The following is a 922,746-nucleotide window of genomic DNA, read 5'->3' on the forward strand; positions in this document are numbered from 1 at the left end:
CGGCCTTGACGCCGATTTGCAATACATTATCCAGTGGTGAACTACAGATGGAGTAACAGCGGCGTAGCTCTTCTCCATCTACCTTTGCTTTGAGTGTCAGATGCTGACCGGGTTGATAGTGAAAGAATTCTCTTAATTTATCGGGTACATGCAGCGTGACTGCAACAGAATCAGGGGTCTCCCGCTCAATAGCGGTAATACGTAAGCGATGAAATTGCGTTCGCTGAAACGGTGTCCGCCGGAGTTGCGTCCGGTAAGATTGTTCCTGTTGAAGCTGTTTTTGTTGAGAACCGGGACGATGAAGAATAGTCATCTGCTGCTCCCTTGTTAAATACATGCAAAATTAAATACATTTGAAATAATCGAAGGGTTCCAGGCATTGTCGGCAGCGATAAAGCGCTTTGCAGGCGGTGGAACCGAATTCACTGATTTTTTCCGTCTCATGACTGCTACAACGGGGGCAGATGATGGATTCTGTATCTGCCGGTTTCTCACAGGCTGAGCCTTGCGGCGGCGCGATACCGGATTCACGTAAACGTTGTCTGGCATCTGCATTCATCCAGTCAGTTGTCCATGCCGGACTCAGACTCACATCGACATGCACTGGCGAGAACCCTGACTGAGTCAGTGTTGTGTGGATTTCATTGACCAGAAATTCTGTCGCCGGGCAGCCTGAATAAGTCGGGGTGAATATCACCTGCCAGCCTGTTTGACCGGCTTGCTCAGTGTGGAAAGGCAGAACAGCCCGTACCATACCGAGGTCGGTAATAGATAGTGTTGGCAATTCTGGATCGGCAATCTGATGTAAACACTGCCAGATCTGATGGACTTCCGGCTGCTGCAATACTATTAGTTGCAACGTATTTAGTTGCAACGTATTTAATTGCAACGTATTGAATTGCTGTTCCATCACTTTCCCCTAATCTCATTGAGTCTGGTTATCGGATTTAGTTATCAGCCCCAGTTACCAGTTACAGTCTGGGTAAGTCCGTTGCAAAAACTGCATTTCTGCCAGTATGTAACCCAAATGTTCTGTATGTTGCCCTTGTTTGCCACCCTGTCGATAAGGTATTTCCTGTGGTATGTCTAACGTGGCTTGCGCAAAGGTCTCTTTGACGATTTGTTGCCACGGCTCATATAGTGTGCGGGGATCGATGGCAATTCCGACCTCAGCAAGCTGTTGTTCCACTTCATCACAGTGGAAGAGTTCGCCGGTAAAGCGCCACAATTGATTGACAGAGTCTTGCATTTTCTCGTGGCTTTGTTCTGTGCCATCTCCCAGACGGATCATCCAGCCACGGCTGAAACGCAGGTGATATTCCACTTCCTTCAATGATTTATTGCTGATGGCGGCTAACTGAGAGTCCTGACTCTGCCCTAATGCCTGATAAAGTAAGACGTGATAGGCATCAATGAAAAACTGGCGTGCCAACGTATCGTTAAAGCCACCATTAGGTTGCTCCACCAGCAAAAGATTGCGGAATTCTCGTTCCTCACGACCAAAAGCCAGTTTATCTTCATCAACATCTGTCCCGTGATTTGTTCCGTAAAGCGTGGCGGCATAACTGAGAAAGTTACGTGCCTGCCCCAGTAAATCGAGACCAATATTGGACAGCGCTAAGTCAATCTCCAGCTCTGGTGCATGACCACACCATTCACACAGGCGTTGTGCCAGAATCAGCGGGCTATCTGCCAGACGCAGTACGTAGCTAACAAGGATATCGTTAAAACGCGTCTGGCCGGGTGAAGCAACACGAGATGTATTCATGTCTCACCTTTACATATTCTTAATACCATCAGGGATCGTGTAGAAAGTCGGATGACGGTAGATTTTGTCTTCTGAGGGTTCGAAAAAAGCCCCGCGATCTTCTGGTTGTGATGCAACCAGATAAATGGATTTCACCACCCAGATAGAGCAACCTTCATTGCGTCGGGTATAGGCATCACGTGCATTTTCCAGTGCCATTTGATCATCTGCTGCATGGAGGCTGCCGACATGACGGTGAGTCAGCCCCTGCTTGCTGCGGATAAAGACTTCATACAGTGGCCAATCGGTATCGTTCATGTTTTGTCTCCTTTTCCGAATCTGTACTGATCACGTAACGGATGAAACAGCCTGTTTTTTGGCAGCCATTTTTTTGGCATGGACAGAAGCCGCTTCACGTACCCAACCCCCGTTTTCCCATGCACGGCGTTTGGCTTCCAGACGTTCGTGATTGCATATGCCCCGCCCTTTGAGCACTTGGTAGAATTCATCCCAATTGATTTCACCAAAACGGTAATGGCCGGTGGTTTCATCCCAGGTCAACGCCGGATCGGGAGCGGTCATGCCTAATGCTTCCAGTTGGGGGACGGTGTTATCGATAAATTTCTGTCGCAGTTCATCATTACTGAACCGTTTGATTTTCCAGGCTATGCTTTGGGCACTGTTAGGAGAATCACTGTCATTGGGGCCGAACATCATCAGAGTCGGCCACCAGAATCGATTGATGGCATCTTGCAGCATAGTACGCTGAGCTTCGTTACCTTTTGCTAATGTCATAACCGCCTCATATCCCTGCCGCTGGTGGAAACTCTCTTCTTTACAGATTTTGACCATAGCACGGGCATAAGGGCCGTAAGATGCCCGGCACAGGGCGATCTGATTAACAATCGCAGCACCATCCACCAGCCAGCCAATGACGCCGACATCGGCCCAGCTTAAGGTGGGATAGTTGAAGATTGATGAATATTTCATCTTGCCATTCAGCAGCTTCTGGTAGATGTCCTGACGAGAGCAGCCAAGTGTTTCTGCGGCACTGTAGAGATAAAGCCCGTGCCCTGCTTCATCCTGTACTTTTGCTAATAACACCGCTTTACGGCGCAGTGTGGGGGCACGAGTGAGCCAGTTGGCTTCCGGCAACATGCCGATAACTTCCGAGTGTGCGTGTTGACCAATCTGACGTATCAGGTTTTGGCGATAGGTATCGGGCATCCAGTCCTTAGCTTCAATGGAAAGATCTGCCTCTATCTTGGCGTCAAAGTGCGCCTGGAGTTGAACAGTTGTCATATGCGCTCCACATATGATTCTTATTTTTAAGTTTTAAATATAAAAATGAATCATTAAATGCAACTGTAAATCTACAAACCGGTAACAAAAATATCAAACGGTTTGTCTGTATATTTGTCGAGCGCATCACAATATTTACTTTTTATTTTTAAAAAAAGCCGTGATTAATTTTTATTATCAGGGAAATGTAAGGATATTGACATACGTTGCCCCTGAAATGTTCTAATTTTGTTAATTTACCAGATGGTCTTTTTCATGGATTATGTGATACATAAATGTTGTAGATGTAGTTAATGATGATTCATTAATACAATCGGTGGAGAAAAAAATGCAACAGTTAACCAGTTATATATGTGGTGCCTGGGTTTATGGGAAAGGTAATGCCAGAACTATTCACCATGCAGTAAATGGTAAGGCCTTGTATCAGGTATGTTCAGATGGGCTGCCACTGGCTGATAGTCTAAGTTATGCCCGAAAAAAAGGAGGCAAAGCTCTCGCGGCTATGACATTTCAGCAGCGGGCTCAGATGATGAAAGCCGTTGCAAAGCATCTGCTTGCTAACAAAGAAGCCTTATATGTTATTTCAGCAGAAACCGGCGCGACCCGTTCGGATGGCTGGATCGATATTGAAGGAGGCATCGCAACATTATTTTCCTATGCGGGTCTGGCAGGACGTGAGTTACCGGATGATATTCTGTGGCCGGAAGATGAGATGATCCCACTTTCGAAACAGTCCCAGTTTGTCGCTCGTCATGTTCTGACCTCTCGTCCCGGCGTTGCGCTACATATCAATGCGTTTAACTTCCCTTGCTGGGGAATGTTGGAAAAGCTGGCTCCGACCTGGATGGCGGGTATGCCGGCCATCATTAAACCTGCGACAGCGTCAGCACAATTGACACAGGCGATGGTGAAATTGATCCTCGACAGTGGCTTAGTGCCGGAAGGTGCATTGCAACTGATATGCGGTGGAATTGGTGATCTGTTTGATCATCTTGATTATCAGGATGCGGTCACTTTTACCGGTTCAGCCCAGACTGGACAGAAGCTGAGAGCTCATCCACGGCTGATTGAAAAATCCATTTCATTCACGATGGAAGCAGATTCTCTTAATTGCTGCATTCTGGGGGAAGATGTCACGCCGGAAATGCCCGAATTTGGTGTGTTCATTAAGGAAGTTGTCCGTGAGATGACGGTAAAAGCAGGGCAAAAATGTACGGCTATCCGGCGTATTATTGTGCCGGTCAGTCAACTTGAGGTGGTTAGACAAGCGCTGCTTAAACGTCTGTCTGGTGTAGTGGTAGGTGATCCTGCTTTACCGGATGTACGTATGGGGGCATTAATCAACCTTGAACAACGGGGTGAAGTCCAATCGAAGGTTGATGAGTTGTTACACAGTGGCTGTGAATTATTGTGTGGTGGTGCGTTGGATAAGTTAGTGTTGGCAAATAATACCCACAGTGATGGGGCATTCTACCCGCCAACTTTGCTTTATTGTGCAGATCCGATCACCAATCAGGTCGTGCATGAAACGGAAGCCTTTGGACCGGTTTCCACTTTGATGGCTTATCACGACACGCAACAGGCGATTGCTCTGGCCTTGATGGGGCAGGGAAGTCTGGTGGGTTCATTGGTCACGGCAGATGAGCAAATTGCGATGCAGGTTATCCGGGCAACAGCTTGTGCTCATGGCCGTATGTTGATTCTGGATGAGGCGGCATCTGCGGAGTCCACAGGGCACGGTTCTCCGCTACCTATGCTGGTACATGGTGGGCCGGGACGTGCTGGTGGTGGCGAAGAGCTGGGTGGATTGCGTGCGGTAAAACACTATATGCAGCGCACTGCAATTCAGGCCAGCCCAAGTATGCTGGCGGCAATTGGTCGTGAGTGGGTGCGCGGTGCGAAAGTGAAGGAAGATCCTGTTCATCCGTTCCGTAAGTATTTTGAACAAATTGAGATTGGGGAGAGTTTGCTGACTGCTCGCCGGACGGTAACGGAAGCAGATATCGTTAATTTCGCCTGTCTGAGCGGTGATCATTTTTATGCTCATATGGATAAAATTGGTGCGGCTGAATCCCTGTTTGGTGAGCGAGTAGCGCATGGTTACTTTGTTGTATCGGCTGCTGCCGGGCTGTTCGTTGATGCACCGGTCGGGCCGGTATTGGCGAACTACGGTATGGAAAACCTGCGGTTTATTGAGCCGGTGAAGATTGGCGATACGATTCAGGTTCGGTTGACCTGCAAGAAGAAGATCAAGAAAGTTCAGAAGACCCCGGATGACAAGCCACAAGGTGTTGTCATTTGGGATGTACAGGTTTTGAATCAGGAGCAGCAGCCTGTCGCCCTTTACAGCATCCTCACACTGGTGGAACGGCAACAGAGGGATTATGTTTAACCCGTAACCCGTAACTCGTTAATATGCTCTGAATAAGAGAGATAAAGTGCCTGGGGAACGATATTAATAAAACAAAGTGTTGAATTCCTCAGGCCAGTTTTTACATTCTGAATTCGGGTTGGTCATTATTGTCGGAGAGCGAAAGTTGCAGCTTTTTGAATTTTCGACATGTATCAATGTAACCATCTGGCAGAGAATCGTAGTTATTACGTAATGGTAAAATATTTCGGGTATAAGCAGGAATATTGGCAACTTCAATCTTAATGCGTTGTTTAGGTAAATCTTTTCTATCGGGGGAAGTAATCACAGCAATCTGCCACTTGCTGATTTTAAGTTCAGAATATTCAGGCTGCTGTTTCAGTGTTTCTGGTTCTTTTACTGTTACTTCTAAGCCATATCGTGTTCCAATGTAATCTTCAATACACTGCTTCATATCTGTTAATTGGTTGGATGAGAAATTGTTTCCGCCAGCGAAGTCTAAGTCCTCACTAAAACGGTTGCCCCCGTAACATAGGCGTAAAGACGTTCCTCCCTGAAAAACAAGGTCATCAAGTAACCCACTTTGCTCAAGACAAAATAGGATCATAATGGAGAAGTTCTTTTTCAATAACGGGTCGCATATGTGTCATTTGGCCATTTTGCAAAATGCGGTCGACCAGTTGTGAGAAATCTGCACGATTAATCTTCATAGATTATCCCCTCTCAACTAAATGCGTATTCCTACCCACTCGTTTTAGGTCACGGTAGGCGGCTTGTTTTGCTACGTAGATGCCTTTATAAGCACGTGATAATACACCATGCTTGACGAGACGATGCAGGCCGGCTTCAAAGGCACGTTTGCTGTCCTCTGAAAAAATTTTGGCAAGATCTTTAGTGGTGAAGACATAGCGGCCTCCTGAATTCTATGGGAAGATTGAATGAGGATCTATTCATACAAGCAAGATTCTTTTATGTGAATCTTCCTCTTCTATTAAGAATTCTTGTTCTTAACACCTGAGTTTTTTTGTTTTTAATCGCTTTGTCCCGTTGCGCTTTGACTACCTCATTTATGTTTATAGTAACCTGGGTCATTTGCAGATTTTTTTCCATGAAATTTTGATTTTCAAAAGCCCGATTTTCAGAGAAAGTAATCGGATAGTAATTATTCCCGGCATTAAGATAAGTTGAGCCAGATGGATGATGATAGGCGTGAATATTATGTAATGTAGCTGGATGGTAATCGTGGACACTTTCTGCAACATAATCGGTGATGAATCTGAGGCCGCTAATAGGAGAGGTGGAACGATTTATTTCAGTGTCTAACCATTCTAAGGCCAGCTTACTGGCTTTCCTTAAGAATGCGGTCACGAAACTTTGTACAATATAGACATTTTCTTGCAAATCTGGGTATATCGTCATACCTGCTTCAAGGTTTATCAGGAAGTTAAACCCTGCATCGTCTCCTTGGGTGATGAATGTGTTAAAGGCGGCATTAATTGCAGGGAAGTGATTATGGGTGAATAGCTGTTCTTCATCGGTATCATAGGATTCATCAAGATCAGTATAATGCGGTACGATGAGGTCAGGGTGTGAGTTAGTGATATTTTTATTGAGAAATCTTGCTCTGTAATCCCCTTTTATTGATGATTTTGCCTGTTTCCTGCTAAGACTTTGGCTGATAGAGAGTCTGTTTTTATTCTGATATAAAAATTGTAACCAATTTTCCAATAATATTTTTGATATGCCTTTTTCTATTAATATATTTTTATGGGGATTCTGAAGTGATTTTTTTATGTTGTCATTGACAAGTAATTTATGAGTGGAACTCATATGTTTTTTGACTTTCAATGTATTTTCAAAAAATTGTTTTATTCCTCTTTCTCTTTCCAATCCTAAAGTTGTTGTTAATGAGTTAATAGAAACATAAATATTTTCATTATTAATGTTCTCTCGTCCTGGAGTGACTGATTCATTAATGTATTTGCGTATTTCATTGCACATTCCATATAAAAATATAATATTTTTAGGCATGACGACGCCTCCGATATTTAATTAGGAAATATAATACAAATCACTGAGGGGGAATTATTTGTTGCTTTTTCTATTTAAAGATATTTCCCGGATATATTCAACCGACAGCTTGCCTGCAAGATACGAATAATTGTTTCGGCTCCGCTGCGATTAGGGTTGATACGGATCATGCGTTTCTCCAGGGTGGGATCCACCTGACGAAATGTGCCGGAAATTCGGTAAAACAGTGGGGGAATTTCAAATTTCGATTCGGCACCGACGGGATAAGGTAATGCACCCAATGTGTGTGCGGTGGCCAGCACTGCATCCGCAATAGGTTCGTAAAATTCCACTAAGACGACTTTTGACTGAGCATTGGCGATAAATGCCCGCTTCACTTGTGGTATTTCACCCAGATTCAGCCTTGTCACCAGAGATTCATTCACTTCAGACTGTACTGCGTGTATGACCGGGGCGAATACCAACCCACGTAATGCTTCCATCGCCTGATAACCCTGAATCTGGCAGCCACCGGAGTACATGCCGTGGCGTAGTTTATCAATCACAGCCTGTTGGCCGACAACCATGCCTACGCCTTGTGGCCCCAGTAATTTGAAGCAAGAAAAGGCAGAAAGTGTTGCGCCGTATTCACAACCAATATGTGGCACTTTCATTGCGGCATAATTGTCATCTACCAATGAGGGAATGTGATATTGATTTAAGGTGGAGATGATATTTTGCAGGGCATAGCAATCATCGATTTTTTGCCGTGTATGCTGGATCAGGCAGGCTGATGGCTGATATTGCTTAATGCTGGTCTTTAGTTGGTTTGTACAGTTGAAATCGGCATATACAACATTAAGACCCATTTGTTCAATTGATGTTTTTGTTGTGGGATAAACGGGTGCATCATGTACCAGTAATGTCTGATGAGGACGAAGCAGTGCCGCCAGCCCGGCACGTAAAGCGCCGGTTCCTGCACCATTGACAAAGGCTGCTGCTTCAGCCCCGAAGTACTCGGCGATTACCGTTTCAATACGCTGAGTCATCCGGGGTTGATGGAGATCCGGGACTAAGCCCAGATCCCCTTGTGAGAGAAAATCAGCTCCGGGAAAGTGACGACAGATAATATCCACCAGTTTAAATTGCTGCTGTTGGGCTTGTGTCATAGTCATACTTTTCAGTGGATAGCTTTGCAATGGCGCTGTTTTCATTCTCTCACTTTATTCCTGTTAATTTATTCCTGCTAAATAGAGCACGTTGGCAAGAATACCTACCGCAATGGTTGCAATCGGGCCGATTGCCATTTCAACCAAAGGACGTTTGGAAGTCCGGTTGAGCAAGTAGATACCTGCTACGATCATAAAGCCCATACCCGGCAGAATGGCGTTGGAAGCAATCATACCACCAACCAACAGGGCGACTTCGAGCATTTTGGTGATCGCGGTACGAATGTGACCACTACAGGCTTTAACTCCGGGGTATTTATCCAGCCAGATTGCAATTTTCGCCAGCAACTGGATCTCAATAAACATAGTGAAACCGCCTGCAATAAAGGCGAGCCAAGGGTTATTGGTTGCCAGACCTGCCACAAAGACGAATTTCATTCCATTTGGACTGTAAACACCAGTGGCTATTGCCGTCGTACCGACCAGCGGAACAAACCCGATAGCACGAGCCAGTGCTACCAGCAGGGCGTTGGTTTGCTCATCTTGTGCCATTAATTGCAGTGATACCGGGCCTTCTGCCAGCAGGCTGAAAGACATGGTAGCCGCACTTGCAGTCAGACCACCACAGAGGATGAGGAGCCATTTGTTTTTCTGAATACGTTCAATACGGGTCGAAAATAGTCCCACTAAGATTTCATTAGCACCTTTTGGTGCTGCTGAGGTTTGGTTTGCTGATGGTGTATTATCTGCAAGATGTGCCGGACGTTCACGCATGGCAAAGTAGAACATTGCGATCATCGACAGCAGCAAAGCAGCCCCATTCGGATCGACACTGACAGGTTTTTCGATTAAGCCACCAAAACTGAGCGGGCCAGCGGCTTTGGTCGCCAGATAACCAATCAGAGCGGTTAACATCACTAACAACCCTTTGCGGTAGCCATATTGGTAGCCGACGACCATCGCAGGGAACAGGGCAAAACAGGCCACAATCGGATCGCCGACTTTTTTCAGGTCGTCAGTGAAATTAACCGGCAGCATGGCAAAGAGTTCCACCACTGAACGCAGCCCTGCCAGTAAGGCAATGGCGTACAGCGCGCCGATGATACCTGATGCGATAAACCCTCTGCGGCTGTTGGCACACCAGATACCAATCATATCCGTGCCGAGCAGCAGGCTGTGAACCAGTACGATTGGTGCTGTCAGCGAAAAGGGAATACCAAATCCCACAACCAGACCGATGCTTAAGGCAAAACTCGTCGCAGCGAGCGCTTTACGACTCATCCGCCCTTCAAGATATTCAGGAAGCAGTGGACGCAGACCATCATGGAAAACGGCGATACCACGGTTTGCCATCATGGCAGCAATCGCACCAATTGCAGCCAGTAATCCTGCTTTAAAGGGATCGACCTCCATCAATCCCATCAGGAAATCATGAAAATGTTGCATGATATGCTCCTTCACTGAGAAATGATCGTGTTAATGATCACTGGCAGAACAATATCGATATCTTGCCCTGTAAAACCAAACGCTTTTTTACCTGCTTTCACATGAGCAATAATCTCATCGTCCGGTAAGATTTTTCCCGGCATGCCAATAGTGGCACAGAGATCTAAACCGATAAGTGCAATGGCGATTGCCAGTGCTCCACCTCCTCCGGTATTACAGGCACCAAAATAGTAATCGGCTTCGCCATTCTTAATCGCCATAGATGCTTCGATATCATTCATGATGACAATTGAGGTCGCTTTATCTCCTGCCAGTTGCCGGATACATTCGGCTATTTTTTCTTTTTCTATTTGTCCACCAACGACAAATTTCATGTTGTTATCCCTCTCTTTAAATTATCTTTTATAAGATATTGTTTATTTTTTGGAAAAAAGCTTATTGAAAAAGTGATGCCGGAAGAATTGTGCAGGGTTGTCACGTAACATTCGGTCTATCTGTGTTTGGGTAAAGCCGGCTGCCCGCAACATCGGAACGAATACAGTCAGTAAGTAATCGAAACCAATTCCTCCGTTGCTTTTCAGATGAGAACGGCGGGTTATATCTTGGGAGAGCATTACTCTGTCGAGTAGCCCACGTTTGGCAACCGCCTGCAACATCGTAATGCGGCTGCTGTCAGGATAGTAATTGTTTTTACCAATGGTATCGAATTGTACCCATGCCCCTTCTTCGAGCAGGGGAATAATCGTGTCCAGATTGTCTTTCAGGTCACAATGACCAATCGCCACATGTTCAGGGGAAACACCAAACTCCCTGAGAAGTGCCAATTGTTCACGCCCCATAGTGCTTAAAGTTGTGTGAGTAGAAATAGGACACCCGGTTGCATGGTGAGCCAGGGCTGCCGCTGCAAATACTTTTCGCTCATCTGCGGTGATTTGCCCGAAACTGGAGCCGATTTCTGCAATGATGCTGGCTTTTAACTCCGTACCGTCAATACCTGTTTCAATGTCAGTGATCATATCTTCGGCAATGTCTTGTATGCTTAATTCGCTGAAATGGGCAGGGAAGAAAGGCTGTTTATAATAACCAGTCGAGGCGATGATGTTGACGTGGGTATCACGTACCAAATTCAGCAGAAAGGAGGCATTGCGCCCCATGTAGCGATTGGTGACTTCCACAATGTTGCGTAATCCTAGCGTATACAGGTGGCGAAGTTCATCAACAATTAGTTCGTATTGATCTAACCGGCAATCGAGGTTGCCTTTAGCTTCGGATAGATCAATATGCAAATGCTCATGCACATAGGTGTAGCCTGATGTATCAATCCTGGATGAGGAATACGGAGCGGAATGTGTGGGAGTATTCCCAGTCTTTTTCTGGTATTCCATAACTATTCCATAAATAAGACATAACTATTCCGTAAAAAAATAGTTACGCAGCATGATGCTGTAAATCGACTATAGCGAAAATAACATTATTTAAGGGAGGAATAATATTAACTGTAATACCTCTATTGAGTGCTTATTGGGCATAACCATTGTTTTTCCAGTTACCCTGGCTGTCATAAATACCTTCCAGTTTGGGTTCTCCTGACTGAATACCTGAAATTAAGGCGACATCGCTGCGGGTCACGAAAACCTGAGCACGGAAACACATAATGACTGGACTACCGATAGGATGGGTGCCTGCTAATGGCAGATGGTAATCTATACAAGGTTCACCTAACCGTAATATGCGTACTGTCTTATATGAACTATTGTGTTCTTGATTCTTGGCAGGAAAAACCAATGCATGTTTCATGTGGCTGCGTTTGTAATAGCCGCCACCATAACAATAACTGTTGCCATCGTAGTGATGGGATATCTCTGATACATAAACCATAGCGATATGTTCAGGCTCTCGGCCAATGGCATTGGCAGGTATTGTTCCGGTCAGAGCATGACCGGGTTCCAGGTGAGTTGCACCATATTTCGCTAACAGGGGAATGGTGCTACTGCTTGTTGCAGAAGGTGCATTGATTTGTGAAAGGGAAACACCGAGTTGTGCGAGTTTATTCCGCGCTCTGATAAGCGTCTGCAAATTGACGGTTGGCAAGGTTGTCTGATATTGCTCATTCCATGCCAAACAAGGAAAGTGGGTCAGGCCACATAGTTTAATACCCGGCATCTGCTTTAAAGCATCAACAGCAGTGTCGATCTCATCAAAGGGAATGCCTGCTTCTTGACAAGTAAAGGATATATCACGTTGAGTAAAGACTTTCAGCATGATGGGCTGAACGCATCCCAGTTTCTCAGCCGTATCCGAGATTGTCTGAGCTTTTTCTATCGAGAATACTGTGATTATCTCAGGATTACGCTTAAGCATAGTTTTTATCAGGTGAGTTGGCGTCTGTACCAGATGACCAATGTGACATAACGGTATGTCGTGTTGGCTCAGGCTATAGGCTTCTTTGAAATCTACGGCTACGACACCGGGATAACCGAGTTCAATCAGTTTCTTGGTCAACCAGGGATTACGACCAAACTGCTTGGTCATCAAATAGAGTTCAATGCCATATTGTTTTGCTGTTTGCAGTAAATGTCGGCCATTATTTAACACCTGGTCGACATCAATGATGTAAGTATCTGGTAAGATCACGCCTTGCTGCCAAAGACTTTTTGCTATCTCAATCAATTTAGGGTTCTGTTTTTTTAATGCATTAATAAACATAGATTTCCCTTCATAGCTGCAAGGCAGCCCGTCTGTGCGAAAAATAAAAATTTTTGAAGAATATTAATCTTCATTTTTTTGAATATTTATAGTATAAAAAAGATCAATGAGTTTTTGTTGCAAGTATTAAACCATATAAATTTATCAACAGGTAGCCTTCTTCATTAGGATGTAGGGTGAGTGTAAATTTTTCCAGCAGGGAATGATGAATTGTAAGTAATTGTGTGTAGTATTCGGATCGCTCTATTTTTTCCAGAATTTCTTTTTCTACAGGGGAAACGATTTCGCCACGACGTGAGCGCATGAAAGCACTTGCCATGTGGGTAAGCGCCATTTCACCTTGTGGATGACGGACAGGGATCAACCAGATATCTTCCAGAATATGCACGACATCAAGCATGTTTTCGTAGATATCTTTATCGATGACACCACCTTGCAACAGGATAGCTAACCGTTGTTCTACCATCACTTTTTGTTACACGTCAGAATTTATTTTTTGGTTATTGCTTGTTTTGCTTGATGCTTGGTCAATAAATGGGTTCGATTATACCCGCTACCACATTCTGTTGGTGAGTCAGCAGGGCATCTCTGTCAACCATAGTATGCAAAAGCTGTTGGATAGGAATATTATCCTTACGGGCAAGGATAACGGCTTCGGAAGCTTTGATAAAACACTCACTGTCGTCGGGAAGTTGGGTCATCAGACCCTCTGCAATTAGCTCATGACCTTGCCCGACGTTCCAGATGGCCGCGTCAATGTGGCCTTTTTTGATTTGATTCAGACATTCATGATAAGAGACCTCGACCAGTTCAATTTCTTTTCCTACAAAATACTGATTTGTCATTATTTTCTGGTCGGCTGAGGTACTGTCTAACCCTACACGGCGGATGGATTCCATCTCGCCTTGACGAAAGATTAATCGATGTCTGTCTGTATAACTTTGTGTCCCTAGTGATAGCGCAATATAAATATCTTTAATTTCTGGGTGTTGCTCTGCGGCAAGTCTTGATGTTACTGCTAAGTCATAGACTCCATTCAGTAAACATTCAATGCGGATATCCGAACCCCGCATATGCGCAAAGTAAAAAGGAACTCCTGCACATAATGCTTTTAAACCACTGGCCAGACCCTCATAAGCACGGGTATAAGGAAGGGGCATTGCGCATACCACATTGCCGATATCGGCATATTCCAGCAACAATTTGTGGTTAATATGCGAGAGAAAACTGCCATTCCGACCACGACGCTTAATCCCAACCGCCTGTGATTGTTCGAGAGATTTTAATGCTGCCTGCATTAAACCTACGGACAAACCACACTCTTTTGCTAGTAATTCTATGGTTTTCAGGCGGTTGCCACATTGTTCAGAGAGGAGATAACGAGCCAAAAATGATTGCGCAATCCCCTCTTTTTTAATGAATGTTTGACTCATCATTACAAGTTTTTATCCATTCTTGTTTATCTTCATAAATTTGAACATAAACCGCAACAAGCGAATTAAAGAAAAGGGAGTAATATCACAATTACAAAATAAATGAAAATTTAAAAAATAATAAAAACTAATATTATCAATCTTTTGAAGATATATTTTAATTTTGCATTGAAGATATAAAAATAAGCACTATGGGAGAATATAGGGAAATCACTTGTTTCTCACTTCTATGTCTGCTGTATTTTTCCGCCTAGGTGGTGATTTTTGCTGCACTATTTGTCATCTTATGAATCAATTTGATTGTATTTTGTTCTTTGTCCTACCGCAAAGTAATTAATTGGATGATTACATTTTTTATTTTAATCCTATTAAATTTTATTCCATTCTGCTGTAGGAAAAGACAAAATGCGTATATTTATTGTTCTGAGATTTTATTTTTTATGATTGTGCTGATATAGCATAGGGTTATTACTGATGAAAAATATAGCAAATGATGTATCGATCGAAATTGAAAATAGAAATGAGAAAAATAAAAACGGTAACTTTCTCCAATCATTTGGGATAACAGTTGGGTATCTTTTATTATTGCTTCCCGCATGGTTAACATAAGTTATCTCGTGTTGTATTTTCAGTCTCTTAATATCCTATCACAGTGGTAAAAATGTATTTCTGAACCACTAGTGGAATTAAATGAAAAATCAAAGAATTTTAATAGAACATATTGATGATTGATTTCGAAACTTTATGATTCTTTTTTGGGAGGATGTTGAGTGACAATAGGTTCTTATAGTAGAAATAGAAAATGGCGATAAAAGATTACCGCCATTTTTCAAACATTTTAATCGGTCAGATTAAATCAGTCTTGTGATTGCGTTGATTTAACGTTCTGCGCCAACCAGTCAGCCACACGCTGTTTTTGTTCATCAGTCAGCCACATACCCAACTTGGTGCGACGCCAGATTGCATCGTCCAACTGAGTGACCCACTCGTGTGCTACCAGATAACGCAGCTCGGCTTCGTACAGACCGTGACCGAAGAATTCTCCCAAGTCTGCCAGCTCATTTGCACCATGCAAAATGATGTTGCTGTTGCTGCCGTAAGTGCGGGCATAACGTCGCGCCACTCCTTCTGGCAACCAATTATAGCGTTGACGCAGTAAACGTGCGTATCCATCGCGGTCATGGCCTTCTAGTTCTCCGCCCGGCAGTTTGCCATTTTTAGTCCACGCTTTGCCGGCGTTCGGATAATACTGTGCCAGTTTATCCATCGCATGTTCGGCGAGTTTACGGTAAGTCGTTAGTTTGCCACCGAAGACTGACAGCAGTGGTGTTTGTCCCTGCTCATCCTGAACATCAAGCGTGTAATCACGGGTGATAGCCTGTGGTGAGTCGGATTCATCATCACATAGTGGGCGCACACCGGAGTAAGTCCAGACCACATCAGTACGACTAAGTTGTTTCTTGAAGTGATCATTATAAACTTTCAACAGATAATCAATTTCTTGATCGTCGATTTTGACTTCTTTGGGATCACCTTTGTATTCAACGTCTGTTGTACCAATAATGGAAAATTCATCATTCCACGGGATCACAAACACGATACGGTTATCTTCGTTTTGCAGGATATAGGCCTGAGGTTCATCGTGAACACGAGGTACAACGATGTGGCTGCCCTTGATCAGACGGATACCATAAGGTGATTTCAGTTGCAGACCGTTATCAAAGAAATTTTTAACCCATGGGCCAGTCGCGTTAACCAGACCTTTTGCCTGCCATGTTTCGGTCTCACCAGTGACGAGATCTTTGGCTTCCACCAGCCAGTAGTCATTTTCACGCCATGCGCGGGTAACTTGAGTGCGGGTACGGACTTCACCACCATTTTTTTGAACTTCCTGAGCATTCAGTACGACCAGGCGTGCATCGTCAACCCAGCAGTCAGAATATTCAAAGCCACGGCTAATGGAAGGTTTCAGAACTGAGTTTGCACCGAATTTCAGCCCTTTACTACCCGGCAAACTTACACGTTTACCTAAGTTATCATAAAGGAACAGACCAATGCGGATCATCCAGGCCGGGCGCAGATGTGGCTGGTGTGGAAGACGAAAACGCATTGGGAATGCAATGTGGGGAGCCAGTTTTAGTAAGACTTCGCGTTCTGCCAGTGCTTCACTGACCAGACGGAATTCATAATGTTCCAGATAGCGCAGGCCACCGTGGATCAGTTTGGAACTGGCTGATGACGTGGCACTGGCTAAGTCCTGGCCTTCTAACAACAGGACAGAAAGTCCTCTGCCAGCAGCATCTGCCGCAATACCAACGCCGTTGATTCCGCCGCCAATAACGATTAAATCTTTGGTTTCCATTGCATACCCTCTGAAATGTTCGAAACAGTTCTTTAATGTTCGTTTTCGCTCATGGATTGTAATCAAAAATTCATCAATCGCCAACTATTAACTAGAAAAAAATGTTTTCATGACGCAGATAACAAATAGCTATCTTATATATAAGATTAATAAGGAAATTGTCATAAGCAAATCAGAGGTAGTGAGTTACTGTGAGGATACAAGGAAGAGTGTCTGAAGTTGTGAACAGGAAAAACAGGGGCTGGAGTAGCCCACCTGTTTTTTAGGCGGGACATAAACAAAATATAACTAACATGACCCCGGTTTTAACACAGTTCCAGTTTAACGTTATGTTGTTCGATGATTTTCTGGATGTTGGATGGTGGTGCTTTATCCGTAAACAGAAAATCGATCAGGTTCATGTTACCGAGGTTAACCATGGCACTGCGGCCAAATTTGGAATGGTCTGCAACCAGCATAACACAGCGCGAGTTTTCGATAATTGCGCGTTTGGTCCTGACTTCATGGTAGTCGAACTCTAACAGAGAGCCATCAGAGTCAATGCCGCTGATGCCAAGGATACCGAAATCAAGGCGGAATTGGGAGATGAAATCCAGCGTTGCTTCACCAATGATGCCACCATCACGGGATCGTACTTCGCCACCTGCCAGAATCAGGCGAAAATCTTCTTTTCCCATGAGCAGGGTTGCAACGTTGAGGTTGTTGGTGACAATCCGCAGATCGCGATGATTAAATAATGCGTGGGCTACAGCTTCTGGTGTGGTGCCAATATCGATGAACAGGGTTGCACCATCTGGGATCTGGGTGGCAACTTGTTGGGCGATGCGTGCTTTCTCATCTGACCACATAATCTTGCGGTCATGGTAAGCCGTGTTGACGGAACTGGAGGGTAAAGCAGCACCACCGTGATGACGTTGGATCTTATTTTTGTCGGCCAATTCGTTCAAATCACGCCGGATTGTTTGTGGGCTGACGTCAAAGTGTTCGACTAGCTCTTCAGTGCTGACATAACCCTGAAGACGCACCAGCTCGATTATTGCATCATGTCGCTGAGTTTGCTTCACAACATTCCCCTAATGTTTTACCTAAATTAATTATAATTGACTGACTTTATTTGGAATATTATTAATTTTTTTGTTTGCGTAAATTGTCCCATAATCCCATCAATAACCCGATGAATAAGCCTGAAAAATGGGCTGCATTGGCAATATTGAGCGAAAACATATTGAAATAGCCAACGAATAACCAAATAACTGAGATGGCGATAAGCCCTCTGGGAGCACTAATTCCCTTTCCAGGAGACATTTCTCCTGTCAGCCAAACATAACCGATCAGAGCATAGACCACACCGGAAAGACCACCAAAATGCGAGCCGCTGAACAGCGATTGTGCCCAACCACTGAAAAATGCAGAAACTATTGTTATTTCAATGAGTTTTGCGCTGTTAATATTTTTTTCAACCTGACTGCCGAAATACCACCAAAGCACCAAATTAAACAGGATATGTAGCAATGAAAAGTGCAGAAATATGGGGCTAATCCAACGCCACAGTTCCAGATATTGTGCATTGTTGGGCCATGCCAGCCAGCGCATAACCTCATTAATTCCAGCAAATTGCATCCAGAGGTAAACCAGAATACAGAGCGCGGTTATGGCGACAGTCAATGGTCCAGATTGGCTTTTCAGTGTGTTCCAGCTCAGGTTGTTATGGTATGGCAAAGGTGTGTTTGATTTACCTGTTTGCCAGCTGGCAGCTTGATAGCGTTCATTAAGCGGATCACGGGCAAACTTGTTGAGTTCTTGTTCAACAAAATTTAATTGGCTTTCGTCTTCCAGCCATAATTCAACCACATGCGGTTCATTGGCAGGATGCATGGTCAGGTGAATACCCTGCGTCGCCATATAATCAATGAAGGCCTGAGCCAGTCTTGGGTTAGATATTGAGGTTACATGGATCATTGCGTGTTTTATCTGCCTTAAATTGGGGTTAATGGCACAGGAGCTTGTTATGCAGAAGGACTATACCGCAGTTAAAGACACCGTACTTAAAGACGCCATAGTAAATAGCAAAAGATTAGAATTTATTCAGAATGAACAGCATGAGGATAATCTTTTTTCCACACTTCAAAGCCGCCGTTAACGCTGTATACGGTTTCGAAACCAATATTGATTAGGTATTGTGCAGCTCCCTGACTGCTGTGCCCGTGATAGCACATCACCATGACTGGTTGGTCAAAATCGGCTTCTTGCAGGAATTTATTGATAGTTTCATTCGTTAAATGAAATGCACCTGTTACATGACCAGCACGGAAACTTTGCGGATCACGAACATCCACCATCAGAGCGCTTTTATCGAGCCAGTTTTGGTAGGCCTGTTCAGAGCTTATTGTTTGAAAATGATCCATAAATACTCAATGTTATTTCTTAAATTTTCATTTTAAGGTGTCAGTTTCTTAATAATCTTATTCCCTTGCTGTCGCGATGCATCTTGAAATCCATAGGGTATATAACTCTACAGCCTTCCCAATTTTGGCATTGGAAAGGCATGACCAAGCGAGCAGAAGTACTAAGAACAGAAAATGAAATTAGTGTATTAATAGTAAGAGTGTTCGCCATGCTGATGTTCAGTCAGGTCTTTGACGCCCTTCAATTCAGGGAACATCTGTAACAACTGTTTTTCAATCCCTTCTTTCAGGGTGACATCGACCATAGAACAACCGTTGCAACCACCACCAAATTGCAGGATGGCATAACCATCATCGGTGATTTCCATCAGGCTGACACGGCCACCATGACCTGCGAGTTGAGGATTGATCTGTGATTGCAGGAGATATTCAACGCGCTCAATCAGTGGCGCATCGTCTGCCACTTTACGCATTTTGGCGTTTGGTGCTTTCAGGGTCAGTTGGGAGCCAAGCTGGTCAGTCACAAAATCAATGACAGCCTCTTCCAGAAAAGGAGCACTGACTTCATCAACATAGGCAGAAAGCTTGTCAAATTTCAATTCGGTATCAGTGGCTTCAACAGCATCAGGTGGGCAATAGGAAACACCGCATTCAGCAGTCGGCGTTCCTGGATTAATGACAAAAACGCGGATTTGTGTACCGGGTTCTTGATTTGCCAGTAGTTTGGCAAAGTGCGCTTGCGCTGCTTCAGTAATATTAATCATATCATTTGCTCAATAGTTGACTGTTCTAGTTGGTTATAATACGCCCATTTATGAGGGAACTACAAGGTTCGGCATATTGCCCAGGCTTGCACGGAGCGGGCACCCGCACGAATTAACAACTGTGTGGTTTCGTGCAGAGTTGTGCCTGTGGTGATCACATCATCGAAGATGGCGACATGTTGATCAGTAAAATTGCCGTGCAATTGAAAGGCATGCTTAAGATTGGTTTTCCTTTGGGCGGCAGATAAGCCCCGTTGTGTGAGTGTAGCACGTGTGCGTTGTAAAAGATTGGGTTGATATTGGCATTGCAACCAGCGTGCCAAAGGTTTGATGATAAGTTCAACCTGGTCAAACCCTCGTCGCCAGCGCTTCTGGTGGTGCAGGGGAATGCCAATTATATAATTCGGTTTGCTCCAGCGGCCTTCACGATAACCTTGCAACCAATGCAAAAGAAACAGACGAGCCAATACTGTCGCTATTTGTGGTGCACCATGATATTTGTAGCGGCGGATAAGCTGGTTCAACGGTGGAACATAATCAGTAACAGCGATAAGCCGTTGCCACGGCGGTGGGTTTTTTAGACAGCGGCCACAGGGGAAATCACTGGATTCGGCAGGCAACGCGCAACGCGGGCAAACATGTTCTAATCGTTTTAGTTTCTGGTTGCAGATATGGCAGATTCCATGATGGGCAAAATACAAATTTTGATGGCATAGCCAACAGTATCCAACCATTGTTAGCATAGTTTTCTTCCTTGATGAGAAATCCCTGATGACAAATAAGGTGAGAATAACAATGGGTAAGTTATTTTGGCAGACTTTAGGTGAAGTTCCTCGTGATATTGTGATGCTGCATGGATGGGGACTGAATGCTGAAGTTTGGCGTTCAGTGGAAACACGACTGGCTTCGCATTTTCGTTTACATTTAGTGGACTTGCCGGGATATGGACGCAGTCAGCAGTATCCGGCTATGACACTGAAAGAGATGGCAGAGACAGTGTGGCAACAGGCACCAGAAAATGCCCTGTGGCTTGGATGGTCGTTGGGAGGATTGGTTGCTAGTCAGATTGTGTTAGACCATCCTGAACAAGTGGCGGGATTAATCACAGTGGCATCTTCCCCAAAATTCAGTGAAGACGGGGATTGGCCGGGAATCAAACCAACTGTTCTGAGCGCTTTCAAACACCAACTGAGCGAAGATTTCCAGAAGACTGTTGAGCGTTTTCTGGCACTGCAAACGTTGGGAACGGATAGCGCCCGTCAGGATGCTCGTTTACTGAAATCGGTGGTATTGAACCAACCGATGCCGGCCGTGGAAGTGCTCAATGCAGGGCTGGAAATTCTGCGTACGGAGGATTTGAGGGCTGAACTGGCACAGCTTCAATTACCTTTCTTGCGCATCTATGGCTATCTTGATGGTTTAGTACCACGCAAGATTGCTGCAATACTTGACCGTCAGTGGTCACATACACACTCTGTCACTATGCGCAATGCGGCTCATGCACCATTTATTTCTCATCCTGATGAATTTGTGGATGTATTGATGGATTTTGTGGATGGTGAAATTGCTTATTGATAATTGCTCAAAATAGCAATTACTCATAATTACATATAAAAACAATTACCCATAACAGCAATGTTATGGGTATAAATATTACGGGGAATTGATTATTTATCTGACAGGATAAATTTCAGTTACAATTTCCGGCGTATTGACGATAGTATCGAGTATAGGGCAATTACTTTCTACAAACTGAATAAAATCGCGAATTTCCTGATCAGTATTATCTGCCTTTATATAGTATTTTGACGTGATTTTGGAAAAACCGATTTTGGCGTTTTTATTTTTACCTGTGAAACCGTCGGTATCTAATTCACCTTCCATTTTTATCTGAATATCAATTAAATTGATTTTATGTTTGCCGGCAAAACTTTTCGCTACAATACACTGACAGGCTCCGAAAGCTGAAAGAAGCGCTTCCACAGGGTTCATGGCTTCATCTGTTCCACCCAGATTTTTGGGTTCATCCACATGAAAGGTAAAACCCCGTGATGAACACTTCATTTTAAGGTGACCAGCAGACTCTATTGTTGCAGCAAATAACTCTTTAGGCATATTAGTATCCTCAGGTTATTAATAATAATGATAGAACTGCATATGGAATAATAAGAGAACGGTTTTTATTTTTCAATTTATCGCAATGGTTAAGTGAATGACCATGCTGTCGTTAAAGGATTAGGCGTTGGTCGAATGTAAAATCTAATTCTTTAACTGATTCAATGGACTTGGAAAATTTAGGGTGATTTGGGTTGATAATGGCGTTGTTTTCGTAAGGAACAATACAAGAAGGAATTATCAGGGCAACATTTTCTGCCGCATTTAGCCAGTCACTACCTATATCCATGGTTGAAACAGGTGCGGGGTCACGCCTCCAGTCATCAGGGAGATAGCTGTGATCCAGGTAATCCACATTTTTATCTGCTAACTCAATAGAAAATAGCTGGTATTCTTCAAGAAGGCTTTCTTTTGAGGTGTGGACATACAGTTCTAGTGTAGCAAGGGCGATAGAACTGGACACATAGACAGCATAGTGTCCCTTATGATTCCAGCGCCCACCAAATCTTTTGGCGCCATACCCCGTCCATGCTTCATTGGCATGAATGGATTTTACTAATCGGTAAAAAATCATGCAATAACACCATGTTCCAGTCGGCCAATGAGGTCCATCACTTCAAGAGCACCACTTTCTGTTGAGATAAGGGAAATTGGTGCAATATTACCTAGCCCTTTAACAGGCTCCTTGAGCCAATGATAGGCCGCTTCTTTATCACCATTGAAGAAATTGATGGCGGCATCAAACACGCGAACCAAGCGAGCTATGCGTTCGCTTTCATCGGGTGAAAATGGGCGACTAGAACTTTTACGACGTGCAACATTACGTTCACTGATACCAGCAATGCGAAGAATGTCGGTTTTAGATATCTCTGAGTCTCGATGAAGATTATCCAGCACATCAAGTGGTAATCCAGCTTGTAAGGTTTCGATCAGATCACTTCCCCGGTTTGCTGGTAGCCCTACAGAGCGCCAGAGAGCTTTCTTACTGATCGTATCATTTGGTACATAGATTCTCATAAATCACTCCCCAAAAATGACAAATGTCATAGTGAATATATGACATTTGTCTGTTTTAGGCAAGCTGCTTAAGTATTCCTAAAGGGGGGGAATATGAGATATTGCTTAATCTTTTATCGCCAATTGATACGCCTTAATATCGCATTTTTGTGTTTCCGGGCATTGCTTACAGCCACCACTCAGACAGGAGGAAATATCCACTTCCTCCAATTTACCCATTGTCACCAGTTGCTTGAGCATGGCCTCCACTATGGACTGTGGTGCTGAAAGTTGGTGGCTCAACGATCTTGCATCGGTACGTCCATTAAGGGCAACGGTATCTCGGATTTGCAACAGGCTAATCATAATAGCTCCTAGTGACAGCTACCGCCGGAACATTCGCAGCTCCGGTCTTTGGTGCTATGGTTTTTGGTACTATTAAATGCAATTGTGACTTTGCTGCGTGCGCGGCGTAAGCCGATAAGGACGAATATATTAAACAGAATGACAGCCAAAATAGTGAGCAAGCTGCTTTGCGGATGTGCAGAAAACGTCGCGACCTGATAGAACAGCGCAGCCAGAGAATAGGCGACGTTTAATCCCCATAAAATGGAAAAAGTCATCCAGCCTCGGCTGGTCTCACGGGCGATAGCTCCCATTACAGAAACGCAGGGAACGTATAACAGAACAAAGATCAGGTAACTATAGGCTGCGATAGTTGAACCAAATTTAACGCTCATTACTCCCATAGAACTGCTGTCCATATCGCCATCGCCTTTGCTGGCTTCAATCGGGTTAGACAAGGCGCTGAGAGTCAATGCTCCTTTTAGGCTATCCCATGTCTCTGTCACTGAACCTTTCAGCTCATCCAGTAAATTAAATTCATCCGGATTAAATGGCTGTTTAGTGATATTTTCAGCGGTATAGAGCGTATTCAGTGTACCGACAACGACCTCTTTTGCCATTGCTCCTGTTATCAGGCCGACGGTTGCCTGCCAGTTCTCAGCATGTACACCGATAGGCTGAAGGATCGGCGTGATGACTTTACTGACCGACGCCAGAGCAGATTCGTTGATATTGTCCACGGCCTTGCCAGAAAAAGAAAAACTATTGAGAGCACCGATAAGTATACTGGCGGCAACAATCACTTTACCCGCACGGATCACAAATCCTTTCAGACGTTGCCAGGTCTGGATTAGCAGGGTTTTGGCATGGGGAATATGGTATACAGGCAGCTCCATGACAAAAGGTGATGCTTCGCCACGCATTATGGTGAATTTAAGCAACAAGCCGGTCAGGATAGCAACGACAATACCGAGGATATACAGAGAAAAGACGATACTTGCGCCATGTTTATTAAAGAAGGCTGCGGCAAAGACGGCGAAGATAGCCAGCCGTGCACCACAGGACATAAATGGTGCCATCATGATAGTAATCAGTCTTTCGCGCGGAGCATCCAGTGTTCTGGAGCCCATCACAGCAGGGACGTTACAACCGAAGCCGACAATCAGTGGGACGAAGGATTTACCCGGCAATCCTAAAGACTGCATCAATCTGTCCATTACAAATGCTGCCCGAGCCATATAGCCAGAGTCTTCAAGGAAAGAAAGAAACAGGTACATCATGCCGATCTGCGGAACCAGTGGCAGCATGGTATTGATACCACCTCCGATGCCCTGCGCAAGGAAAATCGTCAGCCAGCCGGGGAAGTGGAGTGTATGGCCGAGCCACTGCATACCATCAATGAAAATAGCAGAAGAAGCACCATCAAAGATGGGTTGTAAGGCACCACCAATATTAATCGCCAGTACGAACATGAGGTACATGACAAACAGAAAGATAGGTACACCTAGCCAGCGATTGAGGATAATTCTATCCATCGTCTGAGTCAGCTTATTGGGGATTGCGGAGTGGATATCAGTGACTGTCAGACACAGGGCGTTAATCGCTTGATAGCGGGCGTCAGCAATAATAAGTTCCGGCTCTTCAATTTGTTGCTGTTGCAGACGGGTTTTACTTTCAGTCAGTTGCTCCTGAGTCAGCCCCGAACGTGCAAAGCTGTAAATATCTCCTTCCAGTATCTGTAAGCTGAGCCAACGACGTTGTTGTGGATTAAATTTCTCTGAGATCTGACCGGCGAGGAGATCGACTTCCTGCAATAAGGTTTTGGGGTAATCAACCAGCATCGGCCGGAGAGTCTGTTGATATTGGTCAATGGCATCTTTCAGAGCTTCTATCCCTGTAGAACGGGTAGAAACGAGCGGGATCACCGGACAACCGAGGCGTTGTTCCAGTGCCGCGATATCAATATTGATATGTTGGCTTTTAGCGATGTCCAACATATTCAGGGCAACAATACACGGAATGCCAAGCTCGATAATTTGCAGCGAAAGATAGAGATTGCGTTCCAGATTCGAAGCATCAACGACGTTGATAAACATGTCAGCTTCACTACTCAGTATGTAGTGGCAGGCAATTTGTTCGTCAATCGAAGTTTGTTCAGAAATGGTAGTAAGAGAATAAGTACCGGGAAGGTCTACAAGGTCTATTTCATGATTTTGGGTGAAAAAATGCCCGGTTTTACGTTCAACTGTAACCCCAGACCAGTTGCCGACTCGTTGTCGGGAGCCTGTAAGTTGGTTAAATAAAGTGGTTTTCCCAGAGTTGGGATTACCGATCAAACCTATAGTTAATTGCTTCATCATACTTTTTACTGATCAGGAATATTGCACGTCATTACATTCAGCCTGGATTGTACTGAACTTAGACTTCATTCTGCTGGATTTACTGCTAATGTAAGGAATGCTAAGTCTTTTTTACGGAGAATTAAATTGACTCTGCGTGTTTCTATTTGAATGGGATCGCCCAATGGTGCTACCCGGATGACCTGAAATGTGGAACCGGGCAACATTCCCAGAGACAATAACTTCTGTCTGTATGCTGGATTTATCTGTGGAAAGAATCCCAGAATTTTATAGCTTTGATTTGGAGTCAATAACATATAACATTCCGTTAAAATTTGAAAGTTAGTGATTATGAGAATTATTATCCTCAATAAAGCAAAATTCACAAGAAAAAAGTACATTAATTATTTTGAATTAAAGTACTAATGAGAATAATATGCAATACCAATTCTATGTGTCTGTCACGAATGATGATGGAATAAATTGATATTAATCAGTTTAATGGTGATTTTATTGAAATTAAAGTTATGTAAAGAATGTTGGGGGGAACTAATAACAAGCTCCAATAAGAAATGAAGCTTGTTGATATTTATTTTTCCTATGAATTCTTCAAATGTATTTTGTTTTATTCATTAATTTTTGGGTGGATGAAGCAGGTCACTTAATGGCACTGGAACACGGGCATCATCCTGGTGTTCACTCCAAAGTGTTGAGTCATATACCCACCATGCTTCAATTTTCAATTCGTAGAAACGGCGTATCGCATTACCATAATAATCAGTAATAGGACGGGCTTTTTTCTTTCTGATATTCTCATCAGGATAAGTTTTCAGGAAAAAGTAATCATATGTTTCTTGTAATTCGTCGTCGGGGACTTGATAGGCATGGCCAATGAATTGAGAGCCTGCGAGTATCAACGTTGAGTCAGGCATGGTGATGCTGCTGTATATTGTCCCGCTGACACAAGGGTTCATGCACAGTTCCTGAGAATGTCGGGTATCTTGTTTTGAATACCAAATTAAACTTAATGGATTATATTTAGGAATGTAAAAGAGTGTTGATGACCAAACTGATTCTGCGTCTGGATCATTAGTGGCAAGGTTGAAAAATCTTATATTGCTGAGTAACTCAAAACTGCTTTGGACATATTTATTCATAAATTATTCCTTAACAATTTAATTTTTTGCTATGTTTTTAATTAAATTAAATAAATTACCATTATTATGGTGTTTATTATTATGAAATATATTGATTATTAAATGTGTTGCGTGATGAATTATACGGGTTATTTATGAGGAACGTCAGCCGTTATCATCTATTTAAATTTATTATATTGCTAATAAAATAAAGTTATCACAATGAAGGTTATGGTTTTTTTATGTATATGATTGAGAAATATTTTCAGAAATAGAAATAAGACTATATTAATTAAACTTCGTCTTATCTACCAAAATAAACTGACCCTTTTGGGTCAGTTCAGGAGATAATTTATAGAAAGAGATTAACGTTTTTTATCAAGAGCGGCAGCCAACGCATCACTCATGATACTGTTGGTCAATGGTACGGAATTTGATGAACGGAGATTATGGCGACCTTTGCCATTTTTGCCGCGTTCATTGCTATTACGTTCATGTCGATTGCCACCCTGCGTGTTGCCACGGCGAGCTGATGCTTCGCCCAGCTGTTCATCAAGGCGCATAGTGAGGGCAATACGTTTACGGTTCAGGTCAACATCCATCACTTTGACTTTCACAATATCACCTGTTTTCACGACAGTGTGTGGATCTTCCACAAAGCGATCGGATAGGGAAGAGATGTGCACTAATCCATCCTGATGCACGCCAATATCAACGAAAGCACCGAAGTTGGTGACATTGGTGACAGTGCCTTCCAGAATCATACCTGTTTGCAGGTCATTCATTGTTTCAACACCGTCGGCGAAAGTGGCTGTTTTGAACTCAGGGCGTGGGTCACGACCGGGTTTTTCCAACTCTTTCAGGATATCGGTTACTGTCGGAATACCGAATTTTTCAGTTGTGAAATCCTGAGCCTTTAAATTGCGCAGAGCGGCTGGATTGCCCATCAGTTCCGGCAGAGTCTGTTCTGTTATTGTCAGAATTTTTTCAACGACCGGATAGGCTTCCGGGTGAACGGTGGAAGCATCCAGCGGGTTATCACCCTGATTTATGCGCAGGAAGCCTGCACATTGCAGGAAGGCTTTTGGTCCAAGCCGTTGAACTTTCAGCAATTCTCCACGGTTGTTGAAACGACCATTCTCGTCACGCCAATTCACGATATTTTGGGCAACAGAACGAGTCAGGCCGGCTACACGAGTCAGCAAGGAAACTGATGCAGTATTCAGGTCGACACCAACACTGTTCACACAGTCCTCAACTACCGTATCCAGTTTTTTGGCAAGCAGGGTTTGGCTGACATCGTGCTGATACTGGCCGACACCAATGGATTTAGGATCGATTTTCACCAGTTCCGCCAGGGGATCTTGCAGACGGCGGGCGATGGAGACAGCACCACGCAGAGAAACATCTAAATCAGGGAATTCTTGTGCGGCCAGCTCTGAAGCGGAGTAAACAGATGCGCCAGCTTCACTGACCACGACTTTCTGCGCAGTGACGTCAGGATACTGTTTCTGAACATTAGCAAAGAAGCGTTCTGTTTCACGGGATGCAGTACCATTACCGATGGCTACCAGGTCAACATTGTATTTGGTACACAAAGCTGCAACGGCGGCTGCTGCTTTGTTTTCCTGACCAGTATGCGGGTAAATGGTATCCGTAGCGAGCAGTTTGCCTGTCGCATCTACGACTGCAACTTTTACTCCTGTGCGGAGACCCGGATCTAATCCCATTGTGGAGCGCATACCCGCAGGTGCTGCCATCAACAGATCATTCAGGTTGCGGGCGAAAACGTTGATCGCTTCATTTTCAGCTTTTTCGCGCAGCGTCCCCATCAGTTCGGTTTCCATATGCAACAGCACCTTAATGCGCCATGTCCAGTTCACGACAGCCTTGCGCCAATTATCAGCCGGCGCGTTATTCAGGCGCAGGTTCAAATGCTCTGTGATGATCTGTTCGCAATAACTTTCCTTAGATGCTTCTTCAAATTGAGGATCGGCATTCAGGGACAGTTGCAGGATACCTTCATTGCGTCCGCGGAACATGGCAAGGGCGCGATGGGATGGTACAGAGGCGATGGCTTCATGATGGTCAAAGTAATCGCTGAATTTGGCACCTTCTTCCTCTTTACCTTCAACAACTTTGGCAACCAGATGTGCATTTTTCCACAAATATTCACGTATTTTCACCAATAAAGCGGCATCTTCAGAAAAACGTTCCATCAGGATATAGCGGGCACCATCCAGTGCGGCTTTGGTATCTGCAACACCTTTGTCAGCGTTAACATAAGCAGTTGCAGCCGATTCCGGTTCTTGCTGTGGGTCTTGCCACAGCAGATCCGCCAATGGTTCCAGCCCGGCTTCAATGGCAATCTGCCCACGGGTACGGCGCTTAGGTTTATAGGGCAGATAGAGGTCTTCCAGTTCGGTTTTGCTCAGTGTGGTATTAATGGCTTCAGCCAGTTCATCCGTTAATTTTCCCTGTTCTTCAATGGATTTCAGGATAGTCTGGCGACGGTCTGACAGTTCGCGCAGATAACCAAGGCGGTTTTCAAGCTGGCGAAGCTGTGTATCATCCAGACCACCGGTGGCCTCTTTACGGTAACGGGCAACAAAGGGAACAGTATTTCCTTCATCAAGTAAGGTAATGGCTGCCAGGACTTGTTGTGGTTGAGCCTGTAGCTCACCAGCAATGATTAGACTTAAAGATTCATTCATGGTCTGTTTTCTTTAACTTTCTCAGCGCCTGTAGATATCAGCAGACAGTGCCAAATTTATCTGATCTACCCTTCATTCAAGTTGCTTTTTGATGGCAGCAACTTGAAATCCATTAAGTACAGATGCTGACAGGGTTCAAACTTGACACCATTATATACGCACAGAGCGCGATAATTTCCAGTTTATGCCTTTTATCTTTCAGGTTACCTGTTTTTTGGCTGTTACTTGTTGTTGTGATGCAACTCGAAATCTATCAGGTATAGCACAATATTTCTGTCAGGTTGCGACAGAATTCATCGAATATCTGTACGGTTAAGATATAGTACTGCGCCATTAATCATATTTTCTCAAGTGGGGTTTTCATGGGCAAAAGTAACTACATTACCCGAGAAGGCTGGCTGGCGCTTGATCAGGAACTGAAGTATCTCTGGAAAATTGAGCGCCCAAAAGTTACTCAGGCTGTATCTGATGCAGCCGCATTGGGGGATCGTTCAGAAAATGCAGAATATATTTATGGTAAAAAAAGGTTAAGGGAAATTGACCGCCGTGTGCGTTTTTTATCCAAGAGATTGGATGTTCTGCAAATTGTGGATGCTGATCCGCGGCAGGAAGGAAAAGTTTTTTTTGGGGCCTGGGTTAAAGTCGAAAACGAAAACGCTGAAGAATATATTTTTCGCTTAGTGGGGCCGGATGAATTTGACCCTGGCAAAAAATGGATTTCAATTGATTCACCTGTGGCAAGGGCGCTGCTTGGTAAGCAGGTCGATGATGAAATTACCGTCATGACACCTAATGGTAAAGTGGTTTACTGGATATTGGAAATTAGTTACCAGCCATTGGAAGCATAAAAATTAGGTGCAAATGGAGACAGGAAAACAAGGATGAAAAACAGAAACATAAGCAATTATTGTCAATATTATAAATATTCCTGGAATACATGACCTTAGTGTCTTTTAGAGCATGGGATTTCTGTGAGAATAATGGATATTGCGAGCATGGAACATCTTGGGAGCTGAAACATGCAAGAGAGTTATAAAATCCTTGTTGTTGATGATGATATGCGTTTACGCGTATTGCTAGAGCGCTATTTGTCGGAGCAGGGTTTTCAAGTTCGTTGTGTTGCAAATGCAGAGCAGATGGATCGCTTGTTGACCAGAGAATCTATTCAATTGATTGTTCTGGATTTAATGCTGCCGGGCGAAGATGGGTTATCTATCTGTCGAAGATTGAGAAGTCAGCATAACCCGATCCCCATCATTATGATCTCCGCGAAAGGGGAAGAAGTTGATCGGATTGTTGGTCTGGAAATCGGTGCGGATGATTACCTTGCAAAACCTTTTAACCCGCGGGAACTATTGGCACGTATCCGTGCTGTCCTGCGCCGTCACTCTAATGAATTGTCTGGTGCTCCGACACCGGATAACGCGATAGTCACCTTTGGTAAGTTTAAGCTGGATCTTGGAACTCGTGAAATGTTTCATAAAGATGAACAACTGTCCCTGACCAGTGGTGAATTCTCTGTACTGAAAGCATTGGTATCTCATCCCCGCGAACCTTTATCACGGGATAAGCTGATGAGTCTGGCACGAGGCAGGGAGTACGGTGCTATGGAGCGTTCCATTGATGTGCAGGTTTCCCGTTTACGTCGTTTGATTGAAGAAGATCCCGCCCATCCTCGTTATATCCAGACTGTTTGGGGGTTGGGGTATGTTTTTGTTCCTGATGGTAGTAAAGAATAACTGGAAGAAAGCATGAAAAGATTCAGGCTCCCGCTGCACGGTGTATTCCCCCGTGCTCTGTATTGGATATTGGTGATGCTGTGGGGCAGCCTGACGGTCAGTTATCTGGCTGCTTACCTACTATTATCATAGCTGGAAAAAATATTATTTATCAGTATGTTAAATTATATCCTCATCAGTGTGTTGACGACAGTATTATCAGTTTCTACGGCATTCTGGTTTTACCTGCGTGCCCAAAAACAGCCCTTAACTGCCATACAGCAAGCAATAATAAAAATGGGAAAAGGGAAAATCGTTACGCCATTACCTGAATCGGGAGCACCTGCCATCCAGTCAGTTATCCGGGCATTTAATCAAATGTCGGTGAGGGTTAAATCATTGGAAGATGAGCGTGTCATATTTATGGCAGGCATAAGCCATGACTTACGCACTCCACTGACTCGTATACGGTTAGCGATCGAAATGATTGGTGGAGAAGATGATTTTCTGCGTGAGTCGATCAATCGTGATATTGAAGAGTGCGACACCATCATTAATCAATTCATTAATTACCAGCGGTCTGGGCTGGATGCCATAATAGTCCGCTGTGAATTAAATCAACTTATTGAAGACGTGATTGGTGCAGAAAAAGCAGTAATGGCAGAGAAGACGAGCGCAGAAAATAATAGTGCCGGAAAAAATATTGAAGATAACCTGTCCGCTGCTCCTGTTTTTATTATGGCTAATCCACTTTCAGTTAAACGTGTTCTGGCGAATATGTTCACTAATGCTCATCGCTATGGCAACGGCTGGATCCGCATCAGTAGTGGGGCTACTGAACAGTTTGGCTGGTTTCAAATAGAAGATAATGGGACAGGTATAACACAAGAAGAAGCAGCGACTTTGTTTCAGCCTTTCAGGCAGGGAAAACAGAGTTACAGTAATAAACTCGATCATCATAATAGTGGCGTCGGCTTGGGGCTTGCTATTATCCGCCTCATTATCGACAAACATGACGGTTATCTTGATGTGGGCAGAAGTGAGAGAGGTGGGTTATCCATTCGCGCCTATATTCCATTGGCGACCGAATCATTAGTCATAGAACCATCAGCCATAGATGACAAGTTATGACATTGCATTGATGAAATTCAGGCTATGGGATATGAGTATGAATGAGATAGTAGCGGGAATTTCTGAATGACTGTCATAAAAATGTCATAATTCATACATTTTACTGTCATTAAGTTGACTTATTTTTCCCTCCTGAACCATTTTTTATCTAAAAACCAGATTGTCGACATTGTTGAAAGTTGTTTTTAATGAATGATGTATATCTCAGCAGGAGGGTGTATGAAATCAATGCGTATCACCGCGGCAGGCATCATGGTAACAGTATTTGCTATGACGTCTTTGTCTTCATTTGCTGCAACTACCTTTGTTGCAACGACCAGCTTGACGGGAGCTGGTGCGACATTCCCGGCACCGATATATACCAAGTGGGCAGATTCTTATCAAAAAGAGACGGGTAATAAAATCAATTATCAGGGGATTGGTTCTTCTGGTGGTGTAAAACAGATTATTGCCAACACGGTTGATTTTGGTGCCTCAGATGCCCCACTTACTGATAACAAACTGGCTTCTGAAGGTTTATTCCAGTTTCCGACCGTGATTGGCGGTATTGTGCTGGCGGTAAACCTTCAGGGTATCAAATCCGGCCAATTGGTATTAGATGGCAAAACCCTCGGTGACATCTATTTGGGAACCATCAAAAAATGGAATGATCCCGCCATTGCGAAATTGAATCCGGATCTCAAATTACCTGATCAAAATATTGTGGTGGTTCGCCGTGCGGATGGTTCCGGTACTTCCTTTGTTTTCACCAGCTACCTGTCCAAAGTCAACAGCGACTGGAAAGCAAAAGTCGGGGCAGGTTCTACAGTGAAATGGCCGATCGGACTGGGCGGCAAAGGTAATGATGGCATTGCGGCGTTCGTCCAGCGTCTGCCCGGCTCCATTGGTTATGTTGAATATGCTTATGCGAAACAAAATAATCTCGCCTATACCAAGTTGGTAGCCGCTGATGGAAAAGTTATCGCGCCTACCGAAACTAATTTCAGTGCGGCAGCAAAAGAGGCGGACTGGAGCAAAAGTTTCGCACAGGATTTAACTAATCAACCCGGCGAAAATGCATGGCCGATCACTTCAACGACGTTCATCTTAATTCATAAACAGCAGAAAAATACCACACATGGGGTAGAAGTCCTGAAATTCTTTGACTGGGCCTACGAGAAGGGCAGTGAGCAAGCGAAGGCACTGGATTATGCTGTGTTGCCAAAAGCCGTCATTGAACAGGTACGTGCAGCCTGGAAAAATGACATAAAAGATAAGCACGGTAATGCATTGTATTAATAATTCGTTGTATCAGTGATGTTATTGAAGGGAAATAACCCAAATGGAAACTGAGCGCATGGCTGAACATACTATACATAGAAGAACTATGCATAGAAAAGCTATACATAGAAAAACCATGCATAAGACAGTACAGAAAGCACCAGGTAAACACGGTGATATTATTTTCAGTACGCTGGTCAGGCTGGCGGCTCTGATGACGTTATTTCTGTTGGGAGGCATTATCATCTCGCTGCTCATTGCTGCCTGGCCGAGCATGCAGACGTTTGGTTTTACTTTTCTATGGAATAAAGATTGGGATGCACCTGCGGGGATCTTCGGTGCATTAGTACCGATTTATGGCACATTAGTGACCTCATTGATTGCCCTGATTATTGCCGTTCCGGTCAGTTTTGGCATCGCTCTGTTTTTGACAGAGCTGGCACCAAACTGGCTGAAACGGCCGCTTGGTGTGGCAATTGAATTATTGGCGGCGATCCCGAGTATCGTTTATGGCATGTGGGGGCTGTTTGTCTTTGCCCCGCTTTTTGCCACCTATTTCCAGCAACCTGTCGGTGATGTGTTGTCGAGTATTCCTGTCGTAGGAGAACTGTTTTCCGGCCCGGCTTTCGGCATTGGTATTCTGGCTGCGGGCATCATTCTTGCCATCATGATTATTCCCTATATCGCTTCTGTGATGCGCGATGTATTTGAGCAAACGCCCGTTATGATGAAAGAGTCGGCTTATGGGATTGGCTGTACAACATGGGAAGTGATTTGGCATATCGTCCTGCCTTACACCAAAAATGGGGTAATCGGCGGTGTGATGCTGGGCCTGGGGCGTGCTCTGGGAGAAACCATGGCAGTGACTTTTATTATCGGCAATACCTATCAACTGGACAGCCTCTCCCTCTATATGCCGGGAAACAGCATTACTTCAGCATTGGCAAATGAATTTGCCGAAGCGGAATCTGGTCTGCATACCTCTGCGTTGATGGAACTGGGGCTGATTTTATTTGTGATCACTTTTATTGTTCTCGCGTTATCAAAATTGATGATCATGCGTCTGTCCGGGAACGAGGGACGTTGAAATGGTAAGAATTGATAAACGCCATAGGTTGCAAGCCTGGCGGCGTCAGAAAAATCATCTCGCCCTGTTTCTGTCTATGGCAACAATGGCGTTCGGTTTGTTCTGGCTGATTTGGATTTTGATCTCCACAATCACTAAAGGCATTGATGGTATGTCTCTGGCATTATTTACCGAAATGACGCCACCGCCCAACACAGAAGGAGGCGGGCTGGCAAACGCCATTGTTGGCAGTGGACTCCTGATCTTCTGGGCAACGGTGTTCGGTACGCCATTGGGAATTATGGCGGGTATTTATCTTGCTGAGTATGGCCGTCGTTCTCCGCTGGCTGAGGTGATCCGCTTTATCAATGATATCCTGCTTTCTGCCCCTTCCATTGTTGTAGGGCTGTTTGTTTACACGGTCGTTGTGACAAAAATGCAGCATTTCTCCGGTTGGGCAGGGATCATCGCGCTGGCTCTGTTACAAATCCCGATTGTTATCCGCACAACGGAAAATATGTTGAAACTGGTGCCGGATAACCTGCGTGAAGCAGCTTATGCACTGGGAACACCGAAATGGAAAATGATCTCCGCCATTACGTTGAAAGCTTCAATATCGGGCATTATTACCGGTGTGTTACTGGCCATTGCCCGTATTGCAGGGGAAACCGCCCCATTGTTATTCACCTCGCTTTCCAACCAGTTCTGGAGCACTAACCTCAGTCAGCCAATTGCCAATCTGCCTGTCACCATATTCAAATTTGCTATGAGTCCATTCTCTGACTGGCAGCAACTGGCATGGGCCGGGGTTTTACTGATTACCTTGTGTGTACTGTTGATTAATATTTTGGCGCGGTTGTTATTTGCCAAGAAGAAATTCTGATATTAGAGGTACTGATATTGAAGAGAGAAACGTTGATGAGTAAAGCCAATGATGTTGCAGGAAGTAAGATTCAGGTACGTAATCTGAATTTCTATTATGGCAAATTCCATGCACTGAAAAATATTACGTTGGATATTGCACAGAATAAGGTAACTGCTTTCATTGGTCCGTCAGGATGTGGCAAATCAACATTACTGCGTACTTTTAACAAAATGTATGAACTGTATGGAGAACAGAAGGCAGAAGGCGAGATCCTGCTGGATGAAACGAATATTCTGACCGATAAACAGGATATTGCCTTGTTACGAGCCAAAGTAGGCATGGTTTTTCAGAAGCCGACGCCATTTCCGATGTCGATTTACGACAATATCGCTTTTGGCGTGCGTTTGTTTGAAAAACTCTCAAGAGCTGAGATGGATGAGCGAGTCCGGTGGGCGCTGACAAAAGCCGCATTGTGGAACGAAACCAAAGATAAGTTACACCAGAGTGGTTACAGCCTGTCCGGAGGTCAGCAGCAGCGTTTGTGTATTGCCCGTGCTATCGCTATCCGCCCGGAAGTTCTGTTACTGGATGAGCCTTGCTCTGCTCTCGACCCGATTTCTACAGGACGTATTGAAGAACTGATCAGTGAACTGAAATCGGAATATACCGTAGTGATCGTTACACACAATATGCAGCAGGCGGCACGTTGTTCTGATTATACGGCTTTTATGTACCTCGGTGAGTTGATTGAGTTCAGTGACACTGACATCTTGTTCACCACACCGAAAATGAAGCAGACCGAAGATTATATTACTGGTCGTTATGGTTGATATGGGCAGATACGAGGTAGCATAAAGATGGACAATCTGAATTTCGGCAAGCACATTTCTGGTCAGTTCAATGCTGAACTGGAACATATCCGTACTGAATTAATGGCAATGGGTGGTGTGGTAGAAGAGCAGCTCAGTAAGGCGATTCTGGCGATGCACAATCAGGATAAACAGTTAGCCCAACAAGTCATTGAAGATGACCAGAAAGTTAACATGATGGAAGTGGCGATAGATGAAGCCTGTGTTCGTATCATTGCCAAACGCCAGCCTGCTGCAAGTGATCTGCGCCTGATAATGGTTATCTCAAAGACTATTGCTGAGCTGGAGCGTATTGGTGATGTTGCGAATAAAATTTGTCAGACGGCGCTGGAGAAATTTTCTCATCAACAGCAACCGTTGCTGGTCAGTCTGGAATCTTTGGGCTGGCATACCATTCGGATGCTGCATGATGTGTTGGATGCTTTTGCCCGTATGGATTTGCAAGAAGCCATTCGTATCTATCGTGAAGATAAAAAAGTAGATCAGGAATATGAAGGCATTGTGCGCCAGTTAATGACTTATATGATGGAAGATCCACGTACTATTCCAAGCATCATGACCGCACTTTTATGTGCCCGTTCTATTGAACGTATTGGCGATCGTTGTCAGAACATTTGTGAATTTATCTTCTATTACGTCAAAGGACAGGATTTTCGCCATGTTGGGGGCGATAAACTGGAAGAATTGCTTACTAAAGATGAATAATTTTTATGATTGAAACAGAGGTATGCTCTTAAGTGCCGGTAAAAGCTCACTTAAAAATATTATTCCAAAAAGATATAAATATAGTATTTTATATTATTTCAAGTGCTATGACGAAATTGATAGTTTTTATTGGACAATAAATAATTATTAACAACTTAACAACAGGGGGTGTCCAATGAAATTCCGCAATCAGTCTCGGATAGCAGTGACTGCATTACTGACCAGTCTGGTATTAGTTTCTGGCGTAGCGAAAGCAGACAAACTTGATGATATAAAAAAAGCGGGGACGGTTCGTATTGCGGTATTCGACAGTAATCCCCCTTTTGGTTTTATCGATCCTAAAACGAAAAAACTTGCTGGTTATGATGTGGATATCGCCAATGCAATCGCCAGTGACCTGGGCGTGAAACTGCAATTGCGCCCAACCAATCCCGCAAACCGTATTCCACTACTCTCTTCCAAGAAAATTGACTTAATCGCTGCTAACTTCACGATCACTGATGAACGAGCAAAACAGGTAGATTTCTCCATTCCTTATTTTGCCACAGGGCAAAAATTCATTGCCCGAAAAGGTGTCCTGACTAATCCGGATGATATCGCCAAATTGCGTATCGGCGCGGATAAGGGAACTGTACAGGAGATTACACTGCGTGAGCGTTATCCGACTGCGAAAGTTATCTCTTATGACGATACCCCGCTGGCATTCGCGGCGTTGAGAAATGGTAATGTTCAGGCGATCACTCAGGATGATGCAAAGCTGGTGGGTTTATTGGCAAATGTTCCTGAAGCGCAAAAAGCAGATTTTGAAATATCACCTTTCAGTATTACCCGCGAATATCAGGCTGTAGCGGCTTCAAAAGGAGAAACCCGGTTGGTTGAAGCGATTAACCAGACATTGTTGAAACTGGAGAAAGAGGGTGAAGCAGAGAAAATTTATAATCGTTGGTTTGGCCCTGACACAAAATCTGCCCAGCCGCGTGGTGATTTTAAATTTGCTCCATTAAATAGTCAGGCAGCGGACTAACACACATCTGGGAAAATGATATCGGAAACCAGCCCCGTCTTTGTGCGGGGCTTTGCCATTTGTTATGGTGAATAATATGTTTGAGCAATTTATTGATGAGTACTTATTGGCTCCTGAATATCTGCAATGGCTCTGGCAAGGGTTCTTGATTACATTATGGATCTCTGCCTGCACCATTGTTTCTTCCACCTTACTGGGTTTTGTGATTACGGCAGCGCGGGACAGCCAGATCAAGCCATTGCGTTGGTTGATTACGGTGTACACCTCGGTATTCCGCAATACCCCATTGCTGGTACAACTGTTTTTCTGGTATTTCGCTTCCGGCCAGATTTTGCCTCAAGATGCCATGATCTGGCTGAATACCCCTCATGAGATGACAATTGCAGGTTTTACTCTGGAATGGCCTTCATTTGAGTTTCTGGCTGGATTTATCGGCCTGACACTCTATTCCGCGCCTTTTGTGGCAGAAGAGTTAAGAGCCGGAATACAGGGTGTTGGACGCGGCCAAAAATATGCTGCCCACGCATTGGGCTTAACTGGCTGGCAGGCTATGCGCCATGTCGTACTGCCACAGGCATTGAAGATTGCTATGCCGCCACTTTTGGGGCAGTACATGACTATCGTCAAGAATTCATCATTAACAATGGCGATTGGTGTCGCTGAACTTTCCTATGCTTCCCGTCAGGTAGAAACACAGTCTCTGCAAACATTTGAAGCGTTTGGCGTGGCGACAGTACTCTACATCGCCATTATTGCTGTGATGGAAGGTTGGGGGCAATGGCGTCAGCAGAGAATACTGGCAAGAGGGTACTGATATGGACTTTACTGTTATAGCAGAAAACTGGCGCTATTTGTTGTTGGGAACGTTTCCAGACGGGCCGTTGGAAGGCGCAGCTTTGACACTGATGATAAGTATTATGGCCGGAGTGATCTCCATCGTCTTAGGGACAGTGGCAGGAGTCGCATTGGCGATGTTGCGTGGTTTTTGGGTAAATTTGCTGGCAGCGATACTGGGATTTTTTCGTGCTATTCCGGTTATCATGCTGATTTTCTGGACTTATTTCTTGTTGCCAGTGGTTTTGGGTATGGAAATACCTGAAATCACTACTGTAGTTTGTGCGCTGGCGTTGATCACTTCTGCTTATCTGGCTCATGGCGTCAAAGCGGGTATTCTGGCGATTGGTGAAGGCCAATGGCGTGCAGGGCTGTCTTTGGGTTTCAATCGTTGGGAAGTATTGTGGCATATCGTTCTGCCACAGGCATTGCGTATGATGGTGCCTTCGTTTATCAACCAATGGATTGCGTTAATCAAAGACACTTCATTAGCTTATATTGTCGGAGTAGCGGAACTGTCATTTTTGGCGACACAGGTTAATAACCGCAGTATGGTTTATCCGATGGAAGTCTTTTTATTTATTGCGTTAGTTTATTTTGTGATGTGTTTGTCACTGGAATTAGCCGCTAACTATGTCGCTCGCCATTTTTCGGTAAGACGTGAGAAAACAGCATTCTTGCGATTTTGGGGTATACCCGACAGGCTTCTAATTATATTTAGACGGCCAGTGAATGGCTCTTCAGAAACTTGTTAGCTCTATGTTTGTAACCACGGTATCTGGAACAAAGTGAAGGTAACAAAGAGACAACTTAAAAAAATTGCATAAATTTATCCCAACTAAATCATATTAGTTGGGATTTTTACTAGTGATATATTCCGGAAAGGAACGATTTTATTTCAGCGCTTAATATGGCTTGGTATTTTTCCCTGTCGAACCCGGCAGGATCCTGTGATGGAGGAAAATTAATACTCTTCATATGTGATGGAAATGGGCTTTGAAAAGAGTGGTGCCCTGCATTTGTGACAGTTTTATGCACAACATTAGTATGGTTTTCAATAACTGATGTACACAATATGTCAGATAAATGGTCTTTTTCCGCAGTTAACAATAATATTGGAACATTGACTCTATTTAAAGAATCTTTGTAATTAAACCATCCACATGCCGGAGCTAATAATATAAGTGAACTGATTCGGTTATCATACGGAACGGTAATTTCTTCAATCGATTGACTACTTGTTTTATCTGGAATGGCAACAGGTATACCACCACTGATAGCAAGGGCTGTATATCCTCCCATTGAATGCCCAATTAATGTTATTTTGTTTTTTAATAAATGGTTACTCACCAACTCATTATTAACGATATGATCAATAACTAACTTGATATGTCGGGGCCTGTTTTCTAAATTGGCTAATGTCGCAGCCAGAGAATCATCAAAATAACAATTCCCCGGATGTTCTAATGCTAATACGGCATACCCGGATTTAACAAGTGAGCACATAAGCTCCCGATAAGTGAGAGATGAGCCGCCACTACCATGGGATAAAACAATTAAAGGTATTTTGTTCCCGTAAATTGAGGCGTTCATCGCAACAGAGATATCATAAGGTCCGAATTTTTCTGATTTACCAATTTCCCGTGTTGGATAAAAAAAGTGAATCGGTATAAATTTACCTTGCTTATCATCATAAACTTTACCATTGATACATCCTATGTTTAACATGATATTTCCTATTTTTTCTGTTTAGGTGAGAGGTTATTTCTGTGATTATATATCAGGTACTTCCTGTATTATAATTCTAATGTATATATACCCGTCGTCTTTCAAGTTTCAGCTTTTTTGGTTACGCTCACTCACCCCAGTCACATAGTTATCTATGCTCCTGGGGATTAATGAGAGGCTCCTGCCTCTCACCGGAGGCCAGCCTTTGGCTGTGCAAATTCGTTCCCTTGTCGTCGCGCTGCATCTTGAAATCCATTCGGTATATGAAGGAAATAGAAGTGTGAAAATATCTTGAAATAAGAGGTAAAAAAGAGCAAGAAAGCAGAGGTCAAAATCAGGGCTAACACATCAGAGTTTTAGATTTTATATATGGTGGATTTGCCTGTTGAATTAATGCCCCATCGTTGTGGTAGGGAATATATTTATCTTACTTAAAAAAAACACAAGTGGTATTACTTGACAATTAATGCTTTTTATAAAGAAATAAAATTATTTTATATGTAAAATGAGTGTTTATTGTATAATTTATATGGGTGTTTTCTTATTTGAATTTCTGGTATAACAGGGTAGGTAAATAATGATAATAGGTTAATATAATATGGCAAATTCGATCTATGTCACAATTAAAGGGAAACTTCAGGGATTGATTTCTCAAGGATGTTCTACATTGGATTCCATTGGTAATAAATTTCAGCTGGGACATGAGAATCAGATTTTTGTACTACAATTTAATCATGGTATTTCTCGAATGCAGAATGTTGCTCACCAACCGGTTAAGTTTGTCAAGCCCTTAGATAAATCATCACCGTTACTATTGATGGCAATTTCAAACAATGAAGAACTGGATCTGATGTTTGACTTTTACCGAACTTCGCAAGCTGGTGGGCAAGAGCGTTATTACTCTGTTAATTTAAGAAATGCTAAGTTATTAAATGTTAATGTTCAATATCCACACTCTGTTAATCATAATGATCGGCAGCCAGAAGAGATTGTTGCAGTTCAATATAAGGATATTGTTTGTCAACATCATATCGCTGGTACATCAGGATATTGTGTTTGGGAAGAAACAGTTTATTAAGTTATATAAACTAATTATATAACTTATTAACAGAGTGACTTTTATATAATTAATTTACTTTCAGTGACGATAAATATTATTTAATATCAGTTTAATAAAGTAAATTATGTTGTTTGAAATACCTGAAAAATAATATATATATTTAGATACTGGCGTAATCACTAAGTGATAATAGGTGGTGATTAAAATGCGATTTGATAGTCTTACATCACAACTAAGAGATGAGTTTGATGAAAGTAAGTTACCTGATTTTCGGTATGCTTATCAGTTGAGAATGACACATCCTGGTGCTGCTAATATTGATTTTCAGGCTATTGCTGATGCGTTGGATTGCCACCGTGATTTTTATGGTGCTGGAATTATTTATTCGGATGGGTTATCTAAGCGTTATTTGGTTAGACCATCAAAAAGACGCGGAAACCAAACTACATCAGAGTTAACACATATTATTATCTTTAATCTAGAGGCGGCGGCAGTTACTCCAGAAGCAGAGCTGAAAAAAACGGTTTCAGAGCCTAGTTTGGTATGGGAGATTGGGTCAACAGCGCTTTCGTGTGGGGCTGCATTGGCATTTATAGTAGTTGAATTTTTTTCAGCCGCAGCAGTTCCAGCTACAATGGGGACAAGTTCAGCAGTTACTGTTTTGGCTTATAGTGGTGCTGCTGCAAGTTCTCTTCAATGTGGAAATGGCATATATAGGGTTTATCAACTTACTAATAATGGTGAGGAAGGGATAGAGCATGTTGCTTGGTTAGATTCACAGGATTGGTATGTTGCAACGACTACAATGCTGGATATAACCTCTCTCGTTTCTGGTTCAGCAGCTTTAAAGGAAGCATACCATACTTATAGAATAATGAAGTCTACATCTTCCCGTAGTGTATCAGAATGGCTGAAAAAAATGCCAAGACATGAAAGAAAACGGTTAACAGAAGAGATTATACGACATAACAATCCCGGAATTTCTAATCAAGCTATAAAAGACGCAATAAGAAGAGGAAGATATCCTAAACGTTATCCAACAGAAGAAATTCACAGGACTCTGCGAAACTATTTGATAAATTCTCTTTCTGCGGGTGGTGGTTTTTTGGGAAGTGGAATGACTGGCAGCATCAATAATCCTGAAAATATAATTAAATCAGTCGATTATGCTATTGGTGCAATTTATTCTATTGTGGATGAAAAACCAGCAGGTTATATTCAAAATGGTTATTAATGGAAAAGTGTTTTTACTGAAATTTGTATGGGATTATGAATATTCAACTTATTATAAGATGACTACAGAAATAAGGAGTAAAAAGAGAGATAAAATAACATGAACATAAAAAATATATTAACAAACAGGCAATTCAGAAGCATTATACATTTGTATAAAAATACAGATGATAGAATTGCGAATAGCGATTCTTCTCTGTCGGGTGAACTAAATACTGTTAGGATTAAAGATAAAATAACTATCAATCGCTCTTCAGAAGAAAGTGTATTGATGGCTTTGTTTCCTATACTGATTTCTATTTCTTATGTAATATTACTTTTTGTATTTTATAATTTTTATTCTTCTTCTGATGTTGCGCGTTTTCAACGTTCTGCCAGTATATTTATCATTTCTATAATCTTGTTATCGACACTTTGTGCTTACAGAGGAAACCTCTTTGCTTTAAAAACACTGAATGGGCTGAATACATTAAGTATTATTTTGGCAATGATTCTTATTCTGTTTGATTACTTTGTCCATTATATGCATCACGAATGGTATTTGTTGAATATCGTCTTTTTTAATTTTTTCTCTAATAGGATAATCATTAATAGTGAAGCGTTTTCTCAAGCTATGAAAGAAGTTCTATGGTTTAAAATAAAGAACCATATCTTGAGAAGAAAGATAGCTGGAATCGCAGAAGAAGGTACTATTGAACTTCATGATAGATCGAAGAAACTAAATTTTTTCATGATTTTTTGGCAATATTGTGTATTAAATACCAATCTCAATAATACACTTAAAGCAAGTTTTGCACTTAACCAAAGAGTAGAAAAAAATGATACTAGTCTACTGGCAGAAAAGAGATTAAATAAATATCGGGATTTATTGGACTTTGGTATTCCAAAAAAAGCATTACTGATAACATTATTTTCTACTATTTTACTAATTAAATCTTATGTAATGACTACATTTATATTGTTATCTCATTTGGATAACAAAAATGATCTGCCAATTTTATTTTTTATTGTCGCTTTGGCTTTAGTATTTGCTTTCTTATCCATTTCATTAACTCATAGGGGAATAACTTTTGGATTCAGGATGTTAACTGTAGCACGTTATCTTTTTCTTGCCCTCTTTATCTCTCTGGTGAGTTTAAAATTCGTTGCGGATATATTGGATTATAGCAATGTCTCTTTGTGTATTATTGCCGTGGATTTTTTACTGGCATTCTTTATGCTAAATACTCAATATTATAGTCAATACCTTAAGGAGCTACATTGCTTTCAGGCATGGCATAAAATGATCAGAAAAAATAGTAAACAGAGGAAAGTCATTTAATATTGAAATGCTTTCTGATGCCAAACTATTCGACCGAAAGAATCGAATAATTTGGCTGATTTTAATAATGGTTAATCGTGCTGCCTTCTTGCAAACAGAGCGATCACCACAGCGCTTAGTAGTAACAATGTTCCCGCCACGGTTAAAACTGATAGGAATGAGCTATCAAAAGCCTGTTTTGCTGCACGGATCAGTGATAAGGCGGTATCACCTTTTAAACTTTCTGCAACGATAAGTGCTTCATCAATACTATTTTGTATCGAGCTAATTTGTACAGACTCTGGTATGACAACCTCGGTCGGTAGGGTGAATGAGGCCGTATAGATCGCTACCATCAGGCTACCAAGAACAGCTATCCCAATCAGACCACCAAATTCATAGGCAATTTCCTCAATTGAAGCGGCTGTACCTGCACTGTGCTCAGGAGCATTGAACATGATGGATGTAGAAGCTGCTGTCATAGCGGCACCGATGCCAAACCCAATCATGGCAAACGCAGTTATTTGCACTAATACGCCGGATTGGAAACCGATAAGATAGCCAAAAATACCAAGTCCGGCAAAGACGAGTGAGAGCCACATAATTCTTCCGGCACCAAATCTGGGGACGGCAATACCAGCCAAAGGCCCGGCAGCAAAAGAAGCTAAGGGAATAGGCAGGATAAACAATCCCGCCTGTAAAGGTGATAAACCTACCACCAGTTGAAGCCGTTGACTGATTACAAGCTCCACTCCCACGAGGGCTGCTGTGGTAACAAAAGCCGTTGCGACTCCGGTGGCGAAACCGTAAGAACGTAACAGATTAAAGTCGATAATTGGTGCGGATGAACGGCGTTGCCGGCGAACGAACATAACTATGAAAACAATCCCGATGGCGCTGGCTATCATAGCAGTTTCCAGTGATGGTGCTTGTTTACTAATTTCCTTGATAGCCAAGGTAATGCCAATCAGCCCAATCATGATTTGGGTAGAAGCAAGCAGGTCAAATGAGCGATTCGGATTACTTTGACTTTTGTTAATGGTGATCAGAGCAAAGATAAACGTAATGATGACGATAGGGACGTTGATCAGGAAGACAGAACCCCACCAGTAATATTCGAGCAGTATCCCACCGATAACGGGGCCAAGCGCTGCTCCTCCCGAAGCAACAGCTGACCAGATGCCGATGGCAAGAGCACGTTCATTCGGATCTTCAAAAGCCTGACGGACTATTGCCAGCGTTGCGGGCATCATCATTGCTGCGCCAATGGCAAGTACCACTCGTGCACTGATCAATGTGCCAGGATTGGGAGCAAACGCGGCGATAAGTGATGCTATGCAGAATACAACCAGCCCGGAAGTAAACAGTTTTTTGGCACCAAAACGGTCACTTAACGCTCCTGTACCGGGAAGCAGGCCAGCAATGGTCAATGGATAGGCGTTCATGATCCACAATTTTTCGGTGGAAGAAGCACGCAGGTCATGTGTCAGGCGAGGCAAGGCTGTATAGAGAACAGTCATGTCGATAACGATTAGAAAAAGCGCGCTGGAAATGATAGCCAGCACGAGCCAGCGAATATTCGATTTCATGCGAGAACTCATCAATATGGTTGAGGGATTCTGTGCCGTCCAAGTCTTGACGGTACAAAGTCCTGACATTATAAATACATACGTATTGAATTAAAAGAGGGCTCCGATGGGACGACGTAAAACAATTGATCGGGAAATTTTGCTGGATGCAGCGGAACAAATCGTGACAACACATGGCGCTGCGGCTCTGACTATTGATGCAGTGGCAAAAGCGGTGGGGATCACTAAGGGTGGGGTTCAGTACAGTTTCAATACGAAGGACGCACTCATTGATGCGATGTTTGAACGTTGGGAACTGAGTTACCAAGAGCAGTTTTGCACAATAGCCGGGGAAAATCCTGATCCGCTGACAGCGGTACGTGCGCATGTTGAGGCCAGCCAGCACTCTGATGACGTGTCATCTGCAAAAGCGGCAGGTTTAATGGCTGCTTTACTTCAAACACCTGAACATCTTGAGTCAAGCCGTGCCTGGTATAATCAGTGCATAGCTGGTCTGGATACAACGACGGAAGAAGGGCGTCGGGCGCGCTTAGCTTTTCTGGCCACAGAAGGGGCATTCATCCTGCGCTTTTTTAGGTTAATGGAGATTGGTAAGGATAAATGGACGGATATTTTCACCGATATTCTTGGCATGATGCCATCCAAAAATAACGAATAAAACAGAGTCAATTAATGAGGCTTGTTAATAATGACTTTGTTATATAACTTGTTGATTTTGTTAATCGCAATCGTTTTCTTTTTTGATCCTGAAGGATAACGATTTGTTCGGATTTCCTGTAGGATAGGGCGAAAATTTCATCTTTTGGGGAATAAAATATTAATGAGCACACTCAATTCTGGCTCTGTAAATCGTCAGGGCTTACTTCAGCGCGTGTTTAAATTAGAGGAACATGGCACGACAGTTCGTACCGAGATGATCGCTGGGTTTACAACCTTTCTAACCATGGTTTATATCGTCTTTGTGAATCCACAAATTTTGTCTGTTGCAGGAATGGATATCAAAGCCGTATTTGTTACTACCTGCCTCATCGCTGCACTTGGCAGTATTATGATGGGAATAACGGCAAATTTACCGGTTGCTGTTGCTCCCGCGATGGGACTGAATGCTTTTTTTGCTTTTGTCGTAGTCGGTGCCATGGGTATTTCATGGCAGGTTGCAATGGGGGCGATTTTCTGGGGCGCAGTAGGGTTGTTAATCCTGACTATTTTTCGTATACGTTATTGGATGATAGCTAATATCCCCGTGAGTTTGCGCGTCGGTATTACCAGTGGTATTGGGCTTTTTATTGCTATGATGGGGCTGAAAAATGCCGGCATTATCGTACCGAATCCAGATACGATTGTCTCTATCGGCAATTTTGCTTCCCACAATGTCCTGTTGGGTACATTGGGCTTTTTTATCATTGCGATTTTAGCAGCACGTAATTTTCATGCAGCAGTATTGTTTTCCATCGTAATAACGACGTTGATCGGGTTTATGATGGGGTATGTGGAATATCAGGGTGTTTTTGATCTGCCACCCAGTGTAATGAGTGTTGTTGGTAATGTTGATGTGAAAGGCGCTCTGGATATCGCGTTAGCCGGAGTTATTTTTTCTTTTATGCTGGTAAACCTGTTTGATTCGTCCGGTACGTTGATTGGTGTAACCGATAAAGCCGGTATTGCTGATAGTAATGGTAAATTCCCGCGGATGAATCAGGCCCTGTATGTTGACAGCATCAGCTCAGTGGCTGGCTCTTATATTGGAACTTCTTCGGTAACCGCTTATATAGAGAGTTCTTCTGGCGTTTCTGTTGGCGGGCGTACCGGATTAACTGCTGTTGTTGTCGGTATTTTATTCCTGTTGGTGATGTTTATTTCTCCATTGGTTAGTATGGTTCCTGCTTATGCTACAGCAGGTGCGTTGGTTTATGTGGGGGTTCTGATGACATCCAGCCTGACACGGGTGAAATGGAATGATCTGACTGAATCCGTCCCGGCATTTATTACCGCTGTTATGATGCCATTCAGCTTCTCTATTACCGAAGGTATCGCATTGGGATTTATCGCTTATTGCGCTATGAAACTGGGAACAGGAAAATGGCGTGAAATTGGTTCTTGCGTTATTGTCGTTACTTTACTGTTTATATTGAAAATGGTGTTTGTGGATGCCCATTAAACACGATGCTGACTAACCTGATATTGTGTTGAGAAGAAAAAGCCTGATTGTATACTCACTTTCAGGCTTTTTTGCGGTAACTGGAAGATTATTGAAGATGTTGACTGTTTTTAGGCGCAGCAAAGCCGATGCAGACGATCTCAGGTTCCGCACTTGGCTGAGCTTGAAACGTAAATTCTTCTTTGTGGCTGATCGTTAATTCAGGCCAGGTTGTCAGTGTTTGTTGAAAGTTTTCCTGTGAGCAATCTGTTCCCCTTTTTCCTACCAGTAAAGCACCATATTTCACAATATCGCTCTCTTTAATATGGCGGTTGTATATATTGGGTGGTGTACCATTGTCTATTTCCCACGGCTGTATGGTTTGAGGGCGATAATGACTGTAAAACGTCAGCCATTGGTGCAGATATTCTCCTCCAACGTAATGCAGTGGTGTTGGGTACAATTCATTCCAGCGCTTATCAAGTTGGCGGGTAAAGGTTTTTATCCCTTCAAACTTTTCGCCAGCTCCCCGGACATTTGCCAGCATGACACTGGTATAGCCGATAAGAACCAGCACACCAAATAAGGCCAAACCTCGTAATATTCCCAGTAAGGGTTTATGAGGAGGTACGGTTATCGAACCTGCCAGTAGTGCAGGTGCTACCACCATGAATGGCTGGAGCCATTCGGTCATCCGTCCACCCTGATTAAAAGAGAACCAGACATAGATAATCAACAGGGGTAACAGAATAACGATATTAACCAGCCTGTTGGATTGTTGCTTTGGCCAGCCAATTTTTCCGCCTGACAGATAAATAATCACCCCTACGATGATGAGGGGATAGAACACCGAAAATACCGCACGTGTAGTATGCAGATTAAACCCATGCTCGATTTGGGAGTCTACCCATTTAAATGCAGAAAAATCGTTATGTGCCAGCCACCAGACGTTGGGTAATATCAGTATAAGCCACAATGCAATGGCGAGATAAAAGAGTGGTTCCCGATAATGACGCCGTACTTTGGGAGCAAACAGGGAGAGCAGAAAGACTGAACCAACGATCGCAAGTGAAGAATATTTGCCCATTGTTGCCAGCCCTGTCGCTAATGCGAATGCCAGCCACCATTTCGGATGGTCATCAATGGCTTTCAGGAAGAACAACAGTGACCACGGCCACAGCATCACCAACAGGTAATTATCGTTATAAGGAATGATATCGAAATTAATGATACCAGACAGATTGAGTGTCAGCATGGCAAGCCAGGCTAATTCAATTTTGCCTGTTAATCGGAAGGCCAGACGCCAGACGCCAAGCATGCCTATGGCAATGGCAACGAAATGGGTGAAATACCAGTAAAAGCTGAGAGAAATATGACTAATATAGATCACTGGTAACATTACAGTACCTACCAGCCACGGATTTTTCGGGGATCCCCATTCGCCATTCATGCCCCAGTTTAAGGCTTCTACAGCATCATACGGAACAGTCGGATCCAGTGAATAACTTGCTATTATCCATAAAACGGCATAACCAATGCACCAAAGATACAGAGGAATGCGATAAGAGGTATCGAAGAAACGCATAGTGATTGATGTTTATAATATTTGAGTTAAGGTAGCCTGAAATATTAGCTGAATTCGAAAGAATAAGTGAATGGCATTGGATGTTATAAGTGGATTCTGTTAGATTCCGCCGAAAATATTTTGATAACACGAGTTGAGTCACAAGCTATGAGTCAATTAAAGAAAAAATCCCCTGCAAAAACGTCAGCGGGTAAGCAAAAAAGAAAAAGTCGTGAAGAGTTGAACGCTGAAGGACGTGAGCGTAAGCGTCAGAAAAGACAGCGTGGTAATCCAGCCGGTAGCCGTCATAAAGATAACAGTAATCAGAAAAAACAGTCTGGCACAAAGCAGGAACGAGATCCTCGCATCGGCAGTAAAGTGCCGGTTCCTTTGAGCATCGGCGAAAAAGCAGCAGTAAAAAAACCAGTAGCAGAGAAGCCTAAAGCAACGCCAAAACCTCATTTATCACCGCAGGAAGAGCTGGAAATGCTGGAAAATGATGAGCGTCTGGATAGCTTGCTGGCACGCCTTGAGCAGGGTGAAAAACTCTCTCAGGAAGAGAATGCCTATGTCGATAGTATGCTTGATCGTATTGATGTCCTGATGGAACAGTTGGGTATTGAGCTGGAAGATGATGATGACAGTGAAAAAGAGCAGCAGGAAGATATCATGCAGTTGCTGAAAGGGAAGTAATCCCTGAGAAATAAGTCGTTCCGGTTATAAATTGTTGTGATCATAAAGGCGGGAGCATCCCGGAATATACCCAAGATAAAGTGTATAACCATAGTGTTTACATGGTATTTGCTATAGTAATTGGGTAAACTACAGTGGCTATTTGATGGGCTAAAACAGCGGAAGGAGTAAGCATGTCAGAGCAAGCCATTGTCTGGGATCTGCCTTTGATCCAAAAATACAATTATTCAGGACCTCGCTATACGTCATACCCGACAGCATTGGAATTTAACCAACAGTACGATAATACTGCATTTGCACAGGCCGCCGCACATTATCCTGATCGCCCTCTTTCCCTTTATATCCATATCCCATTCTGTCACAAACTTTGTTATTTCTGTGGCTGCAATAAGCTGGTTACTCGTCAGAAAAATAAAGCAGATGAGTATCTGCAAGCTCTGGAAAAGGAAATTACGGCACGGGCAAAATTGTTTTCCCGGAGAAAAGTCAGCCAGATGCACTGGGGAGGAGGAACGCCAACTTATCTGGACAAGGCACAGATCAGCCGATTGATGGCAATATTGCGTAGTCACTTCCACTTTCTGCCTGATGCAGAACTGTCCATTGAAATTGACCCACGTGAAATTGAACTGGATATGATTGACCATCTGCGCCATGAAGGTTTTAACCGCCTGAGTATGGGCGTGCAGGATTTCAATAAGGAAGTTCAGTATCTGGTTAATCGGGAACAGGATGAAGACTTTATTTTCGAACTGGTTAACCGGGCCCGTGAAACAGGTTTTACCTCTACCAGTATCGATTTAATTTATGGTTTGCCGAGACAGACTGCGGAAAGTTTCGCTTTCACTCTGCAACGAGTGTTGGCGCTATCTCCTGATCGTCTAAGCGTATTCAATTATGCTCACATGCCGAATTTGTTTGCGGCACAACGTAAAATTAAGGAGATTGATTTACCGGGTGCGGCACAGAAACTGGATATTTTGCAGCAAACTATTACTACCCTGACAGGTAATGGCTATCAGTTTATCGGTATGGATCACTTTGCCCGCCCTGATGATGAACTGGCTATTGCCCAGCGGGAAGGGGTACTACATCGTAATTTTCAGGGATATACCACACAAGGAGAGTGCGACTTACTGGGAATCGGTGTTTCTGCTATCAGCATACTAGGTGACAGTTATGCGCAGAACCAGAAAGATCTCAAAACCTACTATGCAGCAGTAGAGGCGCAGGAGCATGCGTTGTGGCGTGGTTTGAATCTGAGGCAGGATGATTGTATCCGCCGTGATGTGATTAAAGCGTTGATTTGTAATTTCAGGCTGAATTTTGCTGATATTGAGCAGCGCTACGGGGTGAATTTCACGGATTATTTTGCTGAAGATCTGCAATTATTGGTGCCGCTGGCGGAGGACGGACTGGTCGAGGTCACTGAAACACAGATTAAGGTATCACCGAAAGGGCGTTTGTTCATCCGAAATATTTGCATGTGTTTTGACAGTTATTTACGTAATCAGATGCGTCAGAGACAGTTTTCGCGGGTGATATGAGTTGCTATACCATTGCCATGTATCTGAATAATAATTGGTTGAAATTGATACATACATCCGACTCTGAAATATAGGGGATTATATGAGCACTGAAATGAAGCTGAATATTACTGATCTACCCGAAAGGTTGAGAGCAGTCATCAGACAAGGTCAGGCTGTTGTTATTAAGGATGGTGGTAAAGATACAGTTGAGGTAAAGGCTTATCACCGTTTTTGTGGCGGGCATGTTCCGAAGACAGTTACGAAACTTGAAAAACTCAGGGTAAAGAGATCAGTTGGTGTGCTTGTGAAACCTGAAAAACAATTAAGGCCAATTTGGTGTTTTAGTCGGAAAATTCTCTGTGCCGACAGAAGAAGAGTTTGCCAGATATGATCGTGAAATTCTTTCCATGTTTGAAGGGAAAGAATAATAATCATGCTTTATCTATTAGATACTCATATTTTGCTCTGGTATTTGGCTGAACCCTCGAAACTGAAGAAAGAAGTTAATGAATTATTGAGGGACACTGAAAATGAAATTTATTTCAGTGCTGTCAGTATTCAGGAAATCAATTATTCTAACCCCAATTCCTTCAATTTCCGCGTTATTGTATTCCTTCCCCAACCGAGTAAACGAGCGGCTTCCTGTTTATGTCCATTAGTGTGTGTCAGGGCACAGTTAAGTAAGGTACGTTCTAATCGCGGTAATATATCAGAAAGGAGATCAACCTGGCCTTCCTGTAAGGCTTTTTCTGCCCATGCAGCCAATTGCTGTGACCAATCTCCTGATGATGAAGGGAGGGAAACCGGAGGATTATTTGTTTGCTTAGAGGATTGACGTTCAATTAAATCAGTCGGTAAATCCTGCACCAGAATTTCCTTACTGGCTGCCATCACGGTCAGCCAGCGACAAACATTCTCCAACTGACGGACATTTCCAGACCATGACAGGCGCATCAGAGCGGTTTCGGTATCAGGATGTAGTGTTTTCGCTTCAACGCCCAGCTCTTTGGCTGTTTGTTGCAGAAAATGTTGTGCCAGACGGGGGATATCTTCTGCACGATCCCGCAAAGGTGGCAATTGTACGCGGATCACGTTCAGACGATGATAGAGATCTTCACGGAATTTACCCTCTTTAACCCGTTGCTCAAGGTACTGGTGGGTCGCTGCAATAATTCGTACATCAACTTTTACTGGTGCATAGCCACCTACGCGATAGAATTGCCCTTCTGCCAGAACGCGCAAAAGGCGCGTTTGGATATCCAGTGGCATATCGCCGATTTCATCCAGAAACAGTGAGCCCCCATTAGCTTGCTCAAAACGTCCGTGGCGAACCTGATTGGCACCGGTGAAAGCCCCTTTTTCGTGACCAAATAATTCTGACTCGATTAAATCTTTTGGGATTGCAGCCATATTCAAGGCAATAAAAGGGGCTGCGGCTCTTGGACTATGGCGGTGCAGAGCATGGGCAACCAATTCTTTCCCTGTGCCTGATTCCCCATTGATTAAGACGCTGATGGAAGAGCGGGAAAGCCGTCCGATAATCCGGTATACCTCCTGCATGGCAGGAGCTTCTCCAATCATTTCAGAGACTGATGACGTTATTTTAGAATTACGGGATGAGTGTTGTTGTTCCCTGGAATGACTTAGTGCACGTTCAACCAACGCGACAGTTTCATCAATATCGAATGGTTTCGGTAGATAATCGAATGCTCCGTGTTGATAGGCGCTGACGGCTGCATCCAAATCGGAATGAGCAGTCATAATGATGACCGGAAGTTGTGGATAGTTCTGTTTGATTTGATTGAGTAAACTTAATCCATCCAGACCCGGCATGCGGATGTCTGACAGCAAAACTTCGGGACAATCTTGTGATAGTGCTGCCAATACGGAATCTGCGTTTTCAAAACTGATGCACTCCATACCTGCGCCACTCAGTGCTCGTTCAAGTACCCAGCGGATAGAACTGTCGTCATCAACGATCCAGATTTTTCCTCGTTGCATGGTATCCCCTATTTCTTGATAGGCAGGTAAATGGAAAACTCCGTATGTCCCGGCCAACTGGTAAATTCGATCTTTCCAGAATGTTGATCAATAAGACTGCGGGCAATAGATAAACCTAGTCCGGTTCCTCCCTCATGCCCACTCACCATCGGGTAGAATAGCGTATCCTGAATACCGGGAGGAATACCTGGCCCATTGTCTTCAATATCAATTCTGGCCGTTAAGCGATAACGCTCACCATGTAAGGTGATTTGGAATGCTGTCCGGGTTCGTAAGGTGATTATGCCACCTTCACTACCCAATGCCTGTAAAGCATTGCGGGTAATATTCAATAAAACCTGTTCAATTTGATCAGGATAATGGGATAGTTCCGGCAGGCTAGGATCATAATCCTTGATTAATTTGACATTGTCGGGCATTTCCAGTGATACCAGTTGATAAACCCGTTCTACCACATGGTGAATGCTCTGGCGGATCTGGGCTCCGGGATGCTGTGGCCCCAATAATCGATCTACAAGGGTGCGAAGCCTGTCTGCCTGTTCGATAATGACTTGAGTATATTCTTGCAGGGAGGGATCTGGCAGTGTTTTTGCCAATAATTGTGCCGCTCCCCGTAAACCCCCCAGTGGGTTTTTGATTTCATGTGCCAGCCCCCGAACCAATTCCCGCGCAGCCGCCTGCTGTGCCTGTTGTATCTGCTCTTGGCTTAAACGGCGCTGGCTATCCATAGGAGCGAGTTCCAGCAGAATAAACTGTTCGGAAATTGGTTGGGCACTGAGCGACATAACATGTGAGTGATTGTTAATCACTAATAAGACTTCGTTATCCGTAAAACCATGCCCACGTATCAGACTGGAACGCATAAATTCCGTATCTAATGAGATATAGCTGAACAATACCGGAAGAGGAGTGCCGAATAATTTATGTGTACTTTGTGCCAGAAGTTGCATGGCGGAATGATTGGCATAGTGGATAATTAAATCATTATCCAGTACCAACACACTGTTTATCAGTGAATCAAGAATCTGTTCTGCTTTGGGAAAATCAGCCATTTCTATCCAACCTTTCAGCCTTTGCACTTTTTTGGTGCATTGTATCTTATTTGATCATGAATTGGTCACCCACTCTATCGAGAAGGAAGGTTCAGAGGGAAAAGAGCCCATCCGAAGATGGGCCAAAAGTTTCACGGCAACAAAATAAAAAGGAACAATTGTAGTGCTTTCAAGCATTACACGCTGTAATACAGTTCAAACTCCAGAGGATGTGGAGTCATACGGACGCGTTCGATTTCACTGTTCAAGACACCAATATAAGCATCAATTGCATCATCAGTGAAAACACCACCGCGGGTCAGGAATTCACGATCTGTATTCAGTGCAGCCAGTGCTTCTTCCAGAGAAGAGGCTACAGTTGGGATCTCTTGGGCTTCTTCGGCTGGCAGGTCATACAGGTTTTTATCCATTGCATCACCCGGATGTATTTTGTTGATGATACCATCAAGGCCGGCCATAAGCAGAGCAGAGAAGGCCAGATAAGGATTTGCGGCCGGATCTGGGAAACGTACTTCAATACGACGGGCTTTACTGCTGGCTACAACCGGAATACGGATAGAAGCAGAGCGGTTGCGGGCAGAATATGCCAGCATCACGGGAGCTTCAAAACCAGGTACTAGACGTTTATACGAGTTAGTGGTTGGGTTAGTAAAGGCGTTCAGGGCACGGGCATGTTTGATGATACCGCCGATATAGTAAAGAGCCAGTTCAGATAACCCGCCATATTTGTCTCCGGCGAACAGGTTGACACCGCCTTTAGCCAGTGACATGTGACAATGCATTCCGGAGCCGTTATCTCCGACCAGCGGTTTTGGCATAAATGTTGCTGTCTTGCCGAAAGCATGGGCGACATTATGTACCACATATTTATAAATCTGGGTTTCATCCGCTTTTTTGGTCATGGTGTTGAAACGAGTTGCGACTTCGTTCTGACCTGCTGTTGCCACTTCGTGGTGGTGGGCTTCCACAACCAAACCCATTTCCTCCATCGTCAGGCACATTGCTGAACGCAGATCCTGAGAAGAGTCCACCGGAGGCACAGGGAAATAGCCACCTTTAACTCCTGGGCGATGGCCTTTGTTACCGCCTTCATAGCGAGTGCCGCTATTCCAGGCTGCTTCGGTATCATCAATATGATAATAAGAACCTGAAATGGAATTGCCGAAACGGACATCATCAAACAGGAAGAATTCCGGTTCTGGCCCAAACAAAACAGTATCTGCAATATCACTTGCACTCAGGAAATCTTCCGCACGTTTTGCAATAGAGCGAGGGTCACGACCATAGCCTTGCATTGTGCCGGGTTCGAGGATATCGCAACGTATAATGAGCGTGGCATCGTCAAAGAAAGGATCAAGCATTGCGGTAGATGGATCTGGCATTAGTACCATGTCGGATTCATTGATACCTTTCCAGCCTTTGATAGATGAACCGTCGAACATTTTGCCATCTTCGAAGAAATCTTCATCAATCTGGTGGGCAGGAATGGTGATGTGCTGTTCTTTACCTTTAGTGTCAGTAAAACGTAAGTCAATAAACTTCACCTGATGTTCTTCAATCATGGACAAAACATGTTCAACGGACATATGAGTTCTCCTGGTTTACGTAGGCTGGATAAAGCACTGGCTGCCTTATCTTAAGTGGCTGATAGTGTTTTTGTATACAGCCAATTTTTATTGCGATTTCTTGCGAAAAGCGTGCCAACTTTTAAAAGTCATTGAATCTTAGTGTGTATATTTATAAATAGGCGTAAAACTCAGTAAATGGACAAAAGCACAGAGGGATCTTTAAGTATATTTGCACTAAATTGGTGAATGAAAATGATAATAGCGCACCATTTTGGTGAAAATAAATAAGGTTAAGCTGATACAGTTACTGTTATTATCACTTAAGTTATGACACGCCTATATTCAGAAAATAGATAAACTTCAAAAGTGATGCACTTCACATTTATTTCACTCTGTAGTTATAACGTGTAAAATAGCACCATATTTGTGTTAAATGAGAGTAGCGTTGCGACCTGTCACGCTGTCTGTATTTAATATTTCTTCAAATAGCTAAAACGGTAAAAATACTTGTCAATTAATAACTTAAGAAATATTGCCATTATCGCTCACGTTGACCATGGCAAAACTACGCTGGTTGATAAACTTCTACAGCAATCCGGTACATTTGATGAGCGTACAGCGGCAACCGAGCGCGTGATGGATTCTAATGATCTGGAAAAAGAACGTGGTATCACCATTCTTGCAAAAAACACCGCCATTAAATGGAATGACTACCGTATTAATATCGTAGATACCCCAGGCCACGCCGATTTCGGTGGTGAAGTAGAGCGCGTGATGTCAATGGTTGACAGTGTCTTGCTGCTGGTAGATGCGATGGATGGCCCGATGCCGCAGACTCGCTTTGTAACTCAGAAAGCTTTTGCCCACGGTTTGAAGCCAATCGTTGTTATCAACAAAGTTGACCGTCCTGGCGCTCGCCCTGACTGGGTAGTCGATCAGGTATTCGATCTGTTCGTAAATCTTGGTGCAACCGATGAACAGTTGGATTTCCCTATTGTTTACGCATCGGCACTGATGGGAATTGCCGGTAACGATCACACAGATATGGCAGAGGATATGACTCCGCTGTATCAGGCAATCGTTGAGCATGTTGAACCGCCTAAAGTTGATCTTGATGGCCCATTCCAGATGCAGATTTCTCAGCTGGATTACAATAACTACGTTGGGGTTATTGGTATTGGTCGTATCAAACGCGGAACAGTAAGACCAAACCAGAACATCACTATTGTTGATAGTGAAGGTAAGGCGCGTAATGGTAAAGTTGGTAAAGTTTTCAGCCACCTGGGATTAGATCGCATCGAATCTGACAAAGCGGAAGCGGGTGATATCATTGCGATTACCGGTCTGGGTGAACTGAACATCTCTGATACGTTGTGTGAGGTTAATGCAGTTGAAGCTCTGCCAGCGTTGGCTGTTGATGAGCCTACCGTTAGCATGTTTTTCTGTGTTAATACCTCACCTTTCTGTGGCCGTGAAGGTAAGTATGTGACCTCCCGTCAGATCCTGGATCGTTTGAAAAAAGAGCTGGTTCATAACGTCGCACTGCGTGTTGAAGAAACTGAAGATCCAGACGCTTTCCGTGTATCTGGTCGTGGTGAGCTGCATCTCTCCGTCCTGATTGAGAATATGCGTCGTGAAGGTTTCGAATTGGCGGTTTCTCGTCCAAAAGTTATTTTCCGTGAAATTGACGGCCGTAAGCAGGAGCCTTTCGAGCAGGTAACACTGGATATCGAAGAGCAGCATCAGGGAGATGTGATGCAGGCGCTTGGTGAACGTAAAGGTGAAATGCGTGATATGTTGCCGGATGGTAAAGGTCGCGTGCGTCTGGATTACATGATCCCAAGCCGTGGTTTGATCGGTTTCCGTACTGAATTTATGACCATGACTTCCGGTACTGGTCTGTTGTACGCAACCTTCAGCCATTATGATGATATCCGTCCAGGTGAAATTGGTCGTCGTCAGAATGGGGTGCTGATTTCCAATGGTCAGGGTAAAGCCGTTGCTTATGCTCTGTATGGCTTGCAGGAACGTGGTAAGTTGTTCCTTGGTCACGGTACAGAAGTTTATGAAGGCCAGATCATCGGTATCCATTCCCGCTCCAATGACCTGACGGTAAACTGTCTGACAGGTAAAAAACTGACTAACGTTCGTGCTTCTGGTACAGATGAAGCGACAACGCTGACTCCACATATCAAGAAAACATTGGAGCAAGCGCTGGAGTTCATTGATGATGATGAACTGGTTGAGGTTACACCACAATCAATTCGTCTGCGTAAACGCCATCTGACTGAAAATGATCGTCGTCGCGCAAGCCGTAGTAAAGAAGTTTAATTTCTTTTGAATAGCTTAGGGTGCTTCGGCACCCTGAGTTTTATCAGCGCTCTTCTGACCAAATTCTTCTCCCTGTCGCTTACCTGTATTGGCCTGCTAGTATTACGATTTAGTTAAATTGTTAATTGTTTCAATTATGATTACTCAATAGCGTAATTTGTCTGTTCTTTGTCGTCTTACCCTTTTTTCTTGATTAAATTATGATAAAAGTACAAAACCATAAGCACCAGTCAGGAGGGATTATGCTGTACATTTTCGATATGGGTAATGTGATTATTGATATTGATTTTAAAAGAGTACTGGCTGTCTGGAGTAACTTAAGTGGTACACCACTGGCAACGTTGACGACCAAATTTACAATGGGAGAGGCGTTTGAAAAACATGAATGTGGGCAAATCACGGATACAGAATTTGTTGAAGTGCTGTGTGATGAAATGGAGATCTCACTCAGCTTTGAGCAATTCTCTGAAGGTTGGAATGCTATTTTCATTGGCGTCAGGCAGGAAGTCATTGAGTTAATGAATAAACTGCGGGGGCAGGGGCATAGGGTTGTTGTATTATCCAACACAAATCACTTGCATCTCCAGTACTGGCAACAGCACTATCCTGAAATCACTGCATCGGCAGATTTCCTTTATCTGTCCCAAGACTTGGGAATGCGTAAACCGAATCAGGATATCTTTAAATATTTGCTTGAAAAAGAAGGTGTATCTGCTGAGCAGGCGGTTTTTTTTGATGATGTTTTGGAACATATTGATGCAGCAAAAAAATTAGGTATCAATGCCATTCATGTGACTGACAGGAAAGTCATTCCTGATTATTTTAAAACACATGACTTCTCACTTCCCAAAGCAACATAGTATCTTTCACATAACCGTTTTCATGTAACTGTTTCACGTAACAGTTAACAGGTTCTAAATGGGATGGCATCTTGGCAAGCAAGATTCTATCCCTACAGGTTACTCTATCTTTTATGGATCACTTACAAGAAAAATGATTGCATTAATTCAACGTGTAACACAGGCAAAAGTTGTTGTTGATAGCAAAACTATTGGAGAAATTGAGCAGGGGCTGCTGGTTTTTCTGGGGGTTGAAAAAGAAGATGATCAACAAAAAGCCCAACGTCTGTGTGACAAAGTAATGGGATATCGTGTGTTCAGCGATGAGCATGGAAAAATGAACCTGAATGTTCAGCAAGCTAATGGGAGCTTATTGGTTATTTCCCAATTTACCCTGGCTGCTGATACTCAAAAAGGTTTAAGACCGAGTTTTTCTGGTGGCGCTGAACCTCAAAAAGCTGACCAACTTTATCACTATTTTGTTGAACAGTGCCGTGCAACTGGTATAAAAACAGAAATGGGGCAATTTGCTGCGGACATGAAAGTGAGTCTGACAAATGACGGGCCTGTGACTTTCTGGTTGCAAGTATAATGTTGTACCCAATGGATTTCAGGATGCAGTCAACAAAGCTGTAATTTGAAAGACACCGGGTATAAGTACGTACTTTTTCGGTAGCGATGAACATAACAAAATAAGATAACCATCGTTTGCTGTATGCATTTCCTTGACTACACATGACAACACCGCAAAGAAGGGGCTGTTTCTATGTATCACCTCAGAGTACCTCAAACCGAACAAGAGCTGGAAACTTATTACCAATTTCGTTGGGAGATGCTGCGTAAGCCACTTCACCAGCCGATTGGCTCAGAAAGAGATGCTTATGATTCGATGGCTCACCATCAAATGGTGGTGGATGAAACGGGTAATCCTGTTGCTGTTGGGCGTTTATATATCAATGCAGATAGTGAAGGTGCCATCCGTTTTCTGGCTGTTGATCCTAATGAACAGCAGAAAGGGTTAGGCACACTGATTGCAATGGCATTGGAATCTGTTGCCAGACAAGAAGGTGTAAAACGGATTGTTTGCAGTGTGCGTGAGGATGCTGTTGATTTCTTTAGTAAGTTGGGATTTCAAAACCGGGGCCTTATTAATGGTGCCCAGTCGTCTCCTATTAACCACTTCTTGATGATTAAGCCTATTATGAGTCTTGATGACATCTTGCACCGCCCGGACTGGTGTGCGGAGTTGCAACAGGCGTGGTACAAGCACATTCCCTTGAGTGAAAAAATGGGTCTGCGTATTACTCAATACACAGGGCAACGTTTTATTACCACAATGCCGGAAGCAGGTAACCAGAACCCTCACCATACTATTTTTGCCGGTAGCTTGTTTTCTCAATCGACATTAACAGCGTGGGGATTGATCTGGCTGTTATTGCAGGAGCGTCAACTGGGGGGAGATATCATTCTGGTTGATGCGAATATTCGTTACCATAAACCAATTACCGGCCGTCCCAGTGCTATTGCTGACCTCAACAATATGAGCGGTGATTTAGCCCGACTTGCACGTGGCAATAAAGCGCGTGTTAAGCTGGAAGTACAAGTAAGTGGTGAACTGGGCGTGGGTAGTGTGTTCACCGGTACTTATATTGTATTGCCTGCTGAACGGCCTGTGAAAATCTGAATTGCTATAACTGGATAGCGATTCAGGTTCTGGCCTTTTCTGTGGCAGAACTGTTTTCGCTATCTTTTTGCAATTGTTCTGTTTTTTGTGATTGCTCTGTGTGAGATTGTCCTGCTTCGTCAGATTGGTTTGCATCAGATTGACCGGCAGGGCTGCTATCGGTCGTAATCACCCCTTGTTTAATGGACTGTGACTCTTTGTTGGATGACTTGTCTTCAGCCGCCAGTGTGCCACTGATGGTCTGCTTAATATTGTCAGTTGAGAGATCACCGGTAATAGCCAGTGAAAAATTGCCATCGCCATGTACATTGAGCGGTCTCCAGCCCCATTGGGGCAAAATACCTAAGTCCACATTCATTCCTTTGAAGTTGAGCTGAAAAGGTTTTTGAGAAGCTGACTGTTCAAGCACACCGTTAAATTGCAGTAATCCATCCCCCGTGAAAGCATTCATTTTATCAACCACGACTTTGTCATCTGTAGCATGTAATTGCAGGTAGGGACGGGCGATTTCTACTTTATTGAATGTTCCGCTGGCTGCTTGTAACGATGCTTGTCCATTCCATAATCCCCAATGATCATTTTTCAGGATATCCATAGCTTCGATATAGCCTGATAGTGTGGTGAGCTGAAATGGAAAATCAGGATTCGCATCAATCAGGAGCGTATTGTTAATACTGACATTGTTTAATTTCAGTGCTGAAATCCATTCTGGTGCGGGATTTTTGATATAGTCACGCCACTCTGCTGGCAGGAAGTAAATCAAGCCTGTCACTGAACTGTCGTTGAGGGTTAACTGGCGGCTCTGGCGATCCCACTGAGCTTTAATATTGAATAAACCTTTCTGGTAATGAGCTGTCAGATTGGCGATGGTAAAAATATCACCGGAAAAGCGGAGCTTACCCAATATATCCCGGAGCTGAGCGTCATTGAAGGTCATATTCATGGCATTAAAATCAATCAAGCCGTCTTCAGCCTGCCAACGCCCATTAACTAACCCCAGTCCTTTGATGGTTGTATCAAGATAATCGACAGTCCAATCTTTCCCTTGTAGTTTGGCATTAGTGAGATTGAGATCTTTAATGCGGATGGTCGGGAGTTGATGCGTTTTTTCTGCAAGAGCAGCCAGTGCCATTGGGGACTGCCAGCGTATGTCATTGATCAGGATATTATCCCAGTTCCAACTGCCATCAGGTAATTGTTGTCCGTTTCCAGAGATGAAACCTTTCAGAAACTCAGCACCAAAGGCGCTGATGGTCAGGCTGTTATTCTGGTAGCTCCCCTGCATGACGACTTTATTAAACGGGAGTTCATTTATACTGATTGTACTGGCACTGAACTGGTACTGCCCCGAACCAAAAGGAGAGTTGGTATCAGGTATCCAGGGGGTGATACCGCCGATAATATTTTTCCCCTGAATTTGTGAATGAAGGGTTGTTAACTGAATATCCATCTGATTCAGTTGTAAAATATCGGCTTTCAAAACTGGGGGAAACTGATTGCCTGACAGCGTTAACTTACCTTGTTGTAATGTCAGCTTATGGAGATCTGTGAATTTGGGTAGGAATTGCCATTTGAGATCCAGATCCACCGTATTGGCATTGAGCGAGAAAGAACTCTGTTTATCGCTGACACTCACATTATTGAGCATTAGGGTCATGGGTCGGAGCCAACTGTGGCCGATACTTTCAATATTGACCTGATAATGGCCTTGCTTGTTGATCCACTGGCTTATTTGTTTGGCTCCCCAGTGTGTCTGGGCAACAAAATAAACAATGATAATTGCCAGAATCAGTAATAACAGCAGAGTAGCAAAGCATTTCCCTAACCACTTCATGATCTCACCTCAATACGCTCGTCCTGAAAAGAATTCCTTTTATGCCGTAAAACGGATCGCTACTCAATAGGCAACATTGAAAAAGCACTTATTCCGGCATGCTGGCAAGAAAATTGCGGAGAATATTGCAAAAGAATATGCGAAGAGTTACACAAAAAATTCCCGCTATATAAGCGGGAGAAGAAGAGCCAGGCGAAAATTACGACTATTTTTCTTGAGGAAAAATCAGATTTAGGAGAATGGCTGTAAGCCCGCCAGCGGCAATGCCAGAAGAAAGCAGGTTTCTTACCCATTCAGGTGCATATTGTAAGATCAGTGGTTGTTGAGAAACGCCCAACCCCACAGCCAGTGACAAGGCAATGATCATAATGGCACGTCGATTTAACGGTTCACGGGAAACAATTCTGACACCAGATGCGGCAATTGTACCGAACATCACAATAGTAGCGCCACCTAATACTGGTTCAGGAATATGCTGTACAAAACTTGCTACTGCCGGGAACAGCCCTAATAGAATCAGCATGAAAGCAATAATGTAACCGACATAGCGGCTGGCAACGCCAGTCAGTTGGATTACTCCATTATTCTGACCAAAGCAGGAGTTCGGGAATGTATTAAATACAGCAGAAACCATCGAATTGAGACCATTTGCTAATACACCCCCCTTAATGCGCCTCATGTACAACGGGCCGCTGACAGGTTGCTCAGAAACATCTGAAGTTGCTGTAATATCACCAATTGTTTCCAGTGACGTCACCATAAAAATCAGGACAAGTGGGATCAACAAATTCCAGTCAAAAGAGAGTCCGTAATACAACGGAGAAGGAACAGTGATAATTGGTTTGTCTTCTGTTGTGGTTGAATGAGGTAGCATCTCCATATACCAAGCGACTAAATACCCTACTGTCATGGCAATAACCAGAGACGCAATCCGTAAATAGGGGTTATGTTGACGATTCAGCAGCACGATAATGGCGAGAACAATTCCCGCCAGCAAAAGGTTTTCGGGAGCACCAAACGTACCTTGCTGAATGGCGGTATAACCGCCGCCGATAGAAGTTAATCCAACCTGAATCAGTGACAGACCAATAATCATCACAACAATGCCGGAAACTAAAGGTGTGATGATCTTTCTGGCCAGATGCAGTATGCGGGAAAGAAATATCTCAGTGGTTGCTGCAAGCATCAACGTACCAAACAGGGCAGCCATCATTGTTGGAATATCGGCCCCTCCATTTTTCAGGGCCAGGCCACCTATGATAAGGGGAGCAACAAAATTAAAACTGGTTCCTTGAATGGAAAGCAAACCTGAGCCAATTGGCCCCCAGGAACGGATTTGAATAAGTGAGGCTAACCCTGAAGCAAACAAAGACATGCTGATAATGCGTTGTGTATCTTGTTCGGGAAGCCCAAGAGCCTGACAGATCAATATCGCTGGTGTAATGACAGCAACAAACATTGCCAGCAGATGCTGACAGGCGGCAAACAGGGCATGTGGAAGAGGTGGTTTATCTTCCAGACGGTAAATTAATTCACTACCCGATTTTTCGGGAATTTCTGATGCTGAGTGTTCGTGGGTTGAGGTAACCATGGTGTGGAGTTTCGAGTCAACAAAAAACACATTTTATTGATCTGGCTTATAAAAGCAATCGTTTGCGTGAAATTTTACCTATGCGGTATAACTTTATTTCGTCACATTTTTAAATGTTTTATCTTGTATTTATCGGTAATTTTTTTTCTAATCCAACCCTTACCTGCTCTTGGCGTTTTTATAGGATGATTATAACGTCGCATTAAATTCACATAATTTTAACAATGAATGGGGTACGTAAATGTATCATTTGGATATTTATGGCACGCTCGTTGCGGCCACACTTGTTTTGCTAGTGGGAAGAAAACTCGTACAGTCAGTTTCATTTCTTGAAAAATATACGATTCCAGAGCCGGTCGCAGGTGGCTTGTTGGTTGCTTTTGTTCTTCTGATAGTTAAACAGTCCACGGGCTGGGAAGTTAGCTTTGATTTATCTCTCAAAGATCCTCTTATGTTGGCGTTCTTTGCTACTGTAGGCTTAAACGCCAACCTTGCCAGCCTGAAAGCAGGTGGAAAATCCTTGGTAATCTTTATTGTTGTCGTTGTGGGTTTATTGTTGGTGCAAAACACAGTGGGGATTGCATTGGCGAAAATGCTTGGGCTTGATCCATTAATGGGGCTGTTGGCTGGCTCAGTCACCCTTTCAGGAGGACACGGAACTGGTGCTGCTTGGGGTAAGGTATTTACTGAACGTTATGGCTTTGAGAATGCCACTGAAGTCGCAATGGCATGTGCAACATTTGGTTTAATACTGGGAGGCCTGATTGGTGGCCCTGTTGCTCGTCTGCTGGTAAGGAATAACAAAACACCTGGCCTGGAAGCTGAGGATACTGAAGTTCCGACTGCGTTTGAAAAACCCTATACCGGCCGTTTGATTACACCATTAGTGATGCTCGAAACCATCGCTTTAATATCTATCTGTTTGCTAGTAGGTAGCTATCTTGAGAAGGTTCTGGAAGGTACGCTCTTTTTGCCAACTTTCGTGTGTGTCCTGTTTACCGGGGTGATACTCAGTAATGGCTTGTCCCTGCTTGGTTTTTATCGGGTATTTGACCGGGCAGTGTCAGTGCTAGGTAACGTCAGTTTGTCCCTCTTCCTGGCAATGGCATTGATGAGTCTTAAATTGTGGCAACTGGCGTCCCTTGCGCTGCCGATGTTAGTGATCCTTGCTGTGCAAACGGTGGTTATGGCACTGTACGCCATCTTCGTCACTTACAGAGTGATGGGTAAAAATTATGATGCGGCAGTATTGTCAGCCGGTCACTGTGGTTTTGGTTTGGGTGCAACACCAACGGCGATTGCAAATATGCAGGCGATTACTGACCGCTTCGGACCATCACATGTGGCGTTTTTACTCGTACCGATGGTAGGTGCGTTCTTTATTGATATAGTTAACTCAGCCGTTATCAAGATTTATCTGTTATTACCGGTATTCCCATCGGTAGCAGGCTAACTTAACTCACCTTTGCTTTTGCCTGATATCTTGGCTAAATATGCCGCTGAAATTATCAGCGGCATTTTTTAATTATCTTATAAGCATGATAGTTCTTTGATTAGGCATGGCTGTATTGCGAACGGTCGGACAGCCAGCGTTCAATCAGTGCTTTGGCATGTTCCGGGTAGTGTTGATGGATATAGTGGGCAATACGTTGCACTTCGGGGAGCATTCCCTGATCCCTTAATAAATCGGCAATCCTGAACTCGACGTTACCGGTCTGACGCGTACCAAGCAGTTCACCTGGCCCCCGAATTTCCAGATCTCTTTGAGCGATAACAAAACCATCATTACTGTCCCGTAAGACTTGCAGACGTATTTTGGCTGTATTGGTCAGCGGTGTCTTATAGAGCAGGACACAGTGAGAGGCTACGGCTCCACGCCCGACGCGGCCACGGAGCTGATGTAACTGAGCCAATCCTAACCGTTCAGGATTGTCGATGATCATCAGGCTGGCGTTAGGGACATCCACACCGACTTCAATCACTGTGGTGGCAACCAATAACTGTAATTCACCTTGCTTGAAAGCCTCCATAATGGATTGCTTTTCTGCCGGTTTCATCCGCCCATGCACGAGGCCGATTTTCAGCTCAGGTAGCATCAGGGTCAATTCTTCACTGGTAACCTGAGCAGCTTGTGCTTCCAGAACTTCGGAGTCTTCAATCAGGGTGCATACCCAATAAGCCTGACGTCCTTCGTCTAAGCAAGCACTTTTAATACGCTCAATAATTTCATTCCGGCGAGTATCAGGGATAGCGACAGTTGTTACAGGTGTTCGTCCAGGGGGAAGTTCATCAATAATGGAAGTATCTAAATCGGCATAAGCGGTCATTGCCAATGTTCGTGGAATAGGTGTTGCAGTCATGATCAATTGATGGGGATGAAACCCCTGTTCACGCCCTTTTTCCCAAAGCGCCAGACGTTGATGAACACCGAATCGGTGTTGTTCATCAATAATGACCAATGCCAGCCCGGCAAATTTAACTTGCTCCTGAAACATTGCGTGAGTGCCGACGACCATACTTACCTGACCACTGGCAATAGCTTCTTGTTGTGCTTGGCGCGCCTTACCTTTTTGCTTACCCGCGAGCCATCCTACCTGAATACCGAGTGGCTCGAACCACTGGCGAAAAGTGTTGGCATGTTGCTCCGCAAGAAGTTCGGTCGGTGCCATTAAGGCAACCTGCTTACCATGTACAATAGCCCGTATTGCAGCGAGTGCTGCCACCAGCGTTTTACCGGAACCGACATCACCTTGTATCAGCCGCATCATCGGGACATTTTTTTCCAGGTCGTGTTCTATTTCCCTTACTACACGCTCCTGCGCACGTGTTGGCGAAAAAGGGAGCTGATCCAGCAATTGCTGTTTTAATGAATTATCTGCGGTGAGCGGTTGAGCATGGAAACGCTGAGCTCCGGCTCTGACCGCCAGCATGCTTAAATGGTGTGCCAGCAGTTCTTCCAGAATTAATCGGCGTTGTGCTGGATGTTTACCATTTTCCAAATCGGCCAGAGAAATATCTGGTGGTGGACGGTGCAGAGTACGCAGAGCATTGGGAAGGCTGATGATCTGCTGACTAAACTGATCTGGCAATAATTCATTAATCGGGCAAGTATCAAGCAGTTCCAGAGCCTGTTCGATCAACTTGCGCAGTGTAGTTTGGCGCACTCCCTCCGTCGTGGGATAGACAGGTGTTAGTGTATCCTGCAATTGAGTGCGCTCGGCGTGTTGCCGGATCTTGTATTCTGGATGAATAATTTCGGCTCCCTGGGAGCCGCGGCGAATTTCACCATAAACAATGATATGCTTGCCTTTCGCCAGACTATTCTTCATGGCAGCAGTGAAATTAAAAAAACGCAGAGTTAATATGCCTGTTCCGTCGCTGATTTGACAGGTCATTATGCGCCGTCGCCCAAAAGCTACATTGGTACGTAATATTTCACCCATCACCGTAGCATAAGTACCGGGTAATACATCGTTAATAGCATACAGGCGGGTTTGATCTTCATAACGGAGAGGTAAATGCAGCAATAAATCCTGTAGATTGACCAATCCCAATCTGGCAAGTTTAGTCACCTGATTGGCTCCGACACCATGTAAAGTGGTTAATGGGATGGCATCAAGTAATCGGCCTTTCATACCTATTCTCCGTCAGTGTGATTTATTTCCCTGTTGGTGGTGCGGTTGTTGCCTGCATTGTTGCCCACCAGGATTCACTTGCGATAATTTGCCCTTGTTTATCAATGAACGGTCGTTCCAGCCCTTTACGATGTGCGACCGCAGCTAAAACAGGATATCCGCCTTCAAACAGTAACTTTTGTTGCTCCTCTTCGGAGAGAATACTTTCCTCCCGCTGATACATACCAGCAAGTTGGCGTTGCCGCTGTGCTTCATACAGAATCAGAGCAGAGGCAACAGAGACATTCAGTGACTGAACCATGCCTGCCATCGGAATGATAATGTCATGATCTGCCAGCGCGATAGCCTGTTTGGAAATCCCTTTCTTTTCCTGCCCCATAATGATGCAGGTAGGTTTAGTGTAATCAATCTGACGGAAATCAACCGCTTTATCAGAAAGATTGGTGGCTAATATCTGCATTCCGGCTGTTTTAAACTGGCTAATCGCGTGTTCAATAGATGAGTGAGTTTCTACCTGAACCCAACTGTTACTACCTGCCGCAGAGGAGAGTTGAGTCCGTAACTGATGAGAAGGCCAAATGGCATGGATTTGATGAATACCAACTGCATCCGCAGAGCGAATAACTGCGGATACATTATGGGGTTTATGTACTTCTTCTAAACAAATTGTCAGGTCAGGTTGACGCGTTGCCATCATCTGACAAATACGTGCATAACGTTTAGGATTCATAACCTCTAGTTTCGGTTACGGCTGACTCGCAGTACATCCGGCATAACACGTATCTTACGCATGATATTTGCCAACTGGATACGGTCTTTGGTCGTCAGCCTGATGAAAGCACAATAAACGCGGCCATCTTTTTCCTCGGTATTCATGCTTTGGATGCTGGAATTTGCATCATTAATGGCTGCTGTCAGATTTGCCAGTGCTCCCTGATGGTTAAACATATCAACTTTAATTTCAGCGATAAAATCGCTATTGATATCTTTATCCCACTCAACCGGCATGAATTTTTCCGGTTCTTTCTGATAACCGCGGATATTACGGCAAGATTCGTGATGGATAACTAAACCTTTCCCAGGACTGATATGAGAAATAATCGGGTCCCCCGGAATCGGTCGGCAACACTTAGCAAAAGTAATCAGGATGCCATCAGCACCTTTGATTGGCAGCTTACGGGATTGACTGCTACTACCATTCGGAATTTTTTCTGTAACACCCAATAGATTATGAGCAACGACAACACTCATCGCATTACCTAATCCGATCTCTGCCAGCAGATCATCGAGTGAAGCGAGTTTCATTCTTGCCAATTCTCTGTCGATATTTCCCTGTAAAATATCGTTAATTTTCAGTCCATTGCCAAGTGCATGATTGAGCAGACGCCGCCCCAGACTAACGGAATCATCCCGTTTAAGGTTTTTCAGTAACTGGCGTATCTTAGCGCGTGCTTTAGAGCTGACGACAAAATTCAGCCACGCCGCATTAGGGCGGGCGCTTGGGGCGGTAATGATCTCAACGGTTTGCCCACTGCTTAGGGTCTGAGATAGCGGGTAAGGCAGACGATCAACTCGAGCCCCGACACAAGCGTGACCAATATCCGTATGGACGGCATAAGCAAAGTCGACAGGTGTTGCACCTGCCGGTAATTCGACAATACGTCCTTCAGGAGTAAAAACGTAAATCTCATCAGGGAATAGATCAGATTTGACGCTTTCAATGAATTCGAAAGAGCTACCAGCACTCTGCTGAAGTTCCAGCAGACTTTGCATCCAGCGTTGGGCACGGACTTGCGCTGTGGTGCCTGATTCCCCTTGTTCTTTATAAGCCCAGTGTGCCGCAACCCCCATCTCTGCCATTTGATCCATGTCTTCTGTCCGGATCTGGACTTCAACAGGTACTCCATGTGGACCGATCAGAGAGGTATGCAAGGATTGATAGCCGTTGGCCTTAGGAATGGCAATATAATCTTTCACTCTGCCGGGACGGGGTTTATACAGGCTGTGCATTTGCCCTAAAACACGGTAACAGGTATCAAGATTGCCGACGATGACACGGAACGCGTAAATATCCATAATGGAATGAAAACGCTGTTCTTTCAGGTGCATCTTGCGATAGATAGAGTAGAGGTGTTTTTCCCGTCCATTGACGGTACATTGGATGCCTGCATCCGTTAATCTGCCTTCAATTTCTGACAGAATTTTCTGGATCATTTCCTTACGGTTGCCACGGGCAGCTTTAACAACTTCTTTGATCACCCGATAGCGGTTAGGATACAAGGCTTCAAAACCAAGCTCTTCCAGTTCTGTTTTCAGGTGATGTATCCCCAGCCGATGGGCCAACGGGCTGTAGATTTCCAACGTTTCCCTGGCGATGCGCCGCCGTTTATCAGGGCGCAGAGAGCCAAGGGTTCGCATGTTGTGTGTTCGGTCTGCCAGTTTGATCAGAATGACACGGATATCCTGTACCATTGCCATGATCATTTTGCGGAAGTTTTCGGCCTGAGCTTCCTTTTTATCACGGAAGTTCAGCTTGTCCAGTTTAGAGACACCTTCCACTAATCCAGCGACGGTGGTGCCGAATAATTGCTCAATATCCTGAAATGTCGCTGGGGTATCTTCAATGACGTCATGCAGAAGTGCGGCCATAATTGTTTCATGGTCAAGACGCATTTCAGCCAGAATACAAGCAACAGCTACGGGATGAGTAATATATGGCTCACCACTGGAGCGGGTTTGCCCTTCGTGGGCATCCCGTGCTACGACATAAGCCTGCTTTAATAGATCAATTTGATCTTCAGGCAAATATTTAAGTACAAGCTGGTTCAGGCTTTCAAACAGGTACAAGGCAGACCTACCGTAAAATTAACGACGACCGTCGGCGATAGCAGAAACAGCTTTGATTTCTGCAGCTTCTTGCTCCTGCTGTTCTTGACGTTCACGAACATCAAGGATTTTATTATTAATAAGACCTTGCTCGATTTCACGCAGAGCGATAACTGTCATCTTATCGTTTTCTTCTGGAACAAGAGGATCTTTTCCACCTGACTGTAATTGGCGTGCTCGGCGAGCAGCGACCAACACCAGGTCAAAACGGTTACCAATTTTTTCTACTGCGTCTTGAACAGTTACGCGTGCCATATATGTGCTACTCCACAGATAAATAAATGACTGGGCATAATACTGAAACTTAGTTCAGTCTGCCAATAGTTTGCTGATTAACGCATCATGTCGTTGAGTCTGCCTTTCTAATCGCAGACGTTCGGAACGAATAATCGATTGTAAATCGGCCAGAGCCGTATTGAAATCATCATTGATGATGACATAGTCATACTCTCCATGATGTTCCATTTCTGCAACAGCCTGATACATTCGTTTAGCGATGATTTCTTCGCTGTCCTGACCACGGCCACGCAGACGGCGAAGTAATTCTTCCCTTGAAGGAGGAAGAATGAAAATGCTACGAGCCGCAGGCATTTTTTGACGGATTTGTTGCGCACCCTGCCAGTCAATATCAAGAAAAACGTCAACACCACTAGCGAGAGTATCTTCAATAATTTTGCGGGAAGTACCGTAATAGTTACCGAAAACACAGGCGTGCTCCAAAAATTCATCATGGTTAATCATATTTTGGAATTCATCGACTGTGATGAAATAATAATGTTCACCATGATTTTCGCCAGGACGTGCCGGACGAGTTGTATGTGAAACAGAAACCTGAGTGTCATACAAAGGCTGGGTTTTTAATAAAGCCTGAATAAGGCTTGATTTACCTGCTCCACTTGGGGCAGAAACAATATATAACGTTCCTTGACTCATGCTGATTTCTTGACTGATTGGGGTATTAATAAATGCAAGCGCAGGAAGATAAATCCCACATAGTATACACGGATACGCTAATCCATGCAGCGTTACAATACATGTCAACGGGCATTTCAACAAAATTTTTTCTTAACAAACAGATGTTCAAGCAATGTTTTGCGAAACAATTTCAGAGAAAATAAACGGTTGCAGAAATTGAACAATTATTTTTCGAAACACTTCGCAAACTCTTTTCTTCTATCTTGGTACAAGCCGAATTTCTTTTTATTCTCTGCTCGTGTTTAAGGGACATATGGAGCAAGGATGCTTAATTTTCTGATTATAATTTTGGTGCTGCTGTTTGGAATGCCGATGGCATTAGCAGACTGCCCGGCTTGGCCAAAGGAAAAACTCCAGTTTGAAACAGAACGCCTGACACCACAGATAGCGAAATGGGATCACCTTTATCGTCAGCAGGGAATCAGTGAAATAGATGATGAGATTTATGATCAACTATTGGAAACCTTGACGCTCTGGCAAGATTGTTTGAAGCAGAAACAAGGCAATACCCTTGCTGTACCTGCTTTATCTAAGACTAAGACAATATCAGACAAGGCTTTTGTGGCAGACAAATCATTCCTGGCGGTAGTGCCACATAAGGTGGATCTAACTAGCGGAAAACAGTTTCACCCTGTCCAGCATACAGGCCTGCATAAACTAAAAGGAATAGAGGAAGTTCGCCGATGGTTACAAGGACGCTCAGCCGTTTGGGTACAGCCCAAAATTGATGGAGTTGCAGTTACGTTGGTTTATCAAAATGGTTTTTTTGGTCGGATTAATCAGCAGGGGAAATGGTGCAGAAGGAACGGATTGGCTGGATAAAAGTGAATTTATTTCCAGTATTCCTAAACAGATAGAAAACGCACCGGATCATATGATCTTACAAGGAGAGCTCTTTTGGCAACAGAATAACCATCGTCAATCTATTGCAGGTAGTCAGAATGCACGCAGCAAGGTAGCTGGGTTGATGATGCGTAAAACTCCTTCACCGGAACTTAGTCAAATAGGGATATTTGTATGGAGTTGGCCGGATGGGCCAGATGAGATGGCAGTTAAACTGGAGAAACTGACATCAATGGGATTTCCCATTACACAGCAATATAGCCATCAAATCTTCAGTGCAGAAGATGCGGAAGAAAAGTGGAAAATGTATTTTACCCATCCTCTCCCTTTTGCCACAGACGGTGTTGTTTTAAGGCAGGAAACTGAGCCTGCCGGCAGGCAATGGCGTTCTGGTTCAAACAGTTGGTCGATAGCATGGAAATATCCTTTGCAACAGCAAGTTACAACAGTGAAAGATGTTCAGTTCAAGATAGGTCGGACAGGAAAAATATCTGTTTTGTTAGAGCTGGAAAAAGTGCAATTAGACGATAGACAGATCAATCGTGTTCATATTGGTTCAGTAAGACGTTGGCAGCAATGGGATGTTTATCCGGGAGATAAAGTGACTGTGACACTGGCGGGGCATGGCATACCAAAACTCGATAAAGTGGTATGGCGCATTGCGGAACGTCAAAATATTCAGCCTCCTAATATGCAGCAGTTTCATTCGCTCAGTTGTTTTGTACTGAATAACCAAGATTGCCAACAGCAGTTTATTGCTCGTCTGACGTGGATGGGGAAAAAATTGAAAATGAAGGGTGTTGGACAAGGTATATGGGCTGCTTTGGTAAGGGATGGACGGGTAACGCATCTGGCAGACTGGTTGGCATTGAATACGAAGCAACTTGCTGAAATACCTAACATTGGTTCTAAACGCGCGAAGCTAATTTTTACCCAATTCCAGCAGGCACAACGACAACCAGTCTCATTATGGCGTGAAGCGATAGGGATGCCTTATGCCAATAGATTTATGGATGAAGTAAATCAGTACAGGGATGTACAATTATCAGAAACAGGAGCCGGCAGTACTTTAACAGCACAACAAAGAACAAAAATTGAGGAGTTTTTACAATACCCCGAAGTTAAAGAATTGGTTGAGGCATTAACTTTACAGGGAATTAATATTAATGTGCATGGAATGGCTTTGCATTGAGTTGATTTACATGAATTTCCTTCACAGGAAGCGGTTTCTTTGCAGTAGTTTTCTTTGTCGGGAAGTCGGGAAATGTGGAAAAGGAGAATACAGAAAAGAAAACGGCAGGCAGGTAAACACGCAAGAGCGAAGGAGCAAGCACTTGCTCCAAACGCCCAGATTAATGTCAATGGTCAGCGCCATCATAGTTGAAGATGGGTAATCCAAGACGATAGCGAATAGCAATCAAGCGGGCAGTCAGGCCTGCAATAAGGGTGATGATGATTACGCTGTTTGGGTGCAGTGGAGTATGTAATAACGCGATATATAACCAGGCAGACGCAAAAGAGACACCTGCGTAGATCTCTTTCTGGAACACTAATGGAATGGTGTTACAAAACATATCACGCAGTACTCCACCAAAAACACCGGTAATAACAGCGGCAATGGCGGCAATGACTGGGCTGTAGTGCATATCCAGTGCGATTTGTGCGCCAATAATTGAAAAAACAATTAAACCAATCGCATCAAGAATAAGAAATAAACGTCGAAGGTGTTTCATCATTGGGGCAACCCAAATGGTGACTACTGCGGCGCAGGCAACAGTCACAATGTATTCTGGATTTTTAACCCAACCAAGGGGGTAGTGGCCCAGAATAATATCACGAACGGAACCACCGCCAATGGCTGTTACAGAAGCAATAATAATTACGCCGAACACATCCATTTTTCGACGACCTGCGGCTAAGGCACCTGTCATGGCTTCAGCCGTGATACCAATGATATAAAGGACACTGAGTAGCATAAATTTAATCAAATGGAATATAAAGTAAGGTAAAGAGTAATGCTGAAATAATAACGTCTCGATTGAAATTTTTTAGTTAAATTTTAATAGCATTAGTTTTTATTATCCGAAACCTCGCATCTTAAAGGTAGGAAAATGGTTTTTAAGGAACGTCAGATTACATTCGACAACCGTAGCCATCAGATAACTAATATAAATATCTGGACCCCTGATAGCCAGTGGTTAGTCTATGATGTACGCCCTAACGGGGCAGACTTTACTGGCTTAACGATAGAAAAAATTCATATACATAATGGACAGACAGAGATTATTTATCAGGCAAAAGATGGTGCACATGTTGGCGTTGTAACAGTTAGTCCGCAGGAACCTGCTCGTTATGCGTTTATTCATGGCCCGGAAAATCCTGACGCTCACTGGCAATACGATTTTCATCATCGCCGTGGTGTGATCGTTTCCGATATGCAGCCAAATGTTGCTGTCAATATTGATGCGTTGGACATTACCTCACCGTATACAGCCGGAGCCTTACGTGGTGGTACACATGTGCATGTTTTCAGTCCTGATGGCAGTCGTTTGAGCTTTACCTATAACGACCATGTTATGCATGAGTTGGATCCTGCACTTGATTTACGCAATGTAGCGGTCGCTATTCCACTAAGAGCGGTGATATCAGCCAAAAAACACCCAAGAGAATATGATGGTAGCTATTTTTCGGTGGTAGTGAGCCGCACTACAGCACATCCACGCCCTGGTAGTGATGAGATCAATCGCGCATATGAAGAAGGATGGATTGGGCAGCAGGGTTATCTTAAAAAGAATGGGCAATGGCAGCGTTGGGCTCTGGCTTTTATTGGTGATACATGCGCTGAAAATGGTGAAAAGATCCCTGAAATTTACCTTGTTGACCTACCTGAGCATGATGAAGATTATGCGGTTGAAGGTAATCAGCCATTAACCGGAACGGAAACAACCTTGCCTGCACCCCCTGCGGGAGTGAAACAGCAACGTTTAACATTTACCCACCAGAATCGTTGGCCGGGCGTGGTCAGTACGCCCCGGCATTGGTTGAGAACATCTCCGGATGGCAGCAAAATTTGTTTTCTGATGAAAGATGATAAGGGAACTATCCAGTTATGGTATGTATCCCCAAAAGGGGGAGAACCAATACAGGTCACGCATAGTGCACATGACATACAATCTGCATTTAACTGGGATAGCCGAGGCCGATTTATTGCTTTTGTCTGTGATAACAGTGTCATGCTCTGTGACAGCCAAAATGGTGAAGTTCAGCGGCTAACAGCACGTACTGACATTGCTCCATGTGCTGATGCAATAGTGCTTTCTCCTGATGACCGACATGTTGCTTTTATGCGGGATATTAATGGCTATCGTCAGATCCTTATTGTCGAGACAGGCATCGTTGCACCATCTTTGCACAATAACGATGCCTGAAAAAACATATTAAGACAATTTGCAGCACAATGGGTATTGGTAGAGCTGTGATTGATAGGGCAATGAAGGATCAGTCTTCATCATTCATGGACTCTTCTGATATCTGTTGTGTATGAGTTGAACTTTTTTCCAGTTTTTCAATGCGAAGCTTAGGTGATTTCCTTGTTTGATCCTGATTTGAGAAAGCATAATCATAAGGGAGCAAAAGAGTATCTAAAAAGGCTGATAATGGTAGATCTACTGCGAGCAAAGGTTTCAGGAACCATCCCGTTTTGTCATCTTTTAACATGTTAATATTAGCTTGTGCCCCAGAATAATATCCCTGATGGGGGCCACTATGTGTCATGATGCTGGAACAGCCTATAAGCAGAGACCACCCAAATATAGTAGCGGATAATAGAAGCAGTTTACTGTTTTTCATCATTTCTATTCCATGAACCCAATGAGTTAATTTGTCGATATCCAAATTCTTATATCTACTTTAACGTTACTTTCCTTAATCATAAAGATAACTCTATATGATTATTTACTATAGTCAGGTTATATTCAGTTTGCTATAGCGCTTATTGTTAAATGCAATAATTTTTTTCGTCAGAACATATATAAATTATTTCTTTTGAATTTATCAACAGTATAAGCAATTACCCAAATGAATGTTTTTCATTGCTTAGATTAGGCACTGAGTTTGAGGAAATAAGGTTTGGGAATTAGGTGTAGATGATTACTTTCTGTAAGATGTGAGGGATTGAAAACAGTGTAAAATGATTAAGCATATGTATTTGATTCATTAAATGTGCTTTAGATCACATAATACGTAGCAATCATCTTAATTTCACAAGTTAGAGGCAATTTAAAGTTAAAAAATCTTGTCTATTCAGGTCATTAGATTTTTTATTTTCTGGTTAAATATGCCGAGTTCAGGGAAAGTGTATAAACAAGGATTGTTTTCCTTTCCTACTATGTGTGAAGAATTCTTTTGGGATTCTAATAACTACTGTCCTGTTTTCAGGTAAAAAGTCCTCGTTATCATTTTACTCCCTCACCTTAAATGAGGGAGCTTTTTTATTATTCCGATTAGCGATCTGCTTCTTTATGAGCGATTTCAATTTCTTCGGATAAAATACGGACACCTTCTTCGATTTTCTCCAAATCAGGCACATAGTTCATACGTATACATTGATGGGCGTGAGGCCAGTTGTGTTCCAAACCAGGGAAAAAGTAGTGGCCCGGCAACATTAATACTTTTCGTTTTTTTAATCGCTGATAAAGGATTTCTGTCGTAATCGGCAGATTTTTAAACCATAGCCAGAGGAATATTGCTCCTTCTGGTTTATGAATAAGGCAATACTCTTCTGACATATAACGGCGAATGATCTTAATTACGCTATCTACCCGTTTCTTATAAAATGGCTGAATAACATTCTGGGATAAACGGAACAAATCATTACGGCGGATCATTTCCAGCGTAATAGCAGAGCCAACCCCGCCTGGTGCCAGACTAATAACGCCATTCATATTACTGACAGCATGGATAATTTTCTCATTAGCAATGATGATTCCGCAACGAGTACCCGGTAGCCCCAGTTTGGACAGGCTCATGCATAAGATAATATTTGGGTTCCAAAGAGGCGTTGCATTACTGAATACAATACCCGGGAACGGTACACCGTAGGCATTATCGATCAGCAGAGGGATTTGGTGTTGCTGAGCCAACGCATCCAGACGCAGTAATTCTTCATCGGTGATGACATTACCTGTTGGATTAGTTGGACGGGAAACACAGATCAAGTTGATATCTTCAGAAATATTCAGGTGATCAAAATCAACCCGATATTTAAATTGGCCATTGGGTAGTAATTCAATATTGGGTTTGTTGGCAACAAATAAACCTTCATCCAGACCAGAATCAGTATAGCCAATATATTCCGGCGCAAGGGGAAACAGAACCCGTTTCATTGAACCATCTTCAGCTCGCCCCGCTAATAAATTGAACAGGTAGAAGAAGGCGCTTTGGCTGCCATTGGTCAGGGCAATATTTTGCGGGTGGATTTCCCAACCGAGTTTTTCTTGTAATTCTTGAGCCAAAGCTGCGATTAAGGTGTTTTTCCCCTGTGGCCCATCATAATTGCACAGAGTTTCGGTTAATTGGCCGTTTAACGCTAGATCTGTCAATAGTTGTTGGAAATATTCATCCATTTCAGGAATATGAGCAGGATTACCACCACCTAACATAATTGCGTCGGGTGTTCTCAAACCTTTGTTGAGATCATTCATCAGGAGAGTAATTCCTGAATCCTGTGTGAACTTGTTTCCGAATTGAGAGAATTTCATAACAGCAGCAGCGTCTTTTTTGTAGGATGAGAGGACACCATACCCCGCACTTTATTATGGTGCAATGGGGTAAAGTTTTTATTCTATATTGCTATATATTGTAATGTGACTTGTTGTTGGATTTTGAAACTGGATATTTAATATTTTTATAGTCTTATATTTTAACAACAAATTGCCACCTATTTTTATGCACTGATTTCAGTTTTTTTGGCTTTCAATTTTCGGCATAAACAGTTGGCAATGTGATCATTGACCAAACCCGCAGCCTGCATAAAGGCATAACAGGTAGTACTGCCGATAAATTTAAATCCGCGTTTTTTTCAGTGCATTTGAGAGAGCATCAGAATGGTCGGTTTTGACAGGCACTTCTGCCAGTGTTTTCCAGTGGTTAATTTGCGGGTTGTTGTCAACAAATCGCCAGATAAACTCACAGAAATCTTCCCCCTGTTCGGCCATTTTCAGATAAGCACGGGCATTATGAATTATGGCATTGATTTTAGCGCGGTTGCGGACGATAGCAGGATCTTGCATCAGTTTATCGACATCATTTTCATCCATTTCGGCAATTTTGACAGGATCAAATTGATGGAAACATTTTCGATAACCTTCCCGTTTTTTCAGAATGGTGAGCCACGATAAACCAGCCTGTTGCCCTTCAAGGCAAATCAGTTCGAAAAGCTGTAGGCTGTCTTTTAACGGATTACCCCATTCATTGTCGTGATAGGCCAGATAATCAGGATCAGATGTAACCCAACCACAGCGAGTTATTTCCTTATTCATGAATCGCACATCTCCACAGATAATGGTGAATAATTACACCAATATTAGCTGTATAAATATACAAGTAAAGTGGCAGAGATAAGATTTTTTTATACTGTGACAAAATTGGGCGTGATCAATGCTGTATATCTTACAGTCAGAGGGTATACTGAACGCTTTCGTTTAAATTCATATGTATCGCGTGCGAATTCAACATGCAAAAGTTTGATACCAAAACCTTTCAGGGGATCATCCTGACATTACAAGATTACTGGGCGCGTCAAGGCTGTACTATTGTCCAACCATTGGATATGGAAGTCGGCGCAGGAACTTCTCACCCTATAACTTGCTTGCGTGCTTTGGGGCCGGAGCCTATTGCAGCAGCTTATGTGCAACCTTCCCGTCGTCCAACTGATGGACGTTATGGCGAAAACCCAAACCGGCTCCAGCACTACTATCAGTTTCAGGTTATCATCAAGCCATCTCCAGATAACATTCAGGAGCTTTACCTTGGTTCCCTGAAAGAGTTAGGGCTTGATCCTACCGTTCATGATATCCGCTTTGTTGAAGATAACTGGGAAAACCCGACATTAGGTGCTTGGGGACTGGGTTGGGAAGTCTGGCTGAATGGCATGGAAGTGACTCAGTTCACTTACTTCCAACAGGTCGGTGGTCTTGAATGTAAACCAGTAACTGGCGAGATTACTTATGGTCTGGAACGTCTGGCAATGTACATTCAGGGCGTAGACAGTGTGTACGACCTGGTGTGGAGTGATGGTCCGTTGGGTAAAACCACGTATGGCGACATTTACCACCAGAACGAGGTTGAGCAGTCTACTTACAACTTTGAACACGCTGATGTGGATTTCCTGTTTACCTGCTTTGAACAATACGAAAAAGAAGCACAGGAATTACTGGCGTTGGAAACTCCACTGCCACTTCCTGCCTATGAGCGCATTCTGAAAGCTGGTCATACCTTCAACTTGCTGGATGCCCGCAAAGCGATTTCCGTGACTGAACGTCAGCGCTATATCCTGCGCATCCGTACCCTGACCAAAGCAGTTGCTGAAGCTTATTATGCCTCCCGTGAGGCGCTTGGCTTCCCTATGTGTAACAGAAAATAAGAGGCCATCATGACTCAACAGACTTTCCTTGTGGAAATCGGCACAGAAGAGTTGCCACCAAAGGCACTGCGTTCATTGGCTGAATCCTTTGCGGCCAATTTTGAAGTAGAACTGAAAAACGCCAATCTGGGTCATGGTGAAGTTAGCTGGTTTGCTGCTCCTCGTCGTCTGGCGTTGAAAGTGGCAAATCTGGCTGCGGCACAGGCTGATCGTGAAGTAGAAAAACGTGGCCCTGCTATTGCTCAGGCGTTTGATACGGAAGGAAAACCAACCAAAGCCGCGGAAGGCTGGGCGCGCGGTTGTGGCATTACCGTTGATCAGGCTGAGCGTATGGTAACCGATAAAGGTGAATGGTTACTTTATCGTGCTGAGGTTAAAGGCCATCAGGCGAAAGAATTGCTGGCGGATATGGTAAGCAGTGCATTGAGCAAACTACCGATCCCTAAACTAATGCGCTGGGGTGATAAAGAAACCCAATTTGTCCGTCCTGTACATACCATCACTATGCTTCTGGGTAGTGAAGTGGTTGAAGGCGAAATTCTGGGTATCAAATCTGATCGTATTATCCGTGGTCACCGTTTTATGGGTGAGGCGGAGTTTACCATTGATAACGCAGAGCAGTATCCGGCGATTTTGCAGGAGCGTGGTCGGGTCATTGCGGATTATGAAACACGTAAGACCCTAATCAAACGTGATGCAGAACAAGCAGCTACACAGCTTGGTGGTGTAGCAGATTTGACTGACAGCTTGCTGGAAGAAGTCACTTCATTAGTGGAATGGCCTGTCGTTCTGACAGCAAAATTCGAAGAAAAATTCCTTGAAGTACCTGCTGAAGCGCTGGTTTATACCATGAAAGGCGATCAGAAATATTTTCCGGTTTACGATAAATCCGGCAAATTGATGGCGAACTTTATTTTTGTTACCAATATTGAATCTTCTGATCCTCAGCAGATCATCACTGGCAACGAAAAAGTAGTGCGTCCACGTCTGGCAGATGCTGAATTCTTCTTTAATACTGACCGTAAGCAGCGTCTGGAAGATAACCTGCCACGTCTGGAAACCGTTCTGTTCCAGAAACAACTGGGTACACTGCGTGATAAAACAGACCGTATTCAGGCTCTGGCTGGCTGGATTGCTGAAAAGATCGGGTCGGATGTTACTCATGCGACCCGCGCAGGTTTACTGTCCAAGTGTGACTTAATGACCAACATGGTTTTTGAGTTCACCGATACGCAGGGTGTGATGGGAATGCACTATGCCCGTCATGACGGAGAAGCTGAAGATGTGGCACTGGCGCTGAATGAACAGTATCAGCCGCGTTTTTCTGGCGATGATCTGCCGTCTACCGGGGTTTCCTGTGCCGTAGCGATTGCCGATAAGATGGATACGCTGGCAGGGATCTTCGGCATCGGCCAACACCCGAAAGGAGATAAAGACCCGTTTGCACTGCGTCGTGCCGCGTTAGGTGTGCTGCGTATTATCGTTGAGAAAAAACTGCCTCTCGACCTTCAGACTTTGTCTGAGGAAGCCGTTCGTCTGTATGGTGACAAACTGACCAATGAAAACGTTGTAGATGATGTGGTTGAGTTTATGCTCGGCCGTTTCCGCACCTGGTATCAGGAGCAGGGCTACAGCGTTGATACTATCCAGGCCGTACTGGCACGTCGCCCGACTCAACCGGCAGACTTTGATGCCTGTGTGAAAGCGGTAACGCATTTCCGTACATTAGATGAAGCAGTTTCTCTGGCGGCAGCGAATAAGCGTGTTTCCAACATTCTGGCAAAATCAGAAGAGAAGCTGAATGACACTGTTCAGGCTTCAGTGTTGAAAGCAGCGGAAGAGATCCAACTGGCGACTCACCTTGTTGTATTGAAAGAGAAGCTGGCACCTCTGTTTGCAGAAGGCAACTATCAGGATGCGCTGGTTGAACTGGCTTCTCTGCGTGAAGCTGTGGATGCCTTCTTCGACAATGTAATGGTAATGGATGAAGATCTGCAAGTAAGAACAAATCGCCTGACACTGTTGAGTGAGTTGCGTGATCTGTTCCTGCGGGCAGCGGATATTTCACTGCTCCAGTAATTGCTGATAAGTTTTATTAAGTTAGCTAATTACCTTTAAGACAGAGCCTCGCGGATCATAGCGGGGCTTTTCGCTGTCTGAAGATATTACAATGTGTAAACTTTGGATGGAATATCATCAAATAACCACTTATCTTTAAAAAGATATTGACGATCCGTGATACCGGCAGTAAGATGCGCTTCGTTTTCGGCGAGTAGCGCAGCTTGGTAGCGCAACTGGTTTGGGACCAGTGGGTCGGAGGTTCGAATCCTCTCTCGCCGACCAGCATTCTGAAACCCCGCTCTTTGAGCGGGGTTTTTTCATTTTCGAAACCGCCGGGGTTCCTATCTAATTGACTGATAGGCACTAACTGAACGTAAGGTTTTCCTGCTTTAGCAATAATGACAACTTTCCCATCAACTGCTCTATCTGCCAGTTGGCTTAAATCTGTTTTTGTCTCGTGCATATTTGCCTTGAATAGTCATACTTTTTCACCTTTACTTAGCCAATTTAATTGATGATGCTATTAATTCCACCTGAATTGAATAAATTTAAAACATTTATTTTTCTTGATTCGATTCGGCACCTTGTACCACATCACCCTTCTTATAATCTTTTCTGTTCATTATTTAAGTATCCGGTCACAAATTTAAAATTATAATTCATAGGAATTAATTCTTTTAATAAGTGATATTTGCAGTTTTTTTATCTATATTTGTGCCTGTGGTCATGTTTTTTAACCAGAAATGTTAATGTTTTTTTTCTTTTATGTTTTTCTATTGTTTCATGAGTCATGGTAATTATATTGACGTTATGAATAACAATTGATTAATTGATAATCGACAACAATAACACAAGCCGGGACAGTGATATTCAGGCAGGAAACTCTGGGCTTGGCTAAGGCACAATTAAACATCACAAACGGAGTTTAAGTAATGATTATCTCCAAAAAGAAAAAGCCCGGTTTACTGAAATTGGGTATTGGTCTTGTTTCATTGGCTGTAGCAGCCAGTGTGCAGGCAAAAACACTGGTTTATTGCTCTGAGGGTTCACCTGAAGGCTTTAACCCGCAGTTATTCACTTCTGGTACAACTTTTGATGCAACTGCCAGACAAATTTATAACCGTCTGGTGGACTTCAAATCAGGTACAACAGAGATTATTCCAAGTCTGTCTGAACGGTGGGAAATCAATGACGATGGAAAAATCTACACATTCTATTTGCGCAAGGGCGTAAAATGGCAGAGCAGTAAAGGTTTCAAACCCACGCGTGATTTCAATGCCGATGACGTTATCTTTACCTTTATGCGCCAAAAGGATAAAAATCACCCGTACTATAAAGTATCCGGTGGCAGCTACGAATACTTTATCGGCATGGATATGGGGAATATCATCAGCAAAATAGAGAAAGTGGATGACTATACTGTCCGCTTTGTGTTGTCCCGTCCTGAAGCCCCTTTCCTGGCTAATATAGCCATGGATTTTGCTTCGATTCTTTCCAAAGAATATGCTGATGCCATGATGAAGGCTGGTACGCCGGAAAAAGTGGATCTGAATCCAGTTGGTACAGGGCCGTTCCAGTTAGTGCAATACCAGAAAGATTCCCGCATTCTCTATAAAGCGTTCAAAGATTATTGGCAAGGGCCGGCGAAAATTGATCGTCTGGTCTTATCCATTACGCCTGATGCCTCTGTACGTTATGCAAAATTACAGAAAAATGAATGTCAGGTCATGCCATATCCGAATCCTGCTGATATTGCGAGCATGAAGCAGAACAAAGATATTGTTCTGAAAGAACAGGCAGGGCTGAACGTTGGTTATCTCTCTTACAACGTCTCCAAAAAACCAATGGACAACCTCAAAGTTCGCCAGGCGTTGACGATGGCGGTGAACAAAGATGCCATCATTGCGGCTGTGTATCAGGGAGCCGGTCAGAAAGCGAAAAACCTGATCCCTCCTACGATGTGGGGCTATAACAAAGATATTAAAGATTACTCCTATGATCCGGTGAAGGCTAAAGAACTGCTGAAAGAAGCTGGCTTCCCGAATGGTTTTGAAACCGATCTTTGGGCAATGCCAGTACAGCGTCCTTATAACCCGAATGCCCGCCGTATGGCAGAAATGATTCAGGCGGACTGGGCCAAAATTGGTGTAAAAGCCAAGATTGTCAGTTATGAATGGGGCGAATACCTGAAACGTGCCAAAGATGGTGAACCTCAAAACGTCATGATGGGATGGACGGGGGATAATGGGGATCCTGATAACTTCTTTGGAACCCTGTTTAGTTGCGCAGCCAAAGAACGAGGTTCCAATTATTCAAAATGGTGCGACCAGCAGTTTGAGGACATTATTCAGCCAGCACGGACAACGGCTGATGTTGCCAAACGCACAGAGCTTTATAAGCAGGCTCAGGTAGTAATGCATGAGCAAGTCCCTGCATTGATTATTGCCCACTCGACGGTTTACGAACCTATTCGTAAAGAAGTGAAGGGTTATGAGGTCGATCCGCTCGGCAGGCACCTCTTTTACAATGTAGATCTCGAATAATCCTGTACTTGATTTTTTGTGATTGACCCTCCCCCGAATCTTCCGGGGGAGGGTTGCGCTTCTCTGGTGGGCAAGCAGGTCTGTGTATGACATAAACAGCCTGAGAGCTGTAACTGATAACTAAAAAGAGAATTCAGGATATGCTGCAATTTATCCTCCGGCGTCTGGGGCTGGTGCTCCCGACGTTTATTGGTATTACTCTGCTGACTTTCGCTTTTGTGCATATGATCCCCGGTGATCCGGTACTGATTATGGCGGGAGAAAGGGGTGTTTCTGCCGAGCGCCATGCTGAACTGATGGCAGCAATGGGGTTAGATAAACCCCTTTGGGAGCAATATCTTCATTATGTTAATGGCATACTGCATGGTGATTTAGGGATCTCCCTGAAAAGCCGTATCCCGGTGTGGGATGAATTTGTTCCCCGATTTAAAGCAACACTGGAATTAGGCATCTGTGCCATGTTATTTGCCATCTCTGTTGGTATTCCTGTCGGCGTGCTGGCAGCGGTCAAGCGTGGTTCTGTCTTTGATCATACCGCTGTGGGTTTGTCACTGACCGGCTATTCAATGCCTATTTTCTGGTGGGGCATCATGCTCATCATGCTGGTTTCCGTTCATTGGAACCTGACTCCGGTTTCCGGCCGAATAAGCGACAGCGTGTTTCTTGATGATAGCTATCCTCTGACCGGCTTTATGCTGATTGATACCCTGCTTTGGGGAGAAGATGGTGACTTCATTGATGCAGTGATGCACATGACCCTGCCTGCTGTTGTATTGGGTACGATCCCATTAGCCGTGATTGTGCGTATGACTCGTTCTTCCATGCTGGAAATATTGGGTGAAGACTATATCCGTACTGCACGGGCAAAAGGCCTGAGTCGTATGCGTGTCATTATTGTCCATGCGTTGCGCAACGCGTTGCTGCCTGTGGTCACAGTGATTGGCCTGCAAGTGGGTATTATGTTGGCGGGTGCTATTCTGACTGAAACCATTTTTTCATGGCCGGGGTTGGGGCGTTGGTTGATCGACGCTCTCCAGCGCCGTGATTATCCGGTGGTGCAAGGTGGCGTATTGCTGGTGGCGACAATGATCATTCTGGTCAATTTTGTGGTTGATCTGCTGTATGGCATTGTCAATCCACGTATTCGGCATAAGAGATAAGGAGCGCATGATGACTCAACTAACAGAGCCACAAGCAACTGAGCAACAAGCAGTTGGAAAAATAGTATCAAGTGCACCGAAACTGATGACGCCGATGCAGGAATTCTGGCATTACTTTAAACGTAACAAAGGTGCCGTCATTGGTTTTGCCTATATTGTTTTGATGCTGTTGATCGCGTTATTCGCAGGGGTATTGGCACCACATGGCCCTGCGGAACAATTCCGTGATTCCCTGTTGAGCCCGCCGGTATGGCAGGAAGGGGGAAGCTGGCAATTTATTCTCGGTACTGACGATGTTGGGCGCGATATCCTTTCTCGCCTGATGTACGGCGCGCGTCTTTCCTTGCTGGTTGGCTGTCTGGTTGTTGTAATGTCGCTGGTGATGGGGATTATTCTGGGATTGCTGTCGGGCTATTTTGGTGGAATTGTTGATACTACCATTATGCGCATAGTCGATATCATGCTGGCCTTGCCAAGCCTGTTATTAGCGTTGGTATTGGTGGCTATCTTCGGCCCGTCTATCGTCAATGCGTCATTGGCTCTGACATTTGTTGCACTGCCTCATTACATTCGCCTGACAAGGGCGGCAGTATTAGTTGAAGTGAATCGTGACTATGTAATCGCTTCTCAGGTTGCTGGTGCGGGGGCGATGCGTCAGATGTTCATCAATATATTGCCAAACTGTCTTGCTCCCTTGATTGTGCAGGCTTCATTGGGGTTCTCGAATGCTATTCTCGACATGGCTGCCTTGGGTTTTCTGGGAATGGGGGCACAGCCACCAACACCAGAGTGGGGAACTATGCTGTCAGATGTCTTGCAGTTTGCCCAGAGTGCATGGTGGGTCGTGACTTTCCCCGGGCTGGCTATCCTTTTGACGGTACTGGCATTTAACCTGATGGGGGATGGGTTGCGTGACGCGCTCGATCCTAAGCTCAAGCAGTAGAGGTGTGAAATGGCATTGTTAAATATAGACCAATTATCGGTGCACTTCGGTGATCAAGATGCACCATTCCGCGCCGTTGACCGTATCAGCTACAGTGTTGAGCAGGGGCAGGTTGTCGGTATTGTTGGAGAGTCTGGTTCGGGCAAATCTGTCAGCTCACTGGCGATTATGGGGTTGATAGATTATCCGGGCAAGGTCATGGCAGAGAAGCTGGAATTTAATGGCTGTGATCTGACAAAGATTTCCGAAAAAGAGCGCCGTCAGCTGGTTGGTGCAGAAATTTCGATGATTTTTCAGGATCCGATGACCAGCCTTAACCCTTGTTACACCGTGGGTTATCAGATCATGGAAGCGCTGAAAGTCCATCAGGGAGGAAACCGGAAAACCCGTTATCAACGAGCAATTGATCTGCTGACTCAGGTAGGAATTCCTGATCCCGCCTCTCGTTTAGAGGTTTATCCACATCAATTATCAGGTGGAATGAGCCAGCGTGTCATGATCGCGATGGCGATTGCTTGTCGTCCGAAGCTGCTGATTGCCGATGAACCGACAACGGCATTGGATGTGACTATTCAGGCACAAATCGTCGAATTGTTGCTGGAGTTACAGCAGCAGGAAAACATGGCACTGGTCTTGATCACCCATGATTTGGCTCTGGTTGCAGAAGCTGCTCAGCATATTATTGTGATGTATGCAGGGCAGATAGTGGAAATTGGCAAGTCGAATGAAATATTCAGAGCACCACGTCATCCTTATACACAGGCATTGTTGCGGGCATTGCCGGAATTTGCGGTAGATAAATCCCGTCTGGCCTCGTTGCCGGGCGTTGTTCCGGGTAAATATGATCGTCCGACAGGCTGTTTACTCAATCCTCGTTGCCCTTATGTCAATGAGCATTGCCGCCAAGTGGAGCCGGAATTGAAAGTTGTTGGAGAACGTCAGGTTAAATGTCATATGCCACTGGATGATGAGGGGAGGCCGACAGTATGAGTGCTCAAGAAACAGTTGTTCAACAACAAAACAGACAGGAAAAAGACACGGTTCCTTTGTTGAAAGCCACTGAACTGAAAAAATATTATCCGGTTAAAACAGGCATATTTTCATCGGAGAGGATAGTGAAGGCACTGGATGGTGTCTCATTTGAACTGGAGAAAGGTAAGACACTGGCAGTTGTAGGAGAATCAGGTTGTGGGAAATCCACTTTGGGGCGCCTGCTGACCATGATAGAAAAACCGACAGAAGGCGAACTTTATTATTTGGGGCAAGACTTACTATTGCCTGATAAAGAAGCAGAAAAACTCCGACGCCAGAAAATCCAGATCGTATTTCAGAATCCTTACGCGTCCTTGAATCCGCGTAAAAAAGTGGGGCAGATTCTGGAAGAGCCTTTGCTTATCAATACATCACTGGCACCGGATGAACGCAAGGAGAAAGTTCTGGAGATGATGGAAAAGGTGGGGTTAAAGCCTGAACATTACCAGCGTTACCCACACATGTTTTCTGGCGGCCAGCGTCAGCGCATTGCGATTGCCCGTGGGTTGATGTTAAATCCTGACGTGGTGATTGCGGATGAGCCAGTTTCTGCTCTGGACGTTTCCGTGCGGGCGCAGGTTTTGAACCTGATGATGGATTTGCAGCAGGAATTAGGGCTGTCATATGTGTTTATTTCCCATGACCTCTCAGTGGTTGAACATATTGCCGATGAAGTCATGGTTATGTATTTGGGACGCTGTGTTGAAAAAGGTGCGAAGGAAACGATTTTCAATAACCCACGTCATCCTTATACGCAGGCATTGTTGTCTGCAACGCCGCGGTTGAATCCGGTACTGCGGCGTGAACGCATCAAACTGACAGGGGAATTGCCAAGCCCGATGAATCCACCTTCGGGATGTGCTTTTGCAGCCCGTTGCCGTCATGCATTTGGCCCATGCACCCAATTCCACCCTAAACTAAAGCAATATGGCGAGCGACTTGTTGCCTGCTTTGCTGTTGAGCAAAATGCAAATCCACCTGCATAATTGTGTCAGATCGTAGTATAACGTTATCTGATCCATATCGAATGGACTTCAAGTGACTGTACAATGTTAAATGAGTCACTCCCCGGAAGCTGAGGGTTAAAGATAAGGTTGCAGTCATAAAACCTATGTGACCGGGGAATGAATACAGTTAATAAAGCAGTAACGTGAAGATGAAAGGGATAAACGTCACAAAAAGGCAAATACTATATTGCAGTCATTTATCCCACTTGCATTTATCAAAACAAGACGATAGCAAGAAAAATCAAGTATACTCAGTCGCATTATTAAGGTGTGATAGCCAGTCTTTGGTCAAGTATTGGTTTGGATAAAATGAAATTGCGAGTCAAACGTTCGTTAACCATTAAACAAATGGCGGCAGTGACAGGAGTCACTTTGGTCACCCTTGCTATTTTCATTACTATCCAATTATCGCATTTGTTGCAGCAACGAAAAGATGATTATATTAACCAGCTCAATAATGCAGCAGCTCAGATCCAGACGCCTTTGACAGATGCTTTGCTGAGATCTGATCTCAATAAAGCGCAAACTCTACTGATTGGATTAAAAACGTCGGGCATCTTAGGGCGAGCTGAACTGATATCGCAGAATAATTCCCGGATTATGAGTTTGGACTTCGCGACTCATCGGCCTGTACCTGAACTGGCAAAGCAGGTTTTTGGTATTCCGGTTGAGTTAAATATTCCTTTACATGTTTATGGTATTTCATCAAAAGACATAGCATCGCAGGGGCATCTTATCTTGCAGGTTGATTCCAACCGTGTGTACCGATTTGCTTTGAACACACTGGCATTAATGTTGACCACTTATTTGTTGCTCGCACTTATTCTTACAGTGTCGATAAGTTGGTGTGTAAATCGTATCATCATACATCCGTTGCGTGACATCGCACGAGAACTGAATAAAGAACATCCTCCTGTCCTTATGCCTTGTCCCAAAAGTCACCAAGATGATGAATTGGGGTTGTTGGTGAAAGGTTATAATCGTCAAGTTAATAAGCAAAAACCTCCATCAAAATGAAACCTTATAAGATGAATAAAGGTCTAATTTTCGGTGATAATATCCAGAAGCCTTTTATTGGTTCAAACAAGGATAAAACTAAATAGGTAGGGGTAAGTAAGAATGCAAGGCAAGAAAATCGGATATCTTATTGGTGGCACCATTCTGGCTACAACTTACTTTGCTCAGGCGGAAACCTTGCAGCCTGATCCAGCCTGGCAACAGGGCAAACTGGAAAATGGGTTCAGTTGGCAAATCCTGCAAACTCCGCAACGTCCCAACGACAAAATACAGTTGCGTTTAATGGTAAAAACGGGCTCTCTGGCAGAGAAAAATCAGCAGCAGGGTTACACCTACCTCATTCCCAAGATCGTCTTATCCTCCAGTAAAGATTTATCTTCGCAAAAATTGGAAAATCTGTGGTACAACGCGGTTGATAGCAAAAACCCCCTTCCTCCTGCCATAGTTTCATATGATTTCACCCTCTATAGCCTGAGCTTACCAAATAACCGCCCTGAATTATTACAGGATGCGCTGATCTGGTTATCCGATATTGCGGGAGGTGCGGTATTTACGCCACAGACTTTGGCTCAGGCTATGAAAACGTCTGAACATCTGGTATCGACTCTGCCAACAGATGTTCAGGATCCGGTATGGCGTATGCGCCTGCAAGGTTCGACTCTGCTTGGTCATGATCCCGGAGCGCATGTATCAACATCTGTTGATGTGAAAAAAGTCGAAGAATTCTATCGGCAGTGGTATACGCCGGATGCAATGACATTATATGTTGCCGGGAACGTTGATAGTCGGGTATTGCCAGAACGGCTTAATCAGGTATTTTCATCACTAGAAGGCAAACGTCAGACACCTGTTGTTGTTCCCATATTGTTGCCAGTAAAAGCAGAAACATTGGGAGTAGAAAGTGATAAAGCTAAACAAGATCGGCTCTCTTTAGTCTGGAACCTAAACTGGCAACCGATTAATAACTCTCAGGCATTACTTCAGCATTGGTCAAACGAACTTGCCCGCGAAGCTTTTTATCGTTACTTACAATTGTGGCTGAAAGAAAAGCAAAATAACGCAAAATTAGATCTGGATTGCCGGGTCGTCTACCAGCGGGCGAATTGCTACCTGAATCTGGACACTTCATCGGACAAATTGACGGAATCCACACTTTACCTGGCCTCTGCGCTGGCGTCATTACGTGAAAACGGATTACCACAAGAGCAATTTAATGAATTGTATAATCAGAAACGCCTTCAGCTTCAGCACCTCTTTGCAGTATATGCGCGCACAGACACGGATATATTAATTAACCAGCGTCTGCTTTCCCAACAAAATAATGTGATAGATATTGCTCCTGAGCAATATCGCAGACTGCGGCAGATGTTTTTGTCTTCCCTTACGCCACAGGTTTTGAACAAAGAACTGAAAGAAATGTTATCGCAGGAAACAGCATTTATTCTGGTGCAACCTAAAGGCGAAGCGGTTGTTGATGTGAATCAGCTCAGGAATAGTTTTAATCAGATTATGAGGCCGGGACCACTGCCGGAAGAGCCGAAGCCTGAGGTGGTTAAAGGCAAAAAGATTGAAGGTTAGTAATTTCAACTAACCGTATAACCCTAATATATAGGTGAATATTAACTAAAAGGGCGGTTAAATTTAAAACTGCCCTTGTCAATATGAATACTTGTCCGTTTTTGACAGAACCGGGGATTCAACCATCTGGTCATGACTCCAATGCGTTGTAATGGTGTTTTTCAATATAGGTGTCAATAATTTTTTCGTGGATTTCTATCAAGCGTGAATAACAAAGGGTTCTTCTTGCTAATCGTTTAATATGCCCCAGTTATCGATTGTCATGAAACGAATGTTAAAAGGTGCCAATAGCTTAAGCAGTTTTCGGCAGCCAAATTCAAAAGCATACCAAAGCCAATGTCGTTGTTTTTCGTTGCCTGCAAAGAATCCTTGTTCATCCGACTGACATCATCATAAACCTCCTGGCTTGTGTAGTGGCTTAAGGCCGCCGGCTTTGACATTGTTGGCTCGGTCACGGTTAAGATCATGGAGGGCTGTCTGGTGCTGATCCCTGACAGCGACGAGACGAACAGCTTTAAACAGCAATACCAGCAACAGCGGGCGCAAATCAGTGAAATTAAGCTGAGAATGCGGGAGTTGATTGGCGACGATAAAAGCCGCTAAGGGCAGGGATTGAGCTGCTCTTAAAAAAGAATAAAGCCGGAAGATCACAGGGATCTTTCTGGCTATGTTTATTCATTAACTTTCTTTAATTGAAAAAGATAGGCTAATTTCGTTCCAAAAATAATCACACGCATCTTCTTCTGTTTGAAATTCAACTAACCCTGAACGCATCCCTCTTTGTGAGTAAAAAAACATACCATTCACCATCGGAGTAATCAAGACAAAGCCTTTCATCTGGCATTCCTCCATCTAACCAATATGCTAATTTTGGAACATTATGTTTTTTTAAAAGATTTTTTAGTTCTTCTTTATTCATTTGATGTACCTATTAATCTAAAGGTATGGAGTTGCCTTTTAATGTTCGCGATATCATTTCTAATGAGCCATCTGCTCTTAGTTCATGAACTTTTTTAGGTAAATCATATTGAATTCCTCGCCCTAGATAACCAAACCAAGGGGCTATTTCACCGGCATCAACTGTTATCGGCTTTTTAACTACAAAAACAGAACGTTATTACACCGTGGGATACGTCCCGCAAAACGGCAACGCGACCCCGCCCCCGATGATCCGCCTGAAAGGGCAGTGGCTTAAGGCCGCGAGCTTTGAGACCGGCGGCTCGGTTACAGTCAAAATCATGGACGGCTGTTTAGTATTAATCCCCCGACAGCGATGAGACCCACAGCCTCCGGCAGCAATACCAGCGCCAGCGGGCGCAACTCAGTGAGATTAAGCTGCGGATGCGGGAGTTAATTGGGGACGACAAAAGCCGCTAAGAGCCGGAAGTGAGCCGCTCTTAAAAAAGAATAAAGCCGGAAGATCACGGGGATCTTTCCGGCTTTTCTGATTAAACATCAAATAATATCATTTAATTATCAAATCAATTTTTATGATAAAAATGACAGCTATCTTCTGTTAAGTAGATTACATACTTAGGTTTTTCATTGAAGATAGGTGCTATCAATAAAGCCCTTAGATCATCCAATTCAGCAGATTTATACAAAAAAGAAACTAGATTCTCTTTTTCACTAGCTACGACTTTCCCTTTAAAAATAGCCTTATTACCTTTGTATGTAACTAAATTATGTGCAATATAATACGATTCTTCACATAAGATATCCTTCAAACTATCAAGAGATGATGATTCGTACAATGTTCCGCCCATGACAAATTCAAACATTTTAAAGAATATATCTTCATGATCTTTATTTGGCGGTATTTCTTTTTTTACCAATAAGTTGAAATAATATTCATTTTTCATTATTAATTCGGTATGTCATAGAAAATATGACCATCCGTTCCATTGTTATACCATTTGATATGTGGTGTATCACCAAATCCACCTTCTGGCCTCTGATGCTGCTCGTACCCTTTAGGATATTTTTCAACCCCATCTGCACGAGCACTTTGAGTATGGGCTTTACGGCGATTCATGTTACCTATCGATTCTTTTAAAAATGCTTTTGCATCAGAGCTAGTTTTCACTTTTACTTGGAATTTTTCACCATTAGCCATGGCTTGCTGTAAATCTTTAACTGCTTGTTTCCATTCCCTAGAATCCCTCACTAATGGCTTCATTTCTGAAGACTTCATCGTAAGTTTTCCTTTATACGCACCACAATTTTCCCCCGCCAACCCGAACGGGTCGATCCAGTTAGTTGGATTATGCACATACCCATACGGATTAAAACCCCCCATCAAGCCAATGGGGTCTGCCGAGATGTACTGCGCTGTGTCAGGCGAGTAATAGCGGTGAAAATTATAGTATAATCCGCTCTCTTCGTCCTCAAATTGCCCCATGAACCTGAAATTGCACCTAACGTGGTAATCCGGGTCATTCGAGGCAATTACTTGCGATTTCTCGGCTTTTCCCCATGTCCTCAGCCGCTGCGCCCAGACCAGTACCCCTTGCTCATTCAACATCTCGCGCACGGTGCCCTGATGGTCACTGACAATATAGTGCAGCTTGCCTTTTTCATAGCGGGCTGACGGCGTTAATGAGCCGGGTTCGTACAGCCAGCGCACGCGGCTGTCCAGCGCCAGCGAGCCATCGGCATACACCGGCGTCTCCTCAACCAGCTGGTCACCGCTCCACAGGTAGTCCTGCCCGTAAATTTCGGTGGCGCGGGGCGTCAGGTCGGGCTTGCCGTCCAGCCAGCGTTGCAGGTTAGCGGCCACCAGTTTGCCATCGTGAACCTTGAGTTTGCGGATACGCCGCCCGAACGCATCGTAACGATAGTGCCAGCGCGAGCCGTCCGGGGTTTCACAGTGGGTAAGCTGGTTTTGGGTGTCCCAGCGGTAGCGCCAGATTTGAGGACGGAAGCCGTCACGTTGCTCTGTTTTTTCTACCAGACGCCCATTGTCATCATAGCGATAACGGATATCCCCTTGCTGTACTACCCGTCCGGCTTTCTGGCGCTGGTTGATTTGTGTCATTGCGCCGTAGGCATCCACAGGCAAATGCTGGCTCAGGTTACCGTTGGCATCATAACGGAATTGTTCTTCATAGGGTAGGGCACCGTCGAACAGGGTATGCAGGATCTGGTCGTTGGCGTTGTAACGATAGCGTGTTTGGCCCCAACGGCTGTCATCAATGACTCGGACGTTATGGGCTCGGTCGTACTGCCAGTTACGATTAACGGCAGTCGCTTGTGGCGGGAAGTGCGGGTCATTTTGTGCCAGAGTTTCCCGAAACAATTTAGTTGCCTGTCCCGCAGACTGATGTGCCAGCAGGCCAGTTGCGGTGTAGCGACTGGCAAGGATAAAGCCGTTAGCACTTTCGCGTACTGTTTCCCGTCCCAATGCATCATGCTGGAAGACCAGCGGTGTATGCTGGTTGAACTGAAAGTGATTCAGAGCACCTGGCAGGTTATAGCCAAAGTGAAGGGTATTGCCATCGACATTTTCGCTGAGCGGGCGTCCCGTCAGGCTATCCCATTCACGGGTAATTTCTCGTCCGTTGATGCGTTCACAGGTGGGCAGGCCAGTGGCTTTGTCGTACTCATATTCTACTACCGCATCGTCATTGACAGCCTTAATTAACTGGTGACGGGCGTTGTATTCGTAAGTTGTGGTTGCATTAAGTACCAACTGATTCTCTTCCGGTTGCCAGCTTTCCTGTTTGATTAGTAAGCCAGTGGCGGAGTAATGCCAGCGTAACTGCTGACCATCCGGATATTGTGCCTGAATACGGCGTCCCAGCTTATCGTACTGATAATCAATGGTACGGCCGGTAAAATCAGTTTCCCGGATAATCTGACCGGCCGCATCCCGCTCATAACGGTAAGTTTCGCCGGTGGAGGCAGTGACTGAATTCAGGCGGGTCAGACGATCATAGCCAAAGTGCAGTATGGTGCCGTCGGGGCGGATAACCTGATTTAGCAGGTCAAAAGCTCCGTACTGATAACGAGTGGTACGGCCTTCGCCATCGGTGACCGCTACCACACGCCGCTCGCTGTCATATGTTAACTGTTGGGTGGCGCCATCCGGCAGTTCGACTTCGGTCAGGCAGCCATTGAGGCTGGCATGGTCGTCGCTATAGCGGTAGTGAGTCTGCTGTTTGAGGGCATCGGTGAGTTGGCACAGGCGGCCCAGTTCATCCAGTTGCAGGCTGGTGGTTTGTCCATCCGGCGTCATCACGGCGGCCAGCCGCTGTTGCTCATCATAGGCGTAGTGCCACTGGCGTCCATCCGGCAGTAAGCGCTGACGTAATTCACCGTGGAGACCATATTGGTATCCTTCTTTGTGCCCCAACGGATTAGTCAGTGTCGTCAGGTTGCCCTGCTCATCATAGTGAAATTGCCAACGCTCGCCGGTCGGCAGGACACTTTCGATGAGCTGCCCGTGTTCGTCATAACCGTAAGCAAAGGTGTCGCCCGTCGGCAGTTTTACTTCGGTCAGCGCCCCGTCAGGGTTGTAATCGAAGGTGGTTATCCCGCCTGTCGGATCGGCTTCCCAGATGATTTGGCTATGGCGCCACTGGCGGCGGGTGATCCGTCCTAATGGATCGACTTCACGGACAACCAACCCATTGTGATCGTAGTGGTGTTGGGTTTCACCGCCTTCAGCGTCCCGATAGGTGGTGATGCGTGCCTGATCATCATAGTGGAAATGATCACACCAATAGCCGCTGGTGGTGGCAGTTGTGAGTACCCGTCCACGATCATCGTAGGTGAGATAGACATCTGTCTGATCAGTATCGTGCCAGCGGGTCATCCGCCCCTGTGTGTCATATTCATGCCACAGGTGGTTATGCTGGAACGCTTCACATTCATGCAGGTAGCCTTGCGGATCATAGTGACAGGTCACCAACCGCTGCTGTTTCTGCGGTTCAAGATAATCCACGGTCTGGAGTTGCTGGCCCTGATAGCCCAACACCAACCGGAAACCATCGGTGCGCGTAACTTCAATCAGTTGCGACTGTTTATCGTAAATAAACTGAATTGTGTTCTGACGGCGGTCGGTGATCGCGGACAGTTTGCGGATATTTCCGACAGTATGATTGAAATGGTAGCTAAGCTGGGACTGGCGATCGGTCAGTTGCAATTTGCCATTCAGCTCGCCGGTCAGCAGGGAATGAGGAATATGCTGGTTACGGGCGAGTATCCCTAGAGAAAGGTAATCCGATCAGAGAAACAAAAGAATAAAATAAAAAATATTTTAATATTTATAAAATAAAATCACAAAATCTATAATAATGGATATTTCAATGGGTTACAAATAGAGTCTATTTAGATATTACATTACTATTGTGCAGTTTATTTAATGTGTTGTTTGTTTTGTAATTGTACTAACCTTGCCAACTAATCTGTTCATATTTCAACGAGAAATACAGGAAGGAAACGAATGAACAAGGTAGTGAATACTATTAACCAGCTATTTGATCGTTCAGGCCTAGTCTTTACACTGATTACGGAAAATTTACCTGAGCAATCCTTTGCCGTCGTGGATTTTTCCTTACAGGAGTCACTCTCTGCCCCCTTTCGGCTGGAAGCCACACTAACCTGTAAAACTCCGGAGATTAATTTTGCCGATGTTCTCGACAGAAGCGCCGCTTTTGCTGTGTATCGCAATGGACAAGTTGAACGGCAGATCACAGGTATGGTCACGCAGTTTTCATTGCAATCAACCGGACGCCATTGCAGCCACTACCATATCACTCTTCAGCCCCCTTTATGGCGTGCATCATTACGGGTTAATAGCCGTATCTTCCAGAACCAATCCGTTATGGATATCGTCGAAACCCTGTTAAGGGAAAATGGTGTACGTAGTTTTTTCTTTGCGCTCGGTTACAAACACCCACCACGGGAATTTTGTGTTCAGTACGATGAAAGCGATCTGGCCTTTATTCAGCGTCTGCTGGCTGATGAGGGCATTTTTTACTATTTCACCTTCGATCAGGAGCAACACGAGCAAAGTATCGTGTTTCACGATTCCTGTCTGTCTCTCAATCAAGTTATAACCGTTCCTTACCACCCCGAAGCCGACGTGACGGGTGAAACAACCTGTATCCGCCAATTTAGCTGGTCAGAACAAGTCGGTGTTGCCAATATCACTACCAAAGACCGAACTTTCAAAAACCCACACTGGAACCGGGAATTCTGGTATGAAGGACGTAATCTTGATAATCAGCGAATATTGAATAGCTATCACCATTACGACTTTCCCAGCCGCTATAAAGATGATGAGTTAGGACAACGTGCAAGCCAGTATCGTCTGGAATACCTGCGCCGGGATACTCAGCTTGGCAACGGTCAGGGTGACTGTTTTGCCATGTGGCCGGGGCAACTGTTTAACCTGACCGATCACCCCAGAGAAACTTTCAACGACCAGTGGCAGCTTATCCACATCACGCATTCCGGGCGGCAACCACAGGCCGATGAGACTCAATCCGGCGATGGTGGCACATGGTTGTCCAACCAATTTACCTTCACCACTCGAAAAAATTCTTACCGCTCTTCCCCCTATCCAAAACCCAAAATGGAAGGTCCACATATCGCCACGGTCGTTGGGCCGGAGGGAGAAGAAATTTTCTGTGACGAACACGGGCGCGTTCGTATCCAGTTTGACTGGGACAGATACGGTGAATTTAATGACCGCAGTTCCTGCTGGGTGCGGGTCAGTCAGGCGTGGGCCGGGCAATTAATGGGTATGATCGCCATTCCCCGTATTGGGCACGAAGTGTTGGTGGATTTTGTCCACGGCGATCCCGATCAACCAATTATTGTCGGGCGGGCTTATCATGCCAACAACATTCCGCCAAACCGCCTGCCCATGGCGAAAACCCAGATGTCAATCCGGTCTAAAACGCATAAAGGCGAAGGGTTTAATGAACTGCGCTTTGAGGATGAGAAAGATCGCGAAGAGGTCTTTATTCACGCGCAGAAAAACCTCGCCATTCAGGTACGCAATTCACGCGGAGAACGGATCAACTATGACCGCACAACCAGCATTGGTCATGATGATGAACTGGTGATAGCCAATAATCGTAAGGTAACTGTAGAAGGTCAACAGGATCATAAAACTACGGGCAATTATCTTGAACAGATTGACGGTGACCGCTCACTACAGCTCAAAGGCGATCTGGCTGAGAAAATTCAGGGGGTAGTCAGTGTAGATGCGCAGGGCGATCTGACCTTGCAAAGTGGCAGCAAAATTACCCTGAGTGTCGGGGGAAATTTTGTTGTGCTTCATGCCGGTGGTATTGATATCAAAGGTGCCGCCATCAACCTGAACTCCGGTGGCAGTCCCGGTGATTTACTGGCACCAGCCAATCCCGCCATCCTGCTTGCAGCGGCAAGTGAAGGTTCGATGTTTGTCGCTCACTGCCCAATGAAAGAGAAGGAGAAACAGGAATGAGTCAGGAAAAACTTTACGCAATTATTGATGGGGCGGCAGAACCTGATCTATTTTTGATGCTGGAGCGTTATGACCCGCCTTCCGCCTGTCTTTATGGTGAACCTCTCCAGCCAGAACTGGTTAAAATCGCCCCTTATCTGGTACAGGTGGATGAAAAAGTTAAAATCTGGCTGGAATGCCGCAAAACACCGTGGGGAATTTTCGTCCAGAGTGCAGCAGATATGAAAACCATGCGCCAGCATTTACGGAAATACCTGCAAGTCCTGCTTCCTCAGCAGGAAAAACCGGTATTTTTCCGTTTTTATGACCCGCGCAATATCTGGGATTTTCTCGGCGTATTGAGTGACTGGGAAGTGCACTGTTTTTTAGGGCCGATCACGCAGGTCACGACACTTTATCTTGAAGAAGAACGCACGGATAACTTTGCCAAAATCAGAGAACCTTTCCCGATTGGTGCCACCAGTAAACGCAAGATGCTTGCCATCACAGACATTCAGTTGGAAAAAATACAGGCTATTTTCACGGAGCGGTATATTGAAAAACTAGCCGGTCTAATCCCTGAATGGCTGGAAAAGGCTCCTTTTGATTTTATCCCTCATATCGACACGGTGGAATGCGCCCGGCAATTTTTTAACTGGTTCGGCCAAAACGGTATTACGGACGACCGCAATGTTCGTGGGTTGCTCCAGCTCTTTATCACCCGTCATCATCTCACAATTGATGAATTGCCAACTGCGATGTATTCCCAATTAACTGAATACAACCAGCCGGGTCATATGCGAGCCGAAAGCGTGTTAATTCAAGAAATGGGTCAGGTGCCTCTTTAATCAAAAATAGAGAAACAATATGGGTAATGCAGTCAAAATTGGTGATATCGGCACAGAACACGGTGATTGTTCCGCAACCCCTGTTATTACCGGCGCCAGCACAGTGAAAGTTGATGGTGCCTATCTTGCCCGACAGGGAGATGCACTGGCTTCCCATTCGTCACACTCACGGACGATAGCGGGAGGCTCTGGTTCCGTGTTTATTGAGGGAAAACCTGCCGCCAGAACAGGGGATGCCGTTGATTGTGGCGGTGTTGTGATTGGCGGTGGCAGTGTAAATATTGGTTAAGGAGATAAAAAAATGACGTCAACAAAGGCAGGTTCAGCAATATGTGGCTGTGATAATCCTGACGATTGTACTCACAAAATCGATGTTATATTGGGGGATAACACCTTCAGCTATACACAATCTTGGTTCCCACAAGTTCTCTATTATGTGCTTGATGCGCCAGAAACAACGTTTACCCATCTAGATGAATGGCCTAAGGAAGAAAAACCGAATGTAGAAATTAAGTTAAGTTCGGTCAGTAAAGGTTGTATCTCCCATAATCCAGAATGTCCAATTGGTAATGTATTCAATGAACAGGGCCAACCTATTGCTCAGTTTTCCCCAAAAAATACGTACAAAGGAAAACTGTTTTACGATAAAACGCAACAGGATTTTTTAACTTTAATACCAGGCCCATTCATGATTTTAAAACGTTTCTTAGACAAGGACTTCTATGCGGGAATAGAGAAACAACATTACCAGATTCTGGTTGATGAATGTTCAAACAAACCCCTAACAAAGGAAACACAGTCTGGAATAAACAAAGTATTATCCTATCTCCGTGGCAAAAAAACGGTACTTAACTCAAATATTTATTTAGTGACTAAGGAAAAGATAGAAGTTGATCTGACGTTTAGTGCTGATAAAGAAGTGAATGAATTTACAGACCAAGAAAGAAAAAAGCAGCAACGTAAAACTAATAGAGAACAAGGTCTAGGACAGAGAGGACACAGAGGCTGGCGTAATGACACGACACGTTATGCAGTAAGGAATGCTTATTCTATTGAAGGAAGCGTTAAAACTCAAAAAGGCGGAGCGAGTCAAACATGGAAAAAAACCTTATTAGAAAAGGAATTTAAGAAAAGTAAAAATACCTTAAAATCCATTGACTCACTCAAACAGAATATTGATAAATTCACAAATTTCCTCACCTCAGGTCATCCCCGTGACAAATTTAATATTCTGAAATTGGAAGTTCTTTATCCTGAAATTCAAGTTCATGGCGAATATGAGCTTTCTCATAGTGACGATTTTAAATTATACCGCAAATTTGGTGCTGAAATTTCGGCTTCCCCTCTGTTCGGATTATCATTAAAGCTCGATGTTATCCAACTCGTCGCCGCTGCTTTTAAAATCAATACCGCTGTTTCTATGCTTCGTGAGGCAGGGGAAGTCTATGAAGAAAAAGTGAAGAAAGGTGAAAATGGTGCTTATGTAGGTGCAGAATTAAATCTCATTACAGAGGGAGCTTTAGATGTAAAATTTGGTTGGGAATCGGATGAAAAAGGAGATTGGTTATTTAAAAAAGACGACATATTCGAAGTGGGATTTAGTATTAAAGCCGAGGCCAGTATCCGTGGAGGGGTGCGTTACGGCATTATTAATGGCTATGTAAATGCAGCTGCCACGGCAGACGCTAAAGGACTTATTGGATTCGCCCCAAATCCCCAAAATGAAAAAGTTTTGGATTTGGTATTTTACCATGATGGTATAAAAACAATGGTAAATGTAGAATTGGCTTTTGGTGTAGGTAAGGAAGGCAATGAAAATGATGAAGAGAAAGACAACGGAGTAAATACAAATGCTGAAAAAGAATGGGTATTCCAAAAACCACTGTCTAAAGAAGAGTCGACGTATCGGATTTCGTTGGGTTAGTGTTTTATTTTTTGCATGTATTTTATCAAATAATGCCTTAGGAAAATCTAAAATGGACTATAAATACTTACTCTCGATAAACACAAGTAAAAGTTTTTGCTATTTAAGCGTAAATGGTATGCCTGCTATGGATAATCGCGGTGCGGGTACACATGGCGTCCAATCCAGTGGTCTAAATGCAACTGCTTTTCTGGAAAATGGCACGAATACCATAGAATTACTTTTTAAGGATAGAACATCTGAAAAATCAAATAAATTTGATCCCAACGCCCGGTGTGAAACCACATTAAAAAAAGTATCCGCTTTCGGTGACGAGGAAATAATCAGTCATATCAAATTGACAGTCGATAAGGAGGGCAATACCCTAACATCAGAGTCTCTCAATCAAATAGGAAGAACAGGATCAGAGTTTGCATTCACGGGGATGGCAACCACACCTGGTGATGAAGGCTTTTACAAGGCAAGAAAATCATTTAACCTGAATGGATTACCCGACTGGATGTGGACTAAAGCACGTCCAGTGACAGAAAATGACCTCCCTGAAATTAAAAATTTCTATCAAGAAATTCTCAATACTCTTGCACATAAGGATCTCGATAAATTATGGAAAATAAGTAAACCTGCATGGGATGAATGGGCAATGGCTGATAATAGCAATCCCAGAGTATTTTTTGATTCAATGAATTTTGAAAGACTGACTGATAACAAGTTATATACTCCCAGAATGTCCCCTAAATGGCAGGATTACAGGTTAGTCAAGTATAAAGAAGGGCGGCTATTTCGCTTGGAAAAAGGGAGTTTCGGTCGTTCCCCAATAATACTGGATAATAATGGAAAGGCTGGTTATATTTATACGTATGACCCATATTTATCCATTATTGATGGGAAGGTTGTTATTGCCAGATAATAAGTAAACTACTTGTATTCATATAGCCAAGTGAATTTTTCTTAGATGAGAAAAAAATTAACACTTATAGCTATACTTGAGTTTTGATTTGGCTTTTATTTATAGCGTTCCATATTAAAAACATGGGTCGCTATAAATTTTACCAATAATAACCTATTATACATTTCTATAAATAAAAATTATTCTTGTCGAAATTCTAAAAATTCGTTAATTTGAACCGACTCACTTACCATCACATGATGGTACATAGCTGTAACAGCTATAAAACTCCCGTAGCCTGAAAGGGAGAGCAAGTGTTGCGGTACGTCTGCGCACCTTTGGAAGCAGATATTGTCAGACATAAACTCCTTGTCTAACGATGAAGGTTTTTTAAACTAAAGAATATCCCCAAAGGGTATTTTTATACTGTCACCTAAGCGCATTGAACGCCAGGGCGAGATCACGAACATTATTTAATCAAAAGTAATCCATTTGACCTACGAATTAAGTTGTGATCTTATACTCTTTTTTCGGGAGTCCGCTCATGGAATTCGATGACTTTTCTCAACATTTCAGTGAAATCAAAGATCCTCGCCAATCTGCCAAAATCAGCTATCCCCTGTTTGATGTGCTTTTTCTGACAATGTGTGCCGTTTTAACTGGCGCTGAAGGTTGGGAAGATATTGAAGACTTCGGAAATATGCGCAGCAACTGGCTTCAGGAAAAGGGATTTTTTCAAACCGGTTTGCCTGTCCACGATACAATAGCGCGTATCATTTCCCGCCTTGATCCTGTCCAGTTTCAACACTGCTTTATTCGCTGGACTCAGGCGGTAAGCGAGCGTACCAACGGCGAAATCATCGCAATTGATGGCAAGGTATTACGGGGAACCGGGCATTGGCATAAACGATTATCGGCTATTCATATGGTGAGTGCATTTGCCACGGCCAATGGGGTTGTCATGGGGGCAGCTAAAAACCGAAAAAAAATCGAATGAAATCACAGCAATTCCTAAATTAATTGATTTGCTGGACATCAATGGCTGTTTGGTCACCCTTGATGCGATGGGATGCCAGACCCAAATTGCCCAAAAAATTATCGCCCAGGGCGGGGATTACCTGCTGGCCGTAAAAGATAATCAGGCAACATTACACCGCGAGCTTAAACAAGCGCTGTCAACCCACGTCACTGCCGTCAGCCAGTCAGAAAATGTCAATATAGAACAAGGACATGGTCGAATTGAATTACGTGAATATCATGTCTTACCGGCAGGGAAGCTTGCCTTGCAATTGCCGGAATGGAAAGGCTTAAAAAGTATTGGCGTGGCAATACGATATCGCCTTGATAAAACGAGAAAAAAAGAATCACTGGATTATCATTATTACATCAGCTCAGCGGAACTTGACCCCGATCGTTTTAAGGCGGCAGTGCGTGGGCATTGGAGCATAGAAAATCGCGTCCATTGGATTCTTGATGTTTCAATGAATGAAGATGCATGCCCCATTCGTCGCGGCCACGCTGCCGAGATATTAGCGGGGATGCGGCATTTTTCACTGAATATGCTGCGAGCAGAAAGCAGTGTAAAAGCCAGCATCCGGCGTAAAACTAACATGGCTAATATGAGCAGTGAGTATTTGGATAAGGTCTTAATTGCAGGTTTTCAGGTGTTGGGCAAGAAATGAACACTCATGCTCTCACCCTGGGTTTAGAGCTGAGAGCTGATGTGCTTCAAATTTTTGCAGCCTATTTTAAACTCGATAAAATCGTTGCTGAAATACGTGAAGCAGGAGAAACCCTCGAACAAGAGGTCAAGCAGGATAAAAATGGGGCATTTTATGGTGTGCAGTTAGATTTAATTCTTAGTGGTAACTTGAACGTTATGTTTGGTTGGGAATCTGATAACAAAGGAGAATGGTCTTTTAAAAAAGATACCGTATTAGAAGCCGGGTTTGGTATCAGAGCTGAAACGAATATTCGTGGCGGTGTCCGTTATTATGCTATTAATGGTTATTTTGATGCTTCTGCACAAATTTCAGCCAAAGTGTTAGTGGCGTTAGAATCTACAGAGAAAAGTATGGAATTAATACTTTACCATGATGGTATTCAGGCATCGGCGAGTGTTAAATACGGGGTGGGTATTAAAGCAAAGAAAAATGATGATCAAGAATTGGAAAACACAGGAGAATTAAAACATGAAGATAAACCTATTGAAAAAGACTGGATATTTCAGGAGCCACTACCAAAAGAAAAGTCTCTTTACAGGATTTCTTTGGGGTAGTTTGTTATTTCTCGCATTAATAATGTCAACAAATACGGCATCAGGAAGATCGATCATGGAGCATAAGTATCTAGTCTCATTTAATACACAGCGTAGTTTATGTGTTTTAAAAATTAATGGAATAATAACTTTGGAAAATACTTCTTCACGGACAGGTACAGAATCCAGTGGTTATAATATATCCGCGTTTTTGGAAAATGGTTCTAATACGGTGGAGTTACTAATGGGGCGTAAATCATTTGACAGAGATAACGATAAGTTTCATAAAGAGTCATGGTGTGAAGTGACAATAAGAAAAATCACTCCTTATGATAAACAAGGGCAAGTTGTTAGTAATATAAAGTTAACGGTGGATGAACACGGAAACGTAACAACTAAAAATTCAATAAATCCGAATGAGAAGTTTGATTACGCAAATATGTCAACAAAGAAAGGAGAAAAAAACATATTTGCAGCACAAAAATTTTTTTCAGTTAATGGATTGCCAAACTGGATGTGGACAAAAGCCACGCCTGTTACTGAGAATGATTTACCCTCTATAAAAGCAATGTATCAGGAAATCAGCAATACTTTTTCTCATCGTGATCTGGACAAAATATGGAAAATGAGCCAACCAGCATGGGAAGAATGGGCTATAGCTGATAACAGTAGTGCCAAAATATTTTTTGACTCTATGGATTTTGACGAAAACATAAAAGATGAGTCTGTTATTATAGATCCAGATTGGAAAAAATATAAATTAGTTAGTTATAAAAACGGCCGTTTATTCCGTTTGGAAAGTGGTGTATTAGGATCTTCTCCTATTATTTTTCATAATAAGGAAAGTAAAGAAGATATTACTTACAATCCTTACCTATCCATAATTAATGGCAAAGTTGTGATAGCCAGGTAAATTAATTAAAGATTAAATTTGGCTAATCAGATTTTTTATTAAAAACTTTGATTAGCCAGATATTATGTTTTATCTGATGGTAAAAAATGGAGTAGTGATAGTAAAGATGTGTTTTCGAGCTATTTCCCTAAGACCAAACCACCTAAGTAGGTTTATTTTGCATAGTGCTTTACTGATTATTTATATACTATTTAGTTCTTCTTCATCAGGAAAAACAAATATGGAATATAAATATCTTGTTTCATTTAATACCCAACGTAGTTTATGTGTTTTAAAAATAAACGGAATAATAACTCTGGAAAATATTTCTTCACGAACAGGAACAGAATCTAGCGGTTATAATATATCCGCATTTTTGGAAAATGGTCATAATACGATAAGACTTCTCATGGGGCGTATGCCATTTGATAAGGATACAAAGAAATTTCATAAAGAGTCATGGTGTGAAGCAACAATAAGAAAAGTCTCTTCTCACGATGAACAAGGTATAATAATTAGCCATATAAAATTAACCGTGGATGAGCATGGAAATGTGACAACGAAACAATCGATAAACACTAATGAAAAATTTGATTATGCAAATATGTCAACAACGAAAGGGGAAATAAACTTATTTGCAGCCCAAAAAAAATTTTCAGTCAATGGATTGCCAAACTGGATGTGGACAAAGGCCACGCCAGTTACTGAAAATGATTTGCCAGCCATAAAGACAATTTATCAGGAAATTAGTAATGCTTTTTCTCATCATGATTTAGATAAAGTCTGGAAAATGAGCCAGCCAGCATGGGAAGAATGGGCTATAGCAGACAATAGTAGTTCTAAAATATTTTTTGACTCCATGGGTTTTGAAAATAAATTAAAAGATAAGTTCATTATTAAAGAACCTGATTGGGAAAACTATAAATTGGTTAGTTATAAAAGCGGTAAATTATTTCGTTTAGAAAGAGGTGCGTTAGGTTCTTCGCCTATAATTTTTTACAACAAAGAGAATAAAAAGAATTCTCATTACAATCCCTATCTATCCATTATTAACGGCAAAGTTGTGATAGCCAGGTAAATTAATTAAAGATTAAATTTGGCTAATCAGATTTTTTATTAAAAACTTTGATTAGCCAGATATTATGTTTTATCTGATGGTAAAAAATGGAGTAGTGATAGTAAAGATGTGTTTTCGAGCTATTTCCCTAAGACCAAACCACCTAAGTAGGTTTATTTTGCATAGTGCTTTACTGATTATTTATATACTATTTAGTTCTTCTTCATCAGGAAAAACAAATATGGAATATAAATATCTCTTGGATTCGCATAATAAGTGCAATTTCTGAGAAAGGCGGTCAGTTGCTATAGTAGGCATCTTTCTCGCCAAAGGAAAATGCGCTATGACCTATACACAACTGACCGAAACAGAAAGATATCAGATTTCTAGCCTGAAAGAAGCGGGTTTTTCACAACGGGCGATTTCAAAGTCACTCAATCGAAGCCCCTCAACGATTAGCCGGGAATTGAGACGAAATCGGGAAGCAAAGAAATATTCTCCTGAACAGGCTCAGTTTAAGGCCGTAGCACGCCGGCATTTTGCTATAAAAGCAGTCAAAGTGAATCCAGAGATAGAAATGTGGATCAAACAGTTAATTTGGCAAGATTTAAGTCCCGAACAGATTGTGGGTTATCTTAAACGGGAAGCCAAAATATCTTTACATCATGAGACGATTTATCGATTGATTTATAAAGATAAAAAGAATGGTGGTGATTTATGGCAACATCTCAGAATGGCGAAAAAACCGTATCGTAAACGCTATGGAAATTATGAGCGCAGAGGCAAAATTAAAAATAGAGTCAGCATTGATAAACGCCCAAAATTTGTTGATAAAAAGCAGCGTATTGGTGATTGGGAAGGCGATACTATCGTTGGCCAAGATCATAAAAGTGCATTATTGACACTCGTTGAACGAAAATCATTATTTACTATTATTATTAAACTTGAAGATAAAACAGCAGAAGGGGTCGCCAAAGCGGCAACAAGACACTTATCACTGATAAAACATAAAGTTAAAACAATTACCTTTGACAATGGCCTCGAATTTGCCGAACACGAGCGGATCAGTAAAAATTTAGAGGCAAGAATTTATTTTGCTCACCCGCATTCCCCTTGGGAAAGAGGGATAAATGAGAACATAAATGGATTAATTAGAGATTACTTCCCAAAAGGAAGCGATTTTAATAAGGTATCAGAGCGGGAGATTAACCTTGTGGCAAACCGATTAAATAATCGTCCTCGTAAAACACGAGATTACAAAACACCGAATGAGTTATTTAAAGGAGTACCCACTCAATTACTTCGCTCATTACGGTGTTGCGCTTAATATGTGAATCCAAGTCTTGTTTCATTTAATACCCAACGTAGTTTATGTGTTTTAAAAATAAACGGAATAATAACTCTGGAAGATATTTCTTCACGAACAGGAACAGAATCTAGCGGTTATAATATATCCGCATTTTTGGAAAATGGTCATAATACGATAAGACTTCTCATGGGGCGTATGCCATTTGATAAGGATACAAAGAAATTTCATAAAGAGTCATGGTGTGAAGCAACAATAAGAAAAGTCTCTTCTCACGATGAACAAGGTATAATAATTAGCCATATAAAATTAACCGTGGATGAGCATGGAAATGTGACAACGAAACAATCGATAAACACTAATGAAAAATTTGATTATGCAAATATGTCAACAACGAAAGGGGAAATAAACTTATTTGCAGCTCAAAAAAATTTTTCAGTCAATGGATTGCCAAACTGGATGTGGACAAAGGCCACGCCTGTCACGGAAAATGATCTACCCGCTATAAAAGTAGTTTATCAGGAAATCAGTAATGCTTTTTCACGTCATGATCTGGATAAAGTCTGGAAAATGAGCCAATCAGCTTGGGAAGAGTGGGCTATAGCTGATAACAGTAGTGCCAAGATATTTTTTGACTCTATGGATTTTGAAGAAAACATAAGCGATAAATTTTCTGTTAAAGAGCCTGATTGGAAAAATTATAAATTGATTAGCTACAAAAACGGTCGATTATTCCGTCTAGAAAGAGGTGTATTAGGATCTTCTCCTATTATTTTCCACAATAAAGAGAAGAATAAAAATTATAATTATAATCCTTACTTATCCATTATCAATGGAAAAGTTGTTATCGCTAGATAATTAATTTATTAGGCTAATCAGTTATTAGTAATACTGATTGGCCTAACTCTTATTAATAAAAGAAAGTTTAATTATCAAATAGAATAAAAGTATTACATTGATATATTAATGATAATTATTTCATCAGATAAATTATATTATAAATGTATTAATTTTCACTCTGATAGTGTTTGTCCATTATTATGTGAACACAATAAGAGTATAAATATCATATGACTGCTTCAGAAACAACCACTTTTAAAAAGGAATGTTTTTTAGGTTGTTAAACAAAAAATGTGAATTTTTATTTATATTATCTTTTGATGGTATGAATCCATTATTATAAATAATTCTACTTAAAGCACAATATGCATTATTGCCACAACTACAAAAATCAGGCAGCCTAAAATGGTTTAGAGTGCTTTTCAGCGACAATAAAAACTCTCGTAGCCTGAAAGGGAGAGCAAGTATTGCGGTGCATCTGCGTACTTTGGGAAGCAGATATCTCCAGTATAAACAATCTTAGTTTGTTCAGTGATAAAGGTTTCTTAAACTCAAAAATATCTCAGAAGAGTGTTTTTATATTAAAAAAATAAAAGGGCGATATATTCGCCCTAATAATTCATTTAATTTATTAAAAATAGTGCTTATTTCTTCGCAGCAGCCCGTACTTCCGTCACGCTCTTGCCACCGATTCCCCAGTTATCCGTTTCCACTTCATCAATAATGACAAACGTTGTTGCCGGATTCTTGCCAAGTACATCCACCAGCAACTGGGTTGCACCTTCAATCAGTTGTTTCTTCTGTTCAGCAGTTGCCCCTTCGCGGGTGATTTTGATGTTCACAAATGGCATAAATGACTCCTTTTTGATTTGTTATGAAATGCTTCTGATGAAGCAGTCTCGTTTTGTTACTCTTTTTTCTCTGCTGTGGCGATCCAGGCAGCGCAAAACAGGGTCAGTCGGGCAAAGAAATAGAAAAATGCCATCAGGCCAATTACTGAGCCAAAGGCTGCGCCAGAAGGTGAACTGGCAAGGCGTGGCAGCATCATGGTCATAATCGATTTAATGATCTCAAACCCAATGGCGGCCATTAATGTTCCCTGAAACAGGGCTTTCCGCTCAGGCCGATGACGAGGCAAGATCCACAATATCCATAGAAATAACAAATAATTGGCAGAAATGGAAATCGTCATGCCAATGGATGTCCATACGGGGCGCAGCCATTCAATACTTTCTAAGCCAAGGGCATGGACGATGGTTGCCTGAGCAGAGCCAGCGATGGAGTTCAGGGAAAGTGTTATCACTAATGCGAATAGCAGGCCAAATAGAGAGAAAATATCCCGAATATATTGAGAGTAAATTTTTTCTTTATCTTCGTGAGTATGCTCCCAGACATCACGGGATTGAGCACGGATCGCTTCCCGCAGGTTGCCGACCCAGTTCACGCCTGAGTAAAGCGCAATCGCCAAACCTGTCAATCCAACGGTTGTTCTCTGCTTTATGGCGGTATCAACACTATTTTTCAATGTATTTGCCAGAGTAGGATCACTGATGCTATTGGCTATACTGTTGATGAGTTTTGCCAGCAAATCAGGATTGGAAGCCAGCACAAAACCTGCGATAGCAAAAGAGAGCATCAGTATTGGGATCAGGGACAGAAAGGAAAAATAGGTAATAGCTGCACCAAACTGACTGCCCATTCGATCATTGAAACGTTGAGCTGCCCTGATCAGATGGGCAATAAATGGGATATGGCGGATATAGTTGCCGATGCGGATCGTCACCGAAAACGCTTTCTTGCTGCCATCTAAACCTTTCTGTAATGGTGTGCTGGTTGTTCCTTTGCTGGAATATTTCCTTTTTTCAAAATCATTTGGCATACATCCTCTTGGCTTTGCCTGATATGACTATAATGTAGCCCATTATAGCCGTCGTCTTCTAGGTTGCAGCTTTGATCATGTTTACTTATCCCAATCCTACTGCCAGAGAGGGTGAGGGAGGGAGAATAAATGATTGGTCGAATATGGGGCGAATATGGAAAAGTCCGGTAGCTATGTTACCGGCTACCGTACTATGTATTATGTGCGATGTGAGTGAATTAAAGAGAGGTCAATTAATCCAAAGAGTGACCCTTGATCCCACTATGTGTCGCGGGTATTTCTGTATTGTGACTCTCATTTTTCACGAAAGGAATTTTGCCGGAGAAGATATCCTTCTGAGCCTCGTTAGCAAGACCTGCGATGGAATCCGGCAGGTTAACTCCCATATTTTTACCTCTATCGTAGCCTGTTACAGATTGATGCCCGATTTGCTGGGTATTGACGGATACCTGCCCCTGCGTGCTGTCAATCCGGCTACCGGTTAAGTGGGTCTTACCAGCGACATCCAGATTAACTCCGTTAGTACCGTTGATGGTTGATTGCTCACCAATGGTTTCCTGCTCGAGAGTATCGTAATTACTCTTGAGTTTCCCATTATATCCTTTGAAGGCCGCGGTCAGGCGATCAGTCAGACTTGGGGCTTCCGCATCGGCTTTTTCATCATTGGTTACCGCCGTTTCAGGTGAACTTTCAGGCGAGTTGCTGTCAGCAATCGGTAGTGTTGTTTTATGGGAATCATCTCCTTTGACAGTTTTGCTATACCCTAATCCTGCATCCAGACCGATATTCAGGCTATCAGTTCTATTTTTTAAGCTTTCAACATTAAGGTTGCCACCGATATTACCCGTTACTTGATCTGCGGTAATATTAGTTCCCTTAAGGGATGTATCCTGCGCACTGGTCAATACAACATTACTACCAGAAACCTGGCTGTTATGGTGAGTGACTTTGTTCAGATGATCGACACCGAATTTAACTTCACCACCAATATCGTATTTTTTATCGATGATGCTGTTATTTGTTTCTCCATTATCTCCGGTATTATCACCACCTTCATTGTTACGGACTTTACTGGATACGCCACCTTTGCCTTTAACGTCAAAGTTCCAGCCATTATTGTTAGCTGTATCCTGAGCAGCAGCCAGTTCAATTCCACCACGTTGGGCAGTCAAATCCACTTGTTTACCGGAGATATTCGTACCTTGTAGTGTCAGATTATTGCCCGCATTCAGATTGATACCTTGTCTGCCGGTGATAGTACTGGTTTGGGCTGTGGTACTGTTCTGTTGGCTGGTGTTATAGCCTGCGCCTGCACTGCCACTGAAGTTTTTACCATCTGGATTAGTGCCTACAGTTAGAGAAAGTTCTCCACTATGACCGTAATTGTTCTGTTCTCTGCGGTTAGTTGTCTGATTGAACTGAATATTTCCGCCAGAACTAACGTTTGTTCCGCCGTTGCCTGCATTCATGGATGTTCCCTGATAACGTGCGTCTCTGGTCACCTGAACATGAATACCATTTTGGGCATTAATACCGCTGGTAACGGCATTGTTATCGCTGGTGGATTCAGCCTGATAGCTGCCGTTACCTTTGCCATTGACAGAAAGGTCACTGCCTGTGCTGGTGTAAATGCGCAGACGGGCGTCGCCAACAGTATTAGAAGAATTGCTGTTCTGACGATTGTAGGCTGCTTCACTGGTATGGCTGCCAGCAGTCAGTGACATGCCGCCTTTATTTGCCTGATACTGGGTTCCTTGATCGTAAACATCTCCATTAGTGGTTACTTTGATATCACCAGCTTTGACTGTAGTCACTACAGCATTTGATTGATAAGTATTGGTGTTATTGCTTTTGCCATTCATGGCAAGCTCAAGACCCGCATTTGGTAATCCGGTTTTTGAGATCGCGGTATCCAATTTCCCGTCTGTTGCGGCTTTGGCCGTTTTTTCCACCGGACGGGACGTTGCACTGTAATCGGCTGAACCGCTGATTTCACCCTCTACCTGTAATTGGCTTGTGGAATTTGATGCTGTATTGGCAGTCGCAACATTTTTGATGCTGCCCGCATTAGCCTGATAAGTTCCTTGTACCTGATATTGAGTGCCTTGTTGTTTCAGTTCTCCCATGGCGTTCAGTTCAAGGTTGCCATTGATCTGAGCGTTTGACACTACCGCAGTGGTACGGTTCTGGGTATAAACATTATTGGAATAACCGCCCTCGGCTCCACCTCCGATCCTATCCATGCCACCAGTAGCGAATACACCGCCACGGACTTTGGTCTGTGAATTCTCGGTTGTTGTTTGATCTTCTGCTGCCAGCAGTGCGATGTTGTCGCCTGTAATTTTGGCGTCACCCTGTGTTGTTACCAGTTTTGCGCTTGTGATGGTGACATTTTTTCCTGAGTTAATGGAAAGTTGGCCACCATGCAACTCGGCTTGATGCTGTGTAGTGGAATGGGTTTTCTGGTTATCGGTGGTATGTTCAAAACCGACACCAGCACGGTATTGCTTATCTTTCGTCTCATTAGTGTAATAGTGCCAGTCAAGATTGGTTTTCTCCTGCTGATACTTATTTTGTGCATCAAAGGCAAGTATGTTGATATTGCCTGATGTATTCAGATTCAGCTCTCCTGCGCTTTTCGCCAGACTGCCAATAACATTGATATCTTTGTTGCTGAGTAATTTCAGGTCAGTATCAGAAATTAACTGGCTACCGGAGCTGGTGTGCTGGTTTGTTTGTTCCTGGTTGGAATTTTTGGTGATATTAAAGATTGTGCCTTTTCTCTCATCAACCTTTTTATAGGCATGACTGACAGCATTATCGATGACTAACTGCCCATCATTAGCTTCAACATACGCTTCTTGTTGCGCTTTTACCTTACTGCCGGTAATGGTGACACCATTTATTCCAGTCAGCAGTAAATGCCCATCTGCCTTGATGTCAGAGGCATGGTGTGTTTCCACTTTATCCTGATTGTCTTTATTGCTGCCACCTGCAATGCCACCCCAATAGCGTTTATTTTTCTCAATGAGATGATCATTGACGAGGGATTGCGTAGTGACTTTTACCTGTTGCCCCGCTGAAACAATCAGGTTTTTGCCTGAATGTACCTGAGAGCCGATAATTTCAGCATTAGCTCCTGCGCTGATCCCAAGATCTCCCCCTGAGTTCAACTCACTGTTGACACTGCGCTGAGTAGTATTGATCTTTGTCCAGTTACCGGTTTGCAGCGCCAGGGTGTGATTCTTTTTATAGCCTGTTTCAACGGTCATTTCTGATTCCACTAAACCAGCCAGTTTTACATCTTGTTTAGCGGATATAGAAAGTTGGTTTCCGGCGATAATTTTACTGCCAAGCACTTCTGCATTGCCTTCACTGGCGGTCAGATGAACATTTTCCTGTGCATTGAGGGAATTTCCTTCATATTGGTACTTTTCATTCTCATTAGTGACATCATACTGCCAGGATAATCGCCATTTGTTGTCGACGTTACGATTAAGCTGGTGAAGTTGCTGACCATCCAGTTTCAGATTGGCGCCGGTCAGTTTGATATTATCCCCTGTAATATCGGTTGCCATCACCTGATTATTCTGGCGGGCGACCAGCGTGATGTTCTTACCGGCCAGTTGAGTGCGGGCAATGGATTCGTTAATTTGCTTTTGCGAGGTATGAACGCCACTAAAACGGCTATCGTAGTTATCATCGCCTGTTTCATGTGATGAAGCCCGGTTAAGGCGTCCTTGAGACAGCAGGTTTTTGCCCTGCAATATAATATCTCCGCCTTGCAGGTTAGCAGCCTCCAATGTCACATCACCGTGGGAGGTAAGGTAAATACCGTCACCGGCAGTCATCTTACCTTGCAGATTGACTCCGCTTCCTTCCGCCGTATTCAACAGCCGAATACGTCCCGCTTGCATACTACCGAGGTAATAACTATCAAGTGCATCCGTGCCTGATTGCTGTGATGTCAGGATTTGGCCATCCGCGGCAATCTGGTTATTTCCCATTGTAATATTGAGCGTTTTTTGGGTGATGACTTTGCCGTTGATATCAACTCTGGGGGCGATAAGGTTCAGAATATCATTATGGGACAAGCCATTATTTCTGATAGTCAGGGCATTTTGGTTATCGAAGTTCTTGAATCCTTGCAGGATACCATTTTCAACCAACGGATTACCGACAACCAGAGATGCCTGATTTGTGTTGATAAAGTCACAGCCGTTGCAGGTGATGCCGTTGGGGTTTGCCAGCACATAATCAGCGGCCATGCCGAAGATCTCTTGTTTACCGAGTAAGAATGAAGGGTTGCGGCTGACCACTTCATTCAGAATGATACTGGCTGCCTGCTCATTCAAATTACTGTTAGCTGATAACTGCCCGGCCAGTTCCGATTGACCATTAACCAATGAGTTATTTAAGACAGCCCCCATTTGGTTGACGTTAAAATCCTGATACTGGTTATGGGATAAACCCGAATCGGAAGGGGCTACGATATTGACGACTGTAGCACCTGTTGCTGCAATGGTGACATCCGGGCGATGTGCTGCATCACCACCGGGCGTAATGCCGTTGGCAAAACTGGTTGAACAAGTTGTCAGAATAATTGCCATTGATGCCGCAAGTTTCCCCGTAGGAGATAATCTGAACTTTTTTCTCTTCATATTATTACCTCTGTTTACTTTCTTTCTTGTGAGTGTGCAGCTACCCAGGGAGAAGCCTCCCAGGCTGGCTACGGTTAAAAAATCTGATGATTTAATAAGCTAAAAAGTGTAAGAAAAACGGGTTAACAGCTGTATGGGTTCATCCTTCCCCTTATTTTTATGGGCTAGCGTTTTGCCACGGTTCATCTCAACATCGGCAAAGAAATGTTGATAGCGCAAAGCTATACCAACACTTAATCCCGCATTGCTCTTCCATGGTTCCTGGTGGTTGTAGCTTTTGATCTGGCCGATATCTGCGCCGATACGCAGGGTAAGTGAACTTTCAGACAGTGGTATTGAGTGGGATAAGGTATTTCTCAGATACCAGCCGTTATCTGCGGAAAGTGTGTTATTGCTGAACCCCCGCACTGTATTGCGGTCGGTAATATTGAGCCACTCAACGCTGGGTAATCCTTTTGGGCTGTACTGAGCGTAAAACTGGCTATTAAATCGGTACGGCATAGCAAATAATTTGAAGTGCTGCTGTAAATTTACTGATAGCTTCCCTTTGGTGAATTGCTTATTCAGGTTGTTTGTGGAGGTTTGGGCACCGAACCACGGTGTTCCTTGCTCAATACCGGCATCAAAAGTGATAAGACCACTGGGAGTAATTTGTAAGTGGCTGATTCCAAGTGAAAACACCGTTAATGTCTGGCTACTGTGCCTAAGTTTCTCAATACCGAAATAGTTGTTGTAATTTTTGTAGACAAATTGGCTGTTGACCGTCGAGAGTTGCGATTGATTACGGTGGAATATCCAATCCATACGTACACCCGACTGTTGTGAATTACCATGCAGTTTGCTCGAATGTTTCTGTAATTTTGGACGGCTTGTGTAGCGGGAATAGCTGGTAAACCCGCTGAAAGTCACAGCCCCGTAAGGGAGTGAATAGAACAGGGTGGCAGCCCGGTTATATTGGGTATTGGGTTTATCGGCAGTTCTGGGGATAGTACTGACACCACTGAAGCTGATGAAATCTGATAATCCCAGAGGGCTGTCGATACTGGTATTCAGCCGGTTAATCCATTTGCCGGTACTTTTTTGCCCATAGTTATCAGTTATTGCGGTGATCCGCCACGGAGTGGAATGCCGGTTATGCAGCCTGATGATAGAGCCGCCATTAACTGAACCGGGCAGAATATCAAGCGTTGTTTTGTTTGATTGCAGGCGATTCGACTGATCCAGCCCTTGATCCAACTGATTGAGATTCAAAGGTTGATTGATCAATCCGGGGAATAACATCCGGCTGTTAACCCAGTGATCACCGCCTTCAATGGCTTCGACGAATCCTTCAACAACATTGAGTCCCAATTCTCCACGGTGATTGGGAGCAATAAATTGTACCCGAGCTGTGATATAGCCTTTGGCAAGATAGAGATTCGTGATTTCTGCTGTCAGTTTGTTGATGTCATTGTTAGTAATGCAATGATCGGGCAATGCACTGAGTGTATCCAGATCTGCCAGAGAGAGCAGAGTCATCCCCTGAAGATAAACACCACTGATATCCAGGCATGGTGGTGCTTTAACCAATACGGGTGATACAGTTTGTGGCGCAGTGGTATCAGTACGATCAATGAATCCTTGATGTCGGCGTTGTTCAATTAACCGGCCTATTTCTCGTGAACTTTCCTGTAAGGTTCTTCTGGCTTCATCCATTGTGGATTCCGTTATAGCGGATTCAGTCATAGAGAGTGCAAAGTCGGGAGTTTCAGGCAATGCGATTACCTGAATGGAGGTAGATAATAAGATGAGGATTGCTGTATTTTTAAACATCTTAACACCCGAATGACAATGGTTAAGTTGAAATGTAATTTGAGATCTATTGGATATAGTTATAATGGTTCACTAATTAATCATTAAAGCATAGAAATTATTTTATTTTGCTCTGATTAACGGGATCAGTCTGTCTTATATGATTATTTATAGTTATATATTTAACTTAACCATTTACTATTACCCATTTTAGTTATGTTTTGTTGCGTAATTTAGAGTTAACTCAAATGAGAAGTGGATTTATCTGAAATTTCAAATGAATGGTGGAAAGGCATGAATTTTGTTTTTCAAAAATTCATGTTTAAAAGTGTGACATTGGTTATTAATAGTACATGTGATTATTAATTTATATATTCTTATTTATTGAGAAAATAATCACGAGATAAAAATCTCACTTTCAAAAAAAAACAAAAAAATAAAATATAAACAAGGGAAATATGAATTAAAGTAAATTAACAGGGGGAGGTAATGTGGGAGCGGATTATTCAGCCAATGAATAATATTCATTGGCTGAAAATTTATTGCTTAAAACTTATTATTTAAAATCTGATGAATAAGATATTAAGCAACAATTGGCGCGCGCCAGTCGTCAGCACCAGAAGTACCGGCAGTAGTGTGTTCCCACTCGATCTTACGGTAAGACAGAGAAACACGAACCAACTGAGTGAATTCAGATTTTGCTGGATCCTGGCAGTGTGGCATTTTGCAGTCGATGTCAACGATAGTTGCATCTATCAGTTTAGTAGTAAAGAAGTGCTCTTGTTTACCTTCGATAGAAGTACGATACCACTTCAGTTCTACAGTTGTTAACATTTCGCCGGAAGCCAGTGCGTTGTAAAGCAGAGGAACTGCTTTATTCAGTGCAACGGTGAAGCGGAATGGTTTATGTGCACGCTGACCAGAAGGCTGACCAGACTGTGGATCAGTTGGAACAGTAACAATGTGGTCAAATTCTTGAACCAGCATTTCGTCTTCGTGACCCTGAACAAAAATATTACCTACTGATTCAGCAGTGAATGCGCCAGCAGTGATATTACCCTGAGTTTTTCCGTTGATGGAAATATAACATGGAGTTGGCATATGAATATCCTATAAAAATTTACCAATATAAGTGTAAGTGCTCATTCCTTGCGTAATGATTCCATTCATTGATGAAATGAAATTAGCGATGCCGAACACTTGGGGCGAATAATAAAGCTGAAATTGTCTGATGCAAAGTTATTTGTAAATTGCAAGATGAGTTCAAATTCAATGACAAATAAAAATTTTATAATCATTGCCGTCGTGATATTTATGGCTAAGTTTTTATGAAAATCAAGAGAGTTTCTCTGTATAAAAATTAATCTTCATATTTTTGATTTATATAATGTATTGATAATAAATGTATTTTTATTTTTGAATGATATAATTTTTATGATCATTTATAAAGTGTGAAGTACGTCAAAAAGATGAGTTGGATAAGATTTTTAATGGAGAATAATTAATCTAAATAAAATAAAAAATATACTTGATGATCATCATAGGTCACAAAATTTGCAGACTATATTTTATTCACAATATATGAAAAATATTATTTTATATACAATTAACAGGTAATCTGTCTATATACTCTTATAGAGAGTAAAACCAAAGTTTTATCTATTTTGTAAGGAAAAAATATTTATAAGTTTCTAGAAAACACCATAAAGGTACTAAAAGCTAGAATAGAGGGGGTTATCAATAAGTGTTTTGGCTTTACATCAAAAAAATAAAGTGTCAAACTCGCTATTGACGATTTTTTATATCGATGTTACTTCCACGATTGGATAGAATATTTCTGTATCTTTATTTATATGCTGATATATAAAAATCTATTTGTTCCTGCAAATACAGTTACCTTCCGCTGCCTATTTCTTTAGGAAGGCCTGCTGCGTTTGTTATACGGTTAAACATTGTAATTATTCTCTTTCCAATAATGGGTTGTTAGACAGTTCATGGTTGTATTAGCCAAAGGGTTGAAATATGAGTAAGAATAGTCCTGGTAGCGTAGCTCCGAAAGAAAGAATTAATATTAAATATGTTCCTAATACCGGCGACCAGACCGCAGAAGTTGAATTACCTCTGAATCTTCTGGTTATTGGTGACTTGAAAGGAAAGAAAGAAGATACGCCAATTGAAGAACGACAGACCGTTTCCGTGAATAAAAATAATTTTAATGCGGTAATGAATGAGGCGAACATCAACCTGACTTTTAACGTCCCTAATCGCCTTGAAGAAAATAGTGAAGAAGATCTACCAGTTAATCTGGAAATTAAATCACTGAGTGATTTCTCACCGGATAATATCGCCAAGAAAGTACCAGAGCTGAATAAACTGCTGGAACTGCGTGAAGCATTAGTTGCATTAAAAGGTCCTCTGGGAAATATCCCCGCTTTTCGCGCTCGCTTGCAGTCACTGCTGGATGATGAATCCGTTCGTGAGCAACTCCTGAAAGAACTTGAAATCATCAATAAAAAATAACTCGTTAAAGGAATTTTAAATGGCTCAGCACGAAGAAAACAGCACAGCACTTGCTTCTGGCGCAACGACTTCTCTGCTTGATGAAATTATGTCTCAAGCGAGGATGACTCCTGAAAATGATGGCTATTATATTGCAAAACAGGGGGTAGCAGCTTTTATCGGCAGTATTCTGGATACAGGCTCTAACGAAGAACCTATCAACAAACTTCTCGTTGATAAAATGATCGTTGAGCTTGATAAAAAGCTGAGTGAGCAGATGGATGAAATCATGCACGCTAAGCCGTTCCAGGAGCTGGAATCTTCCTGGCGTTCACTGAAAATGCTGGTAGATCGCACTGATTTCCGTGAAAACATCAAAATCAACGTTATTCATGCGACTAAAGATGAATTGTTGGAAGACTTTGAATTCTCTCCTGAGATCATTCAGTCCGGTTTCTACAAACATGTTTATTCTACGGGTTACGGCCAGTTCGGTGGTGAACCTGTTGCTGCCGTTGTTGGTAACTATGCTTTCAGCAACACCACTCCTGACATCAAATTGATGCAATATGTCAGTTCGGTAGGAGCAATGGCTCACGCGCCATTCCTCTCTTCTGTTTCACCTGAATTCTTCGGTGTTAACAGCTTTACTGATCTGCCGGCTATCAAAGATCTGAAATCCGCATTTGAAGGCCCGTCACACACCAAATGGCGTTCGTTGCGTGAGTCTGAAGACTCTCGCTATCTGGGCTTAACTGCGCCACGTTTCCTGCTGCGTCTGCCATATTCCACCGTTGAAAATCCAATCAAGAACTTCAACTATCAGGAAAATGTCAGCCGTGACCACGAGCATTATCTGTGGGGTAACACCGCTTATCTGCTGGCAAGCTGCCTGACTGACAGCTTCGCTAAATACCGCTGGTGTCCGAACATCATCGGTCCACAAAGCGGCGGTGCAGTAAACGATCTGCCAGTCCATCTGTATGAAGCAATGGGCCAGGTTCAGGCGAAGATCCCAACTGAAGTACTGATTACTGACCGTCGTGAATTTGAACTGGCGGAAGAAGGCTTCATTACTCTGACCATGCGTAAAGGTAGTGATAACGCTGCATTCTTCTCCGCAAACTCGGTTCAGAAACCAAAAACTTTCCCAAATACCCGCGAAGGGAAAATGGCGGAAACCAACTACAAATTGGGCACTCAGTTGCCATACATGTTCATCATCAACCGCCTGGCGCACTACATCAAAGTATTGCAACGTGAGCAGATCGGTTCCTGGAAAGAGCGTCAGGATCTGGAGCGCGAACTGAACATGTGGCTGAAACAGTACATCGCTGATCAGGAAAATCCACCAACTGACGTTCGTAGCCGCCGCCCATTGCGCGCCGCTGAAATCAAGGTATTGGACGTTGAAGGCGATCCAGGCTGGTATCAGGTGGCAATGCAGGTTCGCCCACACTTCAAATACATGGGTGCAAGTTTCGAACTGTCTCTGGTCGGACGTTTGGATAAGGAATAATCATGGCTGCGCTGTACAGTTGGAACAGAGGCAGCTCTGCCAGTCTGTTCGAGCGCATTCAAGGGAAGAGCTCCGGCTCTTCCCGTCAGTCAAGGATGCGTGCACTGCTTGATTCTATAAAGAAGCATTTGAACGACGTGCTGAATACGCGCCCTGGTGCCTGCCAGAGTGCCATTGAACTGGGTGTCATTGATCTTAATGATGCAACCGCTACGTCAGTGGATTTCAAGCAAAGTATCGAATGGGCGATAGAAGAGTGCATCAGAAATTATGAGCCCAGAATATCAGCGGTTTCTGTCAGTGCCATCAATGATGATTCAGATCCGTTGTTATTGAGCTTTCATATCAGTGCTGAGGTTTCCCTGGATGATATTAACGATGTTGTGGAATTCAGCATCCAGTTGGATAACAACCGGCGCTATTGCCTGGAGCGAACTCAATAAATGTCATTTGAAAAATATTTCAGAGATGAGCTGAACTATTTGCGACAACTGGGGAAAGAAGCCGCAGTTGAGCGTCCTCATCTTGCCGCATTTCTGTCTGAACAAGGCTCTGATCCCGACGTTGAACGTTTGCTTGAAGGTTTTGCATTTCTGACAGGCAATCTGCGGGCAAAGATTGATGATCAGTTCCCGGAATTGACTCACGGCTTGCTCAATATGCTCTGGCCTAATTACCTGCGTCCGACGCCCAGCATGACCATCATCGAATATACCCCTGATGAGAGTGTTGTGACGAAAGCAACACAGGTTAAGCGCGGCACACAAATTATGAGTAATCCGCTGTCAACTCATGATGATATTTACTCGAACGACAAGTATTCGAACGGACAGTCGAATGGCAAAAGAGACGATCATGGCCGCTGTACTTTCACCTTGTGCCGTGATGTCTGGCTTTTTCCGCTCTCCATTCAGGACATTTCCGTTAATAACAGTAATGAGCAAGGGATTATTGGCCTGAATTTTGCGTCGAAAACGGAACTGAACCTGCATGAACTGGAGTTGGGTAAATTGCGGTTCTATCTGAGTGGTGATGACTATACTACTTCTCAGCTCTATTTCTGGCTCTGCTATTACTTTAGAAAAGCAGAATTGGTTGTTGGTGATACGGTTATTCCTCTGCCGGATTTTGACTTCGTACCGGTTGGATTCGAACGGGAAGATGCTCTGTTGCCTTATCCCAAAAATGCTTATATGGGGTATCGCATTTTGCAGGAATATTTCTGTTTTGCGGAAAGTTTCCTGTTTTTTGACGTTAAGGGATTGCCTGAATTTCCTGAAGATCTCAAAACTAAAGATTTCAAACTGAATTTACATTTTTCTCAGGCGTTACCACCAGAAGCCAAGATTCGCCACGATACTTTCCGTCTGCATTGTACGCCGGCTATTAATCTGTTTCCGATGGACAGTGAAGCCATTGAACTGAATGGCAGTCAGACTGAATACCCACTGAAGGCCAGCTATAGCTTTCCTGATAACTACGACATCTTTTCTGTAGATGGTGTTGAAAGTTGGCTGACGGGAGAAAATGGTGAACGCAGTCGGGCACGTATCGGTGAACGGGTTTATACCCCGTTTGAAAGTTTCAATCATCAGATTGATAACGAAGATGAACACTCAATGCGTTATTACCGTCTGCGAGTGAAAGAGTCACCTTTCCGCAGAGGGCTGGAACATTTCATTTCATTTGTACGTGGGGATGAATCAGACCTGCTCAGGCTCAAACTAAAAGAGAATGTTTCTATCAGCCTGACATGTACCAACCGTGAATTGCCGTTGCAGCTTCGTGTCGGCGACATTAATTATCCCTCTATCGGCAGCCCGTCATTTGCGACATTCCGCAATATTACGCGTCCGTCAGTGCCGCTTTATCCGTTGCTGGATGGTGGATTGCACTGGTCGTTGCTGTCAAATATGTCGCTGAACTACATGTCATTGCTGGATAAGGATGCGCTGAAACAGGTGCTGCGTACCTACGATTTTCCAAGTATTCACAATCGGCAGTCCAAACGATCATCACAGAAACGGCTTGATGCTATTGAAAAGATTGAGACAGAGCCGACAGATCGCCTGTTCCGCGGGCATCCTGTACGTGGTTTGCGTTCCACTTTGTATATCCGGCAACAGGCATTCAGTTCAGAAGGTGAGCTGTATCTGTTCAGTACGATTCTGTCACGGTTTTTCTCACTGTATGCCAGCGTCAACGCTTTTCATATGTTGAAGGTAATCAATTTAGATAATCAGGAATGTTATGAATGGCCGGTACAGATAGGTCAACACTCGTTGATGTAATCACAGAGCAGGATCCTGCCACACCACTGGCATTGGACATCTCACGATATAACTTTTACCAGCTGGTCGAATTACTCAATCAGCTGGCGGTAGCGTGGGAAAAAACCGGGGAGACGGATCGGCCTGATCGTGAGTCTGTCCGTTTCAAATCCAATGCCAGTCTGGCGTTTCCTACTCGTGATGTGATTGCACTGAAGCAGTCCAGGCAAGGGTATTTTGAGCTGGAAGTCTCTTTTATGGGGCTACATGGCAGCCAATCCCCGATGCCGGGTTATTACCTGGATTCACTGGCGTGGGAAGACGCACAAGGCGAAAACCGACTGACGGATTTCCTCAACCTGTTTAACCACCGCTTAATCACGCTCTTGCACCAGATTTGGCGGAAATACCGCTATTACATCTGCTTTAAGCAAGGTGGGGAAGATAGCTTTTCTCAGCGCATGTTCTCGCTGGTGGGATTGGGAAGTGATGTCAACCGTCGGATGCTGAACATCAATCACAGCAAAATGCTGGCATATGCCGGGTTGCTGGCAAGCCCCGGTCGTTCACCGGAAGTGATATGCAGCCTGGTTTCCCACTGTTTTGATTTGCAGGATGTCACTCTGCACGGCTGGCAATTCAGAAAAGTCATCATTCCCGTTGATCAACAGAATCGACTGGGTGGCACGAATAAAGGGCAAAAAATTGGTGATACCGAACTGTCCGTATTGGGGCAGAACTTCACCATCGGCTCATGGATCGGGGATTACAGCGGAAAGTTTCTGCTCAGTATCAACAACCTGGCCCGTGATCGGTTCCTGTCATTCCTGCCGGATGGAAAGAACTATCTCCCGTTAGTGATGTTTATCTCTTTCGTCATGCGCAGCCAGTTTGCCTGGGAATTGCGTCTTGGTCTGGCGGAAAACCAGGTCAGTGGCATGGTATTGGGGGCGAAGCAGAATAACCATCTGGGGTGGACCAGCTTTCTCGGCGAGCCAGAAAAGAAACCCTCTGTCACAATTTCAGTTATGGAATAACGACTATGGAAAAATATCAACCAACGCTTTCATTGCGGGTGCTCAACAGTGAGCAGTTAGAGAGCGGTCGAGCCGCCAGCTACCAGTTTTCGACACAGGGCGGTACGGTCGGTAGCAGTGAAAGTCACTTGTGGTCTGTTCAGGACAGCCAGGGCAATATCCAGCCGTCACAATTCTCTATTCAATGGCGTGATGGTTCATTCTGCCTGCAAGTGCTTGCTGATCCGGTACAGATAAACAATGCCCCACTAACACCGCAATCCGGTCTGATTCGTTTACAGCAAGGAGATCAGATTAAGGCAGGTAACTTGTCCATCAAGATCCACATCAGCTTCTCTGAAGCGGATCGGGTTGATCCTTCGACAGTATCACCGGAGGCGCTGGTTTCCAGTTACAGAAATCCGCTGGATGCCATGATGGAAGGTGTATCGCTCCAAAAATCCGTGTTTGCCAAAGATGACAGCATTGCGCCAACTGTAATGCACCGCTTCAGCGATGATCCTCTCAGAGTACTTGATAGTGAGAGCCTGACTACGTTGCAACCACAGGTTGAAGCCGATGATACGGAACAGCTTTTGCCGCCGGATCATTATCAATCCCCCCCATTTGCTAACCCTATTTCTGATAACCGAGGCAGTGTTATGGATCAGGAGTTTCTTGATTTACCGGATATAGCTTCCGACCGGCATTACGAAGATATGGATGTTGATCATGTCGCCATTACCCCCTTGATGCGCGGGCTGGATACACAGTTACCTCTGCATGACACCCAGCAGGCCAACGATTTTCTGCAAGAGATGGGTAAGACCATGAAAGCGGCGATCGAAGGGCTATTGGCGCTCCAGCGTGAACAACACGGATTACGTGATAAACAGCTTCGTCCTATTGAGGATAACCCACTACGTCTGAATATGGATTATGACACCACCATGCAGGTGATGTTTTCCGATCAGAAAAGTCCGGTACACCTGTCAGCACCCGCCGCCGTAGCGGAAAGCCTGCATAACCTGCAACTGCATTATCAGGCCAACCGGACAGCGATCTCCGCGGCGTTGGATACCATGCTGGAAGCCTTTTCCCCTGAACAATTACTCCGCCGATTCTCACACTATCGCCGTAGTAATGAGGTCAGGAACAAAGATGCGTCCTGGGCGTGGGAAATGTACACCAACTATTACCGCGAATTGGCTTCCAGCCGCCAGCAGGGGTTTGAAAAGTTATTCCGCGAGGTGTACGAGCAGGCTTATGACCGCGCACTGCGTCAGGGCTTAGAGGACACCAGTGATGAAACGTTCCGGTAGTCAGCGCATATGGGTCACAGGGATCTTATTGCTGTCAGTGATGTTACTGAACGGCTGTAGCAGCGCATGGGACGCCACTAAAAAAGTTGGGCAGGTCATTTGGGACCCTTCCACTCCTGTGGGAAAACCGAGTGAACAAGCCTCAATTGCCAACATTACATTGCTGGCTGAACCTGATATCAACCCCAATGAAAGTGGTGAACCAGCACCTGTTGAGATGAATCTGGTTTATCTCAGTGAAGATTCGCGTTTTCTGGCTGCCGACTATGACCAGCTTGAGAGTGACAAGCTCGAAAAAGCGCTGGGGAAAAACTACATCGATCACCAGGATTACACCCTGTTGCCGGGGCAATACAAGCCTCTGGAAACGATCACATTGGAAAAGAAGAACCGTTACATCGGTGTCATCGTTCATTATGCAGGCGTCAATCAGTCTGAATGGAAAAAGATCATCCGGGTAAAAGACATGGGTCGCCATTACAACATCTTGGTGCATGTCAGAAATAACGACGTCGAACTTAGAAAAGAGGAGGAGGAGTAATCATGCCAGGAAAAAATCGGGTGATTTGGCACGAAGGATTATTCATCAAGCCACAACATTTCCAACAACAACAAAAACACAATGATTATCTGGCTCATAGTCTTGTCTCCGTGTTGACAGCATACGGTCATGGTTTCAGCTCCCTGAGCATCAATGATGATTTGCTCAAGCTGGGACGTATCGGTATCACCGAAGCCAGCGGCATCATGCCGGACGGTACGGTATTTTCAGCACCAAGTCAGGATCTGCTGCCAAAACCGCTGGATATTGAAAACATCAATGATCTGAAAAGCAAAGACGTCTATCTGGCATTACCGATGTCCAGCGATACCATACGTGAAGTGGCTGATCGGGATGCTGAAATTCAGAGTGCAGTACGTTATCGCGAATTGCCGAGCGATATTCGTGACCTGCATACCAAAGGTGGTGACTCCTCCATTCTTAATCTTGCTCAATTAACTCCGGTACTGATGCAGGGTTCTGAAGATATGAGTGCCTACACTGCCATTCCGCTGTGCCGCATCAAAGAAAAGCAGAAAGATGGCACAATTGTTCTGGATAACGAATTTATCCCGACCTGTCTGTCCATTTTTGTTGCTGACAAACTAAAGCGCTTCATGGTGGAAATTGATGGATTACTGACAGAACGTTCAAGAACATTGGCGAAACGCATCGGCTCTCCGGGTCAGCAGGGCGTTGCAGATGTGGCAGAATTCATGATGCTCCAACTATTGAACCGCGTTCAACCTTTGTTCAATCATTATGCTAAGCAAACCGTCCTGCACCCGCTGCATTTGTACACCCAATTGCTCCAGACTTGTGGCGAACTGAGAACTTTCACGGATGCAAGCCGTCTGCCGGGAAATATTCTGGCCTATGACCACAATAATCTGACAGATACTTTCCAGGACGCCATGCATGCCATCCGTGATGCGCTGAACGTTGTTCTGACACCACGTGCAACATCAATTGCCCTGAAACAGAACGAAGGTGGTATTCGTGTCGCAACACTCCACGACAACGACTTGCTGCGCAAAGCCGAATTTGTTCTGGCTATCAGCGCCAGCACGCCGCAGGAACAGTTGCGTCGTCAGTTCGTACAGCAAACCAAAGTCACTTCTATGGAACGCATCCGGGATCTGGTCAGCGTCCAGTTGCCGGGTGTGCCACTGATTGCGCTGTCCGCAGCACCCCGTCAGTTGCCATATCACTCTGGATATACCTACTTCCGTCTGGATCAGAAGAGTCCGGCATGGAAAGAGATCCAGCAGGGCAATTCCATCGCGTTCCACGTCTCAGGGGATTTCCCTGACTTAGATATGCAGCTCTGGGCTATCAGGGGCGGTAAGGAATAATCATGAGCGATATCAATGTTGACAGTCCGTCGCTGGAAAAATTTGAAAAACAGGCTGAAACGCTGAAAACGTTTCAGCGCCAGTACCAGCTACCGTTACGTGGTGAAAGTCTTAACCCGATGATCGATGCTGCCACTCCTTTACTGGGGATGGTACTGCGTTTGCAGGACATGAGTGATCAGGCACTGCCAGATAAGCTTTACCAACAGGTTGTTACTGACATTCGCGCTATTGAGCAGCTTCTGCAAACCAAAGGTTATGAACCCGGTGCGATTGTTTCATTCCGTTACGTACTGTGTACCTTCATTGATGAAACCGCATTGGGGCACGGTTGGAACAGCCAGAATGGGTGGTTGAAGCAATCACTGTTGGTGCACTTCCACAATGAAACCTGGGGCGGTGAGAAAGTTTTTGTATTGCTTGAACGCCTGATGGGAGAGGCTCAGCGCTACCAGCATCTGCTGGAGTTTATTTACCTCTGTCTCTGTCTTGGCTATCGCGGGCGTTACAAAGTCAGTACCCAGAAAAATGATGACTTTGATCGCCTGTTCCGCCGCTTGCAGCAACAGCTTCACTCACTGCGTGGAGAAGCACCGCCGATCACGCTGTATGTCAATATCAACGAGCGAGATGCGCGTTATCGCCTGAGCCGGCGTTTGAAAATCAAACATCTGTTTGCGATAAGCGTCGGTCTGCTGATTGCGATTTATAGCTTTTATGCCATCCGCCTCGGTGATCAGACTCAAGACATATTAAAGCAGCTAAATAACTTATTAAGATAGGAAGTCGCCATGATTCAGATTGATCTGCCCACTCTTGTAAACCGTTTAAACCCGATGGCCCGTCATGCACTGGAAGCGGCGGCGGCATCTTGTGTTAGTCATCAGCAACCTGAGATCACGGTTGCTCAACTGCTGCTGCAAATGATTGATACACCACTCAGTGATGTGCGTTTGATCCTTAATAAAGCAGACGTCGATAAAGACCTGCTGAAAGAGCAACTCGATCAGGTGGTCACACATCATCAGGCGATTGTACAAACTTATCCGAATTTTTCCCCAATGCTGGTGGAATGGTTACAGGATAGCTGGCTGCTGGCTTCCACCGAGATGCAGCATACCGAGCTGCGCAGTGGCGTAATGTTGATTGCCCTGTTGTTCAGCCCACTGCGCTATCTGGCTCCGCAGTCTGCGCGTCTGCTGGCAGTCATTAACCGTGAACTACTACGCCAGAATTTTGCTGAATGGACAAATGGCTCTGCCGAACAGCCTTTCAGTGCCAGTGATAAAGCGGGGCAAGGTATTTATTCGGCAAATGGACATCCGGCAAACAGTGACAGCCTGTTGGCGCGCTTTACCCAGAACATGACTGAGCAGGCTCGTCAGGGCAAACTCGATCCGGTACTGTGCCGTGACAATGAAATCGACCTGATGATCGACATTCTTTGTCGCCGCCGTAAAAACAACCCCATTGTTGTAGGTGAAGCTGGTGTAGGTAAAAGTGCCCTGATTGAAGGTCTGGCGCTGCGGATTATCAATGACCGTGTACCGGATAAACTGCGCAACAGTGAATTGCTGACTCTGGATCTCGGTGCGTTGCAGGCGGGAGCCGCAGTCAAAGGTGAATTTGAAAAGCGTTTCAAAGGCATCATGACCGAAATCAATCAGTCATCTGTGCCAATCATCCTGTTTATTGATGAAGCCCATACCCTGATTGGGGCAGGTAATCAGGCCGGTGGACTGGATATCTCCAATCTGCTGAAACCTGCACTGGCGCGTGGTGAACTGAAAACCATTGCTGCAACGACATGGGGCGAGTACAAAAAATACTTCGAGAAAGACGCCGCATTGTCTCGTCGTTTCCAGTTAGTGAAAGTCTCTGAGCCTAGCGCAGCAGAAGCAACCATCATTATGCGTGGCCTGCGAGCCATCTACGAACAGGCACATGGTGTCCTGATCGACGATGAAGCACTGAAATCCTCAGCCGTATTGAGTGACCGTTATCTCTCTGGTCGTCAGTTGCCGGATAAAGCGATTGATGTTTTGGATACCGCTTGTGCCCGCGTAGCTATTAACCTGACATCGCCACCGCGTCAGATTTCTTCCCTGACGACCGAACTCCATCAAATGCAGATGGAAATTGATGTGCTGGAAAGAGAACAGCGGATGGGGCTGAACGAACATGCAGAAAGACTGGAAGGGCTGCAAAACCAGCAACAAGAGATCCAGGAACAACTGACCACACTGGAAAACAGTTGGCAGCAACAGCAGGAACTGGTGCAGCAGATCATCGAACTACGCAGCTTGCTGTTGTCTGATGCAGAAGAAAATAACGCGAGCGAACAAGAAGACACTGCCGCAGAACCAGCCGATGAACAATCTCTGATCGAAAAACTGGCCCAACTCAACACACAATTGGCTGAGCTTCAGCAAAAACAAACACTGGTTTCTCCGCATGTGGACAAAACCCAGATTGCTGCTGTTATCGCTGAATGGACGGGTGTTCCGTTGAACCGTCTGTCACAGAGCGAACTGTCAATCGTGACTGAATTGCCTGTCCATTTGAGCCAGAGCATCAAAGGGCAGGAAATTGCTATTCAATACCTGCATAAGCACCTGTTGACCGCGCGTGCTGACCTGCGTCGTCCGGGGCGTCCTCTGGGAGCATTCCTGTTGGTAGGGCCAAGTGGCGTCGGCAAAACCGAAACCGTATTACAACTTGCTGAACTGATGTTTGGTGGCCGCCAGTATCTCACCACTATCAACATGTCTGAGTTTCAGGAGAAACACACCGTTTCACGTCTGATCGGTTCTCCTCCGGGTTATGTGGGATACGGAGAAGGCGGCGTGCTGACCGAAGCTATCCGCCAGAAACCTTATTCCGTTGTCTTGCTGGATGAAGTGGAAAAAGCTCACCCGGATGTGTTGAACCTGTTCTATCAGGCATTCGACAAAGGTGAACTGGCAGATGGTGAAGGCCGTATCATTGACTGTAAAAACATCGTGTTCTTCCTGACCTCCAATCTGGGCTACCAAACCATTGTTGATTACGCCGGGCAACCGGAGCAACTCAATGATCTGCTCTACCCGGAACTGGCGGCATTCTTCAAACCTGCTCTGCTGGCCCGTATGGAAGTGATCCCTTACCTGCCGCTAGGCCATGAAACGCTGAAGACTATTATTCGGGCCAAATTGGACAGACTGGACAAGCTGTTGTCCCAACGCTTTAACGCAGAAGTCACCATCAGCGATGATGTGGCAGAAGAGATCCTGCAACGTGCTACTCGTGCGGAAAACGGTGCCCGTATGCTGGAATCCATCATTGATGGTGCACTGTTGCCGCCGGTTTCACTATTGCTATTGCAGAAAATGGCAGCAGGCATCCCAATTCGTGCCATTCGTTTAACCGTGACAGAACATGAGTTCCACGCAGAGGTTGAGGAGGCAGAATAATGAAACAGAGGCTGAAAAGCGCGTTAGCGTTATTGGAAAATAACACCATTGAACAACTGGTTGACCACTTTTTGCTGGTGAGCCAAAGCTCGCGTTTTGATGCCCTTTTGGTTTTCCTGCTTAACATCCATGAAAACAGGCTGGAATGTTGTAATTTGCCAAACATCAACCTGCCAGATCTGAACTTACCAGAACATCAGCAAACCAGCTCACGCAGGCTGCATGTGGATATTGATGATGTCAATAACCCATTGATACAAGTGCTGCGTAAGGGAACCTCAACCTTATGGGATTCCCTTAATCACGGGGTACGTATTGACGATATTCATTTCCGCACATTTATTGCAGAGTTGCCGCATAACTGCGGGTTGTATGGCATTCCTCTGTTTGACTACAACGGACAGGCTTGCGGTGTCATTGCCATTTTTGCCGAAAATGTCAGCCATTTTACCAACAATGAAAACATGTTCGGTATCTATTGCCATGTCATGCAGCACCGTCTGAAAAAGTTGCAGGAACTTGAACAACTGCGTGGACAGTTACGCCAGATCCGTCAGGTATTTCAGGTCCAGCGCCAAAAAGAAAAACAATTGGATGAACTGCTTGCCTCCCTGAGTGAATCGAAAAACTCAAGGGCAGGCAGTATCTCCGTGGATTACAGTCACATCGATAATCTGCCAAAGGCCATAGAAGAATTTGAAAGTGCCGTGTTGGTTCAACGTCAGCGTCAGTATGGCAATGACACCAGACTGATTGCTCAAAGTCTGGGCATTGCTCAGCGTACGTTGGTTTACAAACTGGCAAAATACGGGTGTAGATTATGAATATTGTGTTAATTATCAGTTCATTACTTGCGTCATTGGCAGGCGATCCCAAACTTGCGGAGATGGCTGGGGCAAAAGAAATCGCAGAGTCAAAGCCACAGGATGTGGTTGTGCAAAAAGTGGTCGTACAACAGGAAAAACAGTTGGGTGCACTGCAACAATGCCGCTTTGAGCCATCTCCTCTTATCCGACTGGCATGTTATGACAGGGAGTTGGATAACCTTAAGGTCAACGCTTTGCCAGTGACGTTGAAAGACATGGGGCCTTTGTGGCGGCAGGCGATGGAGCAGGAAATGCAACGTACCGATTATTCCACCGGCTTCATCGTCACACAGGGAGAGAACGGTACAACCCGGATAATCCTGACCACCCCTGCAATCGGAGTTCCGCCACCGCGTCCTGTTTTGATGCTGAGCTGTATTGATCGCATCACCCGTTTACAGGTAGCTCTGCCTAAACCGGCGGAGTCGGGGGAGGTCACTATCATGACAAACAAAACCCAATTCAAAACCGAATGGTTCCTGCGGGAACGTGGTTACTTATGGGAATCCAGCCGTGGCTTGCCGGGGATTGATGAAATCAAACGCTTAATGGGCAGCGACCAGATGACCATAACACCAAATCAAGGTAGCCAGATAACCTTTAACATTTCTCAGTTGGAACAGGCCGCGAAACCATTGCGCGAAGCCTGTCGTTGGTAATCGACATGGATATCAGAACACAATTCGACTGGTTCGGCTCCCTGCTGGCCCCACTGTCCGACGAACAGATTGGCAAGGCTCTGGATGACAATGAGCCGGCATGGGAATTTATCGATGGCGAAATGATGAAATTCGGCTCGCTGTCACATGGCTCACTGGATATCGGAGAAATCCAGCGACAGGCTCTGCAACTTTTCAGCGAAACCAGCAAAGATTTCCGGTTGATGGTGCACTTGCTGCGAACCCTGCAACACGCTGGGCATCCTGCTGAATTGCTCCTGGCGATGGAGCTGATGACTGAGTACGTGAAAAACTACTGGGAAAAAGCATGGCCGAATAAACCATTATTGAAGCGCCGTCTTGCACAGCAGGTGATCAAACGTTTTGATTCTGCCCAGACAGGCTTTACAGAGCAATCCAGCAAAAATCAACGGGATGATGCACAAGGGGTGTTAGCTCATCTTGCACAGTGCTGGCACGCGAGTGAGCCTGATCTGGCAAAAGAAATTGATCAACTGCGTACCCGCTATAACCGTCAGCCAGGAGCAAGCCCGGCACCATCACAGCCTGCTCCTGCGATATCAACAGCACCCAAAGCAGAGACTGGAACACATTCACATCAGACAGATTCACATCCGGTCAATGAAATTGCACCAATGCCGGAAGTGGACGTCAATAGCTCCAGCGAAAAAGCGTGGAAACAGACTCTGATGACGGTTTCAGATCTGCTTTGTGAACGATATCCTGAATCAGCAATCGGTTATTGCCTGCGCCGTCATGCCGTCTGGCATACCATCACGACGGCACCCATGGCGAATACCACGGGCAAAACACCGTTGGCACCGACTTCTGCGGATCGGACTGCTGATTATTTGGCAAGACTGCCGACAGCGGATAACAAGCTGCTGGCGCAGATCGAGCAGAGTTTGACGCTGGCGCCTTACTGGCTGGATGGACACGCCATTGCGGCTCAGGCCGCGTTACAACTGGGCTATAAAAATGTTGCACAGGCCATTCGTAACGAACTGAATGCGTTTTTAGAACGGTTACCTGTATTAAAAACCTTAAGTTTTTCCGATATGAGTCCGTTTATTTCTACAGAGACCCTGAATTGGCTGGCACCTGAACCGGCTGCATCAACCGGAGGCGGTTCGGTGTCTGCTGATCAGGAAGCTATCTGGCAATGTTTCCAGCAGCAAGGGCTGGAAGCCGCCCTGAAAATGCTGGAAGAGCACCAGCAACAACTCACGGAGCCCCGTGATCAATTCTATGGTCAGTTGCTCAACGCTCAACTTCTTGAAGAAGCCGGCATGACAGCACTGGCACAGCAGCATTACCGGAATTTGTTACACACTGGACAACACATGTTATTGACTCAATGGGAACCTAGCCTGCTGTCTTTATTAGTTGAAAAAACACGGGCTGAAAAAATCCCTTCGCTTGATAAGGATACTGCTTCCAACAGGAGCGTTAACCCATGAAATGGCCCTCTTTGTCATCAATCTCTCAATTGAAATCGGTCTTGCCGGCGCTGGGGAAATTTAAATCCATGCCGCGTCTTAAGGCAGCGACGGCACTTATTCTGGCGCTCATTCCCTGTCTGCTTCTGATAGCGGTCTGGTGGTGGGGACCGGAATGGAAAATACGTGAAGATTACCCGTTGGAAAGCCTTGCTGCCCGTTGGTTAGCGACGGCCATTATCATTATGGCCGTGCTAGGTTGGATCGGCATGAAAGCATGGCGTCGCTTGCGTCAGCTGGAAAAACTGAACCTTGACGTTGAACTGAAAGTGGTTGATCCGGTACGCGTAGATATTGAATACCAAGACCGTTACCTCGATCACTGGAAATCTCAGTTACAGCGCCATCTGGACTCCTACAACTACCTGTACGAACGTCCGTGGTACATGGTGATCGGTAGCCAGCAAAGCGGTAAAACCTCTCTGATTAAGGAAGGTTACAAACTGTCTGAAATCGCTGCACCAGAATATCTGCGTCAGGACGGCGAAATTCCTCTGTTGCTGCGTTGCTGGTTGGGGGAAAAAGCAGTCATCATTGACCCCAGAGGCCGTCTGATTGACCAGCCCGTTCCGCTGAACAGTGACAAACCGCAGATCAACAGCCGCTTGTGGGAGGCCCTGCTGAATTGGTTGTCGGAAAACCGCCAGCGTCAGCCACTTAACGGCATTATTCTGACCGTAGATACCTTGCGTTTGCTGACAGATAACCGCGAACAACGGGATCGTTACGTGCGGGAAATCCACCAGCGTTTGCAAGAAATCCGTCTGACCTTCCACAGTCAGTTGCCGCTCTATCTGGTAATGACCAAGATTGACTTGTTGCATGGTTTCGAAGCGATGTACCAGTCACTGGATCGTAAACAGCGTGATCAGATTCTCGGTGTCACTTTCAGTCTCAACAATCACCTTAGCAGCCGTGATGAAAAAGTATGGCGCAGTGAGCTGGAACAATTCTGGCAGCAGTGGATGAACAACCTGAACGGTGCAATGCCGGATATGATGCTGAACAGCGTCGATGCCAACCAACGCAGCGCATTGTTCAGTTTCACCCGTCAGATCCAGGGTCTGTACAGTTATATCGTGCAGATGCTGGAAGACATCCTGTACAACGACGAAAACCATCGTCCGATGCTGCGCGGAGTTTATCTGACTTCCGCCCATCAGGTGGGACAGATGGACGACATATTTACCCAATCGGCCTCGGCGCAGTATCACCTCGGTACACAGGCGTTTCCGACATGGCCGGCGGGTGACACTTTGCCATACTTCACTCAATCCCTGTTTGAAGACGTATTGCTGGCAGAACCGAATCTGGCGGCAGAAAACCGGATCTGGCTGAGTCGCAATCGCCGCCAGTTGTACACCTTCTCCACCGTTAGTGCGCTGGTCATACTGACAATGTGGGGTGGCTGGCATTACTTCTACCAGAAAAACTACCGGGCCGGGGAAGAAGTGCTGGCAGAGGCGAAAAAATTCCTCTCTGTACCCGCCCCGAAAGGTGATGACAACTACGGTAGTCTCCAGTTGCCGTTGCTGAACCCGATCCGGGACGCAACACTGGCTTACGGCAACTACTACGAGAACAAATCTTTCCTGACGGATATGGGGTTGTATCAGGGCAGCCGGGTAGGGAAGAAAGTAGAAAACACGTATCTGAATCTGCTGGAGCAGCATTTCCTGCCATCCCTGATGCGTGTTTTGTTGGATGACCTGAATAAGGCACCGGCAGGCAGTGAGGAAAAACTCGAAATTCTGCGTGTCATGCGCATGATGGAAGATGAGAGTAAACGTAATAAAGGATTGGTGGCACAGTATATGCGTGAGCGCTGGAGTAAGGCGTTTTATGGCCAGCGTGGTGTACAGGATGCATTGCTGACTCACCTGAATTACGCATTGGATCTTTCTAAGTGGAAAGAGAAACGCGATGCAGGCGATCGGGAGGCCATTGATAGCTTCGCTCCGTTTGCGAAACCAATCCGACAGGCTCAGCAGGAGCTGAGTACGCTCTCCGTCAAACAACGGGTTTATCAGAACCTGCGTATCAAGGCTCAGGATACACTGTCAGCACCTATCAACCTGCGTGATCAGATTGGTCCGAGTTTTGACAGCGTGTTTGTCGCCAGTAACGAAAAACGGCTGGTAATTCCTCAGTTCCTCACCCGTCATGGTCTCATGGATTACTTCGTTCAGCAGAGTGATAAGTTGGTGGAGCTGACCGAGATGGATAGTTGGGTGCTGAACTTATCGAAGAATAAAGATCAATACAAAGAACCGGAGCCGTCACAGCGTAAGGACAATTACAGTAAAGCAGATCGGGATAGGATCGAGAGTGAAATCACTGAACTGTACCTGGCTGATTACACTGCAACATGGCGGGCAGCGATGAACAACCTCGAAGTACGTGATTTTGAGGATTTGCCACAGGCTATCAGTGCCATTGAACAGGTGATTAGTGGTGAACAGCCTATCAAACGGGCGTTACAAATCCTGAGCGATAACACCAATCCGCCGATGCTCGATAGCTCATTGAGCAATACGGAGAGAAATGCGTTATTGGAGAAGAAGGATTACAGCTTATTGACGGATATCAGCCGTAGTTTTGCACAGGAAACCGGCGTATTGATTGAGCATGGTGATAAGGGCAGTACATTGCAAAGCGTCTACCAGAAATTGATGGCATTGCATCGTTATCTGCTGGCTATCCAGAATTCACCCACTCCCGGTAAGGCAGCACTGCAAGCAGTTCAGATGCGTCTGGATAAGAACAACAGTGATGCGATTTTTGAAGTACAGCAGATGGCGAAAAACCTGCCTGAGCCGCTGGATCGCTGGGTTGGAGAACTGGCTAATCAGGCGTGGCGTGTGGTGATGATGGAGGCGGTACGCTCACTGGAAGTGGAATGGCAAGATACTGTCGTCAAACAGTACAACACCTATCTGGCTGGCCGTTATCCGTTCAATCCGAATGCGAAAGAAGAAGTACCGTTAAGCGAATTTGAGCGTTTCTTCCGTCCTGACGGCACACTGGATGCTTTCTACAAGCAGAGCCTGAAACCGTTTGTGGCAAACAACCTCACCACGGGTACGGATGGTCGTGAACTGATCCGTCCTGACGTGCTGAAACAGTTGGAGAATGCGAACCGTATTCGCGCCACCTTCTTCTCACCACAAAACGGACTGGGAACTCAGTTTGCCATTGAGCCAGTGAATCTGACCGGCAACAAACGCCGTGCTCTGCTGAACCTTGATGGTCAGTTGGTGGATTATACCCACGGTCGCAGTAATGTTGCGCGTCTGATATGGCCGAACACCATGCGTGCTGGTACAGAAAGTAAGCTGACTCTGATGCCGGACAGAAGCAATCAGGCACCGCGCTCTGTCAGTTATGTGGGTCCATGGGCGCAATTACGGTTGATTAACAGCGGTAAGCTGACCAACGTTCAGCCGGGTTCCTTCGACGTACGCTTTAGCGTAGAGGGTGGTGAAGTGACCTACCGCATCTACGTGGATGAATCGGACAACCCGTTTGCCGGTGGGTTGTTCAGCCAGTTCAAACTGCCGGACACCCTCTATTGAGGTGAAGGTGTGGGTAAGTCTTGAAAGCAAAACCTCCCCCTGCCTTCGGGCAGGGGTTTTTTTTAAGGAGAAAAAACAGACATGAGCGGGCACCCTGAAAATCTCATTATCCGGGCGGGCGGCAGTCCATTGAACCTGCCGGAATTCGCGGTTATCCGCGATGAAATCAACAAAACCAGTCACCCGTCGCAACCGGAAGTGAACTGGATGCTGGTGGAATCGCTGTCACTGACCTTGTTCAAAACCAATGGCGTCGATTTGCAGACGGCAATTTATTACACATTAGCCAGAATGCAGCTGAATGGGCTGGCGGGATTCACTGAAGGTTGTGAATTGCTGGCGGGTGTTATCGTCAGTGAGTGGGATGCCTTGTGGCCGCCACAACCGCAGGTACGTACTGATTTGTTGGAATGGTTCCACAACCGTACCGGTAGCATACTGCGGCAACTGGATTTTGCCGCCAGTGACCTGCGGATGATTTATCGTGCCGAACGGGCACTCCAGTTGATTATCGACCGATTACAGCAATCCGATCTGAAACGTCTGCCGAGAGTGGAGAACTTGCTGTGGTTCTTCCAGAACGCGGCGAAAAAACTGGAGAAACCACGGCAGGCCGCGAAACCGGTACAACAGCCGGTACAGATGCCACCACTGGTCTACCTGTCCAAATCCGAATCAGAGCCGGAAACATCATCATCTTCTCTACCGCCGTATCCTGAAAGTATTCCGACGGATAACCAGCAGAGGGTCAAAGTACAGTTTCCTGAACAACCGCCGCGTGGCCTGACAGCATGGCAGGGATTTGGGCTTGGGGCATTGCTGGGGATATTGGTACTGATAGGGAGCTGGTTGCTGCTCTACAAGCCGCTGCAACAACAACTGAATGCCATTACAGAACAACCGGCAGGTTCACGGTTGGCGTGGCTGTACCAGCCGGCCTTAGCAGACTACTCATTTCAGCTTGATCGTTTGGCAGAGACATCTCCGCTCGCCACATGGGACGCAGCCCGGACAGTGACAACAATCGCTGAGAAACAGTGGCCCCAATCGGCAGAGCAGGTTAACGCCACCCGTAACTGGCAACAACAAATGACTGCCCGTATTGACAGCGTACCGTTGAAAGGCAGTTGGTACACCACTCGTGATCAACTCCAGCAACTGGCAGACAAAATTCTGTTGCAGGAGCGCACCCGTGGCAGTTTTACCCTCTCTTATCTTAAGACTGCCATTTACGACATCCAGCGCAGCCACGGCAGCGAAGTACCACTGGAAGAGCTGCTGCGCCAGTTGAGCACTCATGTGGAAAAGGGTGAAGCTGTTCCGCCTGTACTGATGAAAGGAATCGATGACCGTTTTAACGCGCTGCTCGGCCGTTATGACCGCCTGCGTCATGTGACTGAACAGCGTGACCGTACCGCCAAATAAGCCGGTGGCGAATAAACCAGGGAGACATACAGACCTTTGTTGTTACTGACTTCACTTTGAATGAAGGTTTTTCCCAACCATTCAACCTGAATGTAGGACTGGCGAGTGCTGATCCGGCTATCGATTTTCCAACAGTACTGGATCGCACAGCCACACTGACCATTTTGCAGGATGGCGTTGAACAACGTAGCATCACGGGGATTGTATCCTACTTTGAGCAGGGTAACATCGGGTTTCCCTGGTGTAGGTAAAAAATAGTAATATTTTAAAATTAATGAGACGGCGTGATTGTAATCTTTAAAAATTTGTTTTTTTACATATGCATAAATGTTAAATTTGAATACTTAGCTTAACAAAGAGTAAAAAATACTCATTCGAAATATAAGGATGTTAATTGTGATAGAGTTTGCTAATTTTTCTACAGAGGATGCTATCAAAGATGATGCTGTTGGTATTTCTGTCAGGCATATTATAAAAAAAGAAGGACTAAACGCTTATGCTACGTTTATCAATGCAGGAAAGAGAGTTGGCTGCCATAATCACAGTAGTGGAGATGAATGGTATATAATACTTTCTGGTGAAGGAGAAATATGGACAGGTGAAGTATTAGATAATGAGGTTCATGATGTCCAAAAAAAGCGATTTTCCCAGGGGTGTATTTTTTGTATTTATCCAAATACAGCACATCAACTTGTCGCTTATGAAAATGTAAAATTAATTTTTTTATGTCCAGAGTCCCATTTATCCCATGATAGGGTATGTTTTGCAGATATATGTGAATAATTATTTTGCAAAAGTGATAGACTGTGATTCCCTGAAAAAGCTTTCAGGGATATAGTTAGCTATGTTATTTTCATAACAATATCCAACCAAATCTTTCTTACATTTTACCCCTGTTTTTTGATAAACATTTTGGATGTGATTGGCGATTGTTCTGTGGGACAGAAATAGTCTTTCAGCGATATCTTTAGTGGAGAAACCTTGCAGAATATAAAATACTATTTCCCATTCTCTTTTGCTAAAAAACGCTGATGGGGGTGTAAAAACTAATGATGTTTGCATATTTATTTTGCTTAGTTTTTCTAGTGTTATAGTATCTACTGGTCTTCCATGGAAAATAGTTCCTCTGCATGTCCCATTTTCATCAATTAATGGATATTTATCGAAATACCATGGCTGAAGATAGGGGAGATTTTGAAAAGGATGAATTTCAATAGAGGTGACCCGATCTAATAAAGTTTCAACTTTTCTGTCGTGTTTCTGAAATTCATCCTGAAAATTTGCAGTAGATGCCGGGAGTTCACCATCAAAATGGCCCTCTACATCATATCCTTTAGGAAGGGAAAGTAATTCATGATACTTTTTATTAGCATATATAAATTTCGAGGTGTGATCTTTCGCACCCCATGGCTCATTACTAATTTCCCAAAATTTTATCAGCGGATTAATCAACTTTTCTATAGAAAATTTAATGTGCTTAATTAGCTCAAAATCACCACTAAACTACATTAGCAACAATTCGTCTCATTTATTATTTGTTTACCATATTTTTCTATTTGAAACCGGAAAAATTGTTAGTAGACTTAATATACTTTTCCTTTGCATATAGCACCCCCTGCATAGTGCTTTTTATGCTGAAAATAATAACAATAGAGGTTAATTTGTTACCTTATAAAGCCCTCAGTTAAGACATGAAGTAGCAGTGTAGCGTAGTCGCTTTTTGTGGATAATGTGGAGCTATCTCCATAAGTGAAGTTATATTCTTGTAACATCTTGTGAATTTGTAACATTCCAAAACCGTTTTCTCATATCAAATTTGATTATGAAGGGGGAATGATGTTTTTCCATGCTGTCAACAAAAATAATATCGTCGCACTTGCATTAATATTGAGCATTGTCATTTTCTTTTTATCTGCCAGTAACAGTAAGTTGAGTATTATCGATTATGCAGATAAACATTGTCAGAAGAATACTGCTTGTCTGATTGATATGAATAAAATCGCATCCTTTGACTGGGATAAAATGTATATCCTGGATAAGGGAATGGATCATAAAGATATTGAGGATATCATTGGGGCTGCATTTACAGGAAAGGCCAGCCTTTTTTATAAAATTATCTTTGTCAGAAATCAACGAGTAGTTTATGAAGATGAGTATGACCCCTATGTAAAATCTTATGAGAAAAAATTTCTGAAACCGGATTTTCAGTATCCTTATGATGGGAAAGGAAATTATTTAAATTATTACGTCATCTCTAAGGATAACGCGATTCTTTCAATGAAAATTGAAAAGAAGCCTCCTGCAAGTGATAAAGTTTATTACAAGTTATCTCCTTCCAATCCACAGCAGGTTAAGGAAAAAAACTTGTAAATATATTCAGTTATTGGTTGGTGCTTCAGTGCAGTCCTATTATTTCTTTTTGGTCTGCACTTTTTTAGTTTTATTCTTTGTTTTGTATTCAGAGCGGGAGCGTGAACTTTTTGAGGAGTGAACTTTATTTGATGGAATATCAGAAACCGAATTACTTTGATGTACTGGAGGTTGTTCTTGCGGGTTTTTTAAACGTCTTTCCCATTCACAAGTTGCATTGAGGCTTTCCAGCGTTCGGGTTAACCCGGTAATTAATCTTTTATCCTTATCATTTTTTGCATACTTAAGTTGTTTTTCTAATGTTTTCTTTTTTTCCTCACATCCAGCTTTACTGGGGGTTGCATAGGCAATACTCATACTGAAAACGATCAATACAGATAAGATCATAATCTTCGACTTCATGAATTATCCTAATATGGTTTTAAGTAATTATCCAAAATTTTATATGCTGATCTGGATTTGATCCTGAAAATTCGACCATCGTTACAACCGACAGGGGAGGATGAAGGCTTTTATCTTTTTTTTCGAGAATGAGGCATAATGCTTTTTTGTTGCCTGATTGGCATCAGGCAAGTTACCAATATTTCTCTCCTGGGGTTTGAAAATCGAATGCTAAGTTATCGTCACAGTTTCCATGCGGGCAATCACGCTGATGTGCTTAAACACACTGTACAAAGCCTGATCATTGAATCGCTTAAGACAAAAGAGAAGCCTTTTCTTTATTTGGATACTCATTCAGGCGCGGGTCGTTATCAATTAAGTGGAGAGCATGCCGAGCGTACGGGTGAGTATCTGGAAGGTATTGCTCGTATCTGGCAACGTGATGATATTCCTGAAGAGTTAAGCGCTTATATGAGAGTTGTTAAGGCGCTGAATCAGAATGGTGTTCTGCGTTACTACCCTGGTTCTCCGTTGATTGCCCGTCATTTATTACGGGAAAACGATGAGCTTAATCTGAGTGAACTGCATTCAAGCGATTTTTCTTTATTACGCAGCGAGTTTTCCCGTGACAGGCGTGCTCGTGTTGTGCGTGAAGATGGTTATCAGCAATTGAAATCAAAATTACCTCCTAAAACTCGTCGTGGATTGGTGCTGATCGATCCATCTTATGAATTGAAATCAGATTATCAGAGTGTCGTTAAAGGTATTTTGGAAGGGTACAAACGCTTTGCGACGGGAACTTATGCGTTGTGGTATCCGGTTGTGCTTCGTCAGCGGATTAAGCGTCTGGTTAAAGAACTAGAGGCGACGGGGATCCGTAATATCTTGAAGATTGAATTCGGTGTGCGTCCAGACAGTGATCAGCGTGGTATGACAGCATCCGGCATGATTGTTATCAACCCACCATGGAAGTTGGAACAGCAGATGCGGTCTGTTCTGCCATGGCTGCATCAGGTACTGGTTCCTGAAGGTACGGGGCATACTTTAGTAGAGTGGATTGTGCCGGAATAAGGTGTCATTGGTTTGATAGCTCTGGCCTATGACAATGAGAGCCAGAATCGTCATGCACAGTGATAACTTTTTGTAATAATATGATTTGCGCTTAAATTGTAGTCGGTAAGTTAATTGATTAGACGGAAGTGCCTAAGATGAGTAAACATTACGATTATATTGCAATTGGTGGTGGCAGTGGTGGTATCGCCTCCGTTAACCGTGCAGCCATGTATGGGCAGAAATGCGCCCTGATTGAAGCAAAAGCATTAGGTGGAACATGTGTTAATGTGGGGTGTGTGCCGAAAAAAGTGATGTGGCACGCCGCGCAGATTGCGGAATCTATTCATCAATATGGCTCTGATTACGGTTTTGATACAACAGTAAATCATTTTGACTGGAAGAAATTGATTGCCAGCCGTTCTTCCTATATCGATCGTATTCATATGTCGTATGAACGTGTGTTGGGTAACAATAAAGTGGATGTTATTCAGGGATTCGCACGTTTTGTTGATGCAAAGACAATTGAAGTAAATGGCGAAAAAATTACGGCTGATCATATCTTGATTGCGACGGGTGGTCGTCCAATGTTCCCTGCTATTTCCGGTGCGGAGTATGGTATTGATTCAAATGGTTTCTTTGAACTGGATGAAATGCCAAAACGTGTTGCAGTCGTAGGTGCAGGCTATATCGCTGTGGAAATTGCGGGTGTTTTAAATGCATTGGGAAGTGAAACCCATCTTTTTGTTCGTAAACATGCGCCATTACGTTCTTTCGATCCGTTGATTGTCGATACGTTGTTGGAAGTTATCAAAAATGAAGGGCCGACATTGCATACGGAAGCGATACCGAAAGCGGTGATTAAAAACGCTGATGGCAGTTTGACGCTGCAACTGCAGGATGGCCGGGTACAGACAGTTGATACGCTGATTTGGGCGATTGGACGTGAGCCAGTGACGGATAATCTGAATCTGGCGGCAGCAGGTGTTGAGCTGAATGAGCGAGGGTGCATTCAGGTCGATAAATACCAGAATACGAATGTGAAAGGTATTTATGCCGTGGGTGATAACACGGGAGCGGTGGAACTGACGCCGGTTGCGGTTGCAGCAGGTCGTCGTTTATCGGAACGCCTGTTTAACAATAAGCCGGAAGAACATTTGGATTATACCAATGTGCCAACAGTCGTATTCAGCCATCCGCCAATTGGCACTGTGGGTTTAACAGAACCACAGGCAAGAGAGCAATATGGTGATGGCCAGGTGAAAGTTTATACATCATCATTTACCGCGATGTATACCGCTGTGACAAGATATCGTCAGCCATGTCGTATGAAGCTGGTTTGTGTGGGTAAAGATGAGAAAATTGCAGGCATCCACGGTATTGGTTTCGGTATGGATGAGATCCTGCAAGGCTTCGCAGTTGCCCTGAAAATGGGGGCAACGAAAAAGGATTTTGATAATACGGTTGCAATCCACCCTACTGCGGCAGAAGAGTTTGTGACGATGAGATAGCGAGATGATGTAAAGAATCTTGTTTATTTCTGAAAAGGCCAGAATCGTTCTGGCTTTTTTATGGATAATTTTCTCCTAAAACCCAGAATACTTATAAGTAGGACTATGATGCTGGCACCTTCCTATAGGCTACCAGTGATGGATCTTGTAACCTTTTAACCAAGTATTGGACCCTGTAAATAAATTTATGTAATTGCCTATCTTTGCTTGCCAGGAAACATATCTTGGTTACTTTTTTGGAGATTCACTGTACGATATTTTATATTTCGTTCTGTACCTCAATTATCTATCTCGGTTCGAGAAAAGATGGTCTGCGGAGCATATTGAGAATCATAAAAAATGAGGTAATTGCTTTGTTGTTAATTGCCAGATGATCCCTCTCTCTTTCAGCATTTTTTTATTTTTATTGATGATTAGGTATTTTTTTCGCTTTTTCTTATTATTGGACATTGAGGGAGTGCTCTGTTCCATTGTTGTACAGTCATAAAATGTACTTCAAAAGCTTTTTTCCATCCTCGTTTTGGGCCTTTTACCCAATCGGTATGCCAGAGTTTGTGTTGTAAACCAAAAAGTTCGGCAGGTTGTAATGATGATAAACCAATAAGAGTGATATATCGCATGGCTTTGTCTACTACGCCTTGATCTAAACTGAGATAGATTAAACTATCACGTAGTTTAGGAAATAAATCGTTATTAATAAGTTCGTCGCTTTGTAGCTTATGACGGAACTTTTTCTGTTCTTTTTCTTTACAATTGTCAGGGATCATTCCATTTTCAGGATCTTTTATTTCTATTAACCAAAGGTAGTCTGACCATTCGACTACAAAATCGACAGATTTCAGTAAATGGCTGAGACCATGTCCCTCAGAACCTTCTTTGTCTAGTTTTCTTACTGATTGCGCTTTAGAAAAATCGAAAGACAGATCACCTTCAATCCACTCAGAATGCATTTGTGCTGTCATCTTGCATCCCCTAATGAATTTTGAATTTCAAGGTCATACAGACGTAAATATTCATCAGCAATCTTATTGGGTGTCACATCCTTATATTGTTCAAACATATGTTTTATCACACCATCTTGTTTGGTTTTTTCTAGCGCAAAATAACGTATAGGGGTGTTTTGCTGCTTGGCAAATTCCAGTTCTTTCAAAAAAGCATAGTTATGTGTTGCAACGAAGATTTGTACACCACGTTCGGCGAGCATTACGAGTATTTTCGCGACATTCCGCATTAAAGAGGGATTAAGATTAGCTTCTGGTTCATCCCAGAACAGGGTGTTATTACTGAAGAGAGAACCATTATGAATGAGTTGCCAAATCAGCGCCAATTTACGATGACCTTCAGCGATCAACGAAATTTCTAATTTAGAATTCCCCGAAGTTAACTGGAACTCTTCTCCATGAAGACTGACACGACCCCCCACTGTTTTACGAATTAATTCCAGCAAGGGTTGCTCATCTTTAAGTGGCATTCCTTTGCGGGCAGGTAGGTAAGCCTGTTTTACGATGTCGTAATAGATTTCTTCAAATGCCAGTTCATATTTGTCGTATAGTGAAATAAACCCAGGCGCAAAGGACAATACTTCTTTTACGGGAATAAAAACAGGCTCATTAGATAAATTAAGTTGACCTTCTACCTCAAAGTTATTATGACGTGTATTGTCGAACTTAAGGGTAAGCGTGTTTTCAAACCGACGTGAAGTAATATTGACCAATGCGCTGGTCGAGCCTTTTTTGCGTGCTACTAGTCTGGAAACGTTACCACCACTTGGACGAAAGACATTCGCGATTTTCTGTCTTAACTTATCTTCATTGTTCCCTTGTTGTTGCACGCAATATAACAGCTTCATTAAATGGGTTTTACCGGTTCCATTTTCACCGATAAAGACGTTTATTCCGGAAACAAATTCAAACTTTGCCTGCTTAAAGGCACTAAAATTTGTTAATTCTAAAGTGGTAAACATGGCGCACTCCTACCTGGCTGTTTTTGTAAGAGTAATGGCTTTAGTATGACTGAGCAAGTCGCTACACTTGCCCAATTTTCGCTTACAAATTTCATTTACAACTGGAAATCACAACCCCGGTGCTTTCCACAACGAAGTTGTCAGCCCATCATCCACCAAATGCAGTTGATCCGCATATACTGTCTGCCAGTCTTTCTTCGCTTTCTGGTAAACCTCTCGGTGGCTGAAGTTCGGTTGATATTCCCGTTCCCAACGCACCAGTTTTTCCCCTGTTTCTGGCATGGAATCGTACAACGAAACCCCGACGCCGGCTGCAATAGCACAACCTAATGCTGTCGCTTCCTTGACAACCGGAACCCTTACGGGTAATCCGGTTACGTCGGAGAGAATCTGGCTCCAGAGTTTTCCCTTTGAACCACCGCCTGCAAAGACCAGCGAATCTGGCTGTACGCCTGAGAATGCTGCAACCATATCGAGGTTACAGGCTGAAACGATAGCGGCATTTTCCTCTAATGCCCTGAATAGTGTTGCTTTGTTGCATTTTTCCGGATCAATCGACAGGTTGAGGAACGAGGGAGCAGCGTGATACCACGATTTAAAGCGCATGACATCGGAGAAAATGGGCATCACACCATATGCACCGGCAGGAACTCGCGCTGCCATTTCTTCCAGCAGGTTGTAGGCATCAATACCCAGACGTTCTGCCATCAGTTTTTCTTCCGCGCAGAAAGCATCACGGAACCAACGCATGGTGAGGCCGGTGAAGAAACTGATGGATTCTGCTTGCGCCATACCGGGGATCACGTGAGGATTGATACGGATGTTCATGTTGGGATCGGTCATCGGCTCTGGCAGGTTAACCACCTGCTGCCAGAATGTGCCGCCAAGTACCGCAGTCTGGGCAGGTCTGACGACACCAATACCGAGGCAACCGAGCTGGACATCACCACCGCCCATAATAACCGGTGTACCGCTATTCAAACCGCACTCGGTTGCCGCTTTGTCTGTTACGTATCCAAGTAAAGTACCGGTTTCTTTAACTGGGGAGAGGATATCGGAACGCAATCCCGCCATTTCGAGCAGGTTTGGGCGCCAGTCGCGGCTCACCAAATCCAGCATGCCCGTTGTCCCTGCATTGGAAGGATCAACGGCCAGTTCACCACTCAACATATAAGCCAGCCAATCGCTGATCATCGTCAGGGTACTGGCTTGCCGATAAATATCCGAACGGTGATGGGCAAGCCACAACAGACGAGGCATTGCGCCCAATGCTAAGGTCTGGCCGGAATAACGATAAACATCATATTCAAACGTATTGTTGTACAACTCCTTCAGTTCACTGACTTCATGACTGGAACGGGCATCTACGTTGGCACATGCCCAGATGGGATCACCGTTGCGGTTGTAAAGGACGATACCTTCCCGCATTGAACAGGCTGCAACACCCTGAATCGCACTGGCGGGTAGTTCCGCTTTTTGCAGTGCCTGCCGGATACATTGGCAGGTTAGTTGCCAGTTGTTTTTCAGGTCAAATTCCATTGAGCCTGCGACATTCGGCACTGGTTGGTGAACCCATTCCGCTTGCCCAACAGAGATTTGATTTCCTTCCAGATCAAATATTACTGCACGGATACTGCCTGTTCCTGCATCAAGCGCCATCAGATATTTCCCTGATGGGTGAGCATGAGTGCGTTGGTTCATGATGCTATCCTCGTTTGTCGTTATCTTACTTAGCCTACTGGTTGTTGATTACTGACTACGATATGGCACAGGGGATATCCCCTATCCTGTTGGGGATAAATGAGTAGACGATCACATCAGCATAGCCCTTGCGGTTTTTTCTTCCGTGACCAGCGAACTGATATAGCCCCCTTTCAGTGTGGCAACAATAGCTTCGGCTTTTTCAATACCACCAGCGACACCAATCACGTTCGGAATAGTTTTCAGCTCTGACAAGGTAAGGCCAATCAGTTCCTGATGAATGTCGATATCACCGACCAGTTCCCCTTCGGTATTGAAAAAGTGGCCGAGAATATCTCCTACGGCCCCTTTGCGGCCAAACATCAGTTGTTCCCCATCACTGATATAACCGGAACGCATAATCGTCGCCTGTTGTCTCTGGTTGATTGCCCCAATGCCTACTACTGCGATATCGGCGGCACAGGCGGTCAGTATCACATCCCGCACACTGCGTTCTTCGCGGAATGTTGTGGCGACTTGTTGGGTTGATGCCCTCAGTGGAGCAGGAATGATACTGACAGGGCAATCTGCATCAAGCTGGCCAATACCTGTCATATAAGGGCCAACACCACCCGATAGCGTCACCAGCCGGATCTGTTGGGAAGAAATAAAGCCGCTCAGATGCTGCAAAGTACACATGGGGGCTTCACCAAAACCAATAGCCAAAAGTTGGTGAGGTTCAATCAGTGACATCAACAGATGAGCGGCTCCGGTGCCTAGCCGGGTATTCAGATTAATCCCTTCAAGGTCTGGCATAACGCGCACTTTATTGAGGTTAAAACGTTTTTTAAGGGTATCCTCCAGCTCCAGACACCCTTCATAGCGTGAGTTGATCTGAACATGGATCACACCGGATTTCCGCCCTTTTTCCAGCAAACGGGAAACCTTAAGGCGGCTCAGGCCAAGCAGTTCACCGATGTCCCCTTGTGTCAGACCATCGTGATAGTAAAACCAGGCAACACGTGCCAGTAGTTCTTCTTCACTCATGCTGTTTCCTGGATAATAAAACTCCCCGGATGACACGTCTTTCTCTGATACTGATTTTTTCTTGTTTGATTTGATCGTCATAACAACTTCTTTAATCCCCTGGAAAAGAATTAAGCATGAAAGCCTCTGATGTACCAGAGGTATGCCGCAAAAAATTGAACATATTTTAATGAAGATCTAACTTTTTCACAAAATGTGATCGAAATATTGCAAAAAATTCAGATTATGGATTAGAGTCATGAACAAAAGTTTTTATAAAAAATAAATGTTCACATTGGTATTGGGGTTAAGTATCCGGGATTAGAAACGGAAACAGCAATACAGCAATAAGGTACAGCAGCGAAAATCATATAAACACCCTGAGGTAGCGTGATGTCACAAAGCAATTCCGCTAATAATTCATTGCAAAAACATTCATCGCGCAAACATGCTGCCAATACACCACCACTTCTGGCTGTCCGGGGGATCAGTAAGCAATTTTCCGGTTTGGTGGTATTGAAACAGGTCGATTTCACTCTGATGTCAGGACAGGTTCATGCTTTGCTGGGAGGAAACGGGGCAGGTAAATCGACGCTGATGAAAATCATTGCGGGCCTTGAACAGCCGGATGCAGGGGCACTGATATTGGCAGGGAATACCATTAACCATCTGACACCAGCCAAAGCCCATCAGTTAGGTATTTATCTAGTACCGCAGGAACCTTTGTTATTTCCCAACCTTTCTGTTCAGGAAAATATTCTGTTCTATCTGCCTAAACACCAAGCCAGTAAAAGCCGGATGCAACAATTGTTGATGCAACTGAATTGCCGGTTAGATCTGAATGCACCTGCGGGGAGTCTGGCTGTGGCAGATCAGCAGATGGTGGAAATCATGCGTGGTCTGATGCGCAATTCCCGTATTTTGATCCTTGATGAACCGACGGCTTCTCTGACTCCTGCGGAAACAGAGCGATTGTTTGAACGGGTACGGGAGTTGCAACAGCAACAAGTGGGGATCATCTTTATTACCCATAAATTACCTGAAATTCGCCAGCTTGCTGACTATGTCAGTGTTATGCGGGATGGAGGAATTGCACTCAGTGGGCCGACTGCGGATTTTTCGACTGAAATAATCATTCAGGCAATTACGCCGGAGGCAAAAGCTTCTGTATTAACAGAAACGCAGAAACTATGGTTGGACGCCGATAATCATTTATCCGATAGCAATATTCAGTCTCCGGTGCTCGAAGTGGTTTCTCTGTGTGGCGAAGGTTTTCGTAATATCAGTCTGACCTTGAAGGCCGGAGAAATTGTTGGCTTGGCAGGCGTTGTTGGCGCAGGGCGTACAGAACTGGCGGAAACGCTATACGGATTGCGGCCTATTGTGAGTGGCGGGATCTGTTTGCGCCAACAGATACTCAACCGACTGGATACAGCAGCACGGTTGCGATGTGGTTTGGTTTATCTGCCGGAAGATCGACAGGCATCGGGATTGTTCCTTGATGCTTCCCTGAGCTGGAATGTTTGTTCACTGATCCACAACCAAAGCACGTTTTGGGTTCGTCCCGCTTATGATACCGCAGTGCTTGAGCGTTATCGCCGGATGCTCAATATTCGTTACAGTCATGCCAGCCAACCTGCGCGTACCCTGTCAGGCGGGAATCAGCAAAAAATTTTGATCGCCAAATGCCTGGAAGCAAAGCCAGCCGTTTTGATTATTGATGAGCCGACACGTGGTGTTGATGTCGGCGCACGTCATGAAATTTACCAACTGATCCGTAACATTGCCAGCCAGCAAGTGGCAGTTCTGCTTATTTCGTCTGATCTTGATGAGGTCGTACAGTTGGCGGATAGGGTATTGGTTATGCACCACGGAGAAATTTGTGGCCACCTTGATAAATCCAGCATGAGTGTGGATGCGATTATGCATCTTTCTTTTGGTGAGCAGCAAAATGGTGAGAGGGCATCATGCTGAGGTTTATCCAAAACTTTATCCAGAATAATCGTGAAGTCACCGCGCTGATTGCCATTTTAGGTTTGTTTTTCCTGTTAAGAAGTCTGGAGCACCATACTTTCAATTTCCAGACCATCATGATGATTTTCTCCAATGCGCAAATCCTGATGTTATTGGCAATGGGGGCAACGCTGGTGATGCTCACCCGCAATATTGATGTCTCTGCTGGTTCAACAATGGGGCTGAGTGCTGTCGTATTAGGAATGTCACTCAATGCGGGTTTTCCATTGCCGGTAGCTTGCCTGATAACACTATTGACTGGTGTGACGGCAGGTTTGGTAAATGGTGTGCTGGTGGTATGGCTGAAAATTCCGGCCATTGTCGCGACGTTAGGTACGCTAGGTTTGTATCGTGGTTTGATGTTGTTGCTGACAGGTGGTAAATGGATTGAGGGGTTACCTGCGGATGTGAAAGCGCTTGCTAACCCAATCTCATTTGGGATTTCTCCCATTGGATGGTTGTTGATATTGCTGGTTCTGGCAATGACGTGGATGTTGAGGCTGACTGATTTTGGTCGTGGATTCTATGCCACAGGCGACAACCTGCAAGGTGCCCGTCAGCTTGGTGTGCCTATTAGTCGTATCCGTATTACAGCCTTTGCTGCTAATGGCGTAATGGCGGCGTTGGCGGGCATTGTATTTGTCGCCCAGATTGGTTTTATCCCAAATCAGACGGGGAACGGGCTGGAAATGAAAGCGATAGCCGCCTGTGTTTTGGGGGGAATCAGCTTGCTCGGTGGTATGGGAACGGTGACAGGAGCAATTTTCGGTGCTTATTTTCTGACGCAGATAGATAGTGTGCTGGTATTACTCAGACTGCCGGCATGGTGGAACGATTTTATTGCTGGTCTGGTTCTGCTGGCAGTGTTGGTATTTGATGGCCGATTGCGTAGTGCCGTTGAAAAGAATTTACGTCAGCAACGTTATGCCCGTTTCCTCAAGCCAGACAATAATTCTGTCAAAGATTCAGCAGAAGAAAACAGGAGGCCGTCATAATGAATGTGATTAAAAAGCATGGACAGCAACGTCATGGCTGGGAAGCTGCTCTTGTTGTTCTGTTGATCCTGGAAATTCTGCTGTTTGGCATGGCAAATCCGCGGATGCTGGATATTAATGTATTGCTGTTCAGCACCAGCGATTTTATCTGTATTGGTATCGTCGCTTTACCGTTAACGATGGTCATCGTCAGTGGCGGGATTGATATCTCGTTTGGGGCGATTATCGGCTTATGTGCCATTGTATTGGGGATTATGCACCAGGCCGGGCTACCGATGGTTGTTGTTCTCCCTTTGACGCTGATTGCAGGTGTGCTCTGTGGTTTGATTAATGCAGGGCTGATTTTTTACACCGGCGTTAATCCTCTGGTTATTACCCTTGGGACAATGTACCTGTATGGTGGTAGCGCATTATTACTGTCCGGGTTATCGGGTGCGACAGGTTATGAAGGCATTGGCGGTTTTCCGGCTGCATTTACTGATTTCGCTAACCTGACATTGCTGGAACTGCCTGTACCGTTAGTTATCTTTATTGTTTGTGTCATCGGGTTTTGGCTGTTTATGCACCGTACTCACCGTGGACGCAATGTCTTTCTGATTGGGCAAAATAGCCGCGTTGCCCGTTATGCTGCCATTCCCGTCAATAAAACACTGTGTCTGTTGTATGCCTTGACGGGTTTAGCTTCTGCGCTGGCTGCGATTATTCTGGTGTCTTATTTCGGTTCAGCTCGTTCTGACTTGGGCGGTTCGTTCCTGATGCCAGCTATCACTGCGGCGGTGTTGGGGGGAGCTAATATTTACGGCGGTTCCGGTTCTATCATCGGCACGGCATTGGCTGTCCTGCTGGTGGGCTATTTGCAGCAGGGGCTACAGATGGCGGGTATCCCAAACCAGATATCCAGTGCGTTATCTGGTGCTTTGCTGATCATAGCTGTGGTCGGGCGCTCTGTCTCACTGCATCGCCATCAAATTCGTGATTGGTGGCAACGTTGGCGGGCTACGGTTTTTCAATGAGCTATTCCTGAAATAGAAAAGAGTGGAGACAGGCATGAAAACATCAATAGTTACAATACCAATGGTTAAAACACCAATAGTAAAAAAACTGGTTTTGGCAAGTGTGTTAAGTCTGGTATGTGCTTCCTGGGCACAGGCTGCTGACAAGATTGCATTTATTCCGAAGCTGGTTGGTGTCGGGTTCTTTACCAGTGGTGGACAAGGAGCACAGGTTGCGGGTAAAGACCTGGGGATTGATGTTACTTACGATGGCCCGACTGAGCCAAGTGTGGCAGGGCAGGTACAGCTCATCAATAACTTTGTTAATCAGGGTTACAACGCGATTGTGGTGTCGGCAGTATCACCGGATGGTTTATGCCCGGCTCTGAAACGTGCCATGCAACGTGGTGTGAAAGTGTTGACCTGGGATTCAGACACTGTGCCGGAGTGCCGCTCCATCTATATCGATCAGGGAACGCCAAAACAACTGGGCGGAATATTGGTGGAAATGGCTGCCAATCAAGTGAAAAAAGATCATGCAGCGAAAAAGGATAAAACAAAAGTCGCGTTTTTCTACTCCAGCCCCACGGTGACAGATCAAAACCAATGGGTAAAGGAAGCGAAAGCCAAGATTGAAGCGGAATATCCTGACTGGGAAGTTGTGACTACCCAATTTGGTTATAACGATGCCGCTAAGTCTTTACAGACTGCGGAAGGCATTCTGAAAGCATGGGGAGATTTGGATGTGATCATTGCGCCTGATGCCAATGCGTTGCCTGCGGCGGCACAGGCGGCGGAAAACCTGAAACGTAAGGATGTGGCGATTGTCGGATTCAGTACGCCGAATGTGATGCGCCCTTATGTAGAAAACGGCACAGTCAAACAGTTCGCCCTGTGGGATGTGGTGAAACAGGGCAAGATAGCGATTCATGTTGCCAGTGAAATGTTGAAAAAAGGCAGTTTGAATGTGGGGGATAAATTGGTTATTTCTGATATCGGTACGCTTGAAGTTTCACCGAACAGCGTTCAGGGATACAGCTATGAAGCGAAAGGCAATGGCATTGTTGTCATGCCGGAGCGTGTGATTTTTACCAAAGAAAACATTAACCAATACGACTTCTGATTCATATCCAATAGATTTCGCGTTGTAACCTTCCGGAGGGAGAAATGGCAGATTTAGATGATATCAAAGATGGTAAAGATTTTGGCATTGATACACCGCAAAAGAACACATTATTTGAACTGAAAGGCTGCGGTGCGTTGGATTGGGGAATGCAATCCCGTTTATCGCGGATTTTCAATCCTGCTACCAATAAAACGGTGATGCTGGCATTTGACCACGGTTATTTTCAAGGGCCGACGACAGGGCTGGAACGTATCGACATTAATATCGCTCCACTATTTGAACACACTGATGTGCTGATGTGTACACGCGGTATTTTGCGTAGTCAGGTTCCGCCAGCGACAAATAAACCGGTAGTACTGCGTGCATCCGGTGCGAATTCCATTTTGACTGAACTTTCTAATGAAGCCGTTGCAGTAGCGATGGAAGATGCGCTGCGGCTGAATGTCTGTGCAGTAGCGGCGCAGGTCTATATTGGTTCAGAATATGAGCACCAGTCTATCAAAAACATTATCAAGCTGGTGGATCAGGGAACGCGCTATGGGATGCCAACCATGGCAGTGACCGGTGTTGGCAAGGATATGGTTCGTGACCAACGTTACTTCTCTCTGGCAACCCGTATTGCGGCGGAGATGGGGGCGAATATCATCAAAACCTATTATGTCGATAGCGGTTTTGAGCGGATTGCAGCGGGTTGTCCTGTACCGATTGTTATTGCGGGAGGCAAGAAACTACCTGAGCTGGATGCGTTAATGATGTGCTATCAGGCGATTGATCAAGGTGCATCCGGTGTTGATATGGGGCGTAATATCTTCCAGTCAGAAGCGCCGGTAGCTATGTTGAAAGCCGTTCAGGCGGTTGTACATCACAATGAGAAGCCTGCTCAGGCTTATGAATTGTTCCTGAGTGAAAAAGCGAAGGGAGAATAATATGCACGTCACATTAGTGGAGATTAATGTCAAGGCTGACAAGATCGACGAATTTATCGAGGTATTTCGTGATAATCACCTTGGTTCTGTTAAAGAGCCGGGTAATCTGCGGTTTGATGTATTACAGGATGAAAAAATCCCGACCCGTTTTTATATCTACGAAGCTTATACCGATGAAGCCGCAGTCGCAGCGCATAAGAAAACTCCGCATTACCTGCGTTGTGTTGAAAAACTGGAAGCACTGATGAGTGAGCCACGGAAAAAGACCACATTTATTGGTTTGATGCCGGAAGTGAAGTAAGAAAAGATCACGCAGGAACAACGCCCTTAAGCTCATTATCGGGGCGTTGTTCGGTTAAGGGAAAATAGCGTGATACACCTGCATGTGTACTATCCTATACTTGTAATACAATTGTCACCGTATGAGGATTGATTATGAGCATGATCCAGGTCCGGGTTGATGAAAAACTACCATTTTATGAAGTGTCACTGATTGTAGCTGAAAATGATGATGACGAAGATATCTGAGATATCGTTAGAGAACTATCAAAAATCCAGCTAAGCGTATTTGGGCCATCGCAATAGGCAAATGAGGAAATTCAATAGCCTACGAGATAGCGAAAAAACGCCTTGATATATAATGTCATCTCTTAATTTTGGATATTTATTCACAAAGCTAATTCGTTTTCTTTATCTTGTATTGAATCAATCGCAGTAGCGATTGCTTTCAGACTACGCTGAATATCTTCTTCTGTTGTCGCCCAGGAGGTTACACTAATACGAATAGCCTCTCGTCCTTGCCATGTTGTTCCTCCAAACCAGCACTCGCCCGACTGTTGAACATGTTGCAACATGGCGCGCTGTAAATCGATATCTGGCAAACAAGCAACTACCTGGTTAAGGACAACTTCATTGAGAATTTTAAAACCGAGTGATTTCAGACCTTCCGCGAACATTCTGGCGTATAGACAGCAGCGATCAACCAGCGCTTCGATCCCCTGTGCACCCAATTCTGAAATTACAGCCCATACTTGAACAGATCTAGCTCTGCGAGAAATTTCTGGCAACATGTCTTTCGTTTGCCATACATCTGCTGTTGCAAGATAAGATGAAGAAGATATCATCACCTTTCTTAATGCTTTCTTATGACGGACAATACAGATCCCACAGTCGTATGGGGTATTGAGCCACTTATGAGCATCAACAGCCCAAGAGTCGGCTTCTTCAATCCCCTCAACTAATGCAGCTTTTTCCCTTGATGCCTGTGCCCATAATCCAAAAGCACCATCCACATGTACCCAACCACCAGCCTGTTTTACTTGAGGAATAAGCATGCGGAAATTATCTGCATTGCCAGAGTTAATATTTCCTGCTTGTAACACTAGAATTGTTTTGGATGAAAATGTCGGAACGGCACTCTCAATGATCCGTCCTTGATTGTCACATGGAACGGCGGTGATCTGTGAACGCCCAAAGCCAAGTAATCTCAATGCCTTCAAAACGGATATATGGATTTCTTCAGATAAAACAATTTGCAATTTAGGTACATTTTGCAGACCACATTCTGCAATGTCATAACCTAGTTTCTGGTATAGATGTTGCCGTGCTGCGGCTAAGGCGCTGACATGAGATATTGTTGTCCCATTTACAAAACCGATAAAAGCATCTGGTGGTAATTTCAAAAGTTCTAAGACCCAGCGTCCAGCGACTTTTTCTAATTTATCCGTAACAGGTGAAGATATTTCTGTTATACCTATTTGGTCCCAGGCACTGGTTACAATGTTGGCTCCCATAGAAGCAGGCGTTGATCCGCCGACAACTAATCCAAAATATCTGCCGCCTGTTGATGCTACAGTTGCTGGTGAGCCATATTTATGGAGCCGCTCAAGTACCTGTTGGCTGTCAGTACTATATTGGGGTAAGGGGCCATCAAGATTTTGCAGCGCTAACAAAGCCTCAACGTTGGGAAAAACTCGTTGATTTCTAATTTCACTTACATAGTCGTACGCGATTTCAGTTGCGACTTTAACCGCAGATAACGAAGCTTCACGAATATAATTTTTCATAACGAATTCAACTAAGTAATTTTTAAGAAGGACGGACAGCTGATATAGCCAGCATTTTTCTTGTCAAAGAAAAAGGTACTGTGATTTATAATCAACTGACCTAAACAGGAAAATACCAGATTTTCAGTTTAAAAAAAGCGAGTTTTTCACTACATTCTATTGCTAAGTCATTTAATCAAAGTACATCAATCAGTTGTGGATTATTTTACTACTAGCTAGGGCGTGTTGACGTTTGATGAAGAGAATTTGAACGGCATGATAATTTGGTATCCTTGTTTTCGCTAAAAAACCTTTAACCAGAACTCTCATGCCACGACTAATGTTATCAGAGCCTGTGTGGGATAAGTTATCCGTATTCATACAACAAAGTCGGCTTGTCTATCATAAACAAGAACATCGGCTGGTCTTTTAAGGGCTCCTTTTTCGAATGAGAACAGGGATATCGTGGCACGAAATTACGCCAGCACATTGGTACAGGTGTTTGTCATGATATGGTTACCGATGTGGGTTGAGTAAGTAATGAATATAAAACGTCAACACGCCCTGGCCTGACTTGTAATTACTGATAATTTTATAACCTCGTTTCTGTTGAGACGGCCAATAGAAGCCACTGAGCAATAAACTTCGCCACTTCTTCTGGCCGATTAATATCAAGTTGTGGCAGTGAGGTAGCCAGCGGAATATCGCTGGCAATCGCGATCACATGGGGATCAAGCAGTTCCTCAAAGGAGTGATTCAACCCATGCCGATACAGGGCGATTTTGGGAATGGCTTCGTCCTTGAAACCCTCAACCAGAATTAAATTCAGTGAATCTGCCTCAAATCGGCTGGCAAGATAGTGCAGATCCAATTCAGGTAATTCAGGCGTTTCTGTCATCAATGCCCAACGCTGCTGGCTGGCAACCAATGTTTGTGCTGCACCGGCCTTACGCAGTTCGTAACTATCCTTACCCGGTTTATCAACATCCATATTATGGTGAGTATGTTTGATCAATCCCACACGTATTTGTTGCTGACATAACAGAGGAATGACCTGTTTAAGCAGGGTTGTTTTACCGGTTCCACTGTAGGCGGTAATTCCCAGTAATGGCAGGTTAGGTGGGAAGGTACTTTGACTCATGCTGACTCCCGAAGACATTCCCAATGCTGGCATTGCCAGTCTTGGCATTCTTCTGGTGTATTCAAATTGGTGAAGGCTGTGGGATTAGGGATATAGACCGCTTTTGCTTTAATCATCTGCATAAAGAACATCAGCTTTCTGTCTCCCAACGCAAGATAGCTTTCTAATCTGGGTATCAGGCTACGGTGCATCAAAGCCAATGTCGGATGAGCACGTTCGCAATCATGTACATAAGCTGCCCATGAATGTTGTTTATAGCGCCAGAGTTTTGCCACTATGTCATCAGGGAAATCCGGCACATCACAAGGGACAAACATAACCCATTCATTAATCGCTTTCTTCAATACCGCCAGCATTCCTGCCAGTGGCCCAGAAAAATCAGTGATAATGTCCGGTATAATCGGATAACCACTCTGCTGATAAACTGACTGATTACGGTTGGCATTAATCAACAGCTCATGAACTTGTGCCTGCAATTTTGTTGCTATGTGTTGGTATAGTGGTGTGCTACCAAATTGTAATAGTCCTTTATCATTTCCTCCCATGCGGGTGGATAGCCCTCCAGCCAGAATTGCACCACTGATTTTTGGATACGTCATGTCAAATCACCTGATACTTGGTTATGAAATATTTTATATTTGGTTATATAACCTTTGTAAATCAATGCCTAACAATACATTACAGGAATAACAGAGTATAACTCTTACTTTTGTTGACAGACCAATTTTTTCTCTCAATCATTATTCTTGTTGTAAGAACTCTTATAGGTGCTGGCTGAGGACTGTACACACAAGGTATGATTATTAAAGATTGATGAAAGAGAGAACTGAGTTGTGACGGAAACAATGGCTTTTAATTTCCAAAATATTACGCCGGACTTAATAATGGATGCTTTGGTACAGTCTGGCTTGTATGTTGATTCTGGCTTGACTGAATTGAATAGCTATGAGAACCGAGTTTATCAGTTTATGGATGAAAACCGTAAACGTTATGTCGTGAAATTTTATCGGCCGCAACGTTGGAGCCGGCAGCAGATTCGGGAAGAACATGAATTTGCGCTGGCATTGCAGCAAGCAGATTTACCGGTTGCTGCGCCGATGGTCATTGATGGGCAGACGGTATTGGAGTATGGCGGGTTCTTTTTTGCCATTTTTCCCAGCGTAGGCGGACGGCAGTATGAAGCTGATAACTTTGATCAGTTGGAAGATGTAGGGCGATTGTTGGGTAAAATGCATCAAGTCGGTTACCAGAAAACATTTTCTGCCCGTCCAACCATCAGTCTCAATGAATATTTATACCAGCCATATCAATATTTGGCGGAATGCGAGCTCATCCCCGGTAGGCATAAAGCCGCTTTCCTTACTTCGCTGGATAAACTGAACAAAGCTGTAGAAGCGCAATGGAATGTTGATTGGCGGGTATTACGGCTGCATGGCGACTGTCATGCTGGTAATATCCTGTGGCGTGATGAGGCATGGTTTGTCGATCTTGATGATGCCCGCAATGGCCCGGCTATTCAGGACTTATGGATGTTACTGAATGGTTCACGGCAGGAAAGATTGATCCAATTGGATATCCTGCTTGAGTCATATGGTCAATTTGCAGAGTTTGACCTGAAAACACTGGCACTGATAGAGCCACTGCGAGCAATGCGGATGGTCTATTATCTGGCGTGGGTTGCTCGTCGCTGGCAAGATCCGGCTTTTCCAAAAGCGTTTCCGTGGATGGCTGATAGTGACTTCTGGCATAAGCAGATAAATCTTTTTTCTGAACAAATCCGGTTGTTACAGGAACCACCCTTACAGTTAACCCCGATGTATTAATTTTTCTGGAGAACACGATGAAAAAATTTTGGCTCGCATTGGTGGGAGTGTTTATGGCATTTAATGCCAGCGCTTCTGGCTTTTCTGAAGGCAAGCAATATGTTGCATTAAAAGATCCTGTAGCGGATCAACCCCAGGTTTTAGAGTTTTTCTCTTTTTATTGTCCACACTGTTACCAGTTTGAAAATATTTATCATGTGCCTGGTACGATTCAGAAAAACCTGCCTGCTGGTGTCACCCATGAACGTTACCATGTCGATTTTCTGGGGCCTTTGGGTAAAGATCTGACAGATGCCTGGGCTGTTGCTATTGTTATGAAAGTACAGGATAAAGTAACGCCGATTCTATTTGATGGTATCCAGAAAACTCAGACTATCAGCACTAAGGCTGATATTCGTAATGCTTTTATCAAAGCGGGCGTTCCGGGTGAAGAATATGATGCAGCATTAAATAGTTTCATTGTGAAATCTGTGGCAGCTAAAGAACGCCAGGCGGCTCAAGCTTTGCAGCTACAAGGTGTTCCGGCAACTTTCGTCAATGGCAAATATATGATTAATAACGGCGGAATGGATGTTAAATCTTCACAGGACTATGCCAAAAAATATTCTGATGTTGTGAATTATCTGGTAACAAAAAAATAAGCAGTCACTATTATATAAAATGATACAAGTATTGTGCCTGTTACTATAAGACAGGCACAATACTTACTGAAAACTGCCTTTCATAACATAAACTCTGGTTATATCCACAAGTCAGTGATTTGTAAGTAGTTGCAATACTTTCATAATATTTGACGTAATTCATTGATTTTTACCCTCAGTTATTCCTTTTTAACATGGATAAACATAAATCTGTTTTATGTGCCAATTTTTTGTGCACAAAGTTATCCACAGCTTATTTTTCAAAGTATTTGTCAGGACATACAGAGGATATTGGTAACAGGACGAGAAAATTATCGCAAAATTCGTCTATGACAGCACAGTATGGCATTCTATTCTTTATTCATACTACAGAACGACGAAGACAATTTTATGGTACAGATAGCAGACAATCCCCTGATTTTGGTTGATGGTTCTTCATACCTTTATCGTGCATACCATGCTTTCCCTCCTCTGACAAACAGTGCAGGCGAACCGACAGGCGCCATGTATGGTGTGCTGAATATGCTGCGCAGTTTAATCCTGCAATATAAACCTAGTCATGTGGCGGTTGTATTTGACGCCAAAGGCAAGACGTTCCGTGATGAATTATTTGCTGAATATAAATCTCATCGTCCACCGATGCCGGATGATTTACGTGAGCAGATTGAGCCGTTGCATAAAATGGTCAAGGCAATGGGGCTGCCAATTTTGGTTGTGCCGGGGGTTGAAGCAGATGACGTCATTGGTACATTGGCGTTGCAGGCAGAAAAAGAGGGGCGCTCAGTTCTGATCAGCACAGGCGATAAAGACATGGCTCAGTTGGTGACACCTAATATCACGCTGATCAACACCATGACTAACACCATTTTGGGGCCGGATGAAGTCATTGAAAAATATGGTATTCCACCGGAATTAATCATCGATTTTCTTGCATTGATGGGGGATTCTTCCGATAACATTCCTGGTGTACCGGGGGTTGGCGAGAAAACGGCGCTAGGACTGTTACAGGGTATTGGAGGGTTGAATGAGATCTACGCCAGACTTGATGAAATTGTGGCACTCAGTTTCCGTGGTGCAAAAACGCTGGGTGGAAAAATGGAGCAGCATAAAGAGGTTGCTTATCTCTCTTATCAGTTGGCGACCATTAAAACCGATGTTGAGCTGGATAAAACCTGTCTGGATCTTACGGTTTCCGCACCTGATAACGATGAATTATTGGCACTGTTCGGTCACTATGAATTTAAACGCTGGTTGAGCGATGTACAAAATGGCAGTTGGTTAGAAAGCCGTCCGTCAGAGAAAAACGGGCAAAAGTCAACGACCAGCACGACGAATAAATCCACAGCAGCCAGTACACCTGCCGTAGCCAATATTTCTCCCGAAAGCTACCAGACTATTCTTGACCAGAAATCTTTTGATGAATGGATTGGGAAACTGAAACAGGCACCAGCATTTTCATTCGATACTGAAACAGACGGACTTGATACTTTAACTGCTAATCTGATTGGAATGTCTTTTGCTGTTGCAGTGACCAAATCTTCAGAGGATGAATGCAATGTTGAAGCCGCTTATCTGCCGTTGGGACACGATTATCTGGACGCGCCACAACAGTTGGATCTGCATGAAGTGCTTACAGCACTGAAACCGCTGTTGGAAGATGCCAACCTGCCTAAGATTGGTCAGAACCTGAAATTTGATCGCGGTGTACTGGAACGCCACGGTGTGGCATTGAATGGTATCGTTTTTGATACGATGCTGGAATCGTATGCCCTGAACAGTGTTGCAGGGCGGCATGATATGGACAGTCTTGCTGAGCGTCATTTGGGATATAAAACCACGACTTTTGAAGAAATTGCGGGCAAAGGTAAAAAACAGCTAACTTTCAACCAGATCCCATTGGAAGAAGCGGCAAAATATGCTGCGGAAGATGCAGATATCACCTTACGGTTGCATCAGGCTATGTATCCACAGATAGAGAGTGTATCGACACTGAAAAAAGTTTTTCAGAACATCGAAATGCCGTTGGTTCCTGTACTTTCTCGCATAGAACGGACAGGGGTTTTGATCGATGCCAACACGTTGGCGGAACATTCGAAGGAGATTACAGCACGTTTGCTCGAACTGGAAAAAGCCGCTTATGAGTTGGCTGGAGAAGAGTTCAATCTTGCTTCACCTAAACAATTGCAGGTCATCTTGTTTGAAAAGATGAATCTGCCTGTTTTGAAAAAAACGCCGAATGGTGCACCATCCACGAATGAAGAAGTGCTGGAAGAACTGGCGGAAGATCACGAGTTACCCAGAGTTATTTTGGAACACCGCGGGCTGGCAAAACTGAAATCCACTTATACCGATAAATTGCCGCTGATGGTCAGTCCGCTGACTCAACGTGTTCACACTTCTTATCATCAGGCAGTGACAGCAACCGGGCGTCTCTCTTCCCGTGATCCGAACCTGCAAAATATTCCTGTTCGTAACGAAGAAGGGCGACGAATTCGCCAGGCATTTATTGCACCAGAGGGTTATCGCATCATGGCTGCGGACTATTCGCAGATTGAATTGCGGATTATGGCGCATTTATCAAAGGATAAGGGATTATTGGATGCTTTCGCACAAGGCAAAGATATTCACCGTGCTACGGCCGCAGAAGTCTTTGGGGTGCCACTGGAGCAAGTTACCAGCGAACAGCGCCGTAGCGCAAAGGCGATTAACTTTGGTCTGATTTATGGCATGAGTTCGTTTGGTTTGTCCCGCCAATTGGGTATTCCGCGTGGGGAAGCTCAGCGTTATATGGCTCTCTATTTTGAGCGTTATCCGGGTGTACGGGAATATATGGAGCGCACTCGTCAACAGGCTGCTGAGAACGGATTTGTTGAGACGCTGGAAGGTCGTCGTCTGTATCTGCCAGATATCAAATCGCGCAATACCATGCGTCGTAAGGCTTCTGAGCGTGAGGCTATTAATGCCCCTATGCAGGGAACGGCGGCAGATATTATCAAATTGGCTATGATAGCGGTGGATGATTGGATCGTCACTGCACAACCGAATGTGCGTATGATTATGCAGGTTCATGATGAATTGGTGTTTGAAGTACATGAATCAGAGGTGGCTGTCGCGGAACAGAAAATCAGAGAGTTGATGGAGAAAAGTATGCAGCTTGATGTCCCTCTGAAAGTTGATGTGGGGGTAGGGGAGAATTGGGATCAGGCCCACTAATCTTTATTGAATAATTTTTATGAAAGCCACAGCCTATTAAATGCGCTGTGGCTATCTTTTTTATGCCGTGAAGAGGCGTGAGACAAGAATTTCGGTTAGATTTGAGATTAGATCCAGAACCCACAAATATGTAATTAAACTACAAGAAAAATGGTGTAATGCCGGAGATCGATCACATAATTGTGGCTGAATCGAGGTATTAAGTGAAAATTAATTACAAAAAAATCTTTTGTTGATAAAAAAAATAGGGTAAAGTTGTCGGCGTAGGGTACAGAGGTAAGATGTTCTATCTTTCAGACCTTTTACTTCACGTAATCGGATTTAGCTGAATATTAGCTGCCCCAGTCATTCTCTTTTGACTGGGGCATTTTTTTATTCCTTTCACTTAACTCGCAACCTATTGGGTATAGCGCGACTTACGATTGTTGCAGAAGATGGGAGGGGAAAAGGTGGAAATTACTCCACCTCAATATTGGGCTGGCTGAACCAGTTATTAAGTTTCTGTTCAAGTTTATCTATGCCGATTTTTTTCAGAGCAGAGAAATATTCGATCTGAATATCACCTTCCAGCCGAGCCAATTCCTGACGTACTTTGTTTAATTGGCTTTTGCGTGCCCCTGATGCCAGTTTATCGGCTTTGGTCAGTAGTATCATGACTGGCACCTGCATCACGACCGCCCATTCAATCATTTGCATATCCAGATCTTTTAGTGGATGACGGATATCCATCAATACCACCAGCCCTTGCAAGCATTCACGTTTCTGGAGATATTCGCCCAATGCTCTCTGCCACTTGAGTTTCATTTCTTCCGGTACTTGTGCATAGCCATAACCCGGTAAGTCAACGAGACGTATGCCTTCTTCCACCTCAAACAGGTTAATCAACTGAGTTCGTCCGGGAGTTTTACTGGTACGGGCGAGGCTTTTTTGCCGGGTCAGTGCATTCAGCGCACTGGATTTACCGGCATTTGACCGACCGGCAAACGCGACCTCAATGCCCACATCTTGAGGCAGGTGGCGAATGTCAGGTGCACTCGTGACAAAGTGGGTCGTATGATAGTTGTAGTTTTTGATGGTCAAAATGGTTATCTCCCTGCGGAATACACGAAAAAACAGCGCGGTGATTATACCGAGAGCAACGGCTTGTGGACAGGTGTAACTTTATCTTGATGTTTCTATGACGATATTTTTTTGCTTTTTGACTAAAATTATTTTTGCCTAACGTAGTAAATAATCTTCTGCAATTTCTTCTTGCCTAATATGTATGAAAGCACACCAAGATAGACGCTATTCCAAAAATAAACTCTGTCCAGAATATGAGAATATAATATCTATTTAGATAGATATTCTTCAGCAAAACTCATAATTACTCGTAAAAGTTGGTAAATCTTTGCAACTTAGCGCTATAGGGAATTACACTTAATAAGTTTTATGGGTTTTGTTATTGACCTCAAGAATAAAGGAACCATCAATGTTTAAACGTATTTTTGTGTCACTTATGACGGCATGTGCCATCAGTGTGATCGCTGCTCCAGCATTGGCTGCCGAAACTCACGTGAAGCTGGTGACATCAGCAGGTGAAATCGAGCTTGAACTGGATAGCAATAAAGCACCGATTACCACAAAGAATTTCGTTGAGTATGTGAATGAGGGTTTTTATAACAATACAATTTTCCATCGCGTCATTCCCGGTTTCATGATCCAGGGAGGGGGCTTTACAAAAGATATGAAACAGAAAGTCACCAAAGCCCCAATTAAAAATGAAGCCGATAATGGATTGCGTAACCTGCGTGGAACAGTTGCGATGGCGCGCACCGCAGATAAGGATAGTGCAACCAGTCAGTTTTTCATTAATGTGACTGATAATGCTTTCCTTGACCATGGTCAGCGTGATTTCGGCTATGCCGTCTTTGGTAAGGTAGTGAAAGGGATGGATGTGGTTGACAAAATTTCTCAGGTCAAAACAGAAAATGTTGGGCCTTACCAAAATGTTCCTGTGAAACCAATTGTGATCCTTTCTGCAAAGGTTGTTTCCCAATAAACTTGATGAGAAAACTACGTTTTTTGGCCTGAAAGATAGAGAATGAGACGGTATTTGCCTATTATTGCACCTTTTTGAAGTTTCAGGGGGGTAAAGCACCGTCTCCCTCTTTCATCCCTTTATCGTTTCCGCATGAAAAAGACCGCACTATGAATATGTGCCGTTATCTGGCGGTAATCCCTGCCCCTATTTTAAAAATGCCTATGTGGTATGATGAGTGTCCCGCTACCATTGGTGCTGCTTTACCTAATTTTATCGTGATACAGAACGCATAATGTCCAATAGGACAACGCAATATATAAAACTATAAAAATCAGTAGGATGAACTCCTATGTTATTAATAATAGATAACTACGACTCTTTTACATTCAATTTATATCAATATTTTTGTGAGTTGGGGACGAGTGTTTTAGTGAAGCGTAATGATGAATTACAGCTTGAAGATATCGAGAAATTGGCACCGACTCATTTAGTGATCTCTCCGGGGCCTTGTACACCAGATGAATCTGGGATCTCGCTGGAAGCTATTTCGCACTTTGCCGGGAAATTGCCAATTCTGGGGGTGTGTCTCGGACATCAGGCGATTGGTCAGGCTTTTGGCGCAAGTGTTGTTAAAGCCCGTGAGGTGATGCACGGAAAAACCAGTTTAATTCACCATAACCAGCAAGGTGTATTTAAGGGATTGAATCGTCCGCTGACAGTTACCCGTTATCACTCTTTGGTCATCGCCGCAGAAACGTTACCTGCATCCTTTGAAGTGACGGCATGGAGCCAGCATGATGGTAATGTGGATGAAATAATGGGAATACGCCACCGTACTCTCCCCTTGGAAGGCGTGCAGTTCCATCCGGAAAGCATCCTGAGTGAACAAGGGCATGAACTGTTGAATAATTTTCTTAAATATTAACGAAGAACGATTTAATCCCTCTTTTTGGCTGTTGTTTACGGCCATTTTTTATGAAGCGCCTGTGAGCAGGTTATATCACTAATTTATGCACCAGTAGGTTTCATTTTTTTAAGGGATGAGAGAAGCAGAAGGATGGAAAGCAAAAAGCCAGTGCTCTATGGGCTGCACTGGCCTAATTCAAGCGCAATTTCAGGAACTAGCGGGTTCCATAAACGACAATCGTTTTGCCGTGCGCAGAGATCAGGTTTTGATCTTCCAGCATTTTCAGAATGCGGCCGACTGTTTCACGGGAGCATCCGACAATCTGCCCAATTTCCTGACGTGTAATTTTGATTTGCATACCATCAGGATGGGTCATTGCATCAGGCTGTTTGGCCAGATTGAGCAATGTCTGTGCAATACGACCTGTCACATCCAGAAATGCCAGGTTTCCAACTTTTTCCGATGTTGTTTGTAAGCGGCTTGCCATCTGAGCGGATAAACGCATCAGAATGTCAGGATTAACCTGAATTAACTGGCGAAATTTCTTATAGGAAATTTCAGCTACTTCACAGGCGCTCTTAGCTCGCACCCATGCAGTACGCTCTTGCCCTTCTTCAAACAATCCAAGTTCACCAATGAAATCCCCCTGATTTAAATAAGAGAGGATCATTTCTTTACCTTCTTCATCTTTTATTAGAACAGCAACTGAACCTTTAACAATGTAGTAAAGCGTTTCTGCTTTCTCGCCTTGATGAATAAGCGTGCTCTTGGATGGATATTTGTGAATATGGCAGTGTGACAAAAACCATTCAAGAGTAGGGTCTGTTTGTGGCTTGCCGAGAACCATTCGCTTTATCCTCTGTTGTTATTTCCGCCTTTATATTCTGAGAAACTGACAGTTTCTCATCAGGCTGGCTTTATAAAGTCAATAGATTAACATATTAACTTGCTGAAAAACTGACAAGTAAGAATTTTATATAGGTTTATAAGGATGCTAACATATCGGTGTAGTCATCCAGACCCATAAAACCTGCCAGCTTCGCTTGTAACTCTGTTTGTAACACAGGAAAACATTTCTGTCTTCTTCTGTATCGCTTCAGCATATAAAACCAGTTAACAAATTACCAGAAATCTGTTTGCACAACATCATTTACTACATTTTCATTTATAAATAGGTGAATAGTTGGTGTTTTGTCACAGGTAACATTATTTTTTGTTACCTGTGTTATTGATAATTAACTTGTGCTTAATTCAGGAAATTTTTTTACCTTCCAATAATTTTTGAACTAACGGAGCCATAATTAACTCCATTGCCAGTCCCATTTTTCCACCCGGAACGACGATAGTATTTATACTGGAAATAAACGAACCCTGGAGCATGGCCAGTAAATAAGGAAAATCGATTTGGCTCAGACCACGGAAGCGGATGACGATAAAACTTTCGTCTAGAGAAGGAATGGCTTTGGCGGAGAAGGGGTTGGAGGTATCAACAGTAGGAACGCGTTGAAAGTTGATGTGAGTGCGGGAAAACTGTGGCGTAATATAGCGAATATAATCATCCATTGAACGAACCACGGAATCCATAACCGCTTCCCTTGAATGCCCGCGTTCACTGGTATCGCGAATGAGCTTTTGTATCCATTCAAGATTGACGATGGGAACAACGCCAATCAGCAGATCAACTAATTCGGCGACATTGTATTGCGGAGTGACAACACCACCGTGTAACCCTTCATAAAACAGCATATCGGTGTTTGATGGCAGCGATTCCCAGGGCGTGAATGTACCCGGTATTTGGTTGTAGGGAACGGCTTCATCATAAGTATGCAGATATTTCCGCCAGCGTCCTGTACCTGTTTCCCCATATTCAAAGAATGTCTTTTCCAGCATATGGAAATCATTGGCTTCTGGCCCGAAGTAACTGATGTGCCTGCCTTGTTCTTTTGCTTTACGTATTTCTGCGTCCATTTCAGGGCGGGTATAACGGTGGAAACTATCCCCTTCGATAAGTGCGGCAGTGATGCCGAGTTGTTGGAAAATCTTGCGAAATGCCACACTGGTGGTGGTTGTTCCGGCTCCGCTGGAGCCGGTTATGGCGATGACAGGGTGTTTGGCAGACATAAGAACAGACTCCTTATCATAAAAAGTTGGGATGAGCTTTCTCGTCATCAGCAGTATTAGGCTAATAAAACAAACAGATGTTGAATGAAATGCTATTGAGCCGGAAATGATATGAAACTATGGACGGAACATCTCCTTAGGCATGATATTGACAGTCTCATGCAATTCAGACCAAACCAGCAGGACTTCACCTCGCTCAAGCTGGCGTTTTACATCCTGTACTTTTTGTTCCAGTGTTTTTTCAAGTTCACCGTAATCGGTGCCTTCCCGCAAGACAAAACTTTCGATCAAGTTGAGTAGAGTATCGGGTTCTACTTGTTGCCACGGGATAATCATTGTGGTCGCTCCATATCACATTATATTAGCTGCTGGTATTGCTTAGTTTTGGGGATGTTTTTGAGTGTAACTTTCATTGTTAACTGGCCTTGTGTACTGAATAACATACTGCTATTTTCTTGGAAAGGAAATGTCAATAATTGAGGGATAAAGCACGCCATGACCGCCAGCCTGATATTCTCACTTAGCACATTTATGTTTATCTCCGCGATCACGCCCGGCCCGAACAATATGTTACTGACATCATCTGGTGCAAATTTTGGGTTCCGCCACTCGTTGATACTGTTGTTGGGAATTGTTTTTGGGATGCAAACCGTCCTGTTGTTGTCTGCTTTTGGTATTGCTGCGTTACTGCTGGTATATCCGGCCATACACACAGGTCTGAAAGTGCTCGGTAGCCTGTATTTACTGTGGCTGGCCTGGAAAACGGTGACTGCACAATACAAACGGCTGGAGGCTACACAATCCCTTGGAACACCCATTAAAGGCTATCAAGGCTGGCTATTGCAGTTTTTGAACCCGAAAGCATGGGTGATGGGGTTAGGAGCTATCAGTAGCTACAGTTTAGCAGGAGATTTATATCTCCATTCCATTCTGGTCATCAGCGTGGTGATGCTATTGTGTAATACCGTCACCGGAATGATATGGCTTATTTTGGGAACGATGATTGGCCGTCTGTTAAAAAGCCGCACGGCATGGTTTACGTTCAATATTGTGATGGGGCTTTTGACAGCGGCTTGTGTACCATTGATCTGGATGAGCTGAATCAGCTCAAATCAATATTGTTGCTGCCAAAGAAAAACGTCAGCACAAAGCCACTGATATACGAAATAATCAGTCCCACACTGTACACTGCCATGCCCATGAAGATGCCTGTTTGGGATGTCATTAAGGGCAGGGCAACCACACCGGAGGGGCCGAAAACGGTATTCAGGCCGACGGGCAATCCAAACCAGGCAATCAGGCCGACAAAAAAACCACCAACAGCACCACCAAAACAGGCAGTAACGAAAGGTTTGATGCGAGGTAGTGTTACACCATAAATCAAGGGCTCACCGATCCCCAAAAAGCCCGGAATAATAGCTCCTTTGATTTGAGTGCGTAGCAACGAATCTTTTTTGGCTCTTAAATATAGCGCCAGTGCAGAGCCTACTTGCCCTGCTCCTGCCATTGCCAGAATCGGAAACAGGGAATTAAACCCTTGTGTTTCTACCAGAGCAAAATAGACAGGCACAAAACCCTGATGCACACCGAACATCACGGCTATCAAAAACAATCCCGCTAAAATGGCTGTACCGAATGGATTACCATTCAGGTTGGTGAAAAGCCATGACATTGCTGTAAACAGATAACTTCCTATCGGCATAATCACAATAAAAGTCACCGCACCCATGATAAGCAGCGTGATAGCAGAGGTTAGGATCATATCCAGATCAGCGGGCATGATCTTACGGATCTGTTTCTCAACCCAGGCCCCCAGAATGCAGGCAATCAATACCCCAATAATATTTCCCCGTGGGTCAATGGGGAAGCTAAAGAAATTGTTGATACCAGAATAAAAGCCGCTGGTGGCGTCGGGGTTATAACCCAAAATAAACAGGGAAGCGATGATGGCCCCATTAGCGCCTGAACCGCCAAAAGCTTTCTGCGCGTTGTAACCAATCAAGATACTGAAGAAAGTGAACATCCCTTTGCTGAAAATTTTCATATAGCCGATCATTTCAACCAATACAGTATCGGGGTGTGCAACATCCTGAATGAAAATTTGCTCCAGCAGAGTCGCGAGGCCCAGTAGTAGACCAACAGCGATAAAACCGGGGATCAGGGGAGTAAAAATAGTGGCAAATTTGGTAAGGAATTTATGGATTGAACGGGTTTGTTTCTCTTTGAGGTGTTTTTTATTGGAAGAGGCAATCTCTTTCAAATTTGCCGAGTGATGTTCTGTTGAATGATATTCAGAGACCGGATGATCAGCAGAACTTAATAGTTCATTCATCATATCTGCTGCTGTTTGGGCCTTACCGGGACCAAGGACAATCTGGAGTTGTTCATGACTTGTGATGACACCCAGAACGCCGGGGATTAGCTTCAGTTTAGCCTTATCGACCAGCGAATCATCACGTAACGTCAGTCTCAGACGGGTCATACAGTTGCCACTATGTATGACATTACTTGCTCCACCAATGGCGTGAATAATTTCAACCAGCATATCTGAATTAATTTTAGCCACGTACCACCCCTGCGATTTAACTTTCACAAAGAAAAGGTAATGATTATCGAGCGGTTGAGATAGCTGGCCGGATGAACCCTTGATGTTCTGTTAATAACATTCTGGCTTCTTCAGCACTGATCCCCGATAGAATCATCACAATTGCTGTTTTGCAGTGACCGTTACAGGCGTTCAGGGCTTGTTCTGCCGTCTCCCTGTTGCACTCAGTAGCAGCCATGACAATGTTTTTTTGTCGTTCAACTAACTTAGCGTTAGTGGCTTCCACATCTACCATCAGATTGCCGTATACCTTACCAGTACGGATCATGGCTCCTGTCGTGATCATATTCAGCACCAATTTTTGCGCTGTACCTGCTTTCATACGGGAAGAACCTGTTACAATTTCTGGCCCTACAATGGGGGTGATAGCGATATCAGCTAACTGGGTCATCGGACTGCCAGAATTGCAACTGATACAAGCGACAGTTGCGCCCACGGACTTGGCATACTCCATCGCTCCTAACACGTAGGGTGTCTGCCCACTGGCAGCAATTCCTACCAGCACATCTTTTTCATTAAAGTGTAGTACTTTAAGATCATCTGCGCCTAGTTGCCGGTTATCTTCCGCGTTTTCTACCGCTTTCAAAATTGCCTGATGCCCGCCGGCAATTAAACCGACCACTTGCTCCGGTTTGGTGCCGTAGGTTGGTGGACATTCGCTGGCATCCAAAATCCCTAATCGACCTGATGTTCCTGCCCCGCTATAGATTAAGCGTCCACCCTGATGGAAAGCTTCTGCAACTTTATCAACTACGAGAGCAACCTGAGATAGTGTTTGTTCAACCGCAACGGCGACTTTTTTGTCTTCATCATTGATAACGCGGAGCATATTGAGTGTTGATAACTCATCAATATGAGTACTGGCGGGGTTACGGCTTTCAGTCACCAGATTATTCAGATCGAATTTCATCATTTTTTCCTGCTGCATGTGATGGAATGATTTTAGGTAATTCATAAATACTGAATTATCGCATTGATCACATAATATAGCTTTCATATTTCAGACTGTTTTTTTATTTGCTTTGTTCATTCAGAGTAATCGTAAACACCATATTGATAAATATAGAATTAATTGCTCGCCTGATAAATAAAAATGATTCCTTTTATATATTGCTTGATAAAGACCTTTCATTCCGTCGCAATAAAAGAATTTTCTAATTTATGTTAGCTGTGAAAAAAGTGTTGAATATCTGATGCCAGTCTCTGGTAACTCCCTGTATTTTATTGAGGAACTGATCTATGAAGCTTTCTTTTATTAATGAATTCATACGGTTTTTAATATTAATATGTTCTTTTTGCTTACTGTTTATCTCTATGAATACATTTTCAGTGAGTGAAAGTAATCATGAAGATAAAAACTTAAAAACATTTTTACAGGATATAAATAATGAAAATAAATTTGACGAAACTGAAAAAGATAAATCAGGTTTTATTGTTCAAAATATTCATATGATAGGTGGGTTACTGTCATCCTCTTCATCCCAACTGACTGAGCAAGCCACATCCTACGCCTTAGGTAGATTAAATGGAACAATAAACAGTGAGGCACAAAAATGGTTGTCCCAATTTGGAACAGCCAAAGTGAATTTATCTCTCGACAGAAAAGGCAAGCTGGATAACAGCTCAATAGATCTGTTATTGCCTCTCTACGATAATAAAGCAGACTGGTTGTTTTTCTCCCAACTGGGTTATCGCAATAAAGATAGCCGCCATACCGTTAATTTGGGGCTTGGTGGACGTTATTTCACATCTGGCTGGATGTATGGTTTAAATACCTTCTTCGACCATGACGTCACAGGACGCAATAAACGTTTGGGGTTGGGTGGTGAAGCGTGGACTGATTACCTAAAATTCTCAGCCAATGCTTACCTGCGCCTGAGCAAATGGCGAAAGTCACTGAAAGAGGAAAACTGGGAAGAGCGTCCCGCCAATGGTTTTGATCTCAATGGTGAATTCTTCCTGCCAGCATATCCGAATCTTGGGGGTAAGCTGAGTTATGAACAGTACTTTGGTGATAACGTTACCCTGTTTAATCGTGACACCAAACAGAAAAATCCCGCTCTTGCTAAAGTGGGCCTGAGTTACACGCCAGTTCCATTGATAACGATGGGCGTGGATTACAGACATAGCAGTGGCGGGCACAGTGAAGCACGGTTTCAGGCCAGTTTAAACTATAGATTCGGTGTGCCGTTTAGCGTTCAGTTATCACCAGATAACGTTGCACCAATGCGTACACTGGCGGGCAGCCGCTATGATTTGGTGGAAAGGAATAACAACATCGTATTGGATCACAGGGTTCAATCGCCTGATATAGACGTCTTTCCAAAAGAGACTCTCTACGGGAATGGGAAGGATACGTATACCTATAGGATTTTAGTTATCGATCCGAACAGTGGGACGCCACTGCCTAACCATCGCTTAGAGAAGGTAATATGGGGCTTTGAAAATGATAGGCTGCCGAGAAAAGATTTACATTTTAAAGATATTCGGACGACCACAGATAATGAAGGATATTTAACTGCTTCATTGGTGAGTAATGTGGGGGTGGATGACATCATAGCCAAAGTGAACGTTACTATTGATGCTAATAAATCATATTCTATAGTTGCAAAAAACGCCAGTTAATTTTAAAGCTGTTTCACAAGCTGCGGGGCTAAAGTTAATTTCCCCTGATAGTCATGCCATCTATGTTTATACAAATGAGACCACTGATGAAAGGGGGCGGAAAAAGCCTTACAATGTTTTTAATAATTTAATGATTAATTTAACAAAAGAAGCATCTAAACCAGAAGATCTCCCTGAACATATTGCTGGAGATAAAGAGCGTGTCACTTATGAATCTTCGACCAACCTTGTAAAGATAGATCATGCTGGGAATATAACTTTCCCTGCTGAACATTTTAGTGCATCTAAAGAAGCAACCGTTATTGCAACAGTAACTGATTCCGATACAGGGGCTAAATATGCTTATGAATACACATTCAATCCACAAAGATATGTTTTTAGCCCCGAAGTTGGCTATGTAGAATTAAGAAACAACTTTGGAAACGGTAAGTGTGAAACTCTTGGGTCTAACTATTCATGGTCACGTAAAGCTATATCATTGACTGAGAAGGATATAGTGGGATCGACATCTACAGATAGTGCTTCATTGAAAAATGAATATCTTGGATTCCCAGGCTTCGGCGTATTACCTGATGATGAAAAGATAAAAGTGGCTGTTGATGAAAAATCATCAGAATTCATCTTATATTATTACGATAAAAACACTGAAAAAGGCGAAGATAAAACAGATACCAATCCTAATCATTTTGGCAGATTGTTGTGTAAATTAGTGGATTAAAGAAATAAATATTGATGACAGAAACACAGGTTCGGTTTTTTAGCCTGTGTTTCTTATTTTTTAAATATCTAATCCATTGATTAATGGTATCAGGCCAACCTGTAAGAACCACGCGATAGCTATCGGTTATCAGATAATAGCTATTCCTGCTTGCATAATTAAGAAATCTTTCTAATATATTAAGTTGGGGAAGCAATTTTACTCCAGTGGCATCGGTATCAAAATAAGATTACTGATAATAAAATCTATCGGGGTGCTTATATATGTCATCATATATTGGTAAATTCATTGGTCTCTTCACTATTCTCTATACGTTACTTATTCCTTCTACAATCATGAACGCCTCTGCTGAAGGTAATGTAACACGTGAACAAACTAATGTATCCAGCATAGATAATGTAGGCATTTCAGTTAAAGAATTAAGTAAAAAGTTTTTGACCTCCAATACCAATAAAAAGGATGATATACAAAACGCAGATAAAATTTCAGAACATGAACTACCTGATTTTATTACAAGAAATATTCAGACAGTAGGTAATATACTGTCATCATCTTCTTCGAAATTAGCAGAGCAAGCCAAATCTTACGCCCTGGGTAAATTTAACAGTACCGTCGCCTCCGAAGCCCAAAAATGGTTGTCCCAATTTGGTACAGCGAAAATTAACTTTGGCCTGGATAGAAAAGGAAAACTGGAAAATAACTCGTTAGATCTGTTATTACCCCTTTACGATAATAAAGCTGACTGGCTCCTCTTTTCCCAATTAGGTTATCGCAATAAAGATAGCAGGAATACCGTTAACCTCGGTTTAGGTGGTCGTTATTTTTATCAAAACTGGATGTATGGCCTGAATACATTTTATGATTATGACCTGACGGGTAAAAACAGACGCGTAGGATTTGGAGGAGAAATTTGGGGAGACTATATTAAACTTTCAGCCAACGCTTATCGTCGTTTAAGTGACTGGCAAATTTCACGGTATTTCGAAGAACACCATGAACGTCCGGCCAACGGTTATGATATTAACGGAGAATTTTTCCTGCCAGTCTACCCTAATCTGGGGGGCAAACTGGTTTATGAGCAATATTTCGGTGAAAACGTGACATTATTCAATCGGGATACCAAACAAAAAAATCCCCGCCAGGTTAAATTAGGGGTGACTTATACCCCAATTCCGTTGATAACAATGGGCGTGGACTATAAACAGGGAGAAGGCGGTCGTACTGAAACGCAATTTTTGGCGAATATAAATTATAGACTGGGTGTTCCTTTAAGTACTCAATTATCACCGGATAATGTGGCTGCTATGCGCGCACTGGCGGGGAGTCGCTATGATTTGGTGGAAAGGAATAACAATATTGTGCTTGATCATAGGAAGATCCCGATTGCTGAGTTTTTTGTACCAGGTGTAAACCCCAATGGTTATAAGATTAAAGATAGTCTTCTGGATGTCACTCCAAAAGGTAAAGTTTTGACTGCTGATGGAACAAGTAAATATATCTATACGGCAATCATTGTAGATCGCAATGGAAATATTGTAAAAAATAGAGAAATTTCTAATGTGATATGGAGTAAGAATAAGGATGTAGATGGACTTAATTTAAGAGGAATACCAAAGAAAGGAGAAGGACAGATGACAAATAGCGAAGGGAAATTAACGGCTGAATTAATTATGACTGGTGGTAAAGAAGAAAAGGATATTGTTGTATCACTTTCTATTGAAGGGCAACCAGCAGTACACGCAGATAAAGTATCTTTTGAAAAGACGAACGTTTTTTTTAAATCCCTTCCCCAAAGTTCTATGACTATTAATAAATCTTATGAACTGACTGTAGCCGCTAAGAATGATGATGATAAACCAGAGATTAAAAAAGAAGTCACCTGGGCTTCTGAACCGCAAGGTATCATATTTTCCGATACAAACACTACGACTAATGACAAGGGGGAAGCGACTACAAAATTTACCAGTAAGGTGGCTAAGGAATTTAAAATAATAGTCACTGTTAAAGATATAGGAAAAATAGAGCATCCTGTAAAATTTGAGGCACCAGTGGATTTTGAGATTGCCAGTGTTGAGGTTTATGGTACTACTGATGAAAAAGGCATATTCCATCAAGGTATTCCCTCCAAACCATTAATCGCTGATAATAAGAGTGCATATTTATATAGGGCGAAGATTGTGAATAAAAATGGAAAGACACCCATTCCGAATCATGCATTTTCTGGTGCCAAATGGAGCCGAAATCATCCAAATATTACAGATGAACTGGGGAAACCAGAAAAAGATCCGGAAAAGAAAAATAAAACGGATAAAGATGGTTATTTATATGCAACATTAAAAAGCCATAATGTCGGGGTGGATGGTATAAGGATAACATTAACCATACCAAGTGAGCTCTCAGGCCATGCTTCACAAATCAAGGAAGCTGGACCTGTAAGTTTTGAGTCTTATGATCAAGATGCTATTTTGTTTGTTTATAATAAATTTAATCAACAAAAACAAAAACACTTTACTGAAAAAGGGCATCCATTTACGGTCTTTGACTCCCTGATTGGCAGGCTTGGAAAAGATTCATCAGGCGCTTTTGATGATAATAAAGTTAAATATAATGTAGTGCTTGGAGAAAATAATCTATTTGGTGGTATAGTAAGTGTGGATGGCGATAAAAATGTTATAAATTTTAGTGGTCCGGTAGGTACTGCAACGATATATGCAAAAATAGTAGAAACATATGGAAGAAATTACTCGTATAAATATCCCGTAAATATAATTAGATATATTCATTATGATAAAAATTTCCCACATTATTATAGAAATGATGATAAATCAGCCGATTGCATATATCTTAATAAACCTGGAATGGAAGGACTTGATACATTCATCTCTCTTTCTGTACTAGATTTTATAAAGTCGTCTGGAGAGCATGCAATAAACTCTGAATTTGATAATCTTTATGACTGGGGACTATTTCATCAATCTCCTGATGATATAAATGATGATCTTAGATACAAACTGCTAGATTCATCTAGGAAATCATATGTAATATTTGACCCTCATACAGAGAAAAGTAGTAATGAACCTGATGCTGAAGGGTTACTACTCTGTACTATTCAAACAACATTTAATCGTGATTCCAAATAGTATTACTATAGTCATATGATCAATAAATATGTTCTCATATATTTTTTAGAAGAAAATTATATGATTAGCCTATTTATGAGTAAAATCATTTTCATTATTCTAATTTCTATTTATAAATATTATATTATGATGGTGATAACTGATTGTTATCAGGTGATAATAATTTATCATTATACTTTTAAGTTAGATATCTATAATTTAAAAATAATTATTAACCTAACCAATATTTAAATCTAATGGATGAGGATTATTTATTTCTTTATCAAATAGTTACCCTTATTTGGAGCAGATGTGATCTGTCAGCAGGTTAATAATAATTAATGTTAACTACTTGATTTACGCAATCCATTAATAAATGAATTAATTGTGATTTTCAAATATTATGAGGTTAAAAGTTATGGCTACAACAAAAGATAAATTATCATCACAAACAAAAAAAGATACATTAACAACAACTATTTCACTAAAAGCTGATCTTATAATAGGTCAAAGTCTTCCGGTAACTGTAACTTTAGAATCTGAAAAGATGATTAATCTAGTTACTACTCAAATTACATTTACAGATGCAAGTGCTAATATTATAGTACCAACTGGAAATATTCTATTGAAGAAAGCAGAGAATGATGGTCATAAAGCTACATGTGTCGTAACGTTAAAAGTTATCAATAATGCACAGGATAAAGCGCCAATAAAATTTACCATTAAAGCGAGCTCTTCTGATGCTGAACCATTTGTTTTTACTGGTACTGCAAGAACAATAGATAAAAGTACATTGTCTCTTATGTTTGATAAAAAATTTTTAGATATAAAAAATGTAACAGATAGTAGCGTGAATAACGATGTAAAAGTGATAGCAACTACCACTTTGTTGGATATGGATGGGGAGGCGCTAAGTAATATTCCTATTTTGGTAAGAACAAGAATACCAGGAAATTTACTTTATTGTAGCTATAAAGATAGACAAGGAACTCCAATTTCAGTAATACAGATAGGGGTATATAATTTAATAAATATAAACTCAGATGCTCAAGGAAATATAGAGTTTTATATTTATCCACAACAAGCCCATTCAATGGTACTTGACTTGGAGTCTTTTATTATGGATGCTGTAAATCCAGTAAAAGCCACGTCCCCTCTTTTTCTTGCGAATACCGAAATCCCTGATTTTCTAAATTCAATACCAGAACCAAATATTCTAGGGGGGTTTCCTGGACCTTTAACGTCTAACACTGGTTCCCCAGATTTCAGTGTCGGAGTATTTCATTATCCGAATGCAACTTCTGGTGATTATATACTGTTTTTTACCAAAGAAAAGGGTGAGAACGAACGTAAATATAGTGGTCATTATGTCCCAGTAGTTGATCCAGATAAAGAACTGGGTTTGGAAAAATATACTTATAAAGTCCCTTATGATATTTTTAAAATTGGTGTTCCTTATGATTTTAACTGTATAGCTATTTTGGGGAAATATGATACTTCTATTACTTCTCTGCCAACTGATGTGACTTATATGGGAGGAGCCAAGTATTCACCTTCTCCAAGTATAGATAGGAAGTATGACCCTTGTAGGGTATATACTAGCCTTGGTTTTAAAGGCGGTGAAATATATGCTGGTTCAGCTATTGGTTATGATAGTATAAAAAAATATCTCGATAATCCAGATGGAAGTACAGGTTTATTTATTGAAGTGGTGGGAGATAAGAATTCAAAAACAAAGGTACCTTTAGGTGCAAAGGTAACATTAAATATGTATATTGAAGCATTAAATCGTAATACAAAAATAGTTTATGACACTAAAATTATGAAGAGTAAACTTGACCCGGAAACCAAGCGATATTCATTATTTTTCCATATTAAATTCAAGGATCTTGTTAATATACTACCATATGATAACGGAGGAGCTGGTACTATTTGGTTTGATTATGAATTTGGTGTGGAAAACAATAAAAGTTATGGTAAAATTTGGGAAGGTGAAATAGACACTCGTTCAGGATTTCCAGAATAAGATAATAAATAATAACATATATTTATTATAAAAGATGCTGTTGTGAATTTATTATTTTCAACCAACTCTAAAAATTTTTATTTGATTTAATTCCAGCACAAGAGTAAACCACAACAGCATATTATCACTATTAGAGTTTATATTTTTATTCGTATTTTATTTTATAAGTTTAATGGCTGTGATATCCAATTATTTTATGCTTCTGTAATTAATTGGCAATGTATAATTTAATATGTATATTAATGCATCAGATACTAGTATAAAAAAATCCTGGACACAATTCATGTAATCAACAGTTAATAGTAATAAAATATAGCAGTGTGGTCTTTTAATATTTCCTGTAAACTACTTATGAATTTTGATGGTGGTATTTATTTTGATTACGAATTCAATATTGGGAGAAAAAATGCTATGGAAAAATCTGGTAGGGTTCAATTGATGTTAGTCCAGAATAATAGTTTGATATTATGCTATTGGTGAATAGCGAAGTATTCACAAAATATAGAAATAAAATTATTTTTATTTTGATAAATTTTATATTAATTATATCTAACTATATGAATAAATTTCATTTTCAAATTATAAAAAAGGTAAATTATATGGATTTTAATAAAATAAATTTTGATTCATTAAAATTAGATATGGATTCTCCATTTTTTGCTATTCCTAATCTACCCGATCATGGTGTGGATGGAAAAAAAATCACAGTCACTGCAAGTATTATAGATATATATGGTAATCCTGTACCTAATATCTCTATATTTGTATCTGATTCTGTTATCGGAAACCTTAAAAAAGTAAAAAATCTATGGTTCAGATCCCAATCAGGAGATCCCTATCACACATCACAATAACAGAGAAGGATTTTTTATAAAAACAGATGGAAATGGGAAGGTACTATTTTTTATTCATCCATTGCAGGCTCATCCTGTTGTTCTCGATTTGTATTCTAACCTAGTCGGTTCAACAAGGTGGGTGTCTGCTAATCATATTATTTTTATTATTAATAAATCCCCAGATAATATGAATGTTAAATTTGGTATGCCGCAAATAATCAATTTTTTTGGTGACTATTTAACATCAGATGGAAGTGGTAAATTTGAGGTTGAAATACCAGGGTACTTTGGAGCAGAGCCGGAAGATTATATTTTATTTTTTGTGAACGGGAAATATACAAAGCATTTTTTTCGAAGAGTGCAAAGTGGTGACTCTGACACTTTTTATCATTTACCATATGATATTTTCACAAAAGATATTGATTCAAATTTATTCTATGTAATTATCAGAAATTCGGGAGTTATACTGGATTATAAATCTATTCCATTACCCTTGATATATAAAGGAGGAGTTAAATATAAACCGGAACAAAATCCAGAATCGGGACGAAATTATGCCGCCTGTGTTGTATATGATACAGGCGATAATGTAATATATGATCACATGATCAGTTATTCTACAATACGAAAATATCCAGAAAATCCAGAGGGTGGATTATTTGTTGAAATATTAGGGACTACAGATCCTGATAATGAAACAGACAAAGTACCATTGGATATCCTTGTCACTTTAAATTTGTATATTAACTCAGTAAATAAAAGTTATATAAAAAGTTACTCTGGTGAAGTAAAGGTGCAATCTTCAGATACTGACAATAAAGTGGCGGCCATTATTCATGTCCCATTTGAGGATGTTGCTGATGTTAAGCTATATCAAAATGGTGAGTACGCTAATATTTATTTTGATTATACATTTTATGATTCTAATAAACAGTACGGAAAAATCTGGAAAGCAGATATTGAAACTGATATTTGATAATGACAATGTAATTCTCTAATATCATGCTTTTTTTATGAATTTTAATTATTATGAAACAATATTTATTATTGAAATTTTATTTTTATTCTTATCAGATGTTAACTATTTTTCATTATAAAAATATTTTCTACATGTTATTTTATGAATCCTATGATATTAAATAATTTGAGGTGAAAAATGATTGCTTCTCTTTCTGAACAGATAAATCAACAATCATTAAAATTGAATGTTGATACTCCTTTTTTAGCTGTTCCTGCATCATATAATCCTAATTCAGGAGAAATATTTACTAAAGTGACAGCAACGGTCAGAGATACACATGGAAATCCTTTACCAGAGGTAAAAATATTTGTTACAAACCACTCAAATGGTAAATTAAAAGAAGTGATAGTATTCGCTTCTAATCATGAAGATAAAATCGTAATTGAATTACATGATGGTTATGAGGGGTTTTTTATTGAAACACAGGATGATGGAACACTCTCATTTTTCATACAACCAAAAGAATCAAGAGGGTTAATATTGCAATTATATGCACAAATACCGGGGGATGAAAATATAGTTGCTGCCGATCATGAAATTTATATTGTTGATCATACATACCAAGAACTACCTGATGAACTTCTTGAACCAGAGATAATTGGTTTTTCAGGAGGATATTTAAAATCAGATGGAAATAGTAAATTCAAAGCTATGATTAACGATATTTATGATATTATTAATGGAGCTTATATATTATTTTTTGTTAATGGTGAATATACTAGAATGTCTATTCCATTTTCAGAAGCAGGAGGTTTTCATTTACCTTATGCTATTTTTGGAAATAAAAAATCATCAGATTTTTCTTATGTTGTTATTAGAGAAACCGGAGATATATATCCATATAAATCAAGACCATTGACTTTAACTTACATGAGAGAGCCAAATGAGCCTTGGTCTGAAGTTGATAGAATATACGACTCTTGTGTAGTTTACAGTAGTGCGGGAATTTCTTCTGAGAACATTATAGAACATTATACCGATGTTTATAATGACACCATTTCTTATCCTAACGAAGATGATGCAGGTTTATTTGTTACAATTATGGGAACAAACGATCCTAATGATACTTCAAAAGTTGTATTTGGTTCTGAAGTGACATTAAATTTATATATTAACGCCAGGACAGGGCATTTTAACTGGAGTTGTACTAAAACAATGTTATCTATGTCTAATAGGAATACGGCAACTTTGATATTTCCTATACCTCGTGAACTTTTAGAAAATAAACCAGCATATTATGACCGTGATGGTGAAATATATTTTGACTATCAAGTTGGAACAGATCTTGATCCTGATGTTTCCTATGGAAAAACTTGGTTTGCACATATTAATGTATTACCAGAATAGAAAGTGTGTATTATATAGATTTGTATAGTATTTAGCGGATTAGGATGTTATTAAGCTGTAGGTGTTGATGGAGCTTTCATTTCATTAATAAAGTTAATTTTTAAAATTATGAGGCGGTGTTATGTATTATAGTAATGTACTTCCTGCACCAAAAATTGATGGATTTGATGGGCATTATTTATATAATGGAGGGAGTAGTTATTTTTGTGCAATTGTTCCATACTATGAAAATGCTCATCAGTCTGATATTATATGTTTTTATATAAATGGTATTGCAACTGGAGTTTGTTTTCCTCTTGAGCGGTTATCTCGTTTGGGTTCTCATTGTACAATAAAATTAAGTTTTACTCTTTTCGAATCTTACATTGGTCAACAATGTAAATTAAGTTATACCGTTAAAAGTGGGAGTGTATTAACGCCTTCAGAATCACTACGAGTAATATACACTGGTGAGACTGGACCATATCAAAACGCTCTTTATGATCGCTGTCTTGTATATTCTAGTTTTGGAATTTCTTCTGAAAATATAATAAATTATCGTAATTATAGTGGTGATTATAGTGATTATGGTAATGAAGCTGTTTATGATTGTGGTGATGTAAATGCCAATAACACAGTTACTTGCTCTACTATTTCTAATTATAAAAATACCCCAGATGGGCAGACGGGGTTATATGTTGTAATCCAGGGAAGTAATGATACTGCGGGAGGAGTGCGGATTGGGAGTGAAGTTTCGCTGAGTATGCGCATAGACTCTTGTGGCGGGCCTGAAAATACATTTGATCCCCAAATTATGGAACCATATCCAGATGATCCTAATACTGGGCAACTTGTTTTTCCTGTCCCGTATTATGGTCTTGAAAAAATATATCGTAATGGATATTGCAAGACTAGCAATGGTTATTCGTTTGGATATGGTCAGCTTAAATTTATGTATTCTACGAGTGATGGGCGCACATCATCACTCTGGCAGGGAAGGATATTTACTTGCGGGCCGGGATACACAAGTCCTCCTTTTAAGGAGGGTGATCCTGAATGTCCTAATATTGAAGGTATCCATGGTCATATTGTTTGTCCTGGTTGTGGATTTTAAGGAGGTGTCTGAATATATATAATTTTACGTTTGTTTTTTTAAAAGTATAATTTAAATTATCATGTTGATAATAAATTAAATCTACTGTTATTTAGTGCAATTTAATCACATGTAATAAGACACCTTGTTAATATCATTAGTCCTAATTGGCACCTATAACATGGGTGCCAATTACATCAGAATGATCTTAAAATCACTTCGATAATATTTCATTGAGTGATTATCTTTTTTCTCAATTGATGCATTTTATTTATACTCAATGAATTTCAAGATGCGTTGCGGCGATAAGGGAGCGACAAATTCGTCGGGAACGAATTGCCCAGCCAAAGGCTGGCCTCCGGTGAGAGGCAAGAGCCTCTCATTAATCTCCGGGAGCATAAATAATTTTATGGCCGGGATAAATGAGCGCAGCCAACAAAGAGGCAACTTGAAAGACGGAGGGAATATACACAAATCCAGCATGCCTTCCCTGTGCAATAATATATAAATACAGAATGTTCCTATATCCAAAAAGTTAAAAATTTGGAAAAGGATAGATATATTATATAGGTAATGTCACACATAAAATAAGTTTTCATGAGTGTTGTATTTTACTCGAATTATGATAATTAAACCCTTTGTGATTTATTTTTTTCTAATAGTTTCCAAATTGTATTATGGAATTGGATGTGTTTTAAGATTAACACGTAATAAGTGTTAATTATGAATTGGTGATAAAGTTAAAGATATGGATGGATTTTATTATAAAAGACACATGAATAATCGATGGTTATGACATTATACGAGTAAACTAGTCTGATATGCCTTTTCTTATCTTTTATTATTAATCTATTCACATGTGGTCTAATAGTATGATATTTTATTTTTATTGAACTTGATTTTAATCATCTGAGGTTATTTGATGTTAGATCTATTATCTTTATAGTTCCTAAAATCATAAAAAGTATAATATAATGTGAGGTATACTTATTTGTATGATTTATTGACTATTCTGGAGGATAAAAAATTATCTTTTTCTGTATTGATAGCTGTGTACTTTATCTTTATCACAAGTGTAATTATTAATTTATGTGATTAAAACACAATAGTAAATCTTTTGCTAATTGTACCCTTATTAACTAACATTTCACTCGTTAACATTTTGACCAGTAGTCCCGATAAGACCTTTGGCGAAACGCTAAGTTAAAATGCTATCACCATAAATCTGTAATGTTTTGCCGTTATTCACAACCATTGGGCGAAAGAACATGGATATACGCAATCTTGAAGCTTTCATCGTTTTGGCTGAGACTCTTAATTATCATAAGGCTTCAGAGAAACTTTACCTTTCTCAGCCTGCTTTGACGAAAAAAATACATGGTCTGGAAGGTATTCTGGGTGCTTCATTATTCAGAAGGGGACCAAGTGGAACAAGATTAACAGATTTTGGGCGGAAAACGTTGGAAAATGCCAGGAAGTTTTTAACACATTATGAACAGTTTAAAAGTCAGGTACAGTCTGATTCAAAAAGGGAAATTTTCAGGCATCTGTATATTGGCTCTTGTTTTCCTACCCATAATTATTTGCAAATAGAGAGACAGCTTGCAGGGAAAAAACGGAATGTTGTGCTGGCTTTGATGACAGGATTGTCAGTTGAACAGCAAATTAATTTGTTGAATATGGGAATGCTCCATATAGCTGTAATGCCGTTGGTGGCTGTGACACAGTTAGAGCCGAGAAAAATTTTTACTGAAAAATTGGTTTATATCTTTAGAAAAAGGAGTCAATTAATAACTAAATTTAGAACGGAAAACAGCAAATCTGAATATAAGAATTTTCTGATCAGTTCATCGGGAAAAAACGAGGTGATTGACCTGAATGATTGTCTGAATGTTTTTCCTGTTTATACTGGTGATAATATGAATTTATTATTAAAAACAAATGATATTATGTTAATTATGGAGATGATTACAAAAAACGGTAATTATACATGTGTGCCTAAACGAATGGTTGCTGCCATTCCTGATTATTATATGAATTTGTTAGAGATTGTTGAAACCGATCAGAAAATAGATTTAGGTGTGGTTTGGGGTAAGTCAATAGATGATGATTTGATTGATGATGCTGAAAGTTTTTCTGCATTAGTGGCTAATTTGTAAAATAATGTGATAAGTAATCAGTGAATTATTTCATTGTTATTTTTAATGTGCTCTGTTCTGCAATCAGATTTAAATTATAACTGATAAGGCAGTTTACGCTGGAAGTATAAAATTTTTATTAGAATTACTGATGTTTTGCAATTATAAAAACACTTTTTTAATTAAATGATTTATCATTTTTACGGTCAGTAAGATAATGAGTTTTAGATAAACTCCTATTTTTATCTGTATACATAGTACGTTTAGGCATCTTGCTATATAAAATAAAGCATGATTATCGGGTATTGTAATTCAATACCCGATAATCATTGCCTAACAATAATTGAATGGTAATAAACTTACTGATTGGTGTTAAATGTTTCTGTCATTTTTTCAAGTTGCTCTTGAATATCCAGCCATTCCATTTCGATGTCTTCCAGTCTGGATTTGGTCTTTATTTGTTGGTGCAGGCATTCCGTTAATTCAGTTTTACGTTCACTTTCATATATTGTGTTATCTGAAAGTTTTTCTTCCAAACTTGCCAATTTTGTACTTAAATTTTCCATCTCTTTTTCAAGAACTGTGAGTTGCTTACGCAATGGTTGTGTCTGGCTACGGAATTCCGCTTCACGCCGTTTTTGATCTTTGCGTTCTTGCGCACTGTAATTTTGAACGTTATTGACAGAATCATCTGTGCCGGGAGCTGTTTTTTCCTTTTCCTGACTTTCACGCAACTGTTGACGTTGTAACTCTGTCAGCCATTGCTGGTAGTCTTCCAAATCACCTTTGAAAGGTTCTGCTTTGCCATCATGTACCAGATAGAGTTCATCTGTCGTAGAACGTAATAAGTGTCTGTCGTGCGATACCACGACAAGAGCGCCATCGAAATCGATCAGGGCTTCAGTCAATGCTTGTCTCATGTCGAGATCGAGGTGGTTGGTCGGTTCATCCAGCAACAGAAGATTCGGGCATTGCCAGACAATAAGCGCCAGCACTAATCGGGCTTTTTCTCCTCCTGAGAAACGGACAGTGGGATCGGTCACTTGGTCACCTTTGAACCCAAAACCACCAAGATAATCTCTTAACTGTTGTTCTGTTTCCTGAGGAGCAAGTCTGGCTAAATGTTGTAAAGGAGATTCATCTGCGCGAAGGTACTCCAACTGATGTTGTGCAAAATATCCTGGCTTGATGCCCTTCGCTAAGGAAATCTCTCCTTGTTGTGGAACGAGTTCCCCTGCCAGTAATTTTATCAGGGTTGATTTACCCGCACCGTTACGACCCAACAAGCCAATTCGTGAACCCGGAACCAGATTTAATTTGATTGAGTTCAGAACCGTTTTATCTCCGTATCCGGCACTGACTTTTTCCATAATTAATAGTGGATTTGGCAGGCTGTCTGGCTGGCGGAAACTGAAACGGAATGGGTTATCAACATGAGCAGGTGCAATCAGCTCCATTCGCTCCAGCATTTTGATTCGGCTTTGAGCTTGTTTTGCCTTAGAAGCTTTAGCACGAAAACGATCAATGTAGCTTTGCAAATGCGCTACTTTCTCTTGCTGGCTTTGGTACAAGGCTTGTTGCTGAGCGAGTTTGGCTGCCCGTTGCCGTTCAAAGGAAGAGTAATTGCCTGTGTATTCAAATAAGTTCTGCTGTTCAATGTGCAGGACTTTATCAATGATTGGATCGAGGAAATCTCTGTCGTGCGATATCAGGATTAAAGTACCTGTATAGTTTTTCAGCCATTTTTCGAGCCAGATTACAGCATCCAGGTCAAGGTGGTTGGTGGGTTCATCAAGTAACAATAGCTCAGAACGACAAATCAGCGCCTGAGCCAGATTAAGTCGCATACGCCAGCCACCGGAAAATGAACGGACAGGTTGTTCCAGTTGAGCCTGAGAAAATCCTAGTCCATGCAGTAAACTGGATGTGCGGGCACGGATTGTCCAGGCCTGAATGGTGTCGAGTAAGCCGTGAAGGTGTGCAATGGCATGACCATCATTCTGTTCGTTGGCAATTTTCAGTTTCTGTTCCAGTTGGCGGAATTCACGATCACCATCGATCACATATTCCAGAGCTGAAACCTCCAGAGCTGGTGTTTCTTGGTTCACCCATGCTAAAGCCCAATTGTTGGGAAATGTCGCTGATCCACTTTCAGCTTGCAGTTCACCTTTCAGTAATGAGAGCAGGGTTGATTTACCACAACCATTTTTACCAACTAATCCCACTTTTTGTCCGGGATTGATGGTTGCGCTGGCATTGTCCAGTAGGACGCGAATGCCACGACGGATTTGCAGAGAAGAAAAAACAATCATGATGTTGTCTGTATGGGATATGTTAAGTTAATAATGACATTATATGTATTCTTTTTGATAGCTTGGCGTGCATGGTAGCGGAAAATAGGCGGTCTGACACGTCCTGCAAGGAGACTGATGTTATTGTCATTTAACATGGTGATGTGAGCGAAGTGGAACTATTGCGTAACACATTAATCAGGTTAGGGGGTCATCCGCATCAAGCACGAACAGCGGTGGAGGTAAGCATGTCAGTGAGTCGTAAACGTTTTATAGCAGGTGCTGTGTGCCCGAAATGTCAGTCACAGGACACTTTGGCAATGTGGCAGGAAAACAGAGTTGATATTGTCGAGTGTGTTCACTGTGGACATCTTCAGCGACAAACCGATGAGACTGTAACGTCTCATGTCAGAGATCAGGAACAAGTTATCGGCATTTTTACACCTCAGTAACTCAATGTAATTACAATGGGTAATGGATAAATTTTTCCATCACTAGGTACAGTGAAGTAGAATTCCGGTACAATCAGCGGCATTTTTTTAGTCGTAACAATTTTCCCACGTTTTTTCCTGGGTATCGTAGGAGATGTCATGAAAGTAGCAAAAGATTTGGTGGTCAGCTTGGCTTATCAAGTAAGAACAGAAGATGGTGTTTTAGTTGATGAGTCTCCGGTTAGCGCACCGTTAGACTATCTGCATGGCCGCGGTTCCCTGATTAGCGGTTTGGAAAAAGCGCTGGAGGGCCGTGAGGCTGGTGAACGTTTTGATGTTAGCGTTGAAGCAAATGATGCGTATGGTCAGTATGATGAGAACTTAGTTCAGCGCGTAGCAAAAGATGTTTTTGTTGGTGTAGAAGAGTTGCAGGTTGGTATGCGTTTCCTGGCGGATACTGATATGGGGCCTGTACCTGTTGAAATTACCGCTTTAGAAGGTGATGAAGTGGTTGTTGATGGTAACCATATGCTGGCTGGTCAGAACCTGAAATTCAACGTTGAAATTGTAGCGGTTCGTGAGGCGACAGAAGAAGAACTGGCTCATGGTCACGTACATGGCCAGGGTGGTTGCGGTGATCACCATCATGATCATGAAGGTCATAGCTGCTGTGGCGGCGGTTGCCATTAATTAGCTGGTTAGCTGAAAAAAGGGAAGCTGGCTGGCTTCTCTTTTTGCCTTCCCTGGCAGACGTTTTCCCGATTGGATAGCCGGAATTGGTCTCAGTGGAGCCGTTTTCAGTAGTGAGGTGGGGGCGTTTCTTCTGAAAGTGGGGCAACAATTGATGACTGATGAGTTTTAAGCCGTTCGGCCATCAATTTTAGCTGTTCTTTTAGCTTATCTATTTCTACTTGCTGTTTTCTGACTTCTTGATTCAATGCTTCAATGGTAACTTCCTGATAGGCCAGTTTAGTTTCCAGTTGCTCAAATCTCTGCTCAAGGCTGGATAATACCATTACTTTTCCCCTGTCTTTGATCATGTAATTACGCGACGGAATTTATTGTATTCAAATCGATACTATAATACTTGAAGCCCAAAGCCTAATAGCCAAACCTTGATGGCTAGATCTTTTGGTGAAGGTGGAAAGAAAGTGGAGAGCAGGAAAGCTTTTCGCTCAATGAGTTACTTCACGGTTGTTTCAATATTTTTCAGGGCGGCGTATAGCAAATATTGTTATTGGTTTTCGCAGGCAGTTATAGTACATGTGGTCGCATGATTTTTGCTGACGGCAAACTCAGTCAAATTTATTGGAGAATAAGATGAAATTATTGTTAAAAACAACCTTGCTGGCAACTACACTGGCAATGGCATTCAGTGCACCGTATACAATGGCTGCTGAAACAAAAACCAGCGATGAAGTGAAACTGAATAAGGCTTTTAAGACAGTAGAACAGCAGGATTCTTATGCATTGGGAGCTTCCATAGGTCGTTATATGGAAAAATCTTTGGACGAACAAAAAGCGCTAGGTATTAATATTGATAAGTCTCAGCTTTTGGTTGGTTTTGGAGATGCAGTCAATAACAAAAGTAAACTGAATGACACAGAGATTCAGCAAGTTCTCAGTGAGTTTGATGCAAAAATCAGAGCTTCTTTACAGGCCAAGCTGGAGAAAGAGGCCAGTGAAAATAGTGAGAAAGGGGATAAATTTCGGGAGCAGTTTGCTAAGGAAGCGGGAGTTGTAAAAACGAAATCCGGTCTTCTGTATAAAATTGAGCAGGAAGGAAGTGGCAAGACTCCTGCGGCAAGCGATACCGTAGTTGTAAATTACAAAGGAAGTTTGATTGACGGGAAAGTGTTTGATAGCTCCTATGAACGTAAAGAGCCTCTGTCGATTCCTCTGGATAAAGTGATTCAGGGCTGGAAAGAAGGTTTTCAGTATCTGAAAAAAGGTGGAAAAATGAAATTAGTCATCCCACCTGAATTGGCTTATGGCAAAAATGGAGTGCAAGAAATTCCGGCTAACTCAACTTTAGTCTTTGAAATTGAATTGTTGGATATTAAACCTAACGCAAAAGCAAAATAATTTTCATCATATTAGTACATGATTTTATAACAGGGGCTATCAGGTCCCTGTTTTGTTATACCAATATTTACTTCGATTTAGTAAGTAATAAACGTAAATATAGAGAATGAATTTTGCCAATTATTATTTTACACAGTATTAAATAGAATAATTTTCTCATATATCAGGTACATTTGAACATAAACGCTGTGATAACCTCTGGCAGTCTATTCAGCAAGGTCTTGACGACAATTTAATGTAGTTTTAACGTCATTATTCTGGATAGAATACAGCGTTTTTGAAATGTTTTCTGTTAAGTTGCGGTTATAATAAATCTCACTCTGATGCTTTTGGTGAGGCGAAGTCTAAGCTTGAAGGATGGTGTATTACATGTCTACCCCACTATTATCCGGTGATAAAATATCTGGTGATAACAGCGATATTGATTTACTGGAAAACCAACCGTTCAGTGAAACGGATCATGAAATTTTAAAGTCTTATGAAGCTGCTGTTGATGGCCTGGCTATGCTGATTGGTGGGCATTGTGAAATTGTTCTTCATTCACTGGAAGACCTTAAATGTTCAGCTGTCAGAATAGCTAATGGTGAACATACGGGCCGTAAAATTGGCTCTCCCATCACTGATCTGGCATTACGGATGCTGCACGATATGACGGATGAAGACGCCAGTGTTTCCAGAGCCTATTTCACACGGGCGAAAAGTGGCGCATTGATGAAATCTGTTACGATTGCGATTCGTAACCGCCAACGTCGAGTTATCGGGCTTTTGTGTATTAATATGAATCTGGATGTGCCTTTCTCTGAAATTATTCAGACCTTTATTCCGGAAAAAACTCACGAAGTCTCTTCAAACGTCAATTTTGCTTCTTCTGTGGATGATCTGGTTGCACAGACTCTGGAATATACTATTGAAGAGGTAAATGCTGATCGCAATGTTTCCAATAATGCGAAAAACAGGCAGGTTGTCCTGAATCTGTATGAGAAAGGTATTTTTGATATCAAAGATGCTATTAATCAGGTTGCTGATCGCCTGAATATCTCCAAGCATACGGTATACCTTTATATTCGCCAGTTTAAAAGTGGTGAATGTGCAAGTCCGGAGAAGTAATGTCGCCACTGTCTTATTGTCTTCTGGTGACCGGGCCAGCATATGGGACTCAGCAAGCCAGTAGTGCCTATCAATTTGCACAGGCGCTTATTACTTCCGGCCATAAATTGCATAGCGTGTTTTTTTATCGTGACGGCGTTCAGAATGGCAATCGGTTGGTAGCGCCTGCTAATGATGAATTTGATCTCGTCAGAGCGTGGCAGTCATTGGCTACTCAGCACCAGTTTAATTTATTCATTTGTGTTGCGGCAGCGCTGCGACGTGGTGTTGTAGATGAACAACAGGCAAATGAACTGAATCTGGATGCTGCGAATCTGGCCAATGGGTTTGAACTCAGCGGCCTTGGTTCTCTGGCTGAGGCGATGATGCTCTGTGATCGCGTGGTACAATTTTAGGGGCATAGGCAAAAGGATATTGAGGGTAATAATGAAAAAAATCGCCTTCGTTTTTACTGAAGCTCCCCACGGGTCTTCTGCCGGCAGAGAGGGGCTGGATGCTCTACTCGCAACATCAGCATTGACGGAGCAGATTGGTGTATTCTTTATTTCTGATGGGGTATTCCAGCTACTGTCTGACCAGCAACCGGATAAAATTCTGTCACGTGACTACATTTCAACATTTAAGATTTTATCTCTGTATGACATTGATAAGTGTTATATTTGCCTGGAAGATCTGATGGTTAGAGGATTCAGTCCAGAAAATGATTTTATTCTGGCAGCCGAGTTTCTCTCAGCTGCGGCCATTCGCCAATTGTTAGCGGGCTATGATGTTGTGTTGAAATTTTAATCTATTTTGGAGAGATAACATGTTATATACTGTTAGATGCTCACCTTACCAGGATGACTTCAATGCAATACTTGGCCTGATCACTGATGCGGATGATGTCCTGCTGATTCAGAATGGGGTATTGCTCAGTATGAATGGTAATCGCTATTTAGCTGAGTTGATCCGCACAGGAGCCGGTATCTATGCTTTGCAGGATGATCTGGATGCACGAGGACTTACTAATCAAGTTTCAGATCGTGTACAGGTGGTAAATTACAACGGTTTTGTCAGCTTAACGGTGAAACATCAGCAAAGTTTCAGTTGGTAGATATTTCTGTATTTTGTCCGAAGATACTGCCTGTAGTATTCAGCCAGCAATAAATGACTTGCTAACTCTTTGACGACGCTGACCGTAGAAAGGCTGTATATTTCTTGACACCTCGTCAAGTCAGCAATAAAATTCCGCGTCCTCTCGTTTTGTCATCATGACTGACAGAGGGTAAAATCCGTGTTTACGAAGCAAAAAACCAGGAGCTTTTTTAATAATGGCAACTATTAACCAGCTGGTTCGCAAATCTCGTAGCTCGAAAGTTGTGAAAAGCAACGTTCCTGCTCTGGAAGCTTGCCCGCAAAAACGTGGTGTATGTACTCGTGTATATACCACTACTCCAAAAAAACCAAACTCAGCACTGCGTAAAGTATGCCGTGTTCGTTTGACTAACGGTTTCGAAGTGACTTCCTATATCGGTGGTGAAGGCCACAACCTGCAGGAACACTCCGTAATCCTGATCCGTGGCGGTCGTGTTAAAGACTTGCCAGGTGTGCGTTACCACACTGTTCGCGGTGCACTGGACTGTTCCGGTGTTAAAGACCGTAAACAAGGTCGTTCTAAGTACGGTGTGAAGAAGCCGAAGGCTTAATGGTTCTCCGTTAAGTAAGGCCAAACATTTTTTACTTTAATGTCAGAATAAACTCGTAGAGTTTTGGACAACCCTGAAATTCGAAACGGAGTATTTCCATGCCACGTCGTCGTGTAATTGGTCAACGTAAAATTCTGCCAGATCCAAAGTTCGGATCTGAACTGCTGGCAAAATTTGTAAATATCCTGATGGTAGACGGTAAGAAGTCTGTCGCAGAAGCAATTGTATATGGTGCGCTTGAGACCCTGGCTCAGCGTTCTGGTAAAGATCATCTGGAAGCATTCGAGCTGGCACTGGATAATGTGCGCCCGACTGTGGAAGTTAAATCCCGTCGTGTAGGTGGTTCTACCTATCAGGTTCCAGTTGAAGTTCGTCCGGTTCGTCGTAATGCATTAGCAATGCGTTGGATCGTTGATGCTGCTCGTAAACGCGGTGATAAGTCGATGGCTCTGCGCCTGGCGAATGAATTATCTGATGCGGCTGAAAACAAAGGCGCTGCTGTTAAGAAACGTGAAGACGTTCACCGTATGGCAGAAGCTAACAAGGCGTTCGCACACTACCGTTGGTAATCCATTTTTTGATATACCATCGGCAGTGAATTTGTTCTGGGTAGCTGCTTGGCTACCCGTTCTCTAAATTGAACGCCCACGAGAGAGGAAAAAATGGCTCGTAAAACACCTATAGCACGTTACCGCAATATCGGTATCAGTGCCCACATCGACGCCGGTAAAACCACAACAACTGAACGTATTCTGTTTTACACAGGTGTAAATCATAAAATCGGTGAAACTCACGAAGGTTCAGCAACTATGGACTGGATGGAGCAGGAGCAGGAGCGTGGTATCACCATCACGTCTGCTGCGACTACTGCATTCTGGTCTGGTATGGCTAAGCAGTATGAACCACACCGCATCAACATCATCGACACCCCAGGACACGTTGACTTCACCATTGAAGTAGAACGTTCTATGCGTGTTCTTGATGGTGCAGTCATGGTTTACTGCGCAGTTGGTGGTGTTCAGCCTCAGTCTGAAACTGTATGGCGTCAGGCTAACAAATATAATGTTCCACGTATCGCGTTCGTTAACAAAATGGACCGTATGGGTGCGAACTTCCTGCGCGTTGTTGAACAGATCAAAACTCGTCTGGCTGCTAACCCAGTTCCTCTACAGTTGGCAATCGGTGCAGAAGATTCCTTCACCGGTGTTGTTGACCTGCTGAAAATGAAGGCAATCAACTGGAACGAAGCTGATCAGGGTACAACCTTCACTTATGAAGATATCCCGGCTGACATGCTTGAGCTGGCTCAGGAATGGCATCAGAACCTGATCGAATCCGCAGCAGAAGCATCAGAAGAACTGATGGACAAATATCTGGGCGGTGAAGAGCTGACTGAAGAAGAAATCAAGGCAGCTTTGCGTAAACGTGTTCTGGCTGGCGAAATTATCCTGGTTACCTGTGGTTCTGCATTTAAGAACAAAGGTGTTCAGGCAATGCTGGATGCAGTTATCGAATACCTGCCAGCACCAACTGACGTTGAGTCAATCAAAGGTGTTCTGCCAGACGGCAAAGATACTCCAGCAGAACGTCACTCCAGCGATGACGAGCCATTCTCTGCTCTGGCGTTCAAAATCGCTACCGACCCATTCGTGGGTAACCTGACGTTCTTCCGTGTTTACTCTGGTGTTGTTAACTCTGGTGACACCGTACTGAACCCGGTTAAAGACAAAAAAGAACGTTTTGGCCGTATCGTTCAGATGCACGCTAACAAACGTGAAGAAATCAAAGAAGTCCGTGCAGGCGACATCGCAGCTGCTATCGGTCTGAAAGATGTCACCACTGGTGATACTCTCTGTGACCTGAGCGCGCCAATTATCCTGGAGCGCATGGAATTCCCAGAGCCAGTTATCTCTGTTGCTATCGAGCCAAAAACTAAAGCTGACCAAGAAAAAATGGGTATCGCTTTAGGTCGTCTGGCTCAGGAAGACCCATCATTCCGCGTGAGCAGTGATGAAGAGTCTGGTCAGACTATCATTGCCGGTATGGGTGAACTTCACCTTGACGTATTGGTTGACCGTATGCGTCGTGAATTCAACGTTGAAGCGAACGTAGGTAAACCTCAGGTTGCTTACCGTGAAACTATCCGTGCTTCTGTTGAGCAGGAAGGTAAACACGCTAAACAGTCCGGTGGTCGTGGTCAGTACGGTCATGTATGGCTGCGTATTGAACCTCTGGAAGCTGGTGGAGCTGGTTACGAATTCGCGAACGAAATCGTTGGTGGTGTTGTTCCTAAAGAATACATCCCAGGCGTCGATAAAGGCGTTCAGGAACAGCTGAAGAGCGGTGTTCTGGCTGGTTACCCAATCGTTGACGTTAAAGTTGCTCTGTTTGATGGTTCTTACCATGACGTTGACTCCTCAGAAATCGCCTTTAAAATTGCTGCATCCATGGCATTTAAAGAAGGCTTCATGAAAGCGAAACCAGTTCTGCTGGAACCTATCATGAAAGTTGAAGTGGAAACACCAGAAGACTATATGGGTGACGTCATCGGCGATTTAAACCGTCGCCGTGGTATGATCGATGGTATGGATGATGTAGCTACGGGCAAAATTGTTCGTGCTCAAGTACCATTGTCTGAAATGTTTGGTTATGCTACTGACCTGCGTTCTCAGACCCAAGGTCGTGCTTCTTACTCTATGGAGTTCTTGAAGTACAACGAAGCGCCGAGCAACGTCGCTCAGGCTATTATCGAAGCTCGTAAATCTAGATAATTTTTCGAGTTTACTATCTTTTTAGCTCCCTCATCATTTATGACGAGGGAGCGGTATTAAGGAATAGAGTCGTGTCTAAAGAAAAGTTTGAACGTTCAAAACCGCACGTTAACGTTGGTACTATCGGCCACGTTGACCACGGTAAAACTACCCTGACTGCTGCCATCACTACCGTTTTGGCGAAAACTTACGGCGGTAACGCTCGTGCATTCGACCAGATCGATAACGCACCAGAAGAAAAAGCACGTGGTATCACCATCTCTACTTCGCACGTAGAATACGATACTCCATCTCGTCACTATGCACACGTTGACTGCCCAGGCCACGCCGACTACGTGAAAAACATGATCACCGGTGCGGCTCAGATGGATGGCGCGATCCTGGTTGTTGCTGCCACTGATGGCCCAATGCCACAGACTCGTGAGCACATCCTGCTGGGCCGTCAGGTAGGTGTACCATACATCATTGTGTTCCTGAACAAGTGTGACATGGTTGATGACGAAGAGCTGCTGGAACTGGTAGAAATGGAAGTCCGTGAGCTGCTGTCTCAGTACGATTTCCCAGGCGATGACACGCCAATCATCCGTGGTTCTGCTCTGAAAGCGCTGGAAGGCGACGCAGAGTGGGAAGCGAAAATCATCGAACTGGCTGAAGCACTGGATTCTTACATCCCAGAACCCGAGCGTGACATTGACAAGCCATTCCTGCTGCCAATCGAAGACGTATTCTCTATCTCCGGCCGTGGTACTGTCGTTACTGGTCGTGTTGAGCGTGGTATCGTTAAAGTGGGTGACGAAGTTGAAATCGTTGGTATCAAAGAAACCACCAAAACAACTTGTACTGGCGTTGAAATGTTCCGCAAACTGCTGGACGAGGGCCGTGCGGGTGAGAACGTAGGTGTTCTGCTGCGTGGAACTAAGCGTGATGACGTTGAGCGTGGTCAGGTTCTGGCGAAGCCAGGTTCTATCCACCCACACACTCAGTTTGAATCGGAAGTGTACATCCTGAGCAAAGATGAAGGTGGCCGTCATACTCCATTCTTCAAAGGTTACCGTCCACAGTTCTACTTCCGTACAACTGACGTAACCGGTACTATCGAACTGCCAGAAGGCGTAGAGATGGTCATGCCAGGTGACAACATCAACATGAAAGTGACCCTGATTGCCCCAATCGCAATGGACGAAGGTCTGCGTTTCGCAATCCGTGAAGGTGGCCGTACTGTAGGTGCTGGTGTTGTTGCTAAAGTGATCGCATAATCTTTTTAATGTGTTCATTTTGGAAGGGGCATCGACAGATGCCCTTTTTATACGTTGTCTTAGGAAGAACCTATCTCATCAATAGTTGTCTGATGGTACGCTGACTGAATAGCTGTGAATTATTGGTGAGATAGGCTCTGATACAACGGATAGACTTTGGTATCGCCCAGTTTTCAAGAATTCTTTCCAAAAAATAGTTTTCAAGAAAACAGATACAAAAAGTCCTGCTGAATTATGGCACCGAGTCAGATACAATTACAATTATCTTTGGGTTCGGTCTGATTTGTTTTGCTCTTGCGAGGCAAGCTGGCTATCTATTTACATCATAGTTACTTACATATAGTTACAGGTTGGTTTATGAGTGCGAATAGCAATGCTCAAGAAAGCGGGCGTGGTCTTGATATAGCAAAATGGCTATTGGTGGCAGTGCTGCTGGTGGTTGCTATTGTGGGTAATTACTATTACCGGGAGTATAACCTGCCTCTGCGCGCGATAGCCGTTGTTGCTATTGTGGCCCTTGCAGGAGCAGTTGCATTGTGGACTGCGAAAGGTAAAGCTGCATTAGCATTTGCCCGTGAATCCCGCGTTGAAATGCGTAAAGTCATTTGGCCAACACGCCAGGAAGCTCTGCATACGACACTGATTGTTGCGGCAGTTACGGCTGTCATGTCTCTTATTTTGTGGGGGCTGGATGGTATTCTGGTGCGTTTAGTTTCATTTATTACAGGCCTGAGGTTTTAAGAATGTCTGAATCCCCAAAAAAGCGTTGGTATGTCATACAGGCATTTTCTGGGTTTGAAGGCCGTGTGGCTCAATCTCTGCGTGAGCATATCAAATTGCATGATATGGAAGATTCTTTCGGCGAAGTGATGGTGCCGACAGAAGAGGTTGTTGAGATCCGCAGTGGCCAGCGTCGTAAAAGCGAGCGTAAGTTCTTCCCTGGCTATGTCTTAGTACAAATGGTAATGAACGATGCAACCTGGCATCTGGTTCGCAGTGTACCACGCGTAATGGGCTTTATCGGTGGTACATCTGACCGCCCGGCACCAATTAGTGATAAAGAAGTCGATGCGATTATGAATCGCCTTCAGCAGGTTGGTGATAAACCACGGCCAAAAACTTTGTTCGAACCAGGCGAAATGGTTCGTGTCAGCGATGGTCCGTTTGCGGACTTCAATGGCGTAGTGGAAGAAGTCGATTACGAGAAGAGCCGTTTGAAAGTTTCGGTTTCTATTTTTGGTCGTGCCACGCCAGTTGAGCTGGATTTCAGTCAGGTCGAGAAAGTTTGATCTGATGCTTAATTAAGCGAATTGGCTTGCAAAGGGTGTGAAATTAACATACAATTTCGCGCCTTTTGTTTTTATCTAGATAAGCAACTGAGTCTGGTAACAAACATAACTTTTTTTGTGGTCTGGTCTTTATTAGACGGGGCCTGAATCGTTAGGGGAGCCTCTTTCTGGAGGCGATAACACCCATATAGAGGAAATATAGATGGCTAAGAAAGTACAAGCCTACGTTAAGCTGCAAGTTGCAGCAGGTATGGCTAACCCAAGCCCACCAGTTGGTCCAGCTTTGGGTCAGCAAGGTGTTAACATCATGGAATTCTGTAAAGCGTTCAATGCAAAAACTGAAAGCATTGAAAAAGGCCTGCCAATTCCAGTTGTTATCACTGTTTACGCAGACCGTTCTTTCACTTTCGTTACTAAAACCCCACCAGCGGCTGTCCTGCTGAAGAAAGCAGCAGGCATCAAATCTGGTTCTGGCAAGCCGAACAAAGAGAAAGTTGGTAAAGTAACCAGCGCTCAGATTCGTGAAATTGCTGAAACTAAAGCTGCGGATATGACTGGTGCTGACGTTGACGCAATGATGCGTTCAATCGAAGGTACTGCTCGTTCCATGGGCCTGGTAGTGGAGGGTTAATCAATGGCTAAACTGACCAAGCGCATGCGCACTATTCGTGAAAAAGTTGATGCAACTAAACAATATGACATCAACGAAGCCGTTGTTCTGCTGAAAGAATTGGCTACTGCTAAATTCGTAGAAAGCGTTGACGTAGCTGTTAATCTTGGCATTGATGCTCGTAAATCTGACCAGAACGTTCGTGGTGCAACTGTACTGCCACACGGTACAGGTCGTTCAGTACGTGTTGCTGTATTTACTCAGGGCGCAAACGCTGAAGCAGCTAAAGCTGCTGGCGCAGAACTGGTAGGTATGGAAGATCTGGCTGAACTGGTTAAGAAAGGCGAGATGGATTTCGACGTAGTTATCGCATCTCCAGATGCAATGCGCGTTGTTGGCCAATTGGGTCAAATCCTGGGGCCACGTGGCCTGATGCCAAACCCGAAAGTTGGTACTGTAACTCCTAACGTTGCTGAAGCTGTACAAAATGCTAAAGCGGGTCAGGTTCGTTACCGTAACGACAAGAATGGTATCATCCATACCACCATCGGTAAAGTTGACTTTGATGCTGACAAACTGAAAGAAAACCTGGAAGCTCTGTTGGTTGCGCTGAAAAAAGCTAAACCATCTTCTGCTAAAGGCGTTTACATCAAGAAAGTTAGCCTGTCCACTACTATGGGTGCAGGTGTTGCAATAGACCAGTCTGGTCTGAACACCGCAGCTTAATAATTTAAGCTGAAAGCGAATAACGCTTTACCTCGGCGTCAGATTTGTCTAAAATCTGACGCTTCGAATTTGCCTGAACAGATGTATAACAATTGATAATAATTGATACATAAAACGTATCAGGGCAAATCACAGTTTTCGGTTGGAGCTTGGCCTAATCCAAGCCCCGTCCAAGACCGCAGGCGTAAGTAATTACTTAATATCCTGCGTAGACGGTGACAGAGCCAAAGGAAATTTATTTTCTGGATTCTGCTCACCGTGTTTCAGCGCTCAGGCACATTTCGTGCTTTGAGTGAAGTGAGTCCCGGGTCTGCCCGGTTAATCCAGGAGCAAGAAGCTAATGGCACTAAATCTTCAAGACAAACAAGCGATTGTTGCTGAAGTCAGCGAAGTAGCCAAAGGCGCGCTGTCTGCGGTTGTTGCGGATTCTCGCGGCGTTACCGTAGATAAAATGACTGAACTGCGTAAAGCAGGTCGCGAAGCTGGCGTTTACATGCGTGTTGTTCGTAACACTCTGATGCGCCGTGCTGTTGAAGGTACTGAGTATGAGTGCCTGAAAGAAGCGTTTGTTGGTCCAACCTTGATTGCTTTTTCTAACGAACATCCGGGCGCCGCTGCTCGTCTGTTCAAAGATTTCGCGAAAGCGAACCCAGCATTCGAGATTAAAGCAGCAGCCTTTGAAGGTGAGTTTATTCCAGCGAGCAACATCGATCGTCTGGCAACACTCCCAACTTACGAAGAAGCAATCGCACGCCTGATGTCAACCATGAAAGAAGCCGTTGCAGGCAAACTGGTTCGCACCCTGGCTGCACTACGCGATAAGAAAGAAGCAGCTTAATTGCTTATTTCCTTCGTTGCTTTTTAACGTATAAATTTTTTCTGAATTTTAGGAACACTTGTTATGTCTATCACTAAAGAACAAATTCTGGACGCAGTTGCAGAAATGTCTGTAATGGACGTTGTTGAAATTATCAGCATGATGGAAGAAAAATTCGGCGTTTCTGCTGCTGCTGCTGTAGCTGTAGTTGGTGCTGCTGCTGAAGTAGTTGAAGAGAAAACTGAATTCGACGTAATCCTGACTGGCGCTGGTGCTAACAAAGTTGCTGTAATCAAAGCAGTACGTGGCGCAACTGGTCTGGGTCTGAAAGAAGCTAAAGACCTGGTTGAAAGCGCACCAGCAGCGCTGAAAGAAGGCATCAGCAAAGAAGATGCTGAAGCTCTGAAAAAATCTCTGGAAGAAGCAGGTGCTTCTGTTGAGATCAAGTAAGATCAGTTTGAAGTTCGCAGCCTGATTTCCTAGGCTGGCGGCTGGCGATTTTTTAATCGCCAGCCTTTTTGCGCTGTAGAGCACCTTGTTGTTTTAAAATCATGTTGTTTTATAAAGTCATTTTGGAGTTTTATAAAGCATATGCTCTATAGAGCACAACGCAGGGAGTTAGTAGCATTTCACACTGTTTGGCTGCTAATGAACCCAGAATACTCCTTCCTATTGACGACTTAATATACTGCGTTCTCAGCTACGATCCACTCGAGTAGCTCGGTAGTAAGGTAACGCAATGAAATGATTTAAGAGTAATAGTAATGAGTATTACGGAAAATATTCTATTTTCTGTTCGAAAAAATAGTGTTGCAGAGTGCTGTCCTTAAGGGCGGACAGAGTGGGTCACTTATCAGCGAGCTGAGGAACCCTATGGTTTACTCCTATACCGAGAAAAAACGTATTCGTAAGGATTTTGGTAAACGTCCACAAGTTTTGGATGTTCCATACCTTCTTTCTATCCAACTTGACTCGTTCCAGAAGTTTATCGAGCAAGATCCTGAAGGCCAGAATGGACTGGAAGCGGCCTTCCGTTCTGTGTTCCCAATTCAGAGTTACAGCGGCAGTTCTGAGCTGCAATATGTAAGTTACCGTCTTGGCGAACCTGTTTTTGATGTTCAAGAATGTCAGATCCGTGGCGTGACTTATTCCGCCCCACTGCGTGTTAAACTGCGTCTGGTGATCTATGAGCGTGAAGCACCAGAAGGCACAGTTAAAGACATCAAAGAACAAGAAGTCTACATGGGTGAAATTCCACTCATGACTGATAACGGGACTTTCGTTATCAACGGTACTGAGCGCGTAATCGTATCTCAGTTGCATCGTAGCCCAGGCGTTTTCTTTGACAGTGATAAGGGTAAAACCCATTCATCCGGTAAGGTACTGTATAATGCACGTATCATTCCTTACCGTGGTTCATGGCTGGATTTCGAATTCGATCCTAAAGATAACCTGTTTGTGCGTATTGACCGCCGTCGTAAATTGCCGGCTTCGATTATTCTGCGCGCGATGGATTACACCGCTGAAGACATTCTAAACCTGTTCTTCGACAAAACTATTTTCGAAATCCGCGACAACAAGTTGCAGATGACTCTGGTACCAGAACGTCTGCGGGGTGAGACTGCTTCATTTGATATTGAAGCAAACGGCAAAGTTTATGTTGAAAAAGGCCGTCGTATTACCGCTCGTCATATCCGTCAGTTAGAAAAAGATCAGGTAGACCGTATTGAGGTGCCTGTTGAATATATCGCGGGTAAAGTTGTTGCGAGAGATTACATCGATCAGAACACAGGTGAAATCATCTGTACTGCTAACATGGAACTCTCTTTGGATCTGTTGGCGCGTTTGAGCCAATCTGGCCATAAAACCATTGAGACCCTGTTCACCAACGATTTGGATCACGGTGCATACATTTCCGAAACTCTGCGGATTGACCCGACCAACGATCGTTTGAGCGCATTGGTTGAAATTTACCGCATGATGCGTCCGGGTGAACCACCGACCCGCGAAGCTGCCGAAAACTTATTTGAGAACCTGTTCTTCTCTGAAGATCGTTATGATCTGTCTGCAGTTGGCCGTATGAAGTTCAACCGTTCTCTGGATCGTGAAGAGGTTGAAGGTTCCGGTATCCTGAGCAAAGACGACATCATCGATGTCATGAAGAAGCTTATCGATATCCGTAACGGTAAAGGCGAAGTGGATGATATTGACCACTTGGGCAACCGTCGTATTCGTTCCGTTGGCGAAATGGCTGAAAACCAATTCCGTGTTGGTCTGGTACGTGTAGAACGTGCGGTGAAAGAGCGTTTGTCTCTGGGTGATCTGGATACCCTGATGCCACAGGACATGATCAACGCCAAGCCAATTTCTGCGGCAGTGAAAGAGTTTTTTGGCTCCAGCCAGTTGTCTCAATTTATGGACCAGAACAACCCACTGTCTGAAATTACCCATAAACGTCGTATTTCTGCTTTGGGCCCGGGTGGTCTGACTCGTGAACGAGCAGGCTTTGAAGTTCGAGACGTACATCCGACTCACTATGGTCGTGTATGTCCAATCGAAACACCTGAAGGTCCAAACATCGGTCTGATTAACTCACTGTCTGTTTATGCACGTACTAACGAATATGGTTTCCTTGAAACCCCTTACCGTTTAGTACGCGACGGTGTAGTAACAGATGAGATTCACTACCTGTCAGCTATTGAAGAAGGTAACTACGTCATTGCGCAGGCTAACTCCGCATTGGACGAAGAAGGCCACTTCATTGAAGAACTGGTAACTTGCCGTCACTATGACGAATCCAGCTTGTTTAACCGTGATCAGGTTCAGTACATGGACGTTTCGACACAACAGATTGTGTCCGTTGGTGCTTCCTTGATCCCATTCCTTGAACACGATGACGCCAACCGTGCATTGATGGGTGCGAACATGCAACGTCAGGCAGTTCCAACTCTGCGTGCAGATAAGCCGCTGGTCGGAACAGGTATGGAGCGTGCAGTAGCGGTTGACTCCGGTGTAACCTCCGTTGCTAAACGTGGTGGTGTGGTTCAGTATGTTGACGCATCCCGTATCGTGATTAAGGTTAACGAAGATGAAATGTACGCAGGTGAAGCGGGCATTGATATCTATAACCTGACTAAATACACCCGTTCTAACCAGAACACTTGTATCAACCAAATGCCATGTGTATCTCTGGGCGAACACGTAGAACGTGGTGACGTTCTGGCTGATGGTCCATCCACTGACTTGGGTGAACTGGCACTGGGTCAGAACATGCGCGTGGCGTTCATGCCATGGAATGGTTATAACTTCGAGGACTCCATCCTCGTATCTGAACGTGTAGTGCAGGAAGACCGTTTCACCACTATTCATATTCAAGAACTGGCTTGTGTATCTCGTGATACCAAACTGGGGCCTGAAGAGATCACCGCTGATATCCCTAACGTAGGTGAAGCAGCGCTGTCTAAACTGGACGAATCCGGTATCGTTTATATCGGTGCGGAAGTGAAAGGTGGCGACATTCTGGTGGGTAAAGTGACACCGAAAGGTGAAACGCAGTTAACGCCAGAAGAAAAACTGTTGCGTGCGATCTTTGGTGAAAAAGCGTCTGATGTTAAAGACTCATCACTGCGCGTACCGAACGGTGTTTCCGGTACTGTTATTGACGTACAAGTCTTTACCCGTGATGGTGTAGAAAAAGACAAGCGTGCGTTGGAAATCGAAGAGATGCAGTTGCGTCAGGCGAAAAAAGATCTGACTGAAGAACTGCGAATTTTCGAAGCCGGTCTGTTTGCCCGTATTCGCAATGTACTGATTTCCGGTGGCATTGAAGCAGAAAAATTAGACAAACTGCCACGTGAGCGCTGGTTAGAACTGGGTCTGGCTGATGAAGATAAACAAAATCAGCTTGAGCAGTTGGCAGAACAGTATGACGAACTGAAAGCTGAGTTCGAGAAGAAGCTGGATGCTAAACGCCGTAAGATCACTCAGGGTGATGATTTGGCACCGGGCGTTCTGAAAATTGTCAAAGTTTATCTGGCAGTGAAACGTCAGATCCAGCCTGGTGACAAGATGGCAGGTCGTCACGGTAACAAGGGTGTAATCTCTAAGATTAACCCAATCGAAGACATGCCTTACGATGAAAACGGTACTCCGGTTGATATCGTACTGAACCCGCTGGGCGTACCATCACGTATGAACATCGGTCAGATTTTGGAAACTCACTTAGGTATGGCGGCGAAAGGCATTGGTGACAAAATCAATGCGATGCTGAAGCAGCAGCAAGAAGTTGCCAAGCTACGTGAATTTATCCAGAAAGCTTATGATCTGGGTGATGATACCTGTCAGGAAGTTGATTTGAATACTTTTACTGACGACGAAGTTATGCGTTTGGCTGAAAACCTGAAAAAAGGTATGCCAATCGCAACTCCAGTCTTTGATGGTGCGAAAGAGACTGAAATCAAAGAGCTGTTGAAATTGGGTGGTTTGCCGACCTCTGGTCAGATCACACTGTTTGATGGCCGTACTGGTGAGCAATTTGAGCGTCAGGTAACTGTTGGTTACATGTACATGCTGAAATTGAACCACTTGGTTGATGACAAGATGCATGCTCGTTCTACCGGTTCTTACAGCCTGGTTACTCAGCAGCCGCTGGGTGGTAAGGCACAGTTCGGTGGTCAGCGTTTCGGTGAGATGGAAGTGTGGGCACTGGAAGCATACGGTGCAGCATATACTCTGCAAGAAATGCTTACCGTTAAATCCGATGATGTTAACGGTCGTACCAAGATGTATAAAAACATCGTGGATGGTAACCACCAGATGGAACCAGGTATGCCGGAGTCTTTCAACGTATTGCTGAAAGAGATCCGTTCCTTGGGTATCAACATCGAGCTGGAAGACGAATAAATTGTTTTCCGCTGGCGCTGTCCAGCCTTATGTTGCAACCAGGTGTTAAAACATATAGGAATGTCGGGCAGTTTGCCAGCCAGTGGTTACACTGGTCCCAGTGGTTATACTGGTTATAGAGGGGAGTGGCATGGGCCACTCACCTAACAGGTCTAACTCCGACAGGAGCCATTTCGTGAAAGACTTATTGAAGTTTCTGAAAGCGCAAACCAAGACCGAAGAGTTTGATGCGATCAAAATTGCTCTGGCCTCTCCAGATATGATCCGTTCGTGGTCATTCGGAGAAGTAAAAAAGCCGGAAACCATTAACTACCGTACGTTCAAACCTGAACGTGACGGCCTTTTTTGTGCTCGTATTTTCGGGCCGGTAAAAGATTACGAATGCTTGTGTGGTAAATACAAGCGCTTGAAACACCGTGGTGTGATTTGTGAGAAGTGTGGTGTTGAGGTTACTCAGACTAAAGTTCGTCGTGAACGTATGGGTCACATTGAACTGGCATCTCCGACCGCTCACATCTGGTTTCTGAAATCACTGCCATCCCGTATCGGTTTGCTGCTGGATATGCCGCTGCGCGACATTGAACGCGTATTGTACTTCGAATCCTATGTAGTTGTTGAAGGTGGCATGACCAGCCTGGAGCGCAGCCAGATCCTGACTGAAGAACAGTATCTGGATGCACTGGAAGAATTCGGTGATGAATTCGACGCCAAAATGGGCGCGGAAGCGATCCAATCTTTGTTGAAAAACATGGATCTGGAAAACGAATGTGAAACCCTGCGTGAAGAGCTGAACGAAACCAACTCTGAAACTAAGCGTAAAAAGCTGACCAAGCGCATTAAGCTGCTGGAAGCCTTCATTCAGTCTGGCAACAAACCAGAGTGGATGGTTCTGACCGTTCTGCCAGTTCTGCCACCGGATCTGCGTCCATTGGTTCCACTGGATGGCGGCCGTTTCGCAACTTCTGACCTGAACGATCTGTATCGTCGCGTTATTAACCGTAACAACCGTCTGAAACGCCTGCTGGATCTGGCTGCGCCAGACATCATCGTACGTAACGAAAAACGTATGTTACAGGAAGCGGTTGATGCGCTGTTGGACAACGGTCGTCGTGGTCGTGCGATTACGGGTTCTAATAAACGTCCTCTGAAATCCCTGGCAGACATGATCAAGGGTAAACAAGGTCGTTTCCGTCAGAACCTGCTGGGTAAACGTGTTGACTACTCAGGCCGTTCTGTAATTACCGTAGGTCCATACCTGCGTCTGCATCAGTGTGGTTTGCCTAAGAAGATGGCGCTGGAGCTGTTCAAGCCATTCATCTACGGTAAGCTGGAACTGCGTGGTTTGGCGACTACCATCAAAGCAGCCAAGAAGATGGTTGAACGCGAAGAAGCGGTTGTATGGGATATCCTTGATGAGGTTATCCGTGAGCACCCGGTTCTGTTGAACCGTGCGCCAACCCTTCACCGTCTGGGTATTCAGGCATTCGAACCGGTTCTGATCGAAGGTAAAGCAATCCAGTTGCACCCGCTGGTGTGTGCGGCTTATAACGCCGACTTCGACGGTGACCAGATGGCTGTTCACGTACCGTTGACACTGGAAGCTCAGTTGGAAGCGCGTGCGCTGATGATGTCTACCAACAACATCCTGTCTCCAGCGAGCGGTGAACCAATCATCGTTCCATCTCAGGACGTTGTATTGGGTCTGTACTACATGACCCGTGACTGTGTTAACGCGAAAGGCGAAGGCATGGTTCTGACCGGCCCTAAAGAAGCAGAACGCGTATACCGCGCAGGTCTGGCTTCTCTGCACGCCCGTGTCAAAGTTCGTATCACTGAAGAAGTGAAAGATGGTGAAGGTAATGTCACTGTCAATACAGGATTGGTTGATACGACTATCGGCCGTGCCATCCTGTGGATGATTGTACCAAAAGGCCTGCCATACTCATTGATTAACCAGCCACTGGGTAAAAAAGCTATCTCTAAGATGCTGAATACCTGTTACCGCGTACTGGGCTTGAAACCAACCGTTATTTTGGCTGACCAGACCATGTATACCGGTTTTGCTTACGCTGCCCGTTCAGGGGTATCCGTAGGTATTGATGACATGGTTATTCCTGAGAAGAAAGAAGGCATCATCGCTGAAGCAGAAGCTGAAGTTGCCGAAATTCAGGAACAGTTCCAGTCAGGTCTGGTAACTGCGGGCGAACGTTATAACAAGGTTATCGATATCTGGGCTGCGGCGAACGAACGTGTTGCTAAAGCGATGATGGAAAACCTTTCTTCTGAAACTGTTATTAACCGTAATGGTGAAGAAGAACAGCAGGTTTCCTTCAATAATATCTTTATGATGGCCGACTCCGGTGCTCGTGGTTCTGCGGCTCAGATCCGTCAGTTGGCGGGTATGCGTGGTCTGATGGCAACTCCTGATGGCTCTATCATCGAAACGCCAATCACTGCGAACTTCCGTGAAGGTCTGAACGTACTCCAGTACTTCATCTCAACCCACGGTGCTCGTAAAGGTCTTGCGGATACCGCATTGAAGACCGCGAACTCCGGTTACCTGACACGTCGTCTGGTTGACGTCGCTCAGGATCTGGTTGTCACTGAAGATGACTGTGGTACTCACGACGGTATTCTGATGACCCCGGTTATTGAGGGTGGTGACGTTAAAGAACCTCTGCGCGAACGTGTACTGGGTCGTGTGACAGCTGAAGACGTTCTGAAACCGGGCTCAGCGGATATTCTGGTTCCACGTAATACACTGTTGAACGAAAAATGGTGTGACCTGTTAGAAGAAAACTCCGTTGACAGCGTGAAAGTACGTTCCGTAGTTAGTTGTGAAACTGACTTCGGTGTTTGTGCGAAATGTTACGGACGTGACCTTGCTCGTGGTCATATCATCAACAAAGGTGAAGCAGTTGGTGTTATCGCGGCACAGTCAATCGGTGAACCAGGTACACAGCTGACGATGCGTACGTTCCACATCGGTGGTGCGGCATCTCGTGCGGCAGCAGAATCCAGCATTCAGGTACGTAACAAAGGTCAGCTGAAACTGACTAACGCAAAATTTGTTACTAACTCTGTGGGCAAACTGGTTATTACTTCCCGTAATACCGAATTGCGTCTGATTGACGACTTCGGTCGTACGAAAGAAAGCTATAAAGTACCTTACGGCGCGGTATTGGCTAAAGGTGATGGTGAAGCAGTAACCGGCGGTGAAACTGTTGCGAACTGGGATCCACACACCATGCCAGTCGTGAGTGAAGTGTCCGGTATCATCCAGTTCTACGACATGGTTGATGGTCAAACCATCACTCGTCAGACGGACGAACTGACGGGTCTGTCATCACTGGTAGTTCTGGATAGTGCAGAGCGTACTGGTAGCGGTAAAGACTTGCGTCCGGCACTGAAAATCGTTGATGCTCAGGGTAACGATGTTCTGATCCCAGGTACAGATATGTCTGCTCAGTACTTCTTGCCGGGTAAAGCGATTGTTCAGCTGGAAGACGGCATGGCTATCTCTGCGGGTGATACGCTGGCGCGTATTCCTCAGGAATCTGGCGGTACGAAAGATATCACCGGTGGTCTGCCACGCGTTGCAGACCTGTTCGAAGCTCGTCGTCCGAAAGAGCCTGCTATCCTGGCAGAGATCAGCGGTATCGTTTCCTTCGGTAAAGAAACCAAAGGTAAACGCCGTCTGGTGATCAGTCCTCTGGATGGTGGTGATGCTTACGAAGAGATGATCCCTAAATGGCGTCAGCTCAACGTGTTCGAAGGTGAGGTTGTTGAACGTGGTGACGTGATCTCCGATGGTCCAGAATCTCCACATGACATTCTGCGTTTGCGTGGTGTTCATGCTGTTGCCCGTTACATCACTAACGAAGTACAGGAAGTTTACCGTCTGCAAGGAGTTAAGATTAACGATAAACACATTGAAGTTATCGTTCGTCAGATGCTGCGTAAAGTTACCATTGCAAGTGCGGGAAGTTCTGAATTCCTTGAAGGCGAGCAGGTTGAATACGCACGCGTTAAAGTTGCTAACCGTAAGCTGGAGCAGGACGGCAAAGTATCTGCGACTTTCCACCGTGATCTGCTGGGTATCACCAAAGCGTCACTGGCAACAGAATCCTTCATTTCTGCGGCGTCGTTCCAGGAAACAACCCGCGTATTGACTGAAGCTGCTGTTGCAGGTAAACGTGATGAACTGCGTGGCCTGAAAGAGAACGTTATTGTGGGCCGTCTGATCCCTGCGGGTACAGGTTATGCTTACCATCAGGATCGTATGCGTCGTCGTCACGAAAATGAAGTGGTTGAAGCACCACAAGTTAGTGTTGACGAAGCCACTGCAAACCTTGCTGAATTGTTGAATGCTGGTTTCGGTAGCAGCAATAACGAGTAAGCTCGTGATGGTGAATAATAGTATACTTAATCAGTATAGCTAATTGTAAAATGCCCTCTCTTGGTAGAGGGCATTTTTTATTGGGTGGAAAATACAAATGAGAAGAATCGTTCATGTTTCTGTAATGGTTTTCTTACTGCCCTTGATATTTTTTCTTAATCCGGCCGCAGCACATCAGCATGACCGATCAGGCTATCTCTATATGGAAGTAACCAGAGACAGTGAAATCTATGCCTGGATTGGTGAACATGTCATTCAGGTTGGACTATTCAAAAAAGGGCAAAACCTGAAAGTGACTCAGGAAGAAGGAGAAGACAGTGATTATTACGAATTCAGCTTTGGTAATGGGAAAGGTTATATTGCTAAAGGTAACTTAAGAGAAATAAAAAAATCTGCATTTCCCATTGACCCTTTTCAGACTCTCAATAAAAAAGCATCTCAAGGCTTGGTTATTTTTAAAGACATTCGAGTCTATAGCACACCGAAAGTAGATAATAAACCCGTCGCAATTTTGGCAGCGGATCTCCGTTATCCAATTTTGGATAAATTACAGGACGCCTCACATCATATTTGGTATGAAATTAATTTAGGCGATCGCTTGGGTTATATTAGTGACCAAGATGCTGAGTTGGATAATGGTATTCCTGTATTGACTTATCACCATATTCTTAATGATAAGGAAAATAAACGTTTTCTCCATACTTCAACAACCACATCTTTGACTGCCTTTCGTGATCAGATGGCTTATCTGAAACAGGCGGGCTATACCACGATTTCATTGTATGAACTGGAAGGATACCTAAATGGAGATATTAACTTGCCAGCTAAAGCCGTTGCTTTGACGTTTGATGATGGATTGAAATCTGTATATCAGTATGCTTATCCAATATTGAAAGAGAATGGACAAAAGGCAACGCTTTTTATTATTTCATCCCGAATTAAACGCCATCCACAGAAATGGAACTCTAATGGCCTGCAATTTTTAAGTCTTTCTGAATTATACTCCATGCAGAACGTTTTTGATTTTCAATCCCATACTCATTTCTTACATCGTTTAGGTAAAAATAAACAACCAATATTATTCAGTCGTTCATACCGCAATATGTTGTATGATTTCGAGCGTTCACGCCGGGCATTATCACAATTTAACCCCCATGTACTTTATCTTTCTTATCCTTTTGGTGGATATAACCAGATAGCGATGAAAGCTGCCAAAAATGCAGGATTTCATTTGGTGGTTACTACAGTTCAGGGAAAAGTAAAATTGGGGGATAATCCCTTCTCTTTGAAACGATTATATATATTACGGACAGACTCTATTGAAAAAATGGCAAAAATGATTTCTAATCAGGCAGATACTGTACCTTTACAGAGTACAGATAACAGGCTGTAAAATATTAATACATTACCATATTTTTAGATATTCATCGTAATTATAAATATGTTTATTACCATATAACTGTGAATAGAAAGTTATCATGCACCTGGTAATTTTTTCCTTACTGTTACGATATGGATCTGACTCAGAATTTATAGGATATAGAAGAGCCTATTCCCTTAGGCCCTGAGTTTAATTATTGAATCTCACGATAACTTTCGTTGAAACAAGCCTATTCTTTGTTTTTTACCATTTTGATAAATGTTTCTCGTGCGCTTGGTGAGCCAAGACGTTCTGCTTCATCTAATAACTTCAGTGCCTTATCAATATCACCACTTCTAATCGCTTTTTTAATAGCTTCATTGAAATACTGTTCAGTATCACCTAAGACTGGTTTGGTTTCCGGTGTAATAGATGATGGCTGAGAAGGAACAGTATTTAGTTGGGTAGAACCAACAGTCACTGTTTTAGGCTCGGATACAGTAAAAGAATGACCAATTAAAATATTTCCGGTATCTCGTTCCGATTTCACTTTCAGCGTTAAAGTACCAGTATCGGTGTGGCGAGCTATCGGATTAGGAATATTAGGCACAGCATTACCGACTCCCTGCGCATAGGCTTTGGCTGGATCAACCATTTCTGTGGATGTTTGTAGATCTGCATGGGTAGTATAAATCAGCATATAAATTTGCTGTTGCCCTAATGCAGGTGTCAGTTTTAATGTTCCCTCAAGCCTGTCTGCTGACATAATACTTGGCTGCTGATAGGTAAAATAATGACTTGGGTAAAACGCAGCAGGACGGAATTGTTCATCAAGCACTAACACATTAGGTGAATAAACCTGCCTATCTTTTATCAGGCTACTCAGGGTTATTTTCAATGCTCCATGATTGGCAGGTAAAGCAAGAGCAGCAACTGCACCCTGGATATTTCCTTGATTAAGCTGAAGTGAGGCGTGACTAAGAATCACTGTTTGCTTGGCGTTAGTATTCACCGGTTGCCATGCTAATTTCTGTAAAACGGAGATGGGTAAAGAAGGCGCAACAGAGTTGCGCTTTCTCAAATCAGTTAGGGTCTTATCAGAAACAGTCTCAGTGACAGCATAAGTCATTGTGGGTATGTTCATACAGAACAAGATACCGAAACAAATAGGAAGTAGCTTGATTCTCATTTTATTACCTTTGCCTGACATTACCACCAAGCCTCAAATTGAGCACCAAACGTGAATTCATCACTCTTACCACGGCTGAAACGGTGTGTTGGTGTGTCAGAATAAGCAACGCCATCGAGATAACCGGCATTTTTATTGGCATAACCCCACTTTTCATTCCATTTGGCATAAGTAACAAATAAACGGATAGCAGGGCGGGACCAGATACTATCCCCAGCCTGCCATTGCTGTGCCAATGTAATTTTGTATTGATTATTTGTTGCTTTGGTGCGTTGAGATTTCACATTGTCATAGCCAGCTTCCATCAACGTACTCATAATGGGGGTCCACTTATACATTGGTCGGACCCCAACCGTATACCATGTGGTGCCGTTACGATTATCGCGATCAATATCCTGATACATAGCCACGTACATCAGATCCCATTTTTTTGCCAGATTGATTGCACCATGATTTAAAATACGCAGCATATGACCATTATTGTTGATGTTGGCTCCTTCTGGACGACCATTATTGCTGGAGGTCATGGAATCAGTTGCATACTGAACGACAAACTTGTTGAATCCCCCCAACACACTTTGTGTGTGTTCAGCCGTTAGCATAACGCCATCTTTGGATGCATTTTTATTCAGATGGTAGCCTTTACGTGTATTAGCACGCCCATAGTCAATCCCTAATTCCAGCGTTCCACCATCATTGATAGCTAAATTAGCAAGCCGAATATCGAAAACATCATTAGAGGTGGAGACATAGCCCTTTTCACCTGCAATCCAGCCAAGTGAGCCACCATTTTCGGTATTGCGAGTCACAGCAAGAGAAAGTTTGCCCAAACCAAGATCAATATTCTCCAAGCCTGCACCAGGGCCAGAGATATCCCAATAATAAAAATCGATCATATGCACATCATGGCGTTGGTAAAAACGCTTACCTGCCCATAAGGTCGATCCGGGCAGCCAATCAATGATATTACTTGCCTTCACATTCATTTCGCGAAGAGCTGGACTAGTTGATTCCCAATCGCTCTTTTGTGCGATGGCATAGGCCAGATTAGTGTCAAAATAAAAGCGCTTGTCACCTTCCTGCCACAATTCTTGCCCTAATTTTAATTCGGCATAGGTTTCACACTCATTGCCGAGGCGGTATTTACTTTGTGCTCCTGTACTTTGAGCACATTTTTGTTCACCTCCACTGCCTGTCCAACCAATACCTGAACGGGCATAACCGTGAAAATCTACCGCAGCGGCCTGTATGGAAAATAATCCAGCCAGTATAGTCAATGAGAGAGGTAAGATACGCATTAATAATTCTCCTGTTATTTTTTATAGAGTAGATTTTAAACTCCTGGTTCTTTATGCAAACGCTGACATGCCGTTCCATCTTCCCGGAACAGATGGCAACGATGAGGAGCTAACCCGATCGTGAAGGTTTCCCCTTCTTCCACGAGAACAATATCAGGCCGGAGATAAACGAGGTTTTGATGGATAGCTGATATGTGGATATGGATTTGCGTTTCATTTCCTAACTGCTCTACTAGCTGTATTGTTCCTTCTAGTGTTACGTCAGCAATATCACTGGGCAGTAGATGTTCCGGGCGAATACCCAGGGATACGTTACTGCCAACGGTGAGGCCTTTACTTTCGACAGGTAGCCAAACATGTTGCCCATTGGGCAGGCTGATTTGCACTTGATCGACGGCGATAGCAGAAACCTTGACGGGCAAGAAATTCATTTTCGGAGAGCCGATAAAACTGGCGACAAACCGGTTGGCAGGATAATGATAAATCTCCAGGGGTTTTCCGACCTGAGCAATATTGCCTGCGTTTAATACGACGATTTTATCTGCCAATGTCATCGCTTCAGTTTGATCATGAGTAACATAGATCATGGTGCGTTTCAGGCGTTTGTGCAGGCGTGAAATTTCAATACGCATTTGGACACGCAGGGCTGCATCCAGATTGGAAAGGGGCTCATCCAGCAAAAAGATATTGGGTTCGGCCACCAGAGTTCGGCCAATAGCAACTCGCTGACGTTGCCCTCCTGATAGCGCTTTTGGACGGCGCTCTAATAGGTGGGCAAGCTGGAGAGTTTCTGCAACTCGCTCTACTCGCTTCTGAATTTCATGCTTTTTAATACCTGCCAGTTTTAAGCCGAAAGACATATTATCTGCCACAGACAGATGGGGGTAGAGCGCATAAGATTGAAAAACCATTCCGATACTGCGTTTGGCAGGAGGTACATCATTTATCCTTTGTCCTGCGCTCAGTAGCTCACCGGAAGTAATATCTTCCAGACCGGCAATCATCCTTAATAAAGTCGATTTTCCACATCCTGATGGGCCGACAAAAACCACGAATTCCCCTTCTTTAATCTCAAGATCGAGATTTTTGAAAATAACATTTTCACCATAAGCCTTAGATACATTACGAAGTGTGACGCTGGACATTTGTTTCCCTCGGAGTTGCCATCCTGGTTTGTAGTGAAAAGCAGATGGCAGGATTGTGTGCAAAATAACAGGAACAAAAATCCTCCATTTCATAGTTTTTTATGGGGGAGGAAGTAGGAGGATGAGATTAATGAAATTGAAAAATTCTTTGATAAGTCATGGAATAAGATGTGATTTTAATCCCAAAAATTGATGCCTTTTTAAGACTAACAGTATGGTTTACAGTGCTTTTGTAATCATGTTCACACTCATTTGATGGGAGGCGTAGGATAGAGGAGGATGAGCCTGTTTTCCATTAATTGCACACTGAGGACTATTTTCTGAAAGTGTAATGAGAAATTTAGTTTAAATTAGTAGACGATGAAAAGGACGGAATGATGACAAAAACAACTTTGAAAGTGAATGTTCGTGCTCTGATGCTTTCCGTTTTATCTACATGCGTACTCTCTGCCCCGGCTTTTGCAAAATTGGAAGAAGGTAAACTGGTAATTTGGATCAATGGGGATAAGGGATATAACGGCCTGTCTCAGGTTGGTGATAAATTTGCGCAGGAAACAGGCATTTCAGTCAGTGTTGAACACCCAGATAAACTAGAAGAAAAGTATTCCCAGATTGCTACAACGGGAGATGGTCCTGATATCATTTTCTGGGCACATGACCGTTTTGGAGGCTATGCACAGTCTGGGCTGTTGGCTGAGGTCACACCTGATAAAAATTTTATGGATAAACTGTTTCCCTTTACCTGGGATGCTGTTCGCCATGATGGCAAGATAGTCGGTTATCCTGTTGCGGTTGAAGCACTTTCCCTTATTTACAATAAGGATCTGCTTAAGTCGCCACCCGCAACATGGGAAGAAATTCCGGCATTGGATAACGAACTAAAAAAGCAGGGAAAGAGTGCAATCATGTTTAACTTACAGGAGCCTTATTTCTCCTGGCCCCTGATTGCTGCTGATGGCGGATATGCTTTTAAAAGGCAGGGCGATACCTACAATATTAAAGATAGTGGTGTAAATCATGCTGGCTCTAAAGCAGGTTTGGCATTTTTAGTCAGCTTGGTAAAAAACAAACATCTCAGTGCGGATATCGATTACTCCATTGCTGAAGCTGCTTTCAATAAAGGCAAAACAGCAATGACTATCAATGGCCCCTGGTCATGGGCGAATATCGATAAAAGTAAGATCAATTACGGTGTCACTCTGTTACCCACTTTTAATGGTCAACCCTCTAAACCTTTTGTTGGTATTTTAACTGCGGGAATTAATGCAGCCAGTCCTAATAAGGAATTGGCGAAAGAGTTTTTGGAAAATTACCTGCTGACTAATGAAGGTTTGGCCATGATGGATAAGGATAAGCCATTAGGCGCTGTAGCGTTGAAGTCCTATCAGGATATCCTTACCAAAGATCCTCGAATTGCTGCCACGATGGAAAATGCTCAGAAAGGGGAAATTATGCCAAATATTTCACAAATGAGCAGTTTCTGGTATGGCATGCGTAGCGCCGTACTCAATTCAATAAGTAATCGACAATCTGTAGATGCGGCTCTCAATGATGCAGAGGCTCGAATAGTAAAATAAACGAATATTAGGCTCCTGATTTCGAAGGAGCTTTTTTTATCTGTTGAGGGACAGGTTTGGTCACTGGATTTCAGTAACAGATTCTGAATAAAGGTCTTTTTGTAACGGGAATAGTTATTAACTGGGATAGTAACAGGAAGTGCATGATGTCAACGAGATTGAACAAAAAAGTATGGTGGTCACGTTCTGTCCTGAAATGGCTTTTCGTGGGGCTGATGGCGGGGATGGGCCTATTTTTTACCGGCTATTTGACTGTGTTGATGTATGCACAAGGTGAATATCTGTTCGCTATGCTGACATTAGTATTACTGGGTAGTGGTATTTATATCTTTGTTAATAGCAGAGCTTATGCCTGGCGTTATACCTATCCGGGTATTGCTGGAATGGCTTTGTTTGTATTGTTTCCACTTATTTGCACCATTGCGATTGCTTTTACAAATTATAGCAGTACCAATCAACTCACCCTTGAGCGGGCTAAGACAGTATTAATGAGTCGTCAATATCAGACAGGAGAATCATTTGATTTCAAGCTTTATCCTGAAGCTGAGCGGTGGGTTTTGGCATTGAGTATCACGGATAGTTCCAAGATATCCAGTTCTAATATATTAGTATCAGAGCCTTTTTCTTTATCTGAATCAGAAAAGGAAGAGATAATTCTGCCATTGCATGAACGAACAGTTGGTTTTGAACATAGCGCTGCTGCATTGCGTATTATCACTCAGAACCGACAGATATTAGGGAAAATTGTGGTGATTTTGCCCGATGGCAGTAAGTTACGTATGAGTTCCCTGCGGCAATTTTCCGGCATACATTCACTTTATACTCTGAGTGAAGATGGTAACACCCTAACTAATAATCAAACTGGTGTGCAATACCGACCAAATATGGAGACGGGATTCTATCAATCCATTAATGCCAAAGGAGGGTGGGGACAAGAGACGTTAAGTCCCGGATTTACTGTTTCTATTGGGTGGAAAAACTTCCTGCGGGTGATACAGGATGAAGGTATCCAAAAACCTTTTCTCTCCATTTTTGTCTGGACGGTGATCTTTTCCCTGTTGACAGTAACATTGACTGTGGCACTGGGTATGATCCTGGCTTGTATTGTGCAGTGGGAAGCTCTTAAAGGCAGGGCAATCTACCGAGTATTACTTATCTTACCGTATGCTGTACCTTCCTTTATTTCCATCCTGATCTTCAAGGGGTTATTTAATCAGAGCTTCGGCGAAATTAACCTGCTGCTTAATGGGGTATTTGGTCTGAAACCGGATTGGTTTACGGATCCGACTCTGGCCAGAACTATGCTGATTATTGTCAATACATGGTTGGGCTATCCCTATATGATGATCCTGTGTATGGGGTTGCTGAAAGCGATTCCTGATGATTTGTATGAAGCATCTGCAATGGATGGTGCAGGACCGTTACAGAATTTCTTCTATATCACGTTCCCTCTGTTAATTAAGCCCCTGATACCATTGATGATTGCCAGCTTTGCTTTTAACTTCAACAACTTTGTTCTGATCCAATTACTCACCAAAGGCGGACCAGATCGTATTGGCACAACAACACCTGCGGGTTATACCGACCTCTTAGTCAGCTATACCTATCGTATTGCGTTTGAAGGTGGTGGGGGACAGGATTTTGGGTTAGCAGCGGCGATAGCAACGTTAATTTTCCTGCTGGTGGGAGCCTTAGCAATCATTAATCTGAAAACCACGCGTATTAAATTTGACTAAGGAGATGGCAACATGGCGATGGTGCAACCTAAATCACAACGGTGGCGAGTATGGGCAACACATATACTCATGCTGACTTTTATCGCTTTGATTTTATTTCCATTACTGATGGTTATTGCTATTTCCTTACGACCGGGAAATTTTGCTACAGGTAGTCTTATTCCAGATACGATTTCCTGGGAGCACTGGAAATTGGCACTTGGCATTAGTGTAGAATCTGCTGATGGGCGTGTCACACCTCCACCATTTCCGGTGATGTTATGGCTATGGAACTCTGTAAAAGTCGCATTTATTACTGCCACGGGTATTGTTGCACTATCAACAACATGTGCTTATGCCTTTGCTCGTATGCGTTTTCGTGGCAAAAGTACCTTGTTGAAAGGAATGCTGATTTTTCAAATGTTCCCTGCTGTTTTGTCATTGGTAGCACTGTATGCTCTGTTTGATCGATTGGGAGAATATATTCCTTTTATTGGTCTGAATACCCATGGCAGTGTGATCTTTGCTTATATGGGGGGAATTGCTCTGCATGTGTGGACGATAAAAGGTTATTTTGAAACGTTAGATCGTTCTTTAGAAGAAGCGGCTATGTTGGATGGAGCGACGTCGTGGCAAGTTTTTCGTTTGATACTTTTGCCTCTTTCTGTACCAATACTGGCGGTTGTATTTATTCTGTCTTTTATTGGAGTGATTACTGAAGTGCCAGTGGCGTCGCTATTGTTAAATGATGTGGGCAATTACACATTAGCTGTGGGTATGCAGCAATATCTTCATCCACAAAATTACCTCTGGGGTGATTTTGCAGCGGCTGCCGTACTTTCTGCTGTGCCTATCACAGTGGTTTTCTTACTTGCTCAGCGCTGGTTAGTGGGAGGATTAACAGCGGGTGGCGTGAAGGGGTGACTATCTAATTAGAAGTCAACCAAAGTAAGGAGAATTTAAGGTGGAACTTCGTACCGGAATAATTGCGGTACGAAGTTCTGATGGTCTTTCCAAAAGGATATGGCTTTTTCAATATCTGCCTGTTGATTACGAAATCGTCCTTCTGTGCTTATCCACTGTTTCCAGCAAGTGATTTACACGCTCATCTTTGAAAATAGCTTCCAATGTAACAGTTAATTTACGTCGCCAGTTCGGGTATTCCCTAGTTGTACCGGGAACATTGACAGGGTGTTCCATGTCCAACCAATCTTCGGGTTGTAAACCTAATAAGGCACTGGCACTGCTGGCGAGATAATAGTGTATGTCATGATTAATGGAGACTGATATCTGTGATGATGATGCCTCTTGCTGCAATTGAATTGGCGTATTTGTTATGAACAATGATTCAGAGAGATAGCCAGAACGGTGTAAACCTGCCAGTAGCTTTTGCTTACAATGTTCGCGTTCATCATATAACTCAGCAAGTAGCGCGTTATCTGGATATAGGCCGATTGATTCCCCCAATTTCAGATCGCCGCTTTGCCAAAACCCGCGTAATGTTGGTAAATCATGGGTGGTGATAGTTGCCATAGCTTGTGTGGTATATTCATCAGGTGACTTAAATTCCCCTTGTCCGTCGCGCTCGAAATAAAATACCTTGTAAGAATAGACCCCATAGTTGCGTAATTTCCCGACAATCTCTTCTGGTACAATCCCTAAATCTTCACCTATCACCATGCAACAGTGGCGCTGACTTTCCAGTGCCAGTATTGCCAACAGATCATCAACGGGATAGTGAACATAAACCCCTTGGGCTGCGCTTTCGCCTTGTGGGATCCACCAAAGCCTGAGCAGCGCCATCACATGATCAATTCGTAATGCACCGCAGTGACGCATATTGCTACGTAGTAATTCAATAAAAGGCTGGTAGTGTTGGGCTTGTAACACATGAGGATTCATCGGTGGAAGTCCCCAGTTTTGCCCTAGTGGTCCCAAAATATCCGGTGGAGCACCAATGGATGCTTCGGTGCAATAGAGCTCCCGGTTCTCCCAGGTTTCTGAACCGCCTTGTGCCACACCAACGGCCAGATCACGGTAGATACCAATTGGCATAGAATTGTTTTGGCTTTCACTGAAACAGTCAGCTAACTGACGGTCAGCTATCCATTGTAGCCAAAGAAAAAATGCTACTTCCTGTGAGTGAGTATGACAAAATTCCTGAACGGTATCACTATCAGGTTCACGATACTTTTCTGGCCAGACGGGCCAACCCCAATAAGCATGGCTTTCACTGTACAGTTTACAGAGCAGGGCATCATAGACAGCCTGTGAATACAGGCTCTTACCACCTTGAGTAATAAATTGCCGGAAAGCGATGTAAAGGGGATCTGCCTCAGTTCGGGTATTGAATTGCTGATAAGCCAAACGTAATGCTGTCATTTTTAATGCCACTACGGTGGAATAATCGACCCATTCTGTTTGGCGGGCATGCTGAAGTTTGTGCTGAGTTTCCGGTGACTGCCACCATGTTTGAGCTTCGGTACTGGATTTAAAGTCTTCCACCTGGTTTACATCAATATAAATAACATTAAGCCAATGGCGGGATGAGGGACTATAAGGGCTGGCATTTTCAGGCATAGCTGGATACATTGCATGTAGCGGATTCAGGCCGATAAAAGCCCCTCCACGTTGTGCCAGTTCTCGCAGCATCTGTTTTAAATCGCCAAAATCGCCGATTCCCCAGTTATTTTCTGAACGCAGGGTATAGAGTTGAACACAGGCTCCCCAAAGTTTATGGCCTTTCTTCAAGGGCTTTGGTTCATAACAGCGTTCTGGTGTGATGATGATCTGCATCCTGTGATGTTGTGTATCGTCTTTTTGCCCTGATATAGGGGTCAAAATAAGAGTGTGGTAACCCAGAGGCAAAGAGGCCGGCAATATGAGTTGATACTGGCAATTTCCATGCAAATCTTCTCCTTGTTCTGTCTGTATCTGCCATTGATATTGTATTGAGCTATCCAAAGTTAAAGTAAATGCCTTGCCCTGCATCAAAACCTCAACTGTGGGTAAAGGTAAAGCAGCTAAGTCAGAAACCGGTCTTTCGACCGGTATATTTGTCCCCATAGCTTGTAAAATTCGATGCCTTATTTGAGCAGGAATAGCCTGTGGTTTCCCGTAAGCATTAATATATTCAGTGGCAATACCAGCCTCAGTTGCCAAATCATCAAGGCATTTATTTTCCATGACGGATCCTTATCTCGTCTGCCAGATACGCTGTTGATAATCTTGAATAGTTCGGTCAGAGCTGAATTTTCCCATACGGGCAGTATTGAGGATTGTGCTTTGTGTCCAACATTGAGTATTACGGTATAGGTTATCGATCTGCTGCTGGGCAGTGCAGTAATCAGCAAAATCTGCCAGTACCAAATAAGGATCTCCACCATCAGTCAGGCTATGCAGCATTAAAGCAAATGCTTGTGTATTTCCATGACTGAATTCACCGTTGGCAAGAGAATCGAGTATGCCTTGTAGGTGTCTGTTTTGTTGGAGAATACTTTGTGGATGGTAGCCATTTTTTAGTAATGCTTTTGCTTCTTCCACTGTATGCCCGAAGATAAAAATATTATCGTTGCCAACTTGTTCGGCTATTTCGACATTCGCACCATCCAGTGTGCCGATAGTTAGCGCTCCATTTAAGGCGAGTTTCATATTACCTGTGCCGGAGGCCTCTTTTCCTGCTGTAGAGATCTGTTCTGATACATCGGCGGCAGGGATCATTAATTCAGCTTTAGAAACATTGTAATCGGGAATAAAGACAATCTTTATGCGATCACGTACGATCGGATCACGGTTGATCTTTTCGGCTGCGTGGTTGATGGCTGAGATAATATTTTTTGCCAGATAGTAACCGGGGGCGGCTTTAGCACCGAACAGGAAAACGCGCGGATGAATATCCAGCGCCGGGTTTTCCTGAATTTGCCGATAAAGTGAGAGGATATGTAACAGATTCAAATGCTGACGTTTGTATTCGTGCAGTCGTTTGATTTGTACATCAAAAATGGCATGAGGATCGAGTTTAAGCCCCATCACTTTATTAACGTAGTTGGACAGGCGGATTTTATTGTCCTGTTTTACGCCCCGATAAGCTTCACGGAAAGCCGCATCATTGGCATAGGGTTCGAGTTTTTTTAATGCAGTAATATCATTGATCCATTCATGGCCTAACGTCTGATCAATCAATGAGGAGAGTGCCGGATTGCACTGTTTTAGCCAACGGCGTGGTGTAACACCGTTGGTTACGTTATGGAATTTTTCCGGCCACAAATGATGATATTCAGGGAATAGGTCTGTCACAATCAAAGATGAATGCAGGGCTGCAACTCCATTGACTGCAAAACAGGCTACAACACAGAGATTAGCCATTCTCACCTGATGGTCATGGATAACAGCCAGTTTTTCCCATACTTGTTGATTGCCTGGCCAGTTTTGTTCCACTGTTTTACGGAAGCGACGGTTTATTTCCTGGATAATACAGTGGTGGCGTGGCAGTAATTCGCTGATCAGGTGTTCATCCCAGCGTTCTAAACCTTCTGGTAATAGGGTGTGGTTGGTATAAGCGAAGGTCTGCCCGGTAATGGCCCATGCTGTATCCCAATCCAATTGGTGCTTATCAATCAGAAGGCGCATCATCTCAGGAATGGCAATGGTTGGGTGAGTATCATTGAGCTGGATAACTTCGTATTGCGGTAACTCTTGTATTTTGCGGCCAGCTTGTTGATGACGGCGTAGAATATCAGCTACAGCACAGGCGCACTGGAAATATTGCTGCATCAGGCGAAGACGTTTTCCGGCCTGATGATTATCATTCGGATAGAGGACTTTGGTCAGGCTGGTGGCTTCAATGCCTTGTTGCTCAGCATGCAGGTATTGCCCATCATTAAACAGTGATAAATCAAAGGGGTTATCGTGAGTTGCCAGCCATAGACGCAGGGGTTGTATAACACCATTATCATAACCAATCACAGGTAGATCCCATGCTTCTCCTGTCAGCGTAAAATCAGGTAGCCAGGTTTCACGACCGTTTGCTGTTGTGACAATTTCACCGCCGAAACCGACATTAACTTTCAACTGTATATTGTGGTAAAACCACGGATAGGTATTGCGTTCCCAATCATCAGGAGCTTCAGTTTGTAGCCCCTGTTCGAAAGATTGCCGGAACAGACCATATTGGTAATTGAGTCCGTAGCCGATTGCCGGTTGCTTAAGGGTTGCCATCGAATCAAGAAAACAGGCTGCCAGACGCCCTAATCCACCATTACCCAAGGCAGGGTCAACTTCTTCTTCCAGCACATCACTTAATACCACACCATATTCGGCTAAATAAGTCTGAACATCATCATACCAGCCAAGGTTAAGCAAATTGTTAGCAGTCAGACGGCCGATCAGAAATTCCATCGAAATGTAGTTTACGTGCCGTTGAATGCCTTTTGAGCTATAGGCGGGATTTGGATTATCAATTTGATGATTACTGTTTTGGCGATAAGTAGGCAGTAATTCCAAAAGAGTGGCACTGATAGCTTGCCACCACTGATGTGCTGTCATTTCCTGTGCTGAATCGAGGCCAAAGCGCTGCCACTGACGGGTAAGTGCAGCCTGGAATACGGCTTTATCGAGTTTGGGCTGTTTCATGGAGTCTTCATCCTGCGGAAAATGTAGAGATTATTTAGCCTGATATGCTGAAGGCTCAGTAGGCAAGACACATCATCCTGTAAGGATATTCGCGGGGATGAGTATCGGGGCGTAGCTATTTTTTCGGATGCTTTCGCAATTCTATCGGGAATCAGAAACGTTTCAGATAAAGAATGTGACAAGGTGCAACTTAACACAATGAAATCAATCAACCTAATTGCAAAAGTCGGGCGTTTCTCTAAATTTGGTTGTTCATTAGCAAATATTACTGATTTTGATTGCTTAATAACATCGAAACAAGGTTTCAGGAATCAGTTTTACTCATTATTTGTGAGGGGAGGAAATAATGCTTATCCCGTCGAAACTCAGTCGCCCCCTTCGCCTCAATAATATGGTTATGCGTGAGCGCCTGTTAAAACAGCTTAATGAAGCACAGAATTATCGATTGGTGCTGATAACCAGTCCGGCAGGGTATGGTAAAACCACGTTAATGTCACAATGGGCTGCCGGACAGGAAAATTTGGGGTGGTATTCTCTGGATGATAGCGATAATCAGCCGGAGCGTTTTGCCAGCTATCTGATTGCTGCTGTCCAACAGGCGACTCAGGGGCATTGTGTTAAAAGTGAAGTACTAGCGCAAAAACATCAATATGCCAATTTATCTGCGCTGTTTGCACAATTGTTTATTGAACTGAATAAATGGAAACATCCATTGTTTCTGGTGATCGATGATTATCATCTGATAGTGAATAAGCTTATCCATGAAGCCATGCGTTTTTTTCTACGCCATCAGCCGGAAAACCTGACGTTGATTATCCTTTCCCGCCACTTGCCGTCATTGGGCGTTGCCAACTTACGTGTGCGCGAGCAATTGTTGGAATTCGACAGTCAACAGTTAGCTTTTAACTATCAGGAAGCTCAGCAATTTTTTGATAAACGGCTGGCCAGACCATTAGAGGCTGATCATTGCAGACAGCTATGTCATGACGTGGGAGGATGGGCGACGGCATTGCAGCTAATTGCTCTCTCCGCGCGTCAGGCAGGTAATACAACAGAAATGTCGGCAAAACGTCTCTCAGGAATTAATTCTTGCCATTTGTCAGATTATCTTGTGGACGAAGTTTTAAACCGCGTTGATCAGGAAACACGAGAGTTTTTGTTGCGTAGTTCTATTCTGCGTTCGATGAATGATGGATTGATTGTCTGTCTGACAAGGATGGAAAATGGTCAGCAACGCCTTGAAGATATTGAACGTCAGGGGCTGTTTATCCAGCGCATGGATGATTCTGGAGAATGGTTTTGTTTTCATCCTTTGTTTGCTTCGTTCCTTCGCCAACGTTGCCAGTGGGAAATGGCGGCGGATTTACCGAAATTGCATCGTGCGGCGGCAGAAGGCTGGTTGATGCAGGGGTATCCGGGAGAAGCGATTCATCATGCTTTGGCGACAGCAGATACGAAGTTGTTATGTGATATTTTGCTGCAACATGCATGGGAGTTGTTTAACCACAGCCAGTTATCACTGCTGGAAGAGTGCATGAATGCTTTGCCACATGAGCAGCTATTGGAAAATCCGCGTTTGGTGCTGTTACAGGCGTGGCTGGCGCAGAGTCAGTATCGGCATTATGAGGTCAATGCGTTATTGAATCAGGCAGAGCAATCTTTGGAGCAAAAAGAGATAAAGGTTGAGGCTGAATTACTGGGAGAGTTTGACGCATTGCGTGCTCAGGTTGCGATTAATGACGGCAGACCGGATGATGCCGATTTACTGGCTGAAAAAGCGTTGGCAAGTCTGCTGCCTGATAATGAATATGGCCGTATTGTCGCGATGTCAGTGAAAGGAGAGGTACTACACTGTAAAGGGGAGTTGTCCCGTGCATTAACGTTGATGAAGCAGACAGAGCAGCTTGCCCGCCGCTGCCATGTTTACCACTATGCTTTATGGGCATTATTGCAGCAAAGTGAAATTTTACTGGCCCAGGGATATTTGCAGGCCGCCTATGAAACTCAAAATCACGCTTTTGACTTGATCCGTGAACAGCATTTGGAACAGTTACCCATGCACGAGTTTCTGCTGCGTATTCGTTCACAGCTTTTGTGGTGTTGGGCGCGTATTGATGAATCGGAGGAATCGGCACGTCGTGGTTTAGATGTGTTGTCTAACTTTCAGCCTCAGCAGCAATTACAGTGCCTGACTCAACTGGCGAAATGCTCTTTGATTCGTGGAGATATTGATAATGCCCGCCGTCATTTATCCCGGTGTGAGAATCTGCTCAATAATGGGCATTATCATCGTGACTGGCGAACGAACACTGATAAATTGCGGGTCATTATCTGGCAACATCTGGAGGATAATGTTTCAGCGGCACAATGGCTGGTTCAGGCAGAAAAACCTGAAAGTTTCAGTAACCATTTCAACCAGAATCAGTGGCGTAATATTGCCCGTGCTCAGATCTTGCTTGGTCAGTATGAAGAAGCAGAAACCATTTTGGAAACGCTGAATGAATGTGCTTTAAAGCTGGAACTGGTAAGCGATCTGAATCGCAATTTGTTGTTATGTAATTTACTTTACTGGCAGCTTGAGCGTAAGGCTGAAGCACAACAAGTGCTGATGGAAGCCTTGCATTTGGCTAATCGCACGGGGTTTATCAGTCATTTTGTGCTTGAAGGTGAGTTAATGGCTCAGCAATTGCGCCAGCTCATTCAACTCAATATCTTGCCTGAATTTGAACAACATCGGGCGCAGCGTATCCTGCGGGAAATCAATCGCCAGAATCGGCATAAATTTGCTCACTTTGATGAAACTTTTGTTGAGCAGCTTCTTACTCATCCTGATGTCCCTGAACTTATTCGTAATAGTCCATTAACTCAACGTGAATGGCAGGTATTGGGGTTAATTTATTCTGGTTACAGTAACGAGCAGATTGCTGTTGAACTGGAAGTGGCAGCGACGACAATTAAAACTCATATCCGCAATCTGTATCAGAAAATGGGTATTACCCATCGTCAGGAAGCTATTCAGCAAGCGCAGTATTTAATGCAAATGATGGGATTAGGAGTCTGATAATTTTTTCCAGATGTGACTTTACAGATAAGAACATAAATATGAAGAAATAAAATTATAACTTAAAAATATAAAATAATTTTTAAAACTATTTAATATTTTTTATGGGCTTTTTGTGATCGACATTACATTTGAAAGAGGTCTAATCTTATTCTCCATAGTTGATATGTTTTTTGTTAAATAGAACTAATGATGGAGAGTGATTATGGAAAATAACTATCACCTTAAAGAGAGTCACCTTAAAGAGAATCATCTTGAAGAAATGCTTTCTCGTTATGTCGGTCATGGCCCGTATTTGGTCATTGATGGTGAAAAATATATTGATGCAGCATCGGGAACGTTTAATTTGCCGCTTGGTTACACCAATCACAGGATTGCCGAAAAATTAAAGCAGCAGATTGATAGATGCACGCATTTGAGTTCTGCTTATACACGAGAAATGTCGCAGTATATTTTGAGTAAGTTGGTTAAACATACCCCCAAAGGTATAGACAGTATATGGTTACGGGATGTTTCTGGCTCTGGTGCGGTGGAGTGTGCCATTCGTATTGCTCAAAAAGCGACAGGACGTTCTGGTATTGTTTCTTTCTTTCTTGCTCATCATGGTCAGTCCCTTGCTACCGCGCAGGTTTCTGGCAATGCGTTCCGGCTTAAAAATTTTCATATCAATATCGAAGGTTCCATAAAAATTCCAGCTCCGGGTAGTGTCATGGCTGAACCCCTAGATGAAGCAACACAGTATATCGATCTGGAGCAGTTCATTCAGTTGGGCTCAAGCGACAATATCGCATGTCTGATTATTGAACCGATTCAGGGGAATGGCGGGAATATTGTTTTCCCCGTGGAGTTCTATCGCAAGATCCGGGAAATTTGCCACCAGCATGGCATTATTATTATCGCAGATGAAGTTCAGACAGGATTTGGGCGTACTGGTACTTTCTTCGCTTCTACAGGTTATGCCAAAGAACTGGAGCCAGATATTATCGTTTTTGCCAAAGGTGCAGGCGGCATTGGTATCCCAACCGGCGGTGTGCTTATGCGTAGTTCATTGGATATATTGGAATCATTCGAGCATTCAAGCACTTCTGGTGCTAATCCGTTGTCTTTGGTCGCGCTTAACGAAGTCATTGATATTATTGAAGATGAACATATCTTAGAAAATGTGCGTCAGAACGAAACCTTCCTGCGTAACGGGTTGCTGGATTTACAACATAAGTATCCTGAAATCACCGGAGTCAGGGGCATTGGTTATATGTTTGGTTTTGATACGCCAAGTCCAGAGTTTGCAGCAAGGGTGATTGCGGTTGCCAACCACCATAAACTTATTCTGCGTGGTTCCCGGTATGGTAAGGGGCGGGCACTCAAGGTACGTCCTCCTTTGATTTGTACACAAGTGCACCTGAACGAAATCCTCCATAAATTGGATCTGACTTTTGCTGAGCTGACGGTTTCTGCTCAGGGACACAGGGAGGTTGCATAATGAAAGCGCTTAAATTTAATCAAGTATGGGATATTCAAGTCCAGGACGTTGAGCCGTTGCACTGTATTGAACCGGATGATGTGGTGGTGAATATCGCTGTATGTGGGATATGCGGAACTGATGTAGGTATTATCACTGGTTCTTACCCTGTTGCAGTACCGGGAACAACATTGGGCCATGAAACGACAGGTGTTGTGGCACAAGTGGGTAGTGGAGTGACGCATTTTCAAGTTGGTGATCGTGTAGTCATTAACCCGACATACTCTTGCGGGTGTTGCAGAATGTGTCAGACAGGCAACCCAAATCATTGTGAGAAGAAAATGGGTACAGAAGCGGGTGTTTCCTATGATGGCGCATTTGCTGAGCAGTATTTGGCAAAAGAGGGTTCACTGATTAAATTGGAGCCTCATGTCAGTATGGAAGCAGCTTCATTGACAGAGCCATTAAGCTGTACGTTGACTGGTGTGGATAAATTGGGGATTACTCATACCAATATTCGTGCAGTAGTAGCAGGCGCAGGGCCGATGGGGATGCTGTACCTTTGGGCATTGCATGAGCGAGGCGTTAAGGCGTTCATGATTGAGAAAAACCCGAATCGTATACAGTTTGCCCGCCAGAATTTACCTGCGGAATGCCGATTATATACTGATTTTGATGAAGCGCTGACACAGGAATACGGTGATAAATCCGCATTGATAGACCTGTGTGTAGATACTACCGGGCAACTGACAGAGTATATTTTCGGTCATTTGGCACCAGGAGGTAAGTTGTTGAATGTCGCTTTAAAAGACAAACATGCCAACCTTGATATCTTAAAAATTGCAGATAAAAGCCTTTCTGTGATTGGTTCTATTGATTCCCTGAACAACAGTTTTGAACGGGCTTACACCATGATCCGTGATGGCGTGATCCCAGCTGATCGCCTGATTAGTCATGTTTTTGATTTTGAAGATTATCAGCAGGCATTTCTTACTGTTGGTTGTGATATTGCAGGCAAGGCTCAAATACCGCTTAGCACGCCAAACTGTAAAGTGTTAATTCGTGTGGCTGATTTGAAGTAATTGATAAGTATTGGAATAGTGATGATGGATAAATTCAATGTCATTTTTGATATCGATGGGGTCATTGTTGATAGTGAACAGCTACATTTTGATGTGCTGTGTGAACTGGCACCTGAACAGACACGCGATATTCAGCCGCAACAACTGATCGGCCTGAGTCTGGCAGAAACATTGAATGCGATTGGTGTTCCATCACAAGTACAGCAAAGCATTACCAACAGAATTATCTCGGTTTATCAAGATAAATTATCTCCACATTACCTGCGACCGGGCATTGCTGGCTTGATAACAGCCTTACAGCAAAATGGAATTGCTTTTGGTTTTGTTTCGACCGCTCCACGCAAAGTGTGTTTGGCCAATCTTGGGTTGTTGGGGCTGGCGGAAGAACCAGCGTTGATTTCTGGTGATGATGTTGAACAAACCAAGCCTTTTCCCGACCCCTATCTGGCTATGCTTAAATTGAAAAGAATGGAGGTCAGGCAGACTTTGGTCATTGAGGATACTGATTTGGGAATTATGGCAGCAAAGCAAGCGGGTATCCCACAGATATATGCCTGGCCTCATGCCTTGTCAGTAATGGAACAGTACAAACAGGCAACGTGTGTTATTAAGAGGCTGGCAGATATTCCTCAATTTGCAGGGTTAATCTCAATATAATCCAAAAAGATTTTCAGTCAGTATAATTTGGGTTTTATATCCCATGCGAATGCCCTTTTCAAAAAATCGAGAAGGGTATTGTTTGAATAAGGTGATTTTTTTATCAGACTTGTGTATGTAAGACAACGTTGCATAAGCGGAAATTGATGGGGGAAGCGGATGTCTGGGGAATATGGAATTTCTTTGGTTAAACAGCCTATTATGGCGACAAAAATCTCTTTTTTTATTGCAGGTTTCAGTATGGCGAGTTGGGCTCCTCTGATCCCATTAGTCAAAGAGCGACTATTCTTGGATGATGGTGCAATGGGGTTGCTGATGCTGGCATTTGGCATTGGTTCTTTCATTATGATGCCAGTCGCAGGAATGTTGTCCGCACGATTTGGTTGCCGGAAAGTTTTTGCCTTCTTCACGTTACTGGCAATTTTGATGTTGCCGGGATTGAGTATCCTGCCTACTCCCGCAGTTCTGGCTTGTGCACTATTTCTATTTGGTGCAGGGATTGGGGCGATGGATGTTTCGGCCAATATCCACGCAGTTAATATTGAAAAAAGAGTACAGAGTCCTGTGATGTCAGGTTTTCATGCCCTGTTCAGTTTAGGGGGAATATCCGGGGCTGGTTCGGTGAGTTTGTTGTTGTTTATGGGAATATCCCCATTTTTAGTAATGGTCGCCGTGACATTATTGATTATCCTGTTGTTGTTTCCGGTATGGAATGGATTGCTGGATGATGCAGAAGCCGGAGATACTCCGTTTTTTGCTTTGCCGCGTGGTATTGTGATCCTGATAGGTTTTCTCTGCTTTGTTGTTTATCTGATGGAAGGTTCTATGCTGGATTGGAGTGGGATCTTATTAAGCAGTGTTCATAGCATGGATAGCCATCAGGCGGGACTGGGTTATACCCTGTTTGCCATTACCATGACATGTGGTCGATTTTTCGGAGACAGGATGATTGCCGCCTATGGGTATCGGCAGGTTTTTTTGGCAAGCGCTATTTTGGCGACATCAGGGTTTGTCCTGATTTATCTGGCATCCGGTGTAATTGCATTGGCAGTGGCATTCCTGATGATCGGCGCTGGTTTGTCCAATCTGGCTCCGATGTTTTTCACCGCATCGGGACGGCAAAAAGTGATGCCTGACTCTCTGGCTGTTTCTGCTGTTTCTACGATGGGATATTCAGGTATTCTGCTTGGGCCTGCGATTATTGGTGGTTTAGCCCATCAGATAACATTGCACAGCGCGTTTGGTTGTATCGCTTTGTTATCTCTTTCATTATTGGCGGGATATTGGTTAATTGCACCCGACCGAAAATAACAGAGGAAATATTGATGAATTTGTTGCACTGCCATTGGCTTAATGAACCCGTTTCGTGGAAGCATCAAGATGATGAATTGCATGTGGTGACTGATAATCAAACAGATTTTTGGCGTGATACATGGTACGGCTTCCAACGCCATAGTGGACATGTTTTTGGTGGTTATATAGAGGCTGCTTTTATCGAAGAAGGGTTCACTTTTCAGCTCTGCATTGAAGGGCGTTTTGAGCAGTTATACGATCAGGCCGGTATTATGTTGCTGGTGGATGAGCACCACTGGTTGAAAGCGGGTATTGAGCATTCTGATGGGCAGTCAACAATTGGCAGTGTACTGACCGCTCCTTGCTCTGATTGGGCAATGGGGGTTTTTCCGGGTGACCCTGATAGATTCTGGCTGCGTCTGACCTATCAGGAGGGTGCCATCCGGTTGCAATATTCCACTGATGGTAAGCGATGGCCATTGTTGCGGTTATCTCCTTTTAATATCAGTAATCACATTGATCAGCAGGTATTTGTTGGGGCTATGTGTTGCTCACCAGAACGTGAAGGATTACAGGTGAAATTCTCTGAATTCAAACTGACGTCATCATTGAACAAAGCTCTGCATGATTTGAGTTAGAGCCTATTCTATTGGTCTGTGTGTTTTGTGCACAGATTTTATTGAGATGATGGTTTGAATGATGGCAAACCGATCAGATGAAACGTCTTCTTTAAATAAAGAGTTAGATGATTATCCCTCATCCAATGTGGATGAGGGATATCATTTTATTTTTTATCCATGCCTGCCCAAATAACTGTCCCAATCCTTCCAAACTGGTTGTAATCCAGCTTTCACCAAAGCATCTGCAACCTGTTCAACGGAACGATGATCGTTTGGAGAGAACTGCTCCAGCTCGTGATGGTCATTATCGACATAACCACCCGGTTGGGTTTTGGAACCGGCACTGACACTATTTATTGCCAGTGGTACGACGTGATCGCGGAAATACGGGGATTCACGAGTGGAGAGGGAAAGCTCTACATCTGGTGCCAGCAGGCGGAATGCACAGATCAGTTGTACCAGTTCGGCTTCATTCATCAGAGAAGCGGGTTCAATGCCACCAGCACAGGGACGCAGGCGTGGAAAAGAGATGGAATAGCCGCTTTTCCAGAATTTTTTTTGCAGGTAGAACAGATGCTCTGCCACCATGTAACAGTCTGTGCGCCAGTTATGGGATAAACCGATTAACGCGCCCAAACCGATTTTGTCGATACCTGCCCGTCCGAGTCGTTCAGGGGTTTCCAGTCGCCAATGGAAATCCTGTTTTTTCCCTTTGAGATGATGTAATTGATAACTCGGCTCATGATAAGTTTCTTGATAAACCAGTACGCCATCCAATCCCAGAGTTTTTAGTTCTGCATATTCCTCTTGTGTCAATGGTTGTACTTCCATTGTGACAGAGCTGAAATAACGGTGTATTAAGGGAAGATAGCGGCGAAAATAGTCTATGCCGACCTTTTTCTGATGTTCCCCGGTTACCAGCAGGATATGCTCATACCCTAGTTTTTTGATGGCCTGACATTCAGCTTCAATTTCCTGTTCATTGAGCGTTTTACGTTTGATGTGGTTACTCATGGAAAAACCACAGTAAGTGCAGTCGTTGGCGCACAGGTTGGAAAGGTAAAGTGGGATGTAAAATCCCACGGTATTACCAAATCGCTGACGGGTTAATTGTTGTGCCCGCTGAGCCAAAGGTTCAAGGTAAGACCGCGCTGCGGGGGAGAGCAGTGCCATAAAATCATCCAATGTCAGATATTTGCTGTTCAGGGCATGTTCGACATCTTGTCTGGTTTTACTGTTGATACGCAGAGTGATGTCATCCCAATCTAACTGTTGCCAGCGTTGACGGAAGGTAGCTTCATTGCCTGTCATAGCACCCCCAGAAAATCGGTTAGTGGGCTGGAGGCTTCTGCGTGGGATTTCTGGCTTGCCATACCAGCCTGATGAGCAAATTCACCTGCTTCAATGGCTGCTTTAAATGCTTGCGCCATTTTGACCGGATTATGAGCAACGGCGATGGCGGTATTGACCAATACGGCATCGGCTCCCATTTCAATGGCTGCCAGTGCATGGCTTGGTGCGCCAATGCCAGCGTCTACGACGACAGGAACATGGGATTGTTCGATGATGATTTGCAGAAAATCACGGGTGAGCAAGCCCTTGTTTGAACCAATAGGAGCGCCTAATGGCATCACAGCAGCACAGCCCACTTCTTCCAGACGGCGGCACAGAACCGGATCTGCGCCACAGTACGGCAGAACAACAAAACCGTCTTTGACTAACTGCTCTGCACCTTTCAGAGTTTCTACCGGATCGGGCAACAGGTATTTTACGTCAGGGTGAATTTCCAGTTTGATCCAGTTGGTGCCCAGAGCTTCTCGTGCAAGGCGGGCGGCAAACACGGCTTCCTCTGCGGTTTTTGCCCCGGAAGTATTGGGCAGGAGTTTGACTCCTAACTTTTGTAATGGTGCGAGAATGCCATCATTGTTGCCATGCAGATCGATACGTTTCATGGCCATTGTGACTAACTGGCTGCCGGAAGCTCGGATAGCTTCCATCATCAGTCCCGCATTGGCGAATTTACCTGTTCCTGTAAACAGCCGGGAGTGAAAGGGGGTATCAGCGATTTTTAACATGATTAACCTCCGGCATTAGCCACCAGCAATGGCCTGAAACAGCAGGATATTGTCCCCGTCATTAATCAGGTGAGTATCCCATGCTGAGCGCGGGATAATGGTCTGATTAATGGCTAACGCAGTGCCCGATTGAGTACGCTGTATATGTTCCAGTAACTGTTGTACCGTCATAGGCTTATTCACAGGATTCGGCAGTGTGACTGTTTGATCGTTGACGATGATGTTCATGCGATTTTTTTTCCTGAAACTGTTTTATCTATAAAAGATAATGTTCCGCAGATTGGGCATTGCGGTGATGCAGTCAGCTGTAATGTGCTCCAGCTTTGTTGCCTGCCATCAAACAGCCGTAGTTTTCCACTCAGATGAGAAGAGAGACCGGCCAGCATTTTGATTGCTTCCAGCGCTTGCAGTGTGCCGATAACACCGACGACTGGCCCCAGAACACCAGCAGTCCGACAATTACGTTGCGGCTCTTCCTGATCGGGATAGAGGCAGGCATAACAGCCATGTTGGTAAGGGGGTTCAAACACCATAAGTTGCCCGCTGAACCCCACAGCACTGCCACTGATAAGAGCGGTATTGGTCTCAACACAGGCAGCATTAATTGCATGCCGGGTTGCCATGTTATCGCTGCAATCCAATATCAGGTCGATTTGCCGGACAAGGTTTGTCAGTGACGTTTTATTTTGGCGTTTACTAATAACGGTAAGATTGACAAGGGGATTTAAATCGGCCAATTGCTCTGCCGCCAGAGCCGCTTTTCCGGCGGAAATATCTGCCGTGCGATAGAGGATTTGGCGTTGCAGGTTAGAGATATGTAATTTGTCATCATCTGCAAGATAGAGGTGTCCCACGCCTGCTGCGGCGAGATAAAGTGCTGCGGGGGAGCCTAATCCTCCGACTCCAACAATTAATATTTTGTTTGCTTTTAATTTTTCCTGTCCGTCAGGGCCGATGTCTTCCAGTAACAATTGGCGGCTGTACCGCATAAATTCCTGATCGTTTAACATAGGAGCCTCCGATCATTTCTCTCAACGATCCCTTCAACCATGATTCCTTCAACTAAATGAAGCAATCTGGATGTTGCCTGTCGCCAGTCTTTGGCTTTAGTGATGGCACTGACCAGCGCCACACCCCCGACACCTGTTGCGACCACATCCGGTACACGCTCCAGTGAGATACCGCCGATGGCAACGGTAGGAAATTCTGGCGTGATCTCCACCTGATGTTTCAGTGCGATAAGCCCCTGTGGCGATGATGGCATCTCTTTGGTCGTGGTCGGGAAAATATGTCCCAGTGCGATATAAGATGGGCGCAGAGCTTTTGCCCGTGCTAATTCCTGTTCGTTATGGGTGGAAATACCCAGACGAAGTCCGGCCTGTTGGATGGCCTGAAGATCGGTGATATCCAAATCTTCCTGTCCCAGATGTACACCATAGGCACGGTGTTTGATTGCCAGACGCCAGTAATCGTTGATGAACAGACGAGCGCTGTATTGATTCCCCAGTGTAATGGCCTGCCGGATATCGTCCTCCACTTGCTCTTCGGACATATCTTTGATGCGCAATTGCAGGGTTCTGACACCCGCTTCCAGTAATCGCCCAATCCACATCAGGGAATCCACAACGGGATATAGCCCTAACCGGTGTTCAGTTGGAGCAAAGGATATCGTTTTAAGCTGATTTGACATCGTTGATATCCTCGGTACGGTGATACAGTTCACTGCCATGAACACGGAATTCTTCGGACATCTGTTCCATGCCAGCTTCTTGCTCCAGTTTTGCGGCATAATCTCGCACATCCTGCGTGATCTTCATTGAACAGAATTTTGGCCCACACATTGAGCAGAAGTGAGCAACTTTACCGGATTCTTGTGGTAAGGTTTCATCGTGATAAGCGCGGGCAGTTTCAGGATCAAGCGCCAGATTAAATTGATCTTCCCAGCGGAATTCAAAACGGGCTTTTGACATGGCGTTATCGCGGATTTGTGCACCGGGATGACCTTTAGCAAGATCTGCCGCATGAGCGGCGATTTTGTAGGTGATCAGCCCCTGCTTCACATCCTCTTTGTTTGGCAGGCCGAGATGCTCTTTGGGAGTGACATAACACAGCATGGCACAGCCGAGCCAACCGATCATTGCAGCGCCAATACCGGAGGTGAAATGGTCATAACCCGGCGCGATATCAGTTGTCAGTGGCCCCAGGGTATAGAATGGCGCTTCGTGGCAATGCTCCAGTTCTTCTGTCATATTGCGGCGAATTAACTGCATCGGAATATGCCCCGGCCCTTCTATCATCACCTGAACATCATATTCCCAGGCAATTTTGGTCAGCTCACCGAGGGTATGCAGTTCGGCAAATTGTGCTTCATCATTAGCATCCTGAATGGAGCCGGGGCGCAACCCGTCCCCCAAAGAGAGGGAAACGTCGTAGGCCGCACAGATTTCACAAATTTCACGAAAATGAGTATAGAGAAAGTTTTCCTGATGATGGGAAAGGCACCATTTCGCCATAATTGAACCACCACGGGAAACAATGCCTGTCAGGCGCTTGGCGGTCATAGGAACGTAACGCAGCAACACTCCCGCATGGATGGTGAAATAATCCACACCTTGTTCGGCCTGCTCCAGTAACGTATCGCGGAACATTTCCCATGTCAGGTTTTCCGCGATGCCATTGACTTTTTCCAGTGCCTGATAAATAGGAACTGTGCCGATGGGGACTGGGCTGTTACGTAGTATCCATTCACGGGTTTCGTGGATGTAGCGTCCGGTGGAGAGATCCATCACAGTGTCAGCACCCCAGCGGGTAGACCAAATCAATTTTTCAACTTCTTCTTCGATAGAGGAAGTGACGGAGGAATTACCGATATTGGCATTAACTTTCACCAGAAAATTACGTCCGATAATCATTGGCTCAGATTCTGGATGATTAATGTTAGCAGGAATAATCGCACGGCCGGATGCCACTTCCTGACGGACAAATTCAGGCGTGATGTTATCCGGTAAATTTGCTCCGAAACTTTGCCCTGCATGTTGTTGGAGCAGAATTTCACCACGGATACGTTCACGCCCCATATTTTCACGCAGTGCGATAAATTCCATTTCCGGTGTAATGATATCTTGGCGTGCATAGTGCAATTGAGTCACGCGCCTGCCTTGTTTGGCTTTTAATGGATGGGAACGATGTTTGAAGCGCAGGTGATCCAGTCCGGCATCTGCAAGACGCTGTTGAGTAAAATCAGAACTGAGGATTGCGACAGGTTCAGTATCATTGCGCTCTTCAATCCACGGTTGGCGGATCTTCTGCAAACCAGTTTGTACATTCAGTATGGCTTCAGGATCACCATAAGGGCCGGAAGTGTCATAAACAGGTATGGGTTCGTTTTCCTCAAATTGAGGCTCCTCTTTCGTTCCGCCAATCAGTGTGGGGGATAACTGGATTTCCCGCATAGGAACCTGAATATCTTCGCGTGATCCTGCCAGATAAATACGGTTTGAATTGGGAAATGTCACACCTTGAATCGAACTGATAAATTCCTGTGCTGCATCTCGTTGGGCTTTACGTGGCCGTGCTGGATGGGCTTTAGGTGAGATATTGGTTGCAGGGATAATATCAGCGGTAGAGGTAACGCTGTTGTTGGTAATCGCATTAGACATAGCAAATTCCTGACTGTGTTATCGCCTGTCTCATTGCGCAAATAAACATGACGCTCAGATAGGGCTTAAGTTGAGAAAATTGCTTGTCTGGAGCTCGCAGGGAGTAATGGTTGATTGCTGAATTACGTCATCTGAACAGATTTGTTTGCACAACAACTTATCTGTACCACAAGAAGAAGAACATATCAGCGGGGTGATTACTCTTGTTCCCTTCGCGGGTATTAGCCCGATCAGGTTCTGCGGATCCCGAATAAACGGTCTCAGCCTGTGTCCACCGTGGTGATATAGGGTGAACGCTAGGCACTCCGACAAGAAAACACCCAGAGTATAAAGGGGATTCTGAAAACTGCAACCAGAAAGCGTTAAGCTGAAACCAGAACTAAACCAGAACATTTCGTGTGAGACTGGCTTCCTGGGGTTAATTACTTGACTATAAAGCCCAATTCAATTGTTTCCAGCCATGAGCTTTTGCTGCCGCCCGTAATTGTATATCTGGATTGACAGTAAAGACTTCGCTGGCAAATCGGCACATCGGTAAGTCATTCGCAGAGTCTGTATAAAAATAGATATGTTGTGGCGATAAATTCTGCTCTGCCAGCCATTGTTGTAAACGGACAACTTTTCCTTCCCGGAAGGTAGGGATACCCTGAATGTCTCCGGTATAACAACCATCTTCCATTACCATATCAATCCCCATTGCTGTTTGTACTCCAAATGCAGCAGCGATTTTCTTAACTACAAAAGAAACGGTAGCAGAAATGATGATGACAGGAATGTTTTGATGGTGGTAGATATCTAATTGTTTTCTGGCGGCAGGATAGAAGACAGGTTTGATTTTGGTTTCCACAAAATCGGTCAGCCAGATATCTATTTGCTCATGAGGAATTTGGCTGATTGCCTGTAAGTTGGTCGCCAGATACTCTTGCATATTCAGCTTTCCTGCACAGTAATCCGATATCATTTTCTGGTCTGCCTCTATAAAGCGCGGATCAGTAATGATGCCTTTTTCCCATAAATAACGAGTCCAGAGCTGGCTGGAATCCCCGCAAATCAGGGTATCATCCAGATCAAATACGGCAACCTGTTGTGACATAGTTGTTATTCCTTAATTTAGGATACTTATTGATACCTGCATATTATTGATTGAAAGAAAATCAAACACTTTATTTGCATTAAATGGGTATTCAGAAACGTAATTAATATAACAGATTGCAGACAGAATACGATGAGGAGTATGCTGTACTTATACCAAGATTTAATAACATTTAATTAACATTTCAATGTGGCTATGACACAACATCCGATGCAACAAATGATGGAACCGATGATGCAAAAGAAATTAACAGGCACAGAACGAGGCTGGTGGATTGTCAGCCTTGAAAACAGAGTTTGGCTACCACAAGGGGAATTGCCATCAGGAACAGCCAGTCAGTGGTCATTGCAAGGTTATGTGGCTTACGTTATCGGTGAATGGTCGGGAGAAACTGTTTGGTTGATACGCCATAAGATGGAAGCAGATATGTCTTCTCCTCGTCGGATTGCAGAGCAAGATCTCAGGTTATTTCAACTGGCAGGACGCGGAATCCAATTGGCTGAGTTCTATCGTTCACATCATTATTGTGGTTACTGTGGCCAAGAAATGCAACAGAGTCAGCATGAATGGGCTTGCCTGTGCCAGCACTGTGATGAACATTATTATCCGCAAATTGCGCCTTGCATTATTGTCGGCATTCGTCGCGATGATCACATTCTGCTGGCACAGCATCGGCGTCATCGTAACGGTATCCATACGGTACTTGCCGGATTTGTTGAAGTGGGGGAAACACTGGAAGAAGCTGTGCATCGTGAAGTAATGGAAGAGAGCGGGATAAAAATCCGTAACTTGCGTTATGTTGCTTCTCAGCCATGGCCTCTCCCAAATTCATTGATGGTGGGATTTCTGGCGGATTATGATAGCGGTGAAATTGAACATGACCCTGTCGAGCTTATCAGTGCAGATTGGTATCGTTATGATAACCTTCCTTTGATCCCTAAGTCTGACACGATTGCCCGCCGTTTGATTGAGGAGACGGTTGCATTATGTCGTCAACAGTGATGAGTCAAAACCGTACCAATGCAGGTAAGCGCTGAGCTTTGACAAACTGCCGTTTGGTGTGAGATAGAAGGTTCCAGTTTTCGAGTAAATAAAGTTATAAAAGATCTGCGTTTAAAGGAAGTACGCAGATCTTAACGGATAACACGAGACTTTTGCGACACCCTCACATTGGGCGAAGATTGACGGCGTGTTAGCTAATAATACACCTTATTGTTTTTGTTCCTCCAGGCCTCGGTTTTTCAGCATATGCTTAATACTCGGTGGCTTACCGCGCCAGTTGATATACAGTTTTTCCAAGTCTTCACTATTACCACGTGACAACACCTTATCGCGGAAAAGTTGGCCATTCTCTGCCGTCAGACCTCCGTGTTCGGTAAACCAGGCAAAAGCATCGTCTGCCAGCATTTCTGTCCACAGATAAGCATAATAACCGGCAGCATAACCGCCGCCCCAAATATGCTTGAAGTAGCTGGAACGATAGCGCGGCGGTACGTAGCTGAGATAGATGTTGTCTTGTTGCAGAGACTCGGCTTCAAACTTATCCACGTCCTGTTGTGGCTGAGCAGCGGTCAGCATATGCCAGTGCATATCCAACAATGCGGCTGACAGCAGCTCGGTCATGCTATAACCTTTGTTGAATTTGTCAGCCTTATTGATCTTATCTACCAATGCTTGTGGCATTGCTTCTCCGGTCTGGTAATGCTTGGCATAATGGGCAAACACCTTTGGATCGCGCGCCCAATACTCGTTAAATTGTGATGGAAATTCCACAAAATCACGGGCGGTATTTGTACCGGACAAGCTCGGATATTTCTCATCGGCAAACATACCATGCAAGGTGTGCCCAAACTCATGGAATATTGTGATCACGTCATCATACGACAACAGTGCTGGTTGGCCCGGCGCAGGTTTAGTAAAGTTGGCGACGTTGTAAATCACCGGCTTGGTTCCGATGAGCTTTGACTGATCGACAAAATTATTCATCCAGGCTCCACCATTTTTGTTGTCGCGCTTAAAGTAATCGGTATAAAACAACGCCAACGGCTTTCTGTCTTTATCGAAAACTTCATACACGCGGACGTCGGGCTGATAAACCGGGATGTCTTTGCGCTCCTTAAAGGTAATGCCATACAGCAGATTGGCGGCATAGAACACGCCATTATTCAGAACGTTATTCAGTTCGAAATACGGCTTAATCTGTGATTCATCCAAATCATATTTTGCTTTGCGTACCTGTTCGGCATAAAACGGCCAGTCCCAGGCTTCCAGCTTGAAGCCCCCTTTTTGTTGGTCAATCACCGCCTGAATGTCTTTGGCTTCGCGCTCAGCGCGTGCGGTGGCCGCAGGTACAATATCACGCAAAAATTTCAATGCGGTTTTAGGCGTTTTGGCCATCTGATTTTGCAGTTTCCACGATGCATAATCCGGGAAGCCCAGCAGCTTAGCTTGCTCAGCACGGATCTTCGCTAACCGGGCCAGAGTTTGACGCGTATCATTATCGTCACCTTTTTCAGCTCGGGTCCACGATGCCTCAAATAACGCTTTACGCGTATCGCGATCTTTCAGGTTTTGCAGACTCGGCTGTTGGGTGGTGTTTTGCAATACCAACAGCCATTGTTTGTCTAGCTTACGCTCACTGGCGGCCTGCGCAGCCGCGGCAATTTCGCCATCGGACAGCCCGTCCAGCCTGGCTTTATCTTGAATCGCCAGCGCACCATTTTTGGTTGCCGCCAGCAGTTTGTTGGTAAACTGGGTACTGAGTGTTGCTGCTTCCTGATTCAAAGCCTTTAACTTTGCTTTATCCGCATCAGACAAGTTGGCTCCCGCTAACTCGAAATTTTGATAAGTCACTTCCACCAATCGACGCGATTCTGGATCCAGATTCAACGTCCCGCGCTGCTGGTAAATGGCTTTGATACGGTTGAACAGTCTACTGTTCAGCATAATTTCATCATTCATCGCCGCCAGCTTTGGTGAAGTTTCCTCATTCAGTTTTTGCAGCCCGTTAGTGGTATTAGCCGATGTCATCGCCCCAAATACGTTCATCACCCGTGTCAACATTGCGCCCGATTTCTCCAGCGCGACAAATGTATTTTTAAAATCAGGGGGGGCGGGATTATTGGCGATCTTCTCTACCTCCTTCAGTTTCTGTTTAATACCGGCAGCAATCGCGGGTGCATAGTCTGTTTCTTTTATCTTATTGAACGGAGGAGCCTGGAACGGTAGTACACTTGGGGAGAAGAAAGGATTTTTGTTCTTCTTGTATTGTTGTTGATTAGCCTCACCGGTCACATTCACCTGCTTTATTTGATTACTTGATACGTTCGTGTGGTCAGATCCCAGTTTATTTTCTTCGGCCTGCGCTTGGGTGCCTAGTGCCAAGCCAATAGCCAGTACTAAAGTGGATAAACGCATTAGTCGAAACTCCTTCATGTAAATGGTTATTTATCAATGAAAATGACTTCATAAGCGCTTTGTCACAGTCAATTAACTAATGTAAACCAATTCATCCAACGATTAACTGAAGAGCGTAAAACAATGAAGAGTTATGGCAATGTGAGAAACGGCATTGCCTCCACGTAACACGCGGGTTACATGAATTTAACATCATGAGAGCGATAAGTCGGCGTGCCTAGTCCTTGTTCCGGGTTTTGTGACTCTGCACATAAATTTTTTCATCTGGGGTCGCACGTTATGGGAGATTGGCGCTTGAACATTTATTTATTGGTGGTCAAGACAGAAGTTCGGCTTCCGACGTGTTATCATGCGCGCGCTTTTTGTCGATAATCAAGGGAGCTTGCCATGAATGAGTTGAAAAACGACCGCTATCTGCGCGCCTTATTACGTCAGCCTGTCGATATTACACCAGTATGGATGATGCGTCAGGCAGGACGCTATTTACCTGAATATAAAGCCACGCGTCAGGAAGCGGGGGATTTCATCTCGTTATGCAAAAATACTGAATTGGCTTGCGAAGTCACGCTCCAGCCCCTGCGACGTTTTCCATTGGATGCGGCGATCCTGTTTTCTGATATTTTGACGATCCCTGATGCAATGGGATTGGGGCTTTATTTTGAAGCAGGTGAAGGGCCGCGTTTTCAATTTCCGATCCTTAATCATGCCGGTGTGGAAAAGTTACCTGTCCCCGATCCAGAGATGGAGCTGGGTTATGTGATGGATGCTGTTCGAGCGATTCGCAAAGCGCTAGCAGGACAAGTTCCTCTGATCGGTTTTTCTGGCAGCCCGTGGACACTGGCGACTTATATGGTCGAAGGGGGAAGCAGTAAAGCGTTTACTAAGATCAAAGCCATGATGTATGCTGAGCCCGCGACATTGCATCTACTGCTGGATAAATTGGCAAACAGCGTTATTCTATATTTGAACGCGCAAATTAAAGCTGGCGCTCAATCTGTCATGATTTTCGATACCTGGGGTGGTGTGTTATCTCAGCGTGATTATCAGGAATTTTCGTTGCAATATATGCATAAAATTGTTGATGGATTGATCCGTGAACATGAAGGCCGCCGTGTACCTGTGACTTTGTTTACAAAAGGAGGCGGACAGTGGCTTGAGGCGATAGCAGCAACAGGTTGTGATGCCCTTGGGCTGGATTGGACAACGAATATTGCTGACGCCCGCCGCCGTGTCGGGGATAAAGTTGCTTTACAAGGTAATATGGATCCATCCATGCTATATGCCTCGCCAGCGCGAATTGAACAAGAAGTTTCGACGATCCTACAGGACTTTGGTTCAGGCAGCGGGCACGTTTTCAATCTGGGGCATGGGATCCATCAGGATGTTCCGCCAGAACATGCAGGGGCTTTTGTCGAAACAGTGCACAGACTTTCAGTAAAATATCATCAATAGCCTATGATTGATACGAAGGCATTACGTCAGGAACAGTTAGAAAAAGCACGACAGGTTATCCGTCATGATGCTTTTTCTGCGTCTTTTGTACCGGAGTTCATTGCGGGTGCGGACGTTGGGTTTGAAGAAAACGGTACGATAACCCGTGCCGCCATTGCTATCTTGCATTATCCCACCCTTAAACTGGTAGAATATCAAATCGCAAGGGTGGAAACTGCACTCCCCTATATCCCCGGCTTACTCTCATTTCGTGAATATCCGGCATTGCTTGCAGCGTGGAATAAGCTAGATCTACGACCTAATCTGGTGATGGTTGATGGTCAGGGTATTGCCCATCCGAGACGTCTGGGGGTTGCCAGCCATTTTGGCTTGCTGGTGGATGTTCCGACAATCGGGATAGCTAAAAGTCGCTTATGTGGTGAGCATGAGCCTGTGGGCGAGGCATTGGGTAGTAGTCAGCCGTTGATCGATCATGATGAACAGATTGGTCTCGTATGGCGGAGTAAAAAAAGATGTAATCCACTCTATATTTCCATCGGTCATAAGATCAGTATTGAGAGTGCCATCTATTGGGTTGAGCATTGTATGAAAGGATATAAATTGCCTGAACCGACCCGTTGGGCTGATGGAATTGCCTCAAATAGACCGTTTTTTAAGCAAACAATGCAGAAAAATCTATAATTGAGGCGGAAATATGTGGATATTCTTGATTTTCAGGTAAACTTCGACGCAAATTAAGCATCATGAGTAACAGCTAATGTTAAGAAACCCGATCCATCTGAGGTTGGAGAAACTTGAAAGTTGGCAACATTTGACTTTTATGGCTAGTCTATGTGAGCGGATGTATCCAAACTATCAAGCGTTTTGTCGCCAGACTGAGTTTGCAGATCCTGCGCAATATCGTCGTATTTTCGATCTGGTTTGGGAGACATTAGTTGTCAAAGATGCAAAAGTAAATTTTGATAACCAGCTGGAAAAACTGGAAACCATCATCCCATCAGCAGATAGCTATGATATTTATGGTGTGTATCCAGCGATTGATGCGTGTATTGCATTAGGTGAAGTCATTCATTCGCGTTTGAGTGGTTCAACGTTAGAGCATGCAATAGCCGTCAGTGAAATATCCATCCGTACTGTCGCCATGCTGGAAATGACCCAGGCTGGTAAAGAGATGACAGAGGATGAATTAAAGGCATTGCCTGCCATTGAAGAAGAATGGGATATTCAATGGGAGATTTACCGTTTATTGGCGAACTGCGAAGAACGGGACATAGAATTAATTAAAGGATTAAAGGTTGATCTCCGTGAGTGCGGGGTCAGCAATATCGGCATAAATTTGGAGTGATAAGTCATAAAACGTGACTTATTGCTTGAATTGCCGGATTTAAAGACTTCACATTTGCCCTCACTCTGTTCTACATTGAGGGCGAAAAGAAGTGGCTATCGGTGCGTGTATGCAGGGGTGCTGTCAAATCGGCATATCCGTCGCACTCGATGCTTTGCAAACGATAAACACACTGTAAGGATAATCTATGAATAAGACTGAATTAGTTGATGCAATCGCAGCAGGTGCTGATCTGACCAAAACTCAAGCTAAAGCTGCCCTGGAATCAACTTTGAATGCAATCACTGAATCTCTGAAAAACGGTGATGCAGTGCAACTGGTTGGCTTTGGTACTTTCAAAGTTAATCATCGTGCAGAGCGTACTGGTCGTAACCCACAGACTGGTAAAGAAATCAAAATTGCAGCAGCAAACGTACCTGCTTTCTCTGCTGGTAAAGCACTAAAAGACGCAGTTAAGTAATCGTATTGCGAAAAAAGAAGAGAGAGGGGAGTTCAACGCCCCTTTTGTTGACGCTACAGGGGCTGCTAGCATTGGGGGTTGTCTCACTGCTCAGCGCCTGTTCAGTTCAACCAAAAACTCCAATTTTCAGCGCCAGTGGTTTCATTACCGATGGTGGTGTTATCCGCTTATGGCGCTTGAATGATCAAAACAGTAAACCTCAAGTCATTATGAGTGTTTACAGCCCCTATCATCATAAAAATACTACTGTCTCTTTCTATGAATACCGCCGAGGAAATTTGTGGCAAGTGCGTCGTAATGTACTCAATAATCATCCGACAGAAGAGATCTTGCGGTTGGATAGAGAAGACAACGTTATTTTTATGCAGCGCCAGTTTGATGGCCGACGTGAACAACTCTCCAATGATGACATTATTAGCTTGCAGTTTGATGCTAAGCGGACAGAAGAAATCAGCGATGCTTTAATTGTAGGAGAAGTTAAACTGGTTCAGGGACATTGGCAGAATGGTAAAGTGACTACTTGTGCGGGGAAAAAATTATTTATTGAGTTTGAGCCTCAGGATCGGGTATGGCTCGAAGAAAGGCACAAAAATAGCTATGGTACACTCACAATTGCATGGTTGGAAGCACCAGCAGGGAGGCAGTTATTACTGGTCGCCAATGATGATTTTTGTCGCTGGGAGCCGACGAAAGATAAGCTGTAAGCCTGTACTTTCGTCAGTTCTTTATTTCTGATTATTTTATTTCAGACGCGCAATGGCTCGATAACCAATGTCTTTCCGATAAAAACAACCTTCCCAGCTAATCTTTTCAGCTTTCAAGTAAGCCTTTTTTTGTGCTTCTGCAATATTTTTACCCAATGCCGTAACACATAAAACACGGCCACCTGCGGTTACTACCTCTGTATCCTTGAGAGCGGTTCCCGCATGGAAAACTTTTTCATCAGATTGAGTTTCGTTGAATGGTGCTTCTTGATTCAGGCCAGAGATCACATCACCTTTGGTATAATCAGCCGGATAGCCATTTGCCGCTAACACTACACCCAGCGCAGAGCGGGCATCCCATTCGGATGTTTTTCCATCTAACTGGCCTTTTGCTCCAGCGAGACACAGTTCGACCAAATCAGAGTGCAAGCGCATCATAATTGGTTGGGTTTCAGGATCACCAAAGCGGCAATTAAATTCGATAACTTTCGGCTCGCCTTGTTTGTCAATCATCAAACCTGCATAGAGAAAGCCGACATAGGTATGTCCTTCCGCAGCCATGCCTTCAACTGTCGGATAAATGATTTTCTCCATCACACGCTGGTGGATCTCATCATTTATAACTGGTGCCGGAGAATATGCGCCCATTCCGCCAGTATTTGGCCCTGTGTCTCCATCTCCGACCCGTTTGTGATCCTGGCTGGTTGCCATGGGAACCACATTTTTACCATCTACCATGACAATAAAACTGGCTTCTTCTCCGTCCAGAAATTCTTCAATGACAATCCGATGTCCTGCGTCACCAAATGCATTGCCTGCCAGCATATCTTTAACAGCGTTTTGAGCCTCTTCCATTGTCATGGCGACAACTACACCTTTACCTGCTGCCAGACCATCGGCCTTAATGACAATAGGTGCTCCCATTGTTTCCAGATAAGCGAGAGCGGGTTCAACTTCTGTGAAATTTTGGTAAGCCGCTGTTGGTATATGATGACGTGCGAGAAAATCTTTGGTGAAAGCCTTAGAACCTTCCAGTTGGGCGGCTGCCTGAGTCGGGCCAAAGATTGTCAGCCCTGCCTGTTGAAAAGCATCAACCACACCGATAACCAGAGGGGCTTCTGGCCCTACAATAGTGAGAGCAATATTATGGCTTTGAGCAAAGGCCAATAAACCATCAATATCTGTTGCGGCAATATCTACATTTTTTAGATTCACTTCCAATGCTGTTCCAGCGTTACCCGGTGCGACGTAAACTTGACTTGCCAGCGGAGATTGAGCTGCTTTCCATGCCAGTGCATGTTCCCTTCCGCCACTACCAATAATCAGTATATTCATCAGGTTCTCCTATTATAAAGCTGAGACAGGTTAATGGCGGAAATGACGCATGCCGGTAAAAATCATGGCGATGCCATGCTCATCCGCAGCGGCAATCACTTCATCATCACGTATTGAGCCGCCTGGCTGGATCACACAACTCACTCCCACGGCTGCGGCAGCATCAATACCATCTCGGAACGGGAAAAAAGCATCAGAAGCCATAGCACATCCCTGAACTTCCAGCCCTTCATCGGCTGCCTTAATCCCTGCGATTTTAGCTGAATAAACACGGCTCATCTGGCCTGCGCCAATACCGATTGTCATATTATCTTTGGCATAAACAATGGCATTGGATTTAACAAACTTAGCGACTTTCCAGCAGAATAGCGCATCCTGCATTTCTTGTTCTGTTGGTTGACGTTTAGAAACTACCCGTAACTGATCTTCTGTTACCATGCCTAAATCACGATCCTGTACTAATAAACCGCCATTAACACGTTTGAAATCTACCCCGGCAGCGGGTGAATACCATTCGCCACAGGCCAGAACACGGACATTTTGTTTGTTTGCCAGAATTGGTAAGGCTGCTTCATTAATAGTAGGTGCAATGATGACTTCAACGAACTGACGTTCAATGATGGCTTTGGCAGTATCCGCATCCAATTCACGGTTAAAGGCAATAATTCCACCGAATGCTGAGGTAGGATCAGTTGTGAATGCACGATCATAAGCTGTACGGATATCAGTTCCAATCGCAACGCCACAAGGATTGGCATGTTTGACAATCACGCAAGCAGGTTCGGAAAAGGTTTTCACACACTCCAGAGCGGCATCAGTATCTGCGATATTATTGTAAGAAAGTGCTTTGCCTTGTAGTTGTGTGGCTGTGGCAATAGAAGCTTCTTCTATATTCTCTTCTATATAGAAAGCAGCATCCTGATGGCTATTCTCACCATAACGCATATCTTGCTTCTTGATGAAGTTCAGATTTAGCGTACGAGGGAATTTACCTGACGGTTGGTCGGATTCATCGTGATAAGCAGGAACCAGTTTGCCAAAATAGTTGGCGATCATGCTGTCATAAGCGGCTGTGTGTTCAAATGCTTTAATAGCCAGATCGAAGCGGGTTGATTGGGTCAGAGAATTCTGATGGTTATCCATTTCCTCTATGATCTTGTTGTAATCCTGGCTATTAACAACAATAGCGACATCTTTATGGTTCTTGGCTGCGGAACGAACCATGGTCGGGCCGCCAATATCGATATTCTCCACCGCATCTTCCAGAGAGCAATCCGGCTTCGCGACGGTTTGCGCGAAAGGGTAAAGATTGACGACTACCATATTAATCGGTGCAATCTGGTGTTGCTCCATCACTGCATCATCTTGCCCACGTCGACCAAGAATGCCGCCATGTACTTTAGGATGAAGTGTTTTCACTCGTCCATCCATCATTTCAGGAAAACCAGTATAGTCGGAAACTTCGGTAACATTCAGACCTGCTTCAGCCAGCAGATGTGCAGTTCCCCCTGTTGAAAGCAGTTCGACACCGCGATTGGATAAGGCCTTAGCAAATTCAACAATACCCGCTTTGTCAGAAACACTCAGCAGGGCACGATGGATTGGACGAAGCTGTTGCATTGGTGTGATCCCTTGGATTTCATCAAACAAGAATGTGTTATTGAAAAAATTATGTGGTAATTTTTCAGCTATGATTGTAACGCAAACGTTTGCGTGATGCTCGATAAATTTTATCAAAATATCTATCTGTTAATAACCTTGTGTGTAACTTGGTATAAGTAAGTGTTTTGCTGTGTAATTCAGCAAACGATATTTTTTTTTCAAAAAAACTATTGTCAGCGCCGGAAAACGCCCTATAATGCGCATCCGTTGTCACGACAAACACACAAACCAGTCGGGATGACAAGAGTTGAAAGCCGCGAAAATAAAGGCTTGACACGCTGAGAGGAAAGCGTAAGATACGCCACCTCGCAACCCGGAACGAAAGTTCGGTTGCCCATGCTCTTTAACAAATTAATCAGACAATCTGTGTGGGCACTCGCAGGACACGATCAACGCCGCAAGGCGAAAAAGATTCAAGTCTTGAAGAGTGACTGAAACAGTTAATTCATTGCGATACTGAACAGTGAAATTCTTTGAGCATCAAACACTTTTAATTGAAGAGTTTGATCATGGCTCAGATTGAACGCTGGCGGCAGGCCTAACACATGCAAGTCGGGCGGTAACAGGAAAGGGCTTTTGCACTTTTGCTGACGAGCGGCGGACGGGTGAGTAATGTCTGGGGATCTGCCCGGTAGAGGGGGATAACCACTGGAAACGGTGGCTAATACCGCATAACCTCTTTGGAGCAAAGTGGGGGACCTTCGGGCCTCACGCTATCGGATGAACCCAGATGGGATTAGCTAGTAGGTGGGGTAAGGGCTCACCTAGGCGACGATCCCTAGCTGGTCTGAGAGGATGACCAGCCACACTGGGACTGAGACACGGCCCAGACTCCTACGGGAGGCAGCAGTGGGGAATATTGCACAATGGGCGCAAGCCTGATGCAGCCATGCCGCGTGTATGAAGAAGGCCTTCGGGTTGTAAAGTACTTTCAGCGGGGAGGAAGGCGTGAGTCTGAACAGGGCTCACGATTGACGTTACCCGCAGAAGAAGCACCGGCTAACTCCGTGCCAGCAGCCGCGGTAATACGGAGGGTGCAAGCGTTAATCGGAATTACTGGGCGTAAAGCGCACGCAGGCGGCCAATTAAGTTAGATGTGAAATCCCCGGGCTTAACCCGGGAACGGCATCTAAGACTGGTTGGCTGGAGTCTCGTAGAGGGGGGTAGAATTCCACGTGTAGCGGTGAAATGCGTAGAGATGTGGAGGAATACCGGTGGCGAAGGCGGCCCCCTGGACGAAGACTGACGCTCAGGTGCGAAAGCGTGGGGAGCAAACAGGATTAGATACCCTGGTAGTCCACGCCGTAAACGATGTCGATTTGGAGGTTGTGCCCTTGAGGTGTGGCTTCCGGAGCTAACGCGTTAAATCGACCGCCTGGGGAGTACGGTCGCAAGATTAAAACTCAAATGAATTGACGGGGGCCCGCACAAGCGGTGGAGCATGTGGTTTAATTCGATGCAACGCGAAGAACCTTACCTACTCTTGACATCCACGGAATTTGGCAGAGATGCTGAAGTGCCTTCGGGAACCGTGAGACAGGTGCTGCATGGCTGTCGTCAGCTCGTGTTGTGAAATGTTGGGTTAAGTCCCGCAACGAGCGCAACCCTTATCCTTTGTTGCCAGCACGTGATGGTGGGAACTCAAGGGAGACTGCCGGTGATAAACCGGAGGAAGGTGGGGATGACGTCAAGTCATCATGGCCCAGACGAGTAGGGCTACACACGTGCTACAATGGCGGATACAAAGAGAAGCGACCTCGCGAGAGCAAGCGGAACTCATAAAGTCTGTCGTAGTCCGGATTGGAGTCTGCAACTCGACTCCATGAAGTCGGAATCGCTAGTAATCGTAGATCAGCATGCTACGGTGAATACGTTCCCGGGCCTTGTACACACCGCCCGTCACACCATGGGAGTGGGTGGCAAAAGAAGTCGGTAGCTTAACCTGCGGGGGGGCGCTGACCACTTTGTGACTCATGACTGGGGTGAAGTCGTAACAAGGTAACCGTAGGGGAACCTGCGGTTGGATCACCTCCTTAACCGAATGATGGTAACTTGTGAGTGTTCACACAGATTGTCTGATGAAAGAAAGAGACAGTATCGGCACAGGCTTGTAGCTCAGGTGGTTAGAGCGCACCCCTGATAAGGGTGAGGTCGGTGGTTCAAGTCCACTCAGGCCTACCAATTCTGCTTGTCCTTGGATCTTCAGGCGCTGCGTGACTCGCGTTGAAATCTTCGGTGGCTAAGCGAATTGAGCAGGATGCTGATACATGATATCTGGGGCTATAGCTCAGCTGGGAGAGCGCCTGCCTTGCACGCAGGAGGTCAGCGGTTCGATCCCGCTTAGCTCCACCATTTTATCTGCTCTTAACCTGATTTCAGAATATATTGAGAATCATCAGTGTATTGTGAAATATTTGCTCTTTAACAATCTGGAACAAGCTGAAAATTTGAAACCATCAATAGGGTCATTGACGATATTGATGCGTCTCTCAACATACTCCAATTCGAAGACACCTTCGGGTTGTGAGGTTAAGCGACTAAGCGTACACGGTGGATGCCTAGGCAGTCAGAGGCGATGAAGGACGTGCTAATCTGCGAAAAGCGCCGGTGAGCTGATATGAAGCCCTATTAGCCGGCGATGTCCGAATGGGGAAACCCAGTGCAATCCGTTGCACTATCATTCACTGAATCCATAGGTGAATGAGGCGAACCGGGGGAACTGAAACATCTCAGTACCCCGAGGAAAAGAAATCAACCGAGATTCCCCCAGTAGCGGCGAGCGAACGGGGAGCAGCCCAGAGCCATCAACAATATCAGCGCCAGGAGAACGGTCTGGAAAGGCCGGCAGTAAAGGGTGACAGCCCCGTATCCGAAGGCGCCGGTATTGCGAGCTCGAAGAGTAGGGCGGGACACGTGGTATCCTGTCTGAACATGGGGGGACCATCCTCCAAGGCTAAATACTCCTGACTGACCGATAGTGAACCAGTACCGTGAGGGAAAGGCGAAAAGAACCCCGGCGAGGGGAGTGAAAGAGAACCTGAAACCGTGTACGTACAAGCAGTGGGAGCCCCACCACTAAGCCAGTGGTGAACTCCGCAACGCATCTTTTGTCTGATGCCGGTTGGCGAAGCGACGCGCCGCCCAACCGACAAAATCAGGCAAAGGGGGCTTAGTGGTGGGGTGACTGCGTACCTTTTGTATAATGGGTCAGCGACTTATATTCTGTAGCAAGGTTAACCGTTTAGGGGAGCCGCAGGGAAACCGAGTCTTAACTGGGCGTTAAGTTGCAGGGTATAGACCCGAAACCCGGTGATCTAGCCATGGGCAGGTTGAAGGTTGGGTAACACTAACTGGAGGACCGAACCGACTAATGTTGAAAAATTAGCGGATGACTTGTGGCTGGGGGTGAAAGGCCAATCAAACCGGGAGATAGCTGGTTCTCCCCGAAAGCTATTTAGGTAGCGCCTCGTGAATTCATCTCCGGGGGTAGAGCACTGTTTCGGCTAGGGGGTCATCCCGACTTACCAACCCGATGCAAACTGCGAATACCGGAGAATGTTATCACGGGAGACACACGGCGGGTGCTAACGTCCGTCGTGGAGAGGGAAACAACCCAGACCGCCAGCTAAGGTCCCCAAGTCATGGTTAAGTGGGAAACGAAGTGGGAAGGCTCAGACAGCCAGGATGTTGGCTTAGAAGCAGCCATCATTTAAAGAAAGCGTAATAGCTCACTGGTCGAGTCGGCCTGCGCGGAAGATGTAACGGGGCTAAACCATGCACCGAAGCTGCGGCAGCGATATGAATATATTGTTGGGTAGGGGAGCGTTCTGTAAGCCGGTGAAGGCGGGTCGTGAGGCCTGCTGGAGGTATCAGAAGTGCGAATGCTGACATAAGTAACGATAAAGCGGGTGAAAAACCCGCTCGCCGGAAGACCAAGGGTTCCTGTCCAACGTTAATCGGGGCAGGGTGAGTCGACCCCTAAGGCGAGGCCGAAAGGCGTAGTCGATGGGAAACAGGTTAATAGTCCTGTACTCGGTGTTACTGCGAAGGGGGGACGGAGAAGGCTAGGCCGGCCGGGCGACGGTTTGTCCCGGTTGAAGCGTGTAGGTGGGGTGACCTGGCAAATCCGGTCATCCATAACACTGAGGCGTGATAACGAGCCACTACGGTGGTGAAGTGGTTGATGCCCTGCTTCCAGGAAAAGCCTCTAAGCATCAGGTAACATTGAATCGTACCCCAAACCGACACAGGTGGTCAGGTAGAGAATACTCAGGCGCTTGAGAGAACTCGGGTGAAGGAACTAGGCAAAATGGTGCCGTAACTTCGGGAGAAGGCACGCTGGCATTAAGTGAAGGGCCGTGCGCCCGGAGCTGAAGCCAGTCGCAGAGACCAGCTGGCTGCAACTGTTTAATAAAAACACAGCACTGTGCCAACACGAAAGTGGACGTATACGGTGTGACGCCTGCCCGGTGCTGGAAGGTTAATTGATGGGGTTAGCGGCAACGCGACGCTCCTGATCGAAGCCCCAGTAAACGGCGGCCGTAACTATAACGGTCCTAAGGTAGCGAAATTCCTTGTCGGGTAAGTTCCGACCTGCACGAATGGCGTAATGATGGCCAGGCTGTCTCCACCCGAGACTCAGTGAAATTGAACTCGCTGTGAAGATGCAGTGTACCCGCGGCAAGACGGAAAGACCCCGTGAACCTTTACTATAGCTTGACACTGAACATGGAGCCTTGATGTGTAGGATAGGTGGGAGGCTTTGAAGTGTGGACGCCAGTCTGCATGGAGCCATCCTTGAAATACCACCCTTGAATGTTTGATGTTCTAACGTGGGCCCGTTATCCGGGTTGCGGACAGTGTCTGGTGGGTAGTTTGACTGGGGCGGTCTCCTCCCAAAGCGTAACGGAGGAGCACGAAGGTTGGCTAATCACGGTCGGACATCGTGAGGTTAGTGCAAAGGCATAAGCCAGCTTGACTGCGAGCGTGACGGCGCGAGCAGGTACGAAAGTAGGTCTTAGTGATCCGGTGGTTCTGTATGGAAGGGCCATCGCTCAACGGATAAAAGGTACTCCGGGGATAACAGGCTGATACCGCCCAAGAGTTCATATCGACGGCGGTGTTTGGCACCTCGATGTCGGCTCATCACATCCTGGGGCTGAAGTAGGTCCCAAGGGTACGGCTGTTCGCCGTTTAAAGTGGTACGCGAGCTGGGTTTAGAACGTCGTGAGACAGTTCGGTCCCTATCTGCCGTGGGCGCTGGAAGATTGAAAGGGGCTGCTCCTAGTACGAGAGGACCGGAGTGGACGCACCACTGGTGTTCGGGTTGTCATGCCAATGGCATTGCCCGGTAGCTACGTGCGGCAGAGATAACCGCTGAAAGCATCTAAGCGGGAAACTTGCCTTAAGATGAGTCTTCCCTTGTCCCAGAGAGGACACATAAGGAACGTTCGAGACGAGGACGTGGATAGGCCGGGTGTGTAAGCGTAGCGATACGTTGAGCTAACCGGTACTAATGCTCCGAGAGGCTTAACCTGACAACACCGAAGGTGTTTTGGGGCAGAGAGACGAAAAAAGTTTCAGAGAAAGACACATAGCGTCATCAGCTTGTTCGGGATTGAATACAGGATTTGTCTGGCGGCAATAGCGCGGTGGTCCCACCTGACCCCATGCCGAACTCAGCAGTGAAACGCCGGCGCGCCGATGGTAGTGTGGGGTCTCCCCATGTGAGAGTAGGGCACTGCCAGACATTCATTTAGTCAGAGAAGCCATCCGTCACCGGATGGCTTTTTTGCGTTTGGGGATAATAGTTTATTTTTTCAATTTTTATCCGTTATTTTTGCGAGAATAAGCAGCTAATACGGTTCTTTCTGATAAATCCAGATAATCTTCCATTTTCTGCGTCGCTAATTCTGTCTGACCTGAATCCAGAAGCTCTAGAATATATGCATTCTTATCGACATAAGGAGCATATAGCAGTTCTGGTTCATTCAAAAGGCCAAAAGCTAAACGAAGTTCTGCCGAAATATTGCGGTAGAATGTCATTAATCTTTCACTGTCGGTTAGTTCTACGATAGCGGCATGGAAACGCATATTGGCTGTACCAACTCCGACCCAATCTTGCTGATTTTGACATTGCCGGGCATTTGCTACTGCTTCCCGCATTTTGGTAACAGCAGGATGCATAGGGTATGCCTGTGCAAGTGCTTGGCATTCAATCAGTTTTCTGACTCGATAGATATCAATAATTGACGCAATATCAGGTATTGCTACAAACACACCTCGATTGGGTTGGTGTTTTAATAAACCTTCTTGAGTAAGAGTACGGAATACTTCCCGTAAAGTATTGCGGGAAATTTCAAGTTGTTCACTTAGGATTGCTTCTGATAAACGTTGTCCGGGTAATAATTCCCCGATAACCAGTTTATTTCTTATGATTTCTGCAATTTTCTTACTCAAGATTTGAGGAGAACTCTCTCTTTTCATAGTTATCCATTAGGTGTAGCTGAGAAAAGTGCCTTTGGTGTTCAAAAGTTAATCTTCACATATTCTTGGATAACCAGCAAGTTACGATTATTTGCTTAATATAAGATGACATGATTCTTTTCATCCTAATTCTAAGATTGTGTATTTCAATATTGTCTACCTCAATATTACGTGCTTGAGAATTTGGTCGGGAATATGAATAAAGTGATCTCTGTTGGATTTTTACACTATATAGACTAATTTTATTTGATTATTTTCTCGTCAGAAATTATCTATTGTTCAACAACATGACAATGATGATTTAACAATATGATAAATGTAATCGATTTAAACAGTGATCTCGGAGAGAGTTTTGGACAGTGGAGGATGGGAAATGATGAGGAAATGCTGGGGATTGTCAGCAGTGCAAATGTTGCCTGTGGCTTTCACGCAGGTGATCCAGCAGGAATTTTGCAGACACTGAAATTAGCGAAGGAAAATCAGATCGTTATTGGGGCTCATGTTTCTTATCCTGATTTAGTTGGTTTTGGCCGTCGTAATATGGATCTTGCCAGTGATGAACTTACCGCAGATGTGATTTATCAGATTGGTGCTTTGCAAGGGCTGGCTACATCAATAGGAACAACAGTCAGTTATGTAAAACCACACGGTGCGCTTTATAACACGATAGCTAATGATAAACAGCAGGCTCTGGCGGTTATTGAGGGCATATTGGCAATTAACCCAAATCTTGCATTGATGGGATTGGCTGGCTCAAATATCCTCCGGCTGGCGCAAGAAAAAGGTCTGAAAACTATCTCTGAGGCTTTTGCAGATCGTGCCTACACATCGAAAGGAGAATTGGTTTCCCGTCGTGAAGAAGGTGCTGTATTGCATGATGCTAACTATGTTGCACAGCGTATGTTGCAGTTAGTAACAGAGGGAGGAGTGGGATCTATTGATGGAAAATTCACCCCTATTGAAGCAGATTCTATTTGTGTACATGGTGATAGCTTAGGTGCGCTGGATATGGCCCGACAGATAAAAATTGTCCTGCAACAGGCAGGGATCACCATTCGATCATTTCTCCATTCATAACCACATAGATTAAATATTTCAGGAGATAGCTTTGCGTTTTTTACCTGTTAATTTTAATTCCATTATGGTTGAACTCAGTGGATTGACAGAAACACTGATGTTGTTTGATTCGCTGAATATGACACCGATCCCTGGGATTGAAGAGACTATTCCGGCGGCAAGAACTTTAATGATCCGTTTTCACCCGATGACAATTTCAGTTTATCAATTGGTAGATGAGATTCAGAATCGAAGTCTGCAAACATGCCGCTATGTGAGTGGAAAACAGATTGAGATCCCAGTGTGCTATAACGGTGAAGACTTAGCTGCTGTTGCTGAAATGCTAGGAACCTCAGTACAGGACGTTATACGCCAACACACCGAAAATGAATATATGGTGGCTTTTACTGGATTTGCGCCTGGTTTTGCTTACATGGTTTCGGATATTGCACAATGGAATATTCCACGTCGTAAAACACCAAGAACACGTATTCCCGCGGGCACAGTTGCTTTGGCGGGGGAGTTCAGTGGCATTTATCCTCAGGCAAGTCCCGGAGGTTGGCAACTGCTTGGTATTACCAATGAACGCATGTGGGATCTTTCGCGCCCTGAACCTGCTTTATTACAACCGGGTAATCGTGTCAGTTTCCGAAATGTTGAACGAGGTATTGTAACGGTAAGTTTGCCTGAAAAATCGTCTATTACTGATGACACTTTTGCTGAAATATCTCCAAAGGGAAATTTTTGTTCTCTGGAAATATTATCTGTCGGACTACAAACATTATTCCAGGATTTAGGGCGTTTGGGAAAATCAGGGTTGGGGATATCGGCATCTGGTGCCATGGATAAAAGTGCTTTGCGTAGTGCAAATCGTATCGTTGGTAACTCTTCTGATCAAGCATGTTTGGAAATAGTACAAGGGGGATTTAAAGCTGTCGTCCGAGGGAAAATAATTATTGGGGTTACTGGAGCTTTCTGTCCAATTCGAATCAAAACCCCGCAAGGGGAAATTTTGCATGTAAACCCTTACCAACCTATTGATTTAAATGATGGAGATGAAATCACATTAGGAATACCCAATGCGGGAATGCGCTCTTATCTGGCTGTCAGAGGGGGTTTTATTATTCCTGAAGTACTGGGCAGTCGTTCATTTGACACGCTGTCTAATATTGGCCCTGTACCAATAAAATCTGACGATAGATTGGTCGTAGGAGAAACATCTCATTGTGCAGCAGTATCTGTTTCTGAAACACCTGCATTCGTAATGCCAAATAAAGATGACGTTGTGATATTGGATATATTCCTCGGCCCTCGTACTGACTGGTTTGAGCAGACATCAATTGATTTGTTACGAAACCAAATCTGGCAGGTAACTCCACAATCCAACAGGATTGGTTTGAGGCTAAATGGTGAGTACGCACTATCACGTATTAAGCACGAAGAGTTACCAAGTGAAGGAACTTGCCGTGGTGCGATACAAATTCCGGCCAGTGGGCAGCCAGTATTGTTTCTGGCAGATCATCCTGTGACAGGTGGATATCCTGTTATTGCTTCTGTGGCACATTATCACCTTGATCTTGCTGGTCAGATTCCGATCAATGGTAAAATTCAATTTAATCCCATCAATCAATTCCACGAAATCCAGGGGAGTAAATAGCGGCAATGAACGCGACTGTAAACAATGTAAAAAAGACTACAAATAAGGTATTGATTGCCAATCGTGGTGAAATTGCTGTTCGCATCATTCGTGCTTGTCGTGACTATGGCATACAAACGGTAGCTGTTTATGCAGATTCTGATTTTGATGCACAACACGTACAATTAGCAGATGAAACGTACGCTTTAGCAGGAAACAGACCTACAGAAACCTATCTTAATATTCCACGCTTACTGGAGATCGCAAAGCAAGCTCAGGCAACGATGATCCATCCCGGATACGGTTTTTTGTCTGAGCGAGCGGAATTTGCCCGTGCTGTTATCGATGCAGGATTGATTTGGATTGGCCCTGATCCTGACACAATTGACGAGTTGGGAAATAAAGTTAAGGCACGTAAAATTGCCCGGCAAGTTGGTGCTCCTTTGGTGACAGGAACCACAGAGCCTGTCAAAGATGTGCAGGAAGTGGTTGCTTTTGCCGAGGAACATGGCTTGCCTATTGCTATTAAAGCTGCATTTGGTGGTGGAGGTCGTGGTTTGAAAGTGGCTTGGCGACGAGATGAAGTTGAAGAACTTTACTATTCCGCAGTACGTGAGGCAACAGCAGCTTTTGGGCGGGGGGAATGTTTTATTGAACAGTTCCTGAATAAACCGCGTCATATTGAAGCGCAGGTGATTGCAGATAAATACGGCAATATCGTTGTGGTTGGCACCCGTGATTGTTCCTTGCAGCGTCGGAATCAGAAACTGGTAGAAGAAGCTCCGGCTCCCTTTTTAACTCAGCAGCAACGAGAACGCATTCATCAAGCGGCAAAAGAGATTTGTGCGGCAACCCATTATGTCGGAGCGGGGACGGTCGAGTTTTTACTTAGTGCTAATGGTACGCTCTCTTTTTTAGAAGTGAATACTCGCTTACAAGTTGAGCATCCCGTTACGGAAGAAACAACAGGGATTGATTTGGTTATTGAACAGTTGAGGATTGCAGAAGGTTATCCGTTAAGCATCCAAGAAACGCCTGCACCAAGAGGGCATTCGTTTGAATTTCGCATCAATGCGGAAGATGCAGGAAAAGGTTTTTTGCCCACATCTGGTACTATCACAGAGTTTCTCCCGCCTTCTGGTCCTGGTATTCGTCTGGACTCCGGTGTAATGAGTGGTTCTACAGTCCCCGCTACTTTTGATTCATTGATGGCAAAACTGATCGTCACAGGAACAACACGTGAGCAGGCTCTTGCCCGTGCACGTCGGGCATTACAAGAATTTAAAATCAGCGGAGTAGCATCAGTTTTACCTTTCCACCGGGCTGTAATCGAACATTCTGATTTTGTCTCAGGGGATAATTTCAACGTTCATACCCGTTGGATTGAAACGGATTTTGCCAATAAACTGGAAGCTTCGCTCCGTCAGATCCCTGCTGAGGATAAAAATATCACCCGCACTTATATTGAAATTGATGGTCGCAGGTGTGAACTGGGTTTGCCATCGGCTCTGTTAGCGGGATTAGCCCACTCATTACCTGCTAATGGGCAGCAATTGCTTCATCCGATAACGGAGGAAGCCGAACCAAAAGATCCCCGTCAGGTAAAGGCATCTATTTCCGGCATCCTGCATTCCTGGTTGGTTCAGGAAGGGGAACAAGTAAATGAAGGTGATGTGATTGCCGTGATGGAAGCCATGAAAATGGAGGTACAGATCAGTGCACATTGTTCAGGGAAAATCACATTCTGTGCTCAGGCAGGGAATTATCAGGATGCAGAAAGCATTTTGGCTAACATAGAATAGTAAAAATCAAAGGGGAGGGGACAAATTGTTCCCTTTAAGCTTTATTAAACTGGCGAAACAGGATGTCATTAGTAAAGCATTATGGCTCCTGATAGCGCCTTAGTCAGGCTCTTTATCGTCATCAACTTCTTCATTCTATTCAATAAATAAACCTGCCTTTGTGGACTCAGATCGTCAACAAATCTTCGCTAAGAGCTAAGAATAGTGGGATTTGTTGGGATCTTATTCCGAATTTAAATAGTTAAAATAAATGATAATAACTTAAGGTTATTTACATTTCCTATAGAAATATAAATAATAATGATTCTCAATCATGTTTTAACTGAAAATGTATGTCTAAAATTACCAAAATTTACGCAAGCCTGGCTAAAAGTGGCCTGTGTGTTCCTTTGATGTCAGCATCAATGTTGACAGTCGCTATTTCTACTAACGCACTAGCCAACACCGAAGGGTCAACCAAAAAATCGATGTCAACTGGCGATACACTCGTTGTTATTGCAGGTAACAATGCAGAACAAGAGAGTGGGAAAGTCAACCGTAACGAAATTAAAGTCAGACAGGCACAAAGTGTCGGTGAGATCTTAAAGAATGTACCGGGCGTTCAAGCGGGTCATCCTAGCGCTTTAGGGCAGCGTTTTAAAATCCGTGGCATGGATGATCAATTCATAAACGTAACGGTTGATGGTGCACGACAAGAGGGATATCACTTCCATCATGCAGGGAACTACGGTATAGACCCTGAAATGCTGAAGCAAGTTGATATCAGTGTTGGTACTAACAGTATTACCTATGATACCGGAGCCCTTGGCGGTGCATTAAAATTTGAAACTGTTGATGCGGGTGATTTATTGGAGCCGGGCCAATTATTTGGCACAAAAGGCAAATTAAGCTATGTCAGTAATGGTTCTGAGTTCCAGCAATCTTTAGCAACTTATGGCAGAGTAGGATCAGTTGATTTATTAGGCTATTTTAACCATCGTAATATGAATGATGCTGAATCGGGCAGAGATAGCCGCGGAAGAGACTCAATTCCTACCGATGGGAAACTGGTTAATTATTTATTAAAAGCAAAATTCAATCTGACTGATGAGCAGTACATTAATGTATCAAAAGAACATTATCAGAATGATGCAGATACTAATTTCAGATTGAATTTTGGTTCGGATATCAATAAAGGGAAAAAAGGAAAATACGCTTTAGAGCGTGATGCTTATAATCTCACTTACAGATATGTACCCGTCGATAATGATTTCATTGACTTAAAAATTTCTGCCTATCACACAGAACAAAACTTCAATCATATGAGGGAAGTAGGTGGACCTGGAAAAGGATTTGACAGTATTGTTGAAACCCAGGGTATTAGGGCTCGTAATGTCTCTAATTTTGATACCTGGAAGCTATCCCATGTTTTAACTTATGGGTATGAATATTTTGATACCAGAATGGCATATACTGATGTCTCAGAAAATGTACACAAAAAAGCTGTAGAAACAGGAAAGTCATCATCTGTTTATTTGGAAGATGATATTCAAATTGCTGATTTCCATTTCATACCGGGTATCAGATGGGATCATTATAAATACAACACCATTAATAAAAACCATGAGCCTTTTGAGAGAACTTATGCTCGTTTTTCAAAAGCACTTGGTTTGAAATACGAACTTGGCACGTCAACCACATTATTTGCTAATTACACCGAGCTCTTCAGAGGGCCGTTGGGCAAAGAAATCGGTTTGGGGCCAAGTAATCACAATGCTAACTTGAAAGCGACAACAGGGTACAACTTAGAAACTGGCGTAGCGGGAACGTATCCTGGTGTTTTTGCTGAAAATGATTCATTCACTGTAATCGGTAAAGTATTCCAGACCAATTTTAAAGACCTGTCTACGACTTTAGCTAAGAGAACACTGCACAACATCCCGAAATCCAGATTGGAAGGGTTCGAATTAGCGACCAAATATAAACTGGATAACTGGTCCTTAAGAGCGACTTACGCCAAAGCGAATAATAAAATTATGCAAGGTAATGAGTTGTTTGACAGGAGAGTGGAGTTTACTCCAACCATTGGTGATTCTTTCACCATTGGAGGGAGCTACTTGTTTGATAAAACTGATATTGAACTCGGATGGAATTCCCGATTTGTCCGTTCAGCAGACGCGAAAGGAACAGATAGTGGTAAGATTGTAAATGTACATAAATCAGGCTATGGCGTCAGTGATGTGTATATTTCCTGGGCACCGAAAACTGGCTCATTTAAAAATACAGAGATCCAGCTCGGTATCGATAACGTCTTCGATAAACGTTATAACGAACAGTCTTACTATCTGAATACTTATAAAGGACAAGAAGAGAAAGGCCGCACATATAAAGCGACAATTTCTTACAAGTTCTAATCCTTATACGTTCTAAGGAATGAGCCTTAATTTATAGTAAAGAAGTCTGCGGATTAACCGCAGACTTTTCTCCTTAAGCACCTTCCAGCTATATATCTTTTAACTGCAATATAATTCCAACGACGATAACTTTCCAACTACAGCGTAAAAACCCCAATCAAGGCAACCACAGTCAGAATCGCGGCGGCACCATAAAACACCCATTGACTGACGGGAATGTGAATTTTCAGATCGTGTATACCGTGATGAATACGGTGCAAACCACACCACAGTGGCAGGCTGATCATCAGCAGTAAGAAAATGCGGCCAATAAAACTCTGGCAAAATGTCAGAATACGTTCATAAGAAAGTGCTTCCGGTGCCAGTTCCAGTGGCAGCAAAATACCCAGTAGCAGGATAATTGCAGGCCCAACAATGGCACTCCACATACCACCTGCACCAAACAGGCCCCAGAAAATCGGTTCATTGGAACGTTTTGGTACTTGATTCATCAAATCCTCCTTGGGGGGTTAGGCTTGGGGTTAGAATAGTGCTACACCGAGAATCACGGCACTGGCAATGATAGTGGTTGCCCACAGTAGTTTGACAATCGGTCCCGGTGGCATTTTTTCATTTTTGACAATGATATTGAGCGCTTTGGGAGCCAGCTCAAACCACGTTTTGGTGTGCAATAGTGCAGCCAGCAGGGTGATAACATTAATCAGCAATACCAGCGGATTTTGCAGGAAAGAGACAAACCCTGCCCAATTTTCGGGGCCGCCTTTCAAAGCGAACAGGCCATAAAGCACTAAGATACTGAACCAAACGGCAGGAATAGCTGTCCCTTCACGCAGCATATAGAATCGATAGAATCCCAGTTTATGCCACCAATTAGGCTCCATGCCACGTACATAAGGTTTACGTTTTGTTGCCATTATTCTTTCCTCCCTTATTATGGTTTCAGCATAGAGATAATGAAATCTTTGGCACTTTCTGCTTTGCTTTGTTGAATTGCACCCGCTGGATCAACATGCTTCGGGCAAACTTCAGAGCAATAACCGACGAACGTACAAGACCAGACGCCATTATCGCTGTTGATCTGTGGCATACGCTCTTTTTGGCCGTGATCCCGATTATCAAGATTATAGCGGTGCGCCAGTGTGACTGCGGCAGGGCCGATAAATTCAGGATTCAGGCCAAACTGCGGGCAAGCTGCGTAGCACAGGCCACAGTTGATACAGCCGGAGAATTGATGATACTTTGCCATCTGTGCCGGAGTTTGCACATTCGGGCCATCAGAGGGTTTGCGCTCATTACCGATAATATAAGGTTTGATAGCTTCCAGACTCTCAATAAAGTACGTCATATCCACAACTAAATCCCGTTCAATCGGGAAATTCCCTAATGCTTCAACCTTCAGACCTTGCGGATAATCACGCAGGAAAGTCTTACAGGCCAATTTTGGTACGCGGTTCACCATCATGCCGCAGGAACCACAGATTGCCATACGGCAAGACCAGCGGTAAGACAGATCAGGGGCCAGATTATCCTTAATATAGCCTAAGGCATCCAACAGAGAAGTCTGCTCATCGTAGGGCACTTCGTAAGTTGCGAAATATGGTTCATTATCGATTTCTGGGTTATAGCGCATGACTTCCATTTTCAGTTTTTTCATCTCAGTCATTCGCTTGCTCCTCCTGTTTTTTCTCTTGTGCGGCAGCTTCACCGCCATAGACCCGTTTTGCTGGTTGGGATTTAGTGATCTTCACATCACTGTATTCCAAATGTGGGGCACCTTCCGGGTTATAGAAAGCCAGTGTATGTTTCAGGAAGTTCTCATCATCACGTTCTGTGCAGCCTGTATCAAGGCGCTGGTGAGCGCCGCGGGACTCTTTACGGTTCATGGCCGAGTGAGCCATACATTCAGCGACATCCAGACCAAATCCCAGTTCAATGGTATAGAGCAGATCAGTATTGAATACACTGGAGCGGTCACTGATTTGGATGTGTTTAACACGCTCTTTCAGTTCAGCAATCTTATCAATCGTCTTCTGCATTAACTCAGGAGTACGATAGATACCGCAACCTTCTTCCATTGAGGTTCCTAACTCATCGCGGATCTTCGCGCAGTTTTCATTACCTTGCTGATTCAGCAGTTTATTGAGTTTAGCTTCGATATCGCGGGTTTGCGCATCCAGTGCATTTTCATTGGCGCATGTAGCTTCCTGAGCACGTTTAACAGCCTCTTCACCCGCCAGACGACCGAAGACCACCAGTTCTGCCAGTGAGTTAGATCCGAGGCGGTTGGCACCATGCAACCCGACAGAAGAACACTCCCCAATGGCAAACAGCCCTTTGACACGGGTTTCACATTGTTGATTGGTTTCGATTCCGCCCATCGTGTAATGCGCTGTCGGGCGAACGGGGATCGGTTCTTTGACTGGATCAACACCTACATACGCTTTGGCTAATTCACAGATAAATGGCAAACGTTCGAGTAATTTTTTCTCTCCCAGATGACGCAGATCCAGATGCACAACATCACCACGTGGTGTTGCAATGGTTCGGCCTGCTCGCCATTCATGCCAGAATGCCTGAGAAACTTTGTCGCGTGGCCCCAGTTCCATATATTTATTTTCGGGATGGCCGAGTGGAGTTTCTGGCCCCAAACCGTAATCCTGTAGATAGCGGTAGCCATCTTTGTTAACCAGGATCCCTCCCTCACCCCGGCAGCCTTCGGTCATTAGGATCCCTGATCCCGGTAAACCGGTTGGGTGATACTGTACAAATTCCATATCACGCAATGGAATACCGTGGCGGAACGCCATACCCATGCCATCGCCTGTCACAATGCCACCATTGGTGTTGTAGCGATATACTCGTCCGGCACCACCAGTAGCCATAATGACCGCATTTGCGCGAATTTGAACTTTGCTTCCTTCCATCATATTCAAGGCGACTAAACCACGCGCTTGACCTTCATCAACCAAAATATCGAGGACAAAATGCTCATCAAAACGCTGGATTTGAGGATATTTGAGCGAGGTTTGAAATAGTGTATGCAGCATGTGAAAGCCGGTTTTATCGGCAGCAAACCATGTGCGTTCAATTTTCATACCGCCAAAACGACGAACATTGATAGAACCATCTTCTTTACGGCTCCATGGGCAGCCCCATTGCTCCAACTGGATCATTTCCGTTGGACAATGTTTGACAAAATACTCAACCACATCCTGTTCACATAGCCAATCGCCACCAGACACTGTGTCATTGAAATGAAAATCATAGGAGTCATGAGATTGAGTGACAGCGGCTGATCCACCTTCCGCGGCGACGGTGTGGCTGCGCATAGGATACACTTTGGAAATCAGGGCAATTTTAAGTTGGGGATTAGTTTCAGCCGCAGCGATAGCTGCTCGTAGACCTGCGCCACCGGCTCCGATAATGACTAGATCAGCATTGAAGGTTTGCACAGCGCTTCTCCATTTTGTTTAAGTGAGGGTTCAAACTAAATAAATCAAAAATCAGTTAAAGGAACCGTTATGTTATTACTCATCTTTTTCTCTATTTTTGCTATGCTGAAGTAATATTTATCTTTATTTATCAATGTATTATTCGTAATGATGTTATGAATGATTTTCTATACTTTAACGAGAGAAGTTCACTATCTGTTATTTTTTGTATGGTTTAATTATAGCGAATAGTGTCGGGGGGAAATTTGATATGAATGCGTATTTTGTGTGATTTTCCTTGCAAAACGTGAGCTGAGACAGGTTTTTTACTTATTGACATGATGTATGCGATGATGAAAAATAATTTATCAAATTTTTTGATAAAAGTAAGATATAAACAACACATTGCTGTAATTAATGACGATTTTATTTTTAAAAAAATTATCAGGCAGAATATTAACTGAGAAAAAAATACTTATCAAATAAGACATTTAATAATAATGTATGTCCGAATTATATTTTTAGGGTAAGTTTTATATATGAGTTTTTTAAATGGAAATATGGAATTAAATATAAATATTGTTTTATTTTGATAATGTGAATTGCGTGATTTTTTCATTAATCAGTGATGTCAAATATTTTCTTTGACATATCAAGAATCATCATCTAACTTTTATATATAACTTTTGATTAGGATTTGTCTTCTTTGGGGCACATTTAATAAGTTATCAATTTTATGCTTATCCGAAGTTTAGATTGGTAAAAAGGGAATGTAATATACTCTATTGAATAGGAGTGAAAAAATTTTTGTATAATCATAAGTTAATATTTTTATCTCTATTCTATATAGGGATTTAGCATCAATTTAAAATAGGGATTTTTTTTCACTTAATTGATGATTATATTCTGATGATATTGTGATTTTCAATTCAGAGTTAGATCTCTACTGAATTTTTTTGTATTTTTTATGTAAATAATTATCTAAAGGAATAATCATATGAATATCAAAGATAAATCAGCATCAGTCAATACATTAACAGATGGTGAGGTATTTTACGACGTAAAAATTCTTAGGTTGCAGATTTTCGGTCTGGAAGACAGAAGCAGTGGTGTTAGGATCACAGTCCATCATGAGCAGTATGGTGTTCTTTTTTATGCACTTGCAGCTCCTAATCAGGAGATAGGCGGAATTGCAATATATATGGGGTTATTGGAGGCTTTACTCAAAAGAGCTGTAGTAAGAATAAAAGCTACCGGATATCATGGTGAACCAGAAGTTGGTTTAATTTCAGGTGTTACATTTGGTACAGTGTAAAAAACAATCTTGACTAATTCACTTTTAAGAAATTTATTAATAATTGAAAATTAGTTAAAGGAGTAATAACATGAGCAGCAATGATAAATCAGTATCAAATAAGATACGAGAAGATGATGATACAACTATTCACAATGTAAAAATTGTTGGAGTAGAGGCTGATGTTTTATTTAGTAATATTGAAATAAAGTTTGTTGATTCACAAGGGTTTCATTTTGATAAATTTTATTTATCATATCCTGAACACCGTATAAGTGGAGAAGGAATATATATTACATTACTGTTAGCTTTAAACAATTCATTTCTTGTATCATTAAAACTCACCAAAGCGACTTATCCAGCAGAATTTCGTTACATATCTGGTGTTAAGGTTGAAATTCCGGGTGTAATACCTGATCCTCATGCTCCTTGGAATTAAGATGAAAAACGTTTTTCTACTTTCTACTTTCTTTGACTCCAATAGAATCTTCTGGCATTTGGACATGGATGTTCATATTATTCAATGAAATTACAATGAAAGTTTAAAATTTATATTTTATTATCTTCCATGCAGAGGTTAGAGAAATTCTGGCCATTTGTATTGCCGAGAATAATTACTCACCAATTTCATGTTGAAAATTTGTCTGGCGAGCGGGATGCGGGTAAACTGCGCGTTTTGTTTTATCTTGGAGTCATTGGAACATGAACAAAGTTGCGGATTGGCAGCCAACTGCCCCTATTGCCAACCTGTTGAAAAGGTCAGAGATTCTGGCAGAAATACGGTGCTTTTTCGCAGATCGCGGGGTGTTGGAGGTTGAAACACCTGCCATGAGTCAAGCGACCGTCACTGACGTCCACCTTGTTCCTTTCCAGACACGATTTGTTGGGCCTGGTGCGGCGGATGGTTTGCCCCTGTACCTGATGACCAGCCCTGAATATCACATGAAACGTCTGTTGGCAGCAGGCAGCGGTTCTATTTATCAGATGGGAAAAAGTTTCCGTAATGAAGAAGCGGGGCGTCACCATAATCCTGAATTCACCATGCTGGAGTGGTATCGTCCGCATTACGATATGTATCGTTTGATGAATGAAGTGGATGATCTATTGCAGCAAATTCTGGATTGTGAAAGTGCTGAATCTCTTTCTTATCAGCAGGCATTTATCCGTTATTTGGGTGTTGATCCTCTGACTGCAAGCAAGGAAAAACTGCGTGAAATCGCGGCAAAACTTGATCTCAGCAATATCGCTGATCGTGAAGAAGATCGGGATACCTTGTTGCAATTGCTTTTTACCATGGGAGTTGAAACGCACATTGGGATTGAGAAGCCGACGTTTATCTACCATTTCCCTGCATCCCAGGCGGCACTGGCAGAAATCAGTAAAGAAGATCACCGTGTTGCCCAGCGCTTTGAAGTTTATTTCAAGGGCATGGAATTAGCGAACGGTTTCCGTGAACTGACAGACAGCAAAGAGCAGCGCCTGCGTTTCGAGCAGGATAACCGGAAACGTGAAGTAATGGGGTTACCTGTACAGCCGATTGATGAGTACCTGCTTGAAGCGTTGGCTCATGGTATGCCGGAATGTGCCGGAGTTGCATTGGGAGTTGATCGCCTGATTATGTTGGCACTAGGTGCAGAGAGGATCAGCGAAGTGATCGCATTTCCAGTGGGAATCTCTTAACCTGAACTTCATTGAGTATAAAGGGGACATTAAAGTTGCCCCCTTTTTTCATGGTGATATTGATTACTGATGTTCGTGATGTTTTTCCAGGAATTTCACGGCTAAATCAGGGAAGTCGGTGAATGCACCATCAACATTCGCTTTGTCAAAAACGATATCAAACAATTGATTTCCGCTGGTGGCATATTTTGGCAGTTGGTCAATACGGATAGTGTATGGATGTACCACCAGATGGCTGGCGTGAGCTTCTTTCACCATACCAGTCAATTTAATGTTGTCTGGTGTAGAATCACTGGCGATCAGCATATGGTAATCAGGGCCAATACCGTCAGCATATTTTGCCACTTCTTTCATTGCGCCCGGTTTAAACATCCAGTCATAACTGTAGTTCTGCCACGTGCCATCTGTTTTTTGCTCGTAGGTTTCATTCCAGTCAGTGTAAGCAATCAGCTGAACAAGTTTCAGATCCATCCCCAATTTTGGTTCCAGCTCATTTTTGATGCGTTTCAGCTCATTGGCATCAAAACATTGCAAATAGACTTTATCGCTCTTTTTGGTATAGCCATATTGTTTTAGGACTTCCAATACCTTAGTTGTGATGTCTTTTCCTGCCTGACGATGGAACCATGGAGCTTTGATCTCAGGATAAATACCGATATCCTTTCCGGTAGATTTGTTCAGACCTTGAATAAATTCCAGTTCTTCCTGAAAAGTGTGAATACGAAAATCCGATTTTCCCATTGGAAAACGGCCAGGATAGCTTTGTACTTTTTTGCCATCCTTAATATCAAAACCTTCAGTAAATTTCAGTGACTTAATTTCTGGCAAAGTAAAGTCGATGGCATAATAGCGTCCGTCAGTACGAGCGCGGTTTGGGAAACGTTCTGCGACATCCGTTACGCGATCAAGATAATGGTCGTGCAGTACAATAAGTTGATCATCTTTAGTCATAACCAAATCTTGCTCAAGGTAATCCGCTCCTTGCGCATAGGCCATTGCTTTGGCGGGTAATGTGTGTTCAGGCAAATAACCGCTGGCACCACGGTGGGCGATAACAATTTTATCTGTTGCAGCATATGCAATACCTGACATTGATGATGCTAATAAAATACCTGCCATAATTGCCTTAATAGGGGTTTGCATTGGAGTTCTCCATTTATTCTAATAGAAAATCTTGAATAAAAAATGATGTTACTTACCACTGTACTGATTTTTCGTCAAAGGCCAGAAAAATAAGGGGAATTCATGCCAATTCTTTATATAAAATAAAGAAATAACACATTCCTAAATATTGATTTTATCAGTGGTATGTCACAATTTTATGACACAAAAATTTTTTCTCCAGGTTCTGTTTATACCTAACCCTGTTTTATCTGTTATTAAAGGAACAGAAACATAAGATGGAATTGTGTTTTGTATTCAAATAATAATTTTAAATGATGTAAACAGACATTGTTTAGATTGAAAGTTTTTAGGGTGTTTATCTCAGAAAATGAAAGACTCAGTATAGCTAATGAAATCGCAGTACAGTTTTATTGTACTGCGAATGATATGGTTATTAATCAACGTCTTTCAGTTATGTTATTAACCTTGGCGAGCCATTTCTTGCTTGTGTTTGTTTTCACTTATCATAACAAACAGTAATAGAATAACGGACAGGACGCTACCACCGACCATGATCATAAAGCCGCCATCCCAGCCGGCGAAGTCAACGGTGTAACCGACAATGGCGCTGGCTGCTACCGAGCCACCCAAATAGCCAAACAGGCCGGTAAAGCCAGCCGCAGTACCTGCTGCTTTTTTCGGTGCTAATTCAAGGGCATGCAGGCCTATTAGCATAACAGGACCGTAAATAAGGAAGCCAATCACTAGCATACAGATCATATCAACAGTCGGGTTACCCGCCGGGTTCATCCAGAAGACAATAGTGGCGATTGTAACAAGTGTCATAAAGAAGACACCAGTAGCACCACGGTTGCCTTTGAACACCTTGTCAGACATCCAGCCGCACAGCAACGTACCAGGGATACCTGCGTACTCATACAGGAAGTAAGCCCAGGAAGATTTGTCCAGTGCGAAGTGCTTAACTTCTCTCAGGTAAGTTGGTGACCAGTCGAGAATACCGTAACGCAACAAGTAAACGAATACGTTGGCAACCGCAATCATCCACAGCAGTTTGTTAGGCAGAACGTACTGCATGAAAATTTCTTTTGCAGTCAGTTCACTTTCATCTTTTTCTGTGTAATCAGGTGGGTAGTCGTTTTTGTACTCTTCGATTGGTGTTAAACCACAGGATTGAGGGGTATCACGCATCAGAGCGAAGACGATAATGGCAACCAGGATAGCCGCAAATGCAGGCATATAGAGAGCCGCTTTCCAGTCGTTAAACCATGCCATACCTAAGAGGAATAGCAATGGTGGTAAACCACCGCCAACGTTATGAGCACAGTTCCAGATGGAAACAATTCCGCCACGCTCTTTTTGTGACCACCAGTGAACCATAGTACGGCCACAAGGAGGCCATCCCATGCCCTGGAACCAGCCGCACAGGAACAGCAGAGCAAACATGATAGCAATGCTTGAGGTTGCCCACGGTACAAAGCCCATAAATAACATTACGGCTGCCGCAAGTATCAAACCTGCTGGCAGAAAGACACGTGGGTTAGAACGGTCGGACACGGAACCCATAATGAACTTTGAGAATCCGTATGCGATTGAAATACCTGATAGAGCGAAACCTAGGTCACCTCTGGAAAAGCCTTGTTCTACCAAATACGGCATTGCCAGAGCAAAATTTTTCCTCACCAAATAATAGGCTGCATACCCAAAGAAAATCCCTATAAAAATTTGCCAGCGCAAGCGACGATAAAGTGGATCTATTTCTTGCACAGGCAACCGGGTTTTGTGGGGCGCCGGCTTGAAAATACTTAACATGTTTGTCTCCACATGACTATTAGTATGGATAGTATGGACTAGTATGAGCGAATCACCACAGCTTACTAGTGATAAGCAGTAAACGAAAATTCGAATTGATTTTTTTCTATATCGAAGAAAATAATAGCTAAAACAGATTCATACATCTGTAAAGTATCGATAACATATAGATATAATTTCGTAGGGTTCGCAATTTTGAGCGATTTATGGATTTTTTGAAATATATTTTATTTTTATTATCGTGACTTACGTCACAATTAAAGATGTTTGTTTGTTATTTTTGAGCGTTTTTAGTTCGTTTATGTGCTTTCGCACATAAAAGACTATTATTATTGAGGGAATTCGGATGGTGCTTTAATCATATGAGTGTCATTTACACAAGTATAAAAATTCTTAAACATATAGAAATAAATTGATAATGATATTTTCGATTGTATTATTTTTAGCCGTTAACTATTTTTGTATCGTGTTTTTTTATTTAGCTATGGGAGCTATTTTTATTTACATGCTTAACGTTTTTTATAACACAGTTACAAATAAAATGTTTGAATTTCTATTTGAAAATAATAGATATTACCACAAATAGTTATTCATATTCATGAGATGGGTTTTCATGAAGGCATGAATAGTTATTTATAAAAAAACACAATAATATCAAAACGATGAAGTGGTGTATAAGGCGTAATACACTCTATTCGTTAATAAGAATCCTATCCATTTATGGGTTGATTGTTTAATTAATAAAAAATTGCAAAAAAATATTAATTAATTAGTTATTAAGTTTTTATGATACTTTTTGAAGTTTATTTTTTTAATTCAGTTAAAGTCAACATAAGGTATTTGTAGTAGCCCGATGTGGACAATAGCTGAAATTTATTGACTAACAGCAAAAATATCTCCATTCGTCATAAAAAATGATGAAATAAAATGGAGAACAGAATGAGAACATCATTATGAATACTTACACACACAAGGCAATATTACACACAGCATTTACTGGGCAAAAATCTCCATTCTCCAATAATCCTGATATTAATGGTAATAATATCAGTTACATGGAAAATAAACTCCAACCATGGTTTGATAATGTACCATCTCGATTAGCAAAGCTGGCAAAAACCATGCCGAATGACACTGCTGTCTCGGATCAACATGGAACGTTGACATTTGGTGAATTACAGAAACGGGTCATGAATGCAGCAAATGTTTTGCGTTGCCATGGTGTCACAATGGGAAGTAATGTTGCTATTGCAGCCGAGAGAGGTATTCCATGGTTTATCACTATGCTGGCGGCCTGGCAACTTGGAGCAGTGTACATTCCTCTCAATACCATGATGCCGGAAAAGCGTTTGAACGATATTCTTGCCAGTTTGCCGGAAAGTATTTTGGTATCTGATGATACAGTATCAATAGGACTGAAAGCATCAACGCATATTCCTTTGGAACTCCTTTCAAATACTGTCGGGAAAGTAACAGAACGTATTAATATTCCCGAGCTCGGTGATCATCCAGCCTATGTGATGTTCACCTCCGGTTCTACCGGGCTACCAAAAGCTGTACAGGTACAGCATGACAATCTGGCGGCTTGTTTGTGTGCATTTGGGAAATTACTGTCAGTCAATCAGAACGATCGCATGCTTGCACTGACAACTTTCTCTTTCGACATTTCATTGCTGGAGTTGCTGTTGACTGTTGTTCATGGCGGCAGTATCTACATTACATCAATCGATACCCAACGTGATGCGATGGCGTTGTCTCAGACACTGTCTGATCCTCAATTTACACTGGCTCAAGCAACACCAGTCACCTGGTCAATGGCTTTAAATGCGGGCTGGGAGCCTCGCTCAGATATGAGTATGCTCTGTGGCGGAGAGGCTCTGTCACAAGATCTGGCGGATCAACTGACTGCATCTGGTGGAACTTTATGGAATGTTTATGGCCCGACGGAAACTACAATCTGGTCAACAGCATTCTGTATGAGAAAAGGGGATAAGGTGCAATTAGGTGGGCCAATCCCCGGCACCAGTATCACAATTGTGGATAAGTATTTAAGTCCTGTACCTAAAGGAACCGTAGGAGAAATCCTGATTGGTGGGTTGGGTGTGACAGCAGGATACCGCAACAATCCCACTGAAACCGCTAAACGATATGTTCCTGATGTAAAACAAAAAGGTAGAAGGGCGTATCTGACCGGTGATATGGCACGTATGCTTGAAGATGGTTCTCTCATTTATATGGGAAGACAGGATGATCAGGTAAAAGTACGTGGTTACCGCATCGAATTGGGTGAAATAGAAATCGCATTGAGAAAACAAAGCGGTGTCCAGGATGCCATCATCCGTGTGGCAGGAAGCGGTGATCTTGCCAGGATACAGGCATTCGTCTTGTTTGATCCTAATATGGTTGTACCGGATGAGTGGGTTCGGGAGACTCAGGTAACATTAAGGGAACGCCTGCATGAAGCCTGGATACCTACTGAATATTACCGTATCCCTTATATCCCTTTGACGAGCAGTGGCAAGCGGGATAGAAAGCGTCTGGAAGAAGTAGCAGAACGTCTGAATGCCAGCTACGACATTGTGCAGCCTCGGACAGAAACTGAAAAACGGGTTTATGCTATCTGGCGTGATCTGTTGGCAGTCGACACCTTTGGTATTACGGATGATTTCTTCCAGATTGGCGGGCATTCCATCTTGGTTGCCCGCATGGTGGAGCATATTGAAAAAGCATTCTCACTCAGGGTCCCCATTTCTGGTATCTATGTTGAACCCACTATCGCCAGAATTTCGGCCATTCTGGATGAAATGATCGAGGTACAGAAAAGTAATCCGGCTCAGCTTGCAGGAAATTATCACAGTGAAGCGCTTATCCAGCAACATGCAGAAACACTGAGAAAAGACGTTTACCTGAAAGAGAGCGTGCGCCCGGATGGTTTACCTCATGCAAACTGGTATAAACCTGATACCGTATTGCTGACGGGAGCTACCGGATATCTTGGCCTGCATTTACTGGAACAGTTGCTGAAACAGACTTCGGCTCAAGTTATCTGTCTGTGCCGTGCTGCTGATGAAAAACATGCGCGTGACAGGATCAAGGCTGGTTTTGTGAATTACCAGATTGATGTGGGTAATGAGCTTGATCGCGTAGATTTTGTGATAGGAGATTTAGGGCAACCTCGTTTCGGTCTGTTGCCGGAAACCTGGGAGAAACTTGCGCAAGATGTTGACGTAATTTATCACAATGGTGCGTTGGTTAACTTCATTTATCCTTATAGTGCACTGAAAAATATTAACGTTGATGGCACCAGAACCGCACTGGAATTTGCCTGTACTTCACGCCTGAAACACTTCCACTATGTTTCTTCCGTGAATGCCTTGTTTGCGACTGAATCACCTCGTCCATTTATGGAAGATGATCGTGCGATGAGTGAAACCGTACGTGATCCTTCCGGTTATTCCGGCAGCAAGTGGGTATCAGAAGGGATCATCAACATTGCCCGTAACCGGGGTGTGCCAGTGAGTATTTATCGTCCCGGTTTGATCCTTGGGCATACTCGTACTGGTGCTGCACAGGGGAATGATTATCTTGTCGCATCCCTGAAAGGCTATCTGGCAATGGGATTCTACCCTGACCATGCGTTGTTACTTGATATTATACCGGTTGATTATGTTGCTGAGTCATTGGTGCATATCTCTAAACAGCCTGAATCTGCCGGGAAATTCTTCAACTTGTTTAACCCTGTACAAGTCTCTATCCGGCAGTTCTTCGATTGGGTGCAGGAATTTGGTTATATCCTCAATCCAGTGCCATTCAATGAAGGGAAAGAGAAAATTCTTGCTTTGGATGACTCCCATCCGCTGTATCCACTGATTCCGTTGATTCGGGATATGGCAGAGAAACCTTATCGTGCGTTGGATCCTGCTTATGTTCATGAAATCCAGCCAGAGTTGGAGTTGAAACAGACAATGGCAGCATTGGAAGGAACAAATATTCAGTGTCCGGTAATTACATCTGAATATGTCCACCAGGTATTGCGTTATTTGATAGGTACTGGATTCTTGCCACAGGTACTGTCAGAAAGCTACAAACAGGAGGCTTTATCATGCAGCAACTAACAGGAAATGAAACTGAGGTTTGGATGGTTGTTATTAACATTAAAAAGCAGTACTCGATTTGGCCTGATGAATCTCTGATCCCAATTGGTTGGATGGCAACGGGTAAGAAAGGTACTAAAGAAGAGTGTCTTAACCATATTGCGAGTATATGGCCAGAACCAACAAAACAAGTCATTGATGTCCATTAAGAATGATAAATGAACGTGAATAGATAATATTATTTTATGGAGGGCATGGTCTTGAAAGGCCATGCCCATTTATTTTCCCGTCATTTTTTCTTCTCTTTTTACTTCCTTTCGGCTATTAAAAAATGCTCAAGAAGTAGTGACAGCTCTCTCGATATTGATTTTTTGCCCTCTCTTAATATGTGTTTTAAGTTCGTTTTTGTTCCTTATCAAACAATTCTCGCAGATTTTGAATATATTTTGGTTATTCCAACCAACATAAAATCAGAGCGGGTTTCCCCGCTCTGAAACTAATGGCATAGTACTGCATCATCAATACAACCAATCTTTACCCATTCGGTCCGCTGCCAGAATTGCAGCGTAGACTTGTTCCGGGGTTACGGTAAATGGCATATTGTGGATGGTTTCCCCTTCGGCACAACTTGTTATAGCAACCTGCATTATTTTTTTGTGCAGATTCTCATTTTCCCGTAGACCAAGTTGCTCCAGTGTAACCGGGAGGCCGATTTGTACACAGAAGTCGAGTACTGTTTCTAACTCTTCACTTGGGCTATTTTCCAATATCAGTTGTGTCAACGTGCCGAATGCCACTTTTTCACCGTGATACAGATGGTGGCACTCTTCCAGCGTGGTAAAACCATTATGAATAGCATGGGCAGCGGCAAGCCCCGCACTTTCAAAACCAATTCCACTGTGGTAGGTGTTGGCTTCAATAATATTTTCAACTGCGGGTGTCACAACTCCGGCCTCTACTGCCAGCTTCGCTTTATAACCCTCTGCCAGCAAAGTGTCGTAGCACAGTTTTGCCAAAGTCAGCCCAGTCAGAGAAGTTCCGCCTCCAGCCATGGTCAGGTTATGGGCTGTACTGCTGGCACGTGCTTCAAAATAAGTCGAGAGAGCATCTCCCATACCTGATACAAATAGGCGGACAGGGGATTTGGCAATAATATTGGTGTCTACCAACACAATATCGGGGTTTTTGGGATAGAGCAAATAACCATCAAATTTTCCCAATTCTGTGTATAAGACGGAAAGCGCACTGGTGGGGGCATCTGTTGAGGCAAGCGTCGGAGAAAGAATAGTTGGCAACTTTGCGTCGTGTGCTACTGCTTTGGCGGTATCAAGCGTTTTTCCACCACCAATCCCAATCACCGCCTGACACTGGTTATTTGATAAAATGGCTGACAAGCGTTGTATTTCACTACGGCTGCATTCACCGTTGAAAACTTCAAAGTGGCTGGTTACCTGGTGTTCTTTCAGGCTTTTGCTGACGGTATCCCCAATGAGATTCATCACAAAATTATCAGCAATCACGAAAACATGGTCAGCAAGTATTTTAGTATATTGACCGATGTGGGATATCGCATCTGGTCCTTGGATATATTTGGATGGAGACTGGATCACTTTCAGCATAAGAAAGATTCCTTCTTCACTGGAAATCTGATATGGACTGTCACGACGTTGGTGTGTGGCAGGTTATCAGTGGGTTCGGATAAAAGTATATGTTTGCCTGTCCGCCACCACTATACGACAAAATATACTGGTAGGTTATGTGCAAAAACAGGAAATGAGGGATCTATGAGGAAAAACTGAAAGGAAATTTGCGCCCTGATTAACTTAGGACGCAATGCTGTTTTAACTGGTTTTAGCCAGTGTCTTATCTGTTGAATATGAGAAAAAGAACTTAAGAATAAGATTCAGCAAGATACCATAAGCGGGCAGGAAAAAGAGCATGCAAATAAACAGCTTAAATGCGTAATCTACTAATGCAATCTCTACCCAATGTGTTGCCATAAACGCATCGGTGCTGCGATAGAACGCAATAAAGAAAAATGCCAGTGTATCAAGCATATTACCGAAAAACATAGCAGCAGCCGGTGCTATCCACCACCGTTGTTTTTGACGCAGTCGGTTGAAAACCCCAACATCCAATATCTGACCAAGAACATAAGCCATAAAACTTGCTGCTGCGATGCGGGCAACAAACAGGTTAAATGTTCCTAAAGCTGAAAATCCCTGCCATGTCCCCTGAAAAAACAGTGCGGAAATAAGGTAGGAGATCAGCAAAGCCGGAAGCATGACTGTCATAATAATTCGGCGTGCCAATCGAGCACCATAAATACGCACGGTTAAATCTGTTGCCAGAAAGATAAAGGGAAATGTAAATGCTCCCCAAGTGGTATGAAAACCGAAAATAGAGACGGGTAACTGTACCAGATAATTACTGGAAGTAATGATCAGAATATGAAAAAGAGAAAGCCAGATTAACACAGATGCTTTCTGCTGCGTGGTTATCTGCTGCGTAGTTAATTGGAGCATATTGTACCTTTTTACTGAATGGGGTGAGGGAACCCAGAAACCAATTTTCCCTGAATAATCATGGGAGATGGATCATACGCTGGCTGAACAACAAAAGCAAAAAGCAGCGATTGGCAATATTATGTAATATAATCCGTCGCTATAGATTGTTTGAACCCATAGAGATTGTTATGTCCGATTTTTTTGCCAACCCTGATAAAACGCTTGATACGCAGGGATTGCGTTGCCCGGAGCCGGTAATGATGATACGTAAAACTGTCCGTCATATGGATGCAGGGCAGACATTATTAATCATTGCTGATGATCCGGCGACGACTCGCGATATTCCCGGTTTCTGCCGTTTTATGGAACATACACTGATTGCTCAGGAAACGGCGGAAACGCCATATAGATATTTAATCCAAAAAAATGAAAATATTGCATGATGAACTGGTAGAAAAATAAACCCGTGCTAAGCTTATTAATATGGGACTTGGGAATGTTTATCACCTCACTGAGTGCCATATTTCCTTTTGTCTTAATAGCAATCTTGAGTAACTGTAGTGTTATTTTGAAAAGGTGCTTCCTTTGCACCTTTTCAGTTTGTTTTCTCCATTTTTATGTGTTGTTAAATAATTCATAAATCACAACATTAAAATGATATTATTATTATGATAATATTTTAAATAAAGGATATCTTTTAAAAAGGATACCAAAGCTTTGAAGTTGAAGTAACTTACGGTATTAATTAAATAATTTGTGCTCTGGAATTTTTTTAAAAATAAAATTTTGCATGTCTGCATTAGAAATTTTACCAGTAAGATGGAAAACTTTATTTAATAGTTAATTATGAGGTGAATTGGCCACGGTCACCGGATGGGTTAGTGGGAAACAATAAAGTAATAGTAACTATTTATTATCGATAAATAATAGGAATAATATAAAATAAATTAAAAAAAGATCATAAAAATATCAGTGAAATTAACCTCTCGTATCTCAAGAAATACTTGAAAGAATAATAATCGGGTAATGCTTCCAATTAGTTAAAGCTGTACCCTTCGGTGAAGGTTTTTATGAATTAAAAATAGCCATTAATTAATAATGGAGGGAATACTTTCATGCCTGATTCAGACAGTAAAGTTTTGCTTTACAAATGGTTATCTTTCTTTTGGAGAAATAAAGATTATGAAAAAATATAAATTACTCATATCGATAATTATGGTGCTGAATTTTTCGGCTTGCTCAAATGATACGGAAATAACAAAGGAAACACATTCTCTAAAAACTAACCATACTGCTTATCAGACGCTGTATGCTGGGATCAGCAGCATGAAAGAATGTGGAAGAGGTTATGTGGTTGGAGTATGGTCAAATGCTAATCGCTGGAATGAGTGGGCAGTTTGGTTATCAAAAACAGGACGGAGTTGGAATAACAATGATGCCAAAATTTACTGGTCTTACAGTAAATTAAGAACTGACTATGATAGTGGAAAAAACGCTTACGCAACTATCCTGGCAGCTCAAGCCAGTGGACAAATGGTGGCGCTTTTCGATGATCAGTGGCCAGCTCGATGTAACACATGGGGTTCTGGCTTATATGAAGGCCCGCAATTCAATTCGGTACAAGCCTGGTTCCCATAATCGTGAATCATTTCTTTGGGTTCTCTGAAAATTTATAAAATTTTAAAGGAGGAACATTTAATGAAAATTTTAAAACTCCTTTCTTTATTATGCGTTTTATTTTTATGCACAGCACAATCCCATGCTCAGCAACAAGTCAATCGAGTTTACCGAATGGATTCTCGTTCTCCAGCTGAAATCTTCCGCTCAGCAGGGGGAGGATTTTCTCCCCGCGGAACGAATGATAATATTGCAGAGCATATTCAGGAGTACAGTGATGCAGGACATAGGGCTGCCGCTTCAGCATTTATCTCAACGACTGTCAATCAAGAGGTCGCTATTGCGTGGGGCGTCGGTTTCCAGGATGGAGAGACATTCTACGTTTATGACATACGGCCAACCTTCCGTTTTTATAGCGTTGTTTTATCATTACAGCGCCTTTATGCTCAAACAGGTAATAGGAATTATCTGCGTCTGATCAGGGTTTATGAAGACCAGGCAGAATATGTGGCACTTGGAGGTATTTCTGTCACGCAAATTCATGGTGCTCAGGCGTTTCTGTATGATGAGAGTAGCGGTAGTTACATTGAAGGTAGTTATATACTTAACAACTTGTATCAGGATGCTGAAACAACAGCAAATGTCAGCCCTTATACACCGAGATCTCAATTACCAACTGAAATAATCACACCTGAAACCTATTGTGCTCTCAATCTGACCTTACCACGTTATCGTGTTCGTCTTACAGCTAGTACTCACAAATATCCATTTTTAAGTAAATCAAGGCAATGCCATGACAGCTTATTGACAATAGCTTATTTATACACCAGTTTTTTCTAAAAGTGTTCAGCTTAACTTCACTACTTCACTCCACCTGTTCGAAGGTGGAGTGATAAGTTCTGTATTATTTCAAAGGCATGCTTTGCAGCAGAACCGCTGATGCTTTGACTGAATTTGTCCGTAGCGGCAGACATCATCAGACTGGCAGTGGAGTATCATCTTGGGCAAGGGTTCTTTCTCTAAATAAGGCTCACTTCTATTTCTGGGATTTAATCCGCAACAACCGGATAGCATTTGCTGTCACCAATGCTGTAGCACCTGAATCCGCTAAAACGGCCATCCATAACCCCGTGATCCCTAATAGGCTGGTGACCAGGAATATTGCCTTCAAACCTAATGCGATAGTGATATTTTGGCGAATATTGTAATGTGTTGCCCGCGACAGAGTGATAATTTCCGCCAAACCCGTTAATCGGTTGTGTGTCAGTGCAGCATCGGCTGTTTCCAGAGCAACGTCAGTACCACTGCCCATCGCTACCCCAATACTGGATGCTTTCATAGCAGGAGCATCGTTGATACCATCACCAACCATCATTGTGTTGTGCTTTTCATTGAGTCGCACTACCGCTTTGACTTTGTCTTCCGGCAGTAGTCCTGCACGATAATCAATACCCAGTTGACCCGCAATCGCCGCTGCTGCACGAGGGTTATCACCGGTCAGCATCACCGCATTGACACCTTGTTGCTTCAGAGACTGAATAGCTTCAATAGCATCCTGACGTAAAGTATCCTGCATAGCAATCAGGCCAATAAATTGCTCATCTTGTACCACGGCAACCGCTGTTTTTCCGTTATCTTCCAGTTCAATAACTCGCTGCTTCCATTTTGAGGATAAAGTATTTTCAGGGAGTCGTTCTGGTGCTGCGACCCGTATTTTTTGCCCTGATAATTGTCCTTCAACCCCAATACCTGCCAATGCTTTACGATTTTCCGCTTCAATAACAGTGACACCTTTACTTTCTGCCTCATTAAGAATGGCTTTGGCCAATGGATGGTGGGAGCCACTTTCTACCGCACCTGCCATGGCCAGCAAGGTTTCCACACTCATATTTTCTACAGGTTCAATATCAGTAACCTGAGGTTTCCCTTCGGTCAGCGTGCCTGTCTTGTCCAGTGCAATAGTGGTGACTGTACCGAGTTGTTCTAACGCAGCACCGCCTTTGATGAGTGCTCCACGTCGGGTTGCGGCCGCGAGTGCAGAAGTAATGGCTGCGGGAGTTGAGATAACCAGTGCACAGGGACAACCAATCAACAACAGAGTCAGACCACGATAGATCCAGGTATCCCATGGCTCAGCAAAAAACATAGGAGGTATTATTATGACCAGTGCAGCGAGTAAAATAATCAACGGCATATAAATACGGCTGAATTTATCAATGAAACGTTCAATCGGTGCCCGGCGTTCTTCAGCTTCCTCAATCAGTTGCAGAATACGGTCAATAGCATTGTGTCCGGGTTCAGATATGACTTTCATTTGCACCGCTCTATCAACAGAAAGACACCCTGCCGCGACTTTTTCTCCTTGCTTGCGTTCAACAGGAATAGACTCACCTGTCAGAGCACTCTCATCGAAACTGGCGAACGAGTTAATGAGTTCAGCGTCAGTGGGTAAACGGGCACCAGGAGCAATTTCGATGATATCGCCTAGACGTAACTCGGTAGCAGGAACGGTTTTTTTTTCCACTATTTGTTACGAGTAATGCCTGCTCAGGCACTAATTCCATCAAAGCACTGACACCACGGCGGGCACGACCTGCGGCATAGGATTCCAGAATTTCTCCTAGCTTGAACAGCAAGATTACCATCGCAGCTTCTGAAGTCGCATTGATGAACAGCGCACCAATAGCCGCCACACTCATTAATGATTCAATAGCAAAGGGAGTTCCGGATCGAAACAATTTGATGGCTTTGGTTGCAATGGGATATAACCCAATCAACACCGTTATAATGAAAGCAATCTGCCCGGCGGGTGCGCTGATTTTCGCAATTCCGGCGCTGATAATCATTAATGCAGCAAGAGTGAGGATCGGGGAGAAAGTTTTCCAGAAGCTCGTCGCTGGTGGGAGTTTAGAAGTTGAGTCAGTTTCTTTGATTTCGAAACCGGCTTGTTTGACCGCCTGGACAACGGCAGTGCGAATATCGGAATCAGCATCTACGACCAGTTTTTCTGTTGTGAACAGTACCTTGACCTGTTTGGCTTCAGGAATTTTTTTCACGGCATTTTCAATTTTTCCTGCGCAGCTTGGGCAATCCATGCCGTGAATAACCCAGTCGAAACGCTGGCTGGCGGTGAGCTCAGGAGGTGTTGTATCTTGCGTGACATGAGCATGATTGAGTGAACAAGAACCACTATGGTGTGAATGGTTTTTGTCGTGAGAATGATTTTTTCCATGCTCATCAGGTTGTTTATGCTTTTTATCATTAGAATGTGAATGTTTACTTACATTCTTAATGCTGGCAGAGCTTTGAAGGACTCTCTTTGGGATGGAGACAGAGCCACTTTGTAATTGTTTATGTTTTTTAAAAATAGAGAACATAATGGCCTCTCAATGATGTTAATTCAGGTTGATTACCATTAACTCTACACTTTGGAGTTGACTCCAGAGTCAAACCAAAAAAGAGAAATTTTTTTGATGAATTGTGCTATCTGACATTGAGAGGAATGGTTGGAACAGCCGGAAAAAATTATCCATTTTCTCCTTTTCTGTAAATGGTTGGAGCTAATATTTCGCTCACCAAAGGTGAGCGAAATAAACAATATCTCAGTACAGAATTAAACAATTAGTGAACGAATAATCAAAAAATGCCCAATAAAGCGACAGGTTGCCACGATTGCTTTTGATAATTTAAAAGGGAAACGATATTGGTCAATAACACTAATACTGTGTGCAAAGAGGAGTAAAATGGCTCCAGCCACGGCGGAGAAACGGCTTGCATTGCTGAGTGCAAAATATTGTTCTCCTGCAACCCAAACCATGATGAGCACCATTATCCAGGTATCCAACACCCGCCAACGTAAGGTATCGAGACGTCTCCAGACAAGAAGCATGACCATGATGCCGACAACCAGCAAGATCAATGGCAATGGGAAGAAGAAACTGAACTCCATATGTAAGGCAAAGCTGATTGTATAAAGCAAATAACTCAGGAACAGCGCGACAAATGAGAATAGTAAATACTTACTGGGGAGCATTCGGAGTGAGTCAGAAAGCAAGGAAACGATAAGACCGGCAATAATGAGATAGCCTGTTGCTTCGAGATTTGGTGCCTGAAATGCCCATAATAGCAGAAGTAACATCGTAACAGGATAAAACACCCATTGTTGCCATCTGACGCCCCGATAGGCCGCATCAATGTATAACCATCCAGAGAAAAACACCGCAAGAAATGGCCAACTCATATTTTTCCTTTCCTTAAATGTTCAATGCCCGTTTTATCAGGAATTGCTGTTTATGATGGGGTGAAGAGAGAGTACCAATTTTAATTCGATATTAACGATACAACCTGAAATCTACAGGGCACAAAATATAATTTGTTATTTTTTCTTCAGACGCATTTTTTTCTGCCAGGCCAATAATTCAAATACGCCAAAAAAGAAGATTTTAGTCTGTAACAGGCCGGAAAGTTTTTGGTCTTTAGGCAGGGAATGTTTTAACAATAGCAGTTGGAAAGCATGCATGACCACCGTAAAAACCATAGCGATATCCATAAAGTATTTCAATGGCTTAGGGAAAGGGTGAATCAGATTGAGGATCATGATACCCCAAACACAAACCATAATTGCTCTTCCTAATTGAATAAACATTATTGACTCCAGAATCGTATTTAAGTAGATCAAGCCGCAACTTACTGGCGGCGAATATACAATCGGTATGCAACCTGCCCGGCAATTTTTTCCCGGTGTAAGTGCCAGTTTGTAGGAACTTCTGTCGTGGCAGATTCAGATTCTGCTTCGACATAAACCCAACTCACCTCAGCCAGCCATCCGTTAGTTTCCAGTAAATTGATGGTTTCTGTCAGCATTCCTTTGCGGAAGGGAGGATCAAGGAATACTACATCAAAAGGCGTGCCAGACTGATTGAGATATTGCAGCGTATTGCCTTGCACAACATTACCGTTTTCTGCTTGTAATAAAGCTAAATTGTTTGACAGTTGTTTTGCCACGTTGCGATCGTACTCAATCAAAGTAGCGTTATTTGCATAGCGCGATAAAGCTTCAAATCCAAGGGCTCCACTGCCGGAAAAACAGTCCATACAGCGAGCTCCTTGAATGACCGGCATTAACCAGTTAAACAATGTCTCGCGGACACGATCTGTTGTCGGACGTAATCCCTCACTATCTGGAACCGGTAATTTTCTTCCGCGCCATTTCCCGCCAATAATGCGGATTTGTCCCAAAGGTGTGCGCTGTGATTTTTTAGTCATAGTTTACATAACTTAAATATTTATCATCGCCGTGATGTAACTCCCCGTCTATTGGGTATAGTTGGCAGATACAAAAAGCGAAAATCAAGAAACCCATTGATTAATTTACCACGAAATCCTCAATAGAATATGTGTTGTGGTCTGATGAAAATGTTAGACTGGATTTTATCACCATTAGAACCTATCTCAGTAGGCGTAATTGTTAAAAAATAAAGCGTCTATTGGGCTAGGTTCTTGGCTTATCCCTATATGAGTTAATGATCTGACAAAAGGTAAAGCAATCAGCTTAATGGGATAGGTTGTTACAACGCCATAATTAACCGCGAGGAGTGTAGTGGCCGATGGCAAAAGAGAAAAAAAAAGGTTTCTTCTCTTGGTTCGGACTTGGTCGTCAGGAAAAGAAGCAGCAAGAAGAACAAATTGAAAAAGAAAAGTCAGTAGCGGAAGAAGCAGAGCAGCAGCGTCTGGCAGAGGAAGCGGCCCGTCAAGCAGCGGAAAAGGCGGAGCAACAGCGTCTGGCAGAGGAAGCGGCCCGTCGAGCAGCGGAAAAGGTGGAGCAACAACGTCTGGCAGAAGAAGCGGCCCGTCAAGCAGCGGAAGAGGCGGAGCAACAGCGTCTGGCAGAGGAAGCGGCCCGTCAAGTTGAAGAGCCGGCCTCTTTACCTAAAGAGCAGGAACGTCCGACCAAAGAAGGCTTCTTTGCCCGTCTGAAACGGAGTCTGGTAAAAACCCGTCAGAATTTGGGGGCCGGATTTTTCGGATTATTCCGTGGCAAAAAAATTGATGATGATCTGTTTGAAGCGCTGGAAGAACAGTTATTGATTGCGGATGTTGGTGTTGAAACAACTCGTAAAATTATCAACAGCTTGACTGCTCATGCCAGCCGTAAGGAATTGAAAGATGCGGAAGCGTTATATACAAAACTGAAAGAAGAAATGTCCGGTATTCTGGCAAAAGTTGATAAGCCATTGGAAATTGAAAGCAAATCGCCTTATGTCATCCTGATGGTCGGTGTGAATGGCGTTGGTAAAACCACCACGATTGGTAAATTGGCGCGCCAATATCAATCTCAGGGGAAATCCGTCATGCTGGCTGCGGGGGATACTTTCCGTGCTGCCGCGGTAGAACAATTGCAGGTTTGGGGGGAACGTAACAAGATCCCGGTGGTTGCGCAGCATACTGGCGCGGATCCAGCTTCTGTCATTTTTGATGCCATTCAATCAGCTAAGGCTAAAGGCGTTGATGTTCTGATAGCAGATACCGCAGGACGCCTGCAGAACAAATCTCACCTGATGGAAGAACTGAAAAAAATCGTGCGGGTAATGAAAAAGCTGGACGAAGAAGCGCCACATGAAATTATGCTGACTTTGGATGCCAGCACAGGCCAAAATGCAGTCAGCCAAGCTAAACTATTCCATGAGGCGGTTGGATTGACCGGTATTTCACTAACTAAACTGGATGGTACAGCGAAAGGCGGTGTTATTTTCGCTATTGCTGACCAATTTGAAATTCCGATCCGTTATATCGGTGTCGGGGAAAGCATTGAAGATCTCCGTCCATTTAAGGCTGACGATTTTATAGAGGCTCTTTTTAGCCGGGAGGATTAACTACCAATGATTCGCTTTGAACAGGTCAGTAAAGCCTATCTGGGAGGACGGCAGGCGCTGCAAGGAGTGAATTTTCACCTGCTTCCAGGAGAAATGGCATTTTTAACCGGTCATTCAGGAGCAGGTAAGAGTACGCTTTTGAAGCTTATCTGTGGTATCGAGCGTCCGAGTGCAGGTTATATCTGGTTTGGGGGGCATGATATCAGCCGACTAAAATCCCGTGAGATCCCATTTCTGCGTCGTCAGATCGGTATGATTTTTCAGGATCACCATCTGTTATTGGATCGTACCGTATACGAAAATATTGCAATGCCACTGATTATCTCTGGAGCCAGTGCTGAAGATATTCGTCGGCGGGTATCGGCGGCGCTGGATAAGGTTGGCTTGTTGGACAAAGCGAAAAACTTTCCCATTCAACTCTCTGGAGGAGAACAACAGCGCGTTGGCATTGCCCGCGCTGTTGTAAATAAACCTACTGTCTTGCTGGCGGATGAACCGACGGGGAATCTGGATGGTGAACTATCTGAGGGTATTATGCGCCTGTTTGAAGAATTTAACCGGGTCGGTGTGACGGTTCTTATGGCAACGCATGATACAGCTCTTATTGAGCGAAGAAATTACCGTATCCTGACGCTGAATCAGGGACGTATGCAAGGAGGACATTATGGTTAAGCATGTCCGTCATTCTGCGAAAAGAACAACGACTTCCAAACCCCGTTCCAAGTCATTAAAAGGGGGCTGGCGTGTACAATCACGTTATGCGTGGAAAAGTACCCTGTCGGATATGTTGCGCCAGCCACTGGCAACGTTGCTGACCATCATGGTTATTGCTATCTCCTTGACACTGCCGAGTGTGTTTTACATTGTCTGGAAAAATGTTAATCAGGCTGTGGAACAATGGTATCCCGTGCCACAGCTTACGGTTTATCTTGATAAGTCGCTGAATGATGTCAATTCCAATCAGTTGATTGACGAGCTGAAGGCAATGGACGGTGTGAAATCGGTAAATTATTTATCCCGTGAAGAAGCTGTGAATGAATTTCGTGCCTGGTCTGGATTTGCTGGCGCATTAGATATGCTGGAAGAAAATCCGCTGCCCGCGGTAGCGGTTGTCTCCCCTAAACTGGACTTTCAAAATTCACAAGCATTAACAACACTGCGTGACCGTGTGGCACAGTTGAAAGGCATTGAAGAAGTCAGAATGGATGATAGTTGGTTTGACCGCCTTACGGCTCTGGCTAACCTTGTTGGCCGGATTGCTGCGGTAATAGGCATTCTGATGGTAGTTGCCTTGCTATTGGTCATTGGCAACAGCGTTCGTTTAAGCATCTTTAGCCGTCGTGAAACCATCAATGTGATGAAACTGATTGGGGCAACAGATGGATTTATTTTGCGTCCGTTTCTCAATGGTGGGGCATTGTTGGGAATTTTGGGGGCAATTTTTTCATTACTTCTTTCGTACTTGCTGGTTTGGAAACTTTCCAGCATTGTTACAGAAGTGGCCAGCGTTTTTGGTACAACCTTCAGGCTGCATGGATTGGATTGGGATGAATCACTATTACTGATACTGCTTTCAGGTATGATTGGTTGGATTGCTGCATGGTTTGCGACTATCCAGCATTTACGTCGTTTCAGGCCAGAATAGGGCTGTTTTGTTGGACATTAGATGAACTTTTTGGCTTAATTATGGTCGAAGAAACTGTTACTGATTTGTGTGCGTTTTCATACAATGCAGACAATTTGAATATGATTTCCACGGTGGTAAAATAAGCGCATTTTTGGCTTGAACAAATTTTATTGATTGTTTCAGGTAAGTTCAAAAAACCATCAATTTGGTTCTTAGTTTGAGAGAATTTGAATGACAAAAGAAATGCAAACTTTAGCATTAGTTCCACAAGGTAGTTTGGAAGGGTACATCCGTGCTTCCAACGCTTATCCCATGCTCTCCGCAGAGGAAGAGAAGGAACTGGCGGAAAGGCTGCATTACCAGGGAGATCTGGATGCAGCAAAACAGCTGATTCTGTCTCATCTGCGCTTCGTTGTTCATGTCGCTCGCAGTTATGCTGGTTATGGTTTACCGCAAGCGGATTTAATTCAGGAAGGTAATATCGGCCTGATGAAAGCGGTTCGTCGATTTAATCCAGAAGTGGGCGTGCGTCTGGTGTCTTTTGCTGTTCACTGGATTAAAGCAGAAATCCATGAATATGTATTGCGTAATTGGCGTATTGTGAAAGTCGCAACAACAAAAGCGCAGCGTAAGTTGTTCTTTAATTTACGTAAGGCTAAACAACGTTTGGGCTGGTTCAATCAGGATGAAGTTGAGTTAGTTGCCAAAGAGTTAGGAGTGACCAGTAAGGACGTTCTGGAGATGGAATCTCGCATGTCAGCGCAGGATATGGCATTTGATATGTCATCGGATGATGACAGCAATGACAGCCAACCCGCTCCAGTGCTTTTTTTACAGGATAAGGCTTCTGATTTTGCGGATGGTATTGAAGAAGATAATTGGGAAAACCATGCTGCGGATAAACTTTCTGTAGCAATGGAAAAGCTGGATGAGCGTAGTCAGGACATTATCCGTTCCCGTTGGTTGGATGATGACAATAAATCTACTTTGCAAGAACTGGCTGATAAATACGGTGTATCCGCTGAACGGGTACGTCAATTAGAAAAGAATGCCATGAAAAAATTACGAATGGCGATTGAAGCCTAATGTAATTTACGAATGGCTGAGCATGAAGATTTTTTCATGCTTGAATACATACTCTAATGGATTAAAAGGCGATAATTTATTTATCGCTTTTTTTATGTGCGCTATTTATGTGCGTAGTATGGCTTTCGTTAACTTCAGATTAAAGATAAAGCCAATGGGGGTAAGAACAAAATGACGACAGTTTCTGCGCTTGGTGCCATTACTGCATTGGTTATTGCTATTGTGCTGATATTACGCAAAGTTCCACCTGCTTATGGCATGTTGTTGACAGCAGTTGGTGTGTTCATTGATGTGGCGGTTATTACGGTAGCGCCGATCGCTCTGGCAATTGCTCATCGGGCAGATTTATCAAAGATGGCGATTTTGCTTGCTATGATTGGTGGTGGTAAAGCCGGGAATGTCATGTCGCCTAATCCAAATACAATTGTTGCATCAGAAGGGTTTCATGTTCCCTTAACATCTTTGATGGCAGCGGGCATTATTCCAGGCTTATTTGGGTTAGTAATGGCTTACTACCTTTCAAGCAAACTGATAACACGTGGATATCAGGTCAGAAGTGAAGAGCTGACAGTAACCGCTCATGAGTCTCTTCCTTCGTTTATGGCCGCAATTTCTGCTCCTGTTATTGCGATCTTATTACTGGCGCTGCGGCCTGTTGCTGATATCACCGTTGATCCTTTAATTGCTCTTCCCGTGGGAGGTCTGGCTGGTGCCATCATTATGGGACACTGGCGTCAATCAAATCGTTTTATTCTCTCTGGGCTGAGCCGTATGTCGCCCGTTGCTATCATGTTACTGGGAACAGGAACATTGGCCGGTATCATTGCTAACTCTGCATTGAAAGACGTACTAATTCAAGGGATCGCGACATCAGGGCTGACATCATATTTACTGGCACCTGTTTCTGGTGCGTTGATGTCAATGACCACTGCGTCCATAACTGCGGGAACAGCTGTCGCTTCCGCGGTATTCGCCCCAACATTACTGACTTAGGCATCAGTGCGTTAGCAGGAGCTGCGATGTTACATGCGGGTGCCATTGTGCTGGACCAGCTTCCGCACGGCAGTTTTTTTCATGCGACAGGTGGCAGTGTCTATATGCAGGTACACGAGCGGTTGAAATACTGCCTTATGAAACGCTGGTAGGTCTCACCATTGCTTTTGTCTCAACCTTACTCTTTGGTGTATTTGGTCTTACTGGCTAAATTTTTGTCGGCCGGATAGGTAGAAGAGAGAGGAAATTGTTATGAAAATTGTGATTGCCCCGGATTCATTTAAAGAAAGCTTAAGTGCCTTACAGGTAGCAGAAGCGATAGAGCAGGGATTTCGGGAAATTCTTCCGCAGGCTGATTATATCAAGCTACCGATGGCCGATGGCGGAGAAGGTACAGTGGAATCGCTGGTGGCTGCGACAGGAGGGAAACGTATCACATGTGCAGTTACCGATCCTTTGGGGAGAACGACTGAGGCTTTTTGGGGACTGCTGGGCGATGGAAAAACCGCAGTTATAGAAATGGCAGCAGCTTCAGGATTGCACTTAGTGCCGTTGGAACAGCGCAATCCTTTGATAACGACAACATATGGTACTGGAGAGCTTATCCTGGCTGCGTTGGAGCACGGCGCACAAAATCTAATTTTAGGTATCGGTGGCAGTGCAACCAATGATGGTGGTGCAGGAATGATGCAGGCACTTGGGGCAAATTTATGGGATGGTGATAACCGCATTTTGCCATTTGGTGGAGCAGCATTAACACGATTGGAAAGTATCGATCTTTCGGGTCTTGATACCCGGCTCAGGCAACTGAAAATTACCGTAGCTTGTGATGTAAATAATCCATTATGCGGTAAATCCGGAGCATCTGCGGTGTTTGGCCCACAAAAAGGAGCGACACCAGAAATGGTTAAGATATTGGATTCAGCCTTATTCCATTACGGAATGAAAATTGAAGCGGTAACAGGCAGAAATGTGATCGATGCTGCGGGAGCAGGCGCGGCGGGCGGTATAGGCGCTTCTCTACTGGGTTGTCTGGGCGCAAAATTACAATCAGGTGTTGAGATTGTGATTGAGACTTTGAAGTTGGAAAAGATGATTCAGGGGGCAGATCTGGTTATTACTGGTGAAGGTCGTATGGATAGCCAGACTATATATGGCAAAACTCCTATTGGTGTTGCACGTATCGCCAGGAAATTCGGTATTCCTGTTATCGCCTTAGTGGGAGGAATGAGCAAAGACTACCATATAGTACATCAACACGGTCTGGATGCTGTATTTTCTATTATTCCCGAAGCTTGCACTCTTGCTGATGCTCTGACTAATAGTGTTGATAATCTACAGGTATTGGCACGTAACATTGCGACGGTTTGGAATATGGCTGGCATAGATAAGAAAGCAGATAGCCATTGAAAGAATGGATAAATACTTGGGAGGAGTCAGAAAGCCCCCATTTGGCTCAAGCTTGATGGCAGGCTTCTGACAGGGGATTATTTTGACCCATTTAACAACCATTTTTCCCTATAATTGTTTCAGCCATGGGAATGTATTGAGTATCGAGTTTATTAACAGAACCTTCCTTGTTTTCTTCTTTAAAGCACTCGTCAAAGAACCAGGAAACATCAGTTTCCAATATCTTACAAATGGCAACCAGATGATTGACATTAATTCGATTAGTTCCTCTTTCATAACGTGAAAGCTGTTGCTGGCTAATGCCAATTTGTTTCGCTAATGCCGTTGCTGTGATACCCAACTCTTTCCTTTTAGTTTGAATACGTTGTCCGATTAACAGGTTTGCATCTTCCATATCTTATCCTTTTATTTTTAAATCAGTAAGTTATGGCGTTATCAAGGATAATTGCCCTAGGGCTTCAAAATGGCTCAGCTTTACTTCACCACTGCACGTAACATAGGGCATACCTTGACGGGTTTAATACCGTTCACGGTATGCCCTATTGTTACACCTGATCCGCCGTTTTGTTTTCTGACATGCGCCTTGTTTTTTTAATGAATAACTTTTCTTATTAACGTGTTGTAAAAAACAGAACCTTTACTGAGGCAAGGTGTACTCTTCCATGACGCAAACCACTTTCTCTATTTTGTTGTTACCTTGCATCTTGCAACTACTTTCCCCCGCAATTGAGTAAAACAGCAGGCTGTTCTCTTCATATGAGGAATAATGAATAGGTTTTTAAACGTTAAGTATGTTATTTATTTTTATTTAAAAAATTGAATAACAAAGTATTTTTTTAATTTAATCAATAAAATTATCAATACATTGTTTATTTGCAAAAAAATCGCCATTATCTTGTATTTATCTATTTTATTAAGATCTTCCATGAGGTTAGAAACTAAACAAAATATACCAAACTGTAAACATAATCCTATATAACATTACTTAAGTCAAATTTCATTACATATCAAATCTCATTACACTTAATTTATTATAATATATGAATTTTTTTTGTTATTCACACAGTTAATTTCTTTTAAATAGTATTACTGATCAAAAATTGTTACTTACTCGAAATCAACAGCAGCCAAATCATCCAGAATTAATATCAGTCAGTCCTTGCAATCTCAGAGTTTAATTCTATTTAAAATCGCAAATATAGATTATAAATCCAAACTAAACAGTTTGGTATAAAATGTTTCGTTTTTGAGTTAAATTTCATTAATTTTGGTTAAGTAAATAGATTTTAATCTTTCATTGCATTATTATTGCAATATTCTCTAATTTCCATTAGAAAATATTACTTATAGAAACTTTTTCTGCTAAATAATCTTTGGCTTTCAAGAAAATAACAACTCACTCGCACTTTTAAATAGTGAAGAGTAGCCTGTTTTTTGCCTGCCATTTTATGGATTTTTTTATTTTTTAGTATAAAAACAATAAGATACTGATTTTCACATAAAAGCATATTTAAAACTCGTTTACTTAGAGATCTTTTTATTGAACAGATTAAAGGAAGCTAAAAGGTTCTGATTTTAATCTCTTTATTTAACAATTTATTATCGCTGTAATCAGGTTTTTTTGTGAAGTTATGTGATAATTATCAGCTTTTTCATATTATACCTTATGATAAATAAACCTTATCTAATTTCGGTTTATTTTTTCAGTTTGCAGTACATGACATGAGAAGTCAGGCATTACAGGTTGACACGAATATAGCCTGTAAGTGATTTGGCATGACCGATATTTTGAAGGAATTTAGACGATTAGGGAAATTAACCTCATCCCATTGGGAATATTCGCATGAAACATCAATCGTGAGATTTGACATTGTATTTACTTTCAGTCCTGCACCAAAAGATAATCCAGTTGCGTTTGCTGTAGTGTTGCTTGTAGCGTATCCATCGCAATTGGGTTTTCCCTGCCTGCATTTGCTGTCAATGAAATCATAGATAATCCAGCTAAGTTAGCTGAGATCAATAGAGTTTTTCCATTCGACATTAGTTTATAAAGATGGGAAGCCTGTGATTCTCTTGTTGGAATCGTTACGTTATCACAGTTTAAAAATATGGTTTCTCAAAATCTTTAGTTCAAATTGAGTTAAATTTGAAGTGCTTTACTTGAACAATTCCCCCATACATATAATATATGCCGCTTTATGATTATTGGAGGATGTTATGCAACTTTCAGATTTAGGAAATAGAATCTGCATTATGGGGCCTTCGAATAGCGGTAAGTCTACACTTGCTAATGCAATCTCCACAAAATGTAATTTGAAAACAATTCACTTGGATCAGCTTTTTCATTTACCAAATACAAACTGGCAGGAACGCACCGTGGAAGAATTTATCTCACTGCCATCAAGTCTGTTACGTTACGTAAATAGAACCCTGTTTCAAAACAATCGTTATGGTGCTCTGGAAGGCGGTAAAGACAGTATCAAATGGAAAATGCTCCATCATATCACGGTTATTACACCAAAAAGCAGAGAACGCTATGCGGCAATGTTTGAACAACTGACCATACCCAAGATAAGACTGAATTCCATTAAAGAGATTAAGGAACAATTTGATAAATGGGAACTTACCCGATAATTAAATTTATAAATTATTATCAATCATATTTACATATGAACGTAAAAATAACATTCGTGATATTCTATATAAATAAAATATAATCCGAGTAATTTGCTAATCCCTCTCACCATTAATAATCTTAAAATTCATGATGATGTAACTTAAGTAAACTATTTTATATTGTGATTATGTAAAAATAATTACCACAATGTTTTTCGACAGATCTCCTGATCCATTTTCATGGATTTTTATTAAATGTGAATAACAACTAATTAATACATAAGTGAAAAACCAGAATCGAATAATCACCTCTGTTACTAAATTAAGAAATTGTTCTTTTACTTTTTCCGCTGTTTCAATCACTTCTTCATGACTAAGTGGCTACTTCACTGACATCAAGAAAACGTACACCAAGCTCTGGGTTATTTGGTCCAATCAGTGGATTACTTGCGGTTAAATTAATGTGGTCAGTAATGAGCATTAAATCACCAGGGCTAAAATCCCTATTCACAGCACCACATGCATTCGTGATAATAAGTTTTTCCACCCCTAATGCTTTCATTAAGCGGACAGGAAATGTGACTTGATCCAGTGTAAAGCCTTCGTAATAATGAAAACAGCCTTTCATTGCGACAACATTTTTTCCACCAATGGAACCAATAACCAGTTCATTCGAATGTCCAACTGCTTCTGATTTCGCAAAGTGGGGTATGCAAATTCAACATAGCGAATAGAAATATTGCAATTACTAACCGTAATGGTTGTGTCATCATAATGATTATTTGCTGAGGTGACGTATGAAAAAAATTATTGGAATACTCGGTGGAATGGGGCCTGCCGCAACGGTAGATGCAATGGAAAAGATAATTAAAAATACATCAGCAAATTGTGATCAGGAACATATTCCTGTTATTGCTATTTCTTTTCCTGATATACCTGACAGGACAGAGAACATTCTCTCTGGGGGAAAGTCACCGTTAAAACAAATATTAGCCGCATTAAGGATATTAGAGGATGCAGGTGCTCAATATATTATCATGCCCTGTAATACTGCTCATTATTGGTATGATGAATTAAAAGCAGAAACCAAAGTTACTTTTCTTAATATGATTGATATTACTTGTAATAAAGTCGTCAGTGAAGGAATGAATAACATTGCTGTTCTGGCTACGACAGGAACGATAAAAGCAGAGCTTTATCAAAATAGATTGAAAAAAGAGAATATAAATTTTGTTATTCCTGGTGATATTCAACAGGGAATTATTATGGAAAGTATTTTGGCATATAAAAGTGGAGATGAGGAGAGGGCGTATCAGTTATTAAAATCAATTATTTCTCAGTTGAAAGATATTGGTGTTGAAAAATTTTATTCTGGGATGTAGTGAGATACCGATTATTCTTAGAGGGGATGATAATAATGGAGAATATATAGATGCTACGGAGGAGTTGGTTAAAATGGCAATTGCTTTGTGTTAGTTTTTCATTGAAGAGAAATAGAACTATTACTAAATAGATTCACTATTTTTTATCTTAATAAGAAAAAATATAATATATTCGTATAAATTTACTATTTGAATTTAGCAGGGTTATTTATCAGTTGAAGTAATGGATTGGTATTGAAGTCATTTATTCAAATTATAACATTATCATATACAGTAATTTAATCGATAACCCTTTATTTACGCGCCGAAAAAACCGTTCGGAAGTTGCCATCTTGTTGTTAAACTTATTACATATGGCGACATATTATATAGAAATTTTTATAATAGATTATTTTACTACAAAAGTAATAACCAGGAATAAGAAGAAATAAATAGGAAATATAATTAAAAATAACCACTACAACTTTAGGGGAAATTGAACGTCAAAATTTTTTAAGTCCCACTTAAAAAAGAAGAAATTCAAGAATGAAATACTTTATTTGAATTTTGTTTATTATATGTTTAAAGAAAACATATAATAATCATTTAAATCAAGGCATCAATATTGATAATGACTTTTATTTTTTCTGAAACAAAACCTTTTAAATAAGCAGAATTAATAAGAAGCCAATTAATCGGAAAGGTTAATTTAACCTTCACTATGAAAAACAATATGCATATCTTGCATGTCTCATCCCCCATTTGCATTTCATTAAAAGTTAAAAAAATATAAATATTTGTTAGGGTAAAATCAGGAAGCAGAGAAACAGAATAATTGGCTTTAGTATTTACAGAGAATAAGGAATCAGCATGAACAGGCAAAAACTTATGCGGCAGATTATTATCGCTATTCTGCTTGGAGTGATAACAGGTTGGGGGTTTCATCAATACCTTGATGCCAGCCAGACAAAAGAAGTTGCTTCCTATATCAACATCATTACCGATGTATTCCTTCGTCTGATAAAAATGATTATTGCCCCGCTTATATTTGCTACGATAGTTGCCGGGTTAATGTCAATCGGGGGATCATCATCCGTAGGGCGGATTACCATCAAAGCAATGATATGGTTTATTATTGCTGGATTGGTTTCAATTGGCATTGGTATGCTGATAGTTAACTTGTTCCAGCCGGGGATTGGGTTGAATATCGCTATTCCTCAACAGGTAAATATCGATACGGGCCTCAATACCAGCGGATTTTCCCTGAAAAACTTTATTAGTCATATATTCCCCAGTAGTTTTGCCGCGGCTATGGCGAATAATGAGATATTACAGATCCTGATTTTTTCTCTCTTCTTTGGTTCGGCATTGTCATACATTTGCCGGGATAGCCAGAAGACAAGCCCTATTGTGACTATGATTGAAGATCTGGGACGTATCATGTTCCGCATCACAGATTATGTAATGTCATTGGCACCGATTGCGGTCTTCGCTGCTATTGCTTCGGCTATTACAGTACAGGGATTAGGTCTGCTTTATGATTATGGCAAACTTATTGGTCTTTTTTTATCTTGGATTATTCTCACTCTGGGTAGTTTTATTTGCTGTTGGATTTCTTTTCCTCGGCAAGAATATATTTTCATTACTGCGGCTTATCAGGGAACCTGTGGCACTGGCTTTTGCCACCGCGAGCAGCGAATCCGCTTACCCAAAAACGATGAATGCACTGAATAGCTTTGGTGTACCGAAAAAAATCTCCAGTTTTGTACTGCCTTTGGGTTATTCCTTTAACCTTGATGGCTCAATGATGTATCAATCCTTTGCCATTCTATTTATTGCACAGGCTTACAATATTGACCTGAGTATCACAGAACAAATCCTGATTATGTTGACGCTTATGGTCACCAGCAAAGGTATGGCTGGTGTAGCGCGGGCTTCTGTCGTAGTTGTTGCTGCGACACTTCCTATGTTCAAGTTGCCTGAAGCAGGTATTTTGCTGATCCTTGCCATCGACCAACTCCTTGATATGGGGCGTACGGCAACCAATGTAATCGGTAACAGCATTGCTACTGCGGTGATTGCCAAGATGGAGGAAAAGCAGGGGAATTCCGAGCCGGAAGCGCAAGAAAAAGACGCTGCCAGACAAGAAGTTTGAATCAAGACTTGCTGTATTCTACCAACTGATTACAGCAAGCTTATTTGACGGTGCAAACAGTCAGCTTTTATTAGTCAAGTCACTTTCGTTCGCTGTTTTCACCTTGCCTTATATACTGCCAAAAGCGCTCTGAGGAAGGATTAAGCCGAAAATGGGTTCGGTAGATGTAAACGCCCATCTTTATTGAAGTATTGCCTGGATCCAAAATGGATAATTGCCGATTTTTGAGTTCTTCATAGATTGAATAATCCGGCAACCAACCCACACCATGACCATTCAGCACCATACGTTTCAGTAGTTCGCTCATTGATGACTGAAAAAAATAGGTAAATTTGTTACTGAACTTTTTCTCCAGTAACTGATTTACTTGTCTCCCCATATAACTACCATCGGTATATTTCATTAATGGTAAGGGGGTATAGTCCAAACGATACGACGGTTCTCCATCAGACTTACAGCCAGAGACGAGATATAACCGAGCATCCAATACCTTATAGTGCAAGAATGGTGCAGCCATCAGTTCTTCATTAAAAAACGACAGAATAAAATCACTTTTCCCATCTTTAAGATTATTTACCGCCTCATCAACATTGATTGATTCAACATTAAAAATTTTATCCATCTTTTCTGTAAAACCAGAAATAAATACAGGGAGTAAAGAAATAGCGAGTGAATGTGCTGCGGCGATATTAATTCGGTGTTTAGATATTTCCTCCCCTTTTATTTTTCCTATTTGATGTTCTATATCCCCAAGAAGATTTCTGACATAAACAATAAAGCTCTTGCCTTGTAACGAAAGTTGTAGTGGATTTGAACTGCGAATAAATATTTCAAAACCGATAGCATGTTCAAGCGCCTGAATTCTCCTGCTAAATGACGATTGGGATATATTCCTTTTTTTCTGCGGCAAGAGTAAAACTTCTCAACTCTTCCAACATTACAGCATCATATAACCATTTCAGCTCAATATTGTTAAACATAAAATCCTCCCTATAAAGTCACTTTTGTTGATTTAAATAAATGAAAAAACCTTATGCAAATTCAACATAGCGAATAGAAATATTGCAATTATTAACCATAATAGCTGTGTCATCATAATGATTATTTGCTGAGGTGACATATGAAAAAAATTATTGGAATACTCGGTGGAATGGGACCTGCTGCAACGGTAGATGCAATGGAAAAGATAATTAAAAATACACCAGCAACTTGCGATCAGGAACATATTCCTGTTATCACCATTTCTTTTCCTGACATACCTGACAGGACAGAAAATATTCTTTCTGGAGGAGAATCACCATTAAAACAAATGGTGACTGCATTAAGAATATTAGAAAATGCAGGAGCTCAGTGTATATCATGCCCTGTAATACCGCTCATTATTGGTATGAGGAGTTAAAATCGGCAACCAAAGTTCATTTCCTTAATATGATTGATATTACTTGTCATAAAATTGTTAATGAGGGGATGAATAACATTGCTGTTCTGGCTACGACAGGAACGATAAAAGCAGAGCTTTATCAAGATAGATTGAAAAAAGAGAATATAAATTTTGTTATTCCTGGTGATATTCAACAGAGAATTATTATGGAAAGTATTTTGGCATATAAAAGTGGAGATGAGGAGAGGGGGTATCAGTTATTGAAATCGATTATTTCTCAGCTTAAAAATGTTGGTGTTGAAAATTTTATTCTGGGATGTAGTGAGATACCGATTATTCTTAGAGGTGATGATAATAATGGGAAGTATATTGATGCTACGGAGGAGTTGGTTAGAAAATCCGTTTCTTTATGTAAATATAATGAAATTGAGTGCAAATATTGTTAAATATATTTATTACCTTAGTTATAGGGGATATAGTGATTTTTACTAAATAAAATTTTTTAATGAATGGATTAATAAAAATCAAGATTATAAATTTAATTATCGAGATAATAATGAATATGTATCGCGATATTATTGGATGTACAGAAATATTATAGCTCTCAATAATAGGTGCAGATGCACTAATTTTTTATGCTGAAAAATTAGCTAAAAGTAAGTAAGAAGATTCTTAAAGTAGCAGAAAACTACAAAGATGTAGTGAGGAATTGTGATAGTAGAAGATGTCATTAAATATATTGATGTGGTATTCATGAGTAGAACCCTTACAGCAAAACCTGACAGAAAAACATGAGAGATGTTTAAAAAAATTATGTTTTTTATGGGGTTAAGACTTAAAGGTTATTCTTTGACATATGACATAAAGGATATGCCCCTGATATATCAAATTAATCAAGGTATATCATGAGCTCATATCTGACAAGGTTCACAGGAATGATAAAAGTGGTGTATTAACTTTAAAGGTTCAATTTAATTGATCTCTACATATAGAGCTTGTAAGGAGGATTGTATAAAATATTCTAAAAATTACATAAGAGAACATTAAGCTATGAGTTCACTCACATTGAGAAAGGCTCTAAGTGTGTTAGCGAAATCATCATCGTTTTCGGTGGCAACACTTACAAATCGACGCAGAGATGTACTTGATGACCTAAAGCAACGACTTTTTGTTGAACAGAAAATTGAATCAGATATTAAAAAATGTTTGGATTCTTTGAACAGCAGGGAAATTGTTTTTCTTTGTGGCAGTAGTGGTGATGGTAAATCAGAAATTCTTACCCGTTGCTATGAACACTATCAACATAAGTGTGATTTCCATCTTGATGCGACACACAGTTTTTCTCCTCATCAGTCAGCAATAGAAACTCTGGACAAACTTTTTGATGCATACAAGGAAGGCCATCGCCCGTTGGTATTAGGAATTAATACTGGAATGCTCGTCAATTTTTCAATGGAAGGTTCAGAGCGCCATAACGATATTAAATCTGCTATTGACTGTTTTTTCAATTGTAGCTCTAACACCCAAGCTCCCTGCTATATAGATGGATGCCATTTTTTTGACTTTGAACATTACCCAAAATTTCAGTTTAGCGAGCATAAGAATTATTCTTCTTTTGCTAAAAAATTGATGACCAAATTAACTGAGGCTAATGATGAAAACTTATTTTATGTCATCGCTACCAATGATGAAAACTTATTTTATGTCATCGCTACAAATGATGAACAAGCAGACCGTGAATTAAAGATTATTGCCAATTTTAAATTGTTGAGTATTTCAAGTGTACAAGATGTCATCATTACACAGTTATTTAAAGCCCGTTTAATGAAGGATCAATTTGTTACGACTCGCGCGCTACTTGATTTACTTCATCATTTACTACTTGGACCCGGTTATTTGTTTGACAATCTTTTTGTTGGTGAAGAAAACGAGTTAGTACAAAGAATGGCTGATTTTGATCCAGCCAGTTTACACACATATGAGTTAGATCAGTTTGTTCTGCGCTATGAGCTAGGGCTACCTGATCCTAATTTAGATGATTTTTTAAAGGAGTTGGCTAAAAAACATATTTCTTTTGATAGAAACCAAGTCAGGCAGGGGGATGCAGCATCACTGATTCGTTTATTTAGTTTGTTACGAGCAGATGAATTTGGAAATGGCTATCATAGGAAATTTGCACCGTTTTTCCAGGAAAGCTTGTTGGAAGACTATGCCCATATTTGGTATTTACATGCAAATTATACTGGTGATCGTGACCAAAAAATGGAATTACGTCGTTTCTATGCTTCGAAATTAATTGCAGCAATCCAGAGCTATGCCAATCGTAAAGGCACCAGAACTTACTACCAATAAAGATGAGTTATTTTTGGGAGCATTTGGTTCAATAAAGGTTACTGCGCCTGTGGCCCTCAAAGGGGATTATGATGCAATTTTAAAGAAAAATGTCACGAAACCTGCTTGTTTTGATGCTTATCTGAAAATTGATGATTATCCACTGAAACCGATAAGTATTAATTTGAATTTATTTGAGTTATTAAGCAAATTGAATAACGGATATCGTCCTAATAAATATGATAAAAATGCTATTATTCTATTAGATGAAATTGTAGAGCAAATCACTGAGCAGGCTAAATCAAGTTCGATTCTTAAATTTTATGATGGTAGACGAACTTATATTGCTAAGGAAGATGACGATATGATTAACATTAGTGGCATGAATGGAGTAGTCTAATGAACTCTTATCCTATTGCAAAAAAGCTAAAAGTCGAGGAACACAATAGGCTAGATAGTTACCTCCCTATCCGTAGCAAAAATAATGAGTTTGATTGGAATATAGTTACTGGATTAGTCTTGAGTTATACCCTCAAACGTCAGGTCAAAGAGTATGATTTTGAGATGTTTAAAGAGGATTGCCAAAAATATCTACTGATGCAACTTGATGAACCTGAATTTTGGTCTGTCTTGGAACGTATGTACTTTGTTAATAAGGATATCTTTAAAATATCTCCTCTTTTTTTACTGTTCTATGCTCAGTTTGGTGGAACTGGTTCAGGTAAAAGTGTTCTGGGGGTGGCAAATTGGCGCTTAGGTTCTCTCTTTGCCAATTTGATGGGCGATTTCAGTCTCAAAAATCGATTATATGATCGACTCAACTTCCTTGAACAACATATGATTGATGTATTGGAAAAGAACTTGCGAGTATTAGATAAAAATCTATTTGTTGAAGAACAACCCTATTTACCTTATTTGGTTAGATGTTTTCAGCAAGATCTCGAGTTTTTAACTGAGCACCCTCAATATCTACTACAAGAGTTTGGCAATATGCTTCGGCTATATGCTTTTACCTATTGTGCCCAGTTGGCGCTAAATTTAGAAAGTTGGTGTCATGGTGAGCCAAAAAGCAAATCTTTATATTTTATTTTGGATACAGAAAAGGCTAGTTCAGAAAGGGAGAAAGTAAAACGTTTTGGTTATAAGCTCTTTGAGAAAGAACGAGAAAAGCTGTTTCCTATCCTTTCTGCACTTGAAGTTTTGCAATGGAATGAGAGTGATAATGAGGATGATAATGATAAGAAAAAGAAGAAAAAGCGCCCTTTGTGGCAAATTTATCAAGATATTTTAGATTATCCTGATAAAAATAATATTTTGTCTTGTATGAATAACTATATTCGAAATTTTATTCTAAACAGGAATAAGAATAAAAAACTAATTCCCGAAGAAATAGAGGTTGCTTCAGATATTGAAAGTGCATTTAAACAGCTTTTATTAGTAGCTAGAGAACAATTTTTCGATAAGAGCACGACACGTCCAGGAATTAATCGTGATTATGTAAATGCATTAGAAAAAGAAATTTGTACTGGTTTTATTCAAGCCCGTGGAAGGGCTGGAAAAGTTTTAGTACTCAATCAGGATCGACTTTTGCTACTGACCAATCTTTGCTATTGGGAAAAATGAAAAGTTGCGTCTTCATGAGCTATTACATTGTTTTGAGCAACGTGGTTTTTACCTTGATAACCAATCTTCTTTAGCTTTGGTTGCTTTCTATGAGCGTATGGGAAATGTGGAACGCATGAGTGATAGTGGAGATGCCGTTTATGTCCGTAAGACAGTATGAAACTTTTTTTGGCTCAATCTTTTCTTGAGTGGGTGGACAATTTCATCCAGCCAGGCGAGCGTTATCAGTTTAAATCACCGGATGCTGACAATGCGTTAAAAACTTTATCAGGCTTTTGTAGCGTTATCTGGTGGGCATACCTTTGAGCTACCTTCAGATGAGCAACAAACCAAACAATTAGCGCCTTGTATTTACTGTCGTGATGGCATCCAGTTAATTCCTGTTTTACAGGGTGAAGGGAATCTGGCATTTACTGAAAACTATATATCTCATCTACGTGACAGAGTATCTGGTCGTGAGGATACCTTTGCTAAATCTGTGCTGTTAATCATTCACAATAGCATGCTTGATACATTGCTAAACAGCACTAAAGATTTGGCTGCTCCAGAAGCTATTTGGCATCCAGAAACATTTAGTAAAAAGATAGGAACCCTAATAACATCAGGTAATAAAGGATATGAGTTATCTCGTTGTTTGTTGGATGATCAATTAGCAATGATCCTTGAGGAAGGCGCTACAGTATTTTGGTTTTGCTCCACTTTATCGTTCCTTGGAGAGTGGCCTTTTAGAGTTTTCCGAGTTGGGGTTATTTAATGATTCAACCATCTTAAATATGAATACTACAAAGGGGCAGATCCGAAGTAGGCTTGATGAAAACCGTAAGTTGTATAGTTTAATAAAGGATAGTGTTGAACATTATGGTGACCAACTTGAAAGTGTACTAACTGAATTTAGTAAAAAATTCATTAGGGAACATTTTGAAGAAAAGAATGATTGGCAGTTTCTTGATTTCTCGATTTATCGTCAAGAAAAGAAAGATTGTCAGGAACAAAATTTATGGTTTGAGAATGTTACAGCATCTGATGATACTATTATTTGGCAACGGAAGAAAAGCGAAACTAAAGCTGGGAAAAAAGATATTAGCCTATTGGTTCAAGCTCCAGTATTTCAGCAAGTTGTGGAGCTAGATTTTTCTTTCTTAGGTAATGACCTACAAGACAACCAAATAAAAATCACCCATAACCGGAGATTAAAAAAACAGCAAGTTTGGTCAGTCAGTCGTGCTGGGGGTAAGAATTCCCGCGTGAAGGTCATGATTCCTTTTGATGGACATCCAATCTTTCTTAGCTTGGAATTGATTAATCGGGATAATAGAGCAGAAGAATACAAGTTTAGAATGCTAGTAATCGAGAAAAATAGTTTTTATCTTGATGAAATTAAAACTTACTATCGTATTGAACCCGGTAAGGAACAGATTACTCTTCAACTAGAAGAAAACCAATTACGCATTGCACAAAATGGTAACAGTATTTGTAGTTTTGGAGAGTGATGACGATGAGATTGATATTCATAAATGTGCACTAGTCGATTTTGAAGCGTTGGCAAACCAAAGTGAGATAATTAAATTTAAACTCGTTTCTGGCGAAAATTATCTAACAATTAATGTTGAAGGCCCAGGTGCAGAAGAAAAAATAACGTTGCCATTACTTTTTGATCAAAGTCGTTTTGATAAATTACTCAAAGAAGAAGGGAACGCTGAATATAATCGCTCCAAACGGCGAGTTATCTTTGATAATACTGAACATACAATAGTTGGTGTACGTTTACAGTTATTAGGAATGGAAGCAGAGATGGTGGATAACAGGCTGCTTTATGTTCCTGCTTCTGGCGGAGTATACGATGTGGATAAATTACGCATAATTAATGTGAATTTATATAATTCGTATAATGCTTTGTTTACTTACTATCAGCAACGCAAAACTCTACCGAGTTTAGTGGCATGGTCTGATGAATACTGTTGTTTAGTAACTGCCATTCTGGATGCATTTGAAACAGCATTAAGTGATATTAATCTAAACAAAGTACTTAATGATGATGAAAAATTCTTATTACGTTTAGGGATTCATTGTAACGAAGGCGATGAGCGTCTCTCTCCATTGCATCCGTTAGTATTAGCTTACCATCTACAATTAGTTGAAGAATGTGATACTTCTTTTTTGGAATTACCTGACGTTACTCTTGAGCGTTTAGTTGCTTCTGGATTAATGCCTTTTGTTTATCATAGCGAGTATGAATTCGCTCAATTACAACCAATTAAAGATAATAGTTTTTGGATAGATGTTGTCCCTCAGCGCCGAGTTAGTCACGGTTATGTTAAACGTTTGGTGCGCGATAAACTCAATGAATTTACCGATGCATACGCCAGATTATTTAGTGGCATAGGTAATAGTGCTTTGATAATCAATGCCATTAATCAAGGTGTTGCAAAAGAGTTATTTTTGGGGCTTGTTGATTACTTTAAGCAGAATAAAGAAAATGTAATAGCTATACATGTTAATTTCTACGATGAGCAGTTAATGCAAAATGATTTTGATCGTTTTTCGGAAATGAGCTCCTATGATGATCTTAAGAATTGGCTGGGATTAAAGCGGGAAGATGCAGATCTGTTGATTGATTTAATTCGTAGCCGCCTTACTTTTAGTAAATTTACAATACCGGCAGATAATAGTGTTCTAGCTTATGCTCATTTAGCATTTTTTAATAATAGCGTTCCTGTTGATTGCCGTTATATCAGTATGGATGAAGCATTAAGTGGCGTGCTTTGTAATGGTTTAATTTCTGGTGAAGGTGCTGAAACTCTGGGAGATGCTTATTTTACTGCATTTGGTTTGCGTCACGTCGATGTGAAACCATATCGGTCTTTGCGTATAGCCCGTTTATTAGGCATGTTATGGCAACCTGCTCGCCAAAGTAATACTCAACATTCGGGGTTAGGGATTGGGTTAGCTGTTAGTGCCAATTTCAAAAATTTACTTAAACGTTCTTATAATAGTTCCTTGTGGACAATAGTTATTGATCCTAAAGTTACTCTTGATTTTTTCACTAACCAAAAAGACGTGGTATTGATCCATTACTCAGATCAATATACCAGTTGCACTGGATATGATGCTGTTACTGTGACTACACAAGTAGAAATTTTCAAGGACTTAATCCGTATGGAAAGTGGTGATGGGAAAGAATATAGGGTAGGTAGTGATCGACTGCTTTCTGAGTTCAATGCGTTTAACGGTGAATGGCTGCTCAAAATGTTGCGTTCTACCGATAAAGAAACGTAAAGAAAAACACGGAATTATTGGTGCTTATAAATTTGTCCAGGCGATGTTACGGCATTCAGATATTTGTTGGATCCCATTTTCTGTAGCTGAAATGATACGAGTATCCGGCAATATCGGTCTTAAGATGAGTGAAAGTGATTTTTCCCGTAATTTACAGGGATACCGTAAGGGTGCTATTTCTGATGATGTATTATTTGTTGGTTTCAAAGGTGACAAACTTTATCTACTCCCTTTAGAAGTGAAAACGGGGGCTCGACCAGATTACAGTTATGCGGGACATCAAGCGAGTGAACTTAAGCGTTATTTACAAGAAGATTTGCTGGGTAAAGATACTATGGCCTCTCGCCTTTATCGTGCTCTATTTGTCCGCCAAATCCTTATGCAGGTAGAGAAACTTCAACTCTATCAAGTTCTAGATAGCAAGATATTAGAACCATTGTTATCGCGTAGGGAATGGTGGTTAACAGGAAATTACAAGTTAGGGCAATTGCAAAATTATATTGATGGTATTGTACTTGCCCATGTTGATAGTGATAGTTGTTTTGAGCCTTCATACAAGGTAACAAAAAAACAAATTTTACAAATTGAATTGCCGTATGGGTTTCTTTCTTCTCTTATTGAAGCTGACTGTGCGTCTAAGTTGGATGAATTGATAACTAACTATAATGTTCCTGAGCGCTACTTGCTTATTAATTCTGTGGATAAAGAACAGGGTATTCAATCTAAAGTTATTTTTGAGTCTACTGAATACAATAATTTTGCTAATATAGATACAACTAATAGTGATATTTTAATACCTACTTCTATTGCAGCAAATCAAACACCACTACAAGTATTGTTTGGTCATGAATCTTTGCGAAAAAGACCACTATATTGGGAACCAACTAATACTGAAAAATTTATGAATGCTCATACAGGTATCATAGGCAATTCTGGAACAGGTAAAACACAATTCACTAAGTCATTAGTTACACAACTGATACGTAATCAGAGGAATAATGTCAATAGCGAATCTATAGGTTTATTGATTTTTGATTACAAAGACGATTATGTTAAGGATGAAGTTTTTTAGCGGAAACAGGTGCAAAAAAATATCAGTTATCTCTATTACCTTATAATCCTTTGTCTCTTTTTGGTGATATGCCTATGTTACCAAGACATATAGCAATTGCATTTTCGGAAACTATGGGGCGGGCGTACAATTTAGGCGTAAAGCAACGGATGAAACTCGTAACCTTGATTATGGAATGTTATGAGGCAGTCGGTATTATTTCGGAAGATTGTACTACATGGAACCGTACTGCACCAAACTATTGAGGATATTTTGGCAACACTATTTATCTCAGGAAAAAGTAGAGGAAGATTCTTTATATGCAGCACTCTATAATTTAGCTGCGTTTCGGATATTTGAAACTAATACAGAGAAAATGATGAATTTGTATGACTTGATAAATGGGGTAACGATTATACAGTTATCTCGATATTCTGAAGAAATACAAAATTTAGTAGTGGCATTAACTTTGGATCTTTTTTATGCACAAATGCAAATGTGTGGTAAACCTGCTAGACAAGGTAACTATCGTCAGTTAACTAAAATTATTTTGGTAGATGAAGCTGACAACTTTATGAGGCAAGATTTTCTTAGTTTACGAAAGATACTAAAAGAAGGCCGCGAATATGGAAGTAGGCATTATTTTATCAACACAAGAGCTTACACACTTTAAAACTAACGAAAATAACTACTCTTCTTATATTCTAACTTGGGTGATTCATCGTGTTTCTGAAATAAAAAATAATGAAATCAAGGCTATATTTAACATTGATGACAAAAGAGAACAAGAATTACTGATGGAAAAAATACGATGCCTTGAAGCGCATTTTAGTATATATGTTGATGGAAATAAAAAAATCCAAAAAATGAGAGATAAAGCTTTTTGGGAGTTATAAATGACTATTACCGAAGCTATTTTTAAGGTGTTAAAGGATAGTGGTAAGCCACTATCCTACAAAGATATTTATGAAAAAATTGTAGATTATTCTTATTATTCTTTTGGTGCTAAAGATCCCGTATCCGTTGTAAGAGGGAAAATTAGAAGACATTGCTATGGAGTTGATTTCCCGAGTGCATCTCCAAAGAAAATATTTATTGAAGTTAAAACGTTAGGGCAGAAAACTAAGCCATTATATGATATATGGAATGGAAAAGTACCAAAAACTGAGTCTTTAAAAGATGAGAAGATAAATAAAGAGCAGTTACCGGAAGAAATTATACATAGTAAATATAAAGAACATATAAATAATATTAGGAATGAATTGTTGGATGCAATCCATTCTTCTGAACCTGCATTTTTTGAACGATTGGTAGTCAAGCTCTTATTGAAAATAGGATATGGACAGGGTGAGATTCTTGCAGGAAAAAGTGGTTGGGGGAGCGGGAGATGAAGGAATAGATGGTATAATAAATGAAGATAAATTAGGGTTAGAGAAAATTTATCTTCAAGCTAAAAGATATAATAATAAAAAAGTGCCATCTAGTGAGGTTCGAGAATTTATTGGTGCAATGACTCAAAAGGGAGCACGAAAAGGTGTATTTTTTTCATCTTCAAGTTTTACTGAACAAGCTAAAATAAATGCGGAAAAAAGCACAAGGTATGAATATTATTTTAGTTGATGGAGAGAAATTGTGTGAATATTTAGTTGAATATGGCATGGGAGTTGCCAAAGTAGATTCATATGAACTATATGAAATAGATAAAAATTTCTTTGAATTATAAGTAATAGGAGTCATTTATTAAATGGCTCCTATTATATGAATTATAATTTACTATCTTCTACAAAGATTGAGAGAAATCCTTAAGATTGCGATAATTCCTTAACGCCGCAATCCCATCTTCCACATGAGCAGCCCATGCTCTAATTAGCTCTTTTTGTTCAATTTTTCGGATAAAGCATTTTAAGCACCAACTCTGTAGTTTGCATGGTTTCCCCGAGCCAGGTCATTTTATCCAATATAAGTGAACCATCGAGTTTTTTGTGATCACGGTCTGCTGAGTATCTGAAATCACTTTCGACAGATCTGAAAAAGGCTAATCTGGCAGAAATATTTGGCGTCAATCCAGTATAAATTTTCAGCCTTTTAAGCTGTTCTTCTGTTTGGCGATTTAGCTGCATTCTATTAGGGAGCATTAAACAGTCTCCTTAGTTAATTCCCAGAAATAGCCAGGCTTCAGATATGAGGATTTAGTCTTTGCATTAAATACAATTTGATAGGTATGAGAAATATCATCCCGTAATTGATCAACGAAATAACGTTCATCAACCTCTGTATCGGTGGATAATAGTACTACCTGATGGCTGGCGTAAGGGAAATAGTAATTAATTAGATTATCTCTATGTTTGGAATCCAGACGACCTAATGGTGTATCAATAATAACAGGTAATTCTTGTCCTGAAGTTTTAGCTAATGCTTCTAAGATAGCAATTGCATAAATTTGCTTTTCTCCAGCAGAAAGATATTTTCTATTAATTACAGATTGATTTTCATCAATTAATTCAACATCAAAAGTTTCAGGATTAATGTGTGCATGAAGTTGTAAATCTTCTTTACGAGCTAGTTTTCGATAAGCTTCTTCGAAGTTTTTTGTGAGTTTTTTAACACGTGCTTGAGTTAAAATTTCACTATATTTCTCTAGTAGGTTAATTGTTTCTTTTGCATTCTTAAGAGCGCTTATAAGACCATATTTATTTCGCGCAGAATCATGTAATTTTTGCATTTGGCGAGCACAATCCAACTGTTGTTGTTTACACTTCTTAGCTTCTTCTAGTGCGGAAATATATTTTTTACGAGTGTCATTACGCTCTTTATCTAGCTCTCGTATTTTTTGGAAAATATCTATCAGTTGTTCATTGTCAGGAGCACGAGCGATATTAGCAGCAGATTGTTCTAACTGTTTTTCAATATCAGTCAGTTGAATCCGATACTCATCAAATCTCTCCCAGGATTTTTGACTATCCTGTTTAATCGACTGTTGTAGCATACCGACTTCACGATCTGAAATATCAAACAGTAATTCCCCTTTTGGCTTATTAGCCATATATTTATTTAGATTATCCGTAATAGCCTCAGTAGCTATTTTGCTCGTTGTACTAGAGCGAAGAGCAAGATCACTTTTTAGTATATTAAGGAAATTACTAAGTTCTTTTTCAAAGCTTTTGGCTTGTTTGATCTCGGATTCCTGAGAAATTTTCTCAAGCAGAAGAGATAACGTCTTAGGTGCTAAAGCATATGGAAAAGTTCCATCGAATTCATGGCGTAAAGCTTTTTCAATTCGCTCTTTTTCTTTTATAAGCTCGTCAACTTTCTTTTGTTCCTGTTCTTTGGTTTGAGCAAAAGAGCCACCTTGAGCACTTAATAACCCCTCATTTTGAGTGATATTTCTTGTTAATAAATCAATTCGTGATTTTAGAAAATCAGCCTCTTCCAAATATGCTTCTGTTTTGCACATAAGTTCCTTAGATTTTACTTCTAATTCAGAAAGATGCTGTTGTAGGTTTCCTTCAAGTTGAGTAGATTGCTGGCGCTTAATATAGATTATTAGGTCATTACGTAGCTTAGAGATTAAATCTAATCCAAGTAAGCGGCGCATTGCCGTACGCAGAATATTTCCTGATTCATCTTCAGCTAATTCAGCGATTTTTTCACCATCAAAGAAAAATAAATCTGCTACTCCATTGGGAATGAGTTCATTCAGAAAACCTTGGCATTGTTCATAATTTAGCTCACTAAGAGTCTGCCCATTTTGTTGTAGCGATAGGAGATCTTTTTTTCCTCTTTTCCAACTACGTGTAACAGTGAACTCAGATTCTTTGCCTTCTTTATTATAGATAAAAGTTAGCTCAATTGAGGCTTCTTCTGGACGTTTAGATTGGTTATTGCCGTTATGGATTAATGCACTTAACTGTTCAATATATTCTTGTTGTTGAATGGTATGGTTAAAAGCTAAACGACCATATAAGGATAAGCGAATAGCGGATAAAATAGATGTTTTGCCCGCACCATTTAACCCACCAAATAGAACGATTGGGCGATCATGGATCTCATGCTGTCGTTTTCTCGGAGCTAGATCGATAGTATGTGTTCCACTAAATACCCGAAAATTACGCAGAACCAGTTGCTTAATTAACATTTTCTTTTTCCTCACTGGAAACTACTGATGGTTCCTCGACATGAGTTATTCTGCGTTGTATTTCTTTAATTTCAGCTTCTATCTTCATGACTTCTTCAAGGTGAATATCACGCTCATTACGCTTTTGTAGTGTAGATTGCGTCTGCTTAATTTGTTCTAAACTACCCCAGTCCTGTTTTAAAATTGTGCCAATCTTATCAAAGATCCCTTGTCTGCGGCTTAACCCTTCCATTGATATCTCCAGTTCGATTAGCTTCATGACCATTTCTGGTTGTACATCGAATCCTTGAGTAATTTGGGCAAGCAATTCGGCATCACTAGAGTCAAATCTAGATTGATCATCAGTAATCCAGTTCAAATCACGTCCATAAACGGAACGATAGATATCTGGTAATGTATCGTTCCAGTCAGGTTCATTAGGATCTTTAAGCCATTCTTGACGTATAGCATGAAGCTCTGGCTCTGTGATTAAAGTTATCTGGCGTCCTTGTCGATTTAACTCTCGTTCTATCTCTAATAATTGTCTGAGCCATGATTGACGATATTTTAACCAGTATGGGCCAGGAACGTGTTTACGTTCTGCCGCAATGTCTTCCCCTTCCTTCGCATATTGATAACTAACCTTACCCGTACGGCGTTTGTAATTGCGATAAGTGTCTTTTTGTACGGGATCAGTAGTTAGAGCGAGTAAATCGCGAAATTTTAGTAAGGGTAACATCCAGTCTTCCCCATTTTGGACAAGACTTTCCATTGCTTTATCTTTTGTAACGACAGTGCAAGTCCAGCAACCAAAACGAGAATTACCGCAAGAAGGAGTACTGTCATCAATAACGAGAGGGCATTCACCTTGATTTGATGAGTCCATGTAAAGAGTCCAAAGAGGACGATTATTGCCACCCCACGGGCTTTCCCATTCTTCTATATCGTCTGGAGAATATTGATATGCACCACGCAATAACTTCCAAACATCCTCAACATCCCATGTGTCAATAGGGGTATAAATAAATGCATTGGCAAGGGTAGTGTGCCGGGCAAGACGCGACCCATCAATTCTATGTTTTGCAATAACTTGAGCACGTGATGAACTTTCGCTACTGCGTGAACCCAGAACAACTATAACCTCGTCAAATTGGCTGACTTTATCGCGAATAAAATCACTCACGGGATTGATTTTCATGCGTTCTGTGCACCAACGGAAGCTACGCGTAGGAGCGGGATAGCCTTTGCCTAACAGGTTGACCCAGAATGTTTCGTGTGTTTTAGGTATAACAGGGTGCTGAGTGATTGGAAGCCCGTCTCGCTTAGATCCAGATTCAATCTGCAACATTGTTTTTTGGATTAAATCTACGACGACAGGAGTTTCAACCAGTGTGTCAGATGAGACAACGAAAACAGGTTTATGGCGCATTTCTGGGGATAGTCCAAGTAGCGCGAGATAAGCCAATGTAATTACAGCGGAAGAGTCTTTTCCTCCACTGTAACCAATTACCCAAGGGCGTTTATCACTATAATAAATACGTTGTATTTCAGAAATATATTCTGCTAGTGGTCGACCAGCGAACATTTCCTGATTAATAAAATCTTCATAATCGCCCAAATCGTGGGTCTGAATTAATTTACTCATGAGATAACCGTTTGAGCTTCAAGTTGCTGCTCTTCAGCAGTAAGGGGAATATCTAATGCAATTTTAAGAGCATTACAGGTGAGCTGAATAGCAATAGTGGTTTTACTCAATTTTCCGTGTGACATTGCTCTTTTTATCAGTTCGGGATTGCTCTTACGCCAATCGAATGTTTTCAGTTTGGCAAGTTTTTCTTGCCATTGATCAGGATATTCTGCCAACAAATTGCGACCAAGAAGCCCCAGTGCATGAAGGCCAATACCGTGAGCGTGGACATATTCTTGGCGTAATTGGGCGGGAGATACTTCTTTATTAGACGCCATTTTCCAATCAGGCATAGCATTATAAACCGCTTGCCAATATTGGGAAGCTAGTCGTTTGTTTTCTTTTATATCGCCTTCTTTCGGATCTGTTCCAAGCAAAGCTCGGGTAGACTGTTTGATACTACTTAATGTAAATAATTTGTTTGAAAGCTTGCTTATGCTGGATTTCTCTAATTCAGTTAACCCGACAAATGGCCTGACAGACATCGCCAGATAGCGAGCTAATTCTGAGCAGATATCTCGGTGGTCATAAAGTGTTGATAATGATGGACTCGGCCTAATCGCGTATTTATTTAGATCGGCGAACATTTGTTGGCTGCGTTGCAAACCTTCATCAACAAAAAATAGTACAGGAATATTATCTTGCCCTAAATCTGGATTTTCTTTCAGAGCAGTTTCAATGGCTTTACGACGATGTTGACCATCATTAATCAAAATTTGTGCTTCCATCGGTACTTTTAGGATACCGAGATTGTTGGAACCTGAAAATTCGGCAAATTCAACATCAATAGCAATAGATGCTGTTAATGCTGAAAAAACATAATCTTTTGGGTTTTCAACCAAGTAACGTGCCATTTCTGGAATACGTGCTTTATTTAATACACGTTGTGCTCGGAGTTCAGGAGGAACTTCAGTTTCATCAAAACTGAAAATTTTAGGGATAAGCCTCATTGGACAAGTGGCGATATAGAAAGGGCGACCAGCTTGAATCCCACGCACTGCGGGGAACGAGTAACAGTATGCAATATTGTCAATATTAGCCATAATCCCTTCTTCCTGATAATTATTTCATGATAGATGTTACGTTATATTTTTACGTAATGGTGATTTATTATATCATTTTTTTAACGTAATAACAGATTTGAATCTTTAAAACTAATTTATGAATATCTCTTATGGATAGAGATAATAAGGCGGAAGAATTGGGTTATTTTTAGAAACAACTTAGTAAGGTAGGGTGAGTGTGAAGCTGACGACAATATCTAGGAAACACTGGGGAAATATTAGAGCAGTGAAATGTGGTCTATCAGTCGCTCCAGACAGCACATACAGACTCTGGTCACGCAAAACAAGAAACTGGCAGCAGTCTGACTGCCATGTCGTTTAATCCAGAATGGGAAAAATAGGCTGTTTAACTTATTTGAGGTGCTAACTTCGACAATTATAATCTGTTTTCTTTTATATTCTGCTTAATTTCGCTATATATTCCACAAGAAACGATAACGACCATTTATTAAGCGACATTTAGGGCTTTCAGCTGGCTTTAATATCATAAAAACAGGTCTAACTATTTTTATTTTAGTAAATCCTGTGTAATTATAAGCTCCTTAGCCTTAATCAATTGGAGTAAGTTGGACAACACCATTTTTCCCAAGTTGATAAGGTAAATTTACTGTACATTCGATAAGCGTGATTCCGGCTCCACGAATGCCTGGGTGTATGGAAAAGTCTGAAATTAGAGGTACATCAGGAGAAAGTTTAGGTGCATTAAGTAATTCTTCATTTGTAATAGATATGATCAAAACGCCTACAGGGTATCCTCTAAAGTTTGTTGCAAAACAATGGAATTTTTCTTGCTGGCTAATATCATTATTTAATAATTCATTTTTTCTTTCTTGTATAGATTGAAAAACACCACTGGAGTATACGCATCTATCATCCCATTTTCTCAATTCGACATCTCTTCTTTCTTTTTTATTCAGTTCAAATTTGCATTTTTCATTTTCTATTTGAAATATTATATGCCTTGCGATTTCACATGCTTTTGGCAAAGAAACTTTTTCTGAAACTAAAGATGCTCTGGCGTCAAAAGACATTGAAATTAAATTAAGGCTGGATTGAGAACAATTCAATGGGTTGAATTGAGCTGGTCTGCTAATACTGAAAGATTTTGACCTGAATATCATCAGTAGTTTCCTTTAATAATAAGGATAAAAAGATTATTAATTGCCTACCAGCATGGAATAATATGAGTCCAATAGTATAGTAGTAAGATAAAAATAATCTGTTGCTATTACCGTGACTGAAATCGCATGAATAAATACATCTTAGATAATAATTTTCTTATTAAGAAATTCCTGATGAGGAAAAATAATAAAATAAAAATAATTCTCTCAATAATCGATAGTTGTTTTATCGTAAAACCTTGCCATTTTTAATTACCCCAAATAACCCTCAAAAACTCACTCCACAATCCTAACCGGATAAGACTCAAACAAATACCCATCAAAGTCAGGATCATCTATATCAGATAACTCCAGCAATCGTTGTTTCACGTTTTCTAAATGTTGCCACATGGCTTGTTTGGCGGCTATAGGATCTTTTTTTATCATAGCGGCTAAAATCACCTGATAATTATTCAACCACTCTTTACGATAGTCAGTATTGGTAATTTAGCTATGTAGTTTCATTCACATAGGATTATTCTCACGTCACGCCTAGTTTACAATGTGTTATGAATATTGGTAATATCGTTCTGGGTAACCTGAAGCGCTGTAAGCTCAGCGATATTACTTTCCAATAATTGGCTCACTTGTAATAATTCAAAAGGCCCAGCGGCATTGATAGTCGTATCGCTTGAATAAGAGCATGGCAGTTGGATGAGATGATTATCTGAGCTTTTGCGTATTTCAATGAGATTTTCCCAATTTCAATACAATTAACGCTTCACGAATAAGAGTACGAAAAACGCTGAATTTCACGTTCTGTAGATAGACGATCACCGGGAGAATAATTCATAACTATTATTATCTGACATAATGATTGGGCTACTTCATGATAGGGACGTTTGGAGTCTGTAAAGTTCATCATTAATGCCGCCGTAAAGTAATATACTCAAATGGAACGACTAAAAATGATGTTCTTCTGAGGCTTCAGTGCCAGAAATATAACCACCTATTCTTGTTATAATAAGTGGTTTTGAGAGAAAATTATTCTACTTTACGCACGCGATTTATCATTTCGAATAATTCCGGTTGGGTTCTGGCAATATTGTCATACATGGGTTTAATCGCGTCTTGAAAGAGGGTTTTATCCACGATAATAAACTCAACACCTTGTTTTTCTGCCTTTGCACGCTCTTCCTGTTCTGATTTTTCCCAAAGTTGAATCATATATTTTGAGGAGTTCAGTGCCGCTTTTTTCACAATCTCTTGCTGTGCAGTAGTTAATTTATTCATTGATTTGTTTGATATTAACAGGACATCAGGGATCATCGTATGCTCATCCAGGGAAAAGAATTTTGTCACTTCACTATGACGGCTTAGCGTAAAAGAAGTAATGTTGTTCTCAGCCGCATCCACAACCCCTTGTTGCAATGCGGTATAGAGTTCACCATAGGCTAATGGCGTTGGATTTCCTGCCAACCCTTTCACCATCGCAATTGCCGTTGGACTGGGTTGTACGCGAATTTTCAAACCTTTTAAATCTTCAGGCGTTCTAATCGGTTTTTTCGCATAAAAGCTGCGTGCGCCCGCTTCATAGTAAGTGAGACCAATAAACCCCATGTTTTGACTTGAATCGAGGATTTCTTTACCGATATCGCTATCAATGACTTGTTGATAGTGCGCTTTATCGCGGAATAAATAGGGCAGGTTAAAAATGGAATAAGCCGGAGAAAAGGCTTCTAATTCTGCCGCATTGGATTTAGCAATATCCAAAGCGCCGTTTTGCATTAATTCGATGGATTCACGTTGGTTGCCCAATTGAGAATCAGAATAGATGCGAATACGGACTTCCCCATTGGTTTTTTCTTTCACTTCGTTAGCGAACTCGGTCATGGCCTTATGGACAGCATGGTCTCGATTTTGGTTATGGCTAAGTTTCAGCGTTGCCACGGCGAAAGCCTGGGATGTCCCTAGCATGAACATTATGCCAGTTACTATGCCTGCTATACCTAAAACCTGTCGTTTGTTGTTCTGCATGTTTGGTTCTCCAGAGGTGAGCGTAGGTTTTTGTTATTTTCTGTGGGCAAACAATAATCAGAACTCACTTATTGGGCAAAGGGTAAAATCCAATTGGTCGATCTGAATCGCAAAAAATGGCATTATTGGTTGACCTTTTTGGTTTGTGATCTATCTCACTCTCTTTTAAGTATTTATTTCAATGTACTTAGTGCTATCAGTATAGATTCTGATTCCTGTGTGGACTTTAATTGGTAAACCAAAATAACAGGAACCGGATAAATGAAAAACTTTGTAGCGATGACCAATAAAAGTTTGGCGTTTTTTACCATCTGCCTGCTGGTCTTTCTGGTTTTATGCGTGTCATGGCAGGTAGTTTCACGTTATGTATTAGATGCACCGAGCACCGAGACAGATGAATTAGCACGTTATCTGTTTATGTGGGTCGCAATGATTGGCGCTGCATATACAACAGGACAGCATCGTCATCTTGCTATCGATTTGCTGATGATGAAATTAACAGGAGTAAAGAAAAGTATTATTAGCCTGATTATTCAGACAGTAATTATTTCATTTTCTTCCATTGTGCTGCTTTATGGTGGCAGCCTGCTTGTTTCATCGACATTGGAAAATGGTCAAATCACACCTGTATTAGGCTGGAAGATGGGGTACGTCTATTTATGTTTACCTATTAGCGGAATATTGATGATTTTCTATGCGCTCGTTGATGTGATCTCAATTGTTCAGCATTTTTCTGGTCAACCACCAGCTATATCTGAGAATCATTAACTTGCAAGATGAAGGGTAGATAAGAGGCTAGAGTATGGATTGGTATGTCATTGCCGCACTTTTTGGCACATTTGCAATATTACTGGTATTGAGTGTCCCCGTTTCTTTTGCAATCGGCCTATCTTCGTTAGTCGCCATTACGATGACATTGCCGTTGGAATCTGCGATAACGGTTGTTGCACAGCGTATGGCTGCGGGAGTAGATAACTTCTCTTTATTGGCGATCCCGTTCTTTATCCTTGCCGGGAATATTATGAATCAAGGCGGGATAGCTGAACGTTTGATAAATCTGGCCAAAGTGATTGGCGGCCGTTTGCCGGGATCATTAATGCACGTCAATATTATGGCGAACATGTTGTTCGGGGCAATTTCAGGTTCGGCAGTGGCATCCGCTGCTGCGGTCGGGGGAACAATGGCGCCGATGCAGAGAAAAGAAGGATACGATCCTGAGCTGTCTGCTGCTGTAAACATCGCTTCTTGTCCTTCTGGTTTGCTGATCCCGCCCAGCAACACCTTGATTGTGTACTCGTTGGTTTCAGGGGGTACATCTATTGCTGCCTTGTTCTTAGCGGGTTATATCCCCGGCCTTATTATGGGGATTTCACTCATGGTTGTATCTGCCATTATTGCCAAGAGGAAGCGCTATCCTGTTGCACCTCGGCCAACCTGGAGCGAATTTTTTGCTACAGCATGGAAAGCAATACCGTCATTAATGCTAATTGTGGTGATTATGGGCGGGATTATTGCGGGGATCTTCACGGCGACAGAAGCATCAGCTATTGCCGTTCTCTACAGTTTTATTCTCGCAGTAGTTATTTATCGTGAAGTGAGTCTCAAACAACTGCCCAAAATTATTCTTGATTCTGCCGTCACCACATCTATTGTTTTACTGCTGATTGGCGTATCAATGGGTATGTCCTGGGCGATGGCCAATGCTGATCTGCCATATCTGATTGCGGATGCGTTGATGACGGTTTCTGATAATCCGCTGACCATTCTGTTAGTCATTAATATCATCCTGCTGATTGTGGGGATCTTTATGGATATGACACCTGCCATTTTGATCTTCACGCCGATTTTTTTACCCGTTGCGATGAGTATGGGTATCGATCCTGTTCATTTTGGCATCATCATGACATTTAATTTGGCAATTGGGATTTGTACCCCTCCCGTAGGCAGTGCCTTATTTGTGGGTTGCTCTGTGGGGGATGTGAGTATTGATAAGGTACTGAAGCCATTGCTCCCGATGTATATTGCGCTGATCTCGGCGCTAGCTTTGGTGACATATCTGCCGCAATTGAGTTTATGGTTACCTGAATTGGTCTTGAATTAGTTATAGGGGGAATTATGAAACAAACTTGGCGTTGGTATGGGTCTGAAGATCCTGTTTCATTAGCGGATATCCGGCAGGCGGGAGCAACAGGGATTGTGACAGCATTACACCATATTCCTAATGGCGAAGTCTGGCCTATCGAGGAGATAAAACAGCGTAAAGCACTCATTGAAGCCAGTCAACTTGAGTGGACAGTTGTAGAAAGTGTTCCCATTCATGAAGATATCAAGACGCATACCGGGGAGTACGATCGATGGATCGAAAACTATCAACAAACCTTGCGTAACCTCGCTGCTTGCGGGATTAAAACAGCATGTTACAACTTTATGCCTGTTCTGGATTGGACCCGCACTGATCTCGAATATGAATTACCTGATGGTTCAAAAGCGTTGCGCTTTGATCAAATCGAATTCGCTGTTTTTGATATCCATATTTTGCAACGTCATGGCGCAGAAAAAGAGTATCCCGATGATGAAATTGCACAAGCACAATCACGCTTCATTTCAATGACAGAAGAAGAAAAACAAAAACTGACAAACACGATCATCGCTGGTTTGCCCGGTACAGAGGAAGGTTATACCTTAGAACAATTTCGCCAACACCTAAGACGTTATAAAGGAATTGATAAGGCCAAATTGCGTGAGCACTTTGCTTATTTCCTGCAAAAGATTATTCCGGTAGCGGAAGAAATCGGCATCAAAATGGCCGTTCATCCTGATGATCCACCGCGTGAGATCTTAGGCCTGCCACGCATTGTTTCTACAATAGAGGATATGCGTTGGATAGCCGAAACAATAGACAGCAATGCCAATGGCTATACGATGTGCACCGGATCTTATGGCGTGCGTGCGGATAATGATTTAGTGAAGATGATCAAATTATTTGGTTCCCGTATCTATTTCCTCCACTTGCGCTCAATAGTACGTGAAGAAAACCCATCTACGTTCCACGAAGCGGCACATCTTGCTGGTGATGTGGATATGTATGAAGTGATCAAAGCGGTGGCGGAAGAGGAGCATCGTCGGCTGGCGACTGGTGGAAATCACCTTATTCCGATGCGGCCTGATCATGGTCATCAAATACTGGATGACTTGAAAAAGAAAATTAACCCCGGTTATTCGGCAATCGGCCGCCTGAAAGGGCTGGCTGAGATCCGCGGTCTTGAACTGGGCATTCACCGTGCGTTTTATCCGAAATAATCAATAAGGCAGCACATGATGGAAAAACATCTTGTTAATTCGGCGACATCCGTTCTGCTTCCTGACTGGGCAACTGAGCGGCTTACTGCACGCATCGTTCATTTAGGTTGTGGCGCATTTCACCGCGCACATCAGGCTCTTTACACACATCATCTATTAGAACAAACCGACAGTGATTGGGGATACTGTGAAGTTAACCTGATGTCGCAACAAAGTGCCTCGCTGATTGAAAATCTTAAAAAGCAATCAATGAGCTATACCGTCGCAGAGAAAAGTCGGGATATAACCACATTAAAAATCATAGGTTCGATAAAAGAGGCCATGCACCCATTAATTGATGGTACTCAGGCCATTATCGAAAAAATGGCGAACCCTGATGTTGCAATTATCTCTTTGACAATAACTGAAAAAGGATATTGTACCGATGCCACAACAGGGCGTTTAGACCCAAATAATGAGTTGATTATTAAAGATATTGCCAATCCTGCTGTGCCAAGATCAGCCATAGGATATATCACTGCGGCATTAAAACTGCGTTTTGAACGAAGCCTGCCTGCCGTGACGATTTTATCGTGCGATAACGTTCGGGAAAATGGGCATGTTGCTCGTGAGGCCGTGTTAGGTCTGGCGCGTTTGCAGGACGAAAAATTGGCACAATGGATAGAAAAGCAAGTGACATTTCCCTGCACGATGGTGGATCGCATTGTGCCGGCAGTGACATCAGAAACGTTAACCGAAATTGCCCAATTATTGGGGTGGAAAGACTCTTGTGCTATTGCCTGTGAACCTTTCCGTCAATGGGTGATTGAAGATAACTTCGTGAATGGGCGTCCAGACTGGGATCTTGTTGGTGCGAAATTTGTGGAAGACGTTACACCATTTGAGATGATGAAACTGCGCATGTTAAATGGCGCTCACTCATTTCTGGCCTATTTGGGTTATTTGGGCGGTTATGCGTATATCTCCGATACCATGAAAAATGCTGATTATTGTCGGGCAGTGTATGCACTGATGCTGAATGAACAAGCGCCAACATTGTCGATGCCAGAAGATAGCGACTTAATGGCTTACGCGGATAAATTGATCGAACGGTTCACCAACCCTGCGTTAAAACACCAGACATGGCAAATTGCGATGGATGGCAGCCAGAAATTGCCACAGCGCATGATTGATTCCATTGAATGGCATCTCGTGCAAGGAAGCGATTATCGCCATTTAACTCTCGGTGTAGCAGGTTGGATGCGTTATATCAGCGGCGTGGATGAGCAAGGTCAACCCATTGATGTGCGTGATCCATTAAAAGAGACCTTTGCGGCGATTTTTGCCAAATACGATTATTCTGTTGCTGTGGTGGAAGATATGGTGAAAGAGCTACTGGCAATTGAATCGATCTTCGGTAAAAAATTAATAAAAAATCGTAAGTTTATCGATAACGTAACCAAAGCCTACCAGAACTTATTGGATGTCGGTGCACGCCAGGCGGTTGCTGCCCTTCGACCACTTTGACCATAGAGGAAAGCATAATGAAAACCTTTATGTGTGAAGATTTCCTGTTAAATAATGACGTTGCCTGTAGCCTTTATCATGATTACGCGGCGTTGATGCCTATTTATGACTATCACTGCCATCTCAATCCAAAAGAGATCGCGCAAAACCGCAGCTTCCACAATCTTGGTCAAATCTGGCTGGAGGGCGATCATTACAAATGGCGGGCGATGCGTGCGGCAGGAATTGAAGAAGCGCTTATTACCGGGACGGAAAGCAGTGATTACGAAAAATACCTCGCATGGGCGAACACCGTTCCTCTGACGATCGGCAATCCCCTGTATCACTGGACACATCTGGAGTTGCGACGCCCATTTGGCATCAACGGAAAATTATTCGGGCCTGATACCGCAGAAATTATCTGGCATGAGGCGAACGAGAAACTCTCGCAACCTGAATTTTCTGCCTGTGGCATTATGCAGCAAATGCAGGTGCGAATGGCAGGAACAACGGATGATCCCATTGATTCTCTCGAATATCATCAACAAATCGCTGAAAATAAAGATATTACCATCAAAATATTACCAAGCTGGCGCCCGGATAAAGTCTTCAAAATTGAGTTGTTGGGTTTTTGTGACTATCTCGAACGGTTAGGAGAAGCCGCAGATGTCGCTATCTGGCGTTTTGCTGATTTATTGCAGGCATTAGAGCGTCGCCTCGAACACTTTCAGGATCACGGTTGTGTAGCATCGGATCATGGTATTGAACATTTGCGTTATGCGCCGATACCTGACGAAAAAGTGTTAGATATCATTTTGCAAAAGCGCAGGCGAGGGCAGTCACTCAGTGAATTAGAAATAGCGCAATTCACGACAGCGGTGCTGGTTTGGTTAGGTAAGCAGTACGCAAAACGCGGCTGGGTAATGCAACTGCATATTGGTGCCTTGCGCAATAACAACATACGTATGTTTAATCGGTTAGGGCCAGACAGCGGCTTTGATTCTATTGGGGATAATCATATCGCTTACCCATTATCACGCTTGCTGGATGAGATGGATAAAACAAACGAATTACCCAAAACGATCCTTTATTGCTTAAATCCTCGCGATAACGAAGTGATTGGTACGATGACTGGTAATTTCCAGGGAGGGGGGATAGCCGGCAAAATTCAGTTTGGATCGGGCTGGTGGTTTAACGATCAAAAAGACGGTATGCAGCGTCAATTAGAGCAACTCTCCCAATTAGGGTTATTAAGCCAGTTTGTCGGTATGCTGACAGATTCACGCAGTTTCTTATCCTATACCCGCCATGAATATTTTCGTCGCATTCTCTGCAATATGCTGGGGAACTGGGTCGAAAATGGCGAAATCCCACATGATGAAAAAATGCTAGGGCAGATGGTTCAAGATATCTGCTTCAATAATGCTGAACGTTATTTTCAGGCTGTGAGGGATTAAAGGATGCAGATGCGGAAAATTGCCCTGATTGGCGAATGTATGATTGAGCTAAACGGCATTCTATTTGGTGATATGACACAGAGCTATGGTGGTGATGTACTGAATAGTGCGGTTTATCTGGCTCGCGCTGGAGGCGATATGCTTGATGTCCATTTCGTCACGGTGATGGGAACAGATCCTTTGAGCGAAGGGATGATCTCACGCTGGCAGCAAGAAGGCATTAATACTTCGTTAGTGTTGCGAGATAGTGTGCATCAGCCCGGTTTATACCTGATTCAACTTGATGAAAAAGGTGAGCGCACGTTTCTTTACTGGCGCAATAACTCAGCGGCGCGTTATCTCTTGCAGCATTCTGATTACCCCGGATTGCGCCAGCAATTGCAGAACATGGATGTACTCTATCTCAGTGGGATCAGTCTGGCTATTTTGCCCGAACATGATCGTCAATTGCTGCTAATTGATTTGAAACAGTTATCTTCTGAAAGAAAAGTGATTTTCTTTGACAGTAATTATCGTCCGGCCTTATGGGGAAATGAAACACAAGCTCGTGAGTGTTATCAGCAAATGTATGCCATCACCGATATTGCGTTAGTCACTGATGATGATGAAGCGAGTCTATGGGGCGATACATCAACGGAGGAAAGTTTTAATCGCCTGAAAAGAATGGGGGTTAAACAAGCCATTATCAAAGCGGGTGAACAGGGCTGCTTTTATCGTGACTTAAGTGGTTGCAATGCCACACAACATATTAAGACTCAACCTGTTACATCTGTCGTTGATACCACTTCGGCAGGCGATGCTTTCAATGCAGGTTTTATCGCCGGGCTGTTAAATGGGAAATCCATTCATGATTCAGCATTAATGGGACACCAGCTCGCAGGGGTTGTGATCCGGCACAAAGGCGCGATTATTCCGCAGGCAGCGACACAAAGGGTTACCGCACGTTTTTTTAATTCGGACGAAATCGGAGAGAATAAAAATGCAAGAGATGATAATACGATTGCGTCAGATTAAAATCGTGCTTGTAATAGCCATTGAAGAGGCCAGAGATATCATTCCTCTTGGTCACGCACTAGCAGATAATGGCCTGCCTGTAGCTGAAATCACGTTTCGTACCGAGGGTGCCGCCGAAGCGATTAGCCTGCTGAGGGCTGAACGACCAGATATTCTGATAGGTGCAGGAACCGTGCTGCATTGTGAACATGTCCGTCAGGCAAAAATAGCGGGGGCAAAATTTGTCGTTTCACCAGGGCTTAACCCAAACACCGTACAGGCATGCCAGCAAATCGGTATCCCTATCATTCCCGGCGTGAATAACGCCAGCACGATTGAACAAGCGCTGGAGTTAGGCATTGATTTTGTCAAATTCTTTCCTGCTGAACCTTCGGGTGGGATTGCGATGATTAAAGCGCTACTTGCACCGTACCCACAGTTACAAGTCATGCCAACAGGTGGGATCAGTATTAAGAATATTCGCGATTATTTTGCTATCCCACAAATTGTCGCATGTGGTGGATCCTGGATGGTGAGCTCACAGTTGATCCGAGATAAAGAGTGGAAAAAGATTGGTGAATTGACACGGGAGGCGGTTGAGTTAGTGGGCTCCATCTGTGATTTATCTATATCCAAAAGAAGGTAAGATTATGTCCATCTACTCAGAACGCAAAGAAACCTGTTTAGTTGCGCGAACATCTTTAGAAATACAAGAGATTTTACAAAGAACAGCCGATTATTCTGGCGCAACGCTTTCTCAATTCCTTATTGAAGCGGCAATGGATAGAGCCAAAAAGGTTGTTGAGCGTGCTGAAACAGTTAATTCTCAATGGCTGGTGCAGATGCGCTATTTGCAGCATTAGAAAATTCGCCAAAAGCAAATAAGAAACTAATGAAAGCAGCGAAAAACTACAAGGATGTTGTGAATGTCCTGATAATTGAAGAAATAACTCAACAACATAATCGTAAGGGATTTGATTATGGGGTTTATTCAGGTTGTATTAATTATGAACAATTATGTCATCTAAAATACTCACTAATTGAGTATGTTGTCATATAGATAGAATTTCTAATATGCCAAAATACATCATGTAATTTTAGTTCTTTGTACTGGACTTTATTATCTAGAGTAGACAAGCAGCTTAGAGGTTTCCGTAAAGGATTATGTGGCTAACAGCTATCTAAGTTAGATAGCTGTTGGTGCAGTATTTATCATTTTTACTACCTTGCTTATGAATAATAAAATAACCATGACTTCACTTTCTTAATAAAGGATGATTAGCGTCAATATCCATATAATCAAGATTATTCATTTCGAAGTTTATAAATTTTTTGTTTTTTTCTTTTATGGTTTTTATCTTTGGTTTTCCATAAATGAAGACAAAGGCTGTTGGTTTTGATAATGAGGATATTTTCTTTATTCTTTTTGTTATTAATCTTTTTATTTCATATTTTTCTATTAGATTATCTCTTATAAAAAAAGAAATCTTGATTTTCTCGTTTTTATATGTAAATGTTTTTTTGAATTTTACCCGGTAACCTTTGTCATATTTATCTATATAAGCCCATCCATAATAAATTGCTGGATCTTCTGGTAGATTGGTGATGGCTTGTTCTCTAATTTTTATAAAAAAAGAACGATAAGAGATATCTTTACCAGATACGTTTATTTTACGATTATTCAATGTTCCATCGCGATGATATCTTAGATATCTGCTAACAATACTTCTTACAGAATAAACTTTACTGGTTTCTCCTATTTTTTTAAGGTAATAAGAAATATTTTTAATAATATTTTTATTCTTTTCAATACTTGTTAATGCTTTGTTTTTATCTGAACGTTGAGATTCGTAATAGGAAGGAGGTCTGGATAACAAAAATAAGTCAACAATTGAAAGGCCTAAATAAGTTTTCATAATAGTGATACACCCATTTTTCTCATTCCCGGTTGTTGCCCTGATGAAAATGCGTTAATAAACGCTTCAACGCATTTCAAGAGTTGCCACATATACTGACAACAATGATTCCGTGTGACGGTTTCATGCAATGATTGCCATAGGCGTTCAATCTTATTTATCCATGGCGAATAGACCGGTAAAAACAACAAATTAAATTTAGGATTTTGTTTTAGCCATGCCCTGACTTTCCGGCTTTTATGAATGCCATAGTTATCTAAAATCAACGTGATGTTTTTTGCATGGCGATATTGGCCATTCAGTTCCTTTAACATGTTGATAAATAAATCAGAATTTTTCTTTATACCGCTGACATAAGTCACTTGGCCTGTTTGGGCGTCAAGGCAGCCCGCGAGGTAGTGTTTTTGATTTTTTCCCGGCGTCATGACCCGTTTTTGTTGCCCTTTCAGACACCAGTCCGCCCCGATTTTTGGGTTAAGGTCAATATCGACTTCATCTTCGTAAAAAACAGGATGTGGTTCTGACACGTTGGATAAAGCTTCAGTGATTTTTGCCATTTTTTCGTCATACTCAGGATCAGGCTTTTTTACGGTAGGTGCTGCCCTTCGCCAGACAATACCGACCTGACAGAAATAACGATAGAACGTACTTTGCGAAAGCGACAAACAGAATAATTCATTGATTATTCGAGTAATCAGCTCAATGCTCCAACGTGAACGCAGACAGCCAAAATCCTGTGGGGAGTGCTGTAATAAGAACGACAGCAAACTAAAAAGTGGTGCTAAATTCCAGATAGCAGGTCTTCCTGACGGTAAACTTTTTAATCCTTCCAGCCCATATAATGTAAACCAATTTATCCAACGATTAACCGAAGAACGTGAACAATGAAGGGTTCTGGAGATGGCAGAAACGGTCTTGCCTTCATGTAACATTAAGAGTGCCATGAGTCGGCGTGCATAATCTTTATCCCGGGTTTTATGAATAAATTTTTTCATCTGACGTCGTTCACTTCGGGGTATGGGTGCTATGATTGGCATTACTCAGTCCATTTTGGGATTTTTTTGATTTGGCGATTAATCAGATCGCAAAAACCGGGCTGAGTTCCCTTCAAGTGATCTACTATTTTGAAAGCTTATTTAGAGTGACTTTTTTTGATTGTTGCATTTCAGTAATTATTTCTTTTATTTTAAGTGGAACTTCACGTTTAATCTCACAATCTGGATGATGCTTTCCATAAACTTTATAGTGTGGAACAACATGCATATTTTGTGATTCTTTATCTAAGTTGGCACATGTGACTTGAGCGTAACAATTTTCACCAGGGCATATAAAGGATCTTTTATTGGTCAATTTACCCGCCCAAAAATATTCGTAGGCTCTGTCCGGATCTATAAAGTCATCAATTTCAGTTGAATAAGCAATATCTAGAGACATTAATAATACCTTTAATATCAAAAAATACTATTAATGATAAGAAGAATCGTTGTTTGATATCTATTAGTTTGGTCACATAGTATAAATAAATGTGTGTTTTTATTTTTTATAGGAATAAATTTTATTTTGAAATTATTTTTAATCATATGTTTTTATGTAAAAACATTGTCAAAAATTATTTTCTACCTGAATGTATTCAGTATATAACATAGAAATTATAGCGTATTAATATAGATGGTGTAGTGTCCTGATTTTCATAATTTGTTACTTATTAGTCTAATCCTCCTTATTTTATAAATATTATCTTTACTTGAACATATAGAAGTTGTTATTTTTCAGGTTGTAAAATATAAATTATAGAAACTAATAAATCCCTTTAGAAATACAAATTCAATTTAACGAATACTTTAATACATAGGAAATTAAACATATATATGGGCTTATGTTACTGGTTTAGATTGTATAGCGAGTATGCCGTTACAGATATAATAAATAACTTATTCCATAGCCTTCGCATCAGATATGATGATTCGGGTTATAGATTTTCGTTATGAAAATAATAAGACCAAACCATTATATTATTCAATATCTTTCCCGAAATCCTTCTGCGATTTTTTCCAGATCATTCATTAAGTTGATATCTCTATCCGTCTCTGCTACATGATTTGGGTTGTTGTGATCCCAATGTTTGATAATCGCGATTAATAGATAAGTATTGCTGTCGAAAAAACCAGGGCAATAAACTAAAAAATAACCGCTGGTTCGTCTAAATTGGATCAGTCTGAGAGGAAATCCTTTTTCTTTGAAATGCAAATGTTGCAATTCAAGATACGAACGGTTATGTGTGAATTGATAGGGAACGTCTCGGCCAAAGGTGATGGGTAAGCCTTTCCCTTCCTTATAAGCACGAAAATCGTTAACCAAAGCTTTCGTTTTTTGTTCGCCTAAAGCCTCTTTCAAACCACGGTGCGTGAATATTCTTACCACCGTTTAGTTTCCTTTTATTATTAGATAATTGCCTAATCTTATTGGGTATTTTCTCAAGACCATTCTTCGTAATCTTCGGGCGTACTTCCTTTTTTGATTCTTTCAGCCATCTTAGAGGTGATTTTATTCATATTTAGGCCTTCTCCAGTAAAGTTGGCAGGAATACTTTTCAGTTCAGTATTTCCTCGTTGCGCATATTCGCAAAATGCACTCATTTCCTCAAAAAGTGCGGCAGGAACTGCGTAGAATTGGATTTGGTTGTTGGATGAAACGGCAATAGCATCTCCTTTGGCTTCTGCTAATGCGGCACTGGGGTTAGATTTAAACTTACTGATAGCTGTAGTGTAGCCACACAGGACTTTCTGTAACATAGAAAACCTCGCCAGAAGAAAATATATAGAATAGTAGATATGGCTCTAAGTATAGACCTATATTTGATTGAAAACTAGCGTGTAGTATGATTCTGTTAAGTCATTCTAAATGAGTGATTTTTAAATTATTCAGAAAATTAACAATAAATTAAGTAAGTTTCTGGAGTTGCAGATACCTGCAACTCCCCCACATCAAAACCCTCAACCAACTCCTCCAACATCTTTTCTCTTCACCACCCCATAAACCCCGGCCGTCAACACTGTACCAGCCAAAATCGTCCCTAAATACGGCAACACAGGTGTAATTGCTCCCGGAATTAACAACACAAATAACCCGCCATGTGGCGCCATCAGTTGTGTTCCGAAGTACATTGAGAGCGCTCCGGTTACTGCGCCGCCTAAAATGCAACTCGGCAATACCCTTACCGGATCTTTCGCCGCAAAGGGAATTGCTGCTTCGGTAATAAAACACAGCCCCAATACCAATGCTGTTTTTCCGCCTTCACGTTCACTTGGGTCAAATTTATTTCTGGCAATTAGCGTTGCCAGCCACATGCTAATGGTGGCACCATTCCCGCCGCCATAATTGCTGCCATTGGGCCATAGCTTTCATATCTGGGCTGTATTAATACTAATACTGGCTAATATTAGAAGAGTAAGAGTATAATTCGCCCTTAATTAGTAATGATTTTTCAAAGTTACTAATTATTCATTTTTTGATTTTTAACTATACAGACCGATATTGCTAATTATCTGTATTATCTGGAAAGTATCTCTAAGGCGTTAAAGAGTAAAGTAAGGCTTTTGATTATTTTTCCTAAAAGGTGATAGCGGTCTTAATTATTTGAATTTTAGTAAAAATAATTAATTGTAAAATTTATTATTAAAATAATGAAAAATAATTCTAATAAATGCATGTATTATGTTATCAGGAACGCGTTTTGTTTTTGTATGACGATCATTGACATGAAAAAGGTTTCAGAATGTTGTGACGAAAGGAGGATATCGGCACCGGTTGGTGGCTTTATTGCGTTGGGTGGTGAAATGATTAAGGTGAAGTAAGGTTTTGACGGTCTTAGTAACTTATTGAGAGAAAAAGGTTTTTTAGTTTAAAAAATAATCAATAAGAAATTATTTCCAACTGGATAATTTGGGTTCAGAATGGCATGAAATGTCATCATTCATGAAATGTTAATAAAAAATGGCTTATTGCCATTATTTCAGCTTTCAATTTCGGCGTACTGCGTTTATTATGCGCGCTTCGTAATTTCAACCGGCGCCACTGGCTTTGAGCTTCAGCAGAGAAATGATGCCTCCTGCTGGCTGACACAGTCTTTTCCCGTGGCGGTTCTATCTGCATTATTCCAAGGGATAGATGATAGCATAAATGACTGAGAATACCTCTCTGATACCGCTCGTTGAACTAAAAGCCTTGAGTAAGGGCTTCGACAGCAAACAAGTTATTTCACAGCTCGATCTGACAATCAATGATGGCGAGTTCTTGACCATTCTTGGGCCATCCGGTTGTGGCAAAACCACAGTACTTCGTCTGATCGCCGGGCTGGAAGATGCCGATAGCGGCAAAATTTTACTGGAAGGGCAGGATATTACCGATATTCCGGCTGAGCACCGTCACGTTAATACGGTTTTCCAGAGTTATGCCCTGTTCCCCCACATGACCGTATTTGAAAATGTTGCCTTTGGGCTACGTATGCAAAAAACACCGGAAAAAGAGATTGTTCCGCGGGTTGAAGAAGCATTACGTATGGTGCAGCTTGAAGAGTTTGCCCAGCGTAAACCCGCACAGCTTTCCGGCGGGCAGCAGCAACGTGTGGCGATTGCCCGTGCGGTTGTGAACAAACCGAAGGTTCTTCTGTTAGATGAATCGCTGTCGGCGCTCGATTATAAGCTGCGTAAGCAGATGCAGAACGAGTTGAAAGCGCTCCAGCGTAAACTTGGTATTACCTTTATTTTCGTGACGCATGATCAGGAAGAAGCGCTGGTGATGTCTGACCGTATTGTGGTTATGCGTGATGGACATATTGAACAGGATGGCACACCCAGAGAGATCTACGAAGAGCCGAAAAATCTGTTTGTTGCCCGCTTTATCGGTGAAATCAATATCTTTGATGCCAAAGTATTACATCGTGTTGATGAGCAACGCATACGTGCTGATGTGGAAGGTCATGAATGTGATATTTTCACGTCTCTGCCAGTAACCGCCGGACAGACGTTGAAGGTACTGCTACGCCCGGAAGATTTGCGTGTAGAGGAGATCAACGATGGTGAGCAGGTGTCAGGTCTGATTGGTTATGTACGTGAACGTAACTACAAAGGCATGACGCTGGATTCTGTGGTCGAAATGGAAAACGGCAAAATGGTCATGGTGAGTGAGTTCTTCAATGAAGATGATCCCGATGTTGACCATTCCCTGAACCAGAAGATTGCTGTCACTTGGGTAGAAAGCTGGGAGGTTGTGCTGGTCGATGAAGAAGACGCGTAAACTATTCCAGAATATTGTCATTACAGGCATGGTTTTTTGGCTGATGCTGTTTGTTTTTCTGCCGAACTTGATGATTATCGGAACCAGCTTTCTGACTCGTGATGATGCTAATCTGGTACAGATGGTCTTTTCGCTGGATAACTATACCCGCTTGTTCGATCCGCTATATGCCGAGGTGCTGGTGCACTCGCTGAATATGGCTATAGTCGCAACGTTATGTTGTCTGGTGATTGGTTATCCATTTGCCTTTTTTATGGCGCGGATGCCGAAAAAGCTGCGCCCACTGCTGTTGTTCCTGCTTATCCTGCCATTCTGGACGAATTCTTTAATCCGTATTTATGGTTTGAAGATGTTTCTCAGTACTCGCGGTTATATGAATGATTTTTTGCTGTGGACTGGGATTATTGATAAACCACTGCGCCTTATGTATACCCCTGAAGCTGTGGTGTTGGGTCTGGTTTATATTCTGCTGCCATTTATGGTGATGCCTCTCTATTCCAGTATTGAGAAGCTGGATAAATCTTGTCTGGAAGCGGCACGTGATCTGGGAGCAGGGAAATTGCAGACTTTTGTCCGCATCATCATACCGCTGACTATGCCGGGTATTATTGCTGGCTGCCTGTTGGTGCTGCTGCCTGCGATGGGGCTGTTCTATGTGGCTGATTTGATGGGTGGAGCGAAAAACCTGCTGATTGGTAATGTGATTAAAAGTCAGTTCCTCAACATTCGCGACTGGCCGTTTGGTGCGGCAACCAGTATCTGTCTGACGCTGGTTATGGGGCTGATGTTATGGATTTACTATCGTGCGGCTAAGCTGCTGAACAAGAAGGTGGAACTGGAATGATCGGACGCCTGTTGCGCGGTGGTTTTATGACCATCGTTTACGCTTACCTGTATATCCCGATTATTATTCTGCTGGTAAGTTCGTTTAACCAGTCACGCTTTGGCATTAGTTGGCAGGGGTTCACGACAGAATGGTACAGCCTGTTATTCAGTAATGACAGTTTGCTGCAAGCCGCAGGGCATTCCCTGACAATGGCGGTTGTTTCCGCCACATTTGCTACGATGATTGGTTCATTGACTGCGGTTGCCCTGTATCGTTATTCATTCCGTGGCAAAAAGTTTGTTAGCGGTATGCTGTTTGTGGTGATGATGTCGCCGGATATTGTGATGGCGATTTCATTGCTGGTGCTGTTTATGCTGCTGGGCGTTTCACTGGGATTCTGGTCACTACTGTTTTCTCACATCACCTTTTGTTTACCGTTTGTGGTGGTGACTGTCTATTCCCGTCTGAAAGATTTTGATGTCAAAATGCTGGAAGCAGCCCGCGATTTAGGCGCGAGTGAACTGACTATCCTGCGTAAGATTATCCTGCCGTTGGCAATGCCAGCAGTTATGGCGGGATGGTTGCTGAGTTTTACCCTGTCGATGGATGATGTAGTTGTTTCTTCATTTGTGACGGGGCCGGGTTATGAAATCCTGCCACTTAAGATCTATTCAATGGTAAAAGTGGGAGTTTCACCGGAAGTAAACGCATTAGCTGCTATTTTATTGGCTATGTCACTGGTATTAGTGCTGATTAGCCAATTTGTGATGCGTGATCGTACAGGTAAGTCTTAGTACCAATTTAAGCGCGGTCAGATTGGGCCGCGCTTTATGTATTTTATGTGCATTTCACCGTATCGTACAATCTAATTGTAATAATTGTACAACTCATAATCCTACAATATAAATATAACAAGTGGCTTTACCCTGCAAAATGCGGCTCTTATAATAGCCGTTTTTTTGGGGTAGGTTCATATCGAACCTGCTATATACGGTAATAACGCGATAATTACGCACCAACTGCGGGGAAACACTACATGAAAAACAGCATGAAAAAGTGGTTCTATCTGTTAGCCGCTGGGATGATGGCATTAAGCATTGGTTCGGTGAATGCTGCTGTCGCTGATGATGGCAAGACACTCTATTTTTACAACTGGACTGAATATGTTCCGCCTGGTTTGCTCAACCAGTTCACTAAAGAAACTGGGATTAGGGTGATTTATTCCACCTATGAATCCAATGAGAGCATGTATACCAAGCTGAAAACCTATAAAGATGGGGCTTATGATTTAGTTGTGCCATCCACTTACTTTATCTCCAAAATGAGTAAAGAAGGGATGTTGCAAAAAATCGATACAAGCAAACTCAGCAATTTCCATAATCTTGATCCTAATCTGCTGCATAAGTCTTTTGACCCGAAAAACGAATATTCCATCCCTTATATTTGGGGAGCGACTACTATTGGTGTCAACAGCGACAGTATCGATCCCAAGACCATTACTTCCTGGGCTGATTTCTGGAAGCCTGAATACAAAAATAGTTTGGTATTGACAGATGATGCCCGTGAAGTTTTCCAGATCGCGCTGTTGAAACTGGGCTACTCCGGTAATACAACCAATCCGAAAGAGATTGCAGCGGCGTATAATGAACTGCAAAAGCTAATGCCAAATGTACTGGCATTCAATTCTGATAACCCTGCTAATCCATTTGTGGAAGGTGAAGTTGATGTCGGCATGATGTGGCCGGGTTCTGCATATGTTGCACGTCAGTCAGGAACACCTATTGAGATTATCTGGCCGAAAGAAGGCGGTATTTTCTGGATGGATAGCCTGGCTATTCCGGCAAATGCTAAGAATGTCGATGGAGCAATAAAGCTGATTGACTTCCTGCTGCGCCCGGAGATTGCAGCGCAGGTTGCTGAAAAAACTGGCTATGCGACACCAAACCTGGCTGCGAAAAAACTGCTGCCAGCCGCTGTGTCAGGGGATAAATCACTGTATCCTGATGAGGCAATGATCCAGAAAGGGGAATGGCAAAGCGACGTTGGCAATGCTAATGTCCTGTATGAAAACTATTTCCAAAAACTAAAAGCGGGTCAGTGATCCGGGATTTAATCAGAATGAAAGGGAGCATCTGGCTCCCTTTTTAATTTAGATTAGCTATTTTTTCAATTCAAAGCCCTGCGCGCGTACCAATTGGTTCATCGATTTCAAATCAGCCATCAGATCATCGACATTGTTGCTTAACAGATTTTGGTGCATTTCACTGAATGCGACACTCATCTCCTGCAAACTCTGCAAGGTTAATAATTTAGCTTCTTGAAACTGCTGGCTGTTAGCCTGATGTTGTTTAAGTGTTGTGAAAGATTCCACCGCATTCTTTATCATAGGTAAATAGCGGTTAAGAAATGTTGTTCCCTGTGGGATATCCCGTTCATCTTCTTTCATACAGGCAATGATGGCACGGGTTTTTTCCTCAATTTTCCCAAGATAAGGCTGCATATCAAGCGAAACATTAGGCTGGTGGGCCATGATTAAAGCCAATTGATGATAATATTCTTTAAAAGCATCTGGTGTATTTTCTTCTTCCTGCTCGTTGTTTTTAACAATTGTTTTTCTTGTGGCCTCTTCTGCTGCTTTTTTTATCTCATCCTCAACTTTTTTTATTTCTTCATTGAGTTTTTTTCGCTCAAAATTACAGGCTGCAAAAAGTAGAACAGCATATGTGATACAGAACCAGGTTGGAAATAGTTGAAAATATTTTATCAATGCTGAGACGAGAGTAAGACATCCTATTATCAATAGAACAAACCGCCCACCTTTTACTGATTGCTTACCAATGGATTTGATAAGCAACATAGCAAGACCTGTCAGTAGAATGAACACAGGCAGTAAATTGGCAAACGCACACAATATCAACAGTAATACGATAATGAAAGATTGCCGAACGTTGGAACTATGCTCATTACGAGGAGGCCAAAGAGCAACCATGCCAATATAATTAGAGAAAACAATGAGTCCTTCAATAGATGAGTTATAAATCCCTTCCCAAAGTTTCGAATTCGTTGTTATACCAATGACTATAGAGCTAGTAAACAGCCCTATGACATGAATTAACAAGCGCTTAATAAATGCTTTTATGGTATCCACAATAAAGCCATTCCTTAAAAGCCTTCCCATAAGAGGAAAGCTCCTATTTAAAAAATTAACACGTTTTTCTGAACAAGCCGATTATTGATATTTCGTCACTGCGGCGTTTAAACGCTGGCGCAGGTTTTCTTCCATATTGGCAAGTTCGACTTCCACCTGAGCACGCTTGCTTTTCGCATCAGAAGCAATGCGCATGGTTTCTTCAATTGTATTGACCAGACGGTCTTGTACTTCACGTAATGTTTCAGCATCAATAATGGAGCGCTCAACTTCTGTTGCCACTGCAATGCTGTTTTGTTGCAGAATTTCAGCATTTCTGCGCAGGAGTTCATTCGTGGTATCGCTAACTTCTTTTTGCAGTTTGGCTGCTTTACCTTGCGTTTCCAAAGATAATTGCAATACTAACTGGCTTTTCCAGATCGGCAGGGTAGTTAAGATACTGCTCTGGATTTTTTCGGCCAGTTGCTGGTTGTTACTCTGTACGATACGGATTTGCGGTGCAGTCTGAATCGCTACGGCTTTTGATAGTTCCAGGTCATGAATACGGCGTTCAAACCGGGTGATGTTTTCCATCAGATCTTTCACACTCTGCGCATCCATCATGTCTTTGGACATCTCTGCTTTCATGCGCAGTTCAGGCAGAAGTTCGTTTCTTACCTGTTCCAGCTTCTGTTTACCGGCTTCAACATAGAGTGTAATGTCTTTATAAAAACCCAAATTGCGGGTATAGAGCTGTTCCAGTACATTAATATCCCGAACCAGCGTAGTCATTGCATTATCAAGATGGACGGTAATTGCATCCACCTGTTGAGTTAAGGTTCTGCTATCAATAACTGCGCGTTCTGCTTTTTTGAACAGGCCACCAATCAGAGGAAGATTTCTGAAAAAACTACTCGTTTTTTCTTCTTCGGTCAGTGGGCCATTCTCACGCACAAACATGACCAAATCAGATAATTTTTTACCAACCGCTCCGGTGTCTTTTGAACGGACATTCTCCAATAAAGAATCAGCAAAGCGGGCAATTTCGCCCATAGGTTTAGCACCATAGCTAATCACCGCAGTTGGTTGGAAAATATCAATTTTTTCTATCAGTTCGTTGACTTTTTCCTGATCAATCCGATCCGTTAATTGTGTAGAGCTGGTTTGGCGTTCGAACGATGGTACAGGCATAGATTCCGTATTCATGAGATAGTCCAATTGTGAAATTAATGTATATCCAGTGTCTTTCAAGTGGTAGCTTTGTGGGTGGGTTGAGTTCCTTTACCATCGCGCTGTATCTTGAAATCCATAGGGCATAACTAGGTATAATATAAAGAATATTATACGATTTTCTCTGTTTATTTAAAGCCAATTCACTTAAGAATACGGTATTTCCATTTATTGGATAAACGTAATAATTGTTTGATTTAAAATGTTTTTCGGTATTTCAGGGGTTATTGATTTTAAAGTTATTGTTAGTCAGATGATTGTTCTTAAATGGTTCTGCGCTTAGTACTTAGCTTTTTTGTAGTAACCCTACACAGTATTTATCCTTCTAAATAAAACATGTGCCAGGCTCTATTTCTGGTTGTTTTAATCGTTGGTCGAGAAGTGAATAAATAGGTTTTCATAATTGTGATACACTCAAATTTTAAAGATTCCTTACTCCTCGCGTCTTTAAATTTTATGATTCAATGAAATTGGTTTAAGGAGTATTCTTACTAAATACAGCATAATTAGAGAGCTGTTTTTATGAGCCTTCAAATGATAATTGTTGTTTATATCAAATTTGTAATCGCATCATTCAACGCTATACTCCAGACAACAAGAGTTGATTTCGGGTTGAATACTCTAATCAGAGGATACATATTATGAAAATCTTGAAGTTATCAGTTGCAGCATTACTGGTGTTGTTTTCAAGTGCAGTACTTGCAGCGCCCACAGTATCAACAGATCACACTGCCAAAACTGCCACAACAGTGGAAAAGAGTGCCAAAACGGCTGAAAATAAAGTTAGCTCGTTAGAAAAGAAAGCGGGTGAAAACAGTAAGAAATTAACGAAGAAAGGAAATACTAAAGCTAAAAAAGGTATGAATACTGCGCTTTGTAAAGATGGAACTTATAGTAAGAGTAAATCGCGTAAAGGTGCATGCTCACGTCACGGTGGTGTCGCTAAATGGTTATAGTTTTCCGGTGACTTTTTATTATGTCTAATTTAGGGGGCTCAGGCCCCCTAATTACTTTCCAATAAGAGTCTCTTTCTTAATTGTTACGCTTTATACACCAGTTATTGTGAAAATAATATTTTTCTCGATATTGCCAGTGTATTGTTAATTCTAAAATGCGTTAGATTAGAATAGAAGCTTAAAGGTATTTTATTCACTAAGAAGAAAAGATGTAAGGAAGCAATATTAAATCAATTGATTTAGTATTGCTTCCTTACTTATTTAAGCTAACTATTAAAACATAATTAACCACTAAAATAGATAACTAAAAATAGATAAATTCATATCTGATGATTCACATAACTAAATTAATTTTTACATTGATGATTTAAGGAGGGTGAGAAATTGTTTTTTATTAAAAATAAATGAGTTAAACATAATATTGTGAATCAAGTATTCTTTATTTTAGATAAAAAATAGTAGGGAAATATGTGATAAATAACACTATTTTCCAGATAAAATTCCAATAATTATTACACTTATTTACGGTATTAAGTAAAAAATATAGATTATTGTCAGTAACGTGCTAATATTCGTTACGTAATTAACCTCACGAATCACGAATAAAGATAGCTATAGATTGATTGCTTTGTTAATATTCGTGTGTTTTTTTATCCAGAGTAATAAAACGAGGAGAAGCAAATGCCCTCTCGAATGATGAGGACAACTGCGGTCTTCGCTTTCTTTCTCTCTTTAATCTTTACTGGATTGAGCAATGCTTCAACCAATAGCTCAAAAGTGAAAGAGTATTCTCACAATGGCATAAAGCATCATTTGCCTGATTTGCGAAAATACCCTTCAGGTACACCCAGGAAGAAAGCGTTTTTAAATATTGTTGTCCCTGTAATTGATAAGCATAATCAACAGATTATGCAAGACCGCACATGGCTCCTGTCGCACCATAAATCACATAAATGGTCTGTACAGGATATCAGGCGATTGCAGAGGATCTGCACAGATTACAAAATGACTTGTACCTTACCAAAATGGGTTGACTGGCAGCAGTTGTTGAATAGGGTTGATATTATTCCGACCCATTTCGTTGCTACTCAGGCTGCCGCAGAATCAGGATGGGGAACATCAGAACTTGCACTGAAAAATAATAACCTGTTTGGAATGCGTTGTCGCTCATGCGGCAAAGCTAAAGGGAAAATTAAAGGTTATTCAGTTTATGATTCGATTGAAGACTCTGTCATCGCCTATATGAAAAATATGAATACGCATCGTGCTTATGAGTCACTGCGTACTTCACGTGCAAGGCAGAGAATAGCACAAGTGCCACTTAATACCGGCAAACTGATCGATCATCTTAAAGGTTATTCCGAATTAGGTGCTGGCTATAATCGTTATTTACATAAAGTATTTAATGGCAATAAGGAATTAATTTCACAAGTACAGGAATACGGAAAGTGATTGCCAATAAATATGAGTAATATGGCTATTCTTCAATAATCCGCACTGTATTAATTACAATGTGGATTATTTTTTATCATGATAGTCTAAAAACCGTTAGCACATCACAGCATCGCGAAATAGATCATACCGACAATTGCTCCTGTTGTACCTAAAATAGTTTCCATGATTGTCCATGTTTTTAAGGTCTGTCCTTCTGTTGCCCCGGTAAATTTACCGAACAACCAGAAACCAGAATCATTGACATGGCTGAAGATCAATGAGCCACCAGCGATACATACAGAGAGTGCTGCCATTTGTGCACCGGAATAACCCAGTTCACCGATAACAGGCAGTATCAGGCCAACAGTGGTCAGGCAGGCAACAGTGGCTGAGCCCTGTATCACACGTACAGCGCCAGCCAGAATAAAACATGCCAATGCGATTGGCAGGCCGACACCAATCAACGCGTTACCCAACGAAGGCCCTACACCGGAATCAATCAATACTTGCTTGAAGACGCCACCCGCACCTGTGACCAGTAAGATAATACCCGCTGGTTGGATTGCCGCAGAGCAGACATCCATTACTTTTTCTTTGCTCATGCCACGACGAATTGCCAGGCCATAAATTGCCACCAGACAGGCAATTAAAATTGCGGTGAAAGGATGACCGATAAATTCCAGCCACTGATACAGTACAGATTGTTTATCAACAAAACGGGCACCAATGGTTTTCAATCCGACTAATACTAATGGAAATAGCACCAGTGACAGACTGAACACAAAAGAAGGCATTTGATTCTTACCAATGCTTGGTGTGCTCAGATCTTTGGGTAAATCCAGAGTGACATATTTGCTGATGAAATTACCGTATACTGGGCCAGCCAGTAACATACCGGGAATTGCCGCACTCAGGCCAATCAGGATCATCCAGCCAAAATCTGCTCCCATTTGAGAAGCCAGCATCATTGGAGCCGGCCCCGGCACCAGAAACGCCGCCGCCGCTGCCACACCAGCAAATAATGGAACCGCCAGTTTTACCACATTACCGCCAGTCCGACGTGCAACAGCAAAAACCACGCCGATCAACAGTACAATCGCTACATCAAAAAACAGTGGTAATGCACAGATAAGGCCTGCAATACCTAGCGCATAATTAGCCCGTTTTTCACCGAAGCTGCCCAGTAATTTTACGGCGATTTGATCAAGTGCGCCTGTTTCATGCAGGATTTTGCCAAACATGGCTCCTAGTGCGACTACAATAGCAAGGAAGCCCAATGTGCCTGACATACCGTTTTGCATAGTTTGAGCGATTTTTTCTAATGGCATCCCGGAAAAAATACCGGCTCCCATTGAAACCAACATCAAGGCGATAAAGGCGTGCATTCGGGCCTTCATCACCAAAAACAGCAGCAGAAGAACAGAGCCGACAGCTGTCAGCACCAGCGTTAATGTACTCATTAATGCCTCTTAGTAATATGGTGGATTGTTTTAATTGTGTTTTTAATTACTTCATCAAGAGCTGGTTTGATATCAATAGCATGGATATCTTTCTCATCACTCGTCGGTTCTTCTAATGCCTCAAATTGGGAGATCAGCATTTGTGGTTTGAAAAAATGTCCTTTACGTGTTTTCAGGCGGCTTTCAATTAATTCAAAATCCCCCTGCATATACAGGAATGACAAGTTTTTGTTACCGTTACGCAGAATATCCCGGTAGCGTTTTTTCAGGGCAGAACACACCAGCAAAGAGACGTTATTGGTACGTTGCATGGCAAAAATGGCATCATTAAGCGCTTCCAGCCACGGTTGACGATCATCGTCATTCAGGGCATGACCTTCTGCCATTTTCTTAATATTGGCGCGGGGATGAAGGAAATCTCCATCTAAAAATGCAGCATCCAGTTTATGGGCAACACCATTGGCAACGGCAGATTTACCACTGCCGGATACCCCCATCAATATAAAAACATGGTTTGGCTGCTGGGTATCGCTCATCATCAAACTCCTTTGTGCAGATTGTGTCACTTGGTCGTCCTTGTGATTGAACTGCAATATTTTCTTTGTGAAATATTACCTGTGAAATGTTACCGGTAACTACCTATTGGCAACATTATCAGCAGCAAAGGATGGTGAGCAATCAATCAAGATTGGTAAAAAAGGAAAATGTGAGGCCTATCGCAATTGAAGATGGGGAGATATCATTTTAAGCTACAAAAATTAAACACTTTCACCTAATGAAAGCGTAAATCCAACGTCAATAAGAGTTTGTTCTAGTTTTTCGCCCTTTAGGCGTGCAAGCAATGCTTCTGCTGCCTTGCGTCCTATTTGGTCACGGGGAGTCAACACGCTGGCAAGTTTTGGGGTCATGACCTGACCGACATCATGCCCATGGAAACCGGCTACAGCAATGTCTCCCGGTACTTTGATCCCCTGACGCTGACATTCAAATATTGCACCAATCGCGATATCGTCATTGGTACAAAACAGGCCGTCAACATCAGGATATTTCTGGTAAGTTTCCTGTAAGAGTCGGACACCCAATGAGTAAGATGAACTGGCCGGTGTCATCACTTTTCTTGGTTGTAATCCCGCACTGCGCATTGCTGTTTCATATCCTTCCAAACGGATCAACGTTCTTTCATCCTGCCGTGCACCGAGATAGACAATATTCTGGCAACCACGTCCGAGCATGGATTCTGTCATCTGACGTGCTGCTTCAAAATTATCGATACCAACGGCAACATCAAGGCAGGGCGATACACTGTCCATCAGTTCTACAACAGGGATACCAGTGGTTTCCAATACTTTCAGGGTTTTGGGAGTATGTGTTCGTTCGGCCAGGATCAGGCCATCAATATTATAGGAAAGCAGGGAAAGCAGACGCTCTTCTTCTTTCTGCGCAGAATAACCATAATGCGCGAGCATAGTCTGATAGCCATGACGGTCTGTCACATGTTCAATACCGCGGATAACTTCGGCAAATACCTGATTGGTTAATGAAGGAAGCAATACCCCGATTGTCCGGCTGGTGGAATTGGAGAGAATATCCGGCACGCGATTAGGAATGTAGCCCAGTTGATCCAGGGCCGCAGCAATCCGTTCCCCTAAAGCCTGGGAAACCTGATTTGGATTACGTAAGAAACGGCTGACCGTCATTTTTGTGACGCCAACGAGGTCTGCAACATCTTGTAAAACGGGGCGTTTTTTTCTTCATTTTCAATGCGGTGCAATCAATATTGGGAGGAGCAAGCTAATTAAGTGTGGTTTTAACACATTTAGACACCATAATAATACGGTTTTTAGCAAAAAATTCTGGCTGACTCACATTCCATAGAGACTGCATTTATTCGTCAACTGCCATGAAATTTTTAGGGTGAAAAATAATCAATCTGAAATTGTTTATATAAAAGTCACTGTGGTTAAAATATTTGCCCTTAGCTATTCATTTGTAAGCATTTTTGGTTAAACATACATAATATAGCTTATGCTAGTCTGCCGAGTCTTTCATTTTCCTTTGAGTGTATTATGACCTTAACTAACTTCAGCAAATTGTTAGCCGCTACATTCTGCTTTGTAACTTCATACAGTTATGCAGAAAGTGAGCGCCCACTTTTTTCATTGACGATGACTGAATCTGGTGTACCGCAAACGAATAGCGATGGTAGTTTATCCCGCTCTGCAAAATCAGAATCTCGTGTTCTGCCTATTTGGGGTGATGAAGCCCGAGCCAAAGGCTATGATCTTCCTGAGCCATTTGGTGTCAGTTATGGTTATATGAACCTGCGCCAGGATGTTGTTGTGGATAGTATTAAGTTTGAGTTTACTAATCCAAAGCTTAAAATTTTTGAAGAAAATACTGTTGTTAATGCTGGTGATACCCGGAGCAGAAATGAAACCCATTTACTGAAACTGGATACATGGGTTCTTCCTTTCCTAAATGTATATGGTGTTTATGGAAAGACTAAAGGCAAATCTAATACAAACTTGGACAACATTGTTGTCCTTGGTGATGCTGATACCTATAAAGATATTCCTTTCGAACTAAATTTCAAAGGAAAAACCTACGGTGGAGGTGCAACGCTTGCTGGTGGATATAATCAGTTTTTTGCCACTTTGGATGCTAACTATACCCGCACTAATCTGGATGTTTTAGATGGGGACATTAGTGCATTTGTCGTCACACCGCGTGTTGGTTATGAATTTGTTTTCGAACCATTATTCACTGGGCAAGGGAATAGCAAAGTTCAGGTATGGGTTGGCGCTATGTATCAGGACATTACACAACGTTTTAAAGGTGATGTTAGCAATCTCGATCTTCCGTCTCAGTTGTCAGAAGCATTTAGTTTGGTTTCTGGCATGACCGACATCAAATTCGATGTCAAACAACACCTTGCCCATAAATGGAATAACACTGTCGGTGCCCGTTTCGAAGTCACCCGTAATTTCAATATATTATCTGAAGTTGGTTTTGGTAACCGGAACAGCTTCTACGTTTCTGGTGAGTTCCGTTTTTAATGTTGGGCCTTACGACGATCAAAAGGCTGGTAATATCCAGCCTTCTTATTTTTACGACTGCATCAGCTTATGCGGATATTTTGCCTGATCGGCAAAAAATTGATGGCTGGCTTGAAGAGTTAGGTGGCAGTAATCAATTCGATGCCAGCAAGAAAATTGACTGGGGTGTGCTGCCCGGCCCTTTTTATACGCCTGAAATGGGCGTGGGGATTGGCGTGGCGGTGGTCGGGCTTTATCGGCCTGACAGTAACGATCAGATCAGTCAGAATTCTTCTCTGGGACTCAGTGGCTTTGGCTCATCCACGGGTGCATTTGGCCTGAATTTTACCAATTACAATTTTCTTGCCAATGATCAGTGGCGGTTATTTATTTCCGGTACGCTCAATAACACCCCAACCTATTATTGGGGGCAAGGTTATCGCGCCGGGAAGGATAATCGCAATAAAGAAAGCTATCGTTCGCAGGAATTTGATATTCGTCCCCGTGTGCTTTATCGGGTTGCTGATGCAACCTATATGGGATTAGGCTGGAATTTCTCATCCGTCAATGCCAGTGACACCGATGTTCAGGCGAAGAAATATTTTGCACAGTCCGTTGGTGGTGCTGCTGTCATAAGTTCTGGTGTAAGTGCATATTTCAGTTATGACACACGGGACTTTCTGCCTAACCCTCAGCATGGTCAAACTGTTGAGCTTATTTATACCTATTTTTCCCCTGAATTAGGGGCAGATCATCATTTTCATATCACTCAATTACAGTTTTCAACTTATCACCAGCTATCTGAAAAAAACTGTGTTAGCCTTTGATAATTATGCCCGTTTCAGTGCAGGTGATGTACCGTGGAACCAATTATCCCTGTTGGGGAATAGTCAGCGTATGCGTGGCTACTATGAAGGGCGCTATCGTGACAAAAACATCTTCACCACTCAATTAGAGTTAAGGCATAAGCTGGACTGGCGCCACGGTATTGTTGGTTGGATAGGTACGGGAACATTGAGTGATACCCCTTCAAAACTGGGTGACAGGCATTGGCTCCCTTCAATTGGCGTGGGCTATCGTTTTGAGTTTAAACCACGTATGAACGTCAGGTTAGATTTTGGTATCGGAAAAGACAGTACCGGGTTCTATTTTCAGGTTGGAGAAGCATTTTGAAGTGTTTGGTAACATTGTTTTTAGCAACATTGTTTTTAAGTTTTCTGTTGATAGCATGCCAAAGTAAACCAACTCCGATGATACCTGTCGAGCTGATGCTCAAAAGTGATACACATGAACAGGCGAAAACCGATTGGCCAGTTCTGAGTCCTCTTGCTCCTCCTGAGGGGTTAAGAGCGTGCTGTGTATTCGGTTACAACCTTAAAGCAGACGCATTGGGGATCCCTATGCCTCTCTTTAGTATCGACAATATTGTTGAAGCTGAAAAATTGGGTGAGCACCACTATAACGATAGCGTTTTGGGAGCGAGTGCTGCGTTATTGGGGATCAGTAATGAAAAAATCGGTTTGCTATATACCGAGAAAGGCGGGTTTATTGATATAGCCCATGTAAGGGATACCGCAGACTATACCCTTTATTTCTTTAGCCAGATTTATGCTCACCTGGGGCAAGAGTGGGTGCTGACGTTGGATGATGAGCTTGCGGCGCGTAAAATCCACTTTTTTGCATTTACACCACCGGAAGATCCCGCTGAACGTTATACTCTGAGTGCTTATCTGGCCGCAAAACTGGCATTTCAGTTAGCCGCCTGGCATGAAATTGCCCAATGGTACGGCTATCAGTCTATTCCCGGATTTTCAGAAGCCGTTTCGGCATTTTCCCCGGAAGACCTCTATTCCAATCTGTTGGGCGCGAGACTGGCACTGACGCTGATTTTGCAAGGTCAGGCATCTTCCGTCAGTCAGTTTTCTACTGCCATCGCAAATATTCTGCCAATAGCATTACATGAACTGGGCGCTTACAATAGATCAGGCACAAAAAAGATGTTTGATAAGGTTGATGGTGTATGGTGGAACAGTTATCAGCGTATTTCTAAAAAATTTCTGCTGCTGCGCAGGAACTATGAAACTCAGGATGATCGCTATCCATTAATGCCATTTGATAAAGAGAAGTCTGCTTTACGTCTCTCTTTGCCTGAATCTTATCAACATTTCTCGCTGGATAAGTTGGCTGAATTCCAGTTATGGCCAACGGATAAGATGAAAAAACTACCTGTGCCACAACGTTATTGGACAGTGAAAGATTTTCCAATGCTGGCGGAAAAAGCTGAAAAGCAGGACATGAAACAGTTGTTGAATAATAAATAACTGCTTGTATTTTATCTCCCGGCTATATAAGTGCTATACCGAATAAGTATTCTGTTTGGTTGTTTTTGCAGTTGTGCAAAATAAGCTTGCTATAATTAAGCAGGAAGAGTCGTTTAACTACACTTCCTGCTAATCAATTATGCTGACAAGACAATTTTCAGTGCTTTTTCTTGCGCTGCATTATTAAATACGTCATAAGCGGTTTCTATTTCATTCAATGGGTAATAATGAGTGACCAGCTTTTCAGGTGCGATTCGGCCGGATTGAACGCTTTTCAGTAGCATAGGAGTACTGCTTGTATTGACCAGTCCAGTGGTGATAGTGATGTTTTTGATCCAGAGATTTTCCAGATGTAAATCGACGGATTTACCGTGGACTCCCACATTAGCGATAAATCCACCCGCTGCAATGATGTCCTGACATATTTTGAAAGTTGCGGGGATACCCACACACTCAATGGCAACGTCTACGCCAAAGCCACCAGTCAGTTTATTGATGATTGCTGCTAAGTCTTGTCGTGTCGGATTGATAATTGTGTTAGCGCCGAGCTGTTGGGCGACGCTAAGACGGTTATCATCAGTATCGATCATGATGATATGTGCCGGAGAGTAAAATTGTGATGCCAGTAGTGCTGATAGTCCGACAGGCCCTGCACCAATCAAGGCGATAGTATTTCCGGGTTGGACTCTGCCATTGATAACACCGATTTCAAAGCCTGTTGGCAGGATGTCACTCAGCATTAAGGCAGCTTCTTCATCGACATCATCTGGCAGGCGATGAAGACTATTATCAGCATGGGGAATACGTACTTTTTCTGCCTGTGTACCATCAATCTTATGCCCCAGGAGCCAGCCACCATCTTTACAGTGCGCATAAAGCTGACGTTTACAATGAATACAACTACCGCAGACGGTGATACAGGAAATAATCACTTTATCACCGACCTTGATATTGCGGACTGATTCTCCAACTGACTCAACGATCCCAATGCCTTCATGTCCTAATGTCCGGCCTTGCTCGACGGTAGGAACATCTCCTTTGAGGATATGCAGATCTGTGCCACAGATTGTTGTTTTGACGATGCGGATGATAGCATCCGTTGGTTCGATGAGTTGGGGTGGCGCTTTTTCTTCCCAGAGTTTTTTTCCGGCTCCGTGATAAACAAGTGCTTTCATATAACCCCCTTCACAGGTGTTGGTTGTCACTCACGTTATTAGTTGTTTGAAGTTTAGCAGATTATAACGTTTTCGGTCTTCGGGGTGTTTTCTGAGCCTGTCGCGAATAATATAGAATATGCCGGATATTGCTCTGGATAGTCTGGGCCAGACACATACAGATTGGATCTTGGAGTTTGCTATCTCTGGAAGGGGTGAAACAGGATAAAAGCAGCCCCTGTTGGGGCTGTATGTATCATTCGTCTTGTTGTTCTTCTTTAGCTGCCTGAAGTTTCTCTTTATCTGTCCTTTCCTGTTTCTTTTTCAGTTTCTGCCAGATGCGGCTTTCCTGACCTCGCCAGAGACGTTGGATGTTATCGTGGTGTCGCATAAGTATCAGGCATGAAAGCATTGCGACAGGAAAAGTAAACTCCGGTTTGAACCACCAGACGTAGAAAGGCACAACGAGGGCACTGATGATTGCGCCTAATGACGAGTAGCCGCTCAATAATACGGTCAGCAACCATGTCCCGGCAACCAATCCCATTAAATCCCAGCCAATAGCAGCAATAGAGCCGAATGCAGTGGCGACACCTTTGCCTCCCTTAAAATGGAAAAATATTGGGTAAATATGTCCTAAACAGGCAGCGATGGCGATAATGCCTAAATAAAAAGGTTGAATGTCGAGTTTATATGCCAGCCAAACAGGGATCATGCCTTTCAGTACATCGCAGATCAGTACTGCCAGCGCGGTAGCTTTGCCGCCAATACGCAGTACATTTGTTGCTCCCGGATTACCGGAACCATGCTGGCGGGGATCGGGTAATCCTGCCAGACGACAGATCAATATCGCGCTGGATATAGAGCCACACAGATACGCGAAGATGATCATACCAAGCGCGATAGCACTCATAAGATATCTCCAATGAATAAAGGTCGTTTTCTTTACTATAACAATGGATAATACGCACATTTAGCCGGAAGTGGTATCCGGTGAACCGAAAAACGGAGAAACGGCGTGATGGATATCGTATTTATTGAACAATTAAGCATCATTACTACCATTGGCGTATATGATTGGGAACAAACAATTAAGCAAAAGCTGGTGTTTGATATCGAAATGGGCTGGGACAATAAACGCGCAGCTTCCAGTGATGATGTTGAGCACTGTCTGGATTATGCCAAAGTCAGTGAAACAGTGATCCGGCATGTGGAAAATCAGCGGTTTGCTTTAGTTGAACGTGTGGCAGAAGAAGTCGCTGATATTTTGCTGAATCAGTTTAATACGCCGTGGGTCAAAATTAAAGTCAGTAAACCAGGCGCAGTAGCACAAGCAAAAAGTGTGGGTGTCTTGATTGAACGCAGAGCGAATTAATGCTGATTTTGTTGCCAGTAAGTAATGGCGAGCTGGCGCTGTCGTTCTAACTCTGTACGGATTTCAGCCCCCTGAAAACCACGGGAAATGATTTGCTGAACATTAACCTGACTGGCAATAGCAAAGGCTTCCCGCAAATATTTTTCGGGTGGATAAACAGACGCTTTTAGCCCTGTACGGGCAAAGGCATCGGCTTTGCTACAGACAGCTAATTGCTCGATACGTTGGGGTTTTCGCCATACGTCGATGGTATTGAACAGTATCAGCAATTTTTCTGCCGGTAACTGTTCAGCAGTGTGTACCCAGTCATAGTATTGTGCCACGATGCCGGCAAGGTCACGTATTGAATTGGGTATGCGCAACCGTTCGCACATCTGCTTAATCTGCTTGTTTCCAGTGTGAGTACAAAGTGAGGCGAAGCGGATATCGATATCGGTACTCAGTTGAGTGGATATTTGCAGGATATTCAGAGAATGCATCCCCATATCCGTTTCCATAGAAGTCACACCAAACAGATTATCGATTTCAGGGAAAAGGATCGCCAGAGCACCACAGTTACGTAAGACCTGGAAGTAAACATGTGGAGATTGTGAGGCGAGCGCTTTTTCAGTCTCCCGCCAAACCCGTTCTGGTGTTAACGACGATAACTCACCATTCGCTGTCATTTCAGAGATCAGTGTTTGCGTTTCTTTAGCAATGGAAAAGCCTAAATGAGCAAACCGGGCAGCAAAACGTGCCAGACGCAATACACGCAGAGGGTCTTCTGAAAATGCTTCCGAAACATGACGCAGGATACGGTACTTAAGATCTTCTGTACCGTGATAAGGGTCGATCAATTCACCTTCAGGAGTTTGTGCAATGGCATTGATGGTCAGATCCCGACGTAACAGATCTTCTTCCAAAGTAACATCGGGGGCCGAGTAACAGGTAAAGCCGGTATACCCCTGACCGGATTTTCTCTCTGTCCGTGCCAGCGCATACTCTTCATGAGTATTGGGATGCAGAAAAACCGGAAAATCTTTTCCAACCTGCTGGTATCCCTGAGATAACAGTTCTTCCGGGCTGCCGCCAACGACAACCCAGTCTCTTTCTGTAATCGGCAGATCCAGAAGTTGATCACGAACGGCACCGCCAACCAAATAAACTTTCACTCTTACTCCCTTAAATCAGCTCATCCAACGATCTTTGCGTTTACGACGTGGAACGATATGTGGCAGTACAAGACCTAACAATAAGCCAATACCTGCAACTGCACCACCATACATGAACCACTGCAAGATAATCGCTCTTTGCTTATCATCCAGTTGTAAGTTGGCAATTTCGACTTTTTTCTCCGCTACAGTCAGTTTGCTCTGGAGCTTCGCATTTTCTGCTTTTAAATCATTGATGATTTTATCGCTGGCCGCCACTTTGTTCTGCATCTCTGCGGTACGTTGATTCCAGCTATTATCAATATTAGCTAATTGTTCGGTCAGCGTTTTGATCTTCTGCTCCATGGCGGGAATGCGTTCACGCAGGCTGGGAATAACGCTGAGCTCACTGGTTAAGATCCAGCTTGTACGCCCTTTACTATCCCTTACTTGTGAATAACCATTCTCTGATTTTGGATTTACCAGAACAACCTCAGCGCCGGCATTCAATGAACCCATAATGCGATGTTGATTACTGGGGCCGCTGCGAATGTAAGCTGATAATTCATCAGAGACATAACGTTTTTCCTCAGCATACACGGATAATGGAAGTGTAAGACCGAGTAATAAAATAAGTAATCGATGTAGTTTTTGCATTCTGTCTTCTACTGTTTTTGGTGTATGGGTTACAAACTGATAGGGTTGCAAACTGATAGTAAAGAGTAAAGTTTGCGGGTGCAATCAGTAAACCAGAATGAATCTTCATTTAACTGACCGAATACAGGCATTGTTAGCGTTTTTTTGGCGGAGTAATACGATTACCTGGCGATGTAACACAATCATTGTTGAGATAACACACAGTTGTGGTTTATTTTTCCTGTTCCTGAAAAAAGTTGTGGTTAGGGTTAAACGTGATCCGCCCTGTGTTAATTGAGAGAGAAAAAATATGCGTTCTGTAGAAGTAGAGTTGAAACTGTCTGTAAAACCCGAAACGATATTGGCAATTCGTAACCAGCTGTTTCAGCTTACTAATCATTACACTTCACCACAACATTTAACTAATATTTACTTTGAAACACCGAATAATCAATTGCGCCGCTGGGATATGGGATTGCGTATCCGTGGTTTCGATGAACAGTATGAAATGACTATCAAAACAGCGGGGCGGGTCATCGGAGGTCTCCATCAGCGGCCGGAATTTAATGTTCCTCTTCAGCAGCCAGAACTGGATTTAGCCAGCTTTCCTGCTGAGATCTGGCCTGAGAATACTGATCTTACCCGATTGCAGGCTCAATTGACTGAACTGTTCAGTACAGATTTTTGCCGTGAAAAATGGATTGTGAATTATGGTCAGAGTGAAATTGAAGTTGTATTGGATCAAGGAGAAATCCGGGCCGGAGAGAGAACCTCACCAATTTGTGAGTTTGAACTGGAGCTGAAAACAGGCAATGTGTCAGATGTGTTGTCATTGGCAGATGAACTGGCAATACAGGGGGGATTGCGACTGGCGAACAAGAGTAAAGCTGCACGAGGATATGCTCTTGCCAGTAACAGATCTCCTGCCAAGCTGGTGGAAGGAAAGGCACCTGTAGCACTCGAATGGCAGCAACCGTTATCTGTTCTTCTTGCCGGAATGCTGGATCAGTGGCAGGCGCAGGAGGAAGAGTGGTTGGCAGGAATAGCCGCAGGCAAAACAGGGCTGGAACAGACTCTGGAATGGGTAAAACTTCTGACTGAAAAGCAGGGAAAAACGGCCCCGGCACTCAGTTTATTACCTGAATTAAAAGAGGCGCTTTCTACAGGTGATGCAGAAGTATTGTGTTACAGCGCAAAATGGCTGCAATGCAAACTGGCGTTGACTCAGTGGTTGATGGCTCAATAACAATTAAAAAAGGGAAACCTTACTTATGTTGCCACTTTCATCAATTTTAACTCACCAATTACAACATGTTATTGCGAATTTCCAGCAAGCGACAGAAACGACAGAAGTTTTTGCACCTCATGAACAGGCAGTATTGGCACTGAGTGATTTTGTTGCAGAAAACATACTGTCACATCCTGCATGGTTGGTTGAAATTCGTCAGAATCCCCCTCAGCCTGATGAGTGGCAACACTACGCAGATTGGTTGAATCAGGCTTTGTCAGTGGTTGGTGATGAAAATTCACTGATGCGAGTTCTGCGTCTTTTCCGTCACAAGATGCTGGTGAGAATCGCATGGTTGCAGGCGCTGCAAATAAGCACGACAGAGCAGACATTGCAACAATTGAGTGTATTAGCTGAAAGTCTGATTATTGCTGCCCGCGATTGGTTGTATCGGCATTGTTGTCAGGATTGGGGAACACCGACTGATCAAGCGGGTATAGCGCAGCCGTTGTTGATCCTTGGCATGGGGAAACTGGGAGGAGGAGAACTTAATTTTTCCTCTGATATCGATCTGATTTTTGCATATCCAGAAAATGGTGTGACACAAGGTGGTCGCCGCGAGATGGATAACTCCCAGTTTTTTACCCGATTGGGACAGAAACTTATCAAGGTATTGGATCAACAGACGGTGGATGGTTTTGTTTATCGTGTTGATATGCGATTACGTCCGTTTGGTGACAGTGGGCCGTTGGTGTTCAGCTTTCCGGCGCTGGAGGATTATTATCAGGAACAGGGCCGGGACTGGGAGCGTTATGCCTTGATAAAGGCCCGGATTTTGGGGCCGGATGATCAGGCATATTGTTATGAGCTACGCCAGATGTTGAGGCCATTTATATTTCGTCGTTACATTGATTTCAGCGTGATCCAATCTTTACGCAATATGAAAGGCATGATTGAACGGGAAGTGCGCCGGCGGGGTTTAAAAGACAATGTTAAACTGGGGGCGGGAGGGATCCGGGAAATTGAATTTATCACACAGGTATTTCAGTTGATCCGTGGAGGACGAGAGCCAGGTCTGCAATCCCGCTCATTATTACTGACACTTAAGTCCATCGAAACATTGGCGTTATTGACCCCAGAGCAGGTCAGACAACTGGAAGAAAGTTACCTGTTTTTGCGTCGGTTGGAGAATCTGCTGCAATCTATTCGTGATCAACAGACACAAACTTTACCGGAAAATGAGCTGGATCGTGCCCGTTTATCCTGGGGTATGGGATTTGCTGACTGGCATGAGTTAGCCGTGGAAGCAGCGAAAAAAATGTCTGCCGTCCGGGACATCTTTCAGCACCTGATAGGAGATGAAACGGAAGAAAATAATGAGGAAGCTGCACATGCACCATTTAAGAGTTTATGGCAGGAAGGCCTGAACAGGGATGAGCTGATGGCGCTTGTTCCTCACCTGAATGGATCTGAAGCGCAGAAGATGCTCGATATGGTTGCATTGTTACGCCACGATATCAGTAAGCGCACCATTGGCCCACGGGGGCGTGACGTACTGGATCATTTGATGCCGCGCCTTTTGGCAAAGATTGCTGCAAAGAAAACGGGTGCAAGGGAAGATACAAATATTGTGCTGGAGCGGATTATTCCATTGCTGCTCAGTATTGTCAGCCGAACAACTTATCTGGAGCTGATGCTGGAATCAGAACAGGTGATGACCCACGTTATTCGTCTGTGTGCCGCTTCTCCGATGATTGCCAGCCAGCTTAGCCGCCATCCTTTATTATTAGATGAATTACTCGATCCTGCATCATTGTACGAGCCTTTGCCTCTGGAGGCTTATCGGGATGAATTGTATCAATATTTATTGCGCATCCCCGAAGATGATGAGGAACAATTGCTGGAGGCGTTGAGACAATTCAAACAGGCACAATTATTGCGGATAGCCGCAGAAGACATAGCAGGCGCTCTGCCGATTATGAAAGTCAGTGATCATCTGACTTATCTGGCGGAAGCGATTATCGGCGCGGTAGTTCAACAGGCCTGGCATCAGATGGTAAAACGTTATGGTGTACCGACACATTTATCTCAGCGTCAGGGGCTTGGTTTTGCCATTATTGGTTATGGTAAATTAGGCGGTTGGGAACTGGGTTATGGTTCTGATTTGGATCTGGTATTTTTACTGGATTGTCCGATGGGCGTAATGACTGATGGCGCCCGTTCTATTGATGCTCGTCAATTCTATTTGCGTCTTGCTCAGCGCATTATTCACTTGTTCAGTACCCGAACGGCTTCGGGCGTGTTGTATGAAGTTGATGCCCGTTTGCGTCCGTCCGGTGAATCAGGGATGTTGGTCAGTACCCTTGAAGCTTTCGATGATTATCAGAAAAACGAAGCGTGGACGTGGGAGCATCAGGCATTGATTCGGGCCCGTATGGTATTCGGCGATGAAAAAATGCGGGCGGATTTTGAACGCATTCGTCGGGAAACGTTATGTATGCCACGGGATCCTGATCTGCTGCGTCAGCAGGTACGTGAGATGCGGGAAAAAATGTACCGGCATTTGGGAAGTCATCAACATGGTCAGTTTGATATCAAAGCTGATCCCGGTGGTATCACCGATATTGAATTTATTGCTCAATATCAGGTACTGCGGTATGCACAGGAAAATGCCAAATTGACCCGTTGGTCTGATAATGTTCGCATTTTCGAACTCATGGCAGAACACAATATTATGGATGAACAGGAAGCAATGGCATTAATACAGGCTTATATCAGCCTGCGCAATGAACTGCATCATCTTACTTTGCAGGCGTTATCCAGTCGTGTCTCTGTTGAACGTTTCAGCCAGCAGAAAACACGGGTGCACAATAGCTGGCAGAAGTGGCTTGGTGCTAACCGGGCAGAATAAGCCAGAGAGAAATAGGCTTTTTCTGAGGTTCTTGCTGGTATTTAGGTGGGTTATGGTAATATCCGCAACAATTTATTTTGATATTTGGAGCATGGGATGAACGTAGCACTCCCTGATTTTCACCGCGCAACTGTTTTGGTTGTTGGCGATGTCATGTTAGATCGTTATTGGTACGGCCCAACCAGCCGCATTTCACCGGAAGCTCCGGTTCCTGTCGTTAAGGTCGATACTATTGAAGAGCGTCCGGGAGGGGCGGCTAACGTCGCCATGAATATCGCGTCACTGGGTGCCCATTCACATTTGGTGGGATTGACGGGTATTGATGATGCTGCGCGGGCATTGAGCAAAAAACTCAGCAGCGTGAAAGTTCAGTGTGATTTTGTTGCTGTGGCAACGCATCCAACCATCACGAAGCTACGTATTTTATCCCGTAATCAGCAACTGATACGTCTGGATTTTGAAGAAGGGTTCCAGAACGTAGACGCACAGCCGATATTGGAAAAAATCCAGCAATCCTTGCCACATATCGGAGCGCTGGTGCTTTCAGATTATGCCAAGGGAGCGTTGAATCAGGTTCAGGCAATGATCAAATTGGCGAATGAAGCGGGTGTCCCTGTTTTAATCGACCCAAAAGGCAACGATTTTGAACGTTACCGGGGTGCAACATTGCTGACGCCGAATATGTCAGAATTTGAAGCCGTGGTTGGTCATTGCAAAGATGATGACGAGCTGGTGCAGAAAGGCATGCAACTGGTGCAGGATCTGGAACTGAAAGCCCTGTTGATCACCCGTTCTGAACGAGGCATGAGCCTGCTGTGTGTGGGACAACCACCTCTGCATTTGCCAACTCAGGCACAAGAAGTTTTTGATGTAACGGGGGCTGGTGACACGGTGATTGGTGTTTTGGCAACGGCAATCGCAGCAGGAAAACCATTGGCGGAGGCCTGTTATCTTGCTAACGCAGCCGCAGGAGTCGTGGTCGGGAAATTGGGAACATCTACCGTTTCTCAGGTGGAGCTGGAAAACGCGGTGCGTGGTCGTGCAGAAACAGGTTTTGGTGTGATGAATGAATCACGTCTGAAAGAGGTCGTCGAACAGGCGCGTCAGCGCGGTGAACGTATCGTGATGACGAATGGTTGTTTTGATATTCTCCATGCTGGTCATGTATCTTATTTGTCCAATGCCCGTAAACTAGGCGATCGTCTGATCGTGGCGGTGAACAGTGATGCTTCGACCAAACGCCTGAAAGGGGAAACACGGCCAGTGAATCCACTGGAACAACGGATGCTTGTATTGTCTGCGCTGGAATCGGTGGATTGGGTAGTAGCATTTGAAGAAGATACACCACAGCGCTTAATTGCGGGAATTCTGCCTGATATCCTGGTCAAAGGTGGGGATTATAAGCCAGAAGAGATTGCCGGTAGCAAGGAAGTCTGGGCTGCTGGTGGAGAAGTGAAGGTATTAAATTTTGAAGATGGGATCTCAACGACCAATATCATCAAAATGATTAAAAATCAGTAAGATTACCTGCATCATAATGCCGTTATGTTCCTTTCATGATTTAACTTGTGACATAAACGGCATTGTCTGAATGAGCGGGAAAATTGTGTCTTGCAGCAGTTCTCCTTAATACCTGCTATTCAGTTTTCTTTTCAGCACCTGGTTGTTGGCTTTCGAGACGGGCTTCCAGCTCACTCAGGCGCTGTTCCATACTAACCAATTTTTCACGGGTACGCAGTAATACCTGAGTCTGGATATCAAACTCTTCACGATTGACGAGATCCAGTTTACTCAGTTGGGATTGCAATATAGTACGCAATTTTTTCTCTACATCATCACCGAACTCTTTTACGCCTTTCGGCATAGCACTGTGGATCTGGCGGGCAATTTGTTCAATTTTTTTGGGATCGAGCATGATGATAATCCTTTTAATGACAGAGCTGTTAAATGAATAATAAAACAGTGTTGTGGCTATTTTAATGCCTGACGGCGAAAGCACAAATGATTGAGAGAGCAGTTTTATATTTGCTTTTGTCGATTGCCCTGATGAATTATAAACGTTATAGTCAAATTGTTTATCTCAGGGCAGGGTGAAAGTCCCTACCGGCGGTAAAGTGAAATGACTTTTGGTTGTTTCATGAAGCCCGCGAGCGCTCTGTTTGCCGTTATCCTTTTGTTGCTAAAAACGTGTTATCAAAAATTGGTTGTCAGAAACTAATTGTCGTAACTGGTTATCGTAACAACTGAGGATAAAACAGAGGTCAGCAGATCCAGTGTGATTCTGGAGCCGACGGTGATAGTCCGGATGGGAGAGAATAACAGCATCAACCGGGCGCTTGCGCTCGTCTGTTGTTTTTATTGCTGTATTTTTACGCAATATCAACTCCTCAAAATCGCCCTGATTCTGGTAATCCATACATTTTAAAAGAGGTTTCTTTACCATGAATCAGACGCTACTTTCTTCCTATGGTACTCCGTTTGAACGTGTTGAACGTGCGATAGCGGCTTTGCGTGCAGGCCATGGTGTAATGGTACTGGACGATGAAAATCGTGAAAATGAAGGTGATATGATTTTCGTTGCCGAAACTATGACTGTGGAACAAATGGCATTAACTATCCGCTATGGCAGCGGGATTGTGTGCCTTTGTATGACGGAAAAACGCCGTCAGCAATTGCAGTTACCTATGATGGTCGAAAACAACTCCAGCCAATATCAGACAGCTTTCACTGTCACTATTGAAGCTGCACAGGGAGTGACAACCGGAGTTTCCGCCGCAGATCGTATTACTACCATTCGTGCAGCCATAGCAGATGATGCACAACCGAATGATCTGAATCGCCCTGGGCATGTTTTCCCTCTGCGGGCACATAATGGGGGGGTATTAACCCGTCGTGGTCATACCGAAGCGACGATTGATTTGGTGAAACTCGCGGGTTTCAAACCCGCAGGGGTGCTGTGTGAATTGACAAACGATGATGGCTCAATGGCCAGAGCGCCTGAGGTTATCGAGTTTGCAAAACAGCACGATATGCCAGTGGTCACTATTGACGATCTGGTTGATTATCGTATTAAGCTGGAAAAAGCGGTTAGCTGACTCAGCATAGTTGTTTCTTACTACTGAGATTTTCTTCCACTAGCATGGAATATCCCATAGTTCTCAGTACGCAGCTAATAAAACTGCAAATTGAAGGATGAAGGGTAAAAATAGTTCGGCATAAAGGGCCGGACGGGGTAGAATATATCAGTTATATCGCATGTACGCTTGTAAGGCCGCAGCCCACACCCTGTGGCCTTTCAGTATTTTTGAAGTGCTCCATTATTTTTTGATTGGTCACATTCAAGGAAGAAGCTTCATAATCTTGCCATAATTTTTGTGTCATTATCATAATCTATCATGTTTGACTTGCCGCATGAGGGACGAAAATGAGTCTCCTGAGAATACCCGCGTTATTCATTGGTCATGGTAGTCCAATGAATGCTATTGAAGACAACTGTTATTCACGTGCTTGGTTTGAATTGGGACAAAAGTTACCCACACCAAGGGCAATTCTGGTGATTTCTGCGCATTGGTATACAAACGGCACTGTTGTGACGGCAATGGCTCAGCCAAGAACCATCCACGATTTTGGTAATTTCCCCAGAGAGTTACATGAAAAACAGTACCCAGCGAAAGGTTATCCTGAACTGGCCGTATTGGTACAGGATATTCTTGAACCGATTGAGGTCGAAACTGATTTTGAAGAATGGGGATTAGATCACGGCTCCTGGGGAATATTAGCTAAGATGTATCCTGACGCGAATATCCCTGTCATCCAACTGAGCATAGATCGTAATCAATCCGCTTCTTTCTATTATGAGATAGGTAAGAAATTGATTATGTTACGTGATGAAGGCGTAATGATCATAGGAAGCGGGAATGTCGTACATAACCTGCCAGCAGAGCAGGTGGGCGCTGAACCTTATTCGTGGGCCCTGTCTTTTGAGCAGTTCGTGCGCGAGAATTTGACCAGTTTTGAGGAGCCACATCCTTTATTGCAGGCTTTGGAAAGGGAAGATGGCAAACTATCTCACCCGACGCCAGAACACCTTTGGCCACTCTTATATGTGATGGGGACATGGGATAAAAAAGAGCCGATCTCAACTCCCATTGAAGGTATTGAAGACGGCTCTTTGAGTATGTTGACAATCCAACTTGGATAAATACTTAATCCAAAATAATGTGCGGGTAGAAACGGGACAGATCTTGTGTGATTAATTCACGATCTTCACGAATACAGATACCCGCTGCTTGATCATTAACTAACCAGCTACCTACCAGCGCATGGCTATCGCCAAATTTCGGCAGGGAATGGAACTGCTGAACAATCATACCTTCTTCACCATATGGGCCATCGGCGTTGGCAACCTCCCGGCCATTTTCGATAATACGAATATTGGCTCCTTCACGGGAGAAGAAAGGCTTAATTACATAGCTGTTCATCTCTGCCGGACGTTCATCGGCAAAATAAGCAGGCAACAGATTTGGGTGATCCGGAAACATTTTCCACAGCATTGGCAGTAACGCTTTGTTGGAAATAACGCTCTTCCATGCAGGCTCCAGCCAACGGACTCCTGCATCAGCCAGCTTGGTCGAGAAGATTTCACGCAGCATAAATTCCCACGGATACAGTTTAAATAGATTGCCGATTACTTGATCCTGCAAGTCCGTAAACTGTCCCTTTTCACCAAGACCAATATCTTCAATAAACAGGAATTCCGTTGCAATACCCGCTTCTGAAGCACAATCCTGTAGATATTGGATTGTGCCACGATCTTCTTCACTATCCTGACAACACGCCATATGCATCAGGCCAAACCCGTGTTTTTCACGTAACTGCTCAAGACGCTCAATCAGTTTTTCTTGCAAGCTATTGAACTGATCTGCATTTGAGGGCAGATTGCCGGCATTCATCTGGTCTTCCAGCCAGATCCATTGGAAGAAAGCAGATTCATACAGTGATGTCGGGGTATCTGCATTGTTTTCCAGCAGTTTTGGTGGATTCTGGCCGTCATAGACTAAATCCAGACGGGAATAGAGTGAAGGTTGGCTGGTTACCCATGAAGAACGGACAAATTCCCAACAATGCTTAGGGATCTGGAACTTTGTCAGCAGTTCTTCACTGTTGACGACTTTTTCCACAACCTGCAAACACATCTGATGCAGTTCTTCGGTGACGCTTTCAATTTCTTCAATCTGGCTCAGACTGAATTGATAATAAGCCTCTTCACTCCAGTAGGGCTGGCCATACATGGTGTGGAAATTGAAACCATATTCTGTTGCTTTTTCGCGCCAGTCCGGGCGCTCAGTAATATTAATGCGTTTCATCTTTATTTAATCACTCACTTTGACTTAACCGCCCATTGAACGTGAAGAGCTGGAGCTTGAGCCAGCAGATGAACGCTGCATACTGGATTGTTTTGCCACTGTATCACCGAACCCACCACGCGTAATGGTCGTTGTGGTCGCTGGTTTTGGTGCCATTGCAGTTTTAGGGACAGACATGGTACGACCACCAGCCGTAGCCGGGCCATAACTCTTACCTGTTGCATCAACAAACTTGCCATTAGCCGGGCTGCTGGCAGATTTTGATGAGAAGAGTGGTTGTGAAGGCGCTGAGTTACCGCCCATCAAGCGACCCATCATGTAACCTGCCATCAACGGCATCCAGAAGCTACCGCTGCTGCTTTGTGCCTGAGCCTGATTACCAACGCCTGCCTGTGCAGGGGCCTGAGTACATTGTTGTTCACCAAACTCAGCAACACAGTCTTCACGGGTGGCATATTTCGGTGCAGTTTTTTCCGCTTCTTTCAGAGCGCTGTTATAAGCGGTAGTGCATTGTTCACTTTGAGAAGGATTTGCCTGGGAACACTCATCGGCATTGGTATAAAGCGATACCGTTTCATCGTTCTGTTCACAGGCAGAAAGCATGAAAACCGCACTGACAGCGAGTGCCACAGGTGCAAGACGATAATTTCGCCATGCTTTACGGAAATTATCACGGTTAATCTCTTTTGTCCGTTTCATTGTCATAGGGGGCATCCATCTTAAAGGTATCAGATTAAGAGCGAATCCCAACAATGATGCACAATGGGACGGCTCCTGGGGATCTTATTAAAAAATAGCCCACACAACGGCGGGCTGCTTTTTTAGTATAGCGTTTTTAATATAACGTTTTTTAATTGAAAACGATAGCGCATTAATTCATCGAATTGATGGCGTTTTCATCTCTTTAATAATGCTGCTGGCGGAAGTTGGAACTTGTGAGCCTAACAAGTTGTTCAGTGCCGCCAGATCTTCTTCATTTAAAGTACCGCGGGCCTGCTGGTTGACTAACAGATTGAGCAGATAACCATAACGCGCTTTAGAGAGACTCCGCTTCATCTCGTATAGCTTAGAGGTGGAATTCAGTACATCAATGATGGTACGGGTTCCTACATGATAACCGGCCTCTGTGGACTGTAATGAGCTTTCGGCAGAGAGCATCGCTTGTTTGTTAGCTTCAATACTACTGATAGAGGCCGCAATATTATTGGTGGAAGACCGTACATCCTGAATGACCTTGCGGTAAGTATTTTCCAGCTCTTGGCTGCTGGCGACAAAATCATATTTGGCCCGTTCAACTTGAGAACTGGTTGCACCGCCGCTATAAAGTGGCAGGTTTAATGACACACCGACAGAGTTATTGCCACGATATTCATTACTGTATTGACCGTTACGGAAATGTTGATTATCGATCCCTGTACTTGCCGATAATCTGATGGTTGGCATATAGCCAGTCTGTGCATCTTTAATTTGCTCGCGTTTCAAATCTTGCGTCAAACGTGCGGATAACAAGCTCAGATTGCGGGCTTCAGCTTCTTTTAGTATAACTTCGGCAGATTCTGGCTTATTTGTTTTGAAGCGTTCAATATTTAATGAAGCCAGCTGTGGATAATAAACTCCGGTAATCAGACGTAGTTGTTCCAGAGAGTTGTCCAGGTCGTTACGATCAGAAACTTCCTGTGCCAGAATGCTGTCATATTGGGCACGGGAGTTTTGCACGTCAGTAATGGCGGCCAGTCCTACATTGAAGCGTTGGGTTGTTTGATCTAATTGTCGATACAGTGAATCTTTCTGGGCGTCGGTATAGGTCAGAGAATCAATCTTACTCAGAACATCAAAATAGGCTCTGGCAGTATCCAGAATTAATTGTTGCTGGGTTTTTTGGTAAGTAATATCAGCAATCCCCGCACTCTTTTCAGCCTGACTCAGCTTGTTCCATATGGACATATCGAAAATCGTCTGGCTCAGAGTTAACTTCGCATCAGTACCATAGTTTTCTTGTTTGCTATTGCGAAAACTTTTGCCATAGTTAACTCCCGCCTCTAGCTCTAATTGAGGTAACAAAGGACTACGGGCTGTATTAATTCCTTCAAAAATCGAATTGCGTTCAGCCAGCGCCTTAAGCAATTCAGGGTTAGTTTCTTTTGCCTGTTTGTAAATTTGCAATAGATCTTCTGCATGGCTTGAGGTACTGAAACCTACCAGATTTATAGCGATAAAAAGAGATAGCAATTTTTTCATTTGCGTTCCTTGTTGTGCAGCTATTTTGCCTAAGTTGCCTCTGCATAAAAAACAATATTACAGATTCTAGCAGAGAATACTTGCAGGACAGGGTGGCTGTTTGTGCCATATTGCCTTATTTTCCGGTCTGTTTGTATCTTCAAAATGAATTTATTTAGACCAATATGACAAAATACATTTTAATAATAGGTAATTAAAAGATAACAATCAGGAGTCTTTATGCGTGAAGATCTTGCCTCACCGCTTGTTTCTGCAAAATCGCTAGTTTCTACAAAACCACGTACTTTTACGAAACAAGATGTTGAAGTTATTTCCCACAAACCGCTCTACCGTGGTTTTTTTAAAATGACGGAATATCAATTCAGACACCGTCTGTTTTGTGGAGGATGGAGCGAAACCATTAAACGTGAAGTGTTTGAGCGAGGTCATGCAGGCGTTTTGTTACCTTATGATCCGATACGCGATGAAGTGGTTTTGATTGAGCAAATCCGTATTCCGGCAATTGAAACTAGTCAGACGCCGTGGTTGTTGGAAGTGATTGCAGGCATGATCGAAGAAGGAGAAGATGCCGAACAGGTTGTTCGCCGTGAGGCGATGGAGGAAGCGGGCATTGAGGTCAAACGTTGTCAACCGGCCTTGAGTTACCTTTCAAGCCCCGGAGGAACAACAGAGCGTATGCATATTTTTGTTGGGGAGGTCGATTCTTCCACTGCTTTTGGTATTCATGGTCTGGAAGGTGAAAACGAAGATATCCGGGTGCTGACTGTCAGTCGTGAACAGGCTTACCAGTGGGTAGAAAAGGGAATTATTGATAATGCGGCTTCAGTTATTGCAATACAGTGGCTGACGTTGCACCATGAAAAACTCAAAAAAACGTGGTTGGAGATATAATCTCTAATTTGCCTTGGGAAACGCGAAGTGTGCCCCAGTCAGCAGATCTTATGTGAAAAGGCGCGTTAGAATAATCCTCTATGATCGACAGGAAAAGGAAACCATTTGGAAAGCCTGCTTGAAATACCTGTGGCAAAAGGCGCCACAGCAAGAATATTGCAAATCACCGACATGCACCTTTTCGCCAATAAGGGTGACTCGTTGCTGGGCGTTAATACCTACCGCAGTTATCATGCTGTGCTGGATGCGATCCTTGAGCAGAATCTCGATATTGATTTGGTAGTGGCTACAGGTGATTTGGTTCAGGATCAAACTACCGGTGCTTATCAACATTTTGTTGAAGGTGTTGCCCGTTTGCCTGCCCCTTGCGTTTGGTTGCCCGGTAATCATGATTATCAGCCTGCGATGGTTGATGTACTGGCAGCAGCGGGTCTCCCTCTTTCTAAGCAAATATTCATTGGTCAGCACTGGCAATTAATCATGCTGGACAGTCAAGTGCAGGGAGTTCCTCACGGTGAATTAACGGATTATCAGCTTGAGTGGATGACAAAATGTCTGGATGAGCACAGTGATCGTTATACGGTTGTCATGTTGCACCACCATCCTGTACCATCGGGTTGCACCTGGCTGGATCAGCACTGTTTACGTAATGCGCCTGCATTAGCCGAATTCCTGAAAGATAAACCGCAGGTGAAAACAATACTGTGTGGGCACATTCATCAGGAACTGGATGATATGTGGAATGGTATTCGTGTCATGGCGACGCCATCAACCTGTGTGCAATTTAAACCACATTGTACTAATTTTATGCTTGATACAATGGCCCCGGGTTGGCGTTACCTTGAATTGTCTGTGACTGGCGAGGGAGAAGCGAAATTGCAAACGCAGCTTCACAGGCTGAAGAGTAATGAATTTTGCCCGGATTTAGATTCGGACGGGTATTAATGTCAACGTTACTTTATCTACATGGTTTTAACAGTTCGCCACAATCAGAGAAAGCAAATACGCTGAAAACATGGCTGTACCAGCAGCATCCTGAAATAGAGATGCTGGTGCCACAATTACCTCCTTATCCTGAAGATGCAGCCGCCTTGCTGGAAGAACTGGTAATGAGTCGTGCCGGGGAACACATTGGTTTGGTCGGTTCTTCACTCGGTGGCTATCTGGCTATTTGGCTTTCACAATGTTTTGGCCTGCCAGCCGTAGTCGTCAATCCTGCGGTTCGCCCATTCGATATTCTTCAGGATTATCTCGGGGAAAACGTGAACCCCTATACCAAAGAACGGTATACTCTTGAACAAAGTCACATCTATGATCTCAAAGTAATGCACATTGACCCGTTGGAGTCACCGGATCTTATCTGGTTATTGCAACAAACCGGGGACGAAGTGCTGGATTACCGTCAGGCAGTTGCATACCTGATGCAGTGCAGGCAGACGGTCGAATCAGGTGGGAATCATGCTTTTATTGGTTTCGAATACTATTTTCCTCAAATCATTGACTTCTTGGGGCTAACCAGTGGCGATAGTAAAAAAATTGCCAAAAACAAGTAAGTGACTGGTATTATCAACAGTATCTACCCCATAGATTTTCGGGTGAGGCCGCAACCAATAAATCGGTAACCCGGGAAACGCAGGGTAATCAATACTGATTGACCCTCTTTAAATCATGAAGCAACCGACAGAATTACAACATGACTCAATCTAGTTATAACGCAGAGGCCATTGAAGTCCTCAGTGGCCTGGAGCCAGTTCGTCGTCGTCCAGGAATGTATACCGACACAGCCCGCCCGAATCATCTGGCACAGGAAGTGATCGATAATAGTGTGGACGAAGCACTAGCTGGTCACGCGAAGCATATTGAAGTGATCCTCCACAGCGATCAGTCTCTGGAAGTGATAGATGATGGCCGTGGTATGCCGGTTGATATCCATCCTGAAGAAAAAGTATCAGCAGTTGAGCTGATCCTGACCCGCCTGCATGCAGGCGGCAAATTTTCCAATAAAAACTACCAATTTTCCGGTGGCTTGCATGGCGTGGGGATTTCAGTAGTTAATGCCCTGTCCAAACGAGTAGAAGTGACCGTTCGTCGTGATAGCCAGGTTCATCAGATCGCTTTTGAAAATGGCGATAAAGTGCAGGAGCTGGAAGTTATCGGCAGTTGCGGAAAACGTAATACAGGCACCAGTGTTCATTTCTGGCCGGATGAAAGTTATTTCGATACTCCTCGTTTTTCGACTTCGCGCTTGACCCACCTTCTGAAAGCGAAGGCGGTCTTGTGTCCGGGCGTGGAAATTGTCTTTAAAGACAAACTGGCAGGAACAGAACAAAAATGGTGTTATGCAGATGGTCTGACAGATTACTTGCTGGAAGCCGTCAATGGGCTGGTGACATTACCGCAATCGCCATTTGTGGGCACTCTCAGCGGTGAAACCGAAGCGGTTGACTGGGCACTGCTCTGGCTGCCGGAAGGTGGAGAATTGTTGGGAGAAAGCTATGTTAACCTGATCCCGACGATACAAGGTGGAACTCATGTTAATGGCTTGCGTCAAGGGTTGTTGGATGCAATGCGTGAGTTCTGTGAATTCCGCAATATACTGCCTCGCGGTGTTAAACTCTCTGCGGATGATATCTGGGATCGCTGCGCCTACGTGTTATCCCTTAAAATGCAGGACCCACAATTTGCCGGACAGACCAAAGAGCGCTTATCATCGCGCCAGTCCGCGGCCTTTGTTTCCGGTGTTGTCAAAGATGCTTTCAGTCTGTGGCTGAACCAACATATTCAGGAAGCCGAACAATTGGCTGAAATGGCAATTGCCAGTGCACAGCGCCGTATGCGTGCAGCAAAGAAAGTTGTACGTAAAAAACTAACTAACGGCCCTGCACTACCGGGTAAACTGGCAGATTGTACGTCACAGGATCTGAATGTCACTGAACTGTTTCTGGTGGAAGGGGATTCCGCAGGCGGTTCTGCCAAACAAGCCCGTGATCGTGAGTTTCAGGCGATTATGCCTCTGCGCGGTAAGATCCTGAACACATGGGAAGTTTCTTCAGACGAGGTACTGGCTTCACAGGAAGTGCATGATATTTCCGTTGCCATTGGTATCGATCCGGACAGTGAAGATATCAGCCAACTACGTTACGGTAAAATCTGTATTCTGGCGGATGCGGATTCTGACGGCTTGCATATTGCAACACTCCTGTGCGCCTTGTTTGTCCGCCATTTCCCGACATTGGTAAAACGTGGTCATGTTTATATGGCAATGCCACCACTGTATCGCATCGACCTTGCTAAAGAGGTGCACTATGCACTGGATGAAGGTGAAAAGAGTGCAATATTAGACCGCCTGAGCCGCAAGCGTGGCAAACCGAATGTTCAGCGCTTCAAAGGGTTGGGTGAAATGAACCCAATGCAATTGCGTGAAACCACATTAGATCCCAATACTCGCCGTCTGGTGCAATTGACTATCAACGATGAGAATTATCAGGAAACCCTTTCCGTTATGGATATGCTTCTGGCGAAGAAACGCTCGGAAGATCGCCGTAATTGGCTGCAAGAAAAGGGTGATGCCATCGAGATTGAGTTATAGCGCAACCCGGTTTTAACACAACTTAGGTGTAACCAACGGAAGCATAGCGCACGGTAGTCAAGACAGATTCTGAGGAAATTAATACATGAGTGAGATAACTCACGATGGTGTAGAGCGCCAACCGCTCTACACATTCACTGAAAACGCCTATTTGAACTATTCCATGTACGTCATCATGGACAGGGCGCTGCCTTTTATCGGTGATGGCTTAAAGCCTGTTCAGCGTCGTATTGTCTATGCGATGTCAGAGCTTGGGCTGAATAACAGTGCAAAATTCAAAAAATCTGCCCGTACTGTCGGTGATGTACTGGGTAAATATCATCCACATGGAGATGGCGCCTGTTATGAAGCAATGGTCTTGATGGCGCAGCCTTTCTCCTACCGTTATCCATTGGTGGATGGTCAGGGGAACTGGGGGGCTCCGGATGATCCAAAATCTTTTGCGGCGATGCGTTATACCGAGTCCCGTCTGTCTAAATATGCGGAATTACTGCTGAGTGAACTTGGTCACGGCACTGTAGATTGGGTGCCAAACTTTGATGGTACGTTGCAGGAGCCCAAAATGCTGCCTGCACGTCTGCCAAATATCCTGTTGAACGGAACTACGGGTATTGCTGTTGGCATGGCGACTGATATACCTCCACACAATACGCGTGAAGTGGCAAACGCATTGATCGCTATGTTGGATAAACCTGAATGCTCACTTGATGAAGTCATGGAGCATGTGAAGGGGCCGGATTATCCAACAGAAGCGGAAATCATCACTGCAAAAGAAGATATCCGCAAAATCTACAAAAATGGCCGTGGTTCAATACGTATGCGTGCCGTGTGGTCGAAAGAAGAGGGCAATGTTGTTATTACTGCTCTGCCACATCAAGTATCTGGTGCGAAAGTGTTAGAACAGATTGCAAGCCAGATGCGTTCGAAGAAACTGCCGATGGTAGACGATCTACGCGATGAATCCGATCATGAAAACCCGATACGTTTGGTGATTGTGCCAAGAACGAATCGTGTGGATGTTGAACAGGTCATGAATCATCTGTTTGCAACTACCGATCTGGAAAAAAGCTATCGTGTTAACCTCAACATGATTGGTCTGGATAATCGTCCAAGTGTAAAAGGTCTGGTCGAAATCCTTAGTGAATGGTTGGTTTTCCGGCGTGAAACGGTACGTAACCGACTGAATTACCGCCTGGAAAAAGTACTTAAGCGTTTGCATATTCTGGAAGGTTTGCTGACAGCATATCTCAACATTGATGAAGTTATCCATATCATCCGTAGTGAAGATGAACCAAAACCAGTACTGATGCAGCGTTTTGGATTAACGGAAACACAGGCGGAAGCGATTCTGGAGCTGAAACTGCGTCATTTGGCGAAACTGGAAGAAGTTAAAATCCGCGGTGAGCAGGATGGGCTGGCAAAAGAGCGCGACAAACTTCAGGCTATCCTTGGTTCTGAGCGTAAGCTGAATACCCTGCTGAAAAAAGAAATTATTGCGGATGCGGAAAACTATGGCGACGAGCGCCGTTCTCCGCTGAAAGAGCGTCCAGAAGCGAAGGCCATGAGCGATCACGATATCCTGCCATCTGAGCCGATCACTGTTGTCATGTCTCAAATGGGTTGGGTACGTAGTGCGAAAGGGCATGAAATCGATCCTGCGGGTTTAAATTACAAATCCGGTGACAGCTTCCGTAGTGCTGTCCGTGGTAAGAGTAATCAGCCAGTGGTCTTTATTGATAGCACGGGGCGTAGTTATTCCGTTGACCCATTGGACTTACCATCCGCCAGAGGGCAGGGGGAACCTTTGACCGGCAAACTGGCATTACCGGCAGGAGTATCTGTTGAGCATCTGCTAATGGCGAAAGAAGATCAGAGATTTTTGATGGCATCCGATGCAGGTTATGGCTTCATCTGTACTTTCAATGACCTGATCGCTAAAAACAGGGCGGGGAAAGCGCTGATCACGTTGCCACAAAATGCTAAGGTCATGCCACCATTGGAGATCCCCAATGAGCAGGATGACATGTTATTGGCGATCACTAAAGCAGGTCGTATGTTGATGTTCCCGGTCGCAGATCTTCCACAGCTTTCAAAAGGTAAAGGTAACAAGATTGTTTCCATTACCGCCTCTCAGGCCGCTTCAGGAGAAGATATGTTGAGCTGGTTGCTGGTACTGTCTCCGAAATCCTCAATTACGCTTTATTTCGGTAAGCGCAAATTGCAGCTTCACCCAGAGGACTTGCAGAAATTCCGGGCAGAGAGAGGACGTAAAGGAACTTCTCTGCCACGCGGATTACAGCGTGTTGAACGTGTAGAAGTGTTGAGTGTGTAATAAATAGAAACATCTCAAATAACCCTAATAGCGGGTCAGTATGATGCTGGCCTGCCTTGCTACAGGAAACTACAAGAGAAAACTATGTTAACCATTATTCGTGGGATCATTGTTATTTTATTCACCATTTTGATCTGTATATTTGGTGGAATTTACTGTTTATTTAGTCCGCGTGATCCGCGCCATGTGATGACCTTTGGCCGGGCATTTGGCAAGCTACACAAAATATTCGGTATCACGTTGATAGAGCGCATTCCTGAAGATACTTCTCAATATGGTTCGAGCATCTATATTGGTAATCACCAGAATAACTACGACATGATAACGATGTCGAATGCCGTACAGCCGCGCACGGTGACTGTTGGTAAGAAGAGTCTGGTCTTTATCCCTTTCTTTGGTCAGTTGTATTGGCTGACGGGGAATATCCTGATTGACAGGGAAAACCGGACAAAAGCGCACGGAACGATTTCACAAGTTGTGGATCAGATCAAAAAGAATCGAGTTTCTGTCTGGATGTTCCCGGAAGGTACTCGCAGCCGTAGACGTGGTTTACTGCCGTTTAAAACCGGTGCTTTTCATGCGGCAATTGCGGCTGGTGTACCGATTGTACCTGTTTGCGTTTCTTCAACCCATGACAGAATAAAACTCAATCGTTGGAATAATGGTGCTGTTATTGTTGAGATGTTGCCTCCCATTGATACGACGAAATATACAAAAGAGCAGGTACGTGAATTGGCTGAACATTGTCGCCAAATGATGCAAGCCAAGATTGAAGAGCTGGATAAAGAAGTAGACGAACTTAATAAACGTAGTCATTTGAATTAAAACTAAATATCCTGGCGTTACCGCGCATTCCTTTCTGGTTTGGGGATGAATTTTGACTATAAATTTAAGATAGTTTTAGAATTTATCCCCTATTCGCGATATGATTGTTTTTTAATAAGTTAACGTTTTTATTAAACGCAATCGATAAAACATAATCAATAGAACGTAATTCGACAGAATAATAAATCCTAATATCCCCGCGTTGGGGAATTCATGCACTTGCCACCGTGATGTAACTCGAAATCTATTAAGTATGCATAAGCAATCAATTTGGGATGCTATTCTTTCTTGTCGTGGAGATTATTCCTGCCGTGGAGAAAATATGTCACTGAGTCGGCGCCAGTTTATTCAGGCATCTGGTTTGGCAATGTGTTTGGGGGCGCTCCCTTTTGCGGTTCGAGCTAATAAAGAGCAACAAACAGCGTTGCCTGTTCCCCCTTTGCTGGAACCCCGTGGCGGACAGCCTCTGTTTTTGGCTTTACAGAAATCCAACTGGTCTTTTGATGGGAAAAATAAGGCTTCGGTATGGGGTATCAATGGGCTTTACCTGGGGCCGACTATTCGTGTCCGTAAAGGAGATAACGTTAAGCTGATATATAGCAACCGCTTGTCAGAGCCTGTTTCAATGACGGTAAGTGGGCTGCAAGTACCCGGAACATTAATGGGTGGAGCATCACGTCTGATCCCCTCTAACGGAAATTGGTCGCCCGTCATTCCCATTGAGCAACCGGCAGCGACATGTTGGTATCACGCTAATACACCACACCGAATGGCGAGGCAGGTTTATGCAGGATTAGCGGGAATGTGGTTGATAGAAGATGAAAGCAGCCGTCACTTGCCTTTGCCTAAACATTATGGGGTTGATGATTTCCCCGTTATTCTGCAAGACAAACGGTTGGATAATTTTGGTACTCCCCGGTATGACAAAGCCTCTGCCAGTCAGGGCTTTCTCGGTGATACGTTAGTTGTTAATGGTGTGGAAGATCCTTTTATTGAAGTTGCCAAAGGCTGGATCAGACTGCGTTTATTGAACGCAGCCAATGCTCGCCGATTCCAATTGCAGCTCAGTGATGGTAGCCCTTTTTATATGATTGCGACTGATCAGGGATTATTGCCTGCGCCGGTTGCAGTACAGACACTTTTTCTTGCACCGGGAGAACGTCGTGAAGTACTGGTGGATATGTCAAAAGTGGATAGTGTGGTTATTACCGCAGGGGAATCGGCCAGTGTGATTGATCGCCTGAAAGGGCTGTTTGAACCATCCAACAAATTACGCTCAACCAAGGTTCTTACGATTAAATCGGGAGGGTTATTACCCCTGGTCACGGAAGAGTTACCCTCTCAGCTTGTAGTGGATACAACGGAAATTAATACTTCGATTCGCAATCGGCAAATCGTTTTAGGGGATGAAACACAAGGGATCAATGGCGCATTATTAAATTCAGGTCGTATCGATATAAGCAGCCACCAGGGGGCATGGGAGCGTTGGGTAGTTACTACCTCGGTTCCACAACCTTTCCATATTGAAGGTGCCAGATTTAAGGTCATCAACCACAATGGTGTGCGGCCAGAGCCTCAGGATTATGGCTGGAAAGATACGGTCTGGGTTGATGGCAGAACAGAGTTGCTGGTAAATATGATGCAGCCGTCGTATGAACATTACCCTTTTATGTATTACAGCCAGATATTGGAAATGGCTGATAATGGGGTAGCGGGACAATTGATTGTTAGTCCGACGGGGATGTAAGGTCTCTTATGGGGCCTTTTTCATGGTCGTTAGCATGCCTGATTTGAAGGAGAAATAAAGAAAACATGTATTGATAATAATCAATAAACTGTATTATTTAAATCTTTTTTTTTGGAAATATCTTCGGATTAGATAAATAAATATGGCTGTAACACTAATAACAACAGCACTTATCACTTACATTACTAAGATTAATATCTATCAATAAATATTATCCGCATCTACTTATTGAATTATACACTTAAATAAGTAATATAATTTTTAAGCCGAGTTGCCATTTTTTATATTTCATACTGCCTTACCAATATGTTTAGAATACCCGCGGCAAAAACATATAGACACAATACATCCATTAATAAAATAAATTATTAATTGTAAGGAGAAATCTTTCATAACTATAAGTAACTCTATAATTATATAATTGACACATAGAAAAATCATGTAAATAAAAACAGTTAAGATCCTACAAACGATAAATCATATTTTAACCCCCATTAACAATAGGAAATAATTTTATGATCACAATAAATATAAATGTAAACGGCAATGATGTTACAGGTACAAATAATAATGAACCTACTCCAGTATCGACAACTTACGGTCCAAATACACCAGCATCAGAACCCCCTGTAGTCAGTAATTATAGTGATATAACAATAGAACCGCATTCTTCTGTGCAGGCAACAAGAATTGATACGCCTGTTATTCCTGAAGCACGCCCCGATTACTATGTAGCCAACTCCGGCCCTGCACCATCAGTTAGGGCTGTTTTTTATTGGTCTCATTCTTTCACATCAGAATGGTTCGAATCTTCCTCTATCACAGTGAAAGCAGGAGAGGACGGAATATTAAAAGCACCTGGTAACTCTTTATATTACAGCAAAGTCGTCATTTATAATGATACGGATAAACGAGCCTTTGTTACTGGATATAATAAATAATGATCTAAAAACTATTTATAACCAATGGATTTTAATTTAAGAAATATCCAATTAAGTTATTACTTAACTACAGCTTGATTAAGGTAAATAATATTATGAATACCACACCTATTACTGTATCTACAAATGAAACATCGTCTTTAATGACTGACGTAATGCCCATGGATCTTTATGCAATATCCACACCTGATTATGAATGGGACATGTCGTCAATCATAAAGGATGCTGTTATTGGTGGCATAGGATTTATTCCAGGTCCGGGCCCGGCAATATCCTTCCTGTTAGGGCTATTTTGGCCTCAGCAGAAAGACAATACTTGGGAGCAAATTCTCCAGAAAGTAGAGCAGATGATAGAGAATGCTGTTCTACAAACTATTAAAGGAATACTTAATGGAGAAGTTCAAGAGATCAAAGGGAAAATGGAACATGTAGAATCCATGCTGAAAAACTCGCCTGGCAGTCAGGAAAGTCATGATGCATATATGTTCCTGGCGAGATATCTGGTTAGTATAGATGAAAAATTCAAATCTTTTGACAATAGAACAAATTACCAGATTCTCCCAATGTATACTAACACTATTATGTTACAGATCCCTTATTGGAAAATGGGAATAGAGAAGAAAAAAGATATTGGGCTGACAGATATTGAAGTTAATGAATTAAAAGAGCTTATCGACAAATTGGTTGATAAGGCCAAAAACTATATTCATACGATGTATACTAATGAACATAATAATGCTGTAAACACATCAACAGCAGAGAGTGTCACTAATAATTTATTATCTGTAAGAGGATATTGTTTATTACACGGTTTAGAATGTATTGAGTTAATCGAGCATATACAGAATAATAGCCTTGAGAGTGGTTTCTATCCTAAAATTATCAGTTATTCGACTGCGTTTGATCGTCCTACTAACAAAATGAGAATTCAGGCTCTTACAGAAGATGATGCAATGCAGGAGCCTTTCAAACCATCTTTAATCAATGGGAAATATAATAAAATCCAATCCTTGACTGGATATATACAAAGAATTGGGAATGCACCTAGAGTTGGTGGTATTAGAATCACATTTACCAACGGCTCATCTTATACACTTGGTACAGTGACCTCAGAAACGCATTCAATTAAGCTAAACGATAGTGTTATCGAAAGCCTGGAAGTATGGGGGAATGGTGCTGTTGATGAGGCGTTATTTAAGTTAAGTGATGGGCGTTTATTGCGTATTGGTGAGCGCTACGCGAAAAAATACAGAAAATATGCTGTTGATAATCACTATATTGCGGGGATTTACTTAGCCAGCGATGAGCCTTCACTTGCTGGTCAAGCCGCAGGTATTGCCGTTTCATATCATATGATGGCTGACAAAAAATAATATTTGCTAATAGAGTTAGAATCGTAGTTTGGTTGCAATTTGTTGTTTAGCTGCAAAGAGTCCCCTGGTCACAGAGTTATTGATGTGATCAGGGGCAATCTTTCCTATTTTAACAAAGGCTAGTTTACTTTTTTGTTGCGATGCAACTTGAAATTTATTAGATGTATAGGCTAATTATTTGTTCTGAATAAATTGCTAATCTTATCGACTGTAACTACCCCTTTCCGTATAGTGTCCACAGTTTTTATACTACATGCCTGTAAGGTGACTTAATGAATATCAGCTTGATTGCTGCGATGGCTATGGATCGAGTTATTGGTATGGAAAATACCATGCCATGGGCTCTGCCGGGCGATTTAGCCTGGTTTAAACGTAATACACTCGGAAAACCGATCGTAATGGGAAGGGTGACTTATGAATCGATTGGCCGTCCTTTACCGGGGCGTTTGAACATCATAATCAGCCGCCAGCCAGCCAGTGACGATCGTGTAACTTGGGTAAGCTCAGTCGAAGAAGCATTGGCTGCGGCAGGTGATGTTGAGGAAGTTATGGTGATAGGCGGAGGTAAAATTTATGAACAATTTATTCCTCTGGCTAATCGTATGTATCTGACACATATTGATGCAGAAGTGATTGGTGATACTCATTTCCCTGACTATGAACCAGATGAATGGAACTCAATCTTTACCGAATACCATGACGCAGATGAACATAACTCACATGGCTACTGTTTTGAGATTCTAGAACGACGCAAGTGATCTTATTTGCCAATCAGATTTGAGATACGGAGTGTCAAAAGACACTCCGGCATTATCTAACTGTCATGAACCTGGCAATTTGAAGCTGTAATCAAGGCTGGTTGGCTGAAATACTGCTTATCTTCCCAACGTAAAAGAGTCAGTTTGCCTCCCCAGCAACAACCTGTATCCAAAGCATAGATACCGGCAGACGTACCCCGCCCTTCCAGCGCTGCCCAGTGACCGAACGCAATGGAATAATCCTCAGGGATATTGCGTGGTAATTCAAACCAGGGTTTCAGAGGAGCAGGAGCATTTTCAGGTTTAGACTTACAAATCATATCCAGCTGACCGTTCGGGAAACAATAGCGCATCCGTGTTAATACGTTAGTCGTGTAGCGCAACCGTGCTAATCCACTTAATTTGGGCGACCAGCTATTGGGCATATCACCATACATAGCATTAAGAAACAGGGGATAACTGTCACTGCGCAGAATAGCTTCCACTTCACGGGCACACATTTTGGCTGTATCCAGATCCCATTGCGGGGTCAGCCCTGCATGTGTCATAACCAGCTTCAGTTCATCATCGATCTGTAATACCGGCTGTTTTCTCAGCCAATTAACCAACTCATCGACATCTGGAGCAGCAAGCAACTCATCCAATTGATCTTTGGGTTTATTGCGGCTGATCTTGTTATACACAGCCAGCAGATGCAGATCATGATTGCCTAAAACCAGCTTAACGGCGGAACCAAGCTGTTTAACATAGCGCAGAACCGCCAGTGAATCAGGGCCACGGGCGACTAAATCCCCCGTTAGCCATAACGTATCTTTGTCAGGATGAAAATCGACTTGTTGTAAGAGCGCAATCAGCTCACGATAACAGCCGTGAATATCGCCGATAAGGTATGTAGCCATAGTTAATTTATCAGTGTTGGAATAGCTAACCGGAACACCGGAATAATCACACGAAACGAATGGCCACAGTGATCAATCATCTCATAGTGACCTTCCATTGTTCCCAAAGGTGTTTCGAGAACAGTTCCGCTATTGTAGCGATATTCTGTTCCGGGTGGGATTACTGGTTGCTTTCCCACAACCCCTTCCCCCTGAACTTCTGTTTGGTGACCATTACTGTTGGTAATACGCCAGTAACGACTAATGAGTTGCACGGGGAAATGCCCAAGATTGCGAATTGATATTGTATAAGCAAACACAAAACGTTGCCGTTCCGGCTCTGATTGGCTTTCTACGTAAGTGCTTTGAACTTGAATATAAACTCTTGGTTCGTTGAGCATAGCTGCCTCCTGTTACTGCAACGGATGTTCGGTAATTAGACCGTTTCAGGTTGAGACGATATCCAGTTAGCCATCTTACAGTATTGTTCGACCGAAATATTTTCAGCTCGTGTGCTTGGATCGATTCCCAACTCAGATAGTTGTTCAACTGAAAATAGATCACTCAGGCTATTACGGATAGTTTTGCGTCGTTGATTAAATGCTTGGGTAGTGATCCGGGCTAACTTGCGAATATCCTGAACCGGATAAGGTATGGACTTATGAGGGATTAACCGCACGATGGCTGAATCCACTTTCGGAGCCGGGGTAAATGCCGTAGGTGGTACTTCAAGAACAGGGATTACGTGGCAGTAATACTGTGCCATTACACTTAAACGCCCGTAGGCTTTACTACCAGGCCCTGCAACAAGACGATTCACCACTTCTTTTTGCAACATAAAATTCATATCAGCGATAGCATCAGTATAGCTGAAAAGATGAAACATCAATGGAGTAGAGATGTTATAGGGCAAGTTACCAAATACACGCAGAGGCTGTTCTTGCTCTTTAGCAATCTGACCAAAATCAACGGTCATGGCATCCTGCTGAATGATAGTCAGCTTGTCTTTCAATTTGGGATGGACGTGTAAACGAGCCGCCAGATCACGGTCAAGTTCGACAACAGTCAATTTATCCATACGCTCGCCGACCGGTTCGGTCAGGGCTCCCAGACCCGGCCCGATCTCTACCATAGCCTGCCCAGGCTGTGGATTCATAGCATCGACAATGCTATCAATAATAAACTGGTCGGTTAAGAAATTTTGCCCAAAGCGTTTACGGGCATGATGCCCTTGGTGGACTTTATTATTCATTACTGTTTTGTATCATTTTAATTGCTAGATTCAATGCGGTGATAAAACTTCCCACATCAGCTTGACCTGTCCCCGCCAGCTCCAATGCTGTGCCATGATCGACAGACGTTCGGATGAATGGCAGCCCCAAAGTGATATTCACTGCTCTGCCAAAACCCTGGTATTTTAACACGGGCAGCCCCTGATCGTGATACATAGAAAGCACAGCATCAGCATGATCCAGATATTTTGCCTGAAACAGGGTATCGGCAGGTAATGGGCCTTCCAGCCAAATACCCTCTTCCCTTAAGCTGTCTAATGCCGGAATAATTACATCTATCTCTTCACGCCCCATATGCCCGCCTTCACCAGCGTGAGGATTCAAGCCACAAACATAAATATGAGGGTGCTGGATACCAAATTTGGTTTTCAGGTCATGGTTGAGGATAGTCACCACTTCCCGCAGAGAATCAAAGGTAATCGCTTTAGGAACATCTAAAATGGGCAAATGTGTTGTCGCCAATGCTACCCGTAACTCTTTTGTTGCCAACATCATAACGACTTTTGAACATTGGCTAAGATCAGCAAAAAATTCAGTATGTCCGGTGAAGGCTATCCCTGCATCATTGATAACGCCTTTGTGAACAGGGCCTGTCACCAGTGCTGAAAATTCACCACTTAAGCAACCATCGCAGGCTTTTGTCAGTGTTTCTGTGACATAACTACCATTTTCCCGGTTTAATTCGCCGGCAATAGCCGGGGTATGGAGAGAAACGGGCAGAATAGCCAGTGTTCCGGCAGCCTGTGAGGAAGATGGATGTTCAGGAGAATAAGATTGTAATTGCAGTGGAAGATTCAGTTGCCTGGCACGAGAAAGCATAAGCTCAGGATCGGCGCACACAACCAGTTGGATAGGCCATTCAAATTGTGCAAGGGCAATAACTAAATCAGGGCCAACCCCGGCTGGTTCGCCGGGGGTAATAATGATGGGTTTATTATTGTGCATTGCTGCCATCTAAAATTTTCACATAAGCGGAGGCGCGTAATTCCTGGAGCCAGGTTTGCGCTTCTTCATTGAATTTACGGTTGAACAGTAATCGATAGGCGCGATCTTTTTGTGCAGCATTAGTTTTGTCTACTTTGCGGGTATCCAGCAATTGGATCAAGTGCCAGCCGAAAGAAGAGTGAACTGGTTGGCTGATTTCACCTTTCTGGAGTTTAACCAAAGCATCGCGGAAAGCAGGAGCATAAGCACTTGGTAAACTCCAGCCTAGTTCACCGCCACTCAGAGCAGAAGCCGGATCTTCAGAATACTCTTTTGCTGCTTTTTCGAAGGTAGTTTTACCGCTTAAGATCTCTTCCCGGATCTGCCTCAATTTATCGCGGGCCTGATCATCATTCATAACAGGTGATATTTTTAGCAGGATATGACGAGCATTGACTTCAGTAACAGCAACGGATTCATTGCCACCACGAATATCATTAACTTTCAGAATGTGAAAACCAACACCGGAACGGATTGGGCCAATCACTTGTCCTCTCTGAGCTGACTGGAGTTTTTCAGCAAATAGTGATGGCAGCTCTTGTAATTTGTTCCAGCCCATATTGCCGCCTTTTAAGGCTTGTGTATCGCTGGAGTAGGTGATAGCCAGTTTACCGAAATCGCTGCCGTTTTTAAGTTCAGACAAGACCTTGTTTACAGTAGCTTCTGCTTTTTCGACCTGAGCATGTGTCGGATTCTCTGGCAGAGGGATCAAAATCTGGCTGATATTCAATTCAATATTCTGATTATCATGGCTGCTGAGCTGATTAGCTAAAGAATCAACTTCTTGTGGCAGGATAGAAACACGACGGCGTACTTCGTTGTTACGCACTTCTGCAATCAGCATCTCTTTGCGGATTTGATTGCGGTAGGTGTCGAAATTCATACCGTCCGTAGCCAGACGTTGTTTCAGTTGAGCAATGCTCAGATGATTCTGCGCAGCAATATTTTCGATAGCAGAATCCACATCCTTCTCAGGGACAGAGAGCTGCATCCGGGTTGCCATTTGCAGAATGATGTCATCCATAATCAGACGTTCAAGGATCTGGTGGCGCAATGTTTTTGCTTCTGGTACTTGTTGACCAGCTTGTTTTGCGTTGATTTTAACGGATTCTAAAAGGTTGTTGACGTCACTTTCCAGTACGACATCGTTATTAACAATGGCAGCAACCTTATTGAGTTCCTGTGGCGCTGCAACTGCGGTAGTGTTCATTGCAAACATCAACCCGAGAATGATCGTTCTCCAGTTCTTCATATGTTTCCCATCATATCAATCCCGCCAATGAGACGGGGTTATTGTGTTTACATTGTGTTTAATTGGTATCAGAAAGCACGTTGATAAGGCAAAATACCTTGTTGCAGCATCTTCTGGCTACCTAAACTGTAATTATTGCTTAAGCCACGGAGTTCAACGTTGAGTGACCATTTGTTGTCATATTCACTTTGGTTGTTCTTCCAGTTTACGATCTTACGTTCGTAACCGACATTCACAGCCCAGCAACAGGTACTATATTGCATACCAACCATCTTGCTGGCAGGTTGCTTCTCTTTGGTATCGTAGTAATACGCTCCCACAAGTGCCCAACGATCACCTAACGGCCAACTTCCTACCATACCTACCTGAGAAATGCCCTGCTGGTATGCCGGAGCACTCCTGAGGGTGGCCTGAATATAGTCGCGATTAACAAAGCGATAATTTAATTGTATCAGACGGTCATCATCATGTCGGTATTCCACTACCGAATTACCGATTGCGACTTTGCTCAGGCGGGTATCGTACTGAACTCCACCTTTGAATCCCCATGATGAACTGATCTTCCATTCAACATCACCGGCCCAGGTTGTAGACCCTGTTCTTTTCTTAGTACCAACGGTACTTTGGCTTGTCTGATTAGGCTCCATATCTTTAACACGCGGAGCTTCAAAGTAATAGATTTGACCTACAGACAGGCTAAAACGTTCAACTAAATCTTCATCATAGATGCGGGTAGTGATACCGCTTGTAAACTGGTTGGCTGATGAAATGCGATCCAGACCACTGTAGAAACGGTCACGGAACAAACCAGTATAGTTGGCTTGCAGCAAAGAAGAATCGTAGTTGTAAATGTTATTCTGGCTCTTATAAGGAACGTAGAGATACTGGATGCGAGGTTCCAGTGTCTGGGTATAAGCCGGATTAAAATACATGGAGCGTTCAAACACTATCTTCGCATCCGATTTAAATTGTGGCAGAACGCGACTTGCTGATTTTTCTAATTGAGAATTTTTTTGAGCAGCAGGAATGTCTTGCTGATAATAGGTTGCCATCAACTTAACTTCATTATTGAGGCTCGCCCAGCCATTGGAAAGCGGCAGATTAATGGATGGCTCCAGATGCCAGCGAATTGCGTTTGGCTGATCTTTACCTACGCTGGTAAATTTGACAAATTGCGCATAAGTGCGGAAATCAAATGGTCCCAAATCATTCTTATAATAATTCAGATCCAACTGAGGTGTCGCCCGATAAGCTTTTATGCTGTCACTGGCGGTAAAAATCTGGAATTGCTTGGTTGTTAAGGTTGCATTCCAGTTCTGTTGTGCATAACCAGTACTGAATTTTTGTGTCGCATAGCCGTCAGTACTAGTGCCGTATTGAGAGTTGAAGTCAGTAAAATAGTGAGGATCGCTGACCTTAGTATATTCGGTATTAAAACGCCAAACTTGATTCATGACACCGCTGTGATTCCAATAGAATAACCAGCGGTTGTTGCTGTTCCGTTCAGGCCTGAGATTGAATTTTTTATCATCTGCGTACAGGCGGTCATTACCAATCCAGTCCAGTGCGACAGTTCCCGAACCTGCTTTCGTTAAGTAACGGAATTCATTATTGAACTTAAGCCCGCGTTTGCTGATCAGATGTGGAGTAATGGTAGCATCATAATTTGGGGCAATGTTCCAGTAGTAGGGTAATAGAAACTGGATGCCGTTTTTATTGGAAAAACTGGCGTTAGGGATCAAAAAACCAGAACGGCGTTTATCACCAATCGGCAGTTGCAGATAAGGGGTATAAAATACGGGAACATTGGCGACTCTGAATCGGGCATTCCAAATCTCAGCCACTTCTTCCTGACGATCCAGAATGACTTCTGAACCCACAACACTCCAGCTATCATTGCCCGGCAGACAGGAAGTGAACACCCCATTATTTAAAATGGTATAGCGGTTTTCATTGCGCAGCATCATCTTATCAGCGTTGCCACGTCCCTGACGGCCGACCATTTGGTACTTGCCTTGTTCCACGTCTGTGTCTTTGGTGGTTAGGTTAGACCAGGCCCGTGGCCCTTTCAGGATAATCTGGGGATCATCATATCTGACATTCCCTGTTGCGGTAATAGTCCGTACCGGAACTTGATCTTCTGTTTGTTCAAATCTGACTTTGTCGGCTGTCAGCGTTTTATTGCCTTGTTGGATATCTACATTACCGACAAATTCAACCGCAGTCGGATATTCACCATGTGTATCATCAGACTTAATATGAATCGGGAGTTTATTAGGGTCCCCTGTAATAATGGGTTTGTCGTAAACAGGGACGCCCAGCATACACTGTGCTGCAAGGTCAGCGTGTGCTTGCTGACTGTAAAGTGCTGCCCATACCATAGTGGCTAGCAAAGTGGGGTAACATTTATTCATAGATGCTTATGCGGTTCCATCATCAGTGGCATCACGCCGACAAACGCTGAGAGACTAACGCACTTGATAGATATGCGCCAGAGTAAAGTTAAATTTCACTAATCTTGCTGTTAGGCACAGAGCTTAATGAATAGTATGATAATGATGAACAGTATGATAATGCAAAATTTCGCTCAGGGCATTGAGGAATTGAAGAGTATATGCAGTATTGGGGAAAATTATTAGGGTTAATATTTGGTATTGCGTCTGGTGCTGGTTTCTGGGGCATTGTTACTGGGGTATTGCTAGGACACATTCTTGACAAAATCAGAATACACAATCAGGGAACGCCAGCCAAAAATCCATCCCGACAAGCGCTGTTTTTCCGTAGTACCTTTCAGATATTGGGACATCTGACCAAATCGAAAGGTCGGGTGACTGAAACGGATATCCAGCTAGCCAGTCAGCTTATGGATAGAATGCAACTGCATGGTGAGGCACGGATTGCAGCGCAGCGGGCATTTCGTGAAGGCAAACATCCTGAATTTCCACTGCGTGAGACATTGAGACAACTTCGTCGAGCCTGCTTTGGACGCTTTGATCTGATCAGAATGTTTCTTGAAATTCAGCTTCAGGCAGCATTTGCTGATGGTGAGCTGCATCCGAATGAAAGAACAGTGCTGTTTGTGATCGCGGAAGAACTGGGGATTTCCCGCATTCAATTTGAACAATTTCTTGCCATGATGGAAGGTGGTCGCCATTTTGACGGACAATACCAGCAGCATGGTCATTATCGGGAGTCCGGCCAACAACGGGCGACGTTGGAAGATGCGTGTAAAGTGTTGGGTGTTAATCAAAATGATGATGCTGCAACGATTAAACGGGCTTATCGGAAACTGATGAGTGAACACCATCCCGATAAGCTGGTGGCAAAAGGTTTACCACCAGAAATGATGGAAATTGCCAAACAAAAAGCGCAGTCTATTCAATCCGCTTACGATTTAATCAAAAAAGAGAAAGGCTTCAAATAGGAGTCATTGAAGATTTATAGTGACAATCAGAAGTCAGCCTTACACTCAAAATGTATCGGAGAGCCACAGGCCGGATGAGAGATCGATAACTCCTGAGCATGTAATTGCAGGCGAGGCGCCAGTTCCCTGGCCTGCTGATGGGCATAGAACCGATCTCCCAGAATGGGGTTCCCCAGTGCCAACATGTGTACGCGCAGCTGATGGGAGCGTCCGGTGATAGGAGCCAGCCTGACGCGGGTTGCCTGAGCTTCATATTCAATTACCTGATATTCTGTCTGTGCCGATTTTCCCGTTTCAAAGCAGATCTTTTGTTTCGGCCGGTTTGGCCAGTCGCAGATCAGCGGTAAATCAACCAGCCCCTGCTCCTGCTCCAATTTCCCCCAAACGCGTGCGATATAGACTTTTTTCGGTTCACGTTCACGGAATTGCCGTTTGAGTTCACGCTCTGCCGCTTTGGTTAATGCGACCACCATGACACCACTGGTTGCCATATCCAGTCGGTGAACAGATTCCGCGGTTGGAAATTCAGCCTGGATCCTCGTCATGATACTGTCTTTGTGCTCCTCTGCTTTACCCGGCACAGAAAGCAACCCGCTCGGTTTATTGACAACCATAATGTGTTCATCCTGATAAAGCACATGTAACCAAGGGTCAGTCGGGGGATTGTAAGACTCCAGCATAGTAGCTCCAATGGTTTCGGAAAAATTTGTTTGGAAAAAATTGGCTCAGAAAAATAACGGGGCGCATTCTAGCAGTATATGATTGAGGGTGTGAGATCAAAATAATGTAAACTGAGCAAGATAAAACGGATAAAATGAAAAATAGAGGGATATCTCTTTGAGGATATCCCTTAGTTGCAAGATAAGTGTTGTTGCTGGTCAATCGTTATTTACTGGTGAGAAACTACGACCAAGCGGATAGCATCCAGACGCCAGTTTGCCTGATCAAGGTTCAGCAGCAGGTGTTTATGCTCAGACTCAATCGCTTCCAGCTCATCATCACGGATGTTCGGGTTAACCGTTTTTAATGCTTCCAGACGTGACAACTCAGCGGACAATACTTCATCAGCTTCTTTTTTCGCTTTCTCTATCAATTCACGCGCCTGTTGCTCAACTAATGGTTCAGATTGCTGCAAGATAGCATGAACTTCTTTTTGAACTGCATTAACCAGCTTGCTGGCATTATGGCGGTTGATGGCATTCAACTGACGGTTGAAACCTTCAAATTCTACCTGAGATGCCAGATTGGTGCCTTTCAGATCCATCAGCAACCGCAATGGTGTTGGTGGCAGGAAGCGGGTTAATTGCAGATATTTCGGTGCCTGAGCTTCGACAACATAAATTAACTCAACTAACAGTGTGCCGACTGGCAGTGCTTTGTTTTTCAGGATAGAAACGGCGCAGCTGCCGGTATCTCCTGACAGGATAAGATCCAAACCATTACGGATGATTGGGTGTTCCCAGCTGAGGAATTGTGTATCTTCACGGGACAACGCTTTTTCACGATCAAACGTGACAGAACAACCATCCTGCGGCAATCCTGGGAAATCAGGCACTAACATGTGATCAGATGGATTGAGGACGATAATATTATCGTTGCGGTCTTCCTGATTAATACCAATGATATCAAACAGATTCAGGGCAAAATTTACCAGATCGGTATTATTATCCTGTGCGGCAATAACTTCAGCCAGTTTTTGTCCTTGTTCGCCACCGTTGGAATTCATCTCCAGCAGACGGTCACGGCCTTGCTCCAATTGCTGTTTGAGTTTTTCGTGGTGTTCGCGACATTCGGTAATAAACTCCTGGAAGCCTGATTGCTCATTGGGTTTGGCGAGGAAGTTCAGCAATGTTTCATAATATTTGTCATAGATAGAACGACCTGTCGGACAGGTGTGTTCAAAAGCATCCAGACCTTCGTGATACCAGCATAGCAGGACAGATTGCGCGGTGCTTTCCAGATAAGGAACACTGATCTTGATATTGCGGCTTTGACCAATACGATCCAGACGACCGATACGTTGTTCCAGCAAATCAGGGTTGAAAGGCAGATCGAACATCACGAGCTGATTAGCGAACTGGAAGTTACGACCTTCGGAACCGATTTCAGAACAGAGCAGCACTTGTGCTCCTTCTTCTTCGGAAGCGAAGTAAGCAGCGGCACGATCGCGCTCCAGCAGGGAGAGTCCTTCATGGAATACTGCACTGCGGATACCTTCACGCTCACGCAGAACCTGTTCTAATTGCAGAGCGGTTTGTGCTTTGGCACAGATCACCAGCACTTTTTCATCGCGATTTGCCAGCAGGAAGCCAAGCAACCATTCCACACGAGGGTCAAAGTTCCACCAGGTCGCGTTTTCGCCTTCAAACTCCTGATAGATCCGCTCAGGGTAGAGCATATCTTTGGCGCGTGCTTCCACCGATTTTTTAGCTCCCATAATTTCAGATACTTTAATGGCAGTCTGGTATTGGGCTGGCAATGGTAGTTTAATTTCGTGTAATTCCCGATGCGGGAAGCCTTTTACGCCACCGCGGGTATTACGGAACAGCAGGCGACTAGTACCGTGGCGATCCATCAACATAGAGATCAGTTCACGGCGGGCATCCTCACTTTCTTCATTCTGGTTGCTGTTGGTTGCTTTCAGCAGAGGCTCAATATCCTGTTCGCTAATCAGCTCCACAATCAGGTTTTGCTGGTCATTGCTCAGTGTTTCGCCGGATAGCAACAGCGTTACCGCATCAGCAACCGGGCGGTACTTTTGTTGTTCGTCGATAAAAGCCTGATAATCGTGAAAACGATTCGGATCGAGGAGACGTAAACGGGCAAAATGGCTTTCCTGCCCCAATTGCTCTGGAGTGGCGGTCAGCAGCAGTACAGATGGAATTTGCTCTGACAATTGCTCGATAACATGATATTCGCGGCTTGGTGCTTGCTCACTCCATGCCAGATGATGGGCCTCATCTACGACCATCAAATCCCAGCTTGCTTCCAGCAGATGTCCAAACCGCTGCTTGTTGCGGCGAACAAAATCCAGAGAGCAGATAACCAATTGTTCTGTTTCAAATGGATTATCGCTATCGTGCAGGGCTTCAGCATAACGGTCATCATCAAACAGGGAGAAACGCAGGTTGAAACGGCGCAACATTTCCACCAGCCATTGATGCTGGAGACTGTCTGGCACAATGATCAATACACGTTCTGCGCGGCCAGCCATCAACTGTTGATGAATAATCATCCCGGCTTCAATGGTCTTACCTAAGCCGACTTCATCTGCCAATAATACGCGGGGAGCGTGACGCTTGCCGACTTCGTTGGCAATATGTAACTGATGAGGGATCAGACTGGCACGAATACCACGCAGTCCACTCTCTGCCAGACGAAATTGTTCGCTTTGATGCTTACGGGCACGGAAGCGCAATGCAAAGCGATCCATTCGGTCAATCTGACCGGCAAACAGGCGATCTTGTGGCTTGTTAAACGTCAGCTTACTATCCAGAAGCACTTCCCGCAGGCTGACATTTTCTTCTTCAGTATCTAAACGAGTACCGACATAGATCAGCAGGCCATTCTCTTGCTGAACTTCATCGATCTTGAGTTTCCAGCCTTCGTGACTGGTCACGGTATCACCTGCATTAAACATAACACGGGTAATAGGGGAATCATTGCGTGAGTAGAGGCGGTTTTCTCCGCTGGCTGGAAAAAGCAACGTCACCATGCGCGCGTCAAGCGCCACGACTGTACCTAATCCAAGTTCGCTTTCTGTATCGCTTATCCAGCGTTGACCAAGAGTAAATGGCATAAATTTTGGCTCAGTTTTCTGTTAGATAATGTTATTTATGGTTGCAGGATGGCTGCTTTTGTTGGATATCGATTATTATTGGTTATCGATAGGGTTAGTTTTTATGACTAGTTTTTCTGACTAGTTTCAGTGACATCTTCCATCATCTTTTTCGGAAAAAATAGGTCATAAAAGAGTCATTTCCCTTCAGAGGGGCGTTATGTTAATTCAAGCTGAGCAAGTCGTCACCTGTAAAAATATCAATTAATCAAAAGACAGGTTCATTTGCCCCGACAACAGGGTTATAAAATCATCCCGAAGAAATGGCAAGATGGCATCAGCAATTGGCATAATCTCATTCAGTTTTTCCAGCAGTTGTGGGCGGCTGGCAACATACTCCAGATTGAAATCCAGTTCTCGCTTTTCACCCTATCCCCAAAATCCTCGCCTCAGGCACTTCACCATTCACCAATTTCTCTGTTGCACCATCATAACGAATTGTTCCATCCACAATCAGCAGAGAACGCGGTGCGATTTTGGCAGCATCATCAAGATTATGGGATACCATCAGTAAAGTGAGTTTTCGGTCACGACATACCAGATCCAGTAATTCCAGCATTTCATTACGCAAAGCAGGGTCAAGTGCTGAAAAAGGCTCATCCAGTAATAAAATAGGTTGCTGGCGTACTAAACAGCGGGCCAGGGCTGCGCGTTGGCGCTGCCCACCGGAAAGCTGGGCGGGCAGGCGATTCAAATATTCTGTCAGTGAGACTTGCGATGCAATTTGTTGCAGCATTTGCCGTTGTTGAGCATTTAATTTAAGACCGGGATGTAAACCCAAACCAATATTCTGCTCAATGGTTAAATGGGAAAACAGATTATTTTCCTGAAACAGCATGGATACCGGGCGTTTGGAAGGAGCTGTATTTGTATGATTTTCCTTATCTAACCAGATATCACCACTCTTCGCGAATTGAAAGCCTGCCATTAAACTTAATAATGTACTTTTACCCGCTCCGCTGGGGCCGAGAATTGCAATACGCTCGCCGGCTTCGACGTTGACGTCGAAACGCATAGCAATCTGTTCATAGGTATAAGTAACATTTTCAAGTTTAATCATGGCGTCGGCCCGGTAATCGTTCAAGAACACTAAATAAAATAAAACAGAGAAGCAGTAGCAGGAATGCGGTCACAGCACCATCTTGACTGCGATATGCCCCGATTTGTTGATAAAGGTAGAAGGGCAGGGTACGGAAATTCTCGTTTCCAAATAATGCGACAACACCAAAATCCCCGATTGACAGCACACTGGCGAAAGCCAGTGCCTGCGCTAATGGAATTCTCAGCGCTTTAAGCTCAATCCAGCGCAGGCGATGGACGCCCTGAATATTTAGAGATCGGCATAGCGGATTATAGCGTTCAGCCAGATCACGCATTGGATTATCCAGTACTTTCAAAGCATAGGGAATTGCCATCAACGCATTGGTCAGGATAATCAGCTCATAAGGGGAATCCGGCAACCCAACAGTATTATTCAGCAGAATAAAAAAGCCTGTCGCAAGGACAATACCGGGCATAGCAAGAATCAATAAGCCGCTGCTTTCCATTGCCTGTCCCCAACGGGATAAATGACGCAGGCGTAACTCACGGCTGCTCCATAACAGCATCATAGTCAGTAAAACACATAAGAAACCAGCACCTGGCGCGATAATTATGGAGGTAGTGAAAGCCTGCCACAAGGCGGGTTTACTGAGGACATCAAACGCGGCACTGTTCAAACCATCCACAATGACGGCCAGCAAAGGCGGCAGCAAAAACAGCAATGCTGTGGTGATAAGCAATCCGTCGCATAGCTTTTTCAGCCATGAATCCTGTGGATTACGCCATTGTTGTTGATGACCGTACCCCACCGAAAGAACCCCTTTGAGCTTTTGGCTCAGCAAAACCAGACCAAGACAGCAAAAGAGTTGGATCAGCGCGAGCAGAGCAGCCTGACCAAGATCGTAGTCATACTTAATAGCCTGATAAATAGCGAGTTCAATTGTAGTTGCAGAAGGGCCGCCTCCCAACGCGAGTACCGCGGCAAAACTGGCAAAGCACAGCATGAAAATCAGTGCTGCCGTTGGCAAGATCTGACGGCGCAGATAAGGCCATTCGACAAAGCGAAAATGTTGCCATTCATTCATACCAAGTTGCGCTGCGAGTTGCCGTTGTTCTACTGCGATACCTTCCAGCGACTGGAGCAGTAATCGTGTTGCCATTGGCATATTAAAGAAAATATGCGCCAACAAAATGCCTTGCAGGCCGTAGGGGGTAAAACGGTATTCAATTCCTATCCACTGGCAAAGATGAGCCAGCCAGCCAATACGCCCATAAACAGTCAGTATGCCAAACAGAGCGACTAAAACAGGAAGTACCAGCGTCATGGCGCATAGACGTAAAAAAAGCGTTCTGCCCGGAAAATGACGGCGATAGAGCGCTCTTGCCAGAAATATTGCAGGTATGACCGAGAATAAAGCAGACAAAAACGCTTGCCAGAAAGTAAAACCAATGACATGCCACAGATAGCTGTCACTCAAAAATGTCTGCCAGTGGCTTTCAGGCGCATTAAGCCATACGTTATTAAACCATGTATTATTAAACCACAGTGCCCCGAACGCTGACAGGGCAATGAGAAGCAGCAGGCCGGAGGCAATCACCCCCGGCAATAACCACCCCGCAATTAACGGCTTACAGCACTTTGCCATGTACGGATCCATTGTGTACGGTGTTTTGCCACTTCATCTGCGTTGAATTGCAGTGATTTCTCAGGCACGGGCAGCTGTTTGAAAACTTCTGGCAGGGGTATATCAATCACGGGATACATCCACTGGGTAGTCGGAATAGCTTGCTGGAATGCGGGGGAAATCATGAATTGCATGAATCTCTGTGCCAATTCAGGCTGTTTGCTGGAAGTCAACTGGGCGGCCACTTCAATTTGTAAATAGTGTCCCTCTTTGAATATAGCAGCGGCGTAATTATCTTTTTTCTCAGATATGATGTGATAGCCCGGTGATGTGGTATAACTAAGCACCATATCCCCTTCACCTTTCAGGAATAACCCATAAGCCTCACTCCAGCCTTTGGTGACAGTCAGTGTTTTTTTGGCGATTTTCTGCCACTCCTGCGCAGCATTATCACCATAGATATCCTGTATCCAGAGTAAAAAACCTAACCCCGGGGTACTGGTGCGTGGATCCTGATAAATAATCTTCCAATTCTGGTGGCTGTTAATAAGCTCTTCCATGCTTTTGGGGGGATAAGGCAAGGTCTTTTTGTTGTAAATAAAGGCAAAATAACCGTAATCGTAAGGAATAAAGGTATTGTTATTCCATGTGACAGGCAGTTTTAACTTTGTTGTATCAACACGGCCAGGAGTGAATAATCCAGTCTGTTGGGCAGCTTGGATCAGGTTATTATCTAACCCCAGGACAACATCTGCCGATGCTTTTTTGCCTTCCATTCTTATACGGTTCAGTAAAGATACACCATCTTCCAGGGCGACGAGTTTCAATTCACAATCGCATTCCGCTTCAAAAGCTTTTTTAATAACAGGACCGGGGCCCCACTCAGAAGCGAATGAATCATAAGTATAAACGGTTAAAGTGGGCTTTGCTTGTGCTGCCTGAGCGAAGGCACATGCAGAAATCAATAATGCACTTATCGCAATAAATCTCGCAATAAATCGGAAAAATAGATGTTTAAACACTTTGCTCTCCTGTAGTTATTGATAATTGTTATTAACAGTAGCTATTAACACTCATAATTAAATGAGTTATTAGCAGATTGGCAAAGGATTTGAGAAAGTACCAGATAAAATTACTATTTATATATCAATGAATAGCAACTCAAATCCCTACGCCGGTATCAGCCGGATCAGGTTCTACGGGTTTGTTCTCAGCGATGTTGCCCGCAACAATCGCACCCCGTTGAGATGACTGTATTGTAGAGACTTCGGTTGTGACTGCAAAGTCCCATGATAGAGGTTTACCGCTTGAGATGAGTGTGAAACAATTAGCTATCTTTTCAAATTCGTTTTATCGAGAGGTAGTCTGGTGATCGATGATGATGGCTACCGCCCGAATGTAGGAATTGTAATTTGTAATCGTCAAGGGCAGGTTCTATGGGCCCGCCGTTATGGGCAGCATTCCTGGCAGTTTCCTCAAGGGGGCATCAATCCGGGGGAATCACCAGAACAAGCGATGTATCGTGAGTTGTTCGAAGAAGTTGGTTTAAATCGCAAAGACGTACGGGTTCTCGCCTCCACCCGTAGCTGGTTGCGTTACAAATTACCCAAGCGTTTGGTGCGTTGGGATACAAAGCCCGTTTGTATCGGGCAAAAGCAACGCTGGTTTTTATTGCAGTTGCTTTGTAATGAAACAGATATTAATGTTCAGCGCAGTAGTACACCAGAGTTTGATGGATGGCGTTGGGTGAGTTATTGGTATCCTGTCAGGCAGGTTGTTTCGTTTAAACGAGATGTATACCGCCGTGTGATGAAAGAATTCTCTTCCATTGTGATGCCAATGCAGGAATCTACTTCACAACCCTATTCAACCTATATATATCGACGTAGAAGAAGTTAGGTAATTAATTTAGGTAATCGTTATGCTCATGCGCTTACGGGAAATTGTTGAAAAGGTTGCGATGGCAACAAATTTATCGGAAGCGCTTGAGCTATTAGTTAATGAAACCTGTTTAGCAATGAACACGGATGTTTGTTCTATTTATCTGGCAGACCATCAGCGTCGTTGCTATTACCTGATGGCTACTAAGGGGTTGAAAAAGCCGGGAAAACGCGTGATCAGCCTCTCCTTTGATGAAGGCGTTGTGGGTGAAGTCGGGCGTTTGTCGGAATTAATCAACCTTGCCGATGTGCGTGAGCATCCCAGTTTCAAATATATTCCTCAAGTAAAAGAAAAAAATCTACGGGCCTTTTTAGGGGTTCCGATTATTTATCGTCGCCAATTGCAAGGGATTTTGGTTGTTCAACAAAATGAACGCCGATTATTTGATGAAAGTGAAGAATCCTTTATGGTGACACTTGCTATGCAATTAGCTGCGATCCTTGCTCAAGCGCAGACCCGTGAGCTGTTTGGCCAGTATCGCCAGACACGTATCAAGGCACTGGCGGTTTCCGATGGCATTGTCATGGCTCAGGGATGGCAGGATTGTTCTCAACCAGCGCTCGAACTAGTATTTGCAGCATCAACACTGAATTATCAGGCTGAACGTTCTCGTCTGACCCAAGCCCTTGAACTGGCAACCGCAGAATGTCGTCGAATAAGTAAACGATTTACAGCCAGTTCACAAAAAGAAAGTGCTGCCATTTTTGATCTCTATTCCCATTTATTGAATGACCCCAAACTTAAACAGGATCTGTTTCATTCCGTTGATAACGGCTTTATCGCAGAATGGGCGGTTAAGACCGTGATTGAGAAATATGCAGGGCAATTCGCCAGCCTGCAAGATGCCTATATGCGGGAAAGAGCCTCTGATTTACGGGCACTTGGGCAACGGGTATTGTTTCATCTGGATGATTCTTTTACTGGCAACAACCAGTGGCCTGAACATTTCATTCTGGTTGCTGATGAACTCAACGCCAATTTACTGGCTGAAATACCACAGGATAAGCTGGCTGGTGTCATTGTACGGGATGGGGCAACTCACTCTCATTCCGCAATATTGGTCAGGGCAATGGGAATACCTGCGATTATGGGTGCAGACATTCAACCAGAACTACTGCATAACCGGATGTTGATTCTGGATGGTTATCGCGGAGAATTTTTTATTGAACCAGAGCCGCTGGTTGTTCAGGAATATCGCCAACTTATTGAAGAAGAGCAGGTGCTCAGCGAGTTGGCTGAAGGCGAATTGCAGCAAAAAGCACGTCTTAAGAATGGGGAAAGAGTATTGGTTCAGCTCAATGCTGGTTTGAGCTTGAAATATGAGCAACAAATGGGCGATAGTATCGACGGTGTCGGGTTGTATCGTACTGAGATCCCTTTTATGCTGTATAGTGGTTTTCCATCAGAAGATGAACAGAAAAACCGCTACCAAGAAATGCTCACACTTTTTCCTGATAAATCAGTCGTATTGCGGACGTTGGATGTTGGCGCTGACAAAAACCTTCCTTATATGCCAATTAACGAAGAAAACCCTTGTCTTGGCTGGCGGGGAATTCGCATAACCCTGGATCAGCCGGAAATATTTTTGATTCAGCTCAGAGCTATGCTGAAAGCCAATGTACAGACGAAGAACCTGAAAATATTGCTGCCGATGGTGAGCAGTATTGAAGAGATTGATGAAGCCAGGAAGTTGATCGACAGGGCAAAAGCAGAAGTTGAACGATCAGTTGCTACGACTATTACGATGCCACAAATCGGGATCATGGTAGAAGTTCCTTCCCTGATCCTGCTGCTGCCACAATTGAAGAAACGGGTTGATTTTATCTCTATCGGTACAAACGATTTAACCCAGTATTTACTTGCGGTGGATCGTAATAATACCCATGTCGCTTCTCTGTATGACAACCTGCATCCGGCAGTAATCAGAGCTTTAAAACAGATTATTGATGAAAGCCAGCGTATTGGCTTACCCGTTACTGTTTGTGGTGAAATGGCAGGTTTGCCGATGGGGGCGCTGATTCTGATAGGTCTTGGCTATCGTAGCCTGAGTATGAGTGGTCGAAGTGTCCCGCGTATCAAGTACTTGCTGCATCATTTAGATGCCGGCGAACTCAATCATTTTGTTAAAGAAATATTGGAGGCGGAAACCAGCCAACAAGTGAGAGAGATTTCCTCTGCATTTATGGAAACCCACGGTCTTGGTGGGTTGGTGCGTGGTGGCATTTAACCGCCCATGCTATTATTTACGATTATTTGTCTTAGGGCATAAACATACAAATTCATTCACACAACAATTTTTAGTGGGGAACGATGAGCACTAGCTACCTGGCATTTCCTAATATTGACCCTGTCATATTTTCAATCGGCCCCGTATCTCTCCACTGGTACGGTTTTATGTATCTGGTTGGTTTTGTTTTTGCGATGTGGTTGGCAAATCGTCGTGCGGCAAAACCAAACAGTGGCTGGAATAAGAACGAAGTAGAAAACTTGCTGTATGCAGGTTTTGCCGGGGTATTCATTGGCGGACGCCTCGGTTATGTTCTGTTCTATAACCTGCCGATGTTCCTGAATAATCCTCTGTATCTGTTTAAGGTCTGGGACGGCGGTATGTCTTTCCACGGAGGATTGGTTGGCGTTATTTGTGCAATGTGGTGGTTCTCGCGCAGAACTAAACGCAACTTCTTGCAAACTGCTGATTTCGTTGCGCCATTGGTTCCTTTTGGTTTAGGTATGGGGCGTATCGGTAACTTTATTAATGGTGAGTTGTGGGGGCGTGTCACACTTGATACACCGTGGGCAATGTTGTTCCCAGGTTCTCGCAGTGAAGATATCGCACTGGCAACCACTAATTCCTCGCTATGGCCTGTTTTGGAAAAGTATGGTGTCCTGCCGCGCCATCCTTCACAACTGTATGAAATGGTGCTGGAAGGCATTGTACTGTTTATTATTCTGAATTTATTTATTCGTAAGCCACGCCCGATGGGAAGTGTCTCAGGGCTATTCCTGATTGGTTACGGTATATTCCGTATCATCGTTGAATTTTTCCGTCAGCCTGACGCCCAACTTGGATTATTTGAAGGGATCAGTATGGGGCAAATCCTTTCCATACCAATGATTTTAGCGGGGATTCTGATGATGGTATGGGCATATAAGTGTTCCCGCAACAACAATACTCGCAATAATACGCGAAACGATAAGGTACAAGAGGCAAAATGAAGCAGTATCTGGATTTAATGAAAAAAGTACTGGAAGAAGGTACAGTAAAAGATGACCGTACAGGCACAGGGACACTTTCAATCTTTGGTCATCAGATGCGTTTCAATTTGCAAGAAGGTTTTCCGCTGGTAACAACCAAACGCTGCCATCTCCGCTCCATTATTCATGAACTGTTATGGTTCCTGAATGGTGATACCAATATCAAATACCTGCATGATAATAGCGTTACTATCTGGGACGAATGGGCTGACGAAAATGGTGACTTAGGGCCAGTTTATGGTAAACAATGGCGCGCCTGGGGAGCAGCGGATGGTCGTCAGATTGATCAGCTGACCAACGTTATTGAACAATTAAAGAGTGAACCTGACTCTCGCAGGATCATTGTTTCTGCATGGAATGTTGGCGAATTGGACAAAATGGCTTTGGCACCATGTCACGCATTTTTCCAGTTTTACGTGGCAGACGGTAAGCTGTCCTGCCAGCTTTACCAGCGCTCCTGTGATGTATTTTTAGGGTTACCATTTAACATTGCCAGCTACGCTCTGTTAGTTCACATGATGGCTCAGCAGTGTGATCTGGAAGTGGGGGATTTCGTCTGGACTGGCGGTGATACCCACCTCTACAGCAACCATATGGAACAGACGAAACTGCAATTGAGCCGTGAACCCAGAGTATTGCCAAAGTTGGTTATTAAACGTAAGCCTGCATCCCTGTTTGATTATCGATTCGAAGACTTTGAAATCGTAAATTATGATCCGCATCCGGGTATTAAAGCCCCGGTTGCGATTTAATTCCGCATTATCTTTTCCATCCCCTATTTGGGGATGGAAATATCATTTATCTGAAAAAAGAAAATCGTACCCTTATTCTCATATGATACTCCTCATGAAAGCTTATCTGTATCTGCTTTATTAACGATTTTATTGTTTTCATAGTATATGAAATCGTTAATTTGTGTAAATTTCAATCTCTTTGGTTATGCCATTGAGCTGGCTCGCAAATAGAATGTAACAGAGCAATATACGGATATTTCTCTTCAAATCCCCTCGCATAAATGAAAACTTACGCTTTTTATTTCCTCTCAAATTGAAGATATTTTCGCCAGCGATAATTTAAACCGGTAAACAGAGACATAAGCTGGATGCTGATGAACGATAAATACACTAACAGGCAAAGCGGATTTACATTGTTAGAGTTAATGGTAGCAATGATCTTAATTTCAATGAGTTTGCTCTGCGGATTGCATAGTTGGGTAAATTACCAGAGTGGTCTGCATTTACAATCAGCCGTGCAGAATGTGTTGTCTTTTATGGAAAGGCAACAGGCTCTGGCGAATTATATGAATCAGGAACGAACATTGTGGCTGGTGGCCGGGCAATCCTGGTGTCTTGTTTCCTCAGTTACCGCGAGCACAGATTGCGATGAAGGGGAAGGAGAGCGGGTCAGTTCACCACATGATGATGTGTCTTTAGTATCAACAACCAGTCAGAGAATTGATTTTTATGGTGTCAGAAATACCGCGATGCCAGCCAGCTTTGTACTGGCAAATTCTGCCGGAGAAATAAGTATCATCATTTCAGGGAGAGGGAGAATCAGAGCATGCAGTAATCATATAAATCAGCTTCCTGATTGTGGGGGCATCAAAAACTCATGATATGGGCTATAAGCTGTCTTAGGCGAAACTGTTTCAGGGAAAATCAGTCCGGTTTTTCCCTGCTGGAAGTTCTGGTTGCTATGTTGATTGGCAGCGTGATTTTTATTGCGATGGCAAAGAGTTATCCTGTTTTATCCGGCCAGATACTCGATCTCTACCGTCAATACCGTCTCCACTATCTGGTGAATCGGGTAGCACATATGATGGAAAAAGATCTCAGGCGGGCAGGCTATTGTCAGGACAGTAAATGGTGTAAAGGAGAAGCGTTGGTGATTCAAAATAAAAATACCGAAGCTACCAATTCTTGTTTTATTGTCGCTTTTGACCTTAATTTAAATAATCAATGGGAAGAACCTGAACACACAGCCTCTGAATTTTTTGGTTACCGATTAAATAATCGTGCTCTTGAATGGAAAAGAGGGGCAGGAAATTGTCAGGAAAATAACTGGGAACGGCTCTTTGATCCCAAAGAAATCACTATTGACGCTTTTCACCTTGAAAAATCACAGTCAGAAAATAGGCTGATATTTATAACATTGTCCATAAAAGCCAGTTGGGTGAAATCTCCTTCTGTTGCTTATCACTACCAAACCACAGTTCGGTTGCGCAACATAAGGAAATCATCTGGTGAATGACTTAGGGCAACGGCATAAAAACCAAAGAGGTAATGCTCTGTTGGTATCGGTTCTTATGATGCTGACATTAAGCTTAATGATGCTGAAAGCACTGCATTATCAACAGGAAAATGCCATGTTGATGATGTTTGATGAACAGAAATATCTGAATGCTTTTCAGCAGGCAGAGTCATCATTGGCATGGGGTTCAGTACAGTCATGGCCGCTTAATTCACGGGAGTTGGGAAACTGGCTCTGTTCACAGAAATCAGGATCTTATTTGCAAAGCTGCCTCAGGCGCTATCAGGATGATCTTTTCCTGTTAAAGGGAGTAGCGCCGTTTTCTGCCGGAGAACATCTTGAACTTTATCAATGGATGAAACAGATGAAAGGTTCAAATCAAGATACACTGATTCCTGTTAAAAGTGGTTGGTTGGATTTTTGTCCTGTCATACCGGTTGAATTTTGTTTATGAAAATATTTCGCAGGCATAAGCGGCAGGATGGCATAAGTTTGCCGGAAGTCATGGTGGCATCTGTCGTGTTTGCTGTCTCTCTGTTAGGTTTAATGCGTTACCATCAGGCACTGTTATCAAATTTCCAGCAGTATTGGTTACAACTTAAGGCAGTAAAACGGGCACATGAGCAGCTGGAACAATATGAGCCATTAAAAGGCAAGATGATCGGAGATGAAAAGGGATCACAACAAGGGTGGGAAACTGAGTTTCGACAGGAATTTCATCCATTGGGATGCTATCAGATAACGGTAACTGTGACAAAAAGCTATAATCCTTCAGGTAAATTAGAACGCTGGTTTTGTGCAAGTGGGAGGCATAAAACTAACATCTAGCATAGTCTACGCAATACGATTAATAAAAGTTAATTCAATAAATTAACTTCATTTCTATTCTATTCAAGTCTACCGTTGTCTTTCTAAGTATATACAATTTATTGTATATTATTTTGTATATAGTTTCCCTTTGCAATTTTTTCTATACAATTTGGTGAATTATGAAGCTGACAGATTTGACAATCAAACGAGCCAAACCAAAGGAAAAAGCTTATACATTGGCGGATGGCAACGGATTATCTTTATTGATTGATACCAATGGTTCCAAAGGCTGGCGTTATCGTTATCAATTTGCGGGTAAAACTAAAATGATCTCATTAGGTACTTACCCAGTAATCGCACTCACTGAAGCTAGAACCAAACGTGACGAAGCCAGAAAGTTAGTTGCTAATGGAATCAATCCCAGTGAAGTCAGAAAAGCTGAAAAAATATCTGCCGCAAACCTGATAGAAAATACCTTCAAAAATATAACATGTGAGTGGTACGAAAAAAGAAAAGACAGATGGGCAGCTTCCTACGCAATAGAAATGATGGAAACATTTGAAAAAGATGTTTTTCCCTACATAGGCAACAGGCCGATTGTTGAAATTAAGCCAATGGAGCTTATGGCTGTTTTATCAAAGTAGTATGATCGGGGAGCGACAGAAAAACTCCAAAAAATTCGCCAACGTTGTGGAGAAGTATGGCGATATGCAGTAGCTACAGGAAGAGCTGAATATAATCCTGCGCCTGATTTAGTGTCTGCTTTTGCTGCACATAAAAAAGGACACTTCCCATTTTTAAATGTTGATGAGATACATGAATTCTATAAAGCTTTAAATGCGTATACAGGTAGTTTTATTGTAAAGATGGGAATGCGTTTACAAATGATAATAGGTGTTCGCCCCGGTGAATTACGCAAAGCTGAATGGTCAGAAATTGATTTTAATAAAGCTCAATGGGAGATACCTGCCGAAAAAATGAAAATGCGCCGCCCTCATATTATCCCATTATCTAGACAGGCGATTAATATTTTAGAACAGATAAAACCCATTACAGGCCAAGGGAAATATGTATTTCAGGGCAGAATTAATCAAGCTCAATCAATGAGTGCAATGACATTAAATACATTAATCAGGCGCATCGGCTACGCAGGGCGCGTAACAGGCCACGGCTTCCGCCACACCATGAGTACTATCTTGCATGAACAAGGCTATAACACGGCCTGGATTGAAACTCAGCTTGCTCATGTTGATAAAAACAGCATCCGGGGAACTTACAATCACGCCCAATATCTGGAAGGGCGCAGGGAGATGATGCAATGGTATGCGGATTATATGGAGATGCTGGAACGGGGTGAAAATGTGCTGATCGGAAAATTTGGAAAAAGGGCGTAAAGATGCGGTGATTTTTTACGCATCTGTGCCCGGGGCACAAGAGCCTGTTTTTCATACTATCTACAGATGGTTGATAAAAGAACGTAAAGGTACGGTTGCTTTTTACACCACGTTGGCAGTGCCAACAGAGCTGTTTTTCATACAAATCATAGGGGTGTGGTGCTTTTTTAGCCGGTGTTGGCAGTGCCAACAAAGTTATTTTTTTATACAGCCTATGGAGGGTGGGTGTTTTCTAGGCTGTGTTGGAGGCTCCAACAGTGACCGATTTTCATACAGTATACAATTGTGGTGCTGATACTCCCTATAAACCGATAAATTTCACAAATGGAGTAAGCAATTAACGCTGTTCATTTAATCTTGCTTTTTAAATAATCCGCCTGTCATCAAACAACGTCCACGATGAGCGCTCAAGGACTCGGTAACAGGAGATAAATAATATGACAATGACAGCACCGAAAGAAAATCTTATTCGTTTGCCGGAAGTTCAGCGCAGAACGGGTTATAGCAAGGCGTGGATTTACAAATTGATCAGCGATGGAGAATTCCCGAAACAAATTAAACTCGGCTCTCGTTCTATCGCATTTATTGAATCAGAAATTGATAATTGGATTGCACAACGTATTGCAGGATCACGGGCAGCATAGCACCTAAAAGAACATGACATAAGAAACGTAATATAAAAAAACAACGCCCCAGAGTGCGCGAACACAACTGAGGCGTCTGACCAACAACCGTTATTAGGAGTAACGATGATGGCTGATATACAGCATACCCAAACTCACCCTAAATTTACATCTTCAGATAAGACAGCGCGTCAAAAACCGCTCGACCTGATCCAAACCGTGAAAAAATCTGCCATGTATCATTGGGGAAATCTTCTGCCTGCCTGTGGTATTGATATTCCGGCAAAAGATAAACATGGTGCCTGCCCTATTTGCGGCGGTACTGACCGTTTTCACTTTATCGATGATCACCATCATGGCAACTGGCATTGCCGCCAGTGTGATGCTCCGAACTATGGCGATGGGCTGGATTTAGTGGCAAAAACCAAAGGAATATCGATCACGGAGGCCGCGAAAATCATTGCCGGTGCGCTGGCATTGCCTTTACCGGAAATCAAGCCCGCCAGAGAAACCCACTGTGTGACACAGCCGATTGCCGACAAAGTGCAACATTGATGGCGCAGAGTGTCGCCGGAGAATCGCTTTATCTGGCTGCAAAAGGGCTTCAATACCCTAACCAAAGATTGTTGAAAGATGGCTCTTTGTTGCTTCCACTGACAACTTTGGACAAGAAAGTCACCGGTGCACTGCTTATCAGGCCGGATGGAAAAAGAAAACACCTGTTTGGTACTCAAAAGAAAGGAGCATTTATCGCTCTGTCTGAGCCGGGTGAACATCCTGACACGGTCATCATTACAGAGGGTTACGCTACTGCACTGACGGTCAGCCAGTTATATAATGGCCTGATTCTGGCGGCATTGGATGAGGGGAATTTATGCCCAGTGGCAAAAGCCGTTCGGGAGTACTGGCCGGACACAAAAATCATTATTGCAGCGGATAATGACTGGCACGAACCGGGCGAACGGGATAAAAACGGCAAACCCAAAAAGAATGTTGGTAAGATCTCGGCAGAAAAAGTAGCCCTTACGGTTAATGGTTGGGTGGCGTTACCACCGAATTCGGCTAAAGCTGATTGGGATGACTACCGCCAACAACACGGTGTAGAAACGGCAAAGCTGGCTTTTGCTCAGGGGCTTTATCAACCAACACAAATCCAACAAAAAGCAGACATTCAGCCCAATGATGCCGAACCGTCAAAACTGACCTTATGTCAGATGGGAGCCAGCCAGCGCGGAGAAGTGTTATTGGCACGTTATGACGGTGATCTGGCACTGGATGGCGCTTCGGAAACCGTACATCACTATGATGGTGTTATCTGGCGTCCGGTCAGCGACCGCGATTTACAGCGGGAAATGGTGGCGGCTTTTATGGAAGAGAAAATGCCGTACTCACCGCATGGCATTAGTGCTACCGTGGATGCCCTGAAATTACAGCCTCCCATGATGAACTCGCTAGAACGCCATTTAATCGGGTTCCGTAATGGGGTGTTTGATCTGAAAATCGGCCAGTTCCGGCCTCATCACAAACATGACTGGTTGCTGCTTGCTAACGACGTTGAATTCAATTCCCCCGTTTCGGGGGAAACCCTGCAAAGCCATGCACCTCAGTTTTGGCGCTGGCTCAACCGGGCAACCGCTAACTCTGAAAACAAAGCTGAAAGAGTGTTGGCTGCACTGTTTATGGTGCTGGCAAACCGTTACGACTGGCAGTTGTTTCTGGAAATCACCGGAGCGGGAGGCAGTGGCAAAAGCATCTTTGCTGAAATTTGCACGATGCTGGCAGGCAAAGGGAATACGGTTTCTGCCAGTATGGCCGCACTGGAAAACCCGCGGGATCGGGCGCTGATTGTCGGGTATTCTTTGATTATCCTGCCTGATCAGACCCGCTATGTGGGAGATGGCTCCGGCATCAAGGCGATTACGGGGGGTGATGAAGTTGCCATTGACCCGAAGCACAAACAGCCTTATTCAACCCACATTCCTGCTGTGGTGCTGGCAGTGAACAATAACGCCATGAGTTTCAGTGATCGCAGTGGCGGGGTATCGCGGCGTCGGGTGATTTTCAATTTTTCCGAAGTCGTGCCAGAAAATGAACGCGATCCGCTTTTACGGGATAAAATCGCGGCAGAACTGCCTATCATTATCCGGCAACTGCTGCATCGGTTCGCTGATCCACACACTGCAAGGCGTTTGTTGGCAGAGCAACAAAAATCTGGAGAGGCGCTAGATATCAAACGGGGTACAGATCCCTTGGTTGATTTTTGCGGCTATCTTGTTGCTTCTAATGAAGCCGATGGTCTGCTAATTGGCAATGCAGAGATTGTGCCGTTCAATCCCCGTAAATACCTTTATCACGCCTACCTTGCCTATATGAAAGGCCACAACCTGAACAAGCCGGTTTCTGTGACCCGATTCGGTATGGATATGCCGGGCGCATTGGCCGAGTACAGCCAGCACTACCTGCGTAAGAAAAGTAAACAGGGCATTCGCAGCAATCTGAACCTGAATATCGACACGGCTATCGAATGGATGCCTCAATTGGCAAGGGATAGCCTGCCAGAAGAATAATTTTTTTTCACCTTAATAATATTTCCTGAAAAATATAGAAAAGTGTTCAATACTGTTCACTCTGTTATTTAAATCATATATATCAATATATTGAAGGGTGAACAGTTATTTTTAAACTGTTCACAAGTCTTCACCCCTGTTCACCTTTTTCAGATTTAAAGGTGAAGGGTTGGGTGAAGAGTGGTGATGAGTTGGATTTCAAGTCATCACCCTTTAACAATATGAATTTAAATAAAAATATTTAGAGGTGAACAGGGTGAACAGTTTTATTCCTAATTCTTTAATAGCTAGCCATCGAATTTAATTACATATAAGGGAGAGGGAGATAAAAAAGGTTTTTCTGGCTGGTATTGTGTTTTTCCACATCTCTGGTTTGCCTGGTTAATGTATTAGCCAGACAAAACAGAGAAGACAAGCGCGCAGCGCGTCAGTGAGGTTTTTATCTGTTGTATTACGTTAAATTGGCATTAGGTAATTATCCGATTTTATTTAGTCAGAGAAGTTCATCACAATTTTCCTGATGTGCTTTTATTCGTACTGGAACATATAAGTAATTTTGTTATACCCTGCTCCGCTGTATCCAAAATAGACAGTTGTAATTTTATTAGTAAATTATTTTTACCATTCAGGCACTAGATAAGGATTGATACATCCAAAGATTATGGAGAGCACAAATGAGCAGGGTAATAGATAAAATCAATCAACTACTTGATCGCTCAGGTTTAATATTTACTCTGATTACGGATAATTTACCCGAACAAACCTTTGCTGTCGTGGATTTTTCCTTACAGGAGTCACTGTCTTCCCCCTTTCGGCTGAAAGCCACACTGACCTGTAAAACCCCGGAGATTAACTTTTCCGATGTCCTCGATAGAAATGCCGCTTTTGCCGTGCATCGCAATGGACAAGTTGAACGGCAAATCACCGGGATGATCACCCAGTTTTCACTGCTTTCTACCGGGCGACATTGCAGCCACTACCATATCACACTACAGCCTCCTTTATGGCGTGCATCATTGCGTGTCAATAGCCGAATTTTCCAAAATCAGTCCGTTGTGGATATTGTGGAAAGCCTGCTCAGAGAAAACGGCGTGCGTAGTTTTTTCTTCGCGCTGGGTTATAAACACCCGCCACGGGAATTTTGCGTTCAGTACGATGAAAGCGATCTGGCCTTTATTCAGCGCTTACTGGCTGATGAGGGTATTTTTTACTACTTCACCTTCGATCAGGAACAGCACGAACAACGTATTGTTTTTCACGATTCCTGTCTGTCCCTCAATCAGGTCATCAGTGTCCCTTACCGCCCCGAAGCTGATGTCACGGGTGGAACACCCTGTATTCACCAATTTAGCTGGTCAGAGCACGTTGGAGTTGCCAATATCACCACCAAAGACAGAACGTTTAAGAACCCACGCTGGAACCGGGAATTCGGGTACGAAGGGCGCAATCTTGATCATCAGCGGATACTGAACAGCTATCATTATTACGATTTCCCCAGCCGTTTTAAAGATGATGATTTAGGCCAGCGGGCAAGCCAGTATCGTCTGGAATACCTGCGCCGGGATACGCAGCTTGGTAACGGCCATGGTGATTGTTTTGACATGTGGCCGGGACAATTGTTTAACCTAGATGATCACCCCAGAGAGGCTTTTAACGACCAATGGCAGCTTATTCATATCACGCATTCCGGGCGGCAGCCACAGGCAGATGAAACCCAGTCCGGTGAGGGCGGTACATGGTTGTCTAACCAATTTACCTTCACCACCCGAAAAAACTCTTATCGTCCTTCTCCCTATCCAAAACCCAAAATGGAGGGGCCACATATTGCCACGGTCGTTGGGCCGGAAGGGGAAGAAATCTTCTGTGACGAACACGGGCGAGTCCGTATCCAGTTTGACTGGGACAGGTACGGAGATTTTAACGATCAAAGCTCTTGCTGGGTACGGGTCAGTCAGGCGTGGGCAGGGCAATTAATGGGCATGATTGCCATTCCCCGTATTGGGCACGAAGTCTTGGTGGATTTTGTCCACGGCGATCCCGACCAGCCGATTATTGTCGGGCGGGCTTATCATGCCAACAATATTCCACCAAACCGCCTGCCAATGGCGAAAACTCAAATGTCGATCCGTTCGAAAACCCACAAAGGTGATGGATTTAACGAACTGCGCTTTGAGGATGAGAAAGATCGCGAAGAAGTATTTATTCATGCGCAGAAAAACCTTGCCATTCAGGTACGCAATTCGCGGGGAGAACGCATTAACTATGATCGCACAACCAGCATCGGTCATGACGATGAACTAGTGATAGCCAATAACCGTAAAATCACCGTAGAAGGTCAGCAGGATCATAAAACCACTGGCAATTATATTGAGCAGATTGACGGTGACCGCTCATTACAGCTCAAAGGCGATCTGGCTGAAAAAATTCAGGGGGTATTCAGCGTGGATGCCCAGGGCGATCTTACCCTGCAAAGTGGCAGCAAAATTACCCTGAGTGTCGGCGGGAGTTTTGTTGTGCTTCATGCCGGTGGTATTGATATCAAAGGTGCAGCGATCAACCTGAACTCAGGTGGCAGCCCCGGTGATTTACTGGCACCTGCTAATCCTGCCATCCTGCTTGCAGCGGCAAGTGAAGGTTCGATGTTTGTCGCTCACTGCCCAATGAAAGAGAAGGAAAAACAGGAATGAGTCAGGAAAAGCTTTATGCCATTATTGATGGTGCCGCAGAACCCGATCTGTTTTTGATGCTGGAGCGTTATGACCCGCCTTCCGCCTGCCTTTATGGCGAACCTCTCCAGCCAGAACTGGTTAAAATCGCCCCTTATCTGGTACAGGTGGATGAAAAAGTTAAAATCTGGCTGGAATGCCGCAAAACACCGTGGGGAATTTTCGTCCACAGTGCAGCAGATATGAAAACCGTACGCCAGCATTTACGGAAATACCTGCAAGTCCTGCTTCCTCAGCAGGAAAAACCCGTTTTTTTCGTTTTTACGATCCACGTAATATCTGGGATTTTCTCGGAGTATTGAGTGACTGGGAAGTACACTGCTTTTTGGGACCTATCACACAGATTACGACACTTTATCTTGAAAAAGAACACACGGATAACTTTGCCAAAATCAGAGAGCCCTTTCCTGACAATGCCAAAGGAAAATATAAGATTTTTAAAATCAGCGAAGAACAATATGAATTGATAGAAATAAAGCAAAAAGAGAAGTATTTACAAAAGCTTCAATCAATTTTGCTATCTGAACTGACAGAGATAAGAAAAAGTATAAGTATTGTTAACTCAATGCCATTTTTAGCTTTTTTCTATGATTATCTTATTGATGAAAAAATAACAAACACTCGTTCTATGGAAGGAATTCTTAAAAAAGTGATCAGAGAAGACGATTTTGATATTGATGAGTTTGATAAATCCATTTTAGCCAGACTTGCTGATGATGGAACTCCCGGCTGGTATAGGGCAAATCAGTTTATTTATGATATTGAGGAATAATAGAAATGGATACTGTTGTTGGGACTAATGCAGGAAAAGCTTGTGCAACATGTGATACACCACCATCTTGCACTCATAAATATGAAATAAAAGGAGAGTCAGAAACTCATCTCAACTTTCCAGAAAAGCACAAGATGTTCGAAGTGATTAATATCATTTCAGAGAAAAGAGAATATACACTTACTTCGAAGCTAACACCTGTCAAATGTATAAGTGAGAAATTAAATTGCCCTAGAACTTATATATACTCACAAGACAACAAAGAAAAATTCGAATTATACCCCAAGCATAAAAGTTCGACTTATACTATTAAGAGCGATGCAAAATTACCTGAAATGAATATTTGGGATAAAATTCAAAGTTTATTTACATCATGGGATAATAGTATAGAAGGAAAAACGTATTATTCACAAACCACTGATTGTTCAGGGTTGGTACAAAGTACGCAAATTAATGTGTATCCCAAATATTCAATTTCAGCATCTCTCGACATAGGGGTTACTACTAATGTTAAGGATCATATTGAAGCAAAACGCTCCGATTATTCTAAAGAAGAATTAGAAAAATTAAAAAAAGAGCTAAAAGTTGAAAGATGGAACCAAATTGGAAAATATATTCATGAAAGAGAATATACAATAGATTTCAGTTGTTCAGATAATTTCTTTGATGAAGAAAATAACTTTGAATTAACCCCATATGAAAAAAAGAAAAAAATATGGAAACATAAAAATTCAATAGTTGAAAGATTAAGAAAATCCATAGAAAATATGGGGGATAAGATTTTTAAAAAAGCAGGAGGGAATCTTGGTATAAAAGAGGTATTATTAAATGGTCCTAATATATCAATCGAAGGAAAAAAGGAATTAGTACTTATTGATTCACTTCCTGATTTTCAGTATGACTGGAAACTTTCCTTTTCTCCTTTATTTGGAATGACAATAAAAATTGATATGATTAACGTAATAATTGCAATATTAGGAACACCAAGAGCAGGAAGATACTGGAGAGAACTACGGGAGACAATGGAAGAACAACTTGAGAAAGTAAATGACCCGAAAAATAAATTATCTGGTGGAGCTATATTTTATATAGATCTTACTATAGATGGTGAATTATTAAATACAGACTTCAAATTAACAAAGAAAAACAAAGAAATAGAACCTATAGGAGAGATCGGGGGTAGCTTAGGTTTAGAGTTGAGTGTTGGAGTTGAAGCTGGAGCAAAAATTTTGTTTATTGAAGGATTATTCACAGCATATGGGGAAGTGGAAACAAAAATTTCAACTGGTCTAATATGTGATAAATCAGGGTTAGGAATTACTTTTTCTCATGAAGGGTTAAAGTTAATTATTGAATCAGAGGTAAAAGCAGGATTCAAAAGAAAAAGCAAAAATAATAAAGTCAGTCAAGAAAGCCTAGAAGAATATGATAGCGGGGGTGACTTATGGAGTAAAAAATTAGCAAAAATTGAAGTGCCCATTGCTGATAAAGATGAAATGGATCCTATTTATTTTATTGACTTCAAAAAAATCTAAGAAAGTTATGATTAATAAAATCAATATTTTTGTTTTTTTGTTTTTTTGTTTTCTCTCTAAAGGTTATGCTATGAACATAGAAATTGAACCAACGGATTATAGGCTAGACATTAAATTAAAAAAATGTGCTATGGATGTTTTTGTAAATGATCTTATAGTGACATCATATTACGGAAATGGTCCCATGAATACCTTAATTGGAATAGGTGAATATCTAAAACCTAAAAAAAACAAAATTAGATTTGTTGTTAAATCATCAAACAATCAGGGAGGTTACTTTGATAAGGGAGCACTTTGCCAACTTACTTTAAAAGCAAGAGAAAGAAATTTAGATACTCATCTTTTGGATTTTATTAGCATAAAATATAACCCTAATGATAACATCGAACATAATAAATCTTTTTCATCTCTAAATATAACTTTCGGAACTAATGAATGGGGGAAAATGCTACCTAGTGAGGGGATAATTTACCATAATGATAAACACCTTTATGAATACACGCAACAATTTGATATAAAAGAAAATTATTCCACATGGATGTGGGTTAACTCCGCTCAATTTTCAAAAGATAAAAAAGTGGTTAATTTTCTACCAGAACCATATCAAAATTTACTCCAATCCTCTTATCAAGAATACTGGAACCTACTAAATTCAAAAGATATATCAGGATTGAAAAGAACCCATAAAGAAATGCTAAATGAATCGGTAAAAGCCAATGGTGGTAGTATACAGTCATATTTTTCTTCTCTGGGATTTGAAAGTACATTAAACGATAATATGCTAAAACTACAGCCTATAGATTTTAGTGAATCTAAAATAAAAATCGCTTTAGATGGTAGAGTAGTATATATGAGTCCATCTCCTATTAGATATTTAGATATAGAGGATGATACAATTTTACTTATATCTCCAAAATTCCGTTTCGATGGAAATAGATTCATTGTGGCGCGATAATTAAAATACTAAGAGGACGCAAATCTAAAAAACTGCGCTCCTCTTTTCAAAGAAATTTGGAAAAACATATATGGGTAACGCAGTCAAAATTGGTGATATCGGCACAGAACACGGCGATTGTCCGGCAACCCCTGTCATTACTGGTGCCAACAGTGTCAAGATTGATGGTGCTTATCTCGCCCGGCAGGGAGATACCCTACAATCACATTCATCCCATTCTCGGACTATAGCTGGTGGTTCAGGTTCAGTTTTTATTGAGGGAAGACCAGCCGCCAGAACGGGAGATGCCGTTGATTGCGGTGGCGTTGTTATTGGTGGTGGCAGTGTAAATATTGGCTGAGAGTATTTGATGAGATGGTGGTTAACACATTGAATAATAATAATTTAAATTCGTAAAATCAGCGTTTTCATTGCCACAATATAAAGAATCTGATAGTCTGAACCAGTTCATCAATGCTTCTAATAGTCTGGAAGGAAGCGCTTTCGAGTGACTATGAAAAACTCCCGTAGCCTGCAAGGGAGAGCATTGCAATGCGGTACATCTGCGCACTTTTGGAAGCAGATATCGTCAGACAGATAACACACTGTCTGACGATTAAAGTCTTCCGGTTATGTTATCACCGGTTTATCACTCACGTAGAGCAGTCCCCCTGCCACGTTTACCATAACAATTTTACCCTGCACGAATCTTAATCTACATTTTGATTCACGCACGATAAACGTCCTGAAAACTGCGCGGCGTCACTTGCGCATGAGCGGAGCGATTACCAAGTGACGCCGCTGGGCAGCCAACATCCAGAGCACAACCAGGCTGGCTTTTCGACCAATTTGAACCCTGTATTACTGGATGACAGCGCTTTTATGGGCACTTTTTCACCTCTTACCGACTTATTCCGTTTGTTTTTCACTCACTGCCTTGCAACAGGCCGATGCCGTAAAAAAGGAGAAATCACACCACGTCACGATTAATGAGGCGTTCATCCTGAGCTGATCAGGCACTGAACGGGGAGTATTCCATCGTCGTGCTGAGCACGTAACGAACTCCTGCAAAAACTCAACACAATTCTCGCCCTGCTACACATTATCTGATGCACCACGGAACGGTGAACCTAACCGACACGCAGGGAATGTTTCGAAATGAGTAAAATAAGTCTGAAAAACACAGGGGAAATACGGATAGCGAAGCGATCACGAACGAGAATAAACAACAACGATTAATTTAGCCGTCCGTATTCTTCCCCTGAGTTTGTGTAATCACTGAGGACAGGATTCACTGCGCCTTTACCTACAAAAGAGTCTCACTCTCAGTTTGGTCACGCAGGGATCAACTGAATTTAAAGTACACAGGTACTGCGCTAAGCGGGTTGATAGTCGTTCAACTTAGCGGTTCAGTTATTGAGTTAGATAAAACAATCAGTTAAAGTAATTCCGCCATTGGCACAATCCAATGGTAAGGTTTAGCAGCCTTGAAGAGTAACCCCGCTGGTAGGAATCTCTACCAGTGGTGCTTGCTATCACCCTTTCAATGGTGATTCAGGTAGGGGAGGCTTCGGCCTCGCCGGTTGGTTACTCCCGGTCTGCTAACCCTGCTTGAATCGCCACCATCAATATTCATTAGTGGAAAGGGGTAGCAGGAATGATTGAAATTAAAAAAGACTGGCATCAGGCCGACATTATCGCCGCATTACGTAAACGTGGTACAACCTTAGCGGCAGTTTCCCGTGACGCGGGACTATGTTCTTCTACATTAGCAAATGTGTTATCACGCCCTTGGCCGAAAGGTGAATGGATTGTTGCAAATTTCCTCGGCATTCACCCCGCAGAAATTTGGCCTAGTCGTTATGTAGATATGTACGGTAACTTTGTTGAGCGCAGACCACGAGCAGAATCAAATCGATAATTATTCTAATATCGCAATATCAGGGAAATAGTCACTTCATTAAATAATTTTATGTATTATCACTTGATGAGGTGACACTATAGCCTAACTGTCCTCTTCAATAGTTTTCGGTGAAATACACCCCAACACTTTTCACAAAATAGAAACGCTTGGCGTACTGACTTTGCCCTATCAGTTTTTATTTGCGCAATTCTTATTGATACCTACAAAGTGCTCTCCTCTCTAAGAGGGCTGCCGGTCAGATGAAAAATATCTTCCGGTTGCTATTATTACGTTTGCAGCGAACTGATTAACCACTGTCGATATTTCAAATCGCAGTAGTGAAAAATCACGATGTTGTTTGAAACGGATGCGTGACAAAATAACGGATAGTTTATAAAGAGGGTTATTATTGGATGATATTTCACCATATATAATGGTTTATAAGAGTGATGTTATCTTAGGAAAGTATATAAGATAAAAAGCCCAGCGATGGTTTAATTTGTATAGAAATTCGTATAGATTTGGATGGGTTAATTATAAATATCATTTAATATCAGTATATTGATTGGGTTGTTCTATTCCAGTGGGGCATTGATGTTTAAAGTTTATCATTCAAATCAACTCGATATCCTGAAAGAGTTGATGGCGATATTTATCAGGGAAAATCCCCTCGCTAACCCATTTGACAAAGAAGTGATCCTGGTGCAAAGCCCCGGTATGTCACAGTGGCTGCAAATTCAACTGGCAGAGAAACTGGGAATTGCTGCAAATATGGAATTTCCTTTGCCGGCAAAGTTTATCTGGCAGATGTTTACACAGGTATTGCCTGATGTTCCCAAAGAGGGGGCATTCAGCAAAGATGCCATGAAATGGAAGCTGATGACACTTTTACCCAGCCTGTTAACAGAGCCTGAGTTTGTGGCACTCAGGCATTATCTCGATCAGGATAATGATAAACGTAAGATACACCAGTTGGCTGGCAGGGTTGCTGACCTGTTTGACCAATACCTGGTTTATCGTCCTCAATGGCTGGAGAGCTGGGAAAGTGGGCAACTCGTTGATGGACTCAATGCGCATCAGGAATGGCAGAAACGGTTATGGATCGAGTTGATAGAGTACACGTATCAACTACAGCAACCTCTGTGGCATCGTGCCAACTTATATCATCGATTTATTTCAGCATTGGAAGATGGAAATTTTCCACAGGAAAAACTGCCTTCACGGATCTTTATTTGTGGCATATCTTCTTTACCACCCACCTACCTGCAAGTATTCAAGGCACTAGGTAAGCAGATTGATATCCACCTGATGTTCACTAACCCGTGCCAATATTATTGGGGTGATATTCAGAATTACGCATTTCTTGCCAAGTTGAACAGTCGTAAACCCAGACATTACCGCAGCCAGCAATCATTAGAACGGTTCAGAGATCCAGATAATGCGTCATCCCTTTTTAATGAAGAAGGGGAACAGAATCTGAGTAATCCTTTACTGGCTTCATGGGGAAAATTAGGAAGAGATAATCTTTACCTGTTGTCCCAGTTGGAGCCGGATGCTGACATCCATGCTTTTGTTGAACTGGAGCCAGATTGTATTCTGCATCAGCTCCAGCGGGATATCCTGCATCTTGAAGATCATGCCCAAATTGGCTCTACAGAAAGTACATTCAAAAACAGTCTGAAAAAACGACAGATTGTCTGGGGAGATCGTTCTTTGTCTTTTCATTCGTGTCACAGTCCACAGAGAGAAGTCGAAGTTTTGCAGGATCAAATACTGCGTCTGTTAGATGATAACCCTTCTCTGACTCCGCGGGACATTATCGTCATGATGGCCGATATCGACAATTATACGCCCTATATTCAGGCCGTATTCGGTAACGCACCGGATGAACGTTATATTCCTTTTGCCATTTCTGATCGTAAAGCCCGTCAGGCTCATCCGGTATTGCAGGCTTTTATTACTCTATTGGATTTACCTCAGAGCCGTTTTACAGCCGAGCAGGTATTAGCATTATTGGAAGTGCCTTCTTTGGCTGATAAGTTCGCAATTCAGGAAGATGGGCTACGTTTATTGCGGCGTTGGGTAAAGGAATCCGGTATCTGCTGGGGGCTGGATGATGACAATATTGAAGCGCTGTCATTACCTGCCACGGGGCAGAATACCTGGCATTTTGGTTTGACACGCATGTTGCTGGGTTATGCAATGGACAGCCACGCAGGCCCGTGGAATGAGGTTTTACCTTATGATGAATCCAGTGGCCTTGCCGCAGAGCTGGCCGGGCAACTGGCTGAGTTTTTGATGGAATTAAATCGCTGGCGCAGGCTCCTGAGTGAAGAGCAATCCTTGACGGACTGGCTTGGCATTTGTCCACAATTGCTGGAAACCTTTTTTATTACGGATAATGAAACCGAGCTGGTATTGGCATTGATCACCCAGCAATGGCAGAAGGTGATTGAGAATGGTCTGCATGCACATTATGGCAAAAAGATCCCCCTGATCTTACTGCGTGATGAGTTAGCTCTTCGTTTTGATGATGAGAAGATCAGCCAACGTTTTCTGGCGGGTTCCCTGAATTTCTGTACTCTGATGCCAATGCGCTCTATTCCCTTTAAGGTTGTTTGTTTGTTGGGAATGAATGATGGTATTTATCCGCGAACAATTCCACCGCTTGGCTTTGATCTGATGACAGAAAAAAGCCAGAGAGGGGACAGGAAACGGCGTGACGATGACCGTTATCTGTTTCTGGAAGCACTGATGTCAGCGGAAGCGTGTTTGTATATTAGTTACATTGGTAAATCAATTCGCGACGATACAGAATGTAACCCTTCTGTATTGGTCAACGAACTGTTGGATTATGCTTGCCAGAGTTGTTGCTTGCCGGGAGATGAGATGCTCAATGTGGATGACAGTGCAAAAAAAGTCAGAAATCATCTGTTGCGGCAGCATACGCGTGTTCCTTTTGCCACGGAAAACTTTCAACCCGATCATGAGCTGCAAAGTTATGCGGTTGAATGGCTAGCGGCGGCCAGTTTGCAAGGCATTTCCCCCGTTAATTTTGGTCAGCCGTTAGATTGCGATACTCGTGAGATAACAGAAGTGACATTGGATGATCTGGTTCGTTTTTATCGTCATCCGGTCAGGGCGTTTTTTCAGCAAAAATTGAAAGTCCATTTTGTTATCGAAGAAACGGAATTACCTGAGGAAGAACCCTTTGTATTGGATCATTTGCAACGTTATCAATTCAATCAATTGTTATTGAACATTTTGCTTGAGCAGGGGCAACCTGAGTCATTGTTTTATCACCTCCGTGCATCAGGTGGGTTGCCACACGGGGCATTTGGTGAGGTATATTGGCTGAATCAGCTTGAGGCGATGCAGCCATTGGCACAGAAGGTACGAGAAGAGAGAATGGACTCTTCTTTCATAGCGTTACGCCATGAATTAGACACTGTTACTCTGACCGGAAAAATTAACCAAGTTCAATCTGATGGAATTTTATGTTGGCGTCCGGCGAACTTAACTGCCAATGATGGTATCCAACTATGGATTGAGCATCTTGCCTACTGCTTCTCAGGAGGAGAAGGTGAAAGTCGCATGTATGGAAGGGAAAGCAGTGCATGGCGTTTTTCACCATTGACAACCGATGAAGCCAAGAACCATCTGAATCAGTTGGTTGCAGGCTATTTTCAAGGGATGTCCGAGCCTCTTCCTCTGTTCTGCCGAAGCGGTTGGGCATGGCTGGAGGCTTGTTACGACAAGGAAAGCCAGCAGATCAACTTTAGTGAGGAAGCTCAGCAAAAAGCGGAAAGCAAATTAATGCAGCAATGGCTGGGAACACAAGGAAAAAAGGGTGAATTTAATGATGCTTATACTCAAAGAGCTTTCAGACAGGTGGATCAATCATTTTGGATACGTATGAAACGCGAAGTACAGAACTACTTGTTGCCTATGGCGTACTATTTAAAGAAAAAATAGGGAGAATATTAGGTCATGCCTAAATATGTTATTCGCATCATGATGATGCTTTTTTCATTTTTCTGGGGAATAACAACATATGCCGAATCGCCTTGGCAACCGTTACCGGAAACAATTCATAAAAGTGAACGTGATTTTCGTGAGTATAAAGCTATCCAACTGAAAAATGGCATGACAGTTCTGCTGGTTTCAGATGAAAAAGCGGTTAAATCATTGGCTGCTGTGGCAATCCCCGTTGGTCATATGCAGAATCCGGCTAATCAGCTTGGACTGGCGCATTATTTAGAACATATGGTGTTGATGGGGTCTAAACGATACCCTCAGCCTGGCAGTTTTGCTGAGTTTTTGCAGAAACACGGGGGAAGCCGCAATGCCAGCACCTCAGCCAACCGTACAGCCTTTTATCTGGAGGTGGAGAATGGATCTTTGACAGAAGCGACCGATCGTCTCTCTGATGCGCTTGCGGAACCTTTGCTGGATCCTGTAAATGCTGATCGTGAGCGTAATGCGATTGATAACGAGATGACAATTGCTCGTGCCGGAGAAGGGCATCGCATCTGGCAGATCCGTTCGGAAACCTTGAATCCGGTTCATCCGAATTCCCGTTTTGCGGGGGGAAATCTGGAAACCCTGAAAGATAAACCAGACAGTAAGTTACAGACTGCACTGGTTGACTTTTATCAGCGTTATTACTCTGCTAATTTGATGAAAGGCGTCCTGTATGGCAATCAGCCGATAGAAAAACTGGCTCAGATTGCAGTAGATACCTTTGGTCGTATTCCGAATCGACATGCTTCAGTCTCTGCCATCACAGTTCCGGCGATAACAGATAAAGAAAAAGATATCATTATCCACTATGTGCCATCTAAACCTTATAAATCGTTGCAACTGGAGTTCAGTATTGCTGACAACAGCGCAGATTTTCGCAGTAAAACTGATGCCTATATTGGCTATCTGATTGGTAATCGCAGTGCGAATACTCTGTCTGACTGGTTACTGAAAAAGGGACTGGCCGAAGGGATCAGTGCCAGTGCCAGCCCGAAAACAGATGGTAATTCTGGTTCATTTGGTATTTATGTCACATTGACAGACAAAGGGCTTGAACAGCGTGATCAGGTTATTGCTGCTATCTTTTCTTATATTAACCTGCTGAAGCAAAAAGGTATTCAAAAGAGCTATTTTGATGAAATGACCAAAGTATTCAATTTGTCATTCCAGTATGCCTCAATCGTACGGAATATGAGCTATATTGAATCGTTAGCTAATGCCATGCTACATGTGCCTGTTTCTCATGTGCTGGATGCTGGCTATCTTGCGGATGAATACAACCCTCAGGCTATTGCCAGCCGTTTGGCGCAATTGACACCTGAGAATGCCCGCATCTGGTTTATCAGTCCGAAAGAGCCACATAACAAAGAGGCTTATTTTGTTCAGGCGCCTTATCAGGTAAATAAAATCACTCAACAGCAGCGTGCGGAGTGGCAAAAACTGGAGAAAGAGATTTCATTCTCTTTACCAGAATTAAACCCTTACATTCCTGATAATTTGTCCCTGATTAAGACATCTGGCAGCCAGAAACATCCTAAAATGATCCTGGAACAGCCGAATGTGCGTCTGCTGTATATGCCAAGCCAATATTTTGCCGATGAACCTAAGGCAAGTATCGCATTGGATCTGCGTAATGCTGATGGTATGAAGAGCGCCAAAGAACAGGTGACTTACGCTCTGTTGTCTTATTTGTCTTCTCTGGCACTGGATCAGCTTGGTTATCAGGCATTAGTCGGAGGTCTGGCGGTTACAACTGGATATGCGGATGGGTTGCAAATCGGGGTATATGGTTATACTCAACATTTACCTGAATTGTTAACTTCTGCTATCAGCCAGTATATGGCATTTACACCAACCTTGACTGAACTGGGACAAGCGAAGTCCTGGTATCGTAACCAATTGGAAATCTCCAATGAAGGCAAAGCCTATGAAATGGCAATGCAGCCGATTTCTTATTTGTCTAATGTTCCTTATATTGAGCAGGCTGAACGCTTAAAAGCACTGGATAGCATCAACGTTGATGATATTGTTAAATACCGTCAGAAGATGATCCAAAGCTCTGCTTTACAGGCGATAGTCTTCGGTAATTTAACCGAAAAACAGGGTATTGATATTGTTACATCTGCACATAAGCAGTTTGCCAACCAGGGTACTGTATGGTGGAGTGGCGAAAATATCGAATTGAAGCGTAATTATGCCGTTAATTTTGAAGGCACAGCCAGCAGCACTGATAATGCACTGGCGGAAGTCTACATCCCGACGGGATATGATCGCATTAACGGATATGTCTATTCTAATCTGCTAAGTAGCATTTTATCGCCTTGGTTTTATGATCAATTAAGAACAACAGAACAATTGGGCTATGCTGTTTTCGCCTTCAATACAAGAGTAGGTGAACAATGGGGGCTTGGCTTCTTGTTGCAGAGTAACAGCAAACAGCCAGATTATCTGCACCAGCGTTACCAGAGTTTCTATCAGCAAGCTGAGAAAAAATTGCAGACAATGTCTGATGCAGATTTTAACCAGTATAAAGCAGCATTGTTGACAGAGATGCGTCAGCCACCACAAACGTTTTCTGCGGAAGCATCCCGTTACGGCAGTGATTTTGGTCGTAATAACTTCAAGTTTGATTCAAGAGAGAAAGTGATTGCCTCCCTTGAAAAAGTGACGAAAGCACAATTGATTGAATTTTATGATAAAGCAGTCATGAAGCGTCAGGGTTTAGCACTGATTTCACAAATTACAGGGAAGAAAGGCTCGCTTCATCAATATGCAGAGTTGAAAGGCTGGAAGACTTACCCGAATGTATCCGCTTTCCAGAAACAATTACCGGTTAAGGTGAATGCTCAGTGAGCACAGAAATACCCCGTAACATAACGTCTCATAAACTTAACCCGTTAACATTGCCGCTGCATGGTCAGCGGCTGATTGAGGCTTCAGCAGGTACGGGAAAAACCTATACGATAGGTTTACTCTACCTGCGTTTGTTACTCGGATTAGGCGGCAATGCCGCCTTTTCCCGTCCGCTTAGTGTTGAAGAGATCTTGGTTGTAACATTTACCGAGGCAGCGACGGATGAATTGCGCGGGCGTATTCGTGAAAATATCCACCAGTTGCGACTGGCGTGCATTCGGCAGGATAACTCGGTGAATGATCCGGCTTATCAGCAATTGCTGGCAGAGATCCCCGATCGGCAAAGTGCGGCGGATTGGTTACTGGCTGCTGAACGTCAAATGGACGAAGCGGCAATTTACACCATTCATGGCTTCTGCCAGCGTATGTTGGTGCACAATGCATTTGAATCCGGCATTCTGTTTGAGCAAACGTTGATTCAGGATGAATACCCACTTCGAAAGCAAGGTTGCGCTGATTTCTGGCGGCGTCACTGTTACCCGTTATCGTTATCAATGGCGACGGTGATCAGTCAGGAATGGAGTGGGCCAGAAGCCTTGTTGGAAGATATATCCGATCATCTGCGAGGGGATATTCCTTTTATCGTTAACGCGCCGGATGGTGATGAAACCTTAGTCAGCCGCCATGAAAAGATCATTGCTTTGATCGACAGGGTCAAACAGCAGTGGAATGAGGTTGTACAGGATTTACAAGCGCTGATTGATAACTCTGGGGTGGATAAGCGTAGTTACAGTAAGAAGAATTTACCTAATTGGCTGAATAGTGTTTCTGAGTGGGCTAAATCGCAAACCAGAGATTATCAGCTTCCTAAAGACTTGGATAAATTTTGCCAGTCAAGACTGGAAGAAAAAACCAAAAAGGGTGAAGTTCCCCGACATCCTATATTTATTGCTATTGATGATTTATATCAGCAACCACTGACCTTACGGGACATTATCATCTCCAAAGCGATTGTTGAAATCCGCCAGTCCATCAATCAGGAAAAACTGATGCGTGGGCATATGGGCTTTGACGACTTGCTGACGCGATTGGATATTGCTTTGAAACGTGAAGGTGGAGAAAAACTGGCGGAAACCATCCGGCAACGTTACCCCGTTGCGATGATCGATGAGTTTCAGGACACTGACCCGCAGCAATACCGAATTTTTCAGGCCATATATCGTCATCAAGCGGAAAATGGTTTGTTGTTCATTGGTGACCCCAAACAAGCAATTTATGCGTTCCGCGGGGCGGATATTTTCACCTACATTCAGGCGCGTGCCCAAGTGAGTGCGCATTACACGCTGGAAACTAACTGGCGTTCTTCCGCTCCGATGGTACAAGCGGTCAATAAGTTGTTTTCCCATACAGACCGTCCGTTTCTGTTTGACCAAATTCCGTTTATTCAGGTCAACTCAGCAGAGAAAAATCACAACCTGAAATTCTTGATCCATGAGCAGGAGCAAACAGCCTTGCAGTTCTGGTTCCAGTCTGGAGAGGGTGTTTCAAAAAGGGATTACGAACAGGGCATGGCACGATTGTGTGCTGCCCAAATCAGAGATTGGTTACTGGCAGGGCAGGAAGGGAGTGCGTTGTTGCAGCGGGGCGAAAAAAATCGGCCTGTTACAGCGGCAGATATTACGGTACTGGTGCGTAATCGCCGTGAAGCCGCACTGATCCGTGATGAGTTGAATGAATTACAGATCCCGTCTGTCTTCCTTTCCAATCGTGAGAATGTATTTGATACACCGGAAGCTAAGGACTTGCTCTGGCTTTTGCAAGCGGTGTTATCACCAGAAAAGGAACGTGTACTCAGAAGTGCATTAGCCAGTAGTTTATTTGGTTTAAGTGCCCGGCAGATTGATCAGCTAAACCATGATGAAACGGCATGGGATAAGCTGGTGGATGAGTTTGACGGTTATGCCCGGTTGTGGCGCTCACGTGGTGTTTTGCCGATGTTACGGGCGGTCATGGGAAAATACCGGATTGCAGAGAATCTGTTGGCAGGATATGACGGTGAGCGTCGTCTGACTGATATTATGCACATCAGTGAACTGTTGCAGGAAGAATCGTTGCAATTGGATAGCGAACATTCAGTGGTTCGCTGGCTGGCACAACAGATTTCCCGTCCTGATCCACAGCTGGAAAGTCAGCAAATGCGTCTGGAAAGTGATAAACATCTGGTTCAGATTTGTACCATCCACAAATCAAAGGGGCTGGAGTACCCTTTAGTCTGGCTGCCTTTTATTTGCAGCTTCAAAAAACAGGAACGGGCCATTTATCACGATCGTCAGAATTTTGAAACCCATTTCAGTATCTTTGAGGATAGTGAAAAGCTGGCATTAGCCGATGAAGAACGGTTGGCGGAAGATTTGCGTCTGCTCTATGTGGCCTTAACGCGGGCGGTGTATCACTGTAGTGTCGGTATTGCGCCATTGATTCAGGGTAATAAGAAAAAAACCGGGGATACGGATTTACATCTTTCCGCCCTCGGTTATTTGGTGCAAAAAGGGCAGAAAGGTGATGCAGAGTTACTGGAACGCAGCTTAAATGAACTCAAAGATGACAATATTCAGGTGATACCGACAAAGGACATCGGGGATGAAAGATGGGAACCCAAAAGTGAAGATATGCTATTGCTGGTTGCCAGAAAATTCCGGCGTTCCATTCGGGATGACTGGCGGGTGACCAGTTATTCCGGCTTACAGAGTTCGATTTCCCATAATGGCATCAGCTCTCAGGCTCATGCCAGTGTGTTTGGCGAATCAGCAGAAGTGATTGTCCAATCCATTGCCCCGAAACTTGATATTGACGTCCGTGGTGAAAAACAAGTTGAACCATCATTACTGATGACACCGCATACTTTTCCGCGCGGAGCATCAGCCGGAACGTTCTTGCATTCAGTTCTGGAAGATCTGGATTTCAGTTCCCTGCCGGATCAGATTTGGTTGGCGGAAAAGCTGGCAACCGCAGGTTTTGATGAGAGCTGGGCATCAGTATTGCAGCAATGGATGACAGATATCCAGACCGCAGAGTTAAATGAACAGGGGATGCGGCTTGCTGATATTCCACATTATCACCGACAAAACGAAATGCAGTTTTATCTGCCAGTTGATAATTTACTGCGTGCCAACGCACTGGATGCCTTGACTCATCGTTATGATCCCTTGTCAGCACAGTGCGATCCTTTGTCCTTCCACCAAGTCAAAGGCATGTTGAAAGGGTTTATTGATTTAGTGTTTTGCTGGCAGGATAAGTTTTACGTGGTGGATTACAAATCGAACTGGTTGGGAGAGAGCAGTGAATCATACACTCAGAAAGTTATGGCCTCAGCCATGATAGAGCATCGGTATGATTTGCAATATCAACTCTATACGCTGGCACTGCACCGTTATTTACGCCATCGGTTGGCAGACTATGATTATCGGCAGCATTTTGGCGGGGTGATATATTTGTTTCTGCGTGGCATTGATAACAATAATCCCGGACATGGTATTTATCGCTATTTGCCACCCGTTGAATTTGTTGATGCACTGGATGCGCTCTTTAGTACCGTCGATTGTACTGTTGACTGTATAAACGATGACTGTGCAACTGATGAGGAGCAAAGTGCATGAGAGCAGTTATGAACGGAATAATGCCACTATTGCAGCAAGCTGTTGCCCAAAAATTGCTGCGTCCGTTAGATGTGCAGTTTGCCTATGCGATGATTAAAGATGAAAATCCATTGTTATTGCTGATCACAGCCTATTTGAGTGCAGAAACGGGGGCTGGTCATGTTTGCTTGCCTTTGAACAGGATCTCACCTGAACATTTATTTGAAGGGCGACACCCTGAGTTAGTGGCATTACTGTGGACTTTCGTAGGAGAACCCAATCAACAACAAATGATTGCTGCCTTGCAGGCATGTCCGGCAATAGGCGATGGGCAATCTCCCACACCGATAATACTTTCTGGTTATAGCCTTTACTTGCAGCGGATGTGGCAAAGTGAACGTCGGATAGCCGCGTTTTTTGCTGATGTGGCATTGGCTGATGATATTGATGAAATACAGCTACGGAACATTTTAGATGAGCTTTTTGGTGTTGTTGAAAGTGAAATCGATTGGCAGAAAGTGGCAGCAGCAGTTGCTGTCACCAGTCGTATTTCTGTTATCTCTGGTGGGCCGGGAACCGGAAAAACGACGACAGTAGCGAAGTTGCTGGCTGCATTAATTAAATTGAATGAAGGAAAGCCATTGAGTATTCAACTGGCGGCTCCTACAGGGAAGGCGGCTGCCAGATTGACTGAATCGCTTGGTGAGGCTGTCAACAAACTTGCTTTGACAGATGAACAGCGGCGGAATATCCCTGAGCAGGCACAAACCATCCATCGCTTGCTGGGAGCACAGCCTGAAAGCCAAAAACTCCGTTACCACCGTGATAATCTGCTTACCCTTGATATCCTGATTATTGATGAAGCCTCCATGGTGGATTTATCAATGATGGCGCGTTTGATTGATGCCTTGCCAGCAAAAGCAAAAGTGATTTTCCTGGGCGATAAGGATCAGTTGGCTTCTGTAGAAGCGGGAGCAGTATTGGGAGATATCTGTCGTTTTGCTGAACAAGGATACAGTATCGATCGCGCAAAACAATTGACGAAGTTAACGGGTTGTCAGTTAGTGTCATATTCGGTGTCTGAGCCAAAAGATATAACTCTGGCAGTGCGGGATTGTTTATGTTTGCTGCGTAAAAGCTATCGTTTTAATGCTGCCTCTGGTATCGGGCAACTAGCTTCAGCAGTCAATCAGGGAGATAGTAAGCGTGTTGCTGCTGTATTAAGGCAATCTCTGCCTGATGTGGATTTTAATCCCCTTGCAGAGGATGAAGACTATCAGCGTTTGTTGATTGAAACCACAGAAGGTTATTACCGTTATTTGGCGCTGGTGGATAAAAAGGCGTCTGAAAAGGCCATCCTGGCCGAATTTAACCGCTTCAGATTGTTATGTGCTTTAAGAGAAGGGCCGTTTGGTGTCAGTGGATTGAATCAGCGAGTGGAACAATTGCTGCATCGCAAGGGAATGATTGCTTTACCCAAATATACGGGAAATCAGTTTATGGAGAATCGGGGCTACGCCGGACGGCCGATCATGATCTTGCGTAATGACAGTACATTGGGGCTGTTTAATGGTGATATCGGTATTATGCTTAAGGATCAGAATCATGAGTTGAAAGCCTATTTCCAGTTATCTGACGGGCAGATAAAATCTTTTCAGCCAAGCCGTTTGCCCTTGCATGAAACGGCTTATGTAATGACAGTGCACAAATCACAAGGTTCTGAGTTTGAGCATACTGCATTAGTATTGCCGACCCAGTTTTCACCTGTTGTTAGTCGGGAGCTGGTTTATACGGCTTTAACCCGTGCCCGTAAGAAATTGACGTTATATGCACACAAGGTGGTTTTGTCCAAGGCTGTTGCGACACCCACTCAAAGGCGGAGTGGGTTAGTAGATTCGTTCCTTTGCTGCCGTGACGCAACTTGAAATCCATTGGGTATATATGTGGGTGCAGTTATGTCAATGCTTTTTCAGATCCAACATCAAAATTTTGGAACGGCGCTGGTAATTGTACAGCGCCTGTTTTTCTACTGGTAACATAGTAATTTCTGCGGGTTCAAAACCTTTTTCCTGAAACCAGTGAATACTTTGAGTTGTAAGGACAAATAATCTTTCCAGCCCGATTTGTTTGGCCTGATTAATAATAGCGCCTAATAATACCTCGCCACGTGAAGAATTTTGGTAATCAGGATGTACGGCAACACAGGCCATTTCACCGATTTTTTCCGCAGAATAAGAGTACAGGGCAGCACAGGCGATAGTGACATTATCGAGTTCTATCAGAGTAAACTTATCGATCTCCATTTCCAGTTGTTCCCGTGAGCGGCGAACCAGAGTTCCTTGCTGTTCCAGTGGACGGATCAATTCGAGAATGCCTCCGATGTCGTTGATATTGGCGCGTCGGATCTGCTCTGAGCGTTCCATAACAATTTGGGTTCCGATACCTTCGCGGGTGAATAACTCCTGGATTAGTGAACCATTTTCCTGAAAACTGATCAAATGACTGCGCCGAACTCCACGACGGCAGGCTTTAATGGCGCCACGTAAAAAACGTACTGTCCCGGAGGAGTAATCCCCGGAGCTCTCCAGTTTATTTAACAGTATTTCCCCCTCATTAGGGCGAATTTCTGACAAGGTATTCCCTTCGGGATCGGTGATACCTTGTGATGAACAGAATCCAATCAGTTTTTCGGCTTTTAATTTAATCGCCAGTTGTGAGGCAATTTCTTCGGTCGTCAGGTTGAAACTTTCGCCGGTAACGGAAACAGCAACGGGCCCGATTAATACAATGGAATGGTTATTTAACTGCTGATTTATGGCTTCATCGTCAATCCGGCGAATTTTGCCACTGTGGTAATAATCAATACCATCATCGATCCCTAAAGGCTGAGCGATGATAAAGTTACCGCTGACCACGTTAATATGGGCACCTTGCAATGGCGTATTACTGAGGCTCATGGAAAGTCGGGCTGTAATATCAAGTTGTAACACGCCAGCAGCCTGTTTGATAAAATCCAGCGTTTTAACATCAGTGACCCGAGTGCATTTATGATAAATCGGTTGATAGTGATGCTGAGTGAGGTTTTGATCGATTTGTGGCCGAGCACCGTACACAACAACCAAACGAATGCCGAGGCTGTGCAATAAACCGATATCATTAACGATATTCGGGAAGTTTTCATGGGCGATAGCTTCACCAACCAACATAATGACAAAAGTCTTGTTACGATGTGCATTAATATATGGAACCGAATGCCGGAAAATTTCGACCAATTCGGTACGGCGTTCTTTCATGATATTTCCCTCAATTGCATTTTTATTCGTATTTTTTATATTTTTATTCTTTAAAAGGGAAATGGCAAGGGGGAATATGGATAAAAACAAAGCTATTATTTGTATTGATATTTATGTTTGTTATCTATCAGGTCGCAGCTTTGTTGGCTACGCTGTATCTTGAAATTCATAGAGTACAGATGTTTAGATAGAAGAAAATGCTTTTTTTTGATGACAGTCCTTTTATAATTAATTAGAGTCTTCCACCTAACTGTCTCTTAGATAAAATTACTGCCCGGTTGTTTTTAAATGGAATAAATAATGAGTCATTCAGACCATAATTCTTCACGTCGCCGTTTGCTGAAAGGAGCAGCAGCTCTTTGGTTGTTAAGTATTAGCCCGATAGGCTATGCAGCAACGTCACAAGTGATTGCTGTGCGTATTTGGCCTGCATCAAGTTATACCAGGGTGACGCTGGAGTCTAATATTCCGCTTAAATACCGCCAATTTTCACTTTCAAATCCTAACCGGATTGTTATTGATTTGCAGGGTATTCAGCTCAATAGTGTCCTGAGTAGTATGGGATCGCAGGTTCAGCAGCGTGATCCTTATCTGAAACTGATACGAGCCGGGCAATTTGATCCTAAAACTGTGCGTTTGGTGTTTGAAATTAAGCAGCTGGTTGCGCCCCATATTTTTACTTTGCCGCCTATTGCGAAATTTAAGCATCGTTTGGTGTTAGATTTCTATCCAAAGGTAGCGAAAGTCAATGATGATCCTTTGCTGGCACTGCTTGAAGAGTACAACAGCGGAAATCTGGAAAAGCATATGCCACCGACAGAGAGGAAAAAAACAGGCAAGGCCGGAAAGAACAGACCAATTGTGATTATGCTTGATCCCGGTCATGGTGGTGAAGATCCTGGCGCTATCGGGAAATACAAAACCCGTGAGAAAGATGTTGTTTTACAGATTGCCCGTCGTCTGCAAGCCCTTATCAAACGTCAGCCGGGGATGAAAGTGTATATGACCCGTAATGAGGATATTTTTATTCCGCTGACAGTCAGGGTAGCAAAAGCACGTAAAATGCAGGCGGATCTGTTTATTTCCATCCATGCTGATGCCTTTACTAATCGTGCAGCTAGAGGATCTTCCGTATTTGCTTTGTCAACGAAAGGGGCAACCAGTAATGCTGCTCGTTTTCTGGCCCAAACGCAGAATGAGGCTGATTTGATTGGTGGGGTGAGTAAAAGCGGTGATAAATATTTGGATCACACCATGCTGGATCTGGTTCAGACTGCGACGATTAATGACAGCCTGAAATTTGGGGATGAAGTGCTCAAACGAATGGGTAAAGTGAATAAATTGCATAAGAACAGTGTTGATCAGGCGGGGTTTGCCGTATTAAAAGCACCGGATATTCCTTCTATTCTGGTTGAAACTGCATTCATCAGTAATTTGGAAGAAGAACGAAAACTACGTACTGCGAAATTCCAGCAGCAAGTAGCTGAATCTATTTTTGCCGGTATTAAAGCCTATTTTAAAAGTGGGGCAGAATTAGCACGGCGGTAAAATATCCGCCCCAAAAAATAAAATAGAGAGAACATTATCGGGTATTAAATAACTTGGAAAATATTTCAGAGTAGTCATCGTGGGATACATAATTCGTCCATAGATTTGATCCTAATCCTGTCCAGGGCGGAGAAGTGGGACGATCATCCAGCCAAAATTGTATTTTTGCAGCGACCTCAGGATATTCTCTGTGTCTGAAAAGCCATCTTAATTCTTTTCCAGTGATATTTTTATCGCGTTTATAAACTATAGTATCCATATTTATACCATCAAGTATAAAGTGGATATGTATATTATGGGTTAACTTACTATTGCTCATGCTTATCCATGATAATCCTCCTTTACATTTTCTCCCTATAGTTAAAAGATCATCCTCATTAGTCCCATCAGAACAATGTTCAATTACAGTATGATATTTATTATGTTTCTTCAAATGATCAAAAAAGTTATTTTCATATTTTCTGTATGTCCTGGATTTAGTGTACTTACAAAAATTGCGATAATCTTGCACAATGTTTTCAGCTTCAGTTTTTTCATCAAGGTTTTGCCAATCATTTCTATTATTTCTATCAATATAATCTGTCAAAAATGTACGTATTATATCTCGATCAGTAGGAGTTAAATATTGATCAATTACTCTTGGAGGATAAAGTTTTTTATCAATGTGAACTTTAGCAACGGCAAACTGAGGATGATTGTCAATATATTGACATCTGTGCTCAGCTAAACCATAGACTAAATCACCTCTAAAAAATTCTGTTCTAAAAGGAGGTCGAAATGGCATATTTCGTCCTTATTTAAAAATCTTCTGGATGAGTCATTTTAGCTCCCGTTTATCAAATAAGTGTATTTGATTTGTATTTTTATTTCATTTATTTTACCCATAGTGATATTTTTTACAAAAAATGTAATATTTGGTAATGTTTTTTTTAGGTTATTGTTACATCATCTATACTTCTGCTTTCATAAAGCAATAGCCAGCAATAGCCGCTGTGGTATCTATCAGGCAGGAAAATAATTAAGCAGAAATATCTACAAGTTGGTAACCAGTTAGGAAGACTAAGAATAGATGATATCTTGATGAGGAAATTGGTTGCGGGGGCCGGATTTGAACCGACGACCTTCGGGTTATGAGCCCGACGAGCTACCAGGCTGCTCCACCCCGCGTCCGTCTGCAAATGCTACGTTATATCTATAAAAACAGCATCGATAAAAACGATATCGAATTGGTTGCGGGGGCCGGATTTGAACCGACGACCTTCGGGTTATGAGCCCGACGAGCTACCAGGCTGCTCCACCCCGCGTCCGTCTGCAAATGCTATTTTATATCTATAAAAACAGCATCGATAAAAGCGATACTGAATTGGTTGCGGGGGCCGGATTTGAACCGACGACCTTCGGGTTATGAGCCCGACGAGCTACCAGGCTGCTCCACCCCGCGTCCGATGTCGGCACACTATACTCTGGATCGATTCCGTTGCAAGCTTTTTTGTTGATATTTACCAGTTTTGTTTGTTTTTGCTTAAAAATAAAGCTTGTTGTTTTATTTTTGTTCTCTTGTGATTTAAGCAGAGTAATCTATTTTTTTCTAACTACATTTTATTATTTATTGGGGTTTGATATTGTTCGCTGTCGGAACGGAATGGCAGGAGATAAAGCATAATATGAAACTTTGGGGCAAATATCTTTTATGTAGCGTTGTTGTTTCTCTGCTATCTGCTTGTCATTTGCGTCCGACGGAGCAAGGCCAGCAGTATAAAGATGGTCACTTTACCCAGGACTTCCGGCTTGTTAATACGCCAAACGCACAAGGTTCTCCCGTCAATGCCGGAGATTTTATCACTCAGGTCAAATTAATCAGCGAGTCTGCTCCCCAATTGTATGCCAATCAACGTGCTACCTTTAATGCCATCGAAAACTGGATGCAGTATGGTGGAAATATTCGCAGTTTAGCCCAGTTTGGTTTGCTCGCTTACCAGATGGAAGGTGAAGATAACTATGGTAACGTTAAATTTACCGGCTACTATACCCCTATATTGCAAGCTCGCCATATTAAACAAGGTGAATTTAGATATCCTCTGTACCAAATGCCAGATAAACGGTATTCCCCTTTGCCGGAGCGTGCGGCTATATATAATGGGGTTCTCGATAAAAGGTGGATCATTGGCTACAGCAACTCTCTGATAGATAATTTTTTGATGGAAGTACAAGGGAGTGGTTATGTGGATTTTGGTGACAACAATCCATTAACCTTTTTTGGTTACGGTGGAAAGAATGGTCATGTTTATCGCAGCATAGGTAAGGTGTTAATCGATAGTGGAAAAATTCCCAGGGAAGAAATATCGTTGAGAGCTATTCGGCAGTGGGCTGAAAAGCATAATGAATCTGAAGTTCGGCAAGTTCTGGAACAGAATCCTTCTTTCGTATTTTTTAAACCTGAACCTTATACCGCAGTGCGGGGAGCCAGTGCAGTGCCTTTAGTCGCAAAAGCTTCGGTAGCATCGGATAAGACATTAGTTCCTCCCGGAACGGTGTTGCTGGCGGAAGTACCAGTATTGGATAACCTCGGCAAGTTTACCGGACAGTACCGAATGCGCCTGATGGTGGCACTGGATGTCGGTGGAGCAATCAAAGGACCTCATTTCGATATTTATCATGGTGTTGGCAGCCGTGCCGGAGAAATGGCTGGTTTTTATAACCACTATGGACGTGTTTGGATATTGAAGAAAGCATTATCTGGCTTTTTGGCGGCAAACCAGTAAGATCCTGCTCAGTTTAAACAATCGATGACTTATCTCTGCCTGATATTTTCGTGCGGAATTGCCGCCAGTAAATCAAAGAGGCGGCACGGAAAATAAAGTGTATTTGATAGCATAGGTTTTATTCAGGATTTATTATTGATGCAAGTTTCTCTCTCTGATGCTTATCTTCAGCGTTTTGCTGGTACTGCACGATTATATGGCCAGAAAGTGCTTTCATTATTCGCCCGTTCACATATTTGTGTGGTTGGTATCGGTGGTGTCGGTTCATGGGCAGCGGAAGCGTTAGCCCGCACGGGTATTGGGGCGATTACGCTGATTGATATGGATGATGTCTGCATTACCAATACCAATCGTCAACTACATACATTAGTGCAGAATGTGGGATCCCCAAAAACGGAAGTGATAGCGGAGCGGATACGGGCGATTAATCCTGAATGTCAGGTCACTTGCATTGATGATTTTGTTACTCCCGATAATGTCGCTGAATTGATCTCTGCTGATTTTGATTATGTTATTGATGCCATTGACAGTGTTCGCCCGAAAGCAGCTCTGCTGGCTTATTGCCGCCGTTATAAGATCCCTGTGGTAACAACGGGTGGTGCGGGTGGGCAGCTTGATCCGACCCAGATTCAGGTCGTGGATTTAGCCAAAACAGTGCAGGATCCTTTAGCCGCCAAATTGAAAGAACGCCTGAAATCTGATTATCGGGTCGTGAAGAACGGTAAAGGAAAATTGGGCATTGACTGTGTTTTCTCAACGGAACAACTGGTGTATCCACAATCTGATGGTACAGTTTGTGCGGCCAAAAGTACGGCTGATGGTTCAAAACGGATGGATTGTGCCTCTGGTTTTGGTGCCGCAACAATGGTTACGGCGACTTTTGGATTTGTTGCTGTATCTCACGCATTGAAAAAGATGGTGGCTAAAGCGGAGCGGGAAAATCGTCTTTAGTTTTGGTACGAGCGGGCAATTTCCTGCACCGCATTAATCAAGGATTTTACACCGTTGAGCCTCGATCCACTTAATTGTTGTTCGAGACCAGCTTGCTGAAACAACTCGGTTAATGGCGTTTGTAAAACCTGTTCCGCTGTTTTTCCTTCTACTGTGGTCAGGACAAATGCTAATAAGCCTTTCACGATGCGCCCTTCGCTGTCACCATAAAAGTGCAGGCGATTTTCAGCAAGCAATTGATGCCCTAACCAAACCCGGTTTTCACAGCCGTAAATCTCAATCTGCTGTTGTTTTAACTCATCGGGCAGGTTCGGTAGCTTTTTAGCAAGCCCAATGAGTTGCCGATAGCGATCTTCCCACAACCGGCATTGCTCAAACTTTTCAATCAGTTGTTGCTCCGTAATTTCTGTGCCAAATGGATGTGGGGCAAGGATAGGAATTGGCAGTGATGTCATTGGTGATTTATTCCTCAAGCAGTGACAGGGCAAATTTTATTGCACTGACTAATTTATCTGCATCTTGTTGGGTGTTATAAGGCATAAAAGAAGCACGCAGGCAACCGTTGATCCCCAAAGCATCAAGCAGAGGTTGAGCACAGTGCTGCCCTGAACGCAGGGAAATATTCTGTTCAGCGATCAGCATTGCCAGATCATTATGATGTATGCCTGCAAAGTTGAAGGCCAATAGGCTGGCTTCTGGTGCACGATAACTGATAAAACCCGGTATCGCGCTGAGTTGCTGCTCAGCATAATTTGTCAGGGCAACAGCATAGGACTCGGCAAGTGAAATATCGAGTGTTTTTAACCATTCCAATGTAGCAGCAAACCCGATGACTCCAGCAACGTTCGGTGTTCCGGCTTCAAAACGATAAGGTACTGCTTCTGGTGTAAAATTGTCGAAGGAGACCTGAGTCAGCATTTTTCCGCCCCCTTGCCACGCAGACATAGCATCCAGCAGTGATCCTTTTCCATACAATACTCCTAACCCATTAGGCCCATAAAGCTTATGTGCAGAGAAAGCATAAAAATCGATATCTAACTGTTGTACATCGGCGGGAGCGTGAACAATGCCTTGAGCACCATCGACCAGTACCAGACAGTTATATTGATGGGTGAGAGCTGTGATTTGTGTTAAATCAACAGTAGCTCCGGTCACATTTGACATTTGGCTGATAGCAACCAATCGGCTTTTTTCATTGAGCAGTTCTGCCAGCGTTGCAATTTCTGGCTGATACTGTTTTTGTTGACATCGTTTTCCAATCGGCCATTTAACGATCTTAGCACCGGTTTGTTCTGCCAGAATCAGCCACGGTAGCAGATTAGAGTGATGCTCTTGTTCACTGACGATAATTTCATCATCAGCAGATAAGCGGGAACGAAAATACCCTTGTGCAACCAGATTAATGGCTTCGCTGGTGCCTTTTGTCCAGATAATATTTTCAGGTTGCGGTGCATTGAGCAATTCAGCGACTAAAGAACGTGCTTGTTCATAACGTGCGGTCATTGCTTGTGCAGTCGCGTGTTGACTGCGATGAACAGTTGCACTGTGATTCTGGTAATAACGTTGAGTCGCCTCAATCATACATGTGGGTTTGAGAGAAGTCGCTGCGCTATCCAGAAACACAGTAGGTTTTGGATACTCAGAGGATGGCTGTAAAGCAGGAAATTGTCGGCGAAATTTTTCTGAATCAAAGGCTTTCATAAATGATGTTAATTTGAATGCTATATCGTATACCTTTCGTTCTACAATCCAGAAGGTATAAAAGAATAAATTTTTCTTTAATCAAGTTTGAAGGATTTTACAGCAAAGCAGAGAAAAAAAGCACCGCAATTGCGGTGCATTAAAAAATCACTATGGACAGACAGGGTAAATGTACAGGAAGTGAAAAAAAACAATAGCATATGCTACAAAGTCTGGTTTCCCAGACAACTTGCAAACACAACATCACAACCACAAAGCCAAAAGTACCTATGTGCTTTTACAAATTTGTATCATTCCAAATTTGCCTCGCGACAGAGCTACTTTTCGTTCCGGCTTAGGAAGTGCGCACACTATAGGGATTTGCTGGTATATCATCAATGGAAAAATTATAATGATTCGGATTATAAAAACTAATACCTGGGCGAAAAGAGTTACCGGTATCGTAACTATCATATAAGAAACCAACATGTCCAAACGTTTGCCACCACTCAATGCGTTACGAGTTTTTGATGCTGCTGCTCGTCATTTAAGTTTTACTAAAGCGGCAGAAGAATTATTTGTCACTCAAGCTGCGGTTAGCCACCAGATGAAAAGTCTGGAGGATTTTTTGGGACTGAAGCTGTTTCGTCGTCGTAACCGTTCTTTGTTGCTGACGGAAGATGGGCAAAGTTACTATCTGGATATTAAAGAAATCTTCACTGCTATCAATGAAGCTACCCGAAAACTTCAGGCACGTAGTGCCAAGGGAGCATTGACGGTAAGTTTATCCCCTAGCTTTGCGATTCAATGGTTAGTGCCGCGGCTTTCTGGTTTTAACCAGAGTTTTCCGGGTATTGACGTCAGAATTCAGGCTGTGGATCGGGAAGAAGATAAGCTGGCAGATGATGTTGATGTGGCGATTTTTTATGGTCGGGGTAACTGGCCGGGATTGCGGACAGACCGTCTTTATCCTGAATATTTGCTGCCTGTATGTTCTCCTTCTTTGTTAATGGGGGAGCGCCCACTGAAAACACCGGCGGATCTCGCCAACCACACTTTATTGCATGATTCTTCCAGACGGGACTGGCAAGCTTATGTTCGCCAACTTGATATACAGCAGTTGATCAATGTGCAACAAGGGCCGATATTCAGCCATAGTGCAATGGTCATTCAGGCTGCGGTACATGGGCAGGGCATAGCACTTGCAAATAATGTGATGGCACAGAATGAAATTGATGCAGGTCGTCTTGTGTGTCCGTTCAATGATGTCCTGGTCAGTAAGAATGCATTTTATTTAGTTTGCCATGATAATCAGGCAGAATTGGGCAAGATTGCGGCTTTCCGTAAATGGATCCTTGCACAGGCTGCAAGTGAGCAGGAAAGATTAGGCTTTATTACTAACGAATGAGAGCAGGTGCAGAGCGATGAACAGTCGTGCGATGCTTATTTTTTCCGGGATCAGCGGTTTCTTCTACGTGGCCTTTGGTGCAATAGGTGCCCATCTTCTGGCATCGGTATTGCAGCCACAGCAAATGGAATGGATTCAGACTGGCCTGCAATATCAAGGATTACATACACTGGCGATGATGGCACTGGTGGCTGTATTGACATGGCAGCCATCGGTGCAATTCAGCCGGGCAGGAATATTTTTTGCTGTGGGGATCGTACTGTTTAGTGGCAGCCTTTATTGTCTGGCCTTTTTACCGCTAAAATTTTTGGTTTATCTGACACCTATCGGTGGGTTGAGTTTCCTCATCGGTTGGTTGTGTGTATTAATTGGCGCTTTGCGTCTAAGGAAATCGGCGCCTAGCCATGAATAAAGTTGCTTTGTATTGCCGCCCTGGGTTTGAGAAAGAGTGTGCGGCAGAAATTACAGATAAAGCGAGTAAGAAAGAAATTTACGGTTTCGCTCGTGTGAAAGAAAACAGTGGTTATGTGCTGTTTGAGTGTTATCAGTATGATGCTGCTGACCGTCTTATTCGTGAAATTCCATTCCGTGAATTGATTTTTGCCCGCCAAATGTTGATTGTCGGTGAGCTGTTGAAAGATTTACCGCAGGAGGATCGTATTACACCGATCATTGGGATGCTGAGCGGCGTTATTGAGCGCGCCGGTGAACTGCGTGTGGAAGTGCCGGATACCAATGAAAGCAAGGAGCTGATGAAATTCTGTCGCAAGTTTACAGTTCCTTTGCGTAATGCGATGCGGCAGGAAAAGATCCTGCTGGTTAAGGAAAACTATACCCGCCCAGTGGTTCACGTGTTTTTTATTGCCCCCGGATGCTGCTATGTAGGGTATTCCTACAGTAATAATAATTCCCGTTTTTACATGGGGATCCCGCGTCTGAAATTCCCATCAGATGCTCCGAGCCGTTCGACACTGAAGCTGGAAGAAGCTTTTCATATCTTCATTCCTTATGACGAATGGGAAGAGCGTCTCGATAGTGGTCTGCATGCTGTAGACCTGGGTGCTTGTCCGGGTGGATGGACTTACCAGCTAGTGAAGCGCAGTATGATCGTTCATGCGGTAGATAATGGGCCAATGGCTGATAGCCTGATGGATACCGGCCAGGTGAAGCATCATCGTGTAGATGGTTTTAAGTTTGAACCACCAGTAAAAAATATTTATTGGTTAGTGTGCGATATGGTTGAGAAGCCGGCTAAAGTTGCCAAGCTTATGACGGATTGGCTGGTTAAAAGCTGGTGCCGGGAAGCTATTTTCAATCTCAAGTTGCCGATGAAAAAACGTTACGAGGAAGTTGCTAATATTTTACAAAAAATTGAACAGCAATTGAAAGAAAATGGAGTTAATGCCAAAATTCAGGCGAAACATTTGTATCACGACCGTGAAGAGATCACAGTACACGTTCAACGTATCTGGTCTGTTTATGCAATGAACCGTGATTACTGATTATTGTTTGATATCCCCTTCTTTATTTTTCCTGCCGTTGTTGCTTAAAGCAATCTGAAAATATCCCGGTTATCGAATTTCTTGCGTAACCGGGACATTTATTTATTTTTTCTTTTATTAAAATAAAACCAATTAGATGTATTAACTTATAGATAATTCTTTATTTGAATTAATTTCAATTTGGCAGGAATTAATTTGTGTATTGTTAAGAAAATATATTTTTTTGTTAACGCAAACGTTTAATCAAAAATTAATAATTAGACATATAAATTAATTTTGTTTAATGTATTTTTTAAAATGATATCTTAATCATTTTTACATGGTCAAAAACTGGCGCTATTTTATTCAAGGGTGTTATTTCTAATACCTTGCTTAGGAAGAATAAAAAAACTCAAGAACCCGTTATAGCTGATATATCGGGTCTGAGATTATGAGTCTTTTTTACAGGAGATTTACATGACCTCAAAGAAAAAATATACCTATACGGGGTTATCTGATTCTAACTCTGTTCAGGATGTGAAAGCACTACTCTCAGCCTACGTTCCAAACTCGGATATGAATATTCGTGTCATGCATAAGCCTTTGGGGAATAAAGCCCCAGATGAACTTTTGCGGACTGAATTTCATTGGCAGGATAGTAAAATCGGGCCTTCTGGCACGCTGCAATTGTCCTATCATTTCTTAAAAACTGCACCTGCTTTAATCATGTCGAAATTTGGTATTGCAGGTTTCAGTGCTTTTAATGAGGAACAAAAAGAAGCTGCAAAACTTTCGTTACAGTCTTGGTCTGACGTTGCTAATATAAAATTTACTGAAGTCAGTTCACGTTCCGATGCCAATATTACTTTTGGTTTTTTTGATTATAGTGAAACTGATGATTATGCATTTGCAACTTTGCCGAGAGGACAAAAAACAACGTACTCTTGGTATCATGCTAAAGACGAAACTTTCGAAGAAAATGATATTGGTGTGAATGGTTATGGACGGCAGACGTTTGTTCATGAAATAGGGCATACTCTGGGTCTGGAACATCCTGCTGAATATGACGCTTCCGATGTCTTAAGACCAAGTTATATCACTGTCGGTGAATATTTCGAAGATAGCCGTGCTTATACTGTGATGAGTTATTTCAACGAGAAATACACAGGGCAGGATTTCAAAGGAAATTTCTCATCAGCGCCTTTGTTGAATGATATCTCTGCCATTCAGACTTTATATGGTGCTAATACTGAAACTCGTAAAGATGACACAGTATATGGTTTTAATTCCAATACTGACCGTGATTTTATGACAGCAACAGATGCTGATAGCAAACTGATATTCAGTGTCTGGGATGCGGGTGGGGAAGATACATTTGATTTCTCCGGTTTTACCCAAAATCAGCGCATTAACCTGAATGAAGGCGCTTTCTCTGATGTAGGCGGCTTGAAAGGTAACGTTTCCATTGCGCGTGGTGTAGTCATTGAAAATGCGATTGGCGGCAGCGGTGACGATATCATTGTTGGTAACAGTGCAGACAATACCCTGAAAGGAGGAGCCGGAAATGATGTCATTTATGGCGGTTTAGGCGGTGATCATCTTTGGGGTGGAGCAGGCAAGGATACGTTTGTTTATCTGGATGGCAAAGAATCCCTAAAAGACAATCCGGACTGGATCCATGATTTTGTGTCTGGCGAAGACAAAATCGACTTGTCTCAATTTAACTTCGGGGGCAAGGGGGATCTTAAATTTGTTGATTCATTCTCAGGTAAAGCAGGTGAAGTTTTACTGGATTATGACGAATCAACAGATACAACGGATATGTCTATCAGTCTTGGAGGAGAATTAGCTGGCAATGATTTTCTGGTGAAAATTATTGGTCAGCCATCGCCTGAAGCTGATTTCATTGTTTAGTAACATTTATTTTAATAAAACAAACTGCTGCCTGTTGTTCAGGCGGCAGCCTTTTTATAGGAGGGGCAATGTTACAACGACATTTAGTTTCCTTCAATGCGTTGTTTGCTTTGTTGAAATCTTGCACTTTATCAATAATGTTATCTTTGTTTTTGATTGGAGGATGTATGGCCAGTAGTTTGAATCTCCCTGAACCGACTGAACTGACAGGATTATGGCAGATATCGGATAAACATCAGGTGTGCAGCATTGAACTCACGGATACACGTTTGCCAGAAGGTTCTATCTGGGCGCTGAAAAGTGATGCTTGTCTGACAAAACTGATAGGAAATACCGTTTCAGGCTGGCGACCAGCGCCTGATGGCATCACTTTGACAGATGCTGATGGTAACAGTCAGGCCTTTTTTGGTCAGGAATCTGAGCAATGGGTGGCATACCTTGTTGATGGCAGGGAACTTGTCATGACACTCAAGAAAAAGATGTAACTATGATCAAGAAAGCGATATTAAAAAATAATATAAAGATAAGAGCATAATTAAACTATTTTGCTTCTGATAATGAAGGGATTTCTGTGAAATTACGCCAGCCAAAAGATGAAATGACGGATGTTATCCGTGCACGCAGCAAAGTATTCTGGACGATTGGTTTATTTACAGCATTTATTAACTTACTGATGCTGGTTCCCTCCATTTATATGCTTCAGATATATGATCGGGTGCTGCCATCCGGTAACGAGATGACTTTGCTGATGTTGACGCTGATTACGCTTGGTATGTATGCCATCATCGGTGGGCTGGAATATATCCGAAGTATGGTAGTGATCCGGGTCGGCAGCCAGTTTGATATGTGCCTGAACCAACGTGTTTATACTGCATCATATGAATCCAATCTGAAAAATGGTTCTACGGATGCGGGGCAGATGCTGAATGATTTATCAACAATTCGTCAATTTCTGACGGGCAGTGCATTATTTGCCTTTTTTGATGCCCCTTGGTTTCCTGTTTACCTCGGTGTCATTTTTCTGTTCAGCCCGTATTTAGGGTTGTTGGCGCTGATTGGGGCACTGATTTTGATAGCATTGGCGGTATTAAATCAATGGTTATCTCAGTCTCCGCTGGCGGAAGCTAATAAGCTCTCTTTACGTTCCGCTAACCTTGCCAGTACCAACTTACGAAATGCCGAAGTCATTGAAGCATTGGGCATGTTGACTGTATTACGTCGGCGTTGGTTTGGTCTGCATGAGCGTTTTCTCAATTTCCAGCGCATTGCCAGTGAACGGGCGGTATCCATTACCGCAATCACTAAAACAGTACGTATGGCTTTGCAGTCATTAATTCTTGGCCTCGGAGGATGGCTGGCAATTGAAGGTAATATCACACCGGGTATGATGATTGCTGGCTCAATTCTGATGGGACGGGCATTATCTCCGATTGAACAACTCATCCAGGCATGGAAAAGCTGGAGTTCTGCCCGTTTATCATGGCAGCGACTGGATAAATTACTGCAAGCACAGCCAGAGCGTGAAAGTGGTATGACATTACCCGTACCTAAAGGAGCATTGTTGTTAGAGAAAGTGTTTGCCACTCCTCCCGGTAAAACGAAAACAGCTCAACCAATTGAAAAGAATAAGCAGGTTTTGCAGGACATCAATTTTTCTCTGGAAGCCGGGGATGTTCTGGGAGTGATTGGCCCCAGTGCATCAGGAAAATCCACTCTGGCCCGTTTGTTGGTGGGAGTCTGGCCAGCTCAGGAGGGAGTGGTGAGACTTGATGGTGCAGATATTTACCGATGGAACAAAGATGAACTGGGCGCTTTCATCGGTTATTTACCGCAGGATATCGAACTGTTTGCCGGGACAATTGCGGAGAATATCGCACGTTTTAATGATCTTGATCCGGAAAAAGTCATTGAAGCGGCGCAGAAAGCAGGCGTACATGATCTGGTACTTAACCTTGAACAAGGCTATGACACCGTCATTGGTGCGGGAGGGATGGGGTTGTCTGGTGGACAAAAACAGAGGATTGGGTTGGCACGGGCATTGTACGGTAATCCATCGTTAGTTGTGCTGGATGAACCTAATTCCAATCTGGATGATATTGGTGAAAAAGCACTGAGCGGTGCGATTGGAGAATTACGGGAGCAGGGAAAGACAGTTGTGGTAATTACTCACCGTCCGGCATTGCTCTCGCAAACAAATAAGATTTTATTGCTAGTACAGGGAAAAATGAAACTGTTTGGCCCATCTCAGCAAGTTATGGCGGCATTAGCACAGTCAAAGGCTGCTGAGCGTACTGCATCATGACCTGCCATCATTTTTCATAGCCTTAATACAGTTTCAGTATGGTTTCAACATAGTATTAGCCGCTGGCCAGGAAAAACTTGTCCGGGAGTAAAGATGTCCTATCAGACCAAAGTTGTTCAGACCGACATAAAGAGTGCACAAAATGATAAGCCAGGATTATTACCACTGGATGCGAATCGCTATTTGTGGCTAGGCTGGTTGATTATCGGCATTGGCATACTGGGATTTTTCATCTGGGCGGCATTTGCCCCGCTTGATAAAGGGGTTGCCTCTTCTGGCATTGTCGTGGTGGATGGTAATCGTAAAACGGTGCAGTCCCCGACTAATGGCATCATCAGGCAGATTCTGGTGACAGAAGGAGAGCATGTCAGTGCAGGCCAGGTATTGGTTCAGCTCAGTCAGGTTCAAGTCAATGCCCAGATTGATTCTCTGACGCAACAGTTACATACCACATTGGCAACTGAGGCGCGATTACTGGCGGAACAACAGGGGTTGGATACGCTGGTTTTTCTACCTGACCTACTGGCTCAGCGCTCAGAACCACGGTTTGACAATATCCTGGCGTTGCAGAAACAGCTTTTCATGTCACGCCGGGAAATGTTGAGAAGTGATCTGGCGGGAATACAGCAGGCAGAGGAAGGCTTAATTTTCCAGATCAAAGGGCTGCGGGAAGCAATGGCAAATAAACAGCGCCAGCAGGCCTCGCTTAAAGAGCAAATTACTAATCTGAGTCCGTTGACGGAAGAAGGCTATTTTCCCCGTAACCGTTATCTGGAATTGCAACGTAACCAAATTGAGTTAAGTGGCAGTATGGCTGAGATGGCCGGGCGAATTGGACAGCTTGAGAAGCAGCAACAGGAAACGCATCAGCGCATGATTCAACGGCAGGCAGATTATCAGCGTGAAGTCCGCAGCCAGCTTGCAGATATTCAGGTTCAGGCCAATGAACTGAAAAATAAACTGGAAACAGCGCAGTTTGATCTATCCCACACTTCTATTACGGCACCTGTTGAGGGAACCGTTGTGGGGTTGAAAGTGTTTACTCAGGGAGGCGTTGTGGCATCGGGGGAGAAACTGATGGAAATCCTGCCTGATCAGAGTGCGCTGGAAGTTGAGGCACGTTTGATGGTGCACCTGATTGATAAAGTGGATATCGGGCAGGATGTTGATCTGATGTTTACTGCATTGAACCAGAACAGTACACCTAAAGTAACCGGAAAACTCTTGGTCATTTCTGCCGATCGTTTAGTCGATGATGTGACCAGAGAATCTTATTACCAAATCCGGGTAAGGGTTACGCCAGAAGGTATGGAAAAACTGGCTGATCTACATATCAAACCGGGTATGCCGGTTGAAGTTTTTGTCAAAACAGGGTCACGCTCATTGCTGAGCTATTTATTTAAGCCATTGGTGGACAGAGCATCTACATCACTGATTGAGGAGTAATGGACATGTTCAGGAATCATCGAATAGCGGGGAAATCTTATGCACGATTTACCTTGTTGATGACCTTGTTTTTGATCATTGTGCTGACAATATTGCGTTCTGGCCTGGCTAAAGCACTTTCTTTGACCGAGGCTTATGCGTTGGCACTGCAACATGATCCAACTTTTCAGGCCGCGATCAAAGAACTGGAAGCAGGGCAGGAAGAAAAAACGCTTGGCCGGGCAGAATTGTTACCCAAGTTGTCAATTAGCTATCAGAATGCCCCGAAGAATTGGCAGAAGATGGAAACCAATGTCTCAGAGCGGAGGGATAACGCGGTTAAAGAGCGTTATGATCGGCAGTACGACAGCTACAGCGGTGCACTGGTTCTGACCCAACCATTATTCGATGTCGAAGCATGGGCACGTTATCAGACCCGTAAGGCTTATGCGTTGATGAGTGATGCCCGTTTTCGGGTTGACAGCCAGCAACTGGTTGTGAGAGTGGTGAACAGTTATGTGGCTGTCGCTTATGCGCAGGACAAACTGACACAGGTTGTTCAGCAGCGGATGGCTTATGAAAAGCAACTGGAGCTTAACCAGAAATTGTTCGCTTCTGGCGAAGGCACCCGTACTGATGTAGCGGAAACTCAGGCTCGTTACAGTCAGGTACAGGCTGATGCATTAACTGTGCAGGATGAGTTGGATGCTGCGATCCGTGACTTACAGTTATTAGTAGGTACTCCGTTGCCGACGGACGTACCTGTCACACGTTTATCTGAAGCTGAACATTTCAAAGCAATAAAGCTGGAATTTGAACATTATGCCGATTGGGAGCAGATAGCATTACGCCAGAATCCTCAATTAGCGGTTGCCCGCCAGAAAATTGATGTGGCGTATCACGATATTGAACGCAGTCGATCAGGGTTTCTGCCGAAACTGGAGTTATACGCTTCTCATAGTGAGAATAAATCCAGCAACGATAACAGTGTCAATCAGAAATACCGGACAGATTCTGTCGGGGTGCGCGTTTCGATGAATCTTTATAACGGCAATGCGACATCAGCATTGGTGCGTCAGTCGGCGGCGAATTATAACAAGAGCAAATTCGAAATGGATGCACAGGCCGGGGAAATACTGAATGCACTGCGACGCCATTATAATGGGTGCGTCAATGGTCAGAAGCGAATACGTGCTTATGAAGTGGCGGTGGAAGCGGCAGAATTACAGGTTCAAGCTACGCAAAAAAGCGTTTTATTGGGGCAGAGGGTAAACGTGGATATATTGAATTCGGAGCAGCAACTTTATACTGCCCGTCGTGAGCTTTCCCAGGCAAAATACGACTATATGAAATCCTGGATTGGTTTGTTGAGTGAGTCCGGCCAGTTAAATAGTCAACACATTAAGTTAATTTCGAATTATTTTGGCTGAGTGATTTGGTCATCTCTGATTCAAATATGAAGCAACCTGATTACGGGTTAGCCTAAGTTGCTGCAAATTACCGTTCAGGGATAAATTAGTTCTTAGCGAAGCAACTTCACGGCAGATATAAGCCATTTCTTTGTCAGAGGCTAATTTGTTGCGCCATTTCTCTGGCTGAGCTTCCAAATGTTGGAATAAATTGTCTAATGAGCCGGCTTGTTGCAACAGGGCAATGGCTGTTTTTGGGCCGATCCCCTGAACGCCCGGTATCTTGCTGCTGCTGACACCCACCAGTCCCCAATAATCGGGAAGCTGGGCGGGAGAAACGCCAAATTCCCGTTGTACAAAAGGCAAATCCAGCCAACGTTTTTGGAAGTAGTCACGAATTTGGATGTTGGGTGATAGTAGCTGACAATAACCTTTATCTGTGGAAACAATGGTCACCTGATGCCCTGTAGCTGCAACCTTGGTTGCCAGTGTTGCAGCTAAATCGTCCGCTTCATGCCCTTCAGCATGCCAGCAAGCGACACCCTGAGTATCAAATGCTCGCTTAATCAGTGGCATTTCTTGTTGTAAATCTTCTGGCATAGCAGAACGCCCGGCCTTGTAATTAGGAAGTAGCTGATGGCGCCAGCTATGGTATCTACCATCTTCATCAAATACGGCAACAGCATGGGTTGGAGAAGAATGAGAGATTAATTGCTTCAACGCATGTTCACAAGCGGCAATGCAAGAGCTTCCCTGCACGGCATGGATACGTCGAATCAAATTCAGGGCATCTACAATCAAAAGGTGTATCATGGTCTCTAACTATATACTCCATCCGTGGTGTTATTCCGTGGCGATTGCCTCATTGGATTGTTTATCTGATGATCTTATAACATGGTTCATACGCTGTGCCACCCGGAAGTTTCATTCGATCTTGTTTCACAAAATTTTCCAACAGATTATCCATTCGGCGCATAATTTCTGTATCACCGTGAATTTTGAACACCCCATGTTTTTCGATGGCTTGAATTCCGATCTCTTTCACATTACCTGCGACAATGCCGGAAAATACACGTCGCAGAGCAGCCACTAATCTTTCAGTTGACTGATTCGGATGTAAATTCTGATTGGCCATATTTTCATGAGTGGGTTCAAACGGAAACTGCAAATCGTGAGAGATTTTCATTGCCCAGTTAAAGCTATAAGCATCTCCGGTTGAACGACGATTTTCTTTAACCTGTGGCATGGCTGTTTTCATCACTTTGGCAACTTCTGATGGGTTTTCCATAATAATGCGATAGTGATTACGCGCCTGTTCACCCAGTGTATTGACGATAAACTCATCCAGAACATGAAAATAATCAGTGCTCTCTTTTGGCCCTGTTAATACCAGAGGCAATACCTGATTCTGATTTTCAGGATGCATCAAAATCCCCAGTAGATAAAGCAGTTCTTCTGCTGTTCCAGCGCCTCCCGGAAAGATGATAATGCCATGAGCGATCCGAACGAAGGCTTCCAGCCGTTTTTCGATATCCGGCATGATAATCAGTTCATTGACCAGTGGATTGGGTGGCTCGGCTGCGATAATGGAAGGCTCTGTAATACCGATGAAACGGCTGTTCTTATAACGCTGTTGTGCATGTCCGACAGCCGCCCCTTTCATCGGTGCTTCCATTGCACCTGCTCCACAACCAGTACAAACATTCAGCTCGCGTAAGCCTAGTTCGTTACCTACTTTGCGGGCATACAGGTATTCTTTTTCACTGATGGAATGCCCACCCCAGCAAACGATCATATTAGGATCTTCTGCAAGGTGCAGAGCTTTGGCATTGCGCAGAATGGAGAAAACGGTATTGGTAATGTGCATACCATTTTTCAGATTCAGAGAGTCTGCTTTTTGTGCATCAACAAGTTGAGAGTGAACAAACAGAATATCCCGCAATACTGCGAATAAATTTGCTCGTAAGGATCGAATGATCTTACCATCAACAAATGCTTCTTCTGGCGGATTAACCAACTCCAGTTTGACTCCTCGCTCTCTGCGCAGGACGTTAATATCAAAATCTTTATATTTTGACAGTAATTCTTTGCCGTTGTCAGTCTGACTGCCAGAGTTGAGCACGGCCAGTGAGCAATTACGGAAAAGACGGTATAGATCGCTGCTTGCGGTGCGTTTTAATGTATCAACTTCAAGCTGAGAAAGTAAATCCATTGACCCTAACGGGCTGACATGCGTAATCAAGAATAGCTCCTTTATACCCCAGTGGGGTTTCCTGAATAATGATTTTACCCTGAAATATGTTGGGTGCTAATTGAACATTAAAATCAGCCCGTTAGGAGATTAGATGGCATTAGGATGAATGCCATCTGCGCTAATTCAATTACTGGCGGGCTAATCTTCCGGTTGTTGGTACAAATGTGTCGTTACTACGCCATGGGTTAATATCCAATCCACCACGACGAGTATAACGTGCATAAACAGTGAGTTTTTCCGGGCCACACAATTCGATTAAGTCGTTGAAAATACGTTCAACACATTGTTCATGGAACTCATTGTGATGACGGAATGAAACCAGATAACGTAATAATTTTTCCTGATCGATTTTTGGGCCTTTATAGCGAATTTGTACTGAGCCCCAATCAGGTTGGTTTGTGATCAGGCAATTTGATTTTAGCAAATGACTGACCAGAATTTCTTCAACGACAGGCCCGGTTGCTGCATTGTTAAGATAATCGCGATTGAACTCATAATCATCAATTTCAATATCCTGATTATCAATACATTTACCTTCAAAATCGGTAATTGGCTGCTGATTGAAGCCATGCAGAGGATGCAAAACAACTTCAATATCACCTTTAGCGCAAGCGGATAAATCCTGTTGCAGGGTTTTTTGCACAGTTTCCCAATCAGTAAAGCGGGTTTGGTTAAAACTATTCAGATAAAGTTTAAAACTTTTGGACTCGATAAGATTTTCGCTGGCCGCATTCAGGCTAACGTGACCAATAGCGACTTGAGGAACACCCCGTGAATTGAGCCAGGATAGCTCATACATTGTCCAGATATCAGCCCCGTGAAATGGGAGGTTATCGGGAAACAATCCAAGCGGCTCACGGTTCATACTACGAGGAACGGCTTGTAATAATGATGGCTCATAAGTATCGCAATAGGAAGTTGGTTTTCCGAGAGTAAGTTCGGTGAGGGCCTGATTATTCTGATACAAAGACATAAGATTCCTTAAAGCTAATTACCCTGCATGTAAGAGCTATCGGGTAGAGATTATTGTTGTTCAAATAGCTTGTAGTGTATCAAGGAATGTTGATAATTCGTATTTTTATTGTGCATTAATCATTACTTACCGTATTTATCAAGCCAGTGTAGTTCGGCCTGTGTGAAGCTGAGTCTTCTTCCAGCGCTTTCATGTTGATTTTATACAAGGGAGGAAGTTACATAACCTTTTATAATAGTAGGTCAATTGAAATAGTAGATCACTTGAAGGGGACTCAGTCCGACTCTTGTGATCTGATTCATCACCAAATCACTAAGCGGACTGAGTTATGTCAATAATCAAACATCAAGAATCAGTTTGTTCTTGGTTGTTCCATATACTCCTGAAGAGAACCATCAAAGGCAATGTTCCCTTTGTCGACTTTGATAACCCGCTCTGCAAGTCTAAAGACACGTGGATCATGGCTTATCATGAGCACTGTTTTACCATGAACGATATTATTCAGTGCTTCTGCAAAGCTATTTATCTTACTGTTGTCCAGATAAGTGGTAGGTTCATCAAAGAGCAGTATTTCCGGTGTCTTAAGGTACAGGCGTGCTAAACCAACGACTTGCCTTTCACCACCTGACAAGGAAGAGCCTTTTTCATCAATATGTGAATCCAGACCATCTTTCAGTTTACCCAATAGCTCACTGCCACCCGCTTTAATTAACGCAGAAATCATATCTTCTCTGGTTGATTCTGTATTGGCGATGTGCAGGTTATCGTATAACGTGCCTTTTATAATCTGAGTCTGTTGTGACATCACGCCAAATTTTTGCAACCAACGCTGATTATCGGGGTTATCCAGAACTTCGCCAAAAATTGAAACATAACCGTCAGTTAATGGGGTTAAACCAGTCACAATATCAAATATCGTACTTTTACCCTGACCGTTATCACCAACAATAAGGATACGTTCACCTTTTTGTATAGAGATATTCATATCTTTGAACAAAGTATCTCTGTCATTATAGGAAAACGTATTGATGTTGATATCAATAGCATCAGGACTGTAATTGCCTGCTGGTTTATTGTGTTTTTTGGGATTTGGCTTGTAAGAACCTAACAATTCGAAAAACTCTGTCTAACAGCGATTTGAGTGAAGCAAATTTATTTAAATGATTGCTGTATCTCTTAATCGAATCAGACATTAATTGCTCGTAGGTAAAAGCAGCAACAAAGTTACCGGGGTTGATCGTTCCATCCATCAGTAACAAACCCCCATACCAAAGCACGGCAATTGTTGATGCTAACTGTGCAAAAAAGCCAAGCGGAACGGATAAGGACATAAATAACCCGGTGATCCTCTCGACGTTTTTTACTTTAGTATTAGCATCATTAATTCTCTTTTTTTCTGACTCTTCAGAATTAAAAATTTTGACAGATTTGATCCAGGAAAGAGACTCTTGTATCGCTCCTGTTAATCGTGAGTTATAGATTTGTAGAATTCTTTCATAAACTGCGACCCGACTAGTGATCGGTTTGCTGATCAAGGTGGTCAGACAAACCATCATAAATGCCAAAATAGCTAGTTTAATATCAATCAGAGCCATGGCAATGAACGGGCCAATAATAGATAGCGTATCATAGAGAAATTCGCTATATAAATCTCTGACCCTATCCGATATGAGATAAGTATCGTTTTTTATTCTGAATGCCAGATTAGCTGAGTGAAATTTTCTGGTTATATGGTAGGGAAAAGAGAGGAAAGAATCGACCAGCGATTTCCTCATATTATAACTCAGTTCTGACGCATTAATTGTCTGCATCCAGATAATAATAGCGTGACTAATAACAATTAATAATGATACTCCAATTAGAGAAGCAATTAATTGGTTAAATGAGAAGGAGAGAATCAACTTGTCCTTCAACAAGGTATTAACTAATTCCTGTACAAGAAATGGAAATACCACCTCAGCTAAAGCTGCCACTATAGTAAAAACAATAGCCAGTACTAATGCTGTTTTTTGTTTCCGTATAAAAGAGTAAAGGAATGTAATATATTTCATATACTGATCACTGTTCAGTTATCAATTTAACTAGTATAGGCAACATGTTAAAACTTATCATCCTATAAAAAGGCAGCTGACTCCATCCCTGGAATATACCCGTTGTCTTTCAGGTTGTAATTTGAAATCCATAGGGTATATATATCCTATAAAATACAGGTGGTTTTAAAAAGTCATCATGGTGCTATGTAATGGATTAAAAAACCCAATAAGCACGAGCATAATATAAACCAAAGATACTATTTATATTGTAATTAACTCAATAACTATGAGTGAAAACGATGTGATCAATATTATCGCTTTGTTTATCACAATATTATATTACCTGTATTTTGTGAGAATATCTATTTAAATGCATAACCATGCAGGAAAGTAGCGCACCGCTCTTCATATATTCAGATAAGTTGAATAATTTTGGCGTTAATGCCAGTTTGGAACAAATTTTTTCCAATTCATGGTTTTTGTTCATTTCATAGATATAATCCTCCGTGCCTGCTTTCAGGTCGTTGATATTGGATGAACAGAGAACATACTGATTAACTCTGACAGAGTTACAGATCCCACTATAAGCGATACCTTTGCTTATGCTGATAATGTTGGTAACTTTTTCCAGTTCTTTCAGTTCGTCGCTGCTGACCCCGTCGGTATATACGAGAGTATTTTCTTTATCCAGAGAGAAAATACTGCAATCCAGGTGGTAAAGATAAGGATCTCTTTCTTCAATTTTCACGATCTTAAGACCGAATTTCTCTTCCATCCAGTCGAAAGTTCTGATGTCACTTCTGATTCCATAACCGCCGACCAATACATTGTCATGCAGATATTTTAACTCAGCTTCCCCCTCAAAAAAGTAAGGCGCAACTTCAGTTTTATAACCTAATGATTCAAAGAAACGCACTCCAATAGGGGTTTCTGATCTTCTGATTTCTGATGCAAAATTGGCAACTATTGCTGTTGGATCTTCGTCACCAATAATAATTCCCAGGTTGGCAACATACACCTGATCTTGCAGCTCTTGATGAGTGTCAGATGGCAGCAAATAGACCAATGATTGTGATGACATAAAGCTGTACAGCTTATAAAACTGTCTTAATGCGATATTGCTGTTAACAGTAATAGCGGACTCATCAAGTTCCTCCATCCAAATATTATTTCTTACGTTGGTATTTAATGAAAATGGAGGTGCCAATAAAAAGGCTGGCATTTTTAAATCAGAAATGATATTGGGAGAATTCTTTAACATCTTAAAACCTCAGATCTAGTTTATATTATTCGTTTATAGAGAGATTATTTATAGAGAGCTGTCGTTGATTCTAACTAACTTAGTCATGCCACCTGTGACATGCTCTTTTTCAGTAACTAATGAGGTTAATTCATCATCATCAGTAACAGGGATCACTAAGTCAACTTGTGAACCATACCGAATCATTGAGAATCTATCACCCTGATATACTGGCTTATGTTGTTGTATATGGAATGGTGTGATTGTATCAACATCATAATCACCAACCTGAACCATATAGTATTCTCTATTAATGCCAGGAGAGTAGACTTTATTGACGACTCGCTGATTCAGAGATAAATAATCGTCATAAACTAACTCGATATTCTCTTTATAGAAAATATTATTCTCTACATCAATCATTGGTAGATTGTTTGTTTCTAGAGGTTCATGTTCCGAGTAACTAAGGATGCCATCATAGGGAACTCTATTAATATGCACGTCATAACATGTCATAAAGATACCAATGACAAGTGAACGCTTATCATAATGTTTATCTCTGATGATATCCTGAATGCTGTATTTTTTCCCTTTTACTTCTGTAATCGCCTCATCCGGGTTTATTATTCCGTTATAAATAACGAACCCATCAGCAGGGGATAAAAAATACCTGTCATCCGTATTAATTGTTCTCACCGGATCTCTGAAAAAACCTTCTTGAAAATAGGTTTCATGCGGGATATCAGGTAGCCCATTAAATATCGATTTAATGGCTTCTGTCATTTTGTTATTCATTATTACCTTCTAAAAAATGTCCATCAACTGGTACATGAAACAGAAAAAAAGTAACATAATTTAAACACTTACAGCGAGATATGTTACAGCCTATTATTAATGATTCAATTTTATTTTATTTGGGGGTATCATTATTTTTTGTTTGTCAGTAAACACAATTTAACCTAAGTTATCTGGAGCGTTAGATTGCTAACTAAATATATCGATACTATAAATTATGAGCGTTAAGGTAGTTTATTATATATATCTGTCAGTGATATTTATCACAAATTCGGCAAAAAGTTTGAATAAATTGTTTATAACGGGAGCAAATTTATTTTTTTATCCCTGATTGCTCGATAATTAAAACAACTTAATTAACATTTTTACACATATAATTAACTATTACATACACTGGAAGTAATTGCACATTATTATTTTATCATTAAATGATTACTTTCGATGTTTAATCTTATTTAGCTCGAACGATTCCCTGTATCACTCAAGTTGCAGAACAAAGTCCACAACTTGAACAACGAAAAGAATATAGCTATGACATTTAATGTTACTTGACTAAATGTAATTTTTTATTTACCGGAAAGTAACCTTTCTAACAATGGTGATCTGAACAAGCCATATGGGTCAAATTTTTTTAATATATTAGCAGTTGAATGCCAGTTAGTATCAGGGGGTAATCCATCAGTAAACGAAGCAGGAATTTTCTTGGTTAATATATCTTCGTCATCCCATGCTGCATTTTTACTGTATGCCCAGCCTTTACTCCATTCGACACGAATAGATGCGTAAGAACCGTCAAACTCCTGAAACAACCATTGTTCAAGTCTGTTATAAAAATCAGCAGCATATTTCGTTTCTGGCAGGGTTAAAACATCAAGCCAAATAGCGACATCCCATTCTGGATGATCCGGACGTGGGCGGATCGCAGATAAACTTGGCACAACAGCATCTTTTTGTACTACTTCAGCAGGAGTATCCAGTCCTGAAACACGGATCTCGATTGGCCCGTTGACAGGATATTTTCCATGACTTTCATATTCTTTTATCAACATCTTCCATTGTGAGTAAAAAAGATTGAGGACTTTCTGAATATTATCTCGACGGGTTAATATTGCATAACCATTTGCAGTAACACGTAATGTCGTTGGTTTGACATAGAGTAATAAGTTTTTGCTCCAGCCCCAGAGGTCGGCTCCTTCAGTTAAAAAATAACTTGCCATGATAAAGTATTGGCCTGCCCCAAATGCCGGCGTGATATTTGGGAGGTTATGGGTTATCTTTTTGATTAAATCAGATAGCTGAATGGGAATATTATCGGAAAATGGATAATTGTACGGTTGTGCAACCTGGACGCTGGAAAGGGGTTTATCAGGTGAAATACTCCATACCTTTAACCAAGGATGAATTGTAAATGGAAATAAAATGGCTTCAGCACGACCACTTTTATCAAGGAAATGGCTGAAAGTTCTTTTATTTTTTTCGTCTTGTACGGGAGCAAATAATTCTGCTGCCGGGATATTAATAATACTTTCACACCGAAGACGTTGGTTTTTTCCTGCCTGAAGCTCGACATTTAAAATCAGAGAACACCCTAAGTGAACAAGAAGAGGCGCACAATTCGGATCATTTCGTTTAAAACGCTTAATGACATATTGTGCATTTTTCTCATCCCACACTACAGCAGACAAAGACAGGATAGAGTTGCTGAGTGAACCATAACTGTGACCTGACTGCGATTTTTCATTAAGCGCTTTTATACCTGTTCCATGACCACCTATTGCCAGTACTCCCCCCAGTGTTAAATCACCCGGTGCTGGGGTAGCTGTAAAGCCTATTTCTTGTTCTTCCATTTTTGTTGTAAGTGTCTCCATCAATACGCCAGTTTGCGCGGTAACAATTGAATATTGAGGAAGGTGCTTAATACTTATTTGTGTAAAATGTTGTGTGAGATCGATAAGTATAATGCGGTTACTATTCTGACCTTTTGGTGGAATGATCAGGGGAGACCAGTTATGTGATTCACCCACAACTCTCAGTTTATAATTTTGTTTCCAGGCCCAATTGACGACAGAAATAACATCTTTATCAGAATTAGGTACACTGCATGGAATATTCTCTGCGTGAATTTCTTCTGACCAATTGGTAAAACGGCGATATGTTAATTTTACATTTTCAGGGAAGTTAATTAAACTGTGTTTTTCCTTAATGTCAGTATATTCTTTATGTAGTTCACGGTTTTTTTTATTTTCTATATTCATAATGTTATTGACCTATTTTATGTAAATAAAATCACCATTATGAATTCATATTTTTAATATGAATATGCAGTGATGTTATTTTTTATATTAATATCATGATTAATTCATTGTTTGCAGACGTTTTTTATTGACTATTTCCAATAAATCTGAATTGAGTACAAAAGGGATGTTACTTGAAGGGAGTTAATTCTTTTTGTAACGATAAATAGTATCATTTTTCATACTATTACTTTATGACAGCGATGCCGTCCGAAATCTATTAAGTATAGCTGTTATTTCGTTGAAAAACGTATAGGAATGAGTAAAACAACAGTATTGGGCTGAAAAATGGAAGAAATAATCATATGACCTTCAATGTGACAGAAGCACTTTCTGACTTTACCAAACGCTATGTTGAACTGTGGCAGGAAGAAACAGGGTTACCGCCCGCCAGCAGCGAGCTGTATGGTATACCTTCACCTTGTATCGAACGGACGGGAGATGGTGTAGTGCACTGGCTTCCCAAACCATTTTCTGTCCGGGAAAAACTCAGTAAGGTAGAAAAAGCGTTAGAGATCCGTTTGCAGGACTCAATCCATGATTACTATGTCATGCAGTTTGCTGGGGATATGACTGTCAATTTTGAGAAGCAGGTTCTCAATTTGATTCAGGTATGGAGTGAAGATGACTTCATCCGATTGCAGGAAAATCTGATAGGTCATCTTGTGACGCAGAAACGGCTGAAACTTCCACCGACGGCATTTATCGGAACAACGGATACAGAGATGCAACTGGTTTCTGTATGTAATCTGACAGGACAGGTGATACTTGAACAGTTTGGCAGCCATGAACGAACCATCTTATCCGCTGATTTAGCGACCTTTCTTTCCACTATCAGTCCTGTGACAGTTTTGTAGATGCAGATATCGGTTTAATTTTTTGTGAGATATATCTTACATGCTATGTAAGATATATCCCATAATCATATAATGAATATCTTTGATAAATATTATTTTTATTTTATATCAATAATATGCAAATTATTATCACGATATCTTTCTTAAACGTACTTCTTCTGCGGATTCAGATAGCTTGTTTCAACCCTTCGAATAATAGATCCTTTTGTTGTTCCGTTAGGAATCATAGCAAAAAAATCATTAAGGAATCGAACCATCAGGAAGGTGGCTCAGGGACGAAAAGGTATAGACACGTTTGTCGGATACTATCAGTATAATGATCTTTTAAGGAATAACTGACAGGGACGTATTTTGTCAGGGAATGAGCAGGAAGCGACCAATTTAGCAGGACTGCTATGCCAATTAAATAAGAGGGGGAGATTTTGTCTCCCCCTCTTATTTTATGACACTTTATCTTGCCACAAATTTTCCGCTGAAATCGAACAATGGTACTCTTACGGTCTAATGACGTGATGGCAACTTCTGTCATCAGAACATCAGTCATCAGTACAACTAAGATAAGATAAAAACCATGAGTATCGAGAAACAAATTCTACATAAATTACAGCTTATTGAAGCCACTATGAAAACAGTTGGTTTATGGCAGAGCTATCCTCCTAAACCAGAAGCGTTCGAAAGCACAGAACCTTTTTCAATTGATACTATGGCTGCTGAACAGTGGCTCCAGTGGGTGCTCATTCCGAGAGTGTGCGCTTTGATTGAACAGAAAGCCTGTCTACCGACGGCGTTTGTCATCGCACCTTATTTTGAAGAGGTATATAAGGAAAAAACAGAACATTATTTGCCGTTGCTTGAGTACCTGCGCGAATTGGATAATCTGTTTGTACAGGGAAGTTTTACACCGAATAGTGACACGGAATAGTTGATATGCTGGAGATTATTTATCAGGATGAACATATTGTTGCTGTGAATAAACCTGCGGGCTGGCTGGTTCATCGTAGCTGGCTCGCTCGTCATGAAACCGTGTTTGTCATGCAGACATTACGCGATCAACTCGGACAGCATGTGTTCCCTGTTCATCGGTTGGATAGACCGACATCGGGCGTTTTGTTGATGGGACTGTCAAGCGAAGTGGCAAGAACACTTTCTCAACAATTCGAATACCAGCAGATGCAAAAAACCTATCATGCGGTTGTGCGTGGTTATGTCGAAGGAGAAGATATTATTGACTACGCATTAAGGGAAGAGTTGGATAAAATTGCGGATCAGTTTGCGGATACGGATAAGGAAGCACAATCAGCAATTACTTATTACCGTGCATTGGCGAAAGTTGAGTGTCCGGTTGAAATTGGGCGTTATCCGACATCACGTTTCAGTTTGTTGGAACTGAAGCCCAAAACGGGCCGTAAGCATCAGTTACGACGGCATATGGCGCATATCCGTCATCCCATCATCGGGGATACTACGCACGGGGATTTGCGACAAAATCGAGGAGTTGCTAAATATTATCAAACGGGCAGATTAATGCTGCATGCAAGCCATCTTCAGCTTCAGCATCCGGTGACAGGAAAAAACCTGTTGTTGACTGCCCGATGGGATTCACCGTGGCAGCATTTGCTTGAACAATTTGGCTGGCAGGGTGTTATGCCGGAGCTGGAATGTCCACGCCCGATAACTTTCAAGTTGTAGCCAAAAAATAGCAGCTTGAAAAATAAAAGGGCCAACCACTCACGAATAAAAGCAGTATCAAACATTAAAGAGATCAATATCTATGGCAAAGATTGGTATTTTCGTTGGTACAGTTTATGGTAATGCGCTGGCGGTTGCGGAAGAAGCGCAGCAAATTCTTGAACAACAAGGACATGAGGTCGAGGTCTTTGAAGATGCGACTCTGGAACAATGGCAAGTGTATTTGCAACAGGTTGTTCTGGTGGTGACATCAACGACCGGACAAGGTGATTTGCCTGATAATATTCAACCACTTTATACCGGGTTGAGTGATCGGTTGGGTTATCAGCCTGATCTACATTATGGCCTAATTGCATTGGGTGACAGTAGTTATGATACATTTTGCGGAGGCGGTCATGCCTTTGATGAACTGTTACAAGAACAGGGCGCTAAACGGATCGGAGAGGTTTTGCTGATTGATGCCGCTGAAGTGGTTGAGCCGGAAGTCTTTGCCCAGGATTGGGTTGAGGAGTGGGGAACCCTGTTATAGGATTTCTGTCACACCGCTTATACCCTTCATTTTGATCAGGTCAATTTACGAAGAGGAATAGGCGGTGTATGACACGGCTGATATAATTACTTACGAGTCAGCTTTTCCAAATCCGCTTCGATTTCTGCAATCTTATTGGCAACAACATGCTCAAGGTGACGTAAGTCATCCAGAATTTTGTGCTTCAAATCCACTTCTGCCTGATCACGTTTGCAGATTTGATCCAATTCTTCAAGCACATAACGCAGATTAGTGTTGATCTCTTTGACTTCTTTGTAACCTTGCCCTGAATTATTGTCAGATACAGTTTTCAGTTGGCGTGGGTATTTGAATTTAACGCTTTTGGCAAAGAATTCGCCCTTATCCTTACGGAAATAAATCTTAAGAATGTCGTTATTCGCTTCCTGACGGAGGCTATAGCGATCAATATCTTCAGGATGTGAGATCCCCAAACTTTTTAAGTTATCGTACATAGCGCGTCACCTAGTCACCTAAATAAAATGGAAAATATCAAAAAACCGCAGAATTATTATCCATTTCGTATTTGTTGAAAGTCAATCAATTAGTGACCATTAAAAGAATATGCAGTTCATGAAATAAAAATCTTTTTATTTCAATTCATTATAGTTTTTCTTTTATGTATTAAGATGGGTTTAACTACATATATGCCGTTTTTTCACAAAGTGATATGAGTTTAGTGATTTGATTAAAACTTGCTTCTAAATTGCGGCTATTATCTTTGATTATGCTTATATCTTTCATTAATTACTTTTCCCTAATATAATGAATTATCTGGCAAGAATCGCTCAGGATTTTAGAGATAATAACTAACCTTGGTTTTCAGTGATAAAAAAATAGCGGATTTATTATCCGCTATTAAAAGAGTCAGTCTATTGTGCGTAACAATTCATTAATGCCAACCTTGCCGCGAGTTTTAGCATCCACTTTCTTCACAATAACAGCACAATACAGACTGTAGCTGCCATCTTTGGAAGGCAAGTTGCCGGATACGACGACAGATCCCGCCGGTACACGGCCGTAGTGGATTTCGCCAGTTTCACGATCATAGATCCTGGTGCTTTGACCGATGTAAACACCCATTGAGATCACGGAACCTTCTTCCACAATAACCCCTTCTACGATTTCAGAACGGGCACCAATAAAACAGTTGTCTTCAATGATGGTTGGGTTGGCTTGCAATGGTTCCAGGACACCACCAATGCCAACGCCACCAGACAAATGAACGTTTTTACCGATTTGGGCACAGGAGCCGACAGTTGCCCAAGTGTCTACCATTGTACCTTCATCCACATAGGCACCGAGGTTGACGTAAGATGGCATTAACACTGTATTACGTGCAATATATGCCCCCTGACGGACTGCCGCGGGGGGCACGACACGGAAACCTTCTTTTTCGAAACGAGCCTGATCATAATCAGTAAATTTCATAGGCACTTTGTCAAAATAGCGACTTTCAGCTCCTTCCATAACTTGATTGTTATTAATACGGAAAGAGAGCAATACTGCTTTTTTCAGCCATTGATGTGTGACCCACTCATCTGCAATTTTTTCAGCGACACGTAGTTTACCGCTGTCCAGCATTTGAATCGCTTGATTGACGGCGTTACGGGTTTCTTCGTCAACGGTTGCAGGTGAGATGTCGGTGCGGTTTTCAAATGCATTTTCAATAATGGCCATTAATTCGGTAATGGATTGGAATTGCTGCATTGGTATGGGATCCCTCATATTTAGTCGAATATTGGTTAGTTAACGTTATACTTTATCCTTGGTGTTAAGGGCTTCTGTCAACCTTTCTGATAATTCCCCCCTGATTTTTTTATCTAGTGCCAGGTGATCTTTGTCAGCCAGCACAAAAAGATCTTCCACGCGTTCACCGATAGTTGTAATGCGGGCACCATGCAGGGAAACCCCCAATTCAGCAAAAATACTGCCAACCCGTGCCAACAGCCCCGGTTGATCCAACGCAACCAGTTCCATATAACTACGACGGGGATTTTGTGTTGGTAAAAAATTCACGTTAGGCGGAACATCAAAATGACGTAATTTCGCTGGTAAATTACGCGTCTTAGGGGGCTTCGGATGAGGTGCATTAATGGCTTTGAGTAAAGCCCGGCGGATGGGTTCATGACGATCTGGTGCCAGTGAGTGATCGTTCGGATCCAGTATGACAAAGGTATCCATCGCCATTTCATCCCGATTGGTAAAGATCTGGGCATTATGGACGCTTAAGTTGCGTCGATCTAACTCTCCAACAACAGCAGCGAAAAGAGAAGGCCGATCCTGGCACCAGATGAAAATTTCCGTTCCTCCATGAGAAAATGACGTACTGATTAATACCATTGGTTCCGGTGATTGATGATTAACCAGATGGCTGGCATGCCAGGCTAATTGATCCGGGGTATGACGCAAAAAATAATCTGCATGGCAGCGACTCCAAATATAGTGTAGCTTTTGTTCGTCAATATTCTCCTGTCGTAGCAGAGCCAGTGCCTGCAAACGATTGTGACGGATATGATCACGTAAATCAGGGGTATTCTGTACTCCTTTGAGTAACTGGGTTTCAGTAGCAAAGTAGAGTTCACGCAGCAGGCTCTGTTTCCAATTACTCCATAGTTTGGTATTTGTGGCGCAGATGTCTGCAACGGTCAGGCAGAGCAAGTAATTCAGGCGATTTTGATTTTTGACCTGACAGGCGAATTGCTGAATGACTTCGGGATCTTGGATATCCCGCCGCTGTGCAGTGACTGACATCAGCAAATGATAATGAACGAGCCACTCTATTAATTCTGCTTCACGAGTTGTCAGCCCGTGTTGTATGGCAAAGGTGAACGCATCTTTAGCACCCAGTTCGGAATGATCGCCGTTACGCCCTTTGGCAATATCATGGAAAAAAGCAGCCAGTCGCAACAGTTCAGGTTGTGGAATACGAGGATAGAGTTCGACACATACAGGGTGGAGCATGCGGTTATTTTCATCAGCAAAGCTTTCCAGCTTTTGCAATACCCGGATAGTATGTTCGTCAACGGTATAAGCATGGAACAAATCGAACTGCATTTGACCGACAATATTACTCCAAAGTGGTGTATAGGCACTTAAAACACTATGGCGGTGCATTGAAAGCAAAGCGCTTTTGACTGCATGAGGATGGCGCAGGATTTCCATAAAAATTTTTCGTGCCTCAGGCAGCTCACACAAAGGCTGGCTGAGATTTCTGCGGGCATAGCGAAGCTGGCGCAATGTAGTGGAGTAGATCCCTGTTATCTCCTGATGGACTGCCATGTGATAAAACATTTTCAGAATTGCGGCAGGATCACGGCTAAACAGTGTGTCATCAATGACATCAATCAGGTCTCCCCGCAACTGAAATTCTTCATTCAGAGCGCGTGGCTTTTCGTCAGGCTGTATTGTCAGAATTGCTTCATCAAAAAGTTGCAGCAGCATCTCATTCAGCTCACTGACACGGCGTGTCATGCGGTAGAAATCCTTCATCATCTGCTCGACGGGTTGATTGCGTTCACCTTCATACCCGAGCAGCCGGGCTACACTGAACTGGCGCTCAAACAGCAGTCGGTTGTCATAGCGGGTAACGGTCAGATGGAGGGCAAAACGGATATGCCAGAGAAAATTTTGGCATTCGTTTAATTCATTACGCTCTTCGTGGGTCAGAAAGCCAAAATCGACCATTTCATCTAAAGATGTTGCCCCGAAATGGCGGTGAGCAACCCAAAGTAAAGTATGAATATCACGCAATCCCCCAGGGCTGCTTTTGATATCGGGTTCCAGATTGTAGCTGGTGCTGTGATAGCGTTGATGACGTTTTTTCTGTTCGGTCAGTTTGGCAGCAAAAAATTGGGCTGATGGCCAGAAATCATCACTAAAAATTTGCTTCTGCAAGCGCAGGAACAGCGGTAAATCACCACAAATTAAACGGGATTCAATAAGATTTGTGGCGATTGTCAGATCAGCAAGCCCTTTTTCAAGACACTCTTCGAATGTTCTGACACTGTGGCCGACTTCCAGGCGAATATCCCATAACAGCGTAATGAATTGCCCGATGCGGGTTGATTGTTCTTCAGTCAGTGGATATTCGCTTAGAACCAGCAGGTCAATATCAGAAAGAGGGTGCAACTCCCGTCGGCCATAACCACCGACCGCAATCAGGGAAAGTGAATCTATCTGATCAAACCCTTGTTGCTGCCATAACCGTATCAGAAGCCTGTCAATATAATCACTGCGGGTATAAATCAATGCAGTCGGAGAAATGCCAGCTTTGAATGCTTGCTCAAGCCACAATTGAAACTCATCAATATGTTGTTTCAGCACGGGACACCGAAGATCATCATGGGAAAATTCCACCGGAGACAGTGGAGGAATAGGGGCATGCGCAAAAGCAATATCAACTGGCATATTCAGAAACCTATGATAAGAAAACCGTGAGGTGAACAGGCGTTAGTGGTCGATGATGAAGCATTGATGGGGACAGTTTATGTACAAGGGCTGCATTTATCAATGCTGTTTATACCCGTTGTCTTTCAAGTTGCAGCTTTGTTGGCTGCATCTTGAAATCCATACTTATTACTCGTTAACTAATACGGCTGAAATATGTGGTTCTTCTTCTTTGCGCCAGGTCATGATTTCACAACCGTTGTCGGTAACGACAATGGTATGTTCATATTGCGCAGACCAGCCACGATCTTTAGTTTTGACTGTCCAGCCATCTTTCATGGTACGGATACGAAAATCGCCGGTGTTGACCATAGGTTCAATAGTGAAGGCCATACCTTTTTGCAGAATAACGCCACCATCATCAGCATCGTAATGAAGCACGTGAGGTTCTTCATGGAAACCCCTGCCGATACCGTGACCACAATATTCGCGAACTACAGAGTAATCGTGACTTTCCACGTATTGCTGAATTGCTTTGCCGATGCAGCGCAGACGGATACCCGGTTTAACCATTTTCAGTGCAAGGTACAGGCTCTCCTGAGTGATACGACACAGGCGTTCGCCCTGAATAGTTGGTGTACCGACAATAAACATTTTGGAGGTATCACCGTGAAATTCATTTTTAATCACAGTCACATCAATGTTAACGATATCGCCTTCTTTCAGTACTTTGTCATCGCTTGGAATGCCGTGGCAAACCACGTCATTGACAGAGATACAGACGGATTTAGGGAAACCGTGGTAACCCAGACAGGCGGAAATGGCCTGCTGTTTATTCGTGATGTATTCGTGGCAAATGCGATCAAGTTCACCAGTGGTTACGCCCGCCTTAATGTGCGGTTCGATCATCTCCAGAACCTCAGCTGCCAGACGCCCGGCAACGCGCATTTTCTGAATGTCTTCGTCTGTTTTGATAGTAATAGCCATGAAATCAGTCCATTAGAATCGGAGGAGTTACCGATTCTTTGATATTAATTAAGAAAAAAATGATGATGGTAATGGTATCAGCCCACTGTATATCTAACAATAACTGCTGATCGCCAAGACTAGCAGAAAGCTGTAACAAATGTTGGTGTATGGGGGCGGTTTATGGTATAAAGCGCGCCGGTATTCTGTGTAATTGTTTCCTATAGTGGAGGTAATATACAGGAATGCTGAATAAACTCATTTGTGTAAATAACACACACGGATCGGCACATACACCGGGGTGCTCTCATGTGGCTAATTCGTATGAATATCCTTCATATGGTATGAATAGCACACAGTTAAAGAGTCGGTGTCATGGGATCTGTGGAGGCATAACCCCAATTAACTTTATAGAGGTCTAAAATGGCAACTGTTTCCATGCGCGATATGCTGCAAGCGGGCGTTCACTTCGGTCACCAGACTCGTTACTGGAACCCAAAAATGAAACCTTTCATCTTTGGTGCTCGTAACAAAGTTCATATCATCAACCTGGAAAAAACTGTTCCAATGTTCAATGGTGCTTTGGCAGAACTGAACAAAATTGCTTCCCGTAAAGGCAAGATTCTGTTTGTTGGCACCAAGCGTGCGGCAAGCGAAGCAGTAAAAGAAGCAGCACTGAGCTGTGACCAATACTTTGTTAACCACCGTTGGTTAGGTGGTATGCTGACCAACTGGAAAACTGTTCGTCAGTCAATCAAGCGTCTGAAAGATCTGGAAGTTCAGTCTCAGGACGGTACTTTTGACAAGCTGACCAAGAAAGAAGCACTGATGCGTTCTCGTGAACTTGGTAAGCTGGAAAACAGCCTGGGCGGTATCAAAGACATGGGCGGCCTGCCTGATGCTCTGTTTGTTATCGATGCTGAACACGAACACATTGCTATCAAAGAAGCAAACAACCTGGGTATCCCAGTATTCGCTGTTGTTGATACTAACTCTGATCCAGACGGTGTTGATTTCATCATCCCTGGTAACGACGATGCAATCCGTGCAGTAAAACTGTACCTGAACGCTGCGGCTACTGCTGTTCGTGAAGGCCGTTCACAAGATCTGGCTGTTCAGGCTGAAGAAGGTTTTGTAGACGCTGAATAATAAGGCATGCTCGTTCTTGAGCCCCTTATTGACCAGGTATTGAAATATATTGGTTAGGGGGCCTATTATGGCCCCCTTTACTTATCTGATATAGAACTATTATCTGATAACTTTCCACGCGGAATCTTATCTTCCCGCGAGACACATCGAGGAATAAAACAAATGGCTGACATTACCGCTGCTCTGGTAAAAGAACTGCGTGAGCGTACTGGCGCAGGCATGATGGAATGTAAAAAAGCACTGGTTGAAGCAAATGGTGATATCGAACTGGCTATCGATAACATGCGTAAATCAGGTCAGGCAAAAGCAGCTAAAAAAGCAGGCCGTGTTGCGGCTGAAGGCGTTATCCTGGTTGAGGTTTCAGCTGATGCTAAATTCGCAGGTATCGTTGAACTGAACTGTGAAACTGACTTCGTTGCTAAAGATTCAGGCTTCCTGGCGTTCGGTAAAGAAGTTATTGCTTCCGTTATGGCTGACAAAAACGCTGACATTGATGCACTGAAAGCTAAGTTCGAAGAACAGCGCACTACTCTGGTAGCGAAAATTGGTGAAAACATCAACATCCGTCGCGTTGCTATTCTGGAAGGTGAAGCGGTAGGCTCTTACCTGCACGGCGCTCGTATCGGTGTTCTGGTTGCTGCTGAAGGCGCAAACGAAGAGCTGATCAAACACATCGCAATGCACGTTGCTGCAAGCAAGCCAGAATATGTAAACCCAACTGACGTTCCTGCTGACGTTGTTGAGCGTGAGCATCAGATCCAGCTGGACATCGCTATGCAGTCTGGCAAGCCACGCGAAATCGCAGAGAAAATGGTTTCTGGCCGTATGAACAAATTCACCGGCGAAATCTCTCTGACTGGTCAGAACTTCGTGATGGACCCAAGCAAAACTGTTGGTGCTCTGCTGAAAGAAAACAATGCTAAAGTTATCGACTTTATTCGCTTCGAAGTGGGCGAAGGCATTGAAAAAGTTGAAGCTGATTTCGCAGCAGAAGTTGCTGCAATGAGCAAACAGTCTTAATTGTTTAAACGGAGCCGCCCATTGGCGGTTCTGTCTTATTTCAAGATGAATTTTACATCTGGCTGCATAGCGTGGATGTGTAGTAATTGAATAAATCGTAGTAATCCCCAATAATCCTTATCTGCTTAGGACTGAACACCATGGCAACCAATGCAAAACCCGTATATCAGAGAATCCTGCTTAAGCTCAGTGGAGAAGCCCTGCAAGGCACAGAAGGTTTTGGTATCGATGCCAGCGTCTTAGACCGCATGGCTCAGGAAATCAAGGAACTGGTTGAGCTGGGTATTCAGGTTGGTGTCGTTATTGGCGGAGGTAATCTGTTTCGTGGAGCCGGGTTGGCTGAAGCAGGAATGAACCGTGTAGTCGGCGACCACATGGGCATGTTGGCGACCGTGATGAACGGTCTGGCGATGCGTGACGCCTTACATCGCGCCTATGTGAACGCCCGTTTGATGTCCGCTATCCCGCTGAATGGCGTATGTGACAACTATAGTTGGGCTGAAGCTATCAGCTTACTGCGTCACGGCCGTGTTGTTATTTTCTCGGCAGGTACTGGCAACCCGTTCTTTACGACAGATTCCGCAGCCTGCTTGCGCGGCATTGAAATTGAAGCGGATGTTGTGTTAAAAGCAACCAAAGTTGACGGGGTCTATTCTGCTGATCCTGCAAAAAATCCTGAAGCCGTTCTCTATAATAAGCTTACTTATCAGGAAGTATTGGAACGTGAATTGAAAGTCATGGATCTCGCAGCCTTTACGCTGGCCCGTGACCATAACCTGCCAATTCGTGTTTTCAATATGAACAAACCAGGTGCACTTCGTCGTGTTGTCATGGGGGAAAGTGAAGGTACATTGATTTCTCACGGCTGATTTCTCACGATCTGATTTATCATTTCCCGTACTCAGAGACATTGGTGAAATTTGACGGTATGATCAGTGTCCTGATACGCCGAATTTAATGGCACAGGACCATAAAATATCATGTTAATATTTATGGTCTAGAACATAACCAGCTCCCAAGGGTTTATAACGTGATTAATGAAATCAAAAAAGACGCACAAGACCGCATGGAAAAAAGCGTCGAAGCACTGAAAAACCAAATCAGCAAGGTGCGTACTGGCCGTGCTTCTCCTAGCCTGTTGGATGGCATCAGCGTTGAATATTACGGCGCTGCAACACCATTGCGTCAGATCGCAAACGTTGTTGCCGAAGATGCGCGTACTTTAGCGATCACGGTATTTGATCGTTCTATGACCGCAGCTGTTGAAAAAGCGATTATGGCTTCTGATCTGGGTTTAAACCCATCTTCCGCTGGAACCATCATTCGCGTTCCTCTGCCACCACTGACTGAAGAACGTCGTAAAGATCTGATTAAGGTCGTTCGTGGTGATGCAGAACAAGGCCGTGTGTCCATTCGTAATATCCGCCGTGATGCTAACGATAAGGTTAAAGCACTGCTGAAAGATAAAGAAATCAGTGAAGATGAAGAACGTCGTTCGCAGGACGATATTCAGAAACTGACTGATAGTTTCATCAAAAAGGTTGATGAAGCACTGGCGAATAAAGAAGCAGAATTGATGGATTTCTGATTGCCACTTCTCGAATCAACGCCGCAGCTCTGCGGCGTTGTTCTTATTTATTTAATATTACTAATATTCCATTTCATATCACATTTCTTTCTCAAGCAATGGACATAGCGATCAGGACAGATCAAACTATTGCGATTTTATGTCAGTAGAATACTTAGAGTATAAAAATGAAACGCTTAACTATCCTCGGTTCAACGGGGTCCGTCGGGAAAAGTACACTCTCAGTTGTCAGAAATAACCCAGATAAATTCCGAGTTGTGGCACTGGTCGCCGGGAAAAATAGCGAACTCATGGCACAACAATGTCAGGAGTTTCGGCCTCAATATGCCGCAATGGCAGATGAATATTCAGCAACAGAATTACGGAATTTATTGCAGGAACAAGGCAGCCAGATCGAAGTCCTGTCTGGAAAAGATGCCATTTGTGATTTAGCGGCACTGGAAGATGTCGATCAAGTCATGTCTGCTATTGTTGGTGTCGCTGGGTTATTGCCAACACTGGCAGCGATTCGCAAAGGTAAGCAAGTTCTGCTGGCTAACAAAGAATCTCTTATTACTAGTGGCCGCCTGTTTATGGAGGCGGTTAGCCAATATAAAGCGCAATTATTGCCGATTGATAGCGAACATAATGCTATTTTCCAAAGTTTGCCTGAATCAGTGCAACATAACCTCGGTACTGCGAATTTAAAAGATCATGGTATCTCCAGTATTATTTTAACGGGCTCCGGTGGACCATTCCGTAAAACCTCCTTGGATAAATTACCCCATGTCACACCTGATGAGGCTTGTGCTCACCCAATCTGGTCAATGGGGCGTAAAATTTCCGTTGACTCTGCAACAATGATGAATAAAGGGTTGGAATATATTGAAGCCCGTAATCTGTTTAATGCTTCTGCTGATGAAATGGAAGTGCTGTTACATCCGCAATCAGTCATCCACTCAATGGTTCGATACCATGATGGCAGTATCATTGCGCAATTGGGAACACAGGATATGTGTACTCCGATAGCTTATGGCATGGCCTATCCTAATCGCATTGTGTCCGGTGCGAAACCACTGGATTTTACTGAACTCAGTACACTCACTTTTGAAGCGTTGGACTATCGCCGCTACCCCTGCCTTAAATTGGCAATTGATGCATGTCATGAAGGTCAGGCTGCAACAACAGCATTGAATGCAGCTAATGAAGAAACCGTCAGTGCTTTTTTACAGAATAGAATTCGTTTTACTGATATCGCTATAGTAAATAGGCAGGTAGTTGAAAAATTAAGTTTATCTGAACCTCAAAGCATTGAAGAGGTCTTAGAAATCGATAACATAGCGAGAACTTTAGCGAAAGAGGCAATCAAAGCCTTTGCTAAATAGCTAATTTTGCTAATAAGTATATGTTTGTTTGCGTTTGGGCAAATGATATAGTTCGCAGGTAAATCATAGTTGTTATAATAGCCATTTCGATATTTGGCATACGTTTTTGCGGGCGTATATACCCAATAGATTCTGAGTTGCTGCACAGCCAACAACGAAAGAAGCAGCTTAAGAGATCAAGGGTGTATCAGAGATAAAGGCTTTCATTCGGGTTTATTCCAGAAATAGCCGTGGTAATCGTTAACACGGCTTTTTCATGTGTGAAAGTTCTTGAACCACAAGAAGCCAGCTTAGTTATTTAAGGATTAGTTTGAGTGATATCGCCTAGTGATTGTGGCTCATCGCTAACGTTACCCAGACACGTTGCTATCATTATGGATGGTAATGGTCGCTGGGCAAAAAAGCGTGGGAAATTAAGAGTTTTTGGTCATCGTGCTGGAATTAAAGCTGTACGAAGCGCTGTGAGCTTTTCGGTTAAGAATAATATCGAATCACTGACATTATATGCTTTCAGTAGTGAAAACTGGAATCGTCCACAACAAGAAGTCAGTTCATTGATGGAACTGTTTGTTTTTGCCCTTGATAATGAAGTGAAGAGCTTACATAAACACAATGTGAAATTGTCTGTTATTGGTGATATCAGTCGGTTTAGCCCACGGTTACAGGAACGTATCCGTCGTTCAGTTGAATTGACGGCGGACAATACCGGATTGCAGCTTAATATCGCCGCCAATTATGGAGGCCGTTGGGATTTGGTTCAGAGTGTCAAGCAGATTGCTGAGAAAGCCAGAGCAAATCAGCTTAATCCTGAGGAAATTACCGAAGCAACAGTAAGTAGTTTCATGAACTTGAGTCAGCAGTCTGATGTTGATTTAGTGATTAGGACAGGAGGCGAACATCGTATCAGTAATTTCCTGTTATGGCAGATCGCTTATGCAGAATTGTATTTTACCGATATACTTTGGCCTGATTTTGATGAAACAGCTTTTGAAGGTGCTATTCATGCCTTTGCCAAACGAGAACGCCGATTTGGCGGAACACCAGACGATGCCGAAGTGGGATCATAGGAGGAGAACTTGCTGAAGTACCGTCTTTTAACTACGTTAATCTTAATTCCACTTGTTATTGCAGCTCTGTTTTTACTTCCCCCATCAGGATTTGGGTTGGTTGTCATTGCAGTTTCAGCACTTGCTGCATGGGAATGGGGGCAATTTGCCGGATTATTGACACAGGCTAAACGTGTTACTCTGGCAGTGTTGTGTACTGTGGGTTTGCTGGTCTTGCAATACTCTTTGGCAGATCTTAATCACCTTACTGAAAAACCACAAATTGTATATCTATTGTGGGCAGGAATGCTCTGGTGGGCTGCGGCTATTGTATTAGTTATTGCTTATCCTGCTTCAGCTTCTATTTGGAAATCCTCTGTTACACTGCGTGTGTTATTTGGTTTTCTGACAATTGTGCCGTTTTATTGTGGAATGATGGTGCTGCGTACCCAAGGATATGAAAATAATACTTATCACGGTGCATGGTGGCTGTTGTATGTGATGTTGCTGGTATGGGCTGCTGATTCGGGAGCTTACATTTTCGGTCGCACATTAGGTAAACATAAAATGGCACCTAAGGTATCTCCGGGCAAAACGCTTGAAGGACTGGCTGGTGGATTGTTGACTGCTGCGCTTATATCATGGCTGTTCAGTAAATTTGCCCCAGTGCCTGTTATGCCTGAGAACTTATTGTTGATTTCCGCCGTTGTTGTTATTGCATCTGTTTTCGGTGACCTGACCGAAAGTATGTTCAAGCGGGAATCAGGCATTAAAGACAGCAGTCAGTTGATCCCAGGGCATGGAGGTGTGATGGACAGGGTAGACAGTTTGACTGCGGCGGTTCCTGTTTTTGCAGGGCTGGTAATGTTAATTTCTTCTGGATTTGGTCTCTGAAGGTACATTAATGGATATTCTCTGGAATCTGGCTGCATTTATTGTTGCATTGGGTGTGCTTATCACAGTGCATGAGTTCGGTCACTTCTGGGTGGCCAGGCGATGTGGTATTTACGTTGAGCGTTTTTCCATCGGGTTTGGTAAAGCACTCTGGCGTCGTACAGATAAACAGGGAACCGAATACGTTATTGCCCTTATTCCCTTGGGTGGATACGTCAAAATGCTCGATGAACGGGTTGAAACGGTTGCTCCTGAACGTCGTCATATGGCATTTAACAACAAAACCATCGGTCAGCGTGCGGCAGTTGTCAGCGCTGGCCCAATCGCAAACTTTATTCTGGCTGTTGTCGCTTATTGGTTGGTTTTTGTGATCGGTGTGCCTTCGGTACGCCCGGTGGTTTTGGATATTAAACCCGATTCTATAGCGGCGCAGGCAAATATTTTGCCCGGAATGGAACTAAAAGCTGTTGACGGTATCGAAACTCCTGATTGGAACTCAGCAAGGCTGGCGTTAGTGAGTCAAGTTGGTGAATCCTCCGTTGAGGTGAATGTAGCACCAATGGACTCTTCTGATGCCATCCAAAAGACACTGGATTTGCGACATTGGGTATTTGATCCATCCAAACAGGATATCTTGCTATCTTTAGGAATTATGCCTGTTATCCCGCATCCCAGTTCTCAGGTGGATAAAATCCATCCTGGTTCGGCAGCCGAAAAAGCGGGTTTACAAAGTGGGGACAGGATCGTTAAAGTCAATGATCAGGATATAGACGTCTGGCACAGTTTTGCATCTTATGTCAGGAAGAATCCGAATATTTCTCTAAAATTAGATGTTGCGAGAGCTGGCAGTATGATCACTTTATCACTGACTCCAACTGCTAAAAAGCTTTCCGATGGGCGTGAAATAGGTTTTGCTGGTATCGAATTTAAAATCATTCCACTGGCGGATGAATACAAAACAGTTCAACAATATGGGCCATTCTATGCTTTTTATGAGGCTGGAGATAAAACCTGGCAATTGATGAAGCTGACTGTCAATATGATTGGCAAATTGATTGTTGGGGATGTAAAACTCAATAACCTCAGTGGCCCTATTTCCATAGCCAAGGGAGCCGGTGTATCGGCTGATTCTGGCTTGGTGTATTATTTGATGTTTTTGGCGTTAATCAGCGTCAATCTTGGGATCATTAACTTGTTCCCATTACCTGTACTAGATGGTGGACACTTGCTTTTCCTTGCTATCGAGAAGATCAAGGGAGGGCCGGTCTCCGAGCGTGTACAAGACTTCAGTTATCGCATTGGTGCTATATTGCTGGTGTTATTAATGGGGCTTGCACTTTTCAATGATTTCTCCCGCTTTTAAGGTGGGAGACCAGTTAGGAAAACGCATAACAACGATGGCGATGAAAAAGTTGCTCATAGCGTCGCTGCTGTTCGGCAGCGCCACTGCATACGGTTCAGACGGATTCATAGTTCGGGACATTCATTTTGAGGGTCTTCAACGTGTCACCGTTGGTGCAGCATTATTGAATATGCCTGTTCGCGTAGGTGATACAGTCAGCGACGGAGATATCAGTCGCGCGATCCACGCCTTGTTCGCGACTGGAAACTTTGAAGATGTTCGTGTCTTGCGTGATGGCAATTCACTGGTTGTTCAGGTAAAAGAACGGCCAACCATCGCCAGCATTACTTTCTCCGGTAATAAGGCGGTGAAAGATGACATGCTCAAGAAAAACCTTGAAGCCTCTCGTGTTCGTGTTGGTGAAGCTCTTGACCGCACTATGCTGTCAAATATCGAAAAGGGGCTGGAAGATTTCTACTATAGTGTTGGTAAATACAATGCCACAGTAAAAGCCGTTGTCACACCACTTCCCCGTAATCGTGTCGATCTGAAACTTGTCTTTTCCGAAGGTATTTCTGCCAAAATTCAGCAGATTAATATTGTTGGCAATAAGACCTTTGCTACCAATGAGTTGCTCGATAATTTCCAGCTCAGAGATGATGTTCCGTGGTGGAATCTGACATCTAATCAGAAATATCAAAAACAGGAGTTAGAAGGCGATCTTGAAAAACTGCGTAGTTTCTATCTTGATAGGGGTTATGCCCGTTTCAACATTGATTCGACTCAGGTCAATCTGACACCTGATAAAAAAGGGATTTATATCACTATTAACATCACGGAAGGGGATCAATATAAAATCTCAGGTGTTGATGTAAATGGTAATTTGGCAGGATACCAATCTGAAATAACGAAACTGACTAATATTAAACCTGGTTCATTGTATAATGGAACCGGGGTGACCCATATGGAAATGGCGATCAAATATCTTCTTGGCCGCTATGGTTACGCCTATCCTCGGGTCATGACACAACCTGAAATCAATGATGCAGACAAAACTGTGAAACTTCATGTCAACGTAGATGCAGGTAACCGTTTCTATGTCCGTAACATACGTTTCATTGGTAATGACACCAGTAAAGACTCAGTATTACGCCGTGAAATGCGCCAGATGGAAGGGGCATGGCTAGGTAATGATCTGGTTGAGTACGGAAAAGAACGCCTCAATCGTTTGGGCTATTTTGAAACGGTTGATGTTGCAACCGAACGTGTACCGAGCAGCCCTGACCAGGTTGATGTGGTTTATAAAGTTAAGGAGCGTAATACAGGCTCCATGAACTTTGGGATTGGTTTCGGTACTGAAAGTGGTATGAGTTTTCAGATCGGTGTTCAGCAGGATAACTGGCTGGGAACAGGTAATGCCGTGGGTATCAATGCCAGCAAGAATGATTACTCAACGTCTGCGGATTTGTCTTTTACGAACCCTTACTTCACTGTTAACGGTGTGAGTCTGGGTGGCCGGCTGTTTTATAATGATTTCCGTGCTGATGACGCCTCTCTTTCTAACTATACCAACAAATCATACGGTACAGATGGTTCTTTTGGCATTCCGCTGAATGAAAATAACTCGTTATTCTTCAGATTAGGCTATGTTCATAACTCATTGTCTAATATACGTCCTCAGTTGGCTATGTGGCGTTATATGAAGAAAATGAACAAAGATCCGGGTTTTACGGATAAGGTCAAGTTTGATGCCAATGACTTTATGCTGACAGTTGGCTGGAATTACAATAGCCTTGACCGTGGTTTCTTCCCGACTTACGGTCTTAAAGCAGGGCTGGATACGAGAATCACTGTGCCTGGCTCAGATAACCAATTCTATAAAGTTACTCTGAACTCTGCGGGTTATTACCCTATTGATGATGATCATTCATGGGTCATAATGGGACGTGCTCGTCTGGGCTATGGTGGTGGCTTCGGTGGCAAGGAAATGCCATTCTATGAAAACTTCTATGCTGGTGGTTCCACTAGTGTTCGAGGCTTCCGCCCCAACAACATTGGCCCAAAAGCAGTTTATTTCAAAAAAGGGAAAGATGGTCTGCCTGAAGTTGATAGCAAGGGAGTATCCCAGGATGCAGTAGGTGGTAATGCAACCGCAGTTGCCAGTTTCGAGCTGATTACGCCAACGCCGTTCCTGGATGCAAAATATTCTAACTCTGTGCGGACGTCTCTGTTTGTAGATGCAGGAACAGTATGGGATACCAACTGGAGCAATGCTTACGCTGGTTTACCTGATTATAGCAAGCCGAATAATGTCCGTGTTTCTACTGGTATTGCGTTGCAATGGTTATCACCATTGGGGCCTCTAACGTTCTCTTATGCTCAGCCAATCAAAGATTATAAAGGGGATAGGACAGAGCAATTCCAGTTTAATATTGGTGGAACCTGGTAAAAAATCAATCGTTCTTGGTGGAAAATCGCCTTATTATTAAATAAGACGATTATAAATATCCCAACATGTAAGTAGCGTAAGTCAAAGGAGTTTATAGTGAAGAAAGTACTGTGTGCAGCAAGCTTTGGTATCGCATTAGCTTTTTCTGCTGGTGTTCAGGCGGCAGAAAAAATCGCTATCGTGAATGTTGGTGAAATATTCCAACAACTGCCTGCTCATGAAGCTGCTGCAAAACAGCTGGAAAACGAGTTTAAAGGCCGTGCATCCGATTTACAGCGCATGGAATCCGACTTGCAGTCTCAGCTCCAAAAATTGCAGCGTGATGGTTCAACCATGAAGGCAAGTGAGCGCGAAAAATTAGAAAAGGAAGTGCTGACTAAGCGCAATGAATTTGCACAAAAAGCACAGGCTTTTGAAAATGATAACCGTCGTCGTCAAATGGAAGAACGTAACAAGCTCTTGGGTCGAATTCAGGATGCAGTTAAAGTGGTTGCAGGTAAAGAAGGTTATGACCTTGTTCTTGATGCAAATACCGCAGTATATGCTGCATCTGGCAAAGACATTACCTCAGAAGTATTGAAACAGGTTAAGTAAATGGTTTCAATTCGATTGGCTGACCTTGCTCAGCAGTTGAATGCGCGATTGCATGGTGATGGCAATACCGTCATCACTGGTATTGCTCCCATGTATTCAGCAAATAGCGAACAAATTACATTTTTATCGGATAGCCGTTACACTGAGAAACTTGCAGAGTGCCGGGCAGCGGCTGTTGTGTTACGTGAAGCTGATTTGCCTTATTGTAAGGTTGCAGCGCTGGTGGTTGATAATCCTTATCTTGCCTATGCACGCATGGCGCAAATCATGGATACAACACCACAACCTGCGCAGGATATCCATTCATCAGCAGTGATTTCTCCAGAAGCAACATTGGGCAGAAATGTTGCAATTGGGGCAAATGCAGTTATCGAATCAGGTGTTGTGCTTGGTGATAACGTTATCATTGGTGCAGGTTGTTTTATTGGCAAAAATGTGCGCATTGGCACAGGAACTCGCCTTTGGGCCAATGTTTCTGTGTACCACAATGTTGAAATCGGTGAACAATGCCTTATTCAATCAGGGGCTGTTATAGGCTCTGATGGTTTTGGTTATGCCAATGATCGCGGTAATTGGATTAAAATCCCTCAGTTAGGCACGGTAATGATTGGTGATCGTGTTGAAATAGGTTCCTGTACTACTATAGATCGTGGTGCTCTGGATAACACTGTCATCGGTAATGGTGTTATCATTGACAACCAATGCCAAATTGCTCACAACGTCACAATTGGTGATAACACTGCAATAGCGGGTGGTGTCATTTTGGCGGGGAGCCTGAAAATTGGTCGTTATTGTATGATTGGTGGAGCCAGTGCCATAAACGGGCATATGGAAATATGTGATAAAGTAACCGTGACTGGTATGAGCATGGTGATACGCCCTATTACTGAGCCGGGTATATATTCATCTGGTATACCAGCACAGCAGAATAAAGTTTGGCGTAAGACTGCTGCTTTGGTAATGAATATTAACGAAATGAATAAGCGGCTTAAATCTATGGAACGCCAGCTTGAAGGTGACAGCAAGTAATCATACAAACATTTTGGTTGTGCTTTTATTTTTGCGGCCTGTCTGATAACTCCTCCGGGAGTTGACGCAGGCCGTGTCGTTAATGCTGTATGTTTTGACGATATTGTTTAATAACATATTTTTTGATACTACGATTGGAATATAGACAGGAAGAGTATTTAGATGAGTGATAATCATACTCTGCAAATTGAAGAAATTTTGGATTTACTACCTCACCGCTACCCTTTTTTGCTGGTAGATCGTGTCCTGGATTTTGAAAAAGGTAAGTTTCTACGAGCAGTTAAAAATGTAACGTTTAATGAGCCATTTTTTCAGGGGCATTTCCCAGGTAAGCCGGTTTTTCCTGGTGTACTGATCCTTGAAGCAATGGCCCAGGCAACTGGAATTCTGGCATTCAAAAGTGTTGGTACACTGAAGCCAGGAGAATTGTATTACTTTGCAACTATTGATGGCGCACGTTTTAAACGACCAGTTTTGCCGGGTGACCAGATGATTTTGGAAGTAGAATTTATTAGAGAACGTCGTGGTGTTGCGCGTTTCAGAGGTGTAGCAAAAGTCGATGGAAAAGTGGCTTGCGAAGCTGAAATGATGTGTGCCCGCCGCCGTGAGGCTTAATGCATGATTGATCTGACTGCTACTATCCACCCTTCTTCTATTGTTGAAGAAGGCGCTGTTATTGGTGCCAATGTTCACATTGGCCCATTTTGTTATATCGGTTCGCAAGTAGAAATTGGTGAAGGGACTGAACTGAAATCCCATGTTGTGATCAACGGGATAACTAAGATTGGTCGTGATAACCAGATCTATCAATTTGCGTCAATTGGTGAAGCCAATCAGGACCTTAAATATCAGGGTGAACCCACTCGTGTTGAAATCGGTGATCGTAACCGTATCCGCGAAAGCGTGTCGATTCACCGTGGCACTGTCCAGGGCGGCGGTGTAACCAAAGTTGGCAGTGATAATTTGCTGATGATTAATGCCCATATTGCTCATGACTGTATTGTCGGTGATCGTTGTATCATTGCTAATAATGGTACGTTGGGGGGGCATGTTATTCTTGGCGATTACGTGATTATCGGTGGAATGACGGCAGTTCATCAATTTTGTCAGATTGGTTCCCATGTTATGGTGGGTGGTTGTTCCGGCGTTGCTCAGGACGTGCCTCCTTACGTTATTGCACAGGGTAACCATGCCACGCCTTTCGGTTTGAATATTGAAGGTCTGAAACGTCGTGGATTTGATAAAGAATCGCTGCACGCTATTCGTAATGTGTATAAGGAACTTTATCGCAGTGGAAAAACCTTAGAAGAAGCCAGAAAAGAGATTGAAATTCAGGCTGCAAATAACCCACATGTGAAAGTATTCAGTGATTTTCTGGCGAGTTCAGCAAAATCCAGCCGTGGCATCATTCGTTAAGTAGATGAAGGACACTCCTTTGACTACCTTTTCTTCTGCCAATAAGCAGCGTCCACTGATAATTGGCTTAGTCGCCGGAGAAACATCCGGTGATATCCTTGGTGCGGGGCTGATCCGTGCATTGAAAGCTAAAATCCCTGATGCCCGTTTTGTGGGTGTTGCTGGTCCTCTTATGCAAGCCGAAGGTTGTGAAGTCTGGTATGAGATGGAAGAACTGGCTGTTATGGGGATCGTTGAGGTTTTAGGGCGTTTGTCCCGTTTGTTGGAAATTCGTAAAGATTTAACGACGCGTTTTACTGAGTTGAAACCAGATGTCTTTATTGGCATCGATGCTCCTGATTTCAATATCACTTTGGAAGGTCGGCTGAAACAGCAGGGGATCAGAACTATCCACTACGTCAGCCCATCGGTATGGGCATGGCGTCAGAAACGGGTGTTCAAAATTGGTCGTGCGACAGATCTGGTACTGGCATTTTTGCCGTTTGAAAAAGCGTTCTATGATCGATTTAATGTTCCGTGCCGGTTTATTGGTCACACAATGGCAGACGCAATGCCGCTGCAAACTGATAAAACTGCCGCCAGGGAAACGTTAGATATTCCATTAAATGCTCGTTGTCTGGCGCTTTTGCCGGGTAGCCGCCATGCCGAAGTAGAAATGCTGAGTGCCGATTTTCTCAGAACTGTACAATTGCTAAGGAAGCATTTGCCTGATTTGCATGTATTGGTTCCATTAGTAAATGCCAAACGGTGTGAGCAATTCCAGCGTATAAAAGATGAAATTGCACCGGAATTATCCATTCATTTATTAGATGGTAAAGCCCGTGAAGCCATGATTGCCAGCGATGCAACTTTACTGGCATCTGGTACAGCAGCACTGGAATGTATGCTGGCTAAATGCCCAATGGTAGTGGGCTATAGAATGAGACCTTTTACATTCTGGTTGGCAAAGCGTTTGGTGAAAACACCCTATGTCTCCCTGCCTAATTTGTTGGCAGGTAAAGAGCTGGTTAAAGAGTTACTACAGGATGAATGCGAGCCAGAAGCGCTGTCAGAGGCATTGCTGCCGCTCTTGCTGGGTGGTGCTGAGGTGGAAGCGTTGAAGCAGACCTTCCTGCATTTACATGAAAGTATTCGTTGTGATGCTGATGAGCAGGCGGCACAGGCGGTACTGGAGTTAGCGAGAAGATAATGAATTTTGTTTATCCTCAGGCGAATTTGATTGCCGGTGTTGATGAAGTTGGGCGTGGTCCGCTGGTAGGTGCAGTGGTTACTGCGGCAGTTATTCTTGATCCCGCCAACCCCATTACAGGCTTGATGGATTCGAAAAAACTGACAGAAAAACGTCGTGAAGCGCTTTATCTGGAAATCAAAGAAAAAGCGTTGTGTTGGAGTCTTGGGCGCGCTGAGCCAGAAGAAATTGACCAGCTCAATATCCTTCATGCCACAATGCTTGCTATGCAGCGGGCTGTTGCAGGTCTGGCTATCCAGCCTGATTATGTTTTGATTGATGGAAATCGTTGCCCTGTATTGTCGATGCCAGCACAGCCGGTAGTAAAAGGAGATAGCTTGGTAGCGGAGATCAGTGCCGCTTCTATTCTGGCAAAAGTAACACGAGATCGGGAAATGACTGAACTGGACAAACAGTTCCCTGAGTACGGTTTTGCGAAACACAAAGGTTATCCCACCGTCCTGCATTTGGAAAAATTGTCTCTGTTGGGGGCGACGGAACACCATCGTAGAAGTTTTGCGCCAGTCAAACGTGCGCTGACTCTTGGATAAAATCTGGAATAAGTATCTGGGCAGACTATGACAGAACCACGTTTTGTGCACTTACGTGTTCACAGCGATTATTCAATGATTGATGGCTTAGCCAAAACAGGTCCACTGGTAAAAAAAGTGGCCAAACTTGGTATGCCTGCACTTGCAATCACGGATTTTACTAATCTGTGTGGCTTGGTGAAATTCTATGGTAGTGCCCATAGTGCAGGTATTAAGCCCATAATTGGGGCCGATTTCTACATGGAAAGCGATCAGTTGGGCGATGAATACGCCCATCTGACCATTCTGGCCCGCAATAATGAAGGTTATCAGAATCTGACCTTACTGATTTCCGAAGCCTATCAGAAAGGCTATGGGGCAATTGGCCCAACCATCAAACAAGAGTGGCTGGTAAAATATAAAGCGGGACTAATATTGCTGTCCGGTGGACGTATGGGCGATGTCGGCAAATTTTTGCTGCGTGGCAACCATGTGTTAGTTGAGCAATGCCTCAATTTTTATCAGGAGCACTTTCCAGATTGCTACTATCTGGAACTCACCCGCACCGGACGTCAGGATGAAGAGACTTATCTTCATGCTGCTATTGAATTAGCAGCAGAAAAAAACCTGCCGATTGTAGCAACCAATGATGTCTGTTTTCTGGAAAGTGAAGATTTTGAGGCCCATGAAATTCGAGTTGCTATCCATGACGGCTATACACTCTCTGATCCCAAGCGTCCGAAAAAATACAGCCCTCAGCAATATCTGCGCAGTGAACAGGAGATGTGTGAGCTTTTTTCTGACATCCCTGAAGCATTAGAAAATAGCGTAGAAATTGCGAAACGTTGTAATGTTACGATCCGTCTTGATGAATATTTCTTGCCAAAATTCCCGACAGGGGGTATGAGCACGGAAGACTATCTGATTGAAAAATCAAAACAGGGTTTAGAGCAGCGCTTAGCATTCCTTTATCCTGATCCGGCAATCAGAGCAGAAAAGCGCACAGAATATGATGAGCGTCTGGATGTTGAGTTGAAAGTGATCAACCAGATGGGTTTTCCGGGCTACTTCCTGATCGTGATGGAATTTATCCAGTGGTCGAAAGACAACGGTGTACCAGTAGGCCCGGGGCGTGGTTCTGGTGCAGGTTCTCTGGTCGCATATGCCCTGAAAATTACTGATCTCGATCCACTTGAATTCGACTTACTGTTCGAACGTTTCCTTAACCCAGAACGTATTTCCATGCCTGACTTTGATGTCGATTTCTGTATGGAAAAACGCGATCAGGTTATTGAACACGTTGCTGATATGTACGGGCGGGATGCAGTGTCACAGATCATCACTTTTGGTACGATGGCGGCAAAAGCGGTAATTCGTGACGTTGGGCGAGTACTTGGACATCCCTATGGCTTCGTTGATCGAATATCAAAGTTGGTTCCTTCTGATCCGGGAATGACGCTGGAAAAGGCATTTGCGGCAGAGCCTCAGTTGCCTGAAATTTACGAAGCAGATGAAGAAGTCAAAGCGCTGATTGATATGGCGCGTAAATTGGAAGGGGTAACTCGTAACGCAGGTAAACATGCGGGCGGGGTAGTTATTGCGCCGACTAAAATCACCGATTTCGCTCCTATTTACTGCGATCCAGAAGGTCAGAACCCGGTTACCCAGTTTGATAAAAATGACGTGGAATATGCCGGATTGGTGAAGTTTGACTTCCTCGGACTGAGAACATTAACCATCATCAACTGGGCACTTGAGATGGTAAATGCACGTCGCGCCAAGAAAAATCTGGAACCGATTGATATTGCGGCAATTCCACTGGATGACCAGAAAAGTTTTGACATGCTGCAACGTTCTGAAACGACAGCTGTGTTCCAGCTTGAATCCCGTGGCATGAAAGATTTGATCAAGCGTCTGCGCCCAGACTGTTTTGAAGATATGATCGCTTTGGTAGCACTGTTCCGTCCAGGGCCACTGCAATCAGGCATGGTGGATAACTTTATCGACCGTAAACATGGGCGGGAAGAAATTTCTTATCCGGATGTCGAATGGCAACATGAGTCATTAAAGCCTGTACTAGAGCCAACTTATGGCATCATCTTGTATCAGGAACAGGTGATGCAGATTGCTCAGGTGTTGGCAGGTTATACCCTTGGTGGTGCAGATATGCTACGCCGTGCGATGGGTAAGAAAAAACCGGAGGAGATGGCTAAACAGCGCTCAGTATTTGAAGATGGCGCGGTAAAACAGGGGATAAATGGCGAACTTGCAATGAGAATCTTCGATTTAGTGGAGAAATTCGCAGGTTATGGCTTCAACAAATCCCACTCTGCTGCCTATGCGCTGGTTTCTTATCAGACATTATGGCTAAAAGCCCATTATCCGGCAGAATTTATGGCTGCTGTAATGACGGCTGATATGGATAATACAGAGAAAGTCGTTGGTCTGGTAGATGAATGCTGGCGTATGGGGCTGAAAGTTCTGCCTCCTGATATTAATAGCGGTTTGTACCATTTTCACGTTAATGATGAAGGCGAAATTGTTTATGGCATTGGCGCGATCAAAGGTGTTGGTGAAGGGCCGATTGAAGCCATTATTGAAGCTCGTCAGAAAGGTGGACATTTTAAAGAGCTGTTTGAACTGTGTGCCCGCGTTGATATTAAAAAACTGAACCGCCGAGTGATGGAAAAACTGATTATGTCAGGGGCATTCGACAGGTTGGGGCCACACCGGGCAGCCTTAATGTCCTCACTGGAAGATGCTCTGAAAGCAGCGGATCAACATGCCAAGGCTGAGGCCATTGGGCAAACAGATATGTTTGGCGTACTGGCAGAAGAACCTGAACAGGTTGAGAGTTCATATGCCAGTACGCCAAAATGGCCGGATCAGGTGGTATTGGATGGTGAGCGGGAGACCCTGGGGCTATATTTAACCGGTCATCCGATCACCGGTTATTTAAAAGAGATTGAACGATATACGAATGGATTACGTCTAAAAGATGTGAATCCAACACCTCGTGGGCAAGTGACAACTGTGGTAGGTTTGGTGCTGGCATCCAAAATTGTAACGACCAAACGGGGTAATCGGATTGGTATCTGCACACTGGATGATCGCTCAGGGCGGCTGGAAGTCATGTTGTTCTCTGATGCCCTGGAAAGATATCAGCACTTGCTGGAGAAGGACAAAATTTTAATCACAACCGGACAAGTCAGCTTTGATGACTTCAGTGGTGGGCTTAAAATGACAGCCCGGGAATTAATGGACATCAGTGAGGCCCGTGAAAAATTTGCACGTGGGCTTGCTATCTCGTTGTCAGACAGGCAAATTGATGAACAATTATTGAACCGTCTCCGTGGAACATTGGAGCCACACCGTTCAGGTACGATACCGGTTCATCTTTATTACCAGCGGGTGGATGCCCGTGCCCGTTTACGATTCGGGGCAACATGGCGGGTAACTCCAACGGATACCCTTTTGACAGATCTACGAACTCTGCTGGGTAGCGAGCAGGTAGAATTAGAATTTGACTAAAATAGGAACGTTATGAGTCTGAATTTTCTGGATTTTGAACAGCCGATTGCCGAGCTGGAGGCGAAAATCGATTCGCTCACCGCAGTTAGCCGTCAAGACGAAAAGCTAGATATCAATCTGGATGAAGAAGTCCAGCGTCTGCGGGAAAAAAGTGTAGAGCTGACCCGCAAAATTTTCTCTGATCTGGGAGCATGGCAGATTTCTCAACTGTCACGTCATCCCCTTCGTCCCTATACACTGGATTATATTCAGCGCATTTTTACTGATTTTGAAGAATTGGCCGGTGATCGTGCTTATGCAGATGACAAAGCGATAGTAGGTGGATTGGCGCGTATTGATGGTCGTCCGGTGATGGTAATCGGGCATCAAAAGGGGCGTGAGACAAAAGAAAAGATCCGTCGTAACTTTGGTATGCCATCTCCGGAAGGGTATCGCAAGGCTTTGCGATTGATGGAAATGGCAGAGCGTTTCAAACTGCCAATCATCACTTTTATTGATACTCCGGGCGCATATCCGGGGGTGGGAGCAGAAGAGCGTGGTCAGTCAGAAGCTATTGCTCGTAACCTACGTGAAATGTCCCGTTTGTCTGTGCCTGTTATCTGTACGGTTATCGGTGAAGGTGGCTCTGGTGGTGCATTGGCACTGAGTGTTGGTGATAAAGTGAATATGTTGCAATACAGCACGTTTTCTACCATCTCGCCGGAAGGTTGTGCTTCCATTTTATGGAAAAGTGCTGACAAAGCACCTTTGGCAGCAGAAGCGATGGGAAATACAGCACCTCGCCTGAAAGAGCTGAAACTGGTTGATTCAGTGGTCCCGGAAACCATTAGGTGGTGCACATCGTAACTACGAAGTAATAGCAGGTACGCTGAAAGCACAATTACTGGCTGATCTTACTGAATTGAGTGAGCTCAGCAGTGAAGAATTAGTGAACCGTCGTTATGAACGTTTAATGCAGTACGGCTATTGCTAATATTTGGCTGTTATTTCATTAAGCTATTTTAAAAAATATTTCTGACCGATTAGCTTAATATTGGGGTTATTGTCGTTTATATCCCCAATTTCTTTAGGTTAGCTCTATAAGCCTAACTTAAGAAATACCGTTAATTCATGATATTTGGATGGTTTGTCATTTGAGCCATCCTTTTCTAGGGATTAAAAAATTTCTCCTGCATATACAGTTATAGTTACTACCGGATGATTTGAAAATTCAACCCATCAGTGAAACTATTAACGCATCCTGACTACAATCCCTGTAAGACTCTGAGCCAGATTAATTATTGCATTGTATACTAATAAAAACTATTTAGAGTTTTTCTGAGTGTTATTGGCTTGATTATCTATGATTATATAGTTACCGGCTAAGATAAGAAAAGTTCCTGTCAGTGTCCATATTGATAGATTATAATCTTCAGTAAATGCTGAGATTAACAACGCTATTATAGGCACAATGAGTAATTTTTTTTGCTGAACTGAGTTTATGTAGGTACTCTTTTTTCCTTCCTGGAGATATTGTAAAAGTAATATTAGTAATCTTTGTGACTAGACTTATTCGCCATGCTTATCCTGGCATTGATATTAGAAATTAGAATATCAAAATTATTTGTTAGATAATAGAGATTATGTTATTCATTACACTGATATTGTTCAATTTCATTCTATTATTAAATATAATAGAATGAATATTTATTATTGCTATAAGTTAATTCAAAAAGTATAAGTATACTCATATGGGGATGTTTAAAAAGTTAATAATATTATTCTTGGGATAAAAATCAGTATATACCCAATGGGTTTCAAATTGCGTCGTGGCGGCAAGGGAACTAATCCCCGGTAGCATAGAAACTATATGTTTATAAAAACGGTGTTCGGGGTGTAGTTGTAAAAAAGAGTATAGGCCAACAAAGAGGCAACTTGAAAGACGACGGTTATATTTAAATTTACGATTTCTCCTTGATATTTTGAATAATCTGTCTGATATTCTCCGGTCACTATTCCATCTTTTAGCGTATTGATTAATCTAGTTTTAAGTTCAGGTAATAATTTTACACAGAAAAAAGATATAGTACTTTTCCCATAAGCTCTACGGCTAAGTGTAATAAGAGGCATCAGGGAGATATGTCGGCATTGTGATTTTTGTGGTGGAAATAATGATCTCAAGCTATTATGTTCTCTAAAATTTCTTACAGAATGTCAATATTCTTTAATAATGGATTTATTCTATGCTCAATAAATATATTATTTATGCGTTTTCCTGTGTATTCATTTGGAGTTTTATTCCATCTATATCACGTTTTGGTCAGAAAGAGATGGATCATTTCCAATTTTTATTCTGGTCAAATGTACTGTCTGTTTTGGCTGTCTTTCTGGTTGCGGTTATGATGGGGAGAAACTGGAAGCAACTCTTATTTATTCCTTTTCCTGTAATGATTAAGGTCCTTATATTAGGGGCTTTGGACTGTTTCTTTTATTTACTGCTCTACTATGGTTATTCCATCGAAAATGGTGTTGCTGTTTTGGTCATTCAATATAGCTGGCCGTTGATGATAATCGGGCTGTCATTTATCCTGTTTAAAGAGAAATTGTCTATCAAGCAGATGATAGGTATAGCAATTGGTTTTATTGCAATTGTCATCACCTTTACTCAAGGTAATGTCACCCAAATTTCTGTGCAACACCCACAGGCTTTATTACTGGTGTTTAGCGGAGCGTTCTGTTTTGCTTTACTGTCTGTTTTATCAAAACACTTTGCTATTGATCCTTATATCAGTACGTTCTGGGTTTTTGCTAACTCAACTGTAGTCTCTCTCGTATTTTTATTGGTGTTCAGCAGATTCCAGTGGCCTGTGGGAGATTCACTGATGCCAACATTGCTAAATGGCATCATATTGAATGGGATATCTTATATTATCTGGTTCAAGGCTATGAGTAGTCCTGATTCACCGAAAATTGCCTCGATCTTATTTTTATCACCAATATTGTCGATGATGTGGCTGATTTTGTTCTTTGGTGATGAATTCGTTCCGGCCTATGTGGTGGGATTAGGACTTGTTATCATATCCGGGTTACTTTGTATCAGTAAAAGGAATGAAACTTCGACGAAAAATAAATTGTCAGATGATTTGATTGAAGATTGATATTCCAAATTAAAAAAAGAGTATTATCCACAATGAATAGTGCACATGAGTCTCTGATGATTGCATTGACTGATCAGATAGGGACACATAAAAAAATTTTAGTCGGGTTTAGTGGTGGACTGGATTCTACCGTGTTGCTGCATTTACTGGTTCGTCTGCGCCAGCAATCTTTACAAGCGGGCTGTGATAAACAGAACTCAATGACATTAAGGGCAGTCCATATTCATCATGGTTTAAACGCAAAAGCGGATGATTGGGTTGCTCATTGTCGCCAGATTTGTGCTGACTGGCAGGTTGATTTCCATGCCGAAAGAGTGAACCTGGATAGCCGGAAGAAAGGTATTGAAGCTGCGGCTCGTGATGCTCGCTATCAGGTTTTTCGGCATGCATTGCAACAGGATGAGATTCTGGTAACGGCACAACACCTTGATGATCAAGCTGAAACATTTTTGTTGGCATTAAAACGGGGGAGTGGCCCGGCTGGTTTATCTTCTATGCCATCTTCTATGTCATTTGCTGAGACAACGCTCATTCGCCCATTACTGAATGTCAGCCGTGCAGAATTAGAGAGTTATGCGCAAGAACAAGGGCTGGAATGGGTTGAAGATGATAGTAATCAGGACGATCGGTATGATCGCAATTTCCTGCGTTTGAATATCATGCCACTGCTTAACCAGCGTTGGCCACACTTTTCACAAGCGGTTTCCCGTAGTGCCGGTTTGTGTGGTGAGCAAGAGCAATTACTGGATGAATTGCTTGATGATTTATTGAATTCGCTGATAACTCCAGAGGGAGCAATAGTAATTCCCCCTTTGGAAACATACTCTGAGGCTAAACGTAACGCATTACTGCGTCGGTGGTTCAATCGGTATGGAGTGAAAATGCCTGCTCGTGAACAACTTAAGCGGATCTGGTCAGAAGTCGCACTTTCCCGACAGGATGCAGAACCTTGTTTCAGGTTAGGACAGTTTGACATTCGCCGTTATCGACAACAGTTATGGTTAGTGTCTCAATATCAATCACTTGCTGGTATGGTTATTGAATGGAATACAGAACAGGAATTGCCATTACCAGATGGTCTGGGAACACTTTTCCTTTCCGAAAGTGAAGGGAATAAAGGAGATACGGTTAACATCAGAGCACCTAAGAATAATGAGCGGGTTACAATCCGCTTTGGAATTCAGGGAAATATTAGCATCGTGGGGCGGCAGCATTCCCGCCATAGTAAAAAGTTATGGCAGGAACTTGGTGTGGCACCCTGGCTCAGGGAAAGAACGCCATTGCTTTACTATGATGATAAGCTCATTGCAGCATTGGGGGTTTTTGTAACGAAAGAAGGGCAACTTTTGGCTGAAGACATGGGTTTTTCAGTTCAATGGCAGAAAATTTTACCTCGTACTATTTTACCTCATGCTTAGTTACTCATCGGTAGCGGCCTGGATTGCGGTTTTAGGAGATTACATTAGGAATAATGTAATCTCTTGTTATTTAATGAATTAATTCTTAGTTGTTAACGCTATAAGTTAAAAAATGCAAAATAGAAATAATTTATTATTGAAATTATACAAATGCGTACTAAATTTTAAAATACAGGATGATTTTTAAGAGATAAAGCCGATTATAAATTCAAGTAGGTTTGATCTTGTAGAGTTATTTATTATAAAAATAAATCGTACTATAAACTTAACCCAATTTACTCTCAGATGAGTGAATAATAAAGAATATTTGGTAATCAGATGATGTCACAGCTTTTTTGGAAAATATTTTAAATATAACTCTATTATGAAAATAATTCTGTGATTTATTTGGTGTTTCATTTTGAGTAAGGTTATTGTTATGAGTACTGGAATTAATGAGAGTGAAATTAAACTTCAAATTGTACAGGCATTTTCTACAGCAATGAAAGATAAATTGGATCAAAATAAGATTGATGAAATATGTAAAGCATTTGTTCTGATTGAAACAAGTAGTTTTTATAAAGCAACTTTTAGTATTTCTAGTCTTATATTTGAAACACACATTACTGTTTATTTAAGTAGCACTGATCGGACATTTAACGGAAAGGGAGATGCGTTAGGTACACTTGGGTGGGGGAAATATTGGGGGAAATGTTACACCAGTGATTATGAAAAACTCTTGAGATATAGAACTAATTATTGGGCTAACACATTTGTTGTAGATGCAGGCATACTATTTTTTGATGAGCATAACGCATTATTAGGCTTTTTCATTGGTACTGGAGCATCGACCGTTGTATCTGGAATTGAGGCTTGCGTGTACCATGAAAAAATGGCAAGAGGAATGTTTTTTATATTTGATTTATATGGAAAAATTTACTTTTCAACGATAAAAGTCCTCGTATAAAGTGAGGACTTTTTGTTATGTAGTCAGCCTTTGTTGTGTAGTAAACGCATTCTACGCGCCATTTATAATGAAGAATGCTCAATAACAATTGTTCCAATTTCTGGATTACTGAAACTGATAATGTGATCTAATCTTAATTCACGGGTTTCTTCATTTGATTCTACGAGAATATATTCGACTTTTTTTCTCAAAATCAATTTATTAGCTTTTCCCTCAAATATTTCACCACCCCGCAACTGGATGTGTAAGTGAAGCTGGCTTTGGCAAGCTAGCTCAAGGCTATCGTAATCATCACAGTTAATTGGTTGATATTCAGTATCTATAGACATATTTGCTCACCACTATGTTAGTGGCGGTTATCGTGCCGCCCGTGATTGACCAAACTCAAATGCAAAAATGCTACCTACGACTATAGCACAGTAACTTTTCCTTAGATTACTGGATAAGTCTGTTGAGTTACATTGAAAAAGTCAGTAGGTTAAATCCTTACTTTACCATTACGCAACAAAATTACGCCATTATTACTTGGTTTTTCACTGTGAATTTTGAGATACGGTAAAGTAATGTCAACCTGATAAAGAAAACTTCATATCTTATACAAGACTGATGTTATAAAGATGGTATATCTGCTGGGTTTATTGAATGAGAATGGCGATGAATAAAAACATACTACTTGCTCTTGTCGCGTCAGGAGTGCTAACAGCGGTTGGGTGCCAGAATAATTCTGCTCATCAGAATGATTCGACACCTCAAAATCAATTCCGAATCAATGAGAAGGTGTTTAACGGTGTGATACCTTGTGCCGATTGCGACGGTATTGAGACTACCTTACAGCTTTCAAATGATGGCACATATATTCTGGGACAAACTTATTTGAAATCCGGACAAGAAAAAACCCTTTTTTGAAACAGGGCATTGGATCGTCAATGGCAAAAAGATAAATTTAACCAATGATGAGGGTGAAAAAGCCTATTACCAGATGACAGGAGAGGATCTTGTTATGCTGGATATCAGAGGTGAGCCGATTCAGTCAGAATTAAATTATAAGTTGGCAAAGGTGACACCGAGGAAACTGGCAGGTGAATATCGCTATTTTGCTGACAGTGCTACTTTTATCGAATGCCACAGCGGAAAATTCTATGATGCATCGGAAAATATTGAGTTGGAACGGGGTTACAGCGCAACGGGCGTGGAAGGTGAAAAGCCTGTTTATGTGGAAGTGGAAGGATATTATACGCTTCGCCCCTCAATGGAAGATGGATTGTTTGATAATGCTCTGATTCAGACAGGTAAGATCCGTTTTGATAAATCGTCTTCTTGCCAGACTAAAAAGTAAGAAGTGATATTTTCTGCCATATATAAAAAAACCTGCGCATTGAGTACGCAGGTTTTTTGTTACTGATTCTGCCTGACGGCAGGCTGGATGCTTAATCAGAATTAAGATTGTTTAATGTTACTTTTCAGGAAGCCAGCCACGTCTTCCAGTTTCAGCATCTGTTTGTCACCATTACGGCGGCATTTATATTCGATTTCGCCATTATCGAGATTGCGATCACCGATAACCAGAGTATGTGGCACACCCATCAGTTCCATATCTGCAAACATCACGCCTGGACGCTCTTTACGGTCATCGAAAATTACATCAATACCGCTGGCACATAAGTCAGCATACAGTTTTTCGGCAACCTCTTTTATACGATAGGATTTATGCATGTTCATTGGCAAAATTGCTACCTGGAATGGCGCAATCGCATCTGGCCAAATAATACCGCGATCATCGTGATTCTGCTCAATGGCAGCCGCGACAATGCGGGTCACACCAATACCGTAACATCCCATTGTAACAACTTGGTTATGACCATCTTCGTTCTGTACAGTTGCTTTCAGGGCATCCGAGTATTTTGTGCCGAGTTGGAAGATATGACCAACCTCGATACCACGTTTGATTTGTAATGTACCTTGACCATCCGGGCTGATATCACCGTTAACCACGTTACGAATATCTGCAATTTCTGGCAGAGGCAGGTCACGCTCCCAGTTAATGCCAAAATAGTGTTTATCATCAATGTTAGCACCTGCACCGAAGTCGCTCATAACGGATACACTGCGGTCAATGATAACAGGTATAGGCAGATTCACCGGGCCTAAAGAGCCAGGGCCAGCTTTGACGATAGCACGAATTTCTTCTTCGGTAGCAAACTCTAGCGGGCTGGCCACCAATGACAGTTTTTCTGCTTTGATCTCATTCAATTCATGGTCACCACGAACCAGTAATGCCACCAGTTTGTGTCCGCTTTCTTCTGCGGCATGGACGAGCAGTGTCTTGACCGTTTTCTCAATCGGCAGATTGAATTGTTCTATTAACTCAGCAATGGTTTTTGCATTTGGTGTATCCACCAGACGCATATCTTCTGTTGGCGCTGAACGTTCCTGAGATGGCATGACCGCTTCAGCCAGTTCGATATTTGCTGCATAGCTAGATTCTGTAGAGAAAACGATATCGTCTTCACCGCTGGCTGCCAAAACCTGAAATTCATGGGAAGCATTACCACCGATAGAACCTGTATCTGCCTGAACTGCGCGGAAATCCAGCCCGATACGGGTAAAGATCTTGCTGTAGGCATCGTACATTTTGTCGTAAGTCTCTTGCAGAGACTCTTGACTGGTGTGGAAAGAGTAAGCATCTTTCATTATGAATTCCCGTGAACGCATTACGCCAAAGCGTGGACGCACTTCATCACGGAATTTGGTTTGGATCTGGAACAGATTTAATGGAAGTTGTTTATAGGAAGTTACTTCGTTTCGGATCAGATCAGTAATGACTTCTTCATGGGTTGGCCCCAGAACAAAAGGACGGGCACCGCGATCTTCCAAGCGCAGTAATTCCGGGCCATATTGTACCCAACGGCCACTTTCCTGCCACAAATCTGCTGGCTGAACTACCGGCATGGAAACCTCAACCGCTCCAGCATTATTCATCTCTTCGCGAACAATGTTTTCAACTTTTCTCAACACGCGGACACCAGTCGGCATCCAGTTGTAAAGACCAGAAGCGAGTTTACGGATCATTCCGGCACGAAGCATCAGCTTATGACTGACTACTTCTGCATCAGCAGGCGTCTCTTTTAAAGTAGAGAGCAGATATTGGCTAGTACGCATAGTAAGTTTCCATTGGATAGCAAGTTGCTTCTGGATGGCGAAATAAGATAGGGCCACCCAGCCCAGAAAATAAAGTAAGCCGCTAGTCTACCAGTGAGTTTGCGATGTCAAAAGGGGTTTTAGCGCGGTTCGATAGAAACTACTTCCGTTATGGTATCGTTAACCAGCCAGCGTACGTTGAAATCCAGTATATGAGCGGCATATACTCGTTTTTCCTGCTCTTTCTTACGGTAGGCGGGACGCGGGTCTTGAGCTAAAACCTGGCGGATAAAACGCCGTAACTGAGGATAACTTGCCTGATGATATAAAAGTTGATGTTCTGCGGTTGGCGAAAAACAAACATCCATATCTGCATCTGGTGCAGCCTGAGCAAATCCTGCTTTGGCTTCAGGGCGTGATTCAGCAAAAGGTAGATAGGGTTTAATATCGAGCACGGGTGTGCCATCTACTAAATCCAGACTACCCAATTGCAGTAGGACACGATTATTTTGACAATCAATGCCTTTCAACTCAACTAAAGACATGCCGATCGGATTAGGGCGGAAGGTTGAGCGGGTAGCAAATACGCCCATTTTAGCATTGCCACCTAAGCGGGGAGGACGAACCAACGGGTTCCAGCCGCCATTCATCGTTTGGTGAAAAACGAAAACAATCCAGAGATAGCTGAATTGTTCCAATCCCCGCACAGTATCTGCCTGATTATAAGGGGCGAGCAATTCGAGTTGACCGATGCCATCTTCCACCAAACCCGGCTGACGAGGAATGGCAAACTTCTCTTTGTAAGGAGAGTGAATCGTTCCTATTTGAGTAAAATGAAAATCTGCCATAAGCCTTTTTCAGTACCGAATACTTTTATTAATAAATAACGTGATAATGACTAATGAGTGGTTCTCACCGCTGAGCCTTCACAGATAGCAATCTGATAGCACCCCTGACCAGACAGGATTGCACATTGATGCAGTAGAACGGCATTAGCATTCAAGCCAGACGCTTTTGCCAGCATTTTCTGTCGTGCAACAGCAATACTTGCTGGAGGATCTTGTAGTGTATTGCGGCAGGATTCCCCTGCAACGATACCGAGATCTTTAAATGGCGAGCCTAATAGTTCGTCTGGTTTTGTATATAACCGGACATAAGTTGCACTCTGGTTTTTTCTGACTGAATAGTTTTCCGTCTCTGGAGCCGGCCTATCAGTTTTATCAACCTGAGTTGGCAGAGAAGTACACCCAACCATAAAAAGCACCAAGAAACAGACAGATAACATACGCATTGAGATGAATCCTTATTCTGATTGAATCAGTGTGTGGGATGATTGAGTATTGGTGAAACGATGATGAAAAGCACTCCTTTCTCCAATAAAAATGGGCGGATAAAAATATCCGCCCCAGAATTTTAATCTTGATTGCCTAAATATGAAAGGTTACCAGCCTTTTATTGCGCCACCTTTGAAAACTTTTTGGGCTTCCTGATCGACTTCAGGTGATTGATAGGCTTTCACAAATTTTTGAACATTTTCAGCATCTTTATTGTCTTCACGACTGACGATGATATTTACATAAGGTGAATTTTTATCTTCAACAAAGATACCATCTTGTTCTGGTGTTAAACCAATCTGTCCTGCATAAGTATTATTGATAAGTGCCAAAGCGATCTTCTGGTCATCCAGTGAACGTGGTAATTGTGGTGCTTCCAGTTGAACAATATCTAACTGCTTAGGATTGCTGGTAATATCCAGAACTGTTGGCAGCAGGCCGACACCATCTTTCAATTTGATTAGGCCCTGTTTTTGTAATAACAGCAGAGCACGCCCCTGGTTGGTTGGATCGTTTGGTATAGCAATCTGAGAACCATCCTGTAGTTCGTCCAGTGATTTAATTTTCTTAGAGTAAGCGGCCATTGGATAGATAAAAGAATTACCAACAATTGCCAGTTTATAGTTACGCTCTTTTGTTTGCTGGTCTAAGTAAGGCTTGTGCTGGAAAACATTGACGTCAATGTCCCCCTTGCTCAGTGATTCATTCGGCAGAACATAGTCATTGAATGTTGTCAGTTCAACATCAAGGCCATATTTCTCTTTCGCTACTTGTTTCGCAACTTCAGCGACTTGTAATTCAGGCCCTGCAATGACACCCACTTTAATGTGGTTTGGGTCCCTCTGTTCTTGACCGCAGCCTGCAAGTGCGAGTGTTCCCAATAATGCCCCGATTACAGCAATGGATTTTAATTTCACTGACATATTTTTACCCCTATCGAATACTGATTTATAACCTGTCTTATCAAGTTATTGCGTACTACTTATAATGAGGCTTTTGGATGTAAGCCCGGTAATATACCTTTTAATTTTAAGTTACAGCTTTGTTTACTGCCGTCTAAAAACTATCGGGTATAGGTGCCGTTAATCGGCACACTGGTTGGATTATTTACGATTTACGGCCTTAACTAAACGGTCGCCACCTAATTGAATTAAGAATACTAAGACAACCAATAATGCTAATACGATATTCATCACGGTTGCATTGTAGCCAATATAACCATATTGATAACCAATCTGACCCAAGCCTCCGGCACCAACAGCACCACCCATAGCAGAGTACCCAACCAATGTAATTAAGGTAATTGTGGCTGCATTGATCAAACCAGGTAATGCTTCAGGTAGCAGAATCTTTTTGACAATCTGGAATGGTGTTGCACCCATTGCTCGCGCTGCTTCGATCAACCCGGACGGAATTTCTAATAACGCATTTTCTACCATGCGCGCAATAAAAGGTGCTGCACCAACAGTTAAAGGAACAATCGCTGCCTGTAACCCGATTGAAGTTCCCACAATCAGCCGGGTGAAAGGGATCATCCACACCAGCAAAATAATGAATGGAACTGAACGAGTTATGTTTACCAGAGCAGAAAGTGTGCGGTATAGCGTACCGTTTTCTATAATCTGCCCAGGGCGAGTAACATACAAAAGTACTCCGGCAGGTAAACCGATCACGAAACCAAAAAAGCCGGAAACAAAAGTCATTACCAGAGTTTCCCAGACTCCTTTAGCCAATAATAAAATCATTCCTTCAGACATAACCGAGAACCTCTACTTTTACATGATGCTCTTTTAAGAACGCAATTGTTGATTCAATACTGCTATTTTCGCCGTCCAATTCAGCCAGCATAACGCCAAATTTAACACCACCGGCATAGTCCATTTGAGAACTCAATATACTGATATCGATATTAAAACGACGTACTGCCATGGAAATTAGCGGAGCATCAACGGATTTGCCCGTAAATTCCAGTTTCAATAATGGGCAGCTATCCGGATTTGATTCAGATTGTAATCTTTGCTGATAGTCTTCAGGAATATCCAAATGCAGTGTGGACTTGATAAACTCTTGAGCAACAGGCGTCTTAGGATGAGAAAATATTTCGCTAACCACATCCTGTTCAATCAACTGCCCACCGCTAATTACTGCAACCTGGTCACAAATGCGTTTAACGACATCCATTTCATGGGTAATCAACAAAATGGTTAACCCTAAACGACGATTAATATCTTTCAATAATTCCAGAATAGAGCGCGTTGTTGCTGGATCCAGCGCACTGGTAGCCTCATCACACAAAAGTACTTTTGGTGAGTTTGCCAGAGCACGGGCGATGGCGACACGCTGCTTCTGACCACCAGATAAGTTAGCAGGATAAGCATCACGTTTCTCAGAAAGACCGACTAATTCCAGTAATTCATCAACTTTTGTTTTTATTTCTGCTTTTGGGGTGTTATTCAATTCTAAAGGTAGTGCCACATTGTCAAATACCGTTCTGGATGACAGCAGATTAAAATGCTGGAAAATCATTCCAATATGACGACGGGCACGAGTCAGTTCACGTTCTGAAAGAGAAGTTAAATCCTGCCCATCAACGAGTACCTGACCGGAAGTGGGGCGTTCAAGCATATTCACACAGCGAATCAAAGTACTCTTTCCGGCTCCAGAGGAACCAATCACACCATAAATTTGCCCTTGCGGGACATGCAGATTGATATCAGAAAGTGCTTTTATACTGCGCGTTCCTTGTTGAAATACTTTATTTATCTGAGTCAGTCTTATCATTTTTATGTTTTTCTTAGAGATATAAAAGTGAGTAACTTGAAAGCATTTGCAACAAGTCATGAATTAAAGTGGATGTTAAGGCGTCTAGACGTCTAAGTCAACTAGGAATAAATTAAATGCTGCATTCTCATTCACTAACAAATCATGCGATACTGTTTGTTCAGTACATTCTTGGAGCAATCAGGTGACTCAAGGTATTCCCGCCGTATTTTTAGATCGTGACGGCACGATCAACATTGATCATGGGTATGTCCATGAAATAGATAATTTTCAATTTATTGATGGCACGATTGAAGCCATGCTTGAATTGAAAAAAATGGGCTATGCATTGGTATTAGTAACAAATCAATCGGGAATTGCCCGGGAAATGTTCACTGAGAATCAGTTCTTACAATTAACAGAATGGATGGATTGGTCACTTGCGGACCGGGGTGTTGATCTTGATGGTATCTACTATTGTCCACATTATCCAGAAGCAAGTGATGAACACTATAAAAAGAACTGTGATTGTCGCAAACCACAATCAGGAATGTTACTTGATGCACAAAAAGCACTGCATATTAATATGGCAGCTTCTTATATGGTGGGAGACAAAATAGAAGATATGCTAGCAGCAAATGCCGCTAATGTCGGAATTAAGGTGCTCGTACGTACAGGGAAGCCTGTAACACAAGAAGCAGAACAGGCTGCCGATTTGGTCATTAATAGCCTTGCAGAACTGCCAAATGTAATAAAAAATAGGCAAAAATAACTCTTTTGCTTAAATTTTGTTCGATTGGAAAGAAAATTATAAAAAATGCTTGCGTAAATTCGAAGGCTCCCTATAATGCGCATCCGTTGTCACGACAAACACACAAACCAGTCGGGATGACAAGAGTTGAAAGCCGCGAAAATAAAGGCTTGACACGCTGAGAGGAAAGCGTAAGATACGCCACCTCGCAACCCGGAACGAAAGTTCGGTTGCCCATGCTCTTTAACAAATTAATCAGACAATCTGTGTGGGCACTCGCAGGACACGATCAACGCCGCAAGGCGAAAAAGATTCAAGTCTTGAAGAGTGACTGAAACAGTTAATTCATTGCGATACTGAACAGTGGAATTCTTTGAGCATCAAACACTTTTAATTGAAGAGTTTGATCATGGCTCAGATTGAACGCTGGCGGCAGGCCTAACACATGCAAGTCGGGCGGTAACAGGAAAGGGCTTTTGCACTTTTGCTGACGAGCGGCGGACGGGTGAGTAATGTCTGGGGATCTGCCCGGTAGAGGGGGATAACCACTGGAAACGGTGGCTAATACCGCATAACCTCTTTGGAGCAAAGTGGGGGACCTTCGGGCCTCACGCTATCGGATGAACCCAGATGGGATTAGCTAGTAGGTGGGGTAAGGGCTCACCTAGGCGACGATCCCTAGCTGGTCTGAGAGGATGACCAGCCACACTGGGACTGAGACACGGCCCAGACTCCTACGGGAGGCAGCAGTGGGGAATATTGCACAATGGGCGCAAGCCTGATGCAGCCATGCCGCGTGTATGAAGAAGGCCTTCGGGTTGTAAAGTACTTTCAGCGGGGAGGAAGGCGTGAGTCTGAACAGGGCTCACGATTGACGTTACCCGCAGAAGAAGCACCGGCTAACTCCGTGCCAGCAGCCGCGGTAATACGGAGGGTGCAAGCGTTAATCGGAATTACTGGGCGTAAAGCGCACGCAGGCGGCCAATTAAGTTAGATGTGAAATCCCCGGGCTTAACCCGGGAACGGCATCTAAGACTGGTTGGCTGGAGTCTCGTAGAGGGGGGTAGAATTCCACGTGTAGCGGTGAAATGCGTAGAGATGTGGAGGAATACCGGTGGCGAAGGCGGCCCCCTGGACGAAGACTGACGCTCAGGTGCGAAAGCGTGGGGAGCAAACAGGATTAGATACCCTGGTAGTCCACGCCGTAAACGATGTCGATTTGGAGGTTGTGCCCTTGAGGTGTGGCTTCCGGAGCTAACGCGTTAAATCGACCGCCTGGGGAGTACGGTCGCAAGATTAAAACTCAAATGAATTGACGGGGGCCCGCACAAGCGGTGGAGCATGTGGTTTAATTCGATGCAACGCGAAGAACCTTACCTACTCTTGACATCCACGGAATTTGGCAGAGATGCTGAAGTGCCTTCGGGAACCGTGAGACAGGTGCTGCATGGCTGTCGTCAGCTCGTGTTGTGAAATGTTGGGTTAAGTCCCGCAACGAGCGCAACCCTTATCCTTTGTTGCCAGCACGTGATGGTGGGAACTCAAAGGAGACTGCCGGTGATAAACCGGAGGAAGGTGGGGATGACGTCAAGTCATCATGGCCCAGACGAGTAGGGCTACACACGTGCTACAATGGCGGATACAAAGAGAAGCGACCTCGCGAGAGCAAGCGGAACTCATAAAGTCTGTCGTAGTCCGGATTGGAGTCTGCAACTCGACTCCATGAAGTCGGAATCGCTAGTAATCGTAGATCAGCATGCTACGGTGAATACGTTCCCGGGCCTTGTACACACCGCCCGTCACACCATGGGAGTGGGTGGCAAAAGAAGTCGGTAGCTTAACCTGCGGGAGGGCGCTGACCACTTTGTGACTCATGACTGGGGTGAAGTCGTAACAAGGTAACCGTAGGGGAACCTGCGGTTGGATCACCTCCTTAACCGAATGATGGTAACTTGTGAGTGTTCACACAGATTGTCTGATGAAAGAAAGAGACAGTATCGGCACAGGCTTGTAGCTCAGGTGGTTAGAGCGCACCCCTGATAAGGGTGAGGTCGGTGGTTCAAGTCCACTCAGGCCTACCAATTCTGCTTGTCCCTGGATCTTCAGGCGCTGCGTGACTCATGTGCTTACGCACACGGCGTGACCCGCGTTGAAATCTTCGGTGGCTAAGCGAATTGAGCAGGATGCTGATACATGATATCTGGGGCTATAGCTCAGCTGGGAGAGCGCCTGCCTTGCACGCAGGAGGTCAGCGGTTCGATCCCGCTTAGCTCCACCATTTATCTGCTCTTAACCTGATTTCAGAATATATTGAGAATCATCAGTGTATTGTGAAATATTTGCTCTTTAACAATCTGGAACAAGCTGAAAATTTGAAACCATCAATAGGGTCCTTGACGATATTGATGCGTCTCTCAACATACTCCAATTCGAAGACACCTTCGGGTTGTGAGGTTAAGCGACTAAGCGTACACGGTGGATGCCTAGGCAGTCAGAGGCGATGAAGGACGTGCTAATCTGCGAAAAGCGCCGGTGAGCTGATATGAAGCCCTATCAGCCGGCGATGTCCGAATGGGGAAACCCAGTGCAATCCGTTGCACTATCATTCACTGAATCCATAGGTGAATGAGGCGAACCGGGGGAACTGAAACATCTCAGTACCCCGAGGAAAAGAAATCAACCGAGATTCCCCCAGTAGCGGCGAGCGAACGGGGAGCAGCCCAGAGCCATCAACAATATCAGCGCCAGGAGAACGGTCTGGAAAGGCCGGCAGTAAAGGGTGACAGCCCCGTATCCGAAGGCGCCGGTATTGCGAGCTCGAAGAGTAGGGCGGGACACGTGGTATCCTGTCTGAAGATGGGGGGACCATCCTCCAAGGCTAAATACTCCTGACTGACCGATAGTGAACCAGTACCGTGAGGGAAAGGCGAAAAGAACCCCGGCGAGGGGAGTGAAAGAGAACCTGAAACCGTGTACGTACAAGCAGTGGGAGCCCCACCACTAAGCCAGTTTTGGCCAGTGGTGAACTCCGCAACGCATCTTTTGTCTGATGCCGGTTGGCGAAGCGAAGCGCCGCCCAACCGACAAAATCAGGCCGAGGGGGCTTAGTGGTGGGGTGACTGCGTACCTTTTGTATAATGGGTCAGCGACTTATATTCTGTAGCAAGGTTAACCGCATAGGGGAGCCGCAGGGAAACCGAGTCTTAACAGGGCGCGAAGTTGCAGGGTATAGACCCGAAACCCGGTGATCTAGCCATGGGCAGGTTGAAGGTTGGGTAACACTAACTGGAGGACCGAACCGACTAATGTTGAAAAATTAGCGGATGACTTGTGGCTGGGGGTGAAAGGCCAATCAAACCGGGAGATAGCTGGTTCTCCCCGAAAGCTATTTAGGTAGCGCCTCGTGAATTCATCTCCGGGGGTAGAGCACTGTTTCGGCTAGGGGGTCATCCCGACTTACCAACCCGATGCAAACTGCGAATACCGGAGAATGTTATCACGGGAGACACACGGCGGGTGCTAACGTCCGTCGTGGAGAGGGAAACAACCCAGACCGCCAGCTAAGGTCCCCAAGTCATGGTTAAGTGGGAAACGAAGTGGGAAGGCTCAGACAGCCAGGATGTTGGCTTAGAAGCAGCCATCATTTAAAGAAAGCGTAATAGCTCACTGGTCGAGTCGGCCTGCGCGGAAGATGTAACGGGGCTAAACCATGCACCGAAGCTGCGGCAGCGATATGAATATATTGTTGGGTAGGGGAGCGTTCTGTAAGCCGGTGAAGGCGGGTCGTGAGGCCTGCTGGAGGTATCAGAAGTGCGAATGCTGACATAAGTAACGATAAAGCGGGTGAAAAACCCGCTCGCCGGAAGACCAAGGGTTCCTGTCCAACGTTAATCGGGGCAGGGTGAGTCGACCCCTAAGGCGAGGCCGAAAGGCGTAGTCGATGGGAAACAGGTTAATAGTCCTGTACTCGGTGTTACTGCGAAGGGGGGACGGAGAAGGCTAGGCCGGCCGGGCGACGGTTTGTCCCGGTTGAAGCGTGTAGGTGGGGTGACCTGGCAAATCCGGTCATCCATAACACTGAGGCGTGATAACGAGCCACTACGGTGGTGAAGTGGTTGATGCCCTGCTTCCAGGAAAAGCCTCTAAGCATCAGGTAACATTGAATCGTACCCCAAACCGACACAGGTGGTCAGGTAGAGAATACTCAGGCGCTTGAGAGAACTCGGGTGAAGGAACTAGGCAAAATGGTGCCGTAACTTCGGGAGAAGGCACGCTGGCATGAGGTGAAGGGCCGTGCGCCCGGAGCTGAAGCCAGTCGCAGAGACCAGCTGGCTGCAACTGTTTAATAAAAACACAGCACTGTGCCAACACGAAAGTGGACGTATACGGTGTGACGCCTGCCCGGTGCTGGAAGGTTAATTGATGGGGTTAGCGGCAACGCGACGCTCCTGATCGAAGCCCCAGTAAACGGCGGCCGTAACTATAACGGTCCTAAGGTAGCGAAATTCCTTGTCGGGTAAGTTCCGACCTGCACGAATGGCGTAATGATGGCCAGGCTGTCTCCACCCGAGACTCAGTGAAATTGAACTCGCTGTGAAGATGCAGTGTACCCGCGGCAAGACGGAAAGACCCCGTGAACCTTTACTATAGCTTGACACTGAACATGGAGCCTTGATGTGTAGGATAGGTGGGAGGCTTTGAAGTGTGGACGCCAGTCTGCATGGAGCCATCCTTGAAATACCACCCTTGAATGTTTGATGTTCTAACGTGGACCCGTTATCCGGGTTGCGGACAGTGTCTGGTGGGTAGTTTGACTGGGGCGGTCTCCTCCCAAAGCGTAACGGAGGAGCACGAAGGTTGGCTAATCACGGTCGGACATCGTGAGGTTAGTGCAAAGGCATAAGCCAGCTTGACTGCGAGCGTGACGGCGCGAGCAGGTACGAAAGTAGGTCTTAGTGATCCGGTGGTTCTGTATGGAAGGGCCATCGCTCAACGGATAAAAGGTACTCCGGGGATAACAGGCTGATACCGCCCAAGAGTTCATATCGACGGCGGTGTTTGGCACCTCGATGTCGGCTCATCACATCCTGGGGCTGAAGTAGGTCCCAAGGGTACGGCTGTTCGCCGTTTAAAGTGGTACGCGAGCTGGGTTTAGAACGTCGTGAGACAGTTCGGTCCCTATCTGCCGTGGGCGCTGGAAGATTGAAAGGGGCTGCTCCTAGTACGAGAGGACCGGAGTGGACGCACCGCTGGTGTTCGGGTTGTCATGCCAATGGCATTGCCCGGTAGCTACGTGCGGCAGAGATAACCGCTGAAAGCATCTAAGCGGGAAACTTGCCTTAAGATGAGTCTTCCCTTGTCCCTGAGAGGACACATAAGGAACGTTCGAGACGAGGACGTGGATAGGCCGGGTGTGTAAGCGTAGCGATACGTTGAGCTAACCGGTACTAATGCTCCGAGAGGCTTAACCTGACAACACCGAAGGTGTTTTGGGGTTGAGAGACGAAAACAGTTTCAGAGAAAGACAGAGACAGTCATCAGCTTGTTCGGGATTGAAGACAGGATTTGTCTGGCGGCAATAGCGCGGTGGTCCCACCTGACCCCATGCCGAACTCAGCAGTGAAACGCCGGCGCGCCGATGGTAGTGTGGGGTCTCCCCATGTGAGAGTAGGGCACTGCCAGACATTCATTTAAAGATGTTGCTGGTACAAAAGGCAGCATGGAAAAAGCAATTCGGTGGTGCGGTAGTTCAGTTGGTTAGAATACCGGCCTGTCACGCCGGGGGTCGCGGGTTCGAGTCCCGTCCGCACCGCCACCGTATTTAGATAAACCCCTGAGAGAAATCTCAGGGGTTTTTTGCTATTTGCTGAATTTCTTGTGGCAGAAGTTGCAATCAGTTATTGAGATGTCATATTAATGGAGGAAATAGCATTGAGGTAGGTTGGGGGCCACTTGATACGAAATAGTTACGTAAGAAAAATCCGTTCGAAAATAAATCACACGCAAAAAAAACTATGCTGTGAGATATGTTGCCGGACAACCTGTAGAGCGAGTTTTCCCTGTTTCGAAACAGCTAGTTGGAGAAACCTCACGACCACTTGGAGAGCCTCTTCTTGCCGATAATAGCGGATTTTCTGTTGCGATTTGGAATATCCATAAACAGCAACATCCATTATGGCAAAATGTCTTAGCCTCTTTAACTGAGAAGAGTGACCTTATCTTACTGCAAGAAGCACAAACGACACCTGATTTACTGAAGTTTGTCGCAGCTAGTGGTTTGGTTGCAGATCAAGTACCTGCATTTGCTATCCCCCAACATCCGTCAGGTGTAATGACATTAGCTTCTGCTTCCCCCATCTATTGTTGTCCATTACGGGAAAAAGAACCGATAATCAGGCTTTCAAAATCATCACTTATCACAATTTATCCTTTATCTGATGATCGACAATTAATGGTGGTTAATGTACATGCCATCAATTTTAGCTTTGGTATTGATGTTTACAGCCGGCAGTTGAATAACATTGGTATCTATATCAGTATCCATGATGGACCGGTGATATTTGCTGGCGATTTTAATGCATGGAGTCGTCGCCGGTTTAAAGTGCTGGAGCGTTTTGCTCAACGTATGGGATTAAAAGAAGTCTATTTTAATGATGATCACCGAACGATTGTATTTGGTAAACCCTTAGATTTTGTTTTTTACCGTGAGTTAAACGTTCTGAGTGCAACAGTTTTAACGACCGTTGCTTCTGATCACAATCCACTTATAGTCAGGTTTTCGTTATAGAGTACATAGATAATCGACATAGAAAGTCGATAGCAGAAGAGAAGAAAACGCCGGAAGAATACCGGCGCTTTTGAAGGTAAGCTCTATTGGTTAGAAAGATGGGACACGACTATTTTTTTCTTCACACCGAAAAAATACGCGAGGGTTAGAGCAATCACCCAACCTGCTCCTACATATAAGGCGTCCCTTGTCTGATCAAAAAAGCCGAGTAACAAAATGACTGCACTCATGAAAACAATCGTCATTGCAGGAGCTATTGGCCACATTGGTACTGGGAATTTTAAGGTCTTGACCTCTTCTGCACTCATTTTACGACGCATAGCCACATGAGAAAGTAAAATCATCAGCCATACCCAGACTGTTGCGAATGTTGCAACTGACGCAATAAGGATAAAAATATCGTCAGGAAGCAGATAATTGAGCAGCACACCGAGTAGCAGAACAGTAATCATGACCAGAACGGTCATCCACGGAACGCCATTACTGGTCAGTTTTTTGAATGACTCCGGTGCCTGTCCTTCTTGCGCCATGCCATACATCATTCGCCCGGCACCAAAAATATCGCTGTTGATAGCTGAAATAGCAGCAGTAATCACAACAACATTCAGAATATTTGCGGCTGAGCTAATTCCCAAATTAGAAAAAATCTGTACGAATGGGCTTCCGTTCTGACCGATCTGATTCCACGGATAGATGCACATCAGAATACATAAAGTCAGGACATAAAAGATCAAAATACGGAATGGGACAGCATTAATGGCTTTAGGTATTGTTTTTACCGGATCTTTAGCTTCACTGGCAGTAATACCAATAACTTCTATCCCCCCAAAAGCAAACATCACAATGGCAAATGAGGCAATCACACCACTAATGCCATTTGGCATAAAGCCACCATGTTCCCATAAATTGGCGATACCTGTAGTATGTTCAGTCGCTTGACCAAAACCATAGATCATAATTACCAGGCCACCAATGATCATGGCAATAATGGCAGTAACTTTAACGATAGAAAGCCAAAACTCCATTTCACCGAAAATCTTCACATGGCATAGATTTAGCGCACCGATAAAACATACAATACCCAGAACCCAAATCCATTGATCGACATGCGGGAACCAAAGTTTCATATACATGCCGAATGCAGTGATATCAGCGAGGCAAACAAACAGCATTTCAAGAACATAGATCCAGCCAGTCAGGAAACCAGCTAACGGCCCCAGATAATGGCTGGCATACTGTGAAAAGGAACCGGAAACAGGATGGTGAACGGCCATTTCTCCAAGTGCTCTCATCACCATAAATACAGCAGCACCGCCGATTAAATAGGCCAGTAATACAGCAGGGCCTGCTTGCTGAATTGCAGCTGCTGAGCCATAAAACAGCCCTGTGCCTATTGCAGAGCCTAAAGCCATGAAGCGGATATGCCTCACACTTAGGCCCTGTTTAAGCTGATTTTCATTGTTTTGCATTCGTTAATCCCATCTATCTTTCATGCCAGAGAGTATTTTCAGGCATACGCTATTCAGGCATACAATGCCGTGTCTGGCGTCAGATGCCAGTAAAAGCAACCTCGTACCATACCATAAAGATGGATGTTCGCGGGATAGATATCTGTAATAATAACGGGCAGTTTATTAAAACCAGAGTTTTTTTATGATCTACCCAATAAATGAAATGTTCCAGACTTTGCAGGGGGAAGGGGTATTTACCGGTGTTCCTTCTGTTTTCATTCGATTACAAGGATGTCCAGTAGGGTGCAGCTGGTGTGATACCAAACATACTTGGGAAAAAGAGGCTGATAAACAGCAGCCGATGGAAAACATCTTGGTGAAATCGCAGGATAGCGATATATGGGGAGTGGCAACGCCACGGCAATTAATTAATTTATTCACTCGCCAGGGATATACAGCACGTCATGTTGTTATTACTGGTGGAGAGCCGTGCTTGTACGATTTACGTCCCTTAACCGAAACGCTGGAAAGAGAGGGGTACCAGTGTCAGATAGAGACCAGCGGCACGCATGCAATCTATTGTTCTGATAAAACCTGGGTAACAGTTTCACCAAAAGTGAAAATGCGTGGTGGATACAAAGTCTTGCCAGAAGCTATGAAACGGGCAAACGAAGTTAAACATCCTGTTGGTCGGGAGCGCGATATTGAAGCATTAGACGAACTACTAGCCATGCTTAATGAAGATAATGCGCCGGTTATTGCTTTACAGCCTATCAGCCAGAAAGAAGAAGCTACTCGTTTATGTATTGAAACCTGCATTGCCCGTAACTGGCGTTTTTCCATGCAGACACACAAATACTTAAATATCGCCTGATGTGAATTGAATTTTCATATATGCATTCAGCACCAACACCTGGTGCTGAATGTTTTACTCTCCACGATAGATACAACCTGCGCTACAGGTTTCTTTTACCATGACGGCACTGAGTTGTGGCAAAGTGGGTTTTAACTCTCTCCAGATCCATTTGGCCAGAACTTCGCTGGTTGGGTTTTCCAGACCAGGGATCTCATTGAGGTAGTGGTGATCGAGCCGTTCCCAAATTGGTTTGAAAGTAGCTTTTACATCGGCAAAGTCCATGAGCCATCCGCTATGGGGATCAACCTCACCGGTAATTTCCAGACGTACCATAAATGAGTGCCCATGCAGGCGGCCACATTTATGCCCTTCAGGAACATGTGGCAGGCGATGTGCCGCTTCAAATTGAAAATCTTTAAAGATGGTAGTGCTCATAATACTTTTTCCTGATTTCAAAAGGCCGGCTATTCTACCTGAACTTTCGGGCTTAACGTGATTTTTCTGTAGAAATAAAATCCAGTGTTTAACAACTTTATCGATATATTAAATCTGTAAATAAAGTTAGGTAATTTAGTTATTAGATATTGCAAACCTTTCTTTAATTCCAGTGTCAGTTATGGGATAACCTTATGATTAATCCATGTTTATGACGATTATTTATCATGATGATTGTTAATCGTGGATATTGGCTATCGCAAAGGGCACTGGATAATGACCGCAAAACCACCTTCAACTGCATTATTACCTGTTTCTCCGGAACAATTGTCGCGTCTGCAATCTGCGGTCAGTGATTTTTCTCCACATCAATTGGCTTGGTTATCAGGCTATTTTTGGGGAATGTTAAATTCCCAGTCACAAGCCAACGCTGTGGCACCAGCGCCAGCTGTTCCCGAACAGGAAACGGTAACACTGATTTCTGCTTCTCAGACGGGTAATGCCCGTCGTTTGGCGGAACAACTCAGAGATGCCTTACTGGCACAAAAGCTGAATGTGAATTTAGTTAATGCTGGTGATTATAAATTCAAACAGCTCGCAAAAGAACGAGTATTGATTATTATTGCTTCGACACAGGGTGAAGGCGAACCAGCCGAAGAAGCCGTAGCTCTCTATAAATATCTGCACTCCAAAAAAGCAGCTCCGATGAACGAAACGGTTTATGCTGTATTTGGTTTGGGGGATACCTCTTATGAACACTTCTGTCAAGCGGGTAAAGACTTTGATCGCCGCCTGAGTGAATTAGGCGCACAACGGTTATTGGATCGTGTTGATGCTGATGTGGAATATCAGGAAGTGGCAGCCCAGTGGCGTCAACAAATAACGGGTATCTTAAAACAGCGCGTACCGACCTCGGCTGATACAGCTATAGCTACAACTCAAATGAGGGCTACAAGTGAAGTTATCATCAGTCCTTATACCAAAGAAACACCGCTAACTGCCTCTTTGTCAGTTAACCAAAAAATCACAGGTCGTGGCTCTGATAAAGATGTCCGCCACATTGAAATTGATCTGGGAGATTCAGGTTTGCATTATCAACCCGGTGACGCACTGGGTGTTTGGTTTGAAAATGATCCTGAACTGGTGGATGAGCTGCTTGCGTTGCTCTGTCTGGAAGGTAGTGAACCCGTCAATGTGCATGGGAAATCATTGACTCTGCGTGAGGCTTTGAGCAGCCATATTGAACTGACTCAAAATACGGGAGTCATTGTCGAAAAATATGCTGCATTAACCAAAGATGAAAAGTTGCTTGCTTTAGTCACTGATAAACCGACATTGCAGCAATACGCACAAAAAACACCTATTGTGGATATGGTCAGGCAAATAGTCTTGCGTCCTGAAGCCCAACAATTTATCGATATATTGCGCCCACTAACTCCGCGGCTTTACTCCATTTCCTCCTCACAAGATGAAGTCGAAAATGAGGTGCATATCACGGTTGGTGTTGTTCGTTATGACATAGAAGGACGTGCCCGTACTGGAGGGGCATCGGGTTATCTGGCTGATCGATTGCAAGAAGGTGACAGTATCCGTGTTTTTATCGAGCATAACGATAATTTCCGTTTACCTGCTGATCCTCAAACACCAATCATAATGATTGGTCCCGGCACAGGGATTGCACCATTCAGGGCGTTTTTGCAACAACGAGATCATCAGGTCGCCGAAGGTAAAAACTGGTTGTTCTTTGGTAATCCCCATTTTGTAGAAGATTTCTTGTATCAGGTTGAATTACAACGTTATGTCAAAGAGGGGTTATTGACTCGCATTGATTTGGCTTGGTCACGGGATCAACAGCATAAGATTTACGTACAGGACAAATTGCGTGAGCAGGGTGAAGAAATCTGGCGTTGGATCCAGGAAGGCGCACATTTATACGTCTGTGGAGATGCCAATCGTATGGCAAAAGATGTGGAACAGGCATTGCTGGATATCATTTCACAACAAAGTGGTATGGATGCCGAACAGGCCGATGAGTTTTTGAGTGAACTTCGCCTTGAGCGCCGTTATCAGAGGGATGTTTACTAGCGTGGGCAATGAAAAACCGTAAGCAATGAAAACCGACGGGCAATGAAAACAATGAGCAATGAAAAACAAGGTCCTTTAATTGTTGAAGGTAAACAGGCTGACAGTGAACGCATGAAGTTAGAAAGTAACTATTTACGCGGGACAATCAGCGAAGATCTGAAAAACGGGCTGACAGGCGGATTTGAAGGCGATAACTTTCTCCTTATCCGTTTCCACGGTATGTATCAGCAGGATGATCGTGATATTAGGGCGGAACGTGCAGAACAAAAACTGGAACCTCGCCATGCCATAATGCTGCGTTGTCGCTTACCGGGAGGCATTATCACTCCCCGCCAATGGTTGGGTATTGATCAGTTTGCGACAGAGAACACCCTGTATGGCAGTATCCGGTTGACTAATCGGCAGACATTCCAATTTCATGGTATTTTAAAAAACAACCTCAAACCGGTGCATCAATTACTGGCTCAAATGGGGCTGGATTCACTGGCAACGGCCAATGATGTTAACCGTAACGTATTGTGTACCTCAAACCCGGTACAGTCTGCGTTGCATCAGCAGGCTTATGAATGGGCGAAGAAAATATCGGAGCATCTTCTGCCGCGTACTAACGCTTACGCTGAAATCTGGCTGGACAAAGAAAAAATCGCGACAACCGATGAAGAGCCGATCCTTGGTAAAACTTATTTACCGCGTAAATTCAAAACATCAGTTGTGATCCCGCCGCAAAATGATGTTGATCTGCATGCCAACGATATGAACTTCGTTGCTATCGCAGAGAATGATCAGTTGATCGGTTTTAATGTGCTGGTGGGTGGCGGGTTAGCCATGACTCACGGCGATAAGAAAACATTCCCGCGTTTGGCGAGTGAATTTGGTTATATTCCACTAGAGCATACCTTAGCGATTGCTGAAGCCATCGTGACAACACAGCGTGATTGGGGCAACCGAACCGATCGCAAAAATGCCAGAACCAAATATACCCTTGAGCGTGTCGGTGTTGAAACTTTCAAACAAGAAGTTGAAAAGCGTGCAGGCGTCAAATTCGAACCGATCCGTCCTTATGAGTTTACTGGTCGGGGAGATCAAATTGGTTGGTTAAAAGGTATTGATGACCAATGGCACTTAACCTTGTTTATTGAAAATGGCCGCTTACTGGATTACCCGAACAAACCGTTAAAAACCGGGATTGCAGAAATTGCCAAAATCCACAAAGGTGATTTTCGTTTGACCGCGAATCAAAACCTGATTGTGGCAGGCGTGCCGGAGAGTGAAAAAGCACACATTGAAGAAATAGCCCGCTCACATGGCCTGATTGATAACAATGTGACTTCTCTGCGTCACCATTCTATGGCGTGTGTTTCGTTTCCGACATGCCCGCTGGCAATGGCAGAAGCTGAGCGTTTCTTGCCGGCCTTTGTCGATCATGTCGATGCTTTAATGGCAAAACATGGCGTCAGTCACGAACATATCGTTCTGCGTGTTACAGGTTGCCCGAATGGGTGCGGCAGAGCGATGCTGGCAGAAATAGGGCTGGTGGGTAAAGCGCTTGATCGTTATAACCTGCATCTTGGCGGAAATCGCAATGGCAGCCGAATTCCCCGTATGTATCGGGAAAACATCACCTCAGCCGAGATTTTGACGATACTGGACGAATTGATTAGCCGTTGGGCAATAGAACGTAATGAGGATGAAGCTTTTGGGAATTTCCTGATCCGAGCCGACATTATCAAACCAGTATTGAATTCAGCCGTCGATTTTTACGATTGGCAGGAGGCGATATGAACCCGCTCCGCTTATCTGAGCTATTAGTTTTGAATACTGAGCAGCGCACGGAAGCGCTTGCCGAAATAAACCAACAACTGGAATCGCTGGATGCCCGTCAGCGTGTAATCTGGGCATTGGAACACCTGCCCGGTGAATTTGTTCTTTCTTCCAGCTTTGGTATTCAGGCGGCAGTCTGCCTGCATCTGGTCACACAGGAATACCCTGATATCTCCGTTATCCTGACTGATACCGGCTATCTATTCCCGGAAACCTATCGGTTTATTGATAAGCTGACTGACAAACTGACGCTGAACTTAAAAATATTTCGTGCAGAACAGAGCCCGGCCTGGCAGGAAGCGCGTTATGGTAAACTGTGGGAACAGGGAATAGAAGGCATTGAGCGTTATAACCAAATCAATAAAGTAGAACCGATGAACCGCGCATTGAAATCATTACACGCACAAACCTGGTTTGCAGGTTTACGTCGTCAGCAATCGGAAAGCCGTGCTAATTTGCCAGTGCTGGCGGTTCAGCGTGATGTTTTCAAAATACTGCCAATTATTGATTGGGATAACCGCCGTATACATCAATACCTGACCCAACATGGTCTTGAATACCATCCACTGTGGGAAGAAGGTTATCTCTCTGTCGGGGATACCCATACGACGCAAAAATGGGAACCGGGTATGAGCGAAGAACAAACCCGATTTTTTGGCTTGAAGCGTGAGTGTGGTTTGCACGAAGGTTAAGGCAATATTACGAATACTTCTGATTTATCTTGGCTGTGCTTCTTATCAAAAGGGCATAGCTTGCTTTGATGATAACCATGTTGCACTTAATTATGTGAATCTACGAAGAAAGAATGCTAAACGAGCTTGTGGCAAAATAAAAAAATCATAAGTAAAAATGATGATATTAATGTCATGTTTTATTTGTAGTTTGGCGGGAGCATCTAAATAAATCGGTGAAACAGATGTAAGATATGATAATAAACTCCATTTTTATCATTCAGTTTTTAAAAATAGCCCTAAATCGTGATATTTATCACAGAATAAATTCCTTCAAAAACGCGCGGTGAACAATAAAAGAACAGTGATTTTTCCTGAATATTTCGCATGTTGCAATTTTATAACCCATTAAAAAACTTACCTTATACGATTCAGGAACTAATAATTACTTTTTGTCATTTCATAACCACCTCACAGCTTCATATATTCATTTCTTAGATAATTATTACGAAATTAAACACTGAACACTGGATGGCATGTCATTGTGGATTATTTACCCTTATTTGTTGAACTGAAATCGCGTGCTGTTTTGCTGGTAGGCGGCGGAGAAGTCGCTTCTCGTAAGGCTGGCTTGCTATTGCGTGCAGGGGCTGCGTTAACAATTGTTGCTCCCGAATTACATCCTGAATTGCAACAACGCCATCAAAAAGGGGAGCTTGAGTGGTTACAGGGAGCATTTCACCCGGACTATCTTGATGGCGTATTTTTGGTGATTGCAGCGACTGGTGACCACAGTTTAAACCAATATGTTTTCTCAGAGGCTAATCGCCGCGCTATTTTGGTTAATGTGGTAGATGATCAGTCACTTTGCTCTGCAATTTTCCCTTCAATTATTGATCGCTCTCCGGTTATGGTAGCTATCTCCTCTGCTGGAAAATCACCTGTATTAACACGATTACTGCGGGAAAAATTGGAATCCCTGTTGCCCTTTCATCTCGGCACAATGGCGGAAATTGCGGGGCGTTGGCGTAACCAGGTGAAACAGAGCCTGACTTCCCTGCGCCAGCGTCGTTATTTCTGGGAAAAAGCATTTAACGGACGTTTTTCCACATTAGTTGCCAATGGGCAGTTACAACAAGCAGAAAAACAGTTGGATCAACAACTGCGTGATGAACAACTGAAACAAACTAGTAAGCAGGGAGAACTGGTGTTAGTTGGAGCAGGTCCCGGTGATCCGGGTTTGTTGACTTTAAAAGGGCTGCAAGTGATCCAGCAAGCGGATGTGGTGCTTTATGATCACTTAGTCAGCGCCGAAATACTCGAATTGGTCCGCCGTGATGCTGACAAAATCTGTGTAGGTAAAAGAGCAGGGTGCCATTCAGTTGCGCAGGAAGAGACCAATGCGTTGATCGTCAAACTGGCACATCAGGGGAAAAAAGTGGTTCGTCTGAAAGGAGGCGATCCCTTTATTTTTGGCCGTGGTGGAGAAGAATTACAGGTTGCCGCATCCGCAGACATTCCTTTTCAGGTTGTGCCTGGTATTACTGCCGCTGTCGGCGCTTCTGCCTACGCGGGAATTCCCCTGACGCACAGGGAACATTCCCAAAGCGTCACTTTTATTACCGGGCATTGCCGTGAAAACGGTAATGAACTGGACTGGCCCGCATTGGCGCGAGGCAATCAAACACTGGCGATTTATATGGGAGTCATAAAGTCAGCTCTGATCAGCCAGAAATTAATTTCACACGGGCGGGATGCCAGCACACCTGTTGCCGTGATTGGTTGCGGGACTCGCTCCGAACAACAAGTATTGACCGGGACGTTGTCTGAACTGGAACGATTGGCACAGGATGCTCCATCGCCAGCATTGCTGGTGGTGGGTGAGGTTGCTCAACTTCACCATCAGTTAGCATGGTTCGCGCAGCGATCGGTTGAACAGCGATCCACCGATCAGAAAAAGTTATTAGAGCCAGAACAATCTGTTGCTCCGCTAAATCGCTCCGCTGTTGTTGACTTAGAATAAGGAATTATCAATGGAAGAAAAAAGACTGACCCATTTGCAGCAACTTGAAGCTGAAAGTATTCATATTATCCGCGAAGTCGCTGCTGAATTTGCCAATCCGGTAATGCTTTATTCCATTGGTAAAGACTCTTCTGTGATGCTGCATCTCGCACGTAAGGCATTTTATCCGGGAAAATTGCCTTTTCCGTTGTTGCATGTCGATACAGGCTGGAAATTCCGGGAAATGTATGAATTCCGTGATCAGACAGCAAAAAAACATGGCTTCGAATTGCTGGTCTATCGTAACCCGCAAGGTGAAGAGTTGGGTATTAATCCTTTTATTCATGGCAGTGCAAAACATACAGACATTATGAAAACGGAAGGATTGAAGCAAGCTCTGGACAAATATGGATTTGACGCCGCTTTTGGTGGTGCAAGGCGTGACGAAGAGAAATCCCGTGCCAAAGAGCGTATCTATTCTTTCCGTGATCGTTCCCATCGTTGGGATCCCAAAAATCAGCGCCCGGAACTTTGGCGTAACTATAACGGCCAGATTAATAAAGGTGAAAGTATCCGTGTATTCCCGCTATCTAACTGGACGGAGCTGGATATCTGGCAATACATCTATTTAGAACAGATAGATATTGTTCCTCTCTATTTTGCTAAATCTCGTCCGATTGTTCAGCGCGATGGCACATTGATTATGGTTGATGATGATCGTATCGATTTGAAATCAGGTGAAGTGATCAGTCAGCGCAAAGTTCGCTTCAGGACATTGGGGTGTTGGCCTTTGACCGGTGCTGTGGAATCGGAAGCGGAAACATTGCCGGAAATTATCGAAGAAATGTTGATATCAACAACCAGTGAGCGGCAGGGCCGGCTTATTGACAGTGATCAATCTGGTTCAATGGAGCTGAAAAAACGCCAGGGTTATTTTTAAAGGCATGGTGTTATTTTTTGAGGAGAGAAGAATATGCCGACACTTGCACATAATGAATCCATCGCCAATCAAATCAAACAGCAGGGTGGTGTTGAATCCTATTTGAAAGCACAGCAGGAAAAGGGATTATTGCGTTTTTTAACTTGTGGCAGTGTAGATGATGGCAAAAGTACTCTGATTGGTCGCCTGTTGCACGATACTCGCCAGATCTATGCAGATCAGCTTGCGACTTTGCAAAATGACAGTAAGCGGCTGGGAACGCAGGGAGAGAAGTTAGATCTGGCGCTTTTAGTGGATGGCCTTGCGGCTGAACGGGAACAAGGTATTACCATAGATGTGGCATATCGTTATTTTTCCACTGAGAAACGTAAGTTTATCATCGCGGATACACCGGGGCATGAGCAATATACCCGTAATATGGCAACAGGGGCGTCAACCTGTGATCTTTCGATTTTACTGATTGATGCGCGAAAAGGAGTACAGGAACAGACTCGCCGCCATAGTTTTATCAGTACACTGCTAGGTATTCGCCACCTGGTGGTGGCAGTGAATAAAATGGATCTGATGGAATATAGACAAGAGATTTTCGCTCAGATCAAACAGGATTATTTACATTTCACTGAGCAATTGCCTGCCGATTTGCATATTTATTTTGTCCCCATATCTGCGCTGGAAGGGGACAATATTGTCAGTCGTAGTGAAAATATGCCGTGGTATACCGGAGAAACGTTGCTGGATATTCTTGAAGTGGTTGATGTGCAGAAAAATGTTGCGAAACAGTTACTGCGTTTTCCGGTGCAATATGTCAATCGCCCTGATCTGGATTTTCGCGGTTACAGCGGTACGTTGTCATCGGGAATTTTACGTCAGGGGCAGAAAATCAAAGTAATGCCATCAGGCAGGGTGTCTACGGTAGAACGGATTGTCACTTTCGACGGTGACTTACCTTTTGCTGTGCCGGGTGAAGCGATCACCATCGTGCTGAAAGATGAAATAGATATCAGCCGTGGTGACCTTTTGGTTGCGGTTGAAGATCAAATAATTGTCGCTCATCATGCGTTGGTGGATGTTGTATGGATGTCAGAAAAGCCGCTAATTCAGGGGCAAAGTCTGGATATCAAGGTGGCTGGTAAAAAGAGTCGTGCCAAAATTGATAATGTGCAATATCAGGTAGATATCAATAACCTGACACAAAAAGTTGCGGTTGAGTTGCCGCTGAATGCCATTGGGCTGGTGGAATTTTCATTTGATGAACCATTGCTTCTCGACAGTTACCAGCAAAGTGCGGATACCGGCGGTATCATTCTGATTGACCGTTTGACTAACGTTACTGTTGGCGCTGGATTGGTTCGTGAAGTTCAGACCGATGTCTATCAAGAGCCGAAAGAGTACAGTGAGTTTGAACTGGAATTCAATCGCTTAGTGCGCCGCCATTTCCCGCACTGGGGAGCTCGTGATTTATTGGGGGGAAAATAAGTGGCTCAGTTCGAAGATACTGATACCTTTTCCGGTATTGTTTCCAATAATATTGTCTGGCATTCACATGATGTAACCAGAAAACAGCGGGAAGCCGTTAATGGGCATCCTGCTTTGGTTATCTGGTTTACCGGGTTATCAGGTTCAGGAAAATCCACGCTGGCGGGAATGTTGGAGCACGCTCTATTCTCACAGGGGATCAAAACCTATTTGTTGGATGGCGATAATGTGCGTCACGGTTTGTGTCGTGATCTGGGGTTTTCTGAGGCTGATCGACAGGAGAATATCCGGCGTGTAGGAGAAGTTGCGAAATTAATGGTTGATGCCGGGCTGGTGGTATTGACGGCATTTATTTCTCCTGGCCGGGCTGAGCGACAAAAAATACGTCAATCGATGGAGTCTGGTCAATTTATTGAAGTATTTGTAGATACACCTCTGGCGATTTGTGAATCCCGTGATCCGAAAGGTTTATATAAAAAAGCGCGAGCCGGGGAAATTCCGAATTTCACCGGAATTGATGCGATTTATGAAGCACCAGAACAGCCTGATATTTATTTGGATGGCTCACAAGATATTGAATTATTAATGGAAAAATTGCTTCTTGCACTCAATGATCGCTATATTGTGACTATTTAATATCCCGTTTAAATTTCCCATTCTCTGAGCAGAGTAGAAACACATTATTGCAGGCGAAGTCATGTGTTTCTACACTCATTTCATTTAATACTTTTTATTATGTCTTGTGATCACATTTCAGAAGCAGTTTGTGATAGTGGCGTCATTCCTTGAGTTATGGGATGATTAGCGGGTTTTTCTGGGGGCGGAAATGGGTAAACTAACGCTACTATTACTGGTTTTACTTGGCTGGTTACAGTATTCGCTGTGGTTCGGCAAAAATGGTATCCACGATTATGTGCGAATTAAAGATGAGGTTGAAAAACAAGAGAAGGACAACCTTTTCCTTAAGTCACGCAATGACCAGTTGTTTGCTGAAATTAAAGATCTGAAAAGCGGTCAACAAGCAATTGAAGAACGTGCCCGCAATGAATTAGGTATGATTAAGCCGGGTGAATCTTTTTATCGCATGGTGCCGGATTCAATGAAACAAAATTCACAACATTCTGTGAGTCACAATACCAATACGGATACCAGTATATTGGGACAAAATCAAAATAGTGAACAATAATTCACCTGATTTTTATTATCCCGCTGATATTTTTATCACTGAATTTGATGACTAAACCTTATGACTGAAATAGTTGCTTTGATCCCTGCCGCTGGTATTGGCAGTCGGATGCAATCAGAATGTCCGAAACAATATCTTAATATCGCGGGAAAAACCATAATTGAACATACGCTGGCTGCATTGCTTGAACATCCCCGTATACAGCAAATTGTTATTGTGCTGAATCCTGCTGACACGCAATTCAACCAATTGGCCATTGCTTCCGATCCGCGTATTACAACAGTTATTGGTGGTGATGAGCGTGCTGATTCAGTGCTGGCGGGGCTGAACTATTTGTCAGATCTTTCAGCGGAGCACCCTGTCTGGGTTTTGGTTCATGATGCGGCCCGTCCTTGTTTACACCGCGATGACCTCGATAATTTACTGCAACTGGTCGATAAAAGCCCGTTCTCTTCTGCCCTGCGTGATAGCCAGTATGATGGTGAACTTTTCTGTGGTGGATTATTAGCCGCTCCCGTCAGGGATACTATGAAACGTATGGTGATTTCGCCCGTGGAAAAAATATCAGCGGAAAAGTCATTATTCGTTGATCATACTGTCGATCGCAATGGTCTTTGGCACGCATTGACTCCGCAATTATTTCCTTTACAGCTATTACGTGATTGCCTGATGAAAGCACTTTCAGAGCAAGCCCGCATTACGGACGAATCTTCCGCACTGGAGTATTGCGGTTATCGTCCGGTACTTATCAAAGGAAGAGCGGACAACATTAAAGTGACTCAACCTGAAGATCTGGCATTGGCTGAGTTTTATCTATCCCGAAAATCAAAGGAACATATCGTATGAGAATTGGTCACGGTTTTGATGTACATAAATTTGGCGGAGAAGGGCCATTGATCATTGGCGGTGTCCGTATTCCTTATGATCAGGGATTGATTGCACACTCAGATGGTGATGTTGCCTTACATGCTGCAACGGATGCTCTGTTGGGGGCTGCGGCTTTGGGAGATATCGGGAAATTGTTTCCAGATACTGACCCTGCTTTCAAAGGTGCTGATAGCCGTGAATTGCTGAAAGAAGCCTATCGGCGTATCCGTGAAAAAGGATATCGGATTGGTAATCTTGATATCACAATTATCGCGCAGGCACCTAAAATGCTACCCCATATTCCCCAGATGCGGGTTAATCTGGCAGAAGATCTTGAGTGCCATATGGATGACATTAATGTTAAAGCAACAACCACAGAAAAACTGGGATTTGTTGGACGTAAAGAAGGTATTGCCTGTGAAGCAGTTGCCTTGTTGGTGAAGGAATAAACGGGTGAAGGAATAAGTATGGCATTGCGTGAATTACATTGGCTTTATGGGCGTCCTGAAGCAACCGGCATTGTTAAAGCAGCACCGGAAGATTTTATTGTTCGTGAAGACTTAGGCTTTTCTCCTGATGGAGAAGGCGAACATTTAATGGTACATATTCGTAAGACAGGGTGTAATACACAGTTTGTTGCCGATCATCTTGCCCGATTCGCTAAAATACCAGCACGCTCTGTCAGTTATGCAGGTTTAAAAGATCGTAATGCAGTGACTGAACAGTGGTTTTGCCTGCATTTACCGGGAAAACAAGATCCTGATTTAACTGCATTTCAGCTTGAAGGCTGTGAAATACTGGCTACGGCTCGCCAGAAACGCAAACTGCGCATTGGAGTATTGAAAGGTAATGATTTCACACTGGTTTTAAGGGAAATCTCTGATCGGCAATCCGTGGAAAAGCGCTTGCAGCAGGTTGCTCAGACAGGCGTTCCTAACTATTTTGGCGAACAGCGTTTCGGGCGAGATGGACAGAATCTGGTTCAGGCGCAGCGTTGGGCAGAAAATGAAATTCAGGTTAAAGAGCGTAATCGCCGTAGCTTTTACCTTTCTGCTTGCCGCAGTGTTATGTTTAATATTATTACCAGCATACGTATTGCGCAGGGTGAGCATCAACAGGTACAAAATGGTGACGCATTACAGTTAACCGGGCGTGGTAGTTGGTTTGTGGCTGACGAATCTGAACTGGCTGCGCTACAGCAACGGGTTATTGATGGGGAGTTACAGATCACCGCTCCGTTACCGGGAGACAAGGCATTGGGGACACAGAATCAGGCGCTGGATTTTGAGCAGCAATGTTTACAGGATTACGATTCGCTTTGGTCATTAGTCAAACGTGAACGTGTAGAAAGTGCTCGCAGGGCGATGTTGGTGAAACCAATTAACCTGCGTTGGGAATGGCAGGATGACCAAATTGTCACACTTCATTTTTCTTTGCCATCAGGCAGTTTTGCCACCAGTGTTATCAGAGAATTGATTAACCAGAATCAAAATAATACGGCTGATATTGCTGAATAATGACTTTTTGTTTCTGATTCCCTTTACTTATTCCCAGTCATATGGTTAGCGATATGGCTGGAATTTTATTTCCTTTCCAGTTAGTGAATTTAAATACACTTTCTTTTATTTTTTCTACAGATCCTTCTCCGTACAGAGACAGGTGTTTGAATAAAAGTAAGTACAACTGACTTTAATGGTCAGTATTTTCCTATTTGGACAGGCTGAATGCAAAGCGCTCTACAAAACGGGTTGCCTCATGCTAAGATCAAACGATTTTCTGACAATCCTGCTCTTGTCCGGGCGTATGTTACACCATAAAAAAATAGGACAATGGATAGGGAAAGTTACAGTATCATTCTATGTTTTAACAAGTAAAATCAATGAGATATTTTAATGCTGCGGATATTGCTGAGTAATGATGATGGTGTCACTGCGCCGGGTATTCAAACTTTAGCGGCTAAATTGCGGGAACAATATCATGTGCAGGTAATTGCACCTGATCGTAACCGTAGTGGTGCGTCGAATGCTTTAACGTTAGATCGTCCTTTGCGTATCAGCGTATTGAGTAATGGTGATGTTGCTGTTCGGGAAGGAACACCGACAGACTGTGTTTACTTGGGGGTCAATAAATTAGTTCGCCCTCGCCCGGATATTGTGGTTTCAGGGATCAACTGTGGTCCCAATTTAGGTGATGATGTGATTTATTCCGGCACAGTTGCCGCTGCAATGGAAGGGCGTCATTTAGGGCTACCTGCCTTAGCTGTATCACTTGATGGTGACAAACATTATGAAACAGCAGCAGAAGTCACTGTACGTTTATTGAATCTGTTACAAAAATTCCCATTGAGAGCCGGTAATATTCTGAACATCAATGTGCCTGATATACCTATTGAGCAAATCAAAGGGTTTAAGGTTACACGATGTGGTTGCCGATGTGCGGCTGAAGAAGTTTATTCTCTGGAAGATCCCAAGGGCGATATGCTTTATTGGATAGGGCCTCCGGGAGAAAAGCGTGATGCTGGCCCGGAAACAGATTTTGCTGCGGTAGAAGAAGGGTTTGTCTCCATTACTCCTTTACAGGTAGATTTGACAGCCTATAAAGCACAGGAATTGGTAGCTGATTGGTTGTTGAAAGTCGGGGATACGGGAGAATGTTAAGTCGGTTAATGAAAAATTTGCTGACACAATTGCGCCAGCAGGGAATACAGAACGAGCACCTGCTGGATGTGATATCCAGAGTTCCCAGAGAATGCTTTGTTGATGAAGCCTTGGCGCATAAAGCATATGAAAACACAGCACTGCCAATTGGATCTGGGCAGACTATATCTCAGCCGTATATTGTTGCTCGTATGACTGAGCTACTGAATTTGACTCCTGAATCTAATGTATTGGAGATTGGAACGGGGTCTGGCTATCAGACGGCTATACTTGCCCATTTAGCCAGACATGTTTTCTCCGTAGAACGTATTAAGGGGTTACAGTGGCAGGCTAAGCGCAGGTTAAAACAGCTCGATTTACATAATATCTCAACCCGCCATGGGGATGGTTGGAATGGTTGGCCGTCAAAGGGGCCATTTCATGCCATTATCGTCACAGCTGCACCTCCAGAAATACCACAGGCACTATTACATCAGCTGGCAGATGGCGGCGTGATGGTATTGCCAGTTGGTGAGCATTCTCAGTCGCTAAAAGTGGTACGTCGCTATGGAAACGATTTTCATAGTGAAGTAATCGAATCTGTTCGTTTCGTACCCTTGATCCAAGGTGAACTGGCATAATCTGCTGATTTATGTTTTTTTGCCGCTATTTTTAAATTAGCCGTCATTTTTTGAGATAAAAAAAGTATTTTGCTTTAAATATTTTTGTACATCTAAATTTCTTTATAAATCATCATGCTTATCACTTATATTTGCCTTTATGGGGGAATAAGGTATGAAAGTAGGAAACTTAATGAAAAAAATACAGTGGATAATAACCTGCGTTATTGTGGGAGTAATTCTGACAGGTTGTAGTAATACAACGAACCGTCCTGCACCAATAGTGAGTGTGGATAATCAGGAAAAAAACAGAATAATATCCTCCCGGAGCCCAGCAGTTTCGACACCTGTGTCATCTTCTCCCCCTGTCATTTCTACAAATCGGCCAATAGAACATCGTGCTTCAGATAATAGATATCCAGTGAATCATTCTGGCAATACGCCTGCTCAGCAAGAGGGGATCGTCTATGACCGCAATTATGAGAACATTCCTAAAGGCAGTTATAACGGCAATACTTACACAGTTAAACATGGAGACACTTTATTTTACATTGCGTGGATTACTGGTAAGGATTTTCGTGATATATCTCACATAAATGGTATTTCAGAACCTTATAGCTTAAATGTTGGCCAAGTCCTGAGAATTGGCAATGCAACCTCCAGGAATGGTGTATTAATAGCATCAAATAGTACTCAATCTAAAATTGAGCAGGTTGATTTTCAAAAAGGTAATGCGTATCCTGCAAATACTGATAGGCAAAATCCTAGAAAAATGTTGCCAAGAGTGACAGTTTCTGATAGCGACGATGACGCTTCTAAATCATCGCCAGCGACAGGTTTAAATGCGAGTAAGGCTGTCAATAATTGGAAATGGCCTGCGGAAGGAAAGATTCTTGAAGGTTTCTCAGATTCCCGGGGGGGGAATAAAGGTATTGACATTGCGGGGAGTCGTGGTCAACCCGTTTTTGCGGCCGCTAGCGGGAAAGTTGTTTACACCGGAAACGCATTACGCGGATATGGAAATCTAATAATAATAAAACATGATGATGACTACCTGAGTGCCTATGCTCACAATGATTCCATGTTGGTGCGAGATCAGCAGGAAGTACAGGCAGGGCAAAAAATCGCCACTATGGGTAGCACCGGAACCAGTTCAGTAAGATTGCATTTTGAGATTAGATACAGGGAAAAATCCGTAAACCCGCTGCGTTATCTTCCGCAGCGATAAACCGGGGCAGGAACCTGAACTCCTGTCCGCATTATCATGGGTAGGAGCAGCTGATGAGCCAAGGTACGCTTAAAGTTAATGAGTTGTATGAAGAGGCGGATTTAGACGAAAGTGGCATGGAAGCCGATGACTTTGATGAAGCGTTGCTGAAAGACGAGGATGATTTAACTAGTCTTGATGAAGATTTGGATTTGTTGCAAGGAGTAAACCAGCGCGTTCTTGATGCAACACAGCTTTATCTCGGAGAGATTGGGTTTTCTCCTTTATTGACAGCAGAGGAAGAAGTTCTTTTCGCCAGACGCGCATTGCGGGGAGATATTGCTGCACGCCAGCGTATGATTGAAAGTAATTTGCGGTTGGTAGTTAAGATCTCCCGCAGATATAGCAACCGAGGGTTGGCACTTTTGGATTTGATTGAAGAAGGTAATCTTGGTCTTATCCGAGCAGTAGAAAAATTCGATCCTGAAAGAGGTTTTCGTTTTTCCACTTATGCAACTTGGTGGATCCGCCAGACAATTGAACGGGCTATTATGAATCAAACTCGTACGATTCGTTTGCCTATTCATATCGTTAAAGAGCTAAATGTTTATTTACGTACTGCCAGAGAGTTGGCTCATAAATTGGATCATGAGCCAAGTATTGAAGAAATAGCGGAAAAACTGGATAAGCCAGTTGATGATGTAAGTCGTATGATGCGGCTTAATGAACGTATTACTTCCGTTGATACACCAATTAGTGGGGATTCAGATAAAGCGTTATTGGATATTTTATCTGATGAGAATGATTCAGGGCCAGAAACAACTATTCAGGATGATGATATGAAACAAAGTATTGTCAAATGGTTGTTTGAGTTGAATGCAAAACAACGTGAAGTTCTGGCTCGCCGTTTTGGTTTACTTGGGTACGAAGCGGAAACATTGGAAGATGTCGGGCGAGAAATTGGGTTAACCAGGGAAAGAGTCCGTCAGATCCAGGTGGAAGGGTTGCGTCGTCTCAGAGACATTCTGCACACCCAGGGTTTGAACATTGAATCATTATTTCGTACTTAATTTTTATGCCTAATAGAATTTAAGATATGGCTGAAAAAACTGTAAATTGAAAGATAGAGAGATAATTTAATAAAAAGGTGGGTTTATTGACCCACCTTTTTATTTTTTAATTTATCGGAATACCGCTATGGAATTTGAAATCAGGATCTGGTGACTGAATAAGTTCAGCTTCAATTTGACCAAAATATTTCACTCTTTCGGTAATATCTTCTTTAGAGATAGATTGAGCCAGCGTTAAATAATCCTGATAATGGCGCGCTTCTGAACGCAGCAGGGAAATATAAAATTTACCCAACTCTTCATCCAGATGAGGAGCCAGTTTCGCGAAACGCTCGCAAGAGCGTGCTTCAATATATGCCCCAATAATCAACTTATCTACCAAAGTGTAAGGCTCATGGTTCGTGATATGCTGAAATAATGACTTGGCATAACGACTGGCGCTGATGCTGTCATAGTTGATCCCTCTGGCATTCATGATTTCCAGCACCTGATAAAAGTGGTGTAACTCTTCTTTAATCAACAACACCATTTTATCAATCAGCTCTTGGTCATAGGGGGATTTTTCCCGTGCTGTAATTTGCTTGGTGGCCTGACTTTTGCCTTTCAATGAATGAATATCGCCAATTTTTTTATAGGCGAAATCCTCATAGGGTTTAAACCATGCCAGCAAAGCGTCAGCACTTGCAGGATCTACAGCATATTTGCGGATCAGAAACATGGCGCTTTGAGCTGCTTTTAATTCACACAGAAGGTGATCACGCAGTAAAACCGGAAGATTTTCCGGTTGTCGTGCTTTTTCTACCCATTGATCCGGTGTCTCACACTGTAAAAATTGATAAATTGGTTCTAACAGGCTGATATCACGTTTCATTTGTGAAACCGTCATTTTTACACCATGTCTTTTAAACGATAAATCCAATCCAGTGCCTGACGTGGTGTCAGGGAATCAGGATTCAGATTTTCCAATGCCTCAACTGCTGGAGAAGTTTCTTCTGTCAGTAGCGTCAATTGCGGTGTATCGACATAACCTGCTGTTGCGTTGTTGGAAAGTGACTCCAGTTCTTTTAATTTTTGGCGTGCTCGCTTGATGACATCGCGGGGGACTCCTGCCAGTGAAGCAACAGCCAACCCGTAACTTTTGCTGGCAGCGCCCTCTTGAACATTGTGCATAAAAGCGATGGTATCGCCATGTTCAACAGCATCCAGATGGATATTAACCACACCTTCGAGCTTTTCAGGTAATGTTGTTAATTCAAAATAGTGAGTAGCAAACAGCGTCATTGCTTTGATGCGGTTAGCCAGATTTTCAGCGCAGGCCCAGGCGAGGGATAGACCATCGTAAGTTGATGTACCACGCCCGATCTCATCCATCAGAACCAGACTATGCTCTGTTGCGTTATGCAGAATATTGGCGGTTTCTGTCATTTCTACCATGAAGGTTGAACGCCCTGAAGCCAGATCATCAGAAGCCCCTACCCGGGTGAAAATACGGTCTACAGGCCCAATCACGGCTTTTTCAGCAGGAACAAAACTGCCGATATACGCCAATAACGTAATTAAGGCTGCCTGACGCATATAAGTACTTTTACCCCCCATATTCGGTCCTGTGATGATTAACAGACGACGTTGCGATGAAAGCGTTAATGGGTTTGAAATAAAAGGCTCACTGAGCACCTGCTCAACAACCGGATGACGACCGCCCGTGATTTGTATCCCGGCTTTATCAGTCAGGGTCGGGCAGGTATAGTTCAATGTTTCAGCGCGTTCAGCCAGGTTTGCCAGAACATCTAATTCTGAAAGAGCTTCCGCACTGGTTTGCAACGCGGCCAGATGAGGAAGCAATAAATCGAACAGTTCTTCATACAGCGCTTTTTCGATAGCGAGCGCTTTACCTTTGGAAGTCAGAACCTTATCTTCATATTCTTTTAGTTCAGGAATAATGTAACGTTCTGCGTTTTTCAGGGTTTGGCGGCGTACATAATGAATTGGTACGAGATGGCTTTGTCCACGGCTGACCTGAATATAGTAACCATGTACGGCATTGAAGCCGACTTTCAGGGTATCAATGCCAAGCTTTTCGCGTTCGCGGATTTCCAGTCTGTCAAGATAATCACTGGCCCCATCTGCCAATGCCCGCCATTCGTCTAACTCAGCATTATAGCCGGTTGCAATCACTCCACCATCACGGACCAGAACCGGAGGTGTTTCGACAATTGCCTTTTCCAACAGTGTCTGTAACTCATCAAAATGACCGATACGCTGTTGCAATATTTGGATATAAGGCGAATCCTCAGAGGCCATAATCTGGTGAATATCAGGTAATTGCTGGAACGCATGACGCATTCTTGCCAGATCACGGGGACGAGCGGAACGAAGAGCAAGGCGGGCAAGTACACGTTCTAAGTCACCAACCTGACGTAAAAACGGTTGTAGCTCAAAGCCGATTTCCTGGAGTGCAGAAATCGCCTGCTGGCGATTTTCCAGTATGTTTTTGTTACGGATCGGAGTATGTAGCCAACGTTTCAGCATGCGGCTGCCCATTGGCGTTACACACTGGTCGAGCACAGAAGCCAGCGTATTTTCAGTACTTCCCGACAGATTTTGTGTCAATTCGAGATTACGGCGGGTTGCAGCATCCATAATCACTGTTTCTTGCTGACACTCCATCGTGATATTACGGATATGAGGCAGAGCAGTACGCTGAGTATCTTTGACATATTGCAGCAGACAACCCGCAGCCCGTAGCGCCAGTGTGGCTTTTTCCACACCAAAACCTATCAGATCACGAGTACCAAATTGCAAATTCAATTGTTGTCTTGCCGTATCCAGTTCAAATTCCCACATTGGGCGGCGACGCAGACCGTGACAGCGTTCAATCAGCGCCATATGACTGAACGTTTCAGGGTAGAGTAATTCTGCCGGGCGGGTACGTTGAAGCTCTGCCGCGATGGTATCCTCATCAGCTATTTCAGAAACACGGAAGCGGCCAGAAGTGATATCCAAAGTAGCATAACCGAATCCCTGACTGTCATGCCAGATAGCCGCCAGAAGATTATCCTGACGTTCTTGCAGCAATGCTTCATCAGTGACAGTACCCGGAGTGACGATACGTACAACTTTACGTTCAACAGGGCCTTTACTGCTGGCAGGATCACCAACCTGCTCACATATTGCCGCAGATTCACCGAGTTGAACCAGTTTTGCCAGATAGTTTTCGATTGCATGATAAGGAACCCCTGCCATTGGAATTGGCTGGCCTGCGGATTGCCCACGTTTAGTCAGTGAAATATCCAGTAACTTTGCCGCCTTTTTGGCATCGTCATAGAACAACTCATAAAAGTCACCCATGCGGTAAAGCAGCAGAATGTCCGGGTGTTGCGCTTTCAGTCGCAGATACTGCTGCATCATAGGAGTATGACTATCTATATCCTTTGCTGGAGATTCTTTCATATTGATTTGATTCAATTTTTTATTCCTGTTGACTCGGTTGGGCTATCGACACTCAGTCAACCCATCGAAATGACAAAACCTAAATATAATCAGCTAAGGATAGAACGTTAATGAACCTCATGCTGGGCGAAAACACTATCTTATCACTGATAATCTGTGTGATTCATCTGTGGATTCGATTGCTTACATAAAGAGCAAGAGTTGTAGGGCAGGGTATCAGGATTGTCATCGGCAATGTATCAGATTTTCTGACTATTAAACAGGATTGCGAAGCCGCTCGATTTAAATCATTTTGCTATGTATTCCGCTATCCTCCTGCTGTTTTTGACACATAGTACATGAACAGGTATGAAGATTATCTGGAATCCCCGTAGCAATAAATCTGATATTGCCACATAAACATCCACCCCGATATTCTGATGCATTCATAGCTCTTCCTTATATAACGTTGTGATATATTGAACTACTCTCATTTAGAGCCTGGCAGATTTAAGAGGAAATAAAAGTGGCGGCTTACCAACCTCATTACATTCTCCTGATGGGAGGGATAACGACACTGGACGTTCCCTTTATGATCCCTTTCTTCTATTACCTTTGAACAAGCCGTTTGGCTGGGCGTAATGCCAGTAAAAACCTAAGCCATTGCGATTGACCTGATTTCATCGACTAATGGCCTGAGAGCATGTCACGGCTTATCCCTTCGTCATCTTATAGTAAGCCCACTCGCAGCCACCCTGTCGGACAACAGCAAACATGGTGGATGAGCCTCAAAATCTGATGAATTACTGGAGCAATCAATGAAATTAACGCAAATCCGCAATGCCACTCTCGTGCTGGAATATGCCGGTAAAAAATTTCTTATCGATCCGATGCTGGCAGAAAAGGAAGCCTGGGATGGCTTTGCCGGAAATGCACGCCCGCACCTGCGTAATCCCATGGTTGCCCTGTCTGTGGCGGTAGAAGATTTACTGGCTGTTGATGCCGTTATTCTGACACACACCCATACCGATCACTGGGATGAAGCGGCTCAGCAGGCTGTTCCCAAAGATATGCTTATCTACACGCAGGATGAGAGCGACGCGGCGCTGATCCGTTCTCAGGGCTTTCTCAACATCCGCGTTCTGAAAGATGAAAATCATTTCGTTGATGGCCTGACTATTTATAAAACTGACGGTCAGCACGGCAGTAACGAATTGTACGCAGATGCCGAATGGGGTGATCTACTGGGGGATGCATGTGGGCTGGTCTTCACACATCATGATGAAAAAACGCTTTATATCGCGGGTGATACCGTCTGGGTTAAGTCTTATGCAAGAAGCCTGCAGCGCTTCAAGCCGGAGATTGTGGTGCTAAACACCGGCTATGCTGTCAACGACCTTTACGGTCCGATTATCATGGGTAAAGAGGACACGCTGCGCACGCTTAGGATGTTGCCGACTGCGACCATCGTGGCTTCTCACATGGAATCGATTAACCATTGCCTTCTTACCCGCGCGGAGTTACGGGAGTTCACCCTTGAACACGGCATTGAAGATAAGGTCCTTATCCCTGCAGACGGTGAGATAATGGCTTTCTGATAAGCCACTCCGCCTGACTGAGGAATAGAATGCCATTCCGGCAGGTCACCTGTTATCCTTTGGTCAATCGAAATCAGCGCATTAGCCGCCGGTGATCCGGTGGTTATCATTTACGGTAAGGTTAACGTTATGTCTGCACTGACGGTCGCCGTGATCGCCACAGCCGGATTCAGCCCGTTTCACTTTTCAGTGCCCTGTATTCTTTTCGGGCAGTCAATGCCGCAGCCGGACTTATTCCGTGTGGAAATCTGTGCGGAAAATCCCGGCGTAGTGCTCTCTGATATTGGGCTGTCCATCAACGTGGAGCACGGACTTGAGCAGCTTGACGTTGCAGATATTGTTATTGTGCCCTACTGGAATAATCCTGATGAAAAACCCTCTCAGGCACTGCTGGATAAACTGATAAGCGCATGGCAGCGTGGCGCAGAGGTGGTGGGCCTTTGTTTAGGTACTTACGTACTTGCCTACTCAGGCTTGCTTAATCAGCACCGTGCTGCAACACACTGGGAGTATGAAAAGGACTTCACCGAACGATTTCCAGCCGTTCATCTGAACAGCAACTCGCTGTATACCAGCGATGAACGTCTTATTACCTCTGCCGGTACGGCGGCCGGTATTGACTGCTGTCTGAACATCATTCGTGACCATTACGGCTCTGCAATTGCCAACCGGGTTGCAAGAAGAATGGTTGTTCCACCTTACCGGGAAGGCGGACAGGCCCAGTTCATTGAACGCCCGGTTCCGGTATCTACGCGGGACAGCAAAATGAACGAGCTGATTGAATATCTGCGTCGAAACCTGGATAAGCCGCACGATCTCAACTCACTGGCCGGATTCGTCAGTATGAGCAGGCGAACGCTGACGCGTCATTTTTTCAAGGCAACCGGAACGACGCTGGGAGAATGGCTGAATGCGGAGCGCCTTCAAAGAAGCCAGGAACTACTGGAAACCACGGACAGCAGTATTGAAAGCGTGTCAAATATGGCCGGGTTTCAGTCACCAATTTCTTTCCGCCAGAGTTTTAAAGCGAGATTCAGCGTCAGCCCAAGCGAATGGCGCCGGGCATTCCGTGGTTCTGCGCCTGTAGATCAGGAAAAGATCTGAGCGAAAGTTAAGATATAAGAATAGTTATACAAACTTTTACCGGTTTATTCGCCATGGCTAAATAAGATTGAACGCCTGTGGCAGTCTTTGCATGAAACCGTCACACGGAATCATTGCTGTCAGTATATGTGGCAACTCTTAGCGTGCGTTGAAGAATTTATGACTGCATTTTCATTAGGGTAACAACCGGGAGTGAGAAAAATGAGTGTATCGTTATTATGAAAGCTTATTTATATGACGCCTCAGAATGTTATGAAGAATTTGATAACAATTTCTCCATCTGATGTTATTTCTCATGAAAATATAGGTGATATTATCATCTCTTTATCATTGCTGATATAGACATTTTGCATATATGGATTTGTAATGTCTTAATTACGTGGATAACTGATACTGGGAAGTATATTGAATATTGGAAAACTACATTACATTATGAATGTGTATATAAATGAGGATGCGAACAAATTTTAATAAATAGCTTGAGTTATTCATTGATGTAAGGGCATTATTAAGGGCAGATCCTACATGCTGAAAAATAAGAGAAAATAAATGACAAATAGCAATAATATATTGATAAAAAATGTAGAAGAAATAAAACGAATGGAGATCGCTGGGCGTTTGACCGGACAGGTACTTGAAGCTGTTCGGCCGATTATCATTCCGGGAATAACGACTTTGGAAATAGATAAATTTTGTCATGATTATATTGTCAATACTCTTGGAGCAATTCCCGGTAGCTTGGGGCAATATGGCTTTCCCCATACGGCCAATACATCGGTGAATCATGTTGTCTGTCATGGTTGGCCATCAGATAAGAAACTGAAAAATGGTGATATTGTCAATGTGGATGTGACGGTTAAAAAAGATGGGTACTATGGAGATAGTAGTGTCACATTTTGTGTCGGTGAAGTCGCTTCTCATGCCAGGCGCTTGGTGGATGTGACGCAGGAGTGTCTGTATAAAGCAATCAAGATTGTAAAGCCGGGGATTACACTGGGAGATATCGGGCAGACAATACAACAGCACGCTGAGGCGAATAATTATAGCGTTGTACGCGAATATTGCGGTCATGGGATAGGTAGCAATATGCATGAAGAACCCCAGGTTCTGCATTATGGCAGAGTTGGTGAAGGAGTTGTATTGAAAGAAGGTATGACTTTCACAATTGAACCGATGATTAATCAGGGGAAAAAAGAGATCAAATTGCATAAGGATGGCTGGACAGTAACAACAAAAGATCGTCGATTATCAGCGCAGTTTGAACATACTGTTTTGGTTACTCATGATGGTTTCAAAGTCTTGACTCTACGGGATGAAGAGCGTGAAGTTTTTGAGCGTGGTATAAATAAGCTTTCAAAATAGTAGATCACTTGAAGGGAACTCAGCCCGGTTTTTGCGATCTGATTAATCGCCAAATCAAAAAAATCCCAAAATGGACTGAGTAATGCCAATCATAGCACCCATACCCCGAAGTGAACGACGTCAGATGAAAAAATTTATTCATAAAACCCGGGATAAAGATTATGCACGCCGACTCATGGCACTCTTAATGTTACATGAAGGCAAGACCGTTTCTGCCATCTCCAGAACCCTTCATTGTTCACGTTCTTCGGTTAATCGTTGGATAAATTGGTTTACATTATATGGGCTGGAAGGATTAAAAAGTTTACCGTCAGGAAGACCTGCTATCTGGAATTTAGCACCACTTTTTAGTTTGCTGTCGTTCTTATTACAGCACTCCCCACAGGATTTTGGCTGTCTGCGTTCACGTTGGAGCATTGAGCTGATTACTCGAATAATCAATGAATTATTCTGTTTGTCGCTTTCGCAAAGTACGTTCTATCGTTATTTCTGTCAGGTCGGTATTGTCTGGCGAAGGGCAGCACCTACCGTAAAAAAGCCTGATCCTGAGTATGACGAAAAAATGGCAAAAATCACTGAAGCTTTATCCAACGTGTCAGAACCACATCCTGTTTTTTACGAAGATGAAGTCGATATTGACCTTAACCCAAAAATCGGGGCGGACTGGTGTCTGAAAGGGCAACAAAAACGGGTCATGACGCCGGGAAAAAATCAAAAACACTACCTCGCGGGCTGCCTTGACGCCCAAACAGGCCAAGTGACTTATGTCAGCGGTATAAAGAAAAATTCTGATTTATTTATCAACATGTTAAAGGAACTGAATGGCCAATATCGCCATGCAAAAAACATCACGTTGATTTTAGATAACTATGGCATTCATAAAAGCCGGAAAGTCAGGGCATGGCTAAAACAAAATCCTAAATTTAATTTGTTGTTTTTACCGGTCTATTCGCCATGGATAAATAAGATTGAACGCCTATGGCAATCATTGCATGAAACCGTCACACGGAATCATTGTTGTCAGTATATGTGGCAACTCTTGAAATGCGTTGAAGCGTTTATTAACGCATTTTCATCAGGGCAACAACCGGGAATGAGAAAAATGGGTGTATCACTATTATGAAAACTTATTTATACCCTATGGATCTCAACATAATTAACCAATAAATATCAATTTTTTTATAATTATGTGAATTTTATGCCTTTACTTTATAAGAATAAAAATACTTTTTGTTTTATTTCTTGCTGCTATCAATAAACGTATATATGTCATTTCATTCTCCGGTGAGTATGGGAATTTTAATTGCTTGAAAGACGATGCCATTGATTAAGGTTTATGAACAGTGAGCTTATTCACAAAATTAGGCAGGTTTTAATTGCTCTGAAACCACTGACAGAAGGATTCTGACCGCTTAATGTGTTATTCCGCCGTTGACTCAGATCCTTCTAATATCGCAGCAGGAAGTTTCATATCATAGTGCAGTGTGGCGAGTAGTGTTTCTTCCCTCTGTGATCAGATGACTGGTTTCTTGAAGTGGAAGTAAAAAGAGTAACTTGCTGTTCGTCTTACCTTAAAAAGGGTGTTTTATGAACAATAATAAATTTTTAAAACATATTCCCTGGGTAATATTAGGGATAATTGGGGCATGTTGCCTCGGAGTTGTTGCACTGCGTCGGGGAGAACATGTTAGTGCTTTATGGATAATTGTTGCTTCCGTAGCAGTTTATCTGGTTGCCTATCGGTATTACAGCCTTTACATCGCCACAAAGGTGATGAAGCTGGATGCAACGCGGGCAACACCCGCTGTGGTTAATAATGATGGCCTGAATTATGTTCCTACCAATAAAAATGTTCTGTTTGGTCACCACTTTGCAGCTATTGCAGGGGCAGGGCCATTAGTCGGGCCTGTGCTGGCGGCACAAGTCGGTTATCTGCCGGGGACATTGTGGCTGCTGGCCGGAGTTGTGCTTGCTGGTGCAGTACAGGATTTTATGGTGTTGTTTATCTCTTCTCGTCGTAACGGAGCATCATTAGGAGAGATTGTTAAAGAAGAGATGGGGCGGGTTCCGGGCTCAATCGCTCTATTTGGTTGCTTCTTGATTATGATTATTATTCTGGCAGTACTGGCACTCATTGTGGTGAAAGCATTGGCAGAAAGTCCATGGGGAGTATTTACCGTTTGTTCCACAGTACCGATTGCACTTTTCATGGGGATCTACATGCGGTATATCCGTCCGGGTCGCGTGGGAGAAGTTTCGGTTATTGGGATCTTGATGCTGATCGCTGCAATCTGGTTCGGTGGTGTTGTAGCGGCTGATCCTTACTGGGGGCCTGCTTTAACTTTTAAAGATACTACCATTACTTATGCGCTGATTGGGTATGCGTTTGTTTCTGCATTATTGCCCGTTTGGCTGATCCTGGCTCCACGAGATTATTTGGCGACTTTCTTGAAAATTGGTGTGATTGTTGGCCTGGCGATTGGTATTGTGATCCTCAATCCTGATCTGAAAATGCCGGCCGTTACACAATTTGTTGATGGTACAGGGCCTGTCTGGAAAGGTACATTATTCCCATTCTTGTTTATCACCATTGCTTGTGGTGCAGTCTCTGGTTTCCATGCTCTGATCTCTTCTGGTACAACACCTAAATTGCTGGCAAGCGAAAAAGATGCGCGTTTCATTGGCTATGGCGCGATGTTGATGGAATCGTTTGTTGCTATTATGGCACTGGTTGCAGCATCTATTATCGAACCAGGGCTTTATTTTGCTATGAACACGCCTCCTGCCGCGTTGGGCATCACTATGCCTGATTTGCACAATCTGGGAACTGCGGAAGCACCAATGATTATGGTTGCGTTGAAAGATGTGACCACACAAGCTGCAGCAGCAGTCAGTTCCTGGGGTTTTGTTATTTCACCAGATCAGATTCTGCAAACAGCAAAAGACATTGGTGAACCTTCTGTTCTGAATCGTGCAGGAGGAGCGCCAACTCTGGCGGTGGGTATTGCCCATGTATTCCATCAGATCGTCCCGATTGCAGATATGGGTTTCTGGTATCACTTTGGTATTCTGTTTGAAGCGCTATTCATTCTGACAGCTTTGGATGCAGGTACACGTTCTGGCCGCTTTATGTTGCAGGATTTATTAGGGAATTTTGTGCCGTTCCTGAAAAAAACGGATTCTCTGATTGCGGGTATGATTGGTACAGCGGGTTGTGTGGGTATGTGGGGCTATCTGTTGTATCAGGGCGTTGTTGATCCATTGGGTGGTGTCAAGAGTCTGTGGCCACTATTTGGGATCTCGAACCAGATGCTGGCAGCTGTTGCACTGGTACTGGGTACTGTTGTGCTGATTAAAATGAAACGTACCAAGTACATTTGGGTAACTGTTGTGCCTGCAATCTGGTTGCTGATTTGTACTACCTGGGCGCTGGGACTGAAATTATTCAGCGACAACCCCAAACTGGAAGGTTTCTTCTTCCTGGCAAAAGAGTATAAACAGCGTATTGCAGAAGGCGGAGCAGAATTGACCGCGCAGCAGATCAGTAATATGAATCACATTGTTGTGAACAACTATACCAACGCGGGATTAAGTATTTTGTTCCTTGTCGTGGTCTATAGCATCATTATTTATGGTATTAAGACCGCGATAAAAGCGAACAAAAATCCAGAACGTACAGATAAAGAAACACCTTATGTCCCTGTTCCAGAAGGCGGGGTAAAAGTTTCTTCTACGCACTGATGTAATACTCAAACCGATAGCAGAGACATAAAGCTGCATTGGTAATAGCTATCCCCACATAATCATCTTTGTATTATGTGGGGTTTTTTTAAGGTATAAGGCTAAGGAATAACTTTTGAAAGAAATAGCTTTTGGGAACAGCGATTGGAGAACATTATGTTTGGTAATCTTGGGCGAGCCGGAAAATATTTAGGGCAAGCTGCCCGTATGCTGGTGGGAGTTCCTGACTATGACATTTATGTACAGCATATGAAGGATAATCATCCTGATCAGCCTTATATGACTTATGAAGAATTTTTCCGTGAACGCCAGAATGCACGTTATGGCGGTGATGGTAAGGGTGGTATGCGCTGTTGCTAGCCTGTTAAATAGGAGTTCGATTTGACACAATGAAAAAAGCCAGCGAAATTATTTTGCTGGCTTAATCCTGTTCTTAGAATACTGTGACCTACGATTTTAAGTTAAATGAATCTGGCTCTTAAATCGGTTGGATAATGTTTTTTCTGTTTATTCTGAATGTATGGTTGTCGAACCCGGCTTTTCCACTCAATGCAAGATCAGCACATGCTTTGCCAAATAATGGTGCAAATTTAAATGTCCAACCACCTAATGATAAGACAATATTTTGGTATTGATCATATTCCTTAGGTATAAAATCTAATACTGCTGTATTATCCGGTAGATCGGCGTGTAATGCTCTTGCCATATCAATAGGTGTGGTATCAACTCCTCTCATATAATTAATGACAAAATCTCTGGTTATATCAATATCTAATTCCTTCGGTGCAAAAATTCTGTCATCCACATCATAAAATTTATGTGAAGCCCAATCTACGGCAAGACGGATAAAACCTTTTCGTGCAAATTCATAACTGGGAAAACCATAGAAAAGATTACTGTAACCATTTTTAGGATTCTCAAATTGGAAAAACATTGGATAGTTTCTTTCCGGAATTTCTCCTGTTAATTTATAGTATGAGAAACACATGTCCCAAATGATATAATTTATTTTTATTCCCAGTGATTGAGGTAATATTTTATTAGTAAAAGCATTAGAGGTAATGACTATTTTATCGGCTTTATAGTTACCATTAGCTGTTATAATAGTAACACCATCATGACGGCTGGAGATCTTATTCACTTCAGTATATTCAAGAACGGTAACATTATCTGATTCTTTTAAATATTGCCCCAGTTTCCTTATAATATGTTTGACATCTATAGTAGCATTATCCGGGCTATACAACCCCATGTAATCTTCCGGTAGATCTTTGAATGGGTATTTTGTTTCTAATTCTTTTTTTGTTAAAATTTCATACTCTTTATTGAGTTTCTTTAAGACCTTTATTGGCCCGAACAGCGTACCCTGTGGTGTATCACCTGTTGCCACACCGAAATTGAGTAATCCGTTCATATACATGAATTTAGAATTTAGTTCTTTTTCTAACTCATGATAAAGTTGTCCTGCACTAAAGGATAATGTGGCATGTTCAAGATCATCATAAACCGTTCTCCACATTCTGACATGTCCGGCAGAGCTTGAATCTTGTGTACCTAACGTATTTCTCTCTATGAGTAAAACATTTTTCCTGGCCTTAGCCGCATAATAAGCTGTACATAGCCCAATAATTCCTCCTCCTACAACACAAATGTCATATTTTTTATTATTAATGTATCCGCTTTTATTTACTGTGGCTTCTTGTTCATCTTTGCCTAAAGCAGAAACGTTTATTGCTGCTGTTAATAGTGCTGCTGATTTCGTAAAATCATATCGATTCATCCGTATTCTCCAATTTTAATCATTGTTAAATTTTTATTCTTACCAATCATAAAACCAGACACAGACTGCACGCTAAAAACAAACACTATCATCCATAATGCGATTTTCTATGAATAAGTACATCATTAATTATGAATGATGACAGACTAATTTTATTGATAAGAATATCTTTTCCATTTTAAAATATATTGAGTATATAGAGTAATTATCTTCCTAAATAATATTTTTTATCTAACCATTCCGGCCAATTCAGATAAAAAGTTTCTTGTAGTAATCGCTCCGCTACGCAAAATGCTCCTTCAGTCCAACCCTGATCGCCTGAGTATGCTTCTCCTATAATATGTACAGATTCATTTTTTATTGGGTGCCTCATAAAAGGCATAACTTCTTCTACTGATACACCGGCTTGCCAGGCATGATATCCGCCTCCGTATGGATCTTGAGACCAATCTTTGATCCTTGCGATATAAGGTGGTGGAATATCTATACCATGTAATTCCTTAACTTGAAGCATTGCTTCTTCGACTAAATGTTTAGGAACGGGATCACCGGGCAGGGGAAACTCTTTAATTTTCTCTTCTGAAACTATAGTGGTTTCACGAGGTTCATAGATAAATTTTTTATCTTTTATTCGCATGAGCGCTTTCCAGAATGTGACTGTCCTCATATCGTTATAGCTGGATAAAAATAATGAATGAGAATTTTTTTGATCCGTACCAAAATAGTAACATTGCCGGATAGGTAAATCAGTGATTGATGCTCCTGATTTGGTTTTAAACTGTTTAGTCCACCAAGGATATTCGAATCCCATTAATAATTTTAGTGCCGGTTCAGAAATAACCGAGTCAATATTTTTGTGTAATTCTTTGGATAAATTTTTATTAAAGAAGAAATTTTTTTGATCTAAGAGATTAAGAGAGCGTTTTGGCATTGCCAGGATAATAGTATCAGCGTTTACTGTCCAATAAGTTTGATTATTTTCATTCCTAAATTTTAATGAATAACGTCGGCTCCCTTTATTATTATGTTTAAAGGTGATTAAGGTATTCTTTAGCCAAAGTTTAGCACCATTTTGGTTTGTATAAGCTTTTGCTAAAGCATAAGCTAATTGATCATATCCATTTTTAATGGTTCTATATTCTGTATCAGCTTGTGTAAAGTCTCCTATCATGTAAGACATGGATTCAGCAGCATTCCAATTCATTGTATTTGAATAGTATCCTCCGGCATCAGATAAAAAATTATAGCCTTCTTGTCCGATTTGATCTTTAATTAAATTCCAAAATCCAATGTCTTTGACTTTCATTTCGTGATACGGGCTTCCTTTTTTGAGATAGGTTATATTCTTTTTAATAACATCCCACTGGCGCAGGCTTATTTTAAATTTATAGTCATATTTATTTGTTTTTTCAATAAGATCACCATAATTTTCCCTGAACCAGGGATCTGCAACTAAGACATCATATATAACTTTATTAAATAATTGAGAGGCACTATAACCTTTACTATTATCGTCCAGGAAGTAACGAGTTTTTAAGATCTTATCCTTATTTTGCATTTTAGACCATAAATCAGCTTTGAAACGTTGCCCTCGTAAATAGAAAAAATTATTTGGTGAATCACTCCCTGGAAATAGTTCGTAATTTAATTTAAAAACATCTTCAATTAAGGATGCAGTAATTTTTTGTGAAGAGAGGTAGCGCATACCACCTAATTCACTGATAATATCCATACCGGGTAAGTTAACCGAGAGTAATCTTCCTCCCACAAGATCGTTTAAATCAAATATATGAGCGGTGGACGGAGAATGTGAATTGGCAGAATGTTGTCCGGTTAACAGGCGATACCCTGCATATAAGCCAGATACACCAGCACCGATAATTGCTATATCAATTGATAATCCTTCTTGAATATCAATACTATGAGGAATTTGACCCATTTCAATTCTTTTATCTTTTTTCATAGGATATCTCTCTTAATTAAGATAAATAGTATTTTCCTTGAATCATTTTTTAATACCAAACTGTGAGAGTTAATAACTTTTTTAGATATTTTTTTAATGGGGAATAATTTGTATAATGTATCTTAGATTACCTCCTGCTATGAACGAGAGCATAATATAATTTTCATAAATGCTAAAGTAACTGGATTAATCTGATTATTTAAATTGTATGTGATTGTTTCTTTATTAATTGTGGTTAGGATGATTAGCTTAGACAATAATATTTTGCTTTTTTCATAAAAATCAAATCAGAATAATAAAGTTACATACTATAAATTTTAAGACACAAACAACAAAGCTGTAATTTGAAAGATGACAGGTATATCATGGAATAGTTTTTTACTATGTAGCATATCAGCCAATAAATAATCATGAACGATATATTGTCGGTGAAAGTTATCGACGTTGTTGCCGAATTCTTCTAAAGTATACTCATCTAAGGTTATCCAATGTTTTTTCTCTGAAAAACTTTGAACATAATTCAGAAACTTAGTTTTTTTAACGTTTTCAGATGAATAGGAGAAAAACTATTATAATGAAGCAGGAAACGAAAATGAAACCTATATCTGTCACGATCCTAACGGGCTTTTTGGGAGCAGGTAAGACAACATTATTGCAGCATATTCTTAATACTGAACATGGTTATAAGATTGCTGTGATTGAAAATGAGTTTGGTGAAGTCCCTATTGATAATGAATTGATTGGAGATAGGGCGACTCAGATTAAGACATTAAGCAATGGTTGTATTTGTTGCAGTCGCTCAAATGAGCTGGAAGATGCTTTACTGGATTTATTGGACGGCCTTGATAAAGGTCAGTTCATTTTTGATCGGCTGATTATCGAATGTACAGGGATGGCCGATCCTGGCCCAATTACTCAGACATTTTTTTCCCACGAAATTTTGTGTCAGCGTTTTTTTACTGGATGGCATTATTACATTGGTGGATGCAGTACATGCTGAACAACAACTGGATCGTTTTTCCATTGCTCAGGCACAGGTTGGATATGCCGATAAAATTTTATTAACGAAAACGGATGTCGCTTCAGAAAATGATGCACTGGCAGAACGGTTACAGAGAATTAATGCCAGAGCGCCAATTCATAAAGTGGTACATGGGGAAGCTGACTTAAGTTTATTGTTCGATCTGGAAGGTTTCATGTTGAATGATAAATTGACCGTTTCAGTACCGACTTTTCGCTTCGTGCCCGGGCAGCAAAACAATATCCAGTCTGTCGTTGTCAACCTGACTCATCCTGTTGAATTTAATGAAATTTCAAATCTTATGGAAGAGTTGTTACTGAATTTTGCTGACAGTTTACTGCGTTATAAAGGTATCCTTGCCATTCAAGGAGAGCCACGTAGATTATTGTTTCAGGGAGTTCAACGCCTATATAGTGCAGATTGGGATCGCGAATGGTGCGATGATGAACAGCGGCATAGTGTATTGGTTTTTATTGGAATGGATCTACCAGAGCAGAAAATCAGAGAAAAATTTGCGCAATTATAGTTGATACTTGTCTTATTGTTTAACTGGATAGCCAAATTGAGATACGGGCTTTTCATTTAACTTAAAAAATGAAGGGGGGATTCCCTTCATTTTTTAAGTTACCTCTTTGTTGGCTTAACTCATTCACCTCAGTGATATGCTCAGCGATGTACCTGAAAGTGCCATCTCAATTTGATTTGAACTCTATTGGGTATTGGCATAAATTTGCTGATTATATTTAAATACAAATTTATATTATATATGTGAATCCTGAAATTTAAGTTTTTATAAAAGAAATAAAGCAGTAATCTAACAAACATAAAACAATAAATATAAATAGAATTTATCATACGTCAAAAATCATATTTACGTTACAACGAAGTTGTCTATTCTGTTTACTTGCAATCTCCACAAGAGGAACAGTGGAGATTGTTGCAATAACAGGTCATGTTAGTGAAAACAAGAAAAATAAATAAAAAATTTACTTAGAGTGTGTCTCCCAAATTTTGGAAAAGCGTTTTACATTACTGGCCGTGTAAATCACTGTATGTGAAATGTTGCGATGCCCCAGATAATCTTGAATTAAACGAGTATCACGACCGAGGTCTGCAAGTGCATAGCCGCAGGCGTGTCTTAACATATGGGGATGCGGAGAAACGCTGACTGCGGCCTTTTTTCCATAACGTTTCAGTAACCCATAAACTTGTTGTCGTGAAACAGCCCCTGATTTTTGGGAAAGAAATACCCATGGTGAATCAGCTTCCCGCCATTTTTGACGTACATCCAGCCATCTTTTCAGTGCTTCAATTTCTTCTGGGATCAAAGGATGTGTTGTTGACAGACCGCCTTTTAAACGTCTTATATGAATAATTGCTGAATTTAAATCGAGATCAGATAAACATAAATTACACAGCTCACTGACCCTAAACCCATGAATAAAACACATCAATAGCATGCAATAATCTCGTTCAGCATGACGTCCTTGTTTTGTCTCTGCCAAAATTGCATCTATTTCATATCGGGTTAAAAATTTGCGTTGCTTCATGAAATTATCATTCCTATTACATCAGATAGATTAGCTGTAAATAACGGGGCTATTTAAACTAATCGAATACAACAAGCTATCAGAGCTTTTGAACATAATTGGATAAATACCAGGTTAATATAATTAGAAAACAGGAAATAAAAAAATTTGCTGCTTCTGTTCATCATTGTTTTAATGAAAATATTTATTTAAATAGTGTAAATATTTGTTATGTAACCCTCGTGAATAGAATGGGCTAATCATAGAAAGAATTCCACAAGGAATGCTGATTGATTAAATTTTGCTACTAAACATCTGGCTGAATTTTATTTTTAGTTTTTTATTCTTATATTGTCCTTTTATGGTGTAATGATTTCGTCTTTTTACTGCATTTACCGGAAAAAGTAAATGATTTATCTAATTTGAGTGAAATATGTACTTTTTTGTATGCAAAATATCTACTTAAAGAGTTTATTTCAATATAATTCAGATATAAATTTTTTAATTTTTTGTATATTCAGGATTTTATTTTGATTATTGAGGTGATTTAAAATTAGTAGACTTCTCTGGTGTAAATAATGCAGGTATGACAGCATTTAAAATAACCGAATTAACATGAACAAGTAACTTGTAAATTTATGTTATCATTTAAAATAATATTATTATCTTGCTAATTAAGTGTAATGCTTTCCTGTTCTTATTTGAGTTGTAAAGATTTATTCAATAAATATTAATTATGATTAATTAAAAAATATTTCATCATTGCGATAATTATTGATTGCGTTATGTGCTTATTGGAGGTGCTTGGATGACATACAGACCTTCCACAATAGAAAGGTCTGTAGCGTAAGAAATCTTAATGATGAGCTGGCTAGCTGCTGATTTTTATCACATCAGGAAAAGGCCAGAAAAGGAGAGATACATAGCAAGATCCCTGTGAAGATGATCAAGATTAGTGATACTCCTTTGTGGTGACAGAGGTTGGGAACCTTGTAAACCAGATAAGCAGGAATAAGGCAGCCGACGATACCAAATATCGGACTACAGATAGATGTGAAACTTAAAACCGGTGCATTCAGAATAATCGCTCCCCATGCTAATAAAATAGCAAATATTATGATGCCTTTTTGCACCCACTTTTCATTGATTTTTTCTGTTGATATTAAGCGGCTGAGAATATTCATGGCTATTCCCTGACTGGCTTCTCGAAAACCGAGGTAGACACCGAAGAAGGCAGTCATGACAGCGAAGACATTGAGTATAATACTGACTAAAATGACCCAGCCACCGGGGAAAAATTGTGCAGCAATCGCTAGTGCGGAAATATTCTGTTCATAAGCTTTGACCGCTTCGTCGTGTCCCATCGCCAGCGTGAAAGAAACAGCATAGAAAAACACCGTACAAAACAGAATACCAAAGGCGATATTCATAGCCCGCAGTGCCTTATAACGGGCAACTTCACGATTTTTTTCATGATTGCGATAAGAAATAACCATCGGGCTTAGTGTCTGGATAAACAGGATGGATGTGAGTGTAAAAGGGAGAGTGATAATGGCCTTTTTTACCAACATGGAGAAAGGAGGTAATGCGCCGATATTGTATAGATGCCACATGCCGAGCATGGAAAACCCCAGTGCAGCAACAACAAATAATTTTATCAGCACCATTAGACTGGATAGTTTGAATAACAATCGTTCACTGCGGGATGAGATCATCACCAGAATACAGATTAAGGTTAATCCATAAAAAGGATTTTCGGATAACAATTCGTCGGAAATACCAAAGGTTTGCAGATATGAAGCGCTATCGTTGGTGATTGCAGTGGAGTAAACAAACATCCAGATCACCAGCATAATAAAGTAGAGCACACCTAAAAAAACGCCCCAATTTTTACCGAGATAACCGCTGATCACGCTAGGGTAATCCTTACATTCAGGTGATTCAGCAAGTGTATTGATGAACAGGCGTTGAAAAAGATACATGGCAGGATAGCCAATAACCGAAGAGAGCAGGAAGACCCACAATCCCATCAAACCGACCTGTACCGGAAGGAAAACAATACCGGCACCGATAGCCATGCCGATACTCATAATGATCCATCCCATGTCTATGCCACCAAATTTTATGGCTTGTTTCCATTCTGCTTGCGTCATATTAGCTCGTTTGGCAGCCAAAGAAGCGTGGGACATGACATCATTACTTTTTGTTGCTGTTTTCATAATAGCTCTCGTTTACATCTTTGGTGCTGTAATAGGTGTTGAATAAGCACAGAGAAAAACGTATCACATAAACACTAAAGAACGATTTTTTCAGAAAATTTGTTTAAAAAATGAATTGTCGTGTGTTGATATTAAAGAATTTTATGAGGAAAATTTTCCTAAAGACTCCGTTTAATATGATTTTTTAGAGAATTGTTTTTACATAAAGGAAAAATTGATATTTGTTATTCTCTCTTTATGCCAGGGTGTTGTGATTATTCGTAATATTGAAAATTGAAACAATTGGAGAGAAAAGCGATACGATTCACTACACTCGTACTTGCTCAAAACACCCTGTCAGTATTAAATCTTTTTTATTGCCATCATTATGATGTAATTTAGAATATTAATCTAGTTTTTTCTTGTATTACTGTCAGTGATGGATAAAAAGCAATCCGTCCTAATGGCTATCTGGATGGTCATATAGTGTATTTATTCATCTGTATATTTTGCTTGAGTTTAATAAATTTGTATATAAAGAATTATTTAATCATATCTTTTTTATTTTATATTTTAATAATTACAGGTTAATTACTTACTTGATTTATTCTCTTTGTTAAATTATAAGTTTTAATGATATTAATTTTGATGTTTTTTTATATATTGGGAATGATTCTGTAACGATAGTGTTGTTGAACATATTTTTCTATTGGATGGGAGATATCAATTAAATTCATACTCTGCGGCTTTACATGAATACGGGAGTGAAGGGGTATCTAATCGTATTTAAAAACATGATGTTGCCAGTAATGATATCCATAAAGTTTTCACCCGGGAGCCCCGATATGTGGAATGGAATGGACTGGATGTGATGGTATGGTTTTTTCTGCGTTGTCACTTAAATTATAATTTTTCTTATTATTTTAATTTACAGATTACCGACTTAATATAATATTTAAAGTTATATGATATTATTGTTGTTATATTTTGTATTTGGTGGATTTTAATATCGAAATTTGCACAATAAAATAATATTAGAATATCTATTATCCTAACCTTAAATAAGAGGTTGGATTACCTTTACATACCTTAACAGACAGAGTGTGGCTGCAATTAAATGGATTGCCGGAAGCATAGAAAATTGGTGTTAACTATAGTAACTGAACATGGCTGATATGACCGTGTTGTATTTACATAGACTTTTCCTATAATAAAACTTATTATTTTACCGTTTTATCTTAGTTGTATCCGCCTGTATCTGTATATACCCAATTGCAATCGATTTTAAACAGAACCCAACGAGGTATGTGAGGGGTATAATTTGTCTGACAGACAGGCTTCTATACCCTATGGATTTCAAGATGCAGCTAACCCTATTGCCACTTGAAAGACGACGGGATAACCAAAAAACTCTCAGGAAGACATAATAATGAAAAATAAACTCACGTTAGCTTCACTTTGTCTCGCTTCACTCATGTTGAGCGGATGTGCGACGGAGTCGTCATCGACTCTTCAGGTGCAAAAAGTTTCTTCATATAACACCACCTACAAAGGAATTCGTAGCCCTATCGCGGTAGGTAAATTTGAAAACCGCTCAAGCTACCAAAATGGCATTTTCTCTGATGGTATCGATCGTTTGGGGAACCAATCAAAAACTATTCTGGTGACTCATTTACAGCAAACTGGTCGTTTTAATGTGCTGGAGCGTACTAACATGGCTGAATTGAAAACAGAGGCCGGGTTACGAGGCAAAGCGCAGAAGCTGAAGGGAGCTAATTATGTGATCACTGGTGCTGTTACTGAATTCGGTCGCAAGGAAGTAGGTGACCATCAGTTATGGGGTATTTTGGGGCGTGGTAAATCACAGATTGCTTATGCAAAAGTGATGCTGAATGTTGTGAATGTTGAAACGTCTGAAGTTGTTTTCTCTTCAGCAGGAGCCGGGGAATATAAATTATCCAGCCGCGAAATTATTGGATTCGGTGGTGCATCCGGTTATGACTCTACTCTGAATGGCAAAGTGTTGGATTTGGCGATCCGTGAAGCTGTCAATGACCTTGTGTCTGGTGTTGAAAGTGGCGCATGGAAGCCAACGAACTAATATTCTAATAACTAATAATATATCGGGAAGACTTTTTAATGTTTTTGATAAAAAAGATGGGGATGCTGCCGGGCATACTATTATTGGCCGGGTGTGTGCATGCACCTAAAACCATTTATGAATGGGGTGATTACCAGTCAACTGTTTACCAATATTACCAACAGGATAAGACCGGGCCACAAGAACAGATCCAGGCATTGCAAAAAGTAATTGAACAAGCCAGAGCCAAAGACAAACCCGTTCCTCCCGGGCTGCATGCTCAAATGGGGTTGCTCTATAGTAAAACAGGCAATATTGAGGAAGCCTTTCAGCAGTTTGAAATAGAAAAGAAATTATTTCCTGAATCCGCACAGTATATGGATTTTCTGCTGAATAAAAATAAGGGAGTGAAATGATGAACCGTTTTTGGGGGGCAGTCGGCGCTTTATTATTGCTGGTATTGACAGGATGTGCCAAGCAGACACCTTACGATTATAGTGCATTGAAAGAAAGTGACCCTAAATCGATACTGGTTCTGCCTGCTGTGAATAAATCCGTGGATGTGAAGGCAGCTGGCAGCGTGGTTTCTCAGGTCACTTATCCGTTGGCTGAATCAGGATATTATGTTTTTCCTGTCGCGGCTGTCGAAGAGACATTCCGGCAAAATGGTGCAGCTGATGCGCAGGATATCCACAATATCAGCTATAAAAAACTACATGATATTTTTGGTGCGGATGCAGCCCTTTATCTGGATGTTACAGAGTACGGTACACAATATCAGATCATTAGCAGTGATACCCGCGTGACAGCGAAAGCTCGCCTGGTTGATTTGCGGACTGGTAAACAAGTGTGGAGTGGTGTAGCAACAGCTTCTAGCGCAGAAAATCGTAACAATGGCGGTGGTGGAATTATTGGTATGTTAGTGTCTGCGGTTATTGAGCAAATTGCGAACACCATGATGGATAGAGGCCACGATATTGCAGGCATTACCAGTAATCGTCTATTGAGTGCGGGAGGATATCATTATGGCCGCCTGCTGTATGGACCGCGTTCAGAACATTATCGTAAAGAAAAACTAGAATAATTTTAAAATGCCGCAGACAATAACTGCGGCATTTTTTACTGTCATTTTTACAACTAATTTTTACGACTATGTTTTGCAGTTAAACGTGATTAAACATCTAATCGTTTAGTTTGCCATTTCTTAGATTTCCAGCGCCAGGCGTTTACCAGCCCTCGTATCCATTCATCGCAGAAAAAGCCAATCCAGATCCCCAGGATACCCATCTCCATGGTAATTCCCAGAAAATAGCCAACAGGGATAGAAATACCCCACATGAAGAGCAGAGCAGTACAAAGCGGGAATCTGGCATCACCGGAAGCACGCAGGGCATTGACCATGACGATATTAAAAGTACGTCCCGGTTCCAGAAAGACAGACAACAGGAATAAAGGCAGCAGAAGCTCAATGATCTTTTGGTTTTCTGTCATCAGGCCAAGGAGCGGTTCCCGGAAAATCCAGAAAAATAATACGACGCCAATTGTGACAACAACGCCGATTTTCAGACTCTTTATCCCACGGATATAAGCATCTTCAAAACGTTTTGCTCCGACAAGGTGGCCGACCATAATTTCATTACCGATACTGGTGGAAATACCAAACAGCATGATGAACAGCGATAGTTGAAAATACAGAGTCTGTGCAGCCAGAGAAGTTTCACCCATCAAACCGATAAAAGCCTGTGCGGTCATATATTGTAATATCCACACCAGGTTTTCACCGGCAGCCGGTAAACCGATATGCAGGATTTTGCCAAGCATATTCTTTGACCAGCATATCATTAACTTAGGGATCAGCTTGATTCTTAAACCATAAAATAATAATCCGCAGAGGAGAATAACCGCAACCGTACGACCAAATACCGTAGACCATGCCACGCCTTCCAGTCCATATTTAGGTAGGCCAAAGAACCCGTACAGGACAATCATATTACCGACAATCGTCAGCAGATTGGCAATCAGGGTGACATACATGGCAGATTTTGACTTACCATAAACCCGCAGACAGGCAGCCAGAATAATTGAAATTGCTTCCGGTATCAGGCAGATACCTAAAATGTGCAGATAAGCAAATCCATCCTCCATCAGGTTTTCTGGCAGATTCATGATGTGCAGGATTTTATAGCCGAAGAAAATCGTCACCAAAGCACAACTAAAACCCAACACAAAATTAAAAGCGATGGAAATATGGATCGCCTGACTGGCTTTATCTCTTTTTCCTGAGCCGAGATATTGTGCAATTACAACGCTGCAACCAACACTAATGAAATTAAAGATCGTAATGAACAGATCAAAAACATGATTACCAACCCCCATAGCAGCTAAGTAAGCCGAAGAAATATGGCTGACCATATATGTATTAATTAGCAACGTCGCCATATGAAGAAAAATATCGATGAAAATCGGCCAGCTCAGTGAAAAAAGCGAACGATCTGCAACATCAGATTGATGCATTATAAAACCTATTAATTGAATGGTCTTTTGTGGTGTGACATACCCAGAAAGTATCTATAATTTTACTTGGTTTACTGGTTGATTGGTAGACAAAATGCGTTATTTCCCAATTAGGGTGAAGCAAAAATTTTTATTATGAATATTCACTGATTTCCTGTTTTTCCTTAAGACTGCCAATAGAGGGATTGACAACAAAATTCATGATTATGACTTGATTCTCATCCCCGATTCACCGGATAATCCTCTGCCTCAATTACCTCATCACTTTTTTCCCTCAAAAGCCAAACGATTGCGTATGAAGATGGCTGAACTAATTAAGTACAGCGTTTTTGAGATTATCAAATGACGTAATCGTTTTCGTCGGATAAGAGGAGGGAAGAAATAGTGAGGAAAATCGGATAGATGTTCAACATACTGGCAGGGGATAAACATGTCTGGCACGCAGGCACCAACTCAAGGCAAACTCGATAAGTATTTTAAAATAACTGAACATGGAAGCACGGTACGTCAGGAAATTCTCGCAGGGTTAACAATATTTTTGGCGATGGTCTATTCCGTTATTGTTGTGCCAGGCTTGCTTGGACAGGCTGGATTTCCTCATACCGCAGTATTTATTGCTGTATGTCTGGTTACAGGGGTTGGCTCATTATTGATGGGATTGTGGGTTAATTTGCCGATGGCAATTGGTTGCGCACTCTCCCTGACACCCTTTACTGCTTTTAGTCTGGTATTAGGGCAACAAGTCAGTATTCCTGTTGCATTGGGCGCTGTTTTCCTGATGGGATGCTTGTTCACCATTATTTCTGTTACCGGCATTCGTGCCTGGATATTACGCAATATGCCAATGGGAATAGCTCATGGAACAGGTATCGGCATCGGGTTATTTTTGCTGCTGATTGCGGCAAATGGCGTAGGATTGGTGATTAAAAATCCTCATCCGGGGCTGCCGGTTGCTTTTGGTTCGTTGACAGCCTTTCCTGTAATAATGTCTTTATTAGGGTTAGCAGGGATTATTGGGTTGGAAAGGAAGAAAGTTCCCGGTAGTATTTTGCTGGTGATTATTGTTATTTCAATCATTGGCTTGATTTTCGATCCCGCAGTGAAATATCAAGGATTTTTTAAATTGCCAACATTAGGGGAAGATGGCCTTTCTCTGATGTTTAGTATGGATATCATGGGAGCTTTGCAGCCCGTTGTATTACCGAGTGTGTTTGCGTTGGTGATGACAGCAATATTTGATGCCACAGGTACTATCAGGGCTGTAGCGGGGCAAGCTAATCTGCTGGATAAAAGGGGGCAGATTATTAATGGTGGTAAGGCGCTGACAGCCGATTCTGTCAGCAGCATTTTCGCCGGAGCAATCGGCTCTTCTCCTGCTGGAGTTTATATTGAATCCGCGGCGGGAAGCGCAGTGGGAGGAAGAACAGGATTGACCGCCACAGTTGTCGGTATCTTGTTTCTGCTGATATTATTCCTTTCCCCATTATCATATCTGGTTCCTTCGTATGCGACGGCGCCTGCTTTGATGTATGTCGGGTTGCTGATGTTGAGTAACGTACGCAAGCTGAATTTCGATGATTCTGTCGAGGCAATGTCAGGATTACTGTGTGCTGTATTTATCGTTCTGACTTGTAATATTGTTACTGGTATTATGCTAGGGTTTGGTGCTTTGGTTGTTGGACGTATTTTCTCCGGTGAATGGCGTCAGCTGAATATCGGTACGGTAATTATTGCTATTGCATTGGTGGTATTCTATGCCGGCAATTGGGCTATTTAATTAAAAGAGTGCTCAAAAAATTATGCGCAAACGATTAAAGTTTGCGCGTGTATTTCCAGATTAGATAATTTTTAAAATCTGTCAAATTTTCGACAAAATTCCGTAGATAAGTATAAAATAGACAAATGACTTGCTGTTCATTGATTCACAATGTGATTGTTTTTTAAATTTCCAGAATAACTTCAATTTTTAGGGTTATTAGCGCTGTTATTACAAGAAAAAAACAGTCACAATCTCTTCACCGACGGATTTTTGGCAATTTGTAAGGGTAACATGGAAATATTCTTTACTATCTTGATCTTGATTTTGGTGGTGTCAGTTTCTGGTGTTCTTACTAAAGTGATCCCATTCCGTGTCCCTTTGCCGATAGTGCAAATAGCAATAGGGGCATTGCTGGCCTGGCCTCATTTTGGTTTACACGTTACTTTCGATCCTGAATTATTCCTCGTTTTACTTATCCCTCCTCTATTATTTGTTGATGGCTGGAAAACACCAACCAGAGAATTTTTTCAACATGGGCGTGAAATAGTTATTCTGGTTTTAGTATTGGTCCTGGTGACAGTTGTCGGCATTGGTTATTTGATTTACTGGTTACTGCCGAGTATTCCACTTATTGCTGCTTTTGCCCTGGCAGCTGTGTTGTCACCAACTGATGCAGTAGCATTATCTTCGATTGTTGGGAAAGGGAGTATTCCTAAAAATATGATGAGTGTACTGGAAGGTGAAGCATTGATGAATGATGCTTCCGGTCTGGTTGCTCTGAAATTTGCCGTGGCAATTGCCATGGGGACAATGGCATTTACCGTCACAGGCGCAACATTCGAATTTTTTAAAGTGGCTATTGGTGGCTTGGCGTCGGGTATTGCTGTCACCTGGTTGTACAGTAAATCACTGCGATTAATGAGTCGCTGGAGTGGTGATGATCCTGCCACTCAAATCATGTTTATGATGTTGTTGCCATTTGCCTCTTACATGATTGCTGAACATATTGGTTTCTCCGGTATTCTGGCCGCAGTTGCTGCGGGTATGACTATTAGTACGGCGGGTGTGATCCGCAATGCGCCTTTGGATATGCGTTTGCGTGCTGATAACGTATGGGGAATGTTGGCGTTTGTATTCAACGGCCTGGTATTCATCATGTTGGGCTTACAGTTGCCGGGGATTTGGGAGACATCTGTTGCTCAGGCAGAACTTGATCCGCATGTTGAAACCTGGATGCTGTTCGCTGCGGTAGGTATCATTTATGCTGCGTTGATATTGCTGCGATTCTGTTGGCTATGGTTGATGAAAAATACCAGCAAGGTATTGATGAAGAAAAAACCGCTGGAATTTTCAACCTACACTACCCGTGAATTGTGGCTGGCTTCGTTTGCTGGGGTCCGTGGAGCAATTACTCTGGCTGGTGCTTTATCCGTACCTCTTTTCCTGCCGGATGGCGATCCATTTCCTGCTCGTTATCAGTTGATCTTTATTGCCGCAGGCGTGATTCTGTTCTCTCTGTTTGTCGGTGTTATTGCTCTTCCATTATTGCTGAGAGGCATGAAAGTGGGAGACAAACAGTCTGATCTCAATGAAATCAGAATGGCGAAAGCAGCGATGGCCGAAGTTGCGATTGTCAGTATGAATAAAATGGAAGAGCGTCTGTCTGCCAACACTGAGGAAAAACTGGACGCTGAAGTGATTAGTGAGGTCGCTTCCCGAGTCACCGGTTATTTGCGTCGCCGTACTGTCGGGACTGATGAGGGTGAACACAGCTTATTGGTTGAAGATCTGGAGCGGCGTTTCCGTTTGACGGCATTACGAGCTGAGAGGGGAGAGTTATATCACTTGCGTGCAACTCGTAAGATTAGTAATGAAACGTTACAGTCGCTCCTGCATGACCTTGATTTGCTTGAAGCGCTGTTGGTAGGTAAATCTCAATAAAATATGTGGCTATTAACAATTACAACACTTTTGTGGGCTGCGTCATTCAGCCTGATTGGTGCTTATCTCGCCGGTCAGGTTGATAGCTGGTTTTCTGTTCTTGTCAGAGTCGTGTTAGCTGCTCTGATATTTTTACCATTTCTGCGTTGGCGTGGGTTATCACTGAAAGTCATTGCACTGTATATGGCAGTGGGAGCTTGTCAGTTAGGTGTGATGTATTTGTTTGTATTTCATGCTTACCACTATCTGACGGTAGCAGAATTTTTGCTGTTTACGGTCATGACCCCGCTGTATGTCACACTGATATACGATTTGATGGGGCGTCAACGGCTACGTTGGGGCTATGCGCTCAGTTCGTTACTGGCTGTGGCGGGAGCTGCGATTATTCGTTATGACCGGTTAAGTGAATCCTTCTGGATTGGTTTAATGCTGGTGCAATTGGCCAATATTTTCTTTGCCATTGGTCAGGTTGGTTATAAGCGTTTGATGGAAATGCATCCGATACCACAGAGAATCGCATTTTCGTGGTTCTATTTAGGTGCTTGTGTCGTTGCAATTATCGGCTGGTTAATGTTTGGTGATCCACAGAAACTGCCGACAACCCAAGTACAATGGGGAGTCCTGATCTGGTTAGGAGCAGGGGCTTCCGGTATTGGCTACTTTATGTGGAATTATGGCGCAACCCAAGTGGATGCCGGAACACTGGCGATTATGAATAATATGCTGGTTCCGGCGGGGTTATTGGTCAATTTTGTTATTTGGCAGCAGCATCCAAATTGGTTGGGTTTTACCATTGGAGGCAGCCTGATTGTTGCGTCGCTTTGGGTGCATCATCGTTGGATATTGAAACCCGCTTCACAAACGGCAAATTATCCACCGCGTGCTGGCGCGCAGAACGAATAAATGTATCAATGGCTGGTTGGCGTTGCTCCCCTTTACGGCAGGCAGCGTACAACCGGCTCCATAACCCTTCTCCCAATGTCTGAGTGACAACTAATCCTTGCCTTTCGAATGTTTCCACCGCCCAATGAGGCAATGCTGCAATACCTAAACGGGCGGCCACCATTTGAATGAGTAATAACGTGTTATCGACGGTTTTCAAGGTCGGAGTAACATCTGCTGGTTCAAGAAAACGTCTCCAGATATCAAAACGTTGCCGTTGAACCGGATAAATCAGCAAAGTTTCGGGGGAGAGATCCTCTGGCTGGATATCCCGCTGATTAGCCAATGGATGATCAGGGGCAACCACCAGTTTCACTTCATAGTCAAACAACGGCGTATAGTGCAGTTTACTGTCTGGAATAATGTCGGATGTCAGTACAATATCCAGCTCTCTCTGTTGCAGAGCCGGCTGTGGATCAAAAGTTACCCCGGATTTAAAATCCACATTGACCTGCGGCCAGCTTTCCTTAAAACGTTTAAGTGCAGGAGTGAGCCACTGAATACAGCTATGACATTCAATAGCAATACGCAAATTAGCCTCTTGCGGCTTATTGCACTCGTGCAGGGAGGCTGTGATCATAGGCAAAATTTGTTCTGCTAATCTTAGTAGCACTTCACCTTGATGAGTCAGTTTCAGGGGCTGACTTTTACGAATGAAAAGCCTATATCCTAGCCGATGCTCCAGTTCACTGAATTGATGCGAAAGAGCCGATTGTGTTTGATGCAGATGATTTGCTGCTGCTGCTAACGAACCACAGTGATTTAATGCTTGCAGTGTTTTTAAGTGTTTTATCTCGATCATGAAAAACCTTCAAGTTGATGATGAATAATTTGCGCTTGTGGTTTATACATTACCTGTTGATTATAGAAGTGTAAACATCTAGACGGCTAAAATTTGCGGGTGACGACATGACAGTTTTGAATCATACATTAGGTTTTCCACGTATCGGCTTGAAAAGAGAGCTAAAAAAAGCACAAGAAAACTATTGGGCAGGTAAAATTTCTCAACAAGAATTGCTGGAAACAGGGAGTGAATTACGTGCACGTCACTGGCAACAGCAAAAAGAGGCAGGTGTGGATTTAGTTCCTGTTGGTGATTTTGCTTGGTATGACCAGGTATTGACGACCAGTTTGCTGTTAGGGAACGTACCTCCTCGCCATCAGAATGAAGATGGAAACATTGATTTAGATACACTATTCCGTATTGCTCGTGGTCGGGCTCCTACAGGTACTCCGGCTGCTGCATCAGAAATGACCAAATGGTTTAATACCAATTACCACTATATTGTGCCCGAATTTCAGCAGGGCCAGGAGTTCAGGCTCGGATGGTCTCAATTACTTGATGAAGTTGATGAGGCACTAGCGTTGGGACATAAAGTGAAGCCTGTTTTGTTGGGGCCAGTGACTTACTTATGGCTTGGAAAGGTGAAAGGAAAAGCTTTTGATCGCCTCTCTCTGCTGGAGGATATTTTGCCAGTATATCAGCAAATTCTGGCTGAACTCGCAAAACGTGGTATCGAGTGGGTGCAGATCGATGAACCTGCGTTAGTACTGGAACTACCAGAGGATTGGCTGGCAGCATTCCCGACAGCTTATCAGGCACTTCAGGGACAGGTTAAATTATTGCTGACAACGTATTTCGATAGCATCAGCCATAATCTGGAAACCATTAAAGCACTACCGGTACAAGGTTTACACGTTGATTTGGTGGCAGGGCAGGACCCTCTCAATGAATTGGAAAAATCTTTACCGGAATCATGGCTGCTTTCGTTGGGGGTTATTAATGGACGCAATGTCTGGCGGGCAGATCTGAGGGCGAAATATGAACTTATTACACCGTTGGCAGGCAAACGAGATATCTGGGTTGGTACTTCTTGTTCATTGTTGCACAGTCCGATTGATTTGAATGATGAAACCGGATTGGATGAGGAAGTTAAGAGCTGGTTTGCTTTTGCACTACAGAAATGTACAGAGTTATCTCTGTTATCTCAGGCACTGAACGCACCTGAGGGCAGTAAACAGACTGAATTGAATAAATTGGATAGTTACAGTGCTCCAATTCGTGCCCGTCGCAGTTCCACAAGAGTGAACAACCCGGCTGTGGCTGAACGTCTTGCTAAGATCCAGCCACAAGACAGTGAGCGCAATCAGGTTTATTCGGAGCGTGCTAAACTTCAGCGCCAACGATACAAATTACCTTTGTGGCCGACAACAACCATCGGTTCTTTCCCACAAACAACAGAGATCCGTGGCTTACGTTTAGATTTCAAGAAAGGTCGTGTTGATGGTAATCATTATCGCATCAATATTTGTGAGCACATTAAACAGGCGATCAATGAACAGGAACGACTGGGATTAGATGTGCTGGTGCATGGTGAAGCTGAACGTAATGACATGGTGGAATATTTTGGTGAGCATTTTGACGGTTATGTCTTTACTCAGAATGGTTGGGTACAAAGCTATGGTTCCCGTTGTGTAAAACCACCAGTAATTATCGGAGATATCAGCCGTCCAGAAGCGATTACGGTCGATTGGGCAACGTATGCACAATCTCTGACTGACAAACCAGTAAAAGGCATGTTAACAGGGCCGGTGACTATTCTTTGTTGGTCATTCCCAAGGGAAGATATTAGCCGGGAAGCCATTGCTAAACAGATTGCCCTGGCCTTGCGTGATGAAGTGGATGATTTGCAGAAAGCGGGTATCGGCATTATTCAAATTGATGAACCGGCATTACGTGAAGGCTTACCGCTGCGCAGAGAAGAGTGGCAGGAATATCTGGATTGGGCGGTGGATGCTTTTAAACTGAGTGCAGCAGTGGCGGAAGATGATACACAGATCCATACTCATATGTGTTATTGCGAGTTCAATGACATTATGCCTTCCATTGCGGCGTTGGATGCGGATGTCATTACTATTGAAACCTCCCGCTCAGATATGGAATTGCTGGATTCATTTGAAGATTTCTCATATCCGAATGAGATTGGGCCGGGCGTGTATGATATTCACTCACCTAATGTGCCGAGTGTTGAATGGATTGAAGCTTTATTGCGCAAAGCTGCCGAGCGCATTCCTGTTGAACGCTTATGGGTTAACCCAGATTGTGGTTTAAAAACCAGGGGTTGGACAGAAACCCGCCAGTCGCTGGCGAACATGGTTGAAGCGGCAAAACGTCTGCGTGATTCAGTAACCAACTAAATTAGTTTGGGCAACAAGTTGCCCACCACACTAGATAAGCGTGGTGGGCGAGTTGATTTACTTACTTAGAAACTTATTTTTTAACAAACCCATTCCTGCGGACTTCAGATCCAAATTTTCTGGAATTTCACCATTTGGGGTGACCTTATCAATCAGGTTAGGCAAATGTTGTGAAATTAATGACGAAGCTTCATCGGGATCGATACCCATTTTTTCTGCCAATCCCTGGATTGTAGAAGAACCAAAAATGGAAGAAATTTGATCAGCATGAATAGGGGTATTTTCTCCTGTACTAATCCATGAATGAATTGTGCCATCCAATCCTTGTTGGGAAAATTTTTCAATCAATCCGCTGATCCCTCCCTGACCTTCAACCCAGTCCACCATGTGCTGAATTTGTTGGTTTTTCCCCCTACTCAGCATATTTGCAATTTGGTCAAAGAAGCTCATCGTAATTTCCCTCCTTTGTTGAGGTTTTACTGGATTAAGCGAAATAAAACACTAAATTGGATGCTTTTACAGGAATAAATAAATATAAGTGTTATAAAACAAAGGGTAATTCAATATTTACTTATTAAAGTAGCACATTATTTTAAATTCAGCTTATTGGGGGTGGTTGGAGTGTCAGGTTATTGAGAATTTTTGTTTATGTTAATCACATGAATGTGTGAAATGCTTTTTCCTGTCAATTTGCAATAACTGCTTTATATTCAATTTGTTATTTGTTTTTTTCTTGTTGGGAAATAAACCTTGAATGTGATATTCATCGTTTTTTTGTGAAGTTATCTATGTGATTATTAAAGGGTAATGAATAGTCACAACACCAGGGAATTCCATAAAGTAAGTCAATATAAAAATAGAGATTATAGGACTGGGGAGAGGGAATAGAAACAAAAGAAACATTGGAAACCATCAGGGAAGAAGAATTAATAGTTAACTATAAGAATATAGAGGTAGAACCGTGATAAACATATCCAAGGAGATAACTTTATTAGAGAGAAATCATGGACATTAAATTGGGTGTGATTGCTGATGATTTCACTGGAGCGACTGATATTGCCAGCTTTATGGTGCAAAATGGCTGGCAAGTTAGTCAATTATTGGGAGTACCGGATGAGAATACTCTTATTCCCCATGATGTAGATGCGATTGTGATTAGTTTGAAAAGTCGTTCTTGCCCTATTAAGGAAGCGATTGAAAATTCTTTGAAATCCTGTCGATGGTTACGATATAGGGCAGGCTGCCAACAACTGTTTTTCAAATATTGTTCAACTTTTGACTCTACATCAGAAGGAAACATTGGCCCGGTTATAGACGCTTTGATGGATGAACTTCAGATCGACTTAAGCTTGATTTGTCCAGCTCTTCCTATTAATGGGAGAACAGTAGTGCACGGGCATTTATTCGTTAATGGGCAATTATTAAATGAAAGTGGTATGCAGTACCACCCCGTTACTCCGATGAAAGATGCGAATCTGCTGCGGTTGATGGAGAAACAATCAAAAGGGCTGGCTGGATTAGTTGATCTTAATTGTGTGCGTCAAGGAGGGTTATCTATTCAGAGTCGCCTGGATACATTACGTTGTATTGGTATTAGATATGCTGTGGTGGATGCAATGATGATGGATGATTTAATGCCAATTGCACAAGCTACGTCGGGGATGACTCTTGTAACTGGTGGTTCAGGGTTAGGTGCTGCTCTTGCCAGTTATCATACTGGGCTAAGCCTCTGTGCTGAATATGGTATGTCAGTATCGTCAATGGGGAAAACTCCATCAATTGGAGGCAGGAAAGTCGTTGTCCTTTCAGGAAGTTGCTCTGCCATGACATATCAGCAAGTCATGGAATATAAAAAGTTTGCACCGGCCATTGCGTTGGATGTAGGAGAATGTATTAACAACCCTGAATACTCTGGCTACTTGGTTAATTGGGTTACTCAGCAGCCTAAACAGGGCTTGGCACCAATGTTATATGCTACACAATCATCTGAAATTTTAAGGGAAACTCAGAAGCAGTATGGAGTTATACAATCTAGTAGTGCTGTTGAACAAGTTTTTGCTCAAGTAGTCACTGAATTGAGACAGCAGGAATTTAATGCTTTTATCATTGCGGGGGGAGAAACTTCAGGTCGGATAGTACAAAGTTTAGGAATTCATCAATTCAGTATTGGGACAACTATTGCACCGGGTGTTCCTTGGGTATATGACTCGCAGAGTGATTGTTGGCTGGCACTTAAATCAGGGAATTTTGGAGATGTAGATTTTTTTAAACATGCTCAGGTGATGCTTCATGGATGAGATGTTAAATAGTTTGTGAAGTAAGTTGTAACCTTGTTGTTAAGAGCAAGGATTAATAATGGCTAAATTCGCAGCAAATCTGAGTATGATGTTTAATGAAGTTCCTTTCATGGAGCGTTTTGCAAAAGCATCGGATGCTGGTTTCAAAGGTGTGGAATATTTATTCCCTTACCATGAATCAACCGAAGAGCTTTCTGCATTATTGAAGAGATATCAACTTACACAAGTGTTATTCAATATGCCTGCGGGAGTTTGGGAAGCTGGTGACAGAGGAGTTGCTTGTTTGCCTGGACGTGAAAAAGAGTTTGCTGATGGGGTACATGAAGCTTTGAAGTATGCTTTAGCATTGGATTGTAAGCAGGTTCATGCAATGGCTGGTAAGTTAGATGGGCAGTTTAAGTTGGAACAACAGTATGAGTGTTATATCACAAATATCCAGTATGCAGCGGACGTTATGTATGAATACGGTGTTAATGTCTTAATCGAACCAATAAATACCCGTGATATGCCTGGCTATTTTTTGACAACACAGCGACAGGCTGAAACGTTGTTAAAGGCTATTGGACGTAAAAATGTTTTTATTCAGTTGGATCTTTACCATTGCCAGATTATGGAAGGAGATTTGTTGCGGACGATAGAGCGCTTGTGGGGAAAATTTAGGCATATACAGATTGCCTCAGTACCAGGACGTCATGAACCCGATATTGGTGAAATTAATTACTTTTGGTTGTTCAAAAGATTGGATGAAATGGGTTATCAAGGGTGGTTTGGGTGTGAGTATTACCCTGCGGGGTATACTGACGAAGGGCTTGGGTGGTTGGTAAAAGCTCAATAATTATTATAATTGGATAGTAATTAATGTAGTATCAGGAGAATTAATGAGCCCTACAGAGCGCAGAGATTTTATTTATCGTCATTTACATGAGCATCGAACAGTTTCCATTAGTATTTTAGTCGAATTATTGAATGTTTCACATATGACTGTAAGGCGGGATATTCGTGCTTTGGAAGATGAAGGAAAAGTTATTAGTATTTCTGGAGGTGTTCAGTTAAATGATTCTTTACGGCAAGAATTACCGTGGAGTGAAAAAGCACTTATTAATCATACCTACAAGCGTTTACTTGGAAGATATGCTGCATCATTGGTTAAAGATGGTCAGATAGTTTATTTAGATGCGGGAACAACGACGTTTGAAATTGCTCAGGTATTAGCGGAACGTTTCAATTTAACGATTGTTACCAATGACTTTTCAATAACCCAATATTTGATGAATAAACCACAGTTGAATTTATTCCATACTGGTGGACAAGTGGATAAACGTAATTATTCCTGCGTTGGGAATACTGCAGCTATGGTGTTACGTACTTTGAATATAGATATTGCGTTTATCAGTACCAGCTCGTGGGATCTTAAGCATGGTATTTCTACTCCTCATGAAGAAAAAGTTTTTGTAAAACAGACAATATTGGAAATTGCTCGTAGAAAAATATTGATTTCTGATAGTAGTAAATATGGTAAATACGGTATGTTTCATATTTGCTCACTATCAGATTTAAACGATATCGTATGTGATGGACAATTACCGATATCAGAACAGGAAAAATTGCAGGAAAATGGACTGAAATTACATATTGTCAGTGCGTAAGAATTATAAAAATGATGTTCTTTATAAAAAATCCCAAAAATCTTAAAAGGGAGTTTTAGATGAAAATTATCATCACTGGTGGCGCAGGATTTCTGGGGCAGCAGCTAACTTTCGCTTTACTTAAAAATAGATATGGATTGAATTTTAATCAGCTGATATTAACCGATATTCAATGCCCGATCTCTCCGATAGATGATCCAAGAGTGCAATGTTTAGCTGTGGATTTAGCACAAACTGGTGCGGTTGAAAAATTGATTGATGAAGAAAGTGATGTTCTGTTTCATCTGGCTGCTATTGTTAGTAGTCATGCTGAACAAGATTTTGATTTAGGTATGAAAATTAATTTTGATGTAACACGCTGTTTGTTGGAGGCTGCTCGTACACATAATCCATCATTAAAGTTTATTTTCACCAGTTCACTGGCTGTATTTGGAGGAGAATTACCAGAATTAGTAACGGATGACCATGCTGTTAATCCCCTATCTTCATATGGTACGCAAAAGGCTATGTGTGAATTGATGATTAATGATTATTCGCGTAAAGGATATGTTGATGGGCGGGTTCTTCGTTTGCCGACTGTTAGTGTCCGTTCAGGTAAACCTAATAAGGCCGCTTCATCATTTGCTAGCGGTATTATTCGTGAATCATTGCATGGAGAAAGCAATGTTTGTCCTGTTTCTCGTAATCTCGTATTGTGGCTTTCTAGCCCTGAAATTGTCATTAGAAACCTCATTCATGCAGCACAAATATCGGCAGAGAAGTTTACTATTTCACGAACAGTGAATTTACCGGGCATTAGTATCACAGTTGAAGAAATGATTGATGCATTGGAGAAAGTAGCTGGACGAAAGACGATAGAGTTTATTCGTTTTGAGCCAGATGAAAATATGGTCATGATTCCAATTTATTGATAGTGATGAATGTTCAGATAATACCCTATAATTCTGTCATGCATTTCTATGGATTTTGAAAAAGACAATGTCTTGCGAGTCAGTCTTGCCAAATGCTGACGAAGATTCAGGTTATGCCTCTCTATGCGTTGGGTATAACGTTTGCTGACCACATGGAGTTTCCCCGCCAAGGCTTTTTCATAACTTTTCCAACCCTCTGTCATATAAATAACAGTGTTGAAAGGGGCCAGCAAAGCCATCAGGCGCATTAATGTCTTTTTTGTCCCTGGACCAAAAACATGGGCGATCACTTTTCGTCTTATCCTGTCGTAGGCATAAAAGAGCCAACGGGGCTGCTTCTTTGGCTTCACGTACGACTACTGTTCATCCATTTCACAGCAGACAATCACTTCGGTGCCGGGAGAAATGGCTTCTGTTACCGATTTGGGTTTGAGCTTTTTAAATGACGAAGCACGGTATTTAGGCCAATCCCCATCACCCGTGCTGTCGCCCGACATCCCATCCCATTCATGGCCATATCGACGATTTGCTTATGGGTGCCGGGACGACAAGCGGCATAAGTGAATTCAAGTTGCCAAGAGTGACGACAGGACTGGCAAAGATAACGTTGGTGACCCGAACGTGAACGCCCATTGCGATGGCTCCCTTTAACTGCACAACAAGCAGGACAAGTGACATCAATCTTTGCCATTTGAATGTTCTCCAAATAGACAGACTATACATGATTCAATAAATTGATGTCACGACCGAAAATATTAATCGAATAGTAGCAAGTTGGCCGGGAAATTTTGATATTAGCCGTAGCCTTGCATTAGGCTTTAGTGTCGACCATTCATTCAGTGATGTTATTTGTGAGTTTATCCGTAGCGAGATACATTAAAAAGTATTTTTATATGACATTATATATTCCAATCATTGGACTAGGGATAGCTATATTTACTCTACTTTTTTTGGTCTTATATACTCGGGTTCCTGCTATTGTTGCTATGCTGGTTGCAGCTATAATCGCTGGAATTACTGGTGGATTGAGCATAACTAATGCTGTAGAAGTAATTACCAAAGGATTCGGTTCAACATTAGGTAGCATAGGCATTGTGATTGGACTGGGCCTAATGATGGGACGAATATTAGAGGTTTCTGGTGCAACTGAACAAATTGCTTATAGCTTGATTAAAGTGCTGGGAAAAAAGCGAGAAGAATGGGCTCTAGCAGTTACAGGTTATATTATTAGTATTCCTATTTTTGTTAACTCAGCGTTTGTGATCCTCTATCCTCTTGCAAGAGCATTGGCAAAGAAAGGAAAGAGAAATATATTGACGTTGGGGGTTGCACTGGCTGGGGGATTGGTGGTAACTCACCATATTGTTCCACCAACACCGGGGCCACTTGGTGTAGCTGGTATCTTCGGTGTGGATGTAGGTTCGATGATGTTAGGAGGTATGATACTTGCTATTCCATGTGTCATAGGAATCACTTTTTATTCTAAATGGCTGGCAGTTAAATATCCTGAATACCAATTTGTTGATGAAGAAATAAATTTGGAAAATTTAAAAAGAATTCATCAAAACTATATGGAAAAAAAATCCAATGAATCATTACCAAGTTTATTTCTTTCCCTATTGCCTATTGCTGTGCCACTCTTCCTGATTTTTATCAAATCAGTTAATGGATTGTTATTGGAATTTGATTTGTTGCTTGGAAGGGAAAATCATTTCTATTTTCAATTTCTTGATTTTCTTGGTGAGCCAATTATTGCTTTGGCAATTAGTGTACTATTGGCGATTTATACGCTAATACCCAAAGCTAACAGGCATGAGGTAATTGAACATCTGGAAAATGGTTTAAAGATGGCAGGTATTATTCTGTTGGTTACTGGTGCTGGTGGAGCTTTGGGAGCAGTATTACATGAAAGTGGGACAGGGACTATTTTAGCGAAATATATTGCCAGCCTGCCAATAACCCCAATTTTGATTCCATTTATTATTTCTACACTAGTACGTTTGATTCAAGGTTCTGGCACAGTAGCTATGGTTACAGCAGCTTCCATTTCAGCACCTATAATCAATCAGATACCGGATATTAATATGTTGGCTGCGGCTTTGGCTGCAACGATGGGGTCACTATTCTTCGGCTACTTCAATGATAGCTTATTCTGGATGGTTAACCGGATGATGGGTATTAAAGATGCAAAACAGCAGATGATTGTCTGGTCAATTCCGACAACAATTGCATGGGGAATTGGGCTGTGCGGTGTATTGCTACTTAATCTCGTCATGTAAGTCATCGTAATGCGCTCTGTAAAGGGCGCTTTTCTTTATTCTGGATACTCCAAATAAAATCCTCATCACTTTAATTAAGGCTTCAGGTTTTGGTACCGCTTGTAACAAGAACTTTGACTGACATACCATGCACATTTATCGCCAATGATACAGATTGAAACGGGGTTTTATGGTGGAGTTTTACATTCCAATTATTGGATTGGGTGTGGCAGTATTTACGCTGATTTTTCTGGTCTTACGCACTCGTATTCATGTACTTCTTGCCATGTTAATTGCTGCGGTTATCGCAGGAGTATCCGGCGGTTTAACCATGAGCAATGTCGTTGAGGTTATCGCTAAAGGGTTTGGCTCGACATTAGGCAGTATTGGTATTGTGATTGGATTAGGAAGCATGATGGGGAGGATATTGGAAGCCTCTGGTGCAACTGAACAAATTGCCTATAGCTTGATCAAGTGGTTAGGTAAAAGGCGCGAAGAATGGGCGCTGGCAATCACCGGTTATATCGTTAGTATCCCTATATTTGTTAATTCGGCTTTTGTGATCCTCTATCCTCTGGTAAAAGCATTGGCAAAGAAGGGCAAACGAAATGTACTGACGTTAGGAGTAGCATTGGCCGGAGGGCTGGTGGTGACTCACCATATTGTTCCACCAACACCGGGGCCGCTTGGTGTGGCCGGAATATTCGGAGTAAGCGTAGGTAAAGTGATGCTGGTAGGTATGATACTGGCTATCCCATGCGTTATCGGTATTACCTGCTATGCCAAATGGTTAGAGACTAAATATCCTGAATATCAGCTTGCTGAGACAGAAGAAAATTTGCGACAAATTCATCAAAGCTATATGGAAGAGAAATCGCACAAGCCATTACCAGGTTTATTTATTTCTCTTCTGCCTATTGTTGTGCCTATCGTGCTGATTTTCATTAATGTTGTGAATGGATTATTGTTGAAAACGGCTCTGTTTACCGGTAAGGAAAACCATTTTTACTTTCAGGTTTTTAATTTTCTTGGATCACCCATTATCGCTCTGGCAATCAGTGTTTTGCTGGCGGTTTATAAGCTCATGCCAAATGTCAGTAAACAAGAGGTTATTGAACATTTGGAAACCGGGTTACAAACCGTGGGTATTATTTTATTAGTATCAGGTGCAGGAGGGGCATTGGGAGCTGTATTAAATGAGGGTTCAACCGGGACAATACTGGCACAATATATAGCCGGACTGCCAATAACTCCGGTCTTAATCCCATTTATCATTGCGACGTTAATACGCATCATTCAAGGCTCTGGTACTGTGGCAATGATTACAGCAGCGTCTATTTCAGCGCCCGTTATTAAACAGATACCGGATATTAATATGTTAGTGGCTGCTCAGGCTGCAATGATGGGAACACTGTTCTTCAGCTATTTTAATGACTGTTTTTTCTGGGTAGTTAACCGGATGATGGGCATTAAGGATGTGAGGCATCAAGTGATCGTCTGGTCGATTCCGACAACAATCGCATGGGGAATTGGACTGTGCGGCATATTGCTTCTTAACTTAATCTTGTAATGATCCAATAGCGCTCTGTGAGGAGCGCTTTTTGTGATTGTTCTTCGAATATTATTTCCATTTCGGCTCTATACTCACCGTATTATCTATCACACATAAATGTGATTTTAATCACAACTTAATGTATGCGTTTCTTTTATTTTTTTAACTAAAGGTGACTTATATCACTAAAAGATGTCAGAGTATTCACTAAATTTAGGTATCTGTATTTTGATTTTGAATATTCCTGTTGAGGAGCCAATATGTCTGATGTATTCCATTTAGGTATTACCAAAAACGACTTACAGGGCGCTACTCTGGCTATTGTTCCAGGCGATCCTAACCGTGTTGAGAAAATTGCAAGATTGATGAATAACCCAGTTCATCTGGCTTCTCATCGTGAATTTACAACATGGCGTGCCGAAATTGATGGTAAGCCAGTTGTTGTCTGCTCCACGGGTATTGGTGGCCCATCAACGTCAATCGTTGTAGAAGAATTGGCGCAATTAGGTGTACGCACTTTCTTACGTATTGGTACAACTGGAGCGATCCAGAAGAATATTAATGTGGGTGATGTGTTAGTGACCACTGCCGCAGTTCGTCTGGATGGAGCCAGCCTGCACTTTGCTCCGATGGAGTTCCCGGCTGTGGCTGATTTTGCATGCACCAACGCACTGTATGCAGCAGCAAAAGCATCAGGTTCTACAACTCACGTCGGTGTGACTGCTTCTTCTGATACTTTTTATCCAGGACAGGAACGTTACGATACCTATTCTGGTCGTGTTGTCCGCCGCTTCCAGGGCTCTATGAAAGAGTGGCAGGAAATGGGGGTGATGAACTTTGAAATGGAATCAGCGACTTTGTTGACAATGTGTGCAAGTCAGGGACTGCGTGCTGGTATGGTTGCGGGTGTGATTGTTAACCGTACTCAGCAGGAAATTCCAGATGTTGAATTGCTGAAAAAAACAGAAAGTAATGCATTAGGCATCGTTGTAGATGCGGCTCGTCGTCTGTTGTAATCACTCTATTCACGGGCCGGAATATTCTGGCCTGATCACCTAATCTTTCTGTTTTCTCCACTTTATTTCATTCTGAAATCTGATAATGTCATAACATTTTGCGTTAATAACAACTTATTTCAATTACAGTTTGTTGCGATAACAGTCTGTGCCAATAACATGTACTTCAATAAGAAAGAGTGATTATGACCACAACATTTCTATCTCATCCCTCATTACTTCCTTTGAATGGCGGGATCAACTTCCGTGATTTAGGTAACAAGACACTGAACAATGGTTCTAAGATTAAGTCTGGTTTGTTATTTCGTTCAGGCTCTCTGGACATGTTGACTGATAACGATCAGGCTTTTTTGATGGAACAAAATCTTTTCCAGATCATTGATTATCGTGATAGCAGTGAAATTGAGGACAGGCCAGATCAGGTGTGGCGTGGAGCGAATTACCACCATGCTCCGGCTAACCCGCTTTCCAAAGAAGTTGATGCTAATCTGGAGAGGCTGAGTCATGAAGCGTTGGAACAGTTTGATGCGAAAGATTTTATGCTGCGTCTATATCAATTGTTACCAATTAATAATCCTGCTTATAAGACATTAGCTAAGCTATTGCTACAGCCGGAGAAAGGTGGAATTGTACAACATTGTGCTGTGGGTAAAGACAGAACAGGTGTCGGCTCTGCTCTGGTATTGTTTGCGCTGGGGGCAGATCTGGATACAGTGATAGAAGACTATTTGGTGACAAATATCACTCTGGCACCGTATCGCGAATATCTATTGAATGAACATGCGAAAGTGATGAGTGATAGTGTGGTTGAAAAATTGGCTTATGTGTATTCAGTCAGGGAAGAATTTTTGATGACTGCACTGAACAGCATCAATGAACACTATGGTAGTGTGGATATCTGGCTGGAAAAAGACATTGGACTCAATATTGCAGCTCGTGAAAAATTGCAACGTTATTTCCTCGAATAAATCTCTTTTTGGAATAAATATTTTTTGAATAAGAATAACAGGTTAGCATTGGTTAATTCATTTACTGCTAACCTGAAATCCGGTAAAGATTAACACAGGAAAGATTAATGTGAGCTTGCATGAAATCATTGAAGTCATCACCAATTTTGTCAGAGATCATGAAGCCTGGGCAATCCCCATTATTTTCTTGCTCGCTTTTGGGGAATCTCTGGCATTCATTTCTCTATTATTGCCAGCCACGATCATCTTATTAGGGCTGGGAGCTCTGATTGGTGAAAGTGGATTAAATTTTTGGCCGATATGGATAGCAGCTGCCGCAGGAGCCTTCTTTGGTGATTGGGTTTCTTATCTATTTGGTTACCATTTCAAGGAAAATGTCGGCAAAATGTGGCCACTTTCACGCCACCCGCAAACATTAGTTCGTGGTCATCAGTTTTTTGAACGCTGGGGTGTATGGGGCGTTTTCATCGGCCGTTTTTTTGGCCCTTTAAGAGCTGCAATCCCATTGGTGGCAGGCATTTGTGCAATGCCAAAACGCCATTTCCAGCTGGCTAATTTCGCTTCTGCTTTGATTTGGGCATTTGGTATTTTAGCTCCGGGAGCTTTTGGAATACGTTGGTTAGCAGAGTGGATGGGCTAATTGCGAGCCGCTTTGCAAACTGCAAGAAATCCGGTGAATAATCTGGACATCTATACAGCCTCTATTTAACTTACATTAAAGCAAAGTGGTTGGGGTAAAGTTAGCGGGGGCGTATAGGTGGATATCCATTGGTTATACATGTTAATTGGTGGCTTAATTGGATTATTAGGCGGAGGTTTTTTTCGTCTGGTTTTCTGTTCACCAACGTATTCAATACAAAGAAAAGGAACTGCGTGAATTACACAGTCAGCTTGCGGTTAGCCATGAAAAATTAGGGCAATCCCATTATTGGCGCACTGAATGTGAGCAATTAAACCAAGAATTGCTTGCTCAGCGTGAAATCAATAGCGCACAGGAAGCTGAGTTGCGTGAGTTGAGTACCCGGCTTGAAGAAAGCAGGCTGGCTGCGGAAGAAAAACAACGTCTCTTGATTAATAGTGAACAGCGCCTGAATACTCAATTTGAAAATCTCGCCAATCGTATTTTTGAACAAAATCGACGTCGTACTGATGAATACAGTCGCCAAAGTCTCAATGACTTATTGATGCCTTTCCGTGAACAATTGGAAGGGTTCCGTCGTCAGGTGCAAGACAGTTTCGGGCAGGAGGCCCGCGAACGCCATACACTAACCCATGAAATCCGTAACCTTCAGCAGCTTAATGCCCAGATGGCAAAAGAGGCGATTAATCTGACAAAAGCCCTGAAAGGGGATAACAAAATGCAGGGTAATTGGGGAGAAATGGTCTTGGCACGGGTTTTGGAGGCATCCGGTTTACGTGAAGGACATGAATTTCATACACAGGTTAACGTTAAAACAGAAAATAGTGATCGTTTTCAGCCTGATGTGATTGTGCACTTACCACAAGGAAAAGATGTCATTATTGATGCCAAAATGTCATTGATTGCTTATGAGCGTTATTTCAATAGCAATGATGAAACAGAGCAAATACAGGCATTACAGGAGCATATAAACTCCATAAGAGGCCATATCCGGGGACTTAGCCGTAAAAATTATCAACAGTTACCGGGAATACGTTCACTGGACTATGTCTTGATGTTTATCCCTGTAGAGCCTGCTTATCTGGTGGCGCTTAACCAGACTCCTGAAATACTCGACGAGGCACTGAAGCATAATATTATGCTGGTTAGCCCCTCTACACTTCTGGTGGCTGTTCGCACTATTAATAACCTTTGGCGCTATGAATATCAAAGCCAGAATGCACGTCTGATTGCGGAAAAAGCGGCCAGAATGTATGACAAAATGCGATTGTTTGTGGATGATATGCAGGGCTTAGGACAAAGCCTCAGCAAAGCACAGGCGAGTTACCATTTGGCAATGAAAAAGCTGGCAGAAGGAAGGGGGAACCTGATTCATCAGGCTGAAGGATTTCGTGATTTAGGTGTGGATATTAAACGCCCCATCGATTCACAGGTTATTGATAAATCTTTTCAATCTTTATCGGTTAATGAATAAAGTCTGGATAGGGTTTTACCGGAAAGGCTGGTACACTTGCTATAATTTTTTGAATGAAAAGCGGACAAATAACATGGCAGATCAATCGAAAGAAACCACTCATTTTGGTTTCCGTACCGTAGCCAAAGAAGAGAAAAAAGATATGGTGGCGGAGGTATTCCACTCTGTCGCATCAAAATACGATTTGATGAATGATTTGATGTCGTTTGGCATTCATCGTATCTGGAAGCGTTTCACTATTGATGCAAGTGGTGTGCGCCGTGGTCATAGAGTCCTTGATCTGGCGGGGGGAACAGGGGATCTGACAGCGAAATTTTCCCGTCTTGTAGGGGAGAAGGGAGAAGTTGTTCTGGCAGACATCAACGATTCTATGCTGAAAGTCGGGCGGGAAAAACTGCGTGATAACGGCATAGTCGGTAATGTCAGTTATGTTCAGGCTAATGCTGAGGAATTACCATTTGCGGATAACTATTTTGACTGCATTACTATTTCGTTCGGCCTGCGTAATGTCACGGATAAAGACAAAGCCCTGCGTTCTATGTACCGTGTCCTGAAACCAGGCGGGCGTTTATTAGTACTGGAGTTTTCCAAACCTGTGCTGGAACCGTTGAGTAAAGTTTATGATGCCTATTCGTTCCACATTTTGCCACGGATTGGTCAGATGGTTGTTAAGGATGCGGATAGTTACCGCTATCTGACAGAATCCATTCGTATGCACCCCGATCAGGAAACATTAAAAACCATGATGGAAGCAGCTGGTTTTGAGCAAGTTTCTTACAACAATATGACGGGGGGAATTGTTGCACTGCATAAAGGGTTTAAGTTCTGAAATGGAAACTCCCTCATTAAGGCACAGTGTGAATTCTACGGTATTGTTTCCGGTTCTGACTGCTTTTCTGGAAACAACTCTGAATCATCTGTTGTACCGCGAAACTGTATTGAAATCAGCACGTATGCGACTAGCAGGTAAAGTTCTTTCTATCGAACTGAAAGAAATCGGGACTCCATTGGTATTGGTTTTTAATGAAAGACAATTAGATGTTTTAAGTCAATGGTCAGGAGCTGTGGATTGTTCGATGAAAACGACATTACCAGCATTGCTTAAGCTGCGGGATCGTCAATATCTTTCATCTCTGATTAACAGTAGTGAAATTGTTATTGAAGGGGATATGCAGGTTATTCAGCGGTGGTCGGCCTTGCTGGATATGCTGGAATGGGATCCTGCCCATTACCTTTCACCTTATGTCGGTGATATTGTGGCAGAAGGTATCAATCGGGTAATGAAAAACAGCATCAGTTTTGCCCGTAATACCATCACAAAGCAAAAAACTTACCTGACAGAATCCTTGACGGAAGAGTGGAGAATGGCACCCGGTGCTTTGGAATTGGCTTATTTCAGTGAAGAAGTTAATGCTGTTGCCAATGAACTGTCTGACATGGAAAAGCGTCTGGCAGCAATGGAGGAGAAATATGACTCCCAGTGAAATAAAACGCCTCTATTTTATCATTAAGGTTTTTCTTACCTATGGACTGGATGAGTTAATCCCGAAGATCCGGCTGACATGGCCATTACGTTTTGGGCGTTATTTCCTGTTTTGGCTGCCTAATCGACATAAAGATAAACCGTTCGGGGAGCGCTTACGCTTGGCGCTGCAAGAGCTTGGACCGGTATGGATTAAGCTTGGTCAAATGCTTTCTACCCGACGGGATCTGTTTCCTTCCGCTATTGCCGATCAGCTCTCTTTACTGCAAGATCGTGTCATTTCTTTTGATGGAATCGTTGCCCGCAAATCTATTGAGACGGCATTGGGGGGAAGTCTGGAAACGTGGTTTGAGGATTTTGATCTGCATCCCCTGGCTTCTGCTTCCATTGCTCAGGTGCATACTGCACGGCTTAAAGAGAATGGAAAAGAGATCGTCATTAAAGTGATCCGCCCTGATATTTTGCCTGTGATAAAGGCGGATGTACGGTTAATGTATCGCTTGGCAAATTTGGTTCCTTTATTGCCTGATGGTCGTCGTCTTCGTCCACTTGAAGTGGTTCGTGAGTATGAAAAAACGCTGCTTGATGAGTTGAATCTGTTGCGTGAAGCTGCAAATGCCATTCAACTGCGTCGCAATTTTGAAGACAGCCCTATGCTTTATGTACCGGAAGTTTATCCTGATTATTGTCGGGAGAATGTCCTGGTTATGGAGCGTATTTATGGTATTCCTGTGTCTGATGTCGCAGCTTTGGAAGCACAAAATACCGATATGAAGTTACTTGCTGAGCGTGGTGTTCAGATATTTTTTACTCAGGTATTTCGTGATAGTTTTTTCCATGCAGATATGCATCCGGGCAACATTTTTGTCAGCTATGAACGTCCAGAAGATCCCACTTATATAGGTATTGATTACGGTATTGTCGGCTCTCTGAACAAAGACGATAAACGTTACCTGGCAGAAAACTTTATTGCTTTCTTCAATCGAGATTATCGAAAGGTAGCAGAAACTCCATGTAGATTCAGGCTGGGTTCCGGCAGATACCAATGTGGAAGATTTTGAGTTTGCTATCAGAACAGTATGTGAGCCTATTTTTGAAAAACCACTTGCAGATATCTCATTTGGTCATGTGTTGTTGAACCTCTTCAATACAGCCCATCGTTTTAATATGACAGTGCAACCTCAGTTAGTCCTGCTACAAAAAACACTGTTGTATGTCGAAGGGTTAGGGCGTCAGCTTTATCCTCAGCTTGATTTATGGAAAACGGCAAAACCGTTTCTGGAAGATTGGCTACATGATCAAGTTGGTCTTCCGGCTATTATGCGTGCATTTAAAGAAAAAGCACCCTATTGGGCGGAAAAATTACCAGAATTTCCTGAACTGATTTATGGCACATTGCAGCAACATAAACGTTTACAAACGAATATTGACCAGATATCACAACAGTTAAAACAGCAACAGAATAATCATCGAAAATCTCTTTACTTGCTAGGGATTGGTGCAACATTGTTTATCTGTGGTGGTTTATTTCTTATCACTAACCTGACTCATTTTTCATGGGGATTGATGGGGGTGGGAATAATATCGTGGATATTGGGCTGGTTTAAACTTAAGTAGCCATTTGCCGGAAAGAAAATAAGTAAAGATTATTTTGCTGTAGCTTTTGGCATGGTTGCGGTATTTCCGAACATAAAGTTCGTAGTTTATAATAAAATTATTAATGATATGTACCTGAGGTAGATTTCAAGATGTAGTCTACAAAACTGCAATCTGAAAGATGAAGGGTATATTCCCCACGAACATGAGGTAGATCAGTATGGGTGGTATAAGTATTTGGCAATTACTCATTATTGCTGTCATTGTTGTCTTGTTGTTCGGGACTAATAAACTGCGTACATTAGGTTCTGATTTAGGAGAGTCGATAAAAGGCTTCAAAAAAGCGATGAGTGATGATGAAAAGTCAGATCAGGCTGAGAAAAACAACCATGATGCTGACTTTGAGACTAAAAATCTCACCGAAAAGCCCACCGTTGCTCAGTCTGAAAAATCAGAGAGCAAAGACAAAAAAGAATAGGTATAAACCGTGTTTGACATTGGTTTTAGTGAACTGCTGTTGGTGCTGGTAATTGGCCTGATTGTCCTGGGGCCTGAGCGTCTGCCTGTTGCTGTTAAAACTATAGCAGGCTGGGTAAGGGTATTACGATCACTGGCAGTCAATGTCCAGAGTGAACTTGCAAAGGAATTAAAGTTGCAGGAGCTTCAGGATAGCTTGAAAAAAATGGAAGCAAAAGCAGACTTACAGTCTCTCTCTCCAGAATTAAAAGCATCAATGGATGAATTAAGGGAAGCGGCTGAATCGTTGAAGAAGTCGTATCAGCTTACTCCCGAAGAAGCTAAAGAGCTGGAAGAAGACGAAACGCATTTTCACTCCCTTGAGTCTGATCCAGTACCAGAGCAGAAACTAAACCAATATAGAGAACAAGTAACAGAAAAAAAGTTAGAAGAAATCTCAAAAAAAAGTACCAAACAGAATACAAAGCAATCCCCTGAAAAATCCAATAGTGAACACTAAAACATGTCTGTGGATGATACTCAACCTCTTATCAGTCACCTGATTGAACTGCGTAAGAGGATTTTGAATAGTTTGATTACTGTGCTGGTGGTTTTTCTGGCATTGGTTTATTTTTCTAACGATATATATCGGCTTATTGCTGCGCCTTTAATGGAACAATTGCCTAAAGGTGCGAATATGATCGCAACGGATGTAGCATCACCTTTCTTTACGCCGATCAAACTTACCATCATGGTATCAATTTTTATTTCGGCACCCATGATCCTGTATCAGGTATGGGCATTTATTGCACCGGCTCTGTATAAACATGAACGGCGTTTGATTGTGCCGCTGCTGTTGTCCAGTAGTGTCTTATTCTACCTGGGGATGATTTTTGCTTACTTCGTCGTATTTCCCTTTGTATTCGGTTTTTTTACTAAAACAGTCCCCACTGGCGTGTTGATTGCGACGGATATCAGTAATTACCTGAGTTTCGTTATGGCACTTTTTATGGCATTTGGTGCCTCGTTTGAAGTGCCAATCGCCATTATTCTGCTGTGTTGGAGTGGGGTAGTCACACCTGAGTCACTGAAAAGAAAACGCCCTTATATTCTGGTCGGGGCGTTTGTAGTAGGAATGCTACTCACTCCCCCGGATGTCTTCTCGCAAACTTTGTTGGCTGTCCCCATGTACTTGCTATTTGAACTGGGAGTTCTGTTTTCTCAATTTTATGTGGGAAAACATAAGTCATCCAAAACGGATGATGAATCGGAATATGATGCAGGTGACAACTCAGGCAGGTGACAATTAAGGAAAGTAATCAGCTACCTGCCAGTCATAATTATCGCCAACTGTCTGATAATATTAAGAGCAGCAGTATTACAAGTAATAGTAAAGTGATGGCAGAGTTAACCCAGTGTATTACCGCTGGGTTTTACATTAGGAGAACAGTATGAGCTATGTATTTCCAGGTACGTTTCCTGGCCGTCGTATGCGCCGTGTGCGCCGTCATGATTTTTCCCGCCGCCTATTCGCTGAAAATCAACTGACCGTTAATGACTTGATCTATCCGGTGTTCGTGATGGAAGGGACTAATCAGCGTCAAGAAGTGCCTTCCATGCCGGGAGTGTATCGTCTGACAATCGATCTTCTGCTGAAAGAAGCCGAAGAGATTGCCCGACTGGGTATTCCTGTTTTGTCTCTGTTTCCGGTTATTGAAGCAGACAAGAAATCACTGGACGCTAAAGAAGCTTATAATCCTGATGGTTTGATCCAACGCTCTGTTCGTGCCTTGAAAGATGCAGTTCCAGAGTTAGGCTTGTTAACTGATGTTGCATTGGATCCATTTACTACTCATGGGCAAGATGGTGTTATTGATCAGGATGGCTATGTTATCAACGATATCACTAAAGAGATTTTGGTGAAGCAGGCGCTATCTCATGCAGAAGCAGGGGCTGAAATTGTTGCCCCCAGCGATATGATGGACGGCCGTATCGGTGCTATTCGCGAGCAGCTTGAGAATGATGGTCATGTAAGCACTCAGATCATGGCTTATTCGGCTAAATATGCTTCTTGTTACTATGGGCCATTCAGAGATGCTATTGGGTCCAGTAGTAATCTGAAAGGTGGTAACAAGATGACTTATCAGATGGATCCGGCAAACAGTGATGAAGCATTACAGGAGATTGCGCAGGATTTACAGGAAGGCGCAGATAGCGTGATGGTAAAACCTGGTATGCCTTATCTGGATGTGATCCGTCGGGTAAAAGATACCTTCGGTGTGCCAACATTCGCTTATCAGGTGTCTGGTGAATATGCGATGCATATGGCGGCTATTCAAAATGGTTGGTTGAAAGAACAACCCGCGATTATGGAGTCCTTACTATGTTTCAAACGTGCAGGAGCAGATGGGGTTCTGACTTACTTTGCCAAGCGTGTAGCGCAATGGCTGCATGAACAGAAATATTAATGAATCCTTTTTACCTTAAGAAAATATCGTAACTTGAGATATTGGGTAAAAAATAATAACGGATGAATAATTAAAAAGGATATTCATCCGTTATAACAGGCTATTTATTCAGATATTTTTCGATAGCGTTCAAAATACCAGTTGTATCCAGCCCTAAGTCAGCATGAAGCTCTGATTGTGTGCCTTGCGGTATGAAGTAGTCGGGTAAACCGAGGTTTAATACCGGAACTGGCTGACTTGTCTGCATCAGCAATTCATTGACGCCACTACCGGCTCCTCCCATGATGGCATTCTCTTCTAACGTCACCAGTAAATCATGTTGAGAAGCCATCTCTAGTACCAATTCTTTATCCAGTGGTTTGATAAAGCGCATATCAACAACGGTTGCATTCAAGGACTCTGCGGCCTGTAGTGCGTTTGGCAGTAATGTACCGAAGCTCAGAATAGCAATGCGTTCTCCTTGACGACGAATAATACCTTTGCCGATTGGCAGTTTCTCCAGAGGCTGGAGTTCTGCTCCTGCACCTGTACCTCGTGGATAACGAACAGCAGCAGGGCCATCTTGATAGTGGTAACCCGTATGCAGCATCTGACGGCACTCATTTTCATCACTCGGTGCCATGATCACCATATTGGGGATACAGCGCAGGAATGAAAGGTCGAATGCCCCCTGATGAGTCTGCCCGTCGGCTCCGACAATTCCGCCACGGTCAATGGCAAACAGGACGGGTAAGTTCTGGATAGCAACGTCATGAATAAGCTGATCGTAAGCACGTTGCAGGAAGGTTGAGTAAATTGCGACAATTGGTTTATACCCCCCGATTGCCAGCCCTGCTGCAAATGTCACAGCATGCTGTTCGGCAATGGCGACGTCAAAGTATTGTTCAGGGTACTCACGAGAGAAACGTACCATGCCAGAGCCTTCTCTCATAGCTGGAGTGATCGCCATGAGTTTTTTGTCGGTGGCAGCTTCTTCACACAACCATTCCCCGAAGATTTTGGAAAACGTCGGGCGGGTATCCGTACTTTTTGGCAGGGAGCCGGTAGAGGGATCAAATTTAGGTACAGCATGCCAACTGATCGGATCTTTTTCCGCAGGAGCATAACCACGGCCTTTTTTGGTCATGATATGCAGGAATTGAGGCCCTTTTAGTTCACGCATGTTTTTCAATGTTTGGGTCAGCGCCAACACGTCATGACCATCAATCGGGCCGATATAGTTAAATCCAAGTTCTTCGAACAACGTTCCGGGAACAACCATACCTTTGAGGTGTTCCTCGGTCTTTTTCAATAATTCTTTGATAGGCGGCAGGCCGGAGAAGACTTTCTTACCACCCTCACGCAGAGTTGTGTACAACTTTCCTGAAAGCAATTGGGCCAGATGGTTGTTCAATGCTCCAACGTTCTCGGAAATAGACATTTCGTTGTCATTGAGGATGACAAGCATATCAGGATCTATATCACCTGCATGGTTCATAGCTTCAAAAGCCATACCCGCGGTAATAGCGCCATCACCAATCACACAGACTGTCTTACGACCCTTACCTTCATGTTCTGCTGCAATTGCCATACCCAACCCGGCACTGATTGAGGTTGATGAATGACCGACACATAGCGTGTCATATTTGCTTTCATCTCGCCACGGGAAAGGGTGGAGACCATTTTTCTGGCGAATAGTGTCGATACGGTCACGGCGTCCGGTCAGAATTTTATGTGGATAGGCCTGATGACCGACATCCCAGACTAAATTGTCAAAAGGTGTTTTATAAATGTAATGGAGTGCGACCGTTAATTCGACCGTTCCGAGACCGGAAGCAAAGTGGCCGCTGGAGCGACTGACACTGTTTAGCAAAAATTCGCGCAGTTCATCGCATAACTTTGGCAAAGTGTCTTTAGGTAGCAGGCGTAGTTCTTCAGGGGTTTCCGCCAGTGCTAATGTTGGATATTTCGCTATATCAATGCTCATGCTGTGCCTGTTGAAATTCATGCCTGTTAAAACGTTATGCACGTTATAAATTGAAGATTAAGAACCCTGGAATTATCAGCAGGTAATTGTTGGGCTCTCCCTGTAAGGCCATGTTTCATTTTATTGATTTTGGATGTTTGTAACCGATAATTCACAAAACGGTGATTGTTATGGTCATGATCGGTTTTTTAGCTGTTTCTTTCAATGATGAAACCCGCCAGTTGTTTTAGAGTCACAGTATTATAGGAGTGATTTTCCAGTTCTGTGAGTGCAGCAATAGCATCTTCATAAAGATCTTTGGCTTTTTTTTGGGCTTGCTCCAGGCCTAACAATGAAGGGTAGGTGTTTTTCCCAAGTTGCTGATCATTCCCCTGACGTTTGCCGATAATTTTTGTATCACCAATGACATCCAGAATATCATCGTGCACCTGAAATGCGAGGCCGATTGCCTGTGCATATTTATCCAGCCAGGGCAACGCTTCACGGCCACGTATACCTGCACCGTAAGCTCCCAATCTGACTGCACAACGAATTAATGTACCTGTTTTGTGTCGGTGGATTTGTTCCAGTGCAGCAAGATCAATCTGTTTCCCTTCGGCTTTCAAATCCAATGACTGCCCGCCACACATACCTGCAATACCACTGGATGTTGCTAATTCAGCAATCATTTCAAGACGGTCAGATAATGCCACATTTGGCATCTCTTGCTTTGCCAGAATCTCAAAGGCTAATGATTGCAACGCATCTCCAGCCAGGATCGCATGATCCTCGCCAAATTTAATATGGCAGGTAGGTTGGCCACGACGTAAATCATCGTTGTCCATTGCAGGCAAATCATCGTGGATCAGCGAATAGGCGTGGATACACTCTAAAGCGATGGCTGGCGCATCAAGGCTCTCTTTGGAAAGGCCAAACATTTCACCTACAGTATAAACTAAAAATGGGCGCAGCCGTTTTCCACCCAGTACAGCACCATATTGCATAGCTGTTGCTAACGGGCCGTCCAAAAAGGGTAATGAAGAAAATGTTGCCATCAACTTGTCATTGATATGTTGCTGGCAATTGCTTAATTGCTCTTCAAAAGGAGCCTTATATTGTTCAGACATAAAGTTACTCTGCATCAGACGAAAATTCATCAAGTGGAGAATGTGCATCATGATTCAATAAAATTTGCACTCGTTGTTCCGCTTGTTGGAGGGTTTTTTGCCCTTGTCTCGCGAGTTGAATGCCACGTTCAAATTCATTTAATGCATCTTCTAAAGGGAGTTCCCCTGATTCCAAGCGAATGACAATTTCCTCCAGCTCTTTCAGGGAAGTTTCAAATGCTGGTGCTTGCTCGGTTTCTGATGTTCGATTTGCCTTAGACATAATAATTTTAAAGTATGATTATTTAACGAATTACAGTGAGGTAATTTCGTTACAGACTTGCAGAGTACCCTACTACACTGAAAGAAATAAATCATTCGTTACCACTGTTTTTTTACAGATGCTCTGTTTTTTACAGGAGATATAGTGAGATAGTGTTATACTCCACGCCCTATCCAACTGACTACTTAAGAACAATCATTGATACTATTTGTGATAGTTCAATATTGAATGACTACTATATCTTACTATGAAGTTTATCATTAAGTTATTCCCAGAGATTACGATCAAGAGCCAGACTGTTCGCTTACGCTTTATTAAAATCCTTGCCAGCAATATCCGTAATGTGCTGAAAACATTAGGAGAAGAGATTGCTGTTGTTCGCCACTGGGATAATATCGAAGTTCGGGCTAAAAGTGATAATCTTGGTGCAGAAATTTGTGATGCACTGACACGCATTCCGGGTATTCACCATATCCTGCAAGTAGAAGAGAGAGATTTTCGTGATTTGCATCATATCTTTGAACAAACCTACGAAGCATATGGGCATTTACTGCATGGAAAAACATTTTGTGTCCGTGTGAAACGTCGTGGTAAACACAGTTTCACTTCCAATGAAGCTGAACGCTATATCGGTGGCGGCCTGAATCAACATATTGAATCTGCCAAAGTGAAACTGACTCATCCAGATGTGACAGTGAATCTGGAAATTGATCAGGATAAACTGATCCTGGTTAAAGCCCGTCATCCAGGGATCGGCGGATTTCCTATTGGAACGCAGGAAGATGTTCTGTCCCTTATCTCTGGCGGGTTTGACTCTGGGGTTTCCAGCTATATGCTGATGCGCCGTGGTTGTCGTGTACATTATTGCTTCTTTAATCTCGGTGGCTCTGCCCATGAAATTGGTGTGAAACAGGTAGCTCACTATTTGTGGAACCGATTTGGCAGTTCCCATAAGGTTCGCTTTGTTGCCGTCGATTTTGAACCGGTCGTTGCTGAAATTCTGGAAAAAGTGGATGACGGCCAAATGGGCGTTGTGCTGAAAAGAATGATGGTCAGAGCTGCTTCCAGGATTGCAGAACGTTATGGTGTGCAAGCAATCGTGACAGGAGAAGCATTGGGGCAGGTCTCTAGCCAGACATTGACTAACTTGAGACTGATTGATAATGCTTCGGATACGTTGATCCTCCGTCCGCTGATTTCTCACGATAAAGAACACATTATTAAGCTGGCACGTGAAATTGGAACGGAAGATTTTGCTCGTACTATGCCGGAATTCTGTGGTGTGATCTCTAAGAGTCCAACCGTTAAAGCCGTCAAAGCCAAAATTGAAGAGGAAGAAGGTAAGTTCGATTTTGATATTCTGGATCGTGTGATAAGTGAAGCCCAGAATTTGGATATTCGTCAGATTGCTGAACAGGCTAGTGAGCAGATTGTGGAAGTGGAAACAGTCACTAAGTTTTCTGCGAATGATGTATTGTTGGATATCCGTTCACCAGATGAACAGGATGATCACCCACTGAGTATGGAAGGTATCGAAATTCAGTCATTACCTTTCTATAAGTTGAGTACCCAGTTTGGTGATCTGGCGAAAGAGAAAAATTATCTGCTTTATTGTGAACGCGGTGTGATGAGCCGTTTGCAGGCGCTTTACTTGCGTGAACAAGGCTTTCAGAACGTGAAGGTTTATCGCCCTTAATCTGAGCCAGTACATCTGAAAGAAACATATAAGCTGCTGGCAGAATAGATTTTCTGTAAGCAGCTTATATTAACAGATTCACTACTATAGATTTTGGTAGTTATTGACGCCGGGTGGTAAGACTAATTGAGCTGCAACTTCTGCTGCCTTATCTTTTCCTTTCAGTAGTTCTATTAGTCTCAGGGCGAAGTCAAAAGCAGTTGCAGGCCCCTGGCTGGTGAGCAAATTAACCCTCTCATCAAAATAAACCCGACGATCGATCCACTTTTCCGGGGCTATTTTATCTTTCATGCTTGGGTAACCTGTCATATTTCCAATCGGGAAAAGCTGATGATATTCCAGTACAACGGCTGGAGATGCGCAGATTGCTGCAATGATTTTACCCTGACTTTGGGCTGTGCGGATTTTCTCTACAACTAATAGACTATCGCGAAAACATTCTGCCCCTTTTATCCCTCCCGGCAGAATAACAGCATCAAAATCTTCATCAACAACATCGATTAAGGGAGTATCTGCAACAATTTTAACGCCACGCGAGCAGGTTAATGTCAGAGCTCCATCGGTTGCTGCACTGGCGATGGTAACCTTGATCCCGGCTCTGACCAACAAATCAATGGTAGTGACAGCTTCTATTTCTTCACTACCGTGTGCGAGGCAAACGAGAGCTGAAGCGTGCATATTTCTCCTCCTTGCGTTTGATAAAACGATAAATATGGATGTTTTCTGTAAGCACCAGCCCATGTACACGGGCTCGGTGTAGTAAAAATCCGGTAATGTAGTCTATTTCTGTAGGTCGTTGTGCCCGAATATCTTGCCGCATAGATGAAGAGTTTTCAGATGTTCGCTCAATAACAGCCATCACGTAATTGATAAGTGATGGTTTGGTGATCTGAAGGCCCTCTTTTTGCATCACCTGATAGATCTCATCACATAATGAATGGATATTTGTAACGTGATGCGATAATTCGCCATTCTTACAATCATAAATTACGGTGAGTGGATTGATAACGCAATTGACGGCAAGTTTTAGCCAGCTGATGGTATAGATATCATCGTGCCATTTTACGTCTGGTAAGGCGTCATGCAAAATTTTTGCTAAAAAACTGAATTCATCAGTATCAGGCAACGTAGAACCAATATGGGTTATACCTTGTGATTTGTGATAAACAATACCATTTTCCTGATATGCCCCATGAGTTGTCACTCCCGATAAGATGGGATTGGGCAGAGATAAAAGTTCATCTTGTGTACCCATCCCATTATGCAGTAGCAGGATAGGACAATAAGGGGAAAGTTTGGGAACAAGGTTATTGATAGCATCTGAAACTTGCCAGGCTTTTAGGCAAACAAGTAACAATTCGCTCTCGGCAAGATGTTTTTCATCATTGGCAGGAAGTTGCTGTTCAAATACCTTGCCCTGAAAGTTATCAATATGAACATTGACAAAATGTTGTGACACTTTTAGCCATGCCTGAATTTGATGATGTTGTCGGGATAAGGCAGCAAGCCACAGTTTACCCATTGCACCACAGCCAAGAACAGTTATTTTCATTGTTCTTCCTTGAGAAATACGTTCATCGGGAACCTCAAAATTAAGCTGATCTGAATTCCAAGCCCGCTAAAATAATATAAATTCCAAAAGATCACTGAGTGTGAGGAGTATAGATCTTTTGCCAATAATAGAAAGCGGTTATCATGCCGGATTATTGATTAGCTGGAGGTGACTGATAATGCCATCATTTGATATTGTTTCAGAAGTTGATATGCAGGAAGTGCGCAATGCGGTAGAGAATGCGCAGAGGGAATTAACCAATCGTTGGGATTTCCGCAATGTCAATGCGAGTTTTGAACTAAACGAAAAGAGCGAATCGGTCAAGATTGCGAGTGAGTCTGATTTTCAGGTTAACCAACTGGTCGATATTCTGCGTGAAAAATTTGCTAAGCGAGGAATTGACGGCTCTGTACTGAATATTCCTGAGAATATGGTGCATAGCGGTAAAACTTACAGTGTGGAAGCAACTCTGCTGCAAGGTATTGATACACCGTTAGCGAAAAAAATCGTCAAGCTGATTAAAGACAGCAAGCTGAAAGTTCAGGCACAAATTCAGGGCGAGCAAGTGCGAGTTACCGGTAAAGCTCGTGATGATCTGCAAGGGGTTATTGCATTAGTTCGTGGCGCAGAGTTGGGGCAGCCTTTCCAATTCACCAACTTCCGTGACTAACTGTTTTCCGTGATTAACTGCTGATATCGGTAGATTTACTTTTTTCTCTGATCAAAATATTTAAGGGAAGCTGAGTAATTTCAATTGCTACAAATGCTTCCCTAATAAATTTATTATCTATAGAACCCTATTATCTCAGAACCTATTGGGTATGAGAAAACACAAGCTGCTCTAGTTGCTCACGATTAGTTTGTTTAGTATCGACTTTGATATAGGCACTCAGTTCGTCCGGTACAATAATGACATCTTTCACACCCGCTTGAGACAATATTTTCTTTTCCAGAATTTCAGGAGCATTTAATTGAGCTGGCAAGATGAGCCTGATGCTGCTGACATAAGGTGGTTGACGTAATGTGAGGCTGAGAATAAACCAGAATATGGTGAGAATAATACTGCCCATAAATACTAATGATGCGCCTTGCAGTTCATATAGCATTCCACCGATACTGCCTCCCAGAGCGACACCAAGGAACTGGCTGGTAGAGTAAACTCCCATTGCTGTACCTTTGTAGCCTGCTGGTGCTTCTTTGCTGATCAATGAAGGCAAAATAGCTTCCATGATATTAAAAGCAAGAAAGAAAATCTGAATACCTGCAAATATTCCCCAAAGATGTGATCCTAAAGACCACAAAACAAATTCAGCAATAAACAACATGCCGATACAAAGTAAGAAAACTTGCTTCATGCGGCGTTTTTTCTCCGCATAAATAATGAATGGTAAGACGGCAATAAAAGAAATAAGCGTAGTAATTAAATAAACTTTCCAGTGTTGTTGAGGAGGAAAACCTGCTTTTTCCATGATCAGAGGCAGGACAACGAAGCTGGACATCAATAAGGTATGTAGGCTGAGAATACCAAAATTGAGTTTGAGTAATTGAGGATCAGAAAGTACACGCCGGAAACTGCCCCGGACAATGCCAGATTCACGATTTAATAATTGATTATGTGTTGATGGGACAGCGAATAGCGTTATTAAAATACCGCAACTGGCAAGAATTGCGATTGTACCAAATAAACCATTTAATCCGATGTGATGAGTGATAACAGGGCCGATAACAATAGCAAAAGCAAATGTGATACCAAAGCTGATGCCAATGAATGCCATTGCTTTTGTACGATTTTGTTCGCGGGTAAGATCTGATAATAACGCCATGATTGCAGCAGAGATTGCACCTGCACCTTGCAAAGCTCTTCCGGCGATAACTCCCCAAATAGAGTCGCTAAAGGCGGCAATGATACTGCCTAATACAAAAATGAGTAGTCCACCTATTATCAAAGGCTTTCGGCCAATTTTGTCTGAAAATAACCCGAATGGAATTTGAAATATTGCCTGTGTTAAGCCGTAGATACCGATTGCAATTCCTATCAGGGCCTCGGTGGCATCACGTAACGCTAAACCGTAGGTCGTAAGGACGGGTAAGACCATGAACATGCCTAACATGCGTAGAGAAAAAACGGAACCTAAGCCCCATGTTGCCCGGAGTTCAAGGGGAGTCATTTGATTATCGTTCATGGATACCTGATACCTCAAAAAATTCGATATGGCATTTAGCTTAGAAAGGAATAAATTGATACAAGATATTCATTTCATACAGATTACTAACGAATTGGTTACTAAATCATGTTTATCAAGAGTGATCTAAACGAAGTAAGTTATTAATACTTGTAAGAGATAAAGAAAGGAAAAATGGCAAGAGTTTGTTTCCCCTGCCATTTTGATATTATCGGACGTAAGTCAGCATTATTTCTGGAGATGCTGCGGAGTCCACAGACATCATGACGCTCAATGACATGATAGCGACAATAGAAAATACAAATAACTTACGAGCCCAGATATGGTCATTAGTCGTTTTATAACCGGATAATGCCATACCCAGCCACCAAATACTTACCGCAGCAGCGACAATCAGGTATTTGTAACCTGCATAGCCACTGATTGCCAACATCAGAGTGGCAACCATAAATGCCAGAATATAGAGGGTAATATGGTTTTTGGCCACAGAGATACCCTTAATTACAGGCAATACTGGAATATTGGCAGCCTGATAATCTTTGAACCGAAAAATAGCAATGGCGTAAGAGTGAGGCATCTGCCATAAACTGAAAATCAACAACAGAATAAGTGCCCCTGTGTCAAATTGCCCGGTTACTGCACAATAACCTATGACAGGGGGCGCAGCGCCTGACAAGCTGCCAACCAGCGTGCCATAAATAGACTTTCTTTTCATGTAGAGGCTATAAACCCCGACATAAACGACAAACCCGATGAGAGCTAACTGCATTGCTAAGGCATTGGCTGCTACATAGAGCAGCACAACGCCAGCAATACCTAACACTGAGGCGTAAATCAGGCTGATTTTCGGATCGATAAGCCCTTTCACAAGGACCCTTTCTTTTGTTCTTTCCATGATCCTGTCGATATCGCGGTCGATATAGTTGTTAAATACACAACCTGATGCTACCACCAGCGATACCCCGACCATTGTTGCAAAGAACAAGGGGTAATCTATTACGCCCTTGGAAGCGAGTAGAAAACCACCAATCGCAGAAATTAGATTTCCGAAAATAATTCCTGGTTTGGTCACTTGCAGGTATTGCTTAATCATTCAAATCAACCCTTAATCAACCATCATATTGATATTCAGGTTGTACATAATCCACAGAGAGCCAACAACAACAATAGCGATGACCAGTATTGTGAATATTAAAGCAACGAGATTCCAACGCTCTTCAGACGATGTATTCATGTGCAGGAAGCAGATGAAATGAACAAAAATCTGAATAACAGCCATAACAACTACTGTTGTCAGGATTGTGCTGTGCGAAGCAGTACCATCCATCACCATCCAGAATGGGATCACGGTCAAAATAACTGACAGAACAAAACCAATCATATAGGTTTTGAAACTACCGTGGCTGGCGCCGGAATGAGAAGTATTTGGATGACTCATTACATAGCTCCCATCAGATAAACGACAGTAAATACACAGATCCATACAACGTCAAGGAAGTGCCAGAACAGGCTCAGGCAGTTCAGACGCATACGGTTCACGTCAGTCAGGCCGCGGCGTGAAACCTGAATCATCAGAATGACGATCCAAATCAGACCAAAGGTTACGTGCAGACCGTGAGTCGCAACCAGCGCGAAGAAAGCAGACAGGAATGCACTGCGGTCAGGGCCATAACCTTCCATGATCAGTTTATGGAATTCATAAACTTCCATTGAGACGAAACCCAGGCCGAACAGGAAGGTAACAAATAGCCACAGGTTAACTTGACCGATTTTGCCTTTGTTCATGCTCAGCATGGCGAAACCATAGGTGATACTACTGAACAACAGCAGGAAGGTTTCTACCAAGACAAATGGCAGTTCAAAAATCTGTTTACCTGTTGGGCCATCCGCAGTGCCATTAACTAATACTGCATAGGTAGCGAACAGACTTGCAAACAGAATCAAGTCACTCATCAGATAGATCCAGAAACCAAAGATTTTGTTGGCTCCTGTGTCATGGTGCCCATGAGCGTCATGGGCGGCTGTATTGTTAAGGGTTTGAGTCGACATTATTTTACACCTGCCTTTCTCAGTTCTTCGTAACGCTGATTTTCAATTTTCTCGACTTCAGCCACTGGAACGTAGTAATCAACGTCTTCGTCAAAGCTTTTCACGATGCAACTGATGATAATGCCTGCGAAACTTGCAATAGCCATCCACCAGATATGCCATATCAATGCAAAGCCTAAGACCAGACAGAATGCACTAATAATTACGCCAGCACCTGTGTTTTTAGGCATATGAATTTCTTCATATTTAGCAGAGCGTTTATACCCAATGCCTTTTTCTTTCATGTCCCACCATGCATCACGAGTCTGGATGTGTGGAACTTCTGCGAAGTTATAGAACGGAGGTGGAGATGAAGTTGACCATTCCAGAGTACGAGCACCCCATGGGTCACCAGTCAGATCACGGTTTTGTTGACGGTCACGGATACTCACGTAGAACTGGATAACCTGGCACAGAATACCAATTGCGATCAGGACAACACCGCCCGCTGCAACAACCAGCAGAGAATGGAATTCTGGGTTGATGTCCTGGCTCAGACGACGAGTCATACCCATAAAGCCCAGAGCATACAGAGGCATAAAGGCAACGAAGAAACCAGTGATCCAGAACCAGAAAGCACGGACACCCCATTTTTCATTCAGTGTGAAACCAAATGCTTTCGGGAACCAGTAAGTTGTACCAGCGAAGCAGCCGAATACAACGCCACCAATGATAACGTTATGGAAGTGAGCAATCAGAAACAGACTGTTATGCAGTACGAAGTTCGCACCAGGTACAGCCAGCAGAACACCTGTCATACCACCAATGGAGAAAGTGACCAGAAAGCCGACAGTCCACAGCATAGGTGTTTTGAACTCGATACGGCCACGGTACATGGTGAACAGCCAGTTGAAGATCTTAACCCCGGTTGGGATAGAGATAATCATCGTGGCGATACCAAAGAAGGCGTTAACGTTCGCGCCGGAGCCCATGGTAAAGAAATGGTGCAGCCATACAATGAACGACAGAATGGTAATAACGATTGTCGCCCACACCAGTGAGGTATAACCGAACAGGCGTTTTTTCGAGAAGGTTGCAGTGACTTCAGAGAAGATACCGAAGACAGGCAGAACCAGAATATAAACTTCAGGATGGCCCCAAGCCCAGATCAGGTTGATGTACATCATCATGTTGCCACCCATATCGTTGGTGAAGAAATGGGTGCCCAGATAACGATCCAGGGTTAACAGTGCAATAGTGACTGTCAGAATAGGGAATGCAGCAATGATAAGTACGTTGGTGCACAGTGAAGCCCAGGTGAAAACTGGCAATTTCATCATGGACATACCCGGTGCACGCATGCGCAGGATGGTCACGAAGAAGTTAACACCAGTCAGCAATGTACCTACACCGGAGAGCTGGAGGCTCCATATCCAGTAATCAACACCAACTCCAGGGTTATATTCCAGACCGGACAGAGGCGGGTAAGCCAGCCAGCCAGTTTGAGCGAATTCACCTACACCCAGAGAGAGGTTGATCAGAGCGACACCTACAACAAATAACCAGAAACTCAGAGAGTTCAGGAATGGGAATGCAACGTCACGTGCCCCGATTTGCAGAGGAACCACAATGTTCATCAGACCAACAACGAAAGGCATCGCCATGAAGAAGATCATGATAACGCCGTGGGCGGTAAAGATCTGATCATAATGGTGCGGGGGCAGGAAACCTGCTTCACCAGCGGAAGCCAGGGCTTGCTGTCCACGCATCATGATGGCATCAGCGAAACCGCGCAACATCATTACCATAGCAACAACGATGTACATGACCCCGATTTTTTTGTGGTCGACGCTTGTCAGCCATTCAGTCCAGAGCCATTTCCATTTACGGAAATAGGTTAGGGCACCAACAACTGCCAGTCCCCCAAGAAGTATCCCAATCAATGTCACCACAATAATGGGTTCATGTAATGGGATCGCATCAAGTGTTAATTTTCCCCACATGTCTTTATTCCTCAACACCTGCATGAGCCGGCTGACTCATATTCATATTATGACCCGCAGCTTCACCATGTTCTGTTTTTCCGTGACCAGATACACCAAACATACCGCTATGGCCCATATCACCCATAAATTTGGCGATTGTTTCTTGGAACAGTTTTGGTTTCACGCTTGAGAAGTATTCAACTGGGTTGTTTTGGCTAGGTTTAGCTAATGCATTGAATGCTTGTACGGTATCCAGGGTTTTAGCTGATGCTTTAACTTTCTGCACCCACTCTTCAAAACCTGCACGATCCTCAGTTGCTGTTGCAGTGAATTTCATGCCGGAAAAGCCATGTCCACTATAACTGGCCGAGAAACCGTCGTATTTACCTGCTGAGTTAGCAATTAAATGCAGTTTTGTCTGCATACCTGCCATTGCATAAATCTGACCACCTAACTGAGGGATGAAGAAAGAGTTCATCACAGAGTCTGAGGTGATTTTGAAGTTAATTGGCACATCTTTAGGGAATACAATTTCATTTACAGTTGCAATACCCTGTTCTGGGTAGATGAATAGCCATTTCCAGTCGAGGGAAATAACTTCAATCGTTACCGGTTTCACATCACTGTCTAGTGGCTTATATGGATCGAGTTGATGAGTCGTTTTCCATGTAATCGTTGCCAAAGTGATGATAATCAGGATAGGCACAGTCCAGACGACAAGCTCAATTTTATTTGAGTGTGCCCAGTTTGGACGATAGGTAGCAGATTTATTGGCTTCCCGGTAACGTAAAGCAAAGACGATTGCCATTACGATAGCCGGGATAACAACGATCAGCATCAGGCCAAACGCTGTCAGTATCAGCGTTTTTTGTTCAACGCCGATCGCCCCTTTGGGATTCATCAATACCATATCGCAACCACTTAGCATTAAAGTGGCTGCGAGTAATGACGATAACCCAATAGTTTTTTTGTATTTCATAAGTCTCATTGAGCGACCCCAGATAACAAAAGCTTTATTGTCGTTTCATCAGTGCGGGCATTCTACGGTAAGGTTACTGGAGTGTAAACAATTGTAATAGAAGCAGGATGGCTTATAGGTTTTTTATGCTAGAGGGATCACATGTAATATGAGATTTAACAAAAAGTTAACTTCGGTTCGTTATTGTATCTAAGAAATCAAAATAGGCAATGTTTTTAAAATAACTCTCTATTTTTCAAAACGATTTTCTTTATGAAAATCACAGGTTAGTGTTTTGGAATTGACTTCTTGTTGTAATAAAATGATCGTTTTTGATATTGATGAGCAGTTCGATACTGCTCATCAGTTAAACTAATTATTAAAAGTTATATTTTACACTGTAAACAATACCATCCTGAAGGAAATCTTCACCTAGTTTATTATTGGCATAGCGATATTGGATACCGGTAGTAAAAGAAGGGTGTGGAGTCCACCATAATCCCAGTGCTCCGTTAACGCCATCACGGCCACCGTTACCGTAGCGTTTATTACGATTAAGTTCTATTTCATTCCAGTTTGTGACACTGAATTTTTGCTCCCAAAGGTTAAAATCGTATCCTGCAACCCAGCCTACGACATAACCGTTATTTCCTGAGTAGAAAGTTTGGTCAACATAGTGCAGGGCAACAAAAGGTTTGAACCACAGACCTGCAAAGGTCGTGTTATAGCCCAATCCATAGAGTGTATTTACTTCATGGAAGTTGCCACCATTAGCTTTTCCCGGTTGTGAGTAGGTTCCATAAACGTGTCCATAAAGGTTGAAACCTGTTTCTCCCAGATAAAAACGTCCTGTTGTTTTGAAAGCGTAACGTAGGTTATCACCAGGTTGTGCAGTTTTGCTGTTAAATGGATTTTCTAAATCAAAGAAGCCATATAACTCTCCCCAACTAAAACCTGCTCCACCTTCCAGTTCCAGATAAGCAAAGTCGTCTTTGTGAGAAGTCTGCCCTGTTTTGTGTGTAGTGTGTTTGCTCCAGTCAAGGTAGTTCATGCTGACATTGGCAAACCCCCACTGATATTCCGCGCTGGCTGAAGCAGAAACCAAGGCTGTAGCAACTGCGGTGAGTGTCAAAATATGTCTTTTCATAAATTCCCTTTATGTGGTTTTTTAAATATATAAAAAATATTTTGGATAATTGGAAACAAAATGGATACGAACGTGATATTTATTAGTATAAATATTTCCCCGTAAAAAAAGATGTTTCTTGGGGCACATAATTTCAATTTTTATTTATATTGTGATAATTATCACTAACCGAGAGCAACACAAAACTGAACTTTATCAGTTTTGTGTTGTAATAGGTAAAATTTTAAGCAAGTTTACTTTTCTTCAATGCTACATAATCCAGGATACCTCCCAGTAGCAATCCTATGACGCCAATGACAACACTCCATGACAGCATAGGGTATATAAAGTCACTTATTTCATTAAAAAATTGGATATATTCTGGGGAAATAAAAAGTATCAAAGTGACGAAATGGGTTATGATAAACAATAGGCTACTTATAATTAACCAGGCAATAAAAATAAGTGCAGCCAATGTCATGGTCAGGAAGGCTAGTCGATAGTATTGACTAAATAATGTTCGGGAAATGAAATTATCAGTTTTTTGGGTATAAGCCAGTGTCTGGCGGCAGACAAGTAAGAGAGCAAGCCCTGGTAATCCAAGCACAATGGAGAATAAATAAAACATTGGCCAGCCATGTACTTCGGCAAACCAGCCTGCAACTGGGCCGACGTAAACTCGTCCCACAGCGGATAATGCAGAAAGAAGAGCAAATTGGGTTGCTGAAAATGATTTATTACAAAGTGTCATTAGTAAGGCAACAAATGCTGCTGTGCCCATACCGCCACAGATATTTTCCAGAAAAACAGCCCCTCCCATCACATAAATATCTTTAGGAGTAACAGCAAGTATCCAATAGCCGAAGTTTGAAACAGTTTGAAGGAGCCCGAAGATCATTAATGCACGGAACAGGCTCCACTTCTGCATTAAATAACCACCATACAGAGCTCCCATAATGGTGGCAGCCAGACCAAGGGTTTTATTAATCATACCGACTTCAGCCGGATTAAAACCCACTCCGCGAATAAGAAAAGGGGTACTGAGTGAAAGGGCAAAAGCATCAGCCAGCTTATACAGTACAATTAAGAGTAGAATAAGCCAGGCATTGTTTCGACTAAAAAAGTCAAATAAAGGCTCAAATACGGCCTGATGTAATGTTTTTGGTGGCGCTACGTCAATCTGAGGTTCTTTAGCAGTAAGGGTAGCATAAACACCAAACAGCATTAGACCGGCCATGAGCCAGTACATGCTATTCCAGCCAATGTAAGTTGCCATCCACAGAGCCAGACCGCCGGAGACCAGCATTGCCAGCCGATATCCCAGGACAGAAATTGCCGCTCCGGTTCCCCGTTCTTCTTGTTGAAGTAAATCGGTTTTATAGGCGTCAAAAATAATATCTTGAGAAGCCGAGAAAAAGGCGACAGCAACAGCTAATGCAGCTAACCACCATAAATGTTGCGATGGATCGAGAAATCCCATTGCCACGATACTGATAATGAGTAAAAGTTGGGTAATGAGCATCCATCCGCGCCGCCGTCCTAAGAACGAGGGGGAATAGCGATCCATAGCAGGTGCCCAGAGAAATTTAAAAACATAGGCCTGACCGACTAAAGTAAAAAAGCCGATGGTTTTGATATCAATGTTTTCGACAGTCATCCATGCCTGTAATGTTCCTGCGGTGAGGGCAAGGGGGAGACCAGAGGCAAAACCCAATAAAAGAAGAATACGGTAGTTGCGTATTGTAGATAAACTCAGTGTGTGATTCGTCATAAGCCCTTCCAATACTTTCTGCCCATAATCTATCAGAGGAAAGTTCAATAGAGTCAGGCAGAAAGTCTATATCTTGTTACCTGTTATCGAATGTTCTGTTTAATGAAGGTGCTGATTGACGAATCTTGAGCCATGTCTGCAATCACATCAGATAATACAGTATTAACGGCATCAGCAATTTTGGCATTAGTTGCGTTTAATGGACCCTGCGCATTATAGCTGGTGCGGTAGTTTTTAATTTGTTTACTACCATCTTGAGCATAAACAATAATTGAGATTTCCGCTTTCGCTGAAATATCGTGGCGTAGGCTTCCTTCCTTTACTGTCGCATAAAGCTGATTCACTATGACTTGTAAATTGGCATTCGCCGGAGAGCCAATCATATAACCACGAGCAACCATTTGTTTTTCCAATGCTTCTTGCAGTAAAAAGCGTAAATCACGCGAAGGCAGCAGCGTAACTAATTTTGCATTACGGTTAATTTGGGCCAGGGCTTGAGATTGCCGATGATCGACCCCACTAATGCTAATTGTGATCGCTTTCATTGTAGGATCTGCCGATGGCAAGGTAATTTTAGGTTGAATAGCCAGTGTATTGCTGGTGTCTACACAGCCAGATAAGTTGGCCAGAAAGAGAAATGCAATAAATGGAGTCAATATTTTCTTTAGCATGTAAGTGTTCTCATTCAGAATACGGATACTCAATATAGTAATACAGGTAGTATGGATCATCGCAATCATAGCATTGCCATAGGTAACAGCATATCCCTAATGCTTACTAACTGAAATATATAGGGAAATGCTTAAAGTAAATTCTATAAACGATATTTGGATGCCCTGATGTTATAAATCACGGGAAATAAACTAGAATCAATATATGGTTGATTAATAACCTTTGGTGACTAAGGAGAATGAGATGGTTCGTCAGGAAATAGAAACAAAGTTACAGGCGGCATTTAAGCCTTCTCATCTGGAAGTGATCGATGAAAGTTATCGTCATAATGTACCAGCAGGTTCTGAAAGCCATTTTAAAATTATTGTTATCAGTAATGCATTCGTTGAGCAGAGAATGCTCAACCGCCATCGCTCAGTATATAGTGTCTTGGCTAAAGAGATGGAAGAAGGAGTACATGCTTTAGCGCTTCATACTTATACAGAAAAAGAGTGGGATGAATTAGAAGATACCGTTTTGGCCTCGCCTGCATGTCGGGGAGGAAGTACAACGACATCAACTTTATGAGATTGTACGGTTAACAATATCGTACAACAACATAATACTTAATTTTTTATTAATCTGGTTTTCAAGTTAGACTACAGCCTTCGGGCTGTATTTTTGTTTATATTCATACAGAATGGCCAATATCATGATGTAGCCGTTGGGCAATGTATATCACATTAAGTCAACGAATAGTGCATGCTTTTGTCTGCAATTCTCGACTCATACTGTCTGCATCGCTATAATGCTGCGTCTAAATTTTTACAATAGTTTCGTTCGGGGCGCTTCTGATCACAGGGATTCTCGGTTTTTAAATGCGACCGCCCCGGTTCTTGAAGAGTGATGTAATTTGCCTGTTTTAGACGTTGCACCATTCTGAAGTTGACCGAGCACTATGATTTTTTTGAGGTAACAAGATGCAAGTTTCTGTTGAAACAACTCAAGGCCTTGGGCGTCGTGTATCAATCACCGTTCCTGCTGCCGACATTGAAAAAGCAGTTAACAGTGAATTGGTTAATGTAGCGAAGAAAGTGCGTATTGACGGTTTCCGTAAAGGTAAAGTGCCTATGAATATCGTCAAACAGCGTTATGGCGCTTCCGTTTTGCAGGATGTTCTCGGTGATCTGATGCAGCGCAACTTCGTCAATGCAATCATTGAGAATAAAATTAATCCGGCTGGCGCACCAAGCTACAAACCAGAACAGTTTAAAAACGGTGAAGATTTCATTTATGCAGTTGAATTCGAAGTTTATCCAGAAATCGAACTGAAAGGTCTGGAAGACATTGAAATTGAAAAGCCAGTTGTTGAAGTAAAAGATGCAGACGTTGACACAATGCTGGAAACTTTGCGCAAACAGCAGGCTGACTGGAAAGAAACTGAAGCAGCAGCAGTTGCAGATGATCGTGTAACTGTTGATTTCAACGGCTCTGTTGATGGCGAAGAGTTCGAAGGCGGTAAAGCAACTGATTTCGTTCTGGCAATGGGACAGGGTCGAATGATCCCTGGTTTTGAAGAGAGTATCGTTGGTCACAAAGCGGGTGAAGAATTTACCATCGATGTCACTTTCCCAGAAGACTACCATGCAGAAAACCTGAAAGGTAAAGCAGCGAAGTTTGCTATTAACCTGAAGAAAGTTGAACAGCGTGAACTGCCAGAACTGACTGAAGAATTCATCAAGCGTTTTGGTATTGCTGATGGTACTGTTGACGGCCTGCGTGCAGAAGTTCGCAAAAATATGGAACGCGAACTGAAAAATGCAGTGCGTAATCGCATTAAAACCCAGGTTCTGGATGGTCTGGTTAAGGCTAACGAAATTGAAGTTCCGGCTGCGGTTGTTGATGGTGAAATCGATGTACTGCGTCGTCAAGCGGCTCAGCGTTTCGGTGGTTCTGAAAAACAAGCTTTGGAACTGCCTCGTGAGCTGTTTGAAGAGCAGGCAAAACGCCGTGTTGTTGTTGGCTTACTGTTAGGTGAAGTTATCAGCGGTAATGAGCTGAAAGTTGATGATGAGCGTGTGAATGCACTGATCGAAGAAATGGCTTCTGCTTATGAAGATCCGAAAGAAGTCGTTGAATACTACAGCAAAAATCAAGAAATGATGAACAATATCCGCAATATTGCTCTGGAAGAGCAGGCTGTTGAATTGGTTCTGAGCAAAGCAAAAGTTTCTGAAAAAGAAACTGGCTTCAACGATCTGATGAATCAGAACCAACTGGCATAAGTTTCATTTATTGATTACCTGAGGTGATGAATTTTTCTCTCAGTGATGTAAACCCGCAAGCCTGGCCTGCGGGTTTTTTATTGTTCTTGAAAAAAACAGATTTAACCTCATATCCTTTCTTACTATTATGTAAAGGCTTACTACTTTTTATAGAGGGAAAGTCCTCTGTTAGTTAACTTTGGATCATGGTCATCATCGCTTATCTCACGTAGAATCAGTTATGAATGGCACCAGCGTGAGTTCTATTAGGAGACGGAAATGTCATACAGTGGCAAGCAAGATCAATATGCACCTAACATGTCTTTGGTGCCGATGGTGGTTGAACAAACAGCACGTGGAGAACGTGCGTTCGATATTTATTCCCGCTTATTAAAAGATCGAATTATTTTTCTGACTGGCCCGGTTGAAGATCATATGGCGAACTTAATTGTTGCTCAAATGCTCTTCCTGGAAGCAGAAAATCCAGAAAAAGATATTCACTTATATATCAACTCGCCGGGTGGGGTTATCACAGCTGGTATGTCTATTTATGACACGATGCAATTTATTAAACCAGATGTGAGTACTATTTGTATGGGGCAAGCCTGCTCAATGGGGTCCTTCTTGCTAACAGCTGGCGCGGAAGGAAAGCGTTTTTGTTTGCCAAATTCCAGAGTTATGATCCACCAACCACTGGGCGGATTCCAGGGACAGGCGACAGATATTGAAATCCATGCGCAGGAAATACTCAAAGTTAAAGCTCGTATGAATGAATTAATGGCAAAACATACGGGTCAGCCACTTGAGAAGATCGTCGAAGACACAGAACGTGACCGTTTCTTGTCAGCCGCGGAAGCCGTAGAATACGGATTGGTTGATAGTATATTTACCCATCGAAACTAATTTATTGATAATTAATTTATTACTCCAACACTATAATTTTAAGGTGACTTTTTGTGCTAACACCTAATTTGGCGGAGTAATGACAGCGTTTTTTCTGTTATGCCAGAGAGACTGGGATAACAGCTCATAAAGTGAGGTTGACTGATGACAGATAAGCGCAAAGACGGTTCAGGAAAGCTGCTGTATTGCTCTTTCTGCGGGAAAAGCCAACATGAAGTTCGGAAGTTAATAGCTGGCCCGTCAGTGTATATCTGCGATGAATGTGTCGATTTATGTAATGATATCATTCGCGAAGAAATTAAAGAGCTAATACCACATCGTGAGCGTAGTACATTACCTACCCCTCATGAAATTCGTCAACATCTGGATGATTATGTCATCGGTCAGGAAATGGCGAAAAAAGTGCTGGCAGTGGCTGTTTATAACCATTACAAGCGACTGCGTAATGGAGACACCAATAGCGGTGTGGAATTAGGCAAAAGTAATATTCTGCTAATCGGGCCAACAGGCAGTGGTAAAACTTTGTTAGCAGAAACCCTTGCCCGTTATTTAGATGTGCCTTTTACTATGGCCGATGCGACGACCTTGACTGAAGCGGGCTATGTTGGGGAAGACGTAGAAAATATTATCCAAAAACTTTTGCAAAAATGTGACTACGATGTACAGAAAGCACAGCGTGGTATCGTTTATATTGACGAAATAGATAAGATTTCTCGTAAGTCTGATAACCCTTCAATAACTCGTGACGTATCGGGTGAAGGTGTTCAACAAGCACTTTTGAAGCTGATCGAAGGCACAGTGGCAGCTGTTCCCCCCCAGGGTGGCCGTAAACATCCACAGCAGGAGTTCCTTCAGGTTGATACTTCTAAGATTCTGTTTATCTGTGGTGGAGCGTTTGCCGGTTTAGGCAACGTTGTCAGCCAGCGTTTGAATGTCAGCTCTGGAATTGGTTTTAGTGCTACAGTTAAAGGTGAATCAGAGAAGGCGACAGAAGGTGAATTGCTTGCTCAGGTTGAACCGGAAGATTTGATCAAATTTGGACTTATTCCTGAATTCATTGGCCGTCTGCCTGTTGTGGCAACGTTGGGTGAACTCAATGAAGAAGCGTTGCTCCAAATCTTGCAAGAGCCAAAAAACGCTTTAACAAAACAGTATCAGGCTTTGTTCAATCTGGAAGGTGTTGAGCTGGAGTTCAGAAAAGAGGCGCTGACAGCGATTGCGAAAAAAGCAATGGCGCGTAAAACGGGTGCACGTGGACTTCGTTCAATTGTGGAAGGTGTTTTGCTGGATACAATGTACGATCTTCCGTCAATGGAACATGTAGAAAAAGTTGTCGTTGATGAGACAGTTGTTGAAGATAAATCCGCACCATTATTGATATATAGCAAGCCGGATGCTCAAGTTTCTGGTGAGTGACGAAAATGGGGTAGGAAGTACCAGCTATCAATACGCATTGAAAAAATAAAATGAGGGAGAATCCCTCATTTTGCTTTTTGCAGACATAGGCTATTGAATGTCAGATTCCTGTCCCCATATATTTTATATTCTTTGAAGTGAAACTCGTGAAAACCGTGTTTCACGAGATTCCTAAAAACTGGCGAAAGCTAAACGAAGAGAGAGCTCTATGAACCCTGAGCGTTCCGAACGCATAGAAATCCCTGTATTGCCTTTGCGCGATGTAGTGGTTTACCCACATATGGTGATCCCTCTGTTTGTTGGGCGAGAAAAGTCGATTCATTGTCTGGAAGCAGCAATGGATCATGACAAACAGGTCATGTTGGTAGCGCAGAAAGAAGCATCCACTGATGAACCGGGAGTCAATGATCTGTTCTCCGTAGGTACAGTAGCTTCTGTTCTACAGATGTTGAAATTACCAGACGGTACAGTGAAAGTTCTGGTTGAAGGCTTGCAGCGTGCTCGTATTACAACATTAACAGATAATGGAGAGTACTTTTATGCGCAGGTTGAATATCTGGATTCCCCGATTGTTGATGAGCGTGAGCAAGAAGTTCTGGTAAGAACCGCCATTAATCAGTTTGAAGGCTATATCAAACTGAATAAAAAAATCCCGCCGGAAGTACTGACATCATTGCACAGCATTGAAGATGCAGCAAAATTGGCAGATACCATTGCTGCCCATATGCCATTGAAAATCAATGACAAGCAGGCTGTTTTAGAGATGTCTGATGTTGTTGAACGCATTGAATATCTGATTGCTATGATGGAATCAGAAATCGATCTGCTACAGGTAGAAAAGCGTATCCGTAATCGCGTTAAAAAACAGATGGAAAAAAGTCAGCGCGAATACTACCTGAACGAGCAAATGAAAGCGATCCAGAAAGAATTGGGTGAGATGGATGATGCACCTGATGAATATGAAACTCTGAAACGTAAGATCGAAGACGCCAAAATGCCAAAAGAGGCACGGGAAAAGGCGGAAGCTGAGCTGCAAAAATTAAAAATGATGTCCCCAATGTCGGCAGAAGCAACAGTTGTTCGCAGCTACATTGACTGGATAGTGCAGGTTCCCTGGAACGCACGCAGTAAAGTAAAAAAAGATTTGGTGAAGGCGCAGGAAATACTTGATATAGACCATTATGGTTTGGAGCGAGTGAAAGAACGTATCCTTGAATATCTGGCAGTGCAAAGCCGGGTCAGTAAAATCAGAGGCCCAATTCTTTGTCTGGTTGGACCGCCGGGTGTGGGTAAAACCTCACTGGGACGCTCCATTGCTCGAGCTACAGGTCGTAAGTATATTCGTATGGCTCTGGGCGGTGTACGTGATGAAGCTGAAATACGTGGGCATCGTCGTACCTATATCGGTTCAATGCCGGGTAAATTAATTCAAAAAATGTCCAAAGTAGGAGTTAAAAACCCACTGTTCTTGTTGGATGAAATTGACAAAATGTCATCTGACATGCGCGGTGATCCTGCTGCTGCTTTGCTGGAGGTACTTGATCCTGAACAAAACGTGACATTTAACGATCACTACCTTGAAGTGGACTATGATTTGTCCGATGTGATGTTTGTGGCAACATCCAACTCTATGAACATTTCGGCACCTTTGTTAGATCGTATGGAAGTGATCCGTTTATCAGGTTATACCGAAGACGAGAAGCTAAATATTGCCAAGCGTCACTTGTTGCCGAAACAGATCGAACGCAATGCCTTGAAAAAAGGCGAATTGACCATTGATGATGGAGCGATTATTAGCATAATCCGTTATTACACCCGCGAAGCTGGCGTGCGTAGTTTGGAACGTGAAATTTCCAAGCTGTGTCGTAAGGCGGTCAAGGCTCTGTTGATGGATAAGCAGCTTAAGCATATCGAGATCAATGCTGATAACCTGAAAGAGTATTTGGGTGTTCAGAAAGTGGATTATGGTCGTGCAGATACTGAAAACCGTGTTGGTCAAGCTACAGGGCTTGCATGGACAGAAGTCGGTGGTGATTTGCTGACAATTGAAACGGCCAGTGTACCGGGTAAAGGGAAATTGACTTATACCGGTTCGTTGGGTGAAGTGATGCAAGAATCCATTCAGGCCGCACTGACTGTAGTTCGGGCTCGTGCAGATAAGTTGGGTGTCAATTCTGATTTCCATGAAAAGCGTGATATTCACGTTCATGTCCCAGAGGGTGCAACACCGAAAGATGGCCCAAGTGCAGGTATTGCAATGTGTACAGCACTGGTTTCTTGTCTGACAGGTAATCCGGTTCATGCTGATGTAGCTATGACAGGTGAAATTACTCTGCGTGGTCTTGTCTTGCCTATCGGTGGTTTGAAAGAAAAACTGTTGGCAGCTCATCGTGGGGGAATTAAAACGGTCATTATTCCTTATGAAAATAAACGAGATCTGGAAGAGATCCCTCAAAATATAATTCAGGATTTGGAAATTCATCCGGTTAAGCGTATAGAAGACGTTTTAACTATTGCCTTACAAGATCCTGCATTTGGGGCTGAGGTTGTCTCACTAAAGTAGTACAAAAATAGTGAGCTAACTCAAGACTCTTTATAAAAACTAGGTTGGTAAGTCAATTCAGGCTTGCCAGCCTTTTTTTGTCTCATTAAGTTAGTTTAATCTAAAGATCTGATTAAATATTTTGCTGTTCTATAATTTCTTGCTAATACTGGAATTGGTTGATATGACGGCAAGACTGTTGTGTTATCCGTTCTGAATAGGTGTTTGTTACGATAGTATGCCTAATAGATTTCAAGTTGCATTGTGGCGGCAAGGGAACGAATCTCCAGGAGCATAGATAACTATGTGACCGGGAATCGTTGTAAAAAGTAGCGTAGTCAACAAACAGGTAACTTGAAAGATTAAGGGTATAAAACTAAATGGGGATGATAAGAGTGAATAAGTCACAACTGATCGACAAAATTGCTGCTGATGTAAATATTTCTAAGGCAGCTGCCGGGCGTGTAGTAGATGCATTCATTTCTTCAGTATCTGGTGCATTGAAAGACGGTGATGATGTCGTTTTGGTAGGGTTTGGCACATTTACTGTACGTGAGCGTGCTGCTCGTACAGGACGTAACCCTCAGACAGGCAAGGAAATCAAAATAGCAGCAGCAAAAGTACCCGCTTTCCGTGCAGGAAAAGGGCTGAAAGATGCGGTCAACGGGTAATGAACATAAACAACCTGTCTCATTTACTGTGACAGTTATAAACTGACTGGATCTAACTGATAGGTTAGAATATAAGCGCATCACTTGATTGATGCGCTTTTTTTCTCTTAGCGTTCGAATTAGCGTAAGATAATAGTTTCTTTTTCACTAAAGCGGAGTTTTACGTCTTTATGATGGACAACCTACGCACGGCGGCAAACGGCCCAGTGCTTAAAATCGTGTTGGCTCTAATTATCCTGACCTTTTTGGTGACAGGTGTAACAGGCTACCTGTCAAGTGAAGGCGGTAATTATGCTGCCAAAGTGAATGGTCAAACCATTAGTCGTGCTCAGTTGGAGCAGGTATTTCAACAAGAAAAAATTTCATTACAGGAAAGACTGGGAGATCAATTTTCAACTCTGCTAAGTAATGAGCAGCAAGTGAGACTGCTGAAACGCCAGTCATTGGATAGTATTATTAATGCGGTCTTACTTGAACAATATGCAAATAAGTTGGGTCTATCAGCAAGTGATGAGCAAGTGAAAGCCGAGATCCGCAAACAACCTTATTTCCAGACCGAGGATGGCAAATTTGATAACAATAAATATCTGGAAACGTTAACCAGAGCTGGCCTGAATCCAGATGCTTATGCGGAACAAGTTCGGCAGGAATTGATTACCCGTCAACTTCGTGCAACGTTACTGGGTTCAGAAATTGCTTTGCCGACAGAAATTAAACAGAGGGCAGAATTGTCTTTGCAAGAAAGAATGGTTCGTTTGGCAACTCTTGAACTGAAATCAGTTGAAGCGAAGCAGACAGTAACAGAGCAAGAACTGAAAAATTACTATGATATGAATAGTAAACGCTTCACAGTGCCTGAGAAAGTTAAAGTCAGCTATATCAAGATGGATGCTGCGGATGAGCTGAAAAGTGTTACCGTAACTGATGCTGATATTGAAAAGTATTATAAAAATAACCTGTCAAAATATACACAACCAGAAAGGAAGAAATACAGTCTCATCCAGCTTGCGTCTGAAGCCGATGCAAAATCGATTCTTGATGAATTGAAAAAAGGTGCCGATTTCAGCAAATTGGCAGCAGAAAAATCGACGGATAAATATTCTGCTCAGCAAGGAGGGGATCTTGGCTGGATGGAAGACAGTTCTTCACCTGATGAGATCAAATCCGCTCATTTAACGGAAAAAGAGCAACTTTCTGATATCATCAAATTATCTAATGGGTATGCAATCTTCCGTTTGGACGACATTAAACCTCAGGTAGTCAAGCCATTAGCGGATGAACGCACAACAATAGAAAAAACGGTAAAACAAGAAAAAGCGATTGATGCGTTTTATGCATTGCAGAGAAAAGTCAGTGAAGCTGCTGCCAATGATAATGAGTCCTTAGCTGCGGCAGAACAGGCCGCTGGTTATAAAGCGGTTACTACTGATTGGTTTGACCGAGATCATATCCCAGCTGATATTAATTTCAGTCAGGTAGTCCAGGCTATTTTCTTTGGTAATTTGATGGATGATAAAGGCGCTTCAGGAACTAACTCTGATGTAATCTCTGTTGATGGTGACAGGGCCTTTATTATCCGGGTGGATGATGTTAAACCTGAATCCATTCTGCCATTTGAAGAGGCCAAAACTCAGGTTACTGAATTAGTAAAACGTCAAAAAGCTGAAAAACAGTTACAGGCTGATGGTGAAAATCTTCTTACAGCATTAAAAGAAGGTAAAGGCGAACAAGCTCTAAAAGCAGCAGGGCTCCAGTTTGGTGAACCAACCCCAATGACACGTATGCCACAAGCCAACCCGATTACTGATGTGGTATTTACCCTGCCTCATCCTAAAGATGGTAAACCAGCATATGGATTAGCTCATGATGGGCTTGGCAATGCTGTTTTGGTTCAATTGGATAAAGTTGTGCCTGGCTCTGTTTCAGAAGAGCAGCTTAAACAATATATGATGGTTGAGCAGTACCAGATGGGTAATGCTATGCTGGAATCTTTAGTCGCTAATTTACGTGATAATGCTGAAATTAAAATAGGGCAAATTGAGTAAATTGCGAAGTTACTCGCAACTGATTTTGCAAAACAGTAATTGAAAAAGGCCACTTTCGTGGCCTTTCGCATATTTGAATCTTTCTTGTTGTTCTGAATTTTTGTTGTGGCACTCTTTCCTCCATCAACAAAACATGGAGACATTTTTATGAAGTATTTAAGGATATTATTTAATTCATTCATTCTTACTTTTGGTATTAGTATGCCGTTATCTCATGCTATTGCAGCAGGAGAGTCTGTTAATAAAGTGGTACTGACACAATCACCCGATCTGCATAAGCCCACTACTGAGAAAAGCGAATCAAGGGATAAGGAAGAAAAAGCGCTCTCAGGAAAAGGAAGTATTAATATCAATACAGCGAATGCTGAAGAATTAGCGAAAGCACTTAATGGTGTTGGTGCCAAAAAAGCACAGGCAATTATTGAATACCGTGAAAAGTATGGCCCATTCACAGCAATTGAGCAGTTACAGGAAGTACAAGGCATTGGTCCTGCTTTTATAGAGAAAAACCGGGATAAATTAACCTACTGATTACAAGCCCTCTTGATGAATGTGCTGATGATTTTACCAAGAGGGCTGTGATACTGATCAAGAATAATTGATTAAACGCTATTGTAATTAAAATGTTTTGCTATTGTAAATGAATTGACTGGTCAGATGAGTTGAAAGGAAAATAGCAATGAGCACGATTATAAAAGTCAGAGGTTATCATATCGATGTTTTTCAGCATGTAAATAATGGACGTTATTTGGAGTTTATGGAGGCGGCTCGATGGGATTTACTCGCTGAAAGTGACATGTTACGATGGCTAAATAATAATAAAATTGCTTTTATTGTAGCCAATATCAATATTAATTATCGTCATCCTGCTGTATTAGGAGATGAGTTGGAAGTGAAATCGTCCTTGCAGGAATTACGTAACAAAAGCGGCTCTTTTTTCCAGGAGATTATACGTAAAGGCGATAACCGAATTATCGCCGATTCTATGACTACATTTGTTTGTATTGATTTAAAAACTCAACAAACGTTAGTATTGGAAGGTGAATTAAGAGACAGGTTTGATGAGTTTAAGAATGAAGCAGTGAAGTGAGAGGTATTTTATCCCTCTCACTGATAGCCTGAATTATCTAGTCAAGTTGTGTTTTGGATTTCATTTCTGCCATTGTGAGCTTGGTATTGTTTAAATAAAGATTTAATCCATTAGCTCGAAGATGGCAGGCGGCGCACTCACTACAACCATCACCCTGTATTCCGTTATAACAAGTGAGAGTTTGAGTGCGAACAAAATCCAGTTTCTGGTAATAATCAGCTAATGCCCAGGTTTCCGCTTTGTTCAGCCACATTAATGGAGTTTCAAAGCGGATATCTCTGGCGATACCGAGACAAACGGCATTATTCAGGGACTTGACAAACTCATCGCGACAATCAGGATAGCCGGAAAAATCAGTTTCACAAACACCGGTGATAACGGCTTCAGCTTCAACCTGATATGCATAAATTGCTGCCAGAGTTAAAAACAAAATATTACGACCGGGAACAAATGTATTCGGTAGGCCACTTTTTTCGCTTTCGCTGAAATCTGGTACGGGAATGTTATCTCTTGTCAGGCTGCTGATAGCAAGCTCATTCAATAAAGTAACATCAAGTACCTTATGAGCAGCCGCTCCTAGCTCTTTACTGATACGGCTGGCAACATCAATTTCAGCTCGGTGGCGTTGACCATAGTCAAAAGTGACACAGTGAACCTCATCATATTGGTGAAGTGCTTGAATTAAACAAGTGGTGGAATCTTGTCCACCACTGAATACAACAACAGCTCGTTTCATGATACCTGCCTCTTTAAATTGAAGGAGATATGTTACTCATAACTATTGAGCTTGGGTAGTTGCGTGAGATATAGCGTGATGTCACCGATATTATTTTTGACCCATTCCGGGTTGTAATAAGTATCAAGGTAACGCTCCCCGCTATCACATAACAATGTCACGATTGAACCCTGCTGGTTGTTGTCATGCATTTGTTTGGCTAGTTGCAAAGCACCCCAGACATTGGTTCCTGTTGATGCTCCCGTTTTTCTGCCAATGAGCTTTTCGAGCCAGTAGATGGTGGCAATTGAAGCACAATCAGGAACTTGGAGCATGTCATTGATAACATGAGGTATAAAAGATGGTTCGGCACGCGGACGCCCGATACCTTCGATTTTACTGCTTGTATTTTTGCGTATTTGTCTGCAATTTTGGTGATAGCAGTCGTAGAAAACGGAGTTCTCAGGATCAACAACAATGAGTTTAGTGTTATATCCTTGATAACGCATATAACGGCCAAGTGTTGCGGACGTTCCGCCAGTCCCTGCACTCATGACAATATAAGTTGGCTCAGAGAATGGTTCTAATTCCATTTGACGGAAAATGCTTTCTGCAATGTTATTGTTACCACGCCAGTCAGTGGCTCGTTCAGCATAAGTGAATTGATCCATATAATGACCATTCAGTTCTTTTGCCAGGCGTTCTGACTCTTCATAAATCTGGACTGAATGTTCTACAAAGTGGCATTTACCGCCGTAAAATTCGATTTCCTGAATTTTGCGTCTAGCAGTACAAGCGGGCATCACTGCGATAAAAGGCAAGCCAAGTAAACGAGCAAAATAGGCTTCAGAAACAGCAGTACTGCCGGATGAGGCTTCAATAATGGGAGTTCCTTCATCTATCCAACCATTACTGAGTGCATAAAGGAAAAGGGAGCGTGCAAGTCGGTGTTTAAGACTACCAGTGGGATGAGTGCTTTCATCTTTGAGATACAGATAAACTCCAGGAAACATGGGAAGATTGAGTTTAATCAGATGTGTATCAGCACTGCGTTGATAATCAGCTTGAATAGATTTTATGGCATTGGTAGCCCATAAAGACGACATAAATTGACCCCGGATAAAATACATTTTGACGTATAGATTACTCTTACATTCGGAGAAATAGATTGTTATTTTTCTGATATTGCATTTTATTTTTAGGAAATATTTCTACAGGATATAGGTATGTTAGATAAAACAGACCGTAAGCTACTAGAGCTGCTTCAACAAGATTGTAGTCTGTCCTTAAATGCGTTGGCAGAAGCCGTTAATTTGACATCTACACCGTGCTGGAAACGTCTTAAACGGCTTGAAGATGAAGGATATATTGTTGGAAAAGTTGCATTACTTAATGGTGAAAAACTTGGGTTAAGCTTGACTGTGATTGTGATGATAAAAACTCAACAGCATAGTAGCGAATGGTATGAGCAGTTTGTTTCTTTTGTTAAAGAGATGCCGGAAGTCTTAACTTTCTATCGTATGGCGGGGGAATATGATTATTTAATGCACGTAGAAGTTGTTGATATGAAAAGTTATGACCATTTCTACAAACGCATGGTTAATGGGATCCCTGGTTTGATTGATGTAACATCAAACTTTGCAATGGAAAAAATAAAATATACAACGGCGTTACCCATACCAGATTAGATAATTATTTAAATCTCTTTGGTGAAGTAGTTGCTGATCCTTTCATTTTTACCTCGGGAATAGGTTTGTGAGATTATTTTCTCAATTAAGTTGGTATTTTTTCAGTGAATGGCGTCGCTATTTAGGTGCTGTCATTTTTCTTGTGATGATTGCGATATTGCAATTAATTCCACCTCGTTTGGTTGGAATTATTGTTGATGGCATCAGCGCAAAAACAATGTCATCCAGTCATTTATTGATGTGGATAAGCATTATGCTCATCATTGCGCTGGCCATATATGGTCTACGGTACGTTTGGCGGGTATGGCTATTTGGTGCCTCTTATCGATTAGCTGTTAAGTTGCGCAGTGATTTCTATCAGAGATTGAGCAGCCAAAATCCTGAATTCTATTTACGCCATAGAACGGGGGATTTAATCGCCAGGGCGACCAATGATGTTGATAGAGTTGTTTTTGCCGCAGGTGAGGGAGTACTTACTTTAGTTGATGCTTTGGTAATGGGGTGTGCTGTACTCATTGTGATGAGTGTGGAGATCAGTTGGCAATTGACACTATTATCACTGTTACCTATGCCTATTATGGCATTAGTGATTAAACGATATGGTCAACAACTTCACCATCGTTTCAAGTTGGCTCAAGGCGCTTTTTCTGCGCTTAATAACCACGCTCAGGAAAGCCTGACCAGTATTCGAATGATAAAGGCTTTTGGGCTGGAAGAGTTACAATCCAGTCAGTTCGAAGAAGTAGCCACTGAGGCAGGACGTAAAAATATGCGTGTTGCACGTGTGGATGCACGCTTTGACCCTATTATCTTCATTGCTATCGCGCTTGCAAATTTATTGGCTGTTGGTGGTGGAAGTTGGATGGTTGTGAATGGTTCTCTGACATTGGGAGAACTGACCAGCTTTGTCATGTACTTGGGGCTAATGATTTGGCCTATGCTGGCGCTGGCATGGATGTTCAATATTGTTGAGCGTGGCAGTGCTGCATATACACGGATCCGTAGCTTGTTACAAGAGCCTCTGGTGATTGAGGATGGTTCACACTCTTTATCCGCTGAGCGCGGGACATTGATAGCAAATATCAACTCCTTTGTTTATCCAGAGCATAGTGTACCTGTTCTGCGAGATATTCGTTTTCAGTTACTTCCGGGTCAATTATTGGGAATTTGTGGTCCGACGGGGGCAGGAAAAAGTACGTTGCTTGCTTTATTACAACGCCAGTTTGATATTGCTGATGGCAAGATACTGTTTCAATCCCGCAATGTTTCTACACTCAGGCTGGAAGAGTGGCGATCACGATTGGCGGTTGTGAATCAGACTCCTTTTCTATTTTCGGACACGGTTGCGGGGAATATTGCCCTAGGGTGTCCTGATGCTACTCAAGAACAAATCGAAGAAGTAGCCCGTTTGGCGAATGTGCATGATGATATTTTGCAGTTACCACAAGGTTATCAAACTGAAGTTGGAGAGCGGGGAGTAATGCTTTCTGGTGGGCAAAAACAACGTATTTCTATCGCAAGAGCATTGCTATTAGATGCAGAAATTTTGATCCTGGATGATGCGCTTTCTGCTGTAGATGGTCAGACTGAGCATCGTATCATGAAAAATCTCAGCCAATGGCGGCAGCAACGTACTGTTATTATTAGCGCACATAGATTATCAGCTTTAGTAGAAGCAGATAATGTTTTGGTCATGCAAAATGGTACGATTTCTCAGCAGGGGCAGCATAAACGGCTTATTGCGCAATCTGGTTGGTATTCAGATATGTACCACTACCAACAACTTGAAGCCGCATTGGATGGTCAATATGAATAATACTGATATGGAGAAGTCTGATACGCGTAAACTCTGGTCATCGTTAAAACGTCTGTTGGCTTACAGTAAAAACTACCGTAAGCCAATTGGTCTGGCTGTATTGATGTTATGGATTGCTGCATTGGCTGAAGTTAGTGGTCCGATGATTATCAGCTATTTTATCGATAACATAGTTTCAACTGGCAATCTTCCACTTGATGTTGTTAGTGGTCTTGCGGTTGTGTTTTTGATATTACAGTTGGTGGCGGCTGCTTTACATTATTTCCAGTCTTTGTTGTTTAATCAGGCATCTATTGGCGTTGTACAGCAGATCAGGACGGATGTCATGGATTCAGCCCTGCGTCAGCCTCTGAGCACTTTCGATAACCAACCTGTTGGGCAATTAATATCTCGTGTGACGAATGATACTGAGGTTATCAAAGATCTATTTGTGAATGTCATCCCTACTGTTTTTCGTAGTGTTGCTCTGATTGGGGCAATGTTGATAGCAATGTTCTTTTTGGATTGGCGTATGGCATGTGTTGCACTGACGATCTTTCCTGCTGTTTTTCTTGTGATGATAATTTATCAGCGTTTCAGTACACCGATTGTTCGACGGGTTAGAGTGTATCTTGCTGATATTAACAATGTTTTTAATGAGACTATTAATGGCATGACTGTCATTCAGCAATTTCGTCAGCAAGCGCGTTTTGGTGAGAAATTGTTTGCCATTAATCGGGCTCACTATCAGGCGCGTATGCAGGCATTACGATTGGATGGCATTCTGTTAAGACCTTTATTGAGCCTGTTTTCTGCCGCAGTGTTGTGTGGTCTACTGTTATTGTTTGGTTTTCAGGGAACAGATTTTATTGGGGTTGGTGTATTGTATGCATTTATCAGTTATCTTGGACGCCTAAATGAACCGCTTATTGAGCTGACAGCACAACAATCGTTATTACAGCAAGCCGTGGTCTCAGGTGAACGGGTTTTTGAGTTAATGGATAGTCCACAGCAACAGTATGGTGTTGATCAACAAGCTTTGGTGAGTGGCAGAATTGATGTCGAAAACTTAAGCTTTTCCTATCGTAATGACAAAGTTGTGTTACATAATATCAATCTGCATGTTCCGTCACGGGGCTTTATTGCGCTTGTTGGGCATACAGGGAGTGGTAAAAGTACGTTGGCCAATTTGCTGATGGGGTATTACCCATGGCAAGACGGTGATATTTATCTTGATGGACGATCAGTATCTTCTTTCTCTCATACTGTTTTGCGCAATGGTGTGGCAATAGTTCAACAAGATCCTGTTGTCCTGGCTGCCTCATTCTTCGACAATATTACGTTAGGGCGGGATATTAGTGAGGAAAAAGTCTGGCAGGTTTCTGGAAGTTGTACAACTGGCTGAGTTTGTTCGCAAGTTACCAAGGGGTATAAGTTCAAGGTTGGGGGAACAAGGAAATACTCTTTCTGCTGGACAAAAACAGCTTTTGGCAATGGCTCGGGTTTTGGTGCAAACACCGCAAATTCTGATTTTGGATGAAGCGACAGCGAATATTGATTCAGGAACAGAACAATCAGTACAACAAGCTCTACGGATGATCCGTAAACATACAACCTTAGTGGTTATAGCTCACCGCCTTTCAACGATTGTTGAGGCTGATTCTATATTCGTGCTGCATCGTGGTGCAATTGTAGAGCAAGGTCAGCATCAACAGCTATTGGCAAGGCGTGGCCGCTATTACCAGATGTATCAGCTTCAACAGGTTGGTGAAACCTTAAATGAACCTCTGCACATTTAGTGTGCATATCGGGAGTGACTGAAAAGGTTACTCCCTGCCTTATATTTCCTATCAATACGAATTATTTGTAACCATCTGATTAAAAACATTTTTAAATTCTTGGCATTCTCTTTGCAAATATCTTTGTAATGCGTTCCTGCAAATACCATTTTACAAATACAGATAAAAACGGGGGGAGTATGAAACTGATCACTACCATCATTAAGCCCTTTAAATTAGAAGAAGTACGGGAAGCTCTTTCTGATATAGGTATACAGGGCATGACCGTTACAGAAGTAAAGGGATTTGGGCGTCAAAAAGGTCATTCAGAGCTTTATCGAGGAGCAGAATACAGTGTCAATTTCTTGCCCAAAGTAAAAATTGATATAGCTACCCATGATGAACGAGTAGAAGAAATCATTCATGTTATAAAACAAGCTGCTTTCACTGGGAAAATGGGAGATGGCAAGATTTTTGTCTTTGAATTACAGCATGCTGTCAGGATCAGGACAGATGAAACGAATGATGCGGCACTGTGAATGGGGAGGTGAAAAATGAGAAAACAATGGTTAGCTATCATCAGCATCATAGCCGGTGTACCTTCTTATGCTTTTGCTGCGGGAAACACGGTTGATAAAGCTGATACGGTATTTATGCTGATAAATACGATTCTTGTGATTTTTATGACGATACCCGGCATTGCTCTATTTTATGGCGGGTTGCTGCGTCGTAAGAATGTTCTGTCATTGATGTCACAAGTGATTGTAAGTTTTTCACTTGTTTGTGTGCTTTGGGTTATTTATGGGTATAGCTTGGCTTTTGAGACGGGAAACCCTTTCTTTGGTGGATTAACGCAATTCATGCTGAAAAACATATCCATCACTGATTTAAGTGGCAGTTTTTATCAATTGATTTATGTCGTTTTTCAGGGAGCTTTTGGTTGTATTACTGTAGCTTTGGTTGTTGGGGCGTTGTGTGAAAGAGTCCGTTTTTCTGCCTTATTGATTTTCATTGTCTTGTGGTTTACTGCTTCCTATATTCCTATGGCTCATATGGTATGGGGTGGCGGTTGGCTGGCCCAGGATGGCGCATTGGATTTTGCAGGTGGAACTGTTGTACATATTAATGCTGCGGTTGCAGGTTTAGTTGGTGCTTACTTACTGGGTAAGCGTTCAGGATTTGGTAAGGAAGCTTTTAAACCACATAACTTACCCATGACTTTTATTGGCACAGCAGTTCTTTACATTGGCTGGTTTGGTTTCAATGTTGGCTCTGCGGGGGCCGTGAATGCTATTGCTGCTCTGGCATTAGTGAACACAATGGTAGCAACTGCGGGGGCAGTATTGTCATGGATTTCTTCAGAATGGTTATTACGCGATAAGCCTTCTCTATTAGGTGCATGTTCTGGTTGTATTGCCGGACTGGTTGCTATCACACCTGCTGCTGCAACAGTTGGCATTGGAGGGGCTCTGGTAATTGGTGTGATTGCCGGGATCATTGGTTTGTGGGGTGTAGTCGTATTAAAACGTTGGTTGCGTGTTGATGATGTTTGTGATGTCTTTGGTGTTCATGGCGTATGCGGTATTGTTGGTTGTTTATTAACAAGTATTTTTACTGCTTCCGCTTTGGGGGGAACCGGGTTTGCGGAAGGAATGACTATGCTAAGACAATTTGGTATACAGGTTATCAGTATATTGGTGTGTGTTGTCTGGTCAGCCGTAACCGCTTATTTCTCATTCAAGATTGCTGATCTTGCGGTTGGATTGCGTATTAGCGTTGAATCAGAAAGAGAGGGGTTGGATATTACTTCACATGGAGAAAGTGCCTACAACTGATCAATTTGTTTAAACGTCCGCCTTTCTATTTTTTGTTTTGTTGATTATGTTGGTCCGCTCTCGAACACCCCAGGACATAGTTTATCTATGCTCTTGGGGTTTCTTTTATTGGGTATGTTTTCGCTTACGGATTACACCCTCCTGAGCAGCAGAGGCGATAAGTAGACCTTCACGGTTATAAATATGACCACGAACAAAGCCACGACCTCCTGATGCTGAGGGACTCTCAATTGCGTAAAGTAGCCAGTCATCCATCCTAAATGGGCGGTGATACCACATAGAGTGATCAATAGTGGCAACCTGGATGCTTTTCTCCATAAAGTGAACACCATGAGGTTGTAATGACGTAGGTAAAAAATTTAAATCTGAGGCGTAACCTAGCAGACAATAGTGAATAAAGAGCTCTTCCGGCAGCTTACCATTGCTACGAAACCAGACATAACGAATAGGCTCTTCTGGTGAATTATTAATAGGGCTATGGAAATTAATAGGTCTTATTTCTAACGGGGGAGAAGCTGAAAACACACTTTTCAGTTTATCAGACAGTTGATGAGAGATATTCTTAATTATTTCTTGCTGAGGGGCTAACGTTTCAGGAGGAGGAACTTTTGGCATCGAACTCTGGTGTTCAAAACCTTCTTCGTGAGCCTGAAAAGACGCTGTCATATAAAAAATAGGGTGACCATTTTGTATGGCACTGATACGGCGGGCACTGAAGCTGGCTCCATCACGTAATATTTCAACATCGTAAATAATTGGTTTATGACTATCACCAGGTCGGAGAAAATAGCTGTGGAAGGAGTTCACTATGCGCTCGTCTGCAACTGTTTGCTTTGCTGCATACAGAGATTGACCGATGACTTGTCCACCAAAAACTTGAGGAAACCCCAAATCTTCACTTTGTCCCCGGTAAATTCCTTCTTCGATCTTTTCCAGATGCATCAGATTGATTAAATTTTGCAATGCCTGATTCATAATGTGCCCTTATTTTTGCAATATTAGGTAAACATTTATAAAACAATAACATATTAATTTTTGATGGTGTTTTTTATTTTATGAAGGAAATAAAAAATCTATTCAATCTGTAAATTTTTTCTTTATGTTTTCATTTTGAAATGAAATCGGATGTTATTAATTTTATCAGTACTTATTAAAGAATGCGATAAGTATTATATTTCATTCTTATTTATTGATTTTTATGGCTATTTTTATAGGCGCTTTTTATCATAATTGTGTGGGTAAGTGACATGATGATTGAAATGAGTATATTCTGAGAGATTTCACAAATTTCATTACATCATTTTAAATTGATATTTTGGCTACGGAGTTTGTTTATTGATTATTATGTTTGTTAGTTGTTTCAGTCATTTTTATTAATTAGAAATTTAGGTTAATAGCTGTTTGGATGTGATCAAACACAAATTTTTAAGTGCAATTCTTTAAACAAGCATCTTTCAAACATGATGTTGATTAAATATATTTAAATAGAAAAGTATTAATGACCTATCTTATTAAACTATTTTATTTGTTATTTTGGTTAAGAGTACGATTGTAACTCTTATGTATTAGTCCTGAAAAGATGGCATCTCTATTCTGATTCTGATATGGAGCTTGTAATTAACTTGATGGTAATGATATTCAATCAAATGAATAGGCCCTGATTTCATAGGGCTTGAGTTGCTTTGTTATTACACTTGAACCAATTGTCAGTGATGACATGAATCTATCTATAAGCTGTTTTGTATGTTAAAACAACTTTTTTGAAGATTTACCTATCATGTGGGTAATAAATGGACATTTAAATTGGAGTGGCTTGCTATTTTAGGTTGTATGAAAGATAATGGCCGCCGCTTTGAAGTTTAAAGCTAACGTCAATGGGGGCTCTATTGGTTCTCCCGCAATGCTAACTTGTTAACTTGGTCAGGTCTGGAAAGAAGCAGCCATAGCAGGGGATGTGTGTGCTGGGATGTCGCTGGTAGAGCCCTCACCCATTTTCAAGATACGGTTTTTAGTCTACCATTTTAACCCACAGTCAGTTTACATATCGCCCAATATATGGGGAGCCGATAATAGTTACCGGCTTTCACTACTTCCTATCTGATCACAGCAGCTTAGCGGACGAACTTCCAAACAGAAGACGGGATTTTATCATAGAGTTTATTCATGGTTAGTTCAGCCAAGCGGTGATCAGCGGCGGAATAGAACAATTCTAGTTCATCGTCCGAAAGCTCATATTTATTTTTCTCAATTACACGTTCCAGTGTTTCAATAGAAGTGCATTTTCTCAAACGCATCAGATAGTCAGTTTTAGTCATAATCGCCTTATCTTATTTGGTATAAAAATAGTTAGGAATATATTTATCAGATTTTGCTTAAAGAAGCGTTTAAATCATGTAACAGAATGTTAGTTAAGTGTTTATTTGTGCTTTGCCACTTTGTCAGTTCAACAAAGCTTATCTTATCATTTCCAAACAAATTATATGTTTCATCCAGATATTTATCAATTAAGGTACTGAGGTTGTAGTTATCAGTATATTTAATTTTAAAACTCCAAAAAAACGCCGTAATGTGTTCGATCAATTCGTTTAATCTTAAGCTTTTTTCAGAAGTCAGATCGTTTATCCAATGATTATCAGTGAGATTCAACACTGAAAATGCTTCGTGAATTAAATTTTCACATAAGTACTTTAATTCAGCAATATCATGTCTTCTTGGTGAATATTCATCCATAATCACCTCCCGTAAACAACGCACGGCTTATTTGAGCTAAGGCTTATACATATCAATTATTATAGTCGTTCTTTTAGAATTAAGCTTATCAAAACATGATTATTATTTATTAATAATAAGACTCTATATTTTTTTTGCGTTCACCAACCCGCTTTTTAAAAGGTGAGCAATTTACACTTAGTTAAGGCTAAAAGCTAGCATGCTACTTGAAAATATGGATGTAAACACATATGACATCAAATATATTGGATTATACTAATATAGTAGATGTTATAGCAAGTAGGTACAAAAATCATTATATACTCTTCATCTTTCAAATTGCTACTTTTTTGCTGATTATAGCGTTGGCTGCGTTCACTCACATATGTTATCCAGGCACAGTTATCTACGGCTTCTGGAGGCTTGTTTGTGAGTTGTTTGTTATCACGCTGCAACTTGAATTCGACTTGGGTATGAGTAATTTATTGGAACTTTCAAAATCAATATAACGTCATTATTACATATATCATCATCAAGGGGGAACACTTTTTACCATTAAAGGTGTAATCAGAAGAAACAGATGTCAAGTTACTAACTTATCTTCCATTTATTATAAAAAACGTAAAGATATCACTTTAAAATGTAGACCATTTTTCATAAGTATTTATTTTAACTGTGGTAAAGGTGGTTTTTCGTGTTGGATACAAGAGAGGATGTTTTGTTGTTGATGTCATTGGGTTGATATAAAAGGCCACAGATGTGGCCTTTTAAGTTACTTACTGAATTTATTGAGGAGATGAAATGTGTTTTATATCCTCACTTTTTTTGCTGAAACGGCGTCTAATTACAACAAAGAATACAGGGACGAAATAGATTGCCAGCGATGTTGCAGCAATCATACCTCCCAGTACGCCAGTTCCTACGGCATTTTGAGCTCCAGAGCCAGCACCATTGCTCAAGACCAAAGGCATGACACCTAGCATAAAGGCCAAAGAAGTCATCAGAATTGGACGTAAACGCATCCTCGCGGCTTCCAGAGTTGCCTCTATTAGTCCTTTACCTTCCTTCTCCAGCAAGTCTTTGGCGAATTCAACGATAAGGATGGCATTCTTTGCAGACAGACCGATTGTTGTTAGCAAACCTACTTTAAAGTAAATATCGTTGTCCAGGCCACGAATTAAAGTTGCCAGCAATGCACCAATAATGCCTAATGGTACAACTAACATTACAGAGAATGGTATGGACCAACTTTCATACAATGCTGCCAGACAGAGGAACACGACTATCAATGATAGCGCGTATAGTGCCGGAGCCTGGTTACCTGACAGGCGTTCCTGGTAAGACATTCCCGTCCAGTCATAGCCAACACCCGGTGGTAATTGTGAAGCAAGTTTTTCCATCAGGGCCATTGCATCACCGGTACTTTTTCCGCGGGCAGCTTCACCGACGATTTCCATTGATGGTAATCCGTTATAGCGTTCCAGACGCGGAGGACCATAAATCCACGGTTCTTTAGAAGTATCTATGAATGCAGAAAATGGCACCATTTGACCGAAGTAGTTACGGACATACAGCTTGCCAATATCTTTTGGCAACATACGGAAAGCTGAATCGGCCTGAATATAAACCTTTTTAACCCGGCCCCGATCAATGAAATCATTGACATAAGCACCACCAAACATCGTACTTAATGTTGTGTTGATGTCATTGACGGAAACACCCAGTGCTTCTGCTTTCTCCTGATCAATATAGAAACGGTACTGAGGAGTATCATCCTGCCCATTAGGACGAACACTCGTTAGCATGTCGGGATGTTGAGCGACCATGCCCAGTAATTGGTTACGTGCATTTGTCAGCGCTTCATGTCCAAGGTTTCCTTTATCAATTAGCTGGAAGTCAAAACCGCTGGAGGAGCCTAATTCCACAATCGCCGGAATGTTAAATGCAAATACCATCCCTTCCTTGATTTGTGAAAAACGGATGTTAGCTCGGTCCAGAATTGCCGGGACTTTGTCTTTTGCAACCTTACGTTCATTCCAATCTTTTAAGCTGACAAAGGCCAGCCCCATATTTTGTCCCATACCGGCAAAACCAAAACCGTTTAAGGTAAATACAGATTGAACAACGTCTTTTTCATCGACATAGAAGTAATTATTGACTTCATCCAATACTTTTTGTGTCTGCTCCTGAGTTGATCCGGAAGGCAGCTGAACCATTGCCAGTAATACCCCCTGATCTTCTTGTGGAAGGAAAGAAGAGGGGATACGCATGAATATCAGAGCCATACCTGCGATAAGTCCAACATAAATCAACAGATAACGTCCTGTGCCACGTAGCATACGCCCCACACTATCGGTATAGTGGTGCGTACTTTTTTCGAACAAGCGGTTAAACCAGCCAAAGAAACCGGTTTGAATGCCATGGCTACCTTTGGTAACAGGCTTAAGCATAGTTGCACAGAGTGCGGGTGTCAGAATCAAGGCGACAAAGACAGACAATATCATTGCTGAGACGATTGTCACCGAGAATTGACGATAAATTGCACCGGTCGATCCACCAAAGAACGCCATTGGAACAAATACCGCAGAAAGTACCAGTGCGATACCGACCAAAGCACTTTGGATCTGTCCCATTGATTTTTTTGTTGCTTCTTTTGGTGAAAGCCCTTCTTCCTGCATGACGCGCTCAACGTTTTCTACCACGACGATTGCATCGTCTACGAGTAGTCCGATGGCAAGTACCATGGCAAACATGGTTAACGTATTGATGGAATAACCAAATGCGGCCAGTACTGAAAATGTACCTAGCAATACGATCGGAACCGCAATGGTTGGGATCAGTGTTGCCCGGAAGTTTTGCAGGAATAGATACATGACAACGAAGACCAGCAGGATAGCTTCTGCCAGTGTTTTCACCACTTCGAAAATAGAAATCTTAACGAAGGGGGTTGTGTCATACGGATATACAACGGTCAAACCATGCGGGAAAAATGGTTGCAGTTCAGCCAGGACTTTCTTGACAGCTTTAGATGTATCTAAAGCGTTGGCACCGGTTGCTAATTTGATACCGAGCCCTGACGAAGCTTTACCATTGAATCGGGCAATGAAGCCATAGTTTTCAGCACCAAGCTCAACAGTGGCAACATCACTCAGACTGATTTTTGAACCATCTGGATTTACACGTATCAGGATATTGCTGAATTGTTCGGGAGAACTTAGACGTGTCTGGGCAATGATGGAAACATTCAGGCGTTGCCCAGGAACAGGAGGTGTTCCCCCTAGCTGACCGGCTGCAACTTGGTTGTTCTGATCCTTAATGGACTTCATGACATCTTGTACAGTCATTTTATAATTGAGCAACTTGTCAGGATCGAGCCAGACACGCATGGCATACTCAGTACCAAGCAGCATTGCTTCACCCACACCAGTAACGCGGCTGAGTGAGTCTTTGACACTGGCTCCGATATAGTCGGAGATATCATCCTGAGTCATAGAACCATCTTCAGAAATGAAGCCCGCGACCATTAAAAATGAACTGGTTGTTTTATCAACGCTAACGCCTTGCTGTTGAACTTCCTGAGGTAACAAAGGCATTGCCAGTTGCAGTTTATTTTGTACCTGCACTTGTGCAATATCAGGATCTGTGTTCGCTTCAAAGGTGAGTGTGATACTCACGCGACCAGCAGAGTCACTATTAGAAGACATGTACACTAAGTTATCGATACCATTCATATTTTGCTCAATAACTTGAGTAACCGTATTCTGTACTGTTGTTGCGTCAGCTCCAGGATAACTTGCTGAGATAGAAATCGATGGCGGTGCAATAGAAGGATATTGCTCCACAGGTAATTTCATTATTGCCAACAGACCAGAAAGCATAGTGATAATCGCAATTACCCATGCAAAGATTGGTCGTTCTATAAAAAACTTAGGCATGAATCCCCAACTCCTTATTGAGATTTTTTGGCTGATTCAGTTTTAGTTGTTGTAGGCTTGGCATCCAAATCAACTTCCGTTGGCTGAACTGTTATTCCCGGCACGATTTTCTGTAACCCTGTGACGATGACTCGATCACCTGCCTTTAGACCTTCGGAAACCAGCCATTTGTTGCCAACGGCTTGAGTGGCATTGATATAACGCAATTCCACTTTGTTATTTTTATCAACGACTAGTGTCGTTGCCTGACCACGAGGTGTTCTGGTCACCCCTTGTTGAGGAACTAAAATCGCATTTTTGCGTACACCTTCTTCCAGTTTGGTACGGACAAACATACCGGGAAGTAGTTCTTCATTCGGGTTCGGGAAAACAGCACGCATTGTTATGGAACCAGTTGTTTCATCCACAGTAATGTCTGAAAACTCAAGGTGACCAGTCTGGCTATACATTTTCCCTGCATCAGTGATTAAGTGAATTTTGGGCTTACCGTTTTCTCTCTGGACTGTGCCTTCTGCGATCTCATTCTTAAGCCGCAGATAGTCATCGCTGGATTGCGTGATATCAACATAGATAGGATCAAGTTGTTGAACCGTTGTCAAAGCATTTGACTGTCCGCCAGAAACCAGAGCTCCTTCAGAGACGGTAGATTTACCCGCACGTCCTGAGATGGGAGAAGTGACTTTAGTATAAGCTAAGTTTATGCGGGCACTTTCCAATGCAGCTTTCAAAGATTGAACATCTGCCGCAGCCTGAGCATATTCAGAATTTGCTTTATCAAATTCCTGTTTACTAACATATTGTGTACCCAGTAATGACTGATAGCGTTCAACAGTTAAACGAGCGACGTTCGCGTTTGCTTCTGCTCTGGCCAGATTTGCTTTGGCCTTACTGTAATCTGCCTGATAGGTTGCTGAATCAATTTGATATAAAGATTCTCCGGCATGAACATCACTGCCTTCTTTATAGTTACGTTTCAGAATGATGCCACCGACTTGAGGGCGTACTTCAGCCACACGATAAGCTGAAGTTCTGCCCGGTAATTCTGTGAGCACTGTCAGAGGTTCAGCTTTCAGCGTTACTATACCGACTTCAGGAACCTGCTCGCCAGCAGCCCCTTGCTGAAAATCTTGACTGTCATTACATCCTGAGAGAATAAAGCTGCCTGAAAATACCAGTAATGTGGCCAGAGGCACAACCCCTCTGATTTTTCGCATAAGTAAACCTCAATTTTTCAATGTAAACTCTCGAATTGATGAGTGCTAACGAGTGAAATTATTACTTCATTGATGAGTGATGCTATAGTACAAACATACATGAATGTATGTAAATCAGCCTCGGTTAAAAAACAAAGTTTATGGCATAAAAATGGCACGAAAAACTAAACAGCAAGCTAAAGAAACTCGTCAACAAATTGTAGAAGCTGCGATAAAGGTTTTTTCTGAGCGTGGCGTTTCTGCTACGTCATTATCAGATATCGCAATTGCAGCCGGTGTAACACGCGGCGCAATTTATTGGCATTTTAAAAACAAAACTGATTTGCTTTTTGCTGCTTGTAAAATGCCCGAAAGCACAATAGATGCTTTTGAAAAAGAGTATCAAGCAAAATATCCCAATAATCCACTACTTGTATTGAGATCTCTGTTGATTTTTCTGTTAAAAATGATGACGGATAATTGCCAGAACCGTTTGTTAATGGAAATTTTTTTCCATAAATGTGAGTTTATTGGAGAAATGTCTTTATTAGCTGAACAGATTCGGGAGGTATGTATTTCCGATTATCAAAAAATAGAAGATGTGTTGGTTGCTTGTATTCAATCGGGAGAGTTGCCTCATGACATCGATCCCAAACGTTCAGCTATCATGCTAAGAGCATTAATGACCGGGTTATTGGAGAATTGGTTATTTGCGCCGGACAGTTTTAATATTCAGGAGCAATCTGTATATCTGGTGGATAGTTTCATTGATACACTAAAATATAGCCATCACTTGCGCCATATTGAAGAAAACAAATTTTGAATAACATGAGATAAATATGGATGGAATCAATTTTTATTATGGCCAGTAATTATGTTATCAAGAGTAGATTCTTAACACTGAGCTGAAAAAGAAACATAGCAGTGTTGCCCGGACTTCAGTGCTATCATTCCATTATCTGCAAACGATGAGTAAATGAATTCATGGTTCCATTTAACCACTATTTGAGTATGGTACTCAATAAGGGGGTCTTGTGCAATAAAAGACCTGGGATACTGTATTTTCGCTTTTTAGGGCTGGTGGGCTTATTTATTCTTCTGTCATGCTTTTTTCATCCAGCTATGGCTGCATTCAGCAGTGATGTTCCAACGCGTGATGATATCCAGAATCAACTTAAAGTGTTAACAGAACGTAAAGAGCATACAGTTGAGGAGAAAGCCTCAATAGCTGACTTAGAAAAAACGCTCTCTTTCTTTGATAAAATAGATCAGGTTAAACTGGATTCTGAGCAACTTAAAAAAAATTTACAGGAATTACCACAGAAATCACAACAGCTCACTGCTGAATTAGCAAGCCTGAAGAATAATTCTCAACAGAATGAGGATGAATATAAGCAAAATCTGGCTACTTTGTCCCTGAAACAACTTGAAACCAAACTGAACAATACACTGAACAGTCTGCAAAAAGCACAGGACAATCTCGCCAGTTATAATAGCCAACTGATTGGGTTACAAACGCAGCCAGAGCGAGCACAAAATTTGCTGTACCATAATGTACAACGGTTGCAGCAAATTCGTAATCAGCTTAATAACGCAATCACCGAACAGTCTGAGGTTCGTCATACCGAAATCGAATTATTATTGGTAGAGCAATCTTTCTTGATGCAACAAAAGGACTATCAGAAAGAGTCCTTGCGAGTAAATACCCAGTTGCAAACCCTTTTACAGCTTCAACGGGATTACACTTCTTTCCAAATTGAACAATTGGAACGGTATGTCCAGTTAATTCAGGATATTGTTAATGGAAGACACCTAATTGTTTCGGAAGAAACTGCCAAAGAGGTGCAGAATTCAGATGATACTAATCCCCATATTCAGTCCAATCCGCTGGTCAGGGAAGAAATCGAGATAAATCGTGATCTCAGTGAACGTTTGGTAGCGGCAACACGGGATAATAACCAATTAGTGCAGAAAAAAATTCAGGTAAAGAATTTCCTGGATAGAGCTATCCAATCTGAGCGTGGTTTGAAAGAACAAGTTAAGGTGTTACGTGGAAGCTTATTGTTATCACGCATTTTGTTTCAGGAACAGCTCAAAGTACCCCGGAATGCCCTGACAAAGGATTTGCCAACGAAAATTGCCGACTTGCGGTTAGAACAGTTTGAAATTGCTCAGCAACGTGATCAGCTTTACTTGGTTAATGACTATATCAATCAATTATTGAACCAACATGCCAGTGAGATAAAAGATGAGCCTCAAGAGGTGATTGGGGAAATTCGTAATGCGATAGGGCAATTGTTTGAGATTCGTCGGGATTTATTAAACCAACTGAACAACCTGCTTGGTCAGCAGATTACACACGCCATTAATTTGCAGATGGATCAACAGGAGTTATTGGATGTGACGCAATCGCTGGAACAGACGCTTGTTCAGCAGATTTTCTGGGTTAATAGCAATAGGCCTATGAACTGGGCATGGTTGAAGTCGCTGCCAGCATTAGCTCATGAGGAGCTGACGCATTTTAATATTCATTTTACGATCAGAGGGCTTATCACCGGGTTGCAGAATTCCATTCACTTTGTTATCCCCCTTTTACTTGTAGGGCTGTTTTTACGTTGGCAGACAAAAAGTATTAATGTGCAACTAAAGAAAATTTCTGCTGAGGTAGGGCAACTACGCAGGGATAGTCAATTACATACTCCACTGGCCTTGATTCTGACGCTGATAAAGACACTGCCTCTGGCTTTTATTATTCTGGCAATAGGTTACTGGTACTCGAAGTCAGGTGATGAGTTAGGGGAGTTGGTTTGGGGATTTTCCCGTCAATTGGCGTTATTCTGGATTGTCTATGGATGCAGCTACCAAATTCTGGATAAAGGAGGGATCGGAGAACAACATTTCTCACTGAGCAGAGAATTATGTTCACTATTTCGCAAAAATCTCGTGAGATTGTCACTCGCTTTATTACCGCTTCTGTTCTGGGTAACCTTGGGCGTTAAACATCCGCTTCGTTTATCTGATGATGTTATTGGTCAATGTGCTGTACTGATTTGTCTGTTCTTTATTTTCATTTTTATTTTTCCATTCTGCCGTCAGGTATGGCGTGAAAAAAGCTCGCATATGATCCAAACCATTGTGGTAACGACATTGACCTTTGCCCCGCTGGTTCTGATTGTGCTGACAGTATCCGGCTATTTTTATACGACATTACGTTTATCTGAGCGCTGGCTTTACAGTGCTTATCTGCTACTTCTCTGGCATATTTGTTATCAGTCCTGTCTGCGCGGATTAAGCCTTGCAGCACGTAGTATTGCGTATCGCCGGGCGATTGCCCGCCGTCAGGCTCAGGCAAAAGAAGGCGCAGAAGGTGAAGTGGTGGAAGAACCACCAATGGCGTTAGATCTCATTAATCAGCAATCATTACGTTTAACCACGATGGTGCTGTTTCTGATCTTTTTTATGGCATTTTACTGGACTTGGTCTGACTTGGTAACGGTATTCTCTTACCTTGATGGAATTAATCTGTGGCAATACAGCACGACAACAGAACTGGGAAATGTTCTGCAACATGTCACCTTGAAAGATTTGGCACTTTCCATAGCCATGCTGGTTATCTCATGGGTCATGATGAGAAACCTGCCGGGTTTGTTGGAAGTATTGGTACTATCCCGTTTACAATTACAACAGGGTTCCTCTTATGCCATTAAGACAACGCTGACTTATTTTATCATCGGTGTCGGGGGGATTAGTGCACTGGCAACACTGGGTGTTTCATGGAATAAATTACAATGGCTGGCAGCAGCACTTTCGGTGGGATTGGGATTTGGTTTACAGGAAATCTTTGCCAACTTCGTTTCAGGTTTGATTATTTTGTTTGAACGTCCTGTTCGTATCGGAGATACCGTCACTATAGGAACATATTCTGGTTCAGTCAGTAAAATCCGTATTCGTGCGACAACAATTACTGATTTTGATCGTAAAGAGGTCATTATTCCTAACCGGGCATTTGTTACAGAACGCCTGATTAACTGGACACTTTCTGACACAATCACCCGCATTATCATTAAGGTGGGTGTTGCATATGGTTCTGATCTCGATAAGGTGAAAGAAGTGATGTTACAGGCAGCGAAAAGTAATCCCCGCGTAATGAACGAACCAGAACCACAGGTTTATTTTATGAGTTTCGGGACCAGCACACTGGATCATGAATTAAGGTTATATGTACGGGAATTAGGTGATCGCAGCCGCACGGTTGATGAAGTTAACCGCAGTATAGATAAATTGTGCCGGGAAAATGATATCAATATTGCGTTCAATCAGCTGGAAGTCTATTTGCATAATGGACAGGGAAATAGTCTGCAAGAGGTTCAAAAGACTATGATTAGCAGCAGCCGACGCCATTCAGATGAACCTCCAGCCTCTGATGACAAGCCACTCTTACCTTAAGGAATGACTTTAAAGAACATGCCTGGTGATTGTTTATCAGGCATTTTTTTCCGCTTGTTGAGACTCTTGTTTTAGCTTCCCTTGAAAGTCATGTTTGACGATATCTAGTGCAGCTAATGCGGTTTCAGGGGAAATTTCATTGCATTCGAGCAGGTAAATAAGATCTACTGCAAGTTTAACTTCAGCTGGTGCATTTTCGAGATCCATAACGGTTATTCCTCTAATTAATCTGCATATTCCTGTTTTTCTATCGCTTTTTCTATACGCATTAATGCCTGACGGCAACGGGCAAGCCTTCCTGCCAGAGCGGCGATTTCTTTTTGCAGTTTATATTTATTCGCCAATACAATTTGTTGATCTAGTTGTAACTCACGGTCATCAATCATTGCCATTAAACGGCGCTCATAATCTTGATGTTCGGCTAATCGTTGATAAAGATTTCGTTCTTGTGACTGTCGATCAAACTTATCTTCTTGCCTGCGGAGTGATTGGGTGGAAAATTCTCTTTTCAGAGCCTCAATTTGCATTACTAAACGTTCAGAGAGAAATTTGACCTGTTCGGCACGATTATCTCTAACACAATGTTTTAACTGAGCCATATTCTGGTTAATTTCCTGCATATATCCACTGAGTTTATTGCTGCGGTGATGAAATAAAGCCTGATCAAAACGAGCAATTGAAAATGGGGTATCGGGCAGAGAAGTTAACTCGGTTGCCAGCATACTGATTTGTTTTTCAAGCACATCTAATAAATTTTGTATACTCATCAGTATCCCGTTATAGTCAATAATCTTCTTGTTAAATTTCATTCCATCCGATCATCAAAATTTGTTTAATAGCGATGCAGGATGTCATAGAGGATAATTTTGATACATATCAACAAAAATAAGCAGCAACATGCTTTGTTGTTGCTTTTTTCCGGTAGTTTTCATAGATTTTAGCGTTTTCATTTTTTTAACTGGCTGGCATTAATTATGACCGCTAACGCACAAAAACTGCAATTTATTAAAGATAGTATTGAAACAATACCTGATTATCCCAAAGCAGGCATACTTTTTCGTGATATTACTACGCTATTGGATAATCCTGCTGCATACCGAGCGGCGATTGATTTACTGGTCGCACATTTTGAGGGAAAAGGTATTACCAAAATTGTCGGTACTGAAGCGCGTGGTTTCTTGTTTGGATCACCTGTAGCACTGCGTCTGGGAGTGGGGTTTGTTCCTGTCCGTAAAAAAGGCAAATTACCCAGAGAGACATTAAGTGAAACTTATGATCTGGAATACGGCACTGATACATTAGAAATTCATAAAGACAGTATCAAAGCTGAAGATAAAGTTCTTGTTGTCGATGACCTGCTTGCAACTGGTGGTACAATCGAAGCAACAGTCCGCTTAATCCGCCGTCTTGGTGGCGAGGTTTCTGAAGCAGCCTTTATCATTGGCTTACCTGATTTGGGTGGTACAGAGCGTTTGAAAAATCAGGGTGTTGACAGCTACATTCTCGTCGAGTTTCCTGACCACTGATTGTTCTGATTTTTGTATAATTGATACTTCAGCCTCGCCGTCCATGGTGAGGCTGTGCTAGCATGATAGACAGTCGTGTTCAATCTCCTCGGTATTCATGAGCTATCAGGTACTTGCCCGTAAGTGGCGCCCACAAATATTTTCTGATGTAATTGGTCAGCAACATGTGTTGACTGCATTGGCTAATGGTCTTGAACACCAGCGCCTCCATCATGCTTATCTTTTTTCCGGCACTCGTGGTGTGGGAAAAACAACTATTGCGCGTCTGTTGGCAAAGGGGCTGAATTGTGAAACAGGTATCACAAAAACCCCCTGTGGACAGTGTATAAATTGCCTTGAAATTGAGCAGGGACGATTTGTTGATCTGATAGAAATTGATGCTGCTTCGCGAACAAAAGTCGAAGATACCCGCGAATTGCTGGATAACGTGCAGTATGCACCTGCCAGAGGGCGTTTCAAAGTTTATCTTATTGACGAAGTTCACATGTTGTCACGCCATAGTTTCAATGCATTACTCAAGACATTGGAAGAACCGCCAGAACATGTGAAATTTCTGTTGGCAACGACTGATCCGCAGAAATTGCCGGTAACTATTCTTTCACGTTGTCTGCAATTTCATTTGAAAGCACTAGATGTCAATCAAATCAGTGGCCAATTGGAGCATGTACTTAAGGCCGAACAAATAGAGAGCGAAGCTCGGGCCCGTCAGCTATTGGCCCGTGCGGCGGATGGCAGTATGCGTGATGCATTAAGTCTGGCCGATCAGGCCATTGCTCTTGGTGGAGGGAAACTGACAGCAGAGATTGTCAGCCAGATGTTGGGCACGCTGGATGATGAACAGCCTCTGGAAATGATAGAAGCGCTAGTTCGTGCTGATGGGCAGAAGCTTATGGCTCTGGTTGATCAGGTTGCAGCACGTGGTATGGATTGGGAAAATCTTCTGGTAGAGATGTTATCGTTGTTACATCGCATTGCCATGATCCAATTGCTGCCTCAGCAACCAGATATAGAATCGTCTTCAACAGAAGGGCGTTTGCGATTACTGGCGAAATCAATTTCACCTAGCGATTTACAACTCTATTACCAGGCTTTATTGGTTGGTCGTAAAGATCTCCCCTATGCGCCGGAGCGCAGAATGGGGGTTGAAATGGCATTATTGCGTGCTTTGGCGTTTCATCCCAAAACAATTATTGAAGAAACGCCGGAACCCCATAATGTAGAAATGCCTGCTGCATCGGCTATTGCAGCATCAACACCTGTACAGCCTGACAATATTGTCAGCAAAAAATCTACTGAACAAAAAATGTCTCAAACATCAGGGGCAGAATCGGTAGCTGACAGTCCGACAGCAAAATTACTGCAAGCGAGGAATATGCTTTCTCGCCAGGGAAACGCTCCTCCAAAAAAGGCTGAACCGGCAGCGTCTGTGAAGACGAAGCCGGCAAGTTCGGCACTGGAGCGATTGGTTACGGTGGCTGAACAGCGGCCGAAATCTTTTATTCCCGAGGTGCGGGAGTCGAAGCCTGTAAAACAAGAGGCTTATCGCTGGCGCGCTAAAAATATTGAAGAAAAACCCGTTACTACAACACCAAAAGCGATCAAATCAGCGCTTGAATATGAAAAGACACCAGAATTGGTGGAAAAGTTGGCCGATGAATCTAAGCAAAGAGATCCATGGGCCGCTGAAATTGATAACTTGAATATTCCAAAACTGGTTCAACAAGTGGCATTGAATGCATTTAAAGAGCAGATTAACGAAAGTCAGTTTTGCCTTCATTTGCGTTCAAAACAACGTCATCTTAACTCAGCATCGGCACAGAGATCTTTATCCGAAGCATTGAGTGAATTACATGGTAAACCTATTGAACTCAGTATCATTGAGGATGATAATCCAGCGGTAAAAACGCCGTTGGAGTGGCGACAAGCCATTTATGAAGAAAAATTGGCACAAGCTCGCCAATCCATTATTTCGGATAGAACAATTCAAACACTTCAGCAGCTATTCGATGCAGAATTGGATGAAGAAAGTATCCGGCCTGTTTAACCCCGCAGTGTGTATTTATACTGTGTCTACAGCAAAGAGAGAAAATTATGTTTGGTAAAGGTGGTTTGGGCAATTTGATGAAACAGGCCCAGCAGATGCAAGAAAAAATGCAGAAGATGCAGGAAGAAATTGCAAATCTGGAAGTGACTGGTGAATCTGGTGCAGGTCTGGTGAAAGTTACCATTAATGGTGCACATAACTGCCGTCGTATCGAAATCGATCCAAGCCTGATGGAGGATGATAAGGATATGCTGGAAGATTTGATTGCTGCGGCATTCAATGATGCGGCCCGCCGTATTGAAGAAACTCAAAAAGAAAAAATGGCCAATGTTTCCAGTGGCATGCAATTACCACCTGGCTTTAAGATGCCTTTCTGATGCAAACCAGCCCTCTTCTTGAATCCTTGATGGAAGCACTGCGTTGCCTGCCGGGCGTAGGCCCTAAGTCGGCGCAACGAATGGCGTTTCATCTTTTACAACGGGATCGCAGTGGCGGTATGCGGCTTGCGCAAGCATTGACGCGCGCCATGTCTGAAATTGGTCATTGTCAGGACTGCCGGACATTTACAGAGCAGGAACAGTGCACAATTTGTGCCAATCCCCGTCGCCAGCAAAATGGTCAAATCTGCGTGGTGGAAAGTCCTGCGGATATCCACGCAATTGAACAGACCGGTCAATTTGCGGGGTGTTATTTTGTCCTTATGGGGCATTTATCGCCGTTGGATGGTATTGGTCCAATGGATATTGGGTTGGATCGCTTGGAAGAACGTTTGTCTTCTGAAACCCTGTCAGAAATTATTCTGGCAACCAACCCGACTGTTGAAGGAGAGGCAACAGCAAACTATATTGCGGAAATGTGCTCACAATATGGTGTGACTGCCAGTCGTATTGCTCATGGTGTTCCCGTTGGAGGGGAACTCGAAATGGTGGATGGAACAACACTGTCCCATTCTCTTGCTGGCCGGCAGAAAATTACCGATTTGTGATTGTTCTCTCATTATTTTTAATGGGAAATTTCAATGGATGGTGTTGCGGAGAGTACCACCATCCATAATATTTTGTTTAACTATTTGTTTTAATGAGTAATCTAACTAATTTCACATTCTTCTTGTTATCTGAGCTTGAAATTTTCAGGTTTTATCCCCATCTGATTACCATCTTCCGACTTTACATATCTGAACTGGATTTAGATTGAGGTAATAAATGAGCATGAAAGATCAGGAAACCCGTGGATTTCAATCTGAAGTCAAACAATTATTGCAGTTGATGATCCACTCTCTTTATTCCAATAAAGAAATTTTTCTCCGCGAGCTGATTTCAAACGCATCAGATGCCGCTGATAAATTACGTTTCCGGGCATTATCTGCGCCTGAATTGTACGAGAATAATGCTGAACTGCGTGTTCGTCTGGCTTTAGATCAAGAGAAGAAAACCATCACCATTAGTGATAATGGTATTGGTATGACCCGTGATGAAGTGATCGATAATCTGGGAACGATTGCAAAATCCGGTACTAAGGCATTTCTTGAATCTATCGGTTCTGACCAGGCTAAAGATAGCCAGCTGATTGGACAATTCGGCGTTGGTTTTTACTCTTCCTTTATTGTTGCTGATAAAGTGACCGTACGTACCCGTGCAGCAGGTGCGAAGACAGAACAAGGTGTATTCTGGGAATCGACCGGTGAAGGTGATTACACTGTTGCAGATATTGAAAAGGCAGATCGTGGTACAGAAATCACCCTGCATCTGCGCGAGGGGGAAAGCGAATTCCTTAATGACTGGCGTCTACGTTCTATCATTGGCAAATACTCTGATCACATTGCTTTACCTGTTGAAATTGAAACCCAAACTAAAAACGAAGAAGACGATTCAGTTACTGTCGCATGGGAAAAAATCAATAAAGCTCAGGCCTTGTGGACTCGTGGTAAAGCTGAAATCAGCGATGATGAGTATAAGGAATTCTATAAACACATCTCTCATGATTTCTCTGATCCTTTAAGCTGGAGCCACAATCGTGTTGAAGGTAAGCAGGAATACACCAGCTTACTGTATATCCCTTCTCAAGCCCCGTGGGATTTGTGGAACCGTGAACATAAACATGGTTTGAAACTGTATGTGCAGCGTGTATTCATCATGGATGAAGCTGAACAATTCATGCCAAATTATCTGCGTTTTGTCCGTGGTCTAATTGATTCTAATGATCTGCCATTGAACGTTTCCCGTGAAATTCTGCAAGATAGTTCAATCACCCGTAATCTGCGTAGTGCATTGACTAAACGTGTATTGCAAATGTTGGATAAACTGGCAAAAGATGATGCAGAGAAATACCAGACTTTCTGGCAGCAGTTCGGTCTGGTGTTGAAAGAAGGCCCGGCTGAAGATGGTGGAAACAAGGAAGCTATCGCTAAATTACTGCGTTTTGCAACCACTCACAATGACAGCTCATCACAAACCGTTTCTCTGGAAGAATACATCAGCCGCTTGGCTGAAGGCCAGGAGAAGATTTACTATATTACGGCTGATAGTTATGCTGCGGCGAAGAATAGCCCACATCTGGAACTGTTCCGTAAGAAAGGCATTGAAGTTCTGTTGTTGTCCGACCGCATCGATGAATGGATGATGAGCTATCTGACTGAGTTCGATGGTAAATCATTCCAGTCAGTCAGTAAGGCTGATGAATCCCTTGATAAACTGGCTGATGAGAACAAAGCTGAGCAGGAAGAAGAAGATAAAAAACTAGAGCCATTTGTTGAACGCGTGAAGACACTGCTTGGTGAGCGTGTGAAAGAAGTTAAATTGACTCATCGATTGACTGATACTCCGGCGATAGTCACCACCGATGCCAACGGAATGACGACTCAAATGGCAAAACTGTTTGCAGCAGCAGGTCAGTCAGTACCAGAAGTTAGTTATAATTTTGAACTGAACCCGGAACATGACTTGGTGAAAAGAGCGGCTGACATTCAGGATGATGCTCAGTTTGCTAACTGGATAGAATTACTGCTGGATCAGGCGCTGTTTGCTGAACGTGGAACATTAGAGGATCCAAATCAATTCATTCGTCGTATGAATCAATTATTATTAGCTGAACAAGCGTAATTTCGTTGAAATTATGACAATAAACCACGCTTCAACCGAAAATTGAGCGTGGTTTATTTTTTGATGAATGCGAAAACGTTTACCTGTTTTCTTGAGCCATCCCCCACTCCAATGGTATGGTGGTTCGTTTTCTTTTAAAAATACGAAAAGCAAATAGCAAGGGGATTTACGCGATGCGTATTATTCTGCTGGGCGCGCCAGGCGCCGGTAAGGGGACTCAGGCGCAATTTATCATGGAGAAATTTGGGATCCTCCAGATTTCGACAGGTGACATGTTGCGTGCCGCAGTAAAGGCAGGCACCGAGTTGGGTTTGAAAGCAAAAGAATTGATGGATAATGGCAAACTGGTCACAGACGAGCTGGTGATTGCCTTGGTTAAAGAGCGTATCAAACAAGATGATTGCCGTAATGGGTTCTTGTTGGATGGGTTCCCGCGTACCATTCCTCAGGCTGATGCTATGAAAGAAGCGGGTATCAAGGTTGATTATGTGCTGGAATTTGATGTTCCAGACGAAATTATCGTTGAACGCATTATTGGTCGTCGTGTACATGCACCATCAGGCCGTGTTTACCATATCAAATTCAACCCACCAAAAGTGGAAAACCACGACGATATTACAGGCGAAGAATTGACTATTCGTAAAGACGATCAGGAAGATACAGTTCGTCAACGCCTGGTTGAATACCATGCACAAACAGCACCTTTGGTTTCTTATTACCAACAAGAAGCTCAGGACGGTAATACAAAATATTTCAAACTTGATGGAACCCGTCAGGTATCTGAAGTCAGTGAAGAATTAGCCAGAATTCTGGGCTAATCATACAGTCGGTTCTTGATTCATTTTAATCCTGAACAGTAAGAGCAGGCGGTGTGAATGCTGCCTGCCTTTTACCTCACATACCATGAGACTCTCGCTCCATAAAATGTAATATGTGACTATCATAGTGTTTTATTTTAGATTACCAGTCATTTTAATGGAGTGTTGAGGAATGAGTAATCGCAATTATGGTGTTCTATTGGTCAATCTTGGCACGCCAGATGAGCCTACACCAGCAGCAATCAGACGTTATTTAGCGCAATTCCTAAGTGATCGACGGGTGGTCGATATCCCTGCATTGATTTGGAAGCCGCTATTACACGGTGTTATTCTTCCCTTCCGTTCTTCCCGTGTCGCTAAACTATACGAGGAAATCTGGACAGAAGAAGGCTCTCCTTTACTGGCTTATAGTATTCGCCAACAAAGACGATTGAGTGAAAAGCTGAGTGATATTCCTGTGGTTCTGGGGATGACTTATGGCTCACCTTCTTTGTCTCAGGCAGTAGATACTTTGTTACAGCAAGATATTAATCATTTCATCATACTTCCTCTCTATCCCCAATATTCCAGCACAACATCGGCAGCTGTATTTGATAGTATCAGCAAAATATTGCAGGGATATCGTACTATTCCTCATCTGAATTTTATCCGTGGTTATGCAAGGCACCCTGCATACATTGCTGCGCTGAAGGAAACAGTAGAGCAAAGTTTTGACAAGCATGGTCAGCCTGACCGCCTTATTCTTTCTTACCATGGCATTCCTGAACGTCTGGTTAAGATGGGGGATATTTATCCAAAAGATTGCCTGGCAACGACCGAGTTTTTGTCGCAAGTGTTGGATTATCCGGCAGATAGAATTATGATGACCTACCAATCACGTTTTGGTCGTTTGCCGTGGTTAACACCCTTCACGGATAAGACAATGGCATCGTTGCCAAAACAAGGTGTGAAACATGTTCAGGTACTGTGTCCGGGATTTGCATCTGACTGCCTTGAGACATTGGAAGAAATTAAGCAACAGAATAAAGTTGTTTTTTTGGGCGCAGGTGGGAAAAAGTTTGAATATATACCTGCACTTAACGATAATGAGGCACACATTTCGCTGTTCGAACAATTGGTCAATAACATTGTCAGATAATGAATTATTGGCAATCATGGATTGTTACCGGGCTCTATGTTGGCAAGACTTTAGTAGATATGGACATTTTTGCCTATAGTTAACCAGCATATATTTTGCGAGTTGTGTGATTTTTTAAGGATATTGCTTCAAGATCAATAAATTCCGTGAGTAGGAGCAGAAACTCGGTGGGCAACAATTGAGAAGCAAAATTATTTTGTATTGGAAATGTAGATAATGAGTAATAAACCAGTTAAGAACGCGGATTTTTATGAGGGGCATGCAGATTATTATCATTCAAGGCAAGAAGATGAAATTGATCTGTTTGAATTGTTCTCCGTAATCTTTCAATCAAAATATTTGATTATTGCAGTATCCTTTGTGTTTGCAGTAATTGGCTTTGGTATTGCATCATTCTTGCCGCAAAAATGGACCAGTACGGCTGCGGTGGTACAACCAGGGCTGGAAGAGTTTCAGCCATTAAAGAACGTATTAACAGAGCTGAATGTTCTTAATCTCGAATCAAATCTGACAAAAGAATCGTTATATAAGCGTTTTGTTGAAAACTATAATTCACGTGTATTACGTGAAGAGTATTTGGTGGATACTGATTATTTCAAAGCACTGCTCGCCAATAAAGATGAAATTACTGCACAGGGCAAAAGAAGTCTAATCGAACAGATTGTAAATAAAAATATTTCCTCTTCCGTGCCTAAAAAAGATAAAGAAGACGAGTTTTATGAAACAACGCTCTCTTTTAGTGCCGGTACGGCGGAAGATTCTTACAAACTGCTATCTGGCTATATCAAATTTGTCTCCGCAGTTGTGCGGGATCAGGTGAAAGATGAACTGAATGATATGGTGCGTCAGAAGCTGGTTTACTCGAAAAAACTCTATGATATCGATTTGGCCCGTATCACAAATATGCGTGCTACAGATATTGAACGATTGAAGTATGCAATTTCCATCGCTAACTCCGCGGGCGTCAAAAAACCAGTCTCTAATGGTGGCGCTATCATTAAGGATGATCCAGATTATTCAATTGCATTAGGTTCCGATGCGTTGCAACGAAAATTGCAGATTACTGAAGGAATTACCGATTCAACAATGATAGATGCAGATTTGCGTAACCGTCTTTTGTATATCAAAAATCTGGAAACTGTAAATATTGATAAACTTGATTTCCAGCCATTCAGATATATGCAGGAGCCTTATGAGCCAACAACGAAAGATTCACCTAAGCGTTTGTTGATTCTGCTTGGCGCTGGTTTTATTGGCTTTATCCTGTCCATTATGTTTGTTCTGATGCGCAATATGGTGCGTAGCCGTCAGAAGCAGCAGACAGCTTAATATATTTTATAAGCCAATGTCTTGTCAGAGGCTTATAATAACCGTAATTTTAACGGCCAATGTTGTATAACATTGGCCGCTTCTCTTTCATGGATACCATTTATGGATACCAGTTTTTTGTCTCGCTGTGGTATTGTACCAAATGGGATTATGCTAATATGCCGCATGTTTTGGCTCTATAGCAGCAATCAACTATGAAATTCCCCGGTAAGCGTAAATCTAAACACTATTTTCCTGTCAGCCACAGAGATCCTCTACTTCAGCCCATCAAAGAGATGATGGATACTGAAAGTAATCGAGCCTATATTGTTGGTATTGACCAAATATTGGTAGATATTGAAGCAAAAGTGGATGAAAATTTTATTCAACGTTATAACCTGAGCCAAGGGCATTCACTAGTTATTGAGGATGATGTGGCTGAGGCACTCTACAATGAGTTAGCAGAAAATAACTTGATTAGCCATGAGTTTGCAGGCGGAACTATCGGTAATACTTTGCACAATTACTCTGTTTTAGCTGATGATAAGTCTGTATTGCTTGGCACTATGTGTAATAACATCCAAATCGGCAGTTACGCTTATTGTTATCTCTGTAATACTTCCAGCCGTATGGACTTAAATCATCTTCAGGGCGTCGATGGCCCGATTGGCCGTTGTTTCACTTTAATAACTGAAAATGGTGAAAGAACATTCGCTATCAGCCCGGGATTAATGAATCAACTCAGTCCAGAAAATATTCCTGAACATATTATTGCAGAAGCATCGGCGTTGGTAATTACAGCCTATTTGGTACGTTGTAAGCCAGGTGAACCTATGCCGGAAGCGACGATGAAAGCCATTGAATATGCGAAAAAGCATAATGTCCCTGTTGTACTGACATTAGGAACTAAATACGTCATTGCTGATGATCCTCAATGGTGGCGTGATTTTCTGGCAGAGCACGTTTCTGTAGTAGCCATGAATGAGGATGAAGCTCAGGAACTAACAGGTTTTAGTGATCCCTTGCTGGCGGCAGATATGGTTTTGAATTGGGTGGATCTCGTATTGTGTACTGCCGGGCCGGCTGGATTGTATATGGCGGGTTACACTGAAGAAGAGCATAGGCGTCAGACTTCACATCCATTATTGCCGGGCGCAATTGCTGAGTTCAATCGTTTTGAGTTTAGCCGTGCGATGCGTCAGGCTGATTGCCAGAATCCAATGCGGGTCTATTCTCATATTGAGCCATATATGGGAGGGCCTGAGAAGATTATGAACACTAATGGGGCAGGAGATGGTGCATTGTCTGCATTGCTGCATGATATTACGGCCAATAGTTATCACCGAATGAATGTTCCGAATTCCAGTAAACATATGCGCTCTTATTTGACATACTCTTCTTTGGCTCAGGTATGTAAGTATGCGAATAGAGTGAGTTATCAGGTATTGAGCCAGCATGCTCCGCGCTTGACTCGTGGATTACCAGAAAAAGAAGATAGCCTGGAAGAAGCGTACTGGGAACGTTGATAATTATTGTTCAGGAGTATCCCGTTAATTTTATCGGGATACTCCATATCGCTAATAATTATGCCGCTGATGGATTGGTTGGTGAAAGTGATGATGGTGGAGTTATTGGACAACCTGTATCATTTTCCGGCAGTACGTTAGCCATAGTTTTGGCGATTTCATGTTCGCCAATAATGATGTGATTGGCACCGCGTTCTGTAATATAAGTGACTTCATCGTCATAATGAGCACGGACAATAATATTGATATCTGGTCTCATTTCCCGCGCATTTTCGACAATCTTACCCGCTTCATAACCATTTGGAATGGTCAGGAATAATGTACAAGCGCAATCCAGTCTTGCTAATGTCAGGATATCTTTATTGGCCGCATTACCCATTACGGCACTGATACCAGCCTCTCCTAGCTCTTCAAATCCGGCACGTGTATCTTCAATGGTTACCAGTGGAAAATTTCTTTCTTGTAGATGCTGGCAAAGCAGACGACCAACCCGGCCATATCCCACGACAATGGCATGACCACAAATATTGACAGGGATCTGAGTTTCTTCTTCTAATGTTTCTTCTAACAGCTGTTCTTCAATGGTTTCTGTTTTCTCCAGATAGCGATCCAGCAAGCTGAATAAAACTGGATTTAACATAATAGAAAGAATGGCTCCTGCAAGTATAAGATTATGGGCATCTTCATCCAACATACCTAAAGTTACTCCGAGCCCTGCCAGAATAAAGGTAAACTCGCCAATTTGGGCAAGACTGACGGAAATTGTCAGCGCAGTACGTCGCGAATGACCAAAGATCTTGACCAACAACATGGCGGCGGCTGATTTGCCAATAATGATAATGGCAAGGGTTCCTAAAATGGCAATTGGCTGTTGTAAGAGGATCATTGGGTCAAACAACATGCCTACGGACACAAAGAATAGAACTGCAAAAGCGTCTCTGAGAGGCAAAGTATCTTGCGCCGCACGATGACTTAATTCTGATTCATTCAGCACCATGCCAGCAAAAAATGCTCCTAATGCAAATGAGGCATCAAACAGTGTCACGGCACCATGGGCGACCCCCAATGCGATAGTAAGGACTGCAAGGGTAAATAATTCACGGGAGCCTGTACCGGCTGTTCTCGCTAAAAGCCAGGGGATAAGACGGCGACCGACGAAAATCATTAATAAAATAAAGGCGACAACTTTGCCAATTGTAATAGTCAGTCCGAGCAGTAACTGACCTATATCTGCATTCTGGTTATCTAAAATACCCGCAGATGCGGGTAGTAATACCAGAGTTAGTACCATTGCCAGATCTTCAACAATTAACCAGCCAATCGCAATCTTACCTCGCTGGCTATCAATGAGTTGGCGCTCTTCCAGTGCCCTGAGAAGCACTACGGTACTGGCGGTTGACAGGCAGAGGCCAAAGACAATCCCACTGAATAATCCCCAGCCAAGTAGTTTTGATAAACCGGCTCCCAGAACGGTTGCAACGGCAATCTGTGCAATAGCACCTGGGATTGCAATTGATTTTACGGCTAATAAGTCTTTGAGTGAAAAATGCAGGCCGACACCAAACATCAGTAAGATCACGCCAATTTCTGAAAGTTCGGGTGCCAGAGAAGTATCGGCAACAAAACCAGGTGTAAAAGGCCCTGCGAGTACACCTGCCATAAGATAACCTACTAAAGGCGAGATTCTCAGGCGCTGTGCAAACATACCGAGCAGATAGGCGAGAAGAAAACCACCAACAATAGTCGTGATTAGAGGTGTCGAATGCTCCATCAAGGCTCCTTCTAGGTTAGATTGTTATAGATTGTATTATTAGGTGAGGTAATAATTCATTTTACAAATAATTTAAAATAATTGCTTGAAAAATATGATATTATATGAAAATGCAGACGATCTACATAAATATTATTGTAATGGTATTTTATATATATCTTTTCATTATTTACTCATGTTTACAAAGAGAAGTGATATTAATAAAATAATATTTTTTAGTATATTGTACTATTTTTTTCATTCTTATTTTCTATATTTGGCAATAATAGGGTAAAAATACCAAGAAGTGGTAAAAAAGCACAAATTTTGTAAACCAATTCTATGCTGGTTTTATCTGCTACATAGCCAAGTACTGCTGCACCGATGCCTCCCATACCAAATGCCAGACCAAAGAATAAGCCACAGCAAACAAAAATACAAAGAGATGAATCTGCGCACTTTGCACTGAAATACCGAATTTCTGGATCAGGTAAAAGGTGTAATAACTGCTGATACTGGTGAGATAGAAATACTTTGAGAAAATCAGCACCAGAAGAATGATGAATGAACGGATAATTATTTTCTTAGAAAAACGGGGATGAGGAAGCGTATTGGATACATGGCGTGAAGTGGCATGGTGCTGCATTTTGTACCACTGACTGACTTGTAACAAAATGATAATAGCCAACAGGGCCGCTAGAGAAAACCATCCCACATTGCCCTTACCATAAGGTGCTATGATGATAGCGGCTAACAGAGGGCCAAATGCACTCCCCAGATTTCCACCTACCTGAAATAAAGATTGAGCTAATCCAAGGCGTCCACCCGAAGCCATTCGAGCAACCCGTGATGATTCAGGATGAAAAACAGATGAACCAGTGCCGACGAGTGCAGCAGCCAGTAATATAACAGGAAAACTGTCTGCGTAGGCTAACAAAAGTAATCCGGATAGTGTAAACCCCATCCCGATAGGGAGTGAATAAGGTTGAGGATGTTTATCTGTATATAAGCCGATGAGAGTTGTAGTAAAGATGCAGTGACCTGGTAAGTCAGAGTGATCATTCCGATCTGGATAAAGCTAAGGGTAAATTCAGACTGCAATAGTGGGTAAATTGCTAAAATGAGCGATTGGATCATATCATTCAGGAGATGAGATAGGCTGATCGCACCAAGTATTGAGAAAGCAGTTCCCTGTGTTTTTTTCCGCGTATCTGTTAATGGGATAGTGTTATTCTGCTTAATTTTGTTCATTATTTCATCGGCTTCACCCACGTTGCGGGGGTGTTGAAGTGTTATTTAATTGTTACAGCTTAATGCATATTAACTTTCTAATAAAATCTTTGCTTATCTTGATATAATTTGATGCTTATCGCAAAAAAATGAAATAAAACGCTATCTAATAGCCTGATTATGTAATCCTGATCGAAAAAACATCGTGTCGAACGTCGTGTCGTTATTCCATTCTGTGGTGAATATGCACTTATTCCAGTAAGGTTTCTTGTTATAAAAAAGTAACATACCTTAAACGGGGTAGGTTTTAACATTTTTGAAAACTAGTAATAGATTTATTTAAGGAACATGGAGATACCCGATGAAATTTTCATTTAAAGCGTCAGTGTGTGCCCTTGTTGTTTCTCTGTCGTTGTCACCGATGATCGCATCTGCTTGGGAAAAGGATAAAACGTACGATATTACGATCCTGCATACCAATGATCACCATGGTCACTTTTGGCAGAATGATCATGGAGAGTATGGTCTGGCAGCTCAGAAAACCGTGGTGGATTCTATCCGTCAGGAAGTTGCTAAAAAAGGCGGCAGTGTATTGTTGTTGTCTGGCGGGGATATTAACACTGGTGTGCCTGAATCGGACATGCAGGATGCCGAGCCGGATTTTAAAGGAATGAATCTGGTGGGTTATGACGCGATGGCGTTGGGAAACCATGAATTCGATAAGCCTTTGAATGTACTCTATCAACAGGAAAAATGGGCGACTTTCCCATTCTTGTCAGCGAATATTTATCAAACCAGCACCGGCAAGCGTTTATTTAAGCCATATGTGGTATTCGATAAGCAAGGTGTGAAGATTGCGGTTATTGGTTTAACTACTGATGATACAGCTAAAATAGGTAATCCGGCTAATTTCCCTGATGTGGAATTCCGTATACCTGCCGAAGAAGCGAAAAAAGTTATTGATGAACTGAAGAAGGTTGAAAAGCCAGATGTCATCATTGCAGCAACCCACATGGGGCACTACGACGACGGTCATCATGGCACGAATGCGCCTGGTGATGTGGAAATGGCACGTAGCTTACCTGCTGGTTATTTAGATATGATTGTGGGTGGACATTCACAAGATCCGGTTTGTATGTCTGCGGAAAATAAAAACTATAAACAGGTGAATTATGTCCCTGGGACGCCTTGTTCTCCGGATCGTCAAAATGGGACATGGATTGTTCAGGCACATGAATGGGGGAAATATGTTGGTCGTGCTGATTTCCAGTTTCGCAATGGTAAATTTAAGCTAACTCATTATCAATTAATTCCCATCAATTTAAACAAAAGGGTCAAAAAAGAAGACGGAAGCACTGAGCGTGTTTACTACACTCACCAAATTCCTCAAAACTCTGAAATGCTGAAATTGTTGACACCTTATCAGGATAAAGGGGATCAGAAATTAGGTATCAAGATTGGATCTGTTGATGGTAAATTAGAGGGCGATCGCAGCAAGGTTCGTTTTATACAGACCAATATGGCTCACCTGGTACTGGCAGCACAGATGGAACGGGCAAACGCTGATTTTGCTGTGATGAGTGGAGGAGGGATCCGCGATTCTATTGAAGCAGGGGATATCACTTATAAAGATGTATTAAAAGTTCATCCATTTGCTAATCAATTGGTTTATGTGGACTTCAAAGGAAATGAAGTTCTGCCCTATTTGGCTGCTGCTGCGAATATGGAGGCTGATTCAGGTGCTTATGGTCAGTTCTATAATGTCAGTTTTGTAAAAGATGGCAAAAATATCAGTGACGTCAAAATTGGTGGAAAACCACTGGATCTGAATAAAACTTACCGGATGGCAACATTGAACTTCAATGCTATCGGTGGTGACGGTTATCCGAGAGTTGATGATTTACCGGGATATGTTAATACCGGTTTTGTCGATGCAGAAGTGTTGAAAGGGTACATTGAGAAACACTCTCCGCTGAAAGTAGCGGACTATGAACCGAACGGCGAAATTGTGTACAAATGATAATTGGTGAAGTTTAATTATTGGTAAAAAAGACCATCTGTAAGACAGATGGTCTTTTACTTACTATTGGGAACGGTGATAAATAATCTAAAATAAGGATGGTTGAAAATAAATAGTTATCTAATTATTGAATATCATGGTTATTAGTGAATCACTTTCTCCTTTAGTTTTAGTTGGTATTGTTTTAAAGCCATGGCTTTCATATAAATTGATAAGTTTCTGTTTGTTCTGACACTCTAAAATGATTACTCTTCCTCCAATTAAGTATTGTGCTTTTTCAATGATAATGTCTATGGGAGTTAGAATATCTTTAAGTTTTATTGGGTTTTCTTTTAAGGAAAAATTTTTAGCTATTTGCCCAATTAAATAAACCTTTAATGAATTTGCATTGTTACTAATACCGTTAAGTTTTTTTATTTTTGACTTAGAGAGAGCAAGGTTATGTGTTGGTAACTCCTTAAAGGTCAAAGAAAAGTAAGCTAAGATAATTCCGACTTTATCTAAAATTAAATAAGTCCTTGTTGCATCAGCCTTTTCAAATCTGATGGATTTGAAATGTAAAAATGATTCTACATCTTGGTTTGCTGGACATGAAAATGAGTGCAAATACTCCATTGTTTTATCAGCACCCAGAACCATTAATACTTTATTCAAAGTGAGAATTTGCGTTTTAATATTTCTATTGCCTCTTTCTGTTCAGCTTCAATATCTATATGTTCATATTTGTTATTTCTTGGCCTTCTATTAGCCCTCCGCAACATTTTAATTGCCTTGGGATGGGTAATAACAATCTGCCTGAAAAATGACGAAGTAGCCATTTTTATCTCCTTTTATTTAAATATATTAAGTTACTTGAAATGGTAAATGATATTGTTTTTGCGATATGGGAAGTATATCGGCATTAGATAATTGAACAAGGCCCTGTTTTCAAGAAAACAGAGCCAGCTCGAAAAATTTAATGGTAATTACAATTAGTTTTCAAATTTTGGCAATATCAGCAAATGGACAATTAAGTAGTTGACATAAATCAGTTGGTGCCAGTTCAATATCCAGGCCACGTTTACCACCAGAGATAAACAGAGTCGGGAGGCTTTGGGCCTGACTGTCAATAACAGTAGGAAGACGCTTTTTTTGTCCTAATGGGCTGATGCCACCCACCAGGTAACCTGTCACTTTTTGTGCCAACTGTGGATCTGCCATATCAGCTTTTTTCGCTTTAAATACTTTGGCGATTTTTTTTAAATCCAGTTGTCCCGCGACCGAAGTGACAGCAACAGCCAGATTTTTAGGGTCACCATTCAATGAAACTAAAAGGGTTTTAAAAACCTGCTTAGCATCTAATCCAAGTTTTTTAACCACTTCATCACCAAAATTATGTTCATTAACATCATGCTCATAAGGATGAAGTTTAAAATTAATTTTGTGTTTTTCCAGTAGAGTAACAGCAGGAGTCATGTCGTATTTCCTGTAACATTATCTGTATAAATAGTAACTATTAGAAATAGTTTTATTTCTGTTCTTGTAATAGCTACTGTTGTAACAGCTTCAATAAATTGTTTTCACCATGGAGATGTAATGCTCCTACAGCCACTAAATATTTTCCTGCGGGTAAGTCATGTAATTGTTCACTCCATTGGCGGTTACGTTCAGTCATCAAGGTCTGGTAAATAACTTCACAGAAAGTCTGTGGTAATGCTTCGTTTGCTTGGTTTGGTTTGTAATTCATCCACCAGCTAACCATCGTTTGTAAAGCACGGGCGTTAGTATGCCAGTGAACCAGAGTATCTTCTAACAGAGAGATGCCACCATTCGGTAGTCTGGTGAGTAAATTAACCTGAGTATCGGTTCCTTCCAGCTCGATAATATTTTTATCGATGGCTCTTGCACTGTTCAGTAGTTGAAAATCAATGCCGTATTGGGGACGCAATCCTAAGTATTGAGCCTGAGCGGCCTGTAGGATCAGAGCTACTTGCCATGAAGGTAATGGCTCCAGTGACTCTACCGGGTGTTGGATCTCGTGGCAGTACTGCTGTAAAACACCAAAATGTTCAGCTGATAAACGTTGTGACAGTACGACCTGTTCAGGAAATATTTTTCCGAATGGTGAACCGGATTGGGTGATATCTGCTTCGACAATCAAAGAATCGCACTGCTCCAGTTGTTCCAACAGGACTTCGGAAAGTGGATACATATTTTCTGTACCCATATGGATACTGCCAACAATATGTAGTTGTCTATTTTTCGGCAGAGTGACGTCAAAAGCAGGATAGGGGTAATATTGTTGGGAATTCAGTCCTAATACATTGCTGAGATATGTTATTAGTTTTCCCATACTATATACTCCGGTAATTGGCGTGAATGGGTATGCTAACGCGTTAAAGGTTAACAAGAAAGTGATAAATGAAAAGCTAAACCCGGTGTTGTTTAGCTTTTCGATATCTGCATGATTAATGCGGAATATCAGCGTTTAGTTTTAAAGTACAGTAACCGATTGGCATTACTGACCACGGTAATTGAAGAGAGAGCCATGGCAGCTCCGGCAATTACTGGATTCAATAATGTTCCGGTTAAGGGGTAGAGAATACCTGCTGCAATCGGGATACCCAGCGTATTATAGATGAATGCGCCAAATAAATTTTGTTTCATATTACGCAATGTCCCCCTGGACAATTCAACCGCGTCTGCAACACCATGCAGGCTATGTTGCATCAGGGTAATTGACGCAGTTTCAATGGCGATATCACTACCACTTCCCATGGCAATCCCCACATCTGCTTGTGCCAATGCAGGTGCATCATTGATGCCGTCACCAATCATGGCGACTTTCTTACCTTCAGACTGGAGATCCTGAATGGCTGCGGCTTTACCATCAGGTAGCACTCCTGCTATGACTTGATCAATACCAGCCTCTTTGGCTATAGCATTGGCTGTTACAGGATGATCACCGGTCAGCATGACTAAACGATAACCCTGAAGACGTAAGCGTTGCAGGGCGGAGACGGTATCCTGACGTAATGGGTCTCGTATTGAAAACAGAGCGGCCATTTTTCCGTCCACTGCCAGTATAACGGGAGTAGCACCTTTTTCTGCCTGTTTGGCTACCTGCGATTTAAATTCTGTTGTATCAATCTGATTTTGTTCAAGTAAGTTCATATTTCCTAACAACAGTGTTGTATTACCAACATTCCCGCGTACACCCGTTCCGGCTAAAGTATGAAATTGTGTTACTTCAGGTAATTGTTGATCTTCAATTTGTTCACTTTCAACTTTCAGCAGAATGGCCTTTGCCAAAGGGTGATTTGAACCGCTTTCCAGTGCACCAGCCCACAGCAATACTTGCTGTTTGGTGAACCCATTGAAAGTTTGAATTTCAGTAACCTGTGGCATCCCTTCGGTCAATGTTCCTGTTTTATCGAAAACAAGGGTATCGAGCTGGCTGGCTTGTTGTAGGGCATCAGCATCACGTACCAGTACACCCAATTCCGCCGCTCTTCCGACTCCGGAAATGATGGACATTGGTGTTGCCAGGCCGAGCGCACAAGGACAGGCAATAATCAATACTGTGGTGATGATAACCAGTGAGTACATGATTTGGGGAGCCGGTCCGATGAAAAACCAGATCGCCCCCGCAATTAGGGCGATAGCAACGACGACAGGCACAAATATTGAAGATATTTTATCCGCCAATTGGCCGATTTCAGGTTTACTGCTTTGTGCCTGACGTACCAGATTGATAATTCTTGCTAAAGTGGTTTGGCTACCCACTGCTGAGGCTTTGAAGAGGACGGTTCCATCTTGCACCACAGTTCCTGCACGAACTGTATCACCAATTGATTTTTGTTGAGGGGCCGCTTCACCTGTCAGCATCGCTTCATCTAACCAGACCGTGCCGTGAATGATTTCACCATCCACGGGAACTTTATCCCCTGTTACCAGCCGCAATGTCATATCAGGTTTAACATCAGCTAATGGCAATGTTTTCTCACCACCTTCTATGATGACCCGAGCTGTCGGAGGTGTTAAATCCAACAATCGCTCAAGTGCTTTTGAGGAGCGTTGGCGTGCACGTTGCTCTAAGGCGTGTCCGAGGTTAATTAAGCCAATAATCATAGCGCTGGCTTCATAATAAATGTGGCGCGCCTGAGGCGGGAAAATATCCGGCCATAAATTAACGCTGATAGAGTAGAGCCATGCGGCCCCCGTTCCTAGTGCAACTAATGTGTCCATTGTGGCACCGCCATTTTTCAGGCTTTGCCACGCATTGCGGTAAAAATGTCCGCCAGCAAATATCATTACGGCAAGAGTAACCAGTCCGATGCTTAACCAAATTGTACGGTTATCTGGAGAGAGCATCATATTGTCACCAATCATGCCCCAAATCATGACCGGAACACCGACAGCCAGAGCGAGGGCCGATTGCCAGCGGAAACGGCGCATATTGGTCTGAGCAATTTGCTGCTGACGCTCCCGGCGTTCGGTTTCATCCAGAATGACCTCTGCGCCATAACCTGCCTTGATAACAGCATCAACCAGAACGTTGGGAGATGCTGTCCCCGTGACCAGTGCACTTCGCTCTGCAAGGTTGACTCTGGCGTTCTCAACTCCTGCAACAGATTGCAGAGCTTTTTGTACTTTATTGACACAACTGGCACAGCTCATACCATCCAATAAAAGCTGGATGCTGCCATGGTCATTTGCAGTGGATTGTGTATCCGGAGTAGGATCTACTGCCGCTGCCAAAAACTCCGGTGCTTGTGAAGCAGATTCTGAGGCAAATGTTGTCAGCGGCTTATTTTTTGGGGAATTGGTTGCTGGGGAAATAGTTTCCCCTGCTAATTCAGCGTGATAACCCGCTTGCTTTACGGCATTAATCAAAGCATGGTTTTCAGCTTTGCCGTAAATTTTGGCTGTTTGAGTATTGACTTCAGCCGCGACAACACCAGCCACTGATTCCAGTGCTTTTTGGGTTTTGCCAGCACATTTCATACAGCTTAAACCTGAAAGCCGTAGTTCAACATCGGGGTGAGTTGCCAGAGTGGCTTCATAACCCGCATCAATAATGGCAGCAATCAATGTATCTTGAGTTACACTACCGATCACTTTAGCGTATTCAAGGGTGACTTCTGCTTGTTCAACACTTGACAGATTTTCCAGTGTCTTTTTGACACTGCCGACACAGTGCATACAGGTCAAGCCCTGAAGTGCGAGAATGGTTGTTGTGGACATAACAAAATCTCCTGAAACAGAGTGATATACTTATCATTATCCTTTTAGGCTAAACCTTCCTGCAAGGGGAAGGTCAAGGGGAAAATATGAATATCAGTGAGATTGCCCGTAAGACCGGTTTAACCAGTAAAGCCATTCGGTTTTATGAAGAAAAAGATCTGATTATTGCACCAGAGCGGGGAGATAATGGTTATCGTTTTTACCAACAGAAACATATTGATGAATTGATACTCTTACGTCAGGCGAGAGAAATAGGGTTCACGATTGAAGAATGCCGGGAGTTATTACGGTTATCCCGCAATCCCAATCGTCACAGCATAGATGTGAAAACAGCGACGCTACAAAAAGTGACTGAAATAGAAGAAAAAATTGTGAAATTACAGCAGATAAGGGAAAAGCTATTAGCGTTAGCTGCCGAATGCCCGGGAGATAATGGGGCCGATTGCCCCATAATTGAACAACTATCTGGTTGCTGTGCCAATCATGATTGATGAGATACAGGCTTAACCTTTAATGTGATCCCGTCAACGGCAATGATTTCAACTTCGGTGTTGGCAGTCAGTTCGCTGTCACAATGAATGCGCCAACTGCCATCAGCCAGTTTGATACGCCCATAGCCATTTTCGGTATCTGCGATTAAACGGGCGTGTAGCCCAACTAACTGCTGGTTTTTCTGATTGAGCATTTTATCGCTATTGCGCGGACGGTAACGCAGCCAGCTACGCCATGCAATGGCAGAGAGTAGTGTCAAGACAGCGAACAGCGTGCCTTGCAGTTCCCAGCTCATTGCAGGGAAAATCCATGTGATCAGGGCAACAGTCACGGCAGCGATCCCTGTCCACAGCAAATACCCCCCTGTTCCCAGCAGTTCAGCAATTAATAGTAGCCCACCAAAACAGAGCCAAAACCAGACTGGTTGCGTGGCAATCTGTTCAATCATAGTCGTTATCCTGAATTAGTTGTTTATATTGAGCCGTTATTTATCCTGCTTGCTCTTCTTGCTTTCATTGATCAACTCAGCAATGCCTCCTATAGCACCCATCAGATTGCTGGCATCCAACGGCATCATGATCACTTTGCTGTTATCGGCGGCGCCAATACTGGTCAGGGCGTCGGTATACTTCTGAGCGACGAAGTAGTTAATCGCCTGCATATTACCGTCGGCAATAGCGTCAGAGACCATTTTTGTTGCCCGTGCTTCGGCTTCTGCGGCACGTTCACGGGCTTCCGCTTGCAGGAACGCGGATTGACGTTCACCTTCAGCTTTCAGGATCTGGGACTGTTTTTCACCTTCAGCTTTCAGAATGGCTGCCTGACGAATACCTTCTGCTTCAAGAATATCTGCACGTTTGGTACGTTCAGCTTTCATCTGAGCATTCATCGCAGAGATCAATTCCTTAGGTGGACGTACATCGCGGATCTCAATACGGGTGATCTTCACTCCCCATGGGTTAGTGGCTTCATCAACGATCGTCAGCAGACGGCTGTTGATTAAATCACGCTGAGACAACATTTCGTCCAGTTCCATTGAACCCAGAACAGTACGGAAGTTAGTCATGGTCAGGTTAATAATCGATAGTTCAAGGTTGCTGACTTCATAGGCAGCACGTACCGGGTCAACAACCTGAATAAAGCAGACAGCATCAATGGTGACATTGGCGTTATCGCGGGAAATAACTTCTTGCGATGGGATATCCAATACTTGCTCCATCATATTGATTCTACGACCAATACGATCAATAAATGGTATCAGGATATGCAATCCCGGTGTCAATGTGCGGGTATAGCGGCCGAAACGTTCTACTGTCCACTGATATCCTTGTGGAACGGTTTTCACACAAGTAAAGATGATGACAACCGCAATAATGATCAGAATGGGGACAGCCCCAAGAGAGAGTAAGTCCATAATAATTCCTCTATTAGTTAATCATGGAATACAAAAAATCTCTGATTAATAGAGTAAGGAGTATACTTGACGACGATATTTAGATGCCAGTGCATCTCCGGCTCCGAGTGCAGAGATAATATCCATCAACGTTTTTTTCACTTCGCCATTGCCAGCAGAGAGATCTTTTTTCAGGAAACCTAACAGCAGTTCAAGGGCTTCTTTATTACGTCCGACTTCATGTAATTTAGATGCCAGTTGAATCGCAAGTTCTGCATTTTCTGGCTGTGCTGCCATTTCTTGCAGAAGTTTTTGAATTTCAGGTGAATCAGCAGCTTGTTTATGTGATTCAATGGCCATCAGCAAATCATGATAACGCTGATCCTGATTTTCCAATGGAATAGTTTCCAGTATCTTTTGGGCGTCTTCTAACTGATTGAGTGAAATATGGACTTCAGCCAAGAATAAACTCAGCTCAGTATCCTGTGGATCTGCCTGATATGCTTCTTTCAACAGAGGTAAGGCTTCCAGATTTTTGCCTTCAGCAAGCAATTCACTTGCTTGTTCCAGCGGCGATTTTTCATGTTGCTGCAAAAGTTGGGCAAACATTTTTCTGATATTTTCGTCTGTCTGTAACCCTTCGAAACCATGAACAGGACGGGCTTCACGAACAAAAAGCACAGTTGGTACGGTACGTACACCAAATTGCGCAGAGATATGACCTAATTGATCGCAATTGACCTTAGCCAGAGTAAATTGCCCCGCATATTCATGTGCGAGCTTATCAAGAGTCGCTTCTAACTCGTGACAATGGAGATCTTGTGGTGACCAGAAATAGAATACCACAAGCTGATTTAAGGACTGCTGAACAGTTGGAGCAATATTAGATTCATTGATGTGAACAATCTGAGCAGTGTTGCTGTTAGTATTCATTGTCGATTCCATGGGATTCTCTCTTTAAGTTCGTTATCAGGCGATTGTCCCCTTTCACTTTGCAAATATATGAATGGGTATATATGAACAATAGATAGGGATGACCTATGTCTTTTTCAATCTCAGTTTTGCCAATACACAATCTTATCGATTAGCTTCGCGGGTAACATACGACGAAGAAGCGTGACAGCGTGAGACAACAATGTTACGGGATAGCGTAACTTGGGGGTAGGGCTTTCCAGTGCATGAATTAACTTGGTGACAACATCTTCAGGAGCAAGCATTAAACGACGTGCAAGCGCCGGATTCTCAACAGGATGGTCGCTTTCGGCCTGAGCAACGTTTTCTGTAAAACGTGTATTAATTGGCCCCGGTTCTATCAGGCTGACTTTGATCCCTGTTCTGAATAATTCCATTCTCAGAGCATCAGACCAGGCTTCAAGTGCATGTTTGCTGGCAGCATATGCACCACGGCCGGGTGTAGAAATTAATCCTAGCACAGAACTGGTTTGGATTATCCGCCCTTCACCATTGGCACGGATGGCTGGTAATAACAGGCATGTTAATTGATGGGCGCCAAAGAAATTGGTGGAAAACTGTTTTTCCATCTGTTCACGGGAAATGTTTTCCAACGATCCGTAAATCCCGAACCCTCCGTTATTGAATAGTCCGAACAAACGACCATTAGTTAACTCAATCACGTGTTCAGCTGCTCTTTTGACGCTTTCTTTATCATCCAAGTCCAATTCTATAGGCTCTAAACCTAATTCACGCATATGTGCCAAATCCGCAGACTTGCGACAAGCAGCCAGGACACGATAACCGCGTTGATGAAGGGCTTTGGCGGTGGCTAATCCGATACCGCTGGAACAGCCAGTAATAAGAACTGCTTTTTGCATAACTTTACCTGTTAAATTACATCAGCTTACTGAAATAAATGATTTACTATTAATTAATGAATATTTTTACTTATGGGTGATATATGCTGACAGTTTGCTGGACATCCAATCAGCAATAAAAGGTTGTGCGGTTTGATTGGGATGCAGCCCATCATCTTGCATCCATTCTGGCTTGATAGCAACGTGCTCCATAAAAAATGGCAATAAAGGGATTTGATTGTGTTTTGATAAAGAAGGGTAAATTTTGGCGAAAGATTCGGTGTAGCGTTTTCCATAATTCGGCGAAATATAGATTTGCATCAATAATGGGTTAGCGTTGGCTTGTTTTACCAAGGTAATGATCTTTTGCAGATCTTGTTCTATTTGCCGGGCCGGAAAACCACGTAAGCCATCGTTCGCTCCGAGTTCGATCAGAACCCATTTAGGATTGTGTTGTTTCAGTAACTCAGGCAGACGTTCAAGCCCCTGTGCTGCGGTATTACCGCTGATACTGCCATTAATGACGGTTATTTTATTACCGGATTGCTGCCATTTTTTTGCCATTAGGGTGGGCCATGACTGCTCAATGGGCAGGCGATAGCCAGCACTGAGACTATCTCCTAATATAAGTAGAGTATCAGCCGCCACTGCTCTGGCACTGCATAGCACTAACAAGAAAAGGAAAAGTACATGGCTGTAGAAAGTATTCTTGAAGTTCATAATCTCATTAAACATGTTGGCCAAGGGGAACAGGTAATTAATATATTGCAAGGTGTTGAGCTACTTGTCGAGCCGGCACAGACAATTGCATTAATTGGTGAGTCAGGTTCAGGGAAATCCACTTTGCTGGGCATTATTGCCGGTTTGGATGATGGCAGTTCAGGGGAAGTGCATTTGCTGGGACAGAATATCAGCCGTATGGACGAAGAACAGCGGGCACAATTACGGGCAGAAAATGTGGGTTTTGTTTTCCAATCGTTTATGTTGATCCCCACCCTGAATGCGTTGGAAAACGTTCAGCTCCCGGCACTTTTGCGTGGAGAATCCGAAAGTCATAGTCGCCAGCAGGCTATCGAATTACTCGAACAGTTAGGATTGGGAAAACGGCTGAAACATATGCCGGCCCAACTTTCGGGTGGAGAACAGCAACGGGTTGCATTGGCCAGAGCATTCAGTACTCGCCCAAAAATCCTGTTTGCGGATGAACCGACGGGCAATCTCGACCGTCAAACTGGTGACCGTATCGCAGATCTGCTTTTTTCGCTCAACCACGATTATGCTACGACACTGATTCTGGTGACACATGATAATCAGCTTGCAGCCCGCTGCCAGCGCCGTTTGCGTCTGATGGATGGAAAATTGCGGGAGGAAGCATGATCTGGCGTTGGTTTTGGCGTGAATGGCGTACACCATCGCTATTGATTGTCTGGTTGTCCCTGACGTTAGCTGTGGCGTGTGTATTGGCATTAGGACGTATTGGTGATCGCATTGATCAGAGTGTCCATTATCAGAGCCGCGATTTTCTGGCAGGCGATCTGGTATTACGTGCATCGTATCCTGTTGATGGATCCTGGCTAAAGCTGGCTCAGGAAAAAGGATTGACATTAAGCCGTCAAATCTCATTTTCAACCATGACTTATGCAGGAGATATTCCGCAACTGGCTCAGGTTAAAGCAACCGATGAACGTTACCCGTTGTATGGTGAACTGGAAACTAATCCAAAGGGATTAAAGCCAGAGAAAGGTTCTGTACTGGTTGCTCCCCGTTTGCTGGCACTATTGAATATTAAAGTCGGGGATAACCTTGATGTCGGGGATACCACATTGAGAATCAGTGGCGAACTGTTGCAAGAGCCGGATAGTGGTTTTAATCCATTCCAGCTTTCTCCCCGTATTTTAATCAATATTGATGATGCCAGAGCGACAGGCGCAATTCAGCCGGGAAGCCGTTTGACTTATCGTTATATGTTTGCTGGTTCGCCAGAGGCGGTTCAATCATTCCGGCAACTGATCGATCCACAGTTAAAAGCGGATCAGCGTTGGTTGACACTAAAACAGGATAATGGCGCGTTGGCACAATCCATCGAACGTGCCCAACAATTCTTGTTGTTGTCGGCATTACTGACATTATTGCTGGCCGTAGCAGCGGTAGCCGTTTCCATGACTCACTATTGTCGTAGCCGACACAATCTGGTTGCGATCCTGAAAACACTGGGAGCAGGGCGTTGGGCGTTGCGTCAGTGGATCATTGGGCAGTGGTTGGTGATATTGCTTGCAGCTACGACAGTCGGTTCCATTCTGGGGCTGGTTTTTGAATCGCTATTGATTCGGGTACTGGCCACTATGCTACCTAAGATGTTACCGGAAGCAGGGATGTGGCCGTGGGTATGGGCGATTGGAGCGCTGTTCAGTATTGCTCTGCTGGTGGGCATTCGGCCCTATCGCCAACTGATGGCAACTCAGCCATCAAGAGTATTACGAAGCGATGTCACCGCGTCTATCTGGCCATTACGTTATTATCTGCCTGCGGTAGCACTGCTGGTTACTGGTGGATTAGTCTTATTGGCAGGAACTGAGCCACTGTTATGGTCATTGCTGGCAGGTATACCAGTTGTTGCATTGTTATTAGGCATATTGGGCTGGAGTGGTTTGTGGTTACTGCGCCGTATCACATTTCGCCAGTTGAGCCTGCGTCTGGCGGTCAGCCGACTGTTGTGCCGCCCATTCCAGACGATGACACAATTAGCAGCATTTTCACTTTCCTTCATGTTATTGGCACTGCTTGTCATGGTGAGAGGAGATTTACTGGGACGATGGCAGCAACAGTTACCACCAGATAGCCCGAATTATTTTCTGGTTAACATGACTCAGCCGCAAATTGCTCAGGTAAATGATTTATTGGCAAACTATAAAGTGAAGCCAACGGAATACTATCCTGTGGTGTTAGCACGTTTAACAGAAATTAATGGGCAGCCGGCAATTGAATGGGCTGATGAAAAGCACCCCAAAAGTACAACAGTACGCCGTGAACTCAATTTAACATGGAAAAAAGAATTGCCACCGTTTAACACCCTTGTGGAAGGAAGCTGGCCGCCGAAACCCAAAGAAGTTTCTATGGAGCAAGGGGTTGCAGAGCAATTGCAGATTAAGGTTGGAGATAAATTGACTTTCACCGGGGACACCCGAACTTTTGCGGTGACAGTCAGCAGCATTCGCAAAGTGGATTGGGAAAGCCTGTATCCGAACTTCTTCTTTATTTTTGCCAAAGAAACACTGGAGCACCAACCGCAAACATGGTTGACCAGCTTCCATTATGAGGGAAATGGAAGATTGTTAACGGAACTGAATCGTCATTTTCCAACAATCAGTATGCTGGATATTGGCTCTATGATTAAGCAGATACAAGGTATCTTGCAGCAAGTTAGCCGGGCGTTGGAAATTATGGTTGTGTTGGTGATGGTCTGTGGTGGATTACTTTTATTGGCACAGATTCAGGTTGGTATGAACCAACGACAGCTTGAACTGGTAGTTTATCGAACATTGGGAGCCAGTAAGAAACTGTTGCGTCGTACATTGTGGAGCGAATTTGTCTTGCTCGGTTTTATGGCAGGTTTGGCTGCGGCATTTGGTGCCGAAATTGCACTTTGGTTGTTACAGACAAAAGTTTTTGATTTTCCGTGGCAACCGCAGTGGCTGATGTGGCTCCTGTTGCCGATTATCAGCAGTCTGTTGCTTTCATTGTGTGGTGGTTGGCTGGGTATCCGGCTATTGCGCAGACAAGGACAATATCGACGTTTACCAGAATAACGTTTACTAAAATAAATAGCACATTAGTTGTTCATGGGAAGCTACAGAATCAGGCTTCCCATGTTTTGTGTCCGTGTTTTTCAAAGTAACATCAGCCAAATTCAGCCCTCAATTTCGGCAGGATTTGATCGCCGAATATTTTCAAGCCTTCAATATAATCAGGAAATATCAACATTACCCCATCCAATTCACAGGTACGCAGCAAATCCGACAGTTGTTTATAGCAAGTATCTGCTGTTCCGATAGCAGTATGAGTCATGAAAGCGTTTTGAGATCTTTCTACCATCGCATTACTTTTTCCATCCACATCGACACCAAAACTGTGCATCATATTTCTGACCGCCTCTACATCCAAACCCTGACGATAGAATTGAGCAAGGGTTTCGGCATAAGCATCACTTTCAGCACAAATGATTGTACACATGCAAAATGTCTTGGTTGTGGTGTTGTATTCTGAGGCAATGCGTTTGGCGGTTAAACTGATCCTGCGGGTCTCTGTTTCATCTTTACCGCCAATGAAACAGACATCGGTATGGCGTACACTGAAACGCAGGCCGCGTTCGGACTGGCCGGCACAAACTAAATAAGGGCGAGGGTGTGAAAGAGGTTTGGGGTCAGAGACACACTGTTTCAGATTGAAATACGCTCCTTGATAATCAACTTGTTTTTCGCGCCAAAGCCGTTTTATCAATCGCGTCCATTCCTCTGTCATAGCATAACGTTGATCGTGATCCAGTCTGCTGTCCCATTCCCCCATCTGTTCAAATTCATCGCGGAATGAGCCAGAGACAATATTCAGCCCGGCACGCCCTTGACTGATATGATCCAAAGTAGCGATCATTTTGGCAGTAACCGCCGGATTGTGCAGGCCAGCATGAACCGTTGCGATCAACTTGGCGCGATGAGTTACTTCAGCAATGCCAGCCATCATGGTGACAGATTCGAGTGAACTACCCCAATGATCAGTTTCACCGCCAAAACCGCGCCATTTTCCCATGGACATAATGAAATCAAGGCCGATTTGATCGGCAAGAATAGCCGCCTCACGGTTTTGTTTATAAGACGAATCCAATGGCGGCGTGTTTTTGGAAATAATCCACCCACCTTTGGCAATAGGCAGAAATACACCGAACTCTTTCTTTGACATCACTATTTCCTTATTTGTGTGCTGTTTCAGGGTATGGTAATCATTATTTAGCGAATTTCGTCAGTGAGCTTCTCATTTTCGACTGAATCGTCTCTCATTTTTTGGCTGGAGGTTTCATCATCAGTGTTACAACTAACACGACAAATACAGGGATAGCAATGATGAGAAAAGCCCATGTAAAACTACCGGAATAATCTTTTATGGCACCGGCAAAGAAAGGTGCCAGACACGCCAGAGTAGAAATCAGGTTCATGATCGAGAATAGTTCCAGATAAGGCTTACGGCCAAAATAATTGGCGAGCAGGACACTGGAAGCGAGGAAAGTCATACCATAACCCATGCCGACAAACAGTGTGAAGGCAATCAGGAATGGCCATGAAGAGGCGATACTCAAGGCGATTAAGCCAAAAATAATGATAGCCAGACTGCCAACCAGCAGTTTTTTGGGATCAAGCCACTCTCCTATGGCACCACTGGCCAACCTTGAAAAAGCATTGATGAAAGCCATAGAACTCAGTAACCCAGCGGCAATCGCTTCACTGAAACCATTTTCGATAATATGGGCGACGGCAAAGCTATTCACCGTAATACCACACCACAGAAACGCCGTATAGGTTGCGGCAATGATATAAAATTGCCATGTGCACAGTGCTTGTCGGGCTGTCCAGAACTGCCTGGTACGATAAATACTGGGGGGATTTTCGCTGTTGTGCTTTTGATTGACTGCCTTAGCATGAGCCATTTCCTGTTCTCCTTCCTGAAGAACAAGAATGGTCAGGATAACAAAAACAGCCAGAATGACGGCAGAGATCATCCAGTGCATTCTCCACGTTCCCCAGACACGGGTTGCCAGAAAATAGATCCATGGGCCAATCACGCCTCCCAGTCCTCCAATCGTAAAATAGAAACCGAAAGCAAGGGACTGTTTTTCATATAATCGTGAAATAACATAGGTGCCGGGCACGGTTGCCAGAAAAGTAAACCCGACCCCAATTAAAGCCGTTCCGATAAAATACGATGAAATAGTATGCGTGTGATAAAGGTTGTAGAAGCCAGCCAGAAAAATCAGCAGGCCAATAAATAGCGTGAAGCGAACGCCAATTTTGCGAATGCACACCGTTGGCAGGAAACTGGATAACCCGCAAGTCAGGCCAAGCAGAGTGAACCCCAAACCAGCATCAGTCCAGCTCCAGTCCAGCTCGTTTATCATGCTGGGCAGGACAACACCCAACGACGTAAAGGTTGTTGCTGTGGACAAAAAATAAACCATGCCTAAAAGTATCAGCAAAAACCACTGATAAGTACGTCCGAATTTGTCGTGTTGAATGGACATTGTGACCCCATCAAGGAATAAACCATTAAAAACGGTACTATCTTAAGTGCTTATTAAAAAAAGCTGTATCGAATAAATATCCCATAGCTAAATTGGTTTGTGCGAAAGTAAGACGTATCTTTTATTTTGTACTTATTTTTAACCGGATTGATGACAATACCTGTCCACAGATGACCGGGTTGATACCCCAATTTTTTCCCCAGGTCATAATGTAACTCTGGTTTGAAATCAAACATCTCTGGATTATCGCGCCGTCCCAGTGTGTAGTCGAACGTTCCTGCAATGCGGAAATCCCCCAGACGATTACTGAAAGGAATACCATAGTCGATGTGGATGCGTTGATCGTTCCAGTTCCCTTTTGCGTTGTTTTCAAAATAAAAAATGGTTCGTAACCAACTGAACCCATCTACCTGCCAGTCAAAGCTGATACCGGGGAAATAGTCATATTTTACGTTTTTAGTTTTAGCAATCCACTGAGCAAACAGCACATCTTTCAATGGGCCATAGGAAAAGTCATATCCTGTCATTTTGCTGGCACTGAGTCTGGGCACAAATTTATAGTAATAGGTGCTTTTATCGCCTTTATAATCATTTTGCAGTGAATTTTGCCAAATACTGTAGACATACATATCACCAATTTTGTAATCACCGAAGGCTTCAATGATAGGCGAGAGGGTTTTCTCAGGGGCAACTTTATTTCCGAGTTGGAAATAAAGGCTGGTATCGATTGATTGAAAATTGACAAAAGCACTGGCTTGCACAGGTGACGAAAAAAGAAAACATAAGGAGATGACAGATAAACCGGTACTTGTTGCGGTCACAGACCTGAATGTATTGTTTATTCTTTGCTTCCTTAGAAATGGCACTTAATTTCTCCTCGTTATTTTATGGGGAATTAGGTGAATTCCTCTTTATCCTTTAACTTAATGTTATAATTAGCAAAATGCTAGAGTTAAAATCAGCATTTGGTTGTGATGAGTGGTGTAATCAATTTTCTCTATGTATTTATTTACTTGAAAAGTATGTAACTCTGAGGGGAATGTTTCACCATGTTTACTTTGATGAGAAAGATACCTACTATAGCAACTGACCGCTTTTCTGAGAAATTGCACTTAATTATTAGGCGAATCCGCCGTTTAATATAAATCAGATTAATTTTTCAATTAATATCAGTGCTGAGATAAATATTATGTATACAGGAATTGTACAAGGTACAGAAAGCGTATTATCACTCAATAAAAAAGATGGATTCAGCACAATAGTAATTAGTAATGATAATCATTTTTTTGATGATATTGCTATTGGAGCCAGTGTTGCTATTGATGGCACTTGTCTGACTGTCACTCAATTTAGCGAAAATAAAATCACTTTTGATATTTCCGATTTTACTGCTGATACCACAACGTTAAAGTTTCTTTCCATTGGGGATAAAGTCAACATTGAACGCTCACACCAGATGTATAAAGAAAATGGGGGGCACAATCTTTATGGACATATAGAAGGGATTGCTGAAGTAGTAGAATTTACTGCAACAGGTGAAACTTATCGGTTGGTTATTCGGATCCCCCAAGACAATATTAAATATTTTTTCTTGAAAGGTTTCATCGGACTTCATGGCTGTAGTTTAACTATCAATGGTATTGATGAAGAGAATAAAACCATTGCCTTAAATCTGATCCCTGAAACCTTAAGATTAACCAATCTCAGTAAGATCAAAGTAGGGGATTTCCTTAATTATGAAATCGACCAAACCACAAGGACTATTGTAGATACACTATCCAGAATGTTATTAAAGAAATAGCTTGTTGCAGTTGACATAAGGAGTGGTAATTTATTTAAAATGATTACCACTTCCTGCGGTTTTCTTCAGTTTAATTTGTCTTGTGCCCATTTCAGGCCAGTTTGGTACTCTTCAGGCAATAACGAGCTTAATGTTTGTAGTGCCGCTCTTAATATATCTCTGTCAGAATGAACCAGATTCAGATGCCCTACCTTACGCATTGAACGAACTTCCTTATCATACCAATGTAAACGAACGAGCGGTAAGCTGAGCCATTCAGGATTTATTTCTGTACCGATCAGATTGACCATCACTGAAGGCGCCAATATTTCCGGTTGAGGCATAGGTAAATCGAGAATTGCCCGTAGATGAAGTTCAAATTGACTGATGGAAGCACCATTTTGTGTCCAGTGACCGCTATTGTGTACCCGTGGTGCCAGCTCATTAATCAGCAAATCATTACCAACAATAAAGCACTCCATCGCCATGACACCAATATAATTCAGATGCTCCATGATAATGGACAGCATTTTTTCTGCTTGTTGTTGTAGTTGATGATGTGAATTTGGCAAAGCAACACTTGTACGTAAGATACCTTCCTGATGTAGATTATGGGTCAGTGGATAAAATACCGATTTTCCCTGAGCGTTACGGGCACCAACCAGAGAGACTTCCCCTGAAAATGGAATACCTTGCTCCACAATACATTCACCGTAAATTTCGGGCGGCAATTCAGCTTCATCACCCGGTCGGATACGCCATTGGCCACGGCCATCATAACCCCCGGTACGACGTTTAACGATAATAAAATCACCTAGTTCGTTAAACAACTGTGGCCATTGGTTGGGATCAGCCAGTACCTTCCACGGCGCTGTCGCCAACTCAAGACTATCCAGGAGTTGCTTTTGTGGCAGGCGATCAGCCAGTTGCGGAAAAATATCACGGTTAATAAAGGTACTGTGATGAGCGAGTTCGCGGGTTAAGTCCGTCTCAGGCCAACGCTCAATTTCAGCGGTGATGATACTGCTCTGATAGGGAACGGATTCTGGTTCAGCGTTCAGCCCAATCGGATAGACCGCTATTCCTAATGGTTCACCTGCCTGACGCAGCATTCTACCCAATTGGCCATTACCCAGAACACAAACAGGCTTCATGCTTCCTCCCGAGGGTCTGGATTATCCAGAACATCCTGAGTTTGTGTCTGACGCCACTCTGACAGACGTTGGAACAGGGCAACATCATGTAATGCTAATACCTGAGCCGCCAACAATGCTGCATTTGCTGCTCCCGCTTTGCCGATAGCCAGCGTACCAACCGGAATGCCTTTTGGCATTTGTACGATGGAATAGAGACTATCAACACCACTCAACGCAGCACTCTGTACAGGGACACCAAATACAGGAACTAAGGTTTTAGCTGCCAGCATTCCCGGCAGATGGGCTGCGCCACCTGCACCAGCAATAATTACATCAAAACCGTTTGCTTTCGCCTGTTCGGCAAAATGAAAAAGTTTATCGGGTGTTCGGTGCGCCGAAACAACTTCAACATGGAAAGGAATACCAAGGGAGGTTAAAACATCGGCTGCATGTTGCATTGTTGCCCAGTCGCTTTTTGACCCCATGACAATAGCAATTTTGGCATGATGTGGCGTTTCTGCTGTAAAGGTAACCGTTGTTGTGGAAATAGCTTTTTCGGGATCAGGGCTTGCCGTCATAAATCAGATGCTCCTGTATTGGATGTCCACCAGAACCAAGATCAAAATAATATTGTAAGGCGGTGGATCATATCATGCGAATTGCACAAGGAAAACGTTTGCGTTGTTTGATTCGCCGATTTTTCCAGTAAAAGATCAGAGAGTTCAAAAAGGAAAAAATATCAGTTCAATAGATGCTTCTGTCACTTTAAACATCGAACCCTGATTGTGCCAGGCCCCTAATACGCCACGATGCACAGTTTTATCGCTGATTTGGATATCATGGATCGCTGGACGATGGGTATGCCCGTGGATCATCCAATCGACCTGATATTTGTTAAAGTGTTCAGTAACAGTCTGTTGGTTGACATCCATGATTGATTCGGATTTCTGGCGGTTAGCATATTGGCTTCCGGCCCGCATTTTGGCTGCAATTTTTAGCCGAATAAATAAGGGAAGAAGTAAAAACAGCCGCTGGATCCACGGGGTATGTACTCGTTTACGATATTGTTGATAACCTGCGTCATCGGTGCAAAGTGTATCGCCGTGCAAGATCAGAATACGTTTACCGTATAATTCCAATACCTTTTCTTGCGGCAGCAGAATCAGACCACTCTCTTTGGCAAACCGGGAACTTAACAAAAAATCACGGTTACCATGAAGAAAATAGCACGAAACCCCTTTTTGTTTCAGTGTATTAAGTGCCTGGGCTATTTCAGTATGCAGGGGATTGGGATCATCATCACCAATCCAGTAATCAAAAAAATCACCGAGGATATACAGGCTTTCAGCATGAATTGCATCTTCACGCAAAAAATGTAGAAAACCGGCAGTAATTGCCGGTTCTTGCGCACTGAGATGCAAATCTGCAATAAACAGTGTACTCATGTAACGATTAACTATTCTCTGACTGTGGATATTGTATAAATAATTATTCGCTGACAGTAACACGTTCAATGATCACATCTTCGTGTGGTACATCTTGGTGCATACCGCTGCGGCCAGTGGAAACACCTTTAATTTTATCAACTACATCCATGCCTTCCACAACTTCAGCAAATACACAGTAACCCCAGCCGTCCGGGCGCTCTGAGCGGAAGTTCAGGAAATCATTATCAACAATGTTGATGAAGAATTGAGCCGTTGCAGAATGCGGATCATTGGTACGTGCCATTGCGATAGTACCACGACTGTTCTTCAGGCCATTATTGGCTTCGTTCTGGATAGGGGATTGAGTCGTTTTTTGCTTCATACCAGGTTCAAAACCACCACCTTGAATCATGAAGCCATTGATGACGCGGTGAAAAATAGTGTTGTCGTAGAAGCCTTCACGGCAGTAATTCAAGAAATTTTCAACAGTTACAGGCGCTTTTTCGGCGAAAGTATTAATTACGATATCGCCGAAATTGGTATGAAAAGTCACCATAATAGAAATCCTAATAATAGTTTTGACTGACCCTAATATTCTAGAGTGTTCGGAACAAGGGCTTTTATACCATATCTGTGATCTTGAGTCAGTACTCAGCAATCCCATGTGAACAAGGTGGATCGCAATGCTTGCAAAGCTCACCATATCAAGGTGAAATAGCCCACCTGGCTTTTCATATTATAGTTTATTTATATAGCTGATAAGGAAGCCTATAATCAGCGGATTTGTTCGCTTTTATTACACGTACATCAATTTTTACGGAAAACCCACCGATGCTAAAAATTTTCAATACTCTCAGTCGCCAAAAAGAAGAATTTAAGCCGATCCATAAAGGGAAAGTGGGCATGTACGTGTGTGGCATCACCATTTATGATCTGTGTCATATTGGTCATGGCAGAACCTTTGTTGCTTTTGACGTCATTTCCCGTTACCTGCGTTATTTAGGCTATGATTTGACCTATGTTCGTAATGTTACGGATATAGATGATAAAATTATCAAGCGTGCTATTGAAAATAATGAAAACTGTGAAGCGCTGACTACACGTATGTTGAATGAGATGCACAGCGATTTTGATGCACTGAATATTCTGCGTCCAGATTCAGAGCCACGTGCAACTCAGCATATTCCTGAGATTATTGAATTCACCGAGCAGCTAATTAAACGTGGTCATGCTTATGTTGCAGATAACGGTGATGTGATGTTTTCCATTGACACCAATCCTGATTATGGGCTGCTTTCTCGTCAGGATCTTGAGCAATTGCAGGCGGGGGCACGTGTTGAAGTTGCTGATGTAAAACGTAATCCAATGGATTTTGTGTTGTGGAAAATGTCCAAGCCGGGTGAACCTGGCTGGGAATCTCCATGGGGCTCAGGCCGTCCGGGTTGGCACATTGAATGTTCTGCTATGAATGCCAAACAGTTGGGGCATCATTTTGATATTCATGGCGGTGGTTCGGATTTAATGTTCCCGCATCATGAAAATGAGATTGCACAATCTACCTGTGCTCACGATGGCCCTTATGTGAACTATTGGATGCATTCTGGCATGGTGATGGTGGATAAAGAGAAGATGTCCAAGTCTCTGAACAACTTCTTTACTATTCGTGATGTGCTGGAATATTACGATGCTGAGACTGTGCGTTATTTCCTGATGTCTGGCCACTATCGCAGCCAGTTGAACTATACGGAAGAGAATCTGAAACAGGCTCGTACCGCACTTGAGCGCCTGTATACTTCTCTGCGTGGTACAGATAAATCTGCTCAGCCTGTTGGTGGTGAAGCTTTTAAATCCCGTTTTGCGGAAGCGATGAATGATGACTTCAACACGCCGGAAGCCTATTCTGTACTGTTTGATATGGCTCGCGAGATCAACCGCCTGAAAGCAGATGATATAGTTGCGGCGAATGGTCTGGCGGCTGAGCTACGTAAACTGGCGGGTATTCTGGGTCTTCTGGAGCAGGATCCTGAACAGTTCCTGCAAAGTGGTGCCCATGAGGATGGTGACGTTGCCCAAATTGAAGCGCTGATTAAACAGCGTAACGATGCTCGTAAAAACAAAGATTGGGCTTTGGCTGATGCCGCGCGTAACCAGCTTAATGCAATGGGTATCGAACTGGAAGATGGCCCACAGGGTACAACATGGCGCCGTAAATAATCAATTTTTTCTGAGCCGTCAATATGTCAAAACCGCCCATATATGGGGCGGTTTGTTTTATTACAGCAATATAATATGTAATGTTTTAATTACAGTAATATTTGTAGTGATATTATTTTTTATAGTCAAACTTATTTGATAAATAAAGCAGGCTATTCTATTGATTCGTATTTAAATATTTAGGATAGAAAGCATTTCCTGAGTGATAAGTGACTTTTCCTGAAGAAGTATCTCGTTTTATAGAAATAAAAGAAGAATGACTCAGATGTTCTGGTATTTGATGCTTACTATCACTGGAATCGAGATTCAAAAGAGAAATAGTCACTCTGCGTTTAGATTTACTTAACTTATAAGGCATACCCAACAACCTTCTTGCAGCTCTATTACTATACATAATCAACTCCTTTTCAGTTGTAAGTGAGTCTCTCAGTATAGCAACTTATTAGAAAACCAAAATATTGTCAGCATGATTGTTTATTAAGATATCGTTAATGTCACATATCCCTGTAGAGCAAACCAGATAAATTTGTATTAAAAAAATGAAATCTGTTTATAAATAAAAAACTGCACCTTAAATGCGTAGAGAATATAAGGTACAGTTTTTCCGAAGGATATTATCGGAGACTTAATGCTACTGAGCTACCCTTCAACGCGCACAGATTCACCGTTAAAGGTAACGACTTTCCCGGCGACGATTTTGCAGCGTTTGCGGGTTTCCACCTGAGAATCAACTTCTACTAAACCCTCTGCAATCACGGTCTTCGCAGCACCACCACTTTCACACCACCCTTGAAACTTCAGTAAATCACACAGTTCTATATAAGGGTGACTATCTAAATTAAAAATTTCCATCAGTATCCTTCAGTTGTATCTACATCATGGTATTCCTCGCATGCTTGCAAGGTATTTTGAATTAATGTCGCAACTGTCATCGGGCCGACACCACCCGGCACAGGAGAAATCCAACTTGCGCATTCAGATGCCTTATCGAAATCGACGTCTCCGATGACTTTACCATTTTCCAGACGGTTGATGCCGACATCAATCACAATTGCACCGGGTTTAATCCATTCACCAGGAATGAAGTTGGGTTTACCAACAGCGACGACTAATAAATCGGCCTGTTCAACATGCTGGCGCAGGTTCTTGGTAAAACGATGCGTTACCGTAGTGGTACAGCCTGCTAACAGTAATTCAAGGCTCATTGGACGCCCGACAATATTGGAAGCACCAATGATAACGGCATTCAGCCCATAGGTATTGATATTACAGCGCTCCAGTAACGTCACAATACCTCGTGGGGTACAAGGGCGTAGCTTTGGCGCACGTTGACACAATCGGCCAATATTGTAAGGGTGAAACCCATCGACATCTTTATCGGGATGAATACGTTCCAGTACCTTAACATTATCAATACCGGCGGGGAGGGGAAGTTGAACTAAGATACCGTCGATTTCTGTATCTTCGTTCAGGTTATCTATCAGGGTGAGTAATTCGGCTTCGCTGGTGGTGTCTGGTAAGTCATAAGAGCGGGAAGTAAAACCAACTTCCTCACAAGCGCGGCGTTTGCTCGCGACATAAATCTGGGAGGCGGGATTTTCTCCTACTAAAACGACGGCAAGCCCGGGGGCACGTTTTCCAGCAGCAACCCGCTGCCTGACTTTTTCTGTAACTTCGTTTCTGATTGTCTGCGCAATCGTTTTCCCATCAATAATTTTTGCTGACATATATTTAAGATTCCATCATCAAGTATAGGAACACGAGCTATTTTGTCAGAACATGAATCACCTGTCAGTTATTAATAATTAATCATAAAATGAACATATGAGCTAAAAGGTCATTGACTCAAGCCATTATGCCCGTATAATCCACCCCTGCATTAATTGTGCTTCTTAATTTCACATCTCAATGCGCCCTTAGCTCAGCTGGATAGAGCAACGGCCTTCTAAGCCGTAGGTCACAGGTTCGAATCCTGTAGGGCGTACCATCCTTTAATATCTTAACGTCTTTCGAAGTCCACAAAACCCCACTAAATACGCATTGTTAGCCTTTTTTCGTTCTTCTATAGTCCAGTCAGGTAGGTTGAAATCCACGATCTGATGGGGGTATATTTAGGGGTACGTTCAGGTTCAATGAAGTGAGATACCCCCAGATGAAGCTAACAGCCCGACAGGTGGACACTGCAAAGCCGAAAGAAAAACCTTATAAACTTGCAGATGGTGGCGGACTATACCTATTGGTTAACCCTAATGGCGCTCGCTATTGGCGGTTGAAGTACCGGATCGCAGGCAAAGAAAAATTACTCGCATTAGGGGTATATCCTGATATCTCCCTCGCAGACGCAAGAACCAAGAGAAACGAAGCACGGCGGATGTTATCGGATGGCAATGATCCGATAGAGGAAAAGAAAGCTGAAAAGGCAGCCAAAGCGTTTGCAGTCAGCAATAGTTTTGAATCCATCGCCATTGAGTGGCACGAGCATAAACGCCCCAACTGGTCAAAAGGGTATGCCGAAGACATTCTGGAATACCTGAAAAAAGATATCTTCCCGTATATTGGTAAACGTGCTGTTACCGAGATTAAACCTGCCGAAATGTTGGCTGTGCTGCGAAAAATGGAGCAACGCGGTGTTTTGGATAAATTGAAAAAAAACCAGACAGGCCTGTCGGCAAATTTTCACCTATGCCGTGATTACAGGACGGGCTGAGTTCAACCCCGTTACCGATCTTGCCAGCGCACTTAAAGCACCGAAACAAAAACATTTCCCACACCTTTTAGCCGAACAAATGAATGGATTCCTCGTCGCCTTGGCGGGCTATAGCGGAAGCGAAGTGACTCAATCCGCGACACGTTTACTGATGCTTACCGGCGTGCGTACCATCGAATTGAGAGAATCAGAATGGACTGAATTCGATTTCGATAAGGATATTTGGCAGATACCTGCTGAGCGAATGAAAATGCGCCGCCCTCACATCGTTCCGCTATCCAATCAGGTTAAAGCCATTCTTATCAAACTGCACTCTATTACAGGGCGTGGGAAATACGTTTTTCCCGGACGTAATGATGCGGGGAAACCGATGAGCGAGGCCGCCATTAATCAGGTTATTAAACGCATTGGTTATGATGGCAGGGCAACCGGCCACGGCTTCCGCCACACCATGAGCACTATCCTGCATGAACAAGGCTATAACACTGCGTGGATTGAAACTCAGCTTGCCCATGTTGATAAGAACAGCATCCGGGGAACCTACAACCACGCCCAATATCTGGAGGGGCGCAGGGAAATGCTGCAATGGTATGCGGATCATATGGAGATGCTGGAACACGGTGAAAATGTGCTGATCGGAAAATTTGGCAAAATGGCGTAAAAATGCGGTGATTTTTTACACATCTGTGCCCGGGGCACAAGCGCTTGTTTTTCATACAAGCCATAGGTGTATGGTGTTTTTTTAGTCGGTGTTGGCAGTGCCAACAAAGTTATTTTTTTATACAGCCTATGGAAGGTGGGTGTTTTTTAGGCTGTTTTGGAGGCTCCAACAGTGACCGATTTTCATACAGCATACAATTGGGGTGCTGATACTCTCTATAAACCGATAAATTTCACAAATGGAGTAAACAATTAACGCTGTTCATTTAATATTGCTTTTTAAATAATCCGCCTGTCATCAAACAACGTCCACGATGAGCGCTCAAGGACTCGGTAACAGGAGATAAATAATATGACAATGACAGCACCGAAAGAAAATCTTATTCGTTTGCCCGAAGTTCAGCGCAGAACGGGTTATAGCAAGGCGTGGATCTACAAACTGATTAGCGATGGGGAATTCCCGAAACAAATTAAACTCGGCTCCCGTTCCATCGCGTTTATTGAATCAGAAATTGATAACTGGATTGCGCAACGTATCGCAGGATCACGAGCGGCATAGCACAGAAAAGAACATGACATAAGACACGTAATATAAAAAACAACGCCCCAGTGTGCGACAACACAACTGAGGCGTCTGACCAACAACCGTTATAAGAGGTAACGATAATGGCTGATATACAGCATACCCAAACTCACCCTAAATTTATACTTTCAGATAAAACAGCTCGTCAAAAATCGCTCGATCTGATCCAGTCCGTGAAAAAATCCGCGATGTATCATTGGGAAAATCTGCTGCCTGCGTGTGGCGTCGATATTCCCGCCAAGGGTAAACATGGTGCCTGCCCTGTCTGCGGCGGCACCGACCGTTTTCACTTTATCGACGATCACCATCATGGCAACTGGCATTGTCGCCAGTGTGATACTCCGAACTATGGCGATGGACTGGATTTAATAGCGAAAACCAACCGTATATCAATTCTTGAGGCAGCAAAAGTTGTTGCGGGTACGCTGTCATTACCTTTGCCCGAACCTAAACCAGCCAGAAAAACCATTCAAACAACACAGCCAATTGCCGACAGAGTGGCAGCTCTGATGGCGCAAACTGTTGCCGGACAATCTCCCTATCTGACCGCCAAAGGGCTGCATTGCCCTAATCAGCGACTGCTGTCTGATAATTCGGCAGTGTTGCGACTCGCAACACTGGACGGAAAAGTAACAGGTGCGCAGATCATCAAACCGGATGGCGAGAAAAAACTCTTCCCCGGCAGCCAGAAGAAAGGCGCGTTTATTCCTTTATCAACGCTGGAAGAGAATCCTAATACGGTCATAATTACCGAAGGTTACGCCACGGCACTCACAGTTAACCAATTCTGCAAAGGCGCTGTTCTGGCGGCGCTGGATGCAGGCAATTTGCTCTCCGTTGCACAATCAGTCAGGGAACGCTGGCCGGGCACGAAGATCATTATTGCCGCCGATAACGACGGGCATCACCCCGATGAGTTGGATAAAAACGGTAAACCGAAAGTGAATACCGGCAAAATCTCGGCAGAAAAAGCGGCTATTGCGGTGAATGGCTGGATCACGTTACCGCCGACAGAACATAAAGCCGATTGGGACGACTACCGCCAACAGTATGGTGTAGAAACGGCAAAGCTGGCGTTTGCTCAGGGGCTTTATCAACCGGCACCAATAACGAAAAAAGCAGTCATTCAGCCCAAGGATGCCGAATTGTCAAAACTAACCTTATGTCAGATGGGAGCCAGTCAGCGCGGAGAAGTATTACTGGCACGTTATGACGGTGATTTGGCACTGGATAGTGCTTCGGAAACCGTTCATCACTATGATGGTATTGTCTGGTGTCCGGTCAGTGACCGCGATTTACAGCGGGAAATGGTGGCGGCTTTTATGGAAGAGAAAATGCCGTACTCACCGCATGGCATTGGCTCTGCTGTGGATGCTCTGAAATTACAGCTTCCCATGATGAACTCGCCAGAGCGTCATTTAATCGGGTTCCGTAATGGGGTATTTGATCTGAAAATCGGTCAGTTCAGGCCTCATTACAAACATGACTGGTTATTGCTCGCGAATGATGTTGAATTCAATTCCCCTGTTTCGGGGGAAACCCTGCAAAACCATGCAACTCAGTTCTGGCACTGGCTTAACCGTGCAACAGCACACTGTGAAAACAAAGCAGAGAGAGTGCTGGCCGCGCTGTTTATGGTGCTGGCGAACCGTTGCGACTGGCAGTTATTTCTGGAAGTCACCGGTGCCGGAGGTAGTGGCAAAAGCATCTTTGCTGAAGTTTGCTCGATGTTGGCAGGCAAAGGAAATACGGTTTCTGCCAGTATGGCCGCACTGGAAAACCCACGGGAACGGGCGCTGATTGTCGGATATTCGCTGATTATCCTGCCCGACCAGACCCGCTATGTGGGCGATGGCTCCGGTATCAAGGCCATTACAGGCGGGGATGAAGTCGCCATTGACCCGAAGCACAAACAGCCCTATTCAACCCGCATTCCGGCTGTGGTGCTGGCGGTGAACAATAACGCCATGAGCTTCAGTGATCGCAGTGGCGGAGTGTCGCGGCGTCGGGTGATTTTCAACTTCTCCGAAGTCGTGCCGGAAAACGAACGCGATCCGCTTTTGCGGGACAAAATCGCGGCAGAACTGCCTATCATTATCCGGCAACTGCTTCACCGGTTTGCTGATCCACAAACTGCAAGGCGTTTATTGGCAGAGCAACAAAAATCCGAAGAGGCTTTGGATATCAAACGCGGTACAGATCCGCTGGTTGATTTTTGCGGTTATCTGGTGGCTTCTCATGAAGCTGATGGTTTGTTAATTGGCAATGCGGAAATCGTGCCGTTCAATCCCCGCAAATACCTCTATCATGCTTACCTTGCTTATATGAAAGGCAATAACCTGAATAAACCGGTTTCCGTGACCCGCTTCGGTATGGATATGCCCGGCGCACTGGCTGAATACAACCAGCATTACCTGCGTAAGAAAAGTAAACAGGGCATTCGCAGTAATCTGGATCTGAATATCGACACCGCCATCGAATGGCTGCCGAAACTGACAGAGAATAACCTGCCAGAAGAATAAATTGTTTCACACAGATAAAGATTCCCTAAAAATAGTAAAAAGTGTTCACTACTGTTCACCCTATGATTTAAATTAGATATATCAAGGCATTAAAGGATGAATAGTTATTTTTAAACTGTTCACAAGTCTTCACTCCTGTTCACCTTTTTCTGATTTAAAGGTGAAGGGTTGAGTGAAGAGTGGTGATGAGTTTAATTTTAAGTCATCATCCTTTAACAATATGAATTTAAATAAAAATATTTAGAGGTGAATAGGGTGAACAGTTTTATCCCTAATTCTTTAATAGGGAGGGGTTAAATAAAAATGGTTTTTCTGGCGGGTATGGTATTTTTCAGGATCTCTGATTTGTCTGGTTAATGTATTAGCCAGACAAATCAGAGAAGACAAGCGCAGCGCGTCAGTGTAATTTTAATCTGTTGTACTACACGAAATTAATATGAGGTAATCATCTGATTTTATTTAGTCATAGACATTAATCACAATTTTCTTGATGTGTTTTTATTCCTACTAGAATAGATAAATAATTCTGTTATATTCTACTCTGCACTGTACCTAAAATAGGCAATTGTTATTTCATTACTACATTATCTTTACTATTCAGGCATTCACTAAGGATTGATACACCAAAAGATTATGGAGGATACAAATGAGCAGGGTAATGGATAAAATCAACCAACTACTTGATCGCTCAGGGTTAAGATTTACATTAATTACGGAAAATTTACCCGAACAAACTTTCGCGGTTGTTGATTTTTCTCTCAATGAAGCGCTATCAACCCCTTTTCGGCTGGAAGCCACGCTGACCTGTAAAACCCCGGAAATCAATTTTGCCGATGTCCTTGACAGAAATGCGGCTTTTGCCGTACACCGTAACGGACAGGTTGAGCGCCAAACCACCGGGATGATAACCCATTTTTCACTGCTTTCAACCGGGCGGCACAGCAGTCGCTACCATATCACTCTTCAGCCTCCTTTATGGCGTACATCATTACGGGTCAATAGCCGGATTTTCCAAAATCAGTCCGTTGTGGATATTGTGGAAAGTCTGCTCAGGGAAAATGGCGTGCGAAACATTTTCTTTTCATTGGGCTATAAACATCCGCCACGGGAATTTTGCGTACAATACGATGAAAGCGATCTGGCCTTTATCCAGCGCTTACTGGCCGATGAGGGTATTTTTTACTACTTCACCTTTGATCAGGAACAGCATGAACAACGTCTTGTTTTTCACGATTCCTGTCTGTCCCTTAATCAGGTCATTAATGTCCCTTATCGCTCCGAATCTGACGCCACGGGTGGAACAACCTGTATTCACCAATTTAGCTGGTCAGAGCGCGTTGGTATTGCCAATATTACTACCAAAGACAGAACATTTAAGAACCCACGCTGGAACCGTGAATTCTGGTATGAAGGGCGCCACCTTGATAATCAGCGGATACTGAACAGCTATCATTATTACGATTTCCCCAGCCGCTTTAAAGATGATGATTTAGGCCAGCGGGCAAGCCAGTATCGTCTGGAATACCTGCGCCGGGATACTCAGCTTGGCAATGGTCATAGTGACTGTTTTGCCATGTGGCCGGGGCAATTGTTTAACCTGACCGATCACCCCAGAGAAACGTTCAACGACCAATGGCAACTCGTCCAGATTACTCATTCCGGGTGGCAACCACAGGCCGATGAGACTCAATCCGGCGATGGTGGCACATGGTTGTCCAACCAATTTACCTTCACCACTCGAAAAAATTCTTACCGCCCTTCCCCCTATCCAAAACCCAAAATGGAAGGTCCACATATCGCCACGGTCGTTGGGCCGGAGGGAGAAGAAATTTTCTGTGACGAACACGGGCGCGTTCGTATCCAGTTTGACTGGGACAGATACGGTGAATTTAATGACCGCAGTTCCTGCTGGGTGCGGGTCAGTCAGGCGTGGGCAGGGCAATTAATGGGTATGATCGCCATTCCCCGTATTGGGCACGAAGTGTTGGTGGATTTTGTCCACGGCGATCCCGATCAACCAATTATTGTCGGGCGGGCTTATCATGCCAACAACATTCCGCCAAACCGCCTGCCCATGGCGAAAACCCAGATGTCAATCCGGTCTAAAACGCATAAAGGCGAAGGGTTTAATGAACTGCGCTTTGAGGATGAGAAAGATCGCGAAGAGGTCTTTATTCACGCGCAGAAAAACCTCGCCATTCAGGTACGCAATTCACGCGGAGAACGGATCAACTATGACCGCACAACCAGTATCGGCCATGACGATGAACTGGTGATAGCCAATAATCGTAAGGTAACTGTAGAAGGTCAACAGGATCATAAAACTACGGGCAATTATCTTGAACAGATTGACGGTGACCGCTCACTACAGCTCAAAGGCGATCTGGCTGAGAAAATTCAGGGGGTAGTCAGTGTAGATGCGCAGGGCGATCTGACCTTGCAAAGTGGCAGCAAAATTACCCTGAGTGTCGGGGGAAATTTTGTTGTGCTTCATGCCGGTGGTATTGATATCAAAGGTGCCGCCATCAACCTGAACTCCGGTGGCAGTCCCGGTGATTTACTGGCACCAGCCAATCCCGCCATCCTGCTTGCAGCGGCAAGTGAAGGTTCGATGTTTGTCGCTCACTGCCCAATGAAAGAGAAGGAGAAACAGGAATGAGTCAGGAAAAGCTTTACGCCATTATTGATGGGGCCGCAGAACCCGATCTGTTTTTGATGCTGGAGCGTTATGACCCGCCTTCCGCCTGTCTTTATGGTGAACCTCTCCAGCCAGAACTGGTTAAAATCGCCCCTTATCTGGTACAGGTGGATGAAAAAGTCAAAATCTGGCTGGAATGCCGAAAAACCCCGTGGGGAGTTTTCGTCCAGAGTGCAGCAGATATGAAAACCATGCGCCAGCATTTACGGAAATACCTGCAAGTCCTGCTTCCTAAGCAGGAAAAACCGGTATTTTTTCCGTTTTTATGACCCGCGCAACATCTGGGATTTTCTCGGTGTATTGAGTGACTGGGAGATACACTGTTTTTTAGGGCCGATCACGCAGGTCACGACACTTTATCTTGAAGAAGAACGCACGGATAATTTTGCCAAAATCAGAGAACCTTTTCCCGACAATGCTAAAGGAAGATATAAGATTTTTAAAATCAGCGAAGAACAGTATGAATTGATAGAAATAAAGCAAAAAGAGAAGTATTTGCAAAAACTTTATTCTATTTTGTTATCCGAATTGTCAGAACTAAGAAAAAGCATAAGTATAGTCAACTCAATGCCATTTTTAGCTTTTTTCTATGATTATCTGCTTGATGAAAAAATAACAGATATGCGTTCTATAGAAGAAATTCTTAAAAAAGTGATCAGAGAAGAAAATTTCGATATTGATGAGTTTGATAAATCAATTTTAACCAGGCTTATTGATGATGAAACTCCCGGCTGGTATAGGGCCAATAAATTTCTTCTTAATATTTAATAACAATCAATATATGTATTAAAATTAATTCGGGGGAGAAACATTATGGGAAATGCCGTCAGAATCGGTGATATGGGGACACAACATGGTGATTGCCCGGCAACACCTGTAATTACCGGTGCCAGCAGTGTTAAGGTAGACGGTGTCTATATAGCCAGACAAGGTGATATTCTGGAATCTCACTCATCACATTCCCGAATGATAGCTGAAGGTTCCGGATCTGTGTTTATTGAAGGAAAACCTGCCGCTAGAACGGGAGATGCCGTTGATTGTGGAGGTATTGTTATTGGTGGAGGTAGCGTAAGTATTGGCTGAGAATATTTGAAAAAGTACATATAAATACACTATAGTTCATACAAAAAACACAGTTTACGAACTATATTTAACTAGCGCTTCTTACTTAAATTCAGTTAATTTATCGTCAAAAGGAAGATTAGATGGAACCTATCAATGAAAAGGAAAAAACACTGTTAACAGCTCTTAACGATAATATCTGCTTTAACAAAAAAGAGGAGTTAATAAAGAAACTATCTGAACATGATGAAAATAACACGTGGAGTGCGGGTAAAGCCTGTGCTACATGTCCACCACCGGAAGCGAGAGAGGATTTTGTTAAGCATGTATTAAGTAAGGTTCCATATGTTAATGATGATGGGTATTTTAAAAATACTGATATAGTTCAAGATGAAGTCAATGCTTTAGAGCATGGTGAAATGAGCACAGTAAATGCTATAGTATTACATAGAACAGGAGGCTCAAGTATGTCAACAGCTATATCTTCGTTCAAATCAACTGGAGTTGGAACACACTTTATTATAGATAAGGATGGTACAATAAAACAAACAGCTAGCTTAAAACAATATACATATCATATAGGAAAAATAAGATCTAAGTGTATAGCAGAAAATAATTGTAATTCAGATGAAGCAAAAAAAATAAAAGGTTGGGGATGGAATCCGAAAAAAATTCATGACCATGAAAAATTAAAAGCATATCCTGACAGATACCCTATGAATGATGATAGTGTAGGAATTGAAGTTGTTGCAGGCTATAATAAGTCATCTAAAACTTGGGATCAAGCTACTGCACAACAAAGTGAATCAATTAAAAAATTAGTTAGTTTATTAAAATGTAATTATAATTTAGATAATGGTGATATATATGAGCATGATAAAATATCTTATAAAACAGAAGGCGAAGGTGCTAATCTTTATTCTAATGATATTTAGTCCTTATGTTTATTCGAAAAACAAAATAGAAATAATTAGCTTAACAGGGTTGGTGATAACCAATAATAATAAAGATATTATTGATATCTGCAAAAAATGGAATTTAAGTAAGGAGGATGTAAATAATATTTTTAATATTAGCAGGGAATATGATTATTCTCCATATAGTTCTTTCTATCAAACTCCATGTGATATAAATGGAAAGGTAAAAATAAACAATGAGATATGGGATTTTTATATTAATGGGGGAGGAGTGATTACACTTAAGAATAATAATATTGAGAAATTTTTAGGTTGTGAATCAAAGAAATGTGAAACTTTCTTCATCCTACCGTTCGATGGTATGAATCCATAATTATAATTTATAATCAAGATTGAAAATTACTTTCACCTTGATTATAAATAATGCAGTTCAACACATAACTTTTATTATTGCTACGGCTATAAAAATCAGTTAATCTAAATTGGATTAAAGCGCTTTTCAGCGAAAATAAAAAAACTCCCGTAGCCTGCAAGGGAGAGCAAGTATTGCGGTACGTCTGCGCACCTTTGGAAGCAGATATTGTCAGACATAAACCCCTTGTCTAACGATGAAGGTTTTTTAAACTAAAAATACCCCAAAAGGGCGTTTTTATGCTGTTACCTAAGTGCATTGAATTCTGAATCATGCACTTTACGTCAGACCATAAAATTATTCTCACCACATTCATACTGTTACGATTTCTGTTTGAAATATTCAGCAGACACCTTTTCTGTGTCTAAACAATCAACTCATAACTGCTGTTTGACACTTCACCTTGCGGTGTTTTGCTGTGCCTGCTGGCATTTCAACGTTTGCACGACTTTTGCTGACTGTTTGCGGATTTAAGGCGTCACTTTTTGCCGGTTTACCGCTGAAAGTGACGCCGCAGCAAAAGGGAAACCTGACAATGACAGGCTCACGCCTGCTTAACCACACAGTGCATCTGACACTGCATTTATAGATTGGAAAATCATCAAAAGGAGAACCTGACGATATCGAGGCTGGCTTTTAGCCGGTGGGGATGGCCTGTTAATGCAGGCGGCAGTACCGCGTACTCAACCGATACCCCGCAATACCTCAACACGCGTTCACTCTGGCGCACAGATATCCGTCAGGGACAAAGCTAGCATTTCCTGTTTTGTCCGCACTGTCGCGCGCCAGAGATCGCATCATGTTGAAAGGTTAAGTAAGGAGAAACGGATGAGTCGATTGATTAAGGAATTAAAGTTTTTTGCCCGTCAAGGTGGTGGCAGCCATAAAACCTGTCATGACCGCATTCGGATTGCGGGGCGTTTAGGCGCGTTGTTATTGAGTCTGAATATTCAGGTTAAAAGTCTCAGCCATTTAAAAACCAAGCACGTAGAATATTATGTTGATGCCCGTTTATCTCAGGGAGCTGCTAAACGAACGGTGCAAAATGAGATGTCTGCGCTGCGTAATATCTTCCGCATGGCAGGCAGGGAGAAACTGGAAACTTCTCCGCGTTTGAGTAATCAGGCATTGGGATTAAGTGGAGCCAGTCGCGCGGGAACAAAGCAGGCGATCCCTGATGCCACGTTTCAGGTTGTTTATCAGAAGGCACTGGAACGTGATGCCGGATTTGCGGCCACACTGAAACTTGCCCGATTGATGGGGTTACGTTCTCAGGAAGCGGTGCAGTGTAGTGCGTCATTGAAAAGCTGGCGAAAACAATTAGAACAACCAGAGCCAAAATTGCATGTTGTTTTCGGTACAAAAGGCGGCCGACCAAGGCAAACCCGTGTACTGGATGTTGCGGCGGTGAAAGAAGCTGTAGAACAGGCCATTGCCATTTCAGAGCAACGCGGCGGCAGGTTAATTGAGAAACTGGATCTCAGGCAGGCCATGAACTATTGGCGAACACATACCACAAAGATTGGTTTAAAAGGTTGCCATTCTCCCCATAGTTTGCGCTATGCGTGGGCGCAGGATGCACTGGCGTTTTATCAGCAAAATGGCTTTAGCTATCTGGAGGCAAGGGCGTTGGTTTCAATGGATTTGGGACATGGTGATGGTCGTGGACGTTATGTTGAGCGTGTTTATAGTCGTTCAACTTAGCAGTTCAGTTATTGAGTTAGATAAAACAATCAGTTAAAGTAACTCCGCCATTGGCACAATCCAATGGTCAAGGCGTCGCGGCCTTGAATGATCAACCCACTGGTAGGAAATTTCTACCAGTGTGCCTGTTATCGCCTTTTCAATGGTGGTTCAGGCAGGGAAGGCATTGCCTTGCCGGAATGGTTGATCTCCGGTCCGCGAACCCTGTCTGAATCGCCACCATCAATATTAATTAATGGAAGGGGTAGCAGGAATGATTGATATTAAAAAAGACTGGCATCAAGCTGATATTATTGCTGCATTACGTAAGCGTGGTACTACTTTAGCAGCAGTCTCCCGTGAAGCGGGATTAAGTTCATCAACACTAGCCAATACTCTCAGCAGGCCTTGGCCAAAAGGTGAATGGATAATTGCGAATTATCTCGGAATACACCCTTCAGAAATCTGGCCTAGCCGTTATTTTGATTCATATGATGGTCAGCCTATTGAGCGTAAGGCTCGCAAAGATCTTACTGAATAGTTTGGTTTCAATGAAATAAGCCATGAGGATAAATAATATTTATAGTTTTTAATTTTATTTTCATGGCAATATTTTTTCCTGAATATATGAATTTATAAAATGAATAATTATTTTTATTTAAACTTTGAGTTTTTATCTAAAAAATTAGATTATCTCTATGCTAATGAGCACTCACTCGAAGATAATTACTATTTTAAAAGTAAAGAAATCAAAACTAGAGTTATACATTTGATTGTGGAGGCTAAAGATTCTGGAGAAATTGAATTTATCGATAAAGCATTGCTATTTCTTTTTGAAAATACAGGTTGCCATGAGGATCTTAAGGTTTTAAATGAAATAAATAAACCATTATTTGAGGCTAAAATCCTTAATGATGAATCTTTAGATAAATATTTGGCTGAGCATTCACCGTTATCTCGATGGCTGTAATTTGGTCATAATGAAATCTGGTGAGCCACTATATTAATAAAATAACAGATAGACCGCCTTGAAACTATTATTTCAATTTTAGCAACATTCGTTTTATTAATGATATTTCTGCAATGAAAACCTTACTCTCCGTAGTACCGATCAGATAGAAATCAGGCAAACAGAGACAAAATAATATGGGGGTATTATAGAGGGTGTGGTAGATAATTGAACCAAATAAAATACATTAAAAACAATAAGTTAATTGTTATTATTGAATCCCTGTAGAGCCCGCGCACCTTGAGGCAGCGGAATCTGCCCTGAAAAAACTAAAAATTACCCCGAAAGAGGCGCAGCAAAAATATTCTGACTACTTGATGAAGTCAGGCGCTCATGCGTTTCAGGTGGTATTTAGCACCATGAGTATGGATAACCCTCAGAGCTATATTGACAGAGCGAAGGAGCAAATCAGTGGGGCGGCGAACGTCAGGGGGATTTTTGGCAGCTACGAAGCCGCGCTGGAACTGACTGAACCGGAAAAATTAATGCTGGTGGGGGAGCTGGCAGATATTTACGCACCTTTCCACTACTGGAACGAAAAAGAATTGTCAGAAGGGTGTATGTATGGTGACCGCATTAATGAAACTGAGACATTACGCAAAGCAGCGGCGAAAGGTTTTGCTGAACAACTTCCTGAACCCCACACCTTGTCTGATGTCGTGCGTGAGTTTCTTTACTGGAGCTGGTTATATCAGATGCGCGATGTGGCCGCCAAAGAACTCGATCCGGACGGATACGGTGATAGTGATCGGTATCACATCTATGACCGGGAAGATTACATCGAAGAGAAACTGGCCACTATTCAGCCTGTCAGTCGCCAAGAGGCTATCGATGTCTGTAAATGGGTGCTGAAGGAAGAGCGGTTCCATGACAATGATCTGACCGACTGGATTATTCTGAATCTGGTGGGAGAGTGTGCGAATGCGTGATATTCAATTGGTAATGGGGCGCTGGGGAGCATGGGCGGCAGATAATCGGGAGGATGTTTATTGGTCATCTATTGCGGCGGGATTTAAGGGACTGATACCCAATAAAATCAAATCACGCCCGCAGTGTTGTGATGACGATGGCGTTATTATCGCTGGCTGCATGGCAACCCTGAATAAAAAGAACAGTGAGGATCACAATTTGCTATTCGATTATTACGTATTCGGTAAAACGTTTATGCAATTGGCCCGTGATCACCATTGTTCGGATGGACACATCGGTAAGAAACTGCAAAAAGCAGAGGGGGTTATTGAGGGCATGCTGATGATGTTAGATGTCCCATTGGAAATGGACAAATATGTCCAGCTAGAACCAGAAAATATTAGTTCGAATAAATTGTGCAGTAATTTCTAAAAAAAACTTTACGTACGTAAAAATGCTGCTATTGTGATAAGAGTGATAGCAATGTCACAGGCTTATCGAATTCTCAGACCTCGCCTCGGCGGGGTTTTTTATTGCCCTATATCCAACACGGGATATTCAGAATTAGCAGTAAAATTTGAATTTACAACTCACAGAATCACGTACTCGACTAATAGGAATATTTTATAATACGCAGCCCTATTTTAATGCGTATTAATTCTGTTAACGGATATTAAATTGAGATAAAAATACAACTTAAGTAATATTAACTGGCTTAGCAGTAGGATGAAATGACCACTAACGAATAATAAAGTGAGGGATTTATGTCTGATGTTAATAAGCTGGATAATAAACAATGCTCGTTTGATCCTGAGCAATATAAAGCTCATGTTACTGTCAGTTATAAAATTGACAATGATGTATCTGCGCCAGTCGGTTCTTTCCCTTGGGCAATGATTCAAGTGTATTTGGGGAATAATGTACGTCGTAATGTCTGGGATGCTAATAAGTACTCAAGAAAAGTTAATTGCAAATTGGTCGCCATAACCTTTCAATAAAGTATTTAATTCATGCTCCATTGTATTCTGAGTCCAAGTGATAAAACGTCGCCAATGGTATTTGGCCTGTTTCCAGACGATCTCAATCAAATTCAGCTCTGGGCTGTAAGCGGGAAGATAGAATAAAAACATGTTGTGTTCTCGTAACCAGCCATTTCTGATTTGTTCTTCGATCCCGTGATGGATACGCGCATTATCCAACACTAAAAATGTCAGGCGGTTGTCCCCTTGTTTGGCGACCTGCTCTAAAAAATCAATCACGTCATCGCGCGTGATACTGCCTGACGTTGTCTGGTAAAACAGCGTGTTATCCGTGTAATTTAACGCCCCCAGAACTGACCGTCTGTCATGCTCTCGAGGCTCAGTTTTATGGGGCTTACCCCGTGGACTCCATCCATATTGCACCGGAGGAGACGCGGCAAAACCCGCCTCATCGAAATAGAGCAGACGGTAATGGCCTAACTGTGCTCCAGCCTTAATTTTATTCAGCAAGGCGGATTTTTTTAGCAAACTCCGTTTCGTTACGCTTTTTTTAAGCGACAGTCGGGTTCGTTTATAGGTGAGCCCCTGCTTTTTCAGGGTATTTGCCAGCGTTTCAAGCGTACAAGGCAGGGCACCATGCTTTGCCTCAACGCACTGAGCTATCCGGGCGAGTGTCAGGGACTCTGCGCTGGCCGCTTCGACCGCAGTGGCAATCATGTCAGGCGTCATGGCGAGATACCGGCCTCCGGCATGACCACCTAATAATCCCGCTATCCCTGAATTGTGCCACATGTGAACCCAATTATAGATAACCCGGAGACTGCATCCGATTTCAGCGGTGATCTGGGACGGCTTGATCCCTCTGGCAAGCATGAGCAAACCCGTTCCTCGCGTACGAATGTCCCGATGTGGATGATTCAAAGCAAGTTGTTGCAATGTGATTCGTTCAGGCTCAGAAAGTATTATCTTCGATTTCATAAGAACAGGCAGAGAATCAGGTTATCGTGTTATCGATTGTAACAGTAATGCAGATAATTTATCTGATTAACTTACCTACATTTACGGTGATAATATTGGAAAAGATGACCAGGCTGTTAAACAGGGAAATAAAGAGGGAACTTTTGCTTGGAATCCTGAGCAACAAGACATGCTGGCTTGTGATTGGACAAAGATGGGTTGTATGCTGTCTTTTGATCTTGAGATAGGGACTAGCAAGTATGGTGAGAGTCAAGATTGGGGGTATATGACCAAAGCGGGGGATTTAAGTCCGGGTGAATCTACTTTTGGTGTTCTGACCAATCTTCAAAGCACCATAGGTGTTGGGGGTATCTCAGATTTCAGGTTATACGAAAGCCCTATCGGTACTTTTGAGAATATAGGATTGCGAGTTGACACCCAAAACCAACCAGACTTAGGGAGTAAAGCTCTTGAAATAACGGCGAATGGTTCAACTTATAATCTTGGCACAACCGCAAAATCTACAACTGATTTCGTCTATGCCTCTGACGGCGCAAAACAACTAGGCGACCTACTGAAACAAAACGTAGGTAATACGCTGCATTTTTTCTTCAACTGGAAATAAATCTACACCCTGAATGCCATAGCCGCGCAGTGCGGGGCTTTTTCTTATCGACTATCCCAATAATATTGGGGTAGTTCCAAGGCCTCACTAACCAAGTGGGGCTTTTTGCTTTCTGGTAGTCACCAATTTTGTATTTAACCATTTCGAGCAACACCTCGAATTGGTATAGAGAACACCTCTATCCAACTACAAAATTTTCGTAGTTCAAAATCCCGTCAGAATCCGGGATGTTTAGACGAATATTCTAGGCTGCGCTCCGGCGTGGACTTTTTCATATTTGCCACCGCAATCACTCTCAGTACCTCCGTATACATGCATTGCGGCTGGCAACCTATTAACGCTAATTCACAGGGCGCCTAAGCGCCTTTTTTGTTTTCTGGACGCACCCAATAGAGAGAGGCAGGCGGTGAAATACATGGGAAGTAAATCACGGATCGCGAAATTTATCGCGCCCTTCATTCTGGAACGTATGACGACAGATACGGTGTATGTTGAGCCGTTTGCAGGGGGTATGAACATGGTGAGTGACATTAACACCCAACATACTGGCCCTGTTATTGCGGCGGATAACCACGAATACCTGATGGCAATGTGGCGAGCATTACTCGCTGGCTGGCAACCTCCGGGGACAATATCGCGAGCGCAGTATCACGAAATAAAAAACAATAAAACGGAAATACCGCATTTAACAGGCTGGGCGGGGTTTAATTGCAGTTATGCGGGCAGATGGTTTAACGGGTATGTGGGGGTAACACAAACGCAATCACGGATCCGCGACCATCAATTGGAGGCACGCAACAACATTCAGCGACAGTTGACGCAATTAGATGGCGTAATATTGCAATGTTGCGATTACCGGGAATTAAATATACCGAATGGTGCTGTCGTTTATTGCGATCCGCCATATGCAAATACGACAGGCTACCATAACGCATTTGACTCAATTGAATTTTGGGACTGGGTTCGTGAATTATCGCGCCGTTGCACGGTGTTTGTCAGTGAATATACCGCACCCGATGATTTTGATTGTATTTGGTCGCGCGAGGTAGTTAGCGGCATCTCAGGAACAAAAACGACATCAATTGAATCGCTGTTTATGATGAATTATTAACTCACCGGGGCGACTATCTCACCCCACGGACGCCCATTGTTCAAATGGGGTGGAATATGCGCATGATTGAAAAAGACACGGAATTTTGGTCTCAAGTTTGGGACTGGCTAATGATAAATGCCCCGCTCATTGCGGGAATGCTGCTAGCGGCGGTAACCGCATTTACGCGTGAGAAACGAGACGGCGCGGGCTGGATGGCGTCATTGGCTGAAGCGGCGATTTGTTCGTTTATCAGTATCGGGATTATTACCGCACTGGAATATGCCAATTTACCGCTCAGTCTGGCGCAGTTTTTTGGTGTGTTCATCGGGTTTTTAGGCACTAAAAAAATTGGGGCAATTATCGAATCTGTCTTTATTTTTCTCAAAAACAAATTTGGGGTGAACCGATGAGCAGAGGCATACGCAACCACAATCCGGGCAACATTCGCCACGGGGATAAATGGCAGGGGTTGAGAGAGACCCAAACAGATAAATCATTTTGTCAGTTTGTATCGCCAGAATATGGCATCAGGGCCATGCTGAAAATTTTGCGTAATTATGAACGCAAATACGGCCTGAATGCTATCAGCCAACTCATTACCCGTTGGGCACCGCCCAATGAAAATAATACTGAGAACTATATTGCGTATGTGTGTAACGCGGTTGGTGTGGCCAGCAGCGCGGTGATAGATGTCAACCATCAGCCCACCATGATATCACTGGTCAAGGCAATGATCCGAATGGAAAACGGTCAGCAACCGTATTCTGATGATGTTTTCACTCGGGCATTTGAGTTGCTATGAAACTAAAAATGATGGCTGCGATTGTTGGCATTGGGCTGATAGGAATGGTCACCCACTCCATCTACTCAGTGTATGCAGAGAACGGGCGACTCCTCGGTGAGCATGAATCACTGACTACTCAGTTATCTGAACAATCCGCTCTCATTGCCAGTCAGCAAGAACGCATCAATCATCTTGCAGAACTGGACACCAAACACACACAGGAACTCGCCCATGCCAAATCTGAAATTGACACTTTGCGGGCTGATGTTGCCGCTGGCCGTCGCAAGCTGCGCATCAAAGCCAGTTGCCCCGTGTCTGAAGCCGTTACCCCCGGCGGCGTGGTCGATGCAACCACCGTCGAACTCACTGGAGAAGCTGGATCAACTGTTCTCGATATCCGAGAAGGCATTATCAACGACCGGGCAAAACTGAAGTATTTGCAGGAATACGTTATTACTGAGTGCCAGTAGCCCCTAAGTTTAGGGGATTTTTCATTCCAAAACCTTGAGCAATCAAGGCATCGGCGGGTTAATTAGATTGAAAAGTTCGGTCGCCAAACTTCTGCTTTTTATCTAATTAATCCCGCTTCTCTTAAAACCCTACCCATTCCAATGCTGCTCTACGGTCCATTTGTGATTGGATTTATACCGACATTCAAGGAGCTGATTGATCTATGGGCAGAACCTGTATCATTCGATAGTTTGCGTCAAATCCCGGATGGACTATTGAAATCAGAAAACACATTGCCACCCCAGAGCAAATGATACTGGGGTGGCAGGAGTGTGTTAGGGTGGAGTGTCAATAGCTCCTATAAAAATAGGGGCTGGACACCTAGGATTGAGCGAAGAGATTTTTAGGATTCATCAAGCCAATCATCAGGAAGGCCATCTGGTGTTCGAGATCTATTAGTAATGTGGGCTTGTGTTGCAAGATGATTATAAGGCCAGTGACGGGAATCCTGTTGTTGGTGTCTCATTGGGCCACCAGATGGAAGTGGGTAATTTCTTTGAGTAGCTGGCGGAATGATGGGTGATTGCATGGCTTGTGGAACGAAAGGCGAGGTAGATGGTTGATTAGGATGTTGCGGAAACTGACGATTTAACCCAGAAGGCCCAGGCTGAGATTGACTTTGTAAGGTTGGATTCGTTATTGAACAGGCTGGATGAGCTTTCTGATGTGCAGTAAAATGGGATTTATGCTTGTACTGGCTGCCGCATTGACAGGAAAAAAACCTTTTTTTTGAATGACGCTTCTGATGTTCAGCTAAATGGTATCTACTTCTGCACGGTTTACTGCACTGAGGACAGATAAAAGGCCGGATTCCTGTATGAATTCGCTCATGAGCATCAAACGCAGATTTTGCAGAAAACGTTTTATTACAAACGTAGCAGAAATATTCCCCATGCATAAAGACCTCCGAAAAGAAAGTATATTTTAGTTACTCATAAGCCCATCTTCACCCAACAACAAGCGAATAAATTCTTAATAATCAGTTACCCACTGAAACTCAACAAAATATTCCCTTACCCATTCCCCTGAGTGGTGAAAGGAATACGCATGCCGCCACCCGTTCCCGCCGCGTACCCAACGCATACGGGCTGGTGGCATTTTTATTTCCAGCAGGTCACTCGCATAACAGGAATACAGGAGAACCGAACATGGCACAGCGTACAGGCATAGCCACACACAACATCACCATTGGTATCAAATATGACACTGAAGCATTAAACCGGCTCGAATCACAACTGGAACGTATAGCGGAACTGATGGAACGGATTCAGAATTCGGTGCCGCCCACTGAGATAAACAACGACAACTCAATCCGCCAGATAGTCCGTGACGAACTACGCCAGTTTGTTACCCGCGAGAGTGGGCGTGGCGGACTGCTCTCTACGTGGTGATGCCATGCCAGCCCGCATACCAAGAGCCTGCCGCAAGCAAGGCTGTCCTAAAACGACCACTGACCGCAGCGGCTACTGTCCTGATCATCTGCATACCGGCTGGCAGAACCATCAGCAGGGCCAGAGCCGACATGCGCGCGGCTACGGCAGTCCGTGGGACAAACTACGAACCACCATCAAACAACGAGATAAGCACCTGTGCCAGCAATGTTTGCGTCAGGGACGAGCGACGACAGGCACGACGGTAGACCACATCATACCCAAAGCGCATGGCGGTACGGATGCGCTAACCAACCTGGAATTATTGTGCTGGCCTTGCCATAAACGTAAGACGGCGACGGAGCGATTACGATGACCGAAGATGAGCAAACGCTATTAATGTTCAGGGGGCTGGTTACCTCACTCACTGAACAACAGAAACAGAATTTTGAACATTGCATCACCGTACTGAATCAGCTACTGGATGACTACCCTGATGGTGAGGCACTGATTGCGTTGGGATATATCGGCGCAGAGCAACAAATGAAGCGCCAGTGGGGAAACGGGAAATAATGTTAGATTTGCGTAGTGACCGTGATAGTCACTCAGGGGTAGGGGTGGGTCAAATCCCTGCCTCCCTCGCCCATAAGGACCGCCGCCTAGCCCCAGTTTAGATCGCCGCGAAATGCAAACCTTTTTTTGGGGTGCCCCAACTGCACCATTTTACCGGAGGAATCACATGGCAGGACGACCGCCAACCCCAACCCACCTGCGTTTGGTGAGGGGTAACCCATCAAAACGCCCGATTAACACCCATGAACCAACACCCGAAAAAGGGGTGCCGCATGTTCCTAAACATTTCGGGAAAATGGGTCGATATTGGCATGAGCGTATCGCGGCGGAATTAAATCAGGTCGGTGTACTCACCCGTCTGGATGCGAAAGCGCTGGAATTACTGATTGAGGCGTATGTCGAGTACCGAACCCACTGCGAGACACTGGAAACGGAAGGTTACACTTACCGCACCGATCAGGGGTTAATCAAAGCACACCCCGCCGCCGGCATGAAAGCGGATGCGTGGAAACGTATTCATGCCATGCTGAGCGCGTTTGGCATGTCGCCGTCCAGTCGTTCCAAAGTCAATATGGCCGGGGAAGATAAAGCCGACCCGCTGGCTGACCTGCTGAAAGCGAGGGATGAATGATGGCAAAAGTGGCTGACGGTATTCGCTACGCGGAACGGGTGGTGGCGGGTGAGATTGTCGCCGGGGAACTGGTGAAACTGACCTGCCAGCGTTTTTTGGATGACCTGAAACACGGTGAGGCACGGGGGATCACGTTCAGCGAACCCCGTGCCGAAGTTTATTCGGCAGCGACCACCCGTGATCAGGCCCGTATTGTGTTTGAAGATGCAAAGAACATGATCAAACAGGCCCGACCCACGTTAGGCAGGCTGTTTGAGTTTAACAAGCTGGCGATTTATCAGGAACAATCCGCGTCCAAATTTGAACCTCTGTCCAGCGATGCCAATAATCTGGACGGGCTGAACATTCATTGTGGCATTGTCGATGAATTACACGCCCACAAAACCCGTGATGTCTGGGACGTACTGGAAACCGCGACGGGTGCCCGGTTGCAATCATTACTGTTCGGTATCACCACCGCGGGGTTTAACAAAGAGGGTATTTGTTACGAACTGCGCGACTACGCGGTCAAGGTGCTGCGCGGTCAGGTGGAAGACGACACCTTTTTCGGGCTGATTTATACCCTCGACAAAGACGATGACCCGTTTGATGAAACGGTCTGGCAAAAAGCCAATCCCGGACTCGGTATCTGCAAGCGCTGGGATGACCTGCGCCGGCTGGCGAAAAAGGCCAAAGAGCAAGTCAGCGCCCGGCATAACTTCTTCACCAAGCACATGAATTTGTGGGTCACGGCGGAATCGGCGTGGATGGATATGCTCAAATGGGACGACTGCGAGCCGTTGCGCCCCCAACATGAACTGAAAACCTATCCGATGTGGGTCGGGGTGGATTTGGCGAACAAAATCGATATCTGCGCGGCGGTCAAAGTCTGGCAGGGCAATAATGGCCATGTTCACGCCGATTTTAAATTCTGGCTGCCGGAAGATCGGATTGAACGCTGTTCCCGTCAGATGGCTGAACTCTACCGCAAATGGGCGGAGAGGGGCGTCCTGATACTGACCGATGGTGAAGTGGTCGATCATATCCAGATAAAAGAGGAATTACAATACTGGGTCAGCGGGGAAAACCTGAAGGAAATTGGCTTTGACCCGTGGAGCGCGACTCAGTTCAGCCTGGCGCTGGCCGAAGAGGGGTTACCGTTGGTTGAAGTTCCGCAGACCGTGCGCAACCTGTCAGAAGCCATGAAGACCCTGGAGGCACTGGTGTACAGCGGGAAATTTCACCATAACGCCCACCCGGTGATGAACTGGATGATGTCAAACGTCACCATTAAACCGGATAAAAACGACAACATTTTCCCCAACAAATCCACGCCGGAAGCCAAGATAGACGGCCCCTTTGCCCTGTTTACTGCCCTGAGCCGCTTGCTGGTCAATGGCGGGGAGCAACAGGCAAGCCTGTCTGACATTCTGATCAGCCGGGGCTTACGCACCCTCTGAGGTTTTTAATGAAAATATTATTGATAACGGCCCCGCTGGTCGGACTGGCAGGCGGCGGACTCGTGTCTTACGGGGCATGGCTGCTATTGCCTGCGGCCGGGTTTATGGTGGCGGGCCTGCTGTGTCTCGGCTGGTCGTATCTGGTCTCGCGGATGCTGGGGCGTCAACCGGATAGGAGGGCCTGATGTTTTTTCCCGGACTGTTTCGAAAATCTGCTGAACCGATGACGTCCCGCGACCTCAGTGAACTGATTGGCCTGTCCTATGACACGTATACCGGACGGCGGGTCAGTCCGCCGTTAGCCATGCAACTGACGGCGGTGTTTAGCTGCGTGCGGGTACTGGCGGAATCGGTTGGCATGCTGCCCTGTTCACTCTATGAGCAACTGCCCCGGGGTAACCGGCGGGCGGCTAATGAACGGCTGCATAAACTGCTGTCGGTCAAACCCAATCATTACATGACCCCACAGGAATTTTGGGAGTTACTGATAGCCTGCCTGTGCCTGCGGGGGAATTTCTACGCCTACAAGGTCCAGGCACTGGGTGAGGTAGTGGAATTACTGCCCCTTGATCCGGGTAGCGTGGCGCCGAAACTGAACAGCGACTGGCAACCCGAGTATCAGGTGACCTTTCCAAACGGAGAAAGTCGAACACTGACACAGGATGACCTGTGGCATGTACGCATCTTTACGCTGGATGGGTTAAATGGCCTGAGTCCGATAGCGTATGCCCGGCACGCCATCGGGCTGGGGCTGGCGACCGAAGAGCACGGTTTCTGGAAACCCGCAAATTCCAGTTAGAGGAAATCTGTCGTATTTTCCGCGTCCCGCTGCATATGGTGCAAAACACGGACAGGGCGACATTCAATAACATTGAAAACCTCGGGATCGGGTTTATCAATTATTCACTGGTGCCGTATCTCACCCGGATTGAACAGCGGATAAACGCCGGGCTGGTCAGGGACAGCAAGCAGGGACGGCTCTATGCCAAATTCAACACCGGGGCGTTACTGCGCGGGGACATGAAATCCCGCTTCGAAGCGTATGCCACCGGGATTAACTGGGGTATCTACTCACCAAATGAATGCCGAGAGCTGGAAGAGCTGAACCCGCGCGAGGGCGGGGATAGCTACCTCACGCCGATGAACATGACGACCGGGCCGGAAAATAACCCGGCAACCCCAACGGAGGAAACCCCCCATGTCGATGATGACAAAACAACGGCTTGATGTCCCCCTGAAAATCAAATCGGTCAGTGACTCCGGCGAGTTCGAGGGTTACGGGTCCGTTTTCGGGGTGAAAGACAGCGATGACGATATTGTGATGCCCGGTGCTTTTGCCAACACCCTGAAACAGTGGGGAGAGAAAGGCGGCCTGCCTGCGTTGCTTTGGCAACACCGGATGGATGAACCCATTGGCATTTATACCGAAATGAACGAAGACGAGGTCGGGCTGCACCTGAAAGGGCGGTTACTGATTGACGATGACCCGCTGGCAAAACGGGTCCATGCCCACATGAAAGCCGGGTCACTCTCAGGGCTGTCTATCGGCTATATCCTCAAAGACTGGGAATACGACCGAACCAAGGAAGCGTTTTTACTGAAAGATCTCGATTTATGGGAGGTCAGTTTAGTGACCTTTCCGGCCAATGATGACGCCCGGATCAGCAACGTGAAATCGGCGTTTGCCCGCGGCGAATTACCCGCCCAAAAAAATATTGAGCGAGTCCTGCGCGACGTTGGGCTCTCACGCTCTCAGGCCAAGGCATTCATGGCCGAGGGGTATGGCGCGTTGTCGCTGCGTGATGCTGAAACAGACGCGTCCATTTTGAATGCATTAAAAACCATTACCTTTGAATAATCACGGAGTCCATTATGGCAGTTGAATTGAAAGATGTTGAACAAATCGCGCAGGAAATCAAAGGGCGTTTTGACGAATTTAAACAGAAAAACGACCAGCGCATTGAGGCGATAGAGGCCGAGAAGGGCAAACTGGCGGGGCAGGTGGACACCCTGAACGGCAAATTATCCGAGCTGGACAGCCTGAAAACCGCGCTCGAAGAAGAACTGGCCGGACTGAAACGCCCGACCGGGGGCAGCAATAACAAAGCGGCGTCTGAGCACAAAGCCGCCTTTACGCAGTTTATCCGCAAGGGCAAGGAAGACGGGCTGGCGGAACTGGAACAAAAAGCCATGCAAACCACGACCGATCCCGACGGGGGGTATGCGGTGCCGGAAGAGCTGGATCGCAATATCATCACTGCCCTGAAAGATGCGGTGGTGATGCGGGCCGAGTGTCACGTGATACCGGTGGGTAACCCCAATTTTAAACGACTGGTGAATCAGGGGGGCACGAACAGCGGCTGGGTTGGCGAAACCGATGAACGCCCGGAAACGAAAACACCGAAGCTAACGCCCATCGAACCAACATGGGGTGAAATCTACGGCAACCCGGCCGCCACTCAAACCATGCTGGATGATGCCTTTTTCGATGTGGAGGCGTTTATCACGTCAGAACTGACGCAGGAATTTGCGGAGCAGGAGGAAAATGCTTTTACCCACGGTGACGGTAAAAATAAACCGAAAGGCTTGCTGACCTACGGCAGTGATGCGCAGGACGACAACGTCCGCAAATGGGGCACCCTGCAACATTTGTTGCTGAAAAAACCGACCGAGGTCACTGCCGGCGACATCATGCGGCTGATTTACACCCTGCGCAAGCCGTACCGTACCGGGGCGAAGTTCATGATGAACAACAACATGCTGTTTCAGGTGCGCACCCTGAAAGACAGTCAGAACAATTACCTGTGGCAGCCGGGCTTGCAGTCAGGGCAACCCTCGGCGTTGCTGGGCTATGGCATTGCCGAAAATGAGCAGTTTGAGGATTTAGGGGCGGACAAGGTGCCAGTGGCGTTCGGCAACTTCAAGCGTTGCTACACCATTCTGGATCGCATGGGGGTGCGTATATTGCGTGACCCCTACACCCATAAACCGTTCATTCACTTCTACACCACAAAACGGGTGGGGTCGATGCTGGTGGACAGTAACGCCGTGAAACTGCTGAAAGGGGGCACGGCCGGCAAATAAGGCAAAGGGGCGGCGCTGAGGCCGCCTTTTTAATGGGATGAAAACATGCAATTACCTACGATTAAAGAGTTGCGATTGCAGTGTCGGATTGATACCGATGGCGAGGACGCGCTATTGCTGGCGTACCTGGAGGCCGCGAAGGAAAAAGCGGTTAACTACCTGAATCGCAATCTTTACGAAGCGCACGTACCGGAGTCGGACATGGACGGGATGGTCGTCACGCCGCTGATTAAACTGGCCTTAATGCTGGCGGTGGGGTTCTGGTGTGAAACCCGGGACCCCAAACGGCTGCCCCCCGGCTTCAAGGATTTACTGGATGACTACCGTATCAGACCTGTTTAGGAGGAGTCACAATGGATATTGGCCGATTGCGCCATCGTATCACGATCCAGGGGATTCGCAGCCAGCGCACCCCCTCGGGCGGCGTCACCAAAGAACACTACACGGTAGCCACCGTCTGGGCGGAGGCGAAATTTATCAGCGGTCGCGAACTGGTCGCCTCTAACGCGGTTTTATCGGAGAGCATCGTCCGTTTCTGGATACGCTATCGCCGGGATATTGATACCACAATGGAAATTATCTTTCAGGGCAAAACCTACACCATTCAGGCGGTGATGCCCGACAATAAACTCACGTTACTGGAGCTGCTCTGTCAGGAGGGAGTTAAATCATGACGACCGTAGATTTTTCGGCGCTTAAAGAGCTGTCGCGGGATTTAGCATTGCTCAGCAAGGCTGAAAACAACAAAGTTTTGCGCAAGGGCACTTACGCCGGGGCGAAAATCCTGCGCGATGAGACCCGTAACCGCGCGCCCAAACGCACGGGCAAGCTTAAGCGAAATATTATGGCCGCTAACCGTAAAAAACAGCGGGACGGTACGGTCTCTGCGGGAGTGTATGTACGCGGCTCGAACAAATCGGGCACGAACAGTGATACCCGGATGAAGAAAAATGACCCGCGCAATGCCTATTACTGGCGCTTTCTGGAAAAAGGCACCTCCAGAATGGCCGCGAAACCGTTTATCGACCCCGCATTTGACGCAAAAGCGGATGAAGCGGCGGAAGCAGCCTTTCAGGTGGCACTGAACGCGATAGATGAGGTACTGGCGAAATGACCGATGGCGATTTATTCAAATTGTTAGATCCGGTGTTGCCCGGTCAGGTTTTCCCCTATCTCATTCCGCAAACTGAACGCAAACGGGTCTCCGCGTGGTGCGTGTTCTCGACGTACAGCCTTTACACCGATGTGCTGAGTGGTCAGTCCGTGAAAATGACGCGCATTCAGCTGGACGCCTACGCTAGAGCACGCCGAGACAATTTGCAATGACGCGTTTAATGCCGTCAAAACACACCAACCCGTTGAGGTGGCGCGTGAAAACAGCTTCGAACATGATACTGAGCTGTATCGCGCCACCGTTGAATTCAAAATTTATTCCTAATCCCTGTGGGAGATTATCACATGCCAAAATATGAAAAAACGCTGGGGACATCCCTATCAGTGTCCGCCGAGTTCACGACCGACGATACCAGTTCGGCCATTAAATGGGTGGCCATTGACACCTCTGTGAAAGACATAAACTCTATAGATAGAAGGGTGTTGTACGCCCTCATGTTTCTTGTAACTTAATGAAAGTAAAACAATAAGCGTCTATTTATGGTTTTCACTCGTTCTGGTGTTTTCTGGTTGTTGCAGCACCCTGCGTATTGCAATGTGTATTGCAAATTTAAGAAGAGATAACGAATGGCGGTTAACAAACTCAATGATAAAAAACTTAAATCACTACATGGTAAGTCTGCTGATAAACAGCAAATCATTGCTGATGGTAATGGCTTGTCGGTTAGGGTTAGCAAAGCTGGAGCTATCAGCTTTGTCTTTTTTTATCGTTTATATGGAAGAGAAAGCGCGCCTATATGGTTAACATTGGGAAAATACCCAGATTTAAGTTTAAAGGCAGCAAGGGAACAAAGAGATAAATGCCGAGCGTGGTTGGCTGAGGGGAGAGATCCCCGAATACAAATAAAAATAATAAAAGAAGATACGCTAAAACCAGTAACAGTAAAAGATGCGATAGAATATTGGATTGATAACTATGCCATCAATAAACGCAAGGCGGCACTGCGTATTAGGCCGTGTCCCTTAATTATTTAATCGTCTGTAAAAGAGCCGAATGCAACCTAATTTCACCATCGATAAATAGTTTCGGGCTGTTTTTTCGTAACGGGTGGCAATACGCCGATGGCCTTTTAGAAAGCCAAAGCAGCGCTCGACAACATTTCGGTTACGATACGCCTGATTATCAAATTGTGTACGGCCATCCGAACTGCCTTTTTCATTGATTTTATAAGGAATAATACTTTTAACCCGTAATTTGCGCAGATAACCGCGCAGTTTTCCACTCGAATAACCTTTATCGGCCAGCACCGCTTTACCCCGCCGTTTCATAAAGCCATTTTTGCGTTGCACGCCAATGCCATCAAGTAAAGGGATCGCAAATTGACTTTCGTGAACCTGCCCTGCTGTCAGCCGCAGGTTGAGGGGGAAGCCTTTTCCGTCAGTAGCCAGGTGGATTTTGGTGCCATAACCACCGCGTGAGCGACCCAGCGCATGATTGTCAGCGATATCAGAATGTTTTTTTTTCGCCCCAGCCGCATATTTATTGGCGCGAATATGGCTGCCATCCAAACAAATCTCAGACCAGTCAATTAAGTTTTTTTCATCAAGAATGGACAGTAATAAGTTGAATATCTTGTTGATAATGCCTGATTTGGACAACGGTTAAATCGGTTATAAACCGTTTTCCAGGGGCCATAACGTTCAGGTAAATCGCGCCACGGTGCCCCTGAACAGAGGACCCAAAACATTCCGTTCATCACACGGCGGTGTTCAACATGGGGACGTCCTGCCCGCTTTGAATGAGTGGGCGGTAAATACGATTCTATCAATATCCATGCATCATCGGGAATATCGTAACGCGCCATCATCTTTTTCCAGTCATGAACTTAATGAGATGATAATACTATCAATTTATATTAAGGGACACAGCCTAGGATTAAATGGAGCCAGTCGTGCAGAACAAAACAAGCGATCCCTGATGCAACGTTTGAGACTGTTTATCAGAAGGCAGTTGAACGGGATGCCGGATTTGCCGTTACACTGAAATTTGCCCGTTTGATGGGGCTGCGTTCTCTGGAAGCGGTGCAGTGTAGTGCTTCATTGAAAAGCTGGCGAAAACAGTTAGAGCAACCAGAACCAAAACTGCATGTTGTTTTCGGTACAAAGGGAGGCCGACCGAGGCAGACTCATGTATTGAATGTTGCGGCGGTGAAAGAAGTTGTAGAACAGGCGATTGCCATTGCAGAACAACGCGGCGGTAAGCTGATTGATAAGCCGGATCTCAGGCAGGCGATGAACTACTGGCGGACACATACTACAAGGATTGGTTTAAAAGGTTGCCATTCTCCCCATAGTTTGCGGTATGCCTGGGCGCAGGAAGCATTGGTGTTTTACCAACAGAATGGTTTTAGCCATCAGGAGGCAAGGGCATTGGTTTCAATGGATTTGGGGCACGGTGACGGACGTGGGCGTTATGTTGAGCGGGTTTATGGTCGTTCAACTTAGCAGTTCAGTTATTGAGTTAGGTAAAACAATCAGTTAAAGTAACTCCGCCATTGGCACAATCCAATGGTCAAGGCGTCGCGGCCTTGAATGATCAACCCACTGGTAGGAAATTTCTACCAGTGTGCCTGTTATCGCCTTTTCAATGGTGGTTCAGGCAGGGAAGGCATTGCCTTGCCGGAATGGTTGATCTCCGGTCCGCGAACCCTGTCTGAATCGCCACCATCAATATTAATTAATGGAAGGGGTAGCAGGAATGATTGATATAAAAAAAGACTGGCATCAAGCTGATATTATTGCTGCATTACGTAAGCGTGGTACTACCTTAGCGGCTGTCTCCCGCCAAGCAGGATTAAGTTCTTCTACATTAGCCAATACTCTCAGCAGGCCTTGGCCAAAAGGTGAATGGATAATTGCGAATTATCTCGGAATACACCCTTCAGAAATCTGGCCTAGCCGTTATTTTGATTCATATGATGGTCAGCCTATTGAGCGTAAGGCTCGCAAAGATCTTACTGAATAGTTTAGTTTTAATGAAATAAGCCATGAGGAGGTCGTGACATCAATTTATTGAATCATGTATAGTCTGTCTATTTGGAAAACATTCAAATGGCAAAGATTGATGTAACTTGCCCCTCTTGTTCCGCAGTGAAAGGGATCCATCGCAATGGGCGCTCGCGTTCTGGTCACCAACGTTATCTTTGCCAATCCTGCCGTCACTCCTGGCAACTGGAGTTCACTTATGCCGCTTGTCGTCTCGGTACCCATAAGCAAATCGTCGATATGGCTATGAATGGAATGGGATGTCGGGCGACAGCACGAGTGATGGGGATTGGCCTGAATACCGTACTTCGGCATTTAAAAAACTCAAACCCAAATCGGTAACAGAAGCGATTAAACCTGGCACTGAAGTGATTGTCTGCTGCGAAATGGATGAACAATGGTCTTACGTAAAGTCAAAGAAGCAGCCTCGTTGGCTCTTTTATGCCTACGACAGGATAAGGCGAAAAGTGATCGCCCATGTTTTTGGTCCAAGAACAAAAAAGACATTAATGCGCCTATTAGCTTTACTGGCACCTTTCAACATTATTATTTATATGACAGATGGCTGGAAAAGTTACGAAAAAGCACTCGCAGGGAAACTCCATGTGGCCAGCAAGCGTTATACCCAACGCATAGAGAGGCATAACCTGAATCTTCGTCAACATTTGGCAAGACTGACTCGCAAAACATTGTCTTTTTCAAAATCCATAGAAATGCATGACAGAATTATAGGATATTATCTGAACATTCATCACTATCAATAAAATAGAGTCATGACCCATGAGGATAAATAATATTTATAGTTGTTAATTTTATACTCATGGTAATATATTTTCACTGGGTTATTTTCCTATAAATAAATTATAACGGAGTATATTTTGAAACGTTGCTGTCATTGTCAAAGATCACTGGAATTTTCAAAAATAAAGCGAGATATAAAAAATTACGCGAGAAATATGAATCAATGGTGGAAAAAATTACAACATTATTCTATTGCTGAATGGTCATTGCTAGTTGGTATAGGATGTTGGGGAATACCCAATCAAACAGCTCAAATGATTGCTTTCTTACTTAGTTTGATGTTCTTCTTTGATAAACTTGTTTCCATAAATCATAAATCTAGTTTTACGAAAATGGAAAAACGTATAATAAAAAAAATAAAAATTTCAAATCTATCGTATCATGAAAGAACTGTTTTATTTGGAAAGTTAGATAATGTAAGGCGATTTAGAAGTATTTGGAATTCTTGGTATATATTTAAGAAAAACTGGAAGTTTATGGCGGGGTATACTTTTCTTTTTGCTTCATTTCTTTTTCAACTTCGGGCTAGTTATTTTGGTTAACACTTGGATTCGCTTAATAAGTGCAAGTAATATTATCTTGTCGGATTGTTATATTTATTCTGGAGTATATGAGATTATAAAATGAGTGACTATTTTTACTTAAATCTTGAGCTGTTATCTAAAGAATTAGATGATCTCTATGCTAAAGAACACTTACATGAAAATAATTACTATTTTAAAAGTAAAGAAATTAAAACTAGGTCGTGTCCCTTAATTATATAACCGCTTGTAAAAGAGTCGAATACAGCCTAATTTCACCATGGACAAGTAGTTTCGTGCAGTTTTTTCGTCACGGGTAGCGATACGCCGATTTCCTTTCAGAAAACCGAAACAGCGTTCGACCACATTCCGGTCACGATAAGCCTGTTTATCAAATTGTGTGCGGCCATCAGTACTGCCTTTTTCATTGATTTTGTAAGGAATAACGCTCTTTATCCTCAAGTTACGCAGATAACCGCGCAGTTTTCCGCCCGAATAGCCTTTATCGGCCAGCACGGCTTTGCCGCGCCGTTTCATGAAACCATTTTTGCGTTGGACGCCAATGCCATCAAGCAACGGGATGGCCGATTGACTTTCATGAGATTGCCCAGCAGTCACTATCAGGGTGAGGGGAAAACCCTTTCGGTCGGTTGCCAGGTGGATTTTGGTGCCATAACCACCGCGTGAGCGACCCAGCGCATGATCGTCAGCGATATCGGGCTGTTTTTTTTCGCGCCGGCGGCCTCTTTACTCGCGCGAATATGGCTGCCATCCAGGCAAATTTCAGCCCAGTCAATCAAACCTTTTTCATCCAGAATGGACAATAACCGATTAAATATCTTGTTGATAATGCCCGATTTTGACCAACGATTAAATCGGTTATAGACCGTTTTCCAAGGCCCGTAGCGGTCAGGTAAATCACGCCAGGGAGCCCCAGAGCACAATACCCAGAACATCCCATTTATCACACGGCGGTGTTCAACATAGGGACGTCCTGCCCGTTCTGAATGAACCGGGGGCAAACAAGGTTATATCAATATCCATGCGTCATCAGGAATGTCGTAGCGTGCCATCATCTTTTCCTATATTGAAAACCGTTTAGATGATAATACTACCAATTTACATTAAGGGACACGACCTAGTTGAGCTACTATTTTAATAAAATAACAGATAAACCGCATTGAAACTATTATTTCATTTTTGACAATATTGGTTTTATTGATGATATTTTTGCAATAAAAACTCTACTGTCAGTAGTACCAACCAGATAGAAATCAGGCAAACAGAGACAAAATAATGTGGGGGTATTGTAGGGGGTATGGTAGATAATTGAACCAAATAAAATCATTTAAAAACAAAAAATTAATTACTATTATCGAATCCTGTAGGGACCATAAAATCAAATAGTTACAGTAAAAAATGAAAAACCCGTCAAAATAACGGGTCAGGTAATGGGTCAAGTTATCGCTACTTCTTCTCTCTCACCCAAGCCTCATAGACCTCTTCAGGCCATCCTAGAAATGTTCCACCCGCAGTCTTATCTGGTTTAGGAAACTCATTTCTTTTTGCGTACATTCTCCAAAGGGTTGTTTTGCTTTTTCCTGTGAGTCGTTGCATCTCTTCACGCTTAATGTATCTTATCGCCATGGCTTGCCTCCCTCTCTGATAGCCATTTTTCAAAACTCCCTTGCTTGTGATCGGGCTATCGGCAGTACCAGCAGGGCGTATCTCTTGTTGTTTTGATTACTGATAGGCATTGCTCAGTGTTTTGTTTGTTCCCAATATAAAGATGTAAGATGATATTTTTTCTGGCTCCATTTGAGTCACTTTATTTGCAGTCTCCATATAACAGACTTCTTTCGTGTTCTCTACTTGTGCGTAATCATTCTGAATTTAGAGTGAAACATTCCCCAGCGCAGGCGCTGCCATTAAATTTTAATATTGATTGAAATTTATAGATTTTATTTATAGTCGTTTTATTGTGTGGCTATTTTTATAACTGACAATGTTTTTTGTCTGCTTTAATCAGAGGAATGATATCAATTAAATGCATATATCGTCCTCTCCGCTTATAGAGTGCATAACCGTAACCCGCAATGAGTTCTAAGTTATAGCAAGGAACAGGGTCGGTATGTTTTTGTCTGATCCGATAGGTCGTTAATATATGATGTTTAAATTCATCATTATTTTTTATTCCCATGCCGTGATTCTGATCGTTGCCCTGATAATATTGGTCTGCCAAAAAGGTGATAGGTGTTATTCCTGTCTGCAGGCTATGTGCTGGTGCGATATTGGCAACAATGCCTTTAATGTTGATAGTATTTTTTTGTTTTGTTGCCGGTTTCTTGATGGTGACAGAAGTAAAGGTACGCATAAATCCTCTCGCTGACTATTTTAGTGATTATTCCTATCACTTTGATGCGCCTAACATTATCACTTAAATTTCATTAAATCCATACCCAAAGTGATATTAATCAATTTTTTTAATTATCTTATTGATATCAAATAATTTTAATTTGATATCATTTGAATGATATTGGATCTTGAAGGGAGTGATGATTTCAATGGTGTTAAAGATACTGCATTAAAAACAGTATCTTGTATTAAGGAGAGGCAGGATTTGGCGGTGTTTCGAGTGGAGGTGGAAATGTTATCGTTTTCGCTTTCGCTTCATATTACGAAATAAATAAACAATCACCCCGACGATTTCCATGTCAGGTGAGACGGTTATCAAGGGGATACGTGAATCATCAACAGATAAAAAACCGACAGCCCCCCCTTGTTTATAACGATAAACGGAATAATGTTCTTCGATGCGGGCATAGACTAAATCATCATTGGCGATATCTTCCTGTGTATCCACCACAATCACCGTCCCTTCTGGTGCTTCAGCGCAGCCGGTATTTTGGGTTATACGGTAAGCCCGGCAGGCGTCAAACGCGGTTTGCTGTTCAGAAAAGGCCGGCACCATGAACGATTCGGGTGTTTCCTGTTCTGTCTGATAAATTTTTACTGGGACATAACGGTTGTCATGATGGGCAGCAAAATCACTATCACCATAGAGATGTTTATGACCACTGCCATCACTGAGCCATTCCGGGCGAACATCCAATGCCTTGGCCAAATCAACGAGCCGGCCTGTTTTGGTCGCGTTCCCGGAGAGTAATTTCCATATCATGGATTGCGCCATACCGGCTTTTTTGGCCAGAGAGGATTGCGTCAGTCCTTTATCTGCCATGGCTTCTTTTAATCTATCAGCAAGAGTCATAAGTGCCTCATGAGGGGGTTATCTTCGTATTGTTATCCTGAATTATCGGTTGCTTATTCTATCTCTAGAGTGATATCTTTACAAACACTCCAATAGTGATTTATATTGACCTTTGGTGATATTGTTATTGCCGCGGTGTTGGAGAAAGGCACTAATGAAAAACAGTGTGATAAAAAAAGTGATAGATATCGCCGGCAGTCAGGCCAAACTGGCTCAGGTGCTGGGGTGTGCGCAATCGCTCATCAGCGCATGGTTGTACGGGAAAAAACGGATTTCGGTATCACGGATCCCCGATATTGTGGTTTTTTCAAACGGTGCGGTTCAGGCTCATGAGTTGCGTCCTGATCTGCCTACCGTTTTCCCGCCGCCTGAAGCGAAAACCCCTCAATAAATTCCCGCTGGTGGCGGATGATGCAGGGTGTTTTGAACATGGGGATAGTTAGCGTAGGGTAACAGGGAGAAACGGCATGAGTATGAGTCTGATGGCGAAGGCAATGAGTATCCGAGTGGGTAATCCCCTGAGAAAACTGGTGCTGATTAAGCTGGCCGATAATGCGAATGATAAAGGGGGAGTGCTGGCCCTCATATCAGCATATTGCAGATCACTGTGAATGCAGCAAAAGTGCAGTGCGAAGTCACATTGATGCCCTGATTAAGATGGGCTTGCTTATCAAGGAAAACCGGCTCGGTAATCACAACGGGAAAGGGAATGCCTCGAATGTCTATTACCTGAATTTATCCGCTGACCCTGTGTCACCCAAAAGCATACCCCCTGCGCCACTTGCTGGCAGCTCTGTGTCATTGGCTGGCACCCCTGTGCCGCCAGATGGCAGACCCCCTATGCCGTCAGATGGCATCAGAACCAATCACTCTTTTGAACCCGTCAAAGAACCTATAAAACCCAAAGGGGCTGGGCAGAGGAAAACAGCAAAAAAATCAGCATTTGATCCCCTGACGGCCAAGCCGGAAAATGTCAGCACCGAAACGTGGACGGACTGGGTGACGTTCAGGCAGGAAATCAGAAAACCCCTGACCGAAACCAGTTGCCGCCAGCAGGCCAGACAATTAGCGGGATGTGCCAATCCTGATGAAGTGATTTGCACCTCCATTGCCAACAGCTGGCAAGGGTTATTTCCTGACAAACCGAGATCCGTGCGACAGCCCCAAGTCAACACCCATACCGGATTTGAGCACAAGCGTTATGAATCACACGGCGCGAACTGGACAAAAAATCTTTAAGGAGCAGCAGACGCGATGGAAACAACCGATATGGGCATATTGAAAATCGTTCCCCGCTTTGCGCAGGCCAGCTTTGCTACTTACCAGCCGCAGAGCCGAATGGCAGAAACTAACCTGAAAACCTGTCAGGGCTACGTCCAGACGTGGGAGGAACGTAAGCGGGCAGGGGAAGGCATGATCCTGTGCGGGCGTCAGGGCACGGGCAAAACCCACCTTGCTGTGTCCATCTGCCGTGAAATTGCCACAGGCGGTGATGAAGCGGTTTTTATCACCACCGCATCACGTATTATCCGGGCGTTTCGTCGCTCATGGAATAGTGAGGGTGAAATGAGTGAATTTGATACCCTGAAATTTTACAGCGGGCTGGATTTACTGGTGATTGACGAAGTTGGCGTACAGTACGGCACGGAGTCTGAACGCCATATTCTGTTTGAGGTGCTGAATAATCGCTATGAAGACCTGCTGCCCACCCTTCTGATCAGTAATTTGCCCGTGACTGAGCTGGCGCAGCTTTTGGGTGACCGGACGCTGGACAGAGTGCTTCAGGGTGGCACGGTATTGGCCTTTGACTGGGAAAGCTACAGAAGGGAAATCGCATGAACGTATATGATTTGGAAATGGCCGTCATCAGTGGTTTGTTGTCGGGCGGGGCGACACCGGATGCCTACGACGTCTTGGCGATTTTACCGGATGAGGCATTCAGCTCCGTTCATCTGCGCCGGGTGTACGGAGAAATCAAAAAGCAGGCCCTGAGCAGTGCCATTATCGATCCCTTTTTCATTGCAGATGCGATGGGTGAAGAACGGGGTATTCTGGCTAACCTGCTGGAGCTGGCCAAAACCCCGGTCTGGCGGGCCAATTTAAAAGGCTATGCGGAAAAGGTCATGCGTTACTGGCGTGTACGTCAGGTCACTGATCTGATTAACCGTTACCAGCAAGAATTATGTAGCGATTTTTAAAAATAAATCTTTACGATCGTAAAAACGCTGCTATTGTGATAACCGTGATGACAAAGTCACCAGGCTTATTAATATCAGACATTTTAAACCTTGCCCCGTGCAAGGTTTTTTTACGCCTGAAATAAACATAAGACTTGCTGTTGTGACGGGTCAGAGTTACCTATGTGTCCATGCACAAAAACTGACCATGAGGTTAAATTTATCATGCTAAAACATGAAGATATGACAATGACAGCCGCCTGTGTTTTAGACGCCGTGCCTTTGCATACGTGGTTTTCTGTTTCTGAAGTGTCTAAATTAATGGGGCTGCCTGAACCCCGTTGCCAATTACTGTTAACACAATTTCGTCTGGCGGGTTTAATGGAAAGCCGGGAGGATGACACGTTTTTCAAACGTTCTCCCTGATGGGGCTATTTCCCGGGACGTAAAAGTGCAGGCCGGTTAACGCCGGCTTGTCGTGTTGTGGCTTTCCTAATCGCTGCCAGCGTCGAGAGGAAAAAAGCGAATGGAGTTACGCCCTGTCACCTTAGTCAACGATGACTCTCTGAAATTTATCAAAACTCTGCCGGATAACTGCCTCGATTTAATCGCCACTGACCCGCCGTACTTTCGGGTAAAAGCGTGTAGCTGGGATAACCAGTGGGAGGACGTCACGGCCTACCTTGCCTGGCTGGATGAACTGCTGGCCGAGTGCTGGCGGGTCCTGAAACCGAACGGCAGCCTGTACATGTTCTGTGGTTCGCGTCTGGCCTCTGATACCGAACTGCTGGTACGGGAACGGTTTAACGTGTTGAACCATATTATCTGGGCGAAACCGTCCGGCCCGTGGTGCAGACAAAATAAAGAAAGTTTAAGGATGTATTTTCCGGCCACTGAACGCATTATTTTTGCCGAACATTACCAGGGCCCCTATCATCCGAAAGGGGATGGCTATTACAAGCAATGTCAGGATCTAAAACAGTCGGTATTTAAACCACTGGTTGATTATTTTCGTGGTGCTCGAAAAGCGCTAGGTGTCACGGCAAAAGCCATTCATGCCGCCACCGGGAAGCAGATGGCCAGTCACTGGTTCAGCGATAGCCAGTGGCAGTTACCCAGTGAAACTGACTATCAAAAGTTGCAGGGTTTGTTTGACCGCATCGCCAAAGAAAAGCACCAGCGTGGTGAACTGAACACCCCGTATGCTGAGCTGGTGGGTTCTCACCTCACCCTGTCGCGCCAGTATGATGAATTGCGGCAAGAATATGGCTTAATGCGCCGCCCGTTCTTAGTGACGGCAGAAGTGCCTTATACCGATGTCTGGCAGTTTGCTCCCGTGCAATATTATCCGGGTAAACATCCCTGCGAAAAACCCGCTGATTTAATGACGCATATTATCCAGTCCAGCAGCCGGGAAGGGGATGTGGTGGCCGATTTCTTTATGGGTTCCGGGGCAACGTTGAAAGCCGCGTTAAAACTGAATCGCTGTGTGTTGGGTGTTGAGCTGGAAGAAGAACGGTTTAAGCAGACTGTTCAGGAGATCAACGGGCAGTTGTCAACTTAGCGTTTACAACTCAACTCACGGGAATGACCGGATAGTTGAAGTGGTTCGGCAATACCGAACCACTTCATCATTACAGATGTGCAAATATCGGCCTGATTTCGGGGCGCTGTTGTTGAGAAGCCTGCCACAACTCATACTGGGACTGCATATTTGTCCACATTTCGGCACTGGTTCCTAATGCCGCTTCTAAACGAAGTGCCATATCTGCGGATATGCCTGCGCTGCCATTTAAAATACGGGATAAAGCCACACGGGTTACGCCCAGCGCTTTCGCAGCTTCGGTAACAGAAATGTCGCCTAAATATTCGCGTAAGACAATGCCGGGATGGGCGGGATTATACATTCTGCTCATTATGTGATTCCTCAGTGATAATCTTGATAATTAACCAAGATGGCATCTTCGCCTTCAAAGCGAAATGTCAGCCGCCAGTTCCCGTTGACAGAAACAGCCCAGTGGCCTTTTAAATCAGCGCCTTTTAACGGGTGTAATTTCCAGCCGGGCGCGTTCATGTCATCGGGTTTTTTGGCGGTGTTTAACGCGGTTAATTGAATATTCAGTTTTACAGCATGGTTTGCCTGAATGCCTGCTGTAGAGCCTGTTTTAAAGAATTTTTCTAACCCTTTATGTTTAAAACTCTTAATCATTGTGCGCTGCCGTATACTGTATAGCGTCAGTATACGTTAAGTGTGTGCAGTGTCAACCGACTTTGCCACCGCAATCACTCTCATCACATCTGTATCCACGTATTGCGGCTGGCATCCTATTAACTCACTCACAAGGGCTGACGTCACTCAACCCACGGATACCTATTGCTCTAATGGGGGAATATGAAAATGAAAGAAGATCCTGATATCTGGGCACACCTTGGTGACTGGCTCATATCGATAAAGGAACAAGGCATCGGAGCAATACTCGCCGGAACAATGGCTTTTCTTCGTGGCCACTATAACGGTGGTGGTTGGATAAAGGTGTCAATTGATGCCTTTATGTGTGCCATGTTCGCGTGGTTTATTCGTGATGTCTTAAATCTGTTTGGTCTGAATCCTGATTTAGCCTATATCGGCAGTGTGATGATGGGTTACTTGGGTACGGACTTTATCGGTCAATTATTACGTAAGGCCGCAGAGAAAAAAACGGGAGCATCCTCTGATGGAAATCAGCGATAAAGGTCTTGAGTGCATCAAACAGTATGAAAGCCTGAAACTGAAAGCCTACCCCGATCCTGCAACCGGCGGTATTCCGTGGACCATTGGTTATGGCCACACCTAAGGGGTTAAAAAAAGGTGATGTGATTACAGAATCACAGGCTGAAACATTCTTACAGGATGATCTCCAACCTATTTACACCATATTAAGGCAATGGGTTAAAGTTCCTTTGACTCAAGGCCAGTTCCATGTTTTGTGCTCGTTTATCTTCAATTGTGGCAGCGATAACTTTTCTGGCTCCACGCTATTAAAGAAGCTCAATCAAGGTGACTACACAGGCGCAGCGGCCGAGTTTTCCCGCTGGAATAAAGCAGCAGGCAAGGTTATGCGTGGGCTGGATAATCGCAGGGCATCTGAGCGCCAGATGTTTTTATCATGAAGCTCAATTTCACCAAGGGTACGGTTATTGCGCTGATTATTGCTTCAGCCGCCGCTTTCTTATACCGCTCTGGATATAAGGAACAGCTCGGCATCAATAACGACCAACTAACTGAAATCCAGCAATTAACCGATACCATTAATTATCAGAACACGCATATTGAAATGCTGCATGAATTGGATACCAAACACACTCAGGAACTCGCCGATGCCAAATCTAAGATTAATCAGCTTAGTAATGATCTTCGTGCCAATACTCAGCGCGTGTACGTCAAAGCCAACTGTCCAGTGCTTAAAACCACTATCACCTCCAGCGTGGATGGCTCAAGACCCGCCAAACTGGCGAAAGACGCTGAACAGGATTATGTACATCTCCTCGGAGAACTAGAAACCCTCGAAGCCCAATTCCTCGGACTAAGGGAGTGGAGTATGGTCGAATGCCAATTTTGAGGTATAGAGATTAAGAAGAGCGGATAACTCTGTGTGATACCTAGCAAAAATTGCTAATCTTAATAGACAGGCTAAATATTTATAGAGAGGATTATCTTATGTATTCGTTATCAATGATAAATCCTATGAACAGAGATTATAAGCAATATCAATTAGATGTAACGGATGATATTCAAGCATGCCTAGAAAGTCTTGAGTGTCAGCCAATTCTATTTATTGGTTCAGGCCTGACAAGAAGGTACGCGAATGGACCAGATTGGGAGAGTTTGCTTAAAAATTTAATGGAGCAATGTCCAGAAATTAAGCGTCCATTCGCGTATTACACACAAAAAAATGAGTCACTAATAGACATTGGAACTATCCTGTCAGATGCTTATAGGGATAGGGATAGGGATAGGGATTGGGATTGGGATTGGGATTGGGATTGGGATTGGGATTGGGCTTGGGCGGAAGGAAAGTCTAATTTTCCTGAAGAGTTATTCAGTGAACATTATGATGGAGATATATATCTGAAGTATAAAATAGCCGATTTTTTTAATCGTCTAGAAATAATTGATGAAAATGAGTTTGCTGATGAAATAAAATCATTAAAATCCATTCATCCACACTCCATTGTAACAACTAATTACGACAATATAGTTGATGGGATTTTTCCTGACCATGAAATTATAGTTGGACAAAAAATCATAAGGTTAGTTAATAGTAGCACTGGGGAAATATTTAAAATACATGGCTCTTGTAATGAGCCAGCATCAATTGTTATCAATAGAAATGATTACGATGATTTTTTGAGTAAGAAAAAATACCTTAGTGCTAAATTATTAACTTTTTTTGCTGAACATCCTTTGATATTTATTGGTTATAGTATTGAGGATGAAAATATAAAAGGAATTTTGTCTGATATAGATGAAATCCTATCGGAAGAGGGGGAGTTGATTCCTAATATCTATATACTAAATAGAGATAAAGAAATAGATGAAAACTCTTATCCTGCCAGAGAAGCGATGATTAATATTGATAATAATAAGCATGTAAGAATAAAAAGAATAGTATCTAATGATTTTAAATGGGTGTTCGAAGCCTTTGCTGCTCATCCAGCAATGGATAATGTTAATCCTAAGGTATTGAGAGCATTATTAGCAAGAAACTATAAGCTGATTAACTCTGACATACCCATGAATACGGTTTCTATCGATTATACTAGGTTGACTGAGTTAGCCTTAGATGATGGTAAGTTAGAAAGAGTTTATGGAATTACCGATGGTGATTCGTTAGATTTATTTAATGCTAATTATTGTTTTACAATGACGTCTTTAGCAGAGTCCCTTGGATATCGTAATTGGAATTACGTAAATCAATTAATACAAAAAATCAAAGAAGCTACAGGGAAAGATATAAAGGAAACAGATAACATATATCATCAAAAGGTAAGGACAGGAAGATCAAGCTTTACTCGTAAATATTCAAGAGAAGCATTAAGATTATTAGAGTTAGCTAGAGATAATAAACCTTTTGATGTTCAATTTGACTAAATCTGGTCTAATTTATGGTGATGATAGACTTACTTCTATTGGAAATGATACCTCTTTTGGGGATATTATGTTTTCAGTAAAAGTTATGGCCCAAGGGCCTAGAATTATACCTAACACTCCTGATGACCTCCATTACACAATTGTGAATCTCGGACCTGAATTTGGAGCTAATTCTCACGAAATTTTAGACTTAACTATTGCTATTAACTCGGGCAATGTCACATTAAATGCTGGAGGGTCGGCTATACTAAAAGCTGCCGATATTAAATCTAAAGAAAATACTACAATATTAGCAGGAGAATATATAGGTTTTGATCGGTATAATTATGGTAAACTAAGTCCAGATTTAAATTATTTCCTTACAGATAACTTAGTAACTTCTATTAAAACCGGTAAAAATCTTAATTTAATCGCTAATGATCATGTCGTAACCTCAGGATCTAAATTAATCTCTGGAGAAAATCTTTCTATACTTTCTGGAGGAGACATTAGACTTAGAGCTTTACCAAAAGAAAAATATACTAGAAGTAATGATAGCTACGAATATCAAACTATTGAATCAACAGAATTATCTGCCAAAGGTTTATTAACGCTTTCCGCTGAAGGAAATATTTTATTTCAAGCTACTAAATTAGCAGTTGAAGGACTAAAAAATATCTCATCAGTTATTTCAGACACTACTTTAAGAAATGCGATAGCTTCTGGAACTATGGATATTTCTGCTAAAGGCGGTTACATCTATGCTCAAGCTTTAAACGAAACAACGCAATATGAAACAGAGTCTGTAAAGCGAAATTGGTTAGGTGGAAAGAAAACTTTTAAGAAAATTCACCAAACTTCAACCCCAGTTGTTACAGAGTTTTCTGCTCCTACCGGTTATATCAATATTTTAGGTAGAGATGATGTTACTTTTGAAGGTAGTAAAATAGAAGCTGGTAAAAATACTAATTTAACTAGCCTTCAAGGTAAAGTTAATTTCAAAGCTGTAAGTTCTTTAGATTTTGAACAAGAACTTAGTATGTCTAAAGGGTTTCACATTAAGCAAAGAAATAAAGGTTACCAAGAAAATATTTGGTATTTACCTCAAATTAATATTGGAGGAACACTTACTGTTAATGCTACCGGTATTAATGCTGATATAAAAACAAAGGATAATCAAAATCTTCAAGATGCCATTGACTTACTAAGCGATGGTTATGGTATGTCTTGGATAAAAGATATAAGCAAACGAAATGATGTTGAATGGAATAAAATACAAGATGCTTATTCTGAATGGAACATTAACAATAAAAACTTAAATCCGGTTGTAGGGGCAGTAATAGCTGTAGTCACCGCTGGTTACGCTGCTCCCTATGCAGCACCTATAGCTGGAAGCAGTGCAGCAGCTCAAGGAGCTATTACAGCAGGTATGGCAGCGGCTGCTAGTAAAGCAGCGGTTTCTCTAGCTGAAAATGAGGGTAATTTATCTAAAACTTTTAAAGACATGGGAAGTAGTAGTACTATAAAATCTATAGTTACTTCAGCGGCTATTGGAGGTGCATTAGCTGGATTTGATTCTGCAATGGGTTGGGGTGAAGGGACTAAAGGAGGTGCAGCTATTAATAGAGGAAGTATGCCTCTATTAAGTAATCAAGATTGGGTAGCTACTGCCCAGAGAGTTGCCGGACAGTCTTTGATTAGCTCTGGAATAAACACTACTATTAATGGTGGAAGTTTTAAAGATAATTTTGTTTCCGCTCTATTATCTAATTCAACTAGTCAACTTCATGCTGAAGGAGCTTTCCAAATAGGTGAATATGCGAATCAGTTAACTGAAGTTGGAAGAGCGCTTAGCCATGCTGCACTATCTGCTATAATTGCAGAAGTTGGAGGAAATGATGGTAAAGCAGCCGCAGCAGGAGCTTTAGCTGCTTCTTTAGCAGCAGATAGTCTTAGAAATACGTTTGATGACTCTAGAGCCACTCAAATAGGAGGTAAGATTGTAGGAGCATTAGCTGGCGCAGCTATTACAGGAACTCCTGAAGGTGTTTATGCTGGAGCTAATGCTGGTGAATTAACTATAGTGCACAACCATGATGAACATGCCATGAACATGTTTGTAAAAGGTGAAAATGGTAGTATATTTCCTCCCGAAGGATCTCTCCAAGAAGCTATAGATTCTTGTTTAATTGACGCAACTTTATGTAATTTTATAGTAGAATTTAGTCCTCTTTCAGTACTTAAAGATGTTAAAGATGCAGAAACAGGAACAGATTATATAATTGCAGCGGCATCAGCAGCCCCTTGGGCAAAATTAGGAAAAGCAGCTGATAAAAGCGTTGAAGCTATAAAAACTCTTGCTAAAAATGGTAAGTTTGCTGAAGCTACTAGGATTTACAATGATTCTCTTAGAAGTATGGGTAAATTCTTTAAAGGGAATCATAGAGTTAATGATCTAAGTAAGCTTAAAGATATGAATTTAGAGCCTAATATGCTTAGAGCGGGGACTAAAAAATATCTTAAAAGTGAATTCCAAAAACCTGATGCAGCTGTTAGTTATGCTGCAGCATCAGTAACAGTTAATGGTAAAAAAGAATATTACTTATCTGTAAATGGTGCAGCTTGGTCAGGCAATTCTCCCAATGTCGTAAATATTAATGGGGTTAATTTTAATGTGATTAGAGAAGATAGTGGTTCTATACCATCAGCTCCTAATGGAAAGCAAACTAACTTTAATCACGCTGAACAAAAATTATTTAGTCATTTTCAAGATAATTTTCAAGGTAAGAAAGTAGATATAAATATGTCTATTCAGAATACTAGTGCTACATCTCCAGGAATGTGTGCTGGCTGTAAACCTAATAGCAAAGTATTTGCAGATCAAAACAAAGATTTTATTATTAATATATTTGAGGGTACAATCGGTAGAAAACCCTAAATATCTAGTGATAAATTCAATATAAAGACCTTAAATCAATATGAAGACCTTAAATAGAGAAACTGTATCTGGAGTTAGTTTTTATACTATCAGAATGACATATGAAGAATTAGTTATTCTTAGGGACTGTTTACATGATATCTTACTTAAATCTAAAGAAATTGAAGAGCAAAATCCTGATAAATTATCCTGGTATAAGTCTACTTTTTTAGAAATATCAGATTGTATACAATCTGAGGCTTTGAAGGATAAGAATTTAAAAACAAGGATAATTTTGAAAAAAGAACATTTAAACGCTGAAATATTCTATAGCCTTAAATTATCTTATGGAGAACTTGAGTTAATTATATATTCTGTTATGAACTTAGAGCGGGATATCAATTATAAACCTTTTTATAGAAAGTTTTCTTTCAGTAAAAAATGTAATGCCAAATTATTGAATGATTATTCTCACAAATTACAATCTTTATGGTTAGTAGATTAATTGGAGCTATAAATGACTAAAACAGAATTAATAGAATATCTACATTCTGCTTATCCCGAATTGACTATAGATACTAACTATATTAAAGGTTATTCAGAAGAAGATATTCTAAAATTAGAGAGTCTTCGTGACTTCAAAATTCAAGGACAGTTACGTGAGTTTTTAACTTATATGGGGCGTTGCAGTGGTGGATTATTTGGAAGTCAACCTTTAAAATTCTATCCGGAAATCGTTAATCCCAAAGGTAAAGAGATATATCATTAATGCTGACACTATTACAGCAATGGTAGGTCCAAACTCTTTCGGTATGAAAATTCCAGGATTACCTACCAGATTTGAAAATGAAACTCCTCAATCTGGGTTTTCTATAGATACTGGTAGCCTCGGGGGAATGTATGCTAATAAAAGCATAATACTTCTTAGTAACGAAAAAGATGCCGGCGTGAATATAAGGGATTTATCAACTTCAAGGGGACAATTAACGGATGTTACTGTGCAATTAACGAAAGACTCTGGAGCCGTATATACTACTAACCAAAAACAAGATATAATTGTTGCAGCTAATAGATATTTTCATGAGGGTGTAGAATTAGTGCTTATTGATGGTGTTTGGCATCGAAAGCAATGATTGAACAGATATTATGTCACTTAAAAAGAGAATCTTATGATTACTAAAAACATTAAAGATTTTACAAAAGTAACCTCAATTTCTATATTAGCTTTATTGATTTCTAATAATTTAGCTTTTGCAAATCCAGTTATCCCTAATGATAATAGAACTCAAGTAAATATAGTTAATAATATACCCGTAATAGATATAGCTACTCCTAATATTTCAAGAGTATCTCATAACGTCTATAAAGAATTTAATACTTCTGAAAAAGGTTTAGTGTTCAATAATTCATTAAATGGTACTACATCTCAACTAGTAGGACAACTAAATAAAAGCCCTAATCTTAGAAATAGACCAGCCGGAATAATTGTTAACGAGGTAGTTGGAGGCAATCTATCTCAACTTAAAGGTATGATTGAAGTAGCTGGAGATTTTGCTAGTGTGGTGATATCTAACCCTAGTGGTATTTCAATTAATGGACTTACTTTCAGTGATACTATTGGTGAAGCTAATTTTACCACTGGAACTATTACCTTTGATAAAAGAAAAAATTTAGAGGAGTCTAAAGTAACTAAAGGACATATTACTATTGGAGAAGATGGGATAAATACTAGAAATGTTAACTATCTTAATTTGTTTAGCAAAACTATCAAGATAGATGGAGATATTGAAGGAGATTATGTTTCTGTTCATGCTGGCGGTGTTTTAACAGATATGAAAAACCTTACTTATACTTGGATTGAATCTGAAGGTCCTAAACCTGAATTCTCAATAGATACTAGTGACATGGGTGGAATATACGCTAATAGAATCGTAGTGATATCTACTGATAAAGGAACCAGAGTTAATTTAAATGATTTAGATGGAAAAAAACCTGATTAAGATAAACGCCCCTTATAGTAGCACTGTAAATATTAATGGGGTTTTTAGAAATGATAATAACAATATAACTATAAATGCTAATAACTTAAATGATAATGGAACAAAATTAAAATGGTCTGATGATAAAAATAGATGGGAGCCAATTTAATATTTACCAGTCTTAGTTAAAAAGTATAAGTAATTCTATTAATTGCAAGAGACTTATATGCTTTTCATAATTTCTTGCAATTTTTTTCTAAATGAACTAATGGCAGGAAATTATGAAAAAACCCAATAATCCTGATAATGTTAATCAGTTTACAAAAGCTTTAACCTATCTTCTTATATATCTAATAGGTATTTATCCTATCAGCATCGTTGCTGCAAATCCAATTATCTCCAATGATAACAGAACTCAAATAAATGTAATTGATGATGTTCCTGTTATTGATATAGCTGCCCCTAATATTAGGGGGATCTCTCATAACGTTTATAAAGAATTTAATGTCGAAGAGCAAGGTGCAGTTTTAAAATAACTCAATAGATACTGCATTATCTGAAATATTAGGAGATGTAGATAAAAACCCTAATTTTCAAGATAGATATGCAGATTTAATCATTAATGAAGTAGTCGGGGGTAATCAATCTCAGCTTAAAGGACCGTTAGAAGTAGCTGGCGATAGAGCTTCAGTGATAATATCTAACCCCAATGGTATTACTGTTAATGGCGGCGGCTTTCTTAATATGTCCGTTGCTACATTAACTACAGGTAAACCTACTTTAAATAATGAAGGATTTTTAGATAACTTACGGATAACTAAAGGCCAAATTAATATTGAGAGTGATGGCTTAGATGGCAGTTTTGATTCTATATATTCTATAGATTCTATAGATATAATTAGTATAACTTTGAATTTAACTGGTAGGATAAATGGTCAAGGGAATAATATCAGTATAATTCAGGGTACTAACCAAATTAATTATGGAGGTTATAGTAACCAACGCAATATGAAACAGAGTCTGTAAAGCGAAATTGGTTAGGTGGAAAGAAAACTTTTAAGAAAATTCACCAAACTTCAACCCCAGTTGTTACAGAGTTTTCTGCTCCTACCGGTTATATCAATATTTTAGGTAGAGATGATGTTACTTTTGAAGGTAGTAAAATAGAAGCCGGCAAAAATACTAATTTAACTAGTCTTCAAGGTAAAGTTAACTTCAAAGCTGTAAGTTCTTTAGATTTTGAACAAGAACTTAGTATGTCTAAAGGGTTTTACATTAAGCAAAGAAATAAAGGTTACCAAGAAAATATTTGGTATTTACCTCAAATTAATATTGGAGGAACACTTACTGTTAATGCTACCGGTATTAATGTTGATATAAAAACAAAGGATAATCAAAATCTTCAAGATGCCATTGACTTACTAAGCGATGGTTATGGTATGTCTTGGATAAAAGATATAAGCAAACGAAATGATGTTGAATGGAATAAAATACAAGATGCTTATTCTGAATGGAACATTAACAATAAAAACTTAAATCCGGTTGTAGGGGCAGTAATAGCTGTAGTACTATAAAATCTATAGTTACTTCAGCGGCTATTGGAGGTGCATTAGCTGGATTTGATTCTGCAATGGGTTGGGATAAAGGCAGTGCTGCAATAAGCAAAGAGAGTATGCCTATATTGAGTAGCAAAGATTGGATAGCTACTGCTCAAAGGATTGCCGGACATTCTTTAATTAGCTCTGGAATAAACACTACTATTAATGGGGGTAGTTTTAAAGATAATTTCATGTCCACACTATTATCTAATTCAGTTAGTCAACTTCATGCTGAAGGCGCAAATCTTATAGGAAGAAATGGGGAGATTTTAGGGGACACTGGAAGACTTCTAAGTCATGGAGTTTTATCAGCAATTACAGCTGAAATTGGCGGAGGAGACCCTCTGGCGGCTGCAGTAGGTTCAATGGCGGCTGAATATGCAGCAATATCTCTAAAAAATACTTTTCATAATGAACCTGAAAAATTAATAATGAGTGGTAAAGTTATAGGGGGTTTAGCTGGAGCATTAATTTCAGGAACAGCAGAGGGTGTCCATAGTGGAGCTGATGCAGCAGAATTAGCCATTATATATAATTCTTTAGGTGGAGATAAGATTAGACAACAGCTTGAAGAAGATAAAGAACTTACAAAACAATTAGTTAGAGAAAAAAATTGGTGAAAACGCGGCTTCTGGATTAGTTAATGGCCTTTTAAGTAGTGTAACAGGATTAGGTGATTTTGCATTAGCTGGAGGAGATACTGTATTTGATGCCACAGCGGCTTTTGTAACTTGTGCATTGGGTATTAATTATTGTCAACAAGCTAGAGGTGATTTACATAAAGCAAATGAAACCGTTAATACTATTTTTAATTCTATTGTCAATGGAGACTTGTGGGAAGATGTTAAATCTACAGTGGTAAAAGCCAATAATGGAGATCAACAAGCTTTAGAAGATGTAGCTACACTTATATTTGATACTGTATCTCCCTCTAAATTTTCTTCATTTAAAAATACAACTCCAATGAAAGTTAATGGAGTTGTTCGTATAGTAATTACAGAACCTACCACTAATATGAAACCTAATATTGGTGGATATCAAACAGTAACAAATGAAGTATCAACACAAGTTCAAAACGCTAGAATACGTCAACATCAAATGTTGAATGATAATGTTGGATATAATATGAATCCTTTTGAATCTGATGCAAATTATCCTTCAATAGGGCGTTATGGTACTAATGAAAAATTCATTAATGAATGGATTTAATATTCGTAAAATTGAAGATATACGTAGTAAGTCCCAGAAGCCCTACACCAGAAGCTGGTAACGAACATTTTCTTGGAGCTGGACAACATTTGCCCGGAGGAGCTCCTGAAATAGTAATAGATTCAGTACCAACATCAGCTAAACCTATTTTAAAGGTAAACGTAGAATGAGTATATATCCGAAAAATTCAATTATCGTTGATGATATGGAAACTACATTTAGTCTTATAATTACGAAAAAAGATAATGAATTTAATTACTAGAATGGAAAACTTAGGTTTTTCTGTAGTTACTGATGAAGTAATAGACTACTACAACGATGCAGTAGAGAAAGATAAAACTTATGAATATTATAATTATGTAGATCGTTCAGCAAATTACATGAAATTTAATATAGTGGGATACGGGCACGAAGACAAAGCAAAGGTAGCTAAAGAATTAATCAAAGAAGGAGCTCTTTTTTCGCGGGCTGGAAGAATTTGGCCTCCTGAAGAAGTTATGAGATATTATAGAGAACGGGGTTTGATTATGGAAAATTATAAGACTATTGCATGGTATAGTGGAAAATACTATATATATGATGGTCATACTGAAAAATTATTAGAAGATTATAGTGGAAAACTATAAAAGAATTTGCTAAAAAGATAAGTTTTCTGAAGCTACTAAGATTTACAATGCTTCTCTTAGAAGCATTGTAAATTCTTTAAAGTCAATTACAGAGTTAATAATTTAAGCAAACTTAAAGATGTAAATTTAGATTCAAACATGTTATGAGGAGAGGTTGATAACTATTTAGGTGCTTCTTATAAAGTAGGTAAACCAAATGTGAAACTTTATAGTATATCTGTAGCATCTGTAACAGTAGATGGTAAAAAAGAATATTACTTATATGTAAACTCAGGAGCTTGGTCAGGTATTTCTCCTATATTGAAGGGATTGATTATAAAGTGATTAGAAAAGATAGTGGCTTTATACCATCAGCCCCTAATATTGGAGGTAAAATTGTTGGGGCTTTAGCTGGAGCAGCTATTACAGGAACTCCTGAAGGTGTTTATGCTGGAGCTAATGCTGGTGAATTAACTATAGTGTACAACCATGATGAACATGCCATGAACATGTTTGTAAAAGGTGAAAATGGTAGTATATTTCCTCCCGAAGGATCTCTCCAAGAAGCTATAGATGCTTGTTTAATTGACGCAACTTTATGTAATTTATAGTAGAATTTAGTCCTCTTTCAGTACTTAAAGATGTTAAAGATGCAGAAACAGGAACAGATTATATAATTGCAGCGGCATCAGCAGCCCCTTGGGCAAAATTAGGAAAAGCAGCTGATAAAAGCGTTGAAGCTATAAAAAACTCTTGCTAAAAATGGTAAGTTTGCTGAAGCTACTAGGGTTTACAATGATTCTCTTAGAAGTATGGGTAAATTCTTTAAAGGGAATCATAGAGTTAATGATCTAAGTAAGCTTAAAGATAAGAATCTAGAGCCAAATATGCTTCGGGGAGAAATTGATGGATTTTTGAAGTCAAAATATAAAAAAGATGGGACAGATCCAAAATCTTATAGTATATCTGGAGCATCAGTAACAGTTGACGGTAAAAAAGAATATTACTTATCTGTAATTGGAGATGCTTGGTCAGGTACTTCTCCAAATGTCGTAAATATTAATGGGGTTAATTTTAATGTGATTAGAGAAGATAGTGGTTCTATACCATCAGCTCCTAATGGAAAGCAAACTAACTTTAATCACGCTGAACAAAAATTATTTAGTCATTTTCAAGATAATTTTCAAGGTAAGAAAGTAGATATAAATATGTCTATTCAGAATACTAGTGCTACATCTCCAGGAATGTGTGCTGGCTGTAAACCTAATAGCAAAGTATTTGCAGATCAAAACAAAGATTTTATTATTAATATATTTGAGGGTACAATCGGTAGAAAAACCCTAAATATCTAGTGATAAATTCAATATAAAGACCTTAAATCAATATAAAGACCTTAAATCAATATGAAGACCTTAAATAGAGAAACTGTATCTGGAGTTTAGTTTTTTATACTATCAGAATGACATATGAAGAATTAGTTATTCTTAGGGACTGTTTACATGATATCTTACTTAAATCTAAAGAAATTGAAGAGCAAAATCCTGATAAATTATCCTGGTATAAGTCTACTTTTTTAGAAATATCAGATTGTATACAATCTGAGGCTTTGAAGGATAAGAATTTAAAAACAAGGATAATTTTGAAAAAAGAACATTTAAACGCTGAAATATTCTATAGCCTTAAATTATCTTATGGAGAACTTGAGTTAATTATATATTCTGTTATGAACTTAGAGCGGGATATCAATTATAAACCTTTTTATAGAAAGTTTTCTTTCAGTAAAAAATGTAATGCCAAATTATTGAATGATTATTTTCATAAATTACAATCTTTATGGTCAGTAGATTAATTGGAGTTATAAATGACTAAAACCGAATTAATAGAATATCTACATTCTGCTTACCCAGAGTTGACTATAGATATTACTTACATTAAGGGCTATTCAGAAGAAGATATAGTAAAATTAGAACGTTTATATGATATTAAAATTCAAGGTCAATTACTTGATTTTTTAATTCACATGGGGCGTTGCAGTGGAGGTTTTTTTTCAAATCAACCTTTAAGTTTTTATAGTAAAACTGCTAATATCAGAGATGAGATAAAATTTCAAATAGGATGTGAAGATGGATTAAGAGAAGTTCAACGATTTGATTTGATAGAACAAAAACCTTTCTTTATTTCAATGGAAAACGAAGGGATTTTTCATTATTTCTTGTTAACTGATTCAGTTAACCCTGATTTAGTTTATTATCTTGATACTAACTATGACACAATAGTAGATACTAGTTTAACTTTTAACGAATATTTAAGAAGTGTTGTAGATTCTAGCAGAAGTTACACTTATAAAATCCCACCTGATTATATGGGAGACTTACTTAGAATATAACGGTTAAACATATTTCGTTATTGGATCTACTTTGAGTCAAATCAAAGTAGATCCACCTAAAAAGAGACTTTTATGAAAAATATTAGAATTTTTACAAAAATAACTTCAATTTCTATTTTATCTTTATTAGTTTCTACTAATCTAGCTTTCGCTAATGATATCATTCTTAATGATTCCAGTACTCAAGTTAACCAAGTTAATAATGTTCCAGTTATAGATATAGCTGCTCCGACTCTTAATGGTATGTCTAGGAATACTTATAAAGAATTTAACGTAGAAGAACAAGAATTAGTTTTTAATAACTCCATAGATTCTGTTAATTCTCAACTAGTAGGTCAATTAAATAAAAATCCTAATTTAAGAGATAGACCAGCTATTCTAATCGTTAATGAAGTAGTTGGAGGTAATCAATCCCAACTTAAAGGAGTTGTAGAGACAGTAGGCAATGCAGCTACATTAATAATAACTAATCCAAATAGCGTTTTTCTCGATGGAGCTAAATTTATCAGCAATGAAACTTTTATCAGCACAGGAAAACCTACTTTTAATAAAAAAGATTTACTTAGTTTAGATGTAACTAAAGGTAAAGTTACTATTGGAGAAAAAGGCTTAGATTCTGATAACCTTGTTGTTTTCAGTAGATCTCTTCAAGTAAATGGAAAAATTAATGCTGACACTATTACAGCAATGGTAGGCCCAAACTCTTTCAGTATGAAAATTCCAGGAATGTGTACTGGTTGTAAAGATACTAGTGCAGTGTTTGCAAAACAGAATAAAGATTTTATTATCAATGTATTCCATGGAACAACTGGAACAAGACCTTAAGAGTAATCCATATGAAACTTTTAAATAGAGAGACTATATCGGGAGTTGCATTTTTCTATATCAGAATGACACATGAAGAATTAACTTTTCTTAAAAACTGTTTACATGATATTTTACTTAAATCTAAACAAATCAAAGAAGACAATCCCAATAAGTTAATTTGGTACAAAGCTATTTTTTCAGAAATATCGAATTGTCTGGAGTCTAAGAATTTAAATATCGAGAGGTTAACAACAACTAAAATCGCAAAAGAGTACTTGGATAATGAAATAGTCTTTGTTATTAAACTAACATCTGGAGAACATGATTTATTAGTGCATTGTATCAGTGAGTTAAAAAGCGAAGTTCGTAATAGACCTCTTTACAGTAAATTGTTATTTTATAAAAAATCACTGTGTAATGATGTTGAAAACTTAAGTGATTATTTTCAAAAATTATTTTATTTTAGGGTAGAACCCTCTAGTTGGAAACCTCAAATGACCAAAACAGAATTAATAGAATATCTACATTCTTCTTATCCAGAATTAACAATCAATACTACTTATATACGAGGATATTCAGAAGAAGATATATTAAAATTAGAGCGATTATATAATATTAAAATTCAAAGACAACTATATGATTTTTTAACTCACATGGGACGTTGCAGTGGGGGATTATTTGGAGACTATCCTTTAGAATTTTATTCAAAAATTGATAGCTCTAAAGACGGACTTATATTTCAAAGTGAATGTCGAAAAAATCTAAAAGATTTGGTTGAAATCCAAGGTGAAAGGATGGTAAAACAAAAACCTTTCTTTATTTCAATGGAAAATGAAGGAATTTACAAATATTTTTTAGTAACTGAGTCATATGTCCCCGATTTAGTTTATTATCTTGATACTAATTATAATGCGATAGTAAATACCGGATTATCACTTAATGAGTATTTAAGAAAACTTGTTGATACTACCGTTAGAAATTATGCAATTAAGCCTCCTTTTGATCAAGAGGGGAGTTTACTTTAGTTAAAAATAACATTCACTAGTATAAGACTGTGGATGAAATGTATAGGTTCTGATTTAATTAACTTAAATCAGAACCAAGCATAAATAACTAATGTGGTTGAAGGTACAATCAGCACAACTGTCAGAAAACTTTAAAGAGATAGTTTATGAAACTTTTAAATAGAAAAATGTATAAAGGTGTAATTACTTATTACGTTGGAATGTCACAACCTGAATTAATTTTTCTTAAAAACTGTTTACACGATATTTTACTTAAATTTAATGAAATTGAAGAAAATAATTATGATAAATTAGCCTGGTTAAAAGCTATTTTTTCAGAAATATCAAATTGCTTAGAGTCTAATATTGAACAGTTAAAAACAACTAGGATCGCAAAAGAATATATAGATAGAGAAGTATTTTGTACTCTCAAACTAACATCTGGAGAACATGATTTACTAGTACAATATATCAAAGAATTAAAATATACTATCTATAAAACACCCTCATCCAGTAATTTAAAACCTCTGTGCAATGATGTGGAAGAATTAACTAACTATTTTGAAAAACTACAGTATTTTGGAGTAAAAGAAACTAATCAAAATTATAAAATGACCAAAACTGAATTAATAGAATATCTACATTCTGCTTACCCAGAATTAACTATAGATACTACATATATTAAAGGTTATTCCGAAGAAGATATATCAAAATTAGAATATTTATATGATATCAAAATTCAAGGTCAGTTACTTGAGTTTTTAATTCATATGGGTCGTTGTAGTGGAGGGTTATTTGAAAGTCAACCTTTATTGTTTTATTGGATAAGGAATAACGAAAATAAAATAAAATTTTCAGAACTTGAATATAAAATGTCAATTCAAGAGAGTCTTGAATACACTTTTAGAGATATTCAACGGCTTGATCTGATAAAACAAAAACCTTTCATCATTTCATTTGAAAACGAGGGGATTTACGACTATTTCTTATTAACTGAGTCAGATACTCCTAATTTAGTTTATTATGTAGATAATAACTATAATGAAGTAGTACTTACTGGATTAACCTTTAATGAGTATTTAAGAAGTACTGTGGATTCTTATAGAGCCTATCAATATAAAGCTCCTTTTGATCTAAAAGGAACTTTGCTTGGAATGTAGAAACTATTTTCATTTTGTTATTTGGTTATTTACCCTACAATTTTTTGATTTATCCAAAACAGATGCACCTAAAAGAGGATTTTATGAAAAACTTTAAAACTTTTACAAAGATTTCTACATTAACTTTATTAATTTCTACTAATCTAGCTTTCGCTAATGATATCATTCTTAATGATTCTAACACTCAAATTAACCAAGTTAATAATATTCCGGTTATCAACATAGCTACTCCAACTCTTAATGGTATGTCTAGAAATACTTATAAAGAGTTTAATATTAATGAAAAGGGTGTGGTTTTCAATAACTCCATAGATTCTACTAATTCTCAATTAGTAGGTCAATTAGATAAAAACCCTAATTTAGCAGATAGGACTGCTATATTAATTGTTAATGAAGTAGTAGGAGGTAATCTATCTCAACTTAAAGGAGCTATAGAAATAGTTGGAGATGATGCTAAGCTGATTATAACTAACCCTAATGGTGTCATTATTAATGGGGCTAAATTCATAAATGTAACGGAATCTTTTATTAGCACAGGTAAACCTGTTTTCAATAAAAAAGATTTACTTAGTTTAGAAGTAACTAAGGGCAAGGTTACTATTGGTGAAAAAGGCTTAGAATCTACTGAGAATAACCTTGTTGTTTTCAGTAGATCTCTTCAAGTAAATGGAAAAATTAATGCTGATATTATTACAGCGATGATAGGACCTAATTCCATGAGTATGAAGGTTCCAGGGATGCCTATCAGATTTGAAAATGAAACTCCTCAACCAGGATTTTCTATAGATACAGGTAATCTTGGAGGTATGTATGCTAATAAAAGCATAATACTTCTTAGTAACGAAAAAGGTGCCGGCGTGAATATAAGGGATCTATCAACTTCAAGGGGACAATTAGAAGATGTTGTTGTACAATTAATGAAAGACTCCGGAGCCGTACATACTAGTAACCAAAAACAAGATATAATTGTTGCGGCTAATAGATATATTCATGAAGGTGTAGAACTAAAAAATGTTGATGGTATATGGCAGCTCCCATAAGTTATAGATAACAACCAAAAACTATAAAACCACTCATACGAGTGGTTTTTTCGGACATAATATATAACTAACTGTTAATGTCTTTGATATAAACATCCTTTAGTTAATCCTTCAGAAATATACAGTTCAGTAGCTAGACTACTCAATACTGGACATTCTTTAGTAATCAATTCTGAAATATATTCAGCTAAGTTCTCAATTGTAGTTTCCTTTCTACATATATGAACATTAACATTCTTCAATTTAACTAATTTTTCCATATTGAAACTCATTTCCATAAAACCTCTTTCTCCTGTTTTATAAGAAATGCTCAATAAATCTTCAAACGCGGCTACACCATCTTAGATCGCATGGGCGTGCGTATGCTGCGTGATCCGTACACCCATAAGCCGTTTATCCACTTCTACACCACCAAACGGGTTGGTTCCCTGCGGGTGGACAGCAACGCCGTGAAACTGCTGAAAGTGGCAGAAGATAAGGCGTAGTCACCTTATTCTCAGGAGATGACATGCCTTTTCCCACGATTGATCTGCTTCGGCAGCAGTGCCGTATCGACAGTGATAATCATACCGAAGATGATTTATTAGACACTTATGCGCGGGCGGCCATTAAACGGGTCGAAAACTATCTGAATCGCCGCCTGTATGAACAGGCTGTGCCGGAGGATGATCCGGATGGTCTGTTAGCGACTGACGATGTGACACTGGCAATTATGCTGGCAGTCGGTTACTGGTATGAAAACCGGGAGGCACAGACCTTACCCACCGGATTTAAATCGTTGCTGGAACCCTACCGTTTTATTCCGTTATAGGAGAATGCCGATGAAAGCGGGCTCACTTCGCTATCGCATTAAACTGTTTCGCCCTGTAAAAAACCGTGATGATCTGGGTGCTGAAATCATTGGGCGGGAATATGTCACTGAAACCTGGGCACGAGCGGACGCCATGTCCAACCGCAAAATCCGCACGGCGGATCAGCAACAGGTGATCGAGGTGCAACAATTTACCGTCAGGCCAAGAAAAGATATTGAACCTGATTGGTTGGTTGAACATCAGGGACGGCTGTTTACCGTTCGCACTGTGGATCGTAACCATACTGACCGTGCCGTTATCACCACGGAGGCCGATGCGCACCATGATCGAACCTGAACTGAAAGCGGATTTAGAACGATTAACGAATCTGCCAGTTTATCCGCTGATACTGCCGTCCAGCGTGTTAGAGGGCGTGACCTATCAGCGTATCAGCGATCTCCGATTCAATATCGGGCTGGCGGCCTCGCCGTTAATCGAAGCGCGTTTCCAAATCAGCATTATGGTGCTGAACGATTACTCCCAGGCTTTGCGACTGGAAGCCAAAATCCGTACCACATGGGAATCCGTGCAGCATGGCAGGCTCGGCGGCTATCCGGTGCAAACCGTTTCACGCGGAATGTTGCAGCAGGCGGTGGAAGAGTTGACGGAAAACCGCAAGCGCTACCGTATTACACGGGACTTTATCATCACTTACACGGAGCATCTGACATGATCACCGCAAAAACAATGGGATGGACAGAGTTGGGGCATAAATTGCAGGTACTGGACAGTGATCTCCAGACCCACATCCTGCGCAAAGCCGGAAAAGTTGCCATGGCAATCGTTAAAGAAGATATGGCTGCCCACGCCGGTTATAACCGAAAAAATGAGGGTTCCCATCTGCGGGAGGCCATTCAGATCCGTTCGACAAAATCGAAAAAATACACAGGCGGGGTGATGATCACCGTGGGGCCGACAAAACCCCATCGTATGAAAGCACTGGCGCAGGAGATGGGCACGATTAAGCAGGTGCCAAAACCCTTTATCCGTCCGGCGCTGGATTACAACAAAACCACTGTTATTAAAGTGCTCGCGCAGGAAATCCGCGATGCCTTATCAGGGTACAGTCAATAGGAGAACACATCATGGCAACATCCCCTGAATACGCCGTATTGCCAGCGGGTACACTCGTGAAATTTGGCAAACCCGGCGACAGCGTGGAACAGATGAAACCGCTGATTAACTGCAAGGCATTGGGTGCCACTGGGCTAACGGGCAGTTTTGTCGATTGCACCACTTTGATGGATACCAACAAACAATTTATTTCCGATATGCCGGAGGGGCCGGGAAAATCCCTCGGCTTTATTGATGATCCGGAGAACTCCGATTTTGTTTCTTTCCTGAACGCGGCTGAAAAGCGCGACACGGTGCAATTTTACATCGCCCTGCCGAATAAGCGCACCGCGACAATGGTGCTGGCACTGTCCGGTTGGGAAATGAACGACATTAACGCCCCGGCCAGTGAAGTGATCCAAATCACGGTCAAGGGCAAACAAAACAGCCTCGTCTGGGGTATCGCTGACACCAAAACAGGAGTGACCCAATCATGAAAAATCTGAAAGCCGCCTTACTCACCCCACGCCCGCAGATTAAGGCAGTGGAGCTGTTTGGCACCCAAATCAACCTGCGCCGGATGACGGCACTGGAATTACTGGAACTGGAAGAAAAAGCGGAAACGTTCAGTGATGCCGGAAACGGGCGCGACGCCTCCCGCCTGAATATCCAGATGGTGCTGGATTGTCTGGTGGATGATAAGGGGAAACCCATTGATAAGGCTGATTTGCCCACCGCCGATGAGTTAATGGCGATCCACGATAACGCCACCCTGATTGAAGCGATTCAGACCGTGAAGCGTCATGCCATCGGCACACTGGAGGAGGCCGAAAAAAAACTGACCCGCTCGCCGTGGCTGCATTTTGCTTTCACGTTAGCTGAACAGCTCGGCGAAATTGACCCCTATCGCATCCTGTCTCTGCCCGCCGCCACGCTTAACGAATGGCAGGCCTATTACCGACTGAAAAACCGCAAACAGCCAGACAATCCGCCTGTTTCGCCTCCCCGTGATACGGTTCAGGCTCAGTGTGAGGCTGTTATGAAATTATTAGGTTAAGTTATGGCTAATTTATCGACATTAACGGTCGGCTTGCTGGTCAATGCCACCGCGTTTAAATCCCAGATAATGGATGCCTATCGTTATGCTGGGCGGGAGTCTGAACGCTTTAGCGATAAATCGGTGGCAGATGCCAACAAGGTGAAAAAGAGCTATAGCTCTCTGGCCTCGGAAATCAAGTCTGTCTCCGGTCAGTTAATGATGCTGGCAGGAACGGGGTTTTCACTGAGCAGTATGATTTCCCATACCCGTCAATATGGTCAGGCATTGTCTGACCTGTCTGCCATTACGGGTGCCACGGGTGCGCAGTTAAAGAAACTGGATGAAACCGCCCAGCAGTTAGGCCGAACCACCGAATTCGGGGCAACCGGTATTGCCAATGCCCTGAAATTAATGGCCTCCGCGAAACCGGAATTGCTGAAAAACACGGCAGCGCTGACGCAGGCGACGGAAAAAGCGGTGATTCTGGCGCAGGCGTCCGGTATCGAATTACCTGAAGCCACCAAAGCACTGGCGTTATCCTTAAATCAGTTTGGGGCCGGCGCTGCGCAGGCAGATCGTTATATCAACGTACTGGCCGCCGGCGCAAAATACGGTTCTTCAGAAATTAACGAAACGGCGCAGGCTATTAAAAATGGCGGAACGGTCGCGGCACAGGCCGCGATAAGCTTTGAAGCACTGAATGCCGTGATCCAGATACTGGCGGCAGGCGGGATAAAAGGCGCAGAAGCCGGGACCGCGATCCGCAATATTATTCTGGCCCTGGAGAAATCCACCGACAAGAAACTCAGGCCTTCGGTTGTGGGACTGGGATCAGCTTTGGATCACCTTAAAAGTAAAAAAACTGTCCACAGCGGAAGCAGCGAAGCTGTTCGGGCGGGCGAATGTCAGCGCAGCGTCTCAGTTGGTCGTCGGTCGTGACAGGCTGGATGCGTTAACGCAGTCACTGACTGATACCCGGGTCGCCTATGATCAGGCATCTGAACGGGCGAATAATCTGAGCGCTGATCTGGATGTGTTAGCCAGTGCGTTTGAGGGGATGGCGATTAAAATCGGCCAGAGTGCCGATGGCCCATTGCGTAGCGGGGTGCAAAATGCCACCAGCGCGATCAATGTGTTATCCGAAAACTTTAATCTGGTGGCCAGTGTGGCACTGCATACGTTAATTCCGGTAATGGCAACGAAGCTGACAGCGGGACTGCGTGAAAATGTGGCGGCATGGCGAGCCACCGAAAAAGCCGCGCGTGATGTTGCCCGACAGCAGGCCGAAACTGCAAAACGCACGATAGAACAGGCCAATGCCACGCTGCGCTCAACGGAAGCACAGGGCAAGCATATTCAATATCTGGAAAGCACAAATCGCTTGCACGGCCTTTCCGTCAATTATTCGAAAGAAAAAAGTACCCTGATCCGGCAGGAAACTGAAGCTCTCAGATTGCAGACACAGGCCACCGGTCAACTTGCAGCGGCAAATCGCCGGCTGTCTTATGCTTACCGGGCCTTATCTGCCGCAGGGGGATTTGCCCGTGGGGCACTGGCCCTGATTGGCGGGCCATTTGGTGCCGCGATGTTGGCAGGCTCTGCTCTCTATTATTTCCATCAACGGGCACAAGAGGCTCGCGCAAGTGCAACCAATTTAAAGGATGCCGTGCTCGAAACAAAAGCGGCACTGATGCAGCTTTCAAAGGTTGAACTGTCCTCTCAGGTGCTGAAATATCGGGATGCACTGGATAAGCAAAAAAAGGAGACTGCCAAAATATGGCTGGATTTGCAGGGTAAGAAAAATATCGTTTCCGGTGTGGGATTTGGCGGTCTGTGGGCAAACAAAACGAAAGCGCAGGAAGAAGTGATACACGCAGAGGCGGAATACGAAAAAGCGCGCAAGAAACTGGAATTTCATCAGAAACAGCTTGAAGAAGCTCAGTCTGCATTAAAAGCGTTGGAAGCCGGTGAAAAGTCCAAACCCCTGCCTGATAACGCCGCTGGCAGTGGCACGGGGAATCCGTGGACAGGCAATGGTGATGATAAGAAAGCAAAAAATATTCAAATCCTGAATCAGTATCGCCAGTTGCGCTTCGATATTGAAACAGCGCACACGACCAGTTTAGGGCGCATTATCCTAAGTGAACAGGAAGTCCAGCGAAAGCTAGATGAAGTGGGTAAATCTGGCTTAGTTTCCCAACAGGAAATTCAACGTTTAACCGCTTTTAATGCTGAAAATCACCAGAAACAGCGGCTGGCACTGGTAGAAAAATATGCACCGGAAAAAGCGCTGATTCGACAGGAAAAAGCAGCCAGCGAAGAGCTGAAAGCACTGTACATCGAGCGGTTGCTCAGTGAGCAGGAATATTTATCTGCCAGCAAGGCGTTATATCAAACTTCGGTCAAAGACAAATTAGCAGAACAGGCGAAGCAAATTTCCGCCCCGCATCTGGATATGACGGGTGAGGTTGATCCCGTTGTGCAACTGCAAAATCAGCTCATAGAACAAACCGCGCTTTACGACACTTACTACCGGAACGGACTTCTCAGCAAAGAACGTCATGAGCAGTTAATAACAGCCGCTGCTCATAGTTCCAAAGACGCACAATTTGCCGCCGCAAAGGATTTATATGCATCACAAGGCGATTTCCAGAAAATGCAGATGGATCTGTTGGATGTGGTTGAGCAACGCACGGGTAACGCTTTAACCGGCATGTTGACGGGCACAAAATCATTTTCGGAATCCATGCGGGAATTGTCGGCATCATTGGCACAATCCATCATTCAGGATCTGGTACGCATTGCTATTCAGGCACTGATAACCAAAGCGATCTCCGGTTTCTTTGGCGGTGCAATGGGCGGTATGGGGGCCAGCGCATTGTCTTCAGCGGGAGGCGGCCTGTCTTCAGTCGGTTCTGGAATAACCATTACCCCGGATGTCTGGAAGAGTCCCATCATGAATGCGAAAGGTGGCGTTTATCAATCTGCGGATTTAAGTCAGTACAGCGGGCAGATTGTCAGTCAACCGACCTTGTTTGCATTTGCTAAAGGCGGTGGCGTAATGGGCGAAGCCGGACCAGAAGCTATCCTGCCGTTAAAACGGAGTACTGACGGTAAGCTGGGTGTTCAAGCTACAGGCAGTACGGGTAACCAGACCTTCAATACCGTCCATATTGTGATCCATTCCGAGGGTACTCATGACACGAAAACATCTAATGGCGCGGAGTCTGCGGGGCAGGATATCGCGAAATTTGTCGATCAACGATTCAAATTTTTACTGCATAAAAGTCTAAGTCAAGGTGGTGAACTCAGTGCGGCGATTAAAGGAGGCCGATGATGATAAAAACCTTTGATTTCCCTGCAAGGGTAGGTACAAGTGGGGAGTTTGAGCCTATTGTGCGTACCGTCCAGTTTGGTGATGGTTATAAACAGACGTCAGGCGATGGGATCAACATGCAGCGAGAAAGCTGGCCCTTGTCTTTTGTCGGGGCACAGTCTGACATACAGCCTGTCATGGATTTTTTGCGTGAACATCAGGGCTGGCGCTCATTCAAATGGCGTAATCCGTTATCTGAACTGGGGTTATATCAGGCGGGAAAATTCACTATTCAGGCCAATGGTATTTATTTCACCCTTTCCGTGACATTTACCCGCATTTATCACCCTTAAGAGGTTTTACCATGACAATCAATGCCACTCTCCAGCAACTTGAGCCGGGGAGCAAAGTCTTATTGTTTGCAGTTGACGGTTCAGCATTTGGTGGGCCAGAGCTGTATTTTCACAATCACCCTATCGGTGACACCGACCCTCAATGTGGTCAATCTGGACGGCTCGCTCAGTGCGTTATGTCTGGCTTACCAAAATATGGTGCAAGCGCGTGTCACGATCCGCATGACCTTTGCGCATTATCTGGATGCCCGTAATTTTCCCGACGGAAACCCGCAAGCCGATCCGACACAGGAGAAAATCGAGGTTTTCTACATCGACAGCAAAACGCAGGAAGATAACGAAAGCATCCAGTTCTCCCTCTCTTCCCCGGCCGATTTACAGGGGATTAAAATCCCGGCCCGGCAAATCCACAGCCTGTGTACGTGGTGTATGCGCGGACAGTACCGCCAGTCACCGTGTGGCTATACCGGCACCCGATATTTTACTGACAGAGGCAAGCCGACCAATGATCCGGCAGCGGATGCCTGCGGGGGACTTATGAGCGATTGTAAAAAACGTTTTGGTGACACGGAACAGCTGCCTTTTGGCGGCTTCCCCGGTTCAGCGTTGCTGAGGCGATAACCATGACAATCCTGCGAAAATCCACGACCCGCGCGATCATGGCGCATGCTCAGGCCACCTATCCGAATGAGTGTTGTGGGCTGATCATTCAACAGCATCGTCGGCAGCATTATCTTCCCTGCCGCAACACCGCACCGTCACCCACGGAACAGTTCCGTATTCATCCTGAGGATTATGCTGCTGCCGAAGACAAAGGTTCAATTATTGCCATTGTTCACAGCCATCCCGATGCGACGACACAGCCGAGCCAGTTGGATATCGCTCAGTGCGACCTGTCACAAATTCCTTGGGTGATTGTTTCGTGGCCAGAAGGGGATATCCGTACCCTGATGCCAATGAAAGGCATTAAACCCTTAATTGGCCGCCCGTTCGTGCACGGTATCTGGGATTGTTATGCCATCGTGCGTGATTGGTTCAGACTGGAACGGACTATTGAACTCCCTGATTTTGAACGTACCGATAGCTGGTGGGTTCGGGGCGAAAATCTGTATATGAAACATTATGCCGCTGCCGGATTTGTCGCGTGTCGCGGTGAATTACAGACAGGGGATGTGATCATTATGCAGGTGCAGGCCAATGAACCCAATCATGCTGGGATTTATCTGGGGGACGGTCTGATGCTGCACCATCTGTACGGGCAGCTCAGCAAGCGAGAACCCTATCATGGCTACTGGCAGGAACGTACCGTCATCACTTTGCGTCACTCATCCACTTCAGCGGATTTTTTGTTTAGGGGAGTCACTTCATGAACACATTACGAACAGTGCGGCTTTACGGTGTACTGGGGACTCAGTTCGGGCGAGTACATAAGCTGGCTGTCTCTACCCCGCAGGAAGCAATCCGGGCATTATCCGTGCTGATTAAAGGATTTGAACACTTCCTGCTGACTGCCAAAGAACAGGGGCTGACCTTTGCCGTGTTTAATGGAAAACGCAATATCAGCCGAGAAGAGTTGGTATTTGTCGGGCAGGACGATATTCGTATTGCCCCGATGATTATCGGTAGCAAAAATGCCGGTGTTTTTCAGACCATTCTGGGCGCGGTGATGGTGGTTGCCGGCGCGTTTTTGTGGGCGACCCCGTTTGGTGCGCCAATGGTTATGTCCGGGGTTGGCATGATGTTGGGTGGCGTGGTGCAGATGCTCTCGCCGATGCCCGGCGGGCTGGCACGGCGTGAAGATCCCGACAACAAACCCTCCTATGCTTTCGGTGGTCCGGTGAACACCGTTGCACAGGGTAACCCTGTGCCCATCGGCTACGGCAGACGCCGTATTGGTGGCGCCATCATTTCAGCGGGTATCTATGCGGAAGACCAACAATAACGTTCTGGGGATGAAATATGGAAAAGCAGCCCATTCAGGGTCATAAAGGCGGCAGCCAGCATCCGCGCACTCCGGTGGAAGCACCGGATTCCCTGCAATCCACCTCCTATACCAAGATCCTTCTTGCCCTCGGTGAAGGGGAATTTGCAGGCGAGCTGGATGGCAGGCGTATTTTTCTGGATAACACGCCGTTGATTGGTTCCGACGGCAGGCCCAATTTTGAAGGGGTCAAATGGGAATTCCGCCCCGGCACTCCCCACCAGACATATATTCCCGGTATGCCGGCGGTCGAAAATGCCCGAACCGTCAGTGCTGAACTGGCCAGCTCGTGGGTGACGACGGTCACCAATACTCAACTGTCAGCGGTCCGCCTTCGGCGGTTGACACCAAAACAGAACAGCAACCGAATCGCTGATGCCATGATGGTGGAGGCCATCACTGAGGTGATCGACGCCAAATTAAGCTACCCGGAAACGGCCCTGCTATTTGTTCAGTTTGATGCCAAACAGTTCCGCAATATCCCGCAAATCACCTGAGAACCCAAGATGCGCATTATCCGGGTGCCAACCAATTATTACCCGGAGCGCAATCGCCGTTATTATGGCAGTTGGGATGGCACCTTCAAATGGGCATGGAGCGACAATCCGGCATGGGTGCTGTATGACCTGATGATCAATGACCGCTTCAGCATCGGCACCCGGGTGAAAGCGGAAAACCTGAATCTGGCAAAGTGGGATCTGTATAGCATCGCGCAATATTGTGATCAGACGGTGTCAGATGGAGAAGGTGGCGAAGAGCCGCGTTTCACCTGCAATGTGTATATTCAGTCACAGGAAGATGCCTGGGCCGTGTTGCGTGACATTGCGGGGATCTTCCGGGGGATGACTTTCTGGGCCAATAATAACATGAACGTGCTGGCGGACATGCCGCGCGACATGGATTACCTCTTTACCTGTGCCAATGTGCGTGACGGCAAATTCACCTATTCCAGTACCAGAGAGAAAACCCATTACTCCACGGCCATGGTGAGCTGGTCCGATCCGCAGAACGGCTATCAGGATGCTATCGAACCGGTGTTTGAACACCGCCTGATACGCCGCTATGGTATTCGACAGGCCGATATCACCGCCATCGGTTGTATCAGCCAAAGTGAAGCTATCCGACGTGGCAAATGGGTGTTGCACACCAACGAACATGACCGGACAGTCAATTTCACCGTCGGACTGGAGGGCTACATTCCTTTGCCGGGTTACCTTATCGGTGTGTCGGATAATCTGCTGTCAGGGTCGGGAAGGAGCGGGCGTATTCAGGCCGTGCCGGGGCGATACATTATTACCTTGGATCGGGTGCCGTCGGCAAAAGTGGGGGACTGGCTTGTCATCAACCTGCCTTCCGGTAAAACAGGAAGGGATCTCATTACCGCGATCAACGGACAGGAGGTTTCCGTGCGTAGCGGGGGCTATGCCTATTCAGAACCACCAGAAGTGGGCGCAGTCTGGGCCATTGAATCCCGCTATATCGCAGAGCAACCCTTTCGGGTGATGGGTATCAAAGCGGGGGAGGACGGCGTGTCATTTGAGATCACGGCGGTTGAGCACAACCCTGACAAGTATGCACTTATCGACAAGGATATCCGCATTGATGAACGCCCCGTGACCATTATTCCACCCAGTGTTCAGCCGGCACCGAAGAATGTCCTTATCGACAGTTATTATTCACTGAATCAGGGCATCATCGCCACCACGTTGCGGATCACATGGGACGCCGCCGACAGTGCCGTGGCCTATGAAGCCGAATGGCGCAAAGACAACGGCAACTGGATAACGGCTCCCCGGACTACCGCACGAAGTCTTGAGGTGCCGAACGTTGATGACGGGCGCTATCAGGCGCGGGTCAGGGCGACTAATGCCGCGGCAATATCCAGTATCTGGATGAACACACAGGATACCCTGGTAGGAAACCGCAAAGTGGCTCCGTCGGCACCGCAATCCCTCCAAACCACGTCGCTACTTTTTGGTATCCGGCTGGACTGGGATTTTGCCAACCCGACGGATGTCCTGCTGAAAACGGAAATTTGCTACAACAAAAACGGTGAGGATGATGACACGATGCAGTTCGCCGATATTTCTTATCCGCAACGAACCCACACTTTGCAGGGGCTGGCGGCGGGGGAGAAGCTCTATTTTCGGGCACGGTTGGTGGACAAATCGGGCAATTCCTCGGCGTGGACGTCACTGGTCAGCGGTGTCGCGTCCAATGATACCAGCTGGATAGTAGAGGCCAGTCGGGATCATTTTTTGGACGCAGAAACCGGGCGGCACTTACAGGCGCAACTCAATGAGCAGGCCAGAACCGATGCACGTCACAAGCAGGCCATTGCGGAAAATGCACAGGCCATTGAGAAGCTTAATAACATTCTGGAGGATATTCAGCGGCGTATACGGTAATTGGTATTAGCTATCATTCGATCTGAGACTATTGCTGATCTGAGCAAAACTGAGTCTGATAGTCTGCTTTGTGCCAGAAGCGGACTTTGTTTTTGCTAATAAAATTTAAACAAGATCTAATGTGAGATCTGTTCGATTGTTTCGAGCAACTATTCGGGTTATAAGGCTTATTTGTCGTTCCAGCGATCGTTACTAATGGGGTAGTTTATTAAAAACTAGTCAATCCACAGTATTGGATTGAAAGCAGCGTTCAGGTTAGAGGGATCAGCGCACGGTTTGTAATGTGGTGCATCGTACTTTTGATTAACATGTTGCATAGGGGACTGTGATGAGCATCAGTAAGGTAGATATTGCTAACTTCGGTAGCTTTAAAGATTTCGTTTGGAAGAGCGCCGTCAGAGACCATGGCGGTGATGTTCTGAACTTCAAGCGTCTGAACATTATCTATGGTCGCAACTATTCAGGTAAGACAACACTCTCACGCATCTTCCGTACTCTACAGACTGGTATCATCCCTGACAGTTACAGTACCTCATCCTTCATCATTTCCGGTGACAAAGGTGAAGTCAATCAATCGGGCGTCTCAGCGCATAATTACGTTGTAAGAGTCTATAATCGTGATTTTGTGGATGACAACCTCAGCTTCCTTGTCAACCAAGATGGCGGTGAAATCAAGACGTTCGCTATTGTTGGTGGGAAGAACAAGGAAGTTGAAGATGCTATCACCGCGATTGAAGCCCAACTTGGTAGCGTAGAAGAAAAATCAGGGCTTAAGCATGAGTTAGAGATAAAACGCCTTGAACGAGATCGCGCAAAAGAAAATTACAAAAAAGGCAATGATACTCTGACTGATAAGCTAAGAACTAAAGCAAAGTCTCTAAAAGAAAATAAGGACTACGTCCCTGAGGTATATACAATTCGAAATATTCAATCTGACATCGAAAAAACCAATAAGCCTAATTTCAAAAAACTATCACAAAAAGAATCCAAAGCGAAAGCAGACTTATTAAAACAAGAAGTACTTCCCGAAATTACCGACAAGGTTTCTATCAAACTAAAATTAAACTCTCTTGTTAATACTGTTGAAGAGCTTCTACAGCGAACGATTAAACCTACTCAGGCAATTCAAGAACTACTAGATGACCGTATTCTTCAGTTATGGGTTAAAGAGGGGATGCCCCTTCACAGAGACAAGCACGATACATGTGCATTCTGTCGCCAAAAACTTCCACATGATATTTGGCAAATTCTGGATTCGCACTTCAGCAAAGAATCAATTGAACTCGAATCAGAGATTGATTTGTCTATTGCTTCTGTTGATTCTGAAATTAGGCGAATTCCAACATTCCTAAGCCTAACAAGCGACAAGTTTTATTCTGAAGAAAAGTCAGCATTTGATATCAGCAAAAAAACTTTGGATGGTTGTTTGGAGGTGTACAAGCGAGATTTGGAATCACTCAAATTAGCACTTCACAAGAGAAAGAATAGTCTCTTTCAGCTCGTAGTTCTCCCGATAGTCAATCATGATGCCATACTTATTGAGCAGCAAGTTGAACGCATCAACGAACTAATTGAGCGGAGCAACCGTCGCTCCAAGACATTGGATAAAGATAAGATTAATGCGCGTGAGACACTCCGTTTATCAGATGTGGCATCTTTTGTTTCTACGATTGGCTACGATGCAGAAATGATTCGCATTACTGAATTGAAGACTACTTCTGACATATCAAATGCAGCTTTTGTTGCTGCTGAAAATGAGATCATTAGGTTAGAGAGTGAAGTCACTGCCCTGCGCAGAGAACAGAAAGATGAGCGAAAAGGTGCTGATCGTGTCAATGCACTTTTGAATCACTTCTTTGGTCATGATGGCATCAAGCTTGAAGCTCAAGATAATCACGATAAAACTGCTGTTAAGTTTCAGATCATGCGAGATGGCAAGTCTGCATATAACCTAAGTGAAGGTGAGTGCAGCTTGATTGCATTTTGCTACTTCATTGCCAAGTTGGAAGAACCTGAAAGTAAAGATAGAGAACTCATCATCTACATTGATGATCCAGTCTCAAGCTTAGATGGCAATCACATCTTCTTTATGTTCAGCTTGATCGAGAGTTTAATTGCCAAACCAATCAAGAATAACGACGGCTCAAACCGCTATCGGTATAAACAGCTTTTCATCTCAACTCATAATCTTGATTTCTTGAAGTATCTTAAGAAAATTTCACTTCCAAATGAGAAAAATCATGGTGGTCATCAACACTTCATGATTGAAAGGAATGGAGCCTCGAGTAATATTTCGTTGATGCCCACTTACCTTAAAGATTACATCACCGAGTTCAATTATCTTTTTCATCAAATCTACAAATGCCGTGATCAAGAAATTGTAAATACTAATTACGAACCATTTTACTCATTTGGAAACAATTTAAGGAAATTCCTTGAAGCATTTCTTTTTTACAAATACCCCTATCATGATGATAAGAATGATGCCTTTGAAAGGATCAAAAAGTTCTTTGGGGATGACGACACTGCAATAGCTCTTGCTAATCGCCTGAACAATGAGCTATCTCACTTGGAATCAATTTTTGATCGAAGCATCAAGCCAATAGAAATTCCTGAAATTCCAAAGCTCGCGAACTATGTATTAGACAAGATTTACACATCGGACCCTGACCAATACAATTCATTGCTAAAGAGTATAGGTGAGCCCGAGCGCACTACTTAAAATAGAGCTTATTCTAACATATCATGGCTAAGCTATTACTCATCAATACTATGCCAATTTTGGCGCTCAAGTTTCGTTGAGATTCTTAGCCGCCTTCATTGTGGCTCGTTATCGTAGGTGCTAAGTCCGCTTTTCGCACTTAACCGACAGTCAGATGTATCTATGCCCTGCCATAGGGCACCATCAGGTTAAGTCGCAGCTAATACACATTATGAGTTCGGCTCCCACGGATTGAGGATTGTAACCCCTGTCGGCTGAAAATCGGCTACGTTACGCGTGACTACCGTCATACTATGCACAAGCGCTGTCGCTGCAATCAGTGCATCACGCTCGCTGGCGCGGTCAGGGACGTGCAACTGGGCGCAGCGTTGCGCCACAGCGGTATCAACGGGTAATGTGCGTTCGGCGAATTCCGGCAGGACATGTTGTTCCAGCCACGCCCGCAGCAGGGTTCCTTGCGTGGCATCCTTACGCTCAATCAACAGAATGCCAAGCTCTAACTCCATGATGGTAATGGCGGAGACAAAGAGAGCGGCCGCATCGACACTTTCAGCCCATTTCGCCACGTTTGGATCGGCCTTCCCGGCCCGAATTTTTCGCAGTTCGGACACAACGTTGGTATCGAGTACGTACATTATGAGAAATCCGCCGGGCGGGTTTCGATAGTCACGCGCTGTGGTTCAAACTCAATATCCGCAACCCCCGGCATCGCCAATGAATCAGCAATATTGCGATGCTGTTTGGTCAGCAGCCGGTATTCCTCAATGCTCAACAGCACATGCGCTGGCTTGCCGCGATCGGTGATAAAGACGGGACCGTTCTTGGTGGCTTTCTTTGCACGGGTCACATCCTGATTCAGTTCCCGGCTGGAGAGGGTCGTGATGGTCATGGCGGCATCTCCTGTTTGAATTTACGATATAGGAACATTACTACAATATAGATAATAGTGCAAATAGTGTACGCAATTTCATTCCTGTCACTATTTTGCGAGCCGCTTTGCAAAGGTCATTTTTGCCAGTGGTATGTTATTTGAGCGGAGGATAGAGTAGGTGGTGATATTTCGACGCGGCTTTACCGTGCTACCAACACGATAAAACCGCTAACCACAACAACTAACGAGAATAGTTATTATGGCTGACGCGCATTCTACTGCAGGCATCTGTATTTACAAAATTTCCCAACCCGAACGTTATCAGAAAGTGGTTTACCGCCCCAAGGGGCTTAACCGCACGACCCCGGCCATCAACTTAAGCGGAAAATGGTTGCTGGAAGCGGGATTTTCCATCAATGATCCCTTAAAAATCAGAGTGATGCCTGGCTGTCTGATCATCACCAGCCAAAATTTTCATGCACTCTGGCACTGCTTAAAAAGCCTGAATGAAGGTGAATGGGATGATATCGCCGTGGCACACTGGTTGGGGCAATTCCCCGGAAAATTGACGAAAAAACTACCGAGATAAACGCATAATACCCTGTTTTATCAATAAAAACGTATATTGAACGTGCCTGTGTGGGGGGAACTTTGTGCTTAAAGGGCAAAATTTTTCTTTTGCGAAGCAACTCGCATTTTATTTGACTGATTAAACAAAGAAGGAACCGATGAAACTTCATTTTTCGACTGATAATGCAGCACTACCGGAATGTGTCTTAAGCGGTGAAGATATGCAACAGATGGGCTTTACGCCGAAGACCCTGTTTCATATCCAGCAATATGACAACGGGTTGATGCTAACACTGACTGAGCCTGATCAGGTTCCTCTGCCTCAGATGGCGGAAAATGATCCCTATCAGGGCATTGATTGGGTGCGTGATAATGGTGAACTGTATCTGGCAGGTGATTGGTTAACGGAAACCGGTTTGTTGGATAAACCCGTTCAGATTGCTTTTGGCTATGGCAAAATTATGTTAATGACCGAAGCGGATTTTAGCCCCGTCTGAGCCGTGTATACGCAATGGATTTCAAGTTGCATCGCGGCGGCAAGGGAGAAAGTCCCCAGGAGCATAGACAACTATGTGACTGGGGCAAACGAACGTAGCCAACAAAGAGGCAGTTTGAAAGGCGAAGTGTATAATACGTTTTTATTGCTGGTGGCTTTAGTGTGTTAACTATGGTTGACACACCGTGTTATTTACCTACAATAATGATATTGCTTCAGGAGGGAAGCATGATAACCATTGAAAGGACGCAATATTTTGAAAAATGGTTAAAATCCTTAAAAGACCGAGTAGCAAAAGCCAAAATCTTAATCCGGGTTGAAAGAATGGAAGAGGGCAATTTTGGCGATGTTGAACCTGTGGGAGGCGGGGTATCGGAACTCAGAATACATTACGGGCAAGGCTATCGTGTCTACTTTACTAACAAAAATAATGAAATCATATTATTACTCTGTGGCGGGGATAAAAGCAGCCAGCAGGCAGATATAAAGAAAGCCAAACAACTCGCGAAAGAATGGGGATTTTAAAATGAAATCAGCACCAAAAAAATTTGATGTTGTGGAGTTTTTAGAAACGGAAGAAGATATTCAGGCCTACTTAAATGCCGCTATCGAAGAAAACGATACAAAATATTTATTTAAAGCGTTAGGTAATATTGCCAGAAGAAAAAATATCAGCCAACTCTCTAAAGAATCGGGAATAAGCCGAGAAGGGATATACAAGGCGTTATCCGGTGAAGGCAACCCATCGTTTAATACAGTATACAAAATTTCAAAAGCGCTGGGTTTAAAACTCCATTTTACGGGGGATTAAATTCGTTTTTCAACATAAATCAGTTCGCTATTGATAAATTACATCATGAAGATGTAATTTATCTTTCTTTTAACAAGGTCATTCAATAAACAAACCGCGAAGTCCGATTGTTGTTTTCCTCCTCTATCAACTCTTTCATAATTGAACAGAAACTGAGGTTTTCGGGAACATAGACAATGCTATTGTATTCCTTTGGTTTTAACTCCATTGAAAACATGTCCTGACCATTTTCCAATAACCGTAGTTTATCCAGTTTTTCAAGTTGAAAAAGAAGAAGGTCATCGGCTGTTTTGATGATCATCTTCTCCACACAGGATTTTCCTTTGGCTGACCCCGTATAATAAAGTTCACGTATCGGTTTATATTCTTCGGGTAAATCATCACTCAACGGACACAGTAAATAGCTGCGCATCTCTTCTCTTTTTTTGATCATCTTGTCATAAATATATTGATATACCGTTATCATGTTATTCCTTTTTTGATTGTCGAAGTGAGTATGTTTCCTTTATGGCTATAACATTAAGCCGGAAGATCACGGGGATCTTTCCGGCCAAAATTATTTTCTTAAATAATCATCAACGTCTTTTCCAACTTCATCAAGATAATTGAGCATTGGATTCATATAATCATTATACATTTCGACATACATTCTTGCGGAACTTCGTATGTCATTGTACTTTAAGCTATTATTGATTATTTTTTCTTTTGTTTTTATGAACAAATTTATTATTGATTGCAACTGATTTTTATTATTTCTTTTTTCTTCCTCCAATAAATCTATTGCTTTCACTATCTTTATAAGTAACTGTTCTTTATTCATATATCAAATTCCCCTTACTTCAAAAACCTTACATCTTTTACCCAACTCATTGGATAACCTAATGGTAAGACTATCTGATCAGCTCCACCGTCTAATCTGGTTCCTGATTTGGTAAACTGTTCTTTAACCATTGGCGACTCGGTCACAGTCAAAATCATGGAGGGCTGTTTAGTACTCATCCCCGACAGCGACGAGACGAACAGCCTCAAACAACAATACCAGCGCCAGCGCGAGCAAATCAGTGAAATTAAGCTGCGGATGCGAGAGCTGATTGGTGACTATAAAAGCAACTAAGAGCAAGGGAGTGAGCAGCTCTTAACAGAACAAAGCCGGAAGATCACTGAGATCTTTCCGATTCTGTATTAATTAAACGTATCATTGATATCGTTTTTTATTTTATCTAATGCTTTATTGGCTTTAAGTCGTTCATTAAAATCATCCCGCCAAATAAAGTATTCAGAAAAACCACCATAACCTCCGAACATAGATCCATATGCACGGCGAGCATCTTCAATAGCAGATTGTGCATCGTTTGTACCCCCATATGTTGGGGGCGTCAGCAGTGTAATAACGTTCTCAATGCCCTTTATCCAATTTCCTCCACCATTAACACGCATAATTTCCCATAGTGAAAGGAAAAGGACTCTTAACTTTTTTGATTGTTCAATAGAGTCCATACATTACCTCAAAGGCCAATCTTCTAATACTTTGACACCATCTATTTTCCAAGGTTTAAACTCAGTATATGGGAACTGATTGGGGCTATTATAAAAAGCCGGAAGATCATGTGGATTTTTCCGGCTTTTCGTGTTTAATTTAACCAATTATTGTTGTTTATATGAAATGATGATGTATGACATACCCGATTTATTATCATCCACAGACTCAATATTTCCCCATAGGAAAAATAGTTTCTCTGATGAACCAAATAATGATTTTAATAAATCATCATTAATCAATTTGTTCCTCATCTGGTTTTCGTTGGTAAATACATTGATTTTATTCTCTTTTTCCTTATTAAATGGAAGTAATTTAATAAAATCAATAATCCCATCTTGGAAAACAACGTTGATAATATAATTTTTATCTAAAAAGAGAATGTCATCTATTGAGTAGCTGACTCTACCTTCAAAGTCATACATTTTTTTAGGATTAAGATCTAATGTTAGGGTTAGAAAGTCATCCAATGTAATTAATGGATTTATTATTATTCCATTTAGACTTATATCACCATTAAAATATATCATTTTATCAATTTCACCGAGTATAAAGGTTCTAGAATTCCCTCATAATTTTTAATAACAATTTGAGGTAATCCTCCGGCTCCATGTTGAGGATTAGCCCTAACTATGCCAAATGCAGCTGGTGTATCTTCTAGAACTCGATAAGCCGTCATACCGGGTCTATATCCAAATTGTGGATGAGGCATTACTTGTAAGCCTTTAAATACACCTTCTTGAGAAAATCCACTTCTTTCTATAGCACTAACTGTAGTATAAAAATTACCTTGTCCCGGAGCTCCAGCCATTAATATTGTATCTTTTTTTACCGTAATATCTTTAAAGCGATCAACACCGGGGTACTCTCCCTGCCCTTGCCAACTTCTAGCAAATTCTGATGGTGACTGAATAGATGCTGCTTTGACTTCAGATGTTGAAGATAATCCGTAAGGATCGACGAATTTCGAAGGATTGTGGACATATCCATATGGATTCACACCACCCGCTAAATTCAGGGGATCGGGCAATATATACTGCGCGGTCTCCGGTGAATAATAACGAAAACGGTTATAATATAACCCGCTCTCTTCGTCCTCAAATTGCCCCATGAACCTGAAATTGCACCTAACGTGGTAATCCGGGTCATTCGAGGCAATCACCTGCGATTTCTCGGCTTTTCCCCATGTTGTCAGCCGCTGTGCCCAGACCAGTACCCCTTCCTCAGACAACATCTCGCGTGGTGTACCCTGATGGTCACTGACAATATAGTGTAGCTTGCCTTTTTCAAAGCGGGCTGATGGTATTAATGATCCGGGTTCATATAGCCAACGGATACGCTGATCTTCCACTGGTGTGCCATCGGCGTAAATCGGCGTTTCTTCGATAAGCTGGTCGCCGCTCCACAGGTAATCCTGCCCCATGATGGCATCGGCTCTGGGTGTTAAATCCGGTTTGCCAGCCAGCCACAACTGTAAATTAGCTGCGGCCAGTTTGCCATCGTGAACTTTCAGCTTACGGACTCGCCGCCCAAACGCATCGTAGCGATAATGCCAACGCGAGCCGTCGGGGGTTTCGCAGTGAGTCAGCTGGTTTTGAGTGTCCCAGCGGTAGCGCCAGATTTGCGGACGGAAGCCGTCACGGTGTTCGGTTTTTTCTACCAGACGGCCATTGTCATCGTAAGCGTAGCGGATATCCCCTTGCTGTACCACTCGTCCGGCTTTCTGGTGCTGGGTAATTTGCTCCATCGCGCCATAGGCATCAACCGGCAGATGTTGGTTTAGATTGCCGTTGGCATCATAGCTAAATTGCTCTTCATGCGGACGCGTACCCTCGAACAGGGTATGAAGGATTTGGTCGTTGGCATTGTAATGGTAGCGGGTTTGTCCCCAGCGGCTGTCATCAATCACGCGCACATTGTGAGCACGGTCATATTGCCAGCTCCGGTTGATGGCAGAGGCTTGCGGAGGAAAATGTGGGTCATTTTGTGCCAGCGTTTCCCTGAAAAACTGGGTGGCCTGCCCCGCCGACTGATGTGCCAGCAAGCCAGTCGCGGTGTAGCGACTGGCAAGGATAAACCCGTTGGCGCTTTCCCGCACCGTTTCCCGTCCTAAAGCATCATGCTGGAAGGTTAGTGGTGAATGCTGGTTAAGCTGAAAGTGATTCAAACTCCCCGACAGGTTATAACCGAAGTGCAGGGTATTGCCCTCCACACTTTCACTGACAGGACGCCCGGTCAGGTTATCCCATTGGCGGGTGATTTCCCGACCATTGATACGCTCACAAGTCGGCAGGCCCGTGGTTTTGTCATACTCATACTCGACGATAGCATCCGCATTGGTGGCTTTAACCAGTTGATGCCGTTTGTTGTATTCGTAAGTAGTGGTGTCTTTTAGCACCAGTTGGTTTTCTTCTGGCTGCCAGCTTTCCTGTCGGACCAGTAGACCCGCAGCGGAATAGTGCCAGCGCAGTTGCTGGCCGTCAGGATATTGGGTCAGTGTACGGCGTCCCAGTTTATCGTACTGATACGCCAGTGTTCGCCCGGTAAAATCGGTTTCCCGGATAATCTGACCTGCGACATCCCGCTCATAGCGGTAAGTTTCACCCGTGGAGGCAGTGACTGAATTCAGGCGGGTCAGACGGTCATAGCCAAAACGTAGGATGGTGCCATCCGGTCGGGTAACCTGGTTGAGCAGATCAAAAGCGCCGTATTGATAGCGGGTTGTGCGGCCTTCCCCGTCAGTGACGGCTACCACACGCCGTTCACTGTCATATTTCAGTTGCTGGATAACACCATCCGGCAATTCAACTTCAGTCAGGCTGCCGTTAAGGCTGGCATGATCATCGCTATAGCGGTAGTGGGTCTGCTGTTTGAGCGCATCGGTGAATTGACGCAAACGCCCCAGTGCATCCAGTTGCAGGCCGGTAGTTTCGCCATCCGGTGTCATCACGGCGGCCAGCCGTTGTTTCTCGTCATAGGCATAGTGCCATTGGCGGCCATCCGGTAACAGACGCTGGCGCAATTCGCCATGCGTGCCGTACTGGTATTCTTCCTGATGACCAAGTGGGTTGGTCAGTGCAGTCAGGTTGCCCTGCTCATCATAGTGAAATTGCCAACGTTCGCCGGTCGGCAGCACACTTTCGATAAGCTGTCCATGCTCGTTATAACCGTAAGCAAAGGTATCGCCGGTTGGCAATTTCACTTCGGTCAATGCACCGTCAGGGTTGTAATCAAAGGCAGTCATCTGCCCCATCGGGTTGCTTTCCCACATCAGCAGGCTGTGACGCCACTGACGGCGGGTAATGCGCCCCAGTGGATCAACTTCCCGTATCACCAATCCGTTCGGGTCGTAGTGGTAGTGGGTTTCACCCCCTTCGCCATCCAGATAGGTGGTAATGCGGGCGTTGTCATCATAGCGGAAACGGTCATGCCAGTAGCCGCTGGGAGAGGTGGTGCTGAGTACCCGACCGCGCTCGTCATAGGTTATCGTCAGGTCAGTCTGGTCGGTATCATGCCAGCGGATCATCCGCCCCTGCACATCATATTCATGCCACAGGTGGTTGTGCTGGAAAGCATCACACTCGTTCAGATAGCCCTGTGAATCATATTGACAGGTCAACAGACATTGCTCAGCAGGCTGACCTTCGCGGTTTTCCTGCATCGTGATCGTGTTAAGCCGGCCGTCCAGATAATGCAGGCTTAACCGCAGGCCGTCATTGCGAGTGACTGCCGTCAGTTGCGACTGCTTATCGTAGATAAAATCAATCCGGTTCTGACGCCGGTCAGTGATAGCAGACAATTTTCGTGTGTTGCCTGAAATCGGGCTGAAATGGTACGTCAACTGGGCGCGGCGGTCGGTCAGGCACAGTTCGCCGGTCAGTTCTCCCGTCAGCAGGCAATGGGGAAGATTACGGTTACGGGACAAGACCCGGTTATCCGGTGTGGCATAGTCGTAGATAACGCCATCGGTATGGGTATAGTGCACTTCCCCCTGACTGATAACCAGTTTCAGTGACCAGTCATCCGCCCATTTGGCACCAAACAAACCGTGTAAATCCGCCGTGGAGCGGTAGGTTCGGCTGAGGTTTATTGGCAACAATCCCGGGATGGCTAGTACCGGCCAGACTTGCAGGAAGTCGCCGGTGGCCATATCGACCGGATCGCCCTCTGTACTGGACAGTTCGTTGTCATTGCCCTTTTTTTTGCCGGATGAGGTGGCGTTATCGACAGGCTTTTCTGTTGTGGGTTTGACTTCCGTTTTCGGGGATGTCGCGGGTCTTTCTTTGACTATGCCACCCGCGGCAGAGGGGGCAGGTTTGGCATTTTTAGTCGCCTGCATCCCAGCTTTTGCAATTTCCTCTGCTTTACGGATTTGTGCCGCTAGTGCACTGGCTTCTGTGGGTGCTTTAGTCGCTGGGCCTGCAGCCCCCATGCCTTTTACCGGGGTGAATAACATGGCAATTTCAGCGGTTGTGCCGCCAATACGTTGTCCGGGTGTGTCCAGTGTCATCTTGTACTCGTCAAGATTAAACTGTTTGGCATTCGTGCGGCCGGCATCGGCGACTTCGCCTATCACTTTAGCCTGTTTTTCGGTGTCAGGGTTGCCAAATACTTTCCCCCAGAAAGCTAACGAACGGGCCGATTCGTCCGCTTCACGAGCTGAGTTCAGCATTCCGCCCTTAATGGCCATTTCGCCCAGCCCCACGGCGGTATTACTGACGGTTTTGGCAATGCCTTTCTGCTGTTCAATCGGATTCCATCCGCTTACGGTTGACAGGTCTTGTTTTGTTTCTTTGGCTTTGTCTACGGCAGCGTTTCCTAACGCTTTTCCCATCGTTTTCAGCGCTTCCCATGCACTAATTTCGGGTTTGCTTTCCGGTATCACCACCGGATTCGCCTCATGGGGCGGACTCGCCCCCTGCGGTGCCTGACCGATGATTTTACCCAGCGTGTTGCCCTCACCAGTTGGGCTGTCACTGCGTGGTTTTGATGGTAAGGCCGTATTGGGTTGTGGAGGAATGTGTTCGCCCGTTTCTGACGAGACGTCCTCTCGGTTAGATTTATCTTCTGACATGGTTTCCTTCCTTATGCTCCATTCATCCAGAATTCATCCCCGTGGCGCAGTACCAGTTTATTGCCGGCCCGGACGGTTTTTGTATGCGCTTTGGGATGGCATTTCGCCCCCACCGTGCCACTCTTAATCCCGTTGGCCACGCCCGGCTGGTCGCCGAGAGTTGTCGGCACAAAGCTCTGGGCAAATACCACTACGGGTTGGCCATTGGCGCGTACCGATTTCACGGGGGCGTCACTGCCTGCCAGTTTCGCAATGACCGGATACGGGATCGGCGGTGTTGACGCGCCCATCGGGGTTTTGCACACGTCGGGCAACATGCCAATGATCAGCCATTCACCTGCGGTGCGGGCGATGTAATTATCAGCCATCCGTTTTCTCCTCTTCCAGTGGTGCCAGATTGAGCAAGGGGGCATCCGGGTTGATTTCAAACCGGGTTTCAGCCACTCGCACGGGCAGTGAGGCTTTGAAACTCAGTCGGCAGGTCATGTGCAGCGTCCTTGCCTCGCTGTTGATAATTAACGTATCCATACGCATCGGCACGGGCAGTAATATGCCGTTGTGCATTCGCAGCAGAACAAACGGACGGTGTCCCGGCAGATTGACGTGCAGTTCACCATCAGGCGTCAGGCCGCTTAACGTGATGGCAATATCCGTGTCCGGCCAGTCAATTTGCTGGTCTGTTGGTGCGCCGTTCCAGTAGCCAAAGTCAAAATCTTTTGGCAGGTAAGGATGTCGATGTGCCAGCCAGTCGGCATCGTAAGTGCCGGCCAGCTGGCGGCGGGGCAGCCACGGACGGCCGATAAAGCCCATGCCCTGCGGCTGGCAGGCCGGCGTATCAGGCGCCAACGTACCACTCAATTGAGCGGTAAAATGCTGCACGGTGAACGGGGCATCCGGTCGGGTAATACGGGGTGCAGGGTAACGGGTAAGTTGTTTGGCCTGCGCATACCACGGCGTGATAAATCCCATACCCAGCGGATTGGTTTCACAGACGGCGTGAGCAACCGGCGCTTTTTCTCCGTCAGGGTGTTGCTGGCGCTGTTCCGATGTCAGCCGATCGCTTTCCTTAAGCTGTGCAACTGTTTTATCATCCGCCTGAATTTTGCATTCGCCCCCAAAGGCGTAGCGATAATCCAGCGGCAGTGTTGAAAACGGTTTCGGGTCGGTCAGTTGCCACTGACCGCCAGCATCACGAATAAATTCCCGTTCACCGGTTACGGTCAGGGTTTTGTCGAGCAGGGTCTGACCCTGCTTGCTCTTAATCTGCAACTGAACAGGAAATGCAGTGCAAGGCCGGTTATCTGGCGCATAAGCCGTACCGTTGACAATCACGTCACAGCGCGGTTTAAACGGGGCAAGGTCACTTTCCTGCAACACCTGTGAGGCATTCATCAGCCCACGGTATTCATCCTGTAAACACAGCGGTGGTGCGGGAAGAAGTTCAGCACTGTATTCTCCCTGTCCGGCAGGCAGGAGCTGGTAGCCGATTTTCATCACGGCTACGTGGTGCTCCACATCTTCCACATCCAGCATGGAATAGTTCATCACCGCAAAGGGGGTCAGGTTACGAAATTCCATCTCAGTTTGTCCTCCTTAGTTCAGGTCGATGTCTTTACCTGTGATTTGCACCGGACCACTGGCCTCAAACTTGAACTCACTGCCCTTAAGGGTGATTTTTCCGCTGCTGTCCATGCGCAGGACACTTGCACCACATTTCAGCTCAATCACATCACCGGTCGTGATGGAAAGGGTATGGGTGATGGTTTCTGCCTTGTGCGCCCCGACCTCGATAATGTAGTTTTTGCCGGTGATCAGTTTGCGCACTTCTTTCACCGTTTCCGTGCTGTTGAGCGTGACCGTTTCCTCTTTGTTCTCATAGATTTTGATGGTTTGGTTTTTCTCCACAGTCTCGGTGTGGTTGGCGATCACATGGGTATCGCGGTTGTTGAGCACCTTGGTGTACATGTCTTTCTGCGCGTGCAGTGACAGCAGTTCGCTGCCCTTGGCATCTTCAAACAACAGTTCGTTATAACCCTGTCCCTTATGCGTTTTGGAGCGGAACGCCATCTGGGTTTTAGTACCCGGCAAAGCCCCCGGCGGGATATTGCTGGCATGGTAAGTCCGTCCGGTCACTATTGGTTGGTCAGGATCGCCGTGCAGAAAATCCACCACCACTTCCTGCCCGATACGGGGGATGGCCAGCATTCCCCAGCCCTGACCGGCCCAAGGCTGACTGACCCGTATCCAGCAGGAGCTTTGGTCATCGCTCTTACCGTATCGGTCCCACGGGAATTGCAGACGTACACGTCCATACTGGTCACAGAAGATTTCTTCGCCGGCCGGGCCGACCACCTTAGCAATTTGTGGGCCATCCATCACCGGTTTGGGCAGCGGTGCCGGACGCCAGTTCTGGTTCTGGCGGATAAAGTAGAAGTGACTGTGCAGCGTGGTGCCTGCGCCGCCGGTTGCTGTCTCCAGAGCACCCGGCTGGCTGCCGCTGTGGCTGGTGGATACGGTTTGCCATGACTGATTCAGGTCTATCCGGGGATGGTTGCCAAGGATAAACAGTTTGCCCGGTTGCAGGGCTATCGCATTGCCGCTGCCCTGTCCCATGACGGCATCGCTGCGCAATGCTTCCAGCCGGTAGCGGGTAAAATCTTTGCCATGGGCTTCGTCTTTGAAACGACCGGGGTAGTCGTAGTGCTCGTAGTACAGTTGTTGCAGGTTTTCATCCCGCATCTGCTGGTGGAATTCTGCCGGCCACGCGGGGTTCTTGAAGGTGTAATCTTTCAGCTGCACCTGCGCGGGTCGCACCTGTGCGCTGTAGGTCAGGCTGCTGATGGCAGGTTCACCCAGAGTGCTGGCTTCTCCGGGCTGATAAGGGATCATCATGCCCGGCGGCACAGAACCGCAGTCGTCGGCAAAGACCAGCGTGTTGCGTCCGTTACTGCATTCGAAGAAGTAGAAAATGCCTTCTTCTGCTGTTAACCGTTGCAGGAAAGCAAAGTCACTTTCCTGATACTGCACGCAGAATTCCCGTGCCGGATGAGGATGGCGCAGGCTGAAGATTACATCACGGATATTGTGCTCTTTCAGAATGGTCGTAATGATGTTGGCGATATCCTGCTGCTGGAAAATGCGCGAGTTCTGTCTCAGGGTAGTGCGCCACAGGTCAGGCCGGATAATCATCTGGTAAGTGGTCTGGTGCAATCCGGTGTTACCCTGCTCAAAGCGGGCAACAATCCCCGTGATGCTGCGTTGTTCGATACCGTTTTGCAGAATGGTCAGCGTAGCGGTGCGATCCAGTACGGCTGGAAAGTCGATAGCCGGGTCGGCACTCGCCAGTCCCACACTCAGGCTGAACGGCTGGGAAAAACTTTCGTTCAGGGTGAAATCAGTCACCACAAACGTCTGCGGCAGTAAGCCACCTGCGGTCAGGGTAAATTGCAGGCCACTCGGGTCACGCCCGCCCATCAGCATCTGGCCGACTTTTTCCAGCGCTTTGGTGGCTGAATTCTGTCCCCCGGCTGAGCGTTCTGCCAGCCCCTTTCCACCGGTAAAACCGCCACCCGGGATTAAGCCCGCCGTGCCTGACATACTGCTGCCTATCCCGCCGGCATAACCGCCACCCGGAATTAAACCTGCTGCGCCTGACATTCCGCCGCCTAATTTACCGGCAACCTGTTTTACTTTCTGAACAGTCTCTTTCCCTTGCTTCAATTTATTGATGTTCTTCTTTATTGACATAGTGTGTCTCCCTGAGGTGATGGAACGTTATGTGATAGGCATCCCACCTGATAGCAACGCAGGCCATAACATTCGGGTACAAGATTTAAATCTAACTCACATGGTCTCCGACAAATGGGTTAATTCAGGACGCAATATATTGTTTTTCGATAATTTGAAAGGACGCTGTGTCCGAATATATCGGCGGATTTGTGATAAATAAAATAGGGGAGATAATAAATAACGAAGGCGTACAAACCAAATTAAATCAAGTGAAATAAAAAAGGTCATCCGACAATCACAGTGTGAAAAGTTAAAATGTTTGCCGTTGAAAAATAATATTCTTAGGTGGCGCATGTGGTTAGTGTATTTGACCACTTAACGTTTATCCATAAATGGTGCTTTTTTACGTAACGTGATGAGATAAAAATAGAAAAACAGAGAATGGCTTTGAAAAAATCATGATCATTTTTATTTTATGAGTTTGATCACAAAAAAGATAATTTTTAATAATGATATTTTTAATTTTTCTGATAAAAAGCGTAACAAGGAATGATATCTTTGTGTTGGATATATAAATTATAGCTATTAATTCAAATGAAAGTAAATATTGGATGAGTTAAATGTCAAATGGAAATAGACAAATTAATATTTGGCGTATTTAGCAATACAAAGATTAAATCTAATCAAAATAACTCAACGTTGTTAGACAACTGCCCGTATTTTAAAAGGCAGTTGTTTGCCTTATAGTGATAATAATTTACTTTCCCATTGCGTTATAATTTCTCTCTTTTCTTTCAGATAATCGTAGCGATCGTAGTGTTTAGTTGAGACACCGGGTTTTTTATGGTTTTGCAATCTATCTCTCATCTCAGAACTGATCCCCATCTCTCCTGCAAGGGTCTTAAAGGTTCGTCTGATATCCCTTGGTGTAAACTTCTCAAAATCATAGCGAGCGCAAAATTTTTGGATCTGTTTGGCATATTCAGCTGTGAGTAAATGGCCTTCTTTAGTATTTCCGGGAAATAGGAATTCTGAGTCTGGATATTGTTTGGCCTGGTATTCTAATATTTCAGTTGCAGATTCACACAAGGGAATGACGTGGTAATCACCGTTTTTTGAAATATGAGGCGGCACTGTCAGCGTGTTATTCTTTTTATCCCAGTTATCTTTTGTATTGGTCATTATTTCCCAGGGGCGTTGTCCAGCGGTGAAAATGCAAAGCAATATTAACCGGCCATAATCCGGGTGAATTGGGAATACTGTCGACGAAATACGGAATAGTTTTAGAATTTCTTTCATTTCATCCCATGATAAAAATCTATCCAACGCTTTATCTGCCCCTTCTTGGCGTGGAACGATAGTCACGGGGTTTCGGTCAAGACCATAAATAACTTTCTCGTTCAGTTTGGCTGGATCATTGTCCGCGAATAAACCGAAGTTAAATACAACATGGAGATTGGCACGCACCTTGTTTGAGCCGGCAACAGCACCACGTGAGATAAATTCAGCCAATACTCTTTTAATGTGGTCTGGGATAATATCTTTTGCGGGCGTATTTCTATCAATGTGCTGGCTATCTAATACCTGATTCAGTCTGTATTGAGTTTTATCATAAGATCTCTTGCCACGGCGTTTCTGGTCGGCAATATAGTCACTGAATAGCTGTTCAATTGTGGCGTGATTTATGATGGTTTTTTCTGGAGCTGAAACATTAACGGCAGCATCTCGTGATTTAGATAATGCTTCTGCCAAAGAAAGAACAGGAAAGTCACCTAGGTTAATGAACTTCTCTTTCCCATCCTTAAAATAACGATAAACAAAAACCTTTCTCCCCGATGGGTATGTTTTGACACCCAGCCTGCCAGTTCCTCGTGTTGCTGATGCTTGCCATGTATAATAGGCTGAGTTTTTTTGGTTTTAAGCCTCGAATTTTACTGTCAGTCAATAAGGTGCTAGCCATTGGAAATATCCTTCATAACAGGTCAAGTAGCGGGTCAAGTTATGATGAAATGATATGCAACTATATGAAACTGCGCAACCCATAAAATCCATTTAAATCAAAGTGATGAAACCTTATGAAATTATAAGAAATCGTGTGAAATCAATTGTTTTTGCCCTTCTAAGCCGTAGGTCACAGGTTCGAATCCTGTAGGGCGTACCACCCATTCATATCTTAACGTCTTCCAAAGTCCATAAAACCCCAATAAATACGCAGTATTAGCCTTTTTCCGTTCTTCTGTAGTCCAGTCAGATATGTTGAAATCCATAGATCTCTGGGGGCATAATAGGGGGCATTGTTAGGTTCAATCAAAATGGATGCCCCCACATGAAGTTGACCGCCAGACAGATAGACACCGCGAAGCCCAAAGACAAATCGTATAAACTCTCCGATGGTGGGGGCATGTACTTAGAAATTTTTCCGAATGGTTCCAAATGTTGGCGATTAAAATATCGCTTTGCGGGTAAAGAGAAGCGATTGGCATTTGGCACTTACCCTACCGTAACCTTGGCAGAAGCCAGAAACAAAAGGGAAGACGCCAAGAAAATATTGGCAAATGGCGATGATCCGGGGCTGGTTAAAAGACAGGAAAAAAGAGAAAAAGCTCTCATCGTAAGTAACAGCTTTGAAAAAATCGCCCTTGAGTGGCACGCCTATAAGGTTCCTAACTGGTCAAAGGGATATGCAGAAGACCTTTTAGAAGGTTTCACAAAAGATATTTTTCCTTTCATTGGCAAACTCGCCATCACTGATATCAAGCCATTAGACATGCTCACCGTCCTGCGCAAAATGGAACAGCGTGGCGTTCTCGATAAGCTGAAAAAGATCAGACAGGCATGTAACCAAGTTTTCAGATATGCAATTGTCACGGGAAGAGCGGAATATAATCCAGCGGCGGAACTGGCTGGCGCATTAGCAACACCGAAAGCCAAGCATTTCCCACATCTGAATGTCGATGAATTACCAGCATTCCTACAAGCATTGTCCCTCTATAGCGGAAGTAAAATTACTCAAATTGCAACGAAGTTACTTCTGCTTACCGGATTGAGAACAATAGAGCTGCGCGCCTCTACTTGGGCAGAAATTAATTTCGATAAAGCAATTTGGGAAATCCCTCAAGAGCGTATGAAAATGCGTCGGCCTCATATTGTTCCCCTTTCTGAACAGGCTTTGATCTTACTAAAAGAGCTGGAAGCAATCACAGGCCGATTTAACTTTGCTTTTCATGGTAGGAATGATGCAAGTAAGCCAATGAGTGAAGCCGCCATTAATCAGGTTCTTAAACGCATTGGTTATGCTGGTCGGGCAACAGGCCACGGCTTTCGACACACCATGAGCACTATCTTACATGAACAAGGTTATAACACTGCATGGATTGAAACACAGCTTGCTCACGTTGATAAGAACAGTATTCGAGGAACTTACAATCACGCCCAATATTTGGATGGTCGTAGGGAAATGCTGCAATGGTATGCCGACTATATGGATGCACTCGAACAAGACGACAATGTAGTACATGGAGAATTTAAGAAACGAGCTTGATTTAATTATCTTAGAATAATAATCTTCGGTTAACATGTAACTATTTATGGTTTTGTATTAATCATAAATAGTTATTATTGCAAATGGTAAGACATAATACATTCTTTGTATGAAACAAATTACTATTGTCACTTGGATTCACATATTAAGCGCAACACCGTAATGAGCGAAGTAATTGAGTGGGTACTCCTTTAAATAACTCATTCGGTGTTTTGTAATCTCGTGTTTTACGAGGACGATTATTTAATCGGTTTGCCACAAGGTTAATCTCCCGCTCTGATACCTTATTAAAATCGGTTCCTTTTGGGAAGTAATCTCTAATTAATCCATTTATGTTCTCATTTATCCCTCTTTCCCAAGGGGAATGCGGGTGAGCAAAATAAATTCTTGCCTCTAAATTTTTACTGATCCGCTCGTGTTCGGCAAATTCGAGGCCATTGTCAAAGGTAATTGTTTTAACTTTATGTTTTATCAGTGATAAGTGTCTTGTTGCCGCTTTGGCGACCCCTTCTGCTGTTTTATCTTCAAGTTTAATAATAATAGTAAATAATGATTTTCGTTCAACGAGTGTCAATAATGCACTTTTATGATCTTGGCCAACGATAGTATCGCCTTCCCAATCACCAATACGCTGCTTTTTATCAACAAATTTTGGGCGTTTATCAATGCTGACTCTATTTTTAATTTTGCCTCTGCGCTCATAATTTCCATAGCGTTTACGATACGGTTTTTTCGCCATTCTGAGATGTTGCCATAAATCACCACCATTCTTTTTATCTTTATAAATCAATCGATAAATCGTCTCATGATGTAAAGATATTTTGGCTTCCCGTTTAAGATAACCCACAATCTGTTCGGGACTTAAATCTTGCCAAATTAACTGTTTGATCCACATTTCTATCTCTGGATTCACTTTGACTGCTTTTATAGCAAAATGCCGGCGTGCTACGGCCTTAAACTGAGCCTGTTCAGGAGAATATTTCTTTGCTTCCCGATTTCGTCTCAATTCCCGGCTAATCGTTGAGGGGCTTCGATTGAGTGACTTTGAAATCGCCCGTTGTGAAAAACCCGCTTCTTTCAGGCTAGAAATCTGATATCTTTCTGTTTCGGTCAGTTGTGTATAGGTCATAGCGCATTTTCCTTTGGCGAGAAAGATGCCTACTATAGCAACTGACCGCCTTTCTCAGAAATTGCACTTATTATGCGAATCCAAGTCATGTAATGAATTAATTTTACAACTTCGGTTTAATTATCCCTGTTCTAATAACGTCCAAAAAGAACCAATATGGACAAGCTAACAGGGGAAAGTATATGTCAGAAACTATCACATCTAAAGAAAGTCTTATCCGCTTACCAGAAGTGCAACGCAGAACGGGTTATAGCAAGGCATGGATTTACAAACTGATTGAGGAAGATAAATTTCCGAAACAAGTCAAAATTGGTACTCGCTCAATAGCTTTTATTGAATCAGAAATTGATAGCTGGATAGCTCAACGTATTGCTGAATCTCGCAATGGAATATAATTAAAAAATCAATATCACCAATTTGTTCTAAGAGAAAAATATTATTTCAGCATAGATTGAAATATATAAAATTATGATAAAGAAAAACATGGTTAATAATCGTGATGGGGTTTTGTACGCTGAAAATAATGAATATTATATTTCCACTAACTATATAGATATTGATTGGTTCAAAAAAGAAAAGGATAACATGGGAAATGCTATCCTTGTTTTATTTAATGGTATAAATCAGTTTATTGCCTTGAATAATGCGATTTTCTTAGTTCAGCCTTTTGGATCTATACCTAATCGTTCTAATTCCTTACGCCCTAAAGTTTTAAGCCAGTTAGCTAAGCTCATTCCTGATTTTTGGGCTGCATCTTCAAATTGTTCTTTTAGTTCGGGAGTTATACGCATTCTAAATTGTGGGGATTGCCCATCACCTTTTGGGCTTTTATCTCGCTTTATCGTTGACAAGTGGTCACCTATTGCATTAGCCTTATCGATATTAGGTGGTCACCTTAACATGGTAAAACCTATAAAATCAACGCCCCCGCACAGTGCTACCAACACTGAACGAGGGCTAACCACCCACGATAACTACAATATCGAGGTAGCTATGTTTCAATATACCTTTCTAACTGGAAAGGGCAAAGCCCGTTTACCTAAATTCTTCCCTATGTACCTTATCTCCACTCTGGAGGTAAGCCATGTTTAAGATCATTATCACCATCACAAATCAGCATACTGGCGAGATAAAAAAAGAATCAATCCGTTATAAATACAAGACATTGCGCGGTGCGGAGAAAGCCGCCATGCGTATTCGCCATTCTTACATACCAGATGATAAATCTATCGACGTTGAAATAGTCAGAGTATACGAACGCCGATCACCTATTTCACTTTCTCAGGCCATGCACAATACGGGGCTGGCAACTTCTTTATTTGGCGTAATTCTCGAAAAGGCCAAAGACGAATGTTCTATCGATTTAAATAATCTGATTGCGCTGGCCTGTGATATCAATCAAGAAGTTTATCATGCGCTTCAAGCGGCTGTTTATGAGGAGTAAACCATGAGTCAATCATCATCACATGGATATAAAACTCATAAAAACAGCTCGGCAAGCCGCCCGATAGACGTTATCCGAACAGTGAAACAATCCGCTATGAATCACTGGCAAAGCCTGTTGCCAGCTTGTGGTGTGGATGTTCCCGCGAAGGGAAAGCATGGCGCTTGCCCGATATGCGGCGGTACTGACCGTTTTCACTTTATAGACGATAACCATCATGGCGACTGGCATTGTCGCCAGTGTGATCAGCCTAATCACGGCGATGGTCTGGATTTAGTGACAAGGGCTAAAGGTATCACTATTCTGGCAGCGGCTAAGCTGATTGCTGATGTGCTGGCAATGCCATTACCTGAACCCAAATTCAAACCAGTTAAAGAGCAGTCTCGAACAGTGAAACCCATTGCAGAACGGATCGCGGTGCTGGTGGCAAAATCGATAAGGGGAGAATCTCAGTATCTGGCGAAAAAGGGGCTGCAATGCCCCAACCAGCGGCTATTGCAAGATGGTTTTCTATTACTGGTGACTCAGACACTGGATGGCACTATCACCGGCGCTCAGACCATCAAGCCTAATGGTGAAAAGCGTCTTGTATCCGGTACGCAGAAGAAAGGGAGTGTTATTCCGGTATCTGAAATTACCGGAACGCCGGACACCATCATCATTACCGAAGGTTATGCGACAGCGCTGACTGTCAGTCAGCTACATAATGGTGTGGTATTAGCTGCCATTGATGAAAGTAATTTACTGAATGTTGCCGAATTGGTCAGAAAGCAATGGTCTGAATCGAAAATTATCCTTGCCGCCGATAATGATTGGCACTCACAAGGCGAACGGGACAAAAACGGCAAGCTCAAAAAGAATGTAGGCAAAATAGCGGCAGAAAAGACTGCTAAAGCGATTAATGGCTGGGTAACGTTACCGCTAACTGAATATAAAGCCGACTGGGATGATTATCGCCAGCATCACGGCATAGAGGCAGCAAGGCAGGCATTCAGCAACGGATTATATAAGGTTGGGGAGAAAAGACTCATGGAAGCAGAAGCAGTGGTAATCCACGAAGCAAAGCCCAAAAAGGCCAATAACAATCTGGCACAAATGGCAGCCAGTCAACGCGGGGCATTATTGGTTGAAAGTTACGGCAAAGTAGCTGTTAATCCTGATAGCGAAATGGTTTATCACTATAACGGCACAACATGGGAAACAGTGTCAGATAACGAGCTGCGTCGCGCAATGGTGGCAATCTTCGACCAGCACGACACCCCGTACAGCCCAAACGGGATCAATAACGCTATCTGTGCCATGAAATTACAAATTCCGGTCATTGGCGAACAGAGGTCGGATTTAATCGGGTTTTGTAATGGTGTGTATAATTTATCGACACAACAATTTACCCCGCACCAACCGGAACACTGGTTAATGAATCATAACGGCATTGAGTTTACCCAGCCTGCTATCGGTGAAAACTTGTCGGATCATGCTCCTGACTTTTATCGCTGGCTCTCCCATGCAGCGGGGCAGAATGAAAACAAGATGGATCGTATCAAAGCTGCCCTATTTATGATTCTGGCAAACCGTTATGATTGGCAGCTCTTTATTGAAGTCACCGGCGAAGGCGGCAGCGGTAAAAGCGTATTTACATATATCGCCACCTTACTGGCGGGAGAGCACAATACCGCCAGTGGCAATATGAGAGCGCTGGATGAAGCCAGAGGCCGTTATCAGTTTGTCGGCAAGAGCTTAATTACGCTGCCCGATCAGGTTAAATATGTGGGTGAAGGTGCAGGCATTAAGGCCATTACAGGCGGCGACCTGATTGAAGTTGACGGAAAATACGAGAAGCAGTTTTCTACCATCATCAAAGCCGTGGTATTAGCCACCAATAATGAACCCATGAGCTTTACCGAACGTAATGGCGGCATTGCACGGCGGCGGGTGATATTCCCGTTTAATATTCCGGTTAAAGAATCTGAGAAAGACCCACAGTTGCCGGAGAAAATCAGCCGGGAACTGCCGGTGATTATTCGCCACTTATTAACAGAATTTGCCGACCAGAATAAAGCTAAGAAACTGCTACAGGCACAACGCGATTCCAGCGAAGCATTAACGGTGAAATGTGGCTCTGATCCTCTCTATCGTTTCTGTGGTTATTTGGTGTCTGGGGAGGATACCGCCGGAATGAAAATGGGGAATAAAAATATCAGCCCACGCGCACCACGAATGTATCTGTATCACGCTTACCTGTCCTTTATGGAGGCTTACGGTTTTGAACGCCCGTTAACACTGACAAAATTTGGCGAGTCGATGCCGAAGATTATGCAGGAACATCGGAAGGATTATCAGAAAGTGAGAACTAAGAAAGGCTATTCTTATCATGTTGAGTTGTCGGAAGACGCGGAAGAATGGCTACCGTCAGTACCTGAACGTCGAGACGATTAAGTCTGCTACATAGAACTTTTGGATTTAGGTATACATACTATGCACCATTTTATATATGTAATTGTATTTAAGAGAAAATAAAGGATGTATAGTTATTTTTTAACTATGCATCTACTCTACATTCTCTACATCAGTTAAAAAATAAAGGGTGTATAGGGTACACAGTGGGTGAATATCGTATTAATTGTCACAAGCTCAGATGTAACAAGGCTTTCAGGGAATTGTGCATAGGGTGTAGAGTTGAGGGGGCGAAAAAGATTTTTAGGGGATATCTCTGGTAGGAAAACTAAATTTTCTAATTTAATGTGCTAATTTTTCTGTTTAAGGAAGCAATCAGTAGATAAAAATATCTTTATATTTTGATATGTATCAAATCATAATTCAAATTGGTAGATTAAGTGGTGGTTTTTAGAGACTGTCTAACAAAATATTTTTTATGTCAGGATTATCAACACCACTTAATTCAATGTATATTATTATCACTGCATCATAGTTTTTTAATTACCATGTAATAGTTTTTATCATTATTGTTTTTCTTTATGGTAAATTAGGAATATAGCTATTGACAGTAACGGAAAGATAAATAACTATATGTTTTATTTTGATAAATCAAAAGGAAACGAAATGGCTAATATGATTTACATGACCTTAAATGGTAAAAAACAAGGGTTGATATCAGCAGGTTGCTCAACTTATGATTCAATAGGTAATAAATACCAAGAGGAAAACAAGGATAAAATATTGGTTTACTCTATAGATCACGATATTAATAGAGAACAGAATGTCAATCATCATCCTATAGTAATAACAAAACCCATCGATAAATCATCTCCATTATTAGGGGTTTCAATATCAAACAATGAGCACTTAGATTGTTTACTGGAAATATATAGAAATAGTTCAGCAGGGGGATTGGAAAAATTTTATTCTATCAAGTTAACAAATGCCACGATAAAAAACATTTCCAGCCATTATCCCAATTCACTAAGCCACAATGATATGCAACCATATGAAAGCATAACAATTTCATATGATAGCATAACATGGACACATCACATCGCTGGCACATCAGGCTACAGTATAAGAGAAGAGAATGTATTTTAATTCTTCTCAACTAGAAACAAAATGGTACGGTCAGTATCATTTTGTTTTATCTGTATAAACAAATTTCCTTTACTCCAAGATTCGCTTCCATCTGTATTCCAATATGCATTTATATCTTTTATATAACCTAATTTTTTAATATAATTTATTAATTCCACTTTACGATTTGGATTTACATCTGAAAATAGAATTGAATTAGTCATTGGTTTTACACCATCTGGTGAGTCATAGGATATGATGTAATTATTTGAAATAATGGGTATTTCTTTTATTTCATCGAAGGTGAATAAATTATATCTAATAAAATCATTTTTTGTGTATGAAAAATTACTATTTACAAATAAAATGGGAATGGTAAAAGTTAGCCCTAAAAAAAACAGAGCGATAAATGTAATTTTAATAAACTTATTCAAGTTCAATCCCCACGTCTCTCACTGCATGTATGTTATATCCTGTTCTATCTTCAATATGTATCAGCAAATGACTCCTATCTATATCAGTGATCGGTGATATAGTATTAAGAAATGTAGGCAAAGAAGAATAGTATGGTCTGGCATTATTAGGGTATTTTTGGGGATCAGGAAACAATAAAGGTTTAAATATTTTATTTTTATACTTTCCTATAGCACCATAGTAATCCCACCTTTTTAGCGCATCTTCTTTACTTATAGGTTGAAGCTGAGTTAAATAATCAACTCCATTTATAGCCTGATAAAAGCCAAGTAGATTTGAAACCAAATCTTCACCGCTGTATCCACTATCTGTATACCAATTAAAAGGAAATGAATCTTGATGCGCTTCAAATAGATGAGTGGTATACATCATAATAGTAAGTGCAACTCTTTTTTTATCATGTAAAGATAAACCTCTTCTTACTTTCCATCTTGTTATTTTAGATGTGCCATATTTTAATCCAAGACCCATGTATTGTGTGTACTTAATGGTAAAGTATGGTTCTTTAGTATCATCGCCTGAATTTATAGCAGCCATTAACATTCTGGCATCGTTACCTTTTGAATGCCCAGTATCTACCCATCCTAATTTTTCGGTATAAACTAACCTTCCTTCTATTACATCACTTCTACTACTCATGGGAACTCCTGTAATTTAGTTAAATACACTATAAAATTTTAGATTATCTAATAGTATAGAAAATAATTAATAAACTACCTCATAGAAGCCTTCTAACAAAAAGTTACCACTTTGTTGTATTGCACTAAAAAATAGGTTTCTATAGCATGTGATTCTATAATTACATAGTAGATTAGTAAATCCCAATCTCACTTTTTAGTAAGGATATATGCTTATATAAAATCATGTTAGATTGAAAGCGTATAGCTTATCTTTTTTAAAAGTAATGTCAGAAATTAACTATATACCCATAATTAAAATTTAAACCGCTACTTTTATATTATTGTATACACCTCCAACATATTCATAATTCTTTCTTATTATTTTTCATAGTGTTAAAAATCATTTACTGAAAAAATAGATTAACTATAAAAACATCATGAAAAAACTACTCGAACTACGCCAACAAAAATCCGATTTAACCCATCAAATGCGTTCACTACTTACCAAGGCTGAAAACGAAAAGCGTTCACTCAATACTGATGAAGCTAAACAGTTCGACGAACTGCGCAGCCAATCCGATACATTGAATGCTGAAATCGCCCGCTATGAGTCTTTGGCTGATGAAGAACGCAGTCAGGTAAAGACCCAACCGACCAGCAAAAAACTCAGTAATGATGAACTGCGTCACTATGTTCTGACTAGCGAAACTCGTTTTTTATCTACGGGCGTTCCGTCTGAGGGTGGCTATACCGTTATTCCCGAACTGAATAAACAAATCATGCAGCAACTGACTGATGAGTCAGTCATGCGCCGGATCTGTACGGTAAAAATCACACGCAGCAACGAATATAAGCAATTGATTTCAGTCGGTGGCGCAGCCGTGGCACACGGAGAAGAAGGCAAGGCACGCAGTGAGACAACGACACCGAAGATGGAAGAAGTCAGTATAAAGCTGTTTCCTATCTACGCTTATCCCAAAACCACGCAAGAGATTATCGATTTTAGCGATGTGGATATCTTAGGCTGGCTGACCTCCGAGATTGCCGACACTTTTGTCGATACCGAAGAAACAGATCTGGTCAGTGGTGACGGTAGTAAAAAAGCGAAAGGCTTCTTGTCCTATCCCCGTGATATTAAAGCCGACAAGGTGCGTGCATTTGGCACATTGCAAAAGCTGGAAGTTGCCGCCCTTGAAGCAGATAGCCTGATTGACCTTAAGTTCCTGCTCAAGAACAAGTACCGCAAGAACGCCGTCTGGGTGATGAATTCCACAACTGCCGCCCAAGTACAAAAACTGAAAAACGGCAATGGCGATTATATCTGGCGGGAACGTTTACAGGCAGGTGATCCTGATATGCTGCTGGGCTTGCCTGTCCACTATCTCGAATTTATGCCGGAGGGTGTGATCGGTCTGGGTGACTTCAAACGTGGCTATTTTATCGTTGACCATGAAACCGGTATTCGTACCCGTCCTGACAATATCACCGAGCCGGGATTTTATAAGGTACACACTGATAAATATCTGGGCGGCGGGTTGGTGGATTCCAACGCAATTAAGGTACTGGAAGTGAAAGCATCCAGCAACTAAGTAGGAGGGGTATCACACCCCTTTCCAAGCCTTGGAGTCCATCAATGAAGCATGATTTTGAAATCCGTACAGCGTCACTATCTGCCAGCAATAAGACGCTGACAGGCTATGTCATTAAGTGGAACAGTCGATCACACGTGCTGTGGGATGAGTTTATCGAACAGTTCGCACCGAATGCGTTTAACGCCAGTTTAGCGGTGGGGACTGATATTAGGGCATTGTATGAGCACGACCCGATAAACCTGTTAGGCCGTACCACGTCTGGTACATTACAATTGAGTGAAGATGCTACCGGATTGCGCTTTGAGCTAACCCCGCCAGATACCCAATTAGGCCACGATGTACTCACGTTGGTTGAAAGAGGCGATATACAAGGCATGTCCTTTGGTTTTCGTGCCATTAAAGATCAGTGGGATACCCGTCAGACACCTTATATCAGAACCGTGTTAGAAGCAGAATTGCGGGAAATCACGATCACTAGCTTACCCGCCTATCCTGAAAGTGGGGTAGAAATTGCCAGGCGTTCACTGAATGCCGCTAAACCTTGTGATACCGATTTGCGTCATTACTGGCTGCAACTGTCTGAGGTGTAACTATGTGGCCGTTTAAGCGTAAAGCCCCTGAAGCCCGCAGTATGACGCTGGATGAGTTTCTTTCTCTGGCAGGCATATCTAATACCAAATCAGGTGAACATGTTTCCCCCTCCACGGCAGAAGGCTTACCCGCCGTAATGAATGCCGTGACGGTGATTAGTGAAGCGGTGGCCTCTATGCCTTGTTACCTGTATCGGGCTGCGCACCAGAACGGCAAAGAATCCCGCGAATGGTTGAGCGATCACCCCGTGGATTACTTGCTGAATGAGTGCCCGAATGATTGTCAGACGCCGTATCAATTCAAGCGAACCCTGATGCGCCATTGCCTGCTGAATGGTAATGCGTATGCGGTGATTGTCTGGGGACGGGATGGTCAGCCACAATCCTTGCATCCTTACCCGCCGTCAGCAGTCGTACCACAACGATTATCCGATCATCGGTTCGCGTATACCATCACCGAGCCTTATAGCGGTAAGGTCAAAACCTATCTACAAGAAGAAGTGTTACATCTGCGCTATGCCACCGAAGATGGTTTTCTTGGGCGCTCACCCGTCACCGTTTGCCGTGAAACTCTGGGCTTGGGACTGGCACAACAGCGCCACGGCGCAAGCATTATGAAAGACGGCATGATGGCGGCGGGCGTGATTAAAGCCGCTGACTGGTTGGATGGAATCAAGGGAAGTAAGGCACTGGAAGCCCTCGAACGTTATAAAGGTGCGCGTAATGCCGGAAAAACGCCGATCCTTGAAGGTGGGATGGAATACCAGCAGTTAGGCATGAGTAATCAGGATGCCGAGTGGCTGGCCTCCCGCCGCTTCACCATTGACGATATCGCCCGAATGTTCAATGTCAGCCCTATTTTTCTGCAAGAGTATTCGAATAGTACCTACAGCAACTTTAGCGAGGCATCACGCGCCTTTCTGACTATCACTATGCGCCCGTGGCTTGCCAACTTTGAACAGCAAATCAAAGCCGCCTTGCTGATGACCTCACCGAAATGGGGAATTCGCTATCAGGTGGAGTTTGATACTGCCGACTTGCTGCGTGCCAATCCGAAAGAACGTTTCCAGAGCTATGAAACTGCCATTAAATCCGGTGTTATGTCACCGAATGAAGCCCGCGAGCGCGAGGGATTATCGCCCCGTGAGGGCGGTGATGAATTCAGTCAGGCATGGAAACAAACAGTAGAAGTGAAAAAAACAGCGGAGAACAAGGCATGAGAGCAGGCAGATTGAGACACCGGATCACCCTTCAGAAAAACGAATCAAGCCGCTCGCCGATGGGTTCGGTGATAAACAAATGGGTGGATGTTGCCGAAGTTTGGGCGGAAGTGCAGCCGATTAGCGGGCGGGAACTGGTCGCATCTGGTGCTGTGCTATCCGAAGCCACTGTGCGTATCTGGCTGCGCTTCCGTGATGATATCACCACAACAAACCGTATTGTTTATCAGGGAGCCAGCACTCACGGCAAGACCTTTGCTATTGTTGCCGTTATTCCTGACCCGAAACACACCCGCCTGGAACTGCTTTGCAAGGGAGGCGTGAAATATGCCTGATATTCCCCTGAGTGAAATCAGGCAACACTGCCGGATTGATGAAAGCGATACCCTTGATGATACGTTACTAATGGCTTATGCCGATGCGTCGTTAGAAGTGTGTCAGCAACATATCGGCAAGCGGTTTGATAATGGTCTGGTCTTTACGCCAGCAATCAAAGTGGGCTGCCTGCTTTATATCGGCTTGCTGTATGAAAATCGGGAAATGGCAACGGACATTGAGCTTAAAGAAGTCCCGTTCACCATTAAATCACTGTGGTTTGTCTATCGTGATGTGGGTGTTTACTGATGCCGTGGCAACCGTTGAAACGCTGTAGCTATCCACACTGCCGCGAGCGGGTGAAATCAGGTCGCTGTGAGCAGCACCAACGGGAAGCCAGACGCCAGCAGGACAAGCGACGAGGCACCCGAACCCAGAGAGGCTACAGTAACCGATGGGGACGCTATCGGCTGCACTACTTGAAAGCGAATCCGTTATGCGTTCATTGCTTACCGCAGGGTATCTATACGCCTGCCATCATTGTGGATCACATTATCCCGATACAGGGTGATACTGATGTGCTGTTCTGGCCTGCATCGAACCATCAGGCGTTATGCCAGACCTGCCATAACCGTAAGACCGTGCAGACAGACCCCATCACCAAAGCGAAGCGCAAGCAGGGGATCTATCGGCAGCAGGAAACCGAAGCGGAAAGGTATCGTGACTGGTTAACAAAAGAGTAATCACTCAATGAAATAACGGGGTGGGGGTATCAAAAATGACAAATGTCCCACCCAGCGGAACCGCCCCCTCCTTCAATTTTTACGCACGGCAGTTTTTTTGAAAATAAAATCACAAGGAACAGAGAACATTATGGCAAGAGCACCCAAACCGCCTACGTATTTAAATGATATTGCCGCCAGTCAGTGGAAGGCAAAAGGTAAATTATTAAGTGAGCGGGAAGATCTGAACGCCGCTGACTGGAACAACTTAGAACTGTACTGTGTCAACTATGCCATTTACCGAAAAGCCGTGGCAGACCTTGATATGCGGGGCTTTAGCATTGTTAACAGTCAGGGCAGCGAGAGCCGCAATCCATCATTGAGCGCTAAAGCTGACGCCGAAAAAATCATGATAAAAATGTCGTCATTGCTGGGTTTTGATCCGGTATCACGACGCAAAAATCCGGTGGAAACCGAGGAAGAAGACGAGCTGGATCGCTTATGAACGCATGGGAACAGTACGCTTTTGATATCGAAAACGGTAAAATTCCGGCCTGTAAACGCGTAAAACAGGCCGTGAAACGCTACTATAACGACCTGAATAACCCACTTTATGTATTTGATTCGACAGTGGTCGAGCGTTTTATTGCCTTTTCCCGTGTCTGTCCGCATGTCAAAGGCCATTTGCGTGGTAAACCCATCATACTTGAGCCGTGGCAACAGTTCGCCTTTGCTAACCTGTTTGGCTTTAAGGTGAAAGCGACCGGACGCCGAAAATACCGCAGTGCTTATATCCAAGTACCGCGCAAAAATGCCAAATCAACGGTGGCCGCCATACTGGCGAACTGGTTCTTGGTGATGGAACAAGGCCAGCAGGATATCTACACCGCTGCCGTGAGCCGGGATCAGGCACGTATTGTCTTTGATGATGCCCGCCAGATGGGCCTGTTATCCAAACCCCTGAAAAAACGGGTCGCTATCCAGCAACACAAAGTTACTTATCCAAAAACTAACAGCCTGTTAAAGCCACTGGCAGCCAAAGCCGCCACGATTGAGGGTACAAATCCTAGTCTGGCAATTGTCGATGAGTACCATTTACACCCTGATAACGCCGTATACTCTGCGCTTGAATTGGGCATGGGTGCCCGTCCCGAAGGACTCCTGTTCGCCATCACTACAGCGGGCAGTAGCGTGATATCAGCCTGTAAACAGCACTATGATTATTGCTGTCAGATACTGGATGGCGAAGAACAGAACGAATCCCTGTTTGCCCTGATTTACGAACTGGACGATGAGAGTGAGATTGATGATGAAGCACTTTGGATCAAGGCCAATCCCAATCTGGATGTCTCGGTAGACAGTGCCGCCCTGCATGACACTATCCAGAAAGCGCGCGGCATTCCCTCACAATGGACAGAAATGCTAACCAAACGCTTTAATATCTGGTGCCAGGGCGAAACCCCGTGGATGGGCGAAGGCGCGTGGAAAGCCTGCCAAACTGATTATGATGAAAATGACCTTAAGGGACTGGAGTGCTACGCCGGACTGGATTTATCGTCAACAGGTGATATTACCAGTATTTGTTACACGTTCCCCGTGGATAACGAACTGTTATTACTGACCCGTCATTACCTGCCCGAAGCCCAGTTACAGAACCCTGCCAATAAAAATCGGGCGGTTTATCGGCAGTGGGTGCAAGCAGGTTGGATACGTACCACCGTAGGCGATTGCATTGATTATGACCGTATCCGTGATGATATTCTCAAAGACAGCCAGAACTTTGATATCAAGCTGGTCGGCTTTGATATATGGAACGCCACTCATCTACGAACACAATTGCAGGGAGCAGGGCTGGATGTTGAACCCTTCCCACAAACCTATATGCGCTTTAGTCCGGTGGCTAAATCAGCAGAGGTATTTGTTAATCGCAAAGTTATTCGTCACAACTGCGATCCAGTGCTCGCATGGGCAATGTCCAATGTGGTGATGGAAACCGACGCAAACGCCAATATCAAACCGAACAAGAAGAAATCCGCGAATAAGATAGACCCTGCAATCGCGTTCCTGATGAGCTTTGGCACGTGGCAGATTGAGCATGAAGAGTTTGCGTTTACCTTAAGTGAAGAACAGCAGCAGCGCCTTAAAATGTTTAATGGGATATAGCGAAAAAAGTTAAGCGTTTATACTGATTCGCTTATTGAGTCAGATAAACCAATCGGTTAAAGTAGCCCAGCCATTGCTAAATACCAATGGTCAAGGTTTTGCAGCCTTGTGCGCTTATACACTGGTAAGAAGCTTTACCAGTGTACCTGTTATCGCCTTTTCTATGGCGGTTCAGGCAGGGGAGGCTATGCCTCGCTGGAGTAAGCGCCAGTCTGCAAACCCTGTCTGAATCGCCACCATCAATTAATGGAAGGGGTAGCAGGAATGAATAATGTTAGAAATGATTGGCATCAAGCCGATATTATTGCTGCATTACGTAAACGTGGTACGACCTTAGCGGCTGTTTCTCGTGAAGCAGGACTCAGTTCATCTACACTGGCAAATACTCTTAGTCGGCCTTGGCCTAAAGGTGAATGGATTATTGCTAACTATCTCGAAATACATCCCTCTGAAATTTGGCCTAGTCGATATTTTGATCAGAGTGGCCAGCTTATTGAACGGACAGTTCGTAAAGTTGCGATTGGATAGCTTGGCATCAATGAAATAAGCCATGAGATAAAATGATATTCGTAGTCATTAAACTGATACTCATGGCTATATTTTACGCTTATACTTTATTTCTCACATTATAATTCTTCGGACTCATGCTTTAAAGTTGCTATTTCATGTTATTTTTTTGAAGAGCTATATCTAAATAAATTTAGAGCAAGGAATATTAATATTTGTCTATTTATTTTTCTACAAATTAGAATCTTGCTCCGTAAATAAACATGCTTTTATATATTTTAATTCTTTGCTGAAGTATTACAGAATGGATGCATTAAAGCTCCATTGCTGCTCTCTCCCTTTCCACCATCACGTTTTCTAATTATATGATCAAATGAAATGGAGTTTTGATGAATAAATCCCCTGCATAATGCACAAGTAGGTGCTTTTGGTAGGCTTTCTTCAATGAAAATTTGTGATTTAAGTACTCAAGAAAAGTTAATTGCAAATTGGTCGCCATAACCTTTCAATAAAGTATTTAATTCATGCTCCATTGTATTCTGAGTCCAAGTGATAAAACGTCGCCAATGGTATTTGGCCTGTTTCCAGACGATCTCAATCAAATTCAGCTCTGGGCTGTAAGCGGGAAGATAGAATAAAAACATGTTGTGTTCTCGTAACCAGCCATTTCTGATTTGTTCTTCGATCCCGTGATGGATACGCGCATTATCCAACACTAAAAATGTCAGGCGGTTGTCCCCTTGTTTGGCGACCTGCTCTAAAAAATCAATCACGTCATCGCGCGTGATACTGCCTGACGTTGTCTGGTAAAACAGCGTGTTATCCGTGTAATTTAACGCCCCCAGAACTGACCGTCTGTCATGCTCTCGAGGCTCAGTTTTATGGGGCTTACCCCGTGGACTCCATCCATATTGCACCGGAGGAGACGCGGCAAAACCCGCCTCATCGAAATAGAGCAGACGGTAATGGCCTAACTGTGCTCCAGCCTTAATTTTATTCAGCAAGGCGGATTTTTTAGCAAACTCCGTTTCGTTACGCTTTTTTTAAGCGACAGTCGGGTTCGTTTATAGGTGAGCCCCTGCTTTTTCAGGGTATTTGCCAGCGTTTCAAGCGTACAAGGCAGGGCACCATGCTTTGCCTCAACGCACTGAGCTATCCGGGCGAGTGTCAGGGACTCTGCGCTGGCCGCTTCGACCGCAGTGGCAATCATGTCAGGCGTCATGGCGAGATACCGGCCTCCGGCATGACCACCTAATAATCCCGCTATCCCTGAATTGTGCCACATGTGAACCCAATTATAGATAACCCGGAGACTGCATCCGATTTCAGCGGTGATCTGGGACGGCTTGATCCCTCTGGCAAGCATGAGCAAACCCGTTCCTCGCGTACGAATGTCCCGATGTGGATGATTCAAAGCAAGTTGTTGCAATGTGATTCGTTCAGGCTCAGAAAGTATTATCTTCGATTTCATAAGAACAGGCAGAGAATCAGGTTATCGTGTTATCGATTGTAACAGTAATGCAGATAATTTATCTGATTAACTTAACATCATTTGAGAACTTTATTGCAGTTATATTCGATTTATCTGATTTTACTAAAAAAGAATATTCTGATAAAATTAATTCAACAATTTCTTTTTCTGATTCTTTTTTCTTAAGTGCATTTATAATTAATGATTTTATTTTTAAAATGTGTTGGTGGCTTTTCATTCCGCTTCCATATTTTGCATTTGTATTAGAAATAAAATATTTATATCTAATTAAAAAATCTTCAAAAGAATTGCGAATAGATAAAAATGCTTCTAAACTTTTAGTAGATGACTCTACTTTTGATAAAAGATCAACCCAAGCTAATATTGCCGAGTATATGTGATTTCCTCTAGAGTTATAAAAGTAAACTAAAGGATGTAATCCTAACGATGACGCATGATTAGAATTTATCCGGCGAAGAAATTTTAAGACTTTCTTTAAGTAATTAATTGTTGTGCTACCATCTGGGTCATCACTAATTTTTTTAGTGTTATTAGGAATGTTATTGCATTTTTTTACTAAATCAAATATAAAACTATTTGTTTGTGGTGAGTTATGTTTTTTAACTAATGGGAGATTTAAATTTCTGACAGGTCCTGTAACTTTTGGTAAAAATATCAGGCTATGAATTTCTTTGGCTATTTTTTCAATTTCATTCATTATACTAATATTAAATTTAGACCAATATTGATGTCCTGTGCCTGCGCGTATAATTGCTCTGGATGCTATAGCAAATGCTTTTCTACGCGACATTAATAATTCTATTTCGGTGTCATTAATTTTAGAGGCCTTTTGGTTTATCTTAAAAAAAGATTGTTCAGCTTTTTCAGCACCACCAGTAACCCATTGTAGTTGTATGGATGTGCGACCTAAACTTAATGCTTTTCCTAACATACTAGATTCTCTGTTATTATCTCGAATAACTCTCTTGTAATCGTTATAAGATCCGACTGTATTTTTTATTTTTTCTCGAGTTTTGTTTGCTATATCTCTTTGTTCATCATCAATTTCATTATTAAAAAATTTTTGAGATATGCTTCCATCGCCATAATCATCATTTATCCAGGCAATCAATGCTCCGAGCCTATGTGCACCATCAATAACAAAGTTGTAGTGACCAGAGTTCCATAGAATCACTGCTGGAATTAAGTCACCATCTATAAAGCTTTGTATAAATTCACATAATTGGTCATCACTCCAATCTGAGGTTTCACGCTGAAAATCAGGTTTTCTTAGTCCTGCATAGAAAAAATCATCTATTTCTAAATCTTTCACACTTATATTTTGATTGAATGATGATGCTCTTGTGTTACCTTCAATTACTTCAAAATCCTCACGAGGAATTAATGCATCTAAATTTATATTTGGCATTTCGTTCACCATTGACTGTTAAATTTTGTTGTCAAAAATAGAATGGGGTTGTATTTGTAATGGATATTTTCCCATGCGTACCCTTAAAACTGAGAACTATAGCATAAATACGCATAAATACAGTAAAATACGCATGTTTGAGGTTAAAAAATGTGATGGTACTTACTATATAGTTATGTTTCATAATAATTTTAAAAAATAAATTCAATTAATTTACTGTAAATAAAATTAACTATAATAAATGTAATTATTTATAATGTTTTTATTTTTGTTATTTTTATTTTCCAGGAAAAATGTATATGGGGGCATTTTAGGGGGCATGTAATATCATTGAACAAAATAAAGTTATTTTAAAACAATAAATTAATTTATATTGTTGAATCCTGTAGGAGCCTATATGAAAGGCAATAACCTGAATAAACCGGTTTCCGTGACCCGATTCGGTATGGATATGCCCGGCGCGTTGGCTGAGTACAACCAGCATTACCTGCGCAAGAAAAGCAAACAGGGCATTCGCAGCAATCTGGATCTGAATATCGACACTGCCATCGAATGGCTGCCGAAACTGACAAGGGATAACCTGCCAGAAGAATAACTTTTTTCACATAGATAAAGATTTCCTAAAAATATAAAAAAGTGTTCACCACTATTCACTCTATAATTTAAATTAGATATATCAAGGTATTAAAGGGTGAATAGTTATTTTAAAACTGTTCACAAGTCTTCACCCCTGTTCACCTTTTTCTGATTTAGAGGTGAAGGGTTGAGTGAAGAGTGGTGATGAGTTTAATTTCAAGTCATCACCCTTTAACAATATGAATTTAAATAAAAATATTTATAGGTGAACAGGGTGAACAGTTTTATTACTAATTCCTTAATAGGGAGGGGTTAAATAAAAAGGGTTTTTCTGGCAGGTGATCTTTCAGCTCTCAGAGTTACCGGGTTAATGTATTAGCCCGGTAACTCTGAGAAGACAAGCGCAGCGCGTTAGTATTATAAACCAAAATGATTATTGTCTTGTTAAGTGAGAAAATTTTTCTGGTTGGCAATTTGTTTGCCTTAATATTTTAAAGATCTTTTTCTTCTACTATCGGGAATATGTCTTCATATTTTGGGTAAACAATTAAATTGCATTTTTCAGCGATAGAAATCTAATCTGATAGATATCAATAGATTGGGTATATAATCTTTAAGGAATGCTTAAATTATTTCCCTGAACTTGAATGAAAAATTAAAATTACTAGTTGGAATGTTACAGGTTAATGTATCTTAATGTAGTTATAGGAAGTGCGAGTCATACAAACCCATACTCTAAGATTGTATGACTCTTTTATTTTTTAAATTTTTACATTTTCAATTTTTTTCTGAAAATTTTCCATAAATATTTTTTCACCAAATCCCATTACTAATCCTGCGGAAAAAGCCATTATAGGATCATTTTCAATATTATTAGAATTAAAGTTTCCTAATTGTATTATTATAACTCCAGATTTCATTAGTAAAGCAAGGGATATCGAAAATATAACAATGAAAATTATCCTAGAATATATGCCGGAACTATCACTTAATATAGGGATGATATCATTGAAATCAATATTTCTAGTTCTGAATGCAATAGAAAGCCAACATCCTATGCAAGACCCTAGTCCGACCAGAATTAACTTTGAAAGATAAATAATATTAGAATCTTGCTGATTGCTATTGATCCATAAATAAGTTAACCAAAATAGTATAAATGGCAGTGTGATTATTTTAATAAATCTTATAAGGATACTGCTCTTAAGGTGAGGTGATTTTTCATGCAATAGTTCCTGCTTTATTTTTTCTATACTATTTTGAGCGAGAAGACACTGAGTCTTACTACCATTAAAAGCAAGATCGGCAATTATATACACACGTTCATAATAATAATTATACATAATTTTATCATTGGAACAAAGACGTTGTAATACACGGATGAAAAGCTCAATATCATCTTTTAGCCTAACTATCGTATCAGGAAATTCATCTACACCGTCTTCAACCTTGAAAAAAATATCGTTTAATTCATTCGGCACTTCATATTTAGATACAGTGAAAAATTTATCATTTGGCATATGATTATTTCCCGCAGAATCTACAGGTTGATTTTGGTAATGTAGGGTTATCCCTTCCAGTTATAGAGTACGTTACACCAAAACTTATCTTACTTTTTATATCTGAAATGCTTTGCTTAATTCTTTCTATTTCCGTCTGTGAATTATTCAGGCATGTGGATGTCTTTAAAGATTCTAATCGAGAGTAGATTTGCTCTAAATCATAAATTACTTCAGATTTTTTCATGATATTCTTACCTCATCACGGATAGTAATATCTTGAAAAACAGCACCCAAAGCTATCAAGTTTTGACTCATCTCATTATAAATATTTATTGCTCTTTTAGTTGGATCTTCAATTGTGATGATAACTGAAAAAGGTATGCCTTCTGGAGGATAAGTCACGCCATCCCGAACCTGAGATGTAACTCTTAGCCTCCAGTTTGATGAGTTTCCAAACCCATTCTTACTTATTCTTTCATAAACTTTAGAGGGCCACCATTTAAATCCATGTTCTATTAGATTCTTTTCATAATTGAGATCGGCACCAAGCCGGTTATCCCAAATTGAATTGACAGCCTTTCCAAATTTACCCTTATTGTTTTTTATATGCTCTTGCTGTAAGGAAGCGTCAATATTAACTCTGATATACTCTTGGCCATATTGTCTGTCTATTTTTGGCGAATAAACTAGAGACATTCTTACTTTTCCTTTGCATTTTTCAGAAGAAGTTATTAGTGACTTTGGCCAAATGAAATTAAATTCAGCTATTTGGCCTCTTTTAAGAATATCCTCGAAAATAAATGTAAAAGATGTTTCATCTTTACTTATTATTTCAGAAGAACTATTTGGAAAACCAAAGCCAACAAAGTCCTTAGCTTCTTTACCAAGATTTTTTGAGGATAGGCAATCAGGTATTTTGGCACTATGAATTATAAGAGCCTTAAGCGTATTTATGCTTAGGTTTTCATTTGATTTGAAGTCAATTGCTGCAATTGTTTTTGCTACATGTGGGACAGCCAAGCTTGTTCCATGAGAATTGAAACATAGGTTATTATTCCCATCGAGTGTGACGAAAAAGGAGTTTTTGGGGTCACTGATACCACCAATATGAACTAAATCAGGTTTTATACCATATGCTGTTGCAGGTCCTCTTCTGGTATACCTTGCTGGAGCTTGATAAGTAATCAGTTCATTTTCGACATGATTAACAGCTCCAACCGATATTGAGGTAACTGAATCGGCAGGCTGAAGAACTTTATCTTGTTGTTGAAACCTAGCAAGCATACGAAAAAACCTGTTCTTCATTTTTAGGCCATTCACTACGATATTTTTTATCTTCTAAGTTCCCAACAGATATTATGAATATCACATTAAATTTGATTGATATTTCATCAATTCTTGCAGCGATAAAACTATATTCACTGTCTGATATAACTTGTTGGAAATTTATACTCATACTTATTATACGGAAACCATATTCTCGTGCTGCCTGCACTTCCAAATACAACCAATCTGTAAATTCTGGTAGTGTCTCAAAATGATCATCAAAACTATATTTATCAGCAGGAAGCCAGATATCATAAATTTTCGCATCCATTATCTTCAAGAAAATCATAATCTGAGTTGAGATGTTTGGAACCAATTAAAATGCTAGCCATCTCATCCGCGTGAAAATCTTCAATATCTCTAGTTCCTAAAGCATCGGACTTTTCGCTAACCCAACTAGCCAAAATATTACTTCTTATTCCCTTGTCAAATAATATTACTTTTAGGATAAGTTTGATCTATCTCTTTTTTGGGGAAAGTTGTTAGTTTTTTTTCTGAATCCGTGTCCTTTTTAGCGATTGCGACTATGGGAGAGGGATAATATTTTCTTACCAGAGGATTTGATTTCAATTCCTTCATTAGTTGCATTATTTCATTTTTTTCAATTTTTTTTGGAAATAATGTAATTATGTTATCAGAAAAAAAATCTGGATTCACTAATAAACTCTATTGAAGGGAAACGTAACTTCAAGTCATTAATGAATTTTTTGTAGATTTTGTCAATTTCGTCATCACTTAATGTTTCACTCTTTCTAGCCGTAAACAATTCGACAATAATTTCTCGATTATTTTCTAATAGCTCACGTATTAACTCGATATCACTGATTAGTGATTTATCATTTTCTTGATAAAGCTCAATGTTTTCAATTGCGCTAACCTCACTTCTTAGCGTACCAACTTTTGGAACAATATCACCATTCTTATTAAATTTTACGTCTGATTGAACCTTTGCTTGTGAAAGACGCTCTGCTAAACTTGTTAGTGATTTTTCATTCACTTGTACATATATTTTTCCAATATCACCGCCCCCTATAACTGGATATTTATGGTTGAAAATAGCTGATGTCGGTCTGTGGCTTTTAGCAATTGCATCTTCTTTTAACGATACCTTTAATGTGGCGAATTTTTTATTACTTCTTTGCTGGAGTTGTTGTGAGATAAGTGATATTTTAAATATTAGCTCAGCCTTATGTTTGGCAAATGCAGTATCATTCCCATTGAAAAAGTCTTTATTTTCCCCACCAGTATTAGGTTCAGGGCTGTAAATATATGTCTGACTATTTTTAATTCTTAAGATGTTTTTTTTATTCATTTTTATCCTTTACCCATCTAGATACTGTACTTTTATGTTTACCTACCAAAATTGAAACGTCTTGTATAGAATAATCATGTTTTAATATCAAGTTTTTGGCTAATTCGTGATCTGACCCAGCAAGAATAGACTTAGTTATCTCGTTGTTGTAATTTGCGTTAATCACAAAGTAAGATTTTATTGCATGATATAAATCCACACTTTTATATTCATTTATAATAGTAAATCTTTTTATAAATTCGATGCAATTTTTTATTTCAGCAGGAGTAAATCCATCAAGTACAAGGTTCAAAAATGAAAGCTCAGTTTTTGATATGGTCATAGGCGAAAGATATGCAGATATTATTTTTTCACGAATTGCCTTTATTGGTTTTGGTACTTTAATTTTATTTTGGAAGCGACGCCATACAGCGGGATCTAATAAGCCTTCATGATTGGTAGTTGCTATCACAATCCCATTTTCTTTTCTTCTATCCAAACATTGTAATAGAGTATTAACAACCCTCTTTATTTCACCAACTTCTTTGCTATCATCTCTATATTTTGCAATTGCATCAAATTCATCTAAAAGAAGAACGCAATTATATCTTTCAGCAAAATCGAAGAGATTTGAAATATTCCTCGCACTGGTGCCTAAATAAGAAGATAATAATGAATCTAATCTTGCTGATATTAAGGGTAAATTTAATTTTGTAGCTAAATATTTTGCTAATTCAGTTTTTCCTGTACCTGGTTCTCCGAAGAAAAGGCAGCTATAACTGGGTTGAATTCCATTTATACGAAGGCGTTCCGCATATTCCCATTCGGATAATATTCCATCTATTGCATTTGTAATATTATCGTCAAAGAAATGATATTTTTGGAATGTGTTAATTTCTTTGGGAAATATAACTTCGACTAAAGGCATGTTATTTTCTTTATCAACAGGTAGCGGAGTTGATATGGTTAATTCACTTTTACTGGAAAGAAAGCTTTTGCTCCAAGTTATTTTTTTGTTGTCTAAAGCAATATTTGTTTGACTTTCAGCTTTATCCACTAACGTACCAAGCGCTCTGGCTTCCACAGACAATCCATCCTTTTGTAGAGAGTCCCTTAATTTAAGTATAGCTTTGATCACTTCTTGTGAAGGGTTATCTTTTAACGCGAATCGACAGATGGTGGCTATTAAATTCATATACTTAATCATCTAGTTATACACAGTGTTTGTTGCGGATTGATGCAACTATACACTTTGATGTGGCAACAAAAAAGTATTTTAACGCAACTTTTGTGCGATTTTTTGCGTTTTTATCGAATCAGAAGATTCACCAAAAGACTTTGACCAGAACCTGCTCTATGCAGGGCAATATTTTGACAAAGAAACGAGACTGCACTTTAATACCTATCGTTATTATACCCCTGAGATCGGACGGTTTATTACGCCAGATCCAATTGGTTTAAACGGTGGGTTAAATCTCTATACGTATGCACCGAATCCAATAGGTTGGATAGACCCTTGGAGTTTAGCTAAAGATAAAACCTATACTGTTACCCGAAATATGAATGCCATAGAAGCTGAGAAAACAAGAAAGGCCGGGGGCTTAGTTCCGGGGCAAACAAACGGAGTTCCTGATAGAAGAGCTAAATGGGTTAATATTGATGGTGCTAACTATGATAGAACAACGAATCCTAAGCCAACACACACAGCAACTCTTGAAGTTACAAAAGAGGGATATGATATGTTGAATGGCAAAGATGTTGTTGAAGCTAGACAAGAGTCTAAACAAACAGGAAAAATACTACATAAGCCAACAAATGAGCCAGGTGCAAGAGGAATAGGCCGTGATTTGTTAGATAAGTTTAATAAAACGATAAAGAAAATAAGTGTGAATCCTATATCAACTTGTGGTGGCAACAAAAAGAGAAGGAAATAAAAAATGGAGTTAGCACCATTTTTTCATCAATACATAGATTTTAAATGTAGCAAATCCCCTGTTTCTCGCGAAATTGATAAGTTTGTATATTATAAATGTGAAGATGGTGGGGCTGAACTTTTTTTTATTGAAAGTGATGATGTCGTATTTCCGGAATGGAATTATCATTTATTTCCAGAAGACCCACATTACTATAAAGAGTGTAATTGGGAACCTATATTATTTGATAGGTTTGAAGAAATAAACTTATATGATGAACAAGTTTTTTTATATCTACTGTTCACTGTAAATAGCATTACATCTATTAATGAAATAAATAAAAATAATATGGCTAGGGATTTTGTAAAAAATTATTCATTTTTACAGCTTTCTAGAATAAACGATTTTTTATCTATATCGAAAAGAGATAAAAATAAATTAAGAAATTTATTTTTCCATTCATTTTTATATTCACATCCTGTTAACTACGAAACTTTATATGCATTTTCCATTAGAGATGGTGATGTTTTTCATATTAAAAGTAGAGTCTGGGTTAAGGATTATTTTAACTCATATTATGATTTCTTTGTTGAGCACTATGAGGAGTATAAAAATAAAATACCAATTACAATTGATGAGGTAATTAGTTGTAAAAAATTAACATCTTTATTGTTGGATAATATTGAAGGGAAATCCAATGGGCTTAAATTTCCAAGAGAAAATATTGAAGATGGATTAATTGAGGCCATTAATAATTTTGATGTTCTTATTGATGTTTACAATAAGGATAAAGAAAGGTTTTATGAGAAGCTAAAAAATAGCTTATTGGGTAGTAATAGAGAAAATATCTTTGTTGAGTTCTTGTTGCAAAATTATGTTTGCTATATTCTTTATTTTGATATGGATGAGATTAATAACTTTGTGGAATGTTTTTCAAAGGAACGCGAGCTTTGTGGTTTTTTGATAAATAAAATTTTTTATAATCCTATTTTTATAAAGAAAACACTAATCGCTCAAAAAAAGAACTTATCTTCATATGACCGAGTAACTTGTTTCTTAGATGAGGAAACAATTAGCATGTATAGCCATACTTGAATTTTGATTTAGTCTTTATTTATAGCGAACCATTATATTTCCATATTAAAAATATGGGTCGCTATAAATTTTATCAATAATAACCTATTATACATTTCTATAAATAAAAATTATTCTTGTCGAAATTCTAAAAATTCGTTAATCTGAACCGACTCACTCACCATCACATGATGGTACATAGCTGTAACAGCTATAAAACTCCCGTAGCCTGAAAGGGAGAGCAAGTGTTGCGGTACATCTGCGCACCTTTGGAAGCAGATATTGTCAGACATAAACCCCTTGTCTAACGATGAAGGTTCTTTAAACTAAAAAATACCCCCAAAGGGCGTTTTTATGCTGTTACCTAAGTGCATTGAATTCTGAATCATGCACTTCACGCCATACCACAAAATTATTTTCACACGCGGCATTCATACTTTATACGATCTCTGCTTGAAATATTCAGCAGACAACTTTTCTGCATCCAAATAATGAACTCATAACTGTCGTTTGACACTTCACTTTGCGGCGTTTGCTGTACCTGCTGGCATTTCAACGTTTGCTCGACTTTTGCTGATTATTTGTGGACTTAAGGCGTCACTTCTTGCCGGTTTATCGCTGAAAGTGACGCCGCAGCAAAAGGATAACCTGATAATGACAGGCTCACGCTTGCTTAACCACACAGTGCATCTGACACTGCATTTTATAGATTAAAAAAGTATCAAAAGGAGAACCTGACGATATCGAGGCTGGCACTTTGCCGGTGGGGATGACCTGTTAACACAGGCGGCAGTACCACGTACTCAACCGATACCCCGCAATACCTCAACAAGCGTTCACTCTGGCGCACAGATATCCGTCAGGGACAAAGCCGGTATTTCCTGCTTTGTCCGCACTGTCGCGCGCCAGAGATCGCATGTTGAAAGGTTAAGTAAGGAGAAGTCGATGAGCCGACTGATTAAGGAATTAAAATTTTTTGCCCGTCAGGGTGGTGGCAGCCATAAAACCTGCCATGACCGCATTCGGATTGCAGGGCGTTTGGGGGCGTTGTTACTAAGCCTGAATATTCAGATTAAAAGTCTCAGCCACTTGAAATCCAAGCATGTAGAGAACTACGTCGATGCCCGCTTATCGCAGGGTGTTGCTAAGCGAACGATGCAAAATGAGATGTCTGCGCTACGTCATATCTTCCGCATGGCAGGCAGGAAAAAACTGGAAACTTCTCCGCGTCTTATCTCGGAATACACCCTTCAGAAATCTGGCCTAGCCGTTATTTTGATTCATATGATGGTCAGCCTATTGAGCGTAAGGCTCGAAAAGATCTTACTGAATAGTTTGGTTTTAATGAAATAAGCCATGAGGATAAATAATATTTATAGTTTTTAATTTTATACTCATGGCAATATATTTTCCCGAAATATATGAGGTTATAAAATGAGTGACTATTTTTACTTAAATCTTGAGTTTTTATCTAAAGAATTAGATGATATCTACGTTAAAGAGCACTTACACGAAAATAATTACTATTTTAAAAGTAAAGAAATTAAAACTAAAGTTGTAAATTTAATTGTGGAGGCTAAAAACTCTGGAGAAATTGAATTTGTTGATAAAGCATTGCTATTTATTTTTGAAAATACAGGTTGCCATGAAGATCTTAAGGTTTTAAATGAAATAAATAAATCATTGTTTGAGGCTAAAATCCTTAATGATGAATCTTTAGATAAATATTTGGCTGAGTATTCACCGTTATCTCGATGGTTGTAATTTGGTTATAATGAAATCTGGTGAGCTACTATATTAATAAAATAACAGATAGATCATCTTGAAACTATTATTTCATTTTCGACAATATTTATTTTATTGATGATATTTTTGCAATAAAAGCTCTATTCTGCACAGTACCAACCAAGAAGAAATCTGGCAAACAGAGACAAAATAATATGGGGGTATTACAGGGGGGGGTATGGTAGATAATTGAACTAAGTTAATCAGATAAATTATCTGCATTACTGTTACAATCGATAACACGATAACCTGATTCTCTGCCTGTTCTTATGAAATCGAAGATAATACTTTCTGAGCCTGAACGAATCACATTGCAACAACTTGCTTTGAATCATCCACATCGGGACATTCGTACGCGAGGAACGGGTTTGCTCATGCTTGCCAGAGGGATCAAGCCGTCCCAGATCACCGCTGAAATCGGATGCAGTCTCCGGGTTATCTATAATTGGGTTCACATGTGGCACAATTCAGGGATAGCGGGATTATTAGGTGGTCATGCCGGAGGCCGGTATCTCGCCATGACGCCTGACATGATTGCCACTGCGGTCGAAGCGGCCAGCGCAGAGTCCCTGACACTCGCCCGGATAGCTCAGTGCGTTGAGGCAAAGCATGGTGCCCTGCCTTGTACGCTTGAAACGCTGGCAAATACCCTGAAAAAGCAGGGGCTCACCTATAAACGAACCCGACTGTCGCTTAAAAAAAGCGTAACGAAACGGAGTTTGCTAAAAAATCCGCCTTGCTGAATAAAATTAAGGCTGGAGCACAGTTAGGCCATTACCGTCTGCTCTATTTCGATGAGGCGGGTTTTGCCGCGTCTCCTCCGGTGCAATATGGATGGAGTCCACGGGGTAAGCCCCATAAAACTGAGCCTCGAGAGCATGACAGACGGTCAGTTCTGGGGGCGTTAAATTACACGGATAACACGCTGTTTTACCAGACAACGTCAGGCAGTATCACGCGCGATGACGTGATTGATTTTTTAGAGCAGGTCGCCAAACAAGGGGACAACCGCCTGACATTTTTAGTGTTGGATAATGCGCGTATCCATCACGGGATCGAAGAACAAATCAGAAATGGCTGGTTACGAGAACACAACATGTTTTTATTCTATCTTCCCGCTTACAGCCCAGAGCTGAATTTGATTGAGATCGTCTGGAAACAGGCCAAATACCATTGGCGACGTTTTATCACTTGGACTCAGAATACAATGGAGCATGAATTAAATACTTTATTGAAAGGTTATGGCGACCAATTTGCAATTAACTTTTCTTGAGTACTTAAATAAAATAATTTAAAAACAATTAATTAATTGTTATTGTCGAATCCTGTAGGGGCCAAAACAGTTTGTTCAGGATATTATCACTGTCCGTTTTTTAAATATCAAGTGTGCAATAATTCCGCCAACCAATCCCCAAAATGCCGAGCTGATCCCCAGTAAATTTGCTCCTGATGCTGTGATTAGAAAACAGATAATGGCAGCATCCCTTGTAGATTCATTTTTGATTGCTAAGCTCAGGCTATTTGTAAAAGTGCCAAGGAGGGCTAATCCGGCCAAAATCTTTATAAATGGAGCTGGAAAAGCGTTAAATAAATAGAAGATAGCTCCGCCAAAAATGCCTGCCAGTACATAGAAAAAACCAGCACTCACAGCGGCAATATACCGTTTATCCCGATCTGGGTGGACATCATTTCCCATGCAGATAGCTGCTGTAATTGCGGCAATGCAAATACTGAATCCCCCAAAAGGTGTCAGAATTATTGTCATTAATGATGTCCAAATAAGTAATTTTGATGTGCGAGGTGGATATCCCGCCGCCTGTAGAGTAGCAATCCCCGGTGCATTTTGTGATGCCATCGTGACGATAAAAAATGGAATGCCTACGCCAATAAGTGTGGTTGCGCTAAATTGTGGCATGACAAATTTAGGCATGGAGAACGTGATATTTTCACTTGCCAGGTTTAAATTGCCGCTGATGATACAGATAATAATCCCTGCCGCAAGTGTTGAGATTATTGCGTATAACGGAAAGTAGCGGCGGAAAATTAAGTAGATAAGTAGCATGATGCCACAAAGCCAAAAATTGGATTGTAGCATTGCAAAGGCATCCAGACCGAAGCGGAGTAATATTCCGGCAAGCATTGCAGCCGCGATGGAGGGCGGGATGTAGTTCATCAATTTGGCAAATAGCCCGGTGATACCGCATATCAACATTAATGTTGAAGCGAAGATAAAAATACCAATGGCTTCATTGACAGAGGTATTCGGAAAATGTGTCGCTAATAATGCAATTCCCGGTGTTGACCAGGCAGTTAAAATGGGAGTGCGATAATAAAGTGATAACGCAATTGTTGAGATTCCCATCCCAATACCGAGCGTAACTAGCCAGGCACCTATTTGTGATGATTCGACACCAATCGCTGTCACTGCTTGGAGAATTATCGCAACTGAACTAGCATAACCAACTAATACCGCAACAAAACCTGTAACAAGTGTTGCTGGTGAAAAATCTCTAAAAAATGATTGCTTAGGCATACGATATTACCTGTCGGATGTTATAACGGACGATGGTGAGAATATCATCGTCTGTTATAGCATTCAACCCATGTATTTATTTTGAGAAGGCACCAATGAGTGATATCACACCAAAAATTGCTGAAAAGTTTAAGTCATTAAGGGCTTCTCGAGGGTTAAGCCTCAGCCAGGCGGCTAAACTGACGGGAGTTAGTAAGGCGATGCTTGGGCAAATTGAACGCGGTCAATCAAGTCCGACGATTTCTACACTGTGGAAAATTGCAACAGGCCTTAATGTCGCCTTTTCAACCTTTTTGGAGGGAACAGAGCCCCAACTTCAGCCTGTATTACATCGGTTTAATGAATTACCGATCTTTGAACAAAACAATTCAGGTATGCGAGTAATACCACTGATCCCCTTTGATGATGAATTTTTCATCGATTTATTCAAAATAGAATTGTTACCGGGGGCTTCAAGTGAATCTTCTCCGCATGAAGCAGGGGTGGTAGAGCATGTTATTGTGCTCAGTGGAGTGTTAGATCTGCGTATTAATGACACCTGGCATAAAATTTCAGCAGGTGAATCAATGCGTTTTCATGCCAATTGTAACCATGCTTATGCTAATTCAGGTGATGATATCGTCGTTATCCATAACCTTATTCATTACCCACATCACTCATTACCTACGTAATTACCTGAAAGAGTTGGTGTACGGATTGTTCATACAGATGTTAATATGGCGATTTAAATCGCCATATCCTAACGTCATTTAATTTATTTGGATTCAGGCAGTGTGGCATTGGCTACTTTTGAATGCAGTGTATGTATTTCATTATTGAAGAGAAATGCTCATTAAAATATGATTTTTAATCATATTAATAATATACAGTTATATGAGATGGATTTGATTTATTTACACATTGAATATAAAGATCTTTATATTAATAAGTTATCAAAATAAGGAAATTAAATTGTTAACATATATTCCTTATAGATAAGAATGTAGATTAAACTTCATTAATTAAAAAAATTAAATTGTGAAAATAAACTAAATTTAAATGTTAATACATAATGTAAGCAGGAGATATAATTTTCTTGACAATGACTAACTGCTAACGATATTAATTTATAATACGATAAAAAATCTGAAATATTTATCTGATATATCTAATCAATCCAATAGATTTGAAATTGCAGATTGCAGAATATATAGCAAATAGCAAGAGAGAGGGCATATGAATAGCCGAATAATACATCAGTATTCCACCATGCATGCTTTGATGTCCGGTGTTTTTGATGGAATGTTTACAATATCGGAAATCAGTCAAGGTGGCTCATTTGGTATTGGCTACTTACATGCACTCACAGGTGAAATGATTGCACTAGATGATACTTTTTTTGAAATTCAGGGAGCGGGTAATGTGCGTCGTTTCTGTGATCACGAGCAGTTGCCATTCGCACAGTTGACATATTTCAATCCTAATGATCAGTTTCCTGTTTCGAATATCAACAAAAAATCTCTTTATTCCGAATTATCTACTCAGGTAAATATTGACAATATTTTTGCTGCGATAAAGATTGAAGGGAATTTTAAAAAAATCTGGTTTCGCCGTATAAATTGCCAGGAAAAACCTTTTATTAAAGCAGTTACAGAACAATCCGAAGAGACATTGCATGATATCAGCGGTGTGATGGTTGGGTTTTGGACACCAGATATTTTTCACGGTGTTTCTGTTGCAGAGTTTCACATTCATTTTATTGATGAAACCCGGACAAATGGCGGGCATGTTCTTGATTTTGAGTTACATAATGGTCTTTTAAGTTATGAGTTAAAACAAGATATAAAGATCCGTCTGCCAGATAATAGTGAATATCTTAATGCCGACCTAAAAATCAATAATCTGGATGAAGTTATTAGAAAAGTTGAAGAATGATAAGGTTCCTGTAGAGAAATGATATTTTTTTATTCCCATTTTGGTATTGACAAGATAAGCATTTATCGTTGTCTGAATATCCTCTTTATTTTCAATCTGGAACATTCTTGCGATCAGTGCTTGAATATTTTTTTCATCAAATACTCCAGAAAGTTAAAGGAATAAAATAACTATAATTTATCAGTGTTATTAAAAATAAATTAATTAATGAAAAATAGGATGGATACAGATTTAAATGTTAATAAATTAATAATGGCCTGAATGATATAAGGTAAAAAACAGGTAACACGATATTATGGTGTCAAAAAATATCTGCCACCCTTAAAAAGAATTAAATCAATTTTAATAAGTGATTTTCAGAAGCAGGCCTGATTTATTTTTTTGTAGTCTCATAAAATGAGGTTGCCAGATTAATTTGAATTGATGTTGAGATAGTGGATTATTCTTATTGCAATAAAATCCTTGGCCCTGTTCCTTTTTCTCCCAATATATCGTTTGGGTTGCGCAGCGGGCATTCTGTCAGTGAAAGGCATCCACAACCGATGCAGTTATCCAGATTATTGCGTAACTGGGTTAGCTTTGTGATACGTTGATCCAGCATATCCCGCCATTGCGAAGAGAGCATACGCCATTGTTCTGTCGTTAGTTTGCTGTTGGGTGGGAATTGACTTAATATTTTTTTTATTTCTTTCAAAGGAATACCTGTACTTTGTGCAACCTTGATAATCGCGATATAACGCAGAACAATGGCAGGAAAACGACGCTGATTTCCCTGGTTACGTGAGCTTTTGATTAACCCTTTTGACTCATAAAAATGAAGTGTCGATATAGCAACTCCACTCCGTTTTGCTACCTCTCCAATGGTTAATGCCCTGTTAAAATCAATGTTTTTATCTTCCGACATGTCTGTTTATCTCAAGTTAACGTGAGGTTTTATAGTCATACCTGATGTTTCTGTCAATTAGAAAAATACTCTTGTTGATTCGACGTCGGAGAGAATGTTGACCTCAGTTAAATTTCGAAATCAAGCCAGATTTGGTTATTTTATTACCGGAAAGTACCAGTTCTTTATGTACTGGTTTCTGACCGCTTTGGTTATCACGGTGTTTTGATCCCGACAGGCAGAGGTTGTTTACAGGTGGAAGGGGCTGAGTTATTGTTTCCATCGGCTCAGAAAAAGAGCCGTCCGCTCTATTTTGGCGGTTCTTCTGAAGATGCTTTTGATGTGGCTGCACGTCAGGTAGATACCTATCTGACTTGGGGGAAGCCACCAGTACAAGTTGCCGAAAAACTGCAACAAGTGCGTGAACGTGCCCAACAACGAGGCCGGACTCTGGAATATGGTATTCGCCTGCATGTTATTGTTCGTGAAACTGAAGAGGAAGCGTGGGCTGCCGCAGATCGTCTGATAGCCCATTTGGACGATGATACAATCGCCCAGGCCCAGAAACAGGTAGATCCGTTGCAGGCAACAACAAATAGTCATAGTCCAAAATTCATTCTGTTAATACAGGGCCTTTTGGTGAGAGCGTTAGTGGTGCGGAGCGCTGAGCCAATTCCCTCGTGTCCGGGTACTTGAACAACAATTAACATCGGAGTTAAGAGCATGAAGGAACCACGGGTGGTGATCATTGGTGGTGGTTTTAGCGGCACAGCCCTGGCGGTACATCTGGTACGTCAGGCCAGATCTCAGTTACATATTACTATTGTTGAACCCCGTGCTACGTTAGGGGCTGGATTAGCTTACTCTACCCAAGATCCTACACACCGGATCAATGTACCTGCTTCGCGGATGCAACTCAGTGGTATGGAAGAAGAAGATTTTGATAACTGGTATCGTCAGCAACCGGAATTTTATCAGGATCACCATGCGTTGCTCTCTAATGGAGACGTGTATCCACAACGCGGGCTGTTTGGGCGCTATGTGAGAGAGAGGCTCATTCAAGCACAGATTCAAAATGGTCTGGTGACAGTAGTGCATTTACGCGACATGGCTGTGCAATTGTCAGAACGTAGCGTTATCACAGCCTCAGGCAAAATGTTGGAAGCTGATGTTGTTGTACTCGCTATTAGTCATCCACCTCCAACTTTATCTCGCTTACTACTGCCTTTCCTCGGTCATCCGGCGCTTGTCGCTGATCCTTGGTTATCGGGCGCTTTGACAAAGGCAGGGAAAGAAACGCGAATAGCCATTATGGGTACAAGCCTGACTATGGCTGATGTGCTTGCAACGCTGGATAGTTGTGGGCATACAGGGGCTGTGTTGGCATTCTCTCGTCGGGGACTGCTTTCACGCCCCAATCTTATAGCTAATCATGATATTGCAGTTGGTGCTTCTCAGTGGTCGGGAGCGTATGCTGACCTGACATTCCACAGTGTACGGCAGTTATTACGCCATATCCGATCTGACATACGCCGGGCGGCTGAACAAGGGTTGCCCTGGCAGGTAGTCCTGAATAATGTACGTGCAAGTGGGCAGGCGCTTTGGCAAAAATGGCCACTGGTGGAACAGCAACGTTTTTTACGCCATTTGCGTAGATTCTGGGATGTTCATCGCTATCGTATTGCACCGCAAGTCTCCGACATTATTACCACTCGTCAGCAACAGGGGAATCTTAATGTTATTGCTGCACGTTTAGTGAAGTTAGAAGCGGATAAAGAGACCCTGACATTGCATTTACGGTTGCGCCAGGGGAGGTTGATGACAATCACCGTGGATAAGTTCATTATTACCACTGGCCCAGCGCACAGCACTTTGACTGAGAGCCAACCTCTGTTACAAGATCTTACCCGACGAGGCATTATTCAACCAGATGTACTTGGTCTTGGCTTAAATGTTGATGAACACTCTCATATCATTGATCAAAAAGGGAATAGTCACCCAACGCTGTTGGTGGTTGGCCCTGCTGCCCGTGGTCGTTTCGGTGAGTTGATGGGGTTGCCACAGGTGGCAGAACATGCAATGACTGTTGCCGGTGAAGTACTGCATACTCTGCGCCTTTCTGAGCTTACCCAATCTTCTGCTTTATCAAGCAGTAAGACTCTGAGTTATCCTGATTAATTAACCGGGTTGAGGCGGTTTTAAGGCGAAGTTGTTGAGGTATTATCAAGAGACCAAGTGGCGTTACATCTATCTGTACAGGCAACAACCTGATACGGGTAAAGGTATCGGCAAGCTCTTGTTGCTGAATAAAAACAGCCGGTGTCATACGTTGTGCCCCAAATGTTTTATCCAGATTACCGCGGGATTTGAGCAGAGCAAAACTACCAGAGAAAGTGAGTAATAGCAGTAAACTGCCAAGGCGCAATTTGTGGGACATATTTAACTCTCCTCATTAGTTCTTCTTTTGAGTGATATACCCAATGGATTTCGGGTTGCATCAGATGAAGGGAATATGAGGAAAGATAACAAAGCGCACTTATAACTATTAAATAATAAAATTGCGTTTACTAGTGCAGATTTTGGATAACAATATGTACACGGTTACTGTTTTTTTACGGGGATGTGGATCATGTAGTGGTTCACATCCCCAGGATAAAATCATGCCGTTAAGTCAACCTGCTGATTATCAATCAGGCGTGTTTTTCCTAACCAGGCCGCCATCAGGATCACCGCCTTTTTGCTCTGTGATGTTAAAGGTTCCAGATTTTCTGCATCACGAATAAATATCTCATCCAGCATAAAACCTTCTTCGCGTAGATGAGTGGACATTATTTCAAGCAACTGTTTAATATCCCGTTCGCCATTTCTCAACCTTTCAGCCGCACATTGCATGACCTGGTTTAGTCGTGGCGCTATTTTTTTCTCTTCTGGAGACAGGAGATTGTTGCGTGAACTGAGTGCCAGCCCATGTTTATCACGGACAGTAGGTACGGAAACCAAAGTGATATCATAAGCCATGTCAGCAATCATTTTGTGGATAACCTGTAACTGCTGAAAATCTTTTTCACCGAAATAAACCAGATCAGGCTGGATCAGATTGAACAGTTTGCTGACAACCGTGGTGACTCCGCGGAAATGCCCTGGCCGGCTTGCACCTTCAAGCATATAAGAGAGTTCAGGTACTTCAACAAAAGTCTGTTTGCCGTTTAAGCCATTCGGGTACATTTCGTTGGCATTCGGAGCAAAAACCATCTCAACATTGCGACGACTCAGTTTTTCGCAATCTTCCTGTAGAGTCCGTGGGTAGTTGACTAAGTCATCTTCGCGATCAAATTGCATTGGATTGACAAAAATGCTCACAATCACTACGTCAGCCTGAGCTTTGGCGGTATCAACCAGAGCCATATGACCATCATGCAGATTGCCCATCGTAGGCACAAAGGCAATTCGTTTTCCGGCCTGACGCCAACGACGGAGTTCACGGCGTAAAATGGGGATTGTTTCTAAAATCAGCATTGCTCTGCTCCTTTATAAATAATTGGCCGTCATGCTGGGTATACCCGTCGTCTTTCTTGAAATCCATAGGGTATATAATTAGTTGAATGAATGTGCTTGGTCGGGGTAAGTGCCGTTTTTCACCTGTTCGATGTACAGGTTGATGGCATCCTTTATGTTGCCGGTCTCTTTGAGAAAATCTTTGGCAAATTTCGGTGGTTTCGCGGTAATGCCTAAAGCATCATGCATGACGAGGATCTGACCATCAGTTTGATTACCCGCACCAATACCAATAACCGGGATTTCCAGCGCTTCAGTCACTTTCCGAGCCAGTTCTGTTGGCACACATTCCAGCACCAATAACTGCATTCCCGCTTTTTCTAAAGCAATAGCATCGTTAATTAATTGTTGAGCTGTGGGTTCATCACGCCCCTGTACTTTATAGCCCCCTAATACGTTAACGGCTTGTGGTGTCAGCCCCAGATGCCCGCAAACGGGAACAGAACGGTCGGTCAGCATTTTTACTGTCTCACACAGCCAGCTTCCACCTTCAATTTTGACCATATTAGCGCCTGAACGCATTAAAACAGCGGCATTATTGCAGCCTTGCTCTGGAGTGGCATAACTCATGAAAGGCATATCGGCGATCAGAAAAGCATGGGGAGCACCAGTGCGGACGCTTCGGGTATGGTAGGCAATATCTTCAACTGTAACCGGTAAGGTAGAATCAAACCCTTGCACGGTCATACCGAGTGAATCGCCAATAAGCATGACATTGATGCCTTGGGCAGCAAACAGGTGAGCGAAGCTAGCATCGTAAGCCGTAATTGTAGCAAACTTACGTTTCTCTTTTTTTAACTGGCTCAGGTCAGCCAGAGATATTGGTTTCATTATTATCTCCTGAATAGTTATACCCTTTATTTTGGGGTATAGAGCCTGGTTCATTCGGGTATCAAAGGCGATACCTGATGAAATAGGCTCAGATTATCCAGAAATCGGCCACGGCTGTATGAGATTTTGAATTACTTTTCCTTCATAAGACTATGGTGTTACAACCAAAATGTCAGGCCATTTTCTGGAACATGTTTTAACCGTTCTGCCAATGTTTCTTTATCAGGAAACACGAGTTCCGGTGCAATTTCTGCAAGCGGATAAAGCATAAATTCGCGTTGTTTTAAACCGTAGTGGGGAATCGTCAGGCGTTCAGTATTAATCACTTGGTCACCAAATAACATGATATCCAGATCAAGTGTTCTCGGCCCCCAACGCTCATCTTTGCGGACACGGCCTTGAGCCAGCTCTATCGCCTGAGTGTGATCAAGCAATGTTTCTGGTGGTAAGTGAGTATCCAATGCAACAGCCAGATTGAGATAGTCTGGCTGATCTTGTGGCCCCATCGGTTTAGTTCGATAAAATGAGGAGCGTGCAATAAAAGTCGTGTCAGGGATGGTTTTCAGGGCAGCAAGTGCATTATCAACTTGCTGTAAAGGATCAGCCTGATTACTGCCAATAGCGATATAAACCCGGATCATAGTATTAGACATGATTCCTGTTAATTCCTGTTATGGCGAGGGCGATTATTACCACTACGATGATGGCGTGTTCTGCGACGAACAGGCTCACCGCCAAGTTCAGAGATCATGCCCCGCTGCTGTGAAGGTGTCGATTGCTGGAATTCTGTCCACCAGTGCACCAGCTCTTTCAATTCATGACGTGGTTCAATGCTGGCGCGCAATTCCAGTAAATCAAAAGCAGCCCGGAATTTTGGATGCTCCATCAATTTATTTGCTCGTTTCCCCTGACGGCGTGGCAGGCGAAGCTGCAATAGCCAAATATCACGCATAGTTGTGGTATGGCGTTTCGGAATGGCAATTGAACGGCACTGTTCATCAAGAATATCATTCATCGCCAGAGCAAAGGCATCGTAATACTGTAATCCACCTTCCTGCGTCAGTTTTTCCGCATGTTCAATCAGTGGATACCACAATATTGCCGCAAATAAGAAAGCAGGATTGACCCGCTTATCATGCTGGAGACGATAATCGGTATTTTTTAATACCTGCTGCAACAGTTTTTCCATCGCTGAATCACCGCGTTGGGTGAATCCACGTTGGATTAGCGGGAATAATGGTTCAAACAGCTGGTATTCACGCAGTAGCTTATAAGTACTGTAACCGTGCCCTGCCTGTAGTAGTTTCAGAGATTCATCGAATAAACGGGCGGGTGGAATCTCTCTTAGCAGAAACGCAAGATGTGGGATAGGTTTGGCAGTGGTCTCATCAATAGTCATGTTTAGCTTGCTGGCGAAACGGACGGCACGCAGCATCCGTACCGGATCTTCGCGATAGCGGGTTTCCGGATCACCAATCAGGCGAATGATCCCTGCTTCCAGATCGGCCATTCCGCCGACATAATCCCGCAGTGCGAAATCTTCAATACCGTAATAGAGGCTATTGATAGTGAAATCGCGGCGAGCGGCGTCTTCTTCCACTGAACCAAAGATATTGTCACGCAGTAACATTCCACTTTGCGCTTTGTGTGACTGATTGCGGTCATTACATTCGGTTTGTTCATGTGACCCACGGAATGTGGCAACTTCAACCACATCTGGCCCGAACATAATGTGGGCAAGGCGAAAACGGCGGCCAACAAGGCGGCAGTTACGGAATAACTTACGTACTTGCTCTGGTGTTGCGTTGGTGGCAATGTCGAAATCTTTCGGTTTTTTGTGCAGTAATAAGTCACGTACACCGCCGCCTACCAAATAAGCCTCAAAGCCAGATTTATTCAGGCGGTATAGAACCTTCAATGCATTTTCACTGATATCTTTGCGTGAAATAGGGTGCTGTTCCCGTGGGATCACGGTGATCAAGGGGGCAGAAGGTTTTGCCTTTCCAGATGTTTTCTTCATTTTGATGTTTTCGGCATTTGATGAAGATATGCGATTCACTCTGCGACGTTTAGGCAGAGTGCTGCTCTCTGTTTGAGCAGAATGGTCAGATACGGTGACTGGCCTTTCACTGGCTGCCTGTGTTTCGCGTTTTATCTTGGTTTCGCGGATCAACAAATTACGGCAGAAAGTTGCTACTCGGTTAAAAATGGTACACCTCGATAGTGACGAATCAAATTAAAACAAAAAAACAGCCGCTAATCATAACTTACTGGACATTCTTTGAGAATGCTTGCAGTGCCAATAGCAACACTTTATTTAAATTGTCTATTGATTATGTTTTGGGGCGGAACATGATTCAGATTCCAACCAACAATAGCCTGTTTTAATAATTGATCTGTGGTGAGATCTTGCCAGCCTGTGATGGTTGGTTGGTTTAAAAACGATAACGCATCAATAAGCAATGGGCGTGGATCATCAAAAGGGATCGGTTTTGCATGATTTTGCTTGGAAAGTTTATTTCCCTCTTTATTTAATACAAGAGGCAAATGTACATAATCTGGCGTTTTAAAATTCAGATACCGATATAAGGATATTTGGCGAACTGTAGGTTCGATCAAATCTGCTCCTCTGACAATTTCAGTGATGCCTTGATAGTTATCGTCAATAACAACGACAAGATTATAGGCAAATAAACCATCTTTGCGATGAATAATGAAATCTTCTTCAGCCATTTTTGCAGATACGGTGATATTTCCCTGTAATTTGTCGTAAAAACTGTAAACGGGATACTGTTGTTGCAGGCGGATGGCAGCATTGCGGGCTGGCAGGTGCAAATGTTGGCAGAAACCATCATAAAATCCGCCCAAATGCTGAATGCGCTGGCGGGTACAGGTACAGTAATAACTATTTCGCTGTTGTAGTAGCTGCTCAAGTATCGCCCGGTAAGCTTCGTGGCGTTGGGATTGGTACAGTACTTCTCCGTCCCAGTGAAGGCCGTAGTGTTCTAATGCTTGTAATATCCTGCCTGCTGAGCCGGGAACTTCCCGCGGAGGATCGATGTCATCGATACGCATCAGCCATTTTCCTTGGTAAGCACGTGCCTGTAAGTAACTGCCCAGTGCTGTCACCAGAGAACCAAAGTGGAGATCGCCAGATGGGGATGGCGCAAAACGCCCAATATACAACGGAGGATATTTATACAACGGAAAGTGTTCGGATTCGGATTGAGTCATGTCAGGATCAGTTTAAGGGAGTATACGGCGCCTTTCAGCGCCGTACTCAACCCATCGGTTAGCCAGCCATTTGCTTTTCGCGAATTTCAGCTAACGTTTTACAGTCAATACATAAATCAGCTGTAGGGCGAGCTTCTAAACGACGAATGCCGATTTCAACCCCACAGGATTCACAGTAGCCGAAATCATCATCTTCGACTTTCTTCAGCGTTTTTTCGATCTTCTTGATCAACTTACGTTCACGATCCCGATTACGTAATTCAAGACTGAATTCTTCTTCTTGTGCCGCACGGTCAACCGGATCAGGGAAGTTCGCTGCCTCATCTTGCATATGAGATACAGTACGGTCTACTTCATCCCTGAGTTGATTGCGCCATGCTTCCAGAATCAGCTTGAAATGCGTTAACTGGGCATCGTTCATGTATTCTTCGCCTGGCTTTTCCTGGTAAGGTTCTACCCCAGCAATGGCGAGAATGCTCAAGGACGAGGTTTTACGTTTTTGCCCTTCTTGCATAATGCTTCTCCTTACACACGCACTATCAAACGACCCCCCAACAGTAGGGGGAAAAAAATAGGCCGCTATAAATAGCAGATGACTGCGAGGTTGGCAATTATTCATACCATTAGTTTTGCAATGGTGTGAAGGCAGCCGTGTTTACTGCCTAAATATGTTGCAAAACTTACCTCATCAGCATGATCTGTTTACAAATCATCCCATTGATACAAAAGGCAATTTGTGACTTAGAACCATCCTGTTTTCTGTCATGCTGGCCCCGTAACAAATTACTTCGACCCCTAAATTGCATGCTTGTTCCAAAAGAAAAGCATAATCGTGGTCAATATGTTTTGCTGCCGTCACTTGACTGATACCGGAATGTAAAACAGCAAAGCACAGGACAGCACGCTGTCCCTGTTGCGCTATCAATGATAGTTCACGTAAATGTTTTTGCCCACGAATTGTCACGGCATCAGGGAAATATCCTTTATTGTCTTGCAATAAAGTGACCGATTTTACTTCAATATAGCAATTAACTTTTTGTTTTGACTCTAACAATAAATCTATCCTGCTTTTCTCTTTTCCATAGCTCACTTCGCGGCTGATTTTTTCGTAGCCGGATAATTCTGAAATTAGATTTTTTTCAATAGACTGATAAACCAGATCATTGGCCCGCAGTGTATTCACGCAAATCCAATGCCCGTTTTGGGTTTGTGTCAGCTCCCAGCTATTGGGATATTTACGCCTGGGATTGTCTGAGGTGGAATACCACACAGTGTCTCCGGGTGTTGCACAGCCTGTCATCGCGCCGGTATTGGCACAGTGTATAGTGAGCGTTTCACCTTCTGGAGTGAGAACATCAGCCAGAAAACGTTTATAGCGACGAATTAATGTAGCAGGCTTCAATGTTGGCGAAAATTCCATAAACTTTCCTTTATAACTAACAGTCTCACTATCATTAAGTCACTTGCATGAAGTAACTCGAACATAAACTAAAATTAAACATGAAGATGAAATTAAACGTGAACTGAAATTAGAATCGCCAATGCTACAATAACAGTCCTTGAAAGTTAATCGCTATGGTGAACCTTTGTTATTACCTATTTATGACGTTGTAGACTCTGTCATAACTCAGTTGGAGACCTCGAAACAGGTTTTATTACATGCTCCGACAGGTGCAGGAAAATCAACAGGATTACCGCTGGCAATCCTGAATAATGCCCGGTTTAGCGGACGTATTATTATGCTGGAACCGCGGCGTATTGCCGCACGTAGTGTTGCTGAACGTCTGGCAGAGCAATTGAATGAACCCGTAGGTATGACGGTAGGTTACCGAATGCGTTCGGAGACTAAAGTTAGTGTCTCCACCCGTCTTGAAGTGGTGACTGAAGGGATTCTGACCCGAATACTGCAACAAGATCCTGAACTGAGTGGTGTTTCTCTCGTCATTCTTGATGAATTTCACGAGCGCAGCTTACAGGCCGATCTGGCACTGGCTCTGCTATTGGATGTGCAGGAAGGGTTACGTGATGATTTACGTATTCTGGTCATGTCCGCTACGCTGGATAACCAGCGCCTCTCTTCTTTATTACCCGAAGCACCAGTCGTCGTTTCAGAAGGGCGCAGTTATCCGGTGGCGAGAAGTTACCATCCACTGCCTGCCCATCTGCCTTTTGAACGATCAGTGGCTTCAGCAGTATTACGTTTATTACAGCAGGAGACGGGATCGCTGTTGCTGTTTTTACCCGGCGTAGCGGAAATTCAGCGTGTACTGATGCAGTTAGAGGGAAAAGTCGGGAATGGTACGTTACTGTGCCCGCTATATGGCGCTTTATCCCTGTCAGAACAACGTATGGCGATAATGCCTGCTCCGGCGGGAATGCGTAAAGTGGTACTGGCGACTAACATTGCCGAAACCAGTCTGACGATTGAGGGAATTCGTCTGGTGGTGGATAGTGGTCTGGAACGTACCAACCGATTTGAACCGAAGAGCGGCTTAACCCGTTTGATTACCCAACGAATTAGTCAGGCATCAATGATTCAACGAGCTGGTCGGGCGGGCAGACTGGAAGCTGGCGTGTGCTGGCATTTATTTAGTCAGGAGCAGGCAGAGCGTGCTACAGAGCACAGTGAACCGGAAATCCTGCATTCAGATTTGAGTAATTTGCTGCTTTCTTTATTGCAGTGGGGATGTCGTGACAGTAGCCAGTTACATTGGTCAGACAATCCACCACAAGCTGCCCTGACTGTTGCCCAATCTCTGCTTACTCAATTGGGAGCACTGGATGATAAACAACAATTAACTGCCCGTGGCTGGCGAATGACCGAATCCGGTTGCGAGCCTCGTTTGGCCGCTATTTTATGTCTGGCAAGAGAATGGTGTTCAGGTAAAGGATCATGTGCGGAGAAAGAATCGGCAGGAGAAGTACTGGCAACAGCAGCGAAACTGGTCGCGATCCTTGAGGAGCCGCCACGATGGGGAGCACCGGATCTCATCCATTGCCTTACCTCCAATCAGTCTCATTGGCAGCAACGGGCAAAACAGCTATTCAGAAATCTGGTCAGAAGTCTGGCAGATAATATTGTTACGGATCCTAACAGCATTAATCTGGAGTATGTACCTGAATTATTGGTGCAGGGGTTTCCTGACAGAATTGCGAAAAATCGTGACAACCTTGGACGTTTTCAGCTTGCTACCGGCTTGGGTGCTGTACTGGAGCGGGAAGAGCCGCTTTCAGGTGAAACATGGCTGGTGGCACCGGCATTGCAGCAAGGCAGCAAAACACCGGATGCACGCATTCTGCTTGCCTGTCCGTTGAATATTGAACAAATAGTCAGGCAATATCCTGCTTTGTTTACAGAACAGACAGCTATTGAATGGGATGATAATAAGGGAACGCTGCGTGCATGGAAGCGGCTGAAATGTGGACGTTTGACGGTTAAGGCACAGCCTTTGGCAAAACCTTCTGCGACTGAATTGCAGGAAGCTCTGCTGAATTGGGTCCGGCAGGAGGGACTGGCGGCTCTGACCTGGTCACAGGAAGCATCGCAGTTGCGAATTCGTTTGCAACGGGCCGCAGAATGGCTGCCGGAAATTGAATGGCCTGCTGTCGATGATGATACTTTATTGGATTCTCTTGAACAGTGGCTGCAACCTGCACTGGAAGTGGAACGTGTGCAAGATTTGAAGGGATTGCGACAAGTTGAGCTGTCATCAGCTCTTGTGGCTCTTCTTGATTGGCAGCAACGGCAAATACTGGATAATGAATTGCCTACTAATTACACTGTGCCAACTGGAAGCCGGATCAACATTGAATATTTCTACGATAAGCCACCCGTATTATCAGTCAGAATGCAGGAAATGTACGGCGAGCAGCAGAATCCGGTTTTGGCAAAAGGACGAATTCCTGTCGTTGTTGAGTTGTTGTCTCCGGCTCATCGTCCATTGCAGATCACCCAAGATCTCGCGGCATTTTGGCGGGGAGCTTATCGGGAGGTACAAAAAGAGATGAAAGGGCGTTATCCCAAGCATTTATGGCCAGATGATCCTGCTAATGCAGCGCCGACGAGGCGCGTGAAAAAATATATGTAATTATTTTAATAAATTCATATTACTACGTTTCATGAACAATTGGAGAATTCGGTATGTCTGATGATGATCGTCAGCCAATCGGACGTAAGGGTAAAAAGTCGGGACATCGTCGTGGGCGTCAGGCGAATAAACGTCATCGACGGGATGATTATGACTATGATGATTTTGAAGACGAGAGTAACAATGACGATGAGAATGAAGTCATGACGAAAAAAGGGAATAAATCCCCGCAGGTAAAAAGGCGGGGAAAATGGGTCTGGCTGCTGCTATTGAAAATCTTTATTGTGCTGACAGTACTCATTGTTATATATGGTTTTTATCTGGATAACAAAATCCGTCACCGCATTGATGGCCGAGTATGGGAACTTCCCGCTGCGGTATATGGCCGTATGGTAAATCTTGAACCGGGCATGAATTACAATAAGGCTGAGATGATCCGGTTATTGGAAGGTATGCAGTATCGGCTGGTAACTAAAATAACCCGTCCGGGCGAGTTTGTTGTCAGGGGCAACAGTATTGAAATGTTACGTCGGCCATTTGATTTCCCTGATGGTAAAGAAGGGCAGATTCAGGCTCGTCTGGTTTTCGATGACAATCATTTAACCAGTATTGAAAACATGGAAAATCAACGTCAGTTTGGCTTCTTCCGTCTTGATCCCAAACTGATCAGCATGATGCAGTCAGCGAATGGTGAGCAGCGTTTGTTTGTTCCGCGCTCCGGCTTTCCTGACTTGCTGGTTCAGACATTATTGGAAACAGAAGATCGCTATTTCTACGAGCATGACGGCATCAGACCCCTTTCGATTGTTCGTGCAGCGCTGGAAAACCTGCTGGCGGGCCGTGCAGTTCAGGGGGGCAGTACCTTAACCCAGCAGTTAGTCAAAAATTTATTCCTGACTAACGAACGTACCTTAAGCCGTAAAGCCAATGAAGCCTTGATGGCATTATTGCTGGATGCACGCTACAGCAAGGATCGCATTCTTGAACTCTATCTGAATGAAGTTAACTTAGGGCAGAGTGGTGATGAGCAGATCCGGGGTTTCCCGTTAGCGAGTCTTTACTATTTCGGGCGTCCGATTGATGAACTGAGTCTGGATCAGCAAGCATTGCTGGTAGGGATGGTTAAAGGGGCTTCGTGGTATAACCCGTGGCGTAATCCTAAAACTGCACTGGAACGCCGTAATGTCGTATTGAAGATTCTCCAGAACCGAAAAGTGATAGATCAGGAGCTGTATGACCTGCTAAGTGCCCGTCCTCTCGGTGTAAAACCGAAAAGTGATGTAATAACACCACAACCCGCATTTATGCAGATGGTACGTAAAGAGCTACAGGAAAAACTGGGCGAGAAAGTGAATGATTTATCGGGCGTAAAAATCTTCACTACGCTAGACCCGGTTGCGCAGGATGCGGCGGAAAAAGCAATAGAACAAGGTGTTGCTGATCTGCGTAAATCGCGTAAGGTGCCTGATTTAGAAGGTGCGATGGTCATTGTTGACCGTTTCAGTGGTGAAGTCCGGGCAATGGTTGGAGGCTCGCAGCCTCAATATGCGGGGTTTAACCGCGCAATGAATGCCCGTCGGTTAATCGGTTCGCTTGCTAAGCCTGCAACGTATTTATCTGCATTAAGCCAACCGGATAAATATCGCCTGAACACCTGGCTGGCAGATGAGCCTATTTCGATACCTCAGGCTGGCGGAAAACCGTGGGAGCCGAAAAACTTCAGCCGTAATTTCAGTGGCCGAGTTATGTTGGTCGATGCACTGGCTCGCTCAATCAACATTCCGACGGTCAATCTGGGGCTGGATGTGGGGTTGGATCATATTGCGAATACTCTGGTGTTACTGGGCATTCCGGCTAAAGAAATCCAGAAAGTACCCGCAATGTTGCTGGGAGCTATCAACCTGACTCCGATGGAAATGGCTCAGGAGTTTCAGACCATTGCCAGTGGAGGAAATCGGGCCAGACTCTCAGCACTGCGCTCTATCATTGCTGAGGATGGTACTGTGGTTTACCAGAGCTATCCACAGGCGGAAAGGGTTGTACCTGCCCAAGCAGCTTATTTGACGTTATATGGTATGCAGCAGGTTATTGCACGGGGAACGGGCCGCTCACTGACCGGAAAATATGGCAAATATAATCTGGCGGGAAAAACGGGAACGACCAATGACCTGCGTGATACTTGGTTTACCGGAATCGACGGTAAAGAAGTCGCGATTGTCTGGGCTGGTCGTGATAACAACGGCCCGACCAATCTGACAGGAGCAACAGGAGCGCTGAAGATTTATGAACGTTATCTGGCAAATGAAACACCTCTGGCGCTAAAAAACCAACCACCGGAAGGCATTGTGGATATGTCTGTCAATGAAGATGGCTCTTTTAATTGTGCCGGAGGTGGCATCAGGATTTTACCAGTCTGGACAGACGATCCTCAGGCTTTATGTTTACAATCTGTGCAGCAGCCCATTGAAGAAGGCAAGGAAGAAGAGGCTCCGGGCTGGCTGCGTGAGATGTTTGGGCAGTAACCGGTAAATCAGCTGTTTTAAAATGCAATTCCCCACTCTTGAGAAGTGGGGAATTCTAAACTCGTCACGAAATATTCTATTCCTGGAGCAAAAGAGATAACAGCGGTATGTCTATTGATTTCAAGTGTATTCATCAAGATATCCTGCTTTTAATTAATCTCAGCTCCGCATGATTTCTTAGATACTCATGAACGTAATCAAAGTATCACCGAACATGATCCATTTGAAGGTCTTTTTTAATGTATATGACCCGTCCTGAATAAGGTTGTGTTCGCGGGATACTTATATCAGAGAACCGAATCCAGTCAAGGTAACGGACTCACTTCTTATTCATAAATTCAATCCTTCTCGCAAAAATAAAGTATCAGGATATCTTGCCAGATACAGGATATGGCACAATTCCTGATATTAATATTCACTTATTGAATATATTTGTATAGCCGGGAGCGGGTGTGCTAAATAAATTAAAAATGCAGTTGCTTTTTTCTGTGAGGATTAGGCGATGAACATTATTGTTCTATCCCTGTTATTTATTACTGCTGCGTTATTACATGGCATCAGCGGTATTGGTTTTCCTATTGCCAGTACAACCGCATTAAGTTTATTTATACCTTTGAAAGAAGGAGTAATCTTAGCATTATGGCCAACATTATTGATCAATGTGTTAAGTGTGATTTCAGGCGGAAAAATTGGCCCGATATTACATAAATACAGTTTACTGGCGCTCTTTTCATTATTAGGTAGTTTTATTGGGGCGAAACTTTTATTTTGGGTTAATCCTGCCTATCTTCAATTACTGCTGAGTGGAGTCATTGCGTTTTACATTATTAGTAGTGTTTGCAGCAATAATTTTCATTTACCTGCAAGTCCGATTATTTTGGCGTTATTTGGCCTGGTGGCAGGAGTCATTGGCGGAGCTACAAACGCTATGTCACCTATATTGATAATGTGCCTGCTGGCGATGAGCAATGATCGTCATGAAATTGCACGAGCAGCGAATCTCTGTTTTTTGCTCGGAAAGATCAGTCAATTGGTGGTATTGCGTAATGAGGCATTTGAATTATTCTCTTCGGATTGTTTGTGGCCTGTATTGTTACTAACGGGGTTATCCGTCCTTTTTTTCTTTATTGGTACTCGCCTGAGAACACGTATCAGTGCGCAGTATTTTCGCTGGTTGATGCTCATTCTGTTGGGCGTATTGGCGGTAATGTCTGCAATTCAGGCGGTACGGGTTTTGGTGTAAGTAAATCCCTGACACCACAATATTATTGTAGTGTCAGGGAGGAAATAGATTACTTCAATTTAGCAAAACAACGAGCTGCTGCATCAACGGTGCGCTGGATATCTTCATCTGAATGGGCAATGGACATAAAACCTGCTTCAAAGGCAGATGGAGCCAGATAGACGCCTTCATCCAGCATTAAATGGAAGAACTTCTTGAAGCGTTCAACATCACATTTCATCACATCCTGATAGCAGGTAACGCTTTCTGCATCGGTAAAGAAAATACCGAACATACCGCCGACGTGGTTAATAACCAGAGGAATGCCAGCTTTGGAAGCAGCATGTTTCAGGCCAGTTGCAAGTTTATCAGTCAGTTCACTCAAACGCTGGTGAATACCAACCTGAGCGACTTCTTTCAGGCAGGCTAAACCCGCTGCCATCGCGATTGGGTTACCGGAAAGTGTCCCGGCCTGATAAACCGGGCCGGTTGGTGCCAGTTTTTCCATGATTTCCTGACGGCCGCCGAATGCGCCTACTGGCATGCCACCACCGATGATTTTGCCAAGAGAAGTGAGATCAGGCTCAACACCGTAATATTCCTGTGCGCCGCCTAAAGCAACACGGAAACCGGTCATCACTTCATCAATAATCAGCAGTGCACCGAATTCATCACACAGTTTACGTAAACCCGGTAAAAATTCCGGTTGTGGTGGAATGCAGTTCATATTTCCGGCGACAGGTTCGACGATAATACAGGCAATCTCTTCCGAGTATTTTTCGAAGACTTCACGCACTGAACTCAGATCATTATAGGTGCAAGTCAGAGTATGTTTGGCGAAGTCAGCAGGAACTCCCGGTGAATTTGGTTGCCCGATGGTCAGAGCGCCAGAGCCTGCTTTTACCAGCAAACAGTCAGCGTGGCCGTGATAGCAACCTTCGAATTTAATGATTTTATCGCGCTGAGTATAGCCACGGGCCAGACGAATGGCGCTCATGGTGGCTTCTGTACCTGAGTTCACCATGCGAACCATATCCATGGAGGGAACGAGTTCTGTCACTAGTTTGGCCATTTCTACTTCGGCAGCCGTTGGGGCACCAAAGCTCAGGCCGCGCTCAGCGGCTTCAATGACGGCATTACGAATGGCAGGGTGGTTATGTCCGAGAACCATTGGCCCCCACGAACCGACATAATCAATATAGGCGTTACCATCGACATCATAAAGACAGGCACCATCGGCACGTTGGATAAAAACAGGTGTACCGCCAACGCCGTTAAAAGCACGTACCGGAGAGTTAACACCACCGGGGATGACATGTTTTGCCTGAGAGTAAAGTGTTTCGGACTGGCTCATTAATAAATGCTCCTGAAAGACGACGGGTATATGAAGCCGCCATTCTAAATGACCCTAATAGGTAAGCCAAATCATAAGACCGATGCATAAGAATAGAGTGGGGATATATCGTGTGTACCCTGTATCTTGAAATCCATAAGGTATATATGGCAAAAACTTGAACGAATCAGTCAGGTATTAGATAATCACCGTTAACTGATCAGAAGGTTTATACCCTTTCTATTGGGTATACAACAACTTTCCGAGAACTTTTACCGGAAAACCGGACTGGAGTAAAAATATGAGCGATGATGCTGCACTACCTTTGCAGTTTACTGATGCCGCAGCCAACAAAGTTAAGGTATTGGTTGCAGATGAAGATAACCCGAACCTGCGTTTGCGGGTCTATATTACAGGTGGTGGTTGTAGCGGTTTCCAGTATGGTTTCACTTTCGATGACCAAATCAACGAAGGTGATCTAACAATTCAGAAACAAGGTGTTGAGCTGGTAGTTGATCCGATGAGCCTGCAATATCTGGTAGGTGGTAGAGTCGATTATACCGAAGGGTTGGAAGGTTCTCGCTTTATTGTCACCAACCCGAATGCAAAAACCACTTGCGGTTGTGGTTCTTCTTTTAGCATCTGATTTCACTATTTATTATTCATCAAATCCAGAATATGAGGGCAGTGGAAATATTGCCCTCATATTTATTGTCATCAGCCTTGTCCCATTGTTTATCGCTCAGCTCCGTTCAACATCGCTTAACTGTTGACATAATTGCTCTGTCGCTAAAATAATTCTCGGCCCGGCACGGCTAAACCAATCATCGTTAAGAATAATAATTCTGGTGTCTAATTGTGGCTGCCAAAATTCTGCGACTTTCTGCTTTTGTTCTTCAGTTCCACCCATCACAATAATTTCTGGTTTACGGACAAGAACTTGCTCACGATTAACCTGAGGCCACGGAACAGGGCTATCGGCAAATATATTTCTTCCTCCGCATACGGAAACAATTTCACTCTGAATAGTATGGCGGGATGAAGTAAAAATCGGATTGATGCCAAATTGTATAAATACGGGTTTAGGATTTGAGACGGCATAAGTCTGTTTTAGTTGATTGAATTTTTGCCGGATATTCGCAGCAGATTTTTGGGCTATATCAGGCTGTGAGCTGTAAGTCGCCAGACGTTCCAGCTCAGTTGCAACATCCTCTACTTTTTTTACATCAGAATAAAAAATCGGAATGCCTAAAGCAGCAAGTTGCTCTAATGGCCGTTGGGGGTTACCTCCCCGCCATGCCAGAATTAAATCAGGTTTCAGAGCAATGATCCTTTCAACATTGAGTCCTTGCCAGTCTGCGACTTGTTCCAGTTTTTTTGCAGCTTCAGGATAATCAGAGTAAGCACTGACTGCGACAAGCTGGTCGCCCATTCCCGCCGCATATGCAAGCTCAGTTGTGGAAGGAGCAAGACTGATAACACGGGATACAGCCGCATAAAGTGGGGTACTGAAAATATATAAAAAGCTATATAGAAGAAACGAAAATGCTATTGAGGTAGAGCGATGAGAGGCATTTTTCCAAAATGATTTCATTATTAATTCTCCATGTTAGTATTACAGCTCTAATTGCTCTGTAAGCAGATGTTCTCATCGGTGGCAATGTAACATCGCTGTAATCAGTGTTACAAATAAAGAAGGTGACTATAGATTTCGTGGTGCAACCACTGAATTCTGAGATTCATAGGGTATAGGGGATTTCATCAGGCATAAATATTATTTTTAATAAGTAATCTGACTATCTAACACAGAGCCTATTTTTAGGTTAATTAGGTATTAAATTAAAAAAGGTGTTGTAGAAATCGCAAACAGGGTGATTATATCGATATAGCCCCCGTTTGCTGGTTTTAAAAAATAATCCCTGTGAATCAGAGGATTACTTGAGTAGCTATTTTTATTATATTAAATCTCCGAGCAATGCTATATGATCTATAAAAGTTGTTCCTTCATGTATATGTTTCGTTACCTTCACTTTTTTATTATGTATTAATGCTAATTCTAAAACTCTCAATAATTGAGTACCAGGACTTGAATATATTCCATAAGTTAGCAGGCCATCCTCAAGTAATGTCCGGTTATATTCATCGACTATTTTAACAGATATATTACTTGAAACAGGAGATGCAACGTGAATGGAAGAAACATACCCACTAACTGAACTCTGCTGTTCTTCAATATTATTAGAGTCTTTTTCATTTTTATTCATTTTAAATTCCTCTTAATATTATATCTTTTAACAAGATTAAAATTTATTTTCGTTAGGTAAAAATAACAAAAACAGTTGGTCAGCTATATTTTATCATTTAAATATCATTACCGATTCTATAAAGCTTCCTCTCTCATCTCCATACCCCATCACTCTCACTTTCTTATTATATACAAGAGCCATTTCTAAAACTGAAAGTAATTTAGAACCAATATCCCCATTTATACCATAGGCTAATTGAGCATCATGTAGGGTTATTCTTGTGTCTGTATTCTCTATAGTAACATATATATTGTCTTTATCAGGTGCTGCAACATCTATATAAATAACATTGCCATCTGCTACAAATGGGCCATGTGGTTCATCGGTATCATTATAATTCATTGTATCTTTATGCATATTAAACCTCTATCAATATCATATATATATTAGAGAAATAAAACGAGTCTTATCATGAAAAAATGATAGAAATACTAATATATAGAAACTTCATTCAAATAGCATGAACTTATCACCTTAATATTTATTACATAAGTAATACATCAATATCTCTCCCCCTTCTTCAGGTAAACCTAACAGGTAGTAATAAATGTTAATACGTTGCTCTATCCCTATATAAATTTGATAAATAATTCAGTGAATAATATGAAGCTAAGTGCAAATAAAATATTTGGAAAGAAAACTATCAGATATTCATCATAAATATAATATCGGGGGAGTAGATAAATAATAGAGATGATAACAACCTTTTATAGTCCTTAATTACTATTAATTCCGATTATAGATCGGGATTTCAGGTGGATAGAAAAAAACAGAGGGAGATATTAGAGCCTATTCCATTAGGCCCTAATCGGTTACTGTTTGCTGAGTTCGGTCAGCATGGCGTTGACCATCCGGGTGGATTCATGTGCAGCAACAACCAGAAATTCATCAAAGCTGATGTGAGATTCCTGATCCGCAACGTCAGAGATAGCGCGAACCACAACGAAAGGCACTTTATATTGGTGACAAACGTGGCCAATGGCTGCTGCTTCCATTTCAACCGCAGCGACTTTCGGGAAAGTAGCCCGGATACGCGCTAATGGCTCAGAGCCATTGATAAAGGCATCACCGCTACATACCAGACCACGAACTGCGTTCAGATTCAGGGACTGAATACATTTTTCGGCTAAAGAAATTAATTGATTATCAGCAATAAAAGCGGGAGGACATTGTGCCATTTGACCCGGCTCATAACCAAAGGCGGTGAGATCCGCATCGTGGTAACGTACTTCTTCAGACACTACGATATCGCCTACTTTTAGTTTAGGGTCAAGACCGCCTGCGGAACCAGTATTAATCACAATATCCGGCTGGCAGTGTTCAATCAACAAGGTGGTTCCCAGTGCGGCAGAGACTTTACCGATACCGGATTTCAGCAAAGCGATGTCAACACCATCCAGCTTACCGGTATAGATCTCACAGCCACCCCGTGACAATGTTTGCAGACCGTCAATCTGGTCACGTAACAAGGTCACTTCTTGTTCCATTGCACCTATTACACCTACTTTCATTGTGTCATACTCACTTTTGTTATTAATGGACTTTTGTCAATAATGGATTGTGCCTACCAGAATAGGCCTGATTTAAACCGAAGTGTATCATTGAATCACTGTTTGCCGGGTATTCCGGCCATAAATAATCGTATTATTCGGTGTGGGGGGATTGATGCCTAAGATTGATTTCAAGCAAAAATTGAATTTCCAGCGTAAATATAGACACACTTCCATGCATTCTGCTGATGAAGAGCAGGTAAATCGTCAGTTTGAAAGTGATCGCGGGCGGATCATCAATTCAGCAGCTATTCGGCGCTTGCAACAGAAAACACAAGTGTTTCCATTGGAACGTAATGCAGCCGTGCGCAGCCGATTAACCCATTCATTGGAAGTCCAGCAGATTGGTCGTTATATCTCAAAAACGATTATTGCAGAATTGGCAAAACAGAATCTATTGGAAAAATATGGTCTGAATGAACGTTTGATTGCTTTTGAAAGCCTAGTTGAGATGGCCTGTTTGATGCACGATATCGGTAATCCCCCATTTGGTCATTTTGGTGAGGCGGCAATTAAGGATTGGTTTTCCCGTCGGCTCGATCCTGAATACTTGCCTGAGTTCGCTGAACATGTCAATCGACAAGATAAATGTCAGGTCGCAGCGTTACGTTTATGTGGTGAAGAGGAAAAAGATCTGTTCCGTCGCCAATTACGTATGGATCTATGCCAGTTTGAAGGCAATGCTCAGGCTATCCGGCTGGCGCACAGCCTGCTTAAACTGAATCTGACTTATGCCCAGATCGGCTGTATTCTGAAATACACCTGCCCGGCCTACCGCCTTGAAGAATCTCCGGCAGAATTCAGTTACCTGATGAAGAAAAAAGGTTATTACTGGTCAGAAGACAGTTTTATCGGTGAATTAAAAAAAGAGCTGCAATTAGGGGAATTCTGCCGTTTTCCACTGACATATATTATGGAAGCCGCAGATGATATCTCTTATTGTATCGCAGATCTGGACGATGCTGTTGAGAAGGACATTTTCAATGTTGAACAATTGGTGGGATATCTGAAACAGGAGTGGGAGGAAAATGGAGGTCACAGAAAAGGTGATCTGTTTGAATTCACAGTTACTCAGGCTTATAAAAAAACAACCAATAATGAAGCCCGCCGTAATGTTCATGAACAGTTTTTTATGTATCTGCGCGTATTTATTACAGGGCGGCTGGTTCCCTATACGGCTCAACGTTTTATTGATCATCTGCCTGAAATTTACGCAGGAACTTTCAATCAGGCTTTGTTGGAAGCTCACGGCGAAGAATATCGTTTATTGAGTACATTAAAAAGCGTTACACGGAAGCGGGTATTTAATCACCCGGAAGTGGAAGAGCTGGAGTTGCAGGGCTACCGAATTATTACCGGCTTATTGAATGTATATAGCCCATTGCTGGAATTATCACGACAGGATTTTCTGGAATTACACCGGAATAATTTCCACAAAAAATATTTTATTGAAACTCGCCTGTTGCACAAACTTTCTACCAAACATCGGCTGGCTTATAACGAAGCTGTGGAGGGGATCATCACCACTGATGAAGCTGAGAAAGATGTGCTCGAATTTTACTATCGTGCTCGTCTCATTCAGGACTACATCAGTGGTATGACAGACCATTATGCTTACGAGGAATATCGTAAGTTCATGGTATCTAAGTAAGCACCTTGGCAGTTCTTAATATATCAGGAACTGCCGCAATAACGTGGTTGATCTCATCAATGAACTCTAGTAATTCCGGCTCTAAATCGGCCAGAGGAGTCTCTTGTTTTAACTGTTTCTCAATAAGTTCACAAATCGCTTTTAGCCTGGGGACGCCGTTGTAACAGCAGCTACCATGTAATTTATGAACGTGATGGGCAAACGGTTTGCGATGAGATTCACCCTCTGAAGTTAATGCCTGCTCAATCATGGTCTTCATTTCTGGCAGAGATTGCACGAACATCTCCAGCATTTCCCACGCCAATGATTCTTTACCGGCAGCTTGCTGTAAAGCCAGCTGCCAATCAATAGCTTGTGGCTTTTTTGTCGGACTGTATTGATTCAGCAGGGCTTTTAAGTGAACTTCATCCAATGGTTTGGACAGACAGTCGGTAAAAGGTGAATGGACTCTGTTGTGAGTTTCATCACAGAGAAAAGCAGTGACAGCAATAATCGGAGTCTGTTTATGCTCAGGTAGTTGGTGGATCTGTTTTGAGGTTTGAATGCCATCCATATCTGCCATTTGAATATCCATCAGAATGAGGTCTAATGGGTGTTTTTCAGCCATTTGCAGGGCTTCCATACCACTACTACATAAAATGGTGTTTTCCACTTGCTCATTTAAGAGTGTGCCAATTAATTTCAAATTGGCCGGGTTATCATCTACCGCCATTACTGTCATGGGCAAACGGGGGAGCACAGGAGGCTGAGGCAAACGTTCTGGCAAAAAGCCCGACAGGATATCTTCTTTTTCCAGCCAGATATCAAAATAAAATACCGTCCCTTTAGTTGGCTCACTGGTAAAATCGATTTCTCCGTTCATTTCATTCACCAGCTTTTTGGTGATACTCAATCCTAACCCAGTACCGCCATAATGGCGGGTGATACTCGCATCAGCCTGATTGAACGCCTGAAACAGAATGGGGCGATATTCTGATTTAATACCGATGCCGGTATCGGTCACGGTAAAATCAATGTGTACCATATGGTGTCTCTGCTGACGCAGTTTGATTTCCAGCGTAATACTGCCTTTATCCGTGAATTTTATCGCATTGCCAATTAAGTTAGTGAGTATTTGCTGCAAGCGGATGGGATCACCGATCATCAGATTTGGCAACTTGTCATCAATGTAATGATACAGAGGAAGATTTTTCACATTAGCCGAAGGTGTCAGCAATTCGATAACTTCATTGACGGTATCACGCAGCAGAAAAGGCACCTGATCCAATACCAGTTTATTGGACTCCAGACGTGAAAAATCCAGAATGTCATTGATAATTTTCAGCAGATTATTAGCTGAACGCTCAATGACATAAAGATATTCAGTCTGTTGCGGTGTTATTGGTGTTTTCAACATCTGGCGGGTAAATCCAATAACGCCGTTGAGTGGTGTGCGTAATTCGTGGGACATATTCGCCAGAAATTCTGTTTTTATCCTGACCGCTTCTTGTGCCCGTTTCTTGGCAATAGTCAGTTCAACATTTTGAATTTCCAGCTGCTCCATCGTAATTTGCAGGTCAGAAGTGGCTTGGTCGATATGCAGCTGCATCTCATCTTTATACTTTGACAGGGATTTTGCCACCGTATTGATCCCGTTCTGGAGCGCAGATAATTCTCCCGGCATGGCACCTGTTACTCGCGTGTCTAACTGCCCCTGACGGATACGGTTAACTGCTTTCACCATACAATCCAGGGGTTCTGTCACCTTGCGTACCAAAATGTGGGCAAACAGCGCGGTGCCTCCAAGACAAAGGATCAGCAGAATGATAGAAGTTGCGATTTCTTTGTATTGTTGGAGCTGGGCAGCCCGTAAATCCAGATCAATGGCAATATAACCGATAGGCGTTACATTGTTGATAGCATTGCGCTCCTCATGGACAGAACTGGTTTCTGAGATAATCGGCATTTTCAGGACGATACTATTACTATCTTCTTCTTTAGTCAGGGTTGTCGGTATGGGATCATTTGGCCTGAGGCGCAGCAGATCGACATCATATTTATCATTGGAAATTTCGAATAATTTATGATGTTTATCGAAAATCGCGATAGCCATAACGATTTCGGAATTGCGGTGATGAAGGCTATTTATCAATGATTTTACGCGCTTACTGTTATCCAGATTTATCCCTACCTCACTGGCAATGGATAAAGGTTCAATAATGCTGATCCCACTACGAACTATCAGGCTTTTCAACTCGTAATAGCGGTATGAGATAAATGATATACTCACAAGCGTTCCGACCAGTAGAACAGGAACCAAAATCAGGCTCATCATACGGGTGCGTAGGCTATATTTGGTCATAAGCGTCCATTGTGGGAAAATCAAAACTCAATTTTTCAAACTCAGTCAGAATCATGGTGCAATTTTACTCCCCAAACCGTCGCTCCGTAAACCCAGGTATTATTTCAGTGACCGCAGATAATCTTGATGCTCAAGGGCAGGGTATTGCCCGTCATCAGGGAAAAACGATTTTTATTCCTGGGCTATTACCCGGTGAGCAGGCACAAATCCAACTGACAGAAGAAAAACGCCAGTTTGCTAAAGCTAAGGTAGTAAAACGGTTATCAGATAGCCCATTTCGTGTGGAACCACGCTGTCCGCATTTCAAGGTGTGTGGAGGTTGTCAACAGCAACATGTTGCGACTGAATTACAAGCTAAAACTAAAGCTGGTGTGCTTGAACATCTGATCCAACGAGAAACAGGGGTCAGTATCAGTGCTGAACCTATTATCCACAGCCCGGAATATGGGTATCGGCGCCGGGCAAGGCTTGGTCTGCAATATCAAGTCAAACAACGTAAGTTATTGCTGGGCTTTCGTCAGAGCCAGACCAACGATTTGGTGGATGTTAAACATTGTCCGGTAATGCACCCTGAGCTGGAAAAATTGTTACAGCCATTGTCTCAATGTTTAAACAGCCTGAAAGCAGTTAAGCGACTGGGGCATGTTGAATTAGTTTTGGCGAATAATAGCCCAATAGTTGTTTTACGTCATCTTGACCCCATAAAGCATGAAGACAGAGAGGCTCTGCGCATTTTTTCTGAGCAGTATAAGGTAGCGATTTATCTGGCCGGCGATGAAAAATCCCTTGAACTGTTGTCCTTTGGAGCATTGTTTCCAGGATCTCTGTCTCCTGAACATTTAGCAGAAGGACAATCTGAGCCGTGGTATCAGGTGGGTGGTTTGAAGCTGGTTTTCAGTCCGCGGGATTTTATTCAGGTTAATGATGAAGTTAACCAACAAATGGTAGCTCAGGCCCTGTCGTGGCTGGACTTGCAGCCAGAAGACCGGGTATTGGATCTTTTCTGCGGAATGGGGAACTTTACGTTACCGATAGCCACTAAAGTACAGGCAGTTGTCGGTGTGGAAGGAGTTGCGGCATTGGTTGCAAGTGGGCAATATAATGCCCGGCTAAATGGACTCAATAACATCAGTTTTTTCCACGAAAATCTGGAATCAGATATTCACCAGCAGCCTTGGGCTGCGCAGGGGTTCAATAAAGTGTTGTTGGATCCTGCCCGTGCCGGTGCTGCGGGCGTCATGTCACATATAGTAAAACTGGCCCCTGAAAAAGTGGTTTATGTTTCTTGTAATCCCACAACTTTGGCGCGGGACAGCAAAGTTTTGCTAGAGGCCGGTTATCATCTTGTTAGTGTGCGGATGCTGGATATGTTTCCGCACACTGGTCATCTGGAGTCCATGGCACTGTTCTGCCGTGAGCGGATGACCATCGAGTAGGGAGAAATTATGGTTGCGGTAAGAAGTGCTCATCTCACACCAGCAGGTGAATTTGCTGTCGATAGGTGGATTGCGAGTTTAAACATTGTTAATCCACAATCCAGTGAAAAATTAGCTGAAACATGGCATTACTGTTACGAGAAGGTTCAGGATCAGCCTGATGCAGAGCTACTGTTGTGGCGCGGTGTTGAAATGGTAGAAATCCTGTCTACGTTGAGTATGGATAATGACAGTATGCGTGCAGCACTGCTTTTTCCCTTCCTTGATGCCAAGATAGTCAGCAATGAAATAGTGACAGAAACCTTTGGTAAATCCATCACAGATTTGGTGCACGGTGTGCTGGAAATGGATGCTATCCGCCAGTTGAAAGCTACTCATACCGATTCCACTTGCTCGACTCAAGTGGATAATGTACGTCGTATGTTGCTGGCGATGGTAGAAGATTTTCGTTGTGTGGTTATTAAACTGGCAGAACGGATCGCCTACTTGCGGGAAGTCAAAGATGCCAGTGAAGATGAACGGGTATTGGTCGCAAAAGAGTGTTCCAATATCTATGCACCTCTTGCCAACCGACTGGGTATTGGTCAGTTAAAATGGGAGCTGGAAGATTTTTGCTTCCGTTACCTGCATCCTGATGAATATAAAAAAATAGCTAGTCTTTTACATGAACGCAGGATTGATCGTGAGCAGTATATAGAAAAATTTATCACGACCTTGCGTCGGTATATGCTCAAAGAAGGGATCTCCGCAGATATTTACGGGCGTCCCAAACATATTTACAGCATTTGGCGCAAGATGCAGAAAAAAGCCCTCTCTTTTGATGAACTGTTCGATGTGCGTGCAGTCCGTATTGTCGTTGAACGGTTACAGGATTGCTATGCGGCGTTGGGGATAGTGCATACTCACTATCGTCATTTGCCGGATGAATTTGATGATTATGTTGCCAACCCGAAACCGAACGGTTATCAATCAATCCATACTGTGGTACTGGGGCCAAACGGTAAAACACTTGAAATCCAAATCCGTACCCGTCAGATGCATGATGATGCTGAGCTTGGAGTAGCCGCCCACTGGAAATATAAAGAAGGCACAGCGATTGGTGGCGGTAAATCAGGCAGTTATGAAAACCGGATTGCATGGTTGCGGAAACTGATCGCATGGCAGGAAGAAATGGCAGATACCGGCGAGATGCTGGACGAAGTCCGCAGTCAGGTATTTGATGATCGTGTTTATGTTTTCACACCAAAAGGGGATGTAATTGATTTACCGATTGGTTCAACACCGCTGGATTTTGCTTATCATATTCACAGTGATGTCGGTCATCGCTGCATCGGGGCGAAAATTGGCGGGCGGATTGTGCCGTTCAGTTATCAGCTCCAGATGGGGGATCAGATTGAAGTCATCACCCAGAAACACCCCAATCCAAGCCGTGACTGGCTGAATCCGAACCTTGGCTATGTCACTACCAGCCGTGGACGGGCGAAGATCCATAACTGGTTCCGTAAGCAGGATCGCGATAAGAACATTATTGCCGGACGTCAGATGCTGGACAATGAACTGACACATTTAGGCGTTACGCTTAAAGAGGCTGAAAAAGAACTTATTGCCCGCTATAACGTGAATTCGTTAGAAGAAGTTCTGGCTGGTATCGGTGTGGGCGATATCCGTATTCACCAACTGGCGAATTTCCTGCAAAGCAAATTCAATAAAACCACGGCAGAAGAAGCAGATCGTGAGGCACTCCGTAGTCTGGAGAACAAAACATATTCTCCGCGCAATATGCAAAAAGATAATGGCCGGGTTGTCGTAGAGGGTGTTGGTAATCTGATGCACCATATTGCCCGTTGCTGCCAGCCGATTCCGGGAGATGATATTGTTGGGTTTATTACACGTGGACGCGGAATTTCCATCCACAGAGCAAGCTGTGATCAATTGGCTGAACTGGAAATCAGCGCCCCAGAACGGGTTGTGGATGCTGTGTGGGGAGAGAGTTATTCCAGTGGTTATTCCCTTGTCGTGCGGGTAATTGCTAATGACCGCAGCGGATTACTGCGTGATATCACCACAATACTTGCTAATGAGAAAGTCAATGTACTTGGTGTCAGTAGCCGCAGCGATGTGAAGCAGCAACTGGCTACGATTGATATGAACATTGAGATTTATAATTTACAGGTGTTGGGACGAGTGCTGGCGAAACTCAACCAACTGCCTGATGTCATTGAAGCCAGACGCCTGCACGGTGATTAGAAAAATATGGATAAGATAAATACAACCTCAATTGAACGTCTCAAAGAGATTATGGCGCAACTGCGCCATCCTCAACTTGGTTGCCCATGGGATAAGGTACAAACTTCTTCTACTATTGCTCCTTACACGCTGGAAGAAACCTATGAAGTCATTGATGCTATTGAACGCAATGATACCAATGCTCTGAAAGAAGAACTGGGTGATTTGCTGTTTCACATTGTCTTTTATGCCCAGATGGCACAAGAAGAGCAATTGTTCAATTTTGACGATATTTGTGACGCGGTTTGCGACAAACTGGAGCGCAGGCACCCGCACATTTTCAATCAACAGTCAGATATCAGCAGTGAAGAAGCTATCGGGAGTTGGGAGCAACGTAAGACAGCAGAAAGAGCCGCAAAAGATCAACATTCGGTATTGGATGACATTCCCGCCAGTCTGCCTGCACTGATGAAAGCGTATAAAATCCAGAAACGCTGTGCTTCTGTTGGTTTTGATTGGGATACCGTCGGACCCGTACTGGATAAAGTTTATGAAGAGATCGACGAGGTGATGGATGAAGCGAAACAGGCGGTTGTAATTGATGCGCGTGTGGAGGAAGAACTTGGCGATTTACTGTTTGCAGTAGTTAACTTATCCCGCCATTTAGGGCATAAACCTGAAATGGCGTTACAAAAAGCTTGTCAGAAATTTGAAAGCCGCTTTCGTAATGTTGAGAGGCTTCTCCACGATAAAGGATTGTCATTGGAAACTGCCACATTGGATCAAATGGAAGCGATGTGGCAGAGGGTGAAAAAACAGCAATCTTAATTTTAATCGGGTTGCAGTTCATGCCGGGCAGCTTCGGCAATAAAATGGCTGCGATCCCGATATCTTAAAGGATGTTGCTTAACCTGATTATTAATGCGTTTTATAAGTGTGTCAGGTAATGAGCAACTGTCTTTCACTTTGAACTTTAAACCGTGTGGTCTGGATCATTACGAAGTGCCACAGCGGCAAAGTGGGTATCGGTACAAACAGAAATATATAAAAAAAGATAACCATTCAATACATAACTAAAAAATTCCACCCAGAAACTATAATCTTGTACTACACTAATAGTGTGTCTATAGTAAATATATCTCTCGTCTCTGTCGATTTAATTACTGACAAAATCAATTGTGACGATTCATAATATAATACTGAGACAAATCTTTTTAAGGCTAAAATTGGAAACGATTTTACCAAAGTCATGTTTATAACCAATAACATAGGGAATTTGAGTTGCAATAAATGTCTGGTTAATAAAAAAGTAGAAATACAGTTATGAATAATACGGGAGAAATTATTATGTCTGATATAAGAAAAGGAAAAGTTTTCCTTTCTACTTGGTGGGATAACAGTAAGATTAAGTTAGTGATAATTCGTCACCGCAGAGGTAATCATCATGATGAAGAAGAATCTCGGATTTTAGAGGATTTTGGTTCGTACGAACGAGAAATACCTGTCATGGATATTACATATGATGTAAGTTTGAACCCACAATCCGATTGTTGGCGGGTATTGATTATCACAGATGACTGGAAAGTATATACAATAAAAGATGATTACTTTTGCAATCTCAAAAACGATGATAATGGTAATGTTCATATAAAACTTAACAATGGACGAATGCAAATGTATGTAAGTTTTTCCTCCTCCGATGGTTGCATACAAGATATTTATAAAATTGGTGAGTGGTAAATATTTCAGAGATGTAATATTTTTATATTTTATTTAATAACATTTATATTAAAATTAACAGTCAAATCTGACAATTACAATAAAAGCCATCTTTCGGAGAACTCAATAAAAATTTTATAATTAAAATGCAAAAGTTAGTGCCATTTAAAAAAACGAGTAAAACGAAATTTATTATTAATCATGAAAACAAAAGATTAATTATTTTCAATAAGTCTAGCGAATAAGGCAGACAATATAGTTGCCTTGTTCGCTAGAATAACTAAATTTGTTTTATATGTACCCAATTAACTTGAAGATGCAGGATTCAAGATTTGAAAAATATCATTCAAGCGGTAAATAAGTTCATTGGCTTTTTCTTTCAGCATGACATTAAAGAAGTGATGAATCTCCTCGTGAAAGACGATGGGGTTCGCAAGATAATGGTTATTGCACACGTGTTCATTCATGTATTTCCAAAGTCGCTCCGCCGGATTTAGGTTGGGGCTGTGAGGAGGGAGATAGTGCAGCTCAATATTGAGGACAACTGCGATGTCTTTTACCAATTCTGTACGGTAATAGAATGCACCATCCAGAATGATGTGGATTTTTTGTGAAAGGGGAGGGACGTTTCCCGAATGGCACCGTGAGGGCACACATAGTGTTGAGATATGGTGTTGAGATGAGTACGGCTGTAGTAGGACTCCAATGTTATTTAGTTTTCTTTGGAATTGGATAGATAAAAGAGATAGAGTTTGTAGCACATTTAAGGTTAGGGTATACTGCTTTCCCGTCCTGTTATATTCATCATCCTTTTAAACCTAAACTTTCAGGTTCAGCATGAAAACTAATTATATTTTTGTGACCGGCGGGGTCGTATCCTCTCTGGGTAAAGGCATTGCCGCAGCCTCTTTGGCGGCCATACTCGAAGCCCGTGGACTCAATGTCACCATTATGAAACTGGACCCGTATATCAACGTTGATCCAGGTACAATGAGCCCAACCCAACACGGGGAAGTTTTCGTTACCGAAGATGGCGCTGAAACTGATCTCGATTTAGGCCATTACGAACGTTTCATTCGAACCAAAATGACACGTCGCAATAACTTCACGACAGGTCGTGTTTACTCCGAAGTTCTGCGCAAAGAACGCCGTGGCGATTATCTGGGCGCAACCATTCAGGTTATTCCTCACATCACTAATGAAATCAAAGACCGTATCATCCGTGGCGCGGAAGGTTACGATGTTGTGCTGGTGGAAATTGGCGGTACTGTAGGTGATATCGAATCCCTGCCATTCCTTGAAGCTATTCGTCAGATGGCGGTAGAAGTCGGCCGTGAGAATACTCTGTTTATGCATCTGACTCTGGTGCCTTATATGGCAGCAGCAGGCGAAGTGAAAACTAAACCTACCCAGCATTCTGTGAAAGAGCTGCTTTCCATTGGTATTCAGCCGGATGTTTTGATCTGCCGTTCAGATCGCACTATTCCAGCTAATGAGCGGGCGAAAATTGCACTTTTCTGTAACGTACCAGAAAAAGCCGTTATCTCTTTAAAAGATGTTGATTCTATTTATAAAATTCCTGCCCTCTTGAAATCTCAGGGCTTAGATGATTATATTTGTAAACGATTCAGCATCGAATGCTCAGAAGCTGACCTGTCTGAATGGGAACAGGTTATTTATGAAGAAGCAAATCCGTCAGGCGAAGTGACCATCGGTATGGTGGGCAAATATATTGAGCTGCCGGATGCGTATAAATCAGTTATTGAAGCACTGAAGCACGGTGGATTGAAAAATCGTCTGACCGTCAACATCAAACTGATTGATTCTCAGGACGTCGAAACCCGCGGTGTTGAAGTATTGAAAGATCTGGATGCGATTCTGGTGCCAGGTGGTTTCGGTGGTCGTGGCATCGAAGGCAAAATTATGACAGCACGTTACGCCCGTGAAAATAAAGTCCCTTACCTGGGAATTTGTCTGGGCATGCAGGTTGCCCTGATTGAATTTGCACGTAATGTTGCAGGTATGGAAAGGGCTAACTCTACTGAATTTGAGCCTGAATGTAAGTTACCAGTTGTAGGTCTGATCACTGAATGGCGTGATGAGAACGGCAACTTAGAAGTACGCAGTGAAGAGAGCGATCTCGGCGGAACGATGCGTGTTGGTGGCCAATTGTGTCATCTGACTGAAAACAGTCTGGTACGTAAACTTTATGGTCAGGACGATATTATTGAACGTCACCGCCATCGTTATGAAGTGAACAATCTATTGTTGAAACGCATTGAAGACGCGGGCTTACGTGTTGCCGGCCGCTCAATCGACAATAAATTGGTGGAAATCATTGAGAACCCGAACCATCCATGGTTTGTGGCATGTCAGTTCCACCCTGAATTTACTTCAACGCCTCGCGATGGTCATCCGTTATTTGCCGGTTTTGTTGAAGCCGCCCGCAAATACCAGAAAGGCCAGTGAAATAAAATATGGGGTGATTGATGGGGGGTTACTCGATCCTTTGAGTGACCATCAATTGCCCGGAATTTAACTTGTACTGAGGAAAACCTAATGTCCAAAATCGTTAAAGTGCTCGGCCGTGAAATCATCGACTCCCGTGGTAATCCAACGGTAGAAGCAGAAGTACATCTGGAAGGCGGCTTTGTTGGTCTGGCTGCGGCACCATCAGGTGCATCAACGGGTTCTCGTGAAGCGCTGGAACTGCGTGATGGCGATAAATCCCGTTTTATGGGTAAAGGTGTACTGAAAGCAATTGCAGCGGTTAACGGTCCAATTGCTCAGGCTCTGGTTGGTCAGGATGCGAAAGATCAGGTCAATATCGATAAGATCATGATCGAATTGGATGGTACTGAAAACAAATCTAACTTCGGTGCTAACGCGATTTTGGCCGTTTCCCTTGCGAACGCCAAAGCGGCGGCAGCGGCAAAAGGTATGCCTCTGTACGAGCATATTGCTGAACTGAACGGTACTCCGGGTAAATTCTCCATGCCTCTGCCAATGATGAACATCATCAATGGTGGTGAGCATGCTGACAACAACGTGGATATTCAGGAATTCATGATCCAGCCAGTAGGTGCGGGCACGCTGAAAGAAGCGGTACGTATGGGTTCTGAAGTTTTCCATAATCTGGCAAAGGTACTGAAAGCAAAAGGCATGAGTACTGCGGTGGGCGATGAAGGTGGTTATGCACCAAATTTGGAATCTAACGCAGCAGCACTGGCAGCTATCAAAGAAGCCGTAGAAAAAGCAGGTTATGTACTGGGTAAAGACATCACTCTGGCAATGGACTGTGCTGCTTCTGAATTCTATAACGAAGAAACCGGTAACTATGAACTGAAAGGTGAAGGTAAGACTTTCACTTCTCAGGAATTCACTCATTACCTGGAAGGGCTGACTAAAGAATATCCAATTGTTTCTATTGAAGATGGCCTGAATGAATCTGATTGGGAAGGTTTTGCTTACCAGACTAAAGTACTGGGCGATAAAATCCAGTTGGTTGGTGACGATCTGTTCGTAACCAATACTAAGATCCTGAAAGAAGGTATTGAAAAAGGTATTGCTAACTCCATCCTGATTAAATTCAACCAGATTGGCTCTCTGACTGAGACGCTGGCTGCAATCAAGATGGCAAAAGATGCAGGTTACACTGCGGTTATCTCTCACCGTTCTGGTGAAACTGAAGACGCAACTATTGCTGACCTGGCAGTAGGTACTGCGGCAGGTCAAATCAAGACTGGTTCTATGAGCCGTTCTGACCGTGTTGCTAAATACAATCAGCTGATCCGTATCGAAGAAGCATTGGGTAACCGTGCTCCTTTCAATGGCCTGAGAGAAGTGAAAGGTCAGGCATAATTGTTGGCTGGCTTCGATAAAAAATAAATATTATTTATATTTTGGCGGAAGAGTAATACTCTTTCGCCTTTCTTAAAAAGACAGTTTTAGCTACGTGCTTTTTTCTTTATTGCATAATGGAGGGTTATTTAACCATTCGTAAAATAAGAAATGTGACATAACTCCTTAAATTATGTTCTTTTTTTACTCTTTTAATTAATAAATAAGCAAATCTCGCGTAGCAGATCCCAAAATTGCATACCTTGTATTTTATTTATCGTTCAGACTCCTTATTATTTCGCATGTAATGTAATTCTTTAATATTTATGGCAATGATTCATTAATTATCTTTTTACATTACAGAATCATGTATCATTGTTTTATGGAGTCTTCATGGACGCTTCTGAATCTTTAACCCCAGCGGTTGGGCCAATACCCTCAAGTAAAAGAGGCTTAATTATTCTCGCGCTGGATATCATTTTGCTAATTGCTTTGCTGAAGTTTTTGCCTTATAGCGAAAAAGCAAATGCAGGTTTGGCATTAATGGCATTTATCGGGGTGTTATGGCTGACCGAAGCCATTCACGTCACTATTACTGCACTTTGTGTTCCAATTCTGGCGGTCGGAATGGGATTGATGAATACAGGTGATGCGCTGAAATCTTTTGCAAACCCAATTATCTTTTTGTTTTTTGGTGGCTTTGCACTGGCGACAGCACTGCATATTCAAGGTCTGGACAGACTGATAGCTAACCGTCTTCTGATGATTGCCCGTGGGCGTTTATCAATGGCGGTCATGCTGATATTTGGTATCACGGCTCTACTTTCGATGTGGATTAGCAATACAGCGACCGCAGCGATGATGTTGCCACTGGTTCTGGGTATTCTGGCTAATCTGGATGTCCGTACTGAACGCAATACCTTTGTTTTTGTGTTGTTGGGTGTGGCATATAGCGCCAGTATTGGTGGTCTGGGCACGCTGGTAGGTAGCCCACCCAATGCGATTGCGGCAGCACAGTTAGGTATGGATTTCATTACATGGATGAAGTACGGCGTACCCATGGTGATCATCCTGTTACCCGTTATGGTGATGCTGATGTATATCATGTTGCGTCCGAATCTGGATCATAAATTTGATCTGAAACTGGAGCATCTGGAATGGAATAGTAAACGTGTTATCGCCATGTTTATTTTCCTGCTGGCTGTTGTTTGCTGGATTTTCAGTTCCCTCATCAGTGATGCCCTTGGCGGTATAAAAGACTTAGATACTATGATTGCCGTGAGTGCTGCTATCCTGATTGGCATTACTGGTGTATCAACATGGTCACAGATCCAAAATAACACTGAATGGGGTGTTTTGATGCTGTTTGGTGGCGGTCTGACACTGAGCTCTGTTCTGAAAAACTCTGGTGCAAGCGAAGTTATGGCGAATGGCATGGCTGCAACATTTGGCTCAAGTTCGTGGTTTGTGATTATTGTTGCTATTGCTACATTCATTATCTTTCTGACTGAATTTACCAGTAATACAGCCAGTGCCGCGTTACTTGTCCCTATTTTTGCCACCGTTGCAGAAGCACTGGGAATGCCGGTTATTGTACTGACCATGATTATCGGTATTGGTGCATCATGTGCATTTATGCTACCTGTAGCCACACCACCGAATGCTATTGTGTATGGCACTGGCTATATCAAGCAGATTGAGATGGTACGGGTGGGTTTTGTGCTGAACCTGGCATGTATTGCGATTATTTCTGTAATTGCCTGGTTCTTCTGGGTGTAATTTTTATCAATAAATAAAACCGCCACCGAAAAGGTGGCGATTTTATTTATGAGTATTGAAAAACGGCCAAAAACCGTTGATAAAAAAGTGCGTATTAGTGATTGAGAAGGATCTTAATATTAATCAGGTGATTTAATAATAATCCGTGAATTTTTGTGACATTGAATACATTTTCCAGAACAAATTAAATGAAATAAAAGATATTCTTATTGTAGATACTAGATACAGTAATATTTGATAATAGTGAAAGTTATAGTATTAAGTTTTTTGTGCAACTAATAAAATACAGTAGGTGTTTTATATGTATGCTGATATTGTAGTATTTTTGCGATGCAAATTAATTTATTTCGTCTGCATTACCATAATATTCATATTGTAAGTGTATCAATATAACCGAAGAATGATCCATAAAATCAGACTCATAAAGTAAGAAGAGTGGGATTGAGCCATAATAACATTAACAATAGGGTATACTATGCGTCACAGTTTAAAGAATAAACCGGTGTATAAGATCCTTTACGTACAAGTCATTTTTGCAATTGTACTGGGTGTTTCTCTTGGCCATTTTTATCCGGATATCGGTGAATCACTTAAACCGTTAGGTGATGCTTTCATCAAGATTGTAAAAATGATTATTGCTCCTGTTATTTTTCTGACCGTTGTAACAGGAATAGCAAGTATGAATAATATGAAAGCAGTTGGCAGTGTCGTTGGAAAATCAATGTTATATTTTCTGACGTTTTCAACGCTTGCTTTAATTATTGGTTTAATGGTCGCGAATATTATTCGCCCCGGTGATGGACTGAATATCTCATCTGAATCGTTGGATGGTAGTAAAGTCGCGGGTTATGTGAAGAAAGCTCATGAATCATCTGTTGTCGGTTTTCTTATGGATGTGATACCTGAAACTGTTGTCAGCCCGCTTGTAAATGGCAATATTCTTCAGGTTTTATTTATTTCTGTTATTTTTGGCCTCTCGTTAGCATTAACAGGGAAAAAAGGCGAACCTGTATTAGTATTTTTACAAAGTCTCTCAGAATCTATTTTTAAAATGGTAAGTATGTTAATGAAACTGGCTCCAATTGGTGCATTTGGAGCAATGGCATTTACCATTGGAAAATATGGTATCTCATCTATTGGTAATTTAATGATGTTAATCGCCACTTTCTACATTACGTCATTACTCTTTATTCTGATTGTTTTGGGGGCCGTTGCTAAATATAATGGATTTTCCATCATACAATTAATGAAATATATTAAAGATGAGCTGTTTTTAGTATTAGGGACATCTTCTTCTGAAGCAGCTTTACCTAGCTTAATGAGAAAAATGGAGAATGCAGGTTGTGAAAAATCTGTTGTCGGATTAGTTATCCCGACAGGTTATTCATTCAATCTTGATGGTACTAATATTTATATGACAATGGCTGCTTTGTTTATTGCTCAGGCTACTGGTATTAATTTAACTCTCACAGAGCAAATTTCTTTATTATTAATTGCCATGATCAGTTCAAAAGGTGCCGCAGGTATTACAGGAGCTGGTTTTATTACTTTGGCTGCAACTCTATCTGTTGTACCAAGTATTCCAATAGCGGGTATGGCACTTATTTTAGGCATTGATAGATTTATGTCTGAATGTCGTGCATTGACCAATTTCGTCGGTAATGCCTGTGCTTGTATTGTTATAGCCCGTTGGGAAAATGCTTTGGATAAAGAAAAAATGAATCGAGTATTAAATGGTGAAATGCCAGGCTCTGTAAGAGAATTATAGGCGTCTTGAATCGCCACCTTAAAGGTGGCGATTATTTTTCGGGATGATTTTATTTTAAAATGATTATTCTTTGGTGCTGATATAGATATTTTTAACCTGAGTATAAGCATCCAAAATCATTTTATGTGTTTCTCTCCCAAGCCCTGATTTTTTATAACCACCAAATGGTGCGTGGGCAGGAAGTTCATGATAAGTATTGATCCACATACGGCCAGTCTTCACAGCCTTAGCGACACGCAGAGCGCGATTAATATCCTGTGTCCAGACCGCACCAGCCAGACCATATTCTGAATCATTAGCCATCTCCACGACTTCGTCTTCATCACTGAATGGAATAACACAGAGAACTGGCCCGAAGATTTCTTCCTGTGCCACACGCATATCATTGGTCACATTAGTGAGAATTGTTGGCTGAACAAAGAATCCATCATCATATCCTGTTCCTGTTATACGCTTACCACCAGTAAGGATGGTTGCTCCTTCCTGTTCAGCAAGATCAATATAACTCAGGATCGTATTCATTTGCTCTTTGCTGACCTGACAGCCCATTTCAGTTGCAGGATCCATTGGATCGCCGACTTGAACAGATTCGAAGACAGTTTTCAACGATTGCAGGAATGAATCATAGATATCTTTATGCAGGAATAGACGTGCACCAGATTCACAAGCCTGTCCCTGATTCAGCAAAATAGCGTTAGCTGCATATTTGACAGCTTTTTTCATATTGGCATCAGGGAAAATGATATTGGCTGATTTTCCTCCTAGCTCCAGTGTGGCCGGAATAAGTCTCTTAGCGGCGGCGGCTGCAACGTTGTAACCGACTTCTGTTGAGCCTGTAAAGGCTACTTTGTCAATACTTTCATGATCAAGAATTGCCTGACCGACAACAGAACCACGACCTGTGACAATATTGACAACGCCCGCTGGAAGAACTTGATTTATGATACGTCCTAATTCCAGCAAACTAATGGGAGTCAGGCTGGCAGGGTTGATAACCACGGTATTACCCGCAGCTAAGGCAGGAGCAAGTTTCCAGGCTGCCATCAGCAGTGGGAAGTTCCAGGGAATGATTTGCCCGATTACACCGATTGGCTCTCTGATCACCAGACTCAGGTTATCATCATCAATGACATCCATTGCATCAGAGTGAGAGCGGATCACACCTGCAAAATAACGGAAATGATCGATAGCAAAAGGAATGTCAAAATTGCGGCATAAAGCTTGTGTCTTACCACCATCTAATGTTTCAAGGGTGATAAAGCGTTCTGCTTCTGCTTCCAATAAGTCAGCAATTTTCAACAAGATGGATTGTCTTTCTGCCGCTGAAGTTTTGCTCCAGGCGGGTAAGGCTTGGGTTGCTGCCTGAACGGCAAGTTCAACATCCTGAGCATTTCCCGCCGCATATTCAGTCAGTAATTCTCCAGTTGCCGGGTTATAGCTTTTCATTGTTTCTTTTGAAACACTATCTACCCATTCACCACCAATCAGCATCTTATAAGACTTAGCGGGTAATAGTTCTTTTGCGATATCATGTAATTTCTTCATCATATTCTCCAGGTACTTTGATTTTTGGGTATGCTAAACCATCTGCTCAAAGAGTATTATTGGATTAATTCTTAAATTCGGATTTAAATATAAAAATCTTGTATCAATAAATAAGGGGGGATAATTGATTTTTATAATAAAATAATAAACATACGGAATAAATTTTGAGAATTATTATTGATATATGATTACAGTTTGTGTGGTCTATTTTTGCGATCTTTTTCAAAAAGTTACCGAAGGAGTAGTTTAAATGACGATAAACAGCTTAATGATACAAGATAATAAATAAACAATTTGTCAATATGTTCATATTTAATGATGATTTTTTTAGTTAAGATGATTTATTTTTTCAGCACTCTGCTATTATTATACTACCGATCATTGGCGGGGATGATTATGAAAAATTTGTTATTAGTTTGTTTGTTAAGTTTTACATTAGCAGGGTGTGATAATCAACTTAAGATTGACGGTACAAATGAAATGGCAGTAAAAACATCCATCGAAAAAATAAGGGATACTTTATCTGAAGATAAAAAATTAAAATTTGATGATTCATTGAATATTGTCATGCTTAATAACATCGATTTTGATGAGTTATTTAAAAATAACAAGCATGGAAGTATCAAATATGGAGATATGGAAAAGCTGGAACAGAAATTTTATCAATCACTGAATGGAAAAACAGCAGATCAGGTTATTAGCGAAGCGGAAAGAATTAAGTCGAATACGAATAAAAGTGCTATTAACAAATGAACACCATCATATGCCCGTCATTTTTCAAGTTGCAAACCTTATTGAGTGCGCTCAATTATAACTACTGATTTCTTAAACGAAGTGCCCTGATTTTGGGGCATTCTGTTACCGTTACTTATGATCTTCCAATAGAGTTAATCGCTTTCCGCATTGCCGGCAAACATAGCAACTTTTTCCCCTGATCACTTTATTGTGCTGCCTGATAGTGAGTTCATGCTGTTGGCAGTGGCAAGAATAGATGAATGTCTTACTACAAACGGATTGGACTGAAAATTGGTGTGTTCGATTGGCTGGTACTTTAAACACAGTTTCCATGATATAACGCCACTCCCTGCCATGAGGTGCTACTTTGCCAAACTGATGGTAAACCAATAAATGAGCCAGTTCGTGGGGGATCACTTCATCAATAAATGATTGTTGATTTTCAATGAGCAGAATTGGGTTAAGGCGAATTTCCCAATCCTGTAGACGTGCACTTCCCGCAGTTGTCCCCCGTTGTTGATAGGTCACAGTGGGTTCGGGAAAGGTTTGTTCAAGGAAATCACTTGCCTGAACTATTTTTTGCCGCAAAGTACGCATGACTGCTTGCTGGAGAGGAAGCGGAACCTTAACGAATTTCATAACAGCAATAATTATATAATATAGTAAATTAGCTAACGAAAACGAATATGTATGGTTATATGGGTTAATACTAAAAAGCCCGCTGATATAGGCGGGCTTTTTAGGCGTAGCAGAGGTTATTTCAACCCTGCTGCATCACGTAGGATCGTGGCTTTATCTGTCGCTTCCCACGGGAACTGCTCACGACCAAAATGACCGTATGCCGCGGTATCGCTATAGATAGGATGCAACAGATCCAACATCTTGATCAGGCCGTAAGGACGCAGATCAAAGAATTCGCGTACCAATTGGATCAGTGTTGATGTTGGTACTTTTTCAGTTCCGAACGTTTCAACCATGATGGAAGTTGGTTCAGCAACACCGATAGCATAAGACACCTGGATCTCACAGCGATCAGCCAGACCTGCCGCGACAATATTTTTAGCCACGTAACGTGCAGCATAAGCCGCAGAACGGTCAACTTTAGATGGATCTTTACCTGAGAACGCTCCACCACCGTGACGAGCCATACCACCGTAGGTATCTACAATGATCTTACGACCTGTCAGACCACAGTCACCCATTGGGCCTCCGATAACGAAACGGCCTGTTGGGTTAATGAAATATTTAGTCATCGGAGTGAGCCATTCAGCCGGCAATACAGGCTTGATGATCTCATCCATAACTGCTTCATGCAGCTCTTTCTGGCCAATTTCTTCAGAGTGCTGAGTAGAGAGCACGACTGCATCAATACCGACAATTTTACCGTTGTCGTATTGGAATGTAACCTGACTTTTGGCATCGGGACGTAACCACGGCAGCGTTTTGTTTTTACGTACATGAGCCTGACGCTCAACCAGACGATGAGCATATGTAATAGGTGCTGGCATCAATACATCGGTTTCGTTGGTTGCATAACCAAACATCAATCCCTGATCACCTGCTCCTTGCTCCAGAGGATCAGCCCGGTCAACTCCCTGATTGATATCAGGTGACTGTTTGCCAATCGCACTAATTACTGCACAAGAATTAGCATCAAAACCCATGTCTGAGCTGGTATAGCCAATTTCGCGTACGGTATTGCGGGTAATTTCTTCAATATCAACCCAGGCGCTGGTGGTAATTTCACCACCAACCATAACCATACCGGTTTTCACATAAGTTTCACAAGCTACACGAGCCTTGGGATCTTGTTCTAAGATCGCATCAAGAACGGCGTCGGAAATCTGGTCAGCAATTTTATCCGGATGACCTTCTGAAACGGATTCAGAAGTAAAAAGGTGTGTAGTCATTATATTTCGATACCTTAAATATAATTTCGGTTTAAGGGTGGATGTTTTACCATCTAGACGGCTAGTCTAAGTTACTATCGCCAAATATACCAGTTTTTTTAGTTTTAAATATCTTTCATAGTATGACATTTTAGGTTTCTTCTCTGTCTTCTTTAGATGCGAAATCTATCGATTAAATCTATCTAACTCTGTTAAGTATAAATAAATTTCGTTTTGCAATTTTGCAGGATTACAGGTATAAACAGCGCCCGTAACTGATAGGTTTTTGCACTTCAAGTTATGGGCGTTTGCAGGGTGCGTTTATGCGTGTTCTGCTTCTCAATTGAGAAACGGATTTCGTGATGATAAGCCATGTGGGGTGAATGGGGTTATGAGCCATTATCTGCTGATTGTTAACGACCAACAGCCACATTATGCCATTGATGTATCGACATCTTGTTCCTCTCTTATCGATGTGAATTCAACCCGATGTTATCTGAAGCGTTCAGGCAGACGGGTAATTTCGCACAGAAGTCATATTGCCAAACAGTAAATACATATTGTTTAGTTCCCTCTAAACGTTTCTATAATTTAAGAGCATGCTGTTCCCTGACATTTATTAATGCGCAAGATACGCACAATAAATAGCGTCTTGGGTTATTGACTCCAGGTGAAGGCAAACCTCTACTCCATGAAGGAGACTGCCATGAATGATAATATCGCATGTAAAATGCGACAGACCTACAATATTGCATATTGGGGCGGCAACTATTACTACGTCAATGATCTGGGTAATGTCAGTGTTTGTCCAAATCCTGATTTGCCGGAAGCACAAGTTGAGCTTGTCGATCTGGTAAGAAAAGTTCAGGAAGAAAAAAAACAGTTACGGTTGCCTGCATTGTTTTGTTTTCCTCAGATCCTGCAACACCGTTTGCGTTCTATTAATGCTGCATTTAAACGTGCACGTGAATCTTATGGTTATAAAGGTGATTATTTTCTGGTTTATCCGATTAAGGTAAACCAACAACGCCGTGTGATCGAATCGTTGGCAAATTCTGGCGAGCCTGTTGGGTTGGAAGCGGGCTCCAAAGCTGAACTGATGGCCGTGTTAGCTCATGCAGGCATGACGAGGACTGTCATCGTCTGTAATGGCTATAAAGATCGTGAATATATTCGTCTGGCACTGATCGGTGAAAAACTGGGACACAAGGTGTATCTGGTTATCGAAAAAATGTCCGAAATAGAAATGGTGCTGGAAGAAGCGGAGCGTATTAATGTCATTCCCCGTCTTGGAGTGCGGGCACGCCTTGCTTCACAGGGAGCAGGTAAATGGCAGTCCAGTGGCGGTGAGAAATCTAAGTTTGGTCTGGCAGCGGCACAAGTGCTGCAATTGGTTGAAACCCTCCGTGCGGCCGGAAAACTGGATAGCTTACAGCTGCTGCATTTCCATCTGGGTTCTCAGCTTGCGAATATCCGGGATGTGGCAACAGGCGTGCGTGAATCCGCCCATTTTTATGTCGAACTGCATAAACTGGGTGTTAACATTCAGTGTTTTGATGTTGGCGGAGGACTGGGCGTTGATTATGAAGGTACGCGTTCCCAGTCAGAATGTTCTGTTAACTACGGCCTGAATGAATATGCGAACAATGTCATTTGGGGCATTGGTGATGCCTGTGAGGAACATGATTTGCCACATCCAACCGTGATCACTGAATCCGGTCGTGCATTGACGGCTCACCATACTGTTTTGATCTCCAATGTTATTGGGGTTGAACGTAATGAGTTCACCGATACAACGCCACCCGCAGAAGATGCGGCTCGTCCTCTGACAAGTTTATGGGATACATGGCTGGAGATGCAGGAGGGAGGCTATAAGCGTTCTTTGCGAGAATGGTTGCATGACAGTCAGTTTGACCTGCACGATGTTCATACCCAATATGCGCACGGGATATTAAGCCTTTCTGAAAGAGCCTGGGCAGAGGAATTATATTTGAATATCTGCCGTCATATTCAGCAGGATCTTGATCCAAGTAACCGTGCTCATCGGCCGATTATTGATGAATTACAGGAGCGCATGGCGGATAAATTCTATGTGAATTTTTCCCTGTTCCAGTCTATGCCTGATGCTTGGGGAATCGATCAACTGTTCCCCGTCCTGCCACTTGAGGGGCTGGATAAGCCATTGGATCGTCGTGCTGTATTGCTGGATATTACTTGTGACTCTGATGGTATTATTGATCATTATGTTGATGGCGACGGTGTAGCAACAACAATGCCAATGCCAGCTTACGATCCGGAAAACCCGCCATTGATTGGTTTCTTCATGGTCGGGGCATATCAGGAAATTCTGGGCAATATGCATAACCTGTTTGGTGATACAGCGGCCATTGATGTTTATGTTTCAGAAAACGGTGAAGTCACTTATCAGCAGAGTGAAGAGGGGGATACGGTAGCCAATATGCTTCAATATGTGAAACTGGAGCCACAAGTGCTATTGACTCGTTTTCGTGATCAAGTGAAATCGACTGATTTAAGTAAAAATTTGCAAGAGCAATTCCTGCAAGAGTTTGAAAGTGGTTTGTATGGTTACACTTACTTGGAAGATGAATAATTCTGATTAGTCACTAGCCTTCATTAATAGCCATTCTTAATCATGGATTTTAAATAATTATTTGATTTTGGATGGCTATTTTATTTAATTACTATGTGAAGTAGCACTCTTTCTGTGAACTTTTTTTGCGATAAGTTCGAACACAAAATTAGTAGGCAAATTTAACAAAGAAATAAGGAGCGAGTTAGTGATAAATACTAAAGATATTATCTTCTTCCCTGAGCCTGATCCTAATGAAAATCCCTGGGTACATGGTAAACCTGCTGAAGAGGTGATTGACGTTGTAGAATACAATCCTGAATGGGTAGCTACATGGCAACAACTTTCTTCGGTTATCAAAGAAACACTTGGCAACGTTGTTTTGAATATTGAGCACGTTGGGTCAACGGCAGTTGCTGGGATGGTTGCCAAACCTGTTATTGATATTGATCTTATTGTGGAAGATCCAACTCAAGAAGAAAAATATGTACCGGCATTAGAGCGGCTTGGTTATGAATTAACGGTTCGTGAACCGAGTTTTTATCAACATCGATGCCTTCGCTTGGCAAAACCCAGAGTTAATCTTCATGTTTTTGGCCTTGATTGCCCTGAACATATCCGACATATTTGGTTTCGTGATTGGCTCAGAGAACATCCTGAAGATTGTGAACGATATATAGCTGCGAAGATAACTGCTAAAAATAATGTTAAACAGGTAATGGACTATAATAAGAGAAAAGAACAAGTGGTACATGAAATTTCTCAACGTATATTTCAAAGTAAGGGATTGCTGTAATAATGTTTGATAATTATTGTGCGGATACAAATCTGTTTTGACTTGGACTGACAGAGCATTTTTATATTAGTTTTTTTTACAGTCCTCCTATAAGGTGTTTTACCTTTCAAGCGGTTCTGTCGCATTAACGAAACAAGTTTTAATAAACGTGGATTGCTGATTATTTAGGCAACTAAATGATAAAACATGGCTGCCGGTGATAAGGGCTTTCCTGTTGGTTGAAAATATTGTCCTTTGCGTAACATGGATACAATTTCAATGCCCGCTAACAGCGTTTGGGTCCGACGAAACGATTTAAACCCGAGCATCGAACGTATTCGTCGTTTGATATTGCGATGATCTTGCTCGATTAAATTATTGAGGTATTTATTTTGTCGCACCACAATGGCTTCTTCTTCAGGTTTACCCCTATTAAGCGCTTCCAAGGCTGCTGTGTTAGCGCTACTTTTGTCGATCGTCACCATTTCAGGTTCGCCGTGATGGCGAATAGCTTTGCGAAAAAAGCGCAGTGCTGCGGCAGCATCGCGATTGGCAGTCAGTAGGAAATCAATTGTTTGTCCGCCGGTATCAACGGCACGATAGAGGTATTTCCATTGCCCTTTGATTTTGATGTAGGTTTCATCCATGCGCCACCGACGACCCACGGGACGTTTGTGCCGCCGGAAGGCGTTATCCAATAACGGAACTAAGCGAGTTACCCAACGGTGCAACGTTGAATGATCGACGTCAATACCGCGTTCAGCCATCATCTCTTCGAGATTACGTAAGCTCAAGGCATAAGCTAAGTACCAACGAACACACTGAGCCATAATATCAGTCGGATAATGGAGACGCTTGAAGGCGTTGCGGATTAAAGACATGATGAGACCACACAGTAAAAGCAGCTATCTTAGCTAACTTCACCTTAATGCGACAGAACCTTACCATATGCCATGATTGATCTGAACGTTGTAGGATCACTGACGTATTCAGTTCAGGCGGGATTTCACGATAAATATCTTGTGAATCATCAGAGTGTAAAATACGCAGACAACCTCCCCAATCAGGAGGCCAATTTCGGCTTCAGAAAACCATAATGCAATTTTTTCTACAATAGGGCGACGAGGTTGTTCCATTGGTAAGAGCCATAAGAAGCATAATAAAAAGAGAGCCGTCTGGGATCTAATTGATGGAAAAAATGTTCAGCTTTACCTTGCCATTTTTTGGCTGTTTGTGCTTCTGGTGATGCCGATTGGCATATCAATGACAAGGCTTTTTCCCATTTGCTGTGATGAAAAGCTTGCCCAATAAGATGAGTTGTAGATGGCCCTCCAGGTACACCGAATCTTTGTGTGTCATAGTAGTTAATAAAAGCATGGTTATGGAATGTCTGTTTTGCCAAGGCGTGTGCAATAGGCTTATCTAAGTTACGTATGACAATTCGAAAGCTATTACCCACGAGTTGGCCAATCTTGATATTTTGTTCAAAACAACCAACCTCATGCAATGAAAGCCATTTACCTGATGCCATATCCAAATGCGCATTAATGGCACTGGTATCTATTATATTTTGTGATAAAGATTGAATAGATATTCTCTGACTTGTTATTCCATCTTCATCTTTTAATCCCGCATATCCAATATGGCTTTCTGGTATTTCTAATATATTGGCAATATTTGTAACTGCTTCAGAGGTTGTCATTCCTTCTTTGCGTAATTGAAAATGCCAGATCTGTTTTTCTATTGAGGGCTGATAGAAGTTTGGAACTTCTTCCACGAGAAAATCGGCAGGCACTTTTTTAAGGCGATATTGAACATCTTTACTGAGAAAGGTATTCGGTGAATATTTGGAAGAATTTGTATTGAGTTCTATATTATTCATTGAAAGCTCTCCAATTTTCAGGCCACCATTTTCAATGGTCAAAATAAGACTCATTGTTTTTGTATGATCAATATGCTAACACAGGGTAAGAGCATGAAAGCCTAAATTTCATTCAGATAGAATTTAAACAAACAATGTTGATAAAATGCACATCAAACTGTTCAATATATCAGCTTGATCTGGATGGTTTCCAATCTCACATTGTTCACAAAATCAGCCAAATTAAGTAATGTATAATAAATGAGCTTTCATGCTCTCACCCTGTATGCCAACACGGTTATGTGTTAATACGGTGAACTTTCTTTAGCGAAATAATCATCAAGGTTTCCTTCTCGCCAAATATCCGTCGTGGCACAGTGCAAACCACCGCCAAAAGGATAAGCATTGCGGAAAGGCACAGGTATGACTTCAAATCCTAATTTATCCAGTTGCTCTATTTGATGAATTTCACTTTCTTCTACACACACAGTTTTCTCATCAAGTGACAATATATTCATTGACAGCCATGTACTTGAATAACATAACGGGGGAGACTGGTGATGTGCGGGAGGTGCTGCTTCGATAATTTGCCAGTCATTACGATTAAATAATTCTCTGAATTCGGACAGTAACGGTCTATCAGGATTATTTAAAACTAAGCCGGGACGCAAAGGTAACAGAGTACAGTCTATGTGGCTTGGGAAAGGATCACCGGGAAAATTGACAGCATGAATGCGGTAATCAGGAAAATGGCGCCGTAACCAATCAATACCTTTCATGTTTGTAGTAAAGCCATGCTGTACGAAAAGATCTTTTCCACATCGGAAAATATCCGCAGCTTCAAAAATGGGTTCTTCTTCTGTTGTGACGAATTCTTTTTTTATTACCCACTCTTTTCGAGTTTCCATACTGATCTTTTCAGATAAATAACCATGCCGATAACTCTTATCCGAAAGCCGGGGGCGAGGGGCTGATTCATGCCGCATGGTTGTATCTTCTTCCATATAAGCCGCAATCAAAGGTCGATAACACAAATACTCAAAGAAACGAGATCTGAAACTCATTGTTGCTTCAAGAATTTCCCGGCCAATAGTGATGAGAATGTCTCTTGGCGGTTGACAACCGAACATAGAGCCTTGGGTAAAATCCGGGGTCTGTACAGGAGAGTTAAAATCTAATGGGGTTGGTCGATCAACACGAATGCCACGTGAAGTCAGTATCGAAGATAATCCATCCAATTGTTCATTGGCAGCATCAACGGATTCTTGGCTTCTTGGGCCATAACGACCGCGCATATCTGAATTTTCTGGGATGCGAGCCATAAAGGCAGGCTCTGGTGGAGGAATACAGGCATGATCTGCACGACCGACAATGACATGCCGTAATTTTCCCCATTCTGTATGACATTCTACATGGATAGGGAGATTGTTTGATTTTGGGTTATTATTGGTATTAATAGTATTAGTCATAGTATTTTCCTTTAATATGCCATGCATGATTTGTCCAAATATTAAACAATAGTTCAAGATGCTTACCATAATGAAAAGTTTTATATATGGTTCATAACTTATTGGGGTTTACTCCTTTTCCGCTACGATGCACTTTGAAATCCATTAGGTATATTTATAAAATAACTTTTCTATTCAGTTAAACTAAATATTAAACTTTGTTGTGACTAAAAATGATATCTATCAGTCTTAAAATCAATTCAAAAATTTTTTTCCACTATTAACTAAAAGTTAAAGGGGGACTTAATTTTCTAGTGTTCTTCGTGGTGATATTAAATGCTCAGTGCAGGTTATTTTATCAACCAGTGACCAGTTTTTATTGATCACAACAGTTTTAGAGGTTCCGGTCATACTTTAAATGCATAGATGACTATTAAACTTTAAATACCTCTTTCTTTGATTTTAATTTTATCTAATGTAACCTTTTACAAATTGTATTCTTAAAATGACCATAACATTAGTATATTTTTGCTTTGATATGAATTATTAATTTTCCTATTTTGAACTAAAGTATAATCTTGACATTTTTGTATGGTTTATATAACCTCATATCACTATTGTTAATATTTTGTTTTTTATTGGTGGAATTATTATGATTTTATCAAAGAAAATAAATCATTTTTTGAGTGTTGTAGAATGTGGGTCTTTCAAAAATGCTTCTAAAAATATTCATATAAGCCCTCCAGCACTTTGTAAAAGTATCGCTGATATAGAGGAGGTATTGGGATTTAAGCTATTTAACCGTTCTAATACAGGAGTAACTCTAACGGAAGAAGGAATAAATTTATACAAATATTTATTACCTATACGTGATAATGTTGAGAATATTAAATCAAATTTTCTCTCAAGATTTAAAAAAAAAGAGATTAAAGTAGGAACAGATAGTTACAATAAATTATTTAAAATATTAACAAGTAAAATAATTGAAAATGGCCAAATTGATTTTATTAGTGAAAGGTATAACTTTGGAGATCATCGTAGTAAACTCCTTTCAGGAGAATTGGATCTTTTTATTTCAATTCATCCACCAATAGAAGATGAGTTGGAACGAATTTCTTGTAAAAAATATGGGCATGAAGTAGATGTGTTTATTTTTTCTAAAAAAATATTGAATAGGAATAATTCGTTAAATAATATTATTCGTAATGAAAAAATGGTTCTACACTCTGAAATAAAAGATCATCCATTGTTTTATAATTTATTGAAATATCGAGAAGAACATGAAGTTAAAACTCAAATGTTGATTGTTCCAGAGATTAATCATATTATAGATTTTGTTTGTTTTGATGTTGGTTATTCTATAATTAATAGTTCAGTATTGAGCTCCAGGTATCTAAAAAACATCGGTGTGGAATTTATTCCTAATACGCTATTCCCCTCTGAATTATTCAGTTATATTTATTTTTTAAAGAGAAGGGAATTAGAATTGAAAGATTTTTTAATTCACTTTTCTAATTTTTAAATCCTCTGTAAATTAGTTTTTATTTCTCATGAAGTAATCTTTGGTATATTAAATTAATTAATATACTAATATTTATTAAATATACTGTTATGAATAATATAGGTAGGGAGCAATAATAATGATGAGTAAAGTAACGCTGATATTCGGTGTGATTACACTCGCTTTCGGTTTAAATGGTACAGTGCAAGCAAACGAGTTTATGCCTGAGCAAGTTGAATCTGGAGTAACTTCGGCTGATTTAACCCTGCGCCACGCCGTACATTGGGTTTCAGTTAAACAGATCAAAAAAAGTTTGGAAGGACAACCGCCAATGGCTGTTGGATTTGATATTGATGATACAGTAATATTTTCTAGTCCAGGGTTTTATCGAGGAAAGTTAGAATATTCACCTAATAATGAAAACTATCTGAAAAAAACAGAGTTTTGGGAAAAAATGAATAATGAATGGAATAAATTCAGCATGCCGAAAAAAGTCGGTATTGAACTCTTTCAGATGCATATAAAACGGGGAGATGATATTTATTTTATTACAGGGCGTACCGAAACCAAAATAGAATCTATTACTCAGCATATACAGAAAGGTCTGCATATTCCTGAAGATAAAATGCATACTGTAATTTTTGCAGGGGATGAACCAAATAAAAATGATAAAGCAAGTTGGATAAAAAAACATAAGTTGAAAATTTATTATGGAGATGCGGATGCAGATATTATGGCAGCTCGTGAGTTAAATATTCGTGGCATTCGTATTTTGAGAGCATCAAATTCTTCTTATCAACCTTTGCCAAAAGCAGGAAAATTTGGAGAAGAAGTCGTTATTAAATCTGATTATTAATATAACTATTTATTGGTTTTAATGTTTTTTGTGTTATGGCAGTGATGATCTCGCTGATAACATTCAGTGCACTATTGAGAGCTTCATAAACACGGTTAGACTTACCAATTGCTGGTTCTAAGTCTTTAACTGTCAAGCCGGATTGTTCCATGGTGAATTTAATGGCTTCAATGGGATTTGGAGAAGCGATCGGGTAATGTTCCTTTTATAGGTTTCACCCAGTAAGACCATGATTTTCATGTAATCGAATTCAAGTCAACCCATTTCAGGCAGGTTATCAAACAACGGCGCTATCCCGCGGCTGAACAAATCCTCGTTTTTCTTTCAGATTATCGTAGCGTTTATTTAATGTAATTTTTCTCAAAATAGTGGTAAGAAAAAAATATGTCTAATATTATAGAAGTAGTTACCAGGCTAAAGTGTTTGGGGCTTTTTCTGTTAGTACATGAATAAGTACATATCTGTTCTCTTTAGGCAGTAATTTATTGTTTTTAAATTAATTTTAAAACTTAGACTATTTTGAAGTTAGCGTAATCAAGCTCTGTGTTAATTAAACATGGGGCTTTTGAGGAAATATCATGAGTATTAGTTCCTTAGGAAACCAAATCGATAACTCCTTGGTTTCAAATGCCTTCGGCTTTCTGCGCTTCCCGTTGAATTTCCAGCCTTATTCCAGTGATGCAGAATGGGTGATTACCGGTGTGCCTTTTGATATGGCTACATCCGGACGAGCCGGCAGTCGCCACGGGCCCGCTGCCATTCGTCAGGTATCGACTAATCTGGCTTGGGAAAGCAGCCGTTGGCCATGGAACTTCAGCCTGCGTAAGCGCCTGAATATCATGGATTGTGGTGATCTGGTATTTAATTTTGGTGATGCTCAGGATATGAGTGAAAAATTGCAGGCTCATGCTGAGAAAGTGCTGGCGTCAGGCAAGAGGATGCTTTCTTTTGGTGGTGACCACTTTGTTACATTGCCACTCTTGCGTGCCCATGCAAAACATTTCGGTAAAATGGCACTGGTGCATTTTGATGCTCATACGGATACCTACCCGAATGGCGGCAAGTTTGATCACGGTACGATGTTTTACCATGCACCAAATGAGGGGCTAATCGATCCAGCCCATTCTGTACAAATCGGTATTCGTACTGAGCACGATACCGATAATGATTTCACGGTATTAGATGCCGGACAGGTTAATGATCGTAGCGTTGAAGATATTGTTGAGCAGGTCAAAGCTGTTGTCGGTGATCTGCCTGTATATCTGACCTTTGATATTGATTGTCTTGATCCGGCATTTGCACCCGGTACAGGGACACCAGTGATCGGTGGCCTGACTTCAGATCGTACGTTGAAAATCCTGCGTGGTCTGCAACCTTTGAATATCGTTGGCATGGATGTCGTGGAAGTTGCCCCTGCCTATGACCAATCAGAAATTACCGCGCTGGCAGCAGCGACAATTGGATTGGAATTGTTATATTTACAGGCTTCGAAAAAGCGTGTTTAACATATTCAGCCATAAATAAGCGCTGTTTTAAAGCCCGTTCTAATAACGGGCTTTTTCTTTTTTTACTGCCTTTACTGTACTGTCACCGCAGCCATATGAATAAAAAAAGTACCCCAAAACGCACTTATTGTTCCCAAATTGAAACAATCAGGTAAAACTACAGCTTAATCTTGCAGCATAAAAAAACTGCGCTAGGATGTTTTCAAAGGCGTTTCTATGAGGAGATAAGCATGATAATCACTTCAACTGAATTTAAGAATAATGACTTCTTACGCAAAGAGCATGAATTTAACGAATTTGGTGCCAATGGTGGTAATCGTTCACCTGAGCTTGCCTGGACAGATGTTCCAGCCGGAACAAAAAGTTTTGCTATTACGGTCTATGATCCGGATGCACCAACGGGCAGCGGTTTCTGGCATTGGGTTGTTTTTGATATTCCGCTGGAAATACAAACTTTGCCCGCAGATTCGGGACGGAATGATGGCAATAAGCAGCCAGACGGCATGATACAAAGCAAAAATGATTATGGCGTGTTCGGCTTTGGCGGGCCTTGTCCACCTGAGGGAGATAAAGCTCATCGCTATATTTTCACGGTGCATGCCTTGTCGGTAGAGAAACTGGGTATTGATTCAGAAACAACAAACGCGGTGGCGCGTTTTATGATCCAGGCCAACACTCTGGAAACAGCCACTATTACCGGTTACTACCAGCGTTAATGGATTAATCGTTCTTCAGTTTTAAGTCAAAGGGTATCAATATATGAGCGGTAAAAAAATTCAATGGAACAAAGGGTTACAGCAGGAAGCGGTAGAGATCCTTTCTAATGATGGTGGAATGATTGTTTGTCCAACTAAAGTGGGCTACATCATCATGACTTCCGATGCGAAAGGGCTGGAACGTAAATTTGAAGCTAAGCAGCGTAATCGCAATAAACCGGGAGTGGTACTGTGTGGATCTCTGGAACAACTGAAAGAGCTGGCTCAGCTTAACCCGGAAATTGAAGAACTTTATCAAAAGCATTGGGATGCCGATGTATTGCTAGGTTGTATTTTGCCATGGAAAGAAGAAGCTGTAGGACGCATTCCCGATGATGGTTCCAAAGAATTAATGATGGATAATCGTGGTACAAGCTGTTTCGTGATTAAATTCGGCAAACCCGGCGAAATTCTGGCGAAAGAATTGTGGGAAGAATACGGTAAATTCTCTTTTGCCAGCTCAGCTAATCCATCAGGTAAAGGTAATCGGGGATTGGTTGAATGTATCGGTGAACGTATTGAAGAGCGTGCAGATTTGATTATTGCCGCTAATGATTATGTTAAATCTATTCAGCCAAATGAAACTGAACAAACCCGTTATGAGCAGGGTGTGATGATTTCAATGGTGGATGAAAACAGCAAATTGGTTCCGGTACAAAATGGTCAGCGTGATATTACGCCGTGTCCGGTATTGATCCGTAAGGGATTGGATGTAAACAAAATTATGGTCATGATGTCTGATATTTTCACGACCTGGGATTACCGACACGGTAACTATTATTGATAGATAACTATCACTGATAATTGTTGAACTGACAGGGTGATATTTGTTGCGGGTACAGCATTGTGGATGCAGTGCTGTACTCGTAGAAATTTTCTTGGCTTATTACTGCCTGTCATTTTCCAGATCTTGTCTCAGCTTATGCTGTAAAGCGCTGGCAAAAAGCCGCACACGTGAAGAGAGTGTTTCTTCTGATTTAAATAATATCCAGGATTGATAGATATCCATGTTCCATTCGGGAAGAAGTCGTATCAGCTTTCCGGCTGCTACGGATTCATGGGTGATGTAATCCGGCAGATAGGCAATACCGGCACCTGCCAGCGCAGAAACTCATCAATGCTACACTGTTATTGATGCGAAATCGGCTGCGTACTTCAATATCGAATTTATGTCTCTCTTTTCTAAACGGCAGAGAAATAGTATGTGCGGGGCCACGGAAGAGCAGGTAATCATAGCGGGGGAGATCTTCCGGTTTCTCAATCGTTGAAAACTGGCTGATGTAGTCTGGAGTGGCGTAAAGCCCCCAGGTGATATCAATCAGAGGCATAACGAGTGGATGATTTGGTGTCTCACGCCCTATCATAACGGCTATATCGCAGTGATCATCTTGCATATTAATAACCCTGTCTGTCAGTTCCAGATCAACACTGACATGGATATTCCCGGCGACAAAATTGTTCAGGACAGGGACAATGCATTGGCTGCCAAAGGATACCGGAGCAATCAGACGCAGGCTACCCATTGGCTCTTCATGAAAATTGCGGATAAAGCGTTCGGCGTTTTTGGCTTCATCAAGAATACGGTGGCAGTACTGGTAATAATTCATCCCGACTTCTGTCACCTGGATTTTGCGTGTGGTTCGGTTGAGTAATTGAGTACCCAGTCTTACCTCTAGCTGTGTAATTTCACGGCTGACAGAAGACTTGGACAGCCTTAATGATTTTGCAGTTTCGGTAAAACTCAGTGTCTCCACTACACGGGCAAAGATCACCATTGAGGTAAGATTCTCAATATTATTCATAAATTAACCTGATGATTTACTCCGAAAAACTATAACATATCACAGGTTCTGCGAAGCAATGCCAATATTCCTGGTGGAAATTTTTCATGTGACGAACGATTGTTTCATTATAGAAACAGTGCGCTATATGATGGCATTTCCCCAGAATAAAGAGTAGTAATCTTATCAGGATTACAATTTTTTCTTTTTCAGCATGTCTAAATCTTTTGGAGGGCAATGTGAGATGAACCAAACTATAACACAAAAAATTCTCGCACGAGCAAGTGGGCGCAAACATGTCACTCCGGGTGAAGTGGTTTGGGCGAAAGTAGATATTTTAATGTCTCACGATCCCTGTACTCCGGGTGTAGCCAGTGTGTTTAAAAAAGAGTTCGGGCAGGATGCCAGGATATGGGATCCTGCCCGTTTTATTATGATCCCCGATCATTTTGTCTATTCCGCTGATCCACAGGCTAATCAGAACATTCGGGTGATGCGTGAATTTGCCGCTGAGCAGAATATTAAATATTTCTATGATGTTGGGACTCCCAATTATAAAGGGGTTTGTCATATCGGGCTGGCTGAGGGAGGACATACCCGTCCCGGAGAAGTCCTGCTGGGTACAGATTCCCACACGGTAACAGCGGGGGCTTTTGGTGCATTTGCGATTGGGTTAGGTATTACTGACGCCGCTTATGCAATAGGGACGGGAGAAATTCCGCTCAAAGTTCCGAGCTCTATTCAGGTGAATTTTATCGGTACTAAACCAGCCCATGTGCTGGCTAAAGATATGATCCTGGCGGTATTGGCGGAATTAACTGTGGATGGAGCAACATATCAGGCTATCGAGTTTGGTGGAAATGTCATTGATGAATTATCTGTCGAAGAGCGTATGACGATTTGTAATATGGTCGTTGAGTGTGGCGCTAAAAATGGCATTATGGTGCCGAATCAGGCGACGCTCGATTATCTGGCAGAGAGAAATGATATTCCTTTTGATATCATTTATCCCGATAAGAATGCGCAATATACCCAGGTGTTAAATATTGATGTTTCTGATATGCAGCCGAAGATTGCCAAACCCCATTCGCCGGATAATGTCGTTTCCATTGAACAGGTTGCCAATGTTGCGATTTCACAGGCGTATATCGGCTCCTGTACAGGTGGCAAACTGGAAGATTTTGTTGCCGCTGCCCGTATTATAAAAGGGCATAAAGTCAAAATTCCGACTTATGCTGTGCCAGCAACCAAAGAAGTGTTCCATAAAACTATCACCACTCAGATTGATGGTATGTCTGTCTATCAAATCTTAAGCGATGCAGGAGTGAAACTTTCTGCTGAATCGGGATGTGCCGCCTGCTGCGGTGGTCCACCGGATACCTTTGGTCGTGTAAATGATCCGATCTCGGTGATATCCACCACCAACCGTAATTTTGTCGGCAGAATGGGGCACAAGCGGGCCAATATCTATCTTGCTTCCCCTTATTCTGTTGCTGCGGCAGCGATTACCGGCCAGATCACCAATCCGGGAGAATTTTTATGAGTGATGTTGTTATCAATGATGCTGCTTTGAATGAACGAAAGGAAAATATCATTCGCGGTCAGGTCTATGTATTGGCTGACAATATTGATACTGACCAGATTCTGGCCGGAGAATATATCAAAGTAAATCCGTCTACGCCTGAGGGCTATGCGCAATTGGCCTCATTAGCGATGTGCGGATTACCGGAAGGATCGTTGCCTTTTATTGATGAAGAAAAAGGAAAAGCAAAATATCCGATTATTCTGGCAGGGCAGAATTTTGGTTGTGGTTCTTCCCGTGAACATGCAGTGGCTGCTTTGGGTGCTTCTGGCGTAAAGGCGGTTTTAGCCCAATCTTATGCCCGTATTTTCTTCCGTAATTGTGTTTCTACCGGAGAATTATTACCTGTTGCAGCGCAGGAGCGTCTGTGTGACAAATTAGTCACGGGAGACAGTATTGAGATTGATATTGAAAACCAGACGGTGACTGTGTTGCAAAGTGGTGAACAATATCCGACTGACCCTGTGGGAGAACTTGCCAATATTGTTGCTGCTGGTGGACTGTTCTCTTATGCGCGGGCGACCGGAAGAATTAAGTAATACTGGAACCAAATAATATTGACGTAACATGCCAGTAGATTATGAACTGGCATGTATTTTTGTCATCTCATCTTGCAAGTTGCAGCTTTGCAAGTTGCGTCGTCAAATCTTCCGGGGTTTTCATCTCTTATTTTTATCCCACAATATAGGTCAATATCTGTTGTTGTGGCATCAGAACGAAATTTCCATGGAACTGGCAACCAGCTTGATACTCATCAGATAGTGTTTGCAGCAATTTGATGGTTATGGTGCGATGGATACAGTCAATTTCCATAATCTCTGCGGCATGGAAATCGAAAAATCGCTTTACATGGGGATAGAGCGCCTTAAAAAGGCTCTCTTTAATGGAAAAGACGAGAGTAAAAGCCTGAATAAAAGAAAGGGGACATTTTGAAAGTAATTCAGCCTCCGCTTCATTGATAATGCTGGCTGAAACACTGTCGATGGTATCCTGTTTGATTTCTTTTTCAATATCAATGCCTATCAGTTGATATTTATCGCCGGAAGCAGCAAAAACGATAGCACAATTGGTTGAATGAGAGATGGAACCGTAAATTTTTTCAGGCCAGACAGGGGAACGATCTTTTGCTGTTTCTACCTGAAACTCAGGATATCCCATAGCCTTCAATATCCGTCGGGTACAGTAACGGGCTGCCAGATATTCTGCCCGTCGTTTGGTGACAGCATTATGCAACCGTGTGGGATAAGTAACGCCATATTTATCAAATAAATTATCCTGATAGAAATTGGGAGCGAAATAAGTCAGCATAACCTGAATTTCAGGATGATCAGATAATTGGCCTCTTTGTATGTCCGTGAAAAAAGGTTCATTGATGGCGGTCGTTTGTACAGGGGTAAAAGTAATTTCTTTCATTGTTGTTCTTGGGTATTGTTCGTTGGAAATATTGGTAAATGGTCTTCGGCTGATTTTGCCATACTTGGTTTTTAGCGAAAACCGCCGTAAACCTTCGGCAAGGGGTCATGTATTGAATATATAGAAAGAAACAATTTAACCCATCGAACCCGGATAAAAAGACTGAATCGAAAAACGACAGGGTATTCTAAATCAGAGGAAATGCACGATAAAGTGATTGGTACTTTCATTGATCGTGAGAACTATTTTTAATAAGAGATCTGACTATTTAATACATAACCCGTTTTTTTCTTTAGGCGCTGCTTTCAGTAAATCCTTATTAATCAACTGACTTATCGCAGTGTAAATATCAGCGACATGAGTTCCTATCACAATCTGAAATTGTCCACTATTGATAACCACAGTAATAACGCCGGGTAATTTTTTAATTTTATTGGCGGCATTTTTGGGAATATCTTTTAAAATCAACCTCAACCTAGTTGCACAGCGAGAAAAATTATGAGGTTATTTTGACCACCGACCTCCCTGAGAATATCATTCGCTAATTTTGAGTAATCCCGAATTTTTGTCATGCTCTTACTTTGAGATATCTCTGAAATCGATTTCAAAACAGTATTATTGTGAGTAAAAGAACGTGCAATCGGTTTCATTACTATTTGCGAAGTAAGTCCACAAAATACCTGGCTCAAAAAATGGAATATGGTTAATCTGCCGTAGTTTGCAAAATTGGCCTTTTACCGAATATTAAAAGGCGATGCTATCATGTTGATGATATAGCTATTTTATTCAGTGCAATAGAAAAAGAGGTAAATGTGGAAATATTAGTGACAGGTGGAATGGGGTATATTGGCAGCCATACCTGTGTCCAGATGATTGAAGCGGGAATGACTCCGGTTATTATCGATAATCTGTGTAATTCTAATTGTGAGGTTTTGAACCGTATTGAAGCACTGACCGGTATCAGGCCGCTGTTTTACGAAGGTGATATTCGTGATGAAGCATTCCTGGATTCTGTTTTCTCCCGTCACTCCATTGAGTCAGTTATCCATTTTGCTGGCTTGAAAGCAGTTGGGGAATCAGTCGCAAAACCCCTTGAATATTATGATAATAATGTTAATGGGACTTTGGTCTTAGTGCGTAGCATGCACAAAGCAGGTGTGAAAAGCATCATTTTCAGCTCATCGGCAACTGTATATGGCGATCCTGCGATTGTGCCCATCACCGAGCAATCTGCGGTGGGTAATACCACAAATCCTTATGGTACAAGTAAATATATGGTGGAACGTTGCCTGTCTGATTTCCATCATGCGGAAAATGACTGGTCAGTGGTATTACTGCGCTATTTCAACCCGGTCGGGGCACACCCTTCTGGTACGATGGGGGAAGATCCGCAAGGCATTCCTAACAACTTGATGCCGTATATTGCTCAAGTGGCGGTAGGGCGTCGTGAAAAGTTGTCTGTTTATGGTAATGACTATCCTACACCGGATGGAACAGGCGTCCGTGATTATATCCATGTCATTGACTTAGCTGATGGACATATAGCGGCACTGAATGCAGTTGGCAGGAAATCAGGTTTGCATATCTACAACCTGGGAACAGGCAAAGGAACGAGTGTATTGGAAATGGTGGAAGCATTCGGTCAGGCATGTAGTAAGTCTGTTCCTTATGAAATTTGCTCACGTCGTCCGGGCGATATTGCTGAATGCTGGTCAAGCCCGGAGAAAGCTGAACGTGAACTGGGCTGGAAAGCAAGTCGTACCATTGTAGAAATGACCAATGATGCGTGGCGTTGGCAGTCACAGAATCCCAATGGTTATAAAGCCGGATAACACGTCTGATTAGCATCAAGTACAGCGGGCATAAAGGCATTTATGCCCATTGATTCATGTAATACAGGGATTGATACATGCTTGAGTGAGAAACAAAGAGCGTTCTGGTTATGTCAAAAATGCAATTTAATCCGGTTGATTACCCACATAGACGATATAACCCTTTAACCGGGCAATGGATCATTGTTTCACCACACCGACTCAAACGACCGTGGGTTGGAATAGATGAGCCGTTGCAACATTCCGCACGACCAAGCTACGATAAGCACTGTTCTTTGTGCCCGAATAACACTCGCGCTTCAGGGGATATCAACCCAGACTATCAAGATACCTACGTATTTCAGAATGATTATTCTGCCTTATTGCCGGAAATTTCCGCCATGACTCCGACTGGTAATCCGTTATTTATAAGTGAACCAGTAAGTGGAGTATGTCGTGTTATCTGTTTTTCACCAGACCATAGCAAAACATTACCTGAACTTCCTCTGGCGAATATCCGCCGTATTATTGATGTATGGGATCACCAAATTGAAGAACTTGGGCAGCGCTATATATGGGTTCAGGTATTTGAGAATAAAGGGGAAATGATGGGATGTTCTCAGCCTCATCCTCATGGACAAATCTGGGCCAGTGATTTTCTGCCGAATGAGTTGGTACGTAAGGATGAATTGCTGAGGCAATATTATTATCAACATGGTTCTAATTTATTGCTGGATTACGTTGAGGCTGAACAGAAAAACGGTTTACGTACTGTAGTGAATACAGAACACTGGCTTGCTGTTGTACCTTATTGGGCGGTGTGGCCGTTTGAAACTATGCTGTTGCCGAAAAGCCATATCAGGCGTATGAGTGAACTAACGATAGCACAGCGTGATGATTTGGCGATAGCTATGAAAAAACTGACCAGTCGATACGACAATCTTTTCCAGTGTTCTTTTCCTTATTCTATGGGTTGGCATTTTGCTCCTTTTTTTATTGATAAACAAACCGATATTGAGCACTGGCAGTTACATGCTTTGTTTTATCCACCATTATTGCGTTCAGCGACTGTCCGCAAGTTTTTGGTGGGTTACGAAATGCTGGCTGAAATTCAGCGTGATCTGACACCGGAAGAAGCGGCTCAACGGCTGCGGGAGGTCAGTGATATTCACTTCAAAAACTGTAGTGCCTGATAACATATTGATGGAGAACATGGTGATGAAGACATTAATTCAAAATGTAACTGAATCTTTTAATGCAATTTTTCACTCTTCTCCGACTCACTTTTTTCAGGCACCCGGACGGGTGAATTTAATTGGCGAACATACAGATTATAACGATGGGTTTGTTTTACCCTGTGCGATTAATTACCAGACAGTAGTGGCCGCGGCCAAGCGAGATGATACGCTGATCAGGGTGATTGCTGTTGATTATCACAACGCTCGTGACGAATTTGATCTTTCTCAGCCGATCCTCTTTCAGCCAGATAAAATGTGGGCAAATTATATCCGTGGTGTAGTAATGTATCTGGCTCAAAGGGGGTTTTCGTTTGGTGGAATGGATATCGCAGTGAGTGGCAATATTCCACAAGGTGCTGGTTTAAGCTCATCGGCATCACTGGAAGTTGTGATCGGGCTGACCATCAAATCGCTTTATCAGCTTGACATCAGTCAGAAAATAATCGCAGTCATTGGACAACAGGCAGAAAACCAATTTGTAGGTTGCAAATCCGGCATTATGGATCAGTTAATTTCAGCTTGTGGAGAAGAGGGGCAAGCTCTGCTGATAGATTGCCGATCACTGGAAACACAGGTTGTTCCGATGCCGGAAAATAGGGTTGTCATGATTATCAATTCCAATCGACAGCGTGGTCTTGTAGACAGCGAATACAATACGCGTCGTCAGCAGTGTGAAGAGGCCGCTAGCATATTGGGCGTTAAAGCACTGCGTGACGTATCTATTGATGATTTCAATGTGAAACAGAAACAACTTGATGCTCTGCTCACCAAACGTGCCCGTCATGTAATTACTGAAAATGTACGAACTCTGGCTGCTGTTGATGCTTTAAGGATGGGAGATCTGTCCCGTCTTAGCCAGCTTATGGCTGAATCCCATATCTCCATGCGTAATGATTTTGAAATCACTGTTCATGAAATAGATATGCTGGTGGAGATTGTAAAAAATGTGATCGGAGAGCGGGGTGGGGTCCGTATGACCGGAGGGGGTTTTGGTGGTTGTGTGGTGGCACTGGTTGCCCCTGATTTGGTGGAAAAGGTGAGAAAGGTCATTGAAAGTGAATACAACATGCAAACTGGCCTGAAAGCCACTACTTATATTTGTCAGGCGAGCAAAGGAGCGAGCCAGCTTATTTGATTCGAACAAAGAAGTCAGTAATTAGCGAAAACCGCTGTAGGCCCTCAACAGAGCGAGAGACAGTTACAACAGAGTTCTGTTTTGCTGTTTTGGTATATCCTCAATAGATCCCAGGTTGGGATCTTATCAGCAAAGTAATATTGTTAATAAAGCAACAACGTGAAATCTATTGGGATAGATAAAACTCTTTTCAAGATCAAACCAGGTCTGCTGTATTGTGTCTCCTGCATTTTGCTCATTTATGAGTAACTTTTCCCCCGCGCCAACTGGCATGCTTTACGTTCATTTGGTTCACGATCTTTGATGATGTTGGCTGTTTCATCCACAGCGGGAAGAGAAAACCCCATGTCATCATAAGCCACAAAACCCATTAAATGATAACTACTGGGCGGGATATCCACGGGAATGCGAAATTCCTTTTTTTCCTCAGGAGCCAGGGAATCAAATGAGTACACGATCAGGGATTGTGGTTCACACTTAATATTAAGAGGCAAAATCGCCAGATAACCACCAGCTACAGGCTGATCGCCTTTATTTTGCAGTGTTCCTCCCACAAAGAATTTTCCATTAGCTCCCAGTCCCATGTGGAATAACAAATGAGCTTCCCCTTGTGCCCATAAGGTCGGGCTGAACAGACAACTTGCCAGTAATATCAGCATCGTTCTGTATGTATAGCCACGCCATCTCATTTTTCTTCTCCTGTTTATTTAATTTTTTATGTCAGTCAGTTGGCTATTGTTGTTTCACTGAATGATTATGTTAGTGATATGCAAGACGATAACATTTTATGCTTTTCTGAGTCCGGGGTTTTAGATTCTAAGATCAGGTGTTTGAATTGATTTGGATCCAATATTGCAATGTAACTGGCTAAATAATGGTTGCATCCCAGGCTGTCAGTTATGTTCAGTCCGTCTGGTGGCTTAAGTAAGGTCACTTTTGACAGGGGTTCATATTCCAGTATGAGTGGAACATGCAGGGGAAGATGGGGAACCAGATCTTTTTTATAGTTGAAGACTTCATAATTGGAGAAATGAGTGTCGATATAGGTAACAAACTCATGATTTCCTGGTTTTGGGCTGGCAAACAAACAGGCTTTATGTTTATCACCAAGCAACGGGATATCTCTCATAAGATAAGCAGCAATGGTAGCACCAAGGCTATGACCAAGTATGGTATATGGCGTGTTGATTCCTATGAATTGTGCGATTGCGTTGGAGAATCTGAGATCTCGGAGATCACTTTTATACTCAGGATCAACAATAGTAAGTTTCAATGAGTTATAAATACTATAGAACCCCATACTGACTTTTTGTTCCGGGGTATCTGCCCATGGTGAGGTGAAAACAGGAACAAGGTCATGGAGAGCTTCAAACAGGTTTGAAATATCCGTCCCGCGAATAACAATAACATACTCTTTTGGCGTTTTTTTATTTTCTGCGATATATCCATAACAGACACTCACAGGCAGCATAATTAAAAATTGCTGATTAGTTTTTGGATTTACAGAGAAAGACAGGTCATTACCACTAATATAACCGACAAGTTTCCAGCCATCTTCTTCTATACGCGGATCAGGAGGGGGAGTCGGATTATTGTAATATTGTATATTCATATCTGCTGCGTACAGTATTAATGATGCCAATTGAGCTTCTTTAGATAACGTTATGTTATACATAATCTATTTCCTCTTTATTATTGTTGGCTGTGTGTATCATGAACATCTCTGGCTCGAATATCTTGCAGAATAAAAAATATAAAAGGGATAATTTAAGCGTATATCATTCTGCCAGAATTTCTGGGAATTTGATCCCACTATGTTTTTGGCCAGTGACTAATCAGTAAACTTGTTGAATGAAGGGAACTCTCGGGAAAATGTTTTCTATTTATCAATATAGAATTAATTAATTACATTTTGTTATATGTAGTTTTGATTTGTTCTTTTAAATCTGCCGCAATGCAGCGTTATCCTTTATTAACCTATAAGTATTATTTTTAAATATTACTGAATATTAAGAGGCTAATATGTCAGCACCACGTTCGGTTCTGGAACTGATTGGAAATACACCGTTACTGGAACTGACCCATCTGGACACTGGCCCATGTCAGTTATTTATTAAGTTAGAAAACCAAAATCCAGGTGGTTCGATTAAAGACAGAGTTGCACTCTCAATGATTGAGCAGGCGGAAAAGCAGGGTTTGCTGAAGCCTGGTGGCACTATCATTGAAGCTACAGCGGGTAATACCGGTATCGGGTTGGCGCTGGTTGCTGCTATGAAAGGCTATAAGTTGATCCTGGTTGTGCCGGATAAGATGAGCAGAGAGAAAATATATCATCTGAGAGCACTAGGAACGGATGTTCGTTTGACACGTTCTGATGTATGTAAAGGGCACCCGGAATACTATCAGGACTATGCATTACGTTTGTCAAAGGAAATCAGCGGAGCCTATTATATCGATCAATTCAATAACCTTTCGAATTCGCTTGCCCATACGACAACGACTGGCCCTGAAATATGGCAGCAAATGGAACATAACGTGGATGCGGTGGTTGTTGGAGTTGGCTCTGGTGGGACACTGGGCGGCTTAAGCCAATACTTTAAGGAAGTTTCTCCTAATACTGAATTTGTTCTTGCTGATCCCAAAGGCTCTGTTCTTGCTGATTACGTTGAATATGGTCACTATGATGAAGCAGGAAGTTGGTTTGTTGAAGGTATTGGGGAGGATTTTATCCCTCCGCTTGGGGATTTCTCCCAAATTTGTCATGCCTATCGGATAATGGACGCAGAAGCATTTTCTTGCGCAAGAGAGCTATTGTTAAAGGAAGGCATTCTGGCTGGCTCTTCTTCAGGTACGTTATTGGCTGCTGCTTTACGCTATTGCCGTGCGCAGAAGACACCAAAACGGGTGGTTACTTTAGCTTGTGACAGTGGCAATAAATATTTGTCCAAGATGTTCAATGACTACTGGTTATTAGAGCAGGGATTGCGTTCACAGCAGAAAGAAAATGATTTAAGCGATTATGTAACGTACCGTTACCGGGATGGTGCGACGGTTTTTGTTTCTCCACAGGATACCCTGCAAATTGCTCATGGGAGAATGCGGTTGTATGACATTTCACAACTCCCTGTGCTCGATAATGGGCAGGTTGTCGGCATCATAGATGAGTGGGATTTGATGCATGCTATTCAGGCTGATTCCCGTAATTTCTCTTTGCCTGTCAGTCAGGCAATGACCAGTCAGGTTAATACTCTTCATAAAAAAGCGCCATTGGAACAGTTGGTCGCGACTTTCGATGCGGGCCATGTGGCTTTGATTGTTGATGATGGTAATCATTTCATCGGCCTTGTTACCCGTACAGATGTGCTGAACGCATGGCGTCAACAACTCAATTAATCTCTTTCAGGAATAATTTAATGACTAAATTTGATACTAAAAGCGTTCATGCTGGTTATATCCCTGACCATACTGGTGCTGTCATGCCTGCAATTTATGCAACATCCACTTATGCACAACCAGCACCGGGTCAGCATACAGGATATGAGTATTCCCGCAGTGGTAATCCTACACGTGATGCTTTAGAGCGTGCAATTGCTGAACTGGAAAATGGTAGCCGGGGCTATGCTTTTGGCTCTGGTCTGGCGGCCAGTTCGACTATTCTGGAGTTGCTGGATAAAGACAGTCACATTGTTGCAGTGGATGATCTGTATGGCGGAACCTATCGTCTGCTGGAAAAAGTACGTCGCCGGACGGCGGGTTTGCGCGTCACCTATGTTGAAGCGGGAAATATTGAGGCACTGGAAACGGCCATTCAACCAGATACTCAAATGATTTGGGTTGAAACACCCACAAATCCACTCCTCAAACTGGCTGATTTAGCGGCAGTTGCCCGGATAGCTCAACGCCATAAGATTATCAGTGTTGCGGACAATACATTCGCTTCGCCTTATATCCAGCGTCCGCTCGATTTAGGGTTTGATATTGTTGTTCACTCTGCGACTAAGTACCTGAACGGCCATTCGGATGTTATCGCAGGGCTTGCGGTGGTAGGTAATAATTCTGAACTGGCAGAGCAGGTTGCTTTTCTGCAAAACTCGATTGGCGGAATTCTTGATCCTTTCAGTAGCTTCCTTGTTCTGCGTGGAATACGGACATTGGCACTGCGTATGGAGCGACATATCAGCAACGCAGAGAAGATTGCTCATTGGTTAGAGCAACAACCACAAGTAGAAAAAGTTTTTTATCCCGGTCTTACCTCCCATCCTCAGCATGAACTGGCAAAACGTCAGATGAAAGGGTTTGGTGGCATGATTTCTATCGTGCTGAAAGGTGATGATGACTATACGAATAGGGTGATTAAAGCTCTGAAATTATTTACGTTGGCAGAAAGTCTGGGAGGTGTAGAAAGTCTGATTGGTCAGCCATTTACGATGACCCATGCTTCAATTCCGCTGGAAAAACGTCTGGCGGCAGGTATTACACCACAATTAATCCGTATCTCAGTGGGTATCGAAAATATAGATGATTTGATTGCTGACTTATCACAAGCACTGGAAACAGCAAATCGGTAGAAAAAATATAATGTAAATAAAAAGTCGTATGCTGACCGGGTTTCTCGGTTGGCATTTTTTATCACTATAATTTACCGATTTTGATTAAAATTTCCTGTATCCTCTATCTTGAAATCCATTGGGTATATAGTGTGCTGGCCTTTTAGTGGTAAAGTATTTTCAATCCATCCAGGATGGGAAGAAATGCTACTTTTTCTGAAATCAGACGTAAGAAGCGTTTTAGCCGCCTTGTGAACAAAGGAGAATGGTTATGGCTGTTTTAGATATACTCACAATTCCTGATGAAAGATTGAAGCAGAAATGCGTTGACGTCACTTATGTAGAGAATGTTCAAACTCTGATTGATGATATGTTGGAAACAATGTATGACACGGATAATGGCATTGGGTTGGCAGCGCCTCAGGTGGGCAGAAAAGAGGCTGTATTAGTCATTGATATTTCGCCAGAACGCAATCATCCTCTGGTTTTAATCAACCCTAAAATTGTTGAAAAAGAGCGTCGGGTCGTAAATCAAGAAGGATGCTTATCTATTCCCGGGTATTACGCAGACGTAGAGCGATTTGAAAAAGTAAAAGTGGAAGCTCTGGACAGGCATGGTAAAGCTATTACAGTGGAAAGTGAGGATTTTTTGTCTATCGTTATGCAACATGAAATTGACCATCTGCATGGTATTATCTTTATCGATTATCTATCGCCATTAAAAAGACAAATGGCGCTGAAAAAAGTGAAAAAGTATTTGAACAATAAAGCAAATTAGCTGGTTATTGCATATAAACAGTATATTTAATTTCAGAAAAATACTATTGAATATTGAAATTTATATATTGGTATTGCGAGATGAATAAGGGTGTTATTGTGATTGAGACAAGTGATATTGTTTTTTATCGGCAATCTAATTTTACGATCAGTCTGAGTTTGATCGATACCACAGATGCCAGAAGCGGTACATATGTGATGATAATTGACGCGGAAGGTATTAATCATTTTAAGGTTCCCTCATCTAAGGCTGGAAATGACATCCGGTATGTTCACATTCCCTCAACCGCCAGTAGTAATCGAATCATCTGCTCTGTGTATATTCAGGATAGGGAAAATGGCAGTTATCCATTGGTTGGGACTATTTGTGTTCACTATCATCCATCTTCTGGGCATATTGAGATTACTGAAATTAAGATATCTCCCAACTCTCTATTGAGGTTAGAGGTTGATAGAATAGATAACACCAGATTTAATTTCTTACTGAGAAAAAAATAATAAATTATGATTACCTATTGAAAATAAGTAAGGTGGTCATAGGCAGGCCACCAAAGGAAATTGTGTTATTTAATAATAAAAACTTATAAATAAATTTTTAATTAAATATTTTAATGATTTTTAATCTTGAAATTATATATCGTTTAAATAAGGAATTCCTGATTATATTTTTTATGACTTGATTTTTCAGGTCTGATTTGGAAATAGCATGCTAAAATTATAGATCTCTTTCTTACTCCTCGCAGCGTGAGGAATGAGGAGTCTTAAAAAACAAAAAATGAAATAGTCATTCGAATATGCATTCATATTACATACAACCATACATACAATTTACACCGTCACGTCAGTCATATAGTTATTGATGCTCCAGGGGCGTTTCTTTGTCGTCACGCAGCCCCCTTAGTGCAGAAAGTATGCCAGTACAGTCGCAGGTACACCGAATTGGGTGTATTCTCCGGCACTGATATCAATTCCCGGAGTTGTGAGCAGCAGTTTACAGGGATCAACAAAATATTGATGTTCGTCATAACCTTCAAATGAGTGCCACTTTCTCCTTCATGCATTTTAGCGTTGACGTCAAGGGCAGCAAAGAGAGGGTAGAATGGACTGGTTGAAGCATTAGATGTAAAAGAATGGTTAAAGCGTTTATGGTTTACATAGCGAGTCTGCCCTTTGATATGTCGATCTTTTTTATGAATCTGTCAGGCTTGAGAAAAACCGGCCTGCTGTTTGTGGACAGATTGTGTGACCAAAATACCGGGATCAGTAAAATTGGTGGCATTAATATTAATGGTTTCTCTTTCACTATTAAAAAGAGTGCATACATTATTACTGCATGCAATATTAAGTTTTTTCATCATTTCGATCTACTTATATTAAATAAAAATCAACCCGAACTTATGGGAGAGTGATAATAGATGTGATTATTAACTGTTTTATGCTCGTGCTTTTTTAAGTTGTATTTTTGTTAGCTGTATGATGCTACGTGACTACATGTATGTAGTCAAATATAGGGATACCATAGGGAAAATCATTGATGTTTTGTTGCACCCTACAGTTTATTACGTGATAGGTTAGGGAGTAAATCATGAGAGATAAAATTTAAATTTTAATGAGTAAAAATAAGGGGTGAAAAATAATGACTGATACAAATGAGATTACTATGCCACAATAAAAAATAAAGCGGCGCTCTGATAAAATTATCAGACTGTTTTTATCAATATAACTTGTTTTATATTATATAAGTTCAGTGAATTAACCAGATCCTACGAAAAAATGACGGGCCAATAAGGGGGCTGTAAAACTTTTCTTTAAATAGAAACCGCGGGGAAGTGTCATAATTGGTTGACCATATTCACCAATAGCCTCTGTTAATGCCCGGCTATTTGCCGCCTTCGGGCGTAATTGGAGTACTTCACCGTGACGGGCGGTAATATTCTCAACTTTACCTAAGACGATTAAGTCCATTAATTCTTCCCAATCACATCTTAGTAGTTCTTCTTCAACCGGATTTGGGCTCCAGAGGAGTGGAGAACCAATACGACGTTCGGAAAGGGGAATTTCTCTTTCTCCTTCAACAGGCACCCATAGAACACGTGACAGTTTGCGTCTGACATGGCAATTTTCCCATGTGATACCACTGTTACCGGTTAAAGGCGCGACACAGACAAAGGTTGTTTCCAGAGGTATACCTTTTCTGTCCACCGGGATCGTTTTCAATTCAACGCCGATATGTTCGAAATCCTGCTCAGCTTTACTGCCTGCATTTGCGCCCAGATAGTATTCAAGCAACATGCCTACCCAACCTTTATCACGTTTCAAATTAGGTGGTATAGGAAGATTGGCCTGTGCGGCCAGCTCTCCCATGGTTAAACCTGCCAGAGATTGAGCACGTTCGAGTAATTGTTGTTCGTTTTCTGGTGGTGCCGGCGGTATGAATTGCATGTTTATAAGATATATTTAATGGTGTTCAAAAAATGAACACGGAGTTGTGGGAGTTCATTATAAGTTTATTAGTACACTGATTGACTTGATAATAGCATGATATAAAAGATTTTTTCACATATGTTCTCAGTATTAAAAATAGACTTATTATGATTGTTCACCTATTCCCAATGATAATAAACAGGATCTTACACCATGTTATCCACAGATTTATGGGATAAGTAGTAAAAAGTGGGATTACTGGTTTGATTTACAGCCTTATCAAAGGTGGTTTTCTACAAAAATAAGCAATTTTTGTTTAACTAAAAGGCATATCCTGTGGATAAATTCACCATTGATTGATATTTGCTCAGTGAGAGGAAGATGAAAAATTGTGATGCATCGCACAGGTTGTGAAAAAGGGAAGTATAAACATTAACGTAATGAAAAATAATAGGTATTTATTTAATCTTATAAGACATTGCAAAATGTGAAAGAAAATTATACCTGTCTTACCCCTGACTTTTTCACATACATATCCACAGAAAAAGTGAATAAAATTATCATTGTCAGACTATAATTGTTTATAACTTTGGCTTTTTCTGTGAATTATCCTTCCTGAGGTGTAAGCCATGCAGATTTAAAGTCACTTATACCCTTCGCCTTTCAAGTTGCTTCTTTGTTGGCTGTGCTTACTCACCCCGGTCACATAGTTATCTATGCTCCCGGGAAGTTCCCTTGCTGCCGCGTGCAATTTGAAATCTATTGGGTATATAAGTGGAAAATTCACTTATTGACTCCCGATTTTTTTGAGTAATGGTATCTTACCAGCCAGTAAGGTGACTTACTGGCTTTTTTCAATGTTAGCCCTTCTTCATTTAAATTTAGCGCTTAACTTTTAGCACTTAACTTTCTTCGGCAATATATCGGGCGATAATATCTCCCATTTTATCAGTGCTCACTGCTTTATCATTACCTGCTAAATCAGCCGTTCGATAACCCTGTTCCAGTGTGTCATTGATAGCGTTTTCAATAGTATCTGCAATATCATCACGTCCAAGACTATAACGCAGCAACAGTGCTGTGGATAAAATCTGGGCGATTGGGTTAGCGATATTTTTGCCAGCGATATCAGGGGCAGAGCCGCCGGCAGGTTCATATAAGCCAAATCCTTTTTCATTCAGGCTGGCAGAAGGCAGCATACCCATTGAACCGGTGATCATGGCACATTCATCGGATAAAATGTCACCAAAAATATTAGAGCACAACAGAACATCAAATTGAGAAGGATCTTTGATCAACTGCATGGTGGCGTTGTCGATATACATGTGATTGATCTTAACGTCAGGATATTCCTTCGCAATCTCACTAACGACTTCACGCCATAAGACAGAGCTTTGCAAAACATTCGCTTTATCAATTGAAGTGACTTTATGCTGACGTTTGCGAGCGGATTCGAAAGCAATACGGGCAATCCGTTCTATTTCAAAGCGATGGTAGATTTCAGTATCAAAAGCCCGTTCGTATTTTCCTTCTCCTTCCCGTCCTTTGGGTTGACCAAAATAGATCCCGCCAGTCAACTCACGCACGCATAGAATGTCGAAACCTTTTTCCGCAATATCATGACGAAGCGGACAAAAAGATTCTAAGCCAGCATATAAACGCGCAGGTCGCAGATTGCTGAATAGTCTGAAATGTTTGCGTAATGGTAGCAATGCGCCCCGTTCTGGCTGACTGGCTGGTGGTAAATGTTCCCACTTGGGGCCACCAACGGAGCCAAACAGGATAGCATCTGCTTTTTCACAACCAACGATTGTTGCTTCAGGTAAAGGGCTACCATGCCGGTCAATGGCAATTCCCCCAATGTCGTATTCGCTGGTTGTGATACGGATATTAAAACGATGACGGATAGCATCCAACACCTTGTAGGCTTGTGTCATGACTTCAGGGCCAATGCCATCACCGGGTAATACTGCAATATGATGGTGAGTTGATGTTTGTTTGTTTGCAATAGAGTGGATTGACATCGTTATTCCGCTTCCTTTGTAACGTTCTGAGACATATTTTTCTGGGAAATATTCTGGTTAATGTTTTTAGAAAGAAAGTGTTGTATACGTTGCTTTTCTTTTTTAACCTGTTCTGCCTGCCAAATATTGTTCAAGGCGTGGATCATCGCCTTAGCAGATGACTCAATGATATCCGTCTCCAAACCCATACCATGAAAACGGCGGCCAAAGCATTCCACAATAATATTGACCTGTCCGAGAGCATCCTCACCATGACCTTTGCTGGATAATTGATAGGAGATCAATTTCAGTGGATAACCCGTAATGCGATTAATAGCATGATAGATAGCATCGACAGTCCCATTTCCGGTCGCAGCTTCAGATTTAATTTCATCACCACAAGCCAGACGTACAGTTGCTGTTGGGACAATATTGGTGCCGGATTGGATGCTAAAATAATTCAGTCGATAGTATTCATTTTCCTGATGTTGTTGGTTAATGAATACCAATGCTTCCAGATCGTAATCAAATACCTGACCTTTTTTGTCTGCCAGCCGCAGGAAGGCTTGGTACAGTGCATCCAGATCATAATCTTGTTCCTGATAGCCCATTTCAGTCATGCGATGTTTTACGGCAGAGCGGCCAGAGCGGGAAGTCAGATTCAGTTGGGTATCTTTCAGGCCGATGGAATCCGGCGTCATGATTTCGTAAGTTTCACGGTTTTTCAGCACACCATCCTGATGAATACCTGACGAATGGGCAAAAGCATTACTGCCTACAACTGCTTTATTAGCTGGAATCGGGGTATTGCAGATTTGGCTGACTAATTGGCTGGTACGATAAATTTCTTTGTGATTAATGTTGGTATGCACTCCCAACATCTGTTGGCGGGTTTTGATTGCCATGATCACTTCTTCCAGTGAACAGTTTCCGGCGCGCTCGCCTAAGCCATTAATTGTTCCTTCAATCTGCCTGGCTCCGGCCTGAACTGCGGTAATGGAATTGGCTACTGACATGCCTAAATCATCATGGCAATGAACAGAAATAATGGCTTGATCAATATTAGGCACCCGATCAAATAAAGTTTTGATAATACCGCCAAATTGGTAGGGTGTTGTATAACCGACTGTATCAGGAATATTGATCGTTGTTGCTCCTGCTTTGATAGCCTGTTCTACGATATGACATAAGTTATCGATATTGGAACGGCCGGCATCTTCACAGGAAAACTCGACATCATCGGTATAATTGCGTGCTCGTTTGATAGAGCGAACTGCCATTTCGATAACATCGTCAAACCCTTTTCTTAATTTATGTTCGACATGCAGGCTGGAGGTAGCTAAAAACACATGCAGCCGAAAGGCTTCTGCAACTCTCAAAGCTTCAGCTGCAATGTCAATATCATTATCAACACAGCGGGACAATGCACAGATGCGGCTGTTTTTAATCTCACGGGCAATAGTCTGAACTGATTCAAAATCCCCTGGAGAAGAAACCGGGAAGCCGGCTTCAATGATATCAACACCCAGTCTTTCCAATGCATAAGCGATTTGCAGTTTTTCTTTCACACTTAAACTGGCCTGTAACGCCTGTTCCCCGTCACGCAGAGTTGTATCGAAAATAATGACTTGCTGGCTCATGTTGTGCTCCTGTCAATTGTCTGTCATGTTGAGTTTTAGAGCGCCGAGCCGGTATAAAAAAACCCGCGTACGGCGCGGGTTTTTTTATCTCTGGTAAAGGTTAACTTAGAATTCAGTCTACCAGTATACCGCGCACACTAAAGGCGATTAGTAGTAGGCTTAGTAGACGGAAATTGTGGATCATGTAAGTCAACCTTTGAAAATCTGTTAAACGAGTATTATCGGTTCGATATATTTATTGATACGTTATCTGCAAAACAATGTCAAGCAGCATAAATAATGACTTAAGAATAAATAATATTCATTGATGGTTCTTTTTTTGACCTGCATTTAGCCTTAGTGACTATTTTTTACATTTTTAGCGATGCTTTTATCTATTTTTCGTATCAATATATGAAGTAAAATCCGGCCTTAATGGATAATAGATATGATGTTTGTGCTTTTACGCAGATGTTCATTGAAGAGACAGGGATGAAATGAGTATTCACTATGGTGTTCTTAGATATATAAATAATAACTACATTTTAATAAAAATAAACTTTCTGAAAATAATTATAGATATTTATTTCTGATGGAAAATTTATTTTCGATGAATTTTAGCGATATATAAAAAGTTGGTTTTAGCCCACATAGGTTTGGTAATTGGAATACTGTCATTTTACTATTGAATTATTTATGATTGTTATTCTGTTATTATCGGCTGATTTTTATACCTAATTCGCTAAGGTAAATTGAAATTCATAGGGTATAGATAAGAATATGTCGTACGCATATTTCTTATACAAGGAACAATCTCAATTAAATTATAACTAATTGGGTAAATGCTCTCATTAATTGATAATGGCTTTTTAAAATGTTGAAATTTTGCATGGTAAAATCGCCAATATTCATTCCTTAATGAGAACGCTGTAATAAATATAGTGGAGTGAAATTAAATAATGGCTGGATACAACTCAGTAACTACGGATATGGGAAGAAAAGAACCATGTGAAGTTCAATTGCGTAGTGTAGATCTCAATTTGCTTACTGTTTTTGATGTTGTTATGCAAATGCAGAACATTACACGCGCGGCTCAGGCATTAGGTATGTCACAGCCAGCGGTCAGTAACGCAGTTTCCCGCTTAAAAACGATGTTTGATGATGAGTTATTTGTGCGCCATGGGCGGGGTATTCAGCCAACAGCAAGGGCAAAGCAGCTTTTCGGACCACTTAGGCAGGCACTTCAGATTGTGCATAATGAATTACCCGGTGCCGGGTTTGATCCCGATAATAGTACAAGGACATTTAATCTTTCTATTTGCAGCCCACTTGATATCCGTTTAGCTGCTCAAATTGTTGGAGAAATAAAAAAACACTCTCCCAATATTGATGTGGTGATTAAAACACAAATTAGCGACAATATTGAGAGACAATTAAAATATCAGGAAATAGAATTTGTTATCAGTTATACCAAATTTGAACATGCTGATTTTCAGCATTTCCCATTATTTAATGACGAGTTGGTTCTGGCTGTTTCCCAAAAACATCCCAGAGTTAGTGAATGTATCAATCAACAGCAATTGCTGGAAGAGAGACATGCGATTGTGACATTAGATAATACTGATTCATTCAGTAAGCCTTACTACGAAAATAGTGAATTATTGGATTCGGTCTCTTATCAGGGAACAGATTTAAATAGTGTTCTCAATATTGTGTCTCAGACTTATCTGGTTGCTATAGCTCCCAAATGGATGGTTGAACACTATTCCAAACAATTAAATATACGAGCGGTATCGCTGTCCAATAGTGACATTTCTTGTCCTTGTTATTTGATATGGCACGCTTCTATGAACAGAGATAAAGGACACCAATGGATGAAATCGTTACTGAGAGATCTGAGTGAACAGGAATAAGGTGGTATTTTACTCTACTTATCTATAGTTATCTGATAAATCCTGCAAACTTCCCCCGTCAGGGGGGAGACGATCTTAAAAATATTCTTCCCCCTTTCATCAGGAATGGGTAGACTGCGCGAAAATAGCTAACACATGTAAGCTGAAAAGTAGTCAGTTATCTTTGCTGAATATGATGAACCGAAGATTTAGAACAGGAATATATTGTGATAACAAATTCTTTGCACTCCTATCACTTGATCACGCGATTACAGCAGCAAATCAGCAAGTATCCTGAAAAGATTGCATTTCGCCAATGGTCACCATCACAACAGTTTGAAATGAGCTGGCAGGATGTCGACAGGAAAACAAAATCTATCGCAAAATCTTTGTTATCGCTTGGTGTGGAGATTCAGGAAAAAGTCGGTATTTTTGCGCATAACTCAATGGCATGGTCACTGGCAGATCTGGCTATCTTACAGCTACGTGCTGTCACTGTACCGCTTTATTCCACCAGTAGCCGTGATCAGGCTGCATTTATTCTTAATGATGCCGGCGTACGAGTATTATTCGTTGGAGGACAGGAACAATATGATGTTGCGATGACTCTGATAGCGTTGTGTCCGCAGCTTAATCATCTGGTTGTATTGGATGAATCTGTTGATTTACAGGAATGTCCGCAAGCATTGTATTTATCGGCATTTATTGCGACCGATTGGTCACAGTATCAATCTGAACTCGATAGTCGTATCGCAGAGCAGAATTTGTGTGATCTCTTTACTCTGATTTATACCTCAGGCACAACAGGAGAGCCTAAAGGTGTCATGCTGGATTACCAGAATGTGGCTGCTCAACTTTATCTGCATGACCAGCGATTAACGCTGACTGAGCAGGATGTATCTCTGAGCTTTCTGCCGTTATCTCATATTTTTGAGCGTGCATGGAGTTATTACGTCATGCATACGGGCGCTTTGAATGTTTATCTGACTGACACAAATTTTGTGCGTGAGGCGATGGTTGATGTGCGACCGACAGTGATGTGCTCTGTCCCCCGTTTTTATGAAAAAGTATATAGTGCGATCTTTGAAAAAGTTTCCCGTGCTCCGTTTTGGCGCAGAATGATTTTTCACTGGGCGATCAAACGGGGTGAAAGTCGTTGGTTACGTCAATTAAACAGTAAGAAAGGATGCCCATTTTCTTTATGTGGCGAAAAACTGGCAGATCGATTGGTATTGGGTAAACTCCGCCAGATATTGGGCGGCCGGATCCGTTTTCTGCCAGTCGCAGGAGCACGCCTTGACGATTCCATCATGCATTTCTTCTTGTCTGTTGGGCTCAATATCAAGTATGGCTATGGTATGACGGAAACTTGTGCCACCGTTTCCTGTTGGGAAGAAAAAAATTATCTTTTAGGCTCAATTGGTAATCCATTACCCGGAATCGATGTTCGTATTAGTACTGAGGGCGAAATTCAGGTTCGTGGCCCAATCGTGATGAAGGGATATTTTAACCGGCCGGAAGAAACTGTTCATGCCTTCACCGAAGATGGTTGGTTGCGCACCGGAGATGCAGGAGGGTTAGATGATAAAGGTAATTTGTTCATTACAGAACGCCTGAAAGATTTAATGAAAACATCAACGGGAAAATATATTGCTCCACAATTGATTGAAGGGACGTTAGGTCAGGATCGTTTTATTGAACATATTGCTGTTATTGCTGATACCCGTCAGTTTGTTTCCGCACTGATTGTGCCCAGTTATGAAGCACTGGAGGATTACGCAAAATCCATTAATCTCCATTATCACAATCGCCTTGAATTACTCCGTAATCATCAGGTTATTGAATTATTTGAACAACGCCTGAAAGAATTACAAAAAAATATTGCGAAATTCCACCGGGTGAAACGGTTTACTCTGTTGCCAGAGGCTTTTTCCATGGAAAAAGGTGAATTAACACCGACACTAAAATTGCGGCGTAAGGTGATCTCACAACATTATCAGAGTGAAATTGAATCTATGTATCGGGACTGAAGAGAAATAGCAAAAAAATTATTGAAAAATATAGCATAAAAACACGTAGTTTCTGGTTCAAATTAGCTCAATGGCAATATCTTTATTAAAAAAATGTTTTTAGTATGTGAATTGATGTTTGATAACCTTGGTATCTAACGTTATGTTAATGGTTCAGTGTATTCATGAAATGAACATTATTAAGTACGCTTATTAAATATTCACTTTATATAAATAAGAAATGGAATAAGTAAGGTTGTTTCTCATGATGGCCTTATGAAGTTCTGACATTAACTTGCAAACAGAGCCTGGAGGCAAACTCAATGGAGATGTTGTCAGGAGCCGAAATGGTCGTCAGATCGTTAATCGATCAGGGCGTTGAACATGTATTCGGTTATCCGGGCGGGGCAGTTCTGGATATTTATGATGCCCTGCATACGGTTGGGGGAATAGAGCATATTCTGGTTCGTCATGAACAGGGAGCTGTTCATATGGCAGATGGATATACTCGTTCAACGGGAAAAACAGGGGTTGTATTGGTCACTTCAGGGCCAGGAGCAACCAACGCTATCACGGGAATTGCAACAGCCTATATGGATTCAGTTCCGATGGTCGTGCTGTCTGGTCAGGTGCCCAGCTCTCTGATAGGTAATGATGCTTTTCAAGAATGTGATATGGTAGGGATCTCCCGTCCTATCGTAAAACATAGTTTTCTGGTGAAGAAAGCAGAAGATATCCCAAGTACAATCAAAAAAGCCTTCTATCTGGCGGCAAGCGGTCGTCCAGGGCCGATTGTTATTGATTTTCCAAAGGATACCGTCAATCCAGCACTGAAATTTCCATATGTTTACCCAGAAAAAATCAGTATGCGTTCTTATAACCCCACGATACAGGGGCATAAGGGACAAATTAAGCGTATGCTGAAAACACTGCTGGATGCGAAAAAGCCAGTGCTGTATGTGGGCGGTGGCGCCATCAGTTCTGGGTGTTCACCGCAATTGCTGAAACTGGCGGAGCGTTTTCATATTCCTGTTGTCAGTTCGCTGATGGGGCTTGGTGCTTTCCCGGCGACTCATCGGCAGAGTCTGGGAATGTTGGGAATGCATGGCACGTTTGAAGCCAATAATGTAATGCACAATTCTGATGTTATTTTTGCTGTGGGAGTACGTTTTGATGATCGTACTACCAATAATCTTGCTAAATATTGCCCGAAAGCGACGGTATTACACATTGATATCGATCCGACATCGATTTCTAAAACTGTAACGGCTGATATTCCGATTGTGGGTGATGCCAGACAGGTACTTGGTCAGATGCTGGAGTTGTTGGATACAACGGAAGATACACAAGACCCGGATGCCATAAAAGATTGGTGGTTTTCCATTGAACAGTGGCGTAGCCGCAAGTGCCTTGATTATGATCGCACCAGTCCGAAAATAAAACCGCAGGCGGTGATTGAAACCCTTTATCGCCTGACCGAAGGAAAAGCCTATCTCGCATCAGATGTTGGCCAGCATCAGATGTTCGCCGCACTGCATTATCCATTTGATGAACCAAGACACTGGATTAACTCCGGTGGCTTAGGAACCATGGGATTTGGTTTGCCGGCAGCACTGGGTGTTAAGTTGGCGAAACCGCAAGCGACAGTTGTATGTGTGACAGGAGATGGCAGTATTCAGATGAATATTCAGGAACTGTCCACTGCATTACAGTATGGTTTGCCGGTGCTGGTACTGAATTTAAACAATCGTTTTTTAGGGATGGTGAAACAGTGGCAGGATATAATTTATGCAGGTCGCCACTCTCAATCCTATATGGAGTCACTACCTGATTTCGTCAAATTAGCAGAGGCTTATGGTCACATTGGTGTATCCATCCAAACGTATGATGAACTGGAAAGTAAACTGACTCAGGCTTTGCGTGAAGTGACTGAAAACCAGCGTCTGGTTTTTGTTGATGTTACCGTTGATGAAACAGAACACGTTTATCCAATGCAGATCCGGGGCGGAGCAATGGATGAGATGTGGTTAAGCAAAACAGAGAGGACCTGATCATGCGCCGGATTTTGTCTGTATTACTTGAAAATGAATCGGGAGCATTGTCTCGAGTGGTGGGACTGTTTTCCCAACGTGGCTATAATATTGAAAGTCTGACAGTGGCACCAACGGAAGACCTAACATTGTCACGTATGACTATTCAAACCAAAGGCGATGCTAAGGTACTAGAGCAGATTGAAAAACAACTGCACAAGCTGGTGGATGTTTTGCGGGTCAATGAGTTAACTGCCGGAGCTCATGTTGAACGTGAAATTATGCTGGCGAAGTTGCAGGCCAGTGGATATGGACGTGAAGAAATCAAACGTAGCACAGATATCTTTCGCGGGCAGATCGTTGATGTCACTTCAACGTTATATACCGTCCAGTTGGTGGGCACGAGCGAAAAACTGGATGCGTTTCTTGATACTGTGCGGGAGGTTGCAGAAATCGTGGAAGTTGCACGTTCAGGCGTTGTTGGCGTCAGCCGTGGTGAGAAAATTATGCGATGAAAGATCGCAATCTGCGGGTTAATATACAGATATTTACCGGGCCCTACTGTAAGGTAGGGCTTTTTCTATCATATTACTGAGAGGTTAATGTGAAACTGGATGAGATCGCCCGCTTAGCAGGGGTTTCACGTACTACGGCCAGTTATGTTATCAATGGTAAAGCTAAACAGTATCGTGTCAGCGATAAAACAGTAGAAAAAGTGATGGCAGTGGTCAGGGAGCATAACTACCATCCTAATGCTGTTGCCGCTGGTCTTCGGGCAGGGCGTACCCGTTCAATTGGTTTAGTGATACCGGATTTGGAAAACACGAGCTATACCCGTATTGCCAACTATCTTGAACGTCAGGCGCGGCAACGCGGATATCAATTATTGATAGCCTGTTCTGAAGATCAGCCCGATAATGAAATGCGTTGCGTTGAACATCTTTTGCAACGGCAAGTGGATGCTATTATTGTTTCCACTGCTCTTCCTCCTGAACATCCATTTTATCAGCGTTGGGCAAATCGCTCTCTGCCGATTATCGCACTTGATCGTGCATTGGATAGTGAACATTTTGTCAGTGTTGTCGGGGATGATCTTGAAGATGCGAAAATGCTGGCACAGGAGTTACGTCAATTCCCGTCAGAATCTGTTCTTTACTTGGGGGCACTGCCTGAATTATCAGTTAGTTTCTTACGCGAGCAAGGGTTCCGCGAAGCATGGGAAAATGATCCACGTGAAGTGAACTATCTTTATGCGAACAGTTATGAACGTGAAGCCGCAGCAGAAGTTTTTGCTTCATGGCTGGAAAATAATCCAGTGCCTCAGGCGTTATACACAACTTCATTTGCCTTGCTACAGGGAGTGATGGATACCATTCTTAAGCGCAGTGGACGATTGCCGGAGCAATTGGTCATTGCAACATTTGGGGATCATGAATTACTCGATTTCCTTGAATGTCCGGTATTATCAGTGGCACAACGCCATCGTGATGTTGCCGAACAGGCTCTGTCGCTGGTATTAGCCAGTCTGGATGAAAAACAGAACCCAGCTCCGGGAATAACACGTATGCGCCGTCATTTATGTCGCCGTGGAAGTTTGAGCCGTAAAGTCTGATTGTGTGCCCTCATGTAATATGAGGGTGCTATATCATGTACCTAAAACCATTTAAATAGGTTCGTTGACTTAATTTTGAGATTATTCTGACTAAAATTTTTCTGAACAAAAATCTATGAGTGAAAAAATGGCTAACATGCTATTGAGGGTAAAAAAAAATAGATTTTTTCTTTTAAAATGACATTATAAATGAATGTTATTTCTTTAATGAGAGAAAATATCCTATTTACTTGATATTAAAATAATTGTAGTTTTTGGTATTCTATTTTATTTCATTTTATTATTACTTTTTATACTATTTTAACTTGAGTATATTTTTATTATTGATAGATTACCACTGATTAACAATTGGGCAATAATGAGATATAGATTACATAAATTAATTTAAGTAATAATTATTTGCCCTCAAAAAATTTTTTCAGGTTAACCCCGTCAGTATCATTAAATAATTCATATTTATCATGGTGTTATATTTTATTAATATTACCAAATCTGAAAAATCCTTCTTTTTCTCTCTTAAATCTTTCTGTAAATCTAGCTAAAGCACACTGGCTCTGGCTTGACAAGGTTTTCATACCATCCGTAAACTCTTAATTGTGGTGATTTGTGGGATAATGTGGAGATTTAGGCCACCAAGGGGTAACCTGAGTATGTTTCGTGGAGCAACGCTGGTTAATCTCGATACTAAAGGGCGACTTACTGTACCTGCCCGATATAGGGAAACACTGAATACGGAATCAAAAGGTCAAATGGTTTGTACAATTGATCTTCATCAGCCGTGTCTGTTGCTTTATACATTACCCGAATGGGAAATCATCGAAGAAAAATTATCTCGCTTATCCAGCATGAACCCAGCTGAACGTCGCGTTCAACGTTTGTTATTAGGACACGCTAGTGAATGCCAAATGGACAGTGCAGGGCGTCTTTTGTTAGCCAATACATTGCGTCAGCATGCAGGGTTAACAAAAGAAGTCATGCTGGTTGGGCAATTTAATAAATTTGAATTGTGGGATGAACAAGTCTGGTATCAGCAGGTACAGAGTGATATCGCTGCTGAACAATCCACACATGAACCTTTATCAGCAAGGCTACAGGATTTATCACTATAAACATGGCAAATAGTCATTTTAAGCACACCAGTGTATTACTGGATGAAGCTGTCAATGGATTGAATATCCAGGAAGATGGAATTTATATTGATGGAACATTCGGGCGAGGGGGGCACTCTCGCCTGATTTTATCAAAGTTGGGGCCGAATGGTCGTTTGATGGCAATAGATCGCGATCCACAGGCCATTGAAGCATCAAAAGCAATTACTGACCCGCGTTTCTCTATTACTCATGGGCCATTTTCAGATTTGGCTACCTATGTAAGAGATGCAGGTCTGGCTGGAAAAATTGATGGTATTTTGCTGGATTTAGGGGTGTCTTCACCGCAACTGGATGATCCTGAACGTGGTTTCTCATTTATGCGTGATGGGCCTCTGGATATGCGGATGGATCCCACCCGGGGACAATCAGCCTCAGAATGGTTGATGAAGACTGAAGCAGATGATATTGCGTGGGTACTGAAAACTTTTGGTGAAGAACGTTTTGCCAAACGAATTGCGAGAGCTATTGTTGCCCGCAATCAGGAAGAACCCATCACGCGGACCAGAGAATTGGCAGAGCTAATTGCTCAGGCGAGTCCAATTAAGGAGAAACATAAGCATCCTGCGACACGCAGTTTTCAGGCTATCAGGATCTACATTAACAGTGAACTGGAAGAAATAGAACGTGCATTGGAAGGTGCATTACAGGTTTTAGCACCACAAGGGCGATTATCAGTCATCAGTTTCCACTCGTTGGAAGATCGCATAGTGAAACGCTTTATCCAGCAACATAGTCAGGGGCCACAGGTTCCAGCAGGTTTGCCTCTTACCGAAACGCAATTAAAAGCATTAGGGGGGCGTAGTCTGAAATCAATTGGCAGGTTGAAACCCTCAGGGGATGAAGTGGCAACCAATCCGAGAGCAAGAAGCTCGGTATTGCGATTTGCTGAAAAGGCAGGTGAATAATGGCAGGTGAACGTCATGGATTAGTGGGAGTCATTGGCAGCGATTTAATCCGCAATGCCAAAATCCCATTGATTTTACTGGTAGCTGTAGTGATTTCAGCGATCAGTGTTGTGACGGTCACCCATCAGACCCGCTTATTGACTGTGGAGAAAGAACGTCAGGCAATTCAGATTGATGTTCAGGATATTGAATGGCGTAACTTGCTCCTTGAAGAAAATGCATTGGGTGACCACAGTCGGATCGAATCTATAGCGACTGAAAAATTTCATATGCAACATGTCGATCCGGTACAAGAAAACATTGTGATTACTCAATAAGTCCAGTTGACAACTAAAAGGTAGGCGATGAAAGCTGCACGCTCTTTAAAGTTGAAAAAACAAGAAGATAAAGCCAGTTTTGTCAGATGGCGTTTTGTCTTGCTGTGTGGAGGCATTTCGCTTGCTTTAATCGGGCTTTTGATTCGAGTGGCTTATTTGCAGATCATTAATCCTGACCGTTTGGTGAAAGAAGGGGATTCCCGCTCTCTGCGTGTCCAATCTATTCCGACTGCCCGTGGCATGATTAACGATCGTAATGGACGCCCACTGGCAGTCAGTGTACCTGTAGATGCTGTCTGGGCGGATCCGAAAGAAATCTCTAACAAAGGGGGTATTACGGATGATACCCGTTGGCGGGCGTTGGCTGATGCGCTCTCCATTCCTCTTGATCAGTTAACCAGTAAGATTAATGAATACCCTAAAGGGCGTTTTGTTTATCTTGCTCGTCAAGTTAATACCTCTATTGGTGATTATGTTGGAAAACTGAAACTTCCGGGTATCTATTTGCGTCAGGAGTCCCGCCGTTATTATCCGGCAGGGCAGGTGACTGCACATATTATTGGTGTGACCAATATTGATGGCAATGGTATCGAGGGGGTGGAAAAGAGCTTTGATAGCTGGCTGACAGGTAAGCCGGGAACCCGGACTGTCCGTAAAGATCGCACCGGACGAGTTATTGAAGATGTTTCATCTGTAGACAGAAAAGCTGCTCATGATTTGGCTCTCAGTATTGATGAGCGTCTTCAGACTTTGGTTTATCGGGAATTGACGAAAGCTGTGATACTTAACAAGGCGGAATCTGGTTCTGCCGTATTGGTAGATGTTAACACCGGCGAAGTGTTGGCAATGGCAAACAGTCCGTCTTATAACCCGAATAATCTGGCGGGAACACCAAAAGATGCCATGCGTAATCGTGCCATTACTGATATGTTCGAACCCGGTTCTACAGTGAAACCGCTGGTTGTGATGAGTGCGCTGAATAGTGGCATTGTTAAAGAAAATACCGTGTTGGATACCAGACCTTACCGATTGATGTATGGTTCGAGGGGACATGAAATCAAAGACGTAGCTCCACGTCCTGAGTTAACCATCACGGGGATTTTACAGAAGTCGAGTAACGTTGGTGTTTCTAAACTGGCGTTAGCGATGCCTGCCTCGGAGCTGGTAGATGTTTATTACCGCTTTGGGATGGGAAAACCGACCGATTTGGGGTTGGTCGGAGAAAAGAGTGGTGTATTTCCAAAAAATAGACAACGGTGGTCTGATCTTGAGAGGGCCACCTTCTCTTACGGCTATGGGCTGATGGTAACACCGTTACAGTTAGCGCGAGTCTACGCAACAATAGGTAGCTTCGGTATTTATCGCCCATTGTCAATTACCAGGGTCGATCCCCCAGTTCCGGGTACTCGAGTATTTCCTGAGAATATCATGCGTACAGTGATACACATGATGGAGAGTGTGGCATTGCCTGGTGGAGGTGGGGTGCGTGCGGCAATAAAAGGCTACCGCATTGCAATCAAAACCGGTACGGCGAAAAAAGTCGGGCCGGATGGTAAATATGTCAATAAATATATCTCTTATACCGCAGGAGTTGCGCCTGCGAGTAATCCACGTTTTGCACTGGTTGTGATTGTCGATGATCCACAAGCAGGTAAATATTATGGTGGTGCAGTTTCAGCGCCTATTTTCGGCAACATCATGAGTGGTGTTCTCCGTACGATGAACGTTGAGCCCGATGCATTGCCTGCGGACGATAAAAAAGAGTTCGTGGTTAATAACTAATTTGTGATGAATAAATAAAGAGGATAAAAGTGGAAGATCGTAATTTGCGCGATTTATTGGCTCTTTGGGGAGTTGATGCTCCTGAGCTTCCGCTGCGAGAAATGACATTGGACAGCCGCAAAGTGGCTGCCGGAGATCTGTTTGTTGCGATTAAAGGGCATCAGACAGATGGTCGAAAATACATTCCTCAAGCCATCGCTCAAGGGGTTGCTGCGGTGATCGCTGAAGCGAAGGGAAAAGCGGATAACGGCACCATTCAGGAAATACACGGTGTTCCGGTTATCTATTTTGATGATTTAAATAATAAACTGTCGAAATTAGCAGGTGAATTTTATCAACATCCGGGTAATAAATTAAAACTGGTAGGTGTGACGGGAACCAACGGTAAGACCACGACAACACAATTATTGGCACAGTGGAGTCAGGCTCTTGGAGAAACCAGTGCGGTAATGGGCACGGTAGGGAATGGCCTGCTAGGTATGACAGTTCCCAGTGAAAATACCACAGGCTCCGCCGTTGATATTCAGCTTGATTTACAACAGCTCGTCAATCAGAAAGCGACTTTTGCAGCAATGGAAGTTTCTTCACACGGCCTGATTCAAGGGCGAGTAGCTGTATTACCTTTTCAGGCTGCTGTTTTCACTAACTTAAGCCGTGATCATCTTGACTATCACGGTGACATGAAAAATTACGAAGAAGCCAAATGGTTGTTGTTCAGTAACCATGATGTCAAACAGAAGATTATTAATGCCGATGATGAGGTTGGGCTGAAATGGCTCTCTTGTCTGCCAGAAGCCGTTGCTGTCACGATGGAAAATCGTTTGCCGGAAAGTTGGCAGGGGCGTTGGTTATCAGCGGAGGGAATTCGTTATCACGATAAAGGTGCCTCCATTGCATTTAACTCTGGCTGGGGAGCAGGAACTATCGAGAGTCCTCTGATGGGGGCTTTTAATGTCAGCAACCTGCTATTGGCGATTGCAACACTATTATCACTGCAATATCCATTGGAAAAACTGTTGAAGACGGCATCTTGTCTGATGCCAGTCTGTGGACGTATGGAAGTCTTTTCGGCATCAGGTCATCCTACAGTTGTCGTGGATTATGCTCACACGCCTGATGCATTGGAAAAAGCACTGGCTGCCGCACGGCTGCATTGTAAGGGGCAGCTTTGGTGTGTATTTGGTTGTGGAGGGGATCGCGATAAAGGCAAACGTCCACTGATGGGAGGCGTTGCGGAACAACAGGCTGACCGGATTGTTGTTACTGATGATAACCCTCGTAGTGAAGAGCCTCAGTCCATTGTTGCGGATATTTTGGCAGGTTTCATCAACCCGGGAAGTGCAATGGTTATTCATGGGCGTGTTGAAGCTGTCACCAGTGCCATCATGCAGGCGGGTGAGGAAGATGTCGTGCTGGTAGCAGGTAAAGGCCATGAGGATTATCAACTAGTGGGTAATCGTCGGCTGGATTACTCAGATCGCCTGACGGTTGCACGTCTATTGGGGGTAGCCGCATGATCCCATTGACACTCCAGCAACTGGCACAAGTTACAGAAGGAACGCTACATTGCGTTTCCGAACAACAGGCTGCTACAGCTCAGATTCAATCTGTAGAAACTGATAGCCGCAAAATAGCTCGTGGTGATCTGTTCATTGCTTTAAAAGGGGAAAATTTTGATGCCCATCACTTCGCGGCTGATGTTGCGAAACGGGGAGCAGGGGCATTATTGGTTAGCCGGCTTCTTGAGCTTGATTGTCCTCAAGTGCTCGTGCAGGACACCCGTTTGGCAATGGGCAAACTGGCAAGCTGGGTTCGTCAGCAAAGTAATGCGCGAGTTGTTGCATTGACCGGTTCTTCCGGCAAAACATCGGTGAAAGAGATGGCCGCCGCGATTTTGCGTCAATGTGGTAATACGCTGTATACCGCGGGGAATTTCAATAACGATATCGGTGTGCCATTAACCCTGTTCAGACTCACTCAGGAGCACCAGTTTGCCGTGATTGAGTTGGGCGCTAACCACATTGGTGAAATTGCTTATACCACTGAAATGGTACGTCCTGAAAGTGCACTGGTAAATAACCTGTTTTCCGCTCACCTGGAAGGATTTGGCTCGTTGGCGGGAGTTGCAAAAGCAAAAGGTGAAATTTTTGTAGGGCTTTCACCAACAGGAACCGCCATTATCAATCTGGAGAGCAACGACTGGCATAACTGGCAGCAGAATATCAGTGAGCAACAGACAGTATGGCGTTTTTCTATTACCCCGACAGCAGGAGCTGATTTTTACGCGACAGATATTCAAGAGCAGTTGTTGGAAACGCATTTTTGCCTGCATACACCAATTGGAAGTCGTAACGTCATATTACCGCTACCCGGCAAACATAATATTGCCAATGTGTTAGCTGCCAGTGCGCTGGCGATTTCCGTGGGGGCCTCCCTTGACAATATTCACGCTGGTCTATTGGAGTTGAAAGCTGTCCCAGGGCGTTTATTCCCTGTTCATTTGGCCGAGGGAAAGATGGTACTGGATGACACCTATAATGCCAATCCGGGTTCTATGATTGCCGCAGCGCAAGTGTTATCCCGGATGCCGGGTTATCGCGTGATGGTTGTCAGCGATATGGGTGAATTGGGAGAACAGGCGGTTGAGTGTCACCGTCAGGTTGGTGAAGCCATAGCATCTGCAAATATTGATCAACTCATTAGCGTCGGACCTTTAAGTGTACATATCTCTGATGCAAGTGGGCGGGGGCAGCATTTTGCAAACAAGGCTGAATTAGTTGCAGCTCTGCTTCCTTTACTGAAAAAATACGAAACGGTTTCTGTATTAATTAAAGGTTCACGCAGTACCAAAATGGAAGAGGTAGTGGACTCGTTGAAGGAGAACTTCCAATGTTAGTTTGGTTAGCCGAATATCTGGTTAAATATCACACCGGTTTTAACGTCTTTTCCTATCTGACGTTCAGAGCCATTGTCGGCTTGCTGACTGCATTGTTTATTGCGCTGTGGATGGGGCCAACTTTAATTGCTTACCTGCAAAGATTACAGATTGGTCAGGTCGTGCGTAATGACGGGCCGGAATCCCATTTAAGTAAGCGCGGAACCCCGACTATGGGCGGGTTGTTGATCCTGTTCTCCATTACCATTTCTGTTCTGTTATGGGCACGTCTGGATAATCCTTACGTTTGGTGCGTACTGGTCGTTCTGCTGGGTTATGGAATCGTAGGGTTCGTTGATGATTATCGGAAAGTTGTGCGTAAAGATACCAAGGGACTGATTGCCCGCTGGAAATACTTCTGGCAATCCGTACTGGCACTGGGTGTGGCATTTACAATGTACAGCATTGGTAAAGATACACCAGCAACACAACTGGTTGTGCCATTTTTCAAAGAGGTGATGCCGCAGCTTGGTCTGCTGTATATCCTGTTGACTTATTTCGTAATTGTAGGCACCAGTAATGCCGTTAACCTGACGGATGGTCTGGATGGATTGGCAATTATGCCAACAGTGTTTGTAGCAGCTGGCTTTGCATTGGTGGCGTGGGCGACAGGTAATGTTAATTTCGCTAACTATCTGCACATTCCATATTTAAGCCGTGCAGGTGAGCTGGTGATTGTTTGTACCGCAATTGTCGGAGCAGGGTTGGGTTTCTTGTGGTTCAACACTTATCCGGCCCAAGTATTTATGGGAGATGTCGGCTCATTGGCTTTGGGCGGGGCACTGGGAACCATTGCGGTATTACTGCGTCAGGAATTCCTGCTGGTCATTATGGGCGGAGTATTCGTTATGGAAACGCTGTCCGTCATTTTGCAGGTTGGTTCGTTCAAGTTACGAGGACAACGTATTTTCCGCATGGCACCTATTCATCACCACTATGAACTGAAAGGCTGGCCAGAACCGCGGGTTATTGTGCGTTTCTGGATTATTTCTTTGATGCTGGTGCTGATTGGTCTGGCAACATTAAAGGTACGTTAATCATGACTAACTATATGACTAACAACATTGTGCCTGACAACACGGCTCCCAACTATATTGCTTCTAACTATATTGCTTCTAACTACATAGATAAAAAAGTTGTCATAGTTGGGTTGGGGTTAACCGGGCTTTCTTGTGTCGATTTTTTCATGGCGCGCGGTGTGATCCCACGTGTGATAGATACCCGTAGCGTGCCGCCGGGAATTGATAAGTTAGCTAATAACATTGAATGTCATACAGGCAGTTTCAATACCCAATGGTTGATGGAAGCCGGCTTAATTGTCTCCAGCCCGGGTATTGCACTGGCAACACCTGAATTGCGGGCAGCGGCTGATGCCGGGGTTGAAATTGTCGGAGATATTGAACTGTTTTGTCGTGAAGCAACAGCACCAATTGTGGCTATCACCGGTTCAAATGGCAAAAGTACAGTGACCAGTCTGGTTGGTGAAATGGCAAAAGAAGCGGGATGGCAGATTGGTGTAGGTGGTAACATCGGCATCCCGGCTTTAGCGCTGTTGAAACAATTGCCTAAACAGCCACCGTGCCAGCTATATGTGCTGGAGCTTTCCAGTTTTCAGCTTGAAACGACTTACAGCCTGCGGGCAGCCGCAGCGACAGTTTTGAATGTCACTGAAGACCATATGGTTCGTTACCCTGAAGGTTTGGCACAATACCGTGCTGCAAAACTGCGTATCTACGATCAGGCAAAAGTGTGTGTAGTGAATGCACAGGATGAGCTGAGCCTGCCAATGGCAGGTAAAGATAGCCGTTGTATCAGTTTTGGGGTAGGCCATGGTGATTATCAACTTGATAGTGAACATCAGCAATTGATCGTCAACCAACAACCACTGTTATCCACACAGGAAATGTGTCTGACCGGGCAACATAACTATACCAACGGACTTGCAGCATTAGCGCTGGCAGATGCTGTAGGTATACCCCGTGAGGCGAGCCTGCGGGCATTGCGAACTTATCAGGGGTTGGCGCATCGTTTTCAGGTGGTACACATGAGAAACGGTGTTCATTGGGTAAACGACTCTAAAGCAACAAATGTAGGCAGTACTCAGGCTGCGCTGAGTGGTCTGACCCTGGAAGGTACACTTTATCTTTTAGTGGGTGGAGATGGAAAAGAGGCGGATTTCACGTCACTCAGACCTTATGTATTAGGGAATAACATTCGCCTTTACTGTTTTGGTCGTGATGGCAATCAACTGGCACAGCTGCGCCCGGAAATCTCCAGATTGACGGATACGATGGAACAGGCGATGCGGGAAATTGCACCGAAATTGATTGCCGGAGACATGGTGTTATTGTCACCGGCTTGTGCGAGCTTTGATCAGTTTAATGGTTTTGAACATCGGGGCTGTGAATTCGCCCGTTTGGCGGAGGAGCTAGGCTAATGACCATTCCAGGCCTTGGTAAATTTAAAAATTGGCTGACGGATAATGTGGAGACCGATCCCACAGATATCGTCATGTATGATCGTACCCTGGTCTGGATGATATTCGGGTTAGTCGTGATTGGTTTTGTCATGGTGACATCAGCCTCAATGCCGGTTGGTCAGCGCCTTGCACAAGATCCATTTATCTTTGCGCGTCGCGATGCAATTTATCTGATTCTGTCGTTTAGTCTGTCACTTATCACACTACGCATTCCGATGGAGTTTTGGCAGCGTTACAGCAACGTCATGTTATTGGTTACGATCATGATGTTGATCGTGGTGTTGTTTGTTGGCAGTTCAGTTAATGGAGCATCACGTTGGGTAGCGATTGGCCCTCTGCGTATTCAGCCGGCGGAATTGTCGAAGTTATCGCTCTTTTGTTATCTCTCCAGTTATTTGGTGAGAAAAGTAGAAGAGGTGAGAAACAACTTCTGGGGATTCTGTAAACCGATGGGGGTCATGATTGCGCTGGCTATCTTACTGCTGGCACAGCCTGATCTGGGAACGGTGGTTGTGCTGTTTGTGATAACACTGGCTCTGCTGTTTCTGGCGGGGGCAAAATTATGGCAATTTCTTGCCATCATTGGCTGTGGGCTCTTTGCCGTAGTCGTGTTGATTGTGGCTGAACCATACCGGGTGCGCCGGGTGACCTCTTTCCTGAATCCATGGGATGATCCCTTTGGCAGTGGTTACCAGCTCACACAATCCCTGATGGCATTTGGTCGTGGAGATTTTTTTGGGCAGGGGCTGGGGAACTCTGTTCAGAAGCTGGAATACCTGCCGGAAGCCCATACTGACTTTATTTTCTCTATTTTAGGAGAAGAATTAGGTTATTTGGGTGTGGTTTTAGTGTTGGCAATGGTATTCTTCGTCGCTTTCCGCGCAATGATGATTGGCCGCCGGGCATTACAGCTTGATCAGCGTTTTGCCGGTTTTCTGGCATGTGCCATTGGTATCTGGTTCAGCTTTCAGGCATTTATCAATGTCGGTGCTGCTTCTGGAATGTTGCCGACGAAAGGGCTGACATTACCTCTTATAAGTTACGGTGGTTCGAGTTTGATCGTGATGTCAACAGCCATCGTTTTATTATTGCGAATTGACTATGAAGTGCGTCTGGCAAAAGCACAGGCGTTCGTAAGGAGCCCTAAATGAGTGGCAAAAACCGGCGGTTAATGGTAATGGCAGGCGGTACTGGAGGCCATGTGTTTCCGGGATTGGCGGTCGCCCATTATTTAAAAGAACAGGGCTGGGATATTCGCTGGTTAGGAACGGCTGATCGCATGGAGGCTGATTTAGTTCCGAAACATGACATAGATATTGAATTTATTCAGATTTCGGGATTGCGCGGTAAAGGGATAAAAGCGTTGCTTGCCGCCCCTGTCAGAATTTTTAAGGCGATCCGGCAGGCTAAAGCAATTCTCCAACACTATCAGCCGGATGTGGTGCTGGGAATGGGCGGATATGTTTCGGGGCCGGGCGGCATTGCAGCATGGCTGTGCGGTATTCCGGTTATTCTGCATGAGCAAAATGGCATTGCCGGATTGACTAACCGCTGGCTGGCGAAAATTGCGAAAACAGTCTTACAAGCATTTCCGGGAGCATTTCCTGAAGCACCTGTAGTTGGTAATCCTGTGCGTAAAGACGTATTGGCACTACCTGTGCCGCAAGAGCGTCTTGCAGGCAGACAAGGGCCTGTCCGCGTGTTGGTTGTTGGGGGGAGCCAGGGGGCGAGGATCCTGAACCAGACTATGCCGGAAGTGGCCGTACGCATGGGGGACAGCATCACTATATGGCATCAGGCAGGAAAAGGGGCGCAAGAAGAGACTCAGAAAAAATATGGGAACGCAGTTAGTTCTGAATTTAAAGTGACTGAATTTATTGATGATATGGCGCAGGCTTATGCGTGGGCCGATATCGTAGTATGTCGTTCCGGCGCATTGACTGTCAGTGAAGTATCAGCAGCAGGATTACCCGCGATTTTTGTGCCATTTCAACATAAAGATCGTCAGCAATACTGGAATGCCTTACCACTGGAGAAAGCAGGGGCGGCAAAGATACTCGAACAACCCCAATTTACGGCTGATGCTGTGGTGGAATTGCTGAAACAGTGGCAGCGCCCGCAATTGCGGGAAATGGCAGAAAAAGCCCGCTCCGTTGCCATTATTAATGCAACTGAACAAGTGGCTGCGGCATTAATTGATGCTGCCGAAAAATATTCAGGCCGTTCTAAATAGTTCTATGTGTTCTGAATAACAGCAGAACAGTGATGTAAACCTAACGAGTGAAGATTAAAACGTGAATATACAACAGTTGGCGAAACTAAGAGCTTCAGTGCCTGAAATGAGAAAAGTCAGGCATATCCACTTTGTTGGCATCGGTGGTGCTGGCATGGGTGGTATCGCCGAGGTGTTGGCTAATGAAGGTTACCAAATAAGTGGTTCTGATCTGGCTCCCAACCCTGTTACACAACAGCTGATTGCTCTGGGAGCAACCATTTATTTTAATCACCGTGCGGAAAACGTGCGTAATGCCAGTGTGGTTGTTGCATCCACTGCAATTCCTGCTGACAACCCGGAAATTATTGCTGCCCGTGAAGCACGTATTCCTGTTATCCGTCGTGCAGAAATGTTGGCAGAGCTGATGCGTTATCGGCATGGGATTGCGATTGCAGGAACACATGGTAAAACCACGACAACGGCGATGATTGCAGGCATCTATGCTCAGGCCGGCCTTGATCCTACATTTGTCAATGGTGGATTAGTCAAAGCAGTGGGGACTCATGCTCGTCTCGGTACTAGCCGTTACCTGATTGCAGAAGCGGATGAAAGCGATGCTTCTTTCCTGCATTTGCAGCCTATGATGGCTGTTGTGACTAATATTGAACCGGATCATATGGATACCTATCAGGGCGATTTCGAAAACCTGAAGCAATCATTTGTCAACTTTCTGCATAATTTGCCGTTTTACGGTCGTGCGGTGATGTGTGTCGATGATCCAGTTGTGAAGGAGTTAATTCCCCGCATCGGGCGTTATGTCACGACTTATGGTTTCAGCAAAGAGGCTGATGTTCGTATTACCCATTATGAACAAAAAGGTGCTCAGGGCTTTTTCACTATCAGTCGTGAAGATTCGCCTGAACTTCATGTCGTTCTGAATGCACCGGGGCGGCATAACGCGTTGAATGCCACTGCTGCGGTTGCGGTTGCGACCGAAGAAGGAATTGATGATGCCGCTATTCTGGCATCACTGGCTGAATTTCAGGGAACCGGCCGTCGTTTTGATTTTCTTGGCGAATTTTCCCTCAGGAATATTAATAGCAAAGAAGGCGGTGTGATGTTAGTGGATGATTATGGTCATCACCCGACCGAAGTTGATGCCACGATTAAAGCGGCACGAACTGGTTGGCCGGATAAACGTATTGTCATGGTATTCCAGCCTCATCGCTATACGAGAACGCGTGATCTGTATGATGATTTTGCCAATGTTTTAAATCAGGTGGATGTTTTATTAATGCTGGATGTGTATTCGGCAGGAGAAACGCCGATTCCGGGGGCGGACAGCCGTTCCTTATGTCGTACCATCCGAAGTCGAGGGAAGTTAGACCCTATATTTGTGTCAGAACCGGAACAAATTTCAGTCATGTTGTCACAAATAATGGAAAACAACGACTTAGTATTAGTACAAGGTGCCGGGAATATCGGTAAAATAGCGCGCAATTTGGCTGAAACAAAATTACAGCCATCTTTTAATGAGGGGGAGCATCATGGTTGATAAGGTCGCTGTTCTGTTTGGGGGAACTTCCGCTGAGCGTGAAGTTTCACTGCAATCGGGGCAAACTGTTCTGGCTGGGTTGAGAGAAGCAGGCATTAATGCACATCCAGTCGATACAAAATACTTTGATGTGACTAAACTCAAAGAAGAGGGGTACAGCAAAGTCTTTATTGCTCTGCATGGGCGTGGTGGAGAAGATGGTACATTGCAGGGTGTGTTGGAATTCTTGCAGATCCCCTATACCGGCAGCGGTGTAATGGCATCCGCCTTATCAATGGATAAATTGCGCACAAAACTGTTATGGCAGGGAGCAAAACTGCCCGTTCCCCCTTATGTCGTGATTAATCCTCAAAAATTTGAACAACTTAATGATTTTCGACTCAAAGAATATGTTCAAGAATTAGGGCTGCCACTTATGGTGAAGCCGAATCTGGAAGGTTCCAGTGTCGGTATGACCAAAGTGAATGACTATTCAGAGCTGCGTGGTGCATTGGAACTGGCGTTCCAATATGACACAGATGTACTGGTTGAGAAGTGGCTGTTTGGCCCTGAGTATACAGTAGCATTTCTTGGTGATGAGATTCTTCCCTCCATTCGGATTCAGGCACCGGAATTATTTTATGACTATGAAGCTAAATATATTTCCAACGAAACGAAATATTTCTGTCCAAGTGGTTTGAGTGCAGAAAAAGAGCAGGAGTTGGCTGATATTGCATCAAAAGCCTATAAGGTGCTGGGCTGCTGTGGCTGGGGACGGGTTGATATTATGGATGATGGCAATGGCAATTTCTATTTATTAGAAGCGAACACTTCTCCAGGTATGACGAGTCATAGTCTGGTGCCCATAGCTGCACGTCAGGCAGGCTTAAATTTTTCACAGTTAGTAGCGAGAATTCTGGAGCTGGCCGATTGATATGTCACAGGCAGCCCGGAATACGCGGGAGATTGAAGTTAGAAGCTCCCGCCCCAGTAATGGTTATTATCTGGCTGGGATCCTCTTCTTCTTGATAGTGGTTGGCACTATCACATGGGGAGGCTGGATGACATTAGAGTGGATGAAGGATCCAAACAGGCTGCCACTTTCAAAACTGGTACTGACCGGTGAGCGGCATTACACCACGAATGATGATGTCAGACAGGCCATTCTGTCACTGGGAACGCCTGAGACATTTATGACACAGGATGTGAATGTCATCCAGGAACAGATAGAGCAACTACCATGGATTCGGCAAGTCACTGTACGTAAACAGTGGCCTGATGAACTGAAAATTCATCTGGTAGAATACGTGCCTTATGTGCGTTGGAATGATACGCGTATGTTGGATGCGGAAGGAAGGGTGTTCAGTTTACCGATTGAGCGTAGTGCCGGGGGACATTATCCCATGCTCTATGGCCCGGAAGGCAAAGAAAAAGTCGTATTGGCAGAATATCGCATAATGGCTGTACAGCTTGCTGCACATAAAATGAAATTGAAAGCAGTGATCATGACGGCACGTAATTCTTGGCAACTGGTACTGGATAATGACATCCGGTTGGAGTTAGGCGTTAAAGATCAAGAAGAACGAATTCAACGTTTTATTGAACTTTATCCTGTCTTACAGAAAAACACGGAAAAACGTGTGGCCTATGTGGACTTACGTTATGACAGTGGTGCTGCGGTAGGTTGGGCCCCTTTATTAACTGATGCGCCGGCTTTAATGAACGGGCAAGAAAATAAATAGTGACTGGCAATAATACAGAGACAGGCAGAATAACGATGATCAAATCAACGGACAGAAAATTAGTAGTTGGCCTTGAAATCGGGACAGCAAAGGTATCTGCCCTGGTTGGTGAAATTCTGCCCGATGGTATGGTTAATATTATCGGAGTGGGAAGTTGTCCATCCCGCGGCATGGATAAAGGTGGTGTCAATGATCTTGAGTCAGTCGTTAAATGTGTTCAGCGTGCGATTGACCAGGCTGAATTAATGGCAGATTGCCAAATATCCTCAGTTTATCTGGCGCTATCTGGCAAGCATATTAGTTGTCAGAATGAGATTGGTATGGTGCCAATTTCAGAAGAAGAAGTGACACAGGATGATGTGGACAGTGTAGTCCATACCGCCAAATCAGTTCGTGTTCGCGATGAACACCGCATTTTGCATGTGATCCCACAGGAATACGCTATTGATTATCAGGAAGGGATCAAAAACCCAGTTGGGCTTTCTGGCGTGCGGATGCAGGCCAAAGTCCATTTGATTACCTGCCATAACGACATGGCGAAAAACATTGTAAAAGCTGTTGAGCGTTGTGGCTTGAAAGTTGACCAGCTTATTTTTGCAGGATTAGCAGCAAGTTATGCTGTTTTGACAGAAGATGAACGTGAATTAGGTGTATGTGTCGTTGATATCGGCGGCGGAACGATGGATATCGCTGTATACACTGGCGGTGCATTGCGTCATACCAAAGTGATCCCATATGCAGGAAATGTTGTTACCAGTGATATTGCTTATGCATTTGGTACACCTCCTAGTGACGCTGAAACCATCAAAGTGCGCCACGGTTGCGCGTTGGGTTCGATAGTCAGCAAGGATGAAAGCGTCGAAGTCCCAAGTGTGGGAGGGCGTCCTCCCCGTAGTTTACAACGCCAGACATTGGCTGAGGTTATTGAGCCACGTTATACCGAACTGCTGAATTTAGTAAATGATGAAATTTTGCGATTGCAGGAGCAGTTGCGTCAGCAGGGAGTAAAACATCATCTGGCCGCAGGTATCGTTTTAACAGGCGGGGGTGCTCAAATAGATGGATTGGCCGAATGTGCTCAACGGGTATTCCATACTCAAGTACGTATTGGTCGTCCCCTGAACATTACCGGCTTGACAGATTATGTGCAGGAGCCTTGCTACTCAACAGCAGTCGGACTTCTGCATTATGGCAAAGAATCCCACCTTGGCGGAGATTCTGATGCTGATAAAAGAACGTCAGTGGGCGGCTGGTTTAAAAAAGTCAGTAGCTGGCTGAGAAAAGAATTTTGATTTTTTATACAGAGGCCGTGAAAATGACGCCGGCCTCGACATAAAGGCACAAAACGGAGAGAAATTATGTTTGAACCACTGGAATTAACCAATGACGCGGTGATTAAAGTCATCGGCGTCGGCGGTGGCGGCGGTAATGCTGTTGAACATATGGTGCGTGAGCGTATTGAAGGTGTAGACTTCTTTGCGGTTAACACTGATGCTCAAGCGTTGCGCAAAACAGCTGTCGGTCAGACTATCCAGATTGGCAACGGCATTACAAAAGGATTAGGCGCTGGTGCAAACCCTGAAGTCGGTCGTACAGCGGCGGAAGAAGATCGCGAATCATTGCGTACTGCACTGGAAGGGGCCGACATGGTGTTTATTGCTGCCGGTATGGGCGGTGGTACAGGAACTGGGGCTGCTCCTGTTGTGGCTGAGATTGCCAAAGAACTTGGTATCCTGACTGTTGCTGTTGTCACCAAACCATTTAATTTTGAAGGCAAGAAGCGTATGGCCTTCGCGGAACAGGGTATCACTGAGCTGTCCAAACATGTGGACTCATTGATTACGATTCCAAATGACAAGTTACTGAAAGTACTAGGGCGTGGTATCTCTTTGTTGGATGCGTTTGGTGCAGCCAATGACGTACTGAAAGGTGCGGTTCAGGGTATCGCTGAACTGATCACCCGTCCCGGATTGATGAATGTTGACTTCGCTGACGTTCGTACCGTGATGTCTGAAATGGGTTATGCCATGATGGGCTCAGGTATTGCACAAGGTGAAGATCGTGCAGAAGAAGCGGCTGAAATGGCCATTTCCAGCCCATTGCTGGAAGATATTGATTTGTCTGGAGCGCGTGGTGTTCTGGTCAATATTACAGCAGGTTTTGATTTGCGTCTGGATGAATTTGAAACGGTCGGTAACACCATCCGTGCATTTGCTTCTGACAATGCAACGGTGGTTATCGGTACGTCACTGGATCCAGATATGAATGACGAGCTGCGTGTCACCGTTGTGGCTACCGGCATTGGGATGGATAAACGTCCTGAAATTACACTGGTAACTAACAACAAATCATCTCAATCAAGTACATTGGACCGTCGTTACCAGCAGATGCCTGGTGGAATGTCGTCATTGTCTGATGAGAATAAACCAGCTGCAAAAGTGGTTAATGATCAAAATACACAAACAAGTAAGGAACCTGATTATCTAGATATTCCGGCATTTTTGCGCAAGCAGGCTGATTGATAGCTAAAAAATTGGTTTCTCCGCTTTTTGTGTTAAAATATTCTGCCAATCATATTTTATAGTGATTGGCAGGATCGGTAACATTGCGAGATATAAACGATGATCAAACAAAGGACATTAAAGCGTATTGTTCAGGCGACAGGGGTTGGTTTACACACCGGTAAAAAAGTCACATTGACAATGCGTCCAGCGCCGGCTAATACCGGGGTCATCTATCGTCGTACTGACTTGAATCCTCCGGTAGATTTTCCGGCAGATGCCAAATCCGTGCGTGATACTATGCTCTGCACTTGTCTGGTCAATGAACAGAATGTGCGGATTTCAACCGTTGAGCACTTGAATGCGGCACTGGCGGGTCTGGGTATCGATAACATTATTATTGAAGTTGATGCACCAGAAATTCCAATTATGGATGGTAGCGCCAGCCCATTTGTTTTCCTGCTGTTGGATGCAGGTATTGAAGAGCTGAGCGTTGCGAAAAAATTTGTGCGCATGAAGGATAAAGTACGCGTGGAAGATGGTGATAAATGGGCTGAATTGGCACCATATCACGGTTTTAGTCTGGATTTTACCATTGACTTTAAACATCCCGCTATTGATTCCAGCTCTCAGCGTTATAGTCTGGATTTCTCTGCGGATTCTTTTGTTCGTCAGATTAGTCGTGCGCGTACTTTTGGATTTATGCGTGACATTGAGTATCTGCAATCTCAGGGCTTGTGCTTAGGTGGCAGCTTCGATTGCGCAATTGTGGTAGATGATTACCGCATACTCAATGAAGATGGCTTGCGTTTTGAAGATGAGTTTGTCCGACATAAGATGCTGGATGCCATCGGTGATTTGTTTATGTGTGGTTATAACATTATCGGTGCATTTACTGCGTTTAAATCAGGTCATGCATTGAACAATAAATTGCTGCAAGCAGTTCTGGCACAAGAAAGTGCCTGGGAATTTGTCACATTTGAAGATGAAACTGAAATGCCGTTGGCTTTCCGTGCTCCATCTACAGTGTTGGCATATTAATACAAATGTTATTAATACATACGTTATTGATAAAATATGTATTGAGAATATCCTTATGATTCATCAGTGGGTTATGTTATCTATTACACTTCTCTCGCTGATGTTTTTTATTCAGCGCTAGTCCCTTCTCTTGGCTGTACTGGTACTCTCTCCGGCCAGCGCAGCCAATCGTTCCAATTTCCTTTTCAACTTTTCAGGGCAGCGTTCAGCCAATACCATCAATGTTTCTGCACTTTCATGGCTTAACTGGCGCATTGGTAAATCCCGATTATCATTATTAAGTTTTTTTGCTGAGATTTTTTCGACATTCTGTCCATTATTACGACTATTAACCATTAATGATGGATTAATCCTGATGTCGATAGAGGATAAAGATGGTAGAATTTCGCATCTTAGGGTTGAGAGTAAGATAGGGATTTCATAGTAAAGTCGGGTTTTCCAACTGGCATTACCTGCTTCCAGTACCAGAATTTGTTTACGATAATTTGCGACTCGGCACCAGGGACGTAGTTGTACGGGAAGCAAACTGAGAACGGTGCGATTGAGTTTCAGTAATGCAATGGCATGCCGTTGAATGGTTTGAAGTGGGCTTTTGCTGGCAGTTGCCGCATTTTCAAACAATGTTTCAGACAACAACGTCTCTAGTGATTGTGGGCGGCTATCTCGCATAATGAAGATGGTTCCGTATTTATTAATGAAGGGTTAATGAGTATTTTAAATCTTTGGCGACAATTTGGTAGGCGTTATTTTTGGTCTCACCTTTTACTGGGCATGGTTGCCACAGGAATCGGTGTGCCTCCTGCTCTGGCAAGTGTGACAGAAAATATTCTCCATACGAATACTTCATCCGCTCAGAGAAAACACAATCAAGTGCTTTCGTCATTTGAACATTTGTTCCAATTACAAAATTCTCGGTGTCAACCTTCTAATTACTTAAATTATTGGCAGCAACATGCCGTCCGCAATGTCATTCGTCGGCTTTCTTTTGCTTTTTCCATTACTGAATTTGTCAGGAACGAAGAAGCAAAAGAAAGTATCCGAATTGCCATGCCATTCATGCAGCAGTTAATGCTGGATACGTTACATGCTATGCTGATACAAGCACCAACCCGATTTGAATCTGCGGTTGATGTTGCAGCTGTAGCGATAATCTCTTCTGACATCCATACACCAGCACTTTGGGTTGCTCAAATTCAAGGTATTCGGGCTGGGCCTGTGGCTAACCATAGATCTTTATCTTAATGCGTCTGTCTGATTTCTGAATGAATAGGGCAGTCATGAAATATTAGTCATAAAAGACACAATTGGTTGGCTACAACTGTGGCCTTATCTGAGATGTATTAATTATGTTGATTAAATTACTTACTAAGATTTTTGGTAGCCGTAATGACCGTACCCTGCGTCGTTTGCGTAAAGTGGTTGATGTTATCAGTCGTATGGAGCCTGATTTTGAAAAGCTGTCAGATGAAGAGCTGAAAGCAAAAACTGATCAATTCCGTGCCCGACTCAAAGAAGGAGAATCACTGGATAAGATCCTGCCGGAAGCTTTTGCTACGGTTCGTGAAGCCAGTAAGCGTGTATTTGGTATGCGTCACTTTGATGTGCAATTGTTGGGCGGTATGGTACTCAATGAGCGCTGTATTGCAGAGATGCGTACCGGTGAAGGTAAGACTCTGACAGCAACGCTGCCTGCTTATCTGAATGCGTTGAGTGGACGTGGTGTTCATGTTGTTACCGTGAACGACTATCTGGCGCAACGTGATGCTGAAAATAACCGACCGTTGTTTGAATTTTTGGGTCTGAGTGTTGGCATTAATTTGCCGGGTATGCCGGCTCCGGCTAAACGCGCAGCCTATGCGGCAGATATCACTTATGGCACCAATAATGAATATGGTTTTGATTATCTGCGCGATAACATGGCATTTAGCCCGGAAGAGCGGGTGCAACGTAAATTGCATTATGCATTGGTGGATGAGGTTGACTCCATCCTAATCGATGAAGCCCGTACTCCGTTGATTATTTCCGGGCCAGCGGAAGACAGTTCTGAACTCTACATCAAAGTAGATAAGCTGATCCCTAAATTAATTCGTCAGGAGAAAGAAGATTCAGATACCTTTCAGGGAGAAGGTCATTTCTCTGTTGATGAAAAAACACGTCAGGTTAACCTTACCGAGCGAGGTCTGGTTCTGATTGAAGAACTTTTGGTGAATGCTAAGTTGATGGATGAAGGTGAGTCCTTATATTCACCGACCAACATTATGCTGATGCACCATGTTACCGCCGCATTGCGTGCCCATGCTCTGTTTACCCGTGACGTGGACTATATTGTCAAGGACGGTGAAGTCATCATTGTTGATGAACATACTGGGCGTACTATGCAAGGACGTCGTTGGTCTGATGGTCTGCATCAGGCAGTGGAAGCCAAAGAGCGTGTTGAAATTCAGAATGAAAACCAAACGCTGGCTTCCATTACATTCCAGAATTACTTCCGTCTGTATGAAAAATTGGCGGGTATGACAGGTACTGCTGATACTGAAGCTTTTGAATTCAGTTCTATTTACAAACTGGATACCATTGTTGTACCGACAAATCGTCCGATGATCCGTCAGGATTTACCTGATTTGGTTTATATGACTGAGGCGGAAAAAATTGATGCTATCATTGAAGATATCAAGGAGCGTACAAATAACGGTCAGCCGATATTGGTGGGGACTATCTCAATTGAGAAATCAGAGCTGGTTTCTAATGCACTGACCAAGGCAGGTATTGAGCATAACGTTCTGAATGCGAAATTCCATGCAATGGAAGCAGATATTATCGCACAGGCCGGACAGGCGGGTACTGTAACCATCGCAACTAACATGGCAGGACGTGGTACAGATATCATGCTGGGAGGAAGCTGGCAGACAGAGGTTGCCAGGCTGGAAGAACCTACGGAAGAGAAAATCGAACAAATCAAAGCAGCATGGCAAGAGCGTCATGATGCAGTACTGGCAGCGGGTGGTTTGCATATTATTGGTACAGAGCGACATGAATCACGTCGTATTGATAATCAGCTGCGTGGTCGTGCCGGACGTCAGGGGGATGCGGGTTCTTCACGCTTTTACCTGTCAATGGAAGACTCTCTGATGCGTATCTTTGCTTCTGAGCGTGTTACAGGAATGATGCGCAAACTGGGTATGCAGCCGGGTGAAGCCATTGAACATCCATGGGTGACCAAAGCCATTGCAAATGCTCAGCGTAAAGTCGAAAGCCGTAACTTCGATATCCGTAAGCAATTGTTGGAATATGATGATGTTGCCAATGATCAACGCCGCGCGATTTATGCACAACGTAACGATCTGCTCGATGTGAGCGATGTCAGCGAAACTATTTCCAGCATCCGTGAAGATGTTTTCAAAGTCACTATTGATGCTTATATTCCACCTCAATCTCTGGAAGAGATGTGGGATGTGGCTGGTTTGCAGGAACGTTTGGTCAATGACTTTGATTTGACTCTGCCTATTAAAGAGTGGCTGGATAAAGAGCCAGAGCTGCATGAAGAAACGTTGCGTGAGCGTATTCTTGAGCAGGCAATTGAAGTTTACAAACAGAAAGAAGAAATTGTCGGCACAGAAATGATGCGTAATTTTGAAAAAGGCATCATGTTGCAAACGCTGGACACATTGTGGAAAGAGCACCTGGCTGCGATGGATTATCTGCGTCAAGGTATTCACCTACGTGGCTATGCGCAGAAAGATCCAAAACAGGAGTATAAGCGCGAATCCTTCGCTATGTTTGCCAATATGCTGGAATCATTGAAATACGAAGTGATCAGCACCTTGAGCAAAGTTCAGGTCAGAATGCCAGAAGAAGTGGAAGCACTTGAGCAGCAGCGTCGTGCGGAAGCAGAACGTCTGGCAAGACAACAGCATTTAAGCCATGAAATTGAGCAAGGTGCTTTGATGTCAGAAGCCGAAGCACAAATGGCAAGCGGTATCCGTAAAGTCGGACGTAATGATCCTTGCCCATGTGGTTCAGGTAAAAAATATAAACATTGTCACGGTCGTTTATAATTAAAATTAGTCATATAAAGCCAGCGATAATTTATCGCTGGCTACTTTGCCCAACTCTAAGAACTTATTTCTCCAGTACCAGTTCCTGCATATTGCCAACACTCTCAAGAAATTGGTCATCATGGGAAATCAAGACCATGGCACCAGTATAATCATGCAGTGCCTGTTGAAGTAACTCTCGTGATTCGATATCCAGGTGATTATCCGGTTCATCCAACAGCAGTAAGGCTGGCGCAGAAGGCCCACAAAATAGGCAAGCAAGAGCTACCTTAAGTTGTTCACCTCCGCTCAGATAACTGACAGGTTTTAACGCCTCTTCTCCACGCATACGTAGTTGTGCCAGCCGAGTACGGTAACGATCTTCAGTCCAGCCTGGTGACTGTAATTGAAAGTTATACAGAGCTGACTGTGTCTTATCCAGAAATGAAAAGTGCTGATCCATCAGACTACATGAAGAGGTTACGCGGCAAATACCTTTTATTGGCGCCAATAGCCCTGCCATTACCTTTAATAAGGTGGATTTTCCGCTACCATTTTTGCCAGTAATAGCGAGACGATCATCATTATTTATGGTTAAACTAATAGGGGAGCCGGAGCCAAAGGGCAAAATGACATCTTGTAAATAAAGCAACGGAGAAGTTGCTGCTTGTGGCATTGCAACAGCGATTGACAGCGGATCAATAACTTCAAGTTTTGCACTGGCTTCTGTAGCTAATGAAGAGCTGCGTTGCAATCTCTCTTCGTTCTGTTTTGCTATCCGTGATAACGTGACTTCTGAGCGTCCAAGTGAGTGATCAAGAAGAAGTTTAGCCTGGTTGGCCTTTTCCCTGCGTTGCTTACCCTGACTTTGCCTTTTATCGGTTTTTTCCCGATCTCTTTGCTTATCGCGCAAAGCTTGTTTGAGGTTTTTTCTGGTCTGATCAACATCACGTTGTATACCCAACCGTAGCTGTTTTTTACTCTCCTGCCATGTTTCCCAGCCCCCGGTACTACGGGACAATCCTAACCCACTGAGTTCATAAACAACCGACACATGCTGCAATAGCTTAGTGTCATGTGTCACCAGCAAAATACCGCCATTGAATGTTGTCAGCCACTGAGCTAACCAAAGGCGCCCTTGTCGATCAAGATGGTTACTTGGTTCATCCAGGATCATAAAACCCACTCCTCGTCTTTTAAGTGCCAACAACCGAAGACGAGTTTGTTCTCCTCCACTCAGTGAGTCGAAAGGCTGGTTTAATATCTCCGGGGCCAATTCACCTTCTGCCAGTAAGGATTCGATCTGAAATTGCCAATCCCAATTTCCCTCCATAATGTCAAAATCAACCGTTTCACCAGTGCCAGCGAGGATGCGTTCATTAGCATTTATAATATTAGTCAGCCCGAGCATATCTCCAGCGTTGCCGGTGAAAGCGGACAGGCCTTGTGACAAATAACCGACATCACAAAAATGTTTTACACTGCCTTCTGAAGGCGGGATCTGTTGTGCCAATATTGATGCTAACCAAGATTTGCCAATACCATTACGGCCCACTAAAGCGTGTTGTTCTGTATGCAAAAAAATATCAATATCAGAAAATAATGGATTGATTTCACCAGAAAATTGATAGGTTATTTGTCTTGCTTCGATTAATGGTTGATCTTCATATTGCATGAATGATTCTTCCTCAATCTTTAAGATGTAAGATGCTTATTTTTATTATTAGGCAGAGCCTTATTTGCAATTTTTTTCTGTTCATTTCCCAAGTTACCTTACAGTTGTATTTTATTATTATTGTATTTAAATCAAATAACTAACTATAAATGTGCAGTAGTTGCCACTATGATGTAATTCGAAATCTGTTGAGTGTCTGTATACATAATACTCTCTTATCTGTGGAGGGTTTGGTAAAAAGAGGTAAGAAGTGACGCAGATCTCGTGATATTAATCCTGTGTTTTTCTTGCAAGGCTGTTTTATTATGGTTTGTAAGAAAGACTATTCTGGAAAAGAATTATGGAAAAAAAACATCTGCATATTGCGGCAGGAATTATTAAAAATAGCAATGATGAAATTTTTATCACCCAACGCCGTGCTGATTCACACATGGGGGGATTTTGGGAGTTTCCAGGCGGGAAACTTGAACAGGGAGAAATACCAGAACAGGCTTTGATCAGGGAATTAAAAGAGGAAGTTGGTATCACGGTAACTCATTGTGAATTGCTGGAAACTATCACACATGAATTCTCGGACAGAAGTATTACCCTTTACTTTTATTTGGTTGACCAATGGAAGAATGAGCCATTTGGTAAAGAGGGGCAGCCTTATCGTTGGATCCCAAAAAATGAATTAACTGCTGATGAATTTCCACCAGCAAACCGCAGCATCGTCAATCTATTAACTAAAGGTTGAACTAACTGAAGCAGATATCGCGGTAGTGCCAGATGATTCGATACTACCGTGATATATTTTAGCGAAAAGCACCGTAAACTCTCGCCCAATGCAGGCGGGAATATAAAATATGATTACTGATCAGGTTGTTCACTCCAGCCATCATTTTCTGTGCTGTCACCCTGGCTGAGGATTTTCTTTTCTTCATTAGCCCACTCGCCCAAGTCAATTAACTGACAACGTTTACTGCAAAATGGGCGGTGAGGACTGATTTCACCCCATATGATTGTCTTGCCGCATGTCGGGCATGCGACAGTCAATACTTCAGACATTTTAGTTCTCTCCTGCTTAGTTTGATAATTATATTAACAGCAGGCCAATTCAAATGACAGATGCGTAGGCACAGTACCATTTTCACTATCCATTGGTAAGAAACGGATAGCAAAACGGGTTTTGTGGCCGGAGATTTGTGGATAAATCAGTGAGTTCAGCACAATATCTAATTTTAATCTCAATAGATCTGCCTCATCAGCGTTTCCTTGATAGAAACCGTTATGACTGATTTGTGCAGAGAACATCGTTGAGTGGCGTATCAACCCCAGAATACTTTCTAATGCTTGTTTTAATGGTAACAAACTGTTCAGCCAGGATTTAACTGTTTCATCCCGGATAGATTGTGGCAGATGCAGCCACAGATGTAATGTCGGTAAGTCAAAACTGCAACATCCTCCTGGGATGCTGAGCCGTTGACGCACCATGCTGATGATACGATCTTCTTTGATTTGCTGGCTAAGGCGCGGAGCATGATGTAATGCGATGCTCCGCTCTTTTAGCTGTTCTAATAGTTTGTGAATCATAGGCGTGTCCACATTAGGTGCACTGAGCCATTGTTTTAATTTTATTTGTTGACGATCCAGTTCCTTTAATAATTCAGAGCGTACTTCACCACGTTCCAATATCTCAATTAATTCAGCAATCGTACGAAAAAATGCGAGACTGTTTGCTTGTGAATTCAGATGACACTGTTTTTCTAGTTGTTGTAGTGAAGATTCAATCCTCAACCATGAACGCATTTTCTCATTTAGTGGGTGTTCAAAAATAATAGTGGAGGTTGTATCACTCATTACGTTCTTCCTGTCTAACTAATTCTGCTTGTTTCAAATATTTTTGATGTAATCCGATTATACGTACAGCGAGATCTTGCTCTTTTTGATCGTTAAGTATGACATCATCCGCCTTTTCCAGACGTTCTTGACGACTGGCTTGCGCAGACAGAATATTTTCAACTTGTTCACGGCTGACGCCATCACGTGTAATTGTCCGGCTGATTTGTATCTCAGGAGGAACATCAACAACCAAGATACGGTCAGCCAAGTGTGTTAAGTTGTTTTCTATTAACAGAGGAACGACCCAAATAACATAAGGATAACTGACCTGATTTAATTGCCGTTGTGTTTCTGCATGTATTAGTGGATGAAGAAATGAGTTGAGCCATTGTTTTTCTTCTGGTGCTGAGAAAATCTTCTGACGTAGCGCGGCGCGGTTTAAACTGCTATCTGGTAATAAGATGTCGGAGCCAAAGTGTTCTGAGATTGCTTGTAATGCGGGAGAGCCAGGAGTAACAACCTCTCTGGCAATAATATCTGCATCAACAAGCGGAACACCAAGGGATGAAAATACATTAGAGATAGTCGTCTTACCGCTACCAATTCCACCTGTGAGTGCAACAATATAATTCATTCTATCCCTTAAAAGATTTCTGATAGCATATACAAATTGTAACTCAAGGGATGCACATGGGCTATAAACAAACATGTATAATTCCAGTTTTTACAACCCTTGAGAAAAATAATGAAAATATGCAATTTAAGCTGTTACGCCAGAATAGTACCTAATTGAAAGATAGGCAGGTACATGGCGAGTAGTAGTAAGCCAACAATCATCGCCATAATCAGCATTAATACAGGTTCAAGTAATTGAATTAATTTATCAGCACAGTTGATAAATTGTTCTTGATACCATAACGCTAGATTACTCAAAAATATGTCAAGTTCACCTGATTCTTCACCAATTATGACAAATTGTTTACATAATGGTGGAAAACAGTCTTCGCTTTTCAAGGCACTACTCATTGGTATCCCTTGCTGAATCTGTCTGTGAAGGCTTTTTATTCCCGCTATAAATAAAGGATGGTGTGTTGCATTCAGTGCACATTCCAGACCGCTGGTTAAGGTCAAACCTGCTTTCTGTGTCATAAACAGAATATGGAATATTTGGCTGGTATGTTGGTAGATTGTGAGTTTTCTGAAAAGAGGTAGCTTCAGAAGAAGCATTTTTTCCTTTGAATGCAACACTGGGAACCGAAAACGTATCCAGGAATAGAGGCTTACCAATATTAATATCGTTGTTAAAAGTAGCATACCTCGGTTGGTCAGAAAGTCAGATGCTGACAAAACTCCCTGTGTTAATAAAGGAAGTGAGGCATCAAATGCAGAATATACCTGTTTGAATTCGGGCAGGACAACAATTAACATTAACAAAATAACAAGTACTGTGATAAAGGCGACTATCGAAGGATAGCGATACGCTTTTTGGATCTTTTTATGTAGTATATTTTGTTGTTCTAATCTATTAATGAGTAGTTGGCAGCAGGTTTCAAGTTGGCCCGTTTGCTCTCCTACTGCGATAATTTGGCAAAATAAGCGAGAAAATAATCGAGGATAGTGTTGCAATGCGGTGGAAAATGATTCTCCTTGGCTGATTTTTTGAATAAGATCTGTCAATACACATCGCCAAATGATGTTTTTGCATTCTTGCAATAGGATAGTCAGCCCTTGCAATAAAGGGATACCTGATGTCAGTAATGTATTTAGTTGATGGATGAAATGCAGACGATAAGCAATCTCCTTTTCACTGTAATAAATAAATTTTTTACATTTTATCGTATAAGGTTGCAAATCAAGTTGGCTCAAATACTGGAAAATAGAGTGTCTATTTCGGCCAATACTTTCTCCTCTTATAATATTTCCTTTTTTATTAACCGCTTGCCATTGATAAATATATTCCATTTTCATTCTGTACTCTCTGCCTTGATATCTATTGGATATGTTTCTTGTCCTGTAATTTGATAAATCTCTTCCAGTGTCGTTGTGCCTTGTTCTACTAATTCCAATCCGGCAGAGAAAAGAGTTGCTTGCTGTTGTAGGATGGGCAAACAGGGAAATTTGTCAGAAGATTTTTCTGATAGAGCTTGCTGGAATTCAGGCTTGATTTCGAGAAATTCATAGATGGCTGTCCTGCCATAATAACCAGAAAAACAGTGTTCACAGCCGACTGCCATCCATTGCTGCACAGTAATTTGTTGTTTTATCTCTCTGTTTTCAAAATGTATGATCGTAGGTTCTTCCGTTTTTTGCCGACAATGGGGGCAAAGTTTGCGAACTAACCGTTGGGCAATAATTAATTTTACACATGATGCAGTGGTATAGCCTGGAACCCCAAGATTTTGCAGGCGATATAGTGTGTCTATTGTGGAATTCGTATGCAGGGTGGATAAAACCAGATGACCTGTTTGAGCGGCTTTCATCGATATTTCAGCCGTTTCGTTATCACGAATTTCACCAACCATGATGATATCAGGATCTTGCCGTAGTAATGCCCGCAAAACCTTAGCGAAATCGAGTCCAATTTTGTTATTTACCTGAGTTTGGTTGATGCCCGTTAAAGGAATTTCTACCGGATCTTCAACACTACAGATATTCTTCTTCACTTGATTTAAATATTTCAGGCAACTATACAATGTGACAGTTTTACCGCTTCCTGTCGGGCCTGTGACTACTATCATTCCCTGTGGTATACGAAGTTTCTGTTTTAAAAGTTGTAACTGGGACTCAGATAGACCGAGTTGTTCCAATGATAATTGGTGTATGGTGTTTAAAATTCGCAGAACAATTTTTTCTCCATACAACGTTGGTAATGTGGATATGCGTATTGCATAACTGGTTTTGTGATCATTCCAGTCAAATTGCCCATCTTGTGGTTGGCGTTTTTCAGCGATATTAAGTTTTGCCATGATTTTTAAGCGGGCAGGAATACCCGCATTCATTTGAGAAGAGGGTGATGACATAGAATGCAACACACCATCAACTCGAATACGTATCCGATAGTTGTATTGAGAAGGTTCAAAATGAATATCTGATGCTCTTTTCTGTATAGAGATTGAGATTGTCTGATTAATTAGTTGTATGACAGGAGTATCAATATTTTCGGTATAACTATCATTCAATTGTGCATCATTATGATTATTGTTTGGAATACTTAATTTTTCTATTTGATAGGTTTCTGTTTCATCATTTTCAGCACAGTAACTTTCTGTACAAGGTATAAATGACCCTTCTTGTGTCAACATGGATTCAATTTTAGCTTTTGGCCAAATATCAAAATCAATTGTTGCACCGGAAATAAAACGTAGTGAAGAAATGAACTCTTCGTTAGGGGATTGGCTACAGGCAATAGTTATGGAATAATCATCCCTTTTTATAATAATTGCCTGATGTTTTTGGCAGAGCTCTTTGATTTTTCTTTCAATTAAAATATTTTCCGTATTTTTCATTTATTAAATTCCTTTGTTATTGCAATGGATTAATGGTTTTTTCCAAATAGTACCTTGGAAAGATACTATTTTTCTATAAGAATGCTTTGTTATAATTTGCAATTATTAACTAATGATTAAATTAATAACTTTTAAAATTTCAGTGTCTCCTGACATTTCATTTTCAATGATTCATTTTCGGCATTACATGACGTTTGCCAATGTGTAATACCTGTTTTAATATCCTGAATCGGTTTTAAGATGGCATTGAGGCCATTGAGATTTTGTTTACCAAAGATAGTTATTTCTCCCATTTCTACAGTTATAGTACTGATATAACGGCTATTGTGACCAGATGGAATAGAGGTATGGCCAGTGTTGCACTCTTTATAGCTTTCTGTTTCAAAACGGCAAATTTCAACACCGGATTTATAAGGTATAATAGCCTGGAGTGCATCAGTTAATGCTGCCTTTTGAATATAGCCTTGATAGCTGGGAATACCAATTGCACCAAGGATAGATACAATTGCCATCACAACCATGACTTCCATTAATGTAAATCCTTGTTGATTCATATTATCTCCTTTTTATTTTCTTCTTTTATGTGTATTTCTGCGTATTCTCGCTATATTTTTTTCAGAACGATGCATAATTTTTAATATGAGTTGGTGCTAATAAGGATGGAGATATTTTAAAAAAAGAAAATGATGTTAGTAAATTTTTTGGAATTGGTTCGAAAAGATAACTATTGATTACATTTTTTACCGGGAAATTTTCGAGCTTGCTCGCAAATGGAAGCATGAGAGAAAATATCCCTCGATTGAAAATGCTAATATACTAATCTGTTACACTTTGAGCGATTGTCTTCCAATTTAGTGGAGAAATTAGCGATGGAACAGTTCTATGGAGTAAGAGAATGAAGTTAAATGAAGGGTGGATTGATGATGCCAGAAAAGTTACTTCTCCACATTATGATTTGCGCCCGGAAGGTGAAATCCCATCATTACTTGTCATTCATAATATTAGCTTACCACCCGGTAAGTTTGGCGGGCCGTATATTGATCAGTTGTTTATGGGAACGTTGAATCCCAATGAAGATCCTTTCTTTGAAGAGATAAAAGGACTGTGTGTTTCTGCTCACTGTTTGATCCGTCGTGATGGTGAAGTTGTACAGTATGTTCCTTTCGATAAAAGAGCTTGGCATGCGGGTGTTTCCTGTTATTGTGATCGTGAAACGTGTAATGATTTTTCAATAGGTATTGAGTTAGAAGGGACGGATTACGAACCATTCACTGAAATCCAGTATTTTAAGTTGGTGGAAGTAACTCAGCTACTTATCAAACAATACCCTGATATTCGTAACAATATTACAGGGCATAGTGATATCGCACCGGGTAGAAAAACCGACCCAGGGCCTTATTTTTATTGGGAACATTATCGGCAATTATTGAAGGAGCGAGTTGGATGACCCTCTTTATCCTATTGTTAATACTGGCATGGGAACGCATTTTTAAAATGGGAGACCATTGGCAGCTGGAACCTTATCTGGCCCCTTTTTTTGCCAGAGTAAAATTATATTCACTGTGGGTAAGTTTAGGGATGACCTTTGTGGTTGTTTTTTTGACCTGGAAACTCATTGGGGTTCTGAGTACAGTGGCTTTTGGTATGCCGGCAATTTTATTGTGCATCATGATTAGTTTGTTATGCGTTGGTGCGGGTTCTTTGCGTCATAGTTATCGTGAATATCTCCGAGCCGTGCGTATTGATGATTCAGATCAGCAAAATATCCATCTTACCCATTTGACAATGGGGCAAGGAATTCCATTGAATACAACAAAAGATGAACGATTACGTGAAATACAGAACGCGTTAATCTGGATCAATTTCCGTTACTACCTTGCTCCAATTTTCTGGTTAGTCGTGATGGGTGAATTTGGCCCGGCAATTTTGATGGGGTATGGTTTTTTAAGAGCTTATCAAGGATGGTTAGCAAGATATGGGACTACCGTACAACGTGCTCAATCAGGTGTTGATGCGCTATTAAATTGTCTGGATTGGCTCCCTGCACGTTTGGCTGGTATCGCTTATGCTCTGTTGGGACACGGTGAAAAGGCATTACCTGCCTGGATTGCATCACTCAGCGATTTGCGGACATCCCAATATAAGGTGGTCAGTCAATTGGCACAATTTGCATTGAGTAAGGAACCTCATCTGGATCTTTTGAATACTCCCCTTGCAGCAGTGAAAATCGCGAAAAAAGCAACATTTACCATTGTGATCATTGTTGCCTTGTTGACGATTTATGGGGCGTTAGCCTAGTTGAGAACAGCCGCTTTGGGGCACAACATAAAAAAACTCCCGCCTGGTGTCAGGTTTGACATATATGGCGGGAATTGCATGGAAAGGGCTTTATACCGTCCATTTTTCAGATTGCTTCTTTGATGGCTGTGAGCGTTCACTTGCTCCAGTGATGCAACTTGAAATCTATTGGTACATATCAATTAGCCTGAACCTATTCCTATTCATCCTTAATAGTTTTCCACCCTGAAAAGTTGGAATATTCCCTGAGTTGGCACTTAGTGTGACCACTTGAAGAAAATATCCATAACATTCTTGTTATTCCTGAGGGGAGGGTATTGCGTTCAAAGTGTCTTGTTGTTTTTTCTGACCATCCGTTTGCCACTACTGTGTAACTGAAGCTTCTATGTAACTTGAATATGGAACTCGCAATCTATCCAGTATATTGATTATGTATATCGAACATACAGTAGTAATTCTTCAGTTATGTTTGGATATTAGCCATTAGTGATTTTACCGTTAACATGATTTTGTCGCTGTTATATTAAATAATTATATCCATTTCCTCTTTTTCTATGTGTTACAAACCAATAATAATGTATAAATTTAAATAATAAATAAACGAATGAATTGATATACTAAATGAATTATAATATTGGATAATGAATTCGCGTTATGCCCTTAAATGCTTACTTATTTTATTGTCTAAAAGCCTGTTTAGTTATAATTTTCTGATAAAAATTAAAATAATTTGTTAAAATTTGCAGGTTTTTATGATTTAGCCCAAGGTCTTTATAGACAGCTAGTGAATACTTTGTTACTTTATGGTCTGTATTCTAAATTGGTATTACCAATTGACTAAATCCCGACTAAATGAAGACAATTGAATGAGGTTGATTGTTCGAAAGTTAGTCTGAATATCCTGCCAAACAGGGTATAGGGATATAGTTCAAGTAACTAATTCACATAGAAATAGTTCGAAAGTAACATTTACTTACTGAATGGCTTACAGCAGATATGGCTTATAGCAAAATTCGCCAACCAAAGTTATCAGATGTGATTGAGCAACGTCTTGAACACCTCATTCTCGAAGGCTCATTACGTCCTGGAGAAAAGCTGCCGCCTGAGCGTGAACTGGCGAAGCAGTTCGAAGTATCACGCCCTTCATTGCGTGAAGCCATTCAAAAACTGGAAGCTAAAGGCTTTCTTTTCCGTCGTCAGGGTGGAGGAACGTTTGTACAGAATAATCTCTGGCAAAGTTTCAGTGATCCACTCGCCCAACTTATTGCAGAGAATCAAGAATCACAATTTGATCTCCTGGAAGCACGTCATGCGCTGGAAGGTATTGCGGCTTATTATGCTGCTCTAAGGGGAACGGATGAAGATTTTAAACGTATTGAGAAAAAACACCTTGCTATTCAAGAAGCACAACAATGCGGGGACATCAATGCGGAATCAGATGCTGTCTTGCAATATCAACTTGTTGTCACAGAAGCAGCCCATAATGTGGTATTGCTGCATTTATTGCGTTGTATGATCCCGATGCTGGAACAGAATATCCGGCGTAATTTCGAATTCATTTATACCCGCAAAGAAATGTTGGCAGCAGTAAGTAACCATAGAGCAGAGATTTTTCACGCAATAATGGCGAGAGAGCCGGAAAAAGCTCGTGAAGCTTCATATCGCCATTTGTCTTTTATAGAAGAAGTTTTATTGGATCTGACTCGTGAACATACTCGTCGTGAGCGCTCACTAAGACGGTTCCAACAACATCAGGACTAAGAGCCTATCCCCCGGGGCGTCATGGATTAATACGATTTCCTAATGGAATTCCCAAATGGGATAGATTCTAAACTTGACTGTACAGATCCTGGCTGCTGCGTCTGTACAGTTGTTAGCTCTTTATTTAAGGGTTTTAGCGGCAACATATAGCAGGGCCTATCTTCCGGTCATGACTGACTGAATGTCAAAGGGTATGACCAGAAGATAGGCTCCAAAACAACCATTAGAAATAGATAACAGATAAGGAACACACCATGTCAGATATTTTGAAAAATGACGTGGATCCGATCGAAACTCGCGATTGGTTACAGGCGATCGAATCGGTCATCCGTGAAGAAGGTGTTGAACGCGCTCAATTCTTGATTGATCAAGTTTTGAACGAAGCACGTAAAGGTGGCGTTAATGTTGCGGCTGGTATTGCAAGCCGTGATTACATCAACACTATTCCGGTTGAGAATGAGCCGGCTTACCCTGGTAATCTGGATTTGGAGCGCCGTATTCGTTCTGCTATTCGCTGGAATGCGATCATGACCGTTCTGCGTGCTTCCAAGAAAGATCTGGAGCTGGGCGGTCACATGGCTTCATTCCAGTCTTCCGCTACTGTTTATGAAGTTTGTTTTAACCATTTCTTCCGTGCTCGTAATGAGAATGATGGTGGCGATTTGGTTTATTTCCAGGGCCACATTTCTCCGGGCATTTATGCACGTGCATTCCTTGAAGGTCGTTTGACTGAAGAGCAGATGAACAATTTCCGTCAGGAAATTGGCAGCAATGGTCTGTCTTCTTATCCACATCCAAAATTGATGCCTGATTTCTGGCAGTTCCCAACTGTTTCAATGGGCCTGGGGCCAATTTCTGCTATCTATCAGGCTAAGTTCCTGAAATATTTGGAACACCGGGGTCTGAAAGATACTTCTAAGCAAACCGTTTATGCTTTCCTGGGCGACGGTGAGATGGATGAGCCAGAATCCAAAGGTGCGATCACTATCGCAACTCGTGAAAAGCTGGACAACCTGGTCTTCATCATCAACTGTAACCTGCAACGTCTTGATGGCCCAGTAACTGGTAACGGTAAAATTGTTAATGAACTGGAAGGCATTTTCGACGGTGCTGGCTGGCAGGTACTGAAAGTCTTGTGGGGTGAGCGTTGGGATGCACTGCTGCGTAAAGATACCAGCGGCAAACTGGTTCAACTGATGAATGAAACGCTGGATGGCGACTACCAGACATTCAAGTCTAAAAATGGCGCGTATGTTCGTGAGTACTTCTTCGGCCGTTACCCAGAAACTGCGGAATTGGTCAAGGATATGACTGATGACGAAATTTGGGCTCTGAACCGTGGTGGTCACGATCCTAAGAAAGTTTTCGCTGCACTGAAAAAAGCGCAGGAAACTACAGGTAAACCAACTGTAATCCTGGCTCAGACCATCAAGGGTTACGGCATGGGTGATACCGCTGAAGGTAAAAACATTGCTCATCAGGTTAAAAAAATGAACATGGAAGGCGTTCGTCAATTCCGTGATCGTTTCAATGTACCTGTATCTGATGAGCAAATTGAAAACCTGCCATACGTGACTTTCGACAAAGACTCTGAAGAATCTAAATATCTGCATGAGCGTCGTAATGCACTGGGTGGTTACCTGCCAAGCCGTCGTATTAACTTCGACGAAAAACTGGATATCCCAGCTCTGGAAGATTTCAGCTCTCTGCTGGAAGAACAATCTAAAGAAATTTCTACCACTATCGCTTTCGTTCGTGCACTGAACATCATGCTGAAGAACAAGTCGATCAAAGATCGTCTGGTTCCAATCATTGCTGATGAAGCACGTACTTTTGGTATGGAAGGCCTGTTCCGTCAGATCGGTATCTACAGCCCGAATGGCCAGCAATATATTCCGCAAGACCGTGAGCAGGTTGCATACTATAAAGAAGATTCTAAAGGTCAGATCCTACAGGAAGGTATCAACGAGTTGGGTGCTGCATCGTCCTGGCTGGCTGCTGCAACTTCATACAGCACTAACAACCTGCCGATGATCCCATTTTACATCTACTATTCCATGTTCGGATTCCAGCGTATCGGTGATCTGTGCTGGGCCGCGGGTGACCAGCAGGCTCGTGGCTTCCTGATCGGTGGTACTTCTGGCCGTACAACTCTGAACGGTGAAGGTCTACAGCACGAAGATGGTCACAGCCATATTCAATCTCTGACTATCCCTAACTGTATCTCTTACGATCCAGCGTTTGCTTATGAAGTAGCTGTTATCATGCATGATGGTCTGGAGCGTATGTATGGTGAGAAACAAGAGAATATCTACTACTACATTACTACCCTGAACGAAAACTACCACATGCCAGCAATGCCTGAAGGCGCTGAAGAAGGTATCCGTAAAGGTATCTACAAGCTGGAAAGCATGGAAGGCGTGAAAGGTAAAGTTCAGTTGTTAGGTTCTGGTTCTATCCTGCGTCACGTTCGTGAGGCAGCTAAGATCCTGTCTGACGAGTACGGCATTGGCTCTGACGTTTACAGCGTAACCTCCTTCACTGAACTGGCTCGCGATGGTCAGGATTGTGAGCGCTGGAACATGCTGCATCCTTCAGAAGAACCACGGGTTCCTTACATTGCTCAGATCATGAACGATACACCAGCAGTCGCTTCTACTGACTACATGAAGCTGTTTGCTGAGCAGGTGCGTAACTTCGTACCAGCAAGCGAATTCCGTGTATTGGGTACTGACGGTTTCGGTCGTTCTGACAGCCGTGAAAATCTGCGTCATCACTTTGAAGTTGATGCTTCTTACGTGGTTGTTGCAGCTCTGGGTGAATTGGCTAAACGTGGCAAAGTTGATGTGAAAGTGGTTGAAGAAGCAATCAAAAAATACAACATCAATCCAGAAAAAGTCAATCCACGTCTGGCATAAGAGGTAAAGATTAATGTCTATCGAAATTAACGTACCTGATATTGGTGCAGATGAAGTTGAAGTTACCGAGATTCTGGTGAAAGTTGGTGACACAGTAGAAGCAGAACAGTCACTAATCACTGTTGAAGGTGACAAAGCTTCCATGGAAGTCCCATCTCCACAGGCGGGAGTGGTTAAAGAAATCAAAATTGCGGTTGGTGATAAAGTTAAAACCGACAAACTAATCATGATTTTTGAATCCGCAACGGGTGTTGCCGAAGCTGCACCAGCACAGCCGGAAGCAGCTTCGACAGCAGCGCTTGCAGCGGCTACAGCAGCAGAATTTGTAGCGGCTGAAAGCAAAGAAGTTGCCGTACCAGATATTGGTGGTGATGAAGTTGAAGTTACCGAAATCATGGTAAAAGTCGGTGACATCATCACTGAAGAGCAGTCACTGATCACCGTTGAGGGTGACAAAGCTTCTATGGAAGTTCCTGCTCCATTTGCCGGTACAGTGAAAGAGATCAAAATCGCAGCTGGCGATAAAGTGAAAACTGGTTCTCCGATCATGGTATTCGAAGTGGCCGGCGCAGCACCTGCGGCAGCTCCAGCAGCGGCTCCGGCTCCTGCGGCAGAACCTGCTAAAGCAGCACCAGCGCCAGTAGCCAGCCAGCCAGCAGAAGGAAAAAATGAGTTTGCAGAAAACGATGCTTACGTTCATGCAACTCCAGTTATTCGTCGTCTGGCACGTGAATTTGGCGTAAATCTGGCTAAAGTAAAAGGAACTGGTCGTAAAGGTCGTATCCTGCGTGAAGACGTTCAGGCTTACGTGAAAGATGCAATCAAACGTGCAGAAGCAGCACCTGCGGGTGGTGGTCTGCCGGGTATGCTGCCTTGGCCGAAAGTTGATTTCAGCAAGTTTGGTGAAATCGAAGAAGTTGAAATGAGTCGTATCCAGAAAATCTCCGGTGCTAACCTGAGCCGTAACTGGGTAATGATCCCTCACGTTAACCTGTTTGATGAAGCGGATATCACTGAAGTTGAAGAATTCCGTAAGCAGCAGAATAAAGAAGCTGAGAAGAAACAGCTTGGCGTGAAGATCACTCCGCTGGTATTCGTTATGAAAGCGGCTGCGAAAGCGCTGGAAGCAATGCCTCGCTTTAACAGCTCTATTTCTGAAGATGGCCAGAAGCTGATCCTGAAAAAATACGTCAACATCGGTATCGCCGTTGATACACCTAACGGTCTGGTTGTTCCTGTATTCAAAGATGTTAATAAGAAAGGCATCATTGAACTATCAAGAGAACTGGCAGAAGTATCTAAGAAAGCGCGTGCTGGTAAGTTGACTGCTTCCGATATGCAGGGTGGTTGCTTCACTATCTCAAGCCTGGGGGGTATCGGTACAACCGGTTTTGCACCAATCGTGAATGCTCCAGAAGTGGCAATTATGGGGCTGTCCCGTTCTTCTATGAAGCCTATCTGGAATGGCAAGGAATTCGTTCCTCGTCTGATTCTGCCTATGTCTCTGTCTTTCGACCACCGTGTGATCGATGGAGCAGATGGTGCTCGTTTCATCACTTACATTAATCAATTGATGAGCGATATTCGCCATCTGGTGATGTAATGCGAAGGCCGGTAAATATGCCGGCCTAATAATTATGATCGTGACAGGTATTTTATACTTGTATCTGGCAGGTTGCGATTTCTGTCACGTTAACGCGCTTTTCAGGTTATTTACAATTCTGTAAACTGCTCGCGGTGTGTACGTCCCGGTGGAATATGTTTTTTTTTTCGTCTGACCCGCCGGACAAATAATTAAGAGGTCATGATGAGTACTGAAATTAAAGCCCAGGTAGTGGTGCTTGGAGCAGGCCCGGCAGGGTATTCTGCTGCTTTCCGTTGTGCAGACTTAGGTTTGGATACCGTTCTGGTTGAGCGCTACTCTACTCTGGGTGGTGTTTGTCTTAACGTGGGCTGCATCCCATCTAAGGCATTGCTTCATGTTGCAAAAGTGATTGAAGAAGCAAAAGCGCTGTCACAACACGGTATCGTGTTTGGTGAACCACAAACTGATATTGATAAAATCCGCCTCTGGAAAGAAAAAGTTATTTCCCAGTTGACAGGTGGTCTGGGCGGCATGGCTAAGGGCCGTAAGGTTAACGTTGTTAACGGTGTTGGTAAATTTACAGGTGCTAACACTCTGGTAGTAGAAGGCGAGAACGGCACAACAACGATTAATTTTGATAATGCCATTATTGCAGCGGGTTCACGCCCAATTCAACTGCCATTTATTCCACATGATGACCCCCGCGTATGGGATTCTACCGATGCACTGGAACTGAAAACTGTTCCGGGACGCCTGCTGGTTATGGGCGGCGGTATTATCGGTCTGGAAATGGGTACTGTTTACCACGCTCTGGGTTCTCAGATTGACGTAGTGGAAATGTTCGATCAGGTTATTCCTGCTGCGGACAAAGACATTGTGAAAGTGTTCACTAAGCGCGTCAGCAAAAAATTCAACCTGATGCTGGAAACTAAAGTGACCGCTGTAGAAGCTAAAGAAGATGGCATCTACGTGACAATGGAAGGTAAAAAAGCACCAGCAGAACCTCAGCGTTATGATGCAGTTCTGGTTGCTATCGGCCGTGTACCAAACGGTAAACTGCTCGATGCTGGCAAAGCGGGTGTTGCTGTTGATGACCGTGGTTTTATCCATGTTGATAAGCAAATGCGCACTAACGTACCTCATATCTTCGCTATCGGTGATATCGTTGGTCAGCCAATGTTGGCACATAAAGGTGTTCATGAAGGTCATGTTGCAGCAGAAGTTATCTCTGGTAAGAAACATTACTTCGATCCAAAAGTTATTCCATCTATCGCATACACTGAACCAGAGGTTGCATGGGTTGGTCTGACTGAGAAAGAAGCGAAAGAGAAAGGCATCAGTTACGAAACTGCGACTTTCCCATGGGCTGCTTCTGGTCGTGCGATCGCATCTGACTGTTCAGATGGTATGACTAAACTGATTTTCGATAAAGAAACCAATCGTATTATCGGTGGTGCTGTTGTTGGTACTAACGGTGGCGAACTGCTAGGTGAAATTGGTCTGGCTATCGAAATGGGTTGTGATGCGGAAGATATCGCTCTGACTGTTCATGCTCACCCAACACTGTATGAATCAATCGGTATGGCTGCGGAAATGTATGAAGGCAGCATCACTGACTTGCCAAACCCTAAGGCGAAGAAAAAGAAATAATTTTTTATAATTTGCAGTAGGTTAGCAAAGATATTAAACGGCTTCCGAGATGGGAGCCGTTATTTACAATATATGGCATTGCCAATTAAATAAAGAGTGGGATTTAGTTAAGCGATAGCCATTAGGGTTAACACTCCAGCGTTTGCTTATTTTAGGGTCCAAACGCATTTCAACGGCTCCAAAATTAGAGTTGTTTGTAAATACAAAACCTAATCGTTGATAAATCGGTATGGCATAGCTCTCAGCATTGAGTTTCAGTATGCCTGAATGATTTAACGAAATGGAAAAGTTCACCGCATGTTCAATCAGCAAACTTCCATATCCTTGACCGCCGGGATAGGTCAATATATATCCTATTAGATCAGCGGCATCGTGTGAACTTATCGACGATACTGGAATGAATATCATGATGCCAACCGGTTCAGAAGCACAAAAACAGACAAAATAACGATGCGTATCTATATTTCCTCCGATACTTGTATTGGTATAAATATTGTTTATTGAATTTGCCGTGTTGATAAATGATTGATGTCTTCTCATATCAAGGTGAACTAAAGCCTCGTTTCGCTTTAATCCGTTCAGTGCTGATATCATGCCTTCTTTGGAAACTTCTTTGATAATCGTTTTATAATCTGGATAACTTCCTTCTTCAAGAATGGGGCTTAAATGAGAAGTAGATGGTATATCATTTCTTATTGGGATATTTGGCATAACGCCCTCCATGACGACGTATTTTGTGTAACATTTGGTATTTTGTTACTTTTGCCTGACGGTATTTATTGCTTTTTTAGGTTAAAATAGCAACAAACAGCATTTAGTACTTTAATACACCTTTTAAGCCCATATATCCAGAATCTTATCACGGTTCAATGTTGATTTTATGTGAATGAATTAACATGCCATTCAAATTTTGGTATGCTAATTGCCCGAAGCTCAGCATAGTTTTAGTGTTATGTGAGCAAAATCCTCTGACCTGGCATCCTTGATGGTCATTTCATAGTGATCGTTACCGGGTGCAGACAGCCGGGCATATAAAATGACAATGAGAGCGAGGAGTAAGTCGTGCTAGAAGAATACCGCAAGCACGTAGCCGAACGTGAAGCGCAAGGCATCGTCCCTAAGCCATTAGACGCAGCTCAAGCAGCCGCGCTGGTCGAATTACTGAAGAACCCACCTCAAGGTGAAGAGAATTTTCTGTTAGACCTGTTGACAAACCGTGTTCCCCCCGGTGTTGATGAGGCGGCCTATGTAAAAGCTGGTTTCCTTGCTGCTGTCGCTAAAGGTGAAACAACTTCACCACTTGTTACGCGGGAAAAAGCCATTGAGTTATTGGGAACCATGCAGGGTGGGTACAATATCCATGCTTTGATTGACGCTCTCGATGATGAAAAGTTGGCTCCAATTGCAGCGAAGGGGCTATCCCATACTTTGCTGATGTTTGACAGCTTTTATGATGTGGAAGAAAAAGCGGAAGCAGGTAATCCACATGCTCAACAAATTATCCAGTCATGGGCTGATGCAGAATGGTTCCTGGAACGTCCTGAACTGGCTGAAAAAATTACAGTTACTGTCTTTAAAGTCACCGGTGAAACTAACACCGATGACCTTTCTCCTGCACCAGATGCGTGGTCACGTCCGGATATTCCATTACATGCCCTGGCAATGTTGAAAAATGCCCGTGAAGGTATCGAGCCTGATCAGGCGGGTGTCGTTGGCCCAATCAGGCAAATTGAAGAACTGAATAAAAAAGGTCATCCTCTGGCGTATGTAGGGGATGTAGTGGGTACAGGCTCTTCCCGTAAATCTGCTACAAACTCTGTATTGTGGTTTATGGGGGAAGATATCCCATTTGTGCCAAACAAACGTGGCGCTGGTGTTGTATTGGGTGGAAAGATTGCACCAATCTTTTTTAACACAATGGAAGATGCAGGCGCATTGCCGATTGAGGTAGATGTTTCCAGACTCAATATGGGTGATGTCATTGATATCTACCCTTATAAAGGTGAAATTCGTCATCACGATACCAATGAAGTGTTGGCGACGTTTGAACTGAAAACGGATGTACTGATTGATGAAGTGCGCGCAGGTGGTCGAATTCCATTAATTATCGGCCGTGGTCTGACAGCCAAAGCCCGTGAATCTTTAGGACTGCCGCACAGTGATATTTTCCGTCAGGCAAAAGCGGTTGAGAAGAGCAGTCGTGGTTTCTCGCTGGCACAGAAAATGGTAGGTCGTGCCTGCGGTACTACTGGGATACGTCCGGGAGAATATTGTGAACCGAAGATGACTTCTGTTGGCTCTCAGGACACAACTGGCCCAATGACTCGTGATGAATTGAAGGATTTGGCATGCCTTGGTTTCTCGGCAGATCTGGTTATGCAGTCATTCTGCCATACAGCGGCCTATCCAAAACCTGTTGATGTGACGACTCATCATACCTTGCCTGATTTCATTATGAACCGTGGTGGTGTATCCCTGCGTCCGGGAGATGGAATTATCCACTCATGGTTAAACCGCATGTTATTGCCGGATACGGTAGGTACAGGTGGAGATTCCCATACTCGTTTCCCTATCGGTATCTCTTTCCCGGCAGGCTCTGGGTTAGTGGCATTTGCCGCTGCGACTGGGGTTATGCCGTTGGATATGCCTGAATCTGTATTAGTTCGTTTTAAAGGTAAAATGCAACCAGGTATAACCTTACGTGATTTGGTTCATGCAATTCCTTATTACGCGATTCAGCAAGGGTTATTGACTGTAGAGAAAAAAGGTAAGAAAAATATTTTCTCTGGCCGCATTCTGGAAATTGAAGGTTTACCGGAACTCAAAGTTGAGCAGGCATTTGAATTGGCAGATGCATCCGCAGAACGTTCCGCAGCTGGCTGTACGATCAAACTGGATAAAGCACCAATCATTGAATATCTGCAATCCAATGTCGTATTACTGAAATGGATGATTGCTGAAGGTTATGGTGATCGCCGGACATTAGAGCGCCGTATTATCGGTATGGAAAATTGGTTGAAAGATCCACAATTGCTGGAAGCCGATGCAGATGCAGAATATGCAGCAGTGATTGAAATTAATTTGGATGACATCAAAGAGCCTATTTTGTGTGCACCAAATGATCCGGATGATGCTCGTCTGTTATCAGAAGTTGCCAACAATAAAATTGATGAAGTGTTTATTGGCTCCTGCATGACGAATATTGGTCACTTCCGTGCGGCTGGCAAGTTACTGGATCAACATAAAGGCCAGTTACCGACCCGCCTGTGGGTTGCCCCGCCAACGAAAATGGATGCTGCTCAACTGACAGAAGAAGGCTATTACAGCGTCTTTGGTAAGAGTGGGGCGCGTATTGAGATCCCAGGTTGTTCACTGTGTATGGGAAATCAGGCTCGTGTTGCAGATGAAGCGACGGTGGTATCCACTTCTACGCGTAACTTCCCAAACCGTTTAGGCGCGGGAGCGAATGTATATCTGGCATCTGCGGAGTTAGCTGCTGTGGCTTCATTGTTAGGTCGTCTGCCAACACCAGAAGAGTATCTGCAATTCATGGCCAAGGTTGATGAAACAGCGGCAGATACTTATCGTTATCTCAATTTTGATCAATTGAACCAATATACCGAAAAAGCAGGCGATGTGATCTTCCAAACCGCTGTGTAAAAAATATATTGCAAAGGCTGGGAGGCGGAGGCCTAAATACCGCTCGCATAAGCGCGAGCGGTTTTTTTGTAAGGATAATGCCTGCCAGGGATTAAGCGCCTGAACCGTAAGACACTCGGTTATTCAAAGTCACCTGAAATGCATGACAAAATCATCGGCACTTTCATTGAACGTGAATATTATGTTTGATGATGATCAACGCTTTGAATGCATGACCATATTTGCCATTCTATTCAGTATGATTTTTCTCGGACAAATCTCATCCGCTGCACAGTATTTAGGTGGCGGTTTGATTTTCATTGCCATCTTATTGCATGAGTTTCCATTGTCATGGAACAAGCTGAGAAGTGTGTTTTTTGTGGGAAAGTGAATATTAACTTTGCTCACGATTCTGTTGTATTAACTGGGGGCGGCTTGGAAAACGGAAAATGTCCTACTATAAAGGCTTCCCCGGATAGTCAACACTAGCTTGTTTTTCTGACGGTTCATTATTTGTAGTGGCCCGTAAATCAGGGCACCTTCATAATAGCTCTTCCCATCGTTTTTCATATTCAATGGGTGATATTCATCCGTTAAAACTATGTCATCCTGGTTTACTTAAGTGAGCGGTATTGAGGTGGATGCTTCCCTTTTTTATGTCTATTTTTTGTGGCAAATTTTGTGTCAGTTTGTGGACAGCCTCTGAGGTGAAAATCGGAAATGTTTAAAATCCAGATGTGGTTGATATAACAAAAATGTGGAGGTAAGTGATGGAATATGAATTTATGCAGGATGTCACTGGTCAGGTGATGACAAATTTCTCAATGGATCATGAAGCTATTGGTCACTGGTTGAATGAGGAAGTAAAAGGCGATTTGAGTGTTTTAGATAAAATAATTTCAGCATTGATGGATATAAAAGGTAGTGAACGTCAGTGGCAATTGAACGGTCATGAATACACACTGTTAATGAATGAAGAAGAAATTATGATCAGAGCTAATCAACTCCAGTTTGATACAGAGATGCTGGAAGAGGGGATGAGCTACTACGATAATGAGAGCCTGGCACTTTGTGGTACAGATGATTTTATCAATATGTTGGCCAATTACAGAGATTTTGTTTTGCAAAACAATTAAAGGTAAGTGTTTATGTTCAACCAATGGCAGATTTCTGCCATAATCGATATTCCATCACTTTTGTGTGACGTATTTGGGTGACATCGTACTGGCTTTTTATTTATAAACAGGAGCCTATATTGTCGGGAGATTCTTCCCGGCAGGTTCCAACAAAAAAGGTAGGCTTTTATGGAAGAGATCAATCTATCAGGTGAGATTGATAAGGCAGCAAATTGGTTTATCAATAATCAAAATCTACTGCTCGAATACGCAGTGAATATTGTGTTTGCCATTTTAATTCTGATTGTAGGTTTAGCTGTTGCCAAACTGGCAAATAAAGCAGTGAAACGCGTCATGACGCTACGTGGTATTGATGCGACTATTTCTGACTTTTTGTCAGCAATAATTCGTTATGCCATCGTCGCGTTTACTATTGTTGCAGTGCTTGGAAAATTAGGCGTTCAGACTGCCTCTGTGATTGCCGTTATTGGTGCCGCAGGTTTGGCTGTTGGTTTGGCATTACAGGGTTCATTGTCAAACTTCGCTGCTGGCGTGTTGCTGGTAGTTTTCCGTCCGCTCCGCACTGGTGAATATGTCATTATTGGTGCAGTGGAAGGGACCGTTGTACAAGTACAAATTTTCTCCACAACATTACGTACTGCGGATGATCGTATTATTGTGATCCCTAACGGAAAAATTATTGCGGACAATATTATCAATACCAGCCGTGAACCAAACCGTCGTACTCAGATAATGGTCGGTGTAGCTTATGACGCTGATATTGATGAAGTAAAGAAAGTGTTGGGTGACGTTATCAAAGCTGATAAGCGCATTCAGCATGAGAAAGGTGTCACTATTCGGTTGCATGAAATGGCACCTTCATCACTCAATTTTATTGTGCGTGTGTGGACAACGAATGGAGATGCCTGGAGCGTTTACTGGGATTTGATGGAAAACTTCAAGCGAGCTTTGGATAAACACAATATTGGCATTCCTTTCCCACAAATGGATGTTTATCTGCATCAGCAGCAAGTTGCTCTACAGAAGGAAATGGCTCAATAATCAATATACTTGGTGTTAGAAATCTTGGTGTGAGAAATATGAAGTACTCTCACACCAAGTCAGCACGGCTTAAATAACTTAGAATTGTCACTCTTTCTGCTCTATTTCTTCCAATACCTTTTAATTGCTCTATAAGTTTCATTAATGATAGATAAGAAATATTCATTTCTACTAATGAATGAATTTTCCTAATATGCAGATAGAACTTATCTGATTGAATAAATATTAGGAATTTTTGCATGTTTTCAACACTGATTCAGGGCTTTTTTCTCAGTGCCGCGATGATTATTCCACTTGGACCACAAAATGTTTTTGTGATGCAGCAGGGTAGTAAAAAACGGTTTCATTTGATGAGTGCAGCATTATGTTCTATCAGTGACATTATTCTTATCATGGCTGGAGTCTTTGGTGGTAGTGCCTTACTTGGGCAGTCAGCATTTCTGTTGCAAGCTGTGACATGGGGAGGCGTTGCATTTTTGCTATGGTACGGATGGGGAGCTTTTCGGCTGGCATTATCAGCGGATATTGCATTCTCCGGTACAGAAGCTCTGGCTCAAAGCCGCTGGCGGGTTATTGTGACGTTATTTGCAGTAACCTGGTTGAACCCTCATGTTTATCTGGATACTTTCGTTGTATTAGGTAGTATTGGCGGACGATTATCAGCAGAACACAGGCCGTGGTTTACTGCTGGTGCAGTTATCGCATCCATCAATTGGTTTTTCGCATTGGCTATTCTGGCTGCATGGTTTTCACCAATTCTTAATCAGCCACGATCTCAGCGTATCATTAACTTATTTGTTGGTTGTGTGATGTGGTATATCGCATGGAATTTGTTTAAGCAAGGATTACAAATTTTTAATTAAATTAAACATTTCTTTATAATTCAAACTGTTTTTTATAAATATGGTTCTTTATAAACATAGTGTGCTAATGTTTCTGAAAGTAACTTGTCTTAATATGAGAACTCTGTAGAAAACACTTACTTATTTGCTGTGTACCTGATAGATGAAAGGTATATCCGAAAGGAGGTTTTAGTGAAACGTAACTCACTGATATTTGCTGTTATGTTAGCTGTAGGTAGTTTGTCATGTATGACAGCGTCGGCTGCGGAATTACCGTCTATTCCGCATATATCAACTTCTGGTAATGCGACAATCAAAGCGGCTCCAGATATGGCGACTTTGTTGATCCATGTGAAAGTGAGTCAGAAAAGTGCGGTAGATGCGAAGAAAAAAGTTGATGAGCGTGTTGCAAAATATTTTGATTTTTTGAAAGCAAGTGGTATCGAAAAGAAAGATATTAATGCAGCCAATATACGTACTCAGCCAGAATATCAGTATGATCAGAAAACAGGCAAATCAACTCTTACGGGATATAATGCTTCCCGCTCAGTTGAAGTTAAAGTTCGTAAGCTGGATCAATTGAATACACTTTTGGATGGAGCCTTGAAAGCAGGATTAAATGAAATTAATTCCGTACAGTTCAGCGTGGCCGATCCTCAGCGCTATCGTGATGCAGCCAGACAGGAAGCAATTACGAATGCGATTCAACAGGCAACCGAATTAGCAAAAGGTTTTAACAGTAAGTTAGGTTCCGTATATAGCATCACTTATCGTCCACCTGAAGCAGTGCCTTTTCCAATGAGTCGGCTGCAATTCAAATCAGCTCTAATGTCTGCGGCTTCTGCGGAAAATTCGGCTGATGAAACTTATGAACCGCAGAGCATAGAGTTTTCTGATCATGTTGATGCAGTTTTTGAGTTACAGCGTTAATTAGCTTCATCATCTTCCTGACGTAACATCTGGCGTCCTAGTTTTAACAGGGCGTCAGTCACTTTTCTCATAGCGCTGCTTTCCGGGGCAAAGCGATGCCAGTAAAGCATACGGCGTTGACACAGGCCGGGTGTTAAATCAACCAATTCACCTGCCTTCAATTCTTTGTCGATTTGTAAATGAGGGATCATACAACATGTCGATCCTTGTTTTGCCAATTGAACGAAAGCTTCGGACGAGTTAACGATATGGCAAGGCACACTGCCCGGTGATAAATCAAAATACTGTTGTAAAAAGGCCTGATGCATATCATCCAAATGATCGAATGCAACAGCAGGCGCTTTCAGTAAAGTTGAGCGAGTTACTCCATTGGGGAAAAAACGTTCAGCAAATTTAGGGGAGGCGACGAACAGATAATCAAGAGCACCTAGCTTATCCACCAGACAGCTTGGCAGGGGTTGTGATTGAATACTGATTGCACCAACAACTTCCCCACGTCTCAGGCTTTCTTGTGTACGTGTTTCATCTTCCACCTGAATATTGAGCTGGATAGGTAAATCAGAAAGCACGGGATGCAGTGCTGGTAAGAGCCAGGTTGCCAGACTATCCGCATTAACGGCAAGAGAAAGCAACAGAGGAATATCATTACTATTTTCATCACCAAGCCATTGTGCTTCGAGCAACTCTACCTGATGTAATAACGCAAGCAGTTTTTGCCCTTGCTCTGTAGGGCGGGGGGGAACGGTACGAACCAATAACGGTTGACCGAATAGGTTTTCTAATTGCTTGATACGTTGAGATACTGCGGATTGAGTGATACAAAGCTTTTGTGCTGCACGTTCGAAACCGCGTTCATGGATCACGGCATCCAACGCTTGCAGGGATCGGTAATCAGGACGTTTCATCGAAAATCAGGTTCTCCGTTTTTACTCTTCTCTTTGAATATCTGGGCACTAGGTTATGTGTTGAAAATTGTGTGTTCAGAAATTGTCGTTGATTCAAAAATATATTGTGTGCTCAAAAGATTTTTGGGTCTAGGTAGCACTATGCCATATTTTTTCACAGGATAAGATAAAATATTGTTTATACTGGCGGCTGAATTTTCCTTGTAATTGATTATAGGCAGTAATTGATATGACACAGGACGAACTGAAAAAAGCGGTAGGTTGGGCAGCACTGGAATATGTCAGACCAGGAACAATTGTCGGGGTTGGTACAGGTTCAACGGCATCTCATTTTATTGATGCGTTGGGGACGATGAAAGACAAAATTGAAGGTGCAGTATCCAGCTCGGAAGCATCGACAGAGAAATTGAAAAGTCTTGGCATTCCTGTGCTTGATTGTAATGAAGTTGATTCTTTGGATATTTATGTTGATGGTGCTGATGAAATCAATGGCAACATGCAAATGATTAAAGGTGGCGGAGCTGCACTGACCAGAGAGAAAATCATTTCTGCTGTGGCAAAGAAATTCATTTGTATCATTGATGAATCCAAGCAGGTTGATATATTGGGTAAATTCCCGTTACCGGTTGAAGTTATTCCGATGGCACGTGCTTATGTTGCCCGTGAGTTGGTGAAATTAGGAGGAACTCCGGTTTACCGTCAGAACGTTGTTACTGATAATGGTAATGTCATTTTGGATGTTCATAATCTTGCCATTCTTAACCCAATCGAATTAGAAAACAAAATTAATGCTATTGCTGGTGTGGTAACTGTTGGCTTATTTGCTAATCGTGGTGCGAATGTCGTACTGGTTGGTACAGCTAATGGTGTAAAAACGATTGCAGAGTAATTATTAATTAGGGGCAGAATATGCTGCCCTTAAAAAATTTTCAGATTTATATTCAAAAAATAAAATTCAGATATATATATTGTATATTTGTCTAATTATTGCTCAAAGCTCTGTATTTATCTCGTAACTAAAAGTTTTACTTTGCGTAACAACTTTTTTATTGTTTCTTATGCTGTTTTACAGGCAAACGATTGTATTGCTGTTGGCGTTTTTTTTGTTATGTTAGTAGAACCTATCGGCATTACGAAAATTAGTACAAATAAGGCGGATAAATGGTTAAGGTATCTTTAGAAAAAGATAAAATTAAGTTTTTGCTGCTGGAAGGTGTTCATCAGAGCACAGTAGACAATTTGCGGGCAGCAGGGTACAGCAATATTGAGTATCATAAGGGCGCATTAGAACCGGAAGAGCTGAAAGAAGCAATTCGCGATGCCAGATTTGTGGGGATCCGTTCCCGTACTCAGTTAACCGAAGAAATTTTTGCTGCTGCTGAAAAATTAGTTGCAGTTGGGTGTTTCTGCATTGGCACTAATCAGGTTGATCTGAACGCCGCAGCAAAACGTGGTATTCCCGTATTTAACGCTCCGTTTTCCAATACACGCTCAGTGGCTGAAATGGTATTGGGAGAATTGCTGCTGTTATTGCGTCGAGTTCCAGAAGTCAATGCCAAAGCTCACAAAGGGGAATGGAACAAACAGGCTGCGGGTTGTTATGAAGCACGTGGCAAAAAATTAGGCATTATCGGTTACGGTCATATCGGTTCACAACTTAGTGTCCTGGCTGAAAGCATCGGTATGAATGTCTACTTCTTTGATATTGAACATAAATTACCGCTAGGAAACGCCCAGCAAGTTCATCACTTATCTGAATTGTTAAATATGAGTGATGTTGTGAGTCTGCATGTTCCTGAAACATCTTCAACCAAAAATATGATCGGTGCGGCAGAATTAGAGCTGATGAAACCGGGTTCAATTTTGATCAATGCTTCACGCGGTACTGTTATCGATATTCCTGCATTAGTCAATGCGTTAGAAATTGGGCATATTGCCGGTGCTGCAATTGATGTATTCCCCGTGGAGCCAGCAACCAACAACGAGCCTTTCGTCTCGCCATTAATTAAATTTGACAATGTACTGCTGACGCCACATATCGGCGGATCTACACAAGAAGCGCAACAGAATATCGGTTATGAAGTCGCCGGAAAATTGGTCAAATATTCTGACAACGGTTCTACACTGTCGGCGGTTAATTTCCCGGAAGTTTCACTGCCGGTACATGCTAAGGATACTAATCGATTACTGCACATCCACGAAAACCGTCCGGGTATCTTAACCAGCATCAACCAGGTTTTCACCGATCAGGAAATCAATATTGAAGCACAATACCTGCGTACTGAAGGTGATATTGGTTATGTGGTTATCGATATCATGACGCAAAATCCGGCTCAGGCTGAATTAGTTTTGCAACAACTAAGAGCTTTACCAGGTACAATCCGCTCCCGTCTGCTTTACTAAGGCGAGCTGTACTTAGTTGAATGAACAAGTAAGTTAGGTGAAAAACACGTAACCAAATAAATAAGGGCTATTGAAGAAACAATAGCCCTCGAACTAATCTGCTAAACTCAATCCCCGGCAATTATCATGACCAATGCCATATTTTTTCTGGTGTGATAATTTCTGGTAACGGAATATCCCAGCTTGCGCTGGGCAGCGTATTAATTAACTGAAAATTGTGTGCCAGCCCAATCGGGTAAAAATTTTGCTGTTGCCATTTGGCCAGTGTTCTGTCGTAGAACCCTCCTCCCATGCCTAACCGTTGCCCTGTAAGATCGAAAGCAACCAGAGGGATAAACATAACGTCCAGTTCAGAGATAGGTAAAACCTGCCTGACATCCAGTGATGGCTCTTCTATATTAAAGTGGTTACGGACAAGAGAAGTTTCAGGTTGATAACGTAAGAACAGTAGGTGATTCCGGCTGAAAGGATGCAATACCGGCAAGTAAACTTGTTTATTTTGCTGCCAAAATTGTTGAATCAATGGACGGGTATCTAATTCTCTATCAAAAGAGAGATACAGGGCAATTTTCTTCGCCTGAAGGATCTTTGGATGAGCCATGACTCGCTCGGCAGCTTGTAGAGCAAATTGCAGTTGTTGTTCAGGGGAAAGGCTTTTACGCAGCTGTCGGATTTCTTGTCTGATGCTTTTTCGGAGAGAGAGAAAAGAATCTGATTGCATGATACCTGCCTATTTAGTAGTGCAGAAAAGGATACAAAACAGATAGATAGAATTCTCCAAGATGCCGTTACAGGTGGTAACCCTTGAACCCTTGGTTCAAGGTGAACGTGGAGTCGCCCCTATTAGGCTTCTTGGACTGGCCAAGCATGCTCACAAGAAACGGAGCACCACATTCTATAGATATGAAATATCGGCTCAGGGGACTTCCCTGCACACGAACACCTCAGAGAAAATTTTTTATCACTTAAGCCATTAGCAGAGAACCATTAAATCAGGAGCCTACCCGTTTGGTTTTAAGTAACATCATGTGACCTATTGTATGTAACTAAATGGAGAAAGCAACTGGTTATATTCATCTATCGTGACTACTGCCTGATTTATCAACAAATGACAGATAGGTGGTCAGCTAATTTTATTACCTTGCTCTAATAAGGCTTGCTCAATAGTCTGCTGGAGCATTTTAATTTTCTGTTCCATATTGTAGGAATAATCACGGGTTTTCATTTTTTCTTGTGCTAACTCGTGACAGATATTCAGTGCCACAATAAAAACCAGTTGCTCAGTGTTAGTCACTCTGGTGCGTTCTTTGAGGTTATGCAAACGCTGATCAAGTTCCTCCGCCGCAGCCTGTAATGCTTCTATCTGCTCTGGTGGACAATTGACACGTAATGACCGCCCAAAAATCTGAATATCTACTGGTTGTGCAGACATGACACCTTCCTGATTTATTACTGTATCGATACCTTTGTTGATACCTTAATTCTGATATACACCCTTTAGCTTTCAAGTTGCTATATGTTATTAGCTGTAACTCGAAATTTATTGGGGGTAAAAAACATATTTTGGTATAAAAATAAGGCCGACACCAATCATTACCGTACAATACCAAAAGACAACCTGATGATGTTGTCTGGTATAGCGACTCCCCTTGATGGTAGCATAGCATGAACTTATATCGCCAACGATGATCAATATACATGTCTATACAAAACTCATTACCTAATTATCAATCATTTGATGAAATTTTGCATCAACAGTCCGTTGCACTGACAGCCGCAGAAATGCATGGCTTAATAAGTGGTTTATTATGTGGTGGAAATCACGACAGTAGCTGGCAGACTCTTGTACATGATCTCACTAATGATGGCCTTGCATTTTCACAGACACTCGCACAGCCAATCAGAGAATTGTATGAAGTCACTTTCGAATCATTGGATGATAGTAACTTTAATTTTAATTTACTGCTTCCTGATGATGAAGCTGGTGTTTTTGCATGTGCTGACGCGTTGGCAGGATGGGTAAACCATTTCTTGTTGGGATTGGGGGTTGCAGATCCAAAAATAACAGAAAGAAAAGAAATTCAGGAAGTTATTACTGATTTACGTAATATAGGTATGCTGGGATACGACGAAGATGAAGATCAAGAAGAGCTATCTCAGGCACTGGAAGAAGTATTGGAATATGTCCGTGTTGCAGTGCAGCTCTGTTACATTGCACTGGCGACGCCCAAAAAAGCAGGCAATACAACGAAAAAAGATGAAAAACCAACGCTGCATTGATTGGTAATTAACTAATTATTAATAATAACGAGATTGCAGGAGAGGGTATGATTAAACAAGAATATTTATCCCGTCGTCAGGCATTATTGTCAAAAATGGCACCGGCCAGCGCGGCCATTATTTTTGCGGCCCTGCCTGCGACACGCAACTCAGATAGTGAATATTCTTATCGTCAGCACAGTGATTTTCTTTACCTGACTGGGTTTAATGAACCAGAATCTGTTCTTATTCTTATTAAAAGCGATGAAACTCACAACCACAGTGTGTTGTTTAATCGAGTGCGTGATCTTACCGCAGAAATCTGGTTTGGTCGTCGGCTTGGGCAGGAAGCCGCTCCAGAAAAACTGGGGGTGGATCGTGCTCTGCCATTTAATGATATTGATGAACAACTCTACCTCTTGCTGAATGGGTTAGATGTGGTTTATCACGCTCAGGGGGAATTTGAATATGCTGATAAGATCGTATTCAGTGCTCTGAATAAGTTACGTAAGAATAGCCGTCGTAATCTCAGTACCCCATCAATAATGGCAGACTGGCGTCCGTGGCTACATGAAATGCGCTTGTTTAAATCAGAAGCTGAGTTGGAAATCATGCGCAAAGCCGGGAAAATCAGTGCTCAAGCACATACCAGAGCTATGCGAAGCTGCCGCCCGAATATGTTTGAATATCAGCTTGAAGCTGATATTCACCATGAATTTACCTATCACGGTGCGCGCTACCCTGCTTATAACACCATTGTTGGTGCAGGAGAAAATGCTTGTATCCTGCATTACACAGAAAACGACCGTCGTATGAAAGATGGCGATTTAGTGTTGATCGATGCAGGTTGTGAATATGAAGGGTATGCGGGGGACATTACACGGACGTTTCCGGTTAATGGCAAATTTACCCGCCCTCAACGAGAAATTTATGACATTGTGCTGAAATCCGTCAATGTCTCCCTTGAACTTTATAAACCGGGTACTAGCATTCGTGAAGTGACCGAGCAGGTTGTGCGTATCATGGTTGAAGAGCTGGTTAAACTGGGCATTATGCATGGTGAAGTGGAATATTTGATCGAGACCAATGCCTATCGCCAATTTTTCATGCATGGTTTAAGCCATTGGCTTGGGCTGGATGTCCACGATGTGGGGCATTACGGTGTTGATCGTGATCGCATTCTGGAACCTGGCATGGTACTGACCGTTGAGCCGGGGCTGTATATCGCACCGGATGCTGATGTGCCGCCGGAATACCGCGGTATCGGGGTCCGTATTGAAGACGATATTGTGATTACAGAATCAGGCAATGAGAATTTGACTGAGTATGTCGTTAAAGATCCTGATGAAATAGAAGCACTGATGGCACAGGCTAAACAGGGTTAGAGTTACAGTAATCAGGAAGCCAAATCATAATGAGCGTGATTATCGTGGGAGGAGGGATGGCTGGTGCAACATTAGCACTTGCCATTTCTTCTTTGAGCCGGGGGCAGTTGCAAGTCTCCTTAGTTGAAGCAGCAGAGCCAACACAGCAACATCCGGGTTTTGATGCAAGGGCGATTGCCTTAGCTGATGGTACATGTCAGCGTTTGAGCCAGATAGGTGTCTGGTCTGCACTGAAAGATTGTGTGACCCCAATTACTCACGTTCATGTCAGTGACCGTGGTTGTAGTGGGTTTGTCAATATCCGGGCTGACGATTATGACATTCCGGCATTGGGTAATGTTATTGAGCTGCATGATGCCGGAAACCGTTTGTTTGATTTATTAAAACAGGCACCGAATATCAAACTTTATTGTCCGGCTAAAGTGAATGCTGTTGAGCGTCTGGACACTTCAGTTTCTATTACCTTGAATAGTGGTGAAAAACTTACGGGAAAACTGTTGATAGCAGCGGACGGAAGCCAGTCTTCCGTAGCAAAAGCCTGTAATATCCTGTGGCAGCGGCAGGATTACAGTCAGGTTGCCATCATTGCCAATGTCCTGACATCTGAACATCCCCGAGGCCGGGCATTTGAGCGCTTTACTGAACATGGCCCGCTGGCACTGCTGCCAATGTCAGAAGGGCGCAGCTCGTTAGTCTGGTGTCATCCATTGGATAAATGGACGGAAATTAATCAGTGGGAAGATGCCGAGTTTCTCCGTCAACTGCAAAAAGCGTTTGGCTGGCGCCTGGGAAAAATGTTGGAAACAGGTCAGCGGTACAGTTACCCACTGACTTTATCTACATCCAAACAGCAGATCAGCCATCGTTTGGCATTAGTAGGTAATTCATCTCAAACTCTGCATCCAATCGCAGGGCAGGGCTTTAACTTAGGTATGCGTGATGTAATGGCATTAGCTCAGGTTATTTCGGCTGCTGCGATTGAGGGGCACGATATCGGCTCTTATAACGTTCTGACTCGTTATCAACAGCAACGCTTTGCAGATCGTGAGGTAACAATCGGTATTACTGATGGGCTGGTCAGGTTGTTTGCCAATGACTATTTTCCGTTGAGAATCGGACGCAATTTTGGCCTGATGACGATGGAAATGTTGCCACTGATAAAGGGCACATTGGCCCGTCAGACATTGGGTTGGGTTGCCCATCATTCAATGGCAGAATAAGTCAGATTAAGAGGAAATAAAAACATGCAATCATTTGATGTGGTGATCGCAGGAGGCGGTATGGTTGGCCTTGCGCTGGCCTGTGGTTTACATGGTAGCGGCTTGCGCATCGCGATTGTAGAAGAGCATCCACCAACCAGTATTTTTCATACCGATGATGAACATGCGTTGCGTGTTTCTGCCATCAATGCAGCCAGCGAACGGTTATTAACCCATCTCGGTGTTTGGCAGAAGCTCCTCGCAATGCGTGCCAGCCCTTATCAGGGGATGGAAGTCTGGGATCAGGATAGCTTCGGTCGTATTCAGTTCAATGCGGCGGAAAATGGCCTCAATCATCTTGGACACATTATCGAAAATAATGTGATCCGACAGGCTCTTTGGCAACAGGCTGAAAGTTTATCTGATGTAACCATGTTTACCCCTGTTTCTCTTAAGAATGTTGTCTGGGGAGAAAACGAAGCTTTTATTACCCTGTCCGACGAGCGAATGTTGACTTCACGGTTAGTTGTTGGTGCAGATGGTGCTCATTCATGGTTGCGTCAGCATGCAGATATTCCACTGACTTTCTGGGATTACGAACATTATGCATTGGTTGCGACTATTCGTACTGTGGAACCTCATAAAGGGGTTGCGCGCCAGGTTTTTCATGGGGATGGTATTCTTGCTTTCCTGCCACTTTCTGATCCTCATTTATGCTCTATTGTCTGGTCATTGCCTGCGGAAGCGGCGCAACAGCGCAAGACAATGGAGACTGAGTTGTTTAACCGGCAATTGAGTGTCACTTTTGACATGCGACTTGGGCAGTGTGAGTTGATCAGTGACCGTCAGACTATCCCATTAATAGGACGCTATGCCCGGAATTTTGCTGCACATCGGTTAGCTTTATTGGGAGATGCAGCACATACAATCCATCCATTGGCCGGGCAGGGAGTCAATCTGGGGTTTATGGATGTAGCAGAGTTGATCGGAGAATTGATCCGTTTGAACCAGCAAGGCAAAGATATCGGTCAATATCTCTATCTTGGTCGTTATGAGCGTCGCCGTAAACACAGTGCGGCTGTCATGCTGGCTGGTATGCAGGGATTTCGGCAGCTATTTGATGGGAATAATCCTGTCAAGAAACTATTTCGTGATCTAGGGCTGACTTTGGCTAACAGTTTCCCCGGAATAAAGCCACAATTACTCCGTCATGCGATGGGTCTTCATGATCTGCCGGATTGGTTGATTACTCAAACCTCTTCAGTTGAAAAAATCTAATTTTTCCTCTTATTTGGGATTAGTTTTTTTTATATCAGGCTAAAGTGTATTCAGTTGGTTTGCTTCACACTTTAGTCTGTTTGTAATAAAAAAAAGAATATTTTTTACATATTACTGCCATTTTTTAGCGTTCCCACACAATAAAATAGAAAAAAATTCCGCATGATAGTGAAGGGTTTTTGAAGGCATCATTGTTATGTTGATAATTTATTTTATGGTTCATTTCCATTTTCAGTGATAACTTCTAGTCCAAGGTATCGTTTGCGTCATTAACCGCTTCTTTGTTTCATGATCCAACATTTGCCGGTTAATACGCCGTATATATGTTATTCAGATCAAGAACGTTTTCATGTCAAAAATGGAAAGAGGGAAATAATGTCAAAACACACCCCACTATATGATCAGCATCTGACATGCGGGGCGCGCATGGTGGATTTTCATGGCTGGATGATGCCCCTTCACTACGGTTCACAAATCGACGAGCATCACGCGGTGCGTACTGACGCAGGTATGTTCGACGTTTCCCATATGACCATTATGGATTTGCACGGCGCAGGTTGCCGTGATTTTCTCCGTTATCTTCTGGCAAATGATGTTGCTAAGCTGACTGAAAAAGGTAAGGCGCTTTATACCGGCATGCTTAATGCTTCCGCTGGTGTTATTGATGACCTGATTGTCTATTTTTTCACTGATAATTTTTATCGCATGGTCGTTAACTCGGCAACTCGTGAAAAAGATTTAGCTTGGATCCAACAACATGCGGAGAAATACTCTGTTGAGATCACCGTTCGTAATGACTTGGCGCTGATTGCAGTTCAAGGTCCTAACGCACAATCCAGAGTCCAGTCTTTGTTAAATAATGAGCAAAAGCAATCCATTGCAGGCATGAAACCTTTCTTTGGTGTGCAATCTGGTGACTTATTTATCGCAACTACCGGTTATACCGGTGAAGCGGGTTATGAAATTGCATTGCCTCAGGAACAAGCTGTTGATTTTTGGCAGCAGTTACTGAAAGAAGGAGTTAAACCAGCGGGACTGGGAGCACGGGATACACTGCGCCTTGAAGCCGGTATGAACCTTTATGGTCAGGAAATGGATGAATCCATCTCACCTTTGGCTGCGAATATGGGATGGACGATTGCATGGGCACCGGAAGAGCGCCAATTTATTGGCCGTGAAGCTCTGTTGAAACAGCGTGAAGCTGGGACAGAACAATTGGTTGGGTTAATCATGCGTGAAAAAGGCGTCTTGCGCAGTGGGTTAACGGTTAGTTTCACTGATGAAACTGGTGAAGTACGTTTTGGTGTTATTACCAGTGGAACATTCTCACCTACATTAGGATTCAGTATTGCCCTTGCCAGGATGCCGCAAGGGGTTGGAGAACAGGCGATTGTCCAGATCCGTAATCGCGAGATGTCGGTTCAGGTTGTTAAACCGGGTTTTGTCAGGATGGGAAAATCGCTTGTAGGATGATTTTGGTCGCAACATTTTAATGAATAAAAATAAGGAGATGGAACCGATGAGTCATGTACCAACCGAACTAAAATATACCGAATCACACGAATGGATTCGCTCTGAAGGAAATGGCGAATATACCGTGGGTATTACCGAACATGCCCAGCAACTATTGGGTGATATGGTGTTCGTTGACTTGCCTGAAATCGGAGCGGTCATAAACAGTGGTGATGATTGTGCAGTCGTTGAATCAGTCAAGGCGGCTTCCGATATTTACGCACCGCTGAGTGGTGAAGTTATCGCAGTCAACCCTGCTTTAGAAGGTTCACCCGAATTAGTGAATAGCGAGCCTTATAACGAAGGCTGGTTATTCCGCATCAAAGTTACTGATGAAAGTGAATTGACCAACCTGCTGGATGCAGAAAGTTATCGGTCATTATTGGAAGAAGAAGAGTAAATATTTCCGCCCCACATCACCAACGTCGCCGACGTCATACAGTGAGTGGGGCGTTTTTTTATGTGTGCCGTTTTTAGCTAGTTTCAGGAAATTATTATCAATGATCCAGACTCTAATCCAACTTGAAAATCAAGGTGAATTTATTCGTCGCCACATTGGTTCCTCTGCTGAACAGCAAAAAGAAATGCTGGCAATCGTTGGCTCGAACTCTCTTGACGATCTTACCAATAAAATTGTTCCCCGTGATATCGCATTGCCAGAACCACCAGCAGTAGGTGAAGGTGCGACAGAGCAACAGGCACTGGCTGAACTGAAAGCAATGGCGGGTCAGAACAAACGTTATCAATCTTATATTGGTATGGGGTATGCCCCCGCAATACTACCGCCGGTTATCTTACGTAATTTACTGGAGAATCCCGGTTGGTACACAGCATATACGCCTTACCAACCTGAAGTTTCTCAAGGGAGATTAGAAGCCTTACTGAATTTCCAGCAAGTCACTATTGATCTGACCGGTTTAGATCTTGCTTCAGCATCCCTGTTAGATGAAGCCACCGCAGCAGCCGAAGCGATGGCAATGGCAAAACGGGTTAGCAAACTGAAAAATGCGGAGCGTTTCTTCGTAGTTGATGATATTCACCCACAGATATTAGATGTGGTGCGCACACGAGCGGCAACATTCGGGTTTGATGTCATTGTTGATAAAGCAGAAAAAGTACTGGAATTAGAGGGTATTTTTGGCGTTTTACTGCAACAAGTTGGTACTACAGGTCAGATCCATGATTACAGTGATCTTATCGCAAAACTGAAACAGCAAAAAATTATTGTCAGTGTTGCCGCTGATATTATGGCACTGGTTATGCTGACGGCACCGGGCAAACAGGGCGCTGATATCGTCTTTGGTTCAGCACAGCGTTTCGGTATTCCAATGGGATACGGCGGCCCGCATGCTGCATTCTTTGCTTGCCGTGACGAATATAAACGCTCAATGCCGGGTCGTATTATAGGTGTTTCCCGCGATGCCGCTGGCAACCGGGCATTGCGTATGGCGATGCAAACACGTGAACAGCATATTCGCCGTGAAAAGGCGAACTCCAATATCTGTACCTCACAGGTATTACTGGCAAATATTGCTGGTATGTATGCGGTTTACCACGGTGCCGGAGGTCTGAAAAGAATTGCGGGGCGCATTCATCGATTGACCGATATTTTGGCTGCGGGTCTACAAAAAGCGGGCATAACGCTGCGTCACAAAACATGGTTTGATACATTGGCTGTAGAAGCCATCGATAAGGCATCAATACTGGCACGAGCGGAAAAAGCACAAATCAACTTACGTACTGATATTCTTGGTGCTGTTGGCGTGTCATTGAGTGAAAAAACCAGTCGTGCAGACTTGATAACCCTGTATCAAGTTTTAACTGGTTCTGAAACCGTGTTAGATGTTGATGCTCTTGATAGTGAAGTATCAGAGAACAGCCAATCCATACCGGTTTCAATGCTGCGCGATGATGCAATTCTGACCCATGATACCTTCCGCCGTTATCATAGTGAAACAGATATGATGCGCTATATACATAGCCTGGAACGTAAAGATCTGGCACTGAATCAGGCGATGATCCCATTAGGATCATGCACAATGAAACTGAATGCGGCCGCTGAACTCATACCGATCACATGGCCTGAATTTACTGACCTGCATCCTTTCTGCCCGCCAGAACAAGCCCAGGGTTATCAACAATTGATTAACCAGCTCTCACATTGGCTGGTATTACTGACAGGATACGATGCGGTATCTATGCAGCCAAACTCTGGTGCTCAAGGAGAATATGCTGGCTTACTGGCAATTCGTCATTACTACGCCAGCCGCGGTGAACAACACCGTCATATCTGCCTGATCCCAAGATCAGCCCATGGCACAAACCCTGCATCTGCGCATATGGCAGGTATGACTGTGGTTGTGGTGAATTGTGATAAAGAAGGCAATATCGATCTGGCAGATCTGTATGAGAAAGCGGAAAAACACCGTGATGAACTGGCTTGTATCATGGTTACCTATCCATCAACTCATGGTGTATATGAAGAAACCATCTGCCAGATTTGCGACATTATTCATCAAAATGGTGGGCAGGTTTATCTTGATGGTGCAAATATGAATGCTCAGGTTGGGATCACAACTCCTGGCTTTATTGGTGCTGACGTTTCACACCTGAACCTGCATAAAACCTTCTGTATTCCGCATGGTGGTGGTGGTCCGGGGATGGGGCCGATTGGTGTGAAAAAACATCTTGCTCCTTTCCTTCCGGGGCATTCTGTGGTGGAAATGGGAGCATTAACCACATCGGGAGCAGTATCGGCCGCACCATTTGGCAGTGCGTCTATCCTGCCGATTAGCTGGATGTACATCCGCATGATGGGGGCAAAAGGGTTGAAACAAGCCAGTCAGGCTGCGATCCTGAATGCAAACTACATCGCAGCTCGTCTGAAAGGTGCTTATGAAATCCTTTATACCGGCCGCGATGGTTATGTTGCCCATGAATGTATTTTGGATATTCGCCCACTGAAAGAAGAATTTGGTATTAGTGAAATGGATATCGCCAAGCGTTTGATTGACTATGGCTTCCATGCTCCAACCATGTCATTCCCTGTCGCTGGAACACTGATGGTTGAGCCAACAGAATCAGAAAGTAAGATCGAAATTGATCGTTTTATTGATGCGATGCTGGCAATCCGCGGCGAAATCAAAAAAGTAGCGGAAGGTGACTGGCCATTGGAAGATAACCCGCTGGTGAATGCACCACATATTCAGGCGGAGCTGATTGCTGACTGGGATCATGCGTACAGCCGTGAAACTGCTGTTTTCCCGACAGCAGAAACAAAAGCAAATAAATATTGGCCGACAGTGAAACGTCTTGATGATGTGTATGGGGATCGTAACTTGCATTGTTCCTGTGTACCGATTGAAGATTATCGGTAATCATGATGTCGCTAATTGATTTAGAATAAAATCGATTAGAAATAAAAGCAGTGTTGAGAGTCATCTCACACTGCTTTTTTAAATTTGACTAATTCTGAAAAATATTTGTATCAGCTAGTGACATCCGCTGGAATAATTCAACCTTTTTCTAAGGTGATAAAGTGATAAGAATCCATTTTGTGGTACATGAATATTTTGAAGCTCCCGGGGCATATGAAGATTGGGCTAACGCAAGAGGATATCAGACTACATTTTCACGGGTTTATCTTGGCGATAAATTACCAGATTCAGTTGAGGGTATTGATTTTCTGATAGTCATGGGAGAGCCGCAAAGCCCTGCAACCACAACGGCTGACTGCGCACATTTTGATGCAGCAGCGGAAAGGCAACTTATTGTAAAAGCGATTGCATCAGATAAGGTAGTTATTGGTATCTGTCTTGGCGCACAGTTAATTGGAGAAGCATTGGGGGCTGTTTTTGAGCATAGTCCTGAGAAAGAAATAGGAAAGTATCCAATTATGCTTACCGAGGAAGGTTTAAAAAATGATAAATTTACTCATTTCGGTGAACTTCTTGAAGTTGGGCATTGGCATAACGATATGCCGGGTTTGACTCGGGATGCAAAAATTATCGCTTTTAGTGAAGGTTGCCCCAGACAGATCATTGAATACCAAAGTCTGGTTTATGCTTTCCAGTGCCATATGGAGCTGACTACAGAGGTAGTTGAATTGCTCATTCAAAATTCAGAAAAAGACCTTAGTAAAGCAGATGAGTATACATTTGTTCAAACACCGGAAATATTACGCTCCCATGATTATAGTGAGATGAACAATAAATTATTTGTTTTTCTCGATAAATTGGCTAACCAATATATGAAGTTAAATTGATTGATATAATCGTCACGACGGTTTTTAAGTCGTGACGGTAAACTGAACGATTTTAATTGGAGATAGAAGATTATTCCTTCAACCAGCCTTTTTCTCTTGCTGCTTCCAGTTGTGGTAGCAAATATTTCCAGAATTCAGGGTAACTTTCAGAAATAAACTGGAGCAGGTTAAAGACTTGTTCAAAACGAATATCATTTTCTACCCAACTCTGCCCATTATTATGCAGATTCATAAATACTGGCATGACCCTGTCGAGCATTTTGGCGAAGCGCGCTTCAGGTGTTTCACCGTCTTCATACTCGTACCAAAGGGCCAGAAAATAATCTCTCTGCGTTTCTGGCAGTAAGCCGAAAATACGCTTGGCAGCTTGCACCTCTTGCTCGTGAATAGCTTCACGGGCAGCTAAATCAAACGCGATAACATCCCCGGCATCGATTTCCACAATATCGTGAATCAATGCCATCTGTATGACACGGCTGATATTTATTTCTCCGGCATAAGGGGCAAAACTGATAACTGCAAGAGCAAAGTGCCAGCTATGTTCCGCAGAATTTTCATTGCGCTGATTGTTCAGAATTTTCGTTTTACGGTGGACATATTTTAATTTATCCAGCTCCATGATAAAGGCGATAATATCGGTAAACGGGCCGAAATTAACAGGAGATACAGTCGATACCATAAGAAATTAAACCTCAAATATTATTTTTCTTCCAATGAATAAGGCAGTGTCTGAATAGAGAGAGAATGCCCTTCATCGTTGCGAATACGGAATACATTATCTGTTTCCATATCATTGCTCATAACGATTTGCACCCAAACAGAGCCATCGGCTAATTTGACCGCAGCAAGAACTGAGCCAGTCCGGCGCCATTTATCGCCTAACTGCCACTCCAGTTCATCACCAGCTACAGGAAGAGAAGATGCGCTACCTGCCAGCCAGTACATTGCCCGCTTATTAGCCCCGCGGTATTTAGCACGTGCTACCATTTCCTGACCGGTATAGCAGCCTTTCTTGAAACTGATACTGTCTTTGATGGCCTGAAGATTAGTAGCCTGTGGAATAAATTGTGCGCTGCTTGCTCCATCAATTACGGGAAACCCTGCTTCAATCTCCAGCGCCAGCCACTGTTGGCTATCGTTCAATTGTGCCTGAAATTTTTCGACTAACACTTCTGCTAATCTGGTTGCAGTAGTGTTATCTGTAACCAAAAGAAAACGTTCTGTAGGGAGAGAGAAATGAAGAATAGTTGTTGTTTCATGTTGGATAACTGCTGTTTCTGTGTCAGGTAAAGTGGGAAAACATGATAGTGTTGTCAGTGCCTCCCGACTGCCCGCTCCGGCAATACCAAGCAAGATATTTTTTTCGTCTTTGGCAAAGGTCACTTTGGAGAATACCGCATACTTTTTTAATTCAGCCAGTTGGGTATCCAATACCGAACGACGTTCAATATAGGCAAAACCTTCTCCACGATGAAACAGCAGCAGGTTGCTCCACATCTTCCCTTTGGCATCACAGTGGGCGCATAGTACATATTGATTTTCATCCAGGGAATTAATATCTGCTGTCACCTGACCTTGCAGATATTTTTCTGTATCAGTTCCGGTTGCAGTGGCCATTGCCCAATCATCAAGGGAAATTAATGTCAGTGGAAGAGTTGTAGAAGATAATGGAGATTGTGCAGAAAACGGAATTTGGTAAGCCATAACAGCTCCTGCCATAAACTATCTGAGAAATAACGTTAATGGTAAAAGAGATGAAGCTCAATGCAAAGGAGTTATTCTTGTTATTTGCTGGTTGAAGGTTTACTGGCAGATTGTTGCGATACATTTTATTGCGATATTCTTCGCATATTGTAGAGATACCAACAGTTCAATCGCTGTCAATGATGAAAAACAGCCCAGAATTGTTGATAATTACAGGTTCTTACTGTAACAGGTTTTACAGTGATAAAGCATTGCCGTCCCAATGGCACGAATGAAAATAATCAAGAGGCTTTTTAAACATGGATATTGACAATAAAGCGCGTATTCACTGGGCATGCCGTCGCGGGATGCGCGAACTGGATATTTCTATCATGCCATTTTTTGAATATGAATATGACTCGTTGAGTGATGATGAAAAGCGCATTTTTGTTCGTTTGCTGGAATGTCCAGATCCTGATCTTTTCAATTGGCTGATGAATCATGGTCGCCCGGAAGATGAGGAGCTTTTCAACATGGTGCAATTGATTCAAAGCAGAAA

785 protein-coding genes, 10 tRNA genes, 6 rRNA genes, 2 other RNA genes, 56 pseudogenes and 3 riboswitches (2 of these 862 cut by a window edge) are annotated in these 922,746 nt (G+C 42.9%); of the genes and pseudogenes, 547 read left to right on the top strand and 312 right to left on the bottom strand.

The features are described from left to right. The 5 genes from paaE to paaA all read right to left on the bottom strand — a co-directional run. Positions 1-313: the 5' end (the start) of a 1,2-phenylacetyl-CoA epoxidase subunit PaaE gene (gene paaE, locus BDD26_RS06490; protein WP_084766475.1), read on the bottom strand. The gene continues 848 nt to the left of window position 1, outside the view; the window shows 313 of its 1,161 coding nt (coding positions 1-313); the start codon lies at positions 311-313; the stop codon falls past the left edge of the window. 30 nt (positions 314-343) lie between these two features. Next, positions 344-859 (bottom strand): 1,2-phenylacetyl-CoA epoxidase subunit PaaD, encoded by a 516-nt coding sequence (gene paaD / locus BDD26_RS06495; protein ID WP_232217470.1) that lies wholly within the window; start codon positions 857-859, stop codon positions 344-346. Between the two features lie 105 nt (positions 860-964). Further along, a complete protein-coding gene (gene paaC, locus BDD26_RS06500) occupies positions 965-1,768 on the bottom strand; it encodes a 1,2-phenylacetyl-CoA epoxidase subunit PaaC (protein WP_115825888.1) in 804 nt (267 codons plus the stop codon). Between the two features lie 9 nt (positions 1,769-1,777). Further along, positions 1,778-2,065, bottom strand: a complete 288-nt coding sequence (gene paaB / locus BDD26_RS06505) for a 1,2-phenylacetyl-CoA epoxidase subunit PaaB (protein WP_038264718.1) — start codon at positions 2,063-2,065, stop codon at positions 1,778-1,780. A 30-nt stretch (positions 2,066-2,095) separates the two neighbouring features. Beyond that, positions 2,096-3,049, bottom strand: a complete 954-nt coding sequence (gene paaA / locus BDD26_RS06510) for a 1,2-phenylacetyl-CoA epoxidase subunit PaaA (protein WP_115825889.1) — start codon at positions 3,047-3,049, stop codon at positions 2,096-2,098. 328 nt (positions 3,050-3,377) lie between these two features. Between paaA and paaZ the strand changes: the two genes are divergently transcribed. Beyond that, positions 3,378-5,441: a phenylacetic acid degradation bifunctional protein PaaZ gene (gene paaZ / locus BDD26_RS06515; RefSeq protein ID WP_115825890.1), complete on the top strand. Its 2,064-nt coding sequence runs from the start codon at positions 3,378-3,380 to the stop codon at positions 5,439-5,441. Positions 5,442-5,613: 172 nt separating this feature from the next. Here the strand turns inward: paaZ and BDD26_RS06520 are convergent. The 16 genes and pseudogenes from BDD26_RS06520 to gntX all read right to left on the bottom strand — a co-directional run. Next, positions 5,614-6,130 (bottom strand): annotated as a pseudogene (locus BDD26_RS06520) (nucleotidyl transferase AbiEii/AbiGii toxin family protein); the annotation flags it as partial. Between the two features lie 3 nt (positions 6,131-6,133). Further along, a pseudogene (locus BDD26_RS06525) lies at positions 6,134-6,322 on the bottom strand (type IV toxin-antitoxin system AbiEi family antitoxin domain-containing protein); the annotation flags it as partial. A gap of 67 nt (positions 6,323-6,389) precedes the next feature. After that, positions 6,390-7,451 carry a hypothetical protein gene (locus BDD26_RS06530; RefSeq protein ID WP_038264708.1) on the bottom strand — a complete coding sequence of 354 codons (1,062 nt, stop codon included), beginning with the start codon at positions 7,449-7,451 and terminating at the stop codon, positions 6,390-6,392. Between the two features lie 74 nt (positions 7,452-7,525). Next, a complete protein-coding gene (locus tag BDD26_RS06535; RefSeq protein WP_115827505.1) occupies positions 7,526-8,629 on the bottom strand; it encodes an aminotransferase class I/II-fold pyridoxal phosphate-dependent enzyme in 1,104 nt (367 codons plus the stop codon). Between the two features lie 33 nt (positions 8,630-8,662). Next, a complete protein-coding gene (locus BDD26_RS06540) occupies positions 8,663-10,045 on the bottom strand; it encodes a YhfT family protein (protein ID WP_038264705.1) in 1,383 nt (460 codons plus the stop codon). An 11-nt stretch (positions 10,046-10,056) separates the two neighbouring features. Continuing rightward, the gene (locus BDD26_RS06545) at positions 10,057-10,419 is read right to left on the bottom strand and encodes a DUF2620 domain-containing protein (RefSeq protein ID WP_038264702.1); all 363 of its coding nucleotides are present in this window, start codon (positions 10,417-10,419) and stop codon (positions 10,057-10,059) included. Between the two features lie 42 nt (positions 10,420-10,461). Next, entirely contained in the window at positions 10,462-11,430 is a 969-nt protein-coding gene (locus BDD26_RS06550; RefSeq protein WP_115825891.1) for a phosphotriesterase-related protein, read from the bottom strand. Positions 11,431-11,563: 133 nt separating this feature from the next. Continuing rightward, on the bottom strand, positions 11,564-12,751 hold the full coding sequence (locus tag BDD26_RS06555) for a YhfX family PLP-dependent enzyme (protein WP_115825892.1): 1,188 nt from the start codon (positions 12,749-12,751) through the stop codon (positions 11,564-11,566). Between the two features lie 103 nt (positions 12,752-12,854). Further along, positions 12,855-13,217 carry a PRD domain-containing protein gene (locus BDD26_RS06560; protein WP_115825893.1) on the bottom strand — a complete coding sequence of 121 codons (363 nt, stop codon included), beginning with the start codon at positions 13,215-13,217 and terminating at the stop codon, positions 12,855-12,857. A 61-nt stretch (positions 13,218-13,278) separates the two neighbouring features. Beyond that, positions 13,279-14,187 carry a GntR family transcriptional regulator YhfZ gene (yhfZ, locus tag BDD26_RS06565; RefSeq protein ID WP_115825894.1) on the bottom strand — a complete coding sequence of 303 codons (909 nt, stop codon included), beginning with the start codon at positions 14,185-14,187 and terminating at the stop codon, positions 13,279-13,281. 853 nt (positions 14,188-15,040) lie between these two features. Continuing rightward, the gene (glpD, locus tag BDD26_RS06570; protein ID WP_115825895.1) at positions 15,041-16,546 is read right to left on the bottom strand and encodes a glycerol-3-phosphate dehydrogenase; all 1,506 of its coding nucleotides are present in this window, start codon (positions 16,544-16,546) and stop codon (positions 15,041-15,043) included. Between the two features lie 305 nt (positions 16,547-16,851). Beyond that, positions 16,852-17,610, bottom strand: a complete 759-nt coding sequence (locus BDD26_RS06575; protein ID WP_038264692.1) for a DeoR/GlpR family transcriptional regulator — start codon at positions 17,608-17,610, stop codon at positions 16,852-16,854. 61 nt (positions 17,611-17,671) lie between these two features. Beyond that, positions 17,672-18,505: a rhomboid family intramembrane serine protease GlpG gene (gene glpG, locus BDD26_RS06580; RefSeq protein WP_038264689.1), complete on the bottom strand. Its 834-nt coding sequence runs from the start codon at positions 18,503-18,505 to the stop codon at positions 17,672-17,674. Positions 18,506-18,627: 122 nt separating this feature from the next. Continuing rightward, positions 18,628-18,951: a thiosulfate sulfurtransferase GlpE gene (glpE, locus tag BDD26_RS06585; RefSeq protein WP_038264686.1), complete on the bottom strand. Its 324-nt coding sequence runs from the start codon at positions 18,949-18,951 to the stop codon at positions 18,628-18,630. Positions 18,952-19,139: 188 nt separating this feature from the next. After that, positions 19,140-19,715 carry a Fe-S biogenesis protein NfuA gene (gene nfuA / locus BDD26_RS06590; protein ID WP_115825896.1) on the bottom strand — a complete coding sequence of 192 codons (576 nt, stop codon included), beginning with the start codon at positions 19,713-19,715 and terminating at the stop codon, positions 19,140-19,142. A 59-nt stretch (positions 19,716-19,774) separates the two neighbouring features. Continuing rightward, positions 19,775-20,458, bottom strand: a complete 684-nt coding sequence (gntX, locus tag BDD26_RS06595; protein WP_115825898.1) for a DNA utilization protein GntX — start codon at positions 20,456-20,458, stop codon at positions 19,775-19,777. A gap of 52 nt (positions 20,459-20,510) precedes the next feature. Here gntX and bioH point away from each other — a divergent pair, with 52 nt between their 5' ends. Continuing rightward, positions 20,511-21,290 (top strand): pimeloyl-ACP methyl ester esterase BioH, encoded by a 780-nt coding sequence (gene bioH, locus BDD26_RS06600; protein WP_115825900.1) that lies wholly within the window; start codon positions 20,511-20,513, stop codon positions 21,288-21,290. 96 nt (positions 21,291-21,386) lie between these two features. On the opposite strand, the gene BDD26_RS06605 is transcribed toward bioH, so the two are convergent. From BDD26_RS06605 to BDD26_RS06640, 8 genes are all read right to left on the bottom strand, one after another. After that, positions 21,387-21,830, bottom strand: a complete 444-nt coding sequence (locus BDD26_RS06605; RefSeq protein ID WP_115825902.1) for an OsmC family protein — start codon at positions 21,828-21,830, stop codon at positions 21,387-21,389. A 112-nt stretch (positions 21,831-21,942) separates the two neighbouring features. Next, entirely contained in the window at positions 21,943-22,404 is a 462-nt protein-coding gene (locus BDD26_RS06610; RefSeq protein WP_038264672.1) for an RES family NAD+ phosphorylase, read from the bottom strand. After that, complete coding sequence (gene parS / locus BDD26_RS06615; protein WP_038264670.1) at positions 22,401-22,847, bottom strand: type II RES/Xre toxin-antitoxin system antitoxin; 447 nt, start codon at positions 22,845-22,847, stop codon at positions 22,401-22,403. Before parS ends, BDD26_RS06610 begins: the two co-directional genes overlap by 4 nt. A 105-nt stretch (positions 22,848-22,952) precedes the next feature. After that, positions 22,953-23,192, bottom strand: coding sequence for a FeoC-like transcriptional regulator (locus BDD26_RS06620; protein ID WP_038261752.1), 240 nt, complete (start codon positions 23,190-23,192; stop codon positions 22,953-22,955). 8 nt (positions 23,193-23,200) lie between these two features. Continuing rightward, entirely contained in the window at positions 23,201-25,528 is a 2,328-nt protein-coding gene (feoB, locus tag BDD26_RS06625; RefSeq protein WP_038261758.1) for a Fe(2+) transporter permease subunit FeoB, read from the bottom strand. A gap of 68 nt (positions 25,529-25,596) precedes the next feature. Next, positions 25,597-25,827: a ferrous iron transporter A gene (gene feoA, locus BDD26_RS06630; RefSeq protein ID WP_038261750.1), complete on the bottom strand. Its 231-nt coding sequence runs from the start codon at positions 25,825-25,827 to the stop codon at positions 25,597-25,599. 315 nt (positions 25,828-26,142) lie between these two features. After that, entirely contained in the window at positions 26,143-26,667 is a 525-nt protein-coding gene (locus tag BDD26_RS06635) for a pyridoxamine 5'-phosphate oxidase family protein (protein WP_115825904.1), read from the bottom strand. A 344-nt stretch (positions 26,668-27,011) separates the two neighbouring features. Continuing rightward, positions 27,012-29,360 carry a Tex family protein gene (locus tag BDD26_RS06640; protein WP_115825906.1) on the bottom strand — a complete coding sequence of 783 codons (2,349 nt, stop codon included), beginning with the start codon at positions 29,358-29,360 and terminating at the stop codon, positions 27,012-27,014. A gap of 362 nt (positions 29,361-29,722) precedes the next feature. On the opposite strand from BDD26_RS06640, the gene greB reads away from it, so the two are divergent. From greB to BDD26_RS06695, 11 genes are all read left to right on the top strand, one after another. Continuing rightward, positions 29,723-30,208: a transcription elongation factor GreB gene (greB, locus tag BDD26_RS06645; RefSeq protein ID WP_038261744.1), complete on the top strand. Its 486-nt coding sequence runs from the start codon at positions 29,723-29,725 to the stop codon at positions 30,206-30,208. 171 nt (positions 30,209-30,379) lie between these two features. Further along, positions 30,380-31,099 (top strand): osmolarity response regulator transcription factor OmpR, encoded by a 720-nt coding sequence (ompR, locus tag BDD26_RS06650; protein ID WP_115825908.1) that lies wholly within the window; start codon positions 30,380-30,382, stop codon positions 31,097-31,099. A gap of 156 nt (positions 31,100-31,255) precedes the next feature. Next, complete coding sequence (locus tag BDD26_RS06655; RefSeq protein ID WP_232217415.1) at positions 31,256-32,209, top strand: ATP-binding protein; 954 nt, start codon at positions 31,256-31,258, stop codon at positions 32,207-32,209. 219 nt (positions 32,210-32,428) lie between these two features. Continuing rightward, entirely contained in the window at positions 32,429-33,487 is a 1,059-nt protein-coding gene (pstS, locus tag BDD26_RS06660; protein ID WP_115825910.1) for a phosphate ABC transporter substrate-binding protein PstS, read from the top strand. A gap of 118 nt (positions 33,488-33,605) precedes the next feature. Beyond that, positions 33,606-34,556, top strand: a complete 951-nt coding sequence (gene pstC / locus BDD26_RS06665) for a phosphate ABC transporter permease PstC (RefSeq protein WP_038261754.1) — start codon at positions 33,606-33,608, stop codon at positions 34,554-34,556. A 1-nt stretch (position 34,557) separates the two neighbouring features. Then, positions 34,558-35,418 (top strand): phosphate ABC transporter permease PstA, encoded by an 861-nt coding sequence (pstA, locus tag BDD26_RS06670; RefSeq protein WP_038261737.1) that lies wholly within the window; start codon positions 34,558-34,560, stop codon positions 35,416-35,418. Positions 35,419-35,453: 35 nt separating this feature from the next. Next, positions 35,454-36,230: a phosphate ABC transporter ATP-binding protein PstB gene (gene pstB / locus BDD26_RS06675; RefSeq protein ID WP_038261735.1), complete on the top strand. Its 777-nt coding sequence runs from the start codon at positions 35,454-35,456 to the stop codon at positions 36,228-36,230. A 27-nt stretch (positions 36,231-36,257) separates the two neighbouring features. Then, positions 36,258-36,974 carry a phosphate signaling complex protein PhoU gene (gene phoU, locus BDD26_RS06680; protein ID WP_038261732.1) on the top strand — a complete coding sequence of 239 codons (717 nt, stop codon included), beginning with the start codon at positions 36,258-36,260 and terminating at the stop codon, positions 36,972-36,974. A gap of 175 nt (positions 36,975-37,149) precedes the next feature. After that, positions 37,150-37,998: an ABC transporter substrate-binding protein gene (locus BDD26_RS06685; RefSeq protein ID WP_038261729.1), complete on the top strand. Its 849-nt coding sequence runs from the start codon at positions 37,150-37,152 to the stop codon at positions 37,996-37,998. A 76-nt stretch (positions 37,999-38,074) separates the two neighbouring features. Further along, entirely contained in the window at positions 38,075-38,812 is a 738-nt protein-coding gene (locus tag BDD26_RS06690) for an amino acid ABC transporter permease (protein WP_038261726.1), read from the top strand. 1 nt (position 38,813) lies between these two features. Then, on the top strand, positions 38,814-39,587 hold the full coding sequence (locus BDD26_RS06695; protein ID WP_038261723.1) for an amino acid ABC transporter permease: 774 nt from the start codon (positions 38,814-38,816) through the stop codon (positions 39,585-39,587). A 109-nt stretch (positions 39,588-39,696) separates the two neighbouring features. On the opposite strand, the gene BDD26_RS06700 is transcribed toward BDD26_RS06695, so the two are convergent. Next, a complete protein-coding gene (locus BDD26_RS06700) occupies positions 39,697-40,560 on the bottom strand; it encodes an alpha/beta hydrolase family protein (RefSeq protein WP_115825912.1) in 864 nt (287 codons plus the stop codon). 598 nt (positions 40,561-41,158) lie between these two features. Between BDD26_RS06700 and BDD26_RS06705 the strand changes: the two genes are divergently transcribed. The 3 genes from BDD26_RS06705 to BDD26_RS06715 all read left to right on the top strand — a co-directional run bounded on the left by BDD26_RS06705 (position 41,159) and on the right by BDD26_RS06715 (position 44,174). Then, positions 41,159-41,638, top strand: coding sequence for an Hcp family type VI secretion system effector (locus BDD26_RS06705; protein WP_115825914.1), 480 nt, complete (start codon positions 41,159-41,161; stop codon positions 41,636-41,638). A gap of 187 nt (positions 41,639-41,825) precedes the next feature. Next, positions 41,826-42,854: an Ssp4 family T6SS effector gene (gene ssp4, locus BDD26_RS06710; RefSeq protein WP_115825916.1), complete on the top strand. Its 1,029-nt coding sequence runs from the start codon at positions 41,826-41,828 to the stop codon at positions 42,852-42,854. Between the two features lie 150 nt (positions 42,855-43,004). Continuing rightward, positions 43,005-44,174 (top strand): hypothetical protein, encoded by a 1,170-nt coding sequence (locus tag BDD26_RS06715; protein ID WP_147299004.1) that lies wholly within the window; start codon positions 43,005-43,007, stop codon positions 44,172-44,174. A gap of 71 nt (positions 44,175-44,245) precedes the next feature. On the opposite strand, the gene BDD26_RS06720 is transcribed toward BDD26_RS06715, so the two are convergent. After that, on the bottom strand, positions 44,246-45,742 hold the full coding sequence (locus BDD26_RS06720) for an MFS transporter (protein WP_115825920.1): 1,497 nt from the start codon (positions 45,740-45,742) through the stop codon (positions 44,246-44,248). 106 nt (positions 45,743-45,848) lie between these two features. On the opposite strand from BDD26_RS06720, the gene BDD26_RS06725 reads away from it, so the two are divergent. Both BDD26_RS06725 and BDD26_RS06730 read left to right on the top strand, forming a co-directional pair. Beyond that, entirely contained in the window at positions 45,849-46,400 is a 552-nt protein-coding gene (locus BDD26_RS06725; RefSeq protein WP_115825922.1) for a TetR/AcrR family transcriptional regulator, read from the top strand. Between the two features lie 162 nt (positions 46,401-46,562). Further along, the gene (locus BDD26_RS06730; protein ID WP_038265366.1) at positions 46,563-47,900 is read left to right on the top strand and encodes an NCS2 family permease; all 1,338 of its coding nucleotides are present in this window, start codon (positions 46,563-46,565) and stop codon (positions 47,898-47,900) included. A gap of 88 nt (positions 47,901-47,988) precedes the next feature. Here BDD26_RS06730 and BDD26_RS06735 read toward each other — a convergent pair whose 3' ends face one another. Continuing rightward, the gene (locus BDD26_RS06735) at positions 47,989-49,464 is read right to left on the bottom strand and encodes a glycosyltransferase family 39 protein (RefSeq protein WP_038265364.1); all 1,476 of its coding nucleotides are present in this window, start codon (positions 49,462-49,464) and stop codon (positions 47,989-47,991) included. A 147-nt stretch (positions 49,465-49,611) separates the two neighbouring features. Here BDD26_RS06735 and yihI point away from each other — a divergent pair, with 147 nt between their 5' ends. From yihI to BDD26_RS06750, 3 genes are all read left to right on the top strand, one after another. Beyond that, the gene (gene yihI, locus BDD26_RS06740; protein WP_115827506.1) at positions 49,612-50,136 is read left to right on the top strand and encodes a Der GTPase-activating protein YihI; all 525 of its coding nucleotides are present in this window, start codon (positions 49,612-49,614) and stop codon (positions 50,134-50,136) included. Positions 50,137-50,309: 173 nt separating this feature from the next. Beyond that, a complete protein-coding gene (hemN, locus tag BDD26_RS06745) occupies positions 50,310-51,683 on the top strand; it encodes an oxygen-independent coproporphyrinogen III oxidase (RefSeq protein WP_115825924.1) in 1,374 nt (457 codons plus the stop codon). A gap of 82 nt (positions 51,684-51,765) precedes the next feature. Beyond that, a complete protein-coding gene (locus tag BDD26_RS06750; RefSeq protein WP_115825926.1) occupies positions 51,766-52,056 on the top strand; it encodes a hypothetical protein in 291 nt (96 codons plus the stop codon). Positions 52,057-52,235: 179 nt separating this feature from the next. Here the strand turns inward: BDD26_RS06750 and glnG are convergent, their stop codons facing one another. From glnG to glnA, 3 genes are all read right to left on the bottom strand, one after another. Beyond that, entirely contained in the window at positions 52,236-53,666 is a 1,431-nt protein-coding gene (gene glnG, locus BDD26_RS06755; protein ID WP_115825928.1) for a nitrogen regulation protein NR(I), read from the bottom strand. An 8-nt stretch (positions 53,667-53,674) separates the two neighbouring features. Then, positions 53,675-54,718, bottom strand: a complete 1,044-nt coding sequence (gene glnL / locus BDD26_RS06760) for a nitrogen regulation protein NR(II) (protein ID WP_115825930.1) — start codon at positions 54,716-54,718, stop codon at positions 53,675-53,677. Between the two features lie 176 nt (positions 54,719-54,894). Next, the gene (gene glnA / locus BDD26_RS06765) at positions 54,895-56,304 is read right to left on the bottom strand and encodes a glutamate--ammonia ligase (protein WP_115825932.1); all 1,410 of its coding nucleotides are present in this window, start codon (positions 56,302-56,304) and stop codon (positions 54,895-54,897) included. Positions 56,305-56,793: 489 nt separating this feature from the next. Between glnA and typA the strand changes: the two genes are divergently transcribed. The 4 genes from typA to fabY all read left to right on the top strand — a co-directional run bounded on the left by typA (position 56,794) and on the right by fabY (position 61,140). Continuing rightward, a complete protein-coding gene (gene typA, locus BDD26_RS06770) occupies positions 56,794-58,617 on the top strand; it encodes a ribosome-dependent GTPase TypA (RefSeq protein WP_115825934.1) in 1,824 nt (607 codons plus the stop codon). A 242-nt stretch (positions 58,618-58,859) separates the two neighbouring features. Continuing rightward, positions 58,860-59,477: a glucose-1-phosphatase gene (gene yihX / locus BDD26_RS06775; RefSeq protein ID WP_115825936.1), complete on the top strand. Its 618-nt coding sequence runs from the start codon at positions 58,860-58,862 to the stop codon at positions 59,475-59,477. Positions 59,478-59,610: 133 nt separating this feature from the next. Then, the gene (gene dtd / locus BDD26_RS06780) at positions 59,611-60,048 is read left to right on the top strand and encodes a D-aminoacyl-tRNA deacylase (protein ID WP_115827507.1); all 438 of its coding nucleotides are present in this window, start codon (positions 59,611-59,613) and stop codon (positions 60,046-60,048) included. A 174-nt stretch (positions 60,049-60,222) separates the two neighbouring features. Beyond that, positions 60,223-61,140 carry a fatty acid biosynthesis protein FabY gene (fabY, locus tag BDD26_RS06785; protein ID WP_115825938.1) on the top strand — a complete coding sequence of 306 codons (918 nt, stop codon included), beginning with the start codon at positions 60,223-60,225 and terminating at the stop codon, positions 61,138-61,140. Between the two features lie 22 nt (positions 61,141-61,162). Here fabY and BDD26_RS06790 read toward each other — a convergent pair whose 3' ends face one another. Together BDD26_RS06790 and BDD26_RS06795 are read right to left on the bottom strand one after the other, a co-directional pair. Continuing rightward, positions 61,163-62,974 carry an AsmA family protein gene (locus BDD26_RS06790; protein ID WP_115825940.1) on the bottom strand — a complete coding sequence of 604 codons (1,812 nt, stop codon included), beginning with the start codon at positions 62,972-62,974 and terminating at the stop codon, positions 61,163-61,165. 205 nt (positions 62,975-63,179) lie between these two features. Continuing rightward, the gene (locus BDD26_RS06795) at positions 63,180-64,565 is read right to left on the bottom strand and encodes a nucleobase:cation symporter-2 family protein (RefSeq protein ID WP_115825942.1); all 1,386 of its coding nucleotides are present in this window, start codon (positions 64,563-64,565) and stop codon (positions 63,180-63,182) included. A gap of 241 nt (positions 64,566-64,806) precedes the next feature. On the opposite strand from BDD26_RS06795, the gene gltS reads away from it, so the two are divergent. Further along, complete coding sequence (gene gltS / locus BDD26_RS06800) at positions 64,807-66,018, top strand: sodium/glutamate symporter (protein WP_115825944.1); 1,212 nt, start codon at positions 64,807-64,809, stop codon at positions 66,016-66,018. A 100-nt stretch (positions 66,019-66,118) separates the two neighbouring features. Here the strand turns inward: gltS and recG are convergent, their stop codons facing one another. From recG to gmk, 5 genes are read right to left on the bottom strand one after another with little or no spacing between them, the layout of a single operon-like run. Then, positions 66,119-68,200, bottom strand: coding sequence for an ATP-dependent DNA helicase RecG (recG, locus tag BDD26_RS06805; protein ID WP_115825946.1), 2,082 nt, complete (start codon positions 68,198-68,200; stop codon positions 66,119-66,121). 22 nt (positions 68,201-68,222) lie between these two features. Then, positions 68,223-68,930 carry a tRNA (guanosine(18)-2'-O)-methyltransferase TrmH gene (gene trmH / locus BDD26_RS06810; RefSeq protein WP_115825948.1) on the bottom strand — a complete coding sequence of 236 codons (708 nt, stop codon included), beginning with the start codon at positions 68,928-68,930 and terminating at the stop codon, positions 68,223-68,225. Positions 68,931-68,935: 5 nt separating this feature from the next. Continuing rightward, positions 68,936-71,047, bottom strand: a complete 2,112-nt coding sequence (gene spoT / locus BDD26_RS06815; protein WP_038259330.1) for a bifunctional GTP diphosphokinase/guanosine-3',5'-bis pyrophosphate 3'-pyrophosphohydrolase — start codon at positions 71,045-71,047, stop codon at positions 68,936-68,938. 18 nt (positions 71,048-71,065) lie between these two features. Then, positions 71,066-71,341, bottom strand: a complete 276-nt coding sequence (gene rpoZ / locus BDD26_RS06820) for a DNA-directed RNA polymerase subunit omega (protein WP_038259331.1) — start codon at positions 71,339-71,341, stop codon at positions 71,066-71,068. Positions 71,342-71,395: 54 nt separating this feature from the next. Beyond that, positions 71,396-72,019 (bottom strand): guanylate kinase, encoded by a 624-nt coding sequence (gmk, locus tag BDD26_RS06825; protein WP_115825950.1) that lies wholly within the window; start codon positions 72,017-72,019, stop codon positions 71,396-71,398. 306 nt (positions 72,020-72,325) lie between these two features. Here gmk and BDD26_RS20480 point away from each other — a divergent pair, with 306 nt between their 5' ends. Both BDD26_RS20480 and ligB read left to right on the top strand, forming a co-directional pair. Next, complete coding sequence (locus BDD26_RS20480; protein WP_280524512.1) at positions 72,326-72,883, top strand: hypothetical protein; 558 nt, start codon at positions 72,326-72,328, stop codon at positions 72,881-72,883. Next, on the top strand, positions 72,819-74,096 hold the full coding sequence (ligB, locus tag BDD26_RS06830; RefSeq protein ID WP_280524513.1) for an NAD-dependent DNA ligase LigB: 1,278 nt from the start codon (positions 72,819-72,821) through the stop codon (positions 74,094-74,096). The genes BDD26_RS20480 and ligB overlap by 65 nt, the downstream gene beginning before the upstream one ends. A 166-nt stretch (positions 74,097-74,262) precedes the next feature. On the opposite strand, the gene BDD26_RS06835 is transcribed toward ligB, so the two are convergent. Beyond that, entirely contained in the window at positions 74,263-74,880 is a 618-nt protein-coding gene (locus BDD26_RS06835) for a trimeric intracellular cation channel family protein (RefSeq protein ID WP_038259336.1), read from the bottom strand. 135 nt (positions 74,881-75,015) lie between these two features. Between BDD26_RS06835 and BDD26_RS06840 the strand changes: the two genes are divergently transcribed. Continuing rightward, on the top strand, positions 75,016-76,332 hold the full coding sequence (locus BDD26_RS06840; protein WP_115825952.1) for a YidR family protein: 1,317 nt from the start codon (positions 75,016-75,018) through the stop codon (positions 76,330-76,332). Between the two features lie 70 nt (positions 76,333-76,402). Here the strand turns inward: BDD26_RS06840 and BDD26_RS06845 are convergent, their stop codons facing one another. From BDD26_RS06845 to BDD26_RS06855, 3 genes and pseudogenes are all read right to left on the bottom strand, one after another. After that, positions 76,403-76,753 (bottom strand): YceK/YidQ family lipoprotein, encoded by a 351-nt coding sequence (locus BDD26_RS06845; protein ID WP_115827508.1) that lies wholly within the window; start codon positions 76,751-76,753, stop codon positions 76,403-76,405. Between the two features lie 653 nt (positions 76,754-77,406). Further along, positions 77,407-78,663: a valine--pyruvate transaminase gene (locus tag BDD26_RS06850; protein WP_038259340.1), complete on the bottom strand. Its 1,257-nt coding sequence runs from the start codon at positions 78,661-78,663 to the stop codon at positions 77,407-77,409. A 185-nt stretch (positions 78,664-78,848) separates the two neighbouring features. Next, positions 78,849-79,443: pseudogene (locus tag BDD26_RS06855) on the bottom strand (DNA-3-methyladenine glycosylase I). Positions 79,444-79,637: 194 nt separating this feature from the next. On the opposite strand from BDD26_RS06855, the gene glyQ reads away from it, so the two are divergent. The 3 genes from glyQ (at position 79,638) to BDD26_RS06870 (ending at position 82,889) form a co-directional block, all read left to right on the top strand. Beyond that, positions 79,638-80,546, top strand: a complete 909-nt coding sequence (gene glyQ / locus BDD26_RS06860) for a glycine--tRNA ligase subunit alpha (RefSeq protein ID WP_038259344.1) — start codon at positions 79,638-79,640, stop codon at positions 80,544-80,546. A 9-nt stretch (positions 80,547-80,555) separates the two neighbouring features. Continuing rightward, entirely contained in the window at positions 80,556-82,625 is a 2,070-nt protein-coding gene (gene glyS / locus BDD26_RS06865; RefSeq protein ID WP_115825954.1) for a glycine--tRNA ligase subunit beta, read from the top strand. 187 nt (positions 82,626-82,812) lie between these two features. Continuing rightward, positions 82,813-82,889, top strand: a tRNA-Pro gene (locus tag BDD26_RS06870). 70 nt (positions 82,890-82,959) lie between these two features. Here the strand turns inward: BDD26_RS06870 and BDD26_RS20805 are convergent. Further along, positions 82,960-83,070: pseudogene (locus tag BDD26_RS20805) on the bottom strand (type II toxin-antitoxin system Phd/YefM family antitoxin); the annotation flags it as partial. 469 nt (positions 83,071-83,539) lie between these two features. On the opposite strand from BDD26_RS20805, the gene dppA reads away from it, so the two are divergent. The 7 genes from dppA (at position 83,540) to BDD26_RS06910 (ending at position 91,887) form a co-directional block, all read left to right on the top strand. Then, a complete protein-coding gene (gene dppA, locus BDD26_RS06880) occupies positions 83,540-85,150 on the top strand; it encodes a dipeptide ABC transporter periplasmic-binding protein DppA (protein WP_115825956.1) in 1,611 nt (536 codons plus the stop codon). A gap of 140 nt (positions 85,151-85,290) precedes the next feature. Further along, positions 85,291-86,310 (top strand): dipeptide ABC transporter permease DppB, encoded by a 1,020-nt coding sequence (gene dppB, locus BDD26_RS06885; RefSeq protein ID WP_115825958.1) that lies wholly within the window; start codon positions 85,291-85,293, stop codon positions 86,308-86,310. Positions 86,311-86,320: 10 nt separating this feature from the next. Further along, on the top strand, positions 86,321-87,253 hold the full coding sequence (gene dppC, locus BDD26_RS06890) for a dipeptide ABC transporter permease DppC (RefSeq protein WP_038259350.1): 933 nt from the start codon (positions 86,321-86,323) through the stop codon (positions 87,251-87,253). Positions 87,254-87,262: 9 nt separating this feature from the next. Beyond that, a complete protein-coding gene (gene dppD / locus BDD26_RS06895; RefSeq protein ID WP_038259352.1) occupies positions 87,263-88,243 on the top strand; it encodes a dipeptide ABC transporter ATP-binding protein in 981 nt (326 codons plus the stop codon). Then, a complete protein-coding gene (gene dppF, locus BDD26_RS06900) occupies positions 88,240-89,271 on the top strand; it encodes a dipeptide ABC transporter ATP-binding subunit DppF (RefSeq protein WP_051502182.1) in 1,032 nt (343 codons plus the stop codon). Before dppD ends, dppF begins: the two co-directional genes overlap by 4 nt. Positions 89,272-89,601: 330 nt before the next feature. Then, the gene (locus tag BDD26_RS06905) at positions 89,602-90,309 is read left to right on the top strand and encodes a HAMP domain-containing protein (RefSeq protein ID WP_038259354.1); all 708 of its coding nucleotides are present in this window, start codon (positions 89,602-89,604) and stop codon (positions 90,307-90,309) included. A gap of 102 nt (positions 90,310-90,411) precedes the next feature. Further along, positions 90,412-91,887 carry an insulinase family protein gene (locus tag BDD26_RS06910; RefSeq protein ID WP_115825960.1) on the top strand — a complete coding sequence of 492 codons (1,476 nt, stop codon included), beginning with the start codon at positions 90,412-90,414 and terminating at the stop codon, positions 91,885-91,887. Between the two features lie 130 nt (positions 91,888-92,017). On the opposite strand, the pseudogene BDD26_RS20025 reads toward BDD26_RS06910, so the two are convergent. Continuing rightward, a pseudogene (locus BDD26_RS20025) lies at positions 92,018-92,274 on the bottom strand (IS1 family transposase); the annotation flags it as partial. A 78-nt stretch (positions 92,275-92,352) separates the two neighbouring features. On the opposite strand from BDD26_RS20025, the gene BDD26_RS19495 reads away from it, so the two are divergent. Then, positions 92,353-92,490, top strand: a complete 138-nt coding sequence (locus BDD26_RS19495) for a hypothetical protein (protein WP_170140382.1) — start codon at positions 92,353-92,355, stop codon at positions 92,488-92,490. A gap of 75 nt (positions 92,491-92,565) precedes the next feature. Here BDD26_RS19495 and BDD26_RS06925 read toward each other — a convergent pair whose 3' ends face one another. Beyond that, positions 92,566-92,724, bottom strand: coding sequence for a hypothetical protein (locus tag BDD26_RS06925; RefSeq protein WP_211305454.1), 159 nt, complete (start codon positions 92,722-92,724; stop codon positions 92,566-92,568). 94 nt (positions 92,725-92,818) lie between these two features. Further along, positions 92,819-92,974 carry a glycohydrolase toxin TNT-related protein gene (locus BDD26_RS20810; RefSeq protein ID WP_115827510.1) on the bottom strand — a complete coding sequence of 52 codons (156 nt, stop codon included), beginning with the start codon at positions 92,972-92,974 and terminating at the stop codon, positions 92,819-92,821. Positions 92,975-93,053: 79 nt separating this feature from the next. Here BDD26_RS20810 and BDD26_RS20030 point away from each other — a divergent pair, with 79 nt between their 5' ends. Next, positions 93,054-93,164, top strand: coding sequence for a SymE family type I addiction module toxin (locus tag BDD26_RS20030; protein WP_244922676.1), 111 nt, complete (start codon positions 93,054-93,056; stop codon positions 93,162-93,164). Positions 93,165-93,368: 204 nt separating this feature from the next. Here the strand turns inward: BDD26_RS20030 and BDD26_RS06940 are convergent, their stop codons facing one another. Both BDD26_RS06940 and BDD26_RS06945 read right to left on the bottom strand, forming a co-directional pair. After that, a complete protein-coding gene (locus tag BDD26_RS06940; RefSeq protein ID WP_115825964.1) occupies positions 93,369-93,749 on the bottom strand; it encodes a hypothetical protein in 381 nt (126 codons plus the stop codon). Between the two features lie 2 nt (positions 93,750-93,751). Continuing rightward, entirely contained in the window at positions 93,752-97,033 is a 3,282-nt protein-coding gene (locus BDD26_RS06945) for an RHS repeat-associated core domain-containing protein (protein ID WP_244922677.1), read from the bottom strand. Between the two features lie 300 nt (positions 97,034-97,333). Here BDD26_RS06945 and BDD26_RS06950 point away from each other — a divergent pair, with 300 nt between their 5' ends. From BDD26_RS06950 to BDD26_RS07000, 11 genes and pseudogenes are all read left to right on the top strand, one after another. Further along, positions 97,334-99,346 carry a type VI secretion system Vgr family protein gene (locus BDD26_RS06950; RefSeq protein ID WP_115825966.1) on the top strand — a complete coding sequence of 671 codons (2,013 nt, stop codon included), beginning with the start codon at positions 97,334-97,336 and terminating at the stop codon, positions 99,344-99,346. Next, on the top strand, positions 99,343-100,173 hold the full coding sequence (locus tag BDD26_RS06955) for a DUF4123 domain-containing protein (protein ID WP_115825968.1): 831 nt from the start codon (positions 99,343-99,345) through the stop codon (positions 100,171-100,173). The genes BDD26_RS06950 and BDD26_RS06955 overlap by 4 nt, the downstream gene beginning before the upstream one ends. 19 nt (positions 100,174-100,192) lie before the next feature. Further along, positions 100,193-100,462 carry a type VI secretion system PAAR protein gene (locus tag BDD26_RS06960; RefSeq protein ID WP_115825970.1) on the top strand — a complete coding sequence of 90 codons (270 nt, stop codon included), beginning with the start codon at positions 100,193-100,195 and terminating at the stop codon, positions 100,460-100,462. Between the two features lie 12 nt (positions 100,463-100,474). Next, positions 100,475-102,097, top strand: a complete 1,623-nt coding sequence (locus tag BDD26_RS06965) for a hypothetical protein (protein WP_115825972.1) — start codon at positions 100,475-100,477, stop codon at positions 102,095-102,097. Positions 102,098-102,149: 52 nt separating this feature from the next. After that, positions 102,150-103,004 (top strand): hypothetical protein, encoded by an 855-nt coding sequence (locus BDD26_RS06970; RefSeq protein WP_115825974.1) that lies wholly within the window; start codon positions 102,150-102,152, stop codon positions 103,002-103,004. A 523-nt stretch (positions 103,005-103,527) separates the two neighbouring features. Beyond that, positions 103,528-104,665, top strand: a pseudogene (locus BDD26_RS06975) (ISAs1 family transposase). Next, positions 104,662-105,261, top strand: a complete 600-nt coding sequence (locus BDD26_RS06980; RefSeq protein WP_244922678.1) for a hypothetical protein — start codon at positions 104,662-104,664, stop codon at positions 105,259-105,261. The pseudogene BDD26_RS06975 and the gene BDD26_RS06980 overlap by 4 nt, the downstream one beginning before the upstream one ends. A 55-nt stretch (positions 105,262-105,316) precedes the next feature. Further along, positions 105,317-106,153 carry a hypothetical protein gene (locus tag BDD26_RS06985; protein ID WP_115825976.1) on the top strand — a complete coding sequence of 279 codons (837 nt, stop codon included), beginning with the start codon at positions 105,317-105,319 and terminating at the stop codon, positions 106,151-106,153. A gap of 220 nt (positions 106,154-106,373) precedes the next feature. Then, the gene (locus BDD26_RS06990; protein WP_115825978.1) at positions 106,374-107,210 is read left to right on the top strand and encodes a hypothetical protein; all 837 of its coding nucleotides are present in this window, start codon (positions 106,374-106,376) and stop codon (positions 107,208-107,210) included. Between the two features lie 322 nt (positions 107,211-107,532). After that, entirely contained in the window at positions 107,533-108,516 is a 984-nt protein-coding gene (locus BDD26_RS06995) for an IS30 family transposase (RefSeq protein WP_115825513.1), read from the top strand. 3 nt (positions 108,517-108,519) lie between these two features. Beyond that, a complete protein-coding gene (locus tag BDD26_RS07000; protein ID WP_147299005.1) occupies positions 108,520-109,353 on the top strand; it encodes a hypothetical protein in 834 nt (277 codons plus the stop codon). Between the two features lie 626 nt (positions 109,354-109,979). Here BDD26_RS07000 and BDD26_RS07005 read toward each other — a convergent pair. The 5 genes from BDD26_RS07005 to BDD26_RS07025 all read right to left on the bottom strand — a co-directional run bounded on the left by BDD26_RS07005 (position 109,980) and on the right by BDD26_RS07025 (position 118,767). Beyond that, positions 109,980-110,186, bottom strand: coding sequence for a 2-hydroxymuconate tautomerase family protein (locus BDD26_RS07005; RefSeq protein ID WP_099135339.1), 207 nt, complete (start codon positions 110,184-110,186; stop codon positions 109,980-109,982). Positions 110,187-110,242: 56 nt separating this feature from the next. After that, positions 110,243-111,214, bottom strand: coding sequence for an inner membrane protein YhjD (yhjD, locus tag BDD26_RS07010; protein ID WP_115825982.1), 972 nt, complete (start codon positions 111,212-111,214; stop codon positions 110,243-110,245). Between the two features lie 233 nt (positions 111,215-111,447). Next, entirely contained in the window at positions 111,448-115,875 is a 4,428-nt protein-coding gene (locus BDD26_RS07015; RefSeq protein ID WP_115825984.1) for a hemagglutinin repeat-containing protein, read from the bottom strand. Between the two features lie 99 nt (positions 115,876-115,974). Further along, positions 115,975-117,687: a ShlB/FhaC/HecB family hemolysin secretion/activation protein gene (locus tag BDD26_RS07020; protein ID WP_115825986.1), complete on the bottom strand. Its 1,713-nt coding sequence runs from the start codon at positions 117,685-117,687 to the stop codon at positions 115,975-115,977. 561 nt (positions 117,688-118,248) lie between these two features. Next, positions 118,249-118,767, bottom strand: coding sequence for an Hcp family type VI secretion system effector (locus tag BDD26_RS07025; RefSeq protein ID WP_038269551.1), 519 nt, complete (start codon positions 118,765-118,767; stop codon positions 118,249-118,251). A gap of 921 nt (positions 118,768-119,688) precedes the next feature. Here BDD26_RS07025 and tssB point away from each other — a divergent pair. The 17 genes and pseudogenes from tssB (at position 119,689) to BDD26_RS07110 (ending at position 140,468) form a co-directional block, all read left to right on the top strand. After that, positions 119,689-120,186 (top strand): type VI secretion system contractile sheath small subunit, encoded by a 498-nt coding sequence (tssB, locus tag BDD26_RS07030; protein ID WP_038269549.1) that lies wholly within the window; start codon positions 119,689-119,691, stop codon positions 120,184-120,186. Positions 120,187-120,205: 19 nt separating this feature from the next. Then, positions 120,206-121,684, top strand: coding sequence for a type VI secretion system contractile sheath large subunit (tssC, locus tag BDD26_RS07035; protein ID WP_038269547.1), 1,479 nt, complete (start codon positions 120,206-120,208; stop codon positions 121,682-121,684). A 2-nt stretch (positions 121,685-121,686) separates the two neighbouring features. Next, on the top strand, positions 121,687-122,127 hold the full coding sequence (gene tssE, locus BDD26_RS07040) for a type VI secretion system baseplate subunit TssE (protein WP_038269545.1): 441 nt from the start codon (positions 121,687-121,689) through the stop codon (positions 122,125-122,127). Beyond that, complete coding sequence (tssF, locus tag BDD26_RS07045) at positions 122,128-123,975, top strand: type VI secretion system baseplate subunit TssF (RefSeq protein ID WP_038269543.1); 1,848 nt, start codon at positions 122,128-122,130, stop codon at positions 123,973-123,975. Then, positions 123,939-124,991 carry a type VI secretion system baseplate subunit TssG gene (gene tssG / locus BDD26_RS07050; RefSeq protein ID WP_038269541.1) on the top strand — a complete coding sequence of 351 codons (1,053 nt, stop codon included), beginning with the start codon at positions 123,939-123,941 and terminating at the stop codon, positions 124,989-124,991. The genes tssF and tssG overlap by 37 nt, the downstream gene beginning before the upstream one ends. A 5-nt stretch (positions 124,992-124,996) precedes the next feature. Next, the gene (gene tagH / locus BDD26_RS07055; RefSeq protein WP_115825988.1) at positions 124,997-126,292 is read left to right on the top strand and encodes a type VI secretion system-associated FHA domain protein TagH; all 1,296 of its coding nucleotides are present in this window, start codon (positions 124,997-124,999) and stop codon (positions 126,290-126,292) included. Beyond that, the gene (tssJ, locus tag BDD26_RS07060) at positions 126,276-126,833 is read left to right on the top strand and encodes a type VI secretion system lipoprotein TssJ (RefSeq protein WP_038269537.1); all 558 of its coding nucleotides are present in this window, start codon (positions 126,276-126,278) and stop codon (positions 126,831-126,833) included. Before tagH ends, tssJ begins: the two co-directional genes overlap by 17 nt. 2 nt (positions 126,834-126,835) lie before the next feature. Next, positions 126,836-128,188 (top strand): type VI secretion system baseplate subunit TssK, encoded by a 1,353-nt coding sequence (gene tssK / locus BDD26_RS07065; protein WP_115825990.1) that lies wholly within the window; start codon positions 126,836-126,838, stop codon positions 128,186-128,188. 2 nt (positions 128,189-128,190) lie between these two features. Further along, positions 128,191-128,970, top strand: coding sequence for a type IVB secretion system protein IcmH/DotU (gene icmH, locus BDD26_RS07070; protein ID WP_038269533.1), 780 nt, complete (start codon positions 128,191-128,193; stop codon positions 128,968-128,970). Positions 128,971-128,979: 9 nt separating this feature from the next. Next, complete coding sequence (tssH, locus tag BDD26_RS07075; RefSeq protein ID WP_115825992.1) at positions 128,980-131,640, top strand: type VI secretion system ATPase TssH; 2,661 nt, start codon at positions 128,980-128,982, stop codon at positions 131,638-131,640. Beyond that, positions 131,640-132,464, top strand: a complete 825-nt coding sequence (locus BDD26_RS07080) for a Fis family transcriptional regulator (protein ID WP_038269529.1) — start codon at positions 131,640-131,642, stop codon at positions 132,462-132,464. Before tssH ends, BDD26_RS07080 begins: the two co-directional genes overlap by 1 nt. Beyond that, complete coding sequence (vasI, locus tag BDD26_RS07085) at positions 132,461-133,165, top strand: type VI secretion system-associated protein VasI (protein WP_038269527.1); 705 nt, start codon at positions 132,461-132,463, stop codon at positions 133,163-133,165. The genes BDD26_RS07080 and vasI overlap by 4 nt, the downstream gene beginning before the upstream one ends. Before the next feature lie 5 nt (positions 133,166-133,170). Further along, positions 133,171-134,646: a type VI secretion system protein TssA gene (gene tssA / locus BDD26_RS07090; protein WP_115825994.1), complete on the top strand. Its 1,476-nt coding sequence runs from the start codon at positions 133,171-133,173 to the stop codon at positions 134,644-134,646. Further along, on the top strand, positions 134,643-138,260 hold the full coding sequence (gene tssM / locus BDD26_RS07095; protein WP_115825996.1) for a type VI secretion system membrane subunit TssM: 3,618 nt from the start codon (positions 134,643-134,645) through the stop codon (positions 138,258-138,260). Before tssA ends, tssM begins: the two co-directional genes overlap by 4 nt. Positions 138,261-138,341: 81 nt before the next feature. Further along, complete coding sequence (locus BDD26_RS07100; RefSeq protein ID WP_115825998.1) at positions 138,342-139,685, top strand: VasL domain-containing protein; 1,344 nt, start codon at positions 138,342-138,344, stop codon at positions 139,683-139,685. A gap of 29 nt (positions 139,686-139,714) precedes the next feature. Beyond that, positions 139,715-139,921, top strand: a pseudogene (locus BDD26_RS07105) (contractile injection system protein, VgrG/Pvc8 family); the annotation flags it as partial. A gap of 151 nt (positions 139,922-140,072) precedes the next feature. Continuing rightward, positions 140,073-140,468, top strand: coding sequence for a cupin domain-containing protein (locus BDD26_RS07110; protein WP_244922679.1), 396 nt, complete (start codon positions 140,073-140,075; stop codon positions 140,466-140,468). Here BDD26_RS07110 and BDD26_RS07115 read toward each other — a convergent pair whose 3' ends face one another. Further along, on the bottom strand, positions 140,469-141,137 hold the full coding sequence (locus tag BDD26_RS07115) for a helix-turn-helix transcriptional regulator (protein WP_370700953.1): 669 nt from the start codon (positions 141,135-141,137) through the stop codon (positions 140,469-140,471). A gap of 384 nt (positions 141,138-141,521) precedes the next feature. Between BDD26_RS07115 and BDD26_RS07120 the strand changes: the two genes are divergently transcribed. Further along, the gene (locus tag BDD26_RS07120; protein ID WP_115826002.1) at positions 141,522-142,055 is read left to right on the top strand and encodes a hypothetical protein; all 534 of its coding nucleotides are present in this window, start codon (positions 141,522-141,524) and stop codon (positions 142,053-142,055) included. A 39-nt stretch (positions 142,056-142,094) separates the two neighbouring features. Here BDD26_RS07120 and BDD26_RS07125 read toward each other — a convergent pair whose 3' ends face one another. Then, complete coding sequence (locus BDD26_RS07125) at positions 142,095-142,442, bottom strand: DUF1090 family protein (protein WP_244922680.1); 348 nt, start codon at positions 142,440-142,442, stop codon at positions 142,095-142,097. Between the two features lie 222 nt (positions 142,443-142,664). Between BDD26_RS07125 and BDD26_RS07130 the strand changes: the two genes are divergently transcribed. Continuing rightward, positions 142,665-143,507 carry a 23S rRNA (adenine(2030)-N(6))-methyltransferase RlmJ gene (locus tag BDD26_RS07130; protein ID WP_115827511.1) on the top strand — a complete coding sequence of 281 codons (843 nt, stop codon included), beginning with the start codon at positions 142,665-142,667 and terminating at the stop codon, positions 143,505-143,507. A gap of 137 nt (positions 143,508-143,644) precedes the next feature. Then, positions 143,645-144,997, top strand: a complete 1,353-nt coding sequence (gene gorA, locus BDD26_RS07135) for a glutathione-disulfide reductase (RefSeq protein ID WP_115826004.1) — start codon at positions 143,645-143,647, stop codon at positions 144,995-144,997. Positions 144,998-145,410: 413 nt separating this feature from the next. Here gorA and BDD26_RS07140 read toward each other — a convergent pair whose 3' ends face one another. The 4 genes from BDD26_RS07140 to lsrR form a co-directional block, all read right to left on the bottom strand. After that, on the bottom strand, positions 145,411-145,959 hold the full coding sequence (locus tag BDD26_RS07140) for a hypothetical protein (protein WP_115826006.1): 549 nt from the start codon (positions 145,957-145,959) through the stop codon (positions 145,411-145,413). Beyond that, positions 145,956-146,960 carry an AAA family ATPase gene (locus tag BDD26_RS07145; protein WP_038269507.1) on the bottom strand — a complete coding sequence of 335 codons (1,005 nt, stop codon included), beginning with the start codon at positions 146,958-146,960 and terminating at the stop codon, positions 145,956-145,958. Before BDD26_RS07145 ends, BDD26_RS07140 begins: the two co-directional genes overlap by 4 nt. 108 nt (positions 146,961-147,068) lie before the next feature. Next, positions 147,069-148,661 carry an autoinducer-2 kinase gene (gene lsrK, locus BDD26_RS07150; protein WP_170140383.1) on the bottom strand — a complete coding sequence of 531 codons (1,593 nt, stop codon included), beginning with the start codon at positions 148,659-148,661 and terminating at the stop codon, positions 147,069-147,071. 111 nt (positions 148,662-148,772) lie between these two features. Next, positions 148,773-149,768, bottom strand: a complete 996-nt coding sequence (gene lsrR / locus BDD26_RS07155) for a transcriptional regulator LsrR (protein ID WP_115826008.1) — start codon at positions 149,766-149,768, stop codon at positions 148,773-148,775. A gap of 291 nt (positions 149,769-150,059) precedes the next feature. On the opposite strand from lsrR, the gene lsrA reads away from it, so the two are divergent. The 6 genes from lsrA (at position 150,060) to lsrG (ending at position 156,019) form a co-directional block, all read left to right on the top strand. After that, positions 150,060-151,640 (top strand): autoinducer 2 ABC transporter ATP-binding protein LsrA, encoded by a 1,581-nt coding sequence (gene lsrA / locus BDD26_RS07160; protein ID WP_115826010.1) that lies wholly within the window; start codon positions 150,060-150,062, stop codon positions 151,638-151,640. Between the two features lie 5 nt (positions 151,641-151,645). Then, the gene (gene lsrC, locus BDD26_RS07165; RefSeq protein ID WP_099119336.1) at positions 151,646-152,674 is read left to right on the top strand and encodes an autoinducer 2 ABC transporter permease LsrC; all 1,029 of its coding nucleotides are present in this window, start codon (positions 151,646-151,648) and stop codon (positions 152,672-152,674) included. Then, positions 152,674-153,687: an autoinducer 2 ABC transporter permease LsrD gene (lsrD, locus tag BDD26_RS07170; protein ID WP_115826012.1), complete on the top strand. Its 1,014-nt coding sequence runs from the start codon at positions 152,674-152,676 to the stop codon at positions 153,685-153,687. Before lsrC ends, lsrD begins: the two co-directional genes overlap by 1 nt. A 61-nt stretch (positions 153,688-153,748) precedes the next feature. Further along, complete coding sequence (gene lsrB / locus BDD26_RS07175) at positions 153,749-154,789, top strand: autoinducer 2 ABC transporter substrate-binding protein LsrB (protein WP_115827513.1); 1,041 nt, start codon at positions 153,749-153,751, stop codon at positions 154,787-154,789. Positions 154,790-154,833: 44 nt separating this feature from the next. After that, positions 154,834-155,718 (top strand): 3-hydroxy-5-phosphonooxypentane-2,4-dione thiolase, encoded by an 885-nt coding sequence (gene lsrF / locus BDD26_RS07180; protein WP_115826014.1) that lies wholly within the window; start codon positions 154,834-154,836, stop codon positions 155,716-155,718. Position 155,719: 1 nt separating this feature from the next. Beyond that, a complete protein-coding gene (lsrG, locus tag BDD26_RS07185; RefSeq protein WP_038269496.1) occupies positions 155,720-156,019 on the top strand; it encodes a (4S)-4-hydroxy-5-phosphonooxypentane-2,3-dione isomerase in 300 nt (99 codons plus the stop codon). 367 nt (positions 156,020-156,386) lie between these two features. Here the strand turns inward: lsrG and BDD26_RS07190 are convergent, their stop codons facing one another. Further along, positions 156,387-157,784 (bottom strand): pyridoxal phosphate-dependent decarboxylase family protein, encoded by a 1,398-nt coding sequence (locus tag BDD26_RS07190; protein WP_115826016.1) that lies wholly within the window; start codon positions 157,782-157,784, stop codon positions 156,387-156,389. A gap of 307 nt (positions 157,785-158,091) precedes the next feature. On the opposite strand from BDD26_RS07190, the pseudogene BDD26_RS19725 reads away from it, so the two are divergent. Further along, a pseudogene (locus BDD26_RS19725) lies at positions 158,092-158,193 on the top strand (IS5/IS1182 family transposase); the annotation flags it as partial. Positions 158,194-158,355: 162 nt separating this feature from the next. Here the strand turns inward: BDD26_RS19725 and mobB are convergent. Then, on the bottom strand, positions 158,356-158,904 hold the full coding sequence (gene mobB / locus BDD26_RS07200) for a molybdopterin-guanine dinucleotide biosynthesis protein MobB (protein ID WP_038269493.1): 549 nt from the start codon (positions 158,902-158,904) through the stop codon (positions 158,356-158,358). Continuing rightward, positions 158,901-159,503: a molybdenum cofactor guanylyltransferase MobA gene (gene mobA / locus BDD26_RS07205; protein ID WP_038269491.1), complete on the bottom strand. Its 603-nt coding sequence runs from the start codon at positions 159,501-159,503 to the stop codon at positions 158,901-158,903. Before mobA ends, mobB begins: the two co-directional genes overlap by 4 nt. Before the next feature lie 246 nt (positions 159,504-159,749). Here mobA and BDD26_RS07210 point away from each other — a divergent pair, with 246 nt between their 5' ends. The 4 genes from BDD26_RS07210 (at position 159,750) to spfP (ending at position 164,910) form a co-directional block, all read left to right on the top strand. Then, a complete protein-coding gene (locus BDD26_RS07210; protein WP_115826018.1) occupies positions 159,750-160,727 on the top strand; it encodes a serine/threonine protein kinase in 978 nt (325 codons plus the stop codon). Between the two features lie 17 nt (positions 160,728-160,744). Beyond that, on the top strand, positions 160,745-161,368 hold the full coding sequence (dsbA, locus tag BDD26_RS07215; protein WP_115826020.1) for a thiol:disulfide interchange protein DsbA: 624 nt from the start codon (positions 160,745-160,747) through the stop codon (positions 161,366-161,368). A 390-nt stretch (positions 161,369-161,758) separates the two neighbouring features. Next, the gene (polA, locus tag BDD26_RS07220; protein ID WP_115826022.1) at positions 161,759-164,581 is read left to right on the top strand and encodes a DNA polymerase I; all 2,823 of its coding nucleotides are present in this window, start codon (positions 161,759-161,761) and stop codon (positions 164,579-164,581) included. Positions 164,582-164,862: 281 nt separating this feature from the next. After that, positions 164,863-164,910 (top strand): small protein SpfP, encoded by a 48-nt coding sequence (spfP, locus tag BDD26_RS20915; protein ID WP_438361642.1) that lies wholly within the window; start codon positions 164,863-164,865, stop codon positions 164,908-164,910. 127 nt (positions 164,911-165,037) lie between these two features. Here spfP and yihA read toward each other — a convergent pair whose 3' ends face one another. Then, positions 165,038-165,661 carry a ribosome biogenesis GTP-binding protein YihA/YsxC gene (gene yihA, locus BDD26_RS07225; RefSeq protein ID WP_038269483.1) on the bottom strand — a complete coding sequence of 208 codons (624 nt, stop codon included), beginning with the start codon at positions 165,659-165,661 and terminating at the stop codon, positions 165,038-165,040. 391 nt (positions 165,662-166,052) lie between these two features. Here yihA and ppiA point away from each other — a divergent pair, with 391 nt between their 5' ends. Next, on the top strand, positions 166,053-166,622 hold the full coding sequence (gene ppiA, locus BDD26_RS07230) for a peptidylprolyl isomerase A (protein WP_038269481.1): 570 nt from the start codon (positions 166,053-166,055) through the stop codon (positions 166,620-166,622). 331 nt (positions 166,623-166,953) lie between these two features. Then, positions 166,954-167,529 carry an aminodeoxychorismate synthase component II gene (locus BDD26_RS07235; RefSeq protein ID WP_038269479.1) on the top strand — a complete coding sequence of 192 codons (576 nt, stop codon included), beginning with the start codon at positions 166,954-166,956 and terminating at the stop codon, positions 167,527-167,529. 196 nt (positions 167,530-167,725) lie between these two features. On the opposite strand, the gene crp is transcribed toward BDD26_RS07235, so the two are convergent. The 3 genes from crp to BDD26_RS07250 form a co-directional block, all read right to left on the bottom strand. Further along, the gene (gene crp, locus BDD26_RS07240) at positions 167,726-168,358 is read right to left on the bottom strand and encodes a cAMP-activated global transcriptional regulator CRP (RefSeq protein WP_004240730.1); all 633 of its coding nucleotides are present in this window, start codon (positions 168,356-168,358) and stop codon (positions 167,726-167,728) included. Between the two features lie 404 nt (positions 168,359-168,762). Continuing rightward, positions 168,763-169,632 (bottom strand): phosphoribulokinase, encoded by an 870-nt coding sequence (locus tag BDD26_RS07245; protein WP_038269476.1) that lies wholly within the window; start codon positions 169,630-169,632, stop codon positions 168,763-168,765. 117 nt (positions 169,633-169,749) lie between these two features. After that, the gene (locus BDD26_RS07250; RefSeq protein WP_115826024.1) at positions 169,750-169,968 is read right to left on the bottom strand and encodes a YheU family protein; all 219 of its coding nucleotides are present in this window, start codon (positions 169,966-169,968) and stop codon (positions 169,750-169,752) included. A gap of 159 nt (positions 169,969-170,127) precedes the next feature. Between BDD26_RS07250 and BDD26_RS07255 the strand changes: the two genes are divergently transcribed. Further along, positions 170,128-170,733 (top strand): LysE family translocator, encoded by a 606-nt coding sequence (locus BDD26_RS07255; protein WP_115826026.1) that lies wholly within the window; start codon positions 170,128-170,130, stop codon positions 170,731-170,733. A 1-nt stretch (position 170,734) separates the two neighbouring features. Here BDD26_RS07255 and murP read toward each other — a convergent pair whose 3' ends face one another. After that, on the bottom strand, positions 170,735-172,198 hold the full coding sequence (gene murP, locus BDD26_RS07260; protein WP_115826028.1) for a PTS N-acetylmuramic acid transporter subunit IIBC: 1,464 nt from the start codon (positions 172,196-172,198) through the stop codon (positions 170,735-170,737). A gap of 43 nt (positions 172,199-172,241) precedes the next feature. After that, complete coding sequence (gene murQ / locus BDD26_RS07265; protein WP_176551284.1) at positions 172,242-173,147, bottom strand: N-acetylmuramic acid 6-phosphate etherase; 906 nt, start codon at positions 173,145-173,147, stop codon at positions 172,242-172,244. A 419-nt stretch (positions 173,148-173,566) separates the two neighbouring features. Between murQ and BDD26_RS07270 the strand changes: the two genes are divergently transcribed. The 9 genes from BDD26_RS07270 (at position 173,567) to BDD26_RS07310 (ending at position 187,160) form a co-directional block, all read left to right on the top strand. Continuing rightward, positions 173,567-174,862 carry an inverse autotransporter beta domain-containing protein gene (locus BDD26_RS07270; protein ID WP_244922681.1) on the top strand — a complete coding sequence of 432 codons (1,296 nt, stop codon included), beginning with the start codon at positions 173,567-173,569 and terminating at the stop codon, positions 174,860-174,862. Next, the gene (locus tag BDD26_RS07275) at positions 174,843-175,580 is read left to right on the top strand and encodes a hypothetical protein (protein WP_147299006.1); all 738 of its coding nucleotides are present in this window, start codon (positions 174,843-174,845) and stop codon (positions 175,578-175,580) included. The genes BDD26_RS07270 and BDD26_RS07275 overlap by 20 nt, the downstream gene beginning before the upstream one ends. Before the next feature lie 263 nt (positions 175,581-175,843). Continuing rightward, a complete protein-coding gene (locus BDD26_RS07280; protein WP_115826035.1) occupies positions 175,844-178,720 on the top strand; it encodes an inverse autotransporter beta domain-containing protein in 2,877 nt (958 codons plus the stop codon). Positions 178,721-179,117: 397 nt separating this feature from the next. After that, positions 179,118-180,725 carry a hypothetical protein gene (locus BDD26_RS07285; protein ID WP_115826037.1) on the top strand — a complete coding sequence of 536 codons (1,608 nt, stop codon included), beginning with the start codon at positions 179,118-179,120 and terminating at the stop codon, positions 180,723-180,725. 599 nt (positions 180,726-181,324) lie between these two features. Further along, positions 181,325-181,579, top strand: a complete 255-nt coding sequence (locus BDD26_RS07290; RefSeq protein ID WP_115826039.1) for an Ig-like domain-containing protein — start codon at positions 181,325-181,327, stop codon at positions 181,577-181,579. A gap of 121 nt (positions 181,580-181,700) precedes the next feature. Then, positions 181,701-182,537 carry a hypothetical protein gene (locus BDD26_RS07295; protein WP_115826041.1) on the top strand — a complete coding sequence of 279 codons (837 nt, stop codon included), beginning with the start codon at positions 181,701-181,703 and terminating at the stop codon, positions 182,535-182,537. 180 nt (positions 182,538-182,717) lie between these two features. Then, positions 182,718-183,929, top strand: coding sequence for a hypothetical protein (locus BDD26_RS07300; protein WP_115826043.1), 1,212 nt, complete (start codon positions 182,718-182,720; stop codon positions 183,927-183,929). Positions 183,930-184,050: 121 nt separating this feature from the next. After that, on the top strand, positions 184,051-185,022 hold the full coding sequence (locus BDD26_RS07305) for a hypothetical protein (RefSeq protein ID WP_115826045.1): 972 nt from the start codon (positions 184,051-184,053) through the stop codon (positions 185,020-185,022). 1,247 nt (positions 185,023-186,269) lie between these two features. Continuing rightward, entirely contained in the window at positions 186,270-187,160 is an 891-nt protein-coding gene (locus tag BDD26_RS07310) for a LysR family transcriptional regulator (RefSeq protein ID WP_115826047.1), read from the top strand. Between the two features lie 338 nt (positions 187,161-187,498). Here BDD26_RS07310 and BDD26_RS07315 read toward each other — a convergent pair whose 3' ends face one another. Further along, positions 187,499-189,451, bottom strand: coding sequence for an ABC transporter ATP-binding protein (locus BDD26_RS07315; RefSeq protein ID WP_115826049.1), 1,953 nt, complete (start codon positions 189,449-189,451; stop codon positions 187,499-187,501). 227 nt (positions 189,452-189,678) lie between these two features. On the opposite strand from BDD26_RS07315, the gene BDD26_RS07320 reads away from it, so the two are divergent. Then, positions 189,679-189,882 (top strand): YheV family putative zinc ribbon protein, encoded by a 204-nt coding sequence (locus tag BDD26_RS07320; RefSeq protein ID WP_038269458.1) that lies wholly within the window; start codon positions 189,679-189,681, stop codon positions 189,880-189,882. 138 nt (positions 189,883-190,020) lie between these two features. Next, positions 190,021-190,551 carry a peptidylprolyl isomerase gene (gene slyD / locus BDD26_RS07325; protein ID WP_038269456.1) on the top strand — a complete coding sequence of 177 codons (531 nt, stop codon included), beginning with the start codon at positions 190,021-190,023 and terminating at the stop codon, positions 190,549-190,551. A gap of 107 nt (positions 190,552-190,658) precedes the next feature. Here the strand turns inward: slyD and BDD26_RS07330 are convergent, their stop codons facing one another. Further along, positions 190,659-190,877, bottom strand: a complete 219-nt coding sequence (locus tag BDD26_RS07330) for a SlyX family protein (protein ID WP_038269455.1) — start codon at positions 190,875-190,877, stop codon at positions 190,659-190,661. Between the two features lie 304 nt (positions 190,878-191,181). On the opposite strand from BDD26_RS07330, the gene fkpA reads away from it, so the two are divergent. The 18 genes from fkpA to BDD26_RS07420 all read left to right on the top strand — a co-directional run bounded on the left by fkpA (position 191,182) and on the right by BDD26_RS07420 (position 212,901). Beyond that, positions 191,182-191,946 (top strand): FKBP-type peptidyl-prolyl cis-trans isomerase, encoded by a 765-nt coding sequence (gene fkpA / locus BDD26_RS07335; RefSeq protein ID WP_115826051.1) that lies wholly within the window; start codon positions 191,182-191,184, stop codon positions 191,944-191,946. 369 nt (positions 191,947-192,315) lie between these two features. Further along, positions 192,316-193,053, top strand: coding sequence for a helix-turn-helix transcriptional regulator (locus BDD26_RS07340; protein ID WP_038269454.1), 738 nt, complete (start codon positions 192,316-192,318; stop codon positions 193,051-193,053). Then, positions 193,053-193,448: a sulfurtransferase complex subunit TusD gene (tusD, locus tag BDD26_RS07345; RefSeq protein WP_038269453.1), complete on the top strand. Its 396-nt coding sequence runs from the start codon at positions 193,053-193,055 to the stop codon at positions 193,446-193,448. Before BDD26_RS07340 ends, tusD begins: the two co-directional genes overlap by 1 nt. A 31-nt stretch (positions 193,449-193,479) precedes the next feature. Beyond that, on the top strand, positions 193,480-193,839 hold the full coding sequence (tusC, locus tag BDD26_RS07350) for a sulfurtransferase complex subunit TusC (protein WP_115826053.1): 360 nt from the start codon (positions 193,480-193,482) through the stop codon (positions 193,837-193,839). Positions 193,840-193,858: 19 nt separating this feature from the next. Beyond that, on the top strand, positions 193,859-194,146 hold the full coding sequence (gene tusB / locus BDD26_RS07355; RefSeq protein ID WP_115826055.1) for a sulfurtransferase complex subunit TusB: 288 nt from the start codon (positions 193,859-193,861) through the stop codon (positions 194,144-194,146). Between the two features lie 217 nt (positions 194,147-194,363). Then, the gene (gene rpsL, locus BDD26_RS07360; protein ID WP_038269449.1) at positions 194,364-194,738 is read left to right on the top strand and encodes a 30S ribosomal protein S12; all 375 of its coding nucleotides are present in this window, start codon (positions 194,364-194,366) and stop codon (positions 194,736-194,738) included. A 98-nt stretch (positions 194,739-194,836) separates the two neighbouring features. Further along, positions 194,837-195,307 (top strand): 30S ribosomal protein S7, encoded by a 471-nt coding sequence (gene rpsG / locus BDD26_RS07365; protein WP_038269448.1) that lies wholly within the window; start codon positions 194,837-194,839, stop codon positions 195,305-195,307. A gap of 93 nt (positions 195,308-195,400) precedes the next feature. Further along, positions 195,401-197,509 (top strand): elongation factor G, encoded by a 2,109-nt coding sequence (fusA, locus tag BDD26_RS07370; RefSeq protein WP_038269446.1) that lies wholly within the window; start codon positions 195,401-195,403, stop codon positions 197,507-197,509. 71 nt (positions 197,510-197,580) lie between these two features. Further along, on the top strand, positions 197,581-198,765 hold the full coding sequence (gene tuf, locus BDD26_RS07375) for an elongation factor Tu (RefSeq protein ID WP_115825325.1): 1,185 nt from the start codon (positions 197,581-197,583) through the stop codon (positions 198,763-198,765). Between the two features lie 357 nt (positions 198,766-199,122). Next, positions 199,123-199,506 carry a preprotein translocase subunit SecE gene (gene secE, locus BDD26_RS07380; protein ID WP_038260752.1) on the top strand — a complete coding sequence of 128 codons (384 nt, stop codon included), beginning with the start codon at positions 199,123-199,125 and terminating at the stop codon, positions 199,504-199,506. 2 nt (positions 199,507-199,508) lie between these two features. After that, complete coding sequence (gene nusG / locus BDD26_RS07385; RefSeq protein ID WP_038260749.1) at positions 199,509-200,054, top strand: transcription termination/antitermination protein NusG; 546 nt, start codon at positions 199,509-199,511, stop codon at positions 200,052-200,054. A gap of 202 nt (positions 200,055-200,256) precedes the next feature. Beyond that, complete coding sequence (gene rplK, locus BDD26_RS07390) at positions 200,257-200,685, top strand: 50S ribosomal protein L11 (RefSeq protein ID WP_038260747.1); 429 nt, start codon at positions 200,257-200,259, stop codon at positions 200,683-200,685. Between the two features lie 3 nt (positions 200,686-200,688). Beyond that, complete coding sequence (gene rplA, locus BDD26_RS07395; protein WP_038260744.1) at positions 200,689-201,390, top strand: 50S ribosomal protein L1; 702 nt, start codon at positions 200,689-200,691, stop codon at positions 201,388-201,390. A 340-nt stretch (positions 201,391-201,730) separates the two neighbouring features. Then, complete coding sequence (rplJ, locus tag BDD26_RS07400; protein WP_038260741.1) at positions 201,731-202,228, top strand: 50S ribosomal protein L10; 498 nt, start codon at positions 201,731-201,733, stop codon at positions 202,226-202,228. A gap of 63 nt (positions 202,229-202,291) precedes the next feature. Further along, a complete protein-coding gene (rplL, locus tag BDD26_RS07405; RefSeq protein ID WP_038260739.1) occupies positions 202,292-202,657 on the top strand; it encodes a 50S ribosomal protein L7/L12 in 366 nt (121 codons plus the stop codon). Positions 202,658-203,080: 423 nt separating this feature from the next. Continuing rightward, on the top strand, positions 203,081-207,109 hold the full coding sequence (gene rpoB, locus BDD26_RS07410) for a DNA-directed RNA polymerase subunit beta (protein WP_115826057.1): 4,029 nt from the start codon (positions 203,081-203,083) through the stop codon (positions 207,107-207,109). A gap of 175 nt (positions 207,110-207,284) precedes the next feature. After that, a complete protein-coding gene (rpoC, locus tag BDD26_RS07415) occupies positions 207,285-211,508 on the top strand; it encodes a DNA-directed RNA polymerase subunit beta' (RefSeq protein WP_038260735.1) in 4,224 nt (1,407 codons plus the stop codon). Positions 211,509-211,605: 97 nt separating this feature from the next. Further along, on the top strand, positions 211,606-212,901 hold the full coding sequence (locus tag BDD26_RS07420; protein WP_038260733.1) for a polysaccharide deacetylase family protein: 1,296 nt from the start codon (positions 211,606-211,608) through the stop codon (positions 212,899-212,901). Between the two features lie 217 nt (positions 212,902-213,118). Here BDD26_RS07420 and malM read toward each other — a convergent pair whose 3' ends face one another. The 3 genes from malM to malK are packed head-to-tail and all read right to left on the bottom strand — an operon-like array spanning position 213,119 to position 216,500. Continuing rightward, positions 213,119-214,057: a maltose operon protein MalM gene (malM, locus tag BDD26_RS07425; RefSeq protein ID WP_115827514.1), complete on the bottom strand. Its 939-nt coding sequence runs from the start codon at positions 214,055-214,057 to the stop codon at positions 213,119-213,121. 20 nt (positions 214,058-214,077) lie between these two features. Continuing rightward, positions 214,078-215,355 (bottom strand): maltoporin, encoded by a 1,278-nt coding sequence (locus BDD26_RS07430; RefSeq protein ID WP_115826059.1) that lies wholly within the window; start codon positions 215,353-215,355, stop codon positions 214,078-214,080. A gap of 35 nt (positions 215,356-215,390) precedes the next feature. Next, a complete protein-coding gene (gene malK, locus BDD26_RS07435) occupies positions 215,391-216,500 on the bottom strand; it encodes a maltose/maltodextrin ABC transporter ATP-binding protein MalK (RefSeq protein ID WP_038260727.1) in 1,110 nt (369 codons plus the stop codon). Positions 216,501-216,877: 377 nt separating this feature from the next. Between malK and malE the strand changes: the two genes are divergently transcribed. From malE to malG, 3 genes are all read left to right on the top strand, one after another. Further along, the gene (gene malE / locus BDD26_RS07440) at positions 216,878-218,077 is read left to right on the top strand and encodes a maltose/maltodextrin ABC transporter substrate-binding protein MalE (protein ID WP_038260724.1); all 1,200 of its coding nucleotides are present in this window, start codon (positions 216,878-216,880) and stop codon (positions 218,075-218,077) included. Between the two features lie 146 nt (positions 218,078-218,223). Continuing rightward, entirely contained in the window at positions 218,224-219,813 is a 1,590-nt protein-coding gene (malF, locus tag BDD26_RS07445; protein ID WP_115826061.1) for a maltose ABC transporter permease MalF, read from the top strand. Between the two features lie 12 nt (positions 219,814-219,825). After that, complete coding sequence (malG, locus tag BDD26_RS07450) at positions 219,826-220,716, top strand: maltose ABC transporter permease MalG (RefSeq protein WP_038260718.1); 891 nt, start codon at positions 219,826-219,828, stop codon at positions 220,714-220,716. A 126-nt stretch (positions 220,717-220,842) separates the two neighbouring features. On the opposite strand, the gene malQ is transcribed toward malG, so the two are convergent. Together malQ and malP are read right to left on the bottom strand one after the other, a co-directional pair. Further along, complete coding sequence (gene malQ, locus BDD26_RS07455) at positions 220,843-222,978, bottom strand: 4-alpha-glucanotransferase (RefSeq protein ID WP_115826063.1); 2,136 nt, start codon at positions 222,976-222,978, stop codon at positions 220,843-220,845. Positions 222,979-222,987: 9 nt separating this feature from the next. After that, positions 222,988-225,423, bottom strand: coding sequence for a maltodextrin phosphorylase (malP, locus tag BDD26_RS07460; RefSeq protein WP_115826065.1), 2,436 nt, complete (start codon positions 225,421-225,423; stop codon positions 222,988-222,990). Positions 225,424-225,769: 346 nt separating this feature from the next. Here malP and malT point away from each other — a divergent pair, with 346 nt between their 5' ends. The 6 genes from malT (at position 225,770) to BDD26_RS07490 (ending at position 233,613) form a co-directional block, all read left to right on the top strand. Beyond that, complete coding sequence (gene malT / locus BDD26_RS07465; RefSeq protein WP_038260710.1) at positions 225,770-228,484, top strand: HTH-type transcriptional regulator MalT; 2,715 nt, start codon at positions 225,770-225,772, stop codon at positions 228,482-228,484. Between the two features lie 205 nt (positions 228,485-228,689). Next, positions 228,690-229,964 carry an aspartate aminotransferase family protein gene (locus tag BDD26_RS07470; protein ID WP_115826067.1) on the top strand — a complete coding sequence of 425 codons (1,275 nt, stop codon included), beginning with the start codon at positions 228,690-228,692 and terminating at the stop codon, positions 229,962-229,964. After that, positions 229,964-231,025 carry a zinc-dependent alcohol dehydrogenase gene (locus BDD26_RS07475; protein WP_038260703.1) on the top strand — a complete coding sequence of 354 codons (1,062 nt, stop codon included), beginning with the start codon at positions 229,964-229,966 and terminating at the stop codon, positions 231,023-231,025. Before BDD26_RS07470 ends, BDD26_RS07475 begins: the two co-directional genes overlap by 1 nt. Positions 231,026-231,049: 24 nt before the next feature. Then, entirely contained in the window at positions 231,050-231,682 is a 633-nt protein-coding gene (locus BDD26_RS07480) for an HAD family hydrolase (RefSeq protein WP_038260767.1), read from the top strand. Positions 231,683-231,841: 159 nt separating this feature from the next. Continuing rightward, a complete protein-coding gene (locus BDD26_RS07485; RefSeq protein WP_038260700.1) occupies positions 231,842-232,993 on the top strand; it encodes an MFS transporter in 1,152 nt (383 codons plus the stop codon). Between the two features lie 14 nt (positions 232,994-233,007). Continuing rightward, positions 233,008-233,613 carry a DUF1349 domain-containing protein gene (locus BDD26_RS07490; RefSeq protein WP_038260697.1) on the top strand — a complete coding sequence of 202 codons (606 nt, stop codon included), beginning with the start codon at positions 233,008-233,010 and terminating at the stop codon, positions 233,611-233,613. Between the two features lie 153 nt (positions 233,614-233,766). Here BDD26_RS07490 and thiH read toward each other — a convergent pair whose 3' ends face one another. The 7 genes from thiH to BDD26_RS07525 form a co-directional block, all read right to left on the bottom strand. Next, complete coding sequence (thiH, locus tag BDD26_RS07495) at positions 233,767-234,906, bottom strand: 2-iminoacetate synthase ThiH (RefSeq protein ID WP_115826069.1); 1,140 nt, start codon at positions 234,904-234,906, stop codon at positions 233,767-233,769. Further along, entirely contained in the window at positions 234,903-235,670 is a 768-nt protein-coding gene (locus BDD26_RS07500) for a thiazole synthase (RefSeq protein ID WP_038260691.1), read from the bottom strand. The genes thiH and BDD26_RS07500 overlap by 4 nt, the downstream gene beginning before the upstream one ends. 15 nt (positions 235,671-235,685) lie before the next feature. Then, the gene (gene thiS, locus BDD26_RS07505; RefSeq protein ID WP_038260688.1) at positions 235,686-235,898 is read right to left on the bottom strand and encodes a sulfur carrier protein ThiS; all 213 of its coding nucleotides are present in this window, start codon (positions 235,896-235,898) and stop codon (positions 235,686-235,688) included. After that, complete coding sequence (locus BDD26_RS07510; protein ID WP_115826071.1) at positions 235,895-236,680, bottom strand: HesA/MoeB/ThiF family protein; 786 nt, start codon at positions 236,678-236,680, stop codon at positions 235,895-235,897. Before BDD26_RS07510 ends, thiS begins: the two co-directional genes overlap by 4 nt. Next, positions 236,674-237,360: a thiamine phosphate synthase gene (gene thiE / locus BDD26_RS07515; RefSeq protein WP_115826073.1), complete on the bottom strand. Its 687-nt coding sequence runs from the start codon at positions 237,358-237,360 to the stop codon at positions 236,674-236,676. Before thiE ends, BDD26_RS07510 begins: the two co-directional genes overlap by 7 nt. Further along, complete coding sequence (thiC, locus tag BDD26_RS07520) at positions 237,344-239,329, bottom strand: phosphomethylpyrimidine synthase ThiC (RefSeq protein WP_115826075.1); 1,986 nt, start codon at positions 239,327-239,329, stop codon at positions 237,344-237,346. The genes thiE and thiC overlap by 17 nt, the downstream gene beginning before the upstream one ends. A 190-nt stretch (positions 239,330-239,519) precedes the next feature. Further along, positions 239,520-239,647, bottom strand: a riboswitch (TPP riboswitch). A 112-nt stretch (positions 239,648-239,759) separates the two neighbouring features. After that, positions 239,760-240,422, bottom strand: coding sequence for an HAD family hydrolase (locus tag BDD26_RS07525; protein WP_038260683.1), 663 nt, complete (start codon positions 240,420-240,422; stop codon positions 239,760-239,762). 231 nt (positions 240,423-240,653) lie between these two features. On the opposite strand from BDD26_RS07525, the gene nudC reads away from it, so the two are divergent. Continuing rightward, the gene (nudC, locus tag BDD26_RS07530; RefSeq protein ID WP_115827515.1) at positions 240,654-241,424 is read left to right on the top strand and encodes an NAD(+) diphosphatase; all 771 of its coding nucleotides are present in this window, start codon (positions 240,654-240,656) and stop codon (positions 241,422-241,424) included. Between the two features lie 207 nt (positions 241,425-241,631). On the opposite strand, the gene dcp is transcribed toward nudC, so the two are convergent. Further along, positions 241,632-243,839, bottom strand: a complete 2,208-nt coding sequence (gene dcp, locus BDD26_RS07535) for a peptidyl-dipeptidase Dcp (RefSeq protein ID WP_038260680.1) — start codon at positions 243,837-243,839, stop codon at positions 241,632-241,634. A gap of 387 nt (positions 243,840-244,226) precedes the next feature. Here dcp and hemE point away from each other — a divergent pair, with 387 nt between their 5' ends. The 5 genes from hemE (at position 244,227) to BDD26_RS07560 (ending at position 247,800) form a co-directional block, all read left to right on the top strand. Continuing rightward, positions 244,227-245,291 (top strand): uroporphyrinogen decarboxylase, encoded by a 1,065-nt coding sequence (gene hemE, locus BDD26_RS07540; protein ID WP_115826077.1) that lies wholly within the window; start codon positions 244,227-244,229, stop codon positions 245,289-245,291. A 3-nt stretch (positions 245,292-245,294) separates the two neighbouring features. After that, complete coding sequence (gene nfi, locus BDD26_RS07545; RefSeq protein WP_038260675.1) at positions 245,295-245,972, top strand: deoxyribonuclease V; 678 nt, start codon at positions 245,295-245,297, stop codon at positions 245,970-245,972. 76 nt (positions 245,973-246,048) lie between these two features. Continuing rightward, positions 246,049-246,636 carry a YjaG family protein gene (locus BDD26_RS07550; RefSeq protein ID WP_038260672.1) on the top strand — a complete coding sequence of 196 codons (588 nt, stop codon included), beginning with the start codon at positions 246,049-246,051 and terminating at the stop codon, positions 246,634-246,636. Positions 246,637-246,823: 187 nt separating this feature from the next. Then, positions 246,824-247,096: a nucleoid-associated protein HU-alpha gene (hupA, locus tag BDD26_RS07555; RefSeq protein ID WP_010848914.1), complete on the top strand. Its 273-nt coding sequence runs from the start codon at positions 246,824-246,826 to the stop codon at positions 247,094-247,096. Positions 247,097-247,101: 5 nt separating this feature from the next. Next, the gene (locus BDD26_RS07560; protein ID WP_084766417.1) at positions 247,102-247,800 is read left to right on the top strand and encodes a DUF1481 domain-containing protein; all 699 of its coding nucleotides are present in this window, start codon (positions 247,102-247,104) and stop codon (positions 247,798-247,800) included. A 36-nt stretch (positions 247,801-247,836) separates the two neighbouring features. Here the strand turns inward: BDD26_RS07560 and purD are convergent, their stop codons facing one another. Continuing rightward, the gene (purD, locus tag BDD26_RS07565) at positions 247,837-249,135 is read right to left on the bottom strand and encodes a phosphoribosylamine--glycine ligase (protein ID WP_115826079.1); all 1,299 of its coding nucleotides are present in this window, start codon (positions 249,133-249,135) and stop codon (positions 247,837-247,839) included. A gap of 30 nt (positions 249,136-249,165) precedes the next feature. Further along, positions 249,166-250,755 (bottom strand): bifunctional phosphoribosylaminoimidazolecarboxamide formyltransferase/IMP cyclohydrolase, encoded by a 1,590-nt coding sequence (gene purH, locus BDD26_RS07570; RefSeq protein WP_038260667.1) that lies wholly within the window; start codon positions 250,753-250,755, stop codon positions 249,166-249,168. Positions 250,756-251,288: 533 nt separating this feature from the next. On the opposite strand from purH, the gene BDD26_RS07575 reads away from it, so the two are divergent. The 5 genes from BDD26_RS07575 (at position 251,289) to rrf (BDD26_RS07595) (ending at position 256,546) form a co-directional block, all read left to right on the top strand. Next, a 16S ribosomal RNA gene (locus tag BDD26_RS07575) occupies positions 251,289-252,833 on the top strand. A gap of 68 nt (positions 252,834-252,901) precedes the next feature. Beyond that, positions 252,902-252,978 (top strand) — tRNA-Ile (locus tag BDD26_RS07580). 95 nt (positions 252,979-253,073) lie between these two features. Further along, positions 253,074-253,149, top strand: a tRNA-Ala gene (locus BDD26_RS07585). Between the two features lie 175 nt (positions 253,150-253,324). Beyond that, a 23S ribosomal RNA gene (locus BDD26_RS07590) occupies positions 253,325-256,334 on the top strand. A gap of 96 nt (positions 256,335-256,430) precedes the next feature. Next, positions 256,431-256,546: ribosomal RNA gene (gene rrf, locus BDD26_RS07595) — 5S ribosomal RNA — on the top strand. Together the 16S, 23S and 5S rRNA genes with 2 tRNA genes alongside form the textbook arrangement of a ribosomal RNA operon. Before the next feature lie 77 nt (positions 256,547-256,623). Here the strand turns inward: rrf (BDD26_RS07595) and BDD26_RS07600 are convergent. After that, positions 256,624-257,283 carry a GntR family transcriptional regulator gene (locus tag BDD26_RS07600; protein ID WP_038265304.1) on the bottom strand — a complete coding sequence of 220 codons (660 nt, stop codon included), beginning with the start codon at positions 257,281-257,283 and terminating at the stop codon, positions 256,624-256,626. 309 nt (positions 257,284-257,592) lie between these two features. Here BDD26_RS07600 and BDD26_RS07605 point away from each other — a divergent pair, with 309 nt between their 5' ends. From BDD26_RS07605 to BDD26_RS07620, 4 genes are all read left to right on the top strand, one after another. Continuing rightward, a complete protein-coding gene (locus BDD26_RS07605; RefSeq protein WP_115826081.1) occupies positions 257,593-258,360 on the top strand; it encodes a LamB/YcsF family protein in 768 nt (255 codons plus the stop codon). A gap of 31 nt (positions 258,361-258,391) precedes the next feature. Next, the gene (locus BDD26_RS07610; RefSeq protein ID WP_115826083.1) at positions 258,392-259,996 is read left to right on the top strand and encodes a 5-oxoprolinase subunit B/C family protein; all 1,605 of its coding nucleotides are present in this window, start codon (positions 258,392-258,394) and stop codon (positions 259,994-259,996) included. 5 nt (positions 259,997-260,001) lie between these two features. Continuing rightward, entirely contained in the window at positions 260,002-261,777 is a 1,776-nt protein-coding gene (locus BDD26_RS07615) for an acetyl/propionyl/methylcrotonyl-CoA carboxylase subunit alpha (protein WP_115826085.1), read from the top strand. A gap of 332 nt (positions 261,778-262,109) precedes the next feature. After that, positions 262,110-264,170: a TonB-dependent receptor domain-containing protein gene (locus BDD26_RS07620; protein ID WP_115826087.1), complete on the top strand. Its 2,061-nt coding sequence runs from the start codon at positions 262,110-262,112 to the stop codon at positions 264,168-264,170. A 137-nt stretch (positions 264,171-264,307) separates the two neighbouring features. On the opposite strand, the gene frdD is transcribed toward BDD26_RS07620, so the two are convergent. Genes frdD through frdA form a run of 4 tightly spaced genes read right to left on the bottom strand, consistent with a single transcriptional unit; the run spans position 264,308 to position 267,622 of the window. Then, positions 264,308-264,661, bottom strand: a complete 354-nt coding sequence (frdD, locus tag BDD26_RS07625; RefSeq protein ID WP_038265322.1) for a fumarate reductase subunit FrdD — start codon at positions 264,659-264,661, stop codon at positions 264,308-264,310. Positions 264,662-264,691: 30 nt separating this feature from the next. After that, entirely contained in the window at positions 264,692-265,084 is a 393-nt protein-coding gene (frdC, locus tag BDD26_RS07630; protein WP_038265325.1) for a fumarate reductase subunit FrdC, read from the bottom strand. A 17-nt stretch (positions 265,085-265,101) separates the two neighbouring features. After that, the gene (locus BDD26_RS07635; protein WP_115826089.1) at positions 265,102-265,833 is read right to left on the bottom strand and encodes a succinate dehydrogenase/fumarate reductase iron-sulfur subunit; all 732 of its coding nucleotides are present in this window, start codon (positions 265,831-265,833) and stop codon (positions 265,102-265,104) included. Then, positions 265,826-267,622 carry a fumarate reductase (quinol) flavoprotein subunit gene (gene frdA / locus BDD26_RS07640; protein ID WP_115826091.1) on the bottom strand — a complete coding sequence of 599 codons (1,797 nt, stop codon included), beginning with the start codon at positions 267,620-267,622 and terminating at the stop codon, positions 265,826-265,828. The genes BDD26_RS07635 and frdA overlap by 8 nt, the downstream gene beginning before the upstream one ends. Positions 267,623-268,598: 976 nt before the next feature. On the opposite strand from frdA, the gene BDD26_RS07645 reads away from it, so the two are divergent. From BDD26_RS07645 to epmA, 3 genes are all read left to right on the top strand, one after another. Beyond that, positions 268,599-268,916 carry a hypothetical protein gene (locus tag BDD26_RS07645; protein ID WP_115826093.1) on the top strand — a complete coding sequence of 106 codons (318 nt, stop codon included), beginning with the start codon at positions 268,599-268,601 and terminating at the stop codon, positions 268,914-268,916. A 70-nt stretch (positions 268,917-268,986) separates the two neighbouring features. Continuing rightward, positions 268,987-269,334 carry a hypothetical protein gene (locus tag BDD26_RS07650; RefSeq protein ID WP_038260654.1) on the top strand — a complete coding sequence of 116 codons (348 nt, stop codon included), beginning with the start codon at positions 268,987-268,989 and terminating at the stop codon, positions 269,332-269,334. A gap of 263 nt (positions 269,335-269,597) precedes the next feature. Further along, positions 269,598-270,575 (top strand): elongation factor P--(R)-beta-lysine ligase, encoded by a 978-nt coding sequence (gene epmA / locus BDD26_RS07655; RefSeq protein ID WP_115826095.1) that lies wholly within the window; start codon positions 269,598-269,600, stop codon positions 270,573-270,575. 63 nt (positions 270,576-270,638) lie between these two features. Here the strand turns inward: epmA and glpQ are convergent, their stop codons facing one another. Together glpQ and glpT are read right to left on the bottom strand one after the other, a co-directional pair. Continuing rightward, the gene (gene glpQ, locus BDD26_RS07660) at positions 270,639-271,718 is read right to left on the bottom strand and encodes a glycerophosphodiester phosphodiesterase (protein WP_115826097.1); all 1,080 of its coding nucleotides are present in this window, start codon (positions 271,716-271,718) and stop codon (positions 270,639-270,641) included. Between the two features lie 441 nt (positions 271,719-272,159). Beyond that, positions 272,160-273,509 (bottom strand): glycerol-3-phosphate transporter, encoded by a 1,350-nt coding sequence (gene glpT, locus BDD26_RS07665; RefSeq protein WP_038260648.1) that lies wholly within the window; start codon positions 273,507-273,509, stop codon positions 272,160-272,162. Positions 273,510-274,462: 953 nt separating this feature from the next. On the opposite strand from glpT, the gene BDD26_RS07670 reads away from it, so the two are divergent. Together BDD26_RS07670 and BDD26_RS07675 are read left to right on the top strand one after the other, a co-directional pair. After that, entirely contained in the window at positions 274,463-277,624 is a 3,162-nt protein-coding gene (locus tag BDD26_RS07670; protein WP_115826099.1) for a thioester reductase domain-containing protein, read from the top strand. Next, a complete protein-coding gene (locus BDD26_RS07675; RefSeq protein WP_038260645.1) occupies positions 277,612-277,812 on the top strand; it encodes an MbtH family NRPS accessory protein in 201 nt (66 codons plus the stop codon). The genes BDD26_RS07670 and BDD26_RS07675 overlap by 13 nt, the downstream gene beginning before the upstream one ends. Before the next feature lie 309 nt (positions 277,813-278,121). Here BDD26_RS07675 and BDD26_RS07680 read toward each other — a convergent pair whose 3' ends face one another. Both BDD26_RS07680 and BDD26_RS07685 read right to left on the bottom strand, forming a co-directional pair. Continuing rightward, complete coding sequence (locus BDD26_RS07680; protein ID WP_115826101.1) at positions 278,122-279,222, bottom strand: glycerol dehydrogenase; 1,101 nt, start codon at positions 279,220-279,222, stop codon at positions 278,122-278,124. 222 nt (positions 279,223-279,444) lie between these two features. Continuing rightward, the gene (locus BDD26_RS07685; protein ID WP_115826103.1) at positions 279,445-280,128 is read right to left on the bottom strand and encodes a 7-cyano-7-deazaguanine/7-aminomethyl-7-deazaguanine transporter; all 684 of its coding nucleotides are present in this window, start codon (positions 280,126-280,128) and stop codon (positions 279,445-279,447) included. Positions 280,129-280,298: 170 nt separating this feature from the next. Between BDD26_RS07685 and tusA the strand changes: the two genes are divergently transcribed. From tusA to BDD26_RS07700, 3 genes are all read left to right on the top strand, one after another. Then, entirely contained in the window at positions 280,299-280,553 is a 255-nt protein-coding gene (gene tusA / locus BDD26_RS07690) for a sulfurtransferase TusA (protein WP_038260636.1), read from the top strand. 739 nt (positions 280,554-281,292) lie between these two features. Next, positions 281,293-281,748 (top strand): hypothetical protein, encoded by a 456-nt coding sequence (locus BDD26_RS07695; protein WP_038265020.1) that lies wholly within the window; start codon positions 281,293-281,295, stop codon positions 281,746-281,748. Between the two features lie 60 nt (positions 281,749-281,808). After that, positions 281,809-282,567, top strand: coding sequence for an enterotoxin A family protein (locus BDD26_RS07700; protein ID WP_115826105.1), 759 nt, complete (start codon positions 281,809-281,811; stop codon positions 282,565-282,567). 69 nt (positions 282,568-282,636) lie between these two features. Here BDD26_RS07700 and BDD26_RS20815 read toward each other — a convergent pair whose 3' ends face one another. The 5 genes and pseudogenes from BDD26_RS20815 to rsmD form a co-directional block, all read right to left on the bottom strand. Further along, positions 282,637-282,801 carry an IS1 family transposase gene (locus BDD26_RS20815; protein ID WP_115826108.1) on the bottom strand — a complete coding sequence of 55 codons (165 nt, stop codon included), beginning with the start codon at positions 282,799-282,801 and terminating at the stop codon, positions 282,637-282,639. Continuing rightward, positions 282,764-285,104: pseudogene (locus BDD26_RS07710) on the bottom strand (zinc/cadmium/mercury/lead-transporting ATPase). Before BDD26_RS07710 ends, BDD26_RS20815 begins: the two are co-directional and overlap by 38 nt. Before the next feature lie 236 nt (positions 285,105-285,340). Then, on the bottom strand, positions 285,341-285,967 hold the full coding sequence (locus tag BDD26_RS07715; protein ID WP_115826110.1) for a lysoplasmalogenase: 627 nt from the start codon (positions 285,965-285,967) through the stop codon (positions 285,341-285,343). Positions 285,968-286,102: 135 nt separating this feature from the next. After that, the gene (locus tag BDD26_RS07720) at positions 286,103-286,372 is read right to left on the bottom strand and encodes a DUF1145 family protein (RefSeq protein ID WP_115826112.1); all 270 of its coding nucleotides are present in this window, start codon (positions 286,370-286,372) and stop codon (positions 286,103-286,105) included. A gap of 41 nt (positions 286,373-286,413) precedes the next feature. Beyond that, on the bottom strand, positions 286,414-286,992 hold the full coding sequence (gene rsmD / locus BDD26_RS07725) for a 16S rRNA (guanine(966)-N(2))-methyltransferase (RefSeq protein WP_038265037.1): 579 nt from the start codon (positions 286,990-286,992) through the stop codon (positions 286,414-286,416). A 341-nt stretch (positions 286,993-287,333) separates the two neighbouring features. On the opposite strand from rsmD, the gene ftsY reads away from it, so the two are divergent. The 6 genes and pseudogenes from ftsY to BDD26_RS07760 all read left to right on the top strand — a co-directional run bounded on the left by ftsY (position 287,334) and on the right by BDD26_RS07760 (position 293,715). Continuing rightward, positions 287,334-288,599 carry a signal recognition particle-docking protein FtsY gene (gene ftsY / locus BDD26_RS07730; protein WP_115826114.1) on the top strand — a complete coding sequence of 422 codons (1,266 nt, stop codon included), beginning with the start codon at positions 287,334-287,336 and terminating at the stop codon, positions 288,597-288,599. A gap of 6 nt (positions 288,600-288,605) precedes the next feature. Further along, positions 288,606-289,271: a cell division ATP-binding protein FtsE gene (gene ftsE, locus BDD26_RS07735; protein ID WP_038267344.1), complete on the top strand. Its 666-nt coding sequence runs from the start codon at positions 288,606-288,608 to the stop codon at positions 289,269-289,271. After that, positions 289,264-290,244 carry a permease-like cell division protein FtsX gene (gene ftsX, locus BDD26_RS07740; RefSeq protein ID WP_115826116.1) on the top strand — a complete coding sequence of 327 codons (981 nt, stop codon included), beginning with the start codon at positions 289,264-289,266 and terminating at the stop codon, positions 290,242-290,244. Before ftsE ends, ftsX begins: the two co-directional genes overlap by 8 nt. Before the next feature lie 213 nt (positions 290,245-290,457). Then, on the top strand, positions 290,458-291,312 hold the full coding sequence (rpoH, locus tag BDD26_RS07750; RefSeq protein ID WP_038267339.1) for an RNA polymerase sigma factor RpoH: 855 nt from the start codon (positions 290,458-290,460) through the stop codon (positions 291,310-291,312). Positions 291,313-291,483: 171 nt separating this feature from the next. Further along, a pseudogene (locus tag BDD26_RS07755) lies at positions 291,484-292,516 on the top strand (GntP family permease). A gap of 41 nt (positions 292,517-292,557) precedes the next feature. Beyond that, positions 292,558-293,715: a glycerate kinase gene (locus tag BDD26_RS07760; RefSeq protein WP_115826121.1), complete on the top strand. Its 1,158-nt coding sequence runs from the start codon at positions 292,558-292,560 to the stop codon at positions 293,713-293,715. A 91-nt stretch (positions 293,716-293,806) separates the two neighbouring features. Here BDD26_RS07760 and BDD26_RS07765 read toward each other — a convergent pair whose 3' ends face one another. Next, entirely contained in the window at positions 293,807-294,109 is a 303-nt protein-coding gene (locus BDD26_RS07765) for a helix-turn-helix domain-containing protein (RefSeq protein ID WP_038267330.1), read from the bottom strand. A gap of 1,823 nt (positions 294,110-295,932) precedes the next feature. Between BDD26_RS07765 and BDD26_RS07770 the strand changes: the two genes are divergently transcribed. Then, positions 295,933-296,349 carry a P-loop NTPase family protein gene (locus tag BDD26_RS07770; RefSeq protein WP_038260909.1) on the top strand — a complete coding sequence of 139 codons (417 nt, stop codon included), beginning with the start codon at positions 295,933-295,935 and terminating at the stop codon, positions 296,347-296,349. Positions 296,350-296,713: 364 nt separating this feature from the next. On the opposite strand, the pseudogene BDD26_RS20035 reads toward BDD26_RS07770, so the two are convergent. Beyond that, positions 296,714-297,043 (bottom strand): annotated as a pseudogene (locus BDD26_RS20035) (purine-nucleoside phosphorylase); the annotation flags it as partial. 85 nt (positions 297,044-297,128) lie between these two features. Here BDD26_RS20035 and cuyB (BDD26_RS07780) point away from each other — a divergent pair. Continuing rightward, positions 297,129-297,713, top strand: coding sequence for a cysteate racemase (gene cuyB / locus BDD26_RS07780; RefSeq protein ID WP_244922682.1), 585 nt, complete (start codon positions 297,129-297,131; stop codon positions 297,711-297,713). Positions 297,714-298,562: 849 nt separating this feature from the next. Further along, positions 298,563-299,847, top strand: a pseudogene (locus BDD26_RS07790) (dicarboxylate/amino acid:cation symporter). 79 nt (positions 299,848-299,926) lie between these two features. Here the strand turns inward: BDD26_RS07790 and BDD26_RS07795 are convergent. Beyond that, positions 299,927-300,827, bottom strand: a pseudogene (locus BDD26_RS07795) (LysR substrate-binding domain-containing protein). A gap of 197 nt (positions 300,828-301,024) precedes the next feature. On the opposite strand from BDD26_RS07795, the pseudogene cuyB (BDD26_RS07800) reads away from it, so the two are divergent. From cuyB (BDD26_RS07800) to BDD26_RS20045, 6 genes and pseudogenes are all read left to right on the top strand, one after another. Beyond that, positions 301,025-301,674: pseudogene (gene cuyB, locus BDD26_RS07800) on the top strand (cysteate racemase). Positions 301,675-302,278: 604 nt separating this feature from the next. After that, positions 302,279-303,959, top strand: a pseudogene (gene dptF, locus BDD26_RS07805) (DNA phosphorothioation-dependent restriction protein DptF). Then, a pseudogene (gene dptG / locus BDD26_RS07810) lies at positions 303,959-305,342 on the top strand (DNA phosphorothioation-dependent restriction protein DptG). The pseudogenes dptF and dptG overlap by 1 nt, the downstream one beginning before the upstream one ends. Continuing rightward, a pseudogene (gene dptH, locus BDD26_RS07815) lies at positions 305,323-310,405 on the top strand (DNA phosphorothioation-dependent restriction protein DptH). Before dptG ends, dptH begins: the two co-directional pseudogenes overlap by 20 nt. Continuing rightward, positions 310,406-310,900 (top strand): winged helix-turn-helix domain-containing protein, encoded by a 495-nt coding sequence (locus tag BDD26_RS20040; protein WP_244922683.1) that lies wholly within the window; start codon positions 310,406-310,408, stop codon positions 310,898-310,900. After that, complete coding sequence (locus BDD26_RS20045) at positions 310,866-311,129, top strand: restriction endonuclease (RefSeq protein ID WP_244922684.1); 264 nt, start codon at positions 310,866-310,868, stop codon at positions 311,127-311,129. The genes BDD26_RS20040 and BDD26_RS20045 overlap by 35 nt, the downstream gene beginning before the upstream one ends. A gap of 160 nt (positions 311,130-311,289) precedes the next feature. On the opposite strand, the pseudogene dndE reads toward BDD26_RS20045, so the two are convergent. The 7 genes and pseudogenes from dndE to BDD26_RS07855 form a co-directional block, all read right to left on the bottom strand. Next, positions 311,290-311,644, bottom strand: a pseudogene (gene dndE, locus BDD26_RS07825) (DNA sulfur modification protein DndE). Beyond that, positions 311,644-313,644, bottom strand: a complete 2,001-nt coding sequence (gene dndD / locus BDD26_RS07830; RefSeq protein WP_115826125.1) for a DNA sulfur modification protein DndD — start codon at positions 313,642-313,644, stop codon at positions 311,644-311,646. Before dndD ends, dndE begins: the two are co-directional and overlap by 1 nt. After that, positions 313,634-315,268, bottom strand: a complete 1,635-nt coding sequence (gene dndC / locus BDD26_RS07835; RefSeq protein ID WP_115826127.1) for a DNA phosphorothioation system sulfurtransferase DndC — start codon at positions 315,266-315,268, stop codon at positions 313,634-313,636. Before dndC ends, dndD begins: the two co-directional genes overlap by 11 nt. Then, on the bottom strand, positions 315,265-316,353 hold the full coding sequence (dndB, locus tag BDD26_RS07840) for a DNA sulfur modification protein DndB (protein WP_115826129.1): 1,089 nt from the start codon (positions 316,351-316,353) through the stop codon (positions 315,265-315,267). Before dndB ends, dndC begins: the two co-directional genes overlap by 4 nt. Positions 316,354-316,922: 569 nt before the next feature. Then, on the bottom strand, positions 316,923-317,495 hold the full coding sequence (locus tag BDD26_RS07845; RefSeq protein WP_115826131.1) for a hypothetical protein: 573 nt from the start codon (positions 317,493-317,495) through the stop codon (positions 316,923-316,925). Between the two features lie 276 nt (positions 317,496-317,771). Further along, a pseudogene (locus BDD26_RS07850) lies at positions 317,772-318,399 on the bottom strand (GntR family transcriptional regulator). Positions 318,400-318,518: 119 nt separating this feature from the next. Further along, positions 318,519-319,511 (bottom strand): TRAP transporter substrate-binding protein, encoded by a 993-nt coding sequence (locus tag BDD26_RS07855; protein WP_038260899.1) that lies wholly within the window; start codon positions 319,509-319,511, stop codon positions 318,519-318,521. A gap of 261 nt (positions 319,512-319,772) precedes the next feature. On the opposite strand from BDD26_RS07855, the gene BDD26_RS07860 reads away from it, so the two are divergent. From BDD26_RS07860 to BDD26_RS20055, 9 genes are read left to right on the top strand one after another with little or no spacing between them, the layout of a single operon-like run. Next, the gene (locus tag BDD26_RS07860) at positions 319,773-320,279 is read left to right on the top strand and encodes a TRAP transporter small permease (protein WP_115826133.1); all 507 of its coding nucleotides are present in this window, start codon (positions 319,773-319,775) and stop codon (positions 320,277-320,279) included. A gap of 34 nt (positions 320,280-320,313) precedes the next feature. Next, the gene (locus BDD26_RS07865) at positions 320,314-321,612 is read left to right on the top strand and encodes a TRAP transporter large permease (RefSeq protein WP_038260892.1); all 1,299 of its coding nucleotides are present in this window, start codon (positions 320,314-320,316) and stop codon (positions 321,610-321,612) included. 14 nt (positions 321,613-321,626) lie between these two features. Then, the gene (gene uxuA / locus BDD26_RS07870) at positions 321,627-322,811 is read left to right on the top strand and encodes a mannonate dehydratase (RefSeq protein WP_115826135.1); all 1,185 of its coding nucleotides are present in this window, start codon (positions 321,627-321,629) and stop codon (positions 322,809-322,811) included. Between the two features lie 18 nt (positions 322,812-322,829). Next, complete coding sequence (locus BDD26_RS07875; protein ID WP_115826137.1) at positions 322,830-324,317, top strand: fructuronate reductase; 1,488 nt, start codon at positions 322,830-322,832, stop codon at positions 324,315-324,317. A 17-nt stretch (positions 324,318-324,334) separates the two neighbouring features. Beyond that, positions 324,335-325,753 (top strand): glucuronate isomerase, encoded by a 1,419-nt coding sequence (uxaC, locus tag BDD26_RS07880; RefSeq protein WP_115826139.1) that lies wholly within the window; start codon positions 324,335-324,337, stop codon positions 325,751-325,753. 9 nt (positions 325,754-325,762) lie between these two features. Beyond that, positions 325,763-326,767, top strand: a complete 1,005-nt coding sequence (locus BDD26_RS07885; protein WP_170140385.1) for a sugar kinase — start codon at positions 325,763-325,765, stop codon at positions 326,765-326,767. Further along, positions 326,733-327,392 (top strand): bifunctional 4-hydroxy-2-oxoglutarate aldolase/2-dehydro-3-deoxy-phosphogluconate aldolase, encoded by a 660-nt coding sequence (locus tag BDD26_RS07890; protein ID WP_115826143.1) that lies wholly within the window; start codon positions 326,733-326,735, stop codon positions 327,390-327,392. Before BDD26_RS07885 ends, BDD26_RS07890 begins: the two co-directional genes overlap by 35 nt. A 4-nt stretch (positions 327,393-327,396) precedes the next feature. After that, entirely contained in the window at positions 327,397-327,609 is a 213-nt protein-coding gene (locus tag BDD26_RS20050; RefSeq protein ID WP_244922685.1) for a type II toxin-antitoxin system TacA family antitoxin, read from the top strand. Further along, entirely contained in the window at positions 327,576-327,806 is a 231-nt protein-coding gene (locus BDD26_RS20055; RefSeq protein WP_244922686.1) for a DUF1778 domain-containing protein, read from the top strand. The genes BDD26_RS20050 and BDD26_RS20055 overlap by 34 nt, the downstream gene beginning before the upstream one ends. A gap of 196 nt (positions 327,807-328,002) precedes the next feature. Here BDD26_RS20055 and BDD26_RS07900 read toward each other — a convergent pair whose 3' ends face one another. From BDD26_RS07900 to BDD26_RS07930, 6 genes and pseudogenes are all read right to left on the bottom strand, one after another. Then, positions 328,003-328,662, bottom strand: coding sequence for a hypothetical protein (locus BDD26_RS07900; protein WP_211305455.1), 660 nt, complete (start codon positions 328,660-328,662; stop codon positions 328,003-328,005). Beyond that, on the bottom strand, positions 328,659-329,699 hold the full coding sequence (locus tag BDD26_RS07905; protein WP_115825370.1) for an IS630 family transposase: 1,041 nt from the start codon (positions 329,697-329,699) through the stop codon (positions 328,659-328,661). Before BDD26_RS07905 ends, BDD26_RS07900 begins: the two co-directional genes overlap by 4 nt. 82 nt (positions 329,700-329,781) lie before the next feature. Next, positions 329,782-330,096, bottom strand: a complete 315-nt coding sequence (locus BDD26_RS07915; RefSeq protein WP_244922687.1) for a hypothetical protein — start codon at positions 330,094-330,096, stop codon at positions 329,782-329,784. Between the two features lie 582 nt (positions 330,097-330,678). Beyond that, positions 330,679-331,083: a type II toxin-antitoxin system YafO family toxin gene (locus BDD26_RS07920; RefSeq protein WP_115826148.1), complete on the bottom strand. Its 405-nt coding sequence runs from the start codon at positions 331,081-331,083 to the stop codon at positions 330,679-330,681. 53 nt (positions 331,084-331,136) lie between these two features. Then, positions 331,137-331,454 carry an antitoxin gene (locus tag BDD26_RS07925; RefSeq protein WP_038265628.1) on the bottom strand — a complete coding sequence of 106 codons (318 nt, stop codon included), beginning with the start codon at positions 331,452-331,454 and terminating at the stop codon, positions 331,137-331,139. A gap of 201 nt (positions 331,455-331,655) precedes the next feature. Continuing rightward, a pseudogene (locus BDD26_RS07930) lies at positions 331,656-332,065 on the bottom strand (fructose-specific PTS transporter subunit EIIC); the annotation flags it as partial. Positions 332,066-332,841: 776 nt separating this feature from the next. Between BDD26_RS07930 and potA the strand changes: the two are divergent. The 4 genes from potA (at position 332,842) to potD (ending at position 336,884) form a co-directional block, all read left to right on the top strand. Further along, positions 332,842-333,957: a spermidine/putrescine ABC transporter ATP-binding protein PotA gene (gene potA / locus BDD26_RS07935; RefSeq protein ID WP_115826150.1), complete on the top strand. Its 1,116-nt coding sequence runs from the start codon at positions 332,842-332,844 to the stop codon at positions 333,955-333,957. After that, positions 333,941-334,801, top strand: coding sequence for a spermidine/putrescine ABC transporter permease PotB (gene potB, locus BDD26_RS07940; RefSeq protein WP_038259794.1), 861 nt, complete (start codon positions 333,941-333,943; stop codon positions 334,799-334,801). Before potA ends, potB begins: the two co-directional genes overlap by 17 nt. After that, positions 334,798-335,577, top strand: a complete 780-nt coding sequence (gene potC, locus BDD26_RS07945) for a spermidine/putrescine ABC transporter permease PotC (RefSeq protein ID WP_038259796.1) — start codon at positions 334,798-334,800, stop codon at positions 335,575-335,577. The genes potB and potC overlap by 4 nt, the downstream gene beginning before the upstream one ends. Positions 335,578-335,831: 254 nt before the next feature. Continuing rightward, positions 335,832-336,884: a spermidine/putrescine ABC transporter substrate-binding protein PotD gene (gene potD, locus BDD26_RS07955; RefSeq protein WP_038259865.1), complete on the top strand. Its 1,053-nt coding sequence runs from the start codon at positions 335,832-335,834 to the stop codon at positions 336,882-336,884. A 57-nt stretch (positions 336,885-336,941) separates the two neighbouring features. On the opposite strand, the gene BDD26_RS07960 is transcribed toward potD, so the two are convergent. Both BDD26_RS07960 and BDD26_RS07965 read right to left on the bottom strand, forming a co-directional pair. Beyond that, positions 336,942-337,961, bottom strand: a complete 1,020-nt coding sequence (locus BDD26_RS07960; protein WP_115826151.1) for a 5-bromo-4-chloroindolyl phosphate hydrolysis family protein — start codon at positions 337,959-337,961, stop codon at positions 336,942-336,944. 51 nt (positions 337,962-338,012) lie between these two features. Then, positions 338,013-339,116: a toxic anion resistance protein gene (locus tag BDD26_RS07965; protein ID WP_115826153.1), complete on the bottom strand. Its 1,104-nt coding sequence runs from the start codon at positions 339,114-339,116 to the stop codon at positions 338,013-338,015. 665 nt (positions 339,117-339,781) lie between these two features. Here BDD26_RS07965 and BDD26_RS07970 point away from each other — a divergent pair. Together BDD26_RS07970 and BDD26_RS07975 are read left to right on the top strand one after the other, a co-directional pair. Beyond that, on the top strand, positions 339,782-340,096 hold the full coding sequence (locus BDD26_RS07970) for a DUF3761 domain-containing protein (protein ID WP_038259800.1): 315 nt from the start codon (positions 339,782-339,784) through the stop codon (positions 340,094-340,096). A 681-nt stretch (positions 340,097-340,777) separates the two neighbouring features. Next, the gene (locus BDD26_RS07975) at positions 340,778-341,548 is read left to right on the top strand and encodes a protein bax (protein WP_115826155.1); all 771 of its coding nucleotides are present in this window, start codon (positions 340,778-340,780) and stop codon (positions 341,546-341,548) included. A gap of 104 nt (positions 341,549-341,652) precedes the next feature. Here the strand turns inward: BDD26_RS07975 and gntU are convergent, their stop codons facing one another. The 3 genes and pseudogenes from gntU to gntR form a co-directional block, all read right to left on the bottom strand. Next, entirely contained in the window at positions 341,653-342,990 is a 1,338-nt protein-coding gene (gene gntU / locus BDD26_RS07980) for a gluconate transporter (RefSeq protein WP_115826159.1), read from the bottom strand. Further along, positions 342,990-343,526 (bottom strand): gluconokinase, encoded by a 537-nt coding sequence (gene gntK, locus BDD26_RS07985; RefSeq protein WP_115826161.1) that lies wholly within the window; start codon positions 343,524-343,526, stop codon positions 342,990-342,992. The genes gntU and gntK overlap by 1 nt, the downstream gene beginning before the upstream one ends. Before the next feature lie 222 nt (positions 343,527-343,748). Continuing rightward, positions 343,749-344,741, bottom strand: a pseudogene (gene gntR / locus BDD26_RS07990) (gluconate operon transcriptional repressor GntR); the annotation flags it as partial. A 315-nt stretch (positions 344,742-345,056) separates the two neighbouring features. Between gntR and BDD26_RS07995 the strand changes: the two are divergent. The 3 genes and pseudogenes from BDD26_RS07995 to BDD26_RS08005 all read left to right on the top strand — a co-directional run bounded on the left by BDD26_RS07995 (position 345,057) and on the right by BDD26_RS08005 (position 348,346). Next, entirely contained in the window at positions 345,057-346,046 is a 990-nt protein-coding gene (locus BDD26_RS07995; protein WP_115826163.1) for a hypothetical protein, read from the top strand. Further along, positions 346,046-347,198: pseudogene (locus tag BDD26_RS08000) on the top strand (BamA/TamA family outer membrane protein). The gene BDD26_RS07995 and the pseudogene BDD26_RS08000 overlap by 1 nt, the downstream one beginning before the upstream one ends. A 77-nt stretch (positions 347,199-347,275) precedes the next feature. After that, positions 347,276-348,346: a DUF4056 domain-containing protein gene (locus tag BDD26_RS08005; RefSeq protein WP_115827516.1), complete on the top strand. Its 1,071-nt coding sequence runs from the start codon at positions 347,276-347,278 to the stop codon at positions 348,344-348,346. Between the two features lie 137 nt (positions 348,347-348,483). Here BDD26_RS08005 and BDD26_RS08010 read toward each other — a convergent pair whose 3' ends face one another. Further along, entirely contained in the window at positions 348,484-349,521 is a 1,038-nt protein-coding gene (locus tag BDD26_RS08010; RefSeq protein ID WP_115826165.1) for a zinc-dependent alcohol dehydrogenase family protein, read from the bottom strand. Between the two features lie 235 nt (positions 349,522-349,756). Next, positions 349,757-350,413 carry a glycerol-3-phosphate 1-O-acyltransferase PlsY gene (gene plsY, locus BDD26_RS08015; protein WP_038259817.1) on the bottom strand — a complete coding sequence of 219 codons (657 nt, stop codon included), beginning with the start codon at positions 350,411-350,413 and terminating at the stop codon, positions 349,757-349,759. Between the two features lie 108 nt (positions 350,414-350,521). Here plsY and folB point away from each other — a divergent pair, with 108 nt between their 5' ends. After that, positions 350,522-350,875: a bifunctional dihydroneopterin aldolase/7,8-dihydroneopterin epimerase gene (gene folB, locus BDD26_RS08020; RefSeq protein WP_115826166.1), complete on the top strand. Its 354-nt coding sequence runs from the start codon at positions 350,522-350,524 to the stop codon at positions 350,873-350,875. Here folB and BDD26_RS08025 read toward each other — a convergent pair. Beyond that, on the bottom strand, positions 350,872-352,026 hold the full coding sequence (locus tag BDD26_RS08025) for a multifunctional CCA addition/repair protein (protein WP_038259819.1): 1,155 nt from the start codon (positions 352,024-352,026) through the stop codon (positions 350,872-350,874). The genes folB and BDD26_RS08025 overlap by 4 nt on opposite strands. A 15-nt stretch (positions 352,027-352,041) precedes the next feature. After that, positions 352,042-352,662 (bottom strand): TIGR04211 family SH3 domain-containing protein, encoded by a 621-nt coding sequence (locus BDD26_RS08030; RefSeq protein ID WP_038259820.1) that lies wholly within the window; start codon positions 352,660-352,662, stop codon positions 352,042-352,044. A 289-nt stretch (positions 352,663-352,951) separates the two neighbouring features. On the opposite strand from BDD26_RS08030, the gene BDD26_RS08035 reads away from it, so the two are divergent. From BDD26_RS08035 to hldE, 3 genes are all read left to right on the top strand, one after another. Beyond that, positions 352,952-353,887 (top strand): CYTH domain-containing protein, encoded by a 936-nt coding sequence (locus BDD26_RS08035; RefSeq protein ID WP_115826168.1) that lies wholly within the window; start codon positions 352,952-352,954, stop codon positions 353,885-353,887. A 25-nt stretch (positions 353,888-353,912) separates the two neighbouring features. Next, the gene (gene glnE / locus BDD26_RS08040) at positions 353,913-356,780 is read left to right on the top strand and encodes a bifunctional [glutamate--ammonia ligase]-adenylyl-L-tyrosine phosphorylase/[glutamate--ammonia-ligase] adenylyltransferase (RefSeq protein WP_115826170.1); all 2,868 of its coding nucleotides are present in this window, start codon (positions 353,913-353,915) and stop codon (positions 356,778-356,780) included. Between the two features lie 96 nt (positions 356,781-356,876). Then, a complete protein-coding gene (gene hldE, locus BDD26_RS08045; RefSeq protein ID WP_038259822.1) occupies positions 356,877-358,301 on the top strand; it encodes a bifunctional D-glycero-beta-D-manno-heptose-7-phosphate kinase/D-glycero-beta-D-manno-heptose 1-phosphate adenylyltransferase HldE in 1,425 nt (474 codons plus the stop codon). Between the two features lie 115 nt (positions 358,302-358,416). On the opposite strand, the gene ubiK is transcribed toward hldE, so the two are convergent. Beyond that, positions 358,417-358,695: a ubiquinone biosynthesis accessory factor UbiK gene (gene ubiK, locus BDD26_RS08050; protein ID WP_038259823.1), complete on the bottom strand. Its 279-nt coding sequence runs from the start codon at positions 358,693-358,695 to the stop codon at positions 358,417-358,419. Positions 358,696-358,852: 157 nt separating this feature from the next. After that, positions 358,853-359,101, top strand: a riboswitch (FMN riboswitch). Between the two features lie 120 nt (positions 359,102-359,221). Between ubiK and ribB the strand changes: the two genes are divergently transcribed. Together ribB and ygiD are read left to right on the top strand one after the other, a co-directional pair. Next, positions 359,222-359,875, top strand: a complete 654-nt coding sequence (gene ribB / locus BDD26_RS08055; protein WP_115826172.1) for a 3,4-dihydroxy-2-butanone-4-phosphate synthase — start codon at positions 359,222-359,224, stop codon at positions 359,873-359,875. Between the two features lie 329 nt (positions 359,876-360,204). After that, complete coding sequence (gene ygiD, locus BDD26_RS08060) at positions 360,205-360,981, top strand: 4,5-DOPA-extradiol-dioxygenase (protein ID WP_038259826.1); 777 nt, start codon at positions 360,205-360,207, stop codon at positions 360,979-360,981. Between the two features lie 4 nt (positions 360,982-360,985). Here the strand turns inward: ygiD and BDD26_RS08065 are convergent, their stop codons facing one another. The 3 genes from BDD26_RS08065 to tolC form a co-directional block, all read right to left on the bottom strand. Further along, positions 360,986-362,146 carry a glutathionylspermidine synthase family protein gene (locus BDD26_RS08065; protein WP_115826174.1) on the bottom strand — a complete coding sequence of 387 codons (1,161 nt, stop codon included), beginning with the start codon at positions 362,144-362,146 and terminating at the stop codon, positions 360,986-360,988. 24 nt (positions 362,147-362,170) lie between these two features. Next, positions 362,171-362,845 carry a DUF1190 family protein gene (locus BDD26_RS08070; RefSeq protein ID WP_176551287.1) on the bottom strand — a complete coding sequence of 225 codons (675 nt, stop codon included), beginning with the start codon at positions 362,843-362,845 and terminating at the stop codon, positions 362,171-362,173. A gap of 177 nt (positions 362,846-363,022) precedes the next feature. Next, entirely contained in the window at positions 363,023-364,384 is a 1,362-nt protein-coding gene (gene tolC, locus BDD26_RS08075; protein WP_115826176.1) for an outer membrane channel protein TolC, read from the bottom strand. Positions 364,385-364,603: 219 nt separating this feature from the next. Here tolC and nudF point away from each other — a divergent pair, with 219 nt between their 5' ends. The 10 genes from nudF (at position 364,604) to folA (ending at position 376,840) form a co-directional block, all read left to right on the top strand. Then, positions 364,604-365,275, top strand: a complete 672-nt coding sequence (nudF, locus tag BDD26_RS08080; RefSeq protein ID WP_038259830.1) for an ADP-ribose diphosphatase — start codon at positions 364,604-364,606, stop codon at positions 365,273-365,275. Positions 365,276-365,380: 105 nt separating this feature from the next. Further along, positions 365,381-366,220 (top strand): 3',5'-cyclic-AMP phosphodiesterase, encoded by an 840-nt coding sequence (gene cpdA, locus BDD26_RS08085; protein ID WP_038259831.1) that lies wholly within the window; start codon positions 365,381-365,383, stop codon positions 366,218-366,220. Then, entirely contained in the window at positions 366,220-366,828 is a 609-nt protein-coding gene (gene yqiA, locus BDD26_RS08090; RefSeq protein WP_038259832.1) for an esterase YqiA, read from the top strand. The genes cpdA and yqiA overlap by 1 nt, the downstream gene beginning before the upstream one ends. A gap of 140 nt (positions 366,829-366,968) precedes the next feature. Continuing rightward, entirely contained in the window at positions 366,969-368,864 is a 1,896-nt protein-coding gene (gene parE / locus BDD26_RS08095) for a DNA topoisomerase IV subunit B (RefSeq protein ID WP_038259833.1), read from the top strand. Between the two features lie 85 nt (positions 368,865-368,949). Next, positions 368,950-371,196, top strand: coding sequence for a DNA topoisomerase IV subunit A (gene parC, locus BDD26_RS08100; RefSeq protein WP_115826178.1), 2,247 nt, complete (start codon positions 368,950-368,952; stop codon positions 371,194-371,196). Between the two features lie 84 nt (positions 371,197-371,280). Next, positions 371,281-372,021 carry a 1-acylglycerol-3-phosphate O-acyltransferase gene (locus BDD26_RS08105; protein WP_038259835.1) on the top strand — a complete coding sequence of 247 codons (741 nt, stop codon included), beginning with the start codon at positions 371,281-371,283 and terminating at the stop codon, positions 372,019-372,021. 322 nt (positions 372,022-372,343) lie between these two features. Beyond that, positions 372,344-373,768, top strand: a complete 1,425-nt coding sequence (gene ftsP / locus BDD26_RS08110) for a cell division protein FtsP (RefSeq protein WP_115826180.1) — start codon at positions 372,344-372,346, stop codon at positions 373,766-373,768. 515 nt (positions 373,769-374,283) lie between these two features. Continuing rightward, the gene (locus tag BDD26_RS08115; RefSeq protein ID WP_115826182.1) at positions 374,284-374,709 is read left to right on the top strand and encodes a JHE-like toxin PirA; all 426 of its coding nucleotides are present in this window, start codon (positions 374,284-374,286) and stop codon (positions 374,707-374,709) included. A 95-nt stretch (positions 374,710-374,804) separates the two neighbouring features. Continuing rightward, positions 374,805-376,082 (top strand): insecticidal delta-endotoxin Cry8Ea1 family protein, encoded by a 1,278-nt coding sequence (locus BDD26_RS08120; RefSeq protein ID WP_115826184.1) that lies wholly within the window; start codon positions 374,805-374,807, stop codon positions 376,080-376,082. Between the two features lie 272 nt (positions 376,083-376,354). After that, entirely contained in the window at positions 376,355-376,840 is a 486-nt protein-coding gene (gene folA, locus BDD26_RS08125; RefSeq protein WP_038259839.1) for a type 3 dihydrofolate reductase, read from the top strand. A 56-nt stretch (positions 376,841-376,896) separates the two neighbouring features. Here the strand turns inward: folA and apaH are convergent, their stop codons facing one another. The 6 genes from apaH to lptD all read right to left on the bottom strand — a co-directional run bounded on the left by apaH (position 376,897) and on the right by lptD (position 383,660). Further along, positions 376,897-377,739 carry a bis(5'-nucleosyl)-tetraphosphatase (symmetrical) ApaH gene (gene apaH / locus BDD26_RS08130; protein WP_038259840.1) on the bottom strand — a complete coding sequence of 281 codons (843 nt, stop codon included), beginning with the start codon at positions 377,737-377,739 and terminating at the stop codon, positions 376,897-376,899. A gap of 2 nt (positions 377,740-377,741) precedes the next feature. Further along, on the bottom strand, positions 377,742-378,119 hold the full coding sequence (apaG, locus tag BDD26_RS08135; RefSeq protein ID WP_038259841.1) for a Co2+/Mg2+ efflux protein ApaG: 378 nt from the start codon (positions 378,117-378,119) through the stop codon (positions 377,742-377,744). 35 nt (positions 378,120-378,154) lie between these two features. Continuing rightward, positions 378,155-378,970, bottom strand: a complete 816-nt coding sequence (gene rsmA / locus BDD26_RS08140) for a 16S rRNA (adenine(1518)-N(6)/adenine(1519)-N(6))-dimethyltransferase RsmA (RefSeq protein ID WP_115826186.1) — start codon at positions 378,968-378,970, stop codon at positions 378,155-378,157. Continuing rightward, positions 378,963-379,955, bottom strand: coding sequence for a 4-hydroxythreonine-4-phosphate dehydrogenase PdxA (gene pdxA, locus BDD26_RS08145; RefSeq protein WP_211305456.1), 993 nt, complete (start codon positions 379,953-379,955; stop codon positions 378,963-378,965). The genes rsmA and pdxA overlap by 8 nt, the downstream gene beginning before the upstream one ends. Then, positions 379,945-381,246, bottom strand: a complete 1,302-nt coding sequence (surA, locus tag BDD26_RS08150; RefSeq protein WP_115826190.1) for a peptidylprolyl isomerase SurA — start codon at positions 381,244-381,246, stop codon at positions 379,945-379,947. Before surA ends, pdxA begins: the two co-directional genes overlap by 11 nt. Before the next feature lie 68 nt (positions 381,247-381,314). After that, positions 381,315-383,660 carry an LPS assembly protein LptD gene (lptD, locus tag BDD26_RS08155; protein WP_115826192.1) on the bottom strand — a complete coding sequence of 782 codons (2,346 nt, stop codon included), beginning with the start codon at positions 383,658-383,660 and terminating at the stop codon, positions 381,315-381,317. Positions 383,661-383,860: 200 nt separating this feature from the next. On the opposite strand from lptD, the gene djlA reads away from it, so the two are divergent. Next, positions 383,861-384,670 carry a co-chaperone DjlA gene (gene djlA / locus BDD26_RS08160; protein ID WP_115826194.1) on the top strand — a complete coding sequence of 270 codons (810 nt, stop codon included), beginning with the start codon at positions 383,861-383,863 and terminating at the stop codon, positions 384,668-384,670. A 26-nt stretch (positions 384,671-384,696) separates the two neighbouring features. On the opposite strand, the gene rluA is transcribed toward djlA, so the two are convergent. The 5 genes from rluA to thiB form a co-directional block, all read right to left on the bottom strand. Next, complete coding sequence (gene rluA / locus BDD26_RS08165; protein ID WP_038259847.1) at positions 384,697-385,350, bottom strand: bifunctional tRNA pseudouridine(32) synthase/23S rRNA pseudouridine(746) synthase RluA; 654 nt, start codon at positions 385,348-385,350, stop codon at positions 384,697-384,699. A 209-nt stretch (positions 385,351-385,559) separates the two neighbouring features. Continuing rightward, positions 385,560-388,469: an RNA polymerase-associated protein RapA gene (rapA, locus tag BDD26_RS08170; RefSeq protein WP_115826196.1), complete on the bottom strand. Its 2,910-nt coding sequence runs from the start codon at positions 388,467-388,469 to the stop codon at positions 385,560-385,562. A 403-nt stretch (positions 388,470-388,872) separates the two neighbouring features. Continuing rightward, complete coding sequence (gene thiQ / locus BDD26_RS08180) at positions 388,873-389,568, bottom strand: thiamine ABC transporter ATP-binding protein ThiQ (protein ID WP_038259849.1); 696 nt, start codon at positions 389,566-389,568, stop codon at positions 388,873-388,875. Next, on the bottom strand, positions 389,561-391,195 hold the full coding sequence (gene thiP, locus BDD26_RS08185; RefSeq protein WP_038259850.1) for a thiamine/thiamine pyrophosphate ABC transporter permease ThiP: 1,635 nt from the start codon (positions 391,193-391,195) through the stop codon (positions 389,561-389,563). The genes thiQ and thiP overlap by 8 nt, the downstream gene beginning before the upstream one ends. Continuing rightward, on the bottom strand, positions 391,171-392,196 hold the full coding sequence (thiB, locus tag BDD26_RS08190) for a thiamine ABC transporter substrate binding subunit (RefSeq protein WP_038259851.1): 1,026 nt from the start codon (positions 392,194-392,196) through the stop codon (positions 391,171-391,173). Before thiB ends, thiP begins: the two co-directional genes overlap by 25 nt. A 126-nt stretch (positions 392,197-392,322) precedes the next feature. Beyond that, a riboswitch (TPP riboswitch) is annotated at positions 392,323-392,426 on the bottom strand. Positions 392,427-392,542: 116 nt separating this feature from the next. On the opposite strand from thiB, the gene rppH reads away from it, so the two are divergent. The 24 genes and pseudogenes from rppH to recD all read left to right on the top strand — a co-directional run bounded on the left by rppH (position 392,543) and on the right by recD (position 424,320). Further along, positions 392,543-393,073, top strand: a complete 531-nt coding sequence (gene rppH / locus BDD26_RS08195; protein WP_038259852.1) for an RNA pyrophosphohydrolase — start codon at positions 392,543-392,545, stop codon at positions 393,071-393,073. A 22-nt stretch (positions 393,074-393,095) separates the two neighbouring features. After that, complete coding sequence (gene ptsP / locus BDD26_RS08200) at positions 393,096-395,342, top strand: phosphoenolpyruvate--protein phosphotransferase (RefSeq protein ID WP_115826198.1); 2,247 nt, start codon at positions 393,096-393,098, stop codon at positions 395,340-395,342. Between the two features lie 83 nt (positions 395,343-395,425). Further along, on the top strand, positions 395,426-396,331 hold the full coding sequence (gene lgt / locus BDD26_RS08205; protein ID WP_038259854.1) for a prolipoprotein diacylglyceryl transferase: 906 nt from the start codon (positions 395,426-395,428) through the stop codon (positions 396,329-396,331). After that, positions 396,328-397,122, top strand: a complete 795-nt coding sequence (gene thyA, locus BDD26_RS08210; RefSeq protein WP_038259855.1) for a thymidylate synthase — start codon at positions 396,328-396,330, stop codon at positions 397,120-397,122. The genes lgt and thyA overlap by 4 nt, the downstream gene beginning before the upstream one ends. A 356-nt stretch (positions 397,123-397,478) precedes the next feature. Next, on the top strand, positions 397,479-397,985 hold the full coding sequence (locus BDD26_RS08215; protein ID WP_115827517.1) for a prepilin peptidase-dependent protein: 507 nt from the start codon (positions 397,479-397,481) through the stop codon (positions 397,983-397,985). Then, positions 397,982-398,620 (top strand): prepilin peptidase-dependent protein, encoded by a 639-nt coding sequence (locus tag BDD26_RS08220; RefSeq protein ID WP_038259856.1) that lies wholly within the window; start codon positions 397,982-397,984, stop codon positions 398,618-398,620. Before BDD26_RS08215 ends, BDD26_RS08220 begins: the two co-directional genes overlap by 4 nt. Beyond that, positions 398,613-399,074 (top strand): YgdB family protein, encoded by a 462-nt coding sequence (locus tag BDD26_RS08225; protein WP_244922689.1) that lies wholly within the window; start codon positions 398,613-398,615, stop codon positions 399,072-399,074. The genes BDD26_RS08220 and BDD26_RS08225 overlap by 8 nt, the downstream gene beginning before the upstream one ends. Then, positions 399,071-399,448: a prepilin-type N-terminal cleavage/methylation domain-containing protein gene (locus BDD26_RS08230; protein WP_115826200.1), complete on the top strand. Its 378-nt coding sequence runs from the start codon at positions 399,071-399,073 to the stop codon at positions 399,446-399,448. Before BDD26_RS08225 ends, BDD26_RS08230 begins: the two co-directional genes overlap by 4 nt. A 161-nt stretch (positions 399,449-399,609) precedes the next feature. Then, positions 399,610-400,824: pseudogene (locus BDD26_RS08235) on the top strand (tyrosine-type recombinase/integrase). A gap of 437 nt (positions 400,825-401,261) precedes the next feature. Further along, positions 401,262-401,468, top strand: a complete 207-nt coding sequence (locus BDD26_RS08240; protein ID WP_012987855.1) for a helix-turn-helix transcriptional regulator — start codon at positions 401,262-401,264, stop codon at positions 401,466-401,468. Between the two features lie 105 nt (positions 401,469-401,573). Then, positions 401,574-402,002 (top strand): primase-helicase zinc-binding domain-containing protein, encoded by a 429-nt coding sequence (locus BDD26_RS20620; protein WP_342353459.1) that lies wholly within the window; start codon positions 401,574-401,576, stop codon positions 402,000-402,002. Continuing rightward, the gene (locus tag BDD26_RS08245; protein WP_342353460.1) at positions 402,002-404,014 is read left to right on the top strand and encodes a DUF5906 domain-containing protein; all 2,013 of its coding nucleotides are present in this window, start codon (positions 402,002-402,004) and stop codon (positions 404,012-404,014) included. Before BDD26_RS20620 ends, BDD26_RS08245 begins: the two co-directional genes overlap by 1 nt. Before the next feature lie 674 nt (positions 404,015-404,688). Beyond that, positions 404,689-406,701, top strand: a complete 2,013-nt coding sequence (locus BDD26_RS08250) for a type VI secretion system Vgr family protein (RefSeq protein WP_115826202.1) — start codon at positions 404,689-404,691, stop codon at positions 406,699-406,701. After that, the gene (locus BDD26_RS08255) at positions 406,698-407,042 is read left to right on the top strand and encodes a DUF4123 domain-containing protein (protein ID WP_115826205.1); all 345 of its coding nucleotides are present in this window, start codon (positions 406,698-406,700) and stop codon (positions 407,040-407,042) included. Before BDD26_RS08250 ends, BDD26_RS08255 begins: the two co-directional genes overlap by 4 nt. Next, positions 407,039-407,512, top strand: a complete 474-nt coding sequence (locus tag BDD26_RS08260; protein WP_115826207.1) for a hypothetical protein — start codon at positions 407,039-407,041, stop codon at positions 407,510-407,512. Before BDD26_RS08255 ends, BDD26_RS08260 begins: the two co-directional genes overlap by 4 nt. Positions 407,513-407,517: 5 nt before the next feature. Next, positions 407,518-409,047: a hypothetical protein gene (locus tag BDD26_RS08265; protein ID WP_115826209.1), complete on the top strand. Its 1,530-nt coding sequence runs from the start codon at positions 407,518-407,520 to the stop codon at positions 409,045-409,047. A gap of 70 nt (positions 409,048-409,117) precedes the next feature. Beyond that, positions 409,118-410,002, top strand: coding sequence for a hypothetical protein (locus BDD26_RS08270; protein ID WP_147299007.1), 885 nt, complete (start codon positions 409,118-409,120; stop codon positions 410,000-410,002). Positions 410,003-410,072: 70 nt separating this feature from the next. Then, positions 410,073-410,342: a PAAR domain-containing protein gene (locus tag BDD26_RS08275; RefSeq protein ID WP_115826213.1), complete on the top strand. Its 270-nt coding sequence runs from the start codon at positions 410,073-410,075 to the stop codon at positions 410,340-410,342. Positions 410,343-410,773: 431 nt separating this feature from the next. Beyond that, complete coding sequence (locus tag BDD26_RS08280; protein WP_115826215.1) at positions 410,774-410,971, top strand: hypothetical protein; 198 nt, start codon at positions 410,774-410,776, stop codon at positions 410,969-410,971. 667 nt (positions 410,972-411,638) lie between these two features. Next, a complete protein-coding gene (locus BDD26_RS08285) occupies positions 411,639-411,902 on the top strand; it encodes a helix-turn-helix domain-containing protein (RefSeq protein WP_115826217.1) in 264 nt (87 codons plus the stop codon). Between the two features lie 576 nt (positions 411,903-412,478). Then, entirely contained in the window at positions 412,479-415,859 is a 3,381-nt protein-coding gene (gene recC / locus BDD26_RS08290; protein ID WP_115826219.1) for an exodeoxyribonuclease V subunit gamma, read from the top strand. Positions 415,860-415,874: 15 nt separating this feature from the next. Further along, positions 415,875-418,760, top strand: coding sequence for a pitrilysin (ptrA, locus tag BDD26_RS08295; RefSeq protein WP_115826221.1), 2,886 nt, complete (start codon positions 415,875-415,877; stop codon positions 418,758-418,760). Beyond that, a complete protein-coding gene (recB, locus tag BDD26_RS08300) occupies positions 418,757-422,416 on the top strand; it encodes an exodeoxyribonuclease V subunit beta (RefSeq protein ID WP_115826223.1) in 3,660 nt (1,219 codons plus the stop codon). The genes ptrA and recB overlap by 4 nt, the downstream gene beginning before the upstream one ends. Positions 422,417-422,433: 17 nt before the next feature. Next, complete coding sequence (gene recD, locus BDD26_RS08305; protein WP_211305512.1) at positions 422,434-424,320, top strand: exodeoxyribonuclease V subunit alpha; 1,887 nt, start codon at positions 422,434-422,436, stop codon at positions 424,318-424,320. Positions 424,321-424,353: 33 nt separating this feature from the next. Here the strand turns inward: recD and argA are convergent, their stop codons facing one another. Further along, a complete protein-coding gene (gene argA / locus BDD26_RS08310) occupies positions 424,354-425,688 on the bottom strand; it encodes an amino-acid N-acetyltransferase (protein ID WP_115826225.1) in 1,335 nt (444 codons plus the stop codon). 300 nt (positions 425,689-425,988) lie between these two features. On the opposite strand from argA, the gene amiC reads away from it, so the two are divergent. Further along, on the top strand, positions 425,989-427,236 hold the full coding sequence (gene amiC, locus BDD26_RS08315; protein ID WP_115826227.1) for an N-acetylmuramoyl-L-alanine amidase AmiC: 1,248 nt from the start codon (positions 425,989-425,991) through the stop codon (positions 427,234-427,236). Positions 427,237-427,270: 34 nt separating this feature from the next. On the opposite strand, the gene BDD26_RS08320 is transcribed toward amiC, so the two are convergent. From BDD26_RS08320 to BDD26_RS08335, 4 genes are all read right to left on the bottom strand, one after another. Beyond that, positions 427,271-428,020, bottom strand: a complete 750-nt coding sequence (locus BDD26_RS08320; RefSeq protein ID WP_038259864.1) for a hypothetical protein — start codon at positions 428,018-428,020, stop codon at positions 427,271-427,273. 306 nt (positions 428,021-428,326) lie between these two features. Beyond that, a tRNA-Met gene (locus BDD26_RS08325) sits at positions 428,327-428,403 on the bottom strand. 60 nt (positions 428,404-428,463) lie between these two features. Next, positions 428,464-428,540, bottom strand: a tRNA-Met gene (locus BDD26_RS08330). A 60-nt stretch (positions 428,541-428,600) separates the two neighbouring features. Next, a tRNA-Met gene (locus BDD26_RS08335) sits at positions 428,601-428,677 on the bottom strand. A 223-nt stretch (positions 428,678-428,900) separates the two neighbouring features. Here BDD26_RS08335 and mltA point away from each other — a divergent pair. Beyond that, positions 428,901-429,998, top strand: a complete 1,098-nt coding sequence (gene mltA / locus BDD26_RS08340; RefSeq protein ID WP_115826229.1) for a murein transglycosylase A — start codon at positions 428,901-428,903, stop codon at positions 429,996-429,998. 138 nt (positions 429,999-430,136) lie between these two features. Then, positions 430,137-430,949, top strand: coding sequence for a tRNA cyclic N6-threonylcarbamoyladenosine(37) synthase TcdA (tcdA, locus tag BDD26_RS08345; RefSeq protein ID WP_115826231.1), 813 nt, complete (start codon positions 430,137-430,139; stop codon positions 430,947-430,949). Here tcdA and csdE read toward each other — a convergent pair. Together csdE and csdA are read right to left on the bottom strand one after the other, a co-directional pair. Next, a complete protein-coding gene (gene csdE / locus BDD26_RS08350; protein WP_115826233.1) occupies positions 430,946-431,404 on the bottom strand; it encodes a cysteine desulfurase sulfur acceptor subunit CsdE in 459 nt (152 codons plus the stop codon). The two genes, tcdA and csdE, sit on opposite strands and share 4 nt — an antisense overlap. A 7-nt stretch (positions 431,405-431,411) precedes the next feature. Beyond that, positions 431,412-432,650 carry a cysteine desulfurase CsdA gene (gene csdA / locus BDD26_RS08355; RefSeq protein ID WP_038259424.1) on the bottom strand — a complete coding sequence of 413 codons (1,239 nt, stop codon included), beginning with the start codon at positions 432,648-432,650 and terminating at the stop codon, positions 431,412-431,414. Between the two features lie 466 nt (positions 432,651-433,116). Between csdA and BDD26_RS08360 the strand changes: the two genes are divergently transcribed. From BDD26_RS08360 to BDD26_RS08395, 8 genes are all read left to right on the top strand, one after another. Then, positions 433,117-434,037: a transcriptional regulator GcvA gene (locus tag BDD26_RS08360; protein WP_038259423.1), complete on the top strand. Its 921-nt coding sequence runs from the start codon at positions 433,117-433,119 to the stop codon at positions 434,035-434,037. Between the two features lie 16 nt (positions 434,038-434,053). Continuing rightward, entirely contained in the window at positions 434,054-434,449 is a 396-nt protein-coding gene (locus BDD26_RS08365) for a DUF423 domain-containing protein (protein WP_038259422.1), read from the top strand. Beyond that, positions 434,442-435,539, top strand: coding sequence for a 23S rRNA (cytidine(2498)-2'-O)-methyltransferase RlmM (gene rlmM / locus BDD26_RS08370; protein WP_115826235.1), 1,098 nt, complete (start codon positions 434,442-434,444; stop codon positions 435,537-435,539). The genes BDD26_RS08365 and rlmM overlap by 8 nt, the downstream gene beginning before the upstream one ends. Positions 435,540-435,995: 456 nt before the next feature. Beyond that, positions 435,996-437,432 carry a serralysin family metalloprotease gene (locus BDD26_RS08375; RefSeq protein ID WP_115826237.1) on the top strand — a complete coding sequence of 479 codons (1,437 nt, stop codon included), beginning with the start codon at positions 435,996-435,998 and terminating at the stop codon, positions 437,430-437,432. Between the two features lie 167 nt (positions 437,433-437,599). Then, entirely contained in the window at positions 437,600-437,917 is a 318-nt protein-coding gene (locus BDD26_RS08380; RefSeq protein ID WP_115827520.1) for an AprI/Inh family metalloprotease inhibitor, read from the top strand. A 113-nt stretch (positions 437,918-438,030) separates the two neighbouring features. Continuing rightward, positions 438,031-439,734: a type I secretion system permease/ATPase gene (locus tag BDD26_RS08385; RefSeq protein WP_211305513.1), complete on the top strand. Its 1,704-nt coding sequence runs from the start codon at positions 438,031-438,033 to the stop codon at positions 439,732-439,734. Between the two features lie 93 nt (positions 439,735-439,827). Then, a complete protein-coding gene (locus BDD26_RS08390; protein ID WP_051502186.1) occupies positions 439,828-441,180 on the top strand; it encodes an HlyD family type I secretion periplasmic adaptor subunit in 1,353 nt (450 codons plus the stop codon). Between the two features lie 5 nt (positions 441,181-441,185). Continuing rightward, positions 441,186-442,589 (top strand): TolC family outer membrane protein, encoded by a 1,404-nt coding sequence (locus BDD26_RS08395; RefSeq protein WP_115826241.1) that lies wholly within the window; start codon positions 441,186-441,188, stop codon positions 442,587-442,589. Between the two features lie 9 nt (positions 442,590-442,598). Here the strand turns inward: BDD26_RS08395 and xni are convergent, their stop codons facing one another. The 8 genes from xni to BDD26_RS08435 form a co-directional block, all read right to left on the bottom strand. After that, positions 442,599-443,381 (bottom strand): flap endonuclease Xni, encoded by a 783-nt coding sequence (xni, locus tag BDD26_RS08400; protein ID WP_115826243.1) that lies wholly within the window; start codon positions 443,379-443,381, stop codon positions 442,599-442,601. 61 nt (positions 443,382-443,442) lie between these two features. Further along, on the bottom strand, positions 443,443-444,810 hold the full coding sequence (ppnN, locus tag BDD26_RS08405) for a nucleotide 5'-monophosphate nucleosidase PpnN (RefSeq protein WP_038259412.1): 1,368 nt from the start codon (positions 444,808-444,810) through the stop codon (positions 443,443-443,445). Between the two features lie 139 nt (positions 444,811-444,949). Next, positions 444,950-445,795 carry an NADPH-dependent 7-cyano-7-deazaguanine reductase QueF gene (gene queF / locus BDD26_RS08410; RefSeq protein WP_115826245.1) on the bottom strand — a complete coding sequence of 282 codons (846 nt, stop codon included), beginning with the start codon at positions 445,793-445,795 and terminating at the stop codon, positions 444,950-444,952. 352 nt (positions 445,796-446,147) lie between these two features. After that, on the bottom strand, positions 446,148-446,906 hold the full coding sequence (locus BDD26_RS08415; RefSeq protein WP_115826247.1) for an ATP-binding cassette domain-containing protein: 759 nt from the start codon (positions 446,904-446,906) through the stop codon (positions 446,148-446,150). After that, entirely contained in the window at positions 446,866-447,846 is a 981-nt protein-coding gene (locus BDD26_RS08420; protein ID WP_115826250.1) for an ABC transporter transmembrane domain-containing protein, read from the bottom strand. The genes BDD26_RS08415 and BDD26_RS08420 overlap by 41 nt, the downstream gene beginning before the upstream one ends. Before the next feature lie 316 nt (positions 447,847-448,162). Beyond that, positions 448,163-449,089 carry a dimethylarginine dimethylaminohydrolase family protein gene (locus BDD26_RS08425; RefSeq protein ID WP_038259406.1) on the bottom strand — a complete coding sequence of 309 codons (927 nt, stop codon included), beginning with the start codon at positions 449,087-449,089 and terminating at the stop codon, positions 448,163-448,165. A 48-nt stretch (positions 449,090-449,137) separates the two neighbouring features. After that, entirely contained in the window at positions 449,138-449,863 is a 726-nt protein-coding gene (locus BDD26_RS08430) for a phosphatidylserine decarboxylase (RefSeq protein ID WP_051502185.1), read from the bottom strand. Between the two features lie 566 nt (positions 449,864-450,429). Further along, positions 450,430-452,118 (bottom strand): cholesterol oxidase substrate-binding domain-containing protein, encoded by a 1,689-nt coding sequence (locus tag BDD26_RS08435; protein ID WP_244922690.1) that lies wholly within the window; start codon positions 452,116-452,118, stop codon positions 450,430-450,432. A gap of 344 nt (positions 452,119-452,462) precedes the next feature. On the opposite strand from BDD26_RS08435, the gene syd reads away from it, so the two are divergent. The 4 genes from syd to BDD26_RS08455 all read left to right on the top strand — a co-directional run bounded on the left by syd (position 452,463) and on the right by BDD26_RS08455 (position 455,232). Then, a complete protein-coding gene (gene syd, locus BDD26_RS08440; protein ID WP_115826254.1) occupies positions 452,463-453,014 on the top strand; it encodes a SecY-interacting protein in 552 nt (183 codons plus the stop codon). A gap of 571 nt (positions 453,015-453,585) precedes the next feature. After that, the gene (locus BDD26_RS08445; RefSeq protein WP_038259400.1) at positions 453,586-453,936 is read left to right on the top strand and encodes a YqcC family protein; all 351 of its coding nucleotides are present in this window, start codon (positions 453,586-453,588) and stop codon (positions 453,934-453,936) included. 5 nt (positions 453,937-453,941) lie between these two features. After that, positions 453,942-454,703 (top strand): tRNA pseudouridine(65) synthase TruC, encoded by a 762-nt coding sequence (truC, locus tag BDD26_RS08450; RefSeq protein ID WP_115826256.1) that lies wholly within the window; start codon positions 453,942-453,944, stop codon positions 454,701-454,703. An 82-nt stretch (positions 454,704-454,785) separates the two neighbouring features. Continuing rightward, positions 454,786-455,232, top strand: coding sequence for a flavodoxin (locus BDD26_RS08455; RefSeq protein ID WP_038259395.1), 447 nt, complete (start codon positions 454,786-454,788; stop codon positions 455,230-455,232). An 86-nt stretch (positions 455,233-455,318) separates the two neighbouring features. On the opposite strand, the gene BDD26_RS08460 is transcribed toward BDD26_RS08455, so the two are convergent. The 4 genes from BDD26_RS08460 to map (BDD26_RS08475) form a co-directional block, all read right to left on the bottom strand. Next, positions 455,319-455,705 carry a DUF3461 family protein gene (locus BDD26_RS08460; RefSeq protein ID WP_038259392.1) on the bottom strand — a complete coding sequence of 129 codons (387 nt, stop codon included), beginning with the start codon at positions 455,703-455,705 and terminating at the stop codon, positions 455,319-455,321. Positions 455,706-456,117: 412 nt separating this feature from the next. Then, a complete protein-coding gene (dapD, locus tag BDD26_RS08465; protein ID WP_038259390.1) occupies positions 456,118-456,960 on the bottom strand; it encodes a 2,3,4,5-tetrahydropyridine-2,6-dicarboxylate N-succinyltransferase in 843 nt (280 codons plus the stop codon). 45 nt (positions 456,961-457,005) lie between these two features. Beyond that, entirely contained in the window at positions 457,006-459,660 is a 2,655-nt protein-coding gene (glnD, locus tag BDD26_RS08470) for a bifunctional uridylyltransferase/uridylyl-removing protein GlnD (RefSeq protein WP_115826258.1), read from the bottom strand. 168 nt (positions 459,661-459,828) lie between these two features. Continuing rightward, the gene (map, locus tag BDD26_RS08475; RefSeq protein WP_038259386.1) at positions 459,829-460,626 is read right to left on the bottom strand and encodes a type I methionyl aminopeptidase; all 798 of its coding nucleotides are present in this window, start codon (positions 460,624-460,626) and stop codon (positions 459,829-459,831) included. Positions 460,627-461,028: 402 nt separating this feature from the next. Between map (BDD26_RS08475) and rpsB the strand changes: the two genes are divergently transcribed. The 20 genes and pseudogenes from rpsB to BDD26_RS08575 all read left to right on the top strand — a co-directional run bounded on the left by rpsB (position 461,029) and on the right by BDD26_RS08575 (position 485,286). Next, positions 461,029-461,754 (top strand): 30S ribosomal protein S2, encoded by a 726-nt coding sequence (gene rpsB / locus BDD26_RS08480; RefSeq protein ID WP_038259384.1) that lies wholly within the window; start codon positions 461,029-461,031, stop codon positions 461,752-461,754. A 162-nt stretch (positions 461,755-461,916) separates the two neighbouring features. Then, positions 461,917-462,774: a translation elongation factor Ts gene (gene tsf / locus BDD26_RS08485; RefSeq protein WP_038259382.1), complete on the top strand. Its 858-nt coding sequence runs from the start codon at positions 461,917-461,919 to the stop codon at positions 462,772-462,774. A gap of 140 nt (positions 462,775-462,914) precedes the next feature. Beyond that, positions 462,915-463,643, top strand: a complete 729-nt coding sequence (gene pyrH / locus BDD26_RS08490; protein ID WP_038259380.1) for a UMP kinase — start codon at positions 462,915-462,917, stop codon at positions 463,641-463,643. A gap of 161 nt (positions 463,644-463,804) precedes the next feature. Continuing rightward, a complete protein-coding gene (gene frr, locus BDD26_RS08495; protein ID WP_038259378.1) occupies positions 463,805-464,362 on the top strand; it encodes a ribosome recycling factor in 558 nt (185 codons plus the stop codon). Between the two features lie 167 nt (positions 464,363-464,529). Beyond that, complete coding sequence (gene ispC / locus BDD26_RS08500) at positions 464,530-465,726, top strand: 1-deoxy-D-xylulose-5-phosphate reductoisomerase (RefSeq protein ID WP_115826260.1); 1,197 nt, start codon at positions 464,530-464,532, stop codon at positions 465,724-465,726. A 374-nt stretch (positions 465,727-466,100) separates the two neighbouring features. After that, positions 466,101-466,793, top strand: a complete 693-nt coding sequence (uppS, locus tag BDD26_RS08505) for a polyprenyl diphosphate synthase (protein WP_232217363.1) — start codon at positions 466,101-466,103, stop codon at positions 466,791-466,793. 9 nt (positions 466,794-466,802) lie between these two features. Continuing rightward, complete coding sequence (gene cdsA / locus BDD26_RS08510; RefSeq protein ID WP_099119339.1) at positions 466,803-467,666, top strand: phosphatidate cytidylyltransferase; 864 nt, start codon at positions 466,803-466,805, stop codon at positions 467,664-467,666. 10 nt (positions 467,667-467,676) lie between these two features. Then, the gene (gene rseP / locus BDD26_RS08515) at positions 467,677-469,029 is read left to right on the top strand and encodes a sigma E protease regulator RseP (protein ID WP_115826262.1); all 1,353 of its coding nucleotides are present in this window, start codon (positions 467,677-467,679) and stop codon (positions 469,027-469,029) included. 34 nt (positions 469,030-469,063) lie between these two features. Continuing rightward, positions 469,064-471,457, top strand: coding sequence for an outer membrane protein assembly factor BamA (gene bamA, locus BDD26_RS08520; RefSeq protein WP_038259767.1), 2,394 nt, complete (start codon positions 469,064-469,066; stop codon positions 471,455-471,457). A 96-nt stretch (positions 471,458-471,553) separates the two neighbouring features. Continuing rightward, positions 471,554-472,051 carry a molecular chaperone Skp gene (skp, locus tag BDD26_RS08525; protein ID WP_038259738.1) on the top strand — a complete coding sequence of 166 codons (498 nt, stop codon included), beginning with the start codon at positions 471,554-471,556 and terminating at the stop codon, positions 472,049-472,051. Next, positions 472,052-473,080: a UDP-3-O-(3-hydroxymyristoyl)glucosamine N-acyltransferase gene (gene lpxD / locus BDD26_RS08530; RefSeq protein WP_115826264.1), complete on the top strand. Its 1,029-nt coding sequence runs from the start codon at positions 472,052-472,054 to the stop codon at positions 473,078-473,080. 162 nt (positions 473,081-473,242) lie between these two features. Next, positions 473,243-473,695 carry a 3-hydroxyacyl-ACP dehydratase FabZ gene (gene fabZ, locus BDD26_RS08535; RefSeq protein WP_038259741.1) on the top strand — a complete coding sequence of 151 codons (453 nt, stop codon included), beginning with the start codon at positions 473,243-473,245 and terminating at the stop codon, positions 473,693-473,695. Positions 473,696-473,698: 3 nt separating this feature from the next. After that, complete coding sequence (gene lpxA / locus BDD26_RS08540) at positions 473,699-474,496, top strand: acyl-ACP--UDP-N-acetylglucosamine O-acyltransferase (RefSeq protein WP_115826266.1); 798 nt, start codon at positions 473,699-473,701, stop codon at positions 474,494-474,496. A gap of 4 nt (positions 474,497-474,500) precedes the next feature. Further along, positions 474,501-475,685, top strand: coding sequence for a lipid-A-disaccharide synthase (gene lpxB / locus BDD26_RS08545; RefSeq protein WP_115826268.1), 1,185 nt, complete (start codon positions 474,501-474,503; stop codon positions 475,683-475,685). Continuing rightward, positions 475,685-476,275 carry a ribonuclease HII gene (gene rnhB / locus BDD26_RS08550; protein WP_038259744.1) on the top strand — a complete coding sequence of 197 codons (591 nt, stop codon included), beginning with the start codon at positions 475,685-475,687 and terminating at the stop codon, positions 476,273-476,275. The genes lpxB and rnhB overlap by 1 nt, the downstream gene beginning before the upstream one ends. A gap of 27 nt (positions 476,276-476,302) precedes the next feature. Beyond that, entirely contained in the window at positions 476,303-479,785 is a 3,483-nt protein-coding gene (dnaE, locus tag BDD26_RS08555; protein ID WP_115826270.1) for a DNA polymerase III subunit alpha, read from the top strand. A 12-nt stretch (positions 479,786-479,797) separates the two neighbouring features. Further along, positions 479,798-480,758: pseudogene (accA, locus tag BDD26_RS08560) on the top strand (acetyl-CoA carboxylase carboxyl transferase subunit alpha). A gap of 1,249 nt (positions 480,759-482,007) precedes the next feature. Next, the gene (locus tag BDD26_RS08565) at positions 482,008-482,922 is read left to right on the top strand and encodes a DMT family transporter (RefSeq protein WP_115826272.1); all 915 of its coding nucleotides are present in this window, start codon (positions 482,008-482,010) and stop codon (positions 482,920-482,922) included. A 32-nt stretch (positions 482,923-482,954) separates the two neighbouring features. Continuing rightward, positions 482,955-484,340 carry a tRNA lysidine(34) synthetase TilS gene (gene tilS / locus BDD26_RS08570; RefSeq protein ID WP_115826274.1) on the top strand — a complete coding sequence of 462 codons (1,386 nt, stop codon included), beginning with the start codon at positions 482,955-482,957 and terminating at the stop codon, positions 484,338-484,340. A gap of 418 nt (positions 484,341-484,758) precedes the next feature. Continuing rightward, positions 484,759-485,286 carry a VapA/VapB family virulence-associated protein gene (locus tag BDD26_RS08575; RefSeq protein WP_038259750.1) on the top strand — a complete coding sequence of 176 codons (528 nt, stop codon included), beginning with the start codon at positions 484,759-484,761 and terminating at the stop codon, positions 485,284-485,286. 62 nt (positions 485,287-485,348) lie between these two features. Here BDD26_RS08575 and rof read toward each other — a convergent pair whose 3' ends face one another. Then, positions 485,349-485,615, bottom strand: coding sequence for a Rho-binding antiterminator (gene rof / locus BDD26_RS08580; RefSeq protein ID WP_038259752.1), 267 nt, complete (start codon positions 485,613-485,615; stop codon positions 485,349-485,351). A 325-nt stretch (positions 485,616-485,940) separates the two neighbouring features. On the opposite strand from rof, the gene BDD26_RS20625 reads away from it, so the two are divergent. Then, positions 485,941-486,192, top strand: a complete 252-nt coding sequence (locus BDD26_RS20625; protein WP_342353461.1) for a copper resistance protein NlpE N-terminal domain-containing protein — start codon at positions 485,941-485,943, stop codon at positions 486,190-486,192. Positions 486,193-486,286: 94 nt separating this feature from the next. Continuing rightward, positions 486,287-486,622, top strand: a complete 336-nt coding sequence (locus tag BDD26_RS20630) for a hypothetical protein (RefSeq protein ID WP_342353462.1) — start codon at positions 486,287-486,289, stop codon at positions 486,620-486,622. A 101-nt stretch (positions 486,623-486,723) separates the two neighbouring features. Here the strand turns inward: BDD26_RS20630 and proS are convergent, their stop codons facing one another. From proS to metN, 6 genes are all read right to left on the bottom strand, one after another. Then, positions 486,724-488,445: a proline--tRNA ligase gene (gene proS, locus BDD26_RS08590; RefSeq protein ID WP_115826276.1), complete on the bottom strand. Its 1,722-nt coding sequence runs from the start codon at positions 488,443-488,445 to the stop codon at positions 486,724-486,726. Positions 488,446-488,564: 119 nt separating this feature from the next. Continuing rightward, complete coding sequence (gene tsaA / locus BDD26_RS08595) at positions 488,565-489,272, bottom strand: tRNA (N6-threonylcarbamoyladenosine(37)-N6)-methyltransferase TrmO (protein ID WP_115826278.1); 708 nt, start codon at positions 489,270-489,272, stop codon at positions 488,565-488,567. A 50-nt stretch (positions 489,273-489,322) separates the two neighbouring features. Continuing rightward, a complete protein-coding gene (gene rcsF / locus BDD26_RS08600) occupies positions 489,323-489,715 on the bottom strand; it encodes an Rcs stress response system protein RcsF (RefSeq protein WP_038259760.1) in 393 nt (130 codons plus the stop codon). A gap of 150 nt (positions 489,716-489,865) precedes the next feature. Further along, positions 489,866-490,681, bottom strand: a complete 816-nt coding sequence (locus tag BDD26_RS08605; protein WP_038259761.1) for a MetQ/NlpA family lipoprotein — start codon at positions 490,679-490,681, stop codon at positions 489,866-489,868. Positions 490,682-490,861: 180 nt separating this feature from the next. After that, positions 490,862-491,515 (bottom strand): methionine ABC transporter permease MetI, encoded by a 654-nt coding sequence (locus BDD26_RS08610; RefSeq protein ID WP_038259762.1) that lies wholly within the window; start codon positions 491,513-491,515, stop codon positions 490,862-490,864. Next, positions 491,508-492,539 (bottom strand): methionine ABC transporter ATP-binding protein MetN, encoded by a 1,032-nt coding sequence (gene metN, locus BDD26_RS08615; RefSeq protein WP_038259763.1) that lies wholly within the window; start codon positions 492,537-492,539, stop codon positions 491,508-491,510. The genes BDD26_RS08610 and metN overlap by 8 nt, the downstream gene beginning before the upstream one ends. A 184-nt stretch (positions 492,540-492,723) precedes the next feature. On the opposite strand from metN, the gene gmhB reads away from it, so the two are divergent. The 8 genes from gmhB (at position 492,724) to BDD26_RS08655 (ending at position 500,056) form a co-directional block, all read left to right on the top strand. Beyond that, positions 492,724-493,290 (top strand): D-glycero-beta-D-manno-heptose 1,7-bisphosphate 7-phosphatase, encoded by a 567-nt coding sequence (gene gmhB / locus BDD26_RS08620; protein ID WP_115826280.1) that lies wholly within the window; start codon positions 492,724-492,726, stop codon positions 493,288-493,290. 370 nt (positions 493,291-493,660) lie between these two features. Then, positions 493,661-495,205 (top strand): 16S ribosomal RNA (locus tag BDD26_RS08625). Between the two features lie 68 nt (positions 495,206-495,273). Continuing rightward, positions 495,274-495,350, top strand: a tRNA-Ile gene (locus BDD26_RS08630). A gap of 121 nt (positions 495,351-495,471) precedes the next feature. Then, positions 495,472-495,547: transfer RNA gene (locus tag BDD26_RS08635), tRNA-Ala, on the top strand. A gap of 174 nt (positions 495,548-495,721) precedes the next feature. Continuing rightward, positions 495,722-498,741: ribosomal RNA gene (locus BDD26_RS08640) — 23S ribosomal RNA — on the top strand. Between the two features lie 96 nt (positions 498,742-498,837). Then, positions 498,838-498,953, top strand: a 5S ribosomal RNA gene (gene rrf, locus BDD26_RS08645). A 54-nt stretch (positions 498,954-499,007) separates the two neighbouring features. Next, positions 499,008-499,084, top strand: a tRNA-Asp gene (locus BDD26_RS08650). A 204-nt stretch (positions 499,085-499,288) separates the two neighbouring features. After that, positions 499,289-500,056, top strand: coding sequence for an endonuclease/exonuclease/phosphatase family protein (locus BDD26_RS08655; RefSeq protein WP_244922691.1), 768 nt, complete (start codon positions 499,289-499,291; stop codon positions 500,054-500,056). 83 nt (positions 500,057-500,139) lie between these two features. Here the strand turns inward: BDD26_RS08655 and BDD26_RS08660 are convergent, their stop codons facing one another. Continuing rightward, positions 500,140-501,525, bottom strand: coding sequence for an amino acid permease (locus BDD26_RS08660; RefSeq protein ID WP_115826285.1), 1,386 nt, complete (start codon positions 501,523-501,525; stop codon positions 500,140-500,142). A gap of 184 nt (positions 501,526-501,709) precedes the next feature. On the opposite strand from BDD26_RS08660, the gene queE reads away from it, so the two are divergent. After that, positions 501,710-502,381, top strand: coding sequence for a 7-carboxy-7-deazaguanine synthase QueE (gene queE, locus BDD26_RS08665; RefSeq protein WP_038269077.1), 672 nt, complete (start codon positions 501,710-501,712; stop codon positions 502,379-502,381). A 54-nt stretch (positions 502,382-502,435) separates the two neighbouring features. Here queE and queD read toward each other — a convergent pair whose 3' ends face one another. Continuing rightward, positions 502,436-502,798: a 6-carboxytetrahydropterin synthase QueD gene (gene queD / locus BDD26_RS08670; protein ID WP_115826287.1), complete on the bottom strand. Its 363-nt coding sequence runs from the start codon at positions 502,796-502,798 to the stop codon at positions 502,436-502,438. A 276-nt stretch (positions 502,799-503,074) separates the two neighbouring features. Between queD and cysJ the strand changes: the two genes are divergently transcribed. The 15 genes from cysJ (at position 503,075) to rpoS (ending at position 519,379) form a co-directional block, all read left to right on the top strand. Then, positions 503,075-504,883: an NADPH-dependent assimilatory sulfite reductase flavoprotein subunit gene (cysJ, locus tag BDD26_RS08675; RefSeq protein ID WP_115826288.1), complete on the top strand. Its 1,809-nt coding sequence runs from the start codon at positions 503,075-503,077 to the stop codon at positions 504,881-504,883. A 51-nt stretch (positions 504,884-504,934) separates the two neighbouring features. After that, positions 504,935-506,665, top strand: a complete 1,731-nt coding sequence (gene cysI, locus BDD26_RS08680) for an assimilatory sulfite reductase (NADPH) hemoprotein subunit (RefSeq protein WP_115827521.1) — start codon at positions 504,935-504,937, stop codon at positions 506,663-506,665. Then, positions 506,662-507,396, top strand: a complete 735-nt coding sequence (locus BDD26_RS08685; RefSeq protein ID WP_038269087.1) for a phosphoadenosine phosphosulfate reductase — start codon at positions 506,662-506,664, stop codon at positions 507,394-507,396. Before cysI ends, BDD26_RS08685 begins: the two co-directional genes overlap by 4 nt. A gap of 523 nt (positions 507,397-507,919) precedes the next feature. After that, positions 507,920-509,398 carry a siroheme synthase CysG gene (gene cysG / locus BDD26_RS08690; protein ID WP_115826290.1) on the top strand — a complete coding sequence of 493 codons (1,479 nt, stop codon included), beginning with the start codon at positions 507,920-507,922 and terminating at the stop codon, positions 509,396-509,398. 10 nt (positions 509,399-509,408) lie between these two features. Further along, on the top strand, positions 509,409-510,317 hold the full coding sequence (gene cysD, locus BDD26_RS08695; RefSeq protein ID WP_038269092.1) for a sulfate adenylyltransferase subunit CysD: 909 nt from the start codon (positions 509,409-509,411) through the stop codon (positions 510,315-510,317). A gap of 33 nt (positions 510,318-510,350) precedes the next feature. After that, positions 510,351-511,793: a sulfate adenylyltransferase subunit CysN gene (gene cysN, locus BDD26_RS08700; RefSeq protein WP_115826292.1), complete on the top strand. Its 1,443-nt coding sequence runs from the start codon at positions 510,351-510,353 to the stop codon at positions 511,791-511,793. Further along, entirely contained in the window at positions 511,794-512,429 is a 636-nt protein-coding gene (gene cysC / locus BDD26_RS08705) for an adenylyl-sulfate kinase (protein ID WP_115826294.1), read from the top strand. Between the two features lie 190 nt (positions 512,430-512,619). Beyond that, positions 512,620-512,979, top strand: a complete 360-nt coding sequence (ftsB, locus tag BDD26_RS08710) for a cell division protein FtsB (protein ID WP_038269101.1) — start codon at positions 512,620-512,622, stop codon at positions 512,977-512,979. Positions 512,980-513,039: 60 nt separating this feature from the next. After that, on the top strand, positions 513,040-513,825 hold the full coding sequence (gene ispD, locus BDD26_RS08715) for a 2-C-methyl-D-erythritol 4-phosphate cytidylyltransferase (RefSeq protein ID WP_115826296.1): 786 nt from the start codon (positions 513,040-513,042) through the stop codon (positions 513,823-513,825). Continuing rightward, positions 513,822-514,295 (top strand): 2-C-methyl-D-erythritol 2,4-cyclodiphosphate synthase, encoded by a 474-nt coding sequence (gene ispF, locus BDD26_RS08720; protein WP_038269108.1) that lies wholly within the window; start codon positions 513,822-513,824, stop codon positions 514,293-514,295. Before ispD ends, ispF begins: the two co-directional genes overlap by 4 nt. Positions 514,296-514,313: 18 nt before the next feature. Continuing rightward, positions 514,314-515,363 carry a tRNA pseudouridine(13) synthase TruD gene (gene truD / locus BDD26_RS08725; protein WP_115826298.1) on the top strand — a complete coding sequence of 350 codons (1,050 nt, stop codon included), beginning with the start codon at positions 514,314-514,316 and terminating at the stop codon, positions 515,361-515,363. Between the two features lie 375 nt (positions 515,364-515,738). Continuing rightward, positions 515,739-516,503, top strand: a complete 765-nt coding sequence (surE, locus tag BDD26_RS08735) for a 5'/3'-nucleotidase SurE (RefSeq protein WP_038269116.1) — start codon at positions 515,739-515,741, stop codon at positions 516,501-516,503. Beyond that, positions 516,497-517,123 carry a protein-L-isoaspartate(D-aspartate) O-methyltransferase gene (locus BDD26_RS08740; RefSeq protein ID WP_038269119.1) on the top strand — a complete coding sequence of 209 codons (627 nt, stop codon included), beginning with the start codon at positions 516,497-516,499 and terminating at the stop codon, positions 517,121-517,123. Before surE ends, BDD26_RS08740 begins: the two co-directional genes overlap by 7 nt. 154 nt (positions 517,124-517,277) lie before the next feature. After that, positions 517,278-518,330 carry a murein hydrolase activator NlpD gene (gene nlpD / locus BDD26_RS08745; RefSeq protein WP_115826300.1) on the top strand — a complete coding sequence of 351 codons (1,053 nt, stop codon included), beginning with the start codon at positions 517,278-517,280 and terminating at the stop codon, positions 518,328-518,330. Between the two features lie 53 nt (positions 518,331-518,383). Then, positions 518,384-519,379: an RNA polymerase sigma factor RpoS gene (gene rpoS / locus BDD26_RS08750; RefSeq protein WP_038269125.1), complete on the top strand. Its 996-nt coding sequence runs from the start codon at positions 518,384-518,386 to the stop codon at positions 519,377-519,379. Positions 519,380-519,485: 106 nt separating this feature from the next. Here the strand turns inward: rpoS and miaE are convergent, their stop codons facing one another. From miaE to BDD26_RS20920, 3 genes are all read right to left on the bottom strand, one after another. Beyond that, a complete protein-coding gene (gene miaE / locus BDD26_RS08755) occupies positions 519,486-520,265 on the bottom strand; it encodes a tRNA isopentenyl-2-thiomethyl-A-37 hydroxylase MiaE (protein WP_211305457.1) in 780 nt (259 codons plus the stop codon). Between the two features lie 2 nt (positions 520,266-520,267). Then, entirely contained in the window at positions 520,268-522,829 is a 2,562-nt protein-coding gene (gene mutS, locus BDD26_RS08760; RefSeq protein WP_115827522.1) for a DNA mismatch repair protein MutS, read from the bottom strand. A gap of 282 nt (positions 522,830-523,111) precedes the next feature. Beyond that, entirely contained in the window at positions 523,112-523,258 is a 147-nt protein-coding gene (locus BDD26_RS20920) for a GFA family protein (protein ID WP_438364134.1), read from the bottom strand. A gap of 368 nt (positions 523,259-523,626) precedes the next feature. Between BDD26_RS20920 and BDD26_RS08770 the strand changes: the two genes are divergently transcribed. From BDD26_RS08770 to BDD26_RS08800, 7 genes and pseudogenes are all read left to right on the top strand, one after another. Next, entirely contained in the window at positions 523,627-524,406 is a 780-nt protein-coding gene (locus BDD26_RS08770; RefSeq protein ID WP_115826302.1) for an MBL fold metallo-hydrolase, read from the top strand. Positions 524,407-524,535: 129 nt separating this feature from the next. Continuing rightward, complete coding sequence (locus BDD26_RS08775; RefSeq protein ID WP_038269131.1) at positions 524,536-525,510, top strand: GlxA family transcriptional regulator; 975 nt, start codon at positions 524,536-524,538, stop codon at positions 525,508-525,510. A gap of 39 nt (positions 525,511-525,549) precedes the next feature. Then, positions 525,550-525,693, top strand: a pseudogene (locus BDD26_RS08780) (IS630 family transposase); the annotation flags it as partial. 366 nt (positions 525,694-526,059) lie between these two features. Beyond that, positions 526,060-526,872 carry a type I methionyl aminopeptidase gene (map, locus tag BDD26_RS08785; RefSeq protein ID WP_115826304.1) on the top strand — a complete coding sequence of 271 codons (813 nt, stop codon included), beginning with the start codon at positions 526,060-526,062 and terminating at the stop codon, positions 526,870-526,872. A gap of 82 nt (positions 526,873-526,954) precedes the next feature. Next, entirely contained in the window at positions 526,955-527,995 is a 1,041-nt protein-coding gene (locus tag BDD26_RS08790) for an IS630 family transposase (RefSeq protein WP_115825370.1), read from the top strand. Positions 527,996-528,459: 464 nt separating this feature from the next. Beyond that, complete coding sequence (locus BDD26_RS08795; RefSeq protein WP_115826306.1) at positions 528,460-530,613, top strand: carbon starvation CstA family protein; 2,154 nt, start codon at positions 528,460-528,462, stop codon at positions 530,611-530,613. Between the two features lie 156 nt (positions 530,614-530,769). Continuing rightward, positions 530,770-530,973: a YbdD/YjiX family protein gene (locus BDD26_RS08800; RefSeq protein ID WP_038269137.1), complete on the top strand. Its 204-nt coding sequence runs from the start codon at positions 530,770-530,772 to the stop codon at positions 530,971-530,973. A gap of 118 nt (positions 530,974-531,091) precedes the next feature. On the opposite strand, the gene BDD26_RS08805 is transcribed toward BDD26_RS08800, so the two are convergent. Next, complete coding sequence (locus BDD26_RS08805) at positions 531,092-532,393, bottom strand: FAD-dependent oxidoreductase (RefSeq protein ID WP_115826308.1); 1,302 nt, start codon at positions 532,391-532,393, stop codon at positions 531,092-531,094. A gap of 205 nt (positions 532,394-532,598) precedes the next feature. Then, positions 532,599-534,356: a flavin monoamine oxidase family protein gene (locus tag BDD26_RS08810; RefSeq protein WP_211305458.1), complete on the bottom strand. Its 1,758-nt coding sequence runs from the start codon at positions 534,354-534,356 to the stop codon at positions 532,599-532,601. 592 nt (positions 534,357-534,948) lie between these two features. Here BDD26_RS08810 and yjiA point away from each other — a divergent pair. Further along, positions 534,949-535,903 (top strand): annotated as a pseudogene (gene yjiA, locus BDD26_RS20485) (GTPase). Between the two features lie 460 nt (positions 535,904-536,363). On the opposite strand, the gene BDD26_RS08820 reads toward yjiA, so the two are convergent. Together BDD26_RS08820 and BDD26_RS08825 are read right to left on the bottom strand one after the other, a co-directional pair. Beyond that, the gene (locus BDD26_RS08820; RefSeq protein ID WP_038269147.1) at positions 536,364-536,927 is read right to left on the bottom strand and encodes a tyrosine-type DNA invertase; all 564 of its coding nucleotides are present in this window, start codon (positions 536,925-536,927) and stop codon (positions 536,364-536,366) included. A gap of 872 nt (positions 536,928-537,799) precedes the next feature. After that, a complete protein-coding gene (locus BDD26_RS08825; protein WP_115826310.1) occupies positions 537,800-539,125 on the bottom strand; it encodes an SLC5/6 family protein in 1,326 nt (441 codons plus the stop codon). Between the two features lie 1,408 nt (positions 539,126-540,533). On the opposite strand from BDD26_RS08825, the gene BDD26_RS08830 reads away from it, so the two are divergent. From BDD26_RS08830 to BDD26_RS08840, 3 genes are read left to right on the top strand one after another with little or no spacing between them, the layout of a single operon-like run. Next, positions 540,534-541,205, top strand: a complete 672-nt coding sequence (locus BDD26_RS08830) for a CsgG/HfaB family protein (RefSeq protein ID WP_038269153.1) — start codon at positions 540,534-540,536, stop codon at positions 541,203-541,205. Between the two features lie 38 nt (positions 541,206-541,243). Then, positions 541,244-541,600: a DUF4810 domain-containing protein gene (locus BDD26_RS08835; RefSeq protein ID WP_115826312.1), complete on the top strand. Its 357-nt coding sequence runs from the start codon at positions 541,244-541,246 to the stop codon at positions 541,598-541,600. Then, on the top strand, positions 541,600-542,268 hold the full coding sequence (locus tag BDD26_RS08840; RefSeq protein WP_115827525.1) for a DUF799 domain-containing protein: 669 nt from the start codon (positions 541,600-541,602) through the stop codon (positions 542,266-542,268). The genes BDD26_RS08835 and BDD26_RS08840 overlap by 1 nt, the downstream gene beginning before the upstream one ends. Before the next feature lie 89 nt (positions 542,269-542,357). Here BDD26_RS08840 and BDD26_RS08845 read toward each other — a convergent pair whose 3' ends face one another. After that, positions 542,358-543,698 (bottom strand): MATE family efflux transporter, encoded by a 1,341-nt coding sequence (locus tag BDD26_RS08845; RefSeq protein ID WP_038269160.1) that lies wholly within the window; start codon positions 543,696-543,698, stop codon positions 542,358-542,360. A gap of 430 nt (positions 543,699-544,128) precedes the next feature. On the opposite strand from BDD26_RS08845, the gene BDD26_RS08850 reads away from it, so the two are divergent. From BDD26_RS08850 to BDD26_RS08860, 3 genes are all read left to right on the top strand, one after another. Next, on the top strand, positions 544,129-545,475 hold the full coding sequence (locus BDD26_RS08850) for an NCS2 family permease (RefSeq protein WP_115826313.1): 1,347 nt from the start codon (positions 544,129-544,131) through the stop codon (positions 545,473-545,475). A gap of 273 nt (positions 545,476-545,748) precedes the next feature. Next, positions 545,749-547,398 carry a Na+/H+ antiporter gene (locus BDD26_RS08855; RefSeq protein WP_115826315.1) on the top strand — a complete coding sequence of 550 codons (1,650 nt, stop codon included), beginning with the start codon at positions 545,749-545,751 and terminating at the stop codon, positions 547,396-547,398. Positions 547,399-547,401: 3 nt separating this feature from the next. Continuing rightward, positions 547,402-548,301 carry a carboxylate/amino acid/amine transporter gene (locus BDD26_RS08860; protein WP_038269167.1) on the top strand — a complete coding sequence of 300 codons (900 nt, stop codon included), beginning with the start codon at positions 547,402-547,404 and terminating at the stop codon, positions 548,299-548,301. On the opposite strand, the gene metR is transcribed toward BDD26_RS08860, so the two are convergent. Next, positions 548,186-549,142 (bottom strand): HTH-type transcriptional regulator MetR, encoded by a 957-nt coding sequence (gene metR / locus BDD26_RS08865; protein ID WP_072022061.1) that lies wholly within the window; start codon positions 549,140-549,142, stop codon positions 548,186-548,188. The two genes, BDD26_RS08860 and metR, sit on opposite strands and share 116 nt — an antisense overlap. A 107-nt stretch (positions 549,143-549,249) precedes the next feature. On the opposite strand from metR, the gene metE reads away from it, so the two are divergent. After that, positions 549,250-551,538 (top strand): 5-methyltetrahydropteroyltriglutamate--homocysteine S-methyltransferase, encoded by a 2,289-nt coding sequence (gene metE / locus BDD26_RS08870; protein WP_115826317.1) that lies wholly within the window; start codon positions 549,250-549,252, stop codon positions 551,536-551,538. A 57-nt stretch (positions 551,539-551,595) separates the two neighbouring features. Here the strand turns inward: metE and BDD26_RS08875 are convergent, their stop codons facing one another. Next, entirely contained in the window at positions 551,596-551,988 is a 393-nt protein-coding gene (locus BDD26_RS08875; RefSeq protein ID WP_115826319.1) for a YidB family protein, read from the bottom strand. A gap of 554 nt (positions 551,989-552,542) precedes the next feature. Between BDD26_RS08875 and otnK the strand changes: the two genes are divergently transcribed. From otnK to denD, 4 genes are read left to right on the top strand one after another with little or no spacing between them, the layout of a single operon-like run. Then, positions 552,543-553,835: a 3-oxo-tetronate kinase gene (gene otnK / locus BDD26_RS08880; protein WP_115826321.1), complete on the top strand. Its 1,293-nt coding sequence runs from the start codon at positions 552,543-552,545 to the stop codon at positions 553,833-553,835. Between the two features lie 58 nt (positions 553,836-553,893). Then, positions 553,894-554,670 (top strand): 2-oxo-tetronate isomerase, encoded by a 777-nt coding sequence (gene otnI / locus BDD26_RS08885; protein ID WP_115826323.1) that lies wholly within the window; start codon positions 553,894-553,896, stop codon positions 554,668-554,670. Positions 554,671-554,713: 43 nt separating this feature from the next. Next, positions 554,714-555,481, top strand: coding sequence for a DeoR/GlpR family DNA-binding transcription regulator (locus BDD26_RS08890; protein ID WP_115826325.1), 768 nt, complete (start codon positions 554,714-554,716; stop codon positions 555,479-555,481). 59 nt (positions 555,482-555,540) lie between these two features. Next, a complete protein-coding gene (denD, locus tag BDD26_RS08895) occupies positions 555,541-556,392 on the top strand; it encodes a D-erythronate dehydrogenase (protein ID WP_115826327.1) in 852 nt (283 codons plus the stop codon). On the opposite strand, the pseudogene BDD26_RS08900 reads toward denD, so the two are convergent. Then, positions 556,386-557,083 (bottom strand): annotated as a pseudogene (locus tag BDD26_RS08900) (IS1 family transposase). The gene denD and the pseudogene BDD26_RS08900 overlap by 7 nt on opposite strands. A gap of 57 nt (positions 557,084-557,140) precedes the next feature. Here BDD26_RS08900 and BDD26_RS20820 point away from each other — a divergent pair. The 14 genes and pseudogenes from BDD26_RS20820 to hemB all read left to right on the top strand — a co-directional run. After that, positions 557,141-557,272, top strand: a pseudogene (locus BDD26_RS20820) (D-erythronate dehydrogenase); the annotation flags it as partial. 13 nt (positions 557,273-557,285) lie between these two features. Then, on the top strand, positions 557,286-558,671 hold the full coding sequence (locus tag BDD26_RS08905; protein ID WP_115826329.1) for a GntP family permease: 1,386 nt from the start codon (positions 557,286-557,288) through the stop codon (positions 558,669-558,671). 169 nt (positions 558,672-558,840) lie between these two features. Then, entirely contained in the window at positions 558,841-560,220 is a 1,380-nt protein-coding gene (locus BDD26_RS08910) for a GntP family permease (protein ID WP_115826331.1), read from the top strand. A 242-nt stretch (positions 560,221-560,462) separates the two neighbouring features. Beyond that, on the top strand, positions 560,463-561,218 hold the full coding sequence (gene udp, locus BDD26_RS08915) for a uridine phosphorylase (RefSeq protein ID WP_038262124.1): 756 nt from the start codon (positions 560,463-560,465) through the stop codon (positions 561,216-561,218). A 185-nt stretch (positions 561,219-561,403) separates the two neighbouring features. Next, complete coding sequence (locus tag BDD26_RS08920) at positions 561,404-562,186, top strand: tyrosine-protein phosphatase (protein ID WP_038262127.1); 783 nt, start codon at positions 561,404-561,406, stop codon at positions 562,184-562,186. 109 nt (positions 562,187-562,295) lie between these two features. After that, positions 562,296-562,826, top strand: coding sequence for a DedA family protein (locus BDD26_RS08925; protein WP_038262130.1), 531 nt, complete (start codon positions 562,296-562,298; stop codon positions 562,824-562,826). A 117-nt stretch (positions 562,827-562,943) separates the two neighbouring features. Further along, a pseudogene (gene rmuC, locus BDD26_RS08930) lies at positions 562,944-564,300 on the top strand (DNA recombination protein RmuC). Positions 564,301-564,373: 73 nt separating this feature from the next. Continuing rightward, positions 564,374-565,129, top strand: coding sequence for a bifunctional demethylmenaquinone methyltransferase/2-methoxy-6-polyprenyl-1,4-benzoquinol methylase UbiE (gene ubiE, locus BDD26_RS08935; protein ID WP_115827526.1), 756 nt, complete (start codon positions 564,374-564,376; stop codon positions 565,127-565,129). A gap of 1 nt (position 565,130) precedes the next feature. Further along, the gene (ubiJ, locus tag BDD26_RS08940; protein WP_115826333.1) at positions 565,131-565,784 is read left to right on the top strand and encodes a ubiquinone biosynthesis protein UbiJ; all 654 of its coding nucleotides are present in this window, start codon (positions 565,131-565,133) and stop codon (positions 565,782-565,784) included. Then, a pseudogene (gene ubiB, locus BDD26_RS08945) lies at positions 565,771-567,400 on the top strand (ubiquinone biosynthesis regulatory protein kinase UbiB). The gene ubiJ and the pseudogene ubiB overlap by 14 nt, the downstream one beginning before the upstream one ends. A 199-nt stretch (positions 567,401-567,599) precedes the next feature. Then, positions 567,600-567,857, top strand: a complete 258-nt coding sequence (tatA, locus tag BDD26_RS08950) for a Sec-independent protein translocase subunit TatA (RefSeq protein ID WP_038262138.1) — start codon at positions 567,600-567,602, stop codon at positions 567,855-567,857. 9 nt (positions 567,858-567,866) lie between these two features. Then, positions 567,867-568,355 carry a Sec-independent protein translocase protein TatB gene (gene tatB / locus BDD26_RS08955; RefSeq protein ID WP_115826335.1) on the top strand — a complete coding sequence of 163 codons (489 nt, stop codon included), beginning with the start codon at positions 567,867-567,869 and terminating at the stop codon, positions 568,353-568,355. Between the two features lie 3 nt (positions 568,356-568,358). Further along, positions 568,359-569,138 carry a Sec-independent protein translocase subunit TatC gene (tatC, locus tag BDD26_RS08960; protein WP_115826337.1) on the top strand — a complete coding sequence of 260 codons (780 nt, stop codon included), beginning with the start codon at positions 568,359-568,361 and terminating at the stop codon, positions 569,136-569,138. A 148-nt stretch (positions 569,139-569,286) separates the two neighbouring features. Then, a complete protein-coding gene (gene hemB, locus BDD26_RS08965) occupies positions 569,287-570,303 on the top strand; it encodes a porphobilinogen synthase (RefSeq protein ID WP_038262148.1) in 1,017 nt (338 codons plus the stop codon). A gap of 100 nt (positions 570,304-570,403) precedes the next feature. On the opposite strand, the gene dxs is transcribed toward hemB, so the two are convergent. From dxs to xseB, 3 genes are all read right to left on the bottom strand, one after another. Then, the gene (dxs, locus tag BDD26_RS08970) at positions 570,404-572,269 is read right to left on the bottom strand and encodes a 1-deoxy-D-xylulose-5-phosphate synthase (protein WP_115826338.1); all 1,866 of its coding nucleotides are present in this window, start codon (positions 572,267-572,269) and stop codon (positions 570,404-570,406) included. 188 nt (positions 572,270-572,457) lie between these two features. Next, the gene (ispA, locus tag BDD26_RS08975; RefSeq protein ID WP_038262305.1) at positions 572,458-573,375 is read right to left on the bottom strand and encodes a (2E,6E)-farnesyl diphosphate synthase; all 918 of its coding nucleotides are present in this window, start codon (positions 573,373-573,375) and stop codon (positions 572,458-572,460) included. Between the two features lie 4 nt (positions 573,376-573,379). Beyond that, positions 573,380-573,637 carry an exodeoxyribonuclease VII small subunit gene (gene xseB / locus BDD26_RS08980; RefSeq protein WP_038262154.1) on the bottom strand — a complete coding sequence of 86 codons (258 nt, stop codon included), beginning with the start codon at positions 573,635-573,637 and terminating at the stop codon, positions 573,380-573,382. A gap of 247 nt (positions 573,638-573,884) precedes the next feature. On the opposite strand from xseB, the gene thiI reads away from it, so the two are divergent. Continuing rightward, positions 573,885-575,333, top strand: coding sequence for a tRNA uracil 4-sulfurtransferase ThiI (gene thiI, locus BDD26_RS08985; RefSeq protein ID WP_115826339.1), 1,449 nt, complete (start codon positions 573,885-573,887; stop codon positions 575,331-575,333). 84 nt (positions 575,334-575,417) lie between these two features. Here thiI and yajL read toward each other — a convergent pair whose 3' ends face one another. Both yajL and panE read right to left on the bottom strand, forming a co-directional pair. Beyond that, on the bottom strand, positions 575,418-576,011 hold the full coding sequence (gene yajL / locus BDD26_RS08990; protein WP_115826340.1) for a protein deglycase YajL: 594 nt from the start codon (positions 576,009-576,011) through the stop codon (positions 575,418-575,420). Further along, positions 575,974-576,885: a 2-dehydropantoate 2-reductase gene (gene panE, locus BDD26_RS08995; RefSeq protein ID WP_115826341.1), complete on the bottom strand. Its 912-nt coding sequence runs from the start codon at positions 576,883-576,885 to the stop codon at positions 575,974-575,976. The genes yajL and panE overlap by 38 nt, the downstream gene beginning before the upstream one ends. Positions 576,886-577,063: 178 nt before the next feature. On the opposite strand from panE, the gene BDD26_RS09000 reads away from it, so the two are divergent. Then, complete coding sequence (locus BDD26_RS09000; RefSeq protein WP_038262165.1) at positions 577,064-577,555, top strand: YajQ family cyclic di-GMP-binding protein; 492 nt, start codon at positions 577,064-577,066, stop codon at positions 577,553-577,555. 142 nt (positions 577,556-577,697) lie between these two features. On the opposite strand, the gene BDD26_RS09005 is transcribed toward BDD26_RS09000, so the two are convergent. From BDD26_RS09005 to BDD26_RS09045, 9 genes are all read right to left on the bottom strand, one after another. After that, positions 577,698-579,068, bottom strand: coding sequence for an MFS transporter (locus BDD26_RS09005; RefSeq protein WP_115826342.1), 1,371 nt, complete (start codon positions 579,066-579,068; stop codon positions 577,698-577,700). A 208-nt stretch (positions 579,069-579,276) separates the two neighbouring features. Then, a complete protein-coding gene (cyoE, locus tag BDD26_RS09010; RefSeq protein ID WP_038262170.1) occupies positions 579,277-580,161 on the bottom strand; it encodes a heme o synthase in 885 nt (294 codons plus the stop codon). 12 nt (positions 580,162-580,173) lie between these two features. Further along, positions 580,174-580,506 carry a cytochrome o ubiquinol oxidase subunit IV gene (locus tag BDD26_RS09015; protein ID WP_038262173.1) on the bottom strand — a complete coding sequence of 111 codons (333 nt, stop codon included), beginning with the start codon at positions 580,504-580,506 and terminating at the stop codon, positions 580,174-580,176. Beyond that, complete coding sequence (locus tag BDD26_RS09020) at positions 580,506-581,117, bottom strand: cytochrome o ubiquinol oxidase subunit III (RefSeq protein WP_115826343.1); 612 nt, start codon at positions 581,115-581,117, stop codon at positions 580,506-580,508. The genes BDD26_RS09015 and BDD26_RS09020 overlap by 1 nt, the downstream gene beginning before the upstream one ends. Continuing rightward, positions 581,117-583,099 (bottom strand): cytochrome o ubiquinol oxidase subunit I, encoded by a 1,983-nt coding sequence (cyoB, locus tag BDD26_RS09025; RefSeq protein ID WP_115826344.1) that lies wholly within the window; start codon positions 583,097-583,099, stop codon positions 581,117-581,119. Before cyoB ends, BDD26_RS09020 begins: the two co-directional genes overlap by 1 nt. A gap of 4 nt (positions 583,100-583,103) precedes the next feature. Then, positions 583,104-584,069 (bottom strand): cytochrome o ubiquinol oxidase subunit II, encoded by a 966-nt coding sequence (gene cyoA, locus BDD26_RS09030; protein WP_038262184.1) that lies wholly within the window; start codon positions 584,067-584,069, stop codon positions 583,104-583,106. Positions 584,070-584,418: 349 nt separating this feature from the next. Beyond that, on the bottom strand, positions 584,419-585,186 hold the full coding sequence (locus BDD26_RS09035; RefSeq protein ID WP_038262187.1) for a nucleoside-specific channel-forming Tsx family protein: 768 nt from the start codon (positions 585,184-585,186) through the stop codon (positions 584,419-584,421). A gap of 223 nt (positions 585,187-585,409) precedes the next feature. Next, the gene (ampG, locus tag BDD26_RS09040) at positions 585,410-586,936 is read right to left on the bottom strand and encodes a muropeptide MFS transporter AmpG (RefSeq protein WP_115826345.1); all 1,527 of its coding nucleotides are present in this window, start codon (positions 586,934-586,936) and stop codon (positions 585,410-585,412) included. 83 nt (positions 586,937-587,019) lie between these two features. Continuing rightward, positions 587,020-587,607: a lipoprotein gene (locus BDD26_RS09045; RefSeq protein ID WP_115827527.1), complete on the bottom strand. Its 588-nt coding sequence runs from the start codon at positions 587,605-587,607 to the stop codon at positions 587,020-587,022. A gap of 244 nt (positions 587,608-587,851) precedes the next feature. Between BDD26_RS09045 and bolA the strand changes: the two genes are divergently transcribed. From bolA to BDD26_RS09095, 9 genes are all read left to right on the top strand, one after another. Next, positions 587,852-588,175, top strand: a complete 324-nt coding sequence (gene bolA / locus BDD26_RS09050) for a transcriptional regulator BolA (RefSeq protein WP_115826346.1) — start codon at positions 587,852-587,854, stop codon at positions 588,173-588,175. A 392-nt stretch (positions 588,176-588,567) separates the two neighbouring features. Next, positions 588,568-589,872, top strand: coding sequence for a trigger factor (gene tig, locus BDD26_RS09060; protein ID WP_038262197.1), 1,305 nt, complete (start codon positions 588,568-588,570; stop codon positions 589,870-589,872). A gap of 258 nt (positions 589,873-590,130) precedes the next feature. Further along, positions 590,131-590,754 carry an ATP-dependent Clp endopeptidase proteolytic subunit ClpP gene (gene clpP, locus BDD26_RS09065; protein ID WP_038262200.1) on the top strand — a complete coding sequence of 208 codons (624 nt, stop codon included), beginning with the start codon at positions 590,131-590,133 and terminating at the stop codon, positions 590,752-590,754. 144 nt (positions 590,755-590,898) lie between these two features. Next, positions 590,899-592,170: an ATP-dependent protease ATP-binding subunit ClpX gene (gene clpX, locus BDD26_RS09070; RefSeq protein WP_038262203.1), complete on the top strand. Its 1,272-nt coding sequence runs from the start codon at positions 590,899-590,901 to the stop codon at positions 592,168-592,170. Between the two features lie 208 nt (positions 592,171-592,378). Continuing rightward, positions 592,379-594,733, top strand: a complete 2,355-nt coding sequence (gene lon / locus BDD26_RS09075) for an endopeptidase La (protein WP_038262206.1) — start codon at positions 592,379-592,381, stop codon at positions 594,731-594,733. Positions 594,734-595,107: 374 nt separating this feature from the next. Then, positions 595,108-595,383, top strand: a complete 276-nt coding sequence (gene hupB, locus BDD26_RS09080; RefSeq protein WP_038262209.1) for a nucleoid-associated protein HU-beta — start codon at positions 595,108-595,110, stop codon at positions 595,381-595,383. A 170-nt stretch (positions 595,384-595,553) separates the two neighbouring features. Beyond that, positions 595,554-597,428, top strand: coding sequence for a peptidylprolyl isomerase (gene ppiD, locus BDD26_RS09085; RefSeq protein ID WP_115826347.1), 1,875 nt, complete (start codon positions 595,554-595,556; stop codon positions 597,426-597,428). 147 nt (positions 597,429-597,575) lie between these two features. Continuing rightward, positions 597,576-597,959, top strand: a complete 384-nt coding sequence (locus BDD26_RS09090) for a ComEA family DNA-binding protein (RefSeq protein WP_115826348.1) — start codon at positions 597,576-597,578, stop codon at positions 597,957-597,959. Between the two features lie 148 nt (positions 597,960-598,107). Continuing rightward, positions 598,108-598,518, top strand: a complete 411-nt coding sequence (locus tag BDD26_RS09095; protein ID WP_038262218.1) for an acyl-CoA thioesterase — start codon at positions 598,108-598,110, stop codon at positions 598,516-598,518. Between the two features lie 37 nt (positions 598,519-598,555). Here BDD26_RS09095 and queC read toward each other — a convergent pair whose 3' ends face one another. Both queC and BDD26_RS09105 read right to left on the bottom strand, forming a co-directional pair. Beyond that, positions 598,556-599,254: a 7-cyano-7-deazaguanine synthase QueC gene (queC, locus tag BDD26_RS09100; protein ID WP_115826349.1), complete on the bottom strand. Its 699-nt coding sequence runs from the start codon at positions 599,252-599,254 to the stop codon at positions 598,556-598,558. Positions 599,255-599,286: 32 nt separating this feature from the next. Continuing rightward, complete coding sequence (locus tag BDD26_RS09105; RefSeq protein WP_115826350.1) at positions 599,287-600,339, bottom strand: PLP-dependent cysteine synthase family protein; 1,053 nt, start codon at positions 600,337-600,339, stop codon at positions 599,287-599,289. Positions 600,340-600,459: 120 nt separating this feature from the next. Here BDD26_RS09105 and BDD26_RS09110 point away from each other — a divergent pair, with 120 nt between their 5' ends. The 5 genes and pseudogenes from BDD26_RS09110 to amtB all read left to right on the top strand — a co-directional run bounded on the left by BDD26_RS09110 (position 600,460) and on the right by amtB (position 606,329). After that, positions 600,460-600,921 (top strand): Lrp/AsnC family transcriptional regulator, encoded by a 462-nt coding sequence (locus BDD26_RS09110; protein ID WP_038262227.1) that lies wholly within the window; start codon positions 600,460-600,462, stop codon positions 600,919-600,921. 67 nt (positions 600,922-600,988) lie between these two features. After that, positions 600,989-602,737: a SmdA family multidrug ABC transporter permease/ATP-binding protein gene (locus BDD26_RS09115; protein ID WP_115826351.1), complete on the top strand. Its 1,749-nt coding sequence runs from the start codon at positions 600,989-600,991 to the stop codon at positions 602,735-602,737. 7 nt (positions 602,738-602,744) lie between these two features. Continuing rightward, a pseudogene (locus BDD26_RS09120) lies at positions 602,745-604,515 on the top strand (SmdB family multidrug efflux ABC transporter permease/ATP-binding protein). Between the two features lie 179 nt (positions 604,516-604,694). Next, a complete protein-coding gene (glnK, locus tag BDD26_RS09125) occupies positions 604,695-605,033 on the top strand; it encodes a P-II family nitrogen regulator (RefSeq protein ID WP_038262238.1) in 339 nt (112 codons plus the stop codon). A 15-nt stretch (positions 605,034-605,048) separates the two neighbouring features. After that, positions 605,049-606,329, top strand: a complete 1,281-nt coding sequence (gene amtB, locus BDD26_RS09130) for an ammonium transporter AmtB (RefSeq protein ID WP_038262242.1) — start codon at positions 605,049-605,051, stop codon at positions 606,327-606,329. A 105-nt stretch (positions 606,330-606,434) separates the two neighbouring features. Here amtB and tesB read toward each other — a convergent pair whose 3' ends face one another. Next, complete coding sequence (tesB, locus tag BDD26_RS09135) at positions 606,435-607,304, bottom strand: acyl-CoA thioesterase II (RefSeq protein ID WP_115826352.1); 870 nt, start codon at positions 607,302-607,304, stop codon at positions 606,435-606,437. 909 nt (positions 607,305-608,213) lie between these two features. On the opposite strand from tesB, the gene ffs reads away from it, so the two are divergent. After that, positions 608,214-608,310, top strand: an RNA gene (ffs, locus tag BDD26_RS09140) — signal recognition particle sRNA small type. 130 nt (positions 608,311-608,440) lie between these two features. Here the strand turns inward: ffs and BDD26_RS09145 are convergent. The 4 genes from BDD26_RS09145 to BDD26_RS09165 all read right to left on the bottom strand — a co-directional run bounded on the left by BDD26_RS09145 (position 608,441) and on the right by BDD26_RS09165 (position 614,187). Further along, complete coding sequence (locus BDD26_RS09145; protein ID WP_010845060.1) at positions 608,441-608,644, bottom strand: HHA domain-containing protein; 204 nt, start codon at positions 608,642-608,644, stop codon at positions 608,441-608,443. Between the two features lie 46 nt (positions 608,645-608,690). Beyond that, complete coding sequence (gene tomB, locus BDD26_RS09150; RefSeq protein WP_115826353.1) at positions 608,691-609,059, bottom strand: Hha toxicity modulator TomB; 369 nt, start codon at positions 609,057-609,059, stop codon at positions 608,691-608,693. 764 nt (positions 609,060-609,823) lie between these two features. Then, positions 609,824-612,973: an efflux RND transporter permease subunit gene (locus tag BDD26_RS09160; RefSeq protein ID WP_115826354.1), complete on the bottom strand. Its 3,150-nt coding sequence runs from the start codon at positions 612,971-612,973 to the stop codon at positions 609,824-609,826. A gap of 14 nt (positions 612,974-612,987) precedes the next feature. Continuing rightward, positions 612,988-614,187 (bottom strand): efflux RND transporter periplasmic adaptor subunit, encoded by a 1,200-nt coding sequence (locus BDD26_RS09165; RefSeq protein WP_038262257.1) that lies wholly within the window; start codon positions 614,185-614,187, stop codon positions 612,988-612,990. Positions 614,188-614,338: 151 nt separating this feature from the next. Here BDD26_RS09165 and acrR point away from each other — a divergent pair, with 151 nt between their 5' ends. Both acrR and mscK read left to right on the top strand, forming a co-directional pair. Continuing rightward, positions 614,339-614,989 (top strand): multidrug efflux transporter transcriptional repressor AcrR, encoded by a 651-nt coding sequence (gene acrR, locus BDD26_RS09170; RefSeq protein ID WP_038262309.1) that lies wholly within the window; start codon positions 614,339-614,341, stop codon positions 614,987-614,989. Between the two features lie 161 nt (positions 614,990-615,150). Next, positions 615,151-618,612 carry a mechanosensitive channel MscK gene (mscK, locus tag BDD26_RS09175; protein ID WP_115826355.1) on the top strand — a complete coding sequence of 1,154 codons (3,462 nt, stop codon included), beginning with the start codon at positions 615,151-615,153 and terminating at the stop codon, positions 618,610-618,612. A 36-nt stretch (positions 618,613-618,648) separates the two neighbouring features. Here mscK and rsmS read toward each other — a convergent pair whose 3' ends face one another. After that, positions 618,649-618,819, bottom strand: coding sequence for a pleiotropic regulatory protein RsmS (gene rsmS / locus BDD26_RS09180; protein ID WP_069202312.1), 171 nt, complete (start codon positions 618,817-618,819; stop codon positions 618,649-618,651). A 17-nt stretch (positions 618,820-618,836) separates the two neighbouring features. Beyond that, positions 618,837-619,379, bottom strand: a complete 543-nt coding sequence (gene priC, locus BDD26_RS09185; RefSeq protein WP_038262264.1) for a primosomal replication protein PriC — start codon at positions 619,377-619,379, stop codon at positions 618,837-618,839. Positions 619,380-619,586: 207 nt separating this feature from the next. On the opposite strand from priC, the gene apt reads away from it, so the two are divergent. The 9 genes from apt (at position 619,587) to BDD26_RS09230 (ending at position 630,070) form a co-directional block, all read left to right on the top strand. Then, positions 619,587-620,138 carry an adenine phosphoribosyltransferase gene (apt, locus tag BDD26_RS09190; protein WP_115826356.1) on the top strand — a complete coding sequence of 184 codons (552 nt, stop codon included), beginning with the start codon at positions 619,587-619,589 and terminating at the stop codon, positions 620,136-620,138. Positions 620,139-620,235: 97 nt separating this feature from the next. After that, positions 620,236-622,182, top strand: a complete 1,947-nt coding sequence (gene dnaX, locus BDD26_RS09195; RefSeq protein WP_115826357.1) for a DNA polymerase III subunit gamma/tau — start codon at positions 620,236-620,238, stop codon at positions 622,180-622,182. Positions 622,183-622,229: 47 nt separating this feature from the next. Further along, positions 622,230-622,559 carry a YbaB/EbfC family nucleoid-associated protein gene (locus BDD26_RS09200; RefSeq protein ID WP_038262272.1) on the top strand — a complete coding sequence of 110 codons (330 nt, stop codon included), beginning with the start codon at positions 622,230-622,232 and terminating at the stop codon, positions 622,557-622,559. Further along, the gene (gene recR / locus BDD26_RS09205; RefSeq protein ID WP_115826358.1) at positions 622,559-623,167 is read left to right on the top strand and encodes a recombination mediator RecR; all 609 of its coding nucleotides are present in this window, start codon (positions 622,559-622,561) and stop codon (positions 623,165-623,167) included. Before BDD26_RS09200 ends, recR begins: the two co-directional genes overlap by 1 nt. Before the next feature lie 223 nt (positions 623,168-623,390). After that, complete coding sequence (gene htpG, locus BDD26_RS09210; protein WP_170140435.1) at positions 623,391-625,280, top strand: molecular chaperone HtpG; 1,890 nt, start codon at positions 623,391-623,393, stop codon at positions 625,278-625,280. 173 nt (positions 625,281-625,453) lie between these two features. Beyond that, complete coding sequence (gene adk, locus BDD26_RS09215; protein ID WP_038262279.1) at positions 625,454-626,098, top strand: adenylate kinase; 645 nt, start codon at positions 625,454-625,456, stop codon at positions 626,096-626,098. Positions 626,099-626,270: 172 nt separating this feature from the next. Continuing rightward, entirely contained in the window at positions 626,271-627,236 is a 966-nt protein-coding gene (hemH, locus tag BDD26_RS09220) for a ferrochelatase (RefSeq protein WP_115826360.1), read from the top strand. Positions 627,237-627,452: 216 nt separating this feature from the next. Then, positions 627,453-628,565 carry an LPS O-antigen length regulator Wzz(fepE) gene (gene wzz(fepE) / locus BDD26_RS09225; protein WP_115826361.1) on the top strand — a complete coding sequence of 371 codons (1,113 nt, stop codon included), beginning with the start codon at positions 627,453-627,455 and terminating at the stop codon, positions 628,563-628,565. A 194-nt stretch (positions 628,566-628,759) separates the two neighbouring features. After that, positions 628,760-630,070, top strand: coding sequence for an inosine/guanosine kinase (locus BDD26_RS09230; protein WP_115826362.1), 1,311 nt, complete (start codon positions 628,760-628,762; stop codon positions 630,068-630,070). 58 nt (positions 630,071-630,128) lie between these two features. Here the strand turns inward: BDD26_RS09230 and ybaL are convergent, their stop codons facing one another. Together ybaL and BDD26_RS09240 are read right to left on the bottom strand one after the other, a co-directional pair. Then, on the bottom strand, positions 630,129-631,841 hold the full coding sequence (gene ybaL / locus BDD26_RS09235) for a YbaL family putative K(+) efflux transporter (protein WP_115826363.1): 1,713 nt from the start codon (positions 631,839-631,841) through the stop codon (positions 630,129-630,131). Between the two features lie 215 nt (positions 631,842-632,056). After that, positions 632,057-632,957, bottom strand: a pseudogene (locus BDD26_RS09240) (MFS transporter). A 454-nt stretch (positions 632,958-633,411) separates the two neighbouring features. Here BDD26_RS09240 and ushA point away from each other — a divergent pair. Then, positions 633,412-635,070, top strand: coding sequence for a bifunctional UDP-sugar hydrolase/5'-nucleotidase UshA (ushA, locus tag BDD26_RS09245; RefSeq protein WP_115826364.1), 1,659 nt, complete (start codon positions 633,412-633,414; stop codon positions 635,068-635,070). A 120-nt stretch (positions 635,071-635,190) separates the two neighbouring features. Here the strand turns inward: ushA and BDD26_RS09250 are convergent, their stop codons facing one another. The 5 genes from BDD26_RS09250 to copA form a co-directional block, all read right to left on the bottom strand. After that, positions 635,191-635,724 carry an acetyltransferase gene (locus tag BDD26_RS09250; RefSeq protein ID WP_244922693.1) on the bottom strand — a complete coding sequence of 178 codons (534 nt, stop codon included), beginning with the start codon at positions 635,722-635,724 and terminating at the stop codon, positions 635,191-635,193. Beyond that, positions 635,721-635,888: a hypothetical protein gene (locus BDD26_RS19505; protein WP_170140386.1), complete on the bottom strand. Its 168-nt coding sequence runs from the start codon at positions 635,886-635,888 to the stop codon at positions 635,721-635,723. Before BDD26_RS19505 ends, BDD26_RS09250 begins: the two co-directional genes overlap by 4 nt. A 160-nt stretch (positions 635,889-636,048) precedes the next feature. Beyond that, complete coding sequence (gene ybaK / locus BDD26_RS09255) at positions 636,049-636,525, bottom strand: Cys-tRNA(Pro)/Cys-tRNA(Cys) deacylase YbaK (RefSeq protein WP_115826365.1); 477 nt, start codon at positions 636,523-636,525, stop codon at positions 636,049-636,051. Between the two features lie 73 nt (positions 636,526-636,598). Beyond that, complete coding sequence (locus BDD26_RS09260; protein ID WP_115826366.1) at positions 636,599-637,402, bottom strand: TraB/GumN family protein; 804 nt, start codon at positions 637,400-637,402, stop codon at positions 636,599-636,601. A gap of 128 nt (positions 637,403-637,530) precedes the next feature. Continuing rightward, the gene (gene copA, locus BDD26_RS09265) at positions 637,531-640,296 is read right to left on the bottom strand and encodes a copper-exporting P-type ATPase CopA (RefSeq protein WP_115826367.1); all 2,766 of its coding nucleotides are present in this window, start codon (positions 640,294-640,296) and stop codon (positions 637,531-637,533) included. Between the two features lie 86 nt (positions 640,297-640,382). Between copA and cueR the strand changes: the two genes are divergently transcribed. Beyond that, positions 640,383-640,787: a Cu(I)-responsive transcriptional regulator gene (gene cueR, locus BDD26_RS09270; RefSeq protein ID WP_038268377.1), complete on the top strand. Its 405-nt coding sequence runs from the start codon at positions 640,383-640,385 to the stop codon at positions 640,785-640,787. Here the strand turns inward: cueR and BDD26_RS09275 are convergent. The 5 genes from BDD26_RS09275 to tesA form a co-directional block, all read right to left on the bottom strand. Further along, entirely contained in the window at positions 640,778-641,236 is a 459-nt protein-coding gene (locus tag BDD26_RS09275; RefSeq protein ID WP_115826368.1) for an NfeD family protein, read from the bottom strand. The genes cueR and BDD26_RS09275 overlap by 10 nt on opposite strands. A 36-nt stretch (positions 641,237-641,272) precedes the next feature. After that, positions 641,273-642,202, bottom strand: a complete 930-nt coding sequence (locus BDD26_RS09280) for an SPFH domain-containing protein (protein WP_115826369.1) — start codon at positions 642,200-642,202, stop codon at positions 641,273-641,275. Between the two features lie 45 nt (positions 642,203-642,247). Further along, a complete protein-coding gene (locus tag BDD26_RS09285) occupies positions 642,248-643,126 on the bottom strand; it encodes a thioredoxin family protein (protein ID WP_038268291.1) in 879 nt (292 codons plus the stop codon). Positions 643,127-643,236: 110 nt separating this feature from the next. Continuing rightward, entirely contained in the window at positions 643,237-644,013 is a 777-nt protein-coding gene (locus BDD26_RS09290) for an SDR family oxidoreductase (RefSeq protein WP_115826370.1), read from the bottom strand. A gap of 66 nt (positions 644,014-644,079) precedes the next feature. Then, entirely contained in the window at positions 644,080-644,712 is a 633-nt protein-coding gene (tesA, locus tag BDD26_RS09295) for a multifunctional acyl-CoA thioesterase I/protease I/lysophospholipase L1 (RefSeq protein WP_211305459.1), read from the bottom strand. On the opposite strand from tesA, the gene ybbA reads away from it, so the two are divergent. Then, on the top strand, positions 644,683-645,369 hold the full coding sequence (ybbA, locus tag BDD26_RS09300) for a putative ABC transporter ATP-binding protein YbbA (RefSeq protein ID WP_038268297.1): 687 nt from the start codon (positions 644,683-644,685) through the stop codon (positions 645,367-645,369). The two genes, tesA and ybbA, sit on opposite strands and share 30 nt — an antisense overlap. After that, positions 645,366-647,798, top strand: coding sequence for a putative ABC transporter permease subunit YbbP (ybbP, locus tag BDD26_RS09305; protein ID WP_115826371.1), 2,433 nt, complete (start codon positions 645,366-645,368; stop codon positions 647,796-647,798). Before ybbA ends, ybbP begins: the two co-directional genes overlap by 4 nt. 91 nt (positions 647,799-647,889) lie before the next feature. Here ybbP and BDD26_RS09310 read toward each other — a convergent pair whose 3' ends face one another. The 3 genes from BDD26_RS09310 to BDD26_RS09320 form a co-directional block, all read right to left on the bottom strand. After that, on the bottom strand, positions 647,890-648,945 hold the full coding sequence (locus BDD26_RS09310; protein WP_115826372.1) for an LLM class flavin-dependent oxidoreductase: 1,056 nt from the start codon (positions 648,943-648,945) through the stop codon (positions 647,890-647,892). A gap of 94 nt (positions 648,946-649,039) precedes the next feature. Beyond that, positions 649,040-650,278, bottom strand: a complete 1,239-nt coding sequence (locus tag BDD26_RS09315) for an MFS transporter (RefSeq protein ID WP_038268306.1) — start codon at positions 650,276-650,278, stop codon at positions 649,040-649,042. A 53-nt stretch (positions 650,279-650,331) separates the two neighbouring features. Further along, positions 650,332-651,144 (bottom strand): outer membrane protein OmpK, encoded by an 813-nt coding sequence (locus BDD26_RS09320; protein ID WP_115826373.1) that lies wholly within the window; start codon positions 651,142-651,144, stop codon positions 650,332-650,334. Between the two features lie 323 nt (positions 651,145-651,467). On the opposite strand from BDD26_RS09320, the gene BDD26_RS09325 reads away from it, so the two are divergent. Then, complete coding sequence (locus tag BDD26_RS09325) at positions 651,468-652,079, top strand: riboflavin synthase subunit alpha (RefSeq protein ID WP_115826374.1); 612 nt, start codon at positions 651,468-651,470, stop codon at positions 652,077-652,079. 65 nt (positions 652,080-652,144) lie between these two features. Here the strand turns inward: BDD26_RS09325 and purK are convergent, their stop codons facing one another. The 4 genes from purK to ppiB all read right to left on the bottom strand — a co-directional run bounded on the left by purK (position 652,145) and on the right by ppiB (position 655,177). Then, positions 652,145-653,212: a 5-(carboxyamino)imidazole ribonucleotide synthase gene (purK, locus tag BDD26_RS09330; protein WP_115826375.1), complete on the bottom strand. Its 1,068-nt coding sequence runs from the start codon at positions 653,210-653,212 to the stop codon at positions 652,145-652,147. Further along, a complete protein-coding gene (purE, locus tag BDD26_RS09335; protein WP_038268317.1) occupies positions 653,209-653,772 on the bottom strand; it encodes a 5-(carboxyamino)imidazole ribonucleotide mutase in 564 nt (187 codons plus the stop codon). Before purE ends, purK begins: the two co-directional genes overlap by 4 nt. Positions 653,773-653,916: 144 nt before the next feature. Next, on the bottom strand, positions 653,917-654,639 hold the full coding sequence (gene lpxH, locus BDD26_RS09340) for a UDP-2,3-diacylglucosamine diphosphatase (RefSeq protein WP_115826376.1): 723 nt from the start codon (positions 654,637-654,639) through the stop codon (positions 653,917-653,919). A gap of 43 nt (positions 654,640-654,682) precedes the next feature. Further along, positions 654,683-655,177 carry a peptidylprolyl isomerase B gene (gene ppiB, locus BDD26_RS09345; RefSeq protein WP_115826377.1) on the bottom strand — a complete coding sequence of 165 codons (495 nt, stop codon included), beginning with the start codon at positions 655,175-655,177 and terminating at the stop codon, positions 654,683-654,685. A gap of 275 nt (positions 655,178-655,452) precedes the next feature. On the opposite strand from ppiB, the gene cysS reads away from it, so the two are divergent. Further along, the gene (cysS, locus tag BDD26_RS09350) at positions 655,453-656,835 is read left to right on the top strand and encodes a cysteine--tRNA ligase (RefSeq protein ID WP_115826378.1); all 1,383 of its coding nucleotides are present in this window, start codon (positions 655,453-655,455) and stop codon (positions 656,833-656,835) included. Positions 656,836-656,992: 157 nt separating this feature from the next. Here the strand turns inward: cysS and sra are convergent, their stop codons facing one another. The 3 genes from sra to folD all read right to left on the bottom strand — a co-directional run bounded on the left by sra (position 656,993) and on the right by folD (position 658,562). Beyond that, on the bottom strand, positions 656,993-657,229 hold the full coding sequence (gene sra / locus BDD26_RS09355; protein WP_115826379.1) for a stationary-phase-induced ribosome-associated protein: 237 nt from the start codon (positions 657,227-657,229) through the stop codon (positions 656,993-656,995). A gap of 245 nt (positions 657,230-657,474) precedes the next feature. Next, positions 657,475-657,687 (bottom strand): ribosome-associated protein YbcJ, encoded by a 213-nt coding sequence (gene ybcJ / locus BDD26_RS09360; protein WP_038268330.1) that lies wholly within the window; start codon positions 657,685-657,687, stop codon positions 657,475-657,477. Next, on the bottom strand, positions 657,687-658,562 hold the full coding sequence (folD, locus tag BDD26_RS09365) for a bifunctional methylenetetrahydrofolate dehydrogenase/methenyltetrahydrofolate cyclohydrolase FolD (protein ID WP_038268334.1): 876 nt from the start codon (positions 658,560-658,562) through the stop codon (positions 657,687-657,689). The genes ybcJ and folD overlap by 1 nt, the downstream gene beginning before the upstream one ends. Before the next feature lie 183 nt (positions 658,563-658,745). Between folD and BDD26_RS09370 the strand changes: the two genes are divergently transcribed. The 19 genes and pseudogenes from BDD26_RS09370 to BDD26_RS20925 all read left to right on the top strand — a co-directional run. Beyond that, positions 658,746-658,822: transfer RNA gene (locus tag BDD26_RS09370), tRNA-Arg, on the top strand. Between the two features lie 165 nt (positions 658,823-658,987). Beyond that, positions 658,988-660,203, top strand: a pseudogene (locus BDD26_RS09375) (tyrosine-type recombinase/integrase). A 351-nt stretch (positions 660,204-660,554) separates the two neighbouring features. After that, complete coding sequence (locus BDD26_RS09380; RefSeq protein WP_012987855.1) at positions 660,555-660,761, top strand: helix-turn-helix transcriptional regulator; 207 nt, start codon at positions 660,555-660,557, stop codon at positions 660,759-660,761. Between the two features lie 107 nt (positions 660,762-660,868). Next, positions 660,869-663,307 carry a toprim domain-containing protein gene (locus tag BDD26_RS09385; protein ID WP_115826380.1) on the top strand — a complete coding sequence of 813 codons (2,439 nt, stop codon included), beginning with the start codon at positions 660,869-660,871 and terminating at the stop codon, positions 663,305-663,307. Positions 663,308-663,953: 646 nt separating this feature from the next. Further along, a complete protein-coding gene (locus tag BDD26_RS09390; RefSeq protein ID WP_244922694.1) occupies positions 663,954-665,966 on the top strand; it encodes a type VI secretion system Vgr family protein in 2,013 nt (670 codons plus the stop codon). After that, positions 665,963-666,274: a DUF4123 domain-containing protein gene (locus tag BDD26_RS09395; protein WP_115826381.1), complete on the top strand. Its 312-nt coding sequence runs from the start codon at positions 665,963-665,965 to the stop codon at positions 666,272-666,274. Before BDD26_RS09390 ends, BDD26_RS09395 begins: the two co-directional genes overlap by 4 nt. Positions 666,275-666,305: 31 nt before the next feature. After that, on the top strand, positions 666,306-666,773 hold the full coding sequence (locus BDD26_RS09400; RefSeq protein WP_115826382.1) for a hypothetical protein: 468 nt from the start codon (positions 666,306-666,308) through the stop codon (positions 666,771-666,773). Positions 666,774-666,818: 45 nt separating this feature from the next. Beyond that, the gene (locus BDD26_RS09405) at positions 666,819-667,088 is read left to right on the top strand and encodes a PAAR domain-containing protein (RefSeq protein ID WP_115826383.1); all 270 of its coding nucleotides are present in this window, start codon (positions 666,819-666,821) and stop codon (positions 667,086-667,088) included. 122 nt (positions 667,089-667,210) lie between these two features. After that, positions 667,211-668,002, top strand: a complete 792-nt coding sequence (locus BDD26_RS09410) for a peptidoglycan recognition protein family protein (protein WP_115826384.1) — start codon at positions 667,211-667,213, stop codon at positions 668,000-668,002. Then, a complete protein-coding gene (locus BDD26_RS09415; RefSeq protein ID WP_147299008.1) occupies positions 667,974-668,357 on the top strand; it encodes a hypothetical protein in 384 nt (127 codons plus the stop codon). Before BDD26_RS09410 ends, BDD26_RS09415 begins: the two co-directional genes overlap by 29 nt. 457 nt (positions 668,358-668,814) lie before the next feature. Beyond that, the gene (locus tag BDD26_RS19510) at positions 668,815-668,985 is read left to right on the top strand and encodes a hypothetical protein (RefSeq protein ID WP_170140387.1); all 171 of its coding nucleotides are present in this window, start codon (positions 668,815-668,817) and stop codon (positions 668,983-668,985) included. A gap of 1 nt (position 668,986) precedes the next feature. Next, entirely contained in the window at positions 668,987-669,151 is a 165-nt protein-coding gene (locus BDD26_RS19515; protein WP_170140388.1) for a hypothetical protein, read from the top strand. A gap of 73 nt (positions 669,152-669,224) precedes the next feature. After that, complete coding sequence (locus tag BDD26_RS09420) at positions 669,225-670,100, top strand: integrase domain-containing protein (protein ID WP_115826386.1); 876 nt, start codon at positions 669,225-669,227, stop codon at positions 670,098-670,100. An 87-nt stretch (positions 670,101-670,187) separates the two neighbouring features. Continuing rightward, positions 670,188-670,361, top strand: coding sequence for a hypothetical protein (locus tag BDD26_RS19520; RefSeq protein ID WP_155270992.1), 174 nt, complete (start codon positions 670,188-670,190; stop codon positions 670,359-670,361). Further along, complete coding sequence (locus BDD26_RS09425) at positions 670,354-670,620, top strand: helix-turn-helix domain-containing protein (protein WP_115826387.1); 267 nt, start codon at positions 670,354-670,356, stop codon at positions 670,618-670,620. Before BDD26_RS19520 ends, BDD26_RS09425 begins: the two co-directional genes overlap by 8 nt. 99 nt (positions 670,621-670,719) lie before the next feature. After that, positions 670,720-671,049 (top strand): hypothetical protein, encoded by a 330-nt coding sequence (locus BDD26_RS09430; protein WP_115826388.1) that lies wholly within the window; start codon positions 670,720-670,722, stop codon positions 671,047-671,049. A gap of 398 nt (positions 671,050-671,447) precedes the next feature. Then, complete coding sequence (locus BDD26_RS09435) at positions 671,448-672,017, top strand: hypothetical protein (RefSeq protein ID WP_211305460.1); 570 nt, start codon at positions 671,448-671,450, stop codon at positions 672,015-672,017. After that, positions 672,010-672,429: an antiterminator Q family protein gene (locus tag BDD26_RS09440; RefSeq protein ID WP_115826389.1), complete on the top strand. Its 420-nt coding sequence runs from the start codon at positions 672,010-672,012 to the stop codon at positions 672,427-672,429. Before BDD26_RS09435 ends, BDD26_RS09440 begins: the two co-directional genes overlap by 8 nt. Before the next feature lie 332 nt (positions 672,430-672,761). Then, a pseudogene (locus BDD26_RS20925) lies at positions 672,762-672,950 on the top strand (Thoeris anti-defense Tad2 family protein); the annotation flags it as partial. Here the strand turns inward: BDD26_RS20925 and BDD26_RS20080 are convergent. Beyond that, positions 672,951-673,955 (bottom strand): IS630 family transposase, encoded by a 1,005-nt coding sequence (locus tag BDD26_RS20080; RefSeq protein WP_244922695.1) that lies wholly within the window; start codon positions 673,953-673,955, stop codon positions 672,951-672,953. 73 nt (positions 673,956-674,028) lie between these two features. Between BDD26_RS20080 and BDD26_RS09455 the strand changes: the two are divergent. The 5 genes and pseudogenes from BDD26_RS09455 to BDD26_RS09475 form a co-directional block, all read left to right on the top strand. Beyond that, positions 674,029-674,559, top strand: a pseudogene (locus BDD26_RS09455) (DUF7823 domain-containing protein); the annotation flags it as partial. A 415-nt stretch (positions 674,560-674,974) separates the two neighbouring features. Further along, the gene (locus BDD26_RS09460) at positions 674,975-675,670 is read left to right on the top strand and encodes a DNA adenine methylase (RefSeq protein WP_115826391.1); all 696 of its coding nucleotides are present in this window, start codon (positions 674,975-674,977) and stop codon (positions 675,668-675,670) included. Between the two features lie 56 nt (positions 675,671-675,726). Continuing rightward, a complete protein-coding gene (locus tag BDD26_RS09465) occupies positions 675,727-676,062 on the top strand; it encodes a phage holin, lambda family (protein ID WP_170140389.1) in 336 nt (111 codons plus the stop codon). Next, positions 676,059-676,454 carry a structural protein gene (locus BDD26_RS09470; RefSeq protein WP_115826393.1) on the top strand — a complete coding sequence of 132 codons (396 nt, stop codon included), beginning with the start codon at positions 676,059-676,061 and terminating at the stop codon, positions 676,452-676,454. Before BDD26_RS09465 ends, BDD26_RS09470 begins: the two co-directional genes overlap by 4 nt. Beyond that, on the top strand, positions 676,451-676,906 hold the full coding sequence (locus BDD26_RS09475) for a lysis protein (RefSeq protein ID WP_244922696.1): 456 nt from the start codon (positions 676,451-676,453) through the stop codon (positions 676,904-676,906). Before BDD26_RS09470 ends, BDD26_RS09475 begins: the two co-directional genes overlap by 4 nt. Before the next feature lie 383 nt (positions 676,907-677,289). Here BDD26_RS09475 and BDD26_RS20490 read toward each other — a convergent pair whose 3' ends face one another. Both BDD26_RS20490 and BDD26_RS20085 read right to left on the bottom strand, forming a co-directional pair. After that, positions 677,290-677,412 carry a hypothetical protein gene (locus BDD26_RS20490; protein WP_280524514.1) on the bottom strand — a complete coding sequence of 41 codons (123 nt, stop codon included), beginning with the start codon at positions 677,410-677,412 and terminating at the stop codon, positions 677,290-677,292. 287 nt (positions 677,413-677,699) lie between these two features. Then, positions 677,700-677,840, bottom strand: coding sequence for a hypothetical protein (locus BDD26_RS20085; RefSeq protein ID WP_244922697.1), 141 nt, complete (start codon positions 677,838-677,840; stop codon positions 677,700-677,702). Between the two features lie 153 nt (positions 677,841-677,993). On the opposite strand from BDD26_RS20085, the gene BDD26_RS20495 reads away from it, so the two are divergent. The 14 genes and pseudogenes from BDD26_RS20495 to BDD26_RS09545 all read left to right on the top strand — a co-directional run. After that, the gene (locus BDD26_RS20495; protein WP_280524515.1) at positions 677,994-678,116 is read left to right on the top strand and encodes a hypothetical protein; all 123 of its coding nucleotides are present in this window, start codon (positions 677,994-677,996) and stop codon (positions 678,114-678,116) included. Beyond that, entirely contained in the window at positions 678,095-678,337 is a 243-nt protein-coding gene (locus tag BDD26_RS09480; protein ID WP_115826395.1) for a hypothetical protein, read from the top strand. The genes BDD26_RS20495 and BDD26_RS09480 overlap by 22 nt, the downstream gene beginning before the upstream one ends. Positions 678,338-678,341: 4 nt before the next feature. Next, positions 678,342-678,692: an HNH endonuclease gene (locus tag BDD26_RS09485; protein ID WP_115826396.1), complete on the top strand. Its 351-nt coding sequence runs from the start codon at positions 678,342-678,344 to the stop codon at positions 678,690-678,692. Continuing rightward, complete coding sequence (locus BDD26_RS09490) at positions 678,689-678,889, top strand: hypothetical protein (protein WP_115826397.1); 201 nt, start codon at positions 678,689-678,691, stop codon at positions 678,887-678,889. Before BDD26_RS09485 ends, BDD26_RS09490 begins: the two co-directional genes overlap by 4 nt. 166 nt (positions 678,890-679,055) lie before the next feature. Next, positions 679,056-679,520 (top strand): phage terminase small subunit P27 family, encoded by a 465-nt coding sequence (locus BDD26_RS09495; protein WP_115826398.1) that lies wholly within the window; start codon positions 679,056-679,058, stop codon positions 679,518-679,520. Beyond that, complete coding sequence (locus BDD26_RS09500; protein WP_115826399.1) at positions 679,520-680,959, top strand: terminase large subunit; 1,440 nt, start codon at positions 679,520-679,522, stop codon at positions 680,957-680,959. The genes BDD26_RS09495 and BDD26_RS09500 overlap by 1 nt, the downstream gene beginning before the upstream one ends. A 184-nt stretch (positions 680,960-681,143) precedes the next feature. Beyond that, positions 681,144-682,186, top strand: a pseudogene (locus tag BDD26_RS09505) (phage portal protein). Further along, positions 682,164-682,817 carry an HK97 family phage prohead protease gene (locus tag BDD26_RS09510; protein ID WP_115827531.1) on the top strand — a complete coding sequence of 218 codons (654 nt, stop codon included), beginning with the start codon at positions 682,164-682,166 and terminating at the stop codon, positions 682,815-682,817. Before BDD26_RS09505 ends, BDD26_RS09510 begins: the two are co-directional and overlap by 23 nt. 14 nt (positions 682,818-682,831) lie before the next feature. Continuing rightward, positions 682,832-684,043, top strand: a complete 1,212-nt coding sequence (locus BDD26_RS09515; RefSeq protein ID WP_115826400.1) for a phage major capsid protein — start codon at positions 682,832-682,834, stop codon at positions 684,041-684,043. A 45-nt stretch (positions 684,044-684,088) separates the two neighbouring features. Next, complete coding sequence (locus BDD26_RS09520; RefSeq protein WP_115826401.1) at positions 684,089-684,385, top strand: head-tail connector protein; 297 nt, start codon at positions 684,089-684,091, stop codon at positions 684,383-684,385. Positions 684,386-684,396: 11 nt separating this feature from the next. Continuing rightward, a complete protein-coding gene (locus tag BDD26_RS09525) occupies positions 684,397-684,717 on the top strand; it encodes a phage head closure protein (protein ID WP_115826402.1) in 321 nt (106 codons plus the stop codon). Then, positions 684,714-685,157, top strand: a complete 444-nt coding sequence (locus BDD26_RS09530; protein WP_115826403.1) for an HK97-gp10 family putative phage morphogenesis protein — start codon at positions 684,714-684,716, stop codon at positions 685,155-685,157. The genes BDD26_RS09525 and BDD26_RS09530 overlap by 4 nt, the downstream gene beginning before the upstream one ends. After that, the gene (locus BDD26_RS09535; protein ID WP_244922699.1) at positions 685,154-685,369 is read left to right on the top strand and encodes a hypothetical protein; all 216 of its coding nucleotides are present in this window, start codon (positions 685,154-685,156) and stop codon (positions 685,367-685,369) included. Before BDD26_RS09530 ends, BDD26_RS09535 begins: the two co-directional genes overlap by 4 nt. Positions 685,370-685,783: 414 nt before the next feature. Next, positions 685,784-686,152 (top strand): annotated as a pseudogene (locus BDD26_RS09545) (Arm DNA-binding domain-containing protein); the annotation flags it as partial. A gap of 27 nt (positions 686,153-686,179) precedes the next feature. On the opposite strand, the gene BDD26_RS09550 reads toward BDD26_RS09545, so the two are convergent. Beyond that, positions 686,180-687,021 (bottom strand): IS5 family transposase gene (locus BDD26_RS09550; RefSeq protein ID WP_115826405.1). Its coding sequence is split into 2 segments (ribosomal slippage): positions 686,180-686,814 and positions 686,814-687,021, totalling 843 coding nucleotides; the frame shifts between segments, so codons are not numbered across the junction. A gap of 50 nt (positions 687,022-687,071) precedes the next feature. Between BDD26_RS09550 and BDD26_RS09555 the strand changes: the two are divergent. The 5 genes and pseudogenes from BDD26_RS09555 to BDD26_RS09570 form a co-directional block, all read left to right on the top strand. After that, positions 687,072-687,661 (top strand): annotated as a pseudogene (locus BDD26_RS09555) (integrase domain-containing protein); the annotation flags it as partial. Positions 687,662-687,748: 87 nt separating this feature from the next. Further along, positions 687,749-687,922, top strand: a complete 174-nt coding sequence (locus tag BDD26_RS19530) for a hypothetical protein (protein WP_155270992.1) — start codon at positions 687,749-687,751, stop codon at positions 687,920-687,922. Then, complete coding sequence (locus tag BDD26_RS09560; RefSeq protein ID WP_010848813.1) at positions 687,915-688,181, top strand: helix-turn-helix domain-containing protein; 267 nt, start codon at positions 687,915-687,917, stop codon at positions 688,179-688,181. Before BDD26_RS19530 ends, BDD26_RS09560 begins: the two co-directional genes overlap by 8 nt. Before the next feature lie 86 nt (positions 688,182-688,267). Further along, positions 688,268-688,965 (top strand): IS1 family transposase gene (locus BDD26_RS09565; RefSeq protein WP_232217502.1). Its coding sequence is split into 2 segments (ribosomal slippage): positions 688,268-688,517 and positions 688,517-688,965, totalling 699 coding nucleotides; the frame shifts between segments, so codons are not numbered across the junction. 192 nt (positions 688,966-689,157) lie between these two features. Further along, positions 689,158-689,544 (top strand): hypothetical protein, encoded by a 387-nt coding sequence (locus BDD26_RS09570; protein WP_013185032.1) that lies wholly within the window; start codon positions 689,158-689,160, stop codon positions 689,542-689,544. A gap of 210 nt (positions 689,545-689,754) precedes the next feature. Here BDD26_RS09570 and BDD26_RS09575 read toward each other — a convergent pair. The 4 genes from BDD26_RS09575 to BDD26_RS09590 form a co-directional block, all read right to left on the bottom strand. After that, a protein-coding gene (locus BDD26_RS09575) for an IS5 family transposase (protein ID WP_244922700.1) occupies positions 689,755-690,545 on the bottom strand; the annotation gives its coding sequence in 2 pieces (ribosomal slippage) (positions 689,755-690,254 and positions 690,254-690,545; 792 coding nt in all). A 445-nt stretch (positions 690,546-690,990) separates the two neighbouring features. Further along, positions 690,991-691,170, bottom strand: coding sequence for a helix-turn-helix transcriptional regulator (locus BDD26_RS20095; protein ID WP_046335935.1), 180 nt, complete (start codon positions 691,168-691,170; stop codon positions 690,991-690,993). Positions 691,171-691,516: 346 nt separating this feature from the next. After that, on the bottom strand, positions 691,517-691,897 hold the full coding sequence (locus tag BDD26_RS09585) for a hypothetical protein (RefSeq protein ID WP_115826406.1): 381 nt from the start codon (positions 691,895-691,897) through the stop codon (positions 691,517-691,519). A 276-nt stretch (positions 691,898-692,173) separates the two neighbouring features. Beyond that, positions 692,174-692,791, bottom strand: coding sequence for a helix-turn-helix domain-containing protein (locus BDD26_RS09590; RefSeq protein WP_115826407.1), 618 nt, complete (start codon positions 692,789-692,791; stop codon positions 692,174-692,176). 154 nt (positions 692,792-692,945) lie between these two features. On the opposite strand from BDD26_RS09590, the gene BDD26_RS09595 reads away from it, so the two are divergent. The 6 genes and pseudogenes from BDD26_RS09595 to BDD26_RS09620 all read left to right on the top strand — a co-directional run bounded on the left by BDD26_RS09595 (position 692,946) and on the right by BDD26_RS09620 (position 696,532). Next, complete coding sequence (locus BDD26_RS09595) at positions 692,946-693,182, top strand: YdaS family helix-turn-helix protein (protein WP_115826408.1); 237 nt, start codon at positions 692,946-692,948, stop codon at positions 693,180-693,182. A 76-nt stretch (positions 693,183-693,258) separates the two neighbouring features. Next, positions 693,259-694,030 (top strand): annotated as a pseudogene (locus BDD26_RS09600) (helix-turn-helix domain-containing protein). Between the two features lie 15 nt (positions 694,031-694,045). Continuing rightward, a complete protein-coding gene (locus BDD26_RS09605; RefSeq protein WP_115826409.1) occupies positions 694,046-694,630 on the top strand; it encodes an ATP-binding protein in 585 nt (194 codons plus the stop codon). Continuing rightward, positions 694,627-694,989 (top strand): DnaB-like helicase N-terminal domain-containing protein, encoded by a 363-nt coding sequence (locus BDD26_RS09610; protein WP_244922701.1) that lies wholly within the window; start codon positions 694,627-694,629, stop codon positions 694,987-694,989. Before BDD26_RS09605 ends, BDD26_RS09610 begins: the two co-directional genes overlap by 4 nt. A gap of 204 nt (positions 694,990-695,193) precedes the next feature. Further along, a complete protein-coding gene (locus BDD26_RS09615) occupies positions 695,194-695,394 on the top strand; it encodes a hypothetical protein (RefSeq protein WP_012987795.1) in 201 nt (66 codons plus the stop codon). Between the two features lie 100 nt (positions 695,395-695,494). Continuing rightward, positions 695,495-696,532: a DNA-methyltransferase gene (locus tag BDD26_RS09620; RefSeq protein ID WP_115826410.1), complete on the top strand. Its 1,038-nt coding sequence runs from the start codon at positions 695,495-695,497 to the stop codon at positions 696,530-696,532. 70 nt (positions 696,533-696,602) lie between these two features. On the opposite strand, the gene BDD26_RS09625 is transcribed toward BDD26_RS09620, so the two are convergent. Next, complete coding sequence (locus BDD26_RS09625) at positions 696,603-696,884, bottom strand: HigA family addiction module antitoxin (RefSeq protein WP_099136635.1); 282 nt, start codon at positions 696,882-696,884, stop codon at positions 696,603-696,605. 11 nt (positions 696,885-696,895) lie between these two features. Further along, positions 696,896-697,177 carry a type II toxin-antitoxin system RelE/ParE family toxin gene (locus BDD26_RS09630; RefSeq protein WP_038181334.1) on the bottom strand — a complete coding sequence of 94 codons (282 nt, stop codon included), beginning with the start codon at positions 697,175-697,177 and terminating at the stop codon, positions 696,896-696,898. 183 nt (positions 697,178-697,360) lie between these two features. On the opposite strand from BDD26_RS09630, the gene BDD26_RS09635 reads away from it, so the two are divergent. From BDD26_RS09635 to BDD26_RS09825, 37 genes and pseudogenes are all read left to right on the top strand, one after another. Continuing rightward, on the top strand, positions 697,361-697,699 hold the full coding sequence (locus BDD26_RS09635) for a phage holin, lambda family (RefSeq protein WP_115826411.1): 339 nt from the start codon (positions 697,361-697,363) through the stop codon (positions 697,697-697,699). Next, positions 697,683-698,118, top strand: a pseudogene (locus BDD26_RS09640) (lysozyme). The gene BDD26_RS09635 and the pseudogene BDD26_RS09640 overlap by 17 nt, the downstream one beginning before the upstream one ends. Next, entirely contained in the window at positions 698,115-698,567 is a 453-nt protein-coding gene (locus BDD26_RS09645; protein ID WP_115826412.1) for a lysis protein, read from the top strand. The pseudogene BDD26_RS09640 and the gene BDD26_RS09645 overlap by 4 nt, the downstream one beginning before the upstream one ends. A 98-nt stretch (positions 698,568-698,665) precedes the next feature. After that, entirely contained in the window at positions 698,666-700,099 is a 1,434-nt protein-coding gene (locus tag BDD26_RS09650) for an SIR2 family NAD-dependent protein deacylase (protein ID WP_115826413.1), read from the top strand. Continuing rightward, a complete protein-coding gene (locus tag BDD26_RS09655) occupies positions 700,092-703,016 on the top strand; it encodes a DUF637 domain-containing protein (protein WP_170140390.1) in 2,925 nt (974 codons plus the stop codon). The genes BDD26_RS09650 and BDD26_RS09655 overlap by 8 nt, the downstream gene beginning before the upstream one ends. 40 nt (positions 703,017-703,056) lie before the next feature. Further along, entirely contained in the window at positions 703,057-703,500 is a 444-nt protein-coding gene (locus BDD26_RS09660) for a hypothetical protein (protein WP_147299009.1), read from the top strand. Positions 703,501-703,512: 12 nt separating this feature from the next. Further along, positions 703,513-703,764, top strand: a complete 252-nt coding sequence (locus BDD26_RS09665; protein ID WP_115826416.1) for a hypothetical protein — start codon at positions 703,513-703,515, stop codon at positions 703,762-703,764. Between the two features lie 19 nt (positions 703,765-703,783). Then, on the top strand, positions 703,784-704,128 hold the full coding sequence (locus BDD26_RS09670) for a hypothetical protein (RefSeq protein ID WP_115826417.1): 345 nt from the start codon (positions 703,784-703,786) through the stop codon (positions 704,126-704,128). Between the two features lie 36 nt (positions 704,129-704,164). After that, positions 704,165-704,995, top strand: a complete 831-nt coding sequence (locus tag BDD26_RS09675) for a two-partner secretion domain-containing protein (RefSeq protein WP_115826418.1) — start codon at positions 704,165-704,167, stop codon at positions 704,993-704,995. Between the two features lie 260 nt (positions 704,996-705,255). Continuing rightward, entirely contained in the window at positions 705,256-705,510 is a 255-nt protein-coding gene (locus BDD26_RS09680) for a hypothetical protein (RefSeq protein WP_115826419.1), read from the top strand. Between the two features lie 25 nt (positions 705,511-705,535). Then, positions 705,536-706,000 carry a two-partner secretion domain-containing protein gene (locus BDD26_RS20500; RefSeq protein ID WP_280524537.1) on the top strand — a complete coding sequence of 155 codons (465 nt, stop codon included), beginning with the start codon at positions 705,536-705,538 and terminating at the stop codon, positions 705,998-706,000. A 230-nt stretch (positions 706,001-706,230) separates the two neighbouring features. Next, positions 706,231-706,548 (top strand): hypothetical protein, encoded by a 318-nt coding sequence (locus tag BDD26_RS09690; protein ID WP_115826421.1) that lies wholly within the window; start codon positions 706,231-706,233, stop codon positions 706,546-706,548. 23 nt (positions 706,549-706,571) lie between these two features. Beyond that, complete coding sequence (locus BDD26_RS09695; RefSeq protein WP_244922802.1) at positions 706,572-707,192, top strand: DUF637 domain-containing protein; 621 nt, start codon at positions 706,572-706,574, stop codon at positions 707,190-707,192. A gap of 118 nt (positions 707,193-707,310) precedes the next feature. Then, the gene (locus tag BDD26_RS20105) at positions 707,311-707,781 is read left to right on the top strand and encodes a hypothetical protein (RefSeq protein WP_244922703.1); all 471 of its coding nucleotides are present in this window, start codon (positions 707,311-707,313) and stop codon (positions 707,779-707,781) included. A gap of 245 nt (positions 707,782-708,026) precedes the next feature. Continuing rightward, a complete protein-coding gene (locus BDD26_RS09705) occupies positions 708,027-708,407 on the top strand; it encodes a hypothetical protein (protein WP_115826423.1) in 381 nt (126 codons plus the stop codon). Between the two features lie 320 nt (positions 708,408-708,727). Continuing rightward, positions 708,728-708,997: a hypothetical protein gene (locus BDD26_RS09710; protein WP_170140391.1), complete on the top strand. Its 270-nt coding sequence runs from the start codon at positions 708,728-708,730 to the stop codon at positions 708,995-708,997. 201 nt (positions 708,998-709,198) lie between these two features. Next, positions 709,199-709,738 (top strand): hypothetical protein, encoded by a 540-nt coding sequence (locus BDD26_RS09715; RefSeq protein ID WP_115826425.1) that lies wholly within the window; start codon positions 709,199-709,201, stop codon positions 709,736-709,738. 107 nt (positions 709,739-709,845) lie between these two features. Beyond that, positions 709,846-710,235, top strand: a complete 390-nt coding sequence (locus tag BDD26_RS09720; protein WP_115826426.1) for a hypothetical protein — start codon at positions 709,846-709,848, stop codon at positions 710,233-710,235. A gap of 12 nt (positions 710,236-710,247) precedes the next feature. Further along, positions 710,248-710,772, top strand: coding sequence for an SMI1/KNR4 family protein (locus tag BDD26_RS09725; RefSeq protein WP_115826427.1), 525 nt, complete (start codon positions 710,248-710,250; stop codon positions 710,770-710,772). 72 nt (positions 710,773-710,844) lie between these two features. Then, positions 710,845-711,597, top strand: a complete 753-nt coding sequence (locus BDD26_RS09730) for a two-partner secretion domain-containing protein (protein WP_115826428.1) — start codon at positions 710,845-710,847, stop codon at positions 711,595-711,597. A gap of 11 nt (positions 711,598-711,608) precedes the next feature. Then, positions 711,609-712,604, top strand: a complete 996-nt coding sequence (locus BDD26_RS20110) for a hypothetical protein (RefSeq protein ID WP_244922704.1) — start codon at positions 711,609-711,611, stop codon at positions 712,602-712,604. A gap of 146 nt (positions 712,605-712,750) precedes the next feature. Further along, the gene (locus BDD26_RS20115) at positions 712,751-713,743 is read left to right on the top strand and encodes a hypothetical protein (RefSeq protein WP_244922705.1); all 993 of its coding nucleotides are present in this window, start codon (positions 712,751-712,753) and stop codon (positions 713,741-713,743) included. A gap of 83 nt (positions 713,744-713,826) precedes the next feature. Next, a complete protein-coding gene (locus tag BDD26_RS09745; protein WP_170140392.1) occupies positions 713,827-714,783 on the top strand; it encodes a filamentous hemagglutinin N-terminal domain-containing protein in 957 nt (318 codons plus the stop codon). A gap of 320 nt (positions 714,784-715,103) precedes the next feature. Further along, positions 715,104-715,268 (top strand): annotated as a pseudogene (locus BDD26_RS09755) (phage major capsid protein); the annotation flags it as partial. 23 nt (positions 715,269-715,291) lie between these two features. Next, positions 715,292-715,594, top strand: a complete 303-nt coding sequence (locus tag BDD26_RS09760) for a head-tail connector protein (protein ID WP_115826431.1) — start codon at positions 715,292-715,294, stop codon at positions 715,592-715,594. Positions 715,595-715,604: 10 nt separating this feature from the next. Next, entirely contained in the window at positions 715,605-715,931 is a 327-nt protein-coding gene (locus tag BDD26_RS09765) for a phage head closure protein (protein ID WP_115826432.1), read from the top strand. Continuing rightward, positions 715,909-716,307, top strand: a complete 399-nt coding sequence (locus BDD26_RS09770) for a hypothetical protein (protein ID WP_342353463.1) — start codon at positions 715,909-715,911, stop codon at positions 716,305-716,307. The genes BDD26_RS09765 and BDD26_RS09770 overlap by 23 nt, the downstream gene beginning before the upstream one ends. Then, the gene (locus BDD26_RS09775; protein WP_115826434.1) at positions 716,304-716,708 is read left to right on the top strand and encodes an HK97-gp10 family putative phage morphogenesis protein; all 405 of its coding nucleotides are present in this window, start codon (positions 716,304-716,306) and stop codon (positions 716,706-716,708) included. The genes BDD26_RS09770 and BDD26_RS09775 overlap by 4 nt, the downstream gene beginning before the upstream one ends. Positions 716,709-716,719: 11 nt before the next feature. After that, a complete protein-coding gene (locus tag BDD26_RS09780) occupies positions 716,720-717,184 on the top strand; it encodes a phage tail protein (protein ID WP_115826435.1) in 465 nt (154 codons plus the stop codon). Beyond that, the gene (locus tag BDD26_RS20120) at positions 717,181-717,744 is read left to right on the top strand and encodes a hypothetical protein (RefSeq protein WP_244922706.1); all 564 of its coding nucleotides are present in this window, start codon (positions 717,181-717,183) and stop codon (positions 717,742-717,744) included. The genes BDD26_RS09780 and BDD26_RS20120 overlap by 4 nt, the downstream gene beginning before the upstream one ends. A 3-nt stretch (positions 717,745-717,747) precedes the next feature. Then, complete coding sequence (locus BDD26_RS20125; RefSeq protein WP_244922707.1) at positions 717,748-718,665, top strand: phage tail tape measure protein; 918 nt, start codon at positions 717,748-717,750, stop codon at positions 718,663-718,665. Positions 718,666-721,059: 2,394 nt separating this feature from the next. Beyond that, complete coding sequence (locus tag BDD26_RS09800; protein ID WP_244922708.1) at positions 721,060-721,395, top strand: phage tail protein; 336 nt, start codon at positions 721,060-721,062, stop codon at positions 721,393-721,395. Positions 721,396-721,406: 11 nt separating this feature from the next. After that, positions 721,407-722,016 (top strand): annotated as a pseudogene (locus tag BDD26_RS09805) (phage minor tail protein L). Positions 722,017-722,018: 2 nt separating this feature from the next. After that, complete coding sequence (locus BDD26_RS09810) at positions 722,019-722,765, top strand: C40 family peptidase (protein ID WP_115826437.1); 747 nt, start codon at positions 722,019-722,021, stop codon at positions 722,763-722,765. Beyond that, complete coding sequence (locus BDD26_RS09815) at positions 722,762-723,337, top strand: tail assembly protein (protein WP_115826438.1); 576 nt, start codon at positions 722,762-722,764, stop codon at positions 723,335-723,337. Before BDD26_RS09810 ends, BDD26_RS09815 begins: the two co-directional genes overlap by 4 nt. A gap of 17 nt (positions 723,338-723,354) precedes the next feature. Then, a pseudogene (locus BDD26_RS09820) lies at positions 723,355-725,784 on the top strand (TipJ family phage tail tip protein). Between the two features lie 328 nt (positions 725,785-726,112). Next, positions 726,113-728,506 (top strand): AAA family ATPase, encoded by a 2,394-nt coding sequence (locus BDD26_RS09825; RefSeq protein WP_115826439.1) that lies wholly within the window; start codon positions 726,113-726,115, stop codon positions 728,504-728,506. Positions 728,507-728,715: 209 nt separating this feature from the next. On the opposite strand, the gene BDD26_RS09830 is transcribed toward BDD26_RS09825, so the two are convergent. Then, on the bottom strand, positions 728,716-729,141 hold the full coding sequence (locus tag BDD26_RS09830) for a type II toxin-antitoxin system VapC family toxin (RefSeq protein ID WP_115826440.1): 426 nt from the start codon (positions 729,139-729,141) through the stop codon (positions 728,716-728,718). Further along, complete coding sequence (locus BDD26_RS09835) at positions 729,141-729,395, bottom strand: type II toxin-antitoxin system Phd/YefM family antitoxin (RefSeq protein WP_010846804.1); 255 nt, start codon at positions 729,393-729,395, stop codon at positions 729,141-729,143. Before BDD26_RS09835 ends, BDD26_RS09830 begins: the two co-directional genes overlap by 1 nt. A 241-nt stretch (positions 729,396-729,636) precedes the next feature. Between BDD26_RS09835 and BDD26_RS09840 the strand changes: the two genes are divergently transcribed. The 4 genes from BDD26_RS09840 (at position 729,637) to BDD26_RS09855 (ending at position 731,254) form a co-directional block, all read left to right on the top strand. After that, positions 729,637-729,966 (top strand): SymE family type I addiction module toxin, encoded by a 330-nt coding sequence (locus BDD26_RS09840; RefSeq protein ID WP_115826441.1) that lies wholly within the window; start codon positions 729,637-729,639, stop codon positions 729,964-729,966. A 139-nt stretch (positions 729,967-730,105) separates the two neighbouring features. Further along, entirely contained in the window at positions 730,106-730,444 is a 339-nt protein-coding gene (locus tag BDD26_RS09845) for a SymE family type I addiction module toxin (protein WP_115826442.1), read from the top strand. A gap of 227 nt (positions 730,445-730,671) precedes the next feature. Continuing rightward, complete coding sequence (locus BDD26_RS09850) at positions 730,672-730,968, top strand: type II toxin-antitoxin system RelE/ParE family toxin (RefSeq protein WP_115826443.1); 297 nt, start codon at positions 730,672-730,674, stop codon at positions 730,966-730,968. Between the two features lies 1 nt (position 730,969). Continuing rightward, positions 730,970-731,254 (top strand): addiction module antidote protein, encoded by a 285-nt coding sequence (locus BDD26_RS09855; protein WP_115826444.1) that lies wholly within the window; start codon positions 730,970-730,972, stop codon positions 731,252-731,254. Positions 731,255-731,336: 82 nt separating this feature from the next. Here the strand turns inward: BDD26_RS09855 and BDD26_RS09860 are convergent, their stop codons facing one another. From BDD26_RS09860 to BDD26_RS09900, 9 genes are all read right to left on the bottom strand, one after another. Further along, positions 731,337-731,720 carry a transposase gene (locus BDD26_RS09860; RefSeq protein ID WP_115826445.1) on the bottom strand — a complete coding sequence of 128 codons (384 nt, stop codon included), beginning with the start codon at positions 731,718-731,720 and terminating at the stop codon, positions 731,337-731,339. A gap of 90 nt (positions 731,721-731,810) precedes the next feature. Then, positions 731,811-732,074, bottom strand: a complete 264-nt coding sequence (locus BDD26_RS09865) for a hypothetical protein (protein ID WP_115826446.1) — start codon at positions 732,072-732,074, stop codon at positions 731,811-731,813. Between the two features lie 362 nt (positions 732,075-732,436). Next, positions 732,437-732,751, bottom strand: coding sequence for a hypothetical protein (locus BDD26_RS09870; RefSeq protein WP_012987834.1), 315 nt, complete (start codon positions 732,749-732,751; stop codon positions 732,437-732,439). Between the two features lie 147 nt (positions 732,752-732,898). Continuing rightward, complete coding sequence (locus BDD26_RS09875) at positions 732,899-733,321, bottom strand: hypothetical protein (RefSeq protein ID WP_012987835.1); 423 nt, start codon at positions 733,319-733,321, stop codon at positions 732,899-732,901. Next, positions 733,318-737,865 (bottom strand): RHS repeat-associated core domain-containing protein, encoded by a 4,548-nt coding sequence (locus tag BDD26_RS09880; protein WP_244922709.1) that lies wholly within the window; start codon positions 737,863-737,865, stop codon positions 733,318-733,320. The genes BDD26_RS09875 and BDD26_RS09880 overlap by 4 nt, the downstream gene beginning before the upstream one ends. 11 nt (positions 737,866-737,876) lie before the next feature. Beyond that, a complete protein-coding gene (locus tag BDD26_RS09885; RefSeq protein ID WP_012987839.1) occupies positions 737,877-738,233 on the bottom strand; it encodes a DUF4150 domain-containing protein in 357 nt (118 codons plus the stop codon). Continuing rightward, positions 738,226-739,443, bottom strand: coding sequence for a DUF2169 family type VI secretion system accessory protein (locus BDD26_RS09890; protein WP_115826447.1), 1,218 nt, complete (start codon positions 739,441-739,443; stop codon positions 738,226-738,228). The genes BDD26_RS09885 and BDD26_RS09890 overlap by 8 nt, the downstream gene beginning before the upstream one ends. Before the next feature lie 15 nt (positions 739,444-739,458). After that, a complete protein-coding gene (locus tag BDD26_RS09895; protein ID WP_244922803.1) occupies positions 739,459-741,345 on the bottom strand; it encodes a type VI secretion system Vgr family protein in 1,887 nt (628 codons plus the stop codon). Positions 741,346-742,335: 990 nt separating this feature from the next. Further along, the gene (locus tag BDD26_RS09900; RefSeq protein WP_244922804.1) at positions 742,336-743,451 is read right to left on the bottom strand and encodes a tyrosine-type recombinase/integrase; all 1,116 of its coding nucleotides are present in this window, start codon (positions 743,449-743,451) and stop codon (positions 742,336-742,338) included. A 469-nt stretch (positions 743,452-743,920) separates the two neighbouring features. Here BDD26_RS09900 and BDD26_RS09910 point away from each other — a divergent pair, with 469 nt between their 5' ends. Further along, positions 743,921-745,135: a tyrosine-type recombinase/integrase gene (locus BDD26_RS09910; RefSeq protein ID WP_115826450.1), complete on the top strand. Its 1,215-nt coding sequence runs from the start codon at positions 743,921-743,923 to the stop codon at positions 745,133-745,135. A gap of 145 nt (positions 745,136-745,280) precedes the next feature. Here BDD26_RS09910 and BDD26_RS09915 read toward each other — a convergent pair whose 3' ends face one another. Then, positions 745,281-746,264, bottom strand: coding sequence for an IS30 family transposase (locus BDD26_RS09915; RefSeq protein WP_115825593.1), 984 nt, complete (start codon positions 746,262-746,264; stop codon positions 745,281-745,283). 182 nt (positions 746,265-746,446) lie between these two features. On the opposite strand from BDD26_RS09915, the gene BDD26_RS09920 reads away from it, so the two are divergent. Beyond that, positions 746,447-746,659 (top strand): helix-turn-helix transcriptional regulator, encoded by a 213-nt coding sequence (locus BDD26_RS09920; RefSeq protein ID WP_115826451.1) that lies wholly within the window; start codon positions 746,447-746,449, stop codon positions 746,657-746,659. Positions 746,660-746,923: 264 nt separating this feature from the next. On the opposite strand, the gene BDD26_RS20130 is transcribed toward BDD26_RS09920, so the two are convergent. Then, the gene (locus tag BDD26_RS20130; RefSeq protein ID WP_071827930.1) at positions 746,924-747,115 is read right to left on the bottom strand and encodes a hypothetical protein; all 192 of its coding nucleotides are present in this window, start codon (positions 747,113-747,115) and stop codon (positions 746,924-746,926) included. 233 nt (positions 747,116-747,348) lie between these two features. Here BDD26_RS20130 and BDD26_RS09935 point away from each other — a divergent pair, with 233 nt between their 5' ends. The 3 genes from BDD26_RS09935 to BDD26_RS09945 all read left to right on the top strand — a co-directional run bounded on the left by BDD26_RS09935 (position 747,349) and on the right by BDD26_RS09945 (position 751,248). Further along, a complete protein-coding gene (locus tag BDD26_RS09935) occupies positions 747,349-747,708 on the top strand; it encodes a hypothetical protein (protein ID WP_115826453.1) in 360 nt (119 codons plus the stop codon). 96 nt (positions 747,709-747,804) lie between these two features. Continuing rightward, the gene (locus BDD26_RS09940; RefSeq protein WP_425330439.1) at positions 747,805-750,144 is read left to right on the top strand and encodes a primase-like DNA-binding domain-containing protein; all 2,340 of its coding nucleotides are present in this window, start codon (positions 747,805-747,807) and stop codon (positions 750,142-750,144) included. A gap of 624 nt (positions 750,145-750,768) precedes the next feature. After that, on the top strand, positions 750,769-751,248 hold the full coding sequence (locus BDD26_RS09945; RefSeq protein WP_038265489.1) for an Hcp family type VI secretion system effector: 480 nt from the start codon (positions 750,769-750,771) through the stop codon (positions 751,246-751,248). Here the strand turns inward: BDD26_RS09945 and BDD26_RS09950 are convergent. Both BDD26_RS09950 and BDD26_RS09955 read right to left on the bottom strand, forming a co-directional pair. Then, positions 751,245-751,661, bottom strand: coding sequence for a hypothetical protein (locus BDD26_RS09950; RefSeq protein WP_038219546.1), 417 nt, complete (start codon positions 751,659-751,661; stop codon positions 751,245-751,247). The two genes, BDD26_RS09945 and BDD26_RS09950, sit on opposite strands and share 4 nt — an antisense overlap. Further along, positions 751,654-752,340: a hypothetical protein gene (locus BDD26_RS09955; protein ID WP_013185488.1), complete on the bottom strand. Its 687-nt coding sequence runs from the start codon at positions 752,338-752,340 to the stop codon at positions 751,654-751,656. The genes BDD26_RS09950 and BDD26_RS09955 overlap by 8 nt, the downstream gene beginning before the upstream one ends. 418 nt (positions 752,341-752,758) lie before the next feature. Between BDD26_RS09955 and BDD26_RS09960 the strand changes: the two genes are divergently transcribed. The 10 genes from BDD26_RS09960 to BDD26_RS10000 all read left to right on the top strand — a co-directional run bounded on the left by BDD26_RS09960 (position 752,759) and on the right by BDD26_RS10000 (position 759,451). Then, a complete protein-coding gene (locus BDD26_RS09960; RefSeq protein WP_115826455.1) occupies positions 752,759-753,910 on the top strand; it encodes a phage major capsid protein in 1,152 nt (383 codons plus the stop codon). A 44-nt stretch (positions 753,911-753,954) separates the two neighbouring features. Further along, positions 753,955-754,503, top strand: coding sequence for an HK97 family phage prohead protease (locus tag BDD26_RS09965; protein ID WP_115826456.1), 549 nt, complete (start codon positions 753,955-753,957; stop codon positions 754,501-754,503). Between the two features lie 2 nt (positions 754,504-754,505). Beyond that, positions 754,506-755,723, top strand: coding sequence for a phage portal protein (locus BDD26_RS09970; protein WP_115826457.1), 1,218 nt, complete (start codon positions 754,506-754,508; stop codon positions 755,721-755,723). Next, positions 755,720-756,058, top strand: a complete 339-nt coding sequence (locus BDD26_RS09975; protein ID WP_115826458.1) for a phage head closure protein — start codon at positions 755,720-755,722, stop codon at positions 756,056-756,058. Before BDD26_RS09970 ends, BDD26_RS09975 begins: the two co-directional genes overlap by 4 nt. Next, positions 756,051-756,347 carry a head-tail connector protein gene (locus BDD26_RS09980; protein WP_115826459.1) on the top strand — a complete coding sequence of 99 codons (297 nt, stop codon included), beginning with the start codon at positions 756,051-756,053 and terminating at the stop codon, positions 756,345-756,347. Before BDD26_RS09975 ends, BDD26_RS09980 begins: the two co-directional genes overlap by 8 nt. Then, the gene (locus BDD26_RS09985) at positions 756,347-756,781 is read left to right on the top strand and encodes an HNH endonuclease (protein ID WP_038260457.1); all 435 of its coding nucleotides are present in this window, start codon (positions 756,347-756,349) and stop codon (positions 756,779-756,781) included. The genes BDD26_RS09980 and BDD26_RS09985 overlap by 1 nt, the downstream gene beginning before the upstream one ends. A 130-nt stretch (positions 756,782-756,911) precedes the next feature. Next, positions 756,912-757,265 carry a phage terminase small subunit P27 family gene (locus BDD26_RS09990; protein WP_115826460.1) on the top strand — a complete coding sequence of 118 codons (354 nt, stop codon included), beginning with the start codon at positions 756,912-756,914 and terminating at the stop codon, positions 757,263-757,265. After that, positions 757,262-758,923 carry a terminase large subunit gene (locus BDD26_RS09995; RefSeq protein WP_115826461.1) on the top strand — a complete coding sequence of 554 codons (1,662 nt, stop codon included), beginning with the start codon at positions 757,262-757,264 and terminating at the stop codon, positions 758,921-758,923. Before BDD26_RS09990 ends, BDD26_RS09995 begins: the two co-directional genes overlap by 4 nt. Positions 758,924-758,957: 34 nt before the next feature. Beyond that, complete coding sequence (locus BDD26_RS19375; protein ID WP_147299011.1) at positions 758,958-759,152, top strand: hypothetical protein; 195 nt, start codon at positions 758,958-758,960, stop codon at positions 759,150-759,152. A gap of 35 nt (positions 759,153-759,187) precedes the next feature. Then, positions 759,188-759,451 (top strand): helix-turn-helix domain-containing protein, encoded by a 264-nt coding sequence (locus BDD26_RS10000; protein WP_115826462.1) that lies wholly within the window; start codon positions 759,188-759,190, stop codon positions 759,449-759,451. Between the two features lie 257 nt (positions 759,452-759,708). Here the strand turns inward: BDD26_RS10000 and BDD26_RS20505 are convergent, their stop codons facing one another. Genes BDD26_RS20505 through BDD26_RS10020 form a run of 4 tightly spaced genes read right to left on the bottom strand, consistent with a single transcriptional unit; the run spans position 759,709 to position 762,330 of the window. Beyond that, positions 759,709-759,882: an HNH endonuclease gene (locus tag BDD26_RS20505; RefSeq protein ID WP_342353479.1), complete on the bottom strand. Its 174-nt coding sequence runs from the start codon at positions 759,880-759,882 to the stop codon at positions 759,709-759,711. 15 nt (positions 759,883-759,897) lie between these two features. After that, entirely contained in the window at positions 759,898-760,434 is a 537-nt protein-coding gene (locus tag BDD26_RS10010; RefSeq protein WP_084766466.1) for an IS630 family transposase, read from the bottom strand. Further along, the gene (locus tag BDD26_RS10015) at positions 760,428-760,901 is read right to left on the bottom strand and encodes a helix-turn-helix domain-containing protein (protein ID WP_051502334.1); all 474 of its coding nucleotides are present in this window, start codon (positions 760,899-760,901) and stop codon (positions 760,428-760,430) included. Before BDD26_RS10015 ends, BDD26_RS10010 begins: the two co-directional genes overlap by 7 nt. A 58-nt stretch (positions 760,902-760,959) precedes the next feature. Then, complete coding sequence (locus BDD26_RS10020) at positions 760,960-762,330, bottom strand: hypothetical protein (protein WP_211305462.1); 1,371 nt, start codon at positions 762,328-762,330, stop codon at positions 760,960-760,962. 397 nt (positions 762,331-762,727) lie between these two features. Between BDD26_RS10020 and BDD26_RS10025 the strand changes: the two genes are divergently transcribed. Then, positions 762,728-762,925 (top strand): hypothetical protein, encoded by a 198-nt coding sequence (locus BDD26_RS10025; protein ID WP_211305463.1) that lies wholly within the window; start codon positions 762,728-762,730, stop codon positions 762,923-762,925. A 742-nt stretch (positions 762,926-763,667) separates the two neighbouring features. Here the strand turns inward: BDD26_RS10025 and BDD26_RS10030 are convergent. The 6 genes from BDD26_RS10030 to BDD26_RS10040 all read right to left on the bottom strand — a co-directional run bounded on the left by BDD26_RS10030 (position 763,668) and on the right by BDD26_RS10040 (position 768,220). Continuing rightward, complete coding sequence (locus BDD26_RS10030; protein WP_115826463.1) at positions 763,668-764,426, bottom strand: hypothetical protein; 759 nt, start codon at positions 764,424-764,426, stop codon at positions 763,668-763,670. 222 nt (positions 764,427-764,648) lie between these two features. Further along, the gene (locus tag BDD26_RS19730) at positions 764,649-765,692 is read right to left on the bottom strand and encodes a S8 family serine peptidase (RefSeq protein WP_211305464.1); all 1,044 of its coding nucleotides are present in this window, start codon (positions 765,690-765,692) and stop codon (positions 764,649-764,651) included. After that, entirely contained in the window at positions 765,682-766,005 is a 324-nt protein-coding gene (locus BDD26_RS19735) for a S8/S53 family peptidase (protein ID WP_211305465.1), read from the bottom strand. Before BDD26_RS19735 ends, BDD26_RS19730 begins: the two co-directional genes overlap by 11 nt. Next, positions 765,986-766,138: a hypothetical protein gene (locus BDD26_RS19740; RefSeq protein ID WP_211305466.1), complete on the bottom strand. Its 153-nt coding sequence runs from the start codon at positions 766,136-766,138 to the stop codon at positions 765,986-765,988. Before BDD26_RS19740 ends, BDD26_RS19735 begins: the two co-directional genes overlap by 20 nt. 230 nt (positions 766,139-766,368) lie before the next feature. Then, positions 766,369-767,046 carry a hypothetical protein gene (locus BDD26_RS19745; protein ID WP_211305467.1) on the bottom strand — a complete coding sequence of 226 codons (678 nt, stop codon included), beginning with the start codon at positions 767,044-767,046 and terminating at the stop codon, positions 766,369-766,371. Next, positions 767,039-768,220, bottom strand: coding sequence for an AAA family ATPase (locus BDD26_RS10040; protein ID WP_198023782.1), 1,182 nt, complete (start codon positions 768,218-768,220; stop codon positions 767,039-767,041). The genes BDD26_RS19745 and BDD26_RS10040 overlap by 8 nt, the downstream gene beginning before the upstream one ends. A gap of 142 nt (positions 768,221-768,362) precedes the next feature. Between BDD26_RS10040 and BDD26_RS10045 the strand changes: the two are divergent. From BDD26_RS10045 to BDD26_RS10080, 8 genes and pseudogenes are all read left to right on the top strand, one after another. Continuing rightward, positions 768,363-768,560 (top strand): annotated as a pseudogene (locus tag BDD26_RS10045) (RHS repeat-associated core domain-containing protein); the annotation flags it as partial. Between the two features lie 24 nt (positions 768,561-768,584). After that, entirely contained in the window at positions 768,585-768,959 is a 375-nt protein-coding gene (locus BDD26_RS10050; RefSeq protein ID WP_038265852.1) for a hypothetical protein, read from the top strand. 3 nt (positions 768,960-768,962) lie between these two features. Then, complete coding sequence (locus tag BDD26_RS10055) at positions 768,963-770,033, top strand: hypothetical protein (protein WP_115826464.1); 1,071 nt, start codon at positions 768,963-768,965, stop codon at positions 770,031-770,033. A 924-nt stretch (positions 770,034-770,957) separates the two neighbouring features. Next, positions 770,958-771,215: pseudogene (locus BDD26_RS10060) on the top strand (phage integrase N-terminal domain-containing protein); the annotation flags it as partial. Positions 771,216-771,238: 23 nt separating this feature from the next. Further along, a pseudogene (locus BDD26_RS10065) lies at positions 771,239-771,346 on the top strand (helix-turn-helix domain-containing protein); the annotation flags it as partial. A gap of 100 nt (positions 771,347-771,446) precedes the next feature. Then, positions 771,447-771,776 (top strand): hypothetical protein, encoded by a 330-nt coding sequence (locus tag BDD26_RS10070; RefSeq protein WP_038265859.1) that lies wholly within the window; start codon positions 771,447-771,449, stop codon positions 771,774-771,776. Between the two features lie 290 nt (positions 771,777-772,066). After that, positions 772,067-772,540: a helix-turn-helix domain-containing protein gene (locus tag BDD26_RS10075; RefSeq protein WP_051502334.1), complete on the top strand. Its 474-nt coding sequence runs from the start codon at positions 772,067-772,069 to the stop codon at positions 772,538-772,540. Further along, a complete protein-coding gene (locus BDD26_RS10080; protein ID WP_084766466.1) occupies positions 772,534-773,070 on the top strand; it encodes an IS630 family transposase in 537 nt (178 codons plus the stop codon). The genes BDD26_RS10075 and BDD26_RS10080 overlap by 7 nt, the downstream gene beginning before the upstream one ends. A 75-nt stretch (positions 773,071-773,145) precedes the next feature. On the opposite strand, the gene BDD26_RS10085 is transcribed toward BDD26_RS10080, so the two are convergent. Further along, positions 773,146-774,330 (bottom strand): benzoate/H(+) symporter BenE family transporter, encoded by a 1,185-nt coding sequence (locus BDD26_RS10085; protein ID WP_115826465.1) that lies wholly within the window; start codon positions 774,328-774,330, stop codon positions 773,146-773,148. Positions 774,331-774,425: 95 nt separating this feature from the next. Here BDD26_RS10085 and BDD26_RS10090 point away from each other — a divergent pair, with 95 nt between their 5' ends. Next, complete coding sequence (locus BDD26_RS10090) at positions 774,426-775,001, top strand: helix-turn-helix domain-containing protein (RefSeq protein WP_115826466.1); 576 nt, start codon at positions 774,426-774,428, stop codon at positions 774,999-775,001. 544 nt (positions 775,002-775,545) lie between these two features. Next, positions 775,546-776,244, top strand: coding sequence for an acetolactate decarboxylase (gene budA, locus BDD26_RS10095; RefSeq protein WP_115826467.1), 699 nt, complete (start codon positions 775,546-775,548; stop codon positions 776,242-776,244). Between the two features lie 445 nt (positions 776,245-776,689). Here budA and soxR read toward each other — a convergent pair whose 3' ends face one another. Further along, the gene (gene soxR / locus BDD26_RS10100; protein WP_115826468.1) at positions 776,690-777,148 is read right to left on the bottom strand and encodes a redox-sensitive transcriptional activator SoxR; all 459 of its coding nucleotides are present in this window, start codon (positions 777,146-777,148) and stop codon (positions 776,690-776,692) included. A gap of 231 nt (positions 777,149-777,379) precedes the next feature. On the opposite strand from soxR, the pseudogene BDD26_RS20140 reads away from it, so the two are divergent. Both BDD26_RS20140 and BDD26_RS10110 read left to right on the top strand, forming a co-directional pair. Beyond that, a pseudogene (locus tag BDD26_RS20140) lies at positions 777,380-777,694 on the top strand (LLM class flavin-dependent oxidoreductase); the annotation flags it as partial. Positions 777,695-777,850: 156 nt separating this feature from the next. Next, positions 777,851-779,305 (top strand): FAD/NAD(P)-binding protein, encoded by a 1,455-nt coding sequence (locus BDD26_RS10110; protein ID WP_115826470.1) that lies wholly within the window; start codon positions 777,851-777,853, stop codon positions 779,303-779,305. 20 nt (positions 779,306-779,325) lie between these two features. Here the strand turns inward: BDD26_RS10110 and BDD26_RS20145 are convergent. The 8 genes and pseudogenes from BDD26_RS20145 to sfsA all read right to left on the bottom strand — a co-directional run. Next, positions 779,326-779,465, bottom strand: a pseudogene (locus BDD26_RS20145) (sulfonate ABC transporter substrate-binding protein); the annotation flags it as partial. 320 nt (positions 779,466-779,785) lie between these two features. Continuing rightward, positions 779,786-780,643, bottom strand: coding sequence for a pantoate--beta-alanine ligase (gene panC / locus BDD26_RS10120; RefSeq protein ID WP_115826471.1), 858 nt, complete (start codon positions 780,641-780,643; stop codon positions 779,786-779,788). A 78-nt stretch (positions 780,644-780,721) separates the two neighbouring features. Next, a complete protein-coding gene (gene panB / locus BDD26_RS10125) occupies positions 780,722-781,513 on the bottom strand; it encodes a 3-methyl-2-oxobutanoate hydroxymethyltransferase (protein WP_038269413.1) in 792 nt (263 codons plus the stop codon). Positions 781,514-781,671: 158 nt separating this feature from the next. After that, entirely contained in the window at positions 781,672-782,154 is a 483-nt protein-coding gene (gene folK, locus BDD26_RS10130; protein ID WP_038269431.1) for a 2-amino-4-hydroxy-6-hydroxymethyldihydropteridine diphosphokinase, read from the bottom strand. 20 nt (positions 782,155-782,174) lie between these two features. Beyond that, entirely contained in the window at positions 782,175-783,533 is a 1,359-nt protein-coding gene (gene pcnB, locus BDD26_RS10135; protein ID WP_211305514.1) for a polynucleotide adenylyltransferase PcnB, read from the bottom strand. Positions 783,534-783,826: 293 nt separating this feature from the next. Further along, positions 783,827-784,747, bottom strand: a complete 921-nt coding sequence (gene gluQRS / locus BDD26_RS10140; protein ID WP_115826472.1) for a tRNA glutamyl-Q(34) synthetase GluQRS — start codon at positions 784,745-784,747, stop codon at positions 783,827-783,829. A gap of 58 nt (positions 784,748-784,805) precedes the next feature. Then, entirely contained in the window at positions 784,806-785,261 is a 456-nt protein-coding gene (gene dksA, locus BDD26_RS10145; RefSeq protein WP_038269417.1) for an RNA polymerase-binding protein DksA, read from the bottom strand. 195 nt (positions 785,262-785,456) lie between these two features. Beyond that, positions 785,457-786,167 carry a DNA/RNA nuclease SfsA gene (gene sfsA / locus BDD26_RS10150; protein WP_038269419.1) on the bottom strand — a complete coding sequence of 237 codons (711 nt, stop codon included), beginning with the start codon at positions 786,165-786,167 and terminating at the stop codon, positions 785,457-785,459. Positions 786,168-786,333: 166 nt separating this feature from the next. Here sfsA and hrpB point away from each other — a divergent pair, with 166 nt between their 5' ends. From hrpB to BDD26_RS10165, 3 genes are all read left to right on the top strand, one after another. Then, positions 786,334-788,835 (top strand): ATP-dependent helicase HrpB, encoded by a 2,502-nt coding sequence (gene hrpB, locus BDD26_RS10155; RefSeq protein ID WP_115827535.1) that lies wholly within the window; start codon positions 786,334-786,336, stop codon positions 788,833-788,835. A gap of 53 nt (positions 788,836-788,888) precedes the next feature. Next, on the top strand, positions 788,889-791,357 hold the full coding sequence (mrcB, locus tag BDD26_RS10160) for a bifunctional glycosyl transferase/transpeptidase (RefSeq protein WP_038269422.1): 2,469 nt from the start codon (positions 788,889-788,891) through the stop codon (positions 791,355-791,357). A 502-nt stretch (positions 791,358-791,859) separates the two neighbouring features. After that, a complete protein-coding gene (locus BDD26_RS10165; RefSeq protein WP_115826473.1) occupies positions 791,860-792,600 on the top strand; it encodes a sulfite exporter TauE/SafE family protein in 741 nt (246 codons plus the stop codon). Between the two features lie 49 nt (positions 792,601-792,649). On the opposite strand, the gene hemL is transcribed toward BDD26_RS10165, so the two are convergent. Beyond that, positions 792,650-793,933: a glutamate-1-semialdehyde 2,1-aminomutase gene (gene hemL, locus BDD26_RS10170; protein ID WP_115826474.1), complete on the bottom strand. Its 1,284-nt coding sequence runs from the start codon at positions 793,931-793,933 to the stop codon at positions 792,650-792,652. Positions 793,934-794,213: 280 nt separating this feature from the next. On the opposite strand from hemL, the gene erpA reads away from it, so the two are divergent. Then, the gene (gene erpA / locus BDD26_RS10175) at positions 794,214-794,558 is read left to right on the top strand and encodes an iron-sulfur cluster insertion protein ErpA (RefSeq protein ID WP_038269425.1); all 345 of its coding nucleotides are present in this window, start codon (positions 794,214-794,216) and stop codon (positions 794,556-794,558) included. Between the two features lie 96 nt (positions 794,559-794,654). Here the strand turns inward: erpA and btuF are convergent, their stop codons facing one another. The 4 genes from btuF to mtnN form a co-directional block, all read right to left on the bottom strand. After that, complete coding sequence (gene btuF / locus BDD26_RS10180) at positions 794,655-795,506, bottom strand: vitamin B12 ABC transporter substrate-binding protein BtuF (protein WP_051502642.1); 852 nt, start codon at positions 795,504-795,506, stop codon at positions 794,655-794,657. A 361-nt stretch (positions 795,507-795,867) separates the two neighbouring features. Further along, entirely contained in the window at positions 795,868-796,176 is a 309-nt protein-coding gene (locus BDD26_RS10185) for a hypothetical protein (protein WP_038269427.1), read from the bottom strand. A 93-nt stretch (positions 796,177-796,269) separates the two neighbouring features. After that, positions 796,270-796,575: a hypothetical protein gene (locus BDD26_RS10190; protein ID WP_115826475.1), complete on the bottom strand. Its 306-nt coding sequence runs from the start codon at positions 796,573-796,575 to the stop codon at positions 796,270-796,272. 455 nt (positions 796,576-797,030) lie between these two features. Continuing rightward, positions 797,031-797,729 carry a 5'-methylthioadenosine/S-adenosylhomocysteine nucleosidase gene (gene mtnN, locus BDD26_RS10195; protein WP_115826476.1) on the bottom strand — a complete coding sequence of 233 codons (699 nt, stop codon included), beginning with the start codon at positions 797,727-797,729 and terminating at the stop codon, positions 797,031-797,033. Between the two features lie 154 nt (positions 797,730-797,883). Between mtnN and dgt the strand changes: the two genes are divergently transcribed. Next, positions 797,884-799,419, top strand: coding sequence for a dGTPase (dgt, locus tag BDD26_RS10200; RefSeq protein ID WP_115826477.1), 1,536 nt, complete (start codon positions 797,884-797,886; stop codon positions 799,417-799,419). Here the strand turns inward: dgt and BDD26_RS10205 are convergent. Beyond that, positions 799,412-801,760 (bottom strand): ATP-binding protein, encoded by a 2,349-nt coding sequence (locus tag BDD26_RS10205; protein WP_115826478.1) that lies wholly within the window; start codon positions 801,758-801,760, stop codon positions 799,412-799,414. The genes dgt and BDD26_RS10205 overlap by 8 nt on opposite strands. A 53-nt stretch (positions 801,761-801,813) precedes the next feature. On the opposite strand from BDD26_RS10205, the gene rlmD reads away from it, so the two are divergent. From rlmD to mazG, 3 genes are read left to right on the top strand one after another with little or no spacing between them, the layout of a single operon-like run. Then, positions 801,814-803,196, top strand: coding sequence for a 23S rRNA (uracil(1939)-C(5))-methyltransferase RlmD (gene rlmD, locus BDD26_RS10210; RefSeq protein ID WP_115826479.1), 1,383 nt, complete (start codon positions 801,814-801,816; stop codon positions 803,194-803,196). A 9-nt stretch (positions 803,197-803,205) separates the two neighbouring features. Next, positions 803,206-805,443, top strand: coding sequence for a GTP diphosphokinase (relA, locus tag BDD26_RS10215; protein ID WP_038259289.1), 2,238 nt, complete (start codon positions 803,206-803,208; stop codon positions 805,441-805,443). Between the two features lie 6 nt (positions 805,444-805,449). After that, positions 805,450-806,250, top strand: a complete 801-nt coding sequence (gene mazG, locus BDD26_RS10220; protein WP_115826480.1) for a nucleoside triphosphate pyrophosphohydrolase — start codon at positions 805,450-805,452, stop codon at positions 806,248-806,250. Between the two features lie 2 nt (positions 806,251-806,252). Here the strand turns inward: mazG and BDD26_RS20150 are convergent. Continuing rightward, positions 806,253-806,372: pseudogene (locus BDD26_RS20150) on the bottom strand (ribbon-helix-helix domain-containing protein); the annotation flags it as partial. Between the two features lie 397 nt (positions 806,373-806,769). Between BDD26_RS20150 and BDD26_RS10225 the strand changes: the two are divergent. After that, on the top strand, positions 806,770-807,162 hold the full coding sequence (locus tag BDD26_RS10225; RefSeq protein ID WP_141557328.1) for a hypothetical protein: 393 nt from the start codon (positions 806,770-806,772) through the stop codon (positions 807,160-807,162). 284 nt (positions 807,163-807,446) lie between these two features. Here BDD26_RS10225 and BDD26_RS10230 read toward each other — a convergent pair. Next, a pseudogene (locus tag BDD26_RS10230) lies at positions 807,447-807,761 on the bottom strand (transposase); the annotation flags it as partial. A gap of 217 nt (positions 807,762-807,978) precedes the next feature. On the opposite strand from BDD26_RS10230, the gene pyrG reads away from it, so the two are divergent. The 4 genes from pyrG (at position 807,979) to BDD26_RS10250 (ending at position 814,528) form a co-directional block, all read left to right on the top strand. Beyond that, on the top strand, positions 807,979-809,610 hold the full coding sequence (pyrG, locus tag BDD26_RS10235) for a glutamine hydrolyzing CTP synthase (protein WP_038259293.1): 1,632 nt from the start codon (positions 807,979-807,981) through the stop codon (positions 809,608-809,610). Between the two features lie 90 nt (positions 809,611-809,700). Next, on the top strand, positions 809,701-811,002 hold the full coding sequence (eno, locus tag BDD26_RS10240) for a phosphopyruvate hydratase (protein WP_038259295.1): 1,302 nt from the start codon (positions 809,701-809,703) through the stop codon (positions 811,000-811,002). Positions 811,003-811,374: 372 nt separating this feature from the next. After that, positions 811,375-812,760, top strand: a complete 1,386-nt coding sequence (locus tag BDD26_RS10245) for an SLC13 family permease (RefSeq protein WP_115826482.1) — start codon at positions 811,375-811,377, stop codon at positions 812,758-812,760. Positions 812,761-813,235: 475 nt separating this feature from the next. Further along, entirely contained in the window at positions 813,236-814,528 is a 1,293-nt protein-coding gene (locus BDD26_RS10250; RefSeq protein ID WP_115826483.1) for a dicarboxylate/amino acid:cation symporter, read from the top strand. Positions 814,529-814,591: 63 nt separating this feature from the next. Here BDD26_RS10250 and BDD26_RS10255 read toward each other — a convergent pair whose 3' ends face one another. Then, the gene (locus BDD26_RS10255; protein ID WP_038259299.1) at positions 814,592-816,073 is read right to left on the bottom strand and encodes an aldehyde dehydrogenase family protein; all 1,482 of its coding nucleotides are present in this window, start codon (positions 816,071-816,073) and stop codon (positions 814,592-814,594) included. A 396-nt stretch (positions 816,074-816,469) separates the two neighbouring features. On the opposite strand from BDD26_RS10255, the gene BDD26_RS10260 reads away from it, so the two are divergent. Continuing rightward, the gene (locus tag BDD26_RS10260) at positions 816,470-816,826 is read left to right on the top strand and encodes a DUF6694 family lipoprotein (protein WP_115827536.1); all 357 of its coding nucleotides are present in this window, start codon (positions 816,470-816,472) and stop codon (positions 816,824-816,826) included. Between the two features lie 111 nt (positions 816,827-816,937). Here BDD26_RS10260 and BDD26_RS10265 read toward each other — a convergent pair whose 3' ends face one another. Both BDD26_RS10265 and metK read right to left on the bottom strand, forming a co-directional pair. Then, the gene (locus BDD26_RS10265) at positions 816,938-817,447 is read right to left on the bottom strand and encodes a SprT family zinc-dependent metalloprotease (RefSeq protein WP_069202291.1); all 510 of its coding nucleotides are present in this window, start codon (positions 817,445-817,447) and stop codon (positions 816,938-816,940) included. Positions 817,448-817,563: 116 nt separating this feature from the next. Continuing rightward, positions 817,564-818,718 carry a methionine adenosyltransferase gene (gene metK / locus BDD26_RS10270; RefSeq protein WP_038259303.1) on the bottom strand — a complete coding sequence of 385 codons (1,155 nt, stop codon included), beginning with the start codon at positions 818,716-818,718 and terminating at the stop codon, positions 817,564-817,566. Positions 818,719-819,088: 370 nt separating this feature from the next. On the opposite strand from metK, the gene BDD26_RS19545 reads away from it, so the two are divergent. The 3 genes from BDD26_RS19545 to BDD26_RS10280 all read left to right on the top strand — a co-directional run bounded on the left by BDD26_RS19545 (position 819,089) and on the right by BDD26_RS10280 (position 822,083). After that, positions 819,089-819,250 carry a hypothetical protein gene (locus BDD26_RS19545; protein WP_156933300.1) on the top strand — a complete coding sequence of 54 codons (162 nt, stop codon included), beginning with the start codon at positions 819,089-819,091 and terminating at the stop codon, positions 819,248-819,250. A 153-nt stretch (positions 819,251-819,403) separates the two neighbouring features. Continuing rightward, a complete protein-coding gene (gene speA, locus BDD26_RS10275; RefSeq protein WP_115826484.1) occupies positions 819,404-821,308 on the top strand; it encodes a biosynthetic arginine decarboxylase in 1,905 nt (634 codons plus the stop codon). 187 nt (positions 821,309-821,495) lie between these two features. Further along, complete coding sequence (locus BDD26_RS10280; RefSeq protein ID WP_115826485.1) at positions 821,496-822,083, top strand: GrpB family protein; 588 nt, start codon at positions 821,496-821,498, stop codon at positions 822,081-822,083. A gap of 164 nt (positions 822,084-822,247) precedes the next feature. On the opposite strand, the gene BDD26_RS10285 is transcribed toward BDD26_RS10280, so the two are convergent. From BDD26_RS10285 to BDD26_RS10300, 4 genes and pseudogenes are all read right to left on the bottom strand, one after another. Beyond that, positions 822,248-822,943, bottom strand: coding sequence for an IS6 family transposase (locus BDD26_RS10285; protein ID WP_099119578.1), 696 nt, complete (start codon positions 822,941-822,943; stop codon positions 822,248-822,250). Beyond that, positions 822,897-823,130: pseudogene (locus BDD26_RS20825) on the bottom strand (hypothetical protein); the annotation flags it as partial. The pseudogene BDD26_RS20825 and the gene BDD26_RS10285, both read right to left, overlap by 47 nt. Before the next feature lie 40 nt (positions 823,131-823,170). Further along, positions 823,171-823,986, bottom strand: a complete 816-nt coding sequence (truD, locus tag BDD26_RS10295) for a tRNA pseudouridine(13) synthase TruD (protein WP_170140395.1) — start codon at positions 823,984-823,986, stop codon at positions 823,171-823,173. 242 nt (positions 823,987-824,228) lie between these two features. Next, positions 824,229-825,392 carry a serine/threonine protein kinase gene (locus tag BDD26_RS10300; RefSeq protein WP_115826488.1) on the bottom strand — a complete coding sequence of 388 codons (1,164 nt, stop codon included), beginning with the start codon at positions 825,390-825,392 and terminating at the stop codon, positions 824,229-824,231. A gap of 631 nt (positions 825,393-826,023) precedes the next feature. Here BDD26_RS10300 and BDD26_RS10305 point away from each other — a divergent pair. Both BDD26_RS10305 and aphA read left to right on the top strand, forming a co-directional pair. Then, a complete protein-coding gene (locus BDD26_RS10305; RefSeq protein WP_038260145.1) occupies positions 826,024-826,893 on the top strand; it encodes a LysR family transcriptional regulator in 870 nt (289 codons plus the stop codon). 121 nt (positions 826,894-827,014) lie between these two features. After that, positions 827,015-827,728, top strand: a complete 714-nt coding sequence (gene aphA, locus BDD26_RS10310) for an acid phosphatase AphA (protein WP_115827537.1) — start codon at positions 827,015-827,017, stop codon at positions 827,726-827,728. Here the strand turns inward: aphA and BDD26_RS20155 are convergent. Continuing rightward, positions 827,712-828,037 (bottom strand): annotated as a pseudogene (locus BDD26_RS20155) (helix-turn-helix domain-containing protein). The gene aphA and the pseudogene BDD26_RS20155 overlap by 17 nt on opposite strands. A gap of 269 nt (positions 828,038-828,306) precedes the next feature. On the opposite strand from BDD26_RS20155, the gene speB reads away from it, so the two are divergent. The 3 genes from speB to BDD26_RS10330 all read left to right on the top strand — a co-directional run bounded on the left by speB (position 828,307) and on the right by BDD26_RS10330 (position 830,772). Beyond that, positions 828,307-829,233: an agmatinase gene (speB, locus tag BDD26_RS10320; RefSeq protein ID WP_038260147.1), complete on the top strand. Its 927-nt coding sequence runs from the start codon at positions 828,307-828,309 to the stop codon at positions 829,231-829,233. A gap of 230 nt (positions 829,234-829,463) precedes the next feature. Then, positions 829,464-829,949, top strand: a complete 486-nt coding sequence (locus BDD26_RS10325; protein WP_038260148.1) for a YbhB/YbcL family Raf kinase inhibitor-like protein — start codon at positions 829,464-829,466, stop codon at positions 829,947-829,949. Between the two features lie 43 nt (positions 829,950-829,992). Continuing rightward, entirely contained in the window at positions 829,993-830,772 is a 780-nt protein-coding gene (locus BDD26_RS10330) for an L-threonylcarbamoyladenylate synthase (protein ID WP_038260150.1), read from the top strand. 102 nt (positions 830,773-830,874) lie between these two features. Here the strand turns inward: BDD26_RS10330 and BDD26_RS10335 are convergent. After that, positions 830,875-831,790: pseudogene (locus BDD26_RS10335) on the bottom strand (LysR family transcriptional regulator). A gap of 223 nt (positions 831,791-832,013) precedes the next feature. Here BDD26_RS10335 and BDD26_RS10340 point away from each other — a divergent pair. Together BDD26_RS10340 and BDD26_RS10345 are read left to right on the top strand one after the other, a co-directional pair. Continuing rightward, on the top strand, positions 832,014-833,312 hold the full coding sequence (locus BDD26_RS10340) for a 3-isopropylmalate dehydratase large subunit (RefSeq protein WP_115826489.1): 1,299 nt from the start codon (positions 832,014-832,016) through the stop codon (positions 833,310-833,312). Then, the gene (locus BDD26_RS10345; RefSeq protein ID WP_244922710.1) at positions 833,309-833,890 is read left to right on the top strand and encodes a LeuD/DmdB family oxidoreductase small subunit; all 582 of its coding nucleotides are present in this window, start codon (positions 833,309-833,311) and stop codon (positions 833,888-833,890) included. Before BDD26_RS10340 ends, BDD26_RS10345 begins: the two co-directional genes overlap by 4 nt. 133 nt (positions 833,891-834,023) lie before the next feature. On the opposite strand, the gene BDD26_RS10350 is transcribed toward BDD26_RS10345, so the two are convergent. Continuing rightward, complete coding sequence (locus tag BDD26_RS10350; RefSeq protein WP_038260154.1) at positions 834,024-834,764, bottom strand: 4'-phosphopantetheinyl transferase family protein; 741 nt, start codon at positions 834,762-834,764, stop codon at positions 834,024-834,026. A gap of 120 nt (positions 834,765-834,884) precedes the next feature. On the opposite strand from BDD26_RS10350, the pseudogene BDD26_RS10355 reads away from it, so the two are divergent. Next, a pseudogene (locus BDD26_RS10355) lies at positions 834,885-835,016 on the top strand (IS1 family transposase); the annotation flags it as partial. Positions 835,017-835,028: 12 nt separating this feature from the next. Here BDD26_RS10355 and BDD26_RS10360 read toward each other — a convergent pair. After that, positions 835,029-835,232, bottom strand: coding sequence for a hypothetical protein (locus tag BDD26_RS10360; RefSeq protein ID WP_244922711.1), 204 nt, complete (start codon positions 835,230-835,232; stop codon positions 835,029-835,031). 344 nt (positions 835,233-835,576) lie between these two features. Here BDD26_RS10360 and galE point away from each other — a divergent pair, with 344 nt between their 5' ends. From galE to galK, 3 genes are all read left to right on the top strand, one after another. Continuing rightward, positions 835,577-836,596 carry a UDP-glucose 4-epimerase GalE gene (gene galE, locus BDD26_RS10365; RefSeq protein WP_115826490.1) on the top strand — a complete coding sequence of 340 codons (1,020 nt, stop codon included), beginning with the start codon at positions 835,577-835,579 and terminating at the stop codon, positions 836,594-836,596. Between the two features lie 110 nt (positions 836,597-836,706). Next, positions 836,707-837,768, top strand: coding sequence for a UDP-glucose--hexose-1-phosphate uridylyltransferase (locus tag BDD26_RS10370; RefSeq protein ID WP_115826491.1), 1,062 nt, complete (start codon positions 836,707-836,709; stop codon positions 837,766-837,768). 25 nt (positions 837,769-837,793) lie between these two features. Continuing rightward, positions 837,794-838,948: a galactokinase gene (galK, locus tag BDD26_RS10375; RefSeq protein WP_115826492.1), complete on the top strand. Its 1,155-nt coding sequence runs from the start codon at positions 837,794-837,796 to the stop codon at positions 838,946-838,948. 239 nt (positions 838,949-839,187) lie between these two features. Here galK and BDD26_RS10380 read toward each other — a convergent pair whose 3' ends face one another. Together BDD26_RS10380 and BDD26_RS10385 are read right to left on the bottom strand one after the other, a co-directional pair. Then, complete coding sequence (locus tag BDD26_RS10380) at positions 839,188-839,637, bottom strand: hypothetical protein (protein ID WP_038265283.1); 450 nt, start codon at positions 839,635-839,637, stop codon at positions 839,188-839,190. A 65-nt stretch (positions 839,638-839,702) separates the two neighbouring features. Next, positions 839,703-840,623, bottom strand: a complete 921-nt coding sequence (locus tag BDD26_RS10385) for a lipase family protein (RefSeq protein WP_115826493.1) — start codon at positions 840,621-840,623, stop codon at positions 839,703-839,705. A 347-nt stretch (positions 840,624-840,970) separates the two neighbouring features. Here BDD26_RS10385 and BDD26_RS10390 point away from each other — a divergent pair, with 347 nt between their 5' ends. From BDD26_RS10390 to BDD26_RS10405, 4 genes are all read left to right on the top strand, one after another. Further along, on the top strand, positions 840,971-842,341 hold the full coding sequence (locus BDD26_RS10390; protein ID WP_115826494.1) for a pyridoxal-phosphate dependent enzyme: 1,371 nt from the start codon (positions 840,971-840,973) through the stop codon (positions 842,339-842,341). Between the two features lie 20 nt (positions 842,342-842,361). Next, positions 842,362-843,516: a trans-sulfuration enzyme family protein gene (locus tag BDD26_RS10395; RefSeq protein ID WP_038269910.1), complete on the top strand. Its 1,155-nt coding sequence runs from the start codon at positions 842,362-842,364 to the stop codon at positions 843,514-843,516. A 250-nt stretch (positions 843,517-843,766) separates the two neighbouring features. Beyond that, positions 843,767-844,273 (top strand): peptide deformylase, encoded by a 507-nt coding sequence (def, locus tag BDD26_RS10400; protein WP_038269913.1) that lies wholly within the window; start codon positions 843,767-843,769, stop codon positions 844,271-844,273. 80 nt (positions 844,274-844,353) lie between these two features. Next, complete coding sequence (locus BDD26_RS10405; RefSeq protein WP_038269914.1) at positions 844,354-844,770, top strand: hypothetical protein; 417 nt, start codon at positions 844,354-844,356, stop codon at positions 844,768-844,770. Positions 844,771-845,175: 405 nt separating this feature from the next. On the opposite strand, the pseudogene BDD26_RS19750 reads toward BDD26_RS10405, so the two are convergent. From BDD26_RS19750 to leuA, 4 genes and pseudogenes are all read right to left on the bottom strand, one after another. After that, a pseudogene (locus BDD26_RS19750) lies at positions 845,176-845,543 on the bottom strand (ornithine decarboxylase); the annotation flags it as partial. A gap of 481 nt (positions 845,544-846,024) precedes the next feature. Continuing rightward, a complete protein-coding gene (mutH, locus tag BDD26_RS10420; protein ID WP_115826496.1) occupies positions 846,025-846,714 on the bottom strand; it encodes a DNA mismatch repair endonuclease MutH in 690 nt (229 codons plus the stop codon). An 884-nt stretch (positions 846,715-847,598) separates the two neighbouring features. Beyond that, a complete protein-coding gene (gene leuB, locus BDD26_RS10425; protein WP_038269921.1) occupies positions 847,599-848,720 on the bottom strand; it encodes a 3-isopropylmalate dehydrogenase in 1,122 nt (373 codons plus the stop codon). Between the two features lie 2 nt (positions 848,721-848,722). Next, entirely contained in the window at positions 848,723-850,339 is a 1,617-nt protein-coding gene (gene leuA, locus BDD26_RS10430; protein ID WP_038269924.1) for a 2-isopropylmalate synthase, read from the bottom strand. Positions 850,340-851,277: 938 nt separating this feature from the next. On the opposite strand from leuA, the gene leuO reads away from it, so the two are divergent. The 21 genes from leuO (at position 851,278) to lpxC (ending at position 876,463) form a co-directional block, all read left to right on the top strand. Further along, positions 851,278-852,231 (top strand): transcriptional regulator LeuO, encoded by a 954-nt coding sequence (gene leuO, locus BDD26_RS10440; RefSeq protein WP_115826498.1) that lies wholly within the window; start codon positions 851,278-851,280, stop codon positions 852,229-852,231. A 209-nt stretch (positions 852,232-852,440) separates the two neighbouring features. Beyond that, positions 852,441-854,240, top strand: coding sequence for an AMP-dependent synthetase/ligase (locus BDD26_RS10445; protein ID WP_425330440.1), 1,800 nt, complete (start codon positions 852,441-852,443; stop codon positions 854,238-854,240). 302 nt (positions 854,241-854,542) lie between these two features. After that, positions 854,543-856,270, top strand: coding sequence for an acetolactate synthase 3 large subunit (ilvI, locus tag BDD26_RS10450; protein ID WP_115826500.1), 1,728 nt, complete (start codon positions 854,543-854,545; stop codon positions 856,268-856,270). A gap of 2 nt (positions 856,271-856,272) precedes the next feature. After that, the gene (gene ilvN, locus BDD26_RS10455; protein ID WP_038269935.1) at positions 856,273-856,764 is read left to right on the top strand and encodes an acetolactate synthase small subunit; all 492 of its coding nucleotides are present in this window, start codon (positions 856,273-856,275) and stop codon (positions 856,762-856,764) included. An 89-nt stretch (positions 856,765-856,853) separates the two neighbouring features. Continuing rightward, entirely contained in the window at positions 856,854-857,861 is a 1,008-nt protein-coding gene (cra, locus tag BDD26_RS10460) for a catabolite repressor/activator (RefSeq protein WP_038269938.1), read from the top strand. Positions 857,862-858,511: 650 nt separating this feature from the next. Next, positions 858,512-858,970, top strand: coding sequence for a division/cell wall cluster transcriptional repressor MraZ (mraZ, locus tag BDD26_RS10465; protein WP_038269941.1), 459 nt, complete (start codon positions 858,512-858,514; stop codon positions 858,968-858,970). Positions 858,971-858,972: 2 nt separating this feature from the next. Beyond that, a complete protein-coding gene (rsmH, locus tag BDD26_RS10470) occupies positions 858,973-859,917 on the top strand; it encodes a 16S rRNA (cytosine(1402)-N(4))-methyltransferase RsmH (protein ID WP_115826501.1) in 945 nt (314 codons plus the stop codon). Then, positions 859,914-860,234 (top strand): cell division protein FtsL, encoded by a 321-nt coding sequence (gene ftsL / locus BDD26_RS10475; protein ID WP_038269948.1) that lies wholly within the window; start codon positions 859,914-859,916, stop codon positions 860,232-860,234. The genes rsmH and ftsL overlap by 4 nt, the downstream gene beginning before the upstream one ends. A gap of 27 nt (positions 860,235-860,261) precedes the next feature. Continuing rightward, entirely contained in the window at positions 860,262-862,016 is a 1,755-nt protein-coding gene (locus tag BDD26_RS10480) for a peptidoglycan glycosyltransferase FtsI (protein WP_038269950.1), read from the top strand. A 29-nt stretch (positions 862,017-862,045) separates the two neighbouring features. Continuing rightward, entirely contained in the window at positions 862,046-863,533 is a 1,488-nt protein-coding gene (gene murE, locus BDD26_RS10485; RefSeq protein ID WP_038269952.1) for a UDP-N-acetylmuramoyl-L-alanyl-D-glutamate--2,6-diaminopimelate ligase, read from the top strand. Continuing rightward, on the top strand, positions 863,530-864,912 hold the full coding sequence (gene murF, locus BDD26_RS10490; protein WP_115826502.1) for a UDP-N-acetylmuramoyl-tripeptide--D-alanyl-D-alanine ligase: 1,383 nt from the start codon (positions 863,530-863,532) through the stop codon (positions 864,910-864,912). The genes murE and murF overlap by 4 nt, the downstream gene beginning before the upstream one ends. Beyond that, positions 864,906-865,988, top strand: a complete 1,083-nt coding sequence (gene mraY / locus BDD26_RS10495; protein WP_038269956.1) for a phospho-N-acetylmuramoyl-pentapeptide-transferase — start codon at positions 864,906-864,908, stop codon at positions 865,986-865,988. Before murF ends, mraY begins: the two co-directional genes overlap by 7 nt. 2 nt (positions 865,989-865,990) lie before the next feature. After that, complete coding sequence (gene murD / locus BDD26_RS10500; protein WP_244922712.1) at positions 865,991-867,388, top strand: UDP-N-acetylmuramoyl-L-alanine--D-glutamate ligase; 1,398 nt, start codon at positions 865,991-865,993, stop codon at positions 867,386-867,388. Continuing rightward, positions 867,388-868,581 carry a cell division protein FtsW gene (gene ftsW, locus BDD26_RS10505; protein WP_038269959.1) on the top strand — a complete coding sequence of 398 codons (1,194 nt, stop codon included), beginning with the start codon at positions 867,388-867,390 and terminating at the stop codon, positions 868,579-868,581. The genes murD and ftsW overlap by 1 nt, the downstream gene beginning before the upstream one ends. Continuing rightward, complete coding sequence (murG, locus tag BDD26_RS10510) at positions 868,578-869,663, top strand: undecaprenyldiphospho-muramoylpentapeptide beta-N-acetylglucosaminyltransferase (protein ID WP_038269962.1); 1,086 nt, start codon at positions 868,578-868,580, stop codon at positions 869,661-869,663. Before ftsW ends, murG begins: the two co-directional genes overlap by 4 nt. A gap of 61 nt (positions 869,664-869,724) precedes the next feature. After that, positions 869,725-871,200 carry a UDP-N-acetylmuramate--L-alanine ligase gene (murC, locus tag BDD26_RS10515; protein WP_038269964.1) on the top strand — a complete coding sequence of 492 codons (1,476 nt, stop codon included), beginning with the start codon at positions 869,725-869,727 and terminating at the stop codon, positions 871,198-871,200. Next, positions 871,193-872,113, top strand: a complete 921-nt coding sequence (locus BDD26_RS10520; RefSeq protein WP_038269968.1) for a D-alanine--D-alanine ligase — start codon at positions 871,193-871,195, stop codon at positions 872,111-872,113. Before murC ends, BDD26_RS10520 begins: the two co-directional genes overlap by 8 nt. 1 nt (position 872,114) lies before the next feature. Continuing rightward, positions 872,115-872,921 (top strand): cell division protein FtsQ, encoded by an 807-nt coding sequence (gene ftsQ / locus BDD26_RS10525; RefSeq protein ID WP_115826503.1) that lies wholly within the window; start codon positions 872,115-872,117, stop codon positions 872,919-872,921. Between the two features lie 35 nt (positions 872,922-872,956). Next, a complete protein-coding gene (ftsA, locus tag BDD26_RS10530; RefSeq protein ID WP_038269974.1) occupies positions 872,957-874,213 on the top strand; it encodes a cell division protein FtsA in 1,257 nt (418 codons plus the stop codon). A 66-nt stretch (positions 874,214-874,279) separates the two neighbouring features. Beyond that, positions 874,280-875,443 (top strand): cell division protein FtsZ, encoded by a 1,164-nt coding sequence (gene ftsZ / locus BDD26_RS10535; protein ID WP_115826504.1) that lies wholly within the window; start codon positions 874,280-874,282, stop codon positions 875,441-875,443. Between the two features lie 99 nt (positions 875,444-875,542). Continuing rightward, the gene (lpxC, locus tag BDD26_RS10540; protein ID WP_038270102.1) at positions 875,543-876,463 is read left to right on the top strand and encodes a UDP-3-O-acyl-N-acetylglucosamine deacetylase; all 921 of its coding nucleotides are present in this window, start codon (positions 875,543-875,545) and stop codon (positions 876,461-876,463) included. A gap of 117 nt (positions 876,464-876,580) precedes the next feature. Here the strand turns inward: lpxC and BDD26_RS10545 are convergent, their stop codons facing one another. Then, positions 876,581-877,132 (bottom strand): DUF721 domain-containing protein, encoded by a 552-nt coding sequence (locus BDD26_RS10545; protein ID WP_038269980.1) that lies wholly within the window; start codon positions 877,130-877,132, stop codon positions 876,581-876,583. A gap of 36 nt (positions 877,133-877,168) precedes the next feature. Here BDD26_RS10545 and secM point away from each other — a divergent pair, with 36 nt between their 5' ends. Continuing rightward, positions 877,169-877,705, top strand: coding sequence for a secA translation cis-regulator SecM (secM, locus tag BDD26_RS10550; protein ID WP_038269982.1), 537 nt, complete (start codon positions 877,169-877,171; stop codon positions 877,703-877,705). Positions 877,706-877,809: 104 nt separating this feature from the next. Beyond that, the gene (gene secA / locus BDD26_RS10555; RefSeq protein WP_115826505.1) at positions 877,810-880,518 is read left to right on the top strand and encodes a preprotein translocase subunit SecA; all 2,709 of its coding nucleotides are present in this window, start codon (positions 877,810-877,812) and stop codon (positions 880,516-880,518) included. Between the two features lie 64 nt (positions 880,519-880,582). On the opposite strand, the gene BDD26_RS10560 is transcribed toward secA, so the two are convergent. Then, a complete protein-coding gene (locus tag BDD26_RS10560; protein WP_115826506.1) occupies positions 880,583-882,172 on the bottom strand; it encodes an ATP-binding cassette domain-containing protein in 1,590 nt (529 codons plus the stop codon). 340 nt (positions 882,173-882,512) lie between these two features. Here BDD26_RS10560 and mutT point away from each other — a divergent pair, with 340 nt between their 5' ends. Continuing rightward, entirely contained in the window at positions 882,513-882,908 is a 396-nt protein-coding gene (gene mutT / locus BDD26_RS10565; protein ID WP_038269990.1) for an 8-oxo-dGTP diphosphatase MutT, read from the top strand. A gap of 113 nt (positions 882,909-883,021) precedes the next feature. On the opposite strand, the gene yacG is transcribed toward mutT, so the two are convergent. From yacG to ppdD, 6 genes are all read right to left on the bottom strand, one after another. Beyond that, positions 883,022-883,219, bottom strand: coding sequence for a DNA gyrase inhibitor YacG (gene yacG / locus BDD26_RS10570; protein WP_038269993.1), 198 nt, complete (start codon positions 883,217-883,219; stop codon positions 883,022-883,024). Positions 883,220-883,252: 33 nt separating this feature from the next. Further along, positions 883,253-884,011, bottom strand: coding sequence for a cell division protein ZapD (gene zapD, locus BDD26_RS10575; protein ID WP_038269995.1), 759 nt, complete (start codon positions 884,009-884,011; stop codon positions 883,253-883,255). Continuing rightward, complete coding sequence (coaE, locus tag BDD26_RS10580; RefSeq protein ID WP_115826507.1) at positions 884,004-884,627, bottom strand: dephospho-CoA kinase; 624 nt, start codon at positions 884,625-884,627, stop codon at positions 884,004-884,006. Before coaE ends, zapD begins: the two co-directional genes overlap by 8 nt. 134 nt (positions 884,628-884,761) lie before the next feature. Continuing rightward, positions 884,762-885,961, bottom strand: coding sequence for a protein transport protein HofC (gene hofC, locus BDD26_RS10585; protein WP_038270001.1), 1,200 nt, complete (start codon positions 885,959-885,961; stop codon positions 884,762-884,764). Beyond that, a complete protein-coding gene (gene gspE, locus BDD26_RS10590; RefSeq protein WP_115826508.1) occupies positions 885,958-887,499 on the bottom strand; it encodes a type II secretion system protein GspE in 1,542 nt (513 codons plus the stop codon). The genes hofC and gspE overlap by 4 nt, the downstream gene beginning before the upstream one ends. A gap of 131 nt (positions 887,500-887,630) precedes the next feature. After that, positions 887,631-888,053 carry a prepilin peptidase-dependent pilin gene (ppdD, locus tag BDD26_RS10595; protein ID WP_115826509.1) on the bottom strand — a complete coding sequence of 141 codons (423 nt, stop codon included), beginning with the start codon at positions 888,051-888,053 and terminating at the stop codon, positions 887,631-887,633. Positions 888,054-888,394: 341 nt separating this feature from the next. Between ppdD and ampD the strand changes: the two genes are divergently transcribed. From ampD to lpdA, 6 genes are all read left to right on the top strand, one after another. After that, entirely contained in the window at positions 888,395-888,946 is a 552-nt protein-coding gene (gene ampD, locus BDD26_RS10600) for a 1,6-anhydro-N-acetylmuramyl-L-alanine amidase AmpD (protein ID WP_038270009.1), read from the top strand. Beyond that, positions 888,943-889,797, top strand: coding sequence for a beta-lactamase regulator AmpE (ampE, locus tag BDD26_RS10605; protein ID WP_038270012.1), 855 nt, complete (start codon positions 888,943-888,945; stop codon positions 889,795-889,797). The genes ampD and ampE overlap by 4 nt, the downstream gene beginning before the upstream one ends. A 996-nt stretch (positions 889,798-890,793) precedes the next feature. Beyond that, positions 890,794-891,558, top strand: a complete 765-nt coding sequence (pdhR, locus tag BDD26_RS10610; RefSeq protein WP_038270015.1) for a pyruvate dehydrogenase complex transcriptional repressor PdhR — start codon at positions 890,794-890,796, stop codon at positions 891,556-891,558. Positions 891,559-891,812: 254 nt separating this feature from the next. After that, positions 891,813-894,476 carry a pyruvate dehydrogenase (acetyl-transferring), homodimeric type gene (aceE, locus tag BDD26_RS10615; protein ID WP_115826510.1) on the top strand — a complete coding sequence of 888 codons (2,664 nt, stop codon included), beginning with the start codon at positions 891,813-891,815 and terminating at the stop codon, positions 894,474-894,476. A gap of 13 nt (positions 894,477-894,489) precedes the next feature. Then, on the top strand, positions 894,490-896,079 hold the full coding sequence (gene aceF, locus BDD26_RS10620; protein WP_115826511.1) for a pyruvate dehydrogenase complex dihydrolipoyllysine-residue acetyltransferase: 1,590 nt from the start codon (positions 894,490-894,492) through the stop codon (positions 896,077-896,079). Positions 896,080-896,283: 204 nt separating this feature from the next. Continuing rightward, on the top strand, positions 896,284-897,711 hold the full coding sequence (lpdA, locus tag BDD26_RS10625) for a dihydrolipoyl dehydrogenase (protein ID WP_099119399.1): 1,428 nt from the start codon (positions 896,284-896,286) through the stop codon (positions 897,709-897,711). 63 nt (positions 897,712-897,774) lie between these two features. Here the strand turns inward: lpdA and BDD26_RS10630 are convergent, their stop codons facing one another. After that, on the bottom strand, positions 897,775-898,422 hold the full coding sequence (locus BDD26_RS10630) for a GNAT family N-acetyltransferase (protein ID WP_038270027.1): 648 nt from the start codon (positions 898,420-898,422) through the stop codon (positions 897,775-897,777). Between the two features lie 351 nt (positions 898,423-898,773). Here BDD26_RS10630 and acnB point away from each other — a divergent pair, with 351 nt between their 5' ends. The 7 genes and pseudogenes from acnB to BDD26_RS10665 all read left to right on the top strand — a co-directional run bounded on the left by acnB (position 898,774) and on the right by BDD26_RS10665 (position 905,299). After that, positions 898,774-901,371 carry a bifunctional aconitate hydratase 2/2-methylisocitrate dehydratase gene (gene acnB, locus BDD26_RS10635; protein WP_115826512.1) on the top strand — a complete coding sequence of 866 codons (2,598 nt, stop codon included), beginning with the start codon at positions 898,774-898,776 and terminating at the stop codon, positions 901,369-901,371. A 90-nt stretch (positions 901,372-901,461) separates the two neighbouring features. After that, positions 901,462-901,560: pseudogene (locus BDD26_RS10640) on the top strand (IS1 family transposase); the annotation flags it as partial. Next, entirely contained in the window at positions 901,514-901,741 is a 228-nt protein-coding gene (locus tag BDD26_RS10645; protein WP_115826513.1) for a hypothetical protein, read from the top strand. The pseudogene BDD26_RS10640 and the gene BDD26_RS10645, both read left to right, overlap by 47 nt. A 379-nt stretch (positions 901,742-902,120) precedes the next feature. Further along, positions 902,121-902,486: a YacL family protein gene (locus BDD26_RS10650; RefSeq protein ID WP_038270040.1), complete on the top strand. Its 366-nt coding sequence runs from the start codon at positions 902,121-902,123 to the stop codon at positions 902,484-902,486. 168 nt (positions 902,487-902,654) lie between these two features. After that, a complete protein-coding gene (gene mscS, locus BDD26_RS10655) occupies positions 902,655-903,527 on the top strand; it encodes a small-conductance mechanosensitive channel MscS (protein ID WP_038270042.1) in 873 nt (290 codons plus the stop codon). A gap of 239 nt (positions 903,528-903,766) precedes the next feature. Beyond that, the gene (argO, locus tag BDD26_RS10660) at positions 903,767-904,390 is read left to right on the top strand and encodes an arginine exporter ArgO (protein ID WP_115826514.1); all 624 of its coding nucleotides are present in this window, start codon (positions 903,767-903,769) and stop codon (positions 904,388-904,390) included. A 171-nt stretch (positions 904,391-904,561) separates the two neighbouring features. Further along, entirely contained in the window at positions 904,562-905,299 is a 738-nt protein-coding gene (locus tag BDD26_RS10665) for an oxidative stress defense protein (RefSeq protein WP_115826515.1), read from the top strand. On the opposite strand, the gene BDD26_RS10670 is transcribed toward BDD26_RS10665, so the two are convergent. Beyond that, the gene (locus BDD26_RS10670; protein WP_038270048.1) at positions 905,296-906,204 is read right to left on the bottom strand and encodes a LysR family transcriptional regulator ArgP; all 909 of its coding nucleotides are present in this window, start codon (positions 906,202-906,204) and stop codon (positions 905,296-905,298) included. The genes BDD26_RS10665 and BDD26_RS10670 overlap by 4 nt on opposite strands. Before the next feature lie 229 nt (positions 906,205-906,433). On the opposite strand from BDD26_RS10670, the gene rpiA reads away from it, so the two are divergent. Together rpiA and serA are read left to right on the top strand one after the other, a co-directional pair. Further along, positions 906,434-907,093: a ribose-5-phosphate isomerase RpiA gene (gene rpiA / locus BDD26_RS10675; protein ID WP_115826516.1), complete on the top strand. Its 660-nt coding sequence runs from the start codon at positions 906,434-906,436 to the stop codon at positions 907,091-907,093. 272 nt (positions 907,094-907,365) lie between these two features. After that, complete coding sequence (gene serA, locus BDD26_RS10680) at positions 907,366-908,607, top strand: phosphoglycerate dehydrogenase (RefSeq protein WP_115826517.1); 1,242 nt, start codon at positions 907,366-907,368, stop codon at positions 908,605-908,607. Positions 908,608-908,731: 124 nt separating this feature from the next. On the opposite strand, the gene BDD26_RS10685 is transcribed toward serA, so the two are convergent. The 3 genes from BDD26_RS10685 to zapA form a co-directional block, all read right to left on the bottom strand. Next, positions 908,732-909,328, bottom strand: coding sequence for a 5-formyltetrahydrofolate cyclo-ligase (locus BDD26_RS10685; protein WP_038270057.1), 597 nt, complete (start codon positions 909,326-909,328; stop codon positions 908,732-908,734). A 49-nt stretch (positions 909,329-909,377) separates the two neighbouring features. Then, positions 909,378-909,561: non-coding RNA, 6S RNA (gene ssrS, locus BDD26_RS10690), on the bottom strand. 169 nt (positions 909,562-909,730) lie between these two features. Continuing rightward, complete coding sequence (zapA, locus tag BDD26_RS10695; RefSeq protein WP_038270060.1) at positions 909,731-910,039, bottom strand: cell division protein ZapA; 309 nt, start codon at positions 910,037-910,039, stop codon at positions 909,731-909,733. Between the two features lie 266 nt (positions 910,040-910,305). Here zapA and BDD26_RS10700 point away from each other — a divergent pair, with 266 nt between their 5' ends. The 8 genes from BDD26_RS10700 to BDD26_RS10735 all read left to right on the top strand — a co-directional run bounded on the left by BDD26_RS10700 (position 910,306) and on the right by BDD26_RS10735 (position 920,504). Then, positions 910,306-910,887 carry a YecA/YgfB family protein gene (locus BDD26_RS10700; protein WP_038270062.1) on the top strand — a complete coding sequence of 194 codons (582 nt, stop codon included), beginning with the start codon at positions 910,306-910,308 and terminating at the stop codon, positions 910,885-910,887. 47 nt (positions 910,888-910,934) lie between these two features. Next, complete coding sequence (pepP, locus tag BDD26_RS10705) at positions 910,935-912,251, top strand: Xaa-Pro aminopeptidase (RefSeq protein ID WP_115826518.1); 1,317 nt, start codon at positions 910,935-910,937, stop codon at positions 912,249-912,251. A gap of 29 nt (positions 912,252-912,280) precedes the next feature. Next, positions 912,281-913,471 (top strand): 2-octaprenyl-6-methoxyphenyl hydroxylase, encoded by a 1,191-nt coding sequence (gene ubiH / locus BDD26_RS10710; protein WP_115826519.1) that lies wholly within the window; start codon positions 912,281-912,283, stop codon positions 913,469-913,471. Between the two features lie 24 nt (positions 913,472-913,495). Further along, a complete protein-coding gene (gene ubiI / locus BDD26_RS10715; protein WP_115826520.1) occupies positions 913,496-914,728 on the top strand; it encodes an FAD-dependent 2-octaprenylphenol hydroxylase in 1,233 nt (410 codons plus the stop codon). Positions 914,729-915,103: 375 nt separating this feature from the next. Next, positions 915,104-916,201 carry a glycine cleavage system aminomethyltransferase GcvT gene (gene gcvT / locus BDD26_RS10720; RefSeq protein ID WP_115826521.1) on the top strand — a complete coding sequence of 366 codons (1,098 nt, stop codon included), beginning with the start codon at positions 915,104-915,106 and terminating at the stop codon, positions 916,199-916,201. Positions 916,202-916,247: 46 nt separating this feature from the next. After that, complete coding sequence (gcvH, locus tag BDD26_RS10725) at positions 916,248-916,640, top strand: glycine cleavage system protein GcvH (RefSeq protein WP_038270074.1); 393 nt, start codon at positions 916,248-916,250, stop codon at positions 916,638-916,640. Positions 916,641-916,740: 100 nt separating this feature from the next. Continuing rightward, positions 916,741-919,617, top strand: coding sequence for an aminomethyl-transferring glycine dehydrogenase (gene gcvP / locus BDD26_RS10730; protein ID WP_115826522.1), 2,877 nt, complete (start codon positions 916,741-916,743; stop codon positions 919,615-919,617). A 164-nt stretch (positions 919,618-919,781) separates the two neighbouring features. Continuing rightward, the gene (locus BDD26_RS10735; protein ID WP_115827539.1) at positions 919,782-920,504 is read left to right on the top strand and encodes a type 1 glutamine amidotransferase; all 723 of its coding nucleotides are present in this window, start codon (positions 919,782-919,784) and stop codon (positions 920,502-920,504) included. 70 nt (positions 920,505-920,574) lie between these two features. Here BDD26_RS10735 and BDD26_RS10740 read toward each other — a convergent pair whose 3' ends face one another. Beyond that, positions 920,575-921,183 carry an HD domain-containing protein gene (locus BDD26_RS10740; RefSeq protein ID WP_038270081.1) on the bottom strand — a complete coding sequence of 203 codons (609 nt, stop codon included), beginning with the start codon at positions 921,181-921,183 and terminating at the stop codon, positions 920,575-920,577. A 20-nt stretch (positions 921,184-921,203) separates the two neighbouring features. After that, the gene (gene ygfZ / locus BDD26_RS10745) at positions 921,204-922,208 is read right to left on the bottom strand and encodes a tRNA-modifying protein YgfZ (protein WP_115826523.1); all 1,005 of its coding nucleotides are present in this window, start codon (positions 922,206-922,208) and stop codon (positions 921,204-921,206) included. 299 nt (positions 922,209-922,507) lie between these two features. On the opposite strand from ygfZ, the gene sdhE reads away from it, so the two are divergent. Further along, a protein-coding gene (gene sdhE / locus BDD26_RS10750; RefSeq protein ID WP_115826524.1) for an FAD assembly factor SdhE crosses the window boundary here: on the top strand, positions 922,508-922,746 show its 5' portion. 28 nt of this gene lie beyond the right edge of the window; only the first 239 of its 267 coding nucleotides appear in the window; it begins with the start codon at positions 922,508-922,510; the stop codon falls past the right edge of the window.

This window comes from Xenorhabdus cabanillasii (assembly GCF_003386665.1).
GTDB classification, from domain to species: domain Bacteria; phylum Pseudomonadota; class Gammaproteobacteria; order Enterobacterales; family Enterobacteriaceae; genus Xenorhabdus; species Xenorhabdus cabanillasii.

Bases quoted from the DNA above. Each gene is read 5' to 3' on its own strand.
- paaC (WP_115825888.1), bottom strand. From the start codon at position 1,768: ATGAATACATCTCGTGTTGCTTCACCCGGCCAGACGCGTTTTAACGAT.
- paaB (WP_038264718.1), bottom strand. From the start codon at position 2,065: ATGAACGATACCGATTGGCCACTGTATGAAGTCTTTATCCGCAGCAAG.
- paaA (WP_115825889.1), bottom strand. From the start codon at position 3,049: ATGACAACTGTTCAACTCCAGGCGCACTTTGACGCCAAGATAGAGGCA.
- paaZ (WP_115825890.1), top strand. From the start codon at position 3,378: ATGCAACAGTTAACCAGTTATATATGTGGTGCCTGGGTTTATGGGAAA.
- BDD26_RS06530 (WP_038264708.1), bottom strand. From the start codon at position 7,451: ATGCCTAAAAATATTATATTTTTATATGGAATGTGCAATGAAATACGC.
- BDD26_RS06540 (WP_038264705.1), bottom strand. From the start codon at position 10,045: ATGCAACATTTTCATGATTTCCTGATGGGATTGATGGAGGTCGATCCC.
- BDD26_RS06545 (WP_038264702.1), bottom strand. From the start codon at position 10,419: ATGAAATTTGTCGTTGGTGGACAAATAGAAAAAGAAAAAATAGCCGAA.
- BDD26_RS06550 (WP_115825891.1), bottom strand. From the start codon at position 11,430: ATGGAATACCAGAAAAAGACTGGGAATACTCCCACACATTCCGCTCCG.
- BDD26_RS06555 (WP_115825892.1), bottom strand. From the start codon at position 12,751: ATGTTTATTAATGCATTAAAAAAACAGAACCCTAAATTGATTGAGATA.
- BDD26_RS06560 (WP_115825893.1), bottom strand. From the start codon at position 13,217: ATGGTAGAACAACGGTTAGCTATCCTGTTGCAAGGTGGTGTCATCGAT.
- yhfZ (WP_115825894.1), bottom strand. From the start codon at position 14,187: ATGATGAGTCAAACATTCATTAAAAAAGAGGGGATTGCGCAATCATTT.
- glpD (WP_115825895.1), bottom strand. From the start codon at position 16,546: ATGGAAACCAAAGATTTAATCGTTATTGGCGGCGGAATCAACGGCGTT.
- glpG (WP_038264689.1), bottom strand. From the start codon at position 18,505: ATGATCCATGTAACCTCAATATCTAACCCAAGACTGGCTCAGGCCTTC.
- glpE (WP_038264686.1), bottom strand. From the start codon at position 18,951: ATGGATCATTTTCAAACAATAAGCTCTGAACAGGCCTACCAAAACTGG.
- nfuA (WP_115825896.1), bottom strand. From the start codon at position 19,715: ATGATTAATATTACTGAAGCAGCGCAAGCGCACTTTGCCAAACTACTG.
- gntX (WP_115825898.1), bottom strand. From the start codon at position 20,458: ATGCTAACAATGGTTGGATACTGTTGGCTATGCCATCAAAATTTGTAT.
- bioH (WP_115825900.1), top strand. From the start codon at position 20,511: ATGGGTAAGTTATTTTGGCAGACTTTAGGTGAAGTTCCTCGTGATATT.
- BDD26_RS06605 (WP_115825902.1), bottom strand. From the start codon at position 21,830: ATGCCTAAAGAGTTATTTGCTGCAACAATAGAGTCTGCTGGTCACCTT.
- BDD26_RS06610 (WP_038264672.1), bottom strand. From the start codon at position 22,404: ATGATTTTTTACCGATTAGTAAAATCCATTCATGCCAATGAAGCATGG.
- parS (WP_038264670.1), bottom strand. From the start codon at position 22,847: ATGAGAATCTATGTACCAAATGATACGATCAGTAAGAAAGCTCTCTGG.
- BDD26_RS06620 (WP_038261752.1), bottom strand. From the start codon at position 23,192: ATGATTAGCCTGTTGCAAATCCGAGATACCGTTGCCCTTAATGGACGT.
- feoB (WP_038261758.1), bottom strand. From the start codon at position 25,528: ATGAAGCAATTAACTATAGGTTTGATCGGTAATCCCAACTCTGGGAAA.
- feoA (WP_038261750.1), bottom strand. From the start codon at position 25,827: ATGTTATTGACTCCAAATCAAAGCTATAAAATTCTGGGATTCTTTCCA.
- BDD26_RS06635 (WP_115825904.1), bottom strand. From the start codon at position 26,667: ATGAATAAATATGTCCAAAGCAGTTTTGAGTTACTCAGCAATATAAGA.
- BDD26_RS06640 (WP_115825906.1), bottom strand. From the start codon at position 29,360: ATGAATGAATCTTTAAGTCTAATCATTGCTGGTGAGCTACAGGCTCAA.
- greB (WP_038261744.1), top strand. From the start codon at position 29,723: ATGGGCAAAAGTAACTACATTACCCGAGAAGGCTGGCTGGCGCTTGAT.
- ompR (WP_115825908.1), top strand. From the start codon at position 30,380: ATGCAAGAGAGTTATAAAATCCTTGTTGTTGATGATGATATGCGTTTA.
- BDD26_RS06655 (WP_232217415.1), top strand. From the start codon at position 31,256: ATGTTAAATTATATCCTCATCAGTGTGTTGACGACAGTATTATCAGTT.
- pstS (WP_115825910.1), top strand. From the start codon at position 32,429: ATGAAATCAATGCGTATCACCGCGGCAGGCATCATGGTAACAGTATTT.
- pstC (WP_038261754.1), top strand. From the start codon at position 33,606: ATGCATAAGACAGTACAGAAAGCACCAGGTAAACACGGTGATATTATT.
- pstA (WP_038261737.1), top strand. From the start codon at position 34,558: ATGGTAAGAATTGATAAACGCCATAGGTTGCAAGCCTGGCGGCGTCAG.
- pstB (WP_038261735.1), top strand. From the start codon at position 35,454: ATGAGTAAAGCCAATGATGTTGCAGGAAGTAAGATTCAGGTACGTAAT.
- phoU (WP_038261732.1), top strand. From the start codon at position 36,258: ATGGACAATCTGAATTTCGGCAAGCACATTTCTGGTCAGTTCAATGCT.
- BDD26_RS06685 (WP_038261729.1), top strand. From the start codon at position 37,150: ATGAAATTCCGCAATCAGTCTCGGATAGCAGTGACTGCATTACTGACC.
- BDD26_RS06690 (WP_038261726.1), top strand. From the start codon at position 38,075: ATGTTTGAGCAATTTATTGATGAGTACTTATTGGCTCCTGAATATCTG.
- BDD26_RS06695 (WP_038261723.1), top strand. From the start codon at position 38,814: ATGGACTTTACTGTTATAGCAGAAAACTGGCGCTATTTGTTGTTGGGA.
- BDD26_RS06700 (WP_115825912.1), bottom strand. From the start codon at position 40,560: ATGTTAAACATAGGATGTATCAATGGTAAAGTTTATGATGATAAGCAA.
- BDD26_RS06705 (WP_115825914.1), top strand. From the start codon at position 41,159: ATGGCAAATTCGATCTATGTCACAATTAAAGGGAAACTTCAGGGATTG.
- ssp4 (WP_115825916.1), top strand. From the start codon at position 41,826: ATGCGATTTGATAGTCTTACATCACAACTAAGAGATGAGTTTGATGAA.
- BDD26_RS06720 (WP_115825920.1), bottom strand. From the start codon at position 45,742: ATGAAATCGAATATTCGCTGGCTCGTGCTGGCTATCATTTCCAGCGCG.
- BDD26_RS06725 (WP_115825922.1), top strand. From the start codon at position 45,849: ATGGGACGACGTAAAACAATTGATCGGGAAATTTTGCTGGATGCAGCG.
- BDD26_RS06730 (WP_038265366.1), top strand. From the start codon at position 46,563: ATGAGCACACTCAATTCTGGCTCTGTAAATCGTCAGGGCTTACTTCAG.
- BDD26_RS06735 (WP_038265364.1), bottom strand. From the start codon at position 49,464: ATGCGTTTCTTCGATACCTCTTATCGCATTCCTCTGTATCTTTGGTGC.
- yihI (WP_115827506.1), top strand. From the start codon at position 49,612: ATGAGTCAATTAAAGAAAAAATCCCCTGCAAAAACGTCAGCGGGTAAG.
- hemN (WP_115825924.1), top strand. From the start codon at position 50,310: ATGTCAGAGCAAGCCATTGTCTGGGATCTGCCTTTGATCCAAAAATAC.
- BDD26_RS06750 (WP_115825926.1), top strand. From the start codon at position 51,766: ATGAGCACTGAAATGAAGCTGAATATTACTGATCTACCCGAAAGGTTG.
- glnG (WP_115825928.1), bottom strand. From the start codon at position 53,666: ATGCAACGAGGAAAAATCTGGATCGTTGATGACGACAGTTCTATCCGC.
- glnL (WP_115825930.1), bottom strand. From the start codon at position 54,718: ATGGCTGATTTTCCCAAAGCAGAACAGATTCTTGATTCACTGATAAAC.
- glnA (WP_115825932.1), bottom strand. From the start codon at position 56,304: ATGTCCGTTGAACATGTTTTGTCCATGATTGAAGAACATCAGGTGAAG.
- yihX (WP_115825936.1), top strand. From the start codon at position 58,860: ATGCTGTACATTTTCGATATGGGTAATGTGATTATTGATATTGATTTT.
- dtd (WP_115827507.1), top strand. From the start codon at position 59,611: ATGATTGCATTAATTCAACGTGTAACACAGGCAAAAGTTGTTGTTGAT.
- fabY (WP_115825938.1), top strand. From the start codon at position 60,223: ATGTATCACCTCAGAGTACCTCAAACCGAACAAGAGCTGGAAACTTAT.
- BDD26_RS06790 (WP_115825940.1), bottom strand. From the start codon at position 62,974: ATGAAGTGGTTAGGGAAATGCTTTGCTACTCTGCTGTTATTACTGATT.
- BDD26_RS06795 (WP_115825942.1), bottom strand. From the start codon at position 64,565: ATGGTTACCTCAACCCACGAACACTCAGCATCAGAAATTCCCGAAAAA.
- gltS (WP_115825944.1), top strand. From the start codon at position 64,807: ATGTATCATTTGGATATTTATGGCACGCTCGTTGCGGCCACACTTGTT.
- recG (WP_115825946.1), bottom strand. From the start codon at position 68,200: ATGAAAGGCCGATTACTTGATGCCATCCCATTAACCACTTTACATGGT.
- trmH (WP_115825948.1), bottom strand. From the start codon at position 68,930: ATGAATCCTAAACGTTATGCACGTATTTGTCAGATGATGGCAACGCGT.
- rpoZ (WP_038259331.1), bottom strand. From the start codon at position 71,341: ATGGCACGCGTAACTGTTCAAGACGCAGTAGAAAAAATTGGTAACCGT.
- gmk (WP_115825950.1), bottom strand. From the start codon at position 72,019: ATGAGTCAAGGAACGTTATATATTGTTTCTGCCCCAAGTGGAGCAGGT.
- BDD26_RS20480 (WP_280524512.1), top strand. From the start codon at position 72,326: ATGCTTAATTTTCTGATTATAATTTTGGTGCTGCTGTTTGGAATGCCG.
- ligB (WP_280524513.1), top strand. From the start codon at position 72,819: ATGGTTTTTTTGGTCGGATTAATCAGCAGGGGAAATGGTGCAGAAGGA.
- BDD26_RS06835 (WP_038259336.1), bottom strand. From the start codon at position 74,880: ATGCTACTCAGTGTCCTTTATATCATTGGTATCACGGCTGAAGCCATG.
- BDD26_RS06840 (WP_115825952.1), top strand. From the start codon at position 75,016: ATGGTTTTTAAGGAACGTCAGATTACATTCGACAACCGTAGCCATCAG.
- BDD26_RS06845 (WP_115827508.1), bottom strand. From the start codon at position 76,753: ATGAAAAACAGTAAACTGCTTCTATTATCCGCTACTATATTTGGGTGG.
- BDD26_RS06850 (WP_038259340.1), bottom strand. From the start codon at position 78,663: ATGAAATTCTCTCAATTCGGAAACAAGTTCACACAGGATTCAGGAATT.
- glyQ (WP_038259344.1), top strand. From the start codon at position 79,638: ATGCAAAAGTTTGATACCAAAACCTTTCAGGGGATCATCCTGACATTA.
- glyS (WP_115825954.1), top strand. From the start codon at position 80,556: ATGACTCAACAGACTTTCCTTGTGGAAATCGGCACAGAAGAGTTGCCA.
- dppA (WP_115825956.1), top strand. From the start codon at position 83,540: ATGATTATCTCCAAAAAGAAAAAGCCCGGTTTACTGAAATTGGGTATT.
- dppB (WP_115825958.1), top strand. From the start codon at position 85,291: ATGCTGCAATTTATCCTCCGGCGTCTGGGGCTGGTGCTCCCGACGTTT.
- dppC (WP_038259350.1), top strand. From the start codon at position 86,321: ATGACTCAACTAACAGAGCCACAAGCAACTGAGCAACAAGCAGTTGGA.
- dppD (WP_038259352.1), top strand. From the start codon at position 87,263: ATGGCATTGTTAAATATAGACCAATTATCGGTGCACTTCGGTGATCAA.
- dppF (WP_051502182.1), top strand. From the start codon at position 88,240: ATGAGTGCTCAAGAAACAGTTGTTCAACAACAAAACAGACAGGAAAAA.
- BDD26_RS06905 (WP_038259354.1), top strand. From the start codon at position 89,602: ATGAAATTGCGAGTCAAACGTTCGTTAACCATTAAACAAATGGCGGCA.
- BDD26_RS06910 (WP_115825960.1), top strand. From the start codon at position 90,412: ATGCAAGGCAAGAAAATCGGATATCTTATTGGTGGCACCATTCTGGCT.
- BDD26_RS19495 (WP_170140382.1), top strand. From the start codon at position 92,353: ATGGAGGGCTGTCTGGTGCTGATCCCTGACAGCGACGAGACGAACAGC.
- BDD26_RS06925 (WP_211305454.1), bottom strand. From the start codon at position 92,724: ATGAAAGGCTTTGTCTTGATTACTCCGATGGTGAATGGTATGTTTTTT.
- BDD26_RS20030 (WP_244922676.1), top strand. From the start codon at position 93,054: ATGATCCGCCTGAAAGGGCAGTGGCTTAAGGCCGCGAGCTTTGAGACC.
- BDD26_RS06940 (WP_115825964.1), bottom strand. From the start codon at position 93,749: ATGAAAAATGAATATTATTTCAACTTATTGGTAAAAAAAGAAATACCG.
- BDD26_RS06950 (WP_115825966.1), top strand. From the start codon at position 97,334: ATGAACAAGGTAGTGAATACTATTAACCAGCTATTTGATCGTTCAGGC.
- BDD26_RS06955 (WP_115825968.1), top strand. From the start codon at position 99,343: ATGAGTCAGGAAAAACTTTACGCAATTATTGATGGGGCGGCAGAACCT.
- BDD26_RS06960 (WP_115825970.1), top strand. From the start codon at position 100,193: ATGGGTAATGCAGTCAAAATTGGTGATATCGGCACAGAACACGGTGAT.
- BDD26_RS06965 (WP_115825972.1), top strand. From the start codon at position 100,475: ATGACGTCAACAAAGGCAGGTTCAGCAATATGTGGCTGTGATAATCCT.
- BDD26_RS06970 (WP_115825974.1), top strand. From the start codon at position 102,150: ATGGACTATAAATACTTACTCTCGATAAACACAAGTAAAAGTTTTTGC.
- BDD26_RS06980 (WP_244922678.1), top strand. From the start codon at position 104,662: ATGAACACTCATGCTCTCACCCTGGGTTTAGAGCTGAGAGCTGATGTG.
- BDD26_RS06985 (WP_115825976.1), top strand. From the start codon at position 105,317: ATGGAGCATAAGTATCTAGTCTCATTTAATACACAGCGTAGTTTATGT.
- BDD26_RS06990 (WP_115825978.1), top strand. From the start codon at position 106,374: ATGGAATATAAATATCTTGTTTCATTTAATACCCAACGTAGTTTATGT.
- BDD26_RS06995 (WP_115825513.1), top strand. From the start codon at position 107,533: ATGACCTATACACAACTGACCGAAACAGAAAGATATCAGATTTCTAGC.
- BDD26_RS07005 (WP_099135339.1), bottom strand. From the start codon at position 110,186: ATGCCATTTGTGAACATCAAAATCACCCGCGAAGGGGCAACTGCTGAA.
- yhjD (WP_115825982.1), bottom strand. From the start codon at position 111,214: ATGCCAAATGATTTTGAAAAAAGGAAATATTCCAGCAAAGGAACAACC.
- BDD26_RS07015 (WP_115825984.1), bottom strand. From the start codon at position 115,875: ATGAAGAGAAAAAAGTTCAGATTATCTCCTACGGGGAAACTTGCGGCA.
- BDD26_RS07020 (WP_115825986.1), bottom strand. From the start codon at position 117,687: ATGTTTAAAAATACAGCAATCCTCATCTTATTATCTACCTCCATTCAG.
- BDD26_RS07025 (WP_038269551.1), bottom strand. From the start codon at position 118,767: ATGCCAACTCCATGTTATATTTCCATCAACGGAAAAACTCAGGGTAAT.
- tssB (WP_038269549.1), top strand. From the start codon at position 119,689: ATGAGTAAGAATAGTCCTGGTAGCGTAGCTCCGAAAGAAAGAATTAAT.
- tssC (WP_038269547.1), top strand. From the start codon at position 120,206: ATGGCTCAGCACGAAGAAAACAGCACAGCACTTGCTTCTGGCGCAACG.
- tssE (WP_038269545.1), top strand. From the start codon at position 121,687: ATGGCTGCGCTGTACAGTTGGAACAGAGGCAGCTCTGCCAGTCTGTTC.
- tssF (WP_038269543.1), top strand. From the start codon at position 122,128: ATGTCATTTGAAAAATATTTCAGAGATGAGCTGAACTATTTGCGACAA.
- tssG (WP_038269541.1), top strand. From the start codon at position 123,939: ATGGCCGGTACAGATAGGTCAACACTCGTTGATGTAATCACAGAGCAG.
- tagH (WP_115825988.1), top strand. From the start codon at position 124,997: ATGGAAAAATATCAACCAACGCTTTCATTGCGGGTGCTCAACAGTGAG.
- tssJ (WP_038269537.1), top strand. From the start codon at position 126,276: ATGAAACGTTCCGGTAGTCAGCGCATATGGGTCACAGGGATCTTATTG.
- tssK (WP_115825990.1), top strand. From the start codon at position 126,836: ATGCCAGGAAAAAATCGGGTGATTTGGCACGAAGGATTATTCATCAAG.
- icmH (WP_038269533.1), top strand. From the start codon at position 128,191: ATGAGCGATATCAATGTTGACAGTCCGTCGCTGGAAAAATTTGAAAAA.
- tssH (WP_115825992.1), top strand. From the start codon at position 128,980: ATGATTCAGATTGATCTGCCCACTCTTGTAAACCGTTTAAACCCGATG.
- BDD26_RS07080 (WP_038269529.1), top strand. From the start codon at position 131,640: ATGAAACAGAGGCTGAAAAGCGCGTTAGCGTTATTGGAAAATAACACC.
- vasI (WP_038269527.1), top strand. From the start codon at position 132,461: ATGAATATTGTGTTAATTATCAGTTCATTACTTGCGTCATTGGCAGGC.
- tssA (WP_115825994.1), top strand. From the start codon at position 133,171: ATGGATATCAGAACACAATTCGACTGGTTCGGCTCCCTGCTGGCCCCA.
- tssM (WP_115825996.1), top strand. From the start codon at position 134,643: ATGAAATGGCCCTCTTTGTCATCAATCTCTCAATTGAAATCGGTCTTG.
- BDD26_RS07100 (WP_115825998.1), top strand. From the start codon at position 138,342: ATGAGCGGGCACCCTGAAAATCTCATTATCCGGGCGGGCGGCAGTCCA.
- BDD26_RS07110 (WP_244922679.1), top strand. From the start codon at position 140,073: ATGTTAATTGTGATAGAGTTTGCTAATTTTTCTACAGAGGATGCTATC.
- BDD26_RS07120 (WP_115826002.1), top strand. From the start codon at position 141,522: ATGTTTTTCCATGCTGTCAACAAAAATAATATCGTCGCACTTGCATTA.
- BDD26_RS07125 (WP_244922680.1), bottom strand. From the start codon at position 142,442: ATGATCTTATCTGTATTGATCGTTTTCAGTATGAGTATTGCCTATGCA.
- BDD26_RS07130 (WP_115827511.1), top strand. From the start codon at position 142,665: ATGCTAAGTTATCGTCACAGTTTCCATGCGGGCAATCACGCTGATGTG.
- gorA (WP_115826004.1), top strand. From the start codon at position 143,645: ATGAGTAAACATTACGATTATATTGCAATTGGTGGTGGCAGTGGTGGT.
- BDD26_RS07140 (WP_115826006.1), bottom strand. From the start codon at position 145,959: ATGACAGCACAAATGCATTCTGAGTGGATTGAAGGTGATCTGTCTTTC.
- BDD26_RS07145 (WP_038269507.1), bottom strand. From the start codon at position 146,960: ATGTTTACCACTTTAGAATTAACAAATTTTAGTGCCTTTAAGCAGGCA.
- lsrK (WP_170140383.1), bottom strand. From the start codon at position 148,661: ATGAACCAACGCACTCATGCTCACCCATCAGGGAAATATCTGATGGCG.
- lsrR (WP_115826008.1), bottom strand. From the start codon at position 149,768: ATGACGATCAAATCAAACAAGAAAAAATCAGTATCAGAGAAAGACGTG.
- lsrA (WP_115826010.1), top strand. From the start codon at position 150,060: ATGTCACAAAGCAATTCCGCTAATAATTCATTGCAAAAACATTCATCG.
- lsrD (WP_115826012.1), top strand. From the start codon at position 152,674: ATGAATGTGATTAAAAAGCATGGACAGCAACGTCATGGCTGGGAAGCT.
- lsrB (WP_115827513.1), top strand. From the start codon at position 153,749: ATGGTTAAAACACCAATAGTAAAAAAACTGGTTTTGGCAAGTGTGTTA.
- lsrF (WP_115826014.1), top strand. From the start codon at position 154,834: ATGGCAGATTTAGATGATATCAAAGATGGTAAAGATTTTGGCATTGAT.
- lsrG (WP_038269496.1), top strand. From the start codon at position 155,720: ATGCACGTCACATTAGTGGAGATTAATGTCAAGGCTGACAAGATCGAC.
- BDD26_RS07190 (WP_115826016.1), bottom strand. From the start codon at position 157,784: ATGAAAAATTATATTCGTGAAGCTTCGTTATCTGCGGTTAAAGTCGCA.
- mobB (WP_038269493.1), bottom strand. From the start codon at position 158,904: ATGAGTCAAAGTACCTTCCCACCTAACCTGCCATTACTGGGAATTACC.
- mobA (WP_038269491.1), bottom strand. From the start codon at position 159,503: ATGACGTATCCAAAAATCAGTGGTGCAATTCTGGCTGGAGGGCTATCC.
- BDD26_RS07210 (WP_115826018.1), top strand. From the start codon at position 159,750: ATGGCTTTTAATTTCCAAAATATTACGCCGGACTTAATAATGGATGCT.
- dsbA (WP_115826020.1), top strand. From the start codon at position 160,745: ATGAAAAAATTTTGGCTCGCATTGGTGGGAGTGTTTATGGCATTTAAT.
- polA (WP_115826022.1), top strand. From the start codon at position 161,759: ATGGTACAGATAGCAGACAATCCCCTGATTTTGGTTGATGGTTCTTCA.
- ppiA (WP_038269481.1), top strand. From the start codon at position 166,053: ATGTTTAAACGTATTTTTGTGTCACTTATGACGGCATGTGCCATCAGT.
- BDD26_RS07235 (WP_038269479.1), top strand. From the start codon at position 166,954: ATGTTATTAATAATAGATAACTACGACTCTTTTACATTCAATTTATAT.
- crp (WP_004240730.1), bottom strand. From the start codon at position 168,358: ATGGTTCTCGGCAAGCCACAAACAGACCCTACTCTTGAATGGTTTTTG.
- BDD26_RS07245 (WP_038269476.1), bottom strand. From the start codon at position 169,632: ATGTCTGCCAAACACCCTGTCATCGCCATAACCGGCTCCAGCGGAGCC.
- BDD26_RS07250 (WP_115826024.1), bottom strand. From the start codon at position 169,968: ATGATTATCCCGTGGCAACAAGTAGAACCCGATACTCTACTCAACTTG.
- BDD26_RS07255 (WP_115826026.1), top strand. From the start codon at position 170,128: ATGACCGCCAGCCTGATATTCTCACTTAGCACATTTATGTTTATCTCC.
- murQ (WP_176551284.1), bottom strand. From the start codon at position 173,147: ATGAAATTCGATCTGAATAATCTGGTGACTGAAAGCCGTAACCCCGCC.
- BDD26_RS07280 (WP_115826035.1), top strand. From the start codon at position 175,844: ATGTCATCATATATTGGTAAATTCATTGGTCTCTTCACTATTCTCTAT.
- BDD26_RS07285 (WP_115826037.1), top strand. From the start codon at position 179,118: ATGGCTACAACAAAAGATAAATTATCATCACAAACAAAAAAAGATACA.
- BDD26_RS07290 (WP_115826039.1), top strand. From the start codon at position 181,325: ATGGATTTTAATAAAATAAATTTTGATTCATTAAAATTAGATATGGAT.
- BDD26_RS07300 (WP_115826043.1), top strand. From the start codon at position 182,718: ATGATTGCTTCTCTTTCTGAACAGATAAATCAACAATCATTAAAATTG.
- BDD26_RS07305 (WP_115826045.1), top strand. From the start codon at position 184,051: ATGTATTATAGTAATGTACTTCCTGCACCAAAAATTGATGGATTTGAT.
- BDD26_RS07310 (WP_115826047.1), top strand. From the start codon at position 186,270: ATGGATATACGCAATCTTGAAGCTTTCATCGTTTTGGCTGAGACTCTT.
- BDD26_RS07315 (WP_115826049.1), bottom strand. From the start codon at position 189,451: ATGATTGTTTTTTCTTCTCTGCAAATCCGTCGTGGCATTCGCGTCCTA.
- BDD26_RS07320 (WP_038269458.1), top strand. From the start codon at position 189,679: ATGTCAGTGAGTCGTAAACGTTTTATAGCAGGTGCTGTGTGCCCGAAA.
- slyD (WP_038269456.1), top strand. From the start codon at position 190,021: ATGAAAGTAGCAAAAGATTTGGTGGTCAGCTTGGCTTATCAAGTAAGA.
- BDD26_RS07330 (WP_038269455.1), bottom strand. From the start codon at position 190,877: ATGGTATTATCCAGCCTTGAGCAGAGATTTGAGCAACTGGAAACTAAA.
- fkpA (WP_115826051.1), top strand. From the start codon at position 191,182: ATGAAATTATTGTTAAAAACAACCTTGCTGGCAACTACACTGGCAATG.
- BDD26_RS07340 (WP_038269454.1), top strand. From the start codon at position 192,316: ATGTCTACCCCACTATTATCCGGTGATAAAATATCTGGTGATAACAGC.
- tusD (WP_038269453.1), top strand. From the start codon at position 193,053: ATGTCGCCACTGTCTTATTGTCTTCTGGTGACCGGGCCAGCATATGGG.
- tusC (WP_115826053.1), top strand. From the start codon at position 193,480: ATGAAAAAAATCGCCTTCGTTTTTACTGAAGCTCCCCACGGGTCTTCT.
- tusB (WP_115826055.1), top strand. From the start codon at position 193,859: ATGTTATATACTGTTAGATGCTCACCTTACCAGGATGACTTCAATGCA.
- rpsL (WP_038269449.1), top strand. From the start codon at position 194,364: ATGGCAACTATTAACCAGCTGGTTCGCAAATCTCGTAGCTCGAAAGTT.
- rpsG (WP_038269448.1), top strand. From the start codon at position 194,837: ATGCCACGTCGTCGTGTAATTGGTCAACGTAAAATTCTGCCAGATCCA.
- fusA (WP_038269446.1), top strand. From the start codon at position 195,401: ATGGCTCGTAAAACACCTATAGCACGTTACCGCAATATCGGTATCAGT.
- secE (WP_038260752.1), top strand. From the start codon at position 199,123: ATGAGTGCGAATAGCAATGCTCAAGAAAGCGGGCGTGGTCTTGATATA.
- nusG (WP_038260749.1), top strand. From the start codon at position 199,509: ATGTCTGAATCCCCAAAAAAGCGTTGGTATGTCATACAGGCATTTTCT.
- rplK (WP_038260747.1), top strand. From the start codon at position 200,257: ATGGCTAAGAAAGTACAAGCCTACGTTAAGCTGCAAGTTGCAGCAGGT.
- rplA (WP_038260744.1), top strand. From the start codon at position 200,689: ATGGCTAAACTGACCAAGCGCATGCGCACTATTCGTGAAAAAGTTGAT.
- rplJ (WP_038260741.1), top strand. From the start codon at position 201,731: ATGGCACTAAATCTTCAAGACAAACAAGCGATTGTTGCTGAAGTCAGC.
- rplL (WP_038260739.1), top strand. From the start codon at position 202,292: ATGTCTATCACTAAAGAACAAATTCTGGACGCAGTTGCAGAAATGTCT.
- rpoB (WP_115826057.1), top strand. From the start codon at position 203,081: ATGGTTTACTCCTATACCGAGAAAAAACGTATTCGTAAGGATTTTGGT.
- BDD26_RS07420 (WP_038260733.1), top strand. From the start codon at position 211,606: ATGAGAAGAATCGTTCATGTTTCTGTAATGGTTTTCTTACTGCCCTTG.
- malM (WP_115827514.1), bottom strand. From the start codon at position 214,057: ATGAGAATCAAGCTACTTCCTATTTGTTTCGGTATCTTGTTCTGTATG.
- BDD26_RS07430 (WP_115826059.1), bottom strand. From the start codon at position 215,355: ATGCGTATCTTACCTCTCTCATTGACTATACTGGCTGGATTATTTTCC.
- malK (WP_038260727.1), bottom strand. From the start codon at position 216,500: ATGTCCAGCGTCACACTTCGTAATGTATCTAAGGCTTATGGTGAAAAT.
- malE (WP_038260724.1), top strand. From the start codon at position 216,878: ATGACAAAAACAACTTTGAAAGTGAATGTTCGTGCTCTGATGCTTTCC.
- malF (WP_115826061.1), top strand. From the start codon at position 218,224: ATGTCAACGAGATTGAACAAAAAAGTATGGTGGTCACGTTCTGTCCTG.
- malG (WP_038260718.1), top strand. From the start codon at position 219,826: ATGGCGATGGTGCAACCTAAATCACAACGGTGGCGAGTATGGGCAACA.
- malQ (WP_115826063.1), bottom strand. From the start codon at position 222,978: ATGGAAAATAAATGCCTTGATGATTTGGCAACTGAGGCTGGTATTGCC.
- malP (WP_115826065.1), bottom strand. From the start codon at position 225,423: ATGAAACAGCCCAAACTCGATAAAGCCGTATTCCAGGCTGCACTTACC.
- malT (WP_038260710.1), top strand. From the start codon at position 225,770: ATGCTTATCCCGTCGAAACTCAGTCGCCCCCTTCGCCTCAATAATATG.
- BDD26_RS07470 (WP_115826067.1), top strand. From the start codon at position 228,690: ATGGAAAATAACTATCACCTTAAAGAGAGTCACCTTAAAGAGAATCAT.
- BDD26_RS07475 (WP_038260703.1), top strand. From the start codon at position 229,964: ATGAAAGCGCTTAAATTTAATCAAGTATGGGATATTCAAGTCCAGGAC.
- BDD26_RS07480 (WP_038260767.1), top strand. From the start codon at position 231,050: ATGGATAAATTCAATGTCATTTTTGATATCGATGGGGTCATTGTTGAT.
- BDD26_RS07485 (WP_038260700.1), top strand. From the start codon at position 231,842: ATGTCTGGGGAATATGGAATTTCTTTGGTTAAACAGCCTATTATGGCG.
- BDD26_RS07490 (WP_038260697.1), top strand. From the start codon at position 233,008: ATGAATTTGTTGCACTGCCATTGGCTTAATGAACCCGTTTCGTGGAAG.
- thiH (WP_115826069.1), bottom strand. From the start codon at position 234,906: ATGACAGGCAATGAAGCTACCTTCCGTCAACGCTGGCAACAGTTAGAT.
- BDD26_RS07500 (WP_038260691.1), bottom strand. From the start codon at position 235,670: ATGTTAAAAATCGCTGATACCCCCTTTCACTCCCGGCTGTTTACAGGA.
- thiS (WP_038260688.1), bottom strand. From the start codon at position 235,898: ATGAACATCATCGTCAACGATCAAACAGTCACACTGCCGAATCCTGTG.
- BDD26_RS07510 (WP_115826071.1), bottom strand. From the start codon at position 236,680: ATGTTAAACGATCAGGAATTTATGCGGTACAGCCGCCAATTGTTACTG.
- thiE (WP_115826073.1), bottom strand. From the start codon at position 237,360: ATGTCAAATCAGCTTAAAACGATATCCTTTGCTCCAACTGAACACCGG.
- thiC (WP_115826075.1), bottom strand. From the start codon at position 239,329: ATGTCTAATGCGATTACCAACAACAGCGTTACCTCTACCGCTGATATT.
- BDD26_RS07525 (WP_038260683.1), bottom strand. From the start codon at position 240,422: ATGTCACAACAGGTTGCCGTATTTGATCTGGATGATACCCTGATTTGC.
- nudC (WP_115827515.1), top strand. From the start codon at position 240,654: ATGATGCAAAAGAAATTAACAGGCACAGAACGAGGCTGGTGGATTGTC.
- dcp (WP_038260680.1), bottom strand. From the start codon at position 243,839: ATGCGTTTATCCACTTTAGTACTGGCTATTGGCTTGGCACTAGGCACC.
- hemE (WP_115826077.1), top strand. From the start codon at position 244,227: ATGAATGAGTTGAAAAACGACCGCTATCTGCGCGCCTTATTACGTCAG.
- nfi (WP_038260675.1), top strand. From the start codon at position 245,295: ATGATTGATACGAAGGCATTACGTCAGGAACAGTTAGAAAAAGCACGA.
- BDD26_RS07550 (WP_038260672.1), top strand. From the start codon at position 246,049: ATGTTAAGAAACCCGATCCATCTGAGGTTGGAGAAACTTGAAAGTTGG.
- hupA (WP_010848914.1), top strand. From the start codon at position 246,824: ATGAATAAGACTGAATTAGTTGATGCAATCGCAGCAGGTGCTGATCTG.
- purD (WP_115826079.1), bottom strand. From the start codon at position 249,135: ATGAATATACTGATTATTGGTAGTGGCGGAAGGGAACATGCACTGGCA.
- purH (WP_038260667.1), bottom strand. From the start codon at position 250,755: ATGCAACAGCTTCGTCCAATCCATCGTGCCCTGCTGAGTGTTTCTGAC.
- BDD26_RS07600 (WP_038265304.1), bottom strand. From the start codon at position 257,283: ATGAAAAGAGAGAGTTCTCCTCAAATCTTGAGTAAGAAAATTGCAGAA.
- BDD26_RS07605 (WP_115826081.1), top strand. From the start codon at position 257,593: ATGATAAATGTAATCGATTTAAACAGTGATCTCGGAGAGAGTTTTGGA.
- BDD26_RS07615 (WP_115826085.1), top strand. From the start codon at position 260,002: ATGAACGCGACTGTAAACAATGTAAAAAAGACTACAAATAAGGTATTG.
- BDD26_RS07620 (WP_115826087.1), top strand. From the start codon at position 262,110: ATGTCTAAAATTACCAAAATTTACGCAAGCCTGGCTAAAAGTGGCCTG.
- frdD (WP_038265322.1), bottom strand. From the start codon at position 264,661: ATGAATCAAGTACCAAAACGTTCCAATGAACCGATTTTCTGGGGCCTG.
- frdC (WP_038265325.1), bottom strand. From the start codon at position 265,084: ATGGCAACAAAACGTAAACCTTATGTACGTGGCATGGAGCCTAATTGG.
- BDD26_RS07635 (WP_115826089.1), bottom strand. From the start codon at position 265,833: ATGACTGAGATGAAAAAACTGAAAATGGAAGTCATGCGCTATAACCCA.
- BDD26_RS07645 (WP_115826093.1), top strand. From the start codon at position 268,599: ATGAATATCAAAGATAAATCAGCATCAGTCAATACATTAACAGATGGT.
- BDD26_RS07650 (WP_038260654.1), top strand. From the start codon at position 268,987: ATGAGCAGCAATGATAAATCAGTATCAAATAAGATACGAGAAGATGAT.
- epmA (WP_115826095.1), top strand. From the start codon at position 269,598: ATGAACAAAGTTGCGGATTGGCAGCCAACTGCCCCTATTGCCAACCTG.
- glpQ (WP_115826097.1), bottom strand. From the start codon at position 271,718: ATGCAAACCCCTATTAAGGCAATTATGGCAGGTATTTTATTAGCATCA.
- glpT (WP_038260648.1), bottom strand. From the start codon at position 273,509: ATGTTAAGTATTTTCAAGCCGGCGCCCCACAAAACCCGGTTGCCTGTG.
- BDD26_RS07670 (WP_115826099.1), top strand. From the start codon at position 274,463: ATGAATACTTACACACACAAGGCAATATTACACACAGCATTTACTGGG.
- BDD26_RS07675 (WP_038260645.1), top strand. From the start codon at position 277,612: ATGCAGCAACTAACAGGAAATGAAACTGAGGTTTGGATGGTTGTTATT.
- BDD26_RS07680 (WP_115826101.1), bottom strand. From the start codon at position 279,222: ATGCTGAAAGTGATCCAGTCTCCATCCAAATATATCCAAGGACCAGAT.
- BDD26_RS07685 (WP_115826103.1), bottom strand. From the start codon at position 280,128: ATGCTCCAATTAACTACGCAGCAGATAACCACGCAGCAGAAAGCATCT.
- tusA (WP_038260636.1), top strand. From the start codon at position 280,299: ATGTCCGATTTTTTTGCCAACCCTGATAAAACGCTTGATACGCAGGGA.
- BDD26_RS07695 (WP_038265020.1), top strand. From the start codon at position 281,293: ATGAAAAAATATAAATTACTCATATCGATAATTATGGTGCTGAATTTT.
- BDD26_RS07700 (WP_115826105.1), top strand. From the start codon at position 281,809: ATGAAAATTTTAAAACTCCTTTCTTTATTATGCGTTTTATTTTTATGC.
- BDD26_RS20815 (WP_115826108.1), bottom strand. From the start codon at position 282,801: ATGCTATCCGGTTGTTGCGGATTAAATCCCAGAAATAGAAGTGAGCCT.
- BDD26_RS07715 (WP_115826110.1), bottom strand. From the start codon at position 285,967: ATGAGTTGGCCATTTCTTGCGGTGTTTTTCTCTGGATGGTTATACATT.
- BDD26_RS07720 (WP_115826112.1), bottom strand. From the start codon at position 286,372: ATGTTTATTCAATTAGGAAGAGCAATTATGGTTTGTGTTTGGGGTATC.
- rsmD (WP_038265037.1), bottom strand. From the start codon at position 286,992: ATGACTAAAAAATCACAGCGCACACCTTTGGGACAAATCCGCATTATT.
- ftsY (WP_115826114.1), top strand. From the start codon at position 287,334: ATGGCAAAAGAGAAAAAAAAAGGTTTCTTCTCTTGGTTCGGACTTGGT.
- ftsE (WP_038267344.1), top strand. From the start codon at position 288,606: ATGATTCGCTTTGAACAGGTCAGTAAAGCCTATCTGGGAGGACGGCAG.
- ftsX (WP_115826116.1), top strand. From the start codon at position 289,264: ATGGTTAAGCATGTCCGTCATTCTGCGAAAAGAACAACGACTTCCAAA.
- rpoH (WP_038267339.1), top strand. From the start codon at position 290,458: ATGACAAAAGAAATGCAAACTTTAGCATTAGTTCCACAAGGTAGTTTG.
- BDD26_RS07760 (WP_115826121.1), top strand. From the start codon at position 292,558: ATGAAAATTGTGATTGCCCCGGATTCATTTAAAGAAAGCTTAAGTGCC.
- BDD26_RS07765 (WP_038267330.1), bottom strand. From the start codon at position 294,109: ATGGAAGATGCAAACCTGTTAATCGGACAACGTATTCAAACTAAAAGG.
- BDD26_RS07770 (WP_038260909.1), top strand. From the start codon at position 295,933: ATGCAACTTTCAGATTTAGGAAATAGAATCTGCATTATGGGGCCTTCG.
- cuyB (WP_244922682.1), top strand. From the start codon at position 297,129: ATGAAAAAAATTATTGGAATACTCGGTGGAATGGGGCCTGCCGCAACG.
- BDD26_RS20040 (WP_244922683.1), top strand. From the start codon at position 310,406: ATGACTATTACCGAAGCTATTTTTAAGGTGTTAAAGGATAGTGGTAAG.
- dndD (WP_115826125.1), bottom strand. From the start codon at position 313,644: ATGTTAATTAAGCAACTGGTTCTGCGTAATTTTCGGGTATTTAGTGGA.
- dndC (WP_115826127.1), bottom strand. From the start codon at position 315,268: ATGAGTAAATTAATTCAGACCCACGATTTGGGCGATTATGAAGATTTT.
- dndB (WP_115826129.1), bottom strand. From the start codon at position 316,353: ATGGCTAATATTGACAATATTGCATACTGTTACTCGTTCCCCGCAGTG.
- BDD26_RS07845 (WP_115826131.1), bottom strand. From the start codon at position 317,495: ATGATATTCAGGTCAAAATCTTTCAGTATTAGCAGACCAGCTCAATTC.
- BDD26_RS07855 (WP_038260899.1), bottom strand. From the start codon at position 319,511: ATGCAGAACAACAAACGACAGGTTTTAGGTATAGCAGGCATAGTAACT.
- BDD26_RS07860 (WP_115826133.1), top strand. From the start codon at position 319,773: ATGAAAAACTTTGTAGCGATGACCAATAAAAGTTTGGCGTTTTTTACC.
- BDD26_RS07865 (WP_038260892.1), top strand. From the start codon at position 320,314: ATGGATTGGTATGTCATTGCCGCACTTTTTGGCACATTTGCAATATTA.
- uxuA (WP_115826135.1), top strand. From the start codon at position 321,627: ATGAAACAAACTTGGCGTTGGTATGGGTCTGAAGATCCTGTTTCATTA.
- BDD26_RS07875 (WP_115826137.1), top strand. From the start codon at position 322,830: ATGGAAAAACATCTTGTTAATTCGGCGACATCCGTTCTGCTTCCTGAC.
- uxaC (WP_115826139.1), top strand. From the start codon at position 324,335: ATGAAAACCTTTATGTGTGAAGATTTCCTGTTAAATAATGACGTTGCC.
- BDD26_RS07885 (WP_170140385.1), top strand. From the start codon at position 325,763: ATGCGGAAAATTGCCCTGATTGGCGAATGTATGATTGAGCTAAACGGC.
- BDD26_RS07890 (WP_115826143.1), top strand. From the start codon at position 326,733: ATGCAAGAGATGATAATACGATTGCGTCAGATTAAAATCGTGCTTGTA.
- BDD26_RS20050 (WP_244922685.1), top strand. From the start codon at position 327,397: ATGTCCATCTACTCAGAACGCAAAGAAACCTGTTTAGTTGCGCGAACA.
- BDD26_RS20055 (WP_244922686.1), top strand. From the start codon at position 327,576: ATGGCTGGTGCAGATGCGCTATTTGCAGCATTAGAAAATTCGCCAAAA.
- BDD26_RS07900 (WP_211305455.1), bottom strand. From the start codon at position 328,662: ATGAAAACTTATTTAGGCCTTTCAATTGTTGACTTATTTTTGTTATCC.
- BDD26_RS07905 (WP_115825370.1), bottom strand. From the start codon at position 329,699: ATGCCAATCATAGCACCCATACCCCGAAGTGAACGACGTCAGATGAAA.
- BDD26_RS07915 (WP_244922687.1), bottom strand. From the start codon at position 330,096: ATGTCTCTAGATATTGCTTATTCAACTGAAATTGATGACTTTATAGAT.
- BDD26_RS07925 (WP_038265628.1), bottom strand. From the start codon at position 331,454: ATGTTACAGAAAGTCCTGTGTGGCTACACTACAGCTATCAGTAAGTTT.
- potA (WP_115826150.1), top strand. From the start codon at position 332,842: ATGACTGAGAATACCTCTCTGATACCGCTCGTTGAACTAAAAGCCTTG.
- potB (WP_038259794.1), top strand. From the start codon at position 333,941: ATGAAGAAGACGCGTAAACTATTCCAGAATATTGTCATTACAGGCATG.
- potC (WP_038259796.1), top strand. From the start codon at position 334,798: ATGATCGGACGCCTGTTGCGCGGTGGTTTTATGACCATCGTTTACGCT.
- potD (WP_038259865.1), top strand. From the start codon at position 335,832: ATGAAAAAGTGGTTCTATCTGTTAGCCGCTGGGATGATGGCATTAAGC.
- BDD26_RS07960 (WP_115826151.1), bottom strand. From the start codon at position 337,961: ATGGGAAGGCTTTTAAGGAATGGCTTTATTGTGGATACCATAAAAGCA.
- BDD26_RS07965 (WP_115826153.1), bottom strand. From the start codon at position 339,116: ATGAATACGGAATCTATGCCTGTACCATCGTTCGAACGCCAAACCAGC.
- BDD26_RS07970 (WP_038259800.1), top strand. From the start codon at position 339,782: ATGAAAATCTTGAAGTTATCAGTTGCAGCATTACTGGTGTTGTTTTCA.
- BDD26_RS07975 (WP_115826155.1), top strand. From the start codon at position 340,778: ATGCCCTCTCGAATGATGAGGACAACTGCGGTCTTCGCTTTCTTTCTC.
- gntU (WP_115826159.1), bottom strand. From the start codon at position 342,990: ATGAGTACATTAACGCTGGTGCTGACAGCTGTCGGCTCTGTTCTTCTG.
- gntK (WP_115826161.1), bottom strand. From the start codon at position 343,526: ATGAGCGATACCCAGCAGCCAAACCATGTTTTTATATTGATGGGGGTA.
- BDD26_RS07995 (WP_115826163.1), top strand. From the start codon at position 345,057: ATGACCTTAACTAACTTCAGCAAATTGTTAGCCGCTACATTCTGCTTT.
- BDD26_RS08005 (WP_115827516.1), top strand. From the start codon at position 347,276: ATGATACCTGTCGAGCTGATGCTCAAAAGTGATACACATGAACAGGCG.
- BDD26_RS08010 (WP_115826165.1), bottom strand. From the start codon at position 349,521: ATGAAAGCACTTGTTTATCACGGAGCCGGAAAAAAACTCTGGGAAGAA.
- plsY (WP_038259817.1), bottom strand. From the start codon at position 350,413: ATGAGTGCTATCGCGCTTGGTATGATCATCTTCGCGTATCTGTGTGGC.
- folB (WP_115826166.1), top strand. From the start codon at position 350,522: ATGGATATCGTATTTATTGAACAATTAAGCATCATTACTACCATTGGC.
- BDD26_RS08030 (WP_038259820.1), bottom strand. From the start codon at position 352,662: ATGCAAAAACTACATCGATTACTTATTTTATTACTCGGTCTTACACTT.
- BDD26_RS08035 (WP_115826168.1), top strand. From the start codon at position 352,952: ATGCGTTCTGTAGAAGTAGAGTTGAAACTGTCTGTAAAACCCGAAACG.
- glnE (WP_115826170.1), top strand. From the start codon at position 353,913: ATGTTGCCACTTTCATCAATTTTAACTCACCAATTACAACATGTTATT.
- hldE (WP_038259822.1), top strand. From the start codon at position 356,877: ATGAACGTAGCACTCCCTGATTTTCACCGCGCAACTGTTTTGGTTGTT.
- ubiK (WP_038259823.1), bottom strand. From the start codon at position 358,695: ATGCTCGATCCCAAAAAAATTGAACAAATTGCCCGCCAGATCCACAGT.
- ribB (WP_115826172.1), top strand. From the start codon at position 359,222: ATGAATCAGACGCTACTTTCTTCCTATGGTACTCCGTTTGAACGTGTT.
- ygiD (WP_038259826.1), top strand. From the start codon at position 360,205: ATGAGTCTCCTGAGAATACCCGCGTTATTCATTGGTCATGGTAGTCCA.
- BDD26_RS08065 (WP_115826174.1), bottom strand. From the start codon at position 362,146: ATGAAACGCATTAATATTACTGAGCGCCCGGACTGGCGCGAAAAAGCA.
- BDD26_RS08070 (WP_176551287.1), bottom strand. From the start codon at position 362,845: ATGAAACGGACAAAAGAGATTAACCGTGATAATTTCCGTAAAGCATGG.
- tolC (WP_115826176.1), bottom strand. From the start codon at position 364,384: ATGAAAAAATTGCTATCTCTTTTTATCGCTATAAATCTGGTAGGTTTC.
- nudF (WP_038259830.1), top strand. From the start codon at position 364,604: ATGCGTGAAGATCTTGCCTCACCGCTTGTTTCTGCAAAATCGCTAGTT.
- yqiA (WP_038259832.1), top strand. From the start codon at position 366,220: ATGTCAACGTTACTTTATCTACATGGTTTTAACAGTTCGCCACAATCA.
- parE (WP_038259833.1), top strand. From the start codon at position 366,969: ATGACTCAATCTAGTTATAACGCAGAGGCCATTGAAGTCCTCAGTGGC.
- parC (WP_115826178.1), top strand. From the start codon at position 368,950: ATGAGTGAGATAACTCACGATGGTGTAGAGCGCCAACCGCTCTACACA.
- BDD26_RS08105 (WP_038259835.1), top strand. From the start codon at position 371,281: ATGTTAACCATTATTCGTGGGATCATTGTTATTTTATTCACCATTTTG.
- ftsP (WP_115826180.1), top strand. From the start codon at position 372,344: ATGTCACTGAGTCGGCGCCAGTTTATTCAGGCATCTGGTTTGGCAATG.
- BDD26_RS08115 (WP_115826182.1), top strand. From the start codon at position 374,284: ATGATCACAATAAATATAAATGTAAACGGCAATGATGTTACAGGTACA.
- BDD26_RS08120 (WP_115826184.1), top strand. From the start codon at position 374,805: ATGAATACCACACCTATTACTGTATCTACAAATGAAACATCGTCTTTA.
- folA (WP_038259839.1), top strand. From the start codon at position 376,355: ATGAATATCAGCTTGATTGCTGCGATGGCTATGGATCGAGTTATTGGT.
- apaH (WP_038259840.1), bottom strand. From the start codon at position 377,739: ATGGCTACATACCTTATCGGCGATATTCACGGCTGTTATCGTGAGCTG.
- apaG (WP_038259841.1), bottom strand. From the start codon at position 378,119: ATGCTCAACGAACCAAGAGTTTATATTCAAGTTCAAAGCACTTACGTA.
- rsmA (WP_115826186.1), bottom strand. From the start codon at position 378,970: ATGAATAATAAAGTCCACCAAGGGCATCATGCCCGTAAACGCTTTGGG.
- pdxA (WP_211305456.1), bottom strand. From the start codon at position 379,955: ATGCACAATAATAAACCCATCATTATTACCCCCGGCGAACCAGCCGGG.
- surA (WP_115826190.1), bottom strand. From the start codon at position 381,246: ATGAAGAACTGGAGAACGATCATTCTCGGGTTGATGTTTGCAATGAAC.
- lptD (WP_115826192.1), bottom strand. From the start codon at position 383,660: ATGAATAAATGTTACCCCACTTTGCTAGCCACTATGGTATGGGCAGCA.
- djlA (WP_115826194.1), top strand. From the start codon at position 383,861: ATGCAGTATTGGGGAAAATTATTAGGGTTAATATTTGGTATTGCGTCT.
- rluA (WP_038259847.1), bottom strand. From the start codon at position 385,350: ATGCTGGAGTCTTACAATCCCCCGACTGACCCTTGGTTACATGTGCTT.
- rapA (WP_115826196.1), bottom strand. From the start codon at position 388,469: ATGCCATTTACTCTTGGTCAACGCTGGATAAGCGATACAGAAAGCGAA.
- thiQ (WP_038259849.1), bottom strand. From the start codon at position 389,568: ATGATTAAACTTGAAAATGTTACTTATACCTATGAACAGATTGCTATG.
- thiP (WP_038259850.1), bottom strand. From the start codon at position 391,195: ATGGCAAAGTGCTGTAAGCCGTTAATTGCGGGGTGGTTATTGCCGGGG.
- ptsP (WP_115826198.1), top strand. From the start codon at position 393,096: ATGCTCATGCGCTTACGGGAAATTGTTGAAAAGGTTGCGATGGCAACA.
- lgt (WP_038259854.1), top strand. From the start codon at position 395,426: ATGAGCACTAGCTACCTGGCATTTCCTAATATTGACCCTGTCATATTT.
- thyA (WP_038259855.1), top strand. From the start codon at position 396,328: ATGAAGCAGTATCTGGATTTAATGAAAAAAGTACTGGAAGAAGGTACA.
- BDD26_RS08215 (WP_115827517.1), top strand. From the start codon at position 397,479: ATGAACGATAAATACACTAACAGGCAAAGCGGATTTACATTGTTAGAG.
- BDD26_RS08220 (WP_038259856.1), top strand. From the start codon at position 397,982: ATGATATGGGCTATAAGCTGTCTTAGGCGAAACTGTTTCAGGGAAAAT.
- BDD26_RS08230 (WP_115826200.1), top strand. From the start codon at position 399,071: ATGAAAATATTTCGCAGGCATAAGCGGCAGGATGGCATAAGTTTGCCG.
- BDD26_RS08240 (WP_012987855.1), top strand. From the start codon at position 401,262: ATGACAATGACAGCACCGAAAGAAAATCTTATTCGTTTGCCGGAAGTT.
- BDD26_RS20620 (WP_342353459.1), top strand. From the start codon at position 401,574: ATGATGGCTGATATACAGCATACCCAAACTCACCCTAAATTTACATCT.
- BDD26_RS08245 (WP_342353460.1), top strand. From the start codon at position 402,002: ATGGCGCAGAGTGTCGCCGGAGAATCGCTTTATCTGGCTGCAAAAGGG.
- BDD26_RS08250 (WP_115826202.1), top strand. From the start codon at position 404,689: ATGAGCAGGGTAATAGATAAAATCAATCAACTACTTGATCGCTCAGGT.
- BDD26_RS08255 (WP_115826205.1), top strand. From the start codon at position 406,698: ATGAGTCAGGAAAAGCTTTATGCCATTATTGATGGTGCCGCAGAACCC.
- BDD26_RS08265 (WP_115826209.1), top strand. From the start codon at position 407,518: ATGGATACTGTTGTTGGGACTAATGCAGGAAAAGCTTGTGCAACATGT.
- BDD26_RS08270 (WP_147299007.1), top strand. From the start codon at position 409,118: ATGAACATAGAAATTGAACCAACGGATTATAGGCTAGACATTAAATTA.
- BDD26_RS08275 (WP_115826213.1), top strand. From the start codon at position 410,073: ATGGGTAACGCAGTCAAAATTGGTGATATCGGCACAGAACACGGCGAT.
- BDD26_RS08285 (WP_115826217.1), top strand. From the start codon at position 411,639: ATGATTGAAATTAAAAAAGACTGGCATCAGGCCGACATTATCGCCGCA.
- recC (WP_115826219.1), top strand. From the start codon at position 412,479: ATGTTTAAAGTTTATCATTCAAATCAACTCGATATCCTGAAAGAGTTG.
- ptrA (WP_115826221.1), top strand. From the start codon at position 415,875: ATGCCTAAATATGTTATTCGCATCATGATGATGCTTTTTTCATTTTTC.
- argA (WP_115826225.1), bottom strand. From the start codon at position 425,688: ATGAAAGAACGCCGTACCGAATTGGTCGAAATTTTCCGGCATTCGGTT.
- amiC (WP_115826227.1), top strand. From the start codon at position 425,989: ATGAGTCATTCAGACCATAATTCTTCACGTCGCCGTTTGCTGAAAGGA.
- BDD26_RS08320 (WP_038259864.1), bottom strand. From the start codon at position 428,020: ATGCCATTTCGACCTCCTTTTAGAACAGAATTTTTTAGAGGTGATTTA.
- mltA (WP_115826229.1), top strand. From the start codon at position 428,901: ATGAAACTTTGGGGCAAATATCTTTTATGTAGCGTTGTTGTTTCTCTG.
- tcdA (WP_115826231.1), top strand. From the start codon at position 430,137: ATGCAAGTTTCTCTCTCTGATGCTTATCTTCAGCGTTTTGCTGGTACT.
- csdE (WP_115826233.1), bottom strand. From the start codon at position 431,404: ATGACATCACTGCCAATTCCTATCCTTGCCCCACATCCATTTGGCACA.
- csdA (WP_038259424.1), bottom strand. From the start codon at position 432,650: ATGAAAGCCTTTGATTCAGAAAAATTTCGCCGACAATTTCCTGCTTTA.
- BDD26_RS08360 (WP_038259423.1), top strand. From the start codon at position 433,117: ATGTCCAAACGTTTGCCACCACTCAATGCGTTACGAGTTTTTGATGCT.
- BDD26_RS08365 (WP_038259422.1), top strand. From the start codon at position 434,054: ATGAACAGTCGTGCGATGCTTATTTTTTCCGGGATCAGCGGTTTCTTC.
- rlmM (WP_115826235.1), top strand. From the start codon at position 434,442: ATGAATAAAGTTGCTTTGTATTGCCGCCCTGGGTTTGAGAAAGAGTGT.
- BDD26_RS08375 (WP_115826237.1), top strand. From the start codon at position 435,996: ATGACCTCAAAGAAAAAATATACCTATACGGGGTTATCTGATTCTAAC.
- BDD26_RS08380 (WP_115827520.1), top strand. From the start codon at position 437,600: ATGGCCAGTAGTTTGAATCTCCCTGAACCGACTGAACTGACAGGATTA.
- BDD26_RS08385 (WP_211305513.1), top strand. From the start codon at position 438,031: ATGACGGATGTTATCCGTGCACGCAGCAAAGTATTCTGGACGATTGGT.
- BDD26_RS08390 (WP_051502186.1), top strand. From the start codon at position 439,828: ATGTCCTATCAGACCAAAGTTGTTCAGACCGACATAAAGAGTGCACAA.
- BDD26_RS08395 (WP_115826241.1), top strand. From the start codon at position 441,186: ATGTTCAGGAATCATCGAATAGCGGGGAAATCTTATGCACGATTTACC.
- xni (WP_115826243.1), bottom strand. From the start codon at position 443,381: ATGATACACCTTTTGATTGTAGATGCCCTGAATTTGATTCGACGTATC.
- queF (WP_115826245.1), bottom strand. From the start codon at position 445,795: ATGTCTTTGTATCAGAATAATCAGGCCCTCACCGAACTTACTCTCGGA.
- BDD26_RS08420 (WP_115826250.1), bottom strand. From the start codon at position 447,846: ATGAAATATATTACATTCCTTTACTCTTTTATACGGAAACAAAAAACA.
- BDD26_RS08425 (WP_038259406.1), bottom strand. From the start codon at position 449,089: ATGTTAAAGAATTCTCCCAATATCATTTCTGATTTAAAAATGCCAGCC.
- BDD26_RS08430 (WP_051502185.1), bottom strand. From the start codon at position 449,863: ATGAATAACAAAATGACAGAAGCCATTAAATCGATATTTAATGGGCTA.
- BDD26_RS08435 (WP_244922690.1), bottom strand. From the start codon at position 452,118: ATGAATATAGAAAATAAAAAAAACCGTGAACTACATAAAGAATATACT.
- syd (WP_115826254.1), top strand. From the start codon at position 452,463: ATGACCTTCAATGTGACAGAAGCACTTTCTGACTTTACCAAACGCTAT.
- BDD26_RS08445 (WP_038259400.1), top strand. From the start codon at position 453,586: ATGAGTATCGAGAAACAAATTCTACATAAATTACAGCTTATTGAAGCC.
- truC (WP_115826256.1), top strand. From the start codon at position 453,942: ATGCTGGAGATTATTTATCAGGATGAACATATTGTTGCTGTGAATAAA.
- BDD26_RS08455 (WP_038259395.1), top strand. From the start codon at position 454,786: ATGGCAAAGATTGGTATTTTCGTTGGTACAGTTTATGGTAATGCGCTG.
- BDD26_RS08460 (WP_038259392.1), bottom strand. From the start codon at position 455,705: ATGTACGATAACTTAAAAAGTTTGGGGATCTCACATCCTGAAGATATT.
- dapD (WP_038259390.1), bottom strand. From the start codon at position 456,960: ATGCAGCAATTCCAATCCATTACCGAATTAATGGCCATTATTGAAAAT.
- glnD (WP_115826258.1), bottom strand. From the start codon at position 459,660: ATGCCAGTTGATATTGCTTTTGCGCATGCCCCTATTCCTCCACTGTCT.
- map (WP_038259386.1), bottom strand. From the start codon at position 460,626: ATGGCTATTACTATCAAAACAGACGAAGACATTCAGAAAATGCGCGTT.
- rpsB (WP_038259384.1), top strand. From the start codon at position 461,029: ATGGCAACTGTTTCCATGCGCGATATGCTGCAAGCGGGCGTTCACTTC.
- tsf (WP_038259382.1), top strand. From the start codon at position 461,917: ATGGCTGACATTACCGCTGCTCTGGTAAAAGAACTGCGTGAGCGTACT.
- pyrH (WP_038259380.1), top strand. From the start codon at position 462,915: ATGGCAACCAATGCAAAACCCGTATATCAGAGAATCCTGCTTAAGCTC.
- ispC (WP_115826260.1), top strand. From the start codon at position 464,530: ATGAAACGCTTAACTATCCTCGGTTCAACGGGGTCCGTCGGGAAAAGT.
- uppS (WP_232217363.1), top strand. From the start codon at position 466,101: ATGGATGGTAATGGTCGCTGGGCAAAAAAGCGTGGGAAATTAAGAGTT.
- rseP (WP_115826262.1), top strand. From the start codon at position 467,677: ATGGATATTCTCTGGAATCTGGCTGCATTTATTGTTGCATTGGGTGTG.
- bamA (WP_038259767.1), top strand. From the start codon at position 469,064: ATGGCGATGAAAAAGTTGCTCATAGCGTCGCTGCTGTTCGGCAGCGCC.
- lpxD (WP_115826264.1), top strand. From the start codon at position 472,052: ATGGTTTCAATTCGATTGGCTGACCTTGCTCAGCAGTTGAATGCGCGA.
- fabZ (WP_038259741.1), top strand. From the start codon at position 473,243: ATGAGTGATAATCATACTCTGCAAATTGAAGAAATTTTGGATTTACTA.
- lpxA (WP_115826266.1), top strand. From the start codon at position 473,699: ATGATTGATCTGACTGCTACTATCCACCCTTCTTCTATTGTTGAAGAA.
- lpxB (WP_115826268.1), top strand. From the start codon at position 474,501: ATGAAGGACACTCCTTTGACTACCTTTTCTTCTGCCAATAAGCAGCGT.
- rnhB (WP_038259744.1), top strand. From the start codon at position 475,685: ATGAATTTTGTTTATCCTCAGGCGAATTTGATTGCCGGTGTTGATGAA.
- dnaE (WP_115826270.1), top strand. From the start codon at position 476,303: ATGACAGAACCACGTTTTGTGCACTTACGTGTTCACAGCGATTATTCA.
- BDD26_RS08565 (WP_115826272.1), top strand. From the start codon at position 482,008: ATGCTCAATAAATATATTATTTATGCGTTTTCCTGTGTATTCATTTGG.
- tilS (WP_115826274.1), top strand. From the start codon at position 482,955: ATGAATAGTGCACATGAGTCTCTGATGATTGCATTGACTGATCAGATA.
- BDD26_RS08575 (WP_038259750.1), top strand. From the start codon at position 484,759: ATGAGTACTGGAATTAATGAGAGTGAAATTAAACTTCAAATTGTACAG.
- rof (WP_038259752.1), bottom strand. From the start codon at position 485,615: ATGTCTATAGATACTGAATATCAACCAATTAACTGTGATGATTACGAT.
- BDD26_RS20625 (WP_342353461.1), top strand. From the start codon at position 485,941: ATGAATAAAAACATACTACTTGCTCTTGTCGCGTCAGGAGTGCTAACA.
- BDD26_RS20630 (WP_342353462.1), top strand. From the start codon at position 486,287: ATGCTGGATATCAGAGGTGAGCCGATTCAGTCAGAATTAAATTATAAG.
- proS (WP_115826276.1), bottom strand. From the start codon at position 488,445: ATGCGTACTAGCCAATATCTGCTCTCTACTTTAAAAGAGACGCCTGCT.
- tsaA (WP_115826278.1), bottom strand. From the start codon at position 489,272: ATGGCAGATTTTCATTTTACTCAAATAGGAACGATTCACTCTCCTTAC.
- rcsF (WP_038259760.1), bottom strand. From the start codon at position 489,715: ATGCGTATGTTATCTGTCTGTTTCTTGGTGCTTTTTATGGTTGGGTGT.
- BDD26_RS08605 (WP_038259761.1), bottom strand. From the start codon at position 490,681: ATGTCAGTGAAATTAAAATCCATTGCTGTAATCGGGGCATTATTGGGA.
- BDD26_RS08610 (WP_038259762.1), bottom strand. From the start codon at position 491,515: ATGTCTGAAGGAATGATTTTATTATTGGCTAAAGGAGTCTGGGAAACT.
- metN (WP_038259763.1), bottom strand. From the start codon at position 492,539: ATGATAAGACTGACTCAGATAAATAAAGTATTTCAACAAGGAACGCGC.
- BDD26_RS08660 (WP_115826285.1), bottom strand. From the start codon at position 501,525: ATGCAAAACAATGAAAATCAGCTTAAACAGGGCCTAAGTGTGAGGCAT.
- queE (WP_038269077.1), top strand. From the start codon at position 501,710: ATGATCTACCCAATAAATGAAATGTTCCAGACTTTGCAGGGGGAAGGG.
- queD (WP_115826287.1), bottom strand. From the start codon at position 502,798: ATGAGCACTACCATCTTTAAAGATTTTCAATTTGAAGCGGCACATCGC.
- cysJ (WP_115826288.1), top strand. From the start codon at position 503,075: ATGACCGCAAAACCACCTTCAACTGCATTATTACCTGTTTCTCCGGAA.
- cysI (WP_115827521.1), top strand. From the start codon at position 504,935: ATGAGCAATGAAAAACAAGGTCCTTTAATTGTTGAAGGTAAACAGGCT.
- BDD26_RS08685 (WP_038269087.1), top strand. From the start codon at position 506,662: ATGAACCCGCTCCGCTTATCTGAGCTATTAGTTTTGAATACTGAGCAG.
- cysD (WP_038269092.1), top strand. From the start codon at position 509,409: ATGGAAGAAAAAAGACTGACCCATTTGCAGCAACTTGAAGCTGAAAGT.
- cysN (WP_115826292.1), top strand. From the start codon at position 510,351: ATGCCGACACTTGCACATAATGAATCCATCGCCAATCAAATCAAACAG.
- ftsB (WP_038269101.1), top strand. From the start codon at position 512,620: ATGGGTAAACTAACGCTACTATTACTGGTTTTACTTGGCTGGTTACAG.
- ispD (WP_115826296.1), top strand. From the start codon at position 513,040: ATGACTGAAATAGTTGCTTTGATCCCTGCCGCTGGTATTGGCAGTCGG.
- ispF (WP_038269108.1), top strand. From the start codon at position 513,822: ATGAGAATTGGTCACGGTTTTGATGTACATAAATTTGGCGGAGAAGGG.
- truD (WP_115826298.1), top strand. From the start codon at position 514,314: ATGGCATTGCGTGAATTACATTGGCTTTATGGGCGTCCTGAAGCAACC.
- surE (WP_038269116.1), top strand. From the start codon at position 515,739: ATGCTGCGGATATTGCTGAGTAATGATGATGGTGTCACTGCGCCGGGT.
- BDD26_RS08740 (WP_038269119.1), top strand. From the start codon at position 516,497: ATGTTAAGTCGGTTAATGAAAAATTTGCTGACACAATTGCGCCAGCAG.
- nlpD (WP_115826300.1), top strand. From the start codon at position 517,278: ATGAAAGTAGGAAACTTAATGAAAAAAATACAGTGGATAATAACCTGC.
- rpoS (WP_038269125.1), top strand. From the start codon at position 518,384: ATGAGCCAAGGTACGCTTAAAGTTAATGAGTTGTATGAAGAGGCGGAT.
- miaE (WP_211305457.1), bottom strand. From the start codon at position 520,265: ATGACGGTTTCACAAATGAAACGTGATATCAGCCTGTTAGAACCAATT.
- mutS (WP_115827522.1), bottom strand. From the start codon at position 522,829: ATGAAAGAATCTCCAGCAAAGGATATAGATAGTCATACTCCTATGATG.
- BDD26_RS20920 (WP_438364134.1), bottom strand. From the start codon at position 523,258: ATGAATGCATCAGAATATCGGGGTGGATGTTTATGTGGCAATATCAGA.
- BDD26_RS08770 (WP_115826302.1), top strand. From the start codon at position 523,627: ATGAAATTAACGCAAATCCGCAATGCCACTCTCGTGCTGGAATATGCC.
- BDD26_RS08775 (WP_038269131.1), top strand. From the start codon at position 524,536: ATGTCTGCACTGACGGTCGCCGTGATCGCCACAGCCGGATTCAGCCCG.
- map (WP_115826304.1), top strand. From the start codon at position 526,060: ATGACAAATAGCAATAATATATTGATAAAAAATGTAGAAGAAATAAAA.
- BDD26_RS08790 (WP_115825370.1), top strand. From the start codon at position 526,955: ATGCCAATCATAGCACCCATACCCCGAAGTGAACGACGTCAGATGAAA.
- BDD26_RS08795 (WP_115826306.1), top strand. From the start codon at position 528,460: ATGAACAATAATAAATTTTTAAAACATATTCCCTGGGTAATATTAGGG.
- BDD26_RS08800 (WP_038269137.1), top strand. From the start codon at position 530,770: ATGTTTGGTAATCTTGGGCGAGCCGGAAAATATTTAGGGCAAGCTGCC.
- BDD26_RS08805 (WP_115826308.1), bottom strand. From the start codon at position 532,393: ATGAATCGATATGATTTTACGAAATCAGCAGCACTATTAACAGCAGCA.
- BDD26_RS08810 (WP_211305458.1), bottom strand. From the start codon at position 534,356: ATGAAAAAAGATAAAAGAATTGAAATGGGTCAAATTCCTCATAGTATT.
- BDD26_RS08820 (WP_038269147.1), bottom strand. From the start codon at position 536,927: ATGAAGCAACGCAAATTTTTAACCCGATATGAAATAGATGCAATTTTG.
- BDD26_RS08825 (WP_115826310.1), bottom strand. From the start codon at position 539,125: ATGAAAACAGCAACAAAAAGTAATGATGTCATGTCCCACGCTTCTTTG.
- BDD26_RS08830 (WP_038269153.1), top strand. From the start codon at position 540,534: ATGAAAAATAAACTCACGTTAGCTTCACTTTGTCTCGCTTCACTCATG.
- BDD26_RS08835 (WP_115826312.1), top strand. From the start codon at position 541,244: ATGTTTTTGATAAAAAAGATGGGGATGCTGCCGGGCATACTATTATTG.
- BDD26_RS08840 (WP_115827525.1), top strand. From the start codon at position 541,600: ATGAACCGTTTTTGGGGGGCAGTCGGCGCTTTATTATTGCTGGTATTG.
- BDD26_RS08845 (WP_038269160.1), bottom strand. From the start codon at position 543,698: ATGCATCAATCTGATGTTGCAGATCGTTCGCTTTTTTCACTGAGCTGG.
- BDD26_RS08850 (WP_115826313.1), top strand. From the start codon at position 544,129: ATGTCTGGCACGCAGGCACCAACTCAAGGCAAACTCGATAAGTATTTT.
- BDD26_RS08855 (WP_115826315.1), top strand. From the start codon at position 545,749: ATGGAAATATTCTTTACTATCTTGATCTTGATTTTGGTGGTGTCAGTT.
- BDD26_RS08860 (WP_038269167.1), top strand. From the start codon at position 547,402: ATGTGGCTATTAACAATTACAACACTTTTGTGGGCTGCGTCATTCAGC.
- metR (WP_072022061.1), bottom strand. From the start codon at position 549,142: ATGATCGAGATAAAACACTTAAAAACACTGCAAGCATTAAATCACTGT.
- metE (WP_115826317.1), top strand. From the start codon at position 549,250: ATGACAGTTTTGAATCATACATTAGGTTTTCCACGTATCGGCTTGAAA.
- BDD26_RS08875 (WP_115826319.1), bottom strand. From the start codon at position 551,988: ATGAGCTTCTTTGACCAAATTGCAAATATGCTGAGTAGGGGGAAAAAC.
- otnK (WP_115826321.1), top strand. From the start codon at position 552,543: ATGGACATTAAATTGGGTGTGATTGCTGATGATTTCACTGGAGCGACT.
- otnI (WP_115826323.1), top strand. From the start codon at position 553,894: ATGGCTAAATTCGCAGCAAATCTGAGTATGATGTTTAATGAAGTTCCT.
- BDD26_RS08890 (WP_115826325.1), top strand. From the start codon at position 554,714: ATGAGCCCTACAGAGCGCAGAGATTTTATTTATCGTCATTTACATGAG.
- denD (WP_115826327.1), top strand. From the start codon at position 555,541: ATGAAAATTATCATCACTGGTGGCGCAGGATTTCTGGGGCAGCAGCTA.
- BDD26_RS08905 (WP_115826329.1), top strand. From the start codon at position 557,286: ATGACATTATATATTCCAATCATTGGACTAGGGATAGCTATATTTACT.
- BDD26_RS08910 (WP_115826331.1), top strand. From the start codon at position 558,841: ATGGTGGAGTTTTACATTCCAATTATTGGATTGGGTGTGGCAGTATTT.
- udp (WP_038262124.1), top strand. From the start codon at position 560,463: ATGTCTGATGTATTCCATTTAGGTATTACCAAAAACGACTTACAGGGC.
- BDD26_RS08920 (WP_038262127.1), top strand. From the start codon at position 561,404: ATGACCACAACATTTCTATCTCATCCCTCATTACTTCCTTTGAATGGC.
- ubiE (WP_115827526.1), top strand. From the start codon at position 564,374: ATGGCAGATCAATCGAAAGAAACCACTCATTTTGGTTTCCGTACCGTA.
- ubiJ (WP_115826333.1), top strand. From the start codon at position 565,131: ATGGAAACTCCCTCATTAAGGCACAGTGTGAATTCTACGGTATTGTTT.
- tatA (WP_038262138.1), top strand. From the start codon at position 567,600: ATGGGTGGTATAAGTATTTGGCAATTACTCATTATTGCTGTCATTGTT.
- tatC (WP_115826337.1), top strand. From the start codon at position 568,359: ATGTCTGTGGATGATACTCAACCTCTTATCAGTCACCTGATTGAACTG.
- hemB (WP_038262148.1), top strand. From the start codon at position 569,287: ATGAGCTATGTATTTCCAGGTACGTTTCCTGGCCGTCGTATGCGCCGT.
- dxs (WP_115826338.1), bottom strand. From the start codon at position 572,269: ATGAGCATTGATATAGCGAAATATCCAACATTAGCACTGGCGGAAACC.
- ispA (WP_038262305.1), bottom strand. From the start codon at position 573,375: ATGTCTGAACAATATAAGGCTCCTTTTGAAGAGCAATTAAGCAATTGC.
- xseB (WP_038262154.1), bottom strand. From the start codon at position 573,637: ATGTCTAAGGCAAATCGAACATCAGAAACCGAGCAAGCACCAGCATTT.
- thiI (WP_115826339.1), top strand. From the start codon at position 573,885: ATGAAGTTTATCATTAAGTTATTCCCAGAGATTACGATCAAGAGCCAG.
- yajL (WP_115826340.1), bottom strand. From the start codon at position 576,011: ATGCACGCTTCAGCTCTCGTTTGCCTCGCACACGGTAGTGAAGAAATA.
- panE (WP_115826341.1), bottom strand. From the start codon at position 576,885: ATGAAAATAACTGTTCTTGGCTGTGGTGCAATGGGTAAACTGTGGCTT.
- BDD26_RS09000 (WP_038262165.1), top strand. From the start codon at position 577,064: ATGCCATCATTTGATATTGTTTCAGAAGTTGATATGCAGGAAGTGCGC.
- BDD26_RS09005 (WP_115826342.1), bottom strand. From the start codon at position 579,068: ATGAACGATAATCAAATGACTCCCCTTGAACTCCGGGCAACATGGGGC.
- cyoE (WP_038262170.1), bottom strand. From the start codon at position 580,161: ATGATTAAGCAATACCTGCAAGTGACCAAACCAGGAATTATTTTCGGA.
- BDD26_RS09015 (WP_038262173.1), bottom strand. From the start codon at position 580,506: ATGAGTCATCCAAATACTTCTCATTCCGGCGCCAGCCACGGTAGTTTC.
- BDD26_RS09020 (WP_115826343.1), bottom strand. From the start codon at position 581,117: ATGTCGACTCAAACCCTTAACAATACAGCCGCCCATGACGCTCATGGG.
- cyoB (WP_115826344.1), bottom strand. From the start codon at position 583,099: ATGTGGGGAAAATTAACACTTGATGCGATCCCATTACATGAACCCATT.
- cyoA (WP_038262184.1), bottom strand. From the start codon at position 584,069: ATGAGACTTATGAAATACAAAAAAACTATTGGGTTATCGTCATTACTC.
- BDD26_RS09035 (WP_038262187.1), bottom strand. From the start codon at position 585,186: ATGAAAAGACATATTTTGACACTCACCGCAGTTGCTACAGCCTTGGTT.
- ampG (WP_115826345.1), bottom strand. From the start codon at position 586,936: ATGACGAATCACACACTGAGTTTATCTACAATACGCAACTACCGTATT.
- BDD26_RS09045 (WP_115827527.1), bottom strand. From the start codon at position 587,607: ATGCTAAAGAAAATATTGACTCCATTTATTGCATTTCTCTTTCTGGCC.
- bolA (WP_115826346.1), top strand. From the start codon at position 587,852: ATGGTTCGTCAGGAAATAGAAACAAAGTTACAGGCGGCATTTAAGCCT.
- tig (WP_038262197.1), top strand. From the start codon at position 588,568: ATGCAAGTTTCTGTTGAAACAACTCAAGGCCTTGGGCGTCGTGTATCA.
- clpP (WP_038262200.1), top strand. From the start codon at position 590,131: ATGTCATACAGTGGCAAGCAAGATCAATATGCACCTAACATGTCTTTG.
- clpX (WP_038262203.1), top strand. From the start codon at position 590,899: ATGACAGATAAGCGCAAAGACGGTTCAGGAAAGCTGCTGTATTGCTCT.
- lon (WP_038262206.1), top strand. From the start codon at position 592,379: ATGAACCCTGAGCGTTCCGAACGCATAGAAATCCCTGTATTGCCTTTG.
- ppiD (WP_115826347.1), top strand. From the start codon at position 595,554: ATGATGGACAACCTACGCACGGCGGCAAACGGCCCAGTGCTTAAAATC.
- BDD26_RS09090 (WP_115826348.1), top strand. From the start codon at position 597,576: ATGAAGTATTTAAGGATATTATTTAATTCATTCATTCTTACTTTTGGT.
- BDD26_RS09095 (WP_038262218.1), top strand. From the start codon at position 598,108: ATGAGCACGATTATAAAAGTCAGAGGTTATCATATCGATGTTTTTCAG.
- queC (WP_115826349.1), bottom strand. From the start codon at position 599,254: ATGAAACGAGCTGTTGTTGTATTCAGTGGTGGACAAGATTCCACCACT.
- BDD26_RS09105 (WP_115826350.1), bottom strand. From the start codon at position 600,339: ATGTCGTCTTTATGGGCTACCAATGCCATAAAATCTATTCAAGCTGAT.
- BDD26_RS09110 (WP_038262227.1), top strand. From the start codon at position 600,460: ATGTTAGATAAAACAGACCGTAAGCTACTAGAGCTGCTTCAACAAGAT.
- glnK (WP_038262238.1), top strand. From the start codon at position 604,695: ATGAAACTGATCACTACCATCATTAAGCCCTTTAAATTAGAAGAAGTA.
- amtB (WP_038262242.1), top strand. From the start codon at position 605,049: ATGAGAAAACAATGGTTAGCTATCATCAGCATCATAGCCGGTGTACCT.
- tesB (WP_115826352.1), bottom strand. From the start codon at position 607,304: ATGAATCAGGCATTGCAAAATTTAATCAATCTGATGCATCTGGAAAAG.
- BDD26_RS09145 (WP_010845060.1), bottom strand. From the start codon at position 608,644: ATGACTAAAACTGACTATCTGATGCGTTTGAGAAAATGCACTTCTATT.
- tomB (WP_115826353.1), bottom strand. From the start codon at position 609,059: ATGGATGAATATTCACCAAGAAGACATGATATTGCTGAATTAAAGTAC.
- BDD26_RS09160 (WP_115826354.1), bottom strand. From the start codon at position 612,973: ATGCCTAAGTTTTTTATAGAACGACCAATCTTTGCATGGGTAATTGCG.
- BDD26_RS09165 (WP_038262257.1), bottom strand. From the start codon at position 614,187: ATGCGAAAAATCAGAGGGGTTGTGCCTCTGGCCACATTACTGGTATTT.
- acrR (WP_038262309.1), top strand. From the start codon at position 614,339: ATGGCACGAAAAACTAAACAGCAAGCTAAAGAAACTCGTCAACAAATT.
- mscK (WP_115826355.1), top strand. From the start codon at position 615,151: ATGGTTCCATTTAACCACTATTTGAGTATGGTACTCAATAAGGGGGTC.
- rsmS (WP_069202312.1), bottom strand. From the start codon at position 618,819: ATGGATCTCGAAAATGCACCAGCTGAAGTTAAACTTGCAGTAGATCTT.
- priC (WP_038262264.1), bottom strand. From the start codon at position 619,379: ATGAGTATACAAAATTTATTAGATGTGCTTGAAAAACAAATCAGTATG.
- apt (WP_115826356.1), top strand. From the start codon at position 619,587: ATGACCGCTAACGCACAAAAACTGCAATTTATTAAAGATAGTATTGAA.
- dnaX (WP_115826357.1), top strand. From the start codon at position 620,236: ATGAGCTATCAGGTACTTGCCCGTAAGTGGCGCCCACAAATATTTTCT.
- BDD26_RS09200 (WP_038262272.1), top strand. From the start codon at position 622,230: ATGTTTGGTAAAGGTGGTTTGGGCAATTTGATGAAACAGGCCCAGCAG.
- recR (WP_115826358.1), top strand. From the start codon at position 622,559: ATGCAAACCAGCCCTCTTCTTGAATCCTTGATGGAAGCACTGCGTTGC.
- htpG (WP_170140435.1), top strand. From the start codon at position 623,391: ATGAAAGATCAGGAAACCCGTGGATTTCAATCTGAAGTCAAACAATTA.
- adk (WP_038262279.1), top strand. From the start codon at position 625,454: ATGCGTATTATTCTGCTGGGCGCGCCAGGCGCCGGTAAGGGGACTCAG.
- hemH (WP_115826360.1), top strand. From the start codon at position 626,271: ATGAGTAATCGCAATTATGGTGTTCTATTGGTCAATCTTGGCACGCCA.
- BDD26_RS09230 (WP_115826362.1), top strand. From the start codon at position 628,760: ATGAAATTCCCCGGTAAGCGTAAATCTAAACACTATTTTCCTGTCAGC.
- ybaL (WP_115826363.1), bottom strand. From the start codon at position 631,841: ATGGAGCATTCGACACCTCTAATCACGACTATTGTTGGTGGTTTTCTT.
- ushA (WP_115826364.1), top strand. From the start codon at position 633,412: ATGAAATTTTCATTTAAAGCGTCAGTGTGTGCCCTTGTTGTTTCTCTG.
- BDD26_RS19505 (WP_170140386.1), bottom strand. From the start codon at position 635,888: ATGGCTACTTCGTCATTTTTCAGGCAGATTGTTATTACCCATCCCAAG.
- ybaK (WP_115826365.1), bottom strand. From the start codon at position 636,525: ATGACTCCTGCTGTTACTCTACTGGAAAAACACAAAATTAATTTTAAA.
- BDD26_RS09260 (WP_115826366.1), bottom strand. From the start codon at position 637,402: ATGGGAAAACTAATAACATATCTCAGCAATGTATTAGGACTGAATTCC.
- copA (WP_115826367.1), bottom strand. From the start codon at position 640,296: ATGTCCACAACAACCATTCTCGCACTTCAGGGCTTGACCTGTATGCAC.
- cueR (WP_038268377.1), top strand. From the start codon at position 640,383: ATGAATATCAGTGAGATTGCCCGTAAGACCGGTTTAACCAGTAAAGCC.
- BDD26_RS09275 (WP_115826368.1), bottom strand. From the start codon at position 641,236: ATGATTGAACAGATTGCCACGCAACCAGTCTGGTTTTGGCTCTGTTTT.
- BDD26_RS09280 (WP_115826369.1), bottom strand. From the start codon at position 642,202: ATGGACTTACTCTCTCTTGGGGCTGTCCCCATTCTGATCATTATTGCG.
- BDD26_RS09285 (WP_038268291.1), bottom strand. From the start codon at position 643,126: ATGGAATCGACAATGAATACTAACAGCAACACTGCTCAGATTGTTCAC.
- BDD26_RS09290 (WP_115826370.1), bottom strand. From the start codon at position 644,013: ATGCAAAAAGCAGTTCTTATTACTGGCTGTTCCAGCGGTATCGGATTA.
- ybbA (WP_038268297.1), top strand. From the start codon at position 644,683: ATGGCTGTAGAAAGTATTCTTGAAGTTCATAATCTCATTAAACATGTT.
- tesA (WP_211305459.1), bottom strand. From the start codon at position 644,712: ATGAACTTCAAGAATACTTTCTACAGCCATGTACTTTTCCTTTTCTTG.
- ybbP (WP_115826371.1), top strand. From the start codon at position 645,366: ATGATCTGGCGTTGGTTTTGGCGTGAATGGCGTACACCATCGCTATTG.
- BDD26_RS09310 (WP_115826372.1), bottom strand. From the start codon at position 648,945: ATGTCAAAGAAAGAGTTCGGTGTATTTCTGCCTATTGCCAAAGGTGGG.
- BDD26_RS09315 (WP_038268306.1), bottom strand. From the start codon at position 650,278: ATGTCCATTCAACACGACAAATTCGGACGTACTTATCAGTGGTTTTTG.
- BDD26_RS09325 (WP_115826374.1), top strand. From the start codon at position 651,468: ATGTATACAGGAATTGTACAAGGTACAGAAAGCGTATTATCACTCAAT.
- purK (WP_115826375.1), bottom strand. From the start codon at position 653,212: ATGAAGCCTGTTTGTGTTCTGGGTAATGGCCAATTGGGTAGAATGCTG.
- purE (WP_038268317.1), bottom strand. From the start codon at position 653,772: ATGACGGCAAGCCCTGATCCCGAAAAAGCTATTTCCACAACAACGGTT.
- lpxH (WP_115826376.1), bottom strand. From the start codon at position 654,639: ATGAGTACACTGTTTATTGCAGATTTGCATCTCAGTGCGCAAGAACCG.
- ppiB (WP_115826377.1), bottom strand. From the start codon at position 655,177: ATGGTGACTTTTCATACCAATTTCGGCGATATCGTAATTAATACTTTC.
- cysS (WP_115826378.1), top strand. From the start codon at position 655,453: ATGCTAAAAATTTTCAATACTCTCAGTCGCCAAAAAGAAGAATTTAAG.
- sra (WP_115826379.1), bottom strand. From the start codon at position 657,229: ATGTATAGTAATAGAGCTGCAAGAAGGTTGTTGGGTATGCCTTATAAG.
- ybcJ (WP_038268330.1), bottom strand. From the start codon at position 657,687: ATGGAAATTTTTAATTTAGATAGTCACCCTTATATAGAACTGTGTGAT.
- folD (WP_038268334.1), bottom strand. From the start codon at position 658,562: ATGTCAGCAAAAATTATTGATGGGAAAACGATTGCGCAGACAATCAGA.
- BDD26_RS09380 (WP_012987855.1), top strand. From the start codon at position 660,555: ATGACAATGACAGCACCGAAAGAAAATCTTATTCGTTTGCCCGAAGTT.
- BDD26_RS09385 (WP_115826380.1), top strand. From the start codon at position 660,869: ATGGCTGATATACAGCATACCCAAACTCACCCTAAATTTATACTTTCA.
- BDD26_RS09390 (WP_244922694.1), top strand. From the start codon at position 663,954: ATGAGCAGGGTAATGGATAAAATCAACCAACTACTTGATCGCTCAGGG.
- BDD26_RS09395 (WP_115826381.1), top strand. From the start codon at position 665,963: ATGAGTCAGGAAAAGCTTTACGCCATTATTGATGGGGCCGCAGAACCC.
- BDD26_RS09405 (WP_115826383.1), top strand. From the start codon at position 666,819: ATGGGAAATGCCGTCAGAATCGGTGATATGGGGACACAACATGGTGAT.
- BDD26_RS09410 (WP_115826384.1), top strand. From the start codon at position 667,211: ATGGAACCTATCAATGAAAAGGAAAAAACACTGTTAACAGCTCTTAAC.
- BDD26_RS09420 (WP_115826386.1), top strand. From the start codon at position 669,225: ATGAGTCGATTGATTAAGGAATTAAAGTTTTTTGCCCGTCAAGGTGGT.
- BDD26_RS19520 (WP_155270992.1), top strand. From the start codon at position 670,188: ATGATCAACCCACTGGTAGGAAATTTCTACCAGTGTGCCTGTTATCGC.
- BDD26_RS09425 (WP_115826387.1), top strand. From the start codon at position 670,354: ATGATTGATATTAAAAAAGACTGGCATCAAGCTGATATTATTGCTGCA.
- BDD26_RS09430 (WP_115826388.1), top strand. From the start codon at position 670,720: ATGAATAATTATTTTTATTTAAACTTTGAGTTTTTATCTAAAAAATTA.
- BDD26_RS09435 (WP_211305460.1), top strand. From the start codon at position 671,448: ATGAGTATGGATAACCCTCAGAGCTATATTGACAGAGCGAAGGAGCAA.
- BDD26_RS09440 (WP_115826389.1), top strand. From the start codon at position 672,010: ATGCGTGATATTCAATTGGTAATGGGGCGCTGGGGAGCATGGGCGGCA.
- BDD26_RS20080 (WP_244922695.1), bottom strand. From the start codon at position 673,955: ATGAAATCGAAGATAATACTTTCTGAGCCTGAACGAATCACATTGCAA.
- BDD26_RS09460 (WP_115826391.1), top strand. From the start codon at position 674,975: ATGGGAAGTAAATCACGGATCGCGAAATTTATCGCGCCCTTCATTCTG.
- BDD26_RS09465 (WP_170140389.1), top strand. From the start codon at position 675,727: ATGCGCATGATTGAAAAAGACACGGAATTTTGGTCTCAAGTTTGGGAC.
- BDD26_RS09470 (WP_115826393.1), top strand. From the start codon at position 676,059: ATGAGCAGAGGCATACGCAACCACAATCCGGGCAACATTCGCCACGGG.
- BDD26_RS09475 (WP_244922696.1), top strand. From the start codon at position 676,451: ATGAAACTAAAAATGATGGCTGCGATTGTTGGCATTGGGCTGATAGGA.
- BDD26_RS20490 (WP_280524514.1), bottom strand. From the start codon at position 677,412: ATGAGACACCAACAACAGGATTCCCGTCACTGGCCTTATAATCATCTT.
- BDD26_RS20085 (WP_244922697.1), bottom strand. From the start codon at position 677,840: ATGGGGAATATTTCTGCTACGTTTGTAATAAAACGTTTTCTGCAAAAT.
- BDD26_RS20495 (WP_280524515.1), top strand. From the start codon at position 677,994: ATGCCGCCACCCGTTCCCGCCGCGTACCCAACGCATACGGGCTGGTGG.
- BDD26_RS09480 (WP_115826395.1), top strand. From the start codon at position 678,095: ATGGCACAGCGTACAGGCATAGCCACACACAACATCACCATTGGTATC.
- BDD26_RS09485 (WP_115826396.1), top strand. From the start codon at position 678,342: ATGCCAGCCCGCATACCAAGAGCCTGCCGCAAGCAAGGCTGTCCTAAA.
- BDD26_RS09490 (WP_115826397.1), top strand. From the start codon at position 678,689: ATGACCGAAGATGAGCAAACGCTATTAATGTTCAGGGGGCTGGTTACC.
- BDD26_RS09495 (WP_115826398.1), top strand. From the start codon at position 679,056: ATGGCAGGACGACCGCCAACCCCAACCCACCTGCGTTTGGTGAGGGGT.
- BDD26_RS09500 (WP_115826399.1), top strand. From the start codon at position 679,520: ATGGCAAAAGTGGCTGACGGTATTCGCTACGCGGAACGGGTGGTGGCG.
- BDD26_RS09510 (WP_115827531.1), top strand. From the start codon at position 682,164: ATGATGACAAAACAACGGCTTGATGTCCCCCTGAAAATCAAATCGGTC.
- BDD26_RS09515 (WP_115826400.1), top strand. From the start codon at position 682,832: ATGGCAGTTGAATTGAAAGATGTTGAACAAATCGCGCAGGAAATCAAA.
- BDD26_RS09520 (WP_115826401.1), top strand. From the start codon at position 684,089: ATGCAATTACCTACGATTAAAGAGTTGCGATTGCAGTGTCGGATTGAT.
- BDD26_RS09525 (WP_115826402.1), top strand. From the start codon at position 684,397: ATGGATATTGGCCGATTGCGCCATCGTATCACGATCCAGGGGATTCGC.
- BDD26_RS09530 (WP_115826403.1), top strand. From the start codon at position 684,714: ATGACGACCGTAGATTTTTCGGCGCTTAAAGAGCTGTCGCGGGATTTA.
- BDD26_RS09535 (WP_244922699.1), top strand. From the start codon at position 685,154: ATGACCGATGGCGATTTATTCAAATTGTTAGATCCGGTGTTGCCCGGT.
- BDD26_RS19530 (WP_155270992.1), top strand. From the start codon at position 687,749: ATGATCAACCCACTGGTAGGAAATTTCTACCAGTGTGCCTGTTATCGC.
- BDD26_RS09560 (WP_010848813.1), top strand. From the start codon at position 687,915: ATGATTGATATAAAAAAAGACTGGCATCAAGCTGATATTATTGCTGCA.
- BDD26_RS09570 (WP_013185032.1), top strand. From the start codon at position 689,158: ATGAATCAATGGTGGAAAAAATTACAACATTATTCTATTGCTGAATGG.
- BDD26_RS20095 (WP_046335935.1), bottom strand. From the start codon at position 691,170: ATGGCGATAAGATACATTAAGCGTGAAGAGATGCAACGACTCACAGGA.
- BDD26_RS09585 (WP_115826406.1), bottom strand. From the start codon at position 691,897: ATGCGTACCTTTACTTCTGTCACCATCAAGAAACCGGCAACAAAACAA.
- BDD26_RS09590 (WP_115826407.1), bottom strand. From the start codon at position 692,791: ATGACTCTTGCTGATAGATTAAAAGAAGCCATGGCAGATAAAGGACTG.
- BDD26_RS09595 (WP_115826408.1), top strand. From the start codon at position 692,946: ATGAAAAACAGTGTGATAAAAAAAGTGATAGATATCGCCGGCAGTCAG.
- BDD26_RS09605 (WP_115826409.1), top strand. From the start codon at position 694,046: ATGGAAACAACCGATATGGGCATATTGAAAATCGTTCCCCGCTTTGCG.
- BDD26_RS09610 (WP_244922701.1), top strand. From the start codon at position 694,627: ATGAACGTATATGATTTGGAAATGGCCGTCATCAGTGGTTTGTTGTCG.
- BDD26_RS09615 (WP_012987795.1), top strand. From the start codon at position 695,194: ATGCTAAAACATGAAGATATGACAATGACAGCCGCCTGTGTTTTAGAC.
- BDD26_RS09620 (WP_115826410.1), top strand. From the start codon at position 695,495: ATGGAGTTACGCCCTGTCACCTTAGTCAACGATGACTCTCTGAAATTT.
- BDD26_RS09625 (WP_099136635.1), bottom strand. From the start codon at position 696,884: ATGAGCAGAATGTATAATCCCGCCCATCCCGGCATTGTCTTACGCGAA.
- BDD26_RS09630 (WP_038181334.1), bottom strand. From the start codon at position 697,177: ATGATTAAGAGTTTTAAACATAAAGGGTTAGAAAAATTCTTTAAAACA.
- BDD26_RS09635 (WP_115826411.1), top strand. From the start codon at position 697,361: ATGAAAATGAAAGAAGATCCTGATATCTGGGCACACCTTGGTGACTGG.
- BDD26_RS09645 (WP_115826412.1), top strand. From the start codon at position 698,115: ATGAAGCTCAATTTCACCAAGGGTACGGTTATTGCGCTGATTATTGCT.
- BDD26_RS09650 (WP_115826413.1), top strand. From the start codon at position 698,666: ATGTATTCGTTATCAATGATAAATCCTATGAACAGAGATTATAAGCAA.
- BDD26_RS09660 (WP_147299009.1), top strand. From the start codon at position 703,057: ATGAAGACCTTAAATAGAGAAACTGTATCTGGAGTTAGTTTTTATACT.
- BDD26_RS09665 (WP_115826416.1), top strand. From the start codon at position 703,513: ATGACTAAAACAGAATTAATAGAATATCTACATTCTGCTTATCCCGAA.
- BDD26_RS09670 (WP_115826417.1), top strand. From the start codon at position 703,784: ATGGTAGGTCCAAACTCTTTCGGTATGAAAATTCCAGGATTACCTACC.
- BDD26_RS09675 (WP_115826418.1), top strand. From the start codon at position 704,165: ATGATTACTAAAAACATTAAAGATTTTACAAAAGTAACCTCAATTTCT.
- BDD26_RS09680 (WP_115826419.1), top strand. From the start codon at position 705,256: ATGAAAAAACCCAATAATCCTGATAATGTTAATCAGTTTACAAAAGCT.
- BDD26_RS09690 (WP_115826421.1), top strand. From the start codon at position 706,231: ATGTCTAAAGGGTTTTACATTAAGCAAAGAAATAAAGGTTACCAAGAA.
- BDD26_RS09705 (WP_115826423.1), top strand. From the start codon at position 708,027: ATGAATTTAATTACTAGAATGGAAAACTTAGGTTTTTCTGTAGTTACT.
- BDD26_RS09715 (WP_115826425.1), top strand. From the start codon at position 709,199: ATGGGTAAATTCTTTAAAGGGAATCATAGAGTTAATGATCTAAGTAAG.
- BDD26_RS09720 (WP_115826426.1), top strand. From the start codon at position 709,846: ATGACATATGAAGAATTAGTTATTCTTAGGGACTGTTTACATGATATC.
- BDD26_RS09725 (WP_115826427.1), top strand. From the start codon at position 710,248: ATGACTAAAACCGAATTAATAGAATATCTACATTCTGCTTACCCAGAG.
- BDD26_RS09730 (WP_115826428.1), top strand. From the start codon at position 710,845: ATGAAAAATATTAGAATTTTTACAAAAATAACTTCAATTTCTATTTTA.
- BDD26_RS20110 (WP_244922704.1), top strand. From the start codon at position 711,609: ATGAAACTTTTAAATAGAGAGACTATATCGGGAGTTGCATTTTTCTAT.
- BDD26_RS20115 (WP_244922705.1), top strand. From the start codon at position 712,751: ATGAAACTTTTAAATAGAAAAATGTATAAAGGTGTAATTACTTATTAC.
- BDD26_RS09745 (WP_170140392.1), top strand. From the start codon at position 713,827: ATGAAAAACTTTAAAACTTTTACAAAGATTTCTACATTAACTTTATTA.
- BDD26_RS09760 (WP_115826431.1), top strand. From the start codon at position 715,292: ATGCCTTTTCCCACGATTGATCTGCTTCGGCAGCAGTGCCGTATCGAC.
- BDD26_RS09765 (WP_115826432.1), top strand. From the start codon at position 715,605: ATGAAAGCGGGCTCACTTCGCTATCGCATTAAACTGTTTCGCCCTGTA.
- BDD26_RS09770 (WP_342353463.1), top strand. From the start codon at position 715,909: ATGCGCACCATGATCGAACCTGAACTGAAAGCGGATTTAGAACGATTA.
- BDD26_RS09775 (WP_115826434.1), top strand. From the start codon at position 716,304: ATGATCACCGCAAAAACAATGGGATGGACAGAGTTGGGGCATAAATTG.
- BDD26_RS09780 (WP_115826435.1), top strand. From the start codon at position 716,720: ATGGCAACATCCCCTGAATACGCCGTATTGCCAGCGGGTACACTCGTG.
- BDD26_RS20120 (WP_244922706.1), top strand. From the start codon at position 717,181: ATGAAAAATCTGAAAGCCGCCTTACTCACCCCACGCCCGCAGATTAAG.
- BDD26_RS20125 (WP_244922707.1), top strand. From the start codon at position 717,748: ATGGCTAATTTATCGACATTAACGGTCGGCTTGCTGGTCAATGCCACC.
- BDD26_RS09800 (WP_244922708.1), top strand. From the start codon at position 721,060: ATGATGATAAAAACCTTTGATTTCCCTGCAAGGGTAGGTACAAGTGGG.
- BDD26_RS09810 (WP_115826437.1), top strand. From the start codon at position 722,019: ATGACAATCCTGCGAAAATCCACGACCCGCGCGATCATGGCGCATGCT.
- BDD26_RS09815 (WP_115826438.1), top strand. From the start codon at position 722,762: ATGAACACATTACGAACAGTGCGGCTTTACGGTGTACTGGGGACTCAG.
- BDD26_RS09825 (WP_115826439.1), top strand. From the start codon at position 726,113: ATGAGCATCAGTAAGGTAGATATTGCTAACTTCGGTAGCTTTAAAGAT.
- BDD26_RS09830 (WP_115826440.1), bottom strand. From the start codon at position 729,141: ATGTACGTACTCGATACCAACGTTGTGTCCGAACTGCGAAAAATTCGG.
- BDD26_RS09835 (WP_010846804.1), bottom strand. From the start codon at position 729,395: ATGACCATCACGACCCTCTCCAGCCGGGAACTGAATCAGGATGTGACC.
- BDD26_RS09840 (WP_115826441.1), top strand. From the start codon at position 729,637: ATGGCTGACGCGCATTCTACTGCAGGCATCTGTATTTACAAAATTTCC.
- BDD26_RS09845 (WP_115826442.1), top strand. From the start codon at position 730,106: ATGAAACTTCATTTTTCGACTGATAATGCAGCACTACCGGAATGTGTC.
- BDD26_RS09850 (WP_115826443.1), top strand. From the start codon at position 730,672: ATGATAACCATTGAAAGGACGCAATATTTTGAAAAATGGTTAAAATCC.
- BDD26_RS09855 (WP_115826444.1), top strand. From the start codon at position 730,970: ATGAAATCAGCACCAAAAAAATTTGATGTTGTGGAGTTTTTAGAAACG.
- BDD26_RS09860 (WP_115826445.1), bottom strand. From the start codon at position 731,720: ATGATAACGGTATATCAATATATTTATGACAAGATGATCAAAAAAAGA.
- BDD26_RS09865 (WP_115826446.1), bottom strand. From the start codon at position 732,074: ATGAATAAAGAACAGTTACTTATAAAGATAGTGAAAGCAATAGATTTA.
- BDD26_RS09870 (WP_012987834.1), bottom strand. From the start codon at position 732,751: ATGGACTCTATTGAACAATCAAAAAAGTTAAGAGTCCTTTTCCTTTCA.
- BDD26_RS09875 (WP_012987835.1), bottom strand. From the start codon at position 733,321: ATGATATATTTTAATGGTGATATAAGTCTAAATGGAATAATAATAAAT.
- BDD26_RS09880 (WP_244922709.1), bottom strand. From the start codon at position 737,865: ATGTCAGAAGATAAATCTAACCGAGAGGACGTCTCGTCAGAAACGGGC.
- BDD26_RS09885 (WP_012987839.1), bottom strand. From the start codon at position 738,233: ATGGCTGATAATTACATCGCCCGCACCGCAGGTGAATGGCTGATCATT.
- BDD26_RS09890 (WP_115826447.1), bottom strand. From the start codon at position 739,443: ATGGAATTTCGTAACCTGACCCCCTTTGCGGTGATGAACTATTCCATG.
- BDD26_RS09895 (WP_244922803.1), bottom strand. From the start codon at position 741,345: ATGCTGATGGGCGGGCGTGACCCGAGTGGCCTGCAATTTACCCTGACC.
- BDD26_RS09910 (WP_115826450.1), top strand. From the start codon at position 743,921: ATGAAGTTGACCGCCAGACAGATAGACACCGCGAAGCCCAAAGACAAA.
- BDD26_RS09915 (WP_115825593.1), bottom strand. From the start codon at position 746,264: ATGACCTATACACAACTGACCGAAACAGAAAGATATCAGATTTCTAGC.
- BDD26_RS09920 (WP_115826451.1), top strand. From the start codon at position 746,447: ATGTCAGAAACTATCACATCTAAAGAAAGTCTTATCCGCTTACCAGAA.
- BDD26_RS09935 (WP_115826453.1), top strand. From the start codon at position 747,349: ATGTTTAAGATCATTATCACCATCACAAATCAGCATACTGGCGAGATA.
- BDD26_RS09940 (WP_425330439.1), top strand. From the start codon at position 747,805: ATGAATCACTGGCAAAGCCTGTTGCCAGCTTGTGGTGTGGATGTTCCC.
- BDD26_RS09945 (WP_038265489.1), top strand. From the start codon at position 750,769: ATGGCTAATATGATTTACATGACCTTAAATGGTAAAAAACAAGGGTTG.
- BDD26_RS09955 (WP_013185488.1), bottom strand. From the start codon at position 752,340: ATGAGTAGTAGAAGTGATGTAATAGAAGGAAGGTTAGTTTATACCGAA.
- BDD26_RS09960 (WP_115826455.1), top strand. From the start codon at position 752,759: ATGAAAAAACTACTCGAACTACGCCAACAAAAATCCGATTTAACCCAT.
- BDD26_RS09965 (WP_115826456.1), top strand. From the start codon at position 753,955: ATGAAGCATGATTTTGAAATCCGTACAGCGTCACTATCTGCCAGCAAT.
- BDD26_RS09970 (WP_115826457.1), top strand. From the start codon at position 754,506: ATGTGGCCGTTTAAGCGTAAAGCCCCTGAAGCCCGCAGTATGACGCTG.
- BDD26_RS09975 (WP_115826458.1), top strand. From the start codon at position 755,720: ATGAGAGCAGGCAGATTGAGACACCGGATCACCCTTCAGAAAAACGAA.
- BDD26_RS09980 (WP_115826459.1), top strand. From the start codon at position 756,051: ATGCCTGATATTCCCCTGAGTGAAATCAGGCAACACTGCCGGATTGAT.
- BDD26_RS09985 (WP_038260457.1), top strand. From the start codon at position 756,347: ATGCCGTGGCAACCGTTGAAACGCTGTAGCTATCCACACTGCCGCGAG.
- BDD26_RS09990 (WP_115826460.1), top strand. From the start codon at position 756,912: ATGGCAAGAGCACCCAAACCGCCTACGTATTTAAATGATATTGCCGCC.
- BDD26_RS09995 (WP_115826461.1), top strand. From the start codon at position 757,262: ATGAACGCATGGGAACAGTACGCTTTTGATATCGAAAACGGTAAAATT.
- BDD26_RS10000 (WP_115826462.1), top strand. From the start codon at position 759,188: ATGAATAATGTTAGAAATGATTGGCATCAAGCCGATATTATTGCTGCA.
- BDD26_RS10015 (WP_051502334.1), bottom strand. From the start codon at position 760,901: ATGAAATCGAAGATAATACTTTCTGAGCCTGAACGAATCACATTGCAA.
- BDD26_RS10020 (WP_211305462.1), bottom strand. From the start codon at position 762,330: ATGCCAAATATAAATTTAGATGCATTAATTCCTCGTGAGGATTTTGAA.
- BDD26_RS10025 (WP_211305463.1), top strand. From the start codon at position 762,728: ATGAAAGGCAATAACCTGAATAAACCGGTTTCCGTGACCCGATTCGGT.
- BDD26_RS10030 (WP_115826463.1), bottom strand. From the start codon at position 764,426: ATGCCAAATGATAAATTTTTCACTGTATCTAAATATGAAGTGCCGAAT.
- BDD26_RS19730 (WP_211305464.1), bottom strand. From the start codon at position 765,692: ATGCTTGCTAGGTTTCAACAACAAGATAAAGTTCTTCAGCCTGCCGAT.
- BDD26_RS19735 (WP_211305465.1), bottom strand. From the start codon at position 766,005: ATGGATGCGAAAATTTATGATATCTGGCTTCCTGCTGATAAATATAGT.
- BDD26_RS19745 (WP_211305467.1), bottom strand. From the start codon at position 767,046: ATGAATAAAAAAAACATCTTAAGAATTAAAAATAGTCAGACATATATT.
- BDD26_RS10040 (WP_198023782.1), bottom strand. From the start codon at position 768,220: ATGAATTTAATAGCCACCATCTGTCGATTCGCGTTAAAAGATAACCCT.
- BDD26_RS10050 (WP_038265852.1), top strand. From the start codon at position 768,585: ATGAATGCCATAGAAGCTGAGAAAACAAGAAAGGCCGGGGGCTTAGTT.
- BDD26_RS10055 (WP_115826464.1), top strand. From the start codon at position 768,963: ATGGAGTTAGCACCATTTTTTCATCAATACATAGATTTTAAATGTAGC.
- BDD26_RS10070 (WP_038265859.1), top strand. From the start codon at position 771,447: ATGAGTGACTATTTTTACTTAAATCTTGAGTTTTTATCTAAAGAATTA.
- BDD26_RS10075 (WP_051502334.1), top strand. From the start codon at position 772,067: ATGAAATCGAAGATAATACTTTCTGAGCCTGAACGAATCACATTGCAA.
- BDD26_RS10085 (WP_115826465.1), bottom strand. From the start codon at position 774,330: ATGCCTAAGCAATCATTTTTTAGAGATTTTTCACCAGCAACACTTGTT.
- BDD26_RS10090 (WP_115826466.1), top strand. From the start codon at position 774,426: ATGAGTGATATCACACCAAAAATTGCTGAAAAGTTTAAGTCATTAAGG.
- budA (WP_115826467.1), top strand. From the start codon at position 775,546: ATGAATAGCCGAATAATACATCAGTATTCCACCATGCATGCTTTGATG.
- soxR (WP_115826468.1), bottom strand. From the start codon at position 777,148: ATGTCGGAAGATAAAAACATTGATTTTAACAGGGCATTAACCATTGGA.
- BDD26_RS10110 (WP_115826470.1), top strand. From the start codon at position 777,851: ATGAAGGAACCACGGGTGGTGATCATTGGTGGTGGTTTTAGCGGCACA.
- panC (WP_115826471.1), bottom strand. From the start codon at position 780,643: ATGCTGATTTTAGAAACAATCCCCATTTTACGCCGTGAACTCCGTCGT.
- panB (WP_038269413.1), bottom strand. From the start codon at position 781,513: ATGAAACCAATATCTCTGGCTGACCTGAGCCAGTTAAAAAAAGAGAAA.
- folK (WP_038269431.1), bottom strand. From the start codon at position 782,154: ATGATCCGGGTTTATATCGCTATTGGCAGTAATCAGGCTGATCCTTTA.
- pcnB (WP_211305514.1), bottom strand. From the start codon at position 783,533: ATGAAGAAAACATCTGGAAAGGCAAAACCTTCTGCCCCCTTGATCACC.
- gluQRS (WP_115826472.1), bottom strand. From the start codon at position 784,747: ATGACTCAATCCGAATCCGAACACTTTCCGTTGTATAAATATCCTCCG.
- dksA (WP_038269417.1), bottom strand. From the start codon at position 785,261: ATGCAAGAAGGGCAAAAACGTAAAACCTCGTCCTTGAGCATTCTCGCC.
- sfsA (WP_038269419.1), bottom strand. From the start codon at position 786,167: ATGGAATTTTCGCCAACATTGAAGCCTGCTACATTAATTCGTCGCTAT.
- mrcB (WP_038269422.1), top strand. From the start codon at position 788,889: ATGTCTGATGATGATCGTCAGCCAATCGGACGTAAGGGTAAAAAGTCG.
- BDD26_RS10165 (WP_115826473.1), top strand. From the start codon at position 791,860: ATGAACATTATTGTTCTATCCCTGTTATTTATTACTGCTGCGTTATTA.
- hemL (WP_115826474.1), bottom strand. From the start codon at position 793,933: ATGAGCCAGTCCGAAACACTTTACTCTCAGGCAAAACATGTCATCCCC.
- erpA (WP_038269425.1), top strand. From the start codon at position 794,214: ATGAGCGATGATGCTGCACTACCTTTGCAGTTTACTGATGCCGCAGCC.
- btuF (WP_051502642.1), bottom strand. From the start codon at position 795,506: ATGAAATCATTTTGGAAAAATGCCTCTCATCGCTCTACCTCAATAGCA.
- BDD26_RS10185 (WP_038269427.1), bottom strand. From the start codon at position 796,176: ATGAATAAAAATGAAAAAGACTCTAATAATATTGAAGAACAGCAGAGT.
- BDD26_RS10190 (WP_115826475.1), bottom strand. From the start codon at position 796,575: ATGCATAAAGATACAATGAATTATAATGATACCGATGAACCACATGGC.
- mtnN (WP_115826476.1), bottom strand. From the start codon at position 797,729: ATGAAAGTAGGTGTAATAGGTGCAATGGAACAAGAAGTGACCTTGTTA.
- dgt (WP_115826477.1), top strand. From the start codon at position 797,884: ATGCCTAAGATTGATTTCAAGCAAAAATTGAATTTCCAGCGTAAATAT.
- BDD26_RS10205 (WP_115826478.1), bottom strand. From the start codon at position 801,760: ATGACCAAATATAGCCTACGCACCCGTATGATGAGCCTGATTTTGGTT.
- rlmD (WP_115826479.1), top strand. From the start codon at position 801,814: ATGGTGCAATTTTACTCCCCAAACCGTCGCTCCGTAAACCCAGGTATT.
- relA (WP_038259289.1), top strand. From the start codon at position 803,206: ATGGTTGCGGTAAGAAGTGCTCATCTCACACCAGCAGGTGAATTTGCT.
- mazG (WP_115826480.1), top strand. From the start codon at position 805,450: ATGGATAAGATAAATACAACCTCAATTGAACGTCTCAAAGAGATTATG.
- BDD26_RS10225 (WP_141557328.1), top strand. From the start codon at position 806,770: ATGTCTGATATAAGAAAAGGAAAAGTTTTCCTTTCTACTTGGTGGGAT.
- pyrG (WP_038259293.1), top strand. From the start codon at position 807,979: ATGAAAACTAATTATATTTTTGTGACCGGCGGGGTCGTATCCTCTCTG.
- eno (WP_038259295.1), top strand. From the start codon at position 809,701: ATGTCCAAAATCGTTAAAGTGCTCGGCCGTGAAATCATCGACTCCCGT.
- BDD26_RS10245 (WP_115826482.1), top strand. From the start codon at position 811,375: ATGGACGCTTCTGAATCTTTAACCCCAGCGGTTGGGCCAATACCCTCA.
- BDD26_RS10250 (WP_115826483.1), top strand. From the start codon at position 813,236: ATGCGTCACAGTTTAAAGAATAAACCGGTGTATAAGATCCTTTACGTA.
- BDD26_RS10255 (WP_038259299.1), bottom strand. From the start codon at position 816,073: ATGAAGAAATTACATGATATCGCAAAAGAACTATTACCCGCTAAGTCT.
- BDD26_RS10260 (WP_115827536.1), top strand. From the start codon at position 816,470: ATGAAAAATTTGTTATTAGTTTGTTTGTTAAGTTTTACATTAGCAGGG.
- BDD26_RS10265 (WP_069202291.1), bottom strand. From the start codon at position 817,447: ATGAAATTCGTTAAGGTTCCGCTTCCTCTCCAGCAAGCAGTCATGCGT.
- metK (WP_038259303.1), bottom strand. From the start codon at position 818,718: ATGACTACACACCTTTTTACTTCTGAATCCGTTTCAGAAGGTCATCCG.
- BDD26_RS19545 (WP_156933300.1), top strand. From the start codon at position 819,089: ATGAGCCATTATCTGCTGATTGTTAACGACCAACAGCCACATTATGCC.
- speA (WP_115826484.1), top strand. From the start codon at position 819,404: ATGAATGATAATATCGCATGTAAAATGCGACAGACCTACAATATTGCA.
- BDD26_RS10285 (WP_099119578.1), bottom strand. From the start codon at position 822,943: ATGTCTTTAATCCGCAACGCCTTCAAGCGTCTCCATTATCCGACTGAT.
- BDD26_RS10300 (WP_115826488.1), bottom strand. From the start codon at position 825,392: ATGACTAATACTATTAATACCAATAATAACCCAAAATCAAACAATCTC.
- BDD26_RS10305 (WP_038260145.1), top strand. From the start codon at position 826,024: ATGATTTTATCAAAGAAAATAAATCATTTTTTGAGTGTTGTAGAATGT.
- aphA (WP_115827537.1), top strand. From the start codon at position 827,015: ATGAGTAAAGTAACGCTGATATTCGGTGTGATTACACTCGCTTTCGGT.
- speB (WP_038260147.1), top strand. From the start codon at position 828,307: ATGAGTATTAGTTCCTTAGGAAACCAAATCGATAACTCCTTGGTTTCA.
- BDD26_RS10325 (WP_038260148.1), top strand. From the start codon at position 829,464: ATGATAATCACTTCAACTGAATTTAAGAATAATGACTTCTTACGCAAA.
- BDD26_RS10330 (WP_038260150.1), top strand. From the start codon at position 829,993: ATGAGCGGTAAAAAAATTCAATGGAACAAAGGGTTACAGCAGGAAGCG.
- BDD26_RS10340 (WP_115826489.1), top strand. From the start codon at position 832,014: ATGAACCAAACTATAACACAAAAAATTCTCGCACGAGCAAGTGGGCGC.
- BDD26_RS10345 (WP_244922710.1), top strand. From the start codon at position 833,309: ATGAGTGATGTTGTTATCAATGATGCTGCTTTGAATGAACGAAAGGAA.
- BDD26_RS10350 (WP_038260154.1), bottom strand. From the start codon at position 834,764: ATGAAAGAAATTACTTTTACCCCTGTACAAACGACCGCCATCAATGAA.
- BDD26_RS10370 (WP_115826491.1), top strand. From the start codon at position 836,707: ATGTCAAAAATGCAATTTAATCCGGTTGATTACCCACATAGACGATAT.
- galK (WP_115826492.1), top strand. From the start codon at position 837,794: ATGAAGACATTAATTCAAAATGTAACTGAATCTTTTAATGCAATTTTT.
- BDD26_RS10380 (WP_038265283.1), bottom strand. From the start codon at position 839,637: ATGAGATGGCGTGGCTATACATACAGAACGATGCTGATATTACTGGCA.
- BDD26_RS10385 (WP_115826493.1), bottom strand. From the start codon at position 840,623: ATGTATAACATAACGTTATCTAAAGAAGCTCAATTGGCATCATTAATA.
- BDD26_RS10390 (WP_115826494.1), top strand. From the start codon at position 840,971: ATGTCAGCACCACGTTCGGTTCTGGAACTGATTGGAAATACACCGTTA.
- BDD26_RS10395 (WP_038269910.1), top strand. From the start codon at position 842,362: ATGACTAAATTTGATACTAAAAGCGTTCATGCTGGTTATATCCCTGAC.
- def (WP_038269913.1), top strand. From the start codon at position 843,767: ATGGCTGTTTTAGATATACTCACAATTCCTGATGAAAGATTGAAGCAG.
- BDD26_RS10405 (WP_038269914.1), top strand. From the start codon at position 844,354: ATGAATAAGGGTGTTATTGTGATTGAGACAAGTGATATTGTTTTTTAT.
- mutH (WP_115826496.1), bottom strand. From the start codon at position 846,714: ATGCAATTCATACCGCCGGCACCACCAGAAAACGAACAACAATTACTC.
- leuB (WP_038269921.1), bottom strand. From the start codon at position 848,720: ATGTCAATCCACTCTATTGCAAACAAACAAACATCAACTCACCATCAT.
- leuA (WP_038269924.1), bottom strand. From the start codon at position 850,339: ATGAGCCAGCAAGTCATTATTTTCGATACAACTCTGCGTGACGGGGAA.
- leuO (WP_115826498.1), top strand. From the start codon at position 851,278: ATGGCTGGATACAACTCAGTAACTACGGATATGGGAAGAAAAGAACCA.
- ilvI (WP_115826500.1), top strand. From the start codon at position 854,543: ATGGAGATGTTGTCAGGAGCCGAAATGGTCGTCAGATCGTTAATCGAT.
- ilvN (WP_038269935.1), top strand. From the start codon at position 856,273: ATGCGCCGGATTTTGTCTGTATTACTTGAAAATGAATCGGGAGCATTG.
- mraZ (WP_038269941.1), top strand. From the start codon at position 858,512: ATGTTTCGTGGAGCAACGCTGGTTAATCTCGATACTAAAGGGCGACTT.
- rsmH (WP_115826501.1), top strand. From the start codon at position 858,973: ATGGCAAATAGTCATTTTAAGCACACCAGTGTATTACTGGATGAAGCT.
- BDD26_RS10480 (WP_038269950.1), top strand. From the start codon at position 860,262: ATGAAAGCTGCACGCTCTTTAAAGTTGAAAAAACAAGAAGATAAAGCC.
- murF (WP_115826502.1), top strand. From the start codon at position 863,530: ATGATCCCATTGACACTCCAGCAACTGGCACAAGTTACAGAAGGAACG.
- mraY (WP_038269956.1), top strand. From the start codon at position 864,906: ATGTTAGTTTGGTTAGCCGAATATCTGGTTAAATATCACACCGGTTTT.
- murD (WP_244922712.1), top strand. From the start codon at position 865,991: ATGACTAACTATATGACTAACAACATTGTGCCTGACAACACGGCTCCC.
- ftsW (WP_038269959.1), top strand. From the start codon at position 867,388: ATGACCATTCCAGGCCTTGGTAAATTTAAAAATTGGCTGACGGATAAT.
- murG (WP_038269962.1), top strand. From the start codon at position 868,578: ATGAGTGGCAAAAACCGGCGGTTAATGGTAATGGCAGGCGGTACTGGA.
- BDD26_RS10520 (WP_038269968.1), top strand. From the start codon at position 871,193: ATGGTTGATAAGGTCGCTGTTCTGTTTGGGGGAACTTCCGCTGAGCGT.
- ftsQ (WP_115826503.1), top strand. From the start codon at position 872,115: ATGTCACAGGCAGCCCGGAATACGCGGGAGATTGAAGTTAGAAGCTCC.
- ftsA (WP_038269974.1), top strand. From the start codon at position 872,957: ATGATCAAATCAACGGACAGAAAATTAGTAGTTGGCCTTGAAATCGGG.
- ftsZ (WP_115826504.1), top strand. From the start codon at position 874,280: ATGTTTGAACCACTGGAATTAACCAATGACGCGGTGATTAAAGTCATC.
- lpxC (WP_038270102.1), top strand. From the start codon at position 875,543: ATGATCAAACAAAGGACATTAAAGCGTATTGTTCAGGCGACAGGGGTT.
- BDD26_RS10545 (WP_038269980.1), bottom strand. From the start codon at position 877,132: ATGCGAGATAGCCGCCCACAATCACTAGAGACGTTGTTGTCTGAAACA.
- secM (WP_038269982.1), top strand. From the start codon at position 877,169: ATGAGTATTTTAAATCTTTGGCGACAATTTGGTAGGCGTTATTTTTGG.
- secA (WP_115826505.1), top strand. From the start codon at position 877,810: ATGTTGATTAAATTACTTACTAAGATTTTTGGTAGCCGTAATGACCGT.
- BDD26_RS10560 (WP_115826506.1), bottom strand. From the start codon at position 882,172: ATGCAATATGAAGATCAACCATTAATCGAAGCAAGACAAATAACCTAT.
- mutT (WP_038269990.1), top strand. From the start codon at position 882,513: ATGGAAAAAAAACATCTGCATATTGCGGCAGGAATTATTAAAAATAGC.
- yacG (WP_038269993.1), bottom strand. From the start codon at position 883,219: ATGTCTGAAGTATTGACTGTCGCATGCCCGACATGCGGCAAGACAATC.
- zapD (WP_038269995.1), bottom strand. From the start codon at position 884,011: ATGAGTGATACAACCTCCACTATTATTTTTGAACACCCACTAAATGAG.
- coaE (WP_115826507.1), bottom strand. From the start codon at position 884,627: ATGAATTATATTGTTGCACTCACAGGTGGAATTGGTAGCGGTAAGACG.
- hofC (WP_038270001.1), bottom strand. From the start codon at position 885,961: ATGAAAATGGAATATATTTATCAATGGCAAGCGGTTAATAAAAAAGGA.
- gspE (WP_115826508.1), bottom strand. From the start codon at position 887,499: ATGAAAAATACGGAAAATATTTTAATTGAAAGAAAAATCAAAGAGCTC.
- ppdD (WP_115826509.1), bottom strand. From the start codon at position 888,053: ATGAATCAACAAGGATTTACATTAATGGAAGTCATGGTTGTGATGGCA.
- ampD (WP_038270009.1), top strand. From the start codon at position 888,395: ATGAAGTTAAATGAAGGGTGGATTGATGATGCCAGAAAAGTTACTTCT.
- ampE (WP_038270012.1), top strand. From the start codon at position 888,943: ATGACCCTCTTTATCCTATTGTTAATACTGGCATGGGAACGCATTTTT.
- pdhR (WP_038270015.1), top strand. From the start codon at position 890,794: ATGGCTTATAGCAAAATTCGCCAACCAAAGTTATCAGATGTGATTGAG.
- aceE (WP_115826510.1), top strand. From the start codon at position 891,813: ATGTCAGATATTTTGAAAAATGACGTGGATCCGATCGAAACTCGCGAT.
- aceF (WP_115826511.1), top strand. From the start codon at position 894,490: ATGTCTATCGAAATTAACGTACCTGATATTGGTGCAGATGAAGTTGAA.
- lpdA (WP_099119399.1), top strand. From the start codon at position 896,284: ATGAGTACTGAAATTAAAGCCCAGGTAGTGGTGCTTGGAGCAGGCCCG.
- BDD26_RS10630 (WP_038270027.1), bottom strand. From the start codon at position 898,422: ATGCCAAATATCCCAATAAGAAATGATATACCATCTACTTCTCATTTA.
- BDD26_RS10645 (WP_115826513.1), top strand. From the start codon at position 901,514: ATGACAAAATCATCGGCACTTTCATTGAACGTGAATATTATGTTTGAT.
- BDD26_RS10650 (WP_038270040.1), top strand. From the start codon at position 902,121: ATGGAATATGAATTTATGCAGGATGTCACTGGTCAGGTGATGACAAAT.
- mscS (WP_038270042.1), top strand. From the start codon at position 902,655: ATGGAAGAGATCAATCTATCAGGTGAGATTGATAAGGCAGCAAATTGG.
- argO (WP_115826514.1), top strand. From the start codon at position 903,767: ATGTTTTCAACACTGATTCAGGGCTTTTTTCTCAGTGCCGCGATGATT.
- BDD26_RS10670 (WP_038270048.1), bottom strand. From the start codon at position 906,204: ATGAAACGTCCTGATTACCGATCCCTGCAAGCGTTGGATGCCGTGATC.
- rpiA (WP_115826516.1), top strand. From the start codon at position 906,434: ATGACACAGGACGAACTGAAAAAAGCGGTAGGTTGGGCAGCACTGGAA.
- serA (WP_115826517.1), top strand. From the start codon at position 907,366: ATGGTTAAGGTATCTTTAGAAAAAGATAAAATTAAGTTTTTGCTGCTG.
- BDD26_RS10685 (WP_038270057.1), bottom strand. From the start codon at position 909,328: ATGCAATCAGATTCTTTTCTCTCTCTCCGAAAAAGCATCAGACAAGAA.
- zapA (WP_038270060.1), bottom strand. From the start codon at position 910,039: ATGTCTGCACAACCAGTAGATATTCAGATTTTTGGGCGGTCATTACGT.
- BDD26_RS10700 (WP_038270062.1), top strand. From the start codon at position 910,306: ATGTCTATACAAAACTCATTACCTAATTATCAATCATTTGATGAAATT.
- pepP (WP_115826518.1), top strand. From the start codon at position 910,935: ATGATTAAACAAGAATATTTATCCCGTCGTCAGGCATTATTGTCAAAA.
- ubiH (WP_115826519.1), top strand. From the start codon at position 912,281: ATGAGCGTGATTATCGTGGGAGGAGGGATGGCTGGTGCAACATTAGCA.
- ubiI (WP_115826520.1), top strand. From the start codon at position 913,496: ATGCAATCATTTGATGTGGTGATCGCAGGAGGCGGTATGGTTGGCCTT.
- gcvT (WP_115826521.1), top strand. From the start codon at position 915,104: ATGTCAAAACACACCCCACTATATGATCAGCATCTGACATGCGGGGCG.
- gcvH (WP_038270074.1), top strand. From the start codon at position 916,248: ATGAGTCATGTACCAACCGAACTAAAATATACCGAATCACACGAATGG.
- gcvP (WP_115826522.1), top strand. From the start codon at position 916,741: ATGATCCAGACTCTAATCCAACTTGAAAATCAAGGTGAATTTATTCGT.
- BDD26_RS10740 (WP_038270081.1), bottom strand. From the start codon at position 921,183: ATGGTATCGACTGTATCTCCTGTTAATTTCGGCCCGTTTACCGATATT.
- ygfZ (WP_115826523.1), bottom strand. From the start codon at position 922,208: ATGGCTTACCAAATTCCGTTTTCTGCACAATCTCCATTATCTTCTACA.